Origin of the sequence: Halorubrum lacusprofundi ATCC 49239, from assembly GCF_000022205.1 — an archaeon.
Taxonomy (GTDB): domain Archaea; phylum Halobacteriota; class Halobacteria; order Halobacteriales; family Haloferacaceae; genus Halorubrum; species Halorubrum lacusprofundi.
The window spans coordinates 281257-1188398 of record NC_012029.1; the positions used below are offsets into that span (position 1 = coordinate 281257).

Annotated in this window: 913 protein-coding genes, 13 tRNA genes, 1 other RNA gene and 14 pseudogenes (1 of these 941 running past the window's edge); 478 read left to right on the forward strand and 463 right to left on the reverse strand. The window is 66.6% G+C overall.

Features of this window, described 5'->3' with window-relative positions; translation table 11 throughout:
- A protein-coding gene (locus HLAC_RS01290; protein ID WP_012659505.1) for a DNA topoisomerase I crosses the window boundary here: on the reverse strand, positions 1-862 show its 5' portion. The gene continues 1733 nt to the left of window position 1, outside the view; the window shows 862 of its 2595 coding nt (coding positions 1-862); the start codon lies at positions 860-862; its stop codon lies beyond the left edge, outside the window.
- Between the two features lie 311 nt (positions 863-1173).
- Here HLAC_RS01290 and HLAC_RS01295 point away from each other — a divergent pair, with 311 nt between their 5' ends.
- Positions 1174-1986, forward strand: coding sequence for a YihY/virulence factor BrkB family protein (locus tag HLAC_RS01295; RefSeq protein WP_012659506.1), 813 nt, complete (start codon positions 1174-1176; stop codon positions 1984-1986).
- Positions 1987-2035: 49 nt separating this feature from the next.
- Here HLAC_RS01295 and HLAC_RS01300 read toward each other — a convergent pair whose 3' ends face one another.
- Both HLAC_RS01300 and HLAC_RS01305 read right to left on the reverse strand, forming a co-directional pair.
- Positions 2036-3241: a DR2241 family protein gene (locus tag HLAC_RS01300; RefSeq protein WP_012659507.1), complete on the reverse strand. Its 1206-nt coding sequence runs from the start codon at positions 3239-3241 to the stop codon at positions 2036-2038.
- 2 nt (positions 3242-3243) lie between these two features.
- Positions 3244-4113, reverse strand: coding sequence for a CbiX/SirB N-terminal domain-containing protein (locus tag HLAC_RS01305; RefSeq protein ID WP_012659508.1), 870 nt, complete (start codon positions 4111-4113; stop codon positions 3244-3246).
- Between the two features lie 139 nt (positions 4114-4252).
- Between HLAC_RS01305 and HLAC_RS01310 the strand changes: the two genes are divergently transcribed.
- Positions 4253-4768, forward strand: a complete 516-nt coding sequence (locus HLAC_RS01310; RefSeq protein ID WP_049933108.1) for a DUF7523 family protein — start codon at positions 4253-4255, stop codon at positions 4766-4768.
- A 55-nt stretch (positions 4769-4823) separates the two neighbouring features.
- Positions 4824-5630 carry a prephenate dehydratase gene (gene pheA, locus HLAC_RS01315; protein WP_012659510.1) on the forward strand — a complete coding sequence of 269 codons (807 nt, stop codon included), beginning with the start codon at positions 4824-4826 and terminating at the stop codon, positions 5628-5630.
- A gap of 273 nt (positions 5631-5903) precedes the next feature.
- Here the strand turns inward: pheA and HLAC_RS01320 are convergent, their stop codons facing one another.
- The 4 genes from HLAC_RS01320 to HLAC_RS01335 all read right to left on the reverse strand — a co-directional run bounded on the left by HLAC_RS01320 (position 5904) and on the right by HLAC_RS01335 (position 10999).
- A complete protein-coding gene (locus HLAC_RS01320; RefSeq protein ID WP_012659511.1) occupies positions 5904-8822 on the reverse strand; it encodes a DEAD/DEAH box helicase in 2919 nt (972 codons plus the stop codon).
- Between the two features lie 86 nt (positions 8823-8908).
- Positions 8909-9355 carry a DUF302 domain-containing protein gene (locus tag HLAC_RS01325; protein ID WP_012659512.1) on the reverse strand — a complete coding sequence of 149 codons (447 nt, stop codon included), beginning with the start codon at positions 9353-9355 and terminating at the stop codon, positions 8909-8911.
- A gap of 122 nt (positions 9356-9477) precedes the next feature.
- Positions 9478-9774: a DUF5789 family protein gene (locus tag HLAC_RS01330; protein WP_012659513.1), complete on the reverse strand. Its 297-nt coding sequence runs from the start codon at positions 9772-9774 to the stop codon at positions 9478-9480.
- Between the two features lie 58 nt (positions 9775-9832).
- On the reverse strand, positions 9833-10999 hold the full coding sequence (locus HLAC_RS01335) for an aminopeptidase P family protein (RefSeq protein ID WP_012659514.1): 1167 nt from the start codon (positions 10997-10999) through the stop codon (positions 9833-9835).
- Positions 11000-11094: 95 nt separating this feature from the next.
- Between HLAC_RS01335 and HLAC_RS19145 the strand changes: the two genes are divergently transcribed.
- The 3 genes from HLAC_RS19145 (at position 11095) to HLAC_RS01345 (ending at position 12961) form a co-directional block, all read left to right on the forward strand.
- Positions 11095-11238, forward strand: a complete 144-nt coding sequence (locus HLAC_RS19145) for a hypothetical protein (RefSeq protein ID WP_012659515.1) — start codon at positions 11095-11097, stop codon at positions 11236-11238.
- Between the two features lie 70 nt (positions 11239-11308).
- A complete protein-coding gene (locus tag HLAC_RS01340; protein ID WP_012659516.1) occupies positions 11309-11539 on the forward strand; it encodes a DUF7543 family protein in 231 nt (76 codons plus the stop codon).
- 84 nt (positions 11540-11623) lie between these two features.
- Positions 11624-12961 carry an outer membrane protein assembly factor BamB family protein gene (locus tag HLAC_RS01345; protein ID WP_012659517.1) on the forward strand — a complete coding sequence of 446 codons (1338 nt, stop codon included), beginning with the start codon at positions 11624-11626 and terminating at the stop codon, positions 12959-12961.
- Between the two features lie 40 nt (positions 12962-13001).
- On the opposite strand, the gene HLAC_RS01350 is transcribed toward HLAC_RS01345, so the two are convergent.
- Positions 13002-14447 carry a tRNA(Ile)(2)-agmatinylcytidine synthase gene (locus HLAC_RS01350; protein ID WP_012659518.1) on the reverse strand — a complete coding sequence of 482 codons (1446 nt, stop codon included), beginning with the start codon at positions 14445-14447 and terminating at the stop codon, positions 13002-13004.
- A gap of 175 nt (positions 14448-14622) precedes the next feature.
- Here HLAC_RS01350 and HLAC_RS01355 point away from each other — a divergent pair, with 175 nt between their 5' ends.
- Positions 14623-15594 carry a transcriptional regulator gene (locus HLAC_RS01355; RefSeq protein ID WP_012659519.1) on the forward strand — a complete coding sequence of 324 codons (972 nt, stop codon included), beginning with the start codon at positions 14623-14625 and terminating at the stop codon, positions 15592-15594.
- Positions 15595-15645: 51 nt separating this feature from the next.
- Here the strand turns inward: HLAC_RS01355 and HLAC_RS01360 are convergent, their stop codons facing one another.
- Complete coding sequence (locus HLAC_RS01360) at positions 15646-17307, reverse strand: nucleotide-binding protein (RefSeq protein WP_012659520.1); 1662 nt, start codon at positions 17305-17307, stop codon at positions 15646-15648.
- A gap of 156 nt (positions 17308-17463) precedes the next feature.
- Between HLAC_RS01360 and ahaH the strand changes: the two genes are divergently transcribed.
- From ahaH to HLAC_RS01410, 11 genes are all read left to right on the forward strand, one after another.
- Positions 17464-17820: an ATP synthase archaeal subunit H gene (ahaH, locus tag HLAC_RS01365; RefSeq protein WP_012659521.1), complete on the forward strand. Its 357-nt coding sequence runs from the start codon at positions 17464-17466 to the stop codon at positions 17818-17820.
- A 4-nt stretch (positions 17821-17824) separates the two neighbouring features.
- Positions 17825-20008, forward strand: coding sequence for a V-type ATP synthase subunit I (locus HLAC_RS01370; protein ID WP_049933111.1), 2184 nt, complete (start codon positions 17825-17827; stop codon positions 20006-20008).
- 169 nt (positions 20009-20177) lie between these two features.
- Positions 20178-20429, forward strand: coding sequence for a hypothetical protein (locus HLAC_RS01375; protein WP_012659523.1), 252 nt, complete (start codon positions 20178-20180; stop codon positions 20427-20429).
- Between the two features lie 21 nt (positions 20430-20450).
- The gene (locus tag HLAC_RS01380; protein WP_012659524.1) at positions 20451-21029 is read left to right on the forward strand and encodes a V-type ATP synthase subunit E; all 579 of its coding nucleotides are present in this window, start codon (positions 20451-20453) and stop codon (positions 21027-21029) included.
- Positions 21026-22072, forward strand: a complete 1047-nt coding sequence (locus HLAC_RS01385; RefSeq protein ID WP_012659525.1) for a V-type ATP synthase subunit C — start codon at positions 21026-21028, stop codon at positions 22070-22072. Before HLAC_RS01380 ends, HLAC_RS01385 begins: the two co-directional genes overlap by 4 nt.
- Positions 22069-22398, forward strand: a complete 330-nt coding sequence (locus tag HLAC_RS01390; RefSeq protein ID WP_012659526.1) for a V-type ATP synthase subunit F — start codon at positions 22069-22071, stop codon at positions 22396-22398. Before HLAC_RS01385 ends, HLAC_RS01390 begins: the two co-directional genes overlap by 4 nt.
- A 1-nt stretch (position 22399) precedes the next feature.
- Positions 22400-24175: an ATP synthase subunit A gene (locus HLAC_RS01395; RefSeq protein WP_012659527.1), complete on the forward strand. Its 1776-nt coding sequence runs from the start codon at positions 22400-22402 to the stop codon at positions 24173-24175.
- Position 24176: 1 nt separating this feature from the next.
- The gene (locus HLAC_RS01400; RefSeq protein ID WP_012659528.1) at positions 24177-25601 is read left to right on the forward strand and encodes a V-type ATP synthase subunit B; all 1425 of its coding nucleotides are present in this window, start codon (positions 24177-24179) and stop codon (positions 25599-25601) included.
- A gap of 121 nt (positions 25602-25722) precedes the next feature.
- The gene (locus HLAC_RS01405) at positions 25723-26409 is read left to right on the forward strand and encodes a V-type ATP synthase subunit D (protein ID WP_012659529.1); all 687 of its coding nucleotides are present in this window, start codon (positions 25723-25725) and stop codon (positions 26407-26409) included.
- Between the two features lie 596 nt (positions 26410-27005).
- Positions 27006-27170 carry a DUF7512 family protein gene (locus HLAC_RS19150; protein ID WP_012659530.1) on the forward strand — a complete coding sequence of 55 codons (165 nt, stop codon included), beginning with the start codon at positions 27006-27008 and terminating at the stop codon, positions 27168-27170.
- Positions 27160-28212, forward strand: a complete 1053-nt coding sequence (locus tag HLAC_RS01410; RefSeq protein ID WP_012659531.1) for a sulfite exporter TauE/SafE family protein — start codon at positions 27160-27162, stop codon at positions 28210-28212. Before HLAC_RS19150 ends, HLAC_RS01410 begins: the two co-directional genes overlap by 11 nt.
- Here the strand turns inward: HLAC_RS01410 and HLAC_RS19775 are convergent.
- Positions 28209-28343: a hypothetical protein gene (locus tag HLAC_RS19775; RefSeq protein ID WP_272931181.1), complete on the reverse strand. Its 135-nt coding sequence runs from the start codon at positions 28341-28343 to the stop codon at positions 28209-28211. The two genes, HLAC_RS01410 and HLAC_RS19775, sit on opposite strands and share 4 nt — an antisense overlap.
- Between HLAC_RS19775 and HLAC_RS01415 the strand changes: the two genes are divergently transcribed.
- On the forward strand, positions 28342-28731 hold the full coding sequence (locus HLAC_RS01415) for a DUF6276 family protein (RefSeq protein WP_049933113.1): 390 nt from the start codon (positions 28342-28344) through the stop codon (positions 28729-28731). The genes HLAC_RS19775 and HLAC_RS01415 overlap by 2 nt on opposite strands.
- 41 nt (positions 28732-28772) lie before the next feature.
- Here HLAC_RS01415 and HLAC_RS01420 read toward each other — a convergent pair whose 3' ends face one another.
- Positions 28773-29150 (reverse strand): hypothetical protein, encoded by a 378-nt coding sequence (locus HLAC_RS01420; RefSeq protein ID WP_012659533.1) that lies wholly within the window; start codon positions 29148-29150, stop codon positions 28773-28775.
- 146 nt (positions 29151-29296) lie between these two features.
- Here HLAC_RS01420 and HLAC_RS01425 point away from each other — a divergent pair, with 146 nt between their 5' ends.
- The 4 genes from HLAC_RS01425 to cysS all read left to right on the forward strand — a co-directional run bounded on the left by HLAC_RS01425 (position 29297) and on the right by cysS (position 34456).
- Positions 29297-30694, forward strand: a complete 1398-nt coding sequence (locus HLAC_RS01425) for a cryptochrome/photolyase family protein (RefSeq protein ID WP_012659534.1) — start codon at positions 29297-29299, stop codon at positions 30692-30694.
- 62 nt (positions 30695-30756) lie between these two features.
- A complete protein-coding gene (gene ilvA, locus HLAC_RS01430) occupies positions 30757-32019 on the forward strand; it encodes a threonine ammonia-lyase (protein WP_049933626.1) in 1263 nt (420 codons plus the stop codon).
- Between the two features lie 473 nt (positions 32020-32492).
- A complete protein-coding gene (locus HLAC_RS01435; RefSeq protein WP_012659536.1) occupies positions 32493-32873 on the forward strand; it encodes a hypothetical protein in 381 nt (126 codons plus the stop codon).
- Between the two features lie 89 nt (positions 32874-32962).
- The gene (gene cysS / locus HLAC_RS01440; protein ID WP_012659537.1) at positions 32963-34456 is read left to right on the forward strand and encodes a cysteine--tRNA ligase; all 1494 of its coding nucleotides are present in this window, start codon (positions 32963-32965) and stop codon (positions 34454-34456) included.
- 380 nt (positions 34457-34836) lie between these two features.
- Here cysS and HLAC_RS01445 read toward each other — a convergent pair whose 3' ends face one another.
- From HLAC_RS01445 to HLAC_RS01455, 3 genes are read right to left on the reverse strand one after another with little or no spacing between them, the layout of a single operon-like run.
- Positions 34837-35463: a hypothetical protein gene (locus HLAC_RS01445; protein WP_012659538.1), complete on the reverse strand. Its 627-nt coding sequence runs from the start codon at positions 35461-35463 to the stop codon at positions 34837-34839.
- Positions 35464-35466: 3 nt separating this feature from the next.
- Positions 35467-37251, reverse strand: a complete 1785-nt coding sequence (gene glyS / locus HLAC_RS01450; protein WP_012659539.1) for a glycine--tRNA ligase — start codon at positions 37249-37251, stop codon at positions 35467-35469.
- On the reverse strand, positions 37252-38100 hold the full coding sequence (locus HLAC_RS01455; protein ID WP_012659540.1) for a CBS domain-containing protein: 849 nt from the start codon (positions 38098-38100) through the stop codon (positions 37252-37254).
- Positions 38101-38400: 300 nt separating this feature from the next.
- Here HLAC_RS01455 and HLAC_RS01460 point away from each other — a divergent pair, with 300 nt between their 5' ends.
- Positions 38401-38622 carry a DUF7556 family protein gene (locus tag HLAC_RS01460; protein WP_012659541.1) on the forward strand — a complete coding sequence of 74 codons (222 nt, stop codon included), beginning with the start codon at positions 38401-38403 and terminating at the stop codon, positions 38620-38622.
- Between the two features lie 51 nt (positions 38623-38673).
- On the opposite strand, the gene HLAC_RS01465 is transcribed toward HLAC_RS01460, so the two are convergent.
- From HLAC_RS01465 to HLAC_RS01475, 3 genes and pseudogenes are all read right to left on the reverse strand, one after another.
- Entirely contained in the window at positions 38674-39603 is a 930-nt protein-coding gene (locus HLAC_RS01465) for a ketopantoate reductase family protein (RefSeq protein WP_012659542.1), read from the reverse strand.
- Positions 39604-39666: 63 nt separating this feature from the next.
- A pseudogene (locus HLAC_RS01470) lies at positions 39667-40878 on the reverse strand (pyridoxal-phosphate dependent enzyme).
- Complete coding sequence (locus HLAC_RS01475; RefSeq protein ID WP_012659543.1) at positions 40878-41834, reverse strand: succinylglutamate desuccinylase/aspartoacylase family protein; 957 nt, start codon at positions 41832-41834, stop codon at positions 40878-40880. Before HLAC_RS01475 ends, HLAC_RS01470 begins: the two are co-directional and overlap by 1 nt.
- Before the next feature lie 156 nt (positions 41835-41990).
- Between HLAC_RS01475 and HLAC_RS01480 the strand changes: the two genes are divergently transcribed.
- Positions 41991-44123 carry a caspase family protein gene (locus tag HLAC_RS01480; RefSeq protein WP_012659544.1) on the forward strand — a complete coding sequence of 711 codons (2133 nt, stop codon included), beginning with the start codon at positions 41991-41993 and terminating at the stop codon, positions 44121-44123.
- Here HLAC_RS01480 and HLAC_RS19780 read toward each other — a convergent pair.
- Entirely contained in the window at positions 44101-44232 is a 132-nt protein-coding gene (locus HLAC_RS19780; protein ID WP_012659545.1) for a DUF7503 family protein, read from the reverse strand. The two genes, HLAC_RS01480 and HLAC_RS19780, sit on opposite strands and share 23 nt — an antisense overlap.
- A gap of 209 nt (positions 44233-44441) precedes the next feature.
- Here HLAC_RS19780 and HLAC_RS01485 point away from each other — a divergent pair, with 209 nt between their 5' ends.
- Together HLAC_RS01485 and HLAC_RS01490 are read left to right on the forward strand one after the other, a co-directional pair.
- Positions 44442-44690, forward strand: coding sequence for a hypothetical protein (locus tag HLAC_RS01485; protein ID WP_012659546.1), 249 nt, complete (start codon positions 44442-44444; stop codon positions 44688-44690).
- 96 nt (positions 44691-44786) lie between these two features.
- Positions 44787-45584 carry a helix-turn-helix transcriptional regulator gene (locus tag HLAC_RS01490; protein WP_049933627.1) on the forward strand — a complete coding sequence of 266 codons (798 nt, stop codon included), beginning with the start codon at positions 44787-44789 and terminating at the stop codon, positions 45582-45584.
- A gap of 5 nt (positions 45585-45589) precedes the next feature.
- Here the strand turns inward: HLAC_RS01490 and HLAC_RS19155 are convergent, their stop codons facing one another.
- Complete coding sequence (locus HLAC_RS19155; protein WP_012659548.1) at positions 45590-45730, reverse strand: hypothetical protein; 141 nt, start codon at positions 45728-45730, stop codon at positions 45590-45592.
- 165 nt (positions 45731-45895) lie between these two features.
- On the reverse strand, positions 45896-46429 hold the full coding sequence (locus HLAC_RS01495) for an inorganic diphosphatase (RefSeq protein WP_012659549.1): 534 nt from the start codon (positions 46427-46429) through the stop codon (positions 45896-45898).
- A 440-nt stretch (positions 46430-46869) separates the two neighbouring features.
- Between HLAC_RS01495 and HLAC_RS01500 the strand changes: the two genes are divergently transcribed.
- Positions 46870-47229 carry a PadR family transcriptional regulator gene (locus tag HLAC_RS01500; RefSeq protein ID WP_012659550.1) on the forward strand — a complete coding sequence of 120 codons (360 nt, stop codon included), beginning with the start codon at positions 46870-46872 and terminating at the stop codon, positions 47227-47229.
- 119 nt (positions 47230-47348) lie between these two features.
- Here HLAC_RS01500 and HLAC_RS01505 read toward each other — a convergent pair whose 3' ends face one another.
- The 3 genes from HLAC_RS01505 to HLAC_RS01515 form a co-directional block, all read right to left on the reverse strand.
- Complete coding sequence (locus tag HLAC_RS01505) at positions 47349-48068, reverse strand: DUF7108 domain-containing protein (protein ID WP_012659551.1); 720 nt, start codon at positions 48066-48068, stop codon at positions 47349-47351.
- A complete protein-coding gene (rnhA, locus tag HLAC_RS01510) occupies positions 48055-48651 on the reverse strand; it encodes a ribonuclease HI (RefSeq protein WP_012659552.1) in 597 nt (198 codons plus the stop codon). Before rnhA ends, HLAC_RS01505 begins: the two co-directional genes overlap by 14 nt.
- 113 nt (positions 48652-48764) lie before the next feature.
- The gene (locus HLAC_RS01515) at positions 48765-49070 is read right to left on the reverse strand and encodes a hypothetical protein (RefSeq protein ID WP_012659553.1); all 306 of its coding nucleotides are present in this window, start codon (positions 49068-49070) and stop codon (positions 48765-48767) included.
- 211 nt (positions 49071-49281) lie between these two features.
- Between HLAC_RS01515 and HLAC_RS01520 the strand changes: the two genes are divergently transcribed.
- From HLAC_RS01520 to HLAC_RS01530, 3 genes are all read left to right on the forward strand, one after another.
- On the forward strand, positions 49282-50241 hold the full coding sequence (locus tag HLAC_RS01520) for a transcription initiation factor IIB (RefSeq protein WP_394296229.1): 960 nt from the start codon (positions 49282-49284) through the stop codon (positions 50239-50241).
- Between the two features lie 118 nt (positions 50242-50359).
- On the forward strand, positions 50360-51652 hold the full coding sequence (gene nreA, locus HLAC_RS01525) for a DNA repair protein NreA (protein ID WP_012659555.1): 1293 nt from the start codon (positions 50360-50362) through the stop codon (positions 51650-51652).
- Between the two features lie 72 nt (positions 51653-51724).
- The gene (locus tag HLAC_RS01530) at positions 51725-51985 is read left to right on the forward strand and encodes a protein translocase TatA (RefSeq protein ID WP_012659556.1); all 261 of its coding nucleotides are present in this window, start codon (positions 51725-51727) and stop codon (positions 51983-51985) included.
- A 61-nt stretch (positions 51986-52046) separates the two neighbouring features.
- On the opposite strand, the gene HLAC_RS01535 is transcribed toward HLAC_RS01530, so the two are convergent.
- Positions 52047-53045 carry a radical SAM protein gene (locus HLAC_RS01535; RefSeq protein ID WP_012659557.1) on the reverse strand — a complete coding sequence of 333 codons (999 nt, stop codon included), beginning with the start codon at positions 53043-53045 and terminating at the stop codon, positions 52047-52049.
- 153 nt (positions 53046-53198) lie between these two features.
- Here HLAC_RS01535 and HLAC_RS01540 point away from each other — a divergent pair, with 153 nt between their 5' ends.
- Both HLAC_RS01540 and HLAC_RS01545 read left to right on the forward strand, forming a co-directional pair.
- Complete coding sequence (locus tag HLAC_RS01540; RefSeq protein ID WP_012659558.1) at positions 53199-53909, forward strand: DUF6517 family protein; 711 nt, start codon at positions 53199-53201, stop codon at positions 53907-53909.
- Between the two features lie 98 nt (positions 53910-54007).
- On the forward strand, positions 54008-55117 hold the full coding sequence (locus HLAC_RS01545) for a DUF373 family protein (RefSeq protein WP_012659559.1): 1110 nt from the start codon (positions 54008-54010) through the stop codon (positions 55115-55117).
- Positions 55118-55149: 32 nt separating this feature from the next.
- Here the strand turns inward: HLAC_RS01545 and HLAC_RS01550 are convergent, their stop codons facing one another.
- The 5 genes from HLAC_RS01550 to HLAC_RS01570 all read right to left on the reverse strand — a co-directional run bounded on the left by HLAC_RS01550 (position 55150) and on the right by HLAC_RS01570 (position 61899).
- A complete protein-coding gene (locus HLAC_RS01550; protein ID WP_012659560.1) occupies positions 55150-56121 on the reverse strand; it encodes a cell division protein CdpA domain-containing protein in 972 nt (323 codons plus the stop codon).
- Between the two features lie 94 nt (positions 56122-56215).
- The gene (locus HLAC_RS01555) at positions 56216-57277 is read right to left on the reverse strand and encodes a phosphotransacetylase family protein (protein WP_012659561.1); all 1062 of its coding nucleotides are present in this window, start codon (positions 57275-57277) and stop codon (positions 56216-56218) included.
- Entirely contained in the window at positions 57274-59388 is a 2115-nt protein-coding gene (locus HLAC_RS01560) for an acetate--CoA ligase family protein (protein WP_012659562.1), read from the reverse strand. Before HLAC_RS01560 ends, HLAC_RS01555 begins: the two co-directional genes overlap by 4 nt.
- 248 nt (positions 59389-59636) lie before the next feature.
- A complete protein-coding gene (locus HLAC_RS01565) occupies positions 59637-61409 on the reverse strand; it encodes a PAS domain-containing sensor histidine kinase (RefSeq protein WP_012659563.1) in 1773 nt (590 codons plus the stop codon).
- Positions 61410-61509: 100 nt separating this feature from the next.
- On the reverse strand, positions 61510-61899 hold the full coding sequence (locus HLAC_RS01570; protein WP_012659564.1) for a winged helix-turn-helix domain-containing protein: 390 nt from the start codon (positions 61897-61899) through the stop codon (positions 61510-61512).
- Positions 61900-62053: 154 nt separating this feature from the next.
- On the opposite strand from HLAC_RS01570, the gene HLAC_RS01575 reads away from it, so the two are divergent.
- The 3 genes from HLAC_RS01575 (at position 62054) to HLAC_RS01585 (ending at position 63580) form a co-directional block, all read left to right on the forward strand.
- Complete coding sequence (locus HLAC_RS01575; protein ID WP_012659565.1) at positions 62054-62689, forward strand: helix-turn-helix domain-containing protein; 636 nt, start codon at positions 62054-62056, stop codon at positions 62687-62689.
- A 148-nt stretch (positions 62690-62837) separates the two neighbouring features.
- Positions 62838-62993, forward strand: a complete 156-nt coding sequence (locus HLAC_RS19160) for a DUF7560 family zinc ribbon protein (RefSeq protein WP_169304923.1) — start codon at positions 62838-62840, stop codon at positions 62991-62993.
- A 119-nt stretch (positions 62994-63112) separates the two neighbouring features.
- Complete coding sequence (locus HLAC_RS01585; protein WP_012659567.1) at positions 63113-63580, forward strand: pyridoxamine 5'-phosphate oxidase family protein; 468 nt, start codon at positions 63113-63115, stop codon at positions 63578-63580.
- A 381-nt stretch (positions 63581-63961) separates the two neighbouring features.
- Here HLAC_RS01585 and HLAC_RS01590 read toward each other — a convergent pair whose 3' ends face one another.
- From HLAC_RS01590 to folP, 3 genes are all read right to left on the reverse strand, one after another.
- The gene (locus tag HLAC_RS01590) at positions 63962-65032 is read right to left on the reverse strand and encodes an NAD(P)/FAD-dependent oxidoreductase (RefSeq protein ID WP_012659568.1); all 1071 of its coding nucleotides are present in this window, start codon (positions 65030-65032) and stop codon (positions 63962-63964) included.
- Positions 65033-65174: 142 nt separating this feature from the next.
- Positions 65175-66611 carry a DHH family phosphoesterase gene (locus HLAC_RS01595; protein ID WP_012659569.1) on the reverse strand — a complete coding sequence of 479 codons (1437 nt, stop codon included), beginning with the start codon at positions 66609-66611 and terminating at the stop codon, positions 65175-65177.
- 36 nt (positions 66612-66647) lie between these two features.
- A complete protein-coding gene (gene folP / locus HLAC_RS01600) occupies positions 66648-69284 on the reverse strand; it encodes a dihydropteroate synthase (protein WP_012659570.1) in 2637 nt (878 codons plus the stop codon).
- A 140-nt stretch (positions 69285-69424) separates the two neighbouring features.
- On the opposite strand from folP, the gene HLAC_RS01605 reads away from it, so the two are divergent.
- From HLAC_RS01605 to HLAC_RS01620, 6 genes are all read left to right on the forward strand, one after another.
- Positions 69425-70504: an ABC transporter ATP-binding protein gene (locus HLAC_RS01605; RefSeq protein ID WP_012659571.1), complete on the forward strand. Its 1080-nt coding sequence runs from the start codon at positions 69425-69427 to the stop codon at positions 70502-70504.
- The gene (locus HLAC_RS01610; RefSeq protein WP_012659572.1) at positions 70501-71256 is read left to right on the forward strand and encodes an ABC transporter permease; all 756 of its coding nucleotides are present in this window, start codon (positions 70501-70503) and stop codon (positions 71254-71256) included. The genes HLAC_RS01605 and HLAC_RS01610 overlap by 4 nt, the downstream gene beginning before the upstream one ends.
- Before the next feature lie 126 nt (positions 71257-71382).
- Positions 71383-71520 carry a DUF7560 family zinc ribbon protein gene (locus HLAC_RS18675; protein WP_012659573.1) on the forward strand — a complete coding sequence of 46 codons (138 nt, stop codon included), beginning with the start codon at positions 71383-71385 and terminating at the stop codon, positions 71518-71520.
- Between the two features lie 156 nt (positions 71521-71676).
- Positions 71677-72195 (forward strand): metallophosphoesterase, encoded by a 519-nt coding sequence (locus HLAC_RS01615; RefSeq protein ID WP_012659574.1) that lies wholly within the window; start codon positions 71677-71679, stop codon positions 72193-72195.
- A gap of 410 nt (positions 72196-72605) precedes the next feature.
- Entirely contained in the window at positions 72606-72734 is a 129-nt protein-coding gene (locus tag HLAC_RS19785; RefSeq protein WP_012659575.1) for a DUF7859 family protein, read from the forward strand.
- 1 nt (position 72735) lies between these two features.
- On the forward strand, positions 72736-73911 hold the full coding sequence (locus HLAC_RS01620; protein ID WP_012659576.1) for an inorganic phosphate transporter: 1176 nt from the start codon (positions 72736-72738) through the stop codon (positions 73909-73911).
- Between the two features lie 511 nt (positions 73912-74422).
- Here the strand turns inward: HLAC_RS01620 and ygfZ are convergent.
- The 3 genes from ygfZ to HLAC_RS01635 form a co-directional block, all read right to left on the reverse strand.
- Positions 74423-75583, reverse strand: a complete 1161-nt coding sequence (ygfZ, locus tag HLAC_RS01625; RefSeq protein ID WP_012659577.1) for a CAF17-like 4Fe-4S cluster assembly/insertion protein YgfZ — start codon at positions 75581-75583, stop codon at positions 74423-74425.
- A 91-nt stretch (positions 75584-75674) separates the two neighbouring features.
- The gene (locus HLAC_RS01630; protein WP_012659578.1) at positions 75675-75974 is read right to left on the reverse strand and encodes a DUF6432 family protein; all 300 of its coding nucleotides are present in this window, start codon (positions 75972-75974) and stop codon (positions 75675-75677) included.
- Positions 75975-76045: 71 nt separating this feature from the next.
- On the reverse strand, positions 76046-76567 hold the full coding sequence (locus HLAC_RS01635; protein WP_049933628.1) for an archaemetzincin family Zn-dependent metalloprotease: 522 nt from the start codon (positions 76565-76567) through the stop codon (positions 76046-76048).
- A 39-nt stretch (positions 76568-76606) separates the two neighbouring features.
- Between HLAC_RS01635 and HLAC_RS17635 the strand changes: the two genes are divergently transcribed.
- Positions 76607-77107, forward strand: a complete 501-nt coding sequence (locus tag HLAC_RS17635) for a UPF0146 family protein (RefSeq protein ID WP_079892080.1) — start codon at positions 76607-76609, stop codon at positions 77105-77107.
- 72 nt (positions 77108-77179) lie between these two features.
- Positions 77180-78043 (forward strand): TIGR01548 family HAD-type hydrolase, encoded by an 864-nt coding sequence (locus HLAC_RS01645; RefSeq protein ID WP_012659580.1) that lies wholly within the window; start codon positions 77180-77182, stop codon positions 78041-78043.
- 4 nt (positions 78044-78047) lie between these two features.
- Here the strand turns inward: HLAC_RS01645 and HLAC_RS01650 are convergent.
- Both HLAC_RS01650 and HLAC_RS01655 read right to left on the reverse strand, forming a co-directional pair.
- Positions 78048-78122 (reverse strand) — tRNA-Ile (locus tag HLAC_RS01650).
- 138 nt (positions 78123-78260) lie between these two features.
- A tRNA-Asn gene (locus HLAC_RS01655) sits at positions 78261-78333 on the reverse strand.
- Between the two features lie 172 nt (positions 78334-78505).
- Here HLAC_RS01655 and cca point away from each other — a divergent pair.
- The gene (gene cca, locus HLAC_RS01660; protein ID WP_012659581.1) at positions 78506-79894 is read left to right on the forward strand and encodes a CCA tRNA nucleotidyltransferase; all 1389 of its coding nucleotides are present in this window, start codon (positions 78506-78508) and stop codon (positions 79892-79894) included.
- A gap of 109 nt (positions 79895-80003) precedes the next feature.
- Here cca and HLAC_RS01665 read toward each other — a convergent pair whose 3' ends face one another.
- Genes HLAC_RS01665 through HLAC_RS01680 form a run of 4 tightly spaced genes read right to left on the reverse strand, consistent with a single transcriptional unit; the run spans position 80004 to position 82260 of the window.
- Positions 80004-80348, reverse strand: a complete 345-nt coding sequence (locus HLAC_RS01665) for a hypothetical protein (protein WP_012659582.1) — start codon at positions 80346-80348, stop codon at positions 80004-80006.
- Between the two features lie 52 nt (positions 80349-80400).
- On the reverse strand, positions 80401-80757 hold the full coding sequence (locus HLAC_RS01670) for a fluoride efflux transporter FluC (RefSeq protein ID WP_012659583.1): 357 nt from the start codon (positions 80755-80757) through the stop codon (positions 80401-80403).
- The gene (locus HLAC_RS01675) at positions 80754-81101 is read right to left on the reverse strand and encodes a fluoride efflux transporter FluC (protein ID WP_012659584.1); all 348 of its coding nucleotides are present in this window, start codon (positions 81099-81101) and stop codon (positions 80754-80756) included. The genes HLAC_RS01670 and HLAC_RS01675 overlap by 4 nt, the downstream gene beginning before the upstream one ends.
- 19 nt (positions 81102-81120) lie before the next feature.
- Entirely contained in the window at positions 81121-82260 is a 1140-nt protein-coding gene (locus tag HLAC_RS01680) for an ATP-binding protein (RefSeq protein ID WP_012659585.1), read from the reverse strand.
- Positions 82261-82395: 135 nt separating this feature from the next.
- Between HLAC_RS01680 and HLAC_RS01685 the strand changes: the two genes are divergently transcribed.
- The gene (locus tag HLAC_RS01685) at positions 82396-82872 is read left to right on the forward strand and encodes a DUF7382 domain-containing protein (protein ID WP_012659586.1); all 477 of its coding nucleotides are present in this window, start codon (positions 82396-82398) and stop codon (positions 82870-82872) included.
- On the opposite strand, the gene HLAC_RS01690 is transcribed toward HLAC_RS01685, so the two are convergent.
- The 6 genes and pseudogenes from HLAC_RS01690 to HLAC_RS17640 form a co-directional block, all read right to left on the reverse strand.
- Positions 82873-83670 carry a protein-L-isoaspartate O-methyltransferase family protein gene (locus HLAC_RS01690; RefSeq protein WP_012659587.1) on the reverse strand — a complete coding sequence of 266 codons (798 nt, stop codon included), beginning with the start codon at positions 83668-83670 and terminating at the stop codon, positions 82873-82875.
- Between the two features lie 70 nt (positions 83671-83740).
- Complete coding sequence (locus HLAC_RS01695) at positions 83741-84373, reverse strand: protein-L-isoaspartate(D-aspartate) O-methyltransferase (RefSeq protein WP_012659588.1); 633 nt, start codon at positions 84371-84373, stop codon at positions 83741-83743.
- A gap of 84 nt (positions 84374-84457) precedes the next feature.
- Positions 84458-84871: an Hsp20/alpha crystallin family protein gene (locus HLAC_RS01700; RefSeq protein WP_049933631.1), complete on the reverse strand. Its 414-nt coding sequence runs from the start codon at positions 84869-84871 to the stop codon at positions 84458-84460.
- A gap of 124 nt (positions 84872-84995) precedes the next feature.
- The gene (locus tag HLAC_RS01705; protein WP_012659590.1) at positions 84996-85550 is read right to left on the reverse strand and encodes an Hsp20/alpha crystallin family protein; all 555 of its coding nucleotides are present in this window, start codon (positions 85548-85550) and stop codon (positions 84996-84998) included.
- A gap of 119 nt (positions 85551-85669) precedes the next feature.
- On the reverse strand, positions 85670-87178 hold the full coding sequence (locus HLAC_RS01710) for a stage II sporulation protein M (protein ID WP_049933128.1): 1509 nt from the start codon (positions 87176-87178) through the stop codon (positions 85670-85672).
- A gap of 50 nt (positions 87179-87228) precedes the next feature.
- Positions 87229-87500: pseudogene (locus tag HLAC_RS17640) on the reverse strand (MATE family efflux transporter); the annotation flags it as partial.
- Positions 87501-87644: 144 nt separating this feature from the next.
- Here HLAC_RS17640 and HLAC_RS19920 point away from each other — a divergent pair.
- Together HLAC_RS19920 and ilvA (HLAC_RS01720) are read left to right on the forward strand one after the other, a co-directional pair.
- On the forward strand, positions 87645-88139 hold the full coding sequence (locus HLAC_RS19920; RefSeq protein ID WP_012659593.1) for a gamma-glutamylcyclotransferase family protein: 495 nt from the start codon (positions 87645-87647) through the stop codon (positions 88137-88139).
- Positions 88140-88410: 271 nt separating this feature from the next.
- Positions 88411-89622, forward strand: coding sequence for a threonine ammonia-lyase (gene ilvA, locus HLAC_RS01720; RefSeq protein WP_012659594.1), 1212 nt, complete (start codon positions 88411-88413; stop codon positions 89620-89622).
- 16 nt (positions 89623-89638) lie between these two features.
- On the opposite strand, the gene HLAC_RS01725 is transcribed toward ilvA (HLAC_RS01720), so the two are convergent.
- Entirely contained in the window at positions 89639-90181 is a 543-nt protein-coding gene (locus HLAC_RS01725; protein ID WP_012659595.1) for a CDP-2,3-bis-(O-geranylgeranyl)-sn-glycerol synthase, read from the reverse strand.
- A gap of 125 nt (positions 90182-90306) precedes the next feature.
- Here HLAC_RS01725 and HLAC_RS01730 point away from each other — a divergent pair, with 125 nt between their 5' ends.
- Positions 90307-91146 carry a proline dehydrogenase family protein gene (locus HLAC_RS01730; protein ID WP_012659596.1) on the forward strand — a complete coding sequence of 280 codons (840 nt, stop codon included), beginning with the start codon at positions 90307-90309 and terminating at the stop codon, positions 91144-91146.
- Positions 91147-91250: 104 nt separating this feature from the next.
- Positions 91251-91961 carry a DUF502 domain-containing protein gene (locus HLAC_RS01735; RefSeq protein ID WP_012659597.1) on the forward strand — a complete coding sequence of 237 codons (711 nt, stop codon included), beginning with the start codon at positions 91251-91253 and terminating at the stop codon, positions 91959-91961.
- 32 nt (positions 91962-91993) lie between these two features.
- Here the strand turns inward: HLAC_RS01735 and HLAC_RS01740 are convergent, their stop codons facing one another.
- From HLAC_RS01740 to HLAC_RS01750, 3 genes are all read right to left on the reverse strand, one after another.
- Complete coding sequence (locus HLAC_RS01740; RefSeq protein WP_049933131.1) at positions 91994-92923, reverse strand: branched-chain amino acid transaminase; 930 nt, start codon at positions 92921-92923, stop codon at positions 91994-91996.
- A 184-nt stretch (positions 92924-93107) separates the two neighbouring features.
- The gene (ribB, locus tag HLAC_RS01745) at positions 93108-93818 is read right to left on the reverse strand and encodes a 3,4-dihydroxy-2-butanone-4-phosphate synthase (RefSeq protein ID WP_012659599.1); all 711 of its coding nucleotides are present in this window, start codon (positions 93816-93818) and stop codon (positions 93108-93110) included.
- A complete protein-coding gene (locus tag HLAC_RS01750; protein WP_012659600.1) occupies positions 93818-94609 on the reverse strand; it encodes a DUF120 domain-containing protein in 792 nt (263 codons plus the stop codon). Before HLAC_RS01750 ends, ribB begins: the two co-directional genes overlap by 1 nt.
- 289 nt (positions 94610-94898) lie before the next feature.
- On the opposite strand from HLAC_RS01750, the gene HLAC_RS01755 reads away from it, so the two are divergent.
- From HLAC_RS01755 to HLAC_RS01765, 4 genes are all read left to right on the forward strand, one after another.
- A tRNA-Ala gene (locus tag HLAC_RS01755) sits at positions 94899-94970 on the forward strand.
- Between the two features lie 461 nt (positions 94971-95431).
- Positions 95432-95725 (forward strand): hypothetical protein, encoded by a 294-nt coding sequence (locus HLAC_RS19475; protein WP_012659601.1) that lies wholly within the window; start codon positions 95432-95434, stop codon positions 95723-95725.
- 308 nt (positions 95726-96033) lie between these two features.
- A complete protein-coding gene (locus tag HLAC_RS19790; RefSeq protein ID WP_012659602.1) occupies positions 96034-96162 on the forward strand; it encodes a hypothetical protein in 129 nt (42 codons plus the stop codon).
- A 220-nt stretch (positions 96163-96382) separates the two neighbouring features.
- A complete protein-coding gene (locus tag HLAC_RS01765) occupies positions 96383-97654 on the forward strand; it encodes an MFS transporter (protein ID WP_012659603.1) in 1272 nt (423 codons plus the stop codon).
- A 72-nt stretch (positions 97655-97726) separates the two neighbouring features.
- Here the strand turns inward: HLAC_RS01765 and HLAC_RS01770 are convergent, their stop codons facing one another.
- The 3 genes from HLAC_RS01770 to HLAC_RS01780 form a co-directional block, all read right to left on the reverse strand.
- A complete protein-coding gene (locus HLAC_RS01770; RefSeq protein ID WP_012659604.1) occupies positions 97727-99028 on the reverse strand; it encodes a ribonuclease catalytic domain-containing protein in 1302 nt (433 codons plus the stop codon).
- An 87-nt stretch (positions 99029-99115) separates the two neighbouring features.
- A complete protein-coding gene (locus HLAC_RS01775) occupies positions 99116-99979 on the reverse strand; it encodes a hypothetical protein (protein WP_012659605.1) in 864 nt (287 codons plus the stop codon).
- Positions 99980-100065: 86 nt separating this feature from the next.
- Entirely contained in the window at positions 100066-100374 is a 309-nt protein-coding gene (locus HLAC_RS01780; RefSeq protein ID WP_012659606.1) for a DUF7562 family protein, read from the reverse strand.
- A gap of 131 nt (positions 100375-100505) precedes the next feature.
- Between HLAC_RS01780 and HLAC_RS01785 the strand changes: the two genes are divergently transcribed.
- Together HLAC_RS01785 and HLAC_RS01790 are read left to right on the forward strand one after the other, a co-directional pair.
- Positions 100506-100985: a cation:proton antiporter regulatory subunit gene (locus HLAC_RS01785; RefSeq protein ID WP_012659607.1), complete on the forward strand. Its 480-nt coding sequence runs from the start codon at positions 100506-100508 to the stop codon at positions 100983-100985.
- Between the two features lie 78 nt (positions 100986-101063).
- On the forward strand, positions 101064-102278 hold the full coding sequence (locus HLAC_RS01790; RefSeq protein WP_049933633.1) for a cation:proton antiporter: 1215 nt from the start codon (positions 101064-101066) through the stop codon (positions 102276-102278).
- Between the two features lie 155 nt (positions 102279-102433).
- Here HLAC_RS01790 and HLAC_RS01795 read toward each other — a convergent pair.
- Positions 102434-103003: pseudogene (locus HLAC_RS01795) on the reverse strand (kynureninase/PvdN C-terminal domain-containing protein); the annotation flags it as partial.
- A gap of 151 nt (positions 103004-103154) precedes the next feature.
- On the opposite strand from HLAC_RS01795, the gene HLAC_RS17645 reads away from it, so the two are divergent.
- The gene (locus HLAC_RS17645; protein ID WP_079892081.1) at positions 103155-104468 is read left to right on the forward strand and encodes an RNA-guided endonuclease InsQ/TnpB family protein; all 1314 of its coding nucleotides are present in this window, start codon (positions 103155-103157) and stop codon (positions 104466-104468) included.
- Positions 104469-104520: 52 nt separating this feature from the next.
- Here the strand turns inward: HLAC_RS17645 and HLAC_RS01810 are convergent.
- From HLAC_RS01810 to HLAC_RS01820, 3 genes and pseudogenes are all read right to left on the reverse strand, one after another.
- Positions 104521-105396, reverse strand: a pseudogene (locus tag HLAC_RS01810) (aminotransferase class V-fold PLP-dependent enzyme); the annotation flags it as partial.
- Between the two features lie 71 nt (positions 105397-105467).
- Positions 105468-108188: a leucine--tRNA ligase gene (gene leuS, locus HLAC_RS01815; RefSeq protein WP_012659610.1), complete on the reverse strand. Its 2721-nt coding sequence runs from the start codon at positions 108186-108188 to the stop codon at positions 105468-105470.
- A 127-nt stretch (positions 108189-108315) separates the two neighbouring features.
- Positions 108316-110511, reverse strand: a complete 2196-nt coding sequence (locus HLAC_RS01820) for a hypothetical protein (protein ID WP_049933634.1) — start codon at positions 110509-110511, stop codon at positions 108316-108318.
- A 239-nt stretch (positions 110512-110750) separates the two neighbouring features.
- On the opposite strand from HLAC_RS01820, the gene HLAC_RS01825 reads away from it, so the two are divergent.
- Complete coding sequence (locus HLAC_RS01825) at positions 110751-111152, forward strand: SHOCT domain-containing protein (RefSeq protein WP_012659612.1); 402 nt, start codon at positions 110751-110753, stop codon at positions 111150-111152.
- A gap of 14 nt (positions 111153-111166) precedes the next feature.
- Here the strand turns inward: HLAC_RS01825 and hisE are convergent, their stop codons facing one another.
- The 3 genes from hisE to HLAC_RS01840 all read right to left on the reverse strand — a co-directional run bounded on the left by hisE (position 111167) and on the right by HLAC_RS01840 (position 112364).
- A complete protein-coding gene (hisE, locus tag HLAC_RS01830) occupies positions 111167-111496 on the reverse strand; it encodes a phosphoribosyl-ATP diphosphatase (RefSeq protein ID WP_012659613.1) in 330 nt (109 codons plus the stop codon).
- Positions 111493-112086 (reverse strand): pyridoxal 5'-phosphate synthase glutaminase subunit PdxT, encoded by a 594-nt coding sequence (gene pdxT / locus HLAC_RS01835; RefSeq protein WP_012659614.1) that lies wholly within the window; start codon positions 112084-112086, stop codon positions 111493-111495. Before pdxT ends, hisE begins: the two co-directional genes overlap by 4 nt.
- A gap of 113 nt (positions 112087-112199) precedes the next feature.
- Positions 112200-112364 (reverse strand): preprotein translocase subunit Sec61beta, encoded by a 165-nt coding sequence (locus HLAC_RS01840; RefSeq protein ID WP_004049141.1) that lies wholly within the window; start codon positions 112362-112364, stop codon positions 112200-112202.
- A gap of 160 nt (positions 112365-112524) precedes the next feature.
- On the opposite strand from HLAC_RS01840, the gene HLAC_RS01845 reads away from it, so the two are divergent.
- From HLAC_RS01845 to HLAC_RS01850, 3 genes are all read left to right on the forward strand, one after another.
- The gene (locus HLAC_RS01845) at positions 112525-112794 is read left to right on the forward strand and encodes a thioredoxin family protein (RefSeq protein ID WP_004049143.1); all 270 of its coding nucleotides are present in this window, start codon (positions 112525-112527) and stop codon (positions 112792-112794) included.
- Between the two features lie 114 nt (positions 112795-112908).
- Positions 112909-113058: a 50S ribosomal protein L40e gene (locus HLAC_RS17650; protein ID WP_008848891.1), complete on the forward strand. Its 150-nt coding sequence runs from the start codon at positions 112909-112911 to the stop codon at positions 113056-113058.
- Between the two features lie 175 nt (positions 113059-113233).
- Positions 113234-114247 carry an aldo/keto reductase gene (locus HLAC_RS01850; RefSeq protein WP_012659615.1) on the forward strand — a complete coding sequence of 338 codons (1014 nt, stop codon included), beginning with the start codon at positions 113234-113236 and terminating at the stop codon, positions 114245-114247.
- 38 nt (positions 114248-114285) lie between these two features.
- On the opposite strand, the gene hisH is transcribed toward HLAC_RS01850, so the two are convergent.
- From hisH to HLAC_RS01890, 8 genes are all read right to left on the reverse strand, one after another.
- Complete coding sequence (gene hisH, locus HLAC_RS01855) at positions 114286-114945, reverse strand: imidazole glycerol phosphate synthase subunit HisH (RefSeq protein ID WP_012659616.1); 660 nt, start codon at positions 114943-114945, stop codon at positions 114286-114288.
- A gap of 88 nt (positions 114946-115033) precedes the next feature.
- Positions 115034-116125, reverse strand: coding sequence for a phosphonate ABC transporter, permease protein PhnE (gene phnE / locus HLAC_RS01860; protein WP_012659617.1), 1092 nt, complete (start codon positions 116123-116125; stop codon positions 115034-115036).
- A gap of 22 nt (positions 116126-116147) precedes the next feature.
- Entirely contained in the window at positions 116148-116933 is a 786-nt protein-coding gene (locus HLAC_RS01865; protein WP_012659618.1) for a phosphonate ABC transporter ATP-binding protein, read from the reverse strand.
- Between the two features lie 28 nt (positions 116934-116961).
- Complete coding sequence (locus HLAC_RS01870) at positions 116962-118056, reverse strand: phosphate/phosphite/phosphonate ABC transporter substrate-binding protein (RefSeq protein ID WP_012659619.1); 1095 nt, start codon at positions 118054-118056, stop codon at positions 116962-116964.
- A 102-nt stretch (positions 118057-118158) separates the two neighbouring features.
- Positions 118159-118773 (reverse strand): uracil-DNA glycosylase, encoded by a 615-nt coding sequence (locus tag HLAC_RS01875; RefSeq protein WP_012659620.1) that lies wholly within the window; start codon positions 118771-118773, stop codon positions 118159-118161.
- 254 nt (positions 118774-119027) lie between these two features.
- Complete coding sequence (locus tag HLAC_RS01880; RefSeq protein ID WP_012659621.1) at positions 119028-120542, reverse strand: glycerate kinase type-2 family protein; 1515 nt, start codon at positions 120540-120542, stop codon at positions 119028-119030.
- A gap of 67 nt (positions 120543-120609) precedes the next feature.
- Positions 120610-121197, reverse strand: a complete 588-nt coding sequence (locus HLAC_RS01885) for an endonuclease dU (protein ID WP_012659622.1) — start codon at positions 121195-121197, stop codon at positions 120610-120612.
- Between the two features lie 4 nt (positions 121198-121201).
- The gene (locus tag HLAC_RS01890) at positions 121202-121384 is read right to left on the reverse strand and encodes a DUF5786 family protein (RefSeq protein ID WP_012659623.1); all 183 of its coding nucleotides are present in this window, start codon (positions 121382-121384) and stop codon (positions 121202-121204) included.
- 116 nt (positions 121385-121500) lie between these two features.
- Between HLAC_RS01890 and HLAC_RS01895 the strand changes: the two genes are divergently transcribed.
- Positions 121501-122142, forward strand: a complete 642-nt coding sequence (locus HLAC_RS01895) for an MBL fold metallo-hydrolase (RefSeq protein WP_012659624.1) — start codon at positions 121501-121503, stop codon at positions 122140-122142.
- Between the two features lie 196 nt (positions 122143-122338).
- Here HLAC_RS01895 and HLAC_RS01900 read toward each other — a convergent pair whose 3' ends face one another.
- The 5 genes from HLAC_RS01900 to HLAC_RS01920 form a co-directional block, all read right to left on the reverse strand.
- On the reverse strand, positions 122339-123322 hold the full coding sequence (locus HLAC_RS01900) for a replication factor C small subunit (protein WP_012659625.1): 984 nt from the start codon (positions 123320-123322) through the stop codon (positions 122339-122341).
- A 77-nt stretch (positions 123323-123399) separates the two neighbouring features.
- The gene (locus HLAC_RS01905) at positions 123400-124323 is read right to left on the reverse strand and encodes a DUF5995 family protein (protein ID WP_012659626.1); all 924 of its coding nucleotides are present in this window, start codon (positions 124321-124323) and stop codon (positions 123400-123402) included.
- 16 nt (positions 124324-124339) lie between these two features.
- On the reverse strand, positions 124340-125287 hold the full coding sequence (locus tag HLAC_RS01910; RefSeq protein WP_012659627.1) for an electron transfer flavoprotein subunit alpha/FixB family protein: 948 nt from the start codon (positions 125285-125287) through the stop codon (positions 124340-124342).
- Entirely contained in the window at positions 125287-126075 is a 789-nt protein-coding gene (locus HLAC_RS01915) for an electron transfer flavoprotein subunit beta/FixA family protein (RefSeq protein ID WP_012659628.1), read from the reverse strand. Before HLAC_RS01915 ends, HLAC_RS01910 begins: the two co-directional genes overlap by 1 nt.
- A gap of 96 nt (positions 126076-126171) precedes the next feature.
- Positions 126172-127479: a helix-turn-helix transcriptional regulator gene (locus tag HLAC_RS01920; RefSeq protein WP_012659629.1), complete on the reverse strand. Its 1308-nt coding sequence runs from the start codon at positions 127477-127479 to the stop codon at positions 126172-126174.
- Between the two features lie 157 nt (positions 127480-127636).
- On the opposite strand from HLAC_RS01920, the gene HLAC_RS01925 reads away from it, so the two are divergent.
- On the forward strand, positions 127637-128980 hold the full coding sequence (locus HLAC_RS01925; protein WP_012659630.1) for a DUF7094 domain-containing protein: 1344 nt from the start codon (positions 127637-127639) through the stop codon (positions 128978-128980).
- Between the two features lie 63 nt (positions 128981-129043).
- Positions 129044-129553 carry a type IV pilin N-terminal domain-containing protein gene (locus HLAC_RS01930; RefSeq protein ID WP_012659631.1) on the forward strand — a complete coding sequence of 170 codons (510 nt, stop codon included), beginning with the start codon at positions 129044-129046 and terminating at the stop codon, positions 129551-129553.
- Positions 129554-129586: 33 nt separating this feature from the next.
- Here the strand turns inward: HLAC_RS01930 and HLAC_RS01935 are convergent, their stop codons facing one another.
- Positions 129587-130210, reverse strand: coding sequence for a methyltransferase domain-containing protein (locus HLAC_RS01935; RefSeq protein ID WP_012659632.1), 624 nt, complete (start codon positions 130208-130210; stop codon positions 129587-129589).
- 170 nt (positions 130211-130380) lie between these two features.
- Here HLAC_RS01935 and HLAC_RS01940 point away from each other — a divergent pair, with 170 nt between their 5' ends.
- On the forward strand, positions 130381-131175 hold the full coding sequence (locus HLAC_RS01940; RefSeq protein ID WP_012659633.1) for a DUF6663 family protein: 795 nt from the start codon (positions 130381-130383) through the stop codon (positions 131173-131175).
- 35 nt (positions 131176-131210) lie between these two features.
- On the opposite strand, the gene HLAC_RS01945 is transcribed toward HLAC_RS01940, so the two are convergent.
- Positions 131211-132185 carry a C-terminal binding protein gene (locus HLAC_RS01945; protein ID WP_012659634.1) on the reverse strand — a complete coding sequence of 325 codons (975 nt, stop codon included), beginning with the start codon at positions 132183-132185 and terminating at the stop codon, positions 131211-131213.
- Positions 132186-132326: 141 nt separating this feature from the next.
- Between HLAC_RS01945 and HLAC_RS01950 the strand changes: the two genes are divergently transcribed.
- Positions 132327-132656 (forward strand): DUF7536 family protein, encoded by a 330-nt coding sequence (locus HLAC_RS01950; protein WP_422652235.1) that lies wholly within the window; start codon positions 132327-132329, stop codon positions 132654-132656.
- Between the two features lie 11 nt (positions 132657-132667).
- Here HLAC_RS01950 and HLAC_RS01955 read toward each other — a convergent pair whose 3' ends face one another.
- Entirely contained in the window at positions 132668-132949 is a 282-nt protein-coding gene (locus tag HLAC_RS01955) for a MarR family transcriptional regulator (protein WP_012659636.1), read from the reverse strand.
- 323 nt (positions 132950-133272) lie between these two features.
- Here HLAC_RS01955 and HLAC_RS01960 point away from each other — a divergent pair, with 323 nt between their 5' ends.
- From HLAC_RS01960 to HLAC_RS01985, 6 genes are all read left to right on the forward strand, one after another.
- Positions 133273-133581 carry an EMC6-like membrane protein gene (locus HLAC_RS01960; RefSeq protein ID WP_012659637.1) on the forward strand — a complete coding sequence of 103 codons (309 nt, stop codon included), beginning with the start codon at positions 133273-133275 and terminating at the stop codon, positions 133579-133581.
- 1 nt (position 133582) lies between these two features.
- Positions 133583-135403 carry a ribosome biogenesis/translation initiation ATPase RLI gene (locus HLAC_RS01965; RefSeq protein ID WP_012659638.1) on the forward strand — a complete coding sequence of 607 codons (1821 nt, stop codon included), beginning with the start codon at positions 133583-133585 and terminating at the stop codon, positions 135401-135403.
- Positions 135404-135643: 240 nt separating this feature from the next.
- Entirely contained in the window at positions 135644-136330 is a 687-nt protein-coding gene (locus HLAC_RS01970) for a DUF4129 domain-containing protein (protein ID WP_012659639.1), read from the forward strand.
- Positions 136327-137160 (forward strand): DUF7269 family protein, encoded by an 834-nt coding sequence (locus HLAC_RS01975; protein ID WP_012659640.1) that lies wholly within the window; start codon positions 136327-136329, stop codon positions 137158-137160. Before HLAC_RS01970 ends, HLAC_RS01975 begins: the two co-directional genes overlap by 4 nt.
- Positions 137157-138674, forward strand: coding sequence for a DUF58 domain-containing protein (locus HLAC_RS01980; RefSeq protein WP_012659641.1), 1518 nt, complete (start codon positions 137157-137159; stop codon positions 138672-138674). The genes HLAC_RS01975 and HLAC_RS01980 overlap by 4 nt, the downstream gene beginning before the upstream one ends.
- Positions 138671-139420: a DUF7519 family protein gene (locus tag HLAC_RS01985; RefSeq protein WP_012659642.1), complete on the forward strand. Its 750-nt coding sequence runs from the start codon at positions 138671-138673 to the stop codon at positions 139418-139420. The genes HLAC_RS01980 and HLAC_RS01985 overlap by 4 nt, the downstream gene beginning before the upstream one ends.
- Before the next feature lie 58 nt (positions 139421-139478).
- On the opposite strand, the gene HLAC_RS01990 is transcribed toward HLAC_RS01985, so the two are convergent.
- Positions 139479-140432, reverse strand: coding sequence for an AAA family ATPase (locus HLAC_RS01990; RefSeq protein WP_012659643.1), 954 nt, complete (start codon positions 140430-140432; stop codon positions 139479-139481).
- Positions 140433-140622: 190 nt separating this feature from the next.
- On the opposite strand from HLAC_RS01990, the gene HLAC_RS01995 reads away from it, so the two are divergent.
- Positions 140623-140889, forward strand: a complete 267-nt coding sequence (locus HLAC_RS01995) for an HAH_0734 family protein (RefSeq protein WP_012659644.1) — start codon at positions 140623-140625, stop codon at positions 140887-140889.
- Positions 140890-140929: 40 nt separating this feature from the next.
- Here HLAC_RS01995 and HLAC_RS02000 read toward each other — a convergent pair whose 3' ends face one another.
- The 3 genes from HLAC_RS02000 to HLAC_RS02010 form a co-directional block, all read right to left on the reverse strand.
- Positions 140930-141529, reverse strand: coding sequence for an L-threonylcarbamoyladenylate synthase (locus tag HLAC_RS02000; RefSeq protein ID WP_012659645.1), 600 nt, complete (start codon positions 141527-141529; stop codon positions 140930-140932).
- A gap of 80 nt (positions 141530-141609) precedes the next feature.
- Complete coding sequence (locus tag HLAC_RS02005; RefSeq protein WP_012659646.1) at positions 141610-142119, reverse strand: redoxin domain-containing protein; 510 nt, start codon at positions 142117-142119, stop codon at positions 141610-141612.
- Between the two features lies 1 nt (position 142120).
- Positions 142121-142381 (reverse strand): glutathione S-transferase N-terminal domain-containing protein, encoded by a 261-nt coding sequence (locus HLAC_RS02010; protein ID WP_012659647.1) that lies wholly within the window; start codon positions 142379-142381, stop codon positions 142121-142123.
- A gap of 197 nt (positions 142382-142578) precedes the next feature.
- Between HLAC_RS02010 and HLAC_RS02015 the strand changes: the two genes are divergently transcribed.
- Positions 142579-143973 (forward strand): hemolysin family protein, encoded by a 1395-nt coding sequence (locus HLAC_RS02015; protein WP_012659648.1) that lies wholly within the window; start codon positions 142579-142581, stop codon positions 143971-143973.
- 315 nt (positions 143974-144288) lie between these two features.
- On the opposite strand, the gene HLAC_RS02020 is transcribed toward HLAC_RS02015, so the two are convergent.
- Positions 144289-145020 carry a DUF5781 family protein gene (locus tag HLAC_RS02020; RefSeq protein ID WP_012659649.1) on the reverse strand — a complete coding sequence of 244 codons (732 nt, stop codon included), beginning with the start codon at positions 145018-145020 and terminating at the stop codon, positions 144289-144291.
- An 81-nt stretch (positions 145021-145101) separates the two neighbouring features.
- On the opposite strand from HLAC_RS02020, the gene HLAC_RS02025 reads away from it, so the two are divergent.
- Entirely contained in the window at positions 145102-146331 is a 1230-nt protein-coding gene (locus HLAC_RS02025; protein ID WP_012659650.1) for a beta propeller repeat protein, read from the forward strand.
- 83 nt (positions 146332-146414) lie between these two features.
- Here HLAC_RS02025 and HLAC_RS02030 read toward each other — a convergent pair whose 3' ends face one another.
- Together HLAC_RS02030 and HLAC_RS02035 are read right to left on the reverse strand one after the other, a co-directional pair.
- The gene (locus tag HLAC_RS02030) at positions 146415-147140 is read right to left on the reverse strand and encodes a queuosine precursor transporter (RefSeq protein ID WP_012659651.1); all 726 of its coding nucleotides are present in this window, start codon (positions 147138-147140) and stop codon (positions 146415-146417) included.
- Complete coding sequence (locus HLAC_RS02035) at positions 147133-147366, reverse strand: ribbon-helix-helix domain-containing protein (protein ID WP_012659652.1); 234 nt, start codon at positions 147364-147366, stop codon at positions 147133-147135. Before HLAC_RS02035 ends, HLAC_RS02030 begins: the two co-directional genes overlap by 8 nt.
- Before the next feature lie 731 nt (positions 147367-148097).
- Between HLAC_RS02035 and HLAC_RS19925 the strand changes: the two are divergent.
- From HLAC_RS19925 to HLAC_RS02050, 3 genes and pseudogenes are all read left to right on the forward strand, one after another.
- Positions 148098-148196: pseudogene (locus tag HLAC_RS19925) on the forward strand (surface glycoprotein); the annotation flags it as partial.
- 1092 nt (positions 148197-149288) lie between these two features.
- Entirely contained in the window at positions 149289-151289 is a 2001-nt protein-coding gene (locus tag HLAC_RS19480; RefSeq protein ID WP_049933142.1) for a BGTF surface domain-containing protein, read from the forward strand.
- 472 nt (positions 151290-151761) lie between these two features.
- Entirely contained in the window at positions 151762-152352 is a 591-nt protein-coding gene (locus HLAC_RS02050; protein ID WP_012659654.1) for a 50S ribosomal protein L15e, read from the forward strand.
- 644 nt (positions 152353-152996) lie between these two features.
- Here the strand turns inward: HLAC_RS02050 and HLAC_RS02055 are convergent.
- The 7 genes and pseudogenes from HLAC_RS02055 to HLAC_RS02080 all read right to left on the reverse strand — a co-directional run bounded on the left by HLAC_RS02055 (position 152997) and on the right by HLAC_RS02080 (position 158035).
- Positions 152997-154272 (reverse strand): annotated as a pseudogene (locus HLAC_RS02055) (RNA-guided endonuclease InsQ/TnpB family protein).
- Positions 154269-154649, reverse strand: a complete 381-nt coding sequence (gene tnpA, locus HLAC_RS02060) for an IS200/IS605-like element ISHla16 family transposase (RefSeq protein ID WP_012659656.1) — start codon at positions 154647-154649, stop codon at positions 154269-154271. The pseudogene HLAC_RS02055 and the gene tnpA (HLAC_RS02060) overlap by 4 nt, the downstream one beginning before the upstream one ends.
- 149 nt (positions 154650-154798) lie before the next feature.
- A complete protein-coding gene (gene thsB, locus HLAC_RS02065) occupies positions 154799-156445 on the reverse strand; it encodes a thermosome subunit beta (RefSeq protein ID WP_012659657.1) in 1647 nt (548 codons plus the stop codon).
- Between the two features lie 376 nt (positions 156446-156821).
- Entirely contained in the window at positions 156822-156989 is a 168-nt protein-coding gene (locus tag HLAC_RS19165; RefSeq protein ID WP_012659658.1) for a hypothetical protein, read from the reverse strand.
- 256 nt (positions 156990-157245) lie between these two features.
- Positions 157246-157327, reverse strand: a tRNA-Ser gene (locus tag HLAC_RS02070).
- Positions 157328-157354: 27 nt separating this feature from the next.
- Positions 157355-157654, reverse strand: coding sequence for a DUF7981 family protein (locus tag HLAC_RS02075; RefSeq protein WP_012659659.1), 300 nt, complete (start codon positions 157652-157654; stop codon positions 157355-157357).
- Positions 157655-158035, reverse strand: coding sequence for a Rid family detoxifying hydrolase (locus HLAC_RS02080; protein WP_012659660.1), 381 nt, complete (start codon positions 158033-158035; stop codon positions 157655-157657).
- 101 nt (positions 158036-158136) lie between these two features.
- Here HLAC_RS02080 and HLAC_RS02085 point away from each other — a divergent pair, with 101 nt between their 5' ends.
- Positions 158137-158568, forward strand: a complete 432-nt coding sequence (locus tag HLAC_RS02085) for a DUF7577 domain-containing protein (protein ID WP_012659661.1) — start codon at positions 158137-158139, stop codon at positions 158566-158568.
- Between the two features lies 1 nt (position 158569).
- Here HLAC_RS02085 and ubaA read toward each other — a convergent pair whose 3' ends face one another.
- From ubaA to HLAC_RS02105, 4 genes are all read right to left on the reverse strand, one after another.
- Complete coding sequence (gene ubaA, locus HLAC_RS02090) at positions 158570-159382, reverse strand: SAMP-activating enzyme E1 (protein WP_012659662.1); 813 nt, start codon at positions 159380-159382, stop codon at positions 158570-158572.
- 107 nt (positions 159383-159489) lie between these two features.
- Positions 159490-160380 (reverse strand): S-methyl-5'-thioadenosine phosphorylase, encoded by an 891-nt coding sequence (gene mtnP / locus HLAC_RS02095; RefSeq protein ID WP_012659663.1) that lies wholly within the window; start codon positions 160378-160380, stop codon positions 159490-159492.
- Between the two features lie 45 nt (positions 160381-160425).
- Entirely contained in the window at positions 160426-161421 is a 996-nt protein-coding gene (locus HLAC_RS02100; RefSeq protein ID WP_012659664.1) for a YeiH family protein, read from the reverse strand.
- Positions 161421-161612, reverse strand: a complete 192-nt coding sequence (locus HLAC_RS02105; RefSeq protein ID WP_012659665.1) for a hypothetical protein — start codon at positions 161610-161612, stop codon at positions 161421-161423. The genes HLAC_RS02100 and HLAC_RS02105 overlap by 1 nt, the downstream gene beginning before the upstream one ends.
- 128 nt (positions 161613-161740) lie before the next feature.
- Here HLAC_RS02105 and HLAC_RS02110 point away from each other — a divergent pair, with 128 nt between their 5' ends.
- Complete coding sequence (locus HLAC_RS02110) at positions 161741-163168, forward strand: HD domain-containing protein (RefSeq protein ID WP_012659666.1); 1428 nt, start codon at positions 161741-161743, stop codon at positions 163166-163168.
- A 47-nt stretch (positions 163169-163215) separates the two neighbouring features.
- On the opposite strand, the gene HLAC_RS02115 is transcribed toward HLAC_RS02110, so the two are convergent.
- From HLAC_RS02115 to HLAC_RS02135, 5 genes are all read right to left on the reverse strand, one after another.
- Positions 163216-164490, reverse strand: coding sequence for an RNA-guided endonuclease InsQ/TnpB family protein (locus HLAC_RS02115; RefSeq protein WP_012659667.1), 1275 nt, complete (start codon positions 164488-164490; stop codon positions 163216-163218).
- Positions 164487-164867, reverse strand: coding sequence for an IS200/IS605-like element ISHla16 family transposase (gene tnpA, locus HLAC_RS02120; protein ID WP_012659656.1), 381 nt, complete (start codon positions 164865-164867; stop codon positions 164487-164489). The genes HLAC_RS02115 and tnpA (HLAC_RS02120) overlap by 4 nt, the downstream gene beginning before the upstream one ends.
- A gap of 200 nt (positions 164868-165067) precedes the next feature.
- A complete protein-coding gene (locus tag HLAC_RS02125; protein ID WP_012659668.1) occupies positions 165068-166480 on the reverse strand; it encodes an FAD-dependent oxidoreductase in 1413 nt (470 codons plus the stop codon).
- 154 nt (positions 166481-166634) lie between these two features.
- The gene (locus HLAC_RS02130; protein ID WP_012659669.1) at positions 166635-167294 is read right to left on the reverse strand and encodes an HD domain-containing protein; all 660 of its coding nucleotides are present in this window, start codon (positions 167292-167294) and stop codon (positions 166635-166637) included.
- Between the two features lie 9 nt (positions 167295-167303).
- Positions 167304-167999, reverse strand: a complete 696-nt coding sequence (locus HLAC_RS02135) for a phosphoribosyltransferase (RefSeq protein WP_012659670.1) — start codon at positions 167997-167999, stop codon at positions 167304-167306.
- Positions 168000-168344: 345 nt separating this feature from the next.
- Here HLAC_RS02135 and gatB point away from each other — a divergent pair, with 345 nt between their 5' ends.
- The 5 genes from gatB to HLAC_RS02160 are packed head-to-tail and all read left to right on the forward strand — an operon-like array spanning position 168345 to position 171634.
- Positions 168345-169832, forward strand: coding sequence for an Asp-tRNA(Asn)/Glu-tRNA(Gln) amidotransferase subunit GatB (gatB, locus tag HLAC_RS02140; protein WP_012659671.1), 1488 nt, complete (start codon positions 168345-168347; stop codon positions 169830-169832).
- A gap of 7 nt (positions 169833-169839) precedes the next feature.
- Complete coding sequence (samp2, locus tag HLAC_RS02145; RefSeq protein ID WP_012659672.1) at positions 169840-170058, forward strand: ubiquitin-like small modifier protein SAMP2; 219 nt, start codon at positions 169840-169842, stop codon at positions 170056-170058.
- Entirely contained in the window at positions 170055-170543 is a 489-nt protein-coding gene (locus HLAC_RS02150; protein WP_012659673.1) for a GNAT family N-acetyltransferase, read from the forward strand. Before samp2 ends, HLAC_RS02150 begins: the two co-directional genes overlap by 4 nt.
- A gap of 47 nt (positions 170544-170590) precedes the next feature.
- Entirely contained in the window at positions 170591-171400 is an 810-nt protein-coding gene (locus tag HLAC_RS02155) for an SAM-dependent methyltransferase (protein ID WP_012659674.1), read from the forward strand.
- 6 nt (positions 171401-171406) lie between these two features.
- Positions 171407-171634, forward strand: a complete 228-nt coding sequence (locus HLAC_RS02160; protein WP_049933147.1) for a hypothetical protein — start codon at positions 171407-171409, stop codon at positions 171632-171634.
- Positions 171635-171664: 30 nt separating this feature from the next.
- On the opposite strand, the gene HLAC_RS02165 is transcribed toward HLAC_RS02160, so the two are convergent.
- The 7 genes from HLAC_RS02165 to HLAC_RS02195 all read right to left on the reverse strand — a co-directional run bounded on the left by HLAC_RS02165 (position 171665) and on the right by HLAC_RS02195 (position 178356).
- The gene (locus HLAC_RS02165; RefSeq protein ID WP_012659667.1) at positions 171665-172939 is read right to left on the reverse strand and encodes an RNA-guided endonuclease InsQ/TnpB family protein; all 1275 of its coding nucleotides are present in this window, start codon (positions 172937-172939) and stop codon (positions 171665-171667) included.
- A complete protein-coding gene (gene tnpA / locus HLAC_RS02170) occupies positions 172936-173316 on the reverse strand; it encodes an IS200/IS605-like element ISHla16 family transposase (protein ID WP_012659656.1) in 381 nt (126 codons plus the stop codon). The genes HLAC_RS02165 and tnpA (HLAC_RS02170) overlap by 4 nt, the downstream gene beginning before the upstream one ends.
- Positions 173317-173515: 199 nt before the next feature.
- Positions 173516-174043 (reverse strand): dihydrofolate reductase, encoded by a 528-nt coding sequence (locus tag HLAC_RS02175; RefSeq protein ID WP_012659675.1) that lies wholly within the window; start codon positions 174041-174043, stop codon positions 173516-173518.
- 83 nt (positions 174044-174126) lie between these two features.
- On the reverse strand, positions 174127-175182 hold the full coding sequence (locus tag HLAC_RS02180; RefSeq protein ID WP_012659676.1) for an alanine dehydrogenase: 1056 nt from the start codon (positions 175180-175182) through the stop codon (positions 174127-174129).
- Between the two features lie 70 nt (positions 175183-175252).
- Positions 175253-175942: a DUF7095 family protein gene (locus HLAC_RS02185; protein WP_012659677.1), complete on the reverse strand. Its 690-nt coding sequence runs from the start codon at positions 175940-175942 to the stop codon at positions 175253-175255.
- Between the two features lie 57 nt (positions 175943-175999).
- Complete coding sequence (locus tag HLAC_RS02190; protein ID WP_012659678.1) at positions 176000-176539, reverse strand: Mut7-C RNAse domain-containing protein; 540 nt, start codon at positions 176537-176539, stop codon at positions 176000-176002.
- On the reverse strand, positions 176539-178356 hold the full coding sequence (locus HLAC_RS02195; protein ID WP_012659679.1) for a helix-hairpin-helix domain-containing protein: 1818 nt from the start codon (positions 178354-178356) through the stop codon (positions 176539-176541). The genes HLAC_RS02190 and HLAC_RS02195 overlap by 1 nt, the downstream gene beginning before the upstream one ends.
- Positions 178357-178638: 282 nt before the next feature.
- Here HLAC_RS02195 and HLAC_RS19795 point away from each other — a divergent pair, with 282 nt between their 5' ends.
- From HLAC_RS19795 to metG, 5 genes are all read left to right on the forward strand, one after another.
- Complete coding sequence (locus tag HLAC_RS19795; protein WP_275039385.1) at positions 178639-178764, forward strand: hypothetical protein; 126 nt, start codon at positions 178639-178641, stop codon at positions 178762-178764.
- Positions 178765-179427: 663 nt separating this feature from the next.
- Positions 179428-180177 (forward strand): YIP1 family protein, encoded by a 750-nt coding sequence (locus HLAC_RS02205; RefSeq protein ID WP_012659681.1) that lies wholly within the window; start codon positions 179428-179430, stop codon positions 180175-180177.
- 53 nt (positions 180178-180230) lie between these two features.
- On the forward strand, positions 180231-180842 hold the full coding sequence (dcd, locus tag HLAC_RS02210) for a dCTP deaminase (protein ID WP_012659682.1): 612 nt from the start codon (positions 180231-180233) through the stop codon (positions 180840-180842).
- Complete coding sequence (locus HLAC_RS02215) at positions 180839-181759, forward strand: thiamine-phosphate synthase family protein (RefSeq protein WP_012659683.1); 921 nt, start codon at positions 180839-180841, stop codon at positions 181757-181759. Before dcd ends, HLAC_RS02215 begins: the two co-directional genes overlap by 4 nt.
- A gap of 69 nt (positions 181760-181828) precedes the next feature.
- Positions 181829-183973, forward strand: coding sequence for a methionine--tRNA ligase (gene metG, locus HLAC_RS02220; RefSeq protein ID WP_012659684.1), 2145 nt, complete (start codon positions 181829-181831; stop codon positions 183971-183973).
- 20 nt (positions 183974-183993) lie between these two features.
- Here metG and HLAC_RS02225 read toward each other — a convergent pair whose 3' ends face one another.
- On the reverse strand, positions 183994-184353 hold the full coding sequence (locus tag HLAC_RS02225) for a hypothetical protein (protein ID WP_012659685.1): 360 nt from the start codon (positions 184351-184353) through the stop codon (positions 183994-183996).
- A gap of 113 nt (positions 184354-184466) precedes the next feature.
- Positions 184467-184886, reverse strand: coding sequence for a VOC family protein (locus tag HLAC_RS02230; RefSeq protein WP_012659686.1), 420 nt, complete (start codon positions 184884-184886; stop codon positions 184467-184469).
- An 805-nt stretch (positions 184887-185691) separates the two neighbouring features.
- Between HLAC_RS02230 and HLAC_RS02235 the strand changes: the two genes are divergently transcribed.
- From HLAC_RS02235 to HLAC_RS02245, 3 genes are all read left to right on the forward strand, one after another.
- Positions 185692-186930 carry an MFS transporter gene (locus HLAC_RS02235; protein WP_012659687.1) on the forward strand — a complete coding sequence of 413 codons (1239 nt, stop codon included), beginning with the start codon at positions 185692-185694 and terminating at the stop codon, positions 186928-186930.
- 57 nt (positions 186931-186987) lie between these two features.
- Complete coding sequence (locus HLAC_RS02240; protein WP_012659688.1) at positions 186988-187698, forward strand: 2,5-diamino-6-(ribosylamino)-4(3H)-pyrimidinone 5'-phosphate reductase; 711 nt, start codon at positions 186988-186990, stop codon at positions 187696-187698.
- Positions 187699-188087: 389 nt separating this feature from the next.
- A complete protein-coding gene (locus tag HLAC_RS02245) occupies positions 188088-189011 on the forward strand; it encodes a coiled-coil protein (RefSeq protein ID WP_012659689.1) in 924 nt (307 codons plus the stop codon).
- Between the two features lie 87 nt (positions 189012-189098).
- Here the strand turns inward: HLAC_RS02245 and HLAC_RS02250 are convergent, their stop codons facing one another.
- Positions 189099-190604, reverse strand: a complete 1506-nt coding sequence (locus HLAC_RS02250; protein WP_049933153.1) for a uracil-xanthine permease family protein — start codon at positions 190602-190604, stop codon at positions 189099-189101.
- 157 nt (positions 190605-190761) lie between these two features.
- On the opposite strand from HLAC_RS02250, the gene sppA reads away from it, so the two are divergent.
- From sppA to HLAC_RS02265, 3 genes are all read left to right on the forward strand, one after another.
- Complete coding sequence (sppA, locus tag HLAC_RS02255; protein ID WP_012659691.1) at positions 190762-191697, forward strand: signal peptide peptidase SppA; 936 nt, start codon at positions 190762-190764, stop codon at positions 191695-191697.
- An 84-nt stretch (positions 191698-191781) separates the two neighbouring features.
- Positions 191782-192909, forward strand: a complete 1128-nt coding sequence (locus tag HLAC_RS02260; protein ID WP_012659692.1) for a DUF373 family protein — start codon at positions 191782-191784, stop codon at positions 192907-192909.
- A gap of 78 nt (positions 192910-192987) precedes the next feature.
- Positions 192988-193812, forward strand: a complete 825-nt coding sequence (locus HLAC_RS02265; RefSeq protein ID WP_012659693.1) for a shikimate dehydrogenase — start codon at positions 192988-192990, stop codon at positions 193810-193812.
- 64 nt (positions 193813-193876) lie between these two features.
- Here the strand turns inward: HLAC_RS02265 and HLAC_RS02270 are convergent, their stop codons facing one another.
- Positions 193877-194335, reverse strand: coding sequence for a hypothetical protein (locus tag HLAC_RS02270; RefSeq protein ID WP_012659694.1), 459 nt, complete (start codon positions 194333-194335; stop codon positions 193877-193879).
- A gap of 233 nt (positions 194336-194568) precedes the next feature.
- Here HLAC_RS02270 and HLAC_RS02275 point away from each other — a divergent pair, with 233 nt between their 5' ends.
- From HLAC_RS02275 to HLAC_RS02295, 5 genes are all read left to right on the forward strand, one after another.
- Positions 194569-195093, forward strand: coding sequence for a helix-hairpin-helix domain-containing protein (locus tag HLAC_RS02275; RefSeq protein ID WP_012659695.1), 525 nt, complete (start codon positions 194569-194571; stop codon positions 195091-195093).
- 71 nt (positions 195094-195164) lie between these two features.
- Positions 195165-196895: an anthranilate synthase component I family protein gene (locus HLAC_RS02280; protein WP_012659696.1), complete on the forward strand. Its 1731-nt coding sequence runs from the start codon at positions 195165-195167 to the stop codon at positions 196893-196895.
- Positions 196892-197530 (forward strand): anthranilate synthase component II, encoded by a 639-nt coding sequence (locus HLAC_RS02285; protein ID WP_012659697.1) that lies wholly within the window; start codon positions 196892-196894, stop codon positions 197528-197530. Before HLAC_RS02280 ends, HLAC_RS02285 begins: the two co-directional genes overlap by 4 nt.
- Positions 197523-198458, forward strand: coding sequence for an aminotransferase class IV (locus tag HLAC_RS02290; protein ID WP_012659698.1), 936 nt, complete (start codon positions 197523-197525; stop codon positions 198456-198458). The genes HLAC_RS02285 and HLAC_RS02290 overlap by 8 nt, the downstream gene beginning before the upstream one ends.
- Positions 198459-198533: 75 nt before the next feature.
- Positions 198534-198947, forward strand: a complete 414-nt coding sequence (locus HLAC_RS02295; protein ID WP_012659699.1) for a hypothetical protein — start codon at positions 198534-198536, stop codon at positions 198945-198947.
- Between the two features lie 395 nt (positions 198948-199342).
- On the opposite strand, the gene kdgK1 is transcribed toward HLAC_RS02295, so the two are convergent.
- The 7 genes from kdgK1 to HLAC_RS02330 all read right to left on the reverse strand — a co-directional run bounded on the left by kdgK1 (position 199343) and on the right by HLAC_RS02330 (position 206274).
- A complete protein-coding gene (gene kdgK1, locus HLAC_RS02300) occupies positions 199343-200308 on the reverse strand; it encodes a bifunctional 2-dehydro-3-deoxygluconokinase/2-dehydro-3-deoxygalactonokinase (protein ID WP_172404553.1) in 966 nt (321 codons plus the stop codon).
- Between the two features lie 148 nt (positions 200309-200456).
- Positions 200457-201062 (reverse strand): DUF7519 family protein, encoded by a 606-nt coding sequence (locus HLAC_RS02305; protein WP_049933155.1) that lies wholly within the window; start codon positions 201060-201062, stop codon positions 200457-200459.
- On the reverse strand, positions 201002-202348 hold the full coding sequence (locus HLAC_RS02310) for a DUF58 domain-containing protein (protein ID WP_012659702.1): 1347 nt from the start codon (positions 202346-202348) through the stop codon (positions 201002-201004). Before HLAC_RS02310 ends, HLAC_RS02305 begins: the two co-directional genes overlap by 61 nt.
- Positions 202345-202911, reverse strand: a complete 567-nt coding sequence (locus HLAC_RS02315) for a DUF7269 family protein (RefSeq protein ID WP_012659703.1) — start codon at positions 202909-202911, stop codon at positions 202345-202347. Before HLAC_RS02315 ends, HLAC_RS02310 begins: the two co-directional genes overlap by 4 nt.
- Positions 202911-203903 (reverse strand): DUF4129 domain-containing protein, encoded by a 993-nt coding sequence (locus tag HLAC_RS02320; RefSeq protein ID WP_012659704.1) that lies wholly within the window; start codon positions 203901-203903, stop codon positions 202911-202913. Before HLAC_RS02320 ends, HLAC_RS02315 begins: the two co-directional genes overlap by 1 nt.
- A gap of 93 nt (positions 203904-203996) precedes the next feature.
- Entirely contained in the window at positions 203997-205043 is a 1047-nt protein-coding gene (locus tag HLAC_RS02325) for an MBL fold metallo-hydrolase (RefSeq protein ID WP_012659705.1), read from the reverse strand.
- Between the two features lie 94 nt (positions 205044-205137).
- Complete coding sequence (locus tag HLAC_RS02330; RefSeq protein ID WP_012659706.1) at positions 205138-206274, reverse strand: two-component system sensor histidine kinase NtrB; 1137 nt, start codon at positions 206272-206274, stop codon at positions 205138-205140.
- Positions 206275-206445: 171 nt separating this feature from the next.
- Here HLAC_RS02330 and HLAC_RS02335 point away from each other — a divergent pair, with 171 nt between their 5' ends.
- The 3 genes from HLAC_RS02335 to HLAC_RS02345 all read left to right on the forward strand — a co-directional run bounded on the left by HLAC_RS02335 (position 206446) and on the right by HLAC_RS02345 (position 210900).
- The gene (locus HLAC_RS02335; protein WP_012659707.1) at positions 206446-206823 is read left to right on the forward strand and encodes a hypothetical protein; all 378 of its coding nucleotides are present in this window, start codon (positions 206446-206448) and stop codon (positions 206821-206823) included.
- A gap of 481 nt (positions 206824-207304) precedes the next feature.
- Positions 207305-209584, forward strand: coding sequence for a phosphoribosylformylglycinamidine synthase subunit PurL (gene purL, locus HLAC_RS02340; protein WP_012659708.1), 2280 nt, complete (start codon positions 207305-207307; stop codon positions 209582-209584).
- 146 nt (positions 209585-209730) lie between these two features.
- Positions 209731-210900, forward strand: a complete 1170-nt coding sequence (locus tag HLAC_RS02345) for an ABC transporter ATP-binding protein (protein WP_012659709.1) — start codon at positions 209731-209733, stop codon at positions 210898-210900.
- 55 nt (positions 210901-210955) lie between these two features.
- Here HLAC_RS02345 and HLAC_RS19170 read toward each other — a convergent pair whose 3' ends face one another.
- From HLAC_RS19170 to HLAC_RS02355, 3 genes and pseudogenes are all read right to left on the reverse strand, one after another.
- Positions 210956-211105 carry a DUF7550 family protein gene (locus HLAC_RS19170; protein ID WP_169304924.1) on the reverse strand — a complete coding sequence of 50 codons (150 nt, stop codon included), beginning with the start codon at positions 211103-211105 and terminating at the stop codon, positions 210956-210958.
- Between the two features lie 114 nt (positions 211106-211219).
- Entirely contained in the window at positions 211220-211912 is a 693-nt protein-coding gene (locus HLAC_RS02350) for a hypothetical protein (RefSeq protein ID WP_169304920.1), read from the reverse strand.
- Positions 211913-212119: 207 nt separating this feature from the next.
- Positions 212120-212702: pseudogene (locus HLAC_RS02355) on the reverse strand (DUF7344 domain-containing protein).
- A gap of 468 nt (positions 212703-213170) precedes the next feature.
- Here HLAC_RS02355 and HLAC_RS02360 point away from each other — a divergent pair.
- The gene (locus tag HLAC_RS02360) at positions 213171-213752 is read left to right on the forward strand and encodes a hypothetical protein (RefSeq protein WP_012659713.1); all 582 of its coding nucleotides are present in this window, start codon (positions 213171-213173) and stop codon (positions 213750-213752) included.
- A 79-nt stretch (positions 213753-213831) separates the two neighbouring features.
- Here the strand turns inward: HLAC_RS02360 and HLAC_RS02365 are convergent, their stop codons facing one another.
- Positions 213832-214011: a hypothetical protein gene (locus HLAC_RS02365; protein WP_012659714.1), complete on the reverse strand. Its 180-nt coding sequence runs from the start codon at positions 214009-214011 to the stop codon at positions 213832-213834.
- A gap of 688 nt (positions 214012-214699) precedes the next feature.
- Between HLAC_RS02365 and HLAC_RS02370 the strand changes: the two genes are divergently transcribed.
- The 4 genes from HLAC_RS02370 to HLAC_RS02385 all read left to right on the forward strand — a co-directional run bounded on the left by HLAC_RS02370 (position 214700) and on the right by HLAC_RS02385 (position 219851).
- Positions 214700-216259, forward strand: coding sequence for a CARDB domain-containing protein (locus tag HLAC_RS02370; RefSeq protein WP_012659715.1), 1560 nt, complete (start codon positions 214700-214702; stop codon positions 216257-216259).
- 49 nt (positions 216260-216308) lie between these two features.
- Positions 216309-217214 carry a hypothetical protein gene (locus HLAC_RS02375; protein ID WP_012659716.1) on the forward strand — a complete coding sequence of 302 codons (906 nt, stop codon included), beginning with the start codon at positions 216309-216311 and terminating at the stop codon, positions 217212-217214.
- Positions 217215-217393: 179 nt separating this feature from the next.
- Positions 217394-218557, forward strand: coding sequence for a signal peptidase I (locus HLAC_RS02380; protein WP_012659717.1), 1164 nt, complete (start codon positions 217394-217396; stop codon positions 218555-218557).
- 4 nt (positions 218558-218561) lie between these two features.
- Positions 218562-219851 carry a DUF5305 domain-containing protein gene (locus tag HLAC_RS02385; protein WP_012659718.1) on the forward strand — a complete coding sequence of 430 codons (1290 nt, stop codon included), beginning with the start codon at positions 218562-218564 and terminating at the stop codon, positions 219849-219851.
- Positions 219852-219904: 53 nt separating this feature from the next.
- Here HLAC_RS02385 and HLAC_RS02390 read toward each other — a convergent pair whose 3' ends face one another.
- A complete protein-coding gene (locus tag HLAC_RS02390) occupies positions 219905-220807 on the reverse strand; it encodes an NAD-dependent epimerase/dehydratase family protein (RefSeq protein WP_012659719.1) in 903 nt (300 codons plus the stop codon).
- A gap of 122 nt (positions 220808-220929) precedes the next feature.
- Here HLAC_RS02390 and HLAC_RS02395 point away from each other — a divergent pair.
- The 10 genes from HLAC_RS02395 to HLAC_RS02440 all read left to right on the forward strand — a co-directional run bounded on the left by HLAC_RS02395 (position 220930) and on the right by HLAC_RS02440 (position 229259).
- A tRNA-Gln gene (locus tag HLAC_RS02395) sits at positions 220930-221002 on the forward strand.
- A gap of 258 nt (positions 221003-221260) precedes the next feature.
- The gene (gene mbhE, locus HLAC_RS02400) at positions 221261-223657 is read left to right on the forward strand and encodes a hydrogen gas-evolving membrane-bound hydrogenase subunit E (protein WP_012659720.1); all 2397 of its coding nucleotides are present in this window, start codon (positions 221261-221263) and stop codon (positions 223655-223657) included.
- The gene (locus HLAC_RS02405; protein ID WP_049933158.1) at positions 223654-224118 is read left to right on the forward strand and encodes an MnhB domain-containing protein; all 465 of its coding nucleotides are present in this window, start codon (positions 223654-223656) and stop codon (positions 224116-224118) included. Before mbhE ends, HLAC_RS02405 begins: the two co-directional genes overlap by 4 nt.
- Positions 224119-224164: 46 nt before the next feature.
- A complete protein-coding gene (locus tag HLAC_RS02410; protein ID WP_012659722.1) occupies positions 224165-224509 on the forward strand; it encodes a sodium:proton antiporter in 345 nt (114 codons plus the stop codon).
- Positions 224506-226113, forward strand: coding sequence for a Na+/H+ antiporter subunit D (locus HLAC_RS02415; protein WP_012659723.1), 1608 nt, complete (start codon positions 224506-224508; stop codon positions 226111-226113). The genes HLAC_RS02410 and HLAC_RS02415 overlap by 4 nt, the downstream gene beginning before the upstream one ends.
- The gene (locus tag HLAC_RS02420) at positions 226110-226769 is read left to right on the forward strand and encodes a Na+/H+ antiporter subunit E (protein WP_012659724.1); all 660 of its coding nucleotides are present in this window, start codon (positions 226110-226112) and stop codon (positions 226767-226769) included. Before HLAC_RS02415 ends, HLAC_RS02420 begins: the two co-directional genes overlap by 4 nt.
- The gene (locus tag HLAC_RS02425) at positions 226759-227052 is read left to right on the forward strand and encodes an MrpF/PhaF family protein (RefSeq protein WP_012659725.1); all 294 of its coding nucleotides are present in this window, start codon (positions 226759-226761) and stop codon (positions 227050-227052) included. The genes HLAC_RS02420 and HLAC_RS02425 overlap by 11 nt, the downstream gene beginning before the upstream one ends.
- A gap of 75 nt (positions 227053-227127) precedes the next feature.
- Positions 227128-227469, forward strand: coding sequence for a monovalent cation/H(+) antiporter subunit G (gene mnhG / locus HLAC_RS02430; protein ID WP_012659726.1), 342 nt, complete (start codon positions 227128-227130; stop codon positions 227467-227469).
- A 126-nt stretch (positions 227470-227595) separates the two neighbouring features.
- Positions 227596-228615, forward strand: coding sequence for a DHH family phosphoesterase (locus HLAC_RS02435; RefSeq protein ID WP_012659727.1), 1020 nt, complete (start codon positions 227596-227598; stop codon positions 228613-228615).
- A gap of 173 nt (positions 228616-228788) precedes the next feature.
- Complete coding sequence (locus HLAC_RS02440; protein ID WP_012659728.1) at positions 228789-229259, forward strand: hypothetical protein; 471 nt, start codon at positions 228789-228791, stop codon at positions 229257-229259.
- A 27-nt stretch (positions 229260-229286) separates the two neighbouring features.
- Here HLAC_RS02440 and HLAC_RS02445 read toward each other — a convergent pair whose 3' ends face one another.
- The 3 genes from HLAC_RS02445 to HLAC_RS02455 all read right to left on the reverse strand — a co-directional run bounded on the left by HLAC_RS02445 (position 229287) and on the right by HLAC_RS02455 (position 231525).
- Positions 229287-230339, reverse strand: a complete 1053-nt coding sequence (locus tag HLAC_RS02445; protein ID WP_012659729.1) for an actin-like salactin — start codon at positions 230337-230339, stop codon at positions 229287-229289.
- A complete protein-coding gene (locus tag HLAC_RS02450; RefSeq protein WP_012659730.1) occupies positions 230336-230833 on the reverse strand; it encodes a FlaD/FlaE family flagellar protein in 498 nt (165 codons plus the stop codon). The genes HLAC_RS02445 and HLAC_RS02450 overlap by 4 nt, the downstream gene beginning before the upstream one ends.
- A gap of 152 nt (positions 230834-230985) precedes the next feature.
- On the reverse strand, positions 230986-231525 hold the full coding sequence (locus HLAC_RS02455; protein ID WP_012659731.1) for a zinc ribbon domain-containing protein: 540 nt from the start codon (positions 231523-231525) through the stop codon (positions 230986-230988).
- 146 nt (positions 231526-231671) lie between these two features.
- On the opposite strand from HLAC_RS02455, the gene HLAC_RS02460 reads away from it, so the two are divergent.
- Both HLAC_RS02460 and HLAC_RS02465 read left to right on the forward strand, forming a co-directional pair.
- Entirely contained in the window at positions 231672-232610 is a 939-nt protein-coding gene (locus HLAC_RS02460) for a pantoate kinase (protein WP_012659732.1), read from the forward strand.
- A 516-nt stretch (positions 232611-233126) separates the two neighbouring features.
- Positions 233127-234521, forward strand: coding sequence for a signal recognition particle protein Srp54 (locus tag HLAC_RS02465; protein WP_012659733.1), 1395 nt, complete (start codon positions 233127-233129; stop codon positions 234519-234521).
- A gap of 435 nt (positions 234522-234956) precedes the next feature.
- On the opposite strand, the gene HLAC_RS02470 is transcribed toward HLAC_RS02465, so the two are convergent.
- Positions 234957-235637: a hypothetical protein gene (locus HLAC_RS02470; protein ID WP_012659734.1), complete on the reverse strand. Its 681-nt coding sequence runs from the start codon at positions 235635-235637 to the stop codon at positions 234957-234959.
- A gap of 149 nt (positions 235638-235786) precedes the next feature.
- On the opposite strand from HLAC_RS02470, the gene HLAC_RS02475 reads away from it, so the two are divergent.
- The 4 genes from HLAC_RS02475 (at position 235787) to HLAC_RS02490 (ending at position 240221) form a co-directional block, all read left to right on the forward strand.
- Complete coding sequence (locus HLAC_RS02475) at positions 235787-236368, forward strand: biotin transporter BioY (protein WP_012659735.1); 582 nt, start codon at positions 235787-235789, stop codon at positions 236366-236368.
- A gap of 31 nt (positions 236369-236399) precedes the next feature.
- The gene (locus HLAC_RS02480) at positions 236400-237215 is read left to right on the forward strand and encodes an energy-coupling factor ABC transporter ATP-binding protein (protein ID WP_012659736.1); all 816 of its coding nucleotides are present in this window, start codon (positions 236400-236402) and stop codon (positions 237213-237215) included.
- Complete coding sequence (locus HLAC_RS02485; RefSeq protein WP_012659737.1) at positions 237212-237925, forward strand: energy-coupling factor transporter transmembrane component T family protein; 714 nt, start codon at positions 237212-237214, stop codon at positions 237923-237925. Before HLAC_RS02480 ends, HLAC_RS02485 begins: the two co-directional genes overlap by 4 nt.
- 121 nt (positions 237926-238046) lie before the next feature.
- The gene (locus HLAC_RS02490; RefSeq protein ID WP_012659738.1) at positions 238047-240221 is read left to right on the forward strand and encodes a (Fe-S)-binding protein; all 2175 of its coding nucleotides are present in this window, start codon (positions 238047-238049) and stop codon (positions 240219-240221) included.
- Between the two features lie 36 nt (positions 240222-240257).
- Here the strand turns inward: HLAC_RS02490 and HLAC_RS18680 are convergent, their stop codons facing one another.
- Entirely contained in the window at positions 240258-240413 is a 156-nt protein-coding gene (locus HLAC_RS18680; RefSeq protein WP_154018576.1) for a hypothetical protein, read from the reverse strand.
- 156 nt (positions 240414-240569) lie between these two features.
- Between HLAC_RS18680 and HLAC_RS02495 the strand changes: the two genes are divergently transcribed.
- The 6 genes from HLAC_RS02495 to HLAC_RS02520 all read left to right on the forward strand — a co-directional run bounded on the left by HLAC_RS02495 (position 240570) and on the right by HLAC_RS02520 (position 246413).
- A complete protein-coding gene (locus HLAC_RS02495; RefSeq protein WP_012659739.1) occupies positions 240570-241559 on the forward strand; it encodes a PstS family phosphate ABC transporter substrate-binding protein in 990 nt (329 codons plus the stop codon).
- Between the two features lie 55 nt (positions 241560-241614).
- On the forward strand, positions 241615-242589 hold the full coding sequence (gene pstC, locus HLAC_RS02500; RefSeq protein ID WP_012659740.1) for a phosphate ABC transporter permease subunit PstC: 975 nt from the start codon (positions 241615-241617) through the stop codon (positions 242587-242589).
- Positions 242589-244355 carry a phosphate ABC transporter permease PstA gene (gene pstA, locus HLAC_RS02505; RefSeq protein ID WP_012659741.1) on the forward strand — a complete coding sequence of 589 codons (1767 nt, stop codon included), beginning with the start codon at positions 242589-242591 and terminating at the stop codon, positions 244353-244355. The genes pstC and pstA overlap by 1 nt, the downstream gene beginning before the upstream one ends.
- 1 nt (position 244356) lies before the next feature.
- The gene (gene pstB / locus HLAC_RS02510) at positions 244357-245187 is read left to right on the forward strand and encodes a phosphate ABC transporter ATP-binding protein PstB (RefSeq protein WP_012659742.1); all 831 of its coding nucleotides are present in this window, start codon (positions 244357-244359) and stop codon (positions 245185-245187) included.
- The gene (gene phoU / locus HLAC_RS02515; RefSeq protein WP_012659743.1) at positions 245188-245886 is read left to right on the forward strand and encodes a phosphate signaling complex protein PhoU; all 699 of its coding nucleotides are present in this window, start codon (positions 245188-245190) and stop codon (positions 245884-245886) included.
- A 62-nt stretch (positions 245887-245948) separates the two neighbouring features.
- On the forward strand, positions 245949-246413 hold the full coding sequence (locus HLAC_RS02520) for an arsenate-mycothiol transferase ArsC (protein ID WP_012659744.1): 465 nt from the start codon (positions 245949-245951) through the stop codon (positions 246411-246413).
- A 274-nt stretch (positions 246414-246687) separates the two neighbouring features.
- On the opposite strand, the gene HLAC_RS02525 is transcribed toward HLAC_RS02520, so the two are convergent.
- Together HLAC_RS02525 and HLAC_RS02530 are read right to left on the reverse strand one after the other, a co-directional pair.
- Positions 246688-249399: a PEP/pyruvate-binding domain-containing protein gene (locus HLAC_RS02525; protein ID WP_012659745.1), complete on the reverse strand. Its 2712-nt coding sequence runs from the start codon at positions 249397-249399 to the stop codon at positions 246688-246690.
- 173 nt (positions 249400-249572) lie between these two features.
- On the reverse strand, positions 249573-250469 hold the full coding sequence (locus HLAC_RS02530) for a VOC family protein (RefSeq protein WP_012659746.1): 897 nt from the start codon (positions 250467-250469) through the stop codon (positions 249573-249575).
- A gap of 153 nt (positions 250470-250622) precedes the next feature.
- Between HLAC_RS02530 and HLAC_RS02535 the strand changes: the two genes are divergently transcribed.
- The 3 genes from HLAC_RS02535 (at position 250623) to HLAC_RS02545 (ending at position 253202) form a co-directional block, all read left to right on the forward strand.
- A complete protein-coding gene (locus HLAC_RS02535) occupies positions 250623-251042 on the forward strand; it encodes a cobalamin B12-binding domain-containing protein (protein WP_012659747.1) in 420 nt (139 codons plus the stop codon).
- A complete protein-coding gene (meaB, locus tag HLAC_RS02540) occupies positions 251043-252179 on the forward strand; it encodes a methylmalonyl Co-A mutase-associated GTPase MeaB (protein ID WP_012659748.1) in 1137 nt (378 codons plus the stop codon). It begins immediately after the preceding gene.
- A gap of 66 nt (positions 252180-252245) precedes the next feature.
- On the forward strand, positions 252246-253202 hold the full coding sequence (locus tag HLAC_RS02545) for an alpha/beta fold hydrolase (protein WP_012659749.1): 957 nt from the start codon (positions 252246-252248) through the stop codon (positions 253200-253202).
- A 58-nt stretch (positions 253203-253260) separates the two neighbouring features.
- Here HLAC_RS02545 and HLAC_RS02550 read toward each other — a convergent pair whose 3' ends face one another.
- Complete coding sequence (locus HLAC_RS02550; protein WP_012659750.1) at positions 253261-253779, reverse strand: DUF4442 domain-containing protein; 519 nt, start codon at positions 253777-253779, stop codon at positions 253261-253263.
- A 151-nt stretch (positions 253780-253930) separates the two neighbouring features.
- On the opposite strand from HLAC_RS02550, the gene ncsA reads away from it, so the two are divergent.
- Entirely contained in the window at positions 253931-254911 is a 981-nt protein-coding gene (gene ncsA / locus HLAC_RS02555; protein WP_012659751.1) for a tRNA 2-thiolation protein NcsA, read from the forward strand.
- Between the two features lie 15 nt (positions 254912-254926).
- Here ncsA and HLAC_RS02560 read toward each other — a convergent pair whose 3' ends face one another.
- The 4 genes from HLAC_RS02560 to HLAC_RS02575 all read right to left on the reverse strand — a co-directional run bounded on the left by HLAC_RS02560 (position 254927) and on the right by HLAC_RS02575 (position 258391).
- Positions 254927-256000 carry a hypothetical protein gene (locus HLAC_RS02560; protein ID WP_012659752.1) on the reverse strand — a complete coding sequence of 358 codons (1074 nt, stop codon included), beginning with the start codon at positions 255998-256000 and terminating at the stop codon, positions 254927-254929.
- Positions 255997-257079, reverse strand: a complete 1083-nt coding sequence (locus HLAC_RS02565) for a glycosyltransferase family 4 protein (RefSeq protein WP_012659753.1) — start codon at positions 257077-257079, stop codon at positions 255997-255999. Before HLAC_RS02565 ends, HLAC_RS02560 begins: the two co-directional genes overlap by 4 nt.
- Positions 257076-257453 (reverse strand): 6-pyruvoyl trahydropterin synthase family protein, encoded by a 378-nt coding sequence (locus HLAC_RS02570; protein WP_012659754.1) that lies wholly within the window; start codon positions 257451-257453, stop codon positions 257076-257078. The genes HLAC_RS02565 and HLAC_RS02570 overlap by 4 nt, the downstream gene beginning before the upstream one ends.
- A gap of 68 nt (positions 257454-257521) precedes the next feature.
- Positions 257522-258391, reverse strand: coding sequence for an alkaline phosphatase family protein (locus HLAC_RS02575; RefSeq protein WP_012659755.1), 870 nt, complete (start codon positions 258389-258391; stop codon positions 257522-257524).
- Positions 258392-258502: 111 nt separating this feature from the next.
- Here HLAC_RS02575 and HLAC_RS02580 point away from each other — a divergent pair, with 111 nt between their 5' ends.
- From HLAC_RS02580 to HLAC_RS02590, 3 genes are all read left to right on the forward strand, one after another.
- Positions 258503-260500, forward strand: a complete 1998-nt coding sequence (locus HLAC_RS02580) for an aldo/keto reductase (protein ID WP_012659756.1) — start codon at positions 258503-258505, stop codon at positions 260498-260500.
- 69 nt (positions 260501-260569) lie between these two features.
- Entirely contained in the window at positions 260570-260956 is a 387-nt protein-coding gene (locus HLAC_RS02585) for a DUF7475 family protein (protein ID WP_012659757.1), read from the forward strand.
- A 74-nt stretch (positions 260957-261030) separates the two neighbouring features.
- The gene (locus HLAC_RS02590; RefSeq protein ID WP_012659758.1) at positions 261031-261813 is read left to right on the forward strand and encodes a CDP-alcohol phosphatidyltransferase family protein; all 783 of its coding nucleotides are present in this window, start codon (positions 261031-261033) and stop codon (positions 261811-261813) included.
- Position 261814: 1 nt separating this feature from the next.
- Here HLAC_RS02590 and HLAC_RS02595 read toward each other — a convergent pair whose 3' ends face one another.
- From HLAC_RS02595 to HLAC_RS02610, 4 genes are all read right to left on the reverse strand, one after another.
- Positions 261815-262831, reverse strand: a complete 1017-nt coding sequence (locus tag HLAC_RS02595; RefSeq protein WP_012659759.1) for a zinc-dependent alcohol dehydrogenase — start codon at positions 262829-262831, stop codon at positions 261815-261817.
- 224 nt (positions 262832-263055) lie between these two features.
- Positions 263056-264273 (reverse strand): cell division protein FtsZ, encoded by a 1218-nt coding sequence (ftsZ, locus tag HLAC_RS02600; protein ID WP_012659760.1) that lies wholly within the window; start codon positions 264271-264273, stop codon positions 263056-263058.
- A 4-nt stretch (positions 264274-264277) separates the two neighbouring features.
- Entirely contained in the window at positions 264278-264457 is a 180-nt protein-coding gene (locus HLAC_RS02605) for a ribbon-helix-helix domain-containing protein (RefSeq protein WP_012659761.1), read from the reverse strand.
- 216 nt (positions 264458-264673) lie between these two features.
- Entirely contained in the window at positions 264674-265270 is a 597-nt protein-coding gene (locus tag HLAC_RS02610; protein ID WP_012659762.1) for a double zinc ribbon domain-containing protein, read from the reverse strand.
- A 172-nt stretch (positions 265271-265442) separates the two neighbouring features.
- Here HLAC_RS02610 and HLAC_RS02615 point away from each other — a divergent pair, with 172 nt between their 5' ends.
- From HLAC_RS02615 to HLAC_RS02625, 3 genes are read left to right on the forward strand one after another with little or no spacing between them, the layout of a single operon-like run.
- Positions 265443-265892 carry a DUF7518 family protein gene (locus HLAC_RS02615; protein ID WP_012659763.1) on the forward strand — a complete coding sequence of 150 codons (450 nt, stop codon included), beginning with the start codon at positions 265443-265445 and terminating at the stop codon, positions 265890-265892.
- 24 nt (positions 265893-265916) lie between these two features.
- Positions 265917-269498 carry a chromosome segregation protein SMC gene (gene smc, locus HLAC_RS02620; protein ID WP_012659764.1) on the forward strand — a complete coding sequence of 1194 codons (3582 nt, stop codon included), beginning with the start codon at positions 265917-265919 and terminating at the stop codon, positions 269496-269498.
- On the forward strand, positions 269491-270459 hold the full coding sequence (locus tag HLAC_RS02625) for a segregation and condensation protein A (RefSeq protein ID WP_012659765.1): 969 nt from the start codon (positions 269491-269493) through the stop codon (positions 270457-270459). Before smc ends, HLAC_RS02625 begins: the two co-directional genes overlap by 8 nt.
- Before the next feature lie 127 nt (positions 270460-270586).
- Here HLAC_RS02625 and HLAC_RS02630 read toward each other — a convergent pair whose 3' ends face one another.
- The 4 genes from HLAC_RS02630 to HLAC_RS02645 form a co-directional block, all read right to left on the reverse strand.
- Positions 270587-271393 (reverse strand): class I SAM-dependent methyltransferase, encoded by an 807-nt coding sequence (locus tag HLAC_RS02630; protein ID WP_012659766.1) that lies wholly within the window; start codon positions 271391-271393, stop codon positions 270587-270589.
- 40 nt (positions 271394-271433) lie between these two features.
- Positions 271434-271892 carry a hypothetical protein gene (locus tag HLAC_RS02635; protein WP_012659767.1) on the reverse strand — a complete coding sequence of 153 codons (459 nt, stop codon included), beginning with the start codon at positions 271890-271892 and terminating at the stop codon, positions 271434-271436.
- Positions 271893-271978: 86 nt separating this feature from the next.
- Entirely contained in the window at positions 271979-272854 is an 876-nt protein-coding gene (locus HLAC_RS02640; protein WP_012659768.1) for a deoxyribonuclease IV, read from the reverse strand.
- Between the two features lie 101 nt (positions 272855-272955).
- Positions 272956-273828 (reverse strand): lipoate--protein ligase family protein, encoded by an 873-nt coding sequence (locus tag HLAC_RS02645; protein ID WP_049933164.1) that lies wholly within the window; start codon positions 273826-273828, stop codon positions 272956-272958.
- Between the two features lie 244 nt (positions 273829-274072).
- Here HLAC_RS02645 and HLAC_RS02650 point away from each other — a divergent pair, with 244 nt between their 5' ends.
- The 3 genes from HLAC_RS02650 (at position 274073) to HLAC_RS02655 (ending at position 275581) form a co-directional block, all read left to right on the forward strand.
- Complete coding sequence (locus tag HLAC_RS02650; protein WP_012659770.1) at positions 274073-274987, forward strand: serine/threonine-protein kinase RIO2; 915 nt, start codon at positions 274073-274075, stop codon at positions 274985-274987.
- A gap of 110 nt (positions 274988-275097) precedes the next feature.
- Complete coding sequence (locus tag HLAC_RS19175; RefSeq protein ID WP_012659771.1) at positions 275098-275265, forward strand: hypothetical protein; 168 nt, start codon at positions 275098-275100, stop codon at positions 275263-275265.
- A gap of 1 nt (position 275266) precedes the next feature.
- Positions 275267-275581, forward strand: coding sequence for an amphi-Trp domain-containing protein (locus HLAC_RS02655; RefSeq protein WP_012659772.1), 315 nt, complete (start codon positions 275267-275269; stop codon positions 275579-275581).
- A 21-nt stretch (positions 275582-275602) separates the two neighbouring features.
- On the opposite strand, the gene dpsA is transcribed toward HLAC_RS02655, so the two are convergent.
- Positions 275603-276148 carry a DNA starvation/stationary phase protection protein DpsA gene (gene dpsA / locus HLAC_RS02660; protein ID WP_012659773.1) on the reverse strand — a complete coding sequence of 182 codons (546 nt, stop codon included), beginning with the start codon at positions 276146-276148 and terminating at the stop codon, positions 275603-275605.
- 253 nt (positions 276149-276401) lie between these two features.
- Between dpsA and HLAC_RS02665 the strand changes: the two genes are divergently transcribed.
- The 6 genes from HLAC_RS02665 to HLAC_RS02690 all read left to right on the forward strand — a co-directional run bounded on the left by HLAC_RS02665 (position 276402) and on the right by HLAC_RS02690 (position 283170).
- Positions 276402-277688, forward strand: coding sequence for an ABC transporter substrate-binding protein (locus HLAC_RS02665; RefSeq protein WP_012659774.1), 1287 nt, complete (start codon positions 276402-276404; stop codon positions 277686-277688).
- The gene (locus HLAC_RS02670; RefSeq protein WP_012659775.1) at positions 277685-278656 is read left to right on the forward strand and encodes an FAD-dependent monooxygenase; all 972 of its coding nucleotides are present in this window, start codon (positions 277685-277687) and stop codon (positions 278654-278656) included. The genes HLAC_RS02665 and HLAC_RS02670 overlap by 4 nt, the downstream gene beginning before the upstream one ends.
- Positions 278653-279825 (forward strand): FecCD family ABC transporter permease, encoded by a 1173-nt coding sequence (locus HLAC_RS02675; RefSeq protein WP_012659776.1) that lies wholly within the window; start codon positions 278653-278655, stop codon positions 279823-279825. The genes HLAC_RS02670 and HLAC_RS02675 overlap by 4 nt, the downstream gene beginning before the upstream one ends.
- Positions 279826-280716, forward strand: a complete 891-nt coding sequence (locus HLAC_RS02680) for an ABC transporter ATP-binding protein (protein WP_012659777.1) — start codon at positions 279826-279828, stop codon at positions 280714-280716.
- Positions 280717-280854: 138 nt separating this feature from the next.
- A complete protein-coding gene (locus HLAC_RS02685; protein WP_012659778.1) occupies positions 280855-282102 on the forward strand; it encodes an ABC transporter substrate-binding protein in 1248 nt (415 codons plus the stop codon).
- Between the two features lie 228 nt (positions 282103-282330).
- The gene (locus HLAC_RS02690; protein ID WP_012659779.1) at positions 282331-283170 is read left to right on the forward strand and encodes an FAD-dependent oxidoreductase; all 840 of its coding nucleotides are present in this window, start codon (positions 282331-282333) and stop codon (positions 283168-283170) included.
- 96 nt (positions 283171-283266) lie between these two features.
- Here HLAC_RS02690 and HLAC_RS02695 read toward each other — a convergent pair whose 3' ends face one another.
- Both HLAC_RS02695 and HLAC_RS02700 read right to left on the reverse strand, forming a co-directional pair.
- Complete coding sequence (locus HLAC_RS02695; RefSeq protein ID WP_012659780.1) at positions 283267-284388, reverse strand: TrmB family transcriptional regulator; 1122 nt, start codon at positions 284386-284388, stop codon at positions 283267-283269.
- Positions 284389-284479: 91 nt separating this feature from the next.
- Positions 284480-286756, reverse strand: coding sequence for an alpha-amylase family glycosyl hydrolase (locus HLAC_RS02700; protein ID WP_012659781.1), 2277 nt, complete (start codon positions 286754-286756; stop codon positions 284480-284482).
- 103 nt (positions 286757-286859) lie between these two features.
- On the opposite strand from HLAC_RS02700, the gene HLAC_RS02705 reads away from it, so the two are divergent.
- Entirely contained in the window at positions 286860-289010 is a 2151-nt protein-coding gene (locus HLAC_RS02705; protein ID WP_049933167.1) for a DUF7997 domain-containing protein, read from the forward strand.
- 418 nt (positions 289011-289428) lie between these two features.
- Here HLAC_RS02705 and HLAC_RS02710 read toward each other — a convergent pair whose 3' ends face one another.
- From HLAC_RS02710 to HLAC_RS02725, 4 genes are all read right to left on the reverse strand, one after another.
- Positions 289429-289623 carry a DUF7511 domain-containing protein gene (locus HLAC_RS02710; RefSeq protein WP_012659783.1) on the reverse strand — a complete coding sequence of 65 codons (195 nt, stop codon included), beginning with the start codon at positions 289621-289623 and terminating at the stop codon, positions 289429-289431.
- A gap of 118 nt (positions 289624-289741) precedes the next feature.
- Positions 289742-290560, reverse strand: coding sequence for an imidazole glycerol phosphate synthase subunit HisF (gene hisF, locus HLAC_RS02715; RefSeq protein ID WP_012659784.1), 819 nt, complete (start codon positions 290558-290560; stop codon positions 289742-289744).
- Positions 290561-290621: 61 nt separating this feature from the next.
- Complete coding sequence (locus HLAC_RS02720) at positions 290622-291695, reverse strand: glycosyltransferase (RefSeq protein ID WP_012659785.1); 1074 nt, start codon at positions 291693-291695, stop codon at positions 290622-290624.
- Between the two features lie 124 nt (positions 291696-291819).
- Positions 291820-292092: a MarR family transcriptional regulator gene (locus HLAC_RS02725; protein WP_012659786.1), complete on the reverse strand. Its 273-nt coding sequence runs from the start codon at positions 292090-292092 to the stop codon at positions 291820-291822.
- A 152-nt stretch (positions 292093-292244) separates the two neighbouring features.
- Between HLAC_RS02725 and HLAC_RS02730 the strand changes: the two genes are divergently transcribed.
- Positions 292245-292637 (forward strand): PPOX class F420-dependent oxidoreductase, encoded by a 393-nt coding sequence (locus HLAC_RS02730; RefSeq protein WP_012659787.1) that lies wholly within the window; start codon positions 292245-292247, stop codon positions 292635-292637.
- Positions 292638-292792: 155 nt separating this feature from the next.
- Entirely contained in the window at positions 292793-293560 is a 768-nt protein-coding gene (locus HLAC_RS02735; protein WP_012659788.1) for a class I SAM-dependent methyltransferase, read from the forward strand.
- A gap of 1 nt (position 293561) precedes the next feature.
- Here HLAC_RS02735 and HLAC_RS02740 read toward each other — a convergent pair whose 3' ends face one another.
- Both HLAC_RS02740 and HLAC_RS02745 read right to left on the reverse strand, forming a co-directional pair.
- On the reverse strand, positions 293562-293978 hold the full coding sequence (locus tag HLAC_RS02740; RefSeq protein WP_012659789.1) for a TRAM domain-containing protein: 417 nt from the start codon (positions 293976-293978) through the stop codon (positions 293562-293564).
- Between the two features lie 60 nt (positions 293979-294038).
- Entirely contained in the window at positions 294039-294686 is a 648-nt protein-coding gene (locus HLAC_RS02745) for a helix-turn-helix domain-containing protein (RefSeq protein ID WP_049933171.1), read from the reverse strand.
- Positions 294687-294779: 93 nt separating this feature from the next.
- Between HLAC_RS02745 and HLAC_RS02750 the strand changes: the two genes are divergently transcribed.
- The 3 genes from HLAC_RS02750 (at position 294780) to HLAC_RS02760 (ending at position 298593) form a co-directional block, all read left to right on the forward strand.
- Positions 294780-296306 (forward strand): cytochrome P450, encoded by a 1527-nt coding sequence (locus HLAC_RS02750; RefSeq protein WP_012659791.1) that lies wholly within the window; start codon positions 294780-294782, stop codon positions 296304-296306.
- Positions 296307-296341: 35 nt separating this feature from the next.
- A complete protein-coding gene (locus HLAC_RS02755; RefSeq protein ID WP_012659792.1) occupies positions 296342-297442 on the forward strand; it encodes a bactofilin family protein in 1101 nt (366 codons plus the stop codon).
- A 245-nt stretch (positions 297443-297687) separates the two neighbouring features.
- Positions 297688-298593 carry a dihydrodipicolinate synthase family protein gene (locus HLAC_RS02760; RefSeq protein WP_012659793.1) on the forward strand — a complete coding sequence of 302 codons (906 nt, stop codon included), beginning with the start codon at positions 297688-297690 and terminating at the stop codon, positions 298591-298593.
- A 49-nt stretch (positions 298594-298642) separates the two neighbouring features.
- Here the strand turns inward: HLAC_RS02760 and HLAC_RS02765 are convergent, their stop codons facing one another.
- Positions 298643-299383 (reverse strand): YkgJ family cysteine cluster protein, encoded by a 741-nt coding sequence (locus HLAC_RS02765; RefSeq protein ID WP_012659794.1) that lies wholly within the window; start codon positions 299381-299383, stop codon positions 298643-298645.
- Between the two features lie 111 nt (positions 299384-299494).
- On the opposite strand from HLAC_RS02765, the gene HLAC_RS02770 reads away from it, so the two are divergent.
- Positions 299495-299941 carry a DUF5788 family protein gene (locus HLAC_RS02770; protein ID WP_012659795.1) on the forward strand — a complete coding sequence of 149 codons (447 nt, stop codon included), beginning with the start codon at positions 299495-299497 and terminating at the stop codon, positions 299939-299941.
- Here HLAC_RS02770 and HLAC_RS02775 read toward each other — a convergent pair.
- The 5 genes from HLAC_RS02775 to HLAC_RS02795 all read right to left on the reverse strand — a co-directional run bounded on the left by HLAC_RS02775 (position 299938) and on the right by HLAC_RS02795 (position 304486).
- Positions 299938-300408 (reverse strand): Rieske (2Fe-2S) protein, encoded by a 471-nt coding sequence (locus HLAC_RS02775; protein WP_012659796.1) that lies wholly within the window; start codon positions 300406-300408, stop codon positions 299938-299940. The two genes, HLAC_RS02770 and HLAC_RS02775, sit on opposite strands and share 4 nt — an antisense overlap.
- 576 nt (positions 300409-300984) lie before the next feature.
- Complete coding sequence (locus tag HLAC_RS02780; RefSeq protein ID WP_012659797.1) at positions 300985-301602, reverse strand: NfeD family protein; 618 nt, start codon at positions 301600-301602, stop codon at positions 300985-300987.
- Between the two features lie 121 nt (positions 301603-301723).
- Positions 301724-301984 (reverse strand): DUF7312 domain-containing protein, encoded by a 261-nt coding sequence (locus HLAC_RS02785; protein WP_012659798.1) that lies wholly within the window; start codon positions 301982-301984, stop codon positions 301724-301726.
- Positions 301985-302113: 129 nt separating this feature from the next.
- Entirely contained in the window at positions 302114-303871 is a 1758-nt protein-coding gene (gene pyk, locus HLAC_RS02790; RefSeq protein ID WP_012659799.1) for a pyruvate kinase, read from the reverse strand.
- A gap of 108 nt (positions 303872-303979) precedes the next feature.
- Positions 303980-304486 (reverse strand): metal-dependent hydrolase, encoded by a 507-nt coding sequence (locus HLAC_RS02795; protein ID WP_012659800.1) that lies wholly within the window; start codon positions 304484-304486, stop codon positions 303980-303982.
- A gap of 205 nt (positions 304487-304691) precedes the next feature.
- On the opposite strand from HLAC_RS02795, the gene HLAC_RS02800 reads away from it, so the two are divergent.
- The 7 genes from HLAC_RS02800 (at position 304692) to HLAC_RS02830 (ending at position 307018) form a co-directional block, all read left to right on the forward strand.
- Positions 304692-304958 carry an eL43 family ribosomal protein gene (locus tag HLAC_RS02800; protein ID WP_008849122.1) on the forward strand — a complete coding sequence of 89 codons (267 nt, stop codon included), beginning with the start codon at positions 304692-304694 and terminating at the stop codon, positions 304956-304958.
- A gap of 4 nt (positions 304959-304962) precedes the next feature.
- Positions 304963-305097, forward strand: coding sequence for a DNA-directed RNA polymerase subunit P (locus tag HLAC_RS02805; protein WP_004049526.1), 135 nt, complete (start codon positions 304963-304965; stop codon positions 305095-305097).
- A 23-nt stretch (positions 305098-305120) separates the two neighbouring features.
- On the forward strand, positions 305121-305384 hold the full coding sequence (locus HLAC_RS02810) for a KEOPS complex subunit Pcc1 (RefSeq protein WP_012659801.1): 264 nt from the start codon (positions 305121-305123) through the stop codon (positions 305382-305384).
- A 114-nt stretch (positions 305385-305498) separates the two neighbouring features.
- Positions 305499-305882, forward strand: a complete 384-nt coding sequence (locus HLAC_RS02815) for a prefoldin subunit beta (RefSeq protein ID WP_049933639.1) — start codon at positions 305499-305501, stop codon at positions 305880-305882.
- Between the two features lie 6 nt (positions 305883-305888).
- A complete protein-coding gene (locus HLAC_RS02820; RefSeq protein WP_012659803.1) occupies positions 305889-306191 on the forward strand; it encodes a DUF3194 domain-containing protein in 303 nt (100 codons plus the stop codon).
- Between the two features lie 133 nt (positions 306192-306324).
- Positions 306325-306522: an HVO_0649 family zinc finger protein gene (locus tag HLAC_RS02825; RefSeq protein WP_012659804.1), complete on the forward strand. Its 198-nt coding sequence runs from the start codon at positions 306325-306327 to the stop codon at positions 306520-306522.
- Between the two features lie 70 nt (positions 306523-306592).
- Positions 306593-307018, forward strand: a complete 426-nt coding sequence (locus HLAC_RS02830) for a universal stress protein (protein ID WP_012659805.1) — start codon at positions 306593-306595, stop codon at positions 307016-307018.
- A 10-nt stretch (positions 307019-307028) separates the two neighbouring features.
- On the opposite strand, the gene HLAC_RS02835 is transcribed toward HLAC_RS02830, so the two are convergent.
- The 4 genes from HLAC_RS02835 to HLAC_RS02850 all read right to left on the reverse strand — a co-directional run bounded on the left by HLAC_RS02835 (position 307029) and on the right by HLAC_RS02850 (position 310435).
- On the reverse strand, positions 307029-307583 hold the full coding sequence (locus HLAC_RS02835; RefSeq protein WP_012659806.1) for a GMP synthase subunit A: 555 nt from the start codon (positions 307581-307583) through the stop codon (positions 307029-307031).
- 121 nt (positions 307584-307704) lie between these two features.
- Positions 307705-309156, reverse strand: a complete 1452-nt coding sequence (gene truD / locus HLAC_RS02840; RefSeq protein ID WP_012659807.1) for a tRNA pseudouridine(13) synthase TruD — start codon at positions 309154-309156, stop codon at positions 307705-307707.
- Positions 309157-309495, reverse strand: coding sequence for a peptidyl-tRNA hydrolase Pth2 (gene pth2, locus HLAC_RS02845; RefSeq protein ID WP_012659808.1), 339 nt, complete (start codon positions 309493-309495; stop codon positions 309157-309159).
- Positions 309496-309613: 118 nt separating this feature from the next.
- Positions 309614-310435: a bacteriorhodopsin gene (locus HLAC_RS02850; RefSeq protein ID WP_049933641.1), complete on the reverse strand. Its 822-nt coding sequence runs from the start codon at positions 310433-310435 to the stop codon at positions 309614-309616.
- A gap of 278 nt (positions 310436-310713) precedes the next feature.
- Between HLAC_RS02850 and HLAC_RS02855 the strand changes: the two genes are divergently transcribed.
- The 4 genes from HLAC_RS02855 (at position 310714) to HLAC_RS02870 (ending at position 315499) form a co-directional block, all read left to right on the forward strand.
- Positions 310714-311139, forward strand: coding sequence for a plastocyanin/azurin family copper-binding protein (locus HLAC_RS02855; protein WP_012659810.1), 426 nt, complete (start codon positions 310714-310716; stop codon positions 311137-311139).
- A gap of 76 nt (positions 311140-311215) precedes the next feature.
- Positions 311216-312043 carry a sulfite exporter TauE/SafE family protein gene (locus HLAC_RS02860; RefSeq protein WP_049933642.1) on the forward strand — a complete coding sequence of 276 codons (828 nt, stop codon included), beginning with the start codon at positions 311216-311218 and terminating at the stop codon, positions 312041-312043.
- A 3-nt stretch (positions 312044-312046) separates the two neighbouring features.
- Positions 312047-314575, forward strand: coding sequence for a heavy metal translocating P-type ATPase (locus HLAC_RS02865; protein ID WP_012659812.1), 2529 nt, complete (start codon positions 312047-312049; stop codon positions 314573-314575).
- A gap of 138 nt (positions 314576-314713) precedes the next feature.
- Positions 314714-315499, forward strand: a complete 786-nt coding sequence (locus HLAC_RS02870) for an aldo/keto reductase (protein WP_049933179.1) — start codon at positions 314714-314716, stop codon at positions 315497-315499.
- Positions 315500-315671: 172 nt separating this feature from the next.
- On the opposite strand, the gene HLAC_RS18685 is transcribed toward HLAC_RS02870, so the two are convergent.
- The 3 genes from HLAC_RS18685 to HLAC_RS02880 form a co-directional block, all read right to left on the reverse strand.
- Complete coding sequence (locus HLAC_RS18685) at positions 315672-315941, reverse strand: hypothetical protein (RefSeq protein ID WP_012659814.1); 270 nt, start codon at positions 315939-315941, stop codon at positions 315672-315674.
- Between the two features lie 25 nt (positions 315942-315966).
- Positions 315967-317280 carry an RNA-guided endonuclease InsQ/TnpB family protein gene (locus HLAC_RS02875; protein ID WP_049933643.1) on the reverse strand — a complete coding sequence of 438 codons (1314 nt, stop codon included), beginning with the start codon at positions 317278-317280 and terminating at the stop codon, positions 315967-315969.
- 301 nt (positions 317281-317581) lie between these two features.
- On the reverse strand, positions 317582-319468 hold the full coding sequence (locus HLAC_RS02880) for a S9 family peptidase (protein WP_012659816.1): 1887 nt from the start codon (positions 319466-319468) through the stop codon (positions 317582-317584).
- Positions 319469-319609: 141 nt separating this feature from the next.
- Between HLAC_RS02880 and HLAC_RS02885 the strand changes: the two genes are divergently transcribed.
- Positions 319610-320659 (forward strand): glycosyltransferase, encoded by a 1050-nt coding sequence (locus HLAC_RS02885; RefSeq protein ID WP_012659817.1) that lies wholly within the window; start codon positions 319610-319612, stop codon positions 320657-320659.
- Between the two features lie 42 nt (positions 320660-320701).
- Here the strand turns inward: HLAC_RS02885 and HLAC_RS02890 are convergent, their stop codons facing one another.
- The gene (locus HLAC_RS02890; protein ID WP_012659818.1) at positions 320702-321331 is read right to left on the reverse strand and encodes a halocyanin domain-containing protein; all 630 of its coding nucleotides are present in this window, start codon (positions 321329-321331) and stop codon (positions 320702-320704) included.
- A gap of 558 nt (positions 321332-321889) precedes the next feature.
- On the opposite strand from HLAC_RS02890, the gene pyrE reads away from it, so the two are divergent.
- Positions 321890-322438 (forward strand): orotate phosphoribosyltransferase, encoded by a 549-nt coding sequence (pyrE, locus tag HLAC_RS02895; protein WP_172404552.1) that lies wholly within the window; start codon positions 321890-321892, stop codon positions 322436-322438.
- 35 nt (positions 322439-322473) lie between these two features.
- Here the strand turns inward: pyrE and HLAC_RS02900 are convergent, their stop codons facing one another.
- Positions 322474-323436 (reverse strand): AAA family ATPase, encoded by a 963-nt coding sequence (locus HLAC_RS02900; protein WP_012659820.1) that lies wholly within the window; start codon positions 323434-323436, stop codon positions 322474-322476.
- Between the two features lie 102 nt (positions 323437-323538).
- Here HLAC_RS02900 and HLAC_RS02905 point away from each other — a divergent pair.
- Positions 323539-323623 (forward strand) — tRNA-Ser (locus HLAC_RS02905).
- A gap of 51 nt (positions 323624-323674) precedes the next feature.
- Here HLAC_RS02905 and HLAC_RS02910 read toward each other — a convergent pair.
- A complete protein-coding gene (locus HLAC_RS02910) occupies positions 323675-323986 on the reverse strand; it encodes a DUF8081 domain-containing protein (RefSeq protein ID WP_012659821.1) in 312 nt (103 codons plus the stop codon).
- A gap of 90 nt (positions 323987-324076) precedes the next feature.
- On the opposite strand from HLAC_RS02910, the gene HLAC_RS02915 reads away from it, so the two are divergent.
- Positions 324077-325735 carry an alpha-amylase family protein gene (locus tag HLAC_RS02915; protein WP_012659822.1) on the forward strand — a complete coding sequence of 553 codons (1659 nt, stop codon included), beginning with the start codon at positions 324077-324079 and terminating at the stop codon, positions 325733-325735.
- Positions 325736-325789: 54 nt separating this feature from the next.
- On the opposite strand, the gene HLAC_RS02920 is transcribed toward HLAC_RS02915, so the two are convergent.
- The gene (locus HLAC_RS02920; protein ID WP_012659823.1) at positions 325790-327340 is read right to left on the reverse strand and encodes a (R)-citramalate synthase; all 1551 of its coding nucleotides are present in this window, start codon (positions 327338-327340) and stop codon (positions 325790-325792) included.
- Between the two features lie 320 nt (positions 327341-327660).
- Here HLAC_RS02920 and HLAC_RS02925 point away from each other — a divergent pair, with 320 nt between their 5' ends.
- Positions 327661-328149: a cupin domain-containing protein gene (locus tag HLAC_RS02925; RefSeq protein ID WP_012659824.1), complete on the forward strand. Its 489-nt coding sequence runs from the start codon at positions 327661-327663 to the stop codon at positions 328147-328149.
- A gap of 43 nt (positions 328150-328192) precedes the next feature.
- Here HLAC_RS02925 and HLAC_RS02930 read toward each other — a convergent pair whose 3' ends face one another.
- The 6 genes from HLAC_RS02930 to HLAC_RS02955 form a co-directional block, all read right to left on the reverse strand.
- Positions 328193-328855 (reverse strand): CRISPR-associated protein Cas4, encoded by a 663-nt coding sequence (locus tag HLAC_RS02930; protein WP_012659825.1) that lies wholly within the window; start codon positions 328853-328855, stop codon positions 328193-328195.
- Positions 328856-329116: 261 nt separating this feature from the next.
- A complete protein-coding gene (mfnA, locus tag HLAC_RS02935; protein ID WP_012659826.1) occupies positions 329117-330184 on the reverse strand; it encodes a tyrosine decarboxylase MfnA in 1068 nt (355 codons plus the stop codon).
- Between the two features lie 81 nt (positions 330185-330265).
- Positions 330266-332632, reverse strand: a complete 2367-nt coding sequence (gene ppsA / locus HLAC_RS02940; protein WP_012659827.1) for a phosphoenolpyruvate synthase — start codon at positions 332630-332632, stop codon at positions 330266-330268.
- 252 nt (positions 332633-332884) lie between these two features.
- Complete coding sequence (locus HLAC_RS02945) at positions 332885-333613, reverse strand: DUF8116 family protein (RefSeq protein WP_474120883.1); 729 nt, start codon at positions 333611-333613, stop codon at positions 332885-332887.
- Positions 333614-333654: 41 nt separating this feature from the next.
- Positions 333655-334248, reverse strand: coding sequence for a DUF8054 family protein (locus HLAC_RS02950; protein ID WP_012659829.1), 594 nt, complete (start codon positions 334246-334248; stop codon positions 333655-333657).
- Entirely contained in the window at positions 334245-335012 is a 768-nt protein-coding gene (locus tag HLAC_RS02955) for a nucleotide-binding protein (RefSeq protein ID WP_012659830.1), read from the reverse strand. The genes HLAC_RS02950 and HLAC_RS02955 overlap by 4 nt, the downstream gene beginning before the upstream one ends.
- Before the next feature lie 124 nt (positions 335013-335136).
- Here HLAC_RS02955 and HLAC_RS02960 point away from each other — a divergent pair, with 124 nt between their 5' ends.
- Positions 335137-336435, forward strand: a complete 1299-nt coding sequence (locus tag HLAC_RS02960) for an MBL fold metallo-hydrolase (RefSeq protein ID WP_012659831.1) — start codon at positions 335137-335139, stop codon at positions 336433-336435.
- A 57-nt stretch (positions 336436-336492) separates the two neighbouring features.
- Here HLAC_RS02960 and HLAC_RS02965 read toward each other — a convergent pair whose 3' ends face one another.
- The 5 genes from HLAC_RS02965 to HLAC_RS02985 form a co-directional block, all read right to left on the reverse strand.
- Entirely contained in the window at positions 336493-336765 is a 273-nt protein-coding gene (locus HLAC_RS02965; RefSeq protein ID WP_012659832.1) for a DUF7385 family protein, read from the reverse strand.
- 82 nt (positions 336766-336847) lie between these two features.
- On the reverse strand, positions 336848-337741 hold the full coding sequence (locus HLAC_RS02970) for an endonuclease V (RefSeq protein ID WP_012659833.1): 894 nt from the start codon (positions 337739-337741) through the stop codon (positions 336848-336850).
- Complete coding sequence (locus HLAC_RS02975) at positions 337742-338707, reverse strand: rhomboid family intramembrane serine protease (RefSeq protein ID WP_012659834.1); 966 nt, start codon at positions 338705-338707, stop codon at positions 337742-337744.
- A gap of 543 nt (positions 338708-339250) precedes the next feature.
- Positions 339251-339955, reverse strand: coding sequence for a type I 3-dehydroquinate dehydratase (locus HLAC_RS02980; RefSeq protein ID WP_012659835.1), 705 nt, complete (start codon positions 339953-339955; stop codon positions 339251-339253).
- 88 nt (positions 339956-340043) lie between these two features.
- Complete coding sequence (locus tag HLAC_RS02985; protein ID WP_012659836.1) at positions 340044-341018, reverse strand: transcription initiation factor IIB; 975 nt, start codon at positions 341016-341018, stop codon at positions 340044-340046.
- A gap of 189 nt (positions 341019-341207) precedes the next feature.
- Between HLAC_RS02985 and HLAC_RS02990 the strand changes: the two genes are divergently transcribed.
- The 3 genes from HLAC_RS02990 (at position 341208) to HLAC_RS03000 (ending at position 343029) form a co-directional block, all read left to right on the forward strand.
- A complete protein-coding gene (locus HLAC_RS02990) occupies positions 341208-341984 on the forward strand; it encodes a cobalamin-binding protein (RefSeq protein WP_012659837.1) in 777 nt (258 codons plus the stop codon).
- A 20-nt stretch (positions 341985-342004) separates the two neighbouring features.
- A complete protein-coding gene (locus tag HLAC_RS02995; RefSeq protein ID WP_012659838.1) occupies positions 342005-342598 on the forward strand; it encodes a DUF84 family protein in 594 nt (197 codons plus the stop codon).
- Between the two features lie 176 nt (positions 342599-342774).
- Positions 342775-343029 carry a DUF7123 family protein gene (locus HLAC_RS03000; protein ID WP_012659839.1) on the forward strand — a complete coding sequence of 85 codons (255 nt, stop codon included), beginning with the start codon at positions 342775-342777 and terminating at the stop codon, positions 343027-343029.
- 33 nt (positions 343030-343062) lie between these two features.
- On the opposite strand, the gene HLAC_RS03005 is transcribed toward HLAC_RS03000, so the two are convergent.
- Together HLAC_RS03005 and HLAC_RS03010 are read right to left on the reverse strand one after the other, a co-directional pair.
- Positions 343063-343689, reverse strand: a complete 627-nt coding sequence (locus HLAC_RS03005; RefSeq protein WP_012659840.1) for a winged helix-turn-helix transcriptional regulator — start codon at positions 343687-343689, stop codon at positions 343063-343065.
- A 112-nt stretch (positions 343690-343801) separates the two neighbouring features.
- The gene (locus HLAC_RS03010; protein WP_012659841.1) at positions 343802-344944 is read right to left on the reverse strand and encodes an SPFH domain-containing protein; all 1143 of its coding nucleotides are present in this window, start codon (positions 344942-344944) and stop codon (positions 343802-343804) included.
- A gap of 146 nt (positions 344945-345090) precedes the next feature.
- On the opposite strand from HLAC_RS03010, the gene HLAC_RS03015 reads away from it, so the two are divergent.
- Positions 345091-345876 carry a protein sorting system archaetidylserine synthase gene (locus HLAC_RS03015; protein WP_012659842.1) on the forward strand — a complete coding sequence of 262 codons (786 nt, stop codon included), beginning with the start codon at positions 345091-345093 and terminating at the stop codon, positions 345874-345876.
- 117 nt (positions 345877-345993) lie between these two features.
- Here the strand turns inward: HLAC_RS03015 and psmB are convergent, their stop codons facing one another.
- A complete protein-coding gene (gene psmB / locus HLAC_RS03020) occupies positions 345994-346725 on the reverse strand; it encodes an archaeal proteasome endopeptidase complex subunit beta (RefSeq protein ID WP_012659843.1) in 732 nt (243 codons plus the stop codon).
- A gap of 481 nt (positions 346726-347206) precedes the next feature.
- Positions 347207-347380: a hypothetical protein gene (locus HLAC_RS19180; RefSeq protein WP_012659844.1), complete on the reverse strand. Its 174-nt coding sequence runs from the start codon at positions 347378-347380 to the stop codon at positions 347207-347209.
- 347 nt (positions 347381-347727) lie between these two features.
- Here HLAC_RS19180 and HLAC_RS03025 point away from each other — a divergent pair, with 347 nt between their 5' ends.
- A complete protein-coding gene (locus HLAC_RS03025; protein ID WP_049933186.1) occupies positions 347728-348414 on the forward strand; it encodes a uracil-DNA glycosylase family protein in 687 nt (228 codons plus the stop codon).
- 340 nt (positions 348415-348754) lie between these two features.
- Here HLAC_RS03025 and HLAC_RS03030 read toward each other — a convergent pair whose 3' ends face one another.
- The 4 genes from HLAC_RS03030 to HLAC_RS03045 form a co-directional block, all read right to left on the reverse strand.
- Positions 348755-349924, reverse strand: a complete 1170-nt coding sequence (locus HLAC_RS03030; RefSeq protein WP_012659846.1) for an asparagine synthase C-terminal domain-containing protein — start codon at positions 349922-349924, stop codon at positions 348755-348757.
- 5 nt (positions 349925-349929) lie between these two features.
- Complete coding sequence (locus HLAC_RS03035) at positions 349930-350613, reverse strand: PHP domain-containing protein (protein ID WP_012659847.1); 684 nt, start codon at positions 350611-350613, stop codon at positions 349930-349932.
- Positions 350614-351153: 540 nt separating this feature from the next.
- A complete protein-coding gene (locus HLAC_RS03040; protein ID WP_012659848.1) occupies positions 351154-351420 on the reverse strand; it encodes a DUF7513 family protein in 267 nt (88 codons plus the stop codon).
- The gene (locus tag HLAC_RS03045) at positions 351417-353075 is read right to left on the reverse strand and encodes a Na+/H+ antiporter NhaC family protein (protein ID WP_170933345.1); all 1659 of its coding nucleotides are present in this window, start codon (positions 353073-353075) and stop codon (positions 351417-351419) included. The genes HLAC_RS03040 and HLAC_RS03045 overlap by 4 nt, the downstream gene beginning before the upstream one ends.
- Positions 353076-353463: 388 nt before the next feature.
- On the opposite strand from HLAC_RS03045, the gene HLAC_RS03050 reads away from it, so the two are divergent.
- From HLAC_RS03050 to HLAC_RS03065, 4 genes are all read left to right on the forward strand, one after another.
- Positions 353464-353934, forward strand: a complete 471-nt coding sequence (locus tag HLAC_RS03050; protein WP_049933188.1) for a 30S ribosomal protein S15 — start codon at positions 353464-353466, stop codon at positions 353932-353934.
- Positions 353935-354046: 112 nt separating this feature from the next.
- Positions 354047-355327, forward strand: coding sequence for a hypothetical protein (locus tag HLAC_RS03055; protein WP_012659851.1), 1281 nt, complete (start codon positions 354047-354049; stop codon positions 355325-355327).
- Positions 355324-355638, forward strand: a complete 315-nt coding sequence (locus HLAC_RS03060; RefSeq protein WP_012659852.1) for a KEOPS complex subunit Pcc1 — start codon at positions 355324-355326, stop codon at positions 355636-355638. The genes HLAC_RS03055 and HLAC_RS03060 overlap by 4 nt, the downstream gene beginning before the upstream one ends.
- Complete coding sequence (locus tag HLAC_RS03065) at positions 355635-356282, forward strand: 30S ribosomal protein S3ae (protein ID WP_012659853.1); 648 nt, start codon at positions 355635-355637, stop codon at positions 356280-356282. Before HLAC_RS03060 ends, HLAC_RS03065 begins: the two co-directional genes overlap by 4 nt.
- A 468-nt stretch (positions 356283-356750) precedes the next feature.
- Here the strand turns inward: HLAC_RS03065 and HLAC_RS03070 are convergent, their stop codons facing one another.
- Positions 356751-357290, reverse strand: coding sequence for a GNAT family N-acetyltransferase (locus HLAC_RS03070; protein WP_012659854.1), 540 nt, complete (start codon positions 357288-357290; stop codon positions 356751-356753).
- Positions 357291-357404: 114 nt separating this feature from the next.
- Here HLAC_RS03070 and HLAC_RS03075 point away from each other — a divergent pair, with 114 nt between their 5' ends.
- Together HLAC_RS03075 and HLAC_RS03080 are read left to right on the forward strand one after the other, a co-directional pair.
- Positions 357405-357683, forward strand: a complete 279-nt coding sequence (locus HLAC_RS03075) for a DNA-directed RNA polymerase subunit L (protein WP_012659855.1) — start codon at positions 357405-357407, stop codon at positions 357681-357683.
- A gap of 133 nt (positions 357684-357816) precedes the next feature.
- Entirely contained in the window at positions 357817-358845 is a 1029-nt protein-coding gene (locus tag HLAC_RS03080) for a glycosyltransferase family 4 protein (protein WP_012659856.1), read from the forward strand.
- Between the two features lie 40 nt (positions 358846-358885).
- On the opposite strand, the gene HLAC_RS03085 is transcribed toward HLAC_RS03080, so the two are convergent.
- Complete coding sequence (locus tag HLAC_RS03085; RefSeq protein WP_012659857.1) at positions 358886-359206, reverse strand: DUF7510 family protein; 321 nt, start codon at positions 359204-359206, stop codon at positions 358886-358888.
- A gap of 188 nt (positions 359207-359394) precedes the next feature.
- Here HLAC_RS03085 and HLAC_RS03090 point away from each other — a divergent pair, with 188 nt between their 5' ends.
- The 4 genes from HLAC_RS03090 to HLAC_RS03105 all read left to right on the forward strand — a co-directional run bounded on the left by HLAC_RS03090 (position 359395) and on the right by HLAC_RS03105 (position 363787).
- Positions 359395-360669, forward strand: coding sequence for a Single-stranded DNA binding protein (locus HLAC_RS03090; protein WP_012659858.1), 1275 nt, complete (start codon positions 359395-359397; stop codon positions 360667-360669).
- The gene (locus HLAC_RS03095) at positions 360666-362318 is read left to right on the forward strand and encodes a hypothetical protein (RefSeq protein ID WP_012659859.1); all 1653 of its coding nucleotides are present in this window, start codon (positions 360666-360668) and stop codon (positions 362316-362318) included. Before HLAC_RS03090 ends, HLAC_RS03095 begins: the two co-directional genes overlap by 4 nt.
- Positions 362318-363136: a metallophosphoesterase gene (locus tag HLAC_RS03100; RefSeq protein ID WP_012659860.1), complete on the forward strand. Its 819-nt coding sequence runs from the start codon at positions 362318-362320 to the stop codon at positions 363134-363136. The genes HLAC_RS03095 and HLAC_RS03100 overlap by 1 nt, the downstream gene beginning before the upstream one ends.
- Positions 363137-363211: 75 nt before the next feature.
- Complete coding sequence (locus tag HLAC_RS03105) at positions 363212-363787, forward strand: putative phosphothreonine lyase domain-containing protein (RefSeq protein WP_012659861.1); 576 nt, start codon at positions 363212-363214, stop codon at positions 363785-363787.
- 52 nt (positions 363788-363839) lie between these two features.
- Here HLAC_RS03105 and HLAC_RS03110 read toward each other — a convergent pair whose 3' ends face one another.
- From HLAC_RS03110 to HLAC_RS03140, 6 genes are all read right to left on the reverse strand, one after another.
- Complete coding sequence (locus HLAC_RS03110; protein WP_012659862.1) at positions 363840-364313, reverse strand: PhlB family protein; 474 nt, start codon at positions 364311-364313, stop codon at positions 363840-363842.
- Positions 364310-365470, reverse strand: a complete 1161-nt coding sequence (locus HLAC_RS03115) for a thiolase family protein (RefSeq protein ID WP_012659863.1) — start codon at positions 365468-365470, stop codon at positions 364310-364312. Before HLAC_RS03115 ends, HLAC_RS03110 begins: the two co-directional genes overlap by 4 nt.
- A 63-nt stretch (positions 365471-365533) precedes the next feature.
- On the reverse strand, positions 365534-367837 hold the full coding sequence (gene mutL, locus HLAC_RS03120) for a DNA mismatch repair endonuclease MutL (RefSeq protein ID WP_012659864.1): 2304 nt from the start codon (positions 367835-367837) through the stop codon (positions 365534-365536).
- A 599-nt stretch (positions 367838-368436) separates the two neighbouring features.
- Complete coding sequence (locus HLAC_RS03130) at positions 368437-369495, reverse strand: sugar ABC transporter permease (protein ID WP_012659865.1); 1059 nt, start codon at positions 369493-369495, stop codon at positions 368437-368439.
- Positions 369492-370487, reverse strand: coding sequence for a carbohydrate ABC transporter permease (locus tag HLAC_RS03135; RefSeq protein WP_012659866.1), 996 nt, complete (start codon positions 370485-370487; stop codon positions 369492-369494). The genes HLAC_RS03130 and HLAC_RS03135 overlap by 4 nt, the downstream gene beginning before the upstream one ends.
- Positions 370488-370502: 15 nt before the next feature.
- Positions 370503-371807: an extracellular solute-binding protein gene (locus tag HLAC_RS03140; protein ID WP_012659867.1), complete on the reverse strand. Its 1305-nt coding sequence runs from the start codon at positions 371805-371807 to the stop codon at positions 370503-370505.
- A gap of 308 nt (positions 371808-372115) precedes the next feature.
- Between HLAC_RS03140 and HLAC_RS03145 the strand changes: the two genes are divergently transcribed.
- The gene (locus tag HLAC_RS03145) at positions 372116-373249 is read left to right on the forward strand and encodes an ABC transporter ATP-binding protein (RefSeq protein WP_049933191.1); all 1134 of its coding nucleotides are present in this window, start codon (positions 372116-372118) and stop codon (positions 373247-373249) included.
- Positions 373250-373584: 335 nt separating this feature from the next.
- Here HLAC_RS03145 and HLAC_RS03150 read toward each other — a convergent pair whose 3' ends face one another.
- On the reverse strand, positions 373585-374616 hold the full coding sequence (locus HLAC_RS03150; RefSeq protein ID WP_012659869.1) for a glutathione S-transferase family protein: 1032 nt from the start codon (positions 374614-374616) through the stop codon (positions 373585-373587).
- Positions 374617-374911: 295 nt separating this feature from the next.
- Between HLAC_RS03150 and HLAC_RS03155 the strand changes: the two genes are divergently transcribed.
- Both HLAC_RS03155 and HLAC_RS03160 read left to right on the forward strand, forming a co-directional pair.
- On the forward strand, positions 374912-375730 hold the full coding sequence (locus HLAC_RS03155) for a DUF7388 family protein (protein ID WP_012659870.1): 819 nt from the start codon (positions 374912-374914) through the stop codon (positions 375728-375730).
- Between the two features lie 61 nt (positions 375731-375791).
- Positions 375792-377093, forward strand: a complete 1302-nt coding sequence (locus HLAC_RS03160; protein ID WP_012659871.1) for an NAD(P)/FAD-dependent oxidoreductase — start codon at positions 375792-375794, stop codon at positions 377091-377093.
- A 27-nt stretch (positions 377094-377120) separates the two neighbouring features.
- Here the strand turns inward: HLAC_RS03160 and HLAC_RS03165 are convergent, their stop codons facing one another.
- From HLAC_RS03165 to HLAC_RS03170, 3 genes are all read right to left on the reverse strand, one after another.
- Entirely contained in the window at positions 377121-377564 is a 444-nt protein-coding gene (locus tag HLAC_RS03165) for an Hsp20/alpha crystallin family protein (protein ID WP_012659872.1), read from the reverse strand.
- Positions 377565-377567: 3 nt separating this feature from the next.
- Complete coding sequence (locus HLAC_RS19185; RefSeq protein WP_008004573.1) at positions 377568-377723, reverse strand: DUF7559 family protein; 156 nt, start codon at positions 377721-377723, stop codon at positions 377568-377570.
- Between the two features lie 86 nt (positions 377724-377809).
- On the reverse strand, positions 377810-378241 hold the full coding sequence (locus HLAC_RS03170; RefSeq protein ID WP_012659873.1) for a hypothetical protein: 432 nt from the start codon (positions 378239-378241) through the stop codon (positions 377810-377812).
- Positions 378242-378335: 94 nt separating this feature from the next.
- Here HLAC_RS03170 and HLAC_RS03175 point away from each other — a divergent pair, with 94 nt between their 5' ends.
- A complete protein-coding gene (locus HLAC_RS03175; RefSeq protein ID WP_012659874.1) occupies positions 378336-380213 on the forward strand; it encodes a radical SAM protein in 1878 nt (625 codons plus the stop codon).
- Between the two features lie 4 nt (positions 380214-380217).
- Positions 380218-381090 carry an MBL fold metallo-hydrolase gene (locus tag HLAC_RS03180; protein ID WP_012659875.1) on the forward strand — a complete coding sequence of 291 codons (873 nt, stop codon included), beginning with the start codon at positions 380218-380220 and terminating at the stop codon, positions 381088-381090.
- A 29-nt stretch (positions 381091-381119) separates the two neighbouring features.
- Here the strand turns inward: HLAC_RS03180 and HLAC_RS03185 are convergent, their stop codons facing one another.
- Together HLAC_RS03185 and HLAC_RS03190 are read right to left on the reverse strand one after the other, a co-directional pair.
- Complete coding sequence (locus HLAC_RS03185) at positions 381120-381740, reverse strand: HAD family hydrolase (RefSeq protein ID WP_012659876.1); 621 nt, start codon at positions 381738-381740, stop codon at positions 381120-381122.
- A 106-nt stretch (positions 381741-381846) separates the two neighbouring features.
- A complete protein-coding gene (locus tag HLAC_RS03190; RefSeq protein ID WP_012659877.1) occupies positions 381847-382329 on the reverse strand; it encodes a DUF7321 family protein in 483 nt (160 codons plus the stop codon).
- A 142-nt stretch (positions 382330-382471) separates the two neighbouring features.
- Between HLAC_RS03190 and HLAC_RS03195 the strand changes: the two genes are divergently transcribed.
- From HLAC_RS03195 to HLAC_RS03225, 7 genes are all read left to right on the forward strand, one after another.
- The gene (locus HLAC_RS03195) at positions 382472-383317 is read left to right on the forward strand and encodes a DUF7319 domain-containing protein (RefSeq protein ID WP_012659878.1); all 846 of its coding nucleotides are present in this window, start codon (positions 382472-382474) and stop codon (positions 383315-383317) included.
- Positions 383318-383412: 95 nt separating this feature from the next.
- Positions 383413-384057, forward strand: a complete 645-nt coding sequence (locus tag HLAC_RS03200; RefSeq protein WP_012659879.1) for a plastocyanin/azurin family copper-binding protein — start codon at positions 383413-383415, stop codon at positions 384055-384057.
- The gene (locus HLAC_RS03205) at positions 384054-384443 is read left to right on the forward strand and encodes a DUF7318 family protein (RefSeq protein WP_012659880.1); all 390 of its coding nucleotides are present in this window, start codon (positions 384054-384056) and stop codon (positions 384441-384443) included. Before HLAC_RS03200 ends, HLAC_RS03205 begins: the two co-directional genes overlap by 4 nt.
- Positions 384444-384450: 7 nt before the next feature.
- Positions 384451-385260 carry a cytochrome b gene (locus HLAC_RS03210; RefSeq protein WP_012659881.1) on the forward strand — a complete coding sequence of 270 codons (810 nt, stop codon included), beginning with the start codon at positions 384451-384453 and terminating at the stop codon, positions 385258-385260.
- A 4-nt stretch (positions 385261-385264) separates the two neighbouring features.
- Entirely contained in the window at positions 385265-386053 is a 789-nt protein-coding gene (locus HLAC_RS03215; protein WP_012659882.1) for a cytochrome b family protein, read from the forward strand.
- A 45-nt stretch (positions 386054-386098) separates the two neighbouring features.
- Positions 386099-386530, forward strand: a complete 432-nt coding sequence (locus HLAC_RS03220) for a DUF7315 family membrane protein (protein WP_012659883.1) — start codon at positions 386099-386101, stop codon at positions 386528-386530.
- A 4-nt stretch (positions 386531-386534) separates the two neighbouring features.
- Complete coding sequence (locus HLAC_RS03225) at positions 386535-386813, forward strand: DUF7314 family protein (RefSeq protein WP_012659884.1); 279 nt, start codon at positions 386535-386537, stop codon at positions 386811-386813.
- A 280-nt stretch (positions 386814-387093) separates the two neighbouring features.
- Here the strand turns inward: HLAC_RS03225 and HLAC_RS03230 are convergent, their stop codons facing one another.
- The 8 genes from HLAC_RS03230 to HLAC_RS03265 all read right to left on the reverse strand — a co-directional run bounded on the left by HLAC_RS03230 (position 387094) and on the right by HLAC_RS03265 (position 394006).
- Positions 387094-387537, reverse strand: a complete 444-nt coding sequence (locus HLAC_RS03230; protein WP_012659885.1) for a DUF7313 family protein — start codon at positions 387535-387537, stop codon at positions 387094-387096.
- A gap of 14 nt (positions 387538-387551) precedes the next feature.
- Complete coding sequence (locus HLAC_RS03235; protein ID WP_012659886.1) at positions 387552-388346, reverse strand: NAD(+)/NADH kinase; 795 nt, start codon at positions 388344-388346, stop codon at positions 387552-387554.
- 58 nt (positions 388347-388404) lie between these two features.
- Positions 388405-389721: a M28 family peptidase gene (locus HLAC_RS03240; protein WP_012659887.1), complete on the reverse strand. Its 1317-nt coding sequence runs from the start codon at positions 389719-389721 to the stop codon at positions 388405-388407.
- A 103-nt stretch (positions 389722-389824) separates the two neighbouring features.
- The gene (locus tag HLAC_RS03245; protein WP_012659888.1) at positions 389825-390487 is read right to left on the reverse strand and encodes a DUF420 domain-containing protein; all 663 of its coding nucleotides are present in this window, start codon (positions 390485-390487) and stop codon (positions 389825-389827) included.
- Positions 390488-390575: 88 nt separating this feature from the next.
- Entirely contained in the window at positions 390576-391628 is a 1053-nt protein-coding gene (locus HLAC_RS03250) for an NAD(P)-dependent glycerol-1-phosphate dehydrogenase (RefSeq protein WP_012659889.1), read from the reverse strand.
- Positions 391629-391706: 78 nt separating this feature from the next.
- Positions 391707-392414, reverse strand: coding sequence for a LysE family translocator (locus HLAC_RS03255; protein ID WP_012659890.1), 708 nt, complete (start codon positions 392412-392414; stop codon positions 391707-391709).
- A gap of 113 nt (positions 392415-392527) precedes the next feature.
- Positions 392528-393187 carry a metal-dependent transcriptional regulator gene (locus tag HLAC_RS03260; RefSeq protein WP_049933195.1) on the reverse strand — a complete coding sequence of 220 codons (660 nt, stop codon included), beginning with the start codon at positions 393185-393187 and terminating at the stop codon, positions 392528-392530.
- A 51-nt stretch (positions 393188-393238) separates the two neighbouring features.
- Positions 393239-394006: a DUF2103 domain-containing protein gene (locus tag HLAC_RS03265; RefSeq protein WP_012659892.1), complete on the reverse strand. Its 768-nt coding sequence runs from the start codon at positions 394004-394006 to the stop codon at positions 393239-393241.
- 83 nt (positions 394007-394089) lie between these two features.
- On the opposite strand from HLAC_RS03265, the gene HLAC_RS03270 reads away from it, so the two are divergent.
- Entirely contained in the window at positions 394090-394821 is a 732-nt protein-coding gene (locus HLAC_RS03270) for a hypothetical protein (protein ID WP_170933344.1), read from the forward strand.
- An 11-nt stretch (positions 394822-394832) separates the two neighbouring features.
- Entirely contained in the window at positions 394833-395465 is a 633-nt protein-coding gene (locus tag HLAC_RS19190; protein WP_088901222.1) for a DUF2238 domain-containing protein, read from the forward strand.
- Positions 395466-395485: 20 nt separating this feature from the next.
- Here HLAC_RS19190 and HLAC_RS03280 read toward each other — a convergent pair whose 3' ends face one another.
- The 4 genes from HLAC_RS03280 to HLAC_RS03290 form a co-directional block, all read right to left on the reverse strand.
- Positions 395486-396664, reverse strand: a complete 1179-nt coding sequence (locus tag HLAC_RS03280; protein ID WP_012659895.1) for an ArsA family ATPase — start codon at positions 396662-396664, stop codon at positions 395486-395488.
- A gap of 121 nt (positions 396665-396785) precedes the next feature.
- Complete coding sequence (locus HLAC_RS17675; protein ID WP_079892084.1) at positions 396786-396953, reverse strand: DUF1059 domain-containing protein; 168 nt, start codon at positions 396951-396953, stop codon at positions 396786-396788.
- Positions 396954-397593: 640 nt separating this feature from the next.
- The gene (locus HLAC_RS03285) at positions 397594-398124 is read right to left on the reverse strand and encodes a PUA domain-containing protein (protein WP_012659897.1); all 531 of its coding nucleotides are present in this window, start codon (positions 398122-398124) and stop codon (positions 397594-397596) included.
- A gap of 70 nt (positions 398125-398194) precedes the next feature.
- Positions 398195-399442, reverse strand: coding sequence for a helix-turn-helix transcriptional regulator (locus HLAC_RS03290; RefSeq protein WP_012659898.1), 1248 nt, complete (start codon positions 399440-399442; stop codon positions 398195-398197).
- 117 nt (positions 399443-399559) lie between these two features.
- Here HLAC_RS03290 and HLAC_RS03295 point away from each other — a divergent pair, with 117 nt between their 5' ends.
- Entirely contained in the window at positions 399560-401002 is a 1443-nt protein-coding gene (locus HLAC_RS03295; protein ID WP_012659899.1) for an aldehyde dehydrogenase family protein, read from the forward strand.
- Positions 401003-401067: 65 nt separating this feature from the next.
- Here the strand turns inward: HLAC_RS03295 and HLAC_RS03300 are convergent, their stop codons facing one another.
- Positions 401068-402003, reverse strand: coding sequence for an HD domain-containing protein (locus tag HLAC_RS03300; RefSeq protein WP_012659900.1), 936 nt, complete (start codon positions 402001-402003; stop codon positions 401068-401070).
- Between the two features lie 414 nt (positions 402004-402417).
- Here HLAC_RS03300 and dapA point away from each other — a divergent pair, with 414 nt between their 5' ends.
- From dapA to HLAC_RS03330, 6 genes are read left to right on the forward strand one after another with little or no spacing between them, the layout of a single operon-like run.
- Complete coding sequence (dapA, locus tag HLAC_RS03305) at positions 402418-403416, forward strand: 4-hydroxy-tetrahydrodipicolinate synthase (RefSeq protein ID WP_012659901.1); 999 nt, start codon at positions 402418-402420, stop codon at positions 403414-403416.
- Positions 403413-404204 (forward strand): 4-hydroxy-tetrahydrodipicolinate reductase, encoded by a 792-nt coding sequence (dapB, locus tag HLAC_RS03310; protein ID WP_012659902.1) that lies wholly within the window; start codon positions 403413-403415, stop codon positions 404202-404204. The genes dapA and dapB overlap by 4 nt, the downstream gene beginning before the upstream one ends.
- Positions 404205-404261: 57 nt before the next feature.
- Positions 404262-405101, forward strand: coding sequence for a 2,3,4,5-tetrahydropyridine-2,6-dicarboxylate N-succinyltransferase (locus tag HLAC_RS03315; RefSeq protein WP_012659903.1), 840 nt, complete (start codon positions 404262-404264; stop codon positions 405099-405101).
- On the forward strand, positions 405098-406459 hold the full coding sequence (gene lysA / locus HLAC_RS03320; RefSeq protein WP_012659904.1) for a diaminopimelate decarboxylase: 1362 nt from the start codon (positions 405098-405100) through the stop codon (positions 406457-406459). Before HLAC_RS03315 ends, lysA begins: the two co-directional genes overlap by 4 nt.
- The gene (gene dapF / locus HLAC_RS03325; protein ID WP_012659905.1) at positions 406456-407385 is read left to right on the forward strand and encodes a diaminopimelate epimerase; all 930 of its coding nucleotides are present in this window, start codon (positions 406456-406458) and stop codon (positions 407383-407385) included. Before lysA ends, dapF begins: the two co-directional genes overlap by 4 nt.
- Entirely contained in the window at positions 407382-408605 is a 1224-nt protein-coding gene (locus HLAC_RS03330) for a M20/M25/M40 family metallo-hydrolase (RefSeq protein ID WP_012659906.1), read from the forward strand. The genes dapF and HLAC_RS03330 overlap by 4 nt, the downstream gene beginning before the upstream one ends.
- On the opposite strand, the gene HLAC_RS03335 is transcribed toward HLAC_RS03330, so the two are convergent.
- Positions 408602-409099, reverse strand: coding sequence for a LabA-like NYN domain-containing protein (locus HLAC_RS03335; protein WP_012659907.1), 498 nt, complete (start codon positions 409097-409099; stop codon positions 408602-408604). The two genes, HLAC_RS03330 and HLAC_RS03335, sit on opposite strands and share 4 nt — an antisense overlap.
- A 112-nt stretch (positions 409100-409211) precedes the next feature.
- On the opposite strand from HLAC_RS03335, the gene HLAC_RS03340 reads away from it, so the two are divergent.
- The 5 genes from HLAC_RS03340 to HLAC_RS03360 are packed head-to-tail and all read left to right on the forward strand — an operon-like array spanning position 409212 to position 415736.
- Complete coding sequence (locus HLAC_RS03340) at positions 409212-411152, forward strand: ABC transporter substrate-binding protein (RefSeq protein ID WP_012659908.1); 1941 nt, start codon at positions 409212-409214, stop codon at positions 411150-411152.
- A gap of 39 nt (positions 411153-411191) precedes the next feature.
- A complete protein-coding gene (locus tag HLAC_RS03345) occupies positions 411192-412166 on the forward strand; it encodes an ABC transporter permease (protein WP_012659909.1) in 975 nt (324 codons plus the stop codon).
- A 15-nt stretch (positions 412167-412181) separates the two neighbouring features.
- On the forward strand, positions 412182-413366 hold the full coding sequence (locus HLAC_RS03350; RefSeq protein ID WP_012659910.1) for an ABC transporter permease: 1185 nt from the start codon (positions 412182-412184) through the stop codon (positions 413364-413366).
- Positions 413366-414406: an ABC transporter ATP-binding protein gene (locus tag HLAC_RS03355; protein ID WP_012659911.1), complete on the forward strand. Its 1041-nt coding sequence runs from the start codon at positions 413366-413368 to the stop codon at positions 414404-414406. Before HLAC_RS03350 ends, HLAC_RS03355 begins: the two co-directional genes overlap by 1 nt.
- The gene (locus HLAC_RS03360; protein WP_012659912.1) at positions 414399-415736 is read left to right on the forward strand and encodes an ABC transporter ATP-binding protein; all 1338 of its coding nucleotides are present in this window, start codon (positions 414399-414401) and stop codon (positions 415734-415736) included. The genes HLAC_RS03355 and HLAC_RS03360 overlap by 8 nt, the downstream gene beginning before the upstream one ends.
- Before the next feature lie 26 nt (positions 415737-415762).
- Here HLAC_RS03360 and HLAC_RS03365 read toward each other — a convergent pair whose 3' ends face one another.
- The 5 genes from HLAC_RS03365 to tpiA form a co-directional block, all read right to left on the reverse strand.
- Positions 415763-416515, reverse strand: coding sequence for an acyl-CoA synthetase family protein (locus HLAC_RS03365; protein WP_012659913.1), 753 nt, complete (start codon positions 416513-416515; stop codon positions 415763-415765).
- Positions 416516-416599: 84 nt separating this feature from the next.
- A complete protein-coding gene (locus HLAC_RS03370; protein WP_012659914.1) occupies positions 416600-416920 on the reverse strand; it encodes a cupin domain-containing protein in 321 nt (106 codons plus the stop codon).
- Between the two features lie 54 nt (positions 416921-416974).
- Positions 416975-418135 (reverse strand): molecular chaperone DnaJ, encoded by a 1161-nt coding sequence (gene dnaJ / locus HLAC_RS03375; protein WP_012659915.1) that lies wholly within the window; start codon positions 418133-418135, stop codon positions 416975-416977.
- Between the two features lie 53 nt (positions 418136-418188).
- Positions 418189-420123: a molecular chaperone DnaK gene (dnaK, locus tag HLAC_RS03380; protein ID WP_012659916.1), complete on the reverse strand. Its 1935-nt coding sequence runs from the start codon at positions 420121-420123 to the stop codon at positions 418189-418191.
- Between the two features lie 221 nt (positions 420124-420344).
- Positions 420345-420989, reverse strand: a complete 645-nt coding sequence (gene tpiA / locus HLAC_RS03385; protein ID WP_012659917.1) for a triose-phosphate isomerase — start codon at positions 420987-420989, stop codon at positions 420345-420347.
- Between the two features lie 102 nt (positions 420990-421091).
- On the opposite strand from tpiA, the gene HLAC_RS03390 reads away from it, so the two are divergent.
- On the forward strand, positions 421092-421880 hold the full coding sequence (locus HLAC_RS03390) for a DICT sensory domain-containing protein (RefSeq protein ID WP_012659918.1): 789 nt from the start codon (positions 421092-421094) through the stop codon (positions 421878-421880).
- A complete protein-coding gene (locus HLAC_RS03395) occupies positions 421877-422296 on the forward strand; it encodes a disulfide bond formation protein B (RefSeq protein ID WP_012659919.1) in 420 nt (139 codons plus the stop codon). Before HLAC_RS03390 ends, HLAC_RS03395 begins: the two co-directional genes overlap by 4 nt.
- Positions 422297-422373: 77 nt before the next feature.
- On the opposite strand, the gene HLAC_RS03400 is transcribed toward HLAC_RS03395, so the two are convergent.
- Complete coding sequence (locus HLAC_RS03400) at positions 422374-422907, reverse strand: multiprotein bridging factor aMBF1 (protein WP_012659920.1); 534 nt, start codon at positions 422905-422907, stop codon at positions 422374-422376.
- A 168-nt stretch (positions 422908-423075) separates the two neighbouring features.
- Between HLAC_RS03400 and aroA the strand changes: the two genes are divergently transcribed.
- The gene (gene aroA, locus HLAC_RS03405; RefSeq protein ID WP_012659921.1) at positions 423076-424437 is read left to right on the forward strand and encodes a 3-phosphoshikimate 1-carboxyvinyltransferase; all 1362 of its coding nucleotides are present in this window, start codon (positions 423076-423078) and stop codon (positions 424435-424437) included.
- A gap of 408 nt (positions 424438-424845) precedes the next feature.
- Here the strand turns inward: aroA and HLAC_RS03410 are convergent, their stop codons facing one another.
- From HLAC_RS03410 to HLAC_RS03435, 6 genes are all read right to left on the reverse strand, one after another.
- Positions 424846-425868 carry a presenilin family intramembrane aspartyl protease PSH gene (locus HLAC_RS03410; RefSeq protein ID WP_012659922.1) on the reverse strand — a complete coding sequence of 341 codons (1023 nt, stop codon included), beginning with the start codon at positions 425866-425868 and terminating at the stop codon, positions 424846-424848.
- Positions 425869-426476: 608 nt separating this feature from the next.
- Complete coding sequence (locus HLAC_RS03415) at positions 426477-427283, reverse strand: carbon-nitrogen family hydrolase (RefSeq protein WP_012659923.1); 807 nt, start codon at positions 427281-427283, stop codon at positions 426477-426479.
- Complete coding sequence (locus HLAC_RS03420; RefSeq protein ID WP_012659924.1) at positions 427280-427708, reverse strand: SRPBCC family protein; 429 nt, start codon at positions 427706-427708, stop codon at positions 427280-427282. The genes HLAC_RS03415 and HLAC_RS03420 overlap by 4 nt, the downstream gene beginning before the upstream one ends.
- Before the next feature lie 114 nt (positions 427709-427822).
- A complete protein-coding gene (locus HLAC_RS03425) occupies positions 427823-428050 on the reverse strand; it encodes a DUF7123 family protein (protein ID WP_007998354.1) in 228 nt (75 codons plus the stop codon).
- Between the two features lie 51 nt (positions 428051-428101).
- Positions 428102-428284, reverse strand: a complete 183-nt coding sequence (locus tag HLAC_RS03430; protein ID WP_012659925.1) for a DUF7525 family protein — start codon at positions 428282-428284, stop codon at positions 428102-428104.
- Between the two features lie 72 nt (positions 428285-428356).
- The gene (locus tag HLAC_RS03435) at positions 428357-429388 is read right to left on the reverse strand and encodes a phosphate signaling complex PhoU family protein (RefSeq protein WP_012659926.1); all 1032 of its coding nucleotides are present in this window, start codon (positions 429386-429388) and stop codon (positions 428357-428359) included.
- A gap of 186 nt (positions 429389-429574) precedes the next feature.
- On the opposite strand from HLAC_RS03435, the gene HLAC_RS03440 reads away from it, so the two are divergent.
- On the forward strand, positions 429575-429934 hold the full coding sequence (locus HLAC_RS03440; RefSeq protein WP_012659927.1) for a response regulator: 360 nt from the start codon (positions 429575-429577) through the stop codon (positions 429932-429934).
- A 75-nt stretch (positions 429935-430009) separates the two neighbouring features.
- Here the strand turns inward: HLAC_RS03440 and HLAC_RS03445 are convergent, their stop codons facing one another.
- A complete protein-coding gene (locus HLAC_RS03445) occupies positions 430010-430390 on the reverse strand; it encodes a DUF7522 family protein (protein WP_049933203.1) in 381 nt (126 codons plus the stop codon).
- A gap of 147 nt (positions 430391-430537) precedes the next feature.
- Here HLAC_RS03445 and aglJ point away from each other — a divergent pair, with 147 nt between their 5' ends.
- The 5 genes from aglJ (at position 430538) to purK (ending at position 435955) form a co-directional block, all read left to right on the forward strand.
- Positions 430538-431470, forward strand: coding sequence for an S-layer glycoprotein N-glycosyltransferase AglJ (gene aglJ, locus HLAC_RS03450; RefSeq protein WP_012659929.1), 933 nt, complete (start codon positions 430538-430540; stop codon positions 431468-431470).
- Positions 431471-431555: 85 nt separating this feature from the next.
- Entirely contained in the window at positions 431556-432662 is a 1107-nt protein-coding gene (locus HLAC_RS03455; RefSeq protein WP_012659930.1) for an AI-2E family transporter, read from the forward strand.
- 65 nt (positions 432663-432727) lie between these two features.
- Positions 432728-433882 carry an FtsZ/tubulin family protein gene (locus HLAC_RS03460; protein ID WP_012659931.1) on the forward strand — a complete coding sequence of 385 codons (1155 nt, stop codon included), beginning with the start codon at positions 432728-432730 and terminating at the stop codon, positions 433880-433882.
- Between the two features lie 74 nt (positions 433883-433956).
- Positions 433957-434691, forward strand: a complete 735-nt coding sequence (locus HLAC_RS03465; protein ID WP_012659932.1) for a profilin-fold protein — start codon at positions 433957-433959, stop codon at positions 434689-434691.
- Positions 434692-434791: 100 nt separating this feature from the next.
- Positions 434792-435955 (forward strand): 5-(carboxyamino)imidazole ribonucleotide synthase, encoded by a 1164-nt coding sequence (purK, locus tag HLAC_RS03470; RefSeq protein ID WP_012659933.1) that lies wholly within the window; start codon positions 434792-434794, stop codon positions 435953-435955.
- A gap of 18 nt (positions 435956-435973) precedes the next feature.
- Here purK and HLAC_RS03475 read toward each other — a convergent pair whose 3' ends face one another.
- Complete coding sequence (locus tag HLAC_RS03475; protein WP_012659934.1) at positions 435974-436225, reverse strand: type II toxin-antitoxin system HicA family toxin; 252 nt, start codon at positions 436223-436225, stop codon at positions 435974-435976.
- A 1-nt stretch (position 436226) separates the two neighbouring features.
- A complete protein-coding gene (locus tag HLAC_RS03480) occupies positions 436227-436496 on the reverse strand; it encodes a type II toxin-antitoxin system HicB family antitoxin (RefSeq protein ID WP_012659935.1) in 270 nt (89 codons plus the stop codon).
- Positions 436497-436664: 168 nt separating this feature from the next.
- Here HLAC_RS03480 and purE point away from each other — a divergent pair, with 168 nt between their 5' ends.
- The 13 genes from purE (at position 436665) to HLAC_RS03545 (ending at position 448225) form a co-directional block, all read left to right on the forward strand.
- Positions 436665-437282, forward strand: coding sequence for a 5-(carboxyamino)imidazole ribonucleotide mutase (purE, locus tag HLAC_RS03485; protein WP_012659936.1), 618 nt, complete (start codon positions 436665-436667; stop codon positions 437280-437282).
- A gap of 146 nt (positions 437283-437428) precedes the next feature.
- Positions 437429-437845, forward strand: a complete 417-nt coding sequence (locus HLAC_RS03490; RefSeq protein ID WP_012659937.1) for an NADH-quinone oxidoreductase subunit A — start codon at positions 437429-437431, stop codon at positions 437843-437845.
- A complete protein-coding gene (locus HLAC_RS03495) occupies positions 437845-438543 on the forward strand; it encodes an NADH-quinone oxidoreductase subunit B (protein ID WP_012659938.1) in 699 nt (232 codons plus the stop codon). The genes HLAC_RS03490 and HLAC_RS03495 overlap by 1 nt, the downstream gene beginning before the upstream one ends.
- Positions 438540-440204: an NADH-quinone oxidoreductase subunit D gene (locus HLAC_RS03500; protein WP_012659939.1), complete on the forward strand. Its 1665-nt coding sequence runs from the start codon at positions 438540-438542 to the stop codon at positions 440202-440204. Before HLAC_RS03495 ends, HLAC_RS03500 begins: the two co-directional genes overlap by 4 nt.
- Positions 440204-441277 carry a complex I subunit 1/NuoH family protein gene (locus HLAC_RS03505; protein WP_012659940.1) on the forward strand — a complete coding sequence of 358 codons (1074 nt, stop codon included), beginning with the start codon at positions 440204-440206 and terminating at the stop codon, positions 441275-441277. The genes HLAC_RS03500 and HLAC_RS03505 overlap by 1 nt, the downstream gene beginning before the upstream one ends.
- Position 441278: 1 nt before the next feature.
- Positions 441279-441740, forward strand: coding sequence for a NuoI/complex I 23 kDa subunit family protein (locus HLAC_RS03510; RefSeq protein WP_012659941.1), 462 nt, complete (start codon positions 441279-441281; stop codon positions 441738-441740).
- A gap of 49 nt (positions 441741-441789) precedes the next feature.
- The gene (locus HLAC_RS03515) at positions 441790-442056 is read left to right on the forward strand and encodes an NADH-quinone oxidoreductase subunit J (protein ID WP_004049822.1); all 267 of its coding nucleotides are present in this window, start codon (positions 441790-441792) and stop codon (positions 442054-442056) included.
- On the forward strand, positions 442053-442412 hold the full coding sequence (locus HLAC_RS03520) for a hypothetical protein (RefSeq protein ID WP_012659942.1): 360 nt from the start codon (positions 442053-442055) through the stop codon (positions 442410-442412). The genes HLAC_RS03515 and HLAC_RS03520 overlap by 4 nt, the downstream gene beginning before the upstream one ends.
- On the forward strand, positions 442409-442729 hold the full coding sequence (nuoK, locus tag HLAC_RS03525) for an NADH-quinone oxidoreductase subunit NuoK (RefSeq protein ID WP_012659943.1): 321 nt from the start codon (positions 442409-442411) through the stop codon (positions 442727-442729). The genes HLAC_RS03520 and nuoK overlap by 4 nt, the downstream gene beginning before the upstream one ends.
- 1 nt (position 442730) lies before the next feature.
- Positions 442731-444773, forward strand: a complete 2043-nt coding sequence (nuoL, locus tag HLAC_RS03530; protein ID WP_012659944.1) for an NADH-quinone oxidoreductase subunit L — start codon at positions 442731-442733, stop codon at positions 444771-444773.
- Entirely contained in the window at positions 444773-446302 is a 1530-nt protein-coding gene (locus HLAC_RS03535; protein WP_012659945.1) for a complex I subunit 4 family protein, read from the forward strand. The genes nuoL and HLAC_RS03535 overlap by 1 nt, the downstream gene beginning before the upstream one ends.
- Positions 446295-447806, forward strand: a complete 1512-nt coding sequence (locus tag HLAC_RS03540) for an NADH-quinone oxidoreductase subunit N (protein ID WP_012659946.1) — start codon at positions 446295-446297, stop codon at positions 447804-447806. The genes HLAC_RS03535 and HLAC_RS03540 overlap by 8 nt, the downstream gene beginning before the upstream one ends.
- A 95-nt stretch (positions 447807-447901) precedes the next feature.
- Positions 447902-448225 (forward strand): hypothetical protein, encoded by a 324-nt coding sequence (locus tag HLAC_RS03545; protein ID WP_012659947.1) that lies wholly within the window; start codon positions 447902-447904, stop codon positions 448223-448225.
- A 1-nt stretch (position 448226) separates the two neighbouring features.
- On the opposite strand, the gene HLAC_RS03550 is transcribed toward HLAC_RS03545, so the two are convergent.
- The 3 genes from HLAC_RS03550 to HLAC_RS03560 form a co-directional block, all read right to left on the reverse strand.
- Positions 448227-448454 (reverse strand): H/ACA ribonucleoprotein complex subunit GAR1, encoded by a 228-nt coding sequence (locus HLAC_RS03550; RefSeq protein ID WP_012659948.1) that lies wholly within the window; start codon positions 448452-448454, stop codon positions 448227-448229.
- Between the two features lie 2 nt (positions 448455-448456).
- Positions 448457-448735 carry a signal recognition particle subunit SRP19 gene (srp19, locus tag HLAC_RS03555; protein ID WP_012659949.1) on the reverse strand — a complete coding sequence of 93 codons (279 nt, stop codon included), beginning with the start codon at positions 448733-448735 and terminating at the stop codon, positions 448457-448459.
- A gap of 100 nt (positions 448736-448835) precedes the next feature.
- A complete protein-coding gene (locus HLAC_RS03560) occupies positions 448836-450785 on the reverse strand; it encodes a sensor histidine kinase (RefSeq protein ID WP_012659950.1) in 1950 nt (649 codons plus the stop codon).
- Between the two features lie 120 nt (positions 450786-450905).
- Here HLAC_RS03560 and alaS point away from each other — a divergent pair, with 120 nt between their 5' ends.
- The 5 genes from alaS to citZ all read left to right on the forward strand — a co-directional run bounded on the left by alaS (position 450906) and on the right by citZ (position 458677).
- Positions 450906-453686, forward strand: coding sequence for an alanine--tRNA ligase (alaS, locus tag HLAC_RS03565; RefSeq protein WP_012659951.1), 2781 nt, complete (start codon positions 450906-450908; stop codon positions 453684-453686).
- Between the two features lie 20 nt (positions 453687-453706).
- Entirely contained in the window at positions 453707-454513 is an 807-nt protein-coding gene (locus HLAC_RS03570; protein WP_012659952.1) for an alpha/beta fold hydrolase, read from the forward strand.
- Between the two features lie 98 nt (positions 454514-454611).
- Positions 454612-455328, forward strand: a complete 717-nt coding sequence (locus HLAC_RS03575; RefSeq protein ID WP_012659953.1) for a type 1 glutamine amidotransferase — start codon at positions 454612-454614, stop codon at positions 455326-455328.
- Between the two features lie 109 nt (positions 455329-455437).
- Positions 455438-457339, forward strand: a complete 1902-nt coding sequence (locus HLAC_RS03580) for a PINc/VapC family ATPase (protein ID WP_012659954.1) — start codon at positions 455438-455440, stop codon at positions 457337-457339.
- Positions 457340-457528: 189 nt separating this feature from the next.
- On the forward strand, positions 457529-458677 hold the full coding sequence (citZ, locus tag HLAC_RS03585; protein WP_012659955.1) for a citrate synthase: 1149 nt from the start codon (positions 457529-457531) through the stop codon (positions 458675-458677).
- Between the two features lie 45 nt (positions 458678-458722).
- Here the strand turns inward: citZ and HLAC_RS03590 are convergent, their stop codons facing one another.
- Positions 458723-459775, reverse strand: a complete 1053-nt coding sequence (locus HLAC_RS03590; protein ID WP_012659956.1) for a M42 family metallopeptidase — start codon at positions 459773-459775, stop codon at positions 458723-458725.
- Between the two features lie 140 nt (positions 459776-459915).
- Here HLAC_RS03590 and HLAC_RS03595 point away from each other — a divergent pair, with 140 nt between their 5' ends.
- From HLAC_RS03595 to HLAC_RS03605, 3 genes are all read left to right on the forward strand, one after another.
- Positions 459916-460173, forward strand: a complete 258-nt coding sequence (locus HLAC_RS03595; RefSeq protein WP_012659957.1) for an MTH865 family protein — start codon at positions 459916-459918, stop codon at positions 460171-460173.
- Positions 460174-460253: 80 nt separating this feature from the next.
- Positions 460254-461033, forward strand: a complete 780-nt coding sequence (locus HLAC_RS03600) for a J domain-containing protein (RefSeq protein ID WP_012659958.1) — start codon at positions 460254-460256, stop codon at positions 461031-461033.
- A 127-nt stretch (positions 461034-461160) separates the two neighbouring features.
- Entirely contained in the window at positions 461161-461364 is a 204-nt protein-coding gene (locus tag HLAC_RS03605) for a hypothetical protein (protein ID WP_012659959.1), read from the forward strand.
- A gap of 23 nt (positions 461365-461387) precedes the next feature.
- Here the strand turns inward: HLAC_RS03605 and HLAC_RS03610 are convergent, their stop codons facing one another.
- Positions 461388-462188 (reverse strand): metal-sulfur cluster assembly factor, encoded by an 801-nt coding sequence (locus tag HLAC_RS03610; protein WP_012659960.1) that lies wholly within the window; start codon positions 462186-462188, stop codon positions 461388-461390.
- The gene (locus HLAC_RS03615; protein WP_012659961.1) at positions 462188-463249 is read right to left on the reverse strand and encodes an amidohydrolase family protein; all 1062 of its coding nucleotides are present in this window, start codon (positions 463247-463249) and stop codon (positions 462188-462190) included. Before HLAC_RS03615 ends, HLAC_RS03610 begins: the two co-directional genes overlap by 1 nt.
- Positions 463250-463436: 187 nt before the next feature.
- Between HLAC_RS03615 and HLAC_RS03620 the strand changes: the two genes are divergently transcribed.
- Both HLAC_RS03620 and HLAC_RS03625 read left to right on the forward strand, forming a co-directional pair.
- Positions 463437-464477, forward strand: coding sequence for an NAD(P)-dependent alcohol dehydrogenase (locus HLAC_RS03620; protein ID WP_012659962.1), 1041 nt, complete (start codon positions 463437-463439; stop codon positions 464475-464477).
- 68 nt (positions 464478-464545) lie between these two features.
- Positions 464546-465694, forward strand: coding sequence for a thiamine pyrophosphate-dependent dehydrogenase E1 component subunit alpha (locus tag HLAC_RS03625; protein WP_012659963.1), 1149 nt, complete (start codon positions 464546-464548; stop codon positions 465692-465694).
- 25 nt (positions 465695-465719) lie between these two features.
- Here HLAC_RS03625 and HLAC_RS03630 read toward each other — a convergent pair whose 3' ends face one another.
- Entirely contained in the window at positions 465720-467033 is a 1314-nt protein-coding gene (locus HLAC_RS03630; protein WP_012659964.1) for an NAD(P)/FAD-dependent oxidoreductase, read from the reverse strand.
- Positions 467034-467152: 119 nt separating this feature from the next.
- Between HLAC_RS03630 and HLAC_RS03635 the strand changes: the two genes are divergently transcribed.
- From HLAC_RS03635 to HLAC_RS03835, 44 genes are all read left to right on the forward strand, one after another.
- Positions 467153-468142 (forward strand): class I SAM-dependent methyltransferase, encoded by a 990-nt coding sequence (locus tag HLAC_RS03635; protein WP_012659965.1) that lies wholly within the window; start codon positions 467153-467155, stop codon positions 468140-468142.
- A 151-nt stretch (positions 468143-468293) separates the two neighbouring features.
- Entirely contained in the window at positions 468294-468515 is a 222-nt protein-coding gene (locus HLAC_RS03640; protein WP_049933210.1) for a hypothetical protein, read from the forward strand.
- Complete coding sequence (locus HLAC_RS03645; RefSeq protein WP_012659967.1) at positions 468502-468888, forward strand: hypothetical protein; 387 nt, start codon at positions 468502-468504, stop codon at positions 468886-468888. Before HLAC_RS03640 ends, HLAC_RS03645 begins: the two co-directional genes overlap by 14 nt.
- 583 nt (positions 468889-469471) lie before the next feature.
- A tRNA-Thr gene (locus HLAC_RS03650) sits at positions 469472-469544 on the forward strand.
- Positions 469545-469669: 125 nt separating this feature from the next.
- Positions 469670-469810 carry a hypothetical protein gene (locus tag HLAC_RS18695; protein ID WP_012659968.1) on the forward strand — a complete coding sequence of 47 codons (141 nt, stop codon included), beginning with the start codon at positions 469670-469672 and terminating at the stop codon, positions 469808-469810.
- Positions 469803-470003, forward strand: coding sequence for a hypothetical protein (locus tag HLAC_RS03655; protein WP_049933212.1), 201 nt, complete (start codon positions 469803-469805; stop codon positions 470001-470003). The genes HLAC_RS18695 and HLAC_RS03655 overlap by 8 nt, the downstream gene beginning before the upstream one ends.
- A complete protein-coding gene (locus HLAC_RS03660) occupies positions 469996-470508 on the forward strand; it encodes a hypothetical protein (RefSeq protein WP_012659969.1) in 513 nt (170 codons plus the stop codon). The genes HLAC_RS03655 and HLAC_RS03660 overlap by 8 nt, the downstream gene beginning before the upstream one ends.
- Before the next feature lie 183 nt (positions 470509-470691).
- Positions 470692-472812, forward strand: a complete 2121-nt coding sequence (locus HLAC_RS03665; protein WP_241211137.1) for a minichromosome maintenance protein MCM — start codon at positions 470692-470694, stop codon at positions 472810-472812.
- Between the two features lie 2 nt (positions 472813-472814).
- Positions 472815-473267 (forward strand): hypothetical protein, encoded by a 453-nt coding sequence (locus tag HLAC_RS03670; protein ID WP_012659971.1) that lies wholly within the window; start codon positions 472815-472817, stop codon positions 473265-473267.
- Positions 473264-473539, forward strand: a complete 276-nt coding sequence (locus HLAC_RS03675; protein WP_012659972.1) for a hypothetical protein — start codon at positions 473264-473266, stop codon at positions 473537-473539. The genes HLAC_RS03670 and HLAC_RS03675 overlap by 4 nt, the downstream gene beginning before the upstream one ends.
- Positions 473536-473742, forward strand: coding sequence for a hypothetical protein (locus HLAC_RS03680; protein ID WP_012659973.1), 207 nt, complete (start codon positions 473536-473538; stop codon positions 473740-473742). Before HLAC_RS03675 ends, HLAC_RS03680 begins: the two co-directional genes overlap by 4 nt.
- Positions 473732-473947 (forward strand): hypothetical protein, encoded by a 216-nt coding sequence (locus tag HLAC_RS03685; protein ID WP_012659974.1) that lies wholly within the window; start codon positions 473732-473734, stop codon positions 473945-473947. Before HLAC_RS03680 ends, HLAC_RS03685 begins: the two co-directional genes overlap by 11 nt.
- Positions 473944-474204: a MarR family transcriptional regulator gene (locus tag HLAC_RS03690; protein WP_012659975.1), complete on the forward strand. Its 261-nt coding sequence runs from the start codon at positions 473944-473946 to the stop codon at positions 474202-474204. Before HLAC_RS03685 ends, HLAC_RS03690 begins: the two co-directional genes overlap by 4 nt.
- Positions 474205-474348: 144 nt before the next feature.
- On the forward strand, positions 474349-474834 hold the full coding sequence (locus tag HLAC_RS03695; protein WP_012659976.1) for a hypothetical protein: 486 nt from the start codon (positions 474349-474351) through the stop codon (positions 474832-474834).
- A complete protein-coding gene (locus tag HLAC_RS17680; RefSeq protein ID WP_012659977.1) occupies positions 474831-475010 on the forward strand; it encodes a hypothetical protein in 180 nt (59 codons plus the stop codon). Before HLAC_RS03695 ends, HLAC_RS17680 begins: the two co-directional genes overlap by 4 nt.
- Positions 475001-475071, forward strand: a tRNA-Phe gene (locus tag HLAC_RS03700). Before HLAC_RS17680 ends, HLAC_RS03700 begins: the two co-directional genes overlap by 10 nt.
- Before the next feature lie 427 nt (positions 475072-475498).
- Positions 475499-475810 carry a hypothetical protein gene (locus HLAC_RS03705; RefSeq protein WP_012659978.1) on the forward strand — a complete coding sequence of 104 codons (312 nt, stop codon included), beginning with the start codon at positions 475499-475501 and terminating at the stop codon, positions 475808-475810.
- Positions 475810-475971, forward strand: coding sequence for a hypothetical protein (locus HLAC_RS19195; RefSeq protein ID WP_012659979.1), 162 nt, complete (start codon positions 475810-475812; stop codon positions 475969-475971). Before HLAC_RS03705 ends, HLAC_RS19195 begins: the two co-directional genes overlap by 1 nt.
- A gap of 68 nt (positions 475972-476039) precedes the next feature.
- Positions 476040-476429, forward strand: coding sequence for a hypothetical protein (locus tag HLAC_RS03710; RefSeq protein ID WP_012659980.1), 390 nt, complete (start codon positions 476040-476042; stop codon positions 476427-476429).
- Positions 476426-476764 (forward strand): hypothetical protein, encoded by a 339-nt coding sequence (locus HLAC_RS03715; protein WP_012659981.1) that lies wholly within the window; start codon positions 476426-476428, stop codon positions 476762-476764. The genes HLAC_RS03710 and HLAC_RS03715 overlap by 4 nt, the downstream gene beginning before the upstream one ends.
- The gene (locus HLAC_RS03720) at positions 476761-477156 is read left to right on the forward strand and encodes a hypothetical protein (protein WP_012659982.1); all 396 of its coding nucleotides are present in this window, start codon (positions 476761-476763) and stop codon (positions 477154-477156) included. Before HLAC_RS03715 ends, HLAC_RS03720 begins: the two co-directional genes overlap by 4 nt.
- Before the next feature lie 88 nt (positions 477157-477244).
- On the forward strand, positions 477245-478045 hold the full coding sequence (locus tag HLAC_RS03725; RefSeq protein WP_012659983.1) for a hypothetical protein: 801 nt from the start codon (positions 477245-477247) through the stop codon (positions 478043-478045).
- The gene (locus HLAC_RS03730) at positions 478042-478665 is read left to right on the forward strand and encodes a hypothetical protein (protein ID WP_012659984.1); all 624 of its coding nucleotides are present in this window, start codon (positions 478042-478044) and stop codon (positions 478663-478665) included. The genes HLAC_RS03725 and HLAC_RS03730 overlap by 4 nt, the downstream gene beginning before the upstream one ends.
- 3 nt (positions 478666-478668) lie before the next feature.
- Positions 478669-480309, forward strand: coding sequence for a hypothetical protein (locus HLAC_RS03735; RefSeq protein ID WP_012659985.1), 1641 nt, complete (start codon positions 478669-478671; stop codon positions 480307-480309).
- Positions 480310-480335: 26 nt separating this feature from the next.
- Positions 480336-482060: a hypothetical protein gene (locus tag HLAC_RS03740; protein WP_012659986.1), complete on the forward strand. Its 1725-nt coding sequence runs from the start codon at positions 480336-480338 to the stop codon at positions 482058-482060.
- Entirely contained in the window at positions 482057-482473 is a 417-nt protein-coding gene (locus HLAC_RS03745; RefSeq protein WP_012659987.1) for a hypothetical protein, read from the forward strand. The genes HLAC_RS03740 and HLAC_RS03745 overlap by 4 nt, the downstream gene beginning before the upstream one ends.
- 2 nt (positions 482474-482475) lie before the next feature.
- The gene (locus tag HLAC_RS03750; protein WP_012659988.1) at positions 482476-483168 is read left to right on the forward strand and encodes a hypothetical protein; all 693 of its coding nucleotides are present in this window, start codon (positions 482476-482478) and stop codon (positions 483166-483168) included.
- Positions 483169-483273: 105 nt separating this feature from the next.
- Positions 483274-484281: a hypothetical protein gene (locus HLAC_RS03755; RefSeq protein WP_012659989.1), complete on the forward strand. Its 1008-nt coding sequence runs from the start codon at positions 483274-483276 to the stop codon at positions 484279-484281.
- Positions 484278-485510, forward strand: coding sequence for a hypothetical protein (locus tag HLAC_RS03760; protein WP_241211138.1), 1233 nt, complete (start codon positions 484278-484280; stop codon positions 485508-485510). The genes HLAC_RS03755 and HLAC_RS03760 overlap by 4 nt, the downstream gene beginning before the upstream one ends.
- A 6-nt stretch (positions 485511-485516) precedes the next feature.
- The gene (locus tag HLAC_RS03765; protein ID WP_012659991.1) at positions 485517-485732 is read left to right on the forward strand and encodes a hypothetical protein; all 216 of its coding nucleotides are present in this window, start codon (positions 485517-485519) and stop codon (positions 485730-485732) included.
- A 7-nt stretch (positions 485733-485739) separates the two neighbouring features.
- On the forward strand, positions 485740-486651 hold the full coding sequence (locus tag HLAC_RS19485; protein WP_012659992.1) for a hypothetical protein: 912 nt from the start codon (positions 485740-485742) through the stop codon (positions 486649-486651).
- 6 nt (positions 486652-486657) lie between these two features.
- Complete coding sequence (locus HLAC_RS03775; protein ID WP_012659993.1) at positions 486658-487368, forward strand: hypothetical protein; 711 nt, start codon at positions 486658-486660, stop codon at positions 487366-487368.
- Positions 487365-487661 (forward strand): hypothetical protein, encoded by a 297-nt coding sequence (locus HLAC_RS03780; RefSeq protein ID WP_012659994.1) that lies wholly within the window; start codon positions 487365-487367, stop codon positions 487659-487661. The genes HLAC_RS03775 and HLAC_RS03780 overlap by 4 nt, the downstream gene beginning before the upstream one ends.
- The gene (locus HLAC_RS03785; RefSeq protein ID WP_012659995.1) at positions 487661-488113 is read left to right on the forward strand and encodes a hypothetical protein; all 453 of its coding nucleotides are present in this window, start codon (positions 487661-487663) and stop codon (positions 488111-488113) included. The genes HLAC_RS03780 and HLAC_RS03785 overlap by 1 nt, the downstream gene beginning before the upstream one ends.
- Positions 488110-488628 carry a hypothetical protein gene (locus HLAC_RS03790; RefSeq protein ID WP_012659996.1) on the forward strand — a complete coding sequence of 173 codons (519 nt, stop codon included), beginning with the start codon at positions 488110-488112 and terminating at the stop codon, positions 488626-488628. The genes HLAC_RS03785 and HLAC_RS03790 overlap by 4 nt, the downstream gene beginning before the upstream one ends.
- Before the next feature lie 37 nt (positions 488629-488665).
- The gene (locus tag HLAC_RS03795) at positions 488666-489583 is read left to right on the forward strand and encodes a hypothetical protein (RefSeq protein ID WP_012659997.1); all 918 of its coding nucleotides are present in this window, start codon (positions 488666-488668) and stop codon (positions 489581-489583) included.
- On the forward strand, positions 489583-490095 hold the full coding sequence (locus HLAC_RS03800; protein WP_012659998.1) for a hypothetical protein: 513 nt from the start codon (positions 489583-489585) through the stop codon (positions 490093-490095). The genes HLAC_RS03795 and HLAC_RS03800 overlap by 1 nt, the downstream gene beginning before the upstream one ends.
- 100 nt (positions 490096-490195) lie before the next feature.
- A complete protein-coding gene (locus HLAC_RS03805) occupies positions 490196-491332 on the forward strand; it encodes a hypothetical protein (protein ID WP_012659999.1) in 1137 nt (378 codons plus the stop codon).
- Between the two features lie 44 nt (positions 491333-491376).
- Positions 491377-491652, forward strand: a complete 276-nt coding sequence (locus HLAC_RS03810) for a hypothetical protein (RefSeq protein WP_049933216.1) — start codon at positions 491377-491379, stop codon at positions 491650-491652.
- Between the two features lie 43 nt (positions 491653-491695).
- Positions 491696-492364: a hypothetical protein gene (locus HLAC_RS03815; RefSeq protein WP_012660001.1), complete on the forward strand. Its 669-nt coding sequence runs from the start codon at positions 491696-491698 to the stop codon at positions 492362-492364.
- Positions 492365-492367: 3 nt separating this feature from the next.
- Complete coding sequence (locus HLAC_RS03820; RefSeq protein ID WP_012660002.1) at positions 492368-493555, forward strand: hypothetical protein; 1188 nt, start codon at positions 492368-492370, stop codon at positions 493553-493555.
- Entirely contained in the window at positions 493556-495220 is a 1665-nt protein-coding gene (locus tag HLAC_RS17690; RefSeq protein WP_012660003.1) for a fibronectin type III domain-containing protein, read from the forward strand.
- Positions 495220-497988: a fibronectin type III domain-containing protein gene (locus HLAC_RS03830; RefSeq protein ID WP_012660004.1), complete on the forward strand. Its 2769-nt coding sequence runs from the start codon at positions 495220-495222 to the stop codon at positions 497986-497988. The genes HLAC_RS17690 and HLAC_RS03830 overlap by 1 nt, the downstream gene beginning before the upstream one ends.
- Positions 497989-498077: 89 nt before the next feature.
- Positions 498078-498419 carry a hypothetical protein gene (locus HLAC_RS03835; RefSeq protein ID WP_143420254.1) on the forward strand — a complete coding sequence of 114 codons (342 nt, stop codon included), beginning with the start codon at positions 498078-498080 and terminating at the stop codon, positions 498417-498419.
- A gap of 423 nt (positions 498420-498842) precedes the next feature.
- Here the strand turns inward: HLAC_RS03835 and HLAC_RS03840 are convergent, their stop codons facing one another.
- Together HLAC_RS03840 and proS are read right to left on the reverse strand one after the other, a co-directional pair.
- A complete protein-coding gene (locus HLAC_RS03840; protein ID WP_012660006.1) occupies positions 498843-499952 on the reverse strand; it encodes a DUF7096 domain-containing protein in 1110 nt (369 codons plus the stop codon).
- A gap of 104 nt (positions 499953-500056) precedes the next feature.
- Entirely contained in the window at positions 500057-501532 is a 1476-nt protein-coding gene (gene proS / locus HLAC_RS03845) for a proline--tRNA ligase (RefSeq protein ID WP_012660007.1), read from the reverse strand.
- 183 nt (positions 501533-501715) lie between these two features.
- On the opposite strand from proS, the gene HLAC_RS03850 reads away from it, so the two are divergent.
- The 4 genes from HLAC_RS03850 (at position 501716) to HLAC_RS03865 (ending at position 505239) form a co-directional block, all read left to right on the forward strand.
- Positions 501716-502318, forward strand: coding sequence for an NUDIX hydrolase (locus tag HLAC_RS03850; RefSeq protein WP_015909531.1), 603 nt, complete (start codon positions 501716-501718; stop codon positions 502316-502318).
- Positions 502319-502440: 122 nt separating this feature from the next.
- Entirely contained in the window at positions 502441-503628 is a 1188-nt protein-coding gene (locus HLAC_RS03855; RefSeq protein ID WP_015909532.1) for a redox-regulated ATPase YchF, read from the forward strand.
- 233 nt (positions 503629-503861) lie between these two features.
- Positions 503862-504692 (forward strand): amidohydrolase family protein, encoded by an 831-nt coding sequence (locus HLAC_RS03860; protein WP_015909533.1) that lies wholly within the window; start codon positions 503862-503864, stop codon positions 504690-504692.
- Between the two features lie 40 nt (positions 504693-504732).
- Complete coding sequence (locus HLAC_RS03865; RefSeq protein WP_015909534.1) at positions 504733-505239, forward strand: DUF371 domain-containing protein; 507 nt, start codon at positions 504733-504735, stop codon at positions 505237-505239.
- Between the two features lie 253 nt (positions 505240-505492).
- On the opposite strand, the gene HLAC_RS03870 is transcribed toward HLAC_RS03865, so the two are convergent.
- Positions 505493-506602: an OBG GTPase family GTP-binding protein gene (locus tag HLAC_RS03870; protein ID WP_049933222.1), complete on the reverse strand. Its 1110-nt coding sequence runs from the start codon at positions 506600-506602 to the stop codon at positions 505493-505495.
- 198 nt (positions 506603-506800) lie between these two features.
- Here HLAC_RS03870 and HLAC_RS03875 point away from each other — a divergent pair, with 198 nt between their 5' ends.
- On the forward strand, positions 506801-507001 hold the full coding sequence (locus tag HLAC_RS03875) for a VNG_1110C family protein (RefSeq protein ID WP_015909536.1): 201 nt from the start codon (positions 506801-506803) through the stop codon (positions 506999-507001).
- A gap of 131 nt (positions 507002-507132) precedes the next feature.
- Here HLAC_RS03875 and HLAC_RS03880 read toward each other — a convergent pair whose 3' ends face one another.
- The gene (locus HLAC_RS03880; protein WP_015909537.1) at positions 507133-507585 is read right to left on the reverse strand and encodes a hypothetical protein; all 453 of its coding nucleotides are present in this window, start codon (positions 507583-507585) and stop codon (positions 507133-507135) included.
- A 216-nt stretch (positions 507586-507801) separates the two neighbouring features.
- Between HLAC_RS03880 and coxB the strand changes: the two genes are divergently transcribed.
- Positions 507802-508578, forward strand: a complete 777-nt coding sequence (gene coxB, locus HLAC_RS03885) for a cytochrome c oxidase subunit II (protein ID WP_015909538.1) — start codon at positions 507802-507804, stop codon at positions 508576-508578.
- Entirely contained in the window at positions 508575-511073 is a 2499-nt protein-coding gene (locus HLAC_RS03890) for a cbb3-type cytochrome c oxidase subunit I (RefSeq protein WP_015909539.1), read from the forward strand. Before coxB ends, HLAC_RS03890 begins: the two co-directional genes overlap by 4 nt.
- 48 nt (positions 511074-511121) lie before the next feature.
- On the opposite strand, the gene HLAC_RS03895 is transcribed toward HLAC_RS03890, so the two are convergent.
- Positions 511122-511625, reverse strand: a complete 504-nt coding sequence (locus tag HLAC_RS03895) for a DUF7575 domain-containing protein (RefSeq protein ID WP_015909540.1) — start codon at positions 511623-511625, stop codon at positions 511122-511124.
- A gap of 79 nt (positions 511626-511704) precedes the next feature.
- Here HLAC_RS03895 and HLAC_RS03900 point away from each other — a divergent pair, with 79 nt between their 5' ends.
- Both HLAC_RS03900 and HLAC_RS03905 read left to right on the forward strand, forming a co-directional pair.
- Complete coding sequence (locus HLAC_RS03900; RefSeq protein ID WP_049933227.1) at positions 511705-511893, forward strand: hypothetical protein; 189 nt, start codon at positions 511705-511707, stop codon at positions 511891-511893.
- A 52-nt stretch (positions 511894-511945) separates the two neighbouring features.
- On the forward strand, positions 511946-512938 hold the full coding sequence (locus HLAC_RS03905; RefSeq protein WP_015909541.1) for an NAD-dependent epimerase/dehydratase family protein: 993 nt from the start codon (positions 511946-511948) through the stop codon (positions 512936-512938).
- Between the two features lie 15 nt (positions 512939-512953).
- Here HLAC_RS03905 and HLAC_RS03910 read toward each other — a convergent pair whose 3' ends face one another.
- Complete coding sequence (locus tag HLAC_RS03910; RefSeq protein ID WP_015909542.1) at positions 512954-513703, reverse strand: GNAT family N-acetyltransferase; 750 nt, start codon at positions 513701-513703, stop codon at positions 512954-512956.
- A gap of 117 nt (positions 513704-513820) precedes the next feature.
- Entirely contained in the window at positions 513821-514096 is a 276-nt protein-coding gene (locus HLAC_RS03915) for a cytochrome C oxidase subunit IV family protein (protein WP_015909543.1), read from the reverse strand.
- A 220-nt stretch (positions 514097-514316) separates the two neighbouring features.
- On the opposite strand from HLAC_RS03915, the gene HLAC_RS03920 reads away from it, so the two are divergent.
- Positions 514317-514835 (forward strand): hypothetical protein, encoded by a 519-nt coding sequence (locus tag HLAC_RS03920; protein ID WP_015909544.1) that lies wholly within the window; start codon positions 514317-514319, stop codon positions 514833-514835.
- A gap of 97 nt (positions 514836-514932) precedes the next feature.
- On the opposite strand, the gene HLAC_RS03925 is transcribed toward HLAC_RS03920, so the two are convergent.
- The gene (locus HLAC_RS03925; RefSeq protein ID WP_015909545.1) at positions 514933-515550 is read right to left on the reverse strand and encodes a halocyanin domain-containing protein; all 618 of its coding nucleotides are present in this window, start codon (positions 515548-515550) and stop codon (positions 514933-514935) included.
- Positions 515551-515684: 134 nt separating this feature from the next.
- Here HLAC_RS03925 and HLAC_RS03930 point away from each other — a divergent pair, with 134 nt between their 5' ends.
- Positions 515685-516284 carry a hypothetical protein gene (locus HLAC_RS03930; RefSeq protein WP_015909546.1) on the forward strand — a complete coding sequence of 200 codons (600 nt, stop codon included), beginning with the start codon at positions 515685-515687 and terminating at the stop codon, positions 516282-516284.
- Between the two features lie 194 nt (positions 516285-516478).
- Here HLAC_RS03930 and HLAC_RS03935 read toward each other — a convergent pair whose 3' ends face one another.
- The gene (locus tag HLAC_RS03935) at positions 516479-516832 is read right to left on the reverse strand and encodes a helix-turn-helix transcriptional regulator (protein WP_015909547.1); all 354 of its coding nucleotides are present in this window, start codon (positions 516830-516832) and stop codon (positions 516479-516481) included.
- Between the two features lie 56 nt (positions 516833-516888).
- The gene (locus HLAC_RS03940) at positions 516889-517722 is read right to left on the reverse strand and encodes an NRDE family protein (protein WP_015909548.1); all 834 of its coding nucleotides are present in this window, start codon (positions 517720-517722) and stop codon (positions 516889-516891) included.
- 105 nt (positions 517723-517827) lie between these two features.
- Between HLAC_RS03940 and HLAC_RS03945 the strand changes: the two genes are divergently transcribed.
- From HLAC_RS03945 to HLAC_RS03965, 5 genes are all read left to right on the forward strand, one after another.
- Positions 517828-518898, forward strand: coding sequence for a glucose 1-dehydrogenase (locus HLAC_RS03945; protein WP_015909549.1), 1071 nt, complete (start codon positions 517828-517830; stop codon positions 518896-518898).
- Entirely contained in the window at positions 518885-519520 is a 636-nt protein-coding gene (gene gfcR / locus HLAC_RS03950; protein ID WP_015909550.1) for a transcriptional regulator GfcR, read from the forward strand. Before HLAC_RS03945 ends, gfcR begins: the two co-directional genes overlap by 14 nt.
- A gap of 138 nt (positions 519521-519658) precedes the next feature.
- Positions 519659-520003, forward strand: coding sequence for a glutaredoxin family protein (locus HLAC_RS03955; RefSeq protein WP_015909551.1), 345 nt, complete (start codon positions 519659-519661; stop codon positions 520001-520003).
- A 215-nt stretch (positions 520004-520218) separates the two neighbouring features.
- Complete coding sequence (locus tag HLAC_RS03960) at positions 520219-520788, forward strand: DUF7110 family protein (protein ID WP_008849440.1); 570 nt, start codon at positions 520219-520221, stop codon at positions 520786-520788.
- 128 nt (positions 520789-520916) lie between these two features.
- Complete coding sequence (locus tag HLAC_RS03965) at positions 520917-521633, forward strand: diphthine--ammonia ligase (protein ID WP_015909552.1); 717 nt, start codon at positions 520917-520919, stop codon at positions 521631-521633.
- 23 nt (positions 521634-521656) lie between these two features.
- On the opposite strand, the gene HLAC_RS03970 is transcribed toward HLAC_RS03965, so the two are convergent.
- Positions 521657-522910, reverse strand: a complete 1254-nt coding sequence (locus HLAC_RS03970; RefSeq protein ID WP_015909553.1) for a Glu/Leu/Phe/Val family dehydrogenase — start codon at positions 522908-522910, stop codon at positions 521657-521659.
- A 67-nt stretch (positions 522911-522977) separates the two neighbouring features.
- Complete coding sequence (locus tag HLAC_RS03975; protein ID WP_015909554.1) at positions 522978-523859, reverse strand: HpcH/HpaI aldolase/citrate lyase family protein; 882 nt, start codon at positions 523857-523859, stop codon at positions 522978-522980.
- Positions 523860-523997: 138 nt separating this feature from the next.
- Here HLAC_RS03975 and HLAC_RS03980 point away from each other — a divergent pair, with 138 nt between their 5' ends.
- A complete protein-coding gene (locus tag HLAC_RS03980; protein WP_015909555.1) occupies positions 523998-524468 on the forward strand; it encodes a MaoC family dehydratase in 471 nt (156 codons plus the stop codon).
- Between the two features lie 33 nt (positions 524469-524501).
- Here the strand turns inward: HLAC_RS03980 and cyaB are convergent, their stop codons facing one another.
- Positions 524502-525104, reverse strand: coding sequence for a class IV adenylate cyclase (gene cyaB / locus HLAC_RS03985; protein ID WP_015909556.1), 603 nt, complete (start codon positions 525102-525104; stop codon positions 524502-524504).
- Between the two features lie 154 nt (positions 525105-525258).
- On the opposite strand from cyaB, the gene HLAC_RS03990 reads away from it, so the two are divergent.
- Positions 525259-526182 (forward strand): FKBP-type peptidyl-prolyl cis-trans isomerase, encoded by a 924-nt coding sequence (locus tag HLAC_RS03990; protein ID WP_015909557.1) that lies wholly within the window; start codon positions 525259-525261, stop codon positions 526180-526182.
- A gap of 83 nt (positions 526183-526265) precedes the next feature.
- Positions 526266-526532 carry a DUF8049 family protein gene (locus tag HLAC_RS03995; RefSeq protein WP_015909558.1) on the forward strand — a complete coding sequence of 89 codons (267 nt, stop codon included), beginning with the start codon at positions 526266-526268 and terminating at the stop codon, positions 526530-526532.
- Between the two features lie 27 nt (positions 526533-526559).
- On the opposite strand, the gene HLAC_RS04000 is transcribed toward HLAC_RS03995, so the two are convergent.
- The 4 genes from HLAC_RS04000 to HLAC_RS04015 all read right to left on the reverse strand — a co-directional run bounded on the left by HLAC_RS04000 (position 526560) and on the right by HLAC_RS04015 (position 529266).
- Positions 526560-527201, reverse strand: a complete 642-nt coding sequence (locus HLAC_RS04000; RefSeq protein ID WP_015909559.1) for an RAD55 family ATPase — start codon at positions 527199-527201, stop codon at positions 526560-526562.
- A gap of 148 nt (positions 527202-527349) precedes the next feature.
- A complete protein-coding gene (locus tag HLAC_RS04005) occupies positions 527350-528024 on the reverse strand; it encodes a MinD/ParA family ATP-binding protein (RefSeq protein ID WP_015909560.1) in 675 nt (224 codons plus the stop codon).
- A 78-nt stretch (positions 528025-528102) separates the two neighbouring features.
- The gene (locus HLAC_RS04010; protein WP_015909561.1) at positions 528103-528495 is read right to left on the reverse strand and encodes a YlbF/YmcA family competence regulator; all 393 of its coding nucleotides are present in this window, start codon (positions 528493-528495) and stop codon (positions 528103-528105) included.
- 108 nt (positions 528496-528603) lie between these two features.
- Positions 528604-529266 (reverse strand): alpha/beta hydrolase, encoded by a 663-nt coding sequence (locus HLAC_RS04015; protein ID WP_015909562.1) that lies wholly within the window; start codon positions 529264-529266, stop codon positions 528604-528606.
- Between the two features lie 148 nt (positions 529267-529414).
- On the opposite strand from HLAC_RS04015, the gene HLAC_RS04020 reads away from it, so the two are divergent.
- Together HLAC_RS04020 and dph2 are read left to right on the forward strand one after the other, a co-directional pair.
- Positions 529415-530116 carry a hypothetical protein gene (locus HLAC_RS04020; protein ID WP_015909563.1) on the forward strand — a complete coding sequence of 234 codons (702 nt, stop codon included), beginning with the start codon at positions 529415-529417 and terminating at the stop codon, positions 530114-530116.
- Positions 530117-530215: 99 nt separating this feature from the next.
- Positions 530216-531259: a diphthamide biosynthesis enzyme Dph2 gene (gene dph2, locus HLAC_RS04025; protein WP_015909564.1), complete on the forward strand. Its 1044-nt coding sequence runs from the start codon at positions 530216-530218 to the stop codon at positions 531257-531259.
- A gap of 74 nt (positions 531260-531333) precedes the next feature.
- Here dph2 and HLAC_RS04030 read toward each other — a convergent pair whose 3' ends face one another.
- On the reverse strand, positions 531334-531774 hold the full coding sequence (locus tag HLAC_RS04030) for a TIGR00725 family protein (RefSeq protein WP_015909565.1): 441 nt from the start codon (positions 531772-531774) through the stop codon (positions 531334-531336).
- A gap of 92 nt (positions 531775-531866) precedes the next feature.
- Between HLAC_RS04030 and HLAC_RS04035 the strand changes: the two genes are divergently transcribed.
- From HLAC_RS04035 to HLAC_RS19200, 3 genes are all read left to right on the forward strand, one after another.
- Positions 531867-532523: an HAD family hydrolase gene (locus HLAC_RS04035; protein WP_015909566.1), complete on the forward strand. Its 657-nt coding sequence runs from the start codon at positions 531867-531869 to the stop codon at positions 532521-532523.
- An 89-nt stretch (positions 532524-532612) separates the two neighbouring features.
- Positions 532613-534976, forward strand: a complete 2364-nt coding sequence (locus tag HLAC_RS04040) for an ATP-dependent DNA helicase (protein ID WP_015909567.1) — start codon at positions 532613-532615, stop codon at positions 534974-534976.
- A 145-nt stretch (positions 534977-535121) separates the two neighbouring features.
- Complete coding sequence (locus HLAC_RS19200; RefSeq protein WP_015909568.1) at positions 535122-535274, forward strand: hypothetical protein; 153 nt, start codon at positions 535122-535124, stop codon at positions 535272-535274.
- 128 nt (positions 535275-535402) lie between these two features.
- On the opposite strand, the gene HLAC_RS04045 is transcribed toward HLAC_RS19200, so the two are convergent.
- From HLAC_RS04045 to HLAC_RS04055, 3 genes are all read right to left on the reverse strand, one after another.
- Complete coding sequence (locus HLAC_RS04045; RefSeq protein WP_015909569.1) at positions 535403-536014, reverse strand: translation initiation factor IF-2 subunit beta; 612 nt, start codon at positions 536012-536014, stop codon at positions 535403-535405.
- A 130-nt stretch (positions 536015-536144) separates the two neighbouring features.
- Positions 536145-536219 (reverse strand) — tRNA-Met (locus HLAC_RS04050).
- Between the two features lie 105 nt (positions 536220-536324).
- Positions 536325-536561, reverse strand: a complete 237-nt coding sequence (locus HLAC_RS04055; protein WP_015909570.1) for a hypothetical protein — start codon at positions 536559-536561, stop codon at positions 536325-536327.
- A 117-nt stretch (positions 536562-536678) separates the two neighbouring features.
- On the opposite strand from HLAC_RS04055, the gene HLAC_RS04060 reads away from it, so the two are divergent.
- A complete protein-coding gene (locus HLAC_RS04060) occupies positions 536679-538295 on the forward strand; it encodes a long-chain-fatty-acid--CoA ligase (RefSeq protein WP_015909571.1) in 1617 nt (538 codons plus the stop codon).
- A 46-nt stretch (positions 538296-538341) separates the two neighbouring features.
- On the opposite strand, the gene ftsY is transcribed toward HLAC_RS04060, so the two are convergent.
- From ftsY to HLAC_RS04105, 9 genes and pseudogenes are all read right to left on the reverse strand, one after another.
- Complete coding sequence (ftsY, locus tag HLAC_RS04065; protein ID WP_015909572.1) at positions 538342-539457, reverse strand: signal recognition particle-docking protein FtsY; 1116 nt, start codon at positions 539455-539457, stop codon at positions 538342-538344.
- Between the two features lie 9 nt (positions 539458-539466).
- Positions 539467-539922, reverse strand: coding sequence for a prefoldin subunit alpha (gene pfdA / locus HLAC_RS04070; RefSeq protein ID WP_049933234.1), 456 nt, complete (start codon positions 539920-539922; stop codon positions 539467-539469).
- Positions 539922-540098, reverse strand: coding sequence for a 50S ribosomal protein L18Ae (gene rpl18a, locus HLAC_RS04075; RefSeq protein ID WP_015909574.1), 177 nt, complete (start codon positions 540096-540098; stop codon positions 539922-539924). The genes pfdA and rpl18a overlap by 1 nt, the downstream gene beginning before the upstream one ends.
- Positions 540099-540251: 153 nt before the next feature.
- Positions 540252-540446 carry a hypothetical protein gene (locus HLAC_RS04080; RefSeq protein ID WP_015909575.1) on the reverse strand — a complete coding sequence of 65 codons (195 nt, stop codon included), beginning with the start codon at positions 540444-540446 and terminating at the stop codon, positions 540252-540254.
- 58 nt (positions 540447-540504) lie between these two features.
- Positions 540505-540705, reverse strand: a pseudogene (locus HLAC_RS04085) (ATP-binding cassette domain-containing protein); the annotation flags it as partial.
- Positions 540706-540808: 103 nt separating this feature from the next.
- Positions 540809-541474, reverse strand: coding sequence for a translation initiation factor IF-6 (locus tag HLAC_RS04090; protein WP_015909577.1), 666 nt, complete (start codon positions 541472-541474; stop codon positions 540809-540811).
- Between the two features lies 1 nt (position 541475).
- Complete coding sequence (locus HLAC_RS04095; RefSeq protein WP_015909578.1) at positions 541476-541754, reverse strand: 50S ribosomal protein L31e; 279 nt, start codon at positions 541752-541754, stop codon at positions 541476-541478.
- Positions 541755-541907 carry a 50S ribosomal protein L39e gene (locus tag HLAC_RS04100; protein WP_004050128.1) on the reverse strand — a complete coding sequence of 51 codons (153 nt, stop codon included), beginning with the start codon at positions 541905-541907 and terminating at the stop codon, positions 541755-541757. It lies immediately after the preceding gene.
- A gap of 96 nt (positions 541908-542003) precedes the next feature.
- Positions 542004-543122 carry a M20 family metallopeptidase gene (locus HLAC_RS04105; protein ID WP_015909579.1) on the reverse strand — a complete coding sequence of 373 codons (1119 nt, stop codon included), beginning with the start codon at positions 543120-543122 and terminating at the stop codon, positions 542004-542006.
- Positions 543123-543605: 483 nt separating this feature from the next.
- Here HLAC_RS04105 and msrA point away from each other — a divergent pair, with 483 nt between their 5' ends.
- The 27 genes from msrA (at position 543606) to HLAC_RS04240 (ending at position 567304) form a co-directional block, all read left to right on the forward strand.
- Positions 543606-544142: a peptide-methionine (S)-S-oxide reductase MsrA gene (gene msrA, locus HLAC_RS04110; RefSeq protein ID WP_015909580.1), complete on the forward strand. Its 537-nt coding sequence runs from the start codon at positions 543606-543608 to the stop codon at positions 544140-544142.
- A 334-nt stretch (positions 544143-544476) separates the two neighbouring features.
- Positions 544477-544881: a 6,7-dimethyl-8-ribityllumazine synthase gene (gene ribH, locus HLAC_RS04115; protein ID WP_015909581.1), complete on the forward strand. Its 405-nt coding sequence runs from the start codon at positions 544477-544479 to the stop codon at positions 544879-544881.
- A gap of 29 nt (positions 544882-544910) precedes the next feature.
- Complete coding sequence (locus HLAC_RS04120) at positions 544911-546065, forward strand: pyridoxal phosphate-dependent aminotransferase (RefSeq protein ID WP_015909582.1); 1155 nt, start codon at positions 544911-544913, stop codon at positions 546063-546065.
- A 68-nt stretch (positions 546066-546133) separates the two neighbouring features.
- Positions 546134-546643 carry a universal stress protein gene (locus tag HLAC_RS04125; protein WP_015909583.1) on the forward strand — a complete coding sequence of 170 codons (510 nt, stop codon included), beginning with the start codon at positions 546134-546136 and terminating at the stop codon, positions 546641-546643.
- Positions 546644-546808: 165 nt separating this feature from the next.
- Positions 546809-547144, forward strand: coding sequence for an Asp-tRNA(Asn)/Glu-tRNA(Gln) amidotransferase subunit GatC (gene gatC / locus HLAC_RS04130; RefSeq protein ID WP_015909584.1), 336 nt, complete (start codon positions 546809-546811; stop codon positions 547142-547144).
- Positions 547144-548448: an Asp-tRNA(Asn)/Glu-tRNA(Gln) amidotransferase subunit GatA gene (gatA, locus tag HLAC_RS04135; RefSeq protein ID WP_015909585.1), complete on the forward strand. Its 1305-nt coding sequence runs from the start codon at positions 547144-547146 to the stop codon at positions 548446-548448. The genes gatC and gatA overlap by 1 nt, the downstream gene beginning before the upstream one ends.
- Positions 548445-548951 (forward strand): DUF5797 family protein, encoded by a 507-nt coding sequence (locus tag HLAC_RS04140; protein ID WP_015909586.1) that lies wholly within the window; start codon positions 548445-548447, stop codon positions 548949-548951. The genes gatA and HLAC_RS04140 overlap by 4 nt, the downstream gene beginning before the upstream one ends.
- A gap of 78 nt (positions 548952-549029) precedes the next feature.
- Positions 549030-550199 (forward strand): bifunctional phosphopantothenoylcysteine decarboxylase/phosphopantothenate--cysteine ligase CoaBC, encoded by a 1170-nt coding sequence (coaBC, locus tag HLAC_RS04145; protein WP_015909587.1) that lies wholly within the window; start codon positions 549030-549032, stop codon positions 550197-550199.
- A 156-nt stretch (positions 550200-550355) separates the two neighbouring features.
- On the forward strand, positions 550356-551621 hold the full coding sequence (locus tag HLAC_RS04150) for a monovalent cation/H+ antiporter subunit E (protein WP_015909588.1): 1266 nt from the start codon (positions 550356-550358) through the stop codon (positions 551619-551621).
- Positions 551618-551923: a cation:proton antiporter gene (locus HLAC_RS04155; protein ID WP_015909589.1), complete on the forward strand. Its 306-nt coding sequence runs from the start codon at positions 551618-551620 to the stop codon at positions 551921-551923. The genes HLAC_RS04150 and HLAC_RS04155 overlap by 4 nt, the downstream gene beginning before the upstream one ends.
- Entirely contained in the window at positions 551923-552249 is a 327-nt protein-coding gene (gene mnhG / locus HLAC_RS04160; RefSeq protein ID WP_015909590.1) for a monovalent cation/H(+) antiporter subunit G, read from the forward strand. Before HLAC_RS04155 ends, mnhG (HLAC_RS04160) begins: the two co-directional genes overlap by 1 nt.
- Positions 552246-552845: a DUF4040 domain-containing protein gene (locus HLAC_RS04165; RefSeq protein ID WP_015909591.1), complete on the forward strand. Its 600-nt coding sequence runs from the start codon at positions 552246-552248 to the stop codon at positions 552843-552845. The genes mnhG (HLAC_RS04160) and HLAC_RS04165 overlap by 4 nt, the downstream gene beginning before the upstream one ends.
- On the forward strand, positions 552842-553537 hold the full coding sequence (locus HLAC_RS04170) for an MnhB domain-containing protein (RefSeq protein ID WP_015909592.1): 696 nt from the start codon (positions 552842-552844) through the stop codon (positions 553535-553537). The genes HLAC_RS04165 and HLAC_RS04170 overlap by 4 nt, the downstream gene beginning before the upstream one ends.
- On the forward strand, positions 553534-554028 hold the full coding sequence (locus tag HLAC_RS04175; RefSeq protein ID WP_015909593.1) for a cation:proton antiporter subunit C: 495 nt from the start codon (positions 553534-553536) through the stop codon (positions 554026-554028). The genes HLAC_RS04170 and HLAC_RS04175 overlap by 4 nt, the downstream gene beginning before the upstream one ends.
- Positions 554021-555667 (forward strand): proton-conducting transporter transmembrane domain-containing protein, encoded by a 1647-nt coding sequence (locus HLAC_RS04180; RefSeq protein WP_015909594.1) that lies wholly within the window; start codon positions 554021-554023, stop codon positions 555665-555667. Before HLAC_RS04175 ends, HLAC_RS04180 begins: the two co-directional genes overlap by 8 nt.
- Positions 555664-557760 carry a cation:proton antiporter gene (locus HLAC_RS04185; protein WP_015909595.1) on the forward strand — a complete coding sequence of 699 codons (2097 nt, stop codon included), beginning with the start codon at positions 555664-555666 and terminating at the stop codon, positions 557758-557760. Before HLAC_RS04180 ends, HLAC_RS04185 begins: the two co-directional genes overlap by 4 nt.
- Positions 557757-559544 (forward strand): Na(+)/H(+) antiporter subunit D, encoded by a 1788-nt coding sequence (locus tag HLAC_RS04190; protein WP_015909596.1) that lies wholly within the window; start codon positions 557757-557759, stop codon positions 559542-559544. The genes HLAC_RS04185 and HLAC_RS04190 overlap by 4 nt, the downstream gene beginning before the upstream one ends.
- 126 nt (positions 559545-559670) lie before the next feature.
- Complete coding sequence (locus HLAC_RS04195) at positions 559671-561119, forward strand: CRTAC1 family protein (protein ID WP_015909597.1); 1449 nt, start codon at positions 559671-559673, stop codon at positions 561117-561119.
- A 67-nt stretch (positions 561120-561186) separates the two neighbouring features.
- The gene (locus tag HLAC_RS04200; RefSeq protein WP_015909598.1) at positions 561187-561387 is read left to right on the forward strand and encodes a DUF7576 family protein; all 201 of its coding nucleotides are present in this window, start codon (positions 561187-561189) and stop codon (positions 561385-561387) included.
- A gap of 83 nt (positions 561388-561470) precedes the next feature.
- Complete coding sequence (locus tag HLAC_RS04205) at positions 561471-562196, forward strand: ribosome assembly factor SBDS (protein WP_015909599.1); 726 nt, start codon at positions 561471-561473, stop codon at positions 562194-562196.
- Between the two features lie 97 nt (positions 562197-562293).
- Entirely contained in the window at positions 562294-562824 is a 531-nt protein-coding gene (locus tag HLAC_RS04210) for a YbaK/EbsC family protein (RefSeq protein WP_015909600.1), read from the forward strand.
- Between the two features lie 124 nt (positions 562825-562948).
- On the forward strand, positions 562949-563962 hold the full coding sequence (locus tag HLAC_RS04215; protein ID WP_015909601.1) for a metal ABC transporter substrate-binding protein: 1014 nt from the start codon (positions 562949-562951) through the stop codon (positions 563960-563962).
- A 97-nt stretch (positions 563963-564059) separates the two neighbouring features.
- The gene (locus tag HLAC_RS04220; RefSeq protein ID WP_015909602.1) at positions 564060-564800 is read left to right on the forward strand and encodes a metal ABC transporter ATP-binding protein; all 741 of its coding nucleotides are present in this window, start codon (positions 564060-564062) and stop codon (positions 564798-564800) included.
- A complete protein-coding gene (locus tag HLAC_RS04225) occupies positions 564800-565858 on the forward strand; it encodes a metal ABC transporter permease (RefSeq protein ID WP_015909603.1) in 1059 nt (352 codons plus the stop codon). Before HLAC_RS04220 ends, HLAC_RS04225 begins: the two co-directional genes overlap by 1 nt.
- 91 nt (positions 565859-565949) lie before the next feature.
- Positions 565950-566234 carry a DUF7545 family protein gene (locus tag HLAC_RS04230; protein WP_015909604.1) on the forward strand — a complete coding sequence of 95 codons (285 nt, stop codon included), beginning with the start codon at positions 565950-565952 and terminating at the stop codon, positions 566232-566234.
- Positions 566235-566327: 93 nt separating this feature from the next.
- Positions 566328-566762, forward strand: a complete 435-nt coding sequence (locus HLAC_RS04235) for a thioredoxin domain-containing protein (RefSeq protein ID WP_015909605.1) — start codon at positions 566328-566330, stop codon at positions 566760-566762.
- Positions 566763-566797: 35 nt separating this feature from the next.
- Positions 566798-567304 (forward strand): GIY-YIG nuclease family protein, encoded by a 507-nt coding sequence (locus HLAC_RS04240; protein WP_049933653.1) that lies wholly within the window; start codon positions 566798-566800, stop codon positions 567302-567304.
- Between the two features lie 25 nt (positions 567305-567329).
- On the opposite strand, the gene HLAC_RS04245 is transcribed toward HLAC_RS04240, so the two are convergent.
- The 3 genes from HLAC_RS04245 to HLAC_RS04255 form a co-directional block, all read right to left on the reverse strand.
- On the reverse strand, positions 567330-567812 hold the full coding sequence (locus tag HLAC_RS04245) for an acyl-CoA thioesterase (RefSeq protein ID WP_015909606.1): 483 nt from the start codon (positions 567810-567812) through the stop codon (positions 567330-567332).
- 56 nt (positions 567813-567868) lie between these two features.
- Positions 567869-568321 (reverse strand): bifunctional nuclease family protein, encoded by a 453-nt coding sequence (locus HLAC_RS04250; protein ID WP_015909607.1) that lies wholly within the window; start codon positions 568319-568321, stop codon positions 567869-567871.
- 88 nt (positions 568322-568409) lie between these two features.
- The gene (locus HLAC_RS04255; protein ID WP_015909608.1) at positions 568410-569114 is read right to left on the reverse strand and encodes an ArsR/SmtB family transcription factor; all 705 of its coding nucleotides are present in this window, start codon (positions 569112-569114) and stop codon (positions 568410-568412) included.
- Between the two features lie 108 nt (positions 569115-569222).
- Between HLAC_RS04255 and HLAC_RS04260 the strand changes: the two genes are divergently transcribed.
- From HLAC_RS04260 to purM, 3 genes are all read left to right on the forward strand, one after another.
- Complete coding sequence (locus HLAC_RS04260) at positions 569223-571034, forward strand: TraB/GumN family protein (RefSeq protein ID WP_015909609.1); 1812 nt, start codon at positions 569223-569225, stop codon at positions 571032-571034.
- Between the two features lie 49 nt (positions 571035-571083).
- Positions 571084-571752, forward strand: coding sequence for a zinc metalloprotease (locus HLAC_RS04265; protein WP_015909610.1), 669 nt, complete (start codon positions 571084-571086; stop codon positions 571750-571752).
- A gap of 98 nt (positions 571753-571850) precedes the next feature.
- Positions 571851-572882: a phosphoribosylformylglycinamidine cyclo-ligase gene (gene purM / locus HLAC_RS04270; RefSeq protein ID WP_015909611.1), complete on the forward strand. Its 1032-nt coding sequence runs from the start codon at positions 571851-571853 to the stop codon at positions 572880-572882.
- Positions 572883-573381: 499 nt separating this feature from the next.
- Here the strand turns inward: purM and HLAC_RS04275 are convergent, their stop codons facing one another.
- From HLAC_RS04275 to HLAC_RS04285, 3 genes are all read right to left on the reverse strand, one after another.
- Positions 573382-573678 (reverse strand): DUF6360 family protein, encoded by a 297-nt coding sequence (locus HLAC_RS04275; RefSeq protein ID WP_015909612.1) that lies wholly within the window; start codon positions 573676-573678, stop codon positions 573382-573384.
- A gap of 2 nt (positions 573679-573680) precedes the next feature.
- On the reverse strand, positions 573681-575450 hold the full coding sequence (locus HLAC_RS04280) for a nitrite/sulfite reductase (protein ID WP_015909613.1): 1770 nt from the start codon (positions 575448-575450) through the stop codon (positions 573681-573683).
- Between the two features lie 92 nt (positions 575451-575542).
- On the reverse strand, positions 575543-575848 hold the full coding sequence (locus HLAC_RS04285) for a DUF8134 family protein (protein ID WP_015909614.1): 306 nt from the start codon (positions 575846-575848) through the stop codon (positions 575543-575545).
- Between the two features lie 175 nt (positions 575849-576023).
- On the opposite strand from HLAC_RS04285, the gene HLAC_RS18705 reads away from it, so the two are divergent.
- Both HLAC_RS18705 and HLAC_RS04290 read left to right on the forward strand, forming a co-directional pair.
- A complete protein-coding gene (locus tag HLAC_RS18705) occupies positions 576024-576194 on the forward strand; it encodes a hypothetical protein (protein ID WP_015909615.1) in 171 nt (56 codons plus the stop codon).
- Positions 576191-576388, forward strand: a complete 198-nt coding sequence (locus tag HLAC_RS04290) for a hypothetical protein (RefSeq protein WP_015909616.1) — start codon at positions 576191-576193, stop codon at positions 576386-576388. Before HLAC_RS18705 ends, HLAC_RS04290 begins: the two co-directional genes overlap by 4 nt.
- 60 nt (positions 576389-576448) lie before the next feature.
- Here the strand turns inward: HLAC_RS04290 and HLAC_RS04295 are convergent, their stop codons facing one another.
- From HLAC_RS04295 to HLAC_RS04340, 10 genes are all read right to left on the reverse strand, one after another.
- Positions 576449-576988, reverse strand: coding sequence for a CBS domain-containing protein (locus tag HLAC_RS04295; RefSeq protein ID WP_015909617.1), 540 nt, complete (start codon positions 576986-576988; stop codon positions 576449-576451).
- A 97-nt stretch (positions 576989-577085) separates the two neighbouring features.
- Positions 577086-577460 (reverse strand): DUF555 domain-containing protein, encoded by a 375-nt coding sequence (locus tag HLAC_RS04300; protein WP_015909618.1) that lies wholly within the window; start codon positions 577458-577460, stop codon positions 577086-577088.
- A 115-nt stretch (positions 577461-577575) separates the two neighbouring features.
- The gene (locus HLAC_RS04305) at positions 577576-578574 is read right to left on the reverse strand and encodes an isocitrate/isopropylmalate family dehydrogenase (protein ID WP_015909619.1); all 999 of its coding nucleotides are present in this window, start codon (positions 578572-578574) and stop codon (positions 577576-577578) included.
- Complete coding sequence (gene leuD, locus HLAC_RS04310) at positions 578571-579224, reverse strand: 3-isopropylmalate dehydratase small subunit (RefSeq protein WP_015909620.1); 654 nt, start codon at positions 579222-579224, stop codon at positions 578571-578573. Before leuD ends, HLAC_RS04305 begins: the two co-directional genes overlap by 4 nt.
- Positions 579221-580642 (reverse strand): 3-isopropylmalate dehydratase large subunit, encoded by a 1422-nt coding sequence (gene leuC / locus HLAC_RS04315; RefSeq protein WP_015909621.1) that lies wholly within the window; start codon positions 580640-580642, stop codon positions 579221-579223. Before leuC ends, leuD begins: the two co-directional genes overlap by 4 nt.
- A gap of 70 nt (positions 580643-580712) precedes the next feature.
- Positions 580713-581768 (reverse strand): ketol-acid reductoisomerase, encoded by a 1056-nt coding sequence (gene ilvC, locus HLAC_RS04320; RefSeq protein WP_015909622.1) that lies wholly within the window; start codon positions 581766-581768, stop codon positions 580713-580715.
- 22 nt (positions 581769-581790) lie between these two features.
- On the reverse strand, positions 581791-582510 hold the full coding sequence (gene ilvN, locus HLAC_RS04325) for an acetolactate synthase small subunit (RefSeq protein WP_015909623.1): 720 nt from the start codon (positions 582508-582510) through the stop codon (positions 581791-581793).
- Positions 582507-584333: a biosynthetic-type acetolactate synthase large subunit gene (ilvB, locus tag HLAC_RS04330; RefSeq protein ID WP_015909624.1), complete on the reverse strand. Its 1827-nt coding sequence runs from the start codon at positions 584331-584333 to the stop codon at positions 582507-582509. Before ilvB ends, ilvN begins: the two co-directional genes overlap by 4 nt.
- Positions 584334-584700: 367 nt before the next feature.
- Positions 584701-585885: a LeuA family protein gene (locus HLAC_RS04335; protein WP_170933350.1), complete on the reverse strand. Its 1185-nt coding sequence runs from the start codon at positions 585883-585885 to the stop codon at positions 584701-584703.
- 284 nt (positions 585886-586169) lie between these two features.
- Entirely contained in the window at positions 586170-587729 is a 1560-nt protein-coding gene (locus HLAC_RS04340; protein ID WP_015909626.1) for a glutamate-cysteine ligase family protein, read from the reverse strand.
- A 162-nt stretch (positions 587730-587891) separates the two neighbouring features.
- Between HLAC_RS04340 and ligA the strand changes: the two genes are divergently transcribed.
- Together ligA and HLAC_RS04350 are read left to right on the forward strand one after the other, a co-directional pair.
- Complete coding sequence (gene ligA, locus HLAC_RS04345) at positions 587892-589676, forward strand: ATP-dependent DNA ligase LigA (protein WP_015909627.1); 1785 nt, start codon at positions 587892-587894, stop codon at positions 589674-589676.
- Between the two features lie 49 nt (positions 589677-589725).
- Positions 589726-590460: an MBL fold metallo-hydrolase gene (locus HLAC_RS04350; RefSeq protein ID WP_015909628.1), complete on the forward strand. Its 735-nt coding sequence runs from the start codon at positions 589726-589728 to the stop codon at positions 590458-590460.
- A gap of 53 nt (positions 590461-590513) precedes the next feature.
- Here HLAC_RS04350 and HLAC_RS04355 read toward each other — a convergent pair whose 3' ends face one another.
- The gene (locus HLAC_RS04355; protein ID WP_015909629.1) at positions 590514-591671 is read right to left on the reverse strand and encodes a PGF-CTERM-anchored ABC transporter substrate-binding protein; all 1158 of its coding nucleotides are present in this window, start codon (positions 591669-591671) and stop codon (positions 590514-590516) included.
- Between the two features lie 62 nt (positions 591672-591733).
- Between HLAC_RS04355 and btuC the strand changes: the two genes are divergently transcribed.
- Both btuC and HLAC_RS04365 read left to right on the forward strand, forming a co-directional pair.
- Positions 591734-592876: a vitamin B12 ABC transporter permease BtuC gene (gene btuC / locus HLAC_RS04360; protein WP_015909630.1), complete on the forward strand. Its 1143-nt coding sequence runs from the start codon at positions 591734-591736 to the stop codon at positions 592874-592876.
- Positions 592873-594147, forward strand: a complete 1275-nt coding sequence (locus HLAC_RS04365) for an ATP-binding cassette domain-containing protein (RefSeq protein ID WP_015909631.1) — start codon at positions 592873-592875, stop codon at positions 594145-594147. The genes btuC and HLAC_RS04365 overlap by 4 nt, the downstream gene beginning before the upstream one ends.
- A gap of 49 nt (positions 594148-594196) precedes the next feature.
- Here HLAC_RS04365 and ffs read toward each other — a convergent pair.
- Together ffs and HLAC_RS04370 are read right to left on the reverse strand one after the other, a co-directional pair.
- Positions 594197-594508: signal recognition particle sRNA (ffs, locus tag HLAC_RS13645), an RNA gene on the reverse strand.
- 67 nt (positions 594509-594575) lie between these two features.
- Positions 594576-594989 (reverse strand): DUF7548 family protein, encoded by a 414-nt coding sequence (locus tag HLAC_RS04370; protein ID WP_015909632.1) that lies wholly within the window; start codon positions 594987-594989, stop codon positions 594576-594578.
- Positions 594990-595145: 156 nt separating this feature from the next.
- Here HLAC_RS04370 and HLAC_RS04375 point away from each other — a divergent pair, with 156 nt between their 5' ends.
- Complete coding sequence (locus HLAC_RS04375) at positions 595146-595604, forward strand: DUF7992 family protein (RefSeq protein WP_015909633.1); 459 nt, start codon at positions 595146-595148, stop codon at positions 595602-595604.
- A 29-nt stretch (positions 595605-595633) separates the two neighbouring features.
- On the opposite strand, the gene HLAC_RS04380 is transcribed toward HLAC_RS04375, so the two are convergent.
- A complete protein-coding gene (locus tag HLAC_RS04380) occupies positions 595634-596659 on the reverse strand; it encodes an aldo/keto reductase (protein WP_015909634.1) in 1026 nt (341 codons plus the stop codon).
- Between the two features lie 104 nt (positions 596660-596763).
- On the opposite strand from HLAC_RS04380, the gene HLAC_RS04385 reads away from it, so the two are divergent.
- The 3 genes from HLAC_RS04385 (at position 596764) to HLAC_RS04395 (ending at position 601169) form a co-directional block, all read left to right on the forward strand.
- A complete protein-coding gene (locus HLAC_RS04385; RefSeq protein ID WP_015909635.1) occupies positions 596764-597231 on the forward strand; it encodes a pyridoxamine 5'-phosphate oxidase family protein in 468 nt (155 codons plus the stop codon).
- Positions 597232-597309: 78 nt separating this feature from the next.
- Positions 597310-600462 carry an isoleucine--tRNA ligase gene (gene ileS, locus HLAC_RS04390; protein WP_015909636.1) on the forward strand — a complete coding sequence of 1051 codons (3153 nt, stop codon included), beginning with the start codon at positions 597310-597312 and terminating at the stop codon, positions 600460-600462.
- Between the two features lie 170 nt (positions 600463-600632).
- On the forward strand, positions 600633-601169 hold the full coding sequence (locus tag HLAC_RS04395) for a GNAT family N-acetyltransferase (protein ID WP_015909637.1): 537 nt from the start codon (positions 600633-600635) through the stop codon (positions 601167-601169).
- Between the two features lie 47 nt (positions 601170-601216).
- Here HLAC_RS04395 and lrpA1 read toward each other — a convergent pair whose 3' ends face one another.
- The 3 genes from lrpA1 to HLAC_RS04410 form a co-directional block, all read right to left on the reverse strand.
- On the reverse strand, positions 601217-601645 hold the full coding sequence (gene lrpA1, locus HLAC_RS04400; RefSeq protein WP_015909638.1) for an HTH-type transcriptional regulator LrpA1: 429 nt from the start codon (positions 601643-601645) through the stop codon (positions 601217-601219).
- 106 nt (positions 601646-601751) lie between these two features.
- Entirely contained in the window at positions 601752-602690 is a 939-nt protein-coding gene (locus HLAC_RS04405; RefSeq protein ID WP_015909639.1) for a thiamine pyrophosphate-dependent enzyme, read from the reverse strand.
- Between the two features lie 3 nt (positions 602691-602693).
- The gene (locus HLAC_RS04410) at positions 602694-604589 is read right to left on the reverse strand and encodes a 2-oxoacid:acceptor oxidoreductase subunit alpha (protein WP_015909640.1); all 1896 of its coding nucleotides are present in this window, start codon (positions 604587-604589) and stop codon (positions 602694-602696) included.
- A 171-nt stretch (positions 604590-604760) separates the two neighbouring features.
- Here HLAC_RS04410 and dph5 point away from each other — a divergent pair, with 171 nt between their 5' ends.
- A complete protein-coding gene (dph5, locus tag HLAC_RS04415) occupies positions 604761-605558 on the forward strand; it encodes a diphthine synthase (protein ID WP_015909641.1) in 798 nt (265 codons plus the stop codon).
- A gap of 50 nt (positions 605559-605608) precedes the next feature.
- The gene (locus HLAC_RS04420; protein ID WP_015909642.1) at positions 605609-605995 is read left to right on the forward strand and encodes a CBS domain-containing protein; all 387 of its coding nucleotides are present in this window, start codon (positions 605609-605611) and stop codon (positions 605993-605995) included.
- 46 nt (positions 605996-606041) lie between these two features.
- On the opposite strand, the gene HLAC_RS19440 is transcribed toward HLAC_RS04420, so the two are convergent.
- A complete protein-coding gene (locus HLAC_RS19440) occupies positions 606042-606269 on the reverse strand; it encodes a hypothetical protein (protein ID WP_015909643.1) in 228 nt (75 codons plus the stop codon).
- Positions 606259-606516, reverse strand: coding sequence for a hypothetical protein (locus HLAC_RS19445; RefSeq protein ID WP_015909644.1), 258 nt, complete (start codon positions 606514-606516; stop codon positions 606259-606261). The genes HLAC_RS19440 and HLAC_RS19445 overlap by 11 nt, the downstream gene beginning before the upstream one ends.
- Before the next feature lie 147 nt (positions 606517-606663).
- On the opposite strand from HLAC_RS19445, the gene HLAC_RS04430 reads away from it, so the two are divergent.
- The gene (locus HLAC_RS04430; protein ID WP_015909645.1) at positions 606664-607038 is read left to right on the forward strand and encodes a CBS domain-containing protein; all 375 of its coding nucleotides are present in this window, start codon (positions 606664-606666) and stop codon (positions 607036-607038) included.
- A gap of 32 nt (positions 607039-607070) precedes the next feature.
- Here the strand turns inward: HLAC_RS04430 and HLAC_RS04435 are convergent, their stop codons facing one another.
- From HLAC_RS04435 to HLAC_RS04475, 9 genes are all read right to left on the reverse strand, one after another.
- The gene (locus HLAC_RS04435) at positions 607071-608318 is read right to left on the reverse strand and encodes an MgtC/SapB family protein (protein WP_015909646.1); all 1248 of its coding nucleotides are present in this window, start codon (positions 608316-608318) and stop codon (positions 607071-607073) included.
- A gap of 180 nt (positions 608319-608498) precedes the next feature.
- Positions 608499-609461, reverse strand: a complete 963-nt coding sequence (gene artA, locus HLAC_RS04440; protein WP_015909647.1) for an archaeosortase A — start codon at positions 609459-609461, stop codon at positions 608499-608501.
- Between the two features lie 92 nt (positions 609462-609553).
- Positions 609554-610006, reverse strand: coding sequence for a transcription elongation factor Spt5 (locus tag HLAC_RS04445; RefSeq protein ID WP_015909648.1), 453 nt, complete (start codon positions 610004-610006; stop codon positions 609554-609556).
- A complete protein-coding gene (locus HLAC_RS04450; RefSeq protein WP_006628863.1) occupies positions 610006-610182 on the reverse strand; it encodes a protein translocase SEC61 complex subunit gamma in 177 nt (58 codons plus the stop codon). Before HLAC_RS04450 ends, HLAC_RS04445 begins: the two co-directional genes overlap by 1 nt.
- A 129-nt stretch (positions 610183-610311) precedes the next feature.
- Positions 610312-611472 (reverse strand): cell division protein FtsZ, encoded by a 1161-nt coding sequence (gene ftsZ, locus HLAC_RS04455; protein ID WP_015909649.1) that lies wholly within the window; start codon positions 611470-611472, stop codon positions 610312-610314.
- 169 nt (positions 611473-611641) lie between these two features.
- On the reverse strand, positions 611642-613123 hold the full coding sequence (locus HLAC_RS04460) for a D-aminoacyl-tRNA deacylase (RefSeq protein ID WP_015909650.1): 1482 nt from the start codon (positions 613121-613123) through the stop codon (positions 611642-611644).
- 447 nt (positions 613124-613570) lie between these two features.
- Positions 613571-614521: a calcium/sodium antiporter gene (locus HLAC_RS04465; protein WP_015909651.1), complete on the reverse strand. Its 951-nt coding sequence runs from the start codon at positions 614519-614521 to the stop codon at positions 613571-613573.
- A gap of 103 nt (positions 614522-614624) precedes the next feature.
- Positions 614625-614819: a DUF7333 family protein gene (locus tag HLAC_RS04470; RefSeq protein WP_015909652.1), complete on the reverse strand. Its 195-nt coding sequence runs from the start codon at positions 614817-614819 to the stop codon at positions 614625-614627.
- Between the two features lie 99 nt (positions 614820-614918).
- Positions 614919-615866, reverse strand: a complete 948-nt coding sequence (locus HLAC_RS04475) for a PhzF family phenazine biosynthesis protein (RefSeq protein ID WP_015909653.1) — start codon at positions 615864-615866, stop codon at positions 614919-614921.
- Between the two features lie 168 nt (positions 615867-616034).
- Here HLAC_RS04475 and HLAC_RS04480 point away from each other — a divergent pair, with 168 nt between their 5' ends.
- Together HLAC_RS04480 and HLAC_RS04485 are read left to right on the forward strand one after the other, a co-directional pair.
- Positions 616035-617384: an alkaline phosphatase family protein gene (locus HLAC_RS04480; protein WP_015909654.1), complete on the forward strand. Its 1350-nt coding sequence runs from the start codon at positions 616035-616037 to the stop codon at positions 617382-617384.
- 12 nt (positions 617385-617396) lie between these two features.
- Complete coding sequence (locus tag HLAC_RS04485; protein ID WP_015909655.1) at positions 617397-617975, forward strand: DUF7097 family protein; 579 nt, start codon at positions 617397-617399, stop codon at positions 617973-617975.
- 51 nt (positions 617976-618026) lie between these two features.
- On the opposite strand, the gene HLAC_RS04490 is transcribed toward HLAC_RS04485, so the two are convergent.
- Positions 618027-618767 carry a hypothetical protein gene (locus HLAC_RS04490; RefSeq protein ID WP_049933251.1) on the reverse strand — a complete coding sequence of 247 codons (741 nt, stop codon included), beginning with the start codon at positions 618765-618767 and terminating at the stop codon, positions 618027-618029.
- A 210-nt stretch (positions 618768-618977) separates the two neighbouring features.
- Between HLAC_RS04490 and HLAC_RS04495 the strand changes: the two genes are divergently transcribed.
- The 4 genes from HLAC_RS04495 (at position 618978) to gltB (ending at position 628227) form a co-directional block, all read left to right on the forward strand.
- Positions 618978-619646 carry a DUF6517 family protein gene (locus HLAC_RS04495; protein ID WP_015909657.1) on the forward strand — a complete coding sequence of 223 codons (669 nt, stop codon included), beginning with the start codon at positions 618978-618980 and terminating at the stop codon, positions 619644-619646.
- A 2135-nt stretch (positions 619647-621781) separates the two neighbouring features.
- Positions 621782-622984, forward strand: coding sequence for a hypothetical protein (locus tag HLAC_RS04500; protein ID WP_141104741.1), 1203 nt, complete (start codon positions 621782-621784; stop codon positions 622982-622984).
- A 71-nt stretch (positions 622985-623055) separates the two neighbouring features.
- The gene (locus HLAC_RS19205) at positions 623056-623223 is read left to right on the forward strand and encodes an HEWD family protein (RefSeq protein WP_169304925.1); all 168 of its coding nucleotides are present in this window, start codon (positions 623056-623058) and stop codon (positions 623221-623223) included.
- A gap of 300 nt (positions 623224-623523) precedes the next feature.
- Complete coding sequence (gene gltB, locus HLAC_RS04510) at positions 623524-628227, forward strand: glutamate synthase large subunit (protein WP_015909660.1); 4704 nt, start codon at positions 623524-623526, stop codon at positions 628225-628227.
- Positions 628228-628277: 50 nt separating this feature from the next.
- On the opposite strand, the gene HLAC_RS04515 is transcribed toward gltB, so the two are convergent.
- Positions 628278-630314, reverse strand: a complete 2037-nt coding sequence (locus tag HLAC_RS04515) for an ABC transporter ATP-binding protein (RefSeq protein ID WP_015909661.1) — start codon at positions 630312-630314, stop codon at positions 628278-628280.
- 487 nt (positions 630315-630801) lie between these two features.
- Between HLAC_RS04515 and HLAC_RS04520 the strand changes: the two genes are divergently transcribed.
- A complete protein-coding gene (locus HLAC_RS04520) occupies positions 630802-631392 on the forward strand; it encodes an SRPBCC family protein (RefSeq protein WP_049933252.1) in 591 nt (196 codons plus the stop codon).
- An 82-nt stretch (positions 631393-631474) separates the two neighbouring features.
- A tRNA-Ala gene (locus tag HLAC_RS04525) sits at positions 631475-631546 on the forward strand.
- Positions 631547-632075: 529 nt separating this feature from the next.
- On the opposite strand, the gene HLAC_RS04530 is transcribed toward HLAC_RS04525, so the two are convergent.
- The 3 genes from HLAC_RS04530 to HLAC_RS04540 form a co-directional block, all read right to left on the reverse strand.
- Positions 632076-632900 carry a creatininase family protein gene (locus tag HLAC_RS04530; protein ID WP_015909663.1) on the reverse strand — a complete coding sequence of 275 codons (825 nt, stop codon included), beginning with the start codon at positions 632898-632900 and terminating at the stop codon, positions 632076-632078.
- A gap of 177 nt (positions 632901-633077) precedes the next feature.
- Positions 633078-633410 carry a recombinase family protein gene (locus tag HLAC_RS04535; RefSeq protein ID WP_015909664.1) on the reverse strand — a complete coding sequence of 111 codons (333 nt, stop codon included), beginning with the start codon at positions 633408-633410 and terminating at the stop codon, positions 633078-633080.
- A gap of 668 nt (positions 633411-634078) precedes the next feature.
- Positions 634079-634459 carry a DUF7522 family protein gene (locus HLAC_RS04540; protein WP_049933253.1) on the reverse strand — a complete coding sequence of 127 codons (381 nt, stop codon included), beginning with the start codon at positions 634457-634459 and terminating at the stop codon, positions 634079-634081.
- Positions 634460-634812: 353 nt separating this feature from the next.
- On the opposite strand from HLAC_RS04540, the gene HLAC_RS17705 reads away from it, so the two are divergent.
- Positions 634813-636027: a GAF domain-containing sensor histidine kinase gene (locus HLAC_RS17705; RefSeq protein ID WP_015909667.1), complete on the forward strand. Its 1215-nt coding sequence runs from the start codon at positions 634813-634815 to the stop codon at positions 636025-636027.
- A gap of 300 nt (positions 636028-636327) precedes the next feature.
- On the opposite strand, the gene HLAC_RS04545 is transcribed toward HLAC_RS17705, so the two are convergent.
- The 5 genes and pseudogenes from HLAC_RS04545 to purB all read right to left on the reverse strand — a co-directional run bounded on the left by HLAC_RS04545 (position 636328) and on the right by purB (position 642505).
- Complete coding sequence (locus HLAC_RS04545) at positions 636328-638295, reverse strand: PAS domain-containing protein (RefSeq protein WP_015909668.1); 1968 nt, start codon at positions 638293-638295, stop codon at positions 636328-636330.
- A gap of 72 nt (positions 638296-638367) precedes the next feature.
- Positions 638368-639306 (reverse strand): transposase, encoded by a 939-nt coding sequence (locus tag HLAC_RS04550; protein ID WP_015911568.1) that lies wholly within the window; start codon positions 639304-639306, stop codon positions 638368-638370.
- On the reverse strand, positions 639269-639658 hold the full coding sequence (locus HLAC_RS19495; RefSeq protein ID WP_079892087.1) for a response regulator: 390 nt from the start codon (positions 639656-639658) through the stop codon (positions 639269-639271). The genes HLAC_RS04550 and HLAC_RS19495 overlap by 38 nt, the downstream gene beginning before the upstream one ends.
- Positions 639659-640331: 673 nt before the next feature.
- A pseudogene (locus HLAC_RS04555) lies at positions 640332-640970 on the reverse strand (IS6 family transposase).
- A 74-nt stretch (positions 640971-641044) separates the two neighbouring features.
- The gene (purB, locus tag HLAC_RS04560) at positions 641045-642505 is read right to left on the reverse strand and encodes an adenylosuccinate lyase (protein ID WP_015909671.1); all 1461 of its coding nucleotides are present in this window, start codon (positions 642503-642505) and stop codon (positions 641045-641047) included.
- Between the two features lie 167 nt (positions 642506-642672).
- On the opposite strand from purB, the gene purN reads away from it, so the two are divergent.
- The gene (purN, locus tag HLAC_RS04565; RefSeq protein WP_015909672.1) at positions 642673-644280 is read left to right on the forward strand and encodes a phosphoribosylglycinamide formyltransferase; all 1608 of its coding nucleotides are present in this window, start codon (positions 642673-642675) and stop codon (positions 644278-644280) included.
- Positions 644281-644317: 37 nt separating this feature from the next.
- On the opposite strand, the gene HLAC_RS04570 is transcribed toward purN, so the two are convergent.
- The 3 genes from HLAC_RS04570 to HLAC_RS04580 all read right to left on the reverse strand — a co-directional run bounded on the left by HLAC_RS04570 (position 644318) and on the right by HLAC_RS04580 (position 648379).
- Complete coding sequence (locus HLAC_RS04570) at positions 644318-645553, reverse strand: digeranylgeranylglycerophospholipid reductase (protein ID WP_015909673.1); 1236 nt, start codon at positions 645551-645553, stop codon at positions 644318-644320.
- A 201-nt stretch (positions 645554-645754) separates the two neighbouring features.
- A complete protein-coding gene (locus HLAC_RS04575; protein WP_015909674.1) occupies positions 645755-646618 on the reverse strand; it encodes a 2-oxoacid:ferredoxin oxidoreductase subunit beta in 864 nt (287 codons plus the stop codon).
- A 3-nt stretch (positions 646619-646621) separates the two neighbouring features.
- Positions 646622-648379 carry a 2-oxoacid:acceptor oxidoreductase subunit alpha gene (locus HLAC_RS04580; RefSeq protein ID WP_015909675.1) on the reverse strand — a complete coding sequence of 586 codons (1758 nt, stop codon included), beginning with the start codon at positions 648377-648379 and terminating at the stop codon, positions 646622-646624.
- A 335-nt stretch (positions 648380-648714) separates the two neighbouring features.
- On the opposite strand from HLAC_RS04580, the gene HLAC_RS04585 reads away from it, so the two are divergent.
- Positions 648715-649359: a ferredoxin--NADP reductase gene (locus tag HLAC_RS04585; protein WP_015909676.1), complete on the forward strand. Its 645-nt coding sequence runs from the start codon at positions 648715-648717 to the stop codon at positions 649357-649359.
- Positions 649360-649723: 364 nt separating this feature from the next.
- Here the strand turns inward: HLAC_RS04585 and HLAC_RS04590 are convergent, their stop codons facing one another.
- Entirely contained in the window at positions 649724-650827 is a 1104-nt protein-coding gene (locus tag HLAC_RS04590) for a pyridoxal phosphate-dependent aminotransferase (protein ID WP_015909677.1), read from the reverse strand.
- Positions 650828-650991: 164 nt separating this feature from the next.
- Here HLAC_RS04590 and HLAC_RS04595 point away from each other — a divergent pair, with 164 nt between their 5' ends.
- A complete protein-coding gene (locus HLAC_RS04595; protein WP_015909678.1) occupies positions 650992-651495 on the forward strand; it encodes a metal-dependent hydrolase in 504 nt (167 codons plus the stop codon).
- Positions 651496-651528: 33 nt separating this feature from the next.
- Here the strand turns inward: HLAC_RS04595 and HLAC_RS04600 are convergent, their stop codons facing one another.
- Positions 651529-652347: a PHP domain-containing protein gene (locus tag HLAC_RS04600; protein WP_049933259.1), complete on the reverse strand. Its 819-nt coding sequence runs from the start codon at positions 652345-652347 to the stop codon at positions 651529-651531.
- 139 nt (positions 652348-652486) lie between these two features.
- Here HLAC_RS04600 and HLAC_RS04605 point away from each other — a divergent pair, with 139 nt between their 5' ends.
- Positions 652487-652783, forward strand: a complete 297-nt coding sequence (locus tag HLAC_RS04605; protein ID WP_015909680.1) for a DUF7565 family protein — start codon at positions 652487-652489, stop codon at positions 652781-652783.
- Between the two features lie 15 nt (positions 652784-652798).
- Here the strand turns inward: HLAC_RS04605 and rocF are convergent, their stop codons facing one another.
- Entirely contained in the window at positions 652799-653704 is a 906-nt protein-coding gene (rocF, locus tag HLAC_RS04610; protein WP_015909681.1) for an arginase, read from the reverse strand.
- A 98-nt stretch (positions 653705-653802) separates the two neighbouring features.
- Here rocF and HLAC_RS04615 point away from each other — a divergent pair, with 98 nt between their 5' ends.
- Both HLAC_RS04615 and HLAC_RS04620 read left to right on the forward strand, forming a co-directional pair.
- A complete protein-coding gene (locus HLAC_RS04615; protein WP_015909682.1) occupies positions 653803-654018 on the forward strand; it encodes a hypothetical protein in 216 nt (71 codons plus the stop codon).
- 67 nt (positions 654019-654085) lie between these two features.
- Entirely contained in the window at positions 654086-654619 is a 534-nt protein-coding gene (locus tag HLAC_RS04620) for an Rrf2 family transcriptional regulator (protein ID WP_015909683.1), read from the forward strand.
- A gap of 180 nt (positions 654620-654799) precedes the next feature.
- Here HLAC_RS04620 and HLAC_RS04625 read toward each other — a convergent pair whose 3' ends face one another.
- The 7 genes from HLAC_RS04625 to HLAC_RS04655 form a co-directional block, all read right to left on the reverse strand.
- Positions 654800-655981, reverse strand: coding sequence for an NAD(P)/FAD-dependent oxidoreductase (locus HLAC_RS04625; protein WP_015909684.1), 1182 nt, complete (start codon positions 655979-655981; stop codon positions 654800-654802).
- 105 nt (positions 655982-656086) lie between these two features.
- Entirely contained in the window at positions 656087-656914 is an 828-nt protein-coding gene (locus HLAC_RS04630) for a nucleoside phosphorylase (RefSeq protein ID WP_015909685.1), read from the reverse strand.
- Between the two features lie 67 nt (positions 656915-656981).
- Positions 656982-657383, reverse strand: coding sequence for a cytidine deaminase (gene cdd / locus HLAC_RS04635; RefSeq protein WP_015909686.1), 402 nt, complete (start codon positions 657381-657383; stop codon positions 656982-656984).
- Between the two features lie 108 nt (positions 657384-657491).
- Positions 657492-658529 carry an AI-2E family transporter gene (locus HLAC_RS04640; RefSeq protein ID WP_015909687.1) on the reverse strand — a complete coding sequence of 346 codons (1038 nt, stop codon included), beginning with the start codon at positions 658527-658529 and terminating at the stop codon, positions 657492-657494.
- Positions 658530-658629: 100 nt separating this feature from the next.
- Complete coding sequence (locus tag HLAC_RS04645; RefSeq protein ID WP_015909688.1) at positions 658630-659220, reverse strand: GNAT family N-acetyltransferase; 591 nt, start codon at positions 659218-659220, stop codon at positions 658630-658632.
- A gap of 63 nt (positions 659221-659283) precedes the next feature.
- Positions 659284-660510, reverse strand: a complete 1227-nt coding sequence (locus HLAC_RS04650) for a pyridoxal-phosphate dependent enzyme (protein WP_015909689.1) — start codon at positions 660508-660510, stop codon at positions 659284-659286.
- A gap of 214 nt (positions 660511-660724) precedes the next feature.
- Positions 660725-661003, reverse strand: a complete 279-nt coding sequence (locus HLAC_RS04655) for a ribonuclease P protein component 4 (RefSeq protein ID WP_015909690.1) — start codon at positions 661001-661003, stop codon at positions 660725-660727.
- Positions 661004-661139: 136 nt separating this feature from the next.
- Here HLAC_RS04655 and HLAC_RS04660 point away from each other — a divergent pair, with 136 nt between their 5' ends.
- The 5 genes from HLAC_RS04660 (at position 661140) to HLAC_RS04680 (ending at position 664309) form a co-directional block, all read left to right on the forward strand.
- Positions 661140-661334: a methytransferase partner Trm112 gene (locus HLAC_RS04660; RefSeq protein ID WP_015909691.1), complete on the forward strand. Its 195-nt coding sequence runs from the start codon at positions 661140-661142 to the stop codon at positions 661332-661334.
- Between the two features lie 61 nt (positions 661335-661395).
- Positions 661396-661977, forward strand: a complete 582-nt coding sequence (locus tag HLAC_RS04665; RefSeq protein ID WP_015909692.1) for a DUF7524 family protein — start codon at positions 661396-661398, stop codon at positions 661975-661977.
- A gap of 80 nt (positions 661978-662057) precedes the next feature.
- Positions 662058-662246: a hypothetical protein gene (locus tag HLAC_RS04670; protein WP_004050211.1), complete on the forward strand. Its 189-nt coding sequence runs from the start codon at positions 662058-662060 to the stop codon at positions 662244-662246.
- A gap of 21 nt (positions 662247-662267) precedes the next feature.
- Positions 662268-662792 carry an RNA-binding protein gene (locus tag HLAC_RS04675; protein ID WP_015909693.1) on the forward strand — a complete coding sequence of 175 codons (525 nt, stop codon included), beginning with the start codon at positions 662268-662270 and terminating at the stop codon, positions 662790-662792.
- Between the two features lie 80 nt (positions 662793-662872).
- Positions 662873-664309 (forward strand): FAD-dependent oxidoreductase, encoded by a 1437-nt coding sequence (locus HLAC_RS04680; protein WP_015909694.1) that lies wholly within the window; start codon positions 662873-662875, stop codon positions 664307-664309.
- 9 nt (positions 664310-664318) lie between these two features.
- On the opposite strand, the gene HLAC_RS04685 is transcribed toward HLAC_RS04680, so the two are convergent.
- The 6 genes from HLAC_RS04685 to nth form a co-directional block, all read right to left on the reverse strand.
- Complete coding sequence (locus HLAC_RS04685; RefSeq protein ID WP_015909695.1) at positions 664319-664816, reverse strand: hypothetical protein; 498 nt, start codon at positions 664814-664816, stop codon at positions 664319-664321.
- The gene (locus tag HLAC_RS04690; protein WP_015909696.1) at positions 664813-665307 is read right to left on the reverse strand and encodes a phosphopantetheine adenylyltransferase; all 495 of its coding nucleotides are present in this window, start codon (positions 665305-665307) and stop codon (positions 664813-664815) included. Before HLAC_RS04690 ends, HLAC_RS04685 begins: the two co-directional genes overlap by 4 nt.
- A 60-nt stretch (positions 665308-665367) precedes the next feature.
- Entirely contained in the window at positions 665368-665991 is a 624-nt protein-coding gene (locus HLAC_RS04695) for a winged helix-turn-helix domain-containing protein (protein ID WP_015909697.1), read from the reverse strand.
- Positions 665992-666070: 79 nt separating this feature from the next.
- The gene (locus tag HLAC_RS04700; protein WP_015909698.1) at positions 666071-667150 is read right to left on the reverse strand and encodes a glutamate--cysteine ligase; all 1080 of its coding nucleotides are present in this window, start codon (positions 667148-667150) and stop codon (positions 666071-666073) included.
- 359 nt (positions 667151-667509) lie between these two features.
- Positions 667510-668067, reverse strand: coding sequence for a DoxX family protein (locus HLAC_RS04705; protein WP_015909699.1), 558 nt, complete (start codon positions 668065-668067; stop codon positions 667510-667512).
- Between the two features lie 134 nt (positions 668068-668201).
- A complete protein-coding gene (gene nth / locus HLAC_RS04710; protein ID WP_015909700.1) occupies positions 668202-668885 on the reverse strand; it encodes an endonuclease III in 684 nt (227 codons plus the stop codon).
- A gap of 198 nt (positions 668886-669083) precedes the next feature.
- On the opposite strand from nth, the gene HLAC_RS04715 reads away from it, so the two are divergent.
- The 3 genes from HLAC_RS04715 to HLAC_RS04725 all read left to right on the forward strand — a co-directional run bounded on the left by HLAC_RS04715 (position 669084) and on the right by HLAC_RS04725 (position 670455).
- Complete coding sequence (locus HLAC_RS04715) at positions 669084-669449, forward strand: DUF5658 family protein (RefSeq protein ID WP_015909701.1); 366 nt, start codon at positions 669084-669086, stop codon at positions 669447-669449.
- Between the two features lie 127 nt (positions 669450-669576).
- A complete protein-coding gene (locus HLAC_RS04720; RefSeq protein WP_015909702.1) occupies positions 669577-670119 on the forward strand; it encodes a DUF2249 domain-containing protein in 543 nt (180 codons plus the stop codon).
- Between the two features lie 60 nt (positions 670120-670179).
- Positions 670180-670455, forward strand: a complete 276-nt coding sequence (locus HLAC_RS04725; RefSeq protein WP_015909703.1) for a transcriptional regulator — start codon at positions 670180-670182, stop codon at positions 670453-670455.
- Positions 670456-670564: 109 nt separating this feature from the next.
- Here the strand turns inward: HLAC_RS04725 and HLAC_RS04730 are convergent, their stop codons facing one another.
- Both HLAC_RS04730 and HLAC_RS04735 read right to left on the reverse strand, forming a co-directional pair.
- Positions 670565-671242 (reverse strand): type 1 glutamine amidotransferase domain-containing protein, encoded by a 678-nt coding sequence (locus HLAC_RS04730; protein WP_015909704.1) that lies wholly within the window; start codon positions 671240-671242, stop codon positions 670565-670567.
- A gap of 100 nt (positions 671243-671342) precedes the next feature.
- Positions 671343-671627: a DUF357 domain-containing protein gene (locus tag HLAC_RS04735; RefSeq protein WP_015909705.1), complete on the reverse strand. Its 285-nt coding sequence runs from the start codon at positions 671625-671627 to the stop codon at positions 671343-671345.
- A 79-nt stretch (positions 671628-671706) separates the two neighbouring features.
- Between HLAC_RS04735 and HLAC_RS04740 the strand changes: the two genes are divergently transcribed.
- The 5 genes from HLAC_RS04740 to HLAC_RS04760 all read left to right on the forward strand — a co-directional run bounded on the left by HLAC_RS04740 (position 671707) and on the right by HLAC_RS04760 (position 675357).
- Positions 671707-672429, forward strand: a complete 723-nt coding sequence (locus HLAC_RS04740) for an RNase P subunit p30 family protein (RefSeq protein ID WP_015909706.1) — start codon at positions 671707-671709, stop codon at positions 672427-672429.
- A complete protein-coding gene (locus HLAC_RS04745; RefSeq protein WP_015909707.1) occupies positions 672413-673066 on the forward strand; it encodes a class I SAM-dependent methyltransferase in 654 nt (217 codons plus the stop codon). Before HLAC_RS04740 ends, HLAC_RS04745 begins: the two co-directional genes overlap by 17 nt.
- A 6-nt stretch (positions 673067-673072) precedes the next feature.
- On the forward strand, positions 673073-673552 hold the full coding sequence (locus HLAC_RS04750; protein WP_015909708.1) for an Rpp14/Pop5 family protein: 480 nt from the start codon (positions 673073-673075) through the stop codon (positions 673550-673552).
- Between the two features lie 4 nt (positions 673553-673556).
- The gene (gene psmA / locus HLAC_RS04755) at positions 673557-674360 is read left to right on the forward strand and encodes an archaeal proteasome endopeptidase complex subunit alpha (protein ID WP_015909709.1); all 804 of its coding nucleotides are present in this window, start codon (positions 673557-673559) and stop codon (positions 674358-674360) included.
- A gap of 76 nt (positions 674361-674436) precedes the next feature.
- A complete protein-coding gene (locus HLAC_RS04760) occupies positions 674437-675357 on the forward strand; it encodes an SDR family oxidoreductase (protein ID WP_015909710.1) in 921 nt (306 codons plus the stop codon).
- A gap of 28 nt (positions 675358-675385) precedes the next feature.
- Here HLAC_RS04760 and HLAC_RS04765 read toward each other — a convergent pair whose 3' ends face one another.
- Positions 675386-675895, reverse strand: coding sequence for a DUF7984 family protein (locus tag HLAC_RS04765; RefSeq protein ID WP_049933270.1), 510 nt, complete (start codon positions 675893-675895; stop codon positions 675386-675388).
- A 228-nt stretch (positions 675896-676123) separates the two neighbouring features.
- On the opposite strand from HLAC_RS04765, the gene HLAC_RS04770 reads away from it, so the two are divergent.
- The 3 genes from HLAC_RS04770 to HLAC_RS04780 all read left to right on the forward strand — a co-directional run bounded on the left by HLAC_RS04770 (position 676124) and on the right by HLAC_RS04780 (position 679155).
- Positions 676124-678049: a beta-CASP ribonuclease aCPSF1 gene (locus HLAC_RS04770; RefSeq protein WP_015909712.1), complete on the forward strand. Its 1926-nt coding sequence runs from the start codon at positions 676124-676126 to the stop codon at positions 678047-678049.
- A 99-nt stretch (positions 678050-678148) separates the two neighbouring features.
- Positions 678149-678520: a methylglyoxal synthase gene (locus HLAC_RS04775; protein WP_015909713.1), complete on the forward strand. Its 372-nt coding sequence runs from the start codon at positions 678149-678151 to the stop codon at positions 678518-678520.
- A 98-nt stretch (positions 678521-678618) separates the two neighbouring features.
- The gene (locus HLAC_RS04780) at positions 678619-679155 is read left to right on the forward strand and encodes a DUF7332 family protein (protein WP_015909714.1); all 537 of its coding nucleotides are present in this window, start codon (positions 678619-678621) and stop codon (positions 679153-679155) included.
- 14 nt (positions 679156-679169) lie between these two features.
- On the opposite strand, the gene HLAC_RS04785 is transcribed toward HLAC_RS04780, so the two are convergent.
- The 11 genes from HLAC_RS04785 to sugE form a co-directional block, all read right to left on the reverse strand.
- Complete coding sequence (locus HLAC_RS04785; protein WP_015909715.1) at positions 679170-679733, reverse strand: DUF6517 family protein; 564 nt, start codon at positions 679731-679733, stop codon at positions 679170-679172.
- 71 nt (positions 679734-679804) lie between these two features.
- Positions 679805-680131: a transcription factor S gene (locus HLAC_RS04790; protein ID WP_015909716.1), complete on the reverse strand. Its 327-nt coding sequence runs from the start codon at positions 680129-680131 to the stop codon at positions 679805-679807.
- Positions 680132-680205: 74 nt separating this feature from the next.
- Positions 680206-681087, reverse strand: coding sequence for an alanyl-tRNA editing protein (locus HLAC_RS04795; protein WP_015909717.1), 882 nt, complete (start codon positions 681085-681087; stop codon positions 680206-680208).
- A gap of 62 nt (positions 681088-681149) precedes the next feature.
- Positions 681150-681959, reverse strand: a complete 810-nt coding sequence (locus tag HLAC_RS04800) for a DUF7289 family protein (protein ID WP_015909718.1) — start codon at positions 681957-681959, stop codon at positions 681150-681152.
- Positions 681956-682411, reverse strand: a complete 456-nt coding sequence (locus HLAC_RS04805) for a DUF7266 family protein (protein WP_241211139.1) — start codon at positions 682409-682411, stop codon at positions 681956-681958. The genes HLAC_RS04800 and HLAC_RS04805 overlap by 4 nt, the downstream gene beginning before the upstream one ends.
- A gap of 46 nt (positions 682412-682457) precedes the next feature.
- On the reverse strand, positions 682458-683441 hold the full coding sequence (locus HLAC_RS04810) for a DUF7261 family protein (protein ID WP_015909720.1): 984 nt from the start codon (positions 683439-683441) through the stop codon (positions 682458-682460).
- Positions 683429-684076, reverse strand: coding sequence for a DUF7288 family protein (locus tag HLAC_RS04815; RefSeq protein WP_015909721.1), 648 nt, complete (start codon positions 684074-684076; stop codon positions 683429-683431). The genes HLAC_RS04810 and HLAC_RS04815 overlap by 13 nt, the downstream gene beginning before the upstream one ends.
- 2 nt (positions 684077-684078) lie before the next feature.
- Positions 684079-684618, reverse strand: a complete 540-nt coding sequence (locus HLAC_RS04820; protein WP_015909722.1) for a DUF7287 family protein — start codon at positions 684616-684618, stop codon at positions 684079-684081.
- Positions 684608-686650: a type II secretion system F family protein gene (locus HLAC_RS04825; protein ID WP_015909723.1), complete on the reverse strand. Its 2043-nt coding sequence runs from the start codon at positions 686648-686650 to the stop codon at positions 684608-684610. Before HLAC_RS04825 ends, HLAC_RS04820 begins: the two co-directional genes overlap by 11 nt.
- 27 nt (positions 686651-686677) lie before the next feature.
- A complete protein-coding gene (locus HLAC_RS04830; protein ID WP_015909724.1) occupies positions 686678-690445 on the reverse strand; it encodes an ATPase, T2SS/T4P/T4SS family in 3768 nt (1255 codons plus the stop codon).
- Between the two features lie 191 nt (positions 690446-690636).
- Positions 690637-690960, reverse strand: coding sequence for a quaternary ammonium compound efflux SMR transporter SugE (sugE, locus tag HLAC_RS04835; protein WP_015909725.1), 324 nt, complete (start codon positions 690958-690960; stop codon positions 690637-690639).
- A gap of 142 nt (positions 690961-691102) precedes the next feature.
- Between sugE and HLAC_RS04840 the strand changes: the two genes are divergently transcribed.
- The 3 genes and pseudogenes from HLAC_RS04840 to HLAC_RS04850 all read left to right on the forward strand — a co-directional run.
- Positions 691103-691711: a trimeric intracellular cation channel family protein gene (locus HLAC_RS04840; protein ID WP_015909726.1), complete on the forward strand. Its 609-nt coding sequence runs from the start codon at positions 691103-691105 to the stop codon at positions 691709-691711.
- 52 nt (positions 691712-691763) lie between these two features.
- Positions 691764-692465 carry a DUF1405 domain-containing protein gene (locus HLAC_RS04845; protein WP_015909727.1) on the forward strand — a complete coding sequence of 234 codons (702 nt, stop codon included), beginning with the start codon at positions 691764-691766 and terminating at the stop codon, positions 692463-692465.
- 49 nt (positions 692466-692514) lie between these two features.
- Positions 692515-693594: pseudogene (locus HLAC_RS04850) on the forward strand (RNA-guided endonuclease InsQ/TnpB family protein); the annotation flags it as partial.
- Positions 693595-693746: 152 nt separating this feature from the next.
- Here HLAC_RS04850 and HLAC_RS04855 read toward each other — a convergent pair.
- Positions 693747-695549, reverse strand: coding sequence for an alkaline phosphatase PhoX (locus HLAC_RS04855; protein WP_197690631.1), 1803 nt, complete (start codon positions 695547-695549; stop codon positions 693747-693749).
- 383 nt (positions 695550-695932) lie between these two features.
- On the opposite strand from HLAC_RS04855, the gene HLAC_RS04860 reads away from it, so the two are divergent.
- The 4 genes from HLAC_RS04860 to HLAC_RS04875 all read left to right on the forward strand — a co-directional run bounded on the left by HLAC_RS04860 (position 695933) and on the right by HLAC_RS04875 (position 697731).
- Positions 695933-696193: a hypothetical protein gene (locus HLAC_RS04860; protein WP_015909729.1), complete on the forward strand. Its 261-nt coding sequence runs from the start codon at positions 695933-695935 to the stop codon at positions 696191-696193.
- A complete protein-coding gene (locus tag HLAC_RS04865) occupies positions 696190-696411 on the forward strand; it encodes a hypothetical protein (RefSeq protein ID WP_015909730.1) in 222 nt (73 codons plus the stop codon). Before HLAC_RS04860 ends, HLAC_RS04865 begins: the two co-directional genes overlap by 4 nt.
- The gene (locus HLAC_RS19210; protein WP_015909731.1) at positions 696405-696926 is read left to right on the forward strand and encodes a hypothetical protein; all 522 of its coding nucleotides are present in this window, start codon (positions 696405-696407) and stop codon (positions 696924-696926) included. The genes HLAC_RS04865 and HLAC_RS19210 overlap by 7 nt, the downstream gene beginning before the upstream one ends.
- 88 nt (positions 696927-697014) lie before the next feature.
- The gene (locus HLAC_RS04875; protein WP_015909732.1) at positions 697015-697731 is read left to right on the forward strand and encodes a mechanosensitive ion channel family protein; all 717 of its coding nucleotides are present in this window, start codon (positions 697015-697017) and stop codon (positions 697729-697731) included.
- 197 nt (positions 697732-697928) lie between these two features.
- On the opposite strand, the gene HLAC_RS04880 is transcribed toward HLAC_RS04875, so the two are convergent.
- Together HLAC_RS04880 and HLAC_RS04885 are read right to left on the reverse strand one after the other, a co-directional pair.
- Positions 697929-698001 (reverse strand) — tRNA-Arg (locus HLAC_RS04880).
- A gap of 53 nt (positions 698002-698054) precedes the next feature.
- A complete protein-coding gene (locus HLAC_RS04885; protein WP_015909733.1) occupies positions 698055-698339 on the reverse strand; it encodes a Sec-independent protein translocase subunit TatA/TatB in 285 nt (94 codons plus the stop codon).
- 191 nt (positions 698340-698530) lie between these two features.
- Between HLAC_RS04885 and HLAC_RS04890 the strand changes: the two genes are divergently transcribed.
- Positions 698531-699001: a redoxin domain-containing protein gene (locus HLAC_RS04890; RefSeq protein ID WP_015909734.1), complete on the forward strand. Its 471-nt coding sequence runs from the start codon at positions 698531-698533 to the stop codon at positions 698999-699001.
- A 386-nt stretch (positions 699002-699387) separates the two neighbouring features.
- Here HLAC_RS04890 and HLAC_RS04895 read toward each other — a convergent pair whose 3' ends face one another.
- The 6 genes from HLAC_RS04895 to HLAC_RS04920 all read right to left on the reverse strand — a co-directional run bounded on the left by HLAC_RS04895 (position 699388) and on the right by HLAC_RS04920 (position 708822).
- Positions 699388-701400 (reverse strand): AMP-binding protein, encoded by a 2013-nt coding sequence (locus HLAC_RS04895; protein ID WP_015909735.1) that lies wholly within the window; start codon positions 701398-701400, stop codon positions 699388-699390.
- 51 nt (positions 701401-701451) lie between these two features.
- A complete protein-coding gene (locus HLAC_RS04900) occupies positions 701452-701835 on the reverse strand; it encodes a hypothetical protein (protein ID WP_015909736.1) in 384 nt (127 codons plus the stop codon).
- 189 nt (positions 701836-702024) lie between these two features.
- The gene (locus HLAC_RS04905; RefSeq protein ID WP_015909738.1) at positions 702025-703143 is read right to left on the reverse strand and encodes a GNAT family N-acetyltransferase; all 1119 of its coding nucleotides are present in this window, start codon (positions 703141-703143) and stop codon (positions 702025-702027) included.
- Between the two features lie 271 nt (positions 703144-703414).
- Positions 703415-705898 (reverse strand): DNA gyrase subunit A, encoded by a 2484-nt coding sequence (gyrA, locus tag HLAC_RS04910; RefSeq protein WP_015909739.1) that lies wholly within the window; start codon positions 705896-705898, stop codon positions 703415-703417.
- Positions 705895-707832, reverse strand: a complete 1938-nt coding sequence (gene gyrB, locus HLAC_RS04915; protein ID WP_015909740.1) for a DNA topoisomerase (ATP-hydrolyzing) subunit B — start codon at positions 707830-707832, stop codon at positions 705895-705897. Before gyrB ends, gyrA begins: the two co-directional genes overlap by 4 nt.
- A 108-nt stretch (positions 707833-707940) precedes the next feature.
- On the reverse strand, positions 707941-708822 hold the full coding sequence (locus HLAC_RS04920) for a hypothetical protein (protein ID WP_015909741.1): 882 nt from the start codon (positions 708820-708822) through the stop codon (positions 707941-707943).
- Between the two features lie 150 nt (positions 708823-708972).
- Here HLAC_RS04920 and HLAC_RS04925 point away from each other — a divergent pair, with 150 nt between their 5' ends.
- Positions 708973-710184 (forward strand): iron-containing alcohol dehydrogenase family protein, encoded by a 1212-nt coding sequence (locus tag HLAC_RS04925; RefSeq protein ID WP_015909742.1) that lies wholly within the window; start codon positions 708973-708975, stop codon positions 710182-710184.
- Positions 710185-710478: 294 nt separating this feature from the next.
- Here the strand turns inward: HLAC_RS04925 and HLAC_RS04930 are convergent, their stop codons facing one another.
- The 4 genes from HLAC_RS04930 to HLAC_RS04945 form a co-directional block, all read right to left on the reverse strand.
- A complete protein-coding gene (locus HLAC_RS04930) occupies positions 710479-711981 on the reverse strand; it encodes an MATE family efflux transporter (RefSeq protein WP_015909743.1) in 1503 nt (500 codons plus the stop codon).
- A 131-nt stretch (positions 711982-712112) separates the two neighbouring features.
- Entirely contained in the window at positions 712113-712544 is a 432-nt protein-coding gene (locus tag HLAC_RS04935; RefSeq protein ID WP_015909744.1) for an EamA family transporter, read from the reverse strand.
- A gap of 72 nt (positions 712545-712616) precedes the next feature.
- A complete protein-coding gene (locus HLAC_RS04940; RefSeq protein WP_015909745.1) occupies positions 712617-714365 on the reverse strand; it encodes a histidine kinase N-terminal 7TM domain-containing protein in 1749 nt (582 codons plus the stop codon).
- Positions 714366-714451: 86 nt separating this feature from the next.
- The gene (locus HLAC_RS04945) at positions 714452-715555 is read right to left on the reverse strand and encodes a UbiA family prenyltransferase (RefSeq protein ID WP_015909746.1); all 1104 of its coding nucleotides are present in this window, start codon (positions 715553-715555) and stop codon (positions 714452-714454) included.
- A 194-nt stretch (positions 715556-715749) separates the two neighbouring features.
- Between HLAC_RS04945 and HLAC_RS04950 the strand changes: the two genes are divergently transcribed.
- Positions 715750-716517: a VOC family protein gene (locus HLAC_RS04950; RefSeq protein ID WP_015909747.1), complete on the forward strand. Its 768-nt coding sequence runs from the start codon at positions 715750-715752 to the stop codon at positions 716515-716517.
- Between the two features lie 31 nt (positions 716518-716548).
- Here HLAC_RS04950 and HLAC_RS04955 read toward each other — a convergent pair whose 3' ends face one another.
- The 11 genes from HLAC_RS04955 to mce all read right to left on the reverse strand — a co-directional run bounded on the left by HLAC_RS04955 (position 716549) and on the right by mce (position 725959).
- Positions 716549-717010 carry a pyridoxamine 5'-phosphate oxidase family protein gene (locus HLAC_RS04955; protein WP_015909748.1) on the reverse strand — a complete coding sequence of 154 codons (462 nt, stop codon included), beginning with the start codon at positions 717008-717010 and terminating at the stop codon, positions 716549-716551.
- An 869-nt stretch (positions 717011-717879) separates the two neighbouring features.
- A complete protein-coding gene (locus HLAC_RS04960; RefSeq protein WP_015909749.1) occupies positions 717880-720645 on the reverse strand; it encodes a hybrid sensor histidine kinase/response regulator in 2766 nt (921 codons plus the stop codon).
- A 133-nt stretch (positions 720646-720778) separates the two neighbouring features.
- Positions 720779-721180, reverse strand: coding sequence for a Zn-ribbon domain-containing OB-fold protein (locus HLAC_RS04965; RefSeq protein WP_015909750.1), 402 nt, complete (start codon positions 721178-721180; stop codon positions 720779-720781).
- Entirely contained in the window at positions 721177-722343 is a 1167-nt protein-coding gene (locus tag HLAC_RS04970) for a thiolase domain-containing protein (RefSeq protein ID WP_015909751.1), read from the reverse strand. The genes HLAC_RS04965 and HLAC_RS04970 overlap by 4 nt, the downstream gene beginning before the upstream one ends.
- A gap of 75 nt (positions 722344-722418) precedes the next feature.
- Positions 722419-723171, reverse strand: a complete 753-nt coding sequence (locus HLAC_RS04975; RefSeq protein ID WP_015909752.1) for a proteasome assembly chaperone family protein — start codon at positions 723169-723171, stop codon at positions 722419-722421.
- A gap of 81 nt (positions 723172-723252) precedes the next feature.
- Positions 723253-723435 carry an RNA-protein complex protein Nop10 gene (locus tag HLAC_RS04980; RefSeq protein ID WP_015909753.1) on the reverse strand — a complete coding sequence of 61 codons (183 nt, stop codon included), beginning with the start codon at positions 723433-723435 and terminating at the stop codon, positions 723253-723255.
- A gap of 42 nt (positions 723436-723477) precedes the next feature.
- The gene (locus HLAC_RS04985) at positions 723478-724278 is read right to left on the reverse strand and encodes a translation initiation factor IF-2 subunit alpha (RefSeq protein ID WP_015909754.1); all 801 of its coding nucleotides are present in this window, start codon (positions 724276-724278) and stop codon (positions 723478-723480) included.
- A gap of 18 nt (positions 724279-724296) precedes the next feature.
- On the reverse strand, positions 724297-724470 hold the full coding sequence (locus HLAC_RS04990) for a 30S ribosomal protein S27e (protein WP_015909755.1): 174 nt from the start codon (positions 724468-724470) through the stop codon (positions 724297-724299).
- A gap of 2 nt (positions 724471-724472) precedes the next feature.
- Complete coding sequence (locus tag HLAC_RS04995; RefSeq protein ID WP_015909756.1) at positions 724473-724754, reverse strand: 50S ribosomal protein L44e; 282 nt, start codon at positions 724752-724754, stop codon at positions 724473-724475.
- 83 nt (positions 724755-724837) lie between these two features.
- Positions 724838-725512, reverse strand: coding sequence for a cyclase family protein (locus HLAC_RS05000; protein ID WP_015909757.1), 675 nt, complete (start codon positions 725510-725512; stop codon positions 724838-724840).
- A 60-nt stretch (positions 725513-725572) separates the two neighbouring features.
- On the reverse strand, positions 725573-725959 hold the full coding sequence (gene mce, locus HLAC_RS05005) for a methylmalonyl-CoA epimerase (protein WP_015909758.1): 387 nt from the start codon (positions 725957-725959) through the stop codon (positions 725573-725575).
- 122 nt (positions 725960-726081) lie between these two features.
- Between mce and HLAC_RS05010 the strand changes: the two genes are divergently transcribed.
- Both HLAC_RS05010 and HLAC_RS05015 read left to right on the forward strand, forming a co-directional pair.
- On the forward strand, positions 726082-726885 hold the full coding sequence (locus tag HLAC_RS05010) for a formate/nitrite transporter family protein (RefSeq protein ID WP_049933280.1): 804 nt from the start codon (positions 726082-726084) through the stop codon (positions 726883-726885).
- Positions 726886-726977: 92 nt separating this feature from the next.
- Positions 726978-727292: a YbjQ family protein gene (locus tag HLAC_RS05015; protein WP_015909760.1), complete on the forward strand. Its 315-nt coding sequence runs from the start codon at positions 726978-726980 to the stop codon at positions 727290-727292.
- A 10-nt stretch (positions 727293-727302) separates the two neighbouring features.
- On the opposite strand, the gene HLAC_RS05020 is transcribed toward HLAC_RS05015, so the two are convergent.
- A complete protein-coding gene (locus HLAC_RS05020; protein ID WP_015909761.1) occupies positions 727303-728979 on the reverse strand; it encodes an acyl-CoA mutase large subunit family protein in 1677 nt (558 codons plus the stop codon).
- A 133-nt stretch (positions 728980-729112) separates the two neighbouring features.
- On the opposite strand from HLAC_RS05020, the gene HLAC_RS05025 reads away from it, so the two are divergent.
- Positions 729113-729778 (forward strand): O-methyltransferase, encoded by a 666-nt coding sequence (locus HLAC_RS05025; protein ID WP_015909762.1) that lies wholly within the window; start codon positions 729113-729115, stop codon positions 729776-729778.
- Between the two features lie 49 nt (positions 729779-729827).
- On the opposite strand, the gene HLAC_RS05030 is transcribed toward HLAC_RS05025, so the two are convergent.
- Positions 729828-730481, reverse strand: a complete 654-nt coding sequence (locus tag HLAC_RS05030) for an HAD family hydrolase (protein ID WP_015909763.1) — start codon at positions 730479-730481, stop codon at positions 729828-729830.
- A 115-nt stretch (positions 730482-730596) separates the two neighbouring features.
- Here HLAC_RS05030 and HLAC_RS05035 point away from each other — a divergent pair, with 115 nt between their 5' ends.
- On the forward strand, positions 730597-731268 hold the full coding sequence (locus HLAC_RS05035) for a metallophosphoesterase family protein (protein ID WP_015909764.1): 672 nt from the start codon (positions 730597-730599) through the stop codon (positions 731266-731268).
- Between the two features lie 36 nt (positions 731269-731304).
- On the opposite strand, the gene HLAC_RS05040 is transcribed toward HLAC_RS05035, so the two are convergent.
- The gene (locus tag HLAC_RS05040; protein ID WP_015909765.1) at positions 731305-731622 is read right to left on the reverse strand and encodes a hypothetical protein; all 318 of its coding nucleotides are present in this window, start codon (positions 731620-731622) and stop codon (positions 731305-731307) included.
- 165 nt (positions 731623-731787) lie between these two features.
- On the opposite strand from HLAC_RS05040, the gene HLAC_RS05045 reads away from it, so the two are divergent.
- The 6 genes and pseudogenes from HLAC_RS05045 to HLAC_RS05070 all read left to right on the forward strand — a co-directional run bounded on the left by HLAC_RS05045 (position 731788) and on the right by HLAC_RS05070 (position 736882).
- Positions 731788-732864: an NAD(P)/FAD-dependent oxidoreductase gene (locus HLAC_RS05045; protein WP_015909766.1), complete on the forward strand. Its 1077-nt coding sequence runs from the start codon at positions 731788-731790 to the stop codon at positions 732862-732864.
- 111 nt (positions 732865-732975) lie between these two features.
- Positions 732976-733749 (forward strand): SDR family NAD(P)-dependent oxidoreductase, encoded by a 774-nt coding sequence (locus HLAC_RS05050; RefSeq protein ID WP_015909767.1) that lies wholly within the window; start codon positions 732976-732978, stop codon positions 733747-733749.
- Between the two features lie 288 nt (positions 733750-734037).
- Positions 734038-734451: pseudogene (locus HLAC_RS05055) on the forward strand (Lrp/AsnC family transcriptional regulator); the annotation flags it as partial.
- Between the two features lie 145 nt (positions 734452-734596).
- The gene (locus tag HLAC_RS05060) at positions 734597-735769 is read left to right on the forward strand and encodes an ISH3-like element ISHla8 family transposase (RefSeq protein ID WP_012659234.1); all 1173 of its coding nucleotides are present in this window, start codon (positions 734597-734599) and stop codon (positions 735767-735769) included.
- 226 nt (positions 735770-735995) lie between these two features.
- On the forward strand, positions 735996-736307 hold the full coding sequence (locus HLAC_RS19930; RefSeq protein ID WP_015909769.1) for a HalOD1 output domain-containing protein: 312 nt from the start codon (positions 735996-735998) through the stop codon (positions 736305-736307).
- 335 nt (positions 736308-736642) lie between these two features.
- Positions 736643-736882, forward strand: coding sequence for a UPF0058 family protein (locus HLAC_RS05070; protein WP_015909770.1), 240 nt, complete (start codon positions 736643-736645; stop codon positions 736880-736882).
- 338 nt (positions 736883-737220) lie between these two features.
- On the opposite strand, the gene HLAC_RS05075 is transcribed toward HLAC_RS05070, so the two are convergent.
- Positions 737221-737291: transfer RNA gene (locus tag HLAC_RS05075), tRNA-Gly, on the reverse strand.
- Between the two features lie 236 nt (positions 737292-737527).
- Between HLAC_RS05075 and HLAC_RS05080 the strand changes: the two genes are divergently transcribed.
- Both HLAC_RS05080 and HLAC_RS05085 read left to right on the forward strand, forming a co-directional pair.
- Positions 737528-738052 (forward strand): DoxX family protein, encoded by a 525-nt coding sequence (locus HLAC_RS05080; RefSeq protein WP_015909771.1) that lies wholly within the window; start codon positions 737528-737530, stop codon positions 738050-738052.
- A 13-nt stretch (positions 738053-738065) separates the two neighbouring features.
- The gene (locus tag HLAC_RS05085; RefSeq protein WP_015909772.1) at positions 738066-738350 is read left to right on the forward strand and encodes a hypothetical protein; all 285 of its coding nucleotides are present in this window, start codon (positions 738066-738068) and stop codon (positions 738348-738350) included.
- A gap of 38 nt (positions 738351-738388) precedes the next feature.
- Here HLAC_RS05085 and HLAC_RS05090 read toward each other — a convergent pair whose 3' ends face one another.
- The 4 genes from HLAC_RS05090 to HLAC_RS05105 all read right to left on the reverse strand — a co-directional run bounded on the left by HLAC_RS05090 (position 738389) and on the right by HLAC_RS05105 (position 745452).
- Positions 738389-740848 (reverse strand): methyl-accepting chemotaxis protein, encoded by a 2460-nt coding sequence (locus HLAC_RS05090; protein ID WP_015909773.1) that lies wholly within the window; start codon positions 740846-740848, stop codon positions 738389-738391.
- A 60-nt stretch (positions 740849-740908) separates the two neighbouring features.
- A complete protein-coding gene (locus HLAC_RS05095; protein WP_015909774.1) occupies positions 740909-741559 on the reverse strand; it encodes a class I SAM-dependent methyltransferase in 651 nt (216 codons plus the stop codon).
- Between the two features lie 90 nt (positions 741560-741649).
- Positions 741650-743797 (reverse strand): type II secretion system F family protein, encoded by a 2148-nt coding sequence (locus tag HLAC_RS05100; RefSeq protein ID WP_015909775.1) that lies wholly within the window; start codon positions 743795-743797, stop codon positions 741650-741652.
- On the reverse strand, positions 743797-745452 hold the full coding sequence (locus HLAC_RS05105) for a type II/IV secretion system ATPase subunit (RefSeq protein ID WP_015909776.1): 1656 nt from the start codon (positions 745450-745452) through the stop codon (positions 743797-743799). Before HLAC_RS05105 ends, HLAC_RS05100 begins: the two co-directional genes overlap by 1 nt.
- A gap of 128 nt (positions 745453-745580) precedes the next feature.
- Between HLAC_RS05105 and HLAC_RS05110 the strand changes: the two genes are divergently transcribed.
- Both HLAC_RS05110 and HLAC_RS17720 read left to right on the forward strand, forming a co-directional pair.
- Entirely contained in the window at positions 745581-746042 is a 462-nt protein-coding gene (locus tag HLAC_RS05110; protein ID WP_015909777.1) for a DUF5793 family protein, read from the forward strand.
- A 106-nt stretch (positions 746043-746148) separates the two neighbouring features.
- The gene (locus HLAC_RS17720; protein WP_015909778.1) at positions 746149-746475 is read left to right on the forward strand and encodes a HalOD1 output domain-containing protein; all 327 of its coding nucleotides are present in this window, start codon (positions 746149-746151) and stop codon (positions 746473-746475) included.
- Positions 746476-746500: 25 nt separating this feature from the next.
- Here HLAC_RS17720 and HLAC_RS05115 read toward each other — a convergent pair whose 3' ends face one another.
- The 3 genes from HLAC_RS05115 to HLAC_RS05125 all read right to left on the reverse strand — a co-directional run bounded on the left by HLAC_RS05115 (position 746501) and on the right by HLAC_RS05125 (position 749194).
- Positions 746501-747229, reverse strand: coding sequence for a helix-turn-helix domain-containing protein (locus HLAC_RS05115; protein ID WP_015909779.1), 729 nt, complete (start codon positions 747227-747229; stop codon positions 746501-746503).
- 420 nt (positions 747230-747649) lie between these two features.
- Positions 747650-748486, reverse strand: a complete 837-nt coding sequence (locus HLAC_RS05120; RefSeq protein ID WP_015909780.1) for an SAM hydrolase/SAM-dependent halogenase family protein — start codon at positions 748484-748486, stop codon at positions 747650-747652.
- Between the two features lie 177 nt (positions 748487-748663).
- Entirely contained in the window at positions 748664-749194 is a 531-nt protein-coding gene (locus tag HLAC_RS05125) for a nicotinamide-nucleotide adenylyltransferase (RefSeq protein WP_015909781.1), read from the reverse strand.
- A gap of 171 nt (positions 749195-749365) precedes the next feature.
- On the opposite strand from HLAC_RS05125, the gene lonB reads away from it, so the two are divergent.
- The 5 genes from lonB to HLAC_RS05150 all read left to right on the forward strand — a co-directional run bounded on the left by lonB (position 749366) and on the right by HLAC_RS05150 (position 754404).
- Positions 749366-751663 (forward strand): ATP-dependent protease LonB, encoded by a 2298-nt coding sequence (gene lonB, locus HLAC_RS05130; RefSeq protein ID WP_015909782.1) that lies wholly within the window; start codon positions 749366-749368, stop codon positions 751661-751663.
- Positions 751664-751713: 50 nt separating this feature from the next.
- Positions 751714-752496, forward strand: a complete 783-nt coding sequence (locus tag HLAC_RS05135) for a CBS domain-containing protein (RefSeq protein WP_015909783.1) — start codon at positions 751714-751716, stop codon at positions 752494-752496.
- Positions 752497-752563: 67 nt separating this feature from the next.
- Entirely contained in the window at positions 752564-752818 is a 255-nt protein-coding gene (locus HLAC_RS05140) for a glycine zipper domain-containing protein (RefSeq protein WP_049933655.1), read from the forward strand.
- 87 nt (positions 752819-752905) lie between these two features.
- A complete protein-coding gene (locus HLAC_RS05145; protein WP_015909785.1) occupies positions 752906-753769 on the forward strand; it encodes an NOP5/NOP56 family protein in 864 nt (287 codons plus the stop codon).
- Entirely contained in the window at positions 753766-754404 is a 639-nt protein-coding gene (locus HLAC_RS05150; protein WP_015909786.1) for a fibrillarin-like rRNA/tRNA 2'-O-methyltransferase, read from the forward strand. The genes HLAC_RS05145 and HLAC_RS05150 overlap by 4 nt, the downstream gene beginning before the upstream one ends.
- 51 nt (positions 754405-754455) lie before the next feature.
- Here the strand turns inward: HLAC_RS05150 and HLAC_RS05155 are convergent, their stop codons facing one another.
- Positions 754456-754764 (reverse strand): hypothetical protein, encoded by a 309-nt coding sequence (locus HLAC_RS05155; RefSeq protein ID WP_015909787.1) that lies wholly within the window; start codon positions 754762-754764, stop codon positions 754456-754458.
- Positions 754765-754875: 111 nt separating this feature from the next.
- On the opposite strand from HLAC_RS05155, the gene HLAC_RS05160 reads away from it, so the two are divergent.
- From HLAC_RS05160 to HLAC_RS05185, 6 genes are all read left to right on the forward strand, one after another.
- Positions 754876-755577: an endonuclease III domain-containing protein gene (locus tag HLAC_RS05160; RefSeq protein WP_015909788.1), complete on the forward strand. Its 702-nt coding sequence runs from the start codon at positions 754876-754878 to the stop codon at positions 755575-755577.
- A 43-nt stretch (positions 755578-755620) separates the two neighbouring features.
- A complete protein-coding gene (locus HLAC_RS05165; protein WP_015909789.1) occupies positions 755621-756193 on the forward strand; it encodes a phosphatase PAP2 family protein in 573 nt (190 codons plus the stop codon).
- A gap of 73 nt (positions 756194-756266) precedes the next feature.
- Positions 756267-756351 (forward strand) — tRNA-Leu (locus HLAC_RS05170).
- 267 nt (positions 756352-756618) lie between these two features.
- Positions 756619-757767 carry a dimethylsulfone monooxygenase SfnG gene (gene sfnG / locus HLAC_RS05175; protein WP_015909790.1) on the forward strand — a complete coding sequence of 383 codons (1149 nt, stop codon included), beginning with the start codon at positions 756619-756621 and terminating at the stop codon, positions 757765-757767.
- The gene (locus HLAC_RS05180; protein ID WP_015909791.1) at positions 757768-758364 is read left to right on the forward strand and encodes an NADPH-dependent FMN reductase; all 597 of its coding nucleotides are present in this window, start codon (positions 757768-757770) and stop codon (positions 758362-758364) included.
- 147 nt (positions 758365-758511) lie between these two features.
- Entirely contained in the window at positions 758512-759873 is a 1362-nt protein-coding gene (locus HLAC_RS05185) for an aspartate aminotransferase family protein (RefSeq protein ID WP_049933287.1), read from the forward strand.
- A 199-nt stretch (positions 759874-760072) separates the two neighbouring features.
- Here the strand turns inward: HLAC_RS05185 and HLAC_RS05190 are convergent, their stop codons facing one another.
- Both HLAC_RS05190 and HLAC_RS05195 read right to left on the reverse strand, forming a co-directional pair.
- On the reverse strand, positions 760073-761965 hold the full coding sequence (locus tag HLAC_RS05190) for a multicopper oxidase domain-containing protein (protein ID WP_240508846.1): 1893 nt from the start codon (positions 761963-761965) through the stop codon (positions 760073-760075).
- Between the two features lie 323 nt (positions 761966-762288).
- Complete coding sequence (locus tag HLAC_RS05195; protein WP_015909794.1) at positions 762289-763956, reverse strand: aldehyde ferredoxin oxidoreductase family protein; 1668 nt, start codon at positions 763954-763956, stop codon at positions 762289-762291.
- Between the two features lie 224 nt (positions 763957-764180).
- On the opposite strand from HLAC_RS05195, the gene HLAC_RS05200 reads away from it, so the two are divergent.
- Positions 764181-765362 carry a M24 family metallopeptidase gene (locus HLAC_RS05200; protein WP_015909795.1) on the forward strand — a complete coding sequence of 394 codons (1182 nt, stop codon included), beginning with the start codon at positions 764181-764183 and terminating at the stop codon, positions 765360-765362.
- Positions 765363-765386: 24 nt separating this feature from the next.
- Here HLAC_RS05200 and HLAC_RS05205 read toward each other — a convergent pair whose 3' ends face one another.
- Positions 765387-766364: a D-2-hydroxyacid dehydrogenase gene (locus tag HLAC_RS05205; RefSeq protein WP_049933656.1), complete on the reverse strand. Its 978-nt coding sequence runs from the start codon at positions 766362-766364 to the stop codon at positions 765387-765389.
- Positions 766365-766489: 125 nt separating this feature from the next.
- On the opposite strand from HLAC_RS05205, the gene HLAC_RS05210 reads away from it, so the two are divergent.
- Positions 766490-767812 carry an amidohydrolase gene (locus tag HLAC_RS05210; protein ID WP_015909797.1) on the forward strand — a complete coding sequence of 441 codons (1323 nt, stop codon included), beginning with the start codon at positions 766490-766492 and terminating at the stop codon, positions 767810-767812.
- 16 nt (positions 767813-767828) lie between these two features.
- On the opposite strand, the gene HLAC_RS05215 is transcribed toward HLAC_RS05210, so the two are convergent.
- From HLAC_RS05215 to HLAC_RS05255, 9 genes are all read right to left on the reverse strand, one after another.
- Positions 767829-769190 (reverse strand): aminotransferase class III-fold pyridoxal phosphate-dependent enzyme, encoded by a 1362-nt coding sequence (locus HLAC_RS05215; RefSeq protein WP_015909798.1) that lies wholly within the window; start codon positions 769188-769190, stop codon positions 767829-767831.
- A 69-nt stretch (positions 769191-769259) separates the two neighbouring features.
- Positions 769260-770957: a BCCT family transporter gene (locus tag HLAC_RS05220; protein WP_015909799.1), complete on the reverse strand. Its 1698-nt coding sequence runs from the start codon at positions 770955-770957 to the stop codon at positions 769260-769262.
- Between the two features lie 388 nt (positions 770958-771345).
- Entirely contained in the window at positions 771346-771993 is a 648-nt protein-coding gene (locus HLAC_RS05225) for a DUF8102 family protein (protein ID WP_015909800.1), read from the reverse strand.
- A 115-nt stretch (positions 771994-772108) separates the two neighbouring features.
- Complete coding sequence (locus tag HLAC_RS05230; RefSeq protein WP_015909801.1) at positions 772109-773389, reverse strand: amidohydrolase; 1281 nt, start codon at positions 773387-773389, stop codon at positions 772109-772111.
- Between the two features lie 142 nt (positions 773390-773531).
- A complete protein-coding gene (locus tag HLAC_RS05235) occupies positions 773532-774554 on the reverse strand; it encodes an NADP-dependent oxidoreductase (protein ID WP_015909802.1) in 1023 nt (340 codons plus the stop codon).
- A gap of 79 nt (positions 774555-774633) precedes the next feature.
- Positions 774634-775806 (reverse strand): CapA family protein, encoded by a 1173-nt coding sequence (locus HLAC_RS05240; RefSeq protein WP_015909803.1) that lies wholly within the window; start codon positions 775804-775806, stop codon positions 774634-774636.
- An 84-nt stretch (positions 775807-775890) separates the two neighbouring features.
- Positions 775891-776232, reverse strand: a complete 342-nt coding sequence (locus tag HLAC_RS05245) for a hypothetical protein (RefSeq protein ID WP_015909804.1) — start codon at positions 776230-776232, stop codon at positions 775891-775893.
- A gap of 186 nt (positions 776233-776418) precedes the next feature.
- A complete protein-coding gene (locus HLAC_RS05250; protein WP_015909805.1) occupies positions 776419-777363 on the reverse strand; it encodes a DUF368 domain-containing protein in 945 nt (314 codons plus the stop codon).
- 60 nt (positions 777364-777423) lie between these two features.
- Complete coding sequence (locus tag HLAC_RS05255) at positions 777424-780570, reverse strand: oligosaccharyl transferase, archaeosortase A system-associated (RefSeq protein ID WP_015909806.1); 3147 nt, start codon at positions 780568-780570, stop codon at positions 777424-777426.
- 97 nt (positions 780571-780667) lie between these two features.
- Between HLAC_RS05255 and aglG the strand changes: the two genes are divergently transcribed.
- On the forward strand, positions 780668-781591 hold the full coding sequence (gene aglG / locus HLAC_RS05260; RefSeq protein WP_015909807.1) for a glucosyl-dolichyl phosphate glucuronosyltransferase: 924 nt from the start codon (positions 780668-780670) through the stop codon (positions 781589-781591).
- Here the strand turns inward: aglG and HLAC_RS19400 are convergent.
- Positions 781579-782532, reverse strand: a complete 954-nt coding sequence (locus HLAC_RS19400) for a hypothetical protein (protein ID WP_181950052.1) — start codon at positions 782530-782532, stop codon at positions 781579-781581. The genes aglG and HLAC_RS19400 overlap by 13 nt on opposite strands.
- Before the next feature lie 75 nt (positions 782533-782607).
- Between HLAC_RS19400 and HLAC_RS05270 the strand changes: the two genes are divergently transcribed.
- Both HLAC_RS05270 and HLAC_RS05275 read left to right on the forward strand, forming a co-directional pair.
- On the forward strand, positions 782608-783606 hold the full coding sequence (locus HLAC_RS05270) for a glycosyltransferase (RefSeq protein ID WP_143420259.1): 999 nt from the start codon (positions 782608-782610) through the stop codon (positions 783604-783606).
- Between the two features lie 22 nt (positions 783607-783628).
- Positions 783629-784984 carry a sulfatase family protein gene (locus HLAC_RS05275; protein WP_015909809.1) on the forward strand — a complete coding sequence of 452 codons (1356 nt, stop codon included), beginning with the start codon at positions 783629-783631 and terminating at the stop codon, positions 784982-784984.
- 18 nt (positions 784985-785002) lie between these two features.
- Here HLAC_RS05275 and HLAC_RS05280 read toward each other — a convergent pair whose 3' ends face one another.
- A complete protein-coding gene (locus HLAC_RS05280) occupies positions 785003-786004 on the reverse strand; it encodes a glycosyltransferase family 4 protein (RefSeq protein WP_015909810.1) in 1002 nt (333 codons plus the stop codon).
- A gap of 244 nt (positions 786005-786248) precedes the next feature.
- On the opposite strand from HLAC_RS05280, the gene HLAC_RS05285 reads away from it, so the two are divergent.
- Positions 786249-787034 carry an alkaline phosphatase family protein gene (locus HLAC_RS05285; protein WP_141104737.1) on the forward strand — a complete coding sequence of 262 codons (786 nt, stop codon included), beginning with the start codon at positions 786249-786251 and terminating at the stop codon, positions 787032-787034.
- A 77-nt stretch (positions 787035-787111) separates the two neighbouring features.
- Complete coding sequence (locus HLAC_RS05290; protein WP_015909812.1) at positions 787112-788650, forward strand: flippase; 1539 nt, start codon at positions 787112-787114, stop codon at positions 788648-788650.
- A gap of 46 nt (positions 788651-788696) precedes the next feature.
- Here HLAC_RS05290 and HLAC_RS05295 read toward each other — a convergent pair whose 3' ends face one another.
- On the reverse strand, positions 788697-789521 hold the full coding sequence (locus HLAC_RS05295; protein ID WP_015909813.1) for a formyltransferase family protein: 825 nt from the start codon (positions 789519-789521) through the stop codon (positions 788697-788699).
- Positions 789522-789688: 167 nt separating this feature from the next.
- On the opposite strand from HLAC_RS05295, the gene HLAC_RS05300 reads away from it, so the two are divergent.
- Both HLAC_RS05300 and HLAC_RS17730 read left to right on the forward strand, forming a co-directional pair.
- Positions 789689-790600: a glucosamine inositolphosphorylceramide transferase family protein gene (locus tag HLAC_RS05300; protein WP_241211140.1), complete on the forward strand. Its 912-nt coding sequence runs from the start codon at positions 789689-789691 to the stop codon at positions 790598-790600.
- Positions 790601-790640: 40 nt separating this feature from the next.
- Entirely contained in the window at positions 790641-791087 is a 447-nt protein-coding gene (locus tag HLAC_RS17730; protein ID WP_197690630.1) for a polysaccharide biosynthesis C-terminal domain-containing protein, read from the forward strand.
- A gap of 10 nt (positions 791088-791097) precedes the next feature.
- Here HLAC_RS17730 and HLAC_RS05310 read toward each other — a convergent pair whose 3' ends face one another.
- From HLAC_RS05310 to HLAC_RS05325, 4 genes are all read right to left on the reverse strand, one after another.
- On the reverse strand, positions 791098-792135 hold the full coding sequence (locus HLAC_RS05310; RefSeq protein ID WP_015909815.1) for an NAD-dependent epimerase/dehydratase family protein: 1038 nt from the start codon (positions 792133-792135) through the stop codon (positions 791098-791100).
- The gene (locus tag HLAC_RS05315; protein ID WP_015909816.1) at positions 792132-793109 is read right to left on the reverse strand and encodes an NAD-dependent epimerase/dehydratase family protein; all 978 of its coding nucleotides are present in this window, start codon (positions 793107-793109) and stop codon (positions 792132-792134) included. Before HLAC_RS05315 ends, HLAC_RS05310 begins: the two co-directional genes overlap by 4 nt.
- The gene (locus HLAC_RS05320) at positions 793102-794250 is read right to left on the reverse strand and encodes an NAD-dependent epimerase/dehydratase family protein (protein ID WP_015909817.1); all 1149 of its coding nucleotides are present in this window, start codon (positions 794248-794250) and stop codon (positions 793102-793104) included. The genes HLAC_RS05315 and HLAC_RS05320 overlap by 8 nt, the downstream gene beginning before the upstream one ends.
- A gap of 81 nt (positions 794251-794331) precedes the next feature.
- On the reverse strand, positions 794332-795177 hold the full coding sequence (locus HLAC_RS05325) for a TrmB family transcriptional regulator (RefSeq protein ID WP_015909818.1): 846 nt from the start codon (positions 795175-795177) through the stop codon (positions 794332-794334).
- A gap of 86 nt (positions 795178-795263) precedes the next feature.
- On the opposite strand from HLAC_RS05325, the gene HLAC_RS19220 reads away from it, so the two are divergent.
- From HLAC_RS19220 to HLAC_RS05330, 3 genes and pseudogenes are all read left to right on the forward strand, one after another.
- Positions 795264-795419, forward strand: a complete 156-nt coding sequence (locus HLAC_RS19220) for a hypothetical protein (protein WP_015909819.1) — start codon at positions 795264-795266, stop codon at positions 795417-795419.
- A 19-nt stretch (positions 795420-795438) separates the two neighbouring features.
- Positions 795439-795706, forward strand: a pseudogene (locus HLAC_RS19935) (hypothetical protein); the annotation flags it as partial.
- A gap of 287 nt (positions 795707-795993) precedes the next feature.
- Positions 795994-797190, forward strand: coding sequence for an orc1/cdc6 family replication initiation protein (locus HLAC_RS05330; RefSeq protein ID WP_015909820.1), 1197 nt, complete (start codon positions 795994-795996; stop codon positions 797188-797190).
- A gap of 278 nt (positions 797191-797468) precedes the next feature.
- Here the strand turns inward: HLAC_RS05330 and glmS are convergent, their stop codons facing one another.
- Positions 797469-799316 carry a glutamine--fructose-6-phosphate transaminase (isomerizing) gene (gene glmS, locus HLAC_RS05335; protein ID WP_015909821.1) on the reverse strand — a complete coding sequence of 616 codons (1848 nt, stop codon included), beginning with the start codon at positions 799314-799316 and terminating at the stop codon, positions 797469-797471.
- Positions 799317-799318: 2 nt separating this feature from the next.
- The gene (locus tag HLAC_RS05340; RefSeq protein WP_015909822.1) at positions 799319-800494 is read right to left on the reverse strand and encodes a sugar phosphate nucleotidyltransferase; all 1176 of its coding nucleotides are present in this window, start codon (positions 800492-800494) and stop codon (positions 799319-799321) included.
- Positions 800495-800611: 117 nt separating this feature from the next.
- Between HLAC_RS05340 and HLAC_RS05345 the strand changes: the two genes are divergently transcribed.
- Entirely contained in the window at positions 800612-800887 is a 276-nt protein-coding gene (locus HLAC_RS05345; RefSeq protein WP_015909823.1) for a hypothetical protein, read from the forward strand.
- A complete protein-coding gene (locus tag HLAC_RS05350; RefSeq protein ID WP_015909824.1) occupies positions 800884-801327 on the forward strand; it encodes a type II toxin-antitoxin system VapC family toxin in 444 nt (147 codons plus the stop codon). Before HLAC_RS05345 ends, HLAC_RS05350 begins: the two co-directional genes overlap by 4 nt.
- Positions 801328-801351: 24 nt before the next feature.
- Here HLAC_RS05350 and glmU read toward each other — a convergent pair whose 3' ends face one another.
- Both glmU and glmM read right to left on the reverse strand, forming a co-directional pair.
- Positions 801352-802560 carry a bifunctional sugar-1-phosphate nucleotidylyltransferase/acetyltransferase gene (gene glmU / locus HLAC_RS05355; protein WP_015909825.1) on the reverse strand — a complete coding sequence of 403 codons (1209 nt, stop codon included), beginning with the start codon at positions 802558-802560 and terminating at the stop codon, positions 801352-801354.
- Between the two features lie 26 nt (positions 802561-802586).
- Entirely contained in the window at positions 802587-803915 is a 1329-nt protein-coding gene (gene glmM, locus HLAC_RS05360) for a phosphoglucosamine mutase (RefSeq protein ID WP_015909826.1), read from the reverse strand.
- Between the two features lie 340 nt (positions 803916-804255).
- On the opposite strand from glmM, the gene HLAC_RS05365 reads away from it, so the two are divergent.
- Both HLAC_RS05365 and HLAC_RS05370 read left to right on the forward strand, forming a co-directional pair.
- On the forward strand, positions 804256-805455 hold the full coding sequence (locus HLAC_RS05365; protein ID WP_015909827.1) for an orc1/cdc6 family replication initiation protein: 1200 nt from the start codon (positions 804256-804258) through the stop codon (positions 805453-805455).
- 977 nt (positions 805456-806432) lie between these two features.
- A complete protein-coding gene (locus HLAC_RS05370) occupies positions 806433-807737 on the forward strand; it encodes an RNA-guided endonuclease InsQ/TnpB family protein (protein WP_015909828.1) in 1305 nt (434 codons plus the stop codon).
- A 940-nt stretch (positions 807738-808677) separates the two neighbouring features.
- Here the strand turns inward: HLAC_RS05370 and HLAC_RS05375 are convergent.
- From HLAC_RS05375 to HLAC_RS05415, 9 genes are all read right to left on the reverse strand, one after another.
- A complete protein-coding gene (locus HLAC_RS05375; RefSeq protein WP_015909829.1) occupies positions 808678-809454 on the reverse strand; it encodes an IclR family transcriptional regulator in 777 nt (258 codons plus the stop codon).
- 71 nt (positions 809455-809525) lie between these two features.
- Positions 809526-810944 (reverse strand): MmgE/PrpD family protein, encoded by a 1419-nt coding sequence (locus HLAC_RS05380; RefSeq protein ID WP_015909830.1) that lies wholly within the window; start codon positions 810942-810944, stop codon positions 809526-809528.
- Between the two features lie 72 nt (positions 810945-811016).
- On the reverse strand, positions 811017-812342 hold the full coding sequence (locus HLAC_RS05385) for an MmgE/PrpD family protein (protein ID WP_015909831.1): 1326 nt from the start codon (positions 812340-812342) through the stop codon (positions 811017-811019).
- Positions 812332-813411: a branched-chain amino acid ABC transporter permease gene (locus HLAC_RS05390; RefSeq protein ID WP_015909832.1), complete on the reverse strand. Its 1080-nt coding sequence runs from the start codon at positions 813409-813411 to the stop codon at positions 812332-812334. Before HLAC_RS05390 ends, HLAC_RS05385 begins: the two co-directional genes overlap by 11 nt.
- Complete coding sequence (locus tag HLAC_RS05395) at positions 813404-814381, reverse strand: branched-chain amino acid ABC transporter permease (RefSeq protein ID WP_015909833.1); 978 nt, start codon at positions 814379-814381, stop codon at positions 813404-813406. The genes HLAC_RS05390 and HLAC_RS05395 overlap by 8 nt, the downstream gene beginning before the upstream one ends.
- 5 nt (positions 814382-814386) lie before the next feature.
- On the reverse strand, positions 814387-815691 hold the full coding sequence (locus HLAC_RS05400) for a substrate-binding domain-containing protein (protein ID WP_015909834.1): 1305 nt from the start codon (positions 815689-815691) through the stop codon (positions 814387-814389).
- Between the two features lie 204 nt (positions 815692-815895).
- Entirely contained in the window at positions 815896-817563 is a 1668-nt protein-coding gene (locus tag HLAC_RS19800) for an ATP-binding cassette domain-containing protein (RefSeq protein ID WP_015909835.1), read from the reverse strand.
- 122 nt (positions 817564-817685) lie between these two features.
- Positions 817686-818459 carry an SDR family NAD(P)-dependent oxidoreductase gene (locus HLAC_RS05410; RefSeq protein ID WP_015909836.1) on the reverse strand — a complete coding sequence of 258 codons (774 nt, stop codon included), beginning with the start codon at positions 818457-818459 and terminating at the stop codon, positions 817686-817688.
- A gap of 2 nt (positions 818460-818461) precedes the next feature.
- Positions 818462-819910 (reverse strand): FAD-dependent oxidoreductase, encoded by a 1449-nt coding sequence (locus tag HLAC_RS05415; RefSeq protein WP_015909837.1) that lies wholly within the window; start codon positions 819908-819910, stop codon positions 818462-818464.
- A gap of 180 nt (positions 819911-820090) precedes the next feature.
- On the opposite strand from HLAC_RS05415, the gene HLAC_RS05420 reads away from it, so the two are divergent.
- The 10 genes from HLAC_RS05420 (at position 820091) to HLAC_RS05465 (ending at position 830923) form a co-directional block, all read left to right on the forward strand.
- A complete protein-coding gene (locus HLAC_RS05420) occupies positions 820091-820468 on the forward strand; it encodes a nuclear transport factor 2 family protein (protein WP_015909838.1) in 378 nt (125 codons plus the stop codon).
- Positions 820465-821472, forward strand: coding sequence for an LLM class flavin-dependent oxidoreductase (locus HLAC_RS05425; protein WP_015909839.1), 1008 nt, complete (start codon positions 820465-820467; stop codon positions 821470-821472). The genes HLAC_RS05420 and HLAC_RS05425 overlap by 4 nt, the downstream gene beginning before the upstream one ends.
- A gap of 142 nt (positions 821473-821614) precedes the next feature.
- Positions 821615-822280, forward strand: coding sequence for an isochorismatase family protein (locus HLAC_RS05430; protein WP_015909840.1), 666 nt, complete (start codon positions 821615-821617; stop codon positions 822278-822280).
- 28 nt (positions 822281-822308) lie between these two features.
- Positions 822309-823700: a dihydroorotase gene (locus HLAC_RS05435; RefSeq protein ID WP_015909841.1), complete on the forward strand. Its 1392-nt coding sequence runs from the start codon at positions 822309-822311 to the stop codon at positions 823698-823700.
- A gap of 150 nt (positions 823701-823850) precedes the next feature.
- Complete coding sequence (locus tag HLAC_RS05440) at positions 823851-825110, forward strand: CaiB/BaiF CoA transferase family protein (protein WP_015909842.1); 1260 nt, start codon at positions 823851-823853, stop codon at positions 825108-825110.
- Positions 825107-826051 carry a hydroxymethylglutaryl-CoA lyase gene (locus HLAC_RS05445; protein WP_015909843.1) on the forward strand — a complete coding sequence of 315 codons (945 nt, stop codon included), beginning with the start codon at positions 825107-825109 and terminating at the stop codon, positions 826049-826051. The genes HLAC_RS05440 and HLAC_RS05445 overlap by 4 nt, the downstream gene beginning before the upstream one ends.
- The gene (locus HLAC_RS05450) at positions 826048-827361 is read left to right on the forward strand and encodes a 3-isopropylmalate dehydratase large subunit (RefSeq protein ID WP_015909844.1); all 1314 of its coding nucleotides are present in this window, start codon (positions 826048-826050) and stop codon (positions 827359-827361) included. The genes HLAC_RS05445 and HLAC_RS05450 overlap by 4 nt, the downstream gene beginning before the upstream one ends.
- Positions 827358-827885 carry a 3-isopropylmalate dehydratase small subunit gene (locus HLAC_RS05455; protein WP_015909845.1) on the forward strand — a complete coding sequence of 176 codons (528 nt, stop codon included), beginning with the start codon at positions 827358-827360 and terminating at the stop codon, positions 827883-827885. The genes HLAC_RS05450 and HLAC_RS05455 overlap by 4 nt, the downstream gene beginning before the upstream one ends.
- 743 nt (positions 827886-828628) lie before the next feature.
- A complete protein-coding gene (locus HLAC_RS05460) occupies positions 828629-829561 on the forward strand; it encodes an NAD-dependent epimerase/dehydratase family protein (protein ID WP_015909846.1) in 933 nt (310 codons plus the stop codon).
- Between the two features lie 93 nt (positions 829562-829654).
- On the forward strand, positions 829655-830923 hold the full coding sequence (locus tag HLAC_RS05465) for a saccharopine dehydrogenase family protein (RefSeq protein WP_015909847.1): 1269 nt from the start codon (positions 829655-829657) through the stop codon (positions 830921-830923).
- A 75-nt stretch (positions 830924-830998) separates the two neighbouring features.
- Here HLAC_RS05465 and HLAC_RS05470 read toward each other — a convergent pair whose 3' ends face one another.
- Positions 830999-831970: a phosphoadenosine phosphosulfate reductase family protein gene (locus HLAC_RS05470; RefSeq protein WP_015909848.1), complete on the reverse strand. Its 972-nt coding sequence runs from the start codon at positions 831968-831970 to the stop codon at positions 830999-831001.
- Between the two features lie 184 nt (positions 831971-832154).
- Here HLAC_RS05470 and HLAC_RS05475 point away from each other — a divergent pair, with 184 nt between their 5' ends.
- On the forward strand, positions 832155-833501 hold the full coding sequence (locus HLAC_RS05475; RefSeq protein ID WP_015909849.1) for an alkaline phosphatase family protein: 1347 nt from the start codon (positions 832155-832157) through the stop codon (positions 833499-833501).
- Between the two features lie 217 nt (positions 833502-833718).
- Positions 833719-834153, forward strand: a pseudogene (locus HLAC_RS19895) (hypothetical protein); the annotation flags it as partial.
- A 270-nt stretch (positions 834154-834423) separates the two neighbouring features.
- Here the strand turns inward: HLAC_RS19895 and HLAC_RS05485 are convergent.
- From HLAC_RS05485 to HLAC_RS05495, 3 genes are all read right to left on the reverse strand, one after another.
- Positions 834424-835797 carry an outer membrane protein assembly factor BamB family protein gene (locus tag HLAC_RS05485; RefSeq protein WP_015909850.1) on the reverse strand — a complete coding sequence of 458 codons (1374 nt, stop codon included), beginning with the start codon at positions 835795-835797 and terminating at the stop codon, positions 834424-834426.
- Positions 835794-836870 carry a M48 family metalloprotease gene (locus HLAC_RS05490; protein ID WP_015909851.1) on the reverse strand — a complete coding sequence of 359 codons (1077 nt, stop codon included), beginning with the start codon at positions 836868-836870 and terminating at the stop codon, positions 835794-835796. Before HLAC_RS05490 ends, HLAC_RS05485 begins: the two co-directional genes overlap by 4 nt.
- Positions 836871-836943: 73 nt before the next feature.
- On the reverse strand, positions 836944-837822 hold the full coding sequence (locus HLAC_RS05495; protein WP_015909852.1) for a DUF7847 domain-containing protein: 879 nt from the start codon (positions 837820-837822) through the stop codon (positions 836944-836946).
- 175 nt (positions 837823-837997) lie between these two features.
- Here HLAC_RS05495 and HLAC_RS05500 point away from each other — a divergent pair, with 175 nt between their 5' ends.
- Positions 837998-838525 (forward strand): TIGR04206 family protein, encoded by a 528-nt coding sequence (locus HLAC_RS05500; protein WP_015909853.1) that lies wholly within the window; start codon positions 837998-838000, stop codon positions 838523-838525.
- Positions 838526-838648: 123 nt separating this feature from the next.
- Positions 838649-838858, forward strand: a complete 210-nt coding sequence (locus HLAC_RS05505) for a hypothetical protein (RefSeq protein WP_015909854.1) — start codon at positions 838649-838651, stop codon at positions 838856-838858.
- 75 nt (positions 838859-838933) lie between these two features.
- Here HLAC_RS05505 and aroC read toward each other — a convergent pair whose 3' ends face one another.
- Positions 838934-840121 (reverse strand): chorismate synthase, encoded by a 1188-nt coding sequence (gene aroC / locus HLAC_RS05510; protein ID WP_015909855.1) that lies wholly within the window; start codon positions 840119-840121, stop codon positions 838934-838936.
- A gap of 157 nt (positions 840122-840278) precedes the next feature.
- On the opposite strand from aroC, the gene HLAC_RS05515 reads away from it, so the two are divergent.
- Positions 840279-840500: a hypothetical protein gene (locus HLAC_RS05515; protein WP_015909856.1), complete on the forward strand. Its 222-nt coding sequence runs from the start codon at positions 840279-840281 to the stop codon at positions 840498-840500.
- Positions 840501-840644: 144 nt separating this feature from the next.
- Here HLAC_RS05515 and HLAC_RS05520 read toward each other — a convergent pair whose 3' ends face one another.
- Positions 840645-841934: a hypothetical protein gene (locus tag HLAC_RS05520; protein ID WP_015909857.1), complete on the reverse strand. Its 1290-nt coding sequence runs from the start codon at positions 841932-841934 to the stop codon at positions 840645-840647.
- 101 nt (positions 841935-842035) lie between these two features.
- Here HLAC_RS05520 and HLAC_RS05525 point away from each other — a divergent pair, with 101 nt between their 5' ends.
- Positions 842036-842815, forward strand: a complete 780-nt coding sequence (locus HLAC_RS05525; RefSeq protein WP_015909858.1) for an enoyl-CoA hydratase/isomerase family protein — start codon at positions 842036-842038, stop codon at positions 842813-842815.
- A gap of 110 nt (positions 842816-842925) precedes the next feature.
- The gene (hpt, locus tag HLAC_RS05530) at positions 842926-843495 is read left to right on the forward strand and encodes a hypoxanthine/guanine phosphoribosyltransferase (RefSeq protein WP_015909859.1); all 570 of its coding nucleotides are present in this window, start codon (positions 842926-842928) and stop codon (positions 843493-843495) included.
- Between the two features lie 35 nt (positions 843496-843530).
- Here the strand turns inward: hpt and HLAC_RS05535 are convergent, their stop codons facing one another.
- From HLAC_RS05535 to glpK, 4 genes are all read right to left on the reverse strand, one after another.
- A complete protein-coding gene (locus HLAC_RS05535) occupies positions 843531-844214 on the reverse strand; it encodes a phosphoglycolate phosphatase (RefSeq protein WP_015909860.1) in 684 nt (227 codons plus the stop codon).
- 98 nt (positions 844215-844312) lie between these two features.
- On the reverse strand, positions 844313-845485 hold the full coding sequence (locus HLAC_RS05540; protein WP_015909861.1) for a Cdc6/Cdc18 family protein: 1173 nt from the start codon (positions 845483-845485) through the stop codon (positions 844313-844315).
- A 243-nt stretch (positions 845486-845728) separates the two neighbouring features.
- Complete coding sequence (locus HLAC_RS05545; RefSeq protein ID WP_015909862.1) at positions 845729-846811, reverse strand: DUF7973 family transport facilitator; 1083 nt, start codon at positions 846809-846811, stop codon at positions 845729-845731.
- Positions 846812-848353: a glycerol kinase GlpK gene (gene glpK / locus HLAC_RS05550; protein ID WP_015909863.1), complete on the reverse strand. Its 1542-nt coding sequence runs from the start codon at positions 848351-848353 to the stop codon at positions 846812-846814.
- A 392-nt stretch (positions 848354-848745) separates the two neighbouring features.
- Between glpK and glpA the strand changes: the two genes are divergently transcribed.
- The 4 genes from glpA (at position 848746) to HLAC_RS05570 (ending at position 854493) form a co-directional block, all read left to right on the forward strand.
- The gene (gene glpA / locus HLAC_RS05555; protein ID WP_015909864.1) at positions 848746-850494 is read left to right on the forward strand and encodes an anaerobic glycerol-3-phosphate dehydrogenase subunit GlpA; all 1749 of its coding nucleotides are present in this window, start codon (positions 848746-848748) and stop codon (positions 850492-850494) included.
- Complete coding sequence (gene glpB, locus HLAC_RS05560) at positions 850481-851860, forward strand: glycerol-3-phosphate dehydrogenase subunit GlpB (protein WP_015909865.1); 1380 nt, start codon at positions 850481-850483, stop codon at positions 851858-851860. The genes glpA and glpB overlap by 14 nt, the downstream gene beginning before the upstream one ends.
- On the forward strand, positions 851857-853356 hold the full coding sequence (locus HLAC_RS05565) for an anaerobic glycerol-3-phosphate dehydrogenase subunit C (RefSeq protein ID WP_015909866.1): 1500 nt from the start codon (positions 851857-851859) through the stop codon (positions 853354-853356). The genes glpB and HLAC_RS05565 overlap by 4 nt, the downstream gene beginning before the upstream one ends.
- 102 nt (positions 853357-853458) lie before the next feature.
- Positions 853459-854493: a hypothetical protein gene (locus HLAC_RS05570; RefSeq protein WP_015909867.1), complete on the forward strand. Its 1035-nt coding sequence runs from the start codon at positions 853459-853461 to the stop codon at positions 854491-854493.
- A gap of 578 nt (positions 854494-855071) precedes the next feature.
- Here the strand turns inward: HLAC_RS05570 and HLAC_RS05575 are convergent.
- From HLAC_RS05575 to HLAC_RS05615, 8 genes are all read right to left on the reverse strand, one after another.
- Positions 855072-856091: a DUF7972 family membrane protein gene (locus tag HLAC_RS05575; RefSeq protein WP_015909868.1), complete on the reverse strand. Its 1020-nt coding sequence runs from the start codon at positions 856089-856091 to the stop codon at positions 855072-855074.
- 249 nt (positions 856092-856340) lie between these two features.
- The gene (locus HLAC_RS05585; RefSeq protein WP_009486680.1) at positions 856341-857600 is read right to left on the reverse strand and encodes an RNA-guided endonuclease TnpB family protein; all 1260 of its coding nucleotides are present in this window, start codon (positions 857598-857600) and stop codon (positions 856341-856343) included.
- A gap of 1 nt (position 857601) precedes the next feature.
- Positions 857602-857994: an IS200/IS605-like element ISHla19 family transposase gene (gene tnpA, locus HLAC_RS05590; protein ID WP_009486679.1), complete on the reverse strand. Its 393-nt coding sequence runs from the start codon at positions 857992-857994 to the stop codon at positions 857602-857604.
- Positions 857995-858094: 100 nt separating this feature from the next.
- A complete protein-coding gene (locus tag HLAC_RS05595) occupies positions 858095-858439 on the reverse strand; it encodes a hypothetical protein (RefSeq protein WP_015909869.1) in 345 nt (114 codons plus the stop codon).
- An 82-nt stretch (positions 858440-858521) separates the two neighbouring features.
- Positions 858522-859817: an AI-2E family transporter gene (locus HLAC_RS05600; RefSeq protein ID WP_015909870.1), complete on the reverse strand. Its 1296-nt coding sequence runs from the start codon at positions 859815-859817 to the stop codon at positions 858522-858524.
- On the reverse strand, positions 859802-860281 hold the full coding sequence (locus tag HLAC_RS05605) for a hypothetical protein (protein ID WP_015909871.1): 480 nt from the start codon (positions 860279-860281) through the stop codon (positions 859802-859804). Before HLAC_RS05605 ends, HLAC_RS05600 begins: the two co-directional genes overlap by 16 nt.
- The gene (locus HLAC_RS05610; protein ID WP_015909872.1) at positions 860278-861081 is read right to left on the reverse strand and encodes a DUF2391 family protein; all 804 of its coding nucleotides are present in this window, start codon (positions 861079-861081) and stop codon (positions 860278-860280) included. Before HLAC_RS05610 ends, HLAC_RS05605 begins: the two co-directional genes overlap by 4 nt.
- The gene (locus HLAC_RS05615; RefSeq protein WP_015909873.1) at positions 861078-861383 is read right to left on the reverse strand and encodes a hypothetical protein; all 306 of its coding nucleotides are present in this window, start codon (positions 861381-861383) and stop codon (positions 861078-861080) included. The genes HLAC_RS05610 and HLAC_RS05615 overlap by 4 nt, the downstream gene beginning before the upstream one ends.
- Positions 861384-861551: 168 nt before the next feature.
- Between HLAC_RS05615 and HLAC_RS05620 the strand changes: the two genes are divergently transcribed.
- The 4 genes from HLAC_RS05620 (at position 861552) to HLAC_RS05635 (ending at position 864584) form a co-directional block, all read left to right on the forward strand.
- On the forward strand, positions 861552-861794 hold the full coding sequence (locus HLAC_RS05620) for a hypothetical protein (RefSeq protein ID WP_015909874.1): 243 nt from the start codon (positions 861552-861554) through the stop codon (positions 861792-861794).
- A 117-nt stretch (positions 861795-861911) separates the two neighbouring features.
- Positions 861912-862661, forward strand: a complete 750-nt coding sequence (locus HLAC_RS05625; protein ID WP_015909875.1) for a GNAT family N-acetyltransferase — start codon at positions 861912-861914, stop codon at positions 862659-862661.
- Between the two features lie 120 nt (positions 862662-862781).
- Positions 862782-863981, forward strand: coding sequence for a hypothetical protein (locus HLAC_RS05630; protein WP_240508845.1), 1200 nt, complete (start codon positions 862782-862784; stop codon positions 863979-863981).
- Between the two features lie 75 nt (positions 863982-864056).
- A complete protein-coding gene (locus HLAC_RS05635; RefSeq protein WP_015909877.1) occupies positions 864057-864584 on the forward strand; it encodes a hypothetical protein in 528 nt (175 codons plus the stop codon).
- 54 nt (positions 864585-864638) lie between these two features.
- On the opposite strand, the gene HLAC_RS05640 is transcribed toward HLAC_RS05635, so the two are convergent.
- The 3 genes from HLAC_RS05640 to HLAC_RS05650 form a co-directional block, all read right to left on the reverse strand.
- Positions 864639-865286 carry a CehA/McbA family metallohydrolase gene (locus HLAC_RS05640; protein WP_015909878.1) on the reverse strand — a complete coding sequence of 216 codons (648 nt, stop codon included), beginning with the start codon at positions 865284-865286 and terminating at the stop codon, positions 864639-864641.
- Positions 865287-865339: 53 nt separating this feature from the next.
- Positions 865340-866251 (reverse strand): diacylglycerol/lipid kinase family protein, encoded by a 912-nt coding sequence (locus tag HLAC_RS05645; RefSeq protein ID WP_015909879.1) that lies wholly within the window; start codon positions 866249-866251, stop codon positions 865340-865342.
- Between the two features lie 507 nt (positions 866252-866758).
- Complete coding sequence (locus tag HLAC_RS05650; protein WP_015909880.1) at positions 866759-867922, reverse strand: acyl-CoA dehydrogenase family protein; 1164 nt, start codon at positions 867920-867922, stop codon at positions 866759-866761.
- A 451-nt stretch (positions 867923-868373) separates the two neighbouring features.
- On the opposite strand from HLAC_RS05650, the gene HLAC_RS05655 reads away from it, so the two are divergent.
- Together HLAC_RS05655 and HLAC_RS05660 are read left to right on the forward strand one after the other, a co-directional pair.
- On the forward strand, positions 868374-869276 hold the full coding sequence (locus HLAC_RS05655) for a tyrosine-type recombinase/integrase (protein ID WP_169304926.1): 903 nt from the start codon (positions 868374-868376) through the stop codon (positions 869274-869276).
- A 157-nt stretch (positions 869277-869433) separates the two neighbouring features.
- The gene (locus HLAC_RS05660; protein ID WP_015909882.1) at positions 869434-870231 is read left to right on the forward strand and encodes an RIO1 family regulatory kinase/ATPase domain-containing protein; all 798 of its coding nucleotides are present in this window, start codon (positions 869434-869436) and stop codon (positions 870229-870231) included.
- A gap of 21 nt (positions 870232-870252) precedes the next feature.
- Here HLAC_RS05660 and HLAC_RS05665 read toward each other — a convergent pair whose 3' ends face one another.
- From HLAC_RS05665 to HLAC_RS05690, 6 genes are read right to left on the reverse strand one after another with little or no spacing between them, the layout of a single operon-like run.
- Positions 870253-871188 carry a DMT family transporter gene (locus HLAC_RS05665; protein ID WP_015909883.1) on the reverse strand — a complete coding sequence of 312 codons (936 nt, stop codon included), beginning with the start codon at positions 871186-871188 and terminating at the stop codon, positions 870253-870255.
- 37 nt (positions 871189-871225) lie between these two features.
- Positions 871226-871975, reverse strand: a complete 750-nt coding sequence (locus tag HLAC_RS05670) for an ABC transporter ATP-binding protein (protein ID WP_015909884.1) — start codon at positions 871973-871975, stop codon at positions 871226-871228.
- Positions 871972-872760, reverse strand: coding sequence for an ABC transporter ATP-binding protein (locus HLAC_RS05675; RefSeq protein ID WP_015909885.1), 789 nt, complete (start codon positions 872758-872760; stop codon positions 871972-871974). The genes HLAC_RS05670 and HLAC_RS05675 overlap by 4 nt, the downstream gene beginning before the upstream one ends.
- Positions 872753-873934 carry a branched-chain amino acid ABC transporter permease gene (locus HLAC_RS05680; RefSeq protein ID WP_015909886.1) on the reverse strand — a complete coding sequence of 394 codons (1182 nt, stop codon included), beginning with the start codon at positions 873932-873934 and terminating at the stop codon, positions 872753-872755. Before HLAC_RS05680 ends, HLAC_RS05675 begins: the two co-directional genes overlap by 8 nt.
- A complete protein-coding gene (locus HLAC_RS05685) occupies positions 873931-874890 on the reverse strand; it encodes a branched-chain amino acid ABC transporter permease (RefSeq protein WP_015909887.1) in 960 nt (319 codons plus the stop codon). Before HLAC_RS05685 ends, HLAC_RS05680 begins: the two co-directional genes overlap by 4 nt.
- Positions 874891-874899: 9 nt before the next feature.
- Positions 874900-876213 (reverse strand): ABC transporter substrate-binding protein, encoded by a 1314-nt coding sequence (locus HLAC_RS05690; protein WP_241211141.1) that lies wholly within the window; start codon positions 876211-876213, stop codon positions 874900-874902.
- Positions 876214-876409: 196 nt separating this feature from the next.
- On the opposite strand from HLAC_RS05690, the gene HLAC_RS05695 reads away from it, so the two are divergent.
- The gene (locus HLAC_RS05695) at positions 876410-877282 is read left to right on the forward strand and encodes a proline dehydrogenase family protein (RefSeq protein WP_015909889.1); all 873 of its coding nucleotides are present in this window, start codon (positions 876410-876412) and stop codon (positions 877280-877282) included.
- Positions 877283-877812: 530 nt separating this feature from the next.
- Here the strand turns inward: HLAC_RS05695 and HLAC_RS05700 are convergent.
- A complete protein-coding gene (locus HLAC_RS05700; protein WP_015909890.1) occupies positions 877813-878550 on the reverse strand; it encodes a helix-turn-helix domain-containing protein in 738 nt (245 codons plus the stop codon).
- A gap of 89 nt (positions 878551-878639) precedes the next feature.
- On the opposite strand from HLAC_RS05700, the gene HLAC_RS05705 reads away from it, so the two are divergent.
- Positions 878640-880160 carry an aldehyde dehydrogenase family protein gene (locus HLAC_RS05705; protein ID WP_015909891.1) on the forward strand — a complete coding sequence of 507 codons (1521 nt, stop codon included), beginning with the start codon at positions 878640-878642 and terminating at the stop codon, positions 880158-880160.
- 23 nt (positions 880161-880183) lie between these two features.
- Here HLAC_RS05705 and HLAC_RS05710 read toward each other — a convergent pair whose 3' ends face one another.
- The 7 genes from HLAC_RS05710 to HLAC_RS05740 form a co-directional block, all read right to left on the reverse strand.
- A complete protein-coding gene (locus tag HLAC_RS05710; protein ID WP_015909892.1) occupies positions 880184-881050 on the reverse strand; it encodes a transcriptional regulator TbsP domain-containing protein in 867 nt (288 codons plus the stop codon).
- 184 nt (positions 881051-881234) lie between these two features.
- A complete protein-coding gene (locus HLAC_RS05715) occupies positions 881235-881540 on the reverse strand; it encodes a CGCGG family putative rSAM-modified RiPP protein (RefSeq protein ID WP_015909893.1) in 306 nt (101 codons plus the stop codon).
- On the reverse strand, positions 881537-882280 hold the full coding sequence (locus tag HLAC_RS05720; protein ID WP_015909894.1) for a helix-turn-helix domain-containing protein: 744 nt from the start codon (positions 882278-882280) through the stop codon (positions 881537-881539). The genes HLAC_RS05715 and HLAC_RS05720 overlap by 4 nt, the downstream gene beginning before the upstream one ends.
- Positions 882281-882369: 89 nt before the next feature.
- A complete protein-coding gene (locus HLAC_RS05725) occupies positions 882370-882930 on the reverse strand; it encodes a halocyanin domain-containing protein (RefSeq protein WP_015909895.1) in 561 nt (186 codons plus the stop codon).
- A gap of 143 nt (positions 882931-883073) precedes the next feature.
- Positions 883074-883295, reverse strand: a complete 222-nt coding sequence (locus tag HLAC_RS05730) for a DUF2249 domain-containing protein (protein WP_015909896.1) — start codon at positions 883293-883295, stop codon at positions 883074-883076.
- Between the two features lie 67 nt (positions 883296-883362).
- Positions 883363-883881, reverse strand: a complete 519-nt coding sequence (locus tag HLAC_RS05735; protein ID WP_015909897.1) for a DUF7998 family protein — start codon at positions 883879-883881, stop codon at positions 883363-883365.
- Complete coding sequence (locus HLAC_RS05740) at positions 883878-884204, reverse strand: DUF2249 domain-containing protein (protein WP_015909898.1); 327 nt, start codon at positions 884202-884204, stop codon at positions 883878-883880. The genes HLAC_RS05735 and HLAC_RS05740 overlap by 4 nt, the downstream gene beginning before the upstream one ends.
- Positions 884205-884354: 150 nt before the next feature.
- Here HLAC_RS05740 and HLAC_RS05745 point away from each other — a divergent pair, with 150 nt between their 5' ends.
- Positions 884355-885746 carry a heme-copper oxidase family protein gene (locus tag HLAC_RS05745; protein WP_015909899.1) on the forward strand — a complete coding sequence of 464 codons (1392 nt, stop codon included), beginning with the start codon at positions 884355-884357 and terminating at the stop codon, positions 885744-885746.
- A gap of 226 nt (positions 885747-885972) precedes the next feature.
- Here the strand turns inward: HLAC_RS05745 and HLAC_RS05750 are convergent, their stop codons facing one another.
- The 7 genes from HLAC_RS05750 to HLAC_RS05780 form a co-directional block, all read right to left on the reverse strand.
- Positions 885973-886971, reverse strand: coding sequence for an ABC transporter permease (locus tag HLAC_RS05750; protein WP_015909900.1), 999 nt, complete (start codon positions 886969-886971; stop codon positions 885973-885975).
- Entirely contained in the window at positions 886964-887701 is a 738-nt protein-coding gene (locus HLAC_RS05755) for an ABC transporter ATP-binding protein (protein ID WP_015909901.1), read from the reverse strand. The genes HLAC_RS05750 and HLAC_RS05755 overlap by 8 nt, the downstream gene beginning before the upstream one ends.
- A 2-nt stretch (positions 887702-887703) precedes the next feature.
- Positions 887704-889215 (reverse strand): nitrous oxide reductase family maturation protein NosD, encoded by a 1512-nt coding sequence (gene nosD, locus HLAC_RS05760; RefSeq protein ID WP_015909902.1) that lies wholly within the window; start codon positions 889213-889215, stop codon positions 887704-887706.
- The gene (locus HLAC_RS05765) at positions 889215-890069 is read right to left on the reverse strand and encodes a hypothetical protein (RefSeq protein ID WP_015909903.1); all 855 of its coding nucleotides are present in this window, start codon (positions 890067-890069) and stop codon (positions 889215-889217) included. Before HLAC_RS05765 ends, nosD begins: the two co-directional genes overlap by 1 nt.
- A gap of 146 nt (positions 890070-890215) precedes the next feature.
- The gene (gene nosZ / locus HLAC_RS05770; RefSeq protein WP_015909904.1) at positions 890216-892315 is read right to left on the reverse strand and encodes a TAT-dependent nitrous-oxide reductase; all 2100 of its coding nucleotides are present in this window, start codon (positions 892313-892315) and stop codon (positions 890216-890218) included.
- Positions 892312-892689, reverse strand: coding sequence for a BlaI/MecI/CopY family transcriptional regulator (locus tag HLAC_RS05775; RefSeq protein ID WP_015909905.1), 378 nt, complete (start codon positions 892687-892689; stop codon positions 892312-892314). Before HLAC_RS05775 ends, nosZ begins: the two co-directional genes overlap by 4 nt.
- Positions 892690-892780: 91 nt before the next feature.
- Positions 892781-893554: a helix-turn-helix domain-containing protein gene (locus HLAC_RS05780; RefSeq protein WP_015909906.1), complete on the reverse strand. Its 774-nt coding sequence runs from the start codon at positions 893552-893554 to the stop codon at positions 892781-892783.
- Positions 893555-893708: 154 nt separating this feature from the next.
- Between HLAC_RS05780 and HLAC_RS05785 the strand changes: the two genes are divergently transcribed.
- The gene (locus HLAC_RS05785) at positions 893709-894506 is read left to right on the forward strand and encodes an aldo/keto reductase (protein ID WP_015909907.1); all 798 of its coding nucleotides are present in this window, start codon (positions 893709-893711) and stop codon (positions 894504-894506) included.
- A 41-nt stretch (positions 894507-894547) separates the two neighbouring features.
- Here the strand turns inward: HLAC_RS05785 and HLAC_RS05790 are convergent, their stop codons facing one another.
- Positions 894548-895579 carry a phosphotransferase family protein gene (locus HLAC_RS05790; protein WP_015909908.1) on the reverse strand — a complete coding sequence of 344 codons (1032 nt, stop codon included), beginning with the start codon at positions 895577-895579 and terminating at the stop codon, positions 894548-894550.
- 145 nt (positions 895580-895724) lie between these two features.
- Here HLAC_RS05790 and HLAC_RS05795 point away from each other — a divergent pair, with 145 nt between their 5' ends.
- On the forward strand, positions 895725-897830 hold the full coding sequence (locus tag HLAC_RS05795) for a hypothetical protein (protein ID WP_015909909.1): 2106 nt from the start codon (positions 895725-895727) through the stop codon (positions 897828-897830).
- A 66-nt stretch (positions 897831-897896) separates the two neighbouring features.
- Positions 897897-898043 (forward strand): annotated as a pseudogene (locus tag HLAC_RS20065) (DUF7557 family protein); the annotation flags it as partial.
- An 89-nt stretch (positions 898044-898132) separates the two neighbouring features.
- Here the strand turns inward: HLAC_RS20065 and HLAC_RS05805 are convergent.
- Positions 898133-898594: a DUF5799 family protein gene (locus HLAC_RS05805; protein ID WP_015909911.1), complete on the reverse strand. Its 462-nt coding sequence runs from the start codon at positions 898592-898594 to the stop codon at positions 898133-898135.
- A 158-nt stretch (positions 898595-898752) separates the two neighbouring features.
- Here HLAC_RS05805 and HLAC_RS05810 point away from each other — a divergent pair, with 158 nt between their 5' ends.
- Positions 898753-899163 (forward strand): halocyanin domain-containing protein, encoded by a 411-nt coding sequence (locus HLAC_RS05810; protein ID WP_015909912.1) that lies wholly within the window; start codon positions 898753-898755, stop codon positions 899161-899163.
- Between the two features lie 64 nt (positions 899164-899227).
- Here HLAC_RS05810 and HLAC_RS05815 read toward each other — a convergent pair whose 3' ends face one another.
- Together HLAC_RS05815 and HLAC_RS05820 are read right to left on the reverse strand one after the other, a co-directional pair.
- The gene (locus HLAC_RS05815) at positions 899228-900337 is read right to left on the reverse strand and encodes a mandelate racemase/muconate lactonizing enzyme family protein (RefSeq protein WP_015909913.1); all 1110 of its coding nucleotides are present in this window, start codon (positions 900335-900337) and stop codon (positions 899228-899230) included.
- A gap of 4 nt (positions 900338-900341) precedes the next feature.
- Positions 900342-901271 (reverse strand): 1,4-dihydroxy-2-naphthoate polyprenyltransferase, encoded by a 930-nt coding sequence (locus tag HLAC_RS05820; RefSeq protein WP_049933323.1) that lies wholly within the window; start codon positions 901269-901271, stop codon positions 900342-900344.
- A gap of 131 nt (positions 901272-901402) precedes the next feature.
- Here HLAC_RS05820 and HLAC_RS05825 point away from each other — a divergent pair, with 131 nt between their 5' ends.
- Both HLAC_RS05825 and HLAC_RS05830 read left to right on the forward strand, forming a co-directional pair.
- Entirely contained in the window at positions 901403-901945 is a 543-nt protein-coding gene (locus HLAC_RS05825) for a carboxymuconolactone decarboxylase family protein (RefSeq protein ID WP_015909915.1), read from the forward strand.
- 113 nt (positions 901946-902058) lie between these two features.
- Positions 902059-902346 carry a DUF7111 family protein gene (locus tag HLAC_RS05830; protein WP_015909916.1) on the forward strand — a complete coding sequence of 96 codons (288 nt, stop codon included), beginning with the start codon at positions 902059-902061 and terminating at the stop codon, positions 902344-902346.
- A 15-nt stretch (positions 902347-902361) separates the two neighbouring features.
- On the opposite strand, the gene HLAC_RS05835 is transcribed toward HLAC_RS05830, so the two are convergent.
- The 3 genes from HLAC_RS05835 to HLAC_RS05845 all read right to left on the reverse strand — a co-directional run bounded on the left by HLAC_RS05835 (position 902362) and on the right by HLAC_RS05845 (position 904918).
- The gene (locus tag HLAC_RS05835) at positions 902362-903516 is read right to left on the reverse strand and encodes a DUF63 family protein (protein WP_015909917.1); all 1155 of its coding nucleotides are present in this window, start codon (positions 903514-903516) and stop codon (positions 902362-902364) included.
- A gap of 91 nt (positions 903517-903607) precedes the next feature.
- Positions 903608-904057 (reverse strand): Lrp/AsnC family transcriptional regulator, encoded by a 450-nt coding sequence (locus HLAC_RS05840; RefSeq protein ID WP_015909918.1) that lies wholly within the window; start codon positions 904055-904057, stop codon positions 903608-903610.
- 57 nt (positions 904058-904114) lie between these two features.
- The gene (locus tag HLAC_RS05845; RefSeq protein WP_015909919.1) at positions 904115-904918 is read right to left on the reverse strand and encodes a 4-phosphopantoate--beta-alanine ligase; all 804 of its coding nucleotides are present in this window, start codon (positions 904916-904918) and stop codon (positions 904115-904117) included.
- Between the two features lie 122 nt (positions 904919-905040).
- Between HLAC_RS05845 and HLAC_RS05850 the strand changes: the two genes are divergently transcribed.
- A complete protein-coding gene (locus HLAC_RS05850) occupies positions 905041-905277 on the forward strand; it encodes a DUF7999 family protein (protein WP_015909920.1) in 237 nt (78 codons plus the stop codon).
- A 28-nt stretch (positions 905278-905305) separates the two neighbouring features.
- Here HLAC_RS05850 and HLAC_RS05855 read toward each other — a convergent pair whose 3' ends face one another.
- Positions 905306-907006 (reverse strand): acyl-CoA mutase large subunit family protein, encoded by a 1701-nt coding sequence (locus tag HLAC_RS05855; RefSeq protein WP_015909921.1) that lies wholly within the window; start codon positions 907004-907006, stop codon positions 905306-905308.
- Positions 907007-907142: the final 136 nt, after the last annotated feature.

A 907142-nucleotide genomic window follows, 5' to 3' on the forward strand; every position in this document is an offset into this window, starting at 1 on the left:
GGGTCGGCGGGTCGTCGGTGCGGGTCCGCCGGCGCACGTCGTCGACGACCGCCTCGTCGGCCGCGTCGAACGCCTCCGTGAGGACCTCCGCGACGTCGCCGTTCCAGACGCGCTCGGCCTCGTTGCCCTCGTCGTTCAGGTAGAAGTAGCGCGCCTCGAAGGGGTCGCCGCCGGACTTGGTCAGGTTCCCGTACAGCTCCCAGTACGCTTCGGGATCGAACGCTTTGATCTCTCGCTCGCGGTCGACGATCAGCTTGAGCGTCGGTCCCTGCACCCGGCCCACGGAGATGAAGTCCTCGCCGAGCTGGCGGGCGGACAGCGAGAGGAAGCGGGTGAGCGCCGCGCCCCACGTCAGGTCGATCACCTGCCGGGCCTCCCCGGCGGCGGCCAGATCGAAGTCGAGCTCGTCGGGGTTCGCGAACGCCTCGTTTACCTCGTTGTCGGTGATCGAGGAGAACCGGACGCGGTCGATGGGAGCGTCCTCGTTCACCTCGCGCACCAGCTCGTACGCCTCCTTGCCGATCAGCTCGCCCTCGCGGTCGTAGTCGGTCGCGATGACGACTCGGGAGGCGTTGCGCGCCAGTTTCCGGAGGGCCGCGACGATTCCCTCTTGGGTGGGCTCTTTGGTGATCGGTGCGTCGATCAGTTCGACGGGTTCCACGTCGCGCCAATCGTTGTACTCGGCGGGGAAGTCGACGCCGACGACGTGACCCGAGAGGCCGATACAGCGCTTGCCGCCCCACTTGTACACGTTCACGTCGTTTTCCCGCTCCGCCGTTGCGGACTCGCCGCTCAGGATGTCGGCGATGCGACGCGCCGCGTTGTCTTTCTCCGTGATTATCAGTTCGGGGCCGCGACTCATTGTCCCGAGATAGGCCGCTCTCCCGTCTAAAGGTTTCGCGATACGCTTAAGATCGCCCGCACGCGCGGGAATGGCCGCCTCCGCTCGCGGTGTTCGCGGTGTCCGCTGTGTTCGCGGTGTCCGCTGTGTTCGCGGTGTCCGCACCGATCGGTAGGACGGTGTCGACGACGGGCGCTTCAAAAGAGGGTTCTGTTGAGATTGAACACTTCGGCAACTCTCTCTCTCAGTGGTTGATTTCTCTCCACACGAGAGGATTTTCGAAAGTGTACGAGCGAGACAGCACTTTTTGCCTGCATTTCCGTAGATGAGGTATGAAACGCTTGGGCCACGCCGTCGAAGTCGCGTTGACTGTCGGTCAGATGGCCAGGGAGCATGACATCAAGTATCCGGCGGCCGCACTCGCGTATTACGCCTTTGTCTCCCAAGTTCCGCTGCTGATATTAGTGCTAGCCGTCGTCAGCGACCAACTCGTCGGACAGATTCAAACAACCACGCCCGACTTCCTCACGCCTGGGGCCCAGCAGCTACTCTCCGAGGCATTGGTTACCGCATCGGGGCGAACGTGGGCGGCGTTGCTCGCGGTCGGCGTACTTGTTTGGAGCGGGGCAAACATTGTGATTGGCTTTCAGACGGTCGTTAACCGAGTTGAAAACACTCCACGGGAATCATTTCGCACTCAGCTTCACGATGCCGGTAGCATTATCGGCTCCTTCGGCCTCGTCATTCTCGCGGTTATCCTCACCAACGTGATATTTGCGCTCCTACCGGTCGGTCGAGTGCTTTCCTATAGCAAGCCGTTCGTTCAGTTTGGCACGCTGACGATCGCGTTCCTTCCGCTCTATTATGCTCCATCGCGGCTGGTATCATCGCTGACAGAGGCGCTCCCAGGTGCGCTGACAGCCGCAGTTGGGTGGACCGTCTTGCTGACAGCCGTCAGCTTTTACGCCGCTAATGCCACTCAATACGCGCTCTATGGCGTTCTCAGTGGGATCATCATCATCCTGACGAGCTTCTATCTGGGCGCGATTATACTCATGATCGGAGCAATTGTGAACGCGGTGATCGCCGATGCGGATGACACTGAGGGAGTGTCGCGGAGGTACCGAAGACAAGAATCGCTCTGACCAAAGGCAGATAGTCACTATTTCTCATCGCAACCCGACACAGCGCGCCTTACTCCTCGTCTTCCTCGTCCGGCCCGGTCGGCACGCCGCCGAGGTTCCCTTCGTCGTCGAACCGTTTGGCGCGCAGGAAGCGCGTCCGGTAGCGGTTCGCGCCCTCCTTCGTGTCGGCCTCGCGGATCTCGTCGATCCGGCCATCGGCGACCGCGTCGATGATCTCCTCGACCTGCTCCTTCTCGCTCGGCGTCAACTCGAACTCGTAGGTCCGGGGCTGTTCGCTTTCGAGGCGAGTCCACTTGCGGGCGGCCGAGACGACGACCGAGCAGGGCTCGCGGCAGGGGAAGACACCGTCGCCGCCGTCGACGTCGAGCTCCGTCTCGTCGTCGTACTGCCACTCCCGACGCTTCAGACACTGCGAGTCGTCACAGCACGCCTCCTCGACCCAGTCGACGTGCTCGTGGCCCTCGCCGCGGTCCCACGTCTTCACGACGCCGTAGATGCCGGACTGCCGCGCCATCGTCTCGCGCCAGTGGGTCACGTCGAGTTCGCCCTCGCGCTCGCGGTGCCAGTTGGCGACCGTCGCGGGGTAGATCGTCTCGACCGCCTCGTACGCGTCGCGCGGGCCGAGGTCGGGGAACACCCACCCGCCGGCCAGCGACGGCGCGGTCTTGAGGGGACGGTACCGCCCCTTCTCGTCGAGCGTCACGAGTTCGCGAGCGTCGAGGGGGTCGTCGTACGCGTCGAGCTCGTCAATCTGGACGCCCGCGTCGTCGGCGTGGCGCACGTCGTATCGACGCTCGCCGCGGTCGGTGACCGTGGCCGTAATCTTCAGCTCGCCCCACGCGCGTTCGATCCCCTCGTCGAGCGCGGCGTACCGGGTCGCCACCGTCGCGCCGTCGGCGTCCTCCAACCAGCGCAGGAACGCCCGGCGCGGGCCGAACTCGCCGACGACGCGCTCGAAGGCGTACCAGTCCGTCACCGCGGCGGCACGGTCGTCGAGCGCCTCGTGGAGGTCGCGCTCGGACAGTCCGGTCTGGCGGTCGCCGTTGGCGAGGACGTACTCGTCAGGGGCGTCCTCGTCGCTCTCGTCGTCCCTGTCGCTCCCGGCGCCCCGCGCGACGCTGAACCCCTCGAAGTGGAGGGAGTCTCCGGGCTCGCGGTCGGCGAGCGCGTCGAGGACCGCGTCGAAGGCGTCGCTCGGGAGGTCGATGTCGGGGACTTCGGGTTCGTCGGCCGCGACGGCAGTGGCGTCGCTCATTATCAGTCCCCCGTGGCGACGCGGGTCGTCTCGCGCACGTCGTCGAGCGCGGTCCCGAGGTCGGCGCCGGCGTCGGCCGCGCGCTCGAGTATTACGTCGGCCATCAGGGGTTCGGTGCCGACCGCGCCCGCGTACCAGATCCGGGTGCCGTCGACCTCAGTGGGCACATCGTACCCCTCTGTATGGTCCTCACAGAGTCCCACGTCCTCCGGGATGTCCTCTTGGGTGTGGTAGCCGTCGGCGATAAAGAGCGGGACCAGAACCACGTCGTCGCTCTCGAAGAACTCGGGGAGGTCGTCGACCTCGGGATCTTCGTCCATGTAGAGCGCCTTCACCTCGTCGAAGCGGTCGCGCTCGGCGATCCGGTCGGCGTGGTACTGGACCGCTTTCGCCGAGTTCTCGTTGCGCTCGGTACCGTGGCCGACGACGGCGAGCCCGAACCCCTCGCCCACGTCGGAGTTGCCGGTGACCGACTCCGCGCGCCGGACGATCACGTCGGTCATCGCGCGGTGGGTCCCCACTGGACCGCAGTAGTGGACCTCCCGGTCGATGTCTTCGGCGATGAGGGTGGCCTGATCGGCGGAGAGGCCGTCGGAGTTCCACTCGGAAACGTCCCAGCCGTCGAGGCGGAGTTCGCGGGGAATCACCTGCTCGGTGAAGTAGCCCTCCGAGATGAACAGCGGGACGACGTAGATCTCGTCGCCCTCGACGGTGCGGAGCACTTCTCGGAAGTGCGGCTCCTCTTTCCAGAAACCGGTTTTCACCTCGTCGAAGGCCCCGGTCGCGCGGATCGTGTCCGCGTGGTCGTACGTCGGCGCGCTCGACCCCGGATTGAGGTGCGAGCCGTGTGCGACGATGACGAGCGACTGCATACACACGCTGGGGGCGCGCCGCTCTTAGGGACTTCGGCATGTGCGAGGCCGCGGGAACGCGGCGCGCGTCGCGGGTAGCTGCCGGCGGTCACCGATCCCGACCGAAACCGCCATGCCGCCCCGCGCCGCAGATCCGGCCATGTCGCTCGCAGCCGAGACCCGCGAGGCGGCCCGGGCGCGTCCCTTCGTCCTCGATGCGCTCCGCGCCGGCGTCCTCAACCACAGCGCCGCCGCCGCGTGGCTGGCCGACGAGGCCGGCCTCGACGGCGACCCCGACGCGATCGCGACCGCGCTCCGCCGGTTTCGCGAGGAACTGTCCGACTACGCGACCGCCGACCGCGCGGCCAGCGTGTCGATGCGGAGCGGAGTGGGGGTCGTCGACGGCGACAGCCTCGAAGACGCCGACCCCCTCCTCCGCGTCGGTGGCGCAGCGGTCGTCCCGGAGGGTCGTGACACCGCGATTCTCGCAACTGGGACGGTCGACGCTGCGGCGCTCGCGGCGGTCCTCCGCCGGCTTGCGGCCGCCGACGTTGCGGTCGAGGCCGCGGGTGTCGCCGGGGAGACGCTCGTCGTCGTCGTGGGGCGGCGCGACGGCGCGATCGCGGTTCGGATCGCGGAGGCGTCGCTGGCGGTGGTGCCGAGCCAGGAGGACTGACATTTCACTCCCACTACCCGCACGCTTTTCTAATGCCGTCTGATAGGTAGGGGCGATGAACGCCGTCACGCTCGGTCCCGCCGGCACGTACTCGCACCGTGCGGCGCGGGCCGTCGCCGCCGAGGTGTCGTTCCGCGAGTCGGTCACCGCCATCGTCGACGCCGTCGCGGCCGGCGAGTTCGAGCGCGGGGTCGTCCCCATCGAAAACAGCATCGAGGGCTCCGTCACGGAGAGTCTCGACGCCTTGGCCGACTACGACGTCTCGGTCACCCGCGAGATCGTCACCCCGATCCGACACGCCCTCCTCGCGCAGGGACCGGAGTTCGAGGTCGTCGCCAGCCACTCGCAGGCGCTCGCGCAGTGTCGCAACTGGCTCGAAGAGCACTACCCGAACGCGGGACTCGAAGCGGTCGCGTCCACGGCTCGCGGGGTCGAGCGCGCCCGCGAGGACGCCCGGGTCGCCGGGATCGGGCATCCGGACAACGCCGGCGACGATCTGGAAATTCTCGCCGAAGACATCCAGGACCGCACCTCCAACGCGACTCGCTTCCTCGTCGTGGCGCCCGAGTCCGCACGGTCCGACGCCGGTGGGAAGACGACCCTGATCGTCTACCCGAACGCGAACTACCCCGGTCTGCTGCTGGAACTCTTGGAAGCGTTCGCCGACCGCAACCTCAACCTCTCGCGGATCGAGTCGCGCCCGAGCGGCGAGCGCCTCGGCGACTACCTGTTTCACTTCGACGTCGACGCCGGGCTCTACGAGGAGCACATGGCGAAGGCGGTCGAGGATGTCGAGGCGATCGCCGACAACGGCTGGGTGCGCGTGCTCGGGTCGTACGACACCGAACATGTGTTAGAATGACACTCACCTCGGCGACACCGCAAGGAGCGACCAACGTGAGTGACTGAGGCGCGTGGTTCGAGAGAGCGAAGCTCTCTCGGTATCGCCGGAAATCGGAAACTTCCGGCTAGCAGTCAGAATCCGACGGATTCTGACGATATCACGAGACGCCAAAGGCGTCTCGAACGAAGGACACCTCAGCGGCGCTTCTCACCGCGTCGCCAGTCGCGATCGCTTATAAATAGACGATCGCGTCGTCACCCGATTGAGACCTGATCGAACGCCGACACGCGTCTAGTCCCAGAACGACTGCGTCCGCGCGTACTCCCGCTCCTGTCGGAGCACGTCGCGGTAGAACTCGTCTTCGTCCTCGCGCAGCTTGTTGATGATCCGCGCGGCGTTGTGCGGGCCGACGCCGCGCGCCGCCAGCGCGATCACCGCGCGCTTCCCGTGGGTCTGGACGAGGCTTGCGGCGCGGTGGGCGCGCTTCGTGCGCCGCTCCTGCTCCTCGTCCTTCTCAGTCGCCCGGACCGCCGTGACCGTCTCCTCGTCCCACGGGTTCAACGTGGCGACGCGCGTCGAGCCGCAGTCGGGGCACTTCGGCTGGTCGGGGACGCGCCGCACCTTTGTCGTTCGCTTCCAGTCGGCACAGTGGAGACAGAAGAGGATGACCCGGTCGTTCCGGATGCGCTCGCGGATCGTCTCGATCACGTCGGCGTCGGCGTTTTCGGGAACGAGGAACTCCGTCCCAGACGATCGGCCGGCGATCCCCAGCGGCGTGCGTTCGCGGGCGATCGCGAGATCGATCGACCCGTCCTGCACGTCCTCCAACAGCTCCGCCGTCTCTCCGACCGCGAGGTCGGCGTGGAACACCTCGCGGAGCGCCTCGTCGTAGACGGGCGTTCCCTCCAGCGCCGCGAGCAGGCGGTCACCGCCGAACCGGCCTCTCCCCTCGCGGTAGCGCTTGATCGAACCGAACTTCGCGGCGACCTGCGCGAGCGTGAACTTGAGCGCGTCGGAGTTTTTTAAGGCGAGTTCGAGGTACGCCTCCAACCGGTCGGGGTCGGTCGTCTCCAACACCTCGCGGAAGGTGCCGGGACCGACGCCGTGAGGCACCTCGAACTCGATCCGGTACGGGTCCACGTCCATCCCGATCGACGAGCCCGCGCGCTGGCCCACGAGCGCCGCGAGCAGGCGCGCGAGCGTCTCGTTGACTTCGTGGCCGAAGGCGGCGTTGACCGCGACGGTGCGAGCGCTCCCCTCGATCACGATCCGACGATCTGTGGGGACCGGGTGGTCGGCGTCGACGTGGTCGACGACGGGCTTCAACGCGGTCGCGATCGTTCTTTCGTCAGCGGGGTACCGCTCGGCGAGGTCGCCCGCGACCGCCTCGGGCGTCGACCCCGCCGCGAGCGCCTCGGCGGCCTCGCCGCGAATCCGCCCGACCTCCTCCGCAACGGGCTTCGGGACCGGAATCTCCCGCCCGATCCACGAGGGCACCTCGCCGGCGGGGTCGGCGATGGGCGTGACGTTCACGCGCTCCTCCTCCTCGTCGACCTCGGTGATCCGCCACATCTCGCCGCGCTGGATGAACGTCTCGCCCGGCCCGGCGAAGTTGACGACGAACCGCTCGTCGAGGGTGCCGATACCCCGACGCGAGGACATATCGTACACCTCGTAGGTTGACTCGTCGGGGATCATCGAGAGGTTCGCGTAGAAGTACTGCCACGTGCCGCCCGACTTTTCGAGCGTGTCCGACGCCTCGTCGAGCCACAGCAGATGGTTGCCGTCCAGTTCGCGGACGATCTCCTGGAACGTCTCCTCGGCGAGGTCTCGGAAGGGATACGCGCTCGTGACGATCTGGTACGCCTCGCGGGCGTGTACGTCGCCCTCGTCCATCACGACCCCGACGATCTGGTTCGCGACCGTATCGAGGCTGCCGTGGTGGATCGCGGCCGGCTCCACGAGTTCGGCGCCGGCGCGTCGCGCGATCGCGAGCGCTTCGAGGGTGTCGTCGCCGCCCTGCGTCACGACGGTGCCCTCGGAGACCAGATCGCGGCGGTGTCCGGCGCGCCCGACCCGTTGGAGTAGGCGGGCAACCTCGCGCGGACTCCCGTACTGCACCACGTGGTCGACGCGCCCCACGTCGATGCCGAGTTCCATCGAGGAGGTGCAGACGAGGCCGTCGAGCTCGCCCGACTTGAACCGGTCCTCAACGTCGATCCGCACGTCCTTCGAGAGCGAGCCGTGGTGGACCTCGATCTCAGTGGGATCGTCGATACTTCCCGCCTTCTCCTCCCGCTCCGCGAGCGTCTTGAACCGCGAGCCGAGTGCCTCGGCTGTCTGCCGCGTGTTGACGAAGATCAGCGTCGACTCGTGGTCGGCGACGATCTCGCGGATCGTCCGGACGTGACTCGCGGTTGTCTCGTCGACCGCCAGCTCCCCGGCGAGGGTCGTGTCGCGGTCCGTAATCGGCGGGTCGAGCACGCGCACGTCGGTCCGGGTCCCGGCCGCGACCTCGACTATCTCGAACTCCCGGTCGCCGGGATGGTCGGGGTCGCGCTTGCCGCTCCCGACGAGGAACTTCCCGACCTCCTCGGGGGTCCCCACGGTCGCGGAGAGCCCGATCCGCTGGAACGGCCCCGCCACGCGCCGGAGGCGTTCGAGTCCGACCGTAAGCTGGGCACCGCGCTTCGCCGAGGCGAGCTCGTGAACCTCGTCTATCACGACGTGCGCGACGTCTTCGAGGGCGACCCGCATCTTCGAGCCCGTCAAGATCGCTTGGAGGCTCTCCGGTGTCGTGATCAGCACGTCCGGCGGGTCGTCGGCCTGCTTGCTCCGCTCGTATCGCGTGGTGTCGCCGTGGCGCACCGCGACCTCGACGCCGAGCCGGTCGCCCCACCACTCCAATCGGTCCATCATGTCGCGGTTGAGCGCCCGGAGAGGCGTGATGTAGAGCGCGGAGATGCCCGAGCGAGGCTGGTCGCCGGGCGCGTCGCGGGCGTCGACGATGGCGTCGAAGACGGGGAGCATCGCCGTCTCCGTCTTCCCGGTGCCCGTCGGGGCGAGGACGAGGGCGTTCTTCCCGTCGGCCAGCGGCGGGATCGCTTCGCGCTGCGGCTCCGTCGGCGTCGAGAACCCCTGCTCGGAGAGCGCCGTGCGGAGTTCGCTCCCGAGGTGGGCGAAGGCGTCCATGCCCGACAGTTCCGCCATTACGTGATCGTTGGATGTTGGGCGCTCAGCCGATTAAGGTCGTCGCTGCACGAGGTGCGCGTATGAAAACCGCCGGCGACAGTCGCCTACTGTTCCAGTTCCGCGAACACGGTGTCGACCATCTCGCCGGTGTCGGCGATGATCGCGTCCATCTCCTCGTCGTCGGTCGGGAGCCCGAGCAGCCTTGCGATCTTCATGATCGAGACGTGATAGACGACCTGTTCGTTCGGCGACTCCTGGCGGATGACCATGTTACACGGGAACAGGGCACCGATCCGGCCGTCGGTCGCGTCGAGCGCGCGGTCGGCCATCGCGGGGTTACAGGCGCCGAGGACGTAGTAGGGGTCGCGGTCGGCGTCGACTTTCTCGTTAAGCATCTCGGACGGGGAGAACTCGACCGGGATCCCGAAACCGGCGTCGAGACACACCTTGCGGACGCGCTCGATCGCCGACTCGTGATCGGTTTCGAGCGTCGTCTGCGTCTCGCCGTACTCCTCGGGGTCGAGATCGTGCGGATCGAACGGGATCGACATACTTCGGGTTCGCGTCGCCCGGACAAAAAACTCGCGACGGCAGAGAGACGGAGCGCCAGAGAGTCGAAACGGAGGGGGACGAAAGAGACGGCGGAGAGCGGACCGAAACCGAACCGGGACAGTTACTCGGTCGCGACCGGACCGCGCCCGACGAGCTCCTCGACCTCGGCCACGAACTCGCTCCGGCTCTCGAACAGCGGGACCGACGACTCCGCGAGCACGTCGTCGAGTTCGCGGGCGCCCTCCGGCGTGCGGATCGTCGCGTCGCCCTCCTGAGCGCGCAGGTCGCTGCGCTTCGCGGGCCACGTGAGTCGGGACGCGACGCGGGCGATCGGCTCGCCCGCCACGTCCGGCCCCTCGCCCAGCTCGACGGCCGGCTCTTCCGGCTCCTCCGCCTCGGCCTCGTCGTTGTCGCTCATGCCCCGCGCTTTCGCTCCGTCGACACTAATGGTTTCGATGCGAACCGGGGGTTTCTCCTCACCGCCAGCCGCGGTCGGTGTCGTTCAGCCGCTCACACCCGTCCTCGGTGACGACGACGAGGTCCTCGATCCGACAGCCGAACCGCCCGTCGAGGTAGATCCCCGGCTCCACCGAGAACACCATCCCCGGCTCCAGTTCCCGGTCGTTGCCGGCCACGATGTACGGCTCCTCGTGGACGTCGAGCCCGACCCCGTGGCCGGTGCGGTGGAAGAACGCGTCGCCGTACCCGGCGTCCTCGATGACATCGCGGGCGGCCCGATCGATCGCCTCGGCGGCGACGCCCGGTTCGACCGCCTCGACCGCGGCGGCCTGCGCCGCCCTGACGGTCTCGTGGACACGCTCGTACTCGGCGGGCGGCTCGCCGTCGAAGACGAGCGTCCGCGTCTGATCCGAGGGGTAGCCGTCGACTCGGGTGCCAAAGTCGAGTACGACCGGCTCGCCCGCCCGGATCTCGCGGTCGCCACAGCCGTGGTGGGGCTTCGCCCCGTTCGGCCCCGACCCGACGATCGTCTCGAAGGAGGTTCCCTCGCCGCCGTGGGCGGCCAGTCGGTCCGCGATCCAGTCGGTGAGGTCGCGTTCGGTCATCCCGACCGCGTCCGCGCCGAGATCGCGGAGGTCCCGGACCGTCTCGTCGGCGGCCGCCGCGGCGGCGCGCATCGCGTCCAACTCGGCCTCGTCCTTCCGCACGCGGAGGTCGGCGAGCGCCTCGCTCGCGAGTCCCCACTCCGCGTCGGGCGCGGCGGCCCGGAGGTCCTGCGTGAACGTCGCCCACATCGTGTCGTCGACGAGGAGCCGCCCTTCGCTGAGTCCGAGGTCGCCGAGGAGGTCCTGGACGGCGGCGGTCGGGTCGTCGCCGTCGGCCCACGTCCGCACCGCACCGACCGTGGTCTCCTCCTTGACCTGCGTCTCGTAGAGGGCCGGCACGAGGAGGGCCGGCACGAGGAGGGTCGGTTCGGCGGCGGTCTGGTCGCCACCGTCGGGGGTGTCAGAGCTCCGATCGGCCGCCGGCACGACGAGCAGGAGGTGTCGCTCGCCCGGCTCCTCGGCGAAGCCGGTGAGGTACTGGAGGTTCCGACTGGGGAAACAGACGAGCCCGTCGGCGCCGGTCTCCCGGAGCCGCGCCGCCGCGCGCTCGCGCCGTTCCGCGTGGACGTCTTCGGTCACGCTTGAGCTCGGGCCGGCGATCGCTTATAAGTAGGGATGCGTTGAGGAGCCATAGGCGACCCATAACCATATGCGAAGCGTTCACAGGAGAGGGTATGAGCATCCAGAAGGGGTCGACGTTCGACTGTCCCGCGTGCGACGTGACGGCGCCATCGGCGTCGGTGCCGTACGACGCTCTCGGCTACGCAGTCTGTCCCGTCTGTTCGCACACGACGGCGCCGGGAGCCGACGGGAAGTGACCGGGTCGGAGCTTCTCAGTCGCCGACCGCGAACCGCGCCGCTTTAGCCGCGTCGCCCGCCCTCTCCGGTATGCCCTGGTCACTGGGACGCGAAGACGACGTGATCACCGAGTGGGAGCGCTCCGACGGCTACGCGACGGTCCGGGTCCGCGAGCGCGGCGACGGCGGGTTCGTCGCCCGTCTCGACGTGATGGAGCAGGCCGCCGACGAGTCGGCCTACGAGCGCGAGCGGTTCGACGACCGCGAGGCCGCGCTCGACCGCGCGGCGGCGTGGCGCGAGGAACGCGACATCGACGCCTGATCGTCGGGGGAGCCCCCGAGCCGCCTCGTGAGCGCAACGCCGAGGAGCGTGCCTTTTTATTCTCGCTGGGGGTAGGGGACCACCATGACCGAACCTACGCGTCGCGACTGGCTGCGGGCCCTCGGCGCCGCAAGCACCGCGGGCGCCGCGGGACTGGCCGGGTGTTCCGCCTTCGACGCCGGTGGACCGACCGGAGACGACACGCCCGGAAACGGGGGTCCCGGAAACGGGACCGATGACGGAGGCTCAGACGGAGGCGATCGCCCGACCGAAGCATCCGACGACGGGGTGAAGACTCAGTTCCGACAGGGCCTCCGGAACACCGGATACATCGACGCGACGATACCCGAGAGCGTCGAGACCGCGTGGGAGGTACCGGCGAACAGCGGCGACCACTCGGCCTCGAAGGGGAGCCCGATAGAGGCGCCGAACGGGGCGATCGTGCTCGCCGACGACACCGGCCGCGTGCAGTCGATCGCGCCGGACGGATCGGTGAACTGGGCGACCTCGATCAGCGACGACGACCGCGGCAGCCACGGGACGCCGGCGATCGCGGACGGGAGCCTCTACGTCGGCACCTACGACGGCGTGGTCTCGGCGGTGGCGCTCGACGACGGCGAGATCCTGTGGCAGACCGACGCCGGCGACGCGGCCGCCGCCAGCCCGACCTACCTCGACGGGAAGCTCTACGTCGCCATCGAGCACGCGACCCCGAGCGGGAGCGTCGTCAAGATGGACGCGGAAAGCGGCGAGATCGAGTGGCGCGACGAGCGGCCCACCAACCACCCGCACTCGACGGTCGCGATCGACCGGGAGCACGGCCGCCTCATCTTCGGCTCCAACGACGGCCACTGCTACGCGTGGTCGTTCCCCGAGTTGGAGCGCGAGTGGGCCTACGACACCGGCGGCGACGTGAAGCTCCCCCTCGCGATCAGCGAGGGGATCGCGGTCGTCCCCTCGTGGGCGGGAACCGTCACGGGACTCGACGTCGAGGACGGATCCCAGCTGTGGGAGTTCGAGACCGACGGCGGGGAGACGTCGAGGGGCGATCCGTCCCCGGGGGACACGGGCGGCGTCATGTGCGCCCCGGCGGTGCACGACGGCGAGGTGTACGTCGGCAGCCACGACAGCAACGCCTACGCGATCGACCTCCAGACCGGCGAGAAGCTGTGGTCGACCGCGACGGGCGGCTGGATCACCGGAAGCGCGGTCGCCACGAACGACCACGTGCTCGTCGGCTCGTACGACGCGAAGCTGTACGCGCTCGACCGCGACGACGGGTCGGTCACCTGGACCGCCGAGGGACGCGGCGACGTGACCAGCGCGCCCATCGTGACCGACGACGGGATCTACTACGCGGAGCGCGCCCCGCAGGACTCCGACGAGGCCGGGATGTGCTACAAGCTGGTCGCGAGCGAGTGACTGAGCACCTCACTCCCGCACCGCTCAGACCCCCGCCAACTCACCGCTCCGGATGAATCGGGCCGTCGAACCCGCCGCGGACGAGCGGCTTCGCGACGTGTCGCCGGGCGCTCGGCGGGACCTCGTACCAACCGGGTTCTAACTCCCGATCGATCGACTCTTCGACCTTGCCGGGTGCGTCCGTTCCGCAGTCGCGACAGCGGTACCCCTGCCCCCGCCCCGCCGAGGACATCGACCGCCCGCAGTCGGGGCAGGTCGGCACGGCGGGCTCGGTCTCGACGAGGTCGCGCACGGCGAACTTCTCCAGTTTCAGCGTCGCGGTCGACTGACCGCTATCGGGGCCGTCGTTTCCGTCGTCTTCGGCGCCCCCAGAATCCCCGATCAGCCGGACCTCGTGCTCGCCGCACACCGTCACCCGGTCGCCGGGACGGAGAGCGCGCACGCGGTCGCGGAACCGACCGGTCGGTTTGAACGCGACACACCGGAGGCGCGGAACGCGATCATCGTCGGGCGCAGCCACGTCGACGTGGACGTGTCCCCCGCGTTTCGTCTCCGGCTCGCTCGCGACGACGCCGGCGACGCGATACCCCGCGCCGTCGCGGAGGTCGCCGATCGCGCCCGGCGCGAGGTGCGCGTCGGTGCCCTGATTCGTCAGAAACGTCGCGGTGCGCTCGACCGGCTCAGAGGCGATCTCCTCGGCGATCTCGCGACACGCGTTGGCGTCGTCCCCGCGGATCCCGTGTAAGATCGGTCCGGGGGCGTTGGGGACGCAGACCGCCTCGCCCGTCCCGCGGTCGACGGTGTCCCAGACGGTCGGGTATCCCCGGTCGGCGGCCGCGAAGACGCTCTCGATATCGACGTCGCGGGGCGTACCGCAGCGATCGAGCTCGCGGTAGGAGATGCGCTCGACGGTCCAGTCGTCGAACGCTGCGGGGGCGCCGACCGCCGCGAGCGCGCCGATCCGGCCGCGCCCGGCGACGGCCTCCGTATTCGTCTCCCCGCCGGATCCGAACGCCGCGTGGCGGAAGCCGTGATCGTCGGCGAGTGTGAGCGCCTCGTCGAGCGAGAGGCGGTGCCGGAGCGCGCGTCGGGCGAAGTCCGCCACGTCGGCGGGAATCGGTGCGGTGCTCGCGGCGCTCGGAGGGAACGGCGGGGCGCTCGCGCTTGGGTCAGACGGGTCGCCCGCCACGTCGATGTCGGCGACGACGACGCCGGGCGAGGTCCGGGGGTCGTCGGCCGCCGCGAACTCCCGGACGGTCTCCGCGGCGAGGTCGAACGCCGCCTCGGCCTCGACGCCAGAGACGTGGAGCGCGACCGCGGCGTTGCCCCGGGTCTTGTGTTTCACCGCGGGGTTGAGCCGAACGAGGAGTCGGCGACGGACGCGACCTCCGGCCGCGTCAAGCCGTTCGGCCAGCCGCGCGCCGACGTATGTCGTGCACATCCCGCGCTCGCGGGAGTCGGTGTCGTCGACGGCGACGATGGGCATACGCGCTCTTTCGCGCTCCCGGACAAACCGGTTTCGGGGTGCAGACGGAGTCACCGCTGACCAAGAGATATATAACTGCATCGACACCCCGATCAGGAAAATCGCAAGCGGGCGGGCGTTTCGGGCACATACGGCTGACACAACGCATATATACGGCGAGCCGCTTATTTCGACCATGTCCCGGACTGCGCTGATCGAAAACATCACCGCGATGCTGGAGGACGCAGACTTCCTCGTTAGCGACCGGTGTGCGGTCCGGCCCAAGAGCTTCGACGTGGCGGCCCGGCGCGACGAGGACCTCGTCCTCTTGAAGATCCTCGGAAACGTCGACGCGCTCGACGCGGAGACCGGCGCGGAGATGCGCCGACTCGGCGAGTATCTACAGGCGACGCCGATGGTGATCGGGATCCGGACCCGCGACGAGGAGCTGAAGCCGGGCGTCGTCTACTTCCGGCACGGCGTCCCGGTGATAAATCCCGATACGGGGTACGACCTGTTCGTCGAGGGGATGCCCCCGCTCATCTACGCGGCCCCCGGCGGGCTCTACGTCAGCCTCGACGGCGACCTGCTGGCCGACGAGCGCGAGGAGCGCGGCTGGTCGCTCGGCCGTCTCGCCACCGAACTCGGCGTCTCGCGACGCACCGTCTCGAAGTACGAAGACGGGATGAACGCCTCCATCGAGGTGGCGATCCAGCTGGAAGATCTGTTCAACGAGCCGTTCTCCAGCCCGGTCGACGTGCTGGACGGCGCCGGCGAGGTCCGCGACGCCGACCCCACCCCCTCGGCGCCCGAGACCGACCCCGACGACGAGCACGTCCTCCACGTGCTCACGAACGCGGGATTCACGGTCCACCCGACCGCCCGGGCGCCGTTCAAGGCCGTCTCGGAGGACGAGGGGAGCTCCCCCGCGCGGGTGCTGACCGGTCACTCGACGTTCACGCCGGCCGCGGAGAAGCGCGCGCGGATCATGTCCTCGATCGGCGAGGTAGCGCGCACCCGCTCCGTCTACTTCACCGAGGAGAACGAGGATCGCGAGTCGGTCGACGGAACCGCCCTCGTCTCCTGTGAGGAGCTCGCAGATATCTCCGACCCCGAGGGAATCCGCGAGCTCATCCGCGACCGGGCGAAGGCGCCGTCCGAGGCCTGACCGGCCTCGCCCGCGCCCCTGTCAACCTAACTTCCGAGAGCGCCGCGGCCGCTACCGACCGAACAGCCGGCTGAAGAAGCCGCCGTTCTCGTCGTCATCGTCGTCATCGTCATCGTCGTCATCCTCTGAGAAGGCGGTGTTCATCGTTCCGGTGTCGTCGTCGCGGAACGGGACGCTGCCGGCGAGTTCGTCGTCCGGGTCAGGCTCTGTCTCCTCGTTCGGGCCGGATTCAGCTTCCGGCACAGGCTCCGGTTCAGACTCCGACACAGACACCGATTCTCCGTCCGATTTGGGTTCCTCGTCCGGTGGCGACTCAACGGAACTCTCGGATCCCGCCGGCTCGTCGCCTGCGGTCGGCTCGGCGGTCGAGTCGCCCTCGTCGTCGAAGGTCTCCGGTTCGAGGTCCTCCTCGATCATTGCTTCGAGATCGTCGCCATCGACGTGGTCTTCTCCCACGGTCTCCGTCTTGCCGTCGACGGCGTCGACCGCAGTCGCCTCCGGGTCGCTCTCGGCGTCAGTCGCCTCGGTATCTGCCTTCTCGGTATCAGCCTTCTCGGTATCAGCCTTCTCGGCGTCGGTCGCCTCGGCCTCCTCGATGTCCTCAACGGGCGACTCCGCGGCGACGATGATATCCTCTTCGTCGCCCGGTTCTCCGAGGCCGGCTTGCTCGGAATCGGCGACAATAATGTCTTCGTCGTCTTGTGCGTCCGCTTCGTCGGGGACTTCCTCGGATTCGCCGATTTCCTCGGATTCGTCGGCTTTTTCGGACTCGTCCGAGGCTTCGGCGTCCGGGATCGAGTCGTCCTCGCGGGACGTCTCAGTCACGTCTCCGGAGTCGTCTGCGTCGCCGGAGCCGGCCTCGTCGAGGGGTTCAGCTTTCCCCGTGCGTTCGGCGTCCGCACCGGAGTATGCACCGCCTGCGGCCGTATCCTCGTTTTCCGTCTCCACGTCGGTTTTTTCCGTCTCTGCGTCGCTTCCGTCGACGAGTCCGAGACCGTCGATTGCCGCGCCGGTCAGCGCCCGCGTCAGGTCCCGATACGCGCGGGTCGCCGGGGCGTCCGGCGCGAAGACGGGAAGCGGCTGGGCCGCCTCCACCGCGCGCAACACCGCGTCGTCCTCGGGGATCCGTCCGAGGACGGGAACGTCGAGCGTCTCCGCGACCGCGTCGACCGGGCGGTCGTCTGCGGCGGTCGCGGGGTCGAGGCGGGTGATCGCGACGCCCGCGACGGAGCCGCCGAGCCGCTCGGTCAGCTGGCGGGTCTTCTCGGTGTCGCCGAGGGCGCTCCGCTCCGCCGTAGAGACGAGAAGAGTCTCGTCCGCGAGCCCGAGCGGGAGCGTGGAGTCGTGCGAGAGCCCCGCGCCGGCGTCCACAAACACGTAGTCGGCGTCGTCGAACGCGGCGACGACCTCCCGGAGCCCGGAGGGGTCGGCCGCCGCGTACGCCTCGAGGTCCGCCGCGCCGGGGACGACGCGGAGGCCGGCCGGACCTGCGTGAACCGCGTCGGGGGGATCGGCCGCTCCCGCCAGCACGTCGTGAAGGGTGATCCCGCCGGGAGTCACGCCCACCGACTCCGCGAGGTTCGCCATGCCGAGGTCGGCGTCGATCGCGACGACATCAGCGCCCGAGTCTGCCAGGAGTGTCGCCACCGCCGCGGTCGTGGTGGTTTTCCCGACCCCACCTTTCGCCGACGCGACCGCATACACCGTTGCCATACGGTGAGGGTCCGGCGACTGGTACTTAAATGTAGGCGGCAACGGGGCGATCCCGGCGACATTCCGGCGGGATCGGCCGCCTAAATCGGCGGAACCGCGCGCGCACTTTCGCAAACACCTTATACGTCGCTTGTGGAGTTTCAGGCGATTAGTAGCATGGCGAGACCAGAGGTGCTCGACCGGATCAAAGAGGCTGAAACGGAGGCGGACGAGATCATCGCGACGGCGGAATCGGACGCCGACGAGCGCCTCGCCGAGGCTCGACAGCGCGCGGAGGAGATCCGCGCGGAGGCCGAGGAAGAGGCGGACTCTGAGGCCGACGATCGGCTGGTGGCGGCCCGCGAGGAGATCGAGGAACGCCGCGAGGAGATCCTCGAATCGGGTCGTGCCGACCGCGACGAGCTCGAACGCGAGGCCCGCGACCGCGTGGACTCGGCCGTCGACTACGCTGTCGAACGGTTCGAAGAAGCGGTGAACCAACAGGCGGAGGAGGCGGTGGATGCTCAGGCCTGAGCGGATGAGCAAGGTGTCGGTGACGGGCTCGAAGCGCGTCATCGACGACGTGATCGAGGCGACGTACGAACACCACTCGCTGCACGTCACCGACTACGACGAGCGCTACGAGGGCTTTTCGCCCGGCGAGTCGCTCGACGGCGCGGAGAGCGTCAACGAGCGGCTCGTCACCGTGCGCTCGCTGGAGAGCATCCTCGATGTCGAAGACGACGAGGCCGACAAGAGCCGCGCGCTCGACGACGAGGAGCTCGAAGCGGAGCTTGCCGACGTGCGCGACCGCGTCAACGATCTCAACGACCGGCGCGACGACTTCAAAGCGGAGATCCGCGACCGGGAGGAGGAGATCGACCGAATGGAGCCGTTCGCGGATCTTGGCATCGAGCTCGATCTGCTCGGCGGCTACGACTCGCTCGAAGTCGTCGTCGGCGAGGCGAAGCCGGACGCGGTCGAGGCGACGCTCGCCGACGCGGACGGGATCGATGCGTTCGAGGTGTTCGCCGGGAGCGATATCGTCGCGATCTTCGCGCGCCCCGCCGACGGGGCCGACGAGGGCGTCCTGCAGGACTCGCTCGTCGGCGTCGACATCGCACTGCTGGAGGTACCGGATGCGGACGCCAGCCCGAGCGAGTACGTCGCGGAGCTGGAACGCGAACGCGAGGACCTCCGGAACAACCTCGACGAGGTTGAGTCCGAACTCGCGGCGGTAAAGGAGGAAGCGGCCGGCTTCCTGCTGCGCGCCGAAGAGCAGCTCACCATCGAGGCCGAAAAGAAGCAGGCGCCGCTCTCTTTCGCGACCACCGAAAACGCCTTTATCGCCGAGGGGTGGGTTCCGACCGAGACGTTCCCCGACCTGCAGGCGGCCATCGCCAACGCGGTCGGCGACCACGCCGAGGTCGAAGAGCTTGAGCGCGCGTCGTTCACACCCGACGGCGACCATCACACGGAGGCGGTCGCAGACGGCGGCTCCGCGGGCGATGCCGAGCGCGAGGCGGCCACGGACGGCGGCCACGCGACGCACGGCAGCGACGACCCGCCGGTCGTCCAGGACAACGGGGGCGCAGCCGGTCCCTTCGAAGTGCTCGTCCAGGGCTTCGGGCGGCCGAAGTACTCGGAGTTCGACCCGACGCTGTTAGTCTTCCTCACGTTCCCGCTCATGTTCGGCTTCATGATCGGCGACGTGGGATACGGCGTGTTGTACGCCGCCATCGGCTTCTTCCTGTACAGCAGGTACGACGGAACGTTCCGCGAACTCGGCGCCGTCGCGCTGTGGGCCGGCGGCTTCACGATCCTGTTCGGGATCTACTTCGGGATCGACGTGTTCGGCTACCACGCCTACCAGTTGCTGCCGGGCGAGGTCCACTGGCCCGTTGACGGGAAGGGACTCTCGCCGGCCGACATCGACTGGGCGCTGTCGTTCCTCGTCGCCAGCGTGCTGTTCGGGCTCGCTCATCTGAACGTGGGGCACATCCTCTCGTTCGTGAGCAACTACCAGCAGCACGACCTAAAACACGCGATGTACGAGGGCGGCTCGTGGCTGTTGATCCTCAATGGCGCGTGGATCTGGATCTTCAGCCAGCACGTCCCCGGTCCGAAGCCGGACTTCCTCTTCGAGGCGTTCTCGATTCTCACCTTCGGGGCGGTGTCGTTCACCGGCTTCCCGGTCGCGGTCGGGTACGCCGCCATCGTGGCCATCGTACTCGGTGTCGTTCTGCTCGCGATCGGCGAGCCGCCGGAGCTCGCCGAGGTGCTCGCGCCGATCGTCAACGTCATCTCGTACGCTCGGATCATGGCGGTGCTGCTCGCGAAGGGCGGGATGGCGCTCGCGGTGAACCTGCTGGCGTTCGGGGCGTACATCGACGAGGGTGGGGAGGGAAGCTTCCACTTCATCTTCTCCGCCGATTACCTCGAGTACGTCCAGAACCACCCCGGTGACTACGAGCTGGTGTTCGCCGGGATCACGACTGCGTTCGACCCGGCCTCGATCGGCGCGGTCGGCATCCTCGCGCTCGTGGGCGGGATCGTCGTCGCGGTCGTCGGCCACATCGTCGTTCTCGCGCTCGGGGTCACCTCCGCCGGCATTCAGGCGGTGCGTCTCGAGTACGTGGAGTTCTTCGGGAACTTCTACGAGGGCGGCGGCGACGCGTACCTGCCGTTCGGGTACGACCGACAGTACACCTCCGACGAGTAGTCGTCGAGCAGCATTCGACGATCTGTCGATTTTTTCGCGGGTCGATACCGCCGAAAGTCCCGTCTCTGCCTGCGTCACGGCGATTCCGTTCGGTCGTTTTGGGAAGCTTTATGACTCCTGTAGGGGCAACTAGCAACTGTTCGGAGACGAGCAACCGCAACTACTACCAATGCTTGAAGCTACCAACGAACTCGGGAATGTCGCACTGCAGGCCGGAGGAACGCTCACTGACCCCAGCGCCGCGGCGGCGCTCGCCGTCGGACTGGCGGCGCTCGGTGCGGGCTACGCAGAGCGTGGAATCGGATCGGCCGCTGTCGGCGCGATGGCCGAAGACGACGACCTCTTCGTCAACGGGCTTATTCTGACGGTCCTCCCCGAGACGATTGTCATCCTCGCGCTCGTCGTCGTCTTCATCGTCTAAGCGGTACTCCCTTTCACACCAATGAGTTTGGACACTGTCGTTGAGGACGTTCGAGACGAAGCCCGCGCGCGTGCAGAGGATATCCGCGAGGCGGCGGAGTCCGAGGCGGACGAGATCGTCGCTGAGGCGGAGGCCGATGCCGAGCGCATCCGCGAAGAGCGGCTCGCCGAGGTCGATCGCCAGATCGATCAGGAGCGCGAGCAGACGCTCTCCTCGGCCAAACTCGAGGCCAAACAAGAGCGGCTCGGCGCCCGTCGAGACGTCCTCGAAGACGTCTACGACGATGTCGAGGCGGCCATCGAGGGGCTCGACGGCGACCGACGCCGCGAGCTGACCGAGACGCTGCTCGACGCCACCCTCGCGGAGTTCGACGACGACGAAGATGTCGCCGTCTACACCCATACAGAGGACGTCGATCTCGTCGAGGAACTCGTCGAGGACCGCAACGCCGTGGTCGACGGAGAAATCGACTGCCTCGGCGGGGTCGTCGCGGAGAGCGACACCTCTCGCGTTCGCGTGAACAACACGTTCGACTCGATCCTGGAGTCCGTCTGGGACGACGAGTTGAAGAACATCTCGGAGCGACTGTTCGACCAATGAGCGCCGTCGGGAGCTCGAACCCAGAGTACGTCGTCGCGCGGGTTCGTGCCCGCCGCGGCAGCCTCTACGGGGACGAGGAGTACCGGAAGCTGACCCGGATGGGCCCGGCGGAGATCGCCCGGTTCATGGAGGAGTCGAGCTACGGCACGGAGATCAACGCCCTCGGGAGTCTTCACGGCGGCGTGGACCTGATCGAGTACGCGTTAAATCGGAACCTCGCTGGGCAGTTCGACGATATTCTCGACTGGAGCGAAGGGTCGCTGTACGGCCTGATCGCTCGGTACCTCCGTAAGTTCGACGCCTGGAACGTGAAGACGGTTATTCGCGGCGTCTACACGGACGCAGATCAGTCGGAAATCGAGGTCGACCTGATCCGCGCCGGCGAGTTCGACGACCGGCGGATCCGTCGGCTGCTTGAAGCCGACTCGATCGACGCAGTCGTCGAAGTGCTCGAAGACACTATCTACGGAGACCCGCTGCGAGAGGCGTACGCTGAGTACGAGGAGACGGGCGTGCTGGTGCCTCTCGAAAACGCCGTCGACCGTGCGTTCTACGAGCGGCTCCTGTCGGGGCTCGGCAACGACGAGCCGACCCGCCAGTACGAGGCGTTCCTCAAAGCGGAGGTCGACTTCCGAAACGCGGCGAACGCCCTCCGGCTCGCCCGGTCGGGCGCGGATATCGACCCCGCAGCGTACTTCATCGAGGGCGGCGAGCTGTTCACTCGCGGGTCGCTCGCGCGACTCGCGCGGAACCTCGACGAACTCGTGGAGTATATCGCGGACAGCCAGTACGGTGACGAGCTCGGACCCGCGTTGCGCGAACTCGAGGAGGCGAACAGCCTCATCGCGTTCGAACACGCGACCGACGCCGCCTTGCTGGCGTACGGCGACCAGCTCGGCACGATCCACCCGGTATCGGTGACCCCGGTGATCTCGTACATCCTCGCGAAGGAGCGCGAAGTCGAGAACATCCGGGCGATCGCCCGCGGAAAGGAGGCCGGCCTGTCGGCCGACGAGATCGAATCGGAGCTGGTGATAACATGAGCCAGGAGATCGCCGTCGTCGGGAGCCCGGAGTTCACGACTGGATTCCGGCTCGCCGGCGTGCGGAAGTTCGAGAACATACCGGACGACGAGAAGGACGAGCGGCTCGACGATGCCGTCGAACGGACCCTCGACGACGAGGGAACCGGCATCATCGTGATGCACACCGACGACCTCGACCATCTCTCGCGGGGGACCCGCGAAGCGGTCGAGGGAAGCATTGAGCCCGTGCTCGTGACGCTCGGCGGATCCGGCGCCGGCAGCGGCGGGCTGCGCGACCAGATCAAACGAGCCATCGGGATCGACCTGATGGAGGAGGACGACTAATATGAGTAAAGCAGAATCCACGGATACCACCGCTGAAAACGGTGTCATCCAAAGCGTGAGCGGTCCGGTCGTGAGCGCCCGCGATCTCGACGCCCGCATGAACGACGTCGTCTACGTCGGCGACGAAGGCCTCATGGGGGAAGTGATCGAGATCGAAGGCGACATCACGACCGTTCAGGTGTACGAGGAAACCTCCGGGGTCGCCCCCGGCGAACCCGTCGAGAATACGGGCGAGCCGCTGTCGGTCGACCTTGGTCCGGGGATGCTGGACTCCATCTACGACGGTGTCCAGCGTCCCCTGGACGTGCTGGAGGGCAAGATGGGCAGTCCGTACCTCGATCGTGGGGTCGACGCGCCCGGTATCGACCTCGAAAAGAAGTGGGAGTTCGAGCCCACCGTCGAGGTCGGCGACGAGGTCGGCCGCGGCGACGTGGTCGGTGTCGTCGAGGAGACGGTCACCATCGACCACAAGGTGATGGTGCCGCCGGACGCCCTCGAAGAGGACGAGACCACAGAGGTCACCGCCATCGAGGCGGGCTCGTTCGACGTCACCGAGACGGTGGCCGAACTCGCCAACGGGACGAACGTCTCGATGCACCAGGAGTGGCCCGTCCGCGAGGCGCGTCCCTCGGAGAACAAGAAGACGCCCCGGACGCCGCTGGTGTCCGGTCAGCGCATTCTCGACGGCCTCTTCCCCATCGCGAAGGGCGGGACGGCCGCGATTCCGGGGCCGTTCGGCTCCGGGAAGACGGTCACGCAGCACCAGCTCGCGAAGTACGCCGACGCGGACATCATCGTCTACGTCGGCTGCGGCGAGCGCGGCAACGAGATGACCGAGGTCATCGAGGACTTCCCCGAGCTTGAGGACCCGGCCAACGGCAACCCGCTGATGGCCCGCACCTCGCTCATCGCGAACACCTCGAACATGCCCGTCGCGGCGCGTGAGTCCTGTATCTACACCGGGATCACGATCGCCGAGTACTACCGCGACATGGGGTACGACGTGGCGCTGATGGCCGACTCCACCTCGCGGTGGGCGGAGGCGATGCGCGAGATCTCCTCCCGGCTGGAGGAGATGCCCGGCGAGGAGGGGTACCCGGCGTACCTCGCCGCCCGTCTCGCGCAGTTCTACGAGCGCGCCGGCTACTTCGAGAACATCAACGGGACGGAAGGGTCCGTCTCGGCGATCGGCGCGGTGTCGCCGCCCGGCGGTGACTTCTCCGAGCCGGTCACCCAGAACACGCTGCGCATCGTGAAGACGTTCTGGGCGCTCGACGCGGACCTGGCGGAACGGCGCCACTTCCCGTCGATCAACTGGAACGAGTCGTACTCGCTGTACAAGGATCAGCTCGACCCGTGGTTCGAGAACGAAGTCGCCGACGACTGGGCGGAGAAGCGCCAGTGGGCGGTCGACGTGCTCGACGAGGAGACTGAGCTGCAAGAGATCGTCCAGCTCGTCGGGAAGGACGCCCTCCCCGACGACCAGCAGCTCACCCTGGAGGTCGCCCGCTACCTGCGCGAGGCGTACCTCCAGCAGAACGCGTTCCACCCGGTCGACACATTCTGTCCGCCGGAGAAGACGTACCTCATGCTGACGACGATCGAGACGTTCAACGACGAGGCGTTCGACGCGCTCGAAGCGGGCGTCCCGGTCGAGGATCTCGTCGACACCGAGGCCGCCCCCGGGATCAACCGGATCGGCGTCCAGGAGGACTACGAAGAGTATATCGAGGAGCTCAAAGCGGAGATCTCCGAGGAACTCCGGAGCCTCTACTAACATGAAAGAGTACCAAACTATCACCGAGATCAGCGGCCCCCTCGTGTACGCCGAGGTCGACGAGGCGATCGGCTACGACGAGATCGTCGAGATCGAGACGGCACAGGGAGAGACGCTGCGCGGACAGGTGCTCGAATCCTCGGAGGGCGTCGTCGCCATCCAGGTGTTCGAGGGCACCTCCGGTATCGACCAGAACGCGTCCGTCCGCTTCCTAGGCGAGACGATGAAGATGCCCGTCACCGAGGATCTGCTCGGGCGGGTCCTCGACGGCTCCGGCCGCCCGATCGATGACGGCCCGGAGATCGTCCCCGAGGAGCGCCAGGACATCGTCGGCGCGGCGATCAACCCGTACTCCCGGGAATACCCCGAGGAGTTTATCGAGACGGGCGTCTCCGCCATCGACGGGATGAACACGCTCGTTCGCGGCCAGAAACTTCCGATCTTCTCCAGCTCGGGCCAGCCGCACAGCCAACTGGCGATGCAGATCGCACGGCAGGCCAGCGTGCCGGAAGAGGAGGAGGGCGGCGACGACGAGGAGGGCTCGGAGTTCGCCGTCATCTTCGGCGCGATGGGGATCACGGCCGAGGAGGCAAACGAGTTCATGCAGGACTTCGAGCGAACCGGTGCGCTGGAGCGCTCCGTCGTCTTCATGAACCTCGCGGACGACCCCGCTGTCGAGCGGACGGTCACCCCGCGAATGGTACTCACCACGGCCGAGTACCTCGCCTTCGAGAAGGACTACCACGTCCTCGTCATCCTGACGGACATGACCAACTACTGCGAAGCGCTCCGAGAGATCGGGGCGGCTCGCGAGGAGGTCCCGGGTCGACGCGGCTACCCCGGGTACATGTACACCGACCTGGCGCAGCTGTACGAGCGCGCCGGCCGGATTCAAGGTCGTGACGGGTCGGTGACGCAGATCCCGATCCTCACCATGCCGGGCGACGACGACACCCACCCCATCCCGGACCTGACCGGGTACATCACGGAGGGGCAGATCTACGTCGACCCCGACCTGAACAGTCAGGGCCTGCAGCCCCCGATCAACGTGCTCCCCAGCCTGTCGCGGCTGATGGACGACGGGATCGGCGAGGGGCTCACCCGCGAGGACCACGCCGACGTGAAAGATCAGATGTTCGCGGCGTACGCGGAGGGCGAGGACCTGCGCGACCTCGTGAACATCGTCGGTCGCGAGGCACTCTCGGAACTCGACAACAAGTACCTCGACTTCGCGGACGACTTCGAGTCGGAGTTCGTCGATCAGGGCTTCGACCAGAACCGCAGCATCGAGGAGACACTGGAGATCGGCTGGGACCTGCTCTCGATGCTCCCGAAGGACGCCCTCAACCGGATCGACGAGGAGTTCATCGAGAAGTACTACCGCGAGGACGACTCCGATCGTCAGGTCGTCGAAGCGGCCGACTAATCGCGGCTTCTTTCTACTCTTTCGCCCTCGAACAGCGGCTGCGCTGGCGGGCGCCGCTCGCGCGCGACACGTCACGACTGGAAAGAATTATCCGCCTCGGAGCGGAACGTTCCCCCAATAGATGGCCAAGGACGTCAAACCGACACGCAAGAACCTGATGGCGATCGAGGACCGCATCGATCTCTCCGAGCGCGGTCACGACACGCTCGAACAGAAGCGTGACGGCCTCATCATGGAGTTCATGGACATCCTCGATCAGGCGCAGGATGTCCGTTCGGACGTCTCCGAGAACTACGAGACGGCCCAGCGCAAGATCGACATGGCCCGTGCGATGGAGGGCGACGTCGCCGTCCGCGGCGCGGCCGCGGCGCTGAAAGAGCACCCCGAGATCACGACCCAGTCGAAGAACATCATGGGCGTCGTGGTCCCGCAGATCGAGTCCTCGAAGGTGAAAAAGAGTCTCGATGAGCGTGGCTACGGGCTGCTCGGCTCCTCTGCGCGGATCGACGAGGCTGCGGACGCCTACGAGGAACTGTTGGAGAAGGTCATCCTCGCCGCCGAGGTCGAGACAGCGATGAAGAAGATGCTCACGGAGATCGAGACCACCAAGCGCCGTGTGAACGCCTTGGAATTCACCCTCCTCCCCCGCTTGTACGAGAACCAGGAGTACATCGAGCAGAAGCTCGAAGAGCAGGAGCGCGAGGAGATCTTCCGGCTGAAGAAGATCAAGGCGAAAAAGGAAGAAGAGGAGAAGGCCGAGGCGGCCGCCGAGGCCGCGGCGGTCGAGGATCCCGAACCCGCCGACTGAAACAGTCGTTCAGTTCCGTATCGCACTGTCTCCCTCTTGTCCGACGTCTGATCGCCTTTCTCTCCGTCTCTCAGCCTCTGCCTCCCTCCGTCGTCCGTGTAGCGCACCTTCGTTGCGCTGTCCGCCCCTGGCGGTTCGGAAACGACCGATGTGAATTGCGATAGGCGCTATATAGAATTTCATAAACACACAACACTACGGTATCGAGAGCGACAGTCGTTACGGGTGAAGCGGTGTCGATCGACATCGTCCGGCGGACATCGATCAGCCGCTTCGGGCGGTCAGTCGGAGAAATCAGTACGGTATCTTTCCGTTCTTTGCGTGTCGACACCTGAGAGAAAACCTTCAATTCGGCGGCTATCGAGGGACCAGTACGCACTTTGAGGCTACACAGCCGACGCGGATCATAACTCAACCGTCGGACGGGTTGACGATTGAAAACTCACTCATAAGTTATCCATGGTCGGGTGAAGGTTACGGAGATATAGAATTGTGCGTTTAAGACACAACTGTTTTACCTACGAACGGGATAGAGAGTAGTGAGCAGAAATGTGCAAAGCCAAAATTACTGTTCGCAGTGATCGGAGGGCAGAGTGATGTCAGGACTAGAGATTCCCACGTGGGATCCGGAGACGGCGATTCTGATCGGGACGATCCTGATGGAAGCAGTCTTGCTTTACGTTGGATACGCGGGGCTCGAACGGATCGTGGGTCCTCGTCTCATGAAGTTGCTCGTCGGAGGGTCGACCGATGCTCAGTAGCCTGACAGGGATCCTCGACAGTTCGCCGGAGATGCTGGCACTTTTCGTCGGGTTCGGGCTCGTCGTCGGACTTCTCTTCGGCTTCTTCGGTATGGGAGGCTCCTTCCTCGTGACGCCCGCTCTGTTGATGTTGGGGTATCCGGCCACCGTCGCCGTCGGAAGTGGGATGGCGTTCGTCTTCGGGACGGCAGTGATCGCGACGCTAAAGCACCACGACCTCGGACAGGTCGATTACAAGCTCGGGGCGATCATGATCGCGGGGACGACCGTCGGAATCGAGGTCGGCCGAGCCAGCGTGTTCTACTTGGAGGAGCTCGGGCTCGCCGACGGGATCATCAGTGTGGTCTACGTGTTCCTGCTCGGCGGTATCGGGCTGATGATTACGCGCGAATCACTCGCAAGCGACGGCGGTGGCGGCATCGACCACGACGCGGCCGCCGCCGAGGATCTGAGTGAGTACGAGATCCCCGACATCGCCAAGAAGATTCAACAGACCGTCCGGATCCCGCCGATGGTCACGCTCCGCGGTGACATCCGCGTTTCGGTGTGGGTGATCACCGCCGTCGCCTTCTCGACGGGAATACTCTCGGGATTCCTCGGCGTCGGCGGCGGGTTCATCAGGATGCCGGCGATGATCTACGCGATCGGCGTCCCCACGCCGGTCGCCGTCGGAACCGACCTCTTCGAGATCGTGTTCTCCGGCGGGATCGGGAGCTACCTGTACGGGCAGAGCGGCGGCGTGGATCTCGGTATCGTCGTCCCGCTTCTGTTCGGGAGCGCACTCGGTGCCCGCATCGGCTCGGCGGCGACCGCCGTCGTCGATGCCGACGACATCAAGGTGTATTTCGGCGGCATGCTGCTCGCCGGCTCCGTCGCGGTCGGCATCGGCGAAATCGGGACGTACCTCGGAAACGAGACCTTGGAGACGCTGGGACTCGTTCTCGTTATCGGCGCTGCGGTCGTCGTGGCCGCGGCGATCGTCTTCACCACGCTTCGGTCGCTCCGGGCGACTCGTAATCACGTGTCCGCTACGGCCGACTAATTCGCGTTCGCCGGCAGCCGGACAACTTCGCCGCCGCGCGACTGCACCGACGGACCGCACGCGATGACCAACTCACCGACGGTGCGGCCGACGGCCACATTCATACCCGTCACGGTCGTCGTTCCGAACATGTCCTGTCCTCGCTGTGACGCCGACGTCGTCGCGTTCGCGGTCCCGGCCGCGATTCGGGACCACGCCCCGGCAGCGGAGACTGCGATATGCACCCGCTGTCTCCGGACGTTCCCTGCCGCCGAAGCCGGCGCCGTCGGAGCGATCGAGGACGCCCCCGATCTCTCGGCGATCGATCCCGCGTTCCCCGCGGGCGAGGGGGGTGTCGCGCTCGCGCTCGCCTGCGGTCACCTCGAGTCGCTCGCGCTCAACCGGGCGTCGATCGAGGCGCTTGTCGAGCACGCGGAGCGGTCGGGGGCGGACGCCTTCGCCTTCTTCGAGCGGCTCGACGTTCCCGATGCCGCGTTCGACCTCGAACGACGGCGGTCGGCGCTGCTCGACATGGTGTAGCCGTTTCGACGGCCGTCGGCTCAGTCGGCTCTCTCCTCGTCTCAGCCGTCGTCGTCGATATCGATCCCGTCCGGGTCGTTCCACTCGTCTTCCGCTTCGTCTTCGCCTTCGTCAGCGTCGTCCGCCTCGGTCCCGGCCGGACCGAGCCCCTTCTCCCCGCGCCGCCGCTCGTGGACCGCAAATCCGGCCGTACGCGCGTCGCTTCCCTGCGCGTAGGGGTCCTCGGACGGGTCGTAGTCGCGCTCGCCGCGCTCGAACACGTACGCGAAGAAGCCGAAAAGCGGGACGAAAAAGCAGATGAGCGCCCATTTCCGGCGGTCCATCCCGTGATTCGGCGCGTCGAGGTACGCGTAGGCCGCGAAGACGACGAGCCACGCGAGCGGGACGCCGACGAGGATGACGGCGACGAGCGGTTGCATATCTCCCGCTTCGGGCTCTTCGGCTTAAGCGCACGGGTGGATTTCGGGTGGAGCGCGGCCGTGCTCGTCCTCATGCGAGCCCGCGGTCGGATGTCCGCGATCCGGCCGGCCGAAGGACAGTAGCCGGTAGAATCCGTACCGATCGCATGCAGCTATTTTGGCACCGACGCGATCCGCGCACCCGGGACAACGTCGGACTCGCGGCGGCCGCACGGACGGGGACCGTCGTCCCCGTCTTCGTCTACGACACCGACCTGTTCGGGACGATGGGTGCACGCCAGCGGGCCTTCTTCCTCCGACACGTAAAGCGACTGAAGGAGCGCTACCGAGAGTTCGGAAGCGACCTCGTCGTCCGCGCGGGCGACCCGGAGAAGGTCCTCGTCGATCTCGCCGACGAGTACGACGCGGAGGCGGTCTTCTACAACGAGTACTACCGTCCCGCGAGGCGGAACCGCCAGCGGGCCGTCGAGGGGGCGCTCGAGGGCTTCGGTGTCGAAACGAATGCACGGACCGATGCCGTGTTAGTCGATCCCGGCCGGCTGGAGGAGCGCTACGCGAATCACGGTCGATTTCACGATGAGTGGGAGACCGTCCCTAAGCCCGAGCCGTCCCCGGAACCAGACGCGGACGCGCTCGTGAACATGCGCGACGAAAAAACGGTCTCTGAGATTGACCCCGACATCGACCCCGACATCGACCTGCCGGCGACCGGCTACCGGGCCGCACGCGAGCGGTTCGACGGCTTCCTCGAACACGGAATCCGGTCGTACGCCGACACGCGCGACGACCTTGCCCGGGCCGTCGAGGCGCCGACGCACGCGGTCTCGCGAATGTCGCCGTACCTCGCAACGGGGGCGATCGGGATCCGGGAGATGTGGGCGGACGCGACCGACGCGTTCGAGGCGGCGACGGGCGACGAGCGCCGCAACGTCGACAAGTACCGCGACGAGCTGTCGTGGCGCGAGCAGATGTACCACCTGCTGTACTACACCCCCGATCTGGCCGTCGCGAACTACAAATCGTTCCCGAACGAGATCGCGTGGCGCGAGGACGACACGGCGTTCGAGGCGTGGACGCGCGGCGAGACCGGCTACCCGCTCGTCGACGCCGGGATGCGCCAGCTGAACGCGGAGGGGTACGTCCACAACCGCCCGCGACAGGTGGTCGCGAGCTTTCTCACGAAACACCTCCTGATCGACTGGCGGCGCGGGGCGCGCTACTTCACCACACAGCTGATCGACCACGACCACGCCTCGAACCACGGCGCGTGGCAGTGGACCGCCTCCACCGGCACCGATTCGGTGGATGTGCGCATCTTCGATCCGGTGGCACAGATGGCGAAGTACGACGCTGACGCGACGTTTGTGAAAGAATACGTCCCCGAACTGCGAGACGTGCCCGCCGAGGAGATAGTCGACTGGCCGACTCTCTCGCGGGTCGAGCGCGAGACGCTGGCGCCGGAGTACCCGCATCCGATCGTCGACCGGAACGAGGGGTACGAGCGGGCGCAGCGGGTGTTCGAGGAAGCGCTCGGGAAGCGGTGAAACCGATCCGACTCCGTTCCGCAACCGAGTCCTTTTCTGGGATCCCCGAGAACACCGCGCTCATGTCCTCCGTCACGATCGCGGACGTCGAGGCCGCCGCGGCCCGGCTCGAACCGGCGGCGATCGTCCAGCGCACGCCCGTCGAGCGCAGCCGGTCGCTGAGCGAGCGGTGCGGCGCCGACGTGCGCCTGAAGATGGAACACCTCCAGCGCACCGGCTCGTTTAAAACGCGCGGTGCGTATAACGCGATCTCGCGGGCAGTTGAGCAGGCGGCGGAACGAGCCGATGAGTCCGAGCTCGACCGGGTCGTGGCCGCGAGCGCGGGCAACCACGCGCAGGGGGTCGCCCTGGCGGCGTCGGGCACCGGGATCGACGCGACGATCGTGATGCCGGAGTCGGCGCCGGCAGCGAAGATCGAGGCGACCCGCGGGTACGGCGCCGAGGTCGTGCTCCGCGGGAGCGCGTTCCCGGAGGCGATGGCGCACGCGCAGACGCTGATCGACGACCCCGGAACGCGGTTCGTCCACGCGTTCGACGATCCGGACGTGGTCGCCGGGCAGGGAACGCTCGGGCTGGAGGTGCTCGACCAAGTGCCAGACGTGGACACCGTGCTCGTCCCGGTCGGGGGCGGCGGGCTGGCAGGCGGGGTCGCGACCGCGATCAAAGCGCGCTCGCCCGAGACGCGGGTGATCGGGGTCCAGACCGAGGGCGCCTCGACGCTCTCGGAGAGCCTCGCGGCCGGCGAACTCGTGACGCGCGAGGAGCCGGACACCATCGCGGACGGGATCGCGACCGGCGGGCTGAGCGAGCTCACCTTCGGCCTGTTGAAAGAGCACCTCGACGACGTGGTCGTCGTGAGCGACGACGACGTGGCCGCCGCGATTCTGCTCCTCTTGGAGCGCGCGAAACAGATGATCGAGGGCGCGGGCGCGACCGCGGCGGCCACCCTTTTAAATGACGACGCTCTCGACGAGCTCGATCTGGCCGGCGAGACGGTGGTGCCGCTGCTCTGTGGCGGCAACATCGACGTCACGACGCTGAAGGAGGTGGTGACGCACGCCCTCGTGGAACGTGACCAACTGATCGAACTTGCCGTCCGGATCGACGACACGCCCGGGACGATGGGCGAGATATCCACCCTGATCGGCGCGGAGCGCGCGAACATCCGGACGGTGCGCCACGAGCGCAGCCGGCCGGACCTGCCGGTCGGCGACGCCGACCTCGTGTTCGAGGTGGAGACCAACGGGCCGGCCCACGTCGATCGGGTCCTGAAGGCGGTGCGCGAGGCGGGCTACGAGGTGGAGTGGACGACGCAGGAAGGGTGAGGAACGGCGTCGTTGACTTATAACTGAACTGCGGTGGCGTGAGGCTGCGAGCGCCCATCGGCGCGAGCAGCCCGCACGAGGGAGTCGGTCCGGCGCTTATAAGCGCCGGACCGACGAGGCTGGGGAGGCGTGAGGCTGCGGTTGCGGTCGGGTGGGACTCAAAGGGGCAGCCGCGAGGACGACGCTCGACGACGCAAGCACTGGAAGGAGCGAACGAAGTGAGCGACTGAAGCGCACAGCGAGTCGCGTGAGTCCTCGTGGCTGGGGCTTTGGAGGCCTTGACCGACGGATCGAGGTCAGATACTTATAAGCGAGCGGCTGGGGATTTGGAAGTGTTCGCTGTGCCGTCGTTGGCCATATATAACCAGACAATTCGTAATTTAGCGGGGTACCCAATCGATCCAGTCAACTACTATTCTCGGCCATATTCTTTTGTAGAAAATACTATCAAGGAAAAGTGAATTATCGCAAATATGGGTAATAGTTCCAAAACGGATCTGCAACGAGACATTCTCCTCACGTGGTGGGAAAGTCCGAATGCAACAAATCAGGAGATTGCGGGCGCGTGTGACTGTTCGTCATCCTATGTCAGCCAGACCAAAAATCGGTTCGACGATTACAACGAGTTCGAGGCGATGATGGACAGACAGGACGCCGAGTTAGAGCAGATGTTCGGTGAGAACATATTCGAAAACAGCGGGACGACATCGGCGACAGTAGAGTCGGAAGGGCCCGGAATTGCAGAGCAATGGAACGAGATCCCGAACAACATCCCGGGACTGCTGATCAAGCACATTGTCGTGATGGTACTTGGATACGCAGCGATCCAAGTCGGGATAACGCTCTTTCTCTGATTTCTTCTGAGATACAACACAGGATAACGGACAGCTTCAGTCTACTCGATCCGACGGTTTAAAAGGCTCTCCGGAGGTACGAGCCGGTAATGAGTCTCGTCGTTACCGACACCCTGGCAGACGAGCGCGTCGAGTTCACGGCCGACGGCGACGTCACGCTGTACGTCTGCGGCCTGACGGTGTCGGACGACCCCCACCTCGGACACGCCCGCCTGTGGTTCCACGCCGATGTCCTCCACCGCTGGCTCGACCACGTCGGCTACGACGTGCGCCACGTCGAGAACGTCACCGACGTCAACGAGAAGATCACGGCCCGCATCGGCGAGCGCGACGCGTGGACCGACGAGCGCGACGTGGCCGAGACGTTCACCGCGACCACCTTCGACGCGATGCGCGGGCTAAACCTGTTGCGCGCCGAGGTGTACCCCCGCGTCACCGAGCACGTCCCGGAGATCGTCGACCTCGTCGAGACGCTGATCGAGAAGGGGTACGCCTACGAGTCGAACGGCTCCGTCTACTTCGACGTGACCGCGTTCGACGACTACGGGAAGCTCTCGAACCAGAACGTCCAAGACCTCGAAGCGCAGGGCGAGCCCGACGAGCGGTCGGAGAAGCGCAACCCGTCGGACTTCGCGCTGTGGAAGGCCGACGGCGTGAGCGAGACCGCCGCGCGCGAACACGCGAAGCACGACCACGGTGACGAGACCCCCTCTGGCGAAATCTGGAACTCCCCGTGGAGCGAAGGGCGACCCGGATGGCACGTCGAGTGCTCGGCGATGTCGACGACGCATCTCGGCGACACGCTCGATATCCATATGGGTGGACGCGATCTGGTCTTCCCGCACCACGAAAACGAGATCGCACAGTCGGAGGCGGCCACCGGCGAGACGTTCGCGCGCCACTGGCTCCACGTCGGCCTGCTCGCGATGGAGGGCGAGAAGATGTCCTCCTCGATCGGCAACTTCTGGACCGTACCGGACGCCCTCGACGAACTCGGCGTCAACGTGATCCGCACCTTCTACGCCGGGGCGGCTTACCGCTCCGAGCAGGCGCTCACCGAGGAGACGATCGCGGAGGCCGAGGAGCGCTGGGAGCGGCTCTCGCGCACCTACGACCGCGCCGTCGAGGCGCTCGACTCCACCGAGGCCCGCGCGAAGGCCGAGGACGAGGAGCTTCGCGGGGCCGTCGAAACCGCTCGTGACGACCTCGCGACCGCGATGAACGACGACCTGAACCTCCGGGAGGCGACCGCGGCGCTGCTGGATCTCACTGACGCGGTGAACCGGCACGTGGACGACGTGGAGGATGGCGATACCGAGTCCGCCTACGACTACCGCGGCCTCCGCGAGGCGGTCGAGGCGTTCGAAAACCTCGCTGGCGACGTGTTGGGCCTCCAGTTCGAGTCGACGACCGACGGCGACGTGGATCTGGCCGGCGAGCTGGTCGACCTCGTTCTGGACGTGCGCGAGGCCGAACGCGAGGCCGGCAACTACGAGCGCGCCGACGAACTCCGGGACGCGCTCCGTGAGGTCGGCGTCGAGATCGAGGACGGGCCGGACGGGGCGACGTACCGGTTTGAGTAGCGTGCATACTCGGGTTCTGTTGGGAGCAGCGTTCTCGATCTCGGGGGACTGCGACGTAGTCGGTTCTGATGAGACGGTCGATCGCTTATAAGTAGTTGACGACGACTCGGTGAACGCCGCCGAAGCCCCAGCCGGGAGGCGGGCCCTTTGAGTCCCACCCGCACCGCACAGCACCACTGGAAGACGGTCACGCGATTTCACCGCGTGAGCAAGCAAGACCTCCGGTCTCGCCCTGTTCCTGCTTGCGTCGTTACGCGGGCTGCGACTTCCGTGCACCCGCTCGTTGCATCGCCGTCGACCTCGCACGCGCTCGTCGTGACCGCTTATAAGCGGCCACTCGGAGGCACGCGCCACCGCGGTTCGGTTTTTCTATGGTCCTCTCAAACGCCTACCCCCAACACCGTGACCGCGAGGAGCATGCCACCAGCCGCGGCGGGCGGGATGGTGAGGTTGTCGTCGACGGCGACGCCGCGGATGATCGGCGGGAGCCCGTCGGCGATCGCCGCGAGGACCGCGCCGGCGAGCGCGACGGCGATGCCGACGCCGGTCCCGAACGCCGGCACGGTGAAGAGGAGCGCCAACGAGAGACTGACGAGGAACATCGCGATCCACGCGGCGGGGCGCTTCGCCTCGGTCGCGTCGTTGTCCCCGAGCGCGCCGCTGACGGGGTCACCGAGCGACAGCATCCACATCGCGGGGATCGCGAGCGTCGGATTCAAGAGGAGGACCACGCCGGTCATGCTCACCTGGTACAGCGCGTAGCCGGCGATCGAGTCCGTCTCGTACTCCCGAATGAGCTTTTGGTAGAGGGCGTGGTCAAACCCGACGACGAGCCGGAGGAACTCCAGCGTAAGGACGACGGCGAGCGCGGCCACGAGGAAGTATCGCGTCTCCGTCCACGTGAACCAGCCGAGCAGATACGGTACCGGGTAGAGGGTCCCTCCGGAGTGGACCAGCCGTCGCTCGAACTCCACCTCGGCCCGCCACTCCGCCGCCGGAAGGGGCACGGGTCAGTTGGTCTCGACGTCGGTCGCGACTGTCTCGTAACGGTCCACCAGCGCGTCGAACTCGCCGCCGGTGCGGAGCGCGGTCAGCTCCGTGGCCAGCTCTTCGGCCGGGACCCGGACCTGCACCGCGGAGTCGCGCTCGCGGACGGTCACCGTCTCTGGGCCGTCGCCCTCGATCCCGTCGCGGTCGATCGTGACGCAGAACGGAGTCCCGATCTCGTCTTGGCGGCGATAGCGCCGCCCGATCGAGCCGGAGTCGTCGTACGCGACCGCCACCCCCGCCTCGCGGAGGTCGGCTGCGACGCGGTCGGCCAGCTCGGTGAGCCGGTCGTCGTTGGTCACGAGCGGGAAGACGGCGGCGTCCTGCGGCGCGACCTCGGGCTCTAAGGAGAGGTACGTTCGCTCCTCGCCGTCGACCTCGTCCTCGCTGTAGGCGTGCGCCAGCAGGGTCTGGACTGTCCGGCCCACGCCGAAGGACGGTTCGACGACGTGCGGCGTGAGGTGCTCGCCGTTCTCGGTCACCGTCTCGACCGAGAAGTTCGCCACGTCGGTGTCGACGGTCTGGTCGTCGCCGTTCACCTCGACCGACACCGTCTCGCTGTCGAACGCGTCGGGATCGCGCTCGGCGAGGGTTTCGAGGGCCTCGGCGACCGCGGCGGCGTCCCCGCCGAATTCGGGGCCGAGCACGGACATGTCGGGGTCGACGGTTGCGCGCTCGACCGTCTTCGGCTCGTCGTAGCGCTTGAACACGGTGAACGCGTCGTCGCCGTACTCGTCGTGTTTCGAGAGGTCGTAGTCGGCGCGGTACGAGAAGCCCGCGATCTCGATCCAGTCGCCGTCGACTTCGCTCTCCGCATCCCAGCAGTCGGACGCGTAGTGGGCGCGCTCGCCCGCGAGGTGCTGGCGGAACCGGAAGCGGTCGAGGTCGACGCCGATCCGGTCGTACCACTCCTTCGCGACGCCGAGGTAGTAGCCGACCCACGGGGAGCCGATGATCTCCTCGTCGACCGCCTCGCCGATCGTGGTCTCGACGTACTCGCCGTCCTCGGCCTGCTGTTCGGTCGCGGGGTACAGCCGGACCGACACGTCGCGCACGCGGTCCAGCGGCGGCTCGTCCTCTTCGGGGTCGATGAACTGCTCCAGTTCCGCCTGCGTGAACTCACGCAGCCGGAGGAGCCCGCCGCGCGGCGAGATCTCGTTGCGGTAGGCCGGACCGATCTGGGTGATCCCGAACGGGAGGTTCCCGCGGGCGTACTCCTTCAGCCGCGGGAACTCCACGAAGATACCTTGTGCCGTCTCCGGCCGCAGGTAGCCGGGCTGGCCGTCGCCGGGACCGATGTCGGTCGCGAACATGAGGTTGAAGTCCTCGACCGTCACGCCCGCAAGCGGGGTGCCACAGGACGGGCAGGCGATGTCGTTGTCGGCGATGAGCTCCTCGACTTCCGACCCGGGCAGCGCCTCGGCGTCCTCGATCTCTGTGACCGCCTCGACGAGGTGGTCGGCGCGGTGGGACTCGCCGCACTCGGGACACTCGACGAGCATGTCGTCGAACCCCTCTAGGTGGCCGGACGCCTCGAAGACGGCTTCCGGCATGATCGTCGGGGCCTCGATCTCGCGGTTCCCCTCTCGGATGGTGAACCGGTCGCGCCACGCGTCCTCGACGTTCTTCTTCAGCGCCGCGCCCTGCGGACCGAAGGTGTAGAATCCGGCGGTGCCGCCGTACGCACCGTTCGAGCCGAAGAAGAACCCGCGCCGCTTCGCCAGCTCGCCGATCTCCTCGGACGCCATTTATAAGCCCTCCAGCAGGTCCACGTCGCGCACGATGCCGTCGAGGTCGGTGCCGTTGACCAGCGGCACCTGCTCGATGTCGTTGCTGATGAGTTCCTTCGCGACCTCCTTCGCGGTCCGTGTGTCGCTGACCGTGACGAGGTCCGCGGTCATGAAGTGGTGGACCGGCCCCACGGGCAGCTCCACGTTGCGGGTCGGGAGGTAGCGGGCACCGGTCGCCTTGATTCCCTCCCACGACCACTCAGAGTCCTGTTCGGCGATGGAGTCGCCCGTGCTGGCCTCGCCCTCGACGACGCGGGCGACCGCCAGTACGTCGACCTCGGTGAGGATGCCGGCGAGTCCGGCGTCATCGTCGAGTACCACGGCGTAGGGAACGTTCGCCAGCCCGATCTCGCGCTCGGCGACCGACAGCGGGGTCTCCGTGTAGGTCGCGTTGACCGCGCGTGTCGCGAGCCCGCCGACCTCGGTGTCGCCGTCGATTTCGCCGCGAGCGATGGCCCGAACCACGTCGGTGACGGTGAGAATGCCGACGAGTCGGTCGCCGTCGACGACCGGGAGCCGGCGCGAGTCCTCGGCGACCATCGTGGCGGCGGCGTCGCCGATCGCGTCGTCGGCGTCAACCGTCGGCACCTCGCGCATCAGCAGCGCGAGCTGGTCTTCGTCCGGCTGCTCGATCAGGTCGTTGCGGGAGACGAGCCCGCGGTACACCTCGTCGCCGTCGACGTCTTTCACGACCGGCACCGACGAGAAGCCGAACTCCTGGATGTACTCCAACACGTCGTTCCGGCTCCCCGGGATCTCGACGACGACGAGATCCGAACGCGGCGTCATGGCGTCTGATACGTTCATGCACCGTCTTACTCCGTGCCACCTCTTGTATACTGCGAAGGTGGTTCACGAGGAGTCGGCGGCGAACAGCCCAGAAGCACGGGTACCTCGCCAGATGGGCGGGACTCTCGCCGGCCCGTCTCGGGAACAATGACAACGAAACAATTAGTCCGTAAGATCGACGCCCCAATCCAGTAATTACCCTATGATCGACGACGGACACAGGCTCTCGTCCCCGATTATTTCCTCAGACCACTGATCTGCCGACGGCGGACGATCTCGGTCCGGAACGCTTATACGTACTGTGAGCAATTCACAATCATGTCACGGAGTTCCACCCCATGGGACGAGCCGGACCCCGATCACCGTCGGACGGCGCTGCCGACAGATCCGGTCCTTGACGCCACGGACTCGCCGGACATCATGGCGTCCATTGACTCCTCGTCGTCGCGATCGGAACTCGTGATCGCTGACGTCTCCCGGGAGAACGCGTGGGTCTCGGTCGACGAGACCGACGCCACCGTCCTCGAAGAGTGGTGTTGAATCCGCTGTAGAAGACGCTCAATTTCGCTCCGACCGTTTTTCCGCCAGCTCTCACTCCTCGCTCGCCTTTGTAGTGTCTTCTCCCGGACGAACCCCGATTCCGACCTCCCACGCCCGGATCAGCGACGCGATCGCCCGGCACGTCGGCACCGGCACCCCGAACCGATCGGCGCGATCGATCGCTGCGCCGTAGATCGCGTCGACCTCGGTCCGGCGGTCGGCGGCGACGTCTTCGCACATCGACGACCGGTTGGCAGCGGTGTCGGCGGCGACGCGCTCGACGGCGTCGACCGCCGCGTCCTCGTCGAGCGTGACCCCGTCGGCCCGCGCAACCCGCGCGACCTCGCGGGCCGCCTCGCGGGCCGCCTCGCCACCCGGCCCGTCGAGGGTCGCCCCGTTCGAGAGCCGCGCGAGCGCCGAGGGACCGTTGATACCCGCGTTGACCGCGAGCTTCTCGTACCGGCGCCGGGGCATGTCCGTGGCGACGGTCGTCTCGATCTCCGCCTCGTCGAACGCGCTCCCGACGCGCTTCGCGAGGGGATCGTCGCCCCCCGAGAGCGCCCCGACGACGACCTCGCCGACGCCGGTGCAGGTCACCCGGCCGGGCTCGATGAACCGGGCGCCGTAGCTCGCGGTGCCCGCGAGCACGGTTGGGTCGAGCGCCGCGACCAGCCGCTCCTCCGTGAACCCGTTCTGAAGCGAGCAGACCGCGTCGTACTCGCCGGTCGCGAGCGCCCGCGCGGCCGCGTCCGTGTCGTACGCCTTCGTCGTGACCACCGCGAGGTCGGCCGACCGGTGTGTCCCGTCGGTGAGCGCACGGGGGCGGACGTGAGCCTCGATCTCGCCGTCGATCCGGAGCCCGTCCTCGCGGATCCGTCGCATGTGCGGGTCGCGCCCGACGAGCGTGACCTCGTGGACCCGCGCCAGCAACCCCCCGACGAGGCTCCCGAGCGCGCCTGCGCCGTAGACGAGGACTTCCATACGCCTCTCTACGGGATGAGACTGAAAAGAGATGACGGTAAAGCGGTCGATCGAACGACGCGCTCAGCCCTTCAGTCCGCTCCCGGTCAGGGGAACGACCACGTCGTCGTTGGGCGCGAGGACCCCGCGCTCGCGGAGTTCACGCAGCGCTGCCGGCGCGACGGCGCAGGTCGGCTCGGTGTAAAAGCCCGCGGCGTGGAGTCGGTCGAGCTCCCAATCGGTCGCTGCCTGCGTGACCGCGAGGGCGTCGCCGTCGGTGTCGGCGATGGCATCGAAGATCTCCCGCTTCCGGACCGGCTCGGCGATCTGGATCCCGTCGGCGGCCGCGTTGACGCGCCTCTCGGGGTCGGCCGCGTCCGCACCGTGGAGCTCGCGGACGATCGGCGCGATCCCGGCCGCCTGCGCGCCGAACAGCCGCGGAACCTCGTCGATCCAGCCCGCGCGCTTCAGCCGACGGAACCCCCGGTAGGCGCCGAGAAACAGGGTGCCGTGGCCGAGCGGGGTCACGACCGCGTCGGGGGCCTCCCAGTCGCGCTGGAACGCGATCTCGTAGGCGACGGTGGCGGTCCCCTCGAAGAACGCCGGATTCCACGCGTGGCTGGCGTACCACGCGGAGTCGGCGGAATCGCCTTTTCGTCCGCCCCTGCCGCCCCTGCCGCCCCCGCCACCCCCGTCGCCCTCGCCGAGCGCGGCCACGCACGCCTCGGTCACGTCCGCGCGGGACCCCTCGATCCGGACCGGCTCGGCGCCGGCTCGGCGGATCGCGCGGAGCTTCGAATCTTTGACGTCGGCCGGGACGTACACCGCGGCGTCGATCCCGGCGCGCGCGGCGTACGTCGCGATCGCGGCGCCGGCGTTGCCGGAGGAGTCCTCGACGACGCGCTCGACGCCCAGTTCACGAGCCCGCGTGAGCGTCGTCGTCGCGCCGCGGTCCTTAAACTAGCCGGTTGGGAAGACGTACTCCAGCTTGAACGCGGCGTTCCAGTCGTCGGCGTCGGGCGAGTCGTCCCCATCCGCCTTCGCGTCCGCGTCGACCAGCGGCGTCATCCCCTCGCCGAGCGTCACCCGGTCGGCCGGATCGTCGCCGACGGCGAGGAACGACTCGAACGCCCAGAGTCCGTTGCGAGCGTCTATCGCGTCGCGATCTCCCTCCTCCGGGATCGCCGGATCGGCGAACTCCAGCGGGGCACCGCACTCGCAACGCCATCGGTCCCGCACGGTCGCGCCGCACGCGGGACAGACGAGGTTGCGAGCCGGGTCCCGGTCGCCGACCATCAGTATTTGTCGACGTTGGTGCCGACCGAACAGACGTACTCGCCGGCGGCGACCTGCGGGAGCCGTCGCGTGCGCCAGAAGACGCCGTCGTCGTCGGCGGTCACCCGGGCTTTCAACTCACCGAACACGTCGGTCACCTCGTAGAGGAGGTCGCCGGTCGAGACGCGCTCGCCGAGTTCTCGCTCGAACCGGACCAGCCCGCCGGCTGGCGACCCGTACTGATCGAAGCCGCGCGCCCTGACCTGTCGTTCGAGCTCGATGTCGCCGTCGAGGAAGCCGTAATGGCGGAGCACGTTGAACACGCCCTCGACCCCGTACCGGATCGACTCCTCGTCCCATCCGACGCAGCCGCCGAGTTCGGGGTCGACGGTCGGGATACCGTGTTCCGGGCCGGCGCGCGCGAGCTGTCCGTCCGGCCCCTTGATGTCGAGGACGTGGCCACAGCCGAAGGCCTTCGCCAGCTCTAAGCAGTCGCCGTGGAGGTGGTGGCGGACCCCGCAGCGCACCCGCGTCTCGTTTATCATCCGGCTGGTCGACCCCTGATGGAGGTCTAGAATGAGGTCCGCCTGCTTTGCGGCCTGGAACGTCGCGTGGGCGATCCGTTCGCTCGTCGTCCCGCCCTCGTTGCCGGGATACCCGCGGTTCATTTTCCGGTCGTCGATCGGATTCCGGTGTTCCGCGACCTGAAACGCGAAGTAGTTGACGACGCCGACGACGAGAACGGTCCCCGACAGCTCCGCCGGATCGAGTCGGGGAACGACGCGGTTGACGACGCCGAGCCCGTTGAGCTCGTCACCGTCGCTGACTGCCTGCAGGTACAGCGTCTCGCCGTCCTCGGCGCCGTTGATGACTGCTACCGGCAGCCGGACGGGACTCCCGTCCCGCGTCTCACCAACCTCGAGACGGCCCGTGTCCGTCTCGCCCGGCGGGGCGCGAGCCGTTCCAAGCGTAATCATTACGCGAATGTGGGCCGGGCGGCCCTTTATCCGTTCGGTCCGCGGCGATCCCCCGACACAACCTTTATCGCCGCATCGCTCTAGATGTCGGTAACGACGGCCGCGGCGCACCGCCGCCGCGGCGACCCCGCTGCCGACCGAACGCGGTCTTCCCCCATGAGCATCGACATCGACCCGCTGTCCGACGCGGCCGGGCTCACCGTCACGGACCACATCGAGAACACGCAGTTCGAGGTGTACACCGACCGACCGGTCGAGCCGGCCGCGAGCCCCGAGGACGCCCACTACTTCCCGGTCGACGCGAGCGTGACCGTCGAGACCGGGGCCATCGAGATCCCTCGCGTCGCTGTTGTCGAGACCCGCTGCGGCGACGGCACGCTGCTCACCCGCGGCGACTCCTACGCGATGCCCGCGGGGACGTACCACGTCGGGATCGACCCCGCCCCGACGAAGCTGTACCTCGCGTTCGCGTCGCCGTTCTCCGTGTCGACGACGGAGCGGACGACCCGGATCGACCTCGACGCCCCCGCAGAGGTCACGCTCGGGTTCCGGTCGCTCCACCAAGTTCCCGCAGGGACGATCGAGACCCCGACCGACCCCGAGTCGCTGATGGACGCCGTGTCGCTACTCGGCTCCGCTCTCCAGACGACGAGCCCGGAGCGGTCGTTCCCCACCCTTCGCGGGCACCCACCGCTGATCGAGCCGGGCGAGGAGTTCCGCGTCCCCGACCGAGTCGAACCGGTCGACTCCGGCATTCGGATCGTCGTCCCTCCGGAGTACCGCTACCTCTACCCGGTGGTCTCGCTCGCGTACTACTTCGCCGCCGACGTGGTCCCCGGCGATCCTCCCCGGATCGAGGGCGACGGCTGGACGCACCCTTTGGAGCCCGACTTCGAACGGCGGACCGGTGAGGTGCTCCGACAGGCGTTCCACTTTGACTGTCTCGCGCGCACGGAGGGGTTCTACCCGGTCGATCTCCACGAGCGCGAGACCACCGACCTCGACCTCGACTGGGGCCGGTTGTACGACCTCCCGCTGGCGGAGCGACTCGGCGAGTACCTCGCGGTTCCGTTCGAGCGCGTCGAGCCGGAGCTTCCCCAGTGGACATTAACGACCGACGTGCGCCCCGACCCCGAGAACGTGGAGCTGCTCCCGTTCGTCGCCGGCGAGCTGTCGATCGTCCGGTCTCCGGAGACGGTGACCCCCGCGATGGCCAGTGGGGGCGATGGGCTCGGGTTCTTCCGCGCTCCGCGTGCCGACACGGCGTCGCTCGATCGAGACGAGTTCGTTCGGAGTACCGCCGGGACCGAACCTACTCGCGGCGCCGACGCCTCGGCGGACCGCGGCGCGGTGGCGGCCGACACCGACTTCGTGCGACCCGAACCCGTCGACACGGTCGAGCACGCGTGGGTCGGCGCCGGCGTCCCGCTCGACGCCAACAAGGCCACCCTCGACGCGTACCACCGGCGACTGGAGGCCGGCGCGGTCGAGCAGTCGCGAATCTCCGTGCTCGTCGTCTGTAACGACGAGCAGATGCGCGAGGAGGGCGAGGTCGCGGACTTATACGGCCTCCGCGACATGGTCCAGTTCGACATCGAAGTGCGCCACGACCTCACCCGCGAGGAGATGCGCGAGACGCTCCAGTCCGACGTCGACTTCCTCCACTACATCGGCCACGTCGACGACCGCGGAATGCAGTGTACCGACGACTACCTCGATCTCACGGCCGAGGACCTCGACGTCGGCGTCAGCGCCTTCCTGCTCAACGCCTGCCAATCATACCAGCAGGGCGAGGCCTTGGTCCACCGCGGCTCCCGCGGCGGCATCGTCACCCTCTCCGACGTGGCGAACTCGCCGGCGACCCAGCTCGGCCGGATCATCGCTCGCCTGATGAACAGTGGGTTCAACCTTCGTGCCGCGCTTTACGTCGCGAAGCGAGAGCTGATCACCGGCCACCAGTACATCGTCGTCGGCGACGGCGGGACGACGATCTGTCATAGTCGGAGTGGAATCGCACTTGTTCTCAATTTGGGTATAAATGAGTCCAATAGCTGGGATCTGGTCGCTGAGGGCTACCCCAACGGTCCGTATGGCGTCGGAACTATGAGTAACTTAAACCTAGAAAAAGATGAATGTGAGCACGTTATTCCCTTTCAGATACACATATCAGATATAAAAATGGAAGAAATTGACTATTTCCTTGATCTCGAAAATACTCCGATCTTCTTTAATGACGACTTAATTTGGAACGACGAGCCTGCGCGACTCAGGGCCCTGCAACAGAGGTAGCTTGGTTCGCCGCCGCGGGCGCCGCCTGCGTCAGCAGGAGAAGCGCGGTGAACAGGACGCCGGCCATCTTGGGGTGCTCTGCCACGTAGTCTGCAACACTTTCGTGCATATTACACAGAATATCGCGTGATATTAACATCAAAGCCGTTTTGCGACAACTGTTTTTAGATATTTAAATGCTTAAAAATAGTAAATTAATTGGCCGTCACCCAACGCCTTCCTGCTCGATCGCTTCGTCACCCCGACGGCGAGCGTCGCGAATCCGGTCTTGGGGCTCCGCCCCACCGTTTTTTCCGCCTCCCCGACGGAGGTAGGGTCATGATTGACATCGACGCGACGCTCCGTGACGCGTTCGAGCACACCGACTACGACCTCGGCGACGTCGCCGTCAACCGGAAGCAGGTCCGGGTACCGGTGCTCCAGCAGGGTGCCGACCCCGACGCGCTCACCGCGGTGATCGAAGAGGCGCTCGGCGCGGACGCGGTCGTCGCCGCGACCGTCACCACCGAGGCCATCGACGGCGAGGACACCATCGGCACCGTCGTCTCGTTCCGGTACCAGCCGTGAACGGGTTGCGGGGCTGATCGGCGCCGCCTGAACCGCTCTCCCGCGGTGGAACGCGGTACGGTTAACAGTGCGGTCTCCGTACACATGGCTCAGACGATGACGGCCGACGACGGACACGACGGCGTACAGTACCTCGCCGGATCCCCCGTCCGGGTCGCGATGCTCCGAGCGCTTCGGAGCGAACCGCGGCGTCCGGCGAGTCTCACGGCTGCGGTCGACGCGACGCGGACGACGATCCAGCGCATCCTCTCCGGGTTCCGCGAGCGGGACTGGGTCGTCAAGCGCGGCGCGGCCTACCACGTGACCCCGACCGGGAAACGGGTTCACGACGCGTACGAGGAGTTGCTCGACGAGGTTGAGCTCGCCGATCGGTACGGACAGTTCGCCGCCGACCTCGAACGCGTCGGCGCCGATTTCCCTCCCTCGGCGCTCGACACCGGAGAGTTGACCGTCGCGGCCGACCGGAACCCCCTCGCCGCCGTCGACCGACTCACCGAACTGCTACGCGAGGGGAGCGGCTCGGAAATCCGCGCCGTCTCGCCCGTCGTCATCCAGCAGTTCAACAATGCCGCGGCAGAGGCGCTCGACGCGGGCGCTGAGGTCGAACTCGTTATCGACCGCGACGTGGTCGAGGAATCGATCGCGGAGTTCGGCCCGGCGACCGATCGGGCGCTCCACGACGACGGCGCGACGGTGTACGTCTCCCCCGAACCGATCGAATACGGGGTCTTCCGGTACGACGATCTCGCGTGCGTGACCGCCTACGACAGCAGAAACAACCCCCGATGCGTGCTTGAATCGACGGACTCGGGAGTGGTCGACTGGGTCGACGACAAATTCGAGTCGTTCGTCGCCGAGGCTCAGTGCCTCTCCGGGGTCGTCGAGAACACTTGAGTCGGCTACCGTTCCGCCCGTCCGTCGTCCGCCCGTTCGTCGTCCGCCACGCCTGCGTGGTCGTCGGCGTCGTCTTCGGCCTCGAAGTTGGCAGGGACGACCGTCGGGTGATCGATGCCGACGGACGGCTGGCTGTGTGCACTCATGGCTCTACCAACGCGTAGGCGACCCATCCCCTAAAAATTACTCATAGGCATAACGCATCCGCGGTGCGGATGGGTATGTCCGGGAGTTATTCGCCGCGGTGAGGTCAGTGCCGGCGCGTTGACGGTGGGCGGGGGCGTCGGCGCCGTCTCGGGTCCTCGTTCGGATTACTGGAATTCCTCGTCGTACAGATCCTGCGCGTGTTCGATCGCGTCCCTCGCGGCCTGCTTGTCCTCCCATCCGAGAGTCTCGACCTCCTTGCCTGCCTCGAGGTTCTTGTACGTCGAGAAGAACTCGTCTATCTCGTCGAGCGTCTGCTGGGGGAGGTCTGACAGGTCCTCGATGTGGTCGAACCGCGGGTCCTCGGTGGGCACCGCGATCACCTTGTCGTCCTGCTCGCCGTCGTCGTCCATCTTCATCAGTGCGACGGGACGGGCTTCGATCACGCAGCCGGGGAACGTCTGGTCTTCGACGAGCACCATCACGTCGAAGGGGTCCTCGTCGTCGTAGTACGACTGCGGGATGAAGCCGTAGTCGTACGGGTAGTGGACGTTCGAGTGGAGCACCCGGTCGAGGACGACGCTCGGGATGTCCTTGTCGTACTCGTACTTGTTCCGCTCACCTTTGAGACACTCTACGACCGCGTAGATCTCGTCTGGCGCGTTCGGTCCCGTCTCGAGATCTTCCCAGAGATTGACCATGTGGGGTGTACTCCGTCCATGGCTCGCAAAGTCTTTTCGGGTTCCTGCCGCGACCGGTGCCGTCGAACGTTCCCGCGTTCCGGTTCGGCACCGTCGAACGCCCGGGATTTCTGGTTCAGTTCCGTCGAACGCCCGAGATTTGCGGTTCGGTACCGCTTCAGCGCGTCCGTTTGTGTCCTCCCGGATGGCACCGCTCTCGGCGAGAAACACCGATAGATCGGATGACACATCCGGTCTGAACGACCCGGTTCAGTCGATGATTTGTCACGCATCTACAGTCATGATCGGAGATCGTTCGATTGCGAAGTTCACCCGGATCAGCGTGTTCCGACTCGCTCTCACCGGTAAAGCCGTGATTCGCCGGTTTTCTTCTCGATGGGGTATTTAAACGTTCGTAAATCTTGAGAAAGGTTATAAGTTCAGGTTCCCTCCACTCAACTATGTCAGAGGCACAATCAGTCACTGATGAATCAACGACGCAGACGGCGTCAGACCTGACTGCGTTCCAACAGAATATCCTCGCGATCCTCTCGGAAGAAGCCATGTACGGGCTCGCGATCAAACGCGAGCTGGAGTCGTACTACGACTCCGAGGTGAACCACGGGCGGCTCTACCCGAACCTCGACGACCTCGTCGAGGACGGGCTCGTCGAGAAGAGCGAGCTCGACAAGCGGACGAATCAGTACGAGCTCACCGAGGCGGGCCACGACGCCGTCCTCGGCCAGCTGGAGTGGGTTCTCGACCGGTTCGTCACCGACGAAACCCGCGCTGACGAGGTCCGCGCGCTCCTCACCGAGTAACGACGACCGCGTCGCTGGCGTCCCGAGCGGCAACCGACACATTTTGGCACACGCGCGCGGTGAAAACCGTGCACGCTCACTCGGACAGCGACGGCTCTGCGGGGTCTCCGGGCCTTTCCCTACGATTCCTCGGGACCGTCCACGTCCGCCGCGACCGACTCGATCGCGTCTAGCGACTCGTCGACGACCGCTAGCTGCTCGTCGGTCGGCCAGCCGTTCCGCGGGAAGTACTCCTCACGGAACTCCGCGCGCATGTCGGCGGTCGCGTCGTCGACCGCGCGCACGTAGTGGTTACTCATGAACGCCGCGAAACTCCGGGCGGTGTCGGCGTGGACCGCGTCGTGCGCGTCGGCGACCGCGTCGGCGACCGCGTCGTTGTACGCGGCGATCTCGCGGTATCTGCCGGCGTCGCCCGGTCCCGACAGCGACACCTCGACGGCCCGGTCGGTGGTCTCGATCCGGTCGAGCTGGACCGTCCCGTCGTCCATCCACTCGTCGGGGTACAACACGAGCGTGTCGTCCTCCTCGCGGAGCCGCGGGACGTAGTCGTGATCGGTGACTAGTTCGTCGCGCCGCTCGCGGTAGAACGCGGCGGCCGCCTCGTCCTCGGTCCGTCGGGCGAGCCGGGTGAGCCGCTCCGCCTCGTCGACGGTATCGGCCGGTACGTCCGGGACGCGGTCGTCGTCCGCGTCGGCATCGCGTTCGCCGTCACCCTCCTCCGTCTCCCCACCGTCGCCTTTCTCCGTCTCTTCGTCGTCGCTCGGTTCCTCCGCCGCCATCATTTCGCGGGCCTGCTCTTTCGCCCACTCCGGTGGCTCGTCGTCGTTAGTTCGCGTCATCGAGTGCCTCGTTCGCCAGATCGTCGGCGCGTTCGTTTATCTCTCGCGGAACGTGGCCGATAGACCATCGGTCGAACCGCTCTAACAGCTCTCGGACGCGGACCCGCCGCTCGCGGAGTTCGGGGTCGTTGGCGTTCCATTCTCCGCGCACCTGCTTGACGATCAGCTGGGAGTCGCCGCGAACGTCGATCTCGTCGAAGTCATACTCGTCGGCGGCCTCAAGCGCCCGGATCAGCGCGGCGTACTCGGCCTGATTGTTGGTGACGCGGCCGATCCGCTCGCCGCCCTCGGCCACGATTCCGTCCGCGGTGACCAGACACCACCCGACCGCGCCCGGACCGGGGTTCCCGCGCGAGGCGCCGTCGAAGTAGACGTGCGCGCGCCCGCCACCCTCGCTTAACAGGGCTGTCAGGCGGGTCGGGTCGCTTCCCTGCACGACAACCTTGTCGTCGTACGCGACAGCGACGGCGCCTTCGCGCTCGGCGCGCCACCGCTCGTGGGCGGTATTTCCGTCGTCGATCCGGACGCCGGCGTCCTCCAGATGGGCCCGCGCGGTCGCCGGATCGCAGTCGATCGTCGGCATTCGTTCGCAGTCAGCGGTCGCGCGACAAAGCCTTGTCCGTCGCGTTCGCCGGTCACGTCGGCACGGCTGCGTGCCTCCCCACGACGCGGGCGCTCACCGCTCCCGCCAACTGCTCACCGTTCCTGCTCGGTCGCGAACTGCTCTCCCTCGGTCACAGACCGCTCTCTTTCGGTTACAGACTGCTCCCCCTCGGTCGCGGACTGCTGGAGCCGGTTCAGGCCGAGCGTCGCGACGAACAGGGCGCTTCCCACGTACAGGAACGACTGAGGGTCGGCGATGAGCCGCGAGACGAGGGCGTTTCCGTACCCGATGACGGTCGTAAGATAACCGAGGAGGGAGACGGTCCAGCCGACCCCGGTGACGCCGCCTAGTTGATCGAGTGAGTCTGCGTCGAGAAGCGAGAGCCGAGCCGCTTTCATGAGTTTCCCACGGTAGGTCGTACCTACCGCCGAGCGGGTAATGAACCTATTTTCGGTAACCTTACCGAATACTTACCAGGTCGTTTCCGATCGACGTCGGTCGGCCGATCGTAAACAGTCGATCCTCACGAACTTTTAAGTCAATCCGTTTGCATATTATATAAATGCGATGACACGGCCAACCCGGCAACGGGATCACGACCGGCAGCGTGTGCGGAGCGAGGACGCCGACGAGACTGAAACCGACGCCGAGGGGGTCGAGGGAGCCGACGCCGGTGAGTTGGACCCCGAAGACTTCGACCCGGAGGAGCTCACTCGAACGGCCGACGGGGAGCTGATACACGAGGAGACGGGACTCATTGTCGAGGAGGAACAGATCGATCCCGGTCCGGAGTGGCGCGCGTTCAACCACTCGGAGCGCCAGTCGAAATCGCGCGTCGGCGCCCCGACGACGAAGACGATGCACGACAAAGGGCTGACGACGACGATCGACTGGAAGGATAAGGACGCGTACGGTCGCTCCATCTCCTCGAAGAAGCGATCGCAGATGCACCGCCTGCGCAAGTGGCAGGAGCGCATTCGGACGAAAGACGCGGGCGAGCGTAACCTCCAGTTCGCGCTCTCGGAGATTGATCGGATGGCGAGCGCCCTAGGCGTCCCGCGATCCGTCCGTGAGGTCGCCTCGGTCATCTACCGACGCGCGCTGAACGAGGACTTGATCCGCGGGCGGTCGATCGAGGGCGTCTCCACCGCTGCCCTCTATGCCGCCTGTCGCAAGGAGGGGATCCCGCGCTCGCTCGAAGAGATCTCCGACGTGTCGCGGGTGGAGCGGAAGGAGATCGGTCGCACGTACCGCTACATCTCTCAGGAGCTCGGCTTAGAGATGCGGCCGGTCGACCCGAAGAAGTATGTCCCCCGCTTCTCCTCCGAGCTCGAACTGAGCGAGGAGGTCCAGTCGAAGGCCAACGAGATCATCGAGACGACCGCCGAAAAGGGACTCCTCTCCGGGAAATCTCCCACCGGGTACGCCGCCGCCGCCATCTACGCGGCATCGCTTCTGTGTAACGAGAAGAAGACCCAGCGCGAGGTCGCCGACGTCGCGCAGGTCACCGAGGTCACCATCCGCAACCGGTATCAAGAGCAGATCGAAGCGATGGGGATCCACACCTAGGCCACGCGGGGACGACCGCTGTTCGTGTTTTCTACCGTCCGGTTCGCGTTTTCCACCGCTCGCGTTTTCGACCGCCGCCAGCAACGTTCAAGCCGGCGCGGGACCAACCCCGATTCGAATGCGGCTCGACGAGTTCATTGAATTCGAAGCGGACGAGCGCGCCGAGCGGCGGCGCCTCGCCGCCGAGAAGGACTACGGCATCCTCGATCACCTCGACTCCTTCGAGCGGCGCTTCGAGGAGCACGTCTCCGACGACGCCGTGGTCGGCAGCGTCTCCCCCTCCATCTTCGTCGGGCGCTCGAACTACCCGAACGTCTCGACCGGGCTGCTCTCGCCGGTCGGCCGCGAGGAGCGCGCAGCGCGCTTCGAAACCTCCGCGGCGTGGTACGACGAGGGCGTCTCCATCGCCGACGTGTTCGACCGGCGGACGAGCCTGCTCAACTCGACCCGCGGGGCCGACGTGGCGGACGCCGGACGCGACGGGGGCGGCGTCCACGACGCGTGGAACGGCTGGCTCGGGGTCCAGCGCGAGGTCGCGATCGCGGACCGGCCGGTCGACGTCGAGATAGGGTTGGACGGTACCCCCGACCTCGACTTCGATATCGGCACGGAGGACATCAAGACGCCGACCGGCCCGCGCGCCGCGGCTCGGACCGCCGACCTCGGCGAGAACCCGCACGTCCCGCGCCCGGTGAAAAAGACGCTCGAAGACGACGACTGGCGCGCCGAGGGCGCGATGACGTATCTCTACCGCCGCGGATTCGACGTGTACGACATCAACACGATCCTCTCCGCGGGCGCACTCGGGCGCGGGAAGAACCGCCGGCTCGTCCCGACGCGCTGGTCGATCACGGCCGTCGACGACACGGTCGGACAGTTTCTCCGCGGATCGATCCGCGACAATCCGACGGTTAACCGGATCGAAGTCCACCGAAACGAGTACCTCGGCAACGCCTTCTGGGTGATCTTGGTTCCGGGACAGTGGGAGTACGAGCTTGTCGAGATGAAGTCGCCCGGCTCGATCTGGAACCCCGACCCTGGGGCGGGCGTGTATCTCTCGGCCGCGAGCGAGGGCCGCGAAGGTCGGACCGGCTACGTCGAGGAGACCGCGGGCGCCTACTACGCGGCCCGGATGGGGGTTCTGGAACACCTCGACGACCGCGGACGGCAGGCGAAGGCGCTCGTGTTGCGGCACGTCTCCGACGACTACTGGGGTCCGGTCGGCGTCTGGCAGGTGCGCGAGGCGGTCCGGAACGCCTTCGAGGGGGAACACGGGACCGCCGAGACGTTCGGCGAGGCAGTTCGCGGCGTCGCTGACCACCTCCCGGTCCCGCTCGGTCGCCTCCGACGAAAATCGACGATGGCGGCCGGACTACAGGCGAACCTCGGCGACTTCGTCGACGCCGGGTGAGCGCGACGGCAGCGAGGAACAACGCTCGTCACGCCCGATCCGCTTTAGTCCCGTCGTCGAGTGGGTGGGAGCATGGTTCCCACAGTTCCCGCGTTCGGCGGCGTCCCCGCCGGTCCTGAACTCGTGATCATCCTGATGATCCTCGTACTGCTCTTTGGCGTTCCCACCGTCGTCATCGCGGGAGTGGTGCTGTTCCTCAAACTGCGCTCCGACGGCGAGGAGGCAGACACTGACCGTATCGCGGAGCTGGAGGCGGAGGTCGAACGACTCCGCGAGAAGGTGGACGACGAACGGTACGAGAAAGACGAGAGCGACGGCGACGATCACTTATAACTGAACGGTGCGGTGGCGTCGTCGTCGGCGATCGCACGCGCTAACTGCACAAAAAACCGATTCAGGCCACCGGCGTGCGCTCGACGACGGTGCCGTCGGTGGTCGGGTACTGCTCGACGATTTCGCCACGATCGAGGTCGCCGTCTTCGACCATCTCCTCCAGGAGCCACCACGCGACCTCGACGTGGTCCGATTTGACGGTGTAGAACTCCTCGGGAACGCCGAGCGCCTCGAAGCGGTCGGCGTCGGCGAACGCCTTCCCGTAGACGAGGGTGCCGTCGTCGGTCACCTCGTCGAACTCACGTCGGATGTTCTTCGCCATCCGCTTGAGCCGGTTGCGGTGTTGGGCGGCGTCCTTGAACACGGAGGTACAGAAGTACACCTTCTCGTGGCTCGCCATCTCGGAAACGATCGAATCGTCTTTCGACCCCTCGACGGCGGACATGTGGCCCTCCTGCAGTTCGAAGCCCTCCTCCTGCATCCGGCGGTAGTTCCCGTCGGACATCTCGAACTCGTTAATATTGCAGAACTCGGCTGCGCCCTCGTCGAGGAACTCTAGGAACTCCGGCTCCGCGCGGATACCGGGAATCTCGAAGGCGGGCGTGAGCCCCTCCTCGCGGGCAATGTGGAGAATATCCTCCCACTCGGTGCCGTGCATGTCGCCCCACATCTCTAGCGGCGGGTGGAAGCGAATCTCGTCGAGGCCGGCCTCCGAGAGGCGGCGCATGTTCTCGCGCCCGCCCGTGATCCCGGTGTAGAGGTGCGTGTGGTGGTCCTCGCCGAACTCGTCTTTCAGCAGTTCGAGGTACCGGCACGTCTTCGCCATCGCCTCCTGCGGCTCGCCGCCGGTGATCGAGGTGCCGAGCGCGCTCATGCGCTTGGCCTCCGCGATCACGTCCTCGTTGGACTCGACTTTCCGCTCGTTGGCGTACACGTCGGTGACGTTCTTCCGGTTTTCTCCGAGGGGACAGTAGAAGCAATCCCGCTGGTCGCAGTAGCCGTAGACGAAAAGCACCATCTTGCCGCCCTTGGCGCACTGTTCACAGCCCTTGGAGATCATCTACCCCACTCTACCGGCCGCGGCCTCAAAAAGCGTCCGAACCGCGCGTTCCCGGGGGATTCGTTGTCACGGAGGCGCTCCGCGGAGCCGCATATCGTTTCTGTTTCCCGAAACAAACACAAAGTATGTACCTCAGCCCGCGTGACGACGGGTATGACCAGAGAGCCGACCGCCGACGAGATGACCGACATCGACGCGCTCACCCGCCGCCGCGCGCTCACCGCCGCCGGAGGGGCCGCGCTCGCCGGGCTCGCCGGCTGTACCGCGCTCGACGTCGCCACCGGCGAGCCGGCCGAGTTCACCGCGGGCACCGCGACGGTCGCGGACGCGGCGCTCGACGAGAGCGGATACGAGCTCAACGAGGTCACCGAGAACACGCAGACTCGCGAGTTCGACGTGGCCGGATCGACCCGCGAAGTGCGGGTGACGAGCACGATCGCCGAGTACGACAAAGCCGTCGAACTCTTCGGCGAGCGGTATCAGGCGGCGGTGTTCGCCGTGCTGACGACCCCGCGCGTCGAGGTGCTCGGGCAGGCGTTCAACCCCGTCGGAGAGCTCGACGACGAGGAGCGCGCCCGGCTGATCGTGGACCGGTACGAGAGCGTCAGCAACCTGGAACGCAGTTCGGAGTACACGACAGATATCCTCGGTACCGACGCGCGGGTCGTGGTGTACACGGCCGACGGGGAGATCAAGGGCACCGGCGTGAGCGTCGAGCTCGAGTTCCACGTCGCAGAGGCGGTCGAGGCCGGCGCCGACTACGTCGTCCCGCTAGCCGCGTACCCGGCGGCGTTCGGGGACGGCGAGAACGTCCGCCGGATGTTGAACGGAATCGAGCACGAGCCGGCGTCGGAAGACGACTGAAGAGACGTGACAGGATGAATCGATCGGGAGACGAGGCTCGCACGCCGCCGGCGGGCCGAGCCGAAAACATATGCCGGCCCCTCGCGTAGTCCTCCCTAATGCTGCTCGTCCTCTGTGTCGACCTCGACGACGACCTCGGCCGGAAGACGGGGATCCCCACTCCCGTCATCGGTGCCGACGACGTTACCGAGGCCGCGGTCGCGCTCGCGACCGCCGACCCGGAGGACTCCGACGTGAACGTTCTCTTTCAGGGTGTCAACGTCCATGACGAGTTGGCGGCCGGCGGCGAGGCGGTCGAGGTCGCGGCGGTCACCGGCGTCGACGGCTCCGACGTGAAGGCGAATCGCGCAGTGGGTCAGGAGGTCGACCGCGTGCTGGCGGAGCTATCGACCGGCGAGGAAGTCTCGGCAGTCGTCATCACCGACGGCGCGCAAGATGAGTCGGTGCTCCCGGTGATCCGCTCGCGAATGCCGATCGACGGGATGCGTCGGGTGGTCGTGCGGCAGGCGCAGGACCTCGAATCGCTTTACTACACGATCAAGCAGGTGCTCGCAGACCCGGAGACCCGTGGCACGATTTTGGTGCCGCTCGGCGTGCTCCTTTTGATCTACCCGCTCGTCGTCGTCGCCAACCTGTTCGACATCGCGGGCGCGGCCGTCCTCGGGATCCTCTCCGGAGTTGTCGGGCTCTACTCGCTGTTCCGTGGGCTCGGGTTGGAGGAGACGATCGACGGCGCGGCCGCGTCCGTCCGCAACGTGCTCTACACCGGCCGGGTGACGCTCGTCACCTACGTCGTCGCGCTCGCGCTGATCGTCGTCGGCGGGGTTCAGGGGATGGACACGATCGAGACTGTCCGTAGCGTCCGCGGCGGGGGCGTCACCGTCGGCATCGCGCTCGCGGCGTTCGTCCACGGCTTCGTCCAGTGGCTCGCGGTCGCCGGGGTCACCTCCAGCCTCGGTCAGATAACCGACGAGTACCTGGCTGGCCGGTTCCGATGGCGGTACCTCAACGCGCCCTTTTACGTGCTCTCGATCGCTGTCGTGCTGTACGCCGTCTCCGGGTTCTTCCTGCCGGCGGCCCCGGGCGTGACGTCGCTCGGACTCCCCGACCTCGCGATGGCGCTCGCGGCCGGGACGCTCACCGCCGTGTTGAGCACGCTCGCGTTCGCAGTTGCGGAGTCACAGCTCCCGTCAGCGGATCCGACGTAACGTACGTAAAAAGCGTCAGTCTCCCGACCTGGTCACCGCGGCGTCCACTCCTCGCAGGCGTCCATGTCGTCCATCAGCTCGTCGTGATGATCGCAGTACGGCTGCATCCCTTGTTCCGTGCGGGCGTAGTCGAACTGCGCGCAGTTCCCGCAGTAGGTGTCGCCCGGGCCGTCGCGTGCGGCGGGCGAGACGCCGGGAGTGACCGGACCGTTCGGCTCGGCCGGTCCGGTCTGGTCATCGGAGCCGCCTGTCTCGACGTCGACTCCGCCATCTTCGTCGAGCGGAGACCGGATGCCGGTCGCGGTCGCGCCGCCGTCGCTCATGCCCGCGGGCTGGGCGCTACCGGGCGAGCGCGACTTGCTGGCCGAACCCGATCCGGAGCCGGAGCCGCTCCCCTCCTGTCGATTCGTCTGGGTCTCCACGTCGCCGTCGGGGGTGCCGCCGAGGAGCCCGACGCCGCCGCCTCGGTTGAGCTGGGCGCGGTCGACCTCGACCACCTTCGTCTCGCCTTTGTGGGTCACTTCCATCGTGACGGTGCCGCCGGGATCGTTCCGGGTCTTGAAGTTGGCGACGCCGACGAACACGCTCCACAGCGTCGTCGCGGCGCCGACGAAGTACAGCCCCGCGGTCGGCAGTGTGAGGTCCCTCAGTTCCGGGTGCGGCCCGCCGACCCACTGGTTGGGGTACGCGTACGCGAACAACGCGACGCCGAGACACATCACGGCCGCGCCGACGATCGCGGCGACGCGGGTGTTGCGGTCCGCCGGGAGGACGGTCATTACGCCGAGAAACACGAGAGGGACGCCCACGCCGCCGAGTACGCCGCCGAGGCGCCGCGCCTCGCCGGAACTGTAGCCGCTCGGGAGGACGACCTCCGCGGCGACGAAGAGTCCGACGACGAGAAGCAGCGTTCCGGCGACGAACGAGCCCACACCAAGGTACACCCGGCGCGGGTCGACCTCGGAGCGCCCCCGTCCACCGTACGCCTCCGAGAGACTGGTCATACGCCGCCTACGTTGTCCTCCCTGAAAACAGTATGTCAGACGTTCGCCCGTAGCGGGGGATGGAACGAGCCTGATCGGTGGGCGCTCCCCTCGATCAGACTAACGCGTCCACGTCGACGTGGGCGGCGAGCAGCTCCGCCATCCGCTCGACGGTGCGCGCGTCGCGGGTCCGCCCGCCGCGGACGACCCCCTCGGCGCGGTCAATCGCGGTGACCGTATCGGTGTTCACCGCGAGGACGGGCTTGCCGGCGTCGGCGGCCTTTCCGAGTACGGCGCCCGAGGGGCGGTGACCGCCGGTCAACACGAGGCACGCGACGCCGGAGGCCTCGAGCGCCGCGGTCTGGACGTCGGCGCGGTCGCCGCCGGTGATGACGGCGGCGTCGCGGGCGCGCCGGAAGTAGCGGAGCGCCTCGTCGCCGCCCATCGCGCCCACCAGGAAGCGCTCGACGAAGCCGTCGGTTGGGGCGTCCGTCAGGAGTTCCGCGCCGAGTTCGTCGGCGAGCTCACCGACGGTGACGCCAGCTAGCTCCTTCTCGGACGGGATCGCGCCGAAGACGGTGATCCCCTTCGATTCGAGGAACGGGATCCCGTCCTGATCGAGCGACTCGAACGCGTCGTCGGAGACCTTGTTGAACACGACGCCGGCGAGCCGGTCGCCGAACGCGTCGGCTGCCGCCAGCACCTCGTCGAGGTCGTTCGGCGAGTCGTACCCGGCGACCAGCACGACCCGCGCGTCGAGCAGCTCCGCCACGTCGACATCGGTGAGGTCGACGACGCCGCCGGTGGTCCAGCGGCCGCCGCCCTCCACGAACATCTGGTCGCGGTCGGCGGCCAGTTCATCGAACTCCTCGCGGATCCGGTCGCGGAGCGCGTCCGCATCCTCGGTGCCGCGGATCGCGCCCTCGACGAATGTCGGCGAGTAGACGATGGGCTCCATCTGGTGCATCTCGGCGTCGAGGCCGAGCACCTCGCGGGCGAGCATGGGGTCCTGATCGAGCGTTTTGCCGACGTTCGACTGGAGTCGCGTCCCCTTCGGCTTCATATAGCCGACGCTGCGGTCGCGGTCGGCGGCGAGCCGCGCGAGCGCGACGGTGATCGCTGTCTTTCCGGCGCCTTCTCCGGTCGCGGTGACGAGTGTCGTGGGTGTATCTGTCATGGTTCGAGTTTCTCCGGGTCAACCGTAAGTCTCACGTCGACGGCGGCGGCGTTCGTGCCGCCGTCGGCGTCGGGCAGTGCGACGAGCGGGTTGATGTCGAGTTCGAGGATGGCCGGGAAATCGGTGACCAGCTGTGAGAGCCGACCGATCGTCTCGATCACGGCGTCAACGTCCACCGGATCGCGGCCCCGGGCGCCGCGTAGCAGCGGCGCCGACTGGATCTCCTCGGTCATCTCGCGGGCCTCCGGCTCCGAGACGGGGGCGACGCGGAAGGTGGTGTCTTCCATCACCTCCACGAAGATGCCGCCGAGCCCGAACATCAGCAGCGGGCCGAACTGCGGATCGCGGTTCATGCCGACGATCGTCTCGACGCCGTCGTCGAGGTCGACCATCTCCTGTACCTGCACGCCGAGCACGGTCGCGTCCGGCTGGTAGTTACGCGCGCGGGTGATCAGGTCCTCGTAGGTGTCCGTCACATCCGCGTCCGAGACGCCGACGGCGACGCCGCCGATGTCGGACTTGTGGAGGATGTCCGGCGAGACGATCTTCATGACCACGTCGCCACCGATGTCGGCCGCGACTTCGGCGGCGCGCTCGGGGGAGTCGACAATCTCGCCGGCGGGCGTTGGGATCCCGTACGCGTCGAGCAGCTCCATCGCCTCGACGCCGAGGCGGTTGTCGTCGCGGTCGCGAACCGTTTCGAGGATCTCGCGAGCGCGCTTACGGTCGACATCGAACGACATCGGGTCGGCGTACTCGCGCGCCTTGATGTCGCGGTATCTCCCGAGCGTCGCGAGGCTCTCGATCCCGCGGGCTGGGTCGAAGTAACAGGGGATTCCCTTCGCCTGAAGTTGCTGTTTCGGTTCGCGGGTCCGGTCGCCGCCCATCAGACAGGCGGCGACGGGGGCGTCCATCTCGTCGCTGACCTCGCCGATCGCGTCCGCGAGGTCGTCGAAGTCGATCGTCGCCGTCGGCGCGGCCAACACGAGGGCGGCCCCGACGTTGTCGTCGTCGACGGTGATTTCGAGGGCCTCGCGGAACCGTTCCACGTCGGCGTCGCCGATCACGTCGACCGGGTTGTGGATGTTCGCCTCGTCGGGCATCGACTCGCGGAGCGCGTCGCTCGTCTTCTTCGTGAACGACGCCATGTCGAGGTCGGCGTCGCCGACCGCGTCGGTCGCCATCACGCCAGGGCCGCCGGCGTTGGTGACGATCGCGACGCTGTCGGTGTCCGGGAGCGGCTGGCTCCCGAGAATGCCGGCCGAGTCGAACAGCTCGTCGACCGACTCGGCGCGGATGACGCCCGCCTGATCGAGGCCGGCCTCATACGCCTTATCGGAGCCGGCGAGGGTGCCGGTGTGCGAGGAGGCGGCCTGTGCGCCGGCGCTCGTCCGCCCCGACTTCACGGCGACGATCGGGGTGTCTTGGGTCGTCTCGCGGGCGGCCTCGATGAACTCGCGGCCGTCCTCGATCCCTTCGAGGTAGCCGATAATCACGTCGGTCTCCTCGTCGTTCCCCCAGTGGTCGACGAAGTCGGTCTCGTCGAGGACGGCCTTGTTGCCCAGCGAGACCACGTCTTTGAAGCCGATTCCGTTGTCGTTGGCCCAGTCGAGGACCGCGGTGACGAACGCGCCGGACTGGCTCATAAAGGAGAGCCCGCCCGGGAGCGCGTTCTCCGGGCCGAACGTCGCGTTCATGCCCGAGGGCGTCGACATGATCCCCAGGCTGTTGGGGCCGACGAGGTTGAGGTCGTACTCGTCGGCTATCTCCGCGAGGCGCCGCTCCCTCGCTGCCCCGTCCTCTCCCGTCTCGCCGAATCCGGCGGTGATCACGACGACGTTCCGGACGCCCGCCTCGCCGCACGCCTCGATCGCATCCAATACGATCGACGGCGGGACGACGATCACGGCGACGTCAGCGTCCGCGTCGGCCACCTCGTCGACGCAGGGCGTCCCGAGCACCTCGTCGTAGTTCGGGTTGACGGGAACGGTGTCGCCGTCGAAGTCGTCGAGCAGATTCGACGTGACAGCGCGACCGACGGCTCCCTCTCGGGAGGTCGCGCCGACGACGGCGACCCGATCCGGGTCGAACATCTCGTTGAGCGTACCCATCAGTACGTAATTACACGCACCGACCGTTTAACATCGACGGGAGCGTTCTCATACTCTGGTTATTAATGAACAACCGATCGGATCGACTCGGGCTCGTTTGTGGACCGACGAGTCGATTCGGATCTCGGTTCCGTATTCTACCGCTTCGGGGCGATCTGTCGATCGCCGATCTATCCCCGTGTCTCGCTCCGTCTCTGTGTCTCGGTTCGCGTTCGCGTCTCGCCCCGCCGCTAGCCTGACTCGCCCGTTCAGTCCGTCTCGTCGCGCCGTTTCGGTTCCGAGGTGGTGGATCCGTCGGTCCGAATGCGCGTGTCTGCCCCCTCGACTGCGGCGGTCATCGGGCGGTTTGACAGGGTCGTCTCCCGTGGATCCTCGTTGATCGTGCCACACTTCGCGTTCGGAACGGAGAGCGTCACGACGTTCCCGTCGGCGTGGGTGTCGAAGGTCAGGTCGCCGCCCGACCGGTTTGCGACCCAGTACACCAGCCACAAGCCCATCCCCCCGGTGTGACGGAGGTCGTCCATCTCCCATCGGTCGGTGATTACGTATCGCTCCTCGACCGGGATCGGCGGGCAGTTGTCGCGGATCGACACCTCGATCGACTCGTCGGTTGTACACACGTCGATCCGGATCCGCGGCGTCGACTCCGCGTGTTCGAGGGCGTTCTCGACCAACTCCGCGATCGCGTAGTCGAGCTCCGGATGCGTGAACGCCTTCGCGTTCGGCGGGTACGAGACCGATACCCGCGGGAGTGTCGAGTTGTCGCCCGCCGTCTCCTCGCCTGCCGTCTCCTCATTCGTCGTCCCCTCGCCTGCCGTCTCCTCACTCGCCATCCCGTCCACGTTCTCGGTCTCGTCTCCGGGCTCGCCTTCCCTCGCGCCCTCTCCGTCGACCGGCTCGCGGTAGGTGACGTCGACCGTCTCGTCGCAGTCGTCGACGACCATTCCGAGCGCCTCCTCGACCACGGGCGCCACCTCGACCGCTCGGGGTGACCCGCGCTGTCGCAGCAGGTCGATCACCCCGCGCTGTTTCTCTGCCGTCGCCAACAGGTCGGAGGCGATCCGTCGGATCGTCTCCGCGTGCTCCTGTAGGTCCGCCCCGAGTTCGGCGAGGGCGTCAGGACCAATCTCGGCGTTACCCTCCGCGGCCGCGACGCTGTCGCCCCACGCCTCCGGATCGAACGCGTCCGCGGCAGCGACGGCGTCAACGATGCGCTCCGCGGTCCCGTCGACGATGTTCATGTCGTTGCGGATCGTGTGTCGCAGAAGGTTGTCCATCACGGCGAGCTGTCGCTCGCGGCGGTACTCGTCGGTGACATCGCGGGCGAAGCCCGTGACCGCCACGACCGTGCCGTTCTCGATCACTGGCTCGCCGGGCACGCGGACCCACTTCGTGGTCCCGTCGGCGGACCCCAGTCGGTAGTCGATCAGCGTCGATTCGCCGTTCGAGAGTCGGTCCATCGCTCGCTCGACGTATGAGCGGTCATCGGGATGGACAACGTCGAGGAACCGATTTGGCTGCCGTTCGAGCGTGTCCCTCGACACGCCGAAGACCTCCTCGACGATGTCGCTGATGAACAGCAGCTCGTCCCACTCGGCGGAGAACATCCAGAACACGTCGGACGAGGCCGATGCGATCGTCTCCAGTCGGCGCCGGGACTCGACCTCGCTCGTGATGTCCCGCGAGGTCAGGACGTACCCGTCGATTTCCGTCTCCTCGGGCGGGTGCACCGTCGTCCGGAGCCATACCCACCCACCGTCGGCGGTGCGATACCGGTACTCCAGTGGCTCGTCGGGTGTCAGCTCCCCGGAGACGATCCGCGCGAAGGTCTCTTGGAGCCGCTCCTCGTTGTCGGGGTGGACGAGCGCGAATGCGTCCGTCCCGACGAGGTCGTCCGAGTGGAACCCGAGCAAGTCGGCGACGGCCGCGTTGAGGTGCCGGAAGATCCCGTCTTCGTCGAGGACGGCGATCTTGTCTCCTGCGAGATCCAAAAGGACTGCAGGATCCGGCGAATCGGACATATCGTACCGCTTTTCGAGGCAATTGATAAGACTGATCGCCCGATTATCACGTAAGAAATCCCCAGACGGCGCGATCAGTCGGCCGTCGTCGGCGAAGCGATCAGTCGGCCGAGACGCTGGTGGTGTCGAACGCGGCGCTCACCGGATCGGCCGCCGAGTCGTCGACGGTCAGCGTGACGCCGTCGTCGCCGAGCTCGATGGTGGCGTCGGTCGCTCCACGCGTGTACTCCGCCGCGTGGTCTCCGTCCGAGTCGAAGCGGACGCCTTCGACCAGCAGCGGGGTTTCGCTGAGCCGCTCGACCTTGCGGTAGGCGGTCGAGAGCGCGATGTCGCACGCATCGGCCAACTCGCTCGTCGTCATCGCCGTGTCGGCGGCCCCGAGGATCGCCCGGCAGTCGGGGTCAGCGAGCGCATCGAACGTGTCGTCGAGTGTCTCGTCGCCTTCCGTCGCGGTCGTCGGGCCGGTGGCCTGCGGCACGTTTCGCTTCATGGATGTAGGTAGTGGCTCCGTCCACCCCAATACCGGCCCTGCATATGTGGGGTGTTTTATAAGGAATCGCCGATCGGTGGCGCCTGTGTGCGAGCGACGACGACGCGCGGACGGCGTCAACGTTTTGTCCGACGGCGGACACGAACGGACGCAGATGGGATCCGGAATTAGGGCGGAGGTCTCGCTCCCGACGGCGTCGCCGTCCCCGTTCGACGGCGTGGTCGACGGGTCGACGCCGATCTACAGCGTCGCGCGTAGCTCGTCGAACGGCGATCCGGAGACGGTCGTCCTCGAGTTCATCGCCGATGCGGACCTCCCGGTCTCCGAAGGGGTCGAGGTCGTGTTCGACTACGGCGCTAAGGCGGCCTATCGCTTCAAGGTACCCCGCGTCGAGGCGTCGCCGTTCGCGATACTCGATCGCCACAGCGTCCCCGTCTCGGAGACCACGATCCGGGACGGACGACTGGTCGTCACCTTCCACGCGACCGACCTGCCGACGCTCCGTTCCGTGCTCGACGAGTTTCGGGAGTCCTGCTCCGACATGCAGGTGTTGCGGCTCCTCCAGTCGTCGTCGACGCCCGAGGAGTCGGACTTGGTCACTGTCGACCGAAGCGAACTGACCGAGCGCCAGCGCGAGGTGCTCACCGCCGCCTACGACGCCGGCTACTTCGACCACCCGAAGGGGGCCAACGCCGGCGAGGTCGCCGAATCACTCGGTATCGACCGGTCGACGTTTTCGGAGCATATGGCGGCCGCACAGCGAAAACTCCTCTCGGCACTGCTCGACTAAGTCGGGATCCGCGCTCCGTCGCTCGCCGCCGTTCTCGCCTGTTCTCCGGGTTCCCAGACTCGATCCGTCAGCGTTCCCGGGCCGTCGGATTCCTGTGGGCTCGGAATCCGATCCATCCTTCATGTGGATCGCTGTCGTACTCGCAGCCATGACGAGTCAACGGACGCACACCTTCGTCTGTCCGGAGTGCCGCCGGTCGATCGAGGTGGACGACGCAATGCGGGCGACGCTGCTCGAGACGGGCTGTGTCGTCTGCGGCGCTCCCGTCACCGAGGGCGACATCGCGGACTCGCAGACTGCGTAGCGGTCGTCATCCCCTCCACCTCTCACCCCTCCCGCCGCGGGCCACCCCTCCCGACAGCCGGCGCCGTCCTCTCACCCGGTCTCGTGTCCTTTATCCCCTCGTACCCAGAGAGGTAGCGTATGGCGACGAGAAGCGAGGTCGAGATGTCCGACGCGGAGGTCGACGCGCTCCTGTCCCGGCACGAGACAGGAGTGTTGGCCCTCGCGCGCGACGAGACCCCGTATGCGATCCCGATCTCGTACGGATTCGACAAGGAGTCGCGGACCGCCTTCCTCCGGCTCGTTTCGACGCCCGACAGCGAGAAGCGGGAGTTCCTCGCGTCCGACCCGCAAGCCCGGATCGTGGTGTACGAGGAGGGCGATAAGGGAGGTAGCGAGGAGTACGCCAGCGTCGTCGGCGTCGGGACGCTCCACCGGGTCGACCTCGACGATCTCACGCCCGAGACGATCGCGCAGTACGGCAAGACCCAACGCCCCCTGTTCGAGATCTGGGCCGACGGGAAGGAAGACCTCGACATCGAGCTGTACCGGTTCGAACCTAAGCGACTCACCGGCCGTACGGTCGTCGTCGACCGCGACGAAGCGTAGGGATTCGTCAGCTTGGGTCGAGGTCTCGTCAATCGCTTATAAATGGTGTTCGTGGATCGTCGATTGGCTGTTGTACCGTCCTCGCTACCGCTTATAAATGATTGCCGGCACCCCTGCGATGAAGACCTCCAAAGCCCCCAGCCGGTGAGTCCCACCCGACCGCACCGCACAGCCCCGCAGCCTCACGCCTCCCCAGCCTCGTCGCGGCCGCTTATAAGCGGCCGCGACTCCCTCGCACGCGCTGACTCGCGGCCGCCGTGGCGGCCGCTCGCAGGCGCGCGCCGACCGTAGATCAGTTTATAAAGAGTCGTTGGCACTGTCGCTCGGTGGTTCCACCCCAACGTCGGCTGCGTAAAAAGGTGCTCGTCGGTCAGTCGTCGGTCAGTCGTCCGCGGTCGCGGCGTCGGCGGTCGGCTCGTACAGCTCACCGGCGCGCTCGCGCTCGGTGAGGTACTCGTCGGCGTCGAGCGCGGCCTGACACCCCATCCCGGCCGCGGTGACGGCCTGCTGGTAGTGGAAATCGACCACGTCGCCCGCGCCGAACAACCCCTCGACGCCGGTCGCGGTCTGGTTCCCGCCGCGGCCGCCCTCGGTGAGCAGGTACCCCTCGTCGTCGGTCTCGACCTCGGTCCCCTCCAGGAATTCCGTGTTCGGTGTGTGGCCGATGGCAAAGAAGACGGCGCCCACGTCGAAATCGTACTCGTCGACCTCGTCGGCGGTCGCCGGATCGTCGAGCTTCTCCGTGGGATGCCCGTCCGGGTGCTCGACGAGGGTGACGTGGTCGATCCCGTCCTCGGGCGTGCCGTGGATCTCGGTGAGTTCGGTGTTGAGGAGGAGCTCGATCTCGCCGTCCTCGACCTTCTCCATCGTGCGCTCGATCCACACGTCCTCGGCGCGGAACTCCTCGCGGCGGTGGGCGATGTAGACGGTGTCCGCGAACTTCGTCAGGAAGTTCGCCTCCTCCATCGCGGCGTCGCCGCCGCCGACGACGAGCATGTCCTCGTCGCGGAAGAACGCGCCGTCGCAGGTCGCACACGTCGAGAGCCCGTATCCCATCAGCTCGTCCTCGCCGGGGACGCCGAGGGTGCGGGCGCTGGCACCCGAGGCGGCGATGAACGCGTCGGCGGTGTACACGTCGCCGTCGGAGAGTTCGACGCGGAAGTGGCCTGCGGGCTCTTTCGAGACGTCCACGATGATTCCGTTTCGAGCCTCGGCGCCGAACTTCGTCGCCTGCGCTTTCATGTTGTTGATCAGCTCCGGCCCGGAGATTCCCTCGGGGAAGCCGGGGTAGTTCTCCACGTCGGTAGTGAGCGTGAGCTGGCCGCCCGGCTCGTCGCCCTCGACGAGCAGCGGATCGTTGTTCGACCGCGCGGCGTAGATAGCTGCCGTGAGTCCGGCGATCCCGGTGCCGGCGATAATCAGCCGGCGGTGTTCGACGACGTCGTCGGTCATGGCTACTGGTTCGCCGTCGCGAAGTATGTAGGTTGCGCCCTCGGGCGCGGCGGGCGGGACAGCGAGAGGGGCTGGGGGCCGGGACACCAGAAGAACTGGAGGCCGGGATAGCGGAACGCTGGGAGTCGGTGACGAGCCGCCGTCACTCTCTCGAAAACTCCGGTAACGGGCCTGTCGGCGGCGAGGGAGCGTCGTCGAGCGCCTCGAAGAAGCGCCCGGCAACGAACGCCTCGACGACGTCTTCGAGCGACTCTGACTCCGAAACCTCTTGAAGGATTCCGAGCGGGACCTGCGCGCCGGCCATGGTCGCGTGTCCGCCGGCGGAGCCGACCGGGTCGAGCGCATCCCGGAGCAGTTCGCCCACGTCGAGGTCCGCACCGCGGGCACGAGCGGAGCCGTAGATCACCCCGTCCATGTAGCCGAACACGAACGTCACCGCGATCCCGTCCAGGTCGAGGAGGCGCTCTGCCGCCTGCGAGAGGGCATCGCGGTCGCCGATCTCGCCGACGCAGGAGGCGACGGTCGAGCCGCGCACGTCCCGTCCCTCGATGGCGCGTGCGAGCACGCGGAGCGTCTCCGGGCTCACGCTCGGGCTCTCGACGCGTTCGAGCGTCGACTCGTCGGCGTGCGGCGACAGCGACGCGGCCGCTTCGAAGTCCGGGATCGACGTCGCCCGCGTGAAGTCCTTCGTGTCGATCCGGATCCCGTACAGGAGGGCGGTCGCGAGGTCCCGGTCCGGCTCGATCCCGACCCGTGAGAGGTACTCTTCGATCAGCGTACTCGTCGCGCCGACGTCGGGCCTGATGTCCACGAACTCCCCCGCCACGGGCCCGCGCGGTGGATGGTGATCGACGACGATGTCGACCGGGTGGCCCTCCGGGAGGCTGTCGTTGATCCCGGCGCGCGAGTGGTCGACGAGGGCGACCCCGCCGTAGTCGTCGAGGTCGATCCCGTCGAAGGTCCGCAGCGAGAGGTCGAGTAAGTTCACCATCGCGCGGTTCTCCTGATGGGCGATCTCGCCGCCGTAACAGGCGTCAGCGGGGATACCGACCGACTCGGCGATCCGCGCCAGCCCGAGTGCGCTCGCGATGGCGTCGGGATCGGGGTTGTCGTGCGCGACGACCAACAGCGGTCCGGTGAGGCTTCGGAGGACTCGCAACAGTCGCACCGGCTCCTCATCGGCGTCGACACCGGTCGCCTCGCAGACTCGCGAGACGACGGCCTCGACCGGATCGACGACGCGGTCGGCGACCGCCTCCAGCGCCTCCTGCTGGGCCGCGGTCGGGTTCGTGCCCACGTGCGCGACGATCATTGCGTCCGGGTAGTGGCGCCGTGCGGCCTCCGCGGCGGCGACGTTCCGCGCCGGGTCGTCGCTCGCAACCAAGACGACCGCGGCGCTCTCTGGGTACGTCGCGGGGTCGGTCGGGTCGGCCTCCACGGTGGCGACGTTGCGGTCGCGCAGGGTCGAGGCCCACCCGGTGTCGTCGGTGATCGCGATGAGCTCGCCGCGTGCCTCGCGGGTGCGCTCGACGAGCGTGTTCCCGACCGCGCTACAGCCGAGCAGCAGACGCCGGGCCATACCGACGTGAGGGGGTCGCGACGCAAAACGCTGCCGTCATTCGCCGGCGGCGTTCCCCTTGGCGCCCCCCTCGGGGTCGCCGTCGCCGTTCTCGTCGGCGCCCCCGCGCTCGCGAAGGGACCCGTTCACCGCGGCGGCGACGTCGACCGCGGCGCGGTTCTCGGCGATGTCGTGGGCCCGAACGATGTCGGCACCGCGGTCGGCGGCGAGCGCGGTCGCGGCGACGGTGGCGTGCTCGCGGTCGTCTTCCCCTCGGCCGACCGCGCCGTACATCGACTTGTGGGAGTGACCGATCAACACCGGACAGTCGAGCGCGGCGAACTCCCCGACGCGGTCGATCAGATCGAACGCCTCGGTGGCCGACTTACCGAAGCCGAGCCCGGGGTCGACGATTACCTTCTCTCGGTCGATCCCGGCGGTCTCGGCCAGCGCGAGTCGCTCGCGAAGGGCCGCGATCACGTCGTCGACCACGTCGTCGTACTCGGGGTCGTTTGTCGGGTCGACAGGCGCGTCGAGGCTATGCATCACCACGACCGGGCAGCCGGCGTCGGCGACGACCTCCCGCATCTCCGGGTCCGCCAGCCCGGTCACGTCGTTGATGATGTCGGCGCCGGCGTCGAGCGCAGCCGCCGCGACGGCTGGCTTCCGCGTATCCACCGAGATTAGCACGTTGCTGTCGGCGACCGCCGGCACTGATTGGATCGCCTCAAGCGTCGGGACGACCCGGTCGATCTCCTCGTCGACCGGCACGGGCTCGGCGCCCGGCCGAGTCGACTCGCCGCCGACATCCACGACATCGACGCCCGCCTCGACCATGCGCTCGACGCCCGCGACCGCGTCGTCGGGGCCCGCGTGTCTCCCCCCGTCGTGGAAGGAGTCCGGCGTGACGTTGAGCACGCCCATGATCGCGGTACCGTCGATCCAGGGGTAGTCGTCGGGGGCGGAGTCGGCGGCGTCGGAATCGTCGATCCCGACCCGGTCCGCGATGTCGCCTGCGATCCCCGCGAACTCCTCACCCTCGCGCTCGCGGAGCCGGCCGAGCAGCTCGCGGTACTCCCCCACCGTTCCCGCGAGCGTGACGGGGACGTACTCGCCGCCCGGGACGCGACCCTCGCCGGCGCCGAGGCCCCCGATCGCGGCGTCGCCGCCGGCCTCGCGGAGGGCGGCCGTGAGGCGCTCCGCGCGGTCGCCGCGCAGTCGGAGGGAGAGGACGCGGTGGTCGATCCCCTCGCGTCGCCGTCGGCTCGCGCCGGATTCGTCGCCGGTTGGGACGCCGCCGATGTCCAGCGCGCGCGCTGCGTTCGCGTCCGGGTCGCTCCCGCTGACGGTCCGAGGGGTCACGGTCCGCATGCGCGCCGCGCGGGCCTCCGCGACCGCGAACAGCGAGCCGACGAGCAGCACGCAGTCGCCGAGGTCGGCGCGTTCGACTGCGGTCTCGAGCGCGGCGGCCACGTCGTCGCCGGCGGTCACGTCGTCGACGCCAGCGGTCCGAAGCGCGGCGGCCAACACCTCGGGGTCCTCCGCGCGGTCGAGGTCCGGGCGACAGGTGACCGCAGAGTCGGCGTCGGGGAGCGCGCTCGCGGCGCCCACGTGGTCCTTGTCGTGCATGGCGCCGTACACGAGGTGGAGGTCGTCGTAGTCGTACTCGGCGAGGGTCCCCGCGAGCGTTCGGCAGGCCGCCGGGTTGTGCGCGCCGTCGAGCACCGTCAGCGGGGCGGTGTCGACCACCTCGAACCGACCGGGCCACGTCGCCCGCGCGAGGCCGTCGCGGACCGCTTCGTCGGGGAGGGAGGCGTCGGTTCCGTTCCCGAGGGCGCCCGCGGTGCGTCGGGCCAGCGCGACCGCGATTCCCGCGTTCGTCGCCTGGTGGTCGCCGACCAGCGGGATCCGGTAGGTCCCGTCTACCTCGCCGGCCAGCGTCACCTCGGCGTCGGTCGGGCTCACGCGGCCCTCGTAGGCGACGGAGAGGGTCTGGTCGTCGGTCTCGCCGTTCCCGCTACTGCCACTCGCCCTCGCGACCGTCGCGATCGGGGCGCCCGCGTCGTTGGCGACCTCGCGAACGACCGACAGGGCCTCGCCCTCACAGGCGGTGACGAGAGGAACGCCCGCGTCGGCGATCCGCGCTTTGGTGCGGGCGATCTCCGCGATCGTGTCGCCGAGGACCGCGGTGTGTTCGAGCGAGACGTTGGTGACCGCGGTCGCGACGGGGTCGACCGCGCTGGTGGCGTCGTACTCGCCGCCGAGTCCGACCTCCAAGACGGCCACGTCGACCTCGCGGCGCGCGAAGTCGTGGATCGCCATCGCCGTCACGACCTCGAAGAAGGTGAGGGGTTCGCCGTTGGCAGCGCGTTCGACGAGCCACGGCTTCACCTCCTCGACGAAGTCGGCGATCGCCGCTTCGGTCATCGCCAGCCCGTCGACCCGGACCCGATCGGCGAGCGCGGAGAGGTGCGGCGAGGTGTAGAGGCCGACGGAGAGCCCGGCCTCACGCAGGATCGACTCGGTCATGCGCGCGGTGCTTCCCTTCCCGTTCGAGCCCGCGACCTGCACGAACGACACGTCTTCTTCCGGGTTCCCGACCTGATCGAGGAGGGCCGCCACGCGCTCGGTCCCCGGCTTCACCGAGAAACGGCGGAGGTCGAAGAGGAACGCCGCCGCCTCGTGGTAGTGCATACGCCGTGGGTCGGCTCGCCGTCGCTTAGGCGTAACGGACCGGGACGATCGCGGACTCTACCCTGTCGTCGAGACGGGTGAGAGCGTTTCCCCCGACTGGAAGAGCAACCCTTACGCGCGCGGCACCCGGATCCGTTCGCATGAACGAGACTACGGCCGCGGACGTCGACGCGGCCGACGACGCGACGCGGGGGCGCGACGCCGCCGGTGCCGACGCCGCCGATCCCGACGCGGTCGTCGTCGGCGAAGGCGTCCGCAAGTCGTACGGCGACGTCGTCGCGCTCGACGGCGTCGACATCCGGGTCGAGTCCGGCGAGGTGTTCGGACTCATCGGCCCAAACGGCGCGGGGAAGACGACGCTGGTCCGCGCGCTGACGGGGACGACCGAGGCCGAGGGCGACCTGCGGGTGTTCGGTGTCCCGCCGCGCGAGGTCGACCCGCAGCGGATCGGGCTGCTCCCGCAGTCGTTCGACCCGCCGGAGCGGCTCACGGCGACCGAACTGGTCGGCTACTACGGCGGGCTCTACGACGCGGCGCGCGACGCCGAGTCCGTCCTGCGGGACGTGGGGATGGCCGACGACGCGGACGTGTGGTACGAGACGCTCTCGGGCGGGCAGAAGCGCCGGACCTGCGTCGCCACCGCCATCGTCAACGACCCCGACCTCCTCTTCCTTGACGAGCCGACCACGGGGATCGACCCGGCCGGCCGGCGATCGATCCACCGATTGATAGAGCGACTCGCGGGCGGCGGAACGACCGTCTTCCTCACGAGTCACGCGATGGACGAGGTCGAGCGGCTGGCCGACCGCGTCGCGCTCCTCCGGGACGGGAAAATCGTCGCTGTCGGCGCTCCCGAGGAACTGATCGCCGATCACGGAGGCGAGCCGCGCTTGGAGGTCAAGCTGGACGGTCCCGCGTCCGAGGCGGACTGCGAGGCGGTTCAGGAAGCGATCCGGGAGGCGCTCTCGGACGAATCGGCGGGGGAGAGCGAGGACGCGCCCGCGGTCGAGTCCACCCGCAAGGGCCTCCGGATCGGGGGCGTCCGACCCGAGGGGATCGGAGACGCCGTCGACGCACTGGAGACGGCCGAGATCGACTTCGAGTCGCTCGCGTGGTCCGAGCCCTCGTTGGAAGACGTGTACCTCCGGCTCACGGGCGAAGAGTACTCGCCGCGGTCGGAGCCGCTTGACGAGGTCGCACCCGACGGAGGCGACCGATGAGCCGCTTCGGGCGGATCACGACCGAGGCGACGGCGGCGGCGCGGTCGTTCCTCCGGCGGCGGACGGCGGTGTTTTTCACCTTCTTCTTCCCCGTAATCTTAGTGGTCATCTTCGGTGCGCTGGTCCAGACGCAGCCCACCGGGGGCGGGCTGTTCGCGGAGCCGGCCGGCTACTACATCCCCGGCTACCTCGCGGTCGTCGTGCTGTTCACGCCGCTGTCGCGGGTCGGCTCCGAGATCGCCCGTCACCGCGACGGTGGCCGGTTCGAGAAGCTGGCGACGACGCCGCTCTCGCGTGTCGAGTGGCTGCTCGCGCACACGCTGGTCAACGTCGCGATCATCGGCGCGGCGAGCCTGCTCATCCTCGGACTCGTGCTGGCGGTGACCGACGCGGAGCCGGTCGTCTCGCCGGCGCTCGCGGCGCTGCCGGTCTTCGTCGCCGTCGCCGTCGCGCTCTTCTGTGGGCTCGGGGCGCTGCTCGGCGCGCTCGCGGACTCGCAGGACGGCGTGATCGCCGCGAGCAACACGGTCGCGCTCCCCCTGCTGTTCCTCTCGGAAACGTTCGTTTCCCCCGACCTACTGCCGGAGTGGTTCCTACCCGCTGTCGCGGCCTCACCGCTGACGTACTTCGCCCGCGGGACGCGAGCGATCATCTACGAGCCGGGGGCGTGGCTCGGCGATCTGGCGGTGCTTTCGGTCCTCGCCGTCGCGTTCCTCGCGCTGGGTGCGTACGCAATCCCGCGGACTGACTGAGGGAACGGGGTGGTCGTGGTGAGCGGGAACGAGTTGGTAGTGAGAGGGAGCCGAGTGGCGGCGGGCGGCTCGGAAGCCGGTCATTTATATCGCCCGCCGCCGTCCCCGACAACGAGAGGGAAAGCGTTGCCCACCGTTCAATTCACCTGTTCCGACTGTGCGCAGACCATCGAGGTCAACGACGAAATGCGGGAGACGATCCTCGCCACCGGCTGTCCGGTCTGTACGACCGCGGCCAGCGAGGGCGACTTCGGCGACGAGTAGCAGCTTCGGCGTCGCGACCTCGGCGTCGCCGCCCCGGCGCCACGGCCCTCGGCGTCGGTTCGAGAGACGAGAGCGTTCGCGTTCGGCCGTTTATAACTGAGACCAACGGCGCCGCCTCGGGGCGCGATTTTTAAGCCCGGCGCGCGCAGTGAGCGTATGCTTGTCGTCGTCTCCGACACCCACTCGCGCGAGGAGTCGAAGCTGCAGGGACGGACCGCAGAAGCGGTCCGTGAGGCCGACGTCGTCGTTCACGCGGGTGACTTCTACCGCGAGCCGGTTCTCAACGCGTTCGAGTCGGCCACTCGGAGTCTGCGGGCCGTCTACGGTAACAACGACGACGCGGGGATCCGCGACCGCGTCCCCGAGGTACGGACGGTGGAGTACGCCGGCGTTCGGTTCGCGGTCACCCACCGGCACCGCAACGGCGACACCGGACTCGTGATGCTCGCCCGGGAGCGCGACGCGGACGCGGTGATCTGCGGGCACAGCCACCGCCCCCGGTTCGACGACGACGGTGCGCTCCCGATACTAAATCCTGGAAGTCACGCGCAGCCGCGCGGAAACCGGCCGGCGCACGCCGAGCTCGAACCCGCCTCCGAGGGTGAGAGTACCCTGAACGGACGGCTCGTCACGCCAGATGGGCAGATATTCGGTGAGTTCCAAATCGCGCCGTAGTCGGCGTCGCGGCCAGACGATGCGATCCGGCGTCGGAGAAATGACGCCCGCCGAACGGGAGGGCGGATTCGGCGGGCGAACGCGACGCCCCGCCTGTCGGTCACGCCGGGAGGTAGGGGAACGGCAGGGAAGCGGAAGGAGAGTAGTGGGGGCGTGGGGAGAGACCTGAGCGAGCGGGTATTGTGTGCCGTCGCGGCTCGCCGGCCGGTGACCGATCGTGGGGTTGAGGGCCGAAGCGGGGGTCGCATCGACACCTTACGCTGGAGATAACTTATAGGTAGCTTAGACACAAAGGCGCGTTTTAGTCACTGGTCGACAGCGGCCGGAACCGACGGCCAGAGCCGACGACCGGAACCGGTGGACGACCGGCCTGCCGAAACGCATAACACCGTCCCGACGGATTCGAGTGTATGCTCCCGGTCGAACCGTTGTTCGTCGTGATCCTTGCCATCCTGCTCGGATTCTTCTTCTTCGCATTTCTGTTGGTCCGGCGCACTCTAACGGGGCTCCGCGAAGGGTACGACGACGGGCAGCGATAACATGGTTGTCGTAACTGTCGCCACCCTCGGTGTCGCCGCCGCCGCCAGCCTCTTTATGGCGTGGTCGATCGGCGCCGGATCCTCCGGATCGACACCGTTCTCTCCGGCGGTCGGTGCCAACGCCATCTCCGTGATGCGCGCGGGGCTCGTGGTCGGTGTGTTGGGGTTAATGGGCGCGATCCTCCAGGGCGCGAACGTGACAGAGGCGGTGGGAACCGAGCTGATCGGCGGCGTCACCCTCACCGCCGGCGCGGCCATCGTCGCGCTGCTCACTGCGGCCGCGCTCGTCGCGATCGGCGTGTTCGCGGGGTACCCGATCGCGACCGCCTTTACCGTCACCGGCGCGGTCGTCGGCGTCGGGCTCGCGATGGGCGGCGACCCGGCGTGGCCGAAGTACACCGAGATCCTCACGCTGTGGATCCTCACCCCGTTCGTCGGCGGCGGCGTCGCCTACGGCGTCGCGCGGATGCTCATCGGCGAGCGGCTTCCCGAGCGAGCGCTCACCGCGGCGCTCGCCGGGCTGGTCGGCGCGATCGTCGCGAACGTCGGGTTCGCGCTGCTCGGGCCGGCGGGCCAGCAGGCGTCGCTGTCGGAGGCGTTCGGTTCCGGGCTCGGGATCGGCGCGATCGGCACGCCTCTGGTCACGGTCGCGGTGGCGGCGGTCGTCGCGCTCGCGGTGTACGCCGACCTCGGTCGCGACCGCGAGGGCGCCCAGCGCCGATTCCTCCTCGCGATGGGCGGACTGGTCGCGTTCTCGGCCGGCGGCTCGCAGGTCGGGCTCGCGATCGGCCCGCTCGTCCCGATCTTCAGCGATGTCGGGGTCCCGCTGTGGGCGCTGCTCGTCGGCGGCGGCGTGGGACTCCTCGTCGGATCGTGGACCGGCGCGCCGCGGATGATCAAAGCGATCTCGCAGGACTACGCCTCGATGGGGCCGCGGCGGTCGATCTCGGCGCTCATCCCGTCGTTCGCGATCGCGCAGATCGCGGTCGCGTTCGGGATCCCCGTCTCGTTCAACGAGATCATCGTCTCCGCCATCGTCGGCGCGGGTTACGCCGCGGGCGACGCGGGCGTGAGCCGGTCGAAGATGGGGTACACCGTGTTCGCGTGGATCGCGTCGCTCGTCGGGTCGCTGGCGCTCGGGTTCGGCGTATACTCCGCCGTGCAGTTCGTGCTCTGAGCGGTGTGACGAGCGGCTAGATCGGTTAAGTGCGGAGGTTCGGTTATAAACGGTTGTCGCTGGCGGATCGGCGGTGAACGCCTCCAAAGCCCCAGCCGCTCGGTAATACGCGATCGGTGACTCGACGACGAACACCTCCAAAGCCCCAGTCGCGACGACTCGCGCGGTTCGCTGTCGTTCGAAAGGCGCGAAGCGCCTTTCGTGATGACGAGACGCCTTCGGCGTCTCGAACCACGCTCCTCAGTCACTCGCTCCGCTCGTTCCTTGCGGTCCTTGTGTCACCGTGCTTCGTCCTCGCGACAGCGAGGCGCTTCGCGCCTCTGGCAGCCGGCGGCAAAGCCGCCGGCGACTGCCCCTTTGAGTCCCACCCGCACCGCACAACAACCGCACCTCACGCCTCCCCAGCCTCGCGGTTCGCGCTCTTCGAGCGCTCACCGCGTCCCTCGCGCGTGCTCCTCGCACCCTTCGGGCGCTCGCAGGCACGCGCCGACCGCAACAGCGACCGTGGCGACTACTCGTCGCTCGGATACGTCGGCAGCCGCGCGGACTGCGCGCTCCCGTCGACGGACGGGAACGGGAGGTCGGAGCGCGTCGCCGCGACTTCTTCGCCGTCGACGCGCACGGTGGGATCGACGAGGTCGGCGTCGAACCGGGCGAACGCCAACGCGATCGGGTCGCCGGCGGCCGGTCCGACCGCCGCGCGGGTCACCTCGCCGACCGCCTCGTCGCCGTCGAACACGGCCGCGCCGGGAGACGGCAGGATCTCGTCGTACCCCTCCGGGTCGGCGTCGCCGTCGATGTCGGCGGTCGCGTCGGCAAGCCCGTCGAGGTCGAGTCCGATGAGACGCCGGCTCGGCCGTCCCTGATTCTCAACGCGGGAGACGACCTCCTGACCGACGTAACACCCCTTCTCGAAGTCCAAGGCGTTGCGGAGTCCGAGGACGTTCGGCACCGTTCCTTCAAGCTCGTACTCGAAGAGGGGCGTGCCGGCTTCGAGCGAGAGCGCGTCCCACGTCCGGTAGCCGAACGGGGCCGCGTTGAGGCCCCGGTTGAGCAGGGTGTCGAGCACCTCTTCTGCGTCCTCGGCGGCGCAGACGACCTCGTATCCCTCCTCGCCGAGTGGCGCATCGCTCGCGATCACGGTGACGCCGGCGTCGACCATCGATCCGCGGACGAACGAGAGCGGTTTCTCGGGTGCGCCCGGTCCGCCGAGTACCGAGGCGACCTTCTCGGTCGACTTGGGGCCGTGGACTCCGAAGACGCCGAGCTCGTCGGAGATGTCGTCGATCGTCACGTCCTGAATGAACACCTTGCTCGCCCAGTCCTCGGCGACCGCCTCGGTGCGCTCGGGCGGGAGGAAGACGAGGAGGCGCTCGTCGGCGTTGTACACGTACATGTCCGTCTCGATGCCGCCCTGGGGATCGAGCAGGAGTGCGTACACGCCCTGACCGTCTGCCTCCGGAATTCGGTTGGAGACGGCGTTGTCGATGAACTCGACGCGGTCCTCGCCCGTGATCGCGAGCACGCCGTACCCCATCTCGATTGCGCCGACGACGTTGCGGACCGCCTTGCCGACGCGCTCGGGCTTCCTGTAGTGATCCACCACCCGGCGGCCACCGCGGTCGCGGTACACCGCGCCGTGGGCACCGTGGGTGTCGGAGACGAGAGTCATACCGGTAGAGAGTCGGGGGAGCGGCAAAAGGTCGCTGGCTTCGGTGCGGGTACGGGCGGTTAATTCTCGCGTTCACGTACGCACCGTGTCGCTACAGTCCGAGCCGGTCGCGGACGGCGTCGACGAGGGTGTCCGAGCCGTCCTCGATCTGGTCTTCGGGATCGGGAACGACGCGGTCGTGCGGGTACACGCGCACCCGTTCTTCGCTCTCGACGGTGATGAGCGAGTCCGCCTTCAGCGCCGATAACGCCTCCTCGACGGCGTCGATGTTGGCGTCGACAGCCGCGCGCAGCTCCAGCACCGTCATGCCCTCGTCGCCGCGGTCGACGAGCGCGTCCAGCAGTGCGACCTCGACGTCCGGCCGGTCGCGGTATTCCGGCTTTGCGGCCATACGCCGTAGTTGGACAGGATGCGGTTTACGTCTACCGGCGAGAAACGAGTCGCCCCTAGCTGACGGAACCGCTACCGCACGAGTCGCGAACAGGTTCCACAGAGGTTCTCCTCTTTCACGTCGACCTCGCGAACGGTCGGCGAGAAGGACATGACGCACTTGCTGTTGTCGCAGTGCTCTAGTCCGAGCGTGTGGCCAATCTCGTGGACGACCTCCTTGCGGACGCGGTCGGCGAACACGTCGACCGCGGGCTTGGTCGAGACGCCCCCGTCGGAGGAGGTGCGAAGCCGGTGGGTCGAAATCACGGAGCCGTTACCGTTGAGGTAGGCGAGCCCAAACACGTAGTTCCGACGGCGGTAGTAGAGGTCGCGCGGAGTGATCCCGATATTCTTTTCGCCGCCGCCGACGCGGCCGACCGTTTCGATGAGGTCCTCGGCGCGGTACTGATCGCGGCCTTCGTCGTAGGCCGTCCCGGGGATCGGCTGATCGTCGTGGACGGTCACGTCGCAGTCGTATACCGAACGGAGCGCGGCGGAGGCCTCGCGTTTCACGCGGGGGGTGACCTCCCCGACTGGGACGATGTCCACGAGCATGGAACAGCTTTTGACCGCCGCAATCATAAAGCCCGCGCCGTGGTTTCACACTCACGTCGCGCGCTGGTCGACGAACTCGCGGAACACGACCGCCTCGTGGAAGTCGGCGTCGGAGACCGTCTGGCGGTCGCGCGGGCGCTTGCGGAGCGAGGCTGTCGCGTCGTCGCCGTCGATGTCGATCCCGGAGACAGATCGCGAGCGGCAGCACAAGAGGTCCGAGACGAGGCGGTCGACGGGTCGATTCGCGTCCGGCGGGGAGATGTGCTGGCGCTCGCCGATCAAGTGAGCGGGAGCGAAACCGCTCCCCTCGCCGACGCAGACGGCCGCGTCGCGATCGATGCGGTGTACGCGTGTAACCTCCCGGCCGAACTCCAGCGTCCGACAGTCGCCCTCGCCGACCGTCTCGACGCTACCTGCGTATTCACCACCCTCGGGTTTGAGGAACCGGTCGTCCCGGTCCGGCGTCGCTTCGTCTCGGGAACCGCGCTGTACGTTGCGCGGGACGGCGGGCGCGGGAAGCGGTCGTCCGGCCCCGAGTGAAGCGCGGGGTCGAGAGCCGGCCGATTCGGCGAGAATCCGAACGTTCTTTCCCACCCCTGCCGGCGTACGGGTATGCAGGTCGACGCAGTCGTCCTCGACATCGACGGGGTGTTGGTCGACGTAGCGGACTCCTACCGGCGGGCGATCATCGAGTCCGTCGAACGGGTGTGTGACAAGACGATCGATCGCGACGCGATTCAGTTGTTCAAGGACGCCGGTGGGTTCAACAACGACTGGGAGCTGACTGACGCGGCCGCCCTCTACGTGCTGGCCCGCCGGGAGGGGCTCGGGATGGATGTCGAGACCTTCACCGGTCGGATCGCCGAGGGCGGGGGCGGGCTTGACGCTGCGAAGGAGGTCGTCGGCGACCTCCCCCGAGTCGCGCAGGCGCGGGTCCGCGACCAGTGGGATACCGAGCGACTCCGCGAGACGTTTCAGGCGCTGTACCTCGGCGAGGAGCTGTACCGCGAGCTGGAGGGCGGCGCCCCCCCGCTGTCGGCGCCGGGGTACATCCACGACGAGCCGACCTTGGTGGAGCCGGAGACGATCGCTGACCTGACCGACCGGTTCGACGTTGGCGTGTTGACGGGGCGGCCCGCCGCCGAGGCGGAGATCGCCTTGGAGCGCGTCGGCCTCGACGTGCCCGAAGATCGGCGGTTCACGATGGACGACTGGGAGGAGGGGAAGCCGCATCCGCGGGCGCTGGTGACTCTCGCGGAGCGGTTCGACGCCGACCGGATCGCCTTCATCGGGGACACCCTCGACGACGTGCGAACCGCGCGCAACGCCGACGATGAAGACGCGAGCCGCGTCTACTACGGGATCGGCGTCCTCACCGGCGGCCTGACCGGTGACGAGGGGCGCCGGAAGTTCGCCGAAAACGGAGCCGACGCGGTCGTCGAGGACGTGAACGAACTCGTCGAGCTGTTGGAGTAAGAAATGGGCCTTGCCGGATTCGAACCGGCGATCGACTCGTTATGAGCGAGTCGCTTTAACCGGACTAAGCTAAAGGCCCGTAATTCGGGGTAAACGGGACGAACCCTTTAGCGTACCGAATCCGTACGATCGCCGGACGAAACCGTGAAACCTTGAGTAGGATCGACGACACCGCAGAAGCCACACCTAACGCTACGAGGTGTAGGAAACAGAGAGACGCCGAAGCCAGGACTCGAACCTGGGACCGCCTCGTTAACAGCGAGGCGCTCTACCAGCTGAGCTACTTCGGCTCGATTCAGCGTACTCGATTCGTTTTGATAGGGCTTTCGTTTCCGCCCGACCCGAGTGCGATCAGTTGGCGCGGCGCATTCACGCCCGATCGTCATCTCCCGCTCGCCTCCCGAATCGCACCGTTCGTCCGGTGACCGACACGTTTTCGGCCGGACCGCGAGAAGTCGATCCATGGACGATCTCGAGGCGGTGCTGTCGCGCGTTCGCGACCGGGCGGTCCCCGAGCCCGCGGAGCGCGACCGCCTGCGAACGGTCGCCGTCGAGCTCGCCGATCGGACGCGCGAGGCGATTGCCGACCTCCCCGTCGACGCCGATGTGGTACAGGTGGGGTCGACCGCTCGCGACACGTGGGTCTCCGGCGACCGCGACATCGATCTCTTCGTGCGGTTCGACGCCGCCCTCGACCGCGAACAGCTAGAGGAGTACGGGCTCGCCGTCGGCCACGCCGTCCTCCCGGACGGCCACGAGGAGTACGCGGAACACCCCTACGTGAAAGGCACTTACGAGGGGTTCGACGTGGATCTGGTCCCCTGTCACGACGTGGAGACCGCCGGCGACCTGATCTCCGCCGTCGACCGGACCCCGTTCCACGACGCATACCTCTCCGCGCGGCTGGATGAGGGACTCGCCGACGACGTGGTGCTTGCGAAGGCGTTCCTGAAGGGAATCGGCGCGTACGGGAGCGACCTCCGCACCGAGGGGTTCTCGGGGTACCTCACCGAGCTGCTCGTCTTGGAACTGGGCGGGTTCGTCCCCCTCGTGGAGTCCGCCCGGAGCTGGCACCCGCCCGTGGAATTCGATCCCGAAGGGCACGCCGAGCGGACCTTCGACGACCCGCTCGTCGTGGTCGATCCGACCGATCCGACGCGGAACGTCGCGGCCGTCCTCTCGGCCGAGAACCTCGCTCGGTTCCAGCACTACGCCCGCGAACTGCTTGCAGCCCCGAGCGAGGCGCCGTTCGAACCGGTGGATCCGGCTCCGCTGGACCCTACCGACGTTCGCGACCATCTCGACCGACGGGAAACGACTCCGGTAGCCGTCGTGTTCGACGCGCCCGACCTAGTTGACGACCAGCTGTGGCCGCAGCTCCGTCGGTCGCTTGACGGGATCGTTCGGGGGTTGAACGATCGCGGCTTCGACGTGCTCCGTGCGCGCGCGATGACGGACGGGAGCGGTCCGGAGGCTGACGGAGACGGAGCCAAGCGCGCCGCGCTGTACGCCGAACTGGAAGTCGCAGAGCGGCCGGCCGTCACACGCCACGAAGGGCCGCCGGTCGCGGTGCGGAAACACGCCGCGAGCTTCTACGAGTCGTACGCCGACGACGTTGATCCGGAGACGTACGGCCCGTTCATCGACGGCGACCGGTACGTCGTCGAGCGCGAACGGGAGTTCACGACGGTCCGCGAGTACCTCGAAAGCGACGCGGCCGGCGATGTCGCGCTCGGTGCGCAGGTAGAACGAGAGTTCGCCGAGCGCGACGTGCTGGTCGGGGACGCGGTGGCGACGCTCGCGCCCGCGTTCGGGGTGCCGCTCAGGGAGTTCTACGAGCCGCACCCGTGAGGCGCGCGGGCGGACACCATCGTACAAGAGCGTCGCTCACCGACGGAAAGGAGGGCGGAGACAAGGACCCAGACGGGAGAGCCGGCGGTTGGGAGAAGCGACAGGCAGACTACCGAGACAGACGGTCCGAGACGAGGTAGACGAGCGCGACGATCCCGAGCAGCACAGCGCCGATCACAGACATGAACGCCGCAACCTGCGGAAAGACCAGCCAGAAGGCGACATAAAACGAGAACGCGAACGCGAGCAGGCCGACGATCACGACCCCGCGTGTCGGGTTCTGGACGGCCGCGACGAACGCGCGTTGCGGAAGCGAGAGGTCGCCGAAATCGACCGGTACGTCGGGGTTGTTTGGACCGTCGGGCGGAGTATCGCCGGGTGAGGCGTCGACTGCGGATCCGTCGGCGTCGATCTGATCTCCGACATCGACCCGGTCCTCGGCGTCGTCAGTCACGCGCTTTGGTACGATCCGGATGCGCCTGTACCTGTCGTTCCCCGAGCCCCGATCAGCCGAAAACCCCGCCGACCGCCGCGCCGACGAGGAACGCCAGCACCCCGGCCGCCAGGTTTGCGGCCGCGAACCCGGCCGCGGTTCGACCCTCTCCGTCGGCTGCGGTCGAGACCGTCTCGACGGCGAACGAGGAGAACGTCGTGAAGGCGCCACAGAATCCGACGACAGCCAGGAACGTCGCTTCCGAGCCGATCGGCGCGGCGAGGAGGGCGCCGAGCGTGAGGCTCCCGAGCGTGTTGACGGCCAAGACCGACCCGCGCCCCTCGATACGGAGGCCAACCACGTGTCGCGCCACTGCGCCGCCCGCCCCGCCGAGACCCACGAGGACGAGCGCGAGCAGGGGATCGGTCACACTCGCCCTCCGACGAACAGGCCGGCCGCGGCGGCCGCAAAGCCGGCGGCGTAGCTCACGGCGACGTAGGCGGCGCCAGCAGTCGTCCCGAGCGTCACGGCGTTGCCAACGAAGGTGCTGTACGTGGTGAACGAGGAAAGCATGCCGGTGCCGACGAACAGCCGCGTTCGGTGGCGCGCGGCGCGTGTGACTAACACTCCCAGCGCGAAGGAGCCGAGGACGTTCACGAGGAGCGTTGCGGCCCCAGTTGCGTCACCGACGGCGATGTCGATCCCGTGTCTGGCGACGGCGCCGACGAATCCCCCGAGCGCGACGAGGAAGAACCCGAGCGGTGTCCGTTCCATGTCGGAGCGTCGCAGGCGGTTATCTTGGGTCTTCGGACTTCGCGGCGGCGGTCCCGCTTGCGCTGGGACTTCCGCCACCGTGTGGAGTCCGTCGCTCTCGGATCCGAACTGTGTGAGCCGTCTCCGTCGCGTCGTCGACGACGAGCGCCTCGCCGGTTTCAGTCGGGAGCCGGGAAGCGAGGTCGCCGGCGAGGTAGGTCGCCTCCGCCTCGGCGAGCCGGTCGAGGTCGCGCTCGGCGGTGAGCCGGTGGGCGACGAGCAGGTCCGACTGCGAGACGGCGACGCTCGGCAGCGCACCGGGTCGCTGCGTCGCACAGACCAGCGAGACGCCGGGTGCGCGACCACGGGTCAGGAGCGTTCGGAGCGCGGGATCAGCGACGCCGCCGAAGAAAGCGTGCGCCTCGTCGACGAGGAGCCACGGGAGCCGATCGAGGTCGCCGTCGATCCGGGCGTCGTAGAGCCCGCGAGCGACCGCCCTGACGACTGCAGCCGCGGCTGCCTCCGGAACGCCGGCGAGATCGAGTACGGTCGGCTCCCCGCCACCGACGAGCCGGACGGTCGGCGGTGCGTCCGCGTCGAACACGCCCCACGACTCCGCGAGCCGCAGGTGGTTTGCGGCCGCGCGGCGATCTGCAGCGGGCGCGTCTGCGGCGTCGACTCGATCGCGGAGCGTCGCGAGCGACGGCGATTCGTCCGATTCACCCGAACCCCCCGCCTCAGGGGATTTGAGGGCGTCAGCGACGACGCGCCACACCAGACTTCCCGGCCCGCTCGCCGGGTCGAGCCCGAGCAGGTCCGGCCACGCCTCTGGGGGAATCGCCGCTGGGCGGACCCGTGGTTCGACGACCTGTCCGCCAGTCGCCCGAAGCCCGTCGAAGACGCCCATTGGATCGACCACAACCGGCGCGACGCCGCTGGCCGCCGCGAGCCCCTCCGCAAGGACGCCGAGTGTGTACGACTTGCCGGTGCCCCGCTTACCGAAGACGACGCCGGCGTGCGGGCTGTCGGCGTCAATCCCGACCGCGGCCCCGGCGCTGCCGTCGCGTGCGAGGAACGACCCGAGCTGGACGGTTGGGAGCCGTTCGTCGCCGATCTCGCCGTTCGTGCCGGCTGACCCGGTCCCATCATCCGAGCCGGTGTCGCGTCCGAGCACATACATAGCCGCGGTGGCCCCGGTATCATACAAAAAGGTCGGGACGAGCGTGAACGCGACGGCCCGTTCGGGCGAGGGCGCACTCGATCGCTCGTTCGACCCGTCCAATCTTTTATCAGTGATACCGCGGCCACCGACGGTATGCCTCACTCGAAGCGGGACGAACGCACCGCGAACGACCGATCTTTTTGCTCGGACCGTCGGGCCATCGAGGGCCTACCGGTCAGGCTGGTTATCGCGCTCGTCGTCGGCGTCGCGAGCCTCAGCGTAATGATGGGGATGATCGGCGACATCGATGGGCTGGCCGCGACAGAGCTCGACGCGCAGCCGCAGCCGGAGGTGACGACCCCGGGCGAGCAGTCGCTCGACGTCGCCGTCCTCGATCCGGACGGCTCTCGCGTCGCGGACGCGACGGTGATCGTCCGGAGCGGGTCGGCACAGATCGACGGTGTCGCCACCGGAACAACTGGATCCGACGGAACCGCGACTGTCGATGTCGACCCGGAGCTCGGACCGAACCAGCCGGACGGAACCCTCACTGTGGAGGTAAAACCGCCGGCGGAGGGCGACTACGTCGACGAGCGAAGGAACACGGAGGTGCTGGTGGTCGCGGAGTGATCAAATCCGGTCGTCCCAGTCGATCCAGTCTTGCTCCCAGCCGTGACGTGCGAAGTGCCCTTGCTCGGCGCGCTCGGCGTCTTCGCGGCGCGTGCGGTTCCGCTCGACGCCGCGCTGCTCGCCGTCGACGAGCATTGGCTGGAGCCGCGTCGGACCGGCCGTCTCGGTCGTCCGGAACCCGGTCGGAGCGTCGTCACCGTCGTCCGCCGAGTCTCCCCCTGAGTCGGGTTCGATCGCGGCGATCGTCTGGACTGCCGTCCCGCGGGGGTAGACGATCCGACCCCCCTCGGCCAGCTGCTCGCGGAGTGCCCGCGGCGGCTTGACGACGCTCGCTTCGAGAAGGATTCGGTCGTACGGGGCGTACTCGGGAAGCCCGTTCACTCCGTCACGTCGGTCGACGAGGACGGCGTCGTATCCGGCTGTCGAGAGGTTCGATCGGGCGATCGCCACCGCCTCTCGGTCGATATCGATCGCGTGAATGTGTCTTGCACCCGCTATCTCGGCGAGCAGCGCGACCGAGTAGCCGACGCCCGCGCCCACGACGAGCACCTCGTCGCCCGCGTCGGCGTCGAGTGCGGATATCAGTCGGACCACCGTCGCCAGCGTGAGCGACCGGTCTCCGTTCCCACCGCTCCCGCCACCTCGGCCGGTCTCGCCCCCGGCCGCAGTCGCCCCGTCGTCGACGAACGGGTCCCGGGAGACGCGCTGAAGCGCCGTCAGTACGGGCTCATCCAGCGTCTCGCCGATCTGGTGTTCGAGCCCCTCGATCATGTCGGCCCGAAGCGACGCCTCGTCCATAGTCGGACTCGGTGCTCATCCCTCTAAAACCGCTCGCTCGTCGCCGCATCACTCGTCGACGCATCTGTTGTCACCGCATCGGAACGAACCGGACCCCGCCGTGGTCCTCGCGCTCGACGCCCTCCTCTTTGACCGTCAGTCGGACGAGCCGCTGTGCGCCGACACGGCCGACTGGCGCGACAACCCGGCCGCCAGTCTGTACGCGGTCGACGATCGAGTCGGGGACGCCGTCTGCCGGTGCGCAGGTCAAGTATGCAACGTCGAAGGGCGCCTCGTCTCGGAAGGCAATCTGCCCGTCGCCGGCCCAGACGGTCACGTCGTATCCGAGCTGCCGGAGCCGCTTGCGGGCCGACTCGGCTAGTTCTGGAACGTACTCAACGCTGTAGACGTTTCCCGGGCCGACGATCTCGGCCACGACCGCGGCGTGGTAGCCGCACCCTGTGCCGACCTCGAACACCCTGTCGCCGGGTTCGATGTCGAGCAGATCGGTCATGAGCGCGACCATGTGTGGCGCGCTGACCGTCTGATCGTGGCCGATCGGGAGCGGCCGATCCGCGTAGGCACGCGACCGGTGGCGCTCCGGGACGAACGCGTGTCGCGGGACCGACTCGATCGCCGCGAGCGTTCGCTCGTCGATATCGCTCCGGCGGCGGAGTCCGTCGACAAGCTCGCGGCGGGCCGCGGCGTGGTCGGCGTCGTCCATGCGTGATCATATCATGCGGTGTGTGGAGAAGCTGTCGGCAGGGGGCGAAAAAAACAGGGAGCGCGCAAAAACCGAATAACGCTCTTACGCCACGTCGATCCGGTGGCCGTCGTCCGTCTCGTCGGCAGCCTTCGGGAGCGTGATCGTGAGGACGCCGTGGCGGTACGTCGCGCTCGCGTCCTCGTCGACGACGGGTCCCGGAAGGTCGACGGACCGAGTGACCGACTCGTGGCGCCGCTCGCGCCGGAGATACCGTCGGTCCGCGTCCTCGCTCGCCGCATCGTGCTCGGCGGTAATCGTAAGCCGCCCCTCCGTCGCCCGCACGTCGATGTCTTCGCGGTCGTATCCCGGGAGGTCGGCCATGACCACGAACTCGTCGTCGTACTCGGCCACATCGATGTCGGTGGCCCGGAGGTCACGCCCCCACGTGCGGTCGCCGCCGAAGGGGGCGCGGCCGAGGAACTGCTCGATCTCGTCGAAGGGGCTGTTTCTGTTCATGATGATCACCATTAGAGACGTACTCTGTGGTATTAAAGACGACAGGATAGTAGATAGCTTATGGCAGGGTATTCGAGGGTTCAGACCGATCACGGCGGTGACACTCGCTTCTCGACCGGCTACGTCACGACACGTCGATGTTGTGGCCGGCATCGTCCGACGACCGCTTGGGAAGGGTGACGGTGAGTACACCGTCGTCGTACGAGGCGGTCGCGCCGTCGCGGTCGACGGGCTCGGGGATCGGAATCCGACGCGACACCGCGCGGCGACGGCGCTCGCGACGGTGGTAGCGAACGTCGTCGCCGCCCCCGGCCTCGGAGCTGTCGTCGCCGCCCGTGTCGGCACCCTCGGCCGCGTCGCCCTCAACTGCGTCGTCCGCAGTGGCGTCGTCCTCGTCGACGGTCACCTCCGTGTCCCGCGTCTCGTCGTGGGTGGCCGTGATCGAGAGAGTCTCGTCGTGGAGTTCCACCTCGATTCCGTCGGCGTCGAAGCCAGGGAGGTCGGCGAGCACAGTGATCGTCTCGTCGTCCTCGATGACATCGACGGCGATCTCGCGGGTGTCCGGGAAGCCGGGGACCCCGGGCCCCGGCGCGTCGAGCGTGCCGCCGAGCTCCTCGAACTCCCGTCCCATCCGTTCGATCAGGTCTTCTATCTCGGTAAATCGATCGCGGCGTGTCATGCTGGTCAGGATTCGAGGCGGAGCGACTTGAACGTACGGGCGGGAGTTGCTGAACGGACGGGCGGGAGTTGCTGAACGGGCGGGAGATGGACGGAGACGGACCGCGAGGGACCGCGGGCCTAGAGGAACGGCTGCCAGTAGTACGGGCTGACGAACCCTTCGATGCACGCGGCGACCGCGATCAGCACGCCGACGCCCATCAGTACCCAGAACGCGTTCTCAAGCGCGTCGGCGAACGCCTCGCGGGACAGACGACCGCGGAACGCCCGCCACGAGACGATCCCGAGGTGGATACCCAGCGCTCCGGAGATGAAAAGCGCGGGAATTTCGAGGATTCCGTGGGGGGCGACGAACGCGAGCAGCGCGACGAGGTTCTCCTCTAGCGCCGCGGTGGCGCCGAGCGCAAGCCCGTTGAACGCGATCGACGAGAGCGCGGGAATCACGAACGCGACGCCGCCGAACGAGGTCGCGATCGCGACCGACCAGTTGTTTCCGAAGAAGTTGAGCGCGGCCGTCGGTGGGAGGTGACCGATAAGCCGCGACTCGATAGACGTGGTGACCGCGCCAACGAGGGGGTCGACCGCGAGCCACCCGATCACGCCGAACCCGACACCGACGAGGATCGCGATCGCGTGCAAACCGGGAGTTCGTCGAACGAATCCGGTCATCTCCCGCCAGCCGCGGCGGATGCCTCCGACGAACTGATCGCGGAGGCGGGCGTCGACCGGCTCGACGGGGGCGACCGCGTCGCGGTGGTCGCCGTACAGGACGGTCTTGAGCAGGTCGAGCGCGGGAGCGGCGACGACCGCGCTGGCGAGCGCGACGACGGCCCCGCCCCCGAGAAACGCGAGCGCGGACGCAGCCGAGGAGATCGCCACGAGCACGCCGACGGCGACGACGACGTACGCGAGGGCGTCGACAGGGTTCGACCGGATGAACCCGCCAGCGCCCTCGACGGCGCCGACCACACCCGTCTCGTCGACGACGACTGCGGCCGGCGCGAACGCGAACACCGCGCGGACGAGGAGCAGGACAGTTAGCCCGACGAGCAACGCGACGAGCGCGACCGCGGCCCCGAGGAAGGGGTTGACGAGGAATGCGCCGCCGATCGCGAGCCCGCCGAGCAGTGACACTCCGACCCACAGCAGAACCTCGGTGACGTAGAGGCCGAGGAACGTGAGCCAACGTCCCCGTACGCCGGCGATTCCGGCGGTGAGCCCGCGGCGGCCGCGGACCCGGCCGGCGACCGCCGACATCTGTCCGGCGGAGACCGCGGCGTACGTCAGGAGCGCCAAGAGGAGCGTCGCGGCCGTGACGACGGTCAGAAGCAGGACCGCGGTCGGCGACGCGAGGGGTTCAAGCGCCGGGGCGACGGTCTCGACCCACGCCTGAACCGCCTCGGGGTCCTGCGTGTCAGGCGGCGTCAGGTCCAGTTCGGTAAGCGCTCGACGCGCGTCGTCGAGCTGACCGGTCAGCTCGTAGTGGAGGTACGTCCCGGCGAGCGCGACGAAGAGGCCCATCCGGGCGATGACGGGGACCGCCGTGCCGAGGAGGTAAAACGGAAGCAGGTCGGCGGGGCGCCGTCGGAGGGTCGACGCGGCGGCGGAGACGGCGGATGACAGGTCCATGCGAACCGGTTCGGCCGTCCCATACTTAAAAACTCGAGCGATCCGGGCGTTCACTCGTCTGGTGTCGAAGCATCGCATTCGTCACCGGCCCCCCGCTCGGCCATCATCTCTGCGGCGCGGTCGGCCCACCCCGAGTACCGGAATCCCACGGTGACGACAAGTGCCATCCACGCGTACGCGAGGGACACGCCGACGTACGTCCCCACCGGGCCAAATCCGGCCGTCCGCCCGAGCAGCCACGACGCTCCCAGAAGAGGCCGAACATCCCGGCCACGCGAGCGAGAACACCCGCGTCCAGACGCGTCGCCGCCGCGAGAGGTCCATGTGTCACCGCGGAGAGACGGACGGGCTTTGACCCTCTCGGAGCCGGAGAGATCCGACGGATTCGACCCGTTCACCGAGACGAATCCCCAATCGCCCGCCGCCCGAACATTAAAACGTGTGAACGTTACACACCCACACGAGAATGGACGTGTTCGTGTACGGAACGTTGACCGAACCGGAACGGGTCGCCGAGGTGCTCGACTCGTACGTGTACGTTGGGCCGGCAACGTTGTTCGGGCTCCATCTCGTCGAGGGACGGTACCCGACGCTCGCGCCGGGCGGTGAGACGGGCGGGCGGCTCCTCCGGACCGAGGAGCTGGACGCCCTCGACGAGTACGAGCGTGTCGAGACGGGATTGTACCGACAAGTGACAATCCCGCTCGACGCGCCCGGCGGCCACCCGGACGAGGCGGCGGTGTACGTCGGGGATCCCGACCGACTCGGCGCGGACGCGGTGTGGTCGGAAGAGGGTATCGGCGGCGAGGGGAACGACGGCGACAGGAACGACGGCGACAGGAACGACGGCGACAGGAACGACGGCGATAGTGACGAGAGAGACGACGGCGATCCCGGGTTCGCTGAGCGGGTCGACCAGTACCTCGAACAGGAAGCGGTTCGGGTGCGGTTAACCATCTGAGATCCCGTCTGACGGAGCGATGACGGCGGTGCAGTCGTGCGGTTTTACTTTCACTCCGCTAGCCCCACCTTTTTGTATTCGGGTAGTCTCTCTTTACTTGCACGTCACACGCGTGCATTCCCCCTTTCACAGTCAGCGAGCCGTGGCTCGGTCTCGATCTGGTTTCGATCCAATGTTCGATCCAGTCGCGGTCAAATCTCGGCTCATCCGATTCGACAGCGAAACGGAACGGACCGGAACCGATTAGCGGTCGGCGCGGCGATATCTGCGTATGATCAGCCTCTCCGACGTTCGCGAAGCGCGCGAGCGCGTCGGCGACGTCGCTCGGCACACCCCCTTAGAGCGATCCCGAACCTTCTCAGAGATGAGCGGCGCGGACGTCCACCTCAAACTGGAGAACTTCCAACGAACTGGAGCGTTCAAGATCCGCGGGGCGATGAACCGGATCGCCACGCTCTCCGAGAGCGAGCGCGAGGCCGGCGTGGTCACCGCGAGCGCGGGCAATCACGCGCAGGGCGTCGCGCTCGCGGCCGACCGTGCAGGCGTCGACGCCACCGTCGTGATGCCGCGATTTGCGCCTGTCTCGAAGGTGAAGGCCACCCGCGGGTACGGCGCCAGCGTCCGGCTGGAGGGCGTCGACTACGACGAGGCGCAGGCGTACGCCCACGAGCTTGAACGGAAGGAGAGCCGGACCTACGTCCACGCGTTCGACGACCCCGTGGTGATGGCCGGACAGGGGACGATCGGCTTAGAGATCGTCGACGACTGCCCCGACCTCGACACGGTCGTCGTCCCGATCGGCGGCGGCGGGCTCATCTCGGGCGTCGCGGTCGCGATCAAAGAGCAGCTCCCCGACGTGCGTGTCGTCGGCGTGCAGGCCGAAGGGGCCGCCTCCGCGGGCGAGTCGCTGAAACGAGGCGAGGTCTACGAGATCGACAGCGTCGACACCATCGCCGACGGGATCGCCACCCGGTCGATCGGCGAGCAGACGCTGGAAGTGATGTCGGAGTACGTCGACGAGGTCGTCACGGTCGACGACCGCGAGATCGCCTTGGCGCTCACGCTCCTCTTAGAGCGCTCGAAGACGCTCGTCGAGGGGGCCGGCGCGGTCGCGCTCGCGGCCGTCCTCTCGGAGGCGTTCGAGTACGAGAACGACGAGACGATCGTCGCCGCGCTCTGTGGCGGCAACATCGACCTCAACCGCCTCGGCACCGTGATCCGACGGGGACTGGTCCAAATGGGCCGATACCTCAAGATCACGATCGACCTGAAAGACCGGCCGGGAGAGTTAGAGCGCGTCTCCAGTATCGTCGCTCGCACCGGCGCGAACGTGTACGCCGTTCACCACGACCGCACCTCGCGGGATGTGGCCGTCAACGCCGCCGAACTGGAGCTCGAACTGGAGACCGACGACGCCGAACACGCCGCCGACATCGTCGACGCCCTCGAAGCCGACGGCTACGTGGTCGAAGTGCTCTCGTGAGCGATAGCGACCGCGCTCACCACGGCTCGTTCTTCAGCCCGAGCGCGTAGGCGCCGACGTTCGTGACGACGTGGAGGATCGGCGTCATCACGAGGACGACTACGAGGACGGAGGGCGTGAACACCGCGAGCGCCCAGTCGGTATCGACGACGAAGACGGCGGCGAGCGCGACGACGACGAAGTCGAGCTGGTCGAGTCCCGGGAACGCTGCCCCGCGCTCCCGGCCCGACCGACGCTTGAGGAACGAGGCACCGATGTCGCCGCACATCGCGCCGAACGCGAGCGCGAACGCGGCCGGGAGCGCGAACGTCGGAAGGTCGACCCCGAGCGCGGCGCTCGCGGGCTCCGCGATACGGTTGAGCGCGAGCGCGAGGACGACCCCGGTCAGGGTGCCGACCGCGGTGCCGCGCCACGTCTTCCCGTCGCCGAGCAGGCGGGCGCCGCGCCAGTCGCGGCCGCCGTCGATGGGGCGGCCGCCGCCCGCGAGCACCGCGGCGTTGTTCGGTACGTAGGCGGGCAACATCGCCCAGAACGCGGTCGCGACGAGCGAACCGATCATACCCGCCCCTGCGCCCGACGGGGGTATATAAATCCCGGATCGCGCTGGCGTCACGTGGTCACCGGCCGGTCCCGAAACCGTCCGGGTCGACAACAATGAAGTCGCTACCGCCGCGAGTGGAACGTATGATTCCTCCCATCGCGCGACGGTTCGTCGCGGGCGAGAGCGCCCCGGAAGCCATCGAACACGCCCGAGCGCGCAACGAGGACGGCGTCGCCGTCATCCTGAACCTGCTCGGCGAGCACTACGACGATCCCGCCGACGCGCGCGCCGACACCGACGCGTACCTCGCGCTCTTGACGGACATCGCCGACAGCGGGCTCGACGCCAGCATCTCGGTAAAACCCTCCCAGATCGGTCTCGACGTGTCCGACGAGTGCTTCGAGGGGCACTATCGCGAAATCGTCGCCCGCGCACACGAACTCGACGCGTTCGTCTGGTGTGACATGGAGGACGCGGACACCACCGACGCGACGCTCGACGCCTTCGAGTCGATCGCCGAGGAGTACCCGTGGAGCGTCGGCCAATGCATCCAGTCGAACCTCAAGCGCACCCGCGAGGACCTCGACCGCCTCAGCGACGTGCCCGGCAAGATCAGGCTCGTGAAGGGCGCGTACGACGAGCCGGAGGCCATCGCTCATAAGGAACAGTCGCGGGTCGACGAGGCGTACCGCGAGGACCTCCGCTTCCTCTTCGAGCGCCGCGACCGCGGGATCGCCGTCGGCTCCCACGATCCCGCGATGATCTCGCTCGCCGACCGGCTCGCTCGGGAGCATGGGGCCGACTACGAGGTCCAGATGCTGATGGGCGTTCGGGAGGACGCCCAGCGCGACCTCGCCGCGCAGGGGGTGGACGTGGCCCAGTACGCTCCCTACGGGACCAAGTGGCTCTCTTACTTCTACCGACGGGTGCGCGAGCGCAGGCAGAACCTGGGGTTCGCCGTCCGCGCGGTGCTCGGGCGATGAGCGGCTTCGCCACCCACGCTACGGCGAGGACGCGGACGGCCGAGAACGCAAAGCCGTCGCGTAGAAGCCCTCTTAAGGGTCGCCGTCACATGCTTACTCGATAGATGTCCACGTGGAAACGCGATTTCGCCAGCGGCCTCATCGTGCTGGCTCCCCTGTTGGTGCTGCTTCTCGTCCTCCAGTGGATCTACCAGTACATCGCATCGATCCCGCTGATCGAGGGGCTCCAACCGGCGATCATTCCGGCGCCGCTGGAGCCGATCTCGCGGGTAATCATCGCGATGGCGGTGTTCGCGACGGTCGTCCTCGCGGTCGGGTACTTCATGCGAACGACGTTCGGCCGGCTGGCAGAGTCAGCCGTCGACGGCGCGATAAATCGGATTCCGGCGCTGCGTGTGGTGTACAATGCCTCGAAGCTCGCGATCGAGACGGCCGTCTCCGGAACTGACGAGCTACAGAGCCCCGTCTACATCGAGACGTGGCCGGGGATCCGCATGACCGCGTTCCGGACCGGGAAGAAGACCCGCGACGGGAAAATCGTCCTGTTCATGCCGACCGCGCCGAACATCACCACCGGGTTCGTCATCGAGGTCGAGCCGGAGCGCATCGAGGAGACCGGGGAGACCGTTGAGGAGGGGATGACGCGCGTCCTCTCGGCCGGGTTCGCCGAGTCCGCGCATCAGGTCCCCGTCGAGGAGGAGCGACCGCCCGAGGGGACCACCGGGCAGCCTGGGGGCGTCGGCGGCGTCCGCACCGACGGAACCCCGGGTGAGTCCGACCGTCCGTCCACGGACGGAGGCGGTGAAGGCGACTAATCGGCGGCGGTAAAAAACGGCGAAAGAGCGACCTACAGGTACGTGAACCAGTCGTCGTGGGCGTCGGTTCGCCGCTCCACGAGGTCGAAGAAGGCGCTTTGGAGTTCCTCGGTGACCGGGCCGCAAGTGCCCGAGCCGATCTCGGTGTCATCGACGGAGCGGATCGGAGTCACCTCGACGGCGGAGCCGGTGAAGAACAGCTCGTCGGCGGTGTACAGCTGTCCGCGGGAGATGACCGCCTCGTCGTGGACGGTGTAGCCGCGCTCCTTCGCCAGTTCGATGACGGTGTCGCGGGTGATCCCTTCGAGGATCGACTGTGCGGGACCGGTGGTGTAGATCTCGCCGTCGTTAACCATGAAGATGTTCTCGCCCGGCCCCTCGGCGACGTTGCCCTCCTTGTTCAGGACGATGGCCTCGACGTAGCCGTTGCGGCGGGCCTCCTCGCCCGCGAGCATGGAGTTGACGTAGAGGCCGGTGGTCTTCACGTTCGTCGGCACCTGCGAGGAGGCGTGTTTCCGCCACGAGGAGACCATCACGTCGACGCCCTCCTCTAACGCCTCCTCACCGAGGTACGCGCCCCACGGCCACGCCGCGAGCACGAGGTCGGTCGGGCAGTCCTTCGGCGAGACGCCGAGCGAGTCGTAGCCGAAGTAGGCGAGCGGCCGGATATACGCGGAGTCGAGGTCCTGCCGGTCGAGGAGTTCGAGGGTGGCCTCGGTGATCTCCTCGCGGGAGTATTCGATCTCCATGTCGTACATCTTCGCGGAGTCGAACAGCCGGTCGAGGTGTTCCTCCCAGCGGAAGATCGCTGGCCCCTGCTCGGTGTCGTAACAGCGGACGCCCTCGAACACGCCGCTCCCGTAGTGGAGCGCGTGGGTCAGCACGTGCGTGGTCGCGTCCTCCCAGTCGAGGTACTCGCCGTTCTTCCAGATCGTGTCGACGTCCATCTCGTCAAATCCCATACTTGCGGGTTGCGGCCGGCGGGCTTAAAACTGTAACAACCGGGCGGGGGCTGCCGGGACGGTCGGCACCGAACCCGTGTGCGGGGCCGCGTTTCTACCTCGGTGTTACCAACGCGGTGACTGTTTCCGAAGCCCCAGTTGTCGGCGGCAGAGCCACCGACGACGCCGACAACACCGCGGTTGATTATTTAAAGGCCTCGACGAGAGCCGCACCCTCGACGTAGGGAATCTGTCGCCGGCGAGCGTACGCCTCGGCGTCCGCGGGCGTCAGCGCGGCGCCCGTCTCGTCGTCGAGCATCTCGCAGACCACGGCGGCGGGGGCGGCGTCGACCGCCTCAGCCATCGCAAGGCCGAGCTCGGTGTGACCGGTTCGCCCGCGCAGGCCGTCGTGAGCGCCCCGCAGCACGTGGACGTGGCCGGGCGCACGGAACTCCGCAGCAAAGTCATCGGGGTCGTACCCCGCGGGGTCGGCGTCGACGGCGGCGGCGGACACCGCCAGCTCGACGATGGTTCGGGCGCGGTCCTCATCGGTGATCCCGGTGAACGTCTCGCGGTGGTTCACGGGCAGCGAGAAGGAAGAGCGATCGTCGTACTCGGGGTCGTCGTTGACCGCGGGATGGTCGAGCGCGTCCGCGAGGAACGGGAGCCCGAACGCGTCTGCAACGGAATCTGCGACTGCGACGCAGATCAGCCCACCCGCGTCGTTTCGCATGTGCGCGACCGCCGCCTCGTCGACGGCGCCAGCCGGGTAGATGATGTCCGTCTCGCCCTCGCGGTCCGCGAAGTCGTGGACACAGACCGGATCGCCCGCGCGGAACGCGTCGAGGGCGCGGTTGACGGAGTCGGCGTCAGAGCCCGGGACGGCGTCGACATCAGTGTCGGCGTCGGCGCGCATCAGGCGACCTCCGTCTCGACGGGGTCCGCGGGGGTCTCGTTTTCGTCGTCGCTCTCCTCCACGTAATCGCTTTCGGGGGTGTCCGCCCGACTTGTGGCGGCTACGCGGACCTCGACCGCGTCGCCGTCGCCGAGGCCGAGCGCGTCGCGGAGCCGCTCGGGGGCGATCAGTTCGAGCTGGTCGTCGTCGTGGTGGGTGCGGTCGGGGACGATCGCGTGGACCTCCTCGTAGCGCTCGTCGCCCGTGACGAGCGTGACGCCGTAACACGAGGCCGCGCCGTAGGTGCGGTCCTCGCCTTCCCACGCGTCGATCGGCACCGCATCGATGCCGGCCATCTCGCCGCGCCGGCGGACGCTCTCCTCCGAGAGATCGACGTTGAGCGTGCCCGGGAACGGCTCGTAGCCCAGCCGTGCTCGGAACTGCTCGGCGTAGCCGGGCAGGGTGATGTAGTGGCGCCCCTCGCCCATCCCGCCGGTGACCGCGCCGCGAAGCACGAGTTCTACGTCGGTCTCGAACAGCCGGCGGTAGTCTGCGTACTCGGCGCGGAGGGCCGCCTCGCCCGCGTCGGTGACGCGTACCCACTGGCCGTCGCCGACCACGTCACGCTCGATGTACCCCACGGATTCGAGCGTCTGAAGTCGCCGGGAGGCGGTTTGCGTCGAGGCATCGAGTCGGTCGCCGAGGGCCGCACACGACACCTTCGTCTCGGTCAGGCCGCCGGCGAGCCCGACGTGTTTCAGGGCCGCGATCGCGGCCGGGTCGGGGTCCGCCGTCGACGTCGCTTCTGCCATGTCCGGAAATGGGAATCCCGCACGCAAAAGAGTAACGGATGTGAGATGCATCCCAAAAACGTTAACCGGATTTGCAGTGGGCCGTCGATCGGACGCTCTCGAAGTTAGATGATTCTCGTGGACCCTGATACCTAACCCCGTCGGTATCGGCGGTCATCGTCGCGAGCTGTGACATCGCCGAGTCGGGGAAGAGGGTGCGGGAACGAGCGAGGGAGAAGCGTGAGAACCATCCGCGTGCGGGTCATCGAAAGGTAAGGTACAAATACGAACGGCGATTGGTTTCGGGTGAGGGCTCGTAGATCAGCGGCAGATCGCTTCCTTCGCAAGGAAGAGGCCCGGGGTTCAAATCCCCGCGAGTCCACTCCTCTCACTTCGTTCGAGTTGTTTCCTCGCTTGCCCCCGCTCGCTTCGCTCGCGGGGACCCCGCGAGTCCACTCCTCTCACTTCGTTCGAGTTGTTTCCTCGCTTGCCCCCGCTCGCTTCGCTCGCGGGGACCCCGCGAGTCCACTCCTCTCACTTCGTTCGAGTTGTTTCCTCGCTTGCCCCCGCTCGCTTCGCTCGCGGGGACCCCGCGAGTCCACTCCTCTCACTTCGTTCGAGTTGTTTCCTCGCTTGCCCCCGCTCGCTTCGCTCGCGGGGACCCCGCGAGTCCATCTGGATTTTTCTCGATTCCTCAGGATCGAGGAGACCTCAGCCGTTCTACTCCTGAATCCGCGATTCCGGTTATATCCTCGCGAGCGGAGCCGCTGAGAGCGCTCACCGCGAGTTCCGTTGCACTCCGACGCCGTCGGGACTGATCCGTGGCGAGACGGGGGTAGTTCGATGATCCGGCTCGATTCGATACCGGTCCGCGACTGTCTCAGCTGTGGCGCCCACGTCTCGACGGACTTCCGCCAGGCCCACGGCGGCGAGCGCGAGGCGCAACTCCGGGTGTGGATGGGGAACCTCGCGGGCGAGTCGTGGTCGGACTTGGTGACGAGACTCAAGCGGTACTGGACCGACGCCGGTTGCGATCCGGAGCGGCTCAAAGAGGCGGTGACGCACTACCGCGACGATGCGGGACCGAAGATCCGGCCGGCGCGGGGCGCGTGGGGGAGGGGTCAGACCTTCCGGTAGCGCGGTCCCTCGTGAGTGACAACACTATTCTGATCCTCTTTTTGTGACCGTTTTCGCCGCGATCGATCCTCTCGACCGCCGGGTTCGAGACGATCTCGACCGCAACACAAGCGCAGATCCCGGCTCGACGAGCTTCCCGTAGTAGCCGACGATCGTGGAGTCGTCGCTCACCGATCGATCCGATTGGTTGCGGTTGGCGATCGAGATCCTCGCCGTCTGCCGAAGGAAATGCGAGGAAGTGAGCCGTAAGAAACGACGCCGTCTCCCGACCCAGACCGCTTATATACTCTGAGTCAGTTTGGCGTCATATGGGTATTTCCGATCTCCTTGAGGGCAAGAACCTCACGCACCGCCAGATGGGGATAATCATGATCGGGTGGATTCTGCTCGTCACGATCGTCTCCGTCGGGCTGTTGCTGTACACGTTGTCGACGTAGCCGATCCGTCGGGCGGGGCCGCGAACACAACTCCCTTTTGTGAGTCGTTGTCTGGGCCGTATGGTACGCGACAGCGACACACACGGCGGCGAGGAGATCGATCGACGGCTCGCCGACGGCTGGAAGGGATGTTCTCAGAGAATTTCGAGGCGTCGCCGTCTCGCGGCAACCCCGGCGGCTACCCCCGGACCTATGGCGCCCCACGGAGAACGCGCTTTCAATGGATTCTGCCGAGCAACGGATCGTGGCGTTCACCGCCGGATCGCACGGGCTCGTCCACACCTACGAGCTCTCGATCCCGATTCTGTTGACCGTGTGGGTCGGGGAGTTCTCGACGACGGCCGCGGTTCTCGGACTCGTCGTGACTGTCGGCTACGGACTGTTCGGCGTCGGCGCACTTCCGGGCGGCATCCTCGTCGACCGATTCGGGTCCAAGCCGCTCATTCTCGCCTGTCTCGGCGGAATGGCGGGATCGTTTCTCCTCGTGAGCCTCGCGCCCAACCTCCTCACGCTCGCGCTCGCGATCGCCGTGTGGGGGGTCACTGCGAGCGTCTATCACCCGGCGGGGCTGTCGCTGCTCTCGAAGTCGGTCGATCAGCGCGGGACTGCGCTCGGCTACCACGGGATCGGGGGGAACCTCGGGATCGCGCTCGGCCCGCTGGCGACCGCGCTCCTCCTCTTAGCCTTCGACTGGCGGATCGTCACGGCCGCGCTCACGGTACCCGCGGCCGTGGTCGCCGCCTACGGTCTCACCGTCGATATCGACGACGCGCTTCCTGACACTGAGAACGCGGTTTCCGATGGCGACATCGACGGCGACGGAGGGAGCGGCGCGAACGGAGCGGCCTCGCTGTCGACGATCGCCGACGACACGCGCGTGCTGCTCGCCGGCGGCTTCCTGATCGTGTTCGTCTTCGTCACGTTCAGCGGACTCTACTACCGCACGTTTCTCACGTTCCTGCCGGATCTCCTCGGCGACGTACTCGGCGGGCTGATCGATATCCAACTCATCGACCCTGAAAGCCCGTACGCCGAGGAGTTCGACGTGGCACGATATCTGTACGTCGCCGTTCTCATGGTCGGCGTACTCGGGCAGTACCTCGGCGGGCGGATCGCCGATCGCGTGCCGCCGGAGCGCGCGCTGATGGTTCTGATGGGAATATTGACGGTCCTCGCGCTGTTGTTCGTCCCCGCCAGCGAGACCATCGTGACGTTCATCGCGGTCTCACTGCTGCTCGGCGTCGTGCTGTTCACGGTCCAGCCACTCTCGCAGGCGACGGTCGCGGCCTACTCTCCGAGCGAGGCGCGCGGGATCTCGTTCGGCTACACGTACCTCGGGATCTTCGGTTTCGGCTCGCTGGGCGCTGCGCTCGCGGGGACGGTCCTCACCCGAGCGGGACCACGAGAGCTCTTTTTCGTCCTCGCGGGTATCGCGGCCCTCGGCGCCCTCTCCGCGGCCGGAGTCTCTCGGCTCGCGACGCGGCAGGACTGACGGCCGGAACGCCGACAACCCCGAGCGGTTCGTATTCGGTCGAGTCTTCCGAGCGGTCGCGACGGGGGCCCCTCAGATCGTGTGCTTCGCTTCCTCGGGGTCCTCAACGACTTTGACCCCGCGGTTGTTGACCGCGTAGGGGTCGAGCCCCTGCTCTTGGAGGAACTGCTTATAAAGTCGCTCCGCGGTCTCGCCGTCCTTCTGTTTGTCACTGGCGTGATCGCACAGTTCGAGGATGTTCTCCGGCACGTCGTTCTCGTGGACGATCCAGTGGTTGATCGTGTCCGAGAGCCGCCGGATGGGTGAGGTAAAGTGACCGTAGATGTCGAAGTTGAGCGCGTGGTGGCCGCCGAACGGGTCGTTCATGTACTTCGCTCGGGGCATCACCTTCAACACGGCGCGTTGGATCTTGTTGAGCTGGCGGTCCGGAGCCGTCTCTAAGGCGGCGTTGACGGCCTTGCGAGGGTCGTCGCCCCACGCGTCGCCGGGGATCGAGACCCCGTCGAGCTCTTGGATCTCGCGGAGCGCCTTGCTCCACTGGTCGGGCGTCGGCTGCGGGTGGACGCGGTACATCGCTTCGACGCCGCGGTCCCACATCAGGGTGTGTGTCACCGCCTTGTTCGCTTTCAGCATCGACTCCTCGATGATGGTGTGTGCGCGGTCGCGACTGGGGTTCAACACGAGCGAGCCGTCCTCCTTGCGCTGTTCGTGCATCCGATCGGCCAGCTCGTAGGCGAGCTCGTTCTCCTCGCCGAGGGGCAAAGAGGGGTCTTCCAACCGTTCCTCGCACTCCTTGTAGGTGAGCCGCTCGTCGGAGTTGATGACGGACTTGTAAATGTCGATGTCCTCGAACGAGAGCGTCTCGTCGTCGATCTCCATCTCGACGGTGTGTGCAAGCCGGTCCTCGTTCGGGACGAGCGAGCAGACGGTCTCTGCGAGGACCGGCGGAAGCATGTGGATCGTGTAATCCGGCAGGTAGACCGTGTTGGCCCGCTTGACCGCCTCCTCCCACATCGCGGTGTCGGGGGTGACGTAGTGGGTCACGTCGGCGATGTGGACCCACAGTCGGTAGGCGCCCTCCTCGCGCTCGATGGAGATGGCGTCGTCGAAATCCTGCGCGTCGATCGGGTCGGTGGTCCACGTTGTCAGGTCACGGAGATCCTTCCGCTCGTCGATCTCGGCTTCGATCTCCTCGTACACGTCCTCGGTCCGGGTCTCGGCTTCGCGGAGGACCTCGTTCGGAAATTCGTCGCGGATCTCGAACTCCTCGAACAGCTCCGTCCGCTTCTCGGCAAGACGGTCGGCCAGCTCCGGCGTGATCGTCACGGGACCCTGGTCCTCCGCGGACCCCGGTTTCGGCTCGTCGTCTGACATACGGTGACCAACGCGGGTCCGTTAGAAAGGCCTGTCGGGGCGGAGGGAGGGTGTCGTCCGACAGCGGACGATGGGGCGTCGGTCCAGTCACCCGACGACCGCGCCGAGGATCGGGGAGAGCGCGAACGCCGCCACCGTCAGGGAGACGGCTCCGAGGACGACCGGCACCGCCGACCGGCCGACCAGCCGGAGCGCGGTCCGGCGTGCATTCGCGTCGCCGACGACGAACGGAGATCCGCCGTCGATCCGCGCTTTCACCTCGCCGACCGGCGCGTCCGGAAAGGCAGTCGCGTCGCCGACGACCGTCACACCGTCGCCGGGACGGAGGACGCGCTGGCGGTACCGGCGCTCGGGGTCGTCGCCGATGGTGAGCGGGCCGAGCGTCCACCCCATCTCCGACTCGTCGACTGCCTCCACCGCGTCCGTGAACCGGCGGACGCGCTCGGGTGGGGTCTCGTCGGCCGCGATCTCGATGTCCTCATCGACGCCGAACGCGAAGTCGGCGGCCGCAGGGTCGACGCGAACGCCGACGCCGTCGACGACGACGCGAAACGGAACCCCCGCCTCGCCGGAGTCGATCGAGACCCACGAGCGACCTTTCCCTTGGCTGCGATACTCCGACACGTCGTACGCACAACAGAGGCACTGCTCGTCGGAGAACGGGGCGGGGAGCGTTTCGGCATCTTCTTTGTCATCATCAGATCTCCCGTGTGCGCCCGACGCGATTTCGGCGCGCCCGGTGACCCGCACTCGGCGGTCGCCGGCTTGCAGTGACCGGGGATCAGTTGCGGTTGCGCGGGCGACGCGGAGCGCGTCGAGGGAGCCTCGGCCGCCGCGGGCGAGGAACCCGAGGCTGACGAGCAGCGCGGCGACGCCGATCAGGGTCGGGAGGGGATCGATCGTCACCCGGAGCGGAGTCGGGTGGGCAGCGAGCGTCGAGTGGAGGGACATGCGTCAATCGGGTTTCGAACGGCGGAGGGAAGGCGTGTCGGTTGCGGTCGCGCTCGGTCACCGCTCGGTGACGACGTGCGGTCGCGTTACCGGTCGCGCTCAGAGCGCCCGCGCGACTCGTCGGCGTTGTCGACGGCGTCGGCGTAGCGGTCGAGGAACTCCTCGCGGGAGAGCCCGTCCGACTCGATCGAGGTGATTAGCGATTCGAGCCCGTCGCGCGGCTGGTGACAGATCTCATTGTCGCAGTCGGTACAGAGGTACTCGAACTCCTTGTCGCGCCGGTTCCAGCGGTCACCCTCCTTGTCGTACTCACGTGCGTCCTCGCGCAGTACCGAGTCACCACACGTGATGCAGATCACCGTCCGCCGGTCCCGGCTCTTCCGGGAGCGCCACATATCCATCCACTCGGACCCGGCGTACTTAGCGTTTGGTGCGCGGCAGACGCTCGTCGGACGGGGAGCGGCTTCGAACCGATCAGTCTCCGCCGAACTACACTACTAATACCGTGGCCCCGTTTCTCCCGGGTATGCCGATCACGGAATCTGACCTCCCGGGCGTCGGGAAGAAGTTCGAGATCAACCTTGACGACGGCGAGATGGTCGTCGTCATCCACAATACGGGGAAACGTGAGGTGTTCCGCCGACCCAATCCGGACGCCGATTCCGAGAAGGTGTTCGAGTTCAGCGACGACCTCGCCCGGACGATCGGGTCGATCATCGAGGGGGCGCACTTCCAGCCGGTCGAGCCGGCCACCCAGGAGACGACGCTGCCGGGCGGAATCCTCCTTGAGTGGTACGAGCTTCACCCCGGCTCCCCGCTCATCGGTGAGACGCTGGAAAGCGCCGACATCGGGAACCGAACGGGGCTCGCAGTCGTCGCGATCCAGCGCGACGACGAGGTGATCGACAGCCCGGGGGCCCAGACGACCCTCCGCGAAGGTGACACGCTGATCGGGGTCGGGACGCCGGAGAACTGCGAGGCGTTCGAGGAAATTCTCACCGGATGAACGGCGGATTCAGCGTGATTTTCTCGGTCGGCGGCGAGGTGAGCGTCGGTGGCTGAGGCCCTCCTCGAACTGGGGGTCATGTTCGCTGCGATCGCCGGCGTCGGCGCGCTCGCGAACCGGCTCGGCCAGTCGGTGATCCCCTTCTACATCGTCGCCGGAATGGTCCTCGGTGAGTTCGTGCTCGGCCGGGTCGCGCTGCCGGTCGTCGGCACTACCTACATCCCCGAGTCGGAGTTCATCGCGATCGGCGCGGAACTCGGGATCGTCTTTCTCCTCTTTTTCCTCGGACTGGAGTTCAACCTCGATCGGCTGCTCGCGCGGCGACGCCAGATCGGGACGGCGGGGACGATCGACCTCGCGAACTTCGGCGCCGGGTTCGTTCTCGGGTGGCTCGTCTTCGGCGCCTTCCTGCCGGCGTTTCTGATCGCCGGTATCGTGTACATCTCCTCGTCGGCGGTGATCACGAAGTCGCTCATCGACCTCGGCTGGATCGCCAACGACGAGGCGGAGCCGATGCTCGGGACCCTCGTCTACGAGGACCTGTTCATCGCGGTGTACCTCGCAGTCGCGTCCGCGATCGCGCTCGGCGGCGGGGACGTTGGGGCAGCCGCCGTCGACGTCGGGATCGCGATCGGGTTCATCCTCGGGCTCTTGGGCCTCGTCCAGTTCGGCACGCCCGCGTTCGCTCGGCTCGTCGACACCACCAACCGGGAGTTCATCGCGCTCCGGTCGATCGCGACCGTAGTGCTCGTCGCAGGCGGGGCGCTCGCGCTCGGCGTCAGCGAGGCGGTTGCCGCCTTCTTCGTCGGGATGGCGTTCGCCTCGACAGATCACACCCACGAGATCGAGACGCTGCTCGAACCCGTCAGAGACACGTTCGCCGCGGTGTTCTTCTTCTGGATCGGCCTCGTCACCGACCCGCTGCTGTTCGGCGGGGTGGCGGCGCTGATCGCGCTCGCGGTGATCGTGACGACGCCGACGAAGCTCATTACCGGCTTTCTCGCCGGGCGTGCGTTCGATCTGAACGCCCGCCGGTCGACTCGCGTCGCGCTCGGAATGACCACCCGCGGGGAGTTCTCGCTGATCATCGCGACGATCGCGGTGACCGCGGGGGAGGCCGGCGCATTCGACCCGGCGCTCGCGGCGACGATCAACGCCTTCGCCGTCGGCTACGTGCTCGTGATGGCGATCCTCGGCACGACGCTGATGCAGTACTCCGAGCCGTTCGAGTCGGCGGTGGCCTCGTGGCTGGATCGATCGGAACCGGCAGGTGACGGAGAGAGCAGTGGATAGACCGCCCGTGTCTCGGTGATCGACCACACATCGGTCGCGACCGGTTTCAACGAGCTCCTCGATCGCTTATAAACCGTTGCCGGCGCGGTACTCCCTTATAAACAGTCGCCGGCATCGCTACGTCACGCCGGCGTCGTTATGTCATGCCGGCGTCGCTACGTCACGCCGCCCTCGCTCGTCGCGTACGCCTTGTGTGCGCCGGCGTCGAGGATCGCCTCGATCTCGTCGATGACGGCCAGCACGTCGGCGAAGGCGGTGTACGACGCGGCCGGACACACTCGGACTACGTTCGGCGGCCGAAAGTCGACCACCACGCCGCGGTCGGTGAGCGCCTCGCTCAGTCGCTCCGCGTCGGGGTGTTCGAGGGCGACGTGGCCGCCACGGGCCACATGTTCGCGGGGCGTCCCGACCGCGACCTCGGGGAGCCGGTCGTCGACCAAGGCGATCAGGAAGTCCGTGAGCGCGAGCGACTTCTCACGCAGGCGGTCGATTCCGGCCTCCCGGAGCGTCTCGACCGACCCCTCAAGCGGCGCCGCCGCGAGCAATGGCGGGGTGCCGATCTGCCACGCACCCGCCGAGTCGGCGGGGGTGTACTCCATGTTCATCTCGAACTGAGTCGCCTTCTCGTGGCCCCACCACCCCGCCAGCGCGGGCGTGAGCCCGTGGTGGCGCTCGGCGACGAACAGCGCCCCGATCGAGCCCGGTCCGGCGTTGAGATATTTATACAAACCGAGGAGAATACCTGACCCTTCAGGGTCAGGATGAATCCGACAACGCCTCCACAACCCGCCGTCAATAGCAGCCCGGATATTCCACCGTTCTCAACCCCAGACTTTACAAGAAAAGCTAGTATAAATGCTTATACAGGCGTTCAGAATGCTGGAGGTCCACCGCACCCATCAGGCAAAAATCCTCAACCACTCACAGGGAGAGGAATCGCTTGACCGGCACGGGTGGAGCGCCAGCAAACTCTGGAACGTCGCGAACCACCACTCCCGAAAAGTCTGGAAGGAGACGGGCGAGATTCCCGGTCACGGCGACCTCAAAGACGAGTTGAAGACGCATCCAAAATACAACGGACTCCATTCTCAGTCCAGTCAGCGCGTTCTGGAGGAACTCGCTGAAGCCTTCAACTCGTGGTACGGCTCCGACGACGATCGGGACAATCCACCCGGCTATCGGAAAGAAAACTACTACGACGACCAAGGCCGTCGCGTCCACGAAGAACACCCGCGTTCCACTGTGACGTGGAAGCAGAACGGCATCAAACACGACACCACAAACAACCGTGTTCGCCTCTCAAAAGGTGCGAACCACAAGGAACACCCGAGAGCGTGGGAATACATCCTTGTCGAATACGAGACACGCCCCGGCGTCACGGTCGAGAACCTACAGCAGGTTCGTGCTGTCTACGACAGCACAAAGGAACGCTGGGAACTCCACCTCGTCTGCAAAGACGAGATCGAGACACCCAACGCCCCCGGCAACGAGACGGCAGGTGTCGACCTCGGGATCAGCAACTTCGCCGCCGTCGCCTACAGCACCGAAGACGCCGACCTATACCCCGGCAACCGTCTGAAGCAAGACGGCTACTACTTCCCCAAGGAGATCGCCAAGTGCGACGACAGCGGTGGTGACAGGGCAACTCGGCTCCATCACAAGTGGGCGGAACGCCGCACTCACTTCTTCCATTCCTTGGCGAAACACATCGTCGAACGGTGTGTCGAGAAGGAAGTAGGACGCATCAACGTCGGAGACTTGGAAGGGGTCCGTGAAGATGAGAACGGCAGCTCGAAGAACTGGGGCAAGCACGGGAATCTCGACTTACACGGGTGGGCGTTCGACCGCTTCAGCTCGATTCTCGAATACAAGGCGAGAGTCGAGGGAATCGAGGTCTTGGAAGTGTCTGAGCGGGATACGAGCAAGACATGTTGCACATGCGGGAAAACAGACGACTCACAGCGCGTCCACCGCGGTTTGTACGTCTGTGATGAGTGCGACGCAGCGTTCAACGCCGACGTGAACGGGGCGGAGAACATCCGTCTCGACAGCAACGAAAGTAACTCCGAGTCTGCACCCGATTTGGGTGGAGATAGGAGTACCGGCTGGTTGGCACAGCCCGGAGTCTATCTTCACGACCTCTCTCGAGGATTCCAACCTCGGACAGAGGTGGTAGACTGCAAACCCTAATATCCCAATCCAGCGGTGCGGTGCCGTGGGATTCCCGCGTCTTCAGGCGCGGGAGGATGTCAAACGTGCACCAGACCGCGAAGTCGACGCCGGCGTCGCCGAACGCGTGCGGCACCGCGCCCGCGGAGTGCGCCGCGTCGAACCCCGCGTACGCGCCCGCCTCGTGGGCGGCCTCGGCGATCCGAGCCACGTCGAACAGCTGCCCGGAGCGGTACAGCGCGGTCGGCATGAAGACGATCCCGATGTCGTCGTGTGCCGCCAGCGCGGCCTCGATGTCACGGGAATCGATCGTCCGCCCGTCCCGGCTCTCGACGACGCGGAGCTTCTCGTCGGGGCCGATTCCGCGCTGCCGCAGTTGCGCGCGGATCGCGTAGTGGTCGGAGGGGAAATCGAGTTCGTTGACGAGGACGGCGGGATCGGCCTCGGAATCCCCCTCCGGCGCCCACGTCCCGTCCGCCCGCTCGAAGCCTTCACGCACCGGCCCGTTCCCCGCCAGTAGCTCGTCGAGGAACGTCCCGACGAGCGTGTGGATATTCACCGTGATCGAGTTGCCGACGACGACTTCGCTCGGCTCGGCGCCGACGAGCGGCGCGAGCGCGTCGCCGAGCCGCTCCCCCACTTCGAACCACGGCGGGTCGGCGTCGGTCCACCCCGCGATCAGCAGGTCGCGCCACTCGTCGACGACGCGGTCGAGGCTCGCGAGGGCGGCGTCGCTCGCGGGGCCGAGCGAGTTGCCGTCCATATATAAGACGCCGTCGGGCACCTGATACCGGTCGGCGAACCCGGAGAGCGGGTCGTTGTCGTCGAGGCGAGCGGCGAGGATCGCGGGATCGGAATCGGCGGCGTCGCCGCCGAGACCCTCGCCCGCGAGCGCGTCGCGTGCCGGGGCGTACGGGTCGTCCGCCGCCGGCGCATCGGGGTCGTCCATACACGAGTGGGGCCTCGCCGGCGACTAAGCAGTTCCGGGGCGGTCGGTTACTTAAAAAGGACCGCGGGTCGCTACTCGACGATGTCGATCGCCGGCCGGCCGGGCTCCGCCTTGCGAACCACCGACTCGTCGGCGTCCGCGGCGCGCTCGACGCGGACCGGCGCGTCGAACTCGCGCTCGATCAGCCACGAGGCCGCGCGAAGGGCGTCGTACTCGTCGTCTCCCGAGAGCGTCTCCTGCAGCGCCTCGCGGTTCGCCTGCAGATCTTGGCCGTACGAGGCGGCGTCGTCGCCCTGTTCGCGGATATGCGGCTCCCCCATCAGCTCCGAGATGAGGTTGTCGGCGTCGCTGTCGATCGCGATCGAGAGCGCGTCGTACTTCCAGTCGGGCGCGACGACGACGTCGATCCGCTCGGGGTCCTCGATGCCGGCGACCTCGACGATGTCGCGCACGTCCTCACGGGTGTTCGCGACCAGCCGGCGGCGGCGCTCGACCGTCTCGCGGTCGACCGTCGCGGTCGGCCACTCGGCCTCGACGACGAACCCCTCGCGGTCCAGCGTCTCCCACAGCTCCTCGGCGAGGTGCGGGACGACCGGTGCGAGCAGGCGGACCGCAACGTCCAGCCCGCGCTCGTAGGTCTCCGGGTGCGGGTCGGCGTGGCCCCGGTAGCTCCGGAGCGTCCCCACGAGGTCCTGCGCCTCGCGGAGCGCGACGTTGAACGTCAGGTCGTCGTACTCCGCGCCCGCGATGGCGACCGCGGCGTCGACCTCGTCGGCGACGTAATCGTCGATCGTGTCGCGGTCGGCGTCCGAGCTCGCGGTCTCCGCCTCCCCCGCCGCGTACTCCTCGACCAAGTCCGTCAGGCGCGCCAGGAACCGGTGCGTCGACTTGACGCCCTCCTCGGCCCAGTCGAAGTCGCGCTCGGGCTGGGCCGCCTGCATAATGAACAGCCGGGCCGTGTCGGCACCGTACTCGTCGACGATGCGCTGGGGAGAGACCGTGTTCCCCTTCGACTTGGACATCTTCTCGCCCTCCAGCTGGACCATCCCCTGCGCCAGCAGGTTCGTGAACGGCTCGCGGTGTGCCAGCCCCTCCTCGTCGGCTAACACCTTGGTGACGAACCGCGAGTACAGCAGGTGCATCACGGCGTGTTCGATGCCGCCGACGTACTGGTCGACCGGCATCCAGTCGTTCGCGCGGTCCAGGTCGAAGGGTACGTCCTCGGCGCCGGGCGAGACGTAGCGCAGGAAGTACCACGAGGAGTCGACGAACGTGTCCATCGTGTCGGTCTCGCGGGTGGCGGGCTCGCCGCACTCCGGACAGGTCGTCTCCTTCCACTCCTCGGCGGCGTCGAGCGGGTTCCCGGTCGTGTTGATGAACTCCGGCAGCTCGACCGGCAGGTCCGCTTCCGGCACCAGCACCGAGCCGCAGTCGTCGCAGTGGACGACCGGGATCGGGGTCCCCCAGTAGCGCTGTCGGGAGATCCCCCAGTCGCGCAGGCGATACTGGGTGGTCGTCTCGGCGCTTTCGATGTCCTCTGTGAGCCGCTCGCGGGCCGTCTCGCTGTCGAGGCCGCTGTACTCGCCGGAGTCGATCACGACGCCGTCGTCAGTGAAGGCGCCCTCGCTCACGTCCGGCGCGTCGGGAATCGTCTCGCCGTCCCAGTCCTCGGGCTTCGGGGCGATCACCGGCTTGATCTCGACGCCCATCTTCTCGGCGAACGCGTGGTCGCGGTCGTCGTGGCCGGGCACCGCCATCAGCGCGCCCGTCCCCACGTCGGAGAGGACGAAGTCGGCGACGAAGACGGGGATCTCCTCGCTCGTGACCGGGTTGGTGGCGGTGAGGCCGGTCGCGACGCCGTTCGGCTCGTCGCCCTCGGGGTCGGCCTCCTCCTCGATGAAGTGTCGCACGTCCGCGTCCGATTCCGCCAGCTCCTCGCTGATCGGGTGGTCCGGCGCGAGCGCGAAGAACGTCGCGCCGTGGATCGTGTCCACGCGGGTGGTGAACGCCTCGACGGGGCCGTACTCCCGCGGATCGGTCCCTTCGCCGCGTCCGTTCGAGGCGCTTCGCGCCTCGCTCACTTCGAAGTCCAAGGTCGTCCCGTGCTGGCGACCGATCCAGTTGCGCTGCATCTGGCGCACGGAGTCGGGCCACCCCGCCAACCCGTCGATCGCCTCCAACAGCTCGTCGGCGTACTCCGTAATCTCCAGGAACCACTGGTCCAGATCGCGGGTCTCGACCGGGGTGTCACACCGCCAGCACAGCTCGTCGTCCCCTTCCACCTGCTCGTCGGCGAGGACGGTCTCACAGGAGGGACACCAGTTCACCTCGGCGTCGCGGCGCTCGACGAGCCCCGCCTCGTGGAAGCGGCGGAACAGCCACTGGTTCCACTGGTAGTAGTCGGGGGTACAGGTGGTGACCTCGCGGTCCCAGTCGTAGCCGAACCCCATCGACTGCATCTGCCCTTTCATCGTGTCGATGCAGTCGAACGTCCAGTCGCGGGGGTTCGTGTCCCGCTCCTTGGCGGCGTTCTCGGCGGGGAGCCCGAACGCGTCCCACCCCATCGGATGGAGCACGTCGTCGCCGCGCATTCGGCGGTACCGGGCGTACGCGTCCGTGATCGTGTAGTTGCGGACGTGGCCCATGTGGAGCTTCCCGGACGGGTACGGGTACATTCCCAGCACGTAGGTGGGATCGTCCACCTCGTCCGGCGTGCGATACACGGAGGCGTCGTCCCACGCCTCCTGCCACCGTTTCTCGACCGCAGTGTGGTCGTAACTCTCCTGAGACATCTGCTTATATACTCGTGGAGGGGTCGGCGTCGTATAGCTTTCCATCCAGTGTTTCGGTATGACACACCCCCTCGTGGGCGGTGGTCGAACCGACGGAAGTACCGCCGTCGACGACGAAAACGACCGTCTAGAGCTTCTCCGATTCCTGCGCCTGCTTGACGCGCCGCGTCGCCTGCTCGATTCGCCTGTCCGTCGCGTTCGCGAGACCGGGCGAGAGCCCCTCACGCGCCGCCGCGAGCCGTTCCTGAATCCGAGCGATCCGCTCGAGCACGTTCTCCAGTTGGCGATTGGTTCCCTCTTTGTCCCCCTCACGGGCGCGTTCCTCGGCCCGCTCGGCGTTGTCGACCGCGGCGGCGAGGGCGCGTTCGAGCCCGTGTATCGCGTTCGACGGTCCGCCCTCGGAGCCATCCGAGCCGCCGCCAGAACTCCCGTCGTCGCTATCGTCGTCGCCGCTTTCGGCCGCAACCGCCGCCACCTCCGCCCGCGTCTCCTCGGCCACGTCGGCGACGAACCCGGCGAGCGAGGCCGCGCCAGTTTCGGGCCGGTCGATTCGGATCGGTTCACCGGATCCCGCGGCCTCCGGGGCCGGCTTAATGCGATAGGCACCGATCTCGTCGTCGGCGTCGCGCACCTCGGTCGTGTACGCGCCACCGGCATGGACGTACACCGCGTCGCTCCCGTCGACCGCCGAGTCGTAGATCCGACCGGCGAAGTCGTCCTCGACCGCCGTCCGTGTCATGTCGATGTCGCTTTCGGCGTCCGACAGCTCCACCTTCGTCGCGTTCTCGCGAGCGACGAGTGGAATCTCGCCGTCGACGCCGGCAGTCGTAAGGGGCTCGTCCGCCGAGACCGCCAGCTCCTCGCTGTGGGGCGCCTGCCCCGCGCCATTGACCGTCAGCCGGTGGTCGCCCTCGGGGATCCCGTTCGCGACGGCGATTCCGCCGCCGAACGTGGGGACCGCTTCGGGATCGCTCTCGATCAGGACGAACGACTCGGTGATCGCGTCGGTCGTCGTCAGCCCCTCGCCCTCGGGGGCATCGTCGCTTTCGACCGCCCGCGTGACGCGGGCGACGACCGCGTCGAGTTCGGCCGTTGCGCCGTCGCCGAACGACTCCTCGGCCGCGATGGCGTCGTACCGCTCGGCGAGCTCAGCACGGTGGTTCCCGGCGGTCACGTCGAGCGCGGGGTTCTCGTACCGCGGCTGCTTCCACGGGATGCCCGTGGTCGTGATGTGGCTGGCGACGGCATCCTCGACAATTTCCGGGACCGCGAACTCGTAGCTGAGCTGCGGGCCGGTGAACGCGGTGATATCCTCTAGCTCGGCGCTCTGGACGAGGTCGTACCCGATCACCTCGTCGGCGGTCCGGTCCGCGAGCTCGTCCTCGCGATCGGCGTGGCGGAAGGCGATTCCCGTCTCTCGGAACGGAAGGTCGGTCGGGGGCGATCCCAGTGCGTCGAGCGATCGAATCGTGAGCGCGCCGTCGACCAGCGACTCGACCGAGACCGACGGGAGGTCCGGGTGATCGTAGAGCGGTTCGCCCTCGTACTCGGGAACGACGAACGGGAGCCGCATCCCCTCGTCGCGGGGGAGCCCGTACGCGATGGGAATCCCGAGGAGGTCCTCGACCGTGTCGATCGTCGTGTTCGTGATGTCCGCGAGCAGCCCCTCCTCGCCGACGCGCTGGAACTGGCCGGGGTTCTCGTTGACCGAGAGGGTGCTGGAGTGCGAGCCTAGCTCGGAGAGGACACGCGGGATGGCGTCGGGGTTCGGATCGAGGAACTCGTTGTTCGGCACGCTGCGGGAGTGCGAGCTGGCGACGTACAGTTGGGGGTCGCCCGTGTCGAGGTCGACGAAGACGTGGAGCACTTCCCAGTCGTGCCAGTGGAAGTTAGCCGTGAACTGGTCGAACGCGGAGTAGAGCCAGAACTGGACGACTGCGAGGGGTGAGTCCTCGTATTGGACCCCGTTGTAGAAGACGGTCGGGTTCGGCGGTTCGCCCGCCTCGTCGTACCGCTCGTGGTAGCCGTCGAACGCCACGAACCCGTCGACAACGGTCTCGTCGTCCTCCTCGACCGTATACGGTCGCGGATCGGTCGGGAACCACGGCTCCGCGGAATCGAAGAACAGCGTCGGCGCGAACCGGGTCGCAAGCTCGTCGAGCGTCTCCGGATCGAGGGTATCTGTGGCGGCGTCGTCCGGCTCCGAGCCGGAACAGCCCGCGAGCGCGGCGCTCCCGGCTCCCGCGAGCGCGCCGAGGACGGTCCGACGGGCGACGCCGGATTCGGGCCGATCGTCGTCGATGTCGGACCGATCGTCGTCGATGTCGGACCGATCGTCGTCGATGTCGGACCGATCGTCGTCGATGTCGGACCGATCGTTGCCGGGGGAGGCGCGATCGGTCACGGGTGCACCTTCGCGCCGTCCGTATGTAGGGCGTCCGTCCGAAACCGCGGCTCCGGATGCATTTCACTAGCTCACGACCACAGCGGCGAATAAGTCTTCTGACAGACGGACCGAGCCACCGGGAGAAGGTATTTGCGGCCAGCAGTCCGACCTGAAGTATGGACGGCAAAAGGACCCTCTACTACGCGGCGATCGCAATTGCGGTATTGATCGCTCTCTCTGTCGTCGGGACGATCATCTCGCTCGCAATCGGCGTCACCGTCTGGATGGTCACGTGGGCGATCCGACTCGCCGTGCTGGCTGGTCTTGTCTACGTCGCGTACAAGGCCGGCTCGTGGCTCCTCGGTGACGACAACGCCCCGTCGATCGACTCGCTCGAACGTTCTCGGGGCTCCACGTCGGCGTCGGCTGGCGACACCTCAGAGAGTCGGCAAGACCGGCTCCGCCGGCAGTACGTCGAGGGACAGATCAGCGAAGCGGAGTTCGAGCGTCGAATCGCGAGCGAGTTGGAGACCGAGGAGTTCGACGACATCGATCGGGAACTCGAACGGGAACGGTAGGGAGCCGTCGGTAATTAAAAACGGTCTCGAAGCTCCTCACGCAGGTCGTCGAGGTCGAGGTCCTTCATCGCGAACAGCACCAGCAGGTGGTAGACGAGGTCTGCGCTCTCGTAGGTGAGTTCGTCGAGGTCGTCGTCTTTCGCCGCGAGGATCGTCTCCGTTGACTCCTCACCGATCTTCTCTAAGACGGCGTTCTCGCCCTTTTCGTGGGTGAACAGCGAGGCGGTGTACGACCCCTCGGGCAGCTCCGCCTTCCGCGACTCGATGGTGGCGAACAGCTCGTCGAGGACGTCGTCGGGGGGGACCTCCGGATTCTCGTCGTTTTCGGCGTCTGAATCGCTCACGCGACCACCTCCTGCTCGGGGAAAAAGGCGAGGTCGTGGATCCGCGAGTCGTCGGTGAGCTCCGGGTGGAACGCGGTGGCGACCACCGGCCCGTCCCGAACCGCGACCGGGCGGCCGTCGACGGTCGCGAGTACTTCGACGCCTTCCCCCACGTCGTCGATGAGCGGCGCACGGATGAACACGGCGTGGAACGGCTCGTCGAGCCCGGTCATGGGGATCTTCGCTTCGAAGGAGTCTTTCTGTCTGCCGAACGCGTTGCGGTCGACGGAGACGTTTACGAGCCCGAGCGCGTCGACCCGGTCGTCCTTCGCGTCCCGCGAACAGACGATGAGACCCGCGCAGGTGGCGAGTACGGGCTTTCCGCTCGCGACGTGCTCGCGGATCTCCTCGTCGATCCCCTCTCGGCGGATCAGCCGCGAGATGGTCGTCGACTCCCCGCCCGGCATGAGGAGCACGTCGCAGTCAGGGACGATTCCCGCGTCCCGGACCTCGACCACTTCCGCGGGCTCGCCGTGGGCGGCCGCGGCGTTCTCGACGGCGGCGGCGTGTTCGGCCACGTCCCCCTGGACGGCGATGACGCCTGCTTGCATAGGAACCGGTCGGTGGGGGACGGGCAAAAAGGGCGCGCTACGGAGCAGGAGATGCGGAACGCTGACAGCGGAGAGAGAACGGTGAACGGAAACGAACACCCGGACCGGCCGGCCTACGCGACCGTCAGCGAGAGAATCTGTACGAACACGCCGAAGAGGACGCAAAACGCGAGGACGGTCTTCGGGTCGATCGCGATCGCGTCCCGGTCCTCGCTGTCGAAGTAGCGGACGAGGCCCGCGCTAGACATCAGCCCGCCGGAGTTGGAACCACTGCTCATGCCCGAGAGTGCGCCTCGCGGCGTTCTAAACGTTTCGTTCGCCTATGGGTGCGGAACCGCTTCGAAGTGGGACGCTGAGAGCGACGACCGCGGTTCGACGCCGGAACGTGCACAAGTGGGAAACCCTTATGCGCCGCCCGGCGGTAGGTTGCGCCGGATAATGACTGTTCGACTGCTGGATTTTCACGCTGACTGGTGCGGCCCGTGTAAGACGCAGGACCCGATTCTGGAGGAGATCCAGGAGGACCTCGGCGACGCCTTCGAGCTCCAGAAGGTGAACGTCGACGAGGAGCAGGACGTCGCCAACCAGTATCAGGTGCGCTCGCTACCAACCCTCATCATCGAGAACGACGAGGGCGTCGTCGACCGGTTCGTCGGCGTCACCCAGCGCGAGGACATCGAGGCCGCGCTCTCCGAAGCCGGCGCGTAACGGTCCGCACCACCGCCGTTCGAGAACATTACGGACGATCGGGAGGCTCAAGCCGGTCCAATTTGACCCGCTGCGTCTCGCAACCTTTTACAGCGTCGGCCCGTCAGTAGTGGTATGGCCAGTTTCGACGCCGCGGAACGCCGCAACCTTGACCGACACATCTGCATGCGCTGTAACGCCCGCAACTCCCCCGACGCCGACCGGTGCCGCAAGTGCGGCTACACGAATCTCCGCCCGAAGGCGAAGGAACGCCGCGCGGCGTAGATCGGTCGCCGATCGGCCCTCGTTTCTCCTGCAGATCGCCTCCCCGAGCCGTCGGTACGAGCGATCGGTGTTTCGTCCGCATCGTCGCCACGCCGCGTCACACCTCTGTCACGCGTTCACACGACACATTCGGTTGCTGTAGATTTTTGCGACGACGGTCACAATCGTTCGGACGATGGATCCAACACTCGACGAGATCGACCTCGATACGGTCCGGCTCGGCCGAACCGGCCTCCGGACGAACGAGTTCCAACTCGGCACGTGGCGGTTCGGTCGCGTGACCGAGGCGGGCAACGTAGAGATCGACGAGGCCCGCGCCCACGAACTGCTCGACGGGTACGAGGCCGCGGGCGGCCGCTACATCGACACCGCCGACGTGTACGGCGGCGGCGACTGCGAGCGCTGGATCGGCGACTGGCTCGCCGAGCGCGACCGCGAGCGCTACACGATCGCGTCGAAGGTGTACTGGCAGATCCGCGACGGCGACCCGAACAGCCGCGGCACGAACCGCAAGAACGTCCGCCACCGCGTCGACGCCCTCCTCGATCGGCTCGACACCGATTACCTCGACGTGCTCTACATCCACCGCTGGGACGACGAGACGCCGGCCCGCGAGCTGATGAAGACGCTCAACGGGCTCGTGGAGTCCGGCAAGGTCCACTACCTCGGCGCGTCGACGCTCCGCCCGAACGCCTGGAAGGTCGCCCGCGCCAACGAGATCGCCCGCAGCGAAGGCTGGGAGCCGTTCAACGTGCTCCAGCCGCGATACAATCTCGTCGACCGCGAGATCGAAGGGGAGTACTTGGAGTTCGCGCGCCAGCAAAATCTGGCCGTTTCCCCGTGGAGCCCGCTCGGTCAGGGGTTCCTGACCGGGAAGTACGACCGCGACGAGGACCTCCCCGAGGAGTCGAAGGCCGCCGAGTCGAGCCGCTTTCAGGAGGCGTACCTCACCGCGGAGAACTTCGACCTCCACGACGAGCTCGACGCCGTCGCCGAGGAGGTCGACGCCACGCCCGCACAGACCGCGCTCGCGTGGCTCGCCCACCGCGACGGCGTCACCGCGCCCATCGTCGGCGCGCGCACGACCGCCCAGCTCGCGGAGAATCTCGCGGCCGCTTCGATCGATCTGTCCGACGAGCAGGTCGACCGCCTGACTGCCGCAAAGTCCGGCCCGTACGACGGGCTGTAGGACGGGCTCTGACTCCGCTCCCGCCCTGATTCGGGTGCCTACCGCTCCGCGCAGTACTCGACGAAGTTCCGCAAGATGCGGAGCCCCGTTTCCCCGCTCTTCTCGGGGTGGAACTGCGTGCCGAACACGTTGCCCGCCTCGTTGGCGACGACGGCGGGGAAGTCGACGCCGTAGTCCGCGGTTGCAACGACCGCGTCCGGGTCGTCGGGCTCGGCGTAGTAGGAGTGAACGAAGTAGGCGTACTCACCGTCTACGCCCTCGACCAGCGGGTGGTCGCGTTCGACTTCGAGCTCGTTCCAGCCCATGTGCGGGACCTTCCGATCCACGTCGAACCGGACGTTGGTTCCGGGGACGAGATCGAGACCGGTCACCTCGCCTTCCCCCTCGTGGTCGGCCTCCTCACTGGAGGTGAGGAGCATCTGCATCCCGAGACAGATCCCGAAGAGGGGACGACCGGCGTCGGCGTGGTCGGTCAGCGCCTCGCGAAGCGGACCGGCGTTCTCCATCCCCTCCCGGAACGCGCCGACGCCGGGGAGGACGACGCCGTCGGCGTCGGCGAACGCCTCGGGGTCGTCGGTGATCTCGACCGACGCGCCCGCCCGCTCTAACCCGCGGGTCGCAGATCGGAGGTTCCCGAGGCCGTAGTCGACCAGAACCACGTCCGCCAGCGTCTCCGCGGGCGGTTCGAAGGTGCTCATACCTCCTCTCGGAGGGGGACAGAAAAGTCGGTTTCCCTTGTGACAGTCGGCGGGCGACGGACAGCGTCGGGGGTGGCCGTCCGACCGGTCACTTCAGCATCGAGTCCGCCATCCGGCGCGGGAAGCCGGTGACGAGCTCCCAGATGCTCATCTCGACGTCGTCGGAGCGCAGCCGCGACCGGAGTCGCTGGCTGAACAGCTCGACGGAGATGATGAGCAGGAAGATGGCGAGCAGCGTCGCCATCATCTCGGTGAACCGCAGCAGGTTCTGCTGGGACGTGAGGACGTAGCCGAGTCCCCCCGCGCCGATGACGCCGACGGTGACGCCGATGCGGACGTTGATCTCGAAGATGTACAGCGTCCACGCGATGAACGCCGTTCGGACCTGACTCAGCATCCCGAAGAAGACGATCTGGGGCTTGCTCGCCCCGGTCGTGCGCATCGCCTCGATCGGCCCGTCCTCGATCTCTTCGAGCTCGTCGACGAACAGCCGGCCGAGGTTCCCGATCGTGTCGAACGCGATCGCGATCGCGGCCGAGGCGGGACCGAGCCCGAGGAACGGGATGAAGATGAGCGTCCAGATGATCGCCGGGATCGCCCGGATGAAGGACATCGTCCCGCGGAAGATGAAGTTGAAGGGGAACGGGGTGACGCGCTCGGAGCCGAGCGTCCCGAAGACGAGCGCGAACGGGAACCCGAGGACCGTCCCGACGAACCCCATCGCGAGGGTGATACCGGCCTCTCCGAATATCTGGAAGATCCCGAGTTCCTGGAAGAAGAACACGTAGATGTCCGTCGGGTTCGGGGGGAACTGGAACAATAGCCTGCCGATCTCGGGGTCGTACAGCAGGTTTTCTTGTCTGATGAACTGGATGTACTGGCCGAAATCGAGGAACGGGATCACGCCGAAGTAGTTCGTGATCGGAAAGAAGCCGGTCAGCGACTCGGTGAACGTCTCGAGGCGCGCGTCCGGGTTCAGAAGCTCCGTCGCGGCGAACGCCTGCAGCGTGGCGAACGCGAGGAACGCCAGCAGTCCGGTCCACCCGAGCGCCCGACGGCGACGCGTCCGCTTGATGTTCTCGAACTGTTCGGCGATGCGATTCGGAACGCCGGAGCCGTCGGCGTCGTCGATCGCGCCGGATCCGGCCGTCCCGTCGGAGGTCGTTGTGTCTTTTGTCACTCGTAGATCAGCTCCGTTCTCGTCACGTCGTCGCGACCTCGTCGGTCGCCTCGTCGCTGTCGCCGTCATCTCGGACGAACATCCCCTCAGTGTCGATGTCGCCGTAGAGGTCGTCGATGACGTCGATCGTCAGCTCGTCTCGGTACCCGTCGAACACCTTTTTGCCGTCGCGCAGACCGATGAAGCGGTGCCCGAACTTCCGAGCGATATTCACCTGGTGGAGGCTACAGAAGGTCGTCAGATCGCGGTCATTGGAGGCGGTCCGGAGGTAGTTCATCACGCTCTGTGCGCTGCCGGGGTCGAGGCTCGCGACCGGCTCGTCGGCGAGCAAGACGTTCGGCTGCTGGACGAGCGCACGGGAGATCCCCACCCGCTGCTGTTGACCGCCGCTCATACTTCGCGCCTTCTGTTCGGCTTCGTCTAGGAGGCCGACCGTGTCAAGCGCGTCGAGAGCGCGGTGTTTCTCCTCAGGATCCTGTAGCTGGAGGACGCTGGAGAGGAACCCGGAGCGGTGCACGCCCCCGGAAAGCGAGTTCGAGTACGCCGTCATGTCGCCGATGATGTTGTGCTGTTGGAAGATCATCGCGACCTCCGGGCGGGGCTCGAACATGGGCTCGCCGTCGATCAGGATTTCACCGTCCGTCGGGGAGAGCAGCCCGCTCAGCGTCCGGAGCAGCGTCGACTTCCCGGATCCGGAGACGCCGAGCACGATGACGAACTCGCCTGCGGGGACCTCGAAGGACACGTCGTCGAGCGCGACCGTGTCGCCGAATCGTTTCGTAAGACCGTCTACTTCGATGTAAGTCATAGCGAGAGAGTGTACGTAGCCGCTCAGCCTAGAGTTCGTTCCACTCCAAGCCGAGCTCTTGACCGAGCTGCGCGACGGGGTCGTAGTCTTCGGCGCTCGCTTCGACGACGCCGCTGAACCAGAGCGCGTGCGCCTCGACCAGATCGAGGTCCTCCCGCTGGTCCTCGCTGAGCTCGGACTCGTCCATGTCGAGGATCTCGGGGTCGATGTTGAGTGCCTCGGCGATGTCAGCCTGCGAGTCGTGCTCGAACGCCTCCTGAGGCGCGTCGATCATCAGCTGTCGGATGTCGTCTTTGAGCGACTCCTCCCACGCGGCGTTGCTCACGATCGGCGCACGTGGGATCGGGTCGGAGACGGCGAGTAGCTGGAGTTCGGGGTCGTCTTCGCCGGCGCCGTCGTACTCGGCCGAGATGTCGACGAACTCCTGTGACATCTCGTCGAACTGCTCCTGCGGGACGTGTGACGCCGTGGAGAAAGCGCCTGTCCCGGCGGCCGCGATCCGGTCGTCCTGAATGAGCTGTTCGCGGGCGGTCGAGTGGTCTGAAGTCCGGAGCTCGAAGTCCTCGGGCGAGCCGGAAGGTGCGCTCCCGATGTCGATCCCCGCGTTGCTGAGCATGTACAGCGGGAACAGGGTCCCGGAGACAGAGGTCGGCGCGGCCGACGCGAAAACCTCGCCTTCGAGGTCGGCGAGCTCTTCGATGTCGCTGTCAGCCGTCGTCGTGATGAGCGAGAAGTACTTTTCAGCGCCGTAGGCCACCCGCATCCCCGTCACGTCGAGCTGATCGGGGATCTGCGCGACCGCGCCGGGCGAGGTGTCCGCGAAGACCCGGTCGCCCTCGCTCGCGCGTCGGAGCTCCTGTGCCGTCCCGGAGTAGCTCGCGGTCGGCTGTTCGATGATCTCGATGTCGGCCTCGGACTCGAGGTACTCGAACATCGGCTGGTACTGGACCTGGATGTCGATCTCCTCTTCCGCGGGGTTCATCACCCACGTGACTTCCGTCGCCGAGTTCCCGGAATCACCCGACGTGCCGCCGTCGGAACAGCCGGCGAGCCCGACTACCCCAGCCGCGCCGGCCGTTTTGACAAACGTTCGCCGATTCGCCGACCACCTGTTGTCGGACATACAGTTGTGCTTTCTACTCTCATGGTATATTATTTTCTATGTTTCATATACAGCGCTACTGTGACGGACGTTCGCACTCATTTCACCGGCGATCCGGTCGTTTCAGAATTCTCCGAGCCGCGACTGACCGCCCGACCCGGCGCCGGCGGTCCCGCTCAGCTCGCCCGCCCGCGCGATGGTCTCGAAGAACCCGTCGCGCTGGCTCCGGTCGTACAGCGTCGCCGCCGGGTGGACGGAGAGCAACACGCGCCGTGAGGCGCCGGCGATCCGCACGTCGACGACCTCGCCCGACTCCGAGGTGATCGCCACGGATCGGTCGAGGAGGTGCTCACTCGGCACCTTCCCGAGGGTGACGATCAGTTCGGGGTCGAGTCGGTCGATCTCGGCGTCGAGGTACCCGCGGCAGTTCGCCAACTCCTCGGTCGTCGGGTCCCGGTTGTCCGGCGGGCGGCACCGCACGCAGTTCGTGATCCGCACGTCCGCCCGCGCGAGTCCGGCGTCCCGGAGCGCGTCGTCGAGCACGTCGCCGGACCGCCCCACGAAGGGCTCGCCCCGCTCGTCCTCCTGTGCGCCCGGCCCCTCGCCGACGAACAGCAGGTCCGCGTCGGTCGGGCCGACGCCGTCGACGATCCGGCTCCGCGACTCGACGAGCGCCGGACAGCGCTCGCAGGACGGCACTCGGAGGTCCCCGTCGAGCGCGTCCCCGTTCTCGGTCATGGATCGAGGTGCGAGCGGGGTCGACATAAGTCCGTCCGCCTTCCGACGACGTTTCGGTTGGGTAGTGTCTCGATCGTGTGGCCGGTGTCCGCTAGTTATAAGAGGTTGCTAGTAGATCGACGGTGAACACTTCCAAAGCCCCAGCCGGGAGACGCTTCGCGCCTCTGGCAGCCGGCGCGTAGCGCCGGCGACCTCGCACGCGCACTTCGTGGCCGCCGATGGCGGCCACTCAGAGGCGCGCCACTGCAGTTTCTTTATAAGCTACGTCCCTCCTCTCCATCCCGCTTCTCCACGACGATCGCCCGCAGGTCGTTGACGTTCGTTCCGGTCGGACCGGTCCGCAGGAGCGCGCCCGCGTCGTCGAAGAGTGGGTACGCGTCGTGGCGGTCGAGGGCGTCGCGGGCGGCGTCGGGGTCGAGCGTCGTCGCGTCCGCGATAGCTCCGGCGGCGTCGGTCGGGCCGTCGAGCCCGTCGGTGTCGGCGCTCGCGACGACGACTCGGGGGGCGCTGTGGCCGTGGCCGTCGTCGTCCCCTCCTCCGCCCCCGCCTCCGTCCCCCAGCGGGCCCTCCGCGAGCGCCAGTCCCGCGCTCGCGGCGAACTCCGCGTTCGGGCCGCCCGTCCCCGGATCCGCCGCGTCCCCGAGCGTGACGGTCGTCTCGCCGCCGGAGAGCAGCACGGCCGGCGGCTCGATCGGCGACCCGCGGGCGGCGCACTCCTCGGCGATCGCGGCGTGGGTCGTCCCCGCCTCGCGCGCCTCGCCTCGGACGCTCGCGGACAGCACCAGCGGCTCGTACCCCCGGTCCGCCGCGGCGGTCGCCGCCGCGTCCAGCGCGGTTCGCCCGTTCCCGACGACGAACGCCGCGCTCCGGTCGAACGCCGGGTCGCCCGCGGTCGGGGTCTCCGGCAGCTCTCCGTCGGCGCCTGCACGGAGGCGCTCGCGCACGCTGTCGGGGGCGTCGAGGTCGTACCGGTCGAGGACCGCCAGCGCGTCCGCGTACGTCGAGGGGTCGGGGACGGTGGGCCCGCTCGCGATCGTGTCGAGCGGGTCGCCGATCACGTCGCTGACCGCGAGGGTGACGGTCGTCGCGGGGGCGGCAGCGCGCGCCAACTGTCCGCCTTTCACCGCCGAGCAGTGCTTCCGAACCGCGTTGATCTCGTCGATCGACGCGCCCGACGTGAGCAGCGCCGACGTGAGCGCGCGGAGATCGCCGACCGAGATGGGGTCCGCGGGCGCGGCCAGCAGCGCGCTGCCCCCGCCGGTGATGACCGCGAGAACGAGGTCGTCGGGGCCGGCGCGCTCGGCCGCGTCGAGGACCCGCCGAGCGCTCTCGACACCCCGCTCGCTCGGCAGCGGATGATCGCCCGGGAGCACGTCGATCGTCGCGGTCGACGACGGGTCACTCGCGTCAGCGCCCGTCCAGTCCGGGGGGTCGTCCGTAACGACGATCCCCTCGTCGATCTCTCGGTCGCTCCGGCCGAGCGCGCCGGCGACCCCCGCCGCCGCACCCGCGGTCGCCTTCCCCGCCCCGAGGAGGACGACCCGGTCGTACGCGTCGAGGTCGTACTCGCCGCCCGCGCCGTCGACGCCCTCGATTCGGAGGGTCCCGTCTCGGACCGAGACGGCGTCGCGGATCAGCCGCTCCGGGAGCGCGGCCTCGATCCCGGCCGCGAGGCAGTCGAGGGCCGCCTCGTGTGTCGGTGTCCGAGCGAGTCGCTCGCGGTCGCGAAACGTCACGGCGTCGTCGATCGTCTCGGCGTCATCGGTCATGGCGGTGGCTCTCGGCGGAGCGACATATATCCGGCGCGGGTAGGACGATTCGGCCGGCGGGATACGGCTACCGCTCCCTCGTCGCCTCCCGGTGCGCGCTCGCCGCGATTGCGGCGATCCGGAGGGGCTCCGGCCGGCGGAACCCCTCGCGGACCAACCCGCAGACCGCGGCGGCGGCCTCGTCGACGTCGATCCCGACCGCGCGGACGAACAGTGGTTCCGGGGCATCGCTCGCGGCCGAGTTCCACTCGTCGCGCTCCACCCGAACCCGAGGCGGCAGGGACCGATACGTGTCGAGCCGCCGCGCGAGCGCCTCGCCGTCGAACGCCTCGCGGAGCGCCGGTTCGAGCCCGGGGCTCTCCTCGTAGCTCACGGCGTACACCGGTCGGTCGAGAGCCTCGTGAAGCCGCGACAGGTCGAGGAGGTTGAACCACGCGGGCGCGATTCCCGCCACGGCGACATGGCGCACATCCTCGCGCCTCAGCCGGTCGAAGAGCGCGATCGCGGCGTCGGTCGCGTCGGTCCCGCCAACGGTGCAGGTCTCGAACCCGAGCCCGTCGAGGGTGCCGTCGGCTCTGACGACAGCCCCAGCTAGGCGACTGGTTCGGTCATCGTCTGAGAAGGCGATACCGAGCGTCCGGCTCGGCGGTGTCACCCGATCAGGTCTCCTCGGATTTGATCTCCTGGAGTCGGTCGAGCAGCTCGTCGTTCGACGCACCGGGTTCGTAATCGACCGAACCCTCGTGTACCTCTTCTGCGGCCTGGACTCCGTCGTCGTCGTCGAAATCCGCATCCAGGTCTTGATTCTCCTGTTCGGATTCATCGTAGCTTCCGAAGCCCATATGTGAGTGAGACTAACACGCCACGAGGCATAAATCCCCGGGCGTTCGGGAGATCCCGCCGCCCCCGTTCCCGCGGGGACTGCACGTTTTTCCCATCGGGCGCCCTTCGTGCGCGTATGGAGCCGATCACCGTCACTGCGGACGCGGAGGAGTTCACCTGCAACGCGTACCTCGTGTCCGGCGAGGCGCCGACCCTCGTGGACGCCGGCACGATGCCGGGCGTCGACGACGTTATCGCCGACGCGCTCGACGAGGCCGGCGTCGACGGGCTCGACCGCGTCGTGTTGACCCACCAGCACCACGATCACGTCGGCCAGCTCGACGCGGTGCTCGACCGGTTTGACGCGACGCTTTACGCCAACGCCGCCCACCCGCGGCGCGACGTGGCGATCGGCGACGGCGACGAGATCCTCGTCGGCGACGAGCCCTGCGAGGTCGTCGAAACGCCCGGCCACGCCGCCGACCACATCTCGCTGGTCGGCGACGACCGGGTGTACTCCGGCGATGTGGTCGTCTACAACGACGGCGCCTTCGACGACGGGTCGTTCGGTCGCACCGACATGGCGGGCCAGTCCCGCGAGGTGCTGATCGAGAGCCTTCACACGCTCCTCGACCGCCTGCCGGACACCGCCTCGGCGATGTACCCGGGCCACGGAGACGTCTACCGCGCGAGCGACGGCCCCGACACGGTCCGCGAGGTCATCGAACGCGCCACCGAGCGCGCGGAGCGTCGCGAGCCGAAGTACCCGGACGAGTAGCGCTCAGAGGAGACAAGTAGCGCTCGGGCCAAACGAGTAGCACTCGGACCGCACAAGCGAGCTGACGACTGTTTATAAGCGATCTACTGTAGAGTCGAAGTAGTATTTATAAGCGAACCGTCGGTCGTCGAGCGGCTCTCCCGCACCCCATTCCGCACGACCACCCGCGATCGTTCGTTCCCGCCCGAGACGGTCGCTACTCCGCTAACGACAGCGACGCGAGCAGGGACTCCAGTTGCACCTGCTCGTTGGCGCCCTCGGCGATCCGGTAGTCGGCCTCGCCGATCCGTTCCATCAGCGCCACCGCTTCGCGCTCGCTCAGGTCGAACTCCCAGACGGAGCGATGGAGTTGGTCGATCACGTCGCCGCCGGCCATCCCCGTCTCCGTGAGGAGGGTATCGAGCGTCGCCCGCGCCCGGGTGAAGTCGCCGTGTAAGGCGTTCGTCACCATCGACTCGATCTCCTCCGGGCGAGCGGTCGCCGTGATCGCGTACACCGCCTCTTCGTCGACGATCTCGCCGGTCGTCGCCGCCGCCTGCAGGGAGTTGATCGCGCGACGCATGTCGCCGTCCGCGGCGTACACGAGCGCGTCGACGCCCTCGTCGGTCACCTCGATCCCCTCCGCCGCGGCGATCTCGCGGGTCTGCGCGGCGACGGCCGCGTCCGAGAGCGGCGAGAAGCGGAAGACGGCGCAACGCGACTGGATCGGGTCGATGATCTTCGACGAGTAGTTACACGAGAGGATGAAGCGCGTGTTGTCGGAGAACTGCTCCATCGTCCGGCGAAGTGCTGCCTGCGCCTCATCCGTGAGCGAGTCGGCCTCATCAAGGAACACGATCCGAAAGTCGCCGCCGAACGACGAGCGCGCGAACCCCTTGATCCGATCGCGCACCACGTCGATCCCGCGCTGGTCGGAGGCGTTGAGCTCCAAGAAGTTCCCGCGCCAGTTGTCGTCGCCGTACACCTGTCGAGCGATGGCGGTGGCAGCGGTCGTCTTGCCTGTACCGGCAGGCCCCCCAAAGAGCAGGTGGGGGATGTCGTCCTGCTCGATGTAGCTCTGGAGCCGTTCGACGATCGCCTCCTGCCCGTGGATGTCGTCGAGCGACTGGGGTCGGTACTTCTCGATCCAGATCTCCCGACCGGTCGCGGTCGCAGCCGTCTGCTCGTCGGCCTCGCTCATGGCGGATCGGAGGTGTGGCGGGGTGATAAACGCCCCGAGAACGGGACGCGCTCGGTGCGGCTCTCTCCCCGCGTTCCCTACATCCGCCGTCGGATCGCCTCGTAGAACGCCGCCACGGCGTCGACGTCGGCCTCCGCGTCTCGCAGGCGTTCGCGTGCGTCGGCGTCGATATCGGGCGCGAGTGCGATCGCCGCGGCGCCCGTCGCGACGGTCTCGGTCCGCCAGTCGACGTACGGTTCGCCGATCCACGTCGGTAGATCGGCGCGCAACACGGCGTTCCGCCAGGCGAACTCCCGGCTCCCCTTCAGCCCGAGCAGGGCCAGCCGATCGTCGAGGGGATCGAGCAGCCGGTCGACACCCGCGATCTCGACCGCGGCGTACGTCTCGACGAGCGCGTCCTGCACGGTCTGGACCAGGTGGGCGAGGATGGCGTTTATGCGGTCGTGGTCGGCGAGTTTGCCATCCCGATCGGGATCGATGCCCACGTCGCCGAGCGTGTACGTGAGATCGTAGGTGATGTGCGCGTTGATGCCGAGCAGGGCGTCCTGTGCGACCAGCGCCTCGCTCCGGGCCGCGGCGGCAAAGGCGATCAGCCACGGGCGCGGGAGCGATTCGAAGGCCCGCCGCTCAAACGCGACCAACGCTCGGCGGTAGCGCTCCGCGAAGGCGACGAGGTACGACGCGGCCCACTCCGAGTCGAGGAACGCGCCGTCGTCGATCGCGGTCTGGACGGTCGCCGTCATCCGGCTGTACACCGTGAGAAACACCGCCCGCCGGTCCCCGCGCTCCCGGAGGTACGACTCGGTCCGTGCCAGCCGTTCGTTGACGTCGGAGACGGACGCGAACGGTGTCGCGACGAGATCGAGCAGCACCGCGTCCGACTCGTCGCCGGCCAGTTCCGCGGCGACCGCGTCGGTCTCGGTGTCGACCGTCCGCCAGACCCCGGCGAGCAGGGCGCTCACTTCCTCGGCGGTCGGAACGGCGGCGCGGATCGGACTCATCGTGAGTCGACGGCGACTACGCGAACTCGTCGATGAGTTCAGGAACGACCTCGAACAGGTCCCCGACGATCCCGTAGTCGGCGATGTCGAAGATTGGCGCGTTCGAGTCGGTGTTGATCGCGACGATCGTGTCCGATCCCTTCATGCCGGCGACGTGCTGGACCGCGCCCGAAATCCCGACCGCGATGTACACGTCCGGCGTGACGACCTTGCCCGACTGCCCGACCTGTCGGTTCTTCGGGAGCCAGCCGTTGTCGACGATCGGCCGCGACGCGGAGAGCGTCGCGCCGAGCGCGTCGGCGAGCTCCTCGACGAGCTCGAGGTTCTCCTCCTCCTCGATGCCGCGCCCGACGGAGACGAGCACGTCGGCGTCCGCGATGTCGACATCGCCACCGCCGACCTCCTCGAAGCCGGTGACGCGCGCGCCTGACTCCGGATGGTCGACCTCGAGGGACTCGACCGTCGCGTCGCCGACGCCCTCCGCGGGCGCCCACTCGCCGCCCCGGACGGTGAGGACGAACCGGTCGCCGGCCACGTCGACGGTCGTCTCCACCTTCGAGCCGTACATCTCGCGGGTGGCGGTCAGGCCGTCGTCGTACTCGAAGCCGATCACGTCCGTCACCAGCGGGAGGTCGTGCGCCTCGGCGACGGCGGGCGCGTAGTCCAGCCCGTTGACCGAGTTCGGGATCACGACGGTCCCCGCGTCGATCTTCTCGAGCAGCGCCCCGACCGCCGACTGGTAGACGGTGTGATCGAACTCCTCGCCGTTCGCGACCGCGTGGACCGCATCGACGCCCTCGCGGTTCAGGTCGTCGGCGAACCGGTCGATGTCGCCGCTGATCACCGCGACGTGAAGGTTGCCACCCCGCGCGTCGGCGATCTCGCGGCCGGCCGTGATCGCTTCGTAGGAGACGTCACGAAGCTCCCCGCGCCGGTGTTCCGAGACGACGAGCACGTCGGACATCACGCGCTCACCCCCTTCTCGCGGAGGACCTCGGCAAGGCGCGACGCGCTCTCCCCCGCGTCGCCGTCGATGATCTCGGCGTTCGACTCGCTCTCCGGCTCGTACATCGAGGTGATCGCCAGCGCGCTCTCGACGTCGTCGGCCGACAGCCCGAGGTCGGCGAGGTCCTTCGCGTCGATCTCCTTGCGCTGCGCCTGCCGGATGCCCCGGAGGCTCGCGTAGCGCGGCTCGTTGAGTCCGGTCTGGACGGTCAACACGGCGGGGAGATCAACGTCGGTCAGCTCCTCGATGCCGCCTTCGAGCTCGCGGTGAACGTGTGCGACGCCTGCGTCCGCGTCGACTTCGAGGTCGTTGACAACAGCGGCGTGTTCGAAGCCGATCCGCTCGGCGAGCGCAACGCCCGTCGCTCCGAATCCGGTATCTGCAGCCTGTACGCCGCCAAGAATGAGATCGGGCTCCTCCGCGTCGACGACCGCTTCGAATGTCGTGACTTTCGCGGCCACGTCGGCGAACCCGGCCTCGAAAGCGTCGTCCCAGACCCGCACGGCGCGGTCGGCCCCCTTCGCGAGCGCCATTCGGATCGTTTCCTCCGCGCGCTCCGGACCGATGGTGACGGTGACAACCTCGTCTGCGATCCCGGCCTCGGCCAGCTGTACCGCCGCCTCGATCGCGTAGTCATCCCACTCGTTGAGGTCGTACTCGAGGTCGGACGCTGCGATGTCGGTATCCTCGATCGCGAAGTCGTCGTCCGGCTCTGCAACCTCCTTGACTGTCACCAGAATTTTCATGATCGATACTCCGTCGTTCGACCTGTAAGAGCTTTCGGAACGCCTCACCGCGGGTTCGGGGTTTCCGTTCCGCCTCCCGACATTTTGGCGGCAGTCTCAGGCCTCGGATTCGCTGCTCTCGCCGTTGTCGCCGTCGGGCGCCCCACCGTCATCCGGGATCGAGATCAGGTTCTCGCGCCCCAGCCGGAGCTTCTCCACGCGGCCCAACTCGGCCATCGCGGAGAGCAGCTGTGACACCTTCGCGTCCGACCACCCGGTCTTCGCGACGATGTCGGCCTGTCGCATCCGCCCGCCGTTATCTTCGAGGAGGCGCTCGACGCGCTCCTCGTCGGACAACAGCGAGAGGTCCTCCGCTTCCGCTTCCTCTTCCGCGGCCGCCTCACCGCCGTCGGCCCCTGATCCGTTGCTCGCCGAATTTGGATCGGTGGGATCGCCGGTCACGGCGTCGAGCCGTCCGTGGTCGGTGCGTTCTCCCCCGCCGCTGTCGACGGTGGCCTCGTCGACGCTCCCGCTCGCCGCGGAACCGGGGCTGCCGTCCATTCGCCGGTAGCCGACGATGCTCCCAGCGATGAGCACCGCGGCGATGACGATCGCAGCGGTGAGCATCGTCCACGGCGGAGCGATCGTGCTCGCGGGCCCGTAGACGATCACTACGGGATCGCCTCCCTCGAACGTCTGGGGCCCCTCGATGATGACGTCGCCGTCTGAAAGCTGTGCCACGGCCGTGCTCGGCGTCCCTGTGACGGAGTACCCTTCCGGCGTCGCCACCTCAAGCGTCTGTCTATCCTCCAGCGAGAGGAGCCACGTTCCGCCGTCCGACGTGGTCAGTGCGTCACCCAACACCAGGTTCTCACCGTCTTCTTCGAGGAACTCGGTCCAGACGAACGTCAGTCGGAGTTCGCCGACCGCCGCCGTCTCGGCACTCGCCACGTCGAACGACGAGGGGTCGTCGTGGGTGACGACCTCACGATCGACGTTTTCGATCCGCATCGTCCGGTCGAGGTTCTGGCTAGCCTGGCGGGCGAACCCCTCGAACAGCGTTGCGTCGGGACCGACCTCGCCGTCCCGGAATCTCTCGCCGACCGAGTCGAACGCTGCACGGTCGCGCTCGTCGCTGAGTGCGTACCTGACTGAGACGGTCCACTGGGCGTCGCCGTCCGAGGTCGGCTCGATCCGGATCCGCGTCGCCGTGTTCGGATCGAACGGTTCGTCGATCTGTTCGACTATCGATGGATTGACCGTCGATGGGTTGATAACCGATGGGGTGGCCGCCGACGGATCGGCGTCGAGAGAGGGCGAAGACGAGGGCGAGGGCGCGCCCCCTGCGACGGGCGCGACGCCGCTCGCCACGAGCGCGACGGCCACCAACCCGACGAGGAGAGCGCGAGACGGGGCATTCCGCATACAGATCACCGCACTCAGGCGCCGGGCAAAACGCTTTCCATCGTTTGTTTTGACCGTCCGACGTGCGTCGTCGGTGATCGATCAGGATGCGGTCGTCGACGGATCGCGTCGGTTCATTGAGGTGGCTTTTTTATATCGCGACGCAAATCAAGGTGGTATGAGAGCCCTCCCGATATCCCTCTCGGTGCTGCTTCTGCTCGCGTCGATCGCCGGCGCGGTGTCGCCGGCGGCCGTCGCGGGAGCGGTCGCCGACCCGGTCGGTGAGGGTACCGAATCGGTCGCCGGAAACACCGAACCGGCCGCTGCCAGCGTAGCTCCGACCGTCGAGAATGCCGCTGACGCGCTCGACGGCGCCGACGGGGACCCCGACCGCCCGCAGGTCGACGCGGAGAACCTCACCTTCCGGACGTTGTCCACGCCGATCGGTGTCGCCACGCGCGTCGAATCCGGGAGCCGCGGCGCGAACCTCGGCTCGTCGGTCGGGTTCGCCGTCGGCGAGACCGATGCGGCCATGGAGACCGCGGCGGTCGTCCAGCGGATCGAGGCCGCCGAGACGAGCGTGGAACGACAGCGCCGGATCCTCGCGGCGATCAACCGCGTCGAGCGTGACGAGGTGACGCTCAACAGCCGACAGACGGAGGCGTTCAGCGCCCACGCGGCCGGCAACCTCTCCGACCGAGAGCTCCTCGACGAGCTTGTCCGCATTGCTGCGACCGCCCGTGAGTACGACGAGCGGCTCGACGAGCTCGACGCCCTCGCCGAGGAGACCGACGGATTCAGTTCCCCGACCCGGCTCGACGAGCTTCAGGTCGCGCTACAAGTGTACGGGGGTCCCGTCCGCGACTACGCGCTCTCGACCGCGCGCGGCGCGACGCCTGCCACCGATGTGTACGTCGAGTCGAGCAATCGATCGATCGTGTTAGCGACGGTCGTCGACGGGGAGTACGTTCGCGAGGTCTTCCGAGTCGATCGCTGGGACCGCGGAGGCGGCTCGATCGGCAACGACGAGGCGATCAATGCCACGTCCGCCGCCTACCCCGAGACGGCGTCGCTCCGCGAGCCCGACGCGTTCGGCGCCGGCTCGGTCCAGCGGATCACCATCCCGCACGATTTCGGACTCCTTCGCACCTTCGTCAGCGGCGGCACGGAACAGGTGTTCGTCGAGCACCAGCGGATCGCGCTCGGGGCGTTCCCCGACACCGAGCCCGTCTCCGTGAACGGCGACGGCTTCAACGTCACCGTCGACCGCAGCTACGCCGGCGGTCCGGTGACGGTGACCGTCCGCAACGAGGAGACCGGCGAGCCCGTCTCCGACGTCACCGTCACGAAGAGCGTCGGCGACGGCGACAGTCAAGCGATCGGTACCACCGACGCGGACGGCATGGTCCGGACGCTCTCGCCGGCGGAGTCTTACCGGGTCACCGTCGTCGACGAGCCTCGCGCCGTCTTCGTCGACAACCTCCAACCCATTGCAACGCCGCGACCGGTCGACGACGAGTAGGGTCTCGTCGTCGCCCCGGTCGCAGCCCCTGACGTTTTTCCCGGATCCCGCGGCAGTCGCCACGTGCCCATCGATACCGATGCCGATCTCCTGCCCAGCGGCCCGTCCGCCGATCGATCCGAGCGCGCACTCGCGCCGGTCGCCAGCGTCCTGCTGCTCGCCATCACGGTCGTGCTCGCGGGCGGCGTCGTGACCGCGGCGATCGACACCCCGGCTGAGCCCGCGCCGACGACCTTCCTGTCGCTGTCAGCGACTGACGACCGGATCACGGTTACGCACCGCGGCGGAGATGCGCTCGACGCAGCCGAGTTGGAAATTCGAGTGCGCATCGACGGCGAATCACTCGCCCGGCAGCCGCCGGTTCCGTTCTTTTCGGCGGCAGGGTTCCACCCCGGTCCGACGGGCGCGTTCAACGCCGCGACCGACGGCGACTGGCGGGTCGGCGGGTCGGCGTCGTTCCGGGTCGCGGGGACGAACGATCCAACCCTCGAACCGGGCCGAACGGTCACCGTCGACGTTTCGGTCGACGGGCGACCCGTCGCGACGCTGGAGACTGTCGTCGAGTCGGGATAGCGGCGGAGGGAGGTGCGTTCGAGCGCCGCGCCGCTACTCCTCGGAGACCCGCGCGACCGTCGTGATCGCGCGCGGGCTTTGCGGGCTCGCTCGCTGGATGTGATGTTCGTACGCCTCGTAGCCGGCCGCCTCGAACATCCGGTCGGCCTCGTCCTCGTCGTAGAAGAGCATGATCGCGTCGGCGACTCGCTGGAGGACGGGGTTATGCGGGTAGTCGGGCCCGACGACGAGCACCTGACCGCCCGGCTTCGCGACGCGGCGGAGCTCCCGGAGCCCCTCGATCGGGTTCGGCCAGTACTCGATCGACCCCGAGGACCAGACGATGTCGAACGTGTCGTCGCGGAACGGGAGCCGCTCGGCGTCGCCTCGGTAGAAGTTCACGCGGTCGTGTTTCCCGAACTTCTCGAACGCCTTCTCCATCTGGTGGACACTCTGGTCGAGTCCGTGGACGTCGTCGGCGTGTTCGAGGATCCCCTCGGTGCCGAACCCGGTGCCACAGCCCACGTCGAGCACTTTCGGATCGTCACCGAACTCCAGCCACGAGAGCGCCTCCGTGCGCATCTCCTCGGTCCAGGTAAACCGGTTGACCTGGTCGTACACCTTCGAGAGGTATTTGTAGAACAGGCGGGCGTTCGACTTGTTCTCGAGGATCCCCATTTACCGCTTGGTTGGGTCGCCCGCCCCATAACGACACGGATCCGTGTGGCCGTCGCGGTCGGCGGGGCAGGGGCGGTCGGCGAGATGAGCATGGAGACGGCGTCCTCTCCGTTATCCGATGCGCTCCCCCGTTCCGACCGGTTTTTCCGCTCGCCGCCCGACCGTCGGGTATGGAACCGACGACGAGCGGCCGCTTCCGCGTCCACGACCGCCGCCCGCGTCCCGACATCGACGGGACCGGTCCGGCCGATCCTCCCGAGGAGTTTGTCCTCGTCGACTACCCGGAAGCGCCGATCGACCCGACCGCTCCCGACGCCGGGGACCGGTTCGACCCGCTCTACGCCGCCGCCGAGGGGTACGATGGAGACATGGCTGACCGCGTGGCGTCGCTGGAGCCGGGATTCGTCGTCGACGCGACGCTGGCGTGGACCGACGGCTCGGCCCGCTTCGCCGATGTCGAGGTCGTCCGCGAGAGCAGATTCCGGTTCGCGGACGACGTGGACGGGATGTTCGAGGCGGCCGTCGACGCGTGGGACCAGATCCGTTCCGCGGGAGAGGCGGTCGGCTCGATCACGACCCGGTCGAACGACGGCGAGCCGAACGGGGCGCTATACCTGTTCGCGGACGCGCCGGGAAGCGACGCGTTCGCCGACCTCCGGTCGGGTCGGCTCCCGATCGAACCGCTCGTCGCACGCGTCAACGAGTCGCGTGAGGACGACGGCCCTCGCGAGGTGTTCGTCCTCCGTCCCGCCGCGCACGACTTCGTCGCCGTCTATGTCGTCTTCGACCGAGAGGGCGTGTTGGCCCAGACGGTGCGCGACACCTACGACCTCGGTCCCGGGCTCGCCGCCGGCCTCGACGGCGGTGCGCTCGACGCGGCCAAGGCGGGATCGGACGGCGCCGAGGACGGCGCGGACGAGAGAGATGACGGCAAGGACGGCTTCGACGCGCTCGATCGGCTGTAGTCGTCGCGCGCTGTAGCCGCCGCGCGCGGTCTCGCTCAGAGCCAGTCGGCATCCGGATCGACCCGGCCATCGGGCGTCTCGCCGTTGAGCACGGCGGCCACGTCGACGGCGCCGCTTCGGTTTAAGTCGTCGCGGGCCGCCTCGCTGTACCACGCCGCGTGCGGCGTGACGATCGTGTCGTCGCGGTCGACGAGCGGATCGTCTTCGGGCGGTTCCTCCGCGAGCACGTCGAGGCCGGCGCCCTTGATCGTCTCCGACTCCAGCGCGTCGAGCAGCGCATCGGCGTCGACGACGGGCCCGCGACTCACGTTGACGACCACCGAGCTCTCGTCGAGCCGAGCGAGCGCGTCGGCGTCGACCATGCCCCGAGTCGCGTCCGTCAAGGGGGCGTAGACGCCGACGTGATCGGCCCGGTCGAACAGCTCGTCGAAATCCGCTTTCTCGACACCGTACTCCGCCATCTCGTCGGCCTCGACGAACGGGTCGTAGGCGACGAGATCAGCGTCGAATCCGGCGATCTGCTCGGCCGCGCGCCGGGCGATCGGGCCGAACGAGACGAATCCGACCGTCGACGCGCTCACGCGGCGGATCGGTCGTCCGACCTCCCAGCTCCAGCCGTCGTCGACGACGTGATCGTCGTACGCCTTCAGCGACCGCAGGCAGGCCAAAAGCAGCGAAACGGAGTGAATCGCCACCTCGTCGGTGCAGTAGTCCGGGGCGCGAGTGACGGTGACGCCGCGCTCGGCGGCGGCGCCCACGTCGACGTTATCCACCCCAACTGCGGCCCGGACGACGGCCCGCAGGTCGAGCCGGCCGAGCGCCTCGTCGGTGACGGGCGTGTCGATGTCGGTCACAACCGCGTCGGCGCCCGCTGCCGCCTCGATCAGGCGCTCGGTCGACCCTAGTTGGGCGACCTCAATCTCGACGGGCTCGTCAACTGCCTCGTCGAGGACCTCGCGGTACGTCTCCGGATCGATCATCGGGAACGCCGACAGCACGACTTTGGCCATGTACGGTCGTTTTCTCTCCCATCACTTGACGGCTTTCTCGCGTTTTCAGGTCCTGAGACACCCATTTTCGATCGTGATTATCATCCGGCAGTCGATTTTGATTTTCGATGGCTCTTTGCGCGCGCGCTCGCTAGGGCGTTCGTGAGCGACGACAGTTCAGCAGACCGGTCGACCAAACCGCCGATGCTCGTGCTCTTAGAGTCACTGGCGTTCTACCGGAACGCCCGCGTTGGGCTCGTCGTCGGCGCGCTCTTCGCGGTCCTCCTGTACGGCGTCCGGGCGCTGGAGCTACTCGGTCCGGTGATCGACATCCGGGACTACCCGCTGTTCGGTCCAGACGTGTGGTTCCTGTTGCTGGCGTTCGTGCTGGCTGCGACGTTCGCGCTGCTCGTCGCCATCGGGCTCACCGTCGTCGAAGCGGTCCGAGGGGCGCGGGACCTATCGGCGGAACGGAGCGAGGAGAAGAGTTAGAGCCGCGGCGGTCAGTCGGCGGTACAGGAGGCCTCGTTTTCGTCGCCGGTGAACTCCTGTGCGGGCTCGGTCAGCTTATAGAGTTTCTGCCGGGCATCCGCGAAGTAGACATCCTCGTCGACGACGTCGATCCCCTCTAACCGTTCGAGCGCGTAGCGGACGGTTCGAGCCGACAGCATCGACTCCTGGACGATCCCCTTCTGGGTCAACGGTCCGTTGTACTCGAGCACCTTGAAGACGAGCTTGGCGCTCGGCGGGAGGTCGTCGAGTCCCTCCGTTTGGGTTCCTTCCATCGTTACGAATCGAAACCGCACATCGTCATAAATGTTGATGCGTCACCGCGCTCAATCGGGTGTTTTCTCGCAGTAGAAGGCAATTGTTGCTGGTTTATGACGCACTCACCGGTAACATTTACTGGTAGTTGGCTGTAGACTGACCAGTCAGTCAGCGATGGCGCTCGCGCGCGCTCCGTTGCCGACGCTCTGCGGGGTCGATCTCGGACGGCGTCTCGGTCGCTCGACGTGAGCCGGACGTGGCTGTCCCGGTCGGCGGCGCTCCGAGACGGGCCGCCCGGCGGAACGAACGGCTTTTCACGTGCGCTCGCGGATCGACTGGTATGAGCGACGACTCGGGGATATCGGGCCATACCCGAAGCGTGGTCGTCACGACGATCTGCAGTCTCGCGGGGATCGCCGCCGGCGTCATCTCGGCCGTGTATGTTGGGACGGATCCGGTTGACGCCGCCAGCACTACCCTCGTGCTGGTGCTGGGCGCGTTCGTGCTCGCCCAGTACCCGTTGTACAAGATGATCGGCGTCGGCGACTTCGGAGTCAAGGACAACCTCTACGTGGCGTTTCTGACGTTCACGCTGTGGTTCATCAGCTACACCGTACTTGCGACGTCCGGCGTCGAACTGGTGGTCTGAAATGGCGGACGACAGCATCGCGGTCGTCGACCTCGATCGATGCCAGCCCGACCGGTGTAACTACGAGTGCGCGAACTACTGCCCGCCAAACCGGACGGGCAAGGAGTGCATCACGAAGCGCGGCGAGGACGCGGCCGAGGGCGACCCGGACCAGATCCACATCTCCGAGGAGATCTGTCTCGGAGAGACCTGCGGGATCTGCGTCGAGAAATGCCCGTTCGACGCGATCGAGATCATCAACCTCCCCTCCGAACTCGACGAGGAGCCGGTCCACCGCTACGGCGACAACGCCTTCTCGCTGTACGGGCTCCCGACCCCGAAGCCGGGCAACGTCACCGGCATCCTCGGTCCGAACGGGATCGGGAAGTCGACGGCGGTCCACGCGCTCGCCGGCGAGATGGTCCCGAACCTCGGCGACTACGAGTCTGAGGGCGACTGGGAGCGCGTGCTTGACCGATTCCGCGGCACGGGGCTGCAGAACTACCTCCAATCGCTGAAGGAGGGAGATGTGACGGTCGCGCGGAAGCCGCAGTACGTCGACCAGATCCCGAACCAGTTCGACGGCAACACCCGCGAGCTGTTGGAGCGCACCGACGAGCGCGGCGCGCTCGACTCCCTCATCGACCGGCTCAACATCAGGCCGGTGATGGACCAGCCGATCGACTCCATCTCCGGCGGCGAGCTCCAGCGCGTTGCCATCGCGGCGTGTCTCGCCCGCGACGCCGACTTCTACTTCCTCGACGAGATCACGCCGTACCTCGATATCGGCCAGCGGATGATCGTCGCCCGGCTCATCCGCGAGCTGGCGGACGACGACGCGGCCGAGCGCTCGATGCTCGTCGTCGAGCACGACCTCGCCATCCTGGACCTGCTCGCCGATACCCTCCACGTCGCGTACGGGGAGCCCGGCGCGTACGGTGTCGTCACTGACCCCAAGTCGGTCCGAAACGGGATCAACGAGTACCTGAAGGGATACCTCGACAACGAGAATATGCGGATTCGGCCGTCCGCGATCACCTTCGAGGAGCACGCCCCACGGGTCTCTTCGCGGAGCGAGACGCTGATCGAGTACCCCGAACTCTCGAAGTCGTACGGCGACGGCGAGTTCGAACTCCACGTCGAGGGCGGCGAGATCAACCGCTCCGAGGTGCTCGGCGTCGTCGGCCCGAACGGGATCGGGAAGTCGACGCTTGCGAAGCTGTTCGCGGGCTCGTTGGAACCGGACGAGGGGGAACTCGACTTTGCACTCGACATCGCGTACAAGCCGCAGTACATCGATATTGACCAGCCGATGCGCGTCGACGTGTTCCTCTCCTCGATCACCGACGACTTCGGTAGCTCCTACTGGAACACGGAGATCGCCCAGCCGCTCCAACTCGATCGCGTGATGGAGCAGAACCTCTCGGACCTGTCGGGCGGGGAGCGCCAGCGCGTCGCCATCGCGGCGTGTCTCTCCGAAGACGCCGATCTGTACCTTCTCGACGAGCCCTCTGCGCACCTCGACGTGGAACAGCGGGTGCGCGCGACGACGGCGATCCGCCGGTACGCGGAGAACCACGACGCGACCGTGATGGTGATCGACCACGACATCTACATGATCGATCTCCTCGCAGACCGCCTGATGGTGTTCGACGGCGAACCGGCCGAGCGCGGGCACGCCACGCCGCCGCAGGAGATGCGCGACGGGATGAACGAGTTCCTCGCGGACCTGGACATCACCTTCCGACGCGACGAGCGGACGGGCCGTCCCCGGATCAACAAGCCGGGCTCGCAGCTCGACAGCTCACAGAAGCGCGACGGCGAGTACTACTACTCGGGGTAGTCGTTCGGTCGAACTCCTCCGATTATACAACGTGCGAGGCGAAAGCCGCGGCTTTGGCCGTGGAAGGAGGCCAAGGTAGGCCGTCCGCCTCACAGTTCATCATCTCACGGTGAGAGCTTCGCGGCTGTTACGGTGTGTATACTAAACCCTCTCCGGTGTGCCCACTCCGTGAATGCAGTTGGTCCTCATCGATTCGTCGTCGAGTAGCGGCCGTCAGTCCGTCACACCGTCTCTCGCGTTATGAATCGGTCACAACTCCTACCGGCGCTGATAGCGCTGTTGGCGATCACGTCGCTGAGCGTCGCGTCAACGACGCTGGAGACGAGCCTGACGACCGATCCGGACGAGGAGATAAACCCGAACTGGGAGAGCCTGCCGATAGGCCAGGACGACGCGGCCGCGATTCAGGAGTCCATCGAGGGCGGAGGCGGGGAGAGCGACGGTGGGGGCGGTAGCGGTTCCACCGACGCCACGGGATCCGCGACCGATGACCGCTCGCTCTTCGATCGCCTGATCGCGCTGTTGAGTCGACTCTTCCGTCTCCTCCTCCCGATCGCGGCGGTTCTGGCGGTGGCCGCGCTGGCGTATCGGTACCGTGACCTTCTGGCCGACCTCTTCGGGCGCGACTCCCGAACGACCCCTGCCACCGAGTCGCGACCGACGGCTGAACGCTGGCCCGGAACGACCCCCGAACACGACGTGGACCGGGCCTGGGTGGAGCTGATACGCCGGCTGAACCCGAATCGACCCGAGACGACGACCCCAGACGAGTGCCGCGCGCTCGCTCGCGTTCGAGGCGTCGATCGCGACGCCGTCGAGTCGATCGTCTCCGCGTTCGAGCACGTGCACTACGGCGGACGCTCGGTCGACGCGGAGGCCGACCGGGCTCGCGACGGGCTCCGCGCGCTGGAGGACGACGTGAAATGACCGACCGAACCGTCGATCGCGACCCCGCGACCGACTCGAGCGATGCGGATACACGCCGAATCGGCGCTGGGGGGCTGCTCGCCCGCCTCGGTCGAGTGGCCCGCGTCCTGCTTCTCCTGGTGGGGGTCGCGACGCTCGGTGTCGGACTGCTCGTCGCCTTCGATCCGGAGACTGAGGGCGTGCTCCGGATCGACGCGGCGATCGAAGCCCTCGGGAGCGATTACGTGGTGCTGGCAGTGTTCGGTCTTCTGGCGGTCGTCCTCGCGTTACTCCTCGTGGCGGCACAGCGCGTCCGCGGCGTCAGCGAGGCGACGCCGCCGGCCGTCGAGGGCGTCCTGACGGCGTCGTATCCCGGTGCGTCGTTCGACCACGCCGGTGGTGGACGACTGCGTCGGTTCCGCTCCACTCGCTCGGCAACCGACCGTCGCCGTCGGCTCCGGGAGGCGGCGGTCCGCGCGACGATGCGCGCGGAGGGCTGTTCGCGGACCGACGCCGAGCGTCGTGTCGACGAGGGGACCTGGACGAACGACTCCGTCGCCGCATCCTCCCTCTCCGCGTCCGGACGCGGGGTCCTGGGCGGTACCCTCTCCGCTTTGGAGGTTACCCGTGACGGCGATCCGGCCGATCGTACCGTTGACGCCATCCTGGCGAAGACGACCGGCAAGAGATCGGTGGTCCGGGGTAGTGATCGGGACGGGAACGAGGACCTGACTGCGGCAACCGTTCGGAACTCGGGCCGGGGTACCGACCGGGACGCGGATCGGGACGCCAACCGAGCTTCGGACCGCCGCTCGGACGAGCGATCGACAGCGCAGGAGGGAGCCCAGTGACGCCCGATATCGCCGCTCTCCGTCGCTGTCTCGGTGGTTCAGAGCGTCCCGAACGAACCGCAGTCGACGGGGGATCCCGGTGGGGCTCCGCGGCCAGAACCGACGGCGGGGCCACAGCCGAACCGGCGTCCGAGACGAACCGACCGTCAGCAGTTCGGTGGACCGGCCGCTGGCGGGGGATCGCCGCCGTCACGCTTCTCGCGGTGGCGATCGGCGTCCTCGCGAAACGGCCTCCGTTGTTGCTGGTCGGCGCTCTCACCGGCGCGTACGTCGCCTACCCGCGTCTCACCGCGACTCCCAACCCCGATCTGTCCGTCCGACGGGAAATAGATCCGGCGTCGCCGGCGGACGGGGAGTGGGTGTCCGTGCGGACGACGATCACGAACGAGGGAGACTCAGCGCTCGCCGACGTCCGAGTCGTCGACGGACCCCCGGCGATGCTCTCGGTCTCGGACGGATCGCCGCGATGTGCGACGGCGCTGCTCCCGGGTGGTGAGGTGACGATACGCTACGAGCTCCGGGCGCGCCCGGGTCGTCACGCGTTCCAGCCGACGACCGTGCTCTGTCGCGACGCGAGCGGGTCGGTAGAGGTCGAACTCTCACTCACTGCGGCCAGTTCCTTCGAGTGCGAAGCGGAGATCCCGACCGTCCCGCTACGCGCCCAGACCGGTCACCATCCGGGCCCGCTGGTCACTGACGACGGGGGCGAGGGGATCGAGTTCCACTCCGTCGAGGAGTACCGGCGCGGGGACCCCGCGAACCGGATCGACTGGCGACGATACGCGCGGACGGGCGAACTCACCTCGATGACGTTCCGCACCGAACGGCTCGCAGAGGTAGTGGTGTGCGTGGATGCACGACCCGCGTCGTATCGAGCCGCGGACGCGACCGAACCCCACGCGGTCGCGCTCGCTGTCGACGCCGCCGGCCGAATCGGCGACGCGCTGTTCGACGCGAATCACCAGGTCGGCCTCGCCGGGTTCGGACGGCACGTTTGCGTGCTTCCGACCCGGAACGGTCCCGATCACGCCAGCCGGTTCCACCGTCGGCTGGCGACGGATCCGGCCTTCGGGCTGGATCCGCCGGAAACGGCACGCACGACCGATCGTGAGGGCGGAACAGCTCTGCCCGGATCCGTCGCTGGGGACGGACCGGACGGCGGTTGGGTGACGAGAGGTGATGGGGCCGACGGGCCCGACGGGGCCGTCCCGGTCGACACCCAGCTGTCCAGAATTCGGGCCGAGATCGGGGCGAACACACAGGTCGTGTTGATCACGCCGCTGTGTGACGACGAGGCCTCCCGCATCGCCCAGCGGTTCGAGAGCGGTGGGACCGCCGTCAGGGTTGTCAGTCCGGACGTCACCACGACGGAGACCGCGGGGGGACGGCTCGCCCGGCTGGAGCGAACGCATCGGCTGAGCATGCTACGGAACGCCGGTATTCCCGTCGTCGACTGGACACCCACCCAACCGCTGGGCGCGGCGATGGCGGCCGTCGAGGGGTGGGGTCGATGACGGCGTCAGATGCGACGGGACCGGCGACGGTACCCGACGGAGCAACCGCTCGGTTCGTTCGCCGACCGGCGATCACGAGCAGCGTCGTTGCCCTCGCTGCCGGCGGCGTTGCCGTGGCGCTCGTCGCCGACACGGCCCTCCAGCGGGAGATCCTTCGGCTTGCCGTCGGCGGCGCCCTCGCCTTCGGGATCGGTGCACGACTCGTTCGTCACGGTGGGACGGCCCTCCGGGCTCTGGGTGCGCTGATCGCGCTCGGTGGAGGTCTCGTCGTTCTCGTCGCGGTGGGACAGGCGGCCACGCAGTCCCCGCAGGTCACCCACCGGGTCGAGTTGCTTCCCGGGATTGTGGGTATGTGGACGCTCTCCGCGGCGCTTGCGCCGGTCCGGTTCCGGTGGAGTCGGGCCCTGATAGATCTCGGCGCCGGCTTCGTGTTCCTCGGCGTGCTCGTGACGGGGGTGACACAGGGGGTGGGCACCACCGCGCTCCTGCTCGCGGCGCTCGCGACGATCGTCGCGCGGGACGCGGCCGAGAACGCCGTGTCCGTCGGTGGACAGATCGGCGGTCAGCGCGGTGCGAGGACCGTTCGGGCCGAACTCGCTCACGTGGGAGTCGCCGCGAGCGTGGGCGCGGGCGCCGTCGTGGTCGTACTCGGGGTGGCCCGTCTCGACATCGACGGCCTCCCGTTCGGCGCGCTCGTCGCGCTCATCGTCGGCAGCGTGGTTCTGGTCCTCGGCTCCAATCGATAGTCCGCGCTCGCCGGTTGGCGGGTCGGCCGGGAACGATGGGGGGGTGCAGTCGTAACGCTCAGGCCCGCAGCTGCGGCATCGGTATCTCCGAGAGAATATCGTCGACGATCTCCGTCGTCGAGACGCCCGAGACGCGCGCGTCGGGGGTCACCACTATCCGGTGGGACAACGCGGGCGGCGCCATCGCCTTCACGTCGTCTGGCGTCGCGTAGCTCCGACCCATGAGCGCGGCGTGGGTTCTCACGACCTCGAAGAACCGCTGGATACCCCGCGGCGACACGCCCGTGTTCACGCGCTCGTCCGTTCGCGTCGCGCGGGCGACGTCGACGAGGTACTGCCGAACGCCGTCCTCCACGCGGATCGACTCCGGAGCGCGCCGGAGCTGAGTGAGCGTGTCAAGCGAGCAGACCGTCCGGACCGATGGCGAGGAGGCCTGGCGGCCCGCGCGGCGGTCGATCAGTTCGAGCTCGCCGGCTCGGTCGGGGTAGCCGAGGCTGGTCTTGACGATGAATCGGTCTTTCTGGGCGGCCGGGAGTTCGAAGGTCCCCTCCATCTCGACGGGGTTCTGCGTGGCGATGACGACGAACGGGTCGGGGAGGGGATGGGTCTCGCCGTCGACGGTGACCTGGCCCTCCTCCATCGCCTCGAGGAGCGCCGCCTGGGTCTTCGGCGGGGCTCGGTTGATCTCGTCCGCGAGCACGACGTTCGCGAACACGGGCCCGGGCTGGAACTCGAAGCTCTGTGTTTTCTCGTCGAAGACGTTCGAGCCGATGACGTCAGACGGTAACAGGTCGGGGGTGAACTGGACCCGCGAAAAGGAGACGTCGACCGCGTTCGCGAACGACCGAGCCGTGAGCGTCTTTCCGGTTCCCGGGACGTCCTCGAGCAGGATGTGGCCGTCGGAGAGCAACCCGACGAGAACCGTCTTCAGCGTCGATCGCTCGCTGACCACGACCGAGGCGATCCCGTCGAGGATTTGGTCACTTCGTTGCTGCACAGTCGCAGGATCCATACCGATCGGAGAGACGTCGGCCCGTTGGTTATGGTCCTGCTAAACGCGGGTTCGGTCAGCCTAACCTGCCGCTTCGGTCGAACGTGTGGTGTCGTCTCACATGGATTTGTCGAAGCACTCTCATCGGTTTTCGAGGCCACGGATCCGTCGTACCGAAGCGATTAAGCACAGAAGCCGCAAACGACCGAGTATGCAACACCTCATCATTCGCGGCGACCCCGGGATCCGGCGGGACGCGGTGATCGAGTACGACGGCGAGGAGCTGGTGTGTTTCGGAATTAACGTCCAGGGCGGCTGGCACGGCCCGGACGAACCCCAGCTCTGGTGTACCGTCGGCACCGAAGACGAGCGCGAGGCCTACGACAAACGCGAGTACGTCCCCCACTGGCTCGACGTCGACACGGTCGACGCCGAGGAGCTCGATGTGATCAAAGCGAAGGGCGAGCTGTCGGTCTAACGGCGCCGTATTTCTGCGGGTTCGTATTGGTTCCTCCTCCCTATACCGGCGGATCGTCCAGCCACGCCTCGATCGCGCCGGCCATCGCGCCGCGACGGTGAATCGTCCTCGCGTCGGGGTCGACCACGGTGCTCTCGGTGCCGGGCGTCTCGCCGTCGTCGATGACGACCGCGACGCCTTCGCGGATCCGGTCGTCGAGGTCGTCGGGGTGCGTGACGCTCCCGCGCCCGGAGACGTTCGCGCTCGTCGCGGTGAGCGGTCCGGTCTCACGAAGCAGGTCGCGGGCGATCGGATGGTCGGGAACGCGCACGCCGACGCGGTCGCTCCCGGCGGTGAGCGCGTCCGGGACCGGGTCGCCGCGCTCGACGACCACGGTTACTGGGCCGGGGAGGAACGCCCGGGCGAACGCGACCGCGAACTCGGTGGGCTTCGTGTAGCGGAGCGCGGCGTCGACGCTCGGGACGCCGAGCGAGAGCGGGTTCGAACGCTCCCGCCCTTTTAAATCGAACACCCGTTCGACGGCAGTGGGATCGAGGGCGTCGCCGCCGAGCCCGTACACCGTCTCCGTCGGGTAGACCACGAGGTCGCCGTCGGCGACCGCCTCGGCCGCTCGTCGGAGGGTGTCAGTGTCCTTTGTCACGGGAATCCGTTCGTGACGGTCGCGAAAAAGGGTGACGTGTGGGGGAATAGCGTGCGGACAGCCGGGAGTGCCGCTCCGGATCAGTCGACGAGCCGATCGATCGCGCCGCCGATGGCCTCGGCGTCGGGGAACTCGGGGTGTTCGCTTGCGACCCACGCGTACTCGACGGTGCGGTCGGCGTCGAGGAGGAAGACGGCCGGGCGCGTCTCGGCGATCCCGGTCATGCCGTCGATATCGTGTGCGAGGCCGTACGCATCGATCACGTCCGCGCCGGGGTCGGAGAAGATCCGGACGCCGTCGGCGCGCTCGGCGAGCAGGCGCTTGTGGGCGTACGGTGTCGAGATCGAGACGCCGAGGATGTCCAGGTCGTCGGCCCAGCCGTGGTCGTCGATCGTGTTGTAGAGATACGTCGCCTGAAAGGCGCCGTCCATCGGGTGGAACAGCAGGAGCGTCGGCCCGTCGACGGCCTCGCTGAGCGCGCGGTCCTCCCAGTACTCCTCGCCGACGAGCGGTCGGGTGAAATCCGGCGCCGCGTCGCCCTCGGCGACGTGGTCCGTCTCGGGCAGCGAGACGACGTCGAAGTCGACCATCTCAGGCACCTCCCTCGGCGTAGGTGGACTCCAGGTACTCCACGATGTTCGCGCTCTCGGACATCGTCACGCCCGTCTCGGGGTCGACGATCGCCGGCACGCTGCGGGCGCCGGAGACGCGCTTGACGACGTTGCGCTCGGAGTGCATCGGCTCGACGTACCGCGACCGGTACTCCAGGTCGAGTTCGTTCAGCATGCGAACGACGCGCTCGCAGTAGGGACACGCCTGCAGTCGGTACAGGGTGATCGGTGATTCGCTCATGTCCCGCCGTTCGCCGGCGAGACGGGTAATCGTGTCGACGGCGGTACTCCGGGGAGGCGACCCCGCGAACCGCTCGTTTCGGTGTTCGTTGATCGCCTGAGGGTACCGAGAGTGCTCGTGCGTGCTCGATGCTCAGCCGGCACAGCGGGTATCCGAAGGGAACGCTTTAATCGCGGGGCGACGGAACACAAACGAATATGGGCTTGTCGTCTAGCGTGCCGGTGGCCGACCTCCTCCAGATACCGATGCCCGGCGACGGCGTCGTGCTCGCTCTCGGCGTCGCCGCGATCCTCTTTTTGATCGGGCTGTCGGCGTTCTTCTCCTCGTCGGAGATCGCGATGTTCTCGCTACCGCAACACCGCGTCGACAGCCTCGTCGACGAGGGCGTAAAAGGGGCAGAGACGATCCGCGGCATGAAACAGAACCCCCATCGCCTGTTGGTGACGATCCTCGTCGGCAACAACATCGTCAACGTGGCGATGACCTCCATCGCGACCGCGCTGTTCGGGATCTACCTCTCGCGGGGGGAGTCGGTGCTGGCGACGACGTTCGGCATCACGACGCTCGTGTTGATCTTCGGCGAGAGCGCGCCGAAGTCGTACGCCGTCGAGAACACCGAGTCGTGGGCGCTCCGGATCGCCCGCCCGCTGAAGCTCTCCGAGTACGCGTTGTACCCGCTCGTCGTCCTCTTCGATTACATCGTCAAGGGTATCAACAAGATCATCGGTGGCTCGGCCGCCATCGAGTCGACGTACGTCACCCGTGACGAGATCCAAGACATCATCGAGACGGGCGAACGCGAGGGCGTCATCGAGGAGGAGGAACGCGAGATGCTCGACCGCATCTTCCGATTCAACAACACCATCGCCAAGGAGGTGATGACGCCCCGTCTCGACGTCACCGCGGTGGCGAAGGAGTCCTCGGTCGAGGAGGCGATCGAGACGTGCATCCAAGCGGACCACGAGCGCGTCCCCGTCTACGAGGGGAACCTCGACAACATCATCGGCGTGGTGACCGTCCGGGATCTCGTCCGCGAACTGCGCTACTCCGAGGGTGAGCCGTCGCTGGAGCGCGTCGTGAAGCCGACGCTGCACGTCCCCGAGTCGAAGAACGCGGACGAGCTGCTCGCGGAGATGCAGGACAACCGCCTCCAGATGGTCACCGTCATCGACGAGTTCGGGACCACGGAGGGGATCATCACCTTAGAGGACATGGTCGAGGAGATCGTCGGCGAGATCTTGGAGGGCGACGAGGAGGCTCCGGTGGAGTTCTTAGAAGACAACGTCGCCGTCGTGCAGGGCGAGGTAAACATCGACGAGGTCAACGAGATGCTCGGGATCGACCTCCCCGAGGGCGAGGAGTTCGAGACGCTCGCCGGCTTCGTGTTCAACCGCGCCGGGCGCCTCGTCGAGGAGGGCGAGGAGATCGAGTTCGACGAGATCCGGATCCGGATCGAGCGCGTGGACAACACCCGGATCATGTCCGCGCGGGTCACCGTGCTCGACGGCGCGGAGGCGGCCGACGTGGTCGCCGAGGACGACGCGCTCGAGTCGAGCGGCGAGCCCGAGGCGCCTCCGAACGACGCGGAGTGAGAGTCGGACGCGACCAGTGGGAAAGCGGTGAGGAGTTCTGCTGATTCGGTCGATTATTTATAAACGGCTGACGGTGACTCCGCAGTGAAGGTATCGAGAGCCCCAGTCGATCGCCGATACGTTGTTGTCAGCGGACCGACCATGAACATCTCCAAAGCCCCAGCCGCGACGACCTCGCGTGTGCTCTTCGCGCCCGATGGGCGCTCACAGGCGCGCGCGCCGACCGCATTTCGATTTATAAGCGGCCGTCGCGGTCTGTCGACTCCGTCGTTCATCGACACGATCCGAAACCGGCTCTCAGCGCGTTTTTGACTTTTAAACCGCGTACGCGCGGGCGGCCGCGACGAGCGCCTTCCGGTAGTCGCTCTCGGAGGGGTCGGGGCCGAGCGCGAGGAACCGCTCCTTGAACGCGTCGACGTCGACGGCGTCGGTGTCGCTGCCGGCCGCACGCGCGAGGTCGTAGATACGGTGGTTCGGGCCGGCGATGTCGTGGCGCTCGACGAGGGCGAGCGCGAATGCGGCGTTGACCGCGGTGATCTCTGGGTCCGCGCCGGCCGTGACCGGCGGGGCGCCGTCCCGGGAGACCTCGGGGCGGTCGGCGACGGCGGCCGCGAGGGTCGATTCGAGGAAGCCGAGGAGCTTGTCTGCAGGCGCGACCGAGAGCGTGATGTCGTCGGCGTAGATATCCTTCATGTGGTTCGCGATCTGGTAACAGTGCGCGAGCTTGCGGCGCTCCACCGTCTCGCCGGAGAGCCCGAGGTACAGCGCCTCCTCGGTCGACTGGACGTGAGAGGCGTGCCCCTCCTCGTAGCGGGCCATGTGCGACAGCTCGTGGACGGCGAGCTCGCGGGCCATCGCGCTGGTGGCGGCGCGCTTCGAGACGTTCAGGACGTGGTAGCCGTCGTAGTGGCCGGCCCACGTCCGCTCGTCGGGGTCCTCGCGCACTTTCACGTGAACCGGGTCGTCGAGGGACCACTCGGTCTCGAACAGGTCGGCGGCGCCGAGAAACGGGTCGGGGGGGACATCCCCCTGCACGCGGAGATCCATGCGTATAGTTCTCACGGGAGCGTCGGGTAAGTCTCTTGCGTCCGTCGAAGGCTTTTGTTGCCGCGCGTCGAACGCCGAACCATGGAGACACGCGTTTACGCGGCCTACGACGATGGGCTCCGGATCGTCGACCCCGAGACGGGGACGGTCTCACACCGGCTGGCGGACCGCGCGGTCGAGTGTCTCTCGGTCGTTTCGGGTGGCACCGAGTCCGGTGGGACGGGCGGCGACGGCGAGTGTATCGACGGCGACGGGAGTGGGGGAGACGGGAGTGGGGGAGACGAGAGCAGGGGAGACGAGAGCAGGGGAGACGGGTCCAAGAGAGACCGGTCCGCCGGGGCCCGCGTGCTCGCCGGGACGTTCGACGCGGGGCTGTTCCGCTCGACCGACGGCGGAGGGTCCTTCGAGCGCGTCGCCACCGAGAGCCTCGGTCCGGGCGGGTCCGGATCCGAGGCGGTCACCGCGGTCGCGACGAGCCCGCACGACCCCGAGGTCGTCTGGATCGGAACGGAACCCTCGCGGGTGTATCGGTCGACGGACGGCGGCGAGACCGTCGAGCGAATCGGGGGGCTGACCGAGGTCCCCTCCGCGTCCGAGTGGTCGTTCCCGCCTCGACCCGACACCCACCACGTCCGGTGGATCGAGCCGTGTCCGGCCGACCCGGAGCGGTGGTTCGTGGGCGTGGAGGCCGGGGCGCTGGTCGTGACGCCGGACGGCGGGGAAACGTGGGTCGACCGACCCGAGGGCTCACGTCGGGACAACCACGCGCTCGCGACCCACCCGGACGCGCCGAATCTGGTGTACGCGGCCGCGGGCGACGGATTCGCGGAGAGCGGCGACCGCGGCGACTCGTGGCGGGTCGTCGACCGCGGGCTCGATCACGGGTACGTCTGGGGGCTCGCGGTCGACCCCGGCGACCCGGAGACGGCGCTCGTGAGCGCGGCCTCGGGAGCGGGTGCGGCGCACAGCCGCGGCGAGGCGTACCTCTACCGACGATCTGTGGGTGGAGACAGTCGGAGAGACGATCGGGGGGATGATCGGGAAAATGGCCGAGGAGATGATCGGGGAGACGGAGGGAATGGCCGGAGCGCCGCGTCCGACTCGGGCCCCCGCTTCGAACGCCTCGACGACCGGGGGATCCCGACCGGCGAGGGAACGTACCGGGCGGTCCTCGCGAGCGGGCGGGCGGACGGGACGATGTGGGCGGTGCACAACGAGGGGCTCTACCGGACCCGCGACGCCGGCGAGTCGTTCGAGCGGGTTCCCGCGGACCTGCCCGCCTCGCCCGCGCGGGCGCTCGCGATCGAGTAGAACACGAAGAACACGAAGAACACGAAAACGAAAACGAATCGGCGGATCGAATCGGAACGAACCGGAGCGGTCCGGCTCCGGGACTACTCGCGGACGGCGCCGACGACGAGGTAGACGATCGGGGTGTCGAGGACGGCGATCGCGAGTTTGAGGAGGTACTGGCCGAGGCCGAGCGCGAGGAGGACGCTCGCCGGGAGCGGGTCCCCGGAGCCGAGCACGAGGGGGGCGGCGTAGAACGCGACGCCGACGAAGATCGCGGTGTCGATGGCCTGACTGCTGGCGGTCGACGCGATGTTGCGCAGCCACAGCATGCCGCGGCCGGTGCGGTCGCGGATCGCGTGGAAGACGACCACGTCCCAGTTCTGGCTCACGACGTACGCGAGCAGGCTCCCGGCGACGACGTTGGCCGCGGGGCCGAGCGCGGTGTCGAAGGCGGCCGCGATCTCGGGGTCGATCCCGGGCGCGGCGAGGGTGGACCAGACGAGCGCGAGCACGAGGAAGTTCGCGAGGAAGGCGACGTTGACGACCACCTGCGTGGCGCGGCGGCCGTACAGCTCGGCGTAGCAGTCGGACGCGAGGAACGTGAGCGCGTACGCGAGCGCGGCGCCCGGCAGCGTGATCTCGGGGCCGACCACTGGGAGCGCGAACGGGAGCGGGAGGGCGATCACCTTCGCGGCGGTGAGCTGTGCGGTGGCGAGCGCGACGACGAACAGGGTGATCAGCCCGACCGCGGCCACCGCGGAGCGGTCGAGCGGGTCGGCCGCGAACGGCCCCTCGCCGCCGGCGGCCCGAGCCGTCCCCTCACTCATCGTCGCCTCCGGCGGGGTCGTCGCGGTCGGTGGCGTCGGCGGCGCCCTCGGCCGCCTCGTCGGCGAGTCGGTCGTGGCGCGCGTCGATCTCGTCGAGCACGTCGAGGGTCTTGCGGATCGACGCGCGGACGGCGTCGCTGCGGTTCACGAACTTTCCGTCGTCGCCGACGTGGCCGTCGAGGTCGTCGAGCAGTTCGCCCGGGATCTCGACGCTGATCTTTGGCATACCGCTCCGTCTCCGGCGCGGACGTATGAGTGTTAGTATCCGAGTATTCGTCAGGGAGTATTGCAGTCACCCCCGATCCGACCGGACCCGACACGCGGGCCGCGTTCGCGGCGTGTGCCTCTGCGGGTCTCGGTGTCGATCGCGGGCGGGCGACCGGGGGAGTCGCCGTCGACGCCCGGAACGCGCAGCAAATTCGCGCGGTTCCGGCGTCGAAAGGGAGCGTGTGGCGCGGCCGGACGCGACCCCCTACCCGAGGCGGTGGCGCGTCCGGGCGCACCCGGGAGTATCTACGTCCCCGACCGCCCTAAATACCCGGCGGCTGGGCGGTGTCGACGCACAGGGAGGTTCCCAGTCCCCACTGCGCGCAAGCATCGCCGACGCGGATTCGCGGCGATCCGGCATTTGTTCGGGGTCGATCGCGGTCACAGCCCGTTCGATCGCGAGCCTTTATACCACGATCCGCTGTCCGGTAATCCCGGCTTAAACAGAGATCGTCCGCCTCAGGCCTTCTCGCGTGGTTGTTACGGGTTAACACACGATGAATACCCCACAAAGCATTTATATTGACCGCTGTATGTTTCGCTTGCAACCCCTACCCAAATGACTGCAGTACTAAGTACCGAGAACCGAGTCCGGTCGCAATTTGATGATGATGTTGGCGGCGACGAAGATCGGGCGTGGATCGAAGGTGACGGGAAAGCTGCTGTGGTCGATGCGAAACACAACACACAATGACAAACGACAATAATACACGTAAGAAGGCCAGTGCGGTCTTCTTCGCGGCGATCATGGTCGTCTCCATGGTCGCAATTGGTTTCGCTGCTGCTCCGGCAGCAGCCGACCTTGATGGTACAAACAGTACCATCGACTCTGCGGCCGCCGAACCCGTGACGGCTGGGTTCGACTCGTCAGAGCAGGACGTACAGGTAAAGGTTACAATTAGCGACAATGCCAGCGACAACGTGACTGTCGACCTCTCTGAGGCGGCAGACGTGGAAGCTGTTCCGTCGCTACAGGACGTAACCATCTCCCCCAGTACGACTGGTAATGTTAACCTCCTCGGCTCGGAGTTTGACGAGAGCACGAACGTTCTCGAGTTCCAAGTCAAAGGTACCACCGCAGGAGACGACGTCGCAACAGTCACTGCCTCCTTCGAGCACGACCTCAGCAATGTTGAAGGTCCCGCCGGTACTACAAACCGGCTGAGCTACAGCGTTGGTGCAGGCACTGAAACGGATTCCACGATTGCTAACTTCGAGGTTTACTCCGCTGAGGATGTCAGCCTTGACGCACCGCTCACCGAAGACAATGTGAACTCCGCGGATTTCACAGTCTCGCACCCGGCTAACACTCCGGTCGCCGGTGATGAAGTTTCACTCTTCATCACTGGAAACGATAATTCGACTGTTGTCGATCCCACTTCGGCTACCACAGACGCAGACCCCACAACCTTCACGGGTGTCAATCTGGACAGTCAGGGAATCGCTTCCGGTGCTGGCGACGAGATCCAGTTCCATGCTGTGTTGGCGGCTGACGCCGACAACGGTACGAGCGGATTCGAGGCCAGCTTAAATAACGTTCAGGCTGATGGTACCGCCACTGTCGATGATTCTGATGCGGATATCATCACCGATAGTGATTGGGACGGTTCGCAGCTCTGGGAAGGTCAGACAGTTACTGTTGACCTTAGTGGCAGCAATGTTGCTCCCGGTGACGAGGTCACCGTGCGAGAGGTCACTAACCGCAATGGTAACGGGTACGCGACCAACACGCGACTAGCCCGCTCCCTCACCGTTAGCGGTGATCGGACGATCTCCATCGAAACGGATCGTCTCCGTGGTGAAGCCGAATACGTCCTTCGGACGTCTAACGGGCTCCTAGCAGCCGGAACGGCCGGCGCTGGTACTGACGGAGAGTTCAGGATGGTTCTTGGTGTATCCGACATCGCTGAGGCGCAAGTTCTCACGCAGGACCTCTCGGCAGAGTTTGCTGAGGATGAAGCGAACAACGACGAGAAGATCGACGTCGACGTTGCATCGCTGCGTAGCGAATTCGACGTTGAAGTGAGCGGCGACCTTGACGACAGCGAGCTCTCCGAAGAAGAACTCGAGAACATCTTCGACGACGAGAGCGCAACCGGCCTCGACGACGGCGACGATGACACGGTGCTCATCGAGGACGTCCAGGACGGCGAAGCCTTCGTTGCGAACTTCACTGATGTTGACGGCGGCAACTACTCCTTCGACTTCGACGTCGAGGACACTACGGCCTCCGACACCGACTCGATCGAAGTGACCGAGCTCGGCGAGGGTGAACTCACCCTTGGTGGCGAGAGCATCGTCACCGAACAGCAGGGTGACGTCGCGAACATCACCGTCACCTTTGACGGTACCGCTGAAACTGGTACGCTCCTCGTCGGCGACGAAGACGATGTTGGCTACCAGGGTAACATCACGATTGACTCGAACGGCGAAGACGAAGTGAACGTCCTGTTCAACAGCTACGCCGCGGGTAGCTCCGGTAACGGGACGGTCTTTGAGCTCGCGAACCCGGACGACACGGACGCTGAGCTCGACAACTTCCAGCAGAACCAGATTTCCGACGTCCTCTCCGATGGCGACTACACGCTCTCGGTGAGTACGTCGAGCGACTACGACGATACGCTGGACGATCCCGACACGATCGGGACGCTCGTGCTCGAACAGCGCGCGACGACGAACCAGCAGATCTGGACGACCTCTGAAGGCACCGTCACTGACATCGTCGACGCAGCAGATGCCGACGATGAGGACGGGCTCGAAGAGCTGAACTCCCAGATTGAGGGTGACAACGTGACCCAGGCGAGCACGATCGCCGAGGGCGACTACGTCATCCACCAGATCGAGGCGTCCGGCCTGTCCGGCCTCCTCGCGCAGTACGACGACGACCCGACCACCGCGCTTAACGATGCAGTGACCGACACCGGCGCGGGTATCGGCACTGCAGTGACCGACACCGGCGCGGGTATCGGCACCAACGACGGTGCGCTCAGCCTGCGTGTCCGTCAGACTCAGGCCTCGACGACCGCCAACCAGGATCCCGCTGAACTGCAGAGCAACATCCTGGGTAACATGACGGTCTTCGCAGACGAGGAGACGAACAACTACTACGTCGTCTACGACCTCGACGACACGTCGGCTGAGGATGGCGAAGCGTTCGACGCACGCTTCCGCGTGCAGGACGATCGCCTCCTCAACCCGTCTGACTCGGACCGTGACGCTCTCTCGACGAACGAGCTCACCAACGAGTACTACCAGAGCGTGACCGCTTCCTTCGACGTGGCAGAGCGTGAATTCGAGTTCGACCAGGACCCTTACAACGTGACGAACGCTGAGGGTCAGGCCGTCTCGGGCACCTCGAACGTTGCGCCCGGTACTGAAGTGAACGTCCGCCTCCGCTCGGCGTCTGGTACGAGTCCCTCGTTCATCGAGACGAGCGAGGGCGTGCGTGTCAACGCTGACGGCACGTGGATGACTGAATTCGACTTCAGTGACACCTCGGTCGGTGACGAGTACACGTTCACGGTCCGGCAGACGGGCCTTGACGAGAACCCGTCCGTCGACGGTACGGTCATCGAAGCAGTCGATGACGGTACCGACGATGGTGACGACGGCAACGTGACCGACGGTGACGACGGTGACGACGGTAACGTTACCGACGGTGACGATGGTGACGACGGCAACGTCACTGACGGTGACGACGGCACCGACGATGGTGACGACGGAACCGACGACGGTGACGACGGCTCCGACGATGGATCCGACGGCTCCGACGGCGGTGACGACGGCGGCGACTCCGAAGACGGCACGCCCGGCTTCGGTGCGCTCGTCGCTCTCGTCGCCCTCATCGCGGCTGCGCTCCTCGCGACGCGGCGTAACGAGTAACGCACCTGCGACGCTTCACACTCGCTAACCACCGGCCCTCACGGGCCGACTCCTTGCGGTTTTTCTTTATGACGCTCCGCCTCGACCGGTGAGCGACGGCGCCGCGCAGCGCCGCCCGCACGACGCGGTGTCGGGCTCGGGATCGAGACCCGACTCGCGACGCTCGCCGCGATCACGGACTCGACGACGACGACGACACGATCGAGTCGATCTCGCGAGCACTTCGGCGTCGACGACGTCGCCGACACCCGACCCTGACCGATCGCCGAGTGCCACCATTCCCCACGCGACCGCCGTTGCGAAGCGGTTAAGGGCGAACCGCGGGAAATACGGGTAACTCGCTGGTGCGGACACAGCGGGCACTCGCCGCCGGAGCCGGCTTCGACGCCGCGATGGCCGTCGACGCCGCGCCCCGGGACGAGACGACATGTGGCCGCTTCGCGGCTGAATCGCAACCGTCCGCGGACAACATATGGCACGAAGTTTCTACTCGCACATCAAGGAGGCGTGGCGGTCCCCCAAGGAGGGGAAACTCGCAGAGCTACAGTGGCAGCGCAAACAGGAGTGGCGCGACGAGGGCGCCATCGAGCGCATCGAGCGCCCCACCCGCCTGGACAAGGCCCGCGAGCTGGGCTACAAGGCGAAGCAGGGCGTCGTCGTCGCCCGCGTGAGCGTCCGCAAGGGCGGCTCGCGCAAGCAGCGACACAAGGCCGGCCGCCGCTCGAAGCGGCAGGGTGTCAACCGGCTCTCGCGCCGCAAGTCGATCCAGCGCATCTCGGAGGAGCGCGCCTCGCGCAAGTACCGGAACCTCCGCGTGCTCAACTCCTACTGGGTCGGTGAGGACGGCTCCCAGAAGTGGCACGAAGTGATCCTGGTGGACCCGAACCACCCCGCGATCGAGAACGACGGCGATCTCGGCTGGATCGCCTCGGACGACCACAAGGGGCGCGCGTTCCGCGGGCTCACCTCCGCCGGCACCAAGGGTCGCGGCCAGCGCACGCGCGGCACGGGTACGGAGAAGACCCGCCCGAGCGTCACCGGCAACGACCGGCAGGGCAAGTAAGCCCGCTGCGGTTCCGACCGACTTCTCTTCGTGTATCAGTCGCGTAGTGGCGACGTCGATGTCGTCGAAGCGATCCCCGGCTGTGGTGAGCGAGTGACGAGCGCTGCGGCTGTCGTGATCGACAACCCCGCGGTGGACTTCTCCAAAGTCCCAGTCGCTCGCTTATAAGTGGCTTCCAGCGGATCGACGGTGAAGGTCTCCAAAGCCCCAGCCGGCGAGGACGGCGCACGCTCGCTGCGGTCCTCAGTCACTCGCTCTGCTCGTTCCCTGCGGTCCTTACGTCGCCTGCGCCGTCCTCGCCGGCTGCCCCTTTGAGTCCCACCCCACCCCGCACAGCACCGCTCCGCACCTCACACCTCCCCAGCCTCGTCGGCCACCCTCCGCGTTGCTCCGGGTGGCCGACTCCCTCGCACCGGCGACGCCACCGCCTCGTTCTTTATAAGTGATCGTCGCTGTTCTTGTACTGACCGCTGCTGGAACAACTGACCCGACTGCTACGGGCTTCAACAGCGCCAAAAAAACGAAACCGGAGAACGCGAGCGTGCGTGTTCGATTGCGGTGCGCGGTCGGAACGAGGCGTCTCGAGAGTGTAATTGACATCCTCCCCGCGCTAAAGCGCGAGGATTCCTCCGTTGAGGGTTCGGCTACCGACCCACGGAGGCAACTTGCGGGTTCGTGCGCACTTCTTTGGGACTTTCGTGAGGGTATAGTTTCCCCGACCAGTCGTGGTCGTCCCACTCGAATCGCACGGGCCGTGCCATCGGCCTGATTTCGCAATTGCTGTTTTCCCGAAGGAACGTCTCTGACGCCGTGAGGTCGGCGTGCCCCTCGAAGCCACATGGACACGTCAGCGTATCCTCGTGGCGAACCGTCTTCTCGTGGTCGCCACACTCGGGACACGTCTGACTCGTCCACGCTTCCGACTCGGTTTCGAGGCTGATGCCGTACTCCTCACAGACGCACGCGAGACGGTGGATGAACTTCTTGAACGCCCAGAAGTTGTGCGTCTTCTCGTTCACCCTGACCGACCAATGCGCTTCCAGCACGTCTGTCAGGTCGCCCACGTACACCGTCGCCACGCCCTCATCGTACAGCCGTTCAACGAGGTCGCGCACCAGCGCGTTCTGTGCATGGTCACGACGCTTCGTCCGCTGTCGGTACAGCCGTCGAATCCGATTCGAGGAGTAGCGACCCTCTCGGAGTTTCGACTGTAGGCGGGGCGATTTCGTCTGTCGTCTCGCGGAACCGTCCGAACAACTCACGACCGTCGTAGAGGTACTGGTTCCCAGTAGTCGTGGAACACGCGACGAGATTGTTCGCTCCAACGTCGAGGGCGGCTTCTTCCGAAGCCAGTGGTGAATCCAGTCGAGAATCAGGTACGGTGACTGGTTGAAAAGCCCTGAACGTGTCGCTAACCTCGTCGTACTCAAGTTCCAGACGACCCTGTTTGCCGTCCCACTTCGGGTTGCCTCGGACTTCGAGGCGGAGTCGTTCGTGGTAGCCGAGTCCGTATTCGTCTTTCAGTTCTTGCCCGACAGGGATTTCGAGACGGCTACGTTTCCCCCACTCAATCGTGTACTGGTTGCATCGGATGTAGGTACGGAGTTCGCGTCCGTCCTCCTCGTTGCCCCAGTACGACGGTGGGTTGGCGTACTCGCCTTTCTCCTTGAGGGCGAAGAACGACCGCCACGCTTCGCTGTTCTTGCGCGTGACCTGTTGAACAGTCGCGCTTCCGACGACGCCGTTGTAGCGTCCTCGGTACTCGGGAGTGTCCCACACGTCGCCGTCACCGAAGTAGTTCTGACGACGTTCGTAGGTCAGTTCGTTCCACAGAGAAGCGGATGCATCGAGTAGCCGTAGGAGGCACTCTTTGTCGTTCTCGGTCTGTGGCACGACCTCAAAAGTGTTGGCACGCTTCATTCGTCGTCACCCTCCTGTTCAGCGATGTACTGTTCGACAGCGCCCTTCGAGGCGCTTCCCGCTGTTCCGACGTAGTACGAACGAGTCCACTTCACGCGGTCGTCGTACCGCTGGTTGTACTTGCGGGCGGAGATGCCCTTCACCCAGTTGACGATGAGCGACGGGGCGTTCTTCGGTGGACTCCCGATGAACAGGTGTACGTGGTCGGGCATGACCTCGGACTCGGCCAGTTCGAGGCCCTTGTCCTCACAGATTTCCGCGAAGATGGATTCGAGACGTTCCTTCGTCTTCCCCGTCAGGTGCGAACGCCGATATTTCGGCACGAACACTATGTGGTAGTAGAGTTCGTATTTCGCGTGACGGGTACTCTTCACCATCTATGCATACTATCACGGTCGGACGGGTTAATGATTGCGTTGGAAACCCCGTCTATGCCATCGTCGGCGGTTGAATACTGTTGGTCGGCTTCATCCCCGCCCTGAAGGGCGAGGCTTTCGCCTCGAATTTTCCGTAACCTACCGAGTGGTTACATCGCACCGCCCATACCGCCCATGCCGCCCATGCCGCCGGCGGGGGCGCCGCCCTCGTCGCCGTCGCCGCCGGTCGACAGGTCGCCCGCAGAGATGATGTCGTCGATTTTCAGCACGAGGTTCGCGGCCTCGGCGGCGGAGGCGATCGCCTGCTCTTTCGCGTGAGCCGTCTCGACGACGCCGGCCTCGGTCGTGTTCTCGACTTCGCCGGAGAAGACGTTCAGTCCGGCCTCGGTGTCGCCGGCCTCGTGGGCCGCGCGGAGGTCGACGAGCAGGTCGATGGCGTCGAGCCCGGCGTTCTCGGCGAGCACGCGGGGGATCAGTTCGAGCGAGTCGGCGAACGCCTCGACGGCGAGCTGCTCGCGGCCCGAGACGGTGTCGGCGTAGTCGCGCAGACGGCTCGCGAGCTCGACCTCGATGGCGCCGCCGCCGGGGAGCGTCCGCCCGTCGGAGACGGTCGTCGAGACCACGTCGATGGCGTCCTGGATGCCGCGTTCGAGCTCGTCGACGACGTGCTCGGTGGTGCCGTACAGCAGGAGGGTGACGCCGTGGGCGTCCTCGCCCTCGACGTAGAACAGCCCCTCCTCGGTGTCACGGCTGACCGTACCGATCGCGAGGTCGTCGGCGGTGAGCGAATCGAGGTCGCTGACGATGGGCGCGCCGAGGACGTTCTTGAGGAAGGTCAGGTCGGACTTCTTCGTCCGGCGGACGGCGAGGATGCCCTCCTTCGCGAGGTAGTGCTGGGCGAGGTCGTCGATCCCCTTCTGACAGAAGACCACGTCGGCGCCAGATTCGACGATTTTGTCGACTTTGTCGCGGAGCTGCTCTTCTTCCTGATCGAGGAAGCGCTGGAGCTGGTCGGGCGACTCGACGTTGACGGCGGTGTCAACGTCGGCCTCCTCGACCTCGATCGGGTCGTTGAGGAGGAGGACGTTCGCGTCCTCGAAGTCGGTCGGCATGTCCTCGTGGACCGGGTCCTTGTCGATGACGGCACCCGAGAGCAGGCGGGACTGTCCGGCCGCGCGGCCGGTGCGCGTCTCGATGTTGAGGTTCGCCAGATCGACGACGTGCGAGCCGTCGTCGGCCTCGACGGTGACGCCCTGAATCGCGCGGACGACGAGGTCAGCGAGGGTGTCCTTATCGAGCTCCGCGCCCTTGCCGGTCATCGACGTCTCGGCGACGCTTTTCAGGGTCTCGGTGTCGTCGGGGTCGACCTGTGTGGCGACCTCGTCGACCTGCTCGCGGGCGTACTCGCTCGCGAGGTTGAAGCCCTTGATGACGGCCGTCGGGTGAATATCCTGTTCGAGAAGGTCCTCGGCGTTCTTCAGGAGCTCGCCCGCGATCGCGACCGCGCTCGTCGTGCCGTCGCCGGCCTCGTCCTCCTGAGTCTGGGCGACTTCGACGATCATCTCGGCGGTCGGGTTGTCGATGTCCATCGTCTGCAGGATGGTGACGCCATCGTTCGTGATGGTGACGCCGCCCGTCGAGTCGACGAGCATCTTGTCCATCCCTTTCGGCCCGAGCGTCGAACGTACGGATTCGGCGACGCCGCGCGCCGCGGAGATGTTGTACTCCTGTGCGTCCTTGTCCTTGACGCGCTGGGCGTCGTCGCCCATGATGATCATCGGCTGACCCTGCTGCATTCGCTGGCTCATACAACGTTTGATTGATTGTGATTCTATATAAATGTGTCGTTGATTGCTGTTCGATCGAGATCGCGGAACCGTACACGAACAGGCCAAAAACCGCCAGACTCCGCGGCTTTCGAACGACATTTGTGTGTATAGTTAGCATGCAACTTTATCACGATTGTATACCCCCATGCGGGTCGTTTATATATTCATTTGCGCCGATCGATGAGTGTCCGTTCGAGGCGTTGCGAGCCGCTACTGTCGAGCGTGTTATTGTCGAACGTCGCTGTCGGATGTCGCTGTCGGATGTCGCTTTTGCGACGTCGCTATCGGTGTTTCGGTGTGAATTACCGAACGAGAACGGAAACGTGCGGTCGCCCGCGAGCGGTCACCGGTCGCGCTCGTCGCTCCCGGTGAGGTACTGCGAGTCGATCTCGTCGAGCGTCGGTTCCGGTGGTTCGTCGGCGGCGTCGAGCTCACGTCGGTTGAGGCGGCTCTCTAACTGCCGGCGCTTGTTTCTCCCTTTCCGCTCGCGACCTGCTTTCGTGTCTGGCATCGTCATCCATGTCAACACTACCCATACTAATGAGTCTTGTGTCGGTGTATCGAAACGTCTGTGACGTGACCGAATGGCACCGCTGCGCCGGGCTATGAGTGCGAGATCCTCAAAAAGCGCCAGACGAAGGGAGTTGAGCCCCAGTCGTTCCGCTCGCTCCGCTCGCGTCACTCCCTGGTTCAAATCCGCTGGTGCTTTTGCTGTCGCAGAACTCACTCGTCGCTCCGCTCCTCGTTCGTTGTTGCGACAACAAAAACGCCAGGAGAGGGATTTGAACCCCCGATCCCAGAAGGGAACACGCTTTCCAGGCGTGCGCCTTACCACTCGGCCATCCTGGCTCGGTCTGAGATAATTCGGTGGGACTGTTAAGTCCTTCTTTTCGCGTGGAGTCGGTACTCGGTCGCGTACGCGATCCCGCCGGACGCGACGACGATCGTTCCCGCGAGCGCGAACAGCCCGACGTACCCGAAGGGGAGATCGCCGTCGACGAGCAGGTACCCCTGCGCGAGCACGAGGAACGCGAACCCGCCGACAAGTCCCCACAGGGCGGCGGATCGCGCCCTCGCCGGACGGGTCGCCGAGACACCGGGCGAGCCCGCGGTCCCTTCGTTCCCGTCCCTCTCTTGTTCGTCGGCCCTGTCGGCCCCATTGGCCCCGTCGGCCATCTACTCGGCGACGGCGACGGCCTCGATCTCGACGCCGACGCCCTTCGGGAGCGCGCCGGCCTGCACGGCCGACCGGGCGGGCGGCGATTCCTCGAAGTAGCCCGCGTACGTCTCGTTCATCTCGTCGAAGTCGTCGATGTCGGCGAGGAAGACGGTCGTTTTGAGCACGTCCGCCGGATCTGCGCCCGCCTCGTCGAGCACGGCCACGAGGTTGTCGAGGGCCTGCTCGGTCTGTTCGGCGATCGACGCGTCGTCGAGGAGGTCGCCGTCCGGCGTCAGCGGGATCTGGCCAGCTGTGAACACGAGGTCGCCGTTCGTCGTCGCCTGACTGTACGCGCCGACCGCCGCGGGGGCCGCGTCGGTGTGAACTGTCTCCTTCATACGCGTTCGCCTTCGACTGGCGTCCCTAAGAGTGCCCGGGGAACGCGTCTCTCTCCACACCACCGTTGCCCCTATATCCTTTGCGTGCTAACACACGGCATATGACGGGAGCAGACATCGCCCCGGTCGTCGCGATCCTCGGCGCGGTGGCCTTGATCAATCTCGCGTTCGCGTGGCTGTTCACGCGCGGGGACCGCGATCCGGCCGACTTCCTCGGGTCGGCGCGCGAGGTTCCCGAGGACTCGACGGCCGAGTTAGAGCGGGACAGCGACCGTGGGCCCGACCGCGAGCCCGAGCCCGGCCCGGACCCGCCCCGCGACGGCGCGACGGACTTCACGGTGAACGCGGGAGAGTCGGAGCCGACGGGCGACCCGCCCCCGCTCGACACCGACGGCGAGACGGTCGTCTGTCGGCACTGCGGCGCGGCGAACCGGACGGGCTACCAGTACTGCCGCTGGTGCGTCCGCTCCGGCTTCGTCGACGACGGGTCCGACGGGACCGCGGGGGCGGCGATGACGAACCGGTCGCTGTGAATCAGTCCGCGTCGACGCGACACCCGCCCGAGTAGTCGATCCCCTCGATCGTCTCGATGCCGTCGTCGCCACAGACCGGGCAGTCGGGGTTGCGCCGGTACGGCACGGATTCGAAGGTCATGTCCATCGCGTCGTAGAAGAGCACGCGCCCGTCGAGCGTCTCACCCGTGTCGAGCAGGAGTTTGATCGCCTCGGTGGCTTGAATGCACCCGACCGTCCCAGGCAACACACCGAGCACGCCGGTCGTCGCACAGTCGGGCACCGTCCCCGGTTCCGGCGCCTCCGGGAACAGACACCGGTAACAGGGGCCGTCGGGAACGAGCGTCGTCGCCTGCCCCTCGAACTTGTAGATCGCGCCGTGGACCACGGGAAGCCCCTCGATCCGGGCGGCGTCGTTGACAACGTATCGAGTCCGGAAGTTGTCCGCGCAGTCGACGACGAGGTCGTAGCCGGCGAGCAGGTCGCGGACGTTCCCCTCGTCGAGCCGCGTCTCGTACGTCTCCACGTCGATGTCGGGATTGAGCCGGTCGACGTACCGCGCCGCCGACTCGACCTTCGGCTCGCCCACGTCGGCGTCGCCGTGGATCACCTGCCGCTGGAGGTTCGAGCGCTCGACCACGTCGCCGTCGACGATCCCGATTGTGCCGACGCCCGCGGCCGCGAGGTACTGGATGACCGGCGCGCCGAGCCCGCCGGCGCCGACCACGAGCGCGCGTCCGTCGAGGAGGCGCTTTTGCCCCTCCGGGCCGACCTCGTCCATGATCACGTGTCTGGAGTACCGGTCGAGTTGGTCAGCGTCGAGCGAGAGACTCATGGGTGAATATGGGCGGTGAATCGGTATAATCGTGTTCCCGTCTCTCTGCCGTTCCGATGTTTGGGGGTGTTCGAGGCGTTCGAGGTGTTCGACGCCCCGCGGACGGTTTATAAGTAGTCGCCCAGCAGCGGCTCGACGCGCTCGCGGGTGTCCTCCGGGATCGCTTCAGTAGGCGTGTTGACGGTGCCTTCGAGCGATGTGTGGGCGTCGCACTCCAAGCCGTCCGGGAGCGTCCGCACGGCCTCCTCGACGGCGGCTTTGATCGCCTTCTGATTCTGTTCGGCGTTCTCCAGTACCTCCGCGAGCGTCACCTCGCTGTCCGCCTTCCACACGTCGTAGTCGGTGACGCCGGCGATCGTCGCGTACGCGATCTCCGCCTCGCGGGCGAGCTTCGCCTCCGGGATCGCGGTCATGCCGACCAGGTCCCACCCTTGACTCTTGTAAAACTCCGACTCCGCACGCGTCGAGTACTGCGGGCCCTCGATGCAGACGTAGGTGCCGCCCTTCACGACGTTCGTGTCGTCGGCGGTGTCACCCTCCCCGTCGCCGCCGACGGCCGACTCCGCGGCCTCGGTGAGGTGATCGACCAGCTCGGGGCTGTACGGGTCCGCGAACGGCTGGTGGACGACGACGCCGTCGCCGTAAAAGGAGAGGTCGCGGTGCTTCGTCCGGTCGTAGATCTGATCGGGAACGACGAGCGTGCCGGGCTCCAGTTCCGCTTTCAGGCTCCCCACCGCGTTCGACGCGAAGATGTGCGTGACGCCCGCCTTTTTAAGAGCGTACATGTTCGCGCGGTAGGGGAGGTCGGTGGGCGAGACGCCGTGGTTCGAGCCGTGCCGCGGGAGGAAGGCCACTTCCTTCCCCGTGTCCCCGAACTCGCCGATCGTGATCGCGTCGCTGGGCTCGCCGTAGGGCGTGTCGTACTCGACCTCGCGCACGTCGTTCAGGGGCAGCGCCTCGTAGATGCCGCTGCCGCCGATAAAGCCGATGGTGCTCATACCCGGAGTGCGCCCGCTCGCTACTTATAAGGAGTGAAAGGGGAGCTACAGCAGCCACCGCACCGCCGCGAGCGCGAGCGCGCTCACGACGAGCAGGTGGACGAGGACCGCGCCGACGGCGGCCCCGCCGACCTCGCGCATCTCCCGGAGCCGGATCGAGAGCCCGAGGCCGACGAACGCCAGCGTGAAGAGCGCGTCCGACACCCGTCCGATCGACTCCAGCGCGGCCGGCGAGAGGAGCCCGCTGTTCGCGACCGCCGCGACCGCGAGGAACCCGAGCAGGAACTTCGGGAACTCCGCCCACAGCCGCCGCACGCCGGGCTCGGTCGCCGACCGCGCGGTGTACGCGAGCGAGTAGGCGATCGCGACGCCCCCCAGAAGGGAGTTGCGCGCGAGCTTCGTCACGGTCGCCCACTGGCCCGCCTCCGTCGAGTGCGCGAACCCCGCGGCCGCGACGGGGCCGGTCGAGAACATGCTCACGCCGGCCCAGACGCCGAACTGGCGGCCGGTGAGTCCGAGCCACTCGCCGGCGATCGGGAACGCGACGAGCGTGACGGCGTCAAAGAGGAGGACGGTCGCCGCCGCGAACGTGATCGCTGACCCCCGCGCGTCGAGCACGCGCCCGATCGCGACGACCGCGGAGACGCCGCAGATACTCGCGCCCGCGGCCAAAAGCGAGGGCGTCGTCCCGTCGAGCCGGAACAGACCCCGAGCGATCGCCTCCGCGAGCAGGAGTCCGCCGCCGACCGCGACGACGACGAGCCCGAGCACGGTCGGCCCCGCGGCGAGGAACTCTTCGATGACGACCGCCGCGCCGAGCAGGACGATTCCGGTCTCCAAGAAGAGCTTGTCGACGCCGACGCCGGGCTCCGCTGCGTCCGGCGTCCCCGCGGTGTTACCGACGAGCGCGCCGATTCCGACCGCGACGACGAGTGGTTGGAGCCCGTCGACCGCGCCGGCGATGAGGTGCGAGAGGATCGCGCCGACGGCCAGAAAGGCGATTCCGGGGAGGTACGGTCGAGCGGCAGAGATGACTCCCATCAGAAGACGCCCGCGACCTGTCCCGCGACGTGGGCGGCGACGACGGCGAGCCCGAGCACGAGCGCCTGCCAGCCGCGGTCGAGTGCGAGCCACCGATCGACGAGCGGGGAGCCGGTCCGGGCGGCGGCGTCCGGCCGGTCGCCGGTCCTGTCCGCCCGATCGCCCGGCCCGTCGGCGGCGTCCGATACCATACGTGGGGATCGCCGCGCTCGCTATATATAAGGTCGGACTCGGGGCGTTTCGGGAGGAGAACAAGCTGAATCGCGCCGGGGAAGGACCGAAAGAGGCACTTCGCGGGGCGGTGTCATGTCCACAACTAATGCCCACCACCCAGATCAAAGATCCCGTCCACGGCTACGTCGAGCTCCCGGACGCGCTCGTCGAGGGCGTCGTCGACACCCGGCCGTTCCAGCGGCTGCGGTACGTCCGCCAGCTCTCGGCGACGCACCTCGTGTACCCGGGCGCGAATCACACCCGGTTCGAGCACTCGCTGGGCGTCTACCACCTCGGCCGAACCGTCTTCGAGAACCTCCGACAGCAGTCGTACTTCGCACGGGAGGCGACCGTCGACGAACTGGAAGAGATCCAGCGCACCTTAGAGTGCGCCTGCCTGCTCCACGACGTGGGCCATCCGCCCTTCTCGCACCTCTCCGAGGGGTTCCTCGACGAGGGGGTACTCCGGGAGCGCGTCGCGGAGACGGGCTTAGTCGACGCCTTCGACGCGGCCGGCGTCGGCGGCGCCCCGCTCCGCTCGGCGAACCCGCACGAGCTACTCGGCTGCGTGATTATCGTCGAGGAGTACGGCGACGCGCTCCGGGCGTTCGATGTCGACCCCTTCGAGGTGTGCGCGTACGTGCTCGGCTACAGCCTCGCGTACGAGCGCGGCGAACCGTGGCAGTACGGGGTCGGCGCCCAGCTGCTCCACTCACCCATCGACGTGGACCGGCTCGACTACATCACTCGGGACAACTACATGACCGGTGCCGGCGTGTTGAGCTTCGACGTCGACCGTATGGTCGACGCCTACACCGCTCACCCCGAGGAGGGCCTGGCGCTCACCGAGAAGGCGCTCTCGACCATCGGCAACTACCTCGAAGGGCGGATCGCGCTGTACATGTGGGTCACCCAGCACCACAAGTCGGTGTACGCGAACCGGCTCCTCCAGGCGATGCTCGGCGAATACGCCGCCGAGACCGGCGAGAGCCCGGTTACGGTCAACGGCGTGCTCTCCCGAGAGCTCGACGACAATGCGGTGCTTGAGCGCCTCCGGATCGCCGCCCGCGATCGCCCCGATTCGACGCTGGCGTCGATGTACGATCGCTTCCGGGGGCGGCGCTTCCCGGCCACCTGCTGGAAACACCGGATCGCGCTCGCCGACCGGGTGGGCCGAGACCTCGACGGCGACCTCGGCGGGGACGGCGGCGAAGCCCTCGACGAGTTCACGGCGTGGCTCACCGAGGGCGACGATCGGCTGGAACGACTCCTCGCCGACGCCCTCGACGTGCCGGTCCACGAGGTGTGGATCGACCGGTCGTACGTGCCGGCCTACGACCCCGACGAACTGGAGGACATCCCCATCGCGTACGGCGGGACGACGCGGTCCGTCGGCGATTGGGGGCTGTACGGCGACCGCGCGTTCGACGTGCCGATCCCCTTCGTGTTCGTCCCCGACGGGACGAAGCGGCGGGCGATCCGCGTGCTCACGGAGGCGTTCGAGCGGGAGGTCGGGGAGACGAAGCAAGCTTGACATCCTCCCCGCGCTAAAGCGCGAGGATTCCTCCGTTGAGGGTTCGGCTACCGACCCACGGAGGCAACTTGCGGGTTCGTGCGCACTTCTTTGGGACTTTCGTGAGGGTATAGTTTCCCCGACCAGTCGTGGTCGTCCCACTCGAATCGCACGGGCCGTGCCATCGGCCTGATTTCGCAATTGCTGTTTTCCCGAAGGAACGTCTCTGACGCCGTGAGGTCGGCGTGCCCCTCGAAGCCACATGGACACGTCAGCGTATCCTCGTGGCGAACCGTCTTCTCGTGGTCGCCACACTCGGGACACGTCTGACTCGTCCACGCTTCCGACTCGGTTTCGAGGCTGATGCCGTACTCCTCACAGACGCACGCGAGACGGTGGATGAACTTCTTGAACGCCCAGAAGTTGTGCGTCTTCTCGTTCACCCTGACCGACCAATGCGCTTCCAGCACGTCTGTCAGGTCGCCCACGTACACCGTCGCCACGCCCTCATCGTACAGCCGTTCAACGAGGTCGCGCACCAGCGCGTTCTGTGCATGGTCACGACGCTTCGTCCGCTGTCGGTACAGCCGTCGAATCCGATTCGAGGAGTAGCGACCCTCTCGGAGTTTCGACTGTAGGCGGGCGATTTCGTCTGTCGTCTCGCGGAACCGTCCGAACAACTCACGACCGTCGTAGAGGTACTGGTTCCCAGTAGTCGTGGAACACGCGACGAGATTGTTCGCTCCAACGTCGAGGGCGGCTTCTTCCGAAGCCAGTGGTGAATCCAGTCGAGAATCAGGTACGGTGACTGGTTGAAAAGCCCTGAACGTGTCGCTAACCTCGTCGTACTCAAGTTCCAGACGACCCTGTTTGCCGTCCCACTTCGGGTTGCCTCGGACTTCGAGGCGGAGTCGTTCGTGGTAGCCGAGTCCGTATTCGTCTTTCAGTTCTTGCCCGACAGGGATTTCGAGACGGCTACGTTTCCCCCACTCAATCGTGTACTGGTTGCATCGGATGTAGGTACGGAGTTCGCGTCCGTCCTCCTCGTTGCCCCAGTACGACGGTGGGTTGGCGTACTCGCCTTTCTCCTTGAGGGCGAAGAACGACCGCCACGCTTCGCTGTTCTTGCGCGTGACCTGTTGAACAGTCGCGCTTCCGACGACGCCGTTGTAGCGTCCTCGGTACTCGGAAGTGTCCCACACGTCGCCGTCACCGAAGTAGTTCTGACGACGTTCGTAGGTCAGTTCGTTCCACAGAGAAGCGGATGCATCGAGTAGCCGTAGGAGGCACTCTTTGTCGTTCTCGGTCTGTGGCACGACCTCAAAAGTGTTGGCACGCTTCATTCGTCGTCACCCTCCTGTTCAGCGATGTACTGTTCGACAGCGCCCTTCGAGGCGCTTCCCGCTGTTCCGACGTAGTACGAACGAGTCCACTTCACGCGGTCGTCGTACCGCTGGTTGTACTTGCGGGCGGAGATGCCCTTCACCCAGTTGACGATGAGCGACGGGGCGTTCTTCGGTGGACTCCCGATGAACAGGTGTACGTGGTCGGGCATGACCTCGGACTCGGCCAGTTCGAGGCCCTTGTCCTCACAGATTTCCGCGAAGATGGATTCGAGACGTTCCTTCGTCTTCCCCGTCAGGTGCGAACGCCGATATTTCGGCACGAACACTATGTGGTAGTAGAGTTCGTATTTCGCGTGACGGGTACTCTTCACCATCTATGCATACTATCACGGTCGGACGGGTTAATGATTGCGTTGGAAACCCCGTCTATGCCATCGTCGGCGGTTGAATACTGTTGGTCGGCTTCATCCCCGCCCTGAAGGGCGAGGCTTTCGCCTCGAATTTTCCGTAACTCGCGACAGCGAGTGCAGTCGTCGACCGATGTAGTCGTCGACCGGGACAGTCGCCGGCCGAGTCAGTCGTCGGCTTCGGCGGTAGCGTGATCGTCGGCGCCGTCGTCCTCGGTCTCAGCGCCTGCCTCCGCGTCGGCGTCGACCCGTGGGAAGTTCTCGATCGTCGCCTCGCGGAACGCCGCCTCGTCGAACTCGTGGTCCTCGTCGAAGAAGTCGAGAACCGTGTGTACGTCGGTCATCGCGTTCTTCAGCGCGGTCGACGCGCCCGGCGAGGGCGTGATGTTGAACAGAACCCCGTCGCCGGTGATCTTCGCCTCGCCCATGTCGAGCTCCTTGGTCTCCGTATTGACGATCTGCGGGCGCACGCCGCCGTACCCCTTCGCGCGCTCGATGTCGTCGACGTCGACGCTCGGCACGACCTTCTGGACGTCCGGGAGGAACGCGCGCTTGCCGATCTCGGGGATGTCGTACACGAGGTTGCGCACGACGTAGGGGAAGAGGATGCGGTCCGAGAGGATGTTGACGTAGCTCAGGACCGACGCCGGCGAGAAGCCGAACACGTCGGCAAAGTCGCTCACGGTGGAGAGTCGGCCGCGTTCGAGTGCGGGGACGAGCTTCGCGGTGGGGCCGAAGCGCGTGACTCCGCCGTCGTGCACGTCGGCGTCGCCGTGGACCGCCGCGAACGGGAGCTTCTTCATCTGCAGCGTGTACACCTTCCCGTTCAACAGGTCGTCGGCGAGGAAGAAGCTCCCCGCGACCGGAAGCAGCGACATGTGCTCGCCGTACCCCATCTCCTTGGCGAACTGGAGGCTGTGGGAGCCGGCGGCGACGACGACCGCGTCGGCCTCGAAGTCGCCGTCGTCGGTCTCGACCGTGAACCCGTCGTACCCCTCGTCGACGTTCTCGACCGCGGTGCCGAGGTGGACGCCGACACCGTCCTCCTCGCGGGCGGCGTCGACGAACGACTTCGCGACCGCGCCGTAGTCGACGACATAGCCGTCCGGTGTCTGGAGCGCCTTGAGCGCCGTGGTCGGGTCGCGGCCCTCGACGACCTTCGGCTCTAGCTCCTCGATCTCCTCGCGGCCGATCTCTCGGAGCTTCGGGTAGAGGTCGCCGAATCCGTTTTGATGGTAGCGCTCTTCCAGCTTGGCGGCCTCCTCGTCGCCGACGCCGAGGACCATCTTGCTGCGCTTGCTGTGCATCTCCCGGTCCGGGTCGGTCCCTTCGAGGTAGCCCGCCAGCAGCTCGGCGCCCTCCTTGACCTCCTCGGCCTTTTCGAGGGTGTAGTTCGTCTCGATGTCGCCGAAGTGCAGCGTCTGGGAGTTGTTCGTCCGGTGGGAGTTGATCGCGGCGATCTCCCGCTCTTTTTCGATCAGCGTCACGTCATCGATGTCGGTGAACTTCGCCACCGTGTACAGAAGCGACGCCCCGCTTATCCCCCCGCCGACGATGATCAGATCAGTGTTCTCGGACATGCGTGGTGAAAGCTCTCACTCTTCAGAACGGGCTCGGTCGTTAACGTTCTTGCTATCTTCGCCGCCGATCCGGCGGTAGAGTCCCTACAGTCGTCGTTTTTGAAGTTCGACAACTGTCGTACTCGAAGCGACCCTGACGGAGGGCCCCGACGGGCTACGGCTCGTCGCGAGCGGTCCGGTACCGCTCGCGGAGCCGGGCGAACAGCTCCCGACCGGTCTCGGTTTGAAGGCGGGGTTCGGTCGTCGCGAAGAATTCGTCGAGGTCGTCGTACTCGCGGAACGCTCCCGGGTCGCCGCCGGCGGGGTCGTACCGGCCGCCGCGTTCGTAGAGCACCGCCTGTAGGCAGACGTCGAGCAGGTCACACTCCTTGACGAGTATCGCCTCGGGCGACTCGCGGGCCTCGTAGTCCTCCCACGCGTCGCGAATACGGTCTGGGAGCGCGCCCGCGAGGTCTTCCATCGCCGCGCGCTCGGCCGCCTCTTTGGCGGCGGCGTCCACCGAGTCCGCCGTCGAATCGGCGCGCGTCGCGGCGTCGCCGGTCTCGGCCTCCGCCACGTCGTGGACGACGGCGAGCCGGAGCGCGCGGTCGAGGTCGAGGCCGGGCAGGCCCTCCCGGAACTGGTCGCCGAGGGCCAACACGAGGTACGCGACGCCCCACGTGTGCGCGGCGACCGACTCGGGGGCGTCGACGCCGCGGAGCTGCCAGCCCGTGCGCCGCTCGTCTTTCAGCGCGTAAGCGTCGAGGAGGGCGTCGAGCGCGGGACCGGCGTCGGAGCTGTCGTCGTTCGGATCCGATTCGTCGTCCGCGTTCATCGCGGGGCGCTACTCGGCGAGCGTCCAGGCGTTCTCGCCGGCGCGGTCGGCCACGTCGCGGCGGACCATCTCGTCGAGCACCTCGTCGAGGCGGCCGGCCTGGGCGACCTCCATCTCGATGCGGCCGATGCCGTGGAACTCGTCGAGGTAGTGCCGAACGTCCTCCCGGTCAAAGACCGTCTGGTCGGCGCGCTCCATCGCGCCCTCGGTGAGGTCGATCATGTCTTCGAGGAAGTTCCACGGGTAGACGACCCACGTCCACTGTTCGAGCCGTTCGCCGACGAAGTCGGGCTGGAACTCGGAGGTACCGAGCAGTTGGAGCGTGGCGGTCCGGACCTCGCCCGCGTCCCGGTCGTCGACGTACTCCTCGGCGCGGCGGATCGAGCCGCCGGTGTCCGCGATGTCGTCGATGATCAGGACGTCTTTCCCCTCGACGCTTCCCTCCGGCATCGGGTAGCGGATCTGGGGCTCGTCGCTCTTCTCGGCGGCGCCGACGTAGTGTTCCATCTTCAGGCTCGTGAGGTCGTTGAGCCCGAGGAAGTCGCAGATGCATCGCCCGGCGAACCAGCCGCCGCGCGCCAGCGCGACGACCACGTCCGGCTCGAAGTCGGCGCGCTTCACCGCGTTGGAGACGTTGCGGCAGAGCCCGTAGATGTACTCCCAGTTGGTGAGGGTGCAGTCGAAGTCGTCCGGGAGATCGCTCATACGGCCGTTCCTCCCACCCGCGCGCTGATAAGGGTTTAGCAACGCTCCTCGAAGACGACGACCGGAGCGAGGACGACGCCGTGACCCACGCGGAACCGTGACCCACGTGCTGTGACCTACGCGGAGTCACCGCGGCGAGGCTGGGGCTTTGGCGGTGTTCGCCGTCGGTCCGTCGTCGACGATTTATAAGCAAGCGGCTGGGGCTTTGGAAAGGTTCTCGGCGTCACCGACGGCGACGACGGAGAGAGGAACCGCGAACACGAGAATCCATCCAGATCCACCAATAAAACACGCATCGTATCGGTCCCGACACGATTTAGGTGACCCGCCCGCAACGGGTCGGTAATGAGTACTCAGGCCGCGACGGAGGAGCGGACGGTCGTGATCGGGCTGGAGGTTCACGTCCAGCTCGAGACCGACACGAAGATCTTCTGCGGCTGCTCGACGGAGCCCGAAGAGGACGAGGAGCCGAACACGCGCACGTGCCCGACTTGCCTCGGGCTGCCGGGCGCGCTGCCGGTCCTCAACGAGGGCGCCGTCGAGGCCGCCGTGAAGATCGGCAAGGCGATCGACGCCGACATCCCCGAGACGACGACGTTCCACCGGAAGAACTACTACTACCCCGATCTCCCGAAGAACTTCCAGCTCACCCAGTACGACGCCCCGATCTGCCAGTCCGGCGAGCTTGAGGTCCGCGTCGACAGCGAGCCCCGAACCATCGGAATCACCCGCGCGCATCTCGAAGAGGACCCCGGGAGCCTCCAGCACGCCGGCGGCTCGATCGAGACCGCCACCCACACCCTGGTGAACTACAACCGCGCCGGGACGCCCCTGATGGAGATCGTCACCGAACCGGATTTCCGGTCACCGGCCGAGACTCGCGCCTTTTTGGCGAAGCTGGAAGAGGTGTTGGAGTACCTCGGCGTCTTCGACCCGACCCGCGACGGGAGCCTGCGCGTCGACGCCAACGTCTCCTTGGTCCCCGAGAGCGAGGTCGCCGCCGACGGGACGATCAGCGACGACGCCCTCGCCGACGTGAACCGCGCCGAGGTGAAGAACATCTCCAGTCACAAGGGCGCAGAGCAGGCGCTCGCGTACGAGGTCACCCGGCAGGAGAACGTCCTCCGGCGCGGCCGCGAGATCGAACAGGAGACGCGCCACTGGGACGAGGCGCGCGGCGTCACCGTCTCCATGCGCTCGAAGGAGGCCGAGAAGGATTACCGGTACTTCCGGGAGGCCGACCTCCCCGCGCTGGAGGTGTCGGACTGGAAATCGCAGATTCCGATCCCGGAGCTGCCCGACGCCCGCCGCGAGCGCTTCCGCGAGGAGTACGGGCTCGACCGCGAATCGGCCTCGAAGCTCACCTCGACGAAGGCGGTGGCCGACTTCTTCGAGGACGTGGCCGAGCAGTTCGACCCCGAACTCGCCGCGACGTGGGTCGCCGACAACCTCCTCGGCGAGCTCAACTACCGGGAGATGTCGATTACGGACGTGGAGGACCGCCTCGACGAGTTCAAACGCCTGATCGAGTTAGTCGCGGCCGACGAGCTCACGGTGAAAAACGCCGAGGAGATCGTCCTCCGTGAGATGCTCGACGCGGGCGAGGACCCCGAGACCGTCATCGAGCGCGAGGGGCTCGGCGTCGCCGACTCCGGCGAGGTCGCGGCCGCGGTCACGGCCGCCATCGACGACAACCCCGACGCCGTGAGCGACTACCACGACGGCGACGAGGGCGCGATCAACTTCCTCGTCGGACAGGTGATGCAGGCGACGGGCGGGAGCGCCGACCCGGGCGAGGTGAACGGGCTGCTCCGCGAGGAGCTGGACGGGTAGGTCGTCGATGCATGTCACCGTCGAGGTCGTCGGCGAGGGGACGGCGGAGTACGACCTCCCCGACGACGCCACCTACGCCGACCTCATTCGCGAGGCCGGCTACCATCCTCAGGAGGCGTCGGCGCTGGTCGACGGCTCGCCGGTTCCTGGCGACCGCCTCGTCGACGCCGAATCGGTCCGGCTGCTCAGGCTTATCAAGGGCGGATCGACGGGCGGCGGCGCGTGAGCGGGGAGGGCGACCCGTCCGACTCGCCCGACTCGCCGGACAATATCGAAATCGGGACGGCCTCACCCGACGACCGCCTCGATATTCTCCGCGTGCTCGACGCCGCCATGCTGGAGACCGACGCCGAGACCGTCGACGCCGCGATCGACGCGGGCGACGCACTCGTCGCCCGGTTTAAAAGAACGGACGCGGTCGTCGGCGCGCTGGTCGCGACGCGGCCCGAGTCGGACCGAGTTCACGTCGACGCCGTGGCCGTCCGGCGGGCGCGTCGCGGCCGAGGGATCGGCTCCGCGCTCGTCGCCGAGACGGTGCGGCGCGCCGAGCGCGACGCCGAGAGTGCGGTCGTCACCGCCGAGTTCGATCCGGAACTGAAGGGATTTTACATCGATTTGGGGTTCGCCGTCGACAGCGAACGCGACGAAGTCGAGACGGGCCGTTTGCGCGGTCGCTGCCCGGCCGGCGGTGGCAGCGCCGACGCCGAGTGAACCGGCGAACGACGCCGATAAACGGCCGGACGATCTACGACGGGGCAATGAGTGGAAAGGACGAGTACTACAACAAGTCGAAACAGCAGGGGTACCGCGCCCGGTCGGCCTACAAGCTGAAACAGATCGACGAGGAGGCGAACCTGTTCGAGCGCGGCGACACCGTCGTCGACCTCGGCGCCGCGCCCGGCGGCTGGCTGCAGGTCGCCGCCGAGGAGGTGGGAGAGTCGGGGACCGTCGTCGGCGTCGACCTCCAGCGCATCGACGACCTCGACGACCACGACGTGGAGACGATCCGCGGCGACATGACCGAGGAGCGCACCCGCCACTACCTGCGCGAGGCGATCGGCGAGCGCGGCGCGGACGTGGTGATCTCGGACATGGCGCCGAACATGACCGGCGAATACGCCCTCGATCACGCCCGGTCGGTCCACCTCGCGCGGCAGGCGTTCGACGTGGCCGAGGAGCTGCTCGCCCCCGGCGGCGACTTCGTCGTGAAGGTGTTCCAGGGCGAGGATCTGGACGCGTTCCGCGAGGACGTCCGCGCGGAGTTCGAGTACCTCCGGACGGTCTCGCCGCCGGCCTCGCGCGACTCCTCCTCGGAGGTGTACCTCGTCGCCAAGGGGCTGAACACCGCCCCCGTTGCAGCCGGCGACCGGATCGAGGTGACGGTCGAGGAGCGCGGCGACGAGGGCGACGGGATCGCGTACGTCGAGGGGTACTCGATTTTCGTCTCCGACGCCGATGTCGGCGAGACGGTGACCGTCGAGGTCGTCGACGCCAAGCCGCGGTTCGGGTTCGCGACACGCGTCGACGTGGGTACTCCCGATTCCGACGAGAGCGACGAGGGTGAGTGAGGCGCCGTGAGCGGTGACGGAATCCTCGGATCGCTGTCGCTGGTCGGACTGCTCAGCCTCTGTTGTATCGGGCTCGGCGGGATCGCGGGCGGCGCCGCGGTCGCGGGCGGAGGCGCCTCGGCGACCACGCTGGCGACGGGAACGACGAGTCCGCGCGGCGCGCTCGTCTCCGGGCTGGTTACCGCCGCGACGGTGTTTGTCGTCGGAGTGGCGTTGACATCCTCCCCGCGCTAAAGCGCGAGGATTCCTCCGTTGAGGGTTCGGCTACCGACCCACGGAGGCAACTTGCGGGTTCGTGCGCACTTCTTTGGGACTTTCGTGAGGGTATAGTTTCCCCGACCAGTCGTGGTCGTCCCACTCGAATCGCACGGGCCGTGCCATCGGCCTGATTTCGCAATTGCTGTTTTCCCGAAGGAACGTCTCTGACGCCGTGAGGTCGGCGTGCCCCTCGAAGCCACATGGACACGTCAGCGTATCCTCGTGGCGAACCGTCTTCTCGTGGTCGCCACACTCGGGACACGTCTGACTCGTCCACGCTTCCGACTCGGTTTCGAGGCTGATGCCGTACTCCTCACAGACGCACGCGAGACGGTGGATGAACTTCTTGAACGCCCAGAAGTTGTGCGTCTTCTCGTTCACCCTGACCGACCAATGCGCTTCCAGCACGTCTGTCAGGTCGCCCACGTACACCGTCGCCACGCCCTCATCGTACAGCCGTTCAACGAGGTCGCGCACCAGCGCGTTCTGTGCATGGTCACGACGCTTCGTCCGCTGTCGGTACAGCCGTCGAATCCGATTCGAGGAGTAGCGACCCTCTCGGAGTTTCGACTGTAGGCGGGCGATTTCGTCTGTCGTCTCGCGGAACCGTCCGAACAACTCACGACCGTCGTAGAGGTACTGGTTCCCAGTAGTCGTGGAACACGCGACGAGATTGTTCGCTCCAACGTCGAGGGCGGCTTCTTCCGAAGCCAGTGGTGAATCCAGTCGAGAATCAGGTACGGTGACTGGTTGAAAAGCCCTGAACGTGTCGCTAACCTCGTCGTACTCAAGTTCCAGACGACCCTGTTTGCCGTCCCACTTCGGGTTGCCTCGGACTTCGAGGCGGAGTCGTTCGTGGTAGCCGAGTCCGTATTCGTCTTTCAGTTCTTGCCCGACAGGGATTTCGAGACGGCTACGTTTCCCCCACTCAATCGTGTACTGGTTGCATCGGATGTAGGTACGGAGTTCGCGTCCGTCCTCCTCGTTGCCCCAGTACGACGGTGGGTTGGCGTACTCGCCTTTCTCCTTGAGGGCGAAGAACGACCGCCACGCTTCGCTGTTCTTGCGCGTGACCTGTTGAACAGTCGCGCTTCCGACGACGCCGTTGTAGCGTCCTCGGTACTCGGAAGTGTCCCACACGTCGCCGTCACCGAAGTAGTTCTGACGACGTTCGTAGGTCAGTTCGTTCCACAGAGAAGCGGATGCATCGAGTAGCCGTAGGAGGCACTCTTTGTCGTTCTCGGTCTGTGGCACGACCTCAAAAGTGTTGGCACGCTTCATTCGTCGTCACCCTCCTGTTCAGCGATGTACTGTTCGACAGCGCCCTTCGAGGCGCTTCCCGCTGTTCCGACGTAGTACGAACGAGTCCACTTCACGCGGTCGTCGTACCGCTGGTTGTACTTGCGGGCGGAGATGCCCTTCACCCAGTTGACGATGAGCGACGGGGCGTTCTTCGGTGGACTCCCGATGAACAGGTGTACGTGGTCGGGCATGACCTCGGACTCGGCCAGTTCGAGGCCCTTGTCCTCACAGATTTCCGCGAAGATGGATTCGAGACGTTCCTTCGTCTTCCCCGTCAGGTGCGAACGCCGATATTTCGGCACGAACACTATGTGGTAGTAGAGTTCGTATTTCGCGTGACGGGTACTCTTCACCATCTATGCATACTATCACGGTCGGACGGGTTAATGATTGCGTTGGAAACCCCGTCTATGCCATCGTCGGCGGTTGAATACTGTTGGTCGGCTTCATCCCCGCCCTGAAGGGCGAGGCTTTCGCCTCGAATTTTCCGTAAAGCGACGACTGCGTCGGAGCAGCGGCGCCGACGGCGACATCGACGGCGAGCGCTGATCGCGGTCAGGCGGCGCCGCCGCTCCGGACCCACTCGCGGAGTGTGAACCGGTCGTAGGCGGTCTCGGCGGCGACGGTCCACTCCGCTGAGTCCCACGCCGGGTAGAACGTGTCGCCCTCGTAGCTCCCCGTGACGTGGCTGAGTACCATCCGGTCGAGGTGGGGCTGGAACAGCTCGTAGATCCCGCCGCCGCCGAGGACGTAGACGGTGTCGTCAGCGGCGTCGGTGTCGTCGGCGTCGCTATCTCCCTCGTCGAGGATCTCCGCCGCGCGTTCGAGCGCCGAGTCGACCCCGTCGGCGACGACCGCGGTCGGAACGTCGACGGACTCGACGCTCCGGCTCACGACGATCTGGCGAGAGCCGGGGAGGTGGTCGCGCATCGAGTCGAAGGTGCGGCGGCCGAGGATGACGGGCGAGCCCGCGACGCGCTCGCGGTACTGCCGAACGTCGGCCTCGATGTGGGGCCACGGCACCTCGCCGTCCCTGCCGATGGCTCGGTTCTCCGCGAGCGCCGCGACGCTGACGAGTTGCACGGACGCCCTACGAGCGCGGGCGACAAAAAACCGGCCGGGCGGGGAGCGGGGAGGACGGGAAGCGGAGAGACGAGAGCGCCGCGCTACTCCCCGAGCCCGAGGAGGTCGAACGGATAGCCGTTGTCGTTGTCGTCGGCCTGCTCGTAGACGACGCGGGCGGCCGCCACGTCCTGGATCGCGAGGCCGGTGGAGTCGAAGACGGTGACGCCGTCGATGCCGGCGCCGCTCCCGGCATTGTCGCCCTCGCTCCCGGTCCCGGTCCGACCCGGACGGTTGCCGACGACGATCTCGCCGATCTCGCCGTAGATGTCGTCGTCGGTCAGAAGCCCTGCGGCGTAGGGGACGTTGATCTCGCCGGAGTGGGTACACTGCTCGTGGTCGTCGATGACGACGGTCGCGTTCAACAGGAGGTCGTCGGCGAGTTCGTGTTTGCCCTCGGCGTCCGCGCCCATCGCGTTGACGTGGGTGTGGTCGCCCACGTCGTCGGGGCCGACGATGGGGGACTCGACGGGCGTCACCGTCGAGAGCACGTCGCAGTGGCCGGCCTCCGCGATGGAGCCGGCGCGGACGTCGAAGCGGCCCTCGAAGGCGTCGATGAAGTCGGCGACGCGCTCCTCGTCGAGATCGCTGATCACGACCTCGTCGATGTCGCGCACCGCGGCGATCGCCTCCAGTTGGGTGTACGACTGAACGCCGGCGCCGACGATCCCGAGCGAGGTCGCGTCCGGGACCGCCAGCTCGTCGGTGGCGACCGCGGCCGCCGCGCCGGTGCGTTTCATCGTGAGCGTCGTGCCGTCGAGGATCGCCAGCGGGAACGCCGTCTCGGGGTCGGAGTAGATCATCGTCCCCATCACGGTCGGGAGGTCGTGGTCGGCGGGGTTGTCGGTGTGGACGTTCACCCACTTGATCCCGGCTGCGTCCCAGCCGGCGTCCTCGGCGGTGTCCTCGGTGCGTACGTCGAGGTAGGCGGGCATCGAGCGGAAGTCGCCGTTGTACTCGGGCAGGTCGATGTACGACTTCGCCGGCATCTTGGCGTTGCCGCGCTCGTAGGCCGTGAACGCGCCGCGGACCGCGTCGATGACGCGGTCCATGCGGGCGTTCTCGTCGACGTCGTCGGCGTTCAAAAGCAGCGTCTGCATGGCGCAAACTTTTCCGGAGGGGTACTTCAAGCCTCTTGAATCGGTGGCGGCCCGCGAGCCCCGATCCGAGTCAGACCATGTCGCCGCGCACCGACGCCCCCTCCTGTTCGGCCCGCCGTCGCTTGAGGGTCTCGGCGGCCTCGTTGGCTACGTTCTCGTCGGCGCCGAGCATGCCGAGCGCGGCGGAGAGCGTCGGCATCGCGAGGGAGGCCTCGCGGAGTCGGTCGAACGCCTCCTCGTCGCGGGTGCCATCGACCCACAGGCAGACGCCCCGCGGGTCGAGCACCTCCTCGTAGGCGTCGCGGGCGAGCGCCCCCTTCAGGCGCTGGCGCACGTTGTCCTCGAAGCTCGCGTTACACACTTCGAGGTGGATCGGCTCGCTGTCGTCGGGCTTCGCCCGACTGCCAGAGGCGCTCCGCGCCTCGCTGTCGTCGACCAGTTCGGCCGCGAGGCACTTCTCGGGGGCGGCGTACCCGTTGTCGCTCGTGCGCACGCGGTCAGGGTGCGCCTCGGCCCACTCGGCGTGTACCGAGGTGCCGACGCCCTTCACGCCGTACTCGGCCGCGAAGTTGGCGGCCGCGTCGCTATCGCCGCCCATGATCACGTCCTTGGTGAGGTACACGTCGAGCCGCTCGACCGGATCGAGTCCCAGTGCGACGTCGCCGAAGGCCCACACCTCGCGGACGGGGACCGGCATGGTCTCGCGTTCGACGCGGTCGACGAGGGTCTCCAGCCGGGCGACGGCCTGCTCGCGGTCCATGCAGGAGGCGTAGGCGGGTCGCGGGCAAACCGGTTTCGTTCGGTGGCGGTCGAGGTCTCAGATCCCGTCGAGTCGCTCCGCGATCGACTCCCAGTGGCTCCCCTTCCAGAACCAGCGCCCGCAGTCGCGACAGCGCCACGCGGGGCGGGTGTCGGCGGTGTCGGGTTCGGACTCGGGCGCCCCCGCCGTCCCCACGTCGTCGGGCACGTACTCGGGGCGGTCGTCGGGGTCGGCGCTGTCCGAGGCCGACACCCGATCGACTCGCCCGTTACAGGCGCCACAGCGCGTCGGCTCGTCGACGAGCGCGACGGGGGAGCCCGCGGCGGCGACCTCGCGAAGCTGGTCGAGCACGTCGCGCTCGGTGAGGAGGACCGCGTCCCCGGTCCGGGCGGCGAGTTCGCGATCGCGGGTGATCAGGGTCCGAGCCTCGGCCGCGGCCAGCGCCAGAACCTGGTCGTCCGCCTCGACCCCGCGGTCGAGCGCGTAGGCGGCGTCGTAGCCGCACATCCGGAGATACGTCGCGAGCTTCCCGCACATCGCGTCGAGGAGGACGCGCGGGGGTTCGTCATCGGCGGCCGCGCGGTCGTCGGTCGGCATCAGCCGTCGAGGAACGCCCGGATCTCGTCGGGGGAGCGCGCGTTGAGCACGTCCGCCGTCTCGGCCCAGCCGCGCCGGGCGGTGTGGACCCCGTACCGGGCGTTGTCGAGCTCACGGGGCGCGTGCGCGTCGGTGTTGACCGCGATCGTCGCGCCCGCGTCGATCGCAGCCCGGACCATGTCGCCGTCGGCGTCGAGGCGGGCCGGGTTCGCGTTCACCTCGATCGCGGTGCCGGCGGCCGCGGCCGCCTCGACCACGGCCGCCACGTCGGGCGCGATGCCCGGGCGGCTGTTGATGATCCGGCCGGTCGGGTGGCCGAGGATATCGACATACGGGTGTTCGACCGCCCGGATCAGCCGCTCCGTGGCGGCGTCGGGGTCCTGTCCCAGCGCGGAGTGCGGCGAGGCGACGACGATATCGAGGTCGGCGAGGGTGTCGTCGTCGGTGGTGATCTCTCCCTCCGCGTCGATGTTGGCCTCGATCCCGTGGAACACCTCGATGTCGGCGTCGGTAGGCTCGCCGGCTCCGCTCTCGCCGGCTCCGCCCTCGCCGGCCCAGACCGCTCCGTCGACCGCGTCAATCGCGTCGGCGACCGCATCCGCCTGCGCCGCGATCTCGGCCTCGTCGAGCCCCGTGTTGCCGAAGATCCCCGGGCCGGCGGCGTGGTCGGTGACCGCGTGCGCGTCGTACCCGCGCTCCGCGGCCGCCTCGATCATCTCCGCGATCGAGAACCCGCCGTCCGACCAGTCGGTGTGGGTGTGGAGGTCGCCGCGCAGGTCTTTGGTCTCGACGAGGTTGGGAAGCTCGCCCGCCGCGGCCGCCGCGACCTCGCCGTTGTTCTCCCGGAGTTCGGGCGGCACGGGATCCATGTCGAGCGCCTCGTAGACGCCGTCCTCGGTCTCGCCCGCGACGCGCTCGCCGACCCGCTGGCCCGCGTCGGGGTCGTCGACGTCGGAGATGTCGAAGAGGCCGTACTCGTTGAGCTTCAGGCCGCGGTCGATCGCGCGGTTGCGCACCGCGACGTTGTGGGCGCGCGAGCCGGTGAAGTACTGGAGCGCGGCGCCGAACTCCTCGCCGTCGACGATTCGGAGGTCCACCCGGGTGCCGCTCGCGCGAACGCTCGCCTTCCCGGTGCCGGCCTCGATCGTCGCGTCGGCCTCGGGCCACTCGGTGAACGCCTCGACGATGGGCTCGCGCGCGTCGCTGGCGACGAGCAGATCGATGTCGCCGATGGTGTCTTTCCAGCGCCGGATCGAGCCGCACACCTCGACCGACGCGACCGCGTCGAGGTCGTCGAGGTACGACAGGGCGGCGTCGGCGACCGGGCGCGCGTCGCCGAGGCGGGTGCGCTTCCGGGCCTCGCGCGCGAACGGGATGTTGTCGAGGATGTTCTCCTCTGTCTTCGCGCCGAAGCCGGAGACCTCGCGGATCTGTTCTGCCTCGGCTGCCGCCTCTAGTTCGTCGAGCGTCGTGATCCCGAGCGCCTCGTAGAGGCTGCCGACCGTCTTCGGACCGACGCCCTCGACCGCGGTCAGCGCCCCGATGTCGGCGGGGAGCTCCGAGCGGAGCGCCTCCAGCTCCTCGATCGATCCCGTCTCGAAGTACTCGACGATCTTCGACGCGATGGCGTCGCCCACGCGGTCGATCTCGGCGACCGCGTCCTCTCCCTCCCCGGCGAGGTTCTCGATCGGCGCGGTGTGTTCGCGGACGTTCTCCGCGGCGCGGCGGTAGGCGGTCGGCTTGTACTCGACGCCTGTCGCTTCGAGCAGGTCGGCGAACTCCTCGAGGAGGGCGGCGACCTCGTCGTTACGGCTCATTGCGTGACGGTTCGGTTGGCCGGTACTAATAAGTGAGAGCGATCGGGACGAACCAGTTGGACAGCCCTGTTGAAACCCACCGTGGGCGATAGTGTCACGCTCAATCGCTCAGTACAGACCGCGAAACGACAGATCACCCGACAAATACACTGCACTTCGCTCCGAGGTAGCTGCATACGTTACCAGATTATTTGTTATGAAATTCATAACATGTCAGGAAGAGATAAATCTATGAGGATTTATCAAGTCAGCTTGTTATATAGTCTCATGGGGATTTTAGATATGCTTGAAGGTGAGATGACAACGAAACAAATGGGAGTTATAATGATTCTCTACATGGTGGGTCTGGCGGCTTTTGGGGTGCTGGCTGTTATCGTGATACATGGTCTCGGATGGCAGTGGCTATAGAGAATCGCTGTAAGGCGGCGACGGACAACTGTTAAGTCAAAAGTTAAATAGAGGATCAGCGACACCCTATGTCGAATCTACTCCGAGCAATAAGCACTCTTAAGCGACCGGGTATTTCAATGATAATCCCTTGAAAAATATTATTTCAACGGGGCCAGTTGGGCGTATATAGACGATTGGCGGGAGATAGATGGTGACACTTCCAAAGCCCCAGCCGTTGTTTACCGAATCTCTCGGTGAATAGGAGTAACGGCTGGTTGGCACAGCCATCGACGTTGTTGTTTGACAAGGAAACAGATGCGTTCGCACCTCAAGAACAGGTAACGTCGTAAACCAAAATATCCCAACCCAGCGGTGCGGTGCCGTGGGAATCCTCGCGCTTCAGCGCGGGGAGGATGTCAAAAGCGATCGAATACTGCTCGGCGAACACCTCCAAAGTCCCACCCCGCCCCGCACAGCGCCTCACGCCTCTCCAGCCTCGTCAGTCGTCCTCCGCGTTGCTCCGGACGACCGACTCCAGCGAGGGACCGGAGGTCCCTCTGGCAGCCGGCGGCAAAGCCGTCGGCGACGCCACCGCAGATCGATTTATAAAGAGTCGAAGTCCCCCGGCCTCGAAGTGATCGATGGACAAGACATTTGTTCGATCTCACAGATCACCCGCGTATGCCCTCCCCGCTCGCTCCGCTCTCCGGACTCGTCAGTGGCCTCCTCGATCGCTCGCGCGCCGGTTTCCGATGGCTCAAGCCGGACAAGCAGGCTCTCACCGTCGGCGTCGTCGTCTTCGTCACCCTCGCAACGACCCTCGGAATCGTCGCGCTCGGCGCCGCCTTCGACGCGACGATCGACCGCGAGGTGACGGTCGACAACCCCGACTATCCGCCGGAGTCGACCTGTGAGACGTTCGGCGAGGACGGCGACTCGGTCTTCGTCGAGCAGTGCGACCGGCCGGAGCGGATCGACGTGGATGTCGGCGAGGAGCTGCGGAGCGCGTCGGGCGAGTACGTCGGCTACGCGCTGATCGGCGTGCCGATCTGGTGGGCGATCTTCGCGCTCGCGCTCCACGGCGGGGCGCGCCTCGCTGGGGGATCCGGCTCTCTCGGCGACTCGTTCGCCATCGCGGCGTGGGCGATCGCCGCGGAGGTGGCTCGGCTGGTCGCCGGGCTCGGCGCGATCTGGTACGTGCTCGCGACGACGACGGTCGAGGGGACCACGATGGAGTCGATCGCGACCGAGATCGTCGCGGCCATCTCGACGATGCAGGGGCCGCTTCTGGTGGCCTCCGCGGTCGTGATCTCGGTCCAGTGGGTCGTGGTCGTCGGCGGGCTGGAAGCCTACCACGACCTCGACCGAGGGATCGCGGGGACAGTCGCGGGCGTCCTCGCGGTGTTCGGGCTCCTGCTCGCAGCGGTGTGAGGGACGCCCCCGAATTCGAGAGTTTTTAACCCGGTCGGGGTCCCTCTCCCGACATGATCCTGTCGGACGCGGACATCCTCGACCGCCTCGCGGAGGGGGACCTCGTCGTCGAACCCCTCGACGACGTCGACCAGCAGGTCCAGCCCGCGAGCGTCGACCTGCGGCTCGGCGAGCGCTTCCTGGAGTTCCAGCGCACGAACATTCCCTGTATCCACCCAACCGAGGCCGACGAGGTCGGCGACTACGTCACGGAGACGCGCGTCCCCGAGGGCGAGGAGTTCATCCTCCACCCGGGCGACTTCGTGCTCGGGACCACCACGGAGCGCGTCGAGATCCCGCCGGACCTGCTCGCGACCGTGCAAGGCCGGTCCTCGCTCGGGCGGCTCGCGATCGTCATCCACGCCACCGCGGGGATCGTCGATCCGGGGTACAAGGGGCAGATCACGCTCGAACTGTCGAACCTCGGCACCGCGCCCGTCGCGCTCACGCCCGGGATGCGCGTCTCACAGCTCATCTTCACGGAGCTCAAATCGCCCGCAAAACGCCCGTATGGCGTCGAACGCGGCTCGAAGTATCAGGACCAGGACGGCCCGCAGGCCTCCCGAATCGGCTCCGATCCGGAGTTTCACAGTGACGAGAACCAGGCGGCGGAGCACGAGTCGTGAGGTTCATCGAGGAGGTCGTCGTCGACGAGTTCCTCCCGACGGTGCGCTCGATGCTGGCGGAGGACCTCCGCGAGCGCGGCTTCACCCAGCACGAGGTCGCCGACGCGCTCGGCATCTCGCAGTCCGCGGTCTCGAAGTACGCCCACGGCGACGTGGCCCGCCACGACCGGATCGTCGCCGATGAGCGCGTTCGCGAACTCGTCGAGCGCGTGGGCGAGGGGCTCGCGACGGGGGAGATGACACCGGTCGCAGCCCTCGCCGAGATCGAGGTGCTGATCCGCCGGTTGGAGGAGGGCGACCTCCTCGCGGACCTCCACGAGGAGGCGATGCCCGCGCTCGCCGACGCCGAGGTGGAGTTCGCCGTTCACGACCCGGACAGCGGGCTCCGCGAGCGCGAGCGCGTCCTCTCCTCGGTCCGGCGCGGGCTCCGCACCCTGACGAACGCCTCCGGGTTCGCCGGGCTCATCCCGAACGTCGGTGCCAACGTCGCCGAGTGTCTCGACGACGCGCGGACGGTCGACGACGTGGCGGCCGTGCCCGGTCGCCTCGTCGACGTGAAGGGACGGGCGATGGTCCCGGGCGAGCCCGAGTTCGGCGTGAGCGAGCACGTCGCGACGGTCCTGCTCGCCGCGCGTGAGGCGGGCGCGACCGCTCGCGGCGCGGTGAACGTGCGGTACGCCCCCGGAACCGTCGAGGCGCTCGCCACCGACCATCCGACGGTGGAGTTCGACCCCGAGCGACCGACCCGGGAGGCGGTCGTCGATGCGGTCGCCGACGCGGAGCGCTCGGGCGGCGACAGCGCCGACAGCGACACCCTCGTCCTCTACCAGACGGGCGCGGTCGGCGTCGAGCCGATCGTCTACGTGCTCGCGCCGACCGCCGCGGACGCGGCCCGAATCGTTCGCGGGCTGGTCTGAGCGCGGCCCCCGACGGCCCCGAACCAGCGGGCTTTAGGCCCGTATCCACGACACTTCGATACACACCACATGAGCCACGACGACTTCCCCACCGACGATCCGGCGGTGGTGACCTGTGGACTGCCGTACGCCAACGGCGACCTCCACATCGGCCACCTCCGCACCTACGTCGGCGGCGACGTGTACCGGCGCGCGCTCGAACGACTCGGGCAGGAGACCGCGTTCGTCTCCGGCTCCGACATGCACGGCACCCCCGTCGCGGTCAACGCCGAGCAGGAGGGGGTCTCCCCCGAGCAGTTCGCGCTCGACTGGCACGAGCAGTACGCCGCGACGTTCCCGAAGTTCAACGTCGAGTTCGACAACTACGGCCACACCCACGACGAGACGAACACGGCGGTGACCCAACAGCTCGTCCGTGACCTCGACGAGGGCGGCCACCTCTACGAGAAGGAGATCATGGTCGCGTACGACCCCGTCGACGACCAGTTCCTCCCGGACCGGTACGTCGAGGGGACCTGCCCCTACTGCGGTGCACACGCCCGCGGCGACGAGTGCGACGAGGGGTGCCAGCGCCACCTCGAACCCGGCGAGGTCGAGGACCCCGAATCGACGATCACCGGCAACCCCGCCGAGTACCGCGAGCGCACCCACCAGTTCTTCGAAGTCTCCGCGTTCTCCGAGTACCTCTCCGGCTTCCTCGATCGGCTGGAGGGGACCTCGAACGCCCGGAACCAGCCCCGCGAGTGGATCGAGCAGGGGCTCCAAGACTGGTGTATCACCCGCGACATGGACTGGGGGATCGACTACCCCGGCGAAAACCCGCAGGACCTCGTCTTATACGTCTGGGTCGACGCCCCGATCGAGTATATCTCCTCGACGAAGCAGTACACCGAGCGCGTCGGCGCCGACGCCTTCGACTGGGAGGCCGCGTGGAAGGAGGGCGCGAGCGACGCGCACCCCGAGGGCGGCGAGATCGTCCACGTGATCGGCCGCGACATCATTCAACATCACACGATCTTCTGGCCCGCGATGCTGGAGGCGACCGACCACACCGAGCCGCGCGCCGTGATGGCGAGCGGCTTCGTCACCCTCGGCGGCAAGGGCTTCTCCACGAGCCGCGACCGCGCGGTCTGGGCCGACGAGTACCTCGACGAGGGGTTCCATCCCGACCCGCTGCGCTACTACCTCGCGACCAACGGCGGGTTCCAGCAGGACGTGGACTTCTCGTGGGAGAAGTTCCGCGACCGCGTCAACACCGAGCTGGTGGGGACCGTCGGCAACTTCCTCTACCGCTCGCTGCTCTTCGCCCACCGCAACTACGACGACGCGCCCATCGCGGACGCGACGAGCGACGAGGTCGCCGAGCGGATCGAGGAGGCGATCGCCGACTTCGAGGCCGCCGTCAACGACTACTCCGTGCGCGCGGTCGGCGACGCCGTCACCGACCTCGCCCGGTTCGGCAACGAGTACATCCAGCGCAGCGAGCCGTGGAAGCTCGTGGACGACGACCCCGAGGAGGCCGCGCAGGTCATCCACGACTGCGTCGCGATCGCGAAGGCGATCGCGGTCCTGTTCGAGCCCATCGCACCCGAGAAGACCGAGCGTCTCTGGGACCAGCTCGGCGAGGACGGCTCGGTCCACGAGACCACCGTCGAGGCGGCCCGCGAGGGCCCCGCCGGCGACCTCGCGGAGCCGACGGAGCTGTTCGAGCAGATCGAAGACGAGCGCGTCGAGGCGCTCAACGAGAAGCTGGAGGCGCGCGCCGCCGAGGCGGAGGACGGCGACGAAGCGGACGAGGAGAGCGGCGACGACGGCGAGGCGGACGACGGCAGCGACGAAGCGGACGACGACACCACTGACGAACCCGACATGACCGACATCGAACCCCTCAGCGACGACCGCATCAGCTTCGACGACTTCCAGGAACTGGACATCCGGATCGGCCGGATCGAGGAGGCGGAGGGTATCGAGGGCGCCGACGACCTCCTGAAGCTCCGCGTCGACCTCGGCGCGGAGACCCGGACGATCGTCGCGGGGCTCAAACAACTCCACGACGTGGACGACCTGCCCGGAACGAAGGTCGTCGTGCTCGCGAACATGGAGAAGGCGGAGCTGTTCGGCGTCGAGTCGAACGGGATGGTGCTCGCCGCCGGCGAGGAGGCCGACCTCCTCACCACCTACGAGGACGCCGGGCCGGGGACGAAGGTGAAGTAAGCGAGAAACCGCAGTGCCGATCAGGCGATTTCGGTCTGACGGTCCGCCTGTGCGGCGAGGTGCAGGAACGCGATCGCGCCGAGAAAGAGGATCACGAACGGCAGCGTCGTGGCGTCTGGTTGTGCGTAGGAGCCCGCGACCGCCAGTGGGCTGACGCTCAGCCCGAACAGGCCGACTGCGTAGCCGGCTCTGTCCGGCCAGTCGGAGAACTGGAAGGTGCTCCCGAGCAGCGCCGTGTCGAACGCGAGGTAGAAGTAGCTCGCCGCGGCGTACACCGTTGCCGTCCCGGTCGCGACGAACGGGTCGGGAGTGAGGAACGCGTAGACGCCGATCGCGATCAAGAGCCCACAGACCGCGGCCAGCGGGAGGTCCGTCTGCATGGTCTCGGGTCGTTTCGTGTCGAGGTAAAACCCGGCGTACCGGATTCGGTCTCGGCGATCGGTCGGTACGGATCGGTTCTCTCCGGACGCGCGGCCGGGCGCTCCTGCGCCGGTTAGGCGTCCAGCACTTCGATCAGGTTCCCCTCCGGGTCCCTGACGAACAGGATCGTCGTCCCGCTTTCGGTCGTTCGCGGCGGGCTCAGCGTCTCCACGTCGTCAGCGAGGTCGGCGTAGAACGCCTCCACGTCGTCGACGGACAGTCCGAGGTGGGTCGCGCCGGGCCGGTTCAGTTCGGGGACGTCTCCCGACTCGCCGGTCGGATCGTACGCGACGAGTTCGACGATCGCGCCGTCGGCGTCGAGGTGTGCGAACTCGGCCGACGCGTCCTCGACGGCGACCGCCTCAGCGAAGGCGTCGCCGCCGACCGCGAACTCCGAGAGACGGTCGAGGCCGAACGTCTCGGTGTAGAAGTCGACGGCGCGGTCCAGATCGGCGACGGTGATTCCGACGTGGTGAGCGGTTGGATCGGACACGGTCCGTGGATCGCCGGTCGACGAGAAAACGGTGTCGGCCCCGTCGGTGAGAGATTTATAAATGGGTGACGGCGACTCTGCGGTGAAGACCTCCAAAGCCCCAGCCGCTCGGTAGTACGTGATCGATGACTCCGCGGTGAACACCGCCAAAGCCCCAGCCGCTCGGTAGTACGTGATCGACGACTCCGCGGTGAACACCGCCAAAGCCCCAGCCGCTCGGTAGTACGTGATCGACGACTCCGCGGTGAACACCGCCAAAGCCCCAGCCGCTCGGTAGTACGTGATCGACGACTCCGCGGTGAACACCGCCAAAGCCCCAGCCGCGACGACTCGTGCGACTCGTTGCGCCCTTCGGTCGCTCACTTCGTTCGCTCCCTGCAGTGCTTACGTCGTCGAGCTTCGTCCTTCCGGGAGACTTCGTCTCCCGTCTTTCCGCTCGCTACGCTCGCGGAAATCGCGACTGCCCCTTTGAGTCCCACCCCAACCGCACAGCACCGCAGCCTCAGGCCTCCCCAGCCTCGTCGCCGGCGGCTTCGCCGCCGGCTGCCCGTGGCGCTACGCGCCACGCTGTCACCGGACTACGTCCGGTTGCAAGCGAGAGCTTCGCTCTCGCCCTGTCGCTGGCGGCTTCTGCCGCCAGCGACTCCCTCGCGCGTGCACCTCGCGCCCTTCGGGCGCTCGGCGGCACGCGCCGCCGCAGTATTCGTTTATAAGTCGTCCTGTCACCGGATACCTGCCGATCGACGACCGGAAGCGACCGAGCGGTCCCGGCCGTTTATAAGCGTGACCGAGGTACCAACGGGCGATGACCCTCGGCCGGATCAGGGAGTACGACGTACTCGTGCTCACGTCGCTGATCTGGTTTCTCGGGAAGTTCGTTCGGTACGCGTTCCCGCCGCTGTTCGAGCCCCTGCAGGCGAGCTACGGGGTGAGCAACGCCGCCGTCGGAGCCGCGTTCTCGGGTTTCATGGCCGTCTATGCCCTCCTGCAGTTCCCGAGCGGAGCGATCGCCGACCGCGTCGGGGCCGTTCGGGTGATCGCGTTGGGCGCGGTCGTGGCCGGTGTCGGTTCCCTCGCGTTGCTCTTTGACACCCCCTTCGCGGTGCTGGCGGGGGCGATGCTCGTGATCGGCGCGGGGACGGGCGCGCACAAAACGGTCGCAATACGGCTGCTCTCGCGGGTGTACCCGGTTCGGACCGGGCGCGCGCTCGGCGCCCACGACACCGTCGGCGCGCTCGGCGGGGTGGCCGCGCCCGCGGCGGTCACCCTCTTCGTCGCCGCGCCGCCCGCGCTCGCCGGGTTCCTCTCTCGGCTCCCGGGCGCTGACTGGCGCGGCCTGTTCGTCGTCACGGGCGTCATCGCGCTCGCGCTTGCGGGAGCCTTTGCCCTCCGCGTTCCGGGTCGGCTCCCGGCTGACGCCGACCGCGGCCCGGAGCGAGAGGGGTCGGAGCCGGGCGCGAGCGACTACCTCGCGTTGTTCGAGGACCGACGACTCGCGGCGTTCGTGATCGTGACGATCGCCTTCTCGTTCGCGTACAACGGGGCCGTCGCCTTCCTCCCGCTGTATCTCTCGCAAGCGGCCGGGCTGTCGACCGCGACCGCAAATCTGCTGTACTCCGCGCTGTTCGCGGTCACCTTCGTCCAACTCGTCTCCGGCGACCTCTCCGACCGATTCGGCCGCTTCCCCGTGATGGTTGCTGCGCTCGCGCTCGCGGCGGCGGCTCTCGTCGGCGTCGTCGCGCTCGCAAGAGGGGAAACAGGGGCGGGACCGATCGTTCTCGGCGCTCTCGTCGTCGCGTTCGGGCTCGGTTCTCACGGGTTCCGCCCGGTCCGCGGCGTGTACCTGATCGAGGCGCTCCCCGAGCGACTCGCTGGTGGCGGGCTCGGCGTCGTCCGCACCCTGTTGATGGGTGCCGGCGCGCTTGCTCCCGCGACGGTGGGGGCGATCGCCGACGCGTCCGGGTTCCGACCCGCGTTCGGGCTGCTCGCCGGGGCGCTCGCGCTGGCGGCGGTCGCGGCGGCGGGGCTGTGGGCGACCGAGTGAGGGGCAGACCCGGAAGTCGACCGAAACGACCATTCCTCGCCCGCGCGACCCTCGCGTATGCACGTCGTCGTCAACGCGGCCCAGAGCGTCGACGGGAAACTCGCAACGCGGCGCCGGGAGCAGCTCCGGATCTCGGGACCGGAGGATTTCGACCGAGTCGACCGCGTCAGGGCGGCCGCGGACGCGGTGTTAGTCGGGGTTGGAACCGTCCTCGCGGACGACCCGCACCTCACGCTCGACGAGGAGGACCGACGCGTCGAACGGCTCCGGAACGGCCGCCCGGGCAACCCCGCCCGCGTCGTCGTCGACTCGACCGGACGGACGCCGACCGACGCCCGGATCCTCGACGACGCGGCGACGACCTACCTGCTCGTCTCCGCGTCGGCGCCCCCCGAGCGACGCGAGGCGCTTGCGGCCGCCGGTGCCGAGGTCGTCGTGGTCGAGGGCGGAAGCGGGACCGAACGTGAGAGCGAGAGCGACGGGGACCACGTCGACCTCGTGGCGGGAATCCACGCGCTGGCAGAGCGGGGCATCGACCGGCTGATGGTCGAGGGCGGCGGTGAAGTCATCTACTCGTGTTTCGCGGCAGGACTCGTCGACGAGCTTCACGTGTATGTGGGGTCGATGGTGATCGGGGGGCGTGACGCGCCGACGCTCGCCGACGGTGAGGGGTTCACCGAAGCGTTCCCGCGGCTCGATCTGGTCGATACCGAGCGGCTCGACGACGGAATCGTGCTCTCGTACGAGGTCGGAGACGGCACGCCGTAGGCAGGTCGTAGGGGGTAGATCGTAGGCGGCAGGTCGTAGGCGGCAGGTCGTAAGCGGCAGGTCGTAGGCGGCAGGTCGTAAGCGGCAGGTCGTAGGCGGCGAGCGCGGGGAAAACGACTGATACGTAGCGATGTGTGTCGGTGTGTGCGTGTGTCTGTGTATGATCGTGTGTGATCACTCACCACGGATCGGGCGGTATGCGGTCCGTGCTATCGGTTTACACCCGAATCACCGAAGTATTTATATGTCGGCCTGCGGTAGGATCTGGTACCAGAACGCCTCCGGCGCTGGTGGGATCGCACGCTGAAATGAACGGGAGCTCTTATGTACGGCTTGACGCACGACAGCGAGCACTTGCCACCGCCGGAGCGGTGATGGAGAGATAAAAAATGGTAACGAAAGAAGAAGTCATCGAACAGTACGATATCGAGGCGATGGACGAGGCGGACAACGTGGACCTTTCTGAGGACGATCTTGAGAACGGATCGAAGGGTCAGCTCATTAAACGCGCCGGGCAGCTGCGCGACCGACGGAACGAGCTGAACCAGATGGCCTCCGAGCGCGCATCCAACCGCGACGACCTCAACGCGAAGACCCGCGAGAAGGTCGATGAGGCCCAAGAACACCGCGAGAAGCGCGACGAGCTCAACGAGCAGGTCCAAGAGCACAAGGACAAGCGGAACGAGCTCAACGCCGATGCCAACGAGCTGTTCGACGAGGTTGAGGAGCTCAAACAGGACATGGAGCTCGGCTCCGGCAAGTCCATCGAGGAGCTCAAAGAGGAGATCGAGGACCTGGAGTTCCGTCAGCAGACGGAGGTCCTCGACGCCGAGGACGAGCGTGAGCTTATCGAGAAGATCGACGAGAAGCGAGAGAAGCTCGCCGAGAAGAAGGAGAAAGTCGACGACACCAGCGAGCTCGACGAGCTCGTCGAGGAGGCCGAGGAGGTCCGCTCCGAGGCGTCCCAGCACCACCAGAAGGTGACGGAGCTCGCCGACAAGGCTCAGGAGCACCACAACCAGATGATCGAGGCCTACCGCGAGGCCGACGACATCCGCGACGAGGCCGACGAGATGCACGAGCTGTTCGTCGAGGCCCAGGAGGCCGCCGACCAGCATCACGAGGACTTCGTTCGCGTTCAGAAGCGCCTGCGCGAGCTCGACAAGGAGGAAGAGAAGGAGCGCAAGGACGAGCGCGCCGAGAAGCGCGAGGAAGAGAAGGAAGAGGCCGAGGAGATCTATCAGAAGTTCAAGGAGGGCGAGACGCTCGACACCGAGGACCTGATGAAGCTCCAGAAGACCGGTCTGCTGTAGTTCGGTCGAAGCGGCATTTCTGCGGTTCTTTCGCGAGGCACCCAGCATCGGCTCCGCGGGTCACCGAATTGTTTATTGAGGAACGTTTTATCCGAAAAAACGCTCGTAAGCGGACGTGAAATCCGCATCCTCTTCGGCCGCTTCCTCCCACGCGGTGAGTCCACGTTCCGTAGCCGTCCCGGCGATCGAGTTATCGAGGAAAATCGCGACGATCCCTCCGACGGCCATACCCGTCGACCCGATGACGTAGATGGTGTTTGCGGCGACGTCGGCACCCAGAAGCGGGCCGACGAGGAAGCTGTCGGCCAGTCCCTGTTGAAAGGCGCTCGCGCTCCCGACGCTCCGCATGTACTCCGGGATGGCCAGCCCGGAGAAGAGCGAGATTCCGATGATGAAGATATTTCGCGACGAGTCGAGGTCGACGTACTTGAGGTTTGAGAGACCGACGCCGACGATTTGGGCGAACATTGCGATGTAGAGACCACCGATGATCGGGCTCGGAATCGTGGCGACGAGCTGGCCGAAATAGCCGACGAACCCGACGAGAATCATGAGCGCGGCACCGATTTGGACGACGTACCGTGAGGCCACACCGGTGAGACCGATAGCACCGATATTTTCGGAGTACGAGGTCGACCCGCCAGTACCCATCACCCCGGAGAAGACGTTCATGAGTCCTTCCATACCGATGCCGTGAGACATGCGCTCGCTGCTGGGGGCACCCATTCCGGAGAGACGGGCGACGGCATGGTAATCACCGATAGATTCGACGATCGAAGCGGCGACACCGGCGAGCATACCGATGACGAACGCGGGCGTAACGCTCGGCATACCCCACTGGAGCGGATAGATGGGATGGACCGGTTCGGCCGCCGCGACGCTTGCCAGATCGATGTAGCCGGGCGTGTCTGGCCCGAAGATCCCGAGGACCGATAAGCCCGCAGCGATTGCCCATGCGACGACGATACCGAGGAGGACCGGAAACAGCTGGAAGATGTTTGACCTCTCTCCGAGGTACTGTGAGAACAAAACGATAGCGACCAGCGTCAGACCGACGAGCCACCAGTTCTGATTGGCTGTCGCGATATCGGGCGAGTTGAACAGTGACAAGCCGATGAGTACGATGACCGGCGCGATAACGACCGGTGAGAGATATCTCCGCAACCGTCCGACGAGTCCGAGATAGCCGATCGCGACCTCGGCGAGCGCGGCGACGATGATCGCGCCTTGGAGTTGGAGCAGCGCCGCCCGCCAGGCGACGATACCCTCCGGCGGGTTCGCCGTCACGACGCCGATGACCGCGAGCGCGGGCGCGAGCATCGAGAACGGCGCTCCCTGCACGATCGGGTAGCGGTTGCCGAACGTCGTCTGCGCGAGTGTCGCGATTCCCGAGACGACGAAGAACGTGCCGACGAAACGCGGAACGACCGCGTCGGGCATTCCCATCGCACCCGCGAGGAGAAGCGGCACGGCGATGTTCGCGCCCACCATCGTGAGATAGTGCTGGACACCGAGAAAGAGTGACTTTCCGAGCGGTGGTTTGTCATTGATACCATACTGAACAAACGTATTTTCGTCCTCGTCCCCTGCCATCCTTGTGGCTTCGGTCATCACAAGGCTACAAAAATTCACTCTTTGGAGCGTTGACGGTCACCGGTCGCAACGTACCGAATCGGCGTTGCGACGAGTGGGTCTGCGACGACTTGCTCGTCTCCGACAGCATAAAACGACCACACGCCTAATCGGAGGCATGGAGCGCAACCCCCGCTCGAACGGGAAGAATCTTCTCGCGGCTGCGGTGATCGGCGCGACGGCGACAGTGGCGGGCAAGCGGCTCGTCGCTCGACTCACCCGCGGGCGGTTCGGCGAGACAGAGGAGTACAACACGGCGAAGGTGACGGTTTCTGGACCGATCCGGCGCGACACCGGCCGCCCGTCCCCGCTTTCGAGAGCGGGTGGGGCGACCGCCGACGACGTGGTCGAGCAGATCGAGGCGGCCGACGAGGACGAGGACGTGGAGGCGCTCGTCGTCGAGCTCAATACCCCGGGGGGCGAGGTGCTCCCGAGCGACGATATCCGGCGCGCGGCGGCCGACTTCGACGGCCCCACGCTCGCGTACGCTACCGACACCTGCGCGTCCGGCGGCTACTGGATCGCGAGCGGCTGCGACGAGCTGTGGGCGCGCGACGCGAGCCTCGTCGGCTCGATCGGCGTCGTCGGCTCCCGCCCGAACGCGGCCGGACTGGCCGACAAGCTCGGGATCTCCTACGAGCAGTTCACCGCCGGCGAGTACAAGGACGCCGGCGTCCCGCTGCGGGAGATCGAGGAGGACGAACGCGAGTACCTGCAGGGGATCATCGACGGCTACTACGAGCAGTTCGTCGAGACGGTCAGCGAGGGCCGAGACATGGACCCGGAGGCGATCCGGGAGACGGAAGCGCGGGTCTACCTCGGCAGCGACGCCGCCGAGATCGGACTCGTCGACGAGCTCGGCACCGAAGACGACGTTGAAGACCGGCTCGAAGAGCTGATCGACACGGAACCAGAGATCCACGAGTTCACGCCCAAGCGGGGACTCGCGGAGCGACTCGGTATCGGGGCCGAGCGCGTCGCGTTCGCGGCCGGCAGCGGCGTCGCGAGCGTGTTCACGAACGAGGGCGGCGACGTGGACGTCGAGCTACGGTAAGCCGGACGTGCCACAGGCGGGAAGGTTCGCGCTGATTCTCCGGCGACGGGGAGCTTTTTATCCGGTCGGATCGAGAGTCGAAATGTGACGACGCTGGTCATCTGTATCGACCGCTCCGGGGCGATCGGGCGGGCCACCAACGTCCCGATGCCGGTCGCCGGCTGGGAGGCGGTCCGCTCGCTCGTCACCGACGCCGGGCTCAGCGACCCGGAGGACGCCAGCGTCAACTGTCTGCTCGAATCGCTGCGGGTCGCTCGCGACCTCCGCGACGAGCGCGAGGAGGCGGTCGTCGCGGTCGTGTCGGCCGAAAGCGACACCGCGGTCGGCGCGGATCGCTCGATCGCCGCCCAACTCGACGACCTCGTGGACCGATACGACCCCCGGGCCGCGATCGTCGTCGTCGACTCCGCCGAGGACGAGCAGGTGCTCCCGATCGTGGAGTCGCGGATCCCGGTCGATTCGGTCGACCGCGTGGTGGTCCGGCAGGCCCGCGATATCGAGTCGACCTACTACTTGCTCAAGCAGTTCCTCGCCGACGAGCAGCTCCGGTCGACGATTCTCGTTCCGTTCGGGGTCGCGCTCCTGTTGGTGCCCGCGCTGTTCTACTGGTTCTCCGCCGGCGAGGCGATCGCGGGCGTCGCCGGGCTGCTCGGGGCCGCGCTCCTGTATAAAGGCCTCGCGATCGACCGGTTCGTCGCGGGGATGCCCGAACGGATCCGCGAGGCGCTGTACGCCGGTCAGGTGTCGGTGGTGACGTACGTCGTCGCCGGCGGGCTCGCGCTGGTCGGCGGCTTCTTCGGCGTGCTCTCCGCGTCGGCCCTGAGCGACGCCCCGGCGCTGGTCGAGGCGGTCGAGTTCACATACGCCGCGGTCCCGTGGTTCGCGGTCGCAGGTGTGACCGCAGCGGTCGGACGACTGCTCGACGAGCTGATCCGCGGCGAGGGAATCCGAACGCCGTACCTCAACCTCCCGTTTGTCATCGCCGCCGTTGCCTTGGTTGTCCGCGGATTCGCCGGCTACTTCCTCGCGCAGGAGGCGATCCACGAGCCGTTCGAGGTGGGTGGCCTCGCCGTGAGTCCGGTCCAGCAGCTCGCGGCGTTCATCGTCGTCGGTATCGTGGTCTCGCTTATGGGAGTCAAGCTCGCGAGCGACGTGGGTACGGAAACGCTGGAGGACGTGATCGACGCGGATCGGGAGACGGACGGGAAGTGAGGGCGGGGTCGTTTCTGTCACCCGCGGTCGCCCAGAGCGACCGCGCCTCTTTTGTCGGTCGCGGTCGCGTGAGCGGGCATGGACGTGTACGGACTGATCGGGAACCCGGTCGGCCATTCGCTGTCGCCGCCGATGCACGAGGCCGGCTACGGGACGCTCGGGATCGACGCGCGCTACGTGACGTTCGAGCCGGCCCCCGACGACGCCGTCGCGGCGATCGGGGGGGCCGGTGCGCTCGGGGTCGCCGGGCTCAACGTCACGGTCCCGTTCAAGCAGGACGCGTTGGACGCGGTGGATCCCGCGCCCCTCGCCGAGCGGATCGGCGCGGTCAACACGGTCGACTTCGGGCCGCTCCGCGCCGGCGACGCTGACCGCCCACGAGGCCACAACACCGACGCAGCGGGCGTAAAACGGGCTTTTTCTCATCACGATATCGAACTCGCGGGACGGGACGCGGTCGTCGTCGGAGCGGGCGGCGCGGGGCGGGCCGCCGCGTTCGCGCTGGCCGACGCGGGCGCGACGGTCCACGTCGCGAACCGCACCGCGGAGCGGGCGGTCGACCTGGCCGACGCGGTCCCCGGCGCGACCGGCGGGGGGCTCGACGATCTCGGCGACCGCATCGCCGGCGCCGACGTGCTGGTCAACGCCACCAGCGTGGGCATGGACGAGCCGGAGGCGACGCCCGTTCCGGCGGACCACCTCCACGGCGACCTCGCCGTGCTCGACGCGGTGTACGCGCCGATCGAGACGCGACTCCTGCGGGAGGCGGCCGCCGCGGGCGCGACGACGATCGACGGGGCGTGGATGCTACTGTTCCAAGGGGTCGAGGCGTTCGAAATCTGGACCGGCGCCGACGCGCCGGTGGAGGCGATGAACGCGGCGCTGCGGGCCGAGTTGGAGTGAGGCGGTAGCGCGTCGGAAACGGAGGAGTGACGCGAGTGTCGGAAACGGGCGAGCCGAGGGCGCGTCAGAACAGCGTCGGGCTCGCGAGCAGGCCCGCCGTGATAATGAGCGCGACGGAGAGCCCGGCGGCACCGTAGAAGAACGGCTTCGCGTCGCGGGCGGGCTCGCGGAGCTTTCCGGCGTCGAGTCCGCTGGTCAGCTTCCCGCTTCCGACCTCGACGAGGCCGGTGATCAGGAACCACAGGGCGATCATCGTCAACACGAGGTGTCCGCGGGCGCTGCCGGTGAGCGAGTCGAACGTGTAGAGCGTCCCCGCCATGTGGCCGCCGGAGGCGAGAAACGCGACCGCGGCGATCCGGGTGATCCACCGGAGACGGTCGACGATCGATCCGAGAGCGCTGCCGTCGATCTCGCCGCGGAGGGCGGGGGGAAGCACTGCCAGCGCGACGAACAACACGCCGCCGGTCCACAGCACCGCAAAGCCGACGTGGACCGACCACATCACCGGGTTGAGAGCGTTCATACCTCCGGTACGCGCCGGCGATCCTTATAAACCGGCGGGACGCGGTCGATGGGGGATATCGACCGACGGTTGGGGATATTGACGGTTGGGGATATTGACGCTCGGTTGGAGGATACCAACGGTCGGTGACGGAGACTGAAAAAGGGAATTGGCGAAGGAAATCGGCGGCGACGAGCAGCAACATGTCCCGGCGGCGACGGCTTTTAAATACCCGACGTTCGTATCTGCCGTCGATGGCCCTACTGCAGAAGATCAAAGAGAAGCTCGGGTTCGGGAGCGGTCCCGCCGAACGCGAGGAGACGGATCCGGAAGTGACCGTCGAGCGCGAGCCGGAACCGGAGTCGGAACCGGAGTCGGAACCAGAGCCGGAGTCGGAACCGACGGACGCGCCGGACGACGCGACCGCGGACGACGAATCGGCCGGTGACGAGCCGGTCGCTACCGACACGGAGGCGGCGGCCTCGACCGACTCGCTGGTCGACGAGGAGGGGGCCGCTGAGGACCCGTCCGAGGCGGCCGAGCCGGCTGAGGCCGCGGGGATCGCCGACGAGGAGATCGCGGTCGACGACGACGACGAGACGGGCGTCGGCGTCGAGGAACTCAAGGGCATCGGGCCGGCCTACGCGGAGCGACTCGCCGAGATCGGGATCGAGACCGTCGACGACCTCGCGGCCGCCGACGCCGAGGGGGTCGCTGAAGGGGCGAGCGTCGGCGAGAAACGGGCCGCGACGTGGATCGACCGCGCCAACGAGTTCTGAGACCGCCGCCCGCAACTGTCTCTGAGCCCGTCGACCGCAACTGTTTCGTCGGCCCCGGCGAACCGAGAGGCATGCAGCGATGGGTACACACCGACCGGGACCGGTTCCGCGAGGTCGCCGCGGCGGCGCCCGCTGGCGCCCGAGTTCCGGTCGAGCGCCGGGTCGCCGTCGACGACCCCTTCGCGGCCTACCGGCGCGCCCGCGACGGCCCGGGCGGGTTCTTCTACGAGACCACCGGCGGCCAGTCCGGCTGGGGGTACTTCGGCGTCGACCCGGTCGAGCGGCTCACCGTCTCCGGGGACGCGGTGGTCGCGTCGGAGGGTAGCCGGTCGAGCGGCGACTACCGACGCCCGAGTCCCACTCTCGCGGCGTTGGAGGGGGTTATCGACGGCGAGGCGCTCGCACGCGGCGACTGCGACGTGCCGTACCCCTGCGGCGCGTTCGGCTGGCTCTCGTACGACGCCGCCCGCGAGCTGGAGTCGTTTCCGGAGTCGGCGCCCGCGGGCCCCGGCGCGGTCGACGATCGAGGCCTCCCGCGGCTCCAGATCGGCGTCTTCGACCGCGTGGCGGCGTGGGAGTGTCCGGTTTCCGCGGGTGGCGATGACTCGCGCGACTCGGCCGCCTCCACCCTCCGCGTGACGGCCTGTCCGCGCGTTCCCGAGGGGCTCGACGATCCTGACGCCGACCGCGACGCGCTCGACGCGCTGTTCGACGAGGGGGCGTCGCGGGCGGACGACCTGATTGACCGGATCGAATCGGGCAACCCCGCTGTCGGGCCGGCACCCGACCCCGACGCGTCGACCGCGACCTTCGAGAGCGACGTGGGTCGAGAAGGGTACGCCGAGGCGGTCAGTCGGGTGAAGGCGTCCATCCGCGACGGCGACACCTTTCAAGCGAACGTCTCCCAGCGACTGCGTGCCCCGGCCGCGGTCCATCCGGTCGAGGCGTACGACGCGCTTCGGACGGTGAACCCGGCGCCGTACTCCGGGCTGATCGAGTTCTCGCGGGAGGGGGGTGCGGAGGGGGACAACGACACCGACGATAACGACGATAACGGCGACAACGACGACGGCGACGACGCCCCGTCCGGCGTCGACCTCGTGAGCGCGAGCCCGGAGCTACTCTTAGAGCGCGTTCCGAGCGGCGGCGCGGCGGAGGCGGGCGCCGACCGCGACGAGGGTGAACACGGCGCTCGCCTCGTCACGGAGCCCATCGCTGGCACCCGCCCGCGGGGGGAGACGCCGGAGGCGGACGCTGACATGGAGGCGGAGCTGACCGGCGACGAGAAGGAGCGCGCGGAACACGCCATGCTCGTCGACTTGGAGCGCAACGACCTCGGGAAGGTCTCCCGATTCGGCACGGTCGACGTGGCGGAGTACCGCCGGGTGGACCGGTACAGCGAGGTGATGCACCTCGTGAGCCTGATCGAGGGGGAGGCGCGGTCGGACGTGGGGCTCGCCGACGCGGTCGCGGCGTGTTTCCCCGGCGGGACGATCACGGGCGCGCCCAAGCCGCGGACGATGGAGATCATCGACGAGTTGGAGGAGACGCGGCGGGGCCCCTACACCGGCTCCATGCTCGCGGCCGGTTTCGACGGGCGGGCGACGCTCAACATCGTCATCCGCACGCTGGTCCGGCGGGCGGCCGAGTACCACCTGCGCGTCGGCGCGGGAATCGTCCACGACTCCGAGCCCGACGCGGAGTACGAGGAGACGCTCGCGAAGGCCCGGGCGCTCGTGACCGCGGTCGACGAGGCGCTCGCGGCCGGCGGGATGGCGGTCGAGGAGGGAGTCGACCGATGACGGGGGTTGGCGGCGATGATGACGACGCCGGCTGGCGCCCCGGCGCCGGCGACTCGGACGTGCGGGTCCTCGTCGTCGACAACTACGACTCGTTCGCGTACAACCTCGTCCAGTACGTCGGCGAGGTCGCCGGCGCGGTCGCGGTGCGGCGCAACGACGCGGTCGATCTGGCCGGGATCCGCGCGCTCGACCCCGACGGCGTCGTCATCTCTCCGGGACCGGGCACCCCCGCAGAGGCCGGGGTCTCGATCGACGCCTTCGCGCTGGACCGCCCCGTGTTCGGCGTCTGTCTCGGCCACCAGGCGCTGTGCGCGAGTCGCGGGAGCCGGGTGCGCCACGCGCCCGAGGTCGTCCACGGGAAGCCGTCGACGATCGCCCACGACGGCGAGGGCGTGTTCGCGGGGCTCCCCGATCGGCTCCGCGTCGGCCGGTACCACTCGCTCTGCGTCGAGCGCGAGGACCTCCCCGACGAACTCGTCGAGACCGCCCGCACCGAGGACGAGAGCGAGGTCGTGATGGGCGTGCGCCACCGCGAGAAGCCACATATCGGCGTGCAGTTCCACCCCGAAAGCATCCTGACGCCGCGCGGGAAAGCATTGGTGCGGAACTTCGTGGAGGTGTGCGAGGATGGGTGAGGACCCGGGCGGGGCGGACGACGCGGCCGAGGAACTCCGCTACCACGTCGACGGCGAGATCGTCCCCGCCTCGCAGGCGACCGTCTCCGTCGAGGACCGCGGGTTCGCCTACGGCGACGCCGCCTTCGAGACCCTGCGCGCGTACGGCGGCGAGGTGTTCCGGTGGGACGACCACGCCGCGCGACTCGCGGACACCTGCGAGACGCTCGGGCTCGACCACGGGCTCTCCGAGATCGACCTGAAAGCCCGGATCGACGAGACGCTCGCCGCGAACGACCTCGCTGAGGCGTACGTGAAGCTCTCTATCACGCGTGGGGTCCAGCCCGGCACGCTCGACCCGCGGCCCGAGGTCGACCCCACCGTCGTCGTGATCGCGAAGCCCCTCGCCCGCGGCGGCGTCGACTCGACACCGGTCCACGACGGCCCCGCCGCGCTCCAGACGACGAAGACCCGAAAGCCCTCCTCGCGGGCGCTCCCGGCCGACGCGAAGACGCACAACTACCTCAACGGAATCCTCGCACGGCTGGAACTGCGCGTGACCGGTGCCGACGAGGCGCTGATGCTCGATCCGGACGGCAACGTCGCCGAGGGGGCGACCGCGAACCTCTTCTTCGCCGACGGCACCGCACTCAAGACGCCCTCGCTCGACGGGCCGATCCTCCCGGGCGTGACGCGTCGCACCGTGATCGAGATCGCGGAGGCGGAGGGGATTCCGGTCGAGGAGGGGACGTACGCGCCGGACGCGGTGCGCGAGGCGGACGAGGTTTTTCTCACCAACTCGACGTGGGAGATCCGGCCGGTCGAGACGGTGGACGGTATCGGGGTCGACGGCGACGGCGAGGGCGTCGAGGGACCGCTGACCGCGCTGCTCTCGCGGCTGTTCGATCGGCGCGTGGAGGAAGCGTACTACGACGGCGAGCGGCTATAAGGGGTTTATAAACGAGTGTTCGGAACGGAACACGAGCGGCCAAAGGCCTACGTATCGGTACCACGTGGGTCGGCTATGTCACTGCGGCGGCGAGCCGCCCTTCTCGGTGGTGTGACAGCGGTCGGGTTCGGAGCGGCCGGGTATTACCGACTGACGACGACGACATGCGACGAGATTGCCTGTTTCGCGTTCGCGTATCAGGGAGCGGACGACGCCCCGAGTCGGTTGGACATCGAACACACCGGTGGGGAGCGTCAACTCCCCGCAGGAGACGTGTACATCACCAACGTCAGCGTCGACTACGAATCGGGTGCAACGGACACCGTCGCGTGGGCGGAGTTAGACGACGGTATCGGACCGACCGACGCGATCAACGGTGAGGCCAGACGGGTGAACCTCGGTTCGGTGGGTATCGTGCAGATCCTCTGGCAGCAGGACGACGTCGAGCGGGTCATCGAAGCGTGGGTGTTCGACGACGACGTTTCATAAGCAACCGGCAAATCTGGGATTTTCTGGCGAGTACTCAGTTATAAGTGGTCGTTGCTCTCGGCGGATCAGCGAGGAACGCCTCCAAAGCCCCAGCCGCTCGCTTATAAACGTCTGACCGCGGATCGATGACGAACACCTCTAAAGCCCCCGCCGCGACGACTCGGGGGCCTTGCTGCGCGCCTCACTCGGTCGCTACCGCTCCCTCGTTGCGGTGCTTGCTGCGGCCACCTTCGTCGTCGCGGCTGCCCCTTTGAGTCCCGCCCCACACCGCAACCGCAGCCTCACGCCTCCCCAGCCTCGTCGCTCACTTCGTTCGCGACTCCCTCGCACGCGCTCCTCGTGGCCTGTCGGCCACTCGGAGGCGTGCGCCACCGCACAGCTATTTATAAAGAGACCTATCGGTTGATCCCGCCCGCGCCGTCGACGACGCTCTCGACGTCGCCGGGCGTGATCACCGCGAGGTCGCCGTCGACGGTGCGCTTCAGGGCGGCGGCCGCGGCGGCCCACTCCAGCGAGTCGGCCATCTCGCCCCCGTCGATCCGCTTCGCGAGGTAGCCGGCGACGAACGCGTCGCCGGTGCCGATCGCGTCGTAGGTGTCGGCCTCGAAGACGCCCTGCTCGTACACCTCGCCGTTCCGGAGCGCGACGGCGCCCTCCGTGCCGCGGGTGACGACCACGGTCTCGAAGTCGAACGCGGACGCGAGCCCGTGAGCGATCTCGACCGCGTCGCCCTCGCGGTCCAGTACCTCGCGGGCGTCCCGCCGGGGGACGAACAGGGTGTCGACGTGCTCGAAGAGGTCCTCGTAGGCGGCGCGAGCGGTCTCGGGGTCCCAGAGCTTCGCCCGGTAGTTGAGGTCGAACGAGCGCGTCGCGCCGGCGTCGCCCGCGGCGCGGAGCAGGGCCGTCGTCGTCTCCGCGGCCCGCTCCGAGAGCGCGGGCGTGATCCCGGTCGTGTGGAAGTACTCGGCCGCCTCCAGCGCCCCGGTCGGCAGCTCCGCGGGCGTGACCGTCGTGATCGCGGCGTCCGCGCGGTCGTAGATCACGTTCGTCCCGCGCGGCTCCCCGCCGTGTTCGAGGTAGTACGTCCCCAGCCGGCTCGCCTCGGGATCGGCCCACGACACGCCCGTCCGGACGCCGTGGCTTCGGAGCTCGCCGATGATTCGGCGCCCGAGCGGCGACTCCGGGAGCTTCGAGAGCCAGACGGCGTCGGCGCCGAGTCGCGCGGCGCCGACCGCGACGTTGCTCTCCGCGCCGCCCGCCTGCACGTCGAGGGTCTCGGTGGTCTCCAGCCGCTCGCCGCGCGGCGGCGAGAGCCGGAGCATCGTCTCGCCGAACGTCACCAGATCCGTCACGCCGACCACCCTACCGGCGCGGTGAGCGCGGTCGATCCGGTCGCCGCAGTCGCTGCGGTCGCTGCGGTCGCTTCGGTGTGCATACCGAAGCGTCGGCGAGGGGATACAAAAGGACCCGCGATCGGCGGCGGGGTGGCGCTCATCGCACCGCTGACGCTCACCGCACCGCCGACGCCAGCGCCACCGCCCCGAACAGGAGCAGCGCGAGCGCGGCAACGGGCTGGTTGCCGGCGGCGGCCAAGTAGACGCCGTAGACGACCGCGACCGAGAGCCCGCCCGCGAGCAGGGTCGTCCCGGCGTGGACCGCGACGTTCCGGCGAGTCCGCGCCTCGCGACCCACCTGCTCGCCGAGCGCGATCCCGTGGTCCGCGAGGTCCCACGCGAGCGCGAGCGCGACCCCGGCCGCGAGCAGGGGCTCGACCGCCCCGCGCAGGTACCCGGCGAGCGCGATCCCGATCACACCGATCCCGGCTGCCCACGAGAGGATCCGGGGAGATTGTCGGAGCGCCCCGGCGAGGAGGCCGACCGTTGCGACCCCGACGAGCGCCCCGCCGGTCGGGGCGGCGAGGAACGCGGACAGCGCCGCGATCGCGCCGGCGACGAGGCTCGCGACGACCGCGAGCGTCGGCGGGCGGGCGTCGCGCTCGCGGTCGTCGGCCGCATCGTGCGACTCGGCGTCGTCGGTTGTCACCTCCCGTCGACTCACCGCGACCACCTCCCGGTGGCCCGCGCGACCGCGACGGGGAAGGACCGGTCTCCCCACTCGGTCGTGCGGATCCCCGCCCCGCGCAGTTCGCGGAGCCGTTCGCGGCGCTCGAACGCGACCAGCCGCGTTCCCGGCGTGTCGCCGGCGGTCACGTCGGGCGAGAGGACGGTGACGAGGTGACCGTGGGCGTCGATCCGGCGCGCGAGCGACGCCGCGGAGTCATCGAGGAGCGGGGTGAAAAAGAGCACCTGCGCGTCGGCCGGAAGCCGCCGGCGGAACCGCCGGAACCACAGCGACTGGTAGAACCCCCCCTCGACCGGCGTCGGCGCCAGCGCGGGGTCGGTCGCCAGCGTCTCGCGCCCGCGGGCGGCGTGCGCCGTGCCGGCTCCCGGCGAGAGCCAGCAGTCGCGCGGACCCAGCGTCGCGATCCCGACCCGGTCCCCGCCGTCGAGCAGCGCGGTGAACGCCTGTCCGGCGGCCTCGACGCTCGCCTCCACGGCGGTGTCGGCGTCGGGCTCGCTCGCGGCGTACGCCGACTCGCGGGCGTCGATCAGGAGCACGACGGTCGCGGCGCGCTCCTCGCGGAGTTCGAGCGTCGCCAGCTCGCCCGTCCGCGCCCGCCGGTTCCAGTCGATCCGCTTGACGGGGTCGCCGCGGCGGTACTCGCGGGTGGCGTGGAACTCGACGCCGGCGCCGCCCACGTCGGTGGGTACGCGACCGTGATATTTCGTCGTCAACCCTCGCAAGGGGAGGTCGCCGCCCGCCGAGAGCTCCGGGGTACAGACGATCCGGGTCGGTGCCGCGAGTTCGGTCGTGCGCTCTTGAGAGCCGGCGGCGTCTCGCGTGATCCCGCGCATCGGCTCCCACTCGTGTTCCCCGCGGCTCGCCCGGACGGTGTACTCGAAGACCGCCGTCGCCCCCGGCCGGAGCGCGGTCCCGATCCGCGCCGGGCCGTCGACGACCTCCAGTCCGGGCGGCACCCCGTCGACGAGTCGGAGGTCCGGGAGGGCAGCGTCGCCGACGTTGTGCGCCCGGACCGTGACGACCACGTCGTCGCCCGGTGCCGGGGTGTCGTCGCTCACGGTCCGCTCGACCTCGATCGTCGCCTCGGGCGCCTCGCCGATCCGGGCGTAGACGGCGTATCCCACGCCGACGGCCCCGGTCAGCACGAGCCCGGGCTGCCGGGCGACGACGCCGACCCCGACGAGCGCGAGGGCGACCCCGGCGATCCCGTCCCACCGTCCGGTCTCGGACCGTCGGAGAGGCGTGCGCTCGGTCTGATCACCCCCGCGGTTCGCGGCGTCATCGTCGGGCGAGTCGCCGTCGGCGGTTCCGGCGCTCATCGCGCCGCCTCCGCCGGATTGTCATCGTCGAGCCGCCCGATCGCGTCGATCGCGGCGCGGAGCCCGTACCCGTACCGTGACCGTCCCCGAATCCCGGCCCGAAGTCGGACCCCGATCGGGTACGACGCGTCGCTCGCGAGGAACGCGGCCGCGGTCGGGTCGTCGGTCCACGTCCCCACCTCGACGGCTCGCTCGGCCGCCGCGGTCGAGCAGTTCCGGTCCCGGGCGACCGCCGCGACCGCGACGGTGCGGACTCGCTCGCGGAGCTCGCGGCGGGAGGCGTACCCTCCGTGGGACGCGGCGGTCATTCGGCCGATCCGCTCGTCGAGGTCGGCCCCGGGCACGGTCGCGGGCGCCCGGCGCTCCGGCTCGCCGGGGTCGGCGGCCCGCCGGTCGCGGCCGCGGCGCTCGTTCGCGTATCGAACCCCCTGCACGACGGCGAGCGCGCCGATGAGGGTGACGACGACGGTGGAGGGGTCGATCGCGGCCGCGATCGAGCGGTTCACGACCGCGACGAACCCGACCGCGACCGCGGCGACGCCGACGAGCGCGAGGGGGCGCATTACGGCTTCCCTCCGGAGTGTGTCGAGTCGCCGTGGCTCTCACTATCTCCGGCCCCATGCCGCTCCTCAATCTGACGCAGCGCTGCAATCGCCCGCTGCTCACGATCGTCCGTCGCGTCCGCGCCGCCGTACCGAACTCGCTCGAACACCTCGGTGAGCGTCTCGACGGGCTCCTCGTCGACGCCGGCGTCGACCGCCGCGGCCGCGAACTCGGCGGGCGTCGAGGACGCGGGCCGGTCCACGTCGAGGACCGCCGTCATGTCGCGCCACGCCCGGTACACCTCGTTGTCGGCGTCCGACGACTCGATCCGATCGGCCGCTTGCCCGGCGGTACGCCCGACGGTGGCGAGGTCGGGCTCCGGCTCGTCGGGGTCGTTCTCGGCGGCGGCTCCGGAGCCCGGCGTCGCCTCGTCGTCGCCGCCAGCGAGGAGGAGGACTCCGACGCTCGCGACGAGGGCGGCGATCACGACGAGCGCGAACAGGAGCTCCGGCGCCGAGGCCGCCCCCTCGCCCCCGCCGGCCCCCGTACCGCCGGCGGCGCCCTCGGGAATGAGCCCCTCGTCGGAGCCGGCGATACCCAACTCGAACTCGCTTTCGTCCGACACCGACCCGCAGGTGGCCAATCCCCACCAGATCAGTCCGATCGGGAAGCCGACCGCGCCGGCGGCCGCGAGGGCGGGGAGCGCCGAGCGCGTGTCACGGTAGACGATCGCCGCGATCCCGACGAGGGACCCGAAGAGCACTAACAGCGCCGGCGGCTCGCGGAGGAACTCGTAGCACAGCGGCTGCGTCGCGAGGGCAAAATCGCCGCCGGGCGACGGGGAGAAACCGGGATCGCCCGGACCATCGCCGGCGCTCGGCGTGTCGCCCTCGACGCCGCCGAACCCGCCGCCGCCGAGACTGACGGCCGAGTCGAGCGTCGCGGCGGCGACGCCGAGCGCGACGACCGCGAGGAGGGCGAGGGCGACCGCCAGCAGGGTATCCCGCTTCACGTCCGTGGATACGCCGTCCCGGAGGAATAGCTTTCGGCGGGGGAGGGCGGTGGGGAGGAGGAGACCGAACGCTCGCTTCCCGAATTTCCCGGACTACGCCTCCGAGCCGTCGACCGCGTCGTCGAGGGGAGTAGTCGGAAACAGCGCGTCGACATCCGGCTCCGGATCGATCAGTCGATAGGCGGTCCCGTCGGGTTCGATGATACCAGCGTCGGCGAGATGATCGAGGTGTGCGAACGCCTCTCCGGGGCCGTGGAGGACGTGGATCTCCGAGAGGTCGCCGAACAGCGCGGCAGAGACCTCCCACGCGGTTGCGGGCCCCTCGTCAGCGAGCACGTCGAGCACCCGCCGAGTCCGGTGCCGGTGGTGGTCGAGGATGGTCGCGGCCCGTCGGCTCGGGTCGTCGATCCGGTCGCGGTGGCCGGGGTGGGCCGCGTCGAAGTCGCGCTCGATGATCCGCACGAGGCTCTCGGCGTATGCCGCTAACGGCCCGTCAACGCGCACGTCCGCGCCGCCGACGTTCGGGGTATACTTCGGGAGGAGTGCGTCGCCCGCGAACAGCTCTGCTGTTGCGTCTGCGCCGCCGACCGACTCGTGGTCGGGGACCTCGCGCGGGTCGAAGGCGAACCCCGTGAGCCCGGCGGTGTGGCCCGGCAGGTGCATCGCTTCGAGGGCGACGCCGCCGGCGTCGATCACGTCGCCGTCGCCGAACGTCGTCACGTCGGCGGGCCGACCGCTGAGGTCGGCACTCACCGCGTCGAAGAAGGCGGTCAGCCGCTCTCGGTCGGGCTCCGGCATCCCCCACCGATCGAACGTCTCGCGCTGGAGGTCGCGATCGAGGAACAGCGGCGCATCGCTGCCGTCGACGAGCGACGCGTCCGCCTCGTGGACGTACACGTCCGCGTCGCTTTCGGCCTGAATCTCGCCGGCCAGTCCCGCGTGGTCGGGGTGCCAGTGGGTGAGCGCGATTGCGTCCACGTCGGCGAACCCGAGCCCGTACTCGGCGAGACCGGCCTCTAACTCCCCGCGTACGTCCGGGAGCGCGACGCCGGTGTCGACGAGCGCGGTCGTCTCGCCGTCGAGCAGGTACACGTCGTTTTCGCCCTCGAAGACGGTGTTGCCGAGTTGGATCCGTTTCACACGGAAACGTCGTCGGGAGCCCTTTTGAGGGTTGCCACCGCGGAAAGCAGGGACGCGTGACGGGTCGGGTGACGGCGACTCGGTCGAGCGTGACTCAGTCGAGCACGTCGACCCCGGTGAACTCGAACCGGGCGCCGCCGCCCGCGGCGTCGGTGACGCGCACGTCCCAGCCGTGAGCCGTCGCGACGGCCTCGACGATTTCGAGGCCGAACCCGGTCCCGTCGTCGCTCGTGGTGTACCCCGTCTCGAACACCGTCTCGCGGTCGCTCTCGGGGATCCCCCGGCCGTCGTCGGCGACGTAGAAGCCCCCCTCGACGTCGCCGACCGTCACCGTGACGTCCTCGCCGGCGTGCACGACCGCGTCGCCGGGCTCTGCCCGGCTGCTCGTGGAATGGTTCGAAAACTCCGTCTCGGAGTTTTCGTCATCGCGAGAGACGGTATCGCCGTCTCTCGAACGACCGTGTTCCACGCTGTTCCGCATGAGGTTCTCGACGAGCTGTCTGAGTCGGCTCCGGTCCGCGCGGATCGCGCGGTCGGTCTCGATCCGGAGCGAGGCCGCTGCGGTCTCGACGCTCTCCCAGCACACCTCCGCGAGTTCGCGGAGGGGAACCCGCTCCGTCTCCTCGACGCCCTCGCCGTCACGGGCGAGCGTCAGGAGGTCGTCGATGAGCGCCGCCATTCGCTCGTGGGCGTTGGCGACGACCTCCAGGTGCTCGGAGTCGTACTCCTCGCGGGCGAGGTCCAGCCGCCCCTGCGCGACGTTGAGGGGGTTCCGGAGGTCGTGCGAGACGATGCTCGCGAACTCCTCGAGCCGTTCGTTCTTGCGGCGGAGCGCCTCCTCGCGCCGCTTCCGCTCGCGGACGTCTCGGATGACGCCGACGCGGTTCAGCTCCTCGCCTTCCTCGCCGGTCACCCTGTTGAAGCGCATCTCCGCTGGGAATCGCTCCCCGTCTGCCGTGAGGAACTCGTACTCGACCATGCCGACGTCGCGATCGCCCGCGGCCATCTCGTTGCGGACCTGTGTGGCCTTCTCCGCGGTTTCCTCCGTGACCCAGTCGTAGATATCCGTCCCCAGCAGCGCCTCGCGACTCACGCCCTTCATCTCGGCATACCGATCGTTGACGTACGCGATGGTTCCGTCGGGACGGACGGCGTAGACGGCGTCATCGAGCGAATCGAGAATCGTCTCGTACCGTCGTAACTCCCTGTCCCGAGGTGACCCTTCCGTCATAGCGTCTCTTGGACGCTCGTTTCAGCCGTTCAGTAATAAATGGGCCGTCGTGGTCGTCGATCGAGTGGCCGTCTCTCGGTCGCCCGCGACTCGCCCGCTCATCTCGCCGGGAAGAGCCTGATTCCCGCGCGAATTCGGTGTGTTTTCGTCGGCCCGCACCGACGATATCGTATGGAGTACCAACCGGGCGTGTGCAACATCGGACCGGCCCAACAGCGACGGCGGCTCCTCCTCGGCGTCGGGTCGCTGCTGCTCGCGGTCGTCACCGTCGCCGTGATCCTCGCGATGGGGTGGCCGCGCTGGACGCTAATCGCCTCGCTGTTCCCGCTGTACGGCGCCGCGATGGGCTACTTCCAGTACCGCGAGCGGTTCTGCGTCGGCTTCGCGGGGATCGGCGTCTTCGACGTCGGTGACGGGACCAACCGGGTGCAAGATGAGGCGGCGCTCGAAGCGGACCGCCGACGCGCGGTGCGGCTGAACACGAAATCGCTGGCCGTCGGGGCGGTCGGATCGTTGGTGATCTACGGCGTGTCACTTGTGGTTTTATAAGTTGTTAGCGGGCGTGTCGTGAGTTCCGCTACGTACTCGATCGATCGTTTATACGTGGTTGCTGGCAGATCGACGGTGACCACCTCCAAAGCCCCAGTCGCCGAGGACGGCGCACGCTCGCTGTGCTCCTCACTCGGTCGCTACCGCTCCCTCGTTGCGGTGTCGCCGGCGGCAAAGCCGCCGGCTGCCCGTGGCGCGTAGCGCCACGCTGCTTACGTCACCTGCGCCGTCCTCGGCGACTGCCCCTTTGAGTCCCACCCGCCCGCCAACCGCACAGCACCTCACTCCTCCCCAGCCTCGCCGCTCGCGCCCGAGGGGCGCTCGCGGCGTCCCTCGCACGCGCTCCTCGCGACCTGTCGGCCGCTCGGAGGCGCGCGCCACCGCACAGCACCGCAAGGCGTGTCGCCGTCGATGTCGTGTCGAACCACACGAACGTGCACATAGAAAAGCATTAGAACCGGCTCGATAACCACGTAAGTGAATGAGTCTGTCCGAGCCGGACCACGAGCTCGTCGTCGCGGAGCTCGGCCGGGAACCGACGGCGGCCGAGGTCGCGCTGTTCGAGAACCTCTGGAGCGAGCACTGCGCGTACCGCTCCTCGCGGCCTCTGCTGTCGGCGTTCGAGAGCGAGGGCGACCAAGTCGTCGTCGGCCCCGGCGACGACGCGGCGGTCCTCGCGCTGCCCGAGCCGGACGCCGCGGACACGCCCGCGGCGGAGCGCGACGCCGACGATTACGGCGATCAGTACGTCACCTTCGGCGTCGAGAGCCACAACCACCCCTCCTTCGTCGACCCGGTCGACGGCGCGGCCACCGGGGTCGGCGGCATCGTCCGCGACACGATGTCGATGGGCGCGTACCCGATCGCCCTACTCGACTCGCTGTACTTCGGCGGCTTCGACCGCGAGCGCTCGCGGTACCTCTTCGAGGGCGTCGTGGAGGGCATCTCCCACTACGGCAACTGCATCGGGGTGCCCACCGTCGGCGGCAGCGTCGCCTTCCACGACGGGTACGAGGGGAACCCCCTCGTCAACGTCGCCTGCGTCGGTCTCACGAACGAAGACCGGCTCGTGACCGCGACCGCACAGGAGCCCGGCAACACCCTGATGCTCGTCGGCAACGGCACCGGTCGCGACGGGCTCGGCGGCGCCTCCTTCGCCTCTGAGGACCTCGCCGAGGACGCCGAGACCGAGGACCGCCCCGCGGTGCAGGTGGGCGACCCCTACGCCGAAAAGCGGCTGATCGAGTGCAACGAGGCGCTGGTCGACGAGGACCTGGTCCTGTCGGCCCGCGACCTCGGCGCGGCGGGCCTCGGCGGCGCCTCCTCCGAACTCGTCGCGAAGGGCGGGCTCGGCGCCCGACTCGACCTCGACAGCGTCCACCAGCGCGAGCCGAACATGAACGCGATGGAGATCCTGCTCGCCGAGAGCCAAGAGCGGATGTGCTACGAGGTCGCGCCGGAGGACGTGGCGCGCGTCGAGGCGCTCGCCGAGCGGTTCGACCTCGGCTGCTCCGTCATCGGCGAGGTGACCGACGGGAACTACGTCTGCGAGTTCGCGGGCGCCGGGAAGGGCGAGGACGATGCGGACGACTCCGACGCGGAGTCCGAGGTCGTCGTCGACGTGGACGCCGAGTACCTCGCCGACGGCGCCCCGATGAACGACCTCGCGAGCGAGTCCCCGACCCAGCCTGACCGAGACCTCCCGGACCCCGAACCGTCCCTCGACGAGGCGGTCGAATCGGTCGTCTCGGCCCCCTCGACCGCGAGCAAGCGCTGGGTGTACCGCCAGTACGACCACGAGGTCGGTGTTCGAACCGCGATGAAACCCGGCGACGACGCCGCAATCATGGCGATCCGAGAAACAGCGTCGACCGACGCGGCCGACCTCGCCCCGGCCGATCAGGGCGTCGGTCTCGCGCTCTCGTCGGGCGCGAACCCGAACTGGACTGAGACCGACCCCTACGAGGGCGCCCGCGCCGTCGCCCTCGAAAACGCGACCAACCTCGCCGCAAAGGGCGCGGTCCCGCTGGCCGCAGTCGACTGCCTCAACGGCGGCAACCCGGAGAAGCCCGAGGTGTACGGCGGCTTCAAAGGGATCGTCGACGGGCTCGCCGACGCCTGCGCCGACCTCGACGCCCCGGTGGTCGGGGGCAACGTCTCGCTGTACAACGACAGCGTCGAGGGGCCGATCCCGCCGACGCCGACCCTCGCGCTGATCGGCACCAGAAAGGGGTACAACGCGCCGCCTGCCGCCCTCGACGCCGACAGCGCGGGCGACTCAGAACTCCTACTGATCGGCGCCGGCGGCGCCGACGGCGGCGCGCTCGGCGGCTCCGAGTACCTCGCGCAGGCCGGGGGAACAGACCGGTTCCCGACGCTGCCGGACACGGAGACCAAGAGTCTTGCCGACCGCGTCGCGTCGCTCGCAGCGGTCGCCCGCCACGAATCGACGTTCGCGACCCACGACGTGAGCGACGGCGGGCTCGCCGTCGCGCTCGCGGAACTCGTGACTGACGCGGCGGGCGCCGACGTGACCCTCCCCGACCGCGTGGCCGTCTTCGAGGAGACGCCCGGCCGCCTCGTCGTCCAGACGACTGACCCCGAGGCAGTCGCCGAACTCGCCGGCGAGCTACCCGTTCTCCGGCTCGGTGAGGTGACGACCGACGGGGCGCTCTCGCTCTCAGTCGGCGACGACGAGACCGCGTTCGACGCCGACACGATCCGGGAGCTCCGGGGCGTCATCGACCGCGAACTCGCCTGAATCGGTTTCGTCGACCAACAACCAGCCGAGCCGCTCATCGCTCCTCACGTTATCGCCGAGGGGGAGCGAGCGATACGCTTTTAGGTTTTCCTAAAATACATAGTCTCAGTTACGGGACGCCGGCCGGTCCGGCGCTCGACACATCGATGGCTCACACGCAATCAGTCAAACCGACACAGTCGGCTGGGGACGCAAGCGAGTCGCCCGCAGAAGCGAACGAATCGCACGCCGGCGCGACCGAGTCGGCCACCGACGCGTCGCCGGATCCGGTGTTGTCGCTGTCGGGGGTGACGAAGGAATTCGGCCCGGAGACCGCCGTCGACGGCGTGTCACTCGACGTCAATCCGGGAGAGTTGCTCACCTTCCTCGGGCCGTCCGGCTGCGGGAAGACGACGACGCTCCGGACCATTGCCGGGTTAGAGGAACCGACCGAGGGACAGATTACGCTCGGCGACGAGACCGTCTCCGGCGACGGTGCGTTCGTCCCCCCCGAACAGCGCGATGTCGGGATCGTCTTCCAGAACTTCGCGCTGTTTCCCCACCTCACCGTCCGGGAGAACATCGCGTTCGGGCTCGGCGACGGCGCGGACGCGACCGCAGACCGCGTCGACGAGATGCTCGACCTCGTCGATCTGCCCGAACACGGCGAGAAGACGCCGGACCAGCTCTCCGGTGGGCAGAAACAACGCGTCGCACTCGCGCGGTCGCTCGCGCCGGAGCCCGACGTGCTCCTCCTCGACGAGCCGTTCTCGAACCTCGACGTGCGGCTCCGCGTCGAGATGCGCGAGGAAGTCCGCCAGATCCTGAAAGCGGCCGGCGTCACCGCGGTTTCCGTCACCCACGACCAGGAGGAGGCGCTCTCCATCTCTGACCGCGTCGCCGTGATGAACGAGGGACAGATCGAGCAGGTCGGCCGCCCCGAATCGGTGTTCGAGCGCCCCGAGTCGAAGTTCGTCGCCTCCTTCCTCGGGCGGGCGTCGTTCCTCGAAGGGCACCTCCGCGACGGGAAAGTCGAGACCGGAATCGGCCGGTTCGACGCCGTCACGCTGGAGGGCTACGACACCGTCTACGACGGGACGCCAGTCGACGTGCTCGTGCGCCCCGACGACCTACGGGCGAGCCCCGCGAGCGCCGAGCTGGCCGACGGGACCATCGTCTCCCGGCAGTACGTCGGTCCCTCGTTCATCTACCGGGTCGAACTCGAGTCCGGGGACGTCGTCCACTGCCTCCACAACCACGTCGAGGAGTTCGACCTCGACGAATCGGTGGGCTTGGAGCTCACCGCCGATCACCCGCTGGCCTGGTACCCGCGGTAGGCGAGTCGCTGTCGGCTGTTCTCGATGACTATTAAACCGCGAGCGACGCCGTCGCTCAGAACGTGAACAGGAACGGAATGACGTACGCGACGAGCAGACCGACGAGGAGCACGGCCGCGCCGATGCCGACCTCGCGGCTGCCGAACCTTTGCATGGGAGAGGTCACGCGTTTGTCCGGATCGGGCTCGTGGGAGTGGTCGTCCATGTGTGGGGATCGGTACGGGAGACACATAAGGGCATCTGAACGGCTCGAGGACGACTTGACGCGATCGGGACCAGAGTAAAATCTCAGGATAAACGAGACCGACGTAGCTGGATCTTAGTCGTCCTCACTGGCCCCATCGCCATCGGCGTCACCGTTGTCCTCCCGAGTATATACGACCCCGCCGATCGTCAGCCGGGTAATTCCGCCACCGGCCCTGCCCGGTTGGAGAACGTCCGATCCATCGGTGGAAGTGATGGAGATACTTTCTGTGTTACCGTTGAGGTACACCGGAAGGTCACTAAACTCCCCGTAGATGTGAACTGCTCCGCCTCCGCTGTCGTTGCTTTCGCTCCCCACTCCGTTGTTCTCTTTAAAATCGACACGTATCGGTGAGACCGTAAACCTCCGAGTCTGTTCCACCGTCGTCCCGCCTGCGTTACCGTAAAAGCCGAGTGTGATCGTAGCGGTGCCAGTATTATTCTTATCGAGATCGATATCACCGAAATCAACGCCGATCGACGCCGAGTGGCCGGGATCCAACCCGCCGTCTCCGTCCGGGATCTCGTCGCGCAGGTCTTCTCCCTTCTCGATCGGGTCTTCGACATCGATCTCGATCCCTTCGAAATCACCCTCCGCTCCATTGAGGGTCACGCCGAGTGCGAGTGGTGCGGTGAACTGGTTCGTCACCGTGAGAAAGCCGTTTCGGCCGTTTCCTTCTTCACCTGGACTAGCGTCCTTGTCGACCGGGACTACAGTTCTGTTCTGCTGTAACCCCAGATACGCGTTCTCGTCCTCGACGACGTTCACCGCCACGCCGCGCTTCGCCTCGACGCTACTGAACGCGCCGGTGCCGATGCTCATCGCACCGGAGCTCGCCCCGCCGAGCAACAGGATGAGGTGTCGTCGTTTCATTTGCGATGGCGTCTCACAGTTCGTTCACCCTCCACAACGCGCTCTGACCCTATGGTTATACGGCGCCGGAACTCCCGTATGCGCCGCCTGAAACCCCGCTCCCTACGTCAGTTCCGGCGGTTCATCGGGTTCGCCGACCTTCATCTCCGCGGTGTAGTACTTGTGCGTGATCGCGGAGAACGCGAACGCGGACGACGATCGCGACCGTCCACGCGAACTCGGGCAACAGGACGAACGGCCACGCGCCGAGCCACACCGCGCCGACGAGCGCGACGGCGACGCCCGAGAGGCCGAGGTAGTAGTCGCTCCACGGGATCTCCTTCCCCTCGACCACGTCCATGTACACGTCCACGTCGGTCATCGCGGGCATGGGCTCGACGATACCGCGGTTCTTGTTGAAGTCGACGACGCCCGCCTTGTCCATCTTCGGCAGGTGCGACTGCTGGAGCGCGGTGTACACGCGCTTGCGCTCGGTGCCGGTGATCTCCGCCGTCTCGATCCCGTTTTCCCAGGCGGCGATCTGCTCGGCCATGTCGCCGATCGCGATCGAGTCGTCCGCCTCGCGCTTCAACAGATGGACCGCGAACCGCCGGCGCTGATTGGACAACACGTCGAACAGCTCGTCCTCGGACACCTCCGTCGTCGGTTCGGTACCCCCCTCCACAATCTGCTGTACCGACGCCATTTCTGTCAGACACATATGAACACGCCAACATAAATCCCGCGGTTATGATAATCTGCTAAACTGTCTCGCCGTTCAAACAACGGCTTGCACAAGAGCGCTATTCTCCCTCAAAAACCGCCCTAAAACCGCAGAAACACGCGTTTGGGTGGGTCGGAGACGCCGAGATACGAATCGGCGTCTGTCAGATCTATTAGATCGAACAACATTGAGATCGCAACGATTGCCGGTTCAGGACGGGCCTGAACACGTTTCGAGCGGATTGCAGGTCGAGCCTGAAGCGATCGGATCGGGGTTCAGGGTCGGGCGGAACCCTCCGACCGGATCTTCAGTCCCGCCCGGAAGTGTTTCTGCAAATTCATAACGATATGGGATAGGCCCCATGGGTGAAGTAGAGCGACCCCGGGTGACGCGGGATGTCGCGTCGTCGACGGCCCGCGGGTCGTGTGCGGACAACGAGGTTACACAACTATGGCAAACCGACGCAAGTTCATCGCCGGACTGGGCGCATTGGCTACGGGTAGTGCGGCTGCAGTGGGTACGGGCGCGTTCACTAGTGTGAGCGCTGAGCGTTCAGTCACCATCGACACTGCGGACGACGCCTACGCGTTCCTCAGGCTGAACGAGCGCGGCGGCGGTGAACGCTCCGAGATTGACGGCGGCACTTTGGTGTTCAATATTCCCGGTGACGATGAGTCCGGGTATCCGAGTGAAAATCCGACGGACCCAGAAGGCCTCGGGACGGACTCAGTCTACCGCTTCGGTGAGGATGCTGCCCACGACGAAGCTGGCTTGTTCGCCATCCGGAACCAAGGCACCCAACCAGTAAATGTGTACAGTACCCAAGAGACGACCGAAGGTGTGCCGTCGGTCACAATGTACAACGTCGATACCGGAAATCTGCTCACCGAGAGCAGTCCGTCGTCACAACTCGGTGTCGGATCTGCTCCACTCGTCTGCGGTCTAGAAATCGACACGCACGGTGTCCCCATTCGAGACGAAGAGTACGATGTCGATCTCACCATCAACGCAGTTGCTACCGGAGACGACTGACGGGCTAGGTTAGCGCGCGGTGTCGTCGATTATGTCGGCGGCCCGCGTTGCTCACTCGGCGGTCAGTTCCGAGTAATTACTACTGCACCAGATACGCCAGTACCTCCCGCGTGTTCAGCCGCGCTTCCGCCTCGGTCTTTTCCTCTCTCCACACCTCCGCACCAGCCATCTCGGCGGCGTGCAAAGCGAAGTGCTCGATCACCGCTTCACCGCCCTCCAACACCGCCTGCTTCCGCCGCACTGCTCCGACCCACTCCATCAGCGTGCGCTTGTACCCCTGCAATATCTCGGCGTCGTACTCCCCCAGCCCGAAGTGCGCGAACTCCAGGATCTCCGGCTCCGGATTGGCGATCGTCGACGCGTCCCGCCGGACCTGATCAAGCTCGGACTGCGGCAGCGGGCTGGTCTCACTACTGTCACTGCTCGCCGACGGCGTCCTTGATACCGGCGATGAGTCGATCGGCCATTTTTCATTTTGGTTCGTTTACGGAGAATCAAGGAGAAAGCCTCGCGCTTCAGCGCGGGGATGAATCCGACATTGCAAGGATTTAATTAGCCGCTTGTTGTCTTAACGATAAACCGAGGCGGCCTGCCCGCCCAATCAATCGGACAATATCGGGATTCGACGGTTCCAAGCAGAAGGCACCCCTTCTGTGTCGGAATCGGGTGCAGTCAACAAAAGTATCTCCGAATCCCATGCCGGGATAGGAGTAACGGCTGATTGGCACAGCCAGTAGCCGCCCAATGTGGTCGCTACAAACCGCAACCATCCCAACCCAGCGGTGCGGTGCCGTGGGAATCCTCGCGCTTCAGCGCGGGGAGGATGTCAACCGACGACGATCTCGACGTTTGTCTGGCTGATATCCCGTTACAGGCAACCCCTTCAGTCGTTTCAGGCACCACGTAATCATGGCCTTTGAGCTATAACAGTCTGTAGACACAGACCCATGCCCACCGCCCGTCGCACCCTGATCTTCGCCCTGCTGCTCGTAGCCGCGGGCTCACTCATCTTCACCACAGGCGCGGCGGTGGTCGACGGCCCGGCCGACACCTTCGCGGACGACGACCTCGCGGTCCAGCCGGCCGACGGTCCGAACGGGAACTACGCCTATTTAAATGACGACGACGAGATCGTGGTCGACATCTCCGCGTCGAACCCGAACCTCGGGCCCGACTTCGAGGGCGTCAACCCCGACGCGCTCGCGGCGGCGGACGGCGTCTTCGAGATCACCTACACCGCCGACGAGTATGCGCGCGTCTGGATCGACCACCCCGGCGAGAACGTCACGTTCACCGCCGACGGCAAGTCGTTCGAGGGGCGGGACAACAACGTCACGCTCGCGCCGAACGAGTCGGTCGCGGTCGGGCTCTCGCTCGACGCGCGCGGCGAAGTCGCCGGGACACAGTTGGGCGCCGACGAGTTCTCGATCCGCGGGGAGGTCGCGGAGCCCGAGTCGGTTCCATCTTCATCGGATTTCTCGACCGGAGACGGCGGTCCGACAATAACGGTCACGTCCCCGAGCGACGACCGCCGCGAGTTCGTCGCGAGCGACATCGACCACGACGACACGGTCCGGTTCGAGGCCGACGGCATGCACCTCGACGGCGAGAACGTCACCCTCGACCGGCTCGACTTAGCGGGCGTCCGAAACGAGCACATCGAGGTGAACGCGGCCGGGAGTCCGGAGCCCTTCGCGAACGGAAGCGCGCTGGACGCACCGACGACCCCGCGGCCGATCGCGTACCTCGGCGTCGAGCACGACTTCGACCCCGACGAGGTCGACGCGATGACGATCCGGTTCAGCGCCTCACGGGAGACGCTCGACGACGCCGGGATCGACCCGAAGAACGTGACGCTCTACCGGCAGACCGACGCCGGCAACTGGGCCGAAAAGGGTGCCAGCGTCGCCGACGAGGACGTGGTCCGTATTCGGGGGCTCTCCGAGGACCGCGTGCACTTCCGCGCGACGACCGACGGGTTCTCGACGTTCGCGGTCGCGGAGCGCGTCCCCCGCTTCGACGTGACCGAGACGGCTCTCGACACCCCGGCAATCGAGCCGGGAGAGGAGGCGACCGTCCGGGCGACCGTGGAGAACGGCGGGGGCGCGGCGGGCGAGCGAACGGTGACGCTGACGGCCGACGGCGACCCGGTCGCGAACGAGACGGTCTCGCTGGCGCCGAACGAGACGGCGACCGTCGCGCTCTCGGGCGTGTTCGAGACCGCTGGCGAGTACGATCTCGCGGTTGCCGGGACGGACGCCGGAACCCTGCTCGTTGGTGACCCGGCGGGCGACGACGGGTCGGCGGACAACGCGGGCACGAGGGCCGGAACGGGATCGGGAACCGACGAAGGTGCGCAAACCGGTGACGGAGCGGCAGAGGGGCCCGTCGGTGGACCGACCGAGGAGCCGGGCGCCATCGACCTCGTCGAGCTGGGAGGGCTGCTCGCTTTCGTCGTTCTCGTCGTCGCCGGAATCGCGCTCGTTCGCCGGATGCCTCGATCGTGACGGCGACCGCGCCGACAGCTCTTAACCGCTGGTCCGAGACGGTCGGGGCGTGACGGCCTCTCCGAACGCACGGAGCGACGGGACCACGGCGAAACGGGACGCCGACGGCTCCGGCTTTCGCCGCGAGTTGGTCGCGGGGGTCCGACTCGTCGACCTGCTCGCGCTCGCGGCGGTGCCCGTGGTTCTCGGCGCCGTTTTCGCGCTGCCAGAATCAACCCGGCGGTCGCTCGCGTTCGCGTACACCGATCCGACGGTGCGGACCGCCTTCACCGCCCACTACGTCCACCTCGATGTCGATCACCTCGCCGGCAACGTAGCGGGGTACGTCGTCCTCGCCGGTGTCGGGTACGCGCTCGCGGTGTTGGCGGGGTGTCGGCGGTTCTTCATGGTCGCGCTCGCGACGTTCCTCGCCGCCTTTCCCGTCGTGTTGTCGGCACTGAACCTCGCCGTCCCGCGGAACGCGATCAGCTTTGGATTCTCCGGGATCAACATGGCGTTCGCCGGCCTGCTCCCGCTTCTACTGGGAGTCTACGCCCGCGAACGGTTCTTTCCGGAGGCGTCGATACGCGCGCTCCCCGCGGTCTTCTTCCCGCTCGTCGGCTGGATGGCGTTTCTGGCGCTGCCGGTCTCGCCCGGGAGTCTCGACGAACCCGGACTCGCTGGACTCGCGACCGCGGTTGCGGGGATCCTGCTCGGTCTGCTGTACGCGTCGAGCACCGGGGTCCGGATCCGACGGGCGCTCCGAGACGGGGTTCGGGCGGCGATCTCGAACCCCGGCTACGGCGACCTGTTCGCCATCGGCGTCGCTCTGGTCGTCGGCTACCCGGTTGTCGGGTTCCCCGGCGATCCGACGGGACCCGACAGCGTAGTAAATCTGTACGTTCACCTGCTTGGGTTCTGTCTCGCGTTCATCGGGCCCTTCATCCTGCTCGCGGCCGGGACGTTCGAGGAGTGAACTGCCCTTCGGTGCCCCTCGCCGCACCCCGCCCTACGGCATCCCATCGTAGCCCACCGCGCTGCCCCGAACCACGAGTTTATAACGCATCGATGACATTCTCGGATTGACGACTGATCGACGACCGACGATAACCGAGCGACGACCGACTGCGCCGTCCGACCATTGAGACACAACTCATGTCCTTCAAACGCACCCTCTCGATAACGCTGCAGGTCGCGGCCGTGCTCGTCGTCGCCTCGTTGATCGTCGGACAGTACCTCGGACAACCGGTGCTTCTGAGCTACGTCGAGACCGGAAGCATGCAGCCCGTGCTCAGTCCGGGCGACGGGTTCATCGCGATCCCCGCCCCGATCGCGGGCGGAATCGGGGTCGGCGACGTCGTGACTTTCGACGCCCAAGAGATCGAGGGCGGCGGGCTGACGACTCACCGCGTCGTCGAGGAGACGGAACGCGGGTACGTCACGCGCGGCGACAACAACCCGTTCACCGATCAAGACGGCGGCGAGCCCGTCGTGCAGGAGGCCGACATCGTTGCGAAGGCGCTCACGGTCGGCGGGGGCGTGGTCGTCATCCCGCACCTCGGGACCGTCGCGATGGGGTTTCAGTCGGCGCTCGACTCCGTCCAGACGTGGCTGGCGGTCACGTTCGGCGTCCGGTCGCTACAGGGCACGCAGGGGCTCGCGTACATCTTCTTCGGGCTCTCGGCGGTCGCCTACGCGGTCGACTGGTACCTCGACAGGGGGAGCCGCGAAACGCGGGAGCGCGACCGCTCCCGCGACGACGGCACCTCGGTGTTCGCGATCGTCGGCGTGCTCGCGTTAGTGTTGATGGCGACGGCGACCGCGGCGATGGTCGTTCCGGGCGGGAGCCAGGAGTACGGCGTCGTGAGCGCCGAGTTCGAGTCCGAGAACCCGACCGTCATCGAGCGCGGGACGAGCCAACAGCTGGAGTACGTCGTCCCCAACGCCGGGCTGGTCCCGGTGTACGCGTACGTCACCCCGCAGAGCCCGGGCGTCGATGTCGACCCCCAGCGCGTCGCCGTCGGCAGTCGGGGCGAGGCGTCGACGACGGTGACGCTCACCGCACCTGACGAGACGGGGCACTACCGGCTGTTCGTCGTCGAGCACCGGTATCTCGCCGTGTTGCCGTCCGGCGTGATCGACGAGCTGTACGAAGTCCACCCGTGGGCCCCGCTGGTCGCGATCAACGGGCTGCTCGGGGGCGGCATCGTCGGGATCGGACTGCTGTTGCTCCGAGGCGAGCCCGCGCGAATACGCTCCCGGGAATCGCGCGCCAAACCGCCGCTGTACCGCCGCGTCCTCCGCGAGATCTACAGGTGACCGAATGAGCCAGACTCCCCCTAGCGAAACCCGACTCCGCCTCCGAGCGGTACTGAACGCACAGTTCACCGTGATCCTCGCAGTCTGCCTCGTCGCCGCCGCGGTCGGGGGCGGGCTCGCCTACACGACCCACGTCGATCCGGGGACCGAGACCGAATTGCGGACTGTCTCGTCGCTGACCGTCGAGTCGGAGTACGTTCACTCCGCTGAGGTGACGGAGCCGAACTCGGTGTTCGACACCGGAACGGTACTCGACGGCCGGAACACGTACTTCACGCGGGTCGCACCCGTGCTCGACGTCGACGTGGAGACGAGCTACGCGGCCGACGCCGCGAGCGACATCGATATCTCCTTCGAGTCGGTGCTCGTGACACAGAACGTCGGCAGCGACGACGGGACCGTCTACTGGGACGAGCGGGAGACGCTGACGACCGAGACGGTCTCGGGCGTCGAGCCGGGCGAGACGGCGACCGCGTCGTTCGCGCTCAACAGCTCCGAGGTCGACGCGACGGCGAGCGAGATAGAGTCGGATCTCGGCGCCTCGCCCGGCGAGACGGAGACGTTCGTCACGACGGCGGTGACCGTCGAGGGCACGATCAACGGCGAGTCGACCTCGTACGCGCGGACCATCGAGATGACGCTCGATCACGGCGGCGATACGTACACCGTCTCGGAGCCGGGACTCCAATCGGACACGACGGAACAGACCGAGCCGGTCACCGTCGAGCAGAGCTACGGACCTCTCCGTTCTACGGGCGGACCGGTGCTGTTCTTGGCGGGGCTTGCTGGGGCTAGCGGGCTGGCGTACGCCCGCCGCGAGGTCGATCTCGCGCTCACGCCGGCCGAGCGGGAGTACCTCTCGTACCGGGACGACCGCTCCGAGTTCGCGGAGTGGATCACCGCGATCCGACTCCCCGAGTCGGTCCACAACCGTCCCGAGGCCGAGGCGTCGAGTCTCCGAGATCTGGTCGACTTCGCGATCGACAACGACACCGGCGTCGTCGAGGACCCGGGGACCGGCGCGTACCACGCCGTGACCGACGAGTTCGTGTACACCTACGCTCCGCCGACGCTCGCGGTCGAAGGCGGTGACGGGAACGAGGAGACCGAGGGAGAAACGACGGCCGGCGTGGCCGGCGACGACGAAGCGATCGATACTGACGAGACAGCCGATGTCTCCGCCGCGACCGACGACGACGGTGCGTGGGTCGGCGCCGATGTGAACTCGGCGCAGACATCCGACGGTAGAGGTTCCGAAGCCGCCGATTCCGAGCCTTCTGACGGGGCGAACTGACTCTCGCTTTCGCGTCTTTCCTTCCTTCGCCTCTCCTCTCTTTCCCGTTCCGGCTACAGGAACCCGGGTCCCGTAACCTCGGCGTCCTCCGCCTCGCGCCACGGGTGTTCCGGCTCCCAGCCGAACAGTCGCTTTGCCTTCGAGCAGTCGAAGACGACCTCGTCGCCCTCGATGTCGCAGTCGGCCGGGAGGTCGCCATGGACCGCCTCGATCGTTGCGGCCGTGTCGCGCCCGAGGAAATTCTCCGCCGCAGTGACGAGCACCGCCTCGTGGCCCTCGATCGGTGGTTTCGAGCTGTCAGGATCGATCGCGGCCTCGACGGCGGCGATCAGATCGCGGACATCGACGTACGACCAGCAGTTCCCGCTCAGGTCCGCGGTCGCCGGGTCGAACCCCTCCCGTGCGGTGCGGGTCTTCTCCGATCCGGGATAGGTCACCCACGACGCACGCAGCGAGACGGCGGACACGCCGTACCGGCGGGCGACCCGCGCCGCGATCTCCTCGCCGACGACCTTCGAGAGCCCGTAGGGGTCCTCGGGTTCGGTCGGGGTCTCCTCGTCGATCGGGAAGGCGTCGGGGAGCCAGTCTGCTTCCGAGAAGACCGTGCCGTAGAGGCTCTCGCTCGACGCCCACGCGATCCGCGCGCCAACCGCGCCCGCGGCGTCGAGGACGTTGTAGGTGCTGACGACGTTGTTCTCGAAGACGCGCGACCCGGCGTGGCTCTCCGGGTTCGGGATCGCCGCGAGGTGGACCACGGCGTCCGGGCCGGCGGCCTCGATCAACTGTTTCGTCTCACCGTAGTCGGTCAGGTCTGCCGCCTTGAAATCGACGTTCTCGCGGGTTCCGGGCGGCGTTCGCAGGTCGACGCCGACGACCTCGTGGCCGGCGTCAGCGAAGTGATCGACGGTCCAGCTGCCGACGCCGCCGCAACTGCCCGTGACGAGGATGGTGGCCATGCGAGGGGATCGGCGAGCGCCCCACGTAGCTTCGGCGATTCGCCGGACGCGTCGCGGTCGGCTGTCGGCAGAGATCGGTGAAAAGTAACCTACTTGAGTGCGGACGGGCAACCACCGATCGCAGTCCCGTGGTGTAGTGGCCAATCATAATGGCCTTTGGAGCCATTGACGGCGGTTCGAATCCGCCCGGGACTATTTCCATTTTGGCACGATCCTCCTCTTCGAGGATGGTATCACCCGTTGCTAGCCGATGATCGCTGCGAGCCACGAGTCGTTCGTTCTCGCGCTATTCGGTTTTTTCAGTGAACTGCGGGTCCGCATCACTGCGATACATATCTGAACACTGCCACCGTGCGAGCCACAGGAGTTTTGCAGTAGGCATCGAATGGTCAGGGTGAGGCCGATCACGACGGATGCCGGCAGCGGTGTATCGGCCGAATGAGACGATCACTGATGGCCCCAGACCTGCCAATCGTTACGACTGCCGTCGCGCTGCCCTTCGTTGCCGCAGTCCTCTCGCCGCTTCTGTACCGCGTCCTCGGCGAACGAACTGGCTATGCGGGGGCCGTCGTCGCGGCGGCCAGTTTCGGACTGCTGGCGACAGAGGTCAATAGTCACGGCACGGTCGGGGCGTCATGGGTCCCCGCTCTCGACGTGGGGGTCCAGTTCACCGTCGATGGGTGGGGGCTCCTCTTCGCACTCCTCGCCAGCGGCATCGGCGTCCTCGTGTTCGTCTACTCGGCGGCGTACATGCACGGCGAGGAGGGGTTAGCACGCTACTACGCGGCACTGCTGGCGTTCATGGGTTCGATACTCGGCGTCGCGCTCGCCTCCGATCTCGTGTTCATCTTCCTGTTCTGGGAGCTGACCAGCCTCTGTTCGTTCGTGCTCATCGGCCACTATACAGACGACAGCGAGTCGCGCTACTCGGCACGGATGGCCATGGTCGTCACCGTGGGCGGTGGCCTGTGTCTGCTCGCGGGGTTGCTCATGCTCGCGGTGGCGGCGCGGGGCGCCCTCGGCGGCGTGACCTTCGATCTGACGGCGATGATCGCGAACGACGAGGCGATGCGCGCCTCCCTCCGCGAGTCGGGGCTGTTCGTGCCGGCACTGGGCCTGATCGTCGCCGCTGCGGCGGCCAAATCCGCACAGGTGCCGCTCCACTTCTGGCTGCCGAACGCCATGGTCGCCCCGACGCCCGTCTCCGCGTTCCTTCACTCCGCGACGATGGTCAAGGTGGGCGTCTACTTCCTCGGCCGCGTGCGTCCCCTCCTGATGAGTCCCGAATGGGTGTTGGTCGTCGCGACCCTGGGGCTCCTGACGATGACCGTCGGGGCGCTGCTGGCGGTGGCCGCGACCGACACCAAGGAGTTACTCGCCTACTCGACGGCGAGCCACCTCGGGCTGATGGTCGCGGGCTTCGGCTTCGATATCGTCTACGGCGGCGAGGCCGGCGCGTTCCACCTGCTCAACCACGCGCTGTTCAAGGCGCCGCTGTTCCTCGTCGCGGGGATCATCGCCCACGAGGCCGGGACCCGCAATCTCGACAACCTCGGGGGGCTCTGGCGGGAGCTCCCGGTGACAGCCGCCATCACAGTGGTCGCCGCGTTGAGTATGGCGGGTATCCCGCCGTTCAATGGGTTCTACTCCAAGGAACTGCTGTTCGAGGCGACGTACGAAGTCGCCCACGAGGCCGGCGGCATCGCCTGGTTGTATCCCACCGTGGCGACCCTCGCGAGCGTGTTGACCGTCGTCTACTCGGTGAAGTTCCTCGCGCTGTTCTTCGGCGAGCGGCGAGCCCCGACCGCGGATATCCACCGACCGCCGATCGGGCTGGTTGGGCCCCCCGCCGTGCTGGCCATCGCGGCCGTCGTCGTCAGCGTCGCGCCGCAGTTGGCAGTCGACGCCATCGTTCAGGGGGCCGTCGACGCCACCGCCACCGGCGAGGCGCAACTTGAGGTCGGACTGCCGACCCACTTCTCGCCCCCGGTCGCGATGTCCGCCGTCGCCGTCCTCGGCGGGTTCTCCGCGTACCCGCTTCGGGGGCGTCTCGCGGCGGGTATCCGACGCGGCGTCGACGCGCCGATCCCCGTTCGGCCCAGCGGGTGGTACGACTGGATCGTCTCGACCGCGGAGGTGACGAGCGCTCGGTTCGGCTCGATGGTCCATAACGGCCTCCTCCGGACGTACGTGGGATGGGTGGCGGCGGCCGGGAGCCTGCTTGCGCTCGCCGGCTTCGCCGCAGCGGGAGGGCCTCTCGAGATCGGTGGGATCGGCGTGCCGCTGGCGGTCGCCGTCGTGTTGGGGGTCGCGACCCTCGCCGGGGTGGCCGTGGCGACCGCTACGTCACACGTGTCCGGCGTGCTCACGCTGTCGATCCTCGGATTCATGCTCGCCATCTTCTTCATCTTCGCGAGCGCACCGGATCTGGCGCTCACGCAGCTGGTCGTCGAGACGCTCATCCTCCTCATCTTCCTACTCGTCCTCCAGCGGTTGCCGTCGTTTTACTCGGAGATCCGACCGCTCTCGATCGCCCGTGACGCGGGCGTCTCGATTCTGGTGGGCGCGATGGCGTTCGTCGCTGTCCTCCTGACGATACCCAGTCCCGACGCCGACCCGACGAGCGTCGCCACGTACTACACGGAGCAGGCAGTTCCAGGTGGTGGCGGCACGAACGTCGTCAACGTCATCCTCGTGGATTTCCGGGCGTTCGACACACTGGGTGAGCTGTTGGTCGTCACGATCGCCGCGATCGCTATCCTCGTGCTCGTGACGATGCGGACCCGCGGTGAGGCGTCCGTGACTGAGGGCGACGAAGAACCGATTCCCGACGGGGGTGACTCGCCGTGACGACGACGATCATGCAGACGACGGCCCGGGTGACCGTTCCCATCGTGCTCGTCGTCTCGATCTCGCTGTTCTTACAGGGCCACAACCTGCCCGGCGGCGGCTTCATCGGCGGCGTTCTCACCACGGCGGCGTTCGTGCTCATATACGTCGCCTACGACCTCGACTACCTGGAGTCGGGGGTGCTCGGCCGGGAGGTTGAGCCCGGTACCAGCGTTTTCGAGCACCGCACGGTCACCGCCTACCGCCGCACGCTACTCGCGGGCCTGGTGGTCGTTCTCGGCAGTGGCTTTGCGGGGATGCTCATCGGCGACCCGTTCCTGACCCAGGGGTACGTCCACGTCGAAGGCATCCCGATTTACCACGAGGTCGAACTCGCGAGCGCGCTCGTGTTCGATCTGGGCGTGTACCTCGTCGTCGTCGGCAGCCTCCTGACTATCGTCTCGGTGGTGAGCGGCGAATGATTCGGAGCAGAGAGCCGCAGTCTATCCGATGTGGGGGTGGTAAGCGATGAGTCTCGCCCTCGCGGTCGCGGTCGGCGGGCTGTTCGCTGTCGGAACGTTCCTACTCCTACAGCGGGACCTCGTGCGGGTCGTGTTAGGGGTCGCCGTCGTCTCCCAGGCGACGTTCGTCTATCTGATCGCGATGGGGGGCATCGATGAGGGTGCCCAGAACCTCGTGCCCGTTCTCGAGGTCCACGGTGGGAAAGTTCCCGAGATCGCCGATCCGGTGGTACAGGCGCTCGTCCTGACGGCGATCGTCATCAGTCTCGGAACGACCGCGCTGGCACTCGTGCTGTCGTATCGCGCCTACGAGGAGAACGAGACCATGGATGTCACGGAGTGGACGAAATGAGCTGGCTCGTGATCGCGCCGCTACTAGTCGTGGTAACGACCGCCGTGTGTACGCTTGCGCTCGGCCGGCGACCACGGATCCAGCGCGCGGCGAGCGTGTCCGGCGCCATCGGCTATGTCGGAACCGTGTCCGTCGCCGTCTGGACGCTCGTTCTCGGACCAGCGGCCCCCGGCGCAGCGGCCTATCAGGTGGGTGATTGGCCCGCCCCCTTCGGGATTACGCTCGTTCTGGACGGGCTGTCAGCGTTCATGCTGACGATGGCCGCGGGCGTCGGTATCGCTTCGATACTGTTCTCGGTCCGGTACATAACTCCCGAGAACCAGCGCGTGTACTATCACCCGCTGTTCCACCTGCTCCTCGCGGGCGTGACCGGGGCGTTCCTCACCGGCGATCTGTTCAACCTGTTCGTCTGGTTCGAAGTAATGTTGATCGTCAGTTACGTCTTCGTCGCCTTCTACGGCACCGATTACGCCACCGCAGCGTCGTTCCGGTATCTCGTGATGAACGTGTTCGGAAGCGCGCTCATGCTCGTCGCCATCGGCGGTTTGTACGCCACGACGGGGACACTCAACATGGCCGACATGGCCCGGCGGTTGGCAACCCCCGACGCGTACGGTATCGATCCCGCGCCCGTCGTCGGGCTGTCGGCGCTGCTGCTCGCGGTGTTCGCGCTGAAATCCGGGCTCGTCCCCTTCCAGTTCTGGGTGCCTGCTGCCTACACCGCCGCCCCGACGCCTGTCACCGCGATGTTCGCCGGCGTCACCAAGAAGGTCGGCATATACGCGATCATTCGCCTCTACTTCACGGTCTTCGCCACCGCGTCGGTCCCCGTCGACTTGCTGGGCACGACCGCCGCGTCACCGCTGGCCTTTCTCGCCCCGGTGTTGGGAGCGATGGGAGTGGCGAGCATCGTCGTCGGCGGGTTCGGCGCCGTCGGTCAGGACCGACTCGAGAGCGTGTTCGCGTACTCGAGCATCGGGCAGGTCGGCTTCATCGCGGTTCCCGTCGCCATCGCCGCGGCGGCAGCCCCCACGGGGACGCTCCGCGGCGTGGCCATTGCGGCTGCGCTCGTGTTTGCACTCCACCACGCGCTCGCGAAGGGACTGCTCTTTCTCTCGGTGGCTGCCGTTGAGGACGCGACTAAGACGGATCGTCTGCGGAATCTCGGCGGCGTCGCCGGCCACTCGCCGGTACTCTCGGGAACCGTCTTCGTCGGTCTCCTCTCGCTGATCGGCCTCCCACCGCTGACCGGGTTCTTCGGGAAGTTCCTCGCGTTCGACGCGGCGATTCGGGGAATTGCGTCCAATCCCGGCTTGCCGTCGGCGCTCGCACTGGTCGCGTTGCTCCTCGGTGCCATTCTCACGATCCTGTACGCGACGCGCGTGTGGGTCGGCGGCTTCTGGGGGCGCGAGACGACAGCGGTCGAGACCGCTTCCGTCGAGTCGGGTCAGGTCGCGGTTCTCGTCGCACTCGCGGCGGCCATCGTTCTCGTCGGCGTGGGGTTCGACCCGGTCTACCGGTTCGCCGGGACGGCCGCGACCGCCGCACTCGACGTCGAGGCCTACGTCGACGTCGTGGGTCTGAGCGGGGGTGACGGCGCGTGACCCGCACCTGGCCGGTCGCCGGAGTCCTGTTCGGTATCCTGTGGGTATTCGTTCAGGGACCGCCGCTCGCGCCCGAACCGCTCGTCGGGTCGCTGCTGATCGGTCTCGCGGTCGGCTTCCCAACGGCCTTCGTCTTCCGGCGTCTGTACGAGGACAACATGGAGCTCCGTCGATCGCTTCGCGGGGTCCCGTACGTGTTGTTGTACGTGCTGACGTTCATTCGGGAGGCGATCGTCGCCAGTCTCGACGTCACGTATCGCGTGCTCGCGCTCTCTAGCCCGTCTGAACCCGAGGTGATCCTCATCCCGCTGCGCGTCCGGACCGATCTCGGCGTAACCACTATCGCCAACAGCATCACGATGACTCCCGGGTCGCTCACGCTCAACTACGACCCCGAGGAGAACGCGCTGTACATCCACGTCATCGACGGGAGCGATCCGAAGGACATCGTCGACCCGATCCGCAACTGGGAGAACTACGCGCTCATCATCTTCGACGAGGAACTATCGCCGAGCGATCCCGCGCCGGATTTTGCCGTCTACCCGCCCGACCGAACGCATCCTGCCCTCAAACAGGCCGCTCCGGAAACGGGGGAGGAGACAGAGACCGATCCGCCGACCGAGGAAGCCACAGGAGGTGACAGGGATGACCGCTGAAGGACCGCTGTTACTGGTCATCGACGCCGCGATCGTCCTCGTGGCGCTTCTGAACCTGCTGTGTGGCTACCGCGCAGTTCGAGGACCGACGGTTCCCGACCGCGTGGTCGCGCTGGACGCTATCGCGACGAACGTTGTCGCGATCGCCGTCCTGTTCGCAATCAAGACCGGCCGGGGGCTCTTCGTGATCGTTAGTCTCGTTCTCGCGATCATCGCGTTCCTCTCGACGGTCGCGGTTGCCAAGTTCATCACCGAAGGCGACATCATCGTTACACAGGAGTGACCACACTATGGATTCCCAACATCGAGTACGACGGGACGTTCTGACGGGTCATCACGTTGCTGGAGGGGGCCGTCAATGATCGAATCGACGCCGACACGGACCTGGGTCGTCATCGGGTTCGTCGTCGTCGGGACGTTCTTCCTCACAGTTGGAACGATCGGTCTGTTGAGACTGCCGAACGTGTACAACCGGATGCACGCCACGAGCAAGCCGGCGACTATCGGAACGGTCGCGATCTTTCTCGCCGGGTTCGTGTACTTCGGTCCGGGGGGTGCCGGCCTCTCGTCGCTCATCGGTATCGTCTTCCTGTTCCTGACGGTGCCGACCGGCGCGCACATGATCTCGCGAGCGGCGGAACAGATCGGGGTCCCGTTCCTCGGGTCGGTGACGTGGCCGGGGAAGTCCGACGACGAGTAGGGGAACTCCCGACGATCGTCGACTGAGTCAGAGCAGAGACGAAATACGGGCCCGGCTCCGGTCGGCGGCCGTTACGGACTGATACGGTGCAGTAGACGCTTGTGGTCTCCGTCACAATAACGACGTATGCATCCCGTCCATAGGCTCGAAGAGCTCCTCGCCGGCGCCGAGAATCTGATGATAGTCTGTCATAACAATCCGGATCCGGACTGTCTCGCAAGCGCGTTCGCGTTGGGCCGGATCGCGATCGCCGTCGGCATCGACGAACACCACATCCTGTACAGCGGCGATATCTCTCACCAGCAGAATCGGGCGTTCGTCAATCTCATCGATATCGATCTGAAACCCTTCGATCCCGCGGCCGTCCAAGATCGTCCCGAGGAGTCACTGCTCGCGTTCGTCGATCACGCGGTTCCGGGGGAGAACAATCGGGTTCCGGAGGGGACCCCGGTCGATATCGTGATCGATCATCATCCGAACGAGGAGATCGAGGCACAATTTATCGATCACCGCGAGCAGATCGGCGCGACGGCGACGATTCTGACGGAGTACGTTCGGGAACTGGATATCGAGATGGACGCCGCTCTCGGGACGGCCCTGCTGTTCGCGATCCGTCGCGAGACGCTCGGGTTTCTCCGTGGCGTGACCAGCGCCGAGTACGACGCTGCCGGCTGGCTCCACGAACACGCGGACGGTGCGCTACTTCGGACCCTCTCGACGCCGTCAGTTACCGGGGCGACCGTCGATACAATCGCGGAGGCGGTCAGGAACCGGACCGTGCGTGGCTCGGTCCTCATCTCGGGGATCGGTCGGACGAGTGAGCGTGACGCGTTACCCCAGGCAGCCGACTACCTCACGACCCTGGAGGGCGTCGAGACTGCGATCGTGTTCGGGATCGTCAAAGACGGGATTCAGATCTCGGCGCGGTCGACCGATTCTCGAATCCACATCGGTAACGTGCTTGACGGGGCATTTTCCGATGTCGGCACCGCTGGCGGCCACCGAGAGATGGCTGGTGGTGAAGTGCCACTCGGTATTTTCGCGGAGTATGCGACTGACGACACCCAGTTGTTCGCGATCGTTGACCAAGTGATGAGCGCTCGTCTCATCGCCGAACTCCGTCTCACGGCAGAGACGGACACATAGGCTGGTACGATCGGTGAAAGCGAGACGCGCGGCCGGCGTTGCTCGCCACCCGATATCCCGCTCTACGGCTACGCTTGTCGTGGTATGGCTATCGATCCCCCCAGGGCAAGTCAGCCGACTCCCCCGTTTCCGCCATGTATGTCATTTTTTACCATGCAGTTCGTGGAATCGCTATGGATCCGACGCAATACCGCGACGCGGTCGTCGCGAACCGGCGGGAGCAGGGCTTCGAGACCGTCGACGAGTACACGAACGGGTTCGATCCGGTATGGGCGGCCCGCGACGACGACCCCTCGGTGGGCGAGTGTGTCGCGCTCGCGACGCTCGTCGACGAGTCGGACCCCGATCCCGACGATATCACCGCGATCGCCGACGAGTTCCGGGACGTGCTCGTCGAGCGCGTCGACGACCGGCGGGGGTCGACGACGCCGCTCGGGTACGTCGCCTTCGCCGTGCGGGACCCCGATCAGTCGGTCGTCGACGCGGCGCGGTCGTACACGGTCGCCCGCCGCCGGACCAACGTCTTTCCCATCGTGTACGACTGCGAAGCGGAGACGCTGCACCGACACGAGATCCCGCGGCTGAAAGGCAGGGGGATCTACCGCAGACAGGCAAAAGACGCCGAGCGGCTGTTCGATATTTAAAAGGTCGTCAGGCGAGGGATCGCCCGCTCAGATCAGGCGCCCGGCGATCCGACCGGCGCCCTCGGCCGCGGCGGTCGCGGGGTCGTCGGGGGAGACGACCTCGACGTCGCGGTCGAGTTCGGCCGAGAGCCGCTTCTCGAACTCCTCGGTGAGTCCGGGAATGCAGGCCATCCCGCCGGTCGCCGCGATGGGGCGGCCCAGTGCGAGCTGGTAGGGTTTCATGTGGTCGTTCGCGAGCTCCGGAAGGAACTCGTTGGCGACGACGTCGACCGCCTCGTCGATGTAGCGGTCGACCGGCTCCCGCACCCCGCGGTCGACGGTGAACTCGTGGCTCCCGCCGCCGGGCTGCTGGATCACGTCGGTGAACGGCTCGAAGTCGTACACGTCGGCGTGCTCCTCCTTGTACTCCCGGGCGGTCGTCCGGTCGATGTGGACGCGGCCTTGGCTCTCCTCTTCGACGGCGGCGACGATCCGGCGGTCGACCTCGTTGCCCGTCACCGAGCCGGTCGAGAACGGCGAGAGTTGCTCGCCGCGTCGGTAGGCGCACGCCTCCAGCGTCGTCGAGCCCATGTTGATCGAGACGAACACCTCGTCGATGGCGTCGAGGTCGTCGCCGTAGGCTGGGATCGCTCCGCACAGCGACTCGGGATAGCTCCGCGTCTCGACCTGCCCGATGGAGGAGCCCTCGATCACCGATTTGAGGTTGTTCACGCCCGCCTCGTTGTCGATGGTTGGGACCGCGTAGACGACCGCGCTGTCCTCGGGCACGTCGTGGGCGTCCACGACCGCCTCGAAGAAGCGCTCGGCGTCGGCGACGCTCTCGTCGTCCTCCGGGAGCCCCGAGCGAAGCATAAACCGCACCGTGTCGGGGTATTCGATCGCGGCCTCGTGGCCGAACAGCACCTTCTCGTCGCCCGTGATGGCGTCCTCGTAGGTCGCCAGACACGTCAGCGTCGAGTGGCGCTCGCGGCCGCCCCGTCCGTCGGGGATGTCGAGCACCGTTCGGGTGCTACCGAGTTTCACGCCGACCGCTTCGGGGCCGTCTGTACCGTTGATGTCCGTGGATTCCTCGTCGCTCATGATTGACTCGCACACGAAGCGATCCGGACGATGGAGACGAGGCTGATCCGATGGTCCGCGGGGGTAAAGGGCCGGTCGTACCGCGGGGCGTCGAACCCCTCCAGCCGACGCCGGAGGGCCTCGACTGCGTCGTCGTCGACCCAGCCGAGCTCGGCGTAGTACGACAGCGCGTCCCGGCTCCGCACGTGGCCGCCGACGTCGACGAGGTAGCCGAGCCACTCGCCGATCTCGTGTTCCGCTTCCGGCGAGGCCGGGATCGCCGTCAGGTATGGTCGATCGCCGGCGTCGGATTGGCTCTCGTCGCCGGACAGCCGCAGCCCTCGCTGACGCTGGAGAAGCTCGGTGAACGCGGCCGACCGGGCGGCTTGCTCCGCCCGGCTCCGGTTCGGCTGACGAAGCGACCGCTCCCGAGGCGCTTCGTCGGCGCCGTCCCGCGGTGCGTCCGCGATCTGGCGCAGCTCTCGTACGTCGTATTGCCGTGGATTCAGACTCATGTTCCGTCCGTCGTTCGCGTCCGTATCGAGAGCCTCACGACCGGGATATATGATAGTTACCACGCAATTATCAGGTGTGAGAAACTACCCTAACCGAAGTTGAGGACGAGTCGTGGATGGATCGTGGGCGACGACATCGCATCCGACCGGGTTCACTCCGCGTCGGCCCACGGGAGCGGCTCGGTACACCAGTGACAGAAGTCGAGGTCGGCGTCGGTCTCTTTACCGCAGTGGGGGCACTCGACTTCCGCCGGCCGATCGGCGTTCCCGGGGACGCTTCCGGTAGCGGCCACCGTCGGGTATGGCGAATTCGCGCCAGCGGGATCGTCGATCTCGTCGCCGTCGTCGCTCGCGGCCCGGCGGCGGATCGCCTCGGCGGCCGCATTGGCGCGTCGCCGCTCGGTGACATCTGCCCGCCCGACGAGGTACGCGTCGACCGCGGAGAGGGCGTACAGGATGGCGATCGGGAGTGTCACGTCCGTCGGGAGTGTGGCGGCCGTCTCGGCGGCCTCTACCGGCGAAATCGTTGATCCGACGGGCACGTCGTAGAGGGCGAACAGCGCCACGCCGCCGCCGACGATCGTCAGGTGCCACAGCAGCGCCCGCCCCCATCGGCGCAGGACGACGTGGCCCAGGCCCGGCAGCGCCATCGCCAGCAGCGCGGCGAGCAGCGGGCGGAACTGGTCTCGCATACCTCGCGAATTTGGTCGGCCGGTATTTAGGCCTGCGGTGTCGGCATCGCCGGCCGGCGGCGGGGTCCGTCGGTTCTCTCGACGTGGACGCCGCCCCGTCGTCTCGGATAACAACCGTTAATCGACGGCCACTCCTCCGACGCGTCATGAGTAGGCAGCGGGCAACCGCGTTCGTTCCCGGTCACGTCACCGCCTTCTTCAGCGCGCACTCGGCCGAGCGCCCTGTGGCCGCCGGCTCGCGCGGCGCCGGAGTGACGCTCACCGACGGAGTGACGGTCCGGGTGTCGGCGGCGGACGAAGCGGGTGCAAGCGGTGAGTCCGGCGAGTCCGATGAGTCCGTCGCCCCCGGCCAACCCGCCGGCTCTCGCACCATCGACGGCGAGCCGGGGACGATCGGCGCGGTCGAGGACGTGCTTGCGGCGCTCGGGCTGGCCGAGGACGACGGCACCCCTCGGGTCGTCGACGTCGCGGTCGAGACGGACCTCCCGATCGGTGCCGGCTTCGGCGTCTCGGGGGCGGCCGCGCTCGGCGCCGCGCTCAGCGCGAACGACGCCTTCGACCGCGGGCACTCCGAGAACGAGCTGATCCGGATCGCCCACGAGGCGGAGGTAGGCCGCGGAACCGGCCTCGGCGACGTGGTCGCGCAGGCCCGCGGCGGGGTCCCGATCCGGCTGGAACCCGGCGCGCCGGGAGTCGGCGAACTCGACGGGATTCCCGCCGACGCCCGCGTGGAGTACGTCACGTTCGGCGAGCTGTCGACCGAGGACGTGTTGGGCGGCGACACCGCCGCCCTCTCCGCGGCCGGCGAGGACGCGCTCGACCGACTCCGCGCCGACCCGCGGCTCCCGACGATGATGGACGCGGCCCGCGCGTTCGCGAGCGAGGCGGACCTCCTCGTTCCCGAGGTGGCTGAGGCGATCGCGGCGGTTGGTGATTCACCCGAAAAATACGACGATCACGGGGCCGCCATGGCGATGCTCGGCCGCACCGTCTTCGGGCTCGGTACCGGACTCTCCGACGCGGGTTACGACCCCGAGGTCTGTCGGATCGACGCCGCGGGTGCGCGGCTTGTTACTGAACAGTAAGTTCTCGTACGGTGGTGAACAGTAAGTTCTCGTACGGTGGCGCGCGCCAGTGAACGGCTTTTAAGCCGCGAACGGCGCCGCGCGAGGGAGTCGGTCGCCGCAGGCGACCGACGAGGCTGGGGAGGCGTGAGGTGCGGTTGCGGTGCGGTCGGGGTGGGACTCAAAGGGGCAGTCGCCGGCGGCCTTGCCGCCGGCTGCCAGAGGCGCTTCGCGCCTCGCTGTCACCGGCGCATCGCGCCGGTTGCAAGCGAGAGCGAAGCTCTCGCCCTGCCGCGAGGACGACGGTGGCCGCAGCCAGCACCGGAGCGAGTGAGCGGAGCGAACGAGCGAGGAGCGCAGCAAGACCCCCGAGTCGTCGCGGCTGGGGCTTTGGAGGCCTTTACCGTCGATCCACCGATCGATGCATAACTGAGCAGTTGGGCTCTGAAAGTACTAGCAACCGATCCAGCGTCCGAGATGTATTCCGCGACCGCCGACGAACAAAGCTTTACCGCGTCGGCCGCCTATTTCCGGCAAATGGTACTCGACGACCTCGGTACGTCCCTCCGGAGCAGCCTCGACAAGCTCCAGGGGAAGTCCCGACTCTCCGAGAGCGACGTCGAGGAGATCGTCAAGGAGATCCAGCGTTCGCTCCTCTCCGCCGACGTCGACGTCTCCCTCGTCATGGAGCTGTCGGACTCGATCAAGACCCGCGCCCTCGAAGAGGAGCCGCCGGGCGGCACGACCGCGAAAGACCACGTCCTCAAGATCGTCTACGAGGAGATGGTCGAACTGGTCGGTGACTCCACCGAACTCCCCTTAGAGAACCAGACGATCCTGCTGGCTGGCCTCCAAGGGTCCGGGAAGACCACCTCCGCCGCCAAGATGGCGTGGTGGTTCTCGAAGAAGGGGCTCCGCCCCGCCGTCATCCAGACGGACACCTTCCGGCCGGGCGCGTACGACCAGGCCAAGCAGATGTGCGAGCGCGCCGAGGTCGACTTCTACGGCGACCCCGACAACGACGATCCGGTCGCGATCGCCCGTGAGGGCCTCGAAGCGACCGCGGACGCCGACGTGCACATCGTGGACACGGCCGGGCGCCACGCGCTCGAAGACGACCTCATCGCGGAGATCGAGGAGATCGAGCGCGCGGTCGACCCCGACCGCTCGCTGCTCGTGCTCGACGCCGCGATCGGACAGGGCGCGAAAGAGCAGGCCCGCCAGTTCGAGAAGTCGATCGGCATCGAGGGCGTGATGATCACCAAGCTCGACGGGACCGCGAAGGGTGGGGGTGCGCTGACCGCGGTCAACGAGACCGACTCCTCCATCGCTTTCCTCGGGACCGGCGAGACGGTTCAGGATATCGAGCGGTTCGAGCCCTCCGGGTTCATCTCGCGGCTGCTTGGGATGGGCGATCTCAAGCAGCTCTCCGAGCGCGTCGAACGCGCCATGGCGGAGGCTCAAGAGGAGGACGAGGATTGGGACCCCGAAGACATGCTACAGGGTGAGTTCACCCTGAAGGACATGAAACGGCAGATGGACGCGATGAACCGGATGGGCCCCCTCGATCAGGTGATGGACATGATCCCCGGCATGGGCGGCGGGATGATGGACCAGCTCCCGGACGACGCGATGGACGTGACCCAAGACCGGATGCGTCGGTTCGAGCGCATCATGGACTCGATGACCGACGAGGAGTTAGAGCAGCCCCGCGTCGTCGGCCAGTCGCGCACCGAGCGGATCGCCCGCGGCTCCGGTACCGACGAGGAGACGGTTCGGCAGCTCTTAGAGCAGCACTCCATGATGGAACAGACGATCAGCCAGTTCCAGGGGATGGGCGAAGGCGACATGCAGCGGATGATGAAGAAGATGGGCGGCGGCGAGGGCGGCGGCCTCGGCGACATGATGGGCGGCGGGAAAGGGCCGTTTTAAGGAGTCGATCGAGGGTAGCTTTTGATCGGTCGGTTGGACGTTGCGAACGGAGGACTCGGCACGGTCGTCGTCGACTCTTCAGCCGATCGCTTATAAATAGACGCTGCCGCCGGCTGCCAGAGGCGCTTCGCGCCTCGCTGCCGCTCGTTTATAAACGGTTGCTGGCAGATCGCCGATGAATACCTCCAAAGCCCCAGCCGGCGAGGCGGGCGCACGCTCGCTGCGCGCTTCAGTCGCTCACTCCGTTCGCTCCTTCCAGTGCTTACGTCGCCTGCGCCCGCCTCGCCGGCTGCCCCTTTGAGTCCCGCCCGGCACAGCACCGCACCTCACCCCTCCCCAGCCTCGCCGCGGCCGCCGTCGGCGGCCGCGGGCTCCCTCGTGCCGTCTGTTCGCGCCCCTTCGGGCCGCTCACCGGGGCGCGCCACCGCACACCATTTATAAGTTCGTGTCTGTCTCCATATCTTTGGTCGCCTCTTCGAGCCCGTCGTTGCGGGCGGTTTCGGCGTGCGAGCCCTCGATATCGGCGTCGGTGAGGAGGTCGCGGAACTCGTCGCGGAACCGGTCGTTCGCGCGGGTGGAGGTCAGGTCCACGCGGGCGACCCGGGCGTATTTCGCGACGGCGTCGGGATCGGCATCGAGGGCATCGGCGCACTCGACGATCGAGCGCCCCTCGGCGGTCAGCCGCTTCAGGTCCGCGTAGTCGAACGCGTCGTCGTCGACCTCGCGGTCGGCCTCGCGGACGAGGTGGAGGTCGAACCGCGCGTCGCGGACGGTCGCGGGGTCGACGACGGGTGCGGCTTCCGAGCCAGCCCCCGCCTCGCTCCTCTCGTCGTCCCCGTCCGCCTCGCGCTTCTCGTCGAGCGCGGTCGCAACCGCCTCGTCGTCGTCCTTCTCGAAGCGGCCACGGGCGATCCGGGCGTAGGTCGCGTCGTCGAGATCGGTCGAGAAGTCGTACCGCTCGCGCATCGCGGCGACGAGCTCGCGGACCCGCTCGTCGATCACCGCGTCGTCGCGGTCGGTGAGCGTCCCGCGCGACTCCGCCTGCCGCTCGGTGACCGTGCCGGACCCGGTGGTCTCGACGAAGAGATCGCGGAGATCGGAGGTCTTCTCGTCCATGGGCGAGCCGTTACGCGCCGGCGGTAAATAAGTCTCGCGTCCGGTCTGGTCGTTCTTGACGGTCTCCGGCGGTATCGAGCGAAGACCGCCGGTGGTCGCCAGCATCGTCAACCAGTATCTTCAAGTCGGTTTACGAGGGTGTCGGAGACATGGCAACCAGCACGGAATCGGTGGATCTCGTCGGCGACGAGGCCGCGACGAACCTCGCCCGCGCGGCGCTGTTCGCCGCGCTCGTCGGCGCGTTCGCGTACGTGACGTTCCCGAATCCCGTCTCGCCCGTCTCGGTGACGCTCCAGGTACTCGGCGTGTTCCTCGCCGGGATCTACCTCGGTCCAGTGTGGGGGGCGGCATCAATCGTCCTCTACCTCGCGGCCGGCGCGCTGGGCGCCCCGGTGTTCCAAGGCGGCTCCGCCGGTGTGGGCCAGCTCGTGGGCCAGTCGGCGGGCTACCTCTGGTCGTACCCGCTCGCTGCTGCCGCGGTCGGCGCGGTCGTCCACCGCGGCGTGACGCCCCGCGACCTCGACACGGTCGGGCTCCCGACGCTTGTCGGCGCGATGGTCCTCGGTACCGTCGTCATCTACGCGCTCGGAGTGGCCGGGCTCGCCTTTGTGCTCTCGCTCGGGCCAATCGAGGCGGTGACCGTCGGCGCCGTCGCGTTCCTCCCCGCGGAGGCGCTGAAGATCGCCGCCGCGGTCGGCATCGTTCGCTCCGACGCGGTCGCGGCCGCGTGAGGCGGTCTGTGGCGGAATTCGAGGTGACGCCGTGATCGAGATCGAGGGCGTCACGTGTCGGTACGGCGGTGGGACTGAGAAGAGCGGTGACGGCGACGGCAAGGCGGACGGTGACCGCGTCACCGCCGTCGCCAACGTGACCCTCTCGATCCCCGAAGGCGAGTTCCTGATCGTCGCCGGCGCGAACGGCTCTGGCAAGACGACGCTCGTCCGGACGTTTAACGGGCTCGTGACGCCGGATTCGGGGACGGTCGCCGTCAACGGGACCCCCGTGAGCGACGACCTCGTCGCGGCCCGGACCGCGGTCGGGATGGTGTTTCAGGATCCGCGCGACCAGTTGGTGGCGTCGACCGTCGGCGCGGACGTGGCATTCGGCCCGGAGAATCTCGGACTCTCCCACGCCGAGATCGACCGGCGGGTCGCCGACGCGCTCGCCGCGGTGAACATGACCGGCCGCGAGGATGATCGGATCGCGAGCCTCTCTGGCGGCGAGCGCGAGCGCGTCGCGATCGCGGGTGTGCTCGCGATGGAGCCCGATCATCTCGTCTTGGACGAGCCGTTCACCGGGCTCGACGAGCCGGCCCGGCGGTCGGTACTCGACCGCCTGCGCGAACTCCGCGCGGCCGGGACGAGCGTGATCGTCGTCACCCACGACCTCCGCGACGTGCTCGGGCTCGCCGATCGGGTGCTCGGGCTGTCTGCGGGGCGTGTCGCGGTCGACGCCGCGCCGCGGGAGGCGGCCACGGATCTGCCGGAACTGGACGTGCGGGTTCCGGAAGGAGCGTTCGACGACCGACCTGTGAACACCGGCGCCGACGACACCGCCAGCGATACCGTCGACTCGTGACCCTCTCGTACGTCCCTGACGACTCGCTCGCCCATCGGCTTGACCCCCGGTCGAAGCTCCTCGTGCAGGTCGGGTTCGCGGCGGCGGCGTACACGTACACGACGCCCCGCGGGCTCGCCGCGCTCACCCTTCTCGCCGTCGTCTGCCTTCGCCTCGCCGGTGGCGGCCCCCGCGACCTGTGGACGTACCGGGTCGCGTTCCCGGTACTTCTGGTCGCCCCCCTCGTCGCCGGCGCGACGCTCGGGACGCCGTGGTTTCGGGTTGACCGCGCCGCAACCACGGGGCTCGCGAGCTACCGCGTCCTGCTGATCCTCGTCGTCGCCGCCGGCTACGTCAGGTCGACGCCGGTCCGGGACTCGCGAGCGGCGATCCAGCGTTCGGTCCCGGGAAAGCCCGGCCAGTTCCTCGGAACCGGCGTCGCGCTCGTGTTCCGGTTCCTCCCGCTGTTGAAGCGGGACTTGCTGACGGCCCGTGAGGCGGTTCGGGCGCGCGGTGGCGGGGCGCTCCCGGTCCGCGATCGCATGCGGCTCGTCGCCGTCGCGGGGATCAACCGGGCGTTCGGGCGGGCAGATCGGTTGGGGACCGCGCTGAACGCCCGATGTTTCGCGTGGAATCCGACGCTCCCGCGACTCGCGCTCGGTCCCGCGGACTACCCGGCGCTCGCGGTCGGCGGGGGGTTGGTGGTGGCGGCCGTGGCGAGCGTGGTGTAGCGGCCCGGGCAGCAACAGTCGTGTAGCGGCCCGAGCGGCGGCGTCGTATAGCCGGGAAACACCGGGCGACGCGTCCCGCGTTGTGACAAGCTTTAACCCGGCCGTATCCGCCTGATCGATTATGACTCCCTTGCAGGCGGCCACCCGGGAGACGTTCTGGACAATCGGTCCAATCGGGAAGGTCGCGTTCTACTGGCTCGCCGTAGTCGCGATCCTCGTGTTCCTGTACGGGGTGTACGCCCGGTTCGCGGCGTACGCCCGCGGGAGCGAGGACCCGCGCGATCGGCTGACGAATCTCCCCGCCCGAACGGTCGCGGCGACGAAGACGGTGCTCTCGAACGAGAACCAGTTCGACCGCGACCTGTACGCCGGCGTGATGCACACGTTCGTACTGTGGGGCTTTCTCACCCTGCTCGTCGCGACGACCATCCTCGGGTTCGACATCGACGTGTACCGCCCGCTCGCGGGCGAGTCGTTCTGGGTGGGGGACTTCTATTTAGCCTACCAGTTCACCGTCGACGCGTTCGGCCTGCTGTTCGTCGTCGGCGTCGGCATGGCTATGGTTCGCCGCTACCGCGACCGCGACGGGCGGTTGTGGGGGAAACACACCTCGCTCGAAGACGACGCGTTCGTCTGGACCCTCTTCGCACTCGGCGTCGGCGGCTTCGTCGTGCAGGCGCTCGGCATCGTCGGCCAGCCCGCGCGGGCCGACGAGACGGTGAGCTTCATCGGCATGGCGATGGCCGCCGGCTTTCGGTGGGTCGGGCTGACGCCCGGCGGCGCGGAGGCGATCTACGGCGTTATCTGGTGGAGCCACTCGCTGCTGGCGTTCGCCTTCATCGCGTGGATCCCGTACGCCAAGCCGTTCCACATGATCTCCTCGTTCGCGAACGTCGTCGCCCGCGACGAGAACGCGGGCGCGCGGCTCCCCAACGTCCCCGCCGACCTCGATCACACCAACGCGGAGTCGCTCGACGACTTCACGTGGAAGGAGCTCATGGACGGCGACGCCTGCACGAAGTGCGGCCGGTGTACCGACGCCTGCCCGGCCGACACGGTCGGCCGGAACCTCGACCCGCGGGACGTGATTCTCGATCTGAAGGCGTACCGCGAGTCCGTGAGCGACGATCCGGTGGCGGGGCGCCGCGACGAAATGGCGACCGACGGCGGGGTTGCGAGCGCAGGCGGCGGCACCGTCCCCATCGTCGCCGATGAGGGCGGCGTCATCGACAGCGAGTCGATGGAGTCGTGTATGTCCTGTATGGCCTGCATGGACGCCTGCCCCGTCGACATCGAACACCTCACCTCCTTCACGAAGATGAACCGCCAGCTTGTCGACGAGGGCGCAGTCGACTCCAACCTACAGAGCGTGTTCCAAGACGTGATGCAGAAGGGGAACACCTTCGGCGAGTCGCAGTCGGCTCGCGGGGACTGGGCGGACGAACTGGACGATCTCGAGATCGACGACGCCCGCGAGCACGAGGTGGAGTACCTCTGGTACGTCGGCGACTACCCGAGCTTCGACGACCGGAACAAGAAGGTCGCTCGCGCGCTCGCTCGACTGTTCGACGAGGCTGACGTGTCGTTCGGAATCCTGTTCGACGACGAGAAGACGGACGGCAACGACATCCGCCGGATCGGCGAGGAGTTCCTCTACTTAGAACTCGCCGGCCACCACGTCGAGACGTTCGCGGACTGCGAGTTCGACTCGATCGTCTGTACGGACCCGCACTCGTACAACACGATCAAAAACGAGTACCCCGAGGTCGACTTCGCGGAGTTCGCCGACGACCCGATGATGCCGTTCGACCGCGAGGAGCCGTGGAACGCCGACGGCGAAGTCGACGTGTTCCACTGGACGCAGGTGGTCGAGGAGTTGGTCGAAGACGGTCGACTTGACCTGTCAGGCGACGAGCTCGACTACACCGTCACCTACCACGACCCGTGTCACCTCGGGCGGTACAACGACGAGTACGAGGCGCCCCGCGAACTGATCCGCGCGACCGGCGCCGACCTCCACGAGATGCCGCGCTCGCGCGACGATTCCTTCTGCTGTGGCGGCGGCGGCGGTGGCCTGTGGACCGAACACGAGGAGACGGTCAAGCCGAGCGAGGAGCGCCTCCGGGAGGCGGTCGAGGACACCGACGCGGGCGCCGACATCGAGAAGTTCGTCGTCGCCTGTCCGATGTGTACGACGATGTTCGAAGACGGGCGGAAGACGGGAGACTTCGAAGATGCCGTGGAGATCGTCGACGTGGCGGAGCTGTTGATCGAGGCGGTGGAGACGGAGTCGTAGCCGGGTCGAGCTGGATCGTCGCCGGCTCGAAGCGGATCACCGGTCCGGCTCAGGCATCCGAGTCGGCGGTCGACGCCGACCGATCGGTGGCGTCGACAGAGTCGTCCACCCGACGCAGTAGCTCCCGCCCCGGCGCCCGGTCTCGCACGGGTGGGTCATCGCCCGGGTCTTCTCACGGAGGGGCTTAAGCATACGCTCGGATCTCCGATCGGCGACGGTGCCGCGGGACGCGCATCACGTCGCCTGTCGAGTACGTCTATATAGTGTATATAGTGCCGGGGAGCGATACTGCGTCGGTCGTACTGCTCATATCATACTACTTAACCGGAACACACCCACAATCAGGTGATGGCATCAAGCCACGACGCGGATACCGAGGGGATCACGCGGCGGAAATCGCTTTCGGCGCTCGCCGGGGCGGGCGCGCTGGCGCTCGCAGGATGTACGCAGAGCACGGGAGGCGGCAGTGGTGACGCCCTGTCCGGCTCGATCAACATCGCGGGTTCCTCGACCGTCTTCCCGCTGATGAGCGCGATCGGGGAGGACTTCGCCGCGGAGCACGACCAGGTCTCGGTCGACATCAGTTCGACCGGCTCGGGCGGCGGGTTCTCGAACTACTTCTGCGTCGGCGACACCGACTTCAACAACGCGAGCCGGCCGATCCAGCCCGCAGAGGAGGAACTCTGCGAGGAGAACGGCGTCGAGTACGTCGAGCTCATCGCGGCGACGGACGCGCTCACGATCGTCGTCAACCCCGAGGCCGACTGGATCGACTCCCTCACCGTCGAGGAGCTCGCACAGATCTGGGAGGAGGACCCCGCCCAGACCTGGGACGAGGTCCGCGACGAGTTCCCGAACGAGGAGATCGAGCGGTTCGGCGCCGCCGACACCTCCGGGACGTACGACTACTTCATCGAGAGCATTCTGGAGGAGCGCGGTCACACTAGCGACTACCAAGCGACCGAGCAGGACAACTCGATCGCACAGGGCGTCTCGGGCAGCGAGTACGCGATCGGCTACTTCGGCTTCGCGTACTACTTCCAGAACCCCGATCAGCTCAAGGCGCTCGGGATCGACGACGGCAACGGGCCGGTCGAGCCGAGCCTCGAAACGGCGTCCAGCGGCGAGTACACTCCCCTTTCCCGGCCGCTGTTCACCTACCCGTCGATCGAGTCACTCGGCAAGGAGCACGTCGCCGAGTTCGCGCGCTACTTCGTCGAGCAGACGACCAACGAGGACCTCGTCGCCGGCGACGTGGGATACGTGCCCGCGACTGAAGAGACCCAAGAGGAGCAGATGGAGATCCTCGAGGACGCTATCGAGCGGGCGCAGGAGTAACGAGCGTTATGAACCGGTGTATTGATTTACGACAGCGTTCGATACTCGACCGGTTGTGACAGATAGTACCGAGAGTCCCGATCTCCAGCGTCGGAGCGGGCTCAGACGACTGAAGGAGGGAACCTACGGCGGGCTCTTCGCCGCGTGCGCGGCGATCACCCTGCTCACGACGGTAGCGATCTTCGTGACGCTGCTGTCGGACGCGGTGGTGTTTTTCCAAGAGATACCGATAACCGAGTTCCTGACCGGCACCAACTGGAGCCCGAACCCGGCCGGCGGCGGGCAGGCGTTCGGCATCATCCCCCTGCTGATCGGGACGCTCGTCGTGACGATCACGGCGGCGTTCATCGCGCTCCCCCTGGGGACGCTAACGGCGATTTACCTCAGCGAGTATGCGACCTCGAACGCGCGCTCGATACTCAAGCCACTCTTAGAGATCCTCGCTGGCATCCCGACCGTCGTGTACGGGTACTTCGCGCTGGTGTACATCACGCCGGCGCTGAAGGCGACGCTGTTCCCGAGTATGAGCACATTCAACGCGCTCTCGGCGTCGATCATGGTCGGTATCATGACGATCCCGATGGTGTCGTCGATCTCCGAGGACGCGATGAGCGCGGTTCCCGACGACCTTCGGCAGGCCGGGTACGGGCTCGGCGCCACGAAGTTCGAGGTGTCGACCGGGATCGTCGTTCCGGCCTCCATTTCGGGGATCTCTTCCTCGTACATTCTCGCGGTGTCCCGTGCCATCGGCGAGACGATGATCGTCGTCGTCGCGATGGGCGCGCAGGCGCGGATGCCGGCGGTTCGGGAGGCCGCCTTCGGGATCCCGATCGTCAACCCCGCCGATGTTCTCTTGGAGTCCGGGATGACGATTACCGTCGCAATGGTGCAGATCGCGGGCGGCGATCTCACAGGTGGGTCGATACCGTATGATTCGATGTTCGCGCTCGGCCTCACGCTGTTCGTGGTGACCCTCGTAATGAACGTGATCAGTGATATCATTGCACAGCGGTACCGGGAGGAGTACTAATGGCGACGGACAACGCGAACACGAGCGGGTTCGGTGAGGTGAGCCGGGTCCGAGGGATCGCCTTCGAGTACCTCTCGCTCGGTGCGAGCGTGATCGGGCTCGTCGCGCTCGGCGTGCTCCTCGTGTACGTCACGATCGACGCCTTCGACCTGGCGAACGCCAGCCCGGAGTGGCTGCTGACGTACTTCCTCGCCCTCGTCGTTCCATTCCTCGCGTTCTGCCTGTACAGCGTGAACGATCCGGCGGTGACTCGACGGTCCGTCGGCGCTCTCGGCGGCGGCCTCGTCGGTGTCGCGGCGATTTTCACCGCGATCGAGGCGTTCGTCGTGGCGATCCCGCGACTCAGCTGGCAGCTCGCGTACCTCTTCGTCGTCGCGATGCCGGTCACCGCGTATCTCGCGTACGTCGGGAGCCGCGGTCAGGTCGGCGCTGTCGGCTTCGGACTGGTGGGCCGACTCGTCGGCGGGGTCGCGATCGGACTCGCCCTGGGGACGCTGTTCTTGGTGCTCGACCCGCTGGTGTGGTTCCTCGCGTACACGCTGGGCGTCGTTCCGGCCGCGGCGCTGTACGCGTACGGCAGCTGGCGCTCGGTGCCGCGAGCGACGACTGCGGCGATCCCTGTCGGACTCGTCGGGGTCGTCGCCGCGGTGTTCCTTCGGGGCGTTATCGCCACGTACCCGTCGAATCTCATCATCTACATCTGGACGCTGGCGGTCCCCATCGCGGTCGCCGGCGGGCGCATTGTCGCCGACCGCGGAAGCCAAGTTGCGGCGATCGCGACCGGCGGCGTGCCGCTCGCGATCGCGATCGCCGGCGGGTTCCTCGCCGGCGGCCTCGGCGTCCCCGGCCCCACCGTGCTGCTCGTCCTCATCACGGTCGGCGTGCCGACGGCGGTCTACGTTCACCGGGTGATCGATGTGGGCGACGGACTCGTCGGACTGGCGCTACCGGCCCTCCTCGTCGGTGGCGCACTCGTCGGCGCACTCGTCGTCGAGGCGTGGGGGGTTCCCGCGCCCGACCCGTGGCTCGACGCCGGGTACGTCACGGAGGCGCCGTCGAGTACTGCGATCGAGGCCGGACTCTACCCGGCGATCGTCGGCTCGGTGATCATCATCGCGCTGGTCGCGGTGCTGTCGTTCGTCCTCGGCGTCGGGACCTCCGTCTTCTTAGAGGAGTACATGCCCGGGAGCGGTATCCTCGGATCGCTGACGCGGCTGCTCCAGGTGAACATCGCGAACCTCGCTGCGATCCCGTCGGTGGTGTACGGGCTGCTCGGACTGGGACTGTTCGCCAACCTGCTCGGGTTCGGGCTGGGAACCGCGGTGACGGCCTCGCTGACGCTGTCACTGCTCATCCTCCCGATCACGATCATCTCTGCACAGGAGGCGATCCGGTCGGTCCCGGACGACCTGCGACGAGGGTCGGACGCGATGGGTGCGACCCGGTGGCAGACGACGAAGAACGTCGTCCTTCCGGAGGCGTTCCCCGGCATCTTGACCGGGACGATCCTCGCTCTCGGGCGGGCGATCGGCGAAACCGCGCCGCTCATCATGATCGGGGCGGCAACGACCGTGTTCAGCGCGCCGGACAGCCTCTTCAGCCGATTCAGCGCGATGCCGATGCAGATCTACGCGTGGGCGAACTTCCCGCAGGCCGAGTTCCGGTACGGGGTCGTCGCGGCCGGCGTGATCACGCTGCTGATCATCCTCGTTGGCATGAACGGAACGGCGATACTGCTGCGGAACCGCGCGGAGCGGGGAAACTAACATGAGTAACACAGAACCGAGCGAATCGCTCATCACGACGGACGTAGAGACCGGATCGAACGAGCAGACCGCGACGCCCGATCGGACCGCGGTCGCCGCGCGCGACCTGAACGTTTTCTATGGAGACGAACAGGCGATCGACGACGTGTCGATGGAGATACCCGAAAAACGGGTGACCGCGCTGATCGGTCCCTCCGGCTGCGGCAAGTCGACGTTCCTCCGGTGTATCAACCGAATGAACGACATGATCGAGATCTGCCGCGTCGAGGGGGAGGTGGAGTTCGGCGGCAAGAACGTATACGACGCCGACGTGGACCCCGTCGCCCTCCGCCGGAAGATCGGGATGGTGTTCCAGAAGCCGAACCCGTTCCCGAAGTCGATCCGCGACAACGTCGCGTACGGGCTGAAGATCCAGGGGTACGACGGCGACATCGACGAGCGCGTCGAGGAGTCGCTGAAAGGCGCTGCCCTCTGGGACGAGGTGAAAGACCAACTCGACTCCTCGGGGCTCGAACTGTCCGGCGGGCAACAGCAGCGGCTCTGTATCGCCCGGGCGATTGCGGCCGACCCGGAGGTCATCCTGATGGACGAGCCGACGTCAGCGCTCGACCCCGTCGCGGCCTCGAAGATCGAGGACCTCATCGACGATCTGGCGGAGGAGTACACGGTGATCATCGTCACCCACAACATGCAGCAGGCGGCGCGCATCTCCGACCGGACCGCCGTCTTCCTCACCGGCGGTCGGCTCGTCGAGTACGACGACACGACGAAGATCTTCGAGGACCCGGAAGAACAGCGCGTTGAAGACTACATCACGGGGAAGTTCGGATAGATGCCCCGCGAGAACTACCAGGAGCGGCTCAACGAGCTCCGGACCGACGTGGTCGCGATGGGAGATCTGGTTCTCGACCGGTACGAGACCGCCCTCCGCGCGGCCGAGACGGGCGACGACGACCTCGCCGACGAGGTCATCGGCGGCGATCACGTGGTCAACGACCGATACCTCAAACTGGAAGAGGAGTGTACGGAACTCCTCGCGCTCCAGCAGCCCGTGGCCGGGGACCTCCGGCTGGTGACGGCCTCGTTTAAGATCATCACTGATCTCGAACGAGTGGCCGACCTCGCGACGAACATCGCCGAGTACGGCGGCGAGGACGGCGGGATCCACCCGGCTGTCGACTTCCGCGGGCTTGGCGATGCCGCCGGTGAGATGGTCGCGGACGCGGTCGCGGCCTACGAGGCGTCCGATCCCGACGCCTGCCGGGAGATCGACACCCGAGACGACGACCTCGACGAGCGGTGTCGGCGAGCCAGCGAGGCGGTCGTCCGGGAGCTTCTCGAAGCGGACCGCGCCCGCATCGAGGCGAATGGGGCTCCAGAGGCGGACTCCGGCCACCTGGCCGACGCCCTCGACGACGTCTCCCGCGCCTTGCTGGCGATCCGCGACCTCGAACGCGTCGGCGACCACGCGGTCAACATCGCTGCCCGGACGCTGTTCATGATCGAGAGCGACGACGAACTGATCTACTGAGCGGCGGACGGCACGAGAACCGGAACGGGCGACGAGAAGCGACCCACCACGCGCCAACACCCATGACACAATCCACCGACACCGCGGACGACGAAGCGGCCGACACGACGACTACCCTCACGTTCATGTGCGTCCGCAACGCCGGGCGGAGCCAGATGGCGACGGCGTTCGCGGAGCGCGAGCGCGACCGGCGCGGCCTCGGCGACCGCGTCGAGATCGTAACGGGCGGGACGATGCCCGCGGACAGCGTTCACGACGTGGTCGTCGAGGCGCTCGCGGAGGTCGGTCTCGACGTGAACGGCCGGACGCCGCAGCACGTCTCCGACGAGACGCTCGCCGCGTCCGACTTCGCCGCCACGATGGGCTGCTCGACGCTCGAATTGGACGGCGTCGACACCGACGACTGGGACCTCGACGACCCGGGCGAGCGCCCGATCGAGGAGGTACGTCCGATCCGCGACGAGATCGAGCGCCGCGTGATCGCGGTCTTCGACGAGCGGTTCGGCGAGTACGACGGCGAGCAGTAGGTTGGACGGGGAGAACGAGATCCCTGCATCGGATCTGGTGTGGTACTGAAACTCGCTCGGGACGTTCCTCGCGTTGATCCGCGGCGTCCTCTTTATTTTCTCGCTCGGCGGGATAGTCGTCGACCGCGTCGGTCCGGCTCCGTGTCCGTTTCCGAAGTGAATGATCGTATCCGGCCGTCTCGGCCGGCACCTTCGCTGCGGTGATCCCCGTCGTCACCTGCTTCCCGCTCACGACGGTCGCAGGCTCGACTTCGGAGGGCCCAGTATGGGCGAATCAGCCGCTCTCGGTCGTCTTCGAGGCCTCTGTCATGTCGCTGGTCTGTTCATCTAACAGTTCGACGGTCCCGGTGTCCCCATTGACGCGAATCCGCTGTCCGTCGCTGATCACCTCCGTCGCATCGGCTACGGAGACGACAGCGGGAAGGCCGTACTCGCGGGCGACGAGCGCGCCGTGGGTCAAGCGTCCGCCGACCTCGGTGACCAGTCCGCCCGCGGTCGCGAACAGCGGCGTCCACGCGGGGTCGGACGACGGACACACGAGGATTTCGCCCGACTGGAGGGTCGTGTGCGCCGGATCGACGACGATCCGAGCCACGCCTTCGACGACGCCGGCGGAGACCCCGGTTCCGACCAGCGTGTGCTCGTCGACGTCCGTGCGTTCCACTCGAGGAATTTCGCCCTCGCTGGTGATGAGCGGCGGGATATCGATCCGGCCGTGCCGCTCGTGCTCCCGTTTTCGTACGGCGATGTCGGGGACCTCGCTGTCAGGGTCCTCGATGAGCGAGAAGAGTTCTCCTCTCCGGAGAAACCACACGTCGTTCGGGTCGTCGAGGGCGTCCTCGAGAACGAGATGCTCGCCCGCCCGCTGGATCGCCTCGTGCCACGCTGCGAACAGGTGTGCGACGGCGTGCTTCGGTTCGTCTCGGAGGTGAATGTGGCTTCGATACGTCCGGAGCAGATGACTCACGAGCGGCCCGCGGACGGGCCCGAGCAACCCTCGCTTGGCACTCGCTTGTAGCTCGTCGATCGCGGCCTGTGCCTCCCGTTTGCGCTCACGGAGCCGAGACTGGTGTGCGCCCGGTTTCTCGCCGGCAAGGTTCCCCCGGACGATGCCGAGCGGGGCTGAGGGGTCGTCGCGCCACCGGGGACGACTCGGATCGAACTCGCCGACGGCGCGGTGACCAAACTCGACGATAAACTCGTCGAACGCCTCAACAAACGCCTCGCTTCCGTCGACGGCGCAGACCGCTTCGTACGGCCGTCCGTCGAGTATCGCCTGTTCGACCGCCGGTGTCTCTCGTGCGATGTCTGCGATATTGCCGAGTGCCAGCGTCATTCTGGTGCCGACTTCGGCCTCGCTGCCTCTTGCGGCCGCTTCGACGATTGTGGCATCCGCGTCAGGGACCACCCATTCGATGACCGTCCCCGCGAGCGGTCCGATGACGACGCGCATCGACTTCGGTGACACTTCGGAGACGAACTCGGTCGAAAACCCCTCGAAGACGTTCTCGACCAACTCGGCCGGCTCGTCGTCCGCCAGAATATCGGCCGCCTGTTCCCTCGCCCACCCGTTGAGCTCGGTCACGAACTCGTCGATGCCTGCCGCCCCGCGAACGAACGGGGCGATCCCTTGCCAGAACAACCGAGCGAGAATCGGGAGCACGCTGGCGGCCGTACGGAGCAGTGCCGGGAGCGTTGCGAGCGACATATCGATATCGAACTCCCCGCGCCGCTCCGCGAGCAACTGTTCGGTCCCCTCGGCGGCTGACCGGCTCACTGCGGCGATCGTCTCGACGATGCCCTCACGCGTCTGGCGGAACCCGAGAAACGGTGTGATGTCCATGTATGCCCGCCCCTCGGTTCTGGTGATCCAGACGCGGTTGCTTCCCGTGAAGCCGTTCATCACCTCGCCGTAGACCGTCTCCCACAGGTCGAGTGCCAGTGGGGGCATCGGGTCAGTCATCGCCTGTCCGTGGCCGAGGCTGAGGTAGACGTGCAGTCGATCGTCATCTGGGCGAGGGACCGGTAGCGAGACGAGTGACGTGATCGGCCGGGACTGCAGAACGACGAACTCACCGTCGGCGAGCGCCCACTCGATATCCTGTGGCTCGCCGAACAACGCCTCGATCCGTTCACCGACATCGACGAGTGCCCGGAGCTGGTCGTCGGTGAGGACGCGGGTCTCTCGCCTGCCCATCTGTGTGTCTCTCGAGGTCGTACCCTCTTGGGTGAGCCTGAGTTCGGTCGCTTTTTCGCCGACTTCGTACTCGATGACTGCACCCGTTTCCCGGGCGATTCGCGCGTGGTCGGCGCTCACCTCGCCGGCGACGACCGTGTCGCCTAAGCCGTGCGTCGCGTCGACGGTCGCGACAGTTCGCTTCCCCGTCTCCGGGTCAGCGGTGAACAGCACACCCGCCGCGTCGGCGTCGACCATCTCCTGGACGACGACCGCCATCTCGACTTCGGTGTGTGAGATGCCGTTCCGTGCGCGATAGGCGACCGCCCGGTCGGTGAACAGGCTGGCCATGCAGCCGCGGACCCTGTCGACGATAGCGTCGGCAGTGACTCCGAGATGGGTGTCGTGCTGGCCAGCGAACGACGCCGTCGCGAGGTCCTCTGCCGTCGCCGACGAACGGACGGCATACGTCGTGCTAGCGTCACCGTCGAGCGCGTCGGCGATCGCACGCGTGATCGGTTCGCCGACCGGTCGATCGCGGATGAGCGACCGAATCTCGGTGGCTGTCGTCGCTAGTGCGCCGGAGTCACGGGAGTCGTGTGAATCGAGTTGCTTGATCGCTTCTCTGATCTCCGCGTCGTCCGTGACTGTCCGATACGCTGCAGTCGTCACAACAAACCCGGACGGGACCGGAAGTCCCGCATCAACGAGAACGCCGAGGTTCACACCTTTGCCGCCGGCGACACCGAGGTCGTCGGCCCCGAGAGAATCGAATCGGCGGACGTAGTGTGGTTGCGGGTTCTGCGTCATGCTCAGCTCTGTCGTGGATATCGGGGAGTCACCAACGTAACGGTTGTGCCGGTATCACTCGCCATCCCCTCTCGGGTCGGTTACACTCGGTCGCGGAACTCCCGGTCGGAACAGGTGCGCGCCACCGCACCGCCGCGGACAGTTCTAAATACCTCACCGCTCGCACGGATTCGTCACTCCGTCCGAACGCACACTTCGATACCGTCGGCGTCGGTGACTGCGATCCCGTCTTCTCGTTCCTCAACGACGAACTCGACATCGCCGTCGGCCGCGACCGCGTCGAGCCGTTCTCGCACCGCTTCCAAGGCGGCCGCGTCGGGGACGACCACCTCGAACCACGCGAGCCCGCGCCCCGCGGCCGGCGTCGTCCGCCCCTGCCACGTGTTCGCGCCGAGGTGGTGGTGGTAGTCGCCGGCCGCGACGAACCGGACGTTCGGGCCGGTCATCCCGACCTCGAAGCCGAGGCCGTCGACGTACACCGCCTCGAACGCCGACAGCGAGGTGACTTCGAGATGCATGTGACCCACGTCGGTGCCGGGCGGGACGCGGTCGACGAGGTCGCCGTCGGAGTTCGCTCCTCCCGCCGCCCCGGAGACGCCCTCGATGTCGAGCGGTTCGGTCGCCATCTGCACCGTCCCGTCGTCGTCGACGGGCCACTCCTCGCGGGGGCGGTCGCGGTAGATCTCCACGCCGTTGCCTTCGGGATCGTCGAGGTACAGCGCCTCGCTGACGAGGTGGTCGGAAGCGCCGTCGAGCCGCCACCGCTCTCGCACACGGGCCAGCCCCTCGCCGATCGCGGCGCGTGAGGGAACGCGGAACGCGGTGTGAAAGAGGCCGGCGTCGGTCCGACCCCGCTCCGGGCGATCGGGGTCTCGGTCCAAGACGAGCAGGATGGTCCCGTCGACACCGAGGGTCGCTCGGTCGTCGTCGCGGTCGAGGACCGCGAGGCCGACCACGTCGCGGTAGAACGCGGTCGTCTCGTCGAGGTCTGCGACCCGGAGCGCGGCGCGACCGATCCGCGTCCCGGCGGGGAGTCGGTCGTCGGACGGGGCGGGAGCGTCGAAATCCATGTGATTCGGTACCACCTCCGGCGCGTTCAACGCGTCGGTCGCGGAAGCCCGCGTCGCGCTCGCTCTCTCCCCGCCCGTCTACCCGCGGCGACGCGCCCCGAACCATCCTGAACGTCCGTTAGAATCAAACGGGCACGCGACGGAGAGTCTGGTATGAGCGCCGAACAGGAGACGCGAGCCGTCCGCTGTCTGGTCGCGAAAGTCGGACTCGACGGCCACGACCGGGGCGCACACGTGATCGCGCGGGCGTTTCGGGACGCCGGCTTCGAAGTCGTTTACTCCGGGCTCCACCGCGCGCCCGAGGAGATCGTACAGGCGGCGGTCCAGGAGGACGTGGACGTGCTGGGCATCTCCATCCTCTCAGGGGCGCACAACACGCTCGTTCCGAAGGTGATCGAGGGGCTCAAAAAATACGACGCGTTCGAGGACACCCTGATCCTCGTTGGCGGGATCATCCCCGACGACGACGAGACGGAACTCAAAGCGCTCGGCGTCGCCGAGGTGTTCGGGCCCGGCACACCGATGGAAGAGACGATCGAGTTCATCCGGAACAACCTCCCGGAGCGAGCGTAGATGGGCGGGTCGGACGCACCCGCGCTCAGCGACAGCGACGCCAAGCTCGTCGAGGACCTCCTCGCCGGGAGCCACCGGGCGCTCGCGCGCGTCATCACGCGTATCGAGAACCGTGCGGCCGGCTACCGCGGGATCGTCGCCGCACTCCACGAGCACACCGGCGGCGCGGACGTGATCGGGATCACCGGGGCGCCCGGGGCCGGGAAGTCGACGCTCGTCGACAAGCTCGCGGCCGCCTACCGCGACCGCGGCGACACCGTCGGCGTCGTCGCCGTCGACCCCTCCTCGCCGTACACCGGCGGAGCGGTACTCGGCGACCGGATCCGAATGGCGTCGAACGTCGGCGACATGGACGTGTTCTTCCGGTCGATGAGCGCCCGCGGCCAGCTCGGCGGGCTCTCGATGGCGACCGCGGACGCCGTGAAGGCGCTCGACGCCTTCGGGAAGGACGTTGTCATCATCGAGACGGTCGGCGCCGGCCAGAACGAGGTCGACGTGGTCCGCACCGCGGACACGGTCGCGGTGCTGGTCCAGCCCGGCTCCGGCGACGACGTGCAGACGCTGAAGGCCGGCATCTTGGAGATCGGCGACGTGTTCGTCGTCAACAAGGCGGACATGGACGGCGCGGAGCGCACCCTCGCCGAGCTAGAGGAGATGGTCCACCGGCGCGCGAGCCCGACGAAGGGACTCGACGGGGGGCATCACGGGTTCGAGGTCCCGGACCATCCGGACGACGGGGAGGGAGACGGGGACGACGGGGGGGGAGACGACGAGGCGACGGAGTGGACCCCCGAAGTGCTCCGGACCGTCGCGAACACCGGCGAGGGCGTCTCGGAGCTGATCGAGACGTTCGACGCCCACGCGGCGCACCTCCACGAGTCGGGCGCGATCGAATCGACGAAGCGCCGGCGCTACGCCGAGGAGATCCGCACGCTGGTCCGCTCGGACGTGGGCGCGCTGGCGACCGCGGAGATCGAGCGTCGAGGCGGGATCGACGCGCTCGCCGATTCGGTCCGTCGGCGGGAGACGGACCCGTACAGCCTCGCCGCGGAGATCGTCGACCCGATCGCGGAGTGCGTGGAAGCCGACGGAGGAGACGACGGTCGCCCGGAGCCCGTCGACCGCGACGCGACATGACGGTACGAGGCACGACGGACCCACGCTCCCACGAGATATAAGTCGCCAGCGGACCAACAGGTTTCCATGAAGCTCAGGAACCTCGCCGGGACCGCCCTCCTCGGCGTTGGCGCGATCGCCGCCCTCAACACCGGTCTCCGGTACGAGGGCGAGTTGGAGTCGCCCCTCGACGGCGACGATGGCACGTTCCGCTGGCGCGGGATGAATGTCGCGTACACCGAGGCGGGCGATCCTGACGACCCCGACCTCGTGCTCCTCCACGGCGTCAACGCCGCCGGCTCCGCGGGCGAGTGGCGCGAAGTGTTCGACGACCTGGCCGCGGAACACCACGTGTTCGCCCCCGATCTGCCGGGGTTCGGCCGCTCCGATCGTCCCCCGCTACGTTACTCCGCGGCGCTGTACGAGGATTTCGTCCGCGACTTCCTCGCCGACTTCGACGAGCCCGCCGTCGTCGCCTCGTCGCTGTCGGCGGCGTACGCGGCCGCGGCGGTCGACGAGGCGGGATCGACTGCGGACGGCGTCGAGGTCCGAGGGTTCGTCGGCGTCTGTCCGACGACCGTCGCCGGACCGAGCCCGCCGAAGTCGTGGCTCCGGGAGCTGATCCGGGCACCGCTCGTCGGCGACGCGCTGTTCAACGTTATCGCCTCGAAGCCGTCGATCCGGTATTTCAACGCCGACCACGGCTACGACGACCCGACGAACCCCAGCGACGAGTGGACCGACTACGAGTGGCGGACGGCCCACGTCGAGAACGCGCGATTCGCGCCCGCGTCGTTCGTCTCGGGGTACCTCAACAGCGACCTCGACCTCGCGGCCGCGCTCGCGTCGATGGACGCGGCGCCGACGATCGTCTGGGGGCGCGAGGCCGATGTGAGCCCGCTGTCCGACGGCCGCGACCTCGCCGACGCGTCCGGCGCCCGGCTCGTCGTCTTCGACCGCGCCAAACTGCTGCCGCACGTCGAACATCCGGAGCGGTTCGTCGAGACCGTTGAGGAGAGTCTCGTCGCGAGCGCAGCGGTGTGATCGGTCGGCGTTCGCTCTGAACGTCGGGAGGGAAACGGTCCGGCCGGGGGCACCGCGCTCACTCGTCCCGGCGAACGTACAGCGTCTTCTCGCAGACCGCGTGGACCGTCCCGTCGTCGTCGACCAGCGAGACGAGGTACTCGCGGTCGGTCGACTCGCCGGGCGAAAGCTCCTTGCGGATCGTCTCTATCTCTCCGTCCGTGAGCGCGAACTCCGCGTACAGCGTGTCGCGGCCGGGTTCGAGGAACTCGATCGCGGCCGACTTGTCCCAGACGGTGAAGTCGTCGCCGAGCGTCCGGCGGAGCATCGTCATGTAGACGGGGTCGACCGCGCCGTAGAGGCTCCCGCCGAAGATCGTGCCGACCGCGTTGCGCGTCCGCCAGTTGAACGGGACCCGGATCCGTATGTACCGCCAGTCCGCAGCGATGTGGTCGACCCGAGCACCGGTGCCGCGGTAGGCGGGCAGGAGGTTGAACCCGTGGCGCCACAGCCGGGTGCGGAGGCTCTCCGCCGGCGGGTCCGCTCGGAGGGGCTGGGTGTCCGGATCGCGGTTGACGCCGGTCGGGGAGTCGGTCACATCGGATGGAGGCGACGCCGCGGGCAAACCCGTGTCGGAACCGGCGACAACGTGTGGCCGGTTGTCCCAGCCGATGCTCTCCATCCGCCCCGCCGCGTCCGACGCCGCCCGCCCGAAACGGGTATCCGCGCGCGTCCGCAACCCGACACCGATGGAGTGTGACAGGTGCGGAGACGACGCGATCCACCACGCCGCCTACTCCGGGGCGCACCTCTGTGGCGACCACCTCCGCCGGTCGGTCGAGAAGCGCGCGAAGCGCCGGATCCGCGAGGACACCCTCCTCGACCCGGACGCGACGCCGGACGACCCCGACCGCTGGGTGATCGGCCTCTCGGGCGGGAAAGACAGCGTCGCGCTGACGCAGATCCTCGACGACGTGTTCGGCAAGGACCCCCGCGTCGAGATGCTCGCGTTGACGATCCACGAGGGGATCGAGGGGTACCGCGACGAGAGCATCGACGCCACGATCGAGCTCACGGAGGACCTCTCGATCCGCCACGAGGTCGTCTCCTACGAGGAGGAGTTCGACGTGCAGATGGACGACGTGGTCGAGAGCGACCCGGAGAACATGGCCGCCTGCGCGTACTGCGGCGTGTTCCGGCGGGACCTCCTCGAAAAATACGCCGCCGAGTTCGACGCCGACAAGCTGCTCACCGGCCACAACCTCGACGACGAGGCCCAGACGGCGATGATGAACTTCCTCGAAGGCGACGTGCGACAGGTGGCGAAACACTTCGACGCCTCGCTCGGCCCTTTCGACGAGCGCGGGGGGACCGACGCGTTCGTCCCGCGCGCCAAGCCGCTCCGCGACGTGCCCGAAAAGGAGATCGCCTTGTACTGTCACGTCCGCGACCTCCCGACGCACATGGCGGAGTGCCCCCACTCCTCGGAGGCGTACCGCGGCGAGATTCAGTCGACGATCCACGACCTCGAAGAGAACCACCCCGGCGCCCGCCACTCGATCATGGCCGGCTACGAGGAGCTGTCCGCGCTCGCCGCCGAGGCGTACCGCGAGGGCGGCGACGCCGCCGCCGACTCGCCCGACCTCGGCGAGTGCGAGCGCTGCGGCTCGAAGACGAGCCGCGACGTCTGCCGGAAGTGCCGGCTGCTCGAGTCGATCGAGGCGGCCTGAGTCGGCCGAACCGAATTACCGCACGGAGTCCACCTGTCCGAGCAGGTCGAGCTGGTGGGTGAGGTAGACGAGCTCACCGTCGTCGACCTGTTCTCGACGACGCGCGAGCCACTCGTCGAGCTCGGCGGCCGGATCCTCGGCGGGGTCCCCCGGCGTTACACCGATCGCCGCCGACTCCCCCACGGTCCCGTCGATCACCTCACCGACCGCTTCCTCCACGGTGTCGAGGATGTACCGGAGGAAGAACGCCTCGTCGCCGGGGTAAGGGGACTCGAAAGCGGGTTGCTCGCCCGTCTCCGCGCCCGCGACCGGCCGGACCACCCAGTCCGAGCCGGCGACGCCGAGGAGCGAGGCGCCCTCGATTCGCCGGAGCCGCGCGAGGGCGTCGCCGCCGGTGCGGCTGCTCCCGCCGGGTTTGGCGTCCATGTGCGCGTGGTACCGGCGCTCGATCGTCCGGTCGGCCGGATGCGACGGGCGGAACCGGGTCCCGCCGTCGAACGTGATCGGGAAGTAGTAGGTTCCGCCGGGCGCGAGCGCGCCGAGGAGAGTTTCGAGCCCGTCCAGATCGAGAACATCGAGCAGCGCCATCCCGATCAGGGCGTCCCACTCGCCCGCGTGCGCCTCGGCGTACGCGACCGCGTCTGCGGCGACCGCCTCGACCGTGACCGTGCGCGCGTCGGTCTCGACGAGGAGCGCGTCGGTCTCGCTGTCTCCGACCTCCCCGACCTCCCCGACCTCCCCGACCTCCCCGACGGAGACCGGCTCGTTCCGATCTGCCGCCCACTCCCGGAGGAACCGGTCGAGCCCGGCGAGCGTCCCCGCGTCGCGGTCGACGGCGACGTACCGCGTCTCGCCCGGCGGCAGCAGTTCCCAGTCGATCAGGCGGGCGATCATCGTGCCGATGCCAGCCCCGGCTTCGAGGACGCGAAGCGGTCCCTCGGCCACTGCGGCGCGGTCGGCGAGTCGCTCTCGAAAGAGTCCGACGAGCCGCCGGTCGAGCGCCCGATCGTCGACCGTGCGCTTCGCCCGGAGGTAGCGCCGGAAGGCGGTGGTCTCTGCGTCGGTGCTGGGATTGTCGTCGCCCGTCACGTCGCCACCTCCGGCTCGACGGGGTCGGGCGCGTCGGCGACATCAGCGAGCAGCCGCCTGACCCGGGCCGTCGACTCCGCCCAACTCGGGTGGCGCTCGTACCGCCGTCTGGCGGCGCGACCCATCGCCGCGAGTCGGTCGGGGTCGGTCGCGAACTCGTCGAGCGCGCGGGCGACGGCGACGGGGTCGTCCGGATCGACGAGAACTCCCGTCTCGCCGTCCGCGACCGTCTCGATCGCGCCGCCGGCGCGCGAGGCGATCGCCGGCAGGCCGAAGCTCATCCCCTCCAGGTAGACGATCCCGAACCCCTCGTACCGGGAGGGGACCGCGAGGACGTGGCTCTCACGGAGGGCCTCGGCCAGCTCGGCGTCCGACAGTCGGCCGGTAAAACGCACGCGCTCGTCGAGCCCGCGCTCGCGGACCAGCCGCCGGACCTCGGCGACGTGTTCCTCGTCGACGGCCCGGCCCACGACGGTGAGCTCGATGTCGGCGTCCGCCAGAGCCACCGCCTCGACGAGCGTGTCGAGCCCCTTTCGCGGCTCGATGTTTCCGACGAAAATCGCACCCAGCGGACGATTCCGTGCCCGCGACGCGATTTCGGCGTCGTCGATAGCGGGATCGAACCGGTCGCCGGCGGGCGGGGCGACGACGGTCGAGTCGCGGGCGACGCCGAGGGCTGCGACCGCGTCGCGGGTCGCCGCGCTGTTGCAGACCACGCCGTCGACGGTCGCGAGGTACCGGCGCTCGACCGCGCGGTACAGCGGTGAGAGGCGACGGGGCTCGCTCGCGCGCAGGTGGTGGACGATACTCACGATCGGGTACGGCAGGTCGCGGTTGGCGAGAAGCAGTGAGGGGTGCGCGAGCTCGTCTTGGAGCATCACGTCGACGTCGACGCGGAGGCGGTCCCCGAAGTCGGGAAGCGCGTTGTCGAGCAGCCCGCGCGGGTACGTTCGCCACGGGAGTTCGACGACCTCCACGGTGTCGCCGGCCCGGCGGAGGCCCTCGACCAGCTTCCGGTCGTAGCGGAACCCCCCGGACTGCTCGGCGAGGCTCCCGTACAGCGCGAGCCCGACCCTCATACCGGCGCATCGTAGGTCGCGGCGGCCGCGTCGTCCTCCCAGACCGTCACGGCCAGTTCGCCCACGGTCTCGTCGGTCACCGCGTCGGTCACGCGCTCGAAGATCACGCGGGCGAAGCGCTCGACGCTGGGGTTGTCTCCCTCGAACTCGGGGAGATCGTTGAGCAGTTCGTCACGGTAGCGGTCGGCGAGGTCGGCGAGCGCCGCCTCGGCGTCGTCGATGTCGACGAGGTAGTCGTACTCGTTCAGCTCGGGGCCGCGGAAGGTCAGCTCCACCTCGAAGCGGTGAGAGTGCGGCACGCCCTCGGGCCCCGGATCGGGGACCGTGAGGTAGTGTTGGGCCACGAAATCGGTTAGGACCGTCGTCGCGTACATGGGCCGATCCACGGACGCGACGCACCTAAATCCGGAGGGCTGCGGTAGAGAGGGGCGGGGAGTCGCCGTCACAGGTAGCCGAGCGCCTCGAGCCGCTCGCGCTCGCCCGTCTCGCCGTGGACCCGACCCACCGGCAGCGGCTCCGGCGGGTCGAGTTCGGGATCGAGGATCCCGCGGTCGACGCCCGTCGCCTCCGCCCACGGGACGGCGAGGAGGGCGGGCACCGGTGTGTGCATGGGGTGCCCGTACAGCCCCCACTCGCCGAAGAGGTTGCCGTGGTCGGCGGTGACCGCGACGCGCCCGTCGACGTTGTCGAGGAGCGTCGCCACTTCGCTAAGCACGTGCCGAAGGTTCGCCTCGTAGGCCCGCCAGACGCGCTCGGTCGAGACCTCTCCGCGCCGGAGCGACACCCACGGATTCCCGTCGTTGCTGTGGCTTCCGGTCCGAGCCAGCCCGTCGTCGCCGTCGAGCGGGTCAGGGACGAACGGGTGGTGCGGCTGCATGTAGTGGACGACGAGCCGCTCGGGGTCGCGCTCGCGGGCCAGCGCGACGGCGCGATCGGTGACCGCCGCCGCCGGCACGGTACCGAGGTCGTCGTCCCAGGCGTACTTCCACACCTCGTCGAGCGCGGCGAACGCGGTGGCGTCGAGGTAGCGATCGGTCCACGTGTTGCCCGTCACCATGACGGTCCACGGTGTCTCCGGGTGGTTCACGAACGTGTTCTCCAGCCACTCCGAGGAGGAGCTGCCGACCGATCGGACCGTCTCAACGTGACCGAAGAAGTCGAAATCGGACGCGATCGAGCGCAACAGGTCGGCCCGGCAGGCGTCGAGGACGACGAGAACGTCCCACTCTCGGTCGAAGACGTTCGTCCCGTAGTCGAGCCGCCGCCCGACGGCCTGCAGCCCGCGCAGGTAGGCGGTCCCGAGGCGGCTCATTCCCGGCTCTCGTCTCACGGCCGCCGTTCGGACCGCGTCGACTAAACCGCACCGGCGAGGCGGTCGACGAGTCGCCGGGACACCTATACGTCTCGCCGCCTCGGTACGACCGTGAACTGTCTGTTCGTGGGAGCGGGGTCGATCGCGCCGGAGTACGCCGCCGGCCTGTCTGGGAGTTCACTGTCGCTGGCCGGCGTCGTCGACCTCGACGCGGACCGCGCTGCAGCGCTCGCCGCGGATCACGACTGCCCGTCGTTCACGGATCTGGAGACGGCGCTTTCGGCGGTCGACGCGCCGCTCGTGGTGAACCTGACGAGCCACGCCGCCCACGCGCCGGTGACGCGGACCGCGCTGGAGGCAGACCGTCACGTCTACTCGCAGAAGCCGCTCGCGCTCGACGCCGACGAGGCGAAGGCGCTGGTGGCGCTCGCCCGTGAACGCGACCTCGGACTGGGCTGTGCGCCCGGGACGCCGCGAGCGCCCTCCCAACGCCGCGCGGGTCGACTCCTCGCCGACGGTCGGCTCGGCCCGGTGGGACTGGGGTACGCCCACGCCCACGTCGGCCGCGTGACCGACTGGCACGACCGCCCCGACTCCTTTCTCGAAATCGGACCCCTGTACGACGGCGCGGTGTACCCGCTCGCGCTGCTGGCCTCGTGGTTCGGGCCCGTCGAGCGCGTTCGCGTCGCCGACGCTCTCGACGTCTGGCCCGAGCGGGAGGACCGACGACCGTCGACGCCGAGCCACGTCGAGGCGACGCTAGCGTTCGCGGCGGGTCCGACGGTCAGGCTGACCGCGAGCTTCTACGCGCCCCACCGGAGCCGGGAGTTCTACGGGCTGGAGCTCCACGGCGACGACGGCTCGCTGTACCTCAAGGGAACCGGCGCGATGGAGACCGGCCGCGATCACGTCCGGTTCGGCCGCGTCGGACGGGAGTACGTGAGCGCGCCGCCGACCTCTCCCGAGGAGCCGTACGAGTACGTCGGCGCCGTCGAGCGCCTCGCCGCGACGATCGAGGCGGGCTCGCCGTCCCGGGCCGGCGGCCGCCGGGGCGCCCACGTCGTCGCCGTCTGTAACGCGATCGAGGCGGCCGCCGGGGGCGAGGGGCCAGTCGTCGTCGACGACTGCGGAGCGACCGCCGACCCGCCGCCGGCGCCGGTCGTCAGACCGGCGACGACCACCGAGAGCGACGCGGGACGCGAGAGCGAGAAGGGCCCGGGCGCTGCCGCGATCCGGCTCCCCGCGGTCGGATTCGGCTGCTCGCGCTACCGCGACGGAGAGTACGTCGACCGAGTCGACTCGATCGCGACCGCGCTCGACGCCGGGTACCGCCTCCTCGACTCCGCCGAGCTGTACGGGAACGAACACCGGATCGGGGAGCTGCTCGCCGCGCCGGGCGCGCCGGACCGCGAGCGCGTGTTCCTCCTCGGAAAGGCGTGGCGTACCAATCACCGCCGCGAACACCTGCTCGCCGCCTGCGCTGGCAGCCGCGAGGAGCTGGGGATCGACGCGTTCGACTGCTACGCGCTCCACTGGCCGTCGGCGCTCGAACACCGGGGCGAGCTGAATCGTCTCGCCGAGAAGCCGGTTGAGCGACAGGAGACGCTCACCTTTCCAGAGGGAGAGGACGGCGAGCCCGCGACCGCCGACGTGGCGCTCGCGACGGCGTGGCGGAACCTGGAGGCCGTCCACGAGCGGGGGTGGGCCCGGACGCTCGGGATCTGTAACGTCTCGCGGGCGCAACTGGAGACAGTGCTGGAGACGGGCGAGATCGACCCGGCGCTTGTACAGGTGGAGCGGCACCCGTATCGACCCCGGAACGGGCTCGTCGAGCTCTGTCACGGGCGGGGAATCCGCGTCGTCGCGCACTCGCCGCTGTCGGCGCCCGGCCTCCTCGACGAGCCCGTCCTGAACGCGATCGGAACGGAGCGAGGGCTCTCACCCGCCGAAGTCGTCATCGCGTGGAACGCTTCTCAAGGAGTCGTCCCGATCCCGTCCAGCACCGCCGAGTCGCACGTCGTCTCGAACCTGGCCGCCGGGAGCGAGCGACTGACTGCTGACGAGGTCGCGCGCATCGATGCCCTGCGGGATCCGAACTTCGAGCGGTAGTGCGGTCGGAACCACCTCGAGCCACCGATTCGGCGGTATTTCTATGTGACTGAAGTGCGTATATGTGATATGGCAACAACCGGAGCGCAGCAGCCCGCGGTCGACGTCGGATCGTTGAACGGGCTCCACTGGATCGGTATCATCGCGGCCCTGGTCTCTGCCGCCGTCCACCTCCTCATCGGCGTCAGGATGTTTCCCTCCGCCATGGGAATCAGCTTCATCCTCGCGGGGCTCGGCTTCATCGGCGGCGTCGGCCTCCTCGTGATCGACTACCGTCGGCGCGCGGTGTACGCGGTCGGAATCCTCTTCACCCTCGTCCAGATCGTCTTGTGGTACGTCATCAACTTCGCAGGAGGCACGAAGTCGTTCCCGGCCGACGTCGGGACGCTCGGCGCCATCGACAAGATCGCACAGGTCGTGTTGATCGCCGTTCTGGTCGCCCTACTGCGTCGATAGCCGTGCCGACGCGGAACCGCCGATCGCGACGCGAGGGCGTCGCCCCGATCACCGAGGCGAGGGGTACCGAGTAGATGGCCGAGGCTCGCCGGCGACGATCCGTTCGCGTCGGGGTCGGAGTCGGGCTCCCGCTCGTCGCCGCGGTCGCACTCGTGGCCCTCCTGTTGCGACTGTTCCCCGTGGACGCGACGAGCCAGTGGGGACTCTTTCCCGCTGTCGTCGCCGGCGTCTGCTGGGCCGGACAGCTCTGGTACGTCGGCTATGGTCTCGATCCGGGGCGGCTGACCGGCGGATTCTGGCGGCGGCTGCTCGGGCTGGCGAACGTGGTCACGCTCGTTCGGGGCGCGCTGTACGCCGTCGTCGCCGGGTTCGTCGTCGTGCCGTCCGAGACGGCGCTCGCGTGGGTGCCAGCGCTGTGTTACGGGACCGGCGTCGCCCTCGACAAGCTCGACGGGATCGTCGCCCGGACGGTCGGTCGACAGACGGAGCTCGGCCGCCGGCTTGACATGGCGTTCGACACGTTCGGGTTCGTCGTCGCGCCGCTGGTAGCGGTGCTGTGGGGGTTGCTGCCGGTCTGGTACCTCTCGATCTCCGCCGCACGCTACGTCTTTCGCGGGGCCGTGTGGCTGCGGCGCGTCCGCGGGCTCCCAGTCGGGGACCTTCCCGACAGCGACCTCGGAAAGTACCTCGCGGGAGTCCAAATGATATTTGTGACGATCGCCCTCGCCCCACTGGCGCCGACGGATCTCGTCTGGATCCTCGCGCCGGTCGTTCTCGCCCCGTCGCTGGCGGTGTTCACGCGGGACTACCTCGCCGTCAGCGGGCGGATCGGACGGGGCGTCGACGACGCCCAGTGACTCACTCGTACTCCAAGATGACCTGTACCGCGTCGTCGGGCGCCGAGTCGAGCAGCTCGTACGCCTCCGGTGCGCGCTCGAAGGGGATCCGGTGGGTGATCAGCTCGTCGGCGGGGATCCAGTCGAGCCGATCGAGCGCCGCGTCCATGCGCCGGTCGCGGTCCCAGCGGCCGCGCAGTTCCGGGCTGATCGTCGACACCTGACTGGAGACGATGTCGATGCGGTTCCGGTGGAATCGCCCGCCCAGATCGATCGGCTCGCGTTTGGTCCCGTACCACGAGCCGACGACGATCCGCGCGTCGTAGCCGACGACCCCGATCGCATCGTCCAGCGCGCTCGGCTGGCCGGACAGCTCGATCGCGAGATCGGCGCCGTCGACGGCGAGGTCCGCGCCGGCGGGATCGGCGTCACCGAGCTCGGTCGGCGTCGTCGTTCGGTCAGCGCCGAACTCCGCGGCGAGCGCCCGGCGGCGCTCGATCGGGTCGACCACGACGAGCGACTCCAGCGGAAACGCGGCCAGCAGTCGGGTGACGCAGAGCCCGATCACCCCGGCACCGAACACCACGACTCGCTCTCCGAGCCGAGGGGCGGCGTCGAGGACGATGTTCGTCGCGGTCTCGACCGACGGGAGCAACGACCCGGCGGCCGGCGTCGTCTCCGGCGGGAGTGCGACCACCGAGTCGGGGGTCGCGCAGAAGCTCGTTTGGTGCGGGACGAACGAGAACACTGACCGGCCGACCCAGTTCGGATCGACGTCGCTACCGACCTCGCGGACAACGCCGCTCGCGGCGTAGCCGTACCGGAGCGGGTACGACAGATCCCCGTCGAGCGCATCAAGGGTCTCGTCGGCCGGGAGGTCGGCCGGCGTCTGGTCGCGATACACGAGCAGTTCCGTCCCGGCGCTTATCGCCGACGCGCGGGTGTCGACGAGGAGTTCGTCTGCGGCCGGCGGGCCGACCGCCGTCTCCCGCACCTCGACGGTCTCCGGGGCCGTAAAGTAGAGCGCGGTGTCGGTCATCGGATCGCGAACTCGGTCCGGCCGCGGGCGACGCCCGAGCGACGCCGCAGGCCTCGGATCGGTTGGTGACGTGACACGTAGCGTCCAAAGGACCGTGCGATGTTAAGTCCTCGCGCCGTCCGGGAGGCGCGTCGAACCCGGCGGGTGGACAGATGAGTGGACGCGCCGGAACGAATCGAAAGCGGAAGCAAAAACCGTGTCGGCGATCGATCGCTGCGGGACGCTTACCGAATGACGTCGAGCCCGTTGCTCTTCTCGGTCGGCTCGCTGCCGCCGTCCGACTCCCACGCTCCCTGCTCGGTGCCGCCCGAGACCGCCGCGTTGCCGGCGGTCCCGTTCGTCTCTGCCGCCCGCGAGCGCGAGTCGCCGAGGTCGTCGCTGTCCACCGCGGCGCGAGACTTGTCGGCCTGCTTCTGTGTCGAGGGGCCGAGCACCTGCGCGCTCTGGACACCCGTCATGATCGCCATGACGCGGACCTTCCCCTTGTACTCGTCCTGGATGCGGGCGCCCCAGATCACGTTGGCGCTCGCCTCCAGCCGTTCGGTGATGTTGTTCGCGATCCCTTCCGCCTCTTTCAGCGTGAGGTCCGGGCCGCCCGTGATGTGGACGAGCCCACCGGAGGCGCCGCGGTAGTCGACATCCAGGAGCGGGTGGTTCATCGCGTCGCTGACCACCTCTTGGGTCTTGTTCTTGTCCTGGGTCTCACCGACGAGCATGACCGCGACGCCGCCCTGATTCATGATCGTCGACATGTCGGCGTAGTCGAGGTTGATGAGGCTCGGCTGGGTGATCGTCTCGGAGATCCCCTTTACCGTCTCCGCGATGATCTGGTCCATCACGGAGAACGCCTTTCCGATCGGCAGATTCGGTACGTAGTCGAGCAGTCGGTTGTTGTCGAGGACGATGATCGAGTCGGCCTCGTTACGGAGGCTCTCTAACCCTTCCTCGGCTTTCACCGTGCGGGCGCGCTCGACGTTGAACGGGGTCGAGACCATCCCGACGACGATGGCGCCCTGATCTTTGGCGATCTTCGAGACAACTGGCGCCGCACCAGTGCCGGTGCCGCCGCCCATCCCGGCGGTGACGAAGACGAGGTCGGCGTCGCCGAGAACCTCTTTGATCGTCCCCTGGGCCATCTCGGTGGCACGCTCCCCCATCTTGGGGTCGCCGCCGGCGCCGAGCCCCTGCGTGAGCGACTTGCCCACGAGGATCTTGGTGTCGGCCTCGATCATCTTGAGGTGCTGTTTGTCCGTGTTGATCGCGACGGTGTCGGCGCCGTCGACGCCGATGTTGTACAGCCGGTTGACCGTATTGTTACCGGCGCCGCCGGCACCGACGATGACAATCCGGGGGTCCCCGAACTCGTCGTCGTCCATGCTGACGTCCATGTCGCGCTTTTCCGCTTCCGCATTGTCGAGGGCGTCCTGAACGAGATCTTGCATCAGTTTACACCTTCGCCCAGTTGCGGTTGCGGCTGCGCTCGTCGCGCTCGCCGTCCTGTTCGTTCAACATGTCGCGGACAGCCGACCGGATCGCCTCGCTCCGGTTCGGGAACTCGCCCGTCTCGACCATCTGTTCGACCTCGTCTATCTGCTGTTTCGGTATTCGTAGTGTCACACGCTCCATTGTATTCCCCCGGTAAGACGGCGACCACGCGACGCGTGTGTCTTACAGCGACAGATCGCCCGACGACGGAGGGACACCCCGACTCGGACGGCCGCTGTAAGACGACCGTCTTACGCAATTGAAGTCACCGAGGCTACTAATATAAAACTACCGGCGGTTGTAAGACAGATCTCAGGAATGCCAGATATTGGGCGTATACTCGGCTGTGTCGGCCGATCAACGATCCTTTAGTACGTCGGCAGCGGGGGTCCTACGTCCACAACCCGGGCAAAACGCCCAGTCGGTCCGAAGCTCGTCGCCGCAATCACAGAACGCTCGGTGGGACTGCTTTTCACCGCAGTTCGGGCAGTAAACGTGGTCAGTGGGGACGTTTTCGCCACATCCGCCACAGGCGTTTTCTCGCGTTTGCACGTCTGGATCGGTGGGCGTCTTACGCGTCTGCGCGTCGGCGTCCGCCGTCGCCTCACGAGTCACACTCGCGTCGTCCTTGTCGGCGCTCGGGGCGTCGAGCGTGACGTTTACGTTGATATCGCCGGCGTTTCCGGGCGTATACGCCGCGGGAGACGCCGCCGATCGGCCGCCGAGTCGGTCGTCCAACGCGGCGTCGAGTCGATCGGCGATGAGGTCGTCGATCCGATCGGCCAACGCGGCGTCGACCGTCGCGTCCGTCGCGTCCGACGCGTCCGCATCGTCGCCGACGGCGCCGTCGAGGTGAGTCCGCAGGGCCTCCCGCATCACCTCGCTTTTGGAGGCGTCACACGCTTCCAGCTGCTCGACGAGGTCGTCGTCGGCCCGGAAGGTGATCTTGCTCATACCGAACCGATATCAACCCTCACTACAAGTATCTTCTCCTCGTGTCCGACGATCGACAGACACGTTTCAGCGGCGCGAAACGTGCGCCTCCGTCACCGTCCGGAGACCGTGTGGCATGGACACACATGTCTGACGCAGGTTTATACGGCCCGCGTGGGCATACGTGAGTATAATGAGTAACCGCGTCGAGGACCTCGAACGACAGGTCGCGGAGCTACAGGCGGCGGTCAACGGGCTCACCGAGGAGCTCGTCGAGATGAAAGAGCGCGTCCGACAGGTGGAAGACGCTCAAGAGGTGTCCGTCGCGGCCGACGCCGCCGAATCGGCGGAGCCGGCACAGAGCGAATCGACCGACGCGGCCGCCGAGGAGTCCAAAGCGACCGGCGGCGAGCGCCGGACCCACTCCGATGATCACGTCGAAGTCGTTGAGCGGACCGACGACGGGCCCGCGGCCGACGACGCCGGAACGGCCGACAGCGACTCGGGTGGGTCTGAAGGCGACGACGTTCTCGTCCCCGAACAGGAGGCGACGACACCCGACGCCGAGGCCGCCACGACCGAGGGGCCGGACGCGGAGGAGAAGGGCGACGAGGAGTCCGACAGCGACATCATCGTCGCGTAATCCGCCGCCCACCCTCCGCGACACATGCACATCACAGAAGTGGTTTTAGACGGATTCAAGAGCTTCGGACGAACGACGAGGATCCCCTTTTACGACGACTTCACAGTCGTCACCGGGCCGAACGGCTCGGGAAAGTCGAACATCATCGACGGGGTTCTCTTCGCGCTCGGCTTAGCGCGTACCCGCGGGATCAGAGCCAAGAAGCTCACGGACCTGATCTACAACCCCGGCCACGACGGCGGCGAAGCCTCGGACGGTCCGAACGAGGCGTCGGTGACGGTGGTCCTGTCCAACGAGGACGGGACTCTCGACCGCTCGCAGGTCGTCTCCGCCGCCGGCACGGAGAACGTCGGCGGCGTCTCCGAGATCACGATCAAACGGCGCGTCAAAGAGACTGAGGACAACTACTACTCGTACTACTACCTCAACGGTCGGTCGGTGAACCTCTCGGACGTGCAGGACCTGCTTGCCGCCGCCGGCGTCACGCCAGAGGGGTACAACGTCGTGATGCAGGGCGACGTGACCGAGATCATCAACATGACCCCCTACCAGCGCCGGGGGATCATCGACGAGATCGCGGGCGTCGCCGAATTCGACGAGAAGAAGGAGGCCGCCTACGAGGAGTTGGAGACCGTCGAAGACCGGATCGAGGAGGCCGATCTCCGGATCGGCGAGAAGCAGGACCGACTCGATCAGCTGGCCGACGAGCGCGAGACCGCCCTGCAGTATCAGCAGTTCCGCGACGAACTCGAGGAGTACCGCGGCTTTCTCAAAGCCTCCGAGCTGGAAGAGAAGCGCGAGACGCTCGCAGGCGTTGAGGAGGACATCGACGACGACGAGACCGAACTCGAGGAACTCCGCGCCGAGCTTGACGCCAGGCAGGGCAAACTCACACGGCTGGAGGAGGACTTAGCCGACCTCAACCACGAGATCGAGACCAAAGGCGAGGACGAACAGATCGAGATCCGGTCGGAGATCGAGGAGGTGAAAGGCGAGATTTCGCGGTTGGAGGACAAAATCGAGGCCGCCGAGGAGCGCGCCGCGGAGGCCGAGACCGAACGTCGCGACGCGTTCGTTCAGATCGATCGCAAAGAAGAGACGATCGAAGAGCTCGAATCCGAGATCCGCGAGGCGAAAGTCGAGAAGGCCTCCGTGAAATCGGAGATCGCCACGAAGCGCTCGGAGCTCGCCGACGTCGAGGCCGAGATCGAGGGCGCCGACACCGAGTTCGACGAGCTGAAAGCCGAACTCGCGGAGAAGAAGGAGGCGATCGAGTCGCTACGGGAGGAGAAAAACGGGCTCCAGCGCGAGAAGGACCGCCTGCTCGACGAGGCCCGTCGGCGCTCGAACGCGGTGAGCGAGGCGCGGACCGACTTGGAGGACGCCCGCGAGTCGATCCCGGAGCACAAAGCGCGGATCTCCGAGCTGCACAGCGAGCTCGACAAGGCCACGAAGAACGAGGAGACGATCGAGGACGCGGTCGCTGACCTGTTCGCGGAGAAGGCCGAAACGAGCGAGCGGTTAGAGGCGATCGAAGAGGATCTCCGCGAGAAACAGAACGAGTATGCGAAGCTGGAGGCCGCCGCCGACCAGCGCGGCGACACCTCGTGGCCCCGCGCGGTGACCGAGGTGAAGAACGGTGGGATCGACGGGGTCCACGGCGCGGTCGGCGAGCTCGGATCCGTCGAGGCCGAGTACGCCGAGGCCTGCGAGACGGCCGCCGGCGGCAGACTCGCGAACGTCGTCGTCGACGATGACGGCGTGGGCTCGACGTGTATCGACTATCTCAAGCAGCGCAATGCGGGGCGGGCGACGTTCCTCCCCATCACGAAGATGGACAACCGGAGCCTCCCGCGGAAACCCTCGGTTCCGGGCGTCGTCGACTTCGCGCGCAACCTCGTCGACTACGACAGCGAGTACGAGTCGATCTTCTCGTACGTGCTGGGCTCCACGCTGATCGTCGAGGACATGGCGACCGCACGGGACCTGATGGGCGACTACCGGATGGTGACGCTCGACGGCGACCTCGTCGAGAAGTCCGGTGCGATGACCGGCGGGTCGGGCGGCGGCTCCCGCTACGCGTTCACGAAGTCCGGCGGCGGAAAGCTCGAACGGCTCGCGACTGACATCTCGGAGCGAGAAGATGAACGGCAGGCGCTACAGGCCGAAGTCGACGAGCTGGAAGACGACATCGACGACGCCCGCGACCGGAAGGCCGACGCCGCAGAGCGCGTCCGGTCGCTGGAGGCGGACGTCGAGCGCGCCGAAGACGAGTTGGCGGACGCCGAGGACCGCATCGACGAGCTCAAAGCGGAGCTGGAGGATATGGAGGCGGAACGCGAGTCGGTGGACGCGGAGATGACCGAACTCGACGACGAGATAGACGATCTGAACACGGAGATCGACGAACTCGACGGCGAGATCGAGGAGATCGAGACAGAGTTGGCCGACTCGAAGATCCCGGAGCTCTCGGAGCGTGCCGACGAGATCCGCGGGGAGATCTCGGACCTGGAAGACCGGATGAGTTCGCTCGACGGGCGGCGCAACGAGCTCGAACTGGAGAAGGGGTACACGGAGGACGCGGTCGACGACCTCCACGACACCGTCGAGACGGCGCAAAATCGGAAGGCCGAGGCCGAAGAAGCGATCGCCGACCACGAGGTGACGATAGACGAGAAGGAGGAGACGCTGGAAGCGAAACGCGAGTCGATCGCGGAGCTCGAAGCGGAACTGACGGAGCTGAAGGCCGACCGCGAGGACCTCCGAGAGGCGATCACCGAGGCGACCCGCGAGCGCGACGAGCAGCGCTCGCTCGTCTCGGAGGCGGAGTCCGACTTGGAAGACCTCACCGACCGCCGCGACCGGCTGGCGTGGGAGATCGACGAGCTGGAGTCGCAGGTCGGCGAGTACGACGCCGACGAGATTCCGGACCTCGACGAGGTCGAGTCGCGTATCGAGGAGTTAGAAGAGGAGATGGCGGCGTTAGAGCCCGTCAACATGCTCGCGATCGACGAATACGACGAGGTAGAGGAGGCGCTGGAGACGCTCCAAGAGCGCCGGGACGTCCTCGTCGAGGAGCGCGACGCGATCGCGGAGCGTATCGAGGGGTACGAGGCCGAAAAGAAGCGGACGTTCATGGAGACGTTCGAGTCGATCAACGACCAGTTCGAGGACATCTTCGCGCGCCTCTCGGCCGGCAGCGGCGAGCTCCTCTTGGAGAACCCCGAGGACCCGTTCGAGGAGGGGCTGACGATGAAGGCCCAGCCCGCCGACAAGCCGGTCCAGCGGCTCGACGCGATGAGCGGCGGCGAGAAGTCGCTGACCGCGCTCTCCTTCATCTTCGCGATCCAGCGGCACAACCCCGCGCCGTTCTACGCGCTCGACGAGATCGACGCGTTCCTCGACGCGGTCAACGCCGAGCGCGTCGGCGAGATGATCGAGGAGCTGGCCGAGGAGGCCCAGTTCGTCGTCGTCGGCCACCGCTCTGCGCTTCTGGAACGCTCCGACCGCGCCATCGGCGTCACGATGCAGGGCGACAACCTCTCGGCGGTAACCGGGATGCAGTTCGGCGACGACGGCGACGAGGAGGTGACGGCGGATGACTGAGCCGCCGGAGTCGGCGGGGGGCGTTCCGAACCTCGACCTGACGAGCGAGCGCGACGGCGGGTCGCGGGACGGGTCGCTTCCGGAGACGCCCGGAACGGATGAGCCCGCCGCGAACGAGACTGACGCCAAAGGAACCGGCGAGGCCGGCGAGGGATCCGGCGAGGACGACGAGGTCGAGCCCGTCGAACTCCTCGTGCAGCTCGCCGAGGAGGGCGAGATCGAACCGTGGGACATCGACATCGTGCAGGTGACCGATGCGTTCTTGGAGAAGCTCGACGAGACGGACCTCCGGACGACCGGACGCGCGCTCTTCTACGCCAGCGTCCTACTCCGGATGAAAAGCGACGGGATGTTGGCCGACGACGACGGGGACGACGAGGAGCCCGAGCCGGAGCCGTGGGAGGTCGCGATGGAGGGCGGCGCGCCCGACCCCGCCGACGGCGACTTCGACCCCATCGACGAGTTGGAGGCCGAGATGGACCGCCGGCTCGACCGGAAAAACACTCGGGGCTCCCCGGAGACGCTCGACGAACTGGTCCGGGAGCTCCGCGAGGCCGAGCGCGGCTCGTGGTGGAAGGACTCGCGGGAGTACGACACCTCGGAGTCGCCGCACGGCCACGCTCGCGGCACGCAGACGCTCGATTACCACACCGGCGACGAGTTCCGGCGCGACGGCGAGCCGACCGCGGGCGAAGCGACCGACCGTACCCACGACGAGGATATCGAGGAGGTCATCGTGGGGATCGACAACGCCCTCCGGACCCAATTCGATCGCGGCCGCACGGAGGTGCTGTTCGCGGAGATAGAGACCGCCGGCGGCCGTCCCTTTATGACGTATCTCGCGCTGCTGTTCATGGCACACCGCGGATCGGTCCGGCTCCAGCAGGACGACCTGTTCGGCGATCTGTGGGTGAAGGACCCATCGGCGATGGCCGGGGAGTCGGAAGCGATCGCGGACTGAGTCGGGACCTCGGCTCCGTCCCAGCCTCGACGGACGACGAGACGGTTCCGAGCGACTGACCCGCAAACCTGACGAGACGTTCACCTTCGATGCGGCGGTGGGACGTAACAGCCACTCTCCCCGTCGATCAGTCGGTCCGTCCCACGGTCACGTCGAAGGGAACGCGCTCGACGCGCTCGTACGTCCCCGACTCCATCTCGTCGATTACCGCTCTCCCCATCTCTCGCCAGCGCCGCCGGAGGTCGTCGTATGCGGTCTCGGAGGTCGCCGCGATAAGCTCCTCGCGGTGGTCGGCCAGCCCCGCGCCCGAGGCCTTCCGCGCCGCGGCGGTCAGCGCCGGCTCCGCGTACGGCGCCGCGATTCGCTTCTCGTGGACGTACCGTCGAGTCCGGATGTCGGTGAGTCCTGTTGCCGTGAACGCCTCGCGGACGCGGTCGCCGAGGGCCACGTCGGTATCGACCCCGTGTAGGTACGCCTCCCGGGCTTCCCGCTCTAGGCGCTCTTCTGCGTCGACGGTGGAGGTGACCGTCACGTCGGCGTTGTCAGGCTCGATCGCGGCGACCAGCTCCGAGGAGACCCGAGCGAACTCGCGCACCGCGGCGGCTGGATCGGGAAGGTTGATGAGGAGAGCCTGACAGACCGCGAGGTCGACGGCCCCGTCCGGAAGGGGAAGTCGTATCGCGTCGCCGGCGACGTACGGGAGCCCGGTCTCCTCGCGGGCGACTCTCAGAAGCTTCGGGTCCGCGTCGACGCCGATCACGGTCGTGTCGGATGGCGTCTCCGCGTCGATGACGCGAGTCAGCTCCCCGGTGCCGCAGCCGACATCGAGGATGCGGCGGCGGCCCGCCAAGTCGAGGTCTGCGAGGGCCTGACGACCGTCGGTCCACATCCCGCGACGGGTGTGTTCGAGGTACTCCGCAGAGAAACGTCGCACGCCCCCGCGTTCGACGCAGGAGCGGATAAACGTGCGGAACTCAGTCCTCTCGGGCGTCGCCGCCGATCCCCGCTAGGTCCGCGAGGAGCGTAGCGGTGACCCCGGCGCAGTAGCCGACGAACGCCCCGCTCAGTCCGACGAGCGCGAACGACATCGTCACCCCGCCCAGCGGCGCGTCACCGGCTCCCACGCCGGGAACGCCGAACACGGTGCCCACGACGACGAGCGCGGCGAACACGAGGGCGGGCACGACGCCCACTGCCAGACACGCTGGCCCGCCGCAGCGCGCGTACGCGCCGGCGGCCGCGATCGGCGCCGGAGCGTAAAACACCAGCAGCGGGATGAGCCGGTCCGTCACCGCGGCCGCCGTCTGGATGTCCGCGAGATCGGCGACGACCGCCAGCGCCAGCGCCAATGCCACGATGCCGGCGAACCCTCCGACCATCGTGAGGGCCAACCGGCGCCGACGCCCGATGAGCAGTGCCTCAGTGGTGGTCATAACCGTGGTCACGGCTCTGACTACATAAACCCGCGTCGGACGTATTTAAGAATTCACGAATAACTCGCTATCCGCCGCGTAACGGCTCACTCCGCGCGAAGCTCGCGCACGCGATCGATATTCCACGCGAAGCTCTTCCCGTCTTCGGTGGGTGTCTCCAGCGCGAGCGGCACGTCGATCAGGTCCGGGTGGTTGAGGAATCGCTCCATCCCGTCTTCGCCGATGAGTCCCTCGCCGATGTGGGCATGCTCGTCTTTGTTGGTGCCGCAGGCGTGCTTCGAGTCGTTGAGGTGGATGTACTTGAGGTGTTCCAGCCCGACCACGTCGTCGAACTCCGCGATCGTTTCGTCGACGGCTTCGGGTGTCGAAAGATCGTAGCCCGCCGCGAACGCGTGGGCGGTGTCGACGCAGACGTCGATGTCGGTCTCTGTGCGATCGATGATCCCCGCGAGGTGCTCGAACTCGCCACCGAGCTTCGTGCCAGCGCCCGCGTCGCTCTCGATCAGGATCGTGACGCCGTCGGGCACGTCGATGTCGTCGATCACCGACGCCGCGTTGTCGAGCCCGCCCTCGACGCCCGCCCCCGTGTGCGCGCCGAGGTGGACGTTGACGTACGGAATCCCGAGCGTGTCGGCCGCGTCGACCTCCTTCTGCATCGAGTCGAGCGACTTCTCGCGGAGCCCCTCCTTGGGTGTACAGAGGTTGACGAGGTAGGAGGTGTGGATCACCCACGGGCCCTCCAGGTCGCGTTCGGTACCCTCTCGGAACCGCTCGGCCTCCTCGTCGCCGATGTTCGGATCCTGCCACACCTGTGGGGAGTGGGTGAATATCTGTCCGCAGTTGCCGCCGAACTGCTTCTGTCTGAACACCGCATTCGCGATGTTTCCGTACGGCGGCGTTTCGGGATCGTTGGACGCTCTCGAACTGGAGATCGAGACGTGCGCACCGACCTTGAGACTCATACCGTTCCCACGCGAGCGTCGGGAAAAGCCCCTTCGGAACCGGTCGACTGCCGCCTGCGATCTGTCGCGCCGCTCCCGCGACCGCGGACCCCGCCGCGCCGCTACGCGCCCCGGTTCCCCGGACGCGTCCGAACCCACTCGTCGTCCCGATACTTCGTCTCGACGAGCTCCGCGGCCCGCTCCAACTCCGCGTCGGTCCACGACCCGTCGCGATCGAGGGTGACGCCGTCGCGGTCACTACCCTTCCCGATCACCCACGTAACGAGCGCGTCCTCCACCGCTGCCACCGCGTCTCCCCGATCGAGGTCGGCCAGCTCGTCCATCCCGACGACTCGTTCACGGAACTCGGCCGGCGTCACCGGCGGGTTCACAAAGGTTCCGAGGTGCCGCTCCGCCTCGACCGAGAAGGTGAGCGAGCCATGCTGAATCACGGCGTCTCGCTTCCGGTACTGGGCGTTGCCCGCGATTTTTCGCCTCCCTCCGGGGGCGCCGTCCGCTTCGCTTCCCGCGACCACATCGTGTGCCGGGTGCAGTTCCCGCAGGTAACAGGCCGGATGGTACAGCTCCGGCATCGACGCCTCGACGTAGCCCGCATCGATCCCGAGTCGGTCGAACGCGTCGAGGACGGGCTCACACAGCAGGTGGTAGCAGTCGAGTAGTTTACCCGGCACGTCGGCGGCCGGAACGGCGATCGAGTAGGCCACGTCGCCGTACGCGTCGTGGTAGATCCCGCCGCCGCCGGTCTGGCGCCGGGTCACGTCGATCCCCTCGCGCTCGCAGAACGCCCAGTCGACCGTCTCCGGGTCCTGTCGGTAACCGAGCGTGAGACAGCTCGGGTCCCATCGGTACGTTCGCACGGTCGACGGACCGCCCGCGGCCGCCGTCTCCGCTGCGACCTCGTCGAGCGCCATCTGCATCGGTCCCGGTCGCGACTCTTCCCGGATCAGCCGCCAGTTGCCCGCGGGTGCGGTCACCGGTCACCACCTGCGCTCCGCGACCGACTACCGCTCACGCTCCGCGACCAACTACCGTCCCTGCCCTGCGATCCATCCGCGTACATACGACCCACGTTGGCGCCCCGTCCGAAAGCGGTTGCGTTCGGCGGGTCGCGACGGCTCGAAATCGCTCGCAAATGAATTTTCTATCGCGATATCTACTTTATACTTACTGCTCGCCGAACGCGCGTCCCTTTTAGGAATCGCCGGAGTAGGGGCGTGTATGGTTCGAAACGTCGCCGGCGACATGGCCGAGCTCGACCCCGAGGATTTCTATCTCCTCTCGGGCGTTGAGCAGGGGATGCGCTTCTCCGAGTGGGTCCGCCGGGACAAGATCCCCGAGTACGCCAACCTGACGCGCGAGGAGGTCGACTACCGGATCGATCGGTGTCTCGACCGCGAGCTGATCGAACGGAAGACGATCCAGTACGAGGGGTACCAGCTCACCTTCGAGGGATACGACGCTCTCGCGCTCCGGACCTTTTCGGAGCGCGAGACCATCGACGGCGTGGGCTCGCCCCTGGGGTTCGGCAAGGAGGGTGACGTGTACGAGGCGCAGTCGTTCAAACCGCTCGCGCTGAAGTACCATCGCGAGGGGTACACCAACTTCCGCGAAGTGAACCGCGAGCGCGAGTACACCGCCGACCGCGACCACGTCTCGTGGCTGTACACCGCGCGCAAGGCGGCCGAGCGCGAGTACGAGGCGATGGAGGCGCTGTACCCCGACGTATCGGTGCCGCGGCCGGTCGATCACAACCGACATGCCATCGTGATGGACAAGTTCGACGGCGTCGAGCTCGCGCGCGCGAAGCTCGATCCCGAGCAGGCGATCGGCGTCCTCGATCTCGTCCTCCGCGAGCTGCTGACTGCGTACGACCTCGGGTGGATCCACGCGGACATGTCCGAGCACAACGTCGCGGTCGCAGAAAGTGGCGTCACGATCTTTGACTGGCCGCAGGCGGTCCCCGTCGATCACGAGAACGCCCGCGAGTTCCTCGAACGGGACGTGGAGAACCTCCTCCGGTACTTCGGGCGAAAATATCCCCACGAGGTGCCGCGAGACGCGGATATCGAAGGGATCGCGGACGCGATCGTTGACGGTTCATTTACAACGATTCGGGCGTTCGGCGAGGAATAAACTGCAATTAGCTATATCGAATCTGTCCGAATCTGTCCGAATCTGTCTCGGCGCCCCGCCGGCGACGCCGACCGCATCCTTTTTGTTTTAGGCTTACCTAAAGACACTCAATGTCAGCAGGCGCCCGGTCCCGCACCGACCCTCGTCGCGAATCAGAATTGTATCAGACACCGGATATCACCGCCTGTGAGGGGTGTCCCGGACGATCGGTGTTTATGGAGTCCGAGAACACGGACGGGTGGATCGCGAGTGACCACGTCGTCGACGTGACTCAGTGAGATGACGGACGAATCCCCTCCAGACGGGTCGGCGTCGTCAGCGGCGGACGATGGGCCGACCGTGATCTCGGGGCGGAACTTCGAACAGGAGTATCGTCTCGATGTGAGCGAGGCCGGAGAGTTCCTGATCGCCCTCGGCGAGCAGCTCCGCGACGGCGACGATCTACGGCTCGCAACCGACGAGTGGGAGCTTCCCTTCGCATTCGGCGAGCCCGTGGAGCTCGAGATCGACTTCGAAGGGGTCGGCGAACCGGAGTTAGAAATCGAAGTGACGTTGCCGGGTCGGACCGACCAGACAGCGCCAGACGTTCGCTGAGGCGTAGCCGGTTTTGACTGGTCAGTTCGTCGCGGACTCCACAACGAGCGTATCGTCCTCGAGGTAGTGTTCGATGTGGTGGGCGTGCCCCTCGATGCCCTCTAGCTGCTCACGGAGCATTTCGGCGGTCGCGTAGTCGCCGAGCCCTTCTGCGAGCTCGATGTGCTCCCGGTAGCTCTCGATGATGTCGCCCATCATCTCGAGGTCGTTCGCGAGTGACGTGCGGATGTCGTAGACGTCCTCGTCCTCCGGCTCGACGGTGGCGTTCTCCGCGAGCGTCGTCAGGCTGGCGTGCGGGACGCCCCCGAGCGCTTGGAGCCGCTCGGCGACCTCGTCGGCGGCCGCCTCGACATCCTCGTACACCTCTTGCAGGAACACGTGCACGTCGCGGAACTCCGCGCCCTCGACGTTCCAGTGGTGTTTGTGGAGCTGGTGGTAGAGGGTGTACGCGTCCGCGAGGTCGACGTTCAGCGCCTCGATGATCTGTTCGGCCTTCTCCGATTCGAGCCTGAGTGCGTTCTCTTCGACGGTGCCGGCGCGCTGTCGCGTTTCCTTCTGCGTGCTCATAACACTACCTCGTACGCTCCCTATCTACTTATAACCCATCAATATGAAAACATTTTTTCGTACGGCCTAAAACTCTCTCATCTCGGAGGTAGATTCTCTATAAGCGTCGCATTCCGAATATATATCTGTTGTATTATATTTATTTGATCGGTCGATGGATCGGCGCGGCGAGAGCGCGTGCTCGCTGGTCTTCTCGATTTAGGTTACCCTAAGATTCGAAAGCGATTTAATGCTTTAGGGAGGCCTAAACCATATGGGAAAGCACGCGGACCGAAGCGCGCCGACGCGCCGTACCGTGATCAGGTTCGGGGGCGCGGTCGCGGGGGCCGGATCGCTCGCGGGATGTCTCGGAGGCGGGTCGGGCGGTTCCGGCTCGGACGGCGACTCCGACGGCGCAGACGGCTCAGACGACGCCGAGACCGAGGGGGCGGACGGCTCCGAGGACGAGGAGACGGACGACGGCGGCTCTGCGGGCTCGTACACCGTCGAGATGGCGCCGGTGGGCGAGGTGACGCTCGATGCGGTCCCCGAGGACGTGATGGTCTACAGCCTGCTGTACGCGGACATGGCGGTCGCATTCGGTCACGGTGACGCGGTGAACTCGCTGGGCTTCGACGCAGACGCCGGCGGGAACACGCTCGACGCCTACTACGCCGAACTCGGCGGCGTCGCGTTCGACCGGGAGGGTGTCCGACAGCTCAACACGGGCTCCGGCGGCGGGATCTCGGTCGACCGGGAGCTGCTCTACGAGCTCGACTCCGACCTCCACTTGGCGGATCCATGCCTGTTCGTCTCCTTCGACGGATGGGACCAGGGCGACATGGCAGAGGTTCGTGACAACGTCGCGCCGTGGTTCGGCAACGTCTACAGTCGCCGGAACTCTCAGCCGCCGGAGCCGTGTCGCGACGACTACGAGTACTACGGCCTCTGGGAGATCACCGAGCGCGTCGCCGGCGTGTTTCAGGAGTCGGAGCGTTTCGAGGCGCTCGCGGCGGTCCACGACGACCTGATCGAGACGGTGCAGGCGGACCTCCCGCCGACGGAGGAGCGCCCGACGGTCGGCACCCTCCTCTACATGGACGGGACCTACTACCCCTCGCTGCTCGACGACCCAGGATTCGCCAACGCCCACGTGCGCCCCTTCGGCGTGGTCGACGCGTTCGGCGCCGACGACGTGACCTACGAGACCGCCTACGACCACGAACAGCTACTGGAGGTCGATCCCGACGTGATTCTCCACCAGTACGGAGTCGAGTCCTACTACGACGTGGCTGCGGTCCGCGAGGAACTCGCCGACCATCCGGTCGCCGGCGAACTCTCCGCGATCGAGAACGACCGGTTCTACCCCTCGGGGAACCCGGTACAGGGGCCGATCATGAACCTCTTCCAGATCGAGATGACCGCCAAACAGCTGTTCCCCGAGCGGTTCGGTGAGTGGCCGGCCTACGAACTCGGCGACGGCTATCCGGATATCCCCGACGACGAACGGCTCTTCGACCGCGACCGGGTCGCTGGGATCGTCACCGGTGAGGCGGAATGAGCGGCGGCGTCGATCGCGACGCGGTCGTCACGGGTCTTGACTACGAGGCGGTCGTGGTCGGCGGCGGCCCCGCCGGCTGCTCGGCCGCCGTCTTCCTCGCCCGCGAGGGGATCGACGTCGCCATGTTCAACCGTGGTCGGTCGTCGATCGCGCGCTGTGCGCATCTGGGGAACTACCTCGGCTTCCCCGGCGGGATCGACGTCGAGACGTTATACGATCTGATGCACGACCACGTCGAGCGCGCGAGTGGCGAGCTCGTCGGCGACCTCGTCGAGTCAGTCGAATCGCGGGCGACTGACGACACGGAGGAAGCGCGCTTCCGCGTCACCCCGCAGGAGGGCGAGCCGGTCGCCACCCGCTGCGTGGTAGCGGCGACCCGATACGACGGGGAGTACCTCCGTGGGCTCGACGACGACGCGGCGATGTTCGAGACCCACGACCACGGCGGCGAGACTCGCGAGCACTTCGATCGGGAGTACGCCGATCCCGACGGAACGACGCCGATCGACGGGCTCTACGTCGCCTCGCCCTCCGAGGCCGACCGACAGGCGATCACGGCGGCCGGACGCGGTGCCCGCGTCGCCCGGCGAGTCGTCACCGACGCGCGAATCGACGATGGCTGGTGGCCCGCGGCGGCCGAGGACGTCGACTGGGTACGCCGTGAGGCCGAGCGCGAGGAGGAGTGGGCGGACCGCGATCGGTGGGTCGAGTGGTTCGACCAGCGCCACGCCGACGCCCCGGTCGATCCGGAGTCGGAGCGGTTCGCGCGCGTTCGCGAGGCCGCTATCGACGAGACGCTGGCGTCGTACGTCGACGCCGACGAGGCCGAGGAACAAGCGGCCGAGGGTGGGCGCGCGCTCGCCGATCACCTCGACCCGCGCGCCGTCGTCGACGCACACGGCGCCGAGGCCCTGCTCGACGCAATGGATGACGAAGATATCGCCGCGTACGGCGCGAGGGCGCGATGAGCAACAGTGGGTCGGTCGCCGGCGGGGACGCCGCCCGCCGATCGTCGGAGGGGCGGATCGGGTGGCTGTTCGACCCCAAGTTGGTCTCTGTCGCGCTCGCGAGCGTCGCGGTCGTCGTCGTCGCCGGGCTCGTACAGATCAGCTTCGGCGCGTACTCGATGACGGTCGGTGAGGCGTGGCGCGCCGTTCTCGATCCCGCGGTCCTCCTCGATCCCCGCTGGCTGCTGAACTTCTTCGTCGGCGAGGGACTGATGCGCTCGATCACCGGGTTTCAAGGGGAGCTCCCCGAACTGGCACACGGAACGCTCATCGTCTGGAACATCCGTCTCCCGCGGGTGTTCGTCGCCGCCATCGTCGGGATGAACCTCGGCGTCTCGGGAGCCATCTTCCAGGCGGTCACCAGAAACGAGCTCGCGAGCCCGTTCATCCTCGGCGTCTCCTCGGGCGCGGGGTTGATGATCCTGTTGACGCTCGTGGTGTTCGGGGGACTCTCGGCGTTCCTCCCGCTGATCGCGGCGCTCGGCGGCGCGGTCGCGTTCCTGGTCGTCTACGCGATCGCGTGGAAGAACGGGACGAGCCCGGTTCGACTCGTGCTCGCGGGCGTGATCGTCGGGACCGTGTTCAGCAGCCTCCAGACGGGGCTGTTCTTCTTCGCGGACGACATCGGCGTCGTCCAGTCGGCGATCCAGTGGACCACCGGCTCGCTGACCGGGACGGACTGGGAGCAGGTCCGACTGGTGCTGCCGTGGACGATCGTCGCGGTGCTGCTGTCGATCGCCGGATCGCGCCAGCTGAACCTCCTCCTGTTGGGCGAACAGACCGCGAAGTCGCTCGGGATGTCGATCGAGAAGGTGCGGTTCGCGCTCTCCGGCGTCGCCGTGCTGGCGGCCGCCGCCAGCATCGCGGTGGCGGGGATCGTCAGCTTCGTGGGACTGATCGTCCCCCACATGGTGCGAAACCTCGTCGGCAGCGACTACAAGCGGGTGATCGTCGGTTGTCTGTTCGTCGGCCCCGCGCTCATGGTCGGGGCTGACGTAGGCGCCCGACTCGGGATGAGCGTGATCACGGGCGCGGACTCGCAGATCCCGGTGGGGATCGTCACCGGGCTGGTCGGCGGCCCGTACTTCCTGTACCTGATGCGCAAACAGCAGAACATGGGTGAGCTCTGAATGTCTACCGAACACGCGAACGCGACGGATTCGGAGGTACCGAGCGGAACGACCGACGCGAGCGAGACGGTCGATTCGGTCGGCGCGGGAGACGCGAGCGCTCTCGACGCCGAGAGCCTCGTGTTGGGGTATCCGAACGCACCGGCTCCCGTCATCGACGGCGAGTCGATCGCGGCCGAGCCCGGCGCGGTCACGGCCCTCGTCGGCCCGAACGGCTCGGGGAAGAGCACCCTGTTGAAGGGGTTGGCGACGCAGCTCGCGCCGGACGACGGCTCCGTGATGGTCGACGGCCGCGACGTGCATGCGATGGACACGAAGGCGCTCGCCCGGAAGCTCGGGCTGCTCTCGCAGGAGAGCACCTCGCCGAACAGCATCACGGTCGATGACTTGGTGTACCACGGTCGGTACCCGCACCGCGGGTTCTTCGAGCGGACGACCGACGAGGACGCGCGCGCCGTCGAGCAAGCGATCGAACTGGCCGGCTGCGGCCACCTGCGCGAGCGCGAGGTCGGGAGCCTCAGCGGCGGGCAGAAACAGTTGGCGTGGATCGCGATGGTCCTCGCACAGGAAACCGACGTACTCCTCTTAGACGAGCCGACGACGTTCCTCGATTTACACCACCAGATGGAGGTGATGGAGATCATCGAAACCCTGCGCGACGAGAGCGACGTGACCGTCGTCGTCGTGCTCCACGACATCGAGCAGGCCGCCCGGCTCGCGGATCGGATGGTCGCGCTCAAGGACGGCGAGATCCGTGCCCGCGGCGCCCCCGAGGAGATCGTCACCGAGGACCTGCTCGCGGACGTGTTCCGCGTCGACGCCGACGTGGTACAGACCGAGAACGGCCCGCGCGTCACCCCGCTTCGGGCGCGACACGAAGACACAGAGTAGACCGGCACACGGACGCCCGTCGGAGAGTTGCCGATCGCCGTTGCTGACCGTGATTCGCTAGTTGACAACCCGTGCGAGTCGCTTTTAGGTGGGCCTAAAGACCGGAACGACTATATATTTTTAGGCCCGCCTAAAAATATGCCCAGAGACGACGCGGTACGCAGAGCATCGACCCGAAGAGCGTTCGCCAAGTACGGCGGCACTGTCGCTCTCGGCGGCTTACTCGCCGGTTGCACCGACGGCGGCGGCGCCGGTTCGTCCGACTCCGATTCGCCCGACGCCGACACGACCGACACCGGTTCGACCGACGACGACCGGGCGGAGTCACAGACCGAGGACGCCGCCGATGCGAGCTACACGGCGTCGATCTCGCCGATGGGCGAGGTGATCTTCGAGTCGCCGCCGGAGACGGTGTTCACGCGGCTCACCCATCACGCGGACATGGCGTTCGCGCTGGGCCGGGGGAACGACGTCACGGCGCTGCACGCGCCCGACTACTACGACGGGCTCTGGAACCAGTACGTCGAGCGCCTGCCGGGCGTCTCGCTCGACTGGTCGGGACTCTACTCCTCGTGGCAGCCGGACAAGGAGAAGCTGTACGAGCTCGACAGCGACATCCACCTCGCGGACCCGGCGTGGGTGACGCAGGTCGAGGGTTGGGAGCGGTCGGACATCGACGAGATCGCCGAGAACGTCTCGCCGTGGTTCGGCAACTCCCTCAGCGACCGGCATCAGGAGCCCGCCGAGGAGTGGGCCGACGGCTACCAGTACTACGGGCTGTGGGAGCAGTTCGAAATCGTCGCCGAGGCGTTCCGAGAGCGCGAGCGCTACGAAGCGCTCGCAGCGGTCCGCGAGGAACTCCTGTCGACGATCGAGGACAACCTGCCGCCGGAGGAGGAGCGCCCGACCGCGATCATGATCGCCGCCGCCGACATCGAGAGCATCTACGCGTACACCCTGAGCAACCCCGGGTTCCTCACGTCACACACACGCCCGCTCGGGCCGCGAGACGCGTTCGAGGGGAGCGTCGAGTCCGGCACCGTCGTCGACTTCGAGACGATCCTCGAGGCGGACCCCGACGTAATCTTATACCTCGGCGGTATGGAGCCGGGAACGGACATGGCTGGGCGGCGCACCGCTTTCGAGGAGGACGCCGTCGGCTCTGAGATCACGGCGGTTCAGAACGACCGCGTCCATCCACAAGGCGCCCGGTATCAGGGACCGATCTTGAACCTCTTCCAGCTGGAGATGACGGCGAAGCAGCTCTACCCCGACGCGTTCGGCGCGTGGCCGCGGTACGAGTCCGGCCCGTATCCGGAGATTCCGACCGACGAACAGCTGTTCGACCGCGAGCGCGTCGCGGACGTCATCAACGGGGACCCGTAGGTGCGCGCCCGCGAGTGGGCGGTCGCGGCCGCCGACCGCGACGAGCCGTTTATTACGGTGGAGCGACCGGTTTGGGTGCGCCGATAAAACGCAGCGCCCCGGCCACGGGATCGCGGGAGCGGCCGGAACCGAGTCGGTCCCGGACCGAAGCGACTACGACGGCTCGCGCGTGCCGACGAGTATGGCGATCGACAGCGACGACTCGCGACTCGCACGGGGGATCGACCGATGAGCGGTGACCGGACACCGAGCGATTCAGAGCGCGATTCGCACGACTTCCGCGACGTGGTCGTCGTCGGCGGCGGCGTCGCCGGCCTCTCGACGGCCGTGTTCACGGCCCGGCAGGGGCTCGACACTCTCGTAATCGACGACGGCGGGTCGCTCCTGCGGCGGAACGCGCACTTGGAGAACTTCCCGGGCTTCCCGCTGGGCGTGGACGCCCGGCGCCTGCTCGACCTCCTCGCCGAGCAGGCCGCGACCGCGGGCGCCGACCGGTTCGACGGCCGTGCGACGCGAGTGGCGGCGGTCGGTGAGGGCGAGAGCGTCGAAACCGGAGGCGACGAAGCGGTCGACGACGCCCGGTTCGTCGTTGAGGTCGACGGTGACGACGCGGACGACCCCAGCGACCCCAGCGACCCGACCCGAACCCGGCACGTCGTCGCCGCGACGAAAAACGAGGTCGGTTACCTCGAGGGCGTGGAGGGGGTCGGTATCCTCGACCGCGGCAAGTCGTACGTCGACACCGACGAGCGCGGCCGAACCGGCGTCGACGGGCTGTACGCGGCCGGCCGGCTCGCGGAGAAGCCGCATCAGGCCGCGGTGTGCGCGGGCCACGGCGCCGAGGTCGGCGTGACGATCTTAGAGGAGGACGAACGAGGGTTCTACCACGACTGGGTCGCACCCGAGGGGTACTTCACCGACCGGGGCCGGCAGGTGCCGCCGGGCTGCGAGGAGATCGATGCGGCCGAGCGCCGCGAACGCGAGGAAGCGTCGCGCGAAGCGATCCGAGAACGGTTCGCGGCGCCGCACCCGGACCCGCAGGAAACGCACCCGAGCTTAGAGGAGTGAGTCGCGAGAGGGGGTGACCGACCGGTGTCGGCGGTCGGGATCCGGTTCGAGGGCCGCGGTGGCGGGGTCGTCACCGAGCCCGCTGCTGTCTCGCCGTCAGACGCCGTCTGCTCCGTCCGCCTCGTCGGACTCTCCCGCGTCCGCCTCCTCGTGGTCTCCGTCGTCTTCCTCGATCCGAACGAGGTCGGCCTCGATGTCCTCAACGAAGGCCCCCTGCCCGCCCACCGTGACGGTCTTGCCGTCGTCGGTCTCGACGACGAGCGAGTGTTGGACTGGGAACTCGTTGGTCGTCGGCTCCACCATTCCCTGTTTCGACTCCACGACGCGACCGCTGATCTCGGCCGGCTCGTCGCGGTCAGTCCACCGGCCGCCCACGGTGACGCGGGGAATCTCGCCGACGCGGAGGCGCAGGGTCACCTGCAGTACGGTGTGTCTGAAGTTCGCGTACTCGACCGGGAGCGGCGCGGGCGCCGCGGTCGCGATCTCGTTCGCGGCCGGCCAGTAGTTCCCGAGGAACGAGCCGACGATCACCGGCGCGAGCTGTTCCTGTGAGAAGTGGATCGCCTGCCGGTCGGTGTTGGACCGGCGCAGCAGTTCGGGCGGGGCGACGACGCCGGCCGCGGAGTCGACCGTGAGCAGCGTCGGCATCGCCTCGCGCCACGTCCGGACGACGCTGGCGACGCCGTCGAGTCCCTCATCGATGTCGTCCGGCACCTCGTCGGCGCCGGAGACGATGAGCAGTACCAAGACGCCGCGGTCGACCGCCTCGACGAGGGAGTCGCGGATCTCGGGGAGGTGACCGGCCGCGATCGACAGCGTCACCTCCGAGTCCGCGTCCGCGAGCAGCGACCGGATCCGCTTTATCACCGTCACGCGGGACTTGATCACCTCGAACTGCTCGGTCTGCCGCTCCACCCGCGAGAAGCGCTCCTCTAACCCGGGGCGGATCGCGTCGACGTCCGAACGGAGGCGGTTGATGACCTCGTCCGGCGGGTTCGCGCGGATCGTCGTCGGCACGACGTGGTCGTTTACCTCGACGAAGCCGCGCTCAGCGAGCGACTCGCTCACGCTGTAGACGTAGCGCTTCGACACACCGGCGGCGTCTGCGACGGTGCTCGCCTTCGCCTCCCCGTGCGCCAAGAGACTGAGGTACGTGTCGACCTCCTTGTCCGAGAGCCCGAACCGGCGGAGAAGATCGTTCAGCGTCCGGTCGTCCATGTGGCGGAGATGCGCGAGGGGATTACTTATAAGGGTCGGAGGAACACGGCGGCGAACGCGTCGTGTGCGTCTGCGAATCGCCCGAACAGCCCTACCGGAGGACGGCGACGCTCTCGACCGTGACTCCCTCGTCGACCGCGCCAGACCCGTCACCCGCGAACAGGTCGGTCTCGAACCCCGCCGGAACCTCCACCGTCACCGGCCGGTCTGCGAAGTTGACGACGACGAGGAGCGGGTCGGGGTCCGCGTCGTGATCGTCGCCCTCGAAATCGTCCGTCGCCGGCGTTCGCTCGTACGCCGTTACGCGCTCGGGATCGCCGTCGACGACCGACACGTCAGCGGCGCGGCCCTCGAAGTCGACGGCGCCGTCCCGGAGGAGCGGCTCGCGCTCGCGGAGCGCGGCGAGGTCGCGGTGGAAGTCGGTGAGGTCGTTGTCGCCGTCGTGCCAGCGTACGGGTCCGCGGTACGTCTCGTTGCCGCGCTCCTGTCCGGCGTAGATCATCGGCGCGCCGGGGAGGGTGAAGACGGTCGCGGCGGCCGCCTTCAGCGCCTCCCGCCCGTACTCGGCGAGGTAGCGCTCCTCGTCGTGGTTCTCGACGTAGCGCATCTGGACGCCCGGGTCGTCGAACCCGAGCCACTCGGCGCGGGCGAACGCGTCGGCGATCGCGTCCGCGGGCGCGTCGCCCGCCCCGACATCCCGGAGCGCGTCGTACAGCGAGGTGTCGTAGTGGACGTCGAACTCCCCCTCGCCGTAGAAGGGGTCGTGGGGGAGCGTCTCGTCGAGCAGGAGGAAGTCGTCGGGCACGCGCTCACTGACCTCCTTCCAGAAGCCGTGGGGCACGCCCCACGCCACGTCGGCGCGGAAGCCGTCGACGACCGCGCTCCACTCGTCGACCACGTCGAGCAGCCACTCGCGGACCGCCGGGCTGTCGAAGTTGAGGTTCGGGATCCGGCGCCAGTTGAAGTAGTACTCCGGCATATCGCCCGCTGCCAGCTCCGCCCAGTCGGTGTCTGTCACGTCGAAGTCGCCGTCAGCCCGGCGGTAGTGATCGGCGTACGCGTCGACGCCGGCGGCGTGCATCTGGAAGACGGGATGATCGCGGGAGGTGTGGTTGATCACCAGATCGAACACGACCTTGATCCCCGCCTCGTGGCAGGCCGCGACCAGGGACTCGAACGCCTCGCGCGAGCCGAGGTCGGCGGCGGTGTCGTAGTAGTCGGTGACGTGGTAGCCGTGTTCCGTCGGCGAGGCGAGCACGGGCGTGAGCCAGAGCGTGTCGACGCCGAGACTCTCTATGTAGGGGACTCGACGCTCGATCTCGCGGAACGTCGTCGGGAGCGTGTCGCCGGCGAACGACCGGACGAACACCTCGTAGATCGTCGGCGAGTCGGCCCACTCGGGGGGTGCATGGGGGTCGGAAACGGTCACGGAGCCGCCCTCGCCGGCGCCCACGGCCCCCTCTTCGTCCCGCTCGATCCGGATCGTCTCCGCCGCGCCGTACCGGTCGGCGTTCGGGACTGCGTGGACCCGGATCCCACCAGAGAGGTCGTCGGAAAGCTCCGCAAGCGGGATCGTGAGTGTGTCGCCCGCCGCCAGCGACTCGATCCGCGCGACTGTCTCGGGGTCCGCATCGCGATCGTCGACGAGGAAGTCGACGGCGACGGGGGACTCGCCGGTGCGTCTCCCGGCATCGCCCTCGCCGTCGAGGTCGGGCGGCGCCTCGGTGTCGGCAACGATCCGGACGGATGAGGCGTCGGCGTCCCCCTCTCCCTCCCCACCCTCGACGACGGTCGCCGACATCGAGACGCGCGGGCGCCCCGGACCCGGCACGGTCACCTCGTCGCGGTGCTCGTTGCCGGGGTCGTCGTTGGCGACGAAGCTGAACCCGTGGCGACCCGGCGGAATCTGGACCTCGTAGATCCAATCGTCGCCGTCGCGCTCGGGACGGTCGCGCGCGAGCAGGCGGTCGTTGTGGGGCCACATCACCGAGACGCGGTCCACGTCGCCGTCGTCCACCGGGAGGTCCGCGGCGGGGACGCGAAGTTCGACCGACTGCCGCTCGTCGGGGTACGCGCGCACCCGCTGGCGGTGCGTTCCGTCCGGGGCGTCGAGCGTCAGGACGTACGTTCCGGGGGCGTCGGGACGGAGGTGGACGACCGGTGCGTCCGGTCGGCTCGTCTCGCCGGGAACGAGGAGTTCCCCGTCATCACTGCTCCCGCTCACTGGCTGCCCGTCCACGCGCGCGTCGCTCTCGGCCGGCGCGTCGCGGAGGGTCCACTCGTAGGTCCCGTCGGGATCGGGGCTCCGCGGGGCCAGCTCGACGGATTCGCCGACACTCGTCGTGCGCGGCGGGCCGGGTTCGTGCATACGGGTTCCCGGCGGCGCCTCGGCTTGAGGGTTTCCGTTCTGGGAATAGATGAACAATAATTACACCAAACCTTCATACACGGAGGGGCCGTTTACTCGCGTAATGCAACTCCGCGACGCGCTCGATGACTACAAGCGTAACACCGGGCACGACACCCGGTTCCCCGGCGAACGCCGGACGGTCACCGGTCGGTTCTCCGGCGGGGAGGGCCGGCTCGTCCACGTCGACGCCGACGGCGAACTCCGCGACTTCGGCTACCCGCTGACCGGTCAGACGGGACTCGTCCGCTCGCGCGTCGGCCTCGCGGTCGGCGACGAGGTCACGTGGCTCGACGAGGTCGAGACCCAGCAGCGCTACGTCGGCGATACGACCCTGATCGAGACCGTCCACGAGACCGACCGAGCGACCGTGACTCGTCACGACGTGACGCTCGGCGACGCCCACCTCACACGCGTGACGATCGATGTCGGTGACGACGGGCATGCGAACGTCGACCCTGCCGACCTCTCGCTCGTCGTGTACGCCCGGTTCGCGCCTGACGGGCGCGACAACCGGGTCGGGCAGCTCCGATACGACGACGCCATCGAGGTGTACCACGCCGACGAGCACGACTTCCTCGCGAGCGACACCGGCTTTACCGACCTGCGCGGCCAGCTCCCGACGACGTTCCCCGAGCTGCTCGACGACGCGCCTACCGACCTCCCCCGCGACCGCGACGGCGACCGCTACGAGGAAGAGCGTCTCTCCGGTGAGGTCATCGTCGACGCCCCCTTCGAGGACGGCGTCGCGACCGTCGGCACCCTGCTGACCGACCGCGAGGAGACGACGCGCGAGGCCGCCCGCGACCGTCTCGCGAAGCTGTTCGACACCCTTGACGACCCCGACGCGCTCGCTGCGGCCGCGGGCGAGACGATTCCCTCGGTCCCTGAGTCGGTCCCGGCCCAGGAGTCGGTCGTCGCCGACCTTCGGGTGCTCTCGCTGCTCTCCGCCGAATCCGGGCTCCGGATCGCCGGCCCCGACTTCGACCCCTTCTACGCGACCTCCGGCGGCTACGGCTACACCTGGTTCCGCGACGACGCGGAGATATCGACGTTCGTGCTCGGCGCCGACGACCGGATCGGACTCGGGCTTGACGACTGGCACGCCCGCTCGGCCGAGATGTACGTCGCCACCCAGCGCCCCGACGGGTCGTGGCCGCACCGGGTGTGGCCCCGGGACGGCGCGCTCGCGCCCGGCTGGGCGAACGCGCGCATCGAGGACGGCCCCGACGTTGACTACCAGGCCGACCAGACCGGCAGCGTCATCGCCTACCTCGCGCAGGCTCGCGCCGCGGGAGTCGACGTGGAGAAGCTCGACGCGACTCTCGTCGCCGCGCTCGCCGGACTCGACGAGACCCTCGCGGCCGACGGCCGCCCCGTCGTCTGCCAGAACGCGTGGGAGGACAGCGCTGGGCGATTCGCGCACACGACCGCGACGTTCTTAGAGGCGTACAGCGAGCTTGCGCTTCACGGCGACGGGCTGGACGCGAGCGCGCTCGATCGGAACGGGGACGCGGATGCGCCCGGCCGCGACCTCGACCCCGCCATCCTCCCGGACGACCTCGCCGCACACGCCCGCGACCAAGCAGTTCGGGTGTACGACGCTCTCGACGACCTCTGGGTGCCCGAACGCGGCTGTTACGCGCTCCGCGAGACGCCCGAGGGCACGACCGACGACCGGCTCGACTCCTCGACGCTGGCGCTGGCGAGCGCGCACCGCTCGTTCGACGCGCTCGGCGGCGACGGCGAGGCGGAAGGCCATAGCGGCGCTGTCGACGCCGAGCGACTCGACCGGCTGGTCTCGCACGTCGAGACGGTCGTCGACGGGCTCGCTCACGAGAGCGACGAGATTTCCGGACTGATCCGGTACGAGGGCGACGGCTGGCGGCGGGCTGGCCAGCTCTCGGAGAAGGTATGGACGGTCTCGACCGCGTGGGGCGCGAACGCCTGCGCCGAGCTGGCGGTCCTCCTCGCTGACCGCGACGACCCGCGTGCGGCCGAGATGGTCGAACGCGCCCGGGAGCTGCTCGCGCACGTCTCGCCCGGCGGGACGCTCTGTGAGCCGACGAGCTATCTCCCCGAGCAGTTCTTCGACGACGGAACGCCGGACAGCGCGACGCCGCTCGGGTGGCCCCACGCGATCCGGCTGGCGACCGTGGCGCTGCTCGACGACGAGCTTCCCCAGTTTACCGACCGCGCCGTCGCCGACGACTGAGGCGACGGGTCGCGGTTTCGTTGCAGTATTTAAAAGCGGACGAGCGGCTGAGATCCGGATTTATAAGTGCGGTGCGGTGGCGTGCGCCCATGAGCGGCTTTTAAGCCGCGAACGGCGCCGCGCGAGGGAGTCGGTCGCCGCAGGCGACCGACGAGGCTGGGGAGGTGTGAGGCGGTGCTGTGTGGACGGGTGGGACTCAAAGGGGCAGGCGTGAGGACGACGGCGCGGGACGCAAGGACCGCAGAGAGCGAGCAAAGCGAGCGATCGAGGACCGCAGCGACCGCACCGAGTCCTCACGCCTGGGGCTTTGGAAATGCTCGTCGTCGTTAGGTCTGTCACTTATAAACGCACACTGAGCACTCGCCACTCATAGACACAGCGTCCCACCGACACGCGTAAAAACCGATCTACACCGAACTTATCGCCACTCGTCTTCCGGTACGCAGTCCGCCGCTCGGACCGTGATCCACCGGGTCGTCCGCTCGTCGGGATCGCGGTCTCGCTCGAAGAACGTCACCTCCTCGCCGTCGGAGTTCCCGTCGGAGTCGCCGTCAGTCCGCTTACAGACGAGATCCGGCCGCTCGGCACGGATGCGCGTCGATGACGTGGACATACGTCGCGATTCGCTCGGCATCACATAATAACTGTTGATTTCGATCGATACTATTGGAAACAACGATGGTTGTGAACACCTATTATTTCACTTCCGAGTAGGATTGACGCCTGTTCGGCTACAACCGCACAGGCACGCCGCGCTCGTCGAGGTACTTCTTCGTCTCCTCGATCGAGTAGTCACCGAAGTGGAAGATAGAGGCGGCGAGCCCCGCGTCGGCGTTCGCCTCGGTGAACACGTCGTACATATCCTCTGGGCTCCCGCAGCCCGAGGAGGCGATAACGGGCGTCGAGACGGCGTCACACACCGCTTTCATCAGCGGGATGTCGTAGCCGTCCTTCGTTCCGTCTTTGTCGATAGAGTTGACGAACAGCTCGCCGGCGCCGCGCTCCTCGGCCTCTTTCGCCCACGAGACGGCGTCGATGCCGGTGCCCTCGCGGCCGCCCTTCTTGGTGCACTCGAACCACACCGTCTCGCCGTCGTCGTCCTCGTAGAAGTGCTCGCCCGCGTCGTCGTACCGGCGACGGGCGTCGATCGAGATGACGATACACTGGCTGCCGAACGCCGCCGCGCCCTCCTCGATGAGCTCGGGGCGTTCTAAGGCGCCGGTCGTGATCGACACCTTGTCCGCGCCCGCGCGGAGCGTCTCCTTGATGTCGGCCTTGGTGCGGATGCCACCGCCGACCGTCAGCGGGATGAAACACTCGTCGGCGACCGCGTTCACCACGTCGAGCATCGTCTCGCGACCCTCCGCGCTCGCGGTGATGTCGAGGAAGACGAACTCGTCGGCGCCCGCGGCGTTGTACTTCTTCGCTAGCTCGACCGGGTCGCCGGTGTACTCCAGATTCTCGAAGTTGACGCCCGTGTACACCGCCGCGTCCCCGTCGGCGTCGAGGTCGACGTCGATACAGGGGATGATCCGCTTCGTGAGTCCCATTCGTTACCGGTCGTTGGCGGCCGCCGAGGTTAAAAGGCGCGGGGTCGCTCTCGGTGTGGGGTCACTCCTCCGTCCCCCTCTTCGGCTCCCGTCGGTCGTACTTCGCGACGGCGCGGTCGGCGCGCTTCGAGATACCGTTCGGGTTCCGCGCCGGGCTCCGGTCGCGGCTCCGCGCGACGAGGCCGTCGGAGCTCCCGCCGGCGAGGCCGACGAGTACGTCGCGGCCGGTGGCGACCCACCGCGACGGGGTCGACTCGCCGCGGATCACGTCGCCGGCGGCTCCGAACGCGTCCGTCGCCGCGTGCGTCCCGGCCCGCGCGACGACGGTCGGGCGGACCCCGTAGTTCTTCAAGAGGCGGTACGCGAGCGCTCGGTACTTCCACCCCCACTCGCGGGCGGTGCGCCCGCAGTCGGCCGCCGTCGGGCTCGGGAGCGCCTTGGTGACCGCCAGGTCTTCGCGCCACGCCACGGTTCGTCCCATCTGCGCCAGCCGGTGCGCCGCGTCGCGCGCGCCGCCCGTGCGGAGATACTCGTCGAAGCCGTCCAGGTCCCGGAGCGCCTCGCGCCGGAAGGCGACGTTGCCCCCCTCGAAGTAGGTCACCTCGGTGCCCGCGATCGTCCGGCGCTCCGGGCCGTCGCGTTCGTCGTCGTGCTCGTCGTCGCGTTCGTCGTCGTGCTCGTCGTCGCGTTCGTCGTCGTGCTCGTCGTCGCGTTCGTCGTCGTGCTCGTCGTCGCGCACAATGCGTTCCCCGTTGGCGGACGCTTCACCGTCGCGTCCTCCCTGCTCCGGTTCGATCGGGGTCACTGGTCCTGTCACAACGTCCGCGTCGTCGAGCCCGGCGCGAACCGCGTCGAGCCACCCCTCTCCGATCCGGTTGTCGTAGTCAACGAGAGCGACTATGTCGCCGGTGGCGACCTCGATACCAGCGTTGCGGGCGACGTTGACCGTGCGGTCGGAGATCTCCACCAGCACGTCCACGTCGTCGCGGTCCCGCACCATCCCGGTGGTGCCGTCGGCGGAGGGGCCGTTAGCGACGATCACCTCCGCCTCGGGGGCGTGGGCCGCCAGCGCGTCGAGACAGGCGGCTAACCGATCCCGCCCATTGAGGGTGGGAACAACGACCGAGAGGTCCATACGGTGTGGTGTCGGGACCAAGGATTAAAAAGGACTCCGTGCGCACCGGCCGTGCGGCCGAGCCGCAGGCAGGCGGGCGGACGTTCGGACGGTCAGATTGGCGTTCAGCCGATCAACGCGTCGTTCAAACGGTCAGGTAGTACACCTGCTTGCGCGCGTCCTTGAAGCTGTAGCGGGAGTCGACGAGCCCCTCCTCCTCCAAGCGGTTGAGCGCGTAGCGGACGGTCCGGTCGGGCAGCAGGGACTCGTCGGCGAGGCCGCCCTGCGAGAGGGGAGCGTCGCCCTCCAGCACCTTCGCAACGAGCTTGGCGCTCGGAGGGAGCTCGCGTAAGCGGTCGCGGTACTCGGATTCAGAGAGGCGGTCCTGGTCAGCGGTCTCCGCGTGACTGGTACTCATATCTCATGTCGAGCCCGCGCCTATTGGTAAAGGTTGGCTACATATAGGGCAATTTGATTGGAATAATATAATGTGTTAATATCACATCTCGATCAACCATCAATCCCGATCGATCAGGCATATTTTGACGCGACGGCGCGTACGGTTCGCCGATGATCCCCGAGTCACACGTCGACATCTTTGAGGCCGAATCGTACGCCCACTTCGCGACGGTGATGCCGGACGGAACGCCGCACGTGACACCGGTGTGGGTGGACCACGAGGATCGCGAGTACGTCCTCGTTAACACGGCTCGTGGCCGCCAGAAAGAGCGGAACGTCCGCCGGAATCCGAAGGTGGGCGTGAGCGTGCTCGACCCGACCGACCCGTACCGGTACGTCTCGGTGCGCGGCGAGGCGGAGCTCACCGAGGAGGGAGCGATTGAGCATATCGACAAGCTCGCGCGACGGTACTTCGACGTCGACGAGTACCCGCACCACGGCGAGGAGTCCGGCCCGCGAGTGTTGGTGAAGATTCCGGCTGAGAACGTTACGACGAGTGGGTGATCGGGTCGACTCGGCGACCGCCCCGTCGATCGAATTGTCGACCAATCCCTCGATCGAATCGCTGTCCAGTCCCCGGTCGTCACCCCCGTCGTCTCCGAGCAAACGCCGACCGTATCCAGTACGGTTTTGTCGGTCGGGTGTGCAGTACGGACAACGTGAAGGGACAGGACTGGTACCAGGCCGACGAGGTCGCGGAAGAATACGAGGACGTACGGTTCTCAGGCGGCGGGGAGCTCATCGATCAGCGCGAGAAGGAAGCAGTCCTCTCGGCGCTCGGACCGATCGAGGAGGGACACCGCGTACTCGAGGTCGCCTGCGGCACCGGCCGGTTCACGACGATGCTCGCGGACCAGGGTGCCCACATCGTCGGAATCGACATCTCCCGCGAGATGCTCGAACAGGGGCGCCAGAAGGCGGCCGAAGCGGGACTCTCAGACACCGTGGAGTTCGTCCGCGGCGACGCCTCCCGGCTCCCGTTCCCGGACGACCACTTCGACACGGTGGTCGCGATGCGGTTTTTCCACCTGATGGACGACCCGGCGCCGTTCCTCGCAGAGCTGTGCCGCGTCAGCGCCGATCAGGTGTTCTTCGACACGTTCAACAGCCGCAGCCTGCGGACGCTGTACACCTGGCTCCTCCCGATGGGGTCCCGACTCTACTCCGAGCGCCAGGTCGCAGCCATGCTCAGCGAGGCGGATTTGACGCTCTCCGGTGAGGAACACGACTTCGTGCTCCCGTACGGGTTCTACCGCGAGCTTCCGGGCCCCGTCGCAAAACCGTTCCGGGCTCTCGACGAGCTCGTCGGCAACACGATACCGGGAGATTACGTGGCGTCCGTCTCCTACTGGAACGCTCGGGTCCCCGCAGGCAAAAATGGGTCTGGGGGTTCTGTAGACAGCGAAAACAACGCGGGCGCCGAGTGAGCTAGACTGCCTTCTCGACGACTTCACCGACCGCGAAGTTCGATTTGACCTCCGTTACCTCGATCTTAACGCGCTCGCCGACCTCCGTGTCCGGGACGATGATCACGTACCCCCGCTCGACGCGGGCGATCCCGTCGCCCTGCTTGCCGAGATCCTCGATCTCGACGTAGCGCATCTCCCCGGGCTCGACCGGTGGCTGCGGCCCGTCGTCAGCGCGGGATGCCGAGGTATCGACGCCCTCGTCGGTCGTCCCGGCCGTTTCGGACTCGCCCTGTGAGATGAGCGCGACGCGGTACGTCTCACCCGGCTCCAGCGATCCGGTCTCGATTTCGCGTCGCGGGACCTCCACGACGTACTCGCCGTCCTCCTCGCGAACATCGGCGCTGAACAGACAAAGGAGCTTCTCTGAGATCTCCATAGTAGACTCCAGCGAAACGTGGAGACGGACCAGTATAGTTGTACCGCCGACATCCTCGGATCAGCCATCCAGATAGGTGTCGACGAGCGCCGCCTCTCCTTTGCGGAGGTGGGCGCCGGCCGTCGACGGCGAACACTCGATCGCCTCGGCGACGTCGGCGACCGAACCGGATCGGGGCACGTCGTAGTACCCGACGCGACGCGCGGCGCAAAGCGCCTCTCGCTGGCGCTCCGTGAGGTTGGCGCCGGCCAACCGTCGGCCGCCGTACGACCCGACCCGTTCGACCGTGACATCGATCGGGTCTGGAACGGCGGAGAGAACGTCCCGCAACTGGTTCGGCGGGCCGATCAGCCCGAACGACAGCCGGCCGCCCGATCGGTACACGACCGGCGGCACAGAGAGGAACTCCGTGTCGACGAACGCATCGAAAAACGTCTCCAGCGGCCCGCCGAGCCGCTCGTACGCCTTGAGGTAGAAGGCGTCGTCGCCGGGAGCCGTCTCGAAGCGGTCGATCGAGTCGACGGTTCGCAGGCGTTCGAGGTACCACTCTCGGGGGGCGACGACGCGGAACAGCGTGACGAGCGTCTCGTCGGGGAGTCGCCGCCACGTCAACAGCTCGGTCCGCCACCCGTCGCCGTCGTCGAGGAAGTCGTGCATCGGATGTCGGACCGACGGCGGAAACGCGAACTCTACGCGAACGTATCGCATACGGCTCGTGGCGTCTTCCCACCACTTGAAAGTTAAAAACACACGGACTGATCCGTGCGAAGGCTCAGCGGCGCACGGGTCCGATTGATACCTATGTGCAACCCGATCACCCGCTCCGACGACGATCGAGCGCGACAGTCCGGCGGTAGCGAACGCACCGACACCGCCGACGCCGACGTCGACGTCGCGGATGCTCCGCCGCCGCCAGATCCCGGCGGACTCCCGGTGCTCGGCAACGTCCACGAGCTCGCGAGCGATGCGCTCGGGTTCTATGAACGCCGATCCGCGGAGTACGGTGGGATCGTCCGGTACGACGTGTTCGGGACGGAGAGCTACCTCGTGACCGATCCCGGGGCGATCGGGCGGATCCTCGTCGAAGACCACGATCGGTTCGTGAAAGGCGAGATGCCTCGTGAGCAGCTCGGCGGCCTCCTCGGAGACGGATTGTTCCTCGCCGAGGGGGAGGCGTGGCGCGAGCAGCGCACGGCGATCCGATCGGCGTTCTTCCGCGAGCGGGTCGCCGCCTACGGCGACTCGATGGTCGAACACGCTCGCGAGGCGGTGGATTCGTGGGGGGACGGCGCGGTCGTCGACGTGCACGCGGCGTCGACCGAGTACGCCTTCGCCGTCCTCGCGGAGAGCCTGCTCGGAAGCGATATCGAGGGCGAGCGCGAGACCGTTCGGGCGGCGGCCGAGGCTATCACCGATCGGTTCGACATGAGTCGTCCGACCTCGTTCCTCCCCGAGTGGCTCCCAACTCCCGCAAACCGACGGTACCGACGCCGGCTCGGCGCCCTTCGCGCGACGATACGCGACCTCGTCACTGAGCGGCGGGCCGCCGGCCCGCCCGCCGACCCGAGCGCCGCGGACGACCTCCTCGGTACCCTCGTCGCGGCCGCGAAGCTTGGTGCGCTCGACGACGAGGAGCTAGTCGATAACGCGGTGACGTTCCTCTTCGCCGGCCACGAGACGAGCGCGCTCGGACTGACGTACGCGCTGTACTGTCTCGCGCGCCGCCCCGCGTTTCAGGACCGCATTCGCTCCGAAATCGCACCACTCCACGGAGATCCGACGCCCGCGGACCTCCGCGAGTGCCCCGCGCTGACCGCGGCGGTCGACGAGGCGCTCCGCCTGTATCCCCCGGTCCACTCCTTTTTCAGGGAGCCGACCGAGCCGATCGCGCTCGGCGAGTACCGCATCCCGTCCGGGGTCGTGCTCACGCTTGCACCGTGGTCGGTCCACCGCGACGGGCGCTGGTGGAACGCTCCCGAGACGTACCGCCCCGAACGCTGGCTCCGTGAGACCGAGGACGGCGGTGTCGTGCACGGCGACGACCGTTCCGGCCCGGCGGTGGGGGAACACCCCGAACACGCCTTCTTCCCGTTCGGTGGGGGGCCGCGACACTGCATCGGGATGCGCTTCGCGCGACAGGAACTCCGGCTCGCGGTCGCGACGATTCTCCGTCGGGTGCGGCTGGAACCCGTGACGGAGGAACTGTCGCTGCAGGCGAGCGCGAACACCCGACCGGACGGACCGGTACACGTGCGGATCCTCACGCGAGACGAGCCGTCCGATCCAGAGTCGCTCGACCAAGACGAGCCGTCCAAGACTAGTTGGTAAATAAACATATATGCTCCGACACGGATACTCTAGGCATGAGCCTCTCAAGTAGCACCGCTCGTCGTCGTCGTCTCGCCGTCGCGCTCGCGCTCGTCGCGCTCCTCTCGCCGCTCGCGGCGGGACTCGCGACAGCCCAATCGGTCCAGGGCGCGTCCGGGACGATCGTCGTCGACGAGGGTGAGACGGTTGACCGCGTCGAGGGCGTGGCCGGCACGATTGTCGTGCACGGCACCGTTGAGGGTGACCTCTCCGGCGCGGCCGGCTTGATCCGGATCGCGGAAACGGGCCGCGTCGACGGAAACGTTCAGGTCGCCGCCGGAACCGTGGTCGTCGACGGCGCGGTCGGCGGGAACGCCGAGCTCGGGGCCGGCTCCTTCGAGCTGACGGAGACGGGCCGAATCGACGGCTCGCTCGACGCCGGCGCGGGCTCGATCAGCGTCGACGGCGCTGTCGGCGGAGACGTTCGGGCGGCCGCCGATTCGGTCGTTATCGGTCCCAACGCGGACGTCGGCGGCGAGTTCCGGTACGACGCCGGCACGTTCACCCAGAGCCCGGACGCGACCGTCGCCGGTGGCGTCGTGGAGGACACGAGCCTCCGCGGCGACACCGGGGTCGGCTTTGGGGGCGACCTCGTTCCGCTGTGGTTCGGGTCTGCGTACGGCGTCGCCGTCAACCTCGTGCTGGGCGCGGTCCTCCTGCTCGCGTTCCCTCGCTTCTCGGACGATGTCGCGGATCGGGTCAGCGAGGGACCGCTCGCCAGCGGCGGGGTCGGGCTCCTCGCGCTGATCGCTACCCCAATCTTCCTCGCCCTCGTGGCGATCACGATCGTCGGTATTCCGCTGGCGCTCGTCGGGATCGTGGCCTACGTCGTCGCGCTCTGGATCGGATCCGTGTACGGTCGGTACGCCCTCGGATCGTGGGTGCTCGACCGACTCGACAGCCCGAACCGGTGGGTCGCGCTCCTGCTCGGCGTCGTCGGGGTCGCCCTGATCGGGCTGGTTCCGTGGATCGGTGAACTCGTCGACCTGCTCGTCCTCCTGCTCGGACTCGGCGCGCTCGCGCTCGCGCTCTGGGGCCGGTACCGGGGACGCGACGACGCGATCGTCTCCGACAGCGACCCGGTCGAGATGGACTGACTGCGGCTCCGTTCCATCTCCGTCCCAATTCCCCTCATCCTCGATCCGTGCCGTTCCGCCCCAGTCCGGCCCGTCCCGCTCCGGTCCTCCCCGGCCCGCTTCGGCCCTCCCCGGCCCGCTCCGGTCCTCCCCGGCCCTCCCCGGCCTGCCCCATCCTTTCCCGCCCCGCCCCGTGTTTCCTCTCGCTTCCGGCAACCGCCGCCACGGGACCAAGCCCTTTCTCGCGGCCCGTCGAACCGACCCCTATGAGGGAGCCGAAATTCCGACACGGAGCCGTCTCGTCCCCGATCGTGACGCCGTTCGACGCCGATGACGATTTCGACGCCGACGCACTTGCGAGCCACGTCGAGACCATCGTCGACGCCGGCCTCGACGGGATCGTCCCTTGCGGGACGACCGGCGAGTTCGCCAGCCTCACCGACGAGGAGCGTCGAACGGCCGTCGAGACCACCGTCGAGGCGGCCAATGGTCGAGTCCCCGTGATTGCCGGCGCGGCGGACACGACCGTCTCGGGCGTGCGCGACCGGCTCCGATTCGCCGCCGAGGCAGGCGCCGACGCGGGGCTCATCACGCTCCCGTACTACCACACCTCGACGGATCCCGACGGTCAGCGAGCTTTCTTCGAGCGGGTCGCCGACGATGCCCCGCTCCCGATCTATCTGTACGACATCCCGGCGACAGTCGGCGAGTCGATCGACCCCGATGTCGTCGCCGACCTCGCCGCACACGAGTCGGTCGTCGGGCTGAAAGACACCAGCGGCGATATTTCGGCGGTGGATACCGCTATCGACCGGACCTCGGAGGAGTTTACCGTCTTCCAGGGCGTCGACGCCCTGCTCTACCCGAGCGCATCACTCGGCGTCGACGGCGGGATCAACGCGCTCTCGCAGGTGATCCCCGAGGTCTTCGTCTCGCTCGGTGAGGCGCTCCGTGCCGGCGACGACGACCGCGCACTGGCGCTCCACCGGGAGGCGATCGCCCCGCTTTTCGCCCGATGTGGCGACCACGGCTTCGCGCCCGCCGCGAAGGTCGCGGCCACTCACCGCGGGTTCATTCCAGACCCCCGGGTCCGCCCGCCGCTTACGCTTCCCGACGCGGCGGCACGCGAGGCGATCGCCGCCGATGTCGACGCAGCGCTGGACGCGGTGTGAGTCTCCGGGCGGTGGCCGGGCGGTTACCGGGCGGTCGCCGGGGGGTCGCTCAGTCTCCGTCGATCGGTGTCCCGTCCGCCGCTTTCGCCCCTTCGGAGTCGAAGACGACCACGTCGCCGTCGGAGCGCTCTCCGGCGGTCGGGTCGTAGCCGTCGCGGACGCCGATCGCCTCCTCCAGTTCGCGGACCGCGCGCTCTTTGAGCGCCGCGGCCAGCGCCTCGGCGTCCTCGCGTGAGATATCGCGGCCGAGCCCCTCGCACTCGTGGGCGCGGACGGCACCCTCGGCGTCGACCGCCTCGCCCATCGGCTGGCTCGTCCCGTCGAGCGCGACGCTGAACGGGTAGGTTTGACAGATGAGCGGGCGAGCGTCGTGGACCGTGCAGGCCCCTTGCCCGCCCGTCTCCTCGTAAAAGGTGCAGTCGCCGCAGTCGTCGGTCGCGAGCGCCCACTCGAACGTCTCACCCGCGGGCTCGCCGTCGTCGCCCTCTGAGAGTCCGAAGGGCATCGGGCGGGCGGCGTCGCGCCAGTCGTACGACTCGCCGAACTGCACCTCGGCGGCGTCGACGACTTCGCGGACCTCGTCCGGGAAGACGGTGGCCGTGTGGGGTTCGCGGTCGGCGGGGTCGTCCGCCCCCTCCCCCGCCGGCGCACCGCCCGGTTCATCGGGGGCGTAGCCCGTACAGCAGCCCCCACAGCGCGTGCACTCGAAGCCGATCGACTCGATGGCGTCGGCGAGCTCGCCGGGGTCGAGGTCGCGGGCGCCATCGAGCTCGGCTTCGAGCGATTCCATGGGATCGCTTGCGGCGCGGTCGGGTTAACATCGTCCATTCGAGAGTTGCGTTGGCGTTCGGGGGCGCGCCCGGCGAAGGAGCGAAGTGCGACCGGCCCCTACCGAGCGAGCGTGAAGGAGTACGAACGGAAGGGGCTCCTCGAACGCGTCAACCGCGAGGCCGCGACGGTGGGCGCGGAGATCCCCGAGGCAATCGAGATCCAAGGCGAACCGATCGAACTGCAGTCGTTCGTCTTCGAGATCAAGCGCCGCGACACGGTCCCGCCCGGCGAGCGCGAGCGGGTCGAACAGGCGAAGCGGAACCTCCGGCGCGAGCGCTTAGAACGGCTCGAACCCATCGAGGAGAACGAGGTGAGCTACGCCGAGGGCGAGGCGCTGGCGGCGTCGATCATCGGGATCGACCGCGCGCTCGACGCCTTGGAGGGGCTCGACGCGCCCGCTCCGGAGACGGAGGCGAAGCGGCAGGAGGCGGCCGACCGCAAGCGCTGGATGAGCTTCCTCAAAAAGGCGCTCGGACGGGACAGTGCAGGCGGGACACGCGGTCGGACGCGGTTCTAATTCCCCGTGAAGTCGATCCGCGAGTCACCGCTGTCGCCGTCACGGTTCGAGTGGCCGAGCCGGACGAACTCGTAGGCGTCGTCGACGAGGTATACCGCGTCGCCGTCGACGGTCACGTCGACCGACTCCAGGACGGCCCCCTCGCAGGGACCGAAGTTGCAGTAGCCGCCGTCGGCCTCGAAGGTGGCGCCGTGCTTCTGGCAGAACACCTCGCCGTTGCGGACGAACGCCCCGTCGTCCTTATCGAGGCGCACGTCGGTCCAGTGTTGACAGTAGTTGCGGAACGCGCGCACCTCGCCGGCCGCCCGCGTGAGAATCGCCTCCGCCTCGGGCGTCCCGTCCTCGGACTCGCCCACGTCGCCCTCGCCGTCGTCGACGCTCTTGGGGTCGATCGGCCGCAGCGTCACGAGGAGCGTGCTGTCCTCGGGCACCTCGTCGACGGCGGCGATCCGACGGTCTGCATCCATACGTATTTCTAACTGGCGTCGCGTTTGAAGCTTCTGCGTTCTGTTGGTACGATCGGTACTGTGTCGATTCTTGTGGTCGGCAGGCCGGCGTTTGAACCATCGATCACTCATAAGCCGTCTACCATGAACGGGCGGTGAACACTTCCAAAGCCCCAGCCGCTTGTTTATAAGCGATTGCAGACGGATCGACGGTGAACACTTCCAAAGCCCCAGCCGCTTGTTTATAAGTGATTGCGGACGGATCGACGGTGAACACTTCCAAAGCCCCAGCCGCGAGGACTCGATGGGCTCGCTGCGGTCCTCGTCGCTCACTGCGTTCGCTCCTGCGGTCCTTGCGTCGCCCGTCTTCGTCCTCGCGACTGCCCCTTTGAATCCCACCCGCCCGCACAGCGACCGCAGCCTCACGCCTCCCCAGCCTCGTCGGTCGCCCTCCGCGTTGCTCCGGACGACCGACTCCCTCGTGCGGGCTGCTCGCGTCCTGCGGGCGCTCGCAGGCGCACGCCACCGTAGTCGACTTATAAGGGGTCGTTGCCGTCGCTCAGTCGTTTATACACCGGATCGCCGTCGCGGTCGCGATCACTCCCGTTCGGTCTCAGTCTCGGGCTCTCGCTCGTCGTCCACGCTCGCATCGGCCGCTCGCTGCGCTTCCTTCCGCGCCCTGTCCGCGGCGAGCTCCTTGTCGATGTCGTCCTCGACGTACCCCATCGACTCCACGGTGACGACGTTGCCGCCGCCGGGGTCGACGACCATCACCTCTTCGCCCTCCTCGATCGTCCCCTCGATCGAGCGCGCGGCGTAGTAGGGGTTGAAGCCGCCGCCGGAGAGCTTCACCTCGCCGCCGGCGGTGGTCACCTCCTCGGTGACGGTGCCGGTCTTCCCCTTCAGCGCGTCGCTGTCGCTCGTCTGCTGTTGGCCTTTCCCGCCGTACAGATCGAACTCGTGGTAGCCGTAGAAGGCCGCCGCGCCGAAGAGGAGCGTCAGGACCGCCATGACGAGGGTCAGTCCGGCACCGGCAACCCCGAGCGACGTGAGGAGGAGGCCGCCGAGCCCCGCCCCGATCAGTGCGATCCCGACCACGATGAAGTTCGCACCCGGCGCGAGCGCCTCCGCCATCGAGAGCAACAGCCCGGCCGTCAACAACAGCAGGGGGAGTGTGTCCGGAGAGAGGAGTCCGGACTGCACGAGGACGTCCATATCCGGACGTACGGCTGCGGGGGTATAAGTGGTGGTGCGGAACGACGGCGGTGCGGGACGACAGCGGTAGGGGACGACGGCGGTGCGGGACGACAGCGGTACGCGACGTGACGGCGATCGATCAGAATCCGACGAGGAGCACGCCCACCGTGAGCGCGACCCCCAGCGCGACGAAGACGGCGTGCTCGGTGTCGATCGACTCGGGTTCGATCGGCTCGGTCTCGGGCGTGTGGGTGTCCTCGATAACGCCGCCGGGACCGACTTCGTCGACGGCGAACCGCCACTCGCGTTCGTCGGCGCTCTCGGCGTCCGCCCGCGTCTCGTTCGCCCGGCTCCGCACGCCGTCGCGCTTCCCCTCGTTGTCTCCGTCGTCGCTGTTCATACCCGCGGCTAGGCGGTTCTCCAGTAAATGGCTGGCGGGTGATGGCGAATGGGGGCAGGTGGGGACGGTAGCGAATGGAGGTGGATGAGGATGGTGGCGGGTGCGAATGGATACCGCCCTCCGCGCTCCCTACCGCTTCTGTGTCGCCGCGATCACGTCGCCGTCGTAGACCACGCCGCGCTCGCCATCGACCGTCACCACGGTCCCGTCGGTCACGCTCTCGGGGAGCCGCGCGCCTGAGACCATCGGGACGCCGAGTTCGCGAGCGACTACGGCGGGGTACCCCGTCATCCCCTCGCGGGCGTCGACGATCCCGGCGATTGCGTCGAGGTCGCCGGTGAATTCGCCCTCGAAGCTCGGGCCGAGCGCGACGACTGACCCCTCGGGAACGTCGCTCAGGTCGCCGTCGGCGGTGCGGTACACCGGAGCCGCGACGCGGCCAGCGACGACCGCCTTGCCAGTCACCAACGTCTCAGCGGCGACGTGGACCTTGAGCGTGTTCGTCGTGTTCGTCCCTTCGAACTCGGTCAGCATGCCGGAGAGCACGACGAGCGTGTCGCCGGAGGCGGCTCCGCCGGTGTCGAGCGCGGCGTCGACCGCGTTGTCGAGGATCGTCTCCATGTCGTGGGCGTACTCGGTCAGCACGGGGCGAACTCCCCACGAGAGCGCGAGCTGGCGCCGGACGCGGTCGCTCGGCGTCGTCGCGACCACGGGGACGCCCGGCCGGAACATCGCCGTCTTGCGGGCCGTGAACCCGGACTCCGAGACGGCGACCACCGTGGAGGCGCCGATGTCGCGCGCGAGGTAGCGTGCGGAGCGGGCCAGCGCCTCGGTTCGCGAGCCCTCTGCGGCAGTCGGAACGCGCTGTTCGCGCGTCTCCGCGTACTCGTCGCTGGACTCGACCTGCCTGACGATCCGGTCCATCGTCTCGACGACGTTGACGGGGTCGTCGCCGATTGCGGTCTCGCCCGACAGCATTACGGCGTCGGTCCCGTCGAGGACCGCGTTCGCCACGTCGGACGCCTCCGCACGCGTCGGTCGGCGGGAGGAGACCATCGAGTCGAGCATCTCCGTCGCCGTGATGACGGGAACGCCCGCGTTGACGCACTTTCGGATGATTCGCTTCTGAATGACGGGGACGTCCTCCAGCGGGCACTCCACGCCGAGGTCGCCGCGCGCGACCATCACGCCGTCGGCGGCGTCGATGATCCCGTCGAGGTTCTCGACCGCGCCCGCCCGCTCGATCTTCGCGACGATCGGGATGTCGTCGCCGCCGCGCTCCTCCAGCGCGTCTGCGATCCGGTAGACGTCGTTGGCGTTTCGCACGAAGGAGGCCGCGACGAAGTCGGCGTTCGTCCGCGCCGCGAGGTCGAGTTCGGCCTCGTCCTCCGCGGTGATGAGGTCGACGTCGATGGCGACGCCGGGGAGGTTGACGCCCTTCCGCGAGCTGAGCTTCCCGCCGGAGACGACGGTGGCGACGACCGACTCGCCGTCGACGCGCTCGACCCGACACTCGATCCGCCCGTCGTCGAGGAGGACGGTGTCTCCCGGTCCGGCGGCCGCGATCGAGTGGGTGAGCCCGACGCGCTCGGGCGTGGCGTCGTCGCCCTCGACGAAGGTCACCTCGGACCCGGTCGCGAGCGAGATCGACTCGTCGAGTTCGGCGGTCCGGACCTCCGGCCCCTTCAGGTCGACCATCACCGCGAGGGGGTCGTCGATCTCGTTGTCGACGGCGCGGGCCCGTTCGATGACCTCCTCGCGGTGGGCCGTCGTCCCGTGGCTGGCGTTCAGCCGGACGACGGACATCCCCGCGTCGGCGAGGTCGCGGATCGCGTCCCGGCTGTCCGACGCGGGACCGATCGTACAGACGATCTTGGCGTTTCGCATATCGCCGGATTTGGCGCAGGAGAGGAAAAAGCCACACGGTTGAGTCGCCACCGAGTGAACGTTCGTGACGGTTGCTCCGGGCACGGTCCCGATCCCGGAGAGGACGACTCAGAGCGTGAGCGCGACCGACAGCGCGAGGGCGGCGACACCGGCACCAAGGAACAGCCGGTTCGCACGCGGGTTCGCCGCCGGCGTCAGATCGAGGGTGACGTGCCACCCTCGGAACGGGCGGAGCGGCCAGATTCCCATCGGTGTGATCGCGTCGCCGGCGACGTGCGAACAGAGGGAGAGCGTTGCGATGCCCCCGACGAAGCCCGGGGTCCACGGTGGGAGAGCGGTTCCGGCGGCTGTAGCGGGAGCGGTCCCGTCGCCTACAGGAAAGACGATCGCGGCCGCGAGGGCGACGAGTACGCCCGCCGTCAACGCGAACGCAATCGTGTGCGTTGGGCCGCGGTGTGCGACCGGCAGCCGGTGATCGAGATCGGGGAGCGTCGCAAACGTGACGGCGACCGCCGCGCCGAGAACGGTCAGTTCGGGCTCGCCAGCGACTCGAACCGCCCCCGCGACCGGCGCGTACGCGAGCAGCGCGATCCCGACGTGGCCCCGCCAGTACATGGGCGATGCTCGGGGAAGGCGGAGAAAAACCCGTCGGGGAAGAGGGAAGGCGTCAGCGGGGCGTCGGTCGCGGATTCCGGGGGTGTCGGCCGCGAGGCCTGCGCCTCAGTCGTTGGTCGGCGCCGGGGCATCGCCTGCGTAGCGCGCTTCCAAGCGTCCCCGACTCGTAGCCTTTTTACCCGCGCTGGCGGTAGACGGACTCACTATGGCTGAGGACAAGGCACGAAGCACCGGCAGCGCGGGCCGATTCGGCGCCCGCTACGGCCGGGTCTCCCGCAAACGAGTCCAGGATATCGAAGAGGAGATGCAGAACGCGACCGTCGACGGCGACGACGTCAAGCGCGTGGGTACCGGCATCTGGGTCAACGAGGAGACCGGCGAGACGTTCACCGGCGGTGCGTACCGCCCCGAGACGCCCGGCGGTCGCACCGTCCGCCGTTCCATCCGCGCCGCGCTCGCCGACGAGGAGTAAGGCGATGAGCTACAAGTGCTCCCGCTGTAAGCGCGACGTTACCCTCGACGAGTACGGCGGCGTGCGCTGTCCGTACTGCGGTCACCGCGTCCTCCTGAAGGAGCGCGGCGGCGACGTGAAGGAAGTGAACGTCGAGTAACTCCGCGTTCCGACCCCGCCACCGTGACCGCCGACCGCGCACACGAGACGGTCCTTTCGTTCCGCTACCCCTCCCAGCGGCGCGCACGTCTCGTCGGCGATGCGCTCGAACCAGAGGTCGGCGAGATCGACGACGCCCGCTCCGCGGCGACCGTCTCCCGCGACGGCGACGCAGTCCGGGTCCGCGTCGCCGCCGACGATCTCGTCGCTCTCCGCGCCGGGATCAACAGCTGGTCACGGCTGGTCGAAGTCGCTGAGCGCGTCGGCTCGGGACGCGGTCGACAGTAGCACCGATTCGCCGATACCCTGACTTTCTAGGGCTGTATCCAGTGAATCAGTTGTCGTCGGAGAAGTCGGGGGTTTTTCCGTCCGGACCGCCTCGTCTCGCCTATGCAAGGGAACATGCCGCCCGAGGCACAGGAGAAAATCGAGGAGCTACAGGAGCTGCAGGAGACCGCACAGCAGGTCGCCGAGCAGAAAGAGCAGGCTCAGTCCGCGCTCAACGAGTCCAAGACGGCGCTCGACGCCCTCGAAGACGTCGACGAGGACGCCGGGATGTACCGCGAGATCGGCGAGGTCCTCGTCGAGACGGACTACGAGTCCGCCTACGACGACCTCGAGAACAAGGTTGACTCCCTCGAAGTGCGCACCGAGCAGCTCGAAAAGCAGGAGGAGCGCGTCCAAGAGCAGTTCGACGACCTGCAGGGCGAGCTTCAGCAGATGCTCCAGGGCGGCGCCGGCGGCGGCCCGATGGGTCCGGGCGGTCCGGGCGCGGGCGGCGCGTAAGTGCCGATGTCTGACGAATCGAGCGACGGACCGACCGACGGACCGCGTGACGTAGCCGACGAGGCCGCTGACGAGGGGCCTACCGACGACGAGGTCGTCCGTACCGCTGCGAAAGCAGCCGAGGGCGTCGTGTTCGCCCACTACGACCAGTCGGCGGTGACCGATCTGGACGTGACGGTCACGTTCGAGGATGGCGTTCTCGACGTGGACGTCTACCTGAACGCCCCCGACGATCCCGACCCGGACGCGGTCGCCCGCGAGGCGGCCGAGACCGCCGGCGAGGCGGTCGACGAACTGTTCGAGGCGTAGGGCGGCGCGCCGTTCTTTTCGGGTCGTTTCGATGGTTAACGACGACGAGCGACGTGAGCGCTGGTAGCGCGGCCTCTATCCGATAACCCACTGATCAATACTTATTAATCATGTCATTGCGTATTGGTACCGTATGTCATCTAGCTACGGCGGTATGTCGGCCTTCGATCGGCTCCGCGCGCGGCTCAACGGTCGGCCCCACGCCTGCGAGGAGTGCGGGTTCGTCGACGAGGAGGGGTCGTGGGAAGCGGTGACGACAGGTGCGACCGTCGAGTACCGCCGGGAGTGTCCGAGCTGCGGGACCGAGCGTGTCCAGCGGTACCAGTTCTGAAAAGGCAGCCGGCCGGCTCCCGCTAATCCCTGCCAACCGTTAACCTCCACCGGTGCATGGTATCGTCGACATGTACGACGCGATCCTCTGTCCCACGGACGGCAGCGCTGGAAGTGACGCCGCGGTCGAGCAGGCCTGCGACCTCGCTGAACTGACGGGCGCACGGATCCACGCGCTGTTCGTCGTCGACGAGGGGATCGCGGGCGCTGACGAGTGGGACCTTGTCGTCGACCGGGAGGAAGAGCGGGGCGAGCGCGCGCTCGACGCGGTTGCCGAGGCGGCCGCGGACCGCGGTATCGAGGTCGAGCGCCACCTCCGACGCGGTCGCCCGCACGAGGAGATCCTCGACGCCGCGACCGACTACGGGGTCGACCTGATCGTGATGGGGACCCACGGCCGCACCGGACTCGGCCGGTTCGTCACGGCGGGCTCGGTCGCTGAGCGGGTCGTGCGACACAGCAAGCTCCCGGTGTTGACGGCGCACATCGGTGACTGAGGCTCCCCTCCTACGCGGACTCGCAGATCGCGACGAAGTTCTCGAACACTTCCTCGCCGCGCTCGGTGTGGGCGACCTCGGGGTGCCACTGGACGCCGTACAGTCCCGCCTCCGTGTTCGACATCGCCTCCACGTCGCAGACGTCGGAGGTCGCGGTCCGGACGAACCCCTCGGGGACCTCGACTACCTCGTCGGCGTGCGACGCCCAGACGCGCGTCTTCGGGGCTAGCGAGCCGACGAGCGGGTCCTCGTCGTCGACGATCTCTACGTCGACATCGGCGTAGCCCCCGTAGTCACCGCCGCCGACCGCGCCGCCGCGCTCGACCGCGATCAGCTGCATCCCGAGACAGATTCCGAGCACGGGAACGTCCAGATCGAGGTAGTCCGGGGCGTTGCCGACGCGATCCATGTCTGGGCCGCCGGAGAGGACGATCCCGTCTGCGTCGATCTCCGCGGGGGGCGTGTCCGCCGAGACGATCTCGGTGTCGACGCCCACGTCGCGGAGCGCCCGCCGTTCGAGGTGGGTGAACTGGCCGTGGAGGTCGATGACGACGATCCGGGTCATGGCGCCGATTGGCGACTCCCGCACAAAAACGGCTCGGAACGGAGCGCAGTATCGTGGTGGTTTCGCACGATAAGATCGTTCGATAATGCACGAACGAGGATCGATTTGCGGCGCGCGCCGCTCAGAGGTCGAGCGGGCCGCTCTTCGTGAACTCCCGGAGGAGCACCGTCGCGTACGATCCGCTCGGAAGCGCGAACGCGAACCGTGGATCGCCGTCGTCGAACGTCACGTTGAGGTCGCTTCGGAGCAGGATCGCCCGCCGAGTACCCGACGAGTCAAAGTCGCCGGGGAGCGCGAAGTCGCCGGGCTCGATCCCGGCGTCGGCGAGAACCTCGCGCTCTATCTCGCCGGGCTCACCGTCTCCGAGGTCCGTCTCCGTGCCGATGAGGGGGGCGGTGACGAACGCCCGACCGCGCTCGCAGTGGCGGGTGACGACGGCAACTCTGTCCTCGTCGACCCGTTGGAGCCGGTCCGTGTCGGGCGCGTACAGCTCCTCGGGAGCGTCGCCGTCGGCGAAACACACCACGTCGCCGGCGACGGGTCGGTCAAACGAGAGGCCGCGGCGCAGGCGCTCGCTCAGCACCTGATTGAACAGGAACGACTGAGCGGCGTTGACGAAGAGTCGCTGGAGGTTCGAGGGGACCGCCTCCAGCGCGTGCCGCCAGTCCTCGTGATCCGGCGGCGCGTCGGGAGCCACGTCCCGCTCGGCGAGCCGGTGGACCATCGAGCGCTCGAACCGGAGCTTGCCCGGGATCGCGTCGAGGCAGGTTTCCCAGTCGCCGTCGCCGGTGCCGTCGGCGGAGGGGTCGGAGCCGTCTCCCGTATCGTCCCCCCCGACCCCGAACGCGGCGTCCACCCGGTCGCGCGCGGCGCGGGTGTCGTCGGGCTCCGTATCCGAGGAGTTGCCGGCGTACAGCCGCACCGCCTCGCGGAAGTCGTCGCGTACGACGGCGAGCCCGACGCGGTGGGTGACGGGCCGCCGACTCCCGAAGCGCTGCTGGCCGAAGTAGTTGGGGACGCCGACGGTGGCGTCGTCTTTCGCCTCTTCCGCGTCGCCCCCGAACGCCCGAAGGTCACCGACCACGTCGGCGACGCGCTCGGGAGCCTCGGGGACCGTATCGGCGACGCGGATCTCGAAGGCGTTGCCCGCGAGGTCGCCGAACGAGAGCCTGCGACCGGCGCGGCCGAGGGGCTCGATCTCGGCGCCGCGGATCTCGGGGAGATCGTCGGGGTCGACCTCGCGGAGCGTGAACAGCTGCGTGGTGACGGCGCGCTTGTCCTTCGTCCCCGCCCACGACACGCGCTCGCGGCTGATACCGAGGGCGTCGGAGATCCGGCGCGCGAAGTCGTTCGTGTCCCAGTCGCGGAGGGTGACGCGGACGACGAGTTCGGGGTAGCTCCCGGTGTCCGCGCCGAGCGGCTCCGGCTCGAACGCCTCCAGTTCGCGGACGCGGAAGTCGTCGGGCGACTCGCGGAGCCGGCCACCGATCCCGTCGGCGTCGCTGACGTAGTGGTCGATTCCCGCGGCGCGCTCGGCCGGGTGCGCCTCGCGGAGGGGGATGGACGGCGCCATTTAGTACAGCGAGAGGTCGCCGGTCACGCGGTCGACGGTGTCGTCGCGGGCGGGCCCCACGGCGAGCGCGGTGACGGTTCCCGGCTCCAGTTGGGTGTGGCCGGCGTCGCGGATGATCGCGTACGGGATCCCCTCCTTGTCCGCCTTGTCGGCCAGTTCGAACAGCTGGCTCTCGGAGTCGCCTTTGAGAACCACCTTCTTCTGTCCCTCTCCCTGCCACTTCTTGCGGACGCGCCGGCCGGCGTCCTGATACGCCGACAGCGACGCGTGCGCGACCTGCGCGGCGAGTTTCCCCTCGCCCATCCCGATGTCGGTGCGGGCGACGATGGCCTGTTTCATGTCTCTCTCCACCGCCGCCGCGGGTTTAGCTCTGTTCTCTCGTCAGCCGTGTCGGCGGCTGGCGGCCGTCGAGACGGGGCGAAGAGGAATCCGCAAAGGAGCGAACGTGACCGCTCCCTCAGTCGTCGGCCGGCGCCGCGCCGCTGCGGGAGACCGAGCCGAGGCCGGACGCCATGTTGGCGACCGTCCCCTCGTTACTGGCGACCCAGCGCAACAGGAGGAACGCGAAGAGGTACTTCGCGATGATGTCGAAGCCGCTGTAGGCCCACGAGGTGACCGCGGGCGACTGGATCACCGCGAGCCCCTCAGCGCCGAGCCCCCAGACGATCGGGTAGCCGAGCCACAGGACGACGGTGAGTATCTTCAGCGTGTTGAAGATCTCGGCGGTGCCGGCGATCTCGGCGTCTTCCGCCCACTCGGCGAGGAGGATGTAGAGGACGACGGCGAAGAACGCGCAGCTGATGACGTACCAGACCCAGCGCAGCGCGTAGGAGGACGTCGTCAGCGCGGCCGCGAGGCCCGTGATGCACATTCCGATGTCGGCCGCGACGGCCGTGAACAGCTTCGTCACGTTCGATCCGGCGAGCAGGCCGAGCGCGATGAGGATCATCGGCGTCGACAGCGCCCACGTGAGGTACCGGCCCCACGGGGTGAACACGGTTCCGTCCGGCCCGGTCCCGACCCCGGCCAACGCGTGTCCGGCCGGCATCTCGAGGAAACCGACAGTGAGCCCGGACACGAGCCCGGTGTAGCTCGAGATTGACACGAGCGGTACCATCAGGGTGGCGACGAATATCAGCTGTGCGCGCGGGTCCTCCACGTTCCGTCCCATATAGACGAAGAGCAGGATCGACAGGCCCGCGAGGGCGATGTTGACCCACAGCGACGCGCTCAGGAGCGCGTCTGACTGGATGTATTGGAACGCCTCTGTTTGCGTCACTTCGAGCGGAACGATACTCTGCACGAGTAGGTCGGTCGCTGCTGTTTCTATCATGCGACGTTTCTGGTTACGCCGCGAGAAAGTTAAATGAACCAACCATTCACGTGCGGTCTTTCGACGAATTTCGACAGACGCGTACTCTGTCACTACGTTTCGGCTGTCCCGCCCGAGTGCTCATCAGGGATATCTGCCGCGACCGCGTCGGCACAGCGTTCGAGCGGTTCCCGCGAGACGGGACGAACCGCGATATTGAAACGCGTGAAGTTCGGAGTTGAAGTATGCACCGTAGACGGTTCCTCCGACGGATCGGCGCGGCCGGGGGCGTCGCGGCGACGACCGCCCTCGCCGGCTGTTCGTCTGTCGGCGGCGAACCGGGCTACGACGTGGGGATGGTCGCTGACGGGTACCGCCCGGCGGAGCTGACCGTCGCCGTCGGCGACACCGTCGTTTGGGAGAACACGAGCGCGCGGACCCACACCGTCACTGCCTACGAGGGCGGGATTCCGGAGGCGGCCGACTACTTCGCCTCCGGCGGCTTCGACGACGAGAAAACCGCCCGCACCGCGTGGCACAACGACTTCGGCGGCGCGTTGGAGAGCGGCGACCGCTTTACACACACCTTCGAGATCGCCGGCCGCTACGACTACGTCTGTATCCCGCACGAGACAGGCGGGATGTACGCGACCGTCTTCGTGGAGGAGTGATGCGCCGGAATCGACCCGGACCGTCCCCGACGAAACCCATTAGCGCACGCGACCCCAACCCCAGATGATTCGACTCATGGACATCTCGACGCTTCTCGGGACCGACGTCCTGCTGTTCTTCGTCATCGGGCTGCTCGGCGGCGCCCACTGTATCGGGATGTGCGGCCCGCTCGTCACGGTGTACGCCGGACGGATGCGTGAGGGGAGCGAGCGCGCCGACGGCGGAGCGCCTACCGCCGGCGCGACCGACACCCGACGCGGGAGTCACTTGACCACGTACGAGGTCCGCCAGCACGCGCTGTTCAACCTCGGGCGGGCCGCGAGCTACGCGACCATCGGCGCGGCGCTCGGCGCGCTCGGCGGAGCCGTCCTCGTCACGACCGCGACGGTGACGGGCGCTGCGGAGGCGGTCCGCGGCGTCGTCGGGATCGGCGTCGGTGCAGCCGTGATCCTCATCGGGATCCGGTACGTCCTCGGCGGCGCGACCGGCGGGATCCACCTCCCGGGGCTCGACCGCGTCACCGGCTGGCTCACGGGCCACGTCGACCGGCTCGCCAACGGGCCCGGGATCGTCGGGCTCGGTGCGGTCCACGGGCTGCTCCCGTGTCCGATCCTCTACCCGGCGTACCTCTACGCGTTCGCCAGCGGCTCCGCCGTCAGCGGGGCGCTCGCGCTTGCGGCGCTCGGCGTCGGCACGATGCCCGCCGTCTTCCTCTACGGCACCGTCATCGAGAGCGTCGACGCGGTCCACCGCCGCCGCGTCCACCGCCTGCTCGGCGTCGCCTTCGTGGCGCTCGGCTACGTCCTGTTCGCGCACGGACTGATGGCGATCGGCGTCCACGTACCGCATCCGAGCTTGCCCTTCTGGAACCCAATCGACATCGCGGGCGCGGGGGGCCGCTAACCGATGAGCGCACCCGACTGCACCCTCTGTGAGCTCCCGACCGCGGGCGTCGACGTGATCGACGACGAGGGCAACGAGTTCTGCTGTACGGGCTGTCGGGACGTGTACGAGACGCTCGGCGATGTCGATGTCGACGCCGACGCGGTGCGCGAACGGCGGCAGGGGAACGAGGACGAGAGCGCGGCCGACGACACCGAGGTCCCCGTCGACCACGAGGCGACGTTCCTCGAAGTCGACGGGATGCACTGCGCGACCTGCGAGGCGTTCATCGAGACGGTCGCCACGCAGACCGAGGGGGTCAGCGCCGCCAGCGCGAGCTACGTCACGGACACGGTGCGGATCGACCACGACCCCGACGCGGTCTCCACCGACGACCTCTCGGAGGCGGTGAGCGGGCTCGGCTACAGCGCGTACGACCGCGACGACGCCTTCTCGCGCCGGCAGGCGGACAACATGGCGACGGCGCGGCTCGCGGTTGGCGTGCTCGTCGGGATGGCGGTTATGCTCCAGTACATCGTCATCATCTACCCGACGTACTTCGCGTTCCCCTTCTACAACGAGCGCACCTTAGAGTACCTCAACCAGGCGATGGCGTCCTCCTCGGGAACGTACTTCTTCATCGTGATCGCCGTGCTGACGACGGTGGTCCTGTTCATTACCGGGAAACCGATACTCAGAGGCGCGTACGTCAGCGCGAAGACGCGGTCGCCGAACATGGACTTACTCGTCGCGATCGCGGCGGTGAGCGCGTACGCCTACAGCACGCTCGCCGTGATCTTCGTCGATTCGCCGTCGATATACTACGACGTGACCGTCGCGATCATCGTGATCGTCACCGTCGGCAACCACTACGAGGACTCGATCAAGAAGCGCGCGACGGAGCTGCTCTCGGATCTCACCGCGGTGCAGGTCGACAGCGCTCGGCGGCTGGTCGGTGGCGGAGAGAGCGACGGAAAAGGAAGTGCCGACAGCGAAAACGCCGGCGAGACCGAGGAAGTCGCTATCGACGACCTCGCCTCCGGCGACCGCCTGCTCGTCCGCGCCGGCGAGCGGATCCCGGTCGATGGTGAGGCGGTCGCGGGCGACGCCGCCGTCGACGAGTCGGTCATCACCGGCGAGTCGATGCCGGTCCGGAAGACGCCCGGCGACGCCGTCGTCGGCGGCTCCGTGGTCGCGGACGGCTCGCTGACGGTCGAAGTCGGTCCGGACGCGACCTCCAGCCTCGACCGCGTCGCGGAGCTCGTCTGGGACCTCCAGAGCGGGAACCACGGCGTCCAGAAGCTCGCCGACCGGCTGGCGACGATATTCGTCCCGGTCGTGCTCGCGGTCGCGCTCCTCGCCGCGGGCGCGAACCTCGCGCTCGGCAACGGGGTGACGGAGGCGATGCTCGTCGGGCTCACGGTGCTCATCGTCTCGTGTCCGTGCGCGCTCGGGCTCGCGACCCCGCTCGCGGTCGCTGCCGGGATCCGGGACGCGCTCGAACGCTCCATCGTGATCTTCGACGACACCGTCTTCGAGCGCCTCCGCGGCGCCGACACCGTCGTCTTCGACAAGACGGGGACCCTCACCACTGGCGAGATGCGCGTGGTCGCGGCTGACCTCGACGACGGCCTGCTCCGGCTCGCCGCCGCGCTGGAGGAGCGCTCGGCGCACCCGGTCGGACAGGCCATCGCCGCGGTGCACGCGGGCGGTGGTGACCTCGAAGACGCCGGCGCCGTATCGGATCCCGACGCCGCGTCGCCCGCGGTCGCCGACGGCGGGGCGGCAGAGTCGACAGAGCCCAACGACACCCTCCCCGTCACCGACTTCGAGAGTCACGCTCGCGGGGTCTCCGGGGTCGTCGACGGGATCGAGGTCGTCGTTGGACATCCGGACCTGTTCGACGAGCGCGGGTGGGCGGTCCCCAACGGGATCCGCGAGGCCGTGGCGGCGGCCCGCGACGTGGGTCGCGTCCCGGTCGCCGTCGGCCGCGACGGCGCCGCGGAGGGGGTCGTCGTGGTCGGCGACGAGCTGCGCGAAGGATGGGAGGAGACCGTGACTGCGCTCGCCGACTCGGGCGTCGAGGTCGTCGTTCTCACCGGGGACGACGAGCGCGCGGCGACCGTCTTTCGCGAGCACGACGCGATCGCGTCGGTGTTTGCGGGCGTGCCGCCGGAGGGGAAAGCGGAGACTGTCGAGCGGCTGAAGGCGAGCGGGCAGACGGTGATGGTCGGCGACGGCACCAACGACGCGCCGGCGCTCGCCGCGGCGGATCTCGGGGTCGCGCTCGGTGGCGGGACCGCGATGGCGGCTGATGCGGCCGACGTGGCGATCGTCGACGACAACCTCGACTCCGTGGCGACCGTCTTCGAGCTCTCGCGGGCCGCGGGTCGGCGCGTAAAGGGCAACATCGGCTGGGCGCTCTGCTACAACGCGATCGCGATCCCGCTCGCGGTGACCGGCCTGCTCAACCCGCTTTTCGCCGCGGTCGCGATGGGCGCCTCCAGTCTGCTCGTCGTAACGAACTCCTCGCGGCCGCTGCTGGACGACTAACCGGGAGGTCGTCGGAATCGCTTTCGACCGTCCCGCCTCTCCCCGACCACCGGGACCGCAAGCGACTTTCGGCTCACGCGACTACCGTCGCGTATGTCACGAGATCTGCAGTCTTTCGACGTACCGACCAGCGACGGAATGCCGGCGCTCGGGCTCGGGACGTGGGAGAACGACGATCCCGAACAGTGTACCGAGTCCGTCAAAACCGCCCTAGAGATGGGGTACCGCCACGTCGACACGGCCCAGATATACGGCAACGAGGCGGCCGTCGGAAAGGGACTTTCGGCCGCCGACGTCGACCGGGACGACGTATTCCTCGCGACGAAAGTGTGGATCGACAACCTCGCGCCCGAGGACGTGGCCGCCTCGACCCGCGAGAGCCTCCAGAAGCTCGACACCGAGTACGTCGACCTGCTGTACGTCCACTGGCCGGCCGGCGCGTACGGCCCCGAGGAGACCCTGCCCGCGTTCGCGGAGCTCCGCGACGACGGCCTGATCGACCGGATCGGGGTCTCGAACTTCGAGCCGGAGCACCTCGACGCCGCGACCGACGCCCTCGGCGAGGCGCCGTTCGCGAATCAGGTGGAGTGTCACCCGCTGCTCCGGCAGGAAGAACTGCGCGAGTACGCCGACGCCAACGGCGTCGAACTCGTCGGGTACTCGCCGCTCGCTCGCGGGAAGATCCTCGACGAGCCGACCGTCGGCGAGATCGCCGAGAAGCACGGCGTCAGCGCCGCGCAGGTGAGCCTCGCGTGGCTCCGCGAGAAAGGGGTCACCGCCATCCCGAAGGCGACCGGCGAGGACCACATCGCCGACAACTGGGCGAGCCTCGGGCTCGAACTGGACGACGAGGATATCCAACAAATCGACGGCCTCGGCCGGACCGACCGCCAACTGAACCCCGACTTCGGCCCGAACTGGTAGGCGACCGACGATTCCCTTTTAAACGGAATTGCGGTGGCGTCGCCGGCGCCTTTGCCGCCGCCGAGTCATCACCCACTTATAGGCGAACGGCTGGTGATCTGCGAAATTCGCCGCCGATCGCCGTCGACGACTTATAAATAGTCGATCCGCGGAAGCTGTCGGTTTGCGAGCGTTACGACTCGTTCTCCGGCGTCGCGAACCCGACACCACCAGCGAGGATCGCCGTTCCAGCGAGGACGGTCGCTCCGAGAACGACGAACCCGTCCTCCGGATTCAACCCGGCAATCGACGCCGCGGCATCCACGACGAACACCGTGACGAACAGACTCAGGACGGCGAACGCGAGCATGACGAACCCGGCGAGTAGCGCACTAGCCAACGAACCAAAGGCATCGAGAATTCCCTTGACATCCTCCCGCGCCTGAAGACGCGGGAATCCCACGGCACCGCACCGCTGGATTGGGATATTAGGGTTTGCAGTCTACCACCTCTGTCCGAGGTTGGAATCCTCGAGAGAGGTCGTGAAGATAGACTCCGGGCTGTGCCAACCAGCCGGTACTCCTATCTCCACCCAAATCGGGTGCAGACTTGGAGTTACTTTCGTTGCTGTCGAGACGGATGTTCTCCGCCCCGTTCACGTCGGCGTTGAACGCTGCGTCGCACTCATCACAGACGTACAAACCGCGGTGGACGCGCTGTGAGTCGTCTGTTTTCCCGCATGTGCAACATGTCTTGCTCGTATCCCGCTCAGACACTTCCAAGACCTCGATTCCCTCGACTCTCGCCTTGTATTCGAGAATCGAGCTGAAGCGGTCGAACGCCCACCCGTGTAAGTCGAGATTCCCGTGCTTGCCCCAGTTCTTCGAGCTGCCGTTCTCATCTTCACGGACCCCTTCCAAGTCTCCGACGTTGATGCGTCCTACTTCCTTCTCGACACACCGTTCGACGATGTGTTTCGCCAAGGAATGGAAGAAGTGAGTGCGGCGTTCCGCCCACTTGTGATGGAGCCGAGTAGCCCTGTCACCACCGCTGTCGTCGCACTTGGCGATCTCCTTGGGGAAGTAGTAGCCGTCTTGCTTCAGACGGTTGCCGGGGTATAGGTCGGCGTCTTCGGTGCTGTAGGCGACGGCGGCGAAGTTGCTGATCCCGAGGTCGATACCTGCCGTCTCGTTGCCGGGGGCGTTGGGTGTCTCGATCTCGTCTTTGCAGACGAGGTGGAGTTCCCAGCGTTCCTTTGTGCTGTCGTAGACAGCACGAACCTGCTGTAGGTTCTCGACCGTGACGCCGGGGCGTGTCTCGTATTCGACAAGGATGTATTCCCACGCTCTCGGGTGTTCCTTGTGGTTCGCACCTTTTGAGAGGCGAACACGGTTGTTTGTGGTGTCGTGTTTGATGCCGTTCTGCTTCCACGTCACAGTGGAACGCGGGTGTTCTTCGTGGACGCGACGGCCTTGGTCGTCGTAGTAGTTTTCTTTCCGATAGCCGGGTGGATTGTCCCGATCGTCGTCGGAGCCGTACCACGAGTTGAAGGCTTCAGCGAGTTCCTCCAGAACGCGCTGACTGGACTGAGAATGGAGTCCGTTGTATTTTGGATGCGTCTTCAACTCGTCTTTGAGGTCGCCGTGACCGGGAATCTCGCCCGTCTCCTTCCAGACTTTTCGGGAGTGGTGGTTCGCGACGTTCCAGAGTTTGCTGGCGCTCCACCCGTGCCGGTCAAGCGATTCCTCTCCCTGTGAGTGGTTGAGGATTTTTGCCTGATGGGTGCGGTGGACTTCCAGCATTCTGAACGCCTGTATAAGCATTTATACTAGCTTTTCTTGTAAAGTCTGGGGTTGAGAACGGTGGAATATCCGGGCTGCTATTGACGGCGGGTTGTGGAGGCGTTGTCGGATTCATCCTGACCCTGAAGGGTCAGGTATTCTCCTCGGTTTGTATAAGTGGCTGTGTCTGGAGTCTCATATCGAACATCCGGAACGGGGGTTTCAGTGAACGACGGTTCGATGCGCGTTGTGTCTGAAACGAGGCGTCCGACAACGCCAAACTGATCGAAAACTCCGCCTCAGAGCCGCCCAGACACTCGATTCAAACGTACTCCGCGAGGAATTCGACGACCGCGCGGTACGCTTCGATGCGATTCTCCAGCTTCGCGAAGCCGTGCCCCTCGTCGTCGAAGATCAGCTTGCGCACGGGGACGCCCTGCTCGCGCGTCCGCTCAACGATCTGTTCGGCCTCGCCGACGGGCACCCGCGGGTCGTTCTCCCCGTGGAGGACGAACAGCGGCGACTCGATGGCCGCGATGTTGTTGATCGGCGAGATCGACTCCAAGAACTCCCGGTCCTCGGCCAGCGACCCGTACTCGGCCTCCCGGAGCTTGCGGCGCCAGTCGCCGGTGTTCTCTAAGAACGTCACGAAGTTCGCGATGCCGACGATGTCGACGCCGGCGGCCCACAGTTCGGGGTACTCGGTCAGCGCCGCGAGCACCATGAACCCGCCGTAGGAGCCGCCCATCGCGACGACGCGGTCGGAGTCCACCTCGGGGTGGTCGTGGAGCCATTCGACGCCCGCCTTGATGTCGGCCACCGAGTCCATCCGCTTCTCCACGTCGTCGAGCGCGGCGTACGCCTTGCCGTACCCCGAGGATCCGCGGACGTTCGGCTCGAACACGGCGTAGCCGTTGTTCAGCAGGTACTGCTTGACCGAGGCGAAGGAGGGCCGGCGCTGCGACTCGGGGCCGCCGTGGATGTCGACGATCACGGGGTAGCCGTTCTCGGGCGGTTCCGTCGCCGGGACGGAGAAGAACGCGGGGATCTCTTTCCCGTCGAAGGTGGGGTAGTGGACGAGCTCGGGATCGACGAACGTGTCCGGCGGGATGCCGGCGGTCGAGGCCGCGGTCCAGCGCTCCGTCTCGCCGGTCGTCGCGTCGACGACGTACACGTTCGCGTTGTGGGCGCTCCCGGCCGCGGTGAGCGCGAAGCGGTCCCCGTCCGGCCCGAAGCTCACGCCGCCGGCGACGCCCTCGGGGAGGTCGGGAGTCGGGAAGGGGTCGATCCGGTCGGGCTCGACCAGCTCACCGACCGTGATCTCGGTGTAGCCGTCGACGTTGCGCGAGTACACCACGCGACGGGACTCCTCGTGGACCGCGACGCCGTCGACGTTCCAGCCGTCGTCGCCGCCGGGCTTTACGGGGGAACCGCCCTCCTCGTCGTCCTCCTCGTCGCCTGCACCGCTCTCGCCCTCCAGATCTGCCCCGGACGCGACCACGGAGAACTCGCCGGTTGCGAGATCGAGCCGCTCCAGACGGAGCGTGTCGCTGTCGCGGTCGGTGACGAGGTAGAGCCCCTCGCCCTCGGGCCCCCACTCCGGGCTGCCGTATCGCGCGTCCCTCTGGTGGGGCGTGTGGTGGGTCAGGTCGCCGGTGGCGAGATCGAGGGTGTATACGTCGTGGTCGAACGAGGAGTGCGCCTCGTGGACGATCAGCCGGTCGTCGCTCGGCGACCAGCCGGCGACGGAGAGCCAGCCGTCGCCCTCGTACACCAGTTCGGCGTCGCCGCCGATCGCGTCTCGGTCTTGTACGTATATGTCGAACACCGACGTATCGCGGCGGTTCGAGGCGAACGCGAAGCGGTCGCCCTCGCTGTCCCACCCGCCCCAGCGGTGTTTCGCCTCCGGCCGGTCGGTGAGGTCGGTGATCTCGCCTGACTCGTAGTTGAGCAGGTACAGCTGGGCGCGCTCGTTGCCGCCCTCGTCCATGCCGAAGACGGCCTCTGCGCGCTCGGGAGAGGAGTCGACGAAGGAGACGGACTCTTCGAAGAACGTGTGCTGTTCGGGCCACCCCAGCGGCTCGTCGAGCGACCACACCTGTCCGGTTCCGGTCGTGTTCAACAGGAAGGAGAGCCGCCCGTTGGGACCCAGATCCGTCCCGCCGGCGTTCCGCACGTTGAGGTATCGCTCGATGTCGTACTGGTGCATGGGGTCCGATTCTCCGCGCGGTGTGAAACCATTTCGGGTGGGGGGATCGATCGCACGGCCGCGATCCGCGCGTTCGGTCGTGTCGCCCTCCGCCCGCCGGATGCCGTGTCTTTTTATCCGCCCCAGCCGTCCGGTCGGCGTATGCGCGTCGCGTTCGTCTCGCTTTTCGCCCCCGGCCACGGCGACACGTCGGCGCGGTCACGGACGCGACGGATCGCCCGGGGGCTCGCCGAGCGCGGCCACGACGTGGTCTGGCTCTGTGCCCGCTGGTGGGGCGGCGACCACGACGCCTTCGAGGACGAGGGGATCGCCTATCGGTCGGTGACCGCCGAGCCGTCGCCGTCGGCGTTCGCGGCGCGGCTCCCGCTTGCGCTCCGCCGAGTGGATCCTGACGTGGTCCACGCGGTCAACACCCCGCCGACGCCCGGGATCGCCGCGACGGTTGCGGGTACTCTCTCGCGGACACCCGTGATCGTCGACTGGTGGCGCGACCACCCCGCCGACTCCCGCCGGCGATACCGGCTGCTCGCCCGGCGGGCCGACGCCGTCACGACGCCCTCGCGGACGACCAAGACGCGGGTCCGCGAGTACGGGGCCGCCGGCGAGGACGTGCGAGTGCTCCCCGAGAGCATCGACTTTGATCTCGTCGAATCGGCCGGCGTCGACGATCGGTTCGACGCGGTGTACGCGCGCCGGCTGGACCGCCACGCCAACGTCGAGACGTTCCTGCTCGGGCTCGCGGAGCTCCGCGACCGCGACTGGACCGCCGCGGTCGTCGGTGACGGCCCCGAGCGCGCTCGGATCGAGTCGACGGCGAGCGATCTCCGGATCGACGATCGAGTGTCGTTCCTCGGCGACCTCCCGCTTCGCGAGCGGGTCGAGCTGTTCAAGGGGACCCACGTCGCGGTGGCGACGGCGACGTGGGAGACGTTCGCGACCGATCTGTTGTGGGCGCTGGCGTGCGGCTGCGTCGCCCTCGTCGAGTACCAGGCGGATTCGAGCGCCCACGAGCTCGTGGAGGGGCGCCAGCGCGGGCGGCTCGTCACGAGCCCGGCCGAGCTCGCCGACGAGTTCGTTGCCGTCGGCGACCTCGACCGAAAGGCTGTCGAGCGCGACTTTGCGTCCTACGACCACGACGCGGTGCTTGACCGAGTGGTCGACGCCTACCGCGAACTCCTGAACGGGGAGTGAACCGAGGCAAAAAACGAGACCCGCGCGGACCGCAACGAACGACTACTCCTCGTCTTGCGTGATCGTGCCGCCGTACTTCATGAAGACGAAGGCGAGTCCGAGCGTGCTCATCATCGCGACGAACGTCGCGACGCTGAGCGCGCGGGCGCCCTGTGGGACGAACACGGCGTTGGAGCCGCCACCCCCGCCGGTCGACTCGGTCTCGATGTCCTCGCCGACGGCGAGGCCGGCGTGCATGCCGACCGCGGTGTGCGGAACGCAGTGGTAGTGGGTAATGCCCACGTCTTCCTCGCTCGTTTCGTACTCGTAGGTGTATCCCTCCTCGCCGACCGGATCGCCGCTGTCGAGGCTGGCCGGCCCCTCGACGTTCTGCACGTTGTGTGCGCCGCCGTTCCCGGTCCACTCGAACGTGATCGTCGTGCCGGGATCGACCCACAGCAGCGTCGGGTCGAAGGCGAGCCCTTGGTCGCCAGCGCCGACCTGAACGGTCACCTCGCTCTCCCCGCGGGCGTCTTGGTAGGACCCGACGTTCCCCTCGGCCCCACTTGGCCAAACCGGCTGTTCCTCCTGTGCCGCCGCGGTCCCCGTCGTCGCCGCCGTCGCCCCCGCGACGCCCGCCGCGCCGCCGGCGGTCCGGATGAACGTGCGCCGAGAGACGTCGTCCGTGCTCATACACCCCGGTTCGTGATGGCCTGTAGTGAATATGTTGATCCGAGCGTGGCCTTCCGTCCCGATCGGCGCCCTGATCGATGGCGGGAGTGGGTAACGTAGATCGGTTGAGTGGTTATTTATACGTTATCGAGTGGCGTTGCCGTCGGCTGTGTATCCGTCGTTGACGACGCGGTGACGACCTCCAAAGCCCCAGTCGCGAGGGCGACGCACGCTCGCTGCGGTCCTCACGACTGCCCCTTTGGTCCCACCCGACCGCCGGAAGACGGTCCTGCTCGCTCACTCCGTTCGCTGCGCAGGCTGTGACTTCCGTGCTCCCGCTCGTTTCACTCGCGGGACCGCAACCGCACAGCCTCACGCCTCCCCAGCCTCGTCGCGCGGCGCTCCTCGCGCCCTGCGAGCGCTCAGAGGCGCGCGCCACTGCCTCATCTATTTATAAGCGATCGCCGCAGTCGTTCACGGCCATTTAAATATCTCTTCGCCACCGACGAACTGCAACACTCACTCCGTTATCGCTCGCGTTCCGACCCGTTTATGGTCGCCGACGCGCGCTGTCTCGGTATGACCGACGACGAGCGACGGAGCGAGCTCATCGCCGCGCTGCGGGCGGCCGACGCCGTCCGGTTCGGCGAGTTCGAGCTCTCACACGGCGGGACCAGCGACTACTACGTCGACAAGTACCTGTTCGAGACTGATCCGGACGCGCTCCGGCTCGTGAGCGAGGCGTTTGCTGATCGCCTCGCCGACACGGACGCGAAACTTGCGGGCGTCGCGCTGGGCGCGGTCCCACTCGTGGCCGTCACGGCGACGGAACTGGGTCGCCCGTACGTCATCGCGCGCAAGCAGGCGAAGGAGTACGGCACCGGTAACCGCATCGAAGGTCGACTCGACGAGGGCGAGGAGGTCGTCGTACTGGAGGACATCGCCACGACCGGGCAGTCCGCGGTCGACGCCGTCGAAGCGCTGCGCGAGGCGGGTGCGACGGTGAACCGCGTGCTCGTCGTCGTCGATCGCGAGGAGGGCGCCGAAGAACTGCTCGCCGACCACGACATCGAACTGGAGTCGCTGCTGACGGCGACGGAATTGCTGGCGGAACGCGACGCGGAGTAGCGTCCTTCGAGCGGTTCGGCCCTTTTAAATCGGCGTCAGGCCTCGGCCGCGTCCACCGTCGGCACCGCGATCCGATCGAGCACGTCGGCGATCACGTCTTGCTTGTCGGTGTCGTTGACGGCGGCGTCCGGTGTCAACACGAGCCGATGGGCGAGCGCCGGCTCCGCGACGCGTTTCACGTCGTCGGGCGTGACGAACTCGCGGCCGGCGACGACCGCGGCAGCCCGCGCCGTCTCGAAGAGCCGCTGGGTACCGCGGGGGGAGACCCCGACATCGACGCGCCGGTCCTCTCGCGTCGCGCGAGCGATTGACGCCATGTACTTCAGCAGATCGTCGTCGACGCGGACCCTCTCCGGCACCTCGCGGAGGCCGGCGACGGCGTCCGGATCGAGCACGCGCTCGACCGTCGGCGCCTGCTCGACGCGACCCGCGCGCCGTCGGAGCAGTTCGACCTCGCCCTCGTCGCCGGGGTAGCCGATCGCGGTCTTGATCGTGAACCGGTCGAGTTGGGCCTCGGGAAGCGGGAACGCCCCCTCGCTCTCGACCGGGTTCTGCGTCGCGATGACGTAGAAGGGATCTGGGAGATCGTGGGTCTCCCCGTCGACGGTCACCTGTCCCTCCTCCATCGCCTCCAACAGGGCGGCCTGCGTCTTCGGCGGCGCGCGGTTGATCTCGTCGGCGAGCACGACGTTCGCGAAGATCGGTCCGGGCGAGAAGGCGAAGGAGCCGTCGCCCTCGTCGAACACGTTGGTCCCGGTCACGTCGCTGGGAAGGAGGTCGGGGGTGAACTGGACCCGCGAGAACTCTAAGCCGAGCGCGGCCGCAAACGATCGCGCCGAGAGGGTTTTCCCGGTGCCGGGCACGTCCTCTAAGAGGACGTGACCGCGCGCGAGGATGCCGAGCGTGACGCGGTCGAGGAACTCGCGGTCGGCCACGACCGCGCCACCGACCTCGTCGACGACGCGAGAGCAGGCCGCCGCGGCTTCGGGGACGTCCATATCGCCACCACGCGATCCGCCCCGAAAAGCGTTGTCGGGATCCCCGACATCGCCGCCGGCGATCGAAACGCATAACAGCGGAACCGGCCAACCGGAGAATGAGCCGAGGTAGCCTAGCCTGGCCAAGGCGGTAGATTCGAAATCTACTGTCCATTCGGACACCGGAGTTCAAATCTCCGCCTCGGCGCTTCTTTCGGACGATCGACTCGGTAGCGACCGGGCTCTTTGGACCGACCGCCTACGGCTCCTCGCCCAGCAACTCCTGCTCTGGGGCGGGGTCACCGCGGAGCCGCCGCCGGCGCTTGTCGTAGGCGGCCTCAAGTTTCGCGTTGGTTGCCCGCGAGACGAGGTAGCAGTCAGCGTCGTCGCCGTCGCGGGGGTGCGCGCTCGCGACCCAGACGTGGCCGTCGCCCGTTGAGAGGTCGTCTGCCCAGCGCTCGGCGGCCGCACGGCTCTCGAACGCATGACGGGAGCCGTCCTCGAAGACGAGTCGGCCCACCTTCGCGTTGCGCTTGCGTGCAGAGGGTTTCACCGCGACGACGACGCTCACGGACGACGTTCGGGTGGCATCGCTTAAAAACCTCGCCAGACGGCGGCGGGAATCGCAAGAAACCCAACCCCCTGTTCCCTACCACGGCGCATGAGCGACCGGGACTGGTACGAAGACGCGACGATCTACTCGCTCGATATCAAGACGTTCAACGACAGCGACGGGGACGGGTGGGGGGACTTCCGTGGCGCGATCGAGCGGCTCGACCACCTCGACGACCTCGGCGTCGACGCCGTGTGGATCCGCCCGTTCTACCCCAGCCCGCTCCGGGACAACGGGTACGACGTGGCCGACTACCGCGGCGTCGACGAGCGGCTCGGCACCCTCGACGACTTCCGCGAGTTCGCGGACCGAGCCCACGAGCGCGGGATCCGCGTGCTCACCGATCTCGTGTTCAACCACACGTCGAACGAACACGAGTGGTTCCAACGGGCGTGCGAGGACCCCGAATCGGAGTACCACGACTACTACCTGTGGACGAGCCACGTCGACGACGCGCACAACCGACAGAACATCTTCCCCGAGTACGAGGACGGCGTCTGGTCGTACGACGAAACTGCCGACAAACACTACTTCCACCAGTTCTACGGCCACCAGCCCGACCTTAACGTCGCGAATCCCGCCGTCCGCGAGGAGCTGTACGACGTGCTCCGGTTTTGGCTTGATCAGGGCGCCGACGGGTTCCGGATCGACGCCGCTCACCCCATGCTGCTGCCGAAGGGTCACAACGCGTCGACGCTCCACGACACCGACCTCGACGAGCCCATCGACCTGTTCAAGCGGATGCGCGAGGTCGTCGAGGCGGAGCAGTCGGACGCGGTCTTACTCGCCGAGGCCGACGACGAGCCCGAGAACCTCGACTACTACTTCGGCGACGGAGAGGCGTTCCACCTCCAGTTCAACTTCGTGATGAACGCCCACCTCACGTACGGGGTCGGGGTGACGGACACGTGGCCGCTCGACCGCGCCGAGGAGCTCCTCCCGGACGTCTCCGGCGTGGGCGGGTGGGTGAACTTCCTGCGGAACCACGACGAGTGGAACCTGTTGAAGCTCCCGCAGGAGTCGTTCGATCACGCCCGCGAGTACTTCGGCGACGACGCCGGCAACTCGTGGATCTTCGAGCGCGGCCACCGGCTCCGGCTCGCAGACTTGTACGCCGGGGACCACGATCGGATCGCGGTGGCTCACAGCCTGCTGTTCTCCCTGCCGGGATCGGTCGCCCTCCAGTCCGGCGACGAGATCGGGATGGGCGCCGACCTCTCCTTACCCGAGCGCGAGGCCGTCCGCACCCCGATGCAGTGGGACGACTCGGCGAACGGCGGCTTCTCGACGGCCAACCAGGACGACTGTTACAACCCCGTTATCGACGAGGGCGAATACGCCTACGAGCGAATAAATGCCGCCGCACAGCGCGACGACCCCGACTCGCTGCTCTCTCGAGTCCGGGACCTCTCGGCGGCCCGCGATGACTGCCCGGCGATCGCTCGAGGTTCGTACTCACTCCCCGAGCCCGACCACAAGGAAACGCGCGTCCACCGGTTCGACCACGGGGAAGGCGAGTCCGAGACCGTCCTGCTCTGCGCGCACAACCTCGCGGACGGCTACCGCGAGGAGGTAGTCGGGTTCGACGTCGACCCCGACACGGTCGAACGCGTCGTCGGCGACGGCGGCTATCACGTCGCTGAGGGCGGCGTCACCTTCTTGCTCGACGAGTGCGATTACGTCTGGCTGCGCGGCGAGAAGCGGTAGCGGGGCGGGCCGGCGTGACGGCCGATCCGCTCCGGTCGCTTTCTCTGCCCGACCTCAATCGTCGGCGAGCGAGGCCACGTCCGGCACCGACCCGTCCTTGGCGGCGGCCGAGAGCAGGCGGTCGAGCCCGTCGACCATCGCGACGACGCTGGCGCGGGTGATGTCGGCGTCGGTCGCGGAGACAGAGACGGATCGGTCTCCCCGCGAGAGGTCGACCTCGACGGTGACGACCGCGTCGGTCCCGCCCGTGATCGCGTCGACGTGATACGAGTCGAGTTCGAAGGAGACGCCTTCGCCGGCGGAATCACCCGCCAGCGCGGCCCGGACCGCCTCCAGTCCGGCGTCGACGGGACCGGACCCGGTGCCGGAGGCGACGCGCTCGTTGTCGCCGATGCGAAGCCGGACTGAGGCCGTCGGGAGGTTCCCGCCGGAGGTTGCCGACAGGTCGACGAGTTCGACGTGTCGGTCGCGCTCGCGGCCCTGCACGTCCTCGGTGATCGCGAGGAGGTCGGCGTCGGTGACGCGCTTCCCGCGATCGCCGAGCTCTTTCACCCGGCCCACGACTTCGCTTAGCTCGTCGTTATCGACCGCCACATCGTGCTCGGCGAGGGCCGCTTTGACCCCTGCACGCCCGGCGTGTTTGCCGAGGACGAGCCGCCGTTCCCGTCCCACCGTTTCAGGCGGGTACGGCTCGTACATCGTTCCGTCTTTTAGCGTCCCATCGGTATGGATCCCGGATTCGTGGGCGAAGGCGTTGGCGCCACAGACCGCCTTGTTCGGCGGGAGCGCGACGCCGGTCGCCTCCGAGACCGTCCGGCAGAGCCGATAGAGCCGCTCCAGCTCGACGGTGTCGATATCGTACGACTGATCGAGCGCGATGGCGACCTCCTCCAACGCGACGTTGCCAGCGCGCTCGCCGACGCCCATCACGGTTCCGTGGACGGTGTCGGCGCCCGCCTTCAGGCCCGCGTGGACGTTCGCCACGCCGAAACCGAGATCGTCGTGGGTATGGAGGCTCGTCGGGCCGCGGTCGGCGAGCCGGGAGACGACCGCCGCGGTGCGCTCCGGGTCGGCCGCACCGACGGTGTCGCAGTAGCAGATTCGGTCTGCACCGGCGTCGAGGCCGGCGCCGAGCAGGCGTTCGAGGTAGTCGAGGTCGGCGCGCGAGCCGTCCTCGCCGAGCACCTCGACCCACAGCCCGTGGTCCGTGGCGTACTCGACGAGCTCGACGGTCGTCTCGACCACGTCGTCGCGGGTCGATCCCACCTTCGTCTCGACGTGTTTGTCCGAGGCGGGGACGACGAGGTTGATCCCGTCGACGCCGCAGTCGAGCGCGTGGTCGATGTCGGCTTTCACGCCGCGGGCGAAGCTCGTCACGGTCGCGTCGAGCCCCTCATCGGCCACCCGGCGGATGGCCTCGCGTTCGCCCTCGGAGGTGCACGCCGAACCAGCTTCGATCAGGTGCATCCCGGCCGCGTCGAGCTCGCGGGCGATGTCGACCTTCTCGGCCGGCGTCAGCGAGACGCCCGGCATCTGCTCGCCGTCGCGGAGCGTCGTGTCTAACAGCTGTACCTCGTCGAGTGTGGTGAGTTGTGTTCGGGTCAAAAGGGAGTCCGTCGGCTCTACGGTGGGTTCGGGGTCGGTGCCGCCGCGGGGCGGTCGTGCCCCGGAATCGTTATCGTCGGAGAATTTCGCGGCCAGCCGCCGTGAGGCGACTTCCTCTATCCTCCGAACGATCACGAGCGTCTCGTGTCATTCGTATCCGTGTCGATGAGTCACACACGGATAAACCGTCGGATTGCGACAGCTTTGGCCGATCCGGGACTCACAGCGTCTCGGGTGACCTGTCCGAAGAGCGAGCGCGGATCCGATATCGGGGTCCGACCGGGGGATACGGTTATACGGCCGCCGTCGGACGGAACAGTATGCGGAAAGCCGCGATCGACGATGTCGACGTCGTCACGAATCCGATGGGTGTCCACGACGTGCGAAAGCCGGTTTCGCGCGTCCTCGACACCGAACACGTCGCGATGAACTACTTCGAACTCGCCCCGGGAGATGCATTCTCGGGCGGACTCCACACGCACGGCGACCAAGAGGAGGTGTTCTACGTGCTCTCGGGAACCGCCACCTTTGAGGTAGGTCGAGAGCGCGAGCGAGTCGACGTGGGAGCCGGCGAACTGATACGGTTTGCGCCGGGCGAGTTCCAGTCCGGCTTCGTGCGCGAAGACGCCGACGAGGATGTCGTCGCGTGGGCGTTCGGCGCGCCCGGCGCGCGTCACGACTGGGACCAGATCGAGTCGCTGATCGAGTGTCGCGAGTGCGGCGAGGAGCGTACACACGCGACCGAAATGACCGACGAGGGGCGATTCCGGTTCACCTGCTCCGAGTGCGGGACCTCCTTCTCGCCGTAGTCGGCGGACTCAGAAGCGTCGGACCTCGTCCGACCGCGTCGACTCACCCCAGCAGCGACCGAAACGACCGCCGCCCGGTCCCGCACCGATCCCGGTAGTCGCAGGCGGAGCACCGATCGTCGTCGACGCGCGACGGTGGGCCGTCGATCGCGTGAACAGCCCGCAGCGCCCGCCGGTAGGCGGCCTTCTTCCGAGTCGTGAGCTGGACCTCGCGAACGGTACCGACGCTCGGGTACTCGATGAGCGCGCGCGGTACCTCACGCTCGCGCTCCCATGCGACCGCCTTGGCGACGGCGACGGCCCTGACCGCCTGCGACTCCCAGACGCCGTTCTCAGGCGGTTCGCCCGGTGAGACGACGGTGGGGACCGGAGGGTCGGAGTCCGTTCCAGCCGCGAACACCTTGTGGACCGTCCCGTGGCAGTCCTTCCCCGATCGGAAGACGCGCTCGTGTTCGGGATCGGTGAGCCGCTCGTAGTCGGCGCGCTCGCGGAGCCGCGAGAGGTTCCGGCGGTACGCGGCGGGCGACCGGCGGATCGGCAGTCGCCGGAGCGTCGCGTCCGACGCATCGACAAGCGTCGGATACCGAAAGGCGAGGTCGATCCGGGCGCGCGCCTCGCCGGGAACATTTCGATCGTCGGCGCGGCGCGCGTAGTAGAGCTGTCGCGGGCAGTAAGCGGCGCGGGCGAGGTCGCTGAAGGGGATCACGGCGGCGGTGGCCGCGGTTCGGGTGAAAAGCGATTGGGCTCTCGTTGGGGCCTCGTCGGCGCCGAGTTGCCTTTTGCACTGTCGGCTCCGACCGCTTATTCCGGATACCGGGACCAACCTGCTGTGTGATTTGACGCACGTCCCGGCGCGGCCGAGGCAGTCGCGCGGCGAACCCCCCGGGACCGACGAGCGCCGCCTGTTCGCCATTCCGACCGCCCAGTGACACGGTCTCCCTGTCAGCCACTGCAACGTCCTCGCCGGTCACTCCCGGATTCGATCGAGGTCTGCCACGAACGCCCGGAGCGCCTCCCGAGTCACGTGGGGCATACAGACGACGCGCAACTCGCCGTGGCTCGTCCGCGAGACCTTCCAGCCCGCCTCCCGTAGCGCGTCGAACTCGGACCTGGGGAGCGCCGCGGCGACGAGCGGCAGTTCCGGGTCGACCACCTCGTACCCGCGCTCTGCGAGCGCCGACGCGAGCCACTCGGCGTTGGCGGTCGCGCGCTCGACCGCGTCGCGGTAGCCGTCCGGCCACAGCGCTTCCATCGCGGCGACCGCCCCGGCGACGCCCGCGCCGCTCCGCGTGCCCGTCAGCGTCGCCTGCGACCGCGTCTCCAGGTAGGGCGTGTCGACTGCGAGCGCGTCCAGCGCCGCGGCGTCGCGGGCGAGGAGTCCGCCGGCCGGCACCGCCGCCTGCCCGAACTTGTGCGGGTCGATCGTCAGCGTGTCGACGGCGGCGTCGTCGAACGACCACTCGCCGTCGGTAAAGGGGAGCACGAACCCGCCCCACGCCGCGTCGACGTGCATCCGCGCACCAGTCTCGTGTGCGATCCGTGTCAGCTCCGGAATCGGGTCCACCCGTCCGTACTCCGTGGTTCCGGCGACACCGACGACCAGTGCGGTCGCGTCATCGACAGCTGCCGAGACGGCATCGGTTCTGGTCCGGAAGTCGTCGTCGACGGGCACCGTCCGGAGTTCTACGTCGAGTAGCTCCGCCGCCTTATGAAAGGAGAAGTGGCCGCTCTCGGGGACGACGACGTTCACGTCGCTCGCGTCGTGGCGGTTCCGCGCGGACCGGACCGCCTGTACGTTCGCCTCCGTGCCGCCGGAGGTGACATAGCCCGCAGCGTCGGTCGGTGTCGGGTGTTCTGCGAGCGTCGCGAGCAGTTCGATCGCGCGCTCCTCCAACGACGCGACCGCCTCGTACGTGGCCGGGTCGCCCGGATTCGTCGCGAGAAATCGCTCCGCCGCTTCTCGGGCCGCGGGATGCGGCTCGGTGCACATCGAGGAGAGCACCCGGTCGAACGATTGCGGCTCGGGCTGCTGCATTCGACCGAACGTTACCGCGGAGGGTCTTACCCGTTCCGCTCCGGGCGCTCTCGCCTGCACAGATCGCCTCCTGCGGCCGCGTCAGCGGACCGAGTCGAGGAGGAGCCGCTGTTCGGTCCGTTTCACCTCGTGTTGCACATCTCGGACCGCATCGATATTCGCCGAGATGGAGGAAATGCCCGCCTCGACGAGGAAGTCGACCATCTCGGGTTTCGATCCCGCCTGTCCGCAGATGCTCGTGTCGACGCCCAGCTCCCGGCACGTCTCGATCGTGTCGCCGATCAACTGTAACACCGCCGGGTGGAGTTCGTCGAACCGGTCGGCGACGTGCTCGTTGTTGCGGTCGACCGCCAGCGTGTACTGCGTGAGGTCGTTCGTGCCGAAGGAGGCGAAGTCGATCCCGGCGGCCGCGAGATCCTCGATCTGAAGCGCGCTCGCGGGTGTCTCGATCATCACGCCCCACCGGTGTGTCTCGGGATCAATCCCGGACTCGCGCATGTGCCGTTTGATTCCCTCGACGTCGTTTGCGTCGTTGACGAGGGGGAACATCACCTCCAAGTTGTCGTATCCCATCTCGTAGAGCCGAGCGAACGCGGCCAGCTCCTGACGGAACGGCTCGGGCTTGTCAAGGCTCCGGCGGATCCCGCGCCAGCCGAGCATCGGATTGGGTTCGGCCGGTTCGCCCTCGCCGCCCTCCAGTTCCCGGAACTCGTCGGTCGGGGCATCGATGGTCCGGACCCTGACCGGCCGGGGATAGAACTCGTCGGCGACCCGCCGGACGCCCTCGATGAGTTCGTCCTGATACGCGCGGGCGCCGTGGTCGGCGATATACTTCTCGGGAGTCTTCCCGAGCGACAGCACCATGTGTTCGATCCGAAGCAGGCCGACCCCGTCGGCGCCGGTCGCCGCGGCGCGCTCGGCCGCCTCCGGGATCGAGACGTTCACCTTCACCTCCGTCGCCGTCATCGGCTTGACGGGGGTCTCCGGCCGCGCCGCCTCGACCGGCTCGAACTCCTCGCCGGATTCGGCGTCCGCGGTGGCGCCGGCACGGACGGTGCCCTTGTCGCCGTCAAGCGTGACGTTCTGTCCGTCGTTCAGGACCCGGGTCCCATTTCCGGTGCCGACGACGGCCGGAACGCCAAGTTCCCGAGAGATAATCGCGGCGTGGCTCGTCATCCCGCCCTCGTCGGTGATGATCCCGGCGGCGCGTTTCATCGCGGGGACCATGTCCGGCATCGTCATCTCGGTGACCATCACGTCGCCCTCCTGTACCTGGTCGAGGTGATCGAGCTTATGGACGATCCGAACGGCTCCGGAGACGACGCCCGGGCTGGCGCCGAGTCCATTGACGAGCACGTCGGCATCGTCGCTCGCGTCGTCCCGATCGCCTGCACCGTTGGCGGCAACGCCGTCACTCGTGTCGTCGTCCACGTCGTCTTTACCAGCGATGTTCTCTGCGGATTCGCCCGTGTCAGTCTCTCGCCCGCTCCCGGCGTCCTCCTGGATCGTCGTGATCGGGCGGGACTGCAGCATGTAGATATCGCCGGCGTATATCGCCCACTCTACGTCCTGTGGCGTCCCGTAGTGGTCTTCGACGCGCTTCCCGAGCTCGACGAGTTCCGCGATCTCCTCGTCGGAGAGCACCCGGCTGTTCCGGCGTTCGTCGTCGACCTCTAGCGTAACGGTCTCGCCGGTCTCGGCGTCTTTGACCATCTCCACCTTCTTGTCCGCGACGGTCACCTCGTCGACAGCACCTCGCTCGCGGTCGTACACGTAGTTGTCTGGCGAGACCGTCCCGGAGACGACCGCCTCGCCGAGCCCCCACGCAGCCTCGATCGTAATCTGCGGGTCGCCGGTCGAAGGGTGGCTGGTAAACATCACGCCGGACTTTTCGGCGTCAACCATCCGCTGGACCACGACCGCGATGTCGACATCGGCGTGCGGGAACCCCCGTTGCTGCCGGTAGTAGATCGCGCGCTGGGTGAAAAGCGACGCCCAGCACTCTTTCACCCGTCGGATCAGGTCCTGCTCGCGAACGTTGAGGAAGGTCTCCTGCTGGCCGGCAAACGAGGAGTCCGGGAGGTCCTCGGCCGTCGCAGACGAGCGAACCGCGACGAACGCTTCGTCATCGCCGTCACCCATCGTCCGGTACCGTTCGACGATTTCTTCGCGAACGTCGTCGGGAAGCGGCGTCTCTAAGATTAGCTCCGCCGCCGTCTCTTCGGCCTCTCGGAGCGCGACGGAGTCCTCTGGGTCGACGTCCACCGCGGCGAACAGCTCCTCATCGATCTCCGCTTCCTCGATGAAGGTGCGGTACGTGCCCGCGGTGACCGTGAACCCCGGTGGAACCGGGAGCCCCGCGCCGATGAGCTCTCCGAGCGAAGCCGCCTTCCCGCCGACGGTCCCGACATCGTCAGCGTCGACATCCTTGAGCCAGAGTACTGCCATTCGTATATTCGGAGGATCCGAGAGCCGACGTATGAATCTTCCGGCATGCACAACTATGAATAAAAGATTACTCGGTGACGAGTAATCGAGCGTCTCGATGCGCTGCGGGGTTGTGGGGCAAATGAGGGCCGAAAACGCGAGGGGAGTGGGGACGAACCTGCGATCGGTTCGCAGTGGATGATTGGGTGGGGCCCCTCTATACTTACCTTCCACGCGCTCGATCCACTCTGTAACGTGTTACGGGTGCTATAACTATTTCTCGTCGCCGAGACGCTCCCGCTCCGCGCGTAGGAAGCGCTCCCAGAGGCCGAACAAGTAGCTGTCGAGCCCGTAGCTCTCGTCCACCCGTCGGACCCACGCGTCGTCGGCGAACAGCAGTCGCTGGAACCGCTGTACCGGCTCGGAGAGTCGATCGCGCTTGCCGCCGTAGTACGACAGCGACTCCTCCCGGGTTCGGTCGACGAGCGCCGCCGGGACCTCGATGCCGTCGGCGGCCGCGGCGTGTTCGAACCACTCCAGATGCAACAACGCGTCGGCGAGCAGGAACCGCTCGCGGAAGCCGGAGACGAAGGCAAGCGCCGGTCTGCCGTCGACGGTCACGTCTCGCGGTCGAGAGAATCGTGGCGCGGTCACCGTCACGTTCGCGGCGTCCGCGACCGCGGCGGCGACCCGTCGGAGCCGCCACTCGCCGTACCGGACCGGCGCGATCAGGGCGAGTTCGTACCACGTCGGGAGCCACTCGCAGTACGGCTCGGAGAACCGACCGTCGGCGAGCAGCGTCGCCGCGACGGAGCGGGCCGCCGCTGGCGACAGTCGCGACGGATCCTCGCGGAGAGAGGCCGCTATCTGTGCCCCGTCGAGCGCGTCGGCTCCCTCAAACCCCATCCCCTCGGCGACGTGGCGGGTGTACGCGCGGCTCGCGGCGTACCAGTCGGCGAAGTCGTTCGGCGCCGTCAAGCAGAGGAGACGAAGGACGGTGATGATCGATGTACGGGGCCGACCGACCTAACTGCTGTGGCAAGTTACTCGAGATCGCCTCCGTCCCCCTCCGCGAGCGCGTCGTCAAGCCCCCACTCGGACGCCCGCTCGGCCGCCTCTGAGCGCGCCTGTTCGCGGATCGCCTCTATCCGTTCGTCGTCTTCGAGGAACGCCGCGACCGCGTCGCTGTCATCGTCGCGACCGGCGTCCAGTCGTTCCTCGGGGGCGGCGTCGCGGGTCCGGTCGGCGAGCGCTTGGTCGTCGGCGAGTTCGGTCGCCGCGGCGCCGGGAGCGACGCGGAGCGCGTCTTCCTCGTGGGCGGTTTCGAGCGTGCCATCCTCGACCGCGTACAGTTCGACGCGATAGGGGCCCGGGACCGCGAGCTCGGCGAGGGCGTCCGGGCCGCCGCTGTCGCTCACCGTGTTGTACGCCAGTACGGGGACGCCGTCTGCGAAGGTGACGACGCCGCGGGCGTCGCCCTCCAACAGGAGCGTCTCCTGTGGCACGAGCGTCGCGTAGCCGGTCAGCTCCCGGTCGAGCGCTCGGGCGAGCGTCGTGCCAACGTCGGAGACGACGCGCGAGCGGAGCAGATCCCCGCGAGGGATCCGCAGTTCCGGCGAACCCGTGGTTCCGGTCATGGCGTGTCGGGGACGACCGCGCTCCGGAAGCGGTCGGCGACGGCCCCCTCGTCGCCGTCGCGCACATCGAGCCGGGCCGCGGCCCGCCGGTAGCGGGCGGCCGGCTCGCTCTCGGGAGCGTGTGCGAGGAGGGGCTCCCCCGCGCGTCTCGCCGCCCTGACGGCGTCGCTGTCGGGAACGTTAGCGAGGACGGGGCCGCCGAAGCGCTGCTCGGCCTGCTCGGCCACATCGGCGGCGTCGTCGCGGACCTTGTTGAACAGCACGCCTGCCGTCTCCGTTCCGTAGGAGCGCGCGTACTCCTGAACCTTCAGCCCGTCCGAGAGCGCGGGTATCGTCGGCTCGACGACGACCACGACGCGGTCGGCGAGGACGACCGGTAGCACCGCCGACTTCGAGCCGAGCGCGGCCGGCGAGTCGAGCAGCAGCACGTCGGTGTCGCTGGCGAGTTCGGCGACGACCTCGCGAAGCCGGCCCGGTTCGGCCGCCTCGAAGCCCGCGAGCGACGTGCCGCAGGGGACGACGGAGAGTCCGAACCGGTCGTACGTCGCCTCCGAGACCGCCGTCGCAGTCCCCTCGACGAGAAGGTCGTGGAGAGTGACCGTCGCGTCGTCGAGCCCGGCGTGGAACAGCAAGTTCGCCATTCCCGTGTCGGCGTCGACGACGGTGACGTCGTGTTCCTCGGCGAGCGCCATCCCCAGCGCGAGCGTGCTCGTCGTCTTTCCCGTGCCGCCCTTCCCGCTGGCGACCGCGAACGCCTCAACCATGCGCCGATGTGTCAGGTCGCCGGGCTAAAACCTGTCCATCGCGGGCGCCTCGGACCGTCACCGCAGTTCGGACCTCACCGGATCCCACGAACAGTATTTTGCTGTCCGGCACCAAGTGTCAACCATGACAACCGTCATCGACGCGGACACGTTCAGCGACAGGATCGACGAGCGACGACGCGACGAGCGGTCGTTCGCCCTCGTCGACACACGCCCTCGCGAGAGCTACGAGAGCTGGCGGATTGCCGACTCCATCCACTACTTCTACAAGCCGCCCCACGAGTTCGACCTCGGCGACTTCGAAGCCGAAACCGGACTCGGACCCGGCGACGCGATCGTCACGGCCTGCGCGAAGGGGAAGGCCTCGCTCGACTTCGCCGAAGAGCTGGAGGCCGCGGGCTACGACGACGTCACGGTCGTCGCGGACGGGATGCGCGGCTGGTCGAGTGTGTACGACCGGACCGCGGTTCCGCTCCCCGAGGCGGGCGACGACCCGCTCGACGTCGTCCAGATCCAGCGGCGCGCGAAGGGATGTCTCGGGTACCTCGTGGTGGGCGGACAGAAGGCGGATAGCGCCGTCGACTCCGATGGCTCCGACCACGTCGCCATCGCAGTCGACGTCTCCCGTCACGGCGACGAGTGGCGGGAGGCGGCCGCCGCGCGCGACGCCTCGATCGCGGCGGTCCTCGACACCCACGTCCACGCCGACCACCTCTCCGGCGGTCGGACGCTCGCGGACGAGCTCGGCGTACCCTACTACCTCCCGGCGGCGGCCGCCGAGCGCGACGTGGCGTACGCGTTCGAGCCGCTCGCTCGCAACGAGACGCTCGATGTCGGCGGGGTCAGCGTGAAAGCGCTCGCGACCCCCGGCCATACCGACGACGGCGCGAGCTATCTGATCGGGCGGTCGGCGGTGCTCACCGGCGACACGCTTTTCACCGACAGTGTCGGCCGGACGGAACTGCAGTTCGCGGCGGGCGGCGATGCGGCAGAGGATGACGCGGCGGGAGACGACGCGGCTGGTGAGCCGGAGACCGAGAGCGCCGGCGCGGCGACCGGCGCCGAGCGCCTCTACGACTCGCTCCACGGGACGTTGCTCGCGGAGCCCGACGATATCGTCGTCTGTCCCGGCCACTTCGCGGTCGCGAACGACGGGACGACCGGCGATGTCGTGCCCGGCGAGCCGGTAACGACGACGGTGGGCACGGTGCGCCGCGGGCTCGACGTTCTCGGGCTCGACCGCGAGGCGTTCGTGGAGCGGATTACGGCGACGCTCCCGGAGAAGCCGCCGAACTACGAGGCCGTCATCGCGGCGAACCGCGGCGTCGAGTCGCCGCCGGACGAGACCGCGGCGATCGAGTTGGAGCTCGGTCCGAACCGGTGTGCCGCGAACGCGGGCGGAGAGTCGACGGCGGACGACTGAGAAGGCTCTCGGTCGGCTCGGGCGTCCCCGGCTGTTGGGGGCTGCCAGAGCGGTCCGCTACTCGTCGTGAATGAAAACGAGCCGCTTCGACTCGGTGTTACAGAGGCACAGATCGATTCCGTCACGGGTCGCACCGATCTGCTGCCAGCCGTGATCGCTGACGAACAGCGTCTGAAAGACGCCGCGGTCGCAGTCGGGGTTCGGGCAGCCAACTCCCGCGGCGTTTTTGTACACGGTGGTCCCGCCGCCGGAGCTCTGTCGAACCAGTCCGTCCGTCAGCGATCGGAACTCCTCGGCAGACATCGGGCCCTCGGTCTCCTCGTCTCCCATGTCTTCGCGTTCGCAGTCCACAGTATATAAACCGCCTGACTGTGGCAACCGGTGGCACGAATATCGGAGCCCGATTCACGCCTCACGCTCGCACCGCGTCCCGCTTCACGGCGTCGGCGTATGCGTCCGCGATCCGGGTCGGTTCCGGGAGCTTGTAGCCCGCACACAGCGCCTCGACGAGTTCGACCGTCGTCGCGGGCGACACCCGGTGGCCGGGGCTCACGTACAGGGGGTTCACGCGCCGGCTGTTCGGGTACTGTCGAGACTGGAAGGCGTGGCCGATGACGGGGGCGTCGCCGGCGCTACCCGCTGTCTCCACCGACCCGTCCGCACGGATTGGGGTTCGCCACCCCGCCGGCCGCTCGTCGGTGGACTCGTCGGGCACGCCGCACAGTAGACTCTTCGCGACGCCGACGCTCGGCACGTCCAGCAGGACGCCGACGTGGGTCGCGATGCCGGCCTCCCGGAAGTGGATGCGGCCGGAGCCGTCACAGACCAGCAGATCCGGCTCGGCGTCGAGGGCGTCGAGCGCGGCCAGTATCGGTTCGCCTTCCCGGAACGCGAGGAGGCCCGGGATGTAGGGGATCGAGAGTGGCGTGATGGCGCTCGCGTACTCGATCACGACGCCGTCGCGGATCGCGACCGCGGCGGAGACGGCCCGATCCTCGCCGTCATCCGGCGTCAGGAACGCCTGATCGATCCCCACGACGACCGGCGCGTCGGGATCGCCGGTGTTCGGGTGCGTGCCCGGCAGCGTCTCTTGGCGCGCGTCCGGCAGCCCGTCGGTTAGGTCTGCGGGCTCGTCGATCGCGACCACGGCCGGGTCGATCCCGTGGTCGTCTGCGAACGTCGCCGTCGCCGCCAGCTCGCGCTGAAGCGACTCCATCTCTGCGCGCGACAGCGACGGATCCGGGAGAAGCTCGGGGCGTTCGATGTTGTCCGGGTGGCCTTGTGGGAGATCGGCCGGGGGCGCCATTCAGAACCGCCCGCCGGGCCCGCCCGGTCCTCGGGGACCGCCCGGCCCTCTCGCGCCGCCCATCTGCATCCCGCCGGGACCGCCCGCGGACCGCGCGAGGCTCTCGTTTCGCTTGCCGAACGCGAGTCCGATCGCGAAGCCGATCAGGTGGGCGAGGTGCGCGATGCCGCCGACGCCGCCCGTGCCGCTTTGGACGACGAGCACCGCCGAGATGAGCGCGATCCCCCACGTGAGGTACTTGATCTTCATCGGGATGACGAAGAAGAGGAGCACCTGCATGTTCGGCCGCCACACGGTGAGCACGCCTAAGATCGCGAAGCCGGCACCGCTGGCACCGAGCACGCCCGTCGTCGGGGCGCCCGTCGCGATCGCGAACAGGACGTGGCCCAGGCCGGCGAGGATCCCCGACGCGAAGAAGAACCCGACGAAGCGGCGGGAGCCGACCGCGCGCTCGACGAGTGGGCCGAAGAACAAGATCACGATGCTGTTGCCGATGATGTGGAACAGTCCGAACCGCGAGTGCGAGAGCACGGAGGTCACCCACGTCCAGACGTTGCCGATCGCGTCCGATCGGAGGACGAAGATCTGGCTGTGGGCGGCCTCGCCGAAGAGGAGGGTTACGGCCCACTGCGCGAGGAACGTGATCCACATCGCCGCCAGCAGGGCATATGTCGCGTTCCCGCGGAAATAGCTCACAATCCCGCCAGTGCTCGTCTCGCGGTCGATTCGCTGTTTGACGCGGTCCGTGACGCCTGCGGACGCACCGTCGCCTGACCCGCCCGCGCCGCCGCTCTCGACGCTCCCGTCGAAGCCGCTGTCGAAGACGCCGCCGGGGTCGTCCCACTCGGCGAGGCCCGGACAGTTGTGATTCTCGGGCAGTCGGTGGTTGGCACAGAACGTCTTGCCGCACCGGTTACACTGGTACGGGAGGTTCTCGTACTCCCCACACACGTCGCACGTCGCCATTGGCGTCACTTACGGGGGCGGTCGTAAAGCGGTTTGGCTCTTTACGTAGAATCGAGGAGAAAGCCTCGCGCTTTAGCGCGGGGAGGATGTCAAGTGGTGTACGGGGATGCGGTCGACGGCTTTGATGATGGTTTATAACTGGGATCTGGTGCCGCAGGAGCGAACTTCGCCAAAGCCCCAGTCGCTCGGTTATAAGCGGTTGACGACTGATCGACGGTGAACACCTCCAAAGCCCTAGTCGCGAGGGCGGTGCACGCTCGCTGCGCTCCTCGTCGCTCGTTTCACTCGCTCCTCGTCGCTCGTTTCACTCGCTCCTGCGGTGCTTGCGTCGCCTGCACCGCCCTCGCGACTGCCCCTTTGAGTCCCGCCCCGACCGCACCGCAACCGCAGCCTCACGCCTCCCCAGCCTCGTCGGTCACCCTCCGCGTTGCTCCGGGTGCCCGAGTCCCTCGCGGGCGGTTCGCGCCTGTTGGGCGCTCACCGGCGCGCCACCGCTGTCGGTTTATAAGTGGCCGACGCCGTCTCTCCGGGTTTATAAGCGACTCATTCGCCAACGTCGTCGCCGCGCAGTCCGTCGACGAGTCCTCTGAGCGTCGCGAGCGGGTACTGGCCGGGCGCCGTTGCGTTCGCGGGATCGACGGGCGCGTAGCCGATTTTCGAGCCGTACAGGGGGGTGACCGCGCGGGTGTGCCGGCCGGGTTCGCCCATGCACATCGTCGCGACGCGATGGCCCGCCGCGGTCGCCTCGTGGGTCGCCTCGATCATCGCGAGCGCGTCCTCGGACGCGGCCGCGGTCGTCGCCAGCTTTCCCACGTCGCCTTCGGCGGCCGCGTCGGCGAGCAGGTCAACGAGCGCCGCGGGCTCGGGCGTCGACTCAAAGTCGTGGACCGAGACGACCACCGCGACGTCTGTCTCGCGGGCCGTATTCCGGAGTGCGGTCGCGTGTGACTCCTCTCCCTCCGGTGCGTTCCCGCGGAGGGCGGCAAGCTCGATGTCGACGGCGGCGACTGCGTCGTGGGTGAGCGCGGTTGTGAGCGCGTCGTACCGTCCGAGGTCGTCGGCCTCGCCGCCCTCCCACGACGCCCGGTTCGTGACGAGCAGCGGGAGCTCGCCGTCGTACGTGTCAAGCTGGGCGAGCGGGTCACTCGCCAGATCCATCCGGAACTCCACGGCGTCGGCGTGCTCACGGGCCTGCGGCTCCTCCGAGAGGTCGGCCGTGCTCGCGGTCAGGACGAACTCCTCGAACATACGCGAGGCTTCCAGGGGCGGGGACTTATGTGTGTACGTCTGGCGCGAAACGGAACCGACAGCGTCAGAAATGGGTCGTCCGGTCAGCTCAGGCGACGAGGCCGTCCTCGGCCTCTAACAGCTCGTGGTACCGGTTCCGGATGGTGACCTCGCTGATGTCGGCGACCTCCGAGACGGCGGCCTGCGTCGTCTTCTCGTTGGTGAGGAGGGCGGCGGCGTAGACGGCGGCCGCGGCGAGGCCCACCGGCGACTTGCCCGAGTGGACGCCCTTCTCCTTGGCGTTGCGCAGGAGGCTCTTCGCGCGCATCTCGGACTCCTCGGAGAGCTCCAGGTCGGAGGCGAACCGGGGGACGTACTGCTCGGGGTCGGCCGGCTTCACTTCGAGCTTGAGCTCGCGGACGACGTAGCGGTACGTCCGGGCGATCTCGGCCTTCTCGACGCGGGACACGTCGGCGATCTCGTCGAGGCTGCGCGGGACGCCGGCCATCCGGGCGGCGGCGTACACGCAGGAGGTCGAGACGCCCTCGATAGAGCGACCGGGGAGCAGATCCTCGTCGAGCGCGCGGCGGTAGATAACGGAGGCCGTCTCGCGGACGTTGTCCGGGAGGCCCTGCGCGCTGGCCATCCGGTCGATCTCGCCGAGCGCCTGCTTGAGGTTGCGCTCCTTCGAGTCGCGGGTGCGGAACCGCTCGTTCCACTTGCGGAGCCGCTGCATCTTCTGGCGCTGGCGCGCGCCGAGCGACCGACCGTACGCGTCCTTGTCGCGCCAGTCGATGTTCGTCGAGAGCCCCTTGTCGTGCATCGTGTTGGTTGTCGGGGCGCCGACGCGGCTCTTCTCGTCTTTCTCTCGGGAGTCGAACGCGCGCCACTCCGGCCCGCGGTCAACCGAGTCGGCCTCGACGACGAGCCCGCAGTCGGCGCAGACGCTCTCGCCGTGTTCCTCGTCGTTGATGACGTTGCCGTCGCACTCCGGACAGCTCAACGTCTCGTCAGTCTGTTCCGATTCCTTCTCGTCTGTCTCTGTTCGGGAGCGACTCCCCCGCGTGTGTAGTCGTTCACTCATGGCTAAACCCCCTCTCGGTAACTGAACACGGCCCGAGAGCGATCTTGTCCAATAGAGGGCGGAACCAAACTTAAAACGACCGGAACGTGTCGCCGGAATCCCGACGAAAGGACACGATCTATCACGTGTTTTCGGGGATATCGCCTGCCGACCGAAACGCTTGGGCCGGCAGCGTCCGATCCGCTCCCCATGAGCGATCCACGCGTCGTCTCGCTGGCACCGAGTGCGACAGCGACCGTAACCGCTCTCGGCGCCGCCGAGATCCTGGTCGGCGTCACGAACCACTGCGATCTCTCGGAAGACGCGGGCGCCACGCACGGGATGGATTCTCCCGCTGCCCTCGGCGGGTGGCTGAACCCCGACCTCGACCGCGTCGCCGACCTCGATCCCGACGCCGTCCTCACCAGCGACGGGCTCCAGAGCGATCTCGCCGACGACTGCCGCGAGCGCGGGTTCGCCGTTCGGCACCGCGAGCCCGCGACGCTCGACGAGGTAGTCGCGACCTTTGCCGCCCGCGGTGCGGACGTGGGGCGATCTGAGGCCGGCGACCGTCTCGCTGCCGAGGCTCGGGAGCGACTCGACCGGATCGCCGGCGCGGTCGTGGATCGCCCGCGCCCGATCGTCTACTGTGAGGAGTGGTCCGACCCGCCGATGGCCGCCGGCAACTGGGTCCCCGACGCCGTGCGCGCCGCCGGCGGCCGATACCCCTTCGTCGACCCCGGCGAGCGCTCCCGCGAGGTCGACCTCGCCGCCGTCGAGCGGGCCACCCCCGACCACGTCGTCGTCCACGTCTGCGGCCACGGCGATCGGATCGATCCCGCGACCGTCGAGGAACGCGACTGGGCCGTCGACGCCCCCGTCCACGTGATCGACGACTCCCTCTTGAACCAGCCGAGCCCCGCGCTGATCGACGGCGTCGAGCGGCTGGCGAGGCTGTTCCATCCCGAGATCGAGACGTATTCGTAGCCGGTCGCTCGATAACGGGTATGCGAATCGGCGTCGGCAGCGGCAACCCGGTGAAGCGGCGCGCGGTCGAACAGGCGCTCGGTATCGCGACCGAGTCCGGCCCCGGAGCGGATCCCCGCGACGCCGAGTCGTCCCTTCTCGACGGCCTCCCCGACGACCCGGAGACGGTCGCGGTCGAGGCCGTTCCGGTCCCCTCCGGTGTGAGCGAACAGCCGACCGGCCACACCGAGACGATCGCCGGCGCGGAGAACCGGGCTGCGGCCGTCCTCGACACGGAGCCCGACACGTACGACCTCGCGGTCGGTATCGAGGGCGGCGTCGCCCACTTCGACGGCGCAGACGGAATCTTTCTCGTGATGTGGGCCGCCGTCTCGGACGGGTCACGGGTCGGCCGCGGCGCGGGGCCGAGCCTGGAACTCCCCGCTTCAGTCGCCACCCGGATCGAGGACGGGGAGGAGCTCGGCCCCGTGATGGACGACGTCCTCGACACGACCGGCGTGGCGAGACGCGGTGGCGCCGCTGGCGCGCTCACAAACGGCCGCGTCGACCGCGCGGGCGCCCTCGCGACCGCGGTCGCGAGCGCCTTTGGCCCGTTCGTCTCCGACGTATACTGATCCTGTCTCCGACGTGTACTGATCCGGACCACGGGCACCCCCGACGTTCGAGGATCGTACCGAAACCCGGTGGTCGTCCCCCCGCTGTGACCTCTTCAGCAAGGAAAATCGCATGACTGCGGCGTGTTAACCCGGTCTACCAACCGCCTTATCAGGTAACACGACCTGTATCGGGTATGAGCACGGTCCAATCGGACGCGGTCGCCGTCGAATCAGCCGGCCTCTCCGCGAAACAGGCGAGCATCCTGCGGTACCTCCGCGAAAACGCCGCCGAGCAGACGTACTTCAAGTCGCGGCTGATCGCCGACGAGCTCGATCTCTCGGCGAAGGAGGTCGGTGCGAACATGAGCGCGGTCGCCGACGCGGCCGCAGACATCGATGTCGAGAAGTGGGGCTACTCGTCGGGGACGACGTGGATGGTCACGGCGTAGGAGCGCAGTCCACCCTCCCAGCGAGCGGGTCGATTACGGGTCGTACGCGACCAGCGACGCCGCATCGTCTGCGAAGGCGACGGCGTCAGCGTCGAAGGAGTCAGCGTATCGAACCACGAGCGTGAGTAGCCGCTCTGGTTCGGTCAGCGTGTAGCCGTCGGTCCGGTCGAGGAGGCCGGCCGCCTCGAGGTCAGCGGCGGCGGTGCTCACCGTCGGCCGGGAGACGCCCAGTTCGGCGGCCAGTTCCGCGCCGGTCGCTGTCGGATCGCGCAACAGCGCGAGTATCATCCCGCGAGGGGTGTCGCGCCGAAGGTACCCGAGCGCGCGCTTGTCGAGCCCGTCAAACCTGCCAGCCGGGAAGTACCGACGGTAGTCGGCGTCCTTTGTCGACTCGATTTCACTGTCCTCCTCCAGTTTTTGGAGGTGGTGTTGTGCCTCCCCAGTTCCGAGGTGGAGGTCGTCGCGGAGCTTCGAGAAGTGAGCGCCGGGGGTCGTCGGCACGTACCCGCGGATCGCCTCGCGGGTCTCGTTCGTATCGGCTTGTTCGGTGTCGTCGTTCCCGGTTCCGGCGCTCGCGGTCCCGACGAACGGTGCGGCGGCTCCGATGGCGGCGAACCGCCGGAGCGTCTCGCGTTTCCGTCCGTCGATCCCGTCGGTCACGAAACGTAATAGTATTTGAATCGACAAAAACACTTCGTTCGGGCGTATTGGACGGTGTCACACGATCGACGCCGGTCGTAAAATCGTTGACGACGGCGGTGAAAGGTCTCGCTCAGCTCTCGCGCTCGGTCTCCACGTCCTCGTCGACGGCCTCTTCGTCCATCTCTTGGATGACCTCGTCGGCCGACTTGATGTCTGCGCCGGCGCCGCCGGCCTTGACCGCCTCAGCCTCCTTTTCTAGCTCCTCGACGTCCATCTCCGCGGACTCCTCGATCTGGCCGAGGATCTCGTCGATGTCGTCGAGCCCGAGCATCTTCCGGGTGTCGGCGTCGAACTCCTTGCCGTCGAGCCCCTCCATCTCCTGAACGTCGGAGCCGGACAGCGCCTTGCCGTAGCGACCGACGAGGCTGGTGAGCTCCTGCGGGAGTACGAACGTCGTGGATTCGCCCTTCCCGATCTCCTCTAAGGTCTCCATCCCGCGCTCGATGATGGCGCGCTCGCCCATCGACTCGGCGGAGCGGGCGCGGAGGACGGTCGAGATCGCGTCACCCTGCGCTTCGAGGATCTGGGACTGCTTTTCACCCTGTGCGCGGATGATGTTCGACTGTTTGTCACCTTCGGCCTGCTCGACCGCGGAGCGGCGTTCCCCCTGCGCTTCGAGGATCATCGCGCGGCGGCGGCGCTCGGCAGAGGTCTGCTGCTCCATCGCCTGCTGGACATCCTTCGAGGGGTTGACCTCGCGGACCTCGACGCTCTCGACGCGGATCCCCCACTCGTCGGTCGGTTCGTCCAGCTCCTTGCGGATCTTCGCGTTGATCTCTTGGCGCTTGTTCAGCGTGTCGTCGAGTTCCATGTCGCCGAGGACGGCGCGGAGCGTAGTCTGCGCGAGATTCGAGACGGCCTTCTTGTAGTCGTCCACTTCGAGAAACGCCTTCTTGGCGTCCATCACCTTGATGTAGACGACCGCGTCCGCCGTCACCGGCGAGTTGTCCCGCGTGATCGCTTCTTGGCGGGGAACGTCCAGCGTCTGGGTCCGCATATCGAACGCGTAGGTGCGGGAGACGAACGGTGGAATGAGGTTGATCCCGGGTTCAAGCAGCTTCCGGTACTCGCCGAACACCGTGAGTGTCTTTTTCTCGTAGGCGTCGACGATCTCGAACGACTGCCAGAGCGTGATGACCACGAGCAGCAGGAAGAGCAGCCCGACGCTCACCAGGCCGAACCCGAGGCCGGATTGGAGGGTAATCGGATCCATGTCACGACGTTAGGCCATCCTGTTCTTAATACTTCGGCCGACGTCGGACAAACTCCTCGCGAATCGCACGGCTCCACCCGCCCGCCGGTGATCTATGCGCTCCGCAGATAACAAACCCTAAAACCCGGCTCGGCGACCAATCTCGTATGTATTTGCGGTTCGTCGGGCGGCTCGGGCTCGCGGACGCGGTGACGGTGGCGAACGCGGCGGTCGGCTTTCTTGCGGTCGTCGCCGCCGCCGTCGATCCTCAGCTCGCGGCCCGTCTCATCCTGCTCGCCGCAGTTGCGGACGGGCTCGACGGGGTCGTGGCACGCCACCGCGGATCCACTGACGCCGGGCCGTACCTCGACTCGCTGGCGGACGTGGCGTCGTTCGGGGTCGCACCCGCCGCACTCGTGGCGTTCGTCGTCCTCGACGCACGCTCGTTCGCGACCGATCCGATCCTCGTCGCCGCCGGCGTCGGCGTCGCGGCCCTGTTCGTCTCGATGGCGGTCGCCCGGCTCGGGATGTACACGGCCTACGACGCCGACGAGCGCGAGACGGTGGGCGTGCCGACGACGTTGGCGGCGACGGTGCTCGCCGCGGCCGTCATCGCCGGCTACACCGCTCCCGCGTTGCTCATCGCGGCGACCGCCGCGTTCGCGCTGCTGATGGGGTCGACGGTCACGTACCCCGACCTCCACGCGCAGGACGCGCTCGTGATGGGCGTCGTGCAGGCGGCCGTGATCCTCACTCCGGTCGGCCACATGGTCACGTCACTCCTCCCGGCGTGGATCGGCGAGGGGTTCGCGTTCGCGCTGCTGTTCCTCTCCGTCGGCTACCTAATCCTCGGACCGCGATTCTACTGGGGCGACGGGATCCGGTCGCCGACGGACGTGGAGGACGCGAAAGACGCGACGGACGCCGACGCCGTTGAAGACCGCGGCGCCTGACTCGTCAGGTTCGGAAGTCTGTTCGATCGGTTCAGTCGGTTCTAACGAGAAAAAGCGAAACGACGAAAAATACTGACAGAAGCGGATCTACGTCGATTTCGACCGGAGCGACCGCGTCTACAGCAGGTCGTCGAAGTCCTTGTAGCGAGTGATGTCGACGCCATCGTCGGTGACGACGGCGACGTTGATCCCGTTGCCGGACGCGAGGTCGCGCTCGACGGCAGACTGGATCGCCTTCGCGGCCATGGTCTTGGCCTCGTCGACGGTCACGTCGTCGTCGTACTCCTGTTCGAGGACACCAAGGGCGTACTGGGAGCCGGAGCCGGTGACGGTGTACTCCTCCTCAGTCGTGCCGCCGAGGGCGTCGATGGAGTAGATGTGGGAGCCCTCGTCGTCGACGCCGCCGAGGATCGGCTGGACGATGTAGAACGCGCCCGATCGGAGGAGGTTCCCGGTGAGCGTCGACAGCGCCTCCATGGACATGTCCTTGCCGCGGCGGGTTTCGTAGAGGCTCGTCTCGGCTTTTAGCGTCGAGATGAGGTTCTGGGCGGCGGAGACCGAGCCGGCGATGGTCAGCGCGCCGCGGGGATGGACCTCCTCGACCTTCTGGACGTCCTTCGAGGAGACCATGCCGCCGAGAGAGGCGCGCATGTCAGTCGCCATCACGACGCCGTCGGCGGTCTTGATGCCGACCGTCGTGGTCCCGGTCTTCATTTCGCCCTCGCCGTCGGCCTGCGCCGCGCGGCGTTCGCTGTGTTCGAACTCGCCAATCTCCGGTCCGAAGACGGGCTGATCGCGGCCTAACTCCTCGGCCGGCCCGTCAGAGAGGTCGCCAGTCGGTGTTCGCATTACGCCTTCGTTGGCCCGGCGCGCTGATAAAGGCAACCCTTCGGGGACCGACCGCCGGTTCCGACGGGTCTATGCGTTGGCGAATGCCTCGATGCCATTTATAAGCAACTAGGTACGCGAACCAACCGCGAACGCGGTGATTTTGGTCCGTCTCGACGCTTCCCTCCGGCTCACACGAATTGTTCGTCTCGGATCGCATGTGGCGGCGCGTGCCCGTGAGCGGCCGTCAGGCCGCGAGCGGCACGCGCGAGGGAGCCCGCGGCCGCCTCTGGCGGCCGCGGCGAGGCTGGGGAGGCGTGAGGCTGCGGTTACCGTGCGGTGTGAGCCGTCCTCGGCGGCTGGGGCTTTGGAAGTGATCGCCTTCCCAGCACTGATCGCTTATAAACAACGACCGGATCCGAATCGGCGACGCTCCTGAGAAGCGGGCGCTTTTGAAAAGGAACTGTCCGAAAACGGAGCGGTTACGACGGCGTCGACGCGTTCACTCTTCGGTGGCCTCGTACACTTCGCCGGTGGTCTGGACGAGCCGGCCGATGGGGACGTTGATACCGAGTTGCTTACGGGCGAAAACGGCCACCGGGAACAGCGAAATCCCGGCGGCAACGGTCGCCTGGTGCAGCCCGAAGAGGGCCGCCGTACGGATGCGGTCGAACATGGGTCTTCGAACGACCGGAGCGGAGGAGTGTATATATATCTTTCGAGGTGTGTAATTCGTCGACCTCGACGCAGTCACGCGATTTCGAGTTATAGAGTAACGATCGTGAAATATATTCGAGTGGCTGTCACGATCTGGATATCCACGGCGGTGCGAACCCCGCTCGTTTCCATAAGTTATGGGTATCCACTGCGCCTCGTGCGCCTCGCATCTATGGGGTCTTGGCGGAGTTCGAGGCAGATATCTCGGCGGTCCTCGTAGTCGTGTTCGAGGCTCGGACCGGAACCCTGACCGGCTCCGATCGTGGACCGAACGCGATTTAACCGATCCGTCGCCTATCACGCGGCGTGCAGAACGTTACGGACCGAACGCGAAACCCGTTCGGGATGCGCCCGGACTGCGAGTCGTTCGTCCCCGGCTACGGCGACGCCAACGCCGACTTTCACGTAGTCGGCGACCACCCCGGCGTCCACGGCGGCGTCGACGCGGGCATCCCGTTCACCGGCGAACCGTGGTCGACCGCATTCCTCTCGGCGCTGGCCGAGGGAGGCCTGATCGGGGGGTTCGACGACTCGGCGGATGACCCAGCGACGATCGACGACTCGGCAGACGGCGCCGAGACCGCGGACCCGATCGTCGCTGACCGGACGTTCTTCTCGTACCTCCACATGTGCGTCCCCGACGGTGTCCCGGACGAGGCGTCGTACAACGACATGGAGCGGTTTTTCGACGCGGAGCTCCGGGCCATCGCGGCCCACGTCCTCCTCCCGGTCGGCGCCCGCGCGACCGACCACGTCCTCCAGCAGTACACATCGCGTGCGCACAAGACCGAGATCGACATGGACGCGCTCCACGCCGAGGAGCTGCTCGGGTCCGGGTGGCTCGTCCTCCCGATCAAAGACCCCGCGGAGTGGACCGAAGGCGACGGCGACCGACTCGCCGCGGCGCTCCGCGAGCTCCAATCGACGGACTTCCGTCGCGAGAGCGACCTCGGTCGCTTCATCGCGGGCAGTGAACCGTATCTCGTCAGGTGACGCGTCGCGAGACGCGGTTCGCGGTCGCTTACTGTTAACGACCCGACCCGATCACCCCCTCGCTCCGATCCCTAGGTCGGATGCATGTGCGGTTCCGCTGCGGCTTTGAGGTTCCGATCGGATCGTTCGAGCGGAATTACCCACATTAGTGTCTGAACGTCACCCTCACACCGACCGCTGCTGTCATATTTGTCACTACTCCCCGAATTTTATACTAGTCACCGCTATTCGACAGTAGACGCCCGATCGATCGGGCGTCGGCCGTAGGACTGGTACTCCATACGGTGGCTTGGTCAGCACCGGCCCTCACGGGCCGTTTTTCGCGCCGCTTGGTCCCCGCCTACTGCTCCGCCAGCAGCGCGTCGAGGTACTGCCCGACGTGGTCGTCCATGCGTCGCTTGAACCCCGCCCGCCGCGCGAGCCGGTCGATCTCTCGCGAGACGTACGTGCCGTACTGGACCGCCTTCTTGTCGGCCGTCCGGACCGACTCCGGCACTCGATCGGTTGCCGCCCGCCGGAGCGCGACCTTGCGCTCGTCGTCGCTCGCGAGCAGTTCGCCCGGCAGCGCGAGCGCGGCCGCAACGAGCCGGTCGTCCAAGAGCGGCGCGACCGGCTCGACCCCGGCGGCGCGGAGCGCGAGCACGTCGCGATCGAGCTGTTCCGGAAGCGTCCGGACGGTCTCAGTCCGTGCGCCCCGCACCGTCTCCGCTGCGACGCGGTCGTCGCCGGCGGGGTTGACGACCTTGCTGTAGCCACCGAACAGCTCGTCGGCGCCCTGTCCCACCGCAAGTCGATCGATACCGTCCGTCGCGGCCGCCTCCGCCGCGAGATACAGCGGGACCGCGATCGCGACGTCCATCGGATTGCGCCGTCCGGTCGCCGCGGCGACCGCTCCGACTGCGCGCACGAGGTCGTCGTGAGTGATCTCGACGACTCGGAGATCAAGTTCCATCGCCGTGGCGGCCTCGCGAGCGGCCTCAATGTCGTGACAGCCCTCGAAGCCGGCGACGTAACACGGCGCGTCCGGGACCGCGGCAGCGACGACTCCGGAGTCGATGCCGCCGGAGAAGGCGACCGCGAGGTCGTTTCTGTTCGCCTCCGTTTTGATCTCGCCGAGCACAGCGCCGAGTGCCTCGTCGACCGCGGCCTGTCCGGACTCTGCGTCGACCGGCTCCTCGTCCGGGAGCGACCAGACGCGCTCGGCCCCCGCACTCGACGCGACGGTCCCGGCTGGAACGGGTTCCGGGTCGTCGAGGTCGGTCCGATCGAAGCTCCAGATACCGGAGTCAGTAGGATCACCCCCAGACGCCGGATCCGCGCCGCCCCGCTCGACGAACAGTGGCTCGCGGCCGAGGACGTCACGAACAAGTACCGGCCCCTCGCGGTTCGGGGGATCGCGGAGGAGTCCGGCGAAGCCGCGCCCGCCGGGGAGGGGGTCGCCGCCGCGGAGGGCGTCGCAGATGCGATCGGGTGACGCGCCTCGCAGATCGGAGGAGGAAGGGGTCGTCATCGCAGTCAGCGGAGCGCGTTCAGCGCGCGGAGCGCGCGGCGCTTGGCGCCGCCGCTGAACTGGCGGAGCGAGACGCGCCACGGGGTTCGTTTCCCGACGACGCTGGTTCGTCCGTCGGCGATCCCGTTGAGGATCGCCTCGGCCGAACGGTCGTCGGCGCCGACCTCGGTTACGGCCTGTCCCACCATCTCCGAGATGTGGGCGTCGCTGCCGGCGGTCATCGGAATCCGGTTCCGGATCGCGAACTTCTCGGCCTGCCGGTTCGATCGCCCGGTGAACAGCCGGGAGTTGTACACTTCGAGGGCGTCGGCGCTCGCCAACTGTTCGTCGGTGATGTGAGCGGCGACGCCGTGGCGGGACTTCTGGAAGGGATGGGGAATGACCGCGATCCCGCCCTGGTCGCGGATCCGATCGAGCGTCTCGTCATACGGGAGCCCGCTCTCGACGCGCTCGCTGATGCCGAACGCGAGGATGTGGCCGGCCGCGCTCGTCACCTCCATGCCAACGATGCCGACGAGCCCGTAGTCGGGGGCCTTCTCGGCCGCCTCGATGCTGGCGTCGATCTCGTCGTGGTCCGTAACGGCGAGCGCGTCCAGTCCGACCGCCGCCGCCTGCTCCAAGAGGAGGTCGACCGGATCGCGCCCGTCGTAGGACAGCGCGGAATGCGTGTGCAGCTCGACCGATAACACGCGCTTGACTTCGGGCGTGGTCTTCAAAAGCGCCCCGGTCCGGCGCGGTTCGCGTCGATATCGATGAACGACTCCTCACACGGCGACGCGATAATTAAAAGGAAAGTGCGGTGGCGCGTGCCTGCGAGTGGCCGAAAGGCCACGAGGAGCACGCGCGAGGGAGTCGGTCGTCCGGAGCGAAGCGACGGGCGACCGACGAGGCTGGGGAGGCGTGAGGCTGTGCGGTGCGGCGGGCGGGACTCAAAGGGAAGTCGCCGGCGGCTCTGCCGCCGGCTGCCAGAGGCGCGAAGCGCCTCGCTGCCACGAGGACGAAGGCGCGGGAGGTAAGGACCGCAAGAAGCGAGCATCGTGAGCGACTGAGGACCGAAGCGACCGCACCGAGTCCTCGTGGCTGGGGCTTTGGAGGTGTTCACCACGGATTCGCAATCAACTATTTATATGCGAGCGGCTGAGGCTTTACGAGCAGCCACCGTATCACCGATCGACGGAGTGTGAACGATCGAGTCGACAACACCAGAAAAACGGTCTCCCTCAGACCGATCAGAACGCGCTTTTGCCGACCGTCTCGCGGTACGTCCCGGTACCGCGGTGGCCCGCCTCGTCCCACGTCTCGACCACGACCAGCACGCGAGTGTTCACGGCGTCGGCCGGCGCGTCCTCGATCCGGAGCATTGAGTCGCCGATGCGGGCGACGGCGTCGCCGCCCTCCGTGCCGGTGACCATCACCTCGATCACGTCGCCCGGCTCGTAGTCGGGAGTCGACTCTCGGAACGAGAACCCGGCGAAGAACTTGTCGAAGCGGCTCATGCGCGCGACACCTCCTCAGAGGTCCGGTCGGGAATGTACTCCCGCCCGAATCCGGTGATCGCGGCTAGCAGGAAGACGATCACGAGGAACCAGCCGTGGAACACGTACGGCACGACCTCGATGGGGTTGACCACCATCTCGGGGCCGTACTGGGCGCCGAGTCCGTCTGGACCGACCATCACCTGATACCCGACGAGGACGCCGCCGGCCCACGGGAAGATGTACCCGAGCGCGGAGGTGTTCGCGTCCAAGATGTTCGCCCGCCGGTAGCCGTTGATGTTGAACTTCTCGCCGATCCGCGCGATGTACGGCGCGATCGCGATCTCCGCAGCCGTGTTGATTGTGATCATCCCGTTAATCGTCGCCGTGCCGAGGACCATCGTCAGCTCGGCGCGGCGGACGTTGGTCGCGACGGAATTGAGCAGGAATTCCTGGATCGCCGCGAACCCGCCGCCGCGGATCATGATCTGCGCCATCGACACGATCAGCAGCGTCAACACGATGAGCGGGAAGAAGCCGATCGCGCCCGAGTAGAGGCTCCCGCCCACGCCCGCGGTCTCGCCGACCACGACGAACGGCAGCGCGGTGAACCTCCCGGCCTCGGTCACGGTGAACGCGAGGATGTCGCTCACCGACGAGAGGCCGAACGCGATGTTGAACGCGACGGCGACGACGATCCCCCACGAGATCGCCTCAACGATGTGCCGTCCCGCGATCGCCGTCGCGATGACGATGCCCATCGAGAACAAGTGAACCAGACCGAGCGCAGTCGCTGACTCGCGGAGCGCGACCGACCCTTCGAGGCTCGCTCCCGACAGCGCCGACCCCATGATCAGGTAGGCGATGAACGCCGGGATAGCCGCCGCAATCGCGTATTTGAACCGCGAGGCGACGACGCCGCCGATGTCGGCGTCCTGCGTCACCGCGCTTACGATCGTCGTGTCGCTGACGGGCGCGAGGTTATCGCCGAAGACGGCGCCCGAAAGGATCGCCGCGAACAGCAGCACCGGGTTCGCGCCGATGAGGACCCCGGCTGGGAAAAAGAGGGTCACGAACGCGATGGTGGCACCGTACCCCGTCCCGATCCCGGTCGCGAGCAGGCCACAGAGGACGAACGCCGCAGCCGGGAACGTCGCCGCGCCGACGTTCAAGGCGTCGGCGGCGAAGATGAGTCCCTCGACGAATCCGCCGACCTGTAGCGTGTCGGCGAACATGCCGGCCCACAGCCACGCGACGATCGCCGTCGCGGCGACGCGCTGGGTCATCCCCTCGAAGATGGTGTCGGCGTACACCTTCCAGTCTCCGCGTACGAAGAACATCCCGAGGATCGTCCCGAGCAGCGCCCCGATGACGAGGCCCTGCGTGTCGCCGATGCCGAGGACACCGCTCTGGAAGATGGCCCAGGTGATGAAGAAGGCGAGCGGGATCGTGCTCGCCCACTTCCCGCCGTAGAACGTGATCCGCGGTCCTGAGTCCGTCCCCGTTCCCGTCTCGGCGCTGAGCCCCCCGTCGGTCACGAGTTCGTCGTCGTTCGCGGCCCCACCGGCGGTCATGGTCTCGTCAGTTGCGCCGGATCCGCCCCCACCGGGGGCGTCGCAGTCGGGTGGTTCGTCGCCGGTCCGATCGATCGGGTCGCTGTCGGATGGGTCGGTCATGTGTCTCTCCCACGCACTCGGTAATCGACGACCTACGTAAACCCTCGTGTCCTGTTCCGTCAGCCTCCCGTCTCCGCCCGCGTCTCGTCTCCGCCCGTGACTCCGTTCCTCGATCTCCGTATCCATCCGAGCGCCCCACAAGAACACGCTTAAGAACCCCGACGACGACCCCTCACACGGGAACAGCACAGCTGCAGATCCGACGCGCCGGGGCCTCTTCGCCCACGGCTTGGGAATGTAGCAGTGCGCCGACGCCTCCGGCGTCGCGGTCGGACCGTCCGCTCACGCGGGTTGTCCGGTCGGACTGCTCGATCCGCGAGCCGTCCGTCAGCCGCGTCGCGCGGAGTCGCGGTCACGTTGCGGTTGTGCCGTTCCAATCAGATACACAATGGCACGAATGCACACGCGCCGTCGCGGTTCGTCCGGTTCGGACAAGCCGGCGACGGACGAGAACCCGGAGTGGAGCGACGTCGACGCCGAGGACATCGAGTCCCGCGTCGTCGAACTAGCGGAGCAGGGCCACGACCCCAGCGTCATCGGACTCAAGCTCCGTGACGAGGGCGTCAAGGGCGTTCCGGTGCCCGACGTGAAGCTGGCCACCGGCAAGAAGCTCACCGATATCTTAGAAGCGCACGACGCGGATTCGGAGTTCCCCGAGGACCTCCGCAACCTGATGGCCCAGGCCGTCCGCCTGCGCGAACACATGGCGGAGAACGGACAGGACCACCAGAACAAGCGCTCGCTCCAGAACACGGAGTCGAAGATTCGCCGCCTCGCGAACTACTACCGTGGCGACGAGATCGACGAGGAGTTCACGTACACCCACGAGCTCGCCGCCGAGCTCCTCGAAGACGAGTAGCGACTCCGACGGGAACGGCTCCGACGAGTAACCGACACGACGCGACACCGAGTCGCGACAAACCGACGTGACGCATCGACCCACGACCACACCACACGACCGCACCCACTCAATGACCGAAGCGACATCCGCCACGCCCGCCCCCGACGCCCTCGCCGACGTCCTCGCGGACGCGCCGTTCGCCCGGCTCGTCGCGACCGACGACGGTGACGCGGTAGCAGCCGCCGGGCTGCTCGCGCGGGCACTGCGGGCGGTCGGCACGCCGTTTCAGGTCCGCGTGTCTCGCGATCCGGTCCCCGACGCCGGCGACGACGCCGTCGCGGTGACAATTGGCGCGGACCGCGGCCCGCACGCGATTCCCGGTTTGGGGCGCCCGGCGAGCACGGACGCGTTCGCGATAGCGCGCGCGCTCGGCGTCGACCCCGATCCGGTCGTCGCCCTTGCGGGCGTCGTCGCAGCCGGCTCCGTGCCCGGTACGGACGGCTCCGGTGACGCACTGGAGGCGGCCGAGCACACGGACCGCGTTCGCCGACGCCCTGGCGTCGCGCTCCCGACCGTCGATCTGGCGGACGGGCTCGCGGCCTCGATGCTCGTTCGGACGTCGTACTCCGGCGATAGCGAGGCCGCGCGCGCAGCGCTCGCGGATCTCGGACTTCCGGCCGACCTCGACGACGACGCACACCGGCGACTCGCGTCGCTGGTCGCCGTCGACGTTGCGGACGCCGAGGGTGCGAGCACACGGGCCGCCTCTGCGGTCGAGCGCGCGCTCCGCCCGTACGCCACGGTCGGAGACGCGGCACCGTTCGAGACGGTCGGCGGCTACGCCGACGTGCTCGACGCGCTCGCCCGCGAGGCTCCCGGTACGGGAGTCGCGCTGGCGCTCGACAGCGATCCGGGCGACGAGCTTCGGGCCGCCGCGCTCGACGCGTGGCGGTCGCACGGACTCGCCGCGCACCGCGCGCTCGACGACGCGACGATCGGCCGGTACGACGGCTGTCTCGTCGCGCGCGTCGCCCTCGCGGGAGGCGACCGCTCGGAGGAGGACGGAGACGCCGCGCCTGACGCGGCCGCCGTCCTTCCGACGGTTGCTCGACTCGTCCGCGACTTCCGGTCGCCGGAGCCCGTCGCCGTCGCGGTCGACGAGGCCGCGGGCCGGCTGGCTGCTGCCGCGACCGGCGGGGGCCGCGCAGCGGGCGGCGCGACCGCCGAGCCGATCGGGCTCGGCGACGCCTGCCGGTCGGCGGCAAGCGAGGTCGGCGGCGACGGCTGGGGGACCGCCGACCGTGGCGGGATCGCAGTCGGCACCGCCGACGAGGCGGACAGGATTGAGGAGCGCGAAGCGACCGACGGCGACATCACGGGCGCGCTCGCCGCGCTCAGGGAGGCGCTATGAGCGGAGAATCCGCTCGGAGCGAGGCGTCCAGCCGGACGGCGACCGTCCGGACGACCCACGCCGACGCCGCCCTCGTCGCCGCCGCGCTCGCTCCCGACGAGACCGATTCGATGACCACCCGCGTCGACGGCGACGCGATCGAGTGCGTCGTCGAGCGACCCACCACTGGTGGGCTGCGGTCGACCGTGGACGACCACGTCGTGAACCTACGCGTCGCGGACCGACTCGTCGAGCGCGCGAGGGCGCACCTCGCGGCCGACGACGGAGGGCGCCGCTCCGACACCAACGGCGACACCGACACCAACACATGAGCGAACGATCCGTATCCAAGAGCAGAGAACAGAAGCGCTGGTACTCCGTGCTGGCGCCCGAACAGTTCGACCGGCAGGAGCTCGGCGAGACCCTCGCCGAGGAGCCCGACCAGGTCGTCGGCCGTACGATCACGACGACGCTGGGCGAGCTGACCGGCGACTCCGGCGCGAACAACACGAAGCTCACGTTCAAGATCACCGACGTGGGCAGCGACACGGCCTACACCGAGTTCATCAAGTACGAGCTCACGCGGGACTACCTGCGCTCGCTCGTCCGCCGCGGCGCCTCGAAGGTCGAGGCGTCGATCACGGTGCTGACGACGGACGACTACCGCATCCGCGTCCAGCCCGTCGCGCTGACGACGAAGAAGGCCGATCGCTCGCAGGAGAAGGCGATCCGCCGCGTCATGATCGACAAGGTCCACGCGGCCGCCGAGGACCGGACCTTCGAGTCGTTCGTCGACGCCATCGTCGAGGGGAACCTCTCGTCGGCCATCTACGGCGACGCGAAGCTCATCTACCCGCTTCGCCGCGTCGAGATTCAGAAGCTGACGCTGGAGGCGCGGCCGTCCGAGGTCGCCGCCGAAGAGGAGACTGCCGTCGACGTCGACGCCGACGAAGTGGCTGTCGACGCCGACGAGTAACGCCTCACCGAGCGTACCCGCAGTTTTCCCGTTTATCAGTCGCGTAGCGGCGGTGCTGCCACAAGATGTTGGGAGTGAGATCGGATGCGGTAACCCCTTCTAAATAGAATTGATAGAGAAACTGTGCGGGTGCGGTGGCGCGCGCATGTGAGCGCCCGAAGGGCGCGAACAGCGACGCGCGAGGGAGTCGCTGGCGCCGTCGGCGCCAGCGACGAGGCTGGGGAGGCGTGAGGTGCGGTTGCGGTGCTGGCGGGGCGGGGGACTCAAAGGGGCAGCCGCGAGGCGAAGCACGCCGCAGTAAGCACCGCACGAGCGTCGCGAGTGCGGCGCGCAGCAAGGCGCGCGAGCCCTCGCGGCTGGGGCTTTGGAGGTGTTCGCCGTCGATCCGGTGTCAACGACTTATAAGCGAGCGGCTGGGGCTTTGGAGGTGGTCACCCTCAAACGGTCATTAACCGCCTATAAACGCACTCACTCCACGTCTCGCGTTAACTGCTTGCGATACGGCTCGAACCCCTGGTTCTCGTAGAACGCCATCGCTCGCCCGTTATCGACGTCGACGTCGAGCCGGAGTTCGCCGCAGTCCTGCTCGCGGGCGTCAGCCGCAGCACGCTCCATCAGACGGTCTGCAAGCCCGGTACCACGGTACGGCTCAGCGACGTAAATCTCCCCGACGACGAGTCTATCAGACCGGTCGAACGGGTCGGGACACTCGTCGACGCTCGTCAGCAACAGGCCCGTCAGTTCGAGGTCGGGATGTGTAACAGACACAGTCGCGGGGTCGGCCTCGGCGTCATCGGGCACCCCCACCGCCACCCATCCCCGGTTGCCGTCGTCTTCGAGCCGGTTTCGGGTGAACTCGACGTTGCGCTCGACGAACCGCTCGTCGGGCCAGTCGGCCAGCGCGTGGGCGTCGACGGCGGCCGCGAGGTCGCGGTGATAGGGGAGCCACAACTCGGCCGCATAGCGGCGGAGGGCATTCTCGTCGGTCGGGAGGCGTCGGATTTCCATGCCACCGACTGCGTCCACGTCACTTAAAAGGGCTGCCGTGGCGTGTGGATAATCCGCAACCACCGATATCCGGGAGACGAAACCTTGAAACGCGCCTCGGGCGAATCGCTAGGCATGGAACTGCGGGTCATCGAGAAAACCGACACGGAACTCCGCATCGAGATCGCCGGCGAGGACCACACCTTCATGAACGTGCTGAAGGGCGTCCTGCTGGAGACCGACGACGTCGCAGCCGCGACCTACGACATGAACCCCGAGCAGTCCGGTGGTCAGACGGAACCGGTACTGACGGTGAAATCCGAGTCCGGTGACCCGCTCGACGTGCTCGCCGAGGGAGCGGAGTCGATCACCGACCGCACCGGCGCGCTGCGCGACGCCGTGAAGGCCGCCTGAATCGGGCTCGAGGAAAGCCGCTGCGCATCTTTTTATATTCTCCCGACGTGCGGCGAGCCGCTCGGCCGCGCGAAGTAGGGGCATACCTAAGTGCCGACTCCCAAAACGTGGGGGTATGCCGCCGAGCGTACTCATGCTGGGATGGGGGTATCCGCCGAACATCACCGGCGGGCTCGATGTCCACGTCGGTGAACTGTTCTCCGGGCTCCGCGACGACCTCGGGGTGGATGCCACCCTCGTGTTGCCCGCGGAGTTCGCGCCGGACGACGAGCCCGGGATCGAGCCCGTCGAGACCGGAGAGGGGGACGTCGCGGACCGCGTCGACCGCCTCAGCGACCGGTTTGCCGAGCTCGCCCCCGACCACGACGTGATCCACACGCACGACTGGTTCGGGTACGGTCCCGGCCGACAGGCCGCTCGCGCGTCGGACGCGACGTGGGTGTCGTCGTTCCACTCGCTCGCGAGCGACCGCAATATCAACCCGCCGACCCGAGAGGTCGAGACCGAGCGCCGCCTCGCGAACGCCGCGGACACCAACATCGCGGTCAGTGAACTCGTCCGCGAGGACATCCGCGAGCTGTACGGCGCCGACTCCCGAGTCGTGTACAACGGCTTCTCGACCCCGACGTTCTCCGGGAAAGACGTCCGCGAGGACCTCGGGATCGACGGGGAGATGGTCTTCTTCGTCGGCCGACACACCGACCAGAAGGGGATCTCGCACCTGCTGTACGCGATGCGCAAGCTCCGCCGTCCCGGCGTGACCCTCGTCGTCGGCGGGTCGGGCCACCAGACCGACCAGTTGAAGCGGTTTGTCGAGCTGCTCGGCATCGAAGAGCGTGTCGAGTTCGTCGGCTACGTCCCGGAAGCAGAGCTCGGCGACTACTACGCCGCCGCGGACGCGTTCGTCTCACCCTCGTACGCGGAGCCGTTCGGCATCACGATCACCGAGGCGCTGGAGTCCGGGACGCAGGTCGTCGCGACCCGGGCGGGCGTCGCGGAGGTACTGCCGGACGGCTGTCTCGTCGAGGTCGAGGTCGATTCTGAGTCGATCGTCGACGGGATCGCAACCGCGCTTGACCGCGAGCAACCCCCGGAGTACGAGCGCCGCGAGTGGTCGGAAGTCGCCGAGGACACGCTGGCGGTGTACGAGGACGTAGCGTAGGCCTCTCGAAATCCGTTTTCTCTCGGTCTGTTTCCGTCGCCTACTCGTCGTCGCCGCGGTACACGTCGAACTCGGTGGCCGTCTCCGGATGCGTGATCCGGAACCCGTCCGCGGTCTCGACCACGCCGCGAGTGCTTCCGGACCCGCCGCCGTACGGGCTCTCCTCGCCGTCGATCCCGCTTCCGCCCTGATACGGAGAGGTGTACGGCGAGTCCGACACGGGCTCGTCGAAGCCGGCCGGCGGGAGGTAGATCCGCTCGCCGCTCGCGGACCGAACGACGACGGCGACGTCGCGAGTCCCGGTCACGTCGATGACGGTTCGCTCGTCCGTGACGCGCGTGTCGATGTCGATTTCGTCCATACCTCACGTTGCGGACGGGGGCGGTTTATCCCTACCGGCCAGCGAGAGTGGGGCGGTCGGCGTCGTCATGTCGGTTCGCTGGTGGTCGTGTCGGTTCGCTGGTGGTCGTGTCGGTTCGCTGGTGGTCGTGTCGGTTCGCTGGTCGGGGTGGTGAACCCTTTTGTGCGGTCGCGTCGAATCCCGACCCGATGGACGTCAACAGCCATGCCGAGGAGCTCGCCTCCGACCTCGGTGTCGACAAAGAGGAGGTCAAAGCCGACCTGCAGAACTTACTGGAGTACAGCGTCCCGATCGACGAGGCCAAACAGAGCGTCCGCCGGAAGCACGGCGGTGGGGGTGGTGGCTCGACGCCGACGCCAGATTCGGTCGACGTGGACGAGATCACCACCGACCACGACGGCGTGACGGTGACCGTCCGCGTGCTCACGCAGGGAACCCGCACGATCCGGTATCAGGGCGACGATCTCACGATCCGTGAGGGGGAGATCGCCGACGAGACCGGCGTCATCTCCTACACCGCGTGGCAGGACTTCGGGTTCGAGCCGGGCGACTCGCTGACGATGGGTAACGCCGGCGTCCGAGAATGGGAGGGCGAGCCGGAGCTCAACCTCAATGACTCCACCACCGTTGCCATCGCCGACGAGACGGTCGAGGTCGACCAGGAGGTCGGCGGCGACCGGAGCCTCGTCGACATCGCCGCGGGCGACCGCGGCCGCAACGTCGAGGTCCGCGTGCTGGAGGTCGACGAGAAGACCATCTCCGGGCGCGACGGCGAAACGGAGATCCTGGAGGGCGTCGTGGGCGACGCCACCGCGAAGCTCCCCTTCACCGACTGGCAGCCCCGCTCCGAACTGGAGCCGGGCGCCGACCTCCGGATCGAGGACGTGTATGTCCGAGAATTCCGCGGCGTGCCGTCGATCAACCTCACCGAGTTCTCGACGGTCACTCCCCTCCCCGACCCCGTCGAAGTTGCGGAGGACGCACCCCGCCTTTCGGTCGCCGACGCGGTCGCCTCCGGCGGGATGTTCGACGTGGAGATCGTCGGCAACGTCCTCGAAATCCGGGACGGCTCCGGGCTCATCGAGCGCTGTCCGGAGTGCGGCCGCGTGGTCCAGAACGGCCAGTGCCGGAGCCACGGCGACGTGGACGGTGAGGACGACCTCCGCGTGAAAGCGATCGTCGACGACGGCACCGACACCGTCACCGTCGTCCTCGACGACGAGCTCACCGCCGAGGTGTACGGCGGGGGGCTCGACGACGCCCTCGACGCCGCGAAAGACGCGATGGACAAGGAGGTCGTCGCCGAGGCGATCGCCGATTCACTGGTCGGACACGCCTACCGCGTCCGCGGGAACCTTTCGGTCGACGACTACGGCGCCAACCTCGACGCCAGCGAGTTCGCGCTCGCGGATGACGACCCCGCCGATGCCGCCCGTGCCGCGCTCGCGGAGGTGGGCGAATGAGCGACGACGGACCGGGCGCCCGCGAGGTCGCTCACCGCGTGTTCGCCGCCGAGTTCGACGACGCCTCCCTCTCGTACTCCGAGAGCGACGAGGAGCGCGCCCCGAACTACGTCGTCACCCCGACCGGCGCGCGCGTGAACCGGCTGTTCGTCGCGGGCGTGCTCACCGAGGTCGAGCGCGTGAACGACGAGACGCGTCGCGGGCGGGTCGTCGACCCATCCGGCGCGTTCGTCACCTACGCCGGCCAGTACCAGCCCGAGGCGCAGACGTTTCTCGAACGCGCCGAGCCGCCGGCGTTCGTCGCGCTCACGGGCAAGGCACGCACCTTCGAGCCGGAGGACTCAGATCGGGTGTTCACTTCGGTTCGCCCCGAGAGCCTCAACGCGGTCGACGCCGACACCCGCGATCGGTGGGTCGTCTCCGCCGCGGAGGCCACTCTCGACCGACTCGCCGTCTTCGCGAAGGCCCTCGACTCGGAGCTCCGCGGCGAGGAACTCCGCGTAGCCCTCGAAACGGGCGGCGCACCGGCGGCGCTGGCGGCCGGGATCCCGAAAGCCATCGCGCACTACGACACCTCGACCGCCTACGTCGAGGCGCTCCGGCGGCTCGCCGTCGACGCCCTGAAGCTGATCGCCGGCGACCGCGACGAGGTGCGCTCACCCGATATCGCCCCCGATGCGGGCGGTGAGGCCGCCATCGGCGCGCTCCCGGAAACGGACGTGACGATCGAGGCGCCGGCGGAACCGGTCGCCGACGATGGGGCGGTGGAATCGGAATCCGAGTCTGTCGCCGCCGAATCGGACGAGTCTGCCTCTGAGCCGGAACCCAACGCTGAGTCGGAACCTGCGGTGACAGGTGACGAGACGGCCGACTCAACCGAGGCCGACTCAACCGAGACCGACTCAACCGAGACCGACTCAACCGAGACCGACTCAATCGAGACCGATACTGAGGACACCGCCGTGTCCGTCGAAACCGAACCGTCGGATTCCGGTTCCGATGCTGCTGGATCCGTCGACGCCGGCCCCGGCTCCGCCGACTCCGAGTCTGACGACGAGAGCGGTGGGCTCGGGGACTTCGACGCCGGGACCGACGATACCGAGACCGACGAATCCGGGACGGACGACGCCGAGGCCGACCTCGACGAGCCGTCGTCCGAGCCCGGCTCCGACGAGATGTACCAGCTCGACGACGAGGAACGCGAGGAGATCGAGTCGGAGTTCGGCACCGACTTCTCGACCGGAACCGAGGTCGACGAGCCCGGCGAGGCCGACATCGACGTACCCGATCCCGAGGAGATAGAGGAGTCGCCGACCTCGGTGGGCGCTTCGGAGTCCGCCGGGGCCGACGCACCCGCCGGAAGCGCTGACGAGGCCGCAGCGGAGCCCACCACTGATTCGGAACCAGAGAGCGAAGAGCCGGCGGGCGACGAGACGAGCGATGCTGACGCCGACATCGACCTCGAAGCCGCCGTTATCGACGCGATGGGTGCGCTCGACGACGGCGCCGGCGCCGATCGCGAGGCGGTCGTCGAGGCGGTCGTCGACGACCACGGCGTCGCAGCCGACGCGGTCGAGGACGCGATCCAGGACGCGCTGATGAGCGGGAAGTGCTACGAGCCCGGCGACGGCACGCTGAAGCCGATCTGATGGCACCGGGCGCGTCGCCCGCCGTCGAGCCGGTGGTCGGCGAACCGGCGGCCGTGGCCGATCTCGGCGACCGGCGCCTGCTGCTCGTCGCCGACGTGCACGCCGGTATCGAGGTCGGGCTCCGCTATGAGCGCGGCGTCGAACTCGATAGCCGTGCAGACGAGCGCCGCGAGCGGCTCTGTGGCCTCATCGCCGAAACCGACGCCGATCGATTGGTAATCCTCGGCGACCTCGCGCATCGGATCGCGGCGCCGGAAGGCGACGAACGCGAGGAGCTCGTCGAGCTGATCCGGGCGGTCACGGATCGCGTCCCGATGACGCTCGTCGAGGGGAACCACGACGCCGGGGTCGCTGAGGCGTTCGCCGACGACCTCGACGTGATCGGAGCGGGCGGGGGCGTACTCGGCGGCGACGGCGGCGAGCGCGACGACGACACAACCACAGGTACCGGCGTTGGCGTCCTCCACGGCCATACGTGGCCGAACCCGGAACTGCTCGACGCCGACGTGGTCTGTATGGGACACGAGCATCCGCAAGTGCGACTGGAAGATGCGGTCGGCGGCTCGCGAGTGGAGCGCGCGTGGCTCCGGGGCGAACTCGATCCGACGGCGTTCGTGAAAGACGGTGAAGTCGACCCGGCCGCCGCCACGGATCCGCCCGAACTCGTCGTCTTCCCCGCGTTCAACGAGCGCTCCGGCGGGACGTGGGTCAACGTCGACGGCCAGTCGTTCCTCGCGCCGTTCCTCCCCGACGCACTCCCGGCCGGCGACGCATACCTACTGGACGGGACCCGGCTCGGCGACTTCCGACGGATCTGACGGAACCGATAGTCCCGCCGATCCGCTACCCTCTCGCGGCGAGGACGTTTTCTCTCGCGAAACGAAACGGGCTCCATGGTCATCGACCGCGCGCCGACCGAGATCGACGAGGCGGGATGGCACTGGCTCCGGGTCAAACACGTCACGGGGTTCCCGCGCAACGCCCGCGACGGCTACTTTCCGAGACACTCCGTGACGCGGCCGGCGGCGACGACAGCGGCGGACTTACCGCCGATCGACGCCGAGCGGGAATCGCTCCCGGCCGACGCGGGGACCGTCGCCGATGCGGACCGGCTCGCTCTCGAAACGACGTACCTGAGTGGGAAGTGGCTCGTCGAGCGCCCGTCGGAGACGGTGGACGATCTCTGGAACGCAGTCGTTGAGGACGTCGCGGCCGAGCAGTTCTGGGACGCGAAAGTCTCGACCCGCGCCGGCTGCGAGGCGTTCGGCGAGGCAGACCACGCGGTGCTCGTGTTCACGCCCAACTACTTCGATCGGGAAGACATTGACCGAGTGCGACGCCGACTCAGAGATGCTCACGGGGTGACCGAGGAGATCCGGTACCGACCCGATGTGTACACGCTCGACGGGATCCACGAGGGGACGCTCGGCGAGCTCACAGACACGGAGTCGGCGCGGTTCAGCGCTTGAGAAGACGACAGCAGAGACGGGCCGTGAATCGCGAGACGGTTCGCCCGGTCAACTACTCGACCGGACGGAATCGGAACCCGTCCCAGTCCTGGCTCTCGGGCTCGCGGATCCCGGCGCCCGGCTCGCGGAGTTCGTCGGCGTAGACGGGCTCGACCCGGTCGCCGATGTCGACGTCGAAGGTCTCCCCAGAGCTGTCCTCGCGTTCGGCGATCTGTCCGAGCGCGCGGACCGCCGGCCCGTCGTACTCGTCGTTCATGTCGAACTCGACGATGGCGAGGGTGTTTGGCTCGCGAACGCCCGGGGGCGTCGCCATCGAGGTCGTCCACGTGAGGACCCGCCCTCCGTACTCCCGGAGGTCGACCGTCCCGACGCGCTCGGCGCCGTTCGGGCTCACGGTGTGAGGCGGGTACGTGACGGTGCCGTCCGCGTACTCGGCGGCCTCGAAGGCCGGTTCGGCGCTGTCCGTCTGGTCGTCGGTGTCGGTCGCGGTATCGGTCGCAGTGTCGGTCGCTTCGTTGTCGCTCATTGGTTACCCTCCAGAATCGTCGTGGTCACGCAGTTCCCGAACCCGCCGACGTTGCAGGCGAGTCCCGTGTCGGCCTCGACTTGCCGCGGGCCGGCGTCGCCGGTGACCTGTTTGAATATCTCGTACACCTGTGCGACCCCGCTGGCGCCGAGGGGGTGCCCCTTCGACTTGAGCCCGCCGGAGGTGTTGATCGGGAGCTCGCCGTCGCGGTCGGTGACGCCCTCCTCGACCGCCTTCCACCCCTCGCCCTTCTCGAAGAAGCCGAGGTCCTCACTCTGGAGGAACTCGAGGATCGTGAACATGTCGTGGAGTTCCGCCACGTCGATGTCGTCCGGGCCGATCCCGGCCATTTCGTAGGCGATATCGGAGGAGTCAGCGACCCCGCCCATCGTCGTCGGGTCCGCGCGCTCGTGGACGACGTGGGTGTCGGTCGCACCGCCGATCCCCGAGATGACCGCGTACTCGTCTTCGGGAACGTACTCCGCGGCGACGGATTCGGGGCAGAACACGAGCGCGGCGGAGCCGTCCGTGATCGGACAGAAGTCGTACAGCCGGAGGGGGTCGGCGACGATCGGCGAGTCGAGGACCGTGTCGAGGTCGACCTCCTTCTGAAACTGCGCGTGGGGGTTGTCCACGCCGTTTTTGTGGTTCTTCACCGCGACCTTTCCGAGACTCTCGCGGGGGGCGTCGTACTCGTCGAGGTAGAGTCGCGCCGTGAGCCCCGCGAAGGAGGGGAGCGTGACGCCCTGTTTGTACTCGACCGGGTGGGTGAGCGACGCGATCACGTCGGTCGCCTCCGCGGTCGTCCGGTGGGTCATCTTCTCGCCGCCGACGAGCATCGTCAGATCGCTCGTGCCAGAGGCGATCGACTGCCACGCGGCGTACACGCCCGCACCGCCCGAGGAGGATGTCTGGTCGATCCGGGCGGTGTACGCTGGGGTGGCGGCCAGATCGTGGGCGAGCGCATTGGGGACGCCGGTCTGGCCTTCGAACTCGCCGCTGGCCATGTTCGAGACGTACAGGTGATCGAGGTCGTCGCCGTCAATTCCGGCGTCGTCGAGCGCGGCCGCGCCCGCCTCCGCCAACAGCTCTCGCACCCACGCGTCGCGTTGCCCGAACTGGGTCATCGACGCGCCGATGATCGCTACGCGTTCCATACGCGTGGGTCCACGGCGCCCGCCTAAAGCGTACCTCTCCGCGGTCGTTCGTCGAGCGGGTCGCTACTCTGTGCGTCGACCCGCGTGACCGGGGTAGTCACGCTCGAACCGGGAGCCGATCTCCTCGCGGTTGAGCCGGATCACGACTGGCCGACCGTGCGGGCAGGCGTAGGGGTTCTCGCAGTCGTCGAGCCGGTCGAGCAGGTCGACGACCGACCCCTCCGTCAGCGAGGTGTTCCCGGTCACGGAGGGGTAACACGCGAGATCCGCGAGCAGTTCGTCGACCACGTCCGTCACCGGCTCGTCGCCCGCGGTCGCGTCGCCGACGAGCGCGGAGAGCACGTCTCGGAGGAGTTCGGGATCGAGCGCGGCGTCGAACACCGCCGGGACCGACTCGACGACCACCTCGCGCTCGTCCGCGCGCTCGGCTCGGAATCCGACCCCCGCGAGGTCATCGACGAACTCCTCGAACAGCGCGGCCTCCCGGGCGGTGAGTTCGATCCGAACTGGTTCCGCGAGCGCCTGCGCGTCGGCACCGTCTGCGAAGGCGGTCTGCAGGCGCTCGTAGTTCACTCGCTCGTCGGCGGCGTGCTGGTCGATCAACACGAGCCCGTCTGGCGCTTCCGCGATGACGTACGTCTCGTGGAGTTGACCGAGTACCCGTAGCGGCGGGAGCGAATCGTAGGTGCGCTCCGCGCTCGTCGGCTCGCCATCGAGGGTCCGCTGTGCGGTCGCGGTCGAGCGCGGTTGGGCCGTCGGCTCCCGTCGTCCGCCCGACGCGTCGGCGGTGGGATCAGGTGAGGTGTCGGTGGCGCCAGAATCCTCGTTGTCGTCGGTCGCCGAGCCGCCGAATCGGTCGAGTCCGCCGGCCTCTCCGGCGTCGCCCTCGGTGTCGGCCTCGACGCCGGCGACCGCGCCAGTGTCGCCCTCCTCCGTACCGTCCTCGGCGTCGTCCGGCTCCGACTGCCAGCTCCGCGGCGAGGGGCGGTCGGACGCGGAACCGGCGGAACTGTTGGAACCGTCGGGAGCGGTGGGCCCGGCTGACTCGCCGGTGCGGTCGGCGGGCGGGCCGCCCGGATCAGCGGTGTCGTCCGAACTCACGTCGCCGACTGCCCACGCGTCATCGTCCGTGGGGTCCAGTTCGGACGCGTCGGCCGCGGATCCGGCGGCCGAATCGTCGTTGCCGTCCCGGCTCTCACCGGCCCTGTCGCCGCTCTCGCGGTCTTCGAGCGCGGCGCGCTCGTGATCGGTTCCGGCGCCGCCGATGGCCTCGGTCTCCGGCCCTTCGGGGTTGATCTCTGTCTGATCGGGGGCCGACTGCCCTCGCGGTGCGGTCGAGCGGATCAGCCCGTGGTCGAGCAGCGCGGCCTCGACCGCCTCCTCGACCGCGGCGCGTACCGCCGGCTCCTCGTCGAACCGGACTTCGAGCTTGCGCGGATGGACGTTCACGTCGACGTCGCCCGGCGGGACCTCGACGAAGAGCACCGCGAAGGGATACCGATCGGGTGCGAGTTGGCCGCCGTACGCGTCGAGGACGGCGTCGCGGAGGGCGCCCGCCGTGACGTACCGACCGTTGACGTAGGTCGCGAGGTATTCGCGGCTCGACCGGGTCGTCTCCGGGTGGGAGACGAGGCCGGTGACACTGTGAACGGGCGAGTCGGTGTCCGAATTACCCGGTTCCCACTCCATGTCCACCATCGCGTCCGCGACCTCGCGGCCATAGACCGCGAGGACGGCAGACCGGAGGTCACCGTTCCCCTCCGTCGCGAACGTCTCCCGTCCGTCGTGTTCCAGCGAGACGGCGACGCCGGGGTTCGCGAGCGCGTAGCCGGTGACGACCGCATTCACGCGGTCGAACTCGGTGGCGGTCCGCTTGAGGAACTTCTTGCGGGCGGGGGTGTTGTAGAAGAGGCCGTCGACCTCCACGGTCGTCCCCTCGGGACAGCCGGCGGGACGGACGTCTCCCACGTCGCCGCCCTCGACGGTAATCTCTGAGCCCGCGTCGGCTCCTGGTGGGCGCGACCGGACGGTGAGCCGCGAGACCGCGCCGACGGTGTACAGCGCCTCGCCGCGGAAGCCGAGGGTGCCGACGCCGTGATCGAGGTCCTCAATCTTGCCGATCTTCGAGGTAGCGTGTTCCGCGACGGCCGCCTCCAGTTGGTCTGCGGGGATGCCGACGCCGTCGTCTCGGATGCGGATCCCCTCGGTGCCGCCCGCCTCGACCGAGACGGCCACGCGCGTCGCGCCCGCATCGAGGCTGTTCTCGATCAGCTCCTTGACGACGCTGGCCGGACGCTCGACGACTTCACCGGCCGCGATGCGCTGGACGGTCCGCTCATCCAACCGCTCGATGTTCGGCGGCTCCATTGCTACCCTCCGGTCGGACGAGCGCGCACTTGAACCCCTTGTCGTCGTCGGCGACGCGAGACTGACGGTGTGTCAGAGCGCAGGACTACTTATAAACCGAATTGCGGTGGCGCGCGCCTCCGAGCGGCCGGCAGGCCGCGAGTAGTGAGGGACCGAAGGTCCCTCTGACAGCCGCCGGCGAGAGCGCCGCGCGAGGTCGCCGGCGCTACGCGCCGGCTGCCAGAGAATCTTCGATTCTCGCTGGACGCGGTGAGCGCTCGGAGAGCGCGAACCGCGAGGCTAGGGAGGTGTGAGGTGCAGTTGCGGTCGGGTGAGGATTCAAAGGGGCAGCCGCACTCGACGAACCGCAGCGAGCTGTGGGAGTCGAGCGCGGCTGGGGATTTGGCGGTGTTCGCCGTCGATCTACTAGTAACCGTTTATAAGCGAGCGGCTGGCTCTCTGGAGGTCGTCACCGTCGATCCGCTATCAATCACTTATAAGCGATCGGCTGGGGCGTCGAAGCAGTCTACCACCAAGTCACCGATCACGTATAAGTAGAATAAGTAAACACAAGAACGAGAGACCGCAGAACGGAGGGGAACCGGGTCGAAACCCGTCTATCACTCCATCCCGCCGAACGAGAGCCCGTCTTCGACGGAGCGCTGCGCCGCGAAGTAGACGACCGCGACGGGGAGCGCGAACAGGTTCGCGAACGCCGCGAACCGCGTCCACGGCGTCGAGAATCGCCCCTCGGTCGCGATGTTGTACAGCTCCACCGAGAGCGGGTAGTTCTCGGGGCGCAGCAGCGTCTGCGCGATGATGAACTCGTTCCACCCGGCGAGCCAGACGAAGATGAGCACGACGGCGAGCCCCGGCTTCGTCAGCGGGAGGATGACCTCCCGGATCGTGTCTAGGAAGCTCGCGCCGTCGACCATCGCCGCCTCCTCGTAGGAGATGGGGATGTTGTCCATGTACGTCTTCAGCAGCCACGTGTTGAACGGGATCGCCGACGCCGCGTAGAACAGCCCGAGGATGAACAGGTTGTTCGTGAGCCCGTAGCTGCTGAACAGCGAGTACAGCGCCACGAGCGTCGCGATCGATAGCCCGGCGCCGATCTGCGTGAACAGCACGTAGCCGTAGAGGATTCGCTTGCGACCCACGAACTGTCGGCGCGAAAACGCATATGCTGCCGGGACGATCATCCCGAACCCGGCGGCGAGCGTCACGCTGACGATGTAGAGGCTGTTGAACAGGGCGCCGGGACCGGTCTCGGTACCGGCCCACTGGAAGCTGACCAGCCCGCTCCCCCCGCCGAGGACGAGCTGGGGATACCCCCAGTCGCCGTCGACGAAGAAGAAGTCGGACTCGAAGATCACCCACCGGTACGCGTCGAGGTTGTATGTCGACGGGTCCGGGAAGATCCCGCTCGTGTTGAACAACCGAGACCCTTCCGCGAGCGACGCGCTCGTGATCCAGAACAGCGGGAACAGCAGCACGAGCACCATCGCGAGCCCGAACAGAGTCATCAGGACGCTCTTGGCGACGTCCCACGGGGTGCGCTTCCCCGTGCGAACGTCGTATATCGCCCGCTGGATCAGCACGGAGAACCGCTTCGGAGCGGTCGCGAACGCGATCAGCTTCGAGCGGATCAGCGCGAGCGTGGAGCCGAGGAGGCTCATTCGTCACCCACCCCCTCGGCAAGGCCGCCGTAGCGGACGGCGGCGTACATGAACAGCCCGACGAACACGATGCCGACGATCAAGATTGCGGCCGATAAGCCGAACTGATTGAACGTGATCGCCTCGCGGTAGCCGTACACGATGATCAGCTCGTTCTGCCGCGACGGGCCGCCCTGATTGAACACCCACGGGATCAGGAACTGCTGGAACGACGTCGCAGCGGTGAGGATGGATGCGAACAACACCGGCCCCTTGATCGCGGGCAGCGTCACGGTTCGGAACCGCTGGAGCGCCCCGGCGCCGTCGACCATCGCGGCCTCGTGGAGCGATCGGGGCACGTCCTGCAGTGCGCTCACGATGATGATCACCATGAACGGGTACGCCAGCCATACCTCTGTGGTGACGTACGCGAAGAACGCCTCCCAGCGACCGCTGAGGAAGCCGATCGGCACGTCAAAGAGGAGGAGTTCGGGGGCCGACAGCGACGACATAAACTCGTTGTAGCGGCCCAAGATTGTGTTGAACACGCCGTACCGTGCGTCGCTGAACATCCCACGCCAGACGGTGATCGTGAAGATGCCGGGGAATCCCAGCGGGACGATCACCGCCGCGCGCATGTACCGCTTGCCGGCGACGCGCACGTGGTTCAACAGGAGGGCGATCCCCACGGCGAGGAACACCTTGAGAACGAGCGAGACGGCGACGAACAGCCACGTCGTCGTCATCGATGTCCAGAACTGCGAGTCGCCGATCAGCTGGACGTAGTTGGCCAGCCCGATCAGCTCGGCACCGCCCCCGATCACCGACCCGGCGAACGTTGCGTCGGTGAGCGAGATGTAGAAGAGATAGAAGATCGGGTACAGCATGAAACTGGAGAAGAGGAGCACGCCGGGGGCGACGAGCAGGAGCCCCCAGTCGCGACTGGAGAAGGGCAGCGCTGCGCGGAGGCGCGACAGCCCGCTGACGTCGGTGCCGATTTGCGAAGAGGCCATGGCTCCGAGCGGTGTCTACAGCGCCTCCCGGATCTCGGAGGCGGCCTGGTCGAGCGCCGCGTCGCTGTCCTGCTCGTCGTTGAAGACGCGCTCTAACGCGTCCGTTACGGGCGTCCAGACGCTGTCCATGTCGGGGTGTGTCGGGATGGGGACACCGTGATCGACCTGTTGGGCGAACGCCTGAACCTCGCTGGAGAGGTCGTCGTTGTCGACGACGTTCGTGAGGACGGGGATATACCCCTGTTCGTCGGCGTTGCTCAGGACGATGTCCTCGTTGGTCGTGTACCACTCGGCGAGCCCGGTCGTGGCGTCGACCGTCGATTGGTCGGCGTCCGCCAGCATCGAGCTGAAGTAGAACAGCTGGATCCCGGAGTACGTACGCGGGTTGTTCCCGTCGACGGTCGGCAGCGTCGTGACGCCGAGGTTGTCGATTTCGTCCTGAAGGTTGCCGAGTTCCCACGGGCCGTTGATCGCGAACGGCGCGAGCCCGTCCGCGAACGCGACGATCTGCGACTCGTAGCCGGGGTCGGACGGAACGTAGTCGGACAGCGTCTCGAGGGCGTCTATGCCCTGCTTACACGCGTCGCTGTCGACGGTCACCTTGAGGTTCTCCTCATCGAAGATGTCCCCGCCGTACGCCTGGATGAACCCGCTGACGAAGTAGGGGTCCGTCACGGGGTACGAGAGCCCGTACTGCCCGTTGGCCGGGTCGTGGTGGTCGTCCATGATCGAGACCATCTCTTCCATCGTCTCCGGCGGCTCGTCGACCATGTCCTCGTTGTAGAACAGCGCGACGGTCTCGGAGGCGAACGGGAGCCCGTGGAGGGCGCCGTCGAACTGGGCGGCCTGCCGGGCGGTCTCGGTGTAGCTGTCGAGCGAGACGTCGACATCGTCACTCGCGTCGTACAGGAACGGCGGTTCCTCGCGGACTGCAAACCGGCCGACCCAGTCGTGCGCCCAGATCCACGATTCGGGGCCGTCGCCGGCCGGAATCGCCGTCTCGAGCTGCTGGTCGAGTTCTCCGCCGGGCGCCTCCTTGTTGATGGTGTCGCCCGAATCCGACTCGTACTCGTCGATGTAGCCGGACATGGCCTCGTCCTCGGCGGCGGAGAGGTCGGCCCACAGCGTCGTGGTGCCCGTCGTTCCGCTGTCGGAACCGTCGGAGCCGTCGGAACCGTCCGAACCATTGGAACCGTCTGACCCGTCGGAGCCGTCGCCGCCGTCGCCGCCGTCGCCGCCGGTGCTGATACAACCCGCGAGCGCAGCGAGCGCGGTCGATCCCCCCATCGTCTTCAGAAGCGTTCTGCGTTTCTCGTTCATGAGACTACAACAAACGATGAATTACATATTCATACATTTAGTACTTTGGGTCATCCCCACAGCGACCCCTGAAACGCGCGGATCGGGCCGCAGCGTACGGATCGGATCACGGCGGAATGGCTTCGCTCTAGCTGTCTCCGGTGCTGCGGTCGAGTGGTCGATCGCACTCGGCGTTCCTCCGGTACCGCGACCGGCGGACTGTTCGGTGCTGCATTCGATGCCCCGTTCAATATTTAAGATGAGATCGTTCCTCACATATCGACAAAACAGCAAAGAACTAATATGCCAGTAGGACCGTTCTCATGGAAATGGCACGAGTCACGCTCGACACACTCCGAAAGGAGTTCGACCGGGGGACCATCGTCGCCGTCGACGACATCGATCTGGAGATCGAGGACGGCGAGTTTGTGACCGTTGTCGGGCCGTCGGGCTGCGGGAAGACGACCACGCTCCGGATGGTCGCGGGACTGGAGGAGCCAACGTCGGGCGCCGTTCGGTTCGACGACGAGGACGTCACCGAGGTTCACGCGAAGGAGCGCCCGGTCGCGATGGTGTTCCAGAACTACGCGCTGTACCCCCACAAGACGGTTCTGGAAAACATGGCGTTCGGGCTCAAGATGAGCACCGACATGACCGCGGAGCAGCGACGCGAGCGCGTGACGGAGATGGCCGAGATGATGGGGATCGAGGATCTGCTCGACGACAAGCCGGACGAGCTCTCCGGCGGACAGAAACAGCGCGTCGCCCTCGGCCGCGCCATCGCCCGCGAGCCCGAAGTGTTCCTGTTCGACGAGCCGCTCTCGAACCTCGACGCCAAGCTCCGCACCGAGATGCGCGCGGAGATTCAGAAGCTCCAGAAGGAGTTCGGCGTCACCGCGATGTACGTTACCCATGACCAAGAAGAGGCGATGACGATGGGCGACCGCCTCGCCATCTTGAACGACGGGAAGCTCCAGCAGGTCGGGAAGCCCACCGAGGTGTACGAGAACCCGGTCAACAAGTTCGTCGCCGGCTTCATTGGTTCGCCGTCGATGAACTTCATCGACGTGGATGTCGAGACCGACGGCTCGTCGGCGACGATCCACGACGACGCGTCAGGGCTCGCGTTCGAGCTCAGCGACGAGTACGTCGCGGGTCACGAGCTGGAGAACGCCCCCTACACGCTCGGAATCCGGCCCGAGAACATTCGGATCGTGGAGAATCCGACCGGCGACGAGACGCTCACCTCGACCGTCGAGGTCGTCGAGCCGATCGGCTCCGACAACTACGTCCACCTCACGATCAACGAGGACTTTCTCGCGCGCTCGACCCCGGACGTCCTGCCCGAGACCGGCGACGAGGTGGGCGTGGTGTTCGAGGAAACGAACATTCACCTGTTCGACGCGGAGACCGGCGAAGACGTGTTCCTAACCGACGAGGAGATCGCGGCTGCAGTGGCCTGATACGGACCGTGTTCTCGAAGCGAGCCCGTGTTCATCGCCGTCGACGTGTTGTACGATCGCTTATAACTGACTGATAGCGGATCGACGGTGGACACTTCCAAAGTCCCAGCCGCCCCGCAACCGCACCTCACACCTCCCCAGCCTCGTCGCCGGACGTAGCGCCGGCGACCTCGCGCGGCGCTCTCGCCGGCGGCTTCGCCGCCGGCTGTCAGAGGGACCTTCGGTCCCTCACTACTCGCGGCCGCTTAAAAGCGGCCGCTCGGAGGCGCGCGCCACCGCATTAATAGGGTTTCAAAAACCGATTTATAATCCGTTTCGTCCAGTGCGTTCGAGCCTCAGTCAGCCGCGTTCGGCGTCGGCGCCTCGTCGTCGAGCCGGTCGCGATCGTGCGCCGCCTCCCAGTCGAGGTCCGGACCGCGCGCGATGATGCCGGTTGGGGTCACGTCCGGGTGCGTCGTGTAGTAGTGCTCCTTGATGTGCGCCATGTTCACCGTCTCGGCGACGCCCTCGGTCTGGTAGAGATCCCGCAGGTACGGCCACAGGTGCTCGTACTGGTGGACGAACTTCTTGTTACACATGAAGTGGGTGTGGTACACCTGGTCGAACCGGACCAGCGTCGTGAACATGCAAATGTCGGCCTCGGTCAGCGAGTCGCCGACGAGGTAACGCTGGTCGGCGAGGTGGTCGTTCCAGCGATCGAGCGCGCCGAACAGCTCGTCGATCGCCTCGTCGTAGGCCGCCTGCGAGGTTGCGAACCCGGCGCGGTAGACGCCGTTGTTAACGGGTTCGTAGATTTCGGTGATCACCTCGTCGACATCCGCGACGGTCGCCTCGTCGTCGGGGGTGGGCAGCAGCGACGCGTCGTTGCCGAGGTCGTCGAACGCAGTCGAGAGTATGCGAAGGATCTCGCGCGACTCGTTGTTGACGACCGTCCCCTCCTCGGTGTCCCACAGCACGGGGACGGTCACGCGGCAGGTGGCGTCGGGGTCGGCCTCGATGTACAGCTCTCGGAGATAGTCGCTGCCGTGGAGCTTGTCGGGCGTACAGCCCTCCTTCTCGGGAGTGAACTGCCAGCCCCCCTCGCCGCGGTACGGGTCGACGACCGAGACGTCGATCGCGTCTTCCAATCCGAGCAGCGATCGCGCGAGTAGCGTCCGGTGGGCCCACGGGCAGGCGTACGAGACGTACAGGTGGTACCGGCCCGCCTCGGGTTGGAATCGGTCGTCCGGCTCGGCGTCGATGTGATCCGGCACGTCGCTGCCGGCGATCCAGTTCCGAAAGGTCGTCTCGCCGCGCTGGAACGAGCCGTCCCCGTCGGTCGCCTCGTACGTGTCGGTCCGCCACTCGCCGTCGACGAGCTGGTTCATACCGATCGCACGGGCGCGAGCCCCATAACGTGGCCGGGGACGTGCGTGTCACCGGGTGCGTCGACGACGCCGACGGCAATATTGCCGCGTCGCGACGGGTTTATGAAACGGACGCGACTACCGATATGCAGTCATGGCCGCACAGGCGATGGATCGCGTTCCGCGATCGTGATGAGGTCTTCTTCGTGAGTATTGACACCGCGTGGCGAACCGACGCCTCCCGCCGGGGAGCCGCTGCTCCGCGAACCGCGCAGCCGTTGCGACCCGCAGCGTCGTCCGGCGGGGTGATCGCCCGATGCTGACCGGTCGCGAGGCGGTCGCCCGAGCCGGTATCGACGCCGTGGCGCTGAAGCCCGCGGAGTGCGACGTCTCCCGGGCAGCCGAACTCCCGATCGATCGGGTGACGATCGACTACGAGGGGCGCGAACACCTCCCGGACGCGGAGACGCTCGACCGACTGGCCGCGGAGGCGGAGCTGTACGTCACCACGCCGGTCCGGGCGGACGGATTCGACCCGCTCGGCGACGATTCGCTGATCGACAAGATTCCGGACCCGGCCCGCCGGGTGCTCGTGGCGGGCCACGGCGCGTACCTCTCGAAGGACGAGTCGTCGCGCGCGGTCGCTCCGCGGCTCGGAGCCGCGCGGCGCGACGCCCCCGACGCGTGGGTCGGCACGGAGGGCGTCGAGCGCGTCGCGCTGGCGGCGGGCGGGACCCAGTTCGAATTGCTCTCTCGGTCGACCGATCGAGACGTGCGTGGGCTCCGCGCCGCCGGGTTCGACGGCGAGATCGCCGTCTACGCGCCGACCGTCCTGACCGACGACGAGGACGTCGTCCTCGACGCCGTGGGCGCGTACGTCGCCCGCCGCCGGCCGGTGGCCCGCGCGCTCCCGGACGGGGACGGAGATGGAAGCGGAGACGACCCCGACACCGCCCCGCCCACGGACGCCTCGGCGACGGGGCGCACCCGAGAGGTGCTCTCGGCGGCCGCTCGGGACTTCGCGCTCGTCGGGTCGCCAGAGACGGTCCGCGAGCGAGTCGATGCGCTTCGGGAGGCCGGTGTCGACCACGTGGTCGGCTACCCCGCCCGCGGGATCGACGAGTTCCTGTTGTAGCGGCCGCCCGCGCCGCGCTCACCCCCGTCGTTTTTAAGACGTACCCGTGAAACGCGAGCCCATGAGCCGGCCCGACGCTCCGGCGGACCGAGACGCTCTCACACCTGCAGTCGCGGTCGTCGGCGGCGGCGCCGTCGGCGTCACCGCGGCCGCCGACCTCGCGGCCCGCGGCGCCGAGGTGACGCTGTACGACCGCAGCGACCTCGGCGCCGGAAGCTCCGGGCGCGCCGCGGGCGTGCTGTACGACGCGTACGCCGAGGACGTCGACGCCGCGCTGGCTGCCCGCGCGATGGAACGATTCCGGGCGTTCGACCGATCGCTCCCCGAATTCACGTTCACGCCGTGCCCGTACGTCATCGCCGTTCGCGAGGGCGACCCGGACGCCGAGGCCGTGCCGGCGATGGTCGACCGGATGCGCGCGCACGATCGCGCCGTCTCACTCGTCGACCTCGAGACGCTCGGCGAGCAGTTCCCCGTCACGACCGACGACCTCGCGGTCGCCGCGGTGGCCGAGGGCGCCGGCTGGTGTGATCCCGCGAGCTACGTCGCCGCCATGGGCGAGCGGGCGCGTCGCGAGGGCGTCGCCGTCGAAACCCACACGCCCGTCTCGCTCGCAGGCGACGGCCCCGAACTACGGGTCGGGGGTAGCAGAGCGGTAGACGGCGAAACGGTGGACGATGAAGGCGCGGATCGGAGCGTAGAGACCCGCTCGTTCGACGCCCTCGTCGTCGCCACCGGCGCGCACACCGCCGGTTTCCTCGGCGGCGCGAGGATCGAGGTTCCCGTGGTTCCCTACCGCGTGCAGGCGCTGACTGCCGGACTCGGTGGCAGCGGATCGGCGAGCTACGACGGCCCGATGGTGTACGACGCGACCGCGGGCGTGTATGTCCGACCGCATCCGACCGGTCTGCTCGCCGGCGACGGCACGGAGCCGGTTCCGGCCGACCCGGACGACTACGACCGGACGGGCGACGACTGGTTCGTCGAGTCGGTCTCGGCGACGCTCCGCGAGCGACTTGACGCAGTCGGCGAGGACCGTGCGGTTGGCGCGGACGGCCCAGCCGTCGAATGCGCGTGGGCCGGTCTCTGCACGGCGACTCCCGACGGCGACCCGCTTGTCGGGGCAGTCGGCGACCCCGCCGACCGCGTGTTTGTCGCCGCCGGCTGGCAGGGCCACGGGTTCATGCGCGCGCCAGCGATCGGCGAGCTCGTCGCCGAAGGGGTGTTGGCATCACTCGGCGGGATCGAAGCTGAGGATCCGGACTCGCCGTGGATCGACGCGTTCGATCCCGATCGATTTGACGGGAACGAAGAGTTCGACATCGCGGAGGGGATGTCGGTGGAGAGCCGGGTCGAGGAGTGAGAAAGGGGAACTCGGACTGGGCCGGGATCAGGTGTCGTCGGTCGAATCGCTTTCCTCGTCGTCCTCCTCGACGACTGCCACGTCGCGCGCATCGTCCTTCTTCGGGATCTTCACCTGGAGGGTTCCGTTTCGCGTGAGCGTCGCGTTCGCCCCCTGGGGAGTCACGTTTGCGTCGCGGGGAAGGTCGGCGCTTCCGGAAAGCGAGACACCGCGACCGGGGAACAGCATCTCGTAGCCGTCGTAGAAGTCGCGGAAACGGTCGAGTTCGACCTCAACGGTGTGATCGAGGAACGTCACGTTCAGGTCCTCGCCGCGGACGCCCGGGGCGTCGAAGACGACGAGATAGGCGTCGTCGCTCTCCAGGAGGTCGTACGAGAGCGGCCGCCGCTCCTGCATCTTGCTCCACCCGCGGCCGACGCGTTCGAGGGCGCGACGGACGACCGACCGGCCGGTCTCGACGAATCCGCTCACGGGTTACACCTCGATCTCGGCGAGGTCGCTCCCGCCGCAGTACGGACACGACAGGTCCTCGACCGCGTGGTCGTCGGGCACGTCGTACGTGTAGTGGTTCTCGAACATGTCGAGCTCGCAGTCGTCGCTCTCGCATTTGACCTCCATCGTCGATGGCATATACAGAGGTGTTGTGTCGGCGAGGGCTTAAACGGCGTGGCGGCGGCGGTCCGGTTCGACTGGACGCGCCGACTCCGCGAGGGCGATCAGATCCCTGCTCCGCGCAGCCGCTCGGGGACGACGGTGCGCTCGGCGAGGAACACGACGAGCGTCCCGAGCGCGACACCGACGAGGAAGCCGGGACCGTACGGGAAAAACGGGACCTCGAACGCGAGCGCGGCTCCCAGTCCGACGGGGATGGCGAGGATCGCGGCGCCGAAGGCGACGTACGTCAGCGTTTCCAGTCGATCCGGCGGGAGCCGGTCCCGCGCCACCCACGCAGCCGGTCCGAGGATGACCGCGGTCGCCGCGGCCCAGCCGGCGGCGAGTCCCCACGGGCGCGGATCGGCGCCGTAGAACTGTACCGCGGCGTACGCGCAGACCGCGCCGAGCGCGACGTACTGTCCGACCCGCTGACGACGGGACTGCGTGTCGTCGGCTGGAGATGGATCCGGGTCCGGAGGAGGCTCGGAGGGCATATCGGCCGATTCCGCGAGAGCGCTTATAAGCGATCCGGGGAACCCCAGACGTTCCGCACGCTTTTCCCGTCTCGGCCGACTACGGTGGGCCAACATGACCGATTCGCCCGCGTCGGGCCGGGGTTCGCTCCCGCCCGACCCGAACGACCTCTCCGTCACCATCGTCGACGGCTACGTCGACGAGCCAGCGCACTTCGGCGTGCCGCCGTACATCTCGACGTATCCGCGGTACACGGCCGGCGCGCTCGTCGACGCGGGCGTCCCCGAGGAGTCGATCACCTACCACACGATCGACGAGCTGCGCGAGGACCGGGGCAAGCACGCCGACGTCGCGAACGCGGACCTCATGGTGTACGTCGGCGGCATGACGGTTCCCGGGAAGTACGTCGGCGGGACTCCTGCGGAGCCGGACGAGGTGCGCGAGTTGGGGTGGACTGCGGACGGTGTCACTCTGCTAGGCGGCCCCGTGCGGTTCGGCGTCGGCGAGGAGAACGCGGGCGCACAGGAGACCGAGCGCGACGATCTCGACTACGACTTCGTCGCCATGGGCGATGTGGAGGCGGCCGCGTACGACCTCGTTCGCGAGGGGTTAGAGGGGTTCGGCAACCGGATGCGCGACAACGCGGAGATCGACCGCTGGGCCGAGAAGGGCGCGTTCGTCGTCAAGCAACACCCCAACCACCCGGACTACCTCATCTGCGAGATGGAGACCTCCCGCGGGTGCGCCTACCGGTGTTCGTTCTGTACCGAGCCGCTGTACGGGAGCCCGGCGTTCCGGGAGGCGCAGTCGGTCGTCGACGAGGTCGACGCGCTCTCCGATCGGGGAGTCAAGCATTTCCGGCTCGGCCGGCAGGCCGACATCCTCGCGTTCGGCGGCGACGGGGAGGCGCCGAACCCCGACGCGTTGCGCGAGCTGTACAGCGGGATCCGCGAGGTCGCGCCCGACCTGCGGACGCTCCACCTCGACAACATGAACCCGGTGACGATCACCGACTACCCGGAGGCCTCTCGCGAGGCGATCCGCGTGATCGCCGCACACAACACGCCCGGTGACACCGCGGCGTTCGGACTCGAATCGGCCGACCCGGTCGTTCAGGAGCAGAACAACCTGCTCGTCACCGCCGAGGAGTGTTTGGAGGCGGTCCGCGTCGTCAACGAGGAGGGCGGCTGGCGACCGGGCGACACCCCGGAGACGACCCCCGGCGCCGACGACCGAGTGATGGGGCCCTCGACCGGGCCGGACGCCTCGCCGCGGCTGCCGAAGCTGCTCCCCGGGATCAACCTCGTCCACGGGCTCGCGGGCGAGCGCCCGGAGACGTACGAACACAACAAGGAGTTCCTCCAGACGGTCTACGACGAGGGGCTCATGCTCCGCCGGATCAACATCCGGCAGGTGATGGCGTTCGCCGGCACGGAGATGGCCGAGACGGGCGCCGACATCGCACAGGAGCACAAAGACCAGTTTCAGGCGTACAAGCGGGAGGTCCGCGAGACCGTCGACAACCCGATGCTCGACCGAGTCGTCCCGCCGGGAACGGTCCTCCCCGATGTCCATCTGGAGTACCACCAAGACGGCAAGACGTTCGGCCGGCAGCTCGGCACGTACGCGCTCCTCGTCGCCGTACCGGGCGAGCGCGAGCTCGGCACCGCCATCGACGTGGCGATCACGGACCACGGCTACCGCTCGGTCACGGGCGTCCCGTACCCGATCGACGTCAACGCGGCGTCGATGGACGAGCTGACGGCGATCCCCGGAATCAACCGGAGTAAGGCGGGCGACATCGTCGTCGGGCGGCCGTACGGTTCCCTCGACGAGGTCGATTCCGGCGTCGCCGACCTCTCACGGTTCGCTGTCGCCGACGACGTGGACGTGGCAATCCCGGGACGAGACCGCTCGGGATCCGGCCCGGGGCCGGCCGCGCGCTCCCTACTCGATCGGCGCGACGGCTCTTCTGTCGGACGTGGAGACTGAGGCGATGGCGACGCCGGACCTGAGGTCGTCGGTTACCCGCGTCGCGGTCGACACTCGTGCGCCCGGCGGGACGACGAACGCCTATCTCGCGGGCGGCGCCCTCGTCGATCCCGCGGCTCGCACAGAGACGCTCGACGCGGCGGTCGGCGTCGACGGAGAGAGCGGTAACGGAACAGAGGGCGGCGCAGTCGACGCGATCGCCGTCACCCACGCCCACCCGGATCACGTCGGCGCAGTCGCCGAGTACGCCGACCTGACCGACGCGTCCGTGTTCGCGCACGCCGACCACGTCGACCGGTTCGCGGCGGCGACCGGCGTCGAGCCAGACGAGACGTTTCGTGACGGCGATCGCGTCGGCAACACCTCCGTCCGCGCGGTCGAGACGCCGGGCCACGCGCCGGATCACGTCGCGTTCGCGGTCGAGTCGAGGGGTGACGGAGACGGCGACAGCGACGCCGGTGCTGACGGCACGCCCTCCGAACTCCTCTGTGGCGACCTCGCGATCGAGTCGGGAAGCGTCGCGGTCGCCGCCCCCGACGGCGACCTCCACGAGTACCTGAACAGCCTCGAACGCGTCCGCGAGGCGGGATACGGCCGGCTGTACCCCGGACACGGTCCCGTCATCGAGGACCCGAATATCGTCTGTCAACGCCTGATCGACCACCGGCTGGACCGCGAGCGGGTAGTCCTTGCGGCGGTCGAGGCCGGCGCGAGCGACGTGGACGCGGTGGTCGACGCCGCCTACGAGAAGGATCTGACCGGCGTTGCGGACCTCGCGCGGGCGACGGTCGTCGCTCACCTCGAAAAACTGGTCGCGGAGGGCCGGGTCGGCCGGGAGTGGACGGATCGGGCCGATATCGACGCGCCCGGAGAGTAGGCGTTTCCGTCGGCGTCTGATTCCTGTCGTCAGAGCTCGGCTTCGAGCTGGGCCGCCAGCGCGTCGAGCGGCGTCTCCGTCACGTCCACGAACCGGCCACCGACAGCCTCGACGCCGCCGTCCGTCTCGGGGTCGTCACCGACGTGGACCAGCGACGCGGGCGCGACGCCGAGGGCCTTGGCTGCTGCCTCGAACGCCTTCGGATGGGGTTTTCGCCAGCCACAGCCGATGCTCGTCGTGACCGCGTCGAACTCGCCGCGGAGCCCGGCGCGGATCAGCGTCTTGGGAACTAGCTCGGGTACCGCACAGTTCGAGAGGAGACCGACAGGGCCCTGATCGGACACGTCTCGGACGGCTTCCAGCGCGCCGTCGCGCCGGGTCACGTCGGGGTCGAACGCCGCGACGACGGCGTGCCGGACGACGTTGTCGGCGGCCTCGACGCCGCGGGAGTCGAGCGCGTGCGCCACATGAGCGGGGAGCGGGACCTCCGCGCCCGCCGGGGCGTCCACGTGTCGCTCGCCGTACGCGACGTGCCAGTCGTCCGGTACCTCGACGCCGCGCGACTCCAGTTCGCGGGCGACGATCTCCGCGGGGTCGGACGGGTACTCGACGTCGACGAGGGTCCCGAACAGATCGAAAGTGACTGCCACGATACCGGGACTACGGCGAAAACGGGATTGAACCTGTCGGTCGGTGCGGTCGATGCCGCGTTTCGAGGTCGTCGGCGCTCCCGGGCTCTCGGCAGGGCGACGCCCGTCAGAACATCGGCGCGACGTGGAGGGCGTAGAGCCGGTAGAGCCCGGTCACCCACGCGCACAGCCAGAGGAGCATGAACCCGGCTACGCCCGCCCGGAGCCGTGCACGCCAGTGACCCATATCCTCGTGTATTTCGTCGATGTCGACGTCGGGATCCTCGTAGGCGTCAGCATTATGCTTCGCCTGCAAGATTCGGGCGATTCCCGTGAGGGCGAATGCCAGGAGCGCATACGCCTGCACTCCCAGAAACGCGTGGATCACGGCGAGCCCGGACAGGTGGACGAAGAGCCGCGGAATCATCCACCCGACGATCGGGACGGTCGTAAGTACCAGCCCGACGCCGATATATCGCAGGTGCCGCATGAGAACGGTCCACGTCACGGTCTCGGTGTCGATCATAATCCATGCCCCGTACAGCAGGAACGGGAAGCTCGCAGTCACCGACAGCCCGGCCACCGCCGCGATAACCGACTCGTCGACCATTACCCGCGATTGGATCTCCGGCGCGTAAAACTCCCCGATCCGCGGCTCCTCGGTCTGGCTCTCGGGAGCGGATCGCCCCGGACGCCCATCGCCCCGTCGGTAGACGAAAACAGTTAGCGTCCGGAGCACGTACCGGCGGACAATGGAGGACACCTCGACCGAACCGGATCCGGAGTCGCCGCCGGACCGGTCGCCGGACGAGTCCGACGGCGGCGAATCTCCCCGAGGCGACGCGTCCCACGAGAGTAGCGGCGACGCTCCCGACGACGCGGACGACCTTGCCGCACTCCGCGAGCGAGTCGACGAGGAGTACGACTTCGACGAGTTCGGTCCCTCGGACATGGCTCGGATGAGCGCGGAGGAGTGGGATGCCGCGTTCGATCCGGACTCGTGGATCACCGGTGACCGGCTGCTCGACCGCGCCGAGGCGGAGTTGAAGTCTCGGATCGCGCGCCGGGACGTTTTCGGCGTGTTAGAGCGCGTTCGCGAGGACGGCGAAGACCGGCTCCTCGTGTACTCCGACGAGGGGTATGCGATCGTCCGACCGACGGGCGAGGTGACGGGGCAGGGAACCGTGCTCCGTGACATCGAGCCGATCGTCGCGCTGGCGGCGATGGAATCGTACGACGTGCCCGAACCCCCGGACGACTGGTCGCTTCCCCATCCGGACACGGTCACGGAGGGCACAGGCGAGTTCGGCAACCTGATGATCCAGGTGGTCGCGATCGTGCAGGTGCTCGCGGGAGCGGCACTGCTTATCGCCTCGTTCGTCATCGACCTGAACACGATCGTCGCGCCGGCGATGGGGATCGTGTTCCTGCTCATCGGTCTGCTGCTCTTCGTCATGGTCGCGAACGCGCGCCTCTCCGATCGGTTCCGTTCGGAAGAGTATCGCGAACGGCTGCGAGCCCTCCGGCAGGCGAAGGAGCGCCCCGATTTCGTCCCGGTCGAAGGCGGGGTTGTGAACGAGGATACGCGGGACGAGTGAAATGCCGATATCGCGGGACAGAGGCCTTGTAAGCCCTTCCAAGTCGACGAGTTCAGTCGGTGGGTTTAAGCGCACCCCGTCCCGAGTGAACCTGTATGAAAAGGCGGGAATTCGTGCGCACGGCCGGCGGTGCGACCGCCGTGGCCGCGGCCGGTGCCGGAGCGACCGGAACGGTCGCCGCACAGGAGCTACAACCGGTCTGGCCGAGCGCGGTCACGGGTGCAAACCTCGGGACGTACCAAGACGCCCGCGGCGAGAGCGAGGTGACCGTACAGGTCGGCGCGGGCGACAGTGGCCTCGCGTTCGACGCCACTAAGCTGTGGGTGGACCCCGGGACGACCATCACGTTCGAGTGGACTGGGAACGGTGGCGCACACAACGTGCAGAACGTCGAGGGGCCGGCCAGCCTCGACAGCGGTGATCCGGTCGGCGAGGAGGGTGCGACCTACGAGTACGAGACAAGCGAGGAGGACGTGGGGATAACCCACTACCACTGCGTGCCTCACACCGCGGTCGGCATGCACGCCGGCCTCGCCGTCGGTGAGGACATCGAGACGGAGTCGGCCGGCGGCGGCGGGAACACCGGGTGGCCGGAGAACATCGCCCACGTGGGCGTCCCGCTTCACGCCCACTGGGTCGGCATCGCCGCGATGCTCGGTATCTCGCTGACCTTCGTGTTTACCTTCTATCTGCTGAAGTACGGTGAGTCGGCCCACACCGGCCACGGGGGTTCCCAATGAGCTCCGGCGGTTCCTCGTACGGTGACATCCACCGGTACGAGCCCGCACGTGAGAGCACCGCCGCTGCGATCGCGATCGTGCTCCTCACCGTCATCGAGGTCGTATTCGTCTCCCTGTTCGTCTACGGGCTCATGTCCGCGTGGGCCTCGACGGAGTTCGGGAACATGTTCGCCGGTGCGTTGCTGGCGATGATCTTTATCGACCTCGCGTTCATCCTCCTGCTGTACCGCAAGGAGTTCCTCCCCGACGTGATGATCGTGAAGAAGCGCCGCCGCAAGTGGGAGGACCTCTACGTCCGCGAAGAGGACAAAGACGGCGTCGGCGTCGACACCGGTAACCTAACCGAGACGCTCAAGCGGGCCGTCTACCCGTATTACAAGAAGTAACCTGACAATGAGCCTCAAAAAACAAGACGAGATGGACCACAACGCGTGGCTCAAAGAGCAGGACCTGACGGTCATCGAGACCGCGTTCCTCACCACGCTCATCTGGCTCGACAAGCGGCTCCGCATCGTCGACTACCTCGAGCTGCTGGAGACGATGTACTACCGCGCGAACCTCCAGATGCCGAAGAGCCACACCGAACAGTACGACCTCGACAACAAGTTCTGGTACTGGTACCCGCTGTACTCGCTCGGGTCCCTCTCTATCATCGCGTATCTGGTCGCGGCGGTCACCGGCGCGCTGCTCGGGTTCTACTACTCCCCGTCGACCGCCGGCGCCGCCGCGCAGGGCGACCCGACGGCCGCGTACGACTCCGTCGTGATGATCATGAAAGACGTCCAGTTCGGGTTCATGCTCCGCTCCCTCCACAGCTGGGCCGCCCAGTTCATGGTCGCCGCAGTGTTCCTGCACATGCTCCGCGTGTACTTCACCGGGTCGTACAAGGAGCCCCGGGAGGTCAACTGGATCCTCGGGGTCATCCTCATCGGCCTGACGCTTCTGTTCGGCTTCTCCGGGTACGTGCTCCCGTGGAAGCAGCTGTCCTTCTGGGCCGCGCAGATCGGCGTCGAGATGGCGCTCGCGACGCCCCTTGTGGGCGAGTGGGCGGCACAGCTCCTGTTCGGCGGCTTCACGCTCGGACAGGCGACGCTCGTGAGAATGTACATCCTGCACGTGTTCGTGTTGCCGTTCGTGGTGACGGGGCTCATCGCCCTCCACGTCGGCATCGTCTGGGTGCAGGGCATCGCGGAGCCGCACTAATCCAATGACCGACAACGACACCCCCATGACGGACGGAGGCACCGACGAGGAAGCGCGCACGGACGGCGGACCGCCGGCCACCGTGCCGCCGGACGATGAGACGCCCACCTGGTCCGAGCGCAAGGAGCATTCGCAGGGGCTCGCACAGCTCACCTACCAGTACTTCGAGCGCTCCCGCCGCGAGGACGAGGACCTCCGCACCGAGTCGACGTACGTCGAGCGCGACGTGCTGGGCTTCCCGACGTGGCCCCACGAGACGCTTCGGAACCTCGCGATCACTAGCTTCTTCGTCGGGATTATAATCCTCATCGCGGCGCTGATGCCGGCGCACTACGGGGAGCCGGCGAACCCCGGCTCGACGCCGGCGATCATCCTGCCGGACTGGTACCTCTACTGGTCGTTCGGGCTGCTGAAGCTCAACCCGCTTAACCCTGAACTGGCCGTGCTTGGCGGGAACATCGTGATGTCGAACGAGTTCCTCGGTATCACCGCTCACGGGATCGTCTTCGGCGTCATCGGGCTCGTGCCGTTCCTCAACAAGGGGAGCGCGCGCCGTCCCGTCGAGCAGCCGTTCTGGGCCGCCGTCGGCGTGACGGGCGTTATCCTGTCGTTCACGCTCGCGGCGCTCGCGATCCAGAACTTCTTCCCGATCACGCTCGACCTGCTCCTCACCCTCACGTTCATGCTGCCCGTGCTCGGTGGCATCATCACCTACGCGGTGTTGAAGACGATGCGTGAGGGGTACATGTACGGCCTGAACCGGCGGTACTACATGCTGCGCCCGCCGAAGTAACGGCCTCGAACATCCGGTTCCGTTTTCCCGCCGCACACTCCCTCGATGTCATCATCAACCGACCACGACGACGCACAGGCGTTCGACGAGACGGGCGATCCGATCGCTGCAGACGAACGAGAGGATCCCCGTAGCGAGCCGACTGGGCCCCGAGTCGGGGCCGACGGACGCGAGGTCGTCGTCCCGTTCCGCCTGTACAAGGCCGTCACCGTCTTCTCGACGCTGGCGGCTGTGGTCGCGTACCTGATCGGCTTCACGCTTATCGACGCCGCGACGATGCAGATCAGCTTCATGCGGACGACGATCGTCTACCTCCTGAACAGCGCCGGGCTCTACCCGTCGGACGACGCCCTCGTCGCCGCGCTGGCGATCGGGGGCATCGCGTTCATCGTCGGAGGGACGGTGGTGTACGTGCTGGGGACACGGTTCCGCGGCCAAGGGATGGGAAAGTCTCAAGACGACTCCGACGAATCGTAGGACAATGACAGACGAGTTCATGAAGGGGTTCGCCCTGTTCGCGCTCGGTGGCCTCGGCTGGCTCACTTTCGGCGGATGGTACCGGACGCCCTCGTACTACGACATCGTGCAGCTGGTCAACCCGGCCGAGGGCGTCGATAGCGCCTACGGAGAGATCGGTCTCGTCGCCGGCAACGCGTTCTTCTGGCTGATGATCCTCGGTGCGCTGACGTTCTGGGTGCTGATCCCGGCGAGCCGCGAGCTGCGCGCCGCCCTCGACGACGACGCCGACGCGGCGAACTGACTCCCTAGCTGTTTCCTTCTTCGGACCGGGTGCTGACCCGTATCTCGTTTTGCAGTTCTCCGTCACCGAGAGGCCTCTCCTTTGCGCGCCGCATCGACGTGTCTCTGTGGGCCCGCACGGCGACGGAAGTCGGACGGAAACGAGAAGGGATCCGCGACGTCGAGGAGCGGTCGCTACGGGAAGGAGAGGTCGATGTGCGAACGCGAGTGCGACGGAGACGAGAGCGACGGCGGAAGCGATACGGAGACGATGGAAGGCCGTCGGTCCCGGTATCGCCGGATTATGCGATGACGAACTGGTTCCAGATCCCCGAGACGAGGAACCACAGGGCGTAGTAGGAGGCGAACACCAAGACGAGCAGCGACGCGGCGATCGAGCTCTTCGGGGCCTCGATCGACATGTCGTTGCGTGCCTCAACGTTTCGCGCCTCAAGCTCGAACAGGTCGGCGATCAGCATCGTGATCACGATCACCGCGAGGATCGTGCCGCTGACGGGCGCGTCGAGAACGAACAGAAACGTCAGAAGCATCAGTCCGATGTTCGTGAACGCGTGAGGCGTGTACGGTTCGACGCTGTCGCCGTCGCTACCCTGGTCGACGTGGTGCCGGTGTGCGATGTGTCGGGTCGCGAGGTTCGCGACCGCCATCACGAGTATCGCGTACGGCAGCATCGGTCCGACTTCGGACAGCCAGCCGAGCGGAACGAGGAACTGCAGTGGGTCCATACCCACACATCTGGTCACGAGTTATTAGAGTGTTTCCGATCAGCGCGCTCGCGAGATCCCCTCGGCGCCGCGAACGCGACTCGATCGACCGTCTCGATCTCGATCGGTCGGTGTGGCTCAACGGTGACGCGTCGCTCCCCGTCGGTCACGAGCGCGATCGGCTCGCCCTCCCGTTCGACCGTGAGTCGTATCCGGTCCGCCGCGACCCACGCGTCGGTCCGGGTGCTAAACGGGGCGATCGGTGCGATTGAGAGCCCGCCGTCAGGCTCTACGAGCGCACCTCCGGCAGCGTTCGCGTATCCGTCGCTCCCCAGCGGCGTCGCGACGACGACACCATCGGCGCGGACCGACTCGGTCTGCCCGCGCGGGAACTCGACCGCGAACTCCGAGATTCGTGCCGGCTCGTCGGTGACGACGGCAACATCAAACGCGGCCCGCGAGTGCGGGTCTGTCCCACTGTCGACCGCGAGGACGGGATGACTGACGCGCCTGACGGAATCGTCACCCGCCGACTTGTCGAGCAGCCGTCGAAGGACATCGACGGCGCCGTCGCGATCGAACGCGAGCCGACGGTCGGTAACGGGGATAACCGTACAGTCCGTCGCTGCGACGACGGCGTCGCGAATAGCCTCGTCGCCGACCGCCACGAGGAGGTCGGAGTCGGTATCGTCGTCACCGATCGTCCTCCTCTCGGCGCTCGTGCTTGCGGGGCCTGTGAGGTGTCCCCCGGCGTCCCGGACCGCGTCTCGGAGCTCCGACGGTCGTCCGTCGTCGCCGACGACGGCAACGCGGCGTTCCGACGCTTCCATGTCCGAGGATGCGATCGGTGGGTGTGAAAACCTCCCGGTTCGCGGCGGGCGAGTGGGGCTAGAACGGCCAGTCGCCGGTTATCTTCATCCCCGTCGCCTTCCCCTCTTGTTCGAGCGCGCTCGCGATCTCGTCGGTTGGCTTCCGCGCGGTCGACACGTCGTCGCCGGCGAGGTCGACGACGAGCGCCGTCAGGAGGATCGCCTGCTCGCGGAGGTTCCGAGACTCCAGCTTGTCGAGCGTGTCCGCACCCGTGTGTCCCCAGCCCCGGCCGCGCCCCTCCGTCTCACCGGAGACCATATAGCCGGGGATCCCGCGCTCGACGAACGGCCAGTGGTCGCTGTGGGGGACCTGCTCCTCGCCGAGCGCGATCGGGTGATCGAACCGGTCGCTCACGCGCTCGCCGGCCGCCTCCAGCGGGTCGAAGCCGTGGTGATCGAGCTTCAGGGTACGACCGAACACGTTGCTATCGACGTTGACGACGGCCTTGACGTGGTCGGGGTCGACGCCCGCGGCAAATTGGGAAGAGCCGACCAGCCCGACCTCTTCGGCACCGAAGCCGACGAACCGCACTCTCGTGTCGAGCTCCTCTTCGCGGGCCGCGAGAGCGTTGGCGACCTCGACGATCGTCGCGGTGCCGGCGCCGTTGTCCATCGCCCCCTCCGCGAGGTCGTGGGCGTCGACGTGGCAGGAGACGACGAGGTACTCGTCGGTGTCGGGACCGAGGTCGGCGACCGCGTTCCCGCTCGTCGCGTCGGGCGTCTCGCAGTTGACTGCGACGGTGAGGTCCTCGCCCTCGCGTCGGCGCGCGAGGCTCGCGCCGGTCTCCTTCGAGACGCCGACCGCCGGGATATCGCCGATCGGCGCATCCGCGGTGCCGACGCTCCCGGTCGGCGGCAGCGTCCCCTCGACGTGGTTCGCGAAGACGAAGGCGGCGGCACCCGCCTCCACCGCGTGGTAGTACTTTTCGCGGCGGTGGATGAACCGGTCGACCGAGTCGGGGGTGTCCGACGAGACCATCACGACCTTCCCCGTCAGATCGTCGTCGAAGTCCTCGGGGACGCCGTACCCCAGATCGACGAACTCGCCGGTCGCCTCGCCGCTCGGGCTCCGCGGGAGCGCGATGCAGGCGTTTTGCCCGCTCGCGACAACCTCTTCGTCGCGTCGGATCTCGCTGTCGCCGCGCTCCCAGCCCTGAATCTCGAATTCCTCGATCCGCGCGTCACGCGCGCCGGCGTCGGACAGCGCGTCGCGGGTCAGTTCGAGCCCGGCGCGCTCGCCGTCGGAGCCGGCCATGCGGTGATCGATATCGACGAGTGATTCGAGGTGATCCCAGCCGGCGTCGCTCGTGAAGGTGTCGCCGATCCAGTCGGTCATGCGTGTGGGTGGCCGGGGCGCGGCTCAAGCGTTTCGATGGCGGTGGACGGGGCCGGTGTTGGTGGGCTGTCGCGGCGGTCGGGGATTGAACCGACGCGGAGCGCTACGCTCCGGGACCCACCGGAAGGAGCATCGCCGCGGCCTCGGCGGCCGCGAACGTCGAGTCGTACGCGTGGTTCAACATGAGGTAGGTGACGACGCCGAGCACGAGCGAGAGGAGCCACGCGCTCGCGGCGATCCGGCCGACCCGGCGGTGGGGCGTCTCGTTTCGAAGCTCCGCCTCCGTGTGGGTAAGTCCGAGGACGACGGCGTAGAGGACGACGGGAACGGCGACGACGGAGAGAATGATGTGAATCGCGAGCATGAGGAGGTACGCGTAGTAGATCCAGTCCCACAGCGGAACCCACGCGTACGCCGACTCTAAGACGAACTCACGCGTTCCGCCGCCGGCAACTTTCGGCAGGTACAGCCCGAGAAACACGAGGATGAGTGTGAACGATGTCGTCATCGCCGCCGCGTGTTTCTTCACCTCTCCGTTGCGGATCCAGTACCAGCCGAGCGAGAGCGTGACGATCGTGACGGTGTTGACAGCGGCGATGGCGTGTGCGAAGAGGTCGACGGTACTCCGCGTCAGTTCAGGGAACAGCGCCTGAAACTGGGGGACGAGGAACACGCCGCCAACCGCGCCGTAGCCGATGATGGTGAGAAGTACGGTGATCGCGCCGGCCCGCTCTTTGGCCCGGTCGCGAACGCGAGCGGTGGACATACGCGGAGTTGTCGCGGGACGGTTATTTCGCTTTCGAGGGCGGAACGGGTCGCCGGCTGTCGGCGGTTCGGTTCACCGATGAGTCCGCTTATCCGTCAATGACGCCCGTCGCGGTCGCGACCTCGATAGCGGCCGCCTCGTTGATCCCGCCCTGCAGGATCGTGTACCGGTCGCGGATCTCGTGGGCGCTCGTGAGCGCGGCGATCAGCTCCGCATCGTCGAGTCCGAGTTCGGCGGCGGTCGTCGGGGCGTCCAGCGCGGCGAGCGCGTCGCGGATCGCGCTCCACTCCCCGTTCTCGCCGCTGTGGAGATACTCGGTCATGATCGAGGCGACGCCAACCTGATGCCCGTGGAGCGCCCTCCCCGGTGCGCTTCGGTCGAGCTGGTGGGAGATGAGGTGTTCTGCGCCGGAGGCGGGTCGCGACGAGCCCGCGATCGACATCGCGACGCCGGAGGAGACGAGCGCCTTCACGACGACCCACGCCGACTCCTCTAGCCCGGGGCGGATCATGTCGGCGTTCTCGACGAGCAGCTCCGCGGTCATCTCCGAGAGCGCGCCCGCGTACTCGCTGTACTCGACGTTGCGAAGCCGGCGAGCGAGCCGCCAGTCTTTCACCGCGGTGTAGTTCGAGATGATGTCCGCACAGCCCGCGGTGGTGAGCCGCCACGGGGCATCCGCGATCAGGGTCGTGTCCGCGACGACTGCGAGCGGCGGGTCGGCCGCGACCGAGTGGCGCGTGTCGCCTTCGGGGATCGAGGAGCGTCCCGAGACGATCCCGTCGTGGGAGGCGACCGTGGGGACGGAGACGAAGCCGACGCCGAGGTGGTCGGCCGCCATCTTCGCGATGTCGATCGGCTTCCCGCCGCCCAAGGCGATCAGGTAGCCGGGGTCGACCGCCTCCGCGGTCTCGGTGAGCTTCTCGACGGCCTCGAAGGAGGCCTCCTCGACGACGGCGGTCGCGGGGTCGTCGAACTGCGCGCGCACCCGGTCACCGGCGATGTCGTTCGGTGTCGGGCTCGTCACGATCAGCGGCCTCCCCGTGAGGTACAGCTCGCCGACCGCCTCCCCGAGGTCGTCGAGGACGCCGTGGCCCACGAGCACGTTCCGCGGGAGCTTGATCCACGTGGTCTTCTCGAACATACCGGGCGGTCGGGCCCGTGGGTGAAAGCCGTTGTCCATGCGGATCGTCGGCGTCGGGCGATTCTAGCTGCCGGAGACTCAGACCCCCAGCGTCGCCAGTGCCGCCAGCGTCGTCGCCGCGTCGTAGAGGAAGTAGACGCCGAACCCAGCGAGCACGACCGCGGAGCCGACCGCGACGATCGGTGCGAACGTCTCGATCCGGCGCTCGGCGGCGACGAGCCCGGTCGGGAACCCCACGATCCACGTTAGCACCCCCAAAAAGAACCCGCCGATGAGCGCCGGAGAGCCGGTGGCGACCACGAGCGTCCCGGCGAGATCCTCGCCGACGACGGGGAGTCGGGCCAGCACGTCGAGCTCGCCGGGGCGGAGGAGTCCGACGCCGATCGTCAGCCAGAACAGCACTTGGTACGGGTTCGTCAGGGCAAGTACCAGCGCCTTGCGGAACCCCTTGCCCTCCGCGACGGTGGGCTCGGCGCCCGAGGTCGGACGGAACGACGCCCGGGCACCGCGGGCCGCGCCGATAGCGAAGTACAGCATGAGGACGCCGCCGATCGCGATCATAGCGCCCTGCAACAGCGGGAACGACTCCACGACTGCGACGACGCCGAGGTACGCGAGCACGAAGAAGATCGCATCGGCGGTCGCAGCGCCGAGGCCGGCCCAGAAGCCGGCGAGGCGACCGCGCAGCACCGACTCCTCGGCGATCACGGCGTTCATGGGTCCGGGCGGGGCCGCGAGCGCCAGCCCGAAGACGACGCCGGCGCCGAGCGTTACGAAGAGACTCACACCGTTCAGGAGGGTCGTTTTCGTGAAAAACCTCGCGAACGAAAGCTGGTCGTTACGGTCGGCGAACCCGCACCGATGTACGAGTGTGGGCAATGAGGTCCCAGGTATCGGAATCAGCCCGCGTCCTCGACCCGGATCGAGCGGGCGATCTCGGCGGGGAGGCTCTGCTCGCCGGTCGGTGTCGTCACAGTCACCATCCCGAACGGGGCGACGTCGACGACCTCGATCTCGGTGCCCGGCGTGATTCCGGCGTCGGCGAGGTACTCAAGTTCGTCCTCGTTTCGGTCGGAGACGCGGGTTACGACCACGCGATCGCCCTCCTTGTGGTTCGCGAGGAGGGCGCCGCTCTCCTCGTCGACCGGTTCGAGGTCCGCGCCCGGGATCGGGTCGCCGTGGGGATCGACGGCGGGGTCATCGAGGGTCTCCGCCACGCGCCGCTCGAACGCCTCGGAGATGTGGTGTTCCAAGGCATCCGCCTCCTCGTGGACTTCGCTCCAGTCGTAGTCGAGCCGCTCGGCGAGAAACGCCTCCAACAGCCGGTGGTGACGGACGATCTCTAGAGCGACCGCCTCGCCCTCCGCCGTCAGCTCCGTGCCGCGGTACGGCTCGCGCTCGACGAGTCCACGGTCCTCCAGTTTTCCCAACATGTCGGTGACCGACGGCGAGGTCTTGTCGAGGTACTCCGCGATCGCCGACGTCGAGACGGGCGGACCCTGCTCGGACTGGAGGACGTAGATCGCCTTCAGGTAGTCCTCCATCACGTCGCTCAGCATTTATAAGTGATCGCGGCCGGTGCCGGAAATACCTACCGGGAGTCGGCGCGCTCACTCGTCCTGCAGTTCCGCGTCCCGCAGCGCCTCGTTGAGGTCCTCGCGGACGCGCTCGCCGGTTTCGCGGTCCATCGCGGTGGTGACGATCCGATTCTCCTGCACGCTGGAGCCGTCCCGCAGGAGGAGCCGAATGTTCCCGTTGGTCCCGGCGCGCGTCGCCTTCGCACGTAGTCCCGTCCGTGAGCCGGTGCCGCCGGCGTCGATCGGCCCGGGGACGATCTTCTTGACATGCGGATGTTGCGCGACCGTGCTGACCGCCTTCCGCCCCTTGCGATCGCCGATGAGCGTCGAGTGGGACCCGCCGATCTTCTCGCGCGGTGGCGTCTCGACGATATCCAGTGCGCGGTCGCCGCGACGGGCGAGCACCCACGAAACGACGGGGTTCGCGTGCTCGCGATCGCCGTCGGACTCCTCGTCGACGCCCGCGTCGGGGACGCGGTAGAACTCGTGGTGGACCTGCGCGCGCGTCTCGCGGAGGGGCTCCCGGGCGCCGGCGGCGTAGACGGTGTCGGGTCGCTTCCGGCGGAGCTCGTCGGCGACGCGCCCGGCGAAGTTGCGGAGCTGGATCTGGGTCAGCTGCTCGTCGGTCTCGGGACGGGTGGTCACGGTCGTCTCGCCGACGACCTCGTCCTCGTCGAGCATCGTGAGCCGGGCGCGGTCTGCCTCGAACTCGACGACGACGGCGTTAGCGTTGGCGGTGTTGCAGGTGAGACAGTAGTCCCCGGGCTTGCGAAGCGGGGTTCCACACCGCCGGCAGTTCATAACGAACGGAGGAACGTGACGGATAAAAGGTCGTCCGTTCGACGTAGCAACCAATATTAGTGACCGCCGCCTCGATGAATGGTATGGACACCGATCGCGGCGGACCGGACGCCGCCGACGGGACGGAGGAGCCGGGCGAACCGGGAGAGCCCGGTGACCTCAACGACGGATTGACCCTCCCCGGGCCGGATCCGCCCGCGGACCTCGTCGAGGGAGCCGTCGACGAGGGATGGGCGATGCAGTTATTCCGCAACGGACGAACAAACGCGCTGATCGCGTGGGCGATGGTGACGGTGCTCGCGGGGGTGTTCGTCGAAAGTCTGTTCGACTTCGACTTACTCTCGATGGCTCTCATCGGGAGCATCGCCGCCGTCGTGGTCGCGCCCGCGGTCGCGGCGCGCACGCCCCGCGCGATGCTTCCCTGGGAGCTGCTCGGGCTCGCGCTGTTGCCGATACTCGTGCGCGCGCTGCTCGGCGGGGAGCTCGGCATCTTCGCGACGTACCTCGCGATCGCCGCGCTGGCGCTTGCGATCACCGTCGATCTCCACATGTTCACCACGCTGCGGGTGACCCACTGGTTCGCGGTCGTCCTCGTCGTGATGACGACGATGGCGACCGCGGCGGTGTGGACTATCCTCCGGTGGAACGCCGACCGGATGTACGACACCGCCTACCTGTCGACGAACGAGGCGCTGATGATCGAGTGGATCTACGTCACGCTGGCCGGGATCGTCGCCGGCACCCTCTTCGACGCCTACTTCCGGCAGCGCGGGGTGCGGCTCCGACGCGCCCTCCAGCGGGTGGTGCGTCGATGAGTTTCGCTCGCATGTCGCTCCCGCGACCGTCCGTCGCCAACCAGCGACGGCTCACCCGCGGGATGCAGATCCTTCTCGTCGCAATCGTTGTCTACGGCGTAGTCGCCGGCGAGCCGAAGGCGATCACCAACGGAGGACTCGGGCTGTTCGTCACGTTCGTGCCGGCGCTGGCCGAACGGAACTACGACATCCCGCTCGATCCGTGGCTCGGCGTGTGGATCACGTCGGCGGTATTCCTCCACACGCTGGGATCCGCGTGGTTCTACGCGGAGATCGTGTGGTGGGACCACCTCACGCACGCGCTCTCGGCGACGCTCGTCGCTGGCGCGGGATACACGGCGCTGCGCGGCGTCGACCTTCACAGCGATGCGATCCGGATCCCGACCCGCTTCGCGTTCGTCTTCATCTTCGTCGTCGTCCTCGCGTTCGGGGTCGTCTGGGAGCTATTCGAGTTCGGACTCGATATCGTCGCCGACGTGACGGGGGTCTCCATGCCGCTGGCACAACACGGGCTCGACGACACAGTGCTCGACTTAATGTACAACTCGATCGGAGCCCTGATCGTGGCGATGTTCGGTCAGGCGTATCTCTCGGGCGTAGCCGAGACTGTTAGGGATGGCCTGTTCTCGATCCGCGACGAGTAGGGTCCGCGTTCAGGGGTAGCTCAGCGTAGGCACGCAGCCACGACCCGCAGTGCGGCCTCCCCGCGAACTTCCTTCGCGAGCAGCGGGACTCGCTTCACGTCGCGTCCGCGGAACAGGTCCGTGGCCCGACGCAGTGCCGCCTGCTGGACCTCCCATCGGCGCGCACAGAACTCACAGGAGTCCGGGTTCGGCTCGACGACCCACTCGGGGTCGATCGCGGCCCCGCTCCCGTCGGTCACGTCGCCGACGCCCTCCATCACCCGGTTGACGACGAGGGTGTTCACCGGAATCCCGAACTCGTCGAGGCGCGCGACGAGCCGTTCGGACTCGGTGACGCTCATCTCCTCGGGGATGGTCACCACGCGGAAGTCGGTCTTTTCGGGATCCTGCAGCACGCTCCGGAGGCGCTCGATCCGCTCGCGGAGCTCGTCGAGGTCGGCAGAGGGATCGGGGTCGTCGTCCCCGCCGCCAAACATCCCCTTGATCCCGTCCATCATCCCGGAGAATCGGTTGCGGAGTTTCATCACCCGGCCGATCATCGAATCCATGATCTCTGGGAGTTGGAGCAGCCGGAGGGTGTGGCCCGTCGGTGCGGTGTCGACGATCACGCGGTCGAACCGCGGGTCGTCGAGGTACTCCAGCAGTTGGCGCATCGCGGCCGCCTCGTCGGCGCCGGGCATCGTCCCGCCGAGTAGGGAGCCGAGGCCGCCGTCGGCCTCGTCGTCTGCGGGGCCGTCCGGGTCGCTCGCACCGCCCATCATTCCGCCCATCGCGTCCCCCATCTCGCCCATCCCGCCGAGGGGGTCGCCGTCGGCGCCGAACATCCCCTCCTCCATCGCGTCGTCGGGGTCGATCTCGGCGGCGTACAGCGGCATGTCCTCGCGAATGCGCGCTGGTTTCGCCGGGATCTCCGTCTCGTAGGTATCGGAGAGGGAGTGGGCCGGATCGGTGGAGACCACCAAGGTGTTGACCCCGCCCGCCGCCGAGGCGAGTCCGGTCGCGGCCGCCATCGTCGTCTTCCCGACGCCGCCCTTCCCGCCGTAGAGGACGTAGTCCGGGGCGTCGACGCCCGCCGGGAGGTCCGTGGCAGCGTCCGTTTCGGTCGGGAGATCAGCGTCGCTTGCGGGGTCGGCGTCAGCGGTCTCGTTGATCTCCGGCTCCTCGACGCGATCCACCGGCTCGACGTCGATATCGTCCATATCGGGTCGTGGGTGCGGCCCGCTTGTGTACTCGTCGGTCCGGATATGTCGGCGTTGGGTGGTGATCGGGCCGTTCGGTGGTTTGATGTGACCTATGTATCGATCAGTACAGCCCCTGGCCTTAGACCTCTGTAATACCCGATCTGATGTTTTCGACGGTTTCGTCGTCCAGTTCGAGTTCGGGGTGCGAACTGTTCGCGTGTTCTTCGGCTTGAGCCATAACCTCCTGTTCAGTCTCGGATTCAATAGTCGCGTTGCACCCGTCTATGGGGCATTCCAGTCTCATCATAGTCCAATCGTAGGTTAGGTGTTACCGCATAATTGGTATTAGGTCTCTAATGGAATATACGCACACTCTACCGGGCCGACTCCACAAATCTCAACGATAATGGCAGGGTTACTGGCGATAGGTTCGCACCCTTCACCTAACGGCTGTTTCAGACGATAATGTGTCTGAAAAATAGGATTTCTACAGAGCCATAAGCAACTGTTGCTAGCGGCGCGATGGCTACCTCTGACGCCTCATTCGGCCACTTATGAGTAATTGACAACGAGTCGGTGGTGAACACCTCCAAAGCCCCAGTCGCCGAGGCGGGCGCACGCTCGTTGCGCGCTTCAGTCGCTCACTCCGTTCGCTCCCTCCAGTGCTTCCGTCGTCATCAGAACGCGAAGCGTTCTGATTGGCTCACGAGAGCACTGCTCTCGTGAACGCCTGCGCTGTCCTCGGCGACTGCCCCTTTGAGTCCCACCCGCACGCACAGCACTGCGCCTCACGCCTCCCCAACCTCGTCGCTGGTACCCGTTCGCTTCGTTCCGGGTACCAGCGACTCCCTCGCGCGGCGCTCCTCGCGGTCGTCGGTGACGACCGCTCGGACGCGCGCGCCACCGCATACGAACCTGAAAACCCGCTTAAAAGTGCTGAGGCCGCACTACTCGTCGGTACCGTTTCCGCCGTCTCCCTCGCTCCCGGCACCGTTCCGCACCTTCACCGCGACGCCGCTCGCGAAGTGCTCGGCCTCGGCGCCGGAGAGCTCGGCCCGTCCGACCGCGAACAGCGCGTCCTCGTCGTCGACGACGAGCACCTCGTCACCGGGGCGGATCCCGTCGTCGGCCGCGGTCACGAACTTCGCGAAGGCGTTGCGCCCCTCCCGGACGAACGGCTCGCTCTCCTCCCCGACGACCATCCGGTGGCACGGGGCCGCGAACCCGTCGCGGATCCGGCGCCCGCCGGCGATTCCGAGGGTGAATCGCCCGTCAGTGCCGTACGAGACGAGCCGGTCGCCCTCCGGGCTCCCGGGGTCGTCGTTCACGTCGCCGACGATCACCTGTCGGGGGCGGCCGCCGCTCGACCGCCGGAGGGTCAGCGTCTCGTCGGGTGGGAACAGCGCGTCGCCCGCGCCCGCGCCGAACTGGTAGTCGGCGCCGGTCCGCAGGTCCGCGAAGGCCGCTTCGTCACTCATACCCCGGCTATCGCGGCCACCCGCAAAGCCGTTGCGACACGGGGCGCGGGCAGTGCGGACCCGTACCGGCTTATCTGGCCTCGCTCTCGCTCGTCGTGAAGTCGGCGGCGACCGCGTCCCCGTCGACGCGCCACCGGTCGGCGAGGTCGCGGTACGCCGCCGGGTCGGTCGCCGCGCTCTCAGGAATCGAGCCGGGCGCGTCGACGTCGAGTTCGTCGGAGTCGGGATGGGCCGCAAGCAGCGCCGCCAGCTCCTCAGCAGCAGGAACGACCGCGCGCACGGACTCAATCCGATAGCCGAGATCGATCGCCGCTGTCAGCCGGTCGACGGCCGTCTCGACGTCCCCCCGCTCGGCCGCGACCCGCCCGAGATCGGCGAGCGCGCGCGCCTCGACGGCAGTGAACCCGTCCGCTTTGGCGTCGCTGGTGTTCTCGTCGTGGCCGCCGCGGCCGGTGGTGCTTCCGGCGGGCTCTGTGCCCTCGGTAGTACGGTCTCCTGTGTCGCCCGCACCGTCGGGCTCCTCGCACCCTCTGTCCCGCGCATCCCGGATCGCCGCGAGCTCGTTCGTCACGTCGTAACCCGCCTTGCAGAGGGTACACACGCGCTCGCGGACCCATTCGACCGCCTCGGTATCGGTCGATTCAGCAATGCCGTGAACACCGCCGTCGTCGTCGAACACGACGAGGACCGCGGTCTCGTCAGCAACGAGACAGCCGACATCGATCCCATCGGCGATAACCACCGCGGCGTCGTCACCGGCCGCGAGCCCGCCCAGCGTGTCGGCGTAGTGCTCTCGAGCGTGGTGGTACGTGCGATCGGTCAGCGCGAGATCGACACTCCCGCCGGCGGCGGCGGTGGATCGGCACCGATCGAGCAGGCGGGGGGACGGGAGCGTGGGAAGCGCGGCGGCGATGCTGTCGGCGTCCGCGAGCACCGCGTCGAGGCGCTCTAAGGGGCGGTACGGATCGGGGGCCGCGGCGCGGTAGGTGTCGGCGTCCCGCAGCGCGGCCGGCGAGAGTGCGATGTCGGGACCGAGCGGGGCGAGCGTCTCGCTCGCGGCGTCGACGTCGGCGGCGACCGTCAGGAATCGTCGGTAGCTCTGAGCGAGCAGTCGTCCGGTCAGGGTCGTCCGGTACCCGTCGGTCTCGCCGGCGACGAGTCCGGCGGCCTCCAGCTCGTCGATCGCGCGGTTAACCGTCGAGCGCGAGTGGTCGAGTTCGTCGACCAACTCGTGTTTCCGGAGTGCCCCCTCGGCGAGCCGTTCGAGGAAGTCGAGCCGGCGCTCGACCACTTCGACGAGTGCTGACGGCGCCTCCATTCGTCACCCACGACTCAGCCCACTCGAATAACTGTTTCCTCGAACACATATTCCGCCGCGGGGTGACACAGTGCACCACCGGATGAGAATATGCGGCTGGACAAGAGGCTATGGCGTATGACCGGGGGTGTAATCGCGAACACAGACGAGGGAGACAGGGTGGCGACAACCGTCGCAGACGCTCGATACGCGGGGGCGCGGCTCGCGGAGCGCGACGCCGCGGCGACGGACCGGATCGTCGAGGCGGTCGGCGAGCGACTGAGCGATCCGGAGACGATCAGCCGACTGGCGCTGGCGGCCGCAAACGAGACACGACGGGGACACTCGGGAGCGAAGACGGAGAAGATCGCGACGGCGGTCGACGGCGCGCGATCGCATCTCCGTGAGACGCCCACCACGGGCGTGATCGGCCGGGACGAGCCGCGGGGCGGGCTCACCGTCGCCCGGCCGGTCGGCGTCGTCGGTGTCGCGGTCCCGGCGACGCACCCGGTGGTCGTCTCCGCTGTCGTGTCGCTGTACGCGCTGGCCGGCCAGAATTCGGTGGTCCTCGCGCCGTCGCCGTCGGCGGTCGAGACCTGCGATATGGCCGTCGAGGAGATCCGGCGAGCGCTTGCGGAGGCGGGCGCGCCCGCAGACGCCGTCTCGATGCTTCCCGCGCCGTCCTCAAAGACCGGAACTGACTCGCTGTTCGAGCGGGTCGACTTCGTCGTCGCGTCCGGCTCCGCGGCGACCGTCGCCGCCGGCCAGCGCTGTGGGACACCCAACATGTGTGCCGGCGCTGACGGGCTCGTTTCCGTCTCCGACGGCTCGGCGTCGATGTCGGCGGTGGCAACGCGGATCGCGGTCGGTGCCACGTACGACTTCGGTGCTCACCCCGCCGCCGACGCCGCCGTGGTGACGGCCGAGGGAACGACAGAACCGCTGATCGCGGCGCTCGAAGACGAAGGCGGATACGTCCTCGACGCGAACGAGTGCGACCGGCTCCGGGACCTGCTGGCGGGCGACGGTACAGAGTTGTCGTCTCCGGTCGGCAACTCACCCAGATGGTTCGCGTCGACGCTCGACCTGCCTCCGGCGGCTGACGCGACGGCCTTCCTGATCGTCGCCGGCGAGAATCTGGGCAAGTATCCGAGCGAGAACGGGGAGCGGAACGAGGATGAAGATGCCGGGGATGACCCGCTCGCGGCGCTTCCGGGGATTCCGGCAGTCACGATACACGCCTGCGAGGGATTCAGCGCCGCGCTGCGGCTGGCGGCCGGGCTGGGCGGATCACATGCCGCTGCGGTCCACACGACGCGACAGGGGCGGGTCCAGCGGGCCGCGGAGCGGCTCGCTCCTGGCCGACTCGTCGTCAACCAGCCGGGCACTGCGGCGGTGGGGTCGGCGCGAAACGGGTTCCCGATCGCGCCGCTCCTCGGGGGCGGGAGCCGCGAGGGGAGTCAGCTCGACGGCGGGCTGACCGCGACAGACCTGATCGAGACGACGAGTGTCTCGGTGACGACGGTCACCGATCGAGCCGCGCACCGGAATGGGGCCGGGGAGACACTTCGAGGGCCGTAGCTACTCTGGTCGCCGTAGCGACTCCGATCGCCGAGAACCGCCGGTGAACGACCCGGAGAACCGTCCTACAGCTCGATCCGGTCGACGATCGACCCGTTGCCGTCGTCGTCGCGGTGGGTGTTGATCGCGACGGTCCGGATCTCGTCTTCCAGCAGCGATCCCTCGATCTTCGCTTTGAGCAGCGAATCGACCTGGTAGACGCCGGCCGCGTTGTTCATCCAGATCACGACCTGCGCCGGGGTCTCCTCGCCCTCACGCAGCGAGACGCGCTCGATCGCTTGCGAGGAGACGGTGTTGATCCCGCGGCCGCCCTCCTCGTAGGGGACCCGCGAGCGCCCGCGCTCCATGTCGAGGCCGTCGGCGATCCGGACGATGCCGGCCTCGCGGGTCAGCGGCTGCTCTTCGGTGTGATGACAGAGGATGGCGTGGAGCACCTCGGCTTTGATCCGGACCTGCTCCGGAACGCCGTAAAACGAGGAGAGGAAGTCGTCGAGGAGGTCGGCCGCGAGCGGGATCGAGTAGTACGGGTGGTCGTGGCGGTGGACGACGTGGCCGATGTCGTGGAGCGTGGCCGCGAGCGCGATGATCACCGACTCGTCGGCCTCGTCGAGCCCCTGCTGGCGAGCGCCGTTGAACTCGACGCCGCCGGCCTTCAGCAGGTCGTACAGCCGGAGCGCGCGGTCCCGGACGATCTCGACGTGTTTCGAGCCGTGGTCGTTGTACCCCTTCCGGTCGACGGGGTTGACGTTCTGCGCCTCCAGGTACGCCGTGATCTCCGGGTCCGACTCGATCCGGTCGAGCATCTCGTTGAGCCGTTCGTCGGGGAAGGCGTGCTCCCGGTCGGGGTGGTACTCGTGGCGATCGGCGTCAGGGCTGATGTCGATATCGGGATTGACGTCGATGTCGGGATCGCGGACCGTGTCGGTTTCGGGATCGCGGACCGTGTCGGACTCGTGGTCTTCGGGATCCGCGTCGACACCGGCGTCGGCGGGGTCGGTCATGGGATAGAAGAAGACGCGGCGGACATATAAATGAATGTCCGTGATCGAGGATTGAGGGCGTTGCCGGCGGGCGACCGCGAGACGTTCATCGAAGCGATGGGGCGCGGCAGAGCGGCAGTTTCCACCCGAGGCGCAATCTATAAGCGAGCCAAAGGCGCATACAGTGGTGTGACCCGACCCGCGTCCGAACGCGGCTCGCCGACGCCGACAGCGACGCGGCTCTTCTCGAAAAAACGCGCGTGAACCGTCCGACGGCGGGAGTGGCGACCCCGTCCCGGACGACCCCCGACCCGCGCGACAGGTACGACGGTCACCGGCGATCCGCGATCGACGGTGACCCGCGGCAGACATCGACCCGTGACAGGCTCTGACCCGCGACACGCAGCGACCCACGCGACACACCCACGACACACCATGACGGACACCACCACCACGACACCCTACGCGACGCAGGACGAGACGGACCGAGAGACGACCGACGAGCCCTTCGAGGGCGTCTACCCGGCGATGACGACCCCGTTCACGGACGACGACGAGGTCGATCACGAGCAGCTCGCCGCCAACGCCCGCTACCTCGAACGCGCCGGCGTCGACGGCGTGGTCCCCGTCGGCTCCACCGGCGAGTCGGCGACAATGAGCCACGACGAGCACGTCGACGTGATCGAGACGGTCCGCGACGCCCTCGAAGACGTGCCGGTGGTCGCCGGAACCGGGTCGAACAACACCGCCGAGGCGCTCTCGCTGTCCGAGCGCGCCGCCGATGCGGGGGCCGACGGCCTCCTCCTCATCTCCCCGTACTACAACAAGCCCGAACCGCAGGGCTTTCTGGAGCACTACCGGACGATCGCCGACGAAGTCGATCTCCCGCAGATCGTCTACAACGTCCCGAGCCGGACGGGCCAATCGATCCCCATCGACGTGACCGTCGAGCTCGCCGAACACCCGAACATCCAGGGGTACAAGGCTGCCTCCGGCGACCTCAACCTCATCAGCGAGGTGATAGAGCGCACCCGCGACGAGGAGTTCTCCGTGCTCTCCGGCGACGACGGGCTCACCCTGCCCGTGCTCTCGATCGGCGGCACCGGCACCATCAGCGTCGTCGGCAACGTCGAGCCGGAACGCTCCTGCGCGATGGTCGGCGCCGCGCTCTCGGGCGATTACGACCGCGCGCGGGCGCTCCACCACGAGCTCTCGCCGCTCGTCCGCGAACTGTTCGCCGAGACGAATCCGATCCCGGTGAAGGAGGCGATGCACATCCGCGGGCGGGGCGGCCCGAGCGTGCGCTCGCCGCTCAGTCGGCTCTCCGAGGACCGGCGCGAGATCCTCCAAGAGCTGCTGGCCGAGTACGACGGGGGCGCGCCCGGAGCCGTCGATCCGGAGGCTGTCGAGCCCACGGCGGGGGACGCCGAATGAGCGGCGACTCCTTGTCTATCGCCGTCACCGGCGCCGGCGGTCGGATGGGCCGTGAAGTGATCTCGGCCGCCGCCGACCGCGAGGGCGTCGCCGTTTCAGTCGCGGTCAACCGCACCCCGACCGACCCCGTGGCGGGGGTCGCAGTCGAGGACGCCGACCGCCTCGACGAGCTGCTCGCGGCCGCGGAACCCGACGCGCTCGTCGACTTCACCGGTCCCGAATCGGCGGTCGCGTACGCCGAGATCTGTGCGGACGCGGGCGTGGCGATGGTCACGGGGACAACCGGGTTCGCGGACGCGCAGCTCGACGGCCTCCGGGCCGCAAGCAAGGCGGTACCCGTGCTCAAGGCGTCGAACTTCGCGCGCGGCGTCGCCGCGCTCCGGCGCGCGGTCCGCGAGGCCGCCGCCGCGCTCCCCGGTTACGACGTGGAGCTGACGGAGACGCACCACAACGCCAAGCGCGACGCCCCCTCGGGCACCGCGAAGTCGATCCTCGACGACGTGGAGTCTGTCCGCGACGACCTCGACGAGCGCGTCCACGGGCGCGAGGGCGACGCGCCGCGCGAGTCGAACGAGATCGGCGTCCACGCCCGACGCGCGGGCGACGTGACCGGCGAGCACGAGGTGCTGTTCGCCGGCAATCGCGAGGCGGTCGAGCTCACTCACCGCGCCGGCGACCGCGGCGTGTTCGCCGAGGGGGCGCTCGACGCCGCCGACTGGCTCGCCGACCGCGAGCCCGGCTGGTACGCGTTCGGCGACGTGCTGGACGCCGGCGGCGCCGGAGAATAATTACCGGACATACGCACATCGACGAATAAATACCGACACTCATCTATACACCATCCAATGACGCTTGAAGCCGACGTATCCGATCTGTGGGACCGCTATCAGGACGGGCTGACCGCCGCCGACGCGACGGCCGAGGACGCCGCCGTCGTCGACGAGTTCCTCGCCGCGCTGGAGGCCGGCGAGGTCCGCGCCGCCGAGAAGACCGGCGACGACGTAACCACGTGGGAGGCCAACGAGTGGGTCAAGCGCGGCATTCTGCTGAACTTCGGCCTGCGCGAGACCGAGGCCCGCGAGTACGGCGGCGTGACCTACCACGACGTACTCCCGCTGCGCGATACCGCCGACCTCGGCGAGCGCGGCACCCGAAACACGCCGGACGGCACCGCGATCCGCCGGGGCGCGTACCTCGGCAGCGACTGCATCATGATGAGCCCCTCGTTCGTCAACATGGGGGCGTACGTCGGCGACGGCACGCTCGTCGACTCGTGTGACACGGTCGGCTCCTGCGCCCAACTCGGCGAGAACGTCAAGCTCGGCGCCAACACGCTGATCGGCGGCGTCCTCGAACCGGTCGAGGACGCGCCGGTGATCGTTGAGGACGGCGTCTCGCTCGGCGCCGGCTGTCGAGTCACGAGCGGGTTCCGCGTCGGCGAGAACTCGATCGTCGGCGAGAACACCCTGCTTACCCCCCGAATCCCCGTCTACGATCTCGTCGAGGAGGAGGTCATCTACGGCCACCTCCCGGCCGAGCGCCGGGCGTTCACCCGGATGGTCGAGTCGTCGGTCGGCGACCACGACCTCTTCGAGGGCGGCGCGTACAAGCCCGCGGTCGTCGCGACTCACGTCGAGGAGGAGACGCTGGAGGCGACGCAGCGAGAGGACGCGCTCCGGGAATGAGCGACAACGACGCGGCCGCTGAATCCCCTCTGAGTCCCTCGGTCCGGCGCGTGAGCGACTGGGACGCCGACCGTCTCGCTGGCCTCGCGGTCGAACACGGCACCCCCCTCTACGTGCAGGACCTCGACCGCGTCCGCGAGAACAGCGAGCGCCTGCGCGAGGCCTTTCCGGACGCCGACGTGCGGTACGCGGTGAAGGCCCACACCGGTCGGGCCGTGCTGGAGGCCGTCCGCGAGGCGGGCCTCGACGCCGAGTGTGCCTCTGCCGGCGAGGTGGACCGCGCGCTCGCAGCCGGCTTCGGCGGCGATCGCCTCCACTACACCGCGGTCAACCCGCCCGCCCGCGACCTCGATTACGTCGTCGGCGTCGCCGAGGCGGAGCCGGACCTCACGATCACTGTCGGCGCGGTCGACACCCTCGACCGGCTGGCCGAGCGAGGCTACGACGGGCGGGTCTGCGTCCGAGTGAACCCCGGCGTCGGCGCGGGCCACCACGAGAAGGTCCGGACCGGCGGCGCGGCGAAGTTCGGGATCCCATACGACCGGGCCGCCGAGGCAACGCGAGACGCGGCCGAGCGCTTCGACGTGGTCGGAATCCACGCGCACGCTGGCTCCGGGATCGACCCGGACCAGCTCGACAGCCACCGCGAGATGGTGACACGGATGGGCGGACTGGCGCGGGATCTGACCGACCCGGACGAGGGCGGCGTGGCCCCCGTCGACATCGAGTACGTCGATGTCGGCGGCGGCTTCGGCGTCCCTTATAAAGAGGACGCGCCGGCGCTCGACCTACCGGCGGTCGCCGAGGCGACGCGGGAGGCGGTCGCGCCGCTCCCTGCGGGTGTCGATCTCGCGATCGAGCCCGGGCGGTACGTCGTCGCCGACGCGGGCGTCCTCCTGACGCGCGTCAACACCGTGAAGCCAACGCCGGACGAGCGCGTCGTCGGCGTCGACGCCGGGATGACGGACCTGCTGCGCCCGGCGATGTACGACGCCTACCACCCGATCCGGAACCTCGGGGGCGGGCGAGAGAGCGACGGGAGCGATGCCCCCGCCATCGACGACCGGTCGGCAACCCCTGTCACGGTCGCCGGACCTATCTGTGAGACCGGCGATACGCTCTGTACAGACCGAGCGCTCGCCGACCCGGTACGCGGGGACCTCCTCGCGGTCGGGATCGCGGGCGCGTACGGATACGAAATGGCAACCCAATACAACTCACGACCGCGGCCGCCGGAGGTCGCACTCGACGACGGGACTGCAGCGATCGTCCGCCGCCGGGAGACACTCGACGACCTGACGACGGTCGAGCGGGACGCGAACCGGAACCGAGCCGACCGAACGGAGGCGGGCCGATGAGCACCCACGCCGTCCCGTTCGAGAAGTACCACGGTACGGGGAACGACTTCCTCGTCGTCGACGCGGACGCTGAGGTCGTCGGCGACCGCGCGGCCTTCGCGCGCACCCACTGTGACCGCGAGACTGGTGTCGACGGGGGGGATTTCGACGCCGAGAGAAATGAGGAATCCACCGGCCGACGCGGCGCCGACGGCGTCCTCTTTCTCAGCGTCGAGGAGCGGTTCAACCCCACCCGCGTCGTGATGACGCTGGTCCAGCCCGACGGCTCCACGGCGACAATGTGCGGCAACGGCGCGCGCGTCGTCGCGCTGTGGGCCCACGACCGGACGGGCGACCGCGAGTTCATGATCGACACGCAGGCCGGTACCCGACGCGCCTCCGTGAACGCGGACGCGACCGCGGCCACCATCGAAATGGGCGAGCCGACGTTCGACCCTGCGCGCGTCCCCCTCGCCCGTGACGAGCCGCTGATCGACGAGCCGGTCGAGGGGCTAACCGTTACCGCCGTCAACACCGGGGTCCCGCACGCGGTGGCGTTCGTCGACGGCGGTCGCAGCGACCCCGACGGGATCGACTCGGTCGATCTCGACGCGGTCGCGCCTCCCGTCCGTCACGCCGACGTGTTCCCCGAGGGCGCGAACGTAAACCTCGCGAGCGTCGTCGACGACGGAAGTGGTGACGGTCCCGCCCTCATCGACCAGCGCACCTTCGAGCGCGGCGTCGAGGGCGAGACCCGCTCTTGTGGTACCGGCGCGGTCGCGGTCGTCGCGGCCGCGCGACGACTCGGCCTGATCGACGGCGAATCGGCCGTCAGCCGGCCGCCGGGCGGCGACCTCGAAGTTACGGTACCGGACCGCGGCCACGCGACCCTGACCGGTCCCGTCGCCCGCGAGTACGAGGGGACGCTCCCGGCCGACCCGCGATGAGCGGGGCGGCGTTCGACTCGGTCTCGTTCTTGGAGCAGGCGGTTCAGACCCCCTCTCACGAGTCAGTCGACGAGATGCGCGAGTTCGTCGTCGAAACGCTCGACCAGTTCGGGGCCGAAAGTGAGGTCGTCGCGGGCGGGTGCGTGCTCGCGAAGAAGTACTCGGACGCGCCCGGCGAGGGGCCGCATCTCGTGTTGAACACCCATCTCGACACGGTGACGCCGCACGTCCCGTTCGAGCGGGGCGAGGCGCACGAGGACGAGCGGGCTGACTCCGTCTCCGACGACGGTCCCGGTGACGTGATCCGCGGCCGCGGCGCCTGCGACGCGAAGGGACCGCTCGCGGCGCTTCTCTCGGGATTCCTCGCGGCCGATCCGGAACGCGGGCGGATCACGCTGGCGCTCACCCCGGACGAGGAGTCGCTGTCGCTCGGTGCGGCAGCGCTCACCGGGCGCTCGCCCGGGACCGAAGACCGGCTCAACGGCGACCTGTTCCTGGTCGGTGAGCCGACGAGTCTCGACGCCTGCACCGCCGCAAAGGGGCGGTTTCAGGGGACCGTGGAGCTGTCGGGAACCGCCGCCCACGCCGCGGAGTTCGCGGGAGCGAACGCAGTCGCGGCCGCCGAGGGCGCGCTCGCGGCGATCCGGACCTTCGACGACGGCGCCGACGAACACCCGCAGCTCGGCCCGCCGAAGCTCACGCCGACCGTCATCGAGGGCGGCGGCGCAACGAATCAGGTGCCCGCGGACTGTGAGATCACCGCCGATCGACGGAGTGTCCCCCCGGAGACAGCGGAGGGGTTCCGATCGTCGCTTGCGGACGCCGTTCGGGAGTCGACACCGAAGGACATCGGCGTCGCGGTCGCGCTGACGGACCGCGAGTCGCCGTTCTTCGAGGCGTTCTCGACGGACCCGGACCACGAACTGGTGGGAGCGGTCGCGAACGCGGCCCGGATCGCGGCCGACTCGACCGGAATCCTGGCCGACCGCGGCGGCGCTGTTCGTCCCTTCGGCGCGGCGACGGAGGCGTCGTACTTCGCGCCCGCGCCGACGGTGGTGTTCGGCCCCGGTGACCTCGCTGACAACGCTGGGGCGGTCGCGCACGCCGAGCGGGAGTACGTCCGGGTCCGAGAGGTGGAGGCGGCCGCGAAGACCGTCGAACGGTCGATCGCGGCGCTACTCGGTGACGCGGGTGCGACGGCAGCTGATGACGCCGTCTAGAGAAGGAACGTCTCCTCGTGTTCCGCGAGGTCGACGAAGTCGTCGGCGGCGTCGATCAGCTCGTCGGCGGCGGAGTTGCCGAACCCCATCGCCTCAACCCGAACACCCTCGTGACGGAGATGCGAGCAGAGCCGGGCAAAGTCGCCGTCGCCGGTGCAGATCACGACCGTGTCGACGTGACTCGCGAGCGAGACGGCGTCGAGGCTCATCCCGAGGTCCCAGTCGGCCTTCTTCGAGCCGTCAGCGAACGTTTTGATCTCCTTAATCTTCGTCTCGAAGCCGATGTCGCGCAGCGCCTCGAAGAAGCTCTCTTCCTCGGGGGAGTCCGCTCGGATCACGTATGCGATGGCCCGGACAAGCGATCGGTCGTTAACCGCCTCCTCAAGCAGCCCCGAATAGTCGATATTCCGGGAGTAAACGCTCTGTGCGGAGTGATACAGGTTCTGTGAGTCGGCAAGCACCGCGACGCGCTGATCGGGATGAATTTCGGTCATACACTCCGTTTGACGCGATGGGTTAGGGGTTTTGGGATCCGTCTGTCAGTCATGTCACCGAAGATGTTCGAATATCTGAAGTTTTTTGTATACCCACTTGTTGCATGATGGTATGTTACGTCGACACACTGACGGAACCGACGACAACAGCCGCCACATCGGTCGGCGGCAATGGCTCTCCGCACTCGGCATCGCCGGCGTCGCGACGCTGGCCGGCTGTTCCGGAAACGAGGGGGACGGCGGAGACGGAAGCGACGGCAGCGACGGCGGAAATGGAAGCGACGGCAGCGACGGAAGTGACGGAAGCGACGGCAGCGACGGCGGCAACAGCGTTGAAGTCGGCAATTTCCCACAGTTCGGCGTCGATGACCTGTACGGCGAGGAAGTCGCTCGCAACCTCGCGCGGCAGGCATTCGAGCAGTCCGAGTACGACTACAGCTTCGACGGCGGCGATCTGATCACCCCCGAGGGCGATCAGGTCGAAATCGATATCTATCACAGCGCGGGACAGGAGACCTCACAGCTCACCGCCGAATTCATCGCCCAGGAGCTCGGCAACAATCTCGGCATCAACGTCGTCGTTGAGGCGATCGATGGTACCCGGTTCAACAACGAGTACTGGACCGCCGAGCCGCAGGGTGGCACCGATACGGTCAACGGCGAGGATGTCGAGTGGGCGAACCCGACGCCGCAGAACCCCGGCCCGCAGTCGGTCACGAGCAACGAGCCGTGGGACATGTCGATCGTGTTCGGGCTGAACACCTACCCGCTCAACCCGCTGACGAACGAGGTGTTCTTCGACGGCCCCAACTCCTTTTATAACCCCGTTGGCTACTACCCCGAGTTCGACGCCACCGGGCTGTTCGAGGAGGCCCGACAGGCGACGAGCCGCGACGAGCTTCGCGAATCGTTTGTCGAGATCTTCGAGAACCTCGCCCAAGAGCAGCCGTACATCACGCTGCTTTTCAGCGACGATCTGGTCGGCTACAACCCCGACCTGAACGGCCCCATCGAGAACTTCTCGAACGGCTGGGACCTGCCCGCGTGGCACTTCAACGACCCGAGCGTCTCCGGTTCCTACGACACCGTCACGTCGGCCGGGTTCACGACTTTGAACCCGCTGTACAATACCGAAAACGGCGCTGGGAACGCGATCGCTCGCGCACTCGATCAGGGGTACACCTTCGACGAGAATCAGGAGTACTTCCCGCTCCTGTACGACATGTCCACCGAGGACGGCAAGGTGTGGACGTTCGAGGTCCGCGAGAACCTCCAGTTCAGCGAGCCGTACGGACAGGTCACGGCGGAGGACTTCGTCTACCTGATTCAGGAGCTCCACCAGAGCGAGTGGGCGAATACGGCGGCGTCGGCCAGCTGGGACGGCGTCGAGGTCGAACAGACCGGCGAGTTCGAGTTCCAGGCCACCCTCGAAACCGCCAATCTCCTGTGGCCCGAGACGTACGACCCGCTGCTGTACCCGATCCCGCGCGACCTCGTCGAGCCGTACGTTGAGGAGGAGGACGTCGACGGGCTCGAACAGGACGAGGAACTGCTCGAACTCCAGTTCACCGGGAATCTCGGCGCGTTCACGCTCGACGAGTGGAATCGCGGTTCCGGGACTCAATACACCCGTAACGACGAGTACTACCTCCGCGACATCAACGAGGGGCCGGACCTGTTCTCTGAGGGGCCGCTGTTCGAGGAGGCCTCGATCAGCGTCGTCGAGGAGCAAGCGTCCCGACTCGGCGCGTTAGAGACCGGGGAGGCCGACTCCGCGGCGATCCCGCCGGAGCAGTTCGAGTCGTACGACGAAGACGAAAATGTGACTGTGCGAAAGATCCCCACACCGTACAACATGATCATCTCCGTGAACCAGCGCGATAACGGCTGGCAGAGCGGGCCGGGGAACCTGTTTCAGATCACCGAGTTCCGGCAGGCGGTGGCGGCGGCGGTCAGCAAACAGCAGCTCATCGATGGCGTCTACCGCGGGCTCGCATCGACGCACTTCACCTGGCAGCCCCGCTGGTCCGAGTTCTACCCGGGCGACGAGTAGCGTCCACTGTCGCCTCTCTCACGTTATCACACATATCACATGGGATTTGGAAGATACGTTACCGCTCGCGTTCTCTGGGCCGGAGTGGTATCGCTCATCATCACGACGATCACGTTCTTCCTCGTCTCCGCCGCGCCGAATCCGGCGGTCCAAGAGGCGGCGACGCAGGCCGCGCTACAGGGCGGCGACCCGGCCGCGGCCGCCGAGCGAGCGCGCGAACTCCGCGGGCTCGATCAGCCTCTGTACGTTCGGTACATGGACTTCATCGAAGGCGTCTACACGCTCGACTGGGGCTGGTCTCGGAGCCGAAGTCAGCCCGTGACGCAGGCGCTGGGCGAGGGGCTCTACTACACCGCACAGTACTCCGTGCCGTGGACGATTCTGACGGTCCTGATCGGTCCGGTAGTCGGCGTCTACTCCGCGGCGAACATGTACTCTTGGAAGGACCACGCCGCGACCGGGTTCGCGTTCTTCGGGTACGCCATCCCGAACTTCTTTTTCGGGATCATCCTGCTTTTGATCTTCGGCGTCTGGCTGGAGGTTATCCCGATCGTGTACAACACGGACGTGTCGGTGTTCAGCGTACAGAACGCCGTGCAGCTGTCGGTACCGGTGTTCGTGCTGGTCACCGGATCGATCGGCGCGGTCATGCGCGTGTCGCGCAACGAGTCGGCGGAGTTCCAGAACGCCGAGTTCATGAAGACGGCGAAGGCCAAGGGCGTCTCGCCGCTGCGCGCGTACGCGTACCACGTCATGCGGCCGACGCTCGTGCCGCTGTCGACGACCCTCGTCGGACAGCTGCTGGCGCTGTTCCTCGGGTCGTCGCTGCTCGTAGAGGTCGTGTTCGGCATCCCCGGGATCGGCCGAGTGACGTACAACGCACTGATCGCGCAGGACACGAACCTCCTGTTGGGCTCGACGCTGGCGTTCACGTTTATCGCCGTGATCGGGAACCTCTTGGAGGACCTCGTGTTCACGGTGCTCGATCCGCGGATCAGCTTCGACGACAGATAACTTGAGGACACAGACATGGCAACACAGAAACCGGAACGATTCGATCAGGTCGACTGGAACAACATCTCACGGTCGCGGTGGTTCGACCTGTCGATCAACAGCATCGGCATGCTCGCCACTGCGGTTCCGCTCCTGTTGGTCGCGCTGTCTGACTGGCAGATCCTCGACGAACGGACGCCGACGCTCGAGCCCATCGGTCTGGAATGGGACATTGGGACCGTCGATTACCTGTTCATCTTCACGTTGCTGCTGTTCGCGTTCTACATCGTCTTGCCGCTGTTCCAGAACCCGCGGCGGACGAAGTACTACTGGCGAGAGTTCAAGCGCAACCGGCCGGCGGTCGTGAGCCTCGGCTGGCTCGCGATCGTGTTCGTCGGAGGGATCGTCGGGCCGTTCTTCATCAGTGCACCCGAACAGAGCATCCTCACCGGCTACCAGCCCCCCGTCTTCCTCTCGATCGATCAGTCGTACGTCTCGACGTGCGTCGGCGAGATAGCTACCGGCCAGTGTCACGGGACGTGGCAACACCCCCTCGGCACGACGGCCGGCGGGAAAGATATCTTCGCGGGGATCGTTCACGGGATGACGATCAGCATGCAGATCGGCTTCATCACGACGACGATCGTGGCCTCGATCGGCATCACCTTCGGGACGGTCAGCGCGTACGCCGGCGGCTGGGCCGACGAGTTGATGATGCGGTTCGTCGACATCGTGCTCTCGTTCCCGACGCTTTTGATGTTCCTGCTCATCCTCTACATCTACGGCGCCGGGCTCGGGATGTTCATCCTCGTCTTCGCGGCGTTCGCGTGGGGCGGCACCGCGCGGTACGTCCGCAGCAAGTCGCTGTCGATCTCCGAAGAGGAGTTCATCAAGGCGAACCGGATCAGCGGCGCGAGCACCTATCGCGTCGTGAGACGCCACGTCGTTCCAAACGCGGCCAGCAGCATCATCACGCAGCTCACGCTGCTCATTCCGGGATTCCTGCTCGCCGAGGCGCAGCTCGCGTTCCTCGGGCTCGGCGATTCCACGATCCCCTCGTGGGGCCAGCTCATCTCGGCCGGCCGGAGCGATCTCTCGTTCGCGCCGTGGATCGTCTTGGTGCCCGGTATCGTGCTGTTCTTGACCATTCTGGCGTTCAACTTCCTCGGTGACGCGCTGCTAGACGCCTTAAACCCCGAAGCGGAGGCGGAGAGCGCATAATGTCTACCCCACTGCTCGAGGTCGAAGACCTCACGACGACGTTCAGCACCGACAACGGAGACCTCACGGCCGTCGACGGCGTCGACTTCGTCGTCGACGAGGGGGAGACCGTCTGTATCGTCGGGGAGTCGGGCTCCGGAAAGACCGTCGCGACCGAGTCGATCACACGGATCGTCAAGGAGCCGCCGGGCCGCGTCGAGGGAACGGTCCGGTTCAAGGGTCGCGACCTGATGGCGATGTCCGACGAAGAGCTCCGTCAGATCCGCGGAAACGGGATCGCGCACATCTTCCAGAACCCACAGGAGGCGATGAACCACTGTTACACCGTGGGGTGGCAGATCGCCGAGGCGCTCCAGATCCACCAAGACGTTTCGGACGAAGCGGCGCGGGCACGGGCCGTCGACCTACTCGACCGGGTCGGGATCGCCAACGCGAGCGCACGCTTCGACGATTATCCCCACGAGTTCTCCGGCGGCCAGAAACAGCGCGTGATGATCGCGATGGCGCTCGTGGGCGATCCCGACCTGCTGATCGCCGACGAGCCGACGACGGCGCTCGACGTGACGGTGCAAGCGCAGATACTCAAGCTGCTCGACGAGCTCCAAGACGAGTTCGACATGGGGATCCTCTTTGTGACCCACGATCTCGGAGTGGTCGCGCAGATCGCCGACCGAATCGTGGTGATGTACGCCGGGAAGGTGATGGAGCGCGGTGGGGTGCTCGACATCTTCGAGCATCCGGCGCACCCGTACACCCAGCAGCTGCTGAACTGCGTCCCGGAGATCGGCGGGAACGAGGGCGGGATACCCGGCACGCTGCCGAGCCCACACGACCCGCCGGATGGCTGTCGGTTCGCGCCGCGGTGTTCGTACGCGGAGCAGGCGTGTCGGACCGGCGGACAGCCCGAGGAGTGTGAGGTGAGTCCCAGTCAGCGAGTCTCCTGTATCCACTACCGCGACGGTCGCGATCCGTCCATGCTCCGCGAGAACACCCCGGGCGCCGAGCAGGGCTCGAACGAGGTGAGCTCGGCAGATGACTGACGAGCCGATACTCTCGGTCCGGGATCTGAAGAAACACTATCCGCTCCGGAAGGGGATCTTCAACCGGCAGGTCGGCGCCGCGAAGGCGGTCGACGGGATCAGCTTCGACATCGCGTCCGGCGAGACGCTGGGGCTGGTCGGCGAGTCCGGCTGCGGGAAGTCAACCGCCGCGAGTTCCGTCATCCGCTTGGAGGAGCCGACTGCCGGCGAGGTCGTGTTCAACGGAAACGGCCGGGGCGGTGCGACCCGCAACCCGGATGGCACCCACCCGAACGACGTGACCAAGTTTTCCGACGCGGAGCTCAAGCGATTCCGCCGCGGGGCCCAGATGATCTTCCAAGATCCGGCGTCGAGCTTCGACCCGCGGATGACGGTCGGCAGCGCGGTCGCGGAGATGCTCGAGATCCACGGAATGTCGGACCGTCACCGGCGGCGGGCGATCGTCGAGGACCTGCTCGAACGCGTCGGGCTCTCCGCGGTGGATTACGACCGATACCCCCACGAGTTCTCCGGCGGCCAGAAACAGCGGATCGCGCTGGCCCGGGCACTCGTGTTGAACCCGGATCTCATCATCGCCGACGAGCCCGTCTCGGCGCTCGACGTGTCGATCCAAGCGGAGATCCTCTCGCTCATCGACGACCTCCAAGCGGAGTTCGACCTCTCGATGTTGTTCATCAGCCACGATATGTCCGTGATCCGCCGGATCTGTGACCGTGTCGCGGTGATGTACCTCGGTGAAATTGTCGAGGTCGGGCCGACCGACGAGATCTTCGCCGACCCGCAACACCCCTACACCGAGGCGTTGCTGTCGTCGATCCCGACGCCGGATCCGCGGTCGAGCGTCGGCGGGATCGAACTCACCGGCACGGTACCGAGCCCGACGAATCCGCCGAGCGGCTGCCGGTTCCACACGCGGTGTCACCGCGTCATCCAGCCGGAGGGGATCGACATCGACCAGTCCGACTGGCGCGGGATACTGAACTTCCGCGATCGCGTCGCCGCCGGTCAGGTCGATGTCGAGAGCATCCGGGAGAACATCGTCGTCGAGGGGGGTGCGGCGAGCGACAACGATGTGAGAGAACAGCTCCGCAAAGAGTTCGACATCGGTGAACGGCTCGACGATCCCGAGATCGAAGATACCCTCCGGGAGGTGATCGACCGACTCCTCGCTCGCGACGACGAGGAGGCGGCAGAGCTGCTCTCGGATCGGTTCAGTACCCCGTGCGCGGAGACGACTCCGGAGCGAACCGTTCACGCTGAGGGACACGAATCGGCGTGTCTCCGCCACGAGTCGGAGCATGTGGTCGCGGCGAGTCCGATCGACGGCTGACGCCGGGACCGCGCCCCGTCGCCGGGTCAGCGGACGACGATCTCCGAGAGCGCCATCGTCTTCGGTTCGGGAACGGCGTCGGTCGTGTCGTCCGCGACCACCGCGAGGTCACCCCGCGCGCTGTCGTCGCCGTGTCCGTCGCTTTTGGCGTCCGCGAGCACGGTGGTTCCGCCCACGGACAGCGGCGCGAGCACGGCGGCGGAGAGCGCGCGCGGATCTGCGAGGCTCGTGCGCAACACGATCCGCGTCTCGGAGTCGACGCCGTACTCGTCGACGACGGTTGCGGCCGCATCGAGCGCACCGCCGTGGGAGACGTCGCCGTCGGCGCCGCGAACGAGCGGATCCGCCGGGCCGACCGTGCTCGGCGGCATCCCCGGGTTCTCGCTCCACAACTCCTGTTCCCAGTGGGTCGTCTCGGGACGGTTCGGCGGCCCGCCGAAGGTGGCGAGGTTTGTCCCGGGCGCCGGTTCCGTCGTCGATTCGTCTGCGACGGCGACGAGGACCACGCGATCGCCCTGTTCGATCCCCGCCACGGGATCGAACCGGACCGGAGCGCCGAGCCCAGCGGCGCCTAAAAAGGCGAGCGTCGTGTGGAGCCCCGGCGTCGGCTCGACGGCGACGGTCGACCCCTCACGGGCACCGAGGTAGCGCAACACGTTGGCGGCCTTGTACGCGTTGGTAATCAGGTCGCGATACGTGCGCTCGCGCCCGTCGGCCGTGACGAGTGCGATGTCGCGGCTCCGCCGGTCCCGAGCGAGCAAGTCGCCGACGACGTCCATACGCGGGGCTCGGGGCGGGCGAGACTTAAAAACGCGGAGGCGTTCTCGGGAGTCGCGACCGAGAGCCGGGAACCGGAGCGCGGCTCAGGGCGCGCCAGCGATGACCATCTTCGAGCCGTCCGCGGAGAAGGCCAGATCGCGAGTAGAGTCAGCGTCGACCCGGACCGCATCGCCGGGGGCGAGTTCGACGGTGTCACCGTCGACGGTCAGCGTTGCCGCGCCGTGGAGTAGCACGTACACCTCCTCTTGACCGTCCTCGGCGTGGTCGTGTTCCATCCCCTCCCAGCCGTCGTCGGCTTCGACGACGGTGACTCCGAGCCCCTCGCAGTTCAGCGCGTCGCGGAGGAAGTACATGCCGGGAGCGCGCGGTTCGACGTCGTCGTAGGCGGTCGCGTCGTAGCCCATACTCTGTGCTACGCAACGCGTGTAAGAAAAGCTAGGGGTCGAAGAGATCGGGCGCTAGAAGGAACTCTTCAGCTTCTTGAAGAACCCGCCGCCGACATCGACGTCTTCGCCGCCGGCCTCGGCGAACGCCTCCAGCGCCTCGCGCTGCTCCTCGTTGAGCGAGTCGGGAATCACGACGCCCACTTTCACGTAGAGGTCGCCGCGCCCGCGCCGGCGCAGGCGGGGCATTCCCTTCCCCTTGAGACGGAACGTCTCGCCGCTCTGAGTCCCGGTCGGCACGTCCATCTCGACGCTGCCGTCGACCGTCTCGACCTCGATCGTGTCGCCGAAGACGGCCTGCGGGAAGGAGACGGCCTCGTTCACCCGGAGGTCGTCGCCGTCGCGCTCGAACCGGTCGCCGACGTCGACGTCGACCTCGATCAGCAGGTCGCCGTTGGGGCCGCCATTCTCGCCCGGTGCGCCCTCGCGTTCCATCCGGAGGCTCTGTCCCGAGCGGATCCCCGCCGGAATCTCGACCGAGAGGGTCGCCTCCTCGCGGACGACGCCGTCGCCGCCGCAGTCGGCGCAGTCCTCGCTGTACAGCTCGCCAGATCCTTCACACCGGGGACACGTCGAGGTCTGCTGGACGCGGCCGAGCGGCGTCTGCTGGACCTGCTGGACCTGTCCGCGCCCGTTACACTGCGAACAGGTCTCCACGTCGGCGTCGGGCGGGTGGCCCGCGCCGTCGCAGGTGTCGCATTGGGTCGGTCGCGTGAGTGTGACCTCCTTGGTCGCGCCCTCGAACGCCTCCTCTAAGTCGATCGTGAGCCCGGTGCGGAGGTCCTGTCCCTGACGCGGTCGGTTGCCGCCGCCACCGCCGCGGCCGCCGCCACCGCCGAAGAATTGGTTGAAGATGTCCTCGAAGCCGCCGGCGCCGCCGGCACCCCCCGCGCCGCCGAAGGGACCACCGGCGCCGCCGGGGCCGCCCCCGCCGGTCGCGCCGCGCTTGTCGGCCTCGGTGAAGCGGTCGTGACCCAACTGGTCGTACTGCTGTCGCTTCTGCTCGTCGGTGAGCACCTCCTTGGCCTTCTGGATCGCCTTGAACCGCTCCTCGGCGTCGTCGTCGTCGCTGACGTCCGGGTGGTGTTCGGCGGCCTGCTTGCGGTACGCCTTCTTGATCTCCTCCTCGCTGGCGTCCCGCGATACCCCGAGGACGTCGTAGAAGTTATCGCTCATGCGTTACGGTGAAATTGGTTGTGAATGTTGATCCGGGGACCGATGAACCGGCGTTACGCGTCGTCTTCGTCGTCGACGTCCTCGAAGTCGGCGTCGACGTACTCCTCGTCGTCGGCGTCCGCACCGCCGGGGCCCGCACCGCCTGCACCGCCGGGGCCGGCTGCGCCGCCCATGCCGCCCATTCCGCCGGGACCGGCGCCGGCAGCACCGCCCGCGCCGCCCGGACCGGCCTGTGCAGCCTGTCCTTCGTACATCTGTTTGCCGATCTCCTGCAGCTCCTCGGTGAGTGCTTCGGTGGCAGACTCGATCTCGTCGGTGTCGGCGTCCTCGTCTTCGAGGACCTCCTCGACGTCCTCGATGGCCGCCTCGATGTCGGCGACGAGCTCGTCGTCGTCGAGCTCCTCCTCGTTCTCCTCTAAGAGGGTCTCGGCGCGCTGGATCGACGTCTCGGCCTCGTTGCGGGCCTCGATCCGCTCGCGGCGGGCCTCATCCTCCTCTTTGTGCTTTTCGGCTTCCTCCTGCATCTGATCGATCTCCTCGTCGGAGAGGCCGACACCGCCCTCGATGGTGATCGACTCGGCGTTGCCCGAGCCCTGATCCTCGGCCTCCACGTTGACGATACCGTTCTCGTCGATGTTGAAGGAGACCTCGATCTGGGGGGTTCCGGCGGGCGCCGGCGGGATGCCGGAGAGCTGGAACGCGCCGAGCAGCTCGTTCTCCTCGGCGATCTCGCGTTCGCCCTGGAAGACGCGGACGTTGACGGAGGTCTGGTTGTCCGCGGCCGTCGTGAACACCTTCGACTCCTCCGTGGGGATCGTGGTGTTCTTCTCGATGAGCCGCTCGAAGAGGCCGCCCTTCACCTCAATCCCGAGCGAGAGCGGGGTCACGTCCAGCAGGACGATGTCGTCGACGTCGCCGGAGAGCACGCCGCCCTGAACCGCCGCGCCGAGCGCGACCGCCTCGTCGGGGTTGACGTTCTTCTTCGGCTCCTGTCCGACGAGCGCTTCGACCTGCTCCTGAACCTGCGGCATCCGGGTGGAGCCGCCGACGAGGATGACCTCGTCGATGTCCGACTTGGAGTAGTCGGCGTCCGAGAGCGCCTGCTCGGTCGGGTTGACGGTGCGTTCGATGAGATCCGACGTGAGATTCTCGAACGTCGCGCGGGTGATCGACTGTTCGAGGTGGACCGGGCCGCTGTCGGTCGCGGTGATGAACGGGAGGTTAACCGTCGTCTCCTTTTTGCTCGACAGTTCGATTTTCGCCTCCTCGGCAGCGTCCTTCAGCCGCTGGAGCGCCTGCCGATCCTCGCGGAGGTCGATGCCGTGGTTGTTCTTGAACTCCTTCGCGAGGTGGTCGATGAGCGCCTCGTCCCAGTCGTCGCCGCCGAGGTCGTTGTCCCCGTTCGTGGCGACGACCTCGTAGACGCCGCCGCCGAGATCGAGAACTGATACGTCGAAGGTACCGCCTCCGAGGTCGTACACGAGGACGGTCTGGTCGGACTCGTCGTCGAGGCCGTACGCCATGGAGGCCGCGGTCGGCTCGTTGACGATGCGCTCGACCTCGAAGCCGGCGATCTCGCCGGCGTCTTTGGTCGCCTGCCGCTGTTTGTCGTTGAAGTAGGCGGGGACGGTGATGACCGCCTTCTCGACGTCGTCGCCGAGATACTCTTCGGCGTCGCGCTTGATCTTCTGGAGGATCATCGCCGAGACCTGCTCCGGCGTGTACTCTTCGTCGCCGATCTCGACGGTGTAGCCGTCCTCACCCATGTGCCGCTTGATCGACTGGATCGTGCGGTCGGGGTTCTGGACGGCCTGATTCTTCGCCGGCTTGCCGACGAGTCGCTCGCCGTCGTCGGCAAATGCGACGACCGAGGGAGTGGTCCGGTCGCCTTCCGCATTGGCGATGATCTCGGGCTCGTCGCCCTCCATCACCGCGAACGCGGAGTTGGTGGTACCGAGGTCGATACCGAGGATCTTGTTGCTCGCCATCTTGCTCAAATGTACCGGCTTGTGTCGGTTAAAGGTTACTAGACGGCGCGAATCGGGCGTGCAGTAGATACCGGCGCAGTCATGCGATTTCCGCGATCGTGTGAACGCGTCTCACCGATGTTTTTATATCGATCCGCAAGCGCAGCAGCCGACAGCCGTCGAGGTGCCACGAGTCGGGCGTCGACTGCCGAAGAAAGTCCGCAAACGCCACCTGTGCGCACTCAGATCCCGCTGACGAGGTCTTCGAGCACGGCCTTCGGGTCGTCGGCCTTCGCGACGCCGGAGGCCAACAGGACGCCGGCGGCGCCGAGGTCGCCGGCGGCGACCACGTCGTCGCCGGTCGAGACGCCGGCACCGCAGAACACGTCGACGGCGGGATCGACGGCCTCGGCGGCCGCGACCGCGTCCTCGACGATCCCCGGGTCGGCAGTCGAGACGGAGACGTCGCCGCCGATGAGTTCCGGCGGCTCGACAGCGACCGCGTCGGGACCGAGTGCGGCGGCTGCGCCGACTTGCGCGGGGTTGTTCGCGCAGACGATCGTCTCCAGTTCGGTGCGCTCGGCCGCGTGAACGGAGCCGTCGATGTCGGCGAGCTTCAGGCGATTCTCGGAGTGGTTAATAAGGGTCCCCTCCGCGCCGTTGTCGGCGACGGCCTCGGCGAGCGTCGACCCGGTGTGAGAGCCGTGGGCGTTCGGCGAGACGTGCTGGGCCCACGTCTCGACGCCGGTGTCGGCAACGCGGGCGATGTCGGCGGCCTGCGGCGAGACCGCGATCCGGGCGCCGGACGCTTCGGCGACGTCGCGGGCAGCGGTCGCGACTTCGATCGGGTCGCACGGGTACGCCTTGAGGTTCACCAGAATGAACATACCCACACTCGGTGTCCGCGGCGCAAATAGCTTCATGCTTCGTCGACGATCCGCTGAGAGCAGAAACGACCTTATACCCCGCTACTGTGGTCCCGATAAGGGATGTCCCTCATCGAGCTCATCGCGGGCGTGGAAGCTCACGAGGCCACGTTGACCGTCTTTAACGCCGATCAGGAGGACGCTGAGGCGCTCCGGGAACACTTCGCCGACCGCAACGTTCGGATCGTCGAAGAACGGACCGCGGCCGGTCCGGAGGCGTTCGCCGTGCTCGCGCGCGACGAAGAATTCGTCACGGCCGTGACCGTCGACGAGCTACTGCCGCGACCGGGCGGGGTCGGAGACGGAGAGTCGGGAGACGGTGGGTCAGGAGTCCGATCGTCCGAAGACGGAGCGTCAAGCGGCGGGCGCGTCGGGGAACCGGTGTTGGACCACCTCGACGAGACGATGTTTACCTCCTACTCGCGGGCAGACATGGTGGCCGCGTCTCGCGAGATCGAGGACCGCGCGTGGCGAGTCGGCAACGGCGAGCTTCACGCCGGGTTCCAGACGCTCGACGTGCTCACCGGCGAAGCGGACACCTATGACCTACTCGGCGAGAAGGAGCGGCTCGACGTGCACGCGTACGCCGCGGACGAGGGCAATGCGCCCGATGTTGAACACTACACCGTTCACGTCGGCGAGACCGCCGAAATTCGGGAAACGTGGTTTGTCGCGTACGACGGCGGCGGGTACGACGACGCGAAGTGCGCGCTGCTCGCCGAGGAACGCGCGCCGGGCGAGTTCTACGGATTCTGGAGCTACGACCCCGAGACGGTCGATTACATCATCGACTACCTGAGGGAGCGATACGGCGGATCGGAACAGACGGACGGCGGTGGGGCGATAGTGTGACAGCCCGGCCCTCGGAGACGACCGTTTGGCTGTCGGCTGCGACAGTCGTCGCAACGATCGCGACCGCGGGGAGTCTCTGGTTCAGCCTCGGGCTCGGACTCACCCCCTGTGATCTGTGTTGGTACCAGCGGATCCTCATGTACCCGCTCGTCGTGGTGTTCAGCGTCGCGACGGTCGAGAAGCGACCGGCGGTCCTCCGGACTGCGCTCCCGCTCGTGGGGCTCGGGCTCAGTCTCGCCGCCTACCACTCGTACCTTCAAGCGACGATGACGGAGTGTACGCTTGGTGGCCCGTGTGCGACCGTTCTGTGGCAGAGCCCGGGGCTCGGGCTCACGATCCCGAACCTCTCGCTCGTCGCCTTCGGGGTGATCGCGGTCCTGCTCGTCGGGATGTGGAGAAGCGCCGGACGGCGCTGACAGGGTGACGTTGAAGAAGAAACGACGGCAACCGAGAGCAGGAGGAGAACGGGAGAGATTCCGGCGGTTCTGTCGGGTCAGTCTTTCCGCTTGACCACGTCGCCGAGCGTCATCGTCCCGGCGTCGCCGCTGTCCCAGTCGGCGTCGTCGGCCGACTCGCCCTCGACGAGAGTGATGTCGAGTTCGCTCTCCAGTTTCCGCTGGATATCGTCGGTGGGAAGCGTGTCGCCGCGCTCCAGCTTACGGATGAGGCTCGCCTTCTCGTTGAGCTGGTCGGCCAGCTCTTCCTGGCTGAGCCCGCGGGACTCGCGGGCGTTGCGGATCCGGTCGTCGTAGTCGGTGGCGATCTCGTCCATGTTGTCGAACATGTCGCGCGGACGCGTCGAGCCACCCGACGATCCGGACGATCCGCCCGAGGAGCCGGATGACGACCCGGAGGACGTCCCGCTACTCGAACTCGTGGAGTACTTGCTGCCGCCGGAGCCGGTGGACTCGTCGCGGACCTCGGTACCGAAGTCCGTACACGAGCTACACAGCTCCAGTTCGGCGCCTTCGACCTTCGTCGTCGTCAGCGAGGCCTCGTCGGCGCCACACATCTCACACTGGGGCATACGCGACGGTAGCGCTCCCGATGGTATAAAGGGTACGCCGGCGGGGTCCGGCGAGCGCCCGGGTCGCGATCCGCCGGCGGATCCGCCCGCCAAGCCGCGTCGTCGAACTCGCCCGCAGAATCGTGCCGCGGCCGGTACCCACTTGTCGTCGCGGACGGCAGGGGACGTATGGACGTCAACGTCACCAGTTCGACCGTGCGGGGTACCACTCGCGCGCCGCCCTCGAAGAGCTACACCCACCGCGCGCTGCTGGCCGCGGGGTACAGCGACGGCGCGACCGTGCGCTCCCCGCTCGTCTCGGCCGACACGAAGGCGACCGCCCGGGCCGTGACCGCCTTCGGCGGCGCGGTCGAGCCGGAATCCGGAGAGCGTTTCGACGACGCCGACGCGCTCGTCGTCGACGGATTCGATGGCCGACCCGCCGTTCCCGACGACGTGATCGACTGCGCGAACTCCGGGACGACGATGCGGCTCGTCACCGCCGCGGCCGCGCTCGCGGACGGGACCACGGTGTTGACGGGGGACGAATCCCTCCGCTCGCGCCCGCAGGGACCCCTTCTGGAGGCGCTCGGTGACCTCGGCGTGCGCGCGGAGTCGACCCGCGGGAACGGACAGGCGCCGCTCGTCGTGAGCGGACCGCTCGCGGGCGGCGAAGTCGCGATCCCCGGCAACGTGTCCTCGCAGTATGTCACCGCCCTGTTGATGGCCGGCGCGGTCACCGAGGAGGGCGTCGAAATCGACCTGACGACGCCCCTCAAATCGGCCCCGTACGTCGATATCACGCTCGAACTACTCGACGATTTCGGGATCGAGGCCACGCCGGTCGGCGACGGTGGCGACGCGCTCGACGGCGCGGCCGGTGCGGCGGGCTTCGTCGTCGACGGTGGACAGTCGTACGCGCCCGCGGGCGGGAGCTACACCGTTCCCGGCGACTTCTCCTCGATCTCGTACCTGGTCGCCGCCGGCGCGGTCGCCGCCGAGCCGGGAGAGCCGGTTCGGATCGAGGGCGCCGTGCCGAGCGCGCAGGGCGACTCCGCGATCGTGGAAATCGTCGAGCGCATGGGCGCCGACATCGAGTGGGACCGCGAGGCCGGCGTCATCACCGTCCGGCGCTCCGAGCTGTCGGGCGTCGAGGTCGACGTGGGTGACACGCCCGATCTGCTCCCCACGATCGCCGCGCTCGGCGCGGTCGCCGACGGCGACACCCGAATCATGAACTGCGAGCACGTCCGGTACAAGGAGACGGATCGCGTCTCGGCGATGGCCGAGGAGCTGGAGAAGTTGGGCGCAAAGACGACCGAAGAGCCGGACACGCTGACGGTCCACGGTTCCGAGAGCGACCTCCGGGGCGCGAGCGTCGACGGGCGCGCCGACCACCGGATCGTGATGGCGCTCGCCGTGGCCGCGCTCGTCGCCGAGGGCACCACGACGATCCGCGGCGGCGAGCACGTCGACGTCTCCTTCCCGAACTTCTTCGATGCGATGGCCGACCTCGGGATAGCCGTCGAGCGCGACGGCGCGGGCGAGTAGGGCGCGGCGGCGGTTTATAAGGGCGGTGCGGTGGCGTCGCCGGCGGCTTTGCCGCCGGCTGCAAGCGAGAGCTTCGCTCTCGCCCTGCGTGCCTCTTCGCGCCCATCGGGCGCGAAGCGCCGGCGACGAAGGGAGCCGCGAGGCTGGGGAGGCGTGAGGCTGTGCGGTTGCGGTGCGGGGTGGGACTCAAAGGGGCAGTCGCGAGGACGAAGCACGCTGCAGCAAGCACCGCAGCGAGCAACGCGAGCGAGGAGCGCAGCAAAGCGCGCGAGTCGTCGCGGCTGGGGCTTTGGAGGTGTCCGCTGGCGAGTCATCGATCACGTAGTACCGAGCGGCTGGGGCTTTGGAGATCGTCACCGTGGAGTCGCCGACTACGTATAAAAAGCCGATAGCGACACCCGATTTGACCTATAAGAACCCGGCCAGCCCGACCGCCTCGATCAGCGGGACCCCGGCGACGACGGAGCCGATCAGGTAGCCGCCGATCGCGCCGCCATTTAAAAGCGGGAGCCCGGCGTGCGGCCGTCCCTTGATCACCCAGCTCATCAGGACCAACAGCCCCGCGAGGCTGCCGACCATCGCGAGCAGCGCGGGGAGGTTGATCCCGATCAACGGCATGTCGAGGGCCGCGGCCGGCGAGAACGTCGCCGCGCTCGCCACGAGCACGGTCGGGATCACGGCGTCGCCGAGCCCGATGAAGAACGCGTCGCGGTCCTCGATGTCGGTCGGTTCCGAGACGTCGGCGCCCTCGTCTGCGGATTCGTCGGGATTGTCGAGGTCGTCCGAGTTGGCATCAGGGTCGCCGTCGTCGATCGCGGAGTCGCCGTCGGTATCATCGCCCTCCGACTCCGACTGCTCCCCCAGAAGCGAGTACGAAAGCGACAGCGGAATCACGAGCACCACGGGGATGTTCAGGTCCATCACGCCCTCCGCGAGCGACAGCATGTGCTCGGTGCCGTACACCGAGATCGCGTCGTACACCGCCAGGAAAGCCAACAGCAGGAGGGCAGGCAACAGCCCGAACGAGATGCCGAACAGCCCTGCCGCGCCCGCGCCCATCAACACCCCGGCGGTGTCGATCACGTACCACTCGGGGTACACGAGCAGGGCGACTCCGACTGCGATCGCGGGCACGGCGGCCGCGAGCTGCGAAACGACCGCAGAGAAGACGTACCACGAGAGCCACGCGGAGACGCCGACGATCAGCAGCCGGATCCCTTGATCGAGGTCGTAGCGGAACGCCGCGAGCATCAGCCCCGTCATGGCGATGATCGCGGCGATATACAGGAGGCTGTTCGTCGGGTTATCCGGGTTATCAACTGCCTGATAGCCGCTTTCAGCGAACTCCGGTACCAGCGCTAACGCGCCCAACTGAACGACGAGGAACAGGCCCACAACGAAGGCGACGCCGCGGTACTCGCGGGGGAACATTCGACCGTCGGTTCGGGATCCGAGGGTTTCGTCCTTGCGCTTCGCTCCGGGAACGGATCAATCGCTACCAGACGAGGGTCCGGTGCCGAGAAACGGGATCGGGTACGGTGTGGGAGCGGGTGGACCCGAGCCCGAAAGCCGACGGACGACGGACGGTGGAAGCGAGTCTCCGACCGACCCGCCCGAAAACGGGGTTGGGTCGGCCGGTTTCGTCCGCGGCGTTTACGTGCTCCCCCGACCGCCGTAAGTAGCTATCGACCAAGTTATCGGGTTTGATATTACACCGATCCGGACACCGTCGTCGACGAGCAGCGTAGGGACCAGCGACGCAGTGGTGCGAGGATACGTGGGGCACGGGAATGCGAGGCCACGGCTGTGAGGGGTTCGGAAAGGGGGAGCGGCGAAGGCGAGGAAAGGCGAAGCGGAAAGGTGAACGACGAGAGGCGGGCGGGCGGCGGCCGAACAGCGGACCCCCGGGCTGTCACCGGCGTCGCCGCCCGAGTGGTCGGGACGGGCGCGTGGTTGGTCGCCGAACTCCAACGAGAAAAGCGTCGGACTTCGGCATTGGATCCTTGTCGCTTCTCCCGTATAAATGAGACGGTCCGCAGCTATCGGCGGTCGTGCAGCGCGGGGAACTCCTCGCGCACCGCCGCAACCTGGTCGGGGTCGATCTCGGCGGTCACGGTCGTCGGCTCGTCGCCCGCCGACGCCAGCGTCGTCCCCCACGGGTCGTAGACGGTCGTCCGGCCGCAGAGCGCGTCGCTGTCAAATATGCCGCTCCCGTTGACCGCTGCGACGTACGTCAAATTCTCGATCGCCCGCGCCCGGCCGAGCGTCCGCCAGTGCTCCACGCGCGGGTACGGCCACGCGCTCGGCACCAGCACGCACTCGACGCCCGCCTCGACCATCTGCCGGAACTGCTCGGGGAACCGAAGGTCGTAGCAGGTCGTCACACCGACCTGCACGCCCTCGATATCCGTCATGGGTACCCGTTCGCCGGGGACCATCCGGTCCGTCTCCTCGGAACCGTAGCCGAACAGGTGCCGCTTCCGGTAGACGAGCCGACGCTCCCCGCTCCGGTCGAACAGCACTGCAGTGTTCGCGAGCCCCTCGTCGGCCGGGGCCTCGATCCCGTCGGCCGCGGACGCGGCGAGGTCCTCGACGACGGTCCCCGCCAGCACGTTGATGTCTTCCTCGTCGGCGACCGCGGCGAACCGACTCAATCGGTCGCCGGCGACGCTCTCGGCCGCGCGGGCGTACGCGTCGAACGCGAAGTACCCCACGTCGAACAGCTCCGGGAGCACGACCAGGTCAGCCCCGTCGGCCGCCGCCTCGCGGACCGCTTCCATCGCGGCCGCGACGTTGTCCTCGATAGCGCCGCCCTCGACGCCGAGCTGGACGCAGGCGAGCCTCATGCGGTCGTTCCGAACGACGCTCGCAGGGCGTCTTCTAAGTTGTCCAGCTCCGCATCGAAGTTGCGTTCGAAGAACGACTCGACGCCCGGCAGCCGGCCGTCGACCACGAACTCGTTGGCCAGCTGACAGCCGCCATCGATCTCGGTGATCGTATGCTCGCCGGTGACGCGGAAGGCGCGCGACTTGCCGACGAACTTCACTCGGGTCGGTGGCTCGCGCTTGACCTCCTCCGTCTCGACGGAGATGGTCGACTTGATCATCGGGATCGGGAGCGCGACGTGCCACGTCGCCCGCCCGTCGCCGTGTACTTCGAAGGTGTCGACGACGCTGATCGCTTCTGCGCGCTGCTCGGCGTCCGAGATGAACGCCCACACGTCCTCGGCGGGTGCGTCGAACTCGAACGTCCGGGAAACTCGGACGGTCATACGCTCCCGTTTGGGGCCACGGGGGTTAAAAACACGCGAGTCGAGCGGGGCGGAAGCAAGAACGGGACCAGAATCGGGCGGCGGAAGCAGACGCCGACAGCGAGGCGGGGCGCGTCAGCCTTGCGGAGTCACGCGCCACGTCGTCGACCGCGCACGACCCCACTTCTCGATGTCGACGTCGTCGGATTTTTCGGCGAGACGGGGGAGCCGGGAGCCGACCTGCTTGGCGGTGAGACCGATAGCGTCGGCGATCGTCTTCGAGCGGACGTACCGCTCGCCACGGGTAACGCTGTCCGTGAGGTACGCGAGGATGCGCTGCTCCTCCTCGGTGTACTCGCTCATGTCCTGAAGTAGGCGTCAAACGTCCTTAACGGTTTCTCGTCCGGATCGCACTCAGTCGAAGATCTGGACGGCGACGACCGAACAGACGGCGAAGACGAACGCCGCTCCGAACCCCCAGGCCTTCCCGATCTGCGACGGGTGGCCGAACAGCACGATAGCGCCGACGACCGCGATTGCGCCCAACGCGAGCGCCACGCCGACCTCCTTGTCAGACTCGATGGATGCCTCGCTCATACTCGTCGCTTTGCGGGCGACTACTTAGTTTATGCGAAGGCGGGGACTCGGACTCGAAACGGCGACGCTCGCTCAGATGATCTCGACGTGATCAGAGGGCTCGTTGAGCGCGAGATTCGCGGCGATCTCGGCGTTCCGCATCGCGTACTCTGCGGTGTGCTGGAGGCTGACGAGCACTTCGCGGGTCATCAACAGCGTGTCGTTGTCGAGGTCGTTCGGTAGTTCTCCGAGGATCTCCTGTTCGCGATCCTCGAGTCGGCCGAAGAGATCTCGGCACTCGACCGTGAGGTCGTAGTCGCGCTCGACGACTGCCTGCACGGCGAGTGCGGTGAGGTCGTCCACCTGATCGGTGAACTCCCGGATCTGCCGCATCGTCGCGCTGTCGACGTCGAGCGTGTGGCCCTCCGCCTCCATCACGATATCGGCGATGTCCTCCGCGTTGTCGGCGGTGAGTTCGAGGTTCTTCGCGACCGACCGGTAGCCGATCAGCGGGAACCCCTCCTCTAGCCCGACCGCGCGGGCGAGGTTCGGGTTCTGGTACGCCGTGAAGATGAGCCGGAGCAGGAGCACGAAGATCTTGTTCGCCTGCCGCTCGCGGTTGAGCGCACGCTGGGCCAGATCGGGATTCCCGTGGGCGAGTGCCTTCACCGCCTCGCCGCGCATCGTCGATCCCGTGTTCTCCAAGCGCTCGAGCAGGTTGTCGAGGGTGAAGTCTTCGGGGTCGACCGAACACCGGATCGAGATATCCGAGGGCGTCTCTTCGATGACGCCGAGTCCCATCAGCTGCGTTTCGGCCTTGTAGACGGCGTTGATGTGTTCACTGTCGAGCGTTCCCTCGCTGCGGACGTGGATCACGCGCCGCCCGAGAACGTACTGCGCGACGATGGCGCGTTCCAGCGACTGCGCGTCGAGCCCGTCGGCGTTGATCACCGCTTTCGACTCTTCCGTGCTCACCGACTCCGGCAGGACCGTGAGCGTTCCCTTGCCGCCCATCCGCAGCGACACCTCGTCGCCCTTGTTGACGCCGTGTTCCTTCGCCCACTCCGCGGGGAGGGTCATCGCCAGCGTCGACGGCCCCAACCGCTGGACTTTCCGCGTTTCCATAGACGTTGATACCGCCGGATACACCTTAACCTTGTTCCTATGTTCATTATACGCTTCGTCGAATATACAAGGTGTTCCAGCGCGTCGGTGGCAGTGAGGATCGAGGACTCTCGGCGGCCGGTCGATCGGTCCCGGCCGCCCGTGTCGATCCACGCGTTTATGCCGTTCAGCCGTCGACGGCCACGTATGACCGAGCGGGTACTCGTCGTCGACGACTCCTCGTTTCAGCGGACCGTCGTCCGGGACGCGCTGGAGGATCCCTTCGAGGTGGTCGGCGAGGCGGAGAACGGCGCGGAGGCGGTGGAGCTGTTCGAGGCGTACGAACCGGATGCGGTGTCGATGGACGTCGTCATGCCCGAGATGACCGGAATCGAGGCGACTGCTGCGATCAAGGACCGCTGGGCCGACGCCGTGATCGTGATGTGTACGAGCGTCGACCAGCAGGAGAAGATGATGGAGGCGGTGAAGGCCGGTGCCGACGGGTACGTGACGAAGCCGGTCGACGCCGACGAGCTGGTCCCCGAGATGCAGAGCCACCTCGAGTGAGCGGGTCGCGGTTGGTGGGGGCGGTGAGGTGGAAACGGCGACCATCCCTCGGCGACGCCGGATCGACCGGGTTCCTTACATCGGATCAAACGACCGCAGGATGGATGCGAGCGCGCTCGCGAGTTCCTCGAACCGGTCAATCTCCATCGAGTCGGTCGTTACCCATACCCCGTGATCGTTGGCGATGACGCGCGTGAGGTAGCCGTTCTCGAACACGCGGACCGTGAACTGGTAGTCGCCAAGCTGCGTGTCAGCGTACAGCGACTGCGCGCGGAACCCGTGTCGCTCGCTCTCCGCGAAGCCGACGAGGTCAGCCGTCCGGCTCAGGTCGCTGCGGAGGTAGAGCTGTTCGACATCGTCTTCACTGAAGTACGTGAGGCTCCGCAGCTCGTCTCCGGTGGCAGTCCGCGCCGCGCTGAGCAGTTCTTCGACGCTGGCGTCCGGTGGGTGTTCCATGCTACCATGATCGATCGTCTGATACATGAGCGTATGGGTGCCCACAGAACCGACTGGCTGACGGGTCGGCGATGATCCCGGTCTGCCGGGGACCGGCGCCGTCCCGGAAGGACAGAGTTTAGCGACTCCCCTGATATCGACCCCGTAATGAGCGAGTACGACGACGTCTGCGTCCTGCTCCCGACAATGGACGAGGTCGAGACGGTCGCGCGCGTCGTCGAGGCGTTCCGCAACGCCGGGCTCGACGGTGTCCTTGTGATCGACGGCGGATCGACTGACGGCACGCAGGAGGCGGCCCGCGAGGCGGGCGCGCGAGTCGTCGAGCAATCCGGCCGGGGGAAGGGGCAGGCGGTGAGGGAAGCGGTCCGAGACCATATCGATGCACCTTACGTCGTGATGGCCGACGCGGACGCAACGTACGACGCTGGCGATGTCGACGCGATGCTCGATCCCCTGCTGTCCGGTGAGGCGGTCCACGTTATCGGGAACCGGTTCGCGGACATGCGGCCGGGCGCGATGACGCAGTTGAACCGGATCGGAAACCGGCTCATCAACCTCTCGTTTCGCGCGATCCACGGCGAGCAGTACCGGGATATCCTCTCCGGGTATCGGGCGTTCACCCGCGAGTCGTTCCGCCGGCTCCACCTCACCGCCGACGGGTTCGGGATCGAGACCGAGATGGCGGTCGAGTGCGTGAAAAACCGGCAGTCGGTCGCGGTCGTCCCGATCACCTACCGAGAGCGTCCTGGCGGCTCCGCCACCAACCTCCACCCCATCCGCGACGGCGGCGTGATCTTCCTCGAACTGTACCGGAAGGCGAAGACGAACAACCCGCTGTTCTACTTCGGCAGTCTCGGCGCGATCTCGACGAGCGCCGGGGCGCTTATGACCGGGTACGTGCTCTACGACTGGATCGTCAACGGGATCCCCCACGAGATAATCGCGATCGGCGCCGTCGGGGCCGCAACCTTAGGGATCCAGCTTCTGATCTTCGGATTCCTCGCCGACATGATCCTCTCGCTCCACCGCGAGCAGGTGGCGCGCTATGAGCGTGCAGTCGACGACGGCTCCGATCGATAGGCTTCGCCGGTCGCGATCGATAGGTCTCGGACGCAAACCCGGATTGAGCCCCATATTTTATGCCGGATCGCGGAGAGAAACGGCCATGGACGAAAAGCGGTTCGTCATCGCCCTCTTCGGACTCGCTGTCGGGGCGCTCGTCGGGTTCATCGCCTACCGGTTCGTCGCCCCGCTCACCGTTGCCGTCTTCCTCTACTACTCCACCCGACGCCTCTTTCATCGGCTCGAACGCTTCCGGCTCCCCGCCCGAGTCAGGGCGATGTCCGCGCTGTCGCTGATCGCCGTTCCGCTGATCGGCCTACTGAGCTACACCATGCTGCTTCTGGTGATCGAGGCCCGCCGGTTCATCGAGCAGTATCCGGTCGCCGAGACGGTCGGTGCCGAGAACTCGTGGGTCGGCGATCTCGCCGAGCTGTCGAATCCGACCTTCGACGGGATCATGCAGGCGTATGAGTCCGGCCAGCTCGACCCGCTCATCAACTTCGCGTCAGAGCAGGCGACCCTGCTGGCGAGCACCCTCTCGGGGCTCGTGTTGAGTCTCCTCATCACGATCGTCGTCACCTACTACCTGCTGCTCGACGGCTCGAAGTTTCACGAGTGGCTCCTCACGTTCGACGACGACGCCGTTGTGCGCGAGTACCTGGAGGCGGTCGATGCCGAGCTAGAGGCGGTGCTGTACGGGAACCTGCTCAACGTCATCGCCATCTCGATCATCGCCGTCGTGGCCTACACCGGATACAACGTGATCGCCCCGGAACTCGTCGAGGTGCCGTACCCGGCGCTCGCCGGTGCGCTCACGGGTGTCGCCAGCCTGATCCCCGTGATCGGGATGAAGATCGTGTACCTCCCACTCGCGGCGGTGACCGCGGTCCCGGCGGCCCTCGGCGACGAGATCTCCGCACTCGTGTACGTGGCCGGGTTCCTCGTCCTCGCCGCGATCGTCGTCGACACGATCCCCGACATCGTGCTCCGGCCCTACTTCAGCGGGAAGACCACTCACGTCGGGCTGCTCATGCTCGCGTACATCTTCGGCCCGGTGGTGTTCGGGTTCCACGGGCTGTTCCTCGCGCCGATCGTACTCGTGTTAGCGCTCACGTTCGCCGACACCGCCCTGATACGGCTGCTCGGCGGCGACCCCGAGGAAGTCGGTCCGGAGGTGCCGCGCGGACAGCGCCAACTCGACGAGTTCTGATCGGGCCGCGGGGTCCGGCGCTCGGGCCGAAAGAATAAACGCCCGCCTGACGACCGGGGTGACGTATGCGTGTACACGTTATCGGTCTCGGAGGCGCCGGCGGCCGAATCATCGACCGGCTCGCCGCCGACAGCGACGGGGACCGGTTCCTGCAGGGCCTCAACGCGTTCGACACCGACGCGGCCGCGCTCGACGCCCTCCGGTCGATCGACGAGTCCCGGCGGTATCGCTTCGGCGACGCGGCCGGCGGGGGCGGGCTCGACGGCGACCTCCACGCGGCCCGGCGGCTCGGCGACGCTCACGCCAGCGAGCTCGGCCGAGCGATAGACGATCAACAGCCGTCGCTCGCGGAGGCGTTCGTCCTCGTTGTCGGGCTCGGGGGCGGTGCGGGCGCGGGTGTCGCGCCGGCGCTGGCCGAGGAGCTGACGCGGCTCTACGACGTCCCCATCTACGCCGTCGGGCTGCTCCCGACGCCCGCGGAGTCCGAGCCCGACGAGCCCGGTAAGGCCGATTCTCCTCGCACGGCAGGGGACGACTCCGAGGATCGCCCTCCAAAGCGTCCCCTCGCGGAGAAGAACGCGGCGCGGACCCTCAATGCGCTCTCGGACCGCTGTGCGGCGATCGTTCCATTCGATAACGACGACTGGCTCCGTCCCGGTGAAACGCTCGTCGACGCCCGCGACCGGCTGAACGGGGTCGTCGCCGAGCGGATCGCGGCGCTGTTCGGCGCCGGCGAGGCCGATGACGCGGCCTCGACGCCCCAGCAGGTGCTCGACGCGAGCGACGTTGCTCGGGCCGTCGGCGACGACGGGGAGATCGCCGCCATTGGCCACGCGACGCAGGCGGTCGAGCCGCCCGAGTCGGGATCGCGGTTCGGGCTCGGGCTGTTCGGCTCCTCGGAGCCGGCAGAGGTGGACACGAGCGCCGCGGTGTCGGCGATCGAGACGACGATCCGGAAGGCGGCCCGCGGGAAGAACACCGTCGAGGTACCGGACGGGCGGGCCGACCGGACCCTACTCGTGGTTGGCGGGCCGCCAGCGTGGCTCAACCGCGAGGCGATCGCGGACGGGCGGCGGTGGCTCGCCGACGAGACGGGTTCCGGCGCAATTTTGACCGGCGACGCCCCGGTCCCGGGCGGCGACGAGGTGTTCGCGCTGGTGGTGCGCTCGGGGATCGACGAGTCGACCCGAATCCGCGAGATCCGGGAGTCGATCGCGTGAGGCGGGTTTCCGACATCTCCCCCGTTTTGCCCCCGACCCGAACTCGTTAACCGGGTGAGGTGCCCAGTACGTCCGTGACCACCCACGCCGACCTCGGGCTCGACCTCGACGTGTGCGACACGGATGCGGTCGCCGACCGGCGCGACGAGCTCGTCGCCGCCGTGCGGGACCACGCCGGAACGATCGCCTACCAGCTCGCCAAGCTGCAGGGCGGCGACTACGGCCGACAGGAGCTGTCGACGCCGGGGGGGACATGGACCGTCAAACACGAGGCTGGCGAGCTGGAGTTCCTCCTGTTCTCGCCGAAGTCGGGCTCGGACGTGTACGTGATCTCGACGCAGCAGCCGCCGGACCCCGCGGACCTCGCGACCGCGCTCGACGACTACGCGAACTTCGTCGCGGCGTGGAACGAGTGGGTCGGATCGCTGTCGGGCGTCCTCGACGGTGTGAGCGCCGAGTTCCCGGAGCCGGACTCGACCGATGGGATTGTCGCCGAGCGCGATCGGGTGCTAGACCGCGTGCGCGAGACGTGTTCGGTCATGGCCGGTGAGATCTACCGATACGAGGGCGACAACTACGGGACCTTCACTGCCCGCGTCGACGGCGACCGATGGGAGCTGAAGTGGGATGAGGGGACCGTCTCGTATCTCCGGGTGGGCGGATCGGGCGGCCTCTATATCCTCTCGCAGTACGAGGCGCCGTCGGCGGCCGACGTGCGCGAGTACGCCGACTCGTTCCGGGGGTTCGTCGAAGCGTACAACGAGTTTGTCGCGGAGTTAGAAAGCGATCTCGCGGCGGTCGAGCTATAGACGAAGGGGGGTCCTTTTCAGACGCAGTCTGACCACGAATGTGTGTATTTCGTTGTTCGATGTGAGAATATTTATGCACTAACATCCGGTATCGCCGGCTATGACGATCACTCTGCCGGGACCCACGCTCGGCGTCGTCGGCGGCGGCCAACTGGGTCGCATGATCGGTGAAGCGGTCGCGCCGCTCGGCGTCGATATCATCGTATTGGACCCGACGCCCGGCTGTCCGGCCAGCCCCGTCGTCAGCGACCAGATCGTCGCTGGCTTCGACGACCCAGAGGGGATCCGCGAACTGGCGAGCCGAGCCGACGCCCTGACGTTCGAGATCGAGTTGGCTGACCCGGACCTGATGGCCGAGGCCGCCGCCGAACACGACGTACCCGTCCACCCCGACCCGGACACGCTCCGTACCATTCAGGACAAGCTCGTTCAGAAGGAGGCGCTGGTCGACGCCGGGATCCCCGTCCCCGAGTTCGTCGCGGTCGCCACCGCCGAGGGGCTCGAACGCGTCGTCGAGGAGTACGGCGGCGTCATGCTGAAGGCCCGCGAGGGCGGGTACGACGGCCGCGGGAACGTACCTGTCGACGAGCCCGCGGACGCCGCCGACGCGCTCGACGAGATCGGCGGCGCCGCGATGGCCGAGGAGTTCCTCGACTTCGAGCGCGAGATCGCCGTGATGGGGCTGAAGGGGGCCGACGGCGAGACGCGGACCTACCCGGTCACCGAGACGATTCACCGCGAGGAGATCCTCCGCGAGAGCGTCGCGCCGGCCCGGACGGACGACGCGGTCGTCGCCGAGGCCGAGTCGGTCGCGCGCGACGTGCTCGACGTGCTCGACGGCCGGGGCGTCTTCGGGATCGAGCTGTTCGAGACCCGCGACGGCGAGGTGCTCGTCAACGAGATCGCGCCGCGGCCGCACAACTCCGGCCACTGGACCATCGAGGGCGCGCGCACCTCGCAGTTCGAGAACCACGTCCGGGCGGTCCTCGGGTGGCCGCTCGGGTCGACCGACCTCGTCGCGCCGGCGGTCACAGCGAACGTGCTCGGGGATGTCGAGGAGACGCAGCCCGCGGCGCTGTCGGGCGTTGAGGAGGTTCTCGCGGCGCCCGAGGCCGACGTACACTGGTACGGGAAAGACGACGTGCGCCCGCTTCGGAAGATGGGGCACCTGACGGCGACGGACCGTGATGCTAACGCCGATCGCGACGCCCTGCTCTCCCGATCGCGAGACCTCCGGGACGGGCTGACGTTCCGGAACGCGTAGCTGCGAACCGATCGGTCGTCACGAGTTCCGGTCGATCCACGCGCAGAAGGCGTCGAAGTCACGTGCTCCCCCACTCTCGGCGATGTTTCTGAGCGTTCCTTTCCGAACTTCGTCGTGCAACGGGACCGTGACGTGTCGTTTGTCCTCCTCGTACGTCGGATGCTCGTAGTAGAGCTGTGCGTGGTCGCCGGCGGTTCGTCGCCACTCGAAGCCGCCGCGGTTGACGAGTACCTTCACGACCTCTCGCCCGGAAAACGTACGCCTCGCCACGCTATTCGAGAACGTCGGGCGGCTTCGTGTCTCCGGTCGCGTTCTCCTCGGGATCGATCCCGAGTTCCCGAAGCTCTTCGTCGGTCGGTTCGCGACCGATCTCTCCCCGGTGGAGCGCGACAGCCTCATCGAGGTTCTCTAGCGCCTCGGATCGGGACACGCCCTGCGTCGTGACGCCCGTTCCCACGTCTCGAGCGATCCACCAGTCGTCCTCTCGCCAGAGCCGGATCTCGCCTTCGTGATCCGACCCGTTTTCCGTCGAACTTGCCATTACCGTACAGTTCGAGCGATTTCGTTGATAAGGGTTGGGCAGGCAAACGACTGATACGAGTGTGCTGACCCGCTTCGGTCGCATCTCCGCTCTGCGCCCGAGACGACGGACCGATCCGCAGTCGCCGCATCCGGGAGTTCCTTGTAGCCCTCCGCCGAACCCGCGTCCATGACCACGGTGCAGGACCTGATCGATCGACTCGAAGCGGAGGCGGCGGCCGACGCCGACCCGGAGACCACCCCCGACGTGGGGATCATCATGGGGTCGGACTCGGACCTCCCGACGATGGAGGGGGCGTACGACGCGCTCGACGAGCTCGGGTTCGCCGAGCAGACCGACTTCGACGACGCGCCCGACGCGCGGTTCACCTACGAGAGCTACGTCGTCTCCGCGCACCGGACGCCGGAGCTCATGTACGCGTACGGGGAGACCGCGGCGGCCCGGGGGCTCGACATCGTGATTGCGGGTGCGGGTGGGAAATCCGCTGACCTCCCGAACATGACCGCGTCGCTCGCGTACCCGATCCCGGTGATCGGCGTCCCGGTTCAGGAGAAGTCGGTCGACTCCGTCATCGGGATGCCCACGGGCGCCCCGATCGTCGCGGTCGACGCCGGCAAGTCGTTCAACGCGGGGCTCTCCGCCGCGCAGGTGCTCGCGCGCGAGCACGACGCGATCGAGGAACGGCTGATCGAGTACCACGAGGAGCTGAAAGGCGGCGTCGCAGAGGTGTCGGCCGACCTGCATGACCTCGGAATCGACGGGTTCCGCGATCGGAACGAGCCGTAGTACTGGCTGGACAGCCGAAACGACACCCGACCCCGATCGTTTGTCCGGCTTGCTGGCCGGCGTTTTCGGCGACGTGGGGGCGTTGCGGTGAAGACTCAACGCTTATGAGGGGGCGGTCCAAACCCCAGCACGTTACGGAGACCTATATGAGCGATTGGATAGCGATTGGCGCCTTGGCGGTCGTCGGCCTGGTCATCCCGCTAGCGATGATGTCCGTGTCGGCGTTGCTCCGTCCGAGTGTGCCTGAGACCGGTAAAAGTACCACCTACGAGTCCGGCGAGACCCCGACAGGCGGGACGCGGATCCGGTTCAACATCCAGTACTACATGGTCGCGCTGTTGTTCGTCGTGTTCGACATCGAGACCGTGTTACTGTTCCCGTGGGCCGTCATCTACCGTCCGGCGATCAGTGCGGGCGTGCCGATGATCGACCTACTGTGGCCGATGTTGGCCTTCGTCGGCGTCCTCGCAGTCGGGCTCGTCTGGGCGTGGCGCTCCGGCGCCATCAGCTGGGCCCGGAGTCCCCGCGCGACCAGTCGAAAGACGGAGCGTGACCTCAACTAATGAGCAGCGATCAACCATTCATCACCGACGAATCGCAAGTCGTAACCGAGACCCGCGACAGCCGGATGACCGGGCAGGGAGACCGATTCAACTCCCGTCTTCGCGAGGCGTTCGGCTCCTCGCCGTTCATCCTCACCAAGTTCGATAAGTTCCTGAACTGGTGTCGTGGATCCTCGATGTTCATGCTGCAGTTCGGTATCGCCTGCTGCAGCATCGAGATGATGCACACTTACGCGGTGAAACACGACCTCGACCGCTTCGGGTCGGGTGTCCCCCGTGCGTCGCCGCGGCAAGCCGACGTGATGATCGTCCCCGGGACGATCGTCTCGAAGTTCGCGCCGCGGATGAAGCGCGTGTACGACCAGATGCCCGAGCCGAAGTTCGTGGTCGGCATGGGTTCCTGTACTATCTCCGGCGGTCCGTTCCAGGAGGGGTACAACGTGATCAAGGGCGCCGAGGAGGTCATCCCGATCGATATCCACGTCCCCGGCTGCCCGCCCCGTCCGGAGGCGCTCGTCTACGGCGTCGTGAAGCTGCAGGAGCGCGTCGCCAACGGCGAGGCCGCGCCCGTCACCGTCAAGCCGTACGAGCTGGAGGAGTTCTCCGACCTCGAACGCGACGAGCTTGTCGACAAGCTCGCCGATCAGGTCGAAGACGACGAACTCGTTATGCGGTACAACTTCGCTGATTCACCATGAGCCTCGAACGACCCGACTCCGTCGATGACGGCGCCGGCGAGCGCACTCCCGACGAGCTGGAGGCGCTCTTGGGCGACCTCGTCGTCGACCGCGACGACCACCTGAACGCGCCCGGGTTCGTTATTCGGCCCGACACCGTCCAGGAGACGCTCTCGATCCTGAAAGAGCAGGCGGGATACGACCACCTCTCGGTGGTGTCCGCACAGGAGTACGAGAACCGGTACGAATCGATCTACCACCTGAAGAAGTTCGACGACCCGACCCAGGAGGTCAGCGTCGTCGTCCCCGCCGACAAGGACGACCCCGTCTCCGAGTCGGCCGAGCCCGTCTTCCGCACCGCCGACTGGCACGAACGGGAGGCGTACGATCTGATCGGCATCGAGTACGACGACCACCCCGATCTACGCCGGATCCTACTCCCCGAGACGTGGCAGGGCCATCCCCTCTCGATGGACTACGACCAGGACCGGCCGCAGATCGCTAGTCTCCCGGAGCACGCGAACCCGCTGCAGGAGCACCACAAGGACGCTGAGTCCGACACGATGTTTCTCAACATCGGGCCGCACCACCCTGCGACCCACGGGGTGCTCCACCTGAAGACGGTCCTCGACGGCGAGCAGGTCGTCGACGTCGAGCCCGACATCGGCTACCTCCACCGCAGCGAGGAGCAGATGGCGCAGTCGGGGACGTACCGTCACCAGATCATGCCGTACCCAGACCGCTGGGACTACATCTCGGCGGGCCTGCTCAATGAGTGGGCGTACGCCCGCGCGGCCGAGGACCTCGCCGACATCGAGGTGCCCGAGTACGCGCAGGTCATCCGCACGATGGGTGCCGAGATGTGTCGGATCGCCGCACACATGCTCGCGCTCGCCACCTTCGCGCTCGACATTAACGGCGACTTCACGGCGACGTTCATGTACGCCATCAACGACCGCGAGCGCGTCCAGAACCTCTTGGAGGATCTGACGGGCCAGCGGCTGATGTTCAACTACTTCCGGCTCGGCGGCGTGGTCTGGGACCTGCCGGAGCCGCGCGACGAGTTCTTCTCGAAGACTCGGGACTTCCTCGACCACCTCCCGGAGTCCGTCGAGGAGTACCACAATCTCATCACCTCCAACGAGATTTTCCAGATGCGGACGATCGACACGGGAATCTTGCCGCCGGAGGTCGCCAAGAACTACGGCGCGACCGGTCCCGTCGCTCGCGGATCGGGGGTCGACTACGATCTGCGCCGCGACGACCCGTACGGGTACTACGACGAGCTCGATTGGGACGTCATCACCGAGGACGGCTGCGACAACTTCAGCCGTCTGCTCGTTCGGATGCGCGAGGTCGAGGAGTCGGCGAAGATCATCGAGCAGTGTGTCGACCTGCTCGAAGACTGGCCGGAAGACGAGCGCAACATCCAGGCGAACGTGCCGCGCACGCTGCGTCCGGATGACGACACCGAGATCTATCGCGCCGTCGAGGGCGCGAAGGGAGAGCTCGGCATCTACATCCGGGCCGACGGCACCGATAAGCCGGCTCGGTTCAAGATCCGATCGCCCTGCTTCTCGAACCTCCAGACGCTTCCGGAGATGGCGAACGGGGAGTACATCCCCGACGTGGTCGCCGCGCTCGGTAGCCTGGACATCGTTCTCGGGGAGGTGGACCGCTGATGGGGACGGCACCCGCACAGCTGTTTCCCGAGTTCCTCGTCGACACGTTCGGACTTCCGGGCGTGCTCGGTGAGGTCGTCGCCTCGCTGATCGGGGCGGCGCTCGTCGCCAACATCATCCTCGCGTTCTCCGGCATCGCCGGACCGTGGGCGAAACGGAAGATCACGGCCGCGTTCACCGACCGGATCGCGGTCAACCGGATCGGGCCCTTCGGGCTACTCATTATCCCGGCGGCGGCCGTCCAGCTGCTCGCGAAGGAGCTTATCATCCCCGAGGGGGTCGACCGCCCGACGTGGGATATCGCTCCGATCCTCCTGCCGGCGTCGGCGATGCTCGGGTTCTCCGTGATCCCGATGGGCCAGATCGGCCCGCTGAACATTCACCTCGCCGACCCCGAAGTCGGGCTGGCGCTGGTGTTCGCGTTCGCCTCCATCGCTTCAGTCTCGCTGGTGATGGCCGGCTACGCGTCGAACAACAAGTACTCGCTTCTCGGCGGGCTCCGCGCCGTCGCGCAGAACCTCGCGTACGAGATCCCGCTCATCGTCACCGCGATGTCGGTCGTGGTCTTCGCAGGGACGCTCCAGATAAGCGGTGTCGTCGGGGCGCAGACGGAGACGCTCGTGACGATCGCCGGCTTCGACATCCCGGCGTGGTTCGCGTTCGTGAACCCGTTCGCGTTCGTGCTGTTCCTCACGGCGAACATGGCGGAGATCGGGCGGAATCCGTTCGACATCCCCGAGGCACCGACGGAGATTGTCGGGGGGTACCAGACGGAGTACTCATCGGCGTACTTCGTCCTGTTTTACCTCGGCGAGTTCGTCCACATCTTCCTCGGCGGTGCGATCCTCTCCGTGGTGTTCCTCGGCGGCGCGTCCGGTCCGGGCCCGGAGAGCATCAGCTTCATCTGGTTCGTGGTGAAGGTCTGGGGCTTCTTCCTGTTCACGCAGTGGGCCCGCGCGGCAATCCCTCGCGTCCGGATCGATCAGCTGATCGAGATCGGCTGGAAAGGGATGTTAGTGCTGTCGTTCGCGAACCTGGTGCTCACGGCCGTAATCGTGGGGGTGATCGCCTGATATGATCGGACTCATGAAATCGATGGCGACGACGATGAAACACGCGCTGGACGGGAAGACGTTCACGGTGGAATACCCGGAGGAAGCGCCCGAGGTGAGTCCGCGCTTCCGTGGCGTCCACAAGTTCAGCCAGGAGCGGTGTATCTGGTGTCGGCAGTGTGAAAACGTCTGCCCGAACGACACGATTCAGATCGTTCAGGACGACCAACGCAACGGCGAGCAGTACAACCTCCACATCGGGCAGTGCATCTACTGCCGACTGTGCGAGGAGGTCTGTCCCGTTGACGCCATCCTGTTGACACAGAACTTCGAGTTCACCGCGGACACGAAAGACGACTTCGTGTTCAACAAAGAACAGCTCAAGAACGTCCCGTGGTACAAGGGAATCGACCCGCTGGAGTCCCGGAACCCCGATCGCGGCGCGTGGATCGGGGAGGGAGACGGCGAGGTCGACTACCAGTAACGGGCGCGTCTCGAAATCTTCAAAGGGACTCTCATAGGAGACAAACACAATGGTTTATGCTACCATCGCGTTCGGGCTGTTCGCCGCGGTCACGCTGGCGTTCGGCCTCGGGGTCGTCCTGGCGCGCGACGTGTTCCACGCCGCGTTGCTTCTGGGCGGTGCCCTGACGAGCGTTGCGGTGCACTACGTGATGCTGCAGGCGGAGTTTATCGCCGCCATGCAGATCCTCGTCTACGTGGGCGGGGTCTTGATTCTCGTCACGTTCGCCGTGATGCTCACGCGATCGGACACGGAAACGGAGGTGAATAGCGCATGAGTAACGACGACTCCCGGAGCCGCGGGCGTCTCGTGCCCGCAGTCGCGGTCGGACTCCTGTTCGCCATCATGGCACTGACGGTGCTGTCGGCCGACTTCGGCGAAGTTGCTGCGTTCCCGGCGGACGCGTCGATCGTCCACAACATTGGGTACGCACTCTTCAACCTCAGCGAGTACGAGCTCGGCTCGGTGCCGTCCGAGGGCTTCCTCGCCGCGTTCCTGATCGCGGCGGTCGCGCTCGACGTGGCCGTCGACGGCGCCATCTACCTGGCGAAACGCGAGAAGGACGGCTCCATCGTCTCCGCGATGAGCACTGTGCTCACCGACGGCGGGCGCGAGGGAGGTGAGCGGCAATGACCGCCGTCGCTTCTTCGATCCCGCCCCAGTGGTACCTGCTGCTCGCCGCCGGGGTGTTCTGTATCGGCCTGTTCGGAGTGCTCACGCGGCGAGACGCGCTGTACTTCCTGATGAGTATCGAGCTCATGATGAACGCCGCGAACATCAACTTCGTCGCGTTCGCGCTGTACTACGGCGATCTCACGGGGCAAGTGTTCGCACTGTTCGTCATCGCGCTTGCGGCCGCGGAGGTCGCGATCGGGATCGGCATCATCCTCGTGTTGTACCGTAACTTCGGGGTCACCGACGTGACCGTTCCAACGGAGATGAGGTGGTAACATGATAGATGTGTTCTCATACGTTCCGGCGATCGTTCTCCTCCCGTTCTTCTCGTTCCTGATCGCCCTCGGTGTCGGGAAGTATCTCCCGAAGGGGGGCGCCTTCGGCGGCATCGCGGCGACGGCAGGATCGTTCCTGCTCTCGCTGTGGGTGCTCGCGACGGTCGCAGGCGGGGAGGCGGCGAACCGTACGCTCTACACGTGGGCGAGCGCGGGCGGCATCGGTCCGACGGATGTCGAGCTGTCATTCGGTATTCTGATCGACCCCCTATCGGCGCTCATGCTCGTCATCGTGACGCTCGTGGCGCTTCTGGTCCACGTGTTCTCGCTCGGCTACATGAACGACGAGGGCGAGACGGGGCTGCCCCGGTACTACGCCGGGCTCGGCCTGTTCACGGCCTCGATGCTTGGGTTCGTCGTCGCCGACAACCTGCTGATGGCGTTCATGTTCTTCGAGCTGGTCGGGCTCTGCTCGTACCTGCTCATCGGCTTCAACTTCCGAGAGCCCGGCCCGCCGTCGGCGGCGAAGAAGGCGTTCCTCGTCACGCGGTTCGGGGACTACTTCTTCCTGATCGGCGTCGTCGCCGTGCTCGCGACGTTCGGCACCGCACAGTTCGCCGGTGAGGGGTCGTTCCCCGCGCTCGCCGACGCGGCGCTCAACGGTTCCGGATCGGTCGCGTGGACACCCGGCGGAGTCGAACTGCAGACGTGGCTGACGGTCGTCGGCCTGCTTGTGTTGGGCGGCGTCGTCGGGAAATCTGCGCAGTTCCCGCTGCACACGTGGCTCCCCGACGCGATGGAGGGCCCGACGCCCGTCTCCGCGCTGATCCACGCCGCGACGATGGTCGCGGCGGGCGTCTACCTCGTCGCGCGAATGTACGGCTTCTACGCGCTGTCGCCGACAGCGCTCGCGGTTATCGCTTTCATCGGCGGCTTCACCGCGCTGTTCGCGGCGACGATGGGGCTCGTGAAAGACGAACTGAAGCAGGTGCTCGCGTACTCCACCATCTCACAGTACGGGTACATGATGCTCGCGCTCGGCGCGGGCGGGTACGTTGCGGCGGTCTTCCACCTGACGACCCACGCGTTCTTCAAGGCCCTGCTGTTCCTCGGCGCCGGCGCGGTGATCATCGCGATGCACCACAACGAGGACATGTGGGATATGGGCGGACTCAAATCGAAGATGCCGGTGACGTACTACACGTTCCTGGCGGGTTCGCTCGCGCTCGCGGGCATCTTCCCGTTCGCCGGCTTCTGGTCGAAAGACGAGATCCTCTACGAGGCGCTTGTCCACGGGCTCAACGACCCGCTGCTGCTTGGCGGCTACTTGATGGGACTGCTCGCGGTGCCCGTCACCGCCTTCTACACCTTCCGAATGGTGTTCCTGACGTTCCACGGCGAGCCCCGGAGCGAGACCGCACGCGACCCCGAACCCGTTCGCTGGAACGTGAAGGGGCCGCTGACTGTGCTGGGCACGCTCGCGGTCGTCACCGGGTTCATCAACATGGTGCCGGTTCAGAAGGTCCTCGGACTGGAGGGGATCGACATCCTCCACCGCTGGCTCGACAACGAGTGGGGCGGCATCGAGGGGCTCTCCTCGCACCACTACGCGGATCTGGGCCCGTACAGTAGCGGGTCCCTTGTCGGCGGCGAGGTCGGTACGGTGCTCGTCGGCGCGGCTGTTTCGCTCGGCTTAGCGCTGGCCGGCCTCACGGTCGCGTGGCGGCTCTACAACGTTCCGTCGCCGACGGAGCATACGGCGAAGCTCGGCGGGATCAAAGACGTGCTGTACAACAACTACTACTTGGACGAACTGCAGGTATGGCTCGCGTATCGCACAGAGGATATCGCCGGTGGCGCTAACACCTTCGATCAAGGTATCATCGACGGCGTCGTCAACAGCGTCTCGTCGGTGAGTCTCTTCGGCGGGAGCCGGGTCCGCCGGCTCCAGAGCGGCGTGGTCTCGCAGTACGCCATGCTGCTCACGCTGGGGCTCATCGCGCTGCTTCTCGCGCTCGGCGTGACAGGGGGGTGGTTCCTGTGATGATCGAAGCCCTCATCGGCGTCACGTTCGTGGCCGCACTCCTCGTGCTGCTCGCCCCGAATGAGTGGGCCGGGCGGCTGGCGTTCGCGTTCAGCCTGCTTCCGTTCGCCGGCTCGCTGTACCTCTGGTCCGGCTTCGAAAGCGCCGGCAACGCCCTCACGGGCGGTGATATTGCCTATGCGACCCAGATCGAGTGGTTGGAGGTCGGCGGACGGACCGTGTCGTGGTTCGTCGGCGTCGACGGGATCAGCCTCCCGCTCGTCGTGCTCACGACGTTCCTCGTTCCGCTCGCGATCGTCAGCGCGTGGACGCCGATCGACGCCCGCCAGAGCCAGTTCTACGGGCTCATGCTGTTCATGGAGGCGAACCTGCTCGGCGTGTTCACCGCGCTCGACTTCTTCCTCTGGTTCGTCTTCTGGGAGGCCGTCCTCGTGCCGATGTACTTCCTCATCGGTATCTGGGGCGGTCCCCGCCGGAAGTACGCCGCGATCAAGTTCTTCGTGTACACGAACGCGGCGTCGCTGTTGATGTTCATCGGCTTCATGTCGCTGACGTTCGCGCTCGGCGACTCCGTGAGCTCGTTCGCGCTGCCGGAGATCACGCAGGCGATCGCTGACGGCGGTCTCGGAACGTGGTTCGGCATCTCGCCGGACCGGATCGCGATGATCGCGTTCCTCGCGATGTTCCTCGGGTTCGCGGTGAAGGTCCCGATCGTTCCGTTCCACACGTGGCTCCCCGACGCTCACGTGGAGGCGCCGACGCCGGTGTCGGTGCTGCTGGCGGGCGTGCTCCTGAAGATGGGGACGTATGCACTGCTCCGGTTCAACTTCACGATGCTCCCGGAGCAGGCGTCCGCACTCGCGGTCCCGATCGCTGCTATCGCTGTCATTAGCGTCATCTACGGTGCGATGTTGGCGCTGGGTCAGAAAGACCTCAAGCGGATCGTCGCGTACTCCTCCGTCTCGTCGATGGGGTACGTCATCCTTGGACTGATCGTGTTCACCGAGTACGGCGTCGGCGGCGCGACGTTCCAGATGGTCGCACACGGCCTCATCTCGGGGCTGATGTTCATGGCCGTCGGCGTCATCTACAACGCGACGCACACGCGAATGGTCGGCGACATGTCCGGGATGGCCGACCGGATGCCCGTCGCGGTGGGCATCCTCGTCGCCGGCGCGTTCGGGTACATGGGGCTCCCGCTGATGGCCGGCTTCGCCGGGGAGTTCTTCATCTTCGTGGGCTCGTTTGCCGCCCCGGCGCTTCCGTACGCGCCGATTTTCACGGCGCTCGCGATGTTCGGTATCGTCATCGTCGCCGGCTACCTGTTGTCGGCGATGCAGAGCACGCTGTTCGGGCCCTTCGAGCTCGAAACCGACTACGACGTGGGTCCCGCGCCGTTCCACGATGTCGCCCCGCTCGCGGTGCTTCTGGTGGCGATCATCGTGCTCGGCGTGGCACCCGACATCTTCTTCGAGATGATACGTGATGCCGCCGTTCCCGTGGTCGAGGGGGTGACCGTCGATGGTTAACACGCTTCCGCAGATGGCGGCGCTACTGCCCGTCTTCCTGCTCGCCTTCACGGGACTCGCGCTGCTGCTCGTCGACACCATCAGCCCCGACGCGCGGTCGAACACCTCGATGGCGGTCGTCGGCGCACTCGGATCGCTCGCCGCGCTCGCGGCGAGCGTTTGGCTGGTCGTCTCCGGCACCGGGAGTGCGGACACCGGCGGCGCGATCACTCTGTTCGCCGAGGCGATCAAAGTGGACACGATGGCGCTGTTCTTCACCGCCATCTTCGCGTCCGTGACGGCGCTGGTCGTCGTCGCAGCCCACGACTACTTCCACGACCACACGAACCCAGCGGCGTTCTACTCGCTCGTCGTGTTCGCGGCGACCGGGATGGCGCTGCTCGCGGCCGCGAACTCGCTCGCGGTCGTCTTCGTCGCTCTGGAAATGGTGTCGCTGCCGTCGTACGTGCTCGTCGCGTACCTCAAGCGAGACCGCGGGAGCGTCGAGGCGGGGATGAAGTACTTCCTCATCGGGGCGCTCTCTTCAGCGATTTTCCTGTTCGGAATCTCGCTGGTGTACGCGGCGACCGGATCGCTGCTACTCGGTGACGTCGCCGAGGGGATCGGCTCGCTTGACGGCCTCGCTGGCGTCGCCGGACTCGGGATCGTAATGATCCTCGGCGGCGTCGCGTTCAAGACGGCTTCCGTCCCGTTCCACTTCTGGGCACCGGAGGCATACGAGGGTGCGCCCGCACCGGTGAGCGCATTCCTCTCGTCCGCCTCGAAGGCGGCCGGCTTCGTGGTCGCGTTCCGTCTGTTCACCGAGGCGTTCCCGGTGGGCGCGTCGCTTGCCGCCGGCATCGACTGGGTGCTGGCGTTCGGCGTGCTCGCGGCCGTGACGATGACGCTCGGTAACTTCGCGGCGGCCGTTCAGGAGGAGGTCAAGCGGATGCTCGCATACTCCTCCATCGGACACGCGGGCTACGCGCTCATCGGCGTCGCGGCGCTCTCGCAAGGAGGGAGCGCAAACGGCGCCGTGATGGGCGCGGCGATGGCGCACCTGCTCGTCTACGGGTTCATGAACACCGGCGCGTTCCTCTTCGTCGCGATGGCGGAGCGGTGGGGCGTCGGCCGGACCTTCGAGGATTACGCCGGGCTCGCGCGGCGCGCGCCTGTCGCCTCGACGGCGATGGCTGTGTTCATGTTCTCGCTCGCCGGGCTGCCGCCCTTCGCCGGGTTCTTCTCGAAGTACTTCCTGTTCATGGGAGCCATCGACAACGGCTTCCTGTGGCTGGCGGCGTTCGGTGCCGTCAACAGCGTCGTCTCGCTGTACTACTACAGCCGGGTCGTGAAGGCGCTGTTCATCGACGACCCCGCGTCGTCGAGCTCGCTGGACGTGATCGACGTGCGGCCGACCGGGCTGTACGCCGCGGTCATCTTCGCGGCGGTCGCGACGGTGCTACTCTTACCCGGCTTCGGACCGGTCATCGAGACCGCCGAGGCCGCGGCGTCGGCGCTGTTCTAGCGGCCTCGCGGTCCGCTCCCGCTTCTCGGTTCCGTTCGGCTCGACCGTCCGTCCGGTACCCGCAGGTATTCCCGCGTCCGGCGCGTCGATCCGGTATGAGTAGGAAACGAGCGTACCGCTGTCTGAACTGTCTGGAACACACCGTGAGCCGGGAGTTCGACACGTCGCACCTCTCGGTGACGTGTCCAAACTGCGGCTCGTTCGAGCGGTTCGTCAACGACGCGGTGTTTCAGCAGTTCCGTGCGTTCGAGGAGTCGCCGCCCGCGGAGATCGATTGGGCGCGGCTGGACCGCACGGAGAAGCTGGTCGTCTCCGAGCGGCTCGTCCGCTCGACGAAGACGCTGGCGGACTTCGACGTCGTAAAAGAGGAAGCGACGGCCGGGGAAGCGACGGCCGGGGAAGCGACGGCCGGGGACTGAGTCAGCGCGCGTATAGTTTCCCACCGACGAGCGCGGCGAGGTCGTCGTCGTTCGGCGTCACCGCCACGTAGGGGCGATCGACGGGGCCGAACACGTCGACGACGCGCCCGACCGTCGCAAGCGACTCGTCAACTACGGACGAGCCGATCCGCGGCGGCTCAGCGCCCGCCTCGGTGCGTGCGATTGCGAGCCCGCCGGCGGTGCGGACGACGGTACCAACGCGGCGCATCGTCACTCCCGGATGACCCCGAGGTAGGCGGCGATCGCCTGCACGAGGTCGTTTTTCGCGGTGTCCTCGGTCCCTCGGACGACCACCGCGCCTCGCGGCTTGAACTCCCGAGAGTAGGTTTTCTCGCGTTCGATCACCGCGTCGTACCCAACCTGTTGGACTGCCTTCGCGATCTCGTCGACCGTCGGCTCCTCGATCGCGAGATCCATCGGGACACGACGCCCTTCCGACCGCGATCGGTCGGCGTCGAAGTACGCGGGATAGACGACGTTCTCGACCATATACCGGAGAGGCGAGCGCGCGGCGTAAGGTCGTTTCGGACCGGAGCAGTTGGCGGGGCGGAGTCGGTGGGGTCGGTCTCTTCAGGCGGAGCCGCCGCGGTCACGACGTTTTGAACTCGAACCGCGCCCCGCCGGACTCGCCGGTGAGCGCGCGCACCTGCCAGTCGTGCGCGTCGGCGATCCGCTTCGTGATCGCGAGCCCGAGGCCGGTCCCGCCCTCCTCGGTCGTGAATCCGCTCTCGAACACGCGGTCGCGCTCGCCCTCGGGGATCCCACAACCGTTGTCTTCGACGAAGAAGCCGCTCCCCGTTGTCCCGTCGTCGCCGCGGAACGCAGTGTCGCCGACGCGCACCGTAAGCGGCTTGCCGTCGCCGCCGTCGTTCCCACCTGAGGAGCGCCGGCCGTGCTCCACGCTGTTTCGAAACACGTTCTCCAGCAGCTCTCGCGTCCGGGTCGGACTTGCATCGATCGTCACGTCGCCGTCGACGACGAGCTCGATGCCGTCGGTGTCGACACTCTCCCACGCGTCCCTCGCGATCGCCTCGATCGAGACGGGTTCGGTCTCGCCGACCGCCTCTCCCTGTCGGGCCAGCGAGAGCAGGTCGCCGACGAGCTCGTCCATGCGGTCCAGCGCCTCCAGGGTTTTCTCGAGATGGGCGATCTCGCCGGTCTCGTTCGCGAGGGTGACGTATCCCTCTGCGACGGAAAGCGGGTTTCGGAGGTCGTGGGAGACGATACTTGCGAACTCGTCGAGCCGTTCGTTCTGTCTGCGGAGCGCCGCCTCGCGCTCACGTCGCTCCGTCACATCGGTGTAGATAGCGTATCCGGAGACGTTCTCGGCGTCGAGCCGGATCGGCACGACGTGGAGGATGAAGTGTCGAAGGCCGTCAGCGGTCTCGCGGGTCACCTCGCGTCTGACGTTTTCGCCGCACTGAAGCCGCTCGTTGAGTTCCACGGCCTCGGCTTCGGCCTCGTCGCTGGGGGGAACGATATAGTCGTCGACGGACTCGCCGACCACGCGATCGGCGTCGTAGGCGAACGTCTCTTCGAACGCGTCGTTGACTCGGTGAACGATCGGCTCGCCGTCGACGTAGTCGTAGGCGATCGCCGGGTCGGGGACGTTCGAGAACAGCGCGAGCAGGTGGTCCCGCTCGGTCCGAAGCGCTTCGTCGGCGCGGATCCTGTCGAGCGTCTCCTCGACGTGGGACGCGAGCAGCTCCGCGAGGCGGCGGTCACCTGCGTCGAACCCATCGTCTTCGTCGGCCGCGAGCTGGAGTACCGTCTCGTCGCCGACCGGAAGCGAGAGAAGCGCGTCGTAGGGGGCCTCGCCTATCGTTCGGGACTCGATCACCGGATCGCCGGTATCGATCGCAGTTCCGGCCGAGCCGCGCCCGACTCGAACGCGGTTACAGTCGTCGATCGAGACCCCGGACGAGGTCGCGATCGGTTCGACCCACTCCCCGTCGCGGACGCCGACGACGCAGTGGTACCGCGGGAACACTTCGGCGGCGACGGCGATCGCGGTTCGGTGAGCCCCCTCTATCGACCTGACCGACGCGAGGCGGGTCACCTCTGCGTTGAGCTGCTCGATCCGCGAAGGCGTTCGCGTCGGGTCGTCGCGGTCGATGCCGGACTCGCCTCTGGCCGCGAACCAGCGGAGCGTCGCATCGAGATCCGCCGGCGTGGTCGCAATCACGTCGACGAGGGGATCGGTTGCTGGCTCTGTGGCGGGGTCGTCAACGAACGCGACCACACGGCACGACCGGTTCTGACCACGGATCGCGTCGAGTCCCTCGGCGTCAAGGACGATAGCCACGTCCGTGGTCGCGAGGTCGTCGACGGAGGTGGGGGAGACGGCGTCGTCGACGGAAGGTCGGGGGGAGCCGTCGACGGGTGCGGGAGCGGCGTCGGCGCTTTCCAACGCGTCGGCCACGTCGGCCGCCTCGTCCGCGTCGCCAGCGAGAACGAGGACGGACGACCGCCCGCTGGGCTCGGTGTTCACTATACAGATGAGCAAGACTGGAGCGCGGATAAATTTTCCTTCCGTCATCTGTTTCTCCGGAATCGAGGATCGGCCTGTTGGGGGAGAAGTGATACCACTGTACGCGTGTAGAGCGGGTCGCGAGACACCCCGGAACCCTTTTGGAGGAACACGGGCCACGTTCCTGTAATGAGCGATCTCGAAGCGGAGTACCGCCTCGATTACTTCGAGGAGGAGGGGTTTGAGCGGAAGGAGTGTCCCTCCTGTGGCGCGCACTTCTGGACCCGCGACGCCGACCGCGAACTGTGCGGCGAGCCACCCTGTGAGGACTACAGTTTCATCGACGACCCGGGGTTCCCGGAGGCTTACTCACTGTCCGAGATGCGAGAGGCGTTCCTCTCATTCTTCGAGGAGCATGGCCACGAGCGAATCGACCCGTATCCGGTCGCCGCGAACCGCTGGCGCGACGACGTACTCCTGACGCAGGCGTCGATTTACGACTTCCAGCCGCTCGTCACGTCGGGACAGACCCCGCCGCCCGCGAACCCCCTCACCATCTCACAGCCCTGTATCCGGATGCAGGACATCGACAACGTGGGGAAGACGGGCCGCCACACGATGGCCTTCGAGATGATGGCCCACCACGCGTTCAACACGCGCGAGGAGGTCGCCGAGGACGAGTACGCCTACCACGGCGAGGTGTACTGGAAAGACGAGACTGTTGAGTATTGCGACAAGCTGTTCGAGAGCTTGGGCGCGGATCTAGAGGATATCACCTACATCGAGGACCCGTGGGTCGGCGGCGGGAACGCCGGCCCCGCCATCGAGGTCATTTATAAGGGAGCCGAGCTGGCGACGCTCGTCTTCATGTGCATGGAGCGGGACCCCGACGGCGACTACGAGATGAAGGACGGGCACACGTACTCCTTTATGGACACGTACATCGTCGACACCGGGTACGGGCTCGAACGGTGGACGTGGATGAGTCAGGGGACGGCGACGGTGTACGAGGCCGTCTACCCCGACGCGATCGACTTCCTCAAGGAGAACGCGGGGATTGAACACACGGAGGCAGAACAGAAGCTCGTCCACCGGGCGGCGAAGCTCTCCGGCCGACTCGACATCGACGATGTCGACGATGTGGAGGCCGCCCGCGGCGAGATCGCCGATCGGCTCGACGTCGATGTCAACCGGCTCCGTGAGCTGGTCGAACCGCTCGAATCGATCTACGCGATTGCCGACCACTCGCGGACGCTCGCGTACATGTTCGGCGACGGGATTGTCCCCTCGAACGTCGGGACGGGCTACCTCGCCCGGATGGTCCTGCGGCGCACGAAGCGGCTCGTCGACGAGATCGGGATCGACGCCCCGCTCGACGAGCTGGTCGACATGCAGGCCGAGCGGCTCGGCTACGAGAACCGCGACACGATCCGCGAGATCGTCCGCACCGAGGAGCGGAAGTACCGCAAGACGCTCGAACGCGGCTCCCGAAAGGTCGAATCGCTCGCGGACGAGTACGCCGGCACGGACGAACCGATCCCAACGGAGGTGCTCTTGGAGCTGTACGACTCCCACGGGATTCAGCCGGACATGGTTGCCGACATCGCCGCCGAGCGAGGCGCGACCGTCGACGTGCCGGACGACTTCTACGCGCTCGTCGCCGACCGGCACGAGGAGGCGGACGGCGACGAGGCGGCAGCCGAGCGCGACGACCGCTTCGACGATCTCCCCGAGACGGAGAAGCTGTTCTACGACGACCAAGGACGCACCGAGTTCGAGGCGGTCGTCCTCGACGTGTTTGAGCTCGAGGAGGGATACGACGTGGTCTTAGACCAGACGATGTTCTATCCCGAGGGCGGCGGCCAGCCGGCCGACAGGGGCCAGCTCACCGCCGGCGAGACGACCGTCGACGTGGTCGACGTACAGGAGCGCAACGGCGTCGTGCTCCATCGCACCGATGCCGACCCCGGGAAGGGAGAGTTCGTCCGCGGGCAGGTCGACGGCGACCGCCGTGACCGGCTCCGCGCGCACCACACCGCGACCCACCTGATCGGCCACGCGGCTCGCGAGGTGCTCGGCAATCACGTTCGACAGGCGGGCGCACAGAAAGGAATCGACTCCTCCCGGCTCGACATCCGCCACTTCGAGCGGATCACTCGCGAACAAGTCAAAGAGATCGAGCGCGTCGCAAACGCGCTCGTCCGCGACGACGTGCCGGTGCGACAGGAGTGGCCCGACCGCAACGAGGCGGAGTCCGAACACGGCTTCGACCTCTATCAGGGCGGCGTCCCGCCGGGAACGAACATCCGCCTGATCCACGTCGGCGACGAGGACGTGCAGGCCTGTGCCGGCACCCACGTCGAGCGCACCGGCGAGATCGGCGCGGTGAAAGTGCTGAAGACGGAGCCCGTCCAAGACGGCGTCGAACGGATCGTGTTCGCGGCGGGCGGTGCCGCCGTCGAGGCGACCCAGCGCACGGAAGACGCGCTGTACGACGCGGCCAGAGCCCTCGACGTCGACCCGCTCGACGTGCCCGAAACGGCCGAGCGGTTCTTCGAGGAGTGGAAGGGGCGCGGCAAAGAGATCGAGTCGCTCAAAGAGGAGCTTGCGGCGGCGCGTGCGTCCGGCGGCGCCGACGCAGAGGAGGTCGAGATCGGCGGCGTGACCGCGGTGATACAGCGGCTCGACGGCGACGCGGACGAGCTGCGCGCGACCGCGAACGCTCACGTCGACGACGGGAAGGTGGCGGTCGTCGGCAGCGGGGCAGACGGCTCCGCGAGCTTCGTCGTCGGTGTCCCCGATGGTGTCGACGTGAACGCCGGACAGGTGGTCTCGGAGCTCGCCGCCCGCGTCGGCGGCGGCGGCGGTGGCCCGCCGGACTTCGCGCAGGGGGGCGGCCCGGACGCGGACGCGCTCGACGACGCGCTCGACGCGGCACCGGACGTTCTTCGCAGCCTTCAGGAGGCCTGACGGCTTCCCGCAAGTTCACCATGCCTCACGCGAACAACGCCGGTGTCGAGATCCGGTACGAGGTGGACGCTCCCGACGCCGGCGACCCCGACGAGGCGGTCGTGTTCTGTGGCGACGTGGGGCTCGGCGCGTGGCAGTTCGGCTGGCAACACGCCGCGCTCGCGGGCCCACACACGGTGATCACGCCCGAGACGCGGGGTGTCGGTCGATCGGACGCGCCACCGGGGCCGTACACGGTCGAAGCGCTCGCGAGCGACGTGGACGCGGTGTGTGCCGCGGAGGGGATCCGGAACGCGCACCTCGTCGGGTACGGCCTCGGTGGGATGGTCGCGCTCGCGTACGCGCTCGCCTCGTCGCGTCCGGCGAGCCTCTCGGTCATCGGGACGCCGCCCGCGGGAGACGACTACAACCCCGCCGGCGTGTGGGCCGACCCGTCGGACCCGGCGGCGGTCGAGGGCTCCCTGAACGGACTGCTCTCGGACTCGTTCCGGGAGCGCCATCCCGACGTGCTCTCGCGGATCGTCGAGTGGCGACTCGGCGAGGACGCCGACCGCGAGACGTTCGAGGCCCACTGCGCCGCGATCGAGGGGTTCGACCTCTCGGACCGCCTGTACGAGCTCACGACGCCGACCCTCGTCGTCCACGGGACCGAGGACACCGTGTGTCCGAAACCGGCCGCGGAGGGGCTCGCTGGGGGGCTCCCGCGCGGGGAGCTTCACGCGGTCGCTGGCGCGCGCCACTTCGTCGGGGTGGAGGCGTCCGCCGCGGTCAACGACACTCTCGTCGGCTGGCTCGCGGAGCACGCCGCAGACCCGTTCTCGGAGTGATCGAGATAGCCGGCCGACCCGACACCACCGCTCATCGACGCCGGTAGCGCTTCCCGCCGCCGCAACCGTTTTTGCCCCGTCGCGCCTCGGAGCGTCCAATGACACGTCTCCGGTTTGCCCTGCTGAACGCCGCCCACGACGGCGCGAACACCCGGCGGAACTTCCGACGGGAGGTCGACGCCGACCTCGTCGAATTCTCGGCCAGCGACGGCCACCTTCCCGACCACACCGAGTTCGACGGCGTCGTGGTCACCGGGTCGCGCTCGTCGGTCTATTGGGACGAAGAGTGGATCCCGTCGCTCGTCGACTACGTCGCCGAGGCCGCCGACGCCGGCCTCCCGGTGCTCGGCGTCTGTTACGGCCACCAGGTACTCGCGGAGGCGCTCGACGGGCGCGTCGCCGGGATGGACGGCTTCGAGATCGGGTACAACGAAGTACGCCACCGCAGCGACGACGAGCTGTTCGCGGGGGTCGACGAGGAGTTCACCGTCTTCACGACCCACGGCGACGCGGTCGTCGATCTCCCGCCGAATGCGAGCCTGATCGGCGAGAACGACCACGGCGTCCACGCGTTCCGCGACGGCCACTGCTGGGGCGTGCAGTTCCACCCGGAGTACGATCTCAAGACGGCACGAGAGGTCACGGAGGGGAAACGCGAGCGGCTCGGCGACGCCCGCGTCGACGCGGTGTTAGAAGCGATTACGCCCGAGGCGTACGACGACGCCTGCGAGGCGAAGCCGCTCTTCGACAACTTCACCGAGTATGCTCGACGCCTGAAGGCCGACCGGGAGTCGGTCGCGGCAGCCGGCGACTGAGTCGTCGAGTCGATAACGTCGCGATCGGTCGTGAGGTCGGCCCGACCAGTCGCGCAAGGGTACCGTCCGGGTCGAACACGCTTATACGGTTCCCGCCCGGACTCACGGTATGAACGTAGTACCGGACACCAGTGCGGTCGTCGACGGCCGCGTGTCCGAACGGGTCGAGGACGGGACCTACGCGGCGGCGCGGGTGCTGATCCCGGAGGCCGTCGTCGGCGAGCTGGAGTCGCAGGCCAATGACGGGCTCGAATCGGGCTGGGACGGATTGAGCGAGCTCAAACGGCTCGCCGACTACGCCGACGAGGGGACGATCGAACTGGAGTACGTCGGCGAGCGAGCCGACGGCGACGCCCGCTCGCGCGCCCACAAGGGCGACGTGGACGCGTTGATACGCGAGGTCGCCGACGACTACGACGCCACGCTCCTCTCCAGCGACATCGTACAGGCCGAGGTCGCCCGCGCGAAGGGGATCGACGTCGAGTACGTCGAGCCGGTCGCCCGCGGCGTCGTCGACGAGCTGCCGATTCTGGAGTTCTTCACCGACGAGACGATGTCGGTCCACCTCAAGACGGGGACGAAGCCGAAGGCGAAGCGGGGAGCGCTCGGCGAGATGCGGTACGTCGTCATCGACGAAGAGGAGACGAGCGAGGAGCAGATGGACGAGTGGGCCACCGCCATCGTCGATCTGGCCCGCCAGTCCACCGATGGGTTCATCGAACTCTCCGACGACGGGATGGACATCGTCCAGTTCCGTAACTACCGGATCGCCGTTGCGCGACCCCCGTTCGCTGACGGGATCGAGATCACGGCCGTCCGCCCCATCGCGAAAACGACGCTCGACGACTACGAGTTCGCCGACGAGCTCCGCGAGCGGTTCCTCGAACAGAAACGCGGCGTGCTCATCTCCGGATCCCCCGGCGCCGGGAAGTCGACGTTCGCGCAGGCGGTCGCGGAATTCCTGAACGACAACGACTACGCGGTCAAGACGATGGAGAAGCCGCGGGACCTGCAGGTCGGTCCGGAGATCACCCAGTACGGCGCGCTCGGCGGCCAGATGGAGAAGACGGCGGACTCCCTCCTGTTGGTTCGCCCCGACTACACCATCTACGACGAGGTGCGGAAGACGAACGACTTCGAGGTGTTCTCGGACATGCGGATGGCCGGCGTCGGGATGGTCGGCGTCGTCCACGCCTCCCGCGCCATCGACGCGCTCCAGCGGCTCGTCGGCCGGGTCGAGCTCGGGATGATCCCGCAGATCGTCGACACCGTGGTGTACATCGAGGCTGGCGAGGTCCACACCGTCTACGACGTGACCACCGAGGTGAAGGTGCCTGCGGGGCTCACCGCCGAAGACCTCGCGCGGCCGGTCATCCAGGTGTCGAACTTCGAGACGGGTCGGCCGGAGTACGAGATATACACGTTCAACCGGCAGGTCGTCACGGTTCCGCTGAACGACGAGGACGGTGAGGGCGAGGCGGAGACCGGCGTCGGCCGGATCGCGAAACAGGAGATCGAACGCGAGATTCGGTCGGTCGCACACGGCCACGTTGACGTCGAGCTCAAGGGGAACAACAAGGCGATCGTGTACGTCTCTGAGGGGGACATCGGCACCGTCATCGGTAAGGGCGGCGGCCGCATCAGCGACATCGAGAACCGCCTTGGGATCGAGATCGACGTCCGCACTCACGACCAGAAGCCCGGCGGCCGCGAGGGCGGTTCGGGCGGCGACGGGCGCGGCGCGAACGGACAGGGAGACGGTCAGGGCGGGCAGGTCGGAGAGGAGCGCGGCACCGTTGTGACCCCCGAGATCACCTCTCGACACGTCGTCATCGCCGTCGACGCCGGCGTCGGGGAGACGGTCGAGGTGCGCGCGGACGGCGAGTACCTCTTCACCGCCACCGTCGGGCGCGGCGGCGAGGTGCAGGTCTCCCGCGGCTCCGCAATCGCCGAAGAGTTGGAGGACGCAATCGACCGGAAGCGGACCGTAACGGTCGTTCCGGCTCGCTGATAGCTGGGCCGACTCGCTGATTGTCGCGTTTCCGTGCCCGTCTCGGGCGCAACTGCCGCGGTTCGCCGCTACAGTTTTGGAAAACCGAACGACGCAACGCCGTCGTTCGACGCGAAGCGGTTCGTCGATCGTCGTGCGTATTCCTCCTGAAAGATAACGCTTTTTTGGTGGTGGTCGGAACTTTCCTCCATGTCAGACGAGTTAAAACGCGGGCTCGAAGGCGTCCTCGTCGCGGAGTCGGATCTGAGCTACGTCGACGGCGAGGTCGGCAAGCTCGTGTACCGTGGGTACGACATCGAGGACCTCGCTCGCGGTGCGAGCTACGAGGAGGTGCTGTACCTCCTGTGGCGCGGCTCGCTGCCGACGCGTGAGGAGCTCGATGCCTTCACCGCGGATCTCGCCGCCGAGCGCGCCGTCGACGACGACGCGCTCGACGCCGTCCGGACGCTCGCCGACGCCGGCGAACGCCCGATGGCGGCGTTGCGGACCGCAGTCTCTATGCTGTCGGCGTACGAGCCGGAGTCGGATGCCGACCCCGAGGATCTCGACGCGACGCTCCGGCAGGGCCGCCGGATCACGGCGAAGATCCCGACGCTTCTCGCCGCCTTCGAGCGCGCGCGGCAGGGCGAGGACCCGGTCGCGCCCGACCCCGACCTCTCACACGCCGCGAACTTCCTCTACATGCTCACCGGGACCGAGCCCGACGACGTGAGCGCCGAGACGTTCGACATGGCGCTGACGCTCCACGCCGATCACGGACTCAACGCCTCGACATTCACCGCGATCGTGATCGGCTCGACGATGGCCGACGTGTACTCCGGTGTCACCGGCGGGATCGGCGCACTCTCCGGCCCCCTCCACGGCGGCGCGAACCAAGACGTGATGGAGGTGCTTCAGGAGGTCGACGCCTCCGATAAGGACCCCGTACAGTGGGTAAAAGACGCCCGCGAAGAGGGTCGGCGCATCCCCGGCTTCGGCCACCGCGTCTACAAGGTCAAAGACCCTCGTGCGAAGATCCTCGAAGAGAAGCTACGTGACCTCTCGGAGTCGTCCGGCGACACGAAGTGGCTCGACTACACCACCGCAATCGAGGAGTACCTCACCGAACAGGGATTGCTTGATAAGGGAATCGCTCCGAACGTCGACTTCTACTCCGGATCCGTCTACGACTCGCTGGGGATCCCGGTCGACATGTACACCCCTATCTTCGCGATGAGCCGCGCCGGCGGCTGGATCGCTCACATGGTCGAGTACCAGGAGGACAACCGCCTCATCCGCCCGCGGGCGCGGTACACCGGTCCCAAAGCGTCCGAGTTCGTTCCCGTCGACGAGCGGTGAGGCGTCGACGGCGGTCCAGAACCGCAGTCTGACACCTGTTCTCTTCTACAGCGTGTAGTCGTGTTCTCCGGACTCGGACTCCAAAAAGGCCGTCAGCAGGTCGATCGTCGCGGCCACGTCGTCGCCGTCGGCGGTTTCGGTGACGGTGTGGAGGTACCGCGTCGGGATCGAGATGGCGCCGACAGGCTTTGCACCGGCAGTATTCTGAAACCCGGCGGTGTCGGTGCCGCCCGCGGGCAACACCTCGTGTTGGTGATCGATCGCCTCCGCTTCGGCGACCGCAGTGAGCCGCTTGTGGACCTTCGGGCTGGTGATCACCGACGAGTCTTTCAGTTTGATCGCGGTCCCCTCGCCGAGCTCCGTCACGGCGTCGGCCGGTTCGCCGATCTGGGGTACGTCGTTCGCGACGGTCACGTCCAAGGCGATCGCGAGGTCGGGGTCGATGTCGACGCCGAGTGCGGTCGCGCCGCGGATCCCGACCTCCTCTTGAACCGTCGCCGCGAAGTGGATCGTCACGTCGGGATCCTCGATTCGCTTTGCGGCCTCAAGCGTCGCGAACAGGCAGATCCGGTCGTCGAGCGCCTTCCCCGTGATCCGATCGCCCATGCGGGTCGTCGTCTGATCGAGGGTGACCAGATCGCCGACGCCGACGAGTTCTTCGACCGCCTCGGCGTCGCGCCCGACGTCGATGAACACGTCCGAGACCTCGTCATCCTTCTCCTTCTGCTCGTCCGTGAGCGTGTGCGGCGGGACGGAGCCGATGACGCCGGTGAGATCCTCCTCGCCGTGGACGGTGACGCGCTGTGCGCGCAGCACCCGGGCGTCGAACCCACCGAGCGGATCCACCTGGACGAACCCCTCGTCGGTGACGTGTCGGACCATGAAGCCGATTTCATCCATGTGGGCCGCGACGGCGACCGAGTAATCAGAGTCACCCTCGAGCGTGGCGACGACGTTTCCCATCGCGTCGGTGCGAACGCGGTCGGCGCGATCGGCGAACTCGCGGCGGACGATCTCGCGGACTTCGTCTTCGTATCCCGGGACGCCTCGGGCCTCAGTCAACTCACGGAGCAGATCGTAATCAAACTCGAACGACATACTCACCCTCACGACCCCACCGACAAAGTTCCGCAGGATCCGGAACGCGCGCCCGGTTTCCGTGTTTCTCATCTGAGAACCCTCAACGAGTTTAGCGTTGTTCCGCAACGCTTTTGCGCTCGCTCCCGGGAAGTGGGTATATGACAGACGTGAAAGCGGAACTCCGCGAACAGTTCTTAGAGGCCTTCGGCGGCGCCGACTTCCCCGTCGAGAACCAGATGGATCTGGTCCCCGCACTTCCGGACGGACCGGCCACGAAGTTCGAGGCCGGCGACGTGAGCCTCACGGCGATGGAACTGGCCGCGAAGCTCGGAAACGAACAGGAATTCCCCTACGACACCCCCGAGGCGCTCGTCGACGACATTATCGACGGGCTCGAAGCGAAGGGAATGATCTGACGCTTCGGCGCGACACCTCTTTTTGAACCGCCTGCTGAACCCGCCGAGGGGTTGATACGCGCGGAGCCGTAACTGCGGGCGTGGTCGTCGAGCTCATCCGTCTTCTGCCGCCGTGGGTCGTGTTGGGCCTCGCGCTCGGCATCGTCGCCTCCGGGCTCGTCGCGCTCGCCTTCTACCTCGGGAACCGCTATGTGGGTCCAGTCCCGAACGACGGCGCCGGAAGCGCCGGTCCCGCGGGTACCGCCAGCGGCGCCGGTTCGGGTGCTGCCGGCGACGAGCGACGACGCCGGGAGATCCGCGAGTACCTGCGGGCGATCGGCGAGCAGTTCAGCGAGGACCACGCGCTCGACGGCGTGACGGTCCCCTTCTACCTCTCCGAGCGCGGGGTCGCCATCACGTTCGACGCGCACGACTACTTCAGACTGGAGGGAGAGGGCATCTACACCGTTCTCTGTGAACACGAGATGCCCGGCCGCGGGCTCGGCCGGCGGCTCCCCTTCGACGTGATCGAACCCGAGTGGGCGACGGGCGGCCGGGCCGGGAGGACCAGAAGGACCCACCGTCGCGTTGGCGGAGCCGGCCGCACCGCCGACAGGATCGGACGAGCCGCCGGCGTGGGTGGACGCGATCCCGTGGCGGCCGCCTTCGCCGAGCTCGATGTGGCGACCGACGCCGACGCCACCGAGGTGAAACGCGCCTACCGCGATCGCGTCAAGGAGACCCATCCCGATCAGGGCGGTGACGAGGCGGCGTTCCGACGCGTTCGTGAGGCGTACGCGACCGCGCGCAACCACGTCGGCGAGGGAGACGGTGACGTCCCGCGAGACGACGGCGGCGCTCGTACGAGAGGAGCCAACTGAGGCGATCCGTCCGGCTCGCGAACGGGCTTCGGTCGGTGAGCGGGGAGCCTCTATCGGTGACCGAAGCGGATCGCCGTCGGACTCGACCGTCGCGAACGCTTTTGCTGTTCCGTGTTTACTGTGACCTATGAACACAGAGGCCGCCTGTCTCGGCTGCGGCGAACCGTTCGACTGGAGCGACGGGGAGTGTCCCGACTGTGGATGGAGCCGAGACCAGTGGGCGGCACGCGGCCGCCACGGGCTGGAGAAAGAAGGTCACGGCGAACCAAACGAGGAAGGGACTTCGGGAGGTACCGGCGGCGGAATGAGCGGTCTCGGACCGATCCGATGACAGATATCGGTCCGGCGAGCGGGCTACGCCCCGGGGCCTTCCGGACCGTGTCGGGCCCGATGGAGCGCGTCGCACACCGCCCCCTGCCCGCCCATATTGACGGTGGCGAGCCGCGAGCGCTTCTGGACGAGGTCGAGCCGGTCGGCCTCGATCTGCTCGCCTTCCGGCGTGAGAAACAGCGCGTCTTCCGGTTCCGTCACGTGGCGGCTCTCGGCCGCGCGGTCTAGGTAGTCGTCGATCGGGTCGGCGTCGACGACGACGGAGAGCCCGTCAAGCGAGACGTACGCCTCCTCGCCGGCGATGTCGACGTCCGATCGTTTGAGGGCGACGACCTGCTCGGGGTCGAGACCGGCGTCGAGCAGCGCGTCGATCGCCTCGCGCTGCGTCGAGACGCGAGCCTTGTCGGCGATGGCCGCCCGTACCTCCGCCACTCCGCCGTCGGCGTCCGGGAACGTCTCGCCGAAGGTGTCGCGGGCGTTCACGCCCGTCGTAACTTCCGTCTCGTGCATGTGGTCGCACAGCTCGATCCGGGCCTCGCGGACCCAGTCGAGCGCCTCGACCTCGTCGCGAGCGTCGGTCGCCATCATCCACGCGAATGCCGGCGAACACCACGCCGTCGGGAGCGTGAACCGGACCTCGACGCGGCCGCCGTCGATCTCGATCGCGTCGATATAGTCGAGTTCGACGATAGAGCGGGCGAGCTCCGGGTCCTCGACGCGGTCCAGTCGGTCCCTGACCGCCGGCGTCCCGCGCGGATCGCCTCCGCTGTCCCCCACTGGGTCACCTCCGGGATCGCTCGTCGGGTCTGCACTGCTCCCCGACATCAGTCCGCCCTGGCCCCCGCATCGCCGCCGTAGTGGGACTCGAGGTCGAACCGTTCCGTGATGTCGTCGTCGCGGAACTGCCGCTTTTTCTCCTCGATATCGATGTCGTACAGCTCCGCGGCGTTCTCGCCCATGATCTTCTTCATCGTATCGACGTCGAGCTCGACGCCGTACTCGTCTTTCTGCTCGTCGGTGAGTTCCGCGTTTATCACCTGTTCGACGAGCCAGTCGGGGTTCCACAGCGCGTAGTCGGAGCCGAACAGGACCCGGTCTTCGCCGAGCCAGAAGAGGAGCTCACCCATGATCTCGCCGAATTTCCGCTCGCGGTGAGTCGACATCGCGGAGGCGACCGCGAGCCCGCCGTACACGTTCGGCTCTTGGGCGGCGATCCAACAGAAGTCGTCGAGCCGCGGGAGCCCGACGTGGTTGACGATGAAGTTGAGCTCCGGGAACGACGAGGCGGCGTCGTCGATGTCCTTCACGTCGAACGCGTCGCGGTTGAGCGGGCGGATCGTCGGTCCCTTGTGGGCGTTGATGTTCTCGATGCCGAGCTCCGAACACTTCTCGAGGAACTTGAAGGCGTCGTCGCTGTCGAGCCGCCACCCCTTCGAGTCGTCGCGCCACTCAGCGGTGTACAGCTTCACGCCGGGGATGTCGTACTCCTCTTTGAGGTGTTCGAGGTAGCGCAGCCCCTCTTCGCCGTCACGCGGGTCGAAGCTCCCGTTGAGCACGAACCGCTCGGGGTACTCCTCCGCGAGTTCGGCGTTCTGTTCGGTCGTGTTGAACCCCTCGTCGTAGAAGTCGGAGAGGTACGTCGGCTGGAAGATTGCCATGTCGGCGGCCGCGTTCCCGAACAGGTCCTCGGTCATGCGGTCGGCGCCGTAGTGGCGGTACTCGTCGATGTCCCACTGTTCCTCCTCCGGGGTGAACCCGGTATGGTAATCGTAGAAACACTGGAGGAACTGCTCGCCCCCCTCGTGAATGATGTTCTCCTGCCGCGCGTCCCACAGGTGGACGTGGCCGTCGATGACGAAGATCTCCTCGCCGTCCTTCTCGTACATACGAGTACGTATGATACACGGCAACACATAACTATGAGGATTGATCATGTGAATTGCGCATCAGTTTGTCGTTCACTCGTCGGGTCGTCGGTCGGCTCCTCCGGCGTCGGGTTTGCGGGTGGCCGCACCTCGATGAGACTGCATCGTAACGAACGTTTATGATGAAGGGTGCGGGAGAGTATGTCACATGCAAGCAGCTAGACTCCACGAGTACACCGACGACATGAGCGAGGGGCTCGCGATCGACGAGGTCGACCGTCCGCACGCCACGGGCCCGAGCGACGTGATCGTCGAGGTCGAGGGCGCGGGCTGGTGCCAGACGGACAACCACATCATCGAGGGGATGTGGGAGGAGTACGTCCCCCAAACTCTTCCCATGACTCTTGGCCACGAGAACGCCGGGACGGTCGTCGAGACGGGAGACGACGTAGATATCGTCTCTGAGGGCGACCCCGTGATCTGTCACCCGGTCCAGACCTGCGGCACCTGTCGCCCCTGCCGGCTCGGCGAGACGATGTACTGCGAGAACAGCGCGTTCAACGGACTCACCACGGACGGCGGCTTCGCCGAGTACCTCCACACCAGCGAGCGCTCGGTGATCCCGCTACCGTCCGGCGTCGATCCGATCGACATTGCGCCCCATGCCGACGCTGGGATCACGGCGTATCACGCCGTAAAGAAGGCGGTCGCGGATCTGAATCCCGGCGACCACGCGGTCGTCATCGGCGTCGGCGGGCTCGGCCACATCGGCCTGCAGTGCCTAGATGCCATGAGCGCGGCTCGGATCACCGCGGTCGACCTGAAGGAGTCGGCGCTCGACCTCGCGGAGGGGTACGGTGCCGACCACCTTATCAACCCGAGCGACGATGATGTCCGCGAGGAGCTTGCCGGAATCACCGACGGGACGGGCGCCGCACAGGTGCTTGACTTCGTCGGGGCGGACATCACTACCGCATACGCGCCGGACATCACCGCGGCCGGCGGCGACCACCACATCATCGGCTACGGTGGACACGTCCACGAGCCGGCCCAGGCGCTGGTGAACGGCGAATTCTCCTTCGTCGGCAACATCGTCGGGCGGTACGCGGAGCTGCAGGAGCTGGTCGCGCTCGTCGAACAGGGCGAGGTGGATCTCCACACCAGCCGGTACGATCTCGGTGAGGTGAACACGGTCGCGGAGAAGCTCGAACACGGCGAAATCGACGGTCGCGCCGTGATCACGCCCTGAGCGTCGACGGCGACGGACCCTCGGCCGCGACCGCTAACTCCTTGTGACCGTGAAGCACATCGGTGGGTATGGGCGAGAACGATGTCGACGATACCGGCTCCGCGACCGATCCCCTCGCCGACGAGGACTGCTACCGCGTGCTGGGACCTGACGGGATCCCCCTGCCGGACGCGACCGTGCCGGATCTGTCGGACGAACGATTTCGTGCGATCTACCGCGACCTGGTGACCACGCGCCGGTTCGACGAGCGCGCGGTCAGCCTCCAGCGACAGGGGCGGATCGGGACGTACGCCCCTTGTGCGGGGCAAGAAGGGTCGGCGGTCGGGTCGACGCACGCGCTCGCCGATCGGGACCTAATCAGCTACCAGTACCGCGAGCACGGCGCGATCGTCGTTCGCGATCTCCTCTCGGAGTACCTCCCCTACTGGCTGGGCCACGAGTCCGGGACCGAGGCGATCGCCGACGGCAACGTCTTCCCGCTGAACATCGGGATCGCGGCGCACCTCCCGCACGCGGTCGGCGCCGCGTGGGCGTTCGACTATCGGGAGGAGGATCGAGTGGTCGCTGCGCACTTCGGCGGCGGCGCGACCAGCGAGGGCGATTTCCACGAGGCGATGAACTTCGCCGGCGTGTTCGACACACCGACCCTCTTCTGCTGTCACAACAACGGCTGGGCGATCTCGATCCCCGAGTCGCGCCAGACCGCTAGCGACACCTTCGCCGAGAAGGCGGGTGCCTACGGCTTCGAGGGCATTCGCGTCGACGGGATGGACCCGCTCGCGAGCTACGCGGTCACGAAGGAGGCGGCCGACCGGGCGCGAAGAAACGAGGACGATTCTCCCGTCGATGCGCCCCGTCCGGCCCTCATCGAATTTCTTGAGTACCGGTTCGGCGCGCACACGACCGCCGACGATCCGACCGCCTACCGCGACCCCGACGCCGTCGATCCGTGGCGCGCGCTCGATCCGCTCGACCGGATGGAGGCGTTCCTCCGGGAAACGGGGCGGATCGACGACGACGGGGTCGCGGCGATCCACGAGGAAGCCGACGAGATCGTCGCCGACGCGATCGACTTCGCCGAGTCAGTCGAGCCCGATCCGGCCGACATGTTCGACCACGCGTACGCCGACCTCCCGCCGGAACTCCGTCGCCAGCGCGACGAGCTGCTCGCGGCCGTCGACGAGCACGGTGAGGGGGCGTTCCAGCGAGAAGAGTAGATCGCCCGACGATCGTTCCGATCGTTTATAAGTACTCACCAGCCGCCTCGGCCGCGCTCCGCCCGCTCTCTACGGCACCCTGGATCGACGACCACTCGGTGTAGTCACCGGCGAGGACGACCGGGCCCTCGGGATCGTCTGGGTCCGGGAGAGCGGCGTGGACGCCCGGCGGCTGGGCGAACTGCGCGAAGCGGATCCGGTGAACGTCGACGGTTTCCAAGCCGTCGAAGTCGCGATCGGGGTACCACGCTTCCAGCGCGTCACGAACGTCGTCACGGAGACCAGCGGCAGGACGGTCCAGCGACGACTCGCCGAGGAACGTTGCCGCGATCAGGGCGCGGTCGTCGGGGGCGTACTCGGGCGCGACCTCCGACATCGGGACCACGGCGTTGGGCGAGTCGTCGGCCGCGTTGAGCAGTATGCGCTTCCCGGTCTCGAACGACTCGCCCGCGGGGAGTGTGTACCAGCCGGTGACGTTTGGGACACCCTCGGTGGGTATCGACTCGACGCCTGTGAGCCGACGGGCCTCGGGCGGCGTGGCCGCGACGACGACCGCATCGGTCTCGCGGGTCGAGCCGTCCGCCAGCTCGACCGTGGCGCCTGTGGCGTCGCCGCTCCCGGTCCGGAACGGGATACGCCCCTGACCTGCGGTCCGGACGGATTCCACGTCCTCGCCCGTCTCGATTGTCACGCCGGCGTCACGGGCGCGGGCCGCGAGCGCCTCGGGGATCGCTCGCATCCCCGCTGCGGGAACGGCGATCGTGCCGCGGCTCATCGCCCGGAACGTGTACTCGAAGACGTGCTTCGAGGTCGAGAGCGTTCGATCGAGGGTGATCCCGCCGTAGAAGGGTTCGACGAAGTTGGTCACGTAGTCGTCGGCGAATCCCCAGTCGTGGAGGTACTCGCGGATCGACGCGTCGCGGCCGGTAAAGAACGCGCCCTCGTCTCGCTTCGCGAGATCGTGCCGGAGCGCGAGCGTCCGGAGCTTATCGGAGAGGGAGACCTCGTCGTTCAGAAGCGAGGCGATTGCGGCGCGGGGATCGCGGAGCGGGTCCGAGAGCACCGACCGCGATCCCGGCCGACAGATCGTCGCGCCGGGCGCGAATTGGCGGATGTCGAGAGCGTCGATATCGAGTTCCGCCACGACTGCCGGATAGCTCGTGAAAAACACCTGAAAGCCCCGATCGAGGGTGAAGCCGTTGACTGTCTCGGTCCGCACGCGGCCGCCGACCTCGGGCCGTCGCTCGTACAGCGTCACGTCCGCACCCGCCTCAGCGAGTCGGGTCGCCGCGACGAGCCCCGCGAGCCCGCCGCCGACGACGGTGGCGTCTCCGTGCATACGAAAGATATCGGGTCGTGGGTTTATAAGCGGCCGCAGGATTTGCCCGGTGTGGATGCACGGGGACGCCGAACCAGGAAAGCGTCAGCGTTTATGGCTCGCCCCGCATTCTCGCGACAATGAGCGTCCCCTGCGTCGCGGTCGAGCGCGAGCGCGGCGAGGCCGTCCGCGAACGGCTCGCCGACGCCGACATCCTTGACGGCGACCACGAGATCGCGGTCGACGGCGACACGATCTACATCCCCGTCGCGGACCCCGAGGCGGTCCCCGCCGACCTCGCGACGGCGATCGTCGAGCGCGACGCCGCCGAGCGGGACCGCCCGCAGACACCAGCCGCGATCCTCGGCTACGAACCCTCGCTGGAGCGGCTCGGCGACATCGTCATCGTCGACGAGGACGACGACGAGCGCGCCCGCGAGATCGCCGACGCGGTGATGGCCTCCGACGTACCCTGCGAGACGGTGCTCAACCGGGCGTCCCCGATCGAAGGCGAACTTCGCGTCCGGCGCTGGGACGTGCTGGCGGGGAACGGCACTGAGACGGTTCACCGCGAGTACGGCCACGAGTTCCTGTTGGACGTGGCCGAGGTGTACTTCTCCCCGCGGCTCGCCACCGAGCGCCACCGCGTGATCGAACAGGTCGACCCCGATGAGGCCGTCATCGACATGTTCGCCGGCGTCGGTCCCTACGCCGTCCCGATGGCCGCCCGCGGCGCCGAGGTGGTCGCGTGCGACCTCAACGAGCGCGCCGTCGAGTACCTCCGCGAGAACGCCGAGCGCAACGGCGTCGCCGACCGCGTGACCGCAATCGCCGGCGACGTGCGGGGAATCGCAGACGCCTACGCCGACACCGCGGATCGGCTCGTTATGAATCTCCCGCACTCCGCCGACGAGTTCCTCGAAACCGCCGTCCGGCTGGCGGGCGACGACTGCGCCATTCACTACTACGACATCCAACACGAGGACGACCCGTTCGGTCCCGGGCGGCGCGCCATCGAGGCCGCCGCGGGCGACGAGTACGACGCGGTCGTCGAGACCGAGCGTGTCGTCAAATCCTACGCCCCGCACGAGTACAACGTCTGTCTGGATGTGCGGCTGATCCGTCGATGACTTCGGTCTACTCGCACCCTACGCCCGCCACTGGTCGCCGGTAGGGTCGGGGTGGCGTAGAGTTGGAGTGACGTCGAGTCGGGCCACACCCCTACGAAATTCGTTTATATTAGGTAACACTTTTATCATGCTCCGGACCCTTCTACCAGCCATGAGTGACGCAGAAGCTCCCGAGGAGCGTATCGATGACACGACCACGTGGCCAGACCTCGCCATCGGTCTCTACGACCGATTGACCGGGCGGAACGCGGAGATCATCTACGAGTTCGAGGACATGACCGTCGACGTTCCGAGCGGGACTGGTGACGACGCCGAGCACGCCCACTGGCGGCTCGACGGGACCATGCGGATCACCACCCGTGAACAGGACTGAGGAGAAAGTCCCACTCTCGATCGGAACCGACAACCTGACGCTGACGGTCGACGGCATCGAACTCGACGTTCACTCGACGGGAGAACGGCTGTTCATCGAGGTCGACAGCGTTCGCGACGCGATTCGTGCTGTACGGACGGTGCCCGACGGGGACGTGAGGGGTTCGGCCGCGTTCTTGACCGCAACCGATCTCACAATTGAGGTCCGTGTACGCGGGCGCACAGTCGTCGTGATCGGTGCCGACGCACGCCCGGGAGTGCTGTCCCACCGGCTTGGCGTCGCGCCCGCCGAGTTCCGGGTCATCGGGGCAGTCGACGCCGTCGCAAGTGGGCTCGCAACGATGAAAGGTGCCGGGAGGCGGCTATTTCGGTGATCGGCGGTGACGCGGTCGGTAATTACGGTCTTCTCGTTCGGAGAAGAGATAACCGAACAGCGTGATTGCCGCCCCACCCGGGAAACGGTACGGGTCGGGGCGGCTACGGCCCGTTACATGACAAGAGTTCACGGCCGCGAGACAGTCGGGCCAGAGGCGATTTCGCGCTTGGCACGTCGGAGACGTAGATCACACGCCAGCCGTGTCTGATCGCTGAGAGGGGTGACTGCCGCGCCGAGTCGCGGTGGGGGTCGCGCTCGGCGAGACGAGCGACGCCCGGTACGGGCTTCGACCGGGCAGACACCGTCGGGGGAGTCGATCCCCGCCATCGCGGCACACGATCGGTGTTGTCACGGGTCAATCGAAGACCAAATACGTATATATGCTTTTTCCTTATATTCTTGTATCTATCTGCTATTTACTATACTGATACGAATGTTATAGCGGATATTCCGAAACAAATTCCAACATACTCCCGTTCACGATCACCGATACGGAACCGGCCGGCGTCGCGCGGTCTTGCGGGGCGTGGCGCCGCGGTTTCGGAACCCTTATTTTTCCGTTCGGGAATGATAAGACACGCGCCGGGGTAGCTCAGCTGGCAGAGCGATTCCTTCGTAAGGAATAGGTCGAGGGTTCAAATCCCTCCTCCGGCTTCAACCAATTCGTTTACAATCCCACGGCTAAACCGGGATTGTGATACTTCTCGCGGTTACGTCGACCCAAAGATAGAGCAGCATACGCTTTATCAGACGCCGTCTCAGCCGGGGGTGTCGGCCTGATGTCCGTCACCATGGCGCCGGTGTGCGGAGCGCTCGGTTGTTCTGACGACGCCGACGTCGTCGTCGACCACCCCAATCACGGTGAGCGTGTTGTCTGTGCCGACCACGCCGACGGTCAGGAGGTGGTCGGCGATGTCTGAGGACGATGTCACTGCGAGAGAGGCACTTGCCGTCGCTCAGCGCGCTCTCGCGAAGGCTGTCGACCTGGAGCGAGACATCTCCGAACTTGAAGACGAGACTGCTGCGTTACGGTCAGAGCTCAACGAAGTCGACCAGCGGCTCTCAGAACAAGAGGCTGCTGCTGCAGAAGACGGAGGAGAGGCCGATGTCTGAAGACGACGTCTCCGCGCGTGACGCCCTCGCGATCGCACAGCGGTCGCTCGCACGCCTCCAGGAGATCGAGAACGAACTGCACGGTGAACTCGAGGAGACGAACGAGACTGTCGACCAGCTCCAAGACGACCTGACTGCGCTCGAGCTTCGTGTCTCCGAGCTCGACGAGAATCGCGATCCAGCCGACCTCTCTGCAGACGAGAAAGTCGGTATGGTTCGCGAGCATGGCTTCCGGAAAGCCACAGAGGGCCACGGCCGCGCGAAGCTCGACTACGACGACATCAAGTGGGAGATCTTCGGCGGCGACATCGGCGACTCGACGTGCTACCGCCTCATCCGGAAAGCGGCCGGGCTTTCAGACGAGAAGACCGGGAGTACCATCGACGGCTTCACCGCTCGTAACCCGGCGGGAGACAACTACCACCTCGCGATCGACGCGCAGGAAGCAAAACGAAGCCGGGTGTTTTCCGCCGGAAAAATCGGTGTGACCGAGGAGGTGCGCTGAACATGGCTCAGTTCGATCGCGGTATCCCACCTCCGTTGTACTCCCCGTAGATCACAGCAACAGCAGTAGTGTACGCAAACATCCGTTAGCCGGAAGGCCGTCGTTTTGGCCGACGTTTGGCCGACGTCGGCGGTCTCGGAGAACGCCTCGATGGCGTTTTTTCCGGCGGAAAACACGACCTCGATGTCAACCACCCACGACCGACGAAAGGAGAACGAGACGCTAACCGAGACGCTGGTCCGCTTCCTTCGGGAGCGGTACCGTGACGCGATCGGCACGCTCGCGCAGCACTACCCGAACGAACAGCGGTCACTCGTCGTCGACTACGACGAGCTGTACGAGTTCGACCGCGAGATCGCCGAGGATATCCTCGCGAAGCCGGACGAGATGCAGGAGTACCTGGAAGAGGCGCTGCGGAACTTCGACCTCCCGGCGGACGTGTCTCTCGATCGGGCTCACGTGCGCGTGGCGAACCTGCCGGACGAGTACACGCACTACCCCGGTCACTTCAGTCCGACCAAGGTCCACAACGACCAGCCGTACATCGGCGTCGAGGGCGAGATCGTCGCGGGGAGCGACGTCCACCCGAAGGTCACCGAGACCGCGTTCGAGTGCAAGCGCTGCGGGACGATGACGTACATCCCGCAGACGGATCGCGGCTACCAGGAGCCCCACGAGTGTCAGGGCTGTGAGCGGCAGGGGCCGTTCCGCGTCAACTTCGACCAGTCCGAGTTCATCGACGCCCAGAAGATCCGCCTCTCGGAGCCGCCGGAGGTCGCCGGTGGCGAGGGCCAGTCGATCGACATCTTCGTCGAGGATGACCTCGCCGGCGAGGTGACCACGGGCGACCGCGTCACCATCACCGGGCGGCTTCACCTCGAACAGCGGACGAAGGGCAACGAGAAGAAGTCGACGTTCGAGCCGTACCTGAACGGCCACGCCATCGAGGTTCAGGAGTCGGACCAGACGACGGTCGAGGTCTCGCACGACGAGCGGAAGGAGATCGATGGGATCGTCGACGGTGAGCTGGGCGAGCCGCTCGTCGTCGCTGCCGAGTCGATCGCGCCGGGCGTGTTCGGCGAACAGTACGACCACATGAAGCGGGCGATCGTCCTGGCCGTGGTCGGCGGCGATTGGGTCGAGGGGAAGGACGGCAGCGTCGAGCGCGGCTCCATCAGCATGCTCCTCGTGGGCGACCCGTCGACGGGGAAGTCCGCGCTGATCAACCAGGCCGAGTCCAACGCCCCGCGGTCCGTCGGTGTCTCGGGGAAGGGCGCTCGCGAAGCCGGCATCACTGCCTCGGCCGTTCGCGACGACTTCTCCGACGGCGAGTGGACGCTCAAAGCGGGCGCGTTCGTGAAGGCGAACGGCGGGATCGTCCGGATCGATGAGCTCGACGACATGCCGCCGGACGTGCGGGCGGCGATGCTGGAGCCGATGGCCAACGGGAAGATCAACGTCTCGAAGGCCGGGATCAACGCGACGCTGCAGACGCGCGTCGGCGTCATCGCTGCGGCGAACCCGAAGTACGGCCGGTTCGACCCCTACGAGCCCGTCGTCGAGCAGGTCGAGCTCGGGTCGACGCTCATCTCGCGATTCGACCTCGGGTTCACCGTCACCGAGACCGACGAGGTCAACACCGTCAAACAAGTCGCTCGGGACATCGTCGGCCGTCGCGAACACAAGAAGCGCCTCGACGTCGCCCCGGAGACGATCGAGCCCGGTGAGACCGACAAGTACGATCCGCCGGTCCGGAGTGAGCTCCTCCGAAAGTGGCTGGCGCTCGCCGGCGACCAGCCGTCGCCCGTCATCGCGAGCGAAGAGCTCGAACAGCGGATCGCCGACGAGTTCTCCGACTTCAAGACGAAGCACATGGGAGAGGACGCGCCCGTCCCCGCGACGTGGCGCGACCTGGAGGCGCAGCTGCGGCTCGCCGAGGCGGCTGCGAAGCTGGAGTTCTCGGAGACGATCGAAGAGCGGCACTTCAAAACGGCACTCTCGCTGACGATGCGCTCGATGCGGGACTTCGGGATGAACGAGGACGGTGAGTTCGACGCCGACGTCCGCGAGTCCGGCACGTCGAAGACGCAGCGTGACCGCATCACAGTGCTCGAGGACATCGTTGAACAGCAGTGCTCTGAGGGGAACAGCAACGGTGCCGCTGTCGAAGACGTTCTTGACGAGGCCGAGGCCGAGGGCGTCGACCGGAAGCGCGCGGAGAAGGCGCTCCGGAAGATCAAGGAAGAGATCGGGTCGCTGTACGAGCCGATGGATGGCACGCTCAAGTGGCTCGGGAGGGCGTAATCATGCCTGCCACGAGCCAACACAACGAGCAGGCGGGGGCGCTCCCGAACCCGTCGCCGGAGAACACTACCGAACACGGCGAGAACCCGGCGCGATTCCTCGTCGAGGAGCTCACCGTCGACGACGGTGACGGCACGACGGGCGAGCTGATGCTTGCACGCATCCGCGGGCTGGAGACGATCGCGCTGTGTCGGTTCTGGCTCGGCGTCGAGCGCTACCTCGCTGCGCATGCGGATCGCGACCCACGCGATCGCGTCGTCGACGCCCTCGAGGAACGCGAGGAAACCCTCCGGAAGCGAGGTGAGGGGATAGCTCAGGCCGGGCTCTCTGCAGCGGAGCGTCGCGAGCGTGCCACCGAGCTCGACAGCGAGTCCGTAGCGGTGCTCGTCGACGAGGACGGTGAAGAGGTCTCGTGGAGTCGACAGCGCGGAGCGGTCATGGGGGCAAGCCGATGAGCGACACGCTCCACGTCGACGACGCGGGGCTGTGGCTGCCGGAGGAGTACGGAAACCACGATCAGGGTGTCGTGATCCGCACGCCGAGGGCGACGATCGACCACAAGCCGGGCGGCGCGATCGGGCCGCAGCACGGGATGATCCGCCCGAGAGACTTCGGCGACGAGGAGGAGTTTCACGAGTCGCGGAACCCGGAGTTAGCACCTGACAGGGTCAAGCTGAAGCGATACGGAGAGGATCCCGAGACGTTCCGCGTCGAGGTGGACCGATGAACGACGCCGACCGCGCCAGCGACGATCAACGCGACGGAGTAATTGCGCAGGTCGACTCGAAGGGAGTCTGTGAAAACTGCGGTCATCATGCCTATGTCGTCTCCCACGGCCACGAATCCCTCGACGGTGGTTCGGTCAGCAGGGGCGACGATGAAGTCCGCTGCGAGCTAACGTCTTACGGAGGTGAGGTCCGTGCCGAGTGACTCCGACGACGGAGAGATTGATCGCGAGTACGTCGACGTCCGCGAGTTGATGGGGTATCGGCGCGTCCCGTGCAAGGTCGAGGGCTGCGACGACTTTATTCGCGCGTCGCCACGGTTCGATCCGGACGAGTGGTACTGCCGGACTCACCTACCGGAGCGTCTCGACAAGAGCCACCTTTCCGAAAGTCCCGAGGTCAGGATATGAGCGAGACCGCCGACGTCGCCGATCTCCCTCGACCGACGCGTGAACACCTCGCCGAGCTCCCACCGACGGCCACAGTCGTGTACCTCCACCTCCGCAACGAGGGGAATCCCCGAACACTCAGACAGATCGCCTACGAGACGGTTCGCCCGCAGCGTTCGATCCGTCGCGCACTTCGCCAACTTCACGAGGAGGGGATGGTCTCGTGCTCGCCGCGACACACGGATCCGCCACAGTCGGAATGGCAGGTCAACGAGTGAGCGACAAAATGGCGCTCGGGGGTCGACTTAAGCCTAGGGGCAAGCAACAGATGGTCGACGACGGCACCGCCACATGGTCCCGAGCCTGAGAGGGCGATGACAGGGTCAGTCCGACAGCACTGCGCTTCTCCTGCCTGTTCCCGCATGTCTACCACTACCCAACAGTCACTCGATGAGTTCGCGCCTCGTCGCGACGTCGTTCCAGCCCGCGTGTTCGAGCGCTATCTCTGGACGAACCCCGAGGTGTGCAGCGAGTGCTTCGCCCGGATCCGTACCGAACACGAGTTCACACGCGATCAGTGGGGGAACACCGTCACCGAGCTCGACCGGGCAGACTCGGGCGTTCAGGGGTACGACAACGTCAACGGCGGTGGCGTGTACCTCCCGCGGACGTTCTGCGAGGAGTGTGGTGGCCGGGGTCGCGCCGATCCGGACACGGACTCGAAGGTCCAAGCGACGCGCCGAGCCAGTCGGATCGCCGACCGCCTCGAGGAGCAGGACATCCCCGTCGACTCCCGAGCACTCCGCCGGGCCGTTCGGAAGCTGAAGGCGAAGCCCGAACTGGAGGCACTCGACCGGGAGATCTACGAGCGCGCCACCAAACTCGCTGTCCGGAGGGCACAGCGATGAGCCTCTCGCAGTACGGGCGCGTCGAGTTCCCGTTCGGCGACCGGCGCCTCGTCGGCGATGCAGTCGACTTCGAGCCCGCCGGCGACGTCTCCGGGCCCGACGGCCTCCTGGTCGTCGACGTCGACGGGCTCACGTACCGCGTCGAGGAGTCGAAGGTCGAGCGGTTGGATCGATAGCGCAACGGGAGCGCACCGCCCTGAAGAGGCGGAGGTCCCGGTTCGAGTCCGGGTCGATCCATGTCCCGTGGGGCGTGCCTTCTCCGGAAGGCCAGGTCACCCTGCGGGGATGTTGAGCCGAATGAGCGGCCGGCAGCCATAACCGGCGTTCGGTACCTCAACGTGTTGTCTACGTCGCGTATCATGCTTCTTCGGACCGTCTCGACACGACGTTCCAAACCCAACCAAGACCGGCCGCCTTGCGACGCCTGTGGCCAGGTGACGGACGCCCCTATTGGGAGTGGCGAAACCAAAGCCCTCTACGGAGCTCCCCCGTCCCGGGTTCGATCCCCGGCGTCGCCGTTCGAGTCGTATCGCACGCTAATCCCTCCGTTTCCTCTCCAGATGCCCAGCCCGACCCATCGTTCGACGACCGGCCAGTGCCCGGAGTGTGGCGCCAGCCACGCCTCGGCGAGACCGTGTGACTGCCAGCCCTACGCTGATGTCACATGATGTCCGTCCAACGCCCTCGGCCGTGGTACTGCCGGGACGACCTCGTCGACGAGTACAAGAGCACGCTCAGAGAGGATGGTGAGTCACTGCCGATGCTGAGGGCGCTGAAGATCCTCCGCGCGATCATCGTCAACCTCGGCGTGATCGCCATCGGCCTCTACGCGATCTCCCGCGGCGGGGATCCAACGTTCCTGGGTGGCTTCGGACTCACAATCCTCGGCGCCTACAACGGCGTCGAGCTGCTCGACTACGCCGCGCTTCTCCAAGCGTACAGCGAGGTCCAGACAGACGCTGACGGCGAGGACTGATGGCGACGTGCGAGGAGTGTGGCGACCCGGTCGAGGCGAAGAACGCGTCTGGCCACTTCCGCGACAAGTGCATGGACTGCATCCAGGACGTCGCCGACGAGGTCCCGAGCCACCGCGAGACGTGCGACGACCCTGACTGCCTGATCTGTTCGACACCCTGATGATCGCCTCAGTGCGCGGGCCGTGTCGCGCTGGGGAGCATCGAACCGCAACCTCAGAACCTCAACTGATGCCTTACACAGAGATCGTCATGATCGGACCGAACGACAAGTACCGCGAGGTCATCTGCGCCGAGCTCCCGGACGACGAGCCTGCCCCGGAAACCGAAGCGGAGTACCAGGATCGCGAACACTCCGAGGCTGCCGAGAACTACCAGGAGCTCATCGCCGAGGCGCCGACGCCCGACGATATCGACATGGACCTCGAAGAGATGGAGACGCTGTCGTGGGACATACTCTCCGTCGCGAGTGATCCTGACCTCGCCGCAAAGGTTGCGACGTACTTCGACGGCGTCGACGCTGACGAGCCGACCGAGCTCATCCGAGCGAAGCTCCGGCTCCTCGACGTCGACATCTACGTCGACGCACAGGTTGCTGCTCGCGAGGAGCTGCGCGGATGACGACCTCGACGACCCCACGGCGGTTCGAACTCGTCCGTGAGGAGGATGTCTCCGAGACCTCCGGGACTGGTGTCGTTGCCGTCGGCGTCGAGTACCCTGATGGCGCCGTTCACATGCAGTGGTGCAACGCGGAGAACGACGGCCTCGAGACAGACTCGAACGGCTGTGCGTTCAAGCCTGCTCCCGACGGACTCGCGGCGACCGAAGAGATCCACGGCCACGGTGGTCGAACTTCCGTGCGGTTCCTCGATGAGGTCGACGATCGCGAACGACCAGATATCGAGGCCCAAGTTGCGTTCCATGGTGACTTCGACGAGGATTCCAGCTCTCTATGACCGACGTCCTCGTCGAACCGGACGACACCGCAGCCCGACTTCGCGAGTACGTTCGGGAAAACCCGGGCGTCCGCAAGGACGAGTACGACTACGACGACGTCGATCCCGTTGAAGGCGCGTGCTACCTCCTCGCGGAGGCGTACTTCCACGCCACTGGCGATCGCGAGACCTACGACGTCTACCGCCTCGACTGGAGCGACGTCGACCCAGCCTACGAGGGCGCGCACTGGTTCCTCCGTAAGGACGACTCCGTCATCGACCTCTCACTCCCGACGCCCGACGACGGCGCCGATGTTCCGTGGGACCAAGCCCGACACCGAGCCTTCATCACCGGGTACACACCCTCAAACCGAACCGAGCGGGCGCTCGAGACGCTGGACCTCGCGTTCTGAAACAACAACGCCGATGCGGAATAACACGCGAGCGCACCTCACTGGGCCGATATCGACCTGTCTGTAAAACAAACTCAAACTCAACCTCATGGCGCACAGAGAAAACTTCCACGAAAACGCCCACCCCGAAGCCACCGCGATCACCGGTGAGCGGGACTACGGCGAGTGGGGACAGTGCATCGTCGATCCGGCGAGCTCGACCGGCGAGCGCTGTACCCAGCCGGCGAAGGGGAGTCACGGGAAGTGCCACTCCCACGGTGGCTCTGAAGGCTCTGGTGCGCCGGATGGGAACACCAACGCCGAGGGCAACAGCGGCGGGGCAGCTCCCGAGGAGAACGACAACGCCGTGGGCAACGACGGCGGGGCAGCTCCCGACGACAACACGAACGCGGTCACTCACGCGTTGTACGTCGAGAGCAACCGCTTCTACTCGGAGGTCATCGACGACGCGCTCCGTGAGCTCTGCGACGACATCTACCGGAGCTATGTCGAGAAGTTCCGCGAGATCAACGCCGAGCCGATCGTCGGCGAGAAGGCGCGGCTCTCGGAGATCGCGGTCAACCACATCAAGATCATCCACGCGGACAACTGGGCGGTCGACCGTCCCGACGATCTCCACTCCGGGAACGCGCTCGTCGATCGGGAGACGCGGGTGAAGGCCTCCCAGAGTGAGTTCCGAGAGGAAGTCCGCTACAAGGAGTCGGTCGTCGTGAAGACGCAACAGCGCCTCCGGAAGGAGGATCGGAAGTGGCTGAAGGAGATGGGACTGCTCGGCGCCGACGAACTCGACGTCAACGTCGACGGGCAGGTCGACCACGACCACAGCCACGGTCTCGACGAGGACACTCGCGAGATGATCGACGACCTCGAGGAGGACCTGAAGGCATGACGCCACTCGCTCTCCACGTCGCGGCTCGCCTCCACGACGCCGACCACGCCGATCTCCCCGACCACGTCGATCACAAGGGCCGATTCGGCCGGTACGAGAACAAGCAGCCGGACTTCGCCCGCTCGCAGAACATGCCAGACTTCGTCCGGGACAACATCGTCGACGTCGCCCAGCGCGAGTTCGCGCTCGAGCCGCCGGCGACGCCGGACGACCAGGAGGCGATCCGGCAGAGCGACTATCGCGAGTTTTGGATCGACGAGCTCGACGCCGAGCCGTGGGACATCTACTCCATCTCGGAGGCGATGGCGACCCGGTTCGACATCAACCCGGGCTGGGCGTTCAAGACTGCTCGCCAACACCTGAACCAACTTGTCCTCCAGGCACGGATGCGCGGCTATCGGCAGGAGCGGCTCGCCGGCCGGCGCTTCCGGTGGTCGGGGCCCGAAGCTGACCACCCGGCGTGTCAGTGGATCCGCGACCAGATTCCCGACGAGGGCCTGCCGTATCACGACGTCGTCGAACTGATGCAGGAGGCGAAGCAGCGGTTCGTCGACGACCCACCGGCGAGCGCGCACGTCGTCCACGACTGGTGCCGCCACGAGATACGGGAGGTGCGGTGACCCATGTCGACAGACACCGGGGCGACCACGTCGACGGCGCCGTCGACGTCGATCGCCAAGCTGGTCGAGGAGCGACCGACGGCCCACCCGCTGCCCTTCTCGATCCGGCACCTCGGGACGGACGGGATCCTCGCGCCACCTCAGCACCTGCGGGACTGGTACCAGCACATCTGGGAGGCGGTGTACAAGGAACACACGCCGAAGAACCTCGCGCTGCTGGGGCCGCGGAACTACGCGAAGACGGTGTCGACCATCAACGTCGCGCCGGCGTGGCTCGCGGTCAACTTCCCGGAGATCCGGATGGCCATCGTCTCGCACAAGAAGAAGCACGCCGACAAGCGGGCGAAGACGGCGGTCGCGTCGATCGAAGAGGCGTGCGAGCGGTACGGCGTCTCAGTGTACGACTCCTCGAAGACGACGCTCCAGCTGGAGGCGGGCACGCACAACATCGAGCCGACGCTCGAGCCGCTCTCCATCCGGACGTCGGACACGGGGTCGCACTACGACGTCATCATCTACGACGACATCGCGACGCTCACCAACCAGACGACGGCGTTGCGGGGTACCATCTCGGAGAACTTCGAGGAGTTCTACGACAACGTCTCGGCGAAGGCCGGGGCGACCTGCCTGCCGCACAAGTCGCTGAACATCGTCATTGGGACGCGCAAGACGCCCGAGGACGTGTACCGCGAGCACGTCCTGTCGACAAACAACCCGGAGTGGGACGACTGCATCGCCCGCGGTGTCTCTCGGCCAGGATGGGCGGCACGCATCTGGCGGGCGACCCCGGACTGGCACGTCATCGAGAACGAGACGTACCAGGTCCACGCCACGAACGGCGAGGTCTACGACTCCATCCGGGACGTGCCGGCGGACGTCGAGATCATCGACGACGGGATCCGCGCCGGGCCGGACACCGAGTTCCGGACGCTGTGGCCCGCGTTCGAGGCGCCCGAGACGCTGCTGACGAAGGTCGTCTCGAAGGACGGCAGCGCGGGTCTGTGGCGGGCGGAGAACCAGCAGAACCCCGAGGCAGCCATCGGGCGCGTCCTCGACCTCGACTGGCTGCGCTTCGTCGACCCGATCCCGCGCGAGGACTGGTCGTCGCTGGAGTGGTACGCGGGGCTTGACTTCGCGAACCCGAACAACCTCGCCGCCGAGCAGCGCGGGGAGACAGACTACTGGGCGCTCGCGGTGTACGCGTTCGACCGCGAGAACGACCAGGAGTACGCCGTCGACACCTGGCGTGACCGTGGGTACATGTGGGAGGAGGCGGCGACCGAGTTCGTCGGCGTCCATCTCTCGGACTACCCGGTCGGCGAGCTGCTCGTCGAAAGCAACTTCGACGGCAAGGAGATCGCCGAGACGATCGAGGACAACGTCGACGTCCGGGTGACGCCCACTGCTTCCGAGGGCGAGAAGGAGCAGCGCCTTCACCGGCTCGCGAACCGCTTCCAGCAGGGGAAAGTGAAGGTGGCGAGCACGGAGAACGAGCGCTGGGAGTCGTTCATCCGTGAGGAGTGGCTGCCGTTCCCGGATGCGGCTCACGACGACAGATTTGACGCTCTCGAGATCGCGTCGCGTGGCCCCAACGGCTCCGTCGACCACGTGTCGAGCGACGACTTCGACCACCTCGACTGGTAACACGATGTTCTCCAACACTGATCACGATGACTGACGACGAACCACGCACGACGACGCTCGGCGAGGACGACGGCGGCGAGCTGGTCGCAATCGACTGGCCCGACGGCGATGTCGAGCAGATGCTCGGAGGGCAGATATCGTCGACACCACAAGCCTCGGGCGGTCGGTCGAACAGCCACGTCGACGACGTCGGGCCGATCCCCCGCATCTCGGACCGCGGCGGTGTCTGGAGCAAGCTCGACCTGCAGTCGTTCACGCTCAACTCGACAGAGCTCGCGACGACGGTCAAACGGTTCCGCGACGAGATGTACCGGAACCAGTTCCCAGTGCTCACGCCGGCGTTCGCCGCCCGCTGTACCAACTGCGGGACCTCGTACGATGAGGAGCGCGACGTCTGTGAGGTCTGCGGCGAGGCCGACTTCGAGACGCCGTCTCGGGCCCAGAAGGAGCGGCTCGCCGAGCTCTTCGCCTCGGTCAACGACGACGGGCAGTCGCTGGCGTCGCTGATGAAGTACGAAGAGAACTACCAGTCCTTCAACGGCGTCTCGACGATCCTCGCCCGCCTGCAGTACCAACACGTGGAGAGCGAGACGCAGGTCGCGGGGCGCACGGTCGAGTCAGCCGGCCGGTGGGAGGCGACGGCGATCGACGAGCTCGTCCACGCGGATCCGAGCCGCGTCCGCCCGGTTCTCGACGAACAGAACCGTCACGGTGGGTGGTGGACCTGTCCCGCCCACCGCGAGGAGTACTGGGAACACGACGCGCTCACGTTCGAAGACGGCGCCGATCACCCGGTCGAAGTCTGTCCCGAGTGTCACGCTCGCCTCGAAGAGGTCGGCTACGCGGAGGTCAAACACCGGAGCAACGACGTCAAGCGCCTCTTCCTCAAACACGAGGTCATCGACTGGGCGCGGCACTTCCCCATCCTGAACGGCCTTGACGGCCGGTCACCGATCCTCCCGCTGATCAAGCTCCAGGCCATCCTGCAGTGGTCGCGCAACTACGAGTTGCAGTACCTCAACCCACAGAACGACCAGCAGCTCCCCGACAAGTTCCTCGTCGCCTATGGGAAGAACGTCCGGGAGAGCCTGCGGGCCTCGCTGTCCGAAGAGGAGCAAAAGAACCCGTGGGAGGAGGGCCGACTCATGTACGAGGGCAACCCCGACGACGTGGAGATCGACATCCTCGACCTGTCGACGTCGGCCGGGATCAACGGCCGCGAGCCGATGGTCGAGCGACTTATGTCGCAGATTCGGGCGATGTTCGGGGTCTCCGACGCCTTCGAGAATGAACTCTCGGACGCTGGTGGACTCAACGCCGAGGGGACGCAGGTCGAGATCACGAACGGCGCCGTCGCGAGCGCTCACCAGGACACCCAGGACAAGGCGCTCGACACGCTGTGTCAGCTCATCGAGCGCGTCGAAGGTCACTGCGACTGGGAACTCGCGTACGTCGCCCCCGAGAGTGAGGGAGAGTCGTTGTCGCCCCTCGAAGTTCTCCAGGGGATCGAGAAGGCTCAGCAGACCGGCACCGCGGTGGCTGTCGAGGATGGCCAGCTGCAGATCCCCGACCAGGAGATCACGCCGATGGATCCCGAGACTACGACGCCGGCGGACGAACCACCTCCCGAGGAGGGCGAGCCCGACGGTGGCGGCGACGCCGGCGCCGCGAACCCACCTGACGACACCGGCGAGACGAACACCCCTGCTCCCGACCAACCTGCTTCCGACCCCTCTGACTCCCAGACATGACTGACACGACACTTGCCCCCATCGAGAACAGCGCGCTGCCACTGGCCACGCTCATCCGTGCCGTCGCCGACGACGTCGAGCAGGTAGCGAACACCGACGACCTCCCGCGACACTCACCGACCGAGGGCCGCGTTGCGGAGGTCACGGCCGGCACTCGCCCGTACGACATCTACGTCGGAACGGGAGACGCGTGGGCCCTCGCCACTGCGGAACTCGGCTTCGAGGCCACGGTGCTTCGGGCGACACCCCAAGACCTGACCGCCGATGACGCGCCGGCGCCGGGCGAGGCCGGCGTCCAGGCCGCTCACGACGGGACCGGCACGCCGGCGGCGGGCACATACACGTCGGATCCGGCGAACAACCAGTGGGTCGGCGCCGACGACACCACGACCGGCACGACGATCGCCTACTGACCATGAGCATCCGCGTACTCAACCACCTCGTCGACGGAGACGTCGACCGAAAGGCGGCGATCGGCGAGTCCGTCGACGCCGACGGGCCGATCCACGACCGGCGCATCTCCCGAGAAGATGTCCCCGACGAGTGGGAACACGCCGTCTTCGAGGCGGAGAACTTCATCATCGAGGGGCCCGCGAGCGTCGAGATCGTCGACCGGAGCGGCCAGCAGATCCAGATGGACGCGGTCGCCGACAGCCTCGACCGCTATCTCGAGAGCACCCGCGAGCCGGGGATCATCTCGACGAGACACGACGACGTCCCCGTGGGCGTCCCGGTCTGGGAGTGGACCACCGACGAGGGCGTCCACTACGAGACGACCGTCGACGACGAGGAGTTCACACTCGTCGCGAACCTCGGCAACGAGACGACGAAGTCCAAGATGGCGCGGCTCCGCTGTCTCAGCGGCGACTACGGTGGCTACTCGGTCACCGTCTACTCCAACCAGGAGCACCGGCGCAACGACGGCACGCGGGTGACTGTCGACTGTGACCTCCACGCCGTCACGCTCGGCCACGAGAGCCAGGTGATGAACCCGGCGGCCGACTTCGACGTCGTCGACTTCAAGCACGGCGGCGTTCTCGAGGCGGCGGTTCGGCGTCGACTCCGGCGCCGGAACAGCCTCGCCGGCCGGATCGAGGACCGCCTCTAGCACTGGCTGACCACTGACTGCAGAAAGACGTCCTGCGCCGGCGTGGTGTGGGACAGCGGCCGACCGCCGCCATCTGGAAACGGGTCAGCGATTCTGACAGGACACATGAGCATATTCGGGAGAACCCCGACCGTCGACGGCAAAGCCCGTACGGTCCTGGGTGACCTTCCGGAGGACCCCTCGCCGTTCGAGATCCTCCAGACGGTCGACCAGAAGGCGGGCGACGACGTCGACCCAGACGAAGTTGTATCGAAGATGCGAACGCTCGACGAGTCGGTCGACCAGAAGCTCGCCGCCATCGACGGCGACGACGTCGACCAGAAGGAGATGCGGACGGCGGCCAGCATGATCGCTGACCGCACCTCGTTCTCTGAGCCGGCCGTCATGAACCTGCTGTCGGCTGCCGCCGAGGCGGCCGACCGCATGGATCCCATGCTGTTCGTCGACGAGTTCGACGCACTTGCAGCCGACGAGCAGCTGGGCGGCGCCGAGATCGACCAGCGCGCAGAGACCAACACGGACACAGCAGACATGGAAAACAACACCGAGACTACGACCCCGGACGACCCGGGCGTTGACCAGAAGCAGGAGAACGACGACGACCAGATGGATCCGATCGACCTCGTCGAGGAGATCGGCGGCTCGGACGCCCGAGACACCGTCGAGAACTACGCCGAGTCGGTCGGCAAGGACACGCAGGAGGCCGCCGCCGAGTGGGTCTCCGAGAACGTCCCCGGCGTCACCGTCGAGGGACACGGCGACACCGGCGACACGCCCGAGAACGGCGATGTCGACACCGCGGGCAACAACCCGGACGACGACCCGTACGGCGACGACGTCGACCAGATGCTCGAGGAGAAGGTCGACCAGAAACTCGACAACATCGACGAGCGCATCGCGGATGCCGTCACGGCCGACGGGGTCATCTCGGAGATGGCCGGCGCGGTCGCTCAGAAGCTGTCGAGCGACGAGGACCTCGCCGATCAGCTCGTCGACACCGTCGACCAGAAGGGCAACTTCGCGACGACCGACGACACGGTCGTCACGGCGCCGGGCGACGACTCTCAGACCGTCGGTGAAGCCGGCGCGGTCACCGGGGGTGATGACGCGTGAGCGCTGAAGGGCACCCGTTCATGAACTACGCCGGCGGGAACAGCCCCGGCCGGTTCCTCGAGAGCAACATCGTCGGCGACGTCCCGCTCGACTGGGACGATGGCCTGCTCCAGCGGGCGCAGTACGACACCTCGACCGAGGCCCACGTCAACGCTATCTTCACGGCGACGCTGTACGCGCAGTACAACCAGGAACACGAGTGGTTCAACGCGCTCTCGCAAGTCGACCGCTTCAACGCCTCGCTCGAGGGGCCAGTCACCGCAAAGGCCTACCGCGCGGCCACGAATCCGGTCGACCTCCAGACCCACACTGAGGGTGGGTCGGTTCCGGACGGCCAGACGATGGGCGTCGAGGAGGTCGAGTTCGATCCCAAGCGGTCGGACACCGTCATCGAGGTGTCGGACCTGCAGGAGATCTACGCGGCCATCGAAGACGCGGTCGGGTTCGAGGAGTTCTGGCAGACCCAGCAGGAGCAGCTGGACCTCGCGATCGACCGCGACGGCCTCGCAAAGGCCGTCATGTCCGGCGACGCCCAGTACGGCGCCACCGACCAGCTCACCAGCCTCGACCGCGTCATCGCCTCCAGCGACGAGGAGGCGCAGGCGCAGGACCCCAACGGGGCTGCCTACAACGACGGTGACCTCGACTACGGGAACGTCGACCGGTCGAATGACGACTGGGCAGACTCCTACGTCGACTTCGACGCGGCAAGCGTCCGCCAGCTGAACAACGACCTGTTCTCGGGCTTCCTGAACTCGATGAACGAGTTCGCCGACGTCGACGTCTACAACGACACGGCGATCCTCACGGGCCACGACACCGCGGGTGTGCTGTCGGAGCTTGCGGCTGATCGGAACAACGTCCGGAACAACGCCGCGATGGCGGACTACCGGCGTGAGGAGGTCGGCGACGCCGAGACGATTCGCGGGCTCTCGGGGACGGCCCGGTTCCGCGACTACGACGGGATCCCGATCATCGGCAACCAGCACGCGATCAAGCACGGCGACATCTCGTCGATCTTCCTCGTCCCGACGGACACGATCCGCGGGCAGCCGCGGCTCGCGATCGAGCAGTTCCAGGAGCCGTACGTCGAGACTGCCGGCCGTGGTCAGTCGCAGGGGTACCTCGCGACCGGCAACTACCGCGACCAGGCGCTCATGAAGCTCGACCACGAGGCCGTCAATCGCGACTTCAGCAGCTGTGGCCTTCTGAGAGATATCGGCGAGTAACCACACATGAGCGACCGCGACACTACCACCATCACCATCACCGTCCTGATCGACGGAACACAGTACGTCCGCCAAGTCGAGGGGACGCACTGGCGCCGCGACGACGAGCGCACGGTGTATGTCTACGACGGCGACACCACAGTGCTCGAAGTCGACGCGGAGTACTTCGTCGAGGCGGCGCGGGAGGACCGTGTCGAGACCATTTCCACCGTTACTCAGTAACCACACCATGCCCATCAGTACACTTGCAAGCGCACGCGATTTCGAAGAGAAGGATCACGCCGAAGTCGAGTTCGTCGGTTTTCGGTACGTCGGCGACCAGTCCACGAAGACGGACCACGACATCCGGCAGCGCGTCGGGTACAACGGTCCGGCCAAGTTCCAGGCCGGTCGCGTCTACCTGGCGCTGCTGCCGACCTACCTCGATCCGAACCACGTCGAGAACAGCAACATCGGCGTCCACGCCCTGGAGTCGCGCAACGACTTTGAGGTAATCTACGACGCCAAGCGACTCGCCGAGGCGCTACTCGAGCGGAACTACCTCCCGCCCGAGGCGTTCTACGAAGGATTCGACCGCTGGAAGCGCCAGAAGGTCATGGAGAAGCTCGACCTCGACGATGCCGGACGGGTGTTCGAGAAGGACGACGAGGAGCCCTACCGCAACCAGCTCCGAGAGATCGCCGGCGTCGAGGCCGACGACGAGGTGTCGGTCTCCACGCAGCGCTCTGACGAGTACACCGGCCGGTTCTCCCGGTCGGAGGCGTCGGAGATCGTCACCGTCCTTCGGGAGGCACAGGCACCGGCGCCGCCGTTCGATCCCGGCGAGCACACCATTGGTGAGCTCGAAGAGGAGCTCGACACGGACGAGAACGAGAAGCGGGATGTCGACTCACTCAACGCCCTCTACCGGGCTGAGCGCCTCGGCGACGACCGCACGGGAGCCCGCGACGTGATCGAGGACGTGCTCGGCGACGATCTCGAGCCCGTCGATGTCGAGATCGACCTGGAGAGCGCCGGGCTCACTGACATGGCCGACTTCCTCACCCGGTTCGACCCGGCGACGGTCGAGACCGCAGCCGACGTCGTCAACGGCGACACCGAGATCTCCGAACTCGAGGTCACCGACGGCAGCGAGGACTGACGTTTGATGTCCACCGCCGCTGACCCGATCCGGTACGCCACCGCAAACGAGGTCCTGCTGGCGCTCGATCCCGACACGGATCCGGCAACGGTACCCGAGCACACTCGTGACCGGGCGATCAAGCGCGCAGCGAGCGCGACCGAGAAGTGGGTCAACCGCACCGGGCGGGCATTCCATCCCGTGCGTGTCGGCGCCGTCGACGAGCCTCGCAGCTGGGAAGTCCACGACGTTCAGGACGCGAGCTCGTGGTCGCCGGCGACGGTCATCCTCGACAACGCTCGGCCGATGCCACTCGATCCTGCCGAGGGTGACGCCATCGAGATCCGCTCAGGGCGCAGCCAGTGGGACGACGTCACCGACGAGGAGGGCGACGCGTGGGCGCTCGACTACCGGCGTCGACGCCTCCGAGTGTTCGAGCGCCGGCTCGCCATCTCGCGCCGCGACGATCCGAACACGAGCTTTGTCCGGCTGACCTACCGGTACGGCCCGCTCGGCGAGGAAGTGCAGATCAACGCGGACAACGTCGTCGAGAGCGCGCCGCCGGACGTCCGCGAGGCGGTCGCGGCGAAAGCGGCGTCGATGCTCGCACTCAGCGACAACACGGCGCTCGACATCCCCGACAACGGCCAGCTGGCGAGTCGGACCTCGCGGAGTGAGGCGCTGAAGGCGGCCTACGAGGACACGGCCGCCGAGTACAGCGGGTTCTCATCGTTATGACGCCACCCAATCGCCCCTACCGTGCGCTCCGCGCCGGCGTCGGCGCCAGCGTGATCGCGGTGGTCGTCGCGCTGTGGGCACACGGTCAGCTGACCGGTGACGAGCTCGGGACGCTTTGGGAGGTCGTCGTCCTCGCGATCATCCTCGCCGGGGGCTACTCGGTGTTCGGCCACTCGACGATGAGCGCCGCCGTCGACGACGCCCAGGAGCTCGCCGACGGGGCGGACGATGAGGAGGGTGATGGGCAACCAGGGGTCGCAGAGACGCCCGAGACCGATCCGCGGGGCGAGTGATGACCTCGCTCCCGAACTTCGTCGAGGACGCGCGTGAGGAGGTTCTCGACAAGCTCGAGGAGTACGCCCGCGAGGAGATCGCGCCGCAGGTTCAGGCTCACGCCCACGAGATTCTCGAAGCGTACGGCAGTGAGCACGATTACGACGTCAAGCCGATCATCGAGGCGGGCGAGACGGAGATCGTCCGGCGCGGCGACCGTGTCGTTGTTCGATTCGGATGGCCTGAGCCGGCGATCTACTTCGAGCGCGGCACGGTCGAGCACGTCGTCGAAGCGAAGAACGCCGACGCGCTGTCGTTCGTCTGGGAAGATCCACCCGAGTGGGTCCGTGAAGAGTTCGAACCCGAAGACGACGGCTACCGCGTGTACCTGCAGAAGGTAGAGGTCTCTGGCCTCCCCGAGTCCCGGTTCATCCGAGACACACTCAACTGGTTACAGGCTCAGTTCCGATGAGACACGAGATACAATTCCTCCTCGAGGACGTCCTCGGCCCGGTCGCCGACGCCCAACCGGAGGATCACCCACTGTTCCGCGTCAACCGGGACACGTCGACGGTCTACGAGACGGACGAAACGCTCGACATGCAGACGCCGATCCAGACGCGGAAGAAGCAGCTGCAGCGAGCCAACTTCGTCGGCGTCGCGAGCGAGACGACCAACCCGACACCGGTCGGGCCCGGACGACGGTACGACCTCCAGACGGCGGTGTCGATTCGACTAGAGGGGCTGTCGGCGGCCAAGCGCGGGCACATCGAGCATCCGTCTACCGACGGCGTCCCGTTCGAAGCACCCTTCCGGAGCGTGTTCGACGCCGTCCAGGGCGCGATGTCGTACCCCGACGTCGGGCGCCCCGGCGTGTCGTATCGCGACCTCACGATCACAAACGTCGACGACGCGCAGTCCGAGCACTCGGACTTCTACCGCGCCGAGTTCGACGTGCTGCTCCGCGGCTACACGGATACACCATGACAGAATCCATTCATACGATAACCCGAGGTGAACAGTAGTGCCTGGCGCAGGGTCTGCAGAAGTGGCCTTCACGCCGGAGCCCGAGTTCGGCGCCGGGCCGGGAGCTGATCCAACGTGGATCCAACCCGGCATCGACGTCGCCGTTTCGGACCTCTCGGTTCAGCAGGCACTCGAACGCAGTCGCCACCCAGACAGCCCGCTTCCCGCTGGCTCCCGGCCGCGTGACTTCGAGGGTGGGATCGGCCTCGAGTTCACGCTCACCGACGCCAACTGGCACGATCTCGTGTTCGCGAACGGCGGGACCGCACTCCCGACGTCGACCACGACGGCGCCGTCGTCGGCGTGGTACTTCGCGACCACACTTCCCGACGGGACGGTCGAGCCGCGGACGCCGACCGGGACGATCATCACCGACGCGGAGGTCGTCTACGAGCGTGCTTCGGACATCCGCGTGTCGTTGACCGGGATCTACGGCTTCGAGCCGGACGACGTCACGGCGCCGGCCGATGGGGCGATCCAGCAGCCGTCTGACGAGGACGCGTTCAGCTATCACGGCGCGACCTTCTCGGTCGACGGTCTGAACCAGCCGCTGATGCAGTCGACGACGATCTCGCTGGCCGGGCTCTCGCGCTTCCGTCGGGGGCAGGGCCGGCATCCGTACGATGCAGTTACGGGGGCTATTGAGCCGGCATTCAGTACGGATGCCATCTTCACCGAGCGTGACCAGCTCGCCGCGGCCGTCGACGATGTCGACATGAGTGACTACGAACAGATCGGCAAGGTACCCGGCTCCGTGACGTTCGAGAACGGGCAGGGCGACACGATCGAGTACGCCCTCTCTGACCTTCAGCCGACGTCGTACAACTGGTCGAATCTCGTTGCCGCCGACACCAGCCTCTCCGAGCCGATCGATTGGCACGTTACGGACATCACGCCGACCGTCACCACCGCCTAATGCTTACCACCCAGACACTCACCGTCGACGATGCACGCGCAGAGCTCACTGAAGGGATCGAGGCGCTCGAGGATGCACTCGACGGCCTCGACGAGGACACCGACGACGCAGCCGTGATCCGTGACCGGAAAAGCACGCTCACCTACTGGCGAAACGGTCTCGACTGGCAGACGTCGGAGGGAGACTGGACCACCGACACAGAGCTCACCGTCGGCGCGATGAACGCCGGCGAGGAGGCGATGATGCACCGCGAGGTGCCCGAGCAGGCCGGTCAGGATGAGTTCCGGATCTGGTTCGTCGCTGCGAGCGTCGAGGCTGGGCCGTTCGTCGAGGACGACCTGAATGAGACGTTCGCGAACGCGGCCTGTCTGCATCCTGCGGTTGTGAAGTGGCTCGAGGCGAAGGCGAACGGTCTCGGAACGGCGAGCGACGAGGGAAACGGATCCAGCAAGTCATCGTCGGCGACCGACAGCGAGGCGACCTCAGCCCAGCCGCCCGACTCGACTACCTGATCGTCGTGGCACTCGCCCACGGCATGTCGTACGATGAGGCGCTCTCGACGCCGACGCCGTACCTCGAACTGCTTGCTGACTACGCCGCCCAACACCCACTATGAGTGATTTTGGCACGCTAGCCGAGCTCGACCTCGTCGTCTCCGATGAGTCGCTTCGGAACGTCCAGAAGCAGATCGAGTCGGAGCTCGGCGCCGTCGAGATCGGCGTGACAGACGGCGGGGCAATGTCTGCCCAGGCGGGCGGTAGTGGTGGCGCCGGTGCGTCCCGACGTGGGCGGCAGTCCTTCCAGATGGAGCGCACGCGGACGGACCTCCTCGAGGAGGCAGTCATCTACCTCGAAGAGATCGAAGACAAGGTCGGCGGTGGTGACGGTGGCGGCGCCGGCGGGGTCTTCACGGAGCTGCTCGGCGTCGCTGGTGAGACTGCTGGCGATGCAGCGATCGAGACTGGTGGAACGGTCGCCGACGCGATCACGGACGTGCTGACGGGGACGGCTGCGACCGCACTGGGGAACACGATCAGCTCTGCGATCACGAACTCGACGGTGACGGTCGAGGACACGACACTCACCGTCAAACGCCCCGGGTGGCTCGACGAGCTCACCGGTCGCAACATCGAGTTCACGCCGACGGTCAAGCCGACGTTCGAGGCCCCTGATCTCGACCTCGGGCCGGACATCAACCTCGGCGTGCCCGACACGGTCGCCGTCAACCGCGATCCACTGCCGGTACAGCGTGACCCGCTTCCAGTGGACCGCGACCCGCTGCCTGTACAACGTGACCCACTACCGGTGGATCGTGAGCCGCTGCCTGTCGAAGCGGTCGGTCCGATCACGGTGGACGTCCAGGCTCATGGCGCAGGGTCAGCCTCGACAGAGTCGAACAGCGACTCGTCTGGAGGCATCCAGTTGGGTGGTGATAACGGCATCACGGTTGGGAACGGCGGCATCCAAGTCGGCGGCGACCGCGGGATCACGATCGGTCGCAACCCCGGCGATCCAACGGGAACACAGTCCAACGGATCGCAGACGTCATCCGCAGCAGGGAGGGAGGTGACGGTCACCCACTCTCCGACCTACCGCGTGGACGTCGATCCGCGCCGGCTCGACTCGTTCGCCGACCGGATCGTCTCCAAGATCGAGGATGGCGTGCAGCGTGACCTCGACAAGCTCGAAGACACCGTCGAGGAACTCCAGCGCGACCTCACCGCGCTCGAACGCGACATCACACAGTGACGCTTGGACCGAGCCTTATGCCCCTACAGCACCCCGTTTCAAGTATGAACCAGAGCGCCACTCGGGCCGTCATCGGCGCCGGCGTCATCCTCGCCGCGCTGATCGTTCACCTGCGACTGGTGAGCTCGACGGCCACCCTGTCGGCGGTCGTGCTCGTCGCCGTGACGAGCGGCGTGACGGCGATGGTCGTCAGCGCGCATGCGTCTGAGCGTGATGCCCACCTCACCGAGATTCGTGGGACGCTCGCTCGGATCCGCGAAGACCAGCTCCGCGCGAAAAAGCAATCTGAAGCACTGGTCGTCGACGACCCGGACGACTGACTCCCGCCGCGCGACGGTCACCGCGCACCGTTTTCAGACACACATGCCACTACACGATAGAGCCGTCCTAGAGGTATCAGCGTTCGACCGGACGGGCGTCTTCGAGTTCCGAGAGCACGAGCCCAACCGCGAGCTCACTCACGACTACCTCGTCGGCGGACGGGGCCAAGTCCTCAGCGAGCTGTACTCGCAAGCCTCTGATCTCGACCCGATCGACATCCTCCCGGACGCCGATCTCGACCGCCGGGCGGGTTTCCACCTGGACGCCGGGGCAGGGCGCGACCAGTTCAACTACACTGCGAAGGCCGGCACCGGGGACGAGGATCTCCGCTGGGGAGACGGCTCCAGCGCTGCCGGCGAGGCGAACGTCTACGACGCCGAAGGCGACGTCCCACCGAACACGAAGCGAGACGTGCTGTTTCGGTGGCTCGCGGAGGCGCGGACCGACTCCGGCGGCCAACTGCTTCTCTACACGGGCGAGTGGTCGGACGGGACTTACGCGTCTGAGGCAGGCGTGTACAACGAACCAATACCGGTTGCGTTGCTGTCTGTTCGGACGGAGAGCTCGACCGACGATCCGTCCGTTGTCTCGTACACCTTCGAGATGGAGAAGACGACGATCGTCCCCGACGTCGACGAGCTCATCGACGACTTCACCGACGCCGCAGCAACGGCCGTCGACCAGCTCGGCGACGTCATCAACGACTACTAACTCATGACTGCAACCATCTACAAGATCCCGATCCCCGAGGCGACCGTCCCGACCGAGCAGGACGCGCTCGGCACGCAACTCTCCGAGCAGGGCGTGCTCGGCAGCGACGCGATCGTCGAGGCGCTCTCCTCGCAGGCGGCCGACCTCACACTGACCGGGCGATACGCCTATGGGTCGTACTACTCCGAGTTGCTCGCGAACGAGCTCGAAGAGTTGGCCGACTCATCGGTGTCGGCGGTGCCGCTGTACGGCGGCGCCGGTAACCGTGCAGGCTACTACCAGATCGAGAGCGCACAAGTCGAGCCCGTCCACGCCGGCGGGCGCGACATCTGGGAGTACACGCTCTCGCTCACAAGCGCCGGCACGCGGAAGTCGCAGTTCCAAGCGCTCGAAACGTCGCCCTCGCAGCCCTCGCCGGGACACCCGTTCGGCAACGAGACGGATGCCCTGGTGGGCGTTCCAGCAGCGGCGCGACTCGTCCGCGCGGTCGACTCGACGTCGTCGCCGACACAGCGAGTGCAGCCGACGCCGGTCGAGACGATCTCCACCGAGTTCGGCGACGTCGATCTGTACGACGCGACGGCGCTGTCGATCGACGACCCGGTGTTCATCTACGACGTCGAGAAGGACGCCCAGCCCGCCGTGGATGTCCGTGTCTACGACACGCGTGGCCGCGACTCGAAGTTCATCGAGAGCGACAGCGGGCGGGTGCGGGCGTGGCAGTCGGTGTTCGCTCGCGACCACGAATTCACCGGCAGCGTGGTGTTCGAGAACGGCCTCCTCCGCCTCACGATCGACGAGCCAACCAACGCCGACGCCACGGCGAGCCTCGACGTCGAGGCGTACGACGCCGGCGCCGACAGCTGGTCGGCGGTCGATCTCCCGGCGTACCCCGGCACGCTCGATACGGACTGGCAGCCGGTCGACGTCGATCTCGTGCACATCGGACAGGCGTCCGTGCGAGCGCAGGTGGAGTTCGAAGCGGTGGCCGGTGTCGAGGAGGGCGACGTCTACGCGCTCGACGTCGAGCTGGAGCGCGGGCGCTCAGAGGTGGGGGTGTGGATCCCGGAGAGTGTGAGGGAGGCGATCCCGGCGGACCTACAGACCATGATCGACCCAATTGCAGCGACGAGTACGGTGGACAGTGGCGTCGAACAGGGGCTTGTGGCGCGTGAGGAGGTGAGACTGTAGATGGTGTCTGAATACACTGTTACGTTCTACATACAACCGGCCAGTATCGGTGATGATAAAGATACTGCCGATGGGGAATTCTGGGTCCGCGACGCTAATGACGGAGAGTTGTTGGCGAACAATTCGGGGCCATGGTCTCTCAACCACTCCGAAGACATCACAATCGATATTGATTCACACCCTGTGATAGAATTTGAGATTGAAGCGCAAAGCTCGTCGCCCGGTTCTGTTGATTTTGATTGGGCCTTTTTTGCTGACGACACGGGTTCCTTTGCCCAAATCACTGCAGATGATTCAGAATTGCCAATAACAGAAGTTGGAGTATGGGATACAAGACCGCCGATTCTGAACATTGATTCTGTTAGCTCTACAGCTGGAGAAGTAGATCTGTCCTGGAGCCACCCCGCGGCCGAGACGTTTGATGTCTTATGGAACCCCGAAAGCCAGTATGTGGACGGGTCTCCCGACGAAAGTAACTCTTACACAACTATTATTTCATCAACATCTTCAACAACTGCAGTACATGATTCTCCGGAAAATGGTAATAATTACTATGCTGTCCAGGCGGTAGAAAATGGGAGATCACTGCTCTCTAATGAAGAGGTCGCACAAATAACAGGTACTCCGTCTGGGGTATCTCAAACAGTTACCGGTGATGACCAAATAGATGTTTCATGGAACTACGACGGTGACGCAAATTTTGTAGTCGAAGTAAGCGAACAGGGTGGCGCGTATGAAGCAGTTACCACGACAGCAAGCACATCAATCACGTATTCGGCCACTCCGTCTACAAACAGCCACCGCTTCCGCGTCAGAGCAGAATCAGCTGGTGACGAAGGTGGGTGGGCCTATACCGAGACGGTCGATACTGATCCGTCCAACCTCTCCGTCACAACCGTCGCGTCGCGTGAGATAGGCCTCGTGTGGGACGGTATCCGCGACGCCAACGACTACGAGATCCTCCGCGCCGAGTCGACCGGGTCCAATCCGCTCGACTACTCGCCCGTCGGGACCACAGGTGGTCTAACGACATTCACCGACACCAGCCTCGAAGACGGCGAGCGGTACTACTACCGCGTCCGCGCGGTCTACCCCGGTACAGACTCGCAGCCGACAAACGAAGTTGACGCGACGACGCCGCTCCCTACACCGGCGCTCGACGCTCTCGATACGGCTACCGCACGCGAGATCGTCGTCGAGTACACACTCACCGACAACTCGTCGGACGGTGACCTCACGATCGAACGCTCCGACGACGGTGGATCAACGTGGACCACCGTTACCACCGTCACTAACCTCTCCACGACCGAATACACCGATAGCGGGTTGCTCGATGGTATGGAGTACGCCTACCGACTCACCCGAGAAACGGACCACGCGAGCGTGCAGTCAGGGACACTGCCGGCGACGACGATACTCCCCGCGCCGACTGGCCTCGAAGCACTGGACACAGGTGACGAGTCGATTGATATCGTGTGGGATGCAACGCACAACACTGGGCAAACACGCGTTGACTACCGTGAGACTGGCGCGAACGAGTGGGAGACGTTCGGAATTGTCGCTCGTGACACAGTGACCGAGACGATCACTGGGCTGCTGAATGGCGAGGAGTACGAACTCCGCGTCGTGGCAGTCACTGACGACGCCGAGGAGGTCGATACATAATGCCCACTATCGCTGCCACTACGCTCCCGGACGAAGACGCACCGGTACTCGGCAACGGCGTTGAGGACGAGGTCGCCGTCGACCGCGAGAGCGCCACTACCAACAACGGCGATGTCCGCATCCAGATCCGCGAGACGGGCCAGTCGGCATGGGACTCTGGCGCCGAGGGCTTCGGCGAGTTCATCGGTGCGTTCGACACGCTGACGATGGAGTTCGTCGGCCGCGAAGACGGCGAGCGCTACGAGATCCGCGCTCGCACGGAGACGGAACACGTCACTGGCGCGTGGACCGACCCCGTCGCAATCACGACGAAGTTCCCAGGCGCCACGCAGCTCACTGCGACCGCGATCTCCGAGACCGAGGTTGAGCTGGCGTGGACAGACAACGCCGACAACGAGGACGGGCAGTATGTCGTTCGCGAACGCCGCGTTGATGACGGCTGGTGGCCCGAGCGCATCGTCGAGGACGTCGGCGCCAACACGGAGTCGTTCGTCGACGACACGGCGCCGCCGGACACGACACTCCGCTACCGCATCCGACCGTTCACTGAGCACACGAGCGCGGACTCGAACACAGACCAAGCAACGACCGACGATCTCGGGCTACCCCGCATCCGCGTGCCCGTTTCAGGCCCGTTCGTCCAGATCGACCACCCGGACGGTGACACCCTCTCTCCGACCGTCACCGACTACGACTGGTCACCGAACGTCAACGAACGGCCGTCGGTCGAGATCACGGTGCCCGAGTCCGACCGCTGGGACGAGCTGACGGGCCAACCGATGCGCGTGTGGATCGACGGGACGCAACTCCCGATCGACACGCTGGCGGGCACGCGCACGACCACGGGCGACCGCGGCTCACAGACCGTCCTCGAAGGCTCGGGCGGTACACAACTCGACGACTATATCGACGACATCCAGTTCGACGAGCGGGAGAACCACCTCGCTGCCGAGGACCTCATCACCGAGAACACTGACTACGCCGCGAACGTCGACGACCCGGCCACGGACACGCGCTCGGACGTGCTCATGCTCTCGGCGTCAGGTGCGTCGCTCGAAGACGACTTACTCGACCCGCTGGAAGCCACCGACCCGCTCCAGATCGAGCAGGTCGACGGCATCTCACGACTCCAAACAGGCTGGTTCTTCGAGGCCGAAAGCGCTGACGAGAGCAACGTCGCGACGTACTTCGCCGACAACGAGGGCAACGGCGGCGCGTGGTCGGGCAACCGCGCCGTCCGACTCGACAGCCCTGGCGACTACATCGAATTCGACTTTCGTAATGACCACACCATCCCGCAGGGCGAAGCGGAGTTCGAGATGCTCCGAGCAGCGATCGGCGGCAACAACCCGGCGTTCGACGTCTCGTTCAACGGCGACGTCGTCGAGTCGATCCCGGCGGACGCCCTCGCGAACGCGACCGACGAGTTCGACCTCTCGTGGGGCGTCGGATTCACACTCAACCCCGACGCCGATCTCGAACCAGGGTTCCACTCGGTGCGGGTGGAGGTGACGCAGTCGGGTTCGGACTACATGACTGTCGATGCGGCCCACGCACGGGATAATCGTGACAGCTTCACGTTCGACGATGAGCCCGTCGACGGCGTTATCCAGGGGCCCGAAGAGTACCCCGGCACCGTCGACATCGTGCTCGACGACATCACGAGCGTCGAGCAGGTAATCGCCGGCGAGCTCTCGGTCGCGATGTCCAACACCGAGGGCGGACAGGCGGTCGCCATCTCGAACGACCAGGGCGAGACGTGGATCGAAGCGACGAATAGCGAGACCGTGTCGGGCGCATTCGCGAGTGCGACCCAGCAGATCCGTGCGCGTGTGTCGCTGTCAGGCTACAGTGCGGACCCGACGACATCGCCGGCGCAGGGCGACGCCGGCCAGTCCGTCGACGAGATCGAATTGCGGGCCGACCTCGAAGACACACCCGTCCTCCTGGACAAGCAGTACCGCGACCGGCTCTCGAACGTCCTCTCAAAGATCGCGGACGACGGCCGGATGGTGTGGGAGCTCCGCCGCGATCCCGACGCCGACCCGCTCGACGAGACTGGGATGATCGTCGAGTGGACACAGATCGGCCAGCGGACACGCGAGTCGGCGGCGCCGGCAACGAACCTCGAGACGCGAACGACGATCGAGGACGCCTACGAGCGCGTGGTCGTCTTCGGGCGGAGCAAGGGGGTTGAAGGTGAGACGTTCTCACAGTCTGCCGGGAGTTCGCTCACGTCGATCGGCGACGAGTGGGTGGTGCCTGACTCCGAGCGCATCTACGACCCGGACACTGAGGAGGTGTTCGAGCGCGGCACGGACTACCGGATGGAGTGGGATGTCGGCGGTCTCGACATCCTCGACGGGGGCGACATGTCGACAGGGACGACGTACGCCGCCGACTACGAGTTCAAGTACCGCGGCGAGGCGACGACACCCACCGTCGATCCCGCGGAAGCACGGACGGTCGAGCGCACGATCGCGGGAGCGACCTCTGACCGCGAGTGCAACCAGCTGGCGCTGAGCATTCTCAAGGACGTCCAAGACGCGCAAGTTGAGGCGACGATCACGCTCGTCGAGCCCGCGCCGGACGTGCCGCTCGTCGAGGCGATCTCGCATCCGCGGCTTCCGGAGGGTGCCCAAGAGATCCGCGGCGTGGAGCGGTCGTCGACGAGCGAGCGCGAGTATCGACTGGCGAATCGACCCTCTGCCGATGAGACGATCGACGCCATCCGTGAGGACATACAGTCGCTCTCGGACGTAGTGTAGGCGTCGCGAAGAAGCAGAGGCCGATGACCGCCCGCACGGAGGTGGGGCGCGAGGACCTGACACATGCAACAACGACATACGGAGAGCCTATGCCACAGACACTACAGCGACGACAAGGAGAGCTCGAAGCACCGAACGAAGACATCAGCGAGACGCGTGTGCTCGCCGCGGCCGAGATTCCTGGCGACCGGCTGGTGTCGATCAACATCGAGGCGACGGCCGACGCGAGTTACGCAATCGATGTCTCTGCTGTTCCGGAGCCCGGCGCCGACGACTGGTTCGAAGAGGAGGTCGTCTACGACCAGGCAGACGAGCCCGACCCGCAGGACATCCGCGACGTGTTCGAGCTCGGTGATCGCACGCTACGGGTGCGAGTCACGGACTCGGCAGCGACCGGTGAGACGGCTGACGTCACAATTCAGGTGGCCTAAATGGGAGTCCTCAGACGACTGAGGGAATGGCGGGAGAACAAGGACGGGACGCTGGAGGGGCCAGCGCTCAAGACAGAAGAACTCTCGCTCGGAGGGGATGGTCCCGCAACGTCATTTGCAGATATTGGCGGCGGAAGCGGCGGCTTGTGGACAGAAGACGCTAACTCTCCCGGTGCGGTATCTGGTCAGGAGACGTATACGGTTACGCTTGACGGAGCGTATGACCTCGTCCTTTTGGACGTGCGTGTCTTAGCAGACGGCAGCAACGGTGAGGTGGGTCTAACCCTTAATGGCGATTCCGGAGCCAACTACGATTACACTACCTATCACGGTCGACGTGCGGACACCGCCCACCCGGTCGCCGCCATCGCGCACACCAGAGAGCCGGCGATCGGCTCCGAAAACGCCCGTCCGCCGTCTGTCCTATCCATCGATCCCGGTGACGACCCGTCGGAGGATATCAGTGCTATCCGCCCACGAGCCCGTCAAGCGACCCATGAGCGTCTCGATCTCCGCGACGGTGTTGACGGTGGCGGACCCGCTCTCGGTCGGTCGATCACCGGCACCGTCGCGCGGTCCAGGTCCGGAACCGGAGGGTGTCCCGTTCGATCCGGCCCTGCCGTTCCCGCCGTCGGCTCCGTTGTCGCCGGGGCTTGTGTTCGTCTCGGGGCCGTCACCCATGGCGCCGTTCGGGCCCGTCTCGCTTCCGGGCGTCGCGTTCCCCGGCGGCGCATCGCCGTTCCCCGCAGATCCAGATCCAGATCCAGCACCCACTGACGGGCCGCCATCGCCGGGCTTGCCTGGGGCGGGCGGGCTGCTGGCTCCCGCCCCAGTCGTGTTTCCGGTCGCATTTTCGGTTCCGGCTCCGGCTCCGGGTACGCCAGCGGGCGGTCCGCGGCGCTCCGACGCAAGTGGCTGGCCGACGCCGTCCCCGGCGACGCCGCGGGCGATGGCCGAGACCTCCGGACCGCTCACTCCGTTTGCCCGCTCGCGAACCGCATCCATCCGCTCGCTGTCGAGGCCCTGCGCCGCCCTGACCGGTTCGGGGAGGTCACGGGCGACAGCTGCGCTGCGGTTCGCCTCGCGCTTGACGGCCTCGGCTCGGGCTCCCGTTTCCGCCATGCGGGCGGCGAATTCGCCCTGAGTGAGCTCCCCGGCGTCGCGGCGCTCGCGAAGCTCGCGCTGTCGGCGCTCGATCTCGCTGAGCCGCTCTTCGATCCGATCGAGGCGCTCGGCGACGAGGGCCGCTCGCTCCTCGTCGGTCCCGGTCCGATTGAGGCCGACCTCGAAGGCCCGCGAGTCGACCTCCCCGGCGACCTCGGCGCGCTGGACGCCGATCACGCCCGAGAGACGCTCGCCGGGACTGATGTCGGCCGTCCCGTTCGACGCTCCCATCCCGTTGCCCTCGCTCGTCTCGTTCGCCGCCACCGGACCGTCCTGCGCGACGGCCGTCCCGACGGGGCCGGCCGCGGCGATCCCGGCGACGCCGACTAGCACGACCGCGACGGCGATGAGCGCGATCCTTCGGTTCATTACCTGACGGTACGAGACGTATCCGTATATAAACTGATCTCCGTTAAGCCGGATCAACGCGGATTAAACGCCCGACTGCGGTAGGGAGAGAAATTTCGGCGAGTTCAGTACGACTTCGCGAAGTACGCCGTCCGCTCGGCGTCGTCGTCGCAGATCGCGCAGGTCTCGCCGTGGTCCGCCTCGGCGAGAGGGTCGTCGTCTTCGAACGGGACCATCACGATTTCGGCGGCCATCGGTTCTTTGATCGGCTCCTCGCACGCCTCGTCGCCGCACCACGGAGCCGTCACGTAGCCGCCGTGCTGGCCGAGCGTGCCGAGGATGTCGGCACGGTCGTCGGCCTCGCGAACCGCGCCGTCGAGGGTCTCCTCGGCGGTCGCGTACAGCTTCGCGTACACCTCGTCGAAGTGGTCTTGGACGGTCGCAACGACGCCCTCTCGGTCCTCGACGACGCTCTCGCCGTCGGGCCGGTGGACGAGGGTGAGCTCGCCGTCCTCGACCTCGTGGGGGCCGATCTCGATCCGGAGGGGAACGCCGTTGAGCTCGTGTTCGTTGAACTTGAATCCGGGGTTGCGCCCGTCGCGGTCGTCGAGCTCGACGCGGATCCCCGCGTCGTCGAGGTCGTCGGCGACGCCCTCGGCGTACTCGAGCACTTCGTCTTTCGTGTCCTCCTGCCAGATGGGGACGACGACGACCTGCTCGGGGGCGACGCCGGGCGGGAGCACGAGCCCCTGCTCGTCGGAGTGAGTCATGATGAGCGCGCCGAGTGCGCGCCACGAGAGCCCCCACGAGGTGGTGTGCGCGATCCGCTCTTCCTCGTCCTCGTCGGAGAACGTGATGTCGAACGCCTCCGCGAACGACTGTCCGAGGTGGTGGGAGGTGCCTGCCTGCACCGACTTCCCGTCCGGCATCAGCGCCTCGACGGTCGTGGTCGTCTCTGCGCCCGGGAACTTGTCGTGGTCGGGCTTTTGGCCCTTCAACACGGGCATCGCCAGCAGGTCCTCGTAGACGGACGCGTACTGGTCGAGCCGCGTCATCGTTTCCTCCCAGGCGCCCTCGTGGGTAGCGTGGGCGGTGTGGCCCTCCTGCCAGAGGAACTCCTTCGTGCGGAAGAACGGCTTCGTCTCAGTCGCCTCCCAGCGCACGACCGAACACCACTGGTTCACGCGCAGCGGGAGGTCGCGGTGGCTCCGCACCCACTGGCTGATGTACGGAGTGATGATCGACTCGGAGGTGGGCCGGACCGCGAGTCGCTCTTCGAGTTCTTTGTTGCCCGCCTCGGTCACCCACGCGACCTCGGGGTCGAATCCCTCGACGATGTCCTTCTCCCGTTCGAGGTACGACTCGGGGATGAAGAGGGGGAAGTACGCGTTCTGGACTCCGGTGTCTTTGAACTTCGCGTCGAGAAAGCCCTGCAGTCGCTCCCACACCGCGTACGCGCGCGGTCGGGTGACGATGAACCCACTCATACCCTCGGGGCCGTAGTCGGCGAGCCCCGCCTTCTGTACGACCTCGGCGTACCACTCGCCGGTGTTGTGTGACTTGGACTCGGTGATTCCGAGCTCCTGGTCGTCGTCGCTCATTGTCCAGTGAAGGGCGGGTCGCGGGCTTAAAACGTCCGAAGCCGTGCGAACTCTTCCGGACCGATCAGAGGGCACACATCGACGGTACCGGGTAGCACCGGGCGGCACCGATCGAGAACCGCCTTGTTTCAGATCGCCGGAAATCGGAGAAACGTTAACCCCGTCAGAGAACCTACAGCCGGTATGGACCTGACGGGGCTACGTCGATACACACCCGAGGGGGTGACCCGGGCACGCCGCGAGGCAGCCGTGCTGGCGCCCGTTATCGAACGCGACGGCGAGGCCCACCTGCTGTTCACCAAGCGCGCGGCCCACCTCGGCGAACACCCCGGACAGATGAGCTTCCCCGGCGGCGGCCGCGAGCCGATCGATCGGACTCTGACCGACACCGCACTCCGCGAGGCCGACGAGGAAGTCGGTATGCGGCCCGGCGAGGTCGACGTGGTTGGGCGACTCGACGACACACGGACTTCCTCCGCCTACCGGGTCCGGCCGTTCGTTGGCGTCGCGCCCGACCGCGAGTACGTCCCCGACGAGTCGGAGGTCGCGGAAGTGGCCGTGCTCCCAACCCGCGGGCTGACCGACCCCGCGAACTACGAGTCGGAGCGTCGCGTCGACCATCCGGAGTACGGCGACCACCGAGTCCACTTCTTCCACGTCGGCGGCTACACCGTCTGGGGCGTGACGGGTCGGATGGTGGTACAACTGCTGGAGCGGACGACCGACTGGCGCGCGCCCGAGGAGGTCGATCGGGTAGTCGGCGCGGATGCGGAGCTACCGATTTAAACGGTTGCCGGCGCGGTGACTGCTTCCAAAACCCCAGCCGTGCCGATTCGCACGTTCCGGAAGATGATCGATTCGCCGAGTCCGACCGAAAGGCGCTTTTCGCGCGGCCGCGACGCACCACCATGATCACGGTCGCGCTGGCGGGCAAGCCGAACGCTGGCAAGTCCACCTTTTATACCGCCGCCACGATGGCCGACGTCGACGTGGCCAACTACCCGTTCACGACGATCGACGCCAACCGCGGCGTGACACACGTCCGCACTGAGTGCCCCTGTCTCGACCGCGACGAGCGCTGTGGCAACGAGAACTGCCGCGACGGAAAGCGGTACGTCCCCGTCGAACTCCTCGACGTGGCCGGGTTGGTTCCGGGTGCCCACGAGGGGAAGGGGCTGGGCAACCAGTTCCTCGACGAGCTGACGAACGCAGACGTCGTCCTCAACGTCGTCGACGCCTCGGGCGCGACGAACGCGGAGGGCGAGCCGGTCGAGGTGGGCGCGCACGACCCCCTCGACGACGTGGACTTCATCGAGGAGGAGATGGACCTGTGGCTCGCGGGGATCGTCGACCGCAACTGGGAGGGCGTCGAGCGACAGTCGCGCTCGCCCGACTTCGATCTGGAGGCGGCGGTCACCGACCTGCTGACCGGGTTCGGCGCGACCGAACACGACGTGACGGCAGTCCTCCGCGAGCTGGAGTACCCCGACGATCCGAAGGCGTGGACCGACGCGGACCGCGAGGCGCTCGCGCGGGCGATCCGGCGTCGGACCAAGCCGATCGTCGTCGTCGCCAACAAGGTCGACGCCGCGCCTGAGGGGGCGGTCGACCGCCTCCGCGAGGGGACGGACAAGCCGGTGGTCCCGGTCACGGCGGACGGAGAGCTCGCCCTGCGCCGCGCCGCGGAAGCCGGCGTCGTCGACTACGACCCGGGCGACGAGGGGTTCGACGTGGTCGGCGACATCTCCGACGGCCAACGCGAGGGGTTGGAGGCGATCCGCGGCGCGATGGCCGAGTACGGCGGAACGGGGGTCCAAACCGCGCTGAACGCGGCGGTGTACGACCTGCTCGACCGGATCACCGTGTTCCCCGTTCAGGACGCCTCGAAGTGGACGGACGGGACGGGGAACGTCCTCCCGGACGCGTTCCTCCTCCCGGCGGGAGCGACCCCGCCGGACCTGGCGTACGCGGTCCACACCGACATCGGTGAGGGGTACCTCCACGCGGTCGACGCGCGCTCTTCACGTCGGATCGGTGAGAGTCACGAGCTGAGCGAGGGCGACGTGGTGAAGATCGTCTCGACCGCGGGACCGTAAGGGCGGTGGACGGAGATCGTGAAGGCGGTGGACGGAGATCGTGAAGGCGGTGGACGGAGATCGTGAAGGCGGTGGACGGAGATCGTGAAGGCGGTGGACGGAGATCGTGAAGGCGGTGGACGGAGACCGTAAGAGCGGTGGACGGAGACCGTAAGAGCGGTGGACGGAGGCGGCTTCGGCGAGTGATCGTGAGACCGACAGGCACATGCGGATCGCCGGAGACTGACCGGTAGATGCTCGGGCTGGAACACGACTTCCGGATCGTCGACACCCGCGCGACGCTCGACCCCGACGAGTCGTCCGTCGCGACCCACGGACGGGACATATCCCCCGAGCGGTTGGAACGCGAGATGCTGCAGGCTGGCGTCGTCCGCGCAGTCGTGAGCCCGGGCCGGCGCGCGGCCGGCCGGAGCTACCTCCGCGCGAACAACGCGGTCGCACGGCTCTCTATCGACCGCCCGTTCGTCGCGTTCGCCCGGCTCAACGGCCCTCGCGATCCGAGGAACGGCCCTCTTTCTGCGGTCAGGAACCTCCGCGCCGAGCGCGAGGACCACCACGCCCGTCCCGACGATGTCGAGCAGTACTCCTACGACGATCGATTCCACGGATTCACGCTCGTCCCGCACGCCGACGGCCTCCCGAACGAGGACGTGCTCACTCGGCTTGAGGCGGCCGACCTCCCCCTCATCGTCCACGCCGGCAGGCAGTTCCCGCCCGAGGCGGTCGAGCGCGAGCTGCTCGACTACGACATGCCCATCGTGCTTGCCAGCTTCGGCGGCTACCCCCTCGACACCGACCTAATGAACGAGACGCTCGACCTGTTAGCGGAGTACGACCGGCTGTACGTCGACACGAGCGCCGTGCGCTACCGGGAGGTGCTCGAACGCGGCGTCTTGGAGCACCCCGATCGCGTCCTCTTCGGCTCCGGTGCGCCGGACGTCCACCCGAACGTCGGCGTGATGGAGGTGCTCACCCTCGACGTCTCCGAGGATCTGATGCGCCGCGTGTTCACGAAGAACCCCGCTCGACTGATCCCCGCGCTCGCCGAGGGCGCGGACGTCTGAAGCGACGGGCACTTGTCGTGGCGCCGTCGACCCGACGAGCATGAGCGACGCCGAGAGCGATGTCGGTGATGTCGTCGACGACCCCCTCGTCGAAGTCGTCCGCGCCGTCGGCCACGAGAATATTACTGCCGAGCACGCGAGCACCGTCGAGCTCACGACCGACGACTGGCTGACGCCCGCCGGCGACTGCATCGTCGGCGTCGAGGCCGACCGCACGCCACGCGATTTCTCCACCTCGTTCCGCGAGGCGTGTCAAGAGGCAGACGCAACGATCACGGCGACGTTCGCGGTCGGCGAGCCAGGCGACGAGGCAGTCGACGTCGACGACCCCGCCTACGTCGCCGAGATCGCCGGTCGCGGCGACCCCGACCTCACTCTCCTCGACGACCGATCGATGGTCGGCCGGACCAGCGACTACACCGACGACGAGCGAACCATCTTCGTCGATGGCGACGGCGCCGCCGCAGACCTCGACCGCGACCTCGTCGCCGCGCTAGCCGCGGACGCACCCGTGACGCTGCGGCTGGAAGTGGACCCCGCCGAGTGAGGTGAGCGTCTCCGTCAGTTACAAGCGAAAGAGAACGGAGGGCACGGTGGCGACCCTAATACAAACACGCTCGCAGTCGGCGCGTACCTTCGAGCGGCCGCTGTCGGCGGCCGCGGGTCAGCACGTGCGAGAGCGCCGACAACTGGGGTTTTGGGGATGTTCACCGACCAGCAACGATTTATAAGGGAGTTCCGAGAAGCGCAACGACCGCCAGCCCGCCTCCTCCACGCACCTCATCGCTTACAGCACCCGATTATTTCCGCGCAACGATCCGGAGCACGTCCTCGTCTGCCAGCTCGTGGCCCTTGCCGACCTGCTGGTCATCGTGTTTGGCGCTCGTCCCGGAGACGCGGGCGAACTTGAACCGCTCGTCGAACTCACCGCCGATCTTCGTACAGGCGTCGCCGACGGTGTCTCCCTCGAAGAGGACTAGCGGCTCCTCGTAGTCGACCCCCCGACCGGGCTTGTCCATGTAGATGCGGATGAGCCCCAGCTCCTCCCAGAGTCGTTCTCTGAGCCCGTCGAGTCCGAGCTCCTTCTCGGCGGAGATGAAGAGCACGTCGTCGGGATCGAGGTCGCGCTCGCGGAGCTCCTCCTTGACGGTCGGAAGGTAGCTCTTGTCGATGAGGTCCGCCTTGTTGACGGTGACCATCGAGGGGAGGTACTCGCGGTTGTCCATCACGGCGTCGACCAGCTCGTCGATGGTGAGGTCGTGCGGAATCGTCACCTTGGCGTTGACGTAGCCGTACTCGCGGAGCACCTGCTTGACGGTGTCCTCGGCGAGACTCACGTCGTCGCTCATCGTCACCCCGAGTCCGTCTTTGTGCGTCTTCCGGATATTGATGTTCGGCGGATCGGTGTCAAGCCGAATATTCGTGTTGTACAGCTCCTCGCGGAGGCGGTCGTACTGCTCGATCTCGAAGACGGAGAGCATGAACACGACGAGATCCGCGGTCCGGACGACGGAGAGCACCTCCTTGCCGCCACCGCGGCCGCCCGCGGCGCCCTCGATCAGCCCCGGAACGTCGAGGATCTGGATGTTCGCGCCGCGGTACTGTAGCATGCCGGGGTTGACGTCGAGGGTCGTGAACTCATACGAGCCCACCTCGCTGTCGGCGTTGGTGAGGGCGTTGATGAGGGTGGACTTCCCCACGCTCGGGAACCCGACGAGCGCGACCGTGGCGTCTCCGTGTTTCTCCACGGCGTACCCGTGGCCGCCGCCGGCGGAGGACTGGTTCTCCAGCTTCTCCTTTTTCTCCGCGAGCTTCGCCTTCAGCCGCCCGATGTGTGCCTCGGTGGACTTGTTGTAGGGCGTCCCGGCGATCTCCTCGCGGAGGTCCTCGATCTCTTCCTCCAGTCCCATTGGCATACAGTCGGCCGCTCGTCTCGTTAAAGGTGTTCCTTCGCCTCGCGGTCGCGTCACCTGACCTCAATGATCCGATCTCCGGTAGGCCTGTCCACGGCTCGGAACGCACCAGACCTCCGTTGCTGGAGGGTTCGTGTCGACTCGGCAATCTTTCGACACGATTATACCGGCTTACCGCGACGGGTGACACGACGTATGCCCGATCCGTCGAGTCTCCGTGACAGCACACAGATCGTCCTCCCGCGGCGCGCGCTTGACGGACTGCGAGACGGGGTCTGTGAGCGGTTCACCGTGACGGTGGTTGAGGGCGACGACCACTACCGGATCATCGGGAGTCCCGTCGAGATCAAGGCCACGAGCGATTTCCTCGCCCGGAACGGCGTCGCAGTCGCCTGATCGGTCTGTGACGGGGCCGACAAAGAGAACCCCTTCTCACGAGAACGCAGTCCCTTTGGACGAGGCAGCCGATACGCTCCCGGATCTAGCGATCCCCGAGTGGGACGAAGAATCATCGGTCAGTCTGCGAGCTACCCGATGACGCCGATAAGCAGCTGGGCCACGATGAGTATGAGGAACACCAGCCCGGCTGCGAACGAGCCGGCCGCGACGCCGTGGGCGTTACCTAGGCCACGACCGCGAACACTGAAGTAGGCGCCGAGGAAGACGAAGCCGGTCAACAGGAGACCGACGACGGCGTACACAACGGTGAGGAGACTCCCGGAGAGCCCCTCCGGTAGTCCGAAGTTCCCGACCGCGAGGAGCGAGACCGCGCCGACGCCGACCGCGATGGCGACGAATGCGACGGCCCAGACTACCGGCTTTCGGGCGACATCGCTAAGAGTCTCGGTTATCGCGTCGTACCTGCTGGCCGAGCCGGCGCCGGGAGCGGTGCGTTTCGCGCCGATCTGCGCGACGGCGACGAAGGTGGCTACGACGAGCAGCCCCATCAGTGCCGTGCTCAAGAGCGTGAGTGAAACCATGGTGAGTTCGTTGTTAGCCGGTCCGTTCCCGCGTACAAATAGCCTTCGTATGTTACGCCGATCGGCGCCGCGTCACCTCGCTGCGATTCGCCGTATCGGCGGCACCGATCTTCGAAAACGGCGCTATTCTGACCGGCCAGGGGTAGGTATCTCGCTCGGCTACACAAGAGTTAACTGCGCCTTCGCTAAGGAGGGTACAAGAGCAGAGAGACGAACATGATAGATTCACTTATCCTGCAACAGGGGAGCGGCTGGCGCGCGCAGGCGGAGGTATTCGACGAGATATTCTTCGTCTTCCTCGCGTTGGGCACCCTCGTGGGCACCATTGTCGTCGCGTACACGCTGTGGAACGTGTACAAGTATCGCGACGACGGCAGCGAGCCGAAAGAAGACTTCGACGCGCCGGAGGTCGGCGAGCTCCCGACGGGACAGGGCGGTCCGAAAGCAAAGAAGCTCTTCCTGTCGTTCGGGTTGAGCGCAATCGTCGTTATCAGCCTCGTTGTGTACGCGTACGGGATCCTCCTCTACGTCGAAGAGGGGCCGGACGCGAGCGACGAGGACGACATCGAGATCACCGTCACGGGGTACCAGTTCGGCTGGGAGTACGAGTACCCGAACGGCCACACCACGAGAAACGAGATGATCGTGCCGGCCGATCACCGGGTCAACCTCGATGTGACTTCAAGCGACGTGTGGCACAGCTTCGGATCGTCGGAGTTACGCATAAAATCCGACGCTATCCCCGGAGATACCAGCGAGGTCTGGTTCTCCGTGAGTTCCGAGGAAGTCGAGGCGCAGGGCGGCGAAGCGACGTTCAGGGTCGAATGCTTCGAGCTCTGCGGCGCTGGCCACTCTGCAATGAAGGGCCAGATCACGGTCCTACCGGAGGACGAGTGGGAGGAGTGGTACGAGAACACGGAGGGTGACGACTCCGCCAGCGGCAACGAATCCGCCAGCATCGGTGGTCCCACCGTCGGAGGTGTTCCCGCATGAGTGAGCTTCCGCCGACGACTTCCGTCAAGCGCTGGTTCGTCACGACGAACCACAAGGATATCGGCATTCTGTACACGATCACCGCGCTGTTCTTCCTGCTGTTCGGCGGTGTCCTCGCGCTGCTGATCCGCATGCAGCTGTGGGACCCGACGAGCCAGATTCTCTCCGGACTCGCGTACAACGAGGCCGTCACCGCCCACGGGCTGATAATGGTGTTCTGGTTCCTCTCGCCGTTCGGGTTCGGGTTCGCAAACTACTTCGTCCCGCTCCAGATCGGCGCCGACGACCTCGCGTTCCCGCGGTTGAACGCGCTCTCGTACTGGATGTACCTGTTCTCCGGCGTGCTGCTGGGGATCAGCTTCTTCCAGGGCGGTACGCTGAGCGCCGGGTGGACGATGTACGCCCCGCTCAACATCCCGATGTACACGCCGAGTATCGGGTCGACGGGGGCGGTGCTCGCGCTCGCGATGTTCACCATCGGCATCACGGCGTCGACGGTGAACTTCCTCACGTCGATCCATCACTCGCGCGCTGAGGGGATGGGGATCATGGACATGCCGATGTTCACGTGGTCCATCCTCGCGACGGTGTGGATGATGCTGTTCGCGTTCGCGGCGCTGCTGGCGGTCGGGCTTATTCTCGCGTCTGACCGAGTGCTCGGAAGTGTCTACTTCTCCGCGACCGAAGGCGGCTCCCTGCTGTGGGGCCACCTCTTCTGGTTCTTCGGCCATCCAGAGGTGTACATCGTCTTCTTCCCGGCGCTTGGCGTGATGTTAGAGTTGTTCCAGACGTTCTCCGGACGCCGGCTTGTCGGCCGGAAATGGGTGATCATCGCCATCTGTCTGATCTCGGTCCAGTCGTTCCTCGTGTGGATGCACCACATGTTCCTGACGACGATCAACCTGGAGATCAAGACACTCATGATGGCGACCACCATCGGAATCTCGCTGCCCTTCGACCTGCTGGTGTTCTCGCTGATCTACACCCTCATCAAGGGTCGCATCCAGTTCACGACGCCGTTCCTCTTCGCGTTCGGCGCGCTGCTGCTGTTCATCCTCGGCGGCATCACTGGGGTGTTCCTCGGCGCAATCGTGCTCGACTACGAGTTCCGCGGCACCTACTGGGTGGTCGCGCACTTCCACTACGTGATGTTCGGGGGCGCGACGGCGCTGTTCGGCGGGGCCTACTACTGGTTCCCGAAGGTGACCGGGAAGATGTACGACGAACTGCTCGGGAAGCTCCACTTCGTCGTCTTCTTCGTCAGCTTCAACATGGTGTACTTCTCGATGTTCCTCGGCTGGGAGACTCCCCGCCGGGTCTTCGAGTACAACCCCGAGTTCCAGATCTACCACCAGTTCGGGACGATCGGGGCGTTCGTGCTCGGGCTGTCCTTCTTCATCATGTTCTACAACTTCGCTAAGTCCTACGTCTCTGGCGAGCCCGCCGGGGACAACCCGTGGGACTACTCGCGGACCGCGGAGTGGGCCGTCTCCTCGCCCCCGCCGCTCGAGAACTGGCCGAACCGTCCCTCGTACGCCTCCGGCAAGCTGGAGTTCGTGAAGGACTACGTGCCCGACGGCGGCCCGGCCGTGAAGGCCGACGCCGACGGCAACGCCGCGACTGACGGCGGGGACAGTCACTCCGAACACATCACCAAGTACCCGTACTGGGACAAGCACCCGAGCCACGCGAGCATCTGGCCGTTCTGCCTCTCGCTGATGACCGGGTTCCTCCTGTTCGGGCTGTCCGGATTCGCCGACTCGGTCACGTTCATTGTCGGTGAGACGCTCGCGTCGACGAGCGTCGAGATCTCGAACGCGGTGTACCCGGTGTTCATCATCGTCGGCCTCGTCGGGATGATCGCCAGCGGCGTGAAGTGGGGGTTAGAGGACTTCTACGCACCGCCCAGCGAGTTCGCCGAGCGGTGGCCGTTCAACGGCGTCGAGAAGGTGAAGCTTGGGGTGTGGTTCTTCCTGGCGTCGGACGTGATCGTCTTCGGTGCGTTCCTCTCGGCAGCCATCTTCGTCCGGTACAACGCCGGCTGGATGTCGTGGTCGCCGCTGACGGAGTCGCTGCCGGGGCTCATCAACACGTTCGTGCTGATCACCTCCTCGTTCACGGTGATACTCGCGCTCGTCGCCGCCCACCGGAACAGCCGGCAGGGGCTGTTGGCCTCACTCGGCGCGACGATCGCGCTCGGGTTCACGTTCCTCGGGATCAAGATGTGGGAGTGGCACCACGAGATCTACGACGTGGGCGTGCTCATCGCGCGGAACCCGCACGGTGACCCGGTGCAGGCGTCGATCTACTACGTCACCACGGGACTTCACGGGGTCCACGTCGTCATCGGTCTCGTGATCGCCTGCTTCCTGTTCGTCCGGACGTACCAGGGGCACTACATGGACGACGAGCGGCCGATCGAGTACTTCGGCCTCTACTGGCACTTCGTCGACATCGTCTGGGTGTTCATCTTCCCGCTGTTCTACCTCTTCTGAGGTAGCGACAGGCGGGCGGTGCAGCCGACTTTTCTCGACGGTTCTCCGTTACTCATCGAGCGATTCAGTACACCGCTGACAGAAGTCGAGTTCTGCGTCCGTCTCTCGTCCGCAGTGCGGGCACGAGACGGTGTTGGCGACCGAATCAGTGGTCCGATCGGATGCTGGGGCGTTGCGGTCGATCTCGACGGCGTCGCTCCGCGTCGCCTCGTCGCAGTCGGACGGCTGCGACGCGTCCCCTACGGTTTCAGTCGACGGCGCGCGTTGCTCGTGCGCCCGGTTGTTTCGGAGGGCGAGGACGTACGCGTCGACGACGCTGGCGCCGACCGCGACGAGCGCCGGGGCTATCTCAGCGATCGGTGGGCGATCGCCGGCGATCACCTTCTCGACCGTCGCGTCGGGGACGACGAACACGAGCGTCGCGGTGATAACGGCGTACCACCCGAAGGCTCGCGCCCACCGCCGGAGATAGGCGTGGCCGAGTCCGGATACCAGAAGCGCGAGCGCAGCCGCGAGCCACGGCCGTCGCCGACGAGTCTTGGGATCGTTCACGCCGTGTGCAACGAGCGCGAGCGCCGAGTAACTACCCCTCCCTCGGAGCGTTTATGTGGCCGAAACGCCGAGCGGGAGTATGTTCAGCGTGCCGGCCGGTGAGTTCCTGATCGGAATCGGTTTCGCGATCGCCGGGGTCGGGAGCTGGGTCGTCGGGCTTGGCGTCGCGTACCTTCTGTACCGGCGGTGGCGCGGCGACGGTCCGCGCGGTGACGGTGGAGACGGTCCCGACGGTACGGAAGACGACGAGGCGCGGCCGGAGCACTGACCGATCGTTTCGGTTCGGCCACGCTTTTGAGCCCGCTTCCCGGATACTCTATATGACCGATACGGCGCTCGTCATCGGCGGCACCCGGTTTATCGGCCGACACACCGTGTCAGACCTACTTGCGAACAGCTACGAGGTCGGGATGCTGAACCGGGGCACCCACGAGAACCCCTTTTCAGACGACGATCGGGTGACTCACGTCGAAGGCGACAGGAAAAACGAGCGAGACCTCCGGACTGCGAAGCTATCGATCGAACCCGATATCGTGATCGACTGCGTCGCCTATCAGCCGACCGACGTGGAGACGGCTACGGACGTGTTCGCCGACGTCGACGGGTACGTGTACATCTCTTCGGGGGACAGCTACGCCACCGAGGAGATTCCCAAACGCGAAGGGGAGACGCCGCTTCGACCGTGCACGCCCGAACAGGCGACCGACGACGAACCGGAGACCTACGGGAACCGGAAGGCCGAGGGCGACCGCGCCGTCTTCGCGGCCGCCGAGGAGGGGGTCCGGGCGATGGCGGTGCGCCCCTGTATCGTCTACGGTCCGTACGACTACACGGAGCGGCTCGACTACTGGATCGACCGCGTGCTCTCTCAGGACCACGTCGTCGTTCCGGGCGACGGGCAGAACCTCTGGCACCGCGCCTACGTCGAGGATGTTGCGAGTGGGCTCCGGATCGTCGCCGAGCGCGGCGAAGCGGGGGCGGCGTACAACGTGGGCGACCGCCAGGCGCTCACGCTTGCGGAGACACTTGAGACGATCGCCGACGCGGCCGGCACTGACTGCGAGGTCGTCACGGCGAGCGCCGACGCGCTCGCGGCCGGCGGCCTCGAACCGGACGACTTCGTGTTGTACCGGGAGTACCCGCATCTGCTCGACACGTGCGCGCTCGCCGACCTCGGGTGGGAGTCGACACCCGTCGACGAGGCGATGGCGCGGACCGTCGCCGAACATCGAGATGCCGACCGCGACGGGAGTGAGTGGGACCCGGGGCGAGAGGCCGAAGAACGCGTACTTGGAGTCAAAGAGACCCTATAGACCGCTACGTACGAGTTAGTACGCCGCGTCCCACCGGGCCGGTTTGCGCCGGTTGCCGCAGTCACGACACTCCATCCGGTCCATCGTGTCGATGGCAATGTTCGTCCCCTCGCAGTTCCCGCAGAGGTAGCCGTAGCGCTGCGTCAGATCGTCGTCGGCGTACGCGACGTAAAAGGGAGCGCGGGAGCCCCGATCGCTCTCGTCGAAGGCGACGTAGACGGTCTCGCCGTCTTCCGTCTTGTAGGTACCTTCCGAGATACCGGTCAGCCGTCCGATCTGCTTCCGGTACTCTCGCTCGTCGAACGTCTCGTCGCCGATCTCCACCGAGCGCTCACCGTCGAGGTCGTACCCTTCGCGGTCGTAGAAGGCCGTTCCAGCCTCGTTGTCGACGAGGACGCGCGCCACCATGCGGTCGACGTCGGCTGCGCGAAGCTCGGACTCCACGCGTTCCAAGAGCGAGGATCCGATCCCCGACTCACGGTGGTCCGGGTGAACGTGGAGCCAGTCGATCTCGCCGACACGCTCGCGCCGACCGACGACGTAGCTCTCGGCAAACCCGACGACGGTGTCGTCGACGACGGCGACCGGGAACACCGTATCGTCGTCACCGATGTCTGCGCCGAGCTCGTCGGGGTCGTACCACTCGTCGACCGCCTCCGCCAGCAGTGTCTCGTCGACGGCGTGGCCGTAGGAAGCGATCAGCGATTCGCGCGCGACCGTTCGGATCGCGTCGATGTCGTCGAGCGTTGCGGGTCGGAGTTCCATACCGGTTCATCCACGTGCGGCTACAAAAAACACACAGGCGGAACGAGTCGCGGAGGAGAGAAGGACCGTGCCGAAAACGGAACCGGACGCGAGAGGGACGAGACGCCGGGGAGCGGTCTACGAGATGGAGTACGTCGCGGCGGCCATCAGAAGCATGGTGAGCGCGAGCGCAAGCGACATCACGTAGGTGAGCGAGCGGTTCTCCCACCGGAGGTGCTGGAAGTACGCGACGATGAGGAGGGTCTTGACCGTCGCGATCACCAGCGTACCCCCGAGTGCCTGAGCGTACGTGAAGTTGAGGAACTCGGCCTCGAAGAGAACGAAGTTGAGGGTCGCCGCGACCAGGAGCGCGACGTATATCGCCGAGTACAGTTTGAGCGAGTCGGACGACATTGCTTGACTACGCCTTCGTCCCTGTGCTTAAAGAATTAACCATCCGGGGGGCACGATCCCCCTCGGGTGAAGGGTACGCCACGACCATGCCTCGACCCGACTGACGCCGGCCGCGCGGGCTACCATCGACCGTACCGAGCGCGACGACCGCGGATCCCGAAACGACTATCCGCGCGACGCACCCACCTCACACCGGTCGCAGACGCCGACCGATATTACCGTGGATCCGCTTGAACCGACGGACGACCTGCTCGAATCCCTGTACGTCGTCAACAAGGTCGCCAAGCAGTTCGCCGACGAGGCGACCACCGCCTACGAGCGCGGCGACCTCACCGAAAGCAACGTCCGGTCGGCCCGTAAGGACGCGCTGTACCGAACCAAGACGGCCGTCCTCACTCGCGTCGTCGCTCACGATCCGTCCCGCGTCTCCGGAGAGTACCACGCGATCAACGGCGACGTGTGGCTCTTTCTGTCCGTCGACGGGTGGAAGTTCCACCAGCCGGCGTACGCGATCGGCGACGAGCTCACGGACGCGATCGAAATTTCGAACTCCCGCTCTGAGCCCCTCGACGCGCCGTACGTCCGCGATTCGACAGTCGAGCGCTCCGACCGCACCTTGGAGGAGTCGCTCTCGCGGCTGGCCGACGCCGGCGTCAACGCGAACGACCACCTCGCGTGTCCGACGGTCACGAGCGAGCACGACCGGATCGTCGACGTGCGGTGGTCGTTTCTCCCGTAGTCGTTGGGTTCGTGTATCGAGATCGCTATCGACACGGCTAGTCGCGTCGCCGTCGAGTCGGCGTCTGGTAAAAAGCGAACCGCAGTCGATGGCCGAGTTACGCCTCGACGACCTGGATGGCGCCGAGCATCCCGACCGACTGGTGGGGCGTACAGTAGTAGAGCTGGATCCCGGTGTTGTCGAACGACTGTTCGAAGGTCGCCCCTTCCTCGCTCACCGCCTCGCCGCTGTCGAAGGAGGACGCGGAGTCCTCGGTGGAGACCACGTTGTGCGCGCCGCCCTGACCGGTCCACTCCCAGACGACGGTCGTGCCGGGGGTGATCCGGATCGCTGCCGGGTCGAAGGCGAGCCCGTCACCGCCGGCGCCGACCGCGACGGTGACCTCGTCCTGATCGGTGTAGTCCATGATCTCCCCGTTGTACTCTCGGGCTTCGGTGAGGTACTCGTCGATCTCGCTCGGAACGTCGTCGGCCCCCGACCCGCCGGAATCGGTGCCGTCGGAGCCATCCGACCCGTCAGAACCGTCGGAGCCGTCAGAACCGTCGGAGCCGTCAGATCCGTCGGAGCCGTCGGATCCGTCCGTTTCGCCAGATTCATCGGTGTCGTCCGAGCCGTCGCCGCCGTCCCCGCCGCCGGAACAGCCGGCGAGCGTTCCGAGGGTCAGCACGGCTCCGGTTCCGGCGACGTACCGTCGCCTGGACAATCTATTAGACATCATCTCTTCTAGGGGTTCGAGCCTTACAAACCCCTTGACGAACCCCGTAATTCGGGAACTGCTTGTTGCGAATCGAACCAGCGGGACGGCCCGCCGTCGGCGGCTTTATTCGCGGTCGCCCCCGTGGTCGATCCATGCGGGAGGACGAGCTGGCGACGTGCGTGGTCGACCACTACGCGGCCGTCTACGACGACCCGGAGATCCGGTTGGAGGAGCCGTACGACGCGGAGGGGCGCCGCGGGGTCGTCGACGTGTATATCCGCCTTCACACGCCCGAGCGCGTCGATCATGTCATCGAACTCAAAGGTGACGCCGCCGTGCGACGCGCGACCGGCGCCAACGAGATCCTCCGGCAGTACCGCCGGATGGAGCGGTACTTCCACGCCGACGCGAGCCACGCGCTCCGCCCGAAGCTTGGGCGCACCGAGCCGGGTGCGCGGTATCTGCTCTGTTTCGCGCCGACCCCGACCTGCGTCTACCACGTCGCGACCCACCGGTCGCTGTACGGCTCCGTCGACGCGGCGGCGCGGGCCGGCGACGTGCCCGCAGTTCGGACGGTCGCGTTCCTCACCGGGCTCGACAGCGACCCCGCCGACCTCGGGATGGTGTCGGTCAACGGGGCCGCGCCGTTCGGCTCCCCGAGGTTTTTAAAGGCTGTACCTGACGAGTCACGGCTGGCCGAGAGCCTTCGACGAGTCGACGACGACGTGATCGATCCTGACCGCGCGGAATAACCAACCCGGAACACGCGGAATAATGGCATCCCGGAGACGGAGACAACTGTTTATGGAAGTAACAAGGCTAAAACCTCGCCCTTCAGGGCGGGGAGGATGTCAAAGGCGGCTACTGCTGTCGATGAAGAGCGGCTGCTACTTATCAAACAAGTCGAACCGATCGCAAGGGAGGGGACGGTGACGCGTGCGTCCGCTCAGTACTCCTCGTACGCGAGGTTCATCATCCATTGCGAGAAGGCGTCCGCCTGCGCGTCGACTTCCTCCTCTCCGATGAACGGCGAGAGCATGTCGCCGGCCATGAGCAGCGAGAAGTCCAAGTCACGGGGCGCGGGTTCGAGGTAGTAGGTGTTGTGGCCGTCGTAGACGGTGTCCGAACGCTGGATGAGCCCGGACTCCTCTAACGCCTCCGCGATACGGCTCCCTTTCCGCGAGGAGACGTCGAGTTCCTTCCAGAAGTCGCTCTGGTGGATGCCACCGGTCTCGCGGATGAGTTCGAGGCCGGCGTGTTCGTCCTCCGAGAGGTCGGCCTCGAGTTCGGACACACTCATACCGTATAGGGCGCTCGCGAGTCGCTTAAAACTGGCTTTCCGCTCCGTCGCCGTCGCTACGCCGATCCATCCGATCCGCCCAATCCGCTCGATCCGCCCGATCCGAACCCCGCCGGCAGCGGAACCGGCTCAGCGAGCGTTTCGCAGGGCGGGCCGTCGGCGTACGCGAACTCGGATGCCGGCTCGAAATCGGGAGCGGTCCGGATCCGCGTGAACGACCGCGTGCCGAAATCGTCGCCGTGGAGGCAGGCGCCGTACTCGTGATCTGCGAGCGTTTCGCTTGCGCGGTCGAGCCACTCCACGCCTGATTCGCCGGGTTTGGGAACCAGCGCGGCCGCAACCGCCCGCGCACTGTCGGCGCGTTCCGTACCGAACTCCCGTCGCCGGTCAGGGATCGCGAAGCGCTCGACGCCGTTGACCACGCCCCCAACGTTGCCGACCACGTGGACGCCAGGATCGAGGCGGGTGATAGCCAATCGACCGTCGTACGAGAGGAGGAACGCCGCGGCGTCGTCGGCAAGCACGAGATTGAAGCCGTCGTACGACCGAGTTTCGAGGTCGCGTTCGACCGTTCTGACGGCCGCCTCCGCGGAGTCGGCCTCCAGACAGTCGCGGACGAGCAGACCGCGGGACCGGTCGCTCTCGCGGTCGGCGTCGAGCCAGCGGTTCGTGACCGCGGCGACGACCCCCGACGCGGAGAGCCCGATCCACGTCCCGCCGGCCTCGGCGTCGCGGGGGGCGACGTAGCTACCGTCGTCGTCGCCGTCTCCGCGGCCGGCCTCGCGGAGTGCCGGGGGCTCGGACGGTCGGTTCAGCGCCTCGTCGCGGTTCGCGGCGATCGCGATCGGCGCGTCACCGAACGTCCGCCACGCGAGCGTGAGCGTACACACGGCGGTGATCCGGTGTGTGACGAGGAAAAACCCGCGGTCGGCTCTTGTCGATTCTTTACTCATAATAAAAGAAATCTTTTGGTGACTGACTGCCAAGGCCACTGTATGAATGCGATCGCCGTGTACGACGGGGCAGACGAACCGGTCGTCACAGAGAAGCCGCGACCGGAGCCAGCGCCCGGGGAGGCGCTGGTTCGAACCCTCCGGGTCGGCGTCGACGGGACCGACCACGAGGTCATCTCCGGGAGCCACGGCGGCTCTCCCGAAGGCGAGGATCACCTCGTGTTGGGTCACGAGGCAGTCGGCGTGGTTGAAGAGCCGACCGACACGCCGTTCGAGGTCGGAGATATTGTGGTACCGACGGTCAGGCGACCGCCCAACGGGGCGAACGAGTACTTCGCTCGCGGCGAGCCAGACATGGCGCCGGACGGGCAGTACCACGAGCGCGGCATCGTCGGGGCCCACGGATTCATGGCGGAGTACTTCACCAGTCCCGCGGAATTCCTCGTCGAGATCCCGCCGGCGCTGGCTGAGTGGGGGTTCCTCGTCGAACCCGTCTCTATCGCGGAGAAGGCGATCGAACACGCCTACGCCAGCCGGTCCGCGTTCCACTGGGAGCCGGAGTCGGCGTTGATTCTCGGAAACGGCTCGCTCGGGCTGCTGACGGTCGCGACTCTCGACGACGGGTTTGACCGGATCTACTGTCTCGGCCGCCGCGAGCGCCCGGACCCGACGATCGATATCATCGAGTCGCTCGACGCGACGTACGTCAACTCCAACGAGACGCCCGTCCCCTCGGTGCCGGCGGCCCACGAGCCGATGGACTTCGTCTTCGAGGCGACCGGCTACGCCCCGCACGCCTTCGAGACGATCGAGGCGCTCGCGCCGAACGGGGTGGGCGCGCTGCTCGGGGTCCCGGGCGACTGGGAGTTCGAGATCGACGGCGGCCGACTCCACCGGGAGTTCGTCCTTCACAACAAGGCGCTCGTCGGCAGCGTCAACTCCGGCTACGAGCACTTCGAGGCCGCCGTCGACTCGCTGTCCCGCTTTTCCGAGACGTTCCTCGACGATCTCGTCACGGGCGTGCACGGGCTCGACGAGTTCGAGGCCGCGTTCGCGGATGACGACACGACTATTAAAACGGCGGTCGAATTCGGTACATATGAAGAACGTTGACGACCTGATAGACAGCGCGGCCGAGCTCGCGGAACACGGCCTCTCGAAGGGCGAAATCGCCGACGAGCTGAACGTCTCCCGAGAGACCGCAAGCTGGCTCGTTGAGCGTGCCGGCGGTAACCACACGGATACTGAGACTGCAGCGACGACCTCCACCGCTGACATCCACGTCGACTGGTCGGCTCTGGGACGCGACTCGACGCGGCTCCGGTACGCGGCGAGCGCGATGGCTGACCTGCTGGCCAAACAGGGCGAGGAGGTCGACCTAACGGTTGGTATCGAGAAGGCCGGCGCGCCGCTCGCGACCGCGGTCGCGAACCAACTCGACACGGATCTGGGAACGTACGCGCCCGCGAAACACCAGTGGGACGAGGGCGACATCGACGAGCAGGGCGGCGGCTTCTCACGTAACTTCGCCGCCATTCGCAATCGCGACTGCTACGTCGTCGACGACATCATCACCTCGGGGACGACGATGCGCGAGTCGATCGACGCGATCCGCGAGCAGGGCGGTGAGCCCATCGCCTGCGTTGTGCTCGTCGACAAGCGGGGGTACGACGAGATCGACGGCGTCCCCGTGTACTCGCTCGTCGACGTGGTCCGCGTCGACCGCGAGGAGTAGGTTATTCGCTGCGCCGTCGCGCCGTCGCGCTGTCGCGCTGTCGCGCTGCCACGCTGCCACACCGCCGCGCCGGTCTCGTGTTGACCCACGTCGATTTCGTGCGGAACCCATTTGCATCGCGGGCGCGTATCGCTCTCTATGACGTTCCAACCCGAGACCGACGCCGAGCCGGATGAGATCGTGGCCCGAGTCGAGGAGACGATCGCTGACAACGACGTGGTGCTCTTCATGAAGGGGAACCGCCTGATGCCGCAGTGCGGGTACTCGAAGCGCGCCGTCGAGCTGATCGGCCAGCACGTCGAGGAGTTCGAGACGGTCGACGTGCTGCCGGCGCTACCGCACTACCGCGAGGCGCTGGAGTCCCACAGCGGCTGGGAGACGATTCCCCAGACGTTCGTCAACGGGGAGTTCATCGGCGGGAGCGACGTGCTGGCGGAACTCGACGAGCGCGGCGAGCTGGCCGCCGAGCTTGGCGCCGAGTAGCGGGGACGCTCCGTCGTACGTCCTGACTACCGTCGGAATCCATCGAAGCGGCGCTTGCGAGACGATCGACGCATTACCTTCCCGGTGCATTTCAATCCCGATCTTCGAAAGTCGAAGGGCAGGCGATATAAACCTACGGGCCCTAGGAAGGGTAGGTGCAGCAGTCGCCGCTGTCGCCGTTCCGATCGGTTCGACCCCATCTCACCCAACCAACAATGACAGGCCGCGTGTTCAGACTTCATTCGACGCTCGAACTGCCACTCGAAGACGTGGAGACGTACTTCGAAGAAGATCCCGACCTCCCGCCGGAGATCGACGACATCGACATCACGCGTCGAAACAACACCCTCATCATCAAGGCCCTGTCCGACGACGAGAGCATCAGCAAGTACACACCGACCGCCCAGCTGAAGGCCTCGGTTACGGAGACGCGTGTGTGGGAGGAAGAGCCCCCGCGCGCCGGTGGCCCGCAGTGGATGGACGACGAGGAAGAGGAGATCCCCTCCGAGCTCGTCGAGTTCGCCTGCTTCAAGGGCGACCGCGAGACCGTCCTTCAAAACTCCGCGCTCCAGTACCCGATGTTCCTCGTGTTACGCAAGATTGCGACCCTCTCGGAGAAAGGGACGCTGACTGCGATCACCGAGGAAGACGGGGAGCTGGAAGCGACACGCATCGTCGAGGGCGAACCGCGTCCCGCAAGCATTGAGGTCGTCGAAAGCCCGCAGGGGGCCGGCGACGGCGACGGTGGTGTCAACTGGCGCGACAACGAATTCATCTCCGACTAAGCTCCGGTTCGGTCCAACCCTCCCCGTCCGGACGCTAACCGATTTCTTCCCGCGCTCCACCGTTCGCCCGCCGAGCGACGGCGTCGCGGACCGCCGACGCTTTAGGCGCTCCGAGCGTCCCCTCGTCAATGACTGACGATTGGGTGAGTCTCTTTTCAGGCGGGAAGGACTCCTCGTGGGCGCTGTACCGCGCGCTGGAGGAGGGCCTCGATGTCTCGCGACTCCTAACGGTCCACCCTGCGGGCGACTCGTACATGTATCACACGCCGGCGACCGAGCTCGCCGCGCTCGCGGCCGAGAGCGTCGGGATCGATCTCGTCGAGGTATCGCCTGCTGATTTCGGCGCGGACGATGTCGACGACGCGGGCGAGCAGGGCGACGCCGAACTGGAGCCGATGGAGGCGGCGCTCCGGGAGATCGCCGCGGGCGACGACGTGGACCTCGCGGGCGTCACCGCGGGCGCGGTCGAAAGCGAGTTCCAGACGAGCCGCATTCAGGGGATGTGCGACCGGCTCGGGATCGACCTCTTCGCGCCGCTGTGGCAGGAGAGCCCGGTCGCGCTCGCCGAGGCGATGTTCGAGGCGGGCTTCGAGATCCGGATCGTGCAGGTTGCCGCCTACGGGCTCGACGAGTCGTGGCTCGGTCGGAGATACGACGCTGACGCGCTCGCGGAGCTCGTCGATCTCCGCGAGGAATGCGGGGTCCACCCGCTCGGCGAGGGCGGCGAGTTCGAGACGTATGTCGTCGACGGCCCGCACATGGACCGGCGGATCGACATGGAGTACGATACCGTCTGGGAGGGCGACCGCGGCCACGTCGAGATCCGGGACGCGCGGCTGGAGTAGGTCGTTGCTCCGGACGAGCCGGGCTACGGCCAGTTGCCGGCCTGATCGTACGCGTTTATGATCCGATCGATGGCGACGACGTACGCCGCCGTTCGGAGGTTCGGAGCGTCGTTCGTCTCGTAGCTGTCGACCAGTCGATCGAAGGCGTCGACGATCATGCGTTCGAGCTCCTCGTTCACCCGCGACTCCGTCCAGTAGAACCGCTGGCGGTTCTGGACCCACTCGAAGTACGAGACGGTGACGCCGCCGGCGTTCGCGAGGATATCGGGGACGACGTACACGTCCTTCTCGGCGAGCACGTCGTCGGCGTCAGGGGTGAGCGGCCCGTTCGCGGCCTCGACGATCACATCGGCGCTCACGTCGGCGGCGAGGTCGCCGTCGATCGCGTTCTCCAGTGCGGCCGGCACGAGGAGGTCGACATCGAGCGTTAACAGCTCCTCGTTTGTGAGCGACTCCGTGTCACTGTACCCGCTGACGGAGCCGGTCTCGACCTTGTGGGCTTTCACGGCCCGGGGGTCGAGCCCGTCGGGGGCATGGATGCCACCGGAGGAGTCGGAGACCGCGACCACGTCGGCGCCGAGGTCGGCGAGCAGCGCGGCGGCGATCGAGCCCGCGTTCCCGTACCCTTGGACGGCGACCGTCGCGCCAGCGATATCGCGGTCGAGCCAGTCGAACGCCTCTCGCGCCGAGAGCGCGACCGAGCGGCCGGTGGCTTCGACGCGCCCCTCGCTGCCGCCCGAGTCGAGCGCCTTCCCGGTGATGACACCGGGAGCGGTCGTGTTCTCTAAGGTCTCGTAGGTGTCTTTGATCCAGTTCATCTCCCGCTGGCCGGTGTTGACGTCCGGCGCGGGGATGTCGCGGTCTTCCCCGATCAGCGGGCGGAGTTCGGTCGCGAACGCGCGGGTGAGCCGTTCGAGTTCGTCCTCGGAGTAGTCGGCGGGATCGATCGCGATCCCCCCCTTCCCGCCGCCGTACGGTATGTCGACGACGGCGCACTTGTACGCCATCCATCCCGACAGCGCCTTCACCTCGTCGCGGGTGACGCCGGGATGATATCGGATACCGCCCTTGTACGGCCCGCGGTCACCGTTGAACTGCGATCGGTACGCGCGAACCGTCTCTAGCGATCCGTCGTCGCGCTCGATAGTGAGGTTCGTCTCTAGTACACGCTCAGGGTTTTTCAGTCGGTCGAGCACGCCCGGTGACGCGTCGAGGAACGCTGCGGCGTCGTCGACCTGCTCTTGGAGACTCTCGAAGGGGTTGGCTTGGCCGGTCATACATCTGTCTCCCAGGGGATCGTGGTTAACTGTGACGGACGGTTCGGTTCTTGTCTCGATCGATGCCCTATCGATCGCTGGCGGCGGCGCGCTCGACGATCCGTTCCGCCTGCGCGATCAGGGGCGCGTCGATCATCTCGCCGTCGACCTCGAAAACGCCCCGTGCGTCCCGGTCCGCGGCGTCGCGGGCGTCGAGCACCGTCTCGGCCCACTCGACCTTCTCGGGATCCGGCGTGAACGCCGCGTTGATCGGTTCGACCTGTGCCGGGTGGATTGCCAGCTTCCCGTCGTAGCCGAGCGTGAGCGCGAACGCGGCCTCCTCGCGGAGCCCGTCCGCGTCGGAGAAGTCGGTATACACCGTGTCGATCGCGTCGATATCGGCGGCACCGGCCGCGAGGACGACGTGTTCGCGGGCGTACAACACCTCGGTCCCCTCGTCGGTGCGGGTCGCGCCCACGTCAGCCGCGAGATCCTCCGCGCCGAAGACGAGCACATTGGTCGCCGGGGCGGCCGCAATTGACTCGGCCGAGAGGATCCCCGCCGCGGTCTCGACCAACGCGAACACGGCCGGGTCGAGTCCGCGGTCCGCACAGAGTGAGGCAACTTTGTCGACGCGCTCGGGCGACTCCACTTTCGGGAGCATGACCGCGTCGAGTCGGATCGGACCCTCGGCGTCGTCGGGGCCGTCCTCGTCCCCCGTCCCCGCTCCGATCAGGGCGTCGAGGTCGGCGGCAGGGCCCGACGCGGTGAGCCGAACGCACACCTCCGCGTCGGGATCGAAGTCGGGGTCGGCGAGCACCGCGCGGACGTGCTCGCGAGCCTCGGCCTTCCGACCGGGTGCGACTGCATCTTCCAAATCGAAGCAGATCACGTCGGCGCCGGCACCCGGGGCCTTGCGCATGAGCTCCGGGCGGTCACCGGGCGAGAACAGCAGGCTTCGTCGTGCCATGTCAGGCGGTCCGTCCCCACCGACATAATCGTCCCGACGGCGACGCCGGCCAAGAGGGAGGAGAGACGCGCACCGCCTGGCGTGCCGCTTGATCGGAGGAACGGTAGCAATTTGACGCCCGCGGGAGACGGTAGTCCCATGCCCGGACGCTACTACGAGGAGTTCACGATTGGCGAGACGATCGAACACGCGAAGCGACGGACGATAAGCGAGGCCGACAACCAGCGCTTCTGCGACATGACGATGAACCAGCAGCCGCTCCACCTCGACGCCGACTTCGCCGAGGAGACGCAGTTCGGCGAGCGGCTGGTTAACGGGCTCTACACCATGTCGCTCGCGGTCGGCGTGTCCATCCCCGAGACGACCGACGGTACCATCGTCGCGAACCTCTCGTACGACGCGGTAGAGCATCCGAATCCGGTGTTCCACGGAGATACGATCCATGCCCAGTCGACCGTCACCGACAAGCGGGAGACGAGCGACGGCGAACGCGGCATCGTCACGATGCACGTGGAGGCGTTCAAAATCGTTGAGGACGGCGACGACGTGCTCGTCTGCGAGTTCGATCGGACCGTGCTCTCGGAGAAGCGGCCGGAAGACGGGGAGTAGCCGCCTGACGGCAAGTAGTCACCCGTCGGCGGCTCAGTCGGCCTCCTCGCCGTCGGCCAGCATCAGCCCGAGGTACGACGTGCGTATCTGCGAATCGCCGTCGAGTCCAAGCCGGTCGAGGGCCTCCAGCGCCTCGTCACGGGTGGCCTCGATCGCGCTCTCGTCGTCGACCTCCCGCTCGATCTCGACGAACTCGCCGACGCCGTCGACCGCGTCGAGGGTGACGGTGAACCCAGCGAACGACCAGAACTCGCGGCGCTTCTCGACTACCGCAGCCGGTTCGAACCCGAGCCCCGAGAGCACGCCCGCCATCGCCTCGCCGTCGTCGACGGCGGTCTCGTGTTCCACGCGCGTCTTCGACCTCCCGTCGAGGCGGGGGCCTTTGTACGTGAGCTTCGTCGTTTCTGCGGTCGGGTCCGCGGTCGACACCGCCTCGGTCTCCGCCCCGATCCCGTCCGGAAGTGGGGTCTCGCGTCGGACCCGGAGCGCCTCGTCCGTCTCGGCGAAGTCGCGGTGCGGGGCGTCGTAGTACGCGTCGCGCTGACGGCGGGCATCGACGCGCTCAGCGCCGGCCGCCCGCAGTCGCTTCCGGACAGCGTCGGTGTCGGCGGATACCTTGATCTCGACCTCGTACATACCACCGGATCCGCCGGGATAGTTCTTAAGCACGGTGGGACGCGCTCACTGCAGCCTCGGGCCCGATCGCTCCGCTTCGACGGCCGCGTTCCGCGCCGTCATCGCTCCGGATCGAACCGTGCGCCTTAAGGGTGTAACAGGAGACGTTCAGGGTATGAGCGATCAGGAGCAAGCGGACGCGGCCGAGGACGCAGACGAGGCCGAGACCGAAACCGAGGGACTCGCCGACGGCGACTTCGTGCGCGTCGCGTACACGATTCGAACCGCCGACGACGACCGTGTCATCGACACCACCGACGAGGAGGTCGCCGAGGACGCGGAGATCGACACTGAGGAACACGAGTTCGAGCCTCGCGTCATCGCGCTCGGCGCAGGTCACGTGTTCCCGTCCGTCGAGGAAGCCTTCATCGGCGCCGAGGTTGGCGACGAGGGCGTCGTCGACGTGCCCGCCGAAGACGCCTTCGGCGAGTACGACCCCGACGAGGTCGAGACCGTCAAGGCCGACAAGATCCCCGAGGACAGCCGCTACCCCGGCGCGCAGGTCCAGATCGATAACCGTCAGGGTTACCTCGAGACGATTATCGGCGGCCGTGCCCGCGTCGACTTCAACCACCCGCTGGCCGGCGAGGACCTCGAGTACGAGTACGAGATCCTCGAGGCGATCGAGGACCGCGAACAGCAGGCCGCCGGCATGCTCGGGATGTACCTCCAGGAGGCGCCTGAGGTTCGGATCGAGACCGTCACCGAAGAAGAGGAGACCGTCTCCGAGGACGACGACGGCGAGGAGGTCGTCGAGACCGAGGATGTCGAGAAGGATGTCCTCTACGTGACGGCGACACAGGCGATGCAGATGAACCAGCAGTGGATGTTCCAGAAGCAGCAGATCGCCCAGGACCTTATGAGCCGACTCGACCTCGACCGCGTCGTCGTCGAGGAAGTCATCGAGGGCGGCGGCATGGGTGGACTCGGCGGCATGATGGGCGGCATGGGCGGCGCTGGCGCCGAAGACATCGAGGAGGCGCTCGAAGACGTCGACGTTGACGCCGACGAGATCGTCGACGAGATCGACGAGGAGTAACCGATCTTCCAGTCGGGCGGGTCGAACCGCCCGCGCGAACGCGAACCGATCTCTTTTGAACTGCGGTCGACCCACTGAGAGACATGGAAATCGAACGTGCGCGTGACGACCTCGTCGTCGCCGCGAGCGCTGGGAGCGCTACGATCGTGATCGCACTTCTGTCCGGCGTCGCCGGCGTCCTCAACGTTTCGACCCTGCCGACGCTGGCGCCGCTCGTCGTCTACGCGGGGTACCTCTTCTCACGGAAAGGTGGGCCGTATGGCTCACTCGACCGACCGCGGAACTGGGCGACTGCCGCGGTGCTCGTTGGCGTTCTCGTCGTTGCCGCGGCGTCGGTTCTGTCGGTGTGAAGTCGTCGCGTCGTCACCGACGCCGAGTCAGGCGATGTCGCGGCTCGTGTCCACCGACACTGTATCTGTGAGCTTCAGCTTGAGGGGTTCTTCGAGCGCCGCGCCGCCACGGAACTTCGGAACGATCAGGCGGTTCACGATCTCCGTACCGGTCACAGTCGTTCGGAGGTCGAAGATCACATCCGCGACCTGCTCGGTGACCACTCGGTTCTGCCCGTTTCCCCCTTTGAAAGCGTGCACCACCGCGATCCCGCCGGCATCATCGACGTGTCGGCGGAGCTCGGTGAGAAACGAACCGTACCGCGACCGGTCAGCCGCCTCCAGCGGCTCGACGGAGTCGACGACGAGGGTGGCGCCCTCCGGGAGGTCCGAAGCGGTCGCCAGCACGTCATCGATCGGGTCCTCGCGGTCCGTCTCCTCGACGACGGTTTCCGCGTCGCCTCCACTACCGTCGCCTTCGCTCTCTCCGCCGAGGGTGAGGATCGCCTTGACCGCGTCAGCCGAACGCACCGTCGTGAGGTAGCGACACGCCCGTGGACGGGAGAACCGGTCCACAATTAGCTCCGACTGGCTCGCGGGGTCTGCCTTCAACACGACGACACTGCCGCTCGGGAGCCCGCCGCCGAACTCCCGGTCCAGCACGGAAATTCCGGTCGGGAGCGTCTCCATACATGCGCTGCCGGCTCCGGAGGTTTGGCTCTGTCGGTGGGTCACGATGGCGCGACGCGAGGCGGCTCCTGCGTTCATACCGGACGCCCCCGTTTGCGTCGTTTCCGTTGTTCTAGCCGTTCTGACCGGTTCGAACGAGGTCCTCGGATCACGCGACCCGCCACCGATCCGCACCGTGTTCGTCGACAAGTCGACGAGCAAGGTCGTCGTACGCCGATCGTACCGCAGACGACGCCAACGGCTCTGCCTCGGCCGGCGGGATCCGTCCAAGAACCGGACAGCCGAGCAGGTCACCGACTCCTGTCGGAACCGACTCGGCTCGAACGGCAACGACGCCGACCGGGAGACAGTCCAGCCGACGCGCGAGGGCCGCGGTCTTCGCGGCGTCTCGTAGCGCGGCCCGCCGAAGGGGCGTCGCGAGGAGACACCGATCGGCGACCCGGAGCGGCGCTGCGGCGTCGGGCGACGCCCCCGCCGGGCAGTCAAGGAGGGTCGGCGAATCGTCGGGAACCGACTCTGCGAGCGCGCCGAGGATTCGTCTCGCATCGACGTCTGCGGGCTCGTCTGGCGCCGAAAGCACCGTTGGCGCCCGCCGATCGGGACGGATCTGTCCTTCAGTCCGAATCGCGTCGACCACAGTCGGCGCGTCCGCAGCGGGCTCGCGATCCCCGTCGGTCGCGCTCGCCAACCGCGCGAGATTCGGGAGATCCCAGTCGGCATCGGCGGCGACGACGGGGGCGCCCCGTCGAGACAGCGCCCGCGCGAGCCCCAGCGTGGTGGTCGTCTTCCCGCTTCCGCCCTTTCCGCCAGCCACGGCTATCACGGAGCAGAGTGGGGCACAATCACTGATAAAAAACGGGATGGAGATCGAAACCGAACGACGAGACGGAGGCGAAGCGGCTCAGTCTTGACAGCAGCCGCCGGCCTCGCCGCCGAAGTCGACCGCGAGTGGCTCCGAGATGGCCTCGTTCACGGCTTCGAGGGTGTCGGTCAGATCCTCCTGTGCATCGAGGAACTCGCTCATGACGGCCATCGAGTGGAGCTCGTCTTGAGCTTCTTGCACCTTCTGGAGCCCGGAGTTCGTCGCCTGTCCGGTCTCTCGAGCCTGCATGAACTCTGCGCGGATCTGTTCGAATTCGTCGATCTTCGCTTGGACTTCCTCGTCGCGCTGGACCGCTTCGCGAGCCGCCTCGAACCGCTCGTACTCCTGTGTCTGGGCGATACGATCGCCGAGATTGCGACCGAGGTCCTCGATAGCGGCCTGTTCGTCGGGGGAGGCCTGTTCGACGCTCATATCCAATTCTCGGGACGGATCGGTTTTAACCTGCCGGAGCCGGGGGTGTCCACGGGGATCGGTGGATCCCGATCGCGCTGAGAGGTCTCCCGCTCACAGGTCTCCCGCTCACTCGTGTTTCGCGATCTGTGACTCCACGAACGCGACGACATCGCTCAGCTCCTGCTGGCCGATTCCGTGACCGCCCGGGTAGCTCCCCCGGGTGACGGCGGCGCCGATCTCGTCGAACCGGTCGGCCGCGGCGGCCGATCGCGACTCCGGAATCACGCGGTCCCCGGCGCCAGCGCCGACGAACACCGGTTTGTCCTCGATCCCGTCCGGTTCGAGGTCGGCGTGCGCGTCCGCGAGGTAGCCGTGGAGCGCGACGATCCACGCGTAGCGGTCCGGGTCCTCCAACACGAGCGAGAGACTCGTGATCGCCCCCTGACTGAATCCGAGCAGGCCGAGCCGGTCGGAATCGAGGTCGTACGATTCGACAGCGGCGTCGACGCTCTCGGCGACCAGATCGAGGCTTCGCCGGAAGTCCGCCGCATCCGGCTGGCTCGCTTCGAGCCCGCCGGCGGACAGGTCGAGCTCGTACCACGTGTACCCGCCCTGTAGCGGGTCGGGAGCGCGCAGGCTCACGACGTGGAGCCCGTCCGGGAGGTGTCGCGCCACCGGCAGCAGGTCCTCCTCATCAGCGCCGCGACCGTGCAGCACGAAGACGGCGGGGGCTGTGCCAGACTCGTTGTCGGGCGCGACGTGGACGTGTTCAAGCGGGATCTCGGTCATGTGTCTCGCGTTCGTCGGCTCGGGGGTTGTATCCGTCGGCCGCGGCAGCGATCGGTTCGGGCGAGGGGCACGGCCCTCTGATCGACGGGATCGCACGCTGCGTCGGTCCGCGCGTGAGTTATTTGGCGATTGCGTCAGAGGTTGGATCATGGATCCCCGAACCCTCGTCGCGGCGACGGCGATTTTCCTCCTCGTGACAGGAATCACCGCCGCACCGGCGGCCGACGCGCGCGCACCGCCGACGCCGGTGTGCGGCGTCTGCGATCTCGACCGAACGGCACCCGACGGTACGTCGGTGGTTGCCGACGAGAGCTCGCTGATCGTCACTCTCCACGAGAACGGGTCGACAACGTGGGAGGCGCGGGTCGACCTCGCGGCCGGCGGCGACGCGCTTGCAGCGAACGAGTCCCTCCGGCGCATGGTCGTTGTCGAGGCGGCTCACGACGGAATCGCGGACCCGAGAGATGTCGACGCCCGGATCGACGGGAACGCGCTGCTGGTCGATTACCGTGACCCGAATGCCACGGAGCGGTACCTCGGCGTCGTGGTGTTCACGCCACTGACGCCTGCATCTCCCCAGGTCCCCTTCGTCATCGGCGGCGAGGGGGTGCGGTATCTCGGTGCCGATCGGCTGACTGTCCGCGGTGCGCCCGGGTGGGAAGTTCGCGGCGATGCGGCCGCAACCGACTCCGATGGGCGTCTCGTCTGGACCCGTGAAAGCACCGAGCCCGATGACGAGGGACGAGTCTTCATCGATGTCGCTCGAGACCCCGTCGCAGTCGAGGAGGACGCGGTACTGCCCGGCGTGCGGGCGTGGATGGGCCGACTGCTCACTGGAAACAACTTCTGAGGGTTGGACGCGCTGTGACAGTACGAACCTCACGAACCTCACGGACGAAACTCACGGTCGAACGCGCCGTTTAACCGTCGTGCCGCACAATTCGTCGATATGAGCGACTCCACGGAGGGCGACCTCACGAAGACGGGGATGGCCCTGAAACACGACCGCGAGTGGGACTACGAACTCGATCGGATCGTCGAGGCTATCGAGGAGCGCGACGCGTCGAAGGTCGGCCTCCAGTTCCCCGAGGGACTCAAGCGCCGTGGCCCGAAGGTCGCCGACGATCTCCGCGAGGTCGCGCCCGACGACGTGACCTTCATGCTGTCCGGCCAACCCTGCTACGGCGCCTGCGACCTCGACACGTACCTGATGCGCCGGACCGACGTGTTCGTCCACTTTGGTCACACGCCGATGAAGGAGTCCGACAGCATCGTCTACGTTCCCCTGTTCTCGAACGTCGACCCGTTCCCGATCATGGAGGACGCGCTGGAGGAAGAACTCGCATCTCCAGAAGAGGACGCCGACGTGGGGCTCGTCACGACGGCTCAGCACATGAACCGGTTCGAGGAGATGACCGACTGGTTAGAGGAGCGCGGCTACGAGGTCCACACCCGCCGGGGCGACGACCGTCTCACGAAGGAGGGACAGGTGCTCGGCTGCAACTACGCCTCCGCGGACATCGACGCCGAGCAGGTGCTGTACGTCGGCGGCGGGAAGTTCCACCCGGTCGGCCTCGCGATGGAGCACCCCGACAAGCGCGTCGTCATCGCCGACCCCGTCAACAACGCGGTCTCGGTCGCCGAACACGACCAGTTCCTCAAGCAGCGCTACGCCTCGGTTCACAAGGCGATGAGCGCCGAGAAGTGGGGCGTCATCTTCTGTACGAAGATCGGTCAAGGCCGCTGGGAGAAGGCCCAAGAGATCGTCGAGAACAACGAGAACGCCTACCTGATCACGATGGACGAGGTGACGCCGGACCGCCTCCGAAACTTCGACATGGACGCGTTCGTCAACACCGGCTGTCCCCGGATCACGACTGACGACGGCCCCCGGTTCCACAAGCCGATGTTGACCCCCGGCGAGTACGAGGCCGCGATCGGCGAGAAGCCGCTCGACTCGATCGAGTTCGACACGTTCCACGACACCTGGTAAATCGCCTTGGGGTCGAACCCCGAGGCACTCCACCTGCTCCGCCTGTAGACCGTCCGTGATTTCTCTTATTCCCCTCAGACAGCGTTCTCGACGTGGTCGATCGCCCTCGCCGGCGACGCGACCGCCTCCACGCCCTCGATGTCGTGCGTGTCGAGCCCGGCGACCGCCCGCCCGTGTGCGAGCGCCATCCCGATCTCCGAGAGCGTGCCGTGCGAGCCGTCGACCGCGATCGCGGCGTCGCCGTTCATCACCACGAGCGCGTTGCGGGCGTGGCCCATTCCGGTCGCGATCGGGGTCGTGACGTGCGGGTTCGCGTCCTCACACCGGCCGGTCGGCAGGACGCCGATCGTCTCCCCGCCGGCGTTTGCGGCGCCGCGACAGACCGCCGCCATCACGCCGCCGAGCCCACCACAAACGACCGTGTGGCCGCGGTTCGCGAGTCGTTCTCCCAACTCTTCGGCGACCGCTGCCGTCTCGGCCGGAACCGAACTGCCGCCGATGACACTGACGCGCATACCGCGGGACGCGGGACGGATGTATATAAAAGGCGTCGTACGTGTCGCGAGATTGGTGAAACTCTTTTAAGTGCTGGGCGACGACAGTCCCTATGACGTACGATACCGTCGTGTTCGACAACGACGGTGTCCTCGTAGGCCGCACGCGCTTCGACGTGCTCCGGGATGCAACCCGGGACGCGTTCGAGGAGTGCGGCGTCGAGGAGCCCGATCCGGACGACGTAGAGCGCATGACTATCGGCGCGACCCCCGGCAGCGTGGGGACCGTCTGTCAGACGTACGACCTCGATCCGGGGTCGTTCTGGCGGACCCGCGACGACGTGGTCTCGAAGGCCCAACAGCAGGAGGCGCGCGAGGGGCGTAAGACCCCCTACGACGACCTCGACGAGCTACAGAGCCTCGAGGTAGAGATGGGAATCGTCTCCTCGAACCAGCAGGCAACCGTGGACTTCCTCGTGAACCACTTCGACGGATTCGAGCGGTTCGGCGCCGCCTACGGCCGGGAGCCTACAATCCACTCGCTCCAGCTCCGTAAGCCGAACCCCCACTACATCGAACAGGCGCTCGGCGACCTCGACGCCGGCAACGCGCTGTTCGTCGGCGACAACGAGTCCGACGTGCGCGCCGCCGAGAACGCGGGCATCGACTCCGCGTTCATCCGTCGCCCCCACCGCCGCGACTGGGAGCTGAACGTCTGGCCGACCTGGGAGATCGATCGGCTCTCGGACCTGCACGACATCGTCGGGTAGGTCGCAACCGGCGGTGACAACTCGGTAGATCACCCCGGCCGACACCGCTCTCTCAAGGTTTAACTCCGATCGGGAGCTACGCCGCCACAGTGACAGACGCCCCCCCGTGGACCGACCTCTTCGGCCACGCAGAGCCGTACCCCGAGCAGGCTGACGGGATCGACGCCGCGATCGACGCCGCCGAGGACGGCGGCTTCCTCGCGCTGGAGGGCGCGTGCGGGACGGGCAAGACGATGCTCGCGCTCACCGCCGGACTCGACCGCGTTCGCGACCCCGACTCCGACTTCGAGCGTGTGTTCGTCCTCACGAGCGTCAAACAGCAGCTCCGCCAGTTCGAGACAGACCTGGAAACGATCAACGGGGACCTCCCAGATGGGTACGACCCGGTCTCTGGGCTCACGCTCGTCGGGAAGGCGGACGTGTGCCCGTACGCTCGCGAGAACCGCGGCGGGATCGACCGCGAGAACGTGTACGAGCGCTGTGAAGGGCTCCGCGAGCGCACCCGAAACCTCGTCGGCGACGGTGGCGCGACCACGACATCGAACCTCGTGAGCGAGGCACAGAGCCAACAGGTCGGCCTGTTGGACTCGGGGAACAGGGGCGGCTCGGCCACCGGTGATTCGAGCGCCGCCGACTACCTCAGCGTTGACGGCGATCCTACCCCGTACCGACCGGACACAGAGGAGTTCGAGGGCACCGAGTTCTGCCCGTTCTACGCCGGCTTCCTCGACGACCTTCCGGAGGACGGCGATCCCGCGGAGGCGGTCCCGTTCGACGTAACGGAACTCGGCCACGTCGGACCGACAGAGCTGGTCCGGCTCGCCGCCGGCCACGGCACCTGTCCGCACTCGATCATGGGTGCGCTCGTCCCCGAGGTCGAGGTCGTGATCGGCAACTACTACCACGCATTCGACCCCGTCACGACCGGGACGTTCACGGGCGCGCTGCTGGACAACTCGACGTTCGTCGTCTGCGACGAGGCCCACATGCTCGAACCCCGCGTGCGCGACCTCGTGAGCGACGCTGTCGCCGACGCCAGCCTCCGTGACGCGGAGAACGAACTCACGCGCGTCGTCCAGCCGCTCTCGTTCGAGACGGCCGGCGCAGAGTCGGACGACGCCGAACTCGTCCGTGGCGAGCTGGAGGACGCCGACGTGAGCGTCGACGAGATCGAGTCCGTCCGAGAATTTTACGCGGATCTCCGCGGAGAGCTCGACCGCCGCGTGACCGAGCGGCTGGACCGAGAGCGCCCAGACTGGCGGGCATCGATGCGCGAACTCGATGACGACGAGGTCCCCCTCCGTGACCCGGAAGAGCCGGGTGAAGACGAGATCACGGCGTGGGCGAAACGGGAGGGGTACGGTGACCGCGTCTGGGCCCGCGCGGAGCAGGTCGGCGCGGTCGTCAAACGCGTGCTCGATTCGCTGGAGGAGGAGGACAAACAGCGCGCTGCGCCGGGCGTCGGCCGCACCCTCAACGCGTGGTACCGCGAGGGCCACGATGACTTCTTCCGGGCGATCGATCTGGAGCGGACGTGGGACGAGACGGCGCCGCCCGACTCGTGGCGGCGCGCGTACAACGCGAGCCTCGCGCTGTACAACTGCCTGCCGAGCGAACCGATCGGCGACCGGCTCGCGGAGTTCGGCGGCGGCGTGCTAATGAGCGCGACACTGGAGCCGATGGACGTGTTCCGCGAGGTGACTGGGCTCGATCACCTCGAACAGCGCGGACGGCCAGTCGTCGAGCGGACATACGGCCTGTCGTTCCCGCCCGAAAACCGTGCGAGTTTCGCTGTCGACGCGCCGAAGTTCACTCACCAGAACCGCGGGGCACCCGGCGAGGAGAACGACACGCGACTCGCGCACCTCGACGCGACCGTGGCGGTAGCGAGCCGTGAGGGGAACGTGCTCGTCGGAACGCCGAGCTACGCGGAGGCGACGTGGATGGCCGAGTCGCTCTCGAAACGACTGGACAAGCCCGTGCTGCTCGACGAGTCGTCGGGCGACCGCGCCACGGAGTCGCTGAAAGACGACTTCTTCGCGGGCGACGGGAAGGTCCTCGTGACGAGCCTCCGCGGCACGCTCACGGAAGGCGTCGACTACCGCGGCGACCGTCTGTCGGCCGCCGTGGTCTGTGGCGTCCCGATCATCAACACGGCGCGGCCGCGGACGCGGGCGGTGATCACCGCTTACGACAGGCGGTTCGAGTCGGGATTCGAAACCGCCCTCACTGTTCCGGCGGTCCGGAAGGCCCGGCAGGCCGTCGGCCGGGTCATTCGTGGGACGGACGAACACGGAGTTCGCGTCCTGCTCGACGCCCGGTACGCGCGTGAGTCGTGGAACAGCGTCCGGGAGTACCTCCCGGACCACGAGCGCGAGGAGTACCAGCCGGTAAGCCCGGACATGCTCGGACTCGCGCTTGACCGGTTTGAGCGGCAGGTCGGCAACGAGTGAAGCGGCAGCCGATGAGGCGACTGAGGAGAGGACCGGAGCGACGAGAGCGCCGGAGGCGGTCCGTCGCGATTACCACTCGCCTACTGATCGGTTCGACGCAGGTATGGGACGCGTAACTAACGGTCCGTAGCGCCCGTACGTCCTCATGGAGCAACCGACACCGAAAGAGCGGTACCACGTCGTCTGCAGGGAGTGTCAGCTCGAACGGCTGTTTGATGTCGGCGACGACGCGAATCGCCTCGAACGCGAACACGCGTCGGAGACTGGTCATCGGATCGCAGTCGGGCGGGTCCGCTAGCTCATAGCCGGTCCGAACGAACGTTGCGTCGCTGTAGCTTGTGATCTGAAAATGGACGGAGAACCGTCGGGTGGCGGAGTAGAACGGTGCGACGACTGAGAAACGCGTCTGTTTTCGGTCCCAGCGGTCTAGTTCTCGCGACGGGCGAACGCGAGGTTACCGGAGACATTCTTGATGTAGGCCGTGACCGTCTCGCCTTCCTGTGCACCGGGGACGAACACCGTGTACTCGCCGCGTTCGGCGACACCGTCGCCCTTGCGGCCGGTGCCGACGATCTCGAGTTCGTACGTCTTGCCCGACTCGATCGCCTCCTCCTGCCGTTGGGTGTTCGAGGTGTTTTGCTTGGCGACGGGCCGGAACGCACCACAGGCCTCACAGCGAAGCATGGGCGTGCGGTTCTCGGTCTCAAGCCGGGTGTCCGGCAGGCCGCACTCAGAACAGGTGACGAACGACTCGATGTACGAGTCGATCGCAGTCTGGAAGTCGCGCTCGCGGAAGTTCCCGTTGTAGCGGGCTCGCCCGTCCTCGTACTGGCCAGCGGTACCGAGCTCCTGCTGGATCTTCGAGTGAACGTGTTCGGGGTCGCGGCTCAACGCGTCGGCGATCGCGGAGAGGTTCGTCAGCCGGGTGAACGCACCGTCCTTCTGTGTCTCCGGGTCCGGAACTGACAGCCGTTCGTCGGAGCCGCCGAGGTCCGGAACGTCCTCCATCGCGCGGTCGAGGCTCGATTCGTAATCCATGTCAAACCGGACGGTGGCGCGACGGAAATCGCTTCCGGGTTTGGGATCGAACGACGGCAATACGACTACGGGTCGAGAAACGAGGGTGAGAAATGAACCCACGACTTGGCGCGTGGCGTTCGTCCAGAAGTAGCGGGAGGTAGATTTGAACTACCGATCTCCGGGTTATGAGCCCGGCGGAATCTCCTGGCTATCCCATCCCGCTATCATATCAAAACCGCGTGCGACTGTTAAGGGTTCTGATCCCGTCGCCGTGTGCGATTCGTCCACGAAGTGTTTAAATATCGATCCGGACGGCCGCCGTCGGACATTAGGAGGTTTCGTCGGTGGTCGGATCGGCGCTTGCCGCCGCGTATCGCTGGCGCAACCGGAGTGCGGCGATCGCACCGACCGCGAACCCGACCGGTAACACGGCGTCTGCGGGGTCACCCGAGAGCGCGCGCGGGACGGTCAGCCCCGCCATTAGGGCGAACATTAGTGCCATTAGCCCGGCTATCGGGACCACGTAGCCGTCGGTGATCGATGTCTGGTCGGACTCATCGCTCATGGGGGCACTCTCGGGCGGACAGATTAAAAACCCGGGGCGGTCGCGCCCGGAGCGGTCACGACGCTCACCTTGCGTCGGTCGCAAACGCTTTTATCCATCATAGATAGTGATAAACTGATGCGAAAACCGCTACTAACGACGGACTTCTTGGACCGAGCACGGCGCCACTACGCCGACGAGGAGGCCGTCCTCGCCACTGACGGGACGCGGTACACCTACGCCGAGCTGGGCGAGCGCGCGGACCGCTTCTCCGCCGTGCTTCAAGAGTGCGGGATCGAGAAGGGCGACCGGGTTGCGGTGTTGGACCCGAACACTCACTACCACCTAGAAGCCGCCTACGGCGCCATGCAGATCGGCGCAGTTCACACTCCACTAAACTACCGGCTCACGCCCGACGACTTCTCGTACATGCTCTCCGACGCTGGCGTCGACGCTATCTACGCCGACGCCGAATACGCCGCGAACGTCGAGGCGATTCGCGAGGAGGTGCCAACCGAGACGTTCCTCACGAACGACGCCGACGCGATCGAGGGTGATTGGGAGTCGTTCGACGAGGCGCTCGCCGACGCGAATCCCGACGCCTACGAGCGCCCGGAGATGGATGAAGACGACGTGATCACCATCAACTACACCTCCGGGACCACGGGCGATCCGAAAGGGGTCTGTCGCACGCACCGCGCGGAGACGCTCCACGCCTACCTGATCACCATCCACCAGGAGATCACCGACGACGACGTGTACCTCTGGACGCTGCCGATGTTTCACGTCAACGGCTGGGGACACATCTACGCGATCACGGGGATGGGCGCCCGTCACATCTGTACCCGCGGCGTCGACGTCGAGGCCGTGTTCGACCGGATCCGCGCCGAGGACGTGTCGTACTTCTGTGCGGCGCCGACCGTGCTCAACATGCTCGGCGACCACTACGCCGACCACGGCGGCGCGACGACCGGCGACAACGACGTGCGGGCAGCCACCGCGGGCGCGGCGCCGCCGGAGGCAACGATCCGCACCGTTGAGGAAGAGTTCGGCTGGGATCTCAAACACGTGTACGGCGCGACCGAGACGGGGCCGCTCGTGACGACATCGGATGCCAAGCGTCACTTTGACGCCGACTCGGACGACCGGTTCGCGGTCAAGAAGACACAGGGGATCGGCTACCTCGGTACCGACGTGCGCGTCGTCGACGAAAACGGCGAGGACGTGGCTCCCGACGGCGAGACGATCGGCGAAATCGTTGTTCGGGGCAATCAGGTAATGGACCGCTACTGGAACAAGCCCGATGCCACCGAAGAGGCGTTCTCAGAGCGGCTGGAGGGATACTACCATATGGGAGATCTGGCCGTCGTCGACGAGGACGGCTTCGTCTCGATCCAAGATCGAAAAAAGGACATTATCATCTCTGGCGGGGAGAACATCTCCTCGATCGAGTTAGAGGACACCCTCTTCGAGCACGATGTCGTCTCAGACGTGGCCGTTATCCCCGCTCCCGACGAGCGGTGGGGCGAGACCCCGAAGGCGTTCGTGGTCCCGGAGAGCGGCGACCCGGACGACGCGGGTGCGACACCGGAGGAGCTCAAGGCGTTCGTTCGAGAGCGCGTCGCTGACTACAAGACTCCGGGCGAGGTGGAGTTCGTCGCTGAACTTCCGACGACGGCAACCGGGAAGATCCAGAAGTACGAGCTACGCGAGCGCGAGTGGGACGAGGAGGACCGGATGGTCGGGGAAGGGTAGCTGAAACAGCGGAAAAGACCGATCGCCCGACTTGGCCGTTGCCGGTTCAGTTCTCGCTGAGCAGGCTCTCGACGAGTTCCTCGGGGTCGAAGAGAGTGAGGTCGTCGTATCCCTGTCCAGTACCGAGAAACAGGATCGGCTTTCCGGTTACATACGCCACGGAGATCGCGGCCCCGCCGGAGGAATCGGCGTCGGCCTTCGTCAGAACCGCGCCGTCGATCTCGGCGGCGTCGTTGAACTCCTTCGCGCGGTTCACTGCGTCTTGACCCGCAACCGCCTCGTCGACGAACAGTGTCATATCCGGTGCGACAACGCGGTCGATCTTCTCGAGCTGGGCCATCAGGTCGTCGCTCGTGTGGAGCCGACCCGCGGTGTCGCCGAGGACGACATCGATGTCGTTCGCCTCGGCGTACTCGACGCCGTCGTAGATCACGGCGGCGGGGTCGCCGCCTTGGTCGTGGGAGATGAGCTCCCGGTCGAGTCGGTCGGCGTGCTCCTGGATCTGTTCGTTCGCACCCGCCCGGTAGGTGTCGCCGTTCGCCATCACTGACGAGTAGCCGCGGTCGGCGAGCCACTCCGAGAGCTTCGCGATGCTCGTCGTCTTTCCGACGCCGTTGACGCCGGTGAAGACGATGGTGACGGGTTTGTCGGCCTCTGCGATCCGCTCTTCGAAGTCGAACTGTCCGACGGCGATCACGTCGAGAAGGGCGTCGTGAAGCGCCGATTCGACGAGTTCGCCGGTCGTCTCGACCTGTTTGCGGGACTCACCGAGCATCTTCTCGCGGACGGTATCGAGGATGCGCTCGGCGACGCTCATCTCCACGTCGCTCTCTAAGAGGGCCATCTCCAGGTCCCACAGCGGCTCCTCTAGGTCTTCCTCCTCGATAATGATGCGCCCGGTCGCGAACGCCTTCGCACGCTGGAAGGTGCTCGGGTCGTTGTCGTCGGCGTCCGCATCGTCGTCGTCGGCTGCCGAGTCGACTTCAGTCGGCGATTCGGCGGCCGACGCGTCGCTCTCAGCGGCCGGAGCGTCCTCGGAGGACTCGGCGGCGGGGCTCTCGCCCGTCTCTGCCTCGTCCTGCTCCGCGGGCTCCTCGACTTCGGCGTTCTCCTCGACGTCTTTCCGGAACCCGGAGAGCTTGTCTTTCAGTCCGTCGAACACGGTCGGTCGTTACTCCTCGTCGCCCTGGCTCTGCTGCATCTGCTGCATCTGCTGTTGCTGCATCTGCTGTTGCATCTGCTGGGCCTGCTGTTCGAGCTCCTGACTCTCGGACTCGAGCTCGTCAACCTCTTCCTGCGTCTCCTCGATGCGGTCGTCGAGCGCGTCGCGCTTGCGACCGAGCACGTCGATGGCGTCCTCCTCGCTCTGCTCGGCGGAGTAGTTGCCACCGAGTGAGACGATAATCTCGTCGATATCCTGGACCTCGGCGCGCACGTAGGCGCCGCCGCCGAGCGGGACCTGCACCGTCGAGCCCGAGTCGAGGGTCTCGATGGCCTCGATCGCGTCGTCGATGTCAGACTGCTCCTCGCGGTGGTCGTCGATCTCGACTTCGAGCGCCTCGATCTCCTCGTCGAGCGCCTGCAGCTCTTGGGAGAGCTGCTGGAGCTGCTGTTGCCCACCGCCCATCATGCTGCGGACACCTCCTTGATCTCGATCTGGGGGCGCTTCCGGTTGTGCTGGCTCCCGACCGTGGTGTAGATACGCTCGCGGGCGAGGTCCTCGTTCTCCGCCTCAACGTCTTTGGTGAACGGCTGGAAGCCGTCTCGACTCTGGAACTGTCCAGTCACCGTGTAGGTACTCATGTTCTCCGATCCGGCAGGGAGAGGGAAGTATCTTCCTAAAAAGCGGGACGCGACCGATCAGGCTAAAGGGCGACGGAACGCCACAGGCGACCGAATTTCCGGTCGAAATCCGTCGCGACTAGGCACCGGAATCCGTCACCACCGAACACACAGTCAGCTGGCGAGGTCGACCCGCCGGAACCGGAAGGCCGCGAGGAGTACGAGCGCAAGCGTCGCCGTGAACAGGACGGCTGCACCGGCGGTGTCGTACTCGGCGTTCACGAGCAGTGCGGAGGGGTCGTAGTGAGCGGTCGGGCTGATCGACCCCACCCGAGCGTACTCGCTGCTGGCCGCGAGCGAATCAAACATGAACAGCGCGAACAAGCCGCCGAGCGCGACCCGTTGGGCGACGCCCGCCCGTGAGATGAGCGTCGTGACCGATCAGGGTGGCCCCGCCGCTCGTCGGCGACAGGAACCCGAGGAGGGTGCGGATCGCGATCGTCTTTCCGGCGCCGTTCGGCCCGAAGAAGCCGAACACCTCGCCATCCTCGACGGCAAACGACACGTCTTCGATCCCGCGAACGTCGCCGTAGTACTTCGTCAGGGACCGACATTCGATGGCGGGCATACTGCCCGCAACTCGGCATTGAGGCTTAAAAAATGGGCAGAATCGCCGGACTGAGCGCGATTCGCCGGGGTGCGGAGGTGTTTCGACCGGATGCGCTTCGGCCTCAGTCGATGAAGCCGAGCGTCTCCTCGATCCGACCCAGTTCGGGACCGGTGGTGTCCTCGCCGACGACGTATCCTTCGTCGGTGGCGATAAGCCCGGAGCCGATGAGCGGCGCGCCGTAGTTGATCGTCCCGAGATCGGCGCGCACGTCGAGCGCCTCCTCGACCGCTTGGAGCTCCGATTCGGTCGATTTGGGGTGACAGAGCACGCCCGTGTTGTTGGCGACCGCAGCGGTGCCGACCGTCCGCACGTCGCCGAGATCGCCACGGACCACGGGGACGCCGAGGGTCTCTCTGATCGTCACGATCGACTCGCGCGGGAGGTCCGGGTGGACGTACGCACCGTAGTCGTTCGCGAGGACGACGTTCCCGGCCGCGTTGATCTCGCCGGGAAGCTCGCCCACCTCGCAGTCAGCGGCCTCGGCGATCCGCGACTGCTCTCGCTCGGTGGCCCGCGCGGAGACGAGAACTCCGTTCTCGTTGCCCGTCGCGAGGGATCCGACGGTGTTGGCGCCGCCAACGGTCGTGAGGAGGGGCTCCGCGCCCAGTTCCTCGCCGAGTGCGTCGGCGAGCTCCTCGTCGACGTCCGGCCGAACCAACAGGAGGTCGTCGATCGCGCGGGCGAACACGCCCACGTACGACGAGCCGGTGAAGGTCGCCCGTAACACGCTACTCGGCGTACTCGGCTTCGACGACGGGCTCGCCGTCCTCGACGAACCGGGCCGCGCGGACGCGGACCTTGCTCGGGGGGTTCTGGCGACCGTTCGCCCAGACGGCCTCGTTGACCGTGGTGTCGAGAACGACCTCCGCCTCGTCGACGGAGAAGTGCTGTGCGAGGTGTTCGCGGACGATCTTCATCGCGAAGTCGGCGCGCTCCTGAATCGGCTTGTCGTTGGCGTCGCGGAGCGGGACGGTGACGACGCGCTCCTCGAAATCACTCGTGCTCATTTACTCGTCCAGGTCGTTCCGGCGCCAGTTGCGCCGCTTGGGGTTTCGCGTCACGTTCATGTCCGTCTTCATCATGACCCACGCGGGGACGCGGGTGTTCTGGCGTTCCGCCTTCGCCAGACGCTTTTTTTGAGCCTTCGACTTGTCTCCCATAGTGGCGCACACTTTCCACGGGGCGCATAAAACCCCTTCCATACCGCGTCGATCGGTGAGATCGAACACCCTGCGATGCACCGCGTCTCGGCAGGATCAGAAGGTCCGCTCGGCGAGGCCGCGGTAGATCCGGTAGCAACGCTCTAGCACGTCGACCCCGACGCTTTCGGTGTCGGTGTGCGCCTCGCCGGGCTCAGAGGCCCCGCAGACGAGGCAGTCGGTGCCGGCCTCGGCGAGCCAGCCCGCGTCGGTCGCGTGGGGCTTAATCACGTGTTCGGGCGCGTCGAGCCCCAGTTGGTCGTGGACCTCGCGCGCCGCCGCGAGCACGGCGTCGGCGAAGGCGTCGTCGCCGCAGGCCATCGGCGGAAGGTCTTGGTCGACCTCCCACTCGACGCCGTCGACCGCGTCGGCGGCGCGGCCGATGTCGGCGCGATCGCCCGGGACCGTCCGCTCGTCGATCGTCACCTCGCATCGCTCCGGGATCACGTTCCACGTCTCGCCGCCGTGGACCATCGTTACCGCGAGTGACCCGGAGACGGTCTCACCGAAGACGGTCGACTCCGGGGCGTCGAGCTCCCGAACCACATCGATGGCGTCACTTGCGCGGTAGATCGCGTTTTCGCCGTCCTCGGGCTCTGAGGCGTGCGCCGCGGTCCCGCTCGCGACCAGCGTCGAAGCGCGCCGCCCCTTGTGCGCGACGACCACGTCGGTGACGCCCGGCGTCGAGTAGTCCGTCGACCCCTCGGCGACGACTGCGCGCTCGGGGGCGAACCCGTTGTCGATCGCGTGGCGCGCGCCGGTCCCGCCGACCTCCTCGCCGGTGAACGAGGCGAACGCCAGCTCGCGACCCGCCGGCGGCTCGGCGTCTCGGAACGCGAGCATGCAGGCCGCCACCGCGCCCTTCATGTCCGCCGTCCCGCGGCCGTAGATCCGGCCGTCGCGGCGCTCGACGACGTATCCACCCGCGTTGCCCTCACCGGTCGTCTGGCGGTCAGCCGGCGGGACCACGTCGTGGTGGCCGACGAACGCGAGGGTGTCGGCGTCGTAGTCGTTCGTCTCACCTTTATAAGCGAGCACGCTGCCGGCGTCGTCGCGCTCGACCCGCGCGTCGGTCTCCGTGCGGAGCCACTCCTCGATCGCGTCGCCGGCGGCGGTCTCGTCCTCGTGCGACGGGATCGCGACCAGCTTCTCCGTCAGATCCGCGAGTTCGTCCATAGAGCGGTGTGGGTGCTCGGCAGCTTAAAAACTGAGTCTGGTGAGTGTACTTATAAATAGTACGTGCGGTGGCGTCGCCGGCGGCTTTGCCGCCGGCTGCAAGCGAGAGCTTCGCTCTCGCCCTGTGCGCCCCGGTTCGCGGCCAAACAGGCCGCGAACCGACGGTGCGAGGGAGTCGATCGTCCGGAGCAACGCGGAGGACGACCGACGAGGCTGGGGAGGCGTGAGGTGCTGTGCGGTCGCGGTCGGGTGGGACTCAAAGGGGCAGCCGGGGAGGCGGGCGCAGGCTCGTTGCGCGCTTCAGTCGCTCGCTGCGCTCGCTCCTTCCAGTGCTTACGTCGCCTGCGCCCGCCTCACCGGCTGGGGCTTTGGAGGTGTCTGCCGAGCAGCAGTCGACCACTCATAAACAAGAACTCGCTCAATAGACTACTTCTCCCACATAAGCGCGCGTGATTAATACGTCTCCGAGCCCTTCGAGCGAGTATGTCCAATCAGCTCGAAACCGCGACGCTCGGCGGCGGGTGCTTCTGGTGTACCGAGGCGGCGCTCGAACAGCTCGCCGGCGTCGAGTCGGTCACGTCCGGCTACGCCGGGGGCCACGTCGAGAATCCGACTTATAAAGGAGTCTGCTCCGGGAACACCGGCCACGCCGAGGTCGTCCAAGTGGAGTTCGATCCCGACGTGATCGCCTACGACAAGATTCTGGAAGCCTTCTTCGAGGTCCACGATCCGACGCAGCTCAACCGACAGGGCCCGGACGTTGGGTCCCAGTACCGCTCGATCGTCCTCACCCACGACGAGGAACAGCGCGAGGTCGCCGAGGCGTACGTCGAGGCGCTCGACGAGGAGTACGACGACGACGTGGTGACCGAGATCGAGCCGCTGGAGACGTTCTACCGCGCCGAGGAGCATCACCAGGACTACTTCGCGAAGAACCCCGACGACGCCTACTGCACCTTCCACGCGAAGCCGAAGATGGAGAAGGTCCGCGAGAAGTTCGAGGCGAAGGTCGCGAAGTAGGGCGTTTGCGCTGCTGTGAGATCCCCGGATCCTCGATCTCGCTTATAAATAGTTGATTCCGGATCGACGGTGAACACCGCCAAAGCCCCAGCCGCTCGACGATACGTGAGCGGTGACTCCTCGGTGAACACCGCCAAAGCCCCGGCCACGAGGACTCGCGGGACCCTTGCTGCGCTCCTCGCTCGCAGGCACGCGCCACCGCCTGGCTGCGGTCGCGATCACGTCGGCTATTTATAAGCAATCACCACCCGATTCGCCCCGGTCCCGACCGCGTTTGTCCGGCAACCCTGCGGTCGAACGGTAGACCTTTGCCGTCCCCGGTGTGAGCGGGCGTATGGTCTCGCTGGGACTGGTGGTGGCGCGGTTCAACGACTCCGTCACGGAGCCGATGGCCGAGGCCGCCCGCGAGGCGGCCACCGACCGCGACGCCGTCATCGTCGACGAAGTGAGCGTGCCGGGAGCGTACGACAGCCCGCTGGCCGCCGACCGGCTCGCGCGCCGAGACGACGTCGACGCCGTCGCGGTGGTCGGCGCCATCGTCACCGGCGACACCGACCACGACCACGTGATCGCGAGCGCGACCGCCGACAAGCTCACGCAGGTGAGCCTCGACCGCGACACCCCCGTCACGTTCGGCGTGAGCGGCCCGGGGATGTCCGGCGCGGAGGCGCGCGAGCGGATCGACAAGGGCGCGGACGCGGCAGAGGCCGCGATCGACCTCGCGGACGAACTCGACTGACGGAGCCGAGACGACCACACCACACCACAATGAGCGACGCATACGACTTTTCAGAGCGGATCGGACGCGTAGAACCCAGCGCCACGCTGGCGATATCGAACCTCGCGGCGGAGAAAGAGGCGGAGGGCGCTGACATCGTCGACCTGTCGGTCGGCGAGCCCGACTTCGATACTCCAGCGAACGTCGTCGAGGCAGGCAAGGATGCCCTCGACGCCGGCCACACGGGGTACACCTCCTCGAACGGGATTCCCCAACTCAAAGAGGCGATCGCGGCGAAGCTCCGCGACGACGGACTCGACGCCGACGCCGACGAAGTGATCGTCACCCCCGGCGGCAAGCAGGCGCTGTACGAGACGTTCCAGACCCTGATCGACGACGGCGACGAGGTCGTCCTGCTGGATCCGGCGTGGGTCTCCTACGAGGCGATGGCAAAGCTCGCCGGCGCCGACCTCTCGCGGGTCGATCTAGCCCCGCACGGGTTCCAGCTGGAGCCCGCGCTCGATGCGCTCGCGGAGACGGTTTCTGACGACACCAAACTGCTCGTCGTCAACTCCCCGTCGAACCCGACAGGTGCCGTCTTCTCGGAGACCGCCTTGGAGGGCGTCCGCGACCTCGCGGTCGAACACGACATCGCCGTGATCTCAGACGAGATCTACGAGCAGATCACCTACGACGCAGAGCACGTCTCGCTCGCGAGCCTTGACGGAATGGCCGACCGGACGATCACGATCAACGGTTTCTCGAAGGCGTACTCGATGACCGGCTGGCGGCTCGGCTACCTCCACGCGACCGACGAGTTCGTCGGGCAGGCCGGCAAGCTCCACTCGCACTCCGTCTCGTGTGCGGTCAACTTCGTCCAACGCGCGGGCGTCGAGGCCCTCGAAAACACCGACGAGTCGGTCACGGAGATGCGCGACGCGTTCCGCGACCGCCGCGACCTCCTCGTCGACCTGTTCGACGAGCACGGCGTCGACGTCGACGTGGGCGACGGCGCCTTCTACATGATGATCCCGGTCGACGAGGACGATCAGGCGTGGTGTGAGGCCGCCATCGAGGAGGCGTCGGTCGCCTGCGTCCCCGGGAGCGCGTTCAACGCGCCGGGCCACGCCCGGATCTCGTACGCTGCCAGCGAGGGGCGGCTTCGCGAGGCGGTCGACCGACTCGTCTCGAACGACCTGCTGTAGGCCCACAGGGGCGAGAACCGCCGACGTGTTTTTCAATCTTGTCACCGAATCTTCATTCGAGTGGTGGCATGTACACAGACATCTTGTATCCGACTGACGGGAGTACCGGATCGAACGCGGCGGCCGAACACGTCCGGCTGCTGGCGTCGATGTTCGACGCGACCGTGCACGTGCTGTGCGTCGTCGACACACGTCACGTGGGAATCGGAATGAGCGGCGCGTTTCTCGACGAGGGGACCGCGGGCATGAGTGGATCGGCCACGGACACCGAGGGCGGCACGGTCGGGGAGCGAGACGACGCCGACGAGCGGCAGGCGGAGTTGCGAGAACACGGCGAATCGGTCGTTAAAGAAGCGAGCGCGGCGTTCGGAGATATTGAGACGACAACGGCAGTCATGGCGGGCAATCCCCACACGAGCATCCTCGAGTACGCTGACGATCACGACATCGATCTGATCGTGATGGGGACGCACGGACGGACAGGCGTCGATCGGTACCTCCTCGGTAGCGTCACCGAAAAGGTGATCCGGATGTCCGACGCGCCCGTGATGACGGTTCGCGCCGGAGTCGAGGACTGACCGAGTCCTCGCGCGGTCCGGTATCCACGGCCGGCTGGGCGGCGCGGACCCCCGACCGCAGCCCATTTTCGTCCTCGTTTTGAACCGGGCGGCATGGACGAATCCCTGCGTGAGTAGCCGGCGACCTTCCGAAACCCTTACTCCCGATCCGGAACACCTCAGCGTATGAGCGATACGTCCGAGTCGGCGGATGACGCGGGGGAGGCGCCCGACGGGGGCGACGACGCCGCGGCCGCCGTCGACGCCGAGAAGGTCCGACACGTCGCGGATCTGGCCCGCGTGCGGCTCGACGACGACGAGGTCGAGGCGTTCGCCGACCAGTTCGGCGACATTCTCGACTACTTCGAGGCGCTCGACGAGGTGCCAGAGACCGACCGCGAGGAGGAACTCGTCAACGTGATGCGCCCCGACGAGGTCAAAGAGGGGCTCACGCAAGAAGAAGCACTGTCGAACGCCGAGGAGACGGAAGACGGCTTCTTCGTGGGGCCGAAGGTGTCGTGATGGCGGCCGACTACAACGCCTTCATCACGGAGGAAACAATCGAGGGCGACGACGACGCCGACGGCCCCCTCGCTGGAGCGACGGTCGCGGTCAAGGATAACATCTCCACAGAGGGGATCCGGACGACCTGCGGCTCCGAGATGCTCGCCGACTACGTCCCGCCGTACTCCGCGACTGTCGTCGACCGGCTGACCGACGCGGGCGCGACGGTCGTCGGCAAGACGAACATGGACGAGTTCGGGATGGGAACGACCACCGAGACCTCCGCGTTCGGCCCCACGAAGAACCCTGCCGACCCGGAGCGCGTCCCCGGCGGCTCCTCGGGCGGGTCGGCGGCGGCGGTCGCCGCGGGCGAGGCCGACGTGGCCCTCGGCTCCGACACGGGCGGGTCGGTGCGCTGTCCGGCCGCGTTCTGCGGCGTCGTCGGGATCAAGCCCACCTACGGGCTCGTCTCGCGGTACGGGCTCGTCGCGTACGCAAACTCCCTCGAACAGATCGGACCGATCGCGGGCACCGTCGAGGAGGCGGCCGCCGCCCTTGACGTCATCGCTGGAGCGGACCCGCACGACGGGACCACTCGCGACTTGAGCGAGGTTGAGGGTGCGAATCCCGACCCGAACTACGCCGCGGCCGCCGACGGCGACGTCGACGGGCTCACCGTCGGGATCCCGACCGAGCTGTTCGACGGGGCCGACGAGCGCGTGGTCGAGACGGTCGAGGCCGCGATCGCGGACCTTGAGGCGCAGGGCGCCGAAACGACCGAAATCTCGCTGCCCTCGGTCGAGCACGCGGTGCAGGCGTACTACGTCATCGCGATGGCGGAGGCCTCCTCGAACCTCGCGCGCTTCGACGGCGTGCGATACGGGAACCGCGCCGAGTCGGACGGCAACTGGAACGAGTCGTTCGCGGAGACGCGCGAGGAGGGGTTCGGCGCGGAGGTCAAACGTCGGATCCTGCTGGGCACGTACGCGCTCTCGGCGGGGTACCATGACAAGTACTACCAGAAGGCGCAGGATGCTCGTGCGTGGGTCCGTCAGGACTTCGAAGACGCGTTCGCGGACGTGGACGTGATCGCGTCGCCGACGATGCCGGTGCTCCCCTTCGAGCTCGGCGAGAGCCTCGACGACCCCCTCCGGATGTACCTCGCGGACGCGAACACGACGCCGGTGAACCTCGCGAATCTCCCCGCGATTTCGGTGCCCGCCGGCGAGGCCGACGGGCTTCCCGTCGGGCTCCAACTGGTCGGCCCGAAATTCGACGAGGAGACGGTGATTCGCGCGGCGAGCGCGGTCGAGGACAGATGAGTCTGACTGACGAGGAGCTGAGCCGGCTCGCCGACATCGTCCGCCTCCAGCCGACGAAGAACGGCGAGCTACAGGACGCGTGGGGACTCGACAGCGGCAGCGAGGTCCACCAGTACCTGGAAAACCACCTCAAGGAGTACTACTACCGCGACGACGACAGCCTGATCCGATCGACCGCCGAGGCGAACGACCTCGTCGACGTCGAGCCCGGGATCGAGGCCGACGCCGTCGCGAAGGGCGCCGCGCCGGAGACGATCCGCGTCCCCGAGCTGGAGGCGCGGGTGTTTGAGGTCGTGGCGGGTCCCGACGAGCGCTCGCAGTCGGTCGTGGCCGTGCTCAACGCGGTCCGCGAGGCGTTCGATCTCGACCCCGACGTCGACGAGGTGCGGCGCGCGCTCCGGAGCCTCGAACGGAAGAACGTCGTCGAGGTCGTCTACCGGACCGTGCCGACGTTCAGGCTGGCCGTCGAGCGCGACGAGATCACCGTCGAAATCGCCGAGTAGCGCGCTACCTGCGCATCGGTCGGGAGAGCGTTCCGCAACGGTACCTTATAAGCCGCCGGGGCCGGAACCGTCTCGGTAATGCTACAGGGGGTCAACGTCGCGCTCGGTGTCTCGGGGAGCATCGCGGCGGTGAAGGTCGTCGAACTCGCTCACGAGCTACGCCGCCATGGTGCGAGCGTGCGCGCCGTCATGTCTCCGGCGGCGACGAACATCGTCCACCCGTGGGCGGTCGACTTCGCGACCGACGAGCCCGTCGTCACCGAGATCACCGGCGACGTGGAACACGTCGAGCTGTGCGGCCGAGAGGGGTGGGCCGACGTGCTCCTGCTCGCGCCCGCGACCGCGAACACCGCCGGGAAGGTCGCGGCTGCAGTCGACGATACCCCGGTCACGACTTGCGCGACGACCGCACTCGGCGCGGATCTGCCGGTCGTGATGGCGCCGGCGATGCACGAGCCGATGTACGACCACCCGGGCGTGCTGGAGGCGCTCGATCGGCTGGAGGCGTGGGGCGTGACGTTCGCGGATCCTCGCATCGAGGAGGGAAAGGCGAAGATCGCCGCCGAAGAGGACATCGTGACGAAGGTCGCCCGCGCAACCACGCCGCAGTCGCTCTCGGGGACGCACGTCGTCGTCACCGCGGGTGCGACGAAAGAGCGGATCGACCCAATTCGGATCTTGACGAACCGGGCGTCGGGGAAGACGGGGCGGGCGGTCGCTCGGGCGCTGTACGTCCGGGGCGCGACCGTGACGCTGGTACAGGACGGTTCGGAGGTCCCCTACGCCGACGTGGTCGCGGTCGAGACCGCGGCGGAGATGATGGAGGCGTGTCGCCGGACCGCGGCCACCGCGGACGCGCTGATCTCCGCGGCGGCCATCTCCGATTTTACCGCCGACGCGGTCGACGAGAAGATCCGATCCGGATCCCCGCTCTCGGTCGATCTGGAGCCGACGCCGAAGCTGATCGACTCGGTGCGAGAGGCGTACCCGGACCTCCCGATCGTTGGGTTCAAAGCCGAGACCTCCGGCGACGACGCGGCGATGGTCGCGGAGGCGGAGCGGATCCGCGACCGAGTTGGACTCGTGTTCGTCGTCGCCAACGACGCGAGCGTGATGGGGGACGACGAGACCCGCGTCCTCCTCGTCGGCGACGAAGGGACCGAACCGACGGAGGCCGTCGGCTCGAAGGATACCGTTGCCGGGCAGATCGCAGACAGGCTGGCCGTCGAACTCGGGTGGTCGGCGTAGCGGCCGAATCGATCCGCGTCGACAGCCGCTCCTCCCCTCGTTCGCCCCGAAGCCGTCGTGGATACAAACTGTTTTGAGGCGGTAGAGAAACGATTGGGACAGAGATACTCATGTGCATAGAGACGGCGAAACTCGGTTCCGTCGGAGGTGTGGTGGGTGGCTGACACCGACGCCGGTAGCGACACCGCCGACAGCGAGGCCGCCGGTGGCGAAGCGGGTGACCCCGTCGAAGCGGGCGACGAACCGGAACACGAGTCACCGTCCGCACCGGCTGGAGGGATCGTCATTCCCGTCGAACCCACGCCGACCCTCCGAGCGACGATCGCGCACGCGGTCGAGGCAGCGATCGACGAGGGCTTCTCGACGATCCACCTCGTGGAGATTGCGTCGTGGCGCAACGGCGACCCCGGCGCCGACGATCGAGCGGCGGCCGCGGAGCGCGTCCTCGAACGCGCCGAGGCGTGGGCTACCTCCGACCTCGACGATGTCGACGGGGAACGACCCCTAGTGACGGTCGTGACGGAGCTCATCGGCGCCGACGAGTACCTGTTCGGACCCGACGACTACGTCCGGGTGCTCGCCGCCTACGCGGAGGCCAACGACGCCGACAGAGTGCTTCTCGATCCGGAGTACACGCCCGTCAGTAACACCACCCTACTCCAGCCGCTGGAGTTCGCGCTGTCGAACAGTTCACTGACCGTCGAGACGGCGCCAGTCACGCGGCCGACCCGAGGCGAGCGGCTCCGGACTGAGGCCACCGGAAAGCGGTTCGCCGCGATGTTCGGATTCTCGCTGGCCTTCTACTTGATTCTCGGCGATCCCCTCTACTGGTTCGACTGGGTGACCGGTATCGCGACCGCGGCGATCGTCTCGGTTACCCTCTCGCGGGTCAGTATCGACGTCGAACCCGGTATTCCGCGGACGCCGATGCGACTGCTCCGCGGCGTGATCTACGTCCCCGTCCTCCTCTTCGAGATCGTGAAGGCGAACATCGAGGTCGCCCGAGTGATACTCGACCCGCGGCTCCCGATCGAGCCGACGATGAACCGGATGCGCGTGATCGTCGGCAGCGGGCTCCCGCTGATGACGCTCGCGAACTCGATCACGCTGACGCCGGGGACGCTGACGGTTCGCGCCCGCGACAGCGACCTGTACGTCCACTCACTGATCCCGTCGGCCCGTGACGGACTCTTCGACGGCTCTCTCGAGCGCTGGACGCGATTCGTCTACTACGGGCGGGCGTCTGCGCGGCTCCCGACGCCCCGCGAGCGCGACGACTGCGCGATCTTACAAGGGCCGGACGCGACCGAGGAGATGCCGATCGCCGCCGCTGACGGCGGGGCGGATCCTGATACCGGCAACGGCTCGCCAGCCGAACCGGACGACGAGGACCGAGAGGAGACGGAGGTAACCGACGAATGAGCGTTGTCGACTCTGCGCTCGTCGCCGGCTACACCCTTGCGGACTTCCTGCTTCTCGCGGCCGCGGGATTCACCGTGCTCGCGATCGGGATGCTCTACCGGGCCGTGAAGGGCCCGACGATGCAAGACCGGGTGCTCGCGGTGAACGTCCTCGGGACGAACACCGTCGTCATCCTCGCCATCCTGAGCGCCGCGCTCTCGGAGCCGACGTTCCTCGACATCGCCTTAGTGTACGCGCTGTTGAACTTCCTGATGGCCATCGCCATCTCGAAGTTCACCGTCGAGCGGGGTGGTGTGCTGTGATGGAGACGCTCGAAACCGCTCGCATGGGTCTCATCGTCGCCTTCGCGCTGCTCGGGCTGTTCTTCTCGTTCGTCTCGATGACGGGCGTCCTCCGGCTCCCGGACGTGTACTCGCGGGCGCACACCGCCTCGCAGGCGGACACGCTCGGCGCCGGCTTCGGGCTGGCCGCGGTCGCGCTCGCGATCGGCTGGGAGGCCGCCGGGGTCAAGAGCGTGCTCCTCCTCTTCTTCATCTTCGTGACGAATCCGACGGCGGCCCACGCGATCGCCCGTGCCGCCTTCGAGGAGGGGACCGTGCCGTGGACCGAGGGGGATGAGCGCCGATGACGGGCGTGCTCCCTCTCACGGCCGACTCGGTCGCAATCGCCTCCCCGGTCGTCGCGCAGGTCACCGCGATCGAGGCGAGCCTGCTCGCGTTCGTCGTGTTCACGGCGCTCGCGACCGCGCTCGCCCGCGACGTGCTCGCGGCGGTCATCGTCTTCGGGGCGTACAGCCTCGGGATGGCCGCGCTGTACACGTTCTATCGCGCGCCCGACGTGGCGCTGACGGAGGCCGCGATCTCCGCCGGCGTGACGACCGTCCTCCTGCTGTTGACGCTCGCGAAGACGACCCGGATCGACCACGATGCGGTCTTCGAGTCGGTGAACCTCCCCGCCGCGGGCGCCGCCGGGTTCCTGTTCGCCGGCCTGCTGCTCACCATGGGCGATATCCCGGCGATCGGTTCGCCGGACGCGCCGATCTGGTCGAACCCGGACGTGACGCAGTGGTACCTCACGGAGACGTACGCGCAGACCCACGTCGAGAATACCGTGATGGCCGTGCTGGCGGCGTTCCGTGGATTCGACACCTTCGGCGAGGCGATCGTCGTCTTCGCCGGCGGGATCGCGGCGCTGATCGTGCTCCACCGAGAGGTGTTCGCATGAGCGACCGCGTCGACGACACCGACATGACCGACACAGCCACCGACGGCCCTTCAGACGCCACCTCAGACGCCTCGACAGCCGACCAGAACGACGCGGAGCCCGACGTCCCGCCGCACCGTGCCGCCCCCCGGTCGGGACGACTCGACTCCGAGGAGCGACAGGGGGTACCCTACACCGAGAGCCAGGTGATCATGCCGACCGTGAAGGTGGTCGCACCGTTCGCGTTCACCTACGGGCTCTTTATCACCTTCCACGGGAGCGGCTCCCCGGGCGGCGGGTTCCAGGGCGGCGCGATCATGGCCGCCGTGGTGTTTATGATCGCGTTCGCGTTCGGCATCGAGTCGACGCGCGACTGGCTCGCGAACACCGTCGTCGTCGCGCTCGCGGTCGGCGGCGCGCTCGCGTTCGCCGCCATCGGGCTCGTCCCGGTCGCGCTCGGCGGGGCGTTCCTTCAGTACGACCTCCTTCCGATCCCGATCCTCGACCCCGTCAAGTACGGGATGGAGGCCGTGGAGGTCGTCGGGATCGCTCCCATCGTGGCCGGCGTGCTCATGGGGCTGTTCTTCCTGCTCGCGAGAGGGTTCGACTCCGCCGAAGACGGGTTCGGAAACAGCTCGTTCAGGGAAGACGGGCCGAACGACGAGGGCGGTTCCCTCGAAGAGGAGGCGGCCGACGCCGGAGGTGACCGATGACGGGTGCTCTCGACACCACGGCCGGGGTTGCCTCCGCACTCGCGTCCGGGACCACGGCCGTCTCGGCGCTCGACGTGTTGACGACGAGACACTCGTACGTCGCGTTCGCGCTGCTGCTGTGTATCGGGCTCTACATGATGATCGCCAACCCTCACCTCGTGAAGAAGATAATCGGTCTCAACCTGTTCCAGACGGCGATATTCCTGCTGTTCATCACCTCGGCGTACGTCGAGGGCGGCGCAATCCCGATCATTCCCGAGGGTGCGGCCGAGACGCAGACGTTCGTCAGCCCGCTCCCGCACGTGATCGTGCTCACCGCCATCGTCGTCGGCGTGAGCCTCACTGCGGTGGGGCTCGCGCTCTGTATCCGTATCTACGACGAGTACGGAACGCTCCGCACCGACGTGCTTCGGGAGCTACTGCGCGACGAGGGGTCGCTTCCGGAGCGGCCGGCGGTCGGCGGGGTCGACGGGGGTGAGACTGATGAGTGACGTGCTTCTCCCGGTCGCCATCGCCCTCCCGCTCGTCGCGGCGACGCTCCCGATCGCACTCGGGCTGAAGTACGACGATATCGGCTGGTCGGTGGCAGCGGTCGCGACGACCGCCCTCGCCGTGCTCGCGGCTGCGATCGGTATCGAGGTGGCCCGCGACGGAGCGCTCTCGCACGCGCTCGGAACGTACCAGCCGCCGATCGGAATCGAGCTGGTGGCCGACGAGCTGTCGGTCGCGGTGCTCGCCTTGGTCGCTGCCGTCTCGCTGGCGACACTCGTGTTCGCGCGCGTGGCCGGCCCACGCGGCAACTCGTTTTACAGCGGGTACCTGCTCTTGGTCGGCGGGCTCACCGGGCTCGTGCTCACGGGCGACCTGTTCAACATGTTCGTCTTCTTGGAGATCGTCGGGATCTCGACGTACGCGCTCATCGCGGCCGACCGGTCCGGTGCGAGCGCGTACGCCTCGCTGAAGTACCTCGTGGTGGGAACGGTCGGCGCCTCGTTGTACCTGCTGGGCGTCGGCTACGCCTTCCTCGCGACGGGGACGCTGAACATGCTCGACATGCAGGTACAGATCGTCGAACAGGCGAGCTACGCCGACCCGCTGATCCGGGCGAGTTACGCGCTGATCATCGCGGGACTCGGGCTGAAAATTGCCGTGTTCCCGATCCACGCGTGGCAGCCGGACGCCTACCAGCGCGCACCGGACGCCGTGACGACGATCGTCGCGGCCCTCGTGTCGACCGCGAGCGCGTACGCGCTGATCCGGGTGTCGTACACCGTCTTCACGGTCGACTTCCTCGCGGCCAACGACGCGATCACGACGGTCATGCTGATCGTCGCCGGCGCGTCGATCCTCGCGGGCTCCGCGCTCGCGGCGATGCAGTCCGACCTCAAGCGGATGTTCGCGTACTCTTCTGTCGCCCAGTTCGGGATGATCGTCGCCGCGGTCGCGCTCGCGAACGAGACCGCGCTGCTCGGTGGGATCGTCCACCTCATCGGCCACGGGCTGCTGAAGTTCGGACTGTTCCTCGGGGTCGGCCTGCTGGCGCTCGGCTACGGTACCCGAGAGCTCGACGACCTCGCGAGCGCGGCCCGCTCTGCACCGTACACGACCGGAGCGATCGCCGTGCTCGGGCTTGGGCTTGTCGGGATTCCGCCCTCGATCGGCTTCCTCGGGAAGTGGTACATCGGCGTCGGTGCGGTCGAGTCGAGCATGGGTGGGGGTGACCCCGCGGGGATCGGGATCGCGGTCGTGATCTTCGTCAGCACGCTGTTCACCCTGTCGTACGTCGCGCGAGTGATCGAGCGGTTCTACTTCGCCGGCGTCGGACTCTCTGACGGTCACGGCGAGGAACACGGTGACGACCACGGCGACGACGATCACGACGACGCTCACAGCGCCGGCCCCAATGACGGCGTCGCGGCCGACGGTGGTCACGAATCGGCGACCAGCGACGGCGACAGCCCCCTCACACCCGTCGAGGGGGCGTCGCGGTCACGGTTCGTTCCGGACCGCGTGCCCTCGGCATCGCTCGCGATCCTGATCCTTGCGGCGCTGACGACAATCGCGCTCGGCTTCGCCGGCTACGCGCTGTTCGAGTGGTTCGATCCGTACCTCACGGAGGTGTTCGCATGATAGAAGCTCCAATCACCGATCTACGTCCCCTACTGGCGGTTCTCGTCTCGTTCGTCGCGGCGTTCTTCATCGTCGCGTCGTACCGTTCCCCGAACGTCCGCGAGGGGTGGACGATCGTCGCGGCGGTCGCGAAGTTCGCGATCGTCGCCTCGATGCTGCCGGCCGTCCTCGACGGAGCCGTCTTCGAGTGGTCGCTCGGCGCGTTCCTGCCCGGCGGCATCGAGTTCGTCCTGCGCGCCGACGCGCTCGGGATGCTGTTCGCGTTCCTCGCGAGCGGGCTGTGGATCGTCACCTCGTTTTACAGCATCGGCTACATGCGCGGCAACGACGAGGTGAACCAGACCCGGTACTTCGCCGCGTTCGCGGTGTCGCTATCGGCGACGATGGGGATCGCGTTCGCGGGCAACCTCGTGACGATCTTCGTCTTCTACGAGCTCCTCTCGATCGCGACGTACCCGCTCGTCGCCCACGACGAGACCGACGAGGCCCGCGCGGCCGGCCGGAAGTACCTCGCGTACACGATGTTCGGCGGCGGCGTGCTCGTGCTCGCGGGGACGGCCCTCGTCTACCTGATCGCCGGTAACGTCTCGTTCACGGCCGGCGGCATCGAGGAACTCGCCAACGCAGATCCCGGACTCGCGATGCTCGCCTTCTTCCTCTTAGCAATCGGGTTCGGCGTGAAGGCCGGCATCATGCCGCTCCACCAGTGGCTCCCCGAGGCGATGGTGGCGCCGACGCCCGTCTCCGGGCTGCTCCACGCGGTCGCGGTCGTCAAGTCCGGCGCATTCGGCGTCTCGCGGGTCGTCCTCGACGTGTTCGGGCCGGAACTCGTCTTCGACCTCTCGCTCCCCTTCGGCTTCTCGGCCGGGCTCGTCCTCTCGACTATCGGGGCGATCACGCTGACCGCGGCCTCCATCATCGCCCTGCGGAAGGACCACCTGAAACAGCGACTTGCCTACTCGACGGTGAGCCAGCTGAGCTACATCATCCTCGGGCTCGGCCTGTTCGGCTGGTACGGGCTCGTCGGCGCGCTGTTGCACATCCCGGCGCACGCGTTCATGAAGCTCACCCTGTTCTTCTGTGCGGGGAACCTCCACGTCTCGACGCACACCGACTACATCTCGGAGATGGCGGGGATCGGCAAGCGGATGCCCCTGACGATGGGGGCCTTTACCGTCGCCTCGCTCGGGATGGCGGGGATCCCGCTGCTCGCCGGCTTCGTCAGTAAGTACTACATGCTGATCGGCGGGATCCGGATGGGCGCCCAGCTGACCCCGGTCGCCTACTACCTCGTCGGGGCGCTGCTGCTCTCGGGCGTCCTCAACATCGCGTACTTCTGGCCCGTGATCTATACCGCCTTCTTCGAGGCGGAGGACGCCCACGACGCGAAGCCGCTCGTCGACTTCCGGATGGGCGGTGAGTCGCGGTCGACGCTGCCGGCGACCGATGGTGGTCGGCCGGAGGATGCCGACGGCGATGACGGCGATAGCGACGATACCGCCGCCACCGACATCGACATCGACGAGGTCGTCGAGAGCGCCGAGGGCGACTCGGCGGTCGACGCCGAAGATGCGGACTCCGTCAGCGACGATGTCGAGGTGCCGGACGACTCCGACATCCCCGACGCGGAGATGGACGACCTTCCGACCGACGAGGACGGGGTCGTCCGCCCGAACTTCGACACGAGCGACCGGGACTTCTCGGAGCCGGCCGACCGCGTTGACACCGGGGATTACGCGGTCGACTCGCGCCCCTCCGACGCCGACGTGCCCTTCGGTGTTGGGCGCGGCGACGCCAACAGTGCCGACGAAGCCGACGACCAGACGGACCACGGCGACCACGACACGGGCCACGACGACCACGCGGACCACGACCACGGCCACGCGGGCGGTCCGCCGGCCGGCGGTTGGACGCATATCGACGGGCTCGACGTCCTCCTCGGGCGCGAGTCGACGTGGTTCACGCTCGCGCCCATCCTCACCGCGATGAGCCTCGCGGTGCTGCTCGGCGTGATTCCCTACGAGATGGGCTTCTTGGAGCTGATCGAACTCATCGTCGATACGCGGCTCCCTGAGGAGGTGATGCGTCCGTGAACCCGATCCTCACCTCACTTCCGCCGTACGTCGTACTCGCGGCGGCGGCGTTCCTCGTCCTCGGCCTCCCGCGCCGCGCCGGTCACGCGGCGGCCGCGCTGGCGACGGCGTTCACGTTCGCGCAGGCGGTGCTGCTCGGCGACGGCGGCACGGGCGCGTACGTCGCGACGCAGCTGTTCGGCTTCGACGTGATCCTGTTCAACGTCGATCAGTTCTCGTTGCTGATGGGGGTCGTCGTCGGCTTCCTCGCGACGGCGGCGGTGCTGTACGCGTACGGCACCGAGGCACCGAAGTGGGTGACCGCGTTCGCGCTGATCTACGTCTCATCGACGGTCGGGACGATCTACGCCGGCGACTGGCTCACGCTGATCTTCTTCTGGGAGCTGATGGCCGTCACCTCGACGCTACTGGTGTGGCAGTACGGCGGGAAAGCAGTGCGGGCCGGCTACCGCTACGCCCTGTTCCACGGGATCGGCGGGACGTTCCTGCTCGGGGCGGTCGTCGTCCACGGCGCATCGATGCTCGGGAGCGTGCCGGCCGGCGAGATCTTCTTGTTCTCGTCGACAACCGGGATCCACGCCTCCGCGACGCTGCTCGCGGCGATCGGGATCGGCGTCAACTGCGGGTTTATCTTCCTGCACACGTGGCTGCCGGACACCTACCCGCGCCCGCACGTCGCGGCGTCGGTGTTCCTCTCGGTGTTCACGACGAAGACCGCGGTGTACGTGATGTACCGCGCGTTCCCCGAGGGCGGCATGTGGCTCGCGTACCTCGGCGGGTTCATGGCGGTCTACGGCGCGTTCTTCGCGCTGCTGCAGTACGACCCGCGTCGCCTGCTATCGTACCACATTCAGGCGCAGGTCGGCTACATGCTGGCGGGGCTCGGACTCGCGACGGCCGTCGGTGACTTCGCCGTCACCGGCGGGTTCGCGCACCTGTTCAACAACGTTCTCTACAAGAGCCTCCTGTTCATGGCGGTCGGCGTCGTGATCTACCGGACCGGCGTCGAGGACATCAGGGACATGGGCGGGCTCTGGCGGGTGATGCCGGTCACCTTCCTCGTGTACCTCGTCGGTGCGGCGTCGATTACGGCCGTTCCGGGCTTTAACGGATTCATCTCGAAGGGGATGGTGATCGACTCCGCCCACGAGATCCACAACTTCGAGCTGCTGTTCGGCGAGGGGCTACTCTGGTGGCTACTCATCCTCGGCGGCGTGGGGACGTTCATGTCGTTCATCAAGCTCGGCTACTACATGTTCTTCCACGGGTCGGCGACGCTGTCACCGAAGGACGCAACGCGGTTCCAGACCGTCGGGATGGTGCTGGCGGGCGGCGCGTGCGTCTTCTTCGGCACGCCGTTCACCTACGGCTACCTCGTCGAGCTGATGCCGTTCACGGCCGAGGTCGCGCCGGAACTGCATCCCTACAGCACGAGCCACCTGACCGAGAGCGCCGCGCTGCTCGTGGCCGGCTTCGTCGGCTTCTTCGCGCTGAAGCGCCCGCTCGGCTGGCTCGCCCACCACATGCGCGACGTCGACGCCGTGACGTACCCCGCCGCGTTCTACCTCGCTCGCGGGTCGGTCTGGGGCGTCACCGAACTGTGGGCCGCCGTCGACCGCGCGGTGATGAACGCGATCGCGGCCGTCGAGTGGACCGCGATGCACCCGCGGGAGGCGCTCGGGCGCGCGGGCGTCGACGTCGAGATCCGAACCGGTATCGGCCGGAGCGTCCTCTTCCTGACGCTCGCCGCGGGAGTCGCGCTGTTCGTGTTCGTGCTCGGCTAGCGCGGCACGAGTTTATAAGTGATCGACGACCTCTCGTCGCCGACCGCGTTCGGTAGCGAACGCATTTATAAAGGTGGCTTCGATCGGACCCGTGAGTTCTTATTCCCCGAGCGGTGACGGACGGCCATGTTCACGGAGCGGTCCGACCTCGTCGCGGACGACGACCCGGTTCGGGGCTACGGCGTCGCGGTGACGCCCGGCCGGGAGGGCCCGCTCGTGTTCGTCGCGGGCTACGGGGAGCCCAATCGGCTATACGCCCGCGACGGCGACCGCTTCGTCGACACGGCTTGCGGCATCGTCGCCGACGGAACCCGACACGGGATGGGCGTGTGCGCGGCCGACCTCGACGCTGACGGCTGCGAGGAAGTGTACGTCCACAACTGTACCAAGGGCGTCGACGGCGGCGGCGACCCGGACCTCCTTTTAAGCCGGCTCGAATCTGAACGGTACCGCTGGACCGACCTGTTCGCACTCGATGTGAACGCCGATCGGCTCGACGTGCGCGCCGGGCGGTCGGTCGCCGCGCTCGACCGCCTCGGAACCGGCCGCTACGGCGTCGCCGTCTCCGGGTACGCTGCCCCCCTCGCCTTCTACGAAGTCGGCGACGACGGCGAGATCACGGACATGGCCGACGCGGTCGGGCTGGAGGTCGACGGGGGGTGTCGGTCGCTGCTCGCGGTCCCGCACTGTTCGGGCGAGGGCGATTTGTTCGCGGGCGTTGAGCGCGGGCCGAACCGGCTGTTTCGGAACGACGGCGGCCACTACGACCGGGCCGACAGCGGCGCGGCACTCTCGGACCCGGCCGGCGACACGCGGGGGGCCGCCCTCGTCGACGAGGGCGGTCGGTTCGCGTTCGTAGTCGGTAACGAGGACGGGTCGAACCGCCTCCTCCGCCGAGCCCCCGGTGGCGGGTTCGTCGACGCGGCACCGCCCGCACTCCGCGACACCGGGCGCGTCCGGACCGTCGTGGCCGCCGACTTCGACAACGACGGCCGCGAGGAGCTGTTCTTCAACGCCTCGGGAGAGCAAAACCGGCTCTTCGCTCGCGTCGCTGAGAGCGGTGACGACCCGTGCTGGCGTCGCATCGACCTCGGACCGGCCGCCGAGCCGGACGGCTTCGGGACCGGCGCGGTCGCGGCCGACATCGACGGGGACGGTATCCTCGAACTGATCGTCGTCCACGGCGAGGTCGCAGCCCAACCGATTTCGGTGTACAAGGACCCGACTGCGGCGGCTGCCGGGTGGCTCCGCGTCAGACCGACCACGCGCCACGGGGCACCCGCCAGGGGGGCGGTGGTCCGGCTCGAAACGACCGGGGGCGTCCAGCGCCGCACGGTCGACGCCGGCGGCGGTTGCCTCTGTCAGACGGAACCAGTGGCGCACTTCGGACTCGGGGGAGCGACCCCGGTCCGCGTCGACATCCGGTGGCCGGACGGGCGCGAGCGGACCCTGACCGACCCAACGGCGAACGAGGAGATCGCGGTCGAACACCCCTCGCGGACTGCAGCGCCGACCGGGAGGCGACGGGGTGGAGGAGAAATCGAAGGAGATGGCGGCCACTCCGTCGGGCGGTGAGACTGAGTCGCACGGCCAGAACTGCCGCCCTTCGCGGGTTCAAGTGTCCGGAGGCGTACGGACGGGTATGGTAGATCCGACGTCCGACCTCGAGGAAGATATCGATGAGGAATCCGCACCGCGCTGTGTGACCTGTAGCGAGCCAGCGCTGGGCACTGGTCGCCGAACCGTCACGTGGGTCGACGGCGACGATGCGGTGCATCGACACTTCTGCTCGCAGACCTGTCGAGCCGAGTGGACAGACGAGCGGCCCTCGGCGGGGAGCTGACCGGAGGGGTAGACCGGACTGAATGGTCGAGGTTGCGGCGCGTCGCGGGAGGCTTTTTCACGACGGGGGTGGTACCGTTCAGTATGATTTCGCTCGACGAGGCCGTGACGGCCCGATTGGAGTCACACGGCGAACGGTTCGAGGTGCTGATCGACCCCGACGCCGCGCTCGCGATGAAACGGGGCGAGTTCGAGGGCAACCTGGAAGACGTGATCGCCGCCGAGGACGTGTTCGAGAACGCCTCGCGGGGCGATCGCCCGGCCGAAGAAGACCTAGAGACCGTGTTCGGCACGACCGACCCGCTGGAGATCATTCCCGAGGTCGTCGAGCGCGGGGAGATCCAGATCACCGCCGAGCAGCGCGAGGAAATGATGGAACGCAAGCACAATCAGCTTGTCACCACCATCACGCGCAACGCGGTGAACCCGCAGATGGATGACTCGCCGCACCCGCCCGAACGCATCGAGCGCGCCTTAGAGGAGGCGGGTTTCCAGATCGATCCGATGGAGCCGGTCGAGAATCAGGTCGACGACGCGCTCGAGGCGCTCCGCCCGGTGATACCGATCCGTTTCGAGGAAGTGACGATGGCGGTCCAGCTCCCCGCCGACTACGCGGGATCCGGGCAGGCCCAGATCCGAGAATTCGGCGATCTGGAACGCGAGGAGTGGCAGAACGACGGATCGTGGGTGGGCGTCCTCACCTTCCCCGCCGGACTTCAAAACGACCTGTACGATCTCGTCAACGAGGTCACGTCCGGCGAGGGCGACGCTCGCGTGATCAAGGACAAAGACGAGCTACGGACGCGGTAGGGCGTCGACAGCGCCGCGCTTGGCCACCGGTCTCGCCCGATCGCGATACGTGCCGCGGCCGGGAGCTTCATACCCAGACGCGGGCTTCTTTCTCGTCATGCACGAGCGTGCGGCGGAGTTCTCGGAGCGGGCGCGGGAGCGACACGGCGTCGACCTCGACGTGCTGGAGTTCGACGCCGGCACGGAGACGGCGGCCGCGGCCGCCGACGCCGTCGGATGTGACACCGCGGCGATCGCCTCCACCATCGTGGTGTCGCTCTCGGGCGGGGAGGCCGGAGCCGACGAAGAGGCCGGAGCCGACGAAGAGGCCGGAGCCGACGAGGACCGGCTCGTCGCGGCGATCACGAGCGGCGCGAACCGGCTCGATCTGGACGCGGTCGCGGAGCGGTTCGGCGCAGCCTCAGCCGCGATGGCAGACCCGGAGCGGATCCGCGAGGTCGTCGGCTGGAGCATCGGCGGCGTGCCGCCGATCGGTCACGACGCCTCGATCCCGACCGTTTTCGATCCGACGCTTACCGGATACGACACGGTCTACGGCGCGGCGGGGACGCCGAGTGCGGTGTTCGAGACTGATCCGGAGACGCTCGTCAACCTCGCCGAGGCGACGGTCGTCGATCTCACCGAATAAATGAGAGCGTCTGCCCCAAATGGTGACACCGAGTTGTTAATCGGGGACGCTCTCGACGCCCATTTTATTAATTCGGGGTTATGAAATAACAACATTTTTCTGTTAATCAGCGGTATCGATAGATATGACTCACTCACGGCGGTCGGTGCTGCGTCGCGGCGCCGGTCTCGCGGTCGCGGGAACGGCGGCGTCGTTAGCCGGCTGTTCCGGCACCACAAACGGCGGATCCGGTGGGTTCGACGCCGGCTACGCCGCCTTCTTCACCCTCAATGACTGGGCGAATCAGGTCGCGGGCGACCACGCGAGCTTCGAGGACCCGGTCGACGTGGGGCAGCTCGGTCACGGCTGGACGCCGGACGGGAACCTCGCTGTAGACGTCGCCTCCACCGACGCGTTCGTCTACCTCGACAGCTCGGAGTTCTCGTGGGCGCAGGATCTGGCCGCGACGCTGGAGGACGATTACGACACGGTCGCCGTGATCGACGGGCTCGCCGGGCTGGAAGAGGACCTCCTTGAGTGGGACCATAGCCACGACGAAGAGGAGGAAGACGCCCACGACGACGAAGACAGCCCCGACGACGAAGACGGCCCCGACAGAGGGCAGTACGACCCCCATGTCTGGGTCGATCCGGTGCTTGCCGCCGATGTCGTCGACACCATCGCGGCAGGGCTCGGCGAGGCGGACCCGGACAACGCCGACGACTACGCCGACAACGCCGCCGCCTACGCCGAGGATCTCGACGCGATCGACGATGCCTTCGAGTCAATCGCCGAGAACGCCGAGCGCGGCGTGGCGGTCATGGCGGGCCACAACTCCTTTCAGTACCTAGAGGCGCGCTACGGGTTCCGGCTCCACTCGCCGGTCGGCGTCTCGCCGCAAAACGAGCCGACGCAAAGCGAGATCGCCGACACGATCGAACTCGTGAACACGGAGGGGATCGACGCGGTGTTGTACGACCGCTTCGAGTCGCCCAGGCTCGCCGAGTCGATCGTCGAGAACAGCGATGCCACCGAGGCGGTCCCCGTCACGCCGGCCGGGGGGACGACCCGTGAGTGGAACGACGCCGGGTACGGCTATCTCGAACAGATGACCGAGATCAACGTCCCCGCCTTCGAGCGGGCATTCGACGCGCAGTGATCAGTGCGGTCACCGACTCGTCGGGCGACCGCTCCGACGACAGCGACGACGGACTAAAAGAGCTAAACGTGCGGACAACCCAGATCGGACACACGCAGTGACCGTAATTGTCGATCTCGACGGCGTGACGTTCTCCTACGGCGACACGGTCGCCGTGAGCAACGTCTCTCTGACGGTCGAGGAGGGTGATTTCCTCGGGCTCGTCGGGCCGAACGGCTCCGGGAAGACCACCCTGCTTCACCTCATGCTCGGGCTCCACGAGCCCGACGAGGGATCCATTGAGCTGTTCGGCCGCCCGGTCGACGAGTTCGACGACGGCGGTCGGATCGGCTACGTCTCCCAGAAGGCAACGAGCCGGGGCGGCGCGATGCCGGTCACCGTCCGCGAGTGCGTCACCATGGGCCGGTTCGCGCGCGCCGGCCGAGGGCGGCTCTCCGCGGCCGACCGTGCCGCTGTCGCCGACGCGATCGAGACGGTCGGCATCGGCGAACTCGCCGACCGACTCGTCTCGGAGCTGTCCGGCGGCCAGAAACAGCGAGCATACATCGCGCGTGCCTTGGCGAGCGACGCAGATCTACTCGCGCTCGACGAGCCGACCGTCGGCGTCGACGCCGAGTCGCGCGACGCCTTCTACGCCCTCCTCGACGAGCTGAACGACGAGGGGATCACCATCATCCTCATCGAACACGACATCGGCGTCGTCACCGACCGCGCGAACCGCATCGCCTGTATCAACACCGAGCTGTACCACCACGGAGACACCGAGTCGTTCGTCGAGAGCGACGCCCTCGCGGAGGCGTACGGCACCACGGGACAGGTCGTCCACCACCACCACTGATGAGCGGGGAATCAGCCGCCGACACGAAAAATCGCCCGCGCCCCGACCGTGGCCTCCGCCGAACCGCCGAACTCGTCGGAATCGCGATCACGGCCGTCGTCGCGGCCGTCATGCTCGGATTCGTTCTGCTCTACTGGGCGCAGGACCTCCCGGTAGCGAGCGAACTGTACGCCGCGTTCCGCTCGTTCGGACGCGGGATGGACGCCGCGTTCGGCACGAATGTGTTCCGGCACCCGATCATGTGGCAGTCGATGGCGGTCGGCGTGCTCGTCGGGGTCGTCGCTCCGCTGGTCGGTTCCTTCCTCGTCCACCGCGAGATGGCGCTGATCGGCGAGACGCTCGCGCACACCGCATTCGCCGGCGTCGCGATCGGCATCCTCGTCACGTCTTCGACCGGGTGGAACGGTTCGCTGCTGCTCGTCGCGCTCGCGGTCGGGATCCTCGGCGCGCTTGTAGTCCAGTGGCTTACCGAGCGCACTGACGCCTACGGGGACGTGCCGATCGCGATCATGCTCAGCGGGAGCTTCGCGGTCGGAACCCTGATCATCAGCTACGGTGACGGACTCACCGGGGTCAACATTCAGGGATACCTGTTCGGGAACCTCGCGGTCGTCACGCCGGAGGGAGCGCGCCTGATGGGCGCGCTCTCCCTGATCGTCGTCGCTGGCGTGGCGCTGACGTACAAACAGCTGCTCTTCATCACCTTCGACGAGCAGGCCGCGCGGGTCGCTCAGCTGAACGTCACCGGATACAACACCCTGCTCGTGGTGTTGACCGCGGTCGTCGTCGTCGGCGCGATGCAGGTGCTCGGCGTCATCCTCGTCGCCGCGATGCTCGTCGTTCCGGTCGCGGCCGCCTCCCAGATCGCTCGGAGCTTCCGCGAGACGATGTACCTCGCGGTGATCTTCGGACAGCTGTCGGTGATCGGCGGCTTCGCCGTCTCGATCGGCTTCGGACTTCCCTCCGGGGGGTCGATCGTCATCACCGCGATCGCAATCTACCTCGCGAGCATCGTCGGCTCCGGCTTCTCGGTGAAGGCGATCTCGGCGCACGGGTGACGGAGGAGGTCGCCGATCTCCCGTGAAGGAACTGCCAGATAATCGGGCCCGCTTTCCACAGACCCTTATGTACCGGTCCCGATCCACGGGTATGGGAGAGACAGAAACCTACACGATCACCGGTCCCGACGGTGACGAGGAGTCTTTCGAACTGCCCGCCGGTCTCGTCGACGTGCTCAGCCAGCAGGGCGAGCAGCCGACCCGCGTCGTCAGCGACGTGGTGGTGCAGGCGATGGCCCAGCAGGCGCACGTGATCGCCCACCACAGCGAGGGCGAGGTCCCGGACGACATCGCGGAGATGAACGACACCGCCGCGGAGCTGTTCGAGGAGCGCTTCGGCCAGTCGCTCGAAGACGCGCTCGGTCACTCGCACTGATCGGTCCGATCGGTCCGATCGGTCGACACATTTCTTTTATACTGCAACCCCCTCAGCCGGTCGCTTAAGCCGCCGGAGTGCGTACCCGAAGGCATGGACACCGACCCGGACGCGCCGGTGCTGATCTTCGACGGCGACTGCCCGTACTGCTCGGTGGCGGCCGTCGCGCTCCGGCGGCTGGAGGGCGTCGCGGCGGTGCCGTGGGAGGCCGATCCCGTCGGGCCGTTCCTCGACGCGCAGTTCGGCTCGCGCCCGTTCGCGATGGTGCTCGTCGACCCCGGCGAGGGACGGGTGTACGCCGGCCGCTCGGCGGCCGAGGAGCTGGCCGAGCGCGCCGGCACCCCCGAAATCGTCGGCGGGCTCGTCCGCGACAACTACGACCGGATCGCCGGCGTCGTCGGGACGCTGTCGGGGCGCGGCCGCGACCCCGACGACGTGCACGAGACCTACCGGCTGACCGACGCCGCGAGCGACCTCGTGGACGGCCTCCGCCTCGCGGCGAGCGACCGGCCGGAGGCGCTGTCGTAAGCGGGGGCAGAAACGGGGGGGACGGAAGCAACGCGATCGACGGCGATCCCGAGAGCGACGCGGGCGGCACCTACACCCTCCTCGTCGAACTCGCGGCCCCGGCGACGATCGAGGTCGGTGCGCTCGGAGACCGCCGATTCGAACCCGGCATCTACGCGTATACCGGCAGCGCGCTCGGCACCGGGGGGTTCTCCCGCGTCGACCGCCACCGCCGGACCGCCCGCGGCGAACACGACGTGCGCCACTGGCACGTCGACCACCTGCTCGGCCACCCCGACGCCCGGATCGACAGCGTCGTTCGGAGCGTCGACGCCGACGTGGAGTGTGCGGTCGCCGACCGACTCCCAGCGAGCCCGGTTGACGGCTTCGGCGCGTCCGACTGTGACTGCGGGAGCCACCTCGCCGCGGGCACCGACGGCGCCACCGCCCTCGCCACGCTGGTCCGCGAGGCGCACGAGGTCGCGGTCGAGGAAACCGGCGGACACGTCGATGTGATTCCCGGATCCACGGAGCGGATCGACGACGCGAGCGCGACTCGGTGAGCCGCGGACGGATTCCGCCGGTCGTCTACAGATCGTACCGCTCGGCCACGCTTCGGAGCTGTTCGCGCCGCCCCTCGATCGCGTCGTCGCGCAGCGTCTCCTCCGCGTCGGTCGGTGTGGTCAGCTCCGGTACGCTCGCCGGGGTGCCCTCGTCGTCGAGCGCGACGAAGGTGAAGTAGGAGGTCGTCGTCCGGCGGCGCTCGTCGGTCCTAGGGTTCTCAGCGCTGACGTGAACCTTCACGTCGACGCTCGTGTTCCCCACGTTGAACACGTACCCCTCGATCACGGCAACTTCGCCCATCTCGATGGGAGAGATGAAGTCGACGTGATCCATCGAGGCGGTGACGACCTGCCGGTTCGAGAAGCGCATTCCGGCGATGGCGCCGCAGATGTCCATCCAGTGGAGGACCGCGCCCCCGAGCGCTCGCCCGAGGTTATTCGTGTCGTTCGGCAACAGCAGTTCGGTCATCTCGGTGTACGACTCCGCGACCGTCGCCGTCTCGTCCATGCCGTCGGTGAGGCGGCGGGTGACTTGAACCTCCTGACCGGCGGCGAGTGCAGCGGTCAGGCGCCGCCTTGGGGACCGTCGTCGAACCGGATCGAGTCCTGCGGGCGACCCGCCTCGTCAATCACCGCGTCGGAGACGATGATCGGACAGTCGATCCGAACGGCGATCGCGAGCGCGTCGGAGGGGCGCGCGTCGAAGACGAACCGCTCCGGCTCGCCGTTCTCGTACCGCTCGGCGTCGACCTTCGCGTAGAAGGTTCCGTCCCGGAGGTCGTCGACTCGGACGCGGTCGATCGCACCGCCGAACTCGGTGAGGATGTCGACGAGGAGGTCGTGCGTCAGCGGCCGGTCGAACGGTTCGCCTTCGAGCGCCATCCCGATCGATTGCGCCTGATCGGCGCTGACGAAGATCGGGACGTACTCGCCGCGCGCGGACAGGATGACCGCCGGCACGTCGCCGCCGGGTGCGGAGCCCGCTCCGACCCCGACGACCTCGGCTTCGTGTTCCATACCGGATCGTGGCGGCGGCGGCATGAATAGCTGTCCCACGTGAGCGCAGCCCGAGGCGATCGGTACTGTGTGTCGGCAGCGCGCCCCGTCAGCGGCCGCCCCAGTACCAGTACGCCCAGCCGATCGTGAACACGAGCGCGGCACCGACGAAGAAGACGACCCCCGGCTCAAGCAGCGAGACGGCGTAGTCAGCCAAGGGATCGACGACGTACTCGACGGTGCCGTCGATCTCGCCGCTGCCGCCGCCGTCGGCCTCAGAGACCGTCTCGATGGAAGGCCCGTCCGCAGCGTCTTCGGTCGCCGCGTCGCCGCCGGCACCCCCGCCCGTGCTCCTCGACACGCGAGCGGTCGGTCTCGGCACCGAGAGCACCCGCTGGGCCGCGACCGCCGCCAGCCCGATGATCCCGTAGCCGCCGAGCAGCCGCATCAGGGCCGACTTGATCCCGTTCGACTCCTCAGAACCGCCAGCGAAGAGTACGAGTGGCTCGTCGGCGGCCGCGTACACGTCCATCTCTCGGCCCTTCTCGGAGTAGGTCGTGTCGACGACATCGACGAGGTCGGCTCTGTTGAGCTTCGAGAGGTGATACTGGACGTTCTGGAGCGTGGTGTCGACGGCGTCAGCGAGTTCCGATTTCGTCGCCGGCTCGTCGTGGAGCCGCGTGAGAATCTCGCGTGCCGTCTCGGAGCCGAGTGCGGCGATGAGCTCGTCTGCGTCATCTTCGTTGACGCCGACCACCCGCGGCTCTCGATCTTCGGGGGTCGCGTCGGGGAGGGAGGGCAACAGCCGCGACATACCAGTCTCTGTGACCCGTGAGAATACAAATTTGTTGGATCCTTGAGGCGGTGCCGCGCGCTCACCGACTCACAAACCCTAAACGCGGCGACGGAGTACGTCGTGGCAATGACAGAGACGCCAGGGGGATCCGACGGCGCGTCCCCGCCCCCGACGGCGAGCGAGCCGGCGCCGACGGCAAGCGACTCGGCGCCAATCGATGGCGAGGGTTCCCCTGCGAGTGGTGCAGCCGGAACGCCCGCCGCCGGCGACGAGTCCGGCTCCGTGACGGTCGTCGGAACCGCGCACGTCTCCAAGCAGTCGGTCGACGAGGTCGAGGAGACGATCGAGCGCGAGCGACCCGACGTGGTCGCCGTCGAGCTCGACGAGGGGCGATACCGCCAGATGAACGGCGAAAGCCCCGACGATCTCGACGCGAGCGACCTGCTGCGGGGAAACACCGTCTTCCAGTTCCTCGCGTACTGGATGCTGTCGTACGTCCAGACCCAGCTCGGTGACCGGTTCGACATCGAGCCCGGCGCCGACATGCGGGCCGCCATCGACGTCGCCGAGGGGCTCGGCATCGACGTGGCGCTGGTCGACCGAGACATCCAGACGACGATACAGCGCTTCTGGGCCCGGATGTCGCTCACCGAGAAGCTGCGAATGGTGGGCGGACTCGCGTTCGGCGTCACCGACTCCCGCGTGGTTGGGGTGTTAGTTGGACTGTTCGTCGGTATTCTCGCTGGTCCGGTGATCGGGCTCTTCGGTGGGAGCGTCGGCGTCACTGACGCCCTGTTGACGAGCGTCACGGGCGGCGTGCTCGCCACGGTTGCGGTCGCGATCGCCGTCGATCAGGTCGGGAAGGTCGCGCTCTCACCCGATGGACGCCTCTACGCCGCAGCGGCACTGGGCGTCGCGGCCGGTATCATCGCCGCCGCGGTCGGTGCGCTCGACGGGATCGTCGCGACGTATCTCGGCGGCTTCGCCGTGACGGCGATCGGCAGCCTCGGGCTCGGGATCTCGCTCGGCTTAACCCTCGGTGTGGTCGCGTCACTCGCGATGACCGTCGTCGGACGGGGCACCAGCGAGCCCGAACACGGCGGGATCGAGGAACTCGGGATGGAGGACCTGACCGACACCGACGTGGTGACGATGATGATGGAGGAGTTCCGGCAGTTCTCCCCGGGCGGCGCGGAGGCGCTCATCGACGAGCGCGACGCCTTCATCGCCCACCGGCTCGTCGCCCTCCGCGAGGCCGGGCACAACGTGGTCGCCGTCGTCGGCGCGGGTCACCGCGCGGGGATCGAGGGGTACCTCGCCGACCCCGCGTCGCTCCCGCCGATGGAAGACCTCGTCGGGAAAGAGCGCGGGCGACGGCTCCCGTGGAAGAAGGCGATCGGCTACGCGATCACCGTCAGCTTCGTGGGCTTCTTCGTCCTGCTCGCGCTCGCCGGCGTGGAGAACGCGTTCCTGTTCCGGCTGTTCGGCGCGTGGTTCCTGATCAACGGCGCGTTCGCGTTCGCATTCGCGAAACTCGCCGGCGCACGCTGGACTTCGGCCGGCGTCGGCGGCGCCGTCGCGTGGATGACCTCGATCAACCCGGTGCTCGCGCCCGGCTGGTTCACCGGCTACGTCGAGCTCCGGCATCTCACGGTGAACGTCGGCGATATCGGACGGCTCAACGAGCTGCTCTCCGACGAGACGCAGTCGCCCTCCGAGCTGGTCTCCGCGATGCTCGACGTGCCGCTGTTCAAGCTCATCGTCGTCGTCGCGATGACGAACATCGGCAGTATCGTCGCGAGCTTCCTGTTCGCGGTGTACGTCATCCCCGCGATGTTCGGCGACGTAGGCGGCGTCGACGAGGTGGGACGGCTCATGGTCGAGGGCGCACGCACCGGCGCGGAACTGATCCGAAGCGCGGTCACGGGTGGCGCATGATCCGACGCGTTGCGGTGGGCATAACTCGGCGCGCTAGTGAGGTGAACGCATGAGCGGAACTCTGCAGGGCCGACGGATCGCCGGGCTCTACTTCAGCGGGACCGAGATCCGCGACCTGCTGGTCGCGTGGCTCGCGCTCGGCGTCGCGTTCACGTTCTTCTTCGTGAACGGCACCGCCGGTTTCGATCGGCTGCTCGCGGCGGGGATCGTCCCGCCGCTTCTGGTCGGGCTGCTCACCGCGGGCGTCGCGTTCCTCCTCCACGAGATCGCCCACAAGGTCGTCGCGGTCCACTACGACCAGGTCGCCGAGTTCCGGGCGGACAACAGCATGCTGTTTCTGGCCGTGATGAGCTCGCTTCTCGGGTTCATCTTCGCCGCGCCCGGTGCGGTCCACCACCGCGGCCGGCTGACGCCCCGCGAACACGGCCACATCGCGCTGGCCGGGCCGGTAGTCAACCTCCTCCTCACGCTCGTGTTCCTGCCGGCGCTCCTGCTCGGTCCCGTCGTCGGGAGCCCGGTGATAACCCTGATCGGTTCCCGCGGGATCGCGATCAACGTCTTCCTCGCGGCGTTTAACCTGATTCCGTACGGCCCCCTCGACGGGAAGACCGTGCTCGACTGGAGCAAGGGTGTGTGGGCCGGCTTCTTCGTCCTCTCCGTCGTGCTCACGATCGGGCTCGTGTTCGTCGGCGGACTCGGCTTCGGCGGGCCGTTCTGAGCCGGGCGTCGCCGGCCCCTGCCGGCCCCGCGGTCCTCGCCCTCCACCCGTTCGCGGGGAACGGTGCGCTTTTGCTCCGCGGGCGTCCCTCGACACACATGACCGAGGGCGACGGCGGCGAGACGGGCGGCGGCGACGAGGAACCGACGATCGACGGCGACGACGAACTCACCTACGCGGACGCCGGCGTCGACATCGACGCCAGCGAGGCGGCGACCGCGGCGCTGATCGGCGCGGTCGGCGAGGGGGAGGGCGACTACGCCGGCCTGCTCGACATCGGCGACCGCTACCTCGCGCTGGCGACCGACGGGGTCGGGACGAAGCTGCTCGTCGCCGAGGCGCTTAGCGACTACTCGACGGTGGGGATCGACTGCATCGCGATGAACGTCAACGACCTCGTTGCCGCCGGGGTGCGCCCCGTCGCGTTCGTCGACTACCTCGCCGTCGACGAGCCGGACGAGCGGTTCGCCGAGCAGGTCGGCGAGGGGCTCGCGCGCGGCGCCGAACTCGCCGACATGGAGCTCGTCGGCGGCGAGACCGCGGTGATGCCCGACGTGATCCGCGGGCTCGATCTGGCGGGGACCTGCGCCGGACTCGCCGCGAAGGAGGCCGTCTTCGACGGCGCGGCGGAGCCGGGCGACGCACTCGTCGGCTGGCGTTCCTCCGGGATCCACTCGAACGGGCTCACGCTCGCCCGGGAGGCCGCGACCCGCGAGCACGCGTACACCGACCCGTGTCCGTTCGACGGGTACGAGACGGTCGGCGAGGCGCTGTTAGAGCCGACCCGGATCTACACCGATCTGCTCGACCCGATGCGCGACCACGGCGTGCGCGGCGCGGCTCACGTTACCGGCGGCGGCTGGACCAACCTGACGCGGCTCGGCGCGAATCGGTACGTCGTCGACGACGCCTTCGAGCCGCAGCCCGTCTTCGAGTTCGTGCAGTCGGAGGGGAGCGTCTCTGACGAGGAAATGCACCGGACGTTCAACATGGGGACCGGCTTCGTCGCCGCCGTCGACCCCGACGCGGCCGAATCGCTGGCTGCCGAGACGGATGGGCGTGTGATCGGGCGAGTAGAGGAGGGCGATGATGATGAGGGGAGCGTCGCGATCCGCGGACTGGAGTTATAAGTAGTTGTTGTCAGCGGGAATCCGGTTCCTGTCGGCACTGTAGCCGATCGCTTATAAATGGGCGTTGGCGTGGGAACCTCCTCTGGAGCGGTTCTAAGCGTTCGCTAATAAATCGTTGCTGGCGCGGTGAACTGTTTCGAATTCTCATTCGGTCATTTATAAGTAGTTAACAGCGGATCGACGGTGAACACCTCCAAAGCCCCCAGCCGCGACGACTCGCGCGCTTTGCTGCGCGCTTCAGTCGCTCACTTTGTTCGCTCCTTGCAGTGCTTGCTGCAGCGTGCTTCGTCCTCGCGACTGCCCCTTTGAGTCCCGCCCCGCCCCGCCCCGCAGCTGCAGCCTCACGCCTCCCCAGCCTCGTCACCGGCGCGTAGCGCCGGTTGCAAGCGAGAGATTCGCTCTCGCCCTGTCGCTGGCGCCGTCGGCGCCAGCGACTCCCTCGTGCGGGCTGCTTGCGCCCTAACGGGCGCTCGCAGGCGCACGCCACCGCACCGTTCATTTATAAGGAGCTGTCGCCGTTTTGCGCGGCGTCGACGCGGTCCGCCGTCGACTCCAGCGCCTCGGCGAGCGTCCGTGCCTGCGCGGGCGAGAGGTCGACCTCGTCGGCGTGGGCGGGGAGGTCGTCGATCGCCGTGTTATCGAGTTCGACTTCCAGCGTGACGTGTTCGGGGTCCTCCCGGGGAGCCGTGACGTTCACGACGCCGGGCGCGTCGGCCTCGAACTCGTGCCCGCGGGCGCGGCCCTCCACGAGGTCGAGCGTCGTGTAGGCGTTCACGCGGAGCAGGCGATCGGACATCGTCAGTCGTCCGCCGGCGTCGGCGGCGCGTCCTCCATCGTATCGTTCTCGGCGTACGGGTACCAGGTGCGCTTCGTGTTGTGCATCATCGGGTCCTCGTAGTCGGTCTCCTCGGGCTCGACGAAGGCGTCTAGCTCGTCGTCGTCGTGACGGGCGACGAACGCCCGGAACGACTCGCCCTCGTCGCGCTCGGCCGCGAAGCTATCGATCAGGTTCGCGATCGCGCCCGGAACCTCGTCGACGGGCACGCGCTGGGTGACCCACCGGGCGAACTGCGGGTTCTCGCCGAGCCCGCCGCCGAGGCCCACGTCGAGCGCCTCCACCGGGTCCCCGTCCTTGCGGGTCTTCATCCCGCGCAGGCTCACGTCGGCGATCTGCGGCTGCGCGCACGACGCGGTACACCCCGAGAGGTGGATGTGGAACTCGTCGACGTCGGCGGGGAGGTCGACGTTGACCTTCAGCCAGCGGGCGAACCGGACCTGCCGGTTCTTCGTCTCGACGATCGACAGCGAGCAGAACTCCGTACCGGTACACGCGACCGAGCCGCGCATGAACGGGGAGGGGTCGGGCGAGTAGTGGTCGAGCAGCGGCTCGTCGCGGAAGTCGTCAAGGGCGTCGTCCGGCACGTCGGTGACGATGACGTTCTGGCGCTGCGAGAGCCGGACCTCGCCGGAGCCGTACTCCTCGGCGAGGTCGGCGAGGTTGAGCACGTCGTCAGCACCCATCCGTCCGACGAGCACGTTCAGCCCGACGAAGTTCCGGCCGTCATTCTGGTCGTGGACGCCGATCAGGTCGTTGCGCTCGCCCTCGCCGGCGTTGTAGGTGTACTCCTCGCGAACGTCGCGCCCGGCGGGTTCGAGCTCGAAGTCGACGTACTCCTCCTGAAGCGTCTCGCGAACTTTGTCTGCGCCCCACTCGTCGACGAGGAACTTCACCCGCGCGTTGTACCGGTCCTCGCGGTCGCCGTAGTCGCGGAACAGCGCGGAGAGCCCGCCGGCGACATCTGATACTTGCTCCGGTGGCACCCAGACGTCGATGTCGCGGGCGAGCCGCGGCTCGTTGCGCGCGAGCCCGCCGCCGACGCGGACGTTGAAGCCGACTGCGTCCTCGCTCTCGTCGCCCTCTCCGTCTCCGTCGATCGACTTGTACGCGGGCTCGAACGCGAGGTCGTTGATGTCGCCCTGCCCGGAGCCGTCCGCGGACCCGGTCACGGACACTTTCCACTTCCGGGGGAGGTTCGCGTGGTCGTCGTTTCCCTTGAACGTCTGGTTAAGGTCGCGGATCACCGGCCACGCCTCGACGACCTCCTGTCCGTCCTTGCCGGCGACCGGGTTCCCGACGATGTTCCGCCACGAGTCGCCACACGCCTGCTGCGTCGAGAGGCCGTTCGCGGCGAGCTTCTCGAAGATCGCCGGCACGTCCGAGAGTTCGATCCAGTGGAGCTGGATCGACTGTCGAGTGGTGAAGTCGGCGTACGCGTCGCCGAAGATCGGGTTCGTCCCGGGACCGCGAGCGTACTCGTCGGCGATCTCGCCGATAGTTCGGAGCTGTCCCGGTTCGAGCACGCCGTTCGGGGTCCCGATCCGCATCATAAAGTACCCCTCCTGTCCGTTCCGCTGGTGGTACAGGCCCCACCATTTGAACCGCTCGAACCACGCGTCCCGCTCGTCGTCCGGGATCGAGTCGTACCCCTCCTCGGCGAACTCGAACAAGCGGTCGCGGACCTCTCGCCCGTACGCCTCCGATTTCCAGTTCTCGACGTCCGTTGGCATCGAGAGCCCCTACACCAGACTCCCTCATAGCTGACAGCGTGGTGTCAACCTTCCCCGGTGCTGCACCGATGGGGCATTTGTTGCCGCTTTCCTCAGCGTCGCACGCGGCGGACCGCGGAGCGGTCGAGTTCGGCGAACTCGCCCCCTCGTACCCGCCCGATCGGGACCCATCCGGTCGTTCCCGTTGCCCCGCACGCGATACACTGACCGTAGACCCGCGCCTTCACGGTCGAGCCGTCGACGCCGACCGACTGGAAGTTCTCCACGACCAGATCGGTGAGCGCGCACTCACACAGATCCGGCGCGTCGAGCCGCCACAGTTCGCTGACACGCACTTCCCGGCTGTCGTTGACGGAGATCCACGCCCCGTCGTCGAGGACGCGCAAACGAGTGGTCACACCCCCAATTGGCCCGCAACGGCCCAATGCGTGACGGTGTTCGCAATCGGCGACAGTTTCGATGACGCCCCCAAGATCGGAAAATCGTTGCACTGCGCGGTGGAACCACCCACAGATGCCGTCCGAACTACCGGACGTGAAATCCGGTATCCGAGAGTAGTGGTTCGATTTACATGTGTACCGGTACTTATGGCTCGCGTACCCCTACCTCGGCGTGATGACCGATTCGGTTCCCGACTCCACCGGCGATCGACCCGTCGACGCGGTCGACGACGGCGAGTACCGACAGCACGCGTCCGCGGACGTGGCGCCTGAGCTCTTCGACGACACCCCGGAGGGACGATGACCGAACACGCCGATCCCCAAGCGACCGACGACGAACGAGAAGGCGTCGAGGCCGATCGGCGGGGGGACGACGTGGACGCGGAGGGAGAGACGGACACCGACCCCGACGACGGTACGGGCCACCTCAACGACATCGAGGACGGCGCCGGCTGTACGGAGATTTGGGAACGGCTCTCGGAGCGGCGAGAAGAGTGACACCTCTCGATTGCAGCGTGTTCTGCCCCCGCGAACACCGCGGGACGCCCCTAATCCCCCTTACGACAGGTGCGCAGCGATGTCGGCCTCGGTGATGATTCCGACCGTCTCACCGCCGTCGGTCACCATCACCGCCTTGTAGTGGTCGAGTAAGTTCCGAACCTCGTCGACCGTCGCGCCGGGCGCGACCGTGGGGAACGACTCGCTCATCACATCGCTGACCGGATGGTCGCCCACGTTCTCGCCGGCGTGGACCACGTCGCTCTGACTGATCGAGCCGACAGGCACGCCGTTCTGGAGCACCGGGAGCTGCGAGTACGCCTCCTCTTCCATCAGCTCGACCGCCCCGTGCACCGCGTCGTCGGGCGCGACGCTTATCACCGTCTCGTTCATCAGGTCGCTCGCGCGAACGACTTTCCCTTCCGCCTCTTGGAGCGCGTTGACGATACGCCGAAGCGTCGAGAGTCGCGGATCGACGTCGCCGCCCTCGATCCGCGCGATGAGGGGCTGCGAGACATCGGCGGCGTCCGCCAAATCGCTCTGGGTCAGCTCCAGCGTCGTCCGCCGCTCGCGGAGGTCCTGTGGCGTCGGGAGTTCCATACGCTAAATAACTAGGGGTTATTAGAAAAGGTTTCGGCGGCGACCGATATCGCAACGACGGTCGAATCGGTCGCGTCGTCGCACCGCTCGCGAAATCCTACTCGTCGTCGCGGTCGCCGTCCTCGTCCCCGTCGGTTTCGATGACTTCGATGATCTCAAGCGGAACGTCGCGGAGGGCACCGCCGACCTCGCTCTTCGCGATCCGCTCGGCGTGCTCCTCGCTGTCGGCGTTGAAGATGTCGATCTCCAAGAGGAGTCCGACCAAGGCGGTGTTCGCGGCGAGGAACGCGGCGTCGAACGGCTCGCCGCAGGCCGGACAGCCGGTGACGCCGGGCTCGACCTCGACGTACTGCTTGTCCGTCTCGTTGAGTCGCTTGCCGGCTTCGCTGACCGCGACGCCGATGGCGTCGTCGGTCTCCTTGACGTCACGGACCAACCAGGCTGCTTCCATCGCGACTTCGTAGTTGCTCATACCTGAGTCGACGGGCCGCAGGGTTTCCTTTCTTGTGGTTTGCCTGTGGTCACGAGTCTCGTTCGCACGGCGAAGAGTTAGGTGGTCGACGGGTACCGGAGGCGGCGCTCGCCGCCTACAGCCGGTCGAGGATCGCCGCGGTGACCTCGTCAGTCGTGGCGTCGCCGCCGAGATCGCCGGTCCGCGGGCCGTCGGAGAGGACGCCCTCCACGGCGTCCCGGACTCGCTGGCCCTCCTCGACGTGTCCGAGGTACTCCAGCAGCATGGCGGCCGACAGGATCGCGGCCGTCGGGTTCGCGATTCCCTCGCCCGCGATGTCGGGCGCCGTGCCGTGAACCGGCTCGAACAACGCGTTGTCGTGGCCGACGTTCGCGGACGGGAGGAGGCCGAGCCCGCCGACGAGTCCCGCTGCCAGATCGGAGAGCACGTCGCCTGCGAGGTTCGGACAGACGATCACACCGTACTGAGTCGGGTCAAGCGGGAGCTTCGTCGCGAACGCGTCCATCAGCTCCTCGTCGGCGTCGACGTCGCGTTCGTCGGCGACCGCGAGCACCTCCTCGCGGAACCGGCCGTCCGTCTCGCGCATCACGTTCGCCTTGTGCGCGACGGTGAACCCCTCGTCGGGGTCGCCGGCCGGTCCTCTCCCGTCGTCGACGAACTCGCAGGCGAACTCCGCCAGCTCTCGCGAGGCCGACGAGGTGACGACCCGCGTCAGCGTCGAAAGGTCGTCGCTGAGCCGGTTCTCGTGGCCCGAGTAGACGCCCTCGGTGTTCTCGCGGAGGAAGACCACGTCAGTCTCCGGCTGGAGCGCGTCGACGCCGGGATACGCCTTCGCCGGCCGGATGTTGACGAACGAGTCGACCGCCTCGCGTAGCGGGAGGATGACGTCGGCGGCCGTCTCGCCGGCCGCGCCGAACAGCGTCGCGTCCGCTTCGGCCGCGCGTTCGTACGTCTCCGCTGGGAGCGCTTCTCCCGTCCGCTCTTTCACCGCGTCGCCCGCCTCGGCCTCGACGAACTCGAAGTCGACGGGGAGCGCCTCCAGCACGTCGACGGCGGCCGGAACGACCTCTCGGCCGATCCCGTCGCCCTCGATGACGACGATGTCGTGGCTCACGCCTCGTCCCCCGGAATGTCCTCGGCCGGAACGTACGGCAGCGACCGAGCGGTCTCGCGGACCGCCTCCTCGTTCGCACCCATCAGCGCCGTGGTGTCCCAGACGCCCTCGACGAGCGCCTTCCGCTGGGCGTCGTGGACCGTCGCATCGACGACGGTGTCGCCGTAGGTGATCGTCTCGGCGGCCACGTCGATGTCGACCTCGGCGTTCGGGTTGGCCTCGACGAAGTCCTGCAGCGCCTCGATGTCCTCTTGGTCTGCCGTGACCGTCGGAATACCGAGCGCGAGGCAGTTACCCGCGAAGATCTCCGCGAACGACTCGCCGACGACCGCGTCGATCCCCCAGCGCATCAGCGCCTGCGGGGCGTGCTCACGCGACGAGCCACAGCCGAAGTTGGCGTTGACAACTAGGACGTTCGCGCCCTGGTACTGCTCCTCATTGAACGGGTGGTCCTTCTCGTTGTCGTCGTCGAACCGCTGGTCGAAGAAGGAGAACTGGCCCAGTCCGTCGAAGGTAACTACCTTCATGAACCGCGCCGGGATGATCTGGTCGGTGTCGATGTCGTTGCCTCGGACCGGGATGCCGGTGCCGGAGACCTCGGTGACCTTCTCGGCCGGCGCCTCGCCCTCGCTGAACTCGGGCGAGCTCATACGGTCGCCACCTCCTCCATCTCGCGGACGTCGGTGACCTCGCCGGTCACCGCCGCGGCCGCGACCATGATCGGACTCATCAGCACGGTGCGCCCGTCCTTCGAGCCCTGTCGGCCGACGAAGTTCCGGTTCGACGAGGAGGCGCTCGCCTCGTCGCCCACCAGCTGGTCGTCGTTCATGCCGAGACACATCGAACAGCCGGGCTCGCGCCAGTCGAAGCCGGCCTCGATGAATATCTCGTCTATCCCTTCGGCCTCGGCGGCGTCGCGGACGCGCTGGCTACCGGGGACGACCATCGCGCGCACGTCGTCGTCGACCTCGCGACCCTCGACGAACGCCGCGGCCTCGCGGAGGTCCTTCAGCCGCGCGTTAGTACACGAGCCGAGGAACGCCACGTCGATGTCGTACCCCTCCATCGTGTCGCCGGGCTCGACGCGCATGTGTTTCTGTGCCCGCTTCGCGGTGTCGCGGTCCTCCTCGGGCAGGTCGTCGGGATCCGGGATCGGCTCGGTGATGCCCGCGGTCTGACCGGGCGTGGTCCCCCACGTGACGGTCGGTTCGATCGCCGAGCCGTCGATGGTGACCACGTCGTCGTACTCGGCGTCGGCGTCGCTCCGGATCGACTCCCAGTAGGGTTTCAGCCGCTCGAACTTCTCGGGGTCGTCGGCGAAGGCGTCCGTCTCCGCGAGCCACTCGTAGGTGGTCTCGTCGGGGTTGACGTATCCCGCGCGGGCGCCGCCTTCGATCGACATGTTACAGATGGACATCCGCCCTTCCATCCCGAGGTCCTCGATGGCCTCGCCGGCGTACTCGTAGACGTAGCCGACGCCGCCGTCGGTCCCGAGCTTCCCGATGATCGTCAGGATGACGTCCTTCGCGGTGACGCCCTCGCCGAGCTCGCCCGTGACCTCGATCTTGCGGACCTGCTGTTTCTCCATGGCGATACAGCCCGTCGCGAGCACGTCGCGGATCTGCGAGGTGCCGATGCCGAACGCCAGCGCGCCGAACGCGCCGTGCGTCGACGTGTGCGAGTCGCCACAGACGATCGTCATTCCCGGCTGGGTGAGCCCCTGCTCCGGCCCGATAACGTGGACGATCCCCTGGTTGCCGGAGTCCGGATCGGAAAAGTCGATGCCCGAGCCGCGGACGTTCGCCTCCAGCTCCGCCATCATGTTCTCGGCGGCCTCGTCGCGGTAGGGCCGATCGCGGTTCCCAGTCGGCACAATGTGGTCGACGGTCGCGTGCGTGCGCTCCGGGAACGCCACCTCTTGGTCGCGCTCTTTCAGCATGCCGAACGCCTGCGGGCTGGTGACCTCGTGAACGAGGTGGAGCCCGACGAACAGCTGGTCCTGTCCGGTGGGCAGCTTCGTCACCGTGTGCCGGTCCCACACCTTGTCGTACAGGGTCCCCTCGCTCATCGGGGATCACCTGCGCAGCGCGTGGGTCGCGTGGTCTCGCAGATCCGGTTCGCGTCGCCGCGTCCGCCCATCAGGCGGTCACCTCGGCCGATTCCTCCTCGTCGTCTTCTTCATCTTGCCACGCGAACAGGCCGCGCAGTTCCTCGCCGACGGCCTCGATCTCGTGGTTCTTCTCCGCGGCCCGGAGCTGGGTGTAGGAGGGCCGTCCCGCCTGGTTCTCCGCAATCCATTCGCGGGCGAACTGCCCGTTCTGGACCTTCTCCAGTACTTCTTCCATGTTCTCGCGAGCGTGCTCGTCGACGACCACGTCGCCCTGCGTGAGCCCGCCGTACTCCGCGGTATCGGAGACCGAGTCCCACATGCCGCCGAGCCCGTCTTCGTACATCAGGTCGACGATGAGCTTCAGCTCGTTGAGACACTCGAAGTACGCCATCTCCGGGGAGTAGCCGGCGTCGACGAGCGTCTCGTACCCCTGCTTCACGAGGGAGGTGACGCCGCCACAGAGGACGGCCTGCTCGCCGAACAGGTCGGTCTCGGTCTCCTCGCGGAACGACGTCTCGACGACGCCGGCGCGGGTACAGCCGATCGCGGCCGCGTACGCGAGTCCCTCGTCGTGGGCGTCGCCGGTCGCGTCCTGATACACCGCCAGCAGGCCGGGCGTCCCCTCGTCGTTCTCGTAGTTGCGGCGGACGAGGTGGCCCGGCGACTTCGGTGCGACCATCGTCACGTCGACGTCCTCGGGCGGCTGGATCTGGTTGTAGTGGATGTTGAACCCGTGCGCGAACTGGAGCGTGTCGCCCGCGTCCAGGTTCGGCTCGATGGCGTTCTCGTACACGTCCGGCTGGACCGTGTCGGGCACGAGCACGCTGACGATGTCGGCCTCGGCGACCGCGTCCGCGGGGACCTCTACGCGGAGCCCGTCGCTCTCGGCGGCGTCCCACGAGGAGCTGTCCTCGCGGAGGCCGACGACCACGTCGACCCCGCTGTCGTTGAGGTTCTGCGCGTGCGCGTGGCCCTGCGAGCCGTAGCCGAGCACGGCCACGGTCTTGTGGGCGATCGCTTCGCCGTCGGCGTCTTCGTCGTAGTATACTGTCGAGTTGAACGTCTGTGTGTCGTCTTCGGTCATGTGTATCGTGTGAATTCGCGTGTCAGTCGTCGTGAGTCGTCGGTTCGCCGGCCGTTCCGGGTTTCTCTCCGGGCGCCGTCGGCGTGTTGCCGCGCGCGAGGGCGGTCGGCCCGGTGCGCGCGATCTCGACGATGCCGAACCGCTCGAACGCGCCGATCGCGTTGTCGATGCTGGCGTTGTCGCCGGTAAGCTCGACGGTGATCGTCTCCGGACCGGCGTCGACCGTCCGGCCGTCGTACATCTCCGAGACCGCGTGGACCGCTGCAGGGTCGTCCGCCTGCACCTTGAGCAGGACGAGCTCCGAGGTGACCGCGTCGCCGGAGACCTCGCCGACCGAGATGACCGGCTTTAGCTTCGCCATCTGCTTTTCGATCTGGTCGATGCCGGGGTCCGTCTCCTCGACGACCATGGTGATCCGCGAGTGACCCTCCACGGTCGTCGGGCCGACAGTGAGGCTCTCGATGTTGAACTGTCGGCGGGAGACGAGACCGGAGACGCGCGCGAGCACGCCCGGCTCATCTTCCACCAACGCCGAGATGACTGCGCGGCGAGACTCGTGTTCCGCCTCGACGACCGGGTCGATGCGGATCCCTTCGAGGTTCCGGCGTCCCGTGGGATAGTTGCGCTCCTCGGGGCCGGGCTGTTCGCTCGGCATGGGTCGCGAGTCGGCCTCGGGCACGCCGCCGGACGCGGGGGAGCCGCCATCGGTCGCGGGCCGGGAGTCGGGGGAGTCGCCGCTCATAGCTGGTCCTCCGCGGTGGCGAACTTACCGTTCGCACCGCCGCTCGGCACCATCGGCAGGACGTTCTCCTCGGGATCGACGTGGAAGTCGATCACGGCCGGTCCGTCGTAGTCGAGCGCCTCCTCGACCGCGGGCGCGACCTCGTCGTAGTCGTCGACGCGGAGTCCGAGCGCGCCGAACGCCTCGGCGAGCTTGTCGAACTCGGGCATCCACGTGTAGTCGGAGGCCATGTGACGCCCTTCGTAGAAGGCGTCCTGCCACTGGCGCACCATCCCGATGTACTCGTTGTTGAGCACCGCGATCGTGATATCGAGGTCCTCGCGGACCGCCACCGATAGCTCCTGCATCGTCATTAGGAAGGAACCGTCGCCGTCGAAACACACCACCTCGCGGTCCTGCTCACCCATCGTGTCGGCCGCGACGCGCGCGCCGACCGCGGCGGGCACGCCGTAGCCCATCGTCCCGAGCCCGTGAGAGGAGATCCACGTCCGGGGCTCCGTGTACGTCCAGAACTGGGAGGCCCACATCTGGTGTTGGCCGACGCCGGTCGTCACGATGGTGTCGTAGTCGGTCGCCTCGTCGAATGCCTCGACGACGAACTGCGGCTTCAGCGGCTCGTCTTCCGGGGTCGCGTACGTGAGCGGGTACGTCTCCTTCCACTCGGCGCACCGGTCGCGCCACGCCTCAGCGTCGGGCGCCTCGCGCACCGCCGCGGTCAGCTGCTCGAGGATGCGCTCAGCGTCGCCGATCAGCGGGTAGTCGGCGTAGACGTTCTTCGAAATCTCGGCCGGGTCGATGTCGATGTGGACGACCTCGGCCTCCGGGGCGAACGTGTCGATCCCGCCCGTCAGCCGGTCGTCGAACCGGGTGCCGACCGCGATCAGGCAGTCGGTGTGGGTGATCGCCATGTTGGCGTAGCCGGTGCCGTGCATCCCGCCCCACGAGAGACAGAGGTCGTCGTCCTCGGGGAACGAGCCGATGCCGGGCATCGTCGTCGTCACGGGGATGCCGTACGACCGTGCGAAGGTGCGCGCGGCGTCGCTCGCGTCGGCCTTGATCACGCCGCCGCCGAACAGACACACGGGTCGTTCGGCCGCCTCGATCGCGCGGGCGGCGTCCTCGACCGCATCGGCGTCGGCGTTCGGGTCGGGGTCGGTTCCGGCCGGGGGCGCCGCCGGCCCGGGCGTCTCCTCCGTCTCGGCCTGCGTCACGTCCTTCGGCAGGTCAACGAGCGTCGGCCCGGGACGGCCCGCGCGCGACAGCTCGAACGCCTCGCCGACGGTGTCGCCGACGGTGTCCGCGCCGTTTGCGAAGTAGTTGTGCTTCGTGATCGGACGGGTGACGCCGACCGTGTCGGTCTCTTGGAACGCGTCGTTGCCGACGAACTCGGTGGGCACCTGCCCGGTCAACGCGAGCATCGCGTCGGAGTCCATGTCGGCGTCGGCGATGCCGGTGACGAGGTTCGTCGCGCCCGGTCCCGAGGTCGCCAGACAGAGTCCCGGTTCGCCGGCCACGACGCCGTAGGCGTCGGCGGCGTGGGCGGCGCCCTGCTCGTGGGCCATCGTCACGTGGCGGATCGAGGAGTCGTACAGCGCGTCGTAGACGGGCATGATCGCGCCGCCCTGCACGCCGAAGGCGGTCTCCGCGCCGGCGGCCTCCAGCGCGGCGACGACCGACTCGGCACCGGTCGACACCGGTCCCGTCACGGGACCGTCGGTGTCGCTCGGATCGTCGGTCTCGGCCGCGACCGACTCGTCCGCGTCCGGCGGATCTTTCGGCTCCTCTGCGTCGTCCTCTCGTGGCTGTGCTGCTGTGTCGCTCATTGTCGTGGTGGTGTTCGGTGGTGCATCTCGCGGGTGTGAGATTCGGTCGGTCCGAACGCCGGGTCGCTGGACGAGGAACGGCTCGCCCGTCGGCGTTCATCGATGCGTGGCGTCGGTGAGGAAGGGGTGGTGTAGGGGATTATACCCCTACAATGATCGGCGCGACGGCTCCGGCGACAGCGGCGGTCGTCGGAATCGTGGTGTGCCGTCGCATCTCGGCTCCACCAATGCGGCCGGGGTATAAATCCCTGTCGGGGAGCGGGACCCGCGGACCGGTTCCGGACGGCGGATCGGGCAGGGTGATCGCCCCCTGGCGCCGCGTCCGACGGCGGTCGCTCGGCGGGCTCCCCCTTCAGGGAAGCGGCCATCAGATCCGGACCTCCTCCTCCTCGCGGTCGATGTCTGCCTCCTCGGCGAACCGCTCGACATCGCCGGCAGTCACCTGACGCTTGCCGGAGCCGTACTCCTTGACGCGCTTGGTGATCCGCCGGACCTCGCTGTCCGTCGGGTCGAAGCCGGCCTCCACCAGGTGCTTGCGCACGCTGTGGGTGCCGGTGTGTTTCCCGAGGACGAACTCGCGTTCGGCCCCGACCATCTCGGGAGTCATCACGCCGGTCTCGAACGTGTCGGCGTTCTCGATGACGCCGGCGGCGTGGATGCCCGACTCGTGGGCGAACGCGTTTCGCCCGGTGACGGGCTTGTTCGCCGGCACCGGGATGTCCGAGGCCTCCTCGACGATCCGGGCCAGCTTGGTGATCTGAGTCGTGTCGATGCCGGTGTCGACGCCGTACACCGATTCGACCGCCATCACGACCTCCTCGTAGGCGGCGTTGCCGGCGCGCTCGCCGATCCCGTTGACCGACACCTGCGCCTGCTCCGCGCCGTTCTCGAAGCCCATGACCGCGTTCGCCGCGGCCATCCCGAAGTCGTCGTGGGTGTGCACGTCGACGCGGGCGTCGGTCGCATTGACGACCGCCTTCACCGTCTTCCCGAAGCTGGTCGGCATCGCGACGCCGCACGTGTCCGGGATGTTGATCCAGTCCGTGCCCGCGTCACTGACCGCCTCGACGATCTCTCGCAGGTAGTCGGGGTCGGTCCGCGTCGCGTCCATCGGCGAGAACATGCACTCGACGCCGGCATCTTTCACCTGCTCGACGGCGGCGACGGCGCGCTGTTTCGCCTCTTGCCGGGTCGCGTGCATCGAATCCTCCAGCTGTACGTCGCTGGTGGAGACGAACACGTGGACCATCTCGACGCCGGAGTCGATGGCGGCGTCGATGTCGCCCTCGACGACCCGCGCCAGCCCGCAGACGGTAGTGTTCGTCGCGGCGGCGATGTCGCTCACGGCCTCGAACTCCGCGTCCGAGTTCACCGGGAACCCCGCCTCGATGACGTGGGTGTTCATGTCGTCCAGCGTCGCCGCTATGCGGCGTTTCTCGTCGTAGCTGAACGACGTGCGCGGTGACTGTTCACCGTCTCGTAACGTCGTGTCGAAGATCCGTACAGGACCGATATCGATGTTAGAAGCTATCGTGCCCTGGAAGAACTCGATCCGCCGGGGTGTCCGACGAAGCCTCCGTGATGTCTGTCATCGACTCACAGAAGCACGGTCGAGAACTTAACGCTTGTGCCGATCACAAAAACGACCCGTTTGGGGAGACCTCGTGGTCGAGCAGCGATCTCAAAAACCGCAAGACAGCAACGTGATCATATGGCCTTATATACATTATACACACACCCAGACGATCGGGGTGATGTGGTTTCGGAACCGGGTTCATAAGGCGAATCGACGTTCGTTTCGTTCCGTTCGAAGCCGGCGCGCGGTCGGCCCGTGCCTCAGTTGCTGTTTGCCCACGCAGAGAAACCGCCCTCGATCAGCGTCTCCGCCTGTCGGTCGATGTACTCGCGTTGGGTGTCGTAGACGGCGGTCTCGAAGTCGTCGCCGGCGCCGAGGCGCTCGCGGACGCGGTCCCGCTTCCAACTCGCCGGCGTCGTCCGATTCGCTACCCGCCACCGGAGCGGGGCGAGCCACGCGGCGGCCTCCTCGTCGGGACAGCCCGCGGTCCGGAGGCCCGCTTCGGCGTGGTCGAGGAGATCGGCGTACAGCGCGTCGGTGTCAGTGGTGCGCTCGCCGTCGAGCCCGACCCACTCGATCTCCGCGTCGAGCCCGCCGGCGACCGCGGCGTAGAAGTTGTCGCGGGCGGTCTCCCAGTCGAGCCCGATGACGGGGTGTTCCTGCTGTGGGAGTGCCTGCATCAGCCCCGCAAACGCCGCCTGGAAGGCGATCGAGTCGCGGACGGTCGGTTGCCCCGGAATCGGGCGAAACTCGATCCGGGCGTTGGCGCTCGACCGGCTCGCGCCCTCGAAGACGGGACGAACCCACCGCCAGTAGCTGCCGTGTTTCGTCCGGAACGTCGCGAACTCGTCGTCGAAGCGGTCGGTCCCCTCAGGCTCCGGCATCGGGATCAGCGTCTCGTCGGCGACGATCCGGTCGACCGCGGTCTCGATGTCGTGGAACTCCCGCGGAAATCGGACCTTGCCCTCGTCGGTCCGCGCGTTGAGAACGGACTCGAACACGTGGATCCGATTCTCCGTCGCGCCCTCCGCGAGGACCCGTTCGCCGTCCCATCCCTCGTCGTACAAGTCTGGCGGGAAGAAGGGGGAGTTGACGCCGAGCGCGAGGAGGGGGCCGGCGATCCGGAGGGCGTAGCGGAAGTGCTGCGGCAGGGTGTCGGCCTGCGCAACCTGGTAGTGCGGCTGGATCGAGGTGATGAGACTTTCGGGCATCACCGTATCCGCTGCAAGCGACACCCCGGGCGCCTTGACAACCGTCCCGCGGTGCTCGTCGCCGCCCGTGTTCGCCATCGCGTGGTACCGGACCGCGTCGCTCATGTTGACGGCGACGGTGACCCCGTCGACGTCGACGCTGTCCGTGAGGTACCCGCGGGCCGTCTCACCAGTCGGCGGGATGGTCCAGAGGGCGTCCGAGACGAGCCGCATTCCCTCGACGCCAGCGGTGTTCTCCGCGGCCTCCAGTCGCGCACGGACCTCTGCGAGCTGCGCCCGGAGGCCGTGATCAGAGAGCGGTTGCGGGCTCGTCGACATCTCGGCGTTGTGGAGCCCGAGCTCCTTCTCGAACCCCATCAGCTCCAGCAGACGGCGGGGGACCCGCATCAGGGCGTACTCGCCCGCTCGTGACTCCTCGCTCCACCGCCCGTCGGCGACCGCGTAGAACTCGTACTCGAAGCCCACGATCGACTGGTGGTTGTCGAAGGCGCCGTCGCGGAGCCCCTGTTTGACGATCTCCGCCTCCTCCTCGGCGCGAGCGTCGAACTCTTCGGGGTCGACCGCGAGCGCCTCACGGACCCCGTCGGCGAGGACGGACTCGGTGCTCATGGGACGGTCGACGACTCCGGCCGGTAAAAAGGTCTGCGCCCGATCGGCGGCGTGGAAGCGATCGGCACGCGGCGTGGAGGACTACGCGGACGATCGCGATGCATCTGCGCCGAGATCGACCCGTATCGGGGCGCTTTTGCCGAGCGATCGCCGATTCCGCGCATGGAGTTCGCAGCGTTCGCCGACCGGGCGGAGGAGCTGGCGGCCGAGCCCGCCGACATCGGAACGACTCGCCTCGTCACCGACCTACTCGGGGCCGCCGGGGGAACCGACGAAAACGACGACGATCTCGCGACGGTCACCCGGTTCCTGCTCGGCCGCGTCTTCCCGGCCCACGACACCCGGACGCTTGACGTGGGACCGGCCCTCTGTCGCGAGGCGATCGCCCGCGCCGCCGGGCCGAACGTGACCGCCGACGACGTGGAGGACCGACTGGCCGAGGAAGGCGAGATCGGTGCGGTCGCAGCAGGCTTCGAGTTCGGCGGCCAGCGAGGGCTCGCCGCCTTCGGCGAGGGGCGGGACCGGCTCACCGTCGCCGCGGTCGATGCGGAGCTACGCAGGTTGGCGGCCGCCGCCGGCGACGGTAGCGAGTCCCACAAGCGCGACGCCCTGTTCGGGCTGTTCAACCGGTGTGAGCCTGCCGAGGCGAAGGTTATCGCCCGGCTCGTGCTCGGCGAGATGCGGCTCGGCGTCGGCGAGGGGGCCGTCCGTGACGCGATCGCAGAGGCGTTTCTCGCGGGGAACCCGGAAGGCGACGAACGTGACGAGAGCGACACCGACGACGATCCGATTCTCCGCGCCGGCGACGAGGCGGTCGTAGCCGTCGAGCGCGCGCTTCAGGTGACCAACGACTACGGCCGCGTCGCGGTCCTCGCCCGCGATGAGGGGCTCAACGGGCTGCGCGCTGAGGGGCTGGCGGTCGGCCGACCGGTACAGGCGATGCTCGCGCAGGCCGGGACGGCGACCGACGCGGTCGAGGCGTTCGGCGAGGTCGCCGTCGAGACCAAGTTCGACGGTGCGCGGGTGCAGGTCCACTACGTGCCCGAGTCGGCCGCCGAGGGCGACGACGCTGCTGGCGGCACCGAACTCGGCCCGCGGATCTACTCGCGGAACATGGACGACGTGACCGACGCCCTCCCGGAGGTCGTCGAGTACGTCGAAGCGCGCGTCTCGGTCCCTGTCATCCTCGACGGGGAAGTTGTGGCGGTCGACGACGACGGCGATCCCCTCCCGTTTCAAGAGGTGCTGCGACGCTTCCGGCGAAAACACGACGTTGACCGGATGCGGGAGGAGGTCGGGCTCCGGCTCCACGCGTTCGACTGCCTCCACGCGGACGGCGAGGACCTGCTCGACGAACCGTTCCGCGCCCGCCACGACCGACTCGCCGAGGTTCTGTCCGACGCGGCCGCGAGCGTCGAATTCGCGGGCGATCCGGCGGCGATCGAGGCGGCGGAGGCGGCCGCGCTCGGCGCGGGCCACGAGGGCGTGATGCTGAAGAATCCCGAGGCGGCGTACACTCCGGGTAACCGCGGTCGCGACTGGCTGAAGCGCAAGCCCGACGTGGAGACGCTCGACGCGGTCGTGGTCGGCGCGGAGTGGGGCGAGGGGCGCCGAGCGGAGCTGTTCGGGACGTTCCTGCTCGGCGTGCGGGCGGGAGACGACGAACTCGCCACAATCGGCAAGGTCGCGACCGGACTCACCGACGAGGAGCTCGCCGACCTCACCGAGCGGCTGGAGCCCCACGTGGTGAGTGAGGACGGAACCGAGATCGAAATCCGCCCTGAGGTCGTCCTCGAAGTCGGGTACGAGGAGATCCAGACCTCGCCGACCTACTCGTCGGGCTACGCCCTTCGATTCCCGCGGTTCGTCGGCGTGCGCGACGACAAGTCGGTCGATGACGCCGACTCATTGGAGCGCGTCGTGCGCCTCGCCGGGGATGAGAAGTGACACAGAGCCGATAGCCACCCTCAAGAATATCGCGGCCGAATATCTGTGCATGACGGTTCGATACGATGACTTTTCGGTGGAGTGGCTCGGCTACGCGACGGCGCGACTGGAGCCCGAGGGCGGCCCCGTCGCCTACACTGACCCGGGTCGATACGGCGTCCTCGACGACTACTGGGCGCGGGACGGCGACATCGTCGTCGTCACCCACGACCATCACTACGACCCCGACGGCATCCGATCGGTCGCGCGCGAGGATGCGACGCTCGTGATCTACGACGCGGTCGACTCCGCGGGGATCGACCGCGACGTGGAGTCGATCGACTCGCTCGCCGACGACTACGACGTGATCCGAGTTGACGACGAGGCGCGCGTCGACGTGGCGACCCCGGCCGGCGAGGTCGCCGTCTGGTCGGTCGCCGCGTACAACGACCCCGAGGGGCCCAACGCCGGGCCGGACGGCTCGGTGATCCACCCGCCGGGGTTCGGCTGCGGATTCCTGCTCGGGCTCGGCGACCGCACCGTCTTCTGGCCCGGTGACTCCGACGCGTTCGACGGGTTCGCGGAGCTCGACGTGTCGATCTTCCTCGCGAACATCGGCGGCGGTGGGCTTGTTTCTGACCGCCACGCCGCCGCAGAACTGGCCGAGGCGATGGACCCCGACCTCGTCGTCCCGATCCACTACGACACCTTTGAGCAGTTGGAAGCCGACGGCGAGGCGTTCGCGGGCGACGTGGCCGCCCGCTCGATCCCGGTCGCGCTCGACGCGCGCTCGGCGAATCAGTAGCGCCGCGAGAGGAGACCGTGTCGGCGACGACCCTCGCAGGGGGTACAGCTCGTCTACTGTCGTCGCGCGATCAGCGCCGCCGCGAGTGCCGCGATTAGGGCGGTGACGACGCCGAATCCGGGCGCTTGGCTCTCCGAGCCGTCTTCGCCGTCGCTCGTTCCGTCTTCACCGTCGCTCGTCCCGTTCTCGCCGTCGTTCGTCCCGTTCTCGCCGTCCGTCGTGTCCTCACCGTCGGCCGCCTCTTCATCTTCCGTCTGCAGCTCCTCGACCGCGGTCGCGAGCGTCTCCGTCGACTCGATCACACTGCGCGGCGCCGGCTGGTTGAGGTAGTTCACGTTCATCACGACGTAGTTGCCCTCGACCCCGGCGGTCGTACTGGCGTACGGCTCCTCGTCGAGGATTGACGCCTCGGGGTCGGTGACGAGGATCAACTTGGGATCGGTCTGGAGGATGATCTCGTTCGAGAGCTGGGGGTAGCCGTCGCCTTCCGCGGCCGCGACGTTGTCGGTCCCGCCGATCTGCATGATCTCGTTAATGAACGTGTTCCCGCCCGCGACGAACCCGTCACCGAGCGGGTACAGGGCAGCGGGTCGGTCGAGGTCGGCGGTGCGGTTCTCGGCATCCGTGACGGCCTGATTCATTTCCTCGTTCGTTTCGGCGGCGGCCTCGCAGTTACCGACGAGACGGCCGGTGATCTCCGTCTTTTCAGCGATGTCTTCGACCGAGGTCGCCGCAGGGAAGTGGTAGACGGTGAGGCCCTGTTCGCGGAGCGCCTCGACCTGTCCCGCCGACGCGTTCGGTGCGAGCACGAGATCCGGATCGGTGTCCACGACGCGCTCGACACTGACGCCGAACCCCTCGGCGGAGACGTCCGTCTTCTCGCCTGCGCCGTCGAGGTACGCGGCGTACTGCGTCACACCGACGACCCGGTCTCTCGCGCCGATCTCCCAGAGTGTCTGGGCGGCCGACGGATTGATCGTCGTGATCCGCTCGGGCCGCTCGTCAAGTGTGATCGTCGTTCCCGTGGCGTCGGTCATTTCGACCGGGAATCCACACGCGTCGTCCGTCTGGTGGACGCTCGGACCGCCGGTCGGGTTCTCAATCGTCGACGACTCCATCGTCGGCTGTGCGCCTGCGGCCGGGCCCGCGACGCCGCCCACGAGGGCGGTCGTCACGAGCAAGGCCATCGCGATGACGTACCTGTTTCGCATCGCATCGACGACGACGCTCGTCCAATAAGTATTTACCTACTACAAGTTTTGTTGGAGAACGAATGAGTGCCTGGGGACGGTCGGTCGGGTGGTCCGCAGCGTTAGCGGCGGCGCTGGCCGTCGTGGTAGTCGTAAGCGCCGCGATCGGTCCCGTCCGGATTCCGCCCGCTGAGGTGGTGATGGCGGTGTTAAACGCGCTTGTTGTTCCCGTCGGAGTCGAGACGACCTCGCATGGTGTCGGACTTCTCACACTTCCGAGCATCGACCTCGCGTACCGGTCGCCGTTCGCCTTTCCCGTCAACGACGTGCACCAGCGGATCGTCGTCGGCGTCCGGCTCCCGCGGATCCTCATGGCCGCACTCGTGGGATTCGCGCTCGCGGCCGCCGGCACGGTGATGCAGGGGTTCTTCCGCAACCCGATGGCGGACCCGTCGATCATCGGTGTGTCCTCGGGCGCGGCGGTCGGCGCCGTCACATTCATCGTCTTCCCCGTCGCGCTGTCGACGACCCTGACGCTCCCGGTCGTCGGCGCGGTCGACATAGCGCTCTCGTACGGTGCCGGCGTCAGCCTCTTCGCGTTCGTCGGGGCGCTCGTCGCCGCCTTCGGCGTGTACGCCATCGCGACCCGGCACGGTCGGACGCCGGTCGCGACCCTGCTCCTCGCCGGCGTCGCCGTCCAGACGTTTCTCGGCGCGGTCATCTCGTACCTCCAGCTGCAGGCCGGCGAGTCGCTCCGCCGGATCGTCGCGTGGCTGATGGGCCATCTCTCCGGGGCCGCGTGGAGTGATGTCGCCGTCACCGCGGTCGTCGTGCCGCCGCTTTTCGGCGTCCTGTTGGTGTACGCTCGCGACCTCAACGTCATGCTTCTCGGCGAGGAGGAGGCCCAGGGGCTCGGTATCGCGGTCGAGCGCACGAAGCGAATCCTGCTCGGGGCCTCGGCGCTGATCACGGCTGCGGGCGTCGCCTTCGCCGGGGTCATCGGCTTCGTCGGGCTGATCGTCCCGCACATGCTCCGGCTGGTCGTCGGCCCCGATCACCGCGTCCTACTCCCGAGCGCCGCGCTCGCGGGCGGGTCGTTCCTCGTCGCCGCCGACACGCTCGCGCGGTCTGGAAGCACGGAGTTACCGGTCGGAATCGTCACCGCGGCCGTAGGCGCGCCTTTCTTCATCTACCTGCTCGTGACCCGGGAGGTGCACGAGCTGTGACCGCTGAACAGTCTCCCGCCGGCGACACCGATCCGTCGCCGGTCGCCGCCGAGATCCCCCCGATCGAGGTCAGCGACCTGTCGGTCTCTTTCGGTGACGTACCGGTCGTCTCGGGGGTCGATCTTCGGGTCGAGCGCGGGTCGATCGTGGGGCTCGTCGGCCCGAACGGTGCGGGGAAGACGACCGTCCTCCGGGCGATCAAGGGGACGCTCTCGCCCGGCGCCGGCGAGGTCCTGCTCGACGGTGACCCCGCCGAGTCGCTGTCCGCGCGCGAGGCCGGACGGCGGGTCGCCAGCGTCCCGCAGGAGACGAGTCTCGCGTTCGACTTCCGGGTGCGGCAGATCGTCGAGATGGGACGGACGCCGCACCTCGGGCGGTTCGACGGCCACGGCCCCGACGACGAGCGTGCGGTCCGCGAGGCCATGGACGCCGGGGGCGTCGCGCGCTTCGCCGACCGAGCGATCACCGAGGTCTCCGGGGGCGAGCGCCAGCGGGTCCTGCTGGCCCGGGCGCTGGCACAGGAAACCCCGTCGTTGCTGCTTGACGAGCCAACGGCCAGCCTCGACGTGAATCACGCGGTCCGGACCCTCGAACTCGTCAGGCGGCTCGTCGACGACGGGCGCGCCGCGCTCGCGGCGATCCACGACCTCGACATGGCCGCGCGGTACTGCGACGAGATTGTCGTCCTCGCGAACGGCGGCGTCCGGGCCGCCGGCCCGCCCGAGGATGTGTTGACGGCGGGGACGCTCCGGGACGCGTTCGACGCCGAGGCGTTCGTCGGCGAGAATCCGGCGACGGGATCGCCGACGGTCACCGCGTTCGACGGGGGCGGCGGGGGCGACTCGGCCGACTCGGCCGAACTGGCAGAGTTGCTCCGGATCCACGTCGTCGGGAGCGGTCAACCAGCAGGGCGGGCCGTCGCGCGACTGGCCGCGGCGGGTCACGCCGTCTCCGTCGGCGTCATTCCCGAGGGCGACGCGGCCGCTGGGATCGCTGCCGACGCGGATGCGCAGATCGTGACGGCGCCTCCGTTCGCGGCGGTCCCGCCCGAACGGCGGGCCGAGGCGGTCGTCTTCGCGCGGGAGGCCGACGTGACGGTCGCGGTCGGGGAGGCGGGGAAAGCGGGATCAGAAGCAGGCGGCGAAACCGCAGCGAACGCAGCGGTATTGACCGCAAGCGACCGAATCGCACACGTGGACGACACATTTGACGACGGCGAACTGCTCGACGCGGTACGCGGGAGAACTGCGGACACCGCGCCGGACCGATAAGACCGGGTGAAACGGCACCGTCGCTAACGGGTGTGAAAACGGGTATGAATGGCGGACAAGCGGGGTGGCCCGGCGTTCCGACGTGGGGTATCCCGGTTGCCTTCTCCACCCCGCGACCCGACGAGCGACGGGCGTCCGGCGGTGGGCTGCTCGCTTCCGCGCCTGACCCAGTGTCGCCGACGAACCGCGACGGACCGCTCCTGCGAGCGGGCGTCGCGGACCGCTGTCCCCGGCGGACGAGGCTTCCACGTTGGCTCTCGGGGCCCGCGCCGGTCAGACCGGACGCGCCCGCTGTTCGGTCCCCGCTAAAGACTACCTCACGGGTGACGAGCGGGGCCTAACCGCCCGACCTAGTCCACTTCGAAGTATACGGCTCCACCTTAAGGGCCTTTCGTTCGCCGGATATCTGGTCGCGTCGTGAGCCGACGCTATGCCAGCAGCTCTCGGGCGTACGCGGCGGCGGCGACCGGTATCAACACGGAGAGCGCGACGACGACGCGTGCGTGCCACACCAGCCAGAGGTTGTCGCGGAACATCGGACTCGGCTCGATCGCCGTCGCCCACGCCGCCGCGCTCAGGGTCGTCGCAACGCCGAGGACGACCGCGGCGCCGGCGAGGGTTCCGGGGTCGAGGTTACCGCGCTCGACAGAGGCGACGACGACGACGCTGAGCAGCGCGAATAGGGCGATTCCGGCGCCACCGACGACTCCCGACGCGTAGTAGTCGGCGAGCTGCGACGCGTACGATCCCCCCGACAGGACCGCGTACGGTGCGGCGAGCGCGAGCACGGTGACGACGCCGGCGGCGATCCCCACTCGACGCGAGATGTCGCGGAGCTCCATGTCCGAGGTTGGGTGGGGGACAGCGGTAAAAGGACCGGATTGGGGCGGGGTGTCTTCGCGAGGCGCTCTGTTCTCGAGGCGTCTGTCGCCGCGCCACCCCTCCTCGCGCCGACGCGCTCCCGTACCGTTTTGAGTCACCGGTGCGGAGGGGAACGCATGAGCCTCGACGTCGATTCGCCGGAGCCGCCCGAACTCGCCGCCGTCGACCCGAACGAGTACGAGGACGCGGAGGTCGCTGGCGGCGAGTACCGCCGCGACGATCTGGAGGCGCTCCTCCACGAAGGCGCGTGGGAGGACGCGTTCTCCGAGTGGTCCGACACCACCGACATGGACGAGGAGGACTGGGCGATCGCCGTCGACCTCGGACTCGTCTCCCGATTCGACTTCTTCTGGGACGACTTCGCCGACCGCGTCGGCTACCACGCTCCCGGGCTCCCCGAAGACTGGAAGGAGCGCGACCTCCACCCAGATCTCGACTCGTGGGGGACCGTCTCCGCGATTAACGCGGGACTTACGGAGCTCGGGCAGATCGTTTGCGAGACGCTCAAAGAGGAGTACATCGACTGGGAGGCCGACTTCGAAGCGCCCGACGACCTGCCCGACTTCGAGGAGTAGCGCGCGGCGCTCCCGGGTGATTCAGCCGGTTAGTGCCCCCAGAGGTTCCCGTCCGGGTCGTACCGCGCATCCATAATTCGGTCCCACTGGGCGTCGGAGAGATCGAGGTCGGTCGCGGCGACGTTTTCCGCAAGTTGGTCGGTCGTGCGCGCGCCGACGATGGGAACGCAGGTGAACTCGTCCCACTCAGTGAGCCACGCGAGCGCGACCTGCGCGGGGGTCGCGTCACACTCGTCGGCGACCTTGCGGACCGCATCGAGCACCCTCCAGCCGCGCTCGGAGAGGTAAAAGCGCTCGAACCGGTCGTCGAGGCTCGCTCGCGAGCCGTCCGGCGCGATCACCTGCTTGGGATCGTCCGGATCGGCGCGCTCGTACTTCCCGGTGAGGAACCCGCCCGCCAGCGGAGAGTACGGGCAGACGGCCAGATCCTGATCGGCGCACACGTCGAGGTACTCGCTCACGTCCTCGTAGTAGCCGGCGTGGTGGAGCGGCTGGACCACGTCGAAGCGCGCGTAGTCGTTGGCGTCGGCGGTCCACAGCGCTTTCATCAACTGCCACGCCGCCATCGTCGATGCGCCGAGGTAGTGGATCTTCCCTTCCGAGACAAGCTCGTCGAGGACCCGCATCGTCTCCTCGATGGGCGTCTCCTCGTCCCAGCGGTGGATGTAGTAGATGTCGAGGTAGTCGGTGTCGAGCCGGTCGAGCGTCCCCTCAACCTGCGCCCGGATGTGCTTGCGCCCCAGCCCCGAATCGTTGGGACCGGGCTCGCCGCGCCCGTCGAACGGGAAGTACACCTTCGAGGCGATCACGTAATCCTCGCGCTCGCGCTCCGCGAGCCACTCGCCGATGTACTCCTCACTTTTCCCGTTCGGCGTCCCGTACACGTTGGCGGTGTCGATGAAGTTTATCCCGTGGTCCGCCGCCGCGTCGAGGAGTTCGTGCGCCTCCTCGCGGCCCGTCTCGACGACGCCGTTCGTCTCTCGTCCGAAGCGCCACGTCCCGAAGCAGAGCTCGGAGACGTTGAGACCCGTGTTACCGAGCCGTCGGTAGTCCATACCCAACCCACCCGTTCTGTGGGCATAAAACGCCGTGACCCCGTTTCGGCCGATCGGGGCACCCCGGACTTGATGTTTAAGTCGATTCCCCGCGGATAGTTATCATGGAACACATAAAGTACGCGTACACTCGCGGGATGGACGACGCCGAGACGACCGAGCGGTTACGCACGGCGCCGTCTGGCGTCCTCTCGCCCGCACGGGGTAACGACGCGTACGCACTTCCGCTGGCGCACTACTACGACGGCGAGAAGCTCTACTTCCGTCTCGGATTACGAGACGGGAGTACGAAGCGGGCGTTCTGGGAGGCCACCGACACGGCCTGCTACGTCGTCCACGGCACAGAGCCTACCGACGATCCACAGGAGATCGACTCGTGGAGCGTCGTCGTCACTGGGCGGCTCACCGAACTGTCCGAGGCCGAACGCGAGCGCTTCGACACGGCGGAGATCAACCGTCACTTCACGCCTATCCGCGTCTTCGACGAGGCCATCGAAGACGTCGACATCGTCATCGCCGAGTTCGTGATCGACACACTGACGGGACGAAAGACGCCGGCCGCAGATCGCTAACGCCGGTTACGCGGCGTCGATGTGGCCGGGTGATGCCGACTCCGCCGTATTCAAATATGCGCGCGAAGACCAACGGATATGGACGATATCGACGACCAGTACACGCCCGCGGACGTCGAGTCGGCGGTCGACGAGTACTGGGACGAGAGCGACGCCTACGATTCGGCGAAGGAGGCGCACGCCGACGACCCGCCCTTCTTCTTCGTGGACGGGCCGCCGTACACCTCCGGCCAGATGCACCTCGGCACGGCGTGGAACAAGACGCTGAAGGACGCGATCATCCGCCACAAGCGGATGACCGGCCACCGCGTCACCGACCGCCCGGGCTACGACATGCACGGACTCCCGATCGAGGTGAAAGTCGAGGAGGAACTCGGCTTCGAGAACAAGCGGGACATCGAGGAGTACGGCATGGAATCGTTCATCGAGAAGTGCAAAGAGTTCGCCCTACGCAATCGGGCGGCGATGGACGAGGACTTCCAGTCGATCGGCGTGTGGATGGACTGGGACGACCCCTACGAGACGATCGATCCCGAGTACATGGAGGCCGCGTGGTGGGCGTTCTCGAACGTCGCCGATAACGGGCTCGTCGAGCAGGGGAAGCGCTCCATCTCGCAATGCCCGCGCTGTGAGACCGGACTCGCCAACAACGAGGTCGAATACGAGGACGTTGAGGACCCCTCCATCTACGTGAAGTTCCCGCTCGCCGACCGCGAGGGAAGTCTCGTCATCTGGACGACGACGCCGTGGACCATTCCCGCGAACACCTTCGTCGCCGTCGACGAGGACCTCACCTACAACGCGGTCCGCGCCGAGAGGGACGGCGAGAGCGAACTCATCTACGTCGCCGCCGACTGCGTCGAGGACGTGCTCCAGGAGGGTCGCTACGAGGAGTACGAGGTCGAAGCCGAGCTGTCGGGCGCAGAGCTCGTCGGCTGGGCGTACGACCACCCGCTCGCCGACCACGTCGCCGAATACCCGAACTTCGAAGGCGCCGGGCAGGTGTACGCCGCCGACTACGTCGAGGCCGACCGCACCGGACTCGTCCATTCCGCGCCGGGACACGGGGAGGAGGACTTCCACCGCGGTAGCGAGTTGGGCCTCGACATCTACTGTCCGGTCGGTCCCAACGGCGAATTCACCGAGGCCGCCGGGGAGTACGCGGGCGAGTTCGTCCGCGACGCCAACGACGACATCGTCGACGACCTGGTCGCCGACGGCCACATGCTCGCGCACGGCACAGTGAACCACAGCTACGGGCACTGCTGGCGGTGTGACACCGGCATCATCCAGCTGGTCACCGACCAGTGGTTCATCTCGATCACGGACGTGAAGGAGGACCTCCTCGACAACATGGAGCAGTCCGAGTGGCACCCGCAGTGGGCGCGGGACAACCGGTTCCGCGACTTCATCGAGGACGCGCCCGACTGGAACGTCTCCCGCCAGCGCTACTGGGGGATCCCGATCCCGATTTGGGTGCCGGAGGACGCCGAGGCCGGGAACCTCGACGACGATATGATCGTGATCGGCACCCGCGAGGAGCTCGGCGAGCGCGTCGAGGAGGACATCGACCCCAAGACGATCGACCTTCATCGCCCCGCCGTCGACGACCTGACGGTCGTCGAGGACGGGACCACCTACCGCCGAGTCGAGGACGTGTTCGACGTGTGGCTCGACTCCTCAGTGGCCTCGTGGGGCACGCTCGGGTACCCGAGCGATGAGACCGCCCACGACGAGCTGTGGCCCGCCGACTTCATCGTCGAGGCGCACGACCAGACCCGCGGCTGGTTCTGGTCGCAGCTCGGGATGGGAACCGCCGCAGTCGGAGAAATTCCCTACGAAGAGGTCCTCATGCACGGGTTCGCCAACGACGAGAACGGCCGAAAGATGTCCAAGTCTGTCGGTAACATCGTCACGCCCGAGGAGGCGATCGAGCGCGCCGGCCGCGACCCGCTCCGCACCTACCTGCTCAGCCACGACCAACAGGGAGTCGACCTCGCGTTCGAATGGGACGGACTCGGTGAGTTGCAGGGGAAGCTCAACATTCTCTGGAACGTCTTCCGATTCCCGCTAGAGTATATGGATCTCGACGGCTACGACCCCGCCGAGGCCGACCTCGATGACGGCGAACTCGAACTCGTCGACGAGTGGGTGCTCTCCCGGCTCCAGTCCGTCGAGACGGAGGTGACGGAGGCGTGGGCCGACTACCGCGTCAGCGACGCCGTCAACGCCGTGATCGAGTTCGTTACGCAGGACGTGTCGCGCTTCTACGTGAAGGCGGTCCGCGACCGCATGTGGGAGGAGGCCGACTCCGCCTCCAAGCGCGGCGCCTACGCGACGCTCGCGACCGCCCTCGACGAGACGACCCGGCTGCTCGCGCCGATCGCGCCGTACATGACCGAGCGCATGTACCAGACGCTCGACGGTGAGGCCACGACCGTCCACCAGCTCGACTACCCGGAGCCCGACGAGGATCTCCACGATCCCGAGCTTGAGCGTGACGTGGCCGTCCTCCGCGACGTGGAGGAGGCCGCCGCGAACGCCCGTCAGCAGGCCGGTCGCAAGCTCCGCTGGCCCGTGCCGCGCGTGGTCGTCGAGAGCGACGACGAGAACGTGATCGCCGCGGTCGAGCGGCTCTCGGATCTGATCGCCGACCGCGTCAACGCCCGCGAAGTGACCGTCACCGACGCCTTCGACGAGTTAGTCGAGACCGCCGAGCCGCAGATGGGTGCGATTGGTCCCGCCTTCGGCGCCGACGCCCAGAAGGTGATGAACGCGGTGCAGGGCGCGACCCGCGCGGCGGTCGAGGGCGGCGAGGTGACCGTCGACGGCGATCCGGTCGACCTCGCCGACGAGATGGTCGAGTACGTCGCGGAGCCGCCGGAACACGTCTCCGGTGCCGACTTCGACGGCGGCGCCGTCTACGTCGATACCTCCCTGACCCCGGAGATCGAATCGGAGGGCTACGCCCGCGACGTGATCCGCCGGATTCAGGAGATGCGCAAGGAGCTCGATCTGGACGTGGAGGCCCGGATCCGCGTCGGCGTCACGGTCGACGACGATCGGGTGGCCGACTTCGTCGACGAGCACGCCGACCTGATCGCCGGCGAGGTGCGCGCCGACGCGTGGATCGACGACCCGAGCGACGCCGCGGACGCCGAGGGCGGTCTCGTCGAGGAGTGGGAGGTCGAAGGTGTCGCGGTCACGATCGGAATCGAACCGGTCGCGTGACGACCTGATCGGGGCCTTCGCAGGTGAACGCACGACGGTCCGTGCGATCACGAAGATGTCAGACGCGGAACCGCCGCGTAACTGATCGTTCTTACTATTCCCGTTCTCAGAGCCCTGCGAAACGTTGTCATCCCGAAACCTATAGGTGACTTCTCCACCCACGGTCGTACATGCATGTCCGGGCGGCGCGGCCCGACGATGCGGAGGCGCTGCGGACGGCGGTCTCGCGGGCCCGCGAGGCGACCGTCTTCGACGATATCGGAGCTCCCCTTCTCGACGTGTCCGCCGCCGGCGTCCGCGAGGCCGCCGCGGAGGCCGAGTGGTCGTTCCTGATGGAGGACGAAGAGGGGCCGGTGGGCGTTGCCATCGCTCACCCCGACGTGGAGGTAACGACCGACGAATCGACAGACGCGGAAGAATCGGCTGACGACGCGAGAGACGCAAACGGTGGCGACCGAGAGGCCGAACTGCTCGCGCTGTGGGTCCACCCGAACCACGCGGGCGAAGGCGTCGCGAGCGAGCTGCTCGCCCGCATCGCGTCATCGGTGGCCGACCGAGGCGTCGGAACCCTTCGCGCGACCGTTCCCGCCGACAGCCCCGGGGCCACGGAGTTCTTCAGCGCGCACGGGTTCGTCCACCGTGGCACCTGTCGCGGCCCGGCGGGTGACGAGTCGATCGTCGTCACCGACGTGGACGCGCTTCGGTGACCGCGACGCGGACAGACCGAACTAGCTGATCGCCCGACGAACCGTCGTCACTTCAACCGTTCCTGGAGGAAGGAGGGGTGCGCCGCGGTGACGCCGTCCACGCCGAGGAGCTTCTCTGAGATGACGTCGCCGAGTTCGTCACCGTCGCTGGCGCGGACCTCAGCCATCAGCATGTGGTCGCCAGAAGAGGTGTACAGCGCCTGCACCTCGTCGAGATCCTTCAGCTTTCGAGTCGCGCCCACGTACTGTCCCGAGTCGACGTCCATCCCGACCATCGCGATCGACTGCGACGAGAGCTTCTTCGGGTCGACCTCCGCGGAGTAGCCGACGATCACGCCCTTCTCTTCGAGGCGGTCGATGTACTTTCGCACCGTCGGCTTCGAGACATCGGCCCGGTCGGCTATCTCCGCACAGGAGGCCTGCGCGTCCTCCTCCAACACAGATAGAATCCGTTCTTCCGTCGATACCGTACTCATACTGATTCTTTGTCTCGGCAGAAAAAATACCTTGCGAATCGAAAAATCAGACGAACGGACGACGAATCGCAGCAGGATCGACGGGCGATCCCGGTCTACGACCGCGTCAGGCGTGCTTGTCGAGGAACTTGTCGTGAGAGCGCTCCCACTCGTAGTCGTCGTCCCAGTACCGCTCGGCCAGCGGCTCCTCGGGCATCTCGCCGATCGCCTGCTTCTCCGCGCCGTAGGACTGCCGGTCCTCGTCGACGTAGAAGCGGCCGGTGAGGACCTCGCCCTCGTACAGCGACTCCTCGGTCTCGCGCATCATCTCTGCGGCCTCGACGCGGTCCGTCTTGTCGAAGTCGTAGTCGTCAGACTCGTTGACGTCGATGTAGGGGACGTACTGGCGCGCGTCCTTATTCCACGTCGGGCACTGCGTCAGGAAGTCCACGTGCGCGAAGCCATCGTGCTCGATCGCTTCAATCAGGATCTCTTTGGCCTGGTTCGGGTTGACTGCGGCCGTGCGGGCGACGTACGAGGCGCCGGCGTTGAGCGACATCGAGAGCGGCTTGATCGGCTCCTTGGCGCTGCCGGACGGCTGCGTCTTCGACTTGTGGCCCTTCGGGCTCGTCGGGGAGGTCTGCCCCTTCGTGAGCCCGAAGATCTCGTTGTTGAAGACGATGTACGCCATGTCGTGGTTCTCCCGGGCCGTGTGGATGAAGTGGTTCCCGCCGATCCCGTAGCCGTCGCCGTCACCGCCGGCGGCGATCACTTCGAGGTCGGGGTTCGCGAGCTTCGCGGCGCGGGCCACGGGCAGCGAGCGCCCGTGGATCGTGTGGAACCCGTACGTGTCGAGGTAGCTGTTCAGCTTGCCGGAACAGCCGATACCGGTACACAGCAGAGTTTCCTCGGGCGTGCGCCCGACTTCCGGGAGCGCCTGCTTGAGCGCCTTCAGGACGCTGAAGTCGCCGCAACCCGGACACCAGGTCGGCTGGGGCTCGACGCCGGGGGTGTACTCGTCACGGTCGATCTCTCGTTCCTCTCCGATTGCTGAAAACGTGCTCATGAGTTAGTCACCTGCGGCTGGGACGAAGGTGGTCTGATGGCCGGACGCATCGCCGTCGCCCTCGATGATCGCGGCCTCGAACCCGTCGACGATCTCCGCCGGCTCGAACGGGTTCCCGTTGTACTTCAACAGGCTCGACAGCTTCTCGCCGTAGCGGCCGAGGTTCTTCTGGATGAGCCCGCGGAACTGTCCGGACGCCGTCATCTCGACGACGAGGACCTCGTCGACGCTCTCGACGAACGCCTCGACCTGCTCCGTCGGGAACGGAAGCATGTCGGAGACGCCGTACGATTTCACCGAAATTCCGTCGTCGTTGAGCCGGCCGACCGCCTCCTCGACGGTGCCCTGCTGGCTGCCGAACGTGAGGATACCGTACTGAGCGTCGTCGGGACCGGCGTACGAGCCGGTGTCCTCGGTGTCGAGGTCGGCTCGGATCGCCTCCAGCTTCTGGGTCCGGCGGTCGATCTGCGCGACGCGGTTGTCCGCGTCCTCGCAGATGTGGCCGGTGGGGTCGTGTTCGTTGCCGGTCGCGAGGTAGCGGCCGCCCTTCTGGCCGGGGATCGACCGCGGGGAGACGCCGTCCTCGACGTCGTGCTGGAACCGGTGGAACTTCCCGTCGGCCGAGTGCGGCTCGTCGGCCAGCGCGTCCTCCGAGAGCGTCTTCCCGAGGGTCGGGTTCGGCTCGCGGTCGAAGTGGCTCTTCGGGACGTTCACCAGCTCGCCGCCGAGCTTCTGGTCGTACAGGAGGATCGACGGGATCTGGTACTCGTAGGCCAGCCGGAAGGCGATTCGCGACTGCTCGTACGCCTCCTCGACGGTCCCGGGCGCCAAGACGACGCGCTGGGAGTCGCCCTGTGAGGTGTACAGGACGTGTTCGAGGTCGGACTGCTCCGGCTTCGTCGGCATCCCGGTCGAGGGACCGGCGCGCATGGCCTCAACGAGGACGACGGGAGTCTCCGTCATCTCCGCGAGCCCGAGCGGCTCCGACATCAGCGCGAAGCCGCCGCCGGAGGAGCCGGACATGGCCTTTACGCCGGCGTGCGAGGCGCCGACCGCGAGCGCGGCCGCCGCGATCTCGTCTTCGACCTGCTCGGAGATCCCGCCGAGCTTCGGCAGGTTCTTCGTCATGATGGTGAACACCTCGGTCCACGGCGTCATCGGGTAGCCGGCGATGAACCGGCAGCCCTCGTCGATGGCGCCGTAGGAGATGGCGTCCGAGCCGGACATGAGCAGCTGCGTCTCGTCGTGTTCGCCGGTCGGCACCGACACGTCCGAGGCGTCCACGTCGTACTCCTCGCGGACCTGGTCGTAGGCGATCTGGAGGATCTCGAGGTTCGGCTCGAGGATCTTCTCCGGCATCGCGTCGCGCATGAGGTCCTGGACGTGGTCGAGGTCCATCCCGGTGATCGCGCAGGTCGCGCCGACGCCGGCGGTGTTGCGCATGACCTCGCGGCCCTGATCGCGCGCGAGTCCGCGGAGGTCGAGGGAGTATACGTGCCAGTTGTTCTCCTCTACGCGCTCCTCGAAGTCCGGAATCTCGGAGGCGTCGAGGAGCCCCTCGTCGTACACGATGACCCCGCCCTCGCGGAGTTCGTCCAAGTTCTCCGAGAGCGGCTTGATCTCTTCGTTCCCGTAGATGGCCTCTTCCTGCGGGTTGCGGGCGAACGAGTCGCCGAGCGCGAGCAGGAAGTTGTAGCCGTCCCCGCGGGATTTCACCGGATCCGAAGACGCTCGGATCTCGGTGTAGGTGTGGCCCCCGCGGATCCGCGACGGGTAGTGGCGATGCGTGAAGACGTTGAGCCCCGATCGCATCAAGGCCTTCGCGAAGTTCTGGCTGGTCGAAGCGATCCCGTCACCGGATCCCCCCGATATCCGCCAGATGAGTTCGTCGTCAGTCATAGTGGTATGTGAGCCCGTGAGGGCCTAGTGACTCGACTTTGTATTGGTTACCTCTTAGGGCTTGCTATGGAATCACAAGGAACAATCATGAAAGACCTTTAGGTGCTACCCGCTGCGAACGGCCGCGATCCGTTCCGCGCCCTTTTACTCGCCGCCCGCCCGACGGGCCGTATGCTCACATTCATCGGTCTCGGCCTCTACGACGAGCGGTCGATCACCGTCGAGGGGCGCGAGGCGCTCCGGTCCGCGGACCGGGTCTTCGCCGAGTTCTACACCAGCCGACTGGTCGGCGCCGACGTCGACGACCTGGAAGCGTACCACGACACGGAGATAGAGGTCCGGGCGCGCGAGGGCGTCGAGCAGGATCCGGAGGCGATCCTCGCGGCGGCGGAAGACGGCCACACCGCCTTCCTCACCGCCGGCGACACGATGATCTCGACGACTCACACCGACCTCCGGCTGCGCGCCGAGGAGCGCGGCATCGACACCCGCGTGATCCACGGCGTGACGGCCCAGTCGGCCGCGTCGAGTCTCACCGGGCTCCAGAACTACCGGTTCGGCAAGGCGACGACGCTCCCGTTCCCGTACGCTCACGGCGGCGACGACGTGCCCGGAAGCGTGATCGACACCATCGAGGCGAACCGCGAGCGCGGGCTCCACACCGTCGTCTACCTCGACATCAAGGTCGGCACCGGACCGACCGGCCCCGACCCGGACCACGAGGAGTACATGACCGCCGACGTCGCTGCCGGCCTTCTCGCCGACGGGTGGGAGGACGCGCTCGCGGTCGTCGTCGCCCGCGCGGGCTCGCCCGACGCGGTCGTCGCCGCCGACCGCCTGAGCGCGCTCGCGGACCGCGAGTTCGGCGACCCGCTCCACCTGCTCGTGATCCCCGGCGACCTCCATCACGTCGAGGCCGACGCGCTCGTCGGCCTGGCGGGCGCGCCGGCGGAGCTCGTCGAGGAGTAACTCCGGATCGACCGGTTGTTTGATATCCCGGTCCAACGTTATCATAGTTCATGGCAGACATTCCCATCGAGCGGCTGATGTCGACTGAGCTCGTCACGATCGACCCGGGGGCGGCCGCCGCGGACGCGGCGAACCGGATGCTGGAGACGGGAGTGAGTTCTATCCTCGTCGTCGACGACGACGGACACCTCGCGGGGCTGATCACCGCGACGGACTTCGTCTCGCTCGTCCGACGGAACGACCCGGAAGACGAGACTCCCGTCGAGGCGTTCATGACGACAGACATTGTCACCGTGTCTCCCGACGATTCCGTCGAGGAACTCGCCGAGCCGACGGACCGAGGGTACACGCACCTGCCGGTGGTCACCGCGGACAGCAAGCTGGTCGGGATAGTCTCGACGACCGATCTCACGACGTACGTCTCGGAGCAGCGGTGACCCTCCCGGCGGTGAGTGAATCGCTCGAAAGACAGTTCCCAGCCGACTAGCGACCCGACGCGGATATCTGATCGTCGTACGTGGCGCCCGCCGCGATCAGGAAGCCGATTATCGCGGTGACGAGTGCGATGCTCCCGATAGCGACGACGGCGACGGAGAACAAGTCGTTCGGGAGGACCTGCGCGGACGTCAGCAGCGAGACCGCCGTGACGAATCCGATCAGCAGTAGGAGACGCCCGAGCCGCGCGGCGTCGATCCCGTTATCACTTGACATAAGCCCTGATCTCGTTGATGACGCCGTCGTATTCGTCGTCACTTGCCTCCGCACCGAGCGAGTGGATAGACTGACAGATCCACATCCCTGCGGTGAAGTTCAACAGTGCAACGAACGACACCAGCCCGAGCTGCGAGTCCACAGTGAGCCCGATGAGGAATCCCAGCGGGAGCGTTATCGACATGATGGCGTGCGTGATCAACGACCGAGTTCCGAAGTCGTCCAACAAGCTGAGAACCCCTGCCATATGAATAATATAGGCACGAATGCGTATATATGCTCGTCCGAACGACATCATTCCCCCGGCCATTCGCCAGCCCGTCGCGGAAGTCAGACTGATCGGACGGCGTCAGACACCGGAAGAGTAATCAGATCTGCTATCACATGGCATGGTATGGATCTGAACGACCGGACCCGCGTCAGCGAGGTCATGTCGACACCCCTCGAAACGATCGGGGCGAACGAGCCGCTCCGGGAAGCGGCGCGTCGGATGAGCGATAGCGACATCAGCGCACTCGTCGTGACGACCGGCGGCGGCTGTATCGTCACACAAAGCGATATCGTCGGCGCCGTCGCCGAGGGGGAAGATACCACGGAGACGACGGTTCGGGACGTGATGACCCGGAACGTCGAGACCGTGACGCCGGACCTCATGATGGAGGAGGTGGCCGCGATGATGACGATGTACGGCGTGAAACACCTCCCGGTCGTCGACGACGACTACGTCGGGATGGTTTCTTCGACCGATATCGCCGAACACCTTTCGTGAGTGGGCCGGGGCCGGCAGGTCTCTCGCGGCGTTTATCGGAGGAGCAGCGGTGCACCGACCACGACACCCACCGCGATCAACACGAGGTTCCAGAACAGCACCGGCCGGACCAGTTCTCGCGTGATGCTCGCGGCGAACGCCGTCTTGACGAGGACGCTCGCGACCGTCCCCGCGACGACCCCCGCGACCGCGGTGTCGACGCTTATCTGACCGGTTCCCAGAAGCGAGACGGCCGTGGTCGTCGCCGTCCCGGAGGAGACGAGTCCCGCGAGGAACGACGTGGCGACGAACCCGCCAGCGCCGAACGTCCGCTCGGCGCCCGCCGAGACGACGAGCACGAGGAGGAACAGCGCTCCGAACGTCAGCGCGTTCCGGAGGCTGAACGGCGAGGTGAGCTCCGCCTCCATCGTCGTCTGCCAGTCGCTGCGCCACACTGCGATGAGGATGCCCGCGACCGTGATTGCGCCCAGCGGCGCGCCCACGATCAGGGCGGCCTCGGGGACGAAGACGGCGACGACCGCGGCGTTCCGGAGGGCCATCGCGGCGTTCGCGAGCAGGATCGAGCCGACGGCGATATCGAGTAAGTCCGCCTGCCCCTTCGCGCGTTTGGCCATCTCGGCGACGACCGCGGTCGAGTTCACGAGCCCACCGAAGAAGCCGGTGACCGCGTAACCGCGCCCCTGGTACCGCTTTACAAGCACGTAGTTGACGAAGCCGATGGCGCTGACGGCGACGACCAGCGACCAGATGAGACGCGGCTGGACCGCGCCCCACGGGTCGATGGTCTCCGCCGGGAGCAGCGGGAAGACAACGAACGCGATGATCGTGAACTCGACCGCGCTGCGAACCTCCTCCCGCGAGAGCCCCCACGCGAACTGGTGAAGCTCGCGTTTCAACACGAGCAGTAGCGAGGAGAGCATCGCCACCGTCACCGCCTCGATGAAGAACTCCTCGACGACGAGCGCGCCGACCCCGTACGTGACGAGCATCGACACCGACGTAGTCAGCGAGAGCCCATCAACCGCCTCCTCGACAAAGCTCCGGACCGCGAGCAGCACCGCGATGGCGACGATCAGCGCCCCACCGACGATCAGGAGCCCGTCGTGGCCGAGCAGCGAGAACACGGCCGCCGCGAGACTGATCAGCGCGAACGTTCGGATACCTGCGGATTTTTGAGACCACTCCCGCTCTAGGCCCAGAAACATCCCCAGCGCGGTCGCCAAGACCAGCTTCGCGACGTTCGTCTGGAGGTAGACCAGCGGGTCGATGGCGCTCAACACGGGGCGTCACCCCGTCGTCGCCGTCGCGGTCGCCCCGGGTCCCTACCCGACGGAGTCGTCGCGTGCATACGCTGAAGCAGTCGACAGCGACGCCTATAGCTTACCATATATGTCCATATAGTAACATTCTGTAGCAGAGCGCAATCCCGAAATACGGGCGCTCACGTCTCGGACGCCGCGTCAGCGGTTGGTCGGCTCCCGTGGGAGTTCGAGCGCCTCCGTCAAGTCGTGCTCCTCGCCAGTGAGCAGGTAGAGCACGTCTTCGAGGATGACCACGAGCTCCGGCAGCTCTCGCACGACGAGGAAGGTGATGCCGATCAGCGCCACGACCGCGAGCAGCTGGCTCATGATCCGGTCGGAGATCAGGAACGACACGCGGTAGGGGTCGCTCGCGCCGAACATCGCCAACACGAGGTCCGGGTACCACTGCATGTACTGGTTGCCCGCGACCACCGAAATGAACGTCGTCCGGAGGATGTTGAGGACGTAGATGAGCGAGACCGACACCGCGAGCCCGCGGAGCTTCCGTCGCAGCGGCGCCTCGACCGCCGCGACGAGCCCGCCGAAGATCGCCATGCTCCCGAGTCCTGTACAGGCGAGCACGATGTCGATCCGGTAGGTGTGTCCGTCGTCGAGCGTCCACAGGTAGGCCGCGTTGTACCCCTCGCTGCTCGCCACCCGCTCCGGCACGTAGCCGAGTAGGTCGATGAGCATCCCGGTCTGGGTCGCGACCGCCTCGATGAGGATCCGGCGAGGCTCGGGGAACGCCATGCCGCCGAGCGTGAACGCCGGAATCGTCTCGAACGGGAGGTAGATGAACAGCATGATCGCGATCGCTCGCGTGAGGGTGAACAGCGACCCCCGCCCGTTGTACAGCAGGTAGCCGGCGTATATACAGGCCGGAACCCCGACGAGCGCGAGGATCGACTCGACGTAGCTCTGGTGCTCGAACGCGAAGTACGGCACCGTGGTCAGCCAGAAGAGCCCGAACAGCGCCCACGTGCCGGCCGCGAGCGAGCGACCCGCCGCCAGCCCGCGGCTGTCGAGCAGCCACGCGACGGCGAAGAGGATCGCGACGAGCCAAGCGAACGTGAACGTGTCCGGCAACAGAGTTAGAACCGCCGGCACGCCGGAACCAAACATGTCCGAAGCGTCAGTCGGCGTCGGATAAAGCCCTTGTCGTTACCGACGAATCCTCGGGTAGATCGAACGAGAGATCGGAGCGGTCCGACCGCTCAGCGCTCGTCCGAGTCGAGCACGCGGATCTGGTCGCCACGGACCGTCACCGGAATCGGAACGGTCGCCTCGTACAGCTCGACAGTCACCTGGTCTTTCCCCTCGTCGATCCGCTGGACGCGGGCCTTCTCGCCTTTGAAGGGGCCGGCGATCAGCTCGACGATGTCGCCCTCGGCGATCCCCTCCACGTCGGGGGTCGGCGAGAGAAAGTGCTCGACCTCGGAGAAGGGGCTCTCCGCCGGGCCCTCCGAGCCCTGAATCACGCCGCGAGCGTGGGGGATCTCGTCGAGGATTCGGGCGAATACGCTCCCGTCGGTGGCCTCGACCATCACGTAGCTCGTCAGCTGGTCGGGGGCGATGACGGCTTGAATCTCCGGCATCTCCTTTTCCGCGAGCATGTCGGCGACGGTCCGCTCCTGCCTCGCGGTGGTCTTGACCGAGAAGATCGGCATTACGCGCCGACCCCCGGCAGGAGGCTCATGATCGCGAACATCAGGAAGCCGATGAAGCCGATGAGGAGGATCCCGGCCCCGGCGATCTTCGACACCTGGAGGAACTCGTCGGTGCTCGGCGTGCTCGCCAGTTTCAGCACCCGAATGTAGCTGTTGAGGTCGTACGGAACGTCCATGTTACGAGAGAATTCGTGGTGATCCGGTTTTTACCTTTTGATGCGAGGCGGACGGGAAGGGGCGGATGAAAACGGACGGAGACGGACAGAGATCGATGAGTCGACCCGTATTCGTCGTCGACGGCGCGACTACTCCACGTAGTCGATGTCTTCCATCTCGGGCGTTTCTCCTTCTCCCTCGGCCGATTCGCCGTTGCGGCCGTAGATCTGCGGCGACTCGACGCCGGTCACCACGATCATGGTCCGCATCTCGCCTTCCAGCTCCTCGTCAACGGAGGTTCCCCAGATGATCCGGGCGTCGGGGTCGATCCGGTCGTAGATCTCCTCGACGACGCCCTCTGCCTCTTCGATGGACATGTCGGTCCCGCCGGTGACGTTGACCAGCGCGGAGTTCGCGCTGGAGATGTCGACATCGAGCAGGGGCGAGCGGAGCGCCGATTTCACCGAGTCCTGCGCCTTCGAGTCGGAGTCGGACTCGCCGAGCCCGATCATCGCGACGCCGCCCTTCTCCATGACGGTGCGAACGTCGGCGAAGTCGAGGTTGACGAGTCCGGGCATCGTAATGAGCTCCGTGATACCTTTCACCGAGCGCATTAGGACCTCGTCGGACACCTTGAACGCCTGCCGAACGGGGAGCTTCCCGACCGAGTCGAGCAGGCGATCGTTGGGGACGACGATGACGGTGTCGCTCACGTCGCGGAGCCGTTCGAGGCCGGCCTCGGCGTTCGTTCGTCGGACCTCGCCCTCGGCAGTGAAGGGGGTCGTGACGATGGCGATGGTCAGGGCGCCCGACTCGCGGGCGGCCTTCGCGACGACCGGGGCGGACCCGGTCCCCGTGCCGCCGCCGAGCCCGGCGGTGACGAACACCATGTCGGAGCCGTCGATGGCGTCCTGGATCTCCTCTTGGGACTCGATGGCGGCCTCCTCACCGACCTGCGGGAGGGAGCCGGCGCCGCGACCTTGCGTCTTCTGCTGGCCCATAAGGATCTTCGTGTCGGCTTCGATGTTGACGAGGTGCTGAACGTCGGTGTTGGCCGCGACCAGCTTCGCCCCGTGGATCCCCTCCTCGGTCATCCGGTTGACCGTGTTGCCGCCGGCGCCTCCGCAGCCGACGACGGTGATGTTCGTCTGGAGGTCCTGGAGGACGTCCTGCAGCTCGTCGTCGGTCATCGTTCCGGTCTGAGGCGGGGCTCCGGCGGTTGCGCCGTTCTCGCCGGCGCCGGCCTCCCCGGAGTCATCTACCGGGGATTCCTCGGCTTCGTCGATGGCGTCCTCTACAATAGAGTCCATTATATGGTGTGGTTGCGAGCCGGACGTATTTATTTTTGCCCGATCGTCTGACGCGAGTCAGACGGCGGGAGACGGTCTTGAGAGCCGTCGAAACCGGCGTGTCAGCGATCGCTCGCGAGGGCGCTCTCGAGGGCGCTCTCGATCCGCCGACCGCGCTCGAACAGGGCGGTCACTCAGAGGGTTCGGTAGGGGGCTCGGCGGCGGAGTCAGTGGGGGAGTCGATCGGGAATCGGTTTGTCCGCTCTCGCGACACGTCCGCCGGCGCGATCGTTTCGCCGTCGACTTCGACCGACTCCCCGCTCGCGAGCCGCCCGAACGCCGGCCCCTCCGGGACCCCACGCTTGGCGGCGAGCTCGGGATCGAACGCGGTCTCGCGCGCTATCACGGCGCCGTCGGTAATGTCGACCGTGTCGTACCCGCGCTCCAACACGCCCGCGAGGTCTGCGACGAGGTCGTCGTATCCGGGCGACACCTCGTCGTCAGCGAACGCGACCGACCCGGCCGCTCGCGTTCCGGCCTGCTCGGTGTCGAAGGCGACCGCGTTCGTCTCCACGGCCACGCGGGCCGCGTCCGCGTCCACGCCCTGTGCCCGCGAGAGCAGGTCTTCCGGGAGGCCCCTGACGCGGATCGCGTCGGGTGACGCGGGGACGACCTCACCGAACCGGAGCCCCTCGTCGATCGTCGCGAGGTCGGACTCCAGCCGCTCGACCAGCGGCAAGGGGCGATCGCCGACCGCACGCACCCACGTCTCGCTCACGACACGGTGGCCGAGCGCCTCGACCGTCGCTTCGAGATCGGGCTTTTCACCCTCGATAACCGCCACATTCGCCTTGCTCCGCGCGAACGCCTGCTCGATCACGTCTCGGTTCGCGTCGGGCGCGCCAAGTTCTCCGAGCGCCCAGTCGGCGCCGACGTGTCCCACCGCCCACTCGGTCTCGCGGACAATTCGGGTGAACCGCGGGGCGTAGTGGCCGCCGCCAAAGCCGACGACGTGGCGGGGGTGGGGGTCGTCGTCGATCTCGTCAGTCGTTTCCCCTGCGTCAGTGACCAGATCCGCGTCGGTCCCGCGCAGGTCGAGCACCGCCCGCGCGACCGCCCGGGCCGCATCCGCGTCGGTCCACTGCGGCTCGTCGGAGCCGAGTTCGACGAACAGCGACGGGACGGACGTGTCCGTCGGGCCGTGGTGAGTGCACTCGATCCCCACGTCGTACCCCTCGGGAGCGTGCGCCGCCAGCGCCTCGACGACGCGCTTCTCGGCTCCCGGCGCCGCCCGAGCCAGCGTGTCCGGCTCGCCCCCGTATGGCGCAGGGCCGAAGTTCCCGGTGACGTGAGCCGTTAGTAGCTCTCCCGTCTCGCCGGAATGGCGGGAGACGAACGCGAGGAACTCGGGGGTCTCGTCGGTGTCGTCGCTTGCCGCGTCGTTCGTCTCGTCACCTGCCCCACCACCGAACGCGGCCGCGGGATCGTCCAGGTAGATGTGGAGGTCGTCGAACTCCCGCAGCTCGAACCCGTCGGTCCGGTAGTACGTTCCGCCGCCGTCGGCGTCGGGACGACTCGGGTCGTCGCGGCGCTCCCAGTCGCCGAGGTCGAGCAGGTGCTCGCCGATGTGTTCCGAGGCGCTGTCGGCCCGGCTGACGACGATCGCTATCACGCCTGTTGGTCAGGGTCGGGCAGCCGAATAGCCGTCGATACGATGTCGATGGAGCGGTGACGAACTTATTTGAATGCCCGGTCGATCGCTTATAAGTGAACGACGCTGATTCGGCGACGAACACCTCCAAAGCCCCAGCCGTCGAGGAGGCCGCACACTCGTTGCGCGCTTCAGTCGCTCACTCCGTTCGCTCCTTCCAGTGCTTACGTCGCCTGCGGCCTCCTCGACGGCTGCCCCTTTGAATCCCACCCCGCACAGCACTGCAACCGCACCTCACGCCTCCCCAGCCTCGCCGGCGCGGCGCTCAAAAGCGCCGCGCCGACTCCCTCGCACGCGCTCCTCGCGAGCCGATGGCCCGCTCGGAGGCGCGCGCCACCGCACATCGCTTATTTTCCATTTATAAATATCGTCGTCGTCGACCACCGATCCAGTGCGCCCGCCGCAGACTCACGGCAGCAGCAGGTAGACGAACAGGACGTAGCCGACGACGAGAACGCTGCCGTCAACTCGCGAGATGCGGTCGCCGCGGTACATCAGCCCGACCAGCAGAGCGGTAAAGGCGAGTAGCGCGGGGAACTCGAAGCCGCGCACGCTGGGGGCCACGCTGATCGGCGTGACCACCGCGACGATGCCGATGACCGCGAGGATGTTGTAGATGTTCGAGCCGACGACGTTGCCCACGCTGAACTCCGCCTCACCGCGGATTGCCGCGATGACGCTGGCGGCCAGTTCCGGCAGCGAGGTCCCCAGCGCCAGCACCGTGAGCCCGATGAAGATGTCGGAGAAGCCGGCGGCCGACAGCAGCGACTGCCCCCCATCGACCAGCCAACTGGAGCCGACGACGAGGGCGACGATACCCCCGACGACGGCGGCAGCGTCTCGGACCCGCGCTTCCGGCATTTCCGCGCGCTCGGCGGCAGAGATCCCAGACTGGGTCTGCTGGACCCGTCGCAGGACGACGGCGGTGAACGCGACGAGGACAGCGAGCAGGAGGACACCGTCGACGGCGCCGATCTGGCCGTCCCACCCGAGGCCGACAAGAAGCAACGCCGCGAGCACCATGAACGGGATGTGACGTTCGAAAACCGTCTGAGAGATGTTGAGCGGGCGGATCAGCGCGGAGACCCCCAACACGAGTCCGATATTCGCGATGTTCGAACCGACGATCGCGCCCAGTCCGGTGTCGGTCGACACCGTGACCGCACCGAGGAGCGAGACGAACAGTTCGGGGGCTGTCGTCGCGAACGCGACGACGGTGACCCCGACCGTCGATGCCTTCAGCCCGACCGCGAGCGCGAGGTCGCTGGCGCCTTTGACGAGCAGTTCGGCGCCGGCGTACAGGAGGGCGGCGCCACCGGCGAGCAGTAGGAGTTCCGTGAGCGGCGACCCGAGTAGCACGGCTCCGAGTTGTCGTCGGCGTTTTAAAAAGCGTCGTGATTCCGGAGCGTCGGTGGTCTGTCGAGTGAGTCGATTTAGGGCGGTGCCGCGGACGTGCGCGGCCTCAGGCGTGCGTCGCCCGGAACTCGCCGTGTTTCATCCCGGTGACGAACGCGATGGCACCGAAGACGACCATCGAGGGAAGGACCATCATCAGCGTCGTGGAAAGCGCCATCGGTGTCCCGAAGGCGACTCCGGCGGTTCCGAGGGCGACGATGAGCGCGACGATGCCGGCCGCACGCGGGAGGTCGAACTCCATGGCCGCGGTATGGTTCGCGAACCCCTAAGCGTTCGGCCCGCGGAAGCGCTGTCTCCGACACGCCGGCGGCTCTTCTTCTCTCCTCCTGCCGACGCGGCGCTACGCCTCGATGATCTCGCCGCTGTCGTCGTCCGCAGGCACTCGCAGCTCGCCGTCCATCGAGACGACCGCCTCGCCACCGACGCGCACCACGTCGCCCGCGACTCGGACGCGGACGTGTCCCGGTCGGTCAAGGAAGTGACCCTGCTCGAAGCGCAGTTCGTCGGGGAAGTCGCCGTCGAACGCGCCCACCTCGCGGAGGTAGGCCCCGACCGCGCCGCTCGCGGTCCCCGTCACGGGGTCCTCAGGCACCCCGATCGCCGGGGCGAACGCTCGGCCATGAAGCGTCGACTCGGCGTCGAGCGCGTCGAACGTGAACGCGTACACGCCGGCCACGTCGTGTGCCTCTGTGATTGCCTCGATCGCCGCCATGTCCGGTTCAGCCTCACCGAGCCGTTCGAGGAAGTTCACGGGGACAACGAGCCACGGGAGCCCCGTCGAGGCGACCGCGACCGGGAGGTCCGCGCCCACGTCGCGCAGGGCGGCCGGGTCGATCCCCAGCGCGTCGCCAAGTCGGTCCGCGTCGAGGCCGCCTCCGCTGTCCCCGTCGCTGCCGCTGTCCGGTTCGATCACGTCGACCGTCGGCGGGTTCTGACGCATCCAGACGGTTCCGTCGTCGTCGATCGTGATTTCGAGATCGCCGACGTTGGTCCGGAGGGTGCGGTCGCCGGCGTCGATCGCGCCCTCGGCGAACAAGGCGCCGTAAGTCGCGATCGTGGCGTGGCCACACAGATCGACCTCGGTTGAGGGAGTGAAATACCGGAGCCGCTCGTCGGCGCCCTCGCCGGCGTCAAGCAGGAATGCGGTCTCAGAGGCACCCAACTCCGCAGCGATTCGTCCCATCCGGTCCTCGCTCAGTTCCCCGACGTCCGGAACGACGCCGGCGACGTTCCCGGCCAGCGGCTCGTCCGCGAACGCGTCGACGAGAAGCGTGCGTCGCGTCTCCATGGGTCACCCTGACGGTCCGTCTTCAAAAGGGTCCCGAGGGAGCAAGAGACGGCGGTCGGTGGGAGGATGTCGGTGGGAGGGTGTCAGTGGGAAGGTGTCGGCCAACCGAGACCGAGACGTACGGAAAGCGATGTGAACTCTTTTGCCCTCCACGACGGATGTACCCCTATGGGCCTCTTCGACCGGCTGCGAGGGAACGACACGCCTCGCGTGGCGTTCATCGGGATCGACGGGCTCCCCCACCGCCTCGTCGCCGACAACCCGGACACGTTTCCGACGCTGTCGACGATCGCCGACAAGGGCGACGGGGGACCGATCGACAGCGTTGTGCCGCCCGAGTCGAGCGCGTGCTGGCCGGCGCTCACAAGTGGTGTGAACCCCGGCGAGACCGGTGTGTACGGCTTTCAGGACCGAGAGGTCGGCTCGTACGACACCTACGTCCCGATGGGCCGCGACGTGCAGGCGACGCGAGTGTGGGACCGAGTGACCGAGGCGGGCCTCAACGCGACGGTGATGAACGTCCCCGTCACGTTCCCGCCGCAGCGAACGGTCCAGCGCATGGTCTCCGGCTACCTCTCGCCCGACGTGGACAAGGCCGCTCACCCGGAGGAGCTCCGGAAGTACCTCACCGAGAGCGACTACAGGCTGTCGGTCAACGCGAAGCTCGGCCACCGGAAGGACAAAGCAGAGTTCATCGAGCAGGCCCGCCAGACGCTCGACGCCCGCGCGGAGGCGTTCTCCCGCTACGTCGAGATGGACGACTGGGACCTGTTCGTCGGCGTGTTCTCCACCCCGGACCGGATCAACCACTTCCTGTGGGGCGACTACGAGGACGGCGGCCCGTATCGCGAGGACATGCTCGCGTTCTACGCCGCCCTCGACGAACACATCGGGAACATCCGGAAAGCGCTCCCGAACGACGTTCGGCTCGTCGTCGGCTCCACGCACGGGTTTGCGCGACTCCGATACGACGTGTACTGCAACGAGTGGCTCGAACGCGAGGGGTGGCTCTCGTACGAAGGCGGCGACGACCACGGATCGCTGTCCGACATCGCCGGCGACGCCCGCGCGTACTCGCTGGTCCCCGGACGCTTCTACCTCAACGTGGAGGGCCGCGAGCCCGACGGCGTCGTCCCCGAGTCGGAGTACGAGGCGGTCCGCGAGGAGCTCCGGGCCGAGCTCGAAGCGTGGGAAGGGCCGAACGGGAACCCCGTCGCGAAACGGGTCGTCGAACGCGAGACGGTGTTCCGCGGCGACCACGACGCTATCGCCCCCGACCTCGTGGTGATCCCGCACGAAGGGTTCGACCTCAAGTCGGGATTCCGCCCCCACGATGCGGTGTTCGATCCCGACGGCCCCCGAACCGGCATGCACACGTTCGAGGACGCCGCCCTGTTCATCGATCACCCCGATGCAAAGGTCGAAGACGCGGACTTACTCGACGTTGCTCCGACCCTCCTGCGCCTGCTCGACGTCGACTACGGCCGGACCGACCTCGACGGCGCGAGTCTCATCTGAGGAGACGTCGAGATGGAACGCACGCCAGACGGAACTCCGGTCGGCGTCGACGACCCGTATGCGGTCGCCGGCGTCTGTGACCACCTCACCGACGACGGTCGCTGTCGGTTCGCGCTGACGCGGGCGGGTGACGACCCCGAGTTCGCAGCCGAACGACGCCGAGACGGGTACGCCTGTCACGTCGGCGCGGACGACGCGTGGCGCGCGTGTCCGCATTACCGGTCGACGACCGACGAGCGAGAGTGTTACCGGTGCGGGCTGACGGAAATCCGACTGGCTCACGCCGACGCCCGGCCGCTGGTGGAGGAACACCACCTATCGTACGGCGACACCGCTTCTGTCGACAATTCTTCCCCATCCGACGATCCCGACCCCGACACTTCCAATCCCGACGGCGACGCCGGGCCCCACGAGATCACCGTCGCGCTGTGTCGCTGGTGTCACACGAAGGTCCACAAGTCGTTCGCCCGGATCGACGACGACGCCAGTCCCGATCCCGAGGCGATCGCGGCACGAGAGAGTCGACGGAGCAAAGAACAGTTGGAATCCGCATTCGAGACCGCGAGCGAGCGGTTCGATCCGGAAGGGTAGCGGGACGGAGAAGGACAGCGCAGTAGCGGAGGGTAGATACTACCCGGCGTGTCAGCCGTCGGGTTTCGGACGGATCAGGTTCGCCAGCGCGACCAGCACACCAAGGAACCAGCCGAGCGGAACGGAGATGCCGACCCACATCAGCACGTACCCGAGGCCGGTGACGCCCCACTGCTGCCCGAACGTGTTCAGGTCGAACGCGCCACGGAGCGTCTCGTTGATCCCGCCGACGGCGAGGAACGTATCGAGGATCCAGCGCGCGAGCTCGTAGCTCGGATCGAGGATCACGTCCGAGATGGAGGGAGTCAGCAACGCGGCGACGACCGGAGGTAAGAAGATCGCCGTCATCGCGAACGGGTACGCGAGGAGGACGCTGACGAACCGACCGCCGACCTTCGAGAATCCTGCGGCCAGTCCGGCAGCGACGACGGCAACGACGCTGGCGCCGCCGATTCCGAGCATCACCTCGGTCGGCAGTTGGAAGTGCGCGAGGAGAGTTAACGAGCCCCACACGACCGTCGCGACGATCACCGCGCCGAGCACACCGAACCGCGCGACTGCGGAGTCGAGCTTCGCCGCGTAGTATCGGGTTGCGAACCCAACGAGCAGGAGCGGATACGCCACCGCCACGAGCGGCGCCCCGAAAATTGCCCAGAGGTAGTACCCGACCGTCTGGACGGAGCTTTCCGGTTTCCACTTCCCTAATACCGCACTCGGATCGAGCTGTCTGGGGAAGACGACCTCCATCCACGTCTCGTGGAGACGAACGACATCAAGGAGGAGCGCTTCCACCAGCCCGATTTGTCCTCGGCGTTCCATTTGGCTCACCTCTCACACGACACACCGTGAACTTTGTGCCTTCGATCGGACCACCGGATTCGGCGTGAATGCCTCGTCAGCTGAATCCGCTTGTTCCGGCTGAGCGCCCCCGAATTGCGAGATTATCAGTTTGGCATATCTACGGCGATACGCTTAACCGTTCCAGTGGGAGAATCCATCAGTATGCACAGACGCGGACTGCTCGCGGCCATCGCCGCATCGACATCCGTCGCGGTCGCCGGGTGCGCCGGCGGCGAGAACGGCAGCTACGAGTTCGACGCCGAACCGGCCAGCGTTCCGTCCTCAGCCGCGTCCGAGGCGGGGTACGAGGGAGAGGAACCGAAGCCGTTCACCATCGAACAGGAGTTCGACGTGGCCGGCGTGAACGCGCAGGTGTCCGCGACCACGTGGGCCGCCGGGTACGAGAACTCCGAGAACGGGTCAGCGCTGTTCGTGGCGAGCACGCCGAACGCGTCGGTGGGCGGGCAGTCGGTCAACCCGCTCGTCCGCGCGGACGACGCCGAGCTGATCCGACGGCTGTTAGAGCAGGTGGATCAGCGCGGGATCGGCGGTGAAGGCACCGACATCGAGGCGAGCAATATCGAAAATCGGGGGTCAGAGACCCGAACTATCCTCGGTGAGGAGGTGGAGATCTCGATCCTCGAAACGACCATCGACGCAGAGGTCGACGGCGGTGGCGGAGAGAGCGGCACGGTCGAGGACGTTCCGGTGTACCTGTACGTCGGGACGGTCCAACACGGGGAGGACGTGATCGCACTCGTCGGCGTCCACCCCACCGCCGTCGACGCCTCCGAGTCGCTGCTCTCCCTGATGGAACAGGTCGAACACTAACCGCTCGTTCACTCTCCGCTTTAAACCAGAATTTCGCCCCGTATAGGCTGTGGTACGTCCGATAAGTAGCGATCAAAATCGTCCGACTGCACCGTCTTTGACAGTGACATTTCCGTAGACGGAAGCTTCGCAGTCCGCAACCAATTTATAAGTAAATGATCCGAATACGACCACCTCGCGTTGTGAGACTGCGGTACGGACTCGTGGCGTCACGATCGACGGCCTGAGAGTCCGATAGCCGCTGCTCTAACAGCCGTGGACACGATATGGCTCGGAGAACAACGATCCGGTGTGCGGCGATCTGTAGTCTCGCTCTTTCATTCTGTGTTTTGTCCGTTATTGGAGTTGGAATTGGGGTAATCCCCGCGAATGGGGCAGTTTGGAGTATAGATGAGGCTGATAATATTGACATAGGATATAATGAAAATCAAACAATTAGCGGAATTAAAACACGAAATGGAGATAAGGATATCAAAATCCGAGTGGGAGATCTTGTTACTAGGGGAGCTGAGTTTGACGGATCAAATTCGTCATATACGGTAGCTGATCGAACAGATGTGGCCAATTCAGATGTATATGTAAAAAACCGGAATAAAAAGAACGCAACGATTGTTGTTAATAAATCTATACCAGATGGATCTGAGTTTGATATAAAAATATCAAATATGAGTACAAAATACATGAGCGTATACAATGAAAATTTGTCAGACACAGATACAGACATCGAATATGTCATAGAGCAAGGGTACTCTGAAAGATATGTACAGTTTAGTATACACTCGTCTGCTGAAGTTGATTTCCAAAATGATACGTATAATAGCAAGACAGAGAAAGTTCATCTTGAAAAACTAGAATTGATAAATAACTCAAATTATGTAGTTATCTGGGAGAGATCTAAGGAAGGAAAGTTAGTTCGACAGATTGGGAGTTCACAAGGAAGTAAAAAAGAAATCAACGTTACTAGTGAGAATATAAGTGGCGAAGCAGAACTTGCAGGAACAATACATCCGGGAAAAACAGAGCCGAATACAAACGTTATATATGCAGCAGATAATCGATCTGTTCAATTCCCAGTACCGATAACAGTAGTTAAAAAACCGATACATTACTTTGACAATTCTTTAAATAAGAGTAACACCACTTCAGTTCTGTCAATAGTATTTAATACGGAAATAAGTTCAAAAGAAGGAAAAATATCTATAGAATTCTTTGATCAGTCTCGATCAACGATCAATATTAGTGAAGATAGTGAGAAGTACAGGATCGATGGAAATCGTGTTGATATTTCACTCAACGGCACGTATACTGAGTCTGGTAATCAATTTCCGTATATAACGGAAATTTCAGCTGATGATCTCGAATCAAAACACTACGAGAGTACTTATTCTAAAACAAAATACTCTCCTCGTCGAATCGCTCACACTATTGAAAATAAAACAAACATTACCGCGACTCAAGGTACGTATATTGGGTTGAATTCTAGTACCTCTGCTACAATATCACTATCCTTGGAAGGACAAGATATACAACAGAATCACAGCTATGAACATGGAAATCTCAGTATTATCAACACTAGTGTGCTTTCAGAAGAGGAGTATGTAATTCAATCAGAAACAAATATTAACCAAACACAACTTACTCTTGTCAATACTCCTTTCTCACCAAATGTACCAACTACATCTGTTGAAAATGGGATAGTTGCCGAATTTGAATCCACTCGATCTACTCGGTATATCGCTGCTAATATTCGAGGAAATTCAAAAGTAAATCGAACTACATTCATCATTAATAGATCCAGAACAAATGGTAAACTAGTGAATATCTCGGAAAGTGGGGACTACAATATAACTTTTATAAATGTCAATACTGGTAACACAGCCAATAAATCTGTAACTGTTCTAAAAAAGAAAGATCTTGAATCAAATTTCCCGATGTCGGCTGAATCTGTTCCTTCAGGTCAGATACTCCCTATCGATATCTCATCTACGTATAATACTTCTCTCGTTCACATTGATAACACAAGTACCAACACCACAGTAGCCACCATCAACCTCGAAACACCGGAAGAGGGCCAGACAACACTCGGGTTCAACACGTATGCGGCGGCAAACGGGTCTCTCAACGAGAGCGTCAGCGTGACGGGGTCGGGAGCGTCGATCGAGTCGGTCACCACACCGGGAGCAAACGGGACGCTCCCGCCGGGTACCTACGAGATCGCGGTTCGCTCGGAGCACGGTATCGCCGAGACAAGCGATAACGCGACTGTGACGCTCGCGCGACGCTCGACGAACGGGCTCACCACCTACGCCGGGACAGGGGTGACTCGGTCCGATCTCGGGAGCGCAGCGGCGGTGCGAGACGCCATCGAGGGCGACACGCTCTCGCAGTCGGAACGGGTCGGAACGAACGACACCGTGGTCTACGCGGTGAACGCGTCTGGGCTCGCTGGGCTGCCCGCGGCGCGGAACGCCACGGTCGAAACGGGTAACGATCTCGACCGGCTCGACGGGTTCGAGTTCGGCGTTCGATCGGCAGGAGGCGACGACGGACTGACCACGAGCGACACGCTCGGTGAGACACCGCGCAACTCGACCGTCCACGTCGACGAGACTGGACTCTACGTGATCGCCGACGGCACCGACGCGCTCCCGACCAACAGGGAATCGGAGCCCGGCGAGGAGTTCATCGCCGAGTTCCGAGTCATCGACGACCGCCTCCGCGAGGCCGCGTCGGATCCGCCGGATGGTCATCGCGTGACCTCGACAGTGACGTTCGCCGACACCGACCGAGGCAGTTTGCCGGGCGGTGACCGCGAACGGATCGCTTCCGGAGGTCCCGTCGCTGGGGGCGGAAACGGGAACGGCGGCGGAAGCACCGGAACGGGTGGCTCCGCGGGAGGTACGGCTCCGACCGGCGCCAGCGGAGGCGGCGGCCCGGAGGGACCGAACGCGGGTAGCGCGGCGGGAACCGCTGGGAACGACGATCAGATCGCTCCCGCTCGGGGAGTCGGGTTCGGGGTTCGGCCGAACGCCGAGCGTCGGACCCCGCTTTTGGACGGGCCGATCGCCGTGTCAGCGCCGACAAAGATCGGGGAGACCGGGGCGACTGGAGAGGACGGAACGCCCGGCGACGGCGCGCCGTCGATCGACGACGAGACCGACGACGAGACCGACGACTCCGAATTTGGCGCGGGCGAGCCGGATCGAGCGACGCCGACCTACGAGAACGCGCCGATCCGAGCGACCGCCGAAGACGTTCCCGGGTTCGGTCCGCTTCAGTCGCTGGCGGCCCTCGCGGTGACACTTCTAGTCGCGATCCGAACACGGCGGACCCGCTAATGTGCGATCGATCGTGGATTCGCTACGGAGCTGGCGGTATCCTTTTGCTGGACCGCGTCCTTCGTGAGTGTATGAGCGCCACTATCACCCCACCACGGGAGCGTGAGTGTGAGCTGTGCGGCCGCGAGGAGCGCTGGGACGACGACGCCGACGGGTGGCGGATCGAGGACGAGCCCGGGGATGTCTACTGCATCCACGAGTGGGACATCAACGGATCGTTCACCCCGCTGATCGAGTGACCGTAATTCGGGACTGGGACTGCCGCTCTTGGCACTCTGCCTTCTCGTTCTCATCCCCAACTCTCTTTTCCTGATTTGACGATCGCTAAGTTACGCTCCGGATTTAACCACTTACGTCTCGGACGATTCCGCTGACGATCGGATTGTTTACTCGAAGATGGGTATCTTCTGATCGAACAGCGATTACGCTATTGGAACACACCCCTGATGAATAATTACCTTATATTCCCTAATGTGTGTACGATGGATCCTACCCCTATCAGGGTCATACCTTTAAGTGACCGATCCAGAGTGTGTGGCATGACCGAGCCACGTAGTAACACCCGGGAGGTATCGGAGCGGGATCTCTCGGGCCACGGTGGGGGGCTTGCGGCAGTAACGGACGAGCGTTCGAACTGCGGGATCGGCGGAATCGTTGATCTCGACGGCGATCCGAGCCACGGAACGGTGGCCGACGCCGTCGAACTGCTCGAGAACCTCGAACACCGCGGTACGACGGGCGCCGAGGAGAACACGGGCGACGGCGCCGGCATCATGGTCGCGCGCCCCGACGACTTCTTCCGCGAGGTCGTCGACGCCGATCTGCCCGAGGTGTACGCCGTCGGCTCCGTGTTCATGCCGACCGAACCGAGCGTGCAGGCCGAGATCCACGACGTTATCGCGGAGGTGTTCTCCGTGTACGGACTGGAGGTCTTGGAGTGGCGCTCTGTCCCGACGGACAACGCGGATCTGGGCGCGACCGCGCTCGACTCCGAACCGGAGGTCGCCCAGCTGTTCGTCGCGCCCGTCGAGGGCGCCGGCCTCGCAGAGCGGTTCACCAGCGAGGAGACGCGCCCCGACGACGCCGACCCGGAGATCCTCGGCTTCGATCGCGCGCTGTACGCCGCGCGCCGCGAGATCGAGAACGCGGTGTCCGACATCGACGGCGCCGGCCGGTTTTACGTCTGCTCGCTCGACCGCCAGCGCGTCGTGTACAAGGGCCTCCTCAAGGGCTCGCAGCTCGCCGGCTACTATCCGGACCTGACCGACGAGCGCTTCGCGAGCCACGTCGCCTTGGTCCACGCGCGCTTCTCGACGAACACGCTCGGCGCGTGGCACCTCGCGCACCCGTACCGCAACATCGTCCACAACGGCGAGTTCAACACGATCCGCGGGAACGTCAACTGGATGCGCGCCCGCGAGAACGACCTCGATCACCCGGCGTTCGGTGCGGAACTCGACACGATCAAGCCGGTGATCGACGATCCCAACCAATCGGACACCGCGAGCGTCGACAACGCGGTCGAGCTCCTCTTGCAGGCCGGCCGCGACCTCCCGCACACCCTCCGGATGCTGATCCCGGAGGCGTTCCGCGACGACGACCTGATGGAGCAGGCTCGCGCAGATTTCTACGACTACCACGCCTCGCTCGTCGAGCCGTGGGACGGCCCCGCGCTCGTCATCGGCTTCGACGGCGACCGCGTCGCCGGCGTCCTCGACCGCAACGGGCTCCGCCCGTGCCGGTACGAGGTAACCGAGGACAATCGACTCGTGGTCGGCAGCGAGGTCGGCGCGCTCCCGACCGAGCCAGCGGACGTGCGGCGCCGCGGCCGGCTCCAGCCGGGTGAGATCTTCGTCGCCGACCCCGAGCAGGGGCGGATCGTCCCCGACGACGAGGTGTTCGACGACCTCACCGACGAGAAGTACGGCGAGTGGGTCGCCGAGCGGCAGGTCGCCCTCGACGAGATCGTCGAAGAGGACGATGTCGCCGCCGGGGTCGAGTCAGAATCCGACGATAGCGACGACACCGGCGAAGACGGCGACGCCGAGCCCACCGTGCGAGCCCACCAAGCCGCGTTCGGCTACACCACCGACTCGCTGGACCATCTCGTCGAACCGATGGCGAGAGACGGAAAGGACCCGGTCGGTTCGATGGGCGACGACACCCCGCTGTCGGTGCTCGCCGATGTCGACCGCCCGCTGTTCACCTACTTCAAACAGCTGTTCGCGCAGGTGTCGAACCCGCCGATCGACTATATCCGCGAGGAGCTCGTCACCTCGCTGGAGACCCGGATCGGCAACCAGCGCAACCTGCTGGACGAGACGCCCGAACACGCCGAGCAGATCGTCTCCGACACCCCCGTGCTCACCGACGCGGAGACGGCCGCGCTGCGCGAACTCCCTGGCCCGGGCGAACGCGAGCCGGCCGACAGAAAGGGCGACGAGCCGGACGCGTCGTCGTTCACCTCGGTAGTCGTCGACGTGACGTACGACCGCGACGGGTCGCTGGTCGACGCGGTGAATCGAATCCGTGAGGACGCCGCGACCGCAATCGAGGACGGCGCCGACGCCGTGGTCCTCTCGGACCGGGCGGTCGGGACGGACCGACTCGCGGTGCCGAGCCTGCTCGCGACCGGCGCGGCTCACCACCACCTCGTCCGCAACGGGCTGCGGAACCGCGCGGGGCTCGTCGTCGAGTCCGGCGAGCCGCACGAGGTCCACCACCTCGCGACGCTAGTCGGGTACGGCGCGGACGCGGTCGACCCGTACCTCGCGTACGCCTCCATCGCCGACGTTGTCGCCGGCCCCGACGGCGCTGACGAGGACGAGGCGCTGGCCGCCTACCGGCACGCGCTGGAGGACGGCCTCCTCAAGACGATGGCGAAGATGGGCATCTCGACGATGGAGTCGTACCAGGGCGCGCAGATCTTCGAGGCCGTCGGGCTCTCGTCGTCGTTCGTCGCCGAGTACTTCGAGGGCACCGAGATCCGCACCGAGGGGATCGGTATCGGAGAGATCGAAGACGACCTCCGGACGCGCCACGCGATGGCGTTCGGCGCCGACCCCGAACTGGAGACCACCGGCGAGTACGAACACCGCTCGTCGGGGATCAAACACGGCTGGAACCCGCAGACGGTCGGGACGCTCCAGCAGGCGGTCCGGGGCGGCGACTACGAGCAGTACCAAGAGTTCGCGGAGTTGGTCAACGACGAGTCCGAGAAGCTACAGACCCTGCGCGGACTCTTGGAGTTCGAGTCCGACCGTGACGCCGTCCCGGTCGAGGAGGTCGAACCGGTCGAGTCGATCGTCGAGCGCTTCTCGACGGCCGCGATGAGCCTCGGAAGCATCTCGCCCGAAGCCCACGAGAACAACGCGATCGCGATGAACCGGCTCGGCGCGAAGTCGAACACGGGCGAGGGCGGCGAGCCTCCGGAGCGATTCGGCACCGAAAAGGAGTGTAACGTCAAGCAGGTCGCGTCCGGCCGGTTCGGCGTCACCTCCGAGTACCTCGCGAGCGCAGACGAGCTGCAGATCAAGATGGCACAGGGGTCGAAGCCCGGCGAGGGCGGCCACCTCCCCGGCAAGAAGGTCAACGAGATGATCGCGCACGTCCGGTGTTCCACTCCCGGTGTCGGGCTCATCTCGCCGCCGCCACAACACGACATCTACTCGATCGAGGACCTCAAGCAGCTCATCTTCGATCTGAAGGCTGCGAGTCCCGACGCCGATGTCAACGTGAAGCTGGTCTCCGAGGCCGGAATCGGTACCATCGCGGCCGGCGTCGCGAAGGCGAACGCCGACGTGGTGCACGTCTCCGGCCACGACGGCGGGACCGGTGCCTCACCGAAGACATCGATCAAGAACGCTGGGCTTCCGTGGGAGCTCGGGCTTGCGGAGGCGAACCAGATGCTCCGCGCGACCGGCCTCCGGGACCGCATCCGCGTGACGGCCGACGGCGGGCTCAAGACCGGGCGCGACGTGGCGGTCGCCGCCGCGCTCGGCGCCGAGGAGTACGTGTTCGGCACCGCGTCGCTCGTCACCGCCGGCTGCGTGATGGCGCGACAGTGCCACGAGAACACCTGTCCCGTCGGCGTCGCGACCCAGCGCGAGGACCTCCGCCAGCGCTTCCCCGGCCAGCCGGACCACGTCATCAACTACATGACGTTCATCGCGCAGGAGCTCCGCGAACTCATGGCCGACCTCGGGTACACCGAGGTCGAGGAGTTCATCGGCCGGCCCGAGCTCCTCTCGCAGCGCGAGACCGACCACGAGAAGGCCAAACACCTCGACCTGTCGGCGGTCATCGCCGAGCCCGCGGGCGACGCCCGCACGAAGACCCGCGAGCAGGACGACGCCGACATCGACGACCTGCTCGACTGGGATCTCATCGAGGAGGCGAGCCCGGCCATCGAGGACGGCGCGCCCGTCGCGCTCACCCGCGACGTGGAGAACGTCGACCGCGCAATCGGCGCAACCCTCTCGAACCGGATCGTCTCCGAACACGGCGGTGACGGGCTCCCGGACGACACCGTCACTTGTCGGTTCGACGGCTACGCGGGCCAGAGCTTCGGCGCGTTCCTCGCGCCGGGGATCACCATGGAGCTGTCCGGCGCAGCCAACGACTATGTCGGCAAAGGCCTCTCCGGCGGCCGGATCGTGATCAACACGCCCGAGGAAGCCGGCTACGACCCCGCCGAGAACGTCGTCGCCGGCAACGTCGGACTGTACGGCGCTACCGCGGGCGAGGTCTACGTCAACGGCGTCGCCGGCGAGCGGTTCGGCGTCCGCAACTCCGGCGTGAAGGCCGTCGTCGAGGGCGTGGGCGACCACGGCTGCGAGTACATGACCGGGGGCGCCGTCGCCGTGCTCGGCGACACCGGGCGAAACTTCGCGGCCGGGATGTCCGGCGGCGTCGCGTACGTGTACGACCCTGACGACCGGCTCGACGCCCGCGTGAACCGCGGAATGGTGTCGCTCTCGGAGACCCTCGATGAGTCCGACGAACGCATGCTCCGCCGGCTCGTCGAGAACCACCGCGCGTACACCGACAGCGACCGGGCGGCCGAGCTGCTCGACGACTGGGCGGCCGCGCTCGACGACTTCGTGCGCGTCTTCCCCGACGCCTACGCCGAGGTCATCGCCGAGGGCACGGGCGCCGACGTACGCGAGGAGCTGCCGGAACCCGCCGCCGCGGTTCCCGGCTCCGCGTCCGACGCGACCGAGCAGGCGTCGAGCGACGACTGATTCGGACTCGGCGGGGCTCGCTTTTTAAGCGCTTACCTGTTCTGGCCGTTTCAATCGTCGAGCGTCTCGCTCTCGACGGTCTCCCCTTCCATCGCCCGCTCGACCGCGCGGTCGACGTGGCGCTCGTGGGCGCGCTCGACGAACTCCTCCGGAAGCTCATCGATCTCGCCGGCCTGCACGCCCCAGAGCTTCGCGTAGAGGCCGTCAGCGTCGAGGAGATCGTCGTGAGTCCCGCGCTCGGCGACCCCGCCGTCCTCCAACACGAGCGTCAAGTCCGCGTCGGTCACGGTCGAGAGCCGATGCGCGATGACGAAGGTGGTGCGGTCGGCGGCGAGTTCGTCGAGCGAGCGCTGGATGAGCATCTCCGTCTCGGTGTCGACCGCGGAGATCGCCTCGTCGAGGATCAGGATCGCGGGATCCTGTAAGACGACCCGCGCGATGGCGACGCGCTGGCGCTGGCCGCCGGAGAGCTTCACGCCGCGCTCGCCGATCCGCGTGTCGTAGCCGTTCGGCAGCGAGTCGATAAACTCGTGCGCCTCGGCGGCCTTCGCGGCCTCGATCACGCGGTCGCGGACCTCGCTTTTCGCGTCAGCGCCTGCGCTTCTGCCCTCGGTGTCGACGCCCGTGAACCGCCCGTACCGGATGTTCTCGGCGATGGTGCCGTCGAACAGCGTGGTGTCCTGCGCCACGTAGCCCACGTTCGATCGGAGGCTCTCGACGGTGAGGTTCCGTACGTCGTGGCCGTCGACCCGGACCGCGCCTTCGGTCACGTCGTACAGCCGCAAGAGGAGTTTGAGGAGGGTCGACTTTCCAGCACCGGTCGGACCGACCAGCGCGACGGTGTCGCCGGGATTGGCCTCGAAGGAGACGTTCCGGATCACCTCCTCGTCAGCGTCCGCGGGGTCGACGAGAGCGTTCTCGGCGTAGGCGAACGAGACGTCGTCGTACTCGACGGCGCCGGCGACGCTGCTGCTTTTTCCCCCGAGATCGATCGCGTCCTCGCCGTCCGTGATTCGGATTGGGATGTCGCGGAGGCCGAAGACGCGCTCGCAGGAGGCCTTCGCGTTCTCGTACTGGTCGATGATGTTCGACACCTCCGCCAGCGGGGCGACGAACTGCTGGGTCAGGAGGACGAACGTGACGAACGTCCCCACCGTGAGCGTCGTCGAGAACGGGCCCGGCGGCCCGGCCGAGAGCCAGTACCCGCCGACCGCGAAGGTGGCGGCGAACGCGAGACCGGCGAACAGCTCCATCCCCGGCCGGTAGACGTAGTTGAGCCGGAGGATCGACATCGTGCGCTCGAAGTACTGCTGCGAGGCGGTCTCGACGCGGTCGCTCTCGTGGGCCTCGGTGTGGGAGGTCTTGACGAGTTCGACACCGGCGAGGGCGTTTTCGAGCGCCGTGTTGAGGTCGCCGACGACGGAGCGTTGGGCGACGTACCGCGGCTCGACCGCCCGCATGAACCACACCGTGAAGAGGATCATCAGGGGGATGACAGAGAGGGTGACCACTGCAAGCTCATGGTTGTAGTAGAAGAGGACGCCCGCGATGCCGACGAGCATCACGCCGAGGCGCGCGGAGTTCTGGAGCGCGTTATCCAGGAAGACCTCCAGGTTCGAGGCGTCGTTGTTGAGGACGCTCATCACCTCGCCGGTCTGTTTGTCGTCGAAGAAGGTCATGTCGAGCCGCTGCATCCGGTCGAAGGAGTCGGTCCGGACCGCGTGCATCACGCGGTGTGCGAAGTTGTTCGCGGCGATCCCGTAGATCCACGTGAAGACGCCGGTTATGAGGAACGACCCGACGATGAGCGCGACCGAGAGCCGGAACTGCGCGGGCCCCGCGGTCGGTAACCACGCGTCCGGAACGATCGGGAGGGTGTACGGGCCGGTTCCGGTGAAGACGGCGTCGATGGCGACACCGAGCACGACCGGCGGGACCAGCCCCGCGACGCGGGCGATCACATTCGCGGCCATCCCGATCGCGAGCCAGTGTGCTTCGAGAGCGCCGTACTCGCGGAACAGTCGCAGGAGGGGCCGATCGACCCGATCGCGGTACACTTCGAAGGCGTTGCGATCGTCGGCAGCCATGGGCGTACGAGCGCGGCGAGCCAAATGTATCCGACGGCTTCGGCGGGCCGTTCCGGGTCCCGATCGGGAGGACGATCGGAGTGTCGATGGCTTATAAATGACGTGCGGCCGGCGCGTGCCTCCGAGCGCCCTATGGGCGCGAGTAGGGAGAGACCGAAGCGCCTCGCTGTCACCGGCGCATCGCGCCGGCTGCAAGCGAGAGCTTCGCTCTCGCCCTGCCGCGAGGACGAAGCACGGCGATGCAAGCACCACAGCGAAGCTCTCTCGTCATCGCCGGAAATCGGAAATTTCCGGCTAGCAGTCAGAATCCGACGGATTCTGACGACATCACGAGACGCCTTCGGCGTCTCGAACGACAGCGAGTCGCGCGAGTCGTCGCGGCTGGGGCTTTGGAGGCGTTCCCAGTGAGTAGACGGAGACTCACGAGATCCTCACTTACGCGTCCAATCGTCGGACCGCTTATTAGGCACCGGCCGAACCTCCCTGCGTGGACGAACTCGTCGTGAGCACAGATGTGCACGCCGACCCCGAAGACGTGTACGCGTTCCTGCTCGACTTCCCGCGGTACGCCAACTACTCGAAGTACCTTCGGGAAGTGCGGACACTGGAGGGCGAGGGCGGACCGGGTACCTGCTACGCGCTAACGTTCGCGTGGTGGAAGATCACCTACACGGCCCACTCGCGTGTGACCGGCGTCGAGCCACCCGAGCGGATCGACTGGGAGATCACGAAGGACATCGACGCCGGCGGGTGTTGGCGGGTGACACCGGCGGAGTCGGAGGGCGCCTCCGACCCCGCCGCCTCTGACAGCAACGACGCCAACGACGCCAACGACACCGACGACGATCTGACCGACCGACCGTGCAAGGTCGCGCTCGAAGTCGAGTTCGACCCCGGCTCAGCAAGCTCGGACGCGCTCGATCTCCCGATGCTCGTCTCGCTCGACTGGGTGGTGAAAAAGGCGATTCCCTTGATCAGAGGCGAGGCCGAGCGTGTCATCGAGCGCGCCGTGCGTGACCTCGAGGGGTCGAATCGCGACGTCGATCTCGACGTGTACGTCGATTCCGCGCGGATCTGAGCGCGTGTGGGAGTCAGTGTCGACGGTGTCGCCGAGTCGAAGGTCTTAATATATCCAGCGGGGAACGAATGAATGCGTACGAGGGCTCGTAGATCAGTGGTAGATCATCCCCCTGGCACGGGGAAGGCCCGGGGTTCAAATCCCCGCGAGTCCACTACCGTTTTGCGGCTGTGACCAGAGTTCTTCACTGCAAGGTAGGACTCTTCTAACAGCTAGATTCGAAACTTTTGGGCTAGACTCTTCGTTCTAAGTTCTCGTTTGTAGAGAAATGAGAAATTGTGAAATTGGGCCTTGTTTAGACGCTCCCGAGAACGTGGGCTAGTGTCTGTGTCGGCTGAACGATATCTGTCTATGAGAGCCTCTCTATTCGATTTTGCTCTTCAGATAGCGACCGTTCCGTCCGATCTACGTTGCGTCTAAACAAGGCCCACAGGGTGTATTCAGGGAGATTATTGCCAACGCTACACCGACGATCTTCTGTGTGAGGAACCCTCAGCGACCATCGGCAAGTTCATCCATAAACTCCTCGCAAACGAAAAAGCGGAGACGTTCGCAGCGAACATTGATCAAGCACTACAAACAGGGGTCGTCCAGGAATTGGAATACTCGTTGCCTATTGAGGGGAAGACCCGTACATTCGCCGGCTACATGGCTCATGGATGCGGATGTTGATGAGCCGCTCGCTATTCCCACTGTTCTTGTGCTCGGGATGGGCGATCGCGTACGTATATGTCGTCACGGACTTCCTGGAATGTATTTATAAGTTCCGCGACTGCATGGGTAATCGTCTCGAAGTACTCCTCGCCGAGTTCGGCAGTTGCATCGCTTGGATCTCCCCATACCCCCGTGTCACTGACTCGGTAAAATGCACCCTTTCCGATGGGGAGATGATCCAGTAACGCACCAGGATTCTCAATGTCTTCCGGCATATCTGGGTCATCGTACGGCGTTTCCGACAGGTCAACCAGCCCTTCGTTTATAGCCATAACTGCCGCTGTTTCACCGATATTTGCATGCCAGCCCGCGTCGAACGAGAGATAATCCTCCATGTCGTCGCTGCTTAATGCGTCCCAGTACGGGAATGCGTAGGCGTAGTGTTCTTCTGGCAGATCATGTGACGCTTGATTCGCTCCGACTTTTGCCGCCCAGTCGTTCGTCAGATGCCCTGAAATGAATACGATATCGGTGAACCCGCTCTCGGCTAATGAGTATGCCAGGTCTCGGACAACCGTTGCAAGTGTCCGGTAGGGGAGGTAGGTGATACCCTCATATCCGGCGTGCATATCTGAGGCCCCGTAGTTAATCGGCGGCCCGACGAGCGCATCCGTATCTTCAGCGATACGCTCGCAGATTTCGGTCGGTATCATTGAATCCGTCCCCATCGGTAGGTGTGGCCCATGCTGCTCGGTCGTTCCAACAGGGATTAGCGCAGTCGGCGTCTCACTACTGTCCAAATACGCCTCTACTTCCGGATGTCGTAGTTCGTCAAGCCTTCGTGAAACTGACATTGCAACTAACTATTATAATAATCAATAAATAAGTAATTTATTATCAGTATCTGAATACGAAGGCGAGTGAACACGGGACTCCAAATCGCACCGCAGGACGGGCATTTTTCCGTGTGATATCACAGTTGCTTCACCAGATTAGGCAAGAGCGACGCAAACATCAACGCTCAGAATAGACTAACCATCGAACTCGTTTAGATACAATTCCTTCCGCTCCAGCACGTTCGGGATCGTCCTTCGCGATACTCCAGAGTGGCGTGAAGCCTTTCGGTGGGACCAGTCTTCGTCCTCGACCGCGACGATCGCGTCGACGGCGCCGTCCTCGACGAGGTCCATCAGCTCACGGTAGCCGGCACGATCTGTGTCGGTCCCAGTCGACTTGTCGGCGAGGACGTGGTTGGCGTCGACGTCGAGGCCGAGATCGCGTGCGTAGTCGAGCAGGTTGTCGCGCTGTGTGTTGAGCTCCTGGTCGCGGATCGAGACCCTCGCGTAGACAGCTGCGTTTGCCATGCTCCTGCCCGCATGTCAGGTTGTATTAAAAATAGGGGGCTACTCGCCAGTTGGGCGAGAAGGATGTGCTTCTCGCCATATCTGAACGTCCGGCTCTCACCCAATTCCCGGATACCCCCTCTTACTCAACTTATCTTCCTGAAGAAATAAAGATGAGTAACAATACGAGAACGACGATCAAACCCAGTGGACCAACTAAAGCAGCGATAGTAGACCCAACTGAAGAACTGAGTTCCAGACATGCCTCAGCGAATGCTCCTGAATCATCACAACGCGCTGCGAATGGGGAGAGAATTCGGAGTCCGATCAGACCGACCACAGCTGCGATTATAAGGGAGAAAACAGCGCCGACAATGGCACCTGGTGAAATCTCGCCCTGACTATCCATGGGAACCTCTCATTACCGGGGTAATGAGCCTCCAGTGAAATATCTGCCTAGAATTAGCTGCGCATCAATATTCGACACTCCATCACTTGTCGGACACAGAAATACTAGTGGCTCTGTTTAAGTCCTCGATCGGTGATCGTTCGTAGATGCCCTGCTGGATACAGAGCGTGAGTGTGGTACAAACCGAGGTAGGTCTGCGGACGGGAGTGATCACCCAGTACAGGAGATGCATTTAGCAATACAGGACGACACCCAACCGCTTGGAATCGCTTTGGATGTTTTATGATTGCTCTCGCACTATCTCTCGACACGATTCGATGAATTCGATCAGGTCTCGACCGGCGTCTCGTGAAACACTGATGAGAATCGTTTCCGATTCAGAATACGGAATCTGAATCACGCACGCGTTCTCGTGATAGTCGATAAGGGCGCGTCGTTCCCCTACTGGTGTGCCTTCCAGTGCGGGCGATAGAAACGGATTTTCGAGGCGGAAAGTTTCTACAATCTCTGCGTAGGCCTCTTTTGAGTATTCCCGTTGAAGATCGTCTTTGAGATAGCGAATTTCGTGATCGTTATCGCGGACGATGACCACCGTTCGAAGACCGTCGCCAACCAAGTCATATACGTACTCTGTAAGTAGATCTGCAATCTCTTCGACCATGTGAATCGATCTTGGTACCGAGTTCAATAAGATTGCTTTTGTGTTAATATCGGTCTTCATCTGATTGTCCAATAGGTCCTGATGCTGAGACTTAGGAGGGAGATCTCGATGGAGAAGGCAGGCACGTTTACTGACCAGCCGATTCAGTACTAACCAACCAAAACAAACGAAGTCGTCGTACTGCACTCGTCCTCTGTATTCAGCAGGTTACCTATCCCGTTCAACACGGCCGCGGATCCGTATCGAACGTACGGCCACATACCCAGATCGACAAGCAATAAACGTTATTCTGATTTCTAAGTCCCGGGATTTTTGTTGTGTGGTCTTTAATTTGATCCCATAAAGATACCTTAATGAAATCACTCAATAGTTCAGATTTACTTTCTGACAAGGAGGCCCGAAATGAGCTCTATGACCTTTTACATCAAAGTCTCTCCAGGAAACAAGCCATAGAAAGGGTAGTCGAAATTGGAACGGGGTACCTCGATCTGGACCACGGTCACATCGCCAGTATCAACGAAGCCGAAAATCGGTGGGAAGTCATCGGATCAACGGACTCACCCGAAGGCCCGTATCCCGATGGCCTCACTTCGGAGTTGAGTGACTCATACTGCCGTCATACGTTTCAACAAACAGCACCACTCGCGTTACACGACGCTGGCAATCAGGGCTGGAGTGATGATCGCGCGTACCAGCTCCAGCAGCTTGAAACCTATCTCGGGATACGCATCGACGTGTTTGGTGAGTCATATGGGACGATCTGCTTCGTTGAATCAGAGGCGCGAGAGGAGCCATTCTCCGAGGAGGAACATATTTTCATTGAGCTGGCGGGTCAGATACTGAGTAAAGTACTCGAAGAAACCCACCATGAAAAGGACCTTGCCAACCGAGATCGTTTGATTTCGGTTCTCAATCGTGTGCTTCGTCACAATCTCCGGAATGATTTGAATGTCGTTCGTGGTTACGCACGACTGATCATAGAACAGACATCTGGAGACGAGGCTAGGTTAGCCTCAGTCATTGAATCGAAAACGACCGGACTGATTTCTCTCGCCGAAAAAGCGCGAACACTGGAGAATCTTACGCGATCTGTCCCAGTTTCACGGCCGGTGGACATTGTTCCAATGGTACGCAAGGCGGTGAGTGACGTTTGTGATAATAACCCCTCAGTCAACTGCTCGCTCGATACTCCAGAGCAGGCCATGTCGTTTGCGGCCCCACAACTATCGGATGCAATCTCGGAACTGCTAGAGAATGCGGCCAAACATGCAGGAGATGAACCGTCGATAGACGTGGTGGTTCATCAGGGATCTGATCACGTTACGGTGCAGATCGAGGATGACGGTCCCGGGCTGCCACCAAGTGAAAGTAGGATACTTTCCGGTGAAAATGAGCAGCCATTACTCCACGGAAATGGTCTTGGGCTTGCGCTTGTCTACTGGATAATTACCAACCTCGATGCCGAGATCGAAGTGGCAACAGCGCCTTCCGGAACGACCGTTGAAGTACATCTGCAACGGGCAGAATCGATTCAACGGGAGCACAGTAAATCAGGGGATACGGCCTGAATTAGAGCGTGTCTGTTAACTTGAACCTCTATCTTTAGCTCACCCTTCTTGTCAAGTGGAGGGGGTTCAGCTGGCTTGATCTCTCTCATTTTAAATTGAAGTGGCTACTCGCCTGGCGAGATGGACTTCTCGCCATATCTAGGCGACCAATATTCCTCAATTGTCTGTCATATAGATACTAGGGCTCTATTTATATCCTCGGTCGATGATTGTTCGTAGATACCCTTCTGCATACAACGCGCGTACCTCGCACAGAATTATCACCATATTCGACTCAGCGGATTGGTCAACACAGTCCGCTTAGTTATCCGGATCATCTGAACATGTCGCTCGGAACTCGAACCGTGCGCCGCCTTCCGTGCTGTCTGTAAGGGTAACGTCCCAGCTGTGAGCTTGGGCAATTCGTGAGACAATTGTGAGTCCGATACCGCTTCCGCTGTAGCCTGTCGTATAACCGTGATCAAACACGGTGTCACGTTCGTCAGGGGGAATACCGTCACCGGTATCTTCAACGTAGAACCCGTTTTCAAGCGGTCCGACCCGGACAGTCACGTCTGGGCCACCGTGCCCGACCGCATTCCGGAACAGATTTTCGAAGAGTGTCGTGATCTGGCTTGCGTCGCCAGTTACTGTGCACGGTTCCGTTGACAGGGTTGCTGACCGCGTGTCTATCAACTCCCATGCGTCGCGGGCCACCTCAGACACCGACACTAGTTCGTGGTTTTCGTCGGGGATGCCATAACGTGCGAGTGAGGTAAGATCGGTAATGAGCTCCTGAATGCGGGTGAGAGCCGTATCAATCGTTTCTAAACGGGATTCCTCACCGGTTTCCCGATATAATTCCAAGTTTCCGGACGCAACTGATAACGGATTGCGTAAATCGTGTGAGACCATACTGGCAAACTGTTCGAGCCGTTCGTTTTGGGCTTCTAACTCCGCTTCTCGCTCACGTAACTCCTGTTCGGTGGTGACCTGGGAGAGTGCAGTGGTAAGATGGGCGGTAAGTAGTTCACCAACGGTTACGTCTTGTGAATCGAACTTCGAGGGCGTTGGTGACCCGGCCATCAAGATACCATACTCACCCAGCGGGAGGTACAACTCGCTGCGAATCGGTGACTCCGGGTTGTAGATATCTGTGTCAGTCTGGATATCATCAATCGCTGTCGCGTTTCCATCCGCAAACACCCGCCACGCGATACTCTGTCCGTCACGAAACGTCGGGGGGTCACCGATGAGCTCCAGAACACCATCAGTGTATGCAACAGGTGCCAGTTCCTCGTTCTCCGCGTCGTACAGGTGAATCGCATTCGCCTGTAGATCCAAGATCTCATGAGCGGCGACAACCCCGAGTTCGGCTACTTCCTCGATCGTCTCAGCGGACAATAACCGTGGTATCTCTCGATTGAGTGCTTCGAGTTGCCGTTCTCGTTCTTTACGTTCGGTGATTTCTGTGGATACGCCGAACACGCCCTCCACTTCACCAGCAGCATCCAGCACAGGGACTTTCAATGAGAGATACGTTCGCTCGTCACCATCCACCGTGATTTGTTCTTCAGTCTCAATCGGTTCGCCTGTTTCGAGGACACGACGATCGTTCGCCTGGACGGTTTCGGCCATGTCCGGCGGGTGGATATCCGCATCGTACTGTCCGATGAGCTCCTCGGAGTCCACATTGAACAACCGCTCGTATTCGGCATTCACAAACACATATCGACCCTCAGTATCTTTCAGATACATCACTGCGGTCGTATTGTCGAGAATGAGATTGAGCCGACGCTCTGCCTCTTGGAGATCTGAGAGGACGTGTCGCCGATCAAGGTAGGCCGTGACGAGCTGTAGAACCGTGGTGATTAGCTCTCGTTCTTCGGGGAGAAACACATCACCATCGGTTTCTGACACTGAGTCGATCGTATAGCCAATTATAAGTGTGAGTTCATTACCGGCGGTGGTCACGTCTTGGACTGAGAGTTGGTGAACTGGTGGTTCGTACTCCGGAGAGGTGAACTCGGTCTCATCGATAGAGAGCGAAGCAACTGCCGCTTCTGTGAACTGGAGAGACTGTGAAAGGTACGTAACGACTTGCTGGAGTTGCCCTGCCAGCTGGCCGTCACTGTCGGTGAGTAGATCGCTGATCGTTTGAATTGCAGTGAGTTCTTTCACTCGTTCTCGCAGTTCGTGTTCCGTTCGGTACTGGGCAACTGCGTGACCGATGCGTGTGGCAAGCCGGTCGTACTGTTCTGAGCCTCGTTTCTGTAGGTAATCGGTCACTCCGGCAGAGATGGCTTCGCTGGCGATTTCTTCTGAGCCTTTCCCTGTAAAGAGGGTGTCATAGAATAGTTCTCATAGCGTGATGACGGTGCTTCCTGGATTGTCTCCGCGTTCGTCGTTGGTGATCGCAATAACGAGACGAAGGCACAGCGCGAGGAACACTTGTGCTCGTGCGTGGACGCGGCCTCGGGCGCGAACGTGCCCGAGGCCGCAGTCCTTGACGGCGTCGTTGGTTCGTTCGACTCCACTCCGGCGGTTGTACGTCTCGTCTAGCGTCGATTGCTTCAGCTGAACGTCCTCGCTGTGTTCGTCGATGCGGGCTTCGACCCTGTACTCGATGTCTTTCGGATCGTCGGTGTTTCGTGCGTTGTACGGAGCGACTGGCACGACCCCTGCGGCCAGCAGGTGGTCGTGCCAGCCGAGCGTGTCGTAGGCGCTGTCTCCAAGCATCCAGATCGGTTTCTCGACGGCGAGCGCGTCACACGTGACGCGCATCGCCGTCTCCTCTGGCGCTTGCTTGCTCTCGGTGAACTCCGCGGCAATCGGGATCTTTTGCCCGGTCGAGACGATCGTACAGCCGTAGCCGTGGTAGTACTCTTCGGCGGTTGGATCGTAGCCTTTCGACGCGTCTTGGTCGGCGGGCATCGTCCTCACGTCGGTGGAATCGATGGAGTAGGTCAAGTCGAGCAGGCCGCGGCAGGCGGCCTGCTCGACGAGGCGGTCGAAGACCTCGTCGACGACGTGTTCGAGGTCGGTGAGGAAGCGATCGACCGCGTCTCTCGACGGCGGTCGATCGAAGCCACAGCTGAGCCAGACGACCGTGTTCTGGAGTTCTCGCGTGACTGGACGGATGCCGTAGACGTTCTTGTAGTAGCAGTGCAGGAACGCTCGGAAGAGTGCTGGTGGGTGATGATCTCGTGTTCGCCCCCGGCGAGCGGGGGCGAACACATCGAATTCTTCGAGAAAGTCGAACTCAAGATGCTCGAACAACGCGAGCGTCTCGGTCGCCATTACATTGAAGAACTCGTCGATAGAAGTCTCCTCTTGCAGGATGCTGGCGCTCGTAGACACAGTTCCAACATCCTGCGTCTTCGTGTGTGACGCTTTCTATGACACCCTCTGTAAAGAGAATAAACGGCAATTCCGGGTGAGTTTCACGAACTGTGCGTAAGAACTCAAGTCCATTCTGGTCGGGCATCTCATAATCACTCACGATACACGTAATCGGTTCCGTCTCGATGAGTGTTCGCGCGTCGTGGATGCGTGTCGCAGTATGTATCGTCGCCGCAGGGAGCTTGCGTTGTAAAAAAGTGGTTGTAAGATCCAAGAAATCCGTGTCGTCATCGACACAGAGAAGATGCATAAAAAGAGTGTATCACACCCTTATCCAAATACTTTCTCAAAATACATTCTTTAGAGCCTTTGTACGGATACTATCAAGGTGCTACCGCCGATTCGGCTTACGAAGGTGTTCCTAAGATACGGCTCTGTTGAAATCCTTAGCACATCAGTTGGAACCTCTACTGTAGCTGGCAGATCTCGGGATGGTCAGTCCGCAGGCGGGTTCTATCGGCTGATTCAGGATTAATTTGGAGAAGTAACAAAACTCTTGTGCTGATTATATCCTCTATATCCAGCATGTCCTTCTTGTCAGGTAGAGGGGGGTTTAAGCCGGCTTGGTCTCTCCCATTTTAAATGGAAGCAGCTACTCGCCAGTCTGGCGAGATGGACCTGCTTCTCGCCATCGCTGAGATTAACACTCTCGGTAGAGTACTTCGCCGGCAGGACCGACTGCCCTACCAGGGGCACCATTCCACTAACGAAAAGATTTGACTTTACCAGTTCTATCCCCTTCTTTGCCGCCCAAACTACGAACCGAATGAGAGCCTGTACGAAAAATATCTTGAGACCGATCCTACCGATAGATATCGAGATCGCAGATATCTCTGGAAGATCGATCCCTTCGATACTGATAGACAGGAAGTCCGGTATTTTGTTGTAGTACGAATAAATCTTCTCAGCGATTGAAGGTCGCGTTAAGTTTGGCGTGAATTGTGATAGACGGCGACGGCTTCGAGCCAGTTTTGAGCTGTCTCTAGCGCGACATTGCTGAAACTATTTGTAAACGATGATGTACGTCATTCTATTTCCCAAAAGACACGTTCGATAGCATTCCGATTTCCATGTTGAATGATTTGAAATCGACACCCATCCTCAGCAAGAACTGGTCCAAGATAGTCTACGTCATCGACGAGAAATTTCACATCATCGAGCTGGTAGCGCCGGTGTAGCTCGGTCAGAAACCAGCGCGCTGTCTGTTTCGTTGCGGTCGGATAGAGGCTTACGTGAAAAATTTCGTTCGTATACGGATCAACCGCGCCGTACAGCCAGAATTGCTGACCGTGGAGACGGATCATCGTTTCGTCAACCGCGAGTTGATCCACAGAGACGGTCGAGATCGGCTGTCGATCGGCTTTATGAACCCAGTTGTGGATAGCGACGTGACTCCGATCTATTCCGTATTCCTCGAGAAATTTACTCACCTCGCATAGTGACATACCGGCCAAGTGACAGCGGATCCCTACTTCAATCGCACAGAGCGGCGTTCGATCTCGCTCCACAAACGACAAGTCAATCCACGCGATACCATCGTTGAGGCGGTCGAATTCTGACATAGACACTCAGAACTCGTCCGCCTCATCCTCTAACTTAACGCGACCGGGTAGGCACCACTAACCCTCTTGTGGCGTTACTCGTCGATCTCGTCGACCAGCTCGTCGGCGACGCCGACATAGCCCGCTGGAGTCAGCGCCTTGAGTTCTTCGCGGACGCCCTCGTCGACGTCGAGGTCGTCGAACAGATCGCGGAAGTCGTCGAGGGTAACGCGCTTCCCGCGGGTGAGATCCTTCACGCGCTCGTAGGCGTCCGTGTCGCCCTCGCGCCGGAGGATCGTCTGGACGGCCTCGCCGATCACCTCGGGCGTCGCCGCCAGCTCCTCGCGCATGACGGTCTCGTTCGGGACGACCGTCGCGAGCCCGTCGCCGGCCTTCGAGTAACCGATCAGGCAGTGCGCGAGGGCGGCGCCCATGTTGCGCTTGACCGTGGAGTCTGAGAGGTCGCGCTGAAGCCGCGAGGTCGTCACGTAGTCGGCGAGGAACGTGAGATCCGAGTTCGCCTTCGAGAGGTTCCCCTCGCTGTTCTCGAAGTCGATCGGGTTCACCTTGTGCGGCATCGTCGAGGAGCCGGTCTCCCCCTCGACGGTCCGCTGGCCGAGGTAGCGGTCGGAGACGTACAGCCACGCGTCCAGGTCCAGATCGAGGAGGATGTTGTTGACGCCCCGCAGCGCGTCGAACAGCGCCGCGAGGTCGTCGCAGGGGTTCACCTGCGTCGCGAGCGGCGTGTGTTCCAGATCAAGCCCGCGCACGAACGACTCGGCGAACGCCCGCCAGTCGACATCGGGGTAGGCCGCGTCGTGGGCGGCGTAGGTGCCCGAGGCGCCGGCGAGTTTGCCGGAGAGGTCGCCGTTCGCGACGACGACTCGGCCGAGCGCGCGGCCGAGCCGCGAAGCGTACACGGCCATCTCCTTGCCGAACGTCGTCGGCGTCGCAGGCTGACCGTGGGTGTGCGCCAGCATGGGCGTCCCGCGGTGCTCCTGCGCGAGGTCGACGAGCGCGTCCCGAACCTCGCGAATCGCGGGCACGATCGCCTCGCTCACGGCCTGCTTCACCAGAAGGCGTTGGGCGAGGTTGTTCACGTCCTCGCTCGTGAGCCCGAAGTGGATCCACGGGTACAGGGCCTCGCTGTCGGCAATCGTTCCGGAATCGTCCAACCCGTCCAATCGAACCCGCAGGAAGTACTCGACCGCCTTCACGTCGTGGTTGGTCGCGGCATACCCCTCGGCCCCCTCGACCTCCAGCGCCTTTATCAGGCGGGCGTCCTCGGCGGAGAACTCCTCGTAGACCGCGCGAAACGCCGCCTCGGCTTCCTCGTCCAGCGCGATCGGCGTCGCGTCGAGGGCTGCGAGTTCGATCAGATACTCGACCTCGACGCGGGTCCGGGCGCGCATGAGCGCGGCTTCGCTCGCATACGGCGACAGCGGTGCGGTCCGAGCGGCGTACCGCCCGTCGAGCGGTGACACCGCCGCGAGCGGGTCCGACCGCGATAGCCCTGCGATGTCGTCGTCGCCCGCCGGTTCGGAGTCGTCGGTCATGTCCGCGACTGCCGCCGGAGCGAGCAAAAGCGTGTCGATGAGAGTCGCACGGACGTGGATCCGTTTCCGCCCTCCATCCGGTTCTCGGGAGACATATATCCGCGAACGTGAATACACACCCGGACCGGACCGCAATCAATATACGCGATCGGTCGGACCCATCGTGTATGAAGATCGCCGGACTCGCGAGCAACCGGGGACGGAACCTCAGACACATCGCCGACGCCGCGCCGGGTGATGCGGAGCTGTCGGTCGTCCTGACCAACCGCGAACAGGCGCCCGTGCTGGAGGCCGCCACGGAACGCCGGATCCCGACCGAGGTCGTCGAGCGCGAAGACGGGGAGTCGCGCGAGGCCCACGAGCGACGGATCCTCGACCGACTCGCCGATTACGACTTCGATCTCGTCTGTCTGGACGGGTACATGCGCGTGCTCACCGACGAGTTCCTCGACGCAGCCCCAACGACGCTGAACGTCCACCCGTCGCTTCTCCCCGCGTTCCCCGGTACGGACGCCCACGAACAGGTGATCGACGCCGGCGTCCGCACCACCGGCTGTACCGTCCACGTCGTCACCGAGGCGGTCGACGCCGGCCCGATCGTCACGCAGGAGCCGGTACCCGTCTACGAGGGCGACGACGCCGAGGCGCTGAAAGGCCGAGTACTTCACGACGCCGAGTTCACGGCGTACCCGCGAGCAGTGCGGTGGTTCGCGGAGGACCGAGTGACGATCGAGCGCGGGGGCGACGACGACGCTCCCGTGAACGTGACCGTTGACGGCGACACCGGCGGCGACTTCCCCGAGCGGCGGTTCGTCTCCGAGGAGCGCGCCGACACGCTGCGGTACGGCGAGAACCCCCATCAGGACGCCGCGCTCTACGTCGACGACGGCTGCGAGGAGGCGAGTGTCGTCGGCGCCGATCAGCTGAACCCCGGCGCGAAGGGGATGGGGTACAACAACTACAACGACGCCGACGGCGCGTTGAACCTCGTCAAGGAGTTCGACGAGCCCGCCGCCGCCGTGATCAAGCACACGAACCCGGCCGGCTGCGCAACGAGCGACACGGTCGCTGACGCGTACGACCGCGCGCTCCGCACTGACGCGAAGTCTGCGTTCGGCGGTATTGTCGCGCTGAATCGCGAGTGCGACGCCGACACCGCCGACGCCATCGTCGACTCGTTCAAGGAGGTCGTCGTCGCGCCCGGCTACACCGACAGCGCGCTCGATGTGCTCCGGGAGAAGAAGAACCTCCGCGTGCTCGATGTCGGCCCCCTCGGTGAGGGTGATGAGCGCTTCTCCGAACGGTTCACGGAGAAGCCGGTCGTCGGCGGGCGGCTGGTTCAAGAACGGGACCGCCAGTCGCCGACCGCCGGCGACCTCGACGTGGTCACCGAGCGCGAGCCCACCGACGAACAGCTAGCAACGATGGTGTTCGCGTGGAAGACGCTCAAACACGTGAAATCGAACGGGATCTTGTTCGCGACCGGCACCGAAACGGTCGGCGTCGGGATGGGGCAGGTGTCTCGCGTCGACGCCGTCACGCTGGCGGCGATGAAGGCGGAGAAGGACGCCGAGGGGAAATCTGCAGAGGGCGCGGTGATGGCCTCGGACGCCTTCTTCCCGTTCCCGGACGCGATCGAAGAGGCGGCGGAGGCCGGGATCGAGGCCGTGATCCAGCCCGGCGGCTCGGTCAACGACGAGGACGTGATCGCCGCGGCCGACGAACACGACATGGCGATGGCGTTCACCGGCTCGCGCTGCTTCCGACACGACTGAGCCGTTCGAAGTGGTTAGGCCTCGTCCGACTCCATCCCTACGACCCCAACTGCTCGCGCGCGAACTTCGCCAAAAGCGGGATGTCGTCGAGGTGGAGCAGCTTCGCCATCGACGCCTTCTCCCCTTGATTCGCCTTCTCGAGCGTGTTCTCTTCCGTTTTCCGGAGGTCGCGCATGAACCGGTCGTACCGCTCGTTCGGCGCGAGGTACAGCAGCCGCGTGAGCATCAGCCGCGACTTCATCCGCGGGGCCACGTCGCGGTGCCAGAGCCGCTCGTAGACGGCGAGGCTCTCCGCATCGAGGCGACGCTTCGAGTCGGTGAGACACCGGTCGACGGTGGCCGCCGCGGCGCGAGCCGACTTCATCCCCTTGTGGATCCCCTCGCCCCAGAGGGGGTCGATGGAAGGGACCGTATCTCCGATCGCGAGGAAGCGGTCGGTGTGCATCTGGTCGGGCATCTGGATGTGCGCGGAGCCCCGGTGGACCTTCCCGTTGATCTTCGTCGCGTCGGCGAAGCGGGGGTCGCGGTCGATCCACGCGTCGAGGTAGCCGTCGACGGTCTGGCTCTCCTGTGCGAACTCGCGGTGGCGGTCGTTCTGGATGTAACAGATCCCGACCTTCGCGGTGTCCTCGCCGGTTGCGAAGATCCACGAGTAGCCGCCGGGCGCGATGTCGTGGTCGAGTCGGAGCATCATCGACCGCCGTAGATCGGCGTACTCCGGGTGGTTCATCTCGACGCCCTCCATCTCGTACTCGATACCGATCGCCTGATTTTTGCGTTCGAGATCGACCACGTCGAGCGCGCTCGCGATCGGTGCCGCGGGACCGGTGGCGTCGACGACCACCTCTGCGTACACCTCCTCGTCGCCGTTGTACCGAACGCCCTCGATGACGCCGTCGTCGTCGAGGATCGGCCGGGACACCCGCGAGTCGAACCGGTACTCGGCGCCGCTCTCGCGGCCGTCCGCGACGAGGAACCGCTTGAAGTCGGCGAACTCTAACACCGCGCCGGGCTGGTAGCTTTTGTAGTGGTTGTTGGGCGACTCCAACACCACGTCGTCGGTGTACGACATCACCACATCGTCGGGGATCCCGAAGGAGGACATCATCGACGGGAACGTCCCGGCGGTCGACTTGTTGCTCTGGCGGGGGAACTCGTCTTCCGACTCCGTTTCGAGAACGACGACGTCGTAGTCTCGCGTCGCCAGATCGCGAGCGCACTGAGCGCCCGCCGGTCCGGCACCCGCGATCACGACGTCGTAGCGATCAACCATATACCCGTGAATACGGACCCACGTAATTAGGCTTGCTGAAACCGGTCGCAAACAGGCTGTGACCCGGCTGGGTCGCCGGATTTTGGCGATCCACTGAGGTCGGAATTACGGTGGGTATCGCGATCGCGATCTCGATCGGAAAAGGCGTCGGCCGCAGATCGGGGTGCAGGTAGAGAAACCGCCTGCGTGCTCGGGGGCGGTTCAGTAGAACTCGCGGACGAGGTCCGTCGCGCCCTCGGGCGCGCCGTCCGGGATGACGGACATGTCCTCGTCGACGCCGTGACGCTCGTGGTACGGCACCGACTCCTCGTCCTGGTAGATGATACCCTGATGCTCCGTATCGTCGTCGAAGATGACGTCTTTGGCGGCCTCCTTGTCGCTGGGATCGTGGTCCGACTCCTTCAGATCGACCAGCGAATCGCGGAAGTAGTCGTACGTGTCCACGTCGTTGAACGTCACGCACGGCGAGTAGACGTTCACGAAGCCGAACCCGTCGTGTTCGACCGCCTTCTGGATGATCTCCTGATGGCGGAGCGCGTCCGAGGAGAACGACTGCGCGATGAACGTCGCACCCGACGCCAGCGCCAGCGCGTGCGGGTTGACCGGGGGCTGTTTGGGGCCCTCGGGGCTCGTCGACGTCTCGAAGTCCTCACGGGAGGTAGGCGAGGCCTGCCCCTTCGTCAGCCCGTAGATGCGGTTGTCCATCACGACGTACGTCATGTCGACGTTGCGCCGGACGGCGTGGACGAAGTGGCCCGCGCCGATGGAGTAGCCGTCGCCGTCGCCGCCGGCGACCATCACTTCGATGTCGGGACGGGCCATTTTGACGCCGGTCCCGACCGGAAGCGCGCGTCCGTGGACGCCGTGGAGCGCGTAGCTGTGCATGTACGTGCCGATCTTTCCGGAACAGCCGATGCCGGCGACGACGAAGGTGTTATCGGGGTCGTTGCCCGTCTCCGCGAGGGCCTTCATCATTCCGTTCATGGTGCCGAAGTCGCCGCATCCCGGACACCACGTCGGCTGCTTGTCGGACTTGAAATCGGTGAATCGAATGTCTGAGCTCATTGGTTACGCCTCCACCCCCGCCGCGAGGGTCTCCTTGATGTCATCTGCGAGTTCGTCCGCCTTGAACCGCACGCCGTTGTACTTGTTTATCCGATCGACGCGAGCCAAGACGTCGTGTTCGATGAGGTTCGCGAACTGACCCCGCTCGTTGCACTCCACGACGATGACGTTCTCCGCCGCCTCGACGTCCTCGGAAAGGTCCGGGCGCGGGAAGATGTACGGCACGGAAAGCACCCGCACGTCGACCCCCTCGTCGGCGAGGAGATCGACCGCCTCGGCGAGCGCTCCCTCGTTCGACCCCCACGAGATCACGAGCGTGTCGGCGTCTGCGTCGCCGAACTCGCGCGGGCTCCAGTCCTCGCGCTCCTCGGCGGTATCGACTTTCCGGTTGCGCTTATCGACCTGCTCGACGCGCATCCCGGTATCCTCGGTCCGACGACCTTGCTCGTCGTGTTCGAGGCCGGTGGACATGTGCGCGCCGTCGGCGGTGCCGGGGAACGCCCGCGGCGAGATCCCGTCGTCGGTGATCTCGTGGGGCTGGAAGCCGCCCGACTCGCTCATGTGGTCGTCGATCGTCGTCTCGTCGACGACGAAGCCACGGTCGATCTCCACCTCGTCCATGTCGAAGGTGTCCGGCGTGAACGTCTGCTCGGTGACCGCCATCGAGAGGTCGGCGGTGAGGTAGACGGGGAGCTGGTACTTCTCGGCGAGGTTGAACGCCTCGACGGTCTTCCAGAAGCACTCCGCGATCGTCGTCGGTGCGAGCACGAACCGGGGGACCTCGCCGTGGCCGCCGTACAGCATTCCGTTGAGGTCGCCCTGCTCCTGTTTCGTCGGCATCCCGGTCGACGGGCCGGAGCGCATCACGTTACAGATGACGAGCGGCGTCTCCGAGGTCGCGATGAGCCCGAACGTCTCCGTCATCAGGTCGATCCCGGGACCGGACGTGGCGGTCATCGACCGCGCGCCCCCGCGGGCGGCGCCGAGCGCCATGTTGATCGCGGACAGCTCGTCTTCCGCCTGCACGACGTGGCCGCCGTATCGCTCGATCCGGCCCGTGAGATACGTCATCACGTCGGTCGCGGGCGTGATCGGGTAGCCGGCGTAGAAGCGGCAGCCCGCCGCGATGGCGCCCATCCCGATGGCCTCGTCGCCGTTGAGGAGGACGTAGTCCTCGTCAGTAGTCTCCAAGTCGTAGTCGAACTCGTGGTCGTACTCCTCGTCGACGTACGACTGTCCAGCGCGGGCGGCCTCCTTGTTGTTGTCGACGAGCTTCTGCCCCTTATCCGCGAAGCGCTTTTCGAGCGCGGAGTCGAGGTTCTCGATGGGGAACTCGGCGACCTCACAGGCCGCGCCGAGCGCGACGACGTTGCGCATGATCGCTCCGCCGGCCTCCTCGGCGAGCCGCTTGAGCGGAACGTCGATCCCGATCATCTCGTCGGGGATCTCCACGTCCTGCATCGTGGTTCGCTCGCCGTCGTAGATGATCACCGACCCCTCGTGGAGCTCGTCGAGGTTCTCCTCGATGGTCCGGGGGGTCAACGCGATGAGCACATCGAGCCGGTCAACGACGCTCTGTACCTTGTCGACGGAGGTTCGCACCTTGTAGGCGGTGTAGCCGCCTCGGATCCGCGAGGCGAAGTCCTTCGACGTGAACACGTGTCGACCCGCCCGAGAGAGCGCTTGCGCAAAGATCTTCCCGGTCGAGTCGATGCCGTCGCCGGCCTCCCCGCCGACAGCCCAGTTGAAGTCCGCAGCCATACTATAACGGGGCTTTCGCCGGACTCATCAAAAGACTTCTGGAAGGAGCCATTGGCCCATTTCTGAACGTTCGTTTACTACTTTGCAAATATTGTCAATTACGATAGTGTACTAGCCGGTGTTTCAGGTGTTTATTGGACAAACGTTTTCCAAATTCTTCACGATCAACCCTCTGCGTCAACGGAGTTTCGACGGTCGTCGAATCGGTTCGGTCGCCCGCGCGCTCGCGAGAGCCCTCTGCGTCGGCGACAGCGGCGAGTTTCACGACGGTTTGCGATGCGGGCAGCACCGACGCCGACGGGAACACGTTTGTGTCTCCCGATCGGATCGGATGTATGGACACGACAGCGACGGTCAGCGCGGTCGAGACGGTCGGCCGCGACACGTACGCCCTCCGGTTCGACGCGCCAGACGGCTTCGCCGCCGAACCCGGTCAGTTCGTCAAGCTCGGCACGGAGATCGACGGCGAGTCGGTCGCCCGCTTTTATACCCTCTCGTCGCCGACCATCGACGACACCTTCGAGGTCACGGTCGGCATCGACACCGACGAGGGTGGCGAGTTCTCCGCGTTCCTCGCGGATGCCGAGGCGGGCACGGAGATGACCCTCTCCGGCCCGTTCGGTGACCAGCACTACGACGGCGAGCCGCGCGCGGTGGTCATCGCGGGCGGTCCCGGCGTCGGCCCGGCGGTCGCCATCGCGGAGCGCGCGCTCGACGACGGCGCCGAGGCTGCGGTCGTCTACCGCGACGACGACGTGTCGCACGCGGATCGCTTGGGCCGACTGGAAGCGCGTGGCGCCGCGGTTCACCTGCTCGACGCGGACGACGAGCTTGACGACGCGGTCGCCGAGGCGCTGACGGGCAGCGAGGGCGAGACCGTCTTCGTGTACGGCTTCGCCGACCTCGTCGCTGACGCGGAGGCCGCGATCGAGGCCGCCGGCAGCGACGCCGACGCCGCGAAGGTCGAGAACTTCGGCTAGACGCGACTCGTGGTGCTCTAGCTGCTCGTTTATAAGTGGACGACTGTGGATCCGCGGAGAACACGTCCAAATTCCCAGTCGCCGGCGGCAAAGCCGCCGGCTGCCCCTTTGAGTCAACCCTAACCGCTCCGCAACCGCACCCTCACACCTCCCCAGCCTCGCGGTTCGCACTCTCCGAGCGCTCACCGCGTCCAGCGAGAATCGAAGATTCTCTGGCAGCCGGCGCGTAGCGCCGGCGACCTCGCGCGGCGCTCTCGCCGGCGGCTTCGCCGCCGGCTGTCAGAGTGACCTTCGGTCCCTCACTACTCGCGGCCGTTTATAAACGGCCGCTCGGAGGCGCGCGCCACCGCGGATCCGACACGGATCAGTCCCCGAAGTAGTCGGCCAGTCGCTCTGCGGCCTCGGCAGCCCGCGGCGTCACCAGGGCGAACCGGATCCACTCGCCGCGGGCGGTGCCGAACGCGTCGCCCGGCATCCCGGCGACGCCGGCCTCGTCGATCAGGCGCTTGACGTTCTCCATCGTTCCGGGGAACCCCTCGAAGCGCGCGAGCACGTAGAACGCCCCCTCCGGGCGGGTGTACTCCGCGCCCGCCGCGTCGAGCGCGTCGGTGAACGCGTCCACGCGGTCAGCGAGCAGTTCGCGGGCTTCCGCGTAGTAGCTCGGCGGCGTCTCCGCGAGCGCGTGGTGGACCGCGTACTGGGAGGGACGCGCCCCGGCGACGTTCACGAGCATGTGCCGCGTCTTGGCGTCGCCGACGTGCGCCTCGGGGAAGATCCCGTACCCGACCCGGAATCCGGTGATCGCCATCGACTTCGAGAAGCCGCTGGTGACGATCACGCGATCGGAGTCAAGCATCAGCGCGGACTCGAACTCGCCGGTCAGATCGAAGTGGTCGTACACCTCGTCGACCATGACGAGGGCGTCGACCGCGTCGGCGACCGCGACGACCTCGCGGACTGCGTCGAGGTCGTACACGGCGCCAGTCGGGTTGTTCGGCGTGTTCAGGACGATGAGGGCGGTGTCTTCGCTTGCGGCCTCGCGGATCGCGTCGACATCGAGCCCGCCGTCGCGCTCGGTCGGGACGAGCGTCGACTCCCCGCCGAGCATGTCCGTCTTGCCGGGGTAGTACGGGTAGACGGGATCCATCAGTAGCGCCTCGTCGCCCGCGTCACGCTCGAATGCGCGCGCTATCGCGAGGTAATTCGCCTCGCCGGTTCCGTTCGTGACCACCACGCGGTCGGCGTCGACGTTCCGACGCTCGGCGATCGCCTCGCGAAGCTCCAACAGTCCCTCGCTCGGCGGGTACTGGAACTCCGCTGAGGGGAGGTCGGCGTACTCACGGAGCGCCTCCCGGAGGGTGGCCGGTGGCTCCCAGTCGGGATTGCCGCTCACCATGTCGATGACGTCGCCGTCGGCCGCGCCCGCGTACTGCATCACGTGGAAGAACTTCGGCTCCTCGTACTCCATACCGGTCGCTCGGCGTCGGGCGCCGTGGCTCTTTCGACCGCGACACCGCGACCGCGACGCCGCGACCGCCCGGACCGCAATTGCGGCGCCGCGGCCGCCCGGTCCGCGACCTTCATCCCGTTCCAATCCGGTGGTTTCACCTGTAGCCATGTCGACCCCGGCGTATGAACAAACGCGGCCACGTCCTCAACGCCCTCCTGCTCGCGCTCGGGCTCGGCTTCGTCATCGAGCCCGGCCTCGACATGGCCACTGCCCGGACCGTCGCCGAGATCACTGTCCCGATCGTGTTGGGGGCGCTGTTCCCCGACGTCGACACCGCCTTCGGTCGCCACCGGAAGACGCTCCACAGCCTCCCAGTCCTCGGGATCTTCCTCGCGTACCCGATCGTGTTCGGGAACCTCCAGTACGTCTGGATCGGCGTGTTGACCCACTACGCCCTTGATGTGATCGGGAGCCGCCGCGGGATCGCGCTGTTCCACCCGCTATCCGACACCGAATACGGGATGCCGACCGGCGTAACGACGAGCAGCAAGTACGCGGATCTCGTCACCGTGATCGTTACGGCCGTGGAACTGGCGGTCTTCTGGGCGCTCCACACCTACGTCGTGACCCTCGATCTCGATATCTCGGCGGCCGCCTCAGAGGCGGCTGCAGGGCTCGGAATCTGAGGACTCAGTCCGGGTTGCGAAACGGCAGCTGCGTCACTTCGGCCGGTAGTCGGAGAGCGTCCCGGAGTAGACGCTCACGTCGTTGAACCGTCCCTCGTAGGCGACGTTGCTCGGAAGGGTCGGCTCGTCGCCGGAGAGGAACTGTCGATCGAGCTTCTCCCAGGTGTTCTCGTACGCGAGGTGAGCGAACTCCACGAGCCCGCGGAGCTGATGACCGATCCCACCGCGGTGGACTACGGTGCGAGGCCGCGCCTCGCGGAAGGCGTCGACGACCCCGTCGACGCCGTCGTAGTCACCGTCGAACTCGGTCCACGCCTCGCCGACGGTGCCGGGAAGGTGAGCATACGACGAGCCGAACCCCGGCTGGTCGGTGGCCTCGGCGATTCGCCGCGTCCGAGCGTTCTGGTGGGGGAGAAGCTTCGTGTTGTACGTCTCGACCGCGTCGATCCGGGTGCTGTGGGCCGCGATCTCTGGGCGGGTGAGCGAGATGGTCGCGAACCCCGGGTGCGGCGCGAGCACGACCGCATCCTGCCGGTCGGCCTCCGCCATCGCCGCCTCGAAGGTAATGTAGTCGGGAACGGGCTCGTCCAAGCCGAGAACGAGGATGTGCCGTCGGTTCCCCCAGTCGCCGGTGAACACCTCCCGGGCGGGAACCACGGTCAGGTCGTCGTCGGAGAACCGGGCAGCCCGCTTCCGGATCGTCGGCAGGCGGGTAAAGTGCGGGGCGTATACGAGCGCGTCGATCCCTCGTTCCTTCGCGAGGGCCACGACGTCGTCGTCGAGCACCTTCACGTGGGCGTCGACGCGCGTTCTCGGTCGAGTCACGGGTGGGCGTTCTTCGTCGCCGAGCAAAGGCGTATCGTTCGACAGCGAGCCGGTCCTAGCCAGGCCGGTCGAGGGGACCGCGGCGAGATCCGAAGGGGGGCGCACCGGGGACGAGAGACGGCCGCCGGGGGAAACCGTTAATCCCTCGCGGCGGGGACAGGGTGACATGCCCCGCTGGACGTGCGGTATCGACGGCTGCGACGCCGCCTTCGACGACGTGGAGTCGGCCATCGTCCACCAGACGAACGGCCACCAGCGCCACGAGTGCAAGGTGTGCGGCACGATCGTTCCGGACGGCTACTTCGCGATCCGGCACGCGTTCGACGAACACACCCGGGCCGAGTTCGTGCGCGCGTACGACGCTGACTCCGCGGCGGTCCGTCGCCGGGAAGGAATCAAACGGGATATCGAGCGCGAGGCGGACCTCCAGCGAGTCGTCGATCAGCTGGACCGGAGCCCGTAGGCGAGACTCCCCGGGTCACAGCACCCGCTTTCCGAACGCGCTCGCGGCCAGTTCCGTCGCGAGCTCCGCGGTCTCATTGTGCTGGTCCAGCGTCGGATTCACCTCGACGAGTTCCATCGACCGGACACAATCGGTCTCGGCGACTGACTCCATCGCCCTGTGCGCCTCCCGGTAGGTGACGCCCCCGCGGACGGGGGTGCCGACGCCGGGCGCCTCCTTGGGGTCGAGCCAGTCTAAATCGAGACTGACGTGGACGCCGTCGACGCCGGCCGACGCTTCGGCCATCGCTTCCTCAGTCACGTCCGTGATCCCGCGGTCATCGATGTCTGACATCGTGTACGCCGCGAACCCGTGGTCGCGGATCACGTCGATCTCCGCGTCGTCGACGGAGCGGAGCCCGACGAGTGCGACGTTTTCCGGATTGAGCCCGGGCGCGGTCGCCCAGTCCGACCCCTCGAACTCGCCGAGGCCGAGCGCGGCCGCGAGCGGCATCCCGTGGACGTTCCCGGAGGGCGTCGTCGCGGGCGTGTTGAGGTCGGCGTGAGCGTCGAACCACACCGCGCCGATCTCCGCGTCGCGCGCGGAGCCGACGAGCGAACCGATGGCGATCGAGTGGTCTCCGCCGAGTGCGAGCGGCACAGACCCCTCGGCGAGCGTCCCGCTCACCTCGTCCGCGAGCCGGCGGCAGACGTCGGCGGTTTCGCGGAGGAACTTCGCGTCCCCCTCGTGCGGGGCCTCCGCGTCCGGGTCACGCTCCTCCGCGCGGGGGACCGCGAGGTCGCCCGCGTCGACGGTCTCGACGCCGGCGCTCGCGAGCTGGTCGGCCAGCCCGGCGTAGCGGATCGCTGACGGCCCCATGTCCACACCGCGTCGGTTCGCCCCGTAGTCGGTCGGTGCGCCAATGATCCTGACAGTGGTCATGTCCGAGAGAGCGCCCCCGTAACGCTTGAATGGTAGGGTCTTCGCTGCGATCGCACCGCGATCGCACACGGTTTCACGGGTGGGCACCAACGACGAGTATGAGCGGCTCCGAGGACGACTTCGCTCCGGCCGACATCCAACCGATCGGCGCCATGATCGCCGTCGCGTTCACCGGTGCCGTGATCGGGCTCGTCGGTGCCGGGCTCGCGTTCTTCGTCGGGGACCTCGGTCTGGCGCTGATCGGCGTCGGCGCCGTGGTCGCGCTCTCCAGTCCGATCGCGTACGTTCGGCTCCGTCGGCTCCGCAGATCCTGAGAAACCGCACGATCATTTATAATGAGCTTCCATCGCATTTAAGCGGTGCCGCCATCTATTCGCGTCTATGTCATCGATTGAGCTTACATCGAGTCAGAAAAGCATCCTCACGGCCCTCATCAACCTGTACGGGGAACAGGAAGACGCCGTCAAAGGCGAGGCGATCGCCGAGGAAGTCGACCGCAATCCCGGCACGATCCGCAACCAGATGCAGAGCCTGAAGGCCCTCCAGCTGGTCGAGGGCGTCCCCGGCCCGAAGGGCGGCTACAAGCCCACCTCGAACGCGTACGAGGCGCTCGACATCCAGCGGATGGACGAGCCCGCCGACGTCCCCATCTTCCACGAGGGCGAGGAGGTCACGGGCGTCAACGTCGACGGGATCGACCTCTCCAGCGTTCACCACCCCGAGCTCTGCCGCGCCGAGATCCACGTCCAGGGCTCCGTCCGCGACTTCCATGAGGGCGACTCCGTCACGGTCGGCCCGACACCGCTCTCGAAGCTCGTCATCGACGGGACTGTCGACGGGAAAGACGACACCGCCAACGTCCTCATCCTCCGAATCGACGACATGCGAGCGCCCGACGAGCCCGCCGAGCACTAACCGCCTTTTCGACGATATCGTTCTGCTGTCCTCTCTTTGCGAACCCGTCAATAGCCCGAGCGCAGCCGCTCGAACTCTGTATCTGACTTCGTCGCTGTCGATAGAACCACTGCTCGCGGATCCGAGAACCGTCGCCCCTCGACGAAAGATCTCTCCGAATCGGGTGTCGCTCGCTGACGCCTACATATCGCCGAACGCGCTCACGCCGCGCCCGGTCGAGGAGATCTTCGCGATCCATCGCACCGCGATGGACTTCTTCAGCAGCTTCGCGGGGGTGCCGCCGAACGTCTTGATCGGCATCCCCATCACGTCGTGGGCGACCGCGTCCTCGCCGACCGAGACGACGGTCCCCTTGTCCGTGTGTTCCCACGACTGGAGGGGCGCGCCGCGGGCGGCGCGCGCGAGGTTCTCGCCGGCGACCTCGGCGGCCTGCCAGGCGGCCTGTGCCGTCGGCGGCGCCACGTCGTCGTCGCCCTGCTCGACGAGCGCGGTGTCGCCGATAGCGAACACGCGGTCGTCGCTGGTGGTGAAGTCGGAGCCGGCGTGGACGCGGTTCGAACGCTCGTCCTTCTCGACCTCGACGTTCTCAAGCTCCGGCTGGCCGGTGATGCCGCCGGTCCAGATCAGCACGTCGTACGAGAGTTCCTCGGGCTCCTCGTCTTCGCCGCCGCCGAAGTACACCGCGTCCTCATCGGCCTTCGAGATGAAGTCGCCGGTGAGTATTTCGATGTCGGCGTCTTCGAGCCGCTGGCGGAGCGCGCCCTGAAGCTGGGGATCGTTGCCCGGGAAGACCTCGTCGAGTCCCTCGACGAGCTTGATATCGACGGGCGCGCGGTGTTTATCGCGGTACTCCGCGATTTCGCCCGCGGTCTGGATGCCGGAGAGCCCGGCGCCGCCGACGATGACCTCGACGGGGTCCGAGCGGGTCGCCTCGGCGGCAGCCGACCGGACGTCCTCGTGGATCGCCTTCGCGTCGGCGAGGCTCTTGAGTTGGTGGGCGTTCTCTTCGAGTCCCTCGATCCCAAAGAAAGCGGTCGTGGAGCCGACGCCTAACAGGAGGTAGTCGTAGTCGACGGTCGTCCCGTCGTCGGTCTCGACGACCTGCTCGTTGGTGTCGACGTCGACGACGCGGCCCCGTACGAAGTTGGACTCGGGGGATTTGATCTCGTCGACCGGGATGGTGATCTTCTCGGCGACCGCGGGGTTGCGGATCGCGCGGTGGACCTCGTGGAGAACGAGGTGGTAGTCGTGCTCCGAGATCCACGTGAGATCGGCCTCACCCTCGCCAACCTCGTCTTCGAACGCCTTCACTGCCCCTGCACCGGCGTACCCGGAACCGACGACGACGACCTGTGTACTCATGTGTGTAACTCCTCGGGCCGCGGGTAAAGTCGCTTTGGAACGTCGTTGACGCCCCTATCGGCCAGCCGTCTCGCGGTCGTTCGCTGGGACCGACGCTCCGCCCGCCTACAGCGAGAGGCCGGCGTGCCAGCGATCGGCGCCCGCCTCGCGTTTGACCTCGTCCATCCGTGCGAGGAGGGTCACGGCGAGGCTCGCGGTCTCGGCCGTCCGCGACTCCCCCTCGGTGCGGAACTCGCCGGTGACCCGGTTGGCGTAGACCGAGCAGATCGCGCCCGCGCGGAGCCCGTACACGTTCGCGATCGTGAGGATCGCCGACGCCTCCATCTCGATGTTCTTCACGTTCGCGTCCTGTAGTTCCGCGACCAGCTCGTCGGAGCCGGCCGCCTCAAACCCCTCGAAGCCGGGGCGGCCCTGCCCGGCGTAGAAGGAGTCGGCGCTCATCGTCACGCCGGTGTGATAGTCGTAGCCGAGCCGCTCGGCGGCGGCGACGAGCGCCGAGACGACCTCGCCGTCGGCGGCCGCCGGGTAGTCCTCGCGGACGTACTCGTCGCTGGTACCCTCCTGCCGGACCGCGCCGGTCGTGATCACCAGATCGCCCACGTCCATCCCCGGCTGGATCGCGCCGCAGGAGCCGACCCGGATGAACGTGTCGACACCCACTCTGGCGAGTTCCTCGACCGCGATGGCGGCCGACGGCGAGCCGATCCCGGTCGAGGTCACAGAGATCGGCGCGTCCTCGTAGGTCCCGGTCGCAGTGCGGTACTCGCGGTGGTGTGCGACCTCCTCGTGGCCGTCCCACAGCGCCGTGATCTTGTCCACGCGCTCGGGATTGCCGGGGAGCAGCACGGCGTCCGCGACATCGTCCTCACCGACCTCGACGTGGTACTGCACCTCGTCGTTCGGATCCTCGCTCCTGTCGCTCTTGTCGGTCATGTCTTCGCCCTTCGGCGAGCCGTTTAAAAGGAGTTCCGTCTCGGTCGCTCGAAGTCTGTTCCGTCCGTTAGACCTCGCGCGCGTCGTCGAGCGTATCCTCGGAGATGGTGTTCGGGAGCAGTTCGCCCAGCGTGTACTCGCTGGTCTCCCCGTCGCCCTCGTCGCAGACGACGATCAGGTCGTCGGCCGCAAACTCCGTGAGCGACTGCCGGCACATCCCGCAGGGGGTGACGCCGTCGCGGACGCCGGAAGTGACGGCGATCCGATCGAACTCGCGGTGACCGTTCTTCACCGCCTCCGCCAGCGCGACCTCCTCGGCGTGGAGGCTGTTGGAGTAGTTCGCGTTCTCGATGTTACAGCCGGTGTAGACGGTGCCGTCTGCGGTCCGAAGCGCGGCGCCGACGCGGTATTCGGAGTACGGGACGTGTGCGTCGTCGAGCGCGTCGCGCGCGGCCTCGATCAGGTCCATACGGAGGCGTCGACCGGGGATCGAATAAATGGCCGGTTCGCGACCTCACCGTTCACGAGACCGACCGCCCACCTGTCGAACCCCCTCACAGTCCGTGCTTGCGAGGGCTCAAGCAGTCGGCTCTCCGGTGTGTTCCCGAGCGAAGCAATCGAGGACGAGTTTCGCGCCGCCGAGGACGACGGGGCCGATGAACAGGCCGACGGCGCCGAATACGACGAGCCCGCCGAAGATGCCGATGACGATGATAGCGGAGTTGAATGCGCCGGTCCGACCGATTAGCGCGGGTCGGAGGTACGTATCGGAGAAGGTAACGAGCAGGCCGTACACGGCTATCGCCGCGCTGGCAATCGGTCGTCCGACTGCGAGGAGATACATTGCAGCCGGGACCCAGACGCCGAACGCGCCGACGAGCGGGAGCAGCGTCAGCACGAACGTAACGACCGTGAGAAAGATCACGGCGGGGAGGCCGGCGATCGCGAGCCCGACGCCGAGGAGCGCCGCCTGAATGGCCGCGACGGCGACGTTCCCGACGACAGAGGCCCACATGAGCTGATCCAGTCCCTCGCGGAGTTCGTCCAGGATGTCCTCGTCGACCGGCAGCACCCACTGGACCCACGCCACGAGCTGTTCCCCGTCGCGCAACAGGGCGAAGAGGACGAACAGCGTGATGGTCAGTCCGATAAACAGCCCTGGCAAACTCCCGGCGAGGTCGATCGCCCCTGACGTGACCTCTTGGAGACTTGTTGCGATCCGTTCCTGATTCGATTCGTACAGCGCGACGAGGTCGATGCGGTATCCGGTACTCTCGAGGAGTTCTTCGATCGACGCAACGTCGATTTGTCCGTTTCTGACGGCACTCACGACCCTGAGCGACTGTTGGACGGCGATCGTGAGGAGATAGATGATCGGGATCAGTACGAACAGTAACGCGCCCAAGACAATGACAATCGCCGCGATTGTGGGCCTGACGTGCTGCTCGGCTCGTTGTTGGACGGGAAACAGGATGTATGCGAGAACCACGCCGAACAGAATGAACTGGAGATACGGCAGGAGGACGAACAACGCGAGGAGACTGCTCAGCAGGACGAGTGCGGTCAGCCCTGGTTTCCCGACGAGCCACGTCGGGGGGGCGGATCTGTCTGGCATATCTGAATATGGATTGACACGTACATTATTCTACTGGCCCGAAATCAGGGCTCCGCGCGACTCCGAAGAGCTCAACGCACGGGTGTGATACGCCGTCGTCTCACCGACCCGTGTCGTACTTATACGTGGCCGACTCGGGATCGATTCCGAAGTCCTCGGGCGACTCGGTCGCGTCGTCAGCGGCGGCGTCAGCCGGCTCGGCGGCCTTGAACGCCTCGCGGAACCGGTCGAGCATCTCGAAGTCGTCGACGGCCAGGTGCAGGCCGACCACGTCGCCACCGAGGAACTCGCGCTTCTCGTCGAGCCGGTCCGAGAGCGCCTCGGGGAGGTCGTCGGTGTCGACCCGCTCGAAGCCGAACTGGGTCAGGTACTCGGGCTGGTCGGTGAGCACGTACACCGTCTCGAAACGGTCCGCGGCCGCGGTGTCAACGAGGCGCTCGATCACGTGCGCCCCGACACCGCGGTCCCGCCACTCGGGGAGGACGCCGATTCCGGTGAGTTCGATCCGATTCTCTTCTTCCTCGTCGCCCCGGTGCAGACGCAGTCGACCGAATCCCGCTCGGTCACCCGACTCCTCGTCGACCGCGATCACGTAATCCCGTGACCGGAAGGCGACATCGTCGAGCCCCAACTGCTCGATCGCGTCCAATAACCACGCCTCGTCACGGTTCTTGGCGTCACGGATGTACATGGATACACGTACGCGGGCCGACCTGAAAACGGTTCCCCGCGGGACGTCGGCGTCGACTGCTATTTAAATACCCTGTCCCATCAGGTGGCTGCGCAGCACGTCCGGCGTCTTGAGCCCGGCGTCGCTGTTCACGAGGATCACCGTCTCGTCGCCGTCGAAGAAGCCGTCCTCCTTGAGCGCCCACGCGCCGGCGGGCGCGGCGCCGCCGGTGGCGCCCATCTCCATCACCTCGTTTTGCGCGACCGCGACCGCGCTCGCGAGAATGTCATCGTCCTCGACGCCCACAGCGGTACCGCCGCTCTCGCGGACCGCCTCGACTGCGGCCGCGCCGCCCGCGGGGTCGGCGATCTCCAACTCGCCGCAGATCGTGTCGGGCGTCGACCACGGCTCCGGCTCGTCGAGGTCGCGTTCGATCGCGGCCGCGATCGGCGCACAGCCCGCGGCCTGCGCCGCGACGATCTTCGGGACATCGTCGATCGCGCCGACGCGCTCCAGCTCCGAGAAGCCCTTATAAATCCCGGCGACGACCTCACCGGAGCCGGTCGGCACGATGACGACATCGGGCGCCGCGTCGAGGTCGGCGACCAGCTCGAACGCGAGCGTCTTGACTCCGTCGTGGCGGTACGGCGTCACGAACTCCCCGAGGTCGGTGTAGTCGGTCTCCAGCTGCTCGTCGACTGCGTCAGCGGCGTCCGGGAAGCGCCCGCCGACCACGCGCATGTCGCCGCCGTGGACGTTCGTCATCGCCTTGTTCGAGAACGCACAGCGGGAGGGGACGAAGGCGTACGACCGCAGATCGGCTCGGCCCGCGTACGCCGCCATCGACTGTCCGGCGTTCCCGGGGCTCGCGCACGCGAGCGGCTCCACGTCTTGGCCCTCGGCGGCCCGCGCGGCGACCGCGGTGAGCGCGACCGAGAGGCCGCGGTCGAGCACGGTGCCCGTCGGGTTCCGCCCCTCGTCTTTGACGTACACCGCGTCGACGTCGAGTTCGTCGGCGAGCCGCTCGGTCGGGACGAGGGGCGTGGCACCCTCGCCCGCCGAAATCGCGACATCGGCGGGGAACGGGAGCAGCGCGTCGAAGCGCCAGTGGCCGCGGCCCGTCCCAGCGGGGCCGTCGCGGGGAGACTCCAGCAGCGTCTCCGGGTCGACCGCGTCGTAGTCGTAGGCGGGGTCGAGCCCGCGCGCCTGCTCCTCGGCCGAGACGGTCGTCGGGTCGGCCGTCTCGTGGACGCGACCCGACGCGCGACTCTCCAGCCCGCGGAACGCCGTCGTCGTCTCCGTCGTCTCCATACCCGCCCTTTCGACGGCGGCGACTAATCGCTTCCCTCTCGGCGCCGACCCGCGATTCAGCTGATTCCGTCGATTCCGTCGATTCCGTCGATTCCGTCGATTCCGTCGATTCCGTCGATTCCGTCGATTCCGTCGATTCCGTCGATTCCGTCGATTCCGTCGATTCCGTCGTTCCCGTTGATCTAGTGGTCCCGCAGCCCCATCGATCCCCGGATCAATCAAACGGGTACCGCGCGGTTGCCCCGCATTCGCGACATCGGACGACGACCCGGCCGGGGCGGAGCCGGACGCGACCCGTCTTTCCCGGTCGGAGGTAGACGTCGCAGTCGTCACAGGTCTTCCGTGAGAACTCGGCGGGGACGCCACAGCGGTTCCGCTCCGCGATCCGACGCGCGAGCGCGACGTACTCCCGCGCGCGGTCGTACTCGTCGTCGACGACGGCCTCGCGGGCGAGCGCGAACAGCCGATCGATCCGTTCCGACGGGATCCCCATACCTCGCCGGGGGTGACGGACCGGCAAAGTCGTTGCCATCGACGCTGACCGCCAGACCGCTGCGCTCTGCCGTCCGCCACTCTCGCCGGCTCGCCAACCCACACGCTTTTTTAGCGGTCCGCGCGAACGACGCGGCATGAAAGAATCCCTGATGGACGTCATCTGCTGCCCGCTCGACAAGGCCGACCTCGACCTCGATATCGACGAACGAGACGACGAGGAGATCCTCACGGGGACGCTCACGTGTACGGAATGCGGCGAGATCTACCCGATCGAGGACGGGATCCCGAATCTCCTCCCGCCGGACATGCGCGAAGAGGCGATGGCGTAGGACGCATCAACATCTCATTCCGTACTGCATCTTTTTTTAGTGTGAGTGCGTCAACCCATGCGTGTCGACACTCTCCGTCGAACTGAACGGGGACGCGGTTCACTCGATCCGGGCGCCCGATCGGTTCGAGACGACCGGCCCGTTCGCCGTCGCGCTCGAAAACGAGGGACGGTCCACGCACGTCCACCTGCACTTCGACGACGACCTCGACCGGGTCGTTTCGGTGGCCGAGACGAATCACTTCGTCGACGACGAGGCCACCAAACACGTCCACGTCTCCGTCGCGGACGTGGCGGAGCCGGTCCGTGGAAAGCTAAAAATTGTCACCGGCTACGGCTCCGAGACTCGGTACGTGGACCTTCGAGTCGATCCGCCTGAGGACGCCGCGCCCGACGAGGTCGCCGTCGACGAGGCGTTCACGAAGCCGCCGGAGCGTCCGCCGGAGGTCTCGTCGTCCCAGCGCGCGGCGACCGCGGCCGACCGGCTGATCGAACGGGGCGGCGTGCCCGCGGCGATCACCGGTGTTCTCGCGCTCGCCGCTGGGATCGCTATCGCACTCGCGCTCGACAGCGCGGTCGTCTCGGCGGTTGTCGCCGTCGTGTTGACGGTGTCGGTCGGGGTGGCACTCCTAGCAGTGTGGTGACGAGATGGCGCGGAAGTGGTATCTCCCGCCAATCGCCGCGAATCCGGACGCTTTTAAGCGTGCCAGCGGAAGGTGAGCGCATGAGCTTCGAGAAGGAAGACGAGGTCGTTCTCCACGACAAACACAGCGAGTACGACGGCGAGACGGGCACGATCACGCAGGTCATGGAGACGATGTTCGGCGACGCGACCTACACGGTCAGCTTCGAGGACGGTCAGGAGACCGGCGTTCCCGAGGACGCTCTCGACGCCGTCGAGAGCGAGGAGTAACTCCCCCTTTTCCCGACCCGCATGGCTACAGTCCCGTTCCACTACGTCGACCTCCGGGCGTTCGCGTACGCCACCGAGGACGAAAAGCGGGTCGCGGACGCCCTCCGGACGTTCCTCCCCGAGGACACCGAGTTGGACCGCGTCGAGAACGTCGGCCACCACGGCGACCGGATCGTCGTGCTCTCGGCCCGGATCGAGAATGCAGACGGAATGCGCCACGTCCTCGATCGACTCTCCGAGCTCGACGAGGTTGATCGCGTGATCGACGAGCTCGACCAGCGGGTCGACGACAACTGCGCGCTGTTCCTCCGCGTCGACAAGCAGGCCGCCTTCGGCGGCGAGGTTCGGCTCGGCCCCGGCATCACCGTCCGCGCGAAGGTCGAGGCGTACCCTGCGAAGAAAGAGGCGGCCGTCGAAAACGCCCGAGAGACGCTCGGGCGGCTGGCGGACGATAGCGATGATAACGGTGACGACAGCGACACCAGCGACGACGACACCAGCGACGACGACGCCAGCGGCGACGACGACACCAGCGACGAGTCGTAGCTGACAGAGAGCGCGAGGGACGGGCGCCCGACCCGCACCCCCAGCGTGGCTTTTTATTACACCCCGCCGTCGATGCGTCCATGAGCGATCCGTTCGTCGTCGTCGGTGCGGACGCGGCGGGGCTGAGCGCGGCCAGCAAGTTCCGGCGCGAGGCGCCCGACCGCGAGGTCGTTGTCTTCGAGAAAGGACGATGGATCTCGTACGCCTACTGCGGGATGCCGTACTTCATCGAGGGGCGCGTCGAGCGCATGTCGAACCTGCTCTCGCTGTCGCCGAGTGAGGTCGAGGAGCGCGGGATCGATCTCCGACGCGATCACGAGGTCATCGCCGTCGACTCGGATACGAAGACCGTCGCCGTCGAGACCGCCGAGGGCGAGACGATCGAACAGGGCTACGACGACCTGCTGGTCGCCACGGGCGGCCGCGCCGAGACCGGCTCCTTCAACGTGCGCGGGCTGGACGGCGCCTTCACCCTTCACGACATGAACGCCGCGGCCGCGATCGACGCGTACATCGCCGAACCGGACGCCTACGACCCCGCCCGCGCCGACGTGAGCGCAGTCGACCGCGAGCGCGTCGACCGCAACGCCGCGATGCCGGCTCCCGAGACGGCGGCGATCGTCGGTGGCGGCTACGTCGGCGTCGAGATGGCCGAGGCCCTGTCCGGTCGCGGGCTCGACGTGCACCTCTTCCAGCGCTCCGGCCACCTGCTCCCGCCGTTCGGGGAGGCCGTCGGCGAGCGCGTCGCGGACGAACTGGAGGCGGAGGGCGTGGCGGTCCACAGGGGAACTCCCGTGAAGTCGCTCGTCGGCGACGACCGGATCGAAGGCGTCGCGCTCGACGGAGCGGCGGACTCGGTCGCCGCCGACCTCGCGATCGTCGGCGTCGGCATCCGTCCGAACACCGAACTGCTCGACGGGACCGGCGTCGAGACCGGCGAGGGCGGCGCGATCCGCACGGACGAGTACGGGCGGACGAGCCTCCCGGACGTGTACGCCGCGGGCGACTGCGCGACCGCGGTCCACGCCGTCACCGGCGAGGAGGCGTGGATGCCGCTCGGGCTCACCGCCAACCGGGCCGGGCGGGCAGTCGGCGCCACGATCGCCGGCGACCCCTCGCCCGTGGGCGAGATCGCGGGCACCGCGGTCGTGAAGGCGTTCGATATGGAGGCCGGGCGGGCCGGGCTGGTCGAAGAGGAGACGGCCCGCGAGGCCGGCTTCGACCCGGTCCGCGAGACGGTGACCGCTGGCTCCCGATCGGGCTACTACCCGGGCGCGGCGCCGACCGACGTGACGCTCGTCGCGGACCGCGATACGGGGCGTCTCATCGGCGGGAGCATCGTTGGCCCCGATCGCGCCGCGATCCGGATCGACACGCTCGCGACCGCGCTGGAGGCTGACATGACCGTTCCGGAGGTCGAGCGCTTGGACCTCGCGTACGCGCCCCCCTTCTCGCCGGTGTGGGACCCGATCCTCGTCGCTGCGAAGGTGCTCAACGGAACGCTCGACGAGGAGTAGTAGTTCGGATCAGTCGTCCGCGTTTGCGCTTTCGTCCGCGGGGGCCGCGTCGCTTTCTCGCTTATCGCCCCCGATTCCGGCGGCGACTCGCCCGATCGCATAGCCGGCGACGCCGACCGCGACCGCGGCCGCGACGGCAACGCCGAGCGATTCGACGACGGCGGCGAGGAAGGGAACGGGGTCAGCGAACGCGATCGCGTACGGTTCCGGACCGGCCGTCCGCAGGAGAACCGCTGCGAAGGGACCATAGGCCAGGAGGACCGCGGGGATCACACCCCCGCCGACCGCGGCGAAGGCGACCGTGCCGACCGCGGTCAGCGCCGCGAGGGCCGCAGCGACACCGGAGGCGGCGGGAGTCAGCCCCGCGACCTCGCCGACGAGCGCGGCCACGTCGAAGGCGACGTACGAGACCGCGAAGCCGACCGCGCTCCAGACGGTTGCGCGCTCGAACCCCGCCTCGCCGAGAGCGACGCGTGCGAGTCGCCCCGGGTCGTTGTCCGCCGTCATTCCGGGCGAGTCGCGCCCCGACCTTCCCGGTCGGGGGTGAGGGTACCGTGTTCGTCTATCTCGCCGGCGACGATCCGGGTCGAGGAGATGCGCTCACCGTCTTCGGCCGAGACGTGGTCGACCACGACGAGTTCGAGGGGGTCGTGGCCGCGTTCGCGGCGGATCTCGTTTATCCGATCGCCGCCGTCTCTCGTCTCCGGGGAGACGATCAGCGCGTCGAACTCGGGCTCGACGGCGATGCCGGTCGGGTCGGTCAGCTCGCGGACATCGAACTCGCGGCCGTGTTCGCCGGCGAGGTCGGCCAGCTCGGCTTCGAGGTCGCGCTTCCGGCGGTCGTACGGGCGGACGTACCGCTCGACGTGTCGGGTCTTCGGCGCGAGCCGGTCAGACGTGAGTCCGACGGTCACGTCACCCAGCTCGAACGCCCGTTCGAACAGCTTCCGGTGGCCGTCGTGAACGGGATCGAACGTACCACCCAGCGCGACGTTCATGCACGACAGTTGCGCGGGCGGAACTTAAAACGTCTTGAACCGGGAGCGGACGAGGGCGGCCTAGCGGTCGCTCTTGGTGCCGTCTTCCTCGCCGTCGTCGGCTTCGTCGGCCTCATCGCTTCTCTTCTCGTCTTCGTCATCGCTGTCGACCGAGATTTGGACCGGCTCCGTGTCGCCGTCGGGGGACTCGCCGCCGAGCCGCCGGTCGAGGTTGAACACGGCGTTGAGCTCCCGCTGAACGTCGCCGACGACACCCTGCACCAGCTCGCTCGGCGCGATCGCCTCGTATTCGTAGGGGTTGTTGCCCGCGCCGCTCGCCTCTCGCTTGTCGCGGTCGACGGTACCCTCGTCGTGGAGCTCCGCAAGCGCCTCGCGGACCGTGCTCGGGTAGAGCCCGGTGCCGTCGGCGACCTCGTCGCTGGTGCTGTTCGGGTTGTCGCGGAGGAAGACGTAAATCCGCGCGCGGGTCTCGGTGTCGAGCAGCCACGACAGGAGATCGACGATGTTGTCGTCGAACCCCTTGACGGCCTTGTCCGCGCTCTCGCCGAGCCGTTCTTTGGTCTTCCGCAGCTCCTCGCGGGTTCGCTCCGTCGGTGACTCGTCGTCGGCAGTTGAAGCGGGACCGTCAGCGGCGTCGAAAGCGGGGTCGTCGCCGGAATCGTCGTCGGAATCGTCCGTTGTCATACCGGAAACTGCGGTCCGCGCGCCCAAAAGCGTTTCTCGTCGTTTCGGTTCCGACGGAACGGGCGGACGAGTCCGCCGCCTACGGCGACAGCATGAGGTCGTCACAGAGCGCGTCGAGACCGCCCTCCTCGCGGAGTCGGCGCTGGCGCTGGCTCCCGCTCTCGGCGTCGTACACGTCTCGGATCCCGTCGATTCCGAGGCGGTCGCACTCGTCGGCGACGGCCTCGCCGAGCGAGACCGTGTCCTCGCCGTCGCGAGTGATGAAGGAGGCGTCGTGACCGTGGCGGATCGCCCGCCACTTGTTCTCGTCTAACAGCTCCCGGCGGAGGGTCGGCGGGGACTCGCCGTCCGCGTAGCGCTCGGCGTAATCGACGACGAGGGCGTGGACGTACTCGACGAACGCGAGAGTGACCCCGGGGTCGCGCTGGGCGTCCGGGGCGCGCACCTCGACCGTGCCGTGGCCAGTGTGGGGGCGCACGTCGAACCAGAGTTCGCCGCGGTCGGCGATAGAGCCCCGCTCGACCATCCGGCGCTCGTAGCGCTGGAAGGCGTCGAAGTCGTCGAACGCGGAGGGGATCCCCGTGTTCGGGAGATTCTCGAAGATCTTCGCACGGGCCGACGCGAGCCCGGTGTCGAAGCCGTTCCAGAACGGGGAGTTCGCCGAGAGGGCGAGCAGCACGGGGCAGTGCCACCGGAGTCGGTTGGCGATCCAGACGGCCTTGTCCGCGTCGTCGACGCCGACGTGGACGTGGAGCCCCGCCGTCGTGTTTCGGTGTTGCGGGTACTGGATCCGGTCGAGTTGCGCCTGATACCGCGGCTTCTCCGCGTGTTCGAGCTCCCGCCACTTCGCGGCCGGGTGGAGGCCCGCGGCCGCGATCCGGTAGCCGTCGGCGGCGGCGTGATCGACGAGCGCCGCCCGCACCGTCGAGAGGGCGTCGACCGCGTTCGACGGATCTTCGATCAGTTCCGTCTGGGCCTCGATGGTGCACTTGAACAGCTCGTGGTCGAACCCCTCCGGGACTTCCGCCGGCGGATCGCGGCCGTAGACGAGATCGTCAATCCCCGAGGTCGGGCGGCCGTCGGCATCGACGATGTAGAACTCCTCTTCGATGCCGAGGGTCTCCATCCGGGCGAACGCGTCCCGCGAACCGAGTTCCATTACCGCTCCGTATCGCCCGCGCGGTCTTATAACGATTGAAAGCCGAAGCGGAGCACCGGTGTCGTGGACGGGTATGTAACCGATCGACGAATCCGGGATCTCCGCTTATAAATAACGGACGGCTGCGGTGGCGTCGCCGGCGGCTTCGCCGCCGGTGACTGGAGCTTTGGAGGTAGTCACCGTGGAGTCGTCGCTCCGACTCCGACCGATTCGTGACTGATCGCTGTGTCGTCGCTCTGCGACGAAACGACGTTTAAAAACCGAATCTGAACCCGAATCTAAACCCGAACTTACGGAAAACGAGTCGGCGGCGTGCGTTCACGCGCCTCGTCTCTCTCCCCACCCGCGATCGTCCCCGTTCAGCCGAGGATGTACCGGAGCGCCGGGAACTCCTCGACGAGCGCCTGCCCGCCGACCTCAAACCGCTCGATGTAGGCGTCGAGGCCGAGGACGCGGCCTGCGCCGAACGCGGCGACCGTGAGGAACACGATCGCGTACACCAGCGTCGAATCGAACAGCGCGAGCGCGTCGCCGCTCCACCCGCCGAGGTAGAACAGCGTCATCTGTATCGCGCCGCCGAGCGCGGCCAGCCGGACGAACGCCCCGACGATGAGCGCCGTGCCGATGAGCAGCTGCGTGGCCGGGACGAAGACGTTGACGAACTCCATCAGCGCCGCGTTCGACGCCATCGCGGCGTACAGCCCGCTGACCGGGCTCGCCGCGTCGACGCCGTGAACGAGGTAGCCGGCCGCGTCGAACGGCCACTCCGAAACCTTCCCGAGCCCAGCGAACAGGATCATCCCGCCGATGGTCGCTCGAAGCAGGACGATGAACAGCGCCGACAGCGAGTGCGCCTTCCCCAGGATCGTGACGCCGCCGATCTCCCCGCCGAACTCGTTTGTGGTTTTTGTGGACATTGTGTCTCTCCTCATATACGGATACGCCGAGAGCACACATAAACTCGGAAGCGAGTTCCCTTTCAAAGAGAACGGATCGGCGATCTCCCCGCGTCGTGTGGGTCTTTAAATACTCGTCCCGAACGGATGACTCTCTACCACGCCTCGCCGCTCGCCAGATCCACGTCGCCGTCGGCCTTCTCCGAGGGGCACACATCCGCGAGCACGCAGTCGCCGCAGTCCGGGTTGATCGCGGTGCACGTCGCGCGGCCGTGGTCGATCATGAGATGCGTGAACTGCTGCCAGTCCTCCTCGGGAACCACGTCGAGGAGGTCCTGTTCGATCTTCTTCGGGCTCTCCTCTTCCGTGATCGCGAGCCGGCGGGTGATCCGCTGGACGTGGGTGTCGACGACGATCCCCTCCACGACGTCGTGGCCGTGCTGGAGCACGACGTTGGCGGTCTTGCGACCGACGCCCGCCAGCTCCGTCAGCTCCGACATCGTGTCGGGTACCTCGCCGTCGTGTTGCTCGGCGATGTCGGCGCAGGCCGACCGGATGTACTTCGCCTTGTTGTTGTAGTAGGTGATCGAGTTGATTGCCTCCGCGAGCTCCTCTTGGGGCGCGTTCGCGTAGTCTTCGGGCGTTTCGTACGTCTCGAACAGATCCGCACACACCTTGTTCACGCGCTCGTCGGTACACTGCGCGGAGAGGATCACGGCGATGAGCAGTTCCAACCGGTTCGAGTAGTTCAGCGAGATGGTCGAATCGGGGTACTCCTCGTAGAGTCGATCGAGGACCTCCTCGACCTGCTCTTCCCGTGGCTCCAGTGGCGTTCCCATATCGGTTCCTCCGCACGGGCGCCATTGAACGATCCGGAAGCGACGCGATCGATCCCCGCGGTGAGAGAGCCGAATTGACGACCCGACGCGGACTACCGAACTGCCGAACCGACGCAGACTACCGAACTGCCGAACCGACGCGGACTGCCGACCATACCGAATCGTCAGGTTCACGTCGCCCCACCGACACGTCGAGACGTGTCCCGGTCCCGCGATCGACGCCGGCGACGCCCGGCGTACAACCGCCGACCACAGGAGTTCTACTGGCTGTGGATCGCCGCGACCGCGACGTACGGCGTCGGCGACATCGTCTCGACGATCGCCTTCTTGGAGTACGTCCCGACGATCGGCGAGGCGAACCCCATCGTCGTGCTTGCGCTTGACTCGTTCGGACTCTCCGGGCTCGTACTGTTAAAAATCGCCGTCTACCTCGTGATGCTCTGGATCAGCGTCACGGGCGCCCGCGACGGCGACACGCTCCTCTACTACTTCCCGCCCGTCCTCCTGACGCTCGTCGGGACCTACCTCACCGCGAGCAACATCCGTCTGCTGTGGCTCTCTTGAGCCGACCGACAGTACCCTCTTCGTTGCGCGACCTGCCCCGGTCAACGCCGGTTTGCACCGATGCGACCCGCGGAGCCGAACATGTTCGCGACACGGCCCATCCCCCTCGGAGACCGAGACGCGCACGATGACCGAACTCGATGTCAGACAGATCCCGCCGAGCGAGCGACACGACCGGATACACGACGAGTTTGCCGAACTGGAGCCCGGCGAGACGCTCACCATCGTCAACGACCACGAGCCGACGCCGCTCTACCACGAGATGGCGGCGGAGGTACCCGCGTTCGACGCTGACGGCTACGCCGTCGAGCGCGAGGAGGCGTCGCGGTTCGTCGCCGAGTTCCCGAAGGTCGGACCCGAGTCAGGCCCGGAGCAAGTCCGGCTCGCGGATCTCGACGGCGAGCCGCACGCGGCGGCGTTCCCCGGGCGCGAGCCGAAGACGGTCCGACTGTCGCTGGACGCCGGCCAGAGCGTTCCCGAGCACACCCACCCCGACCGGACGGTGTTGTTCCACGCGCTGACGGGGGCGTTCGAGGTGCGACTCGACGGTGAGATGCACGCGGTCGAAGCGGGGGAGATTGTCAGGTTCGACGGCGAGACGGCGATCGAGCCGACCGCGACCGAGGACGCCACCGCGCTCGTGGTGCTGGCGCTGAAACCGGACGAGTGAGTCGGTGATAGCGGTTGGCTCCGCCGGCGACGTTTTATATATCGCCGTCGAATCCGGCCCATGGAGACGACCCGCCAGCGTATCGCCGACACCCTCCGCGAGGGGCCAGCGACTGCGAGCGACCTCGGGGTGACGTTTTCGCTGCCGACGCCCGTCGTGTACGACCACGTGGAGCACGTCTCGCGGTCGGTCGAGGGCGACGCGGAGCTGCTGGTCGCGCCGCCCGAGTGCCGCGACTGCGGCTTCGACGGCTTCGATGACCCGATCAACCAGCCCTCGCGGTGCCCGGAGTGTAAGAGCGAGCGGATCGAAGAGCCGGCGTTCGTAATTCGGTAGGACCTTTGCTTTTTAAAAAGTAGGCCGAGACCTGCGATCCATGGCGATCGCCCTCCCGGATCTGTTCGTCGACTCTCGATTCTACTTATAAATGCGCTCGGAGATCCGCCTACATCTCCTCAAGCAGCGTCTCTGCTGCGGCCGCCGACGATCCCGGGCCGCGCCCGGTGATCAGGTCGCCGTCGACCGTGACGCTCGTGTCGGCGTCGAGCTCGGCGTCCCAGTCGGCGCCCGCGAGGACGACCTCGTCTTCCACCCAGTACGGGAGCTTCCGTCCGTCCGGCATCACGTCGTCGTCGTCCACGATGTCCTCCTCCCACGCGTTCGGGAAGCCGGTGACGGAGCGCCCCTCGACGAGCGGGGTCCCGTCGGCCTCGCGGGTGAACGCGAGAATGCCGACCGCGTGGCAGACGACGAGCGCGACGCTCTCGTCGCCCGCGACCGCGTCGAGCAGAAGCTGGCGGGCGTGACGGTCCTGATTCACGTCCCAGACGGTGCCGTGACCGCCGGGGAACACGACCGCGTCGTAGCCGTCGGCCGCGACGTGCGCGATCGGCTCGGGATCGTTCAGCCCCGGATGCTCCTCGTCGACCTCGCGAAGCTCCGCGACTCGCTCTTCGCCCCCTGCGGCGTCCGGGTCGAGCGACCGCTCGTCGACCACCGGCGGCGACCCGGACGGCGTCGCGATCGTCACGTCGACGCCCTCCGCTTCGAGCGTGGTCAGCGGCTCGATGCACTCTTCGGCCCAGTACCCCTCTTCGCTCACGACGAATAGCGCGCTAGTCATGCGTGACTCCCCGTTGGTGTGCTCGACGTAAAAGACGCCCGCGCCCGGAAGCGACGGGGGGCGCCGCGAAGTTTATCAGTGTTCGATCGGAACCCGCGGCTCAGGTCGTGAACAGTTCGGTGTCGTCGGGGACGGCGAACAGCCCCATCCGGACGCCGGCGTCGAGCCAGCCGTAGCCGTACGAGTACGACGCCAGCGCGTTGACGGGGTCTCCATCCTCGCGGAAGTGGCGCCCGTCCTCCAGATACGACTCGGCCATCTCCAGCACGTCGGCGGCGGCCTCGCCGAGCGGGGTGTCGGCAGGTGGGCGCGGCTCCGCGACCGCCAAGGCATCGGCAAGCATTCGTTCATAGCGGTCCGTCTTCTCCTCCAAATCCGCGGTCATGCGCCCCGTTCCGGGGAGGCGTTCAAAAAGCCGTCGGCGAAGCGCAACCCCGATACCCCCGGAGCCGAAACCGACGGGCATGTACGAGGCCGTCCACGCTCACCCCGACGGCGACGCGACCGTCGCCCGCCACGCCGCTACCGCCGAGCGGTACGGCTACGAGGGGATCGTCGTCCGGACGCGGGAGGCGCTCGATCCGGCCAGCAAGAGCAGTGAGCACGCAGACGAGGCGACCGCGCTCCGTGACGAGTACGGGATTGACGTCGTCGACGCAGTCGAGATCGACGCTGACAACGCCACGAGCGCCTCGGGCGCTGTGGGTAACTACCGATCCGACCGCACGGTTGTCTGCGTCGTCGGCGGCGACGACGGTCTCAACCGATTCGCGGTCGAGGAACCCCGCGTCGACGTTCTGGTCCGTCCCATGGGCGGCGGCGACTTCAACCACGTCCTCGCGAAGGCCGCCCGCGACAACGGAGTCCACGTCGAGTTCGATCTCGGCCCGCTGTTCCGCGCGACCGGCGGAAAGCGAGTCCGCGCGCTGGCGGACCTCCGGAAGCTCCGCGAGATCGTGACCTACTACGACACGCCGCACGTGGTCAGTGCGAACCCGCGGTCGCACCTCGACCTCCGCGCGCCGCGCGAGGTCGTCGCCGCCGCCGAGGCGGTCGGGTTCGACGCCGAGTGGGTCAGAGAGGGGCTTCGGGCGTGGGGCGAGATCGCGACCCGCAACCGAGAGCGCCGCTCCGAGGCCTTCATAGAGCCGGGGGTCCGACGTGGCAGGTATGAAGAAGACGGTTGAGGAGCACGCCGCGCGCTTCTCCGAGAAGGCGGCCGAGTACGACGACTCGAAGAGCGACGAGTACCACGCCTGCGCGAGCCTCGTCGTCGACTACGCCGACCCGGACTCCGACGACGTGGTTCTCGATCTGGGGGCCGGCACCGGCGCCATCGCGCTGGCGCTCGCGCCCCACGCCGAGCGCGTGCTCGCCCGCGACATCAGTGAAGGAATGATGGAAGAGGGACGCCGCAAGGCCGACGAGCGCGGCCTCGCGAACGTCGAGTTCGCGTACGGCGAGTTCCGCGAGCCCGAAGTCGACTCCGACCAGCCGATCGATATCGTCACCTCGAACTTCGCGCTCCACCACCTCGCGGACGACGAGAAGCGCGAGGCGATCCGCGAGATGGCCGCCACCGGTGCCCGCCGGATCGTCTTGGGCGACGTGGCCTTTTTCGAGGAGCCGGACCCCGACGCGCCGTTCTACGGTCCGGAAGTGGACGATCCGGCGACCGTCGGCACGCTGGTCGAGGCGTTCACAGACGAGGGATTCGCGGTGACCGCCGTCGAGCGCGTCCACGATCAGGTGGCCGTGATCGTCGCCGAACGGCTCGGTGACCGGGGTGAGGACGCCGAGCGCGGAACCGCGCGCTCTCGGTGAGCAGCCGTGAAACACCTCCCCAAACACCTCCGACCCCGCTGGCGGTACTTCGCCGTCGGGATCGAGACGTGGCCCGACGCCGACCTCGGGCGGCGCGGGTTCCAGCGCGCGCTGTGGTACGCTGCGGGCAATCTCCTCGGCGACGCCGGCAGCGCCGACGCCGACCTCACGCTGTTGTCCTTTTCCCACGACGGCGGCGAGGGAGAAGCGATCGTCCGGGCCCGTCACGGACACGTCGACGACGCGCGAGCGACGATCGCGTGCGTGAGCGAGGTCGACGACGAGCCCGTCGGGGTCCGCGTTCGCGGGATTTCGGGGACGGTACGTGCCTGTGAGGAAAGATATATGGGCCGCGCGGGCGGTAGTTCGACACAGCGAGACGTCGCGTTCGAGGGCGCCGAGCGGTCCGCGGTCGTGCGCGAGGACGCGTACGACGTGTGGACCGGGTCGGCGTACGTCGGCGCGGCGGCGTTCGACACCGAGTGATATCATGCAGGGCCAATCCCAACAACAGGCGTACGACCGAGGAATCACCATCTTCTCTCCCGACGGCAGGCTCTACCAGGTCGAGTACGCCCGGGAGGCGGTGAAACGCGGGACGGCAAGCGTCGGCGTCCGCGCCGAGGACGGCGTCGTCCTCGCGGCGGACAAGCGCGCCCGATCCCCGCTGATGGAGCCGGAGAGTATCGAGAAACTCCACAAGGCCGACGACCACGTCGGCGTCGCGAGCGCGGGCCACGTCGCCGACGCCCGCCAGCTGATCGACTTCGCCCGCCGACAGGCGCAGATCAACCGCCTGCGCTACGGCGAGGCGATCGGTATCGAGACGCTCACCAAGAACATCACCGACCACATCCAGCAGTACACGCAGATCGGCGGCGCGCGCCCCTTCGGCGTCGCGCTGATCGTCGGCGGGATCGAGAACGGCGAGCCGCGCCTGTTCGAGACCGACCCGTCCGGCACGCCCTACGAGTGGCAGGCGCTCTCGATCGGCTCCGACCGGAGCGACCTCCGCGACTATCTGGAGGAGGAGTACGAGGAGGGCCTCTCGACCGACGAGGCGGTCGCGCTCGCGCTCGACACCCTCGCGCAGTCCAACGACGGCGAGCTGTCGCCCGAGGGCGTTGGCGTCGCCACGATCACGGTCGACGACGAGGAGTACGAGGAGCGACCAACCGACGAGATCGAGTCGATCCTCGCCGACCGCGACCTGCTCGCGAGCGACGAGGACGAAGCAGACGACGCGGACGCCGACGGCGAGACGGACGACGCGAACGCCGGCGACGAGGAGTAACGCGACGGCGGGCGGTCTGCGGACGCACGTTTCGCCTTTTTGTCGTTCCACTGTTCCACCGCCGGCCGGGAGAGTTATGCCGCCGGGGACCGACCGACGACCCGTGCAGAAGACGGTACTCATCACCGGCTGTTCCTCGGGTATCGGACGCGCCGCGGCGCACGCGTTCCTTGACGAGGGGTGGACCGTGTACGCGACCGCGCGGAACCCTGCGGACATCGAGACGCTCGGCGAGGCCGGCTGCGAGCTGGCGACGCTCGATGTCACGGACCAGAGCGACGTGGACCGCGTCGTCGACCGCATCTTGGACGAGGAGGGCGCGATCGACGCCGTGGTCAACAACGCCGGCTACGGCCAGTTCGGCCCGGTCGAGGACGTGCCGACCGCGAAGGTCCACGAGCAGTTCGACGTGAACGTGTATGGTCCCCATCGACTCATCAAGGCCGTCCTGCCCGGGATGCGTCGCGAGCGCGACGGGACGATCGTCAACGTCTCGTCGGTCGCCGGGCGGGTGTCGTTCCCGGGCGGCGGCGTCTACAGCGGCTCGAAGTTCGCGATCGAGGCGCTGTCGGACGCGCTTCGCAACGAGGTCGCCGAGTTCGGGATCGACGTGGTCGTCGTCGAGCCCGGCCCCGTGCGGACGAACTTCTCGAAGCGCGCCGAGCGGGAGGCGGGAGGCGGGGACGCGGACGACGAGGCGACTGAGGGATCGAGGTCGGCCGACGGCTCCGAGACGGACGACGCCGGGCTCGACCGCTCCGGCGCCTACGAGGAGTTCTACGAGATTTTCGAGGATACCCAGCTGCTCGGGGGTGACGGTCCCGGCGCGATCGAGCCCGAAGTCGTCGCCGACGCGATCGTCAACGCCGCGAGCGCAACGCAGCCACCTGCCCGCGTCCAGCCCGGCACCGCCGCCCGGATCGGCGTGCTTGCACGGTTCCTCCCCGACGCAATCCTCGATGCCGGATACGACTTCGTCCGGAAGTTCACGAGCTGACCGCTGCTCGGCGGCGGCCGACCCGGCGCTACTCGTCAGTCGGTGACGCCACCGCGAACGGGCTTTCTCCCTCCCGCCAGTCCCACCCGGGGAGCCGCGTCTGGAACCCCGCCGCGAGCGCGGCGTCGAGGTCATCGGCACCGGCCGCTCCCGCGCCGTCCGCTGTCGCGTCCTCGCTCACGTGTACGTCGACGAAATGGAACGTCGCCTGCGCGAGCAGCGAGAGGGGGCGCCCCCCAGCGATCGTCGCCGCCAACTCGCGGCCGAGAACCTCGTCGACGACAAATCCGGGGTAGTCGCCAGCGACGTCGAGGTCGCGAAGCAGGGCGACGCAGCCCGCGACGTTGACCGCGACCTCGCCGTCCGCGAACACCGCATCGACCTCGCGCCGGTACGCCTCGGGGGTGATCGGGTCCACGTCGGTCTCGAAGATCCGGCCCAGTCGTTCGCGGGTGTCGTTGATGGTGGGGACGACGACCGGTTCGCGGTCGCGGACCCACGCGTGCTCGTCTCGCACCGTCTCGGACGTGATATGCATGTACTCGCCGTTCACAGGCCGGGGGTTTGCCATTTGCGAAGGGTTTTATAACGACCGGGCTAATCATCAGCTAAGCGGGTTTTCGCTGGCTGTTCCCGCACGGAACCACCTACGGACAGTACTACCACTATGCCTACCCCGTCACGGTTGACCGTTCGACGCCGAGTCGCGTCGTGTGTCGGTATGCAACTCGACGGCGACGACAATCACGACGGCCCGCGGTGAGATATGAGTCAAGTCGATAAGCAACTCGATACCCTGAAATCAGAGATCGAACAGGAAATTCCGAACGACATTACGGTCACCGACGTGAAATACGAGGGGCCGGAGCTGGTCGTGTACACCCGCGACCCCAAGGAGTTCGCCGGCGACGGCGATCTGATCCGCCGGCTCGCCTCCAAGCTCCGGAAGCGGATCACGATCCGCCCGGACCCGAGCGCCCTCGCTCCGCCGGCGCGTGCCGAGGAGGAGGTCCGGTCGGTGATTCCGGAGGAGGCCGGCGTGACCGACCTCGATTTCCACGAGGACACCGGCGAGGTCGTCATCGAGGCCGAAAAGCCCGGCATGGTGATCGGTCGCCGCGGCTCGACGCTCCGGGAGATCACCCAGAAAGTCGGCTGGACCCCCGAGGTCGTTCGGACGCCCCCGATCGAATCCTCCACCGTCTCGAACGTGCGCGGCTTCCTGAAGAACGAACGCGAGGAGCGCCGAGACATTCTCGAACGCGTCGGCCGACAGATCCACCGCGAGGAGATGTCCGACGACGAATGGGTCCGGATCACCACGCTCGGTTGCTGTCGCGAGGTCGGCCGCGCCGCCTTCATCCTCTCGACGCCCGAGACGCGCGTCCTGATCGACTGCGGCGACAAGCCCGGCGCGGAGGGCGAGGTGCCGTACCTCCAAGTGCCCGAGGCGCTCGGCGCCGGCGCCGCGACCCTCGACGCGGTCGTGCTCACTCACGCCCACCTCGACCACTCGGCGTTCGTCCCCCTCTTGTTTAAATACGGCTACGACGGCCCGATCTACACGACTGAGCCGACCCGCGATCTCATGGGTCTGCTCACCCTCGACTACCTCGACGTCGCCGCCAAGGAGGGGCGCACGCCTCCTTACGAATCGTCGCAGGTCCGCGAGGCGATCAAACACACGATCCCGCTGGAGTACGGCGACGTAACCGACATCGCGCCGGACGTGAAGCTCACCTTCCACAACGCGGGCCACATCCTCGGCAGCTCCGTCACCCACTTCCACATCGGCGACGGCCTCTACAACGTCGCCTTCTCCGGGGACATTCACTACGAGGACACCCGCCTGTTCAACGGCGCCGTCAACGACTTCCCGCGCGTCGAAACGCTCGTCTTAGAGTCCACCTACGGCGGCCGCAACGACTACCAAACCGATCAGGCCGACTCCGAAGAGGCGCTCAAAGAGGTCATCAACGAGACGTACGACCAGGGCGGGAAGGTCGTCATCCCTGCGTTCGCCGTGGGGCGGTCTCAGGAGATCATGCTCGTCTTGGAGGAGGCGATGCGGAACGGCGATATCCCGGAGATGCCGGTCCACCTCGACGGGATGATCTGGGAGGCGACCGCGATTCACACCACCTACCCCGAGTACCTCCGAGACGACCTCCGCGACCGGATCTTCCACGACGACGAAAATCCGTTCCTGGCCGACCAGTTCAACCACATCGACGCCGGCGAGGACGAGCGACAGGACGTCGCCGACGGCGACGAGTGCATCATCATCTCCACCTCCGGGATGATCGAGGGCGGACCGATCATGTCGTGGCTCCGCCACATCGGCCCGGACCCGGACTCGAACCTCGTGTTCGTCGGATACCAGGCCCAGGGGACGCTCGGTCGCCGGATCCAGAACGGCTGGGACGAGATTCCGGTCGACGGCTGGGGCGGCGGCGGCCGCGGCGACACGCTCACCCTGCAGATGGGGACCGAGGTCGTCGACGGCTTCTCCGGCCACGCCGACCGGCAGGGGTTAGAGAACTTCGTGAAGACGATGAACCCGCGCCCCGAGAAGGTGCTCTGCGTCCACGGCGACGAGAGTTCCGTCCAAGACCTCTCGTCGGCGCTGTACCACGACTACAACATGCGGACGTTCGCGCCGAAGAATCTGGAGACGTTCCGGTTCAAGTGAAGTTTCGCCCGGCGCGACTGCTGGACGGGACCCCACCCGACCGCCCGGCGCGTTGCGCCGAGGGGAGTTTTTAAGCGCCGCCGTGGCAACGCTCCGCTCATGCACATCGCGCTCATCGCCCACGACGAGCTGAAAGACGAGATGGTCGAGTTCGTCACCGCCCATGCCGACGCGCTCAGCGAGTGCGAACTCGTCACCACCGGAACGACGGGGAAACGCATCGCCGACGAGACGGGACTGGCGGTGAACCGACAGGCCTCCGGACCGCTCGGCGGCGACCTGCAGATCGGCGCGAAGATCGCCGACGGAGCGATCGACGGCGTCGTCTTCCTCCGCGATCCGCTCACCGCACAGGCTCACGAGCCCGATATCTCCGCGCTCCTGCGGGTCTGCGACGTGAAAGACGTCCCGCTCGCGACGAACGTCGCCTCCGCGGAGCTGCTCGTCGACGGGCTCCTCGACGAGGCGTAACGACGGGAGCAGCGCACCGGTCCGTCCCCTCATTTTGAGTATCAGTTCGGATAACCGACCCCGCGCCGTTTTTACCCGTCCGGGCGTACCCCCCGTCGATGACGTGTCGCTCTCGGACCGGGCTCGTCGCCCTCACCACGCTTTCTGTCGCGCTCCTGCTCGTCTCGGCGACCGTCGTGAGCGGGGCGTTCGTCGGCGGCGCGGCGGCAACACCGAGCGGCAGCAGCGCAGCGGCGGACGGCGCTCTGGGCGACGGATCCGACGCCACCGACGACCGGGTCGATCCCCCGACCCGCTGTTTCGCTGGCGAGGGGTATCCGATCTCGATCGGTGACGGCGGGGCAGCGATCGAGGCGCTCGTCCACCTCTCCGTGTTGACCGATCCGACCGCCGGCAACGAGTTCGGACTGGAGGCGGCGGGAACGCTTGACGGCGAGCCGATCGTGACGCTCGGCGCCGGCGTCAGGCTGACCGCGCGGGAGGCCATCGCGAACGGTGTCGACCCGTTCGCGGCGTTTGACGTGCTGTACGCCTACGAACTTCGGCTCCCGATGTTCGACGGATCGATCGGCGACTCCGAGTATCGCGACGAGGGGTCGCCGATCGACTCGGGCGCGGGCGCGGTTCCGTGTTAGCCGGACGCAGTCGTTTATAACTCCGCTTCGCTGCGGTCGTCGGGTGACTCCATCCCGCGAACGATCCCCAACAGTTCTCGACGCGCGTCGCTCGGGCTCTCTCCGGGCGGGTACGACGCCTCGTCGAGGGGGTACGCGCCCCCGCCGAGTAGATACTCGCCGGCCGTCCAGACCGCGAGTAGCGCCTCGACCGGTACACGTCTGTCCCCGGAGCCGACGCCTGTGACGCCGCGGAACGTCGAGAGCGTCGCGCGCGACGCCTTCGGATCGTCGACCGCGATCTCTCGGTCGCCGCGGTGTTCGATGTCCTCGATGTCGCGCTCTGCGAGGCGGTCGCGGAACCCCGAGCGCGCTCGGCGCTCGACGAGCGCGGTGAGGGCCGGGTTCGGCGCGGTCGCCGGGCGGATCCGCAGGCGACTCGCGAAGCAGAACGGACGCGGGGGCTCCGTGGCGTCGCGCTCGTACCGGACGGTACTCGCGTCGACCGAGACAAAGCCGGCGGTGAACGCTCGTTCCGTCGTCTCGTCGATACACTGCCAGCCGTCGAGGCGCGCGCGGGGGACGACGGGCGGGTCCATGGACGACGATTCTCCGTCGAGGTACGTAAAAGGAAACGACGATCAGCGGATTGTGGCGGCTCCGAGCGCGCTCAGTGGTCGTCTTCGCGCCACTTGTGCTCGCATTCGGTACAGACGAAGAATCGGGTCTCGGACTCGTCGGCCGACCGGATCTGCTGCATGTACCAGTACGCGCGGTCGTTCCCGCACTCCGGGCAGTGGGCTGTCGTCTTCGGGAGTCCTTTGTCCTCCGCGTCGCTCACGTCGATGACCTCCGACTCGACCTGCGATTCGGTGGTCCACTCGTCGTCGCCGTTGTCGCGGCCGAGCTCGTTACCACAATCCTCAGAGCTACACACCCAGTGGTCCTCGCCCTCGCCGGACTTCATCATCGATCCGCACTCGTCGCAGAACTTCATGGCGGAACCAACCGCGGATCGTATATAAACAGCGGGATCGCGGGCCGAGGGGCGACAGCTTCGCGCGACTGCGCTCACTCCTTGCCGTCGACGTGTTCGGCGAGCGCGAACCGGACGCGATCCTCGTCGCTTCCTTTCGTCTCCCGACCGGTGACGACGATCGGGCCGATCTCGGCAGTGTTCGCGACGTGCGTCCCGGCGCAGGCGGTGCGGTCGTACGGTTCCTTGTTACCATCGTCCCCATCATCGCCATCGTTGCCATCCGTTCCTCTCGCCGCGCCAATCTCGACGATCCGGAGTTCCGAGATCGAGTCGGGGAGCAGGTCGATTCGGGTGCGGTCGGTGTCGAGTGTCGCCTCCGCCTCTTCGCGATTCATCGTGTAGCTCGTCACCGGGCGCTCGTCAGCCACGAGCTCGTTGAGCCGGGTTTCGATCTGCACGAGGTCGCCGTCGTCGAAGCGCTCGTACGCCGCGTCGAGGTGCGCGTGGTCGTCGTAGAGCTGATTGCCCGTCGTCGACGCGTCGAACTCCGCCAAAAGCAGCGCCGAGAGCAAGTGCTGTGCGGTGTGGTACCGAGAGTGGGCCCGGCGCCGCGCCGCGTCGATCTCGCCCACGACGACTGTCCCGGGTTCGAGGGGTGCGACGGTATCGGTCGCCGAGTCGTCGCCGGCCCCAGAAGCTCCGTCTCCTGCCGGTTCGAGGGTGTGATACACGGTGTCCTTCTTCTCGACGTCGACGACCCGCCAGCGTCGATCAGCGTCGTCGCCGTCAGCGACACCGTCACCGTCGGCCATCTCCGCATCCGCGACCCGGAGCGTCCCCGTGTCGTGGGGCTGTCCCCCGCCCGTGGGGTAGAAATGGGTCTGGTCGAGGACGACCCGGTCGTCGAGCACGCGCTCGACGGTCGCCTCGAAGGTCGTCACCGTGTCGTCCGCGAGGTACAGCTCCTCGGTCATACCCGGACGGTGCGGCGCTGCAGGCTTAGGTGATGCGTTCGGAAAATGCGACGGCGTTCCGATCAGCGCTGGAGCCGGATGTTGACGGCGCCGTCGGGGATGAACACCTCGTCGCTGTGATCGAGATCCGCGACGACCGTGCCGTTAGCCGTGTCTGTCGCGGACTCGTTCACCGAGAACCCGTGCGTCTGCTCGAAGTACCGGCGCCACGCGGTCGCGTACGCCGACTCGATTCGGAGGTCGAAGGGGCCGTCGTCGGCGTCAGCGTCGGCGACCTGAACGAGCTCCGGCCGGGAGGTTCGGTCCACCGCGACCTGCACAGTCCCGTCCCGCTCGATGGTGTCCGGACCGAGCGGGTAGAGCCGGACGATCGGGAGTGTCGTTCGGCCGTCGGCCGCGACGAACCGCGGCTCCGAGCGCATCGCCGCCCCGCCGCCGTCGCTTCGGAACCACGCCCCGCCCTCGTACGCGATGGTCGTGTCCCCGTTCGCGTACGTCAGGGAGCGGAACTCGAACCCTCTGACCACCCCGTCAGACGCGTTTCGTAGCTCCACAGTGGTCGTCTCCGCGACCGACAGGGTCCCGCCACTGAGCCGGATCTCCGTCGAACGGCTCGGGTCGCCATACCGCTGGACATCCCGGAGGTTGTCGTCGAACACGTCGAAGGCACGCTCGACGTTCGCGACGCGTTCAGCTTCTTGTCTGTCCTCGAGACCCGTGATACCGACCGCGAACACCGTTCCGATCGTCATCGTGACGAGCGAGAACACCAGCACGTAACCGACGACGTTGCTCACGCCCCGCTCATCGCCCGCGAACGCGGAGAGTCCGCCGTCGCCGATCGAAACAGTCGGTCGTCTCCGGTCGGTCATCGTTCGACCACCGTCAGATTTCCGGTGCCCCCGGCGCCGTGGTCGTACTCGATCCGGATCGGCCCGCCGCGAACGCTCGCCGGCGTGACGTTCAGTCGTGCCGCGTGAGGGATTTCCAGCGTCGCCTCCGGGTGGTTCGTCCGCAGCGTCACGGCGTCGTTATCGACCGTGATCCGGTAGGGAATCCCCGCGACTCGGGTCGGGAGATCGACGGCGACCGAGACGGAGGCGTTCGTCGCGCCGGCCGCGTTCGACCGATCGGCCTCCGCCGCGCGGGCAAGCCGGTCGGCGCTCTCGACGTTCGCGGCCGTGGTCTGCCCGAGGACAGAGAGGTCTCCTCGAACGGCCCGGTCCGTCTGCGAATCGACGACGCCGCCGACGCCGATGACGACCCCTGAGAGCAACACCGCCCCGATCGCGAGCGTCAGGACGTAGCCGACGGTGACGCTCACGCCGCGCTCGTCGCTCAGGAGGCGTTTTCTTCCCGATCCACGGCGCTCACGCATTGGGCTCACCCGGGACGACCCGAACGTCGGTCTCGAACCGAAGCTCCGCGGTCCGGTAGCGGAGGCCGATCGTCGCCTCGTACACTGCCGGTTGTCGCCCCCCCGTGAGGTTGGTGGTGACAGTGTCCCCTGAGACGGCGCGCACGGTCGCAGCCGCCTCGCCGGCGGCAGCGTTCGCGCTCATGAGGGTGATGTCGTAGGCGTCGTCTGGTGCAACGAGAGCTGTCGGCCAGATCCCCGGACAGGACCGGCCTCCGAGCCGTTCGCCGGTCAGGTCGACGGCGACGCGGTCGCGTCCGTCGGGCGGCGTCTCGCACCAGACTGTCGGCTCGCCGCTGTTGTCGCCGACCGCGACGGTGACGTTTCCGTCGGTGCCGTTGTACACGTACACCTGATGGGTTCCGCCGGTCGAGTCGTTGAGTTCGACGTGGAACGCGTTGTCGACGGCGCCGGATGCGTTCGTCTCGACGAGCGATCCGGGGTCGACATCGAGGACGAAGCCGCGGGTTCGGTCGACATCGGCTGCGAGGGTCGACGCGTTCGGGTCGACCGCAGCCATGTCGGTGGTGATTCGGCTTCCGTTCCGAATCTCCAACAGCTCGATCCGCGCCACGCCGCCACGTTCCGCGTACGATCGGGAGGCCTCCCTGTCGAGATCTTTGACGCCATTTCGGACCGTCTCGGCGGCGTCAGCGTGGTCGGTCGGTCCCGCGCGGTTGGTCGCATCGAGCAGTTCGCCGGTCCCGTCGACCGCGGTCGCCCTCACCTCCAGTGCCTCGCCGTCGGCGGACTCGATCCCCCGAGTCGCGACGTTCTCGCTGTAGATGGTCGCGTTCAAAAGCACCACCAGCGTCACGAGCGAGACCGCCATCACCAGCCCCGCGACGAGCAGGAGTTGTGCGCGGTCGGCATTGCTGGTGTCTTCCCCACCGAAGAGGCGGTCGCCGTCCGGCGGGCCGATGCTCACATCCGCCATACGACGATGCGCACCTCCACGTAAGCGAACAGCGGACCCGACCCGGTCTCGGTCGCGTAGAACGCCCCCGTATCGGTTCCGCCGGCCAGCCCCCGAAGCGTCGACTCCTCGTACCCCGGGGTGGTCAGGTTCATGTCGTCAGTGAGCACGATCGTTCGGGTTGCGCTCACCGCGTTGTTGCTCGGTGAGCCCATATCGATCAGTGATGTCGTGTTCCGTTCCGTTCGGTCTGTGGTGTTGTAGTGGCGGAGATCCACGTTGACGGCGATCTGTCGGTCGACAAGTGTCCGGTTTAGTGCCTCGCCGAACCCGCCGAGCGGGGCGACGAATCCGTTCGGACCTGCGGCCCGGGGATAGCCTTCGCCGTCGACCTCCGGCGGACTCGACGCGAACGTCTCGTTCTCCGGATTCCAGTGGAGTATCGCGGCCTCTAGGTCACCGTTCTCGGCGCTCGTTGCCAACAGGTCGGTCGCGACCGCCCGCTGTTGATTCTCGATGTGCTGGTTCGACGTGCTGGCCGACAAGGGCGTCACCGCAGTCGCCTGCAAGGCGAACGTGAGCGCCGCAACGAGTAGGATCGCCGCCGCGAACGCCTCTAGCGTGTGCGCCTGTGCCCGGTCGTCTGTCGTCCTCATAATCACCACACCCGCACCGTCAGTCGGTACTGCGTCCCGCCGATCGAGACGAGTCGCTGTGAGACGGTGACATCTTTGCCGGCCGCGTCGCTCGGATCGGCGGTGGTTCGGTCGGGCTCGACCTCGAACCGCCCGTGACGCGTCGCGATCGAGAGGGTCGACGCGTTCGTGCTCGGGTTCCGCTCGTCGGGGGCGTGGATCACCACCTGCACGTCGCCGTCGATCCCGAAGTGGGCCGCCGGGCTCTCAGCGATGGCGGGGTGACAGTCAGCCTCGCTTCCGAGCGTCGCGTTCGCGCTGAGAAAGGCGACCGTACAGGCTGGCGACAGCACGCCCGGTTCCGCCGGCGACGCCGCGAGCAGGTCGCCGGCGACGCCGGCAGCGACGCGATCGCTCACCACCGGCGAGGCGGTCGCCGCCGCCGAGAAGGGATCGAAAAGCGTCGGGACGAAGGCGATCACGAACGCGAGCGTCAGCAGGAACACGCCAGCGCCGACTGTGAAGTCGATCGGGGTCTGCGCGCGGTTGCCGTTATCCCACATATATCCACACCCCCAGTGCGAGCGTCATCAGGACCACGGCGAACTTGACGCCGGAGACGATGTCGGCGTTCCGGATGTAGCCGCTGATAAACCCGGAGAGGACCGCCTGCAGCGTCACGGCGTGGAAGAACAGCATCGAGAGGACATCGGGGTCGACGCCGCCACCACCTCCGAAGCCGGCGCCGCCACCTCCGGACGCCCCGCCGCCGTCCGCCTGCGAGGAGAGATCGCCCATCACGTCGATGAACTGGGTCTGGAGAATCGCCATCACGCCCAGCAGGGTGACGTACGTCATCACGATGATCGCCACCTGCATTCGGGTCTGGGAGATCCGATTGCGCTCGATGTCGTCCTGGTTCTCGGAGGCCTGCGCCGCCGTGGTCAACACGTCCGTGATCTCTGACGACGCCTCCTGTGCCTCCGAGATGAGCTTCACCGTCCGGGCAAGCCGGGGGACCGCATACTTGTTGTTGAACTCCACCAAGGCGTCCCGCAGGCTCATCCCGTAGTTCACCTTCGCGTGGACCACCTCGAACTCCTCGGCGAGTTTTCCTGTGGAGGTCTCCGACACCGTTTCCACCGATTCGAGCAGCGTCTGCCCGGTGTCGTTTGCGGACGACAGCTTCCGGAGGCTCTCCGAGAGCTTCCCCGTGATCGCCCGCTTGGACCGCTGGCTCCACTCGTGGAACACCGCGAGCGGCGCCAGCACGAGGTACGCGGGGACGTACACCCAGACGAACGTCGCCCACACCGGACGGTTCACCCAGCCGTCGAAGGTCGTCGGTGCGTTCCCGGAGATGACTGTGACGCCGACGATGACGAGCGCGGCCGGCACAGTCAGCGCGAGCGTGTACAGCGGGTTGTCCCGGAGGAACAGGTGCGGCGCGGAGACTATCTGTTTGGTCTTGTACGTCCCCTCGCGGTTGCGGATCCGGTCGAAGACGCCGAACTGACCGACGAACGCCTCGATCAGCCCGAAGTGGAGCAGCCCCTCTTTGCTCGTCTGCCGGAGCCGATCGCTGCCGCCGTCGGGGCGGAGGTAGCCGTCGCCCGGCTCGTCCTGCTTAACGGTAGAGACGAGCACAAGGAAACCGACCCCAGTCAGCGGGATCAGGGCGTAGACGGTCGCGTACAGCAGGAAGTCGTCCGACTCGCCCATCATCCCCATGATGACGAGGATGATGATGAGAAGGAGGGGGAACAGCGACAGCGTCATGTACATCTCGCCGAACAGCTCCAGCGTCTCTAAGGTCATCTCGCGCTCCTGTTTCGACGTGCGAAGGTGCTTTTCCTTTTTGTCCTTCAGGAAGCTCTCCATATTGCCACCGGAGTTGACGATAGAGAGCATGTCCGCGAGGAACTGCGAGAGCTCGTCGGAGGGGGTCTCCATCGACTGCTGTCGGATCGCGTTCCGGTAGTCGGTCCCGAAGTACTCCGTCTCGTTGACGATGCTCTGAAACTCCTGAGACACCTCGCCGTAGGTGTCCTCCGCCGTCGCCATCGCGCGCAGGATCTCCAGCTGATTGAGCCCCCCGACCGACAGCGCGTACATGAACGACACCGAGTCGGCCAGGAGAAGATTTATCTCGCGTTCCCGTGCCGACGCCCGCGAGTAGGGGATCGCGACCACGCCGCCGAAACCGATCGCGAACCCGATCGACCCGAACACGAGCCCGCTGACGAGAACCGCGGTGGGCACGACGAGCGACCGCAGGAACGCTTTGATCGCCGGCGTCGGCGCGGGCATGCCGAGCGAGAGCGTCTCGGGGTCGATCAGCCCGAGCGAGAACGCGCCGTAGCCGGTCAGCGTTCCGAGCGCCCAGAGGGTCCCGCCGACGAGCAGGCCGACGCCCAGCGCTCTAGAGACGTACATCTCCACTTGGTCCGGCATGCGCGCCTCGGCGAGCTTGCGCTCGATGTCGCCGACGAAGTCGCCGTCCGGGTCAAAGAGCAGCTCGAAAACTGGGTAGAACAGCTCCGCGAGGAGGTTCCCGTCGACGGAGCCGTCGCCGACGCCCGTGTCGAGGCTCACGCGATCCACCCCGTTGGGACCATAGATCTACCGCTCCTCCCGGGACTCGACGGAGCCGAACCCCCAGTCGTCGATGTTGTCGGCGTTGTTCCCGTCGTCATCCTCATCCTCGCCCTCCGTGGCGGTGTCGCCTTCACCCTCATCGTCGCTCTCGGTGTCTCCACTCTCTTTCCGGGTGGCGGCGTCGCCCGCATCCTCGTCGTCGATTTTGGCATCTTCGACCCCGACCTCGACTTCGGTCACCCCGCCGTCGGCGTCCGCTCTGACACCGGAATCGGCCTGTTCCGGGTTCGGATCTGGCGCCGGATTCGGGTTCGGTCCCGGAACCGGGCCGGAATCCGGTCTCGAGTCGAGTACGTCGATCCCCTCGTCAAACGGCTCGTCGAAGTCGATCCCACCGTCTGGGTCGTCCGTGTCGTCCGCGTTTTCGCCGTCGCTGGTGTCGCCGGTGCGATCACCGTCCCGGGCGTCGCTCCCGTCGGCGAAGCTCCCTTCCGCCGTCACTCCGGCTTCGAATCCCTCGATCGGCGGCGTTGCGTCGGCGACGATGCGCCCCTCCTCAGTCTCGTCAGTTTCGTCGGTTTCGTTCGTCGCGCTCGACTCCCCGTCGAGCGCCGCGGCCTCGTCGGCCGCCTGCGCGAGCGCCTCCCGGTCGGCGACGGGTTGCGCCTCCACGTTACGGGCCGGCGCGACGTCGAGGAGGGCGTCAGCGACGGAGTCGGGCATCCGGCCGCGGTACTCCGCGAACAAGTCCTCGGCCTCCGCTAAGATCCGCTCGACCTCCTCGCGGCCCGCCTCGTCGGGATCGGGTCGCGGGACCATCTCCTCTTTGTCGCGGTCGACGTTGATCAGCACCGACTCCATCTCGCGGAGGTCCTCCAGTGACCGCTCCAGTTCCTCGTTCGCCATCAGCGCGAGCACCGTCTCCGGGTCGTTGATGAACGCCTGGAACGTCGCGGCCACCTGCGCGTAGCTGTTGAGCCCGCGATCGATGAGGTACGCTAACACGACGCGGCGCTTCCGGAGCTCCTCGTCGAGCGTCTTGCGGCTCCACCCGCGATCGAACATGATGTCTTCCAAGGTGTTCGAGTCGCCCATCTGGAGGAACTCGTCGGTCTCGGCCTGCCACTGGAACACGTCTTGGACGTTGATCTCGTCGTTCTCGGCGTCGTAGTGATTGATCTCGGTCAGCGACTTGTTCCGGCGTACCTTCTTTCCCTGTACCCGGGTCGACGTCTGGACGGAGACCAGATCGAGGGCAGTGAACATCGTTTTCGAGACGTTGATCGGCTCCGTGGTGAATCGCTTGAGCACCTCGCCGACGGTGTCGGCGTGGAACGTCGTGTAGGTGGTGTGGCCGGTCGACATCACCTGGAAGGCCGTGCGGCCCTCCTCGCCGCGGATCTCGCCCATCACGATGTAGTCGGGACGCTGACGGAGCGCGGCCTCCAGCAGGTCGAACTCGTCGATGTCGCCCTTGTCGTCGTCGGAGAAGGAGGGGCGAGTGACGGAGGCGATCCAGTTGCGCTGGGGAAGCTCGACCTCGCGGGTGTCCTCGATCGAGACGATCTTGGCGTTCGAAGGGATGAACAGCGAGACCGCGTTCAGGCTCGTCGTCTTCCCGGAGGCGGTGCCGCCCGCGAAGATCAGGCTCTTGTGGTTCTCGATGGAGAGCCACAGGAAGGCCATCTCGTCGAGCGAGAACGTCTTCCAGTTGATCAGGTCGATCGGCGTGAAGGGAATTTCGTTGAACTGCCGGATGGTGTAGTTGGTCCCGTGGTCCGAGACCTCGCGACCGAGCGTAAGCTGGGCACGGGAGCCGTCCGGGAGGGTGGCGTCCACCTGCGGGCGCCGCTTCGAGATCCCCTTTCCGGAGCGCTGCGCGAGCTTCACGACGAAGTCGTCGAGCTCGTCGGTCCCGTGGTAGACGTTGGTGATGATCTGCTCGTAGTCGGAGTGGTAGACGAAGACCGGGGAGTTGTACCCGTCACAGGAGATATCCTCGACGTTGATGTCGTACTTGATCGGGTCGATCCGCTCGTAGCCGATGAAGTCGCGCTTGAGGAAGTACAGCAGTTTCTCGACCTGATGCTTCGAGAGCGTCTCCGAGTCCTCTGCGAGCACCGCGGGCTCGGGCCGAGCGAGTATCTTCGCCGGTGCCGATTCTGACTCCGGCTCCGTCGGCGGCTCGTACCCGAGCGATTCGCTGATCCGGCCGGCGATACCCTCCGTGAGGTCGAAACCGAAGCGGTCGACGAGGTCGTCCACGAGGTCGTCGACGACCCCACGGTCGTCGTCCGTGCGCTCGTAGAGGTCGTATCGGTCGAGCAGCGTCAGCGTCTCGTCGACGATCACGCCCTCGCGGAACTCCTCGTCACCGCCCGCGATCGACTCGTCGGCGTACTTGATCGAGGTCCGGAGCTTCCCAGTGAGGAACTCGACGAGGTCGGTCTCGATCTCCGTCCGGTGCGGCTGAATCGCGTAGTACTTCACCTCGTTCTCCTTCGTCGACCGGAACACGATCACGAACGCGTACGGTTTGTTCACCCAGTACCGCTCGATCTCCCGGAAGTGAGTTTTTTTCGGCATCGGCACCGCCTTCTCCAGGTCGTATCGGTTCGCGAGGGTGGTGTGCCCCTCCTCCGTCGAGAAGAACGCGTCCTCGTCGATCTCCGGATTCACGTCGACCGTGCGCTCGTCGACCAGTTCCGCGAGGTCGGCCGCGGCGCCCCCGCCCGCCCCCAGTAGTTCCTCGGTCCGGTCGGGGTCGAACCCCAGCGCCTCGACCTTGTCGTCGTGGGTGAACTCCAGCGGCTCTTCTTCCCCTTCCTCGTTCTCCTCGGTCGGCGGGTTCCCCTCCTCGTCGAGGAAGTACTCGTCGCGGTAGTCGTCCCACGTGTAGTACCCCTTGAGCACCGGCACTTCGTAGAGGTTGTATCGAGCCGAACACAGGTCCCAGAGAACGTCTCCAACCGCCGCAGCCGCCCCGACGCGGTAGCCCGTCTCCGACGGATCGAACCCGAGGAACTCGCTCGGATCGATGTCAACCCGCGACCACTCCTCGTCAGTCGGTGTGCGGCGGGGAACCGGCTCCACGTCCTCGGCCGGGACGACCACGACCCCGGAGACGCCCGCGCCGTCGATCGAGATGCCGGGGCGAGCGTCCGGGTCGTCCGAGTCCGCACGGTCGCTTTCGGCCGATTCGTCGGCCGCTTCGGCGGTCTCATCGCTTCCGTCCTCATCGCTTCCGTCCTCATCGTCTCCTTCGCCGTCGTCTGCTTCGCCGTCTTCTTCGCCGCGATCGGTCTCGACGTCATCTTCGTCCCCTTCTACGGTCTCGTCGACGGATTCTACAGGGTCGGGAGCCACTGCCGCGGTCGAGGTCCCAGCCGGAACGACGGCCGCACCGCTGAGGACGACGTGGTCGGTCCCGATCACGACGGTGCCTGCTTCGGGCGTCCCGTGTCCCGAGACTGCGGTGTCGCCGTCGGCCGTATACGTCTCGTCGACGCCGGCGGCGCGGATCACCCGATCGACGCTGTCTTCGAAGTGAGCGTCGACGGCGGTCGCGGGGACGACCGGCTCCTCGCTGATGTCGGCGTACAGCTCGGTCGCGGCGTCGTCGCGGCCGCGGTCCCGGAGGAACGACCGCCACGAGTACCGTCCCACTGATACCGGGCGATCCGAGACCGAGGGATCGGACGGCGGCGGACCGGACGCCCGGTGATCGGACGCCGGCGATCCCGCCGTCTCGTCGGACGAGACGGGCGAGCGCTCGGCGTCCTCGGTTGTCATAAGTGCGTCCACGATTCGCCCGTTGAAAAAGGTGTCCTGCAAAACACCGCAACTGATAATCGGGTTATCAAGGCCTGTAATGCGTTTTTGCAACGATTTAAGCGGTTCACTAAATGTCAGTCGGTTATATATAAGTCGGGAGCAGGCGGAGCGACATCAGTGCGGCCAGTCGACGGTTGATCGCCGAGAGTTCAGTGGCCGCCGGAGACGAGGTGGAGCCCGACGATTCCGAAGACGATCACGGAGATAAAGAGGAGGCGAGCGCCCGTCGCCGGCTCGTCGAACAGGACGATTCCGAGCGACGCGGTCCCGACGGCGCCGATCCCGGTCCACACGGCGTAGGCGGTCCCGATAGGGAGGTCCTGTACCGCCTTCCCGAGCAACGCCATGCTGATGACGAGCGCGACGACGGTGCCTGCCGTCGGGATCGGCTCCGAAAAACCGTCAGAGTACTCGAGGCCGATCGCCCACGCGATCTCAAACAGGCCGGCGACGAAGAGGATAATCCACGACATCACGTCGGATTCGGCGACTGAGCGCACATGGCTTTCGATGTGTCCCACGGGAACTACGGCACACTCAACATACTCGCGCTCGTAGCGGGAGACAGTGAGTCGAAGTCTCGTCGCGGTGTTGTTCGGCGACCCATTCGCCGTGATGAACACGGTCGGGCTGGTCGCGTTCGCGCTCGTCGGGTCGTCGAAGGCGATCCGCGAGGAGTTCGACCTGTTCGGGATCGTCATCGTCGGGCTGGCGATGGCGTTCGCCGGCGGGGCGACCCGCGATCTTCTCGTGGCGCGGGTTCCGCTCGCGCTGCAATCCCCGATCGAGATCTGTCTGGGGCTCGTCGGCGTCGGCTTGGCGATCGGGCTGAACGTCGTGCTGTCGTCGCCGGAGACGCATCCGGTCACCCTCGTCTCGGACGCCATCGGGCTCGCGGCCTTCGCGACGGCCGGCGCGATCGTCGCGACCGAGGTCGGTGTGTCGGCGTTCGGCGTCGTGGCGATCGCGACGATCAACGCCGTCGGCGGCGGGGCGTTCGCGGACATCCTCCTCGATCGGGCTCCCTTCATCCTCTTCGAGGACTTCTACGCGAGCTGTGCGGTCCTCGGCGGGAGCGCGTACTGGGTAGTGGGAACGTTGGGTGCGACTGCCGGGACCGCCGCCGCGGCGTGCGCGGTCGTAACGGTGGGGACTCGGCTGGCCGCGGTGACGTACGGCTGGAACCTCCCGACGGCGCAGAACTTGGAACTGCAACGGAAATGACTCGATCGAGCGGAGAGGGGGCCTTTAGGTCGTCGCGGTCGAACCGGACGGTGTGACACGCTCCGATACCTCCGACTGGCTCCGGTCGCTCGGTCGGCTCCGGCGCGCGGCCGTCAGGCGGCGCGTCCGCGACGCGATCGCCGAGGAACTGCTCGGCACTCCACGGAGCCTCGCCGTCGTGCTCGGATTCACCGCGTTCATGCTCGCAGTCGGGATCGGGTACTACGCGCCGACCGCCGGCGAGGTGCCGGTCGCGCTGTGGCCGCTGTACGCGGACTCGGCCGTCGCGGTCGCGCTCGGCGGGATAGCCCTTTTAAGTCTCGTTCCGACGGTCCGCCGCGGCGATAGCGTGACCGACGCCCCGACCTCACGCGGACTCGCGTACCTCCAGACCGTCGCGTTCGTCTGGCTGGTCCAGTTCGGGCTCTGGCCGCTGATCTCGCTGAACCTCGCGTTCGGCGAGTACGTCGCGGCCCCCGACGCGTGGATCTACTACTGGGGCGTGCTCGGCACGCACCTCTGTTTCGTCGGACTCGCGCTGCTGTTCCCGGCGTTCGGTCGGACCACCCGCGGCGCGCTGGGGCTGGCGCTGGCGCTCGCCGTCGGCAACGTCGCCCTCGATTACGGCGCCGGCTACCACCCGCCGCTCCTGTACGAGCCCGGTCTCCTGCTAGCGGGCGCAACACTCGCGATCGGCGTCGGGTCGGTGTGGCTCGCGAACCGATCGTTCCGTCGGCTCGACGAGAATATTTAAAAACAGATTCGCGGTCGTGCTGTATACAGGTCGTCCTGAAGATACCGATCTTATCCAAACCGTCGTAGAGCGTCTGTTCGACAACCTCAACGGACTCTCCAAACTCAAGGAGAACGGCTACGGCGTCGGTCAGCTCAAGTGGAAGCCGCCACGAAAGTTTCGCAGTTTCACGTACAGTCAGTCTGGCTTCAAGCTCGACAAGAAGGGCGGTCAGACTGTCCTGTCGCTCTCGAAACTCGCGGACATCCCAATTCGGCTCCACCGCGCCCTCCCCGACGACACTACACTCAAACAGGTCACAGTCAAGAAGGAACCGACGGGCGAGTGGTTCGCCACGTTCGGCGTGCAAATAGACCGTGAACCGCCCGAAACCCCCGAGAATCCCGAGACGTGCGTCGGAATCGACGAGGGGATTCTCAAGTATGCCCACGACACGGATGGAACCGCCGTGGGGTCGCTCGATCTCTCCGTCGAGCGTGACCGCTTGGAGCGCGAGCAACGGAAGCTCTCACGCAAGCAACACGGGTCGAACAATTACGAGAAGCAACGACGGCGCGTCGCGAAGTATCACGCTGATCTGCGGCGGAAACGCCGCGACTTCTTGCACAAACTCTCGGCGTACTACGCGCGGGAGTACGATCTCGTGGCGGTCGAAGATCTGAACGTGAAGGAGATGATGGAATCGCCGTCGAACAGCCGCAACACCGCGTCTGCCGCGTGGCGAACGTTCCTCTCGTTGCTCGAATACAAGTGCAAGCGAGAGAGGACGCATTTCGTGGCGGTCAACCCGAGAGGGACGACCAAGGAGTGTGCGTCCTGCGGCGTCTCGACGGAGAAGCCATTGTGGGTCCGTGGACATTCCTGTCCCGCGTGCGGTTTCGAGGCGGACAGGGACGCGAACGCGGCGTGGAACATTCTTTCTGGCGGCCTCGAAGATATAGGAGTGGGACACTCCGAATCACCGTCCTCAGAATCGCGAAGCGATTCTGATGTGCGGACGAGAGCTTTGCTCTCGTCAACGCCTGTGGAGACTGCGCTCCCTGTGGATACGCCCGTATCTGCAAAGCACGTCGTGGAAACAGGAAGCCCTACCCTCGAGGAGCGAACGACATCAGCCGTGAGCGAGTAGGGTAGGGTAGTTCACTAGAGTATATGCTCCAGGGCTATTCTCCGTGGTAAGTGCAATCCAGACGAGAGCGCATATCGCGAGCGGCAGCGCTCTCTTCATGACCCCAGATCGGGTGAAAAATGCAGGTTACTGAGGATCAGGGCGGATGAAAATCAAGCAGAACCTGGATCGAACACCCAAATCATGTTGTTCTCGTGACCACGATTACCCGTATCCTCGCCAATGACGACCCGTCCGTCGTCCATGACAACGATGTTGTCAGGTTCGGCAATCGTGTTCTCCACGTCGAGTGAGGTTTGCCCACTCATGGCCATCGATTTTGCCAGATTCATCGTGCCCTTTAAACGACCTTGGTCTTCGTCGTCCTTTGTCGGGTTGAACGCGCACGATTGGCACGCCTTGTCGTTAGCGTTCGGATTCGCGTCGTAGGGACAGCCACCACAGATATTGGCCTCCGGCCCACCGGTGACGATCGGCTCCATCTCGCTGATGTCGTAATCGCTCTCCAGTGGCATTCGGTAGACGGCACCCCATTCGTCGCCGTTAAGCTGGATGTCGCCCTCGTCGTCGCCCATCGTTCGGTTGGTGTTCGACATGGCGACGTACATGTAGTCCTCGCCCGCTTCGGCACCGCGCCGGATGTTGATCCCCTCCATCTTGCGGAATTCCGTCGTTGCGCCTTTCCGCATTGCGGCCTGTCGACACTGGAGGAAGGCGACGCGGTCGTCGTCTGCGTCCCCTGCGGCCCACTCGTCCATCTCCCCTTCGGAGATATACGAGTTCTCACCGTCCTCGTAGTCCGCCTGGGTGATGTCGTCGTACTCGGCAATCCACTTCTCGATTTCCTCGTCGCTGGCGTGCCCGAGTTCGATCCACTCGATGCCGAAGCTGACCTTGTCGGGATCGCCGCCGAGCGGTCCCTTTTGAGTGGCCTTCGCAGCGTATAGCGTTCCTGAGGAAAGGTCACCCTTCTCGTCGGCGACAAATTTGTAGAAGCCACGGGCGGTCCCGTCGGAGGTGGTGTAGGCGGTCTTCTCGTCCGGCATGACGACCGCGTTCTCGTGCGTCGAGCGACCGAGTGCGAACCGCTTCTCGGGTATCGGCTCCTCGCTTTCCGGCTCTTTCAGTTCGACGATGTACCCGTAGCGGTACGGGTTCGGGAACTTATCGGCAAAGATGCCGTCATCGTTTCGTTCGTGGCCGAGGTGCCGTGCAAGCCGCTCGACACCGCCTTTGTATTGCCAGTCAGGGTTGTTCCACACCGGCGTATCCGGAATGGAGTAGTTCTCCTCGGAGGTCAGCGGGGTGCCCCACGGAGAGACGGTCCCGAAGCAGTTGACCCAGGTTCCTTCCACGGCGGAAAAGTCGAGATTCTCCATGCCGAGAACCCGCCACGTGCCGTTACGGCCGTTCTGCTGCAGGTGAACTCGCGTCATCGCTCCCGGACGGTGTTCCCAGTTGGTGAACAGGTAGCCTTCGTCGGGTTCCTCGCTCGATGGGACGTAGCCGTTGAAATCGGGGTTGATCTGTCCGGTGAGCGAGTCGCCCTCAGGTGTGTAGACCGATCCCAGTTCCTCGCCGTCGTCGGTCTCGTCGCCGCCGGTCGCAAGCCGCTGATAGTCACCCAGTGCCGTCCGCACCCGCTGGTCGTACGGCTCGGGTACTCCGTCGCCGTCGTCGCTGTAATCGTCGTCGTCTCCCTCGGGAATCTGGACGCTCTGGAAATCCCTGGGGAGCTGGTTCATGTCTACTCCCGTGACTGCGCCGAGAATTCCCGGTTCGTCCTCCCCGTCGAGGTTCGCGTCCGGGTGCTGGACGTTGAAGAAGAACCGCCCGTCCTCGGTGATGAACATGCCAGTGATCTCAGCACCGATGATGGTCGTCGCAAAGCGGTTGAGCGTCGCTCCTTCCTGTTCGATGCCGTGGCCTTGGCCTTCTGCCTCTTTGCCAGCCACACTGCCCGCTGTCTGGCTCGCCGCCGCTAACGCGGCTAGACTCGATACGACTGTGCGCCGGGTATAGTTGTTTGGCATCCAAGTCAGCCATTATCCACGTTCGTATTAATTTATTATATTTCTTATATGTTTGGCGAGGGACACGCTCGTTCCCCCAAGTAGTAATATAGAGGTCTACTTCCCGCTGCTTCTCCTGTTCGACCTTCCACTCACAGTTAGCTTGAATACTGAAGAATCCGGCCGCTGATCACGAACTGCACTGTTAAACCACGGAAGTACTGTTAAACCGCGAGTCAGACGAATTGATAGGCGCTTAAGCCCGTCTGACGAGGTCGATCCTTGCCCGGTATTATCAATCGGCTGGACGCAAAGATGATGGTATTATGAAGGATAGTGCCGTCGAAAGGGGGCCTTGGGGATCGGACGTCGATGTCCCCACGCTCCTCGGTGACGACCACGAGGCGTTCGAGGCGGTCCTCTCGGGCGAGAAGACCGGGCCGGTTGCCGTCGTGGGCGATCCCTTCTCCGGACGTGGGTCCGTCCTCGACCGTGCTGTGCGGGATCTGGACGCAACCCGGGTTAGCCTTGATCCGGGCGACGGAGTTGACCAAACCCGGGCGAGGATCAACGGGGGCCAGTTGTGATAGAGGACTGCCAGCACCTGTACGAGCGTCGCATCGGCGGCTTCGAGGCGCTGTCTGCGTTTCTCGACGAGCTGGCGAACGCCGATGTGACAGTGGTGACCGGCTGGAACCGGTACGCGTGGGTGTACCTCGCGGCGGTGCAGGCACTCGACCGGGAGTTTCTCGTCACCGTTGAGATCCAGCCCTTCCCGAAGAACGGATCGCGGAACTCGTGCTAGATCGGGACGACGAACTGCCGGCGTTCGTCGAAGACGACCCCGAACGGGGCGGCTTGGTCGTCGCGACGCGCCACGAGATTGGCTGGCGGGACTGGTCGGTCTCGGTGCCGGTCCCTATGCTGAGCCCAGTTGGAATCAGGGATCTGTTTTCGGATAGAAACCTGGGTCCAAAGGACGTAACGTTCAGCCGGCTCGCTGCTGTTTCGAACGGGAACCTCGGCGTCGCCACGGCCATCTGGGAGGCCCGAAAGGGATCGGAGGTGCGCCCGAGCGACATGACCGTCCCCGAGCCCGACCGGGACCTGAACCGCGAGGAGGCGTTCTGCCTGCGGATCGTACTCGCGAAAGAGCGGGTCAAGCGGGAACAGCTCTCGACGATCATCGATACACTCGACCGGGTCCTCGGGCGCCTCTCGCGCGCCGGCCTCGTCACGGTCGAAGACGATATTGTGGAACTGGTACCGGCGGCAGTGCCGGCCGCCGCGACGGCGACCGAACGGGGGCGGATACTGTGACCGTGCTCCAGGGTCTGGTAGACATCGGGATCGCCCAGGAGACGCTCACGAGAATGGCAGGCGTACTCGTAGCCGCGTACCTGGCCACTTGGTCGTCGGGTACCTGCTCACGGCGGTCGCCGAGCGCCTTCCCCGCCGACGGATCAGCATCAAGATTATTATTCCGATCGCGCGGGTTCTCATCTTCGGAACCGCGGCGTATCTGGTCTTGGGACCGTTGCTCCGACTATCGGCCGCACAGTTGCTCGCAGTGTCGGGACTGTTCGGGGCGGCTCTGGGGTTCGGCCTGAAGGACCTCTTCGCGGGGATAATCGGTGGGCTGGTGCTCGTGACCGAGCGTCCCTACCAGGTCGGCGACAAGATCACCATCGACGACGACCACGGCGAGGTAACCGACATCGACCTCCGGGCGACGACACTGAGGACGCCCGACGACAGCGCCGTAAGTGTCCCGAACGCAACGATGTTCACTGCGAACGTCTCGAACGCCAACAACGGCCAGCCGGAGATGATGGTCGTCGTTGAACTCGCGGTCACTGCCTCTGCTGACGTCGAACGAGTGAGTGCGATCGTCAAGGAGGCCATGATGACCTCGAAGTACGTCTACGTCGACGACGACCACCCGTTCGTGGTCCTGATCGAGGACGAGTCCTACTATCGGACGATTCGCGGCAAGGCGTATGTGGCCGACGTGCGCGACGAGTTCGCATTCGCCTCAGACGTGACAGAGCGCTCGATGGCCGTCTTCGACAGCGAAGGGGTCGAAATGCCCGAGGCGCCCGTTCACGTCTCCGAACACCGCTGAGTCTGCGTGTCGCCTGTCGGCTTCGCCCGACTGAAGCGAGTCTCTCGAAGATCTATTCTGGAACTTATCACTATCTGTCGATGGCATCGACTCTCTTGGACAGCCCTTTCTGTATGAACGGGCACGGCGGGATCCTCGCGAGTGAACGGAGTGAGCGTGGAGCCAGTCGCGGCCGTGACTGAGCGTTAGCGAAGGAGCGGGCACGGCGGGATTCGAACCCGCGATCGAGAGGTTAGGAACCTCTCGCCCTGTCCGCTAGGCCACGCGCCCAAAACAAGTGAAGAAAACGTCGCTGCGGGGATAGGCCGGCACCGCGGTGCCGATTATGCGCTGGTCTCTTTCTCGGTCTCAGTCTCGAACTCGTCGTCGTCGTCGTTGACCGTCGAGTCGGTCTCGAGCGGCGACTCGTTCTCATCGTCGCTCTGCATCTGCTGTAGTTCGTCCTCGACCTGTTCGCGCCCCTTCTTGAATTCGCCCATCGCTTGGCCGGTCGATCGAGCGAGCTTCGGGATCTTGTTCGCCCCGAACAGCAGGACCAACACGAGCAGGATGATGAGGAGTTCCGGGCCCGCCGGAATGCCGCCGATCAGTGGAATCGCACTTACCATCTCTACACCACCGTAGCTCTCTGGTAACTATAGTCTTTTTGCCTCGATGAACGAACTACAGATGTCGTCCGAGCGCTCCCAACCCCATCGATCACGGCGATCCCATGTTCGAGGAGATTCGCACCGGGCCCACCCGCCGAACCCGCTGCCGACGGCGAAACCATGATACTTCGTCGCCGCAACCGGTCTGTATGACCGATGTCGGCGACGACGCCCCGACCTTCACCGCCTCGCTCGTGACCGACGAGATCGAACCGTTCGACCTGTCTGACCGCCTCGGCGACGAGCCGGTCGTGCTCGCCTTCTTCCCGGCCGCCTTCTCGAACACCTGCACGGACGAGATGGAGGCGCTCCGGGACGGGTTCGAACGCGACGACTGCACCCTGTTCGGCGTGAGCACCGACCTCCCACACGCGCTGGCCGCCTACCGGGACCAGTACGACCTCCCGTTCGCGCTCGTCGGCGACCCGGCTCACCGCGCGATCGAGGCGTACGACGCGATCGAGTCGTTCGAGCACTACGGCGTCGACACGGTCGCGCGCCGCGCGGTCTTCGTGATCGACGGTGACGGCGTCGTGACGTACCGGTGGCTCGCCGATAACTCCGGACAGGAGCCCGACTACGACGCACTCGACGCGGCAGTCGACGACGCGAGCCCTTGACATCCTCCCCGCGCTGAAGCGCGAGGATTCCCACGGCACCGCACCGCTGGGTTGGGATGTTTACGGTTTGTAGCTACCACATTGGGCGGCTACTGGCTGTGCCAATCAGCCGTTACTCCTATCCCGGCATGGGATTCGGAGATACTTTTGTTGACTGCACCCGATTCCGACACAGAAGGGGTGCCTTCTGCTTGGAACCGTCGAATCCCGATATTGTCCGATTGATTGGGCGGGCAGGCCGCCTCGGTTTATCGTTAATACAACAAGCGGCTAATTAAATCCTTGCAATGTCGGATTCATCCCCGCGCTGAAGCGCGAGGCTTTCTCCTTGATTCTCCGTAAAAATACGCTTACCGCCGGCCGCGCGATCCGGTGGCCTCTGGCCGTCAGTTCGGGTCGCGGAGCCCGTCGAGCGCCTTCGGGTTCTCCATCGACGAGAGATCTCCGGGGTCCTCGCCCTTATAAATCGACGCGATCGCGCGTCGGATGATCTTCCCGGACTGCGTCTTCGGGAAGGCGTCGACGAACAGCAGCTCGCGCGGTCGGAACGGCTTCCCGTGTTCCTCGCCGACGAGCGTCCGCAGCTCCTCTCGGAGGTCGTCGCTCGGCTCAATGTGGGGTTCGAGCACAACGTACGCGACCACTGCGGTCCCGGTGGTGTCGTCGGGGACGCCGACTGCGGCCGCCTGGTTGACGGCGTCGTGGTCGATGAGTACGCCTTCGATCTCGGCCGGGCCGACCTTTCGGCCGGCGACGTTCAAGGCGTCGTCGGCGCGTCCGTGGAGGAACCAGAAGCCGTCTGCGTCCTTCTGTGCGAAGTCGCCGTGGTCCCACAGATCCTCCCACGTCGACCAGTACTCCTTCAAATAGCGCTCGTCGCCCGACCACAGCGACTTCGTCATCGAGGGACAGGAGTCGCGCGCGACGAGGTAGCCGCGCTCGCCCGACTCTTTGATCGACTCGCCACTCTCGTCGACGATATCGATGTCCATCCCGAGCCCCGGACCGCCCAGCGTGCAGGGTTTCAGCGGCTGGTTCGGCATTGGCATGAGGAAGCAGCCGCAGATCTCCGTGCCGCCAGAGATGTTGATGATCGGGCAGTCGCCGCCGCCGACCGCGTCGTAGAACCAGCGCCACGATTCGGGATCCCACGGCTCGCCGGTCGAGCCCAAGATTCGGAGTGAGGAGAGATCGTGGTCCTCGACCCATTCGTCTCCGTGCTTGCGGAGCGCCCGGATCGCGGTCGGCGAGATGCCGAACTGCGTAATTCCGTGTCGGTCGATCATCTCCCAGAAGCGGTCCGGCTCCGGGTGGTCTGGTGCACCCTCGTACATCACCACCGTCCCGCCGGACGCGTGGTTCCCGATCAGCGTCCACGGCCCCATCATCCAGCCGATGTCGGAGACCCAGAAGAACCGGTCGGCCGGCTTCTGGTCGAAGCCGAAGTGGATCTCCTTGGCGCACTGCGTGAGGACGCCCGCGTGGGTGTGGACGATCCCCTTCGGCTCGCCGGTGGTCCCGGAGGAGTACAACAGCATGGACTCCTGATCGCTCGGGAGCCGCTTCGTCTCGTAGTCGACCGACCGCGACTCGATCGCCTCGGTCCACGTCACGTCGCGATCAGGGTTCCACGGAACCGGGTCCGCAGCGTCGCCCTCCGGCGTCGCGCCCAAGCGGTCGTAGACGACGACGTCATCGACGTGGCCGGCTGCCTCTATCGCCTCGTCGGCGGTCGCTTTCAGTCGCACCTCGCTCCCGCGACGGTAGAACCCGTCCCCGGTGAACAGGACCGACGGCTCGGCGTCTGCGATCCGAGTCGCCGTCGCCTCCGTGCCGAAGCCGGAGAAAATCGGCACTGCGATCGCGCCCACCTTTAAACAACCGTAGAGGATCGAGACGACCTCGGGCACCATCGGCATATACAACCCGACCGTGTCTCCGGTCTCGATCCCGACCGACTCCAAGTAGTTGGCGACGCGGTTGGTCTGTCGGGCCAGTTCGTGGAACGTGACTTCCCTGATATCGCCGGGCTCGCCCTCCCAGATCAGCGCGACTCGGTTGCGGTTCGGCGAGTCGACGGCAGCGTGTCGGTCGACGACGTTGTGCGCGACGTTGATCTCGCCGCCGGGGTACCAGTCGGTGAACTGCGGCCCTCCGCTGTCGTCGCGCACTGCGTCGTACTCGGTGTAGAAGTCGATGTCGAGGTAGTCGACGATCTCGTCCCAGAACCAGTCGACGCCGGAGGCCGGCTCGCCGTCGATCCCCGAGGTGGTCCGGGCGATGAGATCCTCGTAGTCGTCGATGCCGTACTCGCGCATGAACGCAGCGACGTTCGTCGACTCGGCGAACGCCTCGCTCGGCTCGTGTACGATCTCGTCTATTCCCTCGTACTCGTCCATCTCGTCCGGAGGTTTTCGCGGTGACCGTAAGTAATTTTCCTGAACCTTGGGCTACCGCGTGTCGACGCACTCGCCCGCAGTCGAGACGGTCCCGGCGTCGACGGCGACCGTTCCGTCGTACAGGGCGCAGACCGCTGCGTCCCACGCGAGTCGCCCTTCCCAATCGCCGCCCGTCACGACAACCTCGTGACGCCCTGTCGCGTCAACGGTCACCTCGAACGCACGGGCGACGCCGGGGTCGATCCGATCGGTTTCCTCCGCGTACAGCGTCCCATCGTCGCCGCGCACGACCACGTCGATATCGACCGCTTCGTCGCCGTCGTTGCGAACTGTCAGGTCGAGCCGTCCGGAGTCGTTCTCTCCCGATCCGAGACAGCCTGCGACCGCGGAGGCGGTCACGGTCGCAGCCGCAGTGAGGAGTTCACGTCGATGCATAGGTAGCGACTCGTCGCTACAAGACTTGAATACCACACACGCAGCCGTTCGAACGCGACACGGAGCGAGGGCGCTGTTGAAACCCTCTTCAGTAACATCTTCTCGTCCGAAATAGCGGTCTTCAGCAAGAGTTGGTCCAAGATAGTCCGCGTCATCAACGAGAAAAATCGCAGAGCTTTAGCTACCCCGTCACTCGACGTCGAGGTCGGCGAGCATGAGCGTCCACGCGTCGGCGTCGAAGACGTCCGCGTCGAAACCGCTCGTGTCGGTAGGGTCGGGAAGCGGGCGGACGACGTGAGTCGTCGTGGTGGCGAACCGGGCGAGCGGGAAGCTATCGTCCCGGAGGAAGCCGCGATGGCGGAGGACACCGGGGAACACTCGCGCGGGCGCCGTCACGACGTCGACGTCGGCAAGGTCGGCGAGTGCGGCGTCGAGTGCCGCCGCGAACGCGGGCGCGCGTTCCGGATCCGTAGTCATCGGCTGTACGTCCAACAGGAGCGCTTTTTCGGTGCCGTCGACAGTTTCGCGGCCGACCACGAGCGTCGCCACCGGGCGGCCGCCGCGGCGGGCAACGTACGTGGCGACGTCCCAGCGCGGGTTCGCGAACCGCCAGTCGAGATACGTCGTCGTCCGGGGAACGTGGACGGTATCGGGTCGTGTCTCCGTGTACACGGACCGAATCGCATGGGTAGCGGTGCCGTCCACGCGCTGGGCAGACACGTCCGCCATCGACGAGGTGAGGCGGTCGGCGACAGCGAGGACGGCGCGGACCGCCGGTGTCGCCGCTCGAGTGAGTACTGAGGTGTCGTGATCGTCGTCCGTCAGACTGGCGGAGATACCGGCCGCATTCTGGACGCGGTACCGCATCGGTACCGACGCCACTTCGGTCCAGTCGAACTTCTGGAGGCCGGGGCGGAGCGCGTCGCTGGGGAAGTTGAACAAAAGCTCCGCGCGCTCGGCCGTCGTCGACAACAGTTGTTCGGTCATCCGCGTGAAGAGACCGCACTGCCGGTGGTCGGAGTGAACGATCCAGTCCACCGGCTGTCGGACGGGGACCGTCCCTGCCGGGGTCGCGAGCGGAAGTGCTAGCAGGGGTTCCGCGCCGACGACGCGGCCAGCGCACTCTGCGATCACCAGTTCGACGCGGTCGGTGAAGGGGTTGTCCACGAATCGCCAGTCGAACCACGCCGCGCTCTTCGAGCGCCCCCAGACGCTCTCGTACAGCGAGAGGAACGCCTCGCGGTCGCCCGACCCGCCCGCACGTATCGAGTAGTCATCTCCCTCGTCCGTTGCGTCTACCTGTTGCATAGCTGTCGAATACTGCCGATGACACCTTTGGTAGTCACCGAATACTTCGGAACGGATACGAAGGTCTCTCTGAGAGATACGCGTTTGATCAGTTTCGATCCCACTCACACGGATAGATATCAAACTTCAGAAGTAGGCACTACCGTGAGTTACGATCTCGCTGAGTGTTTATTCTCACGACCGATTCATCGCATTTCGGCTGCAAACAACCTCCCGTGAATCGTTCTCTGACACCCGATTCCGGAGGTGATTGCGATCGGCGATCCGGCCGTTATTCGTCCCCTTCGACGTCCGTCTCGCCGCCGTGGACGCTCTCGGAGACGATGTCGACGGAGGCGACCGTGTCGTCCGGATCCAGGTTCATCACGATGACGCCCTTCGTGTTGCGGCCCACTGTCGAGATCTCCTCGACGCGGGTCCGCATGATCTGGCCGTTGTCGCTCATCGCAAGCAGGTGGTCGCCGTAGGTGACCGCCTCGATGGCGACGGCCTCGCCGTTGCGGTCGCCGGTCTTGATGTCGATCAGGCCCTTCCCGTTGCGGGACTGCAGGCGGTACTCGTCCAGATCGGAGCGCTTCCCGTACCCGTTCTCGGTCACGGTGAGCACCCAGTTGTGGCGGTCCTCGTCGATGGCGGCAACCCCGGCGACGGCGTCGCCCTCGCGCAGGTCGATGCCGATCACGCCGCGGGCCGTGCGGCCCATCGCGCGCGCCTCCGACTCGGCGAACCGGATCGCCATCCCGTTTCGACTCCCGATAACGATGTCCGTCCCGCCGTTGGTCACCTCGACATCGACGAGCTCGTCGCCGTCCTCCAGTCGGATCGCGCGGATCCCGGTCGACCGGATGTTGCCGAACTGGTCGACGGCGGTCCGCTTGATGTACCCGTCGCGGGTGACCATCGTGAGGAACTCGTCGTCGTCGAGATCGTCGGTGTTCACCACCGCCTCGATCTCCTCGCCGTCGTCGAGGTCGATGAGGTTGACCGCGGACTTGCCGCGGGCGGTCCGAGACATCTCCGGGATCTCGTAGGTCTTCAACTCGTAGATCTGCCCGTGGTTGGTGAAGACGAGCAGGTAGTCGTGGGAGTTGGCGGCGAACACGGAGGAGACGCGGTCGCCCTCTTTCAGATCGGTCCCGATGATCCCCTTCCCGCCGCGGTTCTGGGCGCGGAACGTGTCGAGCGACATCCGCTTGATGTAGTCGTCTTCGCTCATCACGACGACGCACTCCTCCTCCGGAATGAGGTCCTCGTGGGTTACGTCGCCGACATCCTCGATGAAGCTCGTGCGGCGCTCGTCGTCGTACTCGTCCTTGATCTCCCGTAGCTCCGTGATGATCACCTGATCGAGCTCGTCGGGGTCGCCGAGGATCGTCTCCAACCGCTCGATCCGAGCGGTCACGTCCTCGTACTCCGACTCGATCTCTTGGGTCTCCATCGAGGTGAGCGACCCGAGCTGCATCCGGACGATGTGTTCGGCCTGCGCCTCACTAAACTCGTAGTCGGCCTCAAGTGCCGCCTTCGCGGCGTCGCGGTCGTCGGAGTTCTGGATGGTCTCGACCACGTCGTCGACCTGTTCGAGCGCCTTCAGCCGCCCTTTGAGGATGTGCGCGCGATCCTCGCGCTCTGCAAGCTCGTGTTCGGAGCGGCGCCGGACCACGTCGCGGCGGTGCTCGACGTAGTATTCGAGCGTCTGCTTTAAGTCCAGCACCTGCGGCGAGCCGTCGACCAACGCGAGGTTGATGACGCCGAAGGTGCGTTCGAGGTGGCTCTCTAACAGCTGGTTCTTGACGACCTCGGCCATCGCGTCGCGCTTGAGCTCGACGACGACCCGGATCCCGTCGCGGTCGGACTCGTCGCGGAGGTCGCGGATCCCCTCAATCGAGCCATCGTTGACGTCCTCGGCGATGCGCTCGACGAGTCGGGACTTGTTCTGCTGGAAGGGGAGCTCCGAGATCACGATCCGACCCTCCTCCTCGTCGACCTCGAACTCGGCGCGGACGCGAACGCGACCGCGGCCGGTCTTGTACGCCTTGTGGACCGCGTTCCGACCGACGATGTTCGCGCCGGTCGGGAAGTCCGGCCCCTTGACGTGTTCCATCAGATCCTCGACGGTGCAGTCGGGCTCTTTGATCAGCGCGACCGTGGCGTCGATCACCTCACCGAGGTTGTGTGGCGGGATGTTCGTCGACATCCCGACCGCGATCCCGGAGGAGCCGTTGACGAGCAGGTTGGGGAACGCCGCCGGCAACACCTCGGGCTCTTCGAGCCGGTCGTCGTAGTTCGACGTAAAATCGACCGTGTCGCGTTCGATGTCGGCTAACAGCTCCTCGGCGATGGGGGACATCCGAGCCTCCGTGTACCGCATCGCGGCCGGCGGGTCGCCGTCGACGGAACCGAAGTTCCCCTGCCCGTCGACGAGGGGGTACCGCATCGAGAAGTCCTGGGCCATCCGCGCGAGCGTGTCGTAGATGGCGCTGTCACCGTGCGGGTGGTAGTCACCCATCGTCTCGCCTACCACGGATGAGGACTTGCGGTGTGCCGAGTTGCTGGTGACGCCCGCCTCGTGCATCGCGTAGAGGATGCGTCGGTGAACGGGTTTGAGCCCGTCTCGAACGTCGGGGAGCGCGCGACCCGCGATCACCGACATCGCGTAGTCGATGTACGACTGCTCCATCTCGTCTTCGATGCGGGCGTTCGTCACCTGCGCGGCGCCGACGTCGCTCGGGTCGGCGTCTGGCACGTCGGAGCTCATATATCCACCCACTCCGCCTCGGTGGCGTGCTCTTTGATGAACTGCTTGCGCGGCTCGACCGCGTCACCCATCAACACATTGAACATGCGGTCGGCGGCGGCCGCGTCGTCGATGTTGATCCGCTTGAGCCGCCGGTTCTCGGGGTCCATCGTCGTATCCCACAGCTGATCGGGGTTCATCTCGCCGAGGCCCTTGAATCGCTGGACCTGGGCGGGGTTCCCGTCGCACTCTTCCGCGACGATCCGGTCGCGCTCCGCCTCGGTCATCGCGTCGTACGTCTCGCCGCGGTACCGGACGCGGTACAGCGGGGGCTGGGCCGCGTACACGTAGCCCGCTTCGAGCAGGGGCTTCATGTGGCGGTACAGGAGCGTGAGAAGCAGCGTCCGGATGTGGGCGCCGTCGACGTCGGCGTCCGTCATGATGATAATCTTGTTGTACCGGACATCGTCGATGTCGAACTCCTCACCGATTCCCGCGCCGATCGCGGTGATCAGCGCGCGGATCTCGTCGTTTTCGAGAATCCGGTCGAGCCGGTGTTTCTCGACGTTGAGGATCTTCCCTTTAAGCGGGAGGATCGCCTGGTTCTTCCGATTTCGGCCCTGCTTGGCCGAGCCGCCCGCGGAGTCGCCCTCGACGACGAACAGCTCCGCCTCTTCCGGGTCGCGGGTCTGACAGTCGGCGAGCTTGCCCGGCAGCGCCGTCGACTCCAGCGCGGACTTGCGCCGGGTCAGCTCTTCGGCCTTCTTCGCCGCCTTGCGCGCCCGCGCGGCCTCCGCGGCCTTGTGGACGACTTTCCGGGCGGTGTCGGGATTCTCCTCGAAGAAGGTCCCGAGCTTGTCGTGGGTGGCGGACTCGACGATGCCGCGGACCTCGCTGTTGCCGAGCTTCGTCTTCGTCTGCCCCTCGAACTGCGGGTCGGGATGTTTCACCGAGATGACCGCCGTGAGCCCCTCGCGCACATCTTCGCCTTTGAGGTTCGCCTCGAGGTCGTCGACGAGCCCGTGAGTGTTGGCGTAGTCGTTGACGGTCCGGGTCAGGGCGGTCTTGAAGCCGGTGAGGTGGGTGCCGCCCTCGCGGGTGTTGATGTTGTTCGCGAACGCGTGGACGGAGCCCTGCAGCTCCTCGGTCGCCTGCATCGCGACCTCGACGTGGATGTCGTCGTCCTCGTCTTCGAAGTAGATGACCTCGTCGTGGATCGGCGTCCGCGCCTCGTTGAGGTAGCCGACGAACTCCCGAATGCCGCCCTCGTAGCGGAACGTCTCCTCGTCGCCAGCGTCGTCGACGCCCTCCTCGTCGCGCTCGTCGATCAGGGTGACGGCGACGCCGGAGTTGAGGAACGCCAGCTCACGCAGGCGGCTGGCGAGCGTCGAGAACTCGAAGGCGGTGGTCTCGAAGATCTCCTCGTCGGGCCAAAATCGGATGTACGTGCCCGTCTCTTCGTCGTCGTTGAGGTCGCGAACGCGCTCGAAGCCGTCCTCGGCGGGCTCGCCGCGGGCGAACTCGTGACGGTAGACGCCGCCGTCGCGTTTCACCTCGACCTCCAGCCGCTCGGAGAGGGCGTTGACGACGCTGACGCCGACGCCGTGGAGTCCCCCAGAGACCTGGTAGGACTTGGAGTCGAACTTCCCGCCGGCGTGGAGAATGGTCATGATCACTTCGAGCGCCGGGCGGTCGTACTTCTCGTGGATGTCGACCGGGATCCCTCGACCGTCGTCGCTGACGCTGACGGAGTTGTCGTCGTGGATCGTGACCGTGATATCGTCGCAGTACCCCGCGAGCGCCTCATCGATGGAGTTGTCGACGACCTCGTAGACGAGATGGTGGAGCCCCCGACCGTCCGTGGACCCGATATACATCGCCGGACGTTTACGGACGGCCTGCAGGCCTTCGAGGACCTGGATCTGGCCGGCTCCGTATTCGCTCTGCTCTGACATAGAACTTGGTGGAGGTAATCCATGCCGGGTTATAAAGTCGGCGCACGCGCGCGGGCGTGAGAGTCGGATCCACCATAAACGGTGGTCTACTCCATTACAAACAGTGACCTACCGTCGGTCGAGGGCGACCCGCGCCCGCTCGATGATCGCGGCGCGGACCCGATCCGGAGCCGTACCCTTGCTGCCCTCGCCGAACCGAACGGGCGTCTCCCTCGCGATCGCCTCGACGACTCGGTCGGCGACCGCGTCGACGGTCGCGCCCGCGTTCCGCCGATCGAGGTCGTCGACGACGCGCTCGAACCGGTCGTCGGTGGCATACTCCGAAACGATCGCCTCGATATCGTCTGGAACGTCGACTTCCGGAACGGTCTCGCCCGCGTCCGTCGCCGTACCCGCTGCGAGAAGCTTCCCGCGTCCTTGGCGCTTGTTGCGCACGACGACCCCGGCGGCCGGACCGTCGCGCCACGCCGAGTCGGGGATCGCGTAGGCCTCCGGGTCGAAGTCGCGGGCGTTCACCTCGCGCTCGACCGCGTTGACCGAGTCGAGGCCGACCCCCTCAAAGATGGCCGCGGCTGCGTCCGGCGGACGGAACGATCCCGTCCCCGACGCCGCCTGTGACCCCGCCTGCGACGCGATCCACACGTCGGTCCCGAGGAACGGCGGAAGCCGGTCCCAGTCGTAATCGGTTCCCTGATAGTGGGTGGCGACGCCGAAGAAGATCACGCCCTCGGGGTCGTCGACCGCGTCTCGGAGGGCCTCGCGGTCGAACCGGTCGCGGACGTGCCTGACGGCGGGCCGGAGCGCGATGGGGACCGTCTCTGGGTCCGCGTACGTCGTTTCGGGGTCGCCAAAGCGGAGGAGGCCGGACTCGTCCATCCGGAATCGGAGCCCCGTCCCGTCGATCAGTTCGAGGAGCCAGAGGTGGCCCGTGAGGAGGTCGTCGGGGGCCTGCGAGTCGCGAACGTCGGGAAGGTGTGGGAACGAGCGCATGGGTGGGCGATGATGGGTCGTCGAAGCGTGCGTCCCGGAGCGGGTTGGCTCTTGGGAGTCGACAGCGTGGCCCAACGTGCACGCTGAGCCCGCCCGACTGTGCCTCTCGCTCCCACAGCTACAAGCCGCCCCCAGACGTACCGGCGTCCGATGCTACCGATCGCAGACTCCTTCGAACACGACTATCAGGGCTGTGAGATCCGGTACGGCCGCGGGCGCGTCGCCGAACTCGGCGATGCCCTCGACGAACGGGAACTCGGTGACGCCCTCGTCGTCTGCGGCTCGAACGTCGGCGCCAACGAGGACCTGATGGACCCGATACGCGAAGGGCTCGGTGACCGGCTCGCAGGGGTCTTCGACGGGACGACCCCGGACAAGCGCGTCGAGACGGCGTTCGATCTGCTCGATCGACGGGCCGAGGTCGGCGCAGACGCTCTCGTCGCGGTCGGCGGCGGGAGCAGCCTCGACATCGCGCGGCAGGCGACGCTCCTCGATGTCGACGGGCGGGACCTCGCTGACCTTCGCGCGGACGCTGAGGTCGGGGCGGACGCGCTCGGCGACCTCGCACCCAGGACCGACCCCGCGCTCCCCGTCGTCGTGATTCCGACGACGTTCGCGGGCGCAGACGTCTCGACAGGCGGCTCACTGGAGGTGCTCGACGCGGACGCCTCGCCCACCGGCCAGCCGATGACGGTCAGCGGCGGGGGCGCGATGCCCGCGATCGACCTCGCGGACCCGGCGCTGTTCGAGACGACCCCGCAGTCGGTGCTGGCGGGCTCGGCCATGAACGGATTCAACAAGGGGATCGAGACGCCGTACGCTGCCGACGCTTCGCCCGTGAGCGACGCGACCGCGGTCCACGGGACGCGGCTCCTGCGGGACGCGCTCCCGCACGTCGCCGGCGACCGGCCCGACGATCCGGCGGCGACCGACCGCGCCGTGGTCGGCGCGCTGCTCGTCCAACTCGGACGGAAGATCTCGGTGATTCACGCGTTCGGCCACGGCTTCGCGCGTCGGTACGACGTACAGCAGGGGACCGTCCACGCGGTGGTCGCGCCGCACGTCCTCGCGTACCTCTTCGACGAGGTGGACGCGAGCCGGCGGGCGCTCGCGAACGGGCTCGGCGTCGCGACCGCGGGCCGCGACGACGCCGCGATCGCCGAGGACGTGGTTAGCGAGGTCGCCGCGGTCCGCGACTCCCTCCCGGTCCCCTCGCGGCTCCGCGAGCTGGACCCGGTCGACGAAGACGATTTCCCCGCGATCGCCGAGTACATCGCCGACGACTGGTCGATGGAACAGGCCCCCGCCGACCTCGACGCGACGCCCGAAGCGATCGAGGGTGTGCTACGCGAGGCGTGGTGAAGATCGTTTATAACTGGTGCTGGATGCGACGTGGCTCACTTATAAACAATAGCGCGGTGGCGCGTGCCGGCGAGGCCGCCCCGCGGCCGAGCCCCACGCGCGAGGGAGTCGCTGGCGGCAGTAGCCGCCAGCGACAAGGCTGGGGAGGCACGAGGTGCGGCCGCAGTGCGGGGCTTTGGAGGCATTCGTATCGATCAGTCCTTTATAAGTAACCACGACAGCGTACAGCCGAGCGGCCGGGGATTTGGCGGTGTTCACCGCCGATCCGCAGACAACCGTTTAAAAGTGACCGCCTTAGTCGTCCACGGGAGCGTCCGGCCGGTACGCCTCGCTGATCGCCTTCCACTTCCCGGACCGGAACCGCCAGTAGTTGATCGCGGCGGGGATCGTCGTCTCGGCGACGAACGCCAAGTACACGCCCCACAGCCCGATCGCGGGGAGCGCGATCTCCGGGATCGTCACGCCGAGCCCCGGCACGTCGATGGCGGGCGTCGCCTCGTACGCCCCGACGTACGCCAGCGGAATCGACACGCAGAACATGCCGAGGAACTGGCTCGCGAAGGGGATCTTCGTGTCGCCGGCCGCGTCGAGCGGCCCCGCCGCTCCACCCGAGATCCCCTGGAAGACGACGGCGACGCAGGCCGCGTACACGAACGTGATCGCGATCGGCACCTCGGGGCTCTCCGGGCTCTCCGCGAACAGCGCCACGATGTCGCCTGCGAAGACGGCCGTCAGCGCCGCGAAGACCACGTACGTCGCCACGGAAAAGCGGATGATGTCGCGGGCGTACGCCTCCGCCTCTGCGGGGTCCTCGCCGCCGAGCTCCTGCCCGACCAGACTGGAGGAGGCGAGCCCGAAGCCCCAGCCGGGGGCGTTCATGATCCCCCAGATACGCCGGGCGATGACGAACGCGGCGACGGTGTTCTCGCCGAACACGTCGAGGATGGCGAGCATTGGGAACTCCGCGGCCGTCCACACGAGGTTGCGCGCGCCGACCGGAACCCCGATCTCGACGAGGTCGTGGAGCATGTCCGGGTTCACGTACGAGCCGAACGGGTCGATCGCGATCGGGAACTCGCCCATTCCGGGGAGTCGCCCCCGCAGGAGCCCGACCGCGAACGCGGCGACGGCGAGCACGTTCGAGAGGACGGTACCGAGCGCGGCGCCCTCGACGCCCCACCCCAGCCCGAAGATGAACGCGGCGCTGAGCACGATGTTCGCGATCGCGCCGCCGGCTCGAACCTGCATCGCGGTGTAGGCGTCGTCGCAGCCGACCAGCACCCGGCTGCCGACGAGGTTGAGCGCGGCGAATGGAACGCCGAGCCCGACGATCCGGAGGTAGTCGGCGCCGAACGCGATCGCGGCCTCGTTGCTGCTCAACACGTCGATGAAACGCGTCGGGAACGTCCAGAAGGTGACCGAGACGGGGATCGTGATCACGATAGCGAGGAGGACGCTCGCCCGGACGGCGTCGCCCAGTTCCGCGTACGCCTCCGCGCCGAACCGCTGGGAGACTAAGGCGATGGTGCCGCCGGCGACGCCGCCGCCGAGCGCGAACGCGAGCCCCCAGTAGGGGCCGGCGAAGCCGACGCCGGCGACCGCGCTGGTGCCGACGGCGACGCCGACCATCGCCACGTCGACCGCGTTCTTCGACATCCGGGCGATCCCCGTGACGATCCGCGGCCACGCGAGGTCCGTCGTCCGGACCACGCGGTGACGGTCGATCAGCCCCGCCCTCGCGAGGGCGAAGCCGATGTATAAGATTAGCGCACGGAACGGGTTCGGGAGGCGGGCCACTGCGGATACGCTCCTTTCTCTGTGGGTAGTAAAGGGATTTCGTCACGCGGCGGGCGTTTCCGGATCGGGAACCTGAAACGCGGCGACGACGGCGAGATCGACCTCAGGTACCAGACCACAGGCGCCCGATCTCAGGCGCCCGAGACGAGGTACACCGACGCCACGGCGAAAGCGATCCCCACCGCCTTCCGAGCGGTGAACGACTCGCCCAGAAAGACGAAGCCGATCACCGAGGAGAACACGAGGAACATCGCGAAGATGGGCGTCACGACGCTCACCGGACCGAGCGCGAGCGAGCGGTACAGCGCTAAGATTCCGATCCCGAGGAAGACGCCGGCCGCGAGCACGTGGACGATTTTCGGCGAAGTGAGATGGCCGACGAACCCCTGTCCGGTGTACGCGAGCACGCCCACGGCCATGCAGATGAGAAGCGAGTTAGAGATCACCACGGCGACGTCGCTCGGGACCGCATTCGGTCCCGTGGTCGCGACCCGCATCAGCGGCGAGACGAGCGCGTACGCGCCCATTGCGAGGAGCGCGTAGGGGAGATAGGTAGCGTCCATACCGGCCGGTCGGCCGGGGCGAACTAGTGCCTACCGAACCGCGGCCACCGATCTACGTTTCACAGCGCGAAGCTACTGACCTGTGCCCGCCGAGTCCGTCGATTCCGCGGACTCGGCGTGCTCCGAGCCGGCCCCATTGATGGGTACCGCGTCGCCCGTGGGAACGGAGACCGTGACGATCGTCCCGTGGGGCTCCCGCTCCGCGAAGGAGACGCTCCCGCCTACCTGGTCGATCCCCCACTTCACGATCCACAGGCCGATTCCGCTGCCGTGCTCCAGCGGCGTCTCCGTGCCGTGCGCCAGGACCTCGTACTCCGCCGGGTCGATCCCCGGCCCGTCGTCGGCGACAGAGAGTTCGACCCAGCCGTTCTCGACGGCCGCCTCGAGCCACACGGACGGCGCGGCCGCGTCGTTGTGCTCGACCGCGTTCGAACAGAGGTTCGACGCAACGACCCGGAGGGTCGCCGGCACGCTTACATCCGGTAGATCGCCGTCGACCGACACCCGTGCGTCGGGAGATTCTGCGCGGAGGTCCGCGACCGCCTCGTCGACCACCTCGGACAGCGGGACCGGCGGCTCCGGCTCCGAGACCGGGTCGAACAGCTCGCTGGCGGTCCGGGTGCGCTCGCTGAGATCGAGGATACGCGAGGCGCTCTTCTTGACGATCGACAGCGCCCGTTCGTCGCTCGGGTTCGTCATCAGCTGATCGGCGTACCCGTGGATCAGGTTCGTCTCGGTCCGAACGTCGTGCCGGAACACCCTGTTGAGCACGTTCAGCCGCTGCTGCTGGCCGAGGTACTCGCCCACGTCGTGGAAGACGATAAGGCGGCCGACCGCTCGCCCGTGGTCGTCGCTCACGCCTCGCACCGTGATCTCGTAGGGCTGCCGACCGTTCCGCCCCACGATCGAGAGCGGGCCGATGTCGCCGCGATCGCCGTTGAGCGAGTCGTAGCGGGGGATGACCGTACTCGCCGCCTCTCCAACCGCCGTCCGCCGGTCGACTTCGAACACGTCGGCAGCACTGCGGTTCAAGTCGAGTACGTGGCCCTCGGTACCGACGACGAACACGGGATCGTGAAGCTGCTCGAACACCAGCTGGCGCGCCCGCCGTCGCGGCGCGGGCGTGAGCGTGAGCAGGCGGAACCGCGAGAGCGCGAGGAGGTACGCGACCCCGGAGACGGCGAATGCGAGCGGCGTGGGATCGAGTCCGGGAACCGGGATGGCGCCAGTAACGTGGAGGAGGCTGCTGACCCACGGTGCCGCCGTGCCCACGAGCAGCGCCGCGCTCTGTCCTCGGAACGGGCGGGCGTCGTCACGGACGAGCTGGAGGATCGGGACCGATCCAATCAGCCCCAGAAGGTAGGTGTAGCCGGCGATGACGTAGTACCACGGCCCGGGGTCGACGCGGAGAAACGACCCGACTGCGGTGTCGGCGACCTCACGGTTGGCGACGATGAGTCCGGCCGGGTCACCCGTCGCGACCACGAGAACGGTTATCGCCGGCGCGACGCAGGCCGCCGCCACGACTCCGGGTCTCACGTACCGGTCCCGGCCCGTGTACTCCAGTGCGAACAACAGCCACCCTACCGGAACCAGCACCACCCCGACCCACTGAATGTCGTACCAGAGCGCCTTCGCGGCCAGCGTCGACGCCTCCAACTCGAAGACGAGAAACGTCGTCCACCAGACCTGCCCGAGGAGCAGCAGCGCGAGCCACGTCGCACCCGCGTCCGGGCGCTCCCGCCACGCGAGGATCGCCGCGGAGGTGCCGGTCACGACCGCGGTGAGTAGCGCGACGGAGAGTGGACTCAGGCCGATCACAGTTTATTCCAAAAGAAGGAGGTATAAATCATTTTGTTATCCTGATCCGACATCCCCGTTCGGCCGGGGGCCGAAGACGAGAGGGATCAGCCGACCAGAGTCACCCCCGCTATCGCGACGCCGACGACGAGGTAGCTGCAGTCCGGGGCGATGCCGAGAACCGACGCGTCGTCGATCCGACCCGCGAGCGCGGTGATGCAGACCGACGCGGCGATGCCGACGCCGAGCGCCCCGACGAGCGGCCACGCAAGCAGGCCGGCGACGGCCGCGGCCGTCACGATGCCTGCCGCGAGCAGGTCCACCCCGTACAGCACCCACCGGGTCCGGGCGACGCCGAACACGACGGGAAGCGTCGCGACGCCGACCGCCGCGTCCGCCTCGACGTCCCGGACGTTCGGAAGCTCGGCGTCGACGAACGATCGCAAGAGGAAGTACGCGAAGACGACGGGAACGGTCGGCCCCGCCGACGACCCGGCGAACGCGATTGGGAGGAACGTGAGGGCGGTCGCCCACCCCGCCGCGACGACGACCGAATTGACGACGAGCACGTCCTTCAGGCGCGGGACGTAGCTGCGCCCGCCGTCGGTGACCGTCGCGCCGACTCGGCCGGCGATCCGGTCGTCGGGGGTGATGCTCGCGAGGGCTGCACCGACGGCGCGGCCGAGGTCCGGTAGCCAGTCAGAGGCGTACACGACCCAGAACGCACCGGGGAGCAGGGTGAGCGCGAGCGCGAGCGGTCCGCCCGTCACCGCGACTGCGACAGCTAATCCGTAGGCAAGCGCGGCAGCGATCATCAGTTGGTCCCCGTAGCGACGGGCAACCAGCGCCCGATTCGGCGTCGACGCGGCGTCCGTGTCCGCGTCGGCGACGTGGTCGACGCTGTACACCGCGAAGGTGACGAGCGCGACGACCGCCGGAGCGACTGTCGGGGAGACGCCGAGGAGGACGGTCGCGATGAGCGTCTCGACGGCCGCGACGAGCGCCGTGAACGGCGACCCCCACGCGAAGGCGGTAGCAAGCCGCCGACCGTCGGCGCTCGGCCTGGTCGATGAATCGTTCGATGCGGCTGGGGAGTTGTTCGACGTGACCGAAGAGTCACTCGGTGATCTCGTGGACGCGGGCGGTTCCGAACGGTGCGGCGAGTCGGTACCGCCGGAGAGTTCCGACGGCGGATCTATCGTGTCTTGCATGGTTCGAGGCTGACGCCCCCGCCGACCGGCGACGCCCGCCATCTGTCACTCGTACTGCCGAATATATCTATTCGACCATGAGAAGCTAAATAAAACACCGCTTCAGTTCGTTTTATTTTGCGGCAGGAGCGGACAATCGGATCGTCTGCGACCCCTTCAGTACGCTTTTGGGGCGAGCGACCGATGGATCGCGTATGGATGGAACCTTCGATCACGTGATGATTCGCGTCGAGGACTTAGAGGAAAGCCTCGACTGGTATCAGACCCACCTGAACTACGAGGAGAAGGGCCGCTGGGAGGCCGACACGTTCACCAACGTCTACCTCGGTCCCGAGGAGATGCACGAGGACGGGGCGACCCTGGAGCTCACCTACAACCACGGCGACAACACCTACGAGATCGGTGACGCGTGGGGCCACATCGCCGTGCGAGTCCCCGAGGACGCCCTGCAGGAGTCGTACGATCAGTTGATGGAGGAGGGCGTCGACGACTATCGCGACCCCGAGTCGTGCGGGAACCGCTACGCGTTCGTGAAGGACCCCGACGGCCACGAGATCGAGATCGTCAAGCGCGACTACGGCGCGACGTGGAGTATCGACCACACGATGATCCGCGTCGAGGACGCTGACGAGGCGCTCGGCTACTGGACCCGCAAGTTCGAGTACGCCGAGGCGCGCGGCCGGTGGGAGGCCGACTCCTTCGCGAACTACTTCATGGCCCCCGAGGACGCCCCGAAGGAGGCGATGAAGCTAGAGATCACCTACAACTACGACGGCCGCGAGTACACGATGGGCGACGGCTGGGGCCACCTCTGCGTCCGCGTCGACGACCTCGACGAGGCGTGGGATCAGCTGATGGTCCGCGAAGCCCTCGACTACCGCGATCCGGAGTCCTGTGACCACAACTACGCGTTCACGAAGGACCAGGACGGCCACGAGATCGAACTGCTCGTCCGCGAGTAGACCGCGTCAGTTCGCCGTTTCCGGTCATCGATCACAGCTCCGCGACCACCTCTTTGCGCCCGGTGAGCGTCTCCGGGACGAGTCGGTAGAACGAAAAGCTGACATCTGCTGGTCGATCGCCGAAGATATCCACGAACGGGATCGTGACGCCTTCGAATCCCGCGAGCGCTTCCGTGGCGGTCTCGTCACCTGTTGTCGGTTCGAGAGTCCCCTGAGCGACGACACTGACGTAGCCGCCGATCTCCTCGTCCCTATCGTACGTGACGAACGTCACGGATCTGCCGTCTAGTTCGCCTTTCCGCTTGGGCGGGAGATCGGCTATCCGGAAGTAGAACGCGGTCTGTACAGCGTTGTATCCGAACGAAACCGGGACGCTGTGTGGCGGCTCGTCGGACGGTGTCGACAGGGAAAGCACTCCGGTGCTGACACGATCTAAGAATGCGTCCCTCTCCGAATCGCTTAGCTGGATCTTTTCTCGAGCAGTCTCGACCATACGCCCCTGTAGAGGGTCGAATACCAAAAGACAGAGGGTGGCCTATATATGTGGTCTCGGTGTTCGGCCGAACTCGCGCTCCGTTCAGTCGTCGACAGCGCTGAGATCGAGCGTATTCCGACACGGAGTCGTGTCAAATACGCGCCTTGTCTCTCGCACGCCTCCCAGCACTCTCGATCGTCAGTAGGCAGTTTCGGCTCCGTTGACGCCCTCGTCTTCAGATATCGCACAGCATGACGCATCGGATCGCTGAAGCCTGCCGCTTGATCGATAGCGGGAGTGGGTATCGCGAATTGGTGACACGGTTGTTTATAAGCGATCGAGTGATGTTGCTGGCGGTTGTTTATATGTGATCGACGCTTCTGCGGTGAAGACCTCCAAAGCCCCAGCCGCGAGGGCGGCGCACGCTCGCTGCGCGCCTCACTCAGTTGCTATCGCTCCCTCGTTGCGGTGCTTACATCGCCTGCGCCGCCCTCGCGGCTGCCCCTTTAAGTCCCGCCCGACCGCAACCGCACAGCCTCACGCCTCCCCAGCCTCGTCGCTCGCTGCGTCGCCGGCGTTGCGCGCCGGCTGCATGAGGGACCTTCGGTCCCTCTCTGCTCGCGACTCCCTCGCGCGGCGCTCCTCGCGCCCAAAGGGCGCTCGGAGGCGCGCGCCACCGCCTCGTTCATTTATAAGTGATCGTCGCCGTCACTCCCGCCCTTTTAAATACCGTATCGTCGCCATCGATCTGCAACACTCACTCCCGTACTCTCTCACCACTGTGCCTGTACTGACCGGAACCGAGGCAGAATGTGTCTCCTGGATAGAGTCTCAACGAGCCGAAGTTCCGGTTTTCCGACCCGATCGCCTCGGAACTCACCGGACTGTCACTCAGCCGGCTCCACGCCCGTCACCTCGAACCGGGCGCCCCCGTCGCGACCCTCCGTGACCCGGACCGACCAGCCGTGGGCCGTCGCCACCTGTTCGACGATCCGGAGGCCGAAGCCGGTCCCCTCTCGCGAGGTCGAGTAACCGGCGTCGAACACCTCGTCGCGGTTCGCTTCCGGGATCCCGGGCCCGTCGTCCTCGACGAAGAACCCGACCTCGTCGCTCGTCTCGGTCACGGACCCGTTTTCGCTGCCGTTTCTGTTCCCGCCGAGAGCGCCGACAGTGATCAACACGTCGTCGCCGCCGTGTTCGACCGCGTTCCGCACCAGATTCTCGACGAGCTGTCTGAAGCGGCTCTCGTCGGCCCGGAGCCACAGGTCCTCCTCGACGGCCAGCGTCGCATTCGCGGTCTCGACCGTCTCCCAGCAGGACTCGACGACGACCGAGAGCCGGACCGACTCCGTCTCGCTCACCCGCTCGCCCTCGCGAGCGAGCGTGAGCAGGTCGGCGATCAGCGTGTCCATCCGCTCGTGGGCGCGCGCGGCGGCGTCGAGGTTCTCACTGTCACACTCGTCGCGAGCCAGCTGTACCCGTCCCTGCGCCACGTTCAGCGGGTTCCGGAGGTCGTGAGAGACGACGCTGGCGAACTCCGCGAGCCGATCGTTCTGTCGCTCCAGTTCCGCGCTCCGATCGTGGAGACGGCTGGTCCGCGCAGCCGCGTTGAGCGCCGTCTCGGCTGCCGTCGCGAGGATCTGTGCGAGATGCTCGTCGGTCCCGTCGAACACGCCGGGCTCGGTCTCGCCGACAGAGATGGTTCCGTGCTCGCCGACGGGGAGGATCATCAGGCTCCGGAGCCCCGTTCCAGTGTCGAGCGCGCCCGCCGTCTCGATGTCGTCGTACATCCGGGGTTCGCCCGCCTCGAACGCCTCCCAGTTGAGACTCCCGCCGTCAGGGGTGAACACCTTCCGCACGGGCAATACCTCTTTGACCCCCTCCGAGACCGCGACGGGGACGAGCCCGCCGGCGTCCTCGTCAGACAGCCGAACGGTGACCACGGAGAACCCGAGCACCTCGACGACGCGCTCGGCGATCTCCTTCGGGGAGTCAGCCTGGATGAGACTTCGGGTCGCGTCGTGGAGCCGCTCTAAGCTGGTCTCGCGAGCAACCCGGTCTAACGCGGCTTCGAGATGGTTCGCGAGGATCTCCGCGATGAGCACGTCAGTCTCGGTGAACGCGTGCGGCTCCGACGAGGAGATGACGAACAGCCCGTGGTCGCCGATCGGATGGAGCACGATGCTCTGGGCGGGCGTCTCCTCGTCGAGACGATCGTACGCCGACAGGTCGCCGACGGAGAGCGGCTCGTCGCCGCTGTACGCGTCCCACGCGAGGGCCGCGCGCGACCCGGGCGGGGAGTCCCGATCGTAGGAGGGCTGTTCGTCGAAGAACGACGGCACCGACTCGGCGAGCGCGGCGGGTTCGAGCGCATCGCCCGCCTCGTTCACCAGGTGGATCCCGCTCAGCCCCGCACCGACGATTTCGTCCGCGGCGTCGACGGCCAGCTGCGTCGTCTCCGCGACTGTTCGCGTGTAATTGAGGTCCCGCGTCCACTCGCGGAGCCGCGACAGCTTCTCCTCGCGCTGCTTCCGCTCGGAGATGTCGCGTGTGTTGATCACGAATCCGCTGACTCCGTGGTCGTCGAGGCGGTTACTCCCGACCGACTCCACCCACAGGTACCCTCCGTCCGCATCCGCGAGCCGGTATTCCACCGTCGGGTTCGGCTCGTCGCCCGTGACCGACTGCGCGAACACCTCGACGACTCGCTCGCGGTCTTCCGGGTGGACGTACTCGAAGGCGTACTCACCGACCAGGTCCGCCGGGTCGTGGCCGAGGATCCGCTCCACCGAGGGGCTCGCGTACTGGAACGTCCCGTTCGCGTCGAGCGCGGTGACGATGTCGCTGGAGCGCTCGACGAACGCGCGGTGTCGCTCGCGTTCTGTCACGTCCCGGATGATGCCGACGAACCGTCGCTCGCCGTCCTCCTCGAACTCCCCGAAAGATATCGACAGGGGGATCTCACGGCCGTCCCAGTGCTTCCCGGGAAATTCGGCCGCCGACCAGTCTATCGAGCGCTTCTCGGTCGCGCAGTACCGCTCGACAGCCTCACGGTGCGCCTCGCGCTTCCGCTCCGGCATCAGCGTTGCCAGCGGCTCGCCTTCGACCTCCGCGGGCGCGTAGCCGAACAGCCGCTCGACGGCCGGGTTCGCGAACCGAATTCGGCTGTCGCCGTCGATGGTGAGGATGGCGTCCATCGAGTGATCGGTGATCGCCCGCAGGTGGGCCTGTGTCCGGTCGGCCTCGCGCTCGATCCGGCGCTTCTCGGCTGCGTCGACGATGCGGTTCGCCAGAATCTCGTACTGCTCGGTTCCGCCGCCCTTCTGGAGGTAGTCCGTCACGCCCGCGGAGATGGCCTCGCTGGCGACCGACTCCGACCCCTTCCCGGTGTAGAGGATGAAGGGGAGATCCGGGTCGCGCTCCCGGACCGCCTCCAGGAACTCGATCCCGTTCGGTCCCGGCATGTCGTGGTCGGAGACGATACAGTCGACATTGGCGTCGAGGTCGAGATCGTCGAGGCGTTCGAGCCCTTCGGTGGCGTTTGAGACCGTCTCGACCGTGATTCGAGGATCCTCGCGTTCGAGGAACAACGCGGTGATATCCGCGAGATCCGGGTCGTCGTCGACGTGGAGCACGCGGATTCGGTCACCCATGGACTCGGGGTACTCGTGATGCCGGGATAACCGTTTGGACCGCTCGGGAGAGAACGTGACAGCAACAAAAAACGACGTGGCGCCGCGCGGTCGCGGCGGCGACCTACTTCTCCCCTCGCGGTCGAAAGACGGCCTACTCCCCGTCCGCCGGACGGAAGACGACGAGCGGCTCCCCGTCGGTCACGCGCTCCTCGACGCCGGGCGCGACCCGGTCACCGATCTCGACGGCGTCGGTCGCGGGATCAATCCCCCGCAGAACCCCCGTGAGCCGGACCGGTCCGAAGTCGGCGATGGCGTTCACGTACGGGGTGTCGTCGGCGAACTGCGGGCCGGCGACGTGGACGACGCTGTACGTCTCGACGGTTCCGGTCTCGGCGAGGGCTTCCTCGGAGAGCGTCGCGGACCCGCATTCCGGGCACACCCGTCGCGGGGGGAGCGACCCGTGTCCGTCCGGACACACGAGGGCGTAGCCCTCGCCCTCCGCGAGGGCGTCGAGCCACTCGTCGTAGGCCCCGTTGCTCGCGGGAGCGCTCATTCCGCCACCTCCAGCACGTGGACGACCGCGCTGGCCACTGTCCCGCCGGCGTTGTGCGCGACGCCCACCTCGGCGTCGGCGACGTGGTCGCTGTTCGGGTGGTCACCTCGCAAGAGCCGAGTCAGCTCCGCGATCTGCGAACCGCCGGTCGCGCCGACCGGGTGGCCCTTCGCCTTCAGTCCGCCCGAGAGGTTCACGGGGAGGTCGCCGTCGGCGGTCGTGACCCCATTGCGGGCGGCCGAAATCCCCTCGCCGGGTTCGAAGAAGCCGAGCGACTCCAGCGCGAGCACCTCCGCGATGGTGAAGCAGTCGTGGACCTCCGCCACGTCGACGTCGTCGGGGCCGATCCCGGCGTCGGCGTAGGCCGCGTCGGCCGCGTCGTCGGCGGCGGGGGTGCGCGCGAGTTCCTCGCGGTCCGCGAGCGCCATCCGGTCGGTCCCCTGTCCGGTCCCCGTCACCGCGACCGGGGCGTCCACGTCGTGCTCAGCCGCGTACTCCTCGGAGACGATCACGAGCGCGCTCGCGCCGTCGGTGATCGGGCAGGCGTCGTAGAGGTGGAGCGGCTCCGCGACAGGTGGGGCGTCCAACGCCTTCTCGACGGGCACTTCCTGGCGGTACTGAGCGTACTCGTTGGGGACCGCGTTCGCGTGGTTCTTCGAGGCGATGTGGGCCAGATCCCGGCGGCTCCCGCCGTACGCGTCGAAGTAGGCGGTCGCCATCAGCGCGTACGCGCCGGGGAACGTCACTCCCGCTCGCACCTCGAACAGGTCGTCGGCGGCGATAGCGAGCCCCTCGGTCACCTCGTCGGTTGGGAGGTTTGTCATGCGCTCCATCCCGCCGGCCAACACCACGTCGGCGTCGCCCGCGGCGACGGTCCGGACGGCCTCGCGCACCGCGACGCCGGCCGAGGCACACGCCTCCTCGTAGCGGGTCGAGGGGCAGTTCACGCCGGCCGCCTCGGCCATCAGCGGCGCCTGATGGCCCTGGTGCTCGGCGAGTGAGCCCATGAAGTTCCCGTAGTTCAGTTCCTCTACGTCCTCGCGGGGAACCCCGGAATCTTCGAACGCTCGTAGCGCGGCTGTCGCGAAGAGATCTCGGCCTGTCCGGTCCGGATGGCTCCCAAAGTGCGTAAGTCCGACCCCGGCGACGCGTACGTCAATCATACACGAACAATAGTCGGGATCCGGTTTATCGGTGCCGGAAGCGGCGGAGAACTGTCAGTACCGAAGGATCCGAGATTACCCGATGTAGCGCAGGTCGTCGTCCGGCACCGCCGGCCCGTCCTGCATCTCTTGGATCTTACCGACGACCTCCTCCATCTCCTCGGCGCGGTCCTCCAGGCTCTCGTAGTCGATGGAGAAGTCGAGGTGGTCCGCGAGCACTTCGAGCACCGCCCGAGCGCTCTTCGGATCGACGAGGTAGCCGCTCGTCTCACCCATCAGGCAGGCGGCGTCGAACCCGCGTCGACCGCCGAGCCCGAGCACGAGCCCGGAGACACCGACGATACCGCCGGCGGGCTCGTCTGGCCGGAACTCGACGCCGACGTCCTCCAGTCCCTCGATGAGGTCGCCGTCGGAGACCGCACCGAGCACGGTGTACTCCTCGACGAGCTCGCCGGTCGGCACGCCGCCGAGTGCGAACGCCCGGGTCGCGCCGAACTCCTCGGCGATGTCGAGGAACGTTGTGGTGAGTTTGTAGTGACCCGCGTTCGAGCCGGCCTGGTGATCGCCGGTCAACACGAGCAGGTCGGCGCCGTCGGTCTCGACCGCGTGGAACTCCGCGCAGGTCAGCTCGGCGACGCCGTCGCCGTCGATGCTCACCTGCGGCGGGAACTCGGTGGAGTACACGCGGCGGACTAACTCACCGTCGAACTCCTCTAATAAGTGTTCGGCCGCGAGCTTCCCCACATGGCCGACGCCCGGCAGTCCCTCGATGAGCACCGGGTCGTCGAGCTCCGGCGTGGCGACCTCGTCGATCTCGATGTCGTCCATACCGGGTCCGTCCGGGCGGCGCTCACAAGAGGGTGGCTATTCCGGCGTCACGGGCGGGGATCTGCGCCGCCGAGGGTGACGCTACTCCGACGCCCGTCGCCGCACCCGGCGTCGGTACTCTCCGTAGGGGTCCTCGGGGCTGAACGGCGCCGGGGCGCTGTTCTCGGTCGGGCCGTCACACTCCGGGCAGCGGTCGCCGAGTGCGTACACCGGCCGGTCGTGGGTGGTCTCCCAGTTCGCGCAGACGCGGATGTCGGATTTCACGGGTTTCGAAGGTGGAGGGTGTAGAAAGCGGACCGCGAACGACTACTCGTCGTCCTCGTGGCGGTCGCGGTGGAACCCACCGGAGCCGCCGGCGGCCTCGATGGCCTCGCGGGCGCGCGCCGCGGCGGCTTCGAGCTGGTCTTCCGCCGTCTTGTAGTTGGGCGCGCGGACCTTGATGCGGTACTCGGGCGAGCCGACGTAGCCGACCTCGAGGTCGACGCCGTCGGGGACCTCGCCGTTGCCCTCGGCCGCTTCGAGGGCTGCTTTCACATCGTCGACGCCGTTGGGGGCCGTGGACTCCAGATCGACGTAGCCGGTCACGTCGACGTACGGGACCGAGACATTGTCGCGAGCGGCCGTGACGATCGCGTCGAGGGCGTCGTCGTCAATGTCGATCTCTTCGAGCGCCTCCTCGCCGCTGATCGCGGCCGCCTCGAAGGCGTCGTATAGGGAGTCGAACTCGACAAGCAGCGCGTTGGCGACCGCGGTGTAGCGGTCGTCGTCGACATCCTCGCCGAGCGCGATCAGCATCCAGTTGTCGGCCTTTTGCGAGTTCTTCCAGTCCTGGATCTTGTCCTTACGCTGGTGTTCGTTGACGTCTTTGATCGAGAGATCGATCTGGTTCGCCGACTCGTCGACGTCGAGCACCTTCGCGACGACCGTCTGTCCCTCGCGGACGTGGTCGCGGACGTTCTTGATCCAGCCGGAGGCGACCTCGCTGATGTGACAGAGGCCGCGCTTGTCCTCGTACTCGTCGAGGTCGACGAAGACGCCGAAGTCGGCGATCTCGTCGACGTCGCCGACCACTAACTCGCCGGGTTCGGGCCAGCCGCTGTACTTCATACGGGGGTGGTGAGGCGGTTACCGCGCCTCAACGGTTTCGACGATTTCGCCGTGGAACTCGGCCTCCCCGCCGGTCGGGGTCGCGAGCGTCGTGCCGCAGACCGCACACGACACCACGGAGGAGGCTTTGCCGAAGACGACCTGTTCGTTCTCGCAGTCGCCGCAGGCGACGCGGTGGAAGCTTCCTGCCATGCTTACTCCTGGAACGTGAGCCGGCCGGCGCGCCAGCCCTTGCGCATGTGGGCCTTGCCGCAGTCGCCGCAGCGGTACTTCAGGTGGGTCTTCTTGGTCGGCTTGTCGCCACCAGGCACCTTCGAGTACCCGCCGGCGTTGCCGATCGTCGCGAGCGCGCGGCGTCGCTGGCGCGCGTCGCGTTTCATTCCGGTCGCCCGACCCGATCGAACCTTCTCCACTTCGTGCTCCTGGTGGGAGTCACAGTTGGGACAGTACGTGTTGAAACGACGTGGCATTTCCATGGATATCGACCTTGAGTCGCGATTCGTCGCCGACGCTTAAAACGGGTTTGGTCTGTCTCGCGCGCGGCGGCACGCCACCTCTGTCACCCCTCCCACTCCGCGACCGCTCGCACCGGCGACCCGTCTGCCCCCCGGAGGCGGAGCGGGAAGGCGTACAGCCGGAATCCCGCGGGGAGCCCGTCGAGCCCGCACAGGTTCTCCACGATCGGCAGCGAATCGCTTAAAAGGGCGTCGTGAGCGGGGGTGCCCTCGGGCTCGGTCTCGCGGGAGGGACCGGTCGTCTTCGCTGACCCGGGCGGCGTCGGATCCGGGCCGAACGTGTCGAGCCCGACACCAACACCGAGCTTCTGGCACCGCCGCGCGGCCCCCGCGGTCAGGTACGGGTGGTCGCGGTACCGATCGGTCCCCCAGTGGGCCGCCCAGCCGGTTCGGAAGACGAGGAGGTCGACCGCGGGGTCGAGGACGTTCGGTTCGGGAAGCTCTTCGGCCGTGATTGCCTCTCGCGGCTCCAGCGGCCGAAGATCGACGAGGCGCGCGTCGAACGCGAACTCGCCCACCGCTCGCTCGTCGATCGACTCCCCCTCGGGGAGCGTGTGCCGCGGCGCGTCCACGTGGGTCCCGGCGTGAGTCCCGGTCCGGAGTTCGCTCGTCGCGTAACCGTCCTCCTCGTGGGTCGCGTCGGGCGCGAGCGTCACGTCGGGGTCGCCGGGGTACGTCGGCATCCCCGTCTCGATCGGCCGCGAGAGATCGCGGAACACGGTCGGCGGTCGGCTCGCCGTGCGGTTAAATCGGTCGCCGTCTCCGGATGTAGGCCTCCTTCAGTGTTCGACGAACTCCACGAGCACACCGCCCGTCGAGCGCGGGTGGAGGAACGCGACCTCGTGGCCCCACGCCCCGGGACGCGGCTCCTCGTCGACGAGGTCGATCCCGAGATCGCGGGCGCGGTCGAGCGCGGCCGCGATGTCGTCGGTCGCGAGCGCGACGTGGTGGATTCCCGGTCCCTCGCGGTCGAGATAGCCGGCGATCGCGCCGCCCGCGGTCGGTTCGAGCAGTTCGAAATAGCCGCCGTCGTCGAGTTCGAGGAAGACGACCGACATCCCGTCGAACGTCTCCTCGTGGGCGACCGGCGCGTCGAGCAGGCCGTCGAACAGGTCGGCGAGGTCGGCGGCGTCGCGCGTCGCGACGCCGACGTGGTCAAATCGCATACGCTCCGGATCGAGCGCCGCCAACTTATAAGGACCGAGCGGGGGATCGGCTCCGTCCAGATTCCCGCCGCGATCCAAAGATTTGGATGCCAGCCGCGACAATTAGGCAAACGATTCCACCCGTGAGCGACTCAGAAACCGACGGGGCGACAGAGCAGATGACGTCGCGGAGCGTCCTCGACTCGTTACTCGAGAGCGGGCTCCACGAGATGAACCGAGAGCGTTCCGGGCTGCTACTCTCGGGGGTGTCGGCGGGGCTCGACATCGGGTTCGGCCCACTGATGATGGCGGTGGTGTTGACGCTCTCGCCCGGGGGTTTCGGCGATCTCACGACCGAGCTGCTGTTGGCGAGCGTCTACTCCATCGGCTTCATGTTCGTCATCCTCGGCCGCTCGGAGCTGTTCACCGAACACACGACGCTGGCCGTGATCCCGGTCCTCGACCGGCAGGCGTCGTTCAAACAGTTGGGTCGGCTCTGGGGACTGGTGTACGTCGGGAACCTCGTCGGCGGGCTGCTCTTCACCCTGCTCGTGATCCTGTTGATGCCGGAGCTCGGCGTCGTCGACCCCCAGTCCTTCGAGACGATCGCCCTGAAGCTCGTCGACCACGACCTCCCGTGGCTGTTCGTCGGCGGCGTCTTCGCCGGGTGGCTGATGGGGCTGCTGGCGTGGCTTGTGACGGCGGCCCAGGATACGACCGCCCGGATCCTCCTCGTGTTGATCGTCACCGGGACGATCGGGCTCCTGCACCTCCCGCACTCGATCGCGGGCAACGTCGAGGTGCTGTTCGGGCTGCTCGTCTCGCCCGCGATCACGCTGACGGACTACGCCGGCTTCCTCGTGCTGGCGACGCTCGGCAACGCCTTTGGTGGCGCGGTGTTCGTCGCGCTGCTGAAGTACGGCCACGTCGTCCGCGGCGCGGAGTGAGCACGACGACGCGGCCGGGAACACGAGCGGTCGGTACGGCGACGGCCGACTGTCGTCGATAGTTAAGTCCCCGCCCGACGAATCGGGCCGGTATGGAGCTCTCCAACACCGAGTCGATCGCCGGGAAGGAAGTGGTCGAGACGCTTGGCCTCGTCCGCGGGAACACGGTCCGCGCTCGCAACGTCGGCCGCGACATCACCCAAGGTCTCCGAAACCTCGCTGGCGGCGAGCTGAAAGGGTATACCGAGCTGATGACCGACGCCCGCGATCAGGCGCAGGACCGCATGATCGAGGAGGCGGAGGCGCTCGGCGCCGACGGCGTGATCAACGTCCGGTTCACGACCTCCTCGATCGCCGACAGCGGCGCGGAGATCCTCGCGTACGGGACCGCGGTGCGGCTGCGGTAGGCCCGCCGCCTCACCGCCCCGGCTTGTACTCCCCGTACTCCTCGCGGAGCACGTCCGAGACCTCTTGGACCGTCCCGTACGACTTCACGGCGTCGATGATGTGGGGAATCACGTTTTCGGACCCCTGCGCGGCCTCGCGCAGCGACGCGAGGGCGTCGTCGACCGCGTCGCTGTCGCGGTCGGCTTTCACCGCTTCGAGGCGCTCGCGCTGATTCTGCTCCTGTTCGGGGTCGACCTCTTCGAGGTCCATCTCCGGCTCCTCGTCCACTTCGAATTTGTTGACGCCGACGATGACGCGTTCGCCGTCCTCGATCTCACGCTGGCGCTCGAAGGCGACATCTTGGATCTGCCGCTGGACCCACTGGCTCTTGACGGCCTCCAGCATGCCACCGCGGCGATCGACCTCCTCCAGTATCTCGAAGGCGTCCTCCTCGATCCCGTCGGTGAGGTTCTCGACGTAGTACGAGCCAGCGAGCGGGTCGATCGTGTCGGCGGCGCCCGACTCGTGGGCGAGGATCTGCTGGGTGCGGAGCGCGGTGCGGACCGACTGCTCGGTCGGGAGCGCGAGCGCCTCGTCTTTCCCGTTGGTGTGGAGGCTCTGGGTCCCGCCGAGTACCGCCGCGAGTGCTTGATACGACACCCGGACGACGTTGTTCTCGATCTGCTGGGCAGTGAGCGTCGAGCCGCCGGTCTGGGTGTGGAACTTGAGCTGTTTCGATTTCGGGTTCTGCGCGTCGAACCGCTCCTCCATGATTGTGGCCCACATCCGGCGGGCGGCGCGGAACTTCGCGGCCTCCTCGAAGATGTTGTTGTGGGCGTTAAAGAAGAAGGAGAGCTGAGGGGCGAACTCGTCGACGTCGAGCCCGGCGTCGATCGCGGCCTGCACGTACTCGATCCCGTCGCCGAGGGTGAACGCGACCTCTTGGGCCGCCGTCGACCCCGCCTCGCGGATGTGGTACCCCGAGATGGAGATGGTGTTGAAGCTGGGGATCTCGCCGGCGCAAAACTCGAAGATGTCCGTGATGAGCCGCATCGAGGGCTCGGGCGGGTAGATGTAGAGGTTTCGCGCGATGTACTCTTTCATGATGTCGTTTTGGATCGTCCCCCGGAGCTGCTCTCTTGGGACGCCCTGCTTGTCGCCCATCGCAATGTACATCGCGAGGAGGACGGCGGCGGGGGCGTTGATCGTCATCGACGTGGACACCTCGTCGAGCGGGATCCCGTCGAAGACGGTCTCGAAGTCGTCTAAGGTGTCGATAGCGACGCCCGAACGCCCCACCTCGCCCTCGGCCATCGCCGCGTCGGAGTCGTACCCCATCTGGGTCGGGAGGTCGAACGCCATCGAGAGCCCGGAGGAGCCCTGATCGATGAGGTAGTTGAAGCGCTCGTTCGTCTCCGCGGCGGTACCCATCCCCGCGTACTGGCGCATCGTCCAGAGGCGTCCGCGGTGCATGGTCGAGTAGACGCCGCGCGTGTACGGCTCCTCACCCGGGTTCCCCAGATCCTCACGGTAGTCGTGGTCCGGGATATCAGCCGGGGTGTACAACGGGTCGACCTCCTGCCCCCCCGTGTCGGTGGTGAACGACTCCTTGCGCTCTCCGAACCGGTCGACCGTCTCGCCGTAGGTGCCCGACTCCCACGACTCCTTGGCGTCCCGGATCGCGTCCAGTTCCTCAGGATCGTACATTAGTAAACGGGTCGCGCGAGCGGGACTTAACACTTTTCGGCGGCGGCGTTCGTGAGCCCGCTCCGAACCCACTTTCGAACGCGTCGCCCCGCCAGACGGTCGGTTTCAAGTGTTATCCGGTCGAACCCGCGACATGGACATCCTCTCCGACTCGGCCGAGCGCTTCCTCGCCGCGACGGCGCCAGAGCACACCGCGACGCAGGTGGAGATGGCGGCGCTCGCGGACGACTGGGGCTTCCCCATCAGTGGGCCGGAGGCGGGCGCAGTCCTCCGGCTGCTCGCCCGTTTGACCGACGCCGAGCGCGTTTTCGAGTTCGGTTCCGGCTTCGGCTACTCAGCGACGTGGTTCCTGCGGGGCGGCGCCGACGCCGTGATCTGCGCCGAGTTCGACGAGGAGGAGGCGAAACGCGGGGTTCAGTTCGCCGCCGACGGGGGGTACGCCGACAGCGTCACCTTCGAGGTCGGCGACGCGATGGAGACGATCGAGCGCTACGACGGCCCTTTCGATGTCGTGCTCATCGATCACTTAAAAGGCCGATACGCCGACGCCTACCGCGCCGTCCTCCCGAAGGTTCGGACCGGCGGGGTGATCGTCGCCGACAACATCACCAGAGGCCCGATCGACTTCGGCGACCTCGTCGCGCATTTCGAAGACGGCGCGCCGCTTCCAGATCCCGAAGTCGACGGAGAGACCCGAGGAATCGGTGAGTACGTTGGGACGGTTCGCTCCGACGAGGCCGTCGAGACCGCGATCCTCCCGGTCGGCTCCGGAATCGCGGTGTCGACGAAGGTGGAGTGAGTCGACCACCCGCCCCTGATAGCTACCTCGGCAGATCGCCGCGTCTCGATCAGTTTTCGGTTGCCTCTCCGACCAGAGGGAGCAACAGCGACGCCAGCGCTGCGGTCCTCCGAGCGGACACCGGTGCGTCGGGACGGTCGTCGCCGATGTACACCGTCTCGAACCCCGCTTCCCGTGCGGGCGCGATATCCTCCTCGAAGGTGTCGCCCACGTAGAGGTACGACTCCGCCGGGAGCCGCTCCTTGGCCGTCTCGAAGATCTGCGGGTTCGGCTTCCGGACACCCACTTCGTTCGAGATGACGACGGCGTCCGCAAGGTCGTCGAGGCCGTGTTCCTCGAGTTTCCGGCGTTGCATGTACCCGTCACCGTTCGTGAGAACGCCGAACTGATGCCGCTTCGCTAGCGATTCCACGAGCCGTCGCACCGCGGGGTCGAGACGGGTCGCTCCGACTTCTCGATCGACGAACTCCGCCGCGAGCGTCTCCGGGTCTGCGTCGAGAGAATACCTCTCGCAGACAGCCGAAAACGCCCGCTCAAAGGGATCTGATTTGATCTGCGTGATCCCCTCAAGCACGCGATCCGAGTACGTTTCGACCATCTCATCGGTCGGGTCGACCGGAACCGTCCGCGTAAAGCGCTCTTGGAAGGGGACCTCGTAGTCGAGGAGCGTCCCGTCAAGGTCAAAGTATACCGTCGTCGCCATAGATACTGCCGCACCACGGTCGAGCAAGTAGATTCCGAATCGAACGCCGGCACGGCTCCTCGGTGGCGACCCGTCGTCCGAACCTATTCTGGTGTCGACCCCGAATCTCGACCCGATGAAGGTGGGGCTCATCTCGGACATCCACGCAAACCTGCCGGCGCTCGAAACCGTCCTCGACGACATGCCGACAGTCGACCGGATCGTCTGCGCCGGCGACGTGATCGGGTACAACCCGTGGCCGGCCGAGTGCGTCGAGCGCGTGCGCGAGGTCGCGGCCATGACCGTCCGCGGGAACCACGATCGCACCGTCGAGACGCCCGAGAAGTACCGGGCCAACCGGATGGCTGAGGCCGGCCTCGAACACGCGAAGGAGTCGCTGTCCGACGACCAGCGCGCGTGGCTCGACAGCCTCCCGCGCGCCGAGACGTTCACGGGCGACCGGTACCTCCTCGTTCACTCGCACCCCGCGGCCGAGCGCGAGGACGCCTACGTCTACCCCGAGGAGTTCCCGACTCTCGATCGCCACATGGGAGACTACGATGGGATCGTGCTCGGCCACACCCACGTGCAGGGAAAGCGATCGGTTGCAGGCGGAGTCGTAGTCAACCCGGGGAGCGTCGGTCAGCCGCGCGACGGCGACCCGGATGCGGGGTACGCCGTCCTCGACACCCAGACCGACGAGGTCGATCTCCATCGAGTTGCGTACGACATCGATCGGGTGAGCGAGGCGGTCGCCGACGCCGGTCTTCCCGAGCGAACGGCCGCGCGGCTTTATAAAGGCGAGTGAGAGACGAGAAACGGAACACACCAGCGACCGACCGTGTCACGGCCAGACGCCCGTCACGAACAGGACGTTCCGTACCGCGGTCGCGATCGACAGGACGCCGACGCCAGCGCACATCAGCGTCGCGACGAGTCGGCGGGTCCCGCCCGCGACCGCGACGGGCACCCCGATGACGGCCATCCCGGCGGCCTTGGTGAGCACCATTCCGGGGACGAGTCCGAACGCCGCGATGAACGCGGCACCGACCGGCGACCCCTCGACGTACCGCCCGCCCGAAATGGCGACGTACGTCGAGGCGATGTCGGCGGCGGCGCCGACGAGGAGGAGTACGACGGCGACGGCGAGTCGCGAGGGCACTGCCACAGCGCACGCGACGATTCCTAATAAGCTTCCGGGGCGCGCGGAATCAAGAGGTGTGAACCGGGCACGCGAGAGAGATTGCGTACGCAACAGGTACCGGGCTGGCCGCGGCGCGCGCACAGCACAACTTCATTTAAACCGCCGCGACGAGTACACCGGGTAATGAGTTCGTCCGACGACGAGTACGATATCGCGGTGGTCGGCGGCGGGCCGGCCGGCCTGACGACTGCCCTATACGGGGCGCGACTGGGCCACGAAACGGTGCTGATCGACCGCGGCGGCGGCCGCGCGGCGATGATGGCCGACACGCACAACGTGATCGGCGTCACCGAGGAGACCTCCGGCAACGAGTTCCTCGCGACCGGCCGCGAGCAGGTGCAGTCGTACGGCGGCACGTTCGAGCGCGGCTTCGTCACCGACGTCGACCGCACCGACGACGACCGATTCCGGCTCTCGACGACCGGCGCCGAGATTCTCTCCGATCGCGTCGTGCTCGCCACCGGCTTCTCCGACAAGCGGCCGGATCCGCCGCTCCCGCGGACGGGCAAGGGGCTCCACTACTGTCTCCACTGTGATGCGTACATGTTCGTCGACGAGCCGGTGTACGTGATGGGCCACGGCGAGGCGGCCGCCCACGTCGCGATGATCATGCTGAACGTGACCGACGACGTGGATATCCTGACCCGGGGCGCGGAGCCGACGTGGAGCGACGAGACCGCCGCACAGCTCGACGCACACCCGGTCGAGGTCGTCAGCGAGGACGTGACGGGCGTGGAGAACGACCCCGACTCCGGCTGGCTGGAGGCGCTGGAGTTCGAAGACGGCACCCGCCGCGAGTACCGCGGCGGCTTCGCGATGTACGGCTCCGACTACAACACCGCGCTCGCCGAGGGGCTCGGCTGCGATCTGACCGAGGGCGGCGAGATCGACGTCGACGACCACGGCCGTACCAGCGAGAACGGCGTGTTCGCGGTCGGCGACATCACCCCCGGCCACAACCAGGTACCCGTCGCCATGGGGCAGGGCGCGAAAGCCGGCCTCGCGATCCACAAGGATATCCGCGAGTTCCCGCGCTCGCAGGAGACGATCGAGGCGGACGGCCCCGTCGACGCCGACGAGGTGCCCGCCATCTCGCCAGCGCTCATGGCGACCGCGGTCGCCCACGAGGGCCACGCGGGTGGAGCGCGGGTGAAAGGCGTCGAGGCCAAAGAGGAGACGCCCGCGGCTGACGACGACTGAGGCGGCTCAGCCGCACGGGTCCGCAGTCTCCGATCCCCCGAAACGGACCCACAGCCCGCTCAAGAGGCAGCGACACCGACCTTTTTTGATCCGCCGTCACCGACCGTCTGTATGGGAACCATCAACGCGGACTTCTCCGGTGAGACGGCCGTGGTCACGGGAGCATCGAGCGGTATCGGCCGCGCGGTCGCAAACGGATTCGGCGACGCGGGAGCGACAGTGATCAACGCCGACGTCCGGGCGGCGCCGAAAGACCTCGACGCCGAGGCTCCCACCCACGAGGCCATCGAGGACCGTGGCGGAACCGCCGTGTTCGTTGAGACCGACGTTTCCGACCCGACGCAGATCGAGTCGGTGATCGAGGCGGCCGGCGAGTTCGGTGGAGTCGACGTGATGGTGAACAACGCGGGCGTCCACCGCAGCGCCGAGTTCCTCGACGTCACCCCGGAGGACTTCGATTTCGTCCACGGCGTCAACCTCAAGGGCGCGTTCTTCGGCACCCAACTGGCGGCCCAGGACATGATCGATCGCGGCGTCGAGGGAACGATCGTGAACACGTCGTCGACGACAGCCGAACGCGCAGAGTGGAACCACTCTCACTACGCGGCGACGAAGGGCGGCATACAGATGCTCACCCGAAGTGCGGCGCTCGAACTCGACAGGCACGGGATCAGGGTGAACGCGGTCGCTCCGGGACCGATCGCCACCGAAATCCGGGAGGGCTGGTCCGAAGAGGCGCGTGATACTGTCGGAGAATCCGGAGACCTCCCGTCCCGAGCCGGCACTCCTGCGGACCTGCGTGACGCGTACCTCTACCTCGCCTCGGAGGGCGCGAGCTACGTGACCGGCGAGACGGTGTGGGTCGACGGCGGATCGAGTCTGTAGGCCGCGATCACGCGGTGACCGAGGGGAGGCATCTAACGGCTGACGAGAATCTCGCACGCCGTCTCCTCCAGCTCCAATCCGTTCGAGCCGTTCTACTCAGATGATAGACAGAGCAGTCAATACTGATTTGAAATACACGGCAACAACCGGCACAATCGGCGTGTGTTGACTACTGCGGAAAGCCATTTCTGTTGTGGCCGCTAAGCTGTGCAGATGGTTTCCAAGGAAATCGACAACGTGGACAAAGGCATACTGTATCTTCTCTAGCAGAACGCCCGGCGTAACACGACCGAAGACATGGCTGGAAAAGTCGGTGTTTCGTCCAGTACGGTCGCGAATCGAATCAACGATCTTGAGAAGCGTGGCGTCATTCTCAGTAATCACCCAATCATAAACTACAGTGAAACGGGGTTAGGTCATCACCTCCTCGTCACCGCGACAGTTCCCCTCCGGGACCGAGAGAAGATGATGGACGGCATCATGGAGGTATCCGGCATCGTAAGCATTCGTGAGCTATTGACGAACAAGGAGAACCTGTCACTGGAAGTAGTGGGCCGCACGTCGGAAGACATTGAGGAGACCCTCGAATCGCTGGACTCGCTCGGCGTCGATATTGAGCGGATGAGGATGATGAAACAGGAACGAACCAACCCGTACAACCACTTCGGGGAAGAGTTTGCGAACGAGGAGGACACTGGATAATTTCCAGTCTCTCTTAACTCCCTCTGGAAATTATCAATATGCCGATGACTCCATGAAGGGCGAGCTATTATCGGTACTTCCCAAGCAGCGTAATCAGCTGAATTGAATCGCTAAATTAACCACAAGAAAGTGTCTGGATCTGGATGTGTTCACCATACCTGATCCAGACGAGTACCTTTCGGCGTCGGATGTCAAAGACGTAGCGGAAGAGGTCATTACGCCACTCCCGTTGCCGGGTGTCGAGGGGAGCCCCCTCGACCCCGGCGACATCTGGCTCGTCGTCATCCTAGCCTGCACTAACCAGAACTCGATTTGGGACACCTGCAACGATACCGAGGGAACGCCGTGTGACGACACTGTCTTGAGGTGGCTCCACACACTCAACCGTCAGTGGCTTGAGGTCGTTGCCAACCTTCTGCTCGCACGGCTCGCCATGACGATTTTCGACCCTGACCGGTCGAGAACCGTCTCCATCGACTTCATCGACAATCCCTACCACGGCGAGCACCATGCTGAGAAAGGCGAACTCTGTTCGATGGCTCCTAAGGACGGGACTACGACCTGCCACCGCTACTGCACGGCGTACGTCGTCTCGAACGGGAAGCCGGTGACGCTGGCGATGACTTACGTCCGCAGTGACGAAGATGAGGCTGACGCGGTCGAGCGCGTGCTCGCCCGCGTCGAAAACTATCCCTTCGAGATCGATCTCTTGCTTGCCGACAGCGGATTCTACAACGAGCGCGTCATCCGCCGCGCTCGTGATATCGCCCCAACGGTCGTTCACGTGCCCAAGAAGGGCGAGCGCATGAAGGACAAACTCGAAACTCACAAGTCGTACATGACGACCTATCGCATGTACAAGGACAGCGAGCGGGAACTGCGCTTCCCGCTCGCGGTCGCTGTCTCCTACCAGAACGGAGATCGAGGCAAGCACGGCGAGGTCGTTCGTGGCTACGTGGCGTGTGGCGTTACTGATCGCTCAGCGAAGCAGGTCGAACACCGCTACAGGAAGCGTTCAGGCATCGAAACGACCTATCGCTTACTTCGGCAAGCACGCGGGATCACGACGACGCGTGATCCCGTCGTGCGGTTTGCCATCATGTTGGTCGCGGCATTGCTGGAGAACCTGTGGCTGGTGCTACGGTGGGCGGTCGTCGCCCGCCCACGGCGGGGCGGGCGCGACCTGCCCGAGGAGTTCACGTTCAAGACGTTCTGTGACTGGATTCGTCATGAGCTGGAAGAGGAGTTACGCCGCCGGTGGAAGATCAAAGCGAACGGGGTTGGAGTGCCAGCATCACAGGCAACGGCCGCGGGCTGACCGGGGTCAGCCCACGGCCTGTCAGTTGGCGGTGAGCGACAGCTTTCGGCAGATACCGTCGAAATCCGGGTAACATCGTCTGTCCAAAGCGGTGAATTGGAACTTCCTCGATCTACTTCGTGGGAGCAGCCGAGACTGACCGTCAAATTATACAGAAAGTGACTATTTTGTGGCGTTCAGGCAGCACCCTCTCGACTCGTTCGGGAAGTAACGATTATAGCGGTCAATGATCCAAGCGCAGACCTCAACATCACACGTCAATGACGTTATTTATCAAGTAGTTAACAAAATAGCTGAAGTAGAAGACGTTGACCCGCTCGAACTTACGGAGAATCAAGGAGAAAGCCTCGCGCTTCAGCGCGGAGAGGATGTCAATCCTCCGCTCTTCGACGTAATCGACTCCGATGCCTTGGAGCAGATCTTCACCACTGCGCCGACCGCTGATCGAATGGAAGTCCAAGTGACCTTCTCCTACAACGGGTACGACGTTACTGTCCGCGACGACGGCTGCGTGTCTGTCGAGGAGTGCGAAGAGTAGCTCAGGCGGTAGCCGCTTCGCCACGAGGTGATCACTTCCCGGAAGCTGTGTTGGAATCCTATCCTTCCGACATGATACAGGGTGGAACAGCCGTTGACTGACGACTGCGTAGTGACTATCCGAAATAACACGGGGATTGATAACGTTTGGCGTGCATAGTTCTCGTGAGAGAGCGTCGCTCATTCCGCCATCACACTCGCCCCATTGACAACCACTACACTACCGATCCCCACACGCTTACGTCGGTCACGAATCCCTGACATTGACTCTGACAGAGTGCACCTTGGATTCTCGGAATAGAAGTCCAGCCACCCACATTCGAATGAAATGAGATCATGCGCAAGAAAGAACTCGTTCAGACTCACGCCCTGCTTCTCGAAGCCACACAATATTTGATCGAAAACGAAAACATGCCAGCCGAGATGATTTCTACGTATTACGCACTTGATGTGCGTCCGTCAAGTATCCACAAGTCGAAACAGAACCACTACGAAGCGATCACAGTTCTCGGCAACTCAATCGAACGGTGGATCGAACAGACACACACTAAGAACGTAGATCATCCAGTGAACTGAACGCAATCGGTAACATATGTTACCACTTTCGAGCCGGCGGGGTTTTGTCAGTCGGGGTGTTCGTTCGGAAGTATTTTCCAGTGGTTTTCAGATCAGGACCAATTTACGACCAAGGACTTCGATCCTTTGCACAGTATTTTGGTAAAAGGCGTTCTGAAGCGTGTGAGGACCTTATACGCCGGCCGGGACCCTCGCGAGTGAACAGCGTGAGTGAGCGAGGGTACGGGCGGCGTCCGACCGAAGGGAGTGCGCCGGCCGGGATTGTGAACCACGGTCGCTCGCTACGCTCGCTCTCTGATTTAAATCCCTCGGCGATTTCTCTCACTTCGTTCGAGAAATGCGCCGGCCGGGATTTGAACCCGGGCCATGAGCTTGGAAGGCTCAGGTCCTACCACTAGACCACCGGCGCGCGTAGATGCGTCCGTTGCTGAACGCATCTACACGTAGGCCGAACAGTTTTGATAAACGTTCCGTGTTCTCGACGACAAAGCGGATCGTCGGCGACGACGATCGTCCACACCCCTACTTAAAAAGCCACAATATCGCGGGCCGTTCCCGTTTACTTAGAACCATTTTCAGAGGGTTAGAAGCGTTCTGGGTTCATATGTAGGTACCAACCCAACGTACATCCGTAAGGTGACGACAATGTCATACCAATCGAGCAATCCACTGGTCGGCGAGGTCGAGTTTGCACTGGACGGTCCATGGGCGGCGTACTGGATCGCCTTCCTACGTGTCGTCACCGGATGGTGGTTCTTCCACTCCGGAATTACGAAGATCATCGAGAGCGGGTTCTCGTACAGCTACGGGGCGATGTACATGCAGGGCATGTCGGACACCGCTCTCGGCGGCATCCCGGTCTGGATGGGGAACAACCTCGCGTGGCTCATCGAGCCGGGCGTTCCCCTCTTCGAGACGCTGATCGGGCTCGCGCTGATCGCGGGCGCGTTCACCCGGCTGGCCGCCTTCGGTGGGGTCATCTTCATGACCCTGTTCTGGGTCGGCAACGCCGGGTTCGGCCACGGACTCGTCAACAGCGACTTCATGGGCCTGCTGTTGTTCGTGACGATGATCGTGCTCGCGGCCGGCCGGTACTACGGTCTCGACGCGATCATCGAGAAGCTCGACGTGGTCGAACAGCACCCGAAACTCCGCTACCTGCTCGGTTAAGAGGTGACATCCAATGACTGACATTATCGACAAGGCGGCGATGGCGTTGAGCGCGGGACTGATGCTGCTCGGAATCGTCGGGATGGGGATCCTCGAGGTCCTCGTCGGCGCGCCGTACGGTCCGGTTCCGCTTACGAACGAGGCGGGCGACGTGATCGCGACCCCGCTGTTCTCGGCGCAGCTCCGCACGGGGGTCGTGCTGGCCGGCATCGCGGTACTCGGGCTGTACGCGGCCTACAAGATCGTGACGCCGCTGGCCGAGGACGCACAGACCGGTCACGAGACGATCGCCGACTGAGACGGCGCGTGACCCGATCGCCACGGTAGACGGCGCGACTACTCTTCTGCGTTCCCGTCGTCCACGTCCGCCTCGCGAGCGACGCCGCCGTCGGCGCTCACTGACGAGGTCCCGTCCGTCTCCGCTGCCTCGAACGTGAACGCGGAATCGTCCGGTGCTGGCCCCGACGCCGGTTCAGGCTCGGGCTGGGCCCCTCTGGTGTCGCTCTCCGAGCGGTCACCGACCGTCACGCTGTCTGCACCGCTCCCGCGTTCCGCCTCCGCGTCGGCGACCTCGAACGCGTCGGTCATACCGCGAAGATCGCGTGCTCGCTCCGTCAAGTCGTGCGCCTGCTCGGAGACCTCCCGCAGCGTCACGGCCTGCTCCTCTGCGGTCGACGCGACGGTCGTCGCCTCCGCGGTCGTCTGCTGGCTCACGCCGGCCAGATCGTCGACGGCGCCGGTGACCTCGCTGACTGACGACGCCTGCGCGTCCATCGCGCCGGAGATCTCTTGGACCCCGTCGTCGGCGTCGGTCACGCGCTCGGCGACCGCCTCAAGCGCGTTCTCGGCCTCCTCGACGGTGTCGACCCCGTCGTCGACCCCCTCGCGGATCGCGGCCATCTCGGCGACGCTGTCGTCGGTGCGCTCGCGCAGCCCGTCGATCAGCGTTTCGACCTCCGCGGCCGACGCCTGCGTCTCCTCCGCGAGCGACTTCACCTCCTCGGCGACGACGGCGAAGCCGGAACCGGCCTCGCCGGCGCGTGCGGCCTCGATGGAGGCGTTCAACGCGAGCAGATTCGTCTGATCGGCGATCTCCGAAATCGTCTCGACGATCTCGTCGACTTCCTCCATCTCGGCTTCAAGTCGCTCGACGGTCTTTGCGGCCGACTCCGATCGCTCCTCGATCGCGTGCAGTTCGTCGACCGCGTCGCCGGTCGCCTCGCGACCCCGTTCGGTGAGGTCGCTCGCCTGCTGTGAGGTGGTCGCCACCTCGTCCGCGGAGGCGGCCACCTCTTCGACGGTCGCGGACATGTCCTCCATCTCGCCGGCGACATCGGCGAGCTGACGGCTCTGGCGCTCGGCGCCCGCCGAGATCTCGTCGACCGCGTCGCTCGTCTCACGGCCCGCCTCGGCGACTTCGTCGGTACCGTCCGTCACCGCCTCGCTTTTCTCGGTCACCTCGCCCGCGAACGCGTCCACCTCGGCGATCGTCGCCTCCAGTTCGTCCATGGCGTCGTTGAACCCGTCCGCGATCTCGCGGAGCGCCTCGGGATCGTCGGGCTGAGCGTCGAGCCGGGCGGTGAGGTCGCCGTCGGCGCACTCCTCCATCGTCGCTCCGAAGGCCGCGGCGCGCTCCTCCAGCGTCCGCGCGAACGCCTCGCTCTCCGCTTTCGCCGCCTCCGCGCGCTCCCGCTGGGCCTCAGCCGACTCGATCTCCTCGCGCAGCGAGTCACGCATCGTCGAGAACGAGCCGTAGAGGTCGCCGAACTCGTCTCGCCGACTCGTTTCCAGGTCCACGTCGAGATCGCCGGCCTCTAGCTCGCGCGCTCGGTTCCCGAGGCGATTCAGCTCGACGACGGTCCCTCGGCCGAGTGTTGCGCCGAGCAGCCCGAGCCCGACCACTGCGACCCCGACGATCAAAAGGAGGTTCCGGCCGATCATCCCGGAGAGCGCGTACGCCTCAGAGAGTGGGACGTGGACGGCGACCGACCAGTCTTCGGACGGCACCGGCGCGTACGCGACGAAGTAGTTGACCCCGTCGACGAAGCCGAACGTCGCCGACGCGACCGAGCCGACCGAATTCTCCTCGGCGAACAGGGCAGACCGGATACCGCCGTTGTACCGCTCACCGGCGACGCCCTCGCGGTCGCCGGCGGCGATCGTCCCGTCCGCCTGCACGATCGTCGTGAACGCGCTCGCGGTCGGCTGCCGGAGGTCCGCGACGACCGGCGCGAGAGCGACTTCCATGACGAGGTAATCGCGCATCGGCGTCATGGCGACGTAGGCGATCCGCTGCTGGCCGTCGACCTCGTACGTCGACGTGGTGGAGACTTGGTCGCCGTACAGCAGGTTATCGTCGAACCACTCCTGACCCGTGACGGCGGCGCCGGCGTCGGAACCGTCTTGGCTCGACGCGAGTACGATGCCTTCCTTGCGGTCGACGTGGTGAAGGGCGACCACCTCCTCGGCCGTCCGGGAGTAGTGGGAACGTAGGTACCGGCTCGTCACGTCTGCGTCGCGGGAGAACGCCTCGTTGTCCGCGATGTCGCTCGCCTTCGAGCGCCGGGCGCTCGTCCACCCGTCGATCTCGGTGGCGCTCAACTCCGCGACGGCGGTGTAATCCTCCTGTGCGGTGGCTTCGAGCTGATCGGTCGTCTCCGCGTAGGTGACCGCGCCCACCGCGCCGATGGCGGCGATGACCACTAGCACGACGAGCGCGAACTTCGCGAGATAGCTGCGAGTGACCACGTCGGGACTTATCCGACGCAGAAGACGATCCAAACGTGAAGAACTCATTACATCGACGCGGTCGTCACGATCTCTTTAATCCACCTACGTCGATATCGGTAGTGATAATTAGGCGTCCGAGGCGGTGACGGTTGCATAGCAGTTCCCGCTGGAAATATCGACATCGACGACGCTGAGGGCGCTTTCGCCGAGGTCGATCTCGAACTCAGCGGGCGAGTAGATGTGATAGTACCGCGGGACCGTTTCGCCGCCGGGGAGGGTCCAGTCGACCGTCGTGTCGAACCCCTCTTCTCGGTCGAACCGGTCGTGAGCCGTACTCCATGCGCTCACCAGCGCAGTCCCGCCGGGCGCGAGGACTCGCGCGAGTTCGTCGAGGCTCCGGACCCGAGCCTCGCGCGACGGGAGGTGGTGGAGGGTCGCGACGTACACGGCGACCCCGACCGCATCGGTCGCGATCGGGAGGGTCGCGGCGTCGCCGTGGACGAACGACGCGGTCCCGTCGTACCCCCGTTCGCGGGCACGAGCGACCGCCTCACGGAGGAGCTCGCGGCTGAGGTCGACGCCGACGACCGCGTCCGCGCGCTCGGCGAGCAGTTCCGTGTGCCGCCCGTTGCCGCAGCCGATGTCGAGCCCGCGCGTCGCGGTGCGCCCGTCGAGGAACGACTCGACCTCCGGCCACGCGTACTCCCTCGTCTTCGAGAAGTGCGCGGCGATCCGGTCGTACGTCGACTGGGGGTCGCCGGCGGACTGGGGATCCATACCGGGCAGTCGTTCCAGACCGATTTAGGTTCGGTGGCCCGCGTCGGGTGAGAGTGATGGCGATTGAAGCCTCAATCGCCCGGAGGCGACTCACACCAAGTCGATGACGAGGAACGTGGCGAGCGTCAACAACAGCAGGGCGACGACGTGTTTCACGCCGTCTCTGACCGAGCCCTCGCCGAGCTGTCCGGCGACGAGTCCGGAACAGACCGCCTGTATCGCGGCGGCGTGGAAGAACAGCTGCTCGTAGGCGGTCGTGTTGATGTCCCCAAGCCCGTCCGTGATCCCTCCGGGACCGCTCGGCGCGCCCGGAAGGTCGCTCGCACTAGTGCCGGCGCCGGCACCGGGGATCGCCGCCTCCTCGATCGCGGGGATGAACGACACCGACAGCGAGGCGATGATTCCGAGGAACACGAGGAAGGAGATGTAGATCACGATGAGGTACGTGAGCATTACCTGTCGGCGCTCCCGACGGAGCGACCACGTCGCGCGCGACTCGTCGGCCGCGATTCGGAGCACGGGGCCGACATCGCCGCTGGCACGCATCGCGTTCGTGATGAGCGCGACCGCCCGCGAGGTCATCGGCGATCGGACTCGTCGCTCTAGCCGCCGGAGAGCGGTGCCCACGTCGGCGCCCCAGTCGATGTCGCGCCGGGTGCGCTGCAGGTCGTCGGTCAGGGCCTCCAGGTTCGAGTCCGCGACGCGCCGGACGCTCCCGACCACGGACGTGCCCGCCTCGTTGACGCTGGCGAGGCGGTCGAGAAAGTCTGGAACCGCCGACTCGATCCGGCGGACTCGGCGCTTGTGGGCCTCGTAGACGACGGCGTAGCTCGCGAGCACGACCACGGTCGCGGCGACGATCGGGGTCTCGACCTGTGCGACCATCTCGGTCGGCGGTCCGAGGGTGATCGGGAAGGCGGTCACGAGCAGGACGACGACCGCGAGCGGAACGGACAGGAGAAACACCGTTCGCGGCGCGCCGAGCACGCTCTCGACCGGCGACGCAGCCCACCGCCGCAGCGTTCGGATCCGATCGTACGCTCGGAGGCGCTCGCGGCTCGCCGCCCAGCGGTCCGCCGACGGCGACCCGCCCGCCACGCCGCCGTCGGGCTGGGGATTCCCGTCCGCCTGCGCGCTTGCGGTGTCGCTCATCCCTGATTCGTCTTCGATCGCCTCTGAGAGGTCAACAGTCTCGGTGCCGCCGATTCCCTGCGTGACGCTGTCGACGTAGACCACGAACCCGAACGTCGCCAGCGGTACCCCGAGGTAGACCACGACGCGCAACAGGGGGAGCGTGTCCTCCAACACGAGCCCGATCACGACGAGAATGGTGATGAAAAACAGCGGTCCCGCTACCAGCGCGGTGACGTACGCCTCCGCGAACGTCGACAGGAGTTCGAGGTACTGTTGCTGTTTCGACTCGGCCTCCTCCTGATACAGCTCGTACTGGTCGCTGAGGAACGTCGAGATGGGTTGGCCGGTGCCGAGCACGGACGCGAGGTTCTCCGCGAAGTCGGCCAGATCGTCGCTCGGGGTGCGCCGGGAGGTGCGCTGGAGCGCGGTCAGCGCGTCGGTACCGAAGGCGTTCATGTCGCGGACGGCGACCGACAGCTCCGTCGCCGCCTCGCCGTACACCGCCTCGTTCTCCGCGAGCGTGTCCATGACGCGTGGGAACGGCATCCCCGACCGCGAGAGCGCGTACATGAACGCGACCGTCCGGGGCAGGGTGGCGTCGATCTCCGCTCCCCGAGCGTGAGCGCGTTGGTCGAGCAGCTCCCACCGCCCGTAGTACATCCCGACCGCGAGCGCGGCGCCGAGGGTCGCCGACGCCAGCGTCAACAGGAGGAAGAGTTTGGGGAGCCCGAGCTCCGTGAGCCGGGTCACGCCGGCGACGAACCCGAGCGACGCGGGGAGCGTCCCACGGAGGGCCGCCTCGCTCACGTCGAGCACCGAGAGGAGCCCGGCCGCGGCGTACACGCCGATGACGCTGCCGGCGACGCCGAGGACGCCCGCGTACAGGAGCGTCTTGGCGGCGTACGTCCGGTGGGTGCCCGCGACGTGAGCGGCGCGCATCAGGTCGCGCTGGCGCTGGCGCCGCGGCCCGTCCTCGCCGACGTAGTCGCCGAAGAGCGACAGCGCGACGCGGGTCACGACCAGGTCGGCACCGTCGTCGACCGCGGGCAGCAGCAGCGCCAGACAGCACCCGAACGCGGCGAGCAGGGGGAGGTACGCGATCATCAGTCGGCGGCGTCACCGACCGGTCCCGAGGGTTTGGCCGCGCCGTCGCTCCGTTCTTCGAGCCGGTCCATCACGCGTTCAGGATCGGCGTAGTACTCGTTGACGAGGGCGGTGAACGCCCGGTAGTCGGTGACGCCGAGCCCGCGGAGCAGTTCGAGGAAGCGCTCGCGGCGCCGGACCTCGCGAAGTAGCTCCGACCGGGACCAGCCGCGCTCGTCGGCGATCTCCTCCATGAGCGACGAGTCGTTCCGGCTGAACTCGTCGGTCTCCGCGTCCCACTCGAACGCCGAGGAGTAGTCGAGCTCCCCGGTGCGCTGGTCGATTCCGCCTATCTCGCCGATCGTCTTCGCGCGCCGGACGCGCTGGTCGCCCGACCGGGTCAGCGTCTGGATCGACAGCATGTCGAGCGACTGGACCATCGCGCGCGGGACGTTGATCGGCTCGTTCTCCAACCGGTTGATGACCGTCTCGATCGAGTCGGCGTGCATCGTTGAGAAGGTGGTGTGGCCCGTGTTCATCGCCTGAAACAGGGTGATGGCTTCCGCCCCACGGACCTCCCCGACCACGATGTACTCGGGGCGGTGGCGCAGCGCGGACCGGAGCAGATCGTACATGTCGATGTCGGCGCCCTCGTAGCGACGCTCGCGGGTGATCGAGGAGAGCCAGTTGTCGTGGTACAGAGAGAGCTCGCGGGTGTCCTCGATGGTGAGGATCTTCGCGCGCGGCGGGACGAACATCGACACCGCGTTCATCGAGGTGGTCTTCCCGGAGGCGGTGCCGCCCGCGAAGATGAGGCTCTTGTTGTGCTCGATACAGAGCCAGAAGTACGCCATCTGCTCGATCGAGAACGTGCCGTACTCCACCAGATCGATCGGCGTGAGCGGGTCCTCGGCGTACTGGCGGATCGTGAACGCGGAGCCACGCGGGGTCACCTCTTCGCCGAGCGCGAGTTCCGCGCGCGACCCGTCCGGCAGCGTCGTCTCCACCATGGGGTCCCCGACGGAGATGTGGCGCCCAGATTGTTGAGCGAGGCGGATCACGTAGTTGTCGAGCGCCGACTTCCCGAACGAGACGTTGGTCTCGATGTCGGTGTAGTCGTCGTGGTACACGAAGATCGGGAGGTCGTAACCGTCACACGAGATGTCCTCGATGTGGCGGTCGTTGAGGAAGGGGTCGACCTTCCCGTAGCCGCGGAAGTCGCGGTAGAGGTAGTACGCGAGCGCGTGAAACGTATCCATCCCGATGTCGACGCCGTACCCCTCTAACAGCCCCTCAAGCTCGGTTCTGAGCGTTTCCTCGTCGGTCCGTCCGGTACCCTCGCGATACAGCAGCGGGTCCCGGATGTCGTCGACCACGCGGTCGAGGAGGTCGCGCTCGAACCGGTCCAGCTCCGGCTCAACCGCGTAGTACCGGTGTTCGCTTTCCGCGTCGTGGTAGGTGATCACGACGTACGCGTACGGGGCGTTCACCCAGTACCGGTCGACCTCGCTTTCGCCGTCGGGGATCGCGAAGTCGGCGAGCGGGCCGTCATCGCCCGGTCTGAAGGCCCGAACGTCGATGTCGGACCCCCGTAGCACCTCCCACGTCCGCGAGAGCCGCCGCCGGAGGGCCTCGATCCGATCCCCGGCGTCGTCCTCGCGTGCGTCACTCGCCATCGTCGTTACGGGGCCGTATGCAGCGTGGTGGTTTAAATGCCACCGAGCGATTATCAGCGACGAGTCGCCCACAGCAGGGATCCGCCCGTTACGTTCATACGGGACGACCGCAAAGTACCGAGTACGAAATGCGGCGTGACTACTTCGAACTGACCGTCGAAGGCGTCGACGACGACACCCACCGGCCGGTGACCCCACTGGTCCGTATCGACTTCCACGGACCGGACGGGCTCCTCCGCGACCGGCTCTCGGGGACCGACGGTACCCTCCTCGCCGCCGACGACGTCGACGTGGCGTTCCGGCTCCGCGAGCCGCTCTCAACCGCGGACGACTCGGAGGGCGTGGTCGGCGTGACGAACCGCTACACCGGGGACTTCATCCTCGAACTCAACGAGACGGCCACGGACGTGCTTCCCTTCATCCACGCCGCGCGCGATTCGGCGGGCGACGAGGACGCCCGCTACCGGGTCGAGATCGACGTCGACGGCGAGCGGCTCGTCACCTACGACAAACACACCTTCCTCGTGTACGACCACGAGGGGAACCTCCTGCGCAACGAGAGCCTGATCCCGTCAGGCGTCGAGCTCTGACTGGCCGTCGGGCGTCGAGCGCTGACGACCCTTCAGAGATAGGGACGGAGAATAAGGCCACTTATCCGCTCTGTTCTACCGGGCAGCAGTCAAATTACGAGATCTCATGACCCAACGAGACAACCGCCGACAAGAAGCTGAAGATCTGCGCTCCAATATTGCATCAAAATCGTACACGTCGAAGTTCGCCGATGAATCTGATACTCCTCCCTCCATCTGTGTAGTTGAGACGGTTGCGGAAGCTCTCGGAACGGATCCGAAGGAGTTGGGGCCACTCTACGAAGCGATCGATCCTGATTCGCTTGATCTGCTCTTTGAATCGCCAGACAAATTCAAACAAGGCTGTATAACGTTTCGATTCGAGGGGTGTCACGTCACTGTTGACGCAGATGGCTGGGTAGCCGTTTCGCTCCGAACAAACGACGGAGAGTGACTCGTGACTGGTCCCGTGATCGCCGTCACGTCTCTCTGGTCAGGTGCGTCTTGGCGGCGTTTCCAAACAGGAATGCGAGGATCTTGCGCTCGGCTGCAAAGACGTGTTCTGAGAAGGTAGCCGATGTGATCCCGAGTTCGTCGGCAACGTCTTGTCCCGTACAGTCGCGTGGCCATTCGTAATATCCCATCCCAAACGCGGTCTGCAGAACTTCTTGCTGTCTATTAGTCAGATCGTTGAGGATCGACTGCTGGAGCGTAGAGGGAGTCAACATGGATGTGTGCGTGTCTTTCGTCCGTTTCGCTATCAGTTCGAAATCGGAATACTCCTCAAGGAACTGTCCGGTAACTGCTGGCGGATCATTCCGCGGCGGGATCTCGGCGACGATACGCCCACGACCGTCGACGCCTTCGACGGTTTTCGGGAGGGCTCCGAGTTCAGCGAGCCGATACGCCGGACAGTTTCCAGACACGATGAATTCGAACAGACCGCCGTCATCGTATTCGCTGAGGAGTGAGGTTTCGACGGTGTCATACGTGTCTACGTGACTCGTGATTCGAGCGGGAGGCGCGCCTAGCACGTTGAAGAATTCCGCGTATTTCCCTTCCGGACGAGGGATGATCTTTGCGAGTTCGACCCGACACTGTTCTTCCTCGGACACGCCGACGAACGGATACGCTGGGTTCTGAACAGTGAGTTCGATCTCAACCACGGGACCGGTCTGGTTGTCGCTCTGATCTTCTGAAGGGCCCATTACATACAATACCCGCTGACGATGCTAAACTTTTATGTGAACAGTTACTTAAATTTCATTTCCGGGGTTTGGCCACTTCGTCTGTATGGGGACAGCCGTCCCCGACGGCGGGAGTACGTGACGCAGATTGGTTGATCAGCCATTTATAAGTGGATGTGTGGTGTTGTTGGCGGCTATTTATACGCCGTCGATGACGCGGTGACTACCCCCAAAGCCCCAGTTACCGGCGCGTAGCGCCGGCGACGCCGCCACAGTCCGTTTATAAGTGGCCGACGCTGCGCTCGCGATTATTTATATACCGAATCGCCGCTGACAAACTGCAACATCCACTCTCGTAATCGATCAAGAGGCAGTCGTCAACGAACGGTTGTATCAGTTGAAAGCCTGTCTGAGGTGTCGGAGTTCGACGAAGCTCTCGTGCTACAAACTCACGTTGTCGGCGACGAGCCGTACCGACTCCCCGGGTCGGAGGTCGAACGCGCCGTCGCCGCGCCCGTCGTTCACGTCGCACTCGACGTAGCCGTGACTCCCGACGGTGACGAGCCGATCGCCCGAATCGACCGCGCCGAACGTCTCGGCGACCGGGGTGAGCTCCCCGTTGATCCGGACCCAGTCGCGGCCGCGGATCAGCTCGCCCGGGACGTTCGTGACGACGTTGCCGAACCGGTCGATCGCGAGCACCTCACCATCGACAGCGACCGGGTCGCCCGCGTCGTCGCGTTCGACACTCGGGTCTGGAAGGACGAGGTCGACCGGATCCGTCGCCGGTGAGAGGTCGTCCATGGCGGCGAGCGTCTCCGAGACCGCCTCGGGCGTGGCTTTCGCGGGGTTGTCGTCGAGCGCCGTCCGGATCCGGGCCGCGGTCGGCGCGAACACGTCGCGGCCGTGGAACGTCTCGCTCGCGGGCTCTCCTACGTCGACGACGAACGCTTCGATATTCTCATCCTGCTCTTTCTCCCTCGCGAGCGCTCGGGCCGGTGGCATCGCGAGTCCGTTGTCGGGGGCGACGAGCACGTGCGAGCCGGCGCGGACGACGAGTGCGTCTCGGTCGGTGCCGACGCCGGGATCGATCACCGCACAGTGGACGGCCGGCGGGAACTCCGGGAGCACGAAGCGGAGCCAGAAGGCGGCCGCTCGGGGGTCACCGCGGGGCAGATCGTGGGCGACATCGATCAGTTCGGCGTCGGTGTGGCGGCGAATTACTCCCTTCATCGCGGCGGGGTACGGCGAGCCGAAGTCGGAGGCGAGCGTGATCATGAGCGATCAGCGGTCCGGCTAGCTCTTAAAAGGCTGGTTGGGCGGGTAGCAGTTGATAGCGAGGACGGAAGCGAGGATGGCAGCGAGGTGGCAGCGAGGTGGCAGCGAGGATGGCAGCGAGGTGGCAGCGAGGATGGCAGCGAGGTGGCAGCGAGGATAGAAACGCGAGATCGCCAGCTACGCGTCGGAGGGCGCGGTACCGTTCGCGTCGGTCTCCGCGATCCGGCGGATGCGCTCGACGCCGTCGATCTCCTCGATCACGTCGACGACGGTCTCGGGAACCAGCGCCTGCCAGTCGCGGCCGTGGATCATGCGCTCGCGCAGCTCCGCTCCCTCCAACACGTCGCGACGGAACATCGGGGAGCCGCGAGCCTCGACGCCGGCTTCCTCGAACAGCCGGACGACGAGCGGGTTGTTCGAGTACGCGATATCGAACCGCGGAGTCATGCTCTGGACGTGGCTCACCCACACGGAGTTGCGGTCGAGATCCTCGATGGGGACGACGTAGGTGGTGACATCGAGTTTCTCGACGGCCTTCGTTACCATCATGACGCGCTCTCCGGCCGTGAACGGGTTCCGGGTGGTGTGGGAGTCGCCGGCCGAACCGATCCCCAACACGAGCTCGTCAACCTCGGCCGCAATCTCCTCGACCATATGTCGGTGACCGTTATGAAACGGCTGATACCGCCCGATATAGAACCCGCGCATGGATCCACGTAGCGGGAGCCTCGTTTATAAACCTCGTGGGAATCGTCAATTAGGGATATCAGAGCCTATGAACCGTGTCAAGCTGGTTTTTTGAATTCTACACGATTCGTCCGCGGGGAGAAAGTATATCAGTAGCCGACCCGTCGTTTTTCCTAGCGAAAATCGATTTCTATGAGCAACGAAAAGGACGCGAACGACCCGCCGACCGAGGACCCCGAGGAGCCGGACGAGTCCGGCGTCGGGACCCCGGATCCGACGGGGAACGGCGAGGACGCCCGCGACGACGGCGCCCGCGCGCCGGCGGACGACGGCGTCGACGAGCCCGACGATACCGGCGACCCGGCCTCCGATGAGGAGGCGGTCGCCGACGATCCCACCGACCCCGACAATTCTGACGAAGTCTGGGACGACGGCATCGTCGTCGACGACGGACCCGGGCCGGACGACGCCGGGGCGGGCCGCGAGGAAGCGACCGGCGCCACCTCCGAGGGTGTCACCGAAGCAAACGAGGGGGGCGACATCGACGAGCTCGGCAGCTCAGTCGAGGTCGAAGGCGCCGATATTGACGAAGATCCCGACGAGGACGACCTGCTTGGCGGACTCAAGATCGATACGACTGCCGAGCTTGAGATCCCCGACCGACTCGTCGACCAAGTCATCGGACAGGAGCACGCCCGCGACGTGATCATCAAGGCGGCCAAACAGCGCCGCCACGTGATGATGATCGGTTCGCCCGGGACCGGGAAGTCGATGCTCGCGAAGGCGATGTCCGAGCTGCTCCCGAAAGAGGAGCTCCAGGACGTGCTGGTCTACCACAACCCGGACGACGGTAACAAACCGAAGGTCCGGACGGTGCCCGCCGGCAAGGGCGACCAGATCGTCGACGCGCACCGCGAAGAGGCGCGCAAGCGCAACCAGATGCGGTCGCTGTTGATGTGGATCATCATCGCCGTCGTGTTGGGCTACGCGCTCATCATCGTCGGCCAGATCCTCGTCGGCATCATCGCCGCCGGGGTCGTCTACCTCGTCTTCCGCTACCTGAACCGCGGGTCGGACGCGATGATCCCGAACCTGCTGGTGAACAACGGCGACACGAAGACTGCGCCGTTCCGCGACGCGACCGGCGCGCACGCCGGCGCGCTGCTCGGCGACGTCCGGCACGACCCGTTCCAGTCCGGTGGGATGGAGACGCCCAGCCACGACCGCGTCGAGGCGGGCGCCATCCACAAGGCGAACAAGGGCGTGCTGTTCATCGACGAGATCAACACGCTCGACATCCGGAGCCAGCAGCACCTCATGACGGCGATCCAGGAGGGCGAATTCTCGATCACGGGCCAGTCCGAGCGCTCCTCGGGTGCGATGGTCCAGACCGAGCCCGTCCCGACCGACTTCGTCATGATCGCGGCCGGGAACCTCGACGCGATGGAGAACATGCACCCGGCGCTGCGGAGCCGTATCAAGGGGTACGGTTACGAGGTGTACATGGAGGACACCATCGAGGACACCCCAGAGATGCGTCGGAAGTACGTTCGCTTCATCGCTCAGGAGGTCGCGAAGGACGGTCGCCTGCCGGAGTTCTCGGCCGACGCTATCGAGGAGGTCATCCTCGAAGCCAAGCGTCGCTCCGGCCGGAAGGGCCACCTCACCCTCCTGTTCCGGAACCTCGGCGGACTCGTCCGCGTCGCCGGCGACATTGCCCGCGGCGAGGACGCAGAGCTGACCACCCGCGAGCACGTGCTGCAGGCGAAGGGACGCTCGCGCTCCATCGAACAGCAGCTCGCGGACGACTTCATCGAGCGCCGGAAGGACTACGAGCTGCAGGTCTCCGACGGCTACGTCGTCGGCCGTGTCAACGGCCTCGCCGTGATGGGCGAGGACTCCGGGATCATGCTCCCGGTGATGGCCGAGGTCGCGCCCTCGCAGGGGCCCGGCGAGGTCATCGCCACGGGTCAGCTGAAGGAGATGGCCCAAGAGTCGGTGTCGAACGTCTCCGCCATCATCAAGAAGTTCTCCGACGAGAACATCTCGGAGATGGACATTCACATCCAGTTCGTGCAGGCGGGTCAGCAGGGCGTCGACGGCGACTCCGCGTCCATCACGGTCGCGACCGCCGTCATCTCTGCGCTGGAGAACGTGGGCGTCGACCAGAGCCTCGCGATGACGGGATCGCTGTCGGTGCGGGGCGACGTGCTCCCCGTCGGCGGCGTCACCCACAAGATCGAGGCGGCCGCGAAGGCCGGCTGCACCCGAGTCATCATCCCGCAGGCGAACGAGCAGGACGTGATGATCGAAGACGAGTACAAAGACATGATCGAGGTCATTCCGGTCTCGCACATCAGCGAGGTCCTCGACATCGCCCTGGAGGGCGAAGCCGAGAAGGACTCGCTCGTCTCCCGGCTCAAGTCGATCACCGGCTCGGCGCTGAAGGAGGGAGGCGTCTCCGGTCCCTCCAGCCCGAGCCCGCAGTAAGGCCGCCCGCCCCCACCCCTTTTTTAATCCGCCGGAGCCAACGTCGCACGATGAGCGGGAAACCGACCGTCGGCGAGTACATGACCCGCGATGTCGAGACCGTGAGTCCCGACGAGACGGTGAAGGCAGTTGCGCAGCGGATGGCCGAAAGCAACGGCCACAACGGATTCCCTGTCACGCAGGGCCGGACGGTCGAGGGATTCGTCTCGGCGGCCGATCTCCTGCTTGCCGACGACGAGGCCCCCGTCTTCACCGTGATGTCCAATGATCTCATCGTGGCGCACCCGGACATGAAGGTGACTGACGCCGCGCGCGTTATCCTCCGATCCGGGATCCAGCGGCTCCCGGTCGTCGACGACGCCGACAACCTCGTGGGAATCATTTCGAACACGGACGTGGTCCGCTCGCAGATCGAGCGCGCCACGCCGAGCAAGGTGGGGAAGCTGATGCGCACGCTCGAACAGATCCACGGCGTCAAGCTTCGGGAGGAGCGCCGCGAGGTTCGGCTCACCGACCTCACACCCACGCAGGCCCGCGTCTACGCCGACGAGCTAGAGGGCCGGAAGTACGAGCTAAAGCGCGGGTTGGCGGAGCCGCTCGTCGTCATCGACAACGGCGGCACACTCCACCTCGCCGACGGCCATCACCGCGTGATGGCGGCCCACGAGGCGGGGATCGAAGAGATGGACGCGTACGTGATCATCACCGATCCCCCGGTCGAACTTGGGATGGCCAAAACCGCCAAGAAGGAGGGACTCGACGACATCACCGACATCGAAATCGTCGACTACGCGCGCCATCCCCTCGTCGAGACCACGAAGCGGTTGCAGTGACTCCTTCGTTAGCTTCCGTCCCCACACCGACGACAGATTTTTGAGAGCTCGCAGCGAAGTGATGGGTATGAGATCACGCATCAAGAGCGCGATGTCTCGAGCGAAGTACGCCGCGATCGGCGCCGCGATTGGCGCTGCCGTCGGCGGACTGTTCAGTCGAAACGCGGCGAGCACCGGCGGTGCGCTCGGTGGGCTCGCGGGCGCGACGCTCGCCGACGTGCGAAGCAACCCCGACGGCGTCTTCGCAGAGTTCCGATCCGGATCGGACGACGTGGGTGAGTCCGAGGACGCGGGCGCGACGATCGAACTGGCCGACGAATAATCGCGACGCGGTTCCGTTTTTTGTGAGTCCGTCTTTCCGCCACCGTTTCGGGAACGCCTATACGACCGGAAGCAATACCCACGGGTAATGACCGACACCGACGACAACGCTGGCTGGTTCGCCGGCGACGAGTCGGCGCTCCGCGCTCGGATCGTCGACGGCGAGGCCGACGAGCCGCGCGACTGGCCCGGTCTCGCGGTCGAGTCCGGATTCGCCGACTCGCGTGACGACTACTATGACCGCCTCCACGAGACGTCCGTGGCGGCGACTCGCGAGGCGGTCCGCGAGCGCGAGCGCGCCGACGACCAGCAGCTCGTTCACGCGGTGCGGGCGATGGACGACTGCGAGCGTACCGCCAACGAACTGGCCGAGCGCGCCGCCGAGTGGGCCGGGAGCCTCTTTGACGACGCCGAGCCGGGGATCGAGGGCGCCCGTGCGGTGGCGGACCGCGAGCCGACCGGCGAGCTAGAGCGGCGCGCCGTCTCGCTCGCGGCGCGGGTCGTCGACCTCGCCGCTGAGCGCGACGCGCTCGCCGAGACGATCGACCGGATCGCGCCGGCGGTGGCGCCGAACCTCGCCGAGATGGCCGGGGCCGAGCTCGCGGCGCGGCTGATCGCGCTCGCGGGCGGGCTTGAGCCGCTCGCGAAGAAGCCCTCTGGAACCCTGCAGGTGCTCGGGGCGGAGGACGCGCTGTTTGCGCACCTTTCAGGACGCGCTCCCTCGCCGAAACACGGAATCATCTACACCCACGAGTACGTTCGGAACACGCGACCCGAGGACCGGGGATCGGCTTCGCGGGCACTCGCGGGCAAGCTGACGCTCGCGGCCCGGGTGGACCACTACTCCGGGGAACGTCGCGAGACGCTCCACGAGGAGCTCCGCGAGCGGATGGCGACGATCCGGGCGCGTGCGAAGGACGAGAGCGACGCCGCCGCGGAGGGTGACGCATGAGCGAGCCCAATCTCCCTGCGGGCGTCGAGCGCCGCGAGATCGGCGGAGAGACGCGGCTGGCGACTCGCGGTCCGCCGGTGTACGGCGAGCCGACCGCGGACGGCTGGCGCGCGTGGGATCCCGGCCGCTCGAAGCTCGGCGGAATGTTCGAACTCGGGTTCGAGACGGGGTTGTCCGGCGGCGAGACGGTGTTGTACCTCGGCGCGGCCAGCGGAACGACCGTCAGCCACGTCGCGGACTTCGCGGGGCCGACGTACGCGGTGGAGTTCGCGCCGCGGCCGGCGCGGGACCTCGTTGAGGCGGCTGAGCCCCGCGATAGGCTGTTCCCGCTTTTAAAGGACGCACGGACGCCGAAACGCTACGCGCACGTCGTCGAGAGCGACGTGGACGCGATCGTGCAGGACGTGGCGACGCGCGGGCAAGCGGAGGTCGCCGTACGCAACGCGCGGTTCCTCGCGGACGACGGGCGGCTGCTGCTCGCGATCAAGGCGCGCAGCGAGGACGTGACGGTGGAGCCGGAGACGGTGTTCGAGGGCGCGCTCGACCGGCTTCGGGAGACCTACGAGATTCTGGAGACGCAACGGCTCGACCGGTTCCACGAGGACCACCTCGGCGTCGTGGCGACGCCGAAGTGAGTAGGGCAGCGACGACCCGTGAGGACGGCCGTCGCCCGAAGCGACTCAAACTCACCACGTCGGCGGCGAGAAGCCGGCGTCTTCCAAGATCGGTTTCCAACGCTTCTGGACGGAGAGCCTAGAGACGTCCATCGCGTCGGCGACGGCGGACTGCGACCGCTCTTGGCCGCGGATCAGCGCGGCGGCGTAGAGGCTTCCGGCCGCGGCGACGCGCTTCCCGCGTTCGTCGTCGGGAGCACGTGACAAGAAGAGATCCGTCGCCGTCGACAGCGTCTCCTCGTCGAGGTCGAGCGTCGCGCACGCGTCGTCGAGCCGGTCGATCCACGCGGCGTTGTCGACGCGATCACTCGCTCGGTACATGTCCCGCAGTTGGGCACACCGGTTTAAAAAGGTCGCGCGGAAGAGTGGGTAGGATCGGCCGCGGCACCCCCGGTCGTCGCCCTCAAGTCTGCGCCGCCCGTAGGACCGATAATGTCGACGCACGCGTGGACCGAATCGCGGGTTCGCGACCTCCACGACGACTTAGTGTCGCTGTACGAGCCGGTGGACCGCGTCGCCGAGCACGGGGCCGACCCGACCGCCGAGCCCGGCGAGGGAGTCCGACAGCTCGTGACGACGATCCTGTCGCAGAACGTCGCCGACGCGAACACGAGTCGAGCCACGACGGCGCTGTTCGATCGGTACGACGATTTCGCGGCGATCGAAGCGGCCGACCACGAGGAGCTGAAGGAGACGATCCGCGTGGCGGGGCTCGCCGACCAGAAGGCTGCCCGGATCCAACGCGCGTTGGCCGCGATCCGCGAGGAGACGGGCGGGGCGTACTCGCTGGCGTTCCTCGACGCGATGGCGACCGACGACGCGAAAGAGTGGCTGATGGAGATCAAAGGCGTGGGCCCGAAAACCGCGAGCGTCGTGTTGAACTTCCACTTCGGGAAGCCGACGATGGCGGTCGACACCCACGTCGAGCGCGTCTCGAAGCGGTTCGGGCTGGTCCCCGAGTCGGCGTCGAATCAGGCGGCGCACGACGCGCTCGACAAGCTGGTGCCCGACGAGCTGATCTACCCGCTTCACGTCCTCTTGATCCGGCACGGCCGAGAGCGCTGTTCGGCCCGCGGCGCCGACTGCGACAACCCCGTGTGCGAGCGCTACTGCGACTGCGAGTTCTGCGCGTAAGCACGAGCCCCTATAGTCGTTCGGCCGATACGGGCGGACAATCATGTACGCGCTGATCGGCGAGACCCTGAGCGGCGTCCGGTGGGTCGACCGGCTCGCCGCCGAGTTCGTCGCCGCGATCCGAACGCCGTTCCTGACCGAGATGATGACATCGATGACCGGCCTCGGCTCGGTCACGGCCGGCGTCGTGTTCGTCGGTCTGTTCTACCTCGCCGGCTGGCGCGAGGAGTTCGTCAAGAGCGTCGTCGCGCTCTCGCTTCTCGGAATCGTCGTCTGGGGGCTGATGACGCTCGTCGAGCGCCCGTTCCCGCCGAACCCGGTCTGTCTGACTGAGGGTGACGCCGGGACCACAAGTTCGTTCCCGTCCGGGCACTCGGCCGCCGTGACGGCGTACGCGGGAATCGCGTGGCACTCCGACGAGCTCCCCTTCGCGGTCGCTGCCGGCTTCGCCGGGCTGATCTCCTTCTCGCGGATCTACCTCGGCACCCACTACCTCTCAGACACCATCTTCGGGATCGGACTCGGAATCGCCGCAGTGCTGTTCGCTGAGTGGTTCCTTGGCCGGGTCAGCGAGGAGGCGATCATCGATCGGCTGCCGTTCGATGCCGACATCTGAGGATCGCTGGCAGGTGCGGTCACCGGATCGGTAACGACAACTATTTTTGGGCCACTCGGGTACCATAGGTCGCGCGCGGGTTGCCGAGCCAGGCCAAAGGCGTAGCGCTTAGGACGCTATGGTGTAGACCTCCGCAGGTTCGAATCCTGTCCCGCGCATACTGCCTCGAACGAACGTGAGAGGCATGTATGCGCGCAGGATTCGAAGCAGGGAACGGAGCGAAGCGGAGTGACTGAGGTTCGAATCCTGTCCCGCGCATATATCTCCTCGCGAGTCACCGTCGCCGGCCAGCGAGTGCGACCACCGCGACCCCAGCAACAATCACCGCTAACGAGATTCCCGCACAAACACCACCGCTATCGGGGAACCCCGACAGAGTTGGCCGTGGAAGACCTGATTAAGGCGATACGGGCAGATGGGCGGGTATGGACACCGAATTCGCGTACTGGGTGCCGAACGTCAGCGGCGGGCTGGTCGTCTCCGACTGGGAGACGGAGACGGACTGGACGTACGACTACAACCTCGACCTCGCCCGCACGGCGGAGTCGGTCGGGTTCGACTACGCGCTGGCACAGGCGCGCTTCTTCGGCAGCTACGGGGCGGACAAACAGCTAGAGGCGCTGTCGATCGCCAACGCGCTCGCCGCACAGACCGACGAGCTACACGTGATCGGCGCGGTCCACCCCGGGCTGTGGGAGCCCGGCCCGCTGGCGAACTTCATCGCCACGTCCGACCGCATCAGCAACGGACGGTTCTCGATCAACATCGTCTCCGGCTGGTTTAAAGGGGAGTTCACCGGATTCGGCCAGCCGTGGCTCGAACACGACGAGCGGTACGCCCGCTCGTCGGAGTTCATCGAGGTGCTGAAAGCGCTGTGGACTGAGGAGCGCGCGACCTACGACGGCCGGTTCTACACGATCGGGAAGGACATCGAGGGGTTCGAGGGCGCGCCGCTGGAGCCCAAACCGGTGCAGGATCCGTACCCACAGGTGTTCCAAGGCGGGAACTCGCAGGCGGCTCGGGAGATGGCCGCGAAACACTCGGATGTGCTCTTCATCAACGGCGGGAGCCTCCAAGAGATCCGCGCCGTCATCGACGACGTCGAGGAGTACGCCGAGGAGTTCGGCACGGAGCCGCCGCGGTTCGCCGCGAACGCGTTCGTCATCCAGCGCGACACCGAGTCGGAGGCCAAGGAGGTCCTGGAGGGGATCATCGAGAACGCCACCGACGAGGCGGTCGACGCGTTCAAAGACCAGGTGAAGGAGGCCGGCCAGTCGTCGGGCGAGGGCGAGGGGATGTGGGCCGACTCCGACTTCGAGGACCTCGTGCAATACAACGACGGCTTCAAGACCGGACTCATCGGGACCGACGACCAGATCGTCGAGCGGATCCGGAAGCTGGATGCGATCGGCGTCGACATCGTCCTCGCGGGCTTCCTCGACTTCGAGGCGGAGCTCGAACGCTTCGGTGAGACGATCATCCCGGCGATCGACGAGGCCGACTCCCTCGACCCCGACGAGGTCGACGCGGTCGACGAGATCGAGGAAGTCGGCGGCGCGAAGGTGGCCCGATAGATGACGGACCGGACGCTCCTCGGGATCGTCGGCAGCGTCTCCGCCGACTCCCGGACGCGGACCGCGGTCGAGGTCGCGCTGGACGCGGCGGCCGACCGGCACGACGTCGAGACGGAGGTGCTCCACCTCGCCGACTACGACCTCGCGACCGCTGACGGTCGCGGCATCGACAACTACGAGGGCGACACCGCCGAGGCGCTCGAACTGGTCGTCGAGGCGGACGCCTATGTCGTCGGCACGCCGGTGTACCGCGGCTCGTACTCGGGCGCGCTCAAGAACCTCCTCGACATGGTTCCGCGAGGCCAGTGGCAGGGCGACGTCGCTCCCTTCGAGAACGCGGCGGTCGGGCTCGTCGCGACCGGCGCGACGGACCACCACTTCCTCGCGGTCGATCAGGAACTCCGTCCAGTGTTCGCGTTCTTCGGCGCGCACACGGTCGGGGGCGCGACGTACGCGAGCGGAGACGACTTCGAAGATGGCGAACTCGTCGACGAGGAGATCCGCGAGCGTCTCGCGACGCTCGGCGAAGCAACCGTCGAACTGTCGGCGGCGATCGACAATTCGGAGGCGCTCGGGTCGCTGGGTCCAGCGATTTAAACACACATCGAGTCGCTGGCGCAACTGAGCGTCGTCTGGGCTGTTGTCCCAGCCTCGATTCGGGCTGGCCGAAAACGGATTCCGTATACACTGTCATGGATTGCTGGTTGCACCAATCATATGTGGGCGTATTGTGTCGATTGGGCTATGGCTGGACCGCCGATCCACGACTTGCACTTCGCAGAGGAGCCAAGCGTCGACCAAGTCCCCGGTCCGAACTCGCGGCGCCTCCTCGATAGACAGGAGGCGATCGACAGCAGCGCGGTCGCGTACCCGAACGACATCCCGCTCGCGTTCGAGGAGGGGAGCGGTGCGACCCTGAAAGACGCGGACGGCAACGTGTTCCTCGACTTCTTCGCCGGTATCGGCGTGTACAACGTCGGCCACGCGAACCCCTACGTCAACAAGGGCGTCCACGCGCAGATCGACAAGCTCACCCACACCGTCGACTTCCCGACGGAACCGCGCCTCGATCTCATCGACAAGCTCGACGAGATCGCTCCCGGAAGCCTCGCCGGCAACAGCCGCTTCGTCTTCGGCGGTCCCACCGGCAGCGACGCGGTCGAGGCGTCGATCAAGCTCGCGAAGTACAACACGGGGGGTAACGGGCTGCTCGCGTTCCGGAACTCCTACCACGGGGCGACGACGGGCGCGATGAGTATCACGTCGAACAAGAAGTTCAAGAAGCCGTACGCGCCGCTGTTGCCCGACGTGGTGCACGCGCCGTTCCCGTACCCGTTCCGAGAGGATCGCAGCCCCGAGGAGTCGGTCGATCGCGCGCTGGAGGAGGTCCGGGCGATCGTCGAGGAGCCGTACGGCGGCCTCACGGACCCGGCCGGCATCTTCGTCGAGCCGATACAGGGCGAGGGCGGCGTCGTCGTTCCGCCGGAGGGGTTCCTCTCGGGGCTGCGTGAGATCGCCGACGAGAACGACCTCCCGCTGGTGTTCGACGAGATTCAGGTCGGGATGGGACGCACCGGCGAGTGGTGGGCGTCCGAACACTACGACGTGACGCCGGACGTGATGACGACCGCGAAGGCGCTCGGCGGCAACGGCCAGCCGCTGTCGGGAACGATGTACCACGAGGACCTCGACACGTGGGGGCCCGGAGACCACGCGGGCACCTACCGGGGACACGTCCCCGCGATGGTCGGCGGGCTGCGCGCGATCGAGTACATCCAGTCGCACGATCTGCTCGACCACGCGACGGAGGTCGGCGCGTGGATCCGCGACCGCCTCCGCGACGCGGGCGAGGGCGATCCGGGACTCGGCCAGGTCCGCGGGAAGGGACTCTTCGTCGGCGCCGAGTTCGTCGACGCGAACGGCGACCCTGACGACGACCGCGTCGAGGCGATCCAGCAGTACTGCTACGAGCACGGCGTCCTCGTCTGGACGGCGGGCCAGTACGGCAACGTCGTGCGGCTGCTGCCGCCGCTCGTCCTGACGCAGCGGCAGGCGGAGGTCGGGACCGAGATCATCGCGGACGCGATCGCGGCGACCGCCGAGTAGCGGCGTGCGGCGCTGTTGAACCCTCCGTATCTGAGATCTCTGTTTCGCTCGCGGTCAGTGTAGATGAGTCGTGTGCCGATGTAGACTACGATTTTCCTGACGTCTGTCAAGAATGCCGTGCGAGATACAGAGGGTGAATTCAGCAACCAACTCTTCGATTGCCTATCTTGTCCTTGCATCTTTAGACGGGGAGCAGGTGTTACGAGGAGTTCCCCTGGATCACCTCGTACGGGCGCATCATTTCCTGATCCTCGTGTTCGAGGATGTGACAGTGCCAGACATACCGTCCGGAGAATTCGCCGAACCGGCTGATGATTCGGACGGTTTCTCCGCCATAAACGTTGACCGTGTCCTTGTTACCGCGCTCTGTCGGTTCTGGCGGTTCTGTGCCGTCGGGGCCACGTCCGATTACCTGGAAGTCGACTAGGTGAAGGTGGATTGGGTGAGAGTCCGGTGTGTTGTTCGTAATCTCCCAGACTTCCGTCGTCCCTATCTGGGGTTTGGTCAACACAGGATCGTTCCAATGTTCGCCACCCGCACGACCTCCCTCCTCGCCGAGGAGGTGGGTATCCAGCCCGTTGAGTGTCGTCGTCTCCAAACTCATCTGCCGTGTTGTCTTCGTCGCCTCTTCGCGGAAGGTCTCTGGCCCGGGCAATTTGAGTGTCGTCGGATCCACGACCGGTGTCTCCGGATCCGTGTCAGCCACCCTGAACTGCGCCAACTCAGGGAGTCCGCCACCATCGTTGTTATCTGCATCTGGACTCACGAACGGGAAGCCCGCATCGTTTTTTACGGTGAGCGTATCGCCGGCGTACTCTGAGAAGTCGACGATGACGTCCGCCCGTTCGGCCGGCCCGAGAAGCAGGGAGGTGGTATCCTGTCCCGATCCGATCGGCACGACGTCTTGAAGGAAGCCGAGGTCGGTTCCGATCTGGTAGATGGTCGGCACCTCGCCGTCGTTTTCGTTCTCCAGACTGATATCGAAGAACCGTCCGTTCGACCCGTTGAGGAGCCTAAACCGGTACTGTCGCGGTTGGACCACGAATGTGGGCCAAGCCTTGCCATTGACAACCGAAACGTCACCGGCGAACTCGGGCGCGAACTCGGCCGGATATTTGTATCGACCGTTCTCGTGGAACATGCGGTCCTGAAAGAGGAGAGGGATCTCCTGATCGCCGCTCGGGAGTCCGAGGCGACGGTCTGACCGGCCCCGAATCAGGTAGAAGCCGGCGAGGCCGGCATAGACGTTGAGCCGCGTAATCCCGAGGGCGTGGTCGTGGTACCATAGCGTCGCGGGCGACTGCCGGTTAGGGTAATCGTAGACGGCCTTTTGGAACTGCGGACCTTCTATCCCTCCCGGTGATTGCCACTGTTCGGGCAGGCCATCGCTCGCGGACTCGACGTGCACGCCGTGGGCATGAGTCACCGTCCTGACTTCCGGGAATGCGAAGGTTCCGCCGAACGCTTCGAACTGGCTTACCCAGTCTGGATATCGGTCCTCGTAGTCTTCGGGTTTCGTCCCGTGAACAGCCGTGTCCACACTATCGGTGAGGAGATGCGTTTCGGGGAGTGGATCGTTTGAGAACTCGACTTTCAAACGCTGGTTCTGAGTGGCTTCGATCGTCTTCCCCGGATACTTCCCTTCGTCGTCGTTCGGGCCCTTGTACCCCCAGATCGGCGTGTCTGGTATGTCGGGGTGGTGCTCGTGCGTCCCCGGTGCCATCTCGATGTGGTAGTAGGGTGCACCCTTTCGACTGCCGGTGGACTCCATGACCGCTGGCTTCGCATTTCCGATCTGGATCTCCTGCCAGCCGGCATTGAGGATTGAATCCGGTGACGTAAGTTCTTCCACTTGAGCAGTCACCGAGGTCGCCGAGAGCGGAATGACTGACGCGGCTCCGAGGCCTCCACCAGTCTTCAATACCGATCGTCGACTCAGTCGTTTACGATTCTCCGTGTCGTGATCTGTTGTCTCGTTATTCGAAGTCATCGAATCGCCGGAAGTGAGTTGTCCCGACAGAGTTGCATCATTTACCAACGAAATTGTTATACAGACATTATTGGATGTCGAGAATTTGGTAAATGGGTCCATCTAATCTCACCCGGGTAGGCCCCTTTAGCGTTGAGTCACAGGCCATCTCGCTGACTCTACTCCGGAGAATCGTGTGAGAAGATTACGACAGTCTCAGATCGAGTTCTCTTGTGCATAATATGCGCGTTGTATCTTGCACAGCTAACGGAACATCTCCGTGAATTGGTAGAACCTCCGGTGGTCAATAAGAACCTCCGGTGGTCAATAAGAACTTCCGGTGGTCAATACGTAACCGTCGGCGACTGGCTGTTTCATGCTGCAGGATGTCTGAAAGAGAGGAGTTCAACAGCGCCCGGCGTGCCGGATTCGACAGAGAGCGAGCCCTACGCCGGCAGCGCCGATTCGGGCACCGTACCGTCGTCGTTCCACCCGCGAAGCTCGTAGTACGAGTCGATGGCGTCGTCGAGCCCGGGCAGTTCGTCCTCGTACGGGAGCCGGTCGTCGTCGCCGTCGATCCCGCGCCGGTTGTTGAAGTGACGCTCTAGCGTCACCGTCCGGGCGCCCGCCGCGAGCAGCTCCTCGAAGTCGGCGTCGAAGAGCAGTTCGTAGCGCTCGGGCGTCATGAAGTCCCGCGAGAACTTGCAGACGACGCCGCTGTCGTTGAGCGCCATCAGGTTCTCGCGTTCCACGAGGCGATCGGCCTTCCCCTCGAACCCGGCGGGCTCCATGGCCTCCGCTTCCTCGACGAGCGGGTATTCCACCGAGTAGAACGTCGCGTACATGTGGTCGGCGCCGCGGTTCGCGACCGCGTACGAGAGCGCTTGGCCGTGGAGGAGTCGCCCCTCGTGGGCCGCGAAGTCCATGTTCTTCACCGACCAGTTCCCCACGCCGAGGTCCTCGTGGATCCGACCGATCCCCTCCGCGAGCGTATCGCCCACGCCGTCGCGCTGGGCGATCTTGTCGACGAGATCCCAGATGAGTTCGCGGTTGCCGAACTCGTCTTCGGCGGCGAGGTACGCCGCGATCGTGTTGCCCGCGGAGATCGCGTCCAGCCCGTACTCGTCGCACAGGCGGTTCGACTCCATCACGTCGACGATGTCGTCGACCCCCGAATTCGAGCCGAACGCCATCGCCACCTCGAACTCGGGGCCCTCGGTCTCGACGCCGCGCGCCTCGTCCCGGGTCGGGAGCTTGCAGGCGAACGCACACGCCGAGCAGGTTCCCTTCTTGTACTTCTTCTCCGCGACGGCGGCGCCGTTGATCCCCTCGACGCCCGCGAAGGAGCGCTCGGAGAAGTAGTACGACGGCAACCCGTCCATCTCGTTTGCGAGGTCCATCACCGCCACCGTCCCCTGCTCTTTCATGATGTGGTCCTCGGTGGCGGCCTCGCGGTGGATCTCGTTGGCGGTCGCCGAAATCTCGAGCCCGGGTGCCGAGTCACCGCCGAACGTGACGGCCTTGACGTTCTTCGCTCCGAGGACGGCGCCCAGCCCGCCGCGACCGAACGCGCGCTCCTCGGTCGTCATGATCGACGCGAATCGGACTTCGTTCTCGCCCGCCGGCCCGATCACCGCTGTCCGGTCGCTGGAGATGTCGCGTTCGTCCTCCAAATAGCCGGTCGTCTCCGAGACGGTCGCTCCCGCGAGGTCCGGTACGGCTTCGAACTCGACACCGTCGTCGCGCACGTGGACGATGACCAAGTCGTCGCTTGCACCCGCAAGCTCGATCGCTCCGTACCCCGTCGCCGCGAGGTGGCGCGACACGAAGCCGCCGGCGTTCGATGACAGGAGCCCGTCCGTCAGCGGCGAGAGCGCGGTGCAGTTCGTCCGCCCTGTAAAACTCATCTGGGACGCCTGCATCGGTCCGGTGGTGAACACGGCGCGGTTCTCGGGGCCGAGCGGATCCGCATCGAACGGGACTCGCTCGTGCGCGAGCCGCGTCGCCACGCCCCGTCCGCCGATGTATCGCTCCTGAACCTCCGTGATATCGGTCTCTACCGTCGTCCGCTCCCCGACGTCGATCGACAGCAGCGGTCCGGTACTGTGTAGCATGTCCGGTGATCCGTGGAGGCGGTACAAAAAACCGAGCCAACCCGCCCGAATTGAGGGTTTCAAGCCCTGGTAATGCGTTCTACGCCGTATCATTTGTTCCAGAGCGGAGCGCTACCGTGTGAATTTGGCGAATCCGAGGAGCATATCGTACACAATATCTGTGGTCAATGTACACGGTGAATTTATACTGGTGGTAGATAATTTCTCCGTAGACGCCTGTTATCATGCCACGAGAACACATCTTCGACGAGGCCGAGTACGAGCGGCGGGTGGCTCGGACGAAAGAGCGGTTGCGCGAGCAGAACCTCGACGCGATCGTGGTCGCCGATCCGGCGAACATGAACTACCTGACCGGCTACGACGGCTGGTCTTTCTACGTCCATCAGGCGGTCGTGGTCACGCCCGATCGCGACGAGCCGATATGGATCGGTCGCGACATGGACGGCGACGGCGCGCGGGCGACGACGCACCTCTCCGACGACAGCATCCGCGCGTACAGCGACGACCACGTTCACTCACCGCACGACCTCCACCCGATGGACTACGTCGCCGGCGTTCTCGAAGAGTTAGATGTCGCGGACGGCCGGATCGGATTGGAGATGGACGCCGCCTACTTCACCGCGAAGTCGTACATGCGACTCCAGCAGAACCTCCCGGACGCCGAGTTCGAGGACGCGACGCTGCTCGTCGGCTGGATCCGTGTCAAGAAGTCGGACCAAGAGCTGGAGTACATGGAGCAGGCCGCGCGGATCTCCGAGAACGCGATGCGTGCCGGCCTCGACGCCATTGAGGAAGGAGTCCCGGAGTACGAGGTCGCCGCTGCGATCTACGAGCAGTTGATCGAGGGGACAGAGGAGTACGGCGGCGACTACCCCGCGATCGTCCCGCTAATGCCGTCGGGCGATCACACCGGGACGCCACACCTCACGTGGACGGATCGACCGTTCGAGGAGGGCGACCCGGTCATCATCGAACTCTCCGGCTGTCGGCACCGCTACCACTCGCCGCTGGCCCGAACGACCTTCGTCGGCGACCCGCCGGCCGAGCTGCAGGAGACCGCGGACATCGTCGTCGAGGGGTTGGAGGCGGCGCTCGACGCCGCGGAGCCCGGCGTCAAATGCGAGAGCGTCGAGAAGGCGTGGCGGACCACCATCGAGCAGTACGGGCTCGAAAAGGAGGATCGCATCGGGTACTCGATGGGGCTCGGCTACCCGCCGGACTGGGGCGAGCACACCGCGAGCATCCGGCCGGGCGACGAGACCGTCCTCGAAGAGGACATGACGTTCCACATGATCCCGGGCATCTGGACCGACGAAATCGGCATGGAGATCAGCGAGACGTTCCACGTCACGTCTACCGGGGCGGAGACGCTGGCCGAGTTCCCTCGCGAGCTGTTCACGGCCTGAGCGGGGTTCCGACGGTTACCGCCGTCACTCGGGCGTGACGACCGCGTTTTCTAACTCGTCACCCGCGTCGAGCGCCGCGACGTTGGTCGCGACGATGTCGGCCAGCCGGTCCCAGTGTTTGGGGGTATGGCCGCCCGTGTGCGGGGTGATGAGGCAGTTTTCTACGTCCCAGAGCACGTGGTCCGACGGGAGCGGCTCGGGGTCGGTCACGTCGAGCGCGGCCCCGCGGATGCCCTCGGTCTGGAGAGCCGAGACGAGGGCGTCGGTGTCGACGAGCCCGCCGCGAGCCGCGTTCACGACGACCGCGTTCGGCGGGAGCGTCGCCAACTCGGCCTCGCCGACCATCCCGCGAGTCAGATCGGTAAGCGGACACGCGAGCACGACGTAGTCGCTCCGGGCGAACGCGTCGTGGACGTCGCCGTCGTCGAAGCTCAGCACTTCGTCGGTGGGGCCGCCCTTCTCAGGGGTGTACCGGATCCCGATCGTCGCTACCTCGAACCCCGCGAGCCGTTGGACGACCGCCTGTCCGATCGATCCGAGCCCCACGACGGTGACCGTGCTGTCGGTGAACTCGTGCGACTGGAAATGTCGCCATTCGCTGTTCGACTTCCGACGCCATCCCTCGTGGAGATTGCGTGCGAACACGAGCATGTTGGCGATCGACTGCTCGGCGATGCCCGGAGCGTGGATACCGCCCGCGTTCGTCACGGTGACGCCGTGGTCCCGCAGCGCGTCGGTCGGGACATGGTCAGTGCCGGCGAAGGTGCACGCGAACAACTCCAGTCGGTCGGCGCGATCGAGGAGGTCGGCGTCGAGCGTGATCCCGGTCACCACGCGGGCCTTCGGTACGAGTTCGCGCTCCTCGGCGGGCGTCCGAGCGAGCGCGACCGTCTGGTCCGGGAGTCGCTCGCGGAGCGCGTCCGCGTACGACGCCATCGACAGGCCTTCCGTTCCCTCCCGCAGCACGACGATATCGGGATCAGCGGTCTGGTGTGAGCTCATGAGCTGTGGGCGCGTCGAGACGACGCGTTGGCGGATCATTATGAGGCCCTCTCTTAGCCTTTTGTGTATCTCGCGTACACGACAATCGTGTACCATTAAGGCAGTCGAGCGAGAGGGTGTCTCGCATGAACGAACCGATCCGGGATCGGCTCGCCAGCGTTCGCAGACGATTCCACCGTCATCCGGAGCCAGCGTGGCGTGAGTTCCTCACGACGGCGACCCTCGTCGATGAGATTCGGTCGATCGGCGTCGACGAGCTCGCGATCGGGCCGGACGCGTACGACCCGGGCGACCGCATGGCAATTCCCGACGGAGACCTGGATCCGTGGATCGAGCGCGCCCGGGACCGCGGGGCGGACGACGCGCTGCTCGACCGCATGACTGGCGGGAACACCGGGGCCGTCGCCGTGCTCGACCGCGGCGAGGGGCCCGCGATCGGGCTTCGCGTCGACATCGACGGGCTGTTCATCGAAGAGTCAACCGACCCCGACCACGACCCCGTCGACGAGGGATTTCGCTCCGAGATCGAGGGGACGATGCACGCCTGCGGCCACGACGTTCACATGACGTGGGGGCTCGCGGTACTCGAAGCGATCGCCGACAGCGACTTCGCCGGGCGCTTGGTCGTGTTCTTCCAGCCGGCCGAGGAGACCGGCGGCGGCGGTCATCCGATGGCCGAGAGCGCGTACGCGGACGATCTCGACTACCTATTGGCAGTTCACGTCGGACTCGATCACCCGATCGGCGAGGTGGTGGCGGGGATCGAGAAGCCGCTAGCGATGGCGCACCTAGACGCGACGATCGAGGGGACCTCGGCACACGCGGGGAAGGCACCGAACGAGGGCGACAACGCGATGCAGGCGATGGGAACGGCGATCGTGAACGCCTACGGGATCTCTCGACACGCTGAGGGTATGACACGGGTGAACGTCGGCCGGGCCGAGGCCGGCACCGCGAGCAACGTCATCGCCGAGCGCGCACAGATGGAGGCCGAGGCACGCGGCGAGACGACCGCGCTGATGGAGTTCATGAAGAGCCGGTTCGAGCGCACCGTGCGCGGCGCCGCGACGATGCACGGCTGTCGCGCGAGCGTCGACGTGGTGAGCGAGTCGCCGCGCGCGGACAGCGACCCGGAGCTACAGGCGCTGGTGACCGAGGTCGCCGAGGGCGTCGACGGGATCGACACCGTACTCCCGGCGGCGGACTTCGGCGCGAGCGAGGACGCGACGTTCCTCATGAAACGGGTCCAGGAAGAGGGCGGGCTGGCGACGTACCTCATCGTCGGCACCGACCACCCGACGAGTCACCACACCCCGACGTTCGACGTGGACGAGCGGAGCATCCGGCACGGCGTGGACGTGCTCGTCGGCGCGATCCGCGACCTCGAACAGCGACATCCCGTCCCGCAAGTCGAGGACGAGGCGGCGATCCGGTCTGAACAGGACTGACCCTCGACGGACCGCCTCAGGTGGCCGTCGCGCTCGCGCTCACGGCGTCGATCGCGTCGAGGAAGATTCCCGTGCCGAGCGCGATCTCGCGTTCGGTCGCGTCGAGCGGGGGAAGGAGACGTATCGTCTTCGTCCCGCAGCCGAGCGTCAGGAGTCCGCGGTCGAGGGACGCCTCGACGACGGCGGCGCGACGCTCGGCCGTGTCGAACTCCACCGCGAGCATCAGCCCCTTGCCGCGCACGTCCACGACGGTGTCGGGCGCGTCGTCGCGGAGGAGCTCTCTCGCCTGCCGGCCACGCCGGGTCGCGTTGGCCAGCAGGTCGTGTTCCTGAATCGCCTCCAACGTGAGCGCGCCCATCATCGAGCCGAGGACGTCGCCGCCGCCGAACGTCGAGCCGAGGCGGTTCTTCTCCGACGGGAACACCTCCGACCGGGAGATCGTCGCGCCGACGCGCAGCGCCTTCGCGCTCGCGATCACGTCCGGCTCGATGGCGTAGTGGTCCGACGCCCACATCTCGCCCGTGCGGCCGACTCCGGACTGGATCTCGTCGACGACGAGCGGGATGTCGTACTCGTCGGTGACGGCCGCGACCTCGTTCATGAACGCCTCGCTCGGGAAGCGGTAGCCGCCGACGCCCTGGATCGGTTCGAGCGTCAGAAAGGCGATCTCCGCGGGGTCGACGTGGCCGCCCTCGGGCGCGAGCATATTCCGAAGCCGCGAGCCGCCGCCCGCGAAGAAGCCGCAGTCGCAGCTCGCGGCGTCGCAGCCGCGGTCCGCACAGAACGGCACCGTCTCGATGCCGCTGATCTGGGGGTACTGGCGCGTGTACACGTCCTTCGACTTCGTCAACGAGAGGGTCCCGAGCGTTCGGCCGTGGAAGCTCCCGGTGAACGCCACGCCGTACTTCGCGGGGGCGCGGTAATCGTGCGTGATCTTCATCGCGTTCTCCATCGCCTCAGCGCCGGAGTTCGAGAGGAAGACCGTGTCCATCCCGTACTGACTGGAGATGTCGGTCAACGTCTCCATGAGGTGGCTCGATCCGGGGAAGTCGGCGTCCTCGGGCGTCGGTCCCGACCCGAAGTACATGTCTTGCCCGGCGATCTTCAGCGGCTCGACGAGGTCGAACTCCCGCAGTTTCGAGAGCACCTTCTCGTTGTTGTAGCCGAGCGGGGCCGCGCCGATGTGGCAGGTAAAATCGAGGAGGACGTTGCCGTCGACATCGGTGACGAACGGCCCGTCGGCCTCGCGGGTCACGTCCCAGACGAATTCGTGTGAGTACTCGCTGGGCGCGGAGTGTGACTGGTGGAATTCGACCCAACGCTGCGCGTTCGGGCCCGGAATCGCGTCCGCGATGGGTTCCGCCGTGTCCCTATTCATACACAGTTTATGTGTATAGCATACATTAAAACTTATTATAAATACAGTACGAGCCAGCCGTGACGGCCGTTAGTCGTCGTCTGACCCGGCAGATTCAACCGAACTGGACGGGGAGTCTGCGTCCTTCCCCGATCCCCACAGCACGGTTTCGTTCTGGAAGAGCACCTGATCGTAGTTCTCCCCGAAGTCCTTGATCAGCGACAGCATCGCGAGGAAGCAGACGAAGGCGAACGGCGTCCCGGTGATGATCGCCGCCTGTTGGAGCGTGTTCGCGCTGCCGCTACCGCCGAGGATCATCAGGATCGCTGCGGTCAACCCGAGGACGACGCCCCAGAAGATGCGGTTGATGTTCGACGGTTTGGCCTTTCCGCCGGTGGTCATCATCGAGACGGCCAGCGTCGAGGAGTCCGCCGACGTGACGAAGAACGTCGTCACGAGGATCATGAACGCGTAGATCAGTACGGACCCGATCGGGATCGTCATCGATGCCCCCCCGAGATTCAGCGTGAAGTTCAGTGCCTCGAAGAGGATGAATCCGGACACCTCCGGGCCCGCGTTGCCGGCGATCACCGCGCTGAAGTCGGCGATACCGTTGTGCTGTGCCCAGACCGCGGTGCCGCCGACGAACGTGAACCACGGGATTGTGGCGCCGGAGGTCGCGACGATCCCCGTGAACGCGACCTCGCGGACGGTCCGTCCCTTGGATATCCGGGCGATAAACAGCCCCGCGAACGGGGACCACGAGAGCGCCCACGCCCAGTAGAACACCGTCCACGCGTTTATCCAGCCGGTCGCACTCCCGTCGCCCGCACCCATCGGCCCGGCACCGGTAAAGAGGCTCATCGAGACGAAATCGGCGACCATCCCGCCGAACGCCTGCGTGCCGAGCAGCACGAGGAACAGCGTCGGGCCCACGATGAACGTCGCGAACATGAGCACGACGAACAGGATCATGTTGAAGTTCGAGAGCCGACGGATCCCCTTGTCGACCCCGAGTACCATCGAGGTCGTAAACAGCAGGGTCATCATGGTGACGACGAGCAGAATGCCCAGATCGCCCATGTTGATCCCCCACTGGTAGTCGAGGCCGGTGACGAACTGGCTCCCGATAAAGCCGAGCGACGTGGCGACGCCGCCGATCGTCGCGAAGACGGCGAGGATGTCGACGACCTTCGCGGCCGGACCGTCGAGGTTGTCGGCGCCGAGGATCGGCGTGAGCGCCGAAGAGACGCGCAGCGGGACGTTGTCGTAGTTGTACGCGAAGTAGCCGATCGCGATGCCCATAATGGTGAACACCGCGAGCTGTGGCAGCGCCCAGTGGAACAGCGTCTGCTGGACGGCAATCGTCATCGCCTCGGCCGTTCCCCCCTCGATGTTACTGAAGAGCGGTGAGGGGTTGTTGTAGTAGAACAGCGCCTCGGTCGGCCCCCAGAACACGACGCCGGCCGCGAACCCCGCGGAGTACAGCATCGCGAAAAAGGAGAGAAAACTGTACTCGGGGGGCTCGTCACCGAACTTGATTCCGCCCCACGGACCCACGATCAGAAAGAGCAGGAACAGCACGATCAGGAACACGATCAACATCATCGCCCAGTTGAACGCGCCGAGCAGTTGGTTGTTCAGCGACGAAATACCGTTTTCGACGGCCGACGGGCTGATGAAGAACGCGGCGATCACACCCACCGTCAACAGGGCGCCGAACGCGAACACGATCGGATCGATCTCTTCGCGGAACTCGTCGATCATGCTCGATCCGGGGTCGCTCATCAGGCACCCCCGCGACGGCGACGACTACTTGGCTCACCTTGCCTCCGTCGATCAAGTACCATGCCACTTGATGACATGGGCAGTGGATCGAGAGTGTACACAATAAGTGTTTCTCAAGATACGAATCTCTATTCGAATTATGTAGGTTGTCTATCTGTTCAACATATCTGACCCATATCGCAGATCGGGCTATTCTAGTAGATATATCGCTGATATATTGAACAGTTAAAAATAAAGTTCCAATAGAAACCCAAACATCGACTCAAACCGAGCTAAACTCAAACGATATCGAATCGACGCCGGATCAGCACTACGACAACGAATCGATCGCCGGGCAGCGGTGCGTCATCGATATCCGTTATCGCAAAGAGACAGGCCGCCGCGCCGGTCAGTTTGTTAGTTCTTCGAGCGTGCGCTCGTGAGAGGTGGCGCTTTCGGTCAACTTCTCGGCGAATTCGTCGACGCGGTCTTTGATCTCCTCGCCGGCGTCTTCCGGCGAGAACGACTCTGACATTGTCAGCAGGCGGACGAACGCACGAAGCTCCTCGTCGGTGAGCTCCGCGAATTCGCCGTTTTCGAGCTTTGCGACCACCTCGTCGACGTCGATCTGGCCGACCGGCTCGACGTTGAACTCCACGTTGACCATGCGGTAGTTCGACCCGGCGAGCTGCTGTTCCGCCTTTCCGACGCCCTCCGAAAGCATGTCCTTAAACGGGGTGTGGTATCCCATCGTGCCGAGGTGGAGAAACGCGAGCATGTCGGTGATTCCCTGCGTGTACGCCTCGCGGTCCTCGTCGTTCGGATCGAACACCGTTTTCCGGTCGCGTTCCTCTAGACACTCGAAAAGGATGCTGAAATCGAGGATCGCGTTCCTGACGCGCCGTCGGATCCGGTTTCGCTTCTGTTTCCGCGAATGATCCGTGTAATCCGTCTTGCGCCCGAGCAGAAAGTCACGGTCGGAGGGCGTGAGGATCCCGCGAGGCCGGTCCGACTCGGCAGCCGCCTCCAGCGACTCCGGCACGTCGTTCTGGCTCATGGCCGATATACCGGGTGCCACCGGATTAACAGTACTGATCCGGCGAACGGTCTCCGGCCGAGCCGTCCGAATCTCCCCGGGCTGCGGTCTGTTGCGGCCGTCGGGCTGCGTCCCACTACGGTCGACGCCGCGAGAGTTCGACGAACGTTTCTGACAGAATATTGACACCGATCGCGAGACTCTCTTCATCGATGTCAAAGGTCGGGGTGTGGTGGCTCGTCGGATGGTCCGTCCCGACGAGGACGTACGACGCGAGCCCGCCGGCGTCCTGTACCTGCTGCATCAGGTAGGTTCCGTCTTCGCTCACGCCGAACTCTTCGGACGGGATCACATGTTCGACGCCGTCGACGCCCCACGCCACGTTTCCGACGACCTCTTGAAGCGCCGGGTGGCTGTCGACACACGGCGATTCGCTGATCACGTGCGGCGTGACGTCACAGTCGTGGAGCTCGGCGGCGGCGTACAGTATCCGTTCGAGCTCGGTGCGTGCGTACGTCATCAGCGCGGTCGTCTCACCACGGACCTCGGCGTCGATCGTCACCTCCTCGGCGATGACGTTGCTCGCGGAGCCGCCTTCGATCCGGCCGACGTTCACCCGTGTCGCTCCGTCGCGGTGGCGGGCTATTCCGTACGCGTTCTGGATCGCGACCGCGGCGGCCTGCATGGCGTTCGCCCCCTCGTTCGGCGCCTTTCCCGCGTGTGCGCTCGCGCCCTCGAACGTGGCCGTCAGGTGTGCCATCGCCAGCGGGCTCTCCACGCCGGCGACGATCTCACCTGTTGGGTGATCGAGGCCGACGTGGAGCGCAAACAGGTAATCGACGCCGTCGAGGTGGCCGCTCTCGGCCATCGCCTTGCCGCCCCCGGAAATCTCCTCTGCCGGCTGGAAGAGCACCTTGAGCGTTCCCTCGAACGCGCTCTGTTTGACCGCCTCTAGCGTCCCGAGTGCGATCGCGAGGTGCGCGTCGTGGCCGCAGGCGTGCATGTACCCGTCGTGTTCCGAGCGGAACCCCTCCGCCTCCGGCCGGTGGTCGCGTTCCTCCGATTCGTGAATCGAGATCGCGTCGAGATCGACGCGCAGCCCGATACACGGCCCCTCGCCCTGTGAGAGCGTCGCGACGACGCCCGTGTGGCCACCCGCAGTGCGTTCGAGGAGGTCGTCGCTGACCCCGGCCCGACGAGCGCGGTCGAGCCACGGCTGGATCTCGTCGTCGTCGGGGACGGCCATCCGCGCATCGGTCGCGAGCGCCTCGCGACCGACGGCAATCTCGTCGACGCCGATTCGCTCCAGCTCCTCGACGACGCGGGCGGTCGTCTGAAACTCGCGCCACCCCGGCTCCGGGTGGCGGTGGAACGTCCGCCGGAGGTCGCTCAGTCTGGCTCGCGCGTCGTGGGACATCTGTCAGAAGGGGAAGCAGTCAGGGCACTTAATCATGGTCGATGGCTCAACCGTCTGAGAGCTGACGGCCCAGTTCGTACCGTCGGGGAGCTCGAATACAGGCGACGTCGACGTGGTCGTCCGCCGATCGGATTGGGTCTCGCTACTCCTCGTCTGCGGCCGACACCTGCACCACCTGCTTGCCGATGTTGTCGCCGGAGAAGAGCCCGAGGAAGGCGTCGGGGGCGTTCTCCAACCCCTCCACGATCGTCTCGCGGTGTTCGAGTTCCCCGCTCGCGACCCAGCGCCCGAGTCGCTCGCTCGCCTCGCCGAACCGGGTCGCGAAGTCGCCGACGAGCAGCCCTTGCACCCGCGCTCGCACCGGGATCAGCGCCGGGAGCTTCCGCGGCCCGGTCGGGACCTCCTCGTCGTTGTAGTGGGCGATCTGCCCGCAGACCGCGACCCGCGCGTCGAGATTCAGCTGCGTGAACACGGCGTCGGTGATCGGGCCGCCGACGTTGTCGAAGTACACGTCCACACCGTCGGGCGCGGCTTCATCGAGCGCGGCGCGGTAGTCGTCGGTCGTCTTGTAGTTGATCGCGGCGTCGAAGCCGAGATCGTCGGTGAGCCACGCCGTCTTCTCGTCGCTGCCGGCGAAGCCGACCACGCGACAGCCGTTGCGCTTGGCGATCTGGCCGACGACGGACCCGACCGCGCCCGCAGCGCCGGAGACGACGACCGTGTCGCCGGGCGTGGGCTCGCCGACTTCCAATAGCCCGAAGTACGCGGTCCGTCCGGGCATGCCGAGGACGCCGAGGTACGCCTCCGGGTCGGCGACCGTCGGATCGACCGGTGCGACCGCGTCGGCGTCGAGGGTCGAGTAATCGGCCCACCGCCCCTCGCCGGTCACGAGGTCGCCCGCGTCGTAGGCGTCGCTCTCGCTCTCGATCACTTTGCCGACGATCCCCCCTTTGAGCGCGTCGCCAACGTCCCACGGCTCGGCGTACGACTCGGCGTCGCGCATCCGACCGCGCATGTACGGGTCGACCGAGAGGAATCGGGTGCGAACGAGGAGTTCGCCGGGGGCAGGGGAGGGTACGTCCGTCTCGTGCAGTTCGAAGCAGTCCATGTCGGGCTCGCCTTCGGGTCGCTCGGCGAGAAGCCACTCGCGGTTGGTGTTCGTCACGGTTGATGTTGGGGCATGAGAGTCAATAGGGTTTGGACGCCAGCAGCCGTCGTGGGGTTCGGAAGCGGTCGCCGTCGGCTCAGTCCTCGCCCAGCGGGAACGCCAACCGGGCGTCCCTCCGCTCGACCTCGGTCCCGAACGCCTCAGACCGCTCTACGAGGGTGTCGCGCACCCACTCGGCGATATTGTCGTCCGCCAGCGTCGCCGCCTCGTCGACGATCGCGGTCGGCTCGACGACCAGCTCGTCGAGGTCGCCGTCGCGCACGACCAGCTCGAAGAGGGCGCTCCGCTTGTTGTGGACGCCCTCCCGATCGATGTAGTCGACGTAGTCGTCGACGAAGTCTCCCGCGTCGTAGATGATCGGGCGCCCTCGGTACACCTCGACCCCTTGGAGGACGTGCGCGCTGTGGCCGTGGACCACGTCGACACCCTGATCGACGAGCCACCGGCCGAACCGCTCGTGGACCGCTCGGGGTTCGGTCTCCCAGTTCGGTCCCCAGTGGAGCGAGGCGACGACGAGATCGGGGTCGTGTGTCTCCGCGCGGTCGAGAATCTCCTCGACGAGCGAGCGCGTCGGGGACACGGCGGGATCGAGCGTCGCGAAGGCGGTTCCCGGCTCCGACGCTCCCGCCGCGAACTCCTCGGACTGGTCGGTGAGGCCGAACGCCGCGACGGTCAGGTCGTCCGCCTCGAACACCGCGGGTTCGAGCGCCGACTCCCGGTTAGTGCCGGCGCCGGCGTGTGCGATTCCCGCGTCGGTCAGGTGCGAGGCGGTGTCGCGCAGCGCGGGCTCGCGGTAGTCGAGAACGTGATTGTTCGCGAGCGAGACGAACGAGGCACCTGCGGCTTCGAGGGCCGGCACCGCGAAGGCGGGAGCCGCTCGGAAGTAGTACCCCTTGTTCGGCCAGCGCGTCCCGCGATCGGAGACGCAACACTCCAAGTTCCCGACCAGTCCGTCGAGTTCCTGAAGCCGCGAGAGCGTCGATCCCCAGACGTTTTCAGGATTGTCGTCGTCGACCCACCGCTCGTTGACGCTCCGGCCGAGCATCAGGTCGCCGACGAACCCGATCCGGGTCACGTCGCCTTCGGTGGTGTCCTCGTCGCTCGCGTCAGCGTCGTCGTCGCCCGTGGCGGAGGCGTTGCCGGTCGCTCTGCGACGTTCGTCGTCCGCAGTCGGCGGCGTAGCGGCGCACCCGGCGAGTCCCACGAGTCCGGCGACGCCCGATGCCAGCAGAGTCCGGCGTGTTCGCATCGGCCGATAGTTCGCTGAGCGGCGATTTGAAGGCTGCGGCCGAGCGCGAAGCCGGGTTACTGTCCCAACCGGTTGTCGTGTCGCCTACTCGCCGACACTGTTGAGTGCGCTGTTCAACTCGAAGAGTTCTCGAACGACATCGCTATCAGCGACGCGGTAGCGACGCGGTGACGTGTTCGGAATCTCCTCGATGAGTTCGGCTTCCAGTAGCAGATCGGCGTAGTTACCGACGGTCTGTCGCGTGACTCCCGCGTGCTCGGCGAATTCGGTCTTGGTGAACTCTCGATTCGGAGAGAGAGCTAAAAGTGCATCGACGAGAATCGGAACGGCGTCATGCTGCGTGAAATGGAACCATCCACTTGGATACTCTCTGCGGAGCTCCTTCTTTTGTTTTCGATTGTCTTCCTGGCGCTCGATACTACTCATACTCAGCAGAAATGGTGTGGTCGAATAAGCGCTTCCACAGGTAACAGCAAGCAACGTCCTCTATGGAGGGGAGACAATCACGAGTGGGGGTAGCGCGAATCGACACGGGTCTGTCCAATTTTCCTACTCATCACACAGGCAACCGGTGTCGAAACATGCTCTCTCACCCGGAACGGCCCCGGTCCGCTAGTACTCGATCCCTGCGGAGTATCGGTCCAACACGAGTACCAGCGCCGCACCGACGACCGCCGCGAGCGCGAACCGCGGTGCCGCAGCCGACCACGTCTCACCGCTTTCCGCCAGCCGGATCGACACCTCGACGATTGGCGCCCGGAGCGCGCCGACGATCAAACTGACGAGGAACGCGAGCGTCGCGGCGCGGGCGTGAGCGAGCGCGTACTTCACGGCGTGAGCGATCGTGAACACGCCGACGAGCCCACCGAGCAGAAACGTCACAACCGGGGGAAGCGTCTCGGCAAGCGCGTCGGTGCCGTTCCCGAGCGCGACCGCCGCAAGCCCGTCGACGAACCGGCTCACAGTCCCCGACATGTACTCGTACTGGCCGAGGACGACGAGGAGGAGTGAGCCGGACACCCCCGGGAGGATCATCGCGCTGACCGCGACCGCGCCGGCGACGAACAGGACCGGCGGCGAGCTCGAAAGCGCCGTCGATGCGTATCCCGACGCGAGGAAGGCGAGCGAGAACCCCGCGATCGCGGCCGCCTTCCGACGCGACGTGTCGAGCGAGACGCCACCGAAAAGCACCGCCGCAGAGGCCGCGATCAACCCGAAGAAGAAGCCGTAGGTCGCGACGGGACGCGTTTCGAGCAGGTAGTCGACGCCGCTGAGAACGGCGACGACCGCGGTTCCGATGCCAGCGAGGAGGACGAACAGGAAGGCGCCGTCGATCTCGTGGAACGCGGCCCGCGCGTCCGGAATGTTGGCCGGACGTGCGCCTGCGAGCAGGCGTCGGATGCGCGCGGGGTCGACGGCCGTGACCGCCGCGATCAGCCGCTCGTAGATCCCGACGATCAGCGCGATGGTGCCGCCGGAGACGCCGGGGACCGCGTCGGCACTCCCCATCGCGACGCCTTTCAGATACAGGCTCGCCCACTCACGGAGTCCGGTCATCTTCGTACGGCGACAAGCGGGGCGGCGGTAATGAAGGGTGGGATCAGGCGGCGGGCGGGATCAGGCGGCGACGGGCGTCATCGTCGCGGCCGACTCGGTCGCGACCAGTGTCATCGCGCCGTCGACCGCGTTGGTGGTGTTGCCGTCGTCGCTGCCGTCGCTTCCGTCGGACCCGTCACTGCCCTTGTCGCTCTGCTCGACCGAACAGTCCGGGTCGCCGCTCGGGCAGTCGATGACCTCCTCGGTGAGGTCGACCGTCGCCGCCGCGTCGTCCGCGCCGACGACCTGCCCCTCGGTCACCTCGACCTGCCCGACGCGCTGTGTCGTGGTGAGGTCGTCGTCGGTGGTCGCCTCTGTGGTGACGTTGTAGGGGCCAGTGGCGCGGACGCTCGTGTTCGTGTAGCCGTTCTCGGGACCGAACTCGTCGTAGCCCGTCGTCGAGTACGGGACCGTGAGCTCGAAGTTCCCGTTCTCGTCGGCCTCGGCGTACTGGGTGTACTCGAAGGTCTGTCCCGTGGACTTCTCCAGCTCCACGGTCGCTTCGACCTCTTGGCCGGGCGCCGCGCCCGAGCCTTCGATCGTCGCGCCGGGAACGCGTTCGAACGTCTTCACGAAGTCGTCTTGGAACGCCTGCAGGGTCGACTCGCCGAGGACGCTCTGCACGTCGACGCCGAGCTGCTGCAGGATCTGCACCTGTCTCGCCGAGGGCGACTGCCCTGCCGCCTGCGATGTGTGGACGAGCCGGTGGTGTTCGAGGGCTTCGACGCGCTCCGAGGGGAGGTCGCCGACGCCGCCGAGCTGCGCGCTGCCGTCTTCCTCGACGTACGCGCGGGCGGCCGAGACGTTGTCGAACTGTCGGATCGTCGCTCCCGGATCGCTCGGGAGGGTGTTAATCTCGATCTGCTCGCCGCTCCCGGTCTGGGCGCTCTGCGTCTCCCAGTCGACGACGACCGGTGCGGGGTCGACCGCGCTGCCGTAGTGCTCGTACAGCCGAATCATCTGGCTCTCGTGGTAGCGCTGCGTGTTCACCTGCATCACCGTCTGGAACCCGCCCTGCTCGGTCTGCTGATAGAGGACGCGGTTGAAGTCGTCGCGCGTCTCGTTGCCCGAGTAGAACGTGACGGGCGCGCCGAACTTGGAGTTCGGCGAGGCCATCTGCGAGTCCACCATCACGTAGCGGGTGTTCTCGCCCTCCGTGCTCTGGCTCGCGAGCACCTCGCGGGACGCCTCTTCGCTCGGTGCCAGGAGGTAGTCAGCCGCTTCGCCCGCGTTCTGCTGGAACGGGTTCGCGTTCGGGATGCGCTCGGCGCGCGTGGTGATCCAGTGGCCGTAGTCCCACCACGACTGCACGCCGTACGCGCCCTCCGGGTACTCGAAGTCGCCGTCGGCGGGGCGCTCGTAGGTGCCGTACAGCTCCATGGGGTTGTCGGCGCCTTCGAGCTCGCCCGGCGTGGGCGTCTCGTCGTTCATCCACTGGAGGCTCCCGTCCCACTGCGTGACGCTGCCGGGGCCGGTGTTCGCGCCCGCGGCCCACACCGGCGTCGCCATCGCGACGAGCGGGACGAGGACGATGACGACGAGGACGAGCGCGCCCATCGCCTGCCACCCCTCGACGTCGCGAACGCCCGAGAGCGAGCGCAGGCGGAGGAAGTCGACGGCCAGCTGCACGAAGTAGGCCGCGCCGACCGCGACGATCACCGCGAGGTAGTAGTTGAAGCGAACTTGGGTGAACGCGGCGCTCCCGATGAACGCCGCCCACACGACGAAGTACAGCTCCTCGGCGTCGTACTCGACGAGGAACGTCGCGCCGACGAGCAAGGCGGCCGCGATGAGGAGTCCGATCACCTGCCAGCTCACGCCGACGACGCCGCCGATGGCGTCGTAGAGCTGGGGGACCGCGTAGACGGAGCCGACCACGGCGAGTGCGGCCGGGATGTAGAGCGTGTGGTTCGCGTCGTCGGAACGGTAGAGGGGACGCGCGAGGATGTAGAGAACAGCGGCGAGCGCGAGGAAGAACGCGAGGCCGTACTGGCCGAGGACGAAGTCGGCGAGGGAGGCGTCCTGGAGGGGCGGCTGGGCCTCACCGATGGTGCGAGCGCCGGCGCTGGCCGAGAAGCCGACGGTGTTGAGGAGGCTGCCGGTGAGCGTCGACCACAGCGAGGGGATCGCGAGCCAGACGACGCCCGCGGACGCGAGAATGAGGCCGCCGACCGCGGGCGGGTAGGTGGCTGCGTCGAGGTCGCGCGACTCCCACTGGCGGGCGAGCCACGCGAGGAAGACCGCGCCGAGCGCGACGCCGAGCGGGGAGACGATCTGGAGGAACGAGTACTCGCTCACAGCGAACCGGAACGTGTCGAGCGGGACGATCTGCATCAGTCCGGCGACGACCATCGACACCGCGCCCGCGAAGGCGATGGGCTCCGGGCTCTTCCCGTGGGACACGTCGCTGGTGATCTTGATCGCGAGGAAGACTCCGGTGAACCCGACCATGAGGGCTCCCGGCTGCCACGTCCACATGTAGAGACCGAGCGCGACGCCCGCGGCGGCCGCGTACGCGGCGGGACGCTTGAGTGCGGCCCAGTCGCGGTCGACGACGAGCTCCCAGACGGGTGCCTCGCGCTCGGCGACCGCGACGGCGACGAGGAACGCGAGGATGGCGAGACTCTGGAAGAGCACTTCGGCCGCACTGTGGTCCGGGAAGCCGACGAGACTGTAGCTGAAGAAGGTCCCCGGCAGGAGCGCGAGCACGACGACCGCGGCGAGCGCCGCGAAGCGATCGACGAACCGACGTGCGATGAAGTACGTCGGGATCGCAACGAGCATCCCCGCGATGGGGGCCATGATGAGCATGACCTCCTCGGCGCTGCCCATGATCGGGCGAGCGATCCAGATGCCGACCGCCATGATGTGGTCCCAGAGTGTGCCGAACTGGCCGGCCTGGTTCCCGAGCGGGAACCCGGTCCAGACGTCGAAGGGCATCCGATTCGGGTAGTTCTCCATGATGTACATCGTTTCGCGGAAGTGGTACCACGGGTCGTTGCCGCGGAAGTACACCTCGCCGTTCTGGACGAAGTTCCCGTACGACTGGAGGCGGGTCCAGAGCATGAAGGCCAGTACGCCGAGAAGAACCGGGACGTGGTACCACCGTGCGAGGAGGTCGGCGGAGGACCGATCCGACGCCGCCGGTGGATCGCTCGAGTCGCTCATTACGTGAAGACGACTGTCAAAACGCGCATAAGGCTTGTGATAAAGCGAGCGACCGGAGGCGGAAGGTCTAAGCGCTCCGGTCGGGGAGTATGCCTCCGTGAAGGTCTCGGTCGTCGTCTGTACGTACACGCTCGACATGTACGAGCACTTCCGCGAGGCCGCCGACAGCGTCCTCGCGCAGACGCACGACGACGTCGAGCTCGTCGTGGTCGTCGACGGAACGCCCGAGGTGTACGAGCAGGTCGTCGACGACTACGGCGACCGCGAGGACGTGGTCATCGAGTGCAACGACGAGAACGTGGGGTTGTTGGAGAGTCGGAACCGGGGTGCAGCAATCGCGTCCGGTGACGTGGTCGCGTTTATCGACGACGACGCGATCGCCGACGAGGCGTGGGTCGAGCGGCTGGTCCGCGCCTATGAAGAGGAGGACGCGATCGCGGCCGGCGGGAAGATGACGCCCGCGTGGGTCGCCGGCAAGCCGTCGTTTCTCCCCGAGGAGTTCTACTGGCTGATCGGCGTGACGCATCGCGGATTCGCCGACGGGCCAGGCGAGGTGCGGAACACGTTCGGATCGAACATCTCGTTCCGGGCGGACGTGTTCGAGGTGTTGGGCGGGTTCGACGTCGATATCGGCGGGCGGAAGGGCGACAAGAACCTGCAGGGTGGAGAGACAGAGCTGTGTGCGCGGATGCGAGAGGAGTACGGAGGGGGAGTGTGGTACGATCCCGAGGCAGAGGTGGCACACAAGGTGTTCGAGTACCGGACGGAGTTCCGGTGGCTGGTGGATCGGGCATTCTGGCAGGGGTACTCGAAGCGGGCGATGGAGTCGTTCGTTGAGGATGAGGGTGGTGAAGAGGGGGCGTTTCTTAAATACATTCTCACGAATACAACCCCTCGGCGAGTAAAACGCCTCGTGTCGAGAGAGCCGCTCACGGAGATCAAACTGTTCGTTATGGTCTACCTGCTTACTGGTTTGGTCGGGTTCGGATATCTCTACGGTACACTCACTTACTCAGCATAACCGAGCATACGAAGACGTTCGTTTGTGGCTTCATCAATCTCCTGTCCTTCAATTTCAGGTGGCTCTGCGACGATTTCTTTCCGATCACCGTTGGTGTGTGTAAGCCACGGAACTTCCGTGAGTGGTGGGATCAGAATACCGAGAGGGTGACCGTACACGCGAATTGGGAACGGCCACGCCCGTTCACCCATTGCGTTTCCGTGGTCCGACGTTACGGCCGTGAGACCGGGGAGCTCGTTGAGGAGTTGGTTTACAGCCGGCCATGCGAATTCGAGGTTCGAACGGTAGGCACCCCACACCTCTTCCTGGGTTACTTCTCCGGCGTCGAGCATCTCGAAGGGGGTCCGGTGGCGTGTGGTCGCGTCAGTGTCGCCGAGTGCCTGCTCACGGATAGCAAATGTATCTCGCTGGCCCAGAGTAACGTCGCCAACGAATGGAGTATGTGGCTGGAGAAAATGGATTATGATACGCTTGTTTGGGTAGTTTTCAGCTATTTCCATAGCTCGATTGGCCATTGTAGCCGGATGAATTGTCTGGAGGTCGTCATCCCAGCCATCTTTCCAGACTGACTCGACAGCGTGAAAGGTTTTATCCGGGAGGTTCGTGTTCACATACGGATTTCCAGTGACATAGACAATATCATCAAATTGCTCATCATCAAAATTTTCTGATAGAAATCCTGGCGTTCCCGACTCCACACTCTGTCGTTTCTCCAACATTCCTGGAAGTGAGTTTTCCTCAAATAATTCCGCAAATAGGTCGTATCGGCATGCGTCCAAAATGATCAAATTATCCCAATCTTCCTCGGTGATCGGATCAGATACAGGCCGTCCTATTCCGGTGAAATACCTACTTACGACGTGCGTCAGGAACCGTTTCCGCCACCATGTTCGATCAAGGCCATGATGTCGTATCTCAGACAGAGCGTAAGGAAGGTTCATATTCGTATATCCGCCGGAGACCATTTAATATGTTATCAACGGAGCGTTCTTATTGGTGGAAGAAGTCATTCAGATGTGACTCAGGCGAACCCCAAAGTTCGGTGGTTTACTCCAGATAAACCGGACAACATCAGTGTTGGGAGAGAACGAATTGCCTCCCATCTCCGACAAAACGAGGGGTTCCACGTTGATGTTGTGGGAACTACACTCCCAACTGTCCGAACAGCGATCAGAGAACGTGACCGATACGACGTGATCCTTGGAACCACTCGTGCAGGGGCGATTGCCGGGACACTGATCGGACGCGTAACCGGAAAGCCCGTGATTGTTGACCACGTAGATCCCATTCGACAGTTCCGTGAAAACAACTCTCCGTTCTTTTCGATCCCAGTTCGAATAGCCGAAAATATCTCATTCGCGCTAGCCGAGTTGGTACTGTACGTGTACGAGGAAGAGTACGATCGGGTTTCTCGCTACGCTAGCCAGCATATGAAAACCGAACTCGGTGTTGATTATCGTCGGTTTGCTAGTCCCAATTCAGAGATCATTGATTCTGTTCAGGATCAGTTAGCTGAATACGAGCTTCGTGAATATGTAGCAATCTACGTCGGCGGGCTTGAACCCATATATCACATCAGAGAGTTACTGATGGCGATGTCGTATCTTCCTGACTGGTCGTTGATTGTTCTCGGAGAGGGCAGTCTCAGAGGAATGCTTGAAGAGGTGGATGCCGACCAAGAGAACATTCACTATTTAGGACTCGTTCCACACGAGACCATCCCTGGGTATCTCAATGTGGCTGATGTCGGCGTTTCATTGGTTGATGACCCTCATACACTCAAGATATTAGAGTACGGTGCTGCGGGACTATCGGTCGTTCAAGCTAGTGGACTAGCGGAAGAGAGATTCCGGGAACGGGTGGAATATGCCGATTCCGATCCAAGATCTATAGCGGATGCTATCAGGCGTGCCGGAGAGCGTGAAAACGTTGAACAACTCCAGTCGTTCATATCTGAATTTGATTGGAAGCAGATCGCTGGAGATTATGTGGATGCGCTCAAAAGCATAAAATAGGTCGCTAGCAACACGTGTATATATGCGCGATATCGTTTTAGTAACAGTCGACTCGTTACGCGCCGATCACGTCGGTTGGCACGGCTACGATCGGAATACAACGCCAAATCTCGACCAGCGCGCGGCATCGGCCCAGACGTTCACGTCCGCCTTTGCCCACGCATGTTCAACACGACCTTCGTTTCCGTCTATTATGACTTCGTCGTACGCTCTTGAGTACGGAGGATTCGAACGACTCTCCTCGAAACGAACCACAATTGCCGAACTTTTAGAAGAGGCTGAGTACGAGACTGCTGGCTTCCACTCGAACCTCTATCTCTCTGCTGATTTTGGCTACGATAGAGGATTCAGTCGGTTCTTTGATTCGAAATCGGACCCAGGGACACTCGCTAAACTTCGACAGGAGGTCAAAACACACCTTGACTCCGATGGCCATCTCTACGGTTTTCTTCAGCAGGCGTTCAACGCAACGGAGAAACGAGCAGGTATTGAACTCGGTTCTGCCTACATCGACGCTGAGGAAATCACCGATCGTGCGCTCTCTTGGGCGTCTTCAACGAGTAGCAATCCCCGCTTCCTTTGGGTACACTACATGGATGTCCACCATCCGTACGTCCCACCAGCGGAGCATCAGCGGCGATTCCGCGATGAACCTGTCACCGACCGTGACGCCGTTCAACTTCGGAGGAAGATGTTGGAATCACCGGAGGAGATAACTGATCAGGAGTTCAACACTCTCATTGACCTCTATGACTCCGAAATCGCCTATGTCGACGCACAAGTGGATCGGCTGATCGAAACACTTCAGACGGAGTGGGAAAATGATCCCGTAATCGCGTTCACTGCTGATCACGGTGAGGAGTTCCTTGACCACGGTGGATTCAGTCACAGTGCTACCTTCCACGACGAAGTAATTCATGTGCCGCTGTTAGTTGGGACTGGAGAAGAAGAAACAGGAGAAAGCGACAATCTCGTCGGCTTGATGGATCTGGCACCTACTCTCGCTGATAAAGCAGATGTCGATCGACCAGGGACCTATCGGGGTCAACCGCTGAGTCAAGTTGAGGACCAGTGGAACCGGTCAGAAGTCATCGCCGAATGGACCGACACCGACACAGATGATCGTCGGTTTGCCGTTCGGACCACGAACTGGAAGTATATCCGCGAGGAAAACGGAGATGAGCAACTTTACGACCTTACCGCTGATCCGGATGAGATGAACGATCTTGCTACTGAGACTCTCGATGTATTATCGGACCTCCGCGAAACGCTTGAGGACCATCTGGTGACGTTAGATGAAAGCCGCGAGGACCTCGGTGACGTCGAGATGGATGAGGAGGTGCGCCAGCGACTTCGCGACCTCGGATATCAGGAGTAGCGCAGGTTCGACCGCTGACTATGTATCGAGTACTCGTTCCCAGACATCGACGTGACCAGCGGCGCACTCCTCGTTGTACGTTGCCATCTTCTTACCGCTTTGGGTAGCGAGCGACTCGTGGTGGTCGTCGTCGGTGATGAGGCGTTCGAGTGCATCGCGGATGCCGTCAGGTGTCGGGGGACAGACCTCACCGGCGTCCCCGACGGCTTCCGGAACTCCCATGGCGTCACCGCCGATAACGGGGAGGCCGGCGGCCTGTGCTTCCAGTACTACGGTCCCGTAAGAGTCGAGAAAGCTCACGTAGACGAATGCGTTGGCGCTGGCGAACTCGCCTTCGACGGCGTCAACGAACCCGAGGACGGTCACGCGGTCGGCGTATTCGTAGTCACCGAGATACTTGCGGAGCGCATCCAGATACTGTCCGCCGCCGGCGACTCTGTATCGGAGTGTCGGATGCGCTTCGAACAGCGGTCGGAGGGCGCGCAACACTGTCAGGATGCCATCGTACTTCTCCTCGTAGCGCAGGTTCGTGACGGTGAGGAGGTCGAACGTCTCCCGGTCGGTCGCCCGGTCAGTACCATACCGGTCAATGTCGATGGGGCGTCTCACGACAGAATACTGGGAAACCGGATACTGCTCGCGAAACGTCTCACTGGTGGTATCGCTGATGAATATCACCTCAGACGCCCGGTGGAGGGCGAGACGGGTTCGGGCCCGGATGCTGGCGTCCTTGAGCCAGCCGTACTGTCCGTGAGCGTTCGTGTAGTCAGCCCACCCGCGAATCGCGACGACGAGCGGAATGTCGAAAACCACCGACGCACCGGTGGCGAGCATTCCGTTGGCTATCAGCTCGTCTGTCTGAATAAGGTCGTACTCGCGTGCGAGGAGGGCCCGAAGGCGTTCCGGAACGGGGACGCGAGAGACGACATCGACATCATAGGACGGATACTCGGTTGAGACGTAGCGGGCCAGCATTTCCGCGTACGATTCGTTCGTGTGAAGGAGGAGGATCTGGACCACGTCATCGATACCTCATAGGAGCAAAGGTACCGTTTCGGACTTCAAGATGTCGGTGACAAACAGTCGAAAGAGATTTATTCGCAGTTTGGGATTGATAGGTATATCCTCGATGCTAGGAAAGCTACGGTACGCCATTGACGAGATTGCGGCGAACTACGACCGCCAGACCTGGTGGCAAAACAGGGCAGCGAATCGGGTTGTCGGGCCAATCCAATCTCGTTTCCATAAAAATGACGGCATCCGCGTGCTGGATCGTGAGTGGGACACCCTCCTCGTGTTGGACGCCTGCCGTGCAGACCTGTTTGAGGAGATAGCTGACACGGACACTTACGACAGTTACGAACGCGTCTATAGCGCGGGTAGTGCGACCCACGAGTGGACAAAGGCCAACTTCAGAAGTCCTGCGAAGACCGACTGCGTCTACGTCACCGGCAATCCGGTTGTCTCCCGGCAAGTCGAAACGGCGTTCCACTGCTTTCTCGAACCTTGGCGGGAGTCGTTCGATTCCGAAATCGGCACGGTTCCACCCGAAGGTGTTACCGAAGCGGCGCTCGAGGCCCGCGAGCAGTTCCCCGAAAAGCGCCTCATCGTTCACTACCTCCAGCCACACTACCCGTTCATTGGTGCGCCAAATCTCCGCTACGCGGCGTTCAACGGGACCGAGGAAGTGACCACCGAAGACGTCAAGCAGGGCGCGACGGATATTTGGGAGGCGGTCGGACTCGGCTACGAGGACGCAGACGAGGTCTGGGAAGCCTACGGCAATAACCTCCAGCGCGTGCTTGATACCATTGAACCGCTGCTCAACCACGATGGTCGGACCGTCGTTACGTCGGATCACGGAAATAATTTAGGCGAGCGTATGCCACTACTGCCAATGCGACTCTACGGGCATCCGACCGGTATCCACCACCCAGCCCTCCGGGAAGTGCCATGGGCCGTCATCGACGGCGAATCGGTGGGCGATGGCGACCGACAGATGACCGTAGACGTAGAAGAGCAACTGCGTAGTCTCGGCTACGCCGACTGAGTGCCGCAACGGGTCGGAATTAGTTCACATGATCGGACACCGTTCCCAGAAACCGTTCGTTTCCACTTTCTGTCTGCATGTTTGAGAAACAGAATTCAATCATCCGTCGACTGTTCAAGAGCGGGCTCCTGCTGTTCGCCGGTCTCGTGCTTGAACTCGGGATCTCCTTTGCAGCCAAAATACTCATCGCCAGACTGCTTGGTCGTCCGGCATACGGCGTCGCGACCATCGGCATTACGACGCTGTCTTTCGCTTCCACGATTCTGCTGTTCGGGATGAATACCGGCGTCGGCCGCTACCTGCCGCGCTTCGACGACGAGGCCGACCGCAAGGGCATCATGGCGTCCGGTCTGCAGGTCGTGATAGGTTTCTCCGTCAGTTGCGCCGTTCTTCTGTTCATTTTTGCCGAACCGTTCGCGACGCGGGTTTTAGGCGCGCCAGAGGCCGTCGTCGTGGTGCGCATCGCGTCGCTCGGCATCCCCTTCGCGGTGGTGATGAAATTCACTATCGGCGTCGTGCAAGGACTCCAGCGGTCGCTCCCGAAGGTGCTCATCAGGAACATCGGCCAGCCAATCGTCAGGTTCTCGCTGGTCGTCGTCTCGCTCTACTTCGGCCTCGGTGCCGCGGGCATCGTTGGGGCCTATTCGGCGACGTTCGCCGCCGCCGGTCTGGCGGGGCTTTACTACGTTCTCACGCGGACGAACCTTCGGTCCTCCGTCACCGCGAACATGCGACAGCGAGAACTCGTCAGGTTCTCTGCACCGCTGATGCTCACCGCTGCGATGCTGATGGTCCTCTCGTATTTCGACATCTTCATGCTGAGTTACTTCCGGACATCCGGGGAAGTCGGGAGCTACAACGTGGTGTATCCGCTTGCGGAACTGCTGACAGCGACGCTCTCGGCATTCAGCTTTATCGCGATGCCCATCCTCTCGCAGTTGCATTCCGACGAGCGGATCACTGAAATGGACCGCACGTACAAGGTCGTCACCAAGTGGATATTCATGGCTACGCTGCCGCCTATGCTCATCCTCATTTTCTTCCCGACGGCGTCGATTCGGATGACGTTTGGACCGGAGTACACGGATGGGTCGCTGGCACTCGTGACGCTCGCGCTCGGGTTCTTCACGCACTCCGTGGCCGGCCCAAACGTGAACACGCTCACGGCAATCGGGCGGACGCGAATCATCATGTGGGATAATCTCCTCGCGGGCGTGACCAACATCGCGCTCAACTTTGCGCTCATCCCGGAGTACGGTATCCTCGGCGCGGCAGTGGCGACTGCCGTCTCCTACGCAGGGCTGAACGTCCTCTACTCGGCTCAGCTCTACCGGCAAACAGGCATCCATCCGATGACAGCAGCGTTGTTCAAACCCGCAATCGCCGGCACCTTGTCAATGGTGGGTATCTACTACGTCGTCACACGATTTCTCGATACGACGGCGCCGGTGTTGGTCGGCATGGGTATCGTGTTCGTGAGTCTCTACAGCATCGCGATTCTGGCACTCGGCGGCATTGAGGAGGAAGAAATTATGCTCGTGCTGAGCTTTGAGGAGCGGTTCGGCGTGGACCTCGGACCGTTCAAGCGCGTCGCCCGGTTCTTCGTGGACGAGTAAGCCAGGCGCGTCTGCTCGCTCCGGCACCGTCGAGACCCGTCCCGACTCACAGGTCCGTTGCTTCCCGAACCCAACCGGGGATGGTTCGGCCGAGGTAGCGCATCGTCATCATGCACGTCCGTTGACCGGGACGGTACACTGGTCCCAAACGGTCGGGGGACTCGACGTCGAGAGTTCCCTCGTCGAGATTGCAGAGTCCGTCCGCCAGCAGTTCAGAACTGGCTGCACAGAGGTGGTGACGAACCGACCGCCAGGTGTACGCATCACCGATATCGACCGTTCTCTCGGCCACGATGCCGCCGGCGTCTAGATCTTCGGTGTATCGCTGGAGCGTCACGCCGGCCCGCTCGTCGCCGTGGAGGTACTCCCAGAAACCGGGCGGTCCGCCTCGATATTTTCGAATATTCCCCTGATGGACACCCCAGACGCCGTGTTCCGGGGCGGAGAGAACGTCACCGCTGAGAATGCCGATGCCCCAGTGGAACGCTACATCTGACTCGGTGAGCGCGTCGACGGCCGACTCGGGGAGTTCGTAGCGGTATTCGGAGGACCGTTCGAGCCTGCAGCTCTCGATGAGTTCCTCGTTGACGGGTGCGGTGGTCGAGAGTGGGACGCGTTCCAGAGCAGACAACGGGCCCAGCATGGTCTCGCCGAGTTTTTGACCCGCCGCGACTGCTGTCCAACACCCCTTCGATCGCACCTGATCCAAATAAAAGCGGATATCCTTCTCCGGTGCCGCTGGCGAGGACTGTTCAGGAACCAGCACTCGTTCGATAGTCCCGTGCTCGTCTCGCTCGGCGCGAGTGAGTGTGTCTGCTACCCACCGTGGCACCTGCCGACTGCCCAGCAGGAGCGCCAGCGAGTGCGACATAGTGAGGGTAACGTAATCAGTAGGTATAAATTCCCGAGATTACCAGAAGGCACACGGTGAATCGATATATCAGCGCACTGCGACGATTCGTTCGGGTCTGGATACTTGGCGTTCACCACACCCTCGCCAGTCGGAATCGTCGCCCCTTCCAATTTGGGACGACCGACGTGCGAACTGCGCTGGACCGCCTCAAAGGCACCTCCCTGCCCGGGCCTACTTTCCGTGCCAACGATGTGACTGACCACGGTGACCTCGGGTTCGTTGCCGACCCGTTTCTCTACGTGGAAGACAGGACTATGCACCTCTTTTTTGAGGTGTTCAGTCCGCACCGCGACCCGACGGCGGCAATCGGGCACGCGGTCAGCGACGACGAGGGTGAGTCGTGGACGTACACGGGTCTGGCCCTCGATACCGACCACCATCTCTCGTTTCCGTACGTTTTCGCCGCCAACGATGAGATATACATGGTCCCGGACATCGCGAACTCGGGTGACTACAGAGCTCCGGCCCGACTCTACCGGACGACAGCGTTCCCCCTCAAGTGGGAGCCCGTCACCGACATAATCATTGGCCCCGATAAGTACCAAGACACGGTCGTCTTCCAGTGGGGATCCCGGTGGTGGGCAATCACAGGTACCGGTTCAAACGACGAACTCAGTGTCTACTACTCCGAGACGCTGACAACCCCCGGATGGACGCCACACCCGGAAAATCCGGTGGTCACTGATCGACCAAGTGCTGGACGTCCTGCCGGTCGTCCGCTCGTGCGAGAGGACAGCATCGTCGCATTCTTCCAAGATTGTACCGCCGAGTACGGCGACCAACTTCGGGCCTACGAGATTACTTCGCTGGATACGTTGACGTACGAGGACCGACCGTTATCCGACAACGCGCTGCTGGGAGGAACGGGTGGATTGGGATGGAACTCCGGTCGAATGCATCACCTTGACCTCCAGTCGGTCGATGGAGAAATCTATTGTGCATACGACGGCGACGTGGGTATCGGTCGGAACCGGGTCAGCGGGTCGATGTGGTCTATCGGAGTCGGTACGACGGACCCGACAGGCAATAGCCAGTGACTTTCACGTTGCAGTCTTTAGCAACTCAACCGCTACATACGTGTTTACCGATCCGTCGACAGCAGTGTATATCCGTATCTTTGGACTTGCTATCCGCTTCACCGCGATCCTGAACCTCGCTCTGATCCCCAAATACGGCTACCTCGGTGCGGGAGTCGCGACCGCCATATCGTACGTCACTCTCAATCTGCTCTACTCGGCACAGCTCTATCGCGAGACCGGCATTCACCCGTACCACCGCACTTGCTTATCCAGGAGTGGTCGCGGCTATCCTCGTAACATTCATTTACTGGGTGACTATCAACTACCTCACCGTCACGGTTCCCGTGCTCGTGGTGATGTTCGTCTTCTTCATGATTCTATATGCCGTCATTATCCTTCGATTTGGTGGCATAGAAGAAGAGATCGCGATCGTCCTCAGCTTCAAGAGCGATTTGATATCGATCTTGGGCCATTAAAAGAGATCGCCGAACGCCTCATTTGGTGAAACGTACAACCTACGAATCAGATTTTGGAGTCAACAGATGTCGAACTGACTCGTTCACACTCTCGCTTGGTGCCCATCCTAACCGTTCCCCCGCCGCCGAAATATCCACCCCAAACTCCTCAACCATCGTCTCCGCACTTCGCGGATTCTCGACCAACTCCACGTCGACGTCGATCTCGCGCTCCTCGTGCGCCACCTCCCGCACGATCTCCGCGACCTCCATCACGCTCATGTCCTCCTCACTCGCGATTTCGAACGTTTCGGTTCCAGTCTCCCCACTCGCGAGCTGCTCCAGCAGCCGCTCCGCGCTCCGGACGTACACGCGCGCCACGTCCTTCACGTGGACGAAGTTCCGTGCCTGCGTGCCGGGCTCGTAGACGGTCAGCGTTTCGCCCGCGAGCGCCCGGTTCACGAAGAAATTGATCACGGTCGGCTTGCTCACCGTCGTCCCGTCGACGACGTGCTCGCCGTAGAGGTTCGACTTCAAAAAGAGGTGCGCGGGGAACGCGCCGTCGGCGAACGTCTCGATCGCGCGCTCGCCGAGCAGCTTCGTCCGCCCGTACCAGTTCAACGGGTCGCGCGGCTGGTCGGCCGTGATCGGGAACGACTGCGGGTCCCCCAATACTGCCATGCTGAACGGGAACGCCAGCGCCGCACCGGTCTTCCGACAGAACCACGCGACGTTGTTCGTCCCGGTGACGTTCACCTCGTACGCGAGGTCGGCGTTCTCCTCGCAGTCGTCGACGCCGCTTATCGCCGCGAGGTGACACACCACGTCCGCGCCCGCGAGCGCGTCCTCCAGCCGGTCGCGGTTTCGGATGTCGACGTGCTGAATCTCCACCTCACCGACCGAATCCACCTGCCCGCGGTACTGGTTGTCGATCGCGACGATCTCCCAGTCGGGGTGCGCCTCTTGGAACTCCACGATCACGCGGCTTCCGATGTATCCGGCCGCGCCGGTGACCGCGATCGTCGGAGTCGACCCGTCGCCGTTCGGTTCCGTCGTCTGCTCCGTCTCACTCTCGATATCGGATTCTTGGTCCGTCATGCGGTCACCTCTTCGCGCGCGTCTCCGCGCAACTCGTCTGCGATGTCGCGGATTCCCTCCCGCAGCGTCCACTCCGTCTCGAAGCCGGTCTCGGCGAGTCGGTCGAAGTTCACGTGGTAGGAGGGGCCGGGCTGTTCGTCCTCCAGATACGTCACGTCGAGGTCGCGATCGAGCTCCTCACGAACGATCTCCGCGATCTCCGCGATCCGGTAGTTGCCGTCGTTCGACCCGACGTTGTACACGCGTTCGTCCCACGCGTCGGGGGAGAGCGCGGCGTCGGCGTACGCCCGCGCCGCGTCGCGCACGTGGATAAACGGGCGCCAGTTCGATCCGTCGCCGTAGACCGTCAAGGGGCGGTCGGTGAGCCCGCGGAAGACGAAGTGGTTCACCACGAGGTTGAACCGGACCCCGAGCGACCAGCCGTAGTTCGTGCTCATCCGCAGGGCAGTGCCGTCGAAGCCGTGCGCTTCGATCGCCTCGTTGAGCAGACGCTCGCACGCGACCTTCGACTCGGCGTAGGGGTTCAGCGGGTTCTGCTCGGTCTCCTCGTCGATGTCGGTGCTCGCGGCGCGCCCGTAGTTGTTACACGAGGAAGCGACCACGACGTTCTCGACATCGAACTTGCCCGCGGCCGTGAGCACGTTCTCGGTCCCGTCGCGATTCACCGCGAACGTCTCGGCCTTCCGGTCGTGCGTCGAGGCCGCCCCGGTGATCGCCGCGAGATGGATCACGGCGTCGACGCCGCGAACCGCTCCCTCAACCGCACCGTACTCCCGCACGTCGCCGCGTCGAAAGGTCAGATCGTCGCGGATACTCCCCGCGAGGTTCGCGGGCGATCCCGACGAGAGCGAGTCGAGGACTACCACGTCGCCGACGCGCTCGTCCGCCAGCAACCGCGGGATCAACGCGCTCCCGATGTAGCCACAGCCGCCGGTGATGAGGACGCTCGTATCGCGTCCCGACTCCTCACTCATCAGTCAACACGCCGGGCAGGAACCGGTCCTCGTGGGCCGCGATCCGGTCCTGCTCGTCGACGAGCGTTCCGAGCACATCGCGGATCCCCTCTTCCAAGGTCTGCTGCTGTCCGCCGACCAGATCGAGGAACCGGTCGTTCTCCATCTCCATCTTGTGTTCCTCGTCCTCGTTGCGCGGGTTCTCGTAGTGTTTCACCGCGGCGTCGAGGTCGAACTCGTCGCCGACCTCGGCGATCGTCTCCGCGAGCTCGACGATGGCGACCGGGCGGGTGACCTGATTGTAGATGTCGATCCCGTCGTCGCCGGAGTGTCCCTCCTCGACGAGCCGGACGAGGCTCTCGACGGTGTCTTCGAGGCTCACCATCGGCTTGCGCTGTTCGCCCTTGCCGTAGACGGTGATCGGGTAGCCGGCGACCGCCTGCGCGCAGAAGCGGTTCACGACCGTGCCGAAGTAGTAGTCGAAGTCGAACCGCGTCGGGCTCTCGTGCGCCTGTGTCTCTTCGGTCTCCGTCCCGTACACGATCGCGGTCCGAACCTCGCTCATCGGGAACTCGAACTGCGACTCCGCGAGCCGCATGTTCGCCGCGTCGAACGACTTCGTCTGGTGGTACCAGCTCCCGCCCATCGCCGGGAACGGGACCTCGTCGCTGCCGTCTTTCCGCTCGACCTCCAGCCCGCCCTCCGGGATCGGGAAGTGCGGGGCGCCGTAGATGCCCGTCGTCGTCGTCTCGATGAAGTGCGTGTCGTCGAGCCCGCACTCGGCGAGCCCGTGGAGCAGGTTGAGGTTCATCGAGACGTTGTTCCGCTGGGTGTACAGCGCGCGCTCGCCGTTGATCGACGAGTAGGGCGCGCTCGGCTGCGCGGCCGCGTGCAGCACGGTGTCCGGCTCGTACGTCTCCAACAGCTGGAGTACGAAGTCGCGGTCGGCCAGGTCGCCTTCCACGAGACTCAGGTTCTCCACCGCGTCGAATCGCTCCTCGGGGCTCTCGACCCGCGTCGCGGAGACGCTCCCCGACTCGGCGACCCAACTGCGTCGCGCGAAGTTGTCGACGCAGACGATCCGTTCGTCGAGCCGGTCTGCCAGTCGAAGCGCGGTCGGCCATCCGAGGTACCCGTCTGCACCGGTGAGTAGGACAGTCATCGTTACTCGGACATCGAGTAACTTAGACTAAAGGCTTTCTGGTTAGCGCGCGAGACGGTGCACGGGTCGGAACGCGTCGAGCTACTGCGTTCCGGATCGGCTCTCGTGTCGCCAAAGGAGATCGAAGTACTGCCAGAGTCCGGCCACGAACGACGGGTTCTCCGTGACCGCTGCCTGGCGGTGGTGGTTCGGGATCTCCTCCTGTTCGACCATCAGGAGGCCCTGCCCACTGTCGTACTCGAGACTCGGGTCGATGAAGGTTCCCCGCCACGGGAGCACCCGATCGCTGATACGCACGGACACGGACGGGAATTCTGCTCCAAGGAGACCTCGGATCTCGTCTTGGCGGCGCTTGTTCTTCTCCGAGAGGTGTTCGGGTGCGAGCAGCAGCGCATCGACATCGACGCCGTGCTCGATGGCGTCCCGCATCGCCGGTCGCACGGCGTCGATGTATCCGAAACTCTTCGTGAGGACGTACACGGACTCCTCGGCCTCGCGAAAGAGACGACGCGTCTCGCGTTCGCTCGGTTCGCCGACGTCGACGACGTGGAACAGGTCTTCGGTCGGGCTGAGATCGTCGACGCCTCTGTCTCGAACTGGTGTGTACGCGTCCACGAACGACTCTTCGACTGCTTCGACGTCCTCGCGAAATCGCTCGTAGGCGTGCCGCCTGTTCGCGACGGCGCGCTCTGCGATCTCGGACGGGTCGTGCGGCTGATACCGCTTCGGACGGCCCGGGATGATCTTCACGTATCCCCCCTCTGACAGCGAATCGAGCACCCCATAGATTCTGGCTTTCGGGATACCGGTCGCCTCGGCGAGATCGGGTGCAGTCGTCCGACCCAATAGTAGCAACTCCTCCAGTGCGGCGGCTTCGTACTCCGTGAGATCGAGCAGCGAAAGGAAATCGTCGCCGGAATCGGACATGCCCCTCCGTCGTCGTCGCCCCCGTAAGTACGTACTGGTGGTGCCGGAACAGTTATGTTGTGTCGTTCTATAGAGTTACTCAGAATATGAGTAACCAAGTGCCCTCCGACAAAGACGACGCTCATCTCACAGACGTTCCCGACGGGGCGGGCTGTACGGAGATCTGGGAACACCTCTCGGACGGACGTGACGAAGAACGTCCGGGAGACGACAACCCTCGTAAGGATACCGGCGGCGTCTAAGACCGCGACTAAGGCTGTTGAGATCGCCGAAGTCATCGAGAAACCCGATGATCTGCGAGCAACCTCGCGACAATCGGACCCTACAGGCTTACGCTTGGGATCTTCCACGCGTCCCACCTCGTTCAGCCCTCTGATCGTCGTTCACCCCTCTGATCGCCGTTCACCCCTCTGATCGCGACGAGTGTGAACTCCCCGATGCGGCCGGCCCTCTCATCCAATCCGATCGCACCGAGGAACGACTGGACGAACTAGCGGGTGAGACCGACGAAGCCGTGGTCGACGATTGATTGGTTGATCGCTGAACCGAGACGCACCCCTCATTTCGTCTGTTGTCCGCGCTGGTAACCAACGGTCAAAGCACGTCGGGCTCACACCCCTCGTTTCGTCTGTTCTCTCAGCAGACCGATGGGGACGCCACGATGAGCTATCGGCCACACCCCTCGTTTCGTCTGTTCTGTGCCACACATTCCGAGTACCGATCTCTGATCGGCCGCAGCGACAAAACAAGCGAAACAAAGTAAACAGACGAACGCCACTTTTAAGTTAGTAAATAGTGTTACTCAGAATATCAACGATGTCTGAAGATCTCTTTGCGGAGATGACTGAAACGCTCTTTGAGGACAAATCTATTCTCTCGGAAGAGTACCGTCCGGACGTTATTGTCGAGCGGGATGACGAGATCGACGCGTATCGATCGGCGTTAAAAGACGTTCTCTTCGGCCGAAATCCCGCAAACGTGTTTATTTACGGAAAAACGGGTGTTGGAAAGACGGCCGTTACAGAGCACATGATGAGTGCCCTCCAAACGGAAGTGGAACGGCGCGACGCAGCCGAGGAACTCCATGTTCACTTCCGGAACTGCAACGACGACAGCGTCTACAGAACGGTTCGATCGCTGATAAATAGTATCCGCGGAGATGAGGGAGAAACGTTTCCGGAAACCGGCCTCTCGACGTCGCACGCTCTCGAAACCTTGTACGAGGAAATGGAGGAACTCGGTGGCACATTTCTGTTCATTCTCGACGAAATCGACCACCTGTCTGACCCTGATACACTACTGTACGAACTCCCGCGCGCACGAGCGAACGGGCATCTCGACGCTGCCCGAGTTGGTGTGATCGGGATCAGCAACAACTACACGTTCCGCTCGTCGCTGAGCCCGAAAGTCAAAGACACGCTGATGGAGAAGGAACTGGCCTTTTCGCCGTACGACGCAGACGAACTTCAGTCGATCCTCACTGCCAGAGCCGAGAAGGCGCTCGTTGACGGTGCATCAGAAGACTCTGCGATCAGACTCGCAGCCGCGAAGGCCGCGAAAGACACCGGAAGCGCACGGCAGGCGATAGACCTCCTTCGCGAGGGCGGTGATGTCGCTGAAGAACAGGGAGCGACGGCGATCACCGACGACCACATCGAAGTGGCTGCCGCACGCGTTCAGCGAGGTCGCGTCCAAGACAAGTTGCGTGACCAGACCATGCACGGGCAACTCATCTTAGAGTCACTCGCACGGATCGAAGCGAGCGGAGACGTTCCTGCACGGTCGAAAGAGATTCAGGCGGTGTACGAACGCGTCGCACGAAACTGGGGTCACGATCCACTAACCACGCTAAAGAGCATCCAGAATCACCTCGCGGATCTCACGATGCTCGGGTTTCTCGAACGGACCGAACAGAACGAAGGGCGTGCGGGCGGCGTTCACTACCGATACGAGCTCGCGTTGGACCCCGAAATCATCTTGGAGACGCGCGAATCGATCGAGAATCAGCCGTAGTCAGTTTCCAAACGGAAGAACAGACGAAATGAGGGGTGTCGATGCCTCAGAGAGGACCCTCTAGCTGAATAAGAACAGACGAAATGAGGGGTGTGATTCAAGCGAGAAGGACCCACCACGGACTCCAGCGACGAGAACAGACGAAACGAGGGGTGTCCGGACTCCACGAGCCGACCGTCAAAACTCCACGAGCCGACCGTCAAAACTCCACGAGCCGACCGTCAAACGCTGTCGAGCTATCGCACTCTCGAGCCTGACCGAAACCCCGACAAACCGCGTTACTCCACCGTCACGCTCTTCGCCAGATTTCGCGGCTTGTCGATCGCTCGGCCCTTGTCGTTCGCCACGTGATACGCGAACAGCTGGAGGTACACGTTCGCCACCAAGGGCTCGACGACGCCCACGTCGGGCACCTCGAACGACACGTCCAGCGTGTCGTACTCGTCGCCCGCAGACACACACCCCAACGCAGGCGCGCCCCGCGTCTGCGCCTCGGTGACGTTGTTCATCGTCTCGTCGGCCCGCGCACCATCTGTCAACACCGCCAACACGGGCGTCTCGGGCGTCACCAGCGCCAACGGGCCGTGTTTGAGCTCGCCTGCCGCGAACCCCTCGGCGTGGTCGTAGGAGATCTCCTTGAGCTTCAACGCGCCCTCTAAGGCCACGGGCACCCCCAACGCGCGCCCGACGAAGAAGAACGCCTCGCCGTCGCCGTACTCGCGGGCCGCCTCCCGCACCTGCTCCTCTTCGTCGAGCACCTGTTGGACCGCGCCCGGGAGCCCGCGCAGGTCCTCCAACACCGATCGCGCGTCGGCGGCCCCGAGCGCGCCGCGGTCCCGCCCCACAGCCACCGCGAGCATGGCGAGCGTCGCCACCTGCGAGGCGAACGTCTTCGTCGCCGCCACGCCGATCTCCGGGCCGGCGCGGATGAACGCCGTCCCGTCGACTTCCCGCGTGACGGTGCTCCCCAAGGTGTTCGTCACCGCGAACGTCCGCGCGCCCGCGGCGTTCGCGCGTCGCACCGCCCCGAGCGTGTCGGCCGTCTCCCCGCTCTGAGTCACGGCGACCACCAGCGTCCGATCGGGCGTCCGCCCCGCACCGAACTCGTACTCGCTGGCGATCTCGACGGTCGCGCGCACCCCGGCGAGGTCCTCGAACAACCGCGCGGCGTACCGGCCCGCGTAGTAGGAGGTCCCGCAGGCGACGATCCGGATCTCCTCCAGATCCGCGAGAAAGCCCGGCGGGAAGGAGACGTCGAGATCGACGTCCCCAGCGTCCACGTCCAGCCGCCCGGCGAGCGTCTGACGCAGCGACTCGGGCTGTTCGTGGATCTCCTTGCGCATGTAGTGGTCGTACCCCCCTTTCTCCGCGGCGTCGGCCTCCCACGTCACGGTCTCGACCTCGCGCTCGACCGGCTCCCCGCGAGCAACGATCTCGACGCCGTCGGGCGACAGCGCCGCCACGTCGCCGTCCTCCAAGTACGTCACGTCGCGGGTGTGCTCCAAGAACGCCGTCACGTCGCTGGCGACGAACGACGCGTTCTCGCCGCGGCCCAACACTAACGGGCTCCCGCGTCGGGCGACGATGATCCGGTCGTTGCCCTCGCGGACCGCGCAGATCGCGTAGCTCCCCTCCAGTCGGTCCTCGACGCGTCGGACCGCGGCCAGCAGATCGGCGTCGGGGTCGGCCGCGAGCTCCTCCTCGATCAGGTGCGGGATGACCTCCGTGTCCGTATCGCTCGTGAACTCGTGGTCGGACAGCTCCGCTTTGAGCGCCTCGTAGTTCTCGACGATCCCGTTGTGGACGACCGCCACGTCGCCCGCGCAGTCGGTGTGCGGGTGGGCGTTCGCGTCCGTCGGCGGCCCGTGCGTGCTCCACCGCGTGTGGCCGACGCCGTGGGTCGCGTCCGGCACGTCCGGGACGGTGAGCCCGTCGACCTCACCCGACCGCTTCGCCACCGTGAGTCCGCTCGACGCGCCCACGAGCGCGACGCCCGCCGAGTCGTACCCGCGGTACTCCAGGTTGCGGAGTCCCTCGTGGACGATCGCGCCCACGCTGTCGACCGCGCCGCCGTCAGTCTGCCCGCCGCTGTCCAGCTCGCCGACGTAGCCGATGATCCCACACATGGTTACCCCCTCCGGACGACCGCGCCAGATTCAACGCGCCCGTCGATCACGACGCCGGCGTCGGCCCGCACGTCGTCGCCGACGACCGCACCGTCCGTGAGCGTCGCGCCGCCGCCGACGGTCGTGTTGTCGCCGACCACGCCGCCGAGTGCCACGTCGTGGTGGACCGCATCGCCCACGACGACGGTCGCAGGACCCCCGGCGATCGTCGCGTTCGCCCCGATTCGGGCGTTCCCGGCGACGATCGCGTCGCGGACGACGGCTCCGGCACCGATCACGGCGTCGGGGAAGATCACCGCGTTCTCGACGACCGCTCCCGCCTCGATCGTCGCGTTGCTCCCGATCGCGGTGCTCCCGCCGACCGTGACGTTCGGTCCGATTCGGACGTTGCCCGCGAGCGCCACGTCGTCGGCGACGGTCACCGACGCGCCGAAGGCGGCGTCGGTAGGCTCCGTCTGTTCGGACTCACCGATCAGCGCGGCGTTGACACCCAGCAGGTCCCAAAGGTTCGATACGTCGAGCCAGCGGCCATCGTACCCGACCGCGGTCAGGTCGCCCGCCGACGCGAGCTCGTTGAGCGTCGCCGTGATCGCCAGTTCGCCCGTCGTGTGCGTCTCGCGGATCGCGTCGAACACGGCCGGCGAGAAGGCGTAGACGCCGGCGTTGATCCGGTTCGTCTCAACCGGCCCCTCGGGCTTCTCGTCGATCCCCGTCACCCGGTCACCATCGAGTGTTACCACGCCGTACTCGCGCGGGCGTTCCGCGGTCGTGACCGCCATCGCCGGGTGGTCGCCGTCGCGCGCGAGATCACGGACCCGCGAGACGACCGCGGCGTCGACGATCCGGTCGCCGTTGAGCACGACGAAGGGGCCGTCGACGACGGGCTCGGCCTGCAAGACGGCGTGACCGGTTCCCAGTTGGGTCGACTGCTCGACGTACTCGATCGTCACGCCCCAGTCGTCGCCGTCGCCGAAGTGGTTCCGGATGCGCTCCTGTCTGTACCCGACGACGAGGGCGATCCGATTGATCCCGGCCGCGGCGACGGCCTCAACGACGTGTTCGAGCAGCGGACGGTTCGCCACGGGGACCATCGGCTTCGGCCGCCGGTTCGTCAGCGGTTCTAACCGCCGTCCCTCGCCCGCGGCGAGGACCACCGCAGTCACGGGAGTGTCGCTCATGACGCAACCGTCGCCCGCCCGCGGTTTAAATCGCTCGCGGTCGGCTGTCCGAGTGCACCGTGACCGCTGTCACAGACGGTGTATAGATTAATTGGGTTGTAGACGCAACTGGTTTGTATGTCGACAGCGGTGAAAATGGACGAAGATGCGAAATCAAAACTCGAGGAGCTTCAGGCAGAGATCAAACTGAAGACGGGGAAGAAGGTCACACAACAAGAAATCCTCACGCAGCTGATCGAATCAGCTGTCGAGTCCCGGGCAGAATTCGTCGACTCGTTTCGCGATGGGAGCACGAGTCTGAGTGAGACGGAGGTTCAAGCGTTCAACGAGGGGATGATCGCGTCCGGCGTGGAGACGGACGAAGATGACATCGACGACATTCTGTACGGATGAGTGTTTTCGTCGACACCGGAGTGTTCTACGCGCATCACGATACGGATGCCAGTCGCCACGAGGCCGGGGCAGCGGCGCTGAACGCCGTTCTCAGATCGGCTGAGTACGGTCACGTAATGACGAGCGACTACATCTACGACGAGTCGGTGACGCTGACACACAGGCGAACGAGGGACATCGACGCCGGGCTCGAGATCGGACGGCGAATTCGGGGAGAGGGGTATCCGTCGGCTATCGAACTCCTCCACTCGTCCGAGACGCTCTTCGATCGTGCCGTGACGATACAGGAGACGTACGCCAAACATCAGCTGAGTTTCACCGACGCGATGACCGTCGCTCACGTCGAACACCACGATATCGACTGTGTGTTGAGTTTCGACGACGATTTCGACGGTGTCGTTACGCGTCTTGTGCCCGAGACGCTCTTTTCGAGAGACTGATCGTCGCGCTGACGATACTCCGAACTACTCCGACACTCGATCGCGAGTCAGAACCTCTCCGGGACCGGTCGTCTCCGCTGCACCCAGTTTGACGCCGGCGTTCAGCGACGTGTTGATCCCCGTCTTCGCGCCGTCGCCGACGATCGCCCCGAGCTTCCGGCGGCCGGTGTCGACGCGGTCGCCTTTAACGGTCATCCGGACGTTCCCGTCGTCGTGTCGGAGGTTCGCGACGTTCGTCCCGGCGCCGAAGTTCACGCCGCGACCCAGCACGGAGTCACCGACGTACGAGAGGTGCCCGACCGACGCGTCGGCCATGAGTACCGAGTTCTTCACCTCGACGCCGTGTCCGACGTGCACGTCCGGACCGACCACCGTCGACCCGCGAACGTACGCGTTCGGCCCGACTTCCGCGCCCTCGCGAATCAGCGCCGGCCCCTCGACATACGCTCCAGACCGGACCAGCGCTCCTTCCTCAATGACGATCGGGCCGTGGAGGTGGACGCCTTCCTCGACGGTCCCAGCGTTCTCGACGGCATCCGTGAACTCGGTGAGCGCTAGTTCGTTGGCTTTCAGCAGCTCCCAGGGACGACCGACGTCGAGCCACGTCCCCTCGTAGGGCGCCACGTCGATAGGATGGCCGTCGTCGAGGAGGAGCTCGATCGTCGTCGTGATCTCGTACTCGCCGCGTTCGCTCTCGGGGGTTCTATCGATATACTCGAAGACCTCGGGCGGAAACGCGTAACAGCCGACGTTCGCGAGATTCGTCGGCGGGTCGTCGGGCTTCTCGACGATCCCGGCGAGCGAGCCGTCCTCAGTCGTCGAAAGCACACCGTATGCCCGAGGATCGACGACCTCCGTGGCCGCGACTGCCGTCCCGTCGGCGTCGGCAAGGGAGCGGGGGAGCGATGCATCCACGACCACGTCGCCGTTGAGCACGAGGAAGTCCTCGTCGACGACGGGCTCGGCCTGCGCGACGGCGTGAGCGGTCCCCAACGCCTCCGCCTGCTCGACGTAGTGGACCGGATAGCCTCGATACGACTCGCCGATCGCGTCGCGGATCGCGTCGCCGCGGTATCCGACTACGACGACGAACTCGTCGACGACACCGGCCACGGTGTCGAACACCCGTTCGAGCAGCGACCGATCGCCGACCGGAAGAAGTGGCTTCGGACGACGGTCCGTTAGCGGTCGCATGCGGGTCCCGCGGCCGGCCGCGAGCACGACTCCGTACATGTCCGAGGCCGACGGGGTGACGGGGTTTATCGGCTGCGGTCGGCGGCGGCGCGATCGATGAGGTCTCGCGCCGTTTCGAAGAGATCGTCTGCATCGTCCGCGTTCCGCGCCTCGGCGGTGATCCGCACTAGCGGCTCGGTGCCGCTCGCGCGCACGAGGAACCAGCCCGCGTCCGTCTCCACGCGAATCCCGTCGAGCGTCGAGACGGTTTCGAACCGCTCGTGGGCGAGTTCGGCGACGTGTTCGACCACCGCCTCCTTCGCGTCCGTCCGCACCGAATCCCGCCGAATCGGGTACGCGGGAAGCCCGTCGACCATCGCCGACAGCGATCCCTCCGCGCCGACCAGCGCGGCCAGCGTGCAGGCGGCGAGGGGGCCGTCGGGACAGCGCGTCTGCTCGGGCCAGATCCATGCGCCGCTCGGTTCGCCGCCGAACACGACGCCGGGGTTCGCGGTCTCAGCGGCGACGTACGCGTCGCCGACCGGGGTGTACGTCACGTCCGCACCGACCTCGGCGAGCGTGTCCGCGACGAGGAGGCTCGTGTCCACCGGGACCGCCACGCGATCGCCCGCGTCGGCTTCGCGTCGACCGAACAGCGCGAGCAGCGCGTCGCCGGAGACGAACTGGCCGCGCTCGTCGATCGCCATCATCCGATCGGCGTCGCCGTCGTGAACGATCCCGAGGTCCGCGTCGGTGGCCTCGACGACCACGCAGGCCGTCTGGCAGTTCTCGGCCGTGGGCTCGCTCGGCCGTCCCGGGAACCGCCCGTCTCGCTGGGCGTTGAGCGTCTCCACGTCACAGCCGGTCGCGTGGAGCGCGTCGGCGGTGACTCGTCCCACGCCGTTGCCGAGGTCGACGACAACCGAGAGGTCGTCCGGGATCGCGACGGACTCCCGGAGCGCTCGCTCGTGGCGCTCGCGTGCGCCGTCTACGTGGCGGTGCTCGCCGAGTTCGTCCCACGCGCCGAGGTTGAACGCCGCTTCCTCGACGATCTCGGCGATTCTGTCGTTTTCGTCTTCGTCGAATGCCCGCCCGTCGGCCGCCCAGAGCTTGATCCCGTTGTCGGGCGCGGGGTTGTGTGAGGCGGTGACGACGACGCCGGCGTCGGCCCCTTCCCGGACGACGCTCCGCGCGACGGTCGGTGTCGGCTGGACGCCCACGTCGATCACGTCGCCGCCGCACTCGGTGACGCCGGCCGAGAGGGCGCGACTCAGCGTGCGTCCGCTCTCGCGAGCGTCCCGTCCGAGGACGACGGTGTCGGCGCCGTCGGTCACCAATGCACGTCCAATGTCGAGCGCGAGGTCGGCCGTGATCGTCTCTCCAACGCGACCTCGGACACCGCTCGTTCCGAACATACCTCGGCTTCAGCGGCGGGAGAAAAGACATTTCGGGTGGTGAACGAGAATCTCGCAAGCACCGCGGGCAGAACCGTGAGTGATAGAAGCGCCCAGTGGATCGACGTGAGGGAGAGTACGTTTCGTCTGTCTGTGGTAGTAGCGGTTGGACGGAACTGATGAAGTAAGACTGTCCTCCGATGGCACACCGCCTGCCGTCTCGGAGAGAGTACGTTTCGTCTGTCTTCTCGAAATTCCCGCGGATGGGACGGAGATCCAGTTGTTTTCGAGCCTCCGAATAGACAGACGAGACAAACAAAAGCAGGTTTTAAGTACTTATGTCGGTTCATCGCACGTACGCATGGCCGGGCCATTCAGTGATATCGAGCGTTCGATTTTTGTCTCGAAGGAAGTTCTCTCCGAAGATCATCAGCCTGATCAGATTCTCGAACGCGACGAGGAGATCGATCAATACCGCCACGCGCTTCAAGATGTTCTCTTCGGTCGCACCCCACAGAACGTCATGCTGTACGGGAAGGCCGGGCTCGGCAAAACCGCTGTCACGACGTATATGATGGAGGCGCTTCAAGACGAGGTCACGAAGCGACCGGACGCCGACGACGTACACGTACACGAATTGAACTGTAACGGAAAGTCTCTCTACACTGTCGTTCGCACTCTGGTCAACGGACTGTTACCCGAGCATGCAAGCGAGTTCCCGAAACGTGGTCTTGGAACGGCTGACGCCTTCGAGGAACTCTACACTCAACTTGACCGAATCGGCGGAACTCACCTCGTCGTCTTCGACGAGATTGATCACTTGGACGATGTCGACACCCTCCTGTATGAACTCCCGCGAGCGCGATCGATCGGTCACATCACGAACTCGAAGGTCGGAGTCATCGGAATCAGTAACAACTACACGTTTCGGCAGTCGCTCTCGCCGAAGGTGAAAGACACGCTGATGGAGACAGAGATATCGTTCAGCCCGTACGATGCGAGCGAGCTCCGTACAATTCTCGCGGACCGTGCCGATCGGGCGTTCGTAGAAGGTACCTGTGACGACTCGGCCATCGCGAGGGCGGCGGCGATCGCGGCCAAGGATCGCGGAAACGCGCGCCAAGCGATAGATCTCCTCCGTGTCGGCGGCGAAGTCGCCACACGGGGTGACGACGAACGGGTCGACGACTCACACATCGTCAAAGCCCAAGAACTCGTGCAGCGGGGACGATTGCGGAACCGCATTCGAGATCAGACACAGCACGCACAGCTCCTGCTCGAAACCGCGGCGTACATCGAACAACAAGGGGAGTCACCGGCACGGTCGAGAACGATCAAGGACCGATACGAGGCGGTCGCCGAATCACACGCTGTGGATCCACTTACGACCCTTAAGAGCATCCAGAACCATCTCTCTGACCTCCACATGCTCGGGTTTCTGCAGCGGAGAGACCGAAATCACGGCGAAGGCGGCGGTCGGTACTACGAGTACCAACTCGACCTCGATCCGCAGATCGTCGTCGAAATCCGACAGGAGGCCGAAGCCAAACCCTCCCCATAAGACGCCACAAAGACAGACGAAATGTACTCTCTCACTCCTCGATGACACACGGTGCAGAAAGGAGCGGGACACACCACTGTTGCGAGTGAAGCGCGGTCACGCGACACCCCGATCGATTCGATCTGTCGGATTCGATGATATCGCTCATCGATCTGATCTCACGAATGGTTTCGATATCGGGTGACGGAGCCCCCTGACGGAGCGCCCGGTCGATTGACGCGGGAGAGTACGTTTCGTCTGTCTGCCGAACGCACGCACCGTCGGGACGGATATTCAGTCGTTCGTCCAGCAGCGACAGGAACGGGGGTCACAGAGATACGAGGAGGAAGCCCACGGCTTTAGCCGTGGGAGGAATCCGACAATTCATTCCACAGACCACGAGCGGTGACATCCTCCCCGTCGTAAACGACGGGGCTTCCCCCGCACGAGGAATCCCGGCCTGTCGCCGAGTAGGTTTCAGGACCCTCTCCCGAGGTCGGTGGGACGGGTTTCGTCCCTCGCTCGGGAGCGTCCTGTGGCGCTGTCACGGGCGCTCCCATCCGCAAGCGAGTCATCGACGCCCGGTTTCTCAGGGGGGCTCTCTCCCAAGCGGTCATGCCTCACGGCACGGTCGGTTCGGTCACACTTCCCCGACCCGTAGGCCGGGTTCCCGTGCTGACGAACGACGCGAACCCCGCAGTCGGTTGCAGAACCGACCCGTGGGAACCGACGCCCCGAAATATTCGGGACGCTGGTTTCAGCGCGTCTCGTACTCCCGCGCAAGTGCCGAGAGTCGACGTAACCCTTGCTAACGTGTACGAAACGGCGTGTACTAAGCGTTTGGGTTTCGATAAGCAATCGTCGGCGGTTGCTCAGTACCATGTCGGATTCACGCCCGTCGTGAACGGCGGGATTCTCTCCTTGCATCAAGATAGCCATCCGACTCCCCTACGCCAGCCACAGTATTTATAAAAATTAATACTATATGTGAAACACAGATGGAGGGCGTAATTCGCACCGCTAAAGTTAAACTTGACGTACCCAGCGAGCGGTGCGACGATCTCCATCAGACGAAAAATCAGTTCCTCCACTGTGCGAACATCACTTCAGAGTGGGCGTGGAAACACCCGAACGACTACTGCGTAACCTCCAAACAGAAAGCCGAGAACGCTCTCTACGACCAACTTCGTAACGAGACGGAGTTGACCGCGAATCTCGTTCAGAAAGGGATCCGGCGTGCTATTGAGGCCACAAAAAGTGGTGTTGCCCGTCTCAAAAAACAGGAGAGAACGAGTCAACCGCACTTCGACGCGTGGAGCGTCGTCTACGACAAGCGAAGTGCGACGTTCCACCGTGACCACGTTTCGCTCTCAACTGTGAACGGTCGCGTTGAGTGTGACTACGTGATTCCCGACGATCCCGAGGAAACACCGATCGGTGAGTACCTGTTGAACGAGGACTACGAGTTCCGTATGTCCACGTTGCAGTACGACCGCTCCACAGAGTCGTTCTATCTCCACGCAAAAATGCGCCGAACCGAACGTGACGAGAAAGAGCAGTCTACGACTACTTTTGATGACGCCAAGCACAGAACAGTCCTTGGCGTTGACCTGAACGTGGACGGCTCGCTCGCCGTGACTTCGACAGGCGTGTTCATCGGGAATGCCGACGAAATGAATCATCGACGCCGAGAGTTCGAGAAGACCCGCGGGTCGATGCACCAGACGGGCACGCGGTCGGCACACCTGTCGATTCAGTCGATGAACGACCGCGAACACCGGTGGATGCAGGACGAGCTGCACCGAGCCTCGAACCGGATTCTGGAAGAAGCCCACGAACACGACTGCACGCATATCGCGTTCGAGAATCTGACGGACATTCGCAAGCGGATGGCGGGTGCGAAGCGATTCCATGCGTGGGCGTTTCGACGCCTGTACCAGTACGTCGAATACAAAGCTGAGATGATCGGGATCGAGGTCGAGCAGGTGAGTCCGGCGTACACGTCTCAACGGTGTTCGTCATGTGGGTTTACGCACGAAACTAATCGACAGTCGAAGCACCAGTTTGTCTGTCAGAAGTGCGAGTACGAACTGAACGCCGACTATAACGCGAGCAAGAATATCGGTCACAAACTTCTCAAACGCCTCCGCTCGGGGCAGAAGTCTTCGAGCGGAGGCGCACCCTGTCAGTGTGCGCTGAAGTCAGGGACATTGAACCTGAATGGTGATTTCTACGCCTCCGTCGAGTCGACGGCAGAAGGGGAGTCTACTGACAAGCCCACGACTTCAGTCGTGGGTAACTGACTCGTCGATCCGCGGAAGAACCGTCGTTTCAAGAACGCGCGTGAGATCTATCTCCGGCGATCGGCTCGGCGGACGATCCAGACGTGACAGAGAACCAGCGGCGACAGTCGTCGGCGATCGTGTGCCTGTCTATGGGGAGTCCGTTTCATATTTAGTAAATAGAATGTGTTAGCTATACCAAAATAAATTTGATAATTCGTGATCTCATGTTAACCTCAACACTCTCACGACGTGACCTCGACCGTCGACGAGCTTCACGCAGGAGCCGGGTTTTCCAAGAGAGTGCACCTTCGGAACGTTCGTCGATATCGACAACGAACCCGCTGGCGACGATCACAGGTACCCTCGCTAGGTCAAGAAGTATTTAGACGAATATGCAATTATACTCCATTTATAAATGTATATATACATTTAAATAGCAAGTTATTGGTATCAGCTCGATGAAAACGGACGGTACGTGCTGGTTATCTCTCGTTCGAATCGCCGTTTGATCGACTGCAACGCGATCCGATCCTCGTCGCGGACCGATCGTCGCTGACCAATCGTCGCGGACCGACCGTCGCTGACCGATCGTCGCTCGATCTCTTGAACGCGATGATGAACAGCAGAGTGTCTCTGATCGACACCAGAATTACCAGATATAGAAGATATATTTAAATATGATATGATCGTGAGATAGCGACGAACATCGTCTCCCACGACTGTCGGCGACGACCCGAATCACCGAAACGGATCGGTGGCGGTTGCTCATTAGCATTACAGTCGTACTGATGTAATTAGTGTCTTAGAACTGTACACCACCCCGACGCGGAAGATGGAGAGAGTGACCGTGAGAAGACGCCGTGCGAAACGATGAGGACAGAGGCGCTCGGCGGTGCCCACGCGATCGAGAATGAACGCTCGTTCGGCAGCGCAAAACGCTACGAAACGCCACGAAACGCTACGAGTACGTCGCGCGAATCCCGATGATCCGGGCGGACTGCGCGACCATCTCGGGGACCTCCTCATGGTACCACGTTCCGTTCATCCGGGTGGTCGGCCCCGAGACGCTGATCGCGCCGAGGACGTGCCCGTCATCCGCCGACAGGATAGGCGCGCCGACCGCTCGCATCCCGACGGTTCGCTCCTCGTCGTTGAACGCGTACCCTCGCTCGGCGATCTCGTCGAGTTCGGTCCGCAGCGCCTCGGCGTCCGTAAGCGTCTGGGGCGTCTGATCGTCGAACGCCACGCGGTCAAGCAGCGCGTCGAGTCGGTCGTCGGAAAGGTGCGCGAGGTACGCCTTGCCGACCGAGGTCGCGTGGAGGTCGACGACGGTTCCGATGTGCGAGTCGGTTCGCACCGCCTGATCCGCCAGCGACTGGTAGACGTAGATCCCGACGCCTCCTTCCTCGACCATCACCTGCGCACGCTCGCCGACCGCCTCGACCAGGCTGTCCGTCTCGGGCTTGACAACGTGATACAGGTCGTGACGCTGGCGCGCGCGATCTCCCAGTCCGAGGAACTGCAGCCCGAGTCGGTACTCGTCGCCGTCCTGAACGACGTACCCCAGCTCCCGGAGCGTCTGGAGGTGGTTGTGGACCGTGCTCTTCGAGATCGACAGCGACTCCGCCAGCTCCGAGACGCCGCACCCCTCCCGCTCACCGAGCTGTTCGATGATACGGAACGATCGTTCTGTCGCTCCGACCGATGCCGTGTTCGGTGTGTCGTCGCGTGCCATACTCGACGGAACGCATGGCCGGGTGAAGTATCTGTCGCGTCCGTTCAGTCCAACAGAACGTCTGTTCCGTATTACGGTCGGAGCGTGTCGACCGTCGACCGGACCGGGCGCTCCGCGACCGCGTCGAGGGCGTCGAGCGCCTCGTCGACTCGGGCGTTATGTTCCCGCCCCCCGCCGAGCCCGTGCGCCAGGAGCGCACGGTTCCGAGCGCGATACTCCGCGTCGGGAATGGGGTCGCGGTAGTCTCCCCGGGGGTAGTCGCGCGCACCGGTCAGAGTCGTCCCGTCGCGCAGTTCGACGACGACACTCGCTCCCCACGACTCGGGGAACGCCGCCTCGTACCCGTCGTCTTCGCGGAGTTCGACGCGTGCGGCCACGGACTGAACCGTCTCGTCGGCCAGCGCCTCGGCCGTGAAGTGGTCGAGGTCGACGCTCCCCCGACAGAGGTACGTCGCCAGCACGTACGGTGCGGAGAACTTCCCGGCGGTCATCGTCTCGGGCTCGGCGTGAGACATGTCGGTCGCGTTGGCGAACGTCCTGACCGTGATCGCCTCCACGTCGGCCGGGTCGATCGCCTGCCTGTCGCCCGATCGCTCGCTGCCGTCTCCCGCCCGCCCGTCGATCGCCTCGCGGAGCGCGTCGAGCGGCGGGTGGGTGTACCGGCAGGACGGGTACGGTTTGAAGTAGTGTTCCGCGATCGCCCACTCCTCGCCGAGCGTCTCGAACTGGCTGGCGAATCCGTCCGGCAGCAGCTCCTCGAAGGGGTCGTACACCTCCTCGATCGCCGCGCGCGAGCCCTCCAGTCCCGCGAGCGCGGTCAGCGCTGCGGTCACGCCGGCCTGCGCCGAGAAGCCAGCGGTGAAGTTCCGCGCGGGCGCGCCCTCCGCGTACGGGTCGTGCATCGAGACCACCGCGAGGTTCGCAGCGATCCGGAACGTCTCCGTGAGCTCCTCGGGGGTCGCGTCCAGACAGAGGGCGCTCGTCACGGCCGGCCCCACGGTCGTCCACGTCGAGTGCGGGTTCCGAACGAGCCACGGGATCGCGTCGTTCATCCGGTCTTTCATCGCGAAGATCGCCCGTTCCAGCCGGACACAGATATCGTAGGCCCGAGTACACGCGTCGACGAACGCCTCGCCGTCGACGTTGTTCGCCTCCGCGGCGGCGAGCCCGCCGGCGACGATCCCGGCACCGACGTGGCCCCCCGTGTTGTGCCCCTCCTCGATCTCCTGTGCGATGGCGGCCGCTGCGTTGGTCATGGCGGCCTGCGGTGGCGCGACTCGTCGATCAGTCCCGAGTATTGACGCCTTGCCGTCGACGAACGCACCGTCTCTCGCGACGCCGGCGACCCCGGGTGCCGCCGATCCGGCGACGGCGGCCGCCAGTACGTCCGCGACCACTGCCCGTCCGTGCTTGCGGGCCACGTCGTCGACGGGCGACGCGAGAAACTCGGCGACCGCTCGCTCCCACTGTCGTGTGTGTCGTATTGCCATACCCGGGAGACGCGCGTCGCGGGCAAAAGCGTATGGGCCGCGGCGGGCGTCGTAAAACGGAACGCCGCGGTGTCAGCGCCGGGCGAGCGTACAGAGCACGCGCGGCGGCTCCGGCGCCCTGGCGCTCTCCCAGAGCGTGGCCGCCCGGTCCGCGCCAATCACGGGCGCGACCAGCTCTCGGAACTTCGATTCGAGCCGCCCCTCGTCGAACGGGTCGTGCTCGCCGCCTCGCGGGGCGACGACCTCTCGCGAGAAGCGCTCGTTCGCCGTCTCGACGATCACCCGTGCGCCCCGCTGTTCGGGAGCCCGGGCGGCGATCTCGTCGTCGACAGCGACCGTGACGCGTTCGGCGAGCGCGATCGCTTCTGAAGTTATCGCCTCGTCCACGAACGCGGTCGGTCCGGTCTCGCCGCGCAGCAGCGCCGTCGCGACCGCGAACGGGATCGAGAACTTCGCCTGCAGTTGGTTTTGCGGTCGCGACTCCGTCAGCCGTGCGGCCGCCGGATACGTCTCGACGCGGACCGACTCCACCGCGGCCGCATCCAACCCGTCCGGGAGGGCCGCGATGGCATCCAGCGTCGGGTGGGTGTACCGACACGCGGCGTGGATCTTGAAGTAGCCGTGTTCCAGCTCCCAGCGCTCGCCGAGTCCCGCCGAGAGGGCTGCCTCGTCGACCCCGTCGGCGGCGGATTCGAGGTGCCGCGCGACGCCGTTCTCCAAGCCGCCGAACCCGGCTTCCGCCTGATCGACGGCGACCAGCGCCGCGAGGTTGCTCATGCCGGCGTAGACGTTCCGCACGGTCGCGCCCTCCGTCGCCGCCTCGAACCGGGTGTGTTGCGCGTAGTTCGCCGCGATGGCCATGGCCGAGCGCGTCGTCTCCGGGTCGAGTCCGCGAGAGCGTGCCACTGCGGCCGCGCCGCCGACCGCCCCCCACACGCCGTGCGGGTGGTACCCCGATTCGAGCGTCCCGACCGCGCGGGCGGTTCGGACGGCGACCTCGTAGCCCGCGACGAACGAGCGCACGAACGCGTCACTGTCGCCGTAGCCGATCTCGGCGTCGGCCAACAGCGCGGGCAACACGTGGATCGCCGGGTGGCCGGCGGCGAACCGATGCCCCTCGTCGAGTTCGAGGACGGTGCCCGCCGCGCCGTTGCAGAGCGCCGCCAGCGGCGGGACCGTCTCGCCGCCGTCGGCGCCGAGCACCGTCGCCCCGCCGGAGACGCCGTCGGTCCAGCGCCGCGCGAGCGCGACGACCGCGTCGTCGGTCGACCCCGCGACGATTGCGCCGAGCGTGTCGGCGATTGTGAGTCCCGCCCGGTCGCGGACCCGGTCGGGAATCGCTTCCGTCTCAAGCTCCGCGGCGAACGCCGCCAGATCGCGTTCGGGCTCAGGCGGCATCGTCGTCCAACAGGTCGGTGCGCGCACGGAGCAGTTCGACAAAGCGAGACGGCCACGAGACGACGCCCTTCGGGCTGTACAACACTATCGCGATGAGGATGACCCCGTAGACGGCGTTGTTCAGCCCGGGGACGGAGAAGGACTGGCGGACGAACTCGCTGACCGGGATGACGATGAACGACCCCACGATCGGGCCGAGAACGGTGCCGATCCCGCCGACGATCGCCGGCAGGAGAATCTCGATGTTGACGAGCAGATCGAACACCGTCGTCGGACGGATCGTGTTGAAGTACATCGCCCAGAACGCCCCGGGCCACGCCGTGAAGAAGGCGCTCACGGCGACCGCCAACAGCTTGTACCGGTAGGTCGGGACCCCGATGGCGGCCGCAGCCTGCTCCCGCTCGCGGATCGCGAACAGGTAGTAGCCGAGCTGCGACCGGTTGATCGCGAGCGAGACGACGGTGACGACCGTCAGGAACCCGAGAATGAGGTAGTAGTACGGCAGGTCGCCGGTGAACTGGAACGCGGCCAGCCCCGGCCCGTCGGCGTACTCGCGCGCGAGCGGCCTGAAGAACCCGCTTGCACCGCCGAGTTGCGGAACGTTCGTGAACACGTACCGCAACAGCTCCGCGAACGCCAACGTCGCCAGCGCGAAGTAGTGCCCCTCCAGATCGTAGCGGAAGGTCAACGCGCCGATCAACAGCCCGTATATCCCCGCGAGGACGCTGCCGAGCAGCATCCCGATCCACGGGGAGATCCCGAAGGTTCCGGTCAGGATGATCGTCGCGTACGCGCCGAGTCCGAAGAACGCGGCGTGCCCGAACGAGAACTGTCCGGTGTACCCCGACATGATGTTCCACGCCTGAGCGGTCGTCGCCCAGATGAGGGTAATGATGAGCATGTTCAGGCTGAGCCAGCCTAGCGGGGCGTACCCGAACAGCGCGAGCTGTCGGAGGAACGGCATCGCCGCGAGCAGGATGAGACTCGCCGCGACCAGCGCCGGAAGCGCGTACCACTCGTCCCGGAACGCGCCGTACCGCTCGACGGCCCGCGAGAGCGCGTTACTCATCGTCGCTCCCTCCGAGCAGTCCCTCCGGTTTCACAAGCAACACGAGGATGAAGGCCATGAAGATCACGATCTGGTAGGTGGAGCCGCCCAGGTACGCCGAGCCGAACACCTGGATAAAGCCGATGATGAGCCCGCCGACGAACGCGCCGGGGAAGGATCCGAGCCCGCCCAGCACGACCACGACGAACGCGTTTATCAGGTACTGGTCGCCGAGCGCCGGCGTGAACGACTGGAACAGCGGGATAACTGCACCCGCGAGTCCCGCCAGCGCGGCACCGATCCCGAAGGTGAGCGCGTCGATCCGGGGGACGTCGATCCCGACGTACTGCGCGCCGTCGCGGTTGTCCGCGGTCCCGCGGATCGCGCGACCGAGCATTGTTCGCTGGAGGAACAGCCACGTTCCAGACAGCGCGACGAGCGCGATGATGAGCGCGTACAGCTGCCCCTGCGGAACGAACACGCCGGAGATTTCGAGGGAGCCGAGGTCGAGCCCGAGCTGTCGCGGGTCGGAGCCGAAGGCGATCTCGACACCGCTGATGAGGATCAACAGAACGCCGAAGGTGACGATCAGCTGGTTCTCCTGTGGCGCGTCGATGATCGGTGCGATCGTCGACCGATAGATGACGACACCGAAGACGAACAGCAACAGGACGGCGAACGGGATGGCGAAAAACGGCGAGAGGCCTGTGGCGTCCGAGAAGACCAACACCGCGTACATCGCGACCACCATCAGTGCCCCGTGCGCGAAGTTGATGACGTCCATCACGCCGAAGATCATCGTCAGCCCGAGCGCAATGAGTCCGTAGATCCCGCCGAGCAGCACCGCGAACACGAAGTACTGGGCGAATATCGTCGGAGACGGCAGCGAGAGGCCGAGCGCTGTCTGTATCCCGAGCGCATCGAACGCGCCGACGAACGCCACGCCGGCGGCTTCTCGACAGCAGGCGTCAGGGAGAAACGAGGAAAGCATGTGGGTCAGAACTGCGCGTCGGTCTCGGCGAACTCCTCGGGTGCGACGACGCGGTCCTCGAGATCCTGAATCTGGAACAGCGGAGCGAGCGCGTTCTCGTTTTCACCGTTGTCGGCGAAGGTGATAGGCGGCATCGCCGCGATGTGATCCTCGACGGTGATCTCTCCGAGCGCATTGTTGATGTCTTCGGGGTCGGCCGAGCCCGCCTCCTCGATCGCCGCGATGATGACCTCGGTGGCCGCGTAGGTCATCGCGACGTTCGCGTCGAATCCGGAGTCGAACTCCGACTCGAAGCGCGATCGGACCTCGCCGGCGCGGTCGGACGTCGGGTCGAGCGCGAAGTTGGTTGCGAACCCGCCCTCTACGGTGTCGCCCATCTCTTCGAGCGCACTGATGTCGTTCATCGCCGCGTTCGAACAGCCGGTCACGTAGTCCGGCTGGTAGTTCTGGTTGTCCATCGCGTTGACGAGCTCGATCGTCCCCGACCGGTAGGTGGTCGCGATGACGGCGTCGGGGTCCGCGTCCCGGAGCGACGTGACCTGCGTGTCTGCGGTGTCGCCCGGCTCGTAGGCGGTCTCGGCGACGATCTCGATGTCGTTCGCCGGGAGCTCCTCCCGGAGCGCGTCGCGGATCGACTGGCCGAAGCTGATGTCGATGTAGAACAGCCCCGCGGTCTCGATCTCCTCGCCGGCGTTCCGGATGGTGTCAGCGAGGAGTCGCGCGTGGTCGATCGCCATCTGGTCCGCCGGCGGCTGGGGCCGGTACGCGTAGTTGAGCTGCGTCTCCCGCAGGATCGAGTTGGCCACGGACACCGAGATGACGAACGGCACGCCCGCGCTCTCCGACGTCCGGGTCGCGGCGCTCGTCACCGGCGAGGAGTAGCAGCCGGTCAGCACGCTGGCACCGTCGTCGATGAGCTCTTGGGCGACTTCGCCGCCGAGCTCCTGTGCGCCCTCGTTGTCCCCGCTGATGACGCTGAGCTCTGCCCCGTCGAGCGACTCGATGCCGCCCGACTCGTTCTTCATCATCGCGGCCAGTCGGACCGCTTGGTCCATGCGCTCGCCGGTGTTGCTGAGCGCCCCGCTCAGCGGGTGGTTCGACCCGATGATCACCTCGTCTGGGGCGTCGCCGCCGTCGCTTCCGTCACCGCCTCCGCCGCTACCACCATCGCCGCCGTCGCCGCCATCACTGCCGTCGCCGCCGTCGCCGCCGTTACTGCTACAGCCAGCCAGGGCACCGGTGACGCCGGCCGCACCGCTGTATTTGACAAACGACCGTCTACTGACACTATCCGCGGGATTTCCTCCCATACACGCTTTGTGTGTGACGGGTGCACATATAGTTTGTTACGGAAACTCGTGATCGCTGTCACGGATCGTGGCAGGCCGTCGAGATTGACGGGAAAGAGGGATCGAGACTGGCGGGCAAGACGGGCGGTCGAGACGAGCGGGCAAGACGGGCGGTCGGGACGAGCGGGCAAGACGGGCGGTCGAGACGAGTGATCGAGACGGGCGTTAGTCGAGTCCGAGGTACAGTTCGACGAGGTCGTCCTCGTCGGTCAAGTCTGCCGGGGTCCCCTCGAACTGGAGCTGGCCCTGCGCCAGGATGTAGACGTAATCGGCGATCCGAAGCGCCTCGCGGACGTTCTGCTCGATGAGGATCACCTGCGCGCCGCTGGCGACGAGCCGTCGCGTCATCTCGAACACCTGATCGATGAGGGAGGGGGCCAGCCCGCTCGACGGCTCGTCGAGGAGGTACACCTCCGCGCCGGTCATCATCGCGCGACCGTAGCTGAGCATCATCTGTTGGCCGCCCGACAGCGACCGCCCCCGATCGTCCAGTTTGTCCTTGAGCTCCGGGAACGACGACAACACCTCGTCGAGTCGCTCCTCGCGGACCGCCCCCTCACCGACGGTGTACCCGCCGAGGAGGAGGTTCTCACGGACGGTGAGGCCGCCGAAAATCCCGCCGTCCTGCGGGAGCATCGTGACGCCGCGGTGGACGTTCTCGGCCGGCCTGTTGTGGGTCACGTCGGTGCCGCGGTGGGTGACTCGGCCCTCCCACGCCGGGACGACCCCGGCGAGCGTCTTCAAAAGCGTCGACTTCCCCGACCCGTTCGGCCCGAAGATGCAGGTCACGCCGTCCCGACTCTCCATCGAGATTCCGTCGACGACCCGGTGGTTCCCGTAGCCGCTGATGAGGTCCTCGCCGACGAGCCACGGCTCCCCGTCGGACTCCGAGCCGATCCCGGAGAGCGCGGACGTAGCGCTCGCCGCACCCCCGGTCGCCGCGGACCCGGCCGCCTCGCCCGCGCCGTCGGCCGGCACCGCTCCGCCACCGCCGGCGGTCGGCGTCGGTTCCGTCGCGGCGTCGGCGGGTGTGCCACGCTCCTCGGAGACCGGGGCATCCGCCTCCTCCCCGATGAGCGTCTCCAGCGACGCGTCGTGCTCGGCGGCGCCGCCGAGGTACGCGTCGCGGACGCGCTCGTCGCTCGTCACCGACTCGAAGTCGCCTTCGACGAGGACCTGTCCCTGATTGAACACGGTTACGCGGTCACACACGTCCGCGATGACGCGCATGTCGTGTTCGATGATCACGAACGTCGTGCCGCGGTCGTTGAGCGTCTCTAAGTGTTCGAGCAGGCGATTCCGGAGCGAGGGATTGACCCCCGCTGTGGGCTCGTCGAGCATCACGCAGGCCGGTTCGAGCATCAAGATCCGCCCGAGTTCGAGCAGTTTCTCCTGCCCGCCCGAGACCCCGCCGGCCTCCTGATCGGCGACGTGGTCGATCTCGAGGAGTTCGAGCAGTTCGTCGGCGCGGGCGCGTTTCGCCTCCGAGATCCGCATCCCGGAGCGAAGCCCGCCAGTGAACACGGCGAGCATGTTCTCCTTGACCGTGAGGTCCTCGAACGGCGACGGGATCTGGAAGGTCCGCGCGAGCCCGCGTCGGGCGATTTCGTCGGGTTTCCACCCGGTCACGTCCTCTCCGTCGAACCGGACCGTGCCGCCGTCGGGGCGGTAGAACCCGGTGACGGTGTTGAAAAACGTCGACTTCCCGGAGCCGTTCGGCCCCATGATGCCGTGGATCGTGTCCTCCTCGACGGTTACGGAGAGCCTGTCGTTTGCGACGAGCGAGCCGAACCGTTTAGTCAGCCCCTCGGTCTCTAAGATCGGGCGAGTCACACCCGAACGTAACCGCACGTGCGAATAAACGTTTTCATGCTTGTGAGTCACACACGCGTGTTTGCGTCAAAAATGGTCCGTAGTCGCCGCCACCAGTCGATCGCCGTCGTCCGCCGACCGATTCACTCCACGGTGGCTCGCCCGCCGTCGACGAGGACCGTCTCGCCCGTGACGAACGAGGCGTCGTCGCTCGCGAGGAAGGTGACGACGCTCGCGACCTCGCCCGGACCCCCGAGTCGTTCGAGGGCGGCGAGCTCCCGAAACCGCTCGCGCGCCGCATCGTCCTCGGCGTACGGCTCGGTCATCGGCGTCTCGATGAATCCCGGCGCGACGGCGTTGGCTCGGACCCCGTCCTCCCCGAGTTCGGCGGCGAGCGCGCGCGTTAACCCCTCTATCCCTGCCTTCGTCGACGCGTAGCCGGCGCGTTCGGCCGCGCCGATCTGGCCGTAGATCGACGAGATGTTGACGACCGCGCCACCGGTCTTCCGGAGGTGCGGCGCGGCCTCGCGGGCGATCCGGAACGGCGCGGTGAGGTTGACCGCCACCGATCGCTCCCACGGCTCGCCGTCGTGGGTCGCGAGCGGCTCGCGCGCGACGATTCCCGCCACGTTGACGACCGCGTCGACGCGTCCGGTGTCGGCCGCGCGCTCGACCAGCGCTTCGACCGCTTCGGGGTCGGTCACGTCGGCAGCCACCGGCTCGAACGCCCCCGGGAGATCCGTACAGGTCCCCGCCGTCTCCGACTGATCGAGGCGGTCGCCGCCGACCACCGTCGCGCCGCGCTCGGCGAAGCGAACCGCACAGGCGCGGCCGATCCCCCGGGCGGTTCCGGTGATCAGTACCGTCTCGCCGGCAAACGCCGGTTCCGGCCTCGTCTCGTCGTCGGTCGGCTCCATCGTCACTCACCCAGCGACCGGGCGGCGTGCAGACCGGCGAGCCGGCCGAGCCCCATGGCGGTCGTGAGCCCGTTCCCGGAGAGGTAGCCGTCGGCCCCGTGACCGCTGATGCCCGTCGCGGTGCCACCCCCGGCGTAGAGCCCGTCGACGGTCGACCCGTCCTCCCGGAGCACCCGCGCGTGTTCGTCGACGACCAGCCCGCCCTGCGTGTGGAACAGCGAGCCGGTGACCTCGGTCCCGTAGAACGGCGGGGAGAGGACGTTGCGGCCGTCGGCCCGCCCGACCTCGTCTGGTTCTCCCGCGTCGACGGCCGCGTTGTACGACTCGACCGCGTCCCGGGTCGCCTCCGGGGCACAGCCGAGTTCCGCGGCGAGTTCCTCGACGGTGTCGGCGCTGGTGTACGAGCCGAGTTCGACCGCGCGGTCGAAGTCGTCGAACTCGCCTTGAAGTCGCTCGAAGATGCGCTCGTCGAAGATCTCGTAGGCGACGCCGTCCGGCTGGCGGACCACGTCGACCGCGAACTCCGAGTACCCCTTCGACTCGTTACCGAAGCGCTCGCCGTCGGCGTTGACGAGTATCCCGCCGTTCATCACGACGGCGTACGTCGACAGCGCGCCGGTCCCGCTGACGACGGTCGCGTGGCCTTGGAAGGCGTCCATCGACGCGAGCGCGCCGCCGAGCTCCGCGCCCCAGCGAATCCCGTCTCCGGTGTTGCCGTCCGAGCCGTAGTAGAGCGCGTCGGCGATGTCGGCCTCGCAGTAGGCGCGGACCATCTCCCGGTTCCCGGCGAAGCCGTCGGTCGCGAGGATCACCTTCTCCGCGCGGATCGCCTCCTCCCGAACCGACCCGGCCACGACGCCCTCGACGGCCCCGTCTTTCGCGACCAGCTTCGTCACGGGCGTGTTCGTCAGCAGCTCCGCGTTCTCTCTCGCTTCGATCCGATCGCGCATCTCGGCGACGAGATGCTCGCCGTTCCGCCCCGGCGGCGCGTGCATCCGGTACTCGGAGTGTTTGGGGTATTTAAAGTCGTCCACGAGATGGAGAGAGAGGTCCCAGTCGTCGACGAGCCAGTGGATCAGATCGACGCTGTTCTCACAGAGGTGCCGGACCAGTTCCTCGTCGGCCTCGTGGCCGTTCTTCTCCAAGATGTCCCGTGCCATGTCCGCGGGTCCCTCCTCGATCCCCACTTCGCGCTGGAAGCGCGTGCCGGCCGCGGGGATCATCCCCGTCGACAGCGCGGCGTTGCCGCCGACCTCGCCGCTCTTCTCCAGGAGGGTGACGGTCAGGTCCTCGTTCTCGCAGGCCGCGAGCGTCGCCGTGAGCCCGCACCCGCCGGCCCCCGCGATCAGCACGTCGGTCTCCACGTCGAATTCGACCTCGCCGGCGGAGACGACCTCCGCGCTCGCGTCGTCTAGCGTCCGCCGCTGCGGCTCTGTATCGAGCGAACTCATACCACGGGGGAAGAAACCACACCGCGTAAATCTACCGGTCGGCGGGGCGTCGCCGTTCGTGTGCCAACACTGATTTCCCCCGAGTCCGCGCCGCTGGCGACTCTTCCCGTCTGCGACCGCCGATCGGCATCCCGACTGTCGGCAGTCCGATTTATATCTCTTCGGGTGCGTACGGGTATCATGGCCCGAACGCCACGCGAGACTGTCGAGGAGTTCTTCGAGCGGATGGGTGACCCAGACGAACGGGGGACCGTCGGCGAGCTGTTCGCCGACGACGCGGTCGTCACGGTCCCGGGAGCGCGGTTTGAGGGGCCGGACGCCGCGGCGTCGTTTCTCGCGTTCCTCGAACCGCGCTACGAGCGCGCGGGCAAGGCGTTCGGCCAGTGGACCGTCGACGGCGATCGCGTCGTCAGTCAGGGGACCCTCCACGGCGTCGACAACGACGGCGAGCGGTTCGAGGACGTGCGGTACGTCGACGTCTACGAGGTCTGCGAGGGCGCGATCCGCCGGCTGGACGTGTACAACGACCTCGCGGTCGAGGGGGTGGTCGAGGCGTGAGCGACGCGAGCAACGAGGAGACTGCCGACCGCGTCGGCGTTCTCTTCGCGCTGCGCGACGAGCCGGCACTCGTCGTCCGCGCGGAGCAGCTTGGGTACGAGAGCGCGTGGGCCGCGGAGGGACAGGGGAAGTCGGCGTTCGGCAAGCTGGAGCGCTGGGCGGTCCACACCGAGCGGATCGGGCTCGCGACGGGGATCGTCAACGTGTTCTCGCGGACGCCGGCCGCGATCGCGCAGGCGGTCGCGACCCTCGACGCGCACTCGGGCGGCCGCGCGGTCCTCGGGCTCGGCGTCGCCCACCCGGGCGTCGTCGAGGGGTTCCACGGCGCGGAGTTCGAGCGCCCCCTCCCGCGGATGGCCGAGTATATCGAACTGGTCCGCCGGTACCTCCGGGGCGACCCGGAGGGGTACGACGGGGAGTTCTTCTCGCCGTCGCGGACCGCGTTCTGGGAGGCGTTCGCGCCCGAGCGCGCGTCGATCCCGATCTACAACGGCGCGCTGGGGCCCGGCAACGTCCGCCTGACCGGACAGTTCGCGGACGGGTGGGTGCCGAACCTCTACCCGGACTCGCAGTTCAAGGAGGCGAAGGGGTGGCTCGCCGACGGCGCGGCCCGCGGCGACAGGGACCCGGCGTCGATCGACGTGGCGATGTACGTGCTCACTGCGGTCGACGAAGACCCCGAGCGCGCGCGTCGGGCCGCGGCCGAACACATTGCCTACTACCTGCGCGACATCCCGGGGTACTACGACCGCGCCGCCGTGGAGGCGGGGTTCGAAGACGTCGTCGACGCGGTCCGGGACGCCCCCTCGACGGACGCCGGCGCGGAGCGAGTCGAGACCGGGCTCCTCGATCACCTCGCGGTCGTCGGGACTCCCGAGGAGGCGCGGGCCCAACTGGACCACCTCCGAGAGATCGGCGTCGACCTCCCGATCGTCCGGGCCCCCGCCGGGAGCGACAGGGAGTGGGTGGAGCGCACGCTGGAAGCGTTCGCGCCGTCGCGATGAGTCGGCGTGTTGTCGCGGTGAGTCGGTTGCTCTGTGCTGTCGCGATGAGGCGATCGCCCCGTGTCGGTACGTTGAGGGTTCCGAACCCCTCGCCCTCACCCACAGAATTATGCGACTCCTCGTCGTACTGGCACTCGTTAACATGACAAAGCGTATCTGGGAAGACCTGCTCACCGAGCGCGACAAACAGGTCATCTCGGCAGCCGGCTACGACAAGGAGGGAGCGTCCTCGTGGGAGTCTCGCGGGATGGGGACGAACCCAATGGTCCTGGTCATCGACATGCAGCGGCTCGTGGTCGGCGCGGACGAGCCCATCCTCAACGCAGTCGAGGAGTATCGCACCGCCATGGGCGAGATCGCGTGGAACGCGATCGACCACATCGAGCCGTTCCTCGAGTTCTCCCGGAACCACGAGATTCCGGTCACGTACACCCGGGTCGTCCCGTCGAGCTACGACGACCCGAACCACGAGGACCTCGACATCGTCGACGCCGTTGCCCCGAAAGAGGGCGAGACGGTGATCAACAAGTCGTACGCCTCCGCCTTCTACGGGACCGACCTGCTCTCGCGGCTGGTCCGCGGCGGCCACGACTCGGTGATCATCGTCGGGAACTCCACGAGCGGGTGCGTCCGCGCGACCGCGATCGATGCCCAGCAGAACGGGTTCAACGTCGTGTTGCCACAGGAGTGCGTGTTCGACCGGATCGAGGCGAGCCACAAGATCGCCTTGATGGACCTGTGGATGAAGTACGCCGAGGTGCTCGAACGCGACGAGGTGGAGTCGTGGGTGGAGGGGATCGACGAATGACCCCGAGCGAACCGACGGAGGGCGCGCGATGACACACGATCTCGTCATCGCGAACGGCACCGTCGTCACGCCCGAACTCGGCGCCTTCGAGGCCGATGTGGCCGCCGACGGCGACGAGATCGCCGCGATCGCGAGTTCGGGGACTCTCTCCGGCGACCGCGTGATCGACGCCGAGGGGAAGTACGTCCTCCCGGGCGCGATCGACCCGCACACTCACCACGGGATCTACCGCGGGCTCGAAGCCGACGCCGAGACGGAGTCGCGCTCCGACCTCGTCGGCGGCGTCACGACTATCGGGAACTACTTCCGGCGGGGCGGCTCCTACGAGGAGATCATGGAGGGCTACTTCGCCGAGGCGGAGCCGAACTACTACCACGACTACTTCTTCTCGTTGGGACTGCTCTCGTTCGAGCACATCGAGGAGATTCCGTACATCGTCGAGGAGTTGGGGATTACGTCGTTCAAGTGGTACAAGAACTACAAAGACGTCGCGCCTGAGAAGTTCGGCACCGACTCCGAGATGCACGACGACTGGGCGGACGCGTTCATTCAGGCGCTCGCCGCGCAGGACGTGCCCACGACGCTCGGCCACCACTCCGAGAACATGGAGATCACGAGCGCGCTCGGCGACAACCCGTACCTCGACTCCGCGGTCGACGAGGACCAGGAGTACCGCGACTACGACGTGTTGGTCGACCAGTTCCCGGACTACGCGGAGACGCAGAGCATGACCGCGAGCGGCTCGTTAGCCCGGCAACACGACTACGACGACAGCTTCTACGCGGTCCACATTTCGGCCGGACGGACCGCGGACGAGCTGGCGATGCTCCACGACGCGGGGTGGGATATCACCGGGGAGACGTGTACCCACTACCTGACGCTCACCGCCGAGGAGTGCGACGAGCGCCACAACGTCAATCCGCCGGTGCGGTCGAAAGAAGACCAGGAGACGCTGTGGAAGCGCGTCGCCGACGGCACGATCTCCTGTATCGGCACCGACCACTGCGCGAACCTGCGCGACGACAAGGTCGGCGAGGACGTGCCAGACAGCCTCCCCGGCTTCCCCTCGACGGCGACGATGCTCCCGCTGATCCTCTCGGAGGGGGTCAACGAGGGACGCATCTCGCTCGAACGCGCGGTCGAGGTGACTTCCACGAACACCGCGAAAGCGTTCGATATATATCCGAAGAAAGGCTCCGTTCAGGTCGGAACCGATGCGGACCTGACGGTCGTCGACCTCGACGAGACGAAGACGGTGACCCCGGAGCTGCTCCGCAGCGGTGCGGACTACTCCCCGTACGAGGGGCGCGAGGTGACCGGGTGGCCGACGCACACGGTCGTTCGCGGTCAGGTCGCCTACGAGGAGGGCGAGATCGTCGGCGAGTCGGGGTACGGAACCCACATCGATCGCCCAATCTGACTGCGGCGACCGGACGCGGGGACCAGACGCAGTCCAGAACCACGCGACGACCACACACAGACCCGAAATGACAGGACACAGCACTCGAACGGCAACGGAACGAACAGCACGCACCGCCCACGGCGGTGTCGAGACACCGGGGAGACCCTTATGAGTCGCGACGCGGCCACCGACGGCGGGACCGCTTCCGACGACGCGTCGGCCGACGATGACTCCCCCGCCGGCCCCCTCGACGGCGTGACCGTGATCGAGGCCGGGTCGATGATCTCGATCGGGACGGTCGGACGCCTACTCGCGGACTTCGGCGCGGACGTGATCAAGGTCGAACACCCGGAGACCGGCGACCACCTGCGCCACTTCGGTCCCCAGAAAGAAGGCGTCGGGCTCTGGTGGAAGTACCTCGGTCGCAACAAGCAGTCGGTGACCCTCGACATCTCCACCGAGGAGGGGAAAGTCGTCTTCGAGGACCTCGTCGCCGAGGCCGACGCGCTCATCGAGAACTTCCGCCCGGGCACCTTAGAGCGGTGGGGACTCGGCTATGATCACCTCTCCGATCTCAACTCCGGGCTCGTGATGCTCCGGCTGAGCGGGTTCGGGCAGACCGGCCCGTACAGCGACCGCCCCGGATTCGGCACACTCGCCGAGGCGATGTCGGGGTTCGCGTACCTCAACGGCTACCCCGATCAGGAGCCGCTGTTGCCGCCGACCGGGCTGGCAGACGGGATCGCAGCGATGTTCTCCACGATGGCGGTCGCGTTCGCGCTGTACAACCGCGACGCGAACGGCGGGACCGGCCAGTACATCGACACGAGCCTCATCGAGCCGATCTTCTCGCTCATCGGTCCCCAGCCGCTCCGCTACCAGCAGCTCGACGAGATCGAAACGCGGTCGGGGAACCGCTCGACGTCGTCCGCGCCGCGGAACGTGTACCAGACGGGCGACGGACGGGCGGTCGCCATCTCGGCGAGCGCGCAGCCGATCGCGATGCGGGTGTTCGACGCGATCGAGCGGCCAGATTTAAAAGACGATCCCCGCTTCGCGGACAACGAAAAGCGGCTGGAGAACGTCGAGGCGCTCGACGCGGCCATCCAAGACTGGATGGACGACCACACCCGCGAGGCGGTCATCGACCGTTTCGAGGAGTACGAGGCGACGATCGCCCCGATCTACAACGTCGCCGATATCCTCGCAGACGAGCACTACCAGGCCCGCGACGCGGTCGTGGAGGTCCCGGACGACCAGCTCGGCGCCGGTGCGGTCCAGAACACCGTGCCCCGCTTCTCGGAGACGCCGGGGGAGATCACCCACCTCGGTCCGCAGCTCGGCGCGCACAACGAGGCGGTGTACGGCGAGCGCCTGTCGTACGACGACGAGACGCTTGCGGAGCTCGACTCGGAGGGCGTGATATGATCGAGTACCCCTCGGACGTGACCCTCGTCGAGATGCTCCCGCGTGACGGGTTCCAGCGACTCGATGAGTTCGTCCCGACCGACGAGAAAGTCGAGATCATCGACGCGCTCTCCGAGACTGGAGTCGACGAGATCGAGATCACTTCCTTCACCCACCCGAAGGCGGTCCCGACGCTGCGAGACGCGGACGAGGTCGCCCAACGCATCGAGCGGCACGACGACGTGACGTACCGCGCGCTGGTGCCGAACGCGGTCGGGATGGAGCGCGCGATCGACGCCGGCGTCGACAAGGTCAACGCCTTGGTGACCGTGAGCGAGACGTACAGCGAGCACAACCAGAACATGACGGTCGAGGAGATCCTGACGGGGGTCGAAGAGATCGTCGAGATGGCCGAGGGAACGGGCATCGAGGTCGAGGCCGGGATGGGCACGAGCTTCTACTGTCCGTACGAGGGGCGGATTCCCATGGAAGACACGCTGTCGGTCGTCGACCGTGTCGTCGACGCCGGCGTCGACGAGGTGACGCTCGCGACGACGATGGGGCTCGCCGACCCGGTCGAGATCGAGGAGATGTACACGACGGTGTTCGACCGGCATCCGGACCTGGATGCCGGGCTGCACCTCCACGACACGAACGGGATGAGCCTCGCAAACACCCTCGTCGCGATGCAGTGCGGCGTCGACCGGTTCGACGCGTCTCACTGCGGGCTCGGCGGCGGCGTCGTCCTGCCGGACGGGCTCGGCGGCGTCGGGAACACCCCGACGGAGGACCTCGTCCAAATGCTGACCAGAATGGATCTTGAAACGAACGCGGACTTCGAGCGCGTCGAGTCGGTCGCTCACGAGGTCGCCGACCGACTCGATATCGGGGCGACGAGCCACGTCCTGATGGGCGGGACCGTCGACCGCGTGTTAGCGACCGTCGCGGAGGACAACGCATGACTGGAAAAACAATCTCGGAAAAGCTGCTGTCGGAGAAATCGGGACGCGACGTACGGGCCGGCGACTACGTGGAAGCCGAGGTCGACGTGATGATGACCCACGACGTGACGGGACCACTGACCTTCGAGGTCTTTGAGGACGTGACGGGCGACGACCCCGAACTCGTCGATCCGGACAACACCGTCATCACGATCGACCACCACGCGCCGGCCGACGGCGTCGAGGCCGCGAACAACCACAACATCGTCCGGGAGTTCGCCGACACGTACGGCGCCCAGCAGTACGACGTGGGCGACGGCATCTGTCACCAGGTGCTCGTCGAGGAGGGGTTCGTCTCCCCGGGCGACCTGGTGATCGGTGCGGACTCGCACTCGACCACCTTCGGCGGCGTCGGCGGCTTCGGCACCGGCGTCGGCTCCACCGACCTCGGGACGACGCTCGCGACCGGCGAGCTGTGGTTCCGGGTGCCGGAGACGCTCCGGTTCGAGGTCGAAGGCGACCTCCCCGACGGCGTGTACGCGAAGGACCTCATCCTGAAGTTCATCGGCGACGTGGGGTTCGACGGCTGCACGTACAAGACCGCCGAGTACGGCGGCTCGGCGGTCGAGGCGCTGCCGATCCACGAGCGGCTCGTCCTCTCGAACATGGCGATCGAGATGGGCGGAAAGGCCGGCATCGTCCCGCCCGATGAGCGGACCCTCGACTTCCTTGAGGCACAGACCGGGGAGCGCCCCGAGATACCGGCGTACACCCAGCCGGACGACGACGCCGACTACGAGGCGGTCCACACCTATCAGGCCGAGTCGCTCTCGCCGCAGGTGTCGACGCCGTCGAACCCGGAGAACGCGGTCCCCGTCGACGAGGTCGTCGGCACGGAGATCGACCAGCTGTTCGTCGGGACGTGTACGAACGGACGGTACGAGGACATCCGGATCGTCGCGGACATCATCGAGGGCGAGCAGCTCGCCCCGGACACGCGGATGGTCGTCGTCCCGGCCTCGCGGTCGGTGTACAAACAGATGATGAACACCGGCGTCATGAAAACGTTCGTCGACGCGGGCGCGATCGTTCAGAGCGCCGGCTGTGGTTCCTGCTTCGGGACCCACCAAGGCGTGCTGGGCGACGGCGACGTCTGTCTCGCCACGGCGAACCGCAACTTCCCGGGCCGAGAGGGGTCGATGAAAAGCGAGGTGTATCTCGCCAGCCCCGCCACGGTGGGCGCGTCGGCGCTGTACGGCGAGATCACCGACCCGCGGGAGGTCGAACTGAATCGCTACGATGACTACGTCCTCGAGGGGGTGGGCGCGTGACCGACGCCGACGCGGGCCGCGATATCGACACGACTGAGCCCGGCCGAGCGTGGACGTTCGGCGACGACATCGACACCGACCAGATCATCCCGTCGCGGTTCCTCGTCTCCAGCGATCCGGCGGAACTCGGCGAGCACGCGTTCAACGACCTCCGCCCGGAGTTCGCTCCGAACGTCGCCGACGGCGACTTCGTCGTGGGCGGGCACAACTTCGGGAGCGGCTCCTCCCGTGAGCACGCCCCGCTCTCGCTACTCGGTGCGGGGATCGACGGAATCGTCGCGCAGTCGTTCGCCCGGATCTTCTTCCGGAACGGGATCAACCTCGGGCTCCCCGTGTTGATCTGTCCGGACGCCGACCGGATCGACGACGGCGACGAGATCAGTCTCCGACTCGACGAAGGGGCCGTCATCAACCACACCGCGGACGAGCGGTACGACGCGGACCCGCTACCCGAATTCCTGCAGACACTCGTCGATCGCGGCGGACTCGAACCGTATACGCGAGCGAAACTTGGGACCGAATAAGTTACTGAGATCTTATAGCTATAGATTTTTGTACGATTATTTATAAATTCTATAGGTGGTGTTTCTCCGTGATCTCACTCCGTAATTCTTGCGTTAAGACGATGTTTTGCAGTCGGTGGCTCTGTGGAAATTTGATTCGTTAAACAGGCAGGTGAATGAACGACTGGTCGGTGAAGACTGCCTCTTGATCGATAGCGGGAGTACGTGTCTCAATTTGGTTGATCGGTTGTTTATAAGTGATCGAGTGGTGTTGCTGTCGGCTATTTATAAGTCTCAGACAGCACGGTGAACACCTTCAAAGCCCCAGCCTCGTCGGTGGCCCTCCGCTTCGCTCCGGACCACCGATCTCCCTCGCGCGTGCACCTCGCGGCCTGTCGGCCGCTCGTCGGCACGCGCCACCGCCGCGTCCATTTATAAGTGATCGTCGCTCTCGCTCATATCCATTTAAATACTGTATCGCTACCGACGGCCTGCAACACCCACTCCCGCTATCGATCGCCGCTGCTCTTGTTATTGACTGCAGTCGAGTCGACAAACGATTATGCCACTCCGGTTAACCGCAATTCTATCAAAAGTCAAAGTAGTATTGAATGCAGATAATACGGCACCGATCGGTAGCGCCGTCACTGGTTGCACCGGCGCACCAGTGAGCGCGTAGACCGTTCTCCGTGGTGAGTAAATTCACAATTTTTGAGGTGAATAAAACCGAAGCGATAATTCCCCAGCCGTGAGTACACACACTCATGCACGATCAGCGCGTTCTCGTGACGGGTGGCGCGGGCTTTATCGGCTCGAATCTCGCGAACCGGCTCGCGGCCGACAACGACGTGATCGCCGTCGACGACACCTATCTCGGGACGCCCGAGAATCTCGACGACAACGTGGAGTTCGTCGAGGCCGATGTGATCGACGACGACTTCCCCGCCGATGTCGACGTTCTGTTCCACCTCGCCGCGCTCTCCTCGCGGAACATGCACGAGAACGACCCTCAGCGCGGCTGCCGCGTCAACGTCGAGGGGTTCGTCAACGCGGTTGAGCGCGCTCGACAGGAAGGGTGCGAGACCGTCGTCTACGCCTCGACCTCCTCGATCTACGGGAACCGCACCGAGCCCTCCCCTGTGGACATGGATGTCGAGGCGCGCACCGCCTACGAGGCCTCGAAGCTCGCCCGCGAGCGCTACGCTGAGTACTACGGCAATTATCACGACATGGCGATGGCCGGCCTCCGGTTCTTTTCCGTCTACCAAGGATTTGGGGGCAACGAGAAACACAAAGGCGAGTACGCGAACACGGTTGCGCAGTTCGCGGACGCGATCGCGAACGGCGAGGCCCCCGAGCTGTTCGGCGACGGCAGCCAGACGCGCGACTTCACGCATGTCTCGGACGTGGCGCGTGCCTGCGAACTCGCCGCCGACCACGAGCTAACGGGCGTGTACAACGTCGGTACCGAGGAAGCCTACTCGTTCAACGAGATGGTAGCCATGATCAACGACGCGCTCGGCACCGACATCGATCCGGTGTACATCGAGTGCCCCTTCGACGGCTACGTCCACGACACCATGGCGGACTACTCGACGTTCCACGAGGCGACCGGCTGGGAACCCGAGATCGGTTTCGAGGAGGGCGTCGAACTCGTGTGTGAGCCGTACTCCGAGCGCGCTCCCGAGGAGGTGTAGTCTCGGCGGGACAGCACCGGAACGCGGCGACCCTCCCTCCGAAGTGCGCTGATCCCGCTGGTTTAGGATGTCGCCCCCGTAGACGACACACCAATGACCGACGCCGATCGGACACACGACATCGTGGTGTGGGGCGCAACGGGCGTCGCCGGACGCTTCGTGGCCGAGTACCTGACCGAACGGTACGCGCCGGACGACCTCTCGCTGGCTGTCGGCGGGCGGAGCCCGGAGCGACTCGAACAACTCGTTAGTGACCTTACCGGCCGCAGCGACGCGTGGGACGACGTTCCCGTCGTCGTGGGCGACGCGACTGATCCCGAAAGTCTGCGCGCCATCGCCCGGGACACGCGGGTCGTCTGTACGACCGTCGGTCCGTACACGACGTACGGAACGCCGCTGGTCGACGCCTGCGTCGAGGCCGGCACGGACTACTGCGACCTCACCGGCGAGATAAACTGGGTGCGCGAGATCATCGACCGGTACCACGAGGCAGCGGTCGACGCCGAAGCTCGGATCGTCCACAGCTGCGGTTTCGACTCCGTACCTGCGGATCTCGGAACGCTGCTCGCCCAGTCGTTCGCAGTGGAGACGTTCGACGCACCCTGTCAGACGGTTCGGATCTACCTCGAAGGCGGGAGCGGCGGTGTCAGCGGGGGCACCTTGGCGAGTTTCGGCGAGGTGTTTGAGGCGGCCGCCACCGACCCACTGGCCCGCCAGACGCTCCGGAATCCGTACTCGCTGGCGCCGCCCGGTGAGCGGAGCGGTGTCGATCCCGGTGAGCAGCGACGCCCGCGGAGGGACTCCCTGCGCTCGGCGTGGACGGCTCCCTCGCCGATGGCACCGGTAAACGAACGAGTGGTACGACGGAGCAACGCGCTCCTCGGGTACCCGTGGGGCCGCGAGTTCCGGTGTACGGAGGTCGTGCCGACCGGCGACGGACTCACCGGGGCGGCCACGGCCGGTCTCGTTGCCGTCGGACTCGGTGCGTTCACGGCCGCCATGTCCGTCGGACCGGTGCGCTCGGCGCTCCGTCGGTACGTCTTCCCGGACCCCGGCGAGGGACCGACGAGAGAGGAGGCCGAGGCCGGGCACTTCTCGATTCGCGTGCTCGGGCGGGGCACGGCCGCGGACGGGCCGTTCACCGTCGAGGTCGAGTTCGGCGCCGATCGGGACCCGGGCTACGGGGCGACCGCGCGGATGCTCGGCGAGGCGGCGGTGTGTCTGGCGACCGGCGACGTCGACTCGCCGCTCGACGGCGGCGTGCTGACGCCGGCGTCGGGGATCGGTCTGCCGCTCGCGGAGCGACTCCGCGACGTCGGCTTCACCGTGTCGGTCGGCGAGGCGTCAGATACCCGACGCTGAGGAGAAGCCTGAGCGAGAAGCAGACGCGGAGTGCGAACCCCAACCCGAAAGAAGCGTTCGAGGGCTCGCGCCGGTTTACATGTAGCCGAGGTCGCGCAGGCGCTCCATCAGGTCTTCCTTGTCCTGGGCGCGGCCCGCGCGCTCGGTCGTGTCTTCGAGGTCCTGGAGCCACGCGGGCTCCTCGGTCGTTTTCTCCGTACTGACTTCGCTGCCGAGCGAGCGGAACCCGGCGAAGTACTTCGGCGATATCGGCACGTCCTCCTGCGCGACGCCCTCGGGGAGGTCGTCGTCGGCCTGCGGGACGTACCCTTCATCCGGGAACGCCTCGACCGTGTCGGGGACGACGTAGTTCCAGAACGCCTCCCACACGTCGGCCTCGGCGAACTGCAGGATGGGTTGAATACGGTCGTGCGGCGGGAACAGGTCGGGATCGTGACGCGGCGAGAAGAACGTCTCGTCGGCACGCGCCTCCTGTTCGTCCCAGCGGACACCGGAGATGACGCCGTCGATGTCGTACTCTTCGAGGGCGTTGTTGAGCGCGACGGTCTTCAGCAGGTGATTCCCGACGTAGGTGTCGAGCAGGAAGGGGAAGGTGTCCTCCTCGTACTCGAGGATGTCGCGGATGTGGTGCTGGTTCTGCTCGTTCAGCGCCGAGACCGGGATGTCGTCGCCGGGTTCGAGACCGTGTTCCTCGACGTACGCGCCCACGTCCTCGTTGCGGGCGTACACGAGGTCGATGTCCCACTCGTCGGCCCAGTGCTCGACGAAGTCGGTGATGTCGTCGAAGTGCTGGAAGTGGTCGATGAAGACGGCGGTCGGCTTCTCGTAGCCGAACTTCTCGGCGACCTGGTTGATGAAGTACAGCGTCAGCGTGGAGTCTTTCCCGCCCGTCCACATCACGGCCGGGTTGTCGTACTGCTCTAACCCTTGACGCGTGACCTCGATCGCCTTCTCGATTTTGTGTTGCAGCGACGGGTAGTCCGCCGGATCCTCGCCCTCGCCGTCGGTGTAGTCGACGTCGACGCTCGCCGGGAAGTTGTCGGTCATACGCCAGATATGTCTCCGCGAAGGAAAATAGGCTTTCTGCATCGTCGGGGCTTGCCAACGCGCGCGAATTGCGGCCGGGCTCGCCGCGAACGGTAGACTGCGGCGGAACTCGCCGCGAACTGTGTGGTATGTTGTTACTTGTCAGAACACAAGGGATATGTCGGCCCGAAGTCACCCCACAACTATGGGACTGTTCGATCGACTGCGCGGCGACGACGACGAGCGCGTGGTCTTCCTCGGTATCGACGGTGTACCGTACGACCTGGTTCAGAATCACCCCGATGTCTTCGAGAACCTGACCGACATCGCCGAGACGGGGTCGGCGGGTCGACTAGAGAGCATCGTACCCCCCGAGTCGAGCGCGTGCTGGCCGAGTCTCACGACGGGGAAAAATCCCGGCTCGACCGGCGTGTACGGCTTCCAGGACCGCGAGATCGACTCCTACGAGACGTACGTCCCGATGGGGAAACACGTGTCGGCGACGCGGCTGTGGGACCGCGTCACCGACGACGGCCGCGACGCGACCGTACTCAACGTTCCCGTCACGTTCCCGCCGTCGAGCCGGATCCAGCGGCAGGTCTCCGGGTTCCTCTCACCCTCAATCGATGCGGCCTCGAGCGACGACTCGGTCCGACAGGTCCTCGAGGACCACGACTACCGGATCGATGTGAACGCGAAGCTCGGACACGACGACGACAAGACCGAGTTCATCGAGAACGCGCACGCGACGCTCGACGCCCGCCACGACGTGTTCACTCACTACCTCGATCAGGACGACTGGGACCTCTTCTTCGGCGTCTTCATGAGCACCGACCGGGTCAACCACTTCCTGTTCGGCGACTACGCGAACGACGGCGAGTACAAGGACGACTTCCTCGACTTCTACCGGACCCTCGACGGGTATATCGGTGAGATCCGCGACGCGCTCGACGACGACACGACCCTGATCGTCGCCTCCGACCACGGCTTCACCGAGTTGGTGTGGGAGGTGAACTGCAACCAGTTCCTCGCCGACGAGGGGTGGCTCTCGTACGACGGCGACGACCACGACTCGCTTGCCGACATCGACGACGAGGCCCGGGCGTACTCGCTCATCCCCGGCCGCTTTTACCTCAATCTGGAGGGTCGCGAGCCGGAGGGTGTCGTCCCCGAATCGGAGTACGAGGCGGTCCGCGAGGAGCTCCGCACCGACCTCGAATCGCTCACCGGCCCCGACGGCCGGCAGGTGTGCAAGCGGATCGTGGACGGCGAGACCGTCTTCGACGGCGACCACGACGAGATCGCGCCCGACCTCGTGGTCATCCCCGCGGACGGCTTCGACCTGAAGTCCGGCTTCGGCGGGAAGAAGTCCGTCTTCACCGAAGGACCACGTAACGGGATGCACAAGTTCGAGAATTCGCTGCTGTACTCGACCGACTCCGACCTCGACATCGAGGGCTCGAATCTCTTCGACGTGACCCCGACGATCCTCGATCTGATGGATGTCGAACACGACGGCGACTTCGACGGCGATAGTCTCCTAGGCGCGTAACTGGCCGTCTCGCGCAGCCGCACCGCCGTTTTTTAACAGACGAAGCACCCGCAGAGCGAGTCTCTGAGCGCCAGTCACGGAAGTGCAAGGAGAGAGTTCCGCCGGTAGGGCGGGGAGGGTGCCAAGCGTTCCATAGCTATATGTTAATTGAGAATATAGTTCAGGATCCAAGCGATCGGGAAGAGCGCGCCACCCACCACGGCGGCTGGTTCACTCAATGCCACACAGCATCTGTACGTCGAAAGGGAACGAGGGGTGGTCTTATTTTCAGCGGCTGTGGCGAACGTTGTTGGTCCCCGATATCGAACCACGACTCCGCCTCGAACAGCTGTTCGAAACCGAAACCGACGAGTTCGACCTGCATTACGCGTTTCTGTCGCGTATCGATCTCGAAAACGAGACGGAGTGCTTCGACATCGTCTACGGCTCCCACGAGAGCCTCAGATCGGACACCACCGTCCCGCTCTCCGACACCTACTGTCGGGAAACCATCACAGACCCGGAAGGGACGCTGGCCGTCAGTGATGCCTCCGCTGAAGGGTGGGAAGGCGATCCGGCGTACGAGACGTTCGGGTTCGAAAGCTATCTGGGGACCACCATCTCGGTCGACGACGAACTCTACGGGACGCTCTGTTTCGCGGACACCGCCGCCCGTGACGACCCGATCAACGACAAAGAGAAGGCCCTCGTCGAGATGCACGGCCAGTGGGTGGAGTACACGATGACCCACTGGGGCGAGTCGTCGTTTCGGGAGGCGCGCATCGATGCTATCGAGGGACGCGCCGTCTCTTCGGACGCCATCGACTCGATGATGGACGCACTCGAGAGTCGCACACGGCGCGTCGTTCTCGCGACGCTGTTAGACACCAGCGAGACCAGTCTCGCCACCCTCGAACGGCGGGCAAGCGGCACGTCGTCGGACCTACCCGACCAGCGACCACCGCTCGCCCGGCGTCGCGCGGAGCCCGTACAGCTCCCCGCCGTCGACGACGATCACGTGACCCCCGACCGCGAACAGTTCGTCGACGGTGACGCTCTCGGGGAGCGGCGCCCGCCAGCGGTCTTCGCCGTCGGCGCCGACGGCGAGGACCGCTCGCGATCGGACCGCGTAGAGCCCGTCGGCGTCGACGGCGGGCCGCCGGTGAGTCGGCACGTCGGTCCGCTTCCACGCGACCTCTCCGTCGCCGGTGTCGAGCGCCCTGACCGCTCCGCCCCGACGGAGGTAGATCCGTCGCGTAGGGCCGTTCCCGTCGGGCCCGCCAGCCCCGTCGGCCACTTCGACGACCGGCGGACGATCGCTCGGCGTCGGTACCGACAGCGCGAACCGTCGGTCGAGATCCGCGTCGAACCCCCTCACCGTTCCCCCCGCGGCGCTCCCGACGACGAGCGTCTCGTCGACCGCGACGAGCCAGTCGACATCCACTGAGACCGACCGCTCCGCGCGGCGCTCACCGGACGGGCCGAACCGGACGAGAGTAGCCACCGGTTCCTCTGAGCCCCCGTCGACTTCGCCCTCACCTTCGCTTTCGACCGCGACCCACACGCCTTCGCCGTCGACCGCGACGCGGTCGGCGGCGCCGTCCCCGCCATCCGGCCACGCCTCGGTGACGCTAAAGGCTCGTTCGCCCGTCTCGGCGTCGAGGGCGACCAGTTCCGATCCCGCGACCGCGGCGACCAGCCGATCGCCCGCGCGGATCCCGTCGACCGCTGGCGGCGCTTCCGTCCCGCCCGACCCGCTCGACTCGCCCGATTTGCTTGACTCGTCGGACTCGCTCGATTCGCCCGTTACGACGACATTGACCTGCCAGCGGATCTCGTCTCCCGACTCGGTCTCGTCGCCTTCGGTCCCGGCGGTCGTCTCCCGCGCGTCGGGGTCGATCCCCGCCGCGTCGCGGTCGATCGCGGTGGCTCGTCCCCCTTCCACAGGGACGAACACCGAACGCTCGGTAACGGCCGGCGGAGCGACCGCCTGCCGCTCCGTCTCCGCGGCGAGTCGGGTCGCCCCCGTCCCGTCGACCGCGCTCACGGTCGCGTTCTCCACGTTTCGCCACGTCTCGGTCTCGAAGTCGTACGTGCGTCCGGACTGGTTCCGGACGGCGAACAGGCGGTCCGCTGTGACCGCGAACCGCGTCGTTCCGGGTCCGAGGAGCCCGTTGGTCCGAATCGACGACTCCCACGCGAGGTCGCCGCCGCCGGGACGGTAGCCGCAGCCGGCGAGCGCGCCCGCGCCCGCGGTCGCCGCCGCCGCGAGTAACCGTCGGCGGGTGGGGGATCCCCCCGGACTCCGCTCGGTCACGCGGTCTCACCCGCCAGCTCGCGGAGCCGCTCGATCCGCTCGCGCGTCGGCGGGTGCGTCTCCGGGAACACGTCGGTACTCACGAGTTCCTTGTCGCCGAACGCGCGGCTCTCTAAGGGCGCGACGTACAGCGCCTCCGCGCCGCCGTCGAACTCGCGGAGATCGCGGTCGGGCACCTCCGGCATCGACTCGTCGAGGGCGTCGAGCGCGCTCGCGAGCGCCGCCGGCGACCCGGTGATCTCGGCGGCCGCGCGGTCGGCCGCGTACTCGCGGTATCGCGAGAGTACGCGGTGGATCAGGACGCTTCCGCACCAGAACATCGCCGAGACGGTGAGCGTGACGAGCGCGCTTACGGTGATCACGACGATCCCGACCGCGAGCGCTCGCCCGTCGCGGTCGCCGCCCGATCCGCCGCCGAAGCTGAGGAGTTTGAACAGGCCGTACAGCACGTAGAACGCGAGCGCCGCGAGGTAGTAGGTGACCGTCGGCAACACCCACGCAACCGTCATCAGGCTCGCGTCCCGGTTTTTGAGGTGTGCAAGCTCGTGGGCCAACACCGCGTCGCGCTCGTCGTCGTCGAGCGTCTCCAACAGCGCGGTCGTGACCACGACGGTGCCGCTCTCTCGTCGGCCGACCGCGAAAGCGTTCGGGAGGTCCGTCCGCGCGACCGCCACGTCGGGCTTCGGCACGTCGGTCTGGGCCGCTAGCCGGGTGACCGCGGCGTGGAGTTCCGGGTACTCGTCCGCGGAGACGCGACGCCCGCCGACGGAGCGCACCACGGTCCGCGGGCCGTACCGGTACTGCACCGCCAGCCCGCCGAGCACGACGACCGCGAGGACGACGGGGTCGACGTAGAACTCCCCGGTGTAGGGGCGCTCGCTCGCCCACTCCAAGAGGGGGAGTCCGATGGTGTTGATCAGGAAGACGAACGTGTACGCGAACGCGAACGGGAGGGCGATCACCAGCCCGGTGGCGACCGCGATCCGGATTCGGAGCCACTGCTGTTGATCGACGCGAGCGAGCCGATCGAACGGCGGGACGGACCGAAGGGCGGCGGCGATGGAGGGCCACATTGCGTGTTCGACTGCCGGGTTCGACCGCCGATCGCTTAAAAAGTCGGTCTCGCGAGGCGAGATCGCGGTCGCGTCAGTTCGCGACGGTCCCGCTGATCCGCCGGTAGAACGCGACCGAGTACGTCGCGTAGAACGCACCGGCCATTCCGGTCAGGAGGACGTAGCCGATCGCACCCACGACGACGACGCCGGTCGAGGGGTCAAACGGAACCAGCTCGGCGATCGGGCTTCCCGGCGGTTGCGGCCCGACGACGAACGACGCCGCGGCAGCGAGGGTACCCACGAGCAGACTGCCGACCAGGAGCAGAACTGTGTACCCGAACACGCTGAGGAGGTTCGAGCGGACGAGCCCCGCGCTCCGGCGGAACCCGTCGACGAGCTCGCTCCCGTCGAGAACGACGGCGTGGGCGTAAAACTGGACGAAAAAGGTGACGAGGAGATACGCCAGAACGAGTCCGACCGCGACAACACCCACGACCGCGAGCAGCGTGGGGTCGAAGCCGACGACCGGCGCGTCGACGCCGGTGCCGGCGCCGCCGCCCATTCCGGTGCCCACCCCGCCGCCCATTCCTGCGATCGACCCGCCGATGATCACGATGATCGCGCCCATGAACGCGAGAAATCCAAAGATCATGTTCACCGCGAGGAGGACGAAGTAGCCCAACAGCAGCGGGACGTAGTTCGCCTTCCCGACCGCGACCAGCGTCCCGAGACGAGCCTCGCCGGCGATCGCCTCGTCGGCCATGCCGAGCAGGCCGCCCTGGAAGAACGGGAGGACGAGGATCATCACACCGAACGTGACGAGCGAGATCGCCGACGCGAGTACCGGGCTGGTCGACTGCACGAGCAGGTTCGGGAGCTGAAAACCCCCGAAAAGCGCCGTGATGAGCAGTACGATTGGGTTTCGAACGACGCCACTAACCGCCGGACGGAGGGCTTGGAGGGCCGCCATACCCGAATGTCTCTCTCGGGATATATAAATCGGGAGGGAGAGAACCGAGAAAAACCGGCTACCAGGTGAGCCTCTCGTAGATGAGATCTTTCCGGCACTTGATCACTCCGGGCGTTGATGTCGCCGTCGGACACCCTCCGGACGATACTTACCCGCGGCCCTCCGAGGCGACCACATGTCCGAGGGGTTGGGATCGGAGACGACGAGTTCTCGATCAGAGCCGGTTAAACACATCTCTCGTCTGTTCGGCTGGCTCCTCGTCGTCGCTCTTCTCGCGGTTCCGGTGGCCGTTATCTCCGGCGACGACCTCACGGTTGTGAGCCTCTGGGGATTCGTGAGTGCGTCCAGTTCGGGGATCGTCGACGGCTACCCCGTCTGGGCGTACTTCCTCGACCAGCCCCGGCCGTTCGGGGCACTCCCGGCCTCGATCCGGGCGTGGCCGCTCGCGATCGGCTTCCACCTGTTTGCGGCGGCCAGCGCGACAGCAGGGGTCGCGTTCGGGCGTGAGGACCGGCGCGTTACCGGCGGGCTCCTCACGCTCGCCGCGGCCGCGAGTCTGTGGGTCTCCGTCGGCGTCGCGACCCGGTTCGGCGTCGGAACCACGTCCGGGTGGCTCGCCGTGATCCCGGTCGGCGCACTCGCGACGCTCGCGGTCGCCGTCGTCACCTACGGGCGGGACCTCCGCGGGATCGCTGAGGCGTGAGCCGAACGGCGCGTCTCTGGGGAGACGGTATTTAAGAATGGGGTCGCGATGCTCGCGGTCGTCGTGGTGTGATTCGCGCAGGACCGCAACGCCTTTTCAGTGCGGCCCGCCTTGCCTCTGGACATGTCCACGACAGTCTCTACGCCCGATCCCGACCAGACCTGCGCCTACTGCGGCTCGCGGATCTTCGAGCACGATCCGATCTGCGTGCGCGACTGCGACGATAGCTGCGGCTCGCCCGTCTTCTTCTGTAACTACGCGTGCCTCTCGGCGTACGTCGACGAGAACGACCTGACCGCGGGTGACGCCTGCGAGTGGTCGCCGGAGGAGTAAGGATACGAACCGGACGACCGTCGTCCGTTACGGAGAATCAAGGAGAAAGCCTCGCGCTTCAGCGCGGGGAGGATGTCAATCGTTGTCGGGGCTGCTCGGGTGGTAGTCGGTGTCGTACTGGCCCGGGTTGCCGTCGACGCGGTCGGGGTTGATCCGGCCGGCGAGCAACATGAAGTCGAGGACGGTGCAGTACAGCATCGCCTCGACGACGGGGACGGCCCGCGGCGGGAGGACGGGGTCGTGCCGGCCGACGACCTGCACGTCCTTCTCCTCGCCCGTCTCCCAGTCGGCGGAGCGCTGCTTTTTCGGGATCGAGGTGGGCGCGTGCCACGTCGCCTCGCCGTAAATGGGCTCACCGGTCGTGATCCCGCCCTGGAGCCCGCCGTGGTCGTTCCCGACGGGGACCGGATCGCCCTCCTCGCTTTCGACATGGTCGAACGACTCGCCGTCGTCAAATGTCCAGTCCTCGTTGCGCTCGCTCCCGGTCACGTTCACGGCGTCTTTGCCGAGTCCGAACTCGACGCCCGTGGTCGCCGGGATCGAGAACATCGCCTGCCCGAGCCGGGACGGGAAGCCGTCGAAGCGCGGGGCGCCGAGCCCGCGGGGGACGCCGCGGCACTCGAAGTAGATGGAGCCGCCGATGGAGTCGCCCGCCTCCTGATACCGTTCAATCAGCTCCTGCATCTCGGCGGCCGCCTCGGGGTCGGCACAGCGCACGTCGTTCTCCTCGCTGTGGTCGAGTATCTGCTCGAAGCTCACGTCGTCGGCCTCGACGTCGCCGATCTGGTTCACGTGGGCTTTGATCTCCACGTCGTACTCGGAGGCGTCGAGCACCTGCTCGGCGACCGCGCCGGCCGCGACCCAGTTCACCGTCTCCCGGGCGGAGGAGCGCCCGCCGCCGCCCCAGTTGCGCGTGCCGAACTTCGCGGAGTAGGTGTAATCGCCGTGCGATGGGCGCGGCGCGGTGACGTACGGCTCGTACTTCCCCGAGCGCGCGTCCTTGTTCTGGATCACCATTCCGATCGGCGTTCCGGTGGTGTAGCCGTCCTGTACGCCGGAGTTGACGACGACCTCGTCGGGCTCGCCCCGGGAGGTGGTGATCATCGACTGGCCCGGCTTGCGCCGGTCAAGCTGTGCTTGGATCGCCTCCTCGTCGAGCTCGACGCCGGCGGGCACGCCCGAGACCGTCACACCCATCGCCTCGCCGTGGCTCTCGCCGTACGTCGTCACCTGGAAGAGCCGACCGAACCGGTTCCCGTTCATACGCGACCGTATGGCCGAGGGCATATAGGGGTTGCAATCCGCGCAACCGACCGGCCGGAGGGATCGGCGGCGCGCCTGTGACCGACGACCCGCCGCGCGACCACCCCACCTCGCCGCGACCGACGGGAGTTTATAAGTCGACGCCGTTGGTGGGGGCGTGCGCGATCGTCTCACCTCCGATTTGGGCGTGTACGCCCTCTCGGGTCTGTTCTCGCTCGTCGTGTTCGCCGTGGCGCTGGGGATCCTCTCGCGGACGCTACCGGACGGGCTCGGCTCCCGCCAGCTCGTCGGGCTCGTGGTCGGCTACCTGCTTTTCATCGGTGCGTACACCACGGCGTGGTATATCTACAGCGAGATCGACAGCCGCGAGGAGATCTGACGGCTCGCCCCGCCCAGTTCCGCCCCGGTTCCGCTCCAGAAGGGTCTTAATTACTCTGTATAATGGGTTTCTCTCTGCAGTTACTGAAGAGATGATCGCTCTCGCCCGCCAGACATCTGTGTTTATAAAGAAATGATACAGTTCTCAGACCCTCGTGTCGGTAGTCGTCTCGGAATCAGTCTGGAGGGCCCAACGCAAGCGGAACGCCTGTGCCAGTTCATAGAACCACAGGATGACGAGGGCGGTGTATCCGGGGCCGAAGAGGTACGCCGACCACGACAGATCCTGATAGAAGAAGCCGACGCCAACGACCAAGATTGCGATGTTCCACACCCAGACCATCCATGTCGATATCACCGACGGAATGACTCCATCTGGGAGGAGATCGGTCGCATCAACGGAGATACTGCCCCCCAACCCCCCTTCGCGTAGGGAAGGGAGGTTCCGGAAGTAGAGTAAGAGTCCGGCGAGGGCGATCGGGAGCGCCCACCCCACGAAGAAGAAGTGGAGCGCGCCGTCTTCGATATACGCCGGATCCACCCACTCGACGCCGAACAGCACGAACGGTGCGAACCCCGCCGGCCCGAGCATCCAGAACTGCGCTACGAGGACCGACAGCGCGATACCCGACCGGGAGTCTGTCGACCGATACGTCTGGACGAGGTTGTACAGGTACAGTACGAACCCCGTCGCGAAGAGGACCAGCCCGGTCGCCGTGACTGTCCGGCCCATCCCGATCCAGGGGCCGGTGATCAGCGGAAAGATACCGGCGACGAAGAACCACGCCGAGTAGTCTCGTAACCTCTCACTGTAGAGATCGGTACCGAGCAGGCGCGGGAAGAGGTCGTAGAGCGTGCCGATGGCGGCGAGTCCGAGAAAGCCCCACGCGTTGGCGTGGACGTGGGCTTCGCGTAAGCCGAGCCAGCCGCCGGGAACCTGCCAAACGTGGGCAAACAGCCCGTACGCGTACGTGATCCCCCATAGGAACACGAAGAGCGACACCAGGTACAGCCCGGTCGTCGCGTTCCACGCGCGATCGCTTTGCATGACCATCCGCAGCATCACCACCAGCAATCCGGCAACGAGCAGCCAGATCGCGATGAGTCCGCCATCAAACGCCCACGTGTGACCCCACCCGCGACCGTACCACAGGAGGAGAAACCCACCGTTCAATCCGATGAAATTCAGCCAGTCGTAGTGCTTCGAGGGCAACGGGCGATCGAGTTTCCGAGCCGTGAGCTGGGGGAGCATTCCGAACAGGAGCTGCGTGAAGCCACCGACCGTCACGAAGTGGATGTGGCTCCACGAAACCCAGCCGAGTCGCGGGACGAGATTGAACTGCTCGAGGCCGTGATAGACAGCCAATACGAGACCGGCGAGCAGGAACAGTGCACCTGCGAGGTGGAACGGAGTAAACCGAAGGTGACGTGCCATAGTCACATACACGGGCGCAACCCCCAAGTAGGGTTCTACGAATCGCACACGACCGGTTCCGCCTGCCGAACGACTTTCACGCCGGCACCCGAGGGGTCGGTATGACGTGGGACACGATCGACCTCGACATCGACGACGACAGCGACGTGGCGACGATCACCGTCGACCGCCCGGAGCAGCTCAACGCCCTCACTGTCGACACCCTCGAAGCGATCGAGGAGGCACTGGCGGACGCCGAAGCGGCAGGCGCTCGTGCGCTTGTGTTCGCCGGCGCGGGCGACGAGGCGTTCGTCGCGGGCGCCGACATCTCCTACATGGTCGAACTGTCGACGCCGGAAGCGCAGGCGTACGCCGAACTCGGTCACCGCGTCGCGGACGCGATCGAGTCGTTCCCCGCGCCGACGGTCGCGGCGATCGACGGCCACGCGTTCGGCGGTGGCTCCGAGCTCGCGCTAGCCTGTGACCTCCGGGTGGCTGCCGAGAGCGCCGTGATCGGACAGACCGAGATCGATCTCGGGATCATCCCCGGTTGGGGCGGGACCCAGCGGCTCTCGCGGCTGGTCGGCGACGAGACCGCGAAGCGACTCGTCTTCCTCGGCGAGCGGATCGACGCGAGCGAGGCGGCCGACATCGGTCTCGTCGGCGAGGTCGTCGCCGACGACGCGTTCGACGACCGGATCGACGAGCTGTCGCGGGAGCTGGCCGCGAAGCCCGCGTTCGCGATGCGCGCGGCGAAGGAGGCGCTCAACGCCGCCCGCGACGGGACGCAGGCCGGCGGGCTCGCCTTGGAGCGCCGGGCGTGGTCCGGACTGTTCGGCACCCACGACCAGCGCGAGGGGATGGCGGCGTTCTTGGAGAAGCGGGAGCCCGACTTCGAGTAACGGAGTCGCGCCTTCGAGTAGCGTGCTCCCGCACCCCTCGCCCCGTGCGATCGGGGTTCACGGGGCCGGACAATCGCCACGCTTTATTAATCCGCCCGAGTACCGGCGACATGGACCAGTTGCGGCAGTCGCTCCTCGACGCGCCGATAATCGAGAAAGGCGAGTACCAGTACTTCGTCCACCCGATCAGTGACGGCGTTCCCATGCTCAAACCGGAGCTTCTCCGGGAGATCGTCATCCGGATCATCCGGAAGGCGGAGCTGGAGAACGTCGACAAGATCGTTACCCCCGCCGCGATGGGGATCCACATCTCCACCGCGCTCTCGCTGATGACCGACATTCCGCTCGTCGTCATCCGCAAGCGCCAGTACGGCCTCGACGGCGAGGTCCCGCTGTTTCAGGAGACCGGCTACTCCGAGTCGGAGATGTACATCAACGACGTCGAGGAGGGCGACCGCGTGCTCGTCCTCGACGACGTGCTCTCGACCGGCGGCACGATGAAGGCGATCTTAGACGCGCTCACCGACGAGGTCGGCGCGGAGGTCGTCGACGTGGTCGCCGTGATCAAGAAGGCGGGCGAAAACGAGCTTGATGACACCGACTACAACGTGAAGACCCTCATCAACGTCACCGTCGAGGACGGCGAGGTCGTGATCGTCGACGCGAAGGGCGACGACTAGACGACTAGACGCCGCTCCTTCTCCGATACCCGCACCTACTCAGTCCGCGTCCGAAGATCGGCGAGCACGCCGGCGGTGCCGTCCATGTACGAGTCCGCTACCACGATATCGGCAGCCTCGCGAGCGGCGCCGTCGGCGTTGGCGACCGCGTACGACTCGCCGGCGACCGCGAAGGTGGACACGTCGTTTTCGCTGTCACCGATCGCGACGAATTCGTCGGGACCGATACCGAGGGCGTCGCCGACGCGTTCGAGCCCGCGACCCTTGCTCACGCCGGTCGATTTGACGTGGTACGCGTAGCCGGTGTCGACGACCTCCACGTCGCCGCCGGCGGCCGCGGCGACCTCGCGCAGCAGCGCCTCGTCGGCGTCGAGCGACAGCGCTACCTCGGTCTCGCGCCAGCGATTCACCGTGTCACGGGCGCCCCAGCCGGGGTCGCCGCCGCGCTCGCGGAACGCTTCGACGACGGCCCGCGGGGCCTCGGCGTCGCCGAGGATCGCCGTCTCACCGTCGACGTGCACGACGCCGCCGTTTTCGGCGATGACGGTCTCCGCGCGCCCGAGGAAGTGCGCCAGCGCGACCGGATACGGAAACGCCTTCCCGGTCGCTAGCACCACCGGGGCGTCCCAGTCGGGCAACAACTCGAAGACGCGGGCGTCGAGCCGGCCGCTCGCCGTCGTCAACGTCCCGTCGATGTCCAACGCGAGGGGCGGAACCATATCGGATGTGAGGTGACGGCGCGCAACTGTCTTGCGTTCGCGCATGAGGGGGAAGGAGACAGCAAGAGGGGAGACGAGAAAGAGACGGTGAAGCCGGATCAGACCGACCACGAGGGCCGGTCGAACAGCTCCTGAAACACGAGCGTCGGGAACCGCGGGACGAGCCGACTCGGGGGCCGTCCCTTCCCGTCGCTCCGGCGGGCAGTCACCCGATCGAGCAGGCCCGCGTCGGCGAGTTCGTAGAGCACGCGCCGCACCGTCGACGGAGACAGATCGACCGCCTTCCGCGAGGCGATCGTCTCCGTCGCAGCACTCACCGACGCCCGGTCGTCGTCCGACAGGCTCACCAGTTCGTAGAGGAGCCGCCGCCGGCTCTCCGAGAGCGCGAGGACCCGCCCGAGCGCGACGCTCGGGCGCGGAACCGCCTCGATCCCCTCGTCGAGATCTTCTGGGCGAACCGTCGAGGCGCCCGCGCGCTCCGCGGTGATGGCCGCACCGGTGACCGCGGCGAGCGCATCGTGTGCGTCGCCGTCAGCCCACTCGCTGACCTCACGGATCTGGTCGTGAGTGAGCGCGTCGCGCCCGAGTCCGGTGGAACATCGGCTCGTCAACAGTTCGACGAGCACGTGCCGACGGTACGGCTCAAACGCAACCACCTCGTCCGGTTCCCACTCGATCGCCGCCGGCTTCTCTCGGCCGAGACACACCGGGACGACCCGGTCGCTGACGGCCGTGAGCCACTCGACAATGGTCGTCGCGCTCGGCGTCTCCGGCTCGTTCGCGTGGTCGACTGCGACGACCAGGTCGGGGCCGGTGTTGACGGCCTCGCGCAGCGACTCGGCCAGTTCGTCCGTGCCGATCCCGTGTTCGGGGACGGGGTCGTCGCTGACTGCGTCGAGCGCGGCGTGGTAGAGCCGGAACCGCGTCGGTGCTCGCCGCGCGTCGACGTAGACGAATCCGGGGAGCGTCGGCTCGACCGCTCGTGTCGATGTCTGAATCGCCCGGCGTGGGCCGCTGTGGGATGCGAGCCGTTGAAACAGCGCGGAGACGATCGCCGATTTCCCGCTCCCTTTCGGTCCGTGAACGTAGGCGCTCGGCGGGAGCGATCCGGCGAAGGCCGGCTCGAACACGTCGAGGAGCCGTTCGATCCCTGGTCCCCGACCGACCGGCGACTCGGTATGCGACATCGGAGAGACGGCGTCGATGTCTACGAGGACGCCGGCGCCGACGTCGTAGCCGAGCCGCCGCTCGATCCGGTCGTCGATGTTCACGGTCGACCCTCCACAGTGCTCTGATAAAACCGGTGCGAAGCGCGGCCGCTGTCGGTCCGATCTGGCGGTCGATCGCACTTCGTGTGACGTTCCATTGGTAGGTCCAGCGACTCGGTCATATGCGCGTACAGCTGCGTTGCGACCGCACGACGGCCGCTGCGCGGTCGAATCGGTTCGGAAGTGCTACGGAGTCGGTCCGGCGCTGCCGCGGGATCGGTCTGGAGCCGATCCCTGCAGTCGGCGCTAGAGGTACCCGGCGTTCGGCAGCACACCAAGGATGCTAAGCAGCCAGACGAGGAGCATCATGATCGCGATGGCCATCGCCGGTGGGTCCACGTGGGTCCCGGAGTGCGAGTAGAACAGCCGCTGGGTGACTTCACCGGCGAGGCCGCTGAGCACGCCGAAGATGCCAGCCGCCAGCAACGCGACCACGCTGCCTGCGACAGGGTCGACCGCGACCGCGCCGACAGCGCCGAGTAGCGTGATGTGGTGAGTCACGGGGATTTTCTCGACGCCGAGGTTGAGGAACAGCAGGCTGATGGCAGAGATGGCGTAGCCGAGGAAGATGCTCCCCGTCTGCAGCCAGATGTACCCGCCGAGGATCCCGCCGACGAGTCCAATGGCCATGATCCCCGACCACTTGTACTGGTGGGGGAGCCACGGTTCGGTGGCCGGTCGACCGGCGTGCTCCCCGTCGGTGTCGGCCTCCGGGTGCATCTCATCGCGCTCGAACGGCGACATATCGAGGTATCCATCGCCGGCCGGCTTCCCGATGAGCGGGTAGCCGAAGACGGGCCGGGCGAGGAACGCCGTCGCGAACACCGACACCGCGATGAAGTCGGTGGGGGGCGACATTCCGAGAACGTTACTGAAGAGACCGTTAGCGAGCTGGGTGAACAGCATGCCTATCACGCCGAATATCGCCCCGACGGCGAGGATGTCGGGCTTCGTCCCGAACGCGTACGTGATGCCTTTCCCGAAGTGGTAGCCGCCCTCTCCGGGCTTCATCTCGGGGTACTTTTTCGCGGCGTACGCCGAGGCGGCCACGCCGCCCGCGAAGGCGATGTGCGGGCCGGTAATCGCGCCGAAGCCGATGACGCCGGTGACGCTGACGTAGCCGACGTCACTCGCCGCACTCGACGCGATACCGCGGTTGAGAATCGCCAGCCCCTCACCGAGGAAGACGACGAACCCGGTGAAGATGAATGCGGGCAGCGCGCCGATCGCGGCGCCGAACGCCCCGCCGGCCAGCGCGGTGATGAGGAGGAGGAGGAACTGCTCGACCTCCATCCCGATCACCGGAATCTGAAGCAGCAGCTCGTTCATTTACTCATCCTCCTCGTCGTCCTGTGCCCAGTTGAGAGAGCGTTCGACCGCGTCGTCCCACCGACTGTACAGCTTGTCGACCTCTGCCTGTCCTTTCTCAGGCGTGAACTCTCGGTCGATCTGCCAGTTGTCGCGCAGCTCATCGACGGTGTCCCAGTAGCCGACCGCGAGCCCGGCGGCGTACGCCGAGCCGAGCGCGGTGGTCTCGTCGACCTCGGGCCGGGCGATCTCCGTCTGGATGATGTCCGACTGGAGCTGACAGAGGAAGTTGTTCTTGACCGCACCACCGTCGACCCGGAGGCTCGTCGTCTCGACGCCGGAGTCGGCCTCCATGGCCTCGGCCACGTCGCGGGTCTGGTAGGCGATACTTTCGAGCGTCGCCCGCACGATGTGTTCTTTGCCGGTGCCGCGGGTCATCCCGACGATGGTGCCGCGAGCGCGGCCGTCCCAGTGGGGCGCGCCGAGCCCGGTGAACGCCGGGACCATGTAGACGCCGTCGGTCGAGTCGACCGATCGGGCCAGCTCCGCGGTCTGGGCCGCGTTGTTGATCAGATCGACGTCTTCGAGCCACTCGATCGCGGCGCCGGTGATGAAGATCGACCCCTCCAGCGCGTACTGGACGGGCTCGCCGGACATCTGGAACCCGATGGTCGTCAGCAGTCCGTGGTCGGACTTGACGGCCTCGTTGCCCGTGTTCATCAGGTAGAAGGAGCCGGTGCCGTAGGTGTTCTTCGCGTCGCCTTCGTCGAAGCAGGTCTGCCCGAACAGGGCGGCCTGCTGGTCGCCGAGCGCCCCGGCGACGGGGACCTCCTCGCCGAGGAAGCCGTCCGCGTCGGTGTGTCCGTAGTAGTCCTCGTCGGAGGAGGGTCGTACCTCGGGCACCATCTCCTTCGGTACGTCGAACTCCTCGAGGAGCTCGTCGTCCCACTCCAGATCCCGGATGTTGTACAGCATCGTCCGGGAGGCGTTGGTGACATCGGTGATGTGGTTGCCTGTCAGGTTGTAGATGAGCCACGAGTCGATCGTCCCCATGACAAGCTCGCCCTCGCGGGCTCGGTCGCGGAGGTCGCCGCCCCGGGAGCTCTGCATCTTGAGCGGCTCGGCGTTATCGAGGATCCACTCGGTCTTGGTCGCGGAGAAGTACGCGTCGGCTTCGAGGCCGGTCTTCTCACGAATGTCCTCGACTTTGTCCGCCTCCTGCAGTTCCTCGACGCGGTCCGTCGTTCGGCGGTCCTGCCACACGAGTGCGTTGTGGACCGGTCTCCCCGTCTCGCGGTCCCAGACGATCGTCGTCTCGCGCTGGTTCGTGATCCCGATCGCGTCGAGCTGGTTCGCCTCCAGCCCCGCATCGGCGAGCCCGTCAAGGACGACCTGTTGGGTGTTCTCCCAGATCTCGATGGGGTCGTGCTCGACCCAGCCCGGGTTGGGGTAGATCTGTTCGTGCTGTTCGTACGCGTTCGCGACGACCTGCCCGCCGTGGTCGAACACCATAAAGCGAGTTCCGGTCGTCCCTTGGTCTATCGCACCGACATACTGTGTCATGTATTGGATCCCTCCTGTGGCGCTGGTCCGCTCACGGCGTCGGCGCTGGCCGAACGGCGAGCGCCGACTGGGGACACGGTTCGTCCCCCGGACCGTCGATCGCGACGCCGCGTCCGCCCCGCAGCCGGCCGAGCCACCCTCCGTGTCTCGGCTCGAGAGGCGGTGTCGCCGCCGCCGCGATATATCTTCACGGGAGCTACCACGCCACTCGTGAACATAATGTACTACCATAATAATCTTCCTGTTAAAATCCAGAGACAGCCGCGAGCGAAAAAGTAGATATATAAACCAATCGACGCTGACAACGATTGTACTACTTGAATATCCCTGATTGTTATGAATGGCACCCACCAGGAGGTAAAGTAAAGTGGGCGGAGTCCGACCAGATCGACATGGACCAACAGGTGGACGTCGTCGTCGTCGGCGGGGGGTCGACGGGGTGCGGCGTCGTCAGGGACTTGGCTCGACGGGGGGTTGATGCGGTGCTCGTCGAGAAGGGGAACCTGACGCACGGCACGACGGGGCGGATGCACGGGCTCTTACACAGCGGGGGGCGGTACGCGGTCTCGGATCAGAAGAGCGCGCGCGAGTGCATCGAGGAGAACCGTGTGCTCCGCGACATCGCAGGTCACTGCGTCGAGGAGACGGGCGGGCTGTTCGTCAAGCGACCGGAGGACTCCGAGGAGTATTTTCAGGAGAAGCTAGAGGGGTGCCGCGCGTGCGACATCCCGGTCGAAATGATCGACGGCGAGGAGGCTCGGCGGCGCGAACCGTACCTCGCACGCGACGTGGAGAAGGCGATCGCGCTGCCGGACGCCGCGGTCGACCCCTTCCGTCTCTGCGTCGCCAACGCGGCCGACGCCCGCGAGCACGGCGCCCGGATCGAGACTCACGCGCCGGTGACCGACGTGCTCGTCGAGGACGGTGAGATCGTCGGCGTTGAGATCGAACACGAGACGGGCCCCGGCAAGCGCGTCCACCGCGAGCCGGGGACGACCGAGGAGATCCGCGCGCGCCACGTCGTCAACGCGACCGGCGCGTGGGCGGGCAACGTCGGCGAGATGGCCGGCGTCGACGTGGAAGTGCGCCCCTCGAAGGGCGTGATGACGGTGATGAACACCCGGCAGGTCGACACCGTCATCAACCGCTGTCGACCGAAGGGCGACGCCGACATCATCGTCCCCCACGAGACCGCCTGCATCCTCGGCACCACGGACGAGGAGGTCGACGACCCCGAAGACTACCCCGAAGAGGAGTGGGAGGTCGACCTCATGATCGAGACGCTCTCGGAACTAGTCCCGATGCTGAAAGACGCTCGAACGCTCCGCTCGTTCTGGGGCGTCCGTCCCCTCTACGAGCCCCCCGGAACCGGTACCGAGGACCCGACGGACATCACGCGCGACTACTTCTTGCTCGACCACGGCGACCGCGACGACCTCCCCGGGATGACCACCATCGTCGGCGGGAAGCTTACCACCTACCGCATGATGGCCGAGTCCATCTCGGACCACGTCTGCGACGCGCTCGGCCACGACGCGACCTGCGACACCGCCGACGCGCCGCTGCCGGGGTCGGAGAACCCCGCGCGCATGGACGAGCTGATGGAGGAGTTCGGGCTCCGATCCCCGGTGGCCCGCCGGTCCGGCCAGCGGCTCGGATCGCGCGCCGCCGACGTGCTCGACGAGTACGACCCGAACCCGGTCGTCTGCGAGTGCGAGGGCGTCACTCGCGCCGAGGTGCAGGACGCGATCGGCGAGGCCGGCAGCGACCTCAACGCGGTCCGCATTCGCACTCGCGCCTCGATGGGGAACTGTCAGGGCGGATTCTGTACCCACCGCATCGCCGCAGAACTGGCACAGGAGTACCCGGAACCCGTCGTCCGCGACGCGGAAGACGAGCTGTACCAGGAGCGCTGGAAGGGCCAGCGGCACGCGCTGTGGGGGATGCAGCTCTCGCAGGCGATGTTGAACCACCTGCTGCACGCGACGACGATGAACCGCGACGGCGACCCGGCGAGCCTCAACAGCGAGGTCGACTTCGGCGCGTTCGACGCGGGCGAGGGAGGGTCCGAGGCGGACGCTATCGATGGCGGCGATGCCGGAACCGCGGCCACAGACGGAGGGATCGATGGCGATCGATAGCGACGTACTGGTCGTCGGCGGGGGGCTCGCCGCGATCACCTCGGCGATCGCGGCGGCCCGCGAAGGCGCCGACGTGCGGCTGGTCTCCCACAAGGCGAGCACGCTCCGACAGGCCTCCGGGCTGATCGACGGACTCGGCTACGTTCCCGCGACGGAGTCCGCAAAGCCTCTCCGCGAGGGGCCGCCGACCGCGGGCCGCGAGCTGGATCGCGACGAGTGGCCAGACCCCGAGGGTCCGCTTTCCGACCCCTTCGAGGCGATCGACCGGCTCCCCGAGTCGCACCCCTACCGGATCCTCGGCGCCGACGCGCTCCGCGAGGGCTTAGACCTGTTCGACGACCTCGCGGGCGACGCGTACCGGGGGAGCCACACCGACCGCAACGCGCTCCTCCCGACGTTCGGCGGGAGTGTGAAGCCGACCGCGCGCTACCCGGCCGCCGCCGAAGCCGGGATCGCGAGCGACGACCGGCCGACGCTGATCGTCGGGTTCCGTTCGCTCACCGAGTACGACGCGCGCGCCTTCGCCGGGCGGCTGGAGGCCGCCGGCGTCCCCTTCGACGTCGCCGGCGCCGAGGTGGAGTTCGCCGAGGCGTTCCGGGCGGACACGAAGATTACCCGGCTCGCGAAGGCACTCGACCACGACGAGGCGATCGACGGCGTCCCGGCCCGCGAGGCGCTGGCGAAGGCCGTCGGCCCGCACCTCCACGACGTGGTCGACGAGGCTGGCGGCGTCGACCGCGTCGAGCGCGTCGGCTTCCCGGCGTTCCTCGGCGATCAGGAGGGCGACGCGGTCCGCGCCGAACTGGCCGACCGGCTCGGCGCCGACGTGTTCGAGATCCCGATGGGGCCGCCGAGCCTCCCGGGGCTCAGGCTGGAGGACCGACTGTACGACGCGCTCGACGACGCGGGCGTCCGGTTCGAGACCGGGAATCCGGTCGTCGGCATCGAGACCGAGGCGGACGGCACGATCGAGGCGGTTGCGGTCGACCGGAAGGGCCGAGAGACGCCCTACGGCGCCGACGCCTTCGTACTCGCGACCGGCGGGCTCGTCGGGAAGGGGCTCGACTCGAACCGCGAGGGCGTCCGCGAGCCCGTGTTCGGGCTCCACGTCGAGCAGCCGGCGGACCGCTACGAGTGGTTCGTCGACGACGCGTTTGGCGACCAGCCGTACGCGCGCTTCGGCGTGCGGATCGACGAGGACGGGCGCGTGCTGGACGCGGACGGAGAGTCGGCGTACGAGAACGTCTTCGCGGCCGGCGGGGTCGTCGGCGGCGCGGACGTGGCAAGGGAGAAGTCCGCGAGCGGGGTGTCGCTCGCGACCGGGATTGTGGCGGGGCGGGAGGCGGCAACGGAGGCAACCCAATGACACGACACACGGACGACGAAGACGGGGGCGCAGAAGAGGGGAACGGGACGAACGGGACGAACGGAGCGGGCGACCGCGACAACCCGGAAGCCCCCAGCCCCGGCGTCCCGGAGGCGGGCCGCGACGAGCAGCCGTCGATCTTCGTCCCCGACGACGGGGAGCCGAAGGAGACCGCCGCCACCGACGGCGGCGTCGAGAGCGCGACCGGCGGGAGCGACTCGACCGAACTCAATCCGGACGCGTACGACCCGGTCGACGTGTTCCCGGGCGGCGACCTCGACCTCCGGGAGGGCGCCGACTCCTGTTACAAGTGCACGAGCTGTGACACCTCCTGTCCGGTCGCCGAGGTCGACGAGGAGTTCCCGGGGCCGAAGTTCCAGGGGCCGGAACAGTGGCGGCTCAAGCGCAAGGAGGACCACGACATCGACGAGTCGATCACCTCCTGTTCGAACTGCATGCGCTGTGACGACGCCTGTCCCTCCTCGGTGCCGCTCTCACAGATGCACAACGAGGCTCGCGGGCAGTTCGTCGAATCGCAGATGGAGAAGCTCTCGCGGGAGTACGTCCGGAACCGCATCCTCTCGAACTACCACTTTTTCGCGTCCATCGCGAGCAAGGTGCCGCGGCTGGCGAACGCCGCGACGAAGATTCCGGGTGCGATGAAACTCGGCGAGAAGGTCCTCGGAATTGCGGGCGACCGCGAGTTCCCGGACTTCGCCACCCAGACGTTCCGCGAGTGGTGGAAGGCCCGCGGCGGCGCACAGGTGCAGAACCCCGACAAGCGCGTCGCCTACTTCCACGGCTGTTACTCCAACTACAACACGCCGGAGGTCGGCAAGGCGATGGTACGGGTGTACGAGCACTTCGGCTACGAGGTGATGGTGCCCCCGCAGAAGTGCTCGGGCACGCCGATGTTCGCGAACGGGATGCTGAAGGACGCGCGCCGGCACGCGGAGACGAACGTCGAGAACCTCGTCGAGGCGATCGGCGAGGGCGCCGACGTGATCGCCTCCTGTACCTCCTGTTCGCTGTCGCTGCGGCAGGAGTACCCCGAACTGTTCGACATCCACGGGATCGAAGACGTCTCCGACCACACCTACGAGGCGCTCGAGTACCTCCGGATCAACGAGGATCTGGAGGGCGAGCTGGCGGACACGAAGCTCGCGGGCGAGCAGTCGTTCGCCTACCACGCCCCGTGTCACGCACGCAATCAGGGGCTCTCTCGACAGGCCGTCGAGACGTTCCGCGACGTCGACGGCGTCACCATGGAGGACGTGGGCGACTCCTGTTCGGGTATTTCCGGCACCTACGGCTGGAAGGAAGAGAAGTACGAGACGTCGATGGAGATCGGCGCGGAGATGTTCGAGCACATGGAGGACGCCGAGGGCGACGTGGGAATGACCGAGTGCCCGACCTGCGCGATGCAGATGGAACACGGCACCGGCTACGAGGTCGAGCACCCGCTCCAGCTGCTCGAGGACGCGGTCGGCTCGTAGAACCGCCTGACTGCGTCGATCGATCGGTTTTCGCGATCCGTTTTTCAGACCGGATAACCGCGAGGGAACGCTTATGTCTGCGACTCGACGACTTCGATCAACGTGACGCTCGCACAGTTTCTCGATCGGTTCGACGGGGCCGATCGGACCATCGTCGTCGTCAACCGCACCGATCCCGATCCGGTGTTGAACATGCTCGTGGACACGTTCGGGGACGACGCGGTGAGCGTGGTCGACGAGACCGTCGCGGGAGGCGAGCGGTCCCGGAGTAACCGGGACCGTGGCGCCGACGCGAGTGGCCCCGATTCTCGCGGTGGGCTCACCACGCGGGAGTTCACCACGGACCGGATCGTCGACCGAAACGGCGAGGCCGTGGGGCCGGGCGACGGAGATCACGAGGTATCGGCCGCCGACGGCGTCGGTCCGGTGATCGACGTTGACGCCCTCCGCCGCCATGACGCTGTACCCTTCGACGGCGACGATCCCGAGGAGCTGGAGAACCTCGCGCTGCTCGTCGAGAGCGACGAGGTGATCGCCGGATCGACGCTCGGCGAGCTCGGCGATGCGGTGCTCTTTGTGAACTCGGACCTGTACATCACCGGGAGCCGGACGCTCGGCGACATCGACCTCCCCTCCGTGATCGGCGGGCTCGCCGACACCACGTTCTCGCTGCGCGGGTACCCCGAGTCGAACCGACAGAAACTCCTCCTCATCACCATCTCGCGGTTCATCGAACGCGCCGCGTGGATGTCGGGCGACGGGACGCTCCGGTCGTCGTTCCAGCGGCTCTCGCGGCTCGACGACGAGGTCGGTACGCGGGAGGTGTACGAGCGCGTGTCCGAAGCGGGCGTCGACACGCACCTCTACGGAATCCCGGACGACCTCCCGCGCGGCCTCGACGCGGTGATCCACGCCGGGGACACCACCGACTTCACCGACAGTTGGTTCGTGGTGTACCGTCCACCGGAGGGGCCGCACTCGGTCGATGTCAACCCCGGAAGTGACCTCAAGCGCGGGATCGAAGGCGGCGTGGGGCTACTCGCGGTCGAAATCGAGCCGCGGATGTGGCGCGGGGTCTGGACGTTCGACGCCGACCGGGTGCAGTCGATGAATCGGTACATCGAGCGGAATCTGTAGGTGGGCGCGTCGACTGTGGTCGTACAGGAACTGTGGTAAGCGATAGCGGGAGTGAGTGTTGCAGATCGGTCGCAACGATTCAGTATTTAAACAGTCGTGAGCGACGGCGATAATCGTTTATAAATGGATGAGGCGGTGGCGCGCGCCTCCGAGCGCCCTTTGGGCGCGAGGAGCGCCGCGCGAGGGAGTCGGGCGGCCGGAGCGAAGCGGAGGCCGGCCGACGAGGCTGGGGAGGCGTGAGGCTGCGGTGCTGTCCTGTGTGGGGAGGATTAAAAGGGGCAGTCGCGAGGACGAAGCACGGCGAAGTAAGGACCGCAAAGAGGGAGCGTAGCGACCGACTGAGGACCGCAGCCAGCCGCGCGAGTCGTCGCGGCTGGGGCTTTGAAGATGATCACCGCGGTGCCGTCGATCGCTTATAAATGCCCACCAGAAACATCACTCGACCGCTTATAAACAACTGTTTCACCAATTCGCTATACCCACTTCCGGCATCGATCAAGAGGCACTCTTCAGCGATCGAGCGTTTCAGTCAACATTGTGTCTGAAAAATTGGATCTCAACAAATCCGGTCACGGCCATCACTGTTGCAGAGAGAAGGGCCCCGCTCCGGCGGTCCGCTGGGCAACCGTCGCGAGCCGGAGCATGTACGCGGTCAACACGAGGAACGGGGCCAGAGCGATCGTGAACACAGTCGCGACGAAGCTCATCAGTGGCGGGAGACCGAACACCCACATTTCGGGCAGGAGCTGCGAGTTGATCGCGAGGATGGCCGACGCGGTGACGAGGATCGACGGCAGCGAGATGACGAGGAGCGTCCGCGACAGCTGGGACACCTCTTGAGTGTAGTAGAGCGTTTTGAAGTATTCCTTACCGGTGGCGAACAGCTGGAACGCCTCGATGAGGTCATCGAGCCGCTCACCGAACGTATCGGCTAGTTCGCTCTCGTAGACGCTCCGCAGCGTCCGCGAGCGATCCATATACACCCCGTAGTCCGCCTCCAGACCGAGCCAGAGGATGCCGAACTCTGCGCCGGAGGCGCTGTTACCTTGGTTACCGAGCGGCTCGACCGTTTCGATGATCTCGTCGACGTACTCCTGGATGTCCCGGGTTAGCTCCTCGTCGCTCCCCGCGGCCACCGCTTCGAGCGCGGTCGCCCGGTCCTGAATGACCGACGCCATCAGGCTGAGGAACGAGGCCGGATCCGTGGGGCTCTCACCGCTCTCGGTCAGCTGACCGATATCCCGTCGAAACTGCATAATCCCCTGAATACGGTTCTCCTGCGTCTCCACGGAGGTGATGTCGTGGGAGAGCACGATCGAGTTGATCGACACCACGATCGACACGAGGAGGATGATGCCACTCAACAGCGAGCTCAGGATCGTCTGGACCGCGGGCGTCTCCGTGAGGACCCGTTGCATCTCGAAGGTCCAGACCCACCCGATGAGCATGAGCGCCGAGAACATAAACGACAGCAACGCACCGGTGACCGCGAGTCGGTTGGCCTCCAGCAGGGTCCACCGGATCACGTGGAACCGGCCGTTTCTCCGCGGGACGGGGAACCAGTCGCGGAGTCCCCAGTAGTGGTCGACGACGCTCACGACCGCCTCGCTACGACCGCGGCGGTGAGTGCGCGCTGGACGCCGAGCCGCCGCTCGTCGCGACTCGTCGCGCTGGAGCCGGAAAGTGATCGGCGAACGGGAGGGTCACACCTCCCGGTCGCGGGGTCCATCACCATGCTACACACCGGGCACTCCCAGCGCCTCGAAGCCGACAATCCCCACGACCGCCATCACGTGACATCCTCCTCGCCGTAAACGGCGAGGCTTCCCACGCAGGGGGAATACCAGTCAGTCGTCGCTGGTAGAGGGTTTCGACTCTTCGTAGGCCGTGAGCGTCATCTGCGCTGGTACGCTCTTCTCACGGTGAGTCGTGGCGGTGTCACAACCGCTCCCATCCCGAGGCGAGTCATCGCGTCCGGCCTTGTCAAGCGGGACGCTCTCTCCCCACGGGTCAACCCGTCGTGCGATATTCGCGGAAGCGTTGATGTCGGCCTGAAACGTCGAAACGTGGCAGTCATCGTTCGGACACCGGAACTCGGCCTGCGAGTCCCGCCGACCGATGCGGTGGCACGAGTGGCACGTCTGCGAGGTGTACGCCGGATTCACGTACTCGACCGGAATACCTGCTTCCGTCGCCTTGTCCTCGATGCGCCCTTGGAGTCGGGCGAACGCCCACGAGTGAAGCCGACGGTTCATGTACTTCCCGTAGTCGAGACGCTCACGGATGTACGTCAAGTCCTCCATCACCAACACCGGATTTTCAAACTGCTTGGCGTACTCGACGGCTTCCCGAGACGCTTTCTCCACGATGTCGGTGAGGGCGTTCTGGTAGTGGTCGAACCGTTCGTCGGTACGCCACTCCGAAGCGTCACGCTCTTGCAGTCGTTTCAGGGTCGTGTGCATCTCTTTTCGGAGATGCTTCGCTCTGCTTCCGCTACACACGAACGGGTCAGTCGGAGAACCGTCCTTGAGGGCACAGCCCGTGATGAGGGCGGTTTCTCCGATGTCTAAGCCGATGTGCGTGGCGTCACCGTCCGCCGCTGGTTCTTCAACCGGGTACTCGACGGTGACGTGTAGTACCCAATTCTTCCGATGCTGTTGAAGCCGTATCTCGCCCGCTTTCGCGTCCTCGGATACGAGGTCGTGCCAGAGGTCTTCCTGTTCGGGATTGATGCGGAGCGGCATCCAGAAATTCGTTCCCCGACCGGGACGAGGAACCCACCACGTAAACTCGTAGTCGCGTTCTTCCGAGTGGTCGAACTTCGCGGCTTGGTTCGTGAGTCGTATCGGGTGTTCGTCGTCCAAATCCTGCGCGTTGTACGTCTTGCGGAGTTTCGGGACGTAGTTGCAGAGCGCGGCTTTGGCCTGATACGGCAAGTCGTAGGGCGTCACGATGTCGCTCACCGAGGACATGGTACTCGCCCCGGCGTCGAACGCTTCTTGCAGACCGTCACGGTAGGTTTCGAGCAGGTCGTTGAGTTTCGACTGCTTGTGCGCGGTGGGGGGTGCGAACGTCGCCTGCAACGTCTTCGTGACGGTCGTGGACACGCTACTGCTCCTCCACGTACTCCATCAGCACGTCGATGCTCACTTGGCCAGTGGTGGTGAGGAAGTATCCCGGTTGCCAGAACGCTTTGTCGAGCGCCTGCCGAACCTCGGGGTTCTCGTCACGGATTTTGCGAGATGTGACGCCCTTGAGTGAGTTGATGAACTTGGTGAGGTCGGTCGTTGGCTTCGCCGTGAAGAGGATGTGAACGTGGTCGCTTCCGCCGTTGACGTTCTGGATGTTTACGCCGAAGTCCTCGGAGATGTCGCTGGCAATCTCACCGACCCGTTCTGCGATTTCGTCGGTGAGTAGGTCTGCGCGGTACTTCGTGACGGTCACGAAGTGATATTGGAGCGCGTAGACCGTGTGCGACCCAGTTTCGAGGTTGTACTTCATTTGGTCGTACTGATTTCTACACACCCAATTCTAATAAAGGTTTGCCGTCGTGGGGTATTCAGACTGCAACCGACGGTGGAACGTGAGGGAGTTGTCGGCTTCACGCCCGCCGTAAACGGCGGGATTCTCGCCTTGAAAAAAGATAGAGGACGACGAGCGAGGCGACGGCGGCGAACAGCGCGATCCCGGCGGCCTTGATCCAGCCACCCGGGTACTGCCAGTTCACGACCGCAAGGTACGCGATCAGCGCTAACAGCGGGCCCAAAAGCGGGATCCAGCCGAAAAAGAACGCGACGACCGCCCAGACGATCGCGCCGATCAGGGCCGTTACCACCGCCTTTGGGAAGCTGTCGGTGTCCGTCATCACGCGTGCCCCGACGTAGATTCCTACCGCGCCGACGAGCAGGCTCACCACGAACACGATCAGTGTATCGACGATTGCCATGGAAATCAAGCGGCTCTGAAAGTGATAAAACCGCGGCTTGCGGGCGCAACGCGATGTATCTGTGATCGTCTATCCCGTGATCTTAGCTCCTACCTTGGTCCGGGTCGCGATCGGATTTGGGCTGGGAATCGGAATCGGAATCAGAATCGGAATCAGAATCAGATTCGGGTTCGGGTTCCGGATCGGGATCGGAATCGCCCTGAAAATCGTCTTGCTCGGCGTGCACCTCCTCCGGGTCCGTCCCGATATCCTCTGCGACGCTCGCCTCTGGCCGGATTGGCTCCCCACTGAGCAGCTCCGGCAGAACGATTCGGATCGCTTCGAGAACGAGCACGAAGAGAATCGGCATGAGGAAGATGCCGTACCATCCGAACAGGATCGGTCCGAGCAGGTAGGCGAACAGCAGCAAGATCGCGTTGAGCCGTCGCCCGGAGAGGTACGGCTGCAGAAACGACTGCGGCAGGATGTCCAAGAGAAGCACGTAGGCCACGAGTACGACCCCGACAAACACGAGGCTCCCTTGCCCCTGGTCGGTGCTGACGGCTTGAAAGCCGAGCAACGCGACGATGGGGATGTAGACGATCTTGCCGACGACGACGGGGATCAGGCTCGCCAGCCCGGTCAGAAAACCGGCCACGAGCACCATCGGCACTTGGAGTCCGGGCGGCGCCACGAGGTTCGTCGCCGCGTACGTTACGGTCGCCAGGATGGACGAGGCGACAACGAACAGCAGATTGCCGAAAAACACTGACTCTAGGTCGGCGTCAACCGCGATTGCGTAGGCGTACGCCGTCGAGTCGCGCCCGCCGACCAGTTCGGTCAGGGTCTTTGAGACATCGGTGTCGTTGGCGAGCAGGAAGTACGCCAGCGTCGTGGCGAGTCCAAGCAGAAACAGCCCGCCCACGACGCCTTGGAGCGCGGTTACGGCGGCCCCCACGTTGGACCAGACCGACCCGCCCGCGTCGAGGATCGAGGAGGGATTCAACAGCAGCGACACCAGCTGCTCGCGCTGTTCCGCCGGGAGCGCGTCGATGCCGGTGATTCGGGCGACGAGCGTCCCGACGAATTCCCCGTCCCCGAACTGGCGCTGGACGACCTGAAACAGACGGAGGCCGACGACAACCAACAGCAACAGGATCGGGACCAGGACGGACAGCGCCGTGAGCGTCGCCGCGAGCTGTCGCGATCCCGTTACCGACCGGAGTCGGACGCAGATCGGCCGGGTGGCGTAGTAGCCGAACAGCCCTAAGACGGTGAGCCCGATGAACGAGCCGACGACGTACGCGATCGCCACGCCGAGCAGGAGGACGAACGCCCACCAGCCGAGGCGGCTGCGAGATGGCAGGTGGTCTGTGAGACCGTTCATACTCTGACCCATGCTACTACCTCCGAAATAGGTGCCGTGCCGGCGGGACAGACGACGGTTCCAGTTCGTCGGCCGCCCGCAGGGACGTGTTCGAACGCGAGCGACCGCTCCGAGTCGCCACATCTGACCGCCACCTGTACCGAGGACAGTCCGGTCCCGTCCTGGTTATCGAGTCGGACGGTCACCTGGCGACGGTCGTCGTCCGGGGCCGGCATCGGCTCGATCGCCTCGACGGTTGCCGTCGGGACGCCGTCCGCCGTCGTGACGGCCGCTTGCCAGCCGACGTAGCCAAGCGTCGCCACAATGAGGAGTACGCTCGCGACCACGATCGCCAGCTCCAGAAGCTCACCGCCGTCCGGATTGAGACCGCCGTTCGTTCCTGGCTCCTCCCCGTCTTCCCCACGCTCTCCGTCCCCTCGTTCGACGGCATCGCGGTCACGGGCCTGGGTCGGCGTTTCGTCGTCGGTTCGAGTCATGCGAGCACCACCCGCGCAGCACTGGCCCCGACGGCGGCGGGGAACCCGAGCACGATCGTCCGGCGGACCGCGGTCGCGAACGGTTGGACGCCCGCCTCCCCGATGGCGAGCAGCATCCCGGCGGCGACCGCCAGCCCGACCACGTACAGCATGCAGGTCTGTCCGATTCGACGGCGGAGAGAACGCTGCTCGAGGCGGGCCCTCTGGCCCCGAAACTCAAGCTCATAGAGGATCAGATACGTCACGACCAGCGAGGTGAGCAGAATCGCGCCGATCCTCGGCCAGCTGGCCCCGGCGGCCAGTACGGCCACCTCGTTGGTTGGGGCGATTGGCGCCGCGAAGAACACCGCGCCGAGCGCGAACACTCCCAGACTCGCCGGGAACGACGCCTCGGAGATCTCCTCTTGATCGCCGCTGAGGAGCTCGTTGGCTAAGGACGCCCCGAACGCTAGCGGGACCACTTGAACCAGTATCGTCCGAACGACTACCGGGAGCGGATCGGTGAGGTCGAGCACGCCGAGCAGCGCCAGCGCCGCGAACGCGACGAGAAACCCCTGGAACACCACCTCGGCGACCTCGACGTACACCGGCGATCGGTCGTCATCCCCCCGGAAGCCGACGGCGCGGGTGATCGGGACGATGAGGGCGATCCCGACGACAACGAACGCGAGCAGATGGGTGGCGGGCACCTCGACGGCCAGCCACCAGGTCTCGGTCGTGTACGCGAACGAGATGCCGAGCACTAACAGCGCGCCCATCATGCCCCGACCCTGCTCGCGGACTTCGAGGGCGAAATTCATATATAACGACCTCTCTCAGGGTTGGACAAGACGGCGAGAGCGAACGTCTTGAGCTGTTTCTCTGACACCGTGGCGCTGCCGGAGCGAGGTGTGTTCACACGCACTCTCCAGTTCTCCCTGACCTTCTCGTCGAACTCGCCGCCCGAGTGTGCTGTTTCGTCGACGCCGTCGGGGTGGTCGGGGGTGGCCGTCTCGACCTCGAAGCTCTCGTTTGTCGATCCTGCGACGCGACCCAGCCTCCAGCCGTCCTCGTACACGGGCTCGCCCGGATCGACCGCACCGAAGGGAGAACCATCAATCATATTAAACGTTGGAACGCCGGCGTTATTGAACTTTACGCGAGAGCGGGTCACCAAAGGGAACGCGGCCGATTGAAGTGACGGTCACGTTGCTCGGCGGCCACTTCCGCATATACGCCTAGCAGAGGCAAGCAGAACGGTTAGTCTCGGAAGCGTTGTTCATCGAATCACATGCAAGACGGCGTAACACTGACAGCGGACGACGAAGGCAAGAGCGTCGTAAACGCCACCGGTGACACGATTGGTCGTGTTGTCAGTGTGGAACACGGCAATGCATACGTCGATCCTGATCCGGGGCTGACAGACACGATCCGATCCAAACTGGGCTGGGGCGAGGCCGACCAAGATAACTATCAGCTCGATGCCGCTAGCATCGAGTCCGTCTCTGACAACGAGATCTACCTGAGCAGGTAACACCGTCTACTGGGCGTTCATCAGTCCGTCCTCTGCTGAACCCTTCTTTTCAGTGCGAGACTTCGATCCGTTGCCGTACAAATACAAAAATATGACAACTCAAAAACACCAAACCACATGACAGTTCGCCCTGCAGAGTCGGACGACCGAGAACAGATTAGAGCAATCGCGCGCGACTCGCTGCAATCGTCGTACTCGCTCAGTCCCGACCAGATCGAGATGATACTCGAAGAGGAGTTCGACGACACAGCGCTGACTGACCTGCTCGACGATTCGGATACGACAGTGCTCGTCGTCGAAGAGACGGTCGACGACACGGAAACCGTCCGCGGGTTCATCACCGTCGAAATCGGAACGGAAGCGACGATCCGGTGGCTCCACGTGGATCCAACGGCACGGGGTGGAGGCATCGCCACAGCGCTGCTCGAACGTGTTCGCGAACAGTACGCCGACAAGCCGATTGCGGCGTGTATCCTCGATGAGGCCGTTGAGGGCGGCGAGTTCCTCGAAGGATTCGGCCTCAAACAGGGCGATCACGACCACCTACTGGTCGGCGGGGAGGAGTTCGCAGTCACCATGTTCACGGAAGGCCAATCGACGGAGACGCCGACCGAACCGACCGTCACGGTCCCGGAGTCCGTCACCGTCGACGGGGTTGACTTATCCATCGATCGCGACGATAGCGTTCCCGGCAGTGAGGCCCCGTTCTTCACGGTGTACTCTGCGGACGGCGAGGAGGAGGTGTACGGATACTTCTGTTCACAGTGCGGCAGTACGGACGTCTCTATCGACGGACTCGACAGGCTGGAGTGCGGGGACTGTGGCAACACTCACCTGGCCGACGAGTGGGACGATGCGTATCTCTGACACAGGCTAATGAGTGATGGTGCTCGGTCAACAGATTCCAAGCCCACTGGTGTCGATCAAGAGTCCGCTGGCAGTGCAATCACGAATGGCGATGGGGCCGAGCGGCTCGACCCGCTGACAGTGGACGACCAGCGTGGCGACGAGGCTGCGCCGCAAATCGACGTCGGGGTTCTCATCGCGCACTCGCCGGGGACGAACGCCGAGCCACTGCAATCGTTCGCCGAGCAGATGACCCGCGATGGCGTCGATGAGCTAGCGGCGGCCACGGACGCGACCTGGCGAGTTCACTGTGCCGAACCGGATCCGCTTACCGACGCTGCCCCCCGGCGACCGTCTGAGTTCCTCGATGAGGCCGCACTTCACATGGTGAAGCGTCCGTACGACCTCGTCGTCGTCGTGACCGACGTGCCACTGACCACGCGTGAGGAGCGAACCGTCGAGGGACTCGCGTCCCCGATCGCGCGTGTGGTCGTCGTTTCGACGCGGCGACTCCGTCGGAGACCCGGCCGAGAGACGGTCCAAGCACTCGATTCGGCGGCCGTCCACTGGAACGCCGCAACCCTCCTCGTGCATCTCTTCGGACACGTGTTCGGTGCGGACCACGATGACGGCGGCGTGATGATGCCGTTCTCGTTCGATCCCTCTCGCCGGAGCGTCCCGCGATTTGACGCGGACATCACGCAACACCTCAGGAAGATCACCACCCGTATCCCCGAAGAAGGCGTCTCACGTGGGCGGCTTCGACGGCTGGCGTTTCACGCGCTGAGTCTTGCGCGGAACCCGTGGACCGTCGTCTCGACGCTCCTGCAGAGTCGCGCACCGCTGCTTCCGTTTTCACTCCCGCGCCTCTCGACGGCCGCGGTGACGCCGACGCTAATTTTAGTGTTCAGTGCCGAGGCGTGGGACGTCGGACTGAACCTGACCAACCGGACCACCACGCTGTTCGCCATCGGGAGTATCATCGCCGCCGCTGTCCATCTCTTGTACGTTCAGCGGCTGTCCTTCCCGCGCGAGCGGAGCCAAGTGATCACCGAACACATGGCGCTGGTGAACGTGACGGTGTTCTGTATTCTCGTCGTGGCGATGATGGGACTCTTCGTCCTCGTCGGGTCGATCATGCTCCTGATCGAACTCGCCGTCTTCCCGCCGAACCTGATGACGAACTGGCCGAGCCTCGAGGAGCCCACTGTCGGGTTCACCGACCTCATCCGCGTTGGTGGCTTCATCAGCACGCTGGGTGTGCTGTCGGGGGCACTCGCAGGCGGGATCGAGAACCGAATGGCGCTCCGCCATCTCGCACTCTTTCGTGACCACCCGTAGGCGTCGACGGAGATCCGTCGAATCACCAGCGATCGAGAGTACAGTTATCTCGACTCACGACACACACACCTTGACATGACAACCCAAAACACAGACACGAGTCAACAACAGACCAGCGTCCAGCGCGGCCTGACCAGCGGTTCCGGATTGCGCGTCGTCCGTGGGCTGATTCGCGGCGTCGTCGGTGGCCTGATCGCCACGGTACTCATGACCCTGTACCGGTTCCCCGTCTTCCGCGCATTACCGCCGACCGCCGACTTTTGGGCGAAATACGTCGGGAGCGGTGATGCGGAGGCGTATCCCGGCATCGGACTACTCCTCCACTTCCTGTACGGTGGCGTCGCGGGTGGCCTCTTCGGCGTCGGGATCAGCCTGTTGGACTTCCGGAACGAACGCGAACGCCGCCTCGGCGTGATCGGACTCTCTCTCGTGTACAGTCTCGCCCTCTCCGCTTTCGGAACGCGGGTCTTGTTCCGCTATCTTCTCGACGAGGAGCTCGAGTCGGACGAAACGGTGATCTTCCACGTCGGGCACGTTATCTACGGGCTGACCCTCGGAACGTGGATCGGCTTCAGGGAACGGAAGGGCGAGGTGTACGAGTGAGGTGCCGGGCGAATCGGGCCGATATCCTGTCTCTTCGGCTGAGACATGGGGATGTCACAGATACCGGTGGACGTACTCGTACCCGGTTCGCATGAGTTCGTCGACCCGTGAGTCGCGAACGTCGACCGCAACTGCTCCCTCTCGAATCGCCGTGACTACGGCTTCAGGCGTGAGTTCCGGCGCCTCGATTCGGGTCACCGTCCGCCCGACCTCGAAGGGATAGTGGGCGTCGCTCCCGCCGACGACCGGTATCTCAAGCGATTCGGCGAGTGCTCGGACACGCTCGGCGTTGTCGGGATGCTTCCCGTTTATTTCGACGGCGTCGAACTCCGCGTCGCTCTCGCGAACGCGACTCCGTCGATACGGATGCGCGATGATCGCGGCACACCCGTTACGGTGCGCCTGCGACACGACCTCCTCCGGGGTGCGTTCACCGGGAATCGTCCGACGCGGCGGATCCGGTCCGACGACCAAGAGGTGGCCGGCCGTCGTCGTGACTTCGATACCCGGGATGAACTGCGGACCTCCCGTCGCGCTGTCGAATGGGCGGTAGTAGTCGTGATTGGTCAGCGCGATGCCGTCGAGCCCAGCGCGTCGTCCCCACAGCGCTAACAGCCGCGCGCCGATCGGGTCGTAGGGAGTCGGCTCCGCCTGGAAGCCGTGGAAAAACCGTGTGTGGGCGTGGAGGTCTACTGTGAACATCGTTTTCTCAGCTGGTGATTTGCCGTCGCCCGGTCGTTCGCGGGACCGTCGCCTCACGTGTCCATCGGAGAGGGGTCGTATCCCTCCCCGACGACGAGCCGCAGCCTGTTCGGTCGAACAGTGAGCACGAGGTCGCGTTGCTCGATGGTCTCCCCGTCCACGCTGAATCTGATGGGGTCCGACGAGTGGCCCCTGATATCCACCGATGCGGCTTGGAACCGGTCGATGTGTGGCGAGTCCTGGCCGAACAGGCGCTCAAGTACCGCATCACTCATCAGATCAATCGCGGGCACGTCCGTGACGATCGCGACCTCGAAGAGACCGTCCTCCATGTTGGCCTGTGTCGTCCCGTCCGCCGCGAACTGACGGCCGTTCCCGACCACCACACAGAGCGCTTCACCGCTCCACGTCGGCGTGTCGCCGTCGCTCATCTCGTTATCAATCGTAAGCTGTAGCGGCTCGAAATCGGTCACGGTCCGGAGCGTCGTGAGCACGTATGCCAACCCACCGATACGAGACTTCAACGCTCCGGACGTCCCGCTCACTGACTCGGCGGTTAGCCCGGCGACACAGGAGTTCACGAAGGGCCGATCGGTTGCCATCCCGATATCGATAGTACGCCTGACACCGTCATCGAGGGCAATGAACGCGGTTTCGAGATCGGTAATGCCGATCTGCTTCGCGAAGTTGTTACCCGTCCCGAGAGGCAGGATGCCGAACGTGACGTCGTCGAACGCGTCGGCCCGGTCGATCCCCTGAACAACCTCGTTGACCGTCCCGTCACCGCCGCCGGCCACGATCGTCGAGTATCCGGCCTCGATAGCCTCCTGTGTCAGCGTGACCGCTTCGCCGGCGTGTTCAGACCGTTCGACTGCATACCCGCTCAGATCCGCGCGGTCCTCGACGTCGTCGGCATGTGAGCCGCCTCCGCTTTGCGGGTTGTAGATAATCACGGTGTCTGCCATACGCTACACCCCCTTGGACGCGGTGGACGCACTGGCGGCGATGTCACGTTGGGCTCCTCTCTGCTTCCTGTCCGATCTCGGGGCGTGATCTTCCGGGGTACTTCCGTCCGGAACGAGTAGCGGCGTTCGAGCCATTATATCCTAATTGCACTGCTAGCAGATTGTTAGGAGGTCCTGGCTCTGTTGAACTCCTCAGTAGGTGAGACATTCTATTCCGAGTGCAGTTAATACAGACACAGCGGCGATCGATAGCGGGAGTGGATGTTGCAGTTCATCGAGAGAGATGCAATATTTAAAGAGGTGAGCGACAGCGACGACCGTTTATAAATGGGTGATGCGGTGGCGTCGCCAGCGCTGCGCGCCGGTGACAGCGAGGCGCAAAGCGTCTCTGACAGCCGGCGGCGAAGCCGCCGACGGCTGGGGCTTTGGAAGTGGTCACCGCAGAGCCGTCGATCACGTATAAACAGCCGACAGCGACACCGCTTCTCTCCTATAAATGCCGTCCGTCTACAACCCGAGTTCGCGCCCTAATACGACGTGTTGGATCTCGCTCGTCCCCTCGCCGATCTCCATCAGCTTCGCGTCGCGGTAGAAGCGCTGGGGCGCGAAGTCGGTGGTGTAGCCGTAGCCGCCGAGCGTCTGGACCGCCTCCTCGGCCACCTCGCGAGCGGCCTCGCTGGCGTCGAGCTTCGCCAGCGCGGACTCCCGCGTCACCTCGTTGCCGGCGTCGTACGTCGTCGCTGCCTTGTGCGTGAGCAGGCGGGCGCGCTCCGTCTGCCGATGCATATGGACCACCTTGTCGCGGATCGCGTCGAACTTCGCGATCGGCTTGCCGAACTGCTCGCGCTCGCCGGCGTACTCCTTGGCGGCCTCGTAGGCGCCCTGCGCGAGCCCCACCGAGAGCGCGGCGATCGAGATCCGTCCGCCGTCGAGCGTCTTCATCGTCTGCGTCCAGCCCTCGCCCTCCTCGCCGAGTAGCCGGTCTTCCGGAATCCGCACGTCGTCCAGCAGTATCTCGCAGGTGGGCGAACAGTTGAGCCCCATCTTGTCCCAGACCGTCGTCACCTCGAATCCGTCGTCTGCGGGGTCGACGATGAACGTCGAGATGCCGTCGTAGCCGGCGTCGGAGTCGGTGACGGCCTTTACCAGCACGCTGTTGGCGACGGTCGCGTTCGTGATGAACTGCTTCGTGCCGTTCAGCACGTATTCGCCGGCGTCGGCGTCGTACTCGGCGGTCGTGTCCATGTTCGAGGCGTCGGAGCCGCTGCCGGGCTCCGTGAGCGCCCACGCGCCGAGCTTGCCCCCCTCGGCGAGCGGTCGGAGCCACTCCTCCTTCTGTTCCGGGGTGCCGAACAGCTCGATCGGCTTCGCGCCCAGCGAGGTGTGGGCGGCGTACGAGAGCCCGATCCCGCCGGAGACGCGACCGAGTTCCTCGGTGACGAGCGCGTACATGAGCTGGTCGCCGCCGAGCCCGCCGTACTCCTCGGATATCGGCACGCCCATCATGTCGAGGTCGTTCAGGTCGGCGAACACCTCGTCGGGGAACCGGTGTTCGTCCTCGATCTCCTGGGCGATCGGCCGGATTTCCTCCTCGCAAAACTCCCGGACGGTGTCCCGAATCATCCGGTGTTCAGCGGAATCAAGTATACCGAGTAACCCTTCGTCTTCCATACCATCACCTACGAATCCAACAGCAAAAACCGTGAGGTTACGTCCCTGCAACACCAAAACCACCATTCCGAACCCGCAACTCCATCTCAGACGCCGACTCCAAATATACACCCAACTCCCGAAGTTCATCTGCCGACACAAACAACGGTACCCCCAATCGGACTCTCATCCCCATCCCAAGTCGTACGGGCCGGGATTCGAACCTGGAAGTCGTTCAACCAGGGACCATCTAATAGGGCTCTTAATGTGTCTACCCGATCATCAGCACTCGTTTTCACGGCTGAAGTTCTGCTTAACTAGCTCTGTTGAAATTCTCAGTGTTGACAGATTAACACCCTCATCGATCAGTACAGGCGAGGTAGTCACCGCTACTGGCGTGGTCGGGCCGCGGAATCTTGCGAAGGAGTCTGTGAAGCATTATCAACGGACGATTGACCAATGGAAGGAGTTCATGAAGTGGGAGGGACGGCACCCTGTGTGTCCGAATCAGGACCATGTTCTGCGGTTCGCTCGGTATTACAAGGACGAGAAGGGGAACAGTCCGGGGGTCGTGCGTCGAAAACTTAATCGGTTGAGTCAGGCGTTTGAGTATTTCCGTAATGATTCGAGTTATCCGCACCCGTCTGATTTCAGTCCGGTGAGCGCCGCGATGATGAAGGTGAATTTGTCGCAACCGTCACCGAAGGAGCCGCCACGGATTTCGAAGGAGGAGATGGCTGAGCATATTTCTGAAATTAAGGATGTGCGAGATCGGGCGATTATTATGACTCAGCTGAAGCTCGGGATTCGCGCTCAGGAGTTGTGTAATATCAAGCTGGAGGATATTCACATTAAGAAGCCGGACCTGTTGGGGCATTATTCTGAGATGGGCAGCAATCGAGGCTTGGAGGATCATGAGAACGCGATCTACATCCCGTTTAATAAGGAGCGGGATGGGAATAAGTCTGAGAGGCCTCGTATTATCCCGCTCGATGAGGAGATTCGGAAGGTGTTGACTGATTGGCTGTTCATTCGGCCTGATAACGAGGAGCCGTGGCTGTTCCTTTCTGATCGAAAGAACATTCAGTTTGAGACTTCAGCGGTGCGGGATATTTGGCATAAGCATTTCCGCCCGGAATATGATGAGACTGAGCGCCATGCGGCTGTGTCGTCGCATTTTGGTCGGCACTTTTTCACGACGTGGTGGCAGGTGCATCAGGGGATGGATATTGAGTTAGTGAAGTATCTTCGTGGGGATGTTCATGGTGGGGAGCGTGATATGAAGAACTCGGGAGATGCGATTCATTCGTATATTCATACGTATTATGAGGATGTAGAGCCGGAGTATCGGCGGTCGGTTTTTAAATTGCTGTGAGTGTATAATAGTACTCTCGTATAATCATTTCCGCGGGCAGATCGAAGTCCATGGGCAAGAATTGCGACGCGGTGTCATAAACAATGCGAACGACCGTGATGGACTTTCTCTCGCCCCGACGTGACCATTTATCAGTCGCGGTCGCCTCAGACTCTCTATGGAACTCCGTCGGCTCGTGCGCGGCCGTGTGGACTGGCCCGACATCGAACGGGTCGTCCGCGAGCTGGCGGACCGGTACGACCGCGACGAGATGCGGGTGCGCTTCCTCGACGCCGACAACTGGCTGTCGACCCCGATGGTGATCGACGACGACCTGTTCGTGAAGGTGATCACCCGCCAGAACACGATCGTCCACGCGCTGTTCACCACCGGACGGAACCTCGGCGTCTTCTCCGCCGGCACCGAAGGCTTCTTCGAGCGCTACGAGACTCCCTACGAGATGGCGCTCCACGAGCTGGAGGCGACCCAGAAGGTCCGCGAGATCGGCGTCAACGCCCCGGAGCCGATTGAGGCCCTGGAGGTCGGCGACCTCGGCGTCGTCGTATTGGAGTACCTCCCCGAGTTTCGGACGCTCGACGAGCTCGACGCCGAAGACGTGGCGGCGCTCGCCCCGACGCTGTTCGAGACCCTCCGGACGATCCACGACGCCGGGCTCGCGCACGGCGATCTCCGCGCGGAGAACGTCCTGGTGCGCGACGGCGACCTCTACGTCATCGACGCGACGAGCGTGAGCGAGGCGGGTCGCGAGTCGGCGCGGTCGTACGACCTCGCGAGCGCTCTCGCCGCGCTGGAACCCTTAATCGGCGCCGCCGCCGCCATCGACGCCGCGCTCGATAGCTACTCGACAGACGAAATTCTGGCTGCCCGGCAGTTCCTCGACTTCGTCGCGATCCGACCCGACCACGAGTTCGACGCCGCCGCGCTCACCGGCGAACTGGAGAAGCGGGCGACGTAGAGCGACGTCAGAGAGGACAGCCTACTCCGCGCTCGCGTCCGGCGTTCCCGCTGCCGTCTCCGCGCGCTCCCGACTCACGATCCAGATGCCGACGGCCATCAGCACGCCCCCGACGAGAAACTCCGGCCCGAGCGCCTCCCCGAGCAGCGCCGCCCCGAGCGCCGCCCCGACAGCGGGCTGTGCGAAGAAGAAGACCGCGACCGTTCCGGCGGGCACGTACTCTAAGCCCTTGTACCAGAGGTACCACGCGGCCGCCGTCGACGCCAAGCCGAGGTACAGCACGGCGGCGACCGACTCCGCCGTCAGCGGGAGATCGGCCGGCGAGAGATTGAGGTACCACAGCTCGACGGCGGCAAGCACGCCGAGCATCGGGACGCTCGCCAGCGAGGAGTACGTCGCCGCGCGTAGCGCGCCGTGGCGCCTGACGGCACGCAGTCCCCAGACGGTGTAGCCAGCCCACGCCGCGCTGCCGATCAGGAGCAGCGCCACGCCGAGCGCGTTGCCGGCGGCCATCGACCCAAGATCGTACTGGCCGGCGATGACGACGGCGGTCCCGACGCCGGCGACGGTCATCCCGCCCGCCTTCACCGTCGTGACGCGCTCGCCGAGCACGACCGCGCCGAGCAGAACCGTGAACACGGGGGTGAGGACTGTCAGCAGCGATCCCTGACTGGCGTTGGTCAGTTCCGTGCCGACGAACTGGGTCGCGACCGTCAGCGTCACCCAGCCGCCCAGCCCGACGAACGCCGGCCACTCGCCGCGAGTCGGCGCGGGGCCGCCGCGGCCGGCGACGACGAGCCAGAGCGCGCCGGCACCGAGCGCGACCCGGAGAAAGCCGAGCGTCACCGGCGGGATCAGCGCGAACCCCCACTTGCTGACGACGTACATCCCGCCCCACAGCGCCGCGGCTGCGAGGGGAGCGAGCGCGAACGCGTATCGGCCGAGACTGGGTGGCATTCGGGTTGGGTACGCTTCGAAAGGAACCAGCGGGGACTCAGCCGCCGAGGTACAGCTGCGAGACCTCCTCGTCGTTGAGCAGTTCCTCCGGCGTCCCCTCGAACCGGACCGTCCCCTGATCGAGGACGTAGCCCCGGTCGGAGATACCGAGCCCCTTCGTCACGTTCTGTTCGACCATCAGGATCGCGGTGTCCATGTCGTTGACCTCCTGTACGTCCTCGAACACGTCGTCGGCCGTGTTGGGCGCGAGCCCTGCGGACGGCTCGTCGATGAGCAGCACGTCGGGTTCCATCACGAGCGCCCGAGCGAACGCCAGCACCTGCCGCTGGCCGCCGGAGAGCGTCCGGGCCTTCGCGGTCCGCTTCTCCTCGATGATCGGGAATCGGTCGTACAGCGTCTCAATCACCGCTTCGAGACCGCCGTCGCGGGCGACGCCGCCCATCCGGAGGTTCTCGTCGATCGTCAGCGAGCCGAACACGTTGTCGGTCTGAGGGACGTAGCCGATCCCCTCGCGGACGATCTCTTCGGGCGCCATTCCGCCGATATCGCGGCCGTGGTACATCACCGTCCCCGTCCACGGCGTCAACATCCCGAACGCCGTCTTGAGGACGGTCGATTTTCCGGCCCCGTTCGGGCCGACGAGACAGACGATCTCGCCCGGATCGAGCCGGACCGAGCAGTCGTCGAGCACCTGCACCTCGCCGTACCCACTGTCGACGTTCGACAGCGAGAGCACGGGATCGGCTCGGTCGGTGGCCCCTACGGGCCGGGTGGTGTCGTCGCTCATGTGCCGCCTCCGAGGTACGCGTCGATAACGCGATCGTCGCTTCGGACCCCCTCCGGCGTCCCTTCGGTCAGGACGTGTCCCTGATCGAGGACGACGATCGGGTCGGCCAGATCCATCACGAACTCCATGTCGTGTTCTATCAGCAGGAACGTCGTCCCTTGGTCGTTGAGCCGCCGAATCTGGTCTTTGAGCTTCTTCGCCAGCGTCGGGTTCACCCCTGCGACCGGCTCGTCGAGCAGCAGCACCTCCGGCTCGGCGAGCATCGCCCGCGCGAGCTCGACGAGCTTCATCTGACCGCCGGAGATGTCGGTCGCGGGCTGTGCCGCGAGGTGGTCGATCTCGAAATCCTCTAAGATCCGCTCGGCCTCGGCGAGGTTCGCCGACTCGCTCTCGCCGACCGCCCCCGGCGTGGCGAACAGCTTGATAAAGGACTCGCCGGGCTGGTTCCGGGGCCCGACCAACATCGCCTCGCGGACGGTCATCCCCTCCAGCTTGCGAGGGGTCTGGAACGTCCGAATGAGCCCGTGATCGGCCACCTGATACGGTTCCATACCGGTCACGTCGGTCCCGTTCACCTCGACGGTCCCGCCGTCCGGCTCGTAGAAGCCGGAGATGAGGTTGAACAGCGTCGATTTCCCGGCGCCGTTCGGACCGATGAGTCCGGTGATCGTCCCGCGCTCGACCGCGAACGAGGCGTGGTCCGTCGCGGCGAGGCCGCCGAACGACTTCTGAAGATCGTCGACGCGCAGGACGGCGTCCTGCTTGGGGAGCGCACCCTCACTCATCGCCACCACCTCCCTTCTGCTCGCGGACGCCGGAAGATGGCGGATCGGGCGCCTCCTGCCCGTCGACGGCGCTCGGCCAGATCAGCTCCCGCTGTGGCGGGAGGATCCCCTGCGGCCGGTAGCGCATGACGGCGACGATCACGACCCCGATCAACAGCAGCCGCAGCGGCGCCGGATCGATCGGCAGCGCCACATCGTTGAGGAAGCGTGTCCCCTCGCGGATGGTGACGATGACGATGCCGCCGAACAGCGCCCCGCGGTTGGAGCCGCTGCCGCCCAGAATTACGGCGACCCACGCGTAGAACGTCGTGATCGGGTCCAGATCGCCCGGCCCGACGTAGAGGTTTAGGTGGGTGTAGAACACGCCCGCCAGCGCCATGATCAGGCTACCGAGGATGAACGACTGCATCTTGAACGAGTAGGTGTTCTTGCCGAGCGCTCGCGCGAGGTCCTCGTCCGAGCGGATCGTCCGCAACACCCGCCCCCACGGGGACTGGTGCGCACGCCTGAGGACGAAGTACGCGGCGCCCGCAAACGAGAGCACCAACAGGACGTTCAGCAACGCCTGCCAGAACGCCGTCTCAAGGATCACCGGCGACCCGGGGATCACCACGAGCCGGAGTCCCGGCATCGTTTCCGGGAACGTCGAGAGCACCGGCCACCCCTTGAAGAAGCCCGGGATGCCGCGCAGCCCTGCGCTCCCGTTGGTCAGCCAGCGCTCGTTGAGCACGATTAGCCGGACGACCTCAGCCAGTCCGAGCGAGGCGATCGCGAGGTAGTCGGCCCGGAGCCGGAGCGTCGGGATACCGATAAGCAGTGCCAGCACGAACGCGGCGACGAGCGCAACGACGAGCCCGACGATCGGGTTGAACCCGCCCGCGATCGGCGAGCCGCTCGCGGTCATCAGCGCGGAGCCGTACGCGCCGATCCCGAAGAACGCGGCGACGCTGAAGTTGATCAGCCCGGTGAACCCCCACTGGGCGTTCAGCCCGAAGGACAGCAGTGCGTACATCCCGGCGAGCCCGACGAGGAACAGGAAGTACGTCGGGCCGAGCGCGCCGGTAAGCAGCGCACCGAGCAGGAACAGCATGAACGCGACGCTGACGCCGAGCACCCACGCCTCTGGTCGTGTCAGATCCGCCACTGCTCCCTTCGGGTCGGAGAGGAGGCTCATGTTGCACCCTCCCCGGCGATCCCGTTGGGCCGGACCAACAGCACGACGACCATGATCACGAACGCGATCGCGTTCGCGTACTCGATGCTGATCAGGTTCTCGAGCACGGTCTCAAGCCAGTTCGGGGCGATCGGTAGCGCCTCGACCACATTGGAGAAAAACGGTGTTAGCTGATTGATCATGCCGATGAGGAAGCCGCCCGCCATCGCGCCGTAGACGGAGCCGATCCCACCGAGGATCACCGCCGCGAAGATGACCAACAGGAGATTAAATCCCATCCGCGGTGAGAGCTGGTTGAACAGTCCGAGGAACACACCGCCCGCGCCCGCGAGTCCGGCGCCGATGACCCACGTCCACAGCTTGACACGCTTCGTCCGGATCCCGCTGACCCGGGCGAGGTCGGGATTGTCCGCCATCGCTCGCATCTTCCGCCCGAGGTCGGTGTACTGGAGGAGGACGTGAAGTCCGACGACGAGCACTGCCGCCGAGCCGACGATCGCCACGTCGTGCAGCGTCACGCGGACGCCGTACGGTACGAGCGATTCGATCGGCCGCAACGGCTGGATGTCGAACCGGGTAAACCCGGAGCCGAACCGGATCTGGATCACTGCGCGGTAGATGAACGCGATCCCGATCGACGTGATCAGCAGGCCGATCGAATCGACGTCGAGCGGTTCGTAGATGAGTTTCTCGGTGCCGACCGCGACGACCGCCGCGACCGCGATCCCGACGACCAGCGCGAGGAAGAAGCCGTACGGCAGTCCCAGCACTGCTCCTCCGAGTCCGCCGACGGCGCCGAACGTCACGAGCGCCGTGTACGCGCCGATGGTCATCGTGTCGCCGTGCGCGAAGTTGGCGAAGTCGGCGATGCTGTACACCAGCGACAGCCCGATGCTGCCGAGAACGATGATACTGCTGAAGACCAGCCCGTTAGCCAGATATCCGAGGACGGTCATCGATCGATATCAGCCTTCGATGAAGTCGATACCTTCGTACGCGTGGTCTTGGACCTCCAAGACCTGAAGGAAACCGACCGGGTCCCCGTTCTCGTCGAAGTCGATGGGACCGCTGACCCCTTGGTAATCGACGTCGTCGGGACCGCCGCCGTCTGCGAGGATCTGGCTGGCGGCCTCGAAGGAGGTCGCTTCCTCCCCTTCGGGGCCGGAGACACGCCGGACGGTCTCCTGAAGCGCCGCGCCGGTGAACTCGTCGGCGGCCTGGATCGCGAGCGCGGCGTTGATCGCGCAGTCGTACGCGTACGCGGCCCACGAGGTCGGCTGCCGGCCGTACTCTTCCTCGAAGTCCGACGCGAACGACTGGTAGTTCTCCTCCTCGATCGGCGCGGAGGGGACCACGATCTTCATGCCGTCGATACTTCCCTCCGGCGTGTTCTCGAGGACGTTGTCGCCGGAGACGGAGTCGGCGCCGTAGAACTGCGCCTCGTAGCCCGACGAGTACACCTCGTTGACCATCGTCGCGAACTCGGCCTGGTAGGTGATGAACAGCCACGCGTCGGCGCCCGAGCTGTTCATCTCGGAGATGACTCCCGAGTAGGACTGCTGCTCCTGGTCGTGCGGGCTGTTGTAGACGACCTCGCCGTCGTACGCGTCGACGAACGCGTCGGTGAGGCTCTGGCCGTAGTCGTTGTTGACGTAGGTGATCGCCACCTCGTCGTAGCCGTCGTCAGTGATGAGGTTCGACAGCGCGAGCGACTGGCTGCGGCCCGACGGTGACATCCGGAGCAGCCCCGGGAAATCCGTGAGGTTGAGCCCCGTGGAGTTCTGGCTTAGCTGGACGACGTCCGTCCCCTCCACGACGCTCTCGTAGATTGCCAGCGAGACGCCGGAGCCGACTGCGCCGATGAGGAAGGGCACGCCGTCCTGGTTGACGAGCTTCTGGGCGGCGGCGATCCCGCCTTGGTTCTCGCTCTCGGAGTCTTCGACGATGATCTCGAGGTCGCGGCCGTCGATGCCGATCTCGTTGACGCGCTGTAAGGCGAGGTTGACGCCGCGCTGGTTCCGCTCGCCGAACGCCGACAGCGACCCGGTCTGCGAGTCGACCATCCCGATCTCGTAGGCGTCGGTCGAGTCTCCTCCGTCGTCGCTCCCGTCGTCGCCGTCGGTTCCGTTCTCGCCATCGCTCCCGTCACTCCCGTCGCTCCCGTCGCTCCCGTCGGATCCGTCTTCGCCGTCGTCGGTCGTGCTGAGACAGCCCGCGAGCGCGCCAACGCCCGCTCCTCCCGTCAGTTTCAGCAGCGTTCTCCGGTCGACCAAGTCCATGCTATTTGGTGACATATGTTACCTGTGATATTCGTGGTCGTATGGGTATCTGAAACCCTACCCGTCCATGGTCGGTTGAGACGTATATTCCTCTCATGCGATGCAATATTTGCTGTGGTGTTTTTTTATTCTCAAGTACTCTGTGAACTAATTGGTCGGGTGGCGTTATATCCCCGTCGGGTGTCCCAGTGATCGTATGATTCCGCCCATCGCGAGCAACTTCGTCGCCGGCGAGACGCCGGAGGCGGCGCTCGCGCACGTCGAGTCCCTCAACGACCGGGGCGTGGCCGGCATTCTGAACCTCCTCGGCGAGCACTACGCGGAACGGCCCCCCGCCGACGCCGACGCCGACGCGTACGTCGACCTCGTCGAGTCGATCGCCGATCGGGGGATCGACGCCTGCGTCTCCGTGAAGTCGAGCCAGATCGGTCTCGACATCGGCGACGATGTGTTTCAGGAGAACCTCGCGCGCATCGTTGACGCGGCCAACGCCCCCGCGGCGACGGGTCCCGACGGAACCGGCACGTTCGTCTGGATCGACATGGAGGACCACGAGACCACCGACGTGACGCTCGACGCGTTCGAGCGGCATGCGATCGAGACCGACGGGAACGTCGGCGTCTGCGTGCAGGCGAACCTGAAGCGCACGCGTGAGGACCTCGAACGCCTCGCCGACCTCCCCGGGAAGGTCCGGCTCGTGAAGGGAGCGTACGACGAGCCCGCCGCGATATCGTACAAAAAGAAGGCCCGCGTCGACGAGTCGTACCGCGACTGTCTCGCGTACATGTTCGAGACCTTCGACGACGGGGTCGCCGTCGGGAGCCACGACCCCGCGATGATCGAGTACGCGAGCGAGCTCCACGCGGAACACGGGACGCCCTACGAGGTCCAGATGCTGATGGGCGTCCGTGAGGCGGCGCAGTTCGACCTCGCGGCCGACCCCGACGTCGACGCCGAGGTGTACCAGTACATCCCGTACGGCTCCAAGTGGTTCTCGTACTTCTACCGGCGAATTCGGGAGCGGAAGTCGAACGCGCTGTTCGCGCTGCGGGCGATCGTCGGGCGCTGAGCGACTTCGGGAGTGAGTCTCGCACGTTGGTGCGAGCGATCTCGTGTTTAAAAGGGTCATGAGCGACAGCGACGATTACTTATAAAGAACGATGCGGTTGGCGTCGCCGGCTGCAAGCGAGAGCTCCGCTCTCGCCCTGCGCCCCGGTGAGCGGCCCGCAGGGCCGCGAGCCGCCGGTGCGAGGGAGTCGCTGGCGGCTATCGCCGCCAGCGACGAGGTTGGGGAGGCGTGAGGTGCGGTGCTGTGCGGTTGGGTGGGAGGGTGGGACTCAAAGGGGCAGTCGCGAGGACGAAGCACGCCGCAGTAAGCACCGCACGAGCGTCGCGAGTGCGGCGCGCAGCAAGGCGCGCGAGTCCTCGCGGCTGGGGCTTTGCAGGCCGTCACCGCAGCGCCGTCATTCACTTATAAAAACCCGCCAGCACACCCCAATCCGATTTATAAACAACCGATCAACCAACGTGCAACACCCACTCTCGCCGTCGCTCACCGCCGTGTCCGCACCGACTGCACCGGACTCGGGCTGTCTCGCCTCACGGATCAAGCAGCTTCGACTCCGCCTTCCGGAGGTGTTCGAGCAGCGTCGTCTTCGACACGTCGAGATCGTCGGCCAGATCGCGGGTGGACGCCCCCCGGGGCCACTCGTAATACCCCGCCTCCCGAGCGTGTTCGTACACCTCGCGCTGGGTCGTGGTGAGTGTGTCGAGCCGCTGTTCGCGGGGGGTCTGTCCCGGCTGCCCCGACGACGACATCGACTGCACGGTCACCTCCGCGCCCGCGTTCTCCTGGACCGCGTCGAGCGACTCCCGAATCTCCGTGCGCTCGCCGACGAAACACACCTGCCACTCCTCGCGACCGCCCTCGATCCGGACTGGGGCGCTGTGGACGAACCCGTGTTCCAGTAGCGTCGGACACATCATGTCCGCGGGATCGTACTCCAAGAAGAACTCGCGTACGACGTTGCCCGGGGCGTCCCGGGCGCGTCCGAACCGCTCTTGCAGTTCGAGGAGGTCCCCCCCGCGATCGGACGCGCGGATCGCGTCGAGCAGTTCCTCGACTTCCTCGTTCGTGTCCGCGAAGGCGGTGAACAGCCCGTTCACCGAGTTCGGCGTGTCGCCGTCCGCCTTCGGGGTATTGTAGATCGCGTGGGCCAGGACGCCGCCGTCGGTCTGACTCGTCGCCTCGATCGCCCAGCAGTTCGGGTGCCACAGGTCGAGCGTGAGTCGCGTGCCGGACCACTCCTCGACCCCGCCCGTGTCAGTCGTCGCCATTACTACCTCCTTTGTGGCACCACATCACAAAGAGTCTGCCGACCATGGTCGGGTGGGATATTTGGGCGTAACGGCGGAAACTATCGCCCATGTCGGACCCGTATCAACACTACATCGACGGCGAATGGGTCTCGGGCACTGGCTCGGAGACCTTCGAGAGCGAGAACCCGGCGACCGGCGAGACGCTCGGCACGTTCGAGCGCGGGACGCCCGAAGACGTCGAGTCGGCGGTCGACGCCGCCGACGCGGCGTTCGAGGAGTGGCGCGAGCTCTCCCGGATCCAGCGCGCGGAGTACCTCTGGGACGTGTACCACGAGCTGCGCGAGCGCACTGACGAGCTCGGCGAGGTCGTCACGAAGGAGTGCGGCAAGGAGATCTCGGAGGGGAAAGCCGACGTGGTCGAGGCCGCACATATGGTCGAGTGGGCCGCGGGCGACGCCCGCCACCCGAAAGGCGACATCGTTCCCTCGGAGATCCCCGCGAAGGACGCGTACATGCGCCGGAACCCCCGCGGCGTCACCGGGTGTATCACGCCGTGGAACTTCCCGGTCGCGATCCCCTACTGGCACATGGCCATCGCGCTGGTGGAGGGGAACCCCGTCGTGTTCAAACCCGCCGAGCAGACCCCGTGGTGCGCGCAGATCATCGCGGAGATGTTCGACGACGCCGGCATCCCCGACGGCGTGTTCAACATGGTTCAGGGGTTCGGCGACGCCGGCAACGCCATCGTCGAGCACGACGACGTCAAGACCGTCCTTTTCACCGGTTCCGCCGAGGTCGGCCATCACATCCAAGACAAGCTCGGCGGCGTCGCCGGCAAGCGCGTCGCCTGTGAGATGGGCGGCAAGAATGCGATCGTCGTCACCGAAGAGGCGGATCTCGATATCGCAGTTCACTCGGCCGTGATGTCTTCCTTCAAGACGACCGGCCAGCGCTGCGTCTCCTCCGAGCGCCTGATCGTCCACACGGACGTGTACGACGAGTTCAAAGAGCGATTCGTCGAGGTGGCCGAGGACGTCGCCGTCGGCGACCCTCTACAAGAGGACACGTTCATGGGGCCGCTCATCGAGACCGAGCACTTCGAGAAGGTCTCCGAGTACAACCAACTCGCCCGCGACGAGGACGTGAACGTGCTCGTCGACCGGACCGAGCTCGACGCCGACGAGGTCCCCGACGGTCACGAGGACGGCCACTGGATCGGCCCGTTCGTCTACGAGGCCGACCCCGACGAGGACCTCCGCTGCACGCACGAGGAGGTGTTCGGGCCGCACGTCGCCCTTCTCGAATACGACGGCGACATCGAGCGCGCGGTCGAGATCCAGAACGACACCGAGTACGGGCTCGCCGGCGCGGTCGTCTCCGAGGATTACCGCCAGATCAACTACTACCGCGACCACGCCGAGGTGGGGCTGGCGTACGGCAACCTCCCCTGTATCGGCGCAGAGGTTCAGCTCCCCTTCGGCGGCGTCAAGAAGTCCGGGAACGGCTACCCCTCGGCGCGAGAGGCCATCGAGGCGGTCACTGACCGCACCGCGTGGACCCTGAACAACTCGAAGGAGATCGAGATGGCACAGGGGCTCTCCGCGGACATCAAGACGAAGGACGACTGAGCGACACCGCTCCCGTCGACTGCTTATAACCCCTTTTTCCGAAGCGCCGCGAGAGCCGCCGCCGGCGACGACGCGTCCGCCAGCGCACCCCGTGCGACGAGTCGCTGGCGAGGGCGTCCCACCGGCTGCGACACCGACTCCGTCCCGAGGAGACCGGCCTCGACGAGGTCGCGTTTTATCCGGGTGAACGTCGCCGAGCTCCCGAGCCCGGCGTCCTCGCAGGCGCGCCGCAGGTCGCGATCGAGGGCGGCGCGGCGCGCACCGGCGGCGTACGCCCGGACGCGCGCCGCGCCGCGGTCGAGAGGATCGTTGCCGGCGTCGAGCAGTCGCACGGTCTCGTCCGCGACCTCGCTCCCGCACCGGTCCCGGAGCGCGCCGTACAGCCGATGGCGGCTCGGCGTTCGGATTCGCACCGCCTCCGCGTCCGCGACGAGATCGACGTAGCGGTCGCGGAGCGTCGGATCGGCGCTGATCCGGCACCACGGTCCGCGATCGGTGGGGGACTCGGACGCGCCGTCGCCGTCGCGCCCGCTCGACGCCGCGATGACCACGCAACCGTCGGACCGCCCCGCGAGGACGGCGTTCGGCTGCGGCGCTGCGAGCGTCCGCAGGTCCCAGACGCCCGCCTCCGTGAGCGCCGCGAGCTGGCTAGCCGAATAAAACGGGTCGGTGATCGCGTCGACGACGTGATCTCTCGCCAGCACCGTGAGCCTCGGGAGGTCGGCGGCCGGCGAGAGCGGAGCCTCGTCCCCTCGCGCGGCGTCCCGGAGCGCGTCAAGGTCCGGGTTGACTGCCTCCGGCGCGGCATCCCTGTAGGCCGCCGCGAGGGCCGCCAAAAGCGACGGGTCGGGATCGACGACGATCGGGTCCGTGAACGACCCGATCGACATCGTCCCGTCCGCCAGCGGGAGCGTCGGAGGCGAGGAAGATGTCACTGTTCGGACTCTCCGTCGCGGTCGGAATAAGCGTGGTGGCGGATCGGTCGATGTCCCGGAGCACTCCGCCTGCGATCCGCCGGTCAGGCCGCCGGTCACTGATCGGGCCGCCGGTCACTGATCGGGCCGCCGGTCCCGGTTAGGCCACCTGCACGCGAGTGACGTGACCGCCGCAGCCGCACTGCTCGACGTACTCAGGGTCGAGGCCGTACTCCCGCTCGATCGCGTCGTACAGGAACTCCTCGGGGTGGCCCAGATCACCGTGCGTGACCAGGTTGACGTGGTTGCCCGCGGTCGTGTGGTCGATGGCGACCAGCGCGTCGCGGACCGCCAGCTCGGCGTCGTCCGCGTACTGTGGCTTTTCGAGGTTCGCCGACCAGGAGTTGTCGTGGATCTCGTCGGTGATCGGTTCGGCGGTCTGGTCGTGGGTGTCCGTGTCGCTCATGAGTGGTATGTTGGTCGGTTCGGAGCCGATTCCGCGTCGGTTTCGGAGGCGGCGTCGCCGCCGTCGCTCGCACTGTCGCCCGCCGCGTCGACCTCCTCGTCGAGCGGTCGGGTCGGGAGGTCGTCGACGAACTCGCGCACCACGGTCCGTTCGACCCGCTGGAGCGTCTCGCTGCACGTCGACTTCGCGATTCCGACGTGGTCGGCGACTTCCGTCAGGGTGAACCGGCGCGGCACGTCGTAGTACCCCAACTCCACGGCCGTGAGCAGGAGCTCCTGCTGGCGGTCCGTCAGCAGCCGGACCGGATCGACGCGCTGGCGGACGCGATCGAGTTCGTACTCCAGCCCCATCTCGTCGAACCGCTTTCCGAGCGCCGCGACGCGCTCGTGTTCGCCGGTGACGTCGACCTCCGCCACGCCGTTCTCGATGTCCAGCGGCATCTCGATCGGGAGCCCCGAGCGCTTCGCGGCGACCAGAAGCAGCGGGGCGTTCGTCTCGATCCGAACGGTCGCGACCCCGTCGCCCCGCGCCATCACCGACACCTTCGCGAGCGCCTCGTGATCCCGCATCGCCGCGAGCACGTCGTCGACGTCGCGGGCAGTCAGTCTGATGAGCGCGAAGCCGGCACTCTCGTCCGGCACCGCGGTGAGCACGCGGAACCCGGCGTCCGGGAAGTCGCGCGACACGTCGGCTATCCACGGTCCGTCGGGCAAATCGACCAGTAGGCGTGCCTGTGGCATGGGTGATCAGTGGGTGGGGTCGGGAGTCGTCATCGGTGTGCGGTTCGTGTGTGTTCGGGTGTCGTCTGTGCGTGTCTGCGTGGGAGGCGTCACTCCACGTAGACGGCACCCTTCATCCCGACTGCCTCGTGCGGCGTGCAGACGTAGGTGTAGGTGCCGGCCTCCTCGAAGGTGTGCTCGAAGGTGTGGCCCTCCTCGCCGGCGGTGTCGCTTTCGAACTCGCCGTCAGTGGCCGACACGTTGTGGTCGCCGCCCTGCCCGGTCCACTCCCAGACGACGGTCGTCCCGGACGAGACCGCCACCGCGGCCGGCCCGAAGGAGAGCCCGTCGTTGGCGCCGACGTTGACGGTCACCTCGTCGGCGTCCCGCATGTCGACGGTGCCGTCGTAGTTGCTCACGTCGTCGAAGAACCCGTCGTAGTTCGGCTCCTCGGAGAGGGTCCCGCCCCCGCCGCTGCCGCCGTCGGAGCCGTCACTCCCTCCGTCTGAGCCATCGCTTCCGTCGTCGCTCCCATCGCTGCCGTCGGAACCGTCGCTGCTCCCATCGCTGCCGTCACCGCTGCTGCCGCCACAGCCGGCCAGCGCGACAGTGGCGCCGACCGCGGCAGTCGTCTGAACGAACGTACGCCGGTCGAGTGTGCGTCGGGTCATGCAACTCGGCGTAGGGGAATAGGGGGAATACCTTCGGCGAGAATTCTCGGATTACGAGGCGGTTCCCCGAACTGTTCGGTCCGGAGTATAAAAGGGGCGGCGCGCGGTTGCGCTCGGCCGCATCAGATCGCGCCCGCTCGCGCTCACTCCGGTTCTATCGTGACGTGCCACTCGTCGTCGTCGACGCGTTCGGTCTCATGATCGAACCCCCGATCGGCCAACACGTCGTAGAGCGGCTCCGGCTCGAAGCTGTTGACGAGAAGGAGGGACTCGTCGGGGCCGAGGTCGTCGAGCGCGTCGCTGATGATCGGAAATGGCGGATCGTCTCGGTCGCGCACGTCGAGGACGGTGTCGGTTGCTGTCATCGATCCGTCCGTACGAGCGGCCCCCGAATGGTCGTTAGCGGGAACATGTTCGACCCGGACCGCGCGGTCAGAACGGAGTCGACGGATCGGAGGGCGAGCCGCCGCGATCCCCGACTGGCTCCGGATCGGCCTCTCCGGACTCCAGCTTCGCGAGGCGCTCGTTGACGGCGTCGCTCCCGTCGAGCGAGGCGTCGACGCGGACGCGGACCAGCTCGTAGCCGTGGGTGTCGACCGCGTCGAGCGCGCGGAACGCCCCGACCGCGAGCGGTTCGGCCTGCGGACAGAAGGCGGTAGTCGGCGTGAACTCGGCCCGGAGCGTCGTCGGGTCGTCGGCCTCCTCGGCGTACCGGAATCCGGCGTCCGTGTGTCGCGGGTCGCGGTTGAGTCGCGCGAGGTTGTAGCCGAACGTGGCGTCGTACACGCCGTACTCTTCGAAGGCGTCCGCCGCGGTCCGGTGGAGCGCGACGTGGTCGCGCCCACCAAGCACGTCGTGGCCCGCGAGGAAGGCGCCGGGCTCGGGGATGTGCTCGGGGACGAAGGCGTCGGCCGGATCGAACTGGGGCTCGGAGCCGCCGAGGAAGCTCATCGGTCGCCCTCCTCGTCCGTCCCGTCGGCGACCGTCTCGTCGCTCACGCCGGTGTCGTCGCCCGCCATCCAGATCGCCGTGACGACCGCTCCGTCGGCCTCGATCGTCTCGTGAGCGTAGCCGCGGTCGTCGAGCTTCGGGTAGAGGAACTGCGGCGCGCGGTCGTTGCGCTGGACCAGCACGGTCTCGTCGGGGAGGTCGGCGAGCAGTTCGAGCGTTTGGCGGAGCGGCTCCGGCGGGCCGAGATCGCGAACGTCGAGCGTCTCGACGGGTCGGTCCGCCGGTGCGTCCGTCCGTTCGAGCGCAGCCGTTTCCAGTTCCATACGCGTCGATCGGGTCCCCACCCCCGCGTAGTTTGTTCCGAACGTGTTCGGGGGTTACCGTCGACGGATCGACGACCGGCCCGCAGTCGAACACTACCCCCGAACACGTTCGGACACAACCACAGGGCCGCTCGGGATCTACTCGCACACATGCGAGGCGTTCCCGGTGATCTCACGACCTCGACGCGCCCGCCGACCACGATCCCGCTTCGCCACTTCCTCGTCGCGTTGGCGTTTCTCGTCGCTGGCGGAGCCCTCGCGCTCCTCCGCGTTGCGGGGCTGGCGGGAACGGGTCCCGGCCTCGACGGGATCGCAGTCGCGCACCTGCTCCTCGTGGGGTGGGTGTGTCTCACGATTATCGGCGCGATGACGCAGTTCGTCCCCGTCTGGTCGGGCGTCGAGATCCACTCCGAGCGGCTGGCGACGCTCCAGTTGGTCGCCGTCGCGGTCGGCGTGGCCGGGTTCGCCACGGGGCTCTGGCTCGGGCGGCTGGCCGACGCCGCCCTCATGGCGGGCGTCATGGTCGTCGGGATCGCCGTCTTCGCGTACAACCTCGCCCGGACGCTGTGGCGCGCGCGTCCCTTCGACACCACCGAGACGCACTTCGCGCTGGCGGTCGGCTTCCTCGCGCTCGCGGCCGTCTTCGGGGGGACCCTCGCCGCGGACTACCGATGGGGCGTGCTCGTCGGGACCGGGCTCTCGCGGGCCGCGGTCGTCGACGCCCACGTCACGCTGGCGGTCCTCGGCGCCGTGGTGACGACCGTGATCGGGGCGCTGTACCAGCTCGGCCCCATGTTCACGCAGACCGACGCGCTCTCGGTCGAAACGCGCGCGGCGCGGATCGAAACCGCGGCGTACCCGGTCGGCGTCCTCGCGCTCGCGGCCGGGCGGCTGGTCGAGCAGTCGGTCGTCGCTACCCTCGGCGGGCTGCTCGTCGCCGGCGGCGTGGCGGTCGCCGGCGCGGTCCTCCTCCGTCGAATTCGGGACGCGACCGGGGCGGCGACCCCGATGCTCTCGCGGTACGCGGTCGTCGGCGTCGCGACCCTCGCGTGGAGCGCGACCGCGCTCGCGACGTGGATCCGGACTCCGCTCGGCGCGGGCGTCAGGTTCGGTCACCCCGCGACCGGTCCCGTCCTGCTCGGCGCGCTCGTGGGGTTCGTCGTGGTCGGGAGCCTCTACCACGTCGTCCCCTTCATCGTCTGGCTCGACCGGTACGCCGACCGGGTCGGACTGGAGCGCGTGCCCGCGATCGACGACCTCTACGACGCCCGGGTCGCGACGGTGGACCTCGCCGCGACCCTCGGGGGCGCCGTGCTGATCCTCGCCGCCGCGGTCTCGCCCGCGATCGCGTCGATCGGGACCGACGGGGTTCTCGACGCGGGAACCGGCGGTCTCGTCCGCGCGCTCGGCGGCGCGCTCGTCGGCGGCGGCGCGCTGCTGTTCGCCGGCAACATGCTCGGGACCGTGATCCGGCACGGTGGGGTCGAGATGGTCCGGCGATCGGCGGTGGACTCCGAGGCATCGGACACGCCGGAGCGGTGAGACCGATCGGGAGAACGGGTGGTCGAGCGATTTTTCAAGAGGCTGTTGCGGTGGCGCGCGCCCGTGAGCGGCCGCTCGCTCCGTCATCGAGTGATTGGATCTCTCCGTTCATTTTTAAGTGAGCCACGGCGGACAGCAGCACCGAAATCACGGATCTCCGACCACTCTTAAAAGCGTCTTCCCGGGGCGCAACGGACTACCGACCTCTCCGACGACCGACCGCCTTTTAAATCCGCTTTACGCGCATCGCGACGGCGGCGACGACCACGCCGAGTGCGACCCACCCAAGCAGGACGCCGACGAGCACGCCGACCGAGAGTCCGCCGTCGAGCGCGGCCGCGAGCCCGGCGCCGCCCGCGTCGGTCGGGGCGAGCGCGAGCAGCCGGTAGGTCGAGACCGGGTTGGCTGCGACCGCGACGGCGACGAATCCGTTCGCGCCGTCGAGCGCCGCGAGCACGCCCATCGCGAGCAGGTCGTGGACTAAGGCGACCCACGCCCACACGAGCAGCGCGCCCGCGAGCGCCATCGTCGACGTGGGCGCGAGCGCGGAGATTCCCACCCCGATCCCGAGCAGGGCGACGGCGACGGCGACGGTCGCGAACAGGAACCACGCGAACGTCGGCCAGCCGGCGAGCCCGTACTCGCGGAGCAGCAGCAGACCGGGAACGCCGAAGCCGAGTATCACCGCCGATCCGAGGACGGCCGCACGGCCGGCGAACACCCCGATCGCTGTCTCGGCGCGCGAGACCGGGAGTGTCAGGACGACACCGAGACGCCCGCGCTCGGCCGCGCCGACGACCGCGCCGTGGCCGAACGCCAGCGCCGCCAGCGGGACGAGGAACGTCGCCAGCTCGACGTAGCTCGCGACCACCGGCTCGTAACCAGTCGGCGCGACTCCGGAACCGCTGAACGTCGCCAACAGGAACCCGAAGGCCGCGAAGACGACCGTTAGACCGAGCGCCCACCCGCGCCGGGTCGTCAGCCGCGTTTCCCGCCGCGCGATCCGCGCGACGATTCCGGGCCGCGGGAGCGGGATAGAGATCGAGTCGGCGTCGGCCGCGTGAGCGGTGTCGGAGTCGTCGGCGTCCGTCGACCCCGCTGTCGAGGCCTCCGCCCCGCTCGCCGCGGACGCCCCGTCGAGGGCGATCCCACCGTCCGGGGTCGGCTCGGTCCGCGCCGCGTCTCCGTCGCGCCCGCCGTCCTCGACGGTACCCCTCTCAGGCATCGCGACCACCTCCGGTGAGCGAGACGAACGCGCCTTCGAGCCCGTCCTCGTGGTCCGCGCCCAACTCGTCGGGCGTCCCCTCGGCGACCAGCCGGCCGTCGTCGAGGACGCCGACGCGGTCACAGACGCGCTCGGCTTCACGCAGCGCGTGGGTGGCCATCAGGATCGTTACGCCGGTCTCCTCGCGGACGCGGGTCAGCACCTCCCGGAGCGCGGCGACCCCGTTCGGGTCGAGCCCGGCGGTCGGCTCGTCGAGCAGAAGCACGGACGGGTTCGCGAGCAGCGCGGCCGCGAGGCCGAGCCGGCGACGCATCCCCTTCGAGTAGCCGTCGATGGGGCGATCGATCGCGTCGCCGAGGCCGACCGTCGCCGCGGCGCCCGCGATCCGCTCGGCCGCGTCCTCGGGGCTCGCACCGATCCCGCGAACGTCCGCGTGGAACGCCAGCGTCTCGCGTCCCGTCTCGCCCGGCGGGAAGCCGGGGTCCTCCGGGAGGACGCCGATCGCCTCGCGGATGCGCCACCCCAACTCCCTCACGTCGCGATCGCCGACCGTAATCGCTCCCTCGTCGGGTCGGTCGTGGCCGGCGATCAGTCCGAACAGGGTGGACTTGCCGGCGCCGTTGGTTCCCACGAGGCCGTACGCCTCGCCGGACTCGACCGTGAAGTCGACCCCGTCGAGCGCCGCCACGTCGTCGTATCGTCTGTGAACGTTGGTGATATCGATGCGCATGGTTACTGGTGGTGGTCGTCTCCGGGCTCGTCGTCGTACTCGGCGGTCGCGTCGACCGCCGCCGCGTACGGGCGATACGGCTCGATGTCGTGGGCGGGGCTCGCGAGCGGGCGGTGGTCGATGATCCCGGCGCTCTCCACGGCCGGGAACCGGCTCTCGACCAACCGGATCGCGTCGAACGCCGGACTGTCGGCGAACACGGCGGCGGCCGGGTGTTCTTGGACCAGCCGCTCGGCCGCGCCGGCCGGGCGGTGTCGCGCGTCGCTCAGCCCGTCGCCGTCGGTGTCGGCGACGCGAGCGTCGGACCAGTAGTTCCCGCGGTCGGTGCCGTTCCACGCCACCAGTTCGCGGGTCGTCGTCAACACCTGTTCGTCGTTGGTCACGAAGCCGTTGCCGGCGACGACCGTCCCCTCCGTGCCCGCGGAGTGGTGGACCCCCACGCCGTTCGCGTACAGGAGGTTCCCGCGCACCTCGTTGTCCTGCGCGTTGTACAGAAACACGCCGTTGTCGTTGGCGACGAGGGTGTTGTCGCGGACGACGGAGCGGTCGATCTCCTTGAGCAGGATGCCGTGCCCGCTCTCGCCGCGGTTCGCGACCGCGGTGTTGTTGACCAACTCGATCGACTCGCTGACCATCAGCGCGTACCCCACGTCGTTCTCGAAGGCGACGTTGTCCGCGAGGCGGTTGTCGTCGGAGTACATGTAGTGGACGCCGTACCGCAGGTCCCACATCGTGTTCCCCGTCGCCTCGACGTTCGAGGCCCACGAGTAGTAAATTCCGTCTCGCACGTCGGTTATCTCGGTGTTTCGGACCTCGGTGCCGTTCGTCTCCCAGAGGTTGATCCCGTTACCGCGGTTCGCGAACCGCGGGGCCTGCGTCCCCTCGATCCGCGAGTCCGCGATAGTCACTTGGTCGGCGCCGTTGACCCAGACCCCGAACGCGGCGTCGGTGAGGTACAGGTCCGTGAGAGTCGTTCCCGTGGCGTTCTCGGCGACGTACACCGCGGCGTCCTGCGATTCGAGGTTTTCTCCGGTGTCGTCGATCCAGACCCCCTCGACCGTCGCGTTCGGCGCGCGCACCGCGATCGTCGTGTCCTCGCCGCCCCCGTCGATCAGGGCGTCGTGGGTCGACGCCGCGCGGATCGTCATCCCCGGCTCGTCGACGATGACCGTCTCCGCGGGCTCGAAGACGCCCGAGAGTTCGATCGTATCGCCCGGACCCGCGGCGTCGACCGCGGCGGACAGGTCGTCGTAGATCTCGGGATCGGCGTCGGTGTCGTCGCTCCCGTCGCGCAGGATCGTCGCGGTCCCCGCGTCCGTCGGTCGGTCCGGGTCGTACGTCGGCGGCTCGACGATCGGTTCGCTTCCGTTTCCGGCGCCGGCCGCGTCGCTCCCGGCGACCCCCGCACCGGTCGCCGCGACGACGCCGGCGAGGACGACCGCGAGCACGACGGCGGCGGCGACGAACACCGCGCGAGCCGATCCGAGCCCGCCGATCGACGGGAGCCGAGACATCAGTTTACCCCCGTTTTGGGTCCGTTTTGGGTCGATCCGTCCGTTCCCGAGTCGTCCGATGTCGGCCCGTCCGGGGTCGAGACGGATTCGGGGTTCGCGGCGGTCTGTGCCTCGGCAATTTCCTCGGCGGCCGGACCGATCTGTTCGGGCTCTCCGTCGCCGTCGCCGTCTTCGTTACCTCCCGAGAGGCGATCTCGGACCCTCCCGGGCGCCTCGCCGACCGTGACCTGCGAGTCGCGGAGCAGGTAGGCGACGACGAGGAGGAGAAACCCGATCCCCGCGAGGTAGCCGCCGGGACCGAACCACGCCACCCCGCTGATGTTGGCGATCTCGTAGCCGCCCAGAAGCGGCGGGGTGAACTCCCGCACTCCGACGACCGGCGCGCTCTCGCCGAGCGCGTGACCCGCCTGGAACAGCCGGTACTGCACGATCGCGAACGTCCCCACGAACGCCACCGTCGCCCCGGCCAACTGGCCGAGCAGCCCCAGACGGAGCTTTCGGTCGGTGGGCGCGAGCGCGACGAACACGCCCGCGGCGGCCACCGCGAGGAACACGACGGGTCCGAGGATCCACTCCGGCGCGGCGATCGCGTCCGGATGGACCGCGTAGTTCGGATCGACGAACACCGGGTCCGGGTAGTAGAACCCGACGTAGTGGTTCAGCGCCTGCACCTCGGCGTAGTCGCCGCCGAGGCGGGGGTACGCGTACAGCTCGACGAGCAGGCCCTCAGGGTACTGAGGCGCTTCGAAGGCGATCCGCCAGACGGGCACCAGCAGGGCGACGACGAACATCGCCGCCGCCGTCACCGGGAGCGCCCGCCTAAGCTCCGTCAGTCGGTCGAGTGAGGCTGTCATGGTGTTGGGGGTACGGTGGTGGGGTGGGTCGGTTGAGTGGGGTGGGTTGGGTCGGCTGGGTCGGTTGAGTGGGGTGGGTTGGTTGGGTCGGTTGGGGCGGCTGAGTGGGTGAGGTCGGTGAGAGTGGGGAAACGGTGGCTCGCTGTCTATTCGTCCGGTTCGACGAGGATCCGCGAGCGCATCTCTAGGTGGAGCGCGCTACAGAAGTACGCGCAGTACGCCCAGAACACGCCGGGCTGGTCCGCGGTGAACGTCACCTCACGGGTGTCCTGGGGCGCTAACGCGAGGTTGATGTCGTACTCCGGGATCGCGATCGAGTGGATCACGTCGCTCGTGGTCTCGACGTTGGAGATCCGGAGCGTCACCTCGTCGCCCTCCTGCAGCGTGACCTCCGGGAAGGCGTACTCGTTGCGGCGCGCCCACATCTCGATCTCGACGGTGCTGTCGTCGACCCGTTCGAAGGACTCCTCGCCCTCGGCGACGTAGTCGATCTCGTAGTCGTCGGTGTCCCACGTCTTCGCCGGCTCGATCTTGTCCTTGTGGACGATACTGGCGTCGTGCGGCTCGGGGTACGACGGCTTGTCCTTGATCAGCTCCATCCCGGCGTCGTCGTCGCCGATGTGGAACAGCTGATCGTTCTCCGGATGGATCGGTCCGACGGGGAGGAACCGGTCTTTCGAGAGCTTGTTCAGCGAGACGAGGTAGTCGCCCTGCGGCGACGCCGTGTACGACTCCGAGGCGATGAGGTGGCCGGGATTGTAGTGTACGTCGTGCTTCTCGATCACCGGCTCCTCGGAGCCGGCCTCGGCCTCGACGGCGGCCTCGTAGTCCCACTTGGCAACCTGCGAGTCGATGAACAGGGTCGTGTACGCGTGCCCCCGCCCGTCGTAGGCGGTGTGGAGCGGTCCCATCCCGATCCGGGGCTGCCCGACGATGGACTCCTGCGGGTCGTCGACCTCGGCGATCGCGTCGATGTCGATGACCGTACAGCTCGGATCGAGCTTGCCGGAGGCGATGGCGTAGTTCCCGTCGGGCGTCACGCTGATCCCGTGCGGGCTCTTCGGTGTGGCGACGTACCGGACGATCGGACGGTCGCCCTCGTTGAGCGAGCTGTCCATCGTCCCGTCGACGACGGGCACGCCGCTGATCTCCTCGTAGTTCCCGGCCTCGACGGCGTCCCAGATCGCGGGGATGTCGAACGCCTTCACGTAGTCGCGGTCCGACCGGGCCATCTCGGACTCCGTGACGCCCTCCTCGCTGTTGTAGCCGGTCGCGAAGAACCAGCGCCCCTCCTTCCCGCCGTCCCCGTTGTCCATGTTGCCGTCGACCTCGACTTGCCACTCGACGTCCATCGTCTCGGGGTTGATGGCGCTGAGGACGGAGCCGTACTCGTCGGGGCTCTGCACGTCGCGGCCGTCGTTCGGCATCGGGACGCGGAACTCGCCGACGCCGAAGACCAGCTGCGTGTCAGGTAGCTGCATGCATGCCCCGTGGACGCCCTGACAGTTCGGGACGTTCGTGATCGCGTCGGTCTCGAAGTACTCCAAGTCGACCCGGGCCATCCGCCCGTTCGCCTTATCGTTGACGAACAGCCAGCGGCCGTCGTAGTCGTTGTCGGTCTGGGAGACGCGCGGGTGGTGGGTGTCGCCCCACGTGTAGCCGCCGCCCTCCTCTTCCAGCATCTGGCTCGACTTCGCGTCGTGGCCGAAGCCGCGGGCGCTCTCCGCTTGGAACACCGGGATCCGCATCAGCTCCCGCATCGACGGGAGCCCGACGACGCGGATCTCGCCGGTGTGGCCGCCGGAGAGGAACCCGTAGTACTCGTCGTGCTCGCCCGGAGCCACCGAGTGCTCGCCGCTGGCGGCCGCGTCGCCCGAGTCGTTGCTCTCCTCGTCGGCGAGGATGCTCGTACAACCGGCGAGACCGCTCATGGCCCCGACGGCGGCGCCGGCCTTCATGAAGTCGCGGCGTCCGAGCTCCAACCGCGGCAGATCGAGGCTCGGCCGCTTCGCCGCGGTGGCCTCGGTCCCCTCCGCGGTGGCGGCGATGTCGCGTTCGTGATCGGTCAACAAGTGTTCGATCGTCCGGCCGTCGACGATCTCCGGACCGTCGTCCGCCGTCTCGGTGCCGTCCGCGGCCGATCCCGCTGTCTTCGCGTCGCCCGCATTCGCGTTCGCCGACTGCTCGTCGCGTTGTTCGTCGGTCCGTGCCGTCCGCTCGTCGCTCGCGTTCGGATCTGTAGTCATTGTTGGGTGGTGGCGTCGGCTTCGTCGCCGCCGTCGCGTTCCGTTCGGACCGTTCGGGCGAGCCGCTCGATCGCCGGCTCGCCGAGCACCGTCCGGAGCTCGTCGGCGAACTCCGGAACGAGCCGCTCGCGTGCGGCCTCGACGTCGAATCGGTAGCGGTGCCGCGTTCCGCCGCGGTACCGCTCCGATTCGCGCTCGACGAACCCCTTCTCGACGAGCCGGTCGACGGTCCGCTTGACCGTCGTGTACGCGACATCGTCGCCGTGGCTACCGATCGCGTCGAGCAGGTCGCGGGCCGTGAGGGGGGCGTCGGTACGCCGCAGGACGGCGAGGAGCTCGCGTTCCCGCGGTCCGAGCTGTGTCCACTGAGTCATTGGTGACCGGAGCCGAACCGATGCGTTCGACCCCGCTACTGATCACTACGGTCGAACCCCCCGGATACCTGGCGGCGAACTGTTCGGCGGTTTAAGTACCGTCCCCGAATGCCTGCGAGAAGAGCGTGTCCGTCATGGTCCGGAGGTGTTCCGAGACCGTGGACTTCGCGAGGTCGAGATCCGCGGCTATCTCTCCGGCGGAGGCGCCGTCACCGTTGAAATATCCCTTCTCGGCCGCGACGGCCGCGACCTCGGCCTGTCGGTCCGTCACGCCGGCGAGATCGACCGGGACGACATCGCGACAGGAGTCATCCGTCGCGCTCCGGTCCCCGCGATCGACGCACAGCCGGCGCAGCTCTACGCCGAGCCCGGCGGCCTCGCACTCGTCGACAATGGCCTGCAGCTCCTCGTGGCCCGTCAGGACGAACGAGACGAGCAGTTCCCCGTCCTCCATCTCGGTCCGGCGCGGCGAGACCGGGAAGTTCGCGAACGCTGACGGAAGCCCGCCGCACGAACAGTTGTCGCAGACGCCGTCGGCGGTTGCGTGGGGGGACGGCTCGGCGGCCGGCGACGAGGACGGACCGGCGTCGGCGCCTGTTTCGGCCTCCGGCGCGTCGATTGCGAGGCCGCCGTCGGTCGCGGGGCGCTCGCAGGTAATCTCGTAGCGACCGTGCGCCTCGCCGGCGAACTCGACGAGATCGAGGCCGCCGGGCGGGTCCTCGGGCGGATCGGGGGCGACGAACTCAACTCGGGCGTCGTCTGCGTCGATGCGGAACTCTTCGACCGCGGTGCTCGACGAGAGCGCGGCCACGGGACAGCCCTCACAGGCCGAGACGGCAAGTTCGACGTGAATCCCGTTGGTCATACCTGTTCATAGGGACTCAATAGGCCATATAACGTCGAGGGGTTTCCAGCCCGGTGAAAACGCTCGTAGGAAGTCGAACCCTGTCTCGATCCGGTTTCCTGCGGTCCGTTCCGGTGGGCACGCGCTTTTGACACCGCACGTGGTACCGAGTCATATGCCACCCCTCGAACTCCCGCTCGGCCTCGGAACGTCTAGACTCGACGACCCCGCTGAGTGTCGTGCTACGGTGGCCGCCGCCCTGGAGGCGGGGTACCGCCACGTCGACACCGCACAGATGTACGACAACGAGACCGCCGTCGGCGAGGGGATAGCCACGGCCGACGTGGACCGCGACGACGTGGTCGTGGCCACGAAGATCCACCCCGACAACCTCGCGCCAGCGGACGTTCGCGAGACCGCCCGCAAGAGCCTCGACCGGCTAGGGCTCGACCGCGTCGACCTGCTGTACGTCCACTGGCCGACAGGCGCCTACGACCCCGACGCGACGCTCCCGGCGTTCGACGCGCTCAGAGAGGCGGGACTCACCGACCACGTCGGCGTCTCGAACTTCACGCCGGACCTGCTTCGGGAGGCCGCAGAGATCCTCGACGCGCCGATCGCCGCCCACCAGGTGGAGTGTCACCCCCGGTTCCAACAGCCGGAGCTCCGCGGGCTCGCAGCCGAGTTCGATCACCAACTCGTCGGTTACTCGCCGCTGGCCCGCGGGGACCTGTTCGACGACGACGAGTTCAAGCGCGTCGCCGAGCGTAACGGGCTCTCGCCGGCGGTCCTCGCGCTCGCGTGGGCGCTCGCCCGTGGCGTCACACCGATTCCGAAGGCGACCGGCGACCACGTGACTGAGAACCGACGCGCGGTCGGCGCCGACGTGCCCAAAGCCGCCCTCGATGCGATTGACGCGCTGGAGCCGGGCACGCGCCGGATCGACCCCGACGACGCGGCGTGGAACCGGTGATGTGACTTTTAAGGGCGATGGCGAGATCGTTTTAAAGCCGCTTAGACCGCGTCCAGCCGCGCCCGCAGTTCGGCGTTCGCGCGGTCGACGAGCCGGTCGATCGGCTCGTCGAGGTACGTCGCCCACTGGTCGATGAACCCCGAACGCCCGAGCATCCGGACGACCTCGTACACCGGCCGTCGCTCGGCGAATCCCGGCGGGAGCCCGCCGGCGCGCTCGCGATATCCTTTATAAAGGGCCTCCGCGTATCGCTCCGGTCCACTGCTGTCGAACCCGTTGAGGAGCTGGTCCTCCGCGCGAACGAGGTCGCGGGCCGGATCGCCGACGTGCGCGAGCTCCCAGTCAATTGGGGTGATCCCGTCGGGGCCGGTGTCGGTACGCGACTCGGCGTCAACTCCTACGCCGCCGTCGTCGGTCACGAACAGGTTCGGCTTCGCCACGTCGCCGTGGAGCAGCGCGGCCGGGGCGCCGCCGAGCCGGTCCCGATTCGCCTCGACGCAGTCGAATACGGCGTCGTAGTGGTCCGCCAGCCGTTCCGAGGTGCCGATCTCGCGGGTGCGTTCAATCGTCGCGCGGAGCACGTCAGGCCACGGAGCCGGGTCGAGGATGAGCGCGCTCCCGCTCCGACTTCCGATTTCGCCCTCGTCGCTCCCGCCGACGATCTCCCCGTGAGTCTCGAACCGCTCCGCGTGGAGGGTCGCAAGCGTCGCGCCGACCCGTCGGAGGAGCGCCTCTCGCTGCGCCTCCTCCGCCTCCTCCCAGACGCCGAGCAGTTCGCGACCCGGCGCCGGCGCGGTGACGAGGTACGGCACCGACGCGTCCGGGTCGCCGGCCAGTACCTCGGGACCCGAGATCGGTCGCCCCGCGTCGAGGTACCGAAGCACGGCTATTTCGCGGGCGATCCGGCTCCCGTCGCCCGCGACGGCGACCTTGCAGAAGACGCGGCTCCCGTCGGCGAAGACGACGCCGACCGTCTCGTTGGCGCCGTTCCACGACGGACCGACTCCGAATGTCCGGTCGATGACTCGACCCGGAAACGCCGCGCCGAGAGCGGTTTCGACCGTCTCCTCCATGCCCGTGTGTCATGCACACTGGATGTTAAGGTTTCTGTCACCCCTGTTAACACGATGCGGTAGAAGCCGGGTGTATCGGGCTCGAAGCGGCGAATGTCGGGAATAACCGACAGCCTCATATCTGTTGTAGAAGTGTCAAAAGACCGTGACTGACGATGCGATCGATGACCGGGTCGGGTTCGAGGCTGACGGGCGGACGCTGTGTATCCGTGACGCCCTAGAGGGCGAGAAGTTCCCGCTTTACTTCGATCGGGAGCCGCAGCCGCAGCCGGCGCTGCCTGACCTGTTCCACGTCCCCGTCGATCGAGCCGTCAGCTTCGAGGCCGAATCGGTCTCGATCCCCGCGTACTCGTCTGTCTCCCTCCGTGACGCCGACGGAGAACTCGTCGCGCGGCTCAACGAATCGATGGAGTTCCCGCGAGCGACGTACTTCCTCGACATCAGTAGCGTAACGAAGGCGTTCGTTCGGATCCCGGACGTATCGATCTCCGCGACCGGGATGACTGATTCTGGGGCCGTCGAACTGACCTTCGACGGCCCGACCACCGTCACGGTCGGCGCGCGGTCGCTGCACACTCGCCCAGAGGCGACGATCACCGTCCCGGACGACCCGACAGCGCTCGCCGAGGCGGTGTCCGTACTCGGATCCTCGATCAAGGAGTTCACCCCCGAGCGCTCGTGGCCGACGCTCCGGGGGTACCCGCCCCGAATCCGCGTCGGTGACGAACTCGACATCCCGAGTCCGCTCGTCGCTCCCGACACCGGCATCGAGGTGGTCGTGCGACCCACGTATGCCGACGTGTACCGGCTCTCCACGCTCGCGTACTACCTCGGCGCTCGGGTCGTCATTGGGGATGCGCCGGCGATCCGACTCGACACCGGCTACGTCGAGTCCCTGCCGACCGAAGGTCTCGCGCTCGAAGAGCGCGTCGAGGAGCTACTCCGGACGTGGCTCTTCCTCGACACGCTGGCGCGGACGGAGGGGTACGTCAAATCCGACCGATACGAGTACGAACAGGTGGGTCCGAAGCTTCCGTTTTACCCGCCGAAACTGGCCGATCTGTCGATGAGCGAGCGGCTGATGGAGTACTTAGAGGTTGATCCCGAGACGGTCGAGCCGTACACGCCCGAGTGGCCGACCGAGGCGGTGCTTCGGCCGGTTCCCGAGGCCGCGGAACTGCTCCCGCACCTCGCGCACTCGCTTGCTCCGGTCCGCGTTCGGGGATCGGCGGATCCGACGGCGGACGCCCCGGTCGCACTCGCGACATCGCCGTGGCTCCCGATTGAAGACGCTGCAGATCCGGAAAACACGGTCCCGAACCCTGACACCGATCCGCTGTCTGCTGGTACAGCGGTGTTGACGCCTGCGAGCTACGAGAATCGTCTCCAACGAACGACGACGGCACGTGGAGACCTCGACGTGGTCGTGCTTGCCGATTCGCCAGACCGAGCGGCAGCCATCCGCCGCGTGTTGTCCAACCCGGCGACACCCGACGGAATAAATACGTGGAAGGTGCTCGACCGACCCGACGCCGAACAAACTGCAGCAGTTCTGTCGAACCCCGACATCGATATTGTGTACTGCGAACTGCCGACCAAAGGCGATCGAATCGCTGCGGGAAGCGAGATGGTCGAACTCGATGGTCTCGGCGGTGCTCCAGCGCTCACCGTATTCGAGGGGACTGAAGAGACTCGTCTCGGAGTTTCGGTGGTCGAGAACGGCGGACTCTCATCGATCGTTGCCGAGAGCGTGCTCGACCCCCCGAGGATCCGGAGGCTCTTGGGGCTCCTCGCAGTCGGGGTGCCGGTAGCCGCGAGCGTCGGACTTTCGGAAGGTTCGAACGGGGTGTCTACGCGTCTGATAGGCGACCCGTCGATGGAAGTGGCGTCGAGGAAGGTGATCCCCAAACTGCTTGTCTCTGCGGCCCCGGGAGACAGCGACGATCTCCCGATCACGAGGGTATCGCTTCTGTCGATGCCGGTGCAGATCGGAAGTGAGGGGTCTCCAGTGGTAGAGTGTTTCTCGAACAGACTCGAACTCATGGGAACTCAGCAGGTGGAGAAAACGACGGTGAAACCGGCTGTGCTTATTGAACTGCTCAACGAAGATGACAGTATTCTCCAATTGAACGGAACAGTCATCCTCGAAAGTGACAACCTCACCGAAGCAGATATTGAAAAGGTGGCCAAGCAAAACTCCGCTGACGACGTTCAGGCGACTGAGATCGCTAACTGGTACAGTCTGGACTGACGTTTAGCTTGCGGGATCGTATAACGCTGTACCGATCTATTATCCCCGGCTGACTGATTCTCATCTATGCCTCAGATCCATCTCGACGAGGAGCCGATCGGGCGGCTGGATGCGCTCCGGATCGACGACGAAGAGTACGACGAGATCGTCAGCGGGCTCATCAACGTCTCCGAGGCCGAGGAACTGACGCTGTTCCGTGGTAGCGATCTCGAATACACTGTTCTCGAATATCTCGCCCCTCGAACCCCTCCGTCGCGTGCGCAACTCACGTCGATCGCGTCGATCCAGCCCCGTACGCGCCCTTACTCTTGATACGCGACCCGCACCTGCTCCCACTTGCCGACCTCTTCGAGGTGCGCCTGTAGCTCGTCGGCGTACTCTTGGACGAGCCGCTCGGCCGCGTCGAGCTCCTCGTCGGAGGGGCCGTCGTTGCCACCACTGCCCCCGAGCCCGAGCGCGCCCTTGATCGAGTCGACGAGCCCGCCGCCGGACCCCCCGCTCCCGCCGGCGCCGCCGGGAGCCCCGCCCATCGCCGCGACCTGCGATCGGACGTTCTCCAGCTCCGGCATGATCGCCGGGAGGCTGGAGGTATCCGCGACGATTCGGGCGTTCTCGGAATCGTCGGCGTTCTCGATCTCGAACTCGGTCGCGGTCATGATCAGCCCCCACTCCTGACTGGAGAACCGCGAGGCCGCCACTCGGTCCGTGAATTGGTTGTCGACGGTCATGCGCTCGCCGACGATCGCGTCGGTCCAGTCGCTCATACCCATCCCTTCGACGGTGTCGGTAAAAGCCCCTTCCCTCGTCCCGTCCGTCTACCTATCTGCCCATCCGCCCGCCCACCCATCCGCCGTCTGTGCGTCGATTCTCAGTCCGGCGGAGTTCGCGAGGGCCTTTATACTGCCCATCACGTCGATCCGGTATGACCGACCGAACGCGTCGAGAGGCGCTCGCTGGAGCGGGAGCCGTCGCCGTCGCGGCGCTCGCGGGCTGTGCCGACGCCGTCATCCCGGGTGGCGACGAGGGGAGCGATCCGGAACCGGTCGACCGGACGGACGAGGAGCAGGTGACTGTCGCCGTCGGCGCCGACGCCGGGTTCGCCTTCGCGCCCGCGAACCTCATCGTCGACACCGGGACGACAGTCGTCTGGGAGTGGACGGGCGCCGGCGGCGCACACAACGTGGTCGACAGGGGCGGGGCCTTCGAGTCCGAACTCACCGGCGAGGAGGGGTACACCTTCGAGTACACGTTCACGGATTCCGGCGTCGTTGAATACGTCTGTACGCCGCACCAGACGCGCGGGATGGAGGGGACCATCGAAGTCGTGGAGTGAGATCGAGTGGGGGCTCTCGGAGCTGACACGCCGCCCGTGGCTTCCTCACCGCCTCGCCGCCGAGCTACAGGAGGTCGTCAAAGGCGTCGCCGGCCAGACCGGGATCGGTCGGCACCGTCACCGCGCCGTCCGAGATCGGGCAAGGATCCGGAGCGAGGTCCGTGTCGAGCAGGGAGCCGGTGGCGAGCCCGCAGGGGGATACGTCTGGGATAGCGGCGGCGACGTGGACCGCGGCGGTGCGCGCGACGACCGCGTCGATCGTGGTGGTGACGACCGGCTCGACGCCGGCCTCCCGCGCCCGTCTCGCCGCCGCCAGCGCTCGGTCCGGCCCTCCGAGCGCCATCGGTTTCAAGACGACGGCGTCGGCGGCGTCGGCATCGAGGACCGCATCGAGCCCGCGGGTCGCGAGCGACTCGTCGAGGGCGATCGGGACCGGGGGATCGCGGTCGGTGTCGGTATCGACACCGCTCCCGACCGTTCTGAGGGCGGCCGCCCCGTCGAGGTCGTCGGCCGGCAGCGGCTGTTCGAGGTACGCGAGGTCGAGCGGTGCAAGTCGCTCGACCGCCTCCCGGGCGGTCTCCCGGTCCCACGCACCGTTGGCGTCGGCTCGGAGGGAGACATCGCCGCCGACTGCCCGTCGAACGGCTCGAAGGCGCTCGATGTCGGCATCGAGGCCGCGCGCGCCGACCTTCACCTTCAGGCAGTCGAATCCCTTCTCGACCGCGTTCTCGGCCGCGGCGACGGTGTCCTCCGAGTCGACGTCACCGATCGTCGCGTTGACCGGGACCGTCTCGGTTGGCGCGGGCAGGTTCTCGTTCTCTGCGAGGCGCTCGGCCAGCGACTGCCCGGCGTCGCGAGCGGTCGCATCCGCGAGCGCGAGCGCGAGGCCGTGGCGCGCGGCAGGCGTCTCGGTAGGGTCGAGTCGGTCGAGCGCATCCGTCGCGAGCGCCTTCCCATCGTTCTCGTCTTCGGCCCCGCGAAGCGCCGCCTCGCAGGCCGACCGCGACTCGGTCCAGCCGGGGAGCGGCGTCGCCTCGCCGAGGCCGGGCGCGGGAACCGACTCGCCGTCGGCTCCGGGGTCGACGGCGACGAGAAATCCCTCGCGCCGATCGATGGAGCCGCGCGCCGTTTCGAGGGGACTCGCCAGCGCGAGCGAGAAGGGGCGGAGCCGCATCGGATCAGACCGCGAGCCCGACGGCGAACGCGACCGCGTACGCCGCGAGGAGCTTCCCGGTCGATTCGAGCGCCGGATTGAGCGCGTCCCCGGCGGTCTCTGTCAGCACGGTTCGGGCGACGCCGGCCGCGAGCGGGAGGGTCGCGAGCGGGAGGAGCGCGGCGAGCCCGTACCCCTCGGCGAAAAACCACAGCGGGGTGAGGTACGCGAGCGCGAGCAGCGCGAGGTACTGCCCCCGCGAGAACCGGTAGCCGAACCGGACCGCGAGGGTGCGCTTGCCCGTCTCCGCGTCCTCCTTCAAGTCGCGGACGTTGTTGACGACGAGGATGTTCGTCGAGAGCGCGGCGACCGGAAGGCTCGCGACGACGGCCGCGAGGGTGACGGTCCCCTCGGGGATCCACAGAGGGAACGCCCCGCCCGCGAGCGCGGCGGCCTGCACGTAGTACGTGCCCGTGACGGCGATCACGCCGAAGAAGACGAACACGAACAGGTCCCCGAGCCCGTGGTAGCCGAGCGGGTAGGGACCGCCCGTGTACGCGATTCCCGCGGCAACCGAAGCGAGCCCGATCACGAGGATCGGGACGCCGCCCACGTACACAAGGGAGGTCCCAACGAGGATCGCGGCGGCGAACGTGAGCCACATTGCCCGTTTTACTTCTCCGGGTTCGATGAGCCCGCTGGCGACGACGCGGGTGAACCCCTCGCGGTCGTCTGTGTCCGCGCCCTGAATCGCGTCGTAGTAGTCGTTCGCGAAGTTGGTGCCGACCTGAATCAGCGCCGCGCCGACGAACGCCGCAAGCGCGGGCAGCGGGGCGAACGCCCCATCGTGAACCGCAAGCCCGACGCCCACGATCACCGGCGCCGCCGCCGCAGGGAGCGTCTGCGGTCGCGCGGCGATCACCCACGCCCGCCGCCGCGAGACTTCGGTACTCATTGTCGCGGGTAGGGACGTGTCGTCCCTTAAGCTTACCATCCGAGCGGCGACGCGGCGCCGGTATCGGCACCGTTCGCGGCGAGCGCTACCGAGTTACCCACACCTATCACCGCGGGCGGAGAGACGCAGCCATGGCTCGCGTACCCTACGTCGACGCGTCGGACGTGCCGGACGAGTACGAGGACTTACTGGAGTCGTCGCTGCAGGGAAAGCCACTGCACGTCTACCAGTCGATCGGCAACAACCCCGAAGTGCTCGCGGGGCTGCGCTCGTTCCTCAGTTCGTTGTGGACCGACAGCGGGCTCTCGGACCGCGAGCGGGAGCTGGTGATCCTCGCGACCGCTCGCGCGACGACGAACCGCTACGAGTGGCACCAGCACGTCAACATCGCCCGCGGAGTCGGCATCGACGACGCAGTTATCGCCGCGATCGGGGCGGACGACCGGGACCCTCTCGACGACGACGAGACGGCCCTCGTCGAGTACGCGGTCGCGGTCGTCCGCGGCGAGGTCAACGCGGTCGTCCACGACGAGGTCGCCGCCCGGTACGACGACGAGACGATCGTCGGGATCGCCGCGGCCGCGAGCGGGTACGAGGCCCTCGGCGGGGTCATCGACGCGTTCGACCTCGAACTGGAGTCGGGGACCGAGTTCCACGGGTGGGACCCGCGATAGGTCGACGGCGACCCTACCAACCCCAGCAACCCCGCCGACCGATCGGGACCTTACCGACCGACAGCGGCCTCACCGACCGACAGATTCGACAGGGGTCAGATCGTATCGTGCGCATGAGCGACACGACGGGAGACGAGCCGGGCGAAGAGGACGGGATCGACGCGCGCTACGAGGAGACCGACGGCGAGCGACGCCTCACCTTTTCTGCTAACGGGAGGGAAGCGACCGTCGCCCAGAACGTCGAGGGCTACGCGATGTTGAAGGTCCGACCGGGACCGACCGGTGACGAGTTAGAGCGGTACTACGGCTTCGACATGGCGCTCGACCACGCCGCCGAGCTGCTCGGCGTCGCGGTCGCCGACCTCCCGGTTCCCGAGGCTGCGGCCGACATGGGGATGTAACCCCGTCTCTCGCCCTCAGATCCCGAACGTCGCACGCAGCATATCACGGCTCCCGGGACCGAGTCCGACCGCAAGCACCGTGATGAGCAACAGCAGCGTGTAGCGCGGCGACTCGTCGAACATCTCGCCGTTGAACACCCAGACGACGAACGTCGCCGCCGCGAGCTTCACCAGCAGGAACGGCCACGCGTCGCCGGTGACCGAGACGATCGACTGCGGCAGGAGCCGGCCGGTCCAGTCGACGATCAGCGCGTTGACGACGTGCTTCGGGACGAGATTGGCCGTTCCCGTCAGCGCCGGCATCCAGTTGAGCCCGATGACGTTGGCGACGCCGTCGATCGCGTGCCCCCAGATGATGACGATTCCCGCGACGCCGGTCCCCTGCCGGATATCGGGCACGTACGCGGTCGCGAGCTTCCACGTGACCGCGGTCGCAGCAGTCGCAATCCCCAGCGTCAACACGAGGATGATCGGGTAGAACTCGACGTAGTCGGTCGTCGCCGAGAGGTACGAGAGGTAGCCGAACGTGACCGTGAGCGCGACGGCACCCATCGCGAACAGGGGCCGCGCGTAGTCGTCGACCACGCCCCGGCCCTCGAGTGAATACGCAGCGAGGACGCACGCGAGCGTGACGCCGAAGACGATGAAGTAGATGAACGGGCTGATCAACAGCGCGCTCGCGGGGAACGGGATCAGCGGCTCCACACCGGCCCGCATCGCGGCGACTCCCGAGTCCTCGACGGTACGAAGGGCGCCGCCGAGCAGCATGAACGGGAACAGCGCGTAGAAGAAGCGCAGTTCGGTGCCGATATCCAGCCGGCGGAGGAGAAAGACCACGCCGATCAGCATCGCCAGCAAGATGACGACGTAGCTCACGGTCGAGACCGTGGTGTATCCCGGGAACGCGACGGCCTCGCCAGCCTCGACGGCCGCCGTACACGCCGAAGAGCTCCCGAGCAGTTCGGTCCCCCCCGCGTCGTGGATGGCGCACTGTGCGCCCTGTCCGTCGGCCGCGACCGGCCCCCAGAAGTACTGCCAGATGAATCGGTCGTACACGATCCGCGGGAAGACGGCGGACCCGATCGCGAGAAGCGCCGCGACGGCGCCGACGACCGCCGCCCACGCGCGCTCCGGCGACAGCCCGAACCGCTCCTCGACCCGTGTGCTCATGCTCTCCGTTGGGGGAGTCCCCGAATTGAGGGTTCCGGTCCCGCCTCGTCGCGTCGTATTTCGATCGAGGCGTTCACACAGCCCGAGGCGCTCAGACCGGTGGCCCGTTCGCCTCGTAGTCCGTCCCGAGGATGATCATCGTCTGCGACCGGGAGAATCCGTCCATCTCCCCAACGCTCTCGAACATCAGCTCGCGGAGGCTGTCCGTGTCCGTAGCGACGACTTTGAGCATCACGTCCCACTCCCCGGTGGTCAGGTGGATCTCGCGAACGCCGCCGATCTCGCGGAGCCGTTCGAGTGCGTCCTCCTCGCGCCCCTGTTCGACCCGGAGGCCGACGAAGGCGCTGACGCCGTAGCCGACCGCCTTCGGGTCGACCGCAGCGTGGTATCCCTCGATGACTCCCGCCTCCTCCATGCGATTCACCCGGTCATGAACGGTCGCACTCGACATGTCGATGCGGCGTGCGACCTCCGAGAACGGCGTCCGGGCGTCCTCCTGTAAGATTCGGAGGATCGCGCGATCCGTCTCGTCGAGTTCCATGCGTGCTATTCGTTGCCAGCGGACTTTGCAGTTCCGACACGGGCAAGCCCGAATTTGTCAGCGAGGGGGCGTGTCTCCCGGGGTCTCTTCGCCCGGAATCTCGTCATCCGGTGTTGCGAAGGCCCCCTCGCGGATGGTAGCTTCCGCGTCAGCGAGCGCCGCATCGGCGGCGAACGAGTCGATCGCGTCGCGACGCGCCGCTGAGGACGCGTCGGCAAGATCCCTCGCGTGGGCCGTGACGTTCGGCACCGCTCGGATCAGGTTGTCGATGATCGGGATGTCGGCCGTTCGCGGCGACCGACTCCCCGGATTCAGGTCGATCACGATCTCCGTTTTTCCCATCGCGTCGAGCGCCTCGGCTCGATCGCCGTCCTCCAGCGGGACGACGACCACGTCGGCCGCCTCGATCCCGTCGGCGTCGACGGTGCCGCGGGCGTGGTCCAGCCCCGGAATATCGCCGTCGGCGGCCAGCCCCTTCACGTCGTCGGCGCCGTGCTCACGGAGGTGGTCGGCGATCCGGCGAACGCGCTCGTCGGTGTGATTGAAGAGGTTCACCTCGATGTCGGCGCCGACCGCCTCGGCGAGTTCGACCGTCTCCCCGGGCGCGAGCGCCGCGACGTTACCGTTCACCGAGAGCACCGGGTGGTTGGCTCTGAGGAGCGTCGCCGCCGCGGCGCGCTCGGCGGCGTCCGCGCTCGGAAGCGTCCGCTCGCCGAGGAGGTAGTCGAACGCCTCGCCGCGCCCCTGCGCGATGAGCCCCTGCTTCGAAGTGATCCCCTTCTCGACGCCCGCCTCGATCCGGTGGCGCGTCAGGAGGGACGCGTAGCGCGGGTGGTCCTCGGGGATCTCCGTCTCCGTCATACCCCGACGTGTGGGACGCGCCGAGAAAAGCGGTCCGTTCCGGAGCCGGGGACGCGCCCTCGACGGCCGCGACACTCCTTCGCACAAACGTTAAAACGAGACGACACGTAGTATTGAACGCGATGGATCGAACAGGCACGTACACCGTAGTAAAACCGTGTAACGACCACGGAACGACGACGCTGCGCGAACACCCGCGAAACGGGACGGTCCACGTCGTCGAGTACGACGACCCGGCGGTCGAGGATGCGCTCTCGAATCTCGACATCGGATCGGTCGTTCGCGTCGAGCTCCGGCGCACCGGCCGCCGGGGGAACGCGTGGCGTGCCGAGTCCGCACAGCCGGTCGACCCGATCTGAGGCCGGATGGTCTCGCGGATCCCTCTTTTTAAGCGACACCGATCCGCTCGCGGTAGGTCCCGTGTTCCGCCTCGAACACCGCCATGATCTCGCCCATCGTCGCATACGCTTTCACCGCCGTGACGATCGCCGGCATCACGTTCTCGTCGGCGTCGATCGCCGCCCGTAGATCGTCGAGGGCCGCCTCGACCGCGTCGTCGTCGCGCTCAGCCTTCACCGATTCGAGCCGATCGAGCTGGCGTTCACGAGTCGTCTCGTCGACGCGGAGCAGGTCGGGCTCCGTCTCCGGGTCGATCTCGTAGGCGTTGACGCCGACCACGGTTTCGTCACCGCTGTCGACGCGCTCTTGGTACTCGTAGGAGGCCTGCTGGATCTCGCGGTGGAAGTACCCCTCGTCGATTCCGTGGAGGACCCCGTCGCGGACCGACCCGTCGCCCATGTCCTTGATCTCCTCGATGTACGCCGTCGCCTCCGCCTCGACCTCGTCGGTGAGCGCCTCCACCGCGAAGGAGCCGCCGAGCGGGTCGACGATGTCGGCCGCGCCCGACTCCTCGGCGATGATCTGCTGGGTGCGGAGCGCGACCCGGACCGCCTGCTCGGAGGGCAGCGCCAGCGCCTCGTCGAAGGAGTTGGTGTGGAGGCTCTGGGTGCCACCGAGCACGCCCGCCAGCGCCTGAATCGTGACCCGCACGACGTTATTTAAAGGCTGCTGGGCCGTCAGCGACTGGCCAGCGGTCTGGGTGTGGAACTTGAGCTGTTTGGCGGCGTCGGCCTCGGCGCCGTACCACTCGTCCATGACCCGCGCGTAGATCCGGCGGGCGGCGCGGAACTTCGCCACCTCCTCGAAGATGGAGTTGTGCGAGTTGAAGAAGAAGGAGAGCTGCGGGGCGAACTCGTCGACGTCGAGCCCGCGATCGAGGCAGTCCTCGACGTACGCGAACCCGTCGGCGAGGGTGAAGGCGAGTTCTTGAACCGCCGTCGACCCCGCCTCGCGGATGTGATACCCCGATACCGAGATGGGTTTGAACTTGGGCGTCTCTTCGACCGCGAACTCGATGGTGTCAGTCACGAGATCGAGGGAGGGCTCCGGGGGGATCACCCACTCCTTCTGCGCGATGAACTCCTTGAGCATGTCGTTTTGGAGGGTGCCGCGAAGCTCCTCGCGCGGCACGCCCTGTTGGTCCGCGATGGCGACGTACATCGCGTAGATCACGGGCGCGCTGGGGTTGATCGTGAAGGAGGTCGAGACCTCGCCTACGTCGATACCGTCGAACAGCACCTCCATGTCTCGGAGGGTGTCGACGGCGACGCCCTCCCTGCCGACCTCACCGAGCGACATCGGGTCGTCGGAGTCGAGCCCCATCAGCGAGGGCATGTCGAAGGCGGTCGAGAGCCCGGTCTGCCCCTCATCGGTCAGATAGTGGAACCGCTCGTTCGTCTCCTCGGCGGTGCCGAACCCGGCGAACTGCCGCATCGTCCACGTCCGTCCGCGGTGCATCGTCGGGTAGACGCCCCGCGTGTACGGCTCCTCGCCCGGGAATCCGAGATCCTCCTCGTAGTCGATGTCGGCCACGTCGGCGGGGGTGTATAACCGATCGACCTCGTGGTTCGACACCGTCGCGAACCGGTCTCTCCGCTCGCCGTGTCGGTCGAGGGTCGGATCGAGCGTCTCCGCCTCCCACTCGGCGTGAGCCTCGCGGATCTCGGAGAGCTCCTCGTCGTCGTACATACCAGCAGCTACCCGCCGATTACGTATAAATATTCATTATATTTAAATGGCGGAGAGCAGACTGCCGGTGAATTTCGCGTCGCTCGATGCGATTGCAACGCGTCTCAGGGGTCTTTGTGGATCTCTCCGGTTCGCT

Coding starts and splice junctions, on each gene's coding strand:
- HLAC_RS01295 (WP_012659506.1), top strand. CDS start 1,174: ATGAAACGCTTGGGCCACGCCGTCGAAGTCGCGTTGACTGTCGGTCAG.
- HLAC_RS01300 (WP_012659507.1), bottom strand. CDS start 3,241: ATGAGCGACGCCACTGCCGTCGCGGCCGACGAACCCGAAGTCCCCGAC.
- HLAC_RS01305 (WP_012659508.1), bottom strand. CDS start 4,113: ATGCAGTCGCTCGTCATCGTCGCACACGGCTCGCACCTCAATCCGGGG.
- HLAC_RS01310 (WP_049933108.1), top strand. CDS start 4,253: ATGTCGCTCGCAGCCGAGACCCGCGAGGCGGCCCGGGCGCGTCCCTTC.
- pheA (WP_012659510.1), top strand. CDS start 4,824: ATGAACGCCGTCACGCTCGGTCCCGCCGGCACGTACTCGCACCGTGCG.
- HLAC_RS01320 (WP_012659511.1), bottom strand. CDS start 8,822: ATGGCGGAACTGTCGGGCATGGACGCCTTCGCCCACCTCGGGAGCGAA.
- HLAC_RS01325 (WP_012659512.1), bottom strand. CDS start 9,355: ATGTCGATCCCGTTCGATCCGCACGATCTCGACCCCGAGGAGTACGGC.
- HLAC_RS01330 (WP_012659513.1), bottom strand. CDS start 9,774: ATGAGCGACAACGACGAGGCCGAGGCGGAGGAGCCGGAAGAGCCGGCC.
- HLAC_RS19145 (WP_012659515.1), top strand. CDS start 11,095: ATGAGCATCCAGAAGGGGTCGACGTTCGACTGTCCCGCGTGCGACGTG.
- HLAC_RS01340 (WP_012659516.1), top strand. CDS start 11,309: ATGCCCTGGTCACTGGGACGCGAAGACGACGTGATCACCGAGTGGGAG.
- HLAC_RS01345 (WP_012659517.1), top strand. CDS start 11,624: ATGACCGAACCTACGCGTCGCGACTGGCTGCGGGCCCTCGGCGCCGCA.
- HLAC_RS01350 (WP_012659518.1), bottom strand. CDS start 14,447: ATGCCCATCGTCGCCGTCGACGACACCGACTCCCGCGAGCGCGGGATG.
- HLAC_RS01355 (WP_012659519.1), top strand. CDS start 14,623: ATGTCCCGGACTGCGCTGATCGAAAACATCACCGCGATGCTGGAGGAC.
- HLAC_RS01360 (WP_012659520.1), bottom strand. CDS start 17,307: ATGGCAACGGTGTATGCGGTCGCGTCGGCGAAAGGTGGGGTCGGGAAA.
- ahaH (WP_012659521.1), top strand. CDS start 17,464: ATGGCGAGACCAGAGGTGCTCGACCGGATCAAAGAGGCTGAAACGGAG.
- HLAC_RS01370 (WP_049933111.1), top strand. CDS start 17,825: ATGAGCAAGGTGTCGGTGACGGGCTCGAAGCGCGTCATCGACGACGTG.
- HLAC_RS01375 (WP_012659523.1), top strand. CDS start 20,178: ATGCTTGAAGCTACCAACGAACTCGGGAATGTCGCACTGCAGGCCGGA.
- HLAC_RS01380 (WP_012659524.1), top strand. CDS start 20,451: ATGAGTTTGGACACTGTCGTTGAGGACGTTCGAGACGAAGCCCGCGCG.
- HLAC_RS01385 (WP_012659525.1), top strand. CDS start 21,026: ATGAGCGCCGTCGGGAGCTCGAACCCAGAGTACGTCGTCGCGCGGGTT.
- HLAC_RS01390 (WP_012659526.1), top strand. CDS start 22,069: ATGAGCCAGGAGATCGCCGTCGTCGGGAGCCCGGAGTTCACGACTGGA.
- HLAC_RS01395 (WP_012659527.1), top strand. CDS start 22,400: ATGAGTAAAGCAGAATCCACGGATACCACCGCTGAAAACGGTGTCATC.
- HLAC_RS01400 (WP_012659528.1), top strand. CDS start 24,177: ATGAAAGAGTACCAAACTATCACCGAGATCAGCGGCCCCCTCGTGTAC.
- HLAC_RS01405 (WP_012659529.1), top strand. CDS start 25,723: ATGGCCAAGGACGTCAAACCGACACGCAAGAACCTGATGGCGATCGAG.
- HLAC_RS19150 (WP_012659530.1), top strand. CDS start 27,006: ATGTCAGGACTAGAGATTCCCACGTGGGATCCGGAGACGGCGATTCTG.
- HLAC_RS01410 (WP_012659531.1), top strand. CDS start 27,160: ATGCTCAGTAGCCTGACAGGGATCCTCGACAGTTCGCCGGAGATGCTG.
- HLAC_RS01415 (WP_049933113.1), top strand. CDS start 28,342: ATGTCCTGTCCTCGCTGTGACGCCGACGTCGTCGCGTTCGCGGTCCCG.
- HLAC_RS19775 (WP_272931181.1), bottom strand. CDS start 28,343: ATGTTCGGAACGACGACCGTGACGGGTATGAATGTGGCCGTCGGCCGC.
- HLAC_RS01420 (WP_012659533.1), bottom strand. CDS start 29,150: ATGCAACCGCTCGTCGCCGTCATCCTCGTCGGCGTCCCGCTCGCGTGG.
- HLAC_RS01425 (WP_012659534.1), top strand. CDS start 29,297: ATGCAGCTATTTTGGCACCGACGCGATCCGCGCACCCGGGACAACGTC.
- ilvA (WP_049933626.1), top strand. CDS start 30,757: ATGTCCTCCGTCACGATCGCGGACGTCGAGGCCGCCGCGGCCCGGCTC.
- HLAC_RS01435 (WP_012659536.1), top strand. CDS start 32,493: ATGGGTAATAGTTCCAAAACGGATCTGCAACGAGACATTCTCCTCACG.
- cysS (WP_012659537.1), top strand. CDS start 32,963: ATGAGTCTCGTCGTTACCGACACCCTGGCAGACGAGCGCGTCGAGTTC.
- glyS (WP_012659539.1), bottom strand. CDS start 37,251: ATGGCGTCCGAGGAGATCGGCGAGCTGGCGAAGCGGCGCGGGTTCTTC.
- HLAC_RS01455 (WP_012659540.1), bottom strand. CDS start 38,100: ATGAACGTATCAGACGCCATGACGCCGCGTTCGGATCTCGTCGTCGTC.
- HLAC_RS01460 (WP_012659541.1), top strand. CDS start 38,401: ATGTCACGGAGTTCCACCCCATGGGACGAGCCGGACCCCGATCACCGT.
- HLAC_RS01465 (WP_012659542.1), bottom strand. CDS start 39,603: ATGGAAGTCCTCGTCTACGGCGCAGGCGCGCTCGGGAGCCTCGTCGGG.
- HLAC_RS01475 (WP_012659543.1), bottom strand. CDS start 41,834: ATGATTACGCTTGGAACGGCTCGCGCCCCGCCGGGCGAGACGGACACG.
- HLAC_RS01480 (WP_012659544.1), top strand. CDS start 41,991: ATGAGCATCGACATCGACCCGCTGTCCGACGCGGCCGGGCTCACCGTC.
- HLAC_RS19780 (WP_012659545.1), bottom strand. CDS start 44,232: ATGCACGAAAGTGTTGCAGACTACGTGGCAGAGCACCCCAAGATGGCC.
- HLAC_RS01485 (WP_012659546.1), top strand. CDS start 44,442: ATGATTGACATCGACGCGACGCTCCGTGACGCGTTCGAGCACACCGAC.
- HLAC_RS01490 (WP_049933627.1), top strand. CDS start 44,787: ATGACGGCCGACGACGGACACGACGGCGTACAGTACCTCGCCGGATCC.
- HLAC_RS19155 (WP_012659548.1), bottom strand. CDS start 45,730: ATGAGTGCACACAGCCAGCCGTCCGTCGGCATCGATCACCCGACGGTC.
- HLAC_RS01495 (WP_012659549.1), bottom strand. CDS start 46,429: ATGGTCAATCTCTGGGAAGATCTCGAGACGGGACCGAACGCGCCAGAC.
- HLAC_RS01500 (WP_012659550.1), top strand. CDS start 46,870: ATGTCAGAGGCACAATCAGTCACTGATGAATCAACGACGCAGACGGCG.
- HLAC_RS01505 (WP_012659551.1), bottom strand. CDS start 48,068: ATGACGCGAACTAACGACGACGAGCCACCGGAGTGGGCGAAAGAGCAG.
- rnhA (WP_012659552.1), bottom strand. CDS start 48,651: ATGCCGACGATCGACTGCGATCCGGCGACCGCGCGGGCCCATCTGGAG.
- HLAC_RS01515 (WP_012659553.1), bottom strand. CDS start 49,070: ATGAAAGCGGCTCGGCTCTCGCTTCTCGACGCAGACTCACTCGATCAA.
- nreA (WP_012659555.1), top strand. CDS start 50,360: ATGCGGCTCGACGAGTTCATTGAATTCGAAGCGGACGAGCGCGCCGAG.
- HLAC_RS01530 (WP_012659556.1), top strand. CDS start 51,725: ATGGTTCCCACAGTTCCCGCGTTCGGCGGCGTCCCCGCCGGTCCTGAA.
- HLAC_RS01535 (WP_012659557.1), bottom strand. CDS start 53,045: ATGATCTCCAAGGGCTGTGAACAGTGCGCCAAGGGCGGCAAGATGGTG.
- HLAC_RS01540 (WP_012659558.1), top strand. CDS start 53,199: ATGACCAGAGAGCCGACCGCCGACGAGATGACCGACATCGACGCGCTC.
- HLAC_RS01545 (WP_012659559.1), top strand. CDS start 54,008: ATGCTGCTCGTCCTCTGTGTCGACCTCGACGACGACCTCGGCCGGAAG.
- HLAC_RS01550 (WP_012659560.1), bottom strand. CDS start 56,121: ATGACCAGTCTCTCGGAGGCGTACGGTGGACGGGGGCGCTCCGAGGTC.
- HLAC_RS01555 (WP_012659561.1), bottom strand. CDS start 57,277: ATGACAGATACACCCACGACACTCGTCACCGCGACCGGAGAAGGCGCC.
- HLAC_RS01560 (WP_012659562.1), bottom strand. CDS start 59,388: ATGGGTACGCTCAACGAGATGTTCGACCCGGATCGGGTCGCCGTCGTC.
- HLAC_RS01565 (WP_012659563.1), bottom strand. CDS start 61,409: ATGTCCGATTCGCCGGATCCTGCAGTCCTTTTGGATCTCGCAGGAGAC.
- HLAC_RS01570 (WP_012659564.1), bottom strand. CDS start 61,899: ATGAAGCGAAACGTGCCGCAGGCCACCGGCCCGACGACCGCGACGGAA.
- HLAC_RS01575 (WP_012659565.1), top strand. CDS start 62,054: ATGGGATCCGGAATTAGGGCGGAGGTCTCGCTCCCGACGGCGTCGCCG.
- HLAC_RS19160 (WP_169304923.1), top strand. CDS start 62,838: ATGACGAGTCAACGGACGCACACCTTCGTCTGTCCGGAGTGCCGCCGG.
- HLAC_RS01585 (WP_012659567.1), top strand. CDS start 63,113: ATGGCGACGAGAAGCGAGGTCGAGATGTCCGACGCGGAGGTCGACGCG.
- HLAC_RS01590 (WP_012659568.1), bottom strand. CDS start 65,032: ATGACCGACGACGTCGTCGAACACCGCCGGCTGATTATCGCCGGCACC.
- HLAC_RS01595 (WP_012659569.1), bottom strand. CDS start 66,611: ATGGCCCGGCGTCTGCTGCTCGGCTGTAGCGCGGTCGGGAACACGCTC.
- folP (WP_012659570.1), bottom strand. CDS start 69,284: ATGCACTACCACGAGGCGGCGGCGTTCCTCTTCGACCTCCGCCGTTTC.
- HLAC_RS01605 (WP_012659571.1), top strand. CDS start 69,425: ATGAACGAGACTACGGCCGCGGACGTCGACGCGGCCGACGACGCGACG.
- HLAC_RS01610 (WP_012659572.1), top strand. CDS start 70,501: ATGAGCCGCTTCGGGCGGATCACGACCGAGGCGACGGCGGCGGCGCGG.
- HLAC_RS01615 (WP_012659574.1), top strand. CDS start 71,677: ATGCTTGTCGTCGTCTCCGACACCCACTCGCGCGAGGAGTCGAAGCTG.
- HLAC_RS19785 (WP_012659575.1), top strand. CDS start 72,606: ATGCTCCCGGTCGAACCGTTGTTCGTCGTGATCCTTGCCATCCTGCTC.
- HLAC_RS01620 (WP_012659576.1), top strand. CDS start 72,736: ATGGTTGTCGTAACTGTCGCCACCCTCGGTGTCGCCGCCGCCGCCAGC.
- ygfZ (WP_012659577.1), bottom strand. CDS start 75,583: ATGACTCTCGTCTCCGACACCCACGGTGCCCACGGCGCGGTGTACCGC.
- HLAC_RS01630 (WP_012659578.1), bottom strand. CDS start 75,974: ATGGCCGCAAAGCCGGAATACCGCGACCGGCCGGACGTCGAGGTCGCA.
- HLAC_RS01635 (WP_049933628.1), bottom strand. CDS start 76,567: ATGCTCGTGGACATCGTCCCAGTCGGGGAGGTCACCCCCCGCGTGAAA.
- HLAC_RS01645 (WP_012659580.1), top strand. CDS start 77,180: ATGCAGGTCGACGCAGTCGTCCTCGACATCGACGGGGTGTTGGTCGAC.
- cca (WP_012659581.1), top strand. CDS start 78,506: ATGGACGATCTCGAGGCGGTGCTGTCGCGCGTTCGCGACCGGGCGGTC.
- HLAC_RS01675 (WP_012659584.1), bottom strand. CDS start 81,101: ATGGAACGGACACCGCTCGGGTTCTTCCTCGTCGCGCTCGGGGGATTC.
- HLAC_RS01680 (WP_012659585.1), bottom strand. CDS start 82,260: ATGTATGTGCTCGGACGCGACACCGGCTCGGATGATGGGACCGGGTCA.
- HLAC_RS01685 (WP_012659586.1), top strand. CDS start 82,396: ATGCCTCACTCGAAGCGGGACGAACGCACCGCGAACGACCGATCTTTT.
- HLAC_RS01690 (WP_012659587.1), bottom strand. CDS start 83,670: ATGGACGAGGCGTCGCTTCGGGCCGACATGATCGAGGGGCTCGAACAC.
- HLAC_RS01695 (WP_012659588.1), bottom strand. CDS start 84,373: ATGGACGACGCCGACCACGCCGCGGCCCGCCGCGAGCTTGTCGACGGA.
- HLAC_RS01700 (WP_049933631.1), bottom strand. CDS start 84,871: ATGAACAGAAACAGCCCCTTCGACGAGATCGAGCAGTTCCTCGGCCGC.
- HLAC_RS01705 (WP_012659590.1), bottom strand. CDS start 85,550: ATGACACGCCGCGATCGATTTACCGAGATAGAAGACCTGATCGAACGG.
- HLAC_RS01710 (WP_049933128.1), bottom strand. CDS start 87,178: ATGGACCTGTCATCCGCCGTCTCCGCCGCCGCGTCGACCCTCCGACGG.
- HLAC_RS19920 (WP_012659593.1), top strand. CDS start 87,645: ATGGACGTGTTCGTGTACGGAACGTTGACCGAACCGGAACGGGTCGCC.
- ilvA (WP_012659594.1), top strand. CDS start 88,411: ATGATCAGCCTCTCCGACGTTCGCGAAGCGCGCGAGCGCGTCGGCGAC.
- HLAC_RS01725 (WP_012659595.1), bottom strand. CDS start 90,181: ATGATCGGTTCGCTCGTCGCGACCGCGTTCTGGGCGATGTTGCCCGCC.
- HLAC_RS01730 (WP_012659596.1), top strand. CDS start 90,307: ATGATTCCTCCCATCGCGCGACGGTTCGTCGCGGGCGAGAGCGCCCCG.
- HLAC_RS01735 (WP_012659597.1), top strand. CDS start 91,251: ATGTCCACGTGGAAACGCGATTTCGCCAGCGGCCTCATCGTGCTGGCT.
- HLAC_RS01740 (WP_049933131.1), bottom strand. CDS start 92,923: ATGGGATTTGACGAGATGGACGTCGACACGATCTGGAAGAACGGCGAG.
- ribB (WP_012659599.1), bottom strand. CDS start 93,818: ATGCGCGCCGACGCCGACACTGATGTCGACGCCGTCCCGGGCTCTGAC.
- HLAC_RS01750 (WP_012659600.1), bottom strand. CDS start 94,609: ATGGCAGAAGCGACGTCGACGGCGGACCCCGACCCGGCCGCGATCGCG.
- HLAC_RS19475 (WP_012659601.1), top strand. CDS start 95,432: ATGATCCGGCTCGATTCGATACCGGTCCGCGACTGTCTCAGCTGTGGC.
- HLAC_RS19790 (WP_012659602.1), top strand. CDS start 96,034: ATGGGTATTTCCGATCTCCTTGAGGGCAAGAACCTCACGCACCGCCAG.
- HLAC_RS01765 (WP_012659603.1), top strand. CDS start 96,383: ATGGATTCTGCCGAGCAACGGATCGTGGCGTTCACCGCCGGATCGCAC.
- HLAC_RS01770 (WP_012659604.1), bottom strand. CDS start 99,028: ATGTCAGACGACGAGCCGAAACCGGGGTCCGCGGAGGACCAGGGTCCC.
- HLAC_RS01775 (WP_012659605.1), bottom strand. CDS start 99,979: ATGTCCCTCCACTCGACGCTCGCTGCCCACCCGACTCCGCTCCGGGTG.
- HLAC_RS01780 (WP_012659606.1), bottom strand. CDS start 100,374: ATGTGGCGCTCCCGGAAGAGCCGGGACCGGCGGACGGTGATCTGCATC.
- HLAC_RS01785 (WP_012659607.1), top strand. CDS start 100,506: ATGCCGATCACGGAATCTGACCTCCCGGGCGTCGGGAAGAAGTTCGAG.
- HLAC_RS01790 (WP_049933633.1), top strand. CDS start 101,064: ATGTTCGCTGCGATCGCCGGCGTCGGCGCGCTCGCGAACCGGCTCGGC.
- HLAC_RS17645 (WP_079892081.1), top strand. CDS start 103,155: ATGCTGGAGGTCCACCGCACCCATCAGGCAAAAATCCTCAACCACTCA.
- leuS (WP_012659610.1), bottom strand. CDS start 108,188: ATGTCTCAGGAGAGTTACGACCACACTGCGGTCGAGAAACGGTGGCAG.
- HLAC_RS01825 (WP_012659612.1), top strand. CDS start 110,751: ATGGACGGCAAAAGGACCCTCTACTACGCGGCGATCGCAATTGCGGTA.
- pdxT (WP_012659614.1), bottom strand. CDS start 112,086: ATGCAAGCAGGCGTCATCGCCGTCCAGGGGGACGTGGCCGAACACGCC.
- HLAC_RS01840 (WP_004049141.1), bottom strand. CDS start 112,364: ATGAGCAGTGGTTCCAACTCCGGCGGGCTGATGTCTAGCGCGGGCCTC.
- HLAC_RS01845 (WP_004049143.1), top strand. CDS start 112,525: ATGACTGTTCGACTGCTGGATTTTCACGCTGACTGGTGCGGCCCGTGT.
- HLAC_RS17650 (WP_008848891.1), top strand. CDS start 112,909: ATGGCCAGTTTCGACGCCGCGGAACGCCGCAACCTTGACCGACACATC.
- HLAC_RS01850 (WP_012659615.1), top strand. CDS start 113,234: ATGGATCCAACACTCGACGAGATCGACCTCGATACGGTCCGGCTCGGC.
- hisH (WP_012659616.1), bottom strand. CDS start 114,945: ATGAGCACCTTCGAACCGCCCGCGGAGACGCTGGCGGACGTGGTTCTG.
- HLAC_RS01865 (WP_012659618.1), bottom strand. CDS start 116,933: ATGACTTACATCGAAGTAGACGGTCTTACGAAACGATTCGGCGACACG.
- HLAC_RS01870 (WP_012659619.1), bottom strand. CDS start 118,056: ATGTCCGACAACAGGTGGTCGGCGAATCGGCGAACGTTTGTCAAAACG.
- HLAC_RS01875 (WP_012659620.1), bottom strand. CDS start 118,773: ATGACCGAGAACGGGGACGCGCTCGACGGGGACCTCCGAGTGCCGTCC.
- HLAC_RS01880 (WP_012659621.1), bottom strand. CDS start 120,542: ATGACCGATGACGCCGAGACGATCGACGACGCCGTGACGTTTCGCGAC.
- HLAC_RS01890 (WP_012659623.1), bottom strand. CDS start 121,384: ATGGGCTTCGGAAGCTACGATGAATCCGAACAGGAGAATCAAGACCTG.
- HLAC_RS01895 (WP_012659624.1), top strand. CDS start 121,501: ATGGAGCCGATCACCGTCACTGCGGACGCGGAGGAGTTCACCTGCAAC.
- HLAC_RS01900 (WP_012659625.1), bottom strand. CDS start 123,322: ATGAGCGAGGCCGACGAGCAGACGGCTGCGACCGCGACCGGTCGGGAG.
- HLAC_RS01905 (WP_012659626.1), bottom strand. CDS start 124,323: ATGAGTCCGATCCGCGCCGCCGTTCCGACCGCCGAGGAAGTGAGCGCC.
- HLAC_RS01910 (WP_012659627.1), bottom strand. CDS start 125,287: ATGTCCGACGTGCTCGTCGTCTCGGAACACCGGCGCGGGGAGCTTCGT.
- HLAC_RS01915 (WP_012659628.1), bottom strand. CDS start 126,075: ATGAAAATTCTGGTGACAGTCAAGGAGGTTGCAGAGCCGGACGACGAC.
- HLAC_RS01920 (WP_012659629.1), bottom strand. CDS start 127,479: ATGCGGAATGCCCCGTCTCGCGCTCTCCTCGTCGGGTTGGTGGCCGTC.
- HLAC_RS01925 (WP_012659630.1), top strand. CDS start 127,637: ATGAGAGCCCTCCCGATATCCCTCTCGGTGCTGCTTCTGCTCGCGTCG.
- HLAC_RS01935 (WP_012659632.1), bottom strand. CDS start 130,210: ATGGGGATCCTCGAGAACAAGTCGAACGCCCGCCTGTTCTACAAATAC.
- HLAC_RS01940 (WP_012659633.1), top strand. CDS start 130,381: ATGGAACCGACGACGAGCGGCCGCTTCCGCGTCCACGACCGCCGCCCG.
- HLAC_RS01945 (WP_012659634.1), bottom strand. CDS start 132,185: ATGGCCAAAGTCGTGCTGTCGGCGTTCCCGATGATCGATCCGGAGACG.
- HLAC_RS01955 (WP_012659636.1), bottom strand. CDS start 132,949: ATGGAAGGAACCCAAACGGAGGGACTCGACGACCTCCCGCCGAGCGCC.
- HLAC_RS01960 (WP_012659637.1), top strand. CDS start 133,273: ATGAGCGACGACTCGGGGATATCGGGCCATACCCGAAGCGTGGTCGTC.
- HLAC_RS01965 (WP_012659638.1), top strand. CDS start 133,583: ATGGCGGACGACAGCATCGCGGTCGTCGACCTCGATCGATGCCAGCCC.
- HLAC_RS01970 (WP_012659639.1), top strand. CDS start 135,644: ATGAATCGGTCACAACTCCTACCGGCGCTGATAGCGCTGTTGGCGATC.
- HLAC_RS01975 (WP_012659640.1), top strand. CDS start 136,327: ATGACCGACCGAACCGTCGATCGCGACCCCGCGACCGACTCGAGCGAT.
- HLAC_RS01985 (WP_012659642.1), top strand. CDS start 138,671: ATGACGGCGTCAGATGCGACGGGACCGGCGACGGTACCCGACGGAGCA.
- HLAC_RS01990 (WP_012659643.1), bottom strand. CDS start 140,432: ATGGATCCTGCGACTGTGCAGCAACGAAGTGACCAAATCCTCGACGGG.
- HLAC_RS01995 (WP_012659644.1), top strand. CDS start 140,623: ATGCAACACCTCATCATTCGCGGCGACCCCGGGATCCGGCGGGACGCG.
- HLAC_RS02005 (WP_012659646.1), bottom strand. CDS start 142,119: ATGGTCGACTTCGACGTCGTCTCGCTGCCCGAGACGGACCACGTCGCC.
- HLAC_RS02010 (WP_012659647.1), bottom strand. CDS start 142,381: ATGAGCGAATCACCGATCACCCTGTACCGACTGCAGGCGTGTCCCTAC.
- HLAC_RS02015 (WP_012659648.1), top strand. CDS start 142,579: ATGGGCTTGTCGTCTAGCGTGCCGGTGGCCGACCTCCTCCAGATACCG.
- HLAC_RS02020 (WP_012659649.1), bottom strand. CDS start 145,020: ATGGATCTCCGCGTGCAGGGGGATGTCCCCCCCGACCCGTTTCTCGGC.
- HLAC_RS02025 (WP_012659650.1), top strand. CDS start 145,102: ATGGAGACACGCGTTTACGCGGCCTACGACGATGGGCTCCGGATCGTC.
- HLAC_RS02030 (WP_012659651.1), bottom strand. CDS start 147,140: ATGAGTGAGGGGACGGCTCGGGCCGCCGGCGGCGAGGGGCCGTTCGCG.
- HLAC_RS02035 (WP_012659652.1), bottom strand. CDS start 147,366: ATGCCAAAGATCAGCGTCGAGATCCCGGGCGAACTGCTCGACGACCTC.
- HLAC_RS19480 (WP_049933142.1), top strand. CDS start 149,289: ATGGTTCTTGGTGTATCCGACATCGCTGAGGCGCAAGTTCTCACGCAG.
- HLAC_RS02050 (WP_012659654.1), top strand. CDS start 151,762: ATGGCACGAAGTTTCTACTCGCACATCAAGGAGGCGTGGCGGTCCCCC.
- tnpA (WP_012659656.1), bottom strand. CDS start 154,649: ATGGTGAAGAGTACCCGTCACGCGAAATACGAACTCTACTACCACATA.
- thsB (WP_012659657.1), bottom strand. CDS start 156,445: ATGCAGCAGGGTCAGCCGATGATCATCATGGGCGACGACGCCCAGCGC.
- HLAC_RS19165 (WP_012659658.1), bottom strand. CDS start 156,989: ATGCCAGACACGAAAGCAGGTCGCGAGCGGAAAGGGAGAAACAAGCGC.
- HLAC_RS02075 (WP_012659659.1), bottom strand. CDS start 157,654: ATGGCCGACGGGGCCAATGGGGCCGACAGGGCCGACGAACAAGAGAGG.
- HLAC_RS02080 (WP_012659660.1), bottom strand. CDS start 158,035: ATGAAGGAGACAGTTCACACCGACGCGGCCCCCGCGGCGGTCGGCGCG.
- HLAC_RS02085 (WP_012659661.1), top strand. CDS start 158,137: ATGACGGGAGCAGACATCGCCCCGGTCGTCGCGATCCTCGGCGCGGTG.
- ubaA (WP_012659662.1), bottom strand. CDS start 159,382: ATGAGTCTCTCGCTCGACGCTGACCAACTCGACCGGTACTCCAGACAC.
- mtnP (WP_012659663.1), bottom strand. CDS start 160,380: ATGAGCACCATCGGCTTTATCGGCGGCAGCGGCATCTACGAGGCGCTG.
- HLAC_RS02100 (WP_012659664.1), bottom strand. CDS start 161,421: ATGGGAGTCATCTCTGCCGCTCGACCGTACCTCCCCGGAATCGCCTTT.
- HLAC_RS02105 (WP_012659665.1), bottom strand. CDS start 161,612: ATGGTATCGGACGCCGCCGACGGGCCGGGCGATCGGGCGGACAGGACC.
- HLAC_RS02110 (WP_012659666.1), top strand. CDS start 161,741: ATGCCCACCACCCAGATCAAAGATCCCGTCCACGGCTACGTCGAGCTC.
- HLAC_RS02115 (WP_012659667.1), bottom strand. CDS start 164,490: ATGAAGCGTGCCAACACTTTTGAGGTCGTGCCACAGACCGAGAACGAC.
- tnpA (WP_012659656.1), bottom strand. CDS start 164,867: ATGGTGAAGAGTACCCGTCACGCGAAATACGAACTCTACTACCACATA.
- HLAC_RS02125 (WP_012659668.1), bottom strand. CDS start 166,480: ATGTCCGAGAACACTGATCTGATCATCGTCGGCGGGGGGATAAGCGGG.
- HLAC_RS02130 (WP_012659669.1), bottom strand. CDS start 167,294: ATGAACGCGGACGACGAATCGGATCCGAACGACGACAGCTCCGACGCC.
- HLAC_RS02135 (WP_012659670.1), bottom strand. CDS start 167,999: ATGAGCGATCTCCCGGACGACTTCGACTGCACCCTCACCAACTGGGAG.
- gatB (WP_012659671.1), top strand. CDS start 168,345: ATGAGTACTCAGGCCGCGACGGAGGAGCGGACGGTCGTGATCGGGCTG.
- samp2 (WP_012659672.1), top strand. CDS start 169,840: ATGCATGTCACCGTCGAGGTCGTCGGCGAGGGGACGGCGGAGTACGAC.
- HLAC_RS02155 (WP_012659674.1), top strand. CDS start 170,591: ATGAGTGGAAAGGACGAGTACTACAACAAGTCGAAACAGCAGGGGTAC.
- HLAC_RS02165 (WP_012659667.1), bottom strand. CDS start 172,939: ATGAAGCGTGCCAACACTTTTGAGGTCGTGCCACAGACCGAGAACGAC.
- tnpA (WP_012659656.1), bottom strand. CDS start 173,316: ATGGTGAAGAGTACCCGTCACGCGAAATACGAACTCTACTACCACATA.
- HLAC_RS02180 (WP_012659676.1), bottom strand. CDS start 175,182: ATGCAGACGCTGCTTTTGAACGCCGACGACGTCGACGAGAACGCCCGC.
- HLAC_RS02185 (WP_012659677.1), bottom strand. CDS start 175,942: ATGGACCGCGAGCAGGCCGTCGCCCGGCTGGAGACCCTCGTCGACCGC.
- HLAC_RS02190 (WP_012659678.1), bottom strand. CDS start 176,539: ATGCCGACCGACGACCGCGCGGCCGCCGATGACGAACCCCCGCGCGTC.
- HLAC_RS02195 (WP_012659679.1), bottom strand. CDS start 178,356: ATGAGCCGTAACGACGAGGTCGCCGCCCTCCTCGAGGAGTTCGCCGAC.
- HLAC_RS19795 (WP_275039385.1), top strand. CDS start 178,639: ATGCTTGAAGGTGAGATGACAACGAAACAAATGGGAGTTATAATGATT.
- HLAC_RS02205 (WP_012659681.1), top strand. CDS start 179,428: ATGCCCTCCCCGCTCGCTCCGCTCTCCGGACTCGTCAGTGGCCTCCTC.
- dcd (WP_012659682.1), top strand. CDS start 180,231: ATGATCCTGTCGGACGCGGACATCCTCGACCGCCTCGCGGAGGGGGAC.
- metG (WP_012659684.1), top strand. CDS start 181,829: ATGAGCCACGACGACTTCCCCACCGACGATCCGGCGGTGGTGACCTGT.
- HLAC_RS02225 (WP_012659685.1), bottom strand. CDS start 184,353: ATGCAGACGGACCTCCCGCTGGCCGCGGTCTGTGGGCTCTTGATCGCG.
- HLAC_RS02235 (WP_012659687.1), top strand. CDS start 185,692: ATGACCCTCGGCCGGATCAGGGAGTACGACGTACTCGTGCTCACGTCG.
- HLAC_RS02240 (WP_012659688.1), top strand. CDS start 186,988: ATGCACGTCGTCGTCAACGCGGCCCAGAGCGTCGACGGGAAACTCGCA.
- HLAC_RS02245 (WP_012659689.1), top strand. CDS start 188,088: ATGGTAACGAAAGAAGAAGTCATCGAACAGTACGATATCGAGGCGATG.
- HLAC_RS02250 (WP_049933153.1), bottom strand. CDS start 190,604: ATGGCAGGGGACGAGGACGAAAATACGTTTGTTCAGTATGGTATCAAT.
- sppA (WP_012659691.1), top strand. CDS start 190,762: ATGGAGCGCAACCCCCGCTCGAACGGGAAGAATCTTCTCGCGGCTGCG.
- HLAC_RS02265 (WP_012659693.1), top strand. CDS start 192,988: ATGGACGTGTACGGACTGATCGGGAACCCGGTCGGCCATTCGCTGTCG.
- HLAC_RS02270 (WP_012659694.1), bottom strand. CDS start 194,335: ATGAACGCTCTCAACCCGGTGATGTGGTCGGTCCACGTCGGCTTTGCG.
- HLAC_RS02275 (WP_012659695.1), top strand. CDS start 194,569: ATGGCCCTACTGCAGAAGATCAAAGAGAAGCTCGGGTTCGGGAGCGGT.
- HLAC_RS02280 (WP_012659696.1), top strand. CDS start 195,165: ATGCAGCGATGGGTACACACCGACCGGGACCGGTTCCGCGAGGTCGCC.
- HLAC_RS02285 (WP_012659697.1), top strand. CDS start 196,892: ATGACGGGGGTTGGCGGCGATGATGACGACGCCGGCTGGCGCCCCGGC.
- HLAC_RS02290 (WP_012659698.1), top strand. CDS start 197,523: ATGGGTGAGGACCCGGGCGGGGCGGACGACGCGGCCGAGGAACTCCGC.
- HLAC_RS02295 (WP_012659699.1), top strand. CDS start 198,534: ATGTCACTGCGGCGGCGAGCCGCCCTTCTCGGTGGTGTGACAGCGGTC.
- HLAC_RS02310 (WP_012659702.1), bottom strand. CDS start 202,348: ATGAGCGCCGGAACCGCCGACGGCGACTCGCCCGACGATGACGCCGCG.
- HLAC_RS02315 (WP_012659703.1), bottom strand. CDS start 202,911: ATGCGCCCCCTCGCGCTCGTCGGCGTCGCCGCGGTCGCGGTCGGGTTC.
- HLAC_RS02330 (WP_012659706.1), bottom strand. CDS start 206,274: ATGACGGAAGGGTCACCTCGGGACAGGGAGTTACGACGGTACGAGACG.
- HLAC_RS02335 (WP_012659707.1), top strand. CDS start 206,446: ATGGAGTACCAACCGGGCGTGTGCAACATCGGACCGGCCCAACAGCGA.
- purL (WP_012659708.1), top strand. CDS start 207,305: ATGAGTCTGTCCGAGCCGGACCACGAGCTCGTCGTCGCGGAGCTCGGC.
- HLAC_RS02345 (WP_012659709.1), top strand. CDS start 209,731: ATGGCTCACACGCAATCAGTCAAACCGACACAGTCGGCTGGGGACGCA.
- HLAC_RS19170 (WP_169304924.1), bottom strand. CDS start 211,105: ATGGACGACCACTCCCACGAGCCCGATCCGGACAAACGCGTGACCTCT.
- HLAC_RS02360 (WP_012659713.1), top strand. CDS start 213,171: ATGGCAAACCGACGCAAGTTCATCGCCGGACTGGGCGCATTGGCTACG.
- HLAC_RS02365 (WP_012659714.1), bottom strand. CDS start 214,011: ATGGAGTGGGTCGGAGCAGTGCGGCGGAAGCAGGCGGTGTTGGAGGGC.
- HLAC_RS02370 (WP_012659715.1), top strand. CDS start 214,700: ATGCCCACCGCCCGTCGCACCCTGATCTTCGCCCTGCTGCTCGTAGCC.
- HLAC_RS02380 (WP_012659717.1), top strand. CDS start 217,394: ATGTCCTTCAAACGCACCCTCTCGATAACGCTGCAGGTCGCGGCCGTG.
- HLAC_RS02385 (WP_012659718.1), top strand. CDS start 218,562: ATGAGCCAGACTCCCCCTAGCGAAACCCGACTCCGCCTCCGAGCGGTA.
- HLAC_RS02390 (WP_012659719.1), bottom strand. CDS start 220,807: ATGGCCACCATCCTCGTCACGGGCAGTTGCGGCGGCGTCGGCAGCTGG.
- mbhE (WP_012659720.1), top strand. CDS start 221,261: ATGGCCCCAGACCTGCCAATCGTTACGACTGCCGTCGCGCTGCCCTTC.
- HLAC_RS02410 (WP_012659722.1), top strand. CDS start 224,165: ATGAGTCTCGCCCTCGCGGTCGCGGTCGGCGGGCTGTTCGCTGTCGGA.
- HLAC_RS02415 (WP_012659723.1), top strand. CDS start 224,506: ATGAGCTGGCTCGTGATCGCGCCGCTACTAGTCGTGGTAACGACCGCC.
- HLAC_RS02425 (WP_012659725.1), top strand. CDS start 226,759: ATGACCGCTGAAGGACCGCTGTTACTGGTCATCGACGCCGCGATCGTC.
- mnhG (WP_012659726.1), top strand. CDS start 227,128: ATGATCGAATCGACGCCGACACGGACCTGGGTCGTCATCGGGTTCGTC.
- HLAC_RS02435 (WP_012659727.1), top strand. CDS start 227,596: ATGCATCCCGTCCATAGGCTCGAAGAGCTCCTCGCCGGCGCCGAGAAT.
- HLAC_RS02440 (WP_012659728.1), top strand. CDS start 228,789: ATGGATCCGACGCAATACCGCGACGCGGTCGTCGCGAACCGGCGGGAG.
- HLAC_RS02445 (WP_012659729.1), bottom strand. CDS start 230,339: ATGAGCGACGAGGAATCCACGGACATCAACGGTACAGACGGCCCCGAA.
- HLAC_RS02450 (WP_012659730.1), bottom strand. CDS start 230,833: ATGAGTCTGAATCCACGGCAATACGACGTACGAGAGCTGCGCCAGATC.
- HLAC_RS02455 (WP_012659731.1), bottom strand. CDS start 231,525: ATGCGAGACCAGTTCCGCCCGCTGCTCGCCGCGCTGCTGGCGATGGCG.
- HLAC_RS02460 (WP_012659732.1), top strand. CDS start 231,672: ATGAGTAGGCAGCGGGCAACCGCGTTCGTTCCCGGTCACGTCACCGCC.
- HLAC_RS02465 (WP_012659733.1), top strand. CDS start 233,127: ATGGTACTCGACGACCTCGGTACGTCCCTCCGGAGCAGCCTCGACAAG.
- HLAC_RS02470 (WP_012659734.1), bottom strand. CDS start 235,637: ATGGACGAGAAGACCTCCGATCTCCGCGATCTCTTCGTCGAGACCACC.
- HLAC_RS02475 (WP_012659735.1), top strand. CDS start 235,787: ATGGCAACCAGCACGGAATCGGTGGATCTCGTCGGCGACGAGGCCGCG.
- HLAC_RS02490 (WP_012659738.1), top strand. CDS start 238,047: ATGACTCCCTTGCAGGCGGCCACCCGGGAGACGTTCTGGACAATCGGT.
- HLAC_RS18680 (WP_154018576.1), bottom strand. CDS start 240,413: ATGCTTAAGCCCCTCCGTGAGAAGACCCGGGCGATGACCCACCCGTGC.
- HLAC_RS02495 (WP_012659739.1), top strand. CDS start 240,570: ATGGCATCAAGCCACGACGCGGATACCGAGGGGATCACGCGGCGGAAA.
- pstA (WP_012659741.1), top strand. CDS start 242,589: ATGGCGACGGACAACGCGAACACGAGCGGGTTCGGTGAGGTGAGCCGG.
- pstB (WP_012659742.1), top strand. CDS start 244,357: ATGAGTAACACAGAACCGAGCGAATCGCTCATCACGACGGACGTAGAG.
- phoU (WP_012659743.1), top strand. CDS start 245,188: ATGCCCCGCGAGAACTACCAGGAGCGGCTCAACGAGCTCCGGACCGAC.
- HLAC_RS02520 (WP_012659744.1), top strand. CDS start 245,949: ATGACACAATCCACCGACACCGCGGACGACGAAGCGGCCGACACGACG.
- HLAC_RS02525 (WP_012659745.1), bottom strand. CDS start 249,399: ATGACGCAGAACCCGCAACCACACTACGTCCGCCGATTCGATTCTCTC.
- HLAC_RS02530 (WP_012659746.1), bottom strand. CDS start 250,469: ATGGATTTCGACGCTCCCGCCCCGTCCGACGACCGACTCCCCGCCGGG.
- HLAC_RS02535 (WP_012659747.1), top strand. CDS start 250,623: ATGAGCGCCGAACAGGAGACGCGAGCCGTCCGCTGTCTGGTCGCGAAA.
- meaB (WP_012659748.1), top strand. CDS start 251,043: ATGGGCGGGTCGGACGCACCCGCGCTCAGCGACAGCGACGCCAAGCTC.
- HLAC_RS02545 (WP_012659749.1), top strand. CDS start 252,246: ATGAAGCTCAGGAACCTCGCCGGGACCGCCCTCCTCGGCGTTGGCGCG.
- ncsA (WP_012659751.1), top strand. CDS start 253,931: ATGGAGTGTGACAGGTGCGGAGACGACGCGATCCACCACGCCGCCTAC.
- HLAC_RS02565 (WP_012659753.1), bottom strand. CDS start 257,079: ATGAGGGTCGGGCTCGCGCTGTACGGGAGCCTCGCCGAGCAGTCCGGG.
- HLAC_RS02570 (WP_012659754.1), bottom strand. CDS start 257,453: ATGTACGCGACGACGGTCCTAACCGATTTCGTGGCCCAACACTACCTC.
- HLAC_RS02575 (WP_012659755.1), bottom strand. CDS start 258,391: ATGAGCCGCCTCGGGACCGCCTACCTGCGCGGGCTGCAGGCCGTCGGG.
- HLAC_RS02585 (WP_012659757.1), top strand. CDS start 260,570: ATGGCAACAACCGGAGCGCAGCAGCCCGCGGTCGACGTCGGATCGTTG.
- HLAC_RS02590 (WP_012659758.1), top strand. CDS start 261,031: ATGGCCGAGGCTCGCCGGCGACGATCCGTTCGCGTCGGGGTCGGAGTC.
- HLAC_RS02595 (WP_012659759.1), bottom strand. CDS start 262,831: ATGACCGACACCGCGCTCTACTTTACGGCCCCGGAGACCGTCGAGGTG.
- ftsZ (WP_012659760.1), bottom strand. CDS start 264,273: ATGCAAGATCTCGTTCAGGACGCCCTCGACAATGCGGAAGCGGAAAAG.
- HLAC_RS02605 (WP_012659761.1), bottom strand. CDS start 264,457: ATGGAGCGTGTGACACTACGAATACCGAAACAGCAGATAGACGAGGTC.
- HLAC_RS02610 (WP_012659762.1), bottom strand. CDS start 265,270: ATGAGCAAGATCACCTTCCGGGCCGACGACGACCTCGTCGAGCAGCTG.
- HLAC_RS02615 (WP_012659763.1), top strand. CDS start 265,443: ATGAGTAACCGCGTCGAGGACCTCGAACGACAGGTCGCGGAGCTACAG.
- smc (WP_012659764.1), top strand. CDS start 265,917: ATGCACATCACAGAAGTGGTTTTAGACGGATTCAAGAGCTTCGGACGA.
- HLAC_RS02625 (WP_012659765.1), top strand. CDS start 269,491: ATGACTGAGCCGCCGGAGTCGGCGGGGGGCGTTCCGAACCTCGACCTG.
- HLAC_RS02635 (WP_012659767.1), bottom strand. CDS start 271,892: ATGACCACCACTGAGGCACTGCTCATCGGGCGTCGGCGCCGGTTGGCC.
- HLAC_RS02640 (WP_012659768.1), bottom strand. CDS start 272,854: ATGAGTCTCAAGGTCGGTGCGCACGTCTCGATCTCCAGTTCGAGAGCG.
- HLAC_RS02650 (WP_012659770.1), top strand. CDS start 274,073: ATGGTTCGAAACGTCGCCGGCGACATGGCCGAGCTCGACCCCGAGGAT.
- HLAC_RS19175 (WP_012659771.1), top strand. CDS start 275,098: ATGTCAGCAGGCGCCCGGTCCCGCACCGACCCTCGTCGCGAATCAGAA.
- HLAC_RS02655 (WP_012659772.1), top strand. CDS start 275,267: ATGACGGACGAATCCCCTCCAGACGGGTCGGCGTCGTCAGCGGCGGAC.
- dpsA (WP_012659773.1), bottom strand. CDS start 276,148: ATGAGCACGCAGAAGGAAACGCGACAGCGCGCCGGCACCGTCGAAGAG.
- HLAC_RS02665 (WP_012659774.1), top strand. CDS start 276,402: ATGGGAAAGCACGCGGACCGAAGCGCGCCGACGCGCCGTACCGTGATC.
- HLAC_RS02670 (WP_012659775.1), top strand. CDS start 277,685: ATGAGCGGCGGCGTCGATCGCGACGCGGTCGTCACGGGTCTTGACTAC.
- HLAC_RS02675 (WP_012659776.1), top strand. CDS start 278,653: ATGAGCAACAGTGGGTCGGTCGCCGGCGGGGACGCCGCCCGCCGATCG.
- HLAC_RS02680 (WP_012659777.1), top strand. CDS start 279,826: ATGTCTACCGAACACGCGAACGCGACGGATTCGGAGGTACCGAGCGGA.
- HLAC_RS02685 (WP_012659778.1), top strand. CDS start 280,855: ATGCCCAGAGACGACGCGGTACGCAGAGCATCGACCCGAAGAGCGTTC.
- HLAC_RS02690 (WP_012659779.1), top strand. CDS start 282,331: ATGAGCGGTGACCGGACACCGAGCGATTCAGAGCGCGATTCGCACGAC.
- HLAC_RS02695 (WP_012659780.1), bottom strand. CDS start 284,388: ATGGACGACCGGACGCTGAACGATCTTCTCCGCCGGTTCGGGCTCTCG.
- HLAC_RS02700 (WP_012659781.1), bottom strand. CDS start 286,756: ATGCACGAACCCGGCCCGCCGCGCACGACGAGTGTCGGCGAATCCGTC.
- HLAC_RS02705 (WP_049933167.1), top strand. CDS start 286,860: ATGCAACTCCGCGACGCGCTCGATGACTACAAGCGTAACACCGGGCAC.
- HLAC_RS02710 (WP_012659783.1), bottom strand. CDS start 289,623: ATGTCCACGTCATCGACGCGCATCCGTGCCGAGCGGCCGGATCTCGTC.
- hisF (WP_012659784.1), bottom strand. CDS start 290,560: ATGGGACTCACGAAGCGGATCATCCCCTGTATCGACGTCGACCTCGAC.
- HLAC_RS02720 (WP_012659785.1), bottom strand. CDS start 291,695: ATGGACCTCTCGGTCGTTGTTCCCACCCTCAATGGGCGGGATCGGTTA.
- HLAC_RS02725 (WP_012659786.1), bottom strand. CDS start 292,092: ATGAGTACCAGTCACGCGGAGACCGCTGACCAGGACCGCCTCTCTGAA.
- HLAC_RS02730 (WP_012659787.1), top strand. CDS start 292,245: ATGATCCCCGAGTCACACGTCGACATCTTTGAGGCCGAATCGTACGCC.
- HLAC_RS02740 (WP_012659789.1), bottom strand. CDS start 293,978: ATGGAGATCTCAGAGAAGCTCCTTTGTCTGTTCAGCGCCGATGTTCGC.
- HLAC_RS02745 (WP_049933171.1), bottom strand. CDS start 294,686: ATGCGATACGTTCGCGTAGAGTTCGCGTTTCCGCCGTCGGTCCGACAT.
- HLAC_RS02750 (WP_012659791.1), top strand. CDS start 294,780: ATGTGCAACCCGATCACCCGCTCCGACGACGATCGAGCGCGACAGTCC.
- HLAC_RS02755 (WP_012659792.1), top strand. CDS start 296,342: ATGAGCCTCTCAAGTAGCACCGCTCGTCGTCGTCGTCTCGCCGTCGCG.
- HLAC_RS02760 (WP_012659793.1), top strand. CDS start 297,688: ATGAGGGAGCCGAAATTCCGACACGGAGCCGTCTCGTCCCCGATCGTG.
- HLAC_RS02765 (WP_012659794.1), bottom strand. CDS start 299,383: ATGGAATCGCTCGAAGCCGAGCTCGATGGCGCCCGCGACCTCGACCCC.
- HLAC_RS02775 (WP_012659796.1), bottom strand. CDS start 300,408: ATGGATGCAGACCGTCGGATCGCCGCCGTCGACGAGGTGCCCGAGGAC.
- HLAC_RS02780 (WP_012659797.1), bottom strand. CDS start 301,602: ATGGACGTCCTCGTGCAGTCCGGACTCCTCTCTCCGGACACACTCCCC.
- HLAC_RS02785 (WP_012659798.1), bottom strand. CDS start 301,984: ATGAACAGCGACGACGGAGACAACGAGGGGAAGCGCGACGGCGTGCGG.
- pyk (WP_012659799.1), bottom strand. CDS start 303,871: ATGCGAAACGCCAAGATCGTCTGTACGATCGGTCCCGCGTCGGACAGC.
- HLAC_RS02795 (WP_012659800.1), bottom strand. CDS start 304,486: ATGTACTGGCGGGGCCACGTCGGGATCGCGCTGCTCGCGTACGCGCCG.
- HLAC_RS02800 (WP_008849122.1), top strand. CDS start 304,692: ATGGCTGAGGACAAGGCACGAAGCACCGGCAGCGCGGGCCGATTCGGC.
- HLAC_RS02805 (WP_004049526.1), top strand. CDS start 304,963: ATGAGCTACAAGTGCTCCCGCTGTAAGCGCGACGTTACCCTCGACGAG.
- HLAC_RS02815 (WP_049933639.1), top strand. CDS start 305,499: ATGCCGCCCGAGGCACAGGAGAAAATCGAGGAGCTACAGGAGCTGCAG.
- HLAC_RS02820 (WP_012659803.1), top strand. CDS start 305,889: ATGTCTGACGAATCGAGCGACGGACCGACCGACGGACCGCGTGACGTA.
- HLAC_RS02825 (WP_012659804.1), top strand. CDS start 306,325: ATGTCATCTAGCTACGGCGGTATGTCGGCCTTCGATCGGCTCCGCGCG.
- HLAC_RS02830 (WP_012659805.1), top strand. CDS start 306,593: ATGTACGACGCGATCCTCTGTCCCACGGACGGCAGCGCTGGAAGTGAC.
- HLAC_RS02835 (WP_012659806.1), bottom strand. CDS start 307,583: ATGACCCGGATCGTCGTCATCGACCTCCACGGCCAGTTCACCCACCTC.
- truD (WP_012659807.1), bottom strand. CDS start 309,156: ATGGCGCCGTCCATCCCCCTCCGCGAGGCGCACCCGGCCGAGCGCGCC.
- pth2 (WP_012659808.1), bottom strand. CDS start 309,495: ATGAAACAGGCCATCGTCGCCCGCACCGACATCGGGATGGGCGAGGGG.
- HLAC_RS02855 (WP_012659810.1), top strand. CDS start 310,714: ATGCACCGTAGACGGTTCCTCCGACGGATCGGCGCGGCCGGGGGCGTC.
- HLAC_RS02860 (WP_049933642.1), top strand. CDS start 311,216: ATGGACATCTCGACGCTTCTCGGGACCGACGTCCTGCTGTTCTTCGTC.
- HLAC_RS02865 (WP_012659812.1), top strand. CDS start 312,047: ATGAGCGCACCCGACTGCACCCTCTGTGAGCTCCCGACCGCGGGCGTC.
- HLAC_RS02870 (WP_049933179.1), top strand. CDS start 314,714: ATGCCGGCGCTCGGGCTCGGGACGTGGGAGAACGACGATCCCGAACAG.
- HLAC_RS02875 (WP_049933643.1), bottom strand. CDS start 317,280: ATGCTGGAAGTCCACCGCACCCATCAGGCAAAAATCCTCAACCACTCA.
- HLAC_RS02880 (WP_012659816.1), bottom strand. CDS start 319,468: ATGCACCAGTACGACATCGAGCGATACCTCAACGTGCGGAACGCCGGC.
- HLAC_RS02885 (WP_012659817.1), top strand. CDS start 319,610: ATGCGCGTCGCGTTCGTCTCGCTTTTCGCCCCCGGCCACGGCGACACG.
- HLAC_RS02890 (WP_012659818.1), bottom strand. CDS start 321,331: ATGAGCACGGACGACGTCTCTCGGCGCACGTTCATCCGGACCGCCGGC.
- pyrE (WP_172404552.1), top strand. CDS start 321,890: ATGACCGACGACGAGCGACGGAGCGAGCTCATCGCCGCGCTGCGGGCG.
- HLAC_RS02900 (WP_012659820.1), bottom strand. CDS start 323,436: ATGGACGTCCCCGAAGCCGCGGCGGCCTGCTCTCGCGTCGTCGACGAG.
- HLAC_RS02915 (WP_012659822.1), top strand. CDS start 324,077: ATGAGCGACCGGGACTGGTACGAAGACGCGACGATCTACTCGCTCGAT.
- HLAC_RS02925 (WP_012659824.1), top strand. CDS start 327,661: ATGCGGAAAGCCGCGATCGACGATGTCGACGTCGTCACGAATCCGATG.
- mfnA (WP_012659826.1), bottom strand. CDS start 330,184: ATGCAGCAGCCCGAGCCGCAATCGTTCGACCGGGTGCTCTCCTCGATG.
- ppsA (WP_012659827.1), bottom strand. CDS start 332,632: ATGGCAGTACTCTGGCTCAAGGATGTCGACGCTGACGATGTCGGGACC.
- HLAC_RS02950 (WP_012659829.1), bottom strand. CDS start 334,248: ATGACCGGAACCACGGGTTCGCCGGAACTGCGGATCCCTCGCGGGGAT.
- HLAC_RS02955 (WP_012659830.1), bottom strand. CDS start 335,012: ATGGTTGAGGCGTTCGCGGTCGCCAGCGGGAAGGGCGGCACGGGAAAG.
- HLAC_RS02960 (WP_012659831.1), top strand. CDS start 335,137: ATGACAACCGTCATCGACGCGGACACGTTCAGCGACAGGATCGACGAG.
- HLAC_RS02965 (WP_012659832.1), bottom strand. CDS start 336,765: ATGGGAGACGAGGAGACCGAGGGCCCGATGTCTGCCGAGGAGTTCCGA.
- HLAC_RS02970 (WP_012659833.1), bottom strand. CDS start 337,741: ATGGCGCCCCCGGCCGATCTCCCACAAGGCCACCCGGACAACATCGAA.
- HLAC_RS02975 (WP_012659834.1), bottom strand. CDS start 338,707: ATGGCGACGTGCGACGTGTGTGGGGAGTACGAGAACCTCCCGTACCAG.
- HLAC_RS02980 (WP_012659835.1), bottom strand. CDS start 339,955: ATGTTCGAGGAGTTCGTCCTGACCGCGAGCACGGCCGACCTCTCGGAG.
- HLAC_RS02985 (WP_012659836.1), bottom strand. CDS start 341,018: ATGAGTGAACGACTACACACGCGGGGGAGTCGCTCCCGAACAGAGACA.
- HLAC_RS02990 (WP_012659837.1), top strand. CDS start 341,208: ATGAGCGATCCACGCGTCGTCTCGCTGGCACCGAGTGCGACAGCGACC.
- HLAC_RS02995 (WP_012659838.1), top strand. CDS start 342,005: ATGCGAATCGGCGTCGGCAGCGGCAACCCGGTGAAGCGGCGCGCGGTC.
- HLAC_RS03000 (WP_012659839.1), top strand. CDS start 342,775: ATGAGCACGGTCCAATCGGACGCGGTCGCCGTCGAATCAGCCGGCCTC.
- HLAC_RS03010 (WP_012659841.1), bottom strand. CDS start 344,944: ATGGATCCGATTACCCTCCAATCCGGCCTCGGGTTCGGCCTGGTGAGC.
- HLAC_RS03015 (WP_012659842.1), top strand. CDS start 345,091: ATGTATTTGCGGTTCGTCGGGCGGCTCGGGCTCGCGGACGCGGTGACG.
- psmB (WP_012659843.1), bottom strand. CDS start 346,725: ATGCGAACACCGACTGGCGACCTCTCTGACGGGCCGGCCGAGGAGTTA.
- HLAC_RS19180 (WP_012659844.1), bottom strand. CDS start 347,380: ATGTTCGACCGCATCCGTACGGCGGCCCTCTTCGGGCTGCACCAGGCG.
- HLAC_RS03030 (WP_012659846.1), bottom strand. CDS start 349,924: ATGACGACCCCTTCCTCCTCCGATCTGCGAGGCGCGTCACCCGATCGC.
- HLAC_RS03040 (WP_012659848.1), bottom strand. CDS start 351,420: ATGAGCCGCTTCGACAAGTTCTTCGCCGGGTTCTCGTTCCGAGAGTCG.
- HLAC_RS03045 (WP_170933345.1), bottom strand. CDS start 353,075: ATGACCGACCCATCCGACAGCGACCCGATCGATCGGACCGGCGACGAA.
- HLAC_RS03050 (WP_049933188.1), top strand. CDS start 353,464: ATGGCACGAATGCACACGCGCCGTCGCGGTTCGTCCGGTTCGGACAAG.
- HLAC_RS03055 (WP_012659851.1), top strand. CDS start 354,047: ATGACCGAAGCGACATCCGCCACGCCCGCCCCCGACGCCCTCGCCGAC.
- HLAC_RS03060 (WP_012659852.1), top strand. CDS start 355,324: ATGAGCGGAGAATCCGCTCGGAGCGAGGCGTCCAGCCGGACGGCGACC.
- HLAC_RS03065 (WP_012659853.1), top strand. CDS start 355,635: ATGAGCGAACGATCCGTATCCAAGAGCAGAGAACAGAAGCGCTGGTAC.
- HLAC_RS03070 (WP_012659854.1), bottom strand. CDS start 357,290: ATGGAAATCCGACGCCTCCCGACCGACGAGAATGCCCTCCGCCGCTAT.
- HLAC_RS03075 (WP_012659855.1), top strand. CDS start 357,405: ATGGAACTGCGGGTCATCGAGAAAACCGACACGGAACTCCGCATCGAG.
- HLAC_RS03080 (WP_012659856.1), top strand. CDS start 357,817: ATGCTGGGATGGGGGTATCCGCCGAACATCACCGGCGGGCTCGATGTC.
- HLAC_RS03085 (WP_012659857.1), bottom strand. CDS start 359,206: ATGGACGAAATCGACATCGACACGCGCGTCACGGACGAGCGAACCGTC.
- HLAC_RS03090 (WP_012659858.1), top strand. CDS start 359,395: ATGGACGTCAACAGCCATGCCGAGGAGCTCGCCTCCGACCTCGGTGTC.
- HLAC_RS03095 (WP_012659859.1), top strand. CDS start 360,666: ATGAGCGACGACGGACCGGGCGCCCGCGAGGTCGCTCACCGCGTGTTC.
- HLAC_RS03100 (WP_012659860.1), top strand. CDS start 362,318: ATGGCACCGGGCGCGTCGCCCGCCGTCGAGCCGGTGGTCGGCGAACCG.
- HLAC_RS03105 (WP_012659861.1), top strand. CDS start 363,212: ATGGTCATCGACCGCGCGCCGACCGAGATCGACGAGGCGGGATGGCAC.
- HLAC_RS03110 (WP_012659862.1), bottom strand. CDS start 364,313: ATGAGCGACAACGAAGCGACCGACACTGCGACCGATACCGCGACCGAC.
- HLAC_RS03115 (WP_012659863.1), bottom strand. CDS start 365,470: ATGGAACGCGTAGCGATCATCGGCGCGTCGATGACCCAGTTCGGGCAA.
- mutL (WP_012659864.1), bottom strand. CDS start 367,837: ATGGAGCCGCCGAACATCGAGCGGTTGGATGAGCGGACCGTCCAGCGC.
- HLAC_RS03130 (WP_012659865.1), bottom strand. CDS start 369,495: ATGAGCCTCCTCGGCTCCACGCTCGCGCTGATCCGCTCGAAGCTGATC.
- HLAC_RS03135 (WP_012659866.1), bottom strand. CDS start 370,487: ATGGCCTCTTCGCAAATCGGCACCGACGTCAGCGGGCTGTCGCGCCTC.
- HLAC_RS03140 (WP_012659867.1), bottom strand. CDS start 371,807: ATGAACGAGAAACGCAGAACGCTTCTGAAGACGATGGGGGGATCGACC.
- HLAC_RS03145 (WP_049933191.1), top strand. CDS start 372,116: ATGGCACGAGTCACGCTCGACACACTCCGAAAGGAGTTCGACCGGGGG.
- HLAC_RS03150 (WP_012659869.1), bottom strand. CDS start 374,616: ATGAACCAGCTCGTCGACGGCGAGTGGCGGACCGACACGTACGAGGCG.
- HLAC_RS03155 (WP_012659870.1), top strand. CDS start 374,912: ATGCTGACCGGTCGCGAGGCGGTCGCCCGAGCCGGTATCGACGCCGTG.
- HLAC_RS03160 (WP_012659871.1), top strand. CDS start 375,792: ATGAGCCGGCCCGACGCTCCGGCGGACCGAGACGCTCTCACACCTGCA.
- HLAC_RS19185 (WP_008004573.1), bottom strand. CDS start 377,723: ATGCCATCGACGATGGAGGTCAAATGCGAGAGCGACGACTGCGAGCTC.
- HLAC_RS03170 (WP_012659873.1), bottom strand. CDS start 378,241: ATGCCCTCCGAGCCTCCTCCGGACCCGGATCCATCTCCAGCCGACGAC.
- HLAC_RS03175 (WP_012659874.1), top strand. CDS start 378,336: ATGACCGATTCGCCCGCGTCGGGCCGGGGTTCGCTCCCGCCCGACCCG.
- HLAC_RS03180 (WP_012659875.1), top strand. CDS start 380,218: ATGGCGACGCCGGACCTGAGGTCGTCGGTTACCCGCGTCGCGGTCGAC.
- HLAC_RS03190 (WP_012659877.1), bottom strand. CDS start 382,329: ATGGTCGACGAGTCGGTTATCGCGGCGGTGGCCGGGCTGTCGGTGACT.
- HLAC_RS03195 (WP_012659878.1), top strand. CDS start 382,472: ATGGAGGACACCTCGACCGAACCGGATCCGGAGTCGCCGCCGGACCGG.
- HLAC_RS03200 (WP_012659879.1), top strand. CDS start 383,413: ATGAAAAGGCGGGAATTCGTGCGCACGGCCGGCGGTGCGACCGCCGTG.
- HLAC_RS03205 (WP_012659880.1), top strand. CDS start 384,054: ATGAGCTCCGGCGGTTCCTCGTACGGTGACATCCACCGGTACGAGCCC.
- HLAC_RS03210 (WP_012659881.1), top strand. CDS start 384,451: ATGAGCCTCAAAAAACAAGACGAGATGGACCACAACGCGTGGCTCAAA.
- HLAC_RS03215 (WP_012659882.1), top strand. CDS start 385,265: ATGACCGACAACGACACCCCCATGACGGACGGAGGCACCGACGAGGAA.
- HLAC_RS03220 (WP_012659883.1), top strand. CDS start 386,099: ATGTCATCATCAACCGACCACGACGACGCACAGGCGTTCGACGAGACG.
- HLAC_RS03225 (WP_012659884.1), top strand. CDS start 386,535: ATGACAGACGAGTTCATGAAGGGGTTCGCCCTGTTCGCGCTCGGTGGC.
- HLAC_RS03230 (WP_012659885.1), bottom strand. CDS start 387,537: ATGGACCCACTGCAGTTCCTCGTTCCGCTCGGCTGGCTGTCCGAAGTC.
- HLAC_RS03235 (WP_012659886.1), bottom strand. CDS start 388,346: ATGGAAGCGTCGGAACGCCGCGTTGCCGTCGTCGGCGACGACGGACGA.
- HLAC_RS03240 (WP_012659887.1), bottom strand. CDS start 389,721: ATGACCGACTGGATCGGCGACACCTTCACGAGCGACGCCGGCTGGGAT.
- HLAC_RS03245 (WP_012659888.1), bottom strand. CDS start 390,487: ATGTCCACCGCTCGCGTTCGCGACCGGGCCAAAGAGCGGGCCGGCGCG.
- HLAC_RS03250 (WP_012659889.1), bottom strand. CDS start 391,628: ATGTTCGAGAAGACCACGTGGATCAAGCTCCCGCGGAACGTGCTCGTG.
- HLAC_RS03260 (WP_049933195.1), bottom strand. CDS start 393,187: ATGCTGAGCGACGTGATGGAGGACTACCTGAAGGCGATCTACGTCCTC.
- HLAC_RS03265 (WP_012659892.1), bottom strand. CDS start 394,006: ATGAACTGCCGGCGGTGTGGAACCCCGCTTCGCAAGCCCGGGGACTAC.
- HLAC_RS03270 (WP_170933344.1), top strand. CDS start 394,090: ATGGACACCGATCGCGGCGGACCGGACGCCGCCGACGGGACGGAGGAG.
- HLAC_RS19190 (WP_088901222.1), top strand. CDS start 394,833: ATGTCGCTCCCGCGACCGTCCGTCGCCAACCAGCGACGGCTCACCCGC.
- HLAC_RS03280 (WP_012659895.1), bottom strand. CDS start 396,664: ATGGACGATATCGACGTCGAGCCGGTGGATCGCGTCGAGGAGCCGGAG.
- HLAC_RS17675 (WP_079892084.1), bottom strand. CDS start 396,953: ATGATGAGACTGGAATGCCCCATAGACGGGTGCAACGCGACTATTGAA.
- HLAC_RS03285 (WP_012659897.1), bottom strand. CDS start 398,124: ATGAGTGACGAAGCGGCCTTCGCGGACCTGCGGACCGGCGCCGACTAC.
- HLAC_RS03290 (WP_012659898.1), bottom strand. CDS start 399,442: ATGGAGGCGCCGTCAGCACTCGTCGAAGTGGTCGAGCGCCGGCTCGAC.
- HLAC_RS03295 (WP_012659899.1), top strand. CDS start 399,560: ATGACCGGGGGTGTAATCGCGAACACAGACGAGGGAGACAGGGTGGCG.
- HLAC_RS03300 (WP_012659900.1), bottom strand. CDS start 402,003: ATGACCGACCCCGCCGACGCCGGTGTCGACGCGGATCCCGAAGACCAC.
- dapA (WP_012659901.1), top strand. CDS start 402,418: ATGACGGACACCACCACCACGACACCCTACGCGACGCAGGACGAGACG.
- dapB (WP_012659902.1), top strand. CDS start 403,413: ATGAGCGGCGACTCCTTGTCTATCGCCGTCACCGGCGCCGGCGGTCGG.
- HLAC_RS03315 (WP_012659903.1), top strand. CDS start 404,262: ATGACGCTTGAAGCCGACGTATCCGATCTGTGGGACCGCTATCAGGAC.
- lysA (WP_012659904.1), top strand. CDS start 405,098: ATGAGCGACAACGACGCGGCCGCTGAATCCCCTCTGAGTCCCTCGGTC.
- dapF (WP_012659905.1), top strand. CDS start 406,456: ATGAGCACCCACGCCGTCCCGTTCGAGAAGTACCACGGTACGGGGAAC.
- HLAC_RS03330 (WP_012659906.1), top strand. CDS start 407,382: ATGAGCGGGGCGGCGTTCGACTCGGTCTCGTTCTTGGAGCAGGCGGTT.
- HLAC_RS03335 (WP_012659907.1), bottom strand. CDS start 409,099: ATGACCGAAATTCATCCCGATCAGCGCGTCGCGGTGCTTGCCGACTCA.
- HLAC_RS03340 (WP_012659908.1), top strand. CDS start 409,212: ATGTTACGTCGACACACTGACGGAACCGACGACAACAGCCGCCACATC.
- HLAC_RS03345 (WP_012659909.1), top strand. CDS start 411,192: ATGGGATTTGGAAGATACGTTACCGCTCGCGTTCTCTGGGCCGGAGTG.
- HLAC_RS03350 (WP_012659910.1), top strand. CDS start 412,182: ATGGCAACACAGAAACCGGAACGATTCGATCAGGTCGACTGGAACAAC.
- HLAC_RS03355 (WP_012659911.1), top strand. CDS start 413,366: ATGTCTACCCCACTGCTCGAGGTCGAAGACCTCACGACGACGTTCAGC.
- HLAC_RS03360 (WP_012659912.1), top strand. CDS start 414,399: ATGACTGACGAGCCGATACTCTCGGTCCGGGATCTGAAGAAACACTAT.
- HLAC_RS03365 (WP_012659913.1), bottom strand. CDS start 416,515: ATGGACGTCGTCGGCGACTTGCTCGCTCGGGACCGGCGGAGCCGCGAC.
- HLAC_RS03370 (WP_012659914.1), bottom strand. CDS start 416,920: ATGGGCTACGACGCGACCGCCTACGACGACGTCGAACCGCGCGCTCCC.
- dnaJ (WP_012659915.1), bottom strand. CDS start 418,135: ATGAGCGATAACTTCTACGACGTCCTCGGGGTATCGCGGGACGCCAGC.
- dnaK (WP_012659916.1), bottom strand. CDS start 420,123: ATGGCGAGCAACAAGATCCTCGGTATCGACCTCGGTACCACCAACTCC.
- tpiA (WP_012659917.1), bottom strand. CDS start 420,989: ATGTTCATTCTGGTGAACCTCAAGGCGTACCCGTGCGACCCGATCGAA.
- HLAC_RS03390 (WP_012659918.1), top strand. CDS start 421,092: ATGTCCCTCATCGAGCTCATCGCGGGCGTGGAAGCTCACGAGGCCACG.
- HLAC_RS03400 (WP_012659920.1), bottom strand. CDS start 422,907: ATGCCCCAGTGTGAGATGTGTGGCGCCGACGAGGCCTCGCTGACGACG.
- aroA (WP_012659921.1), top strand. CDS start 423,076: ATGGACGTCAACGTCACCAGTTCGACCGTGCGGGGTACCACTCGCGCG.
- HLAC_RS03410 (WP_012659922.1), bottom strand. CDS start 425,868: ATGTTCCCCCGCGAGTACCGCGGCGTCGCCTTCGTTGTGGGCCTGTTC.
- HLAC_RS03415 (WP_012659923.1), bottom strand. CDS start 427,283: ATGAGGCTCGCCTGCGTCCAGCTCGGCGTCGAGGGCGGCGCTATCGAG.
- HLAC_RS03420 (WP_012659924.1), bottom strand. CDS start 427,708: ATGACCGTCCGAGTTTCCCGGACGTTCGAGTTCGACGCACCCGCCGAG.
- HLAC_RS03425 (WP_007998354.1), bottom strand. CDS start 428,050: ATGAGCGAGTACACCGAGGAGGAGCAGCGCATCCTCGCGTACCTCACG.
- HLAC_RS03430 (WP_012659925.1), bottom strand. CDS start 428,284: ATGAGCGAGGCATCCATCGAGTCTGACAAGGAGGTCGGCGTGGCGCTC.
- HLAC_RS03435 (WP_012659926.1), bottom strand. CDS start 429,388: ATGGAAACGCGGAAAGTCCAGCGGTTGGGGCCGTCGACGCTGGCGATG.
- HLAC_RS03440 (WP_012659927.1), top strand. CDS start 429,575: ATGACCGAGCGGGTACTCGTCGTCGACGACTCCTCGTTTCAGCGGACC.
- HLAC_RS03445 (WP_049933203.1), bottom strand. CDS start 430,390: ATGGAACACCCACCGGACGCCAGCGTCGAAGAACTGCTCAGCGCGGCG.
- aglJ (WP_012659929.1), top strand. CDS start 430,538: ATGAGCGAGTACGACGACGTCTGCGTCCTGCTCCCGACAATGGACGAG.
- HLAC_RS03455 (WP_012659930.1), top strand. CDS start 431,556: ATGGACGAAAAGCGGTTCGTCATCGCCCTCTTCGGACTCGCTGTCGGG.
- HLAC_RS03460 (WP_012659931.1), top strand. CDS start 432,728: ATGCGTGTACACGTTATCGGTCTCGGAGGCGCCGGCGGCCGAATCATC.
- purK (WP_012659933.1), top strand. CDS start 434,792: ATGACGATCACTCTGCCGGGACCCACGCTCGGCGTCGTCGGCGGCGGC.
- HLAC_RS03480 (WP_012659935.1), bottom strand. CDS start 436,496: ATGGCAAGTTCGACGGAAAACGGGTCGGATCACGAAGGCGAGATCCGG.
- purE (WP_012659936.1), top strand. CDS start 436,665: ATGACCACGGTGCAGGACCTGATCGATCGACTCGAAGCGGAGGCGGCG.
- HLAC_RS03490 (WP_012659937.1), top strand. CDS start 437,429: ATGAGCGATTGGATAGCGATTGGCGCCTTGGCGGTCGTCGGCCTGGTC.
- HLAC_RS03495 (WP_012659938.1), top strand. CDS start 437,845: ATGAGCAGCGATCAACCATTCATCACCGACGAATCGCAAGTCGTAACC.
- HLAC_RS03500 (WP_012659939.1), top strand. CDS start 438,540: ATGAGCCTCGAACGACCCGACTCCGTCGATGACGGCGCCGGCGAGCGC.
- HLAC_RS03505 (WP_012659940.1), top strand. CDS start 440,204: ATGGGGACGGCACCCGCACAGCTGTTTCCCGAGTTCCTCGTCGACACG.
- HLAC_RS03510 (WP_012659941.1), top strand. CDS start 441,279: ATGATCGGACTCATGAAATCGATGGCGACGACGATGAAACACGCGCTG.
- HLAC_RS03515 (WP_004049822.1), top strand. CDS start 441,790: ATGGTTTATGCTACCATCGCGTTCGGGCTGTTCGCCGCGGTCACGCTG.
- HLAC_RS03520 (WP_012659942.1), top strand. CDS start 442,053: ATGAGTAACGACGACTCCCGGAGCCGCGGGCGTCTCGTGCCCGCAGTC.
- nuoK (WP_012659943.1), top strand. CDS start 442,409: ATGACCGCCGTCGCTTCTTCGATCCCGCCCCAGTGGTACCTGCTGCTC.
- nuoL (WP_012659944.1), top strand. CDS start 442,731: ATGATAGATGTGTTCTCATACGTTCCGGCGATCGTTCTCCTCCCGTTC.
- HLAC_RS03535 (WP_012659945.1), top strand. CDS start 444,773: ATGATCGAAGCCCTCATCGGCGTCACGTTCGTGGCCGCACTCCTCGTG.
- HLAC_RS03540 (WP_012659946.1), top strand. CDS start 446,295: ATGGTTAACACGCTTCCGCAGATGGCGGCGCTACTGCCCGTCTTCCTG.
- HLAC_RS03545 (WP_012659947.1), top strand. CDS start 447,902: ATGAGTAGGAAACGAGCGTACCGCTGTCTGAACTGTCTGGAACACACC.
- HLAC_RS03550 (WP_012659948.1), bottom strand. CDS start 448,454: ATGCGCCGCGTTGGTACCGTCGTCCGCACCGCCGGCGGGCTCGCAATC.
- srp19 (WP_012659949.1), bottom strand. CDS start 448,735: ATGGTCGAGAACGTCGTCTATCCCGCGTACTTCGACGCCGACCGATCG.
- HLAC_RS03560 (WP_012659950.1), bottom strand. CDS start 450,785: ATGACGGAAGGAAAATTTATCCGCGCTCCAGTCTTGCTCATCTGTATA.
- alaS (WP_012659951.1), top strand. CDS start 450,906: ATGAGCGATCTCGAAGCGGAGTACCGCCTCGATTACTTCGAGGAGGAG.
- HLAC_RS03570 (WP_012659952.1), top strand. CDS start 453,707: ATGCCTCACGCGAACAACGCCGGTGTCGAGATCCGGTACGAGGTGGAC.
- HLAC_RS03575 (WP_012659953.1), top strand. CDS start 454,612: ATGACACGTCTCCGGTTTGCCCTGCTGAACGCCGCCCACGACGGCGCG.
- HLAC_RS03580 (WP_012659954.1), top strand. CDS start 455,438: ATGAACGTAGTACCGGACACCAGTGCGGTCGTCGACGGCCGCGTGTCC.
- citZ (WP_012659955.1), top strand. CDS start 457,529: ATGTCAGACGAGTTAAAACGCGGGCTCGAAGGCGTCCTCGTCGCGGAG.
- HLAC_RS03590 (WP_012659956.1), bottom strand. CDS start 459,775: ATGTCGTTCGAGTTTGATTACGATCTGCTCCGTGAGTTGACTGAGGCC.
- HLAC_RS03595 (WP_012659957.1), top strand. CDS start 459,916: ATGACAGACGTGAAAGCGGAACTCCGCGAACAGTTCTTAGAGGCCTTC.
- HLAC_RS03605 (WP_012659959.1), top strand. CDS start 461,161: ATGAACACAGAGGCCGCCTGTCTCGGCTGCGGCGAACCGTTCGACTGG.
- HLAC_RS03610 (WP_012659960.1), bottom strand. CDS start 462,188: ATGTCGGGGAGCAGTGCAGACCCGACGAGCGATCCCGGAGGTGACCCA.
- HLAC_RS03615 (WP_012659961.1), bottom strand. CDS start 463,249: ATGTACGAGAAGGACGGCGAGGAGATCTTCGTCATCGACGGCCACGTC.
- HLAC_RS03620 (WP_012659962.1), top strand. CDS start 463,437: ATGCAAGCAGCTAGACTCCACGAGTACACCGACGACATGAGCGAGGGG.
- HLAC_RS03625 (WP_012659963.1), top strand. CDS start 464,546: ATGGGCGAGAACGATGTCGACGATACCGGCTCCGCGACCGATCCCCTC.
- HLAC_RS03630 (WP_012659964.1), bottom strand. CDS start 467,033: ATGCACGGAGACGCCACCGTCGTCGGCGGCGGGCTCGCGGGGCTCGTC.
- HLAC_RS03635 (WP_012659965.1), top strand. CDS start 467,153: ATGAGCGTCCCCTGCGTCGCGGTCGAGCGCGAGCGCGGCGAGGCCGTC.
- HLAC_RS03640 (WP_049933210.1), top strand. CDS start 468,294: ATGAGTGACGCAGAAGCTCCCGAGGAGCGTATCGATGACACGACCACG.
- HLAC_RS18695 (WP_012659968.1), top strand. CDS start 469,670: ATGTCCGTCACCATGGCGCCGGTGTGCGGAGCGCTCGGTTGTTCTGAC.
- HLAC_RS03655 (WP_049933212.1), top strand. CDS start 469,803: ATGTCTGAGGACGATGTCACTGCGAGAGAGGCACTTGCCGTCGCTCAG.
- HLAC_RS03660 (WP_012659969.1), top strand. CDS start 469,996: ATGTCTGAAGACGACGTCTCCGCGCGTGACGCCCTCGCGATCGCACAG.
- HLAC_RS03665 (WP_241211137.1), top strand. CDS start 470,692: ATGTCAACCACCCACGACCGACGAAAGGAGAACGAGACGCTAACCGAG.
- HLAC_RS03670 (WP_012659971.1), top strand. CDS start 472,815: ATGCCTGCCACGAGCCAACACAACGAGCAGGCGGGGGCGCTCCCGAAC.
- HLAC_RS03675 (WP_012659972.1), top strand. CDS start 473,264: ATGAGCGACACGCTCCACGTCGACGACGCGGGGCTGTGGCTGCCGGAG.
- HLAC_RS03680 (WP_012659973.1), top strand. CDS start 473,536: ATGAACGACGCCGACCGCGCCAGCGACGATCAACGCGACGGAGTAATT.
- HLAC_RS03690 (WP_012659975.1), top strand. CDS start 473,944: ATGAGCGAGACCGCCGACGTCGCCGATCTCCCTCGACCGACGCGTGAA.
- HLAC_RS03695 (WP_012659976.1), top strand. CDS start 474,349: ATGTCTACCACTACCCAACAGTCACTCGATGAGTTCGCGCCTCGTCGC.
- HLAC_RS17680 (WP_012659977.1), top strand. CDS start 474,831: ATGAGCCTCTCGCAGTACGGGCGCGTCGAGTTCCCGTTCGGCGACCGG.
- HLAC_RS03705 (WP_012659978.1), top strand. CDS start 475,499: ATGATGTCCGTCCAACGCCCTCGGCCGTGGTACTGCCGGGACGACCTC.
- HLAC_RS19195 (WP_012659979.1), top strand. CDS start 475,810: ATGGCGACGTGCGAGGAGTGTGGCGACCCGGTCGAGGCGAAGAACGCG.
- HLAC_RS03710 (WP_012659980.1), top strand. CDS start 476,040: ATGCCTTACACAGAGATCGTCATGATCGGACCGAACGACAAGTACCGC.
- HLAC_RS03715 (WP_012659981.1), top strand. CDS start 476,426: ATGACGACCTCGACGACCCCACGGCGGTTCGAACTCGTCCGTGAGGAG.
- HLAC_RS03720 (WP_012659982.1), top strand. CDS start 476,761: ATGACCGACGTCCTCGTCGAACCGGACGACACCGCAGCCCGACTTCGC.
- HLAC_RS03725 (WP_012659983.1), top strand. CDS start 477,245: ATGGCGCACAGAGAAAACTTCCACGAAAACGCCCACCCCGAAGCCACC.
- HLAC_RS03730 (WP_012659984.1), top strand. CDS start 478,042: ATGACGCCACTCGCTCTCCACGTCGCGGCTCGCCTCCACGACGCCGAC.
- HLAC_RS03735 (WP_012659985.1), top strand. CDS start 478,669: ATGTCGACAGACACCGGGGCGACCACGTCGACGGCGCCGTCGACGTCG.
- HLAC_RS03740 (WP_012659986.1), top strand. CDS start 480,336: ATGACTGACGACGAACCACGCACGACGACGCTCGGCGAGGACGACGGC.
- HLAC_RS03745 (WP_012659987.1), top strand. CDS start 482,057: ATGACTGACACGACACTTGCCCCCATCGAGAACAGCGCGCTGCCACTG.
- HLAC_RS03750 (WP_012659988.1), top strand. CDS start 482,476: ATGAGCATCCGCGTACTCAACCACCTCGTCGACGGAGACGTCGACCGA.
- HLAC_RS03755 (WP_012659989.1), top strand. CDS start 483,274: ATGAGCATATTCGGGAGAACCCCGACCGTCGACGGCAAAGCCCGTACG.
- HLAC_RS03765 (WP_012659991.1), top strand. CDS start 485,517: ATGAGCGACCGCGACACTACCACCATCACCATCACCGTCCTGATCGAC.
- HLAC_RS19485 (WP_012659992.1), top strand. CDS start 485,740: ATGCCCATCAGTACACTTGCAAGCGCACGCGATTTCGAAGAGAAGGAT.
- HLAC_RS03775 (WP_012659993.1), top strand. CDS start 486,658: ATGTCCACCGCCGCTGACCCGATCCGGTACGCCACCGCAAACGAGGTC.
- HLAC_RS03780 (WP_012659994.1), top strand. CDS start 487,365: ATGACGCCACCCAATCGCCCCTACCGTGCGCTCCGCGCCGGCGTCGGC.
- HLAC_RS03785 (WP_012659995.1), top strand. CDS start 487,661: ATGACCTCGCTCCCGAACTTCGTCGAGGACGCGCGTGAGGAGGTTCTC.
- HLAC_RS03790 (WP_012659996.1), top strand. CDS start 488,110: ATGAGACACGAGATACAATTCCTCCTCGAGGACGTCCTCGGCCCGGTC.
- HLAC_RS03800 (WP_012659998.1), top strand. CDS start 489,583: ATGCTTACCACCCAGACACTCACCGTCGACGATGCACGCGCAGAGCTC.
- HLAC_RS03805 (WP_012659999.1), top strand. CDS start 490,196: ATGAGTGATTTTGGCACGCTAGCCGAGCTCGACCTCGTCGTCTCCGAT.
- HLAC_RS03810 (WP_049933216.1), top strand. CDS start 491,377: ATGAACCAGAGCGCCACTCGGGCCGTCATCGGCGCCGGCGTCATCCTC.
- HLAC_RS03815 (WP_012660001.1), top strand. CDS start 491,696: ATGCCACTACACGATAGAGCCGTCCTAGAGGTATCAGCGTTCGACCGG.
- HLAC_RS03820 (WP_012660002.1), top strand. CDS start 492,368: ATGACTGCAACCATCTACAAGATCCCGATCCCCGAGGCGACCGTCCCG.
- HLAC_RS17690 (WP_012660003.1), top strand. CDS start 493,556: ATGGTGTCTGAATACACTGTTACGTTCTACATACAACCGGCCAGTATC.
- HLAC_RS03830 (WP_012660004.1), top strand. CDS start 495,220: ATGCCCACTATCGCTGCCACTACGCTCCCGGACGAAGACGCACCGGTA.
- HLAC_RS03835 (WP_143420254.1), top strand. CDS start 498,078: ATGCCACAGACACTACAGCGACGACAAGGAGAGCTCGAAGCACCGAAC.
- HLAC_RS03840 (WP_012660006.1), bottom strand. CDS start 499,952: ATGAACCGAAGGATCGCGCTCATCGCCGTCGCGGTCGTGCTAGTCGGC.
- proS (WP_012660007.1), bottom strand. CDS start 501,532: ATGAGCGACGACGACCAGGAGCTCGGAATCACCGAGTCCAAGTCACAC.
- HLAC_RS03850 (WP_015909531.1), top strand. CDS start 501,716: ATGGACCTGACGGGGCTACGTCGATACACACCCGAGGGGGTGACCCGG.
- HLAC_RS03855 (WP_015909532.1), top strand. CDS start 502,441: ATGATCACGGTCGCGCTGGCGGGCAAGCCGAACGCTGGCAAGTCCACC.
- HLAC_RS03860 (WP_015909533.1), top strand. CDS start 503,862: ATGCTCGGGCTGGAACACGACTTCCGGATCGTCGACACCCGCGCGACG.
- HLAC_RS03865 (WP_015909534.1), top strand. CDS start 504,733: ATGAGCGACGCCGAGAGCGATGTCGGTGATGTCGTCGACGACCCCCTC.
- HLAC_RS03870 (WP_049933222.1), bottom strand. CDS start 506,602: ATGGGACTGGAGGAAGAGATCGAGGACCTCCGCGAGGAGATCGCCGGG.
- HLAC_RS03875 (WP_015909536.1), top strand. CDS start 506,801: ATGCCCGATCCGTCGAGTCTCCGTGACAGCACACAGATCGTCCTCCCG.
- HLAC_RS03880 (WP_015909537.1), bottom strand. CDS start 507,585: ATGGTTTCACTCACGCTCTTGAGCACGGCACTGATGGGGCTGCTCGTC.
- coxB (WP_015909538.1), top strand. CDS start 507,802: ATGATAGATTCACTTATCCTGCAACAGGGGAGCGGCTGGCGCGCGCAG.
- HLAC_RS03890 (WP_015909539.1), top strand. CDS start 508,575: ATGAGTGAGCTTCCGCCGACGACTTCCGTCAAGCGCTGGTTCGTCACG.
- HLAC_RS03900 (WP_049933227.1), top strand. CDS start 511,705: ATGTTCAGCGTGCCGGCCGGTGAGTTCCTGATCGGAATCGGTTTCGCG.
- HLAC_RS03905 (WP_015909541.1), top strand. CDS start 511,946: ATGACCGATACGGCGCTCGTCATCGGCGGCACCCGGTTTATCGGCCGA.
- HLAC_RS03910 (WP_015909542.1), bottom strand. CDS start 513,703: ATGGAACTCCGACCCGCAACGCTCGACGACATCGACGCGATCCGAACG.
- HLAC_RS03915 (WP_015909543.1), bottom strand. CDS start 514,096: ATGTCGTCCGACTCGCTCAAACTGTACTCGGCGATATACGTCGCGCTC.
- HLAC_RS03925 (WP_015909545.1), bottom strand. CDS start 515,550: ATGTCTAATAGATTGTCCAGGCGACGGTACGTCGCCGGAACCGGAGCC.
- HLAC_RS03930 (WP_015909546.1), top strand. CDS start 515,685: ATGCGGGAGGACGAGCTGGCGACGTGCGTGGTCGACCACTACGCGGCC.
- HLAC_RS03935 (WP_015909547.1), bottom strand. CDS start 516,832: ATGAGTGTGTCCGAACTCGAGGCCGACCTCTCGGAGGACGAACACGCC.
- HLAC_RS03945 (WP_015909549.1), top strand. CDS start 517,828: ATGAATGCGATCGCCGTGTACGACGGGGCAGACGAACCGGTCGTCACA.
- gfcR (WP_015909550.1), top strand. CDS start 518,885: ATGAAGAACGTTGACGACCTGATAGACAGCGCGGCCGAGCTCGCGGAA.
- HLAC_RS03955 (WP_015909551.1), top strand. CDS start 519,659: ATGACGTTCCAACCCGAGACCGACGCCGAGCCGGATGAGATCGTGGCC.
- HLAC_RS03960 (WP_008849440.1), top strand. CDS start 520,219: ATGACAGGCCGCGTGTTCAGACTTCATTCGACGCTCGAACTGCCACTC.
- HLAC_RS03965 (WP_015909552.1), top strand. CDS start 520,917: ATGACTGACGATTGGGTGAGTCTCTTTTCAGGCGGGAAGGACTCCTCG.
- HLAC_RS03970 (WP_015909553.1), bottom strand. CDS start 522,910: ATGACCGGCCAAGCCAACCCCTTCGAGAGTCTCCAAGAGCAGGTCGAC.
- HLAC_RS03975 (WP_015909554.1), bottom strand. CDS start 523,859: ATGGCACGACGAAGCCTGCTGTTCTCGCCCGGTGACCGCCCGGAGCTC.
- HLAC_RS03980 (WP_015909555.1), top strand. CDS start 523,998: ATGCCCGGACGCTACTACGAGGAGTTCACGATTGGCGAGACGATCGAA.
- cyaB (WP_015909556.1), bottom strand. CDS start 525,104: ATGTACGAGGTCGAGATCAAGGTATCCGCCGACACCGACGCTGTCCGG.
- HLAC_RS03990 (WP_015909557.1), top strand. CDS start 525,259: ATGAGCGATCAGGAGCAAGCGGACGCGGCCGAGGACGCAGACGAGGCC.
- HLAC_RS03995 (WP_015909558.1), top strand. CDS start 526,266: ATGGAAATCGAACGTGCGCGTGACGACCTCGTCGTCGCCGCGAGCGCT.
- HLAC_RS04000 (WP_015909559.1), bottom strand. CDS start 527,201: ATGGAGACGCTCCCGACCGGAATTTCCGTGCTGGACCGGGAGTTCGGC.
- HLAC_RS04010 (WP_015909561.1), bottom strand. CDS start 528,495: ATGAGCGTCGAACAGGCCTCCCCCGACGAACAGGCCGCTATCGAGGAC.
- HLAC_RS04015 (WP_015909562.1), bottom strand. CDS start 529,266: ATGACCGAGATCCCGCTTGAACACGTCCACGTCGCGCCCGACAACGAG.
- HLAC_RS04020 (WP_015909563.1), top strand. CDS start 529,415: ATGGATCCCCGAACCCTCGTCGCGGCGACGGCGATTTTCCTCCTCGTG.
- dph2 (WP_015909564.1), top strand. CDS start 530,216: ATGAGCGACTCCACGGAGGGCGACCTCACGAAGACGGGGATGGCCCTG.
- HLAC_RS04030 (WP_015909565.1), bottom strand. CDS start 531,774: ATGCGCGTCAGTGTCATCGGCGGCAGTTCGGTTCCGGCCGAGACGGCA.
- HLAC_RS04035 (WP_015909566.1), top strand. CDS start 531,867: ATGACGTACGATACCGTCGTGTTCGACAACGACGGTGTCCTCGTAGGC.
- HLAC_RS19200 (WP_015909568.1), top strand. CDS start 535,122: ATGGAGCAACCGACACCGAAAGAGCGGTACCACGTCGTCTGCAGGGAG.
- HLAC_RS04045 (WP_015909569.1), bottom strand. CDS start 536,014: ATGGATTACGAATCGAGCCTCGACCGCGCGATGGAGGACGTTCCGGAC.
- HLAC_RS04055 (WP_015909570.1), bottom strand. CDS start 536,561: ATGAGCGATGAGTCCGACCAGACATCGATCACCGACGGCTACGTGGTC.
- HLAC_RS04060 (WP_015909571.1), top strand. CDS start 536,679: ATGCGAAAACCGCTACTAACGACGGACTTCTTGGACCGAGCACGGCGC.
- pfdA (WP_049933234.1), bottom strand. CDS start 539,922: ATGGGCGGTGGGCAACAGCAGCTCCAGCAGCTCTCCCAAGAGCTGCAG.
- rpl18a (WP_015909574.1), bottom strand. CDS start 540,098: ATGAGTACCTACACGGTGACTGGACAGTTCCAGAGTCGAGACGGCTTC.
- HLAC_RS04080 (WP_015909575.1), bottom strand. CDS start 540,446: ATGTTTGATTCGCTCGCGGCCAGCAGCGAGTACGCTCGGGTGGGGTCG.
- HLAC_RS04095 (WP_015909578.1), bottom strand. CDS start 541,754: ATGAGCACGAGTGATTTCGAGGAGCGCGTCGTCACCGTCCCGCTCCGC.
- HLAC_RS04100 (WP_004050128.1), bottom strand. CDS start 541,907: ATGGGAGACAAGTCGAAGGCTCAAAAAAAGCGTCTGGCGAAGGCGGAA.
- HLAC_RS04105 (WP_015909579.1), bottom strand. CDS start 543,122: ATGGACGAACTCGCGGATCTGACGGAGAAGCTGGTCGCGATCCCGTCG.
- msrA (WP_015909580.1), top strand. CDS start 543,606: ATGTCCAATCAGCTCGAAACCGCGACGCTCGGCGGCGGGTGCTTCTGG.
- ribH (WP_015909581.1), top strand. CDS start 544,477: ATGGTCTCGCTGGGACTGGTGGTGGCGCGGTTCAACGACTCCGTCACG.
- HLAC_RS04120 (WP_015909582.1), top strand. CDS start 544,911: ATGAGCGACGCATACGACTTTTCAGAGCGGATCGGACGCGTAGAACCC.
- HLAC_RS04125 (WP_015909583.1), top strand. CDS start 546,134: ATGTACACAGACATCTTGTATCCGACTGACGGGAGTACCGGATCGAAC.
- gatC (WP_015909584.1), top strand. CDS start 546,809: ATGAGCGATACGTCCGAGTCGGCGGATGACGCGGGGGAGGCGCCCGAC.
- gatA (WP_015909585.1), top strand. CDS start 547,144: ATGGCGGCCGACTACAACGCCTTCATCACGGAGGAAACAATCGAGGGC.
- HLAC_RS04140 (WP_015909586.1), top strand. CDS start 548,445: ATGAGTCTGACTGACGAGGAGCTGAGCCGGCTCGCCGACATCGTCCGC.
- coaBC (WP_015909587.1), top strand. CDS start 549,030: ATGCTACAGGGGGTCAACGTCGCGCTCGGTGTCTCGGGGAGCATCGCG.
- HLAC_RS04155 (WP_015909589.1), top strand. CDS start 551,618: ATGAGCGTTGTCGACTCTGCGCTCGTCGCCGGCTACACCCTTGCGGAC.
- mnhG (WP_015909590.1), top strand. CDS start 551,923: ATGGAGACGCTCGAAACCGCTCGCATGGGTCTCATCGTCGCCTTCGCG.
- HLAC_RS04165 (WP_015909591.1), top strand. CDS start 552,246: ATGACGGGCGTGCTCCCTCTCACGGCCGACTCGGTCGCAATCGCCTCC.
- HLAC_RS04170 (WP_015909592.1), top strand. CDS start 552,842: ATGAGCGACCGCGTCGACGACACCGACATGACCGACACAGCCACCGAC.
- HLAC_RS04175 (WP_015909593.1), top strand. CDS start 553,534: ATGACGGGTGCTCTCGACACCACGGCCGGGGTTGCCTCCGCACTCGCG.
- HLAC_RS04180 (WP_015909594.1), top strand. CDS start 554,021: ATGAGTGACGTGCTTCTCCCGGTCGCCATCGCCCTCCCGCTCGTCGCG.
- HLAC_RS04185 (WP_015909595.1), top strand. CDS start 555,664: ATGATAGAAGCTCCAATCACCGATCTACGTCCCCTACTGGCGGTTCTC.
- HLAC_RS04195 (WP_015909597.1), top strand. CDS start 559,671: ATGTTCACGGAGCGGTCCGACCTCGTCGCGGACGACGACCCGGTTCGG.
- HLAC_RS04200 (WP_015909598.1), top strand. CDS start 561,187: ATGGTAGATCCGACGTCCGACCTCGAGGAAGATATCGATGAGGAATCC.
- HLAC_RS04205 (WP_015909599.1), top strand. CDS start 561,471: ATGATTTCGCTCGACGAGGCCGTGACGGCCCGATTGGAGTCACACGGC.
- HLAC_RS04210 (WP_015909600.1), top strand. CDS start 562,294: ATGCACGAGCGTGCGGCGGAGTTCTCGGAGCGGGCGCGGGAGCGACAC.
- HLAC_RS04215 (WP_015909601.1), top strand. CDS start 562,949: ATGACTCACTCACGGCGGTCGGTGCTGCGTCGCGGCGCCGGTCTCGCG.
- HLAC_RS04225 (WP_015909603.1), top strand. CDS start 564,800: ATGAGCGGGGAATCAGCCGCCGACACGAAAAATCGCCCGCGCCCCGAC.
- HLAC_RS04230 (WP_015909604.1), top strand. CDS start 565,950: ATGGGAGAGACAGAAACCTACACGATCACCGGTCCCGACGGTGACGAG.
- HLAC_RS04235 (WP_015909605.1), top strand. CDS start 566,328: ATGGACACCGACCCGGACGCGCCGGTGCTGATCTTCGACGGCGACTGC.
- HLAC_RS04245 (WP_015909606.1), bottom strand. CDS start 567,812: ATGGACGAGACGGCGACGGTCGCGGAGTCGTACACCGAGATGACCGAA.
- HLAC_RS04250 (WP_015909607.1), bottom strand. CDS start 568,321: ATGGAACACGAAGCCGAGGTCGTCGGGGTCGGAGCGGGCTCCGCACCC.
- HLAC_RS04255 (WP_015909608.1), bottom strand. CDS start 569,114: ATGTCGCGGCTGTTGCCCTCCCTCCCCGACGCGACCCCCGAAGATCGA.
- HLAC_RS04260 (WP_015909609.1), top strand. CDS start 569,223: ATGACAGAGACGCCAGGGGGATCCGACGGCGCGTCCCCGCCCCCGACG.
- HLAC_RS04265 (WP_015909610.1), top strand. CDS start 571,084: ATGAGCGGAACTCTGCAGGGCCGACGGATCGCCGGGCTCTACTTCAGC.
- purM (WP_015909611.1), top strand. CDS start 571,851: ATGACCGAGGGCGACGGCGGCGAGACGGGCGGCGGCGACGAGGAACCG.
- HLAC_RS04275 (WP_015909612.1), bottom strand. CDS start 573,678: ATGTCCGATCGCCTGCTCCGCGTGAACGCCTACACGACGCTCGACCTC.
- HLAC_RS04280 (WP_015909613.1), bottom strand. CDS start 575,450: ATGCCAACGGACGTCGAGAACTGGAAATCGGAGGCGTACGGGCGAGAG.
- HLAC_RS04290 (WP_015909616.1), top strand. CDS start 576,191: ATGACCGAACACGCCGATCCCCAAGCGACCGACGACGAACGAGAAGGC.
- HLAC_RS04295 (WP_015909617.1), bottom strand. CDS start 576,988: ATGGAACTCCCGACGCCACAGGACCTCCGCGAGCGGCGGACGACGCTG.
- HLAC_RS04300 (WP_015909618.1), bottom strand. CDS start 577,460: ATGAGCAACTACGAAGTCGCGATGGAAGCAGCCTGGTTGGTCCGTGAC.
- leuD (WP_015909620.1), bottom strand. CDS start 579,224: ATGAGCTCGCCCGAGTTCAGCGAGGGCGAGGCGCCGGCCGAGAAGGTC.
- leuC (WP_015909621.1), bottom strand. CDS start 580,642: ATGAGCGAGGGGACCCTGTACGACAAGGTGTGGGACCGGCACACGGTG.
- ilvC (WP_015909622.1), bottom strand. CDS start 581,768: ATGACCGAAGACGACACACAGACGTTCAACTCGACAGTATACTACGAC.
- ilvN (WP_015909623.1), bottom strand. CDS start 582,510: ATGAGCGGCGACTCCCCCGACTCCCGGCCCGCGACCGATGGCGGCTCC.
- ilvB (WP_015909624.1), bottom strand. CDS start 584,333: ATGAGCGACACAGCAGCACAGCCACGAGAGGACGACGCAGAGGAGCCG.
- HLAC_RS04340 (WP_015909626.1), bottom strand. CDS start 587,729: ATGAGCACCGAGTCCGTCCTCGCCGACGGGGTCCGTGAGGCGCTCGCG.
- ligA (WP_015909627.1), top strand. CDS start 587,892: ATGGAGTTCGCAGCGTTCGCCGACCGGGCGGAGGAGCTGGCGGCCGAG.
- HLAC_RS04350 (WP_015909628.1), top strand. CDS start 589,726: ATGACGGTTCGATACGATGACTTTTCGGTGGAGTGGCTCGGCTACGCG.
- HLAC_RS04355 (WP_015909629.1), bottom strand. CDS start 591,671: ATGCGAAACAGGTACGTCATCGCGATGGCCTTGCTCGTGACGACCGCC.
- btuC (WP_015909630.1), top strand. CDS start 591,734: ATGAGTGCCTGGGGACGGTCGGTCGGGTGGTCCGCAGCGTTAGCGGCG.
- HLAC_RS04370 (WP_015909632.1), bottom strand. CDS start 594,989: ATGGAGCTCCGCGACATCTCGCGTCGAGTGGGGATCGCCGCCGGCGTC.
- HLAC_RS04375 (WP_015909633.1), top strand. CDS start 595,146: ATGAGCCTCGACGTCGATTCGCCGGAGCCGCCCGAACTCGCCGCCGTC.
- HLAC_RS04380 (WP_015909634.1), bottom strand. CDS start 596,659: ATGGACTACCGACGGCTCGGTAACACGGGTCTCAACGTCTCCGAGCTC.
- HLAC_RS04385 (WP_015909635.1), top strand. CDS start 596,764: ATGGAACACATAAAGTACGCGTACACTCGCGGGATGGACGACGCCGAG.
- ileS (WP_015909636.1), top strand. CDS start 597,310: ATGGACGATATCGACGACCAGTACACGCCCGCGGACGTCGAGTCGGCG.
- HLAC_RS04395 (WP_015909637.1), top strand. CDS start 600,633: ATGCATGTCCGGGCGGCGCGGCCCGACGATGCGGAGGCGCTGCGGACG.
- lrpA1 (WP_015909638.1), bottom strand. CDS start 601,645: ATGAGTACGGTATCGACGGAAGAACGGATTCTATCTGTGTTGGAGGAG.
- HLAC_RS04405 (WP_015909639.1), bottom strand. CDS start 602,690: ATGAGCACGTTTTCAGCAATCGGAGAGGAACGAGAGATCGACCGTGAC.
- HLAC_RS04410 (WP_015909640.1), bottom strand. CDS start 604,589: ATGACTGACGACGAACTCATCTGGCGGATATCGGGGGGATCCGGTGAC.
- dph5 (WP_015909641.1), top strand. CDS start 604,761: ATGCTCACATTCATCGGTCTCGGCCTCTACGACGAGCGGTCGATCACC.
- HLAC_RS04420 (WP_015909642.1), top strand. CDS start 605,609: ATGGCAGACATTCCCATCGAGCGGCTGATGTCGACTGAGCTCGTCACG.
- HLAC_RS19440 (WP_015909643.1), bottom strand. CDS start 606,269: ATGTCAAGTGATAACGGGATCGACGCCGCGCGGCTCGGGCGTCTCCTA.
- HLAC_RS19445 (WP_015909644.1), bottom strand. CDS start 606,516: ATGGCAGGGGTTCTCAGCTTGTTGGACGACTTCGGAACTCGGTCGTTG.
- HLAC_RS04430 (WP_015909645.1), top strand. CDS start 606,664: ATGGATCTGAACGACCGGACCCGCGTCAGCGAGGTCATGTCGACACCC.
- artA (WP_015909647.1), bottom strand. CDS start 609,461: ATGTTTGGTTCCGGCGTGCCGGCGGTTCTAACTCTGTTGCCGGACACG.
- HLAC_RS04445 (WP_015909648.1), bottom strand. CDS start 610,006: ATGCCGATCTTCTCGGTCAAGACCACCGCGAGGCAGGAGCGGACCGTC.
- HLAC_RS04450 (WP_006628863.1), bottom strand. CDS start 610,182: ATGGACGTTCCGTACGACCTCAACAGCTACATTCGGGTGCTGAAACTG.
- ftsZ (WP_015909649.1), bottom strand. CDS start 611,472: ATGGACTCTATTGTAGAGGACGCCATCGACGAAGCCGAGGAATCCCCG.
- HLAC_RS04470 (WP_015909652.1), bottom strand. CDS start 614,819: ATGGAGTTCGACCTCCCGCGTGCGGCCGGCATCGTCGCGCTCATCGTC.
- HLAC_RS04475 (WP_015909653.1), bottom strand. CDS start 615,866: ATGGAGACGCGACGCACGCTTCTCGTCGACGCGTTCGCGGACGAGCCG.
- HLAC_RS04480 (WP_015909654.1), top strand. CDS start 616,035: ATGGGCCTCTTCGACCGGCTGCGAGGGAACGACACGCCTCGCGTGGCG.
- HLAC_RS04485 (WP_015909655.1), top strand. CDS start 617,397: ATGGAACGCACGCCAGACGGAACTCCGGTCGGCGTCGACGACCCGTAT.
- HLAC_RS04495 (WP_015909657.1), top strand. CDS start 618,978: ATGCACAGACGCGGACTGCTCGCGGCCATCGCCGCATCGACATCCGTC.
- HLAC_RS19205 (WP_169304925.1), top strand. CDS start 623,056: ATGAGCGCCACTATCACCCCACCACGGGAGCGTGAGTGTGAGCTGTGC.
- gltB (WP_015909660.1), top strand. CDS start 623,524: ATGACCGAGCCACGTAGTAACACCCGGGAGGTATCGGAGCGGGATCTC.
- HLAC_RS04515 (WP_015909661.1), bottom strand. CDS start 630,314: ATGGCTGCCGACGATCGCAACGCCTTCGAAGTGTACCGCGATCGGGTC.
- HLAC_RS04530 (WP_015909663.1), bottom strand. CDS start 632,900: ATGTCAGTTTCACGAAGGCTTGACGAACTACGACATCCGGAAGTAGAG.
- HLAC_RS04535 (WP_015909664.1), bottom strand. CDS start 633,410: ATGGCAAACGCAGCTGTCTACGCGAGGGTCTCGATCCGCGACCAGGAG.
- HLAC_RS04540 (WP_049933253.1), bottom strand. CDS start 634,459: ATGGTCGAAGAGATTGCAGATCTACTTACAGAGTACGTATATGACTTG.
- HLAC_RS17705 (WP_015909667.1), top strand. CDS start 634,813: ATGAAATCACTCAATAGTTCAGATTTACTTTCTGACAAGGAGGCCCGA.
- HLAC_RS04550 (WP_015911568.1), bottom strand. CDS start 639,306: ATGGCGACCGAGACGCTCGCGTTGTTCGAGCATCTTGAGTTCGACTTT.
- HLAC_RS19495 (WP_079892087.1), bottom strand. CDS start 639,658: ATGCATCTTCTCTGTGTCGATGACGACACGGATTTCTTGGATCTTACA.
- purB (WP_015909671.1), bottom strand. CDS start 642,505: ATGACCGACGACTCCGAACCGGCGGGCGACGACGACATCGCAGGGCTA.
- purN (WP_015909672.1), top strand. CDS start 642,673: ATGAAGATCGCCGGACTCGCGAGCAACCGGGGACGGAACCTCAGACAC.
- HLAC_RS04570 (WP_015909673.1), bottom strand. CDS start 645,553: ATGGTTGATCGCTACGACGTCGTGATCGCGGGTGCCGGACCGGCGGGC.
- HLAC_RS04575 (WP_015909674.1), bottom strand. CDS start 646,618: ATGAGCTCAGACATTCGATTCACCGATTTCAAGTCCGACAAGCAGCCG.
- HLAC_RS04580 (WP_015909675.1), bottom strand. CDS start 648,379: ATGGCTGCGGACTTCAACTGGGCTGTCGGCGGGGAGGCCGGCGACGGC.
- HLAC_RS04585 (WP_015909676.1), top strand. CDS start 648,715: ATGGACACGACAGCGACGGTCAGCGCGGTCGAGACGGTCGGCCGCGAC.
- HLAC_RS04590 (WP_015909677.1), bottom strand. CDS start 650,827: ATGGAGTACGAGGAGCCGAAGTTCTTCCACGTGATGCAGTACGCGGGC.
- HLAC_RS04595 (WP_015909678.1), top strand. CDS start 650,992: ATGAACAAACGCGGCCACGTCCTCAACGCCCTCCTGCTCGCGCTCGGG.
- HLAC_RS04605 (WP_015909680.1), top strand. CDS start 652,487: ATGCCCCGCTGGACGTGCGGTATCGACGGCTGCGACGCCGCCTTCGAC.
- rocF (WP_015909681.1), bottom strand. CDS start 653,704: ATGACCACTGTCAGGATCATTGGCGCACCGACCGACTACGGGGCGAAC.
- HLAC_RS04615 (WP_015909682.1), top strand. CDS start 653,803: ATGAGCGGCTCCGAGGACGACTTCGCTCCGGCCGACATCCAACCGATC.
- HLAC_RS04620 (WP_015909683.1), top strand. CDS start 654,086: ATGTCATCGATTGAGCTTACATCGAGTCAGAAAAGCATCCTCACGGCC.
- HLAC_RS04625 (WP_015909684.1), bottom strand. CDS start 655,981: ATGAGTACACAGGTCGTCGTCGTCGGTTCCGGGTACGCCGGTGCAGGG.
- HLAC_RS04630 (WP_015909685.1), bottom strand. CDS start 656,914: ATGACCGACAAGAGCGACAGGAGCGAGGATCCGAACGACGAGGTGCAG.
- cdd (WP_015909686.1), bottom strand. CDS start 657,383: ATGGACCTGATCGAGGCCGCGCGCGACGCGCTCGACGACGCACACGTC.
- HLAC_RS04640 (WP_015909687.1), bottom strand. CDS start 658,529: ATGCCAGACAGATCCGCCCCCCCGACGTGGCTCGTCGGGAAACCAGGG.
- HLAC_RS04645 (WP_015909688.1), bottom strand. CDS start 659,220: ATGTACATCCGTGACGCCAAGAACCGTGACGAGGCGTGGTTATTGGAC.
- HLAC_RS04650 (WP_015909689.1), bottom strand. CDS start 660,510: ATGGAGACGACGGAGACGACGACGGCGTTCCGCGGGCTGGAGAGTCGC.
- HLAC_RS04655 (WP_015909690.1), bottom strand. CDS start 661,003: ATGGGGATCCCGTCGGAACGGATCGATCGGCTGTTCGCGCTCGCCCGC.
- HLAC_RS04660 (WP_015909691.1), top strand. CDS start 661,140: ATGAAAGAATCCCTGATGGACGTCATCTGCTGCCCGCTCGACAAGGCC.
- HLAC_RS04670 (WP_004050211.1), top strand. CDS start 662,058: ATGAGCTTCGAGAAGGAAGACGAGGTCGTTCTCCACGACAAACACAGC.
- HLAC_RS04675 (WP_015909693.1), top strand. CDS start 662,268: ATGGCTACAGTCCCGTTCCACTACGTCGACCTCCGGGCGTTCGCGTAC.
- HLAC_RS04680 (WP_015909694.1), top strand. CDS start 662,873: ATGAGCGATCCGTTCGTCGTCGTCGGTGCGGACGCGGCGGGGCTGAGC.
- HLAC_RS04685 (WP_015909695.1), bottom strand. CDS start 664,816: ATGACGGCGGACAACGACCCGGGGCGACTCGCACGCGTCGCTCTCGGC.
- HLAC_RS04690 (WP_015909696.1), bottom strand. CDS start 665,307: ATGAACGTCGCGCTGGGTGGTACGTTCGATCCCGTTCACGACGGCCAC.
- HLAC_RS04695 (WP_015909697.1), bottom strand. CDS start 665,991: ATGACAACGGACGATTCCGACGACGATTCCGGCGACGACCCCGCTTTC.
- HLAC_RS04700 (WP_015909698.1), bottom strand. CDS start 667,150: ATGGAACTCGGTTCGCGGGACGCGTTCGCCCGGATGGAGACCCTCGGC.
- HLAC_RS04705 (WP_015909699.1), bottom strand. CDS start 668,067: ATGTCCACAAAAACCACAAACGAGTTCGGCGGGGAGATCGGCGGCGTC.
- nth (WP_015909700.1), bottom strand. CDS start 668,885: ATGGGAACGCCACTGGAGCCACGGGAAGAGCAGGTCGAGGAGGTCCTC.
- HLAC_RS04720 (WP_015909702.1), top strand. CDS start 669,577: ATGACCGAACTCGATGTCAGACAGATCCCGCCGAGCGAGCGACACGAC.
- HLAC_RS04725 (WP_015909703.1), top strand. CDS start 670,180: ATGGAGACGACCCGCCAGCGTATCGCCGACACCCTCCGCGAGGGGCCA.
- HLAC_RS04730 (WP_015909704.1), bottom strand. CDS start 671,242: ATGACTAGCGCGCTATTCGTCGTGAGCGAAGAGGGGTACTGGGCCGAA.
- HLAC_RS04735 (WP_015909705.1), bottom strand. CDS start 671,627: ATGACCGCGGATTTGGAGGAGAAGACGGACCGCTATGAACGAATGCTT.
- HLAC_RS04740 (WP_015909706.1), top strand. CDS start 671,707: ATGTACGAGGCCGTCCACGCTCACCCCGACGGCGACGCGACCGTCGCC.
- HLAC_RS04745 (WP_015909707.1), top strand. CDS start 672,413: ATGAAGAAGACGGTTGAGGAGCACGCCGCGCGCTTCTCCGAGAAGGCG.
- psmA (WP_015909709.1), top strand. CDS start 673,557: ATGCAGGGCCAATCCCAACAACAGGCGTACGACCGAGGAATCACCATC.
- HLAC_RS04760 (WP_015909710.1), top strand. CDS start 674,437: ATGCCGCCGGGGACCGACCGACGACCCGTGCAGAAGACGGTACTCATC.
- HLAC_RS04765 (WP_049933270.1), bottom strand. CDS start 675,895: ATGCATATCACGTCCGAGACGGTGCGAGACGAGCACGCGTGGGTCCGC.
- HLAC_RS04770 (WP_015909712.1), top strand. CDS start 676,124: ATGAGTCAAGTCGATAAGCAACTCGATACCCTGAAATCAGAGATCGAA.
- HLAC_RS04775 (WP_015909713.1), top strand. CDS start 678,149: ATGCACATCGCGCTCATCGCCCACGACGAGCTGAAAGACGAGATGGTC.
- HLAC_RS04780 (WP_015909714.1), top strand. CDS start 678,619: ATGACGTGTCGCTCTCGGACCGGGCTCGTCGCCCTCACCACGCTTTCT.
- HLAC_RS04785 (WP_015909715.1), bottom strand. CDS start 679,733: ATGGACCCGCCCGTCGTCCCCCGCGCGCGCCTCGACGGCTGGCAGTGT.
- HLAC_RS04790 (WP_015909716.1), bottom strand. CDS start 680,131: ATGAAGTTCTGCGACGAGTGCGGATCGATGATGAAGTCCGGCGAGGGC.
- HLAC_RS04795 (WP_015909717.1), bottom strand. CDS start 681,087: ATGACCGAGGAGCTGTACCTCGCGGACGACACGGTGACGACCTTCGAG.
- HLAC_RS04800 (WP_015909718.1), bottom strand. CDS start 681,959: ATGACCGACCGGAGACGACCGACTGTTTCGATCGGCGACGGCGGACTC.
- HLAC_RS04810 (WP_015909720.1), bottom strand. CDS start 683,441: ATGGCGGATGTGAGCATCGGCCCGCCGGACGGCGACCGCCTCTTCGGT.
- HLAC_RS04815 (WP_015909721.1), bottom strand. CDS start 684,076: ATGAGGACGACAGACGACCGGGCACAGGCGCACACGCTAGAGGCGTTC.
- HLAC_RS04820 (WP_015909722.1), bottom strand. CDS start 684,618: ATGTGGGATAACGGCAACCGCGCGCAGACCCCGATCGACTTCACAGTC.
- HLAC_RS04830 (WP_015909724.1), bottom strand. CDS start 690,445: ATGACAACCGAGGACGCCGAGCGCTCGCCCGTCTCGTCCGACGAGACG.
- sugE (WP_015909725.1), bottom strand. CDS start 690,960: ATGTCGTGGATTATCCTCTTCGTCGCCGGCCTGTTTGAGATCGCGTGG.
- HLAC_RS04840 (WP_015909726.1), top strand. CDS start 691,103: ATGAACACGGTCGGGCTGGTCGCGTTCGCGCTCGTCGGGTCGTCGAAG.
- HLAC_RS04860 (WP_015909729.1), top strand. CDS start 695,933: ATGAAGGATAGTGCCGTCGAAAGGGGGCCTTGGGGATCGGACGTCGAT.
- HLAC_RS04885 (WP_015909733.1), bottom strand. CDS start 698,339: ATGGTAAGTGCGATTCCACTGATCGGCGGCATTCCGGCGGGCCCGGAA.
- HLAC_RS04890 (WP_015909734.1), top strand. CDS start 698,531: ATGACCGATGTCGGCGACGACGCCCCGACCTTCACCGCCTCGCTCGTG.
- HLAC_RS04895 (WP_015909735.1), bottom strand. CDS start 701,400: ATGGACGAGTACGAGGGAATAGACGAGATCGTACACGAGCCGAGCGAG.
- HLAC_RS04900 (WP_015909736.1), bottom strand. CDS start 701,835: ATGCATCGACGTGAACTCCTCACTGCGGCTGCGACCGTGACCGCCTCC.
- HLAC_RS04905 (WP_015909738.1), bottom strand. CDS start 703,143: ATGCAACAGGTAGACGCAACGGACGAGGGAGATGACTACTCGATACGT.
- gyrA (WP_015909739.1), bottom strand. CDS start 705,898: ATGAGCTCCGACGTGCCAGACGCCGACCCGAGCGACGTCGGCGCCGCG.
- gyrB (WP_015909740.1), bottom strand. CDS start 707,832: ATGTCAGAGCAGAGCGAATACGGAGCCGGCCAGATCCAGGTCCTCGAA.
- HLAC_RS04920 (WP_015909741.1), bottom strand. CDS start 708,822: ATGCGCTCGTTCCCACACCTTCCCGACGTTCGCGACTCGCAGGCCCCC.
- HLAC_RS04925 (WP_015909742.1), top strand. CDS start 708,973: ATGCTACCGATCGCAGACTCCTTCGAACACGACTATCAGGGCTGTGAG.
- HLAC_RS04935 (WP_015909744.1), bottom strand. CDS start 712,544: ATGGACGCTACCTATCTCCCCTACGCGCTCCTCGCAATGGGCGCGTAC.
- HLAC_RS04945 (WP_015909746.1), bottom strand. CDS start 715,555: ATGCAAGACACGATAGATCCGCCGTCGGAACTCTCCGGCGGTACCGAC.
- HLAC_RS04950 (WP_015909747.1), top strand. CDS start 715,750: ATGGATGGAACCTTCGATCACGTGATGATTCGCGTCGAGGACTTAGAG.
- HLAC_RS04955 (WP_015909748.1), bottom strand. CDS start 717,010: ATGGTCGAGACTGCTCGAGAAAAGATCCAGCTAAGCGATTCGGAGAGG.
- HLAC_RS04960 (WP_015909749.1), bottom strand. CDS start 720,645: ATGGGTGACCGAATCCGCGTGCTCCACGTCGACGACGACCCGGATCTC.
- HLAC_RS04965 (WP_015909750.1), bottom strand. CDS start 721,180: ATGAGCGCTCCCGCGAGCAACGGGGCCTACGACGAGTGGCTCGACGCC.
- HLAC_RS04970 (WP_015909751.1), bottom strand. CDS start 722,343: ATGATTGACGTACGCGTCGCCGGGGTCGGACTTACGCACTTTGGGAGC.
- HLAC_RS04975 (WP_015909752.1), bottom strand. CDS start 723,171: ATGGACGACATCGAGATCGACGAGGTCGCCACGCCGGAGCTCGACGAC.
- HLAC_RS04985 (WP_015909754.1), bottom strand. CDS start 724,278: ATGAAGTACAGCGGCTGGCCCGAACCCGGCGAGTTAGTGGTCGGCGAC.
- HLAC_RS04990 (WP_015909755.1), bottom strand. CDS start 724,470: ATGGCAGGAAGCTTCCACCGCGTCGCCTGCGGCGACTGCGAGAACGAA.
- HLAC_RS04995 (WP_015909756.1), bottom strand. CDS start 724,754: ATGGAAATGCCACGTCGTTTCAACACGTACTGTCCCAACTGTGACTCC.
- mce (WP_015909758.1), bottom strand. CDS start 725,959: ATGCGATTTGACCACGTCGGCGTCGCGACGCGCGACGCCGCCGACCTC.
- HLAC_RS05015 (WP_015909760.1), top strand. CDS start 726,978: ATGGAGCTCTCCAACACCGAGTCGATCGCCGGGAAGGAAGTGGTCGAG.
- HLAC_RS05020 (WP_015909761.1), bottom strand. CDS start 728,979: ATGTACGATCCTGAGGAACTGGACGCGATCCGGGACGCCAAGGAGTCG.
- HLAC_RS05025 (WP_015909762.1), top strand. CDS start 729,113: ATGGACATCCTCTCCGACTCGGCCGAGCGCTTCCTCGCCGCGACGGCG.
- HLAC_RS05030 (WP_015909763.1), bottom strand. CDS start 730,481: ATGGCGACGACGGTATACTTTGACCTTGACGGGACGCTCCTCGACTAC.
- HLAC_RS05035 (WP_015909764.1), top strand. CDS start 730,597: ATGAAGGTGGGGCTCATCTCGGACATCCACGCAAACCTGCCGGCGCTC.
- HLAC_RS05045 (WP_015909766.1), top strand. CDS start 731,788: ATGAGTTCGTCCGACGACGAGTACGATATCGCGGTGGTCGGCGGCGGG.
- HLAC_RS05050 (WP_015909767.1), top strand. CDS start 732,976: ATGGGAACCATCAACGCGGACTTCTCCGGTGAGACGGCCGTGGTCACG.
- HLAC_RS19930 (WP_015909769.1), top strand. CDS start 735,996: ATGATCCAAGCGCAGACCTCAACATCACACGTCAATGACGTTATTTAT.
- HLAC_RS05070 (WP_015909770.1), top strand. CDS start 736,643: ATGCGCAAGAAAGAACTCGTTCAGACTCACGCCCTGCTTCTCGAAGCC.
- HLAC_RS05080 (WP_015909771.1), top strand. CDS start 737,528: ATGTCATACCAATCGAGCAATCCACTGGTCGGCGAGGTCGAGTTTGCA.
- HLAC_RS05085 (WP_015909772.1), top strand. CDS start 738,066: ATGACTGACATTATCGACAAGGCGGCGATGGCGTTGAGCGCGGGACTG.
- HLAC_RS05090 (WP_015909773.1), bottom strand. CDS start 740,848: ATGAGTTCTTCACGTTTGGATCGTCTTCTGCGTCGGATAAGTCCCGAC.
- HLAC_RS05095 (WP_015909774.1), bottom strand. CDS start 741,559: ATGGATCCCCAGTCCGCCGGCGACCCCCAGTCGACGTACGACCGGATC.
- HLAC_RS05100 (WP_015909775.1), bottom strand. CDS start 743,797: ATGATCGCGTACCTCCCCCTGCTCGCCGCGTTCGGGTGCTGTCTGGCG.
- HLAC_RS05105 (WP_015909776.1), bottom strand. CDS start 745,452: ATGGCGAGTGACGCACGCGAGGACGACGCCGGGGATCGGATCGAGGCC.
- HLAC_RS05110 (WP_015909777.1), top strand. CDS start 745,581: ATGCGGCGTGACTACTTCGAACTGACCGTCGAAGGCGTCGACGACGAC.
- HLAC_RS17720 (WP_015909778.1), top strand. CDS start 746,149: ATGACCCAACGAGACAACCGCCGACAAGAAGCTGAAGATCTGCGCTCC.
- HLAC_RS05115 (WP_015909779.1), bottom strand. CDS start 747,229: ATGGGCCCTTCAGAAGATCAGAGCGACAACCAGACCGGTCCCGTGGTT.
- HLAC_RS05120 (WP_015909780.1), bottom strand. CDS start 748,486: ATGATCACGCTCGCCTCCGACTTCGGCTCGCCGTACCCCGCCGCGATG.
- HLAC_RS05125 (WP_015909781.1), bottom strand. CDS start 749,194: ATGCGCGGGTTCTATATCGGGCGGTATCAGCCGTTTCATAACGGTCAC.
- lonB (WP_015909782.1), top strand. CDS start 749,366: ATGAGCAACGAAAAGGACGCGAACGACCCGCCGACCGAGGACCCCGAG.
- HLAC_RS05135 (WP_015909783.1), top strand. CDS start 751,714: ATGAGCGGGAAACCGACCGTCGGCGAGTACATGACCCGCGATGTCGAG.
- HLAC_RS05140 (WP_049933655.1), top strand. CDS start 752,564: ATGAGATCACGCATCAAGAGCGCGATGTCTCGAGCGAAGTACGCCGCG.
- HLAC_RS05145 (WP_015909785.1), top strand. CDS start 752,906: ATGACCGACACCGACGACAACGCTGGCTGGTTCGCCGGCGACGAGTCG.
- HLAC_RS05150 (WP_015909786.1), top strand. CDS start 753,766: ATGAGCGAGCCCAATCTCCCTGCGGGCGTCGAGCGCCGCGAGATCGGC.
- HLAC_RS05155 (WP_015909787.1), bottom strand. CDS start 754,764: ATGTACCGAGCGAGTGATCGCGTCGACAACGCCGCGTGGATCGACCGG.
- HLAC_RS05160 (WP_015909788.1), top strand. CDS start 754,876: ATGTCGACGCACGCGTGGACCGAATCGCGGGTTCGCGACCTCCACGAC.
- HLAC_RS05165 (WP_015909789.1), top strand. CDS start 755,621: ATGTACGCGCTGATCGGCGAGACCCTGAGCGGCGTCCGGTGGGTCGAC.
- sfnG (WP_015909790.1), top strand. CDS start 756,619: ATGGACACCGAATTCGCGTACTGGGTGCCGAACGTCAGCGGCGGGCTG.
- HLAC_RS05180 (WP_015909791.1), top strand. CDS start 757,768: ATGACGGACCGGACGCTCCTCGGGATCGTCGGCAGCGTCTCCGCCGAC.
- HLAC_RS05185 (WP_049933287.1), top strand. CDS start 758,512: ATGGCTGGACCGCCGATCCACGACTTGCACTTCGCAGAGGAGCCAAGC.
- HLAC_RS05190 (WP_240508846.1), bottom strand. CDS start 761,965: ATGGACCCATTTACCAAATTCTCGACATCCAATAATGTCTGTATAACA.
- HLAC_RS05195 (WP_015909794.1), bottom strand. CDS start 763,956: ATGCTACACAGTACCGGACCGCTGCTGTCGATCGACGTCGGGGAGCGG.
- HLAC_RS05200 (WP_015909795.1), top strand. CDS start 764,181: ATGCCACGAGAACACATCTTCGACGAGGCCGAGTACGAGCGGCGGGTG.
- HLAC_RS05205 (WP_049933656.1), bottom strand. CDS start 766,364: ATGAGCTCACACCAGACCGCTGATCCCGATATCGTCGTGCTGCGGGAG.
- HLAC_RS05210 (WP_015909797.1), top strand. CDS start 766,490: ATGAACGAACCGATCCGGGATCGGCTCGCCAGCGTTCGCAGACGATTC.
- HLAC_RS05215 (WP_015909798.1), bottom strand. CDS start 769,190: ATGAATAGGGACACGGCGGAACCCATCGCGGACGCGATTCCGGGCCCG.
- HLAC_RS05220 (WP_015909799.1), bottom strand. CDS start 770,957: ATGAGCGACCCCGGATCGAGCATGATCGACGAGTTCCGCGAAGAGATC.
- HLAC_RS05225 (WP_015909800.1), bottom strand. CDS start 771,993: ATGAGCCAGAACGACGTGCCGGAGTCGCTGGAGGCGGCTGCCGAGTCG.
- HLAC_RS05230 (WP_015909801.1), bottom strand. CDS start 773,389: ATGTCCCACGACGCGCGAGCCAGACTGAGCGACCTCCGGCGGACGTTC.
- HLAC_RS05240 (WP_015909803.1), bottom strand. CDS start 775,806: ATGCGAACACGCCGGACTCTGCTGGCATCGGGCGTCGCCGGACTCGTG.
- HLAC_RS05245 (WP_015909804.1), bottom strand. CDS start 776,232: ATGAGTAGTATCGAGCGCCAGGAAGACAATCGAAAACAAAAGAAGGAG.
- HLAC_RS05250 (WP_015909805.1), bottom strand. CDS start 777,363: ATGACCGGACTCCGTGAGTGGGCGAGCCTGTATCTGAAAGGCGTCGCG.
- HLAC_RS05255 (WP_015909806.1), bottom strand. CDS start 780,570: ATGAGCGACTCGAGCGATCCACCGGCGGCGTCGGATCGGTCCTCCGCC.
- HLAC_RS19400 (WP_181950052.1), bottom strand. CDS start 782,532: ATGAACCTTCCTTACGCTCTGTCTGAGATACGACATCATGGCCTTGAT.
- HLAC_RS05275 (WP_015909809.1), top strand. CDS start 783,629: ATGCGCGATATCGTTTTAGTAACAGTCGACTCGTTACGCGCCGATCAC.
- HLAC_RS05290 (WP_015909812.1), top strand. CDS start 787,112: ATGTTTGAGAAACAGAATTCAATCATCCGTCGACTGTTCAAGAGCGGG.
- HLAC_RS05295 (WP_015909813.1), bottom strand. CDS start 789,521: ATGTCGCACTCGCTGGCGCTCCTGCTGGGCAGTCGGCAGGTGCCACGG.
- HLAC_RS05310 (WP_015909815.1), bottom strand. CDS start 792,135: ATGACGGACCAAGAATCCGATATCGAGAGTGAGACGGAGCAGACGACG.
- HLAC_RS05315 (WP_015909816.1), bottom strand. CDS start 793,109: ATGAGTGAGGAGTCGGGACGCGATACGAGCGTCCTCATCACCGGCGGC.
- HLAC_RS05320 (WP_015909817.1), bottom strand. CDS start 794,250: ATGACTGTCCTACTCACCGGTGCAGACGGGTACCTCGGATGGCCGACC.
- HLAC_RS05325 (WP_015909818.1), bottom strand. CDS start 795,177: ATGTCCGATTCCGGCGACGATTTCCTTTCGCTGCTCGATCTCACGGAG.
- HLAC_RS19220 (WP_015909819.1), top strand. CDS start 795,264: ATGAGTAACCAAGTGCCCTCCGACAAAGACGACGCTCATCTCACAGAC.
- HLAC_RS05330 (WP_015909820.1), top strand. CDS start 795,994: ATGTCTGAAGATCTCTTTGCGGAGATGACTGAAACGCTCTTTGAGGAC.
- glmS (WP_015909821.1), bottom strand. CDS start 799,316: ATGTGTGGGATCATCGGCTACGTCGGCGAGCTGGACAGCGGCGGGCAG.
- HLAC_RS05340 (WP_015909822.1), bottom strand. CDS start 800,494: ATGAGCGACACTCCCGTGACTGCGGTGGTCCTCGCCGCGGGCGAGGGA.
- HLAC_RS05345 (WP_015909823.1), top strand. CDS start 800,612: ATGTCGACAGCGGTGAAAATGGACGAAGATGCGAAATCAAAACTCGAG.
- HLAC_RS05350 (WP_015909824.1), top strand. CDS start 800,884: ATGAGTGTTTTCGTCGACACCGGAGTGTTCTACGCGCATCACGATACG.
- glmU (WP_015909825.1), bottom strand. CDS start 802,560: ATGTACGGAGTCGTGCTCGCGGCCGGCCGCGGGACCCGCATGCGACCG.
- glmM (WP_015909826.1), bottom strand. CDS start 803,915: ATGTTCGGAACGAGCGGTGTCCGAGGTCGCGTTGGAGAGACGATCACG.
- HLAC_RS05365 (WP_015909827.1), top strand. CDS start 804,256: ATGGCCGGGCCATTCAGTGATATCGAGCGTTCGATTTTTGTCTCGAAG.
- HLAC_RS05370 (WP_015909828.1), top strand. CDS start 806,433: ATGGAGGGCGTAATTCGCACCGCTAAAGTTAAACTTGACGTACCCAGC.
- HLAC_RS05375 (WP_015909829.1), bottom strand. CDS start 809,454: ATGGCACGCGACGACACACCGAACACGGCATCGGTCGGAGCGACAGAA.
- HLAC_RS05380 (WP_015909830.1), bottom strand. CDS start 810,944: ATGGCAATACGACACACACGACAGTGGGAGCGAGCGGTCGCCGAGTTT.
- HLAC_RS05385 (WP_015909831.1), bottom strand. CDS start 812,342: ATGCCGCCTGAGCCCGAACGCGATCTGGCGGCGTTCGCCGCGGAGCTT.
- HLAC_RS05390 (WP_015909832.1), bottom strand. CDS start 813,411: ATGAGTAACGCGCTCTCGCGGGCCGTCGAGCGGTACGGCGCGTTCCGG.
- HLAC_RS05395 (WP_015909833.1), bottom strand. CDS start 814,381: ATGCTTTCCTCGTTTCTCCCTGACGCCTGCTGTCGAGAAGCCGCCGGC.
- HLAC_RS05400 (WP_015909834.1), bottom strand. CDS start 815,691: ATGGGAGGAAATCCCGCGGATAGTGTCAGTAGACGGTCGTTTGTCAAA.
- HLAC_RS05410 (WP_015909836.1), bottom strand. CDS start 818,459: ATGGAGCCGACCGACGACGAGACGAGGCCGGAACCGGCGTTTGCCGGC.
- HLAC_RS05415 (WP_015909837.1), bottom strand. CDS start 819,910: ATGAGTTCGCTCGATACAGAGCCGCAGCGGCGGACGCTAGACGACGCG.
- HLAC_RS05420 (WP_015909838.1), top strand. CDS start 820,091: ATGGCCCGAACGCCACGCGAGACTGTCGAGGAGTTCTTCGAGCGGATG.
- HLAC_RS05430 (WP_015909840.1), top strand. CDS start 821,615: ATGACAAAGCGTATCTGGGAAGACCTGCTCACCGAGCGCGACAAACAG.
- HLAC_RS05435 (WP_015909841.1), top strand. CDS start 822,309: ATGACACACGATCTCGTCATCGCGAACGGCACCGTCGTCACGCCCGAA.
- HLAC_RS05440 (WP_015909842.1), top strand. CDS start 823,851: ATGAGTCGCGACGCGGCCACCGACGGCGGGACCGCTTCCGACGACGCG.
- HLAC_RS05445 (WP_015909843.1), top strand. CDS start 825,107: ATGATCGAGTACCCCTCGGACGTGACCCTCGTCGAGATGCTCCCGCGT.
- HLAC_RS05450 (WP_015909844.1), top strand. CDS start 826,048: ATGACTGGAAAAACAATCTCGGAAAAGCTGCTGTCGGAGAAATCGGGA.
- HLAC_RS05460 (WP_015909846.1), top strand. CDS start 828,629: ATGCACGATCAGCGCGTTCTCGTGACGGGTGGCGCGGGCTTTATCGGC.
- HLAC_RS05465 (WP_015909847.1), top strand. CDS start 829,655: ATGACCGACGCCGATCGGACACACGACATCGTGGTGTGGGGCGCAACG.
- HLAC_RS05470 (WP_015909848.1), bottom strand. CDS start 831,970: ATGACCGACAACTTCCCGGCGAGCGTCGACGTCGACTACACCGACGGC.
- HLAC_RS05475 (WP_015909849.1), top strand. CDS start 832,155: ATGGGACTGTTCGATCGACTGCGCGGCGACGACGACGAGCGCGTGGTC.
- HLAC_RS05490 (WP_015909851.1), bottom strand. CDS start 836,870: ATGTGGCCCTCCATCGCCGCCGCCCTTCGGTCCGTCCCGCCGTTCGAT.
- HLAC_RS05495 (WP_015909852.1), bottom strand. CDS start 837,822: ATGGCGGCCCTCCAAGCCCTCCGTCCGGCGGTTAGTGGCGTCGTTCGA.
- HLAC_RS05500 (WP_015909853.1), top strand. CDS start 837,998: ATGTCCGAGGGGTTGGGATCGGAGACGACGAGTTCTCGATCAGAGCCG.
- HLAC_RS05505 (WP_015909854.1), top strand. CDS start 838,649: ATGTCCACGACAGTCTCTACGCCCGATCCCGACCAGACCTGCGCCTAC.
- aroC (WP_015909855.1), bottom strand. CDS start 840,121: ATGAACGGGAACCGGTTCGGTCGGCTCTTCCAGGTGACGACGTACGGC.
- HLAC_RS05520 (WP_015909857.1), bottom strand. CDS start 841,934: ATGGCACGTCACCTTCGGTTTACTCCGTTCCACCTCGCAGGTGCACTG.
- HLAC_RS05525 (WP_015909858.1), top strand. CDS start 842,036: ATGACGTGGGACACGATCGACCTCGACATCGACGACGACAGCGACGTG.
- hpt (WP_015909859.1), top strand. CDS start 842,926: ATGGACCAGTTGCGGCAGTCGCTCCTCGACGCGCCGATAATCGAGAAA.
- HLAC_RS05535 (WP_015909860.1), bottom strand. CDS start 844,214: ATGGTTCCGCCCCTCGCGTTGGACATCGACGGGACGTTGACGACGGCG.
- HLAC_RS05545 (WP_015909862.1), bottom strand. CDS start 846,811: ATGAACGAGCTGCTGCTTCAGATTCCGGTGATCGGGATGGAGGTCGAG.
- glpK (WP_015909863.1), bottom strand. CDS start 848,353: ATGACACAGTATGTCGGTGCGATAGACCAAGGGACGACCGGAACTCGC.
- glpA (WP_015909864.1), top strand. CDS start 848,746: ATGGACCAACAGGTGGACGTCGTCGTCGTCGGCGGGGGGTCGACGGGG.
- glpB (WP_015909865.1), top strand. CDS start 850,481: ATGGCGATCGATAGCGACGTACTGGTCGTCGGCGGGGGGCTCGCCGCG.
- HLAC_RS05565 (WP_015909866.1), top strand. CDS start 851,857: ATGACACGACACACGGACGACGAAGACGGGGGCGCAGAAGAGGGGAAC.
- tnpA (WP_009486679.1), bottom strand. CDS start 857,994: ATGAAGTACAACCTCGAAACTGGGTCGCACACGGTCTACGCGCTCCAA.
- HLAC_RS05595 (WP_015909869.1), bottom strand. CDS start 858,439: ATGGCAATCGTCGATACACTGATCGTGTTCGTGGTGAGCCTGCTCGTC.
- HLAC_RS05600 (WP_015909870.1), bottom strand. CDS start 859,817: ATGGGTCAGAGTATGAACGGTCTCACAGACCACCTGCCATCTCGCAGC.
- HLAC_RS05605 (WP_015909871.1), bottom strand. CDS start 860,281: ATGACTCGAACCGACGACGAAACGCCGACCCAGGCCCGTGACCGCGAT.
- HLAC_RS05610 (WP_015909872.1), bottom strand. CDS start 861,081: ATGAATTTCGCCCTCGAAGTCCGCGAGCAGGGTCGGGGCATGATGGGC.
- HLAC_RS05615 (WP_015909873.1), bottom strand. CDS start 861,383: ATGATTGATGGTTCTCCCTTCGGTGCGGTCGATCCGGGCGAGCCCGTG.
- HLAC_RS05620 (WP_015909874.1), top strand. CDS start 861,552: ATGCAAGACGGCGTAACACTGACAGCGGACGACGAAGGCAAGAGCGTC.
- HLAC_RS05625 (WP_015909875.1), top strand. CDS start 861,912: ATGACAGTTCGCCCTGCAGAGTCGGACGACCGAGAACAGATTAGAGCA.
- HLAC_RS05635 (WP_015909877.1), top strand. CDS start 864,057: ATGACAACCCAAAACACAGACACGAGTCAACAACAGACCAGCGTCCAG.
- HLAC_RS05640 (WP_015909878.1), bottom strand. CDS start 865,286: ATGTTCACAGTAGACCTCCACGCCCACACACGGTTTTTCCACGGCTTC.
- HLAC_RS05645 (WP_015909879.1), bottom strand. CDS start 866,251: ATGGCAGACACCGTGATTATCTACAACCCGCAAAGCGGAGGCGGCTCA.
- HLAC_RS05650 (WP_015909880.1), bottom strand. CDS start 867,922: ATGGAAGACGAAGGGTTACTCGGTATACTTGATTCCGCTGAACACCGG.
- HLAC_RS05655 (WP_169304926.1), top strand. CDS start 868,374: ATGAAGTGGGAGGGACGGCACCCTGTGTGTCCGAATCAGGACCATGTT.
- HLAC_RS05660 (WP_015909882.1), top strand. CDS start 869,434: ATGGAACTCCGTCGGCTCGTGCGCGGCCGTGTGGACTGGCCCGACATC.
- HLAC_RS05665 (WP_015909883.1), bottom strand. CDS start 871,188: ATGCCACCCAGTCTCGGCCGATACGCGTTCGCGCTCGCTCCCCTCGCA.
- HLAC_RS05670 (WP_015909884.1), bottom strand. CDS start 871,975: ATGAGCGACGACACCACCCGGCCCGTAGGGGCCACCGACCGAGCCGAT.
- HLAC_RS05675 (WP_015909885.1), bottom strand. CDS start 872,760: ATGAGTGAGGGTGCGCTCCCCAAGCAGGACGCCGTCCTGCGCGTCGAC.
- HLAC_RS05680 (WP_015909886.1), bottom strand. CDS start 873,934: ATGAGCCTCCTCTCCGACCCGAAGGGAGCAGTGGCGGATCTGACACGA.
- HLAC_RS05685 (WP_015909887.1), bottom strand. CDS start 874,890: ATGACCGTCCTCGGATATCTGGCTAACGGGCTGGTCTTCAGCAGTATC.
- HLAC_RS05690 (WP_241211141.1), bottom strand. CDS start 876,213: ATGGACTTGGTCGACCGGAGAACGCTGCTGAAACTGACGGGAGGAGCG.
- HLAC_RS05695 (WP_015909889.1), top strand. CDS start 876,410: ATGATTCCGCCCATCGCGAGCAACTTCGTCGCCGGCGAGACGCCGGAG.
- HLAC_RS05700 (WP_015909890.1), bottom strand. CDS start 878,550: ATGGCGACGACTGACACGGGCGGGGTCGAGGAGTGGTCCGGCACGCGA.
- HLAC_RS05705 (WP_015909891.1), top strand. CDS start 878,640: ATGTCGGACCCGTATCAACACTACATCGACGGCGAATGGGTCTCGGGC.
- HLAC_RS05710 (WP_015909892.1), bottom strand. CDS start 881,050: ATGTCGATCGGGTCGTTCACGGACCCGATCGTCGTCGATCCCGACCCG.
- HLAC_RS05715 (WP_015909893.1), bottom strand. CDS start 881,540: ATGAGCGACACGGACACCCACGACCAGACCGCCGAACCGATCACCGAC.
- HLAC_RS05720 (WP_015909894.1), bottom strand. CDS start 882,280: ATGCCACAGGCACGCCTACTGGTCGATTTGCCCGACGGACCGTGGATA.
- HLAC_RS05725 (WP_015909895.1), bottom strand. CDS start 882,930: ATGACCCGACGCACACTCGACCGGCGTACGTTCGTTCAGACGACTGCC.
- HLAC_RS05730 (WP_015909896.1), bottom strand. CDS start 883,295: ATGACAGCAACCGACACCGTCCTCGACGTGCGCGACCGAGACGATCCG.
- HLAC_RS05735 (WP_015909897.1), bottom strand. CDS start 883,881: ATGAGCTTCCTCGGCGGCTCCGAGCCCCAGTTCGATCCGGCCGACGCC.
- HLAC_RS05740 (WP_015909898.1), bottom strand. CDS start 884,204: ATGGAACTGGAAACGGCTGCGCTCGAACGGACGGACGCACCGGCGGAC.
- HLAC_RS05745 (WP_015909899.1), top strand. CDS start 884,355: ATGCGAGGCGTTCCCGGTGATCTCACGACCTCGACGCGCCCGCCGACC.
- HLAC_RS05750 (WP_015909900.1), bottom strand. CDS start 886,971: ATGCCTGAGAGGGGTACCGTCGAGGACGGCGGGCGCGACGGAGACGCG.
- HLAC_RS05755 (WP_015909901.1), bottom strand. CDS start 887,701: ATGCGCATCGATATCACCAACGTTCACAGACGATACGACGACGTGGCG.
- nosD (WP_015909902.1), bottom strand. CDS start 889,215: ATGTCTCGGCTCCCGTCGATCGGCGGGCTCGGATCGGCTCGCGCGGTG.
- HLAC_RS05765 (WP_015909903.1), bottom strand. CDS start 890,069: ATGACAGCCTCACTCGACCGACTGACGGAGCTTAGGCGGGCGCTCCCG.
- nosZ (WP_015909904.1), bottom strand. CDS start 892,315: ATGACTACAGATCCGAACGCGAGCGACGAGCGGACGGCACGGACCGAC.
- HLAC_RS05775 (WP_015909905.1), bottom strand. CDS start 892,689: ATGACTCAGTGGACACAGCTCGGACCGCGGGAACGCGAGCTCCTCGCC.
- HLAC_RS05780 (WP_015909906.1), bottom strand. CDS start 893,554: ATGACCAACGGGATTCACGTCGAACTTGCCGTCTCGGCCTGTGAGGGC.
- HLAC_RS05785 (WP_015909907.1), top strand. CDS start 893,709: ATGCCACCCCTCGAACTCCCGCTCGGCCTCGGAACGTCTAGACTCGAC.
- HLAC_RS05790 (WP_015909908.1), bottom strand. CDS start 895,579: ATGGAGGAGACGGTCGAAACCGCTCTCGGCGCGGCGTTTCCGGGTCGA.
- HLAC_RS05805 (WP_015909911.1), bottom strand. CDS start 898,594: ATGAGCGACTGGACCGACGCGATCGTCGGCGAGCGCATGACCGTCGAC.
- HLAC_RS05810 (WP_015909912.1), top strand. CDS start 898,753: ATGACCGACCGAACGCGTCGAGAGGCGCTCGCTGGAGCGGGAGCCGTC.
- HLAC_RS05815 (WP_015909913.1), bottom strand. CDS start 900,337: ATGCGGCTCCGCCCCTTCTCGCTCGCGCTGGCGAGTCCCCTCGAAACG.
- HLAC_RS05820 (WP_049933323.1), bottom strand. CDS start 901,271: ATGAGTACCGAAGTCTCGCGGCGGCGGGCGTGGGTGATCGCCGCGCGA.
- HLAC_RS05825 (WP_015909915.1), top strand. CDS start 901,403: ATGGCTCGCGTACCCTACGTCGACGCGTCGGACGTGCCGGACGAGTAC.
- HLAC_RS05830 (WP_015909916.1), top strand. CDS start 902,059: ATGAGCGACACGACGGGAGACGAGCCGGGCGAAGAGGACGGGATCGAC.
- HLAC_RS05835 (WP_015909917.1), bottom strand. CDS start 903,516: ATGAGCACACGGGTCGAGGAGCGGTTCGGGCTGTCGCCGGAGCGCGCG.
- HLAC_RS05840 (WP_015909918.1), bottom strand. CDS start 904,057: ATGGAACTCGACGAGACGGATCGCGCGATCCTCCGAATCTTACAGGAG.
- HLAC_RS05845 (WP_015909919.1), bottom strand. CDS start 904,918: ATGACGGAGACGGAGATCCCCGAGGACCACCCGCGCTACGCGTCCCTC.
- HLAC_RS05850 (WP_015909920.1), top strand. CDS start 905,041: ATGGATCGAACAGGCACGTACACCGTAGTAAAACCGTGTAACGACCAC.
- HLAC_RS05855 (WP_015909921.1), bottom strand. CDS start 907,006: ATGTACGACGACGAGGAGCTCTCCGAGATCCGCGAGGCTCACGCCGAG.